We start from the raw sequence: 922746 nt of genomic DNA, 5'->3' as shown, positions 1-922746 counted from the left end.
TGAACGACTACGGCATGGTCATGTTCAGCGTGCACATGGTGCAGCACATGGTGATCAGCATGCTGTCGCCCATCCTCATCCTGCTCGGGGCACCGATCACGCTCGCGCTGCGGGCCCTTCCGGTCGCCGCCAGACGGGGCACCAAGGGACCCCGTGAACTGCTGCTGATGTTCCTGCACAGCCGCTTCATGCGGATCATCACGCACCCCGCGTTCACGATCCCGCTGTTCATCGCGAGCCTGTACGCCCTGTACTTCTCCCCCATCTTCGACTTCCTGATGGGATCGGGGACGGGGCACACCGTGATGATGTGCCACTTCCTCGCCGTCGGCCTGGTCTTCTTCTGGCCGATCATGGGCGTCGACCCCGGACCGCACCGGCCGGGCTATCTGCTGCGGATGCTGGAACTGTTCGCCGGGATGCCGTTCCACGCGTTCTTCGGCATCGCGCTGATGATGGCGTCCACCCCCATGGTCGAGACGTACAAGAACCCGCCCGCCTCGCTCGCCATCGACGCGCTCACCGACCAGAACGCGGCGGGCGGCATCGCCTGGGCGTTCAGCGAGATCCCCTCCGTCCTCGTGCTGCTCGCGCTGCTGTTCCAGTGGTACGGCTCCGAGCAGCGGCAGGCCCGCCGCACGGACCGGGCGGCGGACCGCGACGGCGACAAGGAACTCGAGGCGTACAACGCCTACCTGGCCTCGCTCGACGCCCGCAGCCACTGAATCACCTCCAGACCGCCGGACCAGCCCTGGCGATCCTCCTCCCGCCGGGTGAAAATGGCCGCAGGCCACGGCCCGCGTCGCGGACCCGCCGGGAGAGGGGTGTGCTGCGATGCCCGGTTCGACGAAGACCATGGGGGTGCTCACCGTCGGTGGGCTGGTTGTCGTGACGGCCTACACGGTCGCGCTCGGCAGCAACGGCTGGCTGTGGTTCGGCTGGGTGGTGCTCGGCCTGATCACCATCGCGATGGTCGCCGCCCGCGGAGCGTGACGTCCTTCGCGCTCACTGCCGGGGCAGCCGTCCCGCCGAGTGCACGCCCGGTTGGTACTTGGGCAGCCGGGCGGTGATCCTCATGCCGGCCCCGACCGCGGTCTCGATGACGAGGCCGTAGTCGTCCCCGTAGACCTGGCGCAGCCGGTCGTCGACATTGGACAGACCGATGCCGTCCGAGGGGCTGACCTCACCGGTGAGGATGCGGCGCAGCCGTTCGGGGTCCATGCCGGTGCCGTTGTCCTCGATGACGACCAGCGCCTCGGCGCCCGCGTCCTGCGCGGTGATGCTGATGTGGCTCTTGTTCGACTTGTCGGCCTTGCCCTCCAGTCCGTGTTTGACGGCGTTCTCCACCAAGGGCTGGAGACAGAGGAAGGGCAGCGCCACCGGCAGCACCTCGGGCGCGATCTGCAGGGTGACCGAGAGCCGGTCGCCGAACCGGGCCCGTACGAGTGCCAGGTAGTGGTCGATGGCGTGCAGTTCGTCGGCGAGGGTGGTGAAGTCACCATGCCTGCGGAACGAGTAGCGGGTGAAGTCCGCGAACTCCAGCAGCAGTTCGCGGGCGCGCTCCGGGTCGGTGCGGACGAACGAGGCGATCACCGCGAGCGAGTTGAAGATGAAGTGCGGGGAGATCTGGGCGCGCAGGGCCTTGATCTCGGCCTCGATCAGGCGGGTACGGGATCGGTCGAGGTCGGCGAGTTCCAGTTGCACCGAGACCCAGCGGGCCACCTCTCCCGCGGCCCGGACGAGCACGGCGGACTCGCGGGGCGCGCAGGCCACGAGCGCTCCGTGCACCCGGTCGTCGACGGTGAGCGGCGCGACCACGGCCCAGCGCAGTACGCAGTCCGGCTCGTCGCACCGCAGCCGGAAGGCCTCGCCCCGGCCGCTCTCCAGCGGTCCGCCGAGCCGGTCCATGATCTCGGTGCGATGGTGCTCCCCGATGCCGTCCCAGGCCAGGACGGTGTCCTGGTCGGTGAGGCAGAGCGCGTCGGTGCCCAGCAGGGTGCGCAGCCGGCGCGCCGACCTGCGGGCGGTCTCGCCGGTGAGGCCCGCGCGCAGCGGGGGCGCGGCGAGCGACGCGGTGTGCAGGGTCTCGAAGGTGGCGTGCTCGACGGGCGTGCCGAGGCCGCCGAGGTTCTCGGGCCGCGCCGTCCGCCTGCCGAGCCAGAACCCGGCGGCGAGCAGGGGGAGGACGGCCACGCACAGCCCGGCCAGGAATCCGCTCATACCTCGGCCTCCTTCGTGTGCGCGGCCGCGCGCACCTGGCCGTCGGACAGTTCCTCGGGGAGGTGGAAGCGGGCGAGGATCGCCGCCGTGCCCTGCGGTACCCGGCCCGGCGTCGCCAGCGACACCAGGATCATGGTGAGGAATCCGAGGGGGACCGACCAGAGCGCGGGCCAGGCGAGCAGCGCGTGCGGCGTGCCGGAACCGGGGTAGCCGGCCATGGTCGCGGCGACCGCGAGGAAGGCCGCGCCGCCGCCGATCACCATGCCGGCGGCCGCGCCCTGCGGTGTCAGCCGCCGCCACCAGATGCCGAGGACGAGCAGGGGGCAGAAGGAGGAGGCGGACACGGCGAAGGCGAGTCCCACGGCGTCGGCGACGGGCAGTCCGCCCACCATCACGCTGGCGGCGAGCGGCACCACCATGGCGAGCACCGTGCCGAGTCTGAAGTGGCGGACCCCTCGCGAGGGCAGCACGTCCTGGGTGAGGACCCCGGCCACCGCCATGGTCAGTCCGGACGCGGTGGACAGGAACGCGGCGAAGGCGCCGCCGGCCACCAGCGCGCCCAGCAGGTCGGCGCCGAGTCCCCCGATCACGCGGTCCGGGAGCAGCAGGACGGCGGCGTCCGCGTTCCCGGTGAGGCTGAGTTCGGGAGCGTAGAGGCGGCCCAGCGCCCCGTAGACGGGCGGCAGGAAGTAGAAGGCGCCGATCAGGCCGAGGACGGCGACGGTGGTGCGGCGGGCGGCGACTCCGTGCGGGCTCGTGTAGAAGCGGACGACCACGTGCGGGAGTCCCATGGTGCCGAGGAAGGTGGCGAGGATCAGTCCGTAGGTGGCGTAGAGGGGGCGTTCCTCGCGGCCGGCCGCGGGCGAGGTCGACATGCCGCCGTCGCCGGCGCGGTCGGCGGTCGGTACCGGGTCCCCCTTCGCGAAGGTCAGCCGGGTGCCGCGCGCGATGCGGTGGACGCCGGCCGGAAGCCGGACGCGCTCGCTCTGGTAGCGGTGGCCGTCCACGGTTCCCGTGGCGGTGACGGCCAGGGGGTCCGGCAGTCTCAGGTCGAGGGTGCCGTCGACGCGGACGACCCGCTGCGCGCGGAAGGTCGCGGGTTCGTCGAAGGCGTCGCGCGGGGCGCCGTCGCCCTGCCAGGCGAGGACCAGGAAGAGGGCCGGGACCAGCAGGGCGGTGAGTTTCAGCCAGTACTGGAAGGCCTGGACGAAGGTGATGCTGCGCATGCCGCCCGCGGCGACCGTGGCGACCACGACGACCGCGACGAGTACGCCGCCGAACCAGTCGGGCGCGTCGGTGAGTACCGCCAGGGTGAGCCCCGCGCCCTGGAGCTGGGGCAGCAGATAGAGCCAGCCCACGCCGACGACGAAGGCACCGGCGAGTCGCCGGACCGCCTGCGAGCCGAGCCGCGCCTCGGCGAAGTCGGGCAGCGTGTAGGCGCCGGAGCGGCGCAGCGGGGCGGCGACGAACAGGAGCAGCACGAGGTAGCCCGCCGTGTATCCGACGGGGTACCAGAGCATGTCCGGGCCCTGGACCAGCACCAGGCCCGCGATGCCGAGGAAGGAGGCGGCGGAGAGGTACTCCCCGCTGATCGCGGCCGCGTTCAGCCGGGGTCCCACGGTGCGTGAGGCCACATAGAAGTCGGAGGTGGTCCGGGACATGCGCAGGCCGAACGCCCCGACCAGGACGGTCGCGACGACGACGAGGGCGACGGCGGGCACGGCGTAGTTCTGGTTCACCGGGCGGTGCTCCCCGCGCCACGAGCGCCGGTCGGACGGCTCCTCAACGGTCCTCGACCAGTCGCACGAAGTCCCTCTCGTTGCGCTCCGCGCGGCGCACGTACCAGCGGGCCAGCAGGACCAGGGGCGGGTAGACGCAGAAGCCGAGCACGGCCCATTCCAGGCGCTCGCCGTCCGGTATCGCGGCGAAGACCAGGGGCAGCGGTCCGACCAGGAGAACCAGGACGGCGAACACCACCAGGGCGGCGCGTAGTTGACTGCGCATCAGTGAGCGGACGTAGGTGTGGCCCAGCGTGGTCTGTTCGTCTATCTCGGTCCTCGGCCGGTAGTAGCCGGACGTCCTGCGGGTGCGCCGGGGCGCCCCGGTGACGACCACGCGGCGTTCGGTCGGGTCCTGCGGCACGCCGTTCCCCCTCAGCTGCTGGTCCGGCGCATCAGCAGGTCACGCAGTTCGCGCGTGTGCCGACGGCTGACCTGGAGTTCGACGGAGTCCACGAGAACGCTCACCGTACCCGCGTCCAGGCGGAGTTCGCCTATGTGGCGCAGGGCGACGAGGTGACGCCGGTGGATGCGGACGAAGCCGCGGGAGCGCCAGCGTTCCTCCAGGGTGGACAGCGGTATGCGGACCAGGTGGCTGCCCTGCGCGGTGTGCAGGCGCGCGTAGTCCCCGTGTGCCTCGACGTGGGTGATGTCCTCCACGGCCACGAAGCGGGTCACGCCGCCGAGTTCGACGGAGATGTGGTCCGGGTCGGGTTCGTGCACGGGGATCAGCGGTGCGGTGCGCCGGAGTTGGTCCGCCCGGCGGACGGCCTCGGCGAGGCGCTCCCTGCGTACCGGCTTCAGTATGTAGTCGACGGCCTTGAGGTCGAAGGCCTGGACGGCGAATCCCTCGTGCGCCGTGACGAAGACGACCAGCGGCGGATGGGCGAATCCGGTGAGCAGCCGTGCCAGGTCGAGTCCGTCGAGTCCGGGCATGTGGATGTCGAGGAAGACGACGTCGATCGCCTCGGGCCCGTCGGGTCCGGAGGCGAGGGCCCGGTTGATCCGGCGCAGTGCCTCGGTCGCGTCGCTCGCGCCCTCGGCGCCGGCGACCCGGGGATCGGCGTTGAGGAGATAGAGAAGCTCCTCCAGGGACGGTTGTTCGTCGTCGACGGCGAGCACGCGCAGCATGGAAGTGGAGTGTAGGAGCGATTCGTACGCCTGGACATGTGCGGGGCATGGACGTTCTCGCTGGATACAGTGCCGCCATGAACAGCAAGCCCGGGATGTTCGACGAACTCGACCGCAAGATCATCACGGCCCTGATGGCCAATGCCCGGACGAGCTTCGCCGAGATCGGCGCGGCGATCGGCCTGTCGGCGACCGCCGTCAAGCGGCGGGTGGACCGGCTCCGCGAGACGGGCGTGATCACCGGGTTCACGGCGACGGTGAAGCCGACGGCGCTCGGCTGGCGTACGGAGGCGTACGTCGAGGTGTACTGCGAGGGCGCGGCGCCGCCCCGACGGCTCGCGGAGGTGGTCCGCAACCATCCGGAGATCACCGCCGCCATGACCGTGACCGGGGGCGCGGACGCGCTGCTGCATGTACGCGCCACCGATGTGGACCACTTCGAGGAGGTCCTGGAGCGGATCCGCACCGAGCCCTTCATCCGGAAGACGATCAGCTACATGGTGCTGTCCCATCTGCTGCCGGAGGCTCCCGAGGCGGGCGCGACCCATGCCGCCCCGGCGGAAGCCCAGGACGCATCGAACGTGCGCTGACCACCGTATTTGCGCAGCGATGCTGCGCGTACACGCAGCTCTCCTCGCTTGTCGCCCGTATCCCCCGTTTCCTACCTTGGAGACACCCCCGTCAACATCGCAGGAAGCGGAGGAACCTCTCTGTGCCTGACAGCCGTGTGCCGCGCCCCCGGCGCTTCCTCGTCTGCGAACCCAGACACTTCGCCGTGCAGTACGCGATCAACCCCTGGATGCACCCCGACGCCCAGGTGGATGTCGATCTGGCCCATGGCCAGTGGAAGGCGCTGATCAGCGCCTATCGTGCCCATGGGCACACCGTGGACACCGTGGAGCCCGTGGCGGATCTCCCGGACATGGTGTTCGCGGCGAACTCCGCGCTCGTCCTCGCGGGCCGTGTCTTCGGTTCGTTCTTCCACGCGCCCCAGCGCCGCCCGGAGTCCAGCGCCTACGAGACCTGGTTCAAGGCCGCAGGCTTCGACGTCTACCGCCCCGAATCCGTGTGCGAGGGCGAGGGCGACCTCGTCCCGGTGGGCCGCTACCTCCTGGCGGGCACCGGCTTCCGTACGACCAGGGACGCGCACCGGGAGGTCCAGGAGTTCTTCGGCGTCCCGGTGATCAGTCTCCAGTTGGTGGACCCGCGCTTCTACCATCTGGACACGGCTCTCTTCGTCCTGGAGGAGGGGCCGGGGGCGAACATCGCCTACTACCCGGAGGCGTTCTCGGCCGGCAGCCGCGAGGTGCTGGAGCGGCTCTTCCCGGACGCGGTGGTCGCGAGCCGCGAGGACGCGATGACGTTCGGTCTGAACTCCGTCTCGGACGGCCGTCACGTCTTCATCTCGCCGCGCGCCGAGGCCCTCGCCGACCAGCTCGCCCGGCACGGCTACGTCCCCGTCCCCGTCGACCTGTCCGAGTTCCACAAGGCCGGCGGCGGCATCAAGTGCTGCACCCAGGAGATCCGCTCATGACCGCTCCCGCCCGTACGCACACGTCCGCCGAGCTGATCCGCGCCGAGGCGCCGGTCCTCGCGCACAACTACCACCCGCTCCCCGTCGTCGTCGCCCGCGCCGAGGGCACCTGGGTCGAGGACGTCGAGGGCCGGCGCTACCTCGACATGCTGGCGGGCTACTCGGCCCTCAACTTCGGCCACCGCAACCCCGTGCTGATCGAGGCCGCGCACCGCCAGCTCGACCGGCTCACCCTGACCTCCCGCGCCTTCCACAACGACCGGCTGGCCCACTTCGCGGCGTCCCTGGCCCGGCTGACGGGCCTCGACATGGTCCTGCCGATGAACACCGGCGCCGAAGCCGTGGAGAGCGCCGTCAAGGTGGCCCGCAAGTGGGCCTACGAGGTCAAGGGCGTCGCCCCGGACCGGGCGACGATCGTCGTGGCCGCGGACAACTTCCACGGCCGTACGACCACGATCGTCAGCTTCTCCACGGACGAGACGGCCCGCAGCGGCTTCGGCCCCTTCACCCCGGGCTTCCGGATCGTTCCGTACAACGATCTCGCGGCGCTCGAAGCCGCGGTCGACGAGACGACCGCGGCCGTGCTGATCGAGCCCATCCAGGGCGAGGCGGGCGTCGTCATCCCCGACGACGGCTATCTGGCCGGTGTGCGCGAGCTGACCAGCCGGAAGGGCTGTCTGTTCGTCGCGGACGAGATCCAGTCGGGCCTGGGGCGGACGGGCACCACCCTCGCCGTCGACCACGAGGGGGTCGTCCCCGACCTGCTGCTGCTCGGCAAGGCGCTCGGCGGCGGCATCGTGCCGGTCTCGGCGGTGGTGGGGCGCCGCGACGTCCTGGAGGTACTGCGACCCGGCGAGCACGGCTCCACGTTCGGTGGCAACCCGCTCGCCGCGGCGGTCGGCTCGGCGGTCGTCGAGCTGCTGGAGACGGGTGAGTTCCAGCGCCGGGCCGCCGAGCTGGGTGTGGTCCTGCGGGACGGCCTGGCGGCGCTCGTGGGCAAGGGGGTAGAGGGCTTCCGCGCGCGCGGGCTGTGGGCGGGCGTCGACATCGATCCGTCCATCGGTACCGGCCGCGAGATCAGCGAGGGCCTCATGCGCGAGGGAGTCCTGGTCAAGGACACCCACGGCTCGACCATCAGGCTCGCCCCGCCGCTGACCATCACCGCCGACGAACTCCGCTCCGCGCTCGCGGCCCTGGAGAAGGTACTGGCACAAGGGGTCTGATACCGGCCACGGGGCCACAGAGAGTGACACCCGAACGGTTACCCCCGGCGACGGGCACGCCTAAACTGATCGCTCCCCGGGGAGGGCCCGGAGGAACAGAGGAGCGCTTCAGGTGTTTTATCACGTGCTCAAACATGTGCTTCTGGGTCCGCTGTTGAGGCTGGTGTTCCGGCCTCGGACCGAGGGCCTTGAGCACATACCGTCGTCGGGGGCCGCCATCGTGGCGGGCAACCACCTGTCCTTCTCGGACCACTTCCTGCTGCCCGCGATCCTCAAGCGGCGGATCACCTTCCTCGCGAAGGCGGAGTACTTCACCGGGCCGGGCATCAAGGGCCGCCTGACGGCCGCGTTCTTCCGCAGCGCCGGGCAGATCCCGGTCGACCGCTCCGGCAAGGAGGCGGGACAGGCCGCGATCCGGGAGGGGCTCGGCGTACTGAGCCGGGGCGAGCTGCTCGGCGTCTACCCGGAGGGCACCCGCTCGCACGACGGGCGCCTCTACAAGGGCAAGGTCGGCGTCGCGGTCATGGCCCTCAGGGCCGGGGTACCGGTCGTCCCCTGCGCGATGATCGGCACCTTCGAGGCGCAGCCGCCGGGCCAGAAGATCCCGAACCTCCACCCCGTGGTGATCCGCTTCGGCGAGCCCCTCGACTTCTCCCGCTACGCCGGTATGGAGAACGAGAAGGTCATCCTGCGTGCCGTCACCGACGAGATCATGTACGCCGTCCTGACCCTCTCCGGGCAGGAGTACGTCGACCGGTACGCGGCCGACGTCAAGGCCGAGGCGGCCGCCGAGAGCGCGGAGAACGCGCGCAGGTTCCCGCGGATGCCGTTGAGTTGACGGTCCGGGCCGCCTGGGGCCGGAGGACCGGTGCACCCGTGGACCAATGGGCCGTGGATGACTGGACGACCGCTGAGACGTGGGCTTGAGCCCCGTGGCCCCGGAGGACCGGCGGTCCCGTGGACCGACCGGCGAACCCATGCACCAGCGGGCCCGACCGCCCCGTCGGCCCATGGAGCAGCGGGGTCCGGACGACCGGCGAACCCATGGACCAGTGGGCCCGAACGACCCGTGGAACCCGAGGACCTGGTGGATCGGTGGTCCCGGTGCCCGGACGCCGGGACCAAGTGGCGGGCGCGGCGGGCTCATCCACGCGAAAGGGGCGGCCGGAGGACCCGGCCGCCCCTTCGTGTGCGGCGTGTTACGGCGCCGGCGTGGCGTGCGGCGTGCACGTCACATCGGCCGAGTCCGTCCGGCCGGTGAGCAGGTAGGTGTCCACCCGCGAGTTGATGCACGGGTTGACCAGGCCGGTCACACCGTGCGAGCCCGCGCCGTTCTCGGTGATGAGACGGGAGCCCTTGAAGCGCTTGTGCAGTTCGACCGCGCCCGCGTACGGGGTGGCGGCGTCACGCGTGGACTGCACGATCAGGACGCTGGGCAGGCCCTTGCCGGTCTTGACCTCGACCGGGGTCTGCTGCTTGACCGGCCAGGTGGCGCACGGCAGGTTCATCCACGCGTTGGCCCACGTCATGAACGGGTAGTCCTTGTTGAGCCGCGTGTTGTCCCTGTCCCACTTGTTCCAGCTGGTGGGCCACTTGGCGTCGGTGCACTCGACCGCGGTGTAGACGGCGTTGCCGTTCTCCGCGGTGATGTTGCCCGCGGTGTCGGACAGGTCCGGAGCGGCCGCGTCCACCATCGCCTGGGTGTCACCGGCGACGTACTTGCTGAAGACCGTCGCGACCGGCACCCACGAGGAGTCGTAGTACGGGGCGCTCTGGAAGAAGGAGATCAGCTCGGCGGGTCCGACGACCCCGCCCAGCGGGCTCTTCTTCGCCGTGGCGCGCAGCTTCAGCCACTGGTTCTGCACCTTGGCGCGGGTGTCGCCGAGGTGGAAGGCCGCGTCGTTCTTGGCGACCCAGTCCTCCCAGTCCTTCCAGCGGCCCTCGAAGGCCACGTCCTGGCCCAGGTTGGCCTCGTACCAGATGTTCTCCCGCGCGGGGTTGACCACGCTGTCCACGAGCATGCGGCGGACGTGCCCCGGGAAGAGCGTGCCGTAGACGGCGCCGAGGTAGGTGCCGTACGAGACGCCCAGGTAGTTGAGCTTCTTCTCACCGAGCGCGGCGCGGATGACGTCCAGGTCGCGGGCGGTGTTGGGGGTGGTCATCTGCTGCAGGACGGCCTTGCCGCTGCGCTCGGCGCAGCCGTCCGCGTACTCGGCGGCGAGCTTGCGCTGGGCGCGCTTGTCCGCCTCGGAGCCGGGGACCGGGTCGGCCTTGGGCGCCTTCACGAACTCCTGCGGGTCGATGCAGGAGATGGGCGCGGAGTGGCCGACACCACGCGGGTCGAAGCCCACGAAGTCGTACGCCTTCGAGGTGTTCACCCAGAGCGGGTTCTTGTTGGTGACCCGGGTCGGGAAGCGCATGCCGGAGCCGCCGGGGCCGCCCGGGTTGTAGACGAGGGCGCCCTGGCGCTCCGCCGTCGTCCCGGTGGAACCGATGCGGTCGACGGCCAGCTTGAGCTGCTTGCCGTTCGGGTGGGCGTAGTCCAGCGGGACGCTGACCCAGCCGCACTGGATGGGCTTCACGAAGCCCCAGTCGGCCGGGCAGTCCTGCCAGTCGATCCCCGCCTTGGCGGCCCGGTCCGCGGCGACGGCGGCACCGCGCTGCTCGCGGCTCTGGCCATGGCTCCGGCTCTGACGTGAGTCGGCGGTGGCCGACGGGGCCGCCACGGCTCCGGCTATCAGGGTCGCCGTGACGAGCACGCCGGCCGAACCGAGCGCCGTCACCCGCTTCGTCGGTCTCTTGGACCTCAAGTGGGACCTCCCCGTACATCGTTGCGATTGGTACGGCGATCCTTTCGGCTGTGAGGTCCCTGAGAACAGGGGTGACCGGGCTTCTTTACTAATCCGATAAGCGGTGCGTGGCGCCCCGTTGAGCGGATATTCAGCCGAGCGACCTCAACGCGTCGTCCAGAACCCGCCGCAGCCGCAGCGCGTCCGGTGCCAGCGCGCTCACCAGAACAGCCGGTCCGGCCAGCGGATTCACCGCCGCGCACTCCCCCAGCAGCCGTGCCGCCGGCATCTCCTTCTCGAACTCCGGTCTCACGACCAGAAGTTGTCCGAGGGCGCGGTGTCCCCCGAGGACGGCCGGCCCGTCCCATCCGCCGGGCGCTCCGGGGCCGCACGACAGCTCCTGGTCCAGCAGGGTCCGTCCGCCGAGCCGCAGGGTGAGACGGCTGGTGAGCCGTCCCGGTTGCTCGCCGGCGCGACCGAGTACCTGCTCCTCCCGGAACACCAGACGCGCGCCGCGCTCCAGATCGATTCGCGAGGTGACGTACAGATCACTCCCGGCCGCGGAGATCAACTGCTCCGGGAGCCAGTGCAGTTCACCTCCATCGGCTACGCGCAGCCGCACGTCGTAGCGGGCTTCGCCCTTGGTCTGCCCGGGCAGGGCGATGGTCGCCGCGGCCGAACCGACGTGCAGGCGGGCCCCTTCGGCGACGGTCGCCTCCACCGCGAAACGGTCGTTGCCGAGCGGACCGCTCATCGCGCCGACGAGCATCACCCGCGCCTCGTCTCCGTGCGCCCGGGTGCGGCGCGGCGCGATCGGTCCCTCGCCGTCCAGTACGGGCAGCGAGGTGCCGCCCCGGCCGTCGGCGCGTGCCCCGATCCGTGCGGTGGCCCGCACGCCCGTTGTCGTCATGCCGTCCACGCGGTGAGCCGTTCACGCACCCAGTCCGCGACGGCCGTGACGCCGTCCTCCATCCTCAACGATTGCAATACCACAGGTAGTTCGGCTCGCTGTGCCTTGGCGTCGGCGGCCATCCGCCCCAGGTCGGACCCCACGTAGGGCGCGAGGTCGGTCTTGTTGACGACGAGCAGATCGGCGGTGGTGACCCCGGGGCCGCCCTTGCGCGGGATGTCGTCGCCGCCCGCCACGTCGATCACGAAGATCTGCGCGTCGACGAGCCCCCGGGAGAAGGTCGCCGTGAGGTTGTCCCCGCCGGACTCGACCAGGATCAGGTCCAGCGGCCCGGCCTCGTCCTCCAGGTCCTCCACCGCTTCGAGGTTCGCCGAGATGTCGTCCCGGATCGCGGTGTGCGGGCAGGCTCCCGTCTCGACGGCGGTGATCCGCTCGGGGGGCAGCACGGCCTCCCGCAGCAGGAACTCGGCGTCCTCGCGCGTGTAGATGTCGTTCGTCACGACCGCGAGCGACAACTCGTCGCGCAGGGCCCGGCAGAGCGCGGCGACGGTCGCGGTCTTGCCCGATCCCACGGGTCCGCCGAGCCCGATCCGCAGGGCGCGACGCGAGCCGTCGGGACGCCGTGCGTCGGCGCTCACTGCGGACGCCCCGTCGTGAGCGAGGCGGTGGTCGAGATGCATGGTTGCGGCTCCTTTTCCCGGCCAGGACCGGACACTTCGACTTTTCCAACCTACGGACTCACATCGGGCCCGTCCGGCGTAACACGACGATGACGAGCCCTCGGGTGCACGGGGCCCGGGGACGCAATCCCCGGAGCCGTGGCGACGACTCCCCACGCGGGCCCACTACGACGCGAACAGCCTTACGGCCCACGCGGCATGCGCCTCCGCACCGATCTCCAGGAGTGGAGCACCCCTCGCGGGCAACGCGTCGACCCCCTCGACCACCACACGTCGCGCCGCCTCGGCCGCCTGGTGGGCCACCCGGTCCAGCTCCGGCGCCAGCCTGGCCAGTACCGCCGTGGCGTCGAAGGGGTCCAGGCTGAGCAACCGCACGGTCGCCGTCGCCGGCCCGCTGACACTCTCGTACGCGGAGCAGTACGCCGCGTCCTCGGGCCCGAGTCCGGCACTCCGCGCCGCCACCCCGAGCACCACGGGCTGGTGCGCCCCCTTGGGGAACCCCGCTGCCAGCGCGTCGAGTTCCCCGGACGGCCAGGCCGCCCGCGCCGCCCGCATCAGCTGCCGCCCGAGCCGCCGCGCGGCCCCGCGCAGGGCGGGCGACGGCGTCCGGGCGTCCGCGGCCGAGTCCAGTGCCACCGGGTCGACCCCGAGCGCGGCCGAGGCGGCGAGGGCGGCCGACACGAGACCCGTCGTGTGCAACCGCCCCCGGCAGAAGTCCTCCAGGCTCGCCGCCCCGCTGATCCGTCCGGCCTTGACGGCCGCCTCGGCCCCGCCGGAGTGCGCGTGCCCTCCGGCGGGGAAGCGGCCGTCCGCCAGGACGAGAAGTGCGGCCCGGGACATCAGAAGAGGAAGTAACGCTGGGCCATGGGCAGTTCCGCGGCCGGTGCCGCCTCGACCAGCTCTCCGTCGATGTGCACGGCGAAGCTGTCGGGGTCGACCCCTACGTGCGGCCGGGCGTCGTTCTCCCGCATGTCGGCCTTGGTCACCGCCCGGGTGGAGTCGATCGCCATGAACCGCTTGCTCAGCGAGAGCCGTTCCGGCAGCCCGTCCTCGATCGCGAGCGGCGCCACGAAGTTGAAGGAGTTCGCGGCGGGCGCCCGCCCGATGGCGCCGAACATCGGCCGGGGCAGGATCGGTTGCGGCGTGGGGATGGACGCGTTGGCGTCGCCCATCTGCGCGTACGCGATCTGCCCTCCCTTGATGACCAGTTGGGGCTTGACGCCGAAGAACGCCGGTTCCCACAGCACGAGGTCGGCGAGCTTGCCGGTCTCGACGGAGCCGATCTCGCGGGCGAGTCCCTGCGCGAGCGCCGGGTTGATCGTGTATTTGGCGACATAGCGACGTACGCGGTGGTTGTCCGCGCGTCCGTCGCCCGGCAGGGCCCCGCGCCGCCGCTTCATCACATGGGCCGTCTGCCAGGTCCGCAGGATGACCTCGCCGACGCGGCCCATCGCCTGGGAGTCCGAGGAGATGATCGAGATCGCGCCGAGGTCGTGCAGGATGTCCTCGGCTCCGATGGTCGAGGGCCGGATGCGCGACTCGGCGAAGGCCAGGTCCTCGGGGACGGCCGCGTTGAGGTGGTGGCAGACCATCAGCATGTCGAGGTGTTCCTCGGCGGTGTTGACGGTGTACGGCCGGGTCGGGTTGGTGGAGCTGGGCAGCACGTGCGGTTCGGAGACCACCGTCATGATGTCCGGTGCGTGCCCGCCGCCGGCACCCTCGGTGTGGTACGCGTGGATGCCGCGCCCACCGATCGCTGCGAGCGTGTCGCCGACGAACCCGGCCTCGTTCAGGGTGTCCGTGTGGATGGCGACCTGGATGCCGGTGCGGTCGGCGACGGTCAGCGCGGCGTCGATGACGGCGGGCGTGGACCCCCAGTCCTCGTGCAGTTTCAGTCCGAGCGCGCCGCCACGGATCTGCGACAGCATCGCGTCGTGCGAGACGGTGTTGCCCTTGCCGAGCAGACCGAGGTTGAGCGGATACCCCTCCATCGACTCCAGCATCCGGGCCAGATGCCAGGGGCCGGGGGTGACGGTGGTGGCCTTGGAACCCTCGGCGGGACCGGTGCCGCCGCCCACCAGGGTCGTGATGCCGGAGGCGAGTGCCTCGTCGGCGATCTGGGGGCAGATCAAGTGGACGTGCGCGTCGATGGCGCCCGCCGTGACGATCCGTCCGTTGCCCGCGATGATCTCGGTCTCCGGACCGATGACGAGGTCGGGGTGGACACCGTCCATGGTGTCGGGGTTGCCGGCCTTGCCGATACCGGTGATCCGGCCGTCGCGGATGCCCAGGTCGGCCTTGACGATCCCCCAGTGGTCGATGATCACCACACCCGTGACGACCGTGTCCGGCGTGCCCTCCGCGCGGGTGGCGCGCGACTGGCCCATGGACTCGCGGATGACCTTGCCGCCGCCGAACACGGCCTCGTCACCGGCGCGCCCGGGGCCGCCGGAACGGTCCTCCTCGATCTCGACGAGCAGGTCGGTGTCGGCGAGCCGGATACGGTCGCCGGTGGTGGGGCCGAACAGGTCGGCGTACGCGCCGCGCGAGAGCTCAGGCATCGAGGGCACCTCCGGTCTCGCCGCGCAGGCCGGGCACGACACGGGCACCGGCGAGCGGTACGAGTTCGACGTCGACGGGGATCCCGGGCTCGAAGCGCACGGCGGTGCCCGCGGCGACGTTGAGCCGTTTCCCGCGCGCGCCGGCGCGGTCGAACTCCAGGCCGGGGTTGGCCTCGGCGAAGTGGTAGTGGGAGCCGACCTGGACGGGTCGGTCGGCGGCGTTGAGGACGGTCATCCGGGTGACCTCGCGGCCCTCGTTGAAGGCGACGGGTCCCTCGGCGAAGAGGATCTCTCCGGGAATCACGGTGCTCGCTCCCCCGTCAGACGATCGGGTCGTGGACGGTGACGAGTTTGGTGCCGTCCGGGAAGGTCGCCTCGACCTGGACGTCGTGGATCATTTCGGGGATGCCCTCCATGACGTCGTCGCGGGTGAGGATCTTGCGCCCGGAGGACATCAGTTCCGCCACGGTGCGGCCGTCCCTGGCTCCTTCGAGGATGTGCGACGTGATGAGGGCGACGGCCTCGGGGTGGTTCAGTCTCAGTCCGCGGGCCCGGCGCTTCTCGGCCACGTCGGCGGCCACGTGGATCAGCAGCCTCTCTTGCTCGTGCGGGGTCAGTTGCACGGCGTCCCACCTCACAGTCCTCGCTCCGGACCGTGCGGGGTCCGGTGGCCGCAGCCACCAAAACCCCTGGTGGCGTGGATGCGCACGCTAGTTGGCCGTCGTTTCGTGGACGTTAACCGGCCCGTGGTCCACACGTGCCGACGCGATGGGCGCCGCCGGGGCCGGCCAGGGGGCCGGTGACCGGTGGCCCCCGACGATCTTCACTCGCACCGCGCGCACCTCGGCGGAGCGGCGCGCCGGGTCACGGCGGACGCGGGTGCCCGGTCACGGCGGACGCGGGGCCGCTCGGCGTGCCGGCCGGCCCCGCGGCGAGCGGACGGACGCCCCAGGGCCGATGTGATCCGCCCTCGCCACCCCGGACACCCCCGTGAGGCGGACCGTATACGGCGCGCCCTCGGCCCACACGCGCGCACGGCGTACACCGAACCCTTCGCCGATCACGACATGTCCCCGGCTCCTCCGCCGCGTACGACATGCCCCGACGCCTTCGCCGCGTACGGGGTACTCCGCGCCTCTTCGCGGCGTGCGGATACCCCGGGCCCCTCCGCCGCGTACGGCACACCCCACACGCTTCTCCGCGTCCGGCGTTCTCCGGAAACGCGCCGCTCCGCACCGCATCGCACCGCGCCCGGCGTCCGGAGCTCGGCTGCCGACCCGCGTGCGTCCTCGACCGCCGTTCCGCTACGAGACGTTGGGTCCCTGGTGCTCCGCGGCGATACCGAAGCGCTGGCGCTCCCGCGGCGCGGACGCGACCTCGCGAACACTGGAGAGCGAGCTGACCACCTGCTCGTCGGCGAGCTCCCGGAGCTCTTCGAGCCGCTCCAGGTCGGCGGCGGAGACGAGGGCGACGAGAGGCTTCCCGTGTCGCGTCACGACGACACGCTCGCCCCCGTACACCACCCGGTTGATCAGATCGGCGAGCTCAGCCCTGGCTTGCGTCACCGGAATCTCGTAGGCCATGCCCACCAGCTTAGACCGGAGCCCCGACGCTCTCCCGAAACGGACGAAGACCCCCGGTACCGCGCGCAGCGACGGCACCCCACCTCCGACGGCGCCCGCCCCTACGCCCGGCGACGCGACTTCGGCGTCGCCCCCACATAGACGGAGCGCCCCACTCCCCTTCTCCGTGCTCTCCGTGCTCTCCGTGCTCTCCGTGCTCTCCGTGCTCTCCGTGCTCTCCGTGGGATTTTTCGCTGTGGGCCGATTTCCTCGACATGATCTGAACGTCCTGTACGTTTTTTACAGAGAGCGGCTCAGAGGGGAGCCGCCCGGAGGAGGCGCAGTCATGTACGAACCGTCCGCCCGCCATGTCCTGCCCGAGTTCACCGAGCGCACGACCACGGGACACCGGACCGTCGACCCGTACTCCAAGCTGCTCGACGAGCGCATCGTGTTCCTCGGGACAGCGATCGACGACACGTCGGCGAACGACGTGATGGCCCAGTTCATGTACCTCGAACACCAGGCGCCGGAGCGGGACATCTCGCTCTACGTCAACTCCCCGGGCGGCTCGTTCAGCGCGATGACGGCGATCTACGACACGATGCGATTCGTCACCTGCGACGTGGAGACCGTGTGCCTGGGGCAGGCCGTGTCGGTCGCCGCCGTACTGCTGGCCGGCGGCACTCCTGGAAAGCGGTTCGCCCTGCCGGGCGCCCGGGTGCTGATCCGTCAGCCCTCACTCGACGGGCCCGTACAGGGTCAGGCGAGCGATCTCGCGCTCCAGGCAGCGGAGTTGACGCGCACTCGGAAGCTGCTGGAGGACATGCTCGTACGGCACACGGGGCAAAATCCCGAACAAGTCGCCGCCGACATGGAGCGGGACACGATCCTGGACGCGCGGGCCGCGCTGGCGTACGGGCTGGTGGACGGGATCATCCCGAGCCGCAAGAACGCGCGCACCGCGCCCGGTGCGAGGAACGCCACACCCGACGCGAGGTGATCCGCCGATGGTGCCCGAACTGCCCCCGCTGCCCGCACTGACCCACGCCGAGGCCGAACTGATAGACCGCTACCTCGACGTGGTCGACCTGGTCGGCCGTATCAACCCGGGCCGCCCGGGAGACACCTATCGCGGTCTGCGCGCCGCCCAGGCACTCGTCGGCAAGGCGACCGCGCTGCGTGACGCCCTGGCCCTGATGCACCAGCGCGGCGAGAGCGAGGTGCACGCGCCGACCCTCGCGCAGGCCCTGCGCGTCCTGGACGGCGAGCGGCGGGCCGCCCGCGTCACCCTGCCCCCCGCATCCGGCAGTTGACGCGTCCGCACCCGGGCCGTCGCGCGATGCGCCCGGCCCGGGTTTCAAACGGACCAGTCGGCGTACCCCCTAACGGCGTAGACGCACGTCCTTTCGGGTGGCCCGAAAAGTTGCGCAACACGCGTAGCCAAAAGGCGCAATGAGATGTTCCGGTGCTGGTAAGAGCGTTGTCGACGTCCCCAACACCCCTCGAACAGAGGAGTGTCCACCCGAACGGGTGAGTGGTGAGTAACCCCACAAATCATCGGTTCCGCTCGGATTTTCCGACATCCATGCGTGAAGATCCCTCCGACGACAAGCCCCCGCCACACCGGCGGGGCGGTCCGGGCGGACGCCGAATCCTGCCGCCGCCCGGATGACCGGTCGACAGATGTGCATCGGCAGGAGTGGAGGACCCAGCAAGACGGGCCGCCGGAGAGAACCGGGCGGTCCTTGGGGTGAAGCCGCGTACGCGGCCGGGCTACTTCGCCAGCCCGAATCCGACAGGTCATCCTTCACAGGCGGTTGACGAAGGGTTGCGCATGACTGCGCTCAATCGTGTCCCGTCGCTGCTGACCCGGGCCGGTACGGCCTCGGCTCTGACCATCGCCGCCGTGGGCGGCAGCCTCGTGGTCCCGGGCGTCGCCGCCGACGCCGAGGCGGCCACACCTGCGACGAGGGCACTCCAGATCGCGGCATCCAAGAAGGGCGCCCCGTACCTGTACGGTGCCACCGGGCCGCGCCGGTTCGACTGCTCCGGACTCACGCTGTACTCGTACAAGAAGGCGGGCAAGAAGCTGCCTCGTACGGCCGCGGGGCAGTACAACAAGAGCCACCACATCTCCGCCTCGCACCGCAAGGCCGGTGACCTCGTGTTCTTCCACTCGGGCCGGAACGTGTACCACGTCGGCATCTACGCCGGAAAGGGAAAGATCTGGCACTCCCCGAAGAGCGGGGAGGTCGTGAAGCTCCAGAAGATCTGGACGAAGAGCGTCTGGTACGGCCGTGTGAGCTGACCCGGCCCGGGGGGCGGCGGTGCCGGGCCGCCGCCCCCCGGGCACGCGAACCGGAGGGCCCTCAGGCCGTCAGCGGCTCCAGGAGGAGCACCAGGCCCAGCACCGTGAGCGCGCTCCCGGTGACCCCCTCCACCGCGCGGGCGGCACGCGGCCCGCGCAGCCAGCGGCCGAGCCGGTCGACCAGCAGGGCGACCGCCGGGAACCACACCAGGGCGAGGGCCACCACGATCAGGGCCAGCACCAGGGTGCGGGGCATCGCGGGGCTGCCCGCGGGCACGAACTGCGGCAGCAGGCTCAGGAAGGTGATCGGCGCCTTCGGGTTGAGCGCGTTGGTGACGAATCCCTGCCGCAGCGGACTACTCCGGTCGCCCGGCACACCGGAGACCGCGCCGCCGGACACGATTCCGCCGGAAGCCGCGCCCCCGGGCACGGTCCGGCCGGAGACCGCGCCGCCGGACACGACGCCGCCGTACGGCGTCCCGCCGGGGACCGCCGAGCGCTCCCTCGCTCGCTCCCGGTCGCGCCGCCGCTCCGGGTCCCGGGCCCGCCGCCGTCGCAGGCCGTCCAGCGTCCGTACCCCGAGGTACAGGACGTAGACCCCACCGAGGAACTGCAGCGTCCGGAACAGCGCGGGCACGGCCGCGAGGACGGCGGCGACGCCGGCGACGGCCAGCGCCGTGTGCAGGAGAAGCCCGCCCGCCACCCCGAGCGCGCACGCCACCCCGGCGCGGCGGGAGACGAGAGCGTTGCGTACGACGACGGTGAAGTCGGCGCCGGGCATGGCGACCATTCCCGCGGCCACTGCGGTGAAGGCGATGAGCTGTGCGTCCATGGCCCCAGGCTGCCCGGGTGAGGCCTTAAGCGGGTATGTCGAATATCCTGGGTCTGCCTTAAGCAATCGTTTGGGCCCGGGCTCCGCCGCGGGGTCCCCGGACCTGGGGAGCCGCTCGATGTACGACCCGACACGGCTCGCGGCCCTGGTGGCGGTCGCCGAGGCGGGATCCATCACCCGGGCCGCCGAACGCCTCGGTTACAGCCCGCCCGCCCTCTCCCAGCAGCTCGCCAAGCTGGAACGGGAGGCCGGCGCCCTCCTGCTGGTGCGGTCCCATCGCGGGGCACGGCTCACGGAAGCGGGCGAGCTGCTCGTGGCGCGGGCCCGCCGGGTGCTCGACGAGATGGAGCGGGCCCGGCACGAACTGGCCCGGCTGACCGGTCTGTCGGGCGGAACCCTGCGGCTCGGCACCTTCCAGACGGCGGGCATCCATCTGCTGCCGCCGGTGCTCAGCGCCTTTCGCCGCGCCCATCCGGACGTGGAGCTCACCGTCGCGAACTACGAGCCCCCGGACGGTGTCTCGGCGGTCGCCGCGGGCGAGGTGGACCTCGCGCTGACCCACACCTACGAGCCCGCGGACCCGGCGCCGCTCCCCTCGTCGGTCCGCGCGGAGCCGGTCCTGGTCGAGGAGCTGGTGCTGGTGACCGCGCCGGGACACGTCCTCGCCGACGGTGCGGCCCGGCTGCCGCTCTCCGCGCTCGCCGGGCAGCCGCTGATCAGCATGGCCCCGGACCATCCGCCCCGGCAGGGCGTGGAGGCCGCGCTGGCCCGGGTCGGGGCGACTCCCGCCGTGCGGGTCGAGAGCCCCGGGTATGCCCTGGTGTGCGCGCTGGTCAGCGCGGGGCTCGGGGTCGCGGTCGTACCGGAGATGGTGGCCAGGACGGCGGTCACTCCGGTGGGGCTGCGGCTGCTGGAACCGGGAGATCTGCGCCGTACGATCTCCGTCGTCCACCGGACCGACCGGCAGGCACCCGCCGCCGAGGCCTTCCGGGCCCTGCTGCGCGGCGTGTTCGGGCGCGCCACGCGGTAGGCGAAGCGACAGGGGCACTCGGTGGGGCACGGCAACTGATCGTTTCCTCAGGGCTCTTGTGGACCCCCGGCCACCACCGGCTGGGCCGGCACCGTCCACGGCATCTCGATCAGGACCGTCTTGCCGCCCTCCCGGGTGGGGCGTACGAGGACCCTGCCGCCGCACTCGGCGGTCAGCCAACGGATGATCACCATCCCCCGCCCGTTGTCCTGTTGGACGGCGGCGGGCAGGCGTTTCGGGAAGCGCGGATGGCTGTCGGTGACGCCGATGCGCAGGTGTTCGTCCCGCTCCAGCCGGACGTCCACCGTGAAGGTGGGCGACTGGCCGAAGGTGTGCTGGACGGCGTTGGTGGCTAGTTCGGACACGATCAGCCGTACGGTGTCCGCGGCTTCGGCGTCGCACGGCAGGCCCCATTCGGCCAGCACGTCGATGACGAAGTTCCGGGCCGCGGAGACCGAGGCGGGATCGCTCGGCAGAGTGACGGATGCTTCCTGGTGATCTGCCATGACGACGTCGTCCCTTTCCCACGGGACCGGAGTCCGACACGGAGCGGATGGTTCGAGTACGGTCCCGGACTGGTGCTTCGCGCCAGACTGCCATCACCGGGCCGGTCACGGGCGCGATCCACCGAGATATGCATATATCTGTCGCTCGAAGCGGTGAACTCTGCGACGGCAGACCGTATTTGGGCGGCTCGGAAGGAGTAAGGAGTACGGCCATGCAGCACGGTCCCGCGGTACGCCGCCGCAAACTCGGTGCCGAACTGCGCGCGCTGCGCGCCGGTGTGAGCCTCACCAGCGGTGAGGCGGCCCGTCTCGTCGGCTGGCACCAGTCGAAGGTGAGCCGGATCGAGACGGGGATCAGCGGGGTGAAACCGGCCGACGTGGAGCGCTTGCTGGACGCGTACGGCGTCCGTGAACCCGGGTTACGGGAGCTGCTCCTCGGACTGGCCGGATCCGAGGGCAACGGGCGCCATCACTGGTGGCACGCCTATCGGGGGGTTCTGCCGCCCGCCTACCGGGACTTCATCAGCCTGGAGTCCCAGGCCAGCGGTATGCGCACGCTGGAGACATCCGTGGTGCCGGGGCTGCTCCAGACCCCCGAGTACGCCCGCGCGGTGACCCGGGCGGCCGTGGGCGGGCTCGAGGACCACAAGCTGGACGCGCTCGTCGAGGTGCGCCTCGCCCGGCAGGACGTGCTGCGTTCGGATCCGCCGCTGGAGCTGACCGCGGTCCTGGACGAGGCCGTGTTGCGTCGTGAGGTCGGCGGACCCGAGGTCATGGCACGGCAGCTGGCGCGGCTGCGGGAGGCCGCCGCCCTTCCCCAAGTGCGCCTTCAGGTACTGCCGTTCGCGGCGGGGGCGCACGCCGGAGTGACCGGGCCTTTCGTTATTTTCTCATTTCCGAACACAACTGATCTGGATGTGGTTGTTCTCGACCACTTGACGAGTAGCCTCTACCTCGAGCGGAAAGAAGACCTTCAGGCCTACACCGAAGCCTTCAACGCCCTTCGGTTCCACGCCCTTTCACCCGAGGACTCGTTGGACTACATCGCCGGGATACGTGACGGCGCGTAAGGAGGCACCCCCATGACCGCACTGCCTCGGTACGTACCTCTCAGTACTTCACTCCATGACGTGCGCTGGCTGCGCAGCAGCCGCAGTACGGGAATGAACAACTGCGTCGAGACCGCACGACCCGGCCCGGGACCCTGGGCCGGACTCGTCGCCGTGCGCGACTCCAAGAACACGGCGGGCCCCGCCCTGCTGTTCACCCCCGCCAGCTGGGAGGGGTTCATCGCCGGACTGGACTGACCGCCCTCTCGTTCACCGGTTCTCGGAGATCACCCGTACGGCCCGCTCGATCTGGGCGTCGGTGAGATCCGCGCGGGCGGTCAGCCGCAGCCGGGAGATTCCGTCGGGCACGGACGGGGGGCGGAAGCAGCCGACGGCGAGCCCCGCCTCCCGGCAGTCCGCCGCCCACCGCACGGCCCGCTCGGGGGACGGCGCGCGCACCGAGACCACGGCGGCGTCCGGCCGTACGGCCTCCAGGCCCTCGGCGGTCAGCCGGGTGTGCAGCGCCGTCGCCACCGCGCGGGCCCGGTCGGCGCGCGCCGGCTCGCGGCGCAGCAGCCTGAGCGCCGCGAGGGCCGCGCCCGCCGCCGCCGGTGCCAGCCCGGTGTCGAAGATGAAGGTGCGCGCCGCGTTGACCAGGTGGTCGATGACCGGCGCGGGTCCGAGGACGGCGCCGCCCTGGCTGCCGAACGACTTGGAGAGCGTGACGGTCACGACGACGTCCGGAGCGCCGGCGAGCCCTGCGGCGTGCGGAGCGCCCCGGCCGCCCCGGCCCAGCACCCCGAGTCCGTGCGCGTCGTCGACGAGCAGCGCCGCCCCGTGCGCGCGGCAGGCCGTGGCCAGTCCGGCCAGCGGTGCCGCGTCGCCGTCCACCGAGAAGACCGTGTCGGAGACGACGACGGCGGGGCCCTCGTGCGTCCCGAGCGCCTTGCGCACGGCGTCGGGGTCGGCGTGCGCGACGACCTGCGTGGCGCCGCGGGCGAGCCGGCAGCCGTCGATGAGCGAGGCGTGGTTGCCCGCGTCCGAGACGATGAGCGAGCCGTGCGGCGCGAGCGCGGTGACGGCGGCGAGATTGGCCGCGTACCCGGAGGAGAAGACGAGCGCGGCCTCGAAGCCGCAGAAGCCGGCGAGCTCGCGTTCGAGTTCGGCGTGAAGTTCGGTAGTGCCGGACACGAGCCGCGATCCGGTGGCGCCCGCTCCCCAGCGGTGGGCGGCGTCCGCCGCGGCGGCCGTGATCTCGGGGTGGTGGGCGAGACCGAGATAGTCGTTGCTCGCCAGATCGAGCAGGGCCGAGTCGGCGGGGCGCGGGCGCAGGGTACGGACGAGTCCGGCCTGTCGGCGCTGGTGCGCCTGCTCGTCGATCCATGCGAACGGCGATCCGGCCATGCTGGCGCCTCCGGGCCCTGGGGGTGGTGGTTTTGTAGGCAGTGCACAGACCCTAGCGGCACGGCCCGGCACCCAGGATGTGGCAATACCCACACGTCGAACCGAGTCTGTTGTGCGATCTCTCCTTGGCCGCACCCGCTCGGATACGTCAGGATCGGATCTCATGGACCTGCTGAACACGCTGGTGGACAAGGGGCTTCGGCGCGAGCTGCCGACCCGTGACGAGGCGCTGGCCGTGCTGGCCACGTCCGACGACGACGTGCTCGACGTGGTGGCCGCGGCCGGGAAAGTCCGCCGGCACTGGTTCGGCCGTCGAGTGAAACTCAACTATCTGGTCAACCTGAAGTCCGGGCTGTGCCCCGAGGACTGCTCGTACTGCTCGCAGCGGCTCGGCTCCAAGGCCGACATCCTCAAGTACACCTGGCTCAAGCCCGACCAGGCCTCGCAGGCCGCGGCGGCGGGGCTGGCCGGGGGCGCCAAGCGCGTCTGTCTGGTGGCCAGCGGCCGCGGTCCGACCGACCGCGACGTGGACCGCGTCTCCGACACCATCAAGGCGATCAAGGACCAGCACGAGGACGTCGAGGTGTGCGCCTGCCTCGGGCTCCTCTCCGACGGTCAGGCCGAACGGCTGCGCGAGGCGGGCGCGGACGCCTACAACCACAACCTCAACACGTCCGAGGGGACGTACGGGGACATCACGACCACGCACACGTACGCCGACCGGGTGGACACCGTGCAGAAGGCGCACGCGGCGGGTCTGTCCGCCTGCTCCGGTCTGATCGCCGGCATGGGCGAGAGCGACGAGGACCTCGTGGACGTCGTGTACGCGCTGCGCGAGCTCGACCCCGACTCCGTTCCGGTGAACTTCCTGATCCCCTTCGAGGGAACCCCGCTCGCCAAGGAGTGGAACCTGACACCGCAGCGGTGTCTGCGCATCCTGGCGATGGTCCGCTTCGTCTGCCCGGACGCCGAGGTCCGCATCGCGGGCGGCCGTGAGGTCCATCTGCGCACGATGCAGCCGCTGGCCCTCAACCTGGCCAACTCGATCTTCCTCGGTGACTACCTGACGAGCGAGGGCCAGGCAGGCAAGGCCGACCTGGAGATGATCGCGGACGCCGGGTTCGAGGTGGAGGGCGCCGGCGAGGTGACGCTGCCGGAGCACCGGGCGAACGCGGGCGGGGGCTGCGGCGCGCACGCGGACTCCGGGTGCGGGGCGCACGAAAGCGGTGCGTGCGGGTCGCACGAAGGCGGCGGCTGCGGGTCGCACGCGGGCGGCGGTGTGTGCGGTTCGGCTCCGGTCGAGGTGCCCGCCGAGGCGCGTACGGATCTGGTCGCCGTGCGCCGCCGGGGTGCCGGAACGGATCTCGCGCCCAATGCCTGACCTGTCCCTGCGGGAGCTGCTCGACCTGGACCGACGTCATGTCTGGCACCCGTACGGGCCGATGCCGGGCCGCCAGGAACCGCTCGTCGTGGAGTCGGCGAGCGGGGTGCGGCTGAGGATGGCGGACGGCTCGGGCGAACTGGTCGACGGGATGTCGTCCTGGTGGTCGGCCATCCACGGCTACAACCACCCGGTGCTGAACGACGCGGCGCACGGCCAGTTGGAGCGGATGAGCCATGTGATGTTCGGCGGGCTCACGCACGAGCCCGCCGTGCGGCTGGCCAAGCGCCTGGTCGACATCTCCCCCGAGGGACTGGAGCACGTCTTCCTCGCCGACTCCGGTTCGGTCTCGGTCGAGGTCGCCGTCAAGATGTGCCTCCAGCACTGGCGTTCGCTCGGCCGGCCGGCCAAGCAGCGGCTGCTGACCTGGCGCGGCGGCTATCACGGGGACACCTGGCAGCCGATGTCGGTGTGCGACCCCGAGGGCGGCATGCACGAACTGTGGCAGGGCGTGCTCCAGCGCCAGGTGTTCGCCGACGCGCCGCCGGCCGGGTACGAGGAGTCGTACGCCGCGCACCTGCGCGAGCTGATCGGGCGTCACGCGGACGAACTCGCCGCGGTGATCGTGGAGCCGGTGGTGCAGGGCGCGGGCGGGATGCGCTTCCACTCCCCCGCGTATCTACGGGTGCTGCGGGAGGCGTGCGACGCGCACGACGTGCTGCTGGTGTTCGACGAGATCGCCACCGGGTTCGGCCGTACGGGCACCTTGTTCGCGGCCGAGCACGCGGGCGTGACGCCGGACGTGATGTGCGTGGGCAAGGCGCTGACCGGTGGGTACCTGACCATGGCGGCGACGCTGTGCACGGCCCGGGTGGCCGAGGGCATCTCGCGCGGCGAGGTCCCGGTGCTCGCCCACGGCCCGACCTTCATGGGCAATCCGCTCGCCGCCGCGGTGGCCTGCGCCTCGATCGACCTGCTGCTCGGACAGGACTGGCAGACCGAGGTCAAGCGGATCGAGGCGGGACTGCGGGAGGGGCTGGCGGAGGCCTCCTCGATGCCGGGGGTCCGGGACGTCCGCGTGCTGGGCGCGATCGGTGTCGTCCAGCTCGACCACGAGGTGGACATGGCGGCGGCGACGGCCGCCGCCGTGCGCGAGGGCGTGTGGCTGCGGCCGTTCCGCGACCTCGTCTACACGATGCCGCCGTACGTCACCGGTGACGAGGACGTGGCACGGATCGCCCGCGCGGTCCGCGCGGCGGCGCGGGAGGGATGACATGGCTGTCCTGGTGATCACGGGGACGGGCACGGAGGTGGGCAAGACGGTCACGACGGCCGCGGTCGCCGCCGTCGCCGTGGCCGCCGGACGGTCGGTGGCCGTCCTCAAGCCCGCGCAGACGGGCGTGGGTCCGCACGAGCGGGGGGACGCCGACGAGGTGGCCCGGCTCGCGGGGGCGGTGACGACACTCGAACTCGGCCGCTACCCCGAGCCCTTGGCCCCCGCGACGGCCGCCAGGCGGGCCCGCCTGGCTCCGGTGCGGCCCCGCGAGGTGGCGGACGCGGCCGCGAAACTGGCCACCGAGCACGACCTCGTCCTGGTCGAGGGGGCGGGCGGCCTGCTCGTCCGCTTCGACGACGAGGGCGGCACGCTGGCGGACGCGGCGGCACTGTTGGACGCGCCGGTGCTGCTCGTCGTGGCGGCGGGCCTCGGCACCCTCAACACGACCGAGCTGACCGCGCGTGAGATCCGGCGCAGGGGGCTGGACCTGGCCGGGCTCGTCATCGGCAGCTGGCCCGAACCCGCCGACCTGGCGTCCCGTTGCAACCTGGCGGACCTGCCCGTGGTGGCCGAAGCGCCGCTGCTGGGCGCCCTGCCCGCGGGGGCCGGCGGCCGCCCGCCCGCCGCGTTCCGCGCCGGGGCACCCGGGTGGCTGGCACCGGGCCTGGGCGGCACCTGGGACGCGGACGCCTTCACCGGGTCCTGTTGAGGCGCTGCCGAGGGGTGTGACGGGCCTTCACGGGGGACAATCACGCCAGGTCCCGTTCCCCCGGGAGGTCTGTCATGGCGTTCAGGTCGGCCCGCTCCGGCAAGGTGCCACGGGATCCGGTGCACCATCCGCTGTTCGCCCGCTACTACGCCCGTGTCAGCGTGGCCGCCGAGACGCGGCTGGGCATGGGCGGCGTTCGCGACCGGCTGCTCTCGGGACTCTCCGGCCGGGTCATCGAGATCGGCGCGGGCAACGGTCTGAACTTCGCGCACTATCCGGGTGCCGTCTCGGAGGTCGTCGCGATCGAACCGGAGCGGCGGCTGCGCCGGTCGGCCGTGGAGGCCGCTCTGCGCGCGGAGGTCCCCGTCGATGTGGCGCCGGGTGTGGCGGAGGCGCTGCCGGTCAAGAGCGAGGCCTTCGACGCGGCGGTGGTCTCGCTGGTGCTGTGCAGCGTGCGCGATGTGCCGCGCGCCCTGGCGGAGCTCCGGCGCGTGCTGCGGCCCGGTGGCACGCTGCGGTTCTTCGAGCACGGCGCGGGCGGCGGACGGGTGATGAAGGCCGCCCAGCGCGGTCTGGACCGTACGGTGTGGCCGCGGCTCAACGGCGGCTGCCATCTGGCCCGTGACCCGGTCGCCGCGCTGCGCGACGCCGGCTTCGAACTCGGCCCGTACCGGCCGCTGCTGATGCCCGAGAAGGGGCCGCGGCTGCCCACGTCGTACTGTGTGCTGGGCTCCGCGCGCCGGCCCGGCGTCCGCGAGACCGGCACGTCGTAGAGGCCCGCGCGTCACAGAGGCACGCGCGTCGTCGAGGCCCGCGCGGCATGGAGACCGGCAGGTCGCGGAGGCCGGCGCGCGACGGAGGCCGGAGCGTCACGGAGGCCCGCGCGTCACAGGGGCCGCGCGTCACAGGCTCCACTGGCGCAGCTCCCGCGCGATGTCGTGCACGGTCGCCTCACCGCCCTTCACCAGGCGGGCGAGTTCGCGCACCTGCTCGGGTGAGGTGACGACCTTGAGGCCGCTGGCGACGAGATAGGCGTACGCGACGGCCGAGGCGAACATCGCGTTGGAGCGTTCGAGCGCCGGGACGTGCAGCAGGAGCTGGAGCAGTGCGGCGGCGCGGTCGTGCGGACTGTCGTAGACGGGAATGCCGAATATCTCCGCCTCGTGCCGACTGACGGCGGCGACGAGGGCTCCCCAGTCGGTGACCTGGGGGTCTCCGGGCGTCTTCTGTTCGGCGATCATGAGAAGCCAGGCAAGGTCGACTCTGAGACTGCTCAAGGGATCAACGACGACCTTCGCGGGAGCCTTGGCGGGTGACTTCGCGGGAGCCTTCGCGGTCCGCGCCGAATTCCTCGGCGAAGACGGATTCGTACTGCTTCATGAAGTCGGAGGCGGCGTCGACGAAGGTGTGGCCCATCTCGCCGGTGTCCTGTCTGACCAGCTCCTCGATGTAGCGGTTCACGCTCATGCCGCGCGCGAGGGCCCGCTCCCGGGCGGCTCGGGCCGTGCCCTCGTCCACCCGCACGTTCAGTTGAGTCTTCGCCATACTTCGAAGCTAGCGCCGAAGTGCTAGCACCCGCAAGGGCCGGAAGGCGGCCGACCCAATAATCCGGAGGGACACCCCCTGTGGGCGGGATCACATTACGCTCGGGCGGGACACGAATGCCGGGACGTCGATCGCCCAGGAGGCGGCTTTGCCCACATCAGCTGCGGAGCACGCCGTCGGCCACGGAGACGCCGACGGGATCGCGGCCCGCGCCCACGGACTGACGAAGGCGTACGGCTCGGGCGAGACGGCCGTCCTCGCCCTCGACTCGGTCGACGTGGCCATCGCGCGCGGCCGCTTCACCGCGGTCATGGGCCCTTCGGGCTCGGGGAAGTCGACGTTGATGCACTGCCTGGCGGGGCTCGACACCGTTTCGGCCGGGCAGGTGTGGCTCGGCGGCACCGAGATCACGGGACTCAAGGACCGCGAGCTGACCCGGTTGCGCCGGGACCGGATCGGGTTCATGTTCCAGTCGTTCAACCTGATACCGACGCTCAACGCGGCCGAGAACATCACGCTGCCGATGGACATCGCGGGTCAGCGGCCCGACCGGAAGTGGCTGGACCAGGTCATCGACACGCTCGGGCTGCGCGACCGGCTCAAGCACCGTCCCGCACAGCTCTCCGGTGGCCAGCAGCAGCGCGTCGCCTGCGCGCGGGCGCTCGCCTCCCGCCCCGAACTGATCTTCGCGGACGAGCCGACCGGCAACCTCGACTCCCGTGCGGGTCTGGAGGTCCTCGCCTTCCTGCGCGACGCGGTCGACGAGCTCGGCCAGACCGTCGTCATGGTCACGCACGATCCCGGTGCGGCCGCCCACTCCGACCTGGTGCTCTTCCTCGCGGACGGGCGGATCGTGGACGAGATGGAGCGGCCGACGGCCGAAGCGGTGCTGGAGCGCATGAAGCGCTTCGACACGGTCCGGGCGAACTCCGAGGGCTCCGCACCTCCCGGGGGGAGCACACCCCCCGAGGGCTCCGCACCCCTCGACGGCTCCGCACCCTCCGAGGCGAGCGCACCCCCCGAGGCGAGCGCACCTCCGGGGAGGGACTCCCACCCGCCGAAGGCCGACGCCGGCGCCGGCACGGTTCCGCCCCAGGCGGGCGCCGACCGCGTCGCGCTCCCCGGAGCGGACTCCGCGGCGGACCCCGGCACCGTGACGGCCGACGGCGGCGCGGGCCACGCGCCCCAGGACAAGGACTGAGGCGGCCGTGCTCAAGGCGACTCTGCGCAGTTTCCTCGCCCACAAGGGGCGGCTGCTCCTCTCCGCGCTGGCCGTCGTGCTGTCCGTGGCGTTCGTCGCCGGCAGCCTGATCTTCTCGGACACGGTCACCCGTACCTTCGACCGGCTCTTCGCCTCCACCTCGGCGGACGTGACCGTGTCCCCCAAGAACGATCTCGACTCACAGATACCGACCGGCGCCACCCCGACCCTGCCCGCCTCGCTCGCGGACCGGCTGGCGAAGGTGGACGGCGTCGCGGCCGCCCATGTCGACGCGGCCGTCGAGAACCTCACCATCGTCGACCGCGAGAACGAGTCGGTCGGGCCCACCTCGGGCGCACCGACCATCGCCACCAACTGGCAGCCCAGCGAGCGCAGTCCGGTGAAACTGACCTCCGGTCACGCTCCGCACGGAGCCGGCGAGGCACTGCTCGACGCGGATACCGCCGACCGCAAGCACATCCGCGTCGGCGACACCCTCACCGTGCAGGCGCAGCCCGGCACGTTCGAGGTCCGGATCGTCGGCATCGCCACCTTCACCACCACCAACCCCGGTGCCGCACTGCTGTTCCTCGACACCCCGACCGCGCAGACCAGGCTGCTGGGTGGCACCGCCGCCGCCACGAGCATCTCGCTGGACGCGGCGCCGGGGGTCGACGACGCCGTGCTCAAGCAACGCGTGGCCGCCGAACTCGGCACGAAGACGTACGACTTGAAGACGGCCGACGAGCAGGCCGAGGACGCCGCCGCACAGCTCGGCGGCTTCCTGGACGTCATCAAGTACGTGATGCTCGGCTTCGCCGGGATCGCCGTGCTCGTCGGCGTCTTCCTCATCGTCAACACCTTCTCGATGCTCATCGCCCAACGCACGCGGGAACTCGGCCTGTTGCGTGCGCTGGGCGCGGACCGGCGGCAGGTGCGACGGTCCGTGCTGACCGAGGCGCTGCTGCTCGGACTGGTCGGCTCGACGCTCGGTCTGGCCGCGGGCATCGGGCTCGCCCTCGGACTGATCAAGCTGATGACCGCGTTCGGGATGAATCTCAAGTCGACCGAGATGGTGATCGGTTGGGGGACCCCCGTCGCGTCGTACGTCGTCGGGGTCGGCGTCACGTTCGTGGCGGCGTACCTCCCCGCCCGGCGCGCGGCCGGCGTCTCCCCGATGGCGGCTCTCGCGGACGCCGAGGTCGCCGGGCTGGGAAGGCCGTTGCGGGTCAGGGGCGTCGTCGGCGCGGTCGTGGGGCTGGCGGGCGTCGCCGCGCTCGGCGGGTGCGTCGCGGCGTCGAAGACCTCGACGGCCGGCTCGCTGCTGGGACTCGGGGTCGTCCTCACCCTCGTGGCGACGGTGATCGCGGGCCCGCTCCTGGTCCGACCGGTGATCAAGGTCCTGGGCGGGGCCTTCCCCGCCCTGTTCGGATCGGTCGGCCGGATGAGCCAGCGCAACGCCCTGCGCAATCCCCGGCGTACCGGTGCCACCGCCTCCGCCCTGATGGTGGGCCTGGCCCTGGTCGGCGGGATGTCCGTGGCGAGCGCCTCCATGAGCAAGTCCTTCGACCAGCAGATCGACAAGACGCTGGGCGCCGACTTCGTCATCCAGAACAGCAACTTCGTGCCGTTCTCCCGGGAGGTCACCGACAAGGTGCGGGGCACGGACGGCGTCGCCCTCGTCGTCCGCCAGCGCTTCACACCGGTCGCGGTGCGGCTGCCGGACGGCAAGCGGATCGAGACGACCGCCGCGGGTTACGATCCGCGGCTCGACGACGTCGCCCACCTCACGTACGCCGAGGGGGACACCGCGGCGGCGCTCGGAGTGGGGCATCTCGCCATGGACGCGAAGTTCGCGCGGGAGCACGGCGTGCGCCTGGGCGGTACGGTCCCCGTCGAGTTCCCCGCCGGGCGCCACGCCGATCTGACGGTCACCGCGCTCACCGACCAGGAGTCCGCCGAGGGGTTCGGCATGCAGGGCGGGCTGTACGTCGGTTTCGCCACGATCGAGAAGTACGTGCCGGGCGGACAGGACTCCACGCTGTACGTGAACGCGACGTCGGGCACGGGCGCCGACCAGCTGCGCTCGCGGCTGGAGAAGACGCTCGAGCCGTATCCGCAGGTACAGGTGCGCGACCAGGGCGACTACAAGAAGCTGGTCCACGACCAGATCGCGGTCCTGCTCTATCTCGTCTACGCCCTGCTCGGACTCGCGATCGTCATCGCGGTGCTCGGCGTGGTCAACACCCTGGCCCTGTCGGTCGTCGAGCGCACCCGGGAGATCGGACTGCTGCGCGCCATCGGTCTCGGCCGCCGCCAGCTGCGCCGGATGATCCGTCTGGAGTCGGTGGTGATCGCCGTGTTCGGCGCGATCCTCGGTCTCGTCCTGGGACTGGTCTGGGGCGTCTGTGTCCAGCAGGTGCTCGCGCTCCAGGGTCTGACGGCGTTCGCCGTTCCCTGGGGGACCATCGTCGCGGTGGTGGTGGGTTCGGCCGTGGTGGGCATCGTCGCGGCGCTGCTCCCGGCACTGCGCGCGTCGCGGATGAACGTACTGGCGGCGATCGCGCACGAGTGATGCCCGCGGTTCCGCCCGTCCCCGCGAGGACGGGTCGCCCGGGACCTCCCGCCCCACGGTGCTGGAGCCGGCCACGAGGGAGGTGTTCGCGCCTGTCGTGGACGCGTCGCGCGGACCGTGGAGCCGGTGCCGCCCGGATCAGGGCGTCCCAGATCGTGGAATTCCGGGTCGCCGCGCGGAGCGCGTGATGGGATCGGCGCATGACCGACCTGCTGATCCGGGCCGCGACGCCCGAGGACCTCGACACGGTGCTGGCCTTCTGGAGGACCGCCGCCGAGGGCACCAGCATCAGTGACGACCGGGACGGCGTGGAGCGACTGGTCGCCCGTGATCCCGAGGCGCTGATCCTGGCCGTGCGTGAGGGGGAGCTCGTGGGGACGGTGATCGCGGGCTTCGACGGCTGGCGCTGCCATCTGTACCGGCTGGCGGTCCATCCCGGCCGACGGCGTCTCGGCGTCGGGTCGGCGCTGCTCGCCGCCGCCGAGGAGCGGTTCGTACGGCTCGGGGGGCGGCGCGGGGACGCGATGGTGCTGCGACGGAACGAGACCGCGCAGCATGCGTGGCGGGCGGCCGGGTACGTGCCCGAGGAGGCATGGCGACGGTGGGTGAAGCCGCTCACCGGTTAGGTCCCCCACCCCACCAGAGGCGGGCCTTTACTCATCCTTTACCATGGGGGGATCTGCAGATCACCGCACACGTCCCCCGTGGCCCAGCCGGTCCCATTGATGCGGCCGGCTCAGTCGGCTCAGTGAAAGGTGTGAGCGTCCGCCCATGGGCGAGCCTCCCGGTACCCGACCTCGCGGTACCCGACATCGCGCGATCCCCCCGGCCCTGGCCGATCATGGGACGGAGGTGACCCGATGACCGAAGTGCTCCTCCTCCTGGTGGCGGTACTGCTCTCCCTGGCCTGTGGCGTCTTCGTCGCGGCGGAGTTCTCGCTGACCACGGTCGAGCGCAGTGAGCTGGAGCGTGCCGTCGAACGCGGCGAGCGCGGCGCTTCGGGCGCCCTCAAGGCCGTACGGAACCTCACCTTCCAGCTGTCCGGCGCCCAGCTCGGCATCACCGTCACCAACCTGGTCGTCGGCATGCTCTCCGAGTCGTCGATCGCCAAGCTCATCGCCGGGCCCCTGGAGTCGGCCGGGATCTCCCCGTCCGCGTCGATGTCGGTGGCCCTGGTGCTCGGTACGGCGCTGTCGACCCTCTTCCTGATGGTCGTCGGCGAGCTGGTGCCCAAGAACTGGGCGATCTCCGCACCGCTGGCCATGGCCAGGCGGGTGGCGACGCCGCAGCGCTGGTTCAGTGCCGCGTTCCGTCCGTTCATCTCGCACCTCAACAACACCGCGAACCGTGTCGTACGCCGTTTCGGTCTCGAACCCGCCGAGGAGCTGGCCTCCGCGCGCGGACCCCAGGAGCTGGTCGCCCTCGCCCGGCACTCCGCCAAGCAGGGCGCTCTGGAGGCCGACACCGCGGAGCTGTTCGTGCGCACGCTGAACCTCGCCGACCTGTCCGCGGAGAACGTGATGACCCCGCGCGTCCAGGTCATCGCGCTGGACATCCAGGCGACCTGCGAGGACGTGGCGAACGCGACGCGGGCGACCGGCCTGTCCCGCTTCCCGGTGCACCGTGGCAGTCTCGACGCCGTGGTCGGCGTCGCGCACATCAAGGACGTACTGGCGCTGTCCGCCGAACGCAGGGCCCGCACCCCGGTCTCCCAGATCATGCGCGAGCCCCTGTTCGTACCGGAGTCCCTGACCGTCGACCGGCTGCTGGACCGGCTCTCCGGCAAGCGCACCATGGCCGTGGTCATCGACGAGTACGGCGGCACGGCCGGGGTCGCCACCCTGGAGGACATCGTCGAGGAGGTCGTCGGTGAGGTCCGCGACGAGCACGACCCCCACGAGACCCCCGACCTGGCCCCGGCCGACTCCGACAGCGAGGGGCGCAGCCTCTACTCGGCCGACGGCGCCGCCCGTACGGACCAGCTGGCCCGGCTCGGGCTGCGGGTCCCGGACGGCCCGTACGAGACGCTGGCCGGCTTCCTCGCGACCGAGCTCGGCCGCATTCCGGCCGTCGGGGACGACGTCGAGGTCGCCGGGTGGCGGCTCCAGGTGGTGGACGCCTCGGGGCGGCGGGCCGCACGGGTACTGCTGCACGCACCGCTGGACGGGCACGAGGAGGGGACGCGATGACCGCCGTACAACTGCTGATCGGCCTGGCCACGCTGGTCGTGAACGCCTTCTTCGTGGGCGCCGAGTTCGCGCTGATCTCGGTGCGCCGCAGTCAGATCGAACCCCACGCCGACCGGGGCGACCGCAGGGCGCGCAGTGTGCTGTGGGGTCTGGAGCACGTGTCCGCGCTGCTGGCGGCCGCGCAGCTGGGCATCACCCTGTGCACGCTGGTCCTCGGCATCGTGGCCGAACCCGCGATCGCGCACCTGCTGGAGCCGGTGTTCCACGCCGTGGGCGTCTCGCAGGGCGCGGGCCACGCGGTCTCGTTCGTGATCGCGCTCACCCTGGCGACGTATCTGCACATGCTGTTCGGCGAGATGGTCCCGAAGAACATCGCGCTCGCCGAGCCCGTGCGCACCGCACTGCTGCTCGGGCCGCCGCTGGTCGGGCTCTCCCGCGCGTTGCGGCCGGTGATCTTCACCGTCAACGCGTTCGCCAACGGCCTGCTCAAGCTGCTGCGGGTCGAGACGAAGGACGAGGTCGCCGCGGCCTTCTCCGACGACGAACTGGCCCGGCTCGTCAAGGACTCCGGAGCGGCCGGGCTCATCGACGACCGCGCCCAGGAGCGGCTGCACGACGTCCTGGAGCTCGGCCGCCGCCCCGTACGCGATGTCGTCCTCCCGCTGGAGGGCGTCGTGTACGCGAGCGTGGGCGTCACCCCCGAGGGGCTGGAGCGGCTGTCCGCCGAGTCCGGGTTCTCGCGCTTCCCGGTGGTGGACGAGGCGCGTCGCATCGTCGGCTATCTGCACGTCAAGGACGCGCTGGACGCGATGCCGCGCGACCTGCCGTTCCGGGTGCAGGACATGCGGCCCATCGCGCGGGTCCGGGAGAGCACCCCGCTGGACGACGTGCTCACCGCGATGCGGCGCAGCCGGACGCATCTCGCGGCGGTCATGGGCAGCGACGGACGCCTCGCGGGGCTGGTGACGATGGAGGACGTCCTGCGGGAGCTGTTCGACCAGGTGGTGTGACGCACCGGTGTGTCGCGCCCGGGGCGGCCGGTACGCCGGTACGCCGGTACGCCGGTAGGGCGCCCGGAGGCCCGACCGACCGACGAGTATGCGCGCGGGTTACCATCTTTTCCGCCATGCAGACGAATGCCACGTACACCAGTCTTGTCGCGGTCGGCGACTCCTTCACCGAGGGCATGTCGGACCTGTTGCCCGACGGTTCGTACCGCGGCTGGGCCGACATCCTGGCCGGCCGGATGGCCGCACTGACCCCCGACTTCCGCTACGCCAACCTCGCGGTGCGCGGCAAGCTCATCGGGCAGATCGTGGCCGAGCAGGTGGACGTGGCGGCCGCGATGCGCCCCGACGTGATCACCCTGGTCGGCGGCCTCAACGACACCCTGCGTCCCAAGGTCGACATGGGCCGGGTCCGCGGGCTGCTCGAGGAGGCCGTGGAGCGTCTCGCCCCCGCCTGCGAGCAGCTCGTCCTGATGCGCAGCCCGGGCCGCAACGGTCCGGTGCTCGAACGGTTCCGGCCGCGTATGGAGGAGCTCTTCGGCGTCGTCGACGATCTGGCGAAGCGGCACGACGCGCTGGTGGTCGACCTGTACGGGGCGCCGTCGCTCTCCGATCCCCGGATGTGGGACGTGGACCGGCTGCACCTGACGCCCGACGGCCACCGCCGGGTCGCGGAGGCCGTCTGGCAGAAGCTCGGCCTCTCGCCCGAGGACCCCGAGTGGCATGCGCCGGTGCCGCCCACGGCACCGCCCGGCTGGACGGCCCGCCGCACCGCCGACGTCCGCTTCGCCAAGCAGCACCTGCTGCCCTGGATAGGCCGACGGCTCACAGGCCGCTCGTCGGGTGACGGCCGCCCGGCCAAACGCCCGGAGCTGCTGCCGTACGAGGGCCCGCTGGGGTAGCCCGGAGACATACCGACGCCGCCGGCGTACCAAGGCCGCTCCTCGCCCAGGTGACCGCCCTGGGCGGCAGGATCCTGGCGTGCCGGTGCTCCCCCGAGCTGTGCCACGACGACGTCCTCGCCGAGCCGGCCGGCACCCGGCGCCCCCGCACGGCCCGCGACGCCTTGTAGGTTCCGCCGACAAACCCCCCGGCGCTGGCCTGCACGAATCGCCAGTAGACTCCCTACACGTGACTGCCGCGCCCGCAAAGCCCCGTATCCCCAACGTCCTCGCCGGACGCTACGCCTCCGCCGAGCTCGCCACGCTCTGGTCCCCCGAGCAGAAGGTGAGGCTGGAGCGTCAGCTCTGGCTCGCCGTGCTGCGGGCGCAGAAGGACCTCGGGATCGAGGTGCCGGACGCCGCCATCGCCGACTACGAGCGTGTCCTCGACCAGGTCGACCTGGCCTCGATCGCCGAGCGCGAGAAGGTCACCCGGCACGACGTGAAGGCGCGGATCGAGGAGTTCAACGACCTCGCCGGGCACGAGCACGTGCACAAGGGCATGACGTCCCGGGACCTCACCGAGAACGTCGAGCAGTTGCAGATCCGGCTCTCGCTCGAGCTGACGCGGGACCGCACGGTGGCCGTACTGACGCGGCTCGGCAAGCTCGCGGGTGAGTACGCCGAGCTGGTCATGGCGGGCCGCTCGCACAACGTCGCGGCGCAGGCGACCACGCTCGGCAAGCGTTTCGCGACCGCCGCCGACGAGCTGCTCGTCGCGTACGGCCGGGTCGAGGAGCTGCTCGGCCGCTACCCGCTGCGCGGCGTCAAGGGCCCGGTCGGCACGGCGCAGGACATGCTGGACCTGCTGGACGGGGACGCGGCGAAGCTCGCCGACCTGGAGCGGCGCGTCGCCGGGCACCTCGGTTTCTCGCAGGCCTTCACCTCCGTGGGTCAGGTCTACCCGCGCTCGCTGGACTACGAGGTCGTCACCGCGCTGGTGCAGCTGGCGGCCGCCCCGTCGTCGCTGGCCAAGACGATCCGGCTGATGGCCGGGCACGAGCTGGTCACCGAGGGCTTCAAGCCGGGCCAGGTCGGCTCGTCCGCCATGCCCCACAAGATGAACACCCGCTCCTGCGAGCGCGTCAACGGCCTGATGGTCATCCTGCGGGGCTACGCCTCGATGACCGGTGAGCTGGCGGGCGACCAGTGGAACGAGGGCGACGTCTCCTGCTCGGTGGTGCGCCGGGTCGCGCTGCCCGACGCGTTCTTCGCGCTGGACGGACTGCTGGAGACCTTCCTGACCGTCCTCGACGAGTTCGGCGCGTTCCCGGCGGTCGTGGCCCGCGAACTCGACCGCTACCTGCCGTTCCTCGCGACCACCAAGGTCCTGATGGGCGCGGTGCGGGCCGGCGTCGGCCGTGAGGTCGCCCACGAGGCGATCAAGGAGAACGCGGTCGCCTCCGCCCTCGCGATGCGCGAGCAGGGCGCCGAGCGCAACGAGCTGCTGGACAAGCTCGCCGCGGACGAGCGCATCCCGCTCGACCGTGCCCAGCTCGACGCGCTGATGGCCGACAAGCTGTCCTTCACGGGCGCCGCCGCCGACCAGGTCGCCGTCGTCGTCGCCCGCGTGGAGGAGATCGCGAAGCGGCACCCGGAGGCCGCGGGTTACACCCCGGGGGCGATCCTCTGACGCGGCTGACTCCCGCGGATCTGGAGGCCGCCCGCGACCGGCTCGTGCCGGATGTCGTCGCGGACGGCCTCCGCGTCCTGTTCTGCGGTATCAACCCCGGTCTGATGACGGCCGCCACGGGCCATCACTTCGCCCGGCCCGGCAACCGGTTCTGGCCGGTGCTCCACCTGTCGGGCTTCACCCCCCGCCTGCTGAAGCCCTCGGAACAGGACGAACTGCTGTCCTACGGGCTCGGCATCACGAACGTGGTGGCCCGGGCGACGGCGCGGGCCGACGAGCTGACCCCGGACGAGTACCGGGAGGGCGGCCGGCTGCTCGGCGCGAAGGTGGAACGGCTGCGGCCGAGCTGGCTCGCGGTGGTGGGGGTAACCGCGTACAGGTCAGCCTTCGGCGAACGCGGGGCGGCGATCGGCCCGCAGGAACGGCGGATCGGGTCCAGCCGGGTGTGGGTGCTGCCCAATCCCAGCGGGCTCAACGCGCACTGGACGGCCGCGACGATGGCGGAGGAGTTCGGACGCCTGCGGTCGGCCGCCGCCGGGGACCTGAGGAACTAGCTCCCGGGGACACGCGTCCCCGCGGTGCCGGTTCCCGGGCTCACGCCTCCCGGCGGCGTCGACTCCCGGGCTCACGCCTCCCGGCGGCGTCGGCTCCCAGGCTCACGCGTCCCGGCGGCGCACACTCCACGCGCCCGCGAGCAGGGCGGCCGCGGCCCACAGCGCGGTCACCCCGAGTCCGGCCCAGGGCCCCGGGCCGCCGTCCGCCGATTCGTGCAGCACCGCCTGTCCCGCCTTGTCCGGCAGGAAGTCCGCCACGGTGCCCGAGGCTCCCCCGACGACGAAGGACACGATCAGGAGGAACGGGACGAGGATGCTCAGGGTGGCGACTCCGCTGCGCAGAACGGCCGCGAGTCCCACCGCGAACAGGGCCATCAGGGTCAGATAGACCGCACAGCCGACGACACCGCGCAGCTCCTCCCCCCGGCTCAGTCCGTTCGCCCTGGCGCCCAGCACCGAGGTGCCCACGGCCAGGCTCGCGCCTCCCGTGACCAGACCGGTCACACATACCGGTCCCGCGACGGCCACCGCCTTGGCGAGGAACCACCGCGCGCGGTCGGGGACCGCGGCGAGCGAGACACGCAGGGCGCCGCCCCGGAACTCGGCCGAGACCGCCTGGGCGCCGAAGGCGACCGCCGCGATCTGCCCGAAGCAGACGCCGAAGAACGCCGAGAACAGCGGGTCGGAATCCTGGCCGCCCGAGTCGTCGAGACCGGCGAGCGCGGAGAAGGCCGTCGTGGCGAGGAGGACGGCTACCAGTCCCCCGACGAGCGACCGCACTGTACGGATTTTGATCCACTCGGCGCGGAGCGCGGGTACGAACGTCATGGTCGGGCCTCCTGCGGCCGCGTCGGGGCCGGCGTGCCGGCGAACTCGGTCTCGTTCGTCGTCAGATCCAGGTATGCCTCCTCCAACGTCGCTTCCTCCGCCGCGAGTTCGAGGATCGGCAGGTTCACGGCCGCCGCGAGGCGACCGATGTCCTCCACGCGGGCGCCGAGGGCGGTCCAGCGTCCGTCCTCACCCCGGACGGACTCGATGCCGTGCCGGGCGAGCAGGTCGCCCAGCACGGCGGCCCCTTCCGTGGTGCGCACCCGCACCCGGGGCCGCACCCGCGCGTCGATGAACTCGCGCAGGGACGTGTCGGCGAGAAGCCGGCCGCGGCCGAGGACGACGAGGTGGTCGGCGAAGGACGCGGTCTCGTTCATGAGGTGGCTGGAGACGAGGACCGTGCGGCCCTCCCGGGCCAGCTCGCGCATCAACTCCCGGATCCAGATGATCCCTTCGGGGTCGAGTCCGTTCGACGGTTCGTCGAGCAGCACCACGGGCGGGTCGCCGAGCAGCGCGGCGGCGATGCCCAGTCGCTGGCGCATGCCGAGGGAGTACGTCTTCACCCGGTGCCGCGCGACCGACGCGAGTCCCGCCTGATCGAGCACCTCGTCCACACGGCGTCCGGGGAGGCGGTTGCTCGCGGCGAGCGCGCGCAGATGGTCGCGGGCGGTCCGTGATCCGTGCGCGGCCCGCGCGTCGAGCAGCGCGCCCACGCTGCGCAACGGCCGGTGGAGGGTGGCGTAGGCACGGCCTCCGATGCGGGCGCTGCCGGAGGTGGGCCGGTCCAGGCCCAGTAGCAGCCGCATGGTGGTGGACTTCCCGGCGCCGTTGGGGCCGAGGAATCCGGTGACGCGGCCCGGGAGAACACGGAAGGTGAGGTGGTCCACGGCGCGCCTGCCGCCGTACTCCTTGGTCAGGTCTTGGACGTCGATGCTGGTCATGGGACCAGCGTGGCCGTCACCGACCGGCGGGCGCCTCCCCCGCGGGTGGAGATCGTCTCCCCCGCCCGGGGGACGTCGGCCGCCGGTGCCGCCTGGCACGATGGCGCGATGGCCCGCCTTCTGCGCCCGCTGTTCCGGGGGACGACGTACACGCGCCTGCTGCATCTGTGGGTACCCATGCTGTTCGTCAGCGTGTGGCTGTTCATCGACATGTCGAAGCCCTGGGTGCCCGCGGCGCTGCTGGTCCCCCTGGGGCTGGTCCCCGCCGTGCGGCGCGGCGAGGGGGTGCAGGCGCGCCACATGCTGGCGCGGGACAGTGAGGACACCGCGATCTCGGTCACGCCCTCGGCCACGTGGCGGGAAAGATGGCGCACCGTGCTCTGGCTGGAGGCGCGGATGGTGATGGGCGCGGCGGCCTGTGTGCTCACCGTCTGGCTGCCGATGACCTCCGTCGACGTGCTCAGGTCGGCGTGGAGTCCGGTCGACGGCCCGGTCGTGTCGGTGTCCCGCCCGCACGCGGCGTACGCGCTCCTCGCCCCGCTGCCGCTGCTCGCCCTCTACGCCGGCGTCGTCGGCCTCGGCGAGCTGACCACGGCCGTCGCACGCCGCCTTCTGGGCCCCTCCCCCGCCGAGCGGCTCACCGCCCTGGAGGAGCGCACCGAGCAGCTTCTGGAGCGCACGCGAATCGCCCGTGAGCTGCACGACTCGATCGGTCACGCGCTGACGGTGGCGGTGGTGCAGGCGGGCGCCGCGCGGGCGGCCGGCGACGCCGCGTTCACCGACCGGGCGCTCGGCGCCATCGAGGACACCGGCCGGGCCGCCCTGGAGGATCTGGAACGGGTGCTCGGTGTACTGCGCGAGCCGGGGCGCCCGGCGAGCGGCAGACCGACGCTGACCGAGGCCGACCGGCTCCTGGACTCGGCGCGCGCCTCGGGGGCGGAGGTCGACGCCGAGGTGACGGGCCCGCTGGAGACCGTGCCGGGGCCGGTGTCCCGCGAGGGGTACCGCATCCTCCAGGAGTCCCTCACCAACGTGCTGCGGCACGCGGGCGGTGTGCCGGTGCGGGTGCGCATCGCGGTCGACGGCCGCAGCCTCGGCCTGGAGGTCCGCAGTCCGCTGAACGGAAGGACACCGGGGTCCGGCCGGGGCAGCGGTCTGCGCGGGATACGGGAGCGGGCGGCGCTGCTCGGCGGACGGGCGCGAACCGGACCCGACGAGGGCGACTGGCAGGTGCGGGTGGACCTGCCGCTGCGCTGATCCGTGCCGGTCGGCACCCCCGCGTCCGCGCCGGCCGGCACCGGCCGGCCCGTTCCGTCGACGCCCGCTGGTCCGTCCCGGTCGGCGTCGGCGTCGGCGGGTCCATGCGGTCCACGTCCGCCGGTCCGTACCGCCGGCACCGGCCGCGCACGGTGGGCGGGAACCGGTGTCGGACCCGGGCCCCTGACGGTCCGTTGGGCGTGATCTACGCTGGCGGGATGCCGGTCACCGTGCTCCTCGTCGACGACGAACCCCTCGTACGGGCCGGGCTGCGCGCCGTCCTGGAGTCGCAGCCGGACATCGAGGTCGTCGGGGAGGCGGCCGACGGCGCCGCGGTGATCCCGCTGGTTCGGCGGTTGCGGCCGGACGTGGTCGCCATGGACGTCCGTATGCCCCTCATGGACGGCATCGAGGCCACCCGCGCGGTGCTGCGGACCGTCGCCGATCCACCGAAGATCCTCGTGGTGACGACGTTCGAGAACGACGAGTACGTCTACGAGGCGCTGCGCGCGGGTGCCGACGGGTTCCTGCTGAAGCGGGCAAGGCCGGCCGAGATCGTGCACGCCGTGCGGCTGGTCGCCGAGGGCGAGTCGCTGCTCTTCCCCGCTTCCGTACGGCAGTTGGCCGCCGCGTACGGGAGCGACGCGGGCAGTCCCGCGGCGCGGGCGGTCATGGAGCGGGCCGCGCTGACCGAGCGGGAGGCGGACGTGCTGCGGCTGATGGCGCGTGGGCTGTCGAACGCGGAGATGGCGGCGCGGCTGGTGGTCGGCACGGAGACGGTGAAGTCGCACGTCAGCGCCGTACTGGCGAAACTGGGCGCCCGGGACCGCACTCAGGCGGTGATCGCGGCGTACGAGTCGGGCTTCGTGGCCCCCGGCTGAGAACGACCCGCCGGTGACGAAGGGGGTCCCCGGCCCTCGCCGGAGCGCGCCGCGCCGAGTACGATCCGGCCAACACGCGCGCTAGCTGGGAGGACGGACGTTGGGGCGGTTGACCGGCGGGGACCCTTCTCTGCTGCGAAGGATCAATTCCGCGGTGGTGCTGCACGCGCTGCGGGCCACTGACTGCGCGACCCTCACCGAGGTCACCCGGGTGACCGGGCTCTCGCGGCCGACGGTCGAGGGCGTCGTCGAAGGGCTGATCGAGGCCGGGCTCGTGGTCGAGAAGGCGGCCGAGGAGGGCGCCGCACGGCGTCAGGGCCGCCCGGCACGCCGGTTCAGGTTCCGGGCCGAGGCGGGACATCTGCTGGGTCTGGAGATCGGACCGCACCGGGTCGCCGTGCTCCTGGCCGATCTGGACGGGCGGGTACTGGGCGCGCTCTCCAAGGAGGTGGACGAGGCGGCGCCGGCGGACGAGCGACTCGACCGGCTGCGCACAGCGGTCGCCGAGTTGCTGCGCCGGGCCGGGGTCGCCCGCAGTTCCCTGCGCGCGGTGGGCGTCGGAAGCCCCGGGATCGTCGAGGCGGACGGCACCGTTCGGCTGGGCACGGCGCTGCCGGAGTGGACGGGGCTGCGGCTGGGCGAGCGGCTGAGCCGTTCCTTCAAGTGCCCGGTGCTGGTGGAGAACGACGCCAACGCGGCGGCGGTCGCCGAGCACTGGAAGGGCTCGGCCACCGAGTCGGACGACGTGGTGTTCGTGCTGGCCGGGCTGAGCCCCGGCGCGGGGTCGCTGATCGGCGGACGGCTGCACCGGGGATACGGGGGCGCCGCCGGGGAGATCGGGGCGCTGCATCTGCTGGGCAGCGAGGCGACTCCCGAGACGCTCCTGTCGACCACGGACGAGCCGTTGCACCCGCTCGACGAGCAGGCCGTCGCCGAGGTCTTCGCACTCGCCAAGGGCGGCGACCAGCGGGCCGGCGCGGCGGTCGAACGCTTCATCCAGCGGCTCGTGCACGACGTGGCGGCCCTGGCCCTCGCCCTCGATCCCGAACTCGTCGTGATCGGCGGCTGGGCGGCCGGCCTGGACGGCGTACTGGAGCCGCTGCGACGCGAGTTGGCCCGCTACTGTCTGCGTCCGCCCAAGGTGACGCTCTCCCTCCTGGGCGAGGCCGCCATCGCGACGGGTGCCCTGCGGCTGGCCCTCGACCATGTGGAGGAACAGCTGTTCGCGGTGGAGGGAACCGTGACGGCGCGCCGCTGAACGACCGGACTCCCCGCCGGGACCGTCACCGTGAGCGGACGACCGCCCGCCGCCGGCCGTCCGCCGAGAACCGGCCGCCGAGAAACGCGCGTCGGCAACCGCACACCGGCCCGCATCCCAGGACCGGACGCCGGACGCCGACGAGTACGCCTCGGGAACCGCGCGCCGGACGCCGACCGGCACGCGCCGGGAACCGCGCGCCGACATCCGCACGACCACGACGAAACCCGCAGGCCCGAAACACCGCACCGCACCGCAGCCCGAGCCCGAAACACCGCACCGCACCACACCGCAGTCCGCCGCACCGCAGCCCGCCGCGCCGAAGAACGGCAGGCCAGGCCTGGTGGGCGAAAGCCGTCGCGCCCCCGGTGTACTCCGGGGGCGCGACGGTCAGAACTCGGCGGCAGCCCCGCCGTACGGCTCCCGCTCACCCGCGACGCTGATCGCGGCGAGCCCCGGGACTTCAGGAAGCCCGGCGCTCCGGGTCGTGGTGGATCTCCACGCCCCCGGAATCCCCGAAGGTCAGCCGGCAGGTGTCGGCGCGGTACGTGGCCACGGAGACCGCCGCGGTGCGCCCTCGCGCGTAGAACCGGGTCGTGACGACGAGGACGGGCGCTCCGGGCAGCCGGTCCAGCTCCTTGGCGTCGTCCGCGCCGGCCGAGCCGAGTTCGACGGCGCGGTCCTGGCCGTCCAGTTCGAGGCGCTGCAGTTCGCGGAGCACGGCACGCGCGCGTGCCGCCCCCACCGGCGCGTCTATCGCCGAGAGGTCGGGCACCGAGCCCGCCGGGACGTAGAGCAGCTCGGCGGCGACGGGCTGGCCGTGCGTACCCCGGGAGCGGCGGATGGTGTGCACCGCGACGTCATGGCCGGTCCGCAGGGCGTCGGCCACCGCGGCGGGCGGAACCGCCGTCGCGCAGTCCGTGGGCTGCCAGGCGTCGCCGACCGCGCCCGGCCACACGTGCTGCTCGGATCCGACGGCCACGCCCACGCGCGGCGGGGCCACGGTGGTGCCCACTCCGCGGCGCCGTTGCAGACGTCCTTCGAGCTCGAGCTGTTCGAGTGCCTGGCGCAGGGTGGCCCTGGCGACCCCGAACCTGGCCGCGAGATCGCGCTCGTTGGGCAGGATCTCGCCCACCGAGAACTCCGAGTCCAGTGCCTCGCTGAGCACCGTCCTGAGATGCCAGTACTTCGGCTCCGGCACCGTTTCCAACTGCGTGGTCCCCACCCTGTCCTCCGCAATCGCCGTGGCCCGGCGGCGTTTAGCGCCCTTGTTTAATAAAGGTTCCTGCACTATCCCTGCGACCATAAAGCCGCCCTCACCCTTGGTCAAGACCAATCCTCGATCCCTTACGCATTGCATAGGCGGGGTGCGGCGGAGCGTTCACGGACCGTTCGCGCGGGGCGATGTTCGTGACATGACGACGAAAGCCCCCGTCCTCGGAACGGGGGCTTTCGGCTGATAAGGGGGCCGGTGCGGCTACTGGTTGCCCAGGGACACCAGCTTCTCCGGGTTGCGCACGATGTAGACGCACTGGATCCGGCCGTCCACGACGTCCAGTTGAAAGACGCTGTCGGGCTCGTCGCCGGACAGGATCAGCATCGCCGCGCCGCCGTTGAGCTCCAGGAGGCGGAACGAGAGGTCGGTGACGTTCTTCCGCGCGACTCCGAGGAGGAAGCGGCCCACCTTGTCGGCCGTTTCGATGACCCGCAGCGGCGCCTTGGACAGGCCACCGCTGTCGCCGATCAGCCGGACGTCCGGGGCCAGCAGGGACATGAGCCCCTCCAGGTCCCCCTCCGACGCCGCGGCGAGGAACCGTTCGGTCAGATCACGGCGTTCGGCCGGGTCGACCTCGTAGCGCGGGCGCCTCTCCCCGACGTGCTTGCGGGCCCGTCCCGCGAGCTGGCGCACCGCCGGCTCGCCGCGGTCCAGGACGGCGGCGATCTCCGCGTACGGGAACCCGAAGGCCTCCCTGAGCACGAACACCGCGCGTTCCAGGGGGGACAGCGACTCCAGGACGACGAGGACGGCGAGGGAGACGGAGTCGGCGAGCACGGCCCGCTCGGCGGTGTCCTCGACCGTGCCCTCGAAGTTCCCCGGGTTCCGGGGGTTGCCGAGGTTCCCGAAGTCGGTGGCGTACGGTTCGGGGAGCCACGGGCCCACGTAGGCCTCGTTGCGCGACTTGACCTGGCGCAGCCGGTCGATGGCGAGCCGGGTGGTGACCCGCACCAGGTAGCCGCGCGGTTCGCGGATCTCGCTCCGGTCCACGCCCGACCAGCGGAGCCAGGCCTCCTGGACCACGTCCTCCGCGTCGGCCACCCGCCCCAGCATGCGGTAGGCGACGCCCATGAGGACGGAGCGGTGTTCTTCGAAGACCTCGGTCGCGATGTCGGTGGTCACGCCTCCATCCCAGCCGACGCTCCCCGTCCTGTCCAGGCGGCACGGCTCCCCCCGAGCGGAGCGGCGGGAGTCCGATCCGTCGACACGCGAGGGGAGTTGACGTGGGTGTGGGCGGTGCGGGCGCGGTGCGACGGCGGGCACGCGCGCGTGTCGCCCGGTTCCCGGCGACCGGGGGCTACCCGTCGGTAGCGGTTGCTGACAAGCTGTCTACGGAGTTGGTTCCGACAGCGTGCCACCAGACGAGGAGCAGCATCATGTCCGCCACGGTCTCCTTCAGCCTCCCCTCCGCGCACGGCCCGAAGACCGTGACCATGTCCTACGCGCGCGTGGGCACCGGAGAACCGCTGCTCCTGCTGCACGGCATCGGTCACCACCGGCAGGCCTGGGACCCGGTCGTCCACATCCTGGCGGCCGAGCGCGAGGTGATAGCCGTCGACCTGCCCGGGTTCGGCGCGTCGCCCGCGCTGCCCGACGGGCTCACCCACGATCTCGGCACGGTGGTACCCGCGCTCGGCGCGCTGTGCGAGGCGCTGGAACTCGACCGGCCGCACGTGGCGGGCAACTCGCTGGGCGGGCTCCTGGCCCTGGAGCTGGGCCGCGAGAAGCTCGTACGGTCCGTCACCGCGCTGTCCCCCGCCGGTTTCTGGACGACGGCCGAGCGGCGGTACGCCTTCGGGGTGCTGCTGGCGATGCGGCAGGGCGCGCGCCGCCTGCCTCTTCCCGCGGTCGAACGCCTCTCGCGCACGGCGGCCGGTCGGGCCGCCCTGACCAGCACCATCTACGCCCGGCCCGGCCGCCGTTCACCCGAGGCCGTCGTCGCCGAGACCCTTGCGCTGGCCCACGCCGAGGGATTCACCGAGACGCTGCGGGCCGGCATCTCCGTCCGGTTCACGGACGACGTCCCGGGGCTGCCCGTCACCGTGGCCTGGGGCGCCCGGGACCGGCTGCTGCTGCGCCGTCAGGGCGTCCGTGCCAAGCAGATCATTCCCCGGGCCCGGCTGGTGCGGCTGCCCGGCTGCGGGCACGTCCCGATGAACGACGACCCCGCGCTCGTCGCCCGCGTCATTCTCGACGGCAGCCGCTGAACAGGGCGCGCCCGCGGCCCGGGCGCGCTTCCCGGCGCGGCGGCACCGTGCTCCGGAACCGAGGGCGACTCCCGTACCGACGAGCGCGCTGCCGACGGCCTGCGCGGCGCCGTAGGACCCCGTGCCGACGAGCGGGGCGGTGCAGGCCGCCGCGACCGGGATGAGGCCGGAGAAGAGCGTGGCGCGCTCCGCGCCGATGCGCTGCATGCCCATGTACCAGGCCACGAAGCCGACGACCGTGACCACCACCGCCTGCCACAGCAGCGCGGTGGCCTCGGCGGCGTCCGGCACCCGCAGCCATCCACGACCGCCGGTGAGGATGCCGGCCGCCGCCGACTCGAGGGCGGCGATCCCGCACACGGTGGCCGACAGGAGACGTGGGCCCAGGGGGCGCAGCACCGGCACGGCGAGGACCGCGAAGCCCACCTCGCCGGCCAGCGCGCACACGGAGCACGCGATGCCCACGCCGTCGGTACGGCCCCAGCCCTGGACGGTGCAGGCGCCCAGCGCGACGAGCATCGCCCCGCGCAGGACCCGGCGCCGCGGACGGCGCCCCTCGGTGAGCGGGACGATCACGGCCACGACGACCGGGGCGCAGCCCACGAAGACCCCTGGGACCGCCGGTTCCGCCGTGCGTTCCGCGGCGAGCACGGCGAGGTTGAAGCCGACCATGCCCACGGCCGCGAGCAGCGCCAGCCGCGCCCACCGGCGGGGCGCGAGCCGGCGCAGCGGTGCCGTGCCGTCGCGGCCGACCAGGGGCAGCAGCAGCGCGCAGGCGAGTCCGTATCGCAGGAACTGGCCGCCCGCGTACGGGTAGTGGCCCAGGACGCTGTTCGCCGTGAAGGAGGCTCCGACGAGAACACAGGCGAGGGCGGCGAGCAGCGACCCCTTGGTGGTGGCGTTCATGCCGGTGACGCTACGAAGGGTCGCGGCCCGGCTTAAGGTCCACTTCGATGACGTCATCGAGGACCACTCACGGCGGGCCGGCCGACGGCGCCTCAGGTGTCCGCGCCCCGAGCGGCCCCGGTCCGGCGGGTCCCGCACCGTGGACGGCCGCCTGGGAACTGCTGCTGCCGACCGCCTCGGCGCCGACGCGCGCGCGAGGCCGAACGCTTCAGGCCGCGCTGCGGGAGGCGGTCCGTACGGGCCGGCTGGCGCCGGGCACCCGGCTGCCGTCCACCCGCGAACTGGCCGTCGATCTCGGTGTGTCGCGGGGGCTGGTCACGGAGGCGTACGAGCAGTTGACCGCGGAGGGGTACCTGCGCAGCGGGCGGGGCGCGGGGACCTGGGTCGGCGACGCCGTCCGAGCGGGCCGTCCGGGCGCCCGCGATCTCGCCCCGCGGCCCACCGGGGGCGGCGCCGACTTCCTTCCCGGGACACCGGACCTGTCCCTGTTCCCGCGTGCCGCCTGGGCCGCCACCCAGCGCGCGGTGCTCGCCGAACTGCCGCACCACGCACTGGGTTACCCCGATCCGCGTGGTCTGCCCCGGCTGCGCACGGCCATGGCGGAACTGCTCGTGCGACGCCGTGGCGTGGTCGCCGACCCGGAGCGCGTCGTCGTGGTCTCCGGGGTCGCGCAGGCGATGACGCTGCTCGGATTCGTCCTCCACGCGCGCGGGATGCGCGCCGTCGGTGTCGAGGACCCCGGCAGCCCCGAGCACGGTGCCCTGTACGCCTCGGCCGCGGTCGGCACCGTGGCGCTTCCCCTGGACGGGGAGGGGCTGGCCATGGGACCGCTGCGGGCGTCGGGCGTACGAGCCGTGGTGACGACGCCCGCCCATCAGTTCCCGTCGGGAATCGCGTACTCGGCGCGGCGCCGCGCCGAACTCCTCGACTGGGCACGGTCGGTGGAGGGGCTGGTGATCGAGGACGACTACGACGGGGACTTCCGCTACGACCGGGCTCCCGTGGGGGCACTTCAGGGCCTCGATCCCGAGCGTGTCGCCTACACGGGGTCGGTCAGCAAGTCGCTCGCGCCCGGCCTGCGGCTCGGCTGGCTGCTCGCACCGGCGTCGCTCGCCGGGGAGGTCGTCGCGCGCAAGCGCACCATGGATCTGGGCAACCCCGTCGTCGATCAGGCGCTCCTGGCCCGTTTCGTGGAGCGGGGCGACTACGACCGGCAGCTGCGCCGGTGCCGGCGCGCCTACCGGGAACGGCGGGACGCCCTCGTCTCCGCCCTCGCCGAGCGCTTTCCCGGTACGGAGGTGTCCGGGATCGCGGCGGGTCTGCACGTCATCGCCGCGCTGCCGAAACGGTACGGGCCGGTGGACGACTTCCTGGCCCGGGCGACCGCGGCCGGGGTGGCGGTGCGTCCGCTGTTGGACTACGAACAGGCGGTGCGGACGGGTGGCGTTCGTCTGGTCCTCGGTTACGCGCACCTGTCCCCCGCGCGGATCCGGGAAGGGGTGAGGCTGCTGGCGGAGGCGGTACGGGGTGGGGCCGCCGGGTGAGCGGGCACGCGGCGACGCAGTTGAACGCGCGGGCCGACGCGTGTGCGACGTAGGTGGCGTTCGCGGACTCCGTTGTCCGCAGGGCCAGTTGTTCACCCGCGGTTTGCGTACGCGCTGCGGCGCACCAGTAGTTGTGGCCTTGCACACCGACCGGATCCGTCCCTGGAGGCGCATTCATGTCACACCGTCCGCAAGGCCCCCTCCCGCTCCCCGGCCGCCGCGGCGTGCTGCGCGGCACGCTGGCCGCCTCGGCCGCGCTGGCGCTGCCCACCGCGCTCGGCGCCGCCCCGGCGCTGGCCCTGTCCGGACGGCCGAGGGCCGGCTGGGGCGTCCAGGCCGGCGACGTGAGCGCGGACTCCGGTCTGGTCTGGGTCCGTTCCGACCGTCCGGCCCGGATGATCGTCGAGACGTCCGCCACCGAATCGTTCCGCAACCCGCGCAGGTGGCACGGTCCGCTGCTCGGCGCGGACACCGACTTCACCGGGACGACACGGCTGCGCGGACTGCCCTCCGGCGAGCAGATCCACTACCGCGTCCTGCTCGCCGACGCCGACGACCCCCGGCGTACCGGCGAGCCGGTGACGGGCACCTTCCGGACCGCGCCCGCGAAGCGGCGCCGGGACGTGCGGTTCGTCTGGTCCGGTGACCTGGCCGGACAGGGCTGGGGCATCAACGAGTCGATCGGCGGCTACCGGATCTTCGACGCCATGGCGAAGGTGGATCCGGACTTCTTCCTGTGCAGCGGCGACAACATCTACGCCGACGGCACGATCGCGGCCACCGCACCGCTTCCGGACGGCAGCGTCTACCGGAACGTCACCACCGAGGAGAAGTCGCACGTCGCGGTGACCCTCGCCGACTACCGGGGCAACTTCCGCTATAACCTGCTGGATTCGGCGCTGCGCCGCTTCAACGCCCAGGTGCCGAACGTCATCCAGTGGGACGACCACGAGGTCCGCAACAACTGGTATCCCGGAGAGGTCATCGGAGCCGGCACGCCCTACCCGGCCGGCACGGCGCTGGACGACCTGGCGGTCCGTTCCCGGCGTGCCTTCTCCGAGTACTTCCCGATCTCCTCGATCAGCGGGCGCCCGGACGGCAGGATCTACCGGACCGTCCACCACGGACCGCTCCTGGACGTGTTCGTGCTGGACATGCGTACCTACCGGAACGCCAACTCGGCCGACGACCAGACCACCGACCCACAGGGCATCCTCGGGCGAGAACAACTGGAATGGCTCAAGCGCGAGCTGGCCGCGTCGCGCGCGGTGTGGAAGGTGATCGCCAACGACATGCCGCTCGGCCTTGTCGTGCCCGACGCCAACGAGGGCAGGCCGAACTTCGAGGCCGTCGCACAGGGCGACCCGGGCGCTCCGCTCGGCCGCGAACTGCAGATCGCGGAACTGCTGCGCTTCGTCAAGCACCGCAGGATCACCGGAACGGTGTGGCTGACCGCCGACGTGCACCACACCTCGGCGCAGCACTACCACCCGTCGCGCGCCGCGTTCAAGGACTTCGAGCCCTTCTGGGAGTTCGTCTCCGGACCGCTCAACGCGGGCGCCTTCCCGGCGAGCGCCCTCGACGGCACCTTCGGACCGGACCGGGTCTTCGTCAAGGCGCCCACGGCCTCCAACGTCTCGCCGGCCGAGGGTTACCAGTTCTTCGGCGAGGTCGACATCAACGGCGACAGCGGGGAGTTGACGGTGCGTCTGCGGGAACAGGACGGCAGCGTGCTGTTCACACAGGTGCTCCAGCCGGGCCGTGTGGGTCAGTAGCTCCACGGGCCCTTCCGACTCCCGTACCCTCGACGTGTCGGGTCGCGCACCGGAGTCATCCCCCGGTGCGCGCCCGCGTGGCCGCGCGCGCCACCGCTGCCCGCTCGGCCGGGTGGCCAGCCCTTCCCCCACCCCGCCCGGCCCGTCGCCGCACCGGCCGACCGAGCGGTTCCGCGGAGTCGGCCCGGACACCCTCGCGACGGGCGAGTTCGCAGGTCGGAGACGGTTGTCCGGGGTCGCCCCCACGGTTTTTCCATGACGCGATCCCCGCAGGCCGTGGCTTGCGTCCGACCCTGCGTGGTGGAGTCCGTGCCGGGCGGCGGGCGCCCGGGGTTCGAGACCTCGCGGGGCGCGACGCCGACCGGGAGCAAGGACCATCAGCGTTTCCTTACGGGCTGCCTGACGGCGCATCAGGCCGGGGCGCGTACGGACGCCACGCCCTCGCGGGGGCTCGGGGATCTGCCGGCCGTCGCCGCGGAGTCCGCCGAGCGGTCCGGGGCGCGTGGTGATCTCGTCCATCTCGCGCAGACGGCCGGCCGACGCGGCTCGTCCAAAGTGGTGACACAGGCTCGTCGCCTCCGGACGGCACTGGCCCCGTGGCCGGACGCCTGACCAGGCGCGTAACTCAAGTGCTCCGAAGGAGGCAAAACAACCGCAAAAAGAACTACAAAAGGGATAGAAGGACACTTTACCGATCAGTCACAGACCGTTCGTGATCACGCAACACCACTCCTTCACAGTGGCTCCATGACTCCAGACATGTCTGATGTGACCCGTGCGAGGCACGGTCGTCCTGTGCACCACTGGCGGCGGGACGTCGTGGAACTCGCCGCGCTGTTCACGGCCGTCACGGTCGCGGACGCCGTCGCCAACCTGATCGGGCACGGCCCCGACGGGGCCGCCCTGCTGGTGATCTCGGCCGCCGTCCTGGTCGCCACGGCCGGATTCCACACATGGTGGGCACGCCGCCACGGTCACGCGCCGCCGCCGGACCATACCGGTGCCCGGACGATCGCCGACGGGCGGCGGTCCGGGCGGCGCGGTCAGCCCGGGAAGACCGAAAGGACCACGGAGGCCGGGGAGGCAGAGGAGACCGAGGACGCCGGGGCGGCACCGGAGACCGCCGCCGGGGCGACGGTGCTGTGGCGGATGCGGACCACGGTCAAGGACGAGCCGGGTTCACTGGCGGCACTCTGCACGGCGCTGGCGCACCGGCGGGTCGACATCCTCAGCCTGCAGACACACCCGCTCGCGGAAGGGACCGTGGACGAGTTCCTGCTGCGCGCTCCCGCGCAGCTGGCCGCGTCCGAGATCACCCGCGCGCTCTCCCTGGCGGGCGGCACCGGCACCTGGATCGAACGGGCCGACGCCCACGATCTGGTGGACGCGCCCACCCGCGTCCTGGGACTGGCCACGCGAACCGCTCTGGACGCGGCGGAACTTCCGCTGGCCCTCCGGCAGTTGCTCGGTCGCTGCACCATCCGTTCGCTGCCGGCCAGGTCTCCCGGATCGGGCCGGGCGGTAGAAGGAGCGCCGGTCGAAGGAGCGCTGGAAGACACGGTGATGCGGCTGCGCGCACCGGAGGGTGGGGTGATCACGGTGGAGCGGCCGTACCTGCCGTTCACGCCGACCGAGTTCGCGCGGGCGCGGGCGCTGGTCGAGCTGGACGCGCGCCTGGGTCCGCGCATCCCCCGGGGCCAGGACATGCTGACGTTGCCGGAGGGCAACGAGATCACCGTCCGCCGCGTCGACGTCTCCGATCTGGAGGCCGCGAAGGCGATGCACGAGCGCTGCTCGTCACGCACACTGAACATGCGGTACCACGGGCCGGTCAAAGACGCCGACCGCTATCTGAACCACCTGCTCAGCCCGCGCTTCGGCCGTACTCTCGCCGTCCGGACACCGTCGGGGCGCATGGTCGGGCTCGGCCACCTCCTCTGGGACGGTGACGAGACCGAGATCGCACTGCTCGTCGAGGACGACTGGCAGCGGCGCGGCATCGGTGCCGAACTGCTCGGCCGTCTGGTGGCGATGGCGGTCGAGGCGGGGTGCGACAGCGTGTACGCCGTCACGCAGGCCTCCAACACCGGGATGGTCGCCGCGATGCGGGGTCTGGAGCTGCCCCTCGACTACCAGATCGAGGAGGGCACCCTCGTGATCACGGCCCGCCTGGACACGACACCGGGGACGTCCGCGCTTCCGTACGTCCAGGAGCAGGAGCAGGAGCAGGGCCGGCACGGGGCGCCGCGCGGCGAGCGGATCACTCGGGACTAGCCCGCGGCGCACAACTCCCGTCGCCCGCGCGCAGGGTGGAACTCGCGGCGTCCGGTCGTGCTCTCGGAGTGCCCGGCGGAAACCCGCGTACCGGACGTACCCGGGTTTCCGCCTCGCCGTACCCGGGTCTCCGCCCGGTGCCGCGACAGGGTGCGCCAGATGCCGCCCGCCCGGGGAGACCCGCGCAACACGCCCTGATGCCAAGGACGTTCACACCGCGCCGCGGGAGGCCCCGGGCAGCTTGCCAGGGGCCTCCCCCGTCACCCGGTGGCCGAACCCGCGTGTTGCTGTCGCTCCCGCGGGCTGCGGCCCCCTTCCTGCACCGCGCGTACCTCCGTCGCGTGTCCCAGCGCGCCGTCCAGGTCGGCCCACAGGTCCTCCACGTCCTCGAGCCCCACCGACAGGCGCAGCAGGCGGTCGCTCACGCCCGCGCCGCGACGGTCGCCCTCGGCCACGATCCGGTGGCTGATGGACGCCGGATGCTGGATCAGGCTGTCGACGCTGCCCAGGCTGACCGCAGGGGTGATCAGGCGGACTCCGGCGATGACCTCGTGCGGGTCGCCGTGCACCTCGAAGGCGATCATGGCGCCGCCGATCCGCGGGTAGTGGACGCGGGCGACGCGTGGGTCGGCGGCGAGCCGGCCGGCGAGTTCGGCGGCGCTCGCGGACGCGGCCCGGACCCGTACCGGCAGGGTCGACAGTCCTCGCAGCAGCAGATACCCGGCCAGCGGATGCAGGACGCCACCGGTGGCGAACCGCACCTGGCGCAGCCGCCCGGCGAACTCCTCGTCGCAGGCGACCACTCCGGCCATGACGTCCCCGTGGCCGCCCAGGTACTTGGTGGCGCTGTGCAGGACCAGGCGCGCGCCCTGCTCCGCGGGGCGTTGCAGCACCGGCGTGGCGAAGGTGTTGTCGGCGAGCAGCGGTACGGAGCCGCAGGCGTGCGCGACGGCGCGCAGGTCTATCTCGGCGAGCGTCGGGTTGGCCGGGGACTCGACCATGACCAGGCCGGTGTCCGGGCGCAGGGCGTCCTCGATGCCCGCGGGGTCGACCCAGGTCACCTCGGAGCCGAGCAGCCCGGCGGTGAGCAGGTGGTCGCTGCATCCGTACAGGGGGCGCACGGCGACGACGTGGCGCAGGCCCATCGCGTTGCGTACGAGCAGGACGGCGCTCAAGGCGGCCATGCCGCTGGCGAACGCGACCGCGCTCTCGGTCCCTTCGAGCCGGGCGAGGGCGGTCTCGAAACGCGCGACGGTCGGGTTGCCGAGGCGGCCGTACACGGGCGGACCCACCGGTTCCGCACCGTCGGCCGCGAACGCGTCGATGCGGGCGGCTTCGCCCCGGCTGTCGTACGAGGGGTAGGTGGTCGACAGGTCTATCGGTGCGGCGTGCAGCCCGTCGCGGGCGAGATCCTCCCGACCCGCGTGCACGGCCTCGGTGGCCAGCGCACGGGTACGGGGACGGGAACCGCCCCGGGGGTCGGGGATTCCGGTGCCGACGAGCCCGGTACCGGCGGTACCGGCGTCGGGCCCGTTGTCGATGTGGGTCACCCCGGTACCGGTACGGGTGTCGCCGCCGGGACCGGGACCGCCGCCGGAACCGATACCGGTGTCGCGCGTGCCGCGTATGTCCGCGTCCATGTCATCTCCGCCGAAGTCCATGCACAGCAGCCTGAACACCGAACGGGGTCGTGGCGCCGGAACCCGTGTTACGTTCGGGGCATGGCCGATTCTGTCGTACTCGATCCGGTGGATCTTCATCTGCTGCGACTGCTGCAGAACGACGCCCGGACGACGTACCGCGATCTCGCCGCGCAGGTCGGAGTCGCGCCGTCGACCTGCCTGGACCGGGTGACACGGCTGCGCCGCGCCGGAGTCATTCTCGGCCATCAGCTGCGGCTCGATCCGGCGAAGCTCGGCCGGGGCCTGGAGGCGCTGTTGTCCGTGCAGGTCAGACCGCACCGCAGGGAGCTGGTGGGTCCGTTCGTGGACCGGATCAGGGCGCTGCCGGAGTCCCGGACGGTCTTCCATCTCACGGGCCCCGACGACTACCTCGTACAGGTCGCGGTCGCGGACATGGCCGACCTGCAGCGGCTGGTCCTCGACGAGTTCACCTCCCAGCGTGAAGTGGCCCGCGTGGAGACCCGGTTGATCTTCCAGCAGTGGGACTGCGGTCCGCTCCTGCCACCTGCCGGGCCGGGGGCGACGCCCACAGCGAAATCGGGCTGATGCGGACCAAAAGCCCGTCGTGACGGGCTGACGTGACGGCTGTTCCCGTATGAGGATGTCGGCATGTCAGAGACGAAGAACCCGCTGCCCCGCGAGGTCGCCGACGCGTACGTCGACGACCTCATCGCCCTCGACCCGGTCCTCGGTACGTACCTCGGTGTGAAGGAGAGCGCCGGCCGGCTGCCGGATCCCTCGCCCGCGGGACAGAAGGCCCTCGCGGAACTCGCGCGGGCGACCCTCGCCCGCCTCGGCGAGGCGGAACGGCGGCCGGGCGCGGACACCGACAGCGAGCGCCGCTGCGCGCGCCTGCTGCGCGAGCGGCTGACCGCCGAACTGGCCGTGCACGACGCCGAGGAGGGGCTGCGGGCCGTCGGCAACATGCACACCGCCGCACACGCCGTCCGGCAGGTGTTCAGCATCGCGCCGACCGGGACGGACGAGGACTGGGCGGCGATCGCCGAGCGGCTGCGCGCCGTGCCGACCGCGCTGGCCGGGTACCGCGAGTCCCTGGCCCTCGGCCTGGAACGCAAGCTCTACGCGGGTCCACGTCCCACCGCGACCTTCGTCGACCAGCTCACCGAGTGGTCCACGCCGGACGAGCACGGCCGCCCCTGGTTCGAGGACTTCGTGTCCGCGGGCCCCGACTCCCTGCGCGACGAACTGGACACCGCCGCCCGGACGGCCACCCGGGCCCTGGCCGAGCTGCGCGACTGGATGCGCGACGTGTACGCGCCCACCATCCAGGGCGCGCCGAACACCGTGGGCCGGGAGCGGTACGCGCGCTGGGCGCGTTACTTCAACGGAACGGACCTCGATCTCGACGAGGCCTACGCGTACGGCTGGGCCGAGTACCACCGGTTGCTCGCCGAGATGCGGACCGAGGCCGAGAAGATCCTGCCGGGTGCCGAGACGCCCTGGGTGGCGCTCGCGCACCTGGACGAGCACGGCCGGCACATCGAGGGGGTCGACGAGGTCCAGGCGTGGCTGCAGGGGCTGATGGACCAGGCGATCGACGCGCTGGACGGCACCCACTTCGAACTCGCGGATCCGGTACGGAAGGTGGAGTCCCGGATCGCGCCGCCGGGCGGGGCCGCGGCTCCCTACTACACCGCGCCGTCGTCGGACTTCTCCCGGCCCGGCCAGACCTGGCTGCCCACGATGGGGCAGACCAGGTTCCCCGTCTACGACCTCGTCTCGACCTGGTACCACGAGGGCGTTCCCGGGCACCACCTCCAGCTCGCGCAGTGGGTGCACGTCGTCGAGGACCTGTCCCGCTACCAGGCGACCGTGGGCATCGTGAGCGCCAACTGCGAGGGCTGGGCGCTGTACGCGGAGCGGCTGATGGACGAGCTGGGCTTCCTCGCGGACGCGGAACAGCGCCTGGGCTACCTGGACGCGCAGATGATGCGTGCGGCCCGGGTGATCGTCGACATCGGTATGCACCTGGAGCTGGAGATCCCGGCGGACTCGCCCTTCCACCCCGGCGAGCACTGGACACCCGAACTCGCCGAGGAGTTCTTCGGCGCGCACAGCAGCCGGCCCGCGGACTTCGTCGAGAGCGAGCTGACCCGCTATCTCTCGATCCCCGGTCAGGCAATCGGCTACAAGCTCGGTGAGCGGGCCTGGCTGCAGGGCCGCGCGAACGCGCAGCGGCGCCACGGGGCCGGCTTCGACGCGAAGGCGTGGCACATGGCGGCCCTGTCGCAGGGCTCGTTGGGTCTCGACGACCTGGTGGACGAGTTGTCCCGGCTCTGACCGCCACGACGGCCGCCGGGCACGGGCGCACGGTCCGGTCCCGGCGACCCGGGGCCACCGCCGGGGCCCGGCCGCCGTCAGCGATCGTCCCACGGGGTGTCCGGAGCACGGCAGCCGGCGCCCTCCCCGGGCCGCTCCCCACGCCGCTCTGCCGCCGCCCCGCGCCACGGCCCTACGGGGCTGATCCGGCCCCTCACTCAGCAGCCGCAGTCCTCCGCGTCCACGGGCGCTGTCAACGGGTCGGGCCCGCGCCGCTCACGCCCCTCCCAGGTCTCGAACTCGAAGCCCTCACGCACCCAGTACTCGAACCCGCCCAGCATCTCCTTGACCTGGAAGCCGAGTTCGGCGAGGGCGAGGGCGGCGCGGGTCGCGCCGTTGCAGCCCGGTCCCCAGCAGTAGGTGACGACCGGCACGGACTTGTCGAGGACCCGCTCGGCCTGCTCGGCGACGAGGGCGGTCGGCAGGTGGACCGCGCCGGGCACGTGCCCCTGGTCCCACGACCGGGTGGAACGCGAGTCGAGGACGACGAATCCGGGGTCCCCGCCGGCCGCGAGGGCGGAGGCCACGTCGGACACGTCGGCGTGGAACGCGAGGCTCGCGCCGAAGTGGGCGGCGGCCGCGGCCGGAGGGGCCGGGGCGACACGCAGCACGGCGTTCGTCACGGCCGACGGGCCCCTCGTCGTCGATGTCATGGGCGCCGTGGCCGCGGCGGACGTCATGGACCCCATCGGTGTCTCGGACGCGGCGGGCGTCATGGACACCACCGGTGCCACGGACGTCTCGGCTGTCGCGGATGTCTCGGTACGCGCCGTCATGTTCGGCCTCTCCTCCCGCCCCGCGGATCCGCTGCCGTGCCCTGTCGCACGGCACCTCCGGTGCTCTCTCCGCTCCGGCCGCACGGGACTTCCTGGCCAAGAACCTACGTCCGGTGATCCCGCCCCTGAAGTGGTGATCCACGGCTTCCCGTTTGATCCGCCGGGGAATTCCCTGCTATCTCTCGCTCATGACCACGTATTCCCCGGACGCCACCGACTGGCGCATCCTCGACGTCCTCCAGAGGGACGGAAGGGCCAGTTTCGCCGAGCTGGCCCGCGCCGTCTCGATGTCCGCGAGCGCGGTCACCGAGCGGGTGCGGCGGCTGGAGGAGGCGGGCGTCATCCAGGGGTACGCGGCCGTCGTGGCCCCGGAGAACATCGGCCTGCCGATCCTCGCCTTCGTCCGCCTGCGCTACCCGAACGGCAACTACAAGCCGTTCCACGATCTCGTCGACGCGACGCCCCAGATACTGGAGGCCCACCACGTCACCGGCGACGACTGCTTCGTCATCAAGGTCGCCGCCCGCTCGATGAGTCACCTGGAGGAGATCTCGGGCAGGATCGGCACGCTGGGCTCGGTGACGACGAGCGTCGTCTACTCCTCGCCGCTCCCCCGACGCCCGCTGGGGCACTGAGCACACACAGGGCACCCGGCACCGGCACCGGCACCGGCACCGGCACAACCGAACAGGCACGGCGGGCCCGACCCGGAGCACCCGCCGGAGGACCGGCATCTCAGTCCTGGACGCCCCGCTGCCGTACGACCGATCCCGTCCTCCCCTTCACGACCTCAAGCTGGGCGTGGACACGGCGCCGCAGGTCGGCGACATGGCTGACGATGCCGACACTGCGGTCACGCTCCCGCAGCGAGTCGAGGACATCGAGGACCTCGTCGAGGGTCTGGTCGTCGAGGCTGCCGAAGCCCTCGTCGATGAAGAGCGTGTCGAGCCGCACCCCGCCCGCCTCGTCCGTGACGACGTCCGCGAGGCCGAGGGCCAGCGCCAGCGACGCGAAGAACGTCTCGCCCCCGGAGAGGGTCGCCGTGTCCCGCTCCCGGCCGGTCCACGCGTCCACGACGTGCAGCCCGAGCCCGCTGCGTCCACGGCCCGCGCGGTCGTCGGAGTGGACGAGGGTGTAGCGCCCGGAGGACATCCGCCGCAGGCGTGCGGTCGCGGCGGCGGCGACCTGTTCCAGGCGGGCGGCGAGGACGTACGACTCCAGGCGCATCCTGCGTTCGTTCTCCGCCGAGGTGCCCGCCGCCAGCCCCGCCATGCGCGCCACCCGGTCGTGCTCCTCGCGCAGTGGTCCGAGGCGGCGCACGGACGTGGTCGCGCGCGCGGACAGCCGGTCCAGTTCGGCGCAGCGACGGGCGGCCGCGTCCTGGGCGGAGGCGGCGTCCCGCAGTCGCCGCGCGGCGGTCTCGGCGGACTGTTCGGCCGCCCGCGGATCGGCGGCCGGCCGCTGGGCCGCGGCGGCCGTGTCGGCTTCGGCGAGCACGGCGCGGACCGCCGCCTCCTCCGACTGCCAGGCGTCGAGGCGGCGTTGGAGGTCGCGGTGGGCCGCGTCGTCGAGCAGCGCGTCGGCCGCGGCCTGCGGTGTGGAGAACCCGGCGCGGAAGGCCGCGTCGGCCAGTCGTGCGTCGGCGTCCTTGAGCCGCTGCGCGGCGTCCTCGGCCGCGCGGACGGCGTCCGCGGCCCGAGTGAGCAGGGCCGCCCGCCGCTCCAGCTGCGCGGCGCGCGCGGCGACGCTCTCGGCGGCGCCCCGGGCCCGCGTCAACTCCTCTTCCAGCAGGGTCCTTTCGCGGTCGAGGGTGTCGCGGTGGGACAGCCGGGCCGCGGCGCGCAGTTCGGCCTTCTGCCGGGCGGCGACCCGCCGTCCGTGTTCGAGTTCGGCGTGGGCGAGACGCTCGCGGGCGGTGTGCAGTCCGGAGGCGGCGGCGCGGGCCCCACCGTACTCACGCTCCAGTTCCGCCTCCTGCTCGGCGAGCCGGTCGGTCGGTGTGTCGCCCGCTTCGGCGGAAGCGGCGGCGAGCGCCTCGCGTACGACGCCGAGCCGGCGCTCGTCCTCGGTCGCCTTCTCGCCGGCGCGCTGGTGGACGGCGAGGGCCTGCTCCTCGGCCTCCCGGCCGACGTGTCCGGCGATCTTCCGTGCGGGGGCCGGGTGTTCGGTCGCTCCGCAGACGGCGCAGGGGTCCCCGTCGACGAGTCCGGCGGCGAGTTCCGCGGCGATGCCCTTGAGCCGCTGTTCCTTCAGGTCGAGCCAGTGGGCGCGGGTGTCCGTCGCGTGGGCGCGGGAGGCGAGAGCGCGCTCGTGGGCGTCGTCCGTGTCCTTGGCGAACCGGTCGCGCTCGCGGGCGGCCCGCAGCCTCGCCCGGGCGGGGTCGCGCCGCACGGCCAGCTGCTCGGCGCGGGTGGCGGCCTCCTGTGCCGTCTCGATGCACGCCTGATGGGCGGCACGGGTGGTCTCCCAGGTGCCGAGCCAGCTCTCGGCGTCCTGGAGGACGTCCTCGTCGGCGCGCTCCTGGCGGTCCAGGCCGGCGCGCTCCTCGGTGAGTTCGCCGAGCCTCGCCTCGGCGCGGCGGGCCGAGGCGAGGCCCCCCAGTTCCTCGGCCGCCCGGCGCGCGGCGGCCGCCAGCCCGGGTGCGCCGGCGTCGGCGAAGGACGCCGGGAGGGCGGCGCGCGCGTGCGCCTCGGCCGTGGACGCGCGCCGGTGCTCGGCCTCGCCCACGTCGCGCAGGTCCAGTGCGGGGGCGACCGCCTCGGCCTTGCGGCCCCGCTCCATGCGTGTCCGTGCCTCCTGGTGGGAGTCCGAGCGCTCCTCCAGCCGCGTGGCGCGTTCCCGCGCCTCGGTGAACCTGCGCTGCAGCCGGGCCACTTCCCGTACGTCGTCGAGTACGCGGTCGGCGGCGGCCTGCGCGGACTCGGCGGCCGAGACGGCGCTGTGCGCGAGGGTCAGCCGCTCGCGGGCCGTGCCGCGGGCGACGGCGGCCCAGGCCAGGACGGTCTCGGCGAGGCCGGGGTCGCCGGGCGCGAGGTCGGGCAGTGCCATCTCGGCGATGTCCCCGGCGGCCTGCTGCATGCGGTGGGCGTCGGCGAGCAGCGCGGCGTCCCCGTCGCGTACCTCGGTCTCGGCGGCCCGCCGGCGCTCGGTGAGGCGTTTCTCGACCTCGGCGAAGCGGTGGGTGTCGAAGAGACGGCCGAGGAGCTTGCCGCGAGCCTCGGCGTCGGCCCGCAGAAAACGGGCGAAGTCGCCCTGGGGCAGCAGGACGACCTGGCAGAACTGCTCACGGCTCATGCCGAGCAGCTGGGTGATCTCCTCGCCGACCTCCTGGTGGGAGCGGCTGAGGTCCTTCCAGGCGCCCGCCGGCCCCTCGTACTCGCGCAGCCGGCTCTGGGCCTTTTCGGTGGTCGTGCCCGTGCCGCGTTTCTTCGGGCGGGCCCAGGGGGGCTGCCGGGTGATCTCCAGTCTGCGTCCGGCGACGGTGAGTTCGAGGCGGACCTCGGTGCGGGTGGCGGGGGCCGCGTGGTCGCTGCGCAGGGTGAGTCCCTGGCCGCTCTGGCGGGCGCCCGGGACCGCTCCGTACAGCGCGTAGCAGACGGCGTCCAGGACGGACGTCTTGCCGGCGCCCGTCGGTCCGTGCAGCAGGAAGAGGCCGGCGGCCGACAGCTCGTCGAAGTCGACCTTCTGGGTGGTCCCGAAGGGCCCGAAGGCGGTGATGTCCAGACAGTGCAGCCTCATCGGCCCCCCTTGCTGTCGTCGAAACGGTCTCCGCCGACGCGGTCCCCGCCGAAGCCGTCCGGGCCCGTGGGGGCGGCGGTGAGGTGGGCGGTACCGGCGTCGGGCGCGCTCGGTGGCGGCGGTGTCGCCGGGCTCACCGGGCGACCTCCCGTACGGCCTCGTCGGCGTGGACGGCGTCGAACGCGTCCCGCAGCACGGCCTGTTCCCGGGGGTCGGGGCCCGTGCCGCGCACATGGGCCACGAAGTCCTCGGCGATCTGCTGTTCGCTGCGGCCCGCCAGTCGGCGCGCGTACGAGACGTCCGGGTCCTCGGGAGCCCGCTCGGGGTCGAAGACCAGGCTGAGGGTGTGCGGGAACCGCTCGGTCAGCCGGGCCATCGGTTCGGCGGGGCGCGCCGGATCGGTGAGGGTGGCCTCGACCCACGCCTCCTCGTGACGGGCGAGCTCCGGGTCGGCGAGCAGGTCCTCCAGCCGCCCCCGGACGCGGGCGAGTGCCCGGGGTACGGGGCAGTCGACCCGCTCGGCGTCGAGCGAGCCGTCCGGGCCCAGGTCCACCAGCCACATGCTCTTGCGGTGGTCCGCCTCGGAGAACGAGTAGGGCAGCGGGGACCCGGAGTAGCGGACCCGCTCGGTGATGGTCTGGCTGCCGTGCAGATGGCCCAGGGCCACGTAGTCCACTCCGTCGAAGACCCCGGCGGGGACCGCGGCGACACCGCCGACGGTGATGTCGCGCTCGCTGTCGCTGGCCGCGCCTCCGGTGACGAAGGCGTGGGCGAGGACGACGGAGCGGGTGCCCGGCGGGCGTGTGGCGAGGTCGGCGCGGACCCGGTCCATGGCGGCGGCGAGCACGGTCTCGTGTCCGGCCCTGTCCACCCCGAACTCGTCCTTCACCAGGGCCGGTTCGAGGTACGGCAGGCCGTAGAGGGCGACGTCGCCGTGGGCGTCGGCGAGGACCACGGGCGTGCCGGAGGCCGAGGGTTCGGTCCGCAGGTGGATGCCGGCCCGCCCGATCAGCCCGGCCCCGACGCCGAGCCGGCGCGCCGAGTCGTGGTTCCCGGAGATCATCACCGTGGGCACGCCGAGGTCGGCCAGCCGGTGCAGCGCGTCGTCGAAGAGCTCGACGGCGGCCAGCGGCGGGACCGCCCGGTCGTACACGTCCCCGGACACGACCACCGCGTCGACGCCGCGCTCACGCACGGTCGTGACGAGATGGCCGATGAACTCGGCCTGGGCACCGAGCATCGTCACCCGGTGGAAAGCCCGGCCGAGGTGCCAGTCGGACGTGTGCAGAAGCCTCATGATCCCCGAGAGTAACGGGCGGGTCGGACATCACGGGCGGCTACTCCCGTATCGGCCCGTGCTGCCCGCCTACGCGTCCCCGTACGCCTCTCCGCCCAGTTCGAACCCGGCCGTCCCGGCGGTCGCGTCCGCGAGCCAGGCCCGGAACGCGGCCACCTCGGCGTCCGGCAGTCCGATCTCGATGGTGACCGCCTCGCCGTAGCGCACGTCGCGCACCTCGCGCCCGGTGGCGCGCAGATCGTTCTGCACCTTGCCCGCGCGCTGGTGGTCCACGGTGACCGTGGCCAGCCGGAAGCGTCTGCGCGTCAGGGTGCCGAGCGCGTCCAGCGCCTCGCCCACCGAGCCGCCGTACGCCCTGATCAGTCCGCCCGCGCCGAGCTTGACCCCGCCGTAGTAACGGGTGACGACGGCGACGACGTACCGCATGTCGCGGCGCAGCAGCATCTGGAGCATGGGGACGCCCGCGGTGCCGCCTGGTTCGCCGTCGTCGCTCGCCCGCTGGACGGCGGCGTCGGCTCCGATGACGTACGCGTAGCAGTTGTGGGTGGCGTCCGCGTGCTGCCTGCGGACGCCCGCGACGAAGTCCTGGGCTTCCTGCTCGGTGGCGGCCGGGGCGAGGGCGCAGAGGAAGCGGGAGCGGTTGATCTCGGTCTCGTGCACACCCGCGCGGGCCACTGTGCGGTACTCGTCCTGCATCCGGCCAGCGTATGCGCTGCACGCGCGCGTGCCGGACGGCGGAGCCCGCGGCCCCGGGCCTCGCGGCGCGGTCGCCCCGGCGCGGGCCCTCGCGAAGCCGTGGTGGATACTCGCTCCTCGTTGCCCGAAGCCGGACCGCCGGCCCGACCGATCACAGGAGATCGCAGCATGACCGGCACCGAGCTGGACAACGCGAATCCGGCCGGCCCCGCGGATCCCGGGCCCTCCGGCACCGCGCCCCGCTGGCGGGCGTGGCTCCTGGAGGGGCTCAGTGAGCAGTCGGCCCGGCACCCGGGCCCGCACGCCACCCCGGACACCGAGCACCAGGGCCACACATGGTGGCGGGTGATGTGTCTCACCGGCGTCGACTACTTCTCCACCCTCGGCTACCAGCCGGGCATCGCCGCCCTCGCCGCCGGTCTGCTCTCCCCGCTCGCCACACTCGTCCTGATCGCGCTGACCCTGCTCGGCGCGCTGCCCGTCTACCGTCGCGTCGCCAAGGAGAGCCCGCACGGCGAGGGCTCGATCGCGATGCTGGAACGGCTGCTTCCCTGGTGGGCGGGGAAGGTGTTCGTCCTGGTGCTGCTCGGTTTCGCGGCCACCGACTTCCTGATCACGATCACCCTGTCCGCGGCGGACGCCTCCGCGCACGTCGTGGAGAACCCGTTCGCACCGCACTGGACGCACGGCGCGAACGTGTGGATCACCCTTCTCCTGGTGGCCGCGCTGGGCGCGGTCTTCCTGAAGGGCTTCAAGGAGGCCATGGGCATCGCCGTGGCGCTCGTGGCCACGTATCTCACGCTCAACGTCGTCGTCCTGGTCACCGCCGCCTGGCAGGTGCTGAGCCACCCGCACAAGGTCGGCGACTGGACCGACGCGATGACGGCGGAGCACTCCTCGCCGCTCGCGATGATCGGGGTGGCGCTCCTGGTCTTCCCCAAGCTGGCGCTCGGCATGTCCGGCTTCGAGACCGGCGTGGCGGTGATGCCGCAGGTCAAGGGCGATCCCACGGACACGTACGCGAAGCCGGCGGGCCGGATCCGCGAGACCCGCCGACTGCTCACCACGGCCGCCGTGATCATGAGCTGTTTCCTGCTGCTGTCCAGCCTGGCGACGACGATCCTGATCCCGCAGGGCGAGTTCGAGAGCGGCGGCTCGGCGAACGGCCGCGCGCTCGCCTTCCTCGCGCACCAGTACCTGGGCGAGGGCTTCGGAACGGTCTACGACGTGTCGACCATCGCGATCCTGTGGTTCGCCGGGGCCTCGGCGCTCGCCGGCCTCCTCAACCTCGTCCCGCGCTATCTGCCCCGCTACGGCATGGCTCCCGAGTGGACCCGCGCCGTCCGTCCCCTGGTGCTCGTCTTCATGGCGGCCGCGGTGCTCATCACCCTGTGGTTCGACGCGAACGTCGACGACCAGAGCGGCGCGTACGCGACCGGTGTGCTGGTCCTGATGCTCTCCGCGTCGTTCGCCTCGGCGGTCGCCGTGCACCAGCGCGGCCACCGCGCCGCCGCGATCGGCTTCGGCGCGATCACCGCGGTGTTCGGCTACACGCTGGTCACCAACGTCATCGAACGTCCCGACGGCATCAAGATCGCACTGATCTTCATCCTGGCGATCCTGTCCACCTCGTTCGCGTCCCGTGTGCGCCGCGCCTTCGAACTCCGGGCCGCCGAGGTCACGTTCGACGAGGCCGCGGCCCGGTTCGTCGACGAGGCGGCGGCGAGCGGACCGCTGCTGCTGATAGCGAACGAACCGCACGAGCACAGCACGCGGGAGTACCGCGCCAAGGAGTACAGCCAGCGCGAGCAGACGCACATACCGGACGGCCGTCCCGTGCTGTTCCTGGAGATCTTCGTGACCGACTCCTCGGACTTCACGGCCGACGTCGCGGTGCACGGCGACGAGAAGCACGGGGTGCGCAGGCTGCGCGTCGAGGGCGCCACCGTGCCCAACACCATCGCGGCCGTCATGATGCGGCTGCGCGACCGCACCGGCCAGGTCCCGCACGCCTACTTCAACTGGACCGAGGGCAACCCGCTGAGCCACCTGGTCCGTTTCCTGGTCTTCGGCGACGGCGAGGTCGCCCCCGTCACCCGCGAGGTGCTCCGCCGCGCCGAGCCCGACCCGGAACGGCGGCCGCGCGTCCACGTCGGCTGATCCTCAGGGCTTCTTCCTGCCTCGCGGCACGGTCACGCACGTCAGCAGGGCCACACCCGGGGTCAGCGCGTCCCAGGAACCTCCGTGCCAGGCCAGCACGGCCATGGCGCAGGTCGGGAACTTCGTCCGTACGTCGTCGAGCGCGTCGTCGAGACTGTCACCGGCCAGTTCGAGGACCAGTTCCTGAAGCCCCGGGTTGTGCCCGATCAGCAGCAACGTCATCATCTGGTCGGGTACTTCGCGCACGGCCGCGAGCAACTCCGGTACGCCGGCGCCGTACAGCCGCCGGTCGAACCGCGCGAGCGGCGGGGTGCCCCACTGCTGCGCCGCCAACTCCCATGTCTGACGGGCCCGTACGGCGGTGGAGCACAGGGCGAGGTCGGGCAGGCAGTCGGCGTCCGCGAGGGCACGCCCGGCCGCGGGGGCGTCACGGCGGCCGCGCGGGGCGAGGGGCCGGTCGTGGTCGTCCACGCCGGTGGGCCAGGCGGACTTGGCGTGTCTGAGCACGACGAGTCTGCGCAGGGGACCCGCTCCGGCGCGTGCGATCACCACTGCGTCCCGATGTCACGGGTGAGTTCGAGTCCGAGCAGCCGGTCCGCGTAGGCGTACGTCTCGAAGCGGGCGCCGTCCGGGATGTCCCCGGCGTGCTCGACACGCCGCAGGGCCTCCAGCACGGCGGGTACGTCGAGGTCGTCCTCCCACGCGGCGCGCAACTCCTGGCGTACGTGCTCGGGAACGGGCCTGGACGGCCGGGTGGCCCAGCCGGCGACGGCCTTGCGCCAGCGCCCGAGCGTCTCGCTGGCACCGTCGAGGTCGGCGGCGGCGAGGTCGAGGGGCTGCCGGCGCGGGGTCGCGAGCAGGATCATCCGCAGCAGCGAGTGATCGGCGCTGCCGCGCACCGGGGCGACCTCGACGCGGACGCCGTCGGGATCCGCCGTGAACAGTCCCGGGATCACGGGGTCCTCGTCGACGGAGTTCTGATCGACGGAGTTCTGATCGACGGGGACCGGGTCCGTGGGGGCCTGGCCCATCGATGCCGGGGCCATGGATGCCGCGCCCATAGAGGTCGCATCCATGGTCGTCGCATCCATAGCGGTTGTCTCGCCGCCGGCCGCCTCCCCCGGGACCGTCTCCCCCGAGGCCGCGGGTCCGAAGGCCGCAGGTCCGGAGCCCGCAGGTCCGGAGCCCTCGGGTCCGGGGTCCTCGGGTCCGGGGTCCTCGGGGGCGCCGCCCGCGGACACGAGCACGTGCAGGGCCGGCCCCGCGCCACCCCGCTCCCCCTCGGCCCGGCGGATGCCGAGCGCGTCCGCGCGCGCCCTGAGCCCCGCGGGCGGGTCGGCCACCGTGACGACAGGGGTTCCGCCGAGTTCCAGGGCCCTGGCGAGCACGTCGGCGACCAGCAGCACTCTCAGTGCGGACAGGTCGTCACGCTCCACGTGCGCCTCGACGCGGGTCAGGCCCCTGCGGGCACGGACGGCGTCGACGGTCTCGCCCGTTCGGGCGTCGGTGATACGCAGCACGAGGTGAGCGTAGGCGGCCCGGGGGCCGGGCGCAGGAAGGCGGCCACCATTCCGGACAGTCGGCCCGCCGACCGCCGGGCCGATCGGGAGGACGGCGGTGGACGACGGAGGGCGGCCGTGGGCGACGGTGGACGGCGGTGCCACCGGCCTGCCGGTCACGCGTGACCGCCGGCCGGCAGGGCGTCGGGTCAGGCGTCGAGGTCGTCGGCGAAGTGCCGGTACCCGTGCCGGTCCCGGTGGATGGTCCACAGGGCGTCCGCCAGGGCGTCGGGGTCCTTCCTCGGGTGCCCGGGGACGATCGCGCCGGGGATGACGAACTGGGCGACGTGGATGCCGTCGGGGGCGAGCGCCTCGTGCAGCAGATGGCCGTAGGCGCTCTCGGCGGCGAAGGCGATGGACGTTCCGGCGCGCTCGGTGTGCGGAATCGCGGCGGTGCCGCCGTTGACGAGGAGCACGGTCCCCCGGCCGAGTTCCCGCATGCCGGGCAGCACGTGACGCACGGCGACGACGGGACCGTACACCGAGAACTCGATCGGGCCCACGAGGTCGGCGGCGTCGGTCTCCAGGACGGGTCGCATGAAGTCCCGGTGCGGGACCGGGCTGTACTGCAGGACCTCGATGGGCCCCAGTGTCGCGGTGGCGGCGTCGAGAGCCGCCCCCAGGGCGGCCGGGTCGCGGACGTCGGCGGCGAATCCGCTCGCCGTCAGCCCCTCGCCGGCCAGCTCGGCCGCGAACGCGCGCGTCCGGTCCGCGTCGCGCGAGATGAGGGCGACGTCGAATCCCGCGCGGCCGAACCGCCGCGCGACCGCGGCTCCGAGGCCGGGTCCGGCTCCGACGATGGCGATGGTGGTCATGGTCTTCCTCGGGTGGTTTCGGGGCGGGCGTACGAATCCGGGCGAGCGTACAAGTCGCAGGAGGTGCCGGAGCATGTGCCGGAGGAGGTGCGTGAATCCGAGCAGGGGTACGAAGCGGAGCCGGCGTTCCGGCTGCGCCCGCCCCGTCCGCGGAGGGCGGCTGGACCGCGGCCCGCGTCGGCTTCCACGGGGGCACCCTCACCGAGCTTCCCGCCTGCCGTCCCCACCCGCATCCCGGCAGACCGCCCCGTCCGGGGAAGAGTGTTCGGGGCGTGACACGGCCCCTCACTCTCCGGCCCCGCAGGTCACAGGGCTGCCACACTGGTGCCCATGGCACGCGAGCGGCAGAACGGCAGCGGCGGCGGCACGGATCTGGGGAGCTTCCTGCGCGCCCGCCGCGCCCATGTGTCCCCGGAGGAGGCCGGGCTCAGGATCGGCCCCGCCCTGCGCCGCGCGCCCGGACTGCGCCGCGAGGAGCTGGCCATGCTCGCCGGGGTGAGCATCGAGTACTACACGCGGCTGGAGCGCGGCCGGGAGAACCGTCCCGGCCCCGCGGTCGTGGACGCCCTCGCCGGTGCCCTCCGGCTGGACGCGCAGGAGCACGAGCATCTGCGTGACCTCGTCGCGCGCGCCGCCGGCGGCGCGCGCGAGGCACCGGCGACACCCACCCGGTCCGTGCGGCCCGGCGTCAGGCTGCTCCTGGAGAACCTGCGGCCCAACCCGGCACACGTGGTCAGCCGTACATCGGACGTGCTCGCCTGCAACCCGGGCGGGATGCGACTCCTGGCCGGCCTGGACGAGTGGCCCGTGCGCAGGCGCAACGTGGCGCGCTACGTCTTCCTGTACCCGGACGCGCCCTCGCTGTTCGACGACTGGGACGAGCAGGTCCGCGCCTGCGTCGGCCGGATGCGCGCGCTCGCCGGCACCGACCCGGACGCCCCCGACCTGGCCGAACTGGTCGACGAACTCCTCCTGAAGAGCCCCGATTTCGCCCGCCTGTGGGACCACTACGACGTACGGCTGCGCTCCCACGGCCACAGGACGTTCCACCATCCGGAGGTCGGCGACCTGACCCTCGGCTACCAGTCCATGCACCTCGACGACACCGCCGGCCACCGGCTGGTCGCCTACTACGCCGAGCGCGGCACGCCCGGGTACGACGCGATGACCCTGCTGGACGCGGCGGCGGACCGCGCCTGATTCCCCGGCGCTGCCCGGTACCCCGCCCTCACGGCCGGGCCCCCGCGCGCTCCCCGGCGGGCCGGGGGAATCACCGTGCGCCGTCCGCTGTTCTCCCGCTGGACAGCGAGGACATTCGACGGCAGGCACCCCAGGAGGACGACCGTGTACGGCGACCAGGCGACCATCCGCAGGATCCTGAACGAACTCGGCGACACCTGGGCGATCGTCGGCCTCTCGTCGAACGAGGGGCGCGCGGCGTACGGAGTCGCCGACGTCCTGCGGCGTCACGGCAAGCGGATCGTCCCCGTGCACCCGAAGGCCGAGACCGTCCACGGCGAGAAGGGCTATCCCTCGCTCGACGCGATCCCGTTCGACGTCGATGTCGTCGACGTCTTCGTCAACAGCGACCTCGCCGGGACCGTGGCCGACGAGGCCGTCGCGATCGGGGCCGAGGCCGTCTGGTTCCAGCTCGGCGTCGTCGACGAGGCCGCGTACGACCGTACCCGCGCCGCCGGGCTCGACATGGTCATGGACCGCTGCCCCGCCATAGAGATCCCCCGCCTCGGCTGACCGGCCCCGCCGTCCCGGACCCTTCCGGCAAACCCGGTTGACGACGCGCGCGGCGGCCGGGTTTGCTGCTGCGGTGCCCACTCTTCTCTTCCGGCGGCCGGTCGACGAACCCGCCCTCGAAGCCTGGCGTCACGTCCACAACGTGATCGTCCCTCCCGCCGCCATGTCGCTCGACGAGGTCCGGGAGCGGGCCGGCCGCAACCTCCTGGAGGTCGTCCACCTCGGTGACGTGCTGGTGGGCTGCACGACCGTGCGCCCGCCGAAGGAGGACACCTCGACGGCCACGGTGATCGCCCGGGTGCTGCCCGAGCACCGCGGCCGGGGATTCGGCGAGGAGTTGTACGAGCGCGGACTGGAGCAGGCGCGGGCGCTGGGCGCCGCGGTGATCGAGACGGTCGTCCTCGCCTCGAACGAGGACGGGCTGCGCTTCGCCCTGAAGCACGGGTTCGCCGAGACCGAGCGCTACGTGCTGCCGGGCGACACCGCGGAGTGGATCGACCTGCGGCTGGCCTGATCCCGCCGGGTCACCCGGCAGGACCCTCGCTCGTCACCGCTCCCGGTCGAGGAAGGCCACGACGGTCTCCGTGAAGAACCGCGGGTCGTCGAGCCACGGGAAGTGCCCGGCACCCGGCTGGACGACCAGTCCCGCCCCGGGGATCAGCTCCGCGACGCCGGCGGCCACCCGCGGCAGCGGTCCGCCGTCCAGCGCGCCCACGAGCAGCAGGACCCGTGCGTCCAGCGCGGCGACGGCGGCGCGGGCCGCGCCGGGCCGGAAGGCACCGGCGGACGCGTACAGATCCGCGGCCTCCTCATTGGTCTGTCCGACCTCGCCCGCGGCGTGCGCCCGCGCGGTCGCGTCCCAGCGGCCGTAGAAGAAGGGGGCGACGGCGTCCCAGTCGGCGTCGGCGGACGAGCCGGCCCAGATCCTTTCGAAGGCCTCGTACGCCTCCTCGAACCACGGTTCCGACCGGCGCGTCAGGGCCGCCTCCCGGCGGTGCTCCGGGGTGAAGTCGACGCCGAGCGCCCGCGCACGGGCGGTCACCAGGGTGAGGCTGCGCACACGGTGCGGATGCGCGGCCGCGTGCAGCAGGGCGAGGTCGCCGGCCGCCGAGTGGGCGAGGACATCGACGCGGTCGAGCCCCAGGTGTGCGCGGAAGGCCTCGACGTCACCGACCTGCCGGTCGCAGCGGTACGTCGCCGGGTCGGCCGGAGCGGCGGAGTCGCCGGTTCCGCGCAGATCGAGCAGGTGGAGGCGGCGGTGCCGTGCCAGTCCGCCGAGTTCACCGAGGTAGGCGGAGGCCCGCATGGGGCCGCCGGGCAGACAGAGCAGCGGCTCGCCCTCCCCCACGGCGTGGTGGGCGAGCGTGGTTCCGTCGGGGGCGGAGAAGGTCGGCATGACGTCATCCTCCTGAGCGTGCGCCGACCAGGGCAAGCGGTCGACCCGCGACGGGCCGGTCAGCCGATCCCGAGCCCCTCGATCACCACGGCGTTCGGCAGCTCCCCGAACGCCTTGCCCGGCACCAGCAGTTTTCCGCGCCGCCGGCCGCTGCCGACCAGGACGTACGGCAGTTCGACGACCGCGGAGTCCACCAGCAGGGGCCAGCCACCGGGCAGCCCGACTGGGGTGATGCCGCCGTACTCCATGCCGGTTTCACCGGTCGCCATGTCCATCGACGCGAACGAGGCCTTGCGGGCGCCGAGTCGGCGGCGGACGACACCGTTGACGTCGACCCGGGTGGTGGAGAGGACCAGGCACGCGGCGAGCGTGGTCTCCGCGCCCCTCTTGCCCGCGACGACCACGCAGTTGGCGGACTGTTCGAGCAGTTCCTTGCCGTAGTGCTCGACGAAGGTCGCGGTGTCGGCCCGATCGGGGTCCGTGTCGACGTACACGATCTGCTCGGCGGGGACGGTGCCCCGCCAGGCGCGTACGGCGTCGGCGACCGGGCCGACGAGTTCGCCGAGGCACTCGGGAGCGGGCGTGGCGTGGTCGAAGTGTCCGATGGGGGCGCGCATGCCCGCACGGTAACAGCCGCTCGGGGGTGCCCGGCCGGCGGTCTCAGTGCACGAGCGGGACCGATACCGCCATGACCATCTCCACGGGTACGTCGCCGTCATTGCCGTACCGGTGCGGGGTGTTGGCCTCGAAGGAGGCGCTCGCTCCCGCCGGTACGCGGTGGGCCACGCCGTCCACGGTGAGGGTCAGATCGCCCGCCGTGACATGGACGAGCTCCACGGTGCCCGTGGGGTGCGGGTCGGAGGGGCTGCCCTCGCCCGGCATCAGGCGCCAGTCCCACATCTCCAGCGGGCCGGGCGCCTCGGTGCCCGCGAGCAGCCGGTTGTAGCTGCCCGCGTCGGTGTGCCACAGCCGTACGGCCTGCTCGGCCGGGACGATACGGACCTTGGGGCCCTGTTCGTAGTCGAGAAGCGTGGTGATGCTGACGCCGAGCGCGTCGCCGATCTTGACGACGGTTCCGAGGCTGGGGTTGGTCCTGGCCTGCTCGATCTGGATGAGCATGCCACGGCTGACTCCGGCGCGGGCGGCGAGTGCTTCCAGGGTGAAGCCGCGCTCGGTGCGCCAGCGCTTCACGTTGCGCCCCAGGGACTGGGTCAGCAGGTCGAGATCCGACACATTCCGTCCAATATCATGAATGACAGAGTTCAATAGAGTGAACTATGGTGTGGTGCACCCGATCGTTCACCGAACTGTACTGCGAGGCGACTCATGACAGCGCTCTTCGCCCTGGCCACCAGCCTCCTGTGGGGCCTGGCCGACTTCGGCGGAGGCCTGCTGACCCGGCGGACGCCCGCCCTCACCGTGGTCGTCGTCTCCCAGGCGGTCGCCGCGGCCGTCCTCGGCGTGATCGTGGTCGCGACCGGCGCCTGGGGCGAGGCGGGACCGCGCCTGTGGTTCGCGGTCGCGGCCGGCCTGGTGGGACCGGTCGCACTCTTCTCGTTCTACAAGGCCCTCGCCCTGGGGCCGATGGGTGTGGTCTCGCCGCTCGGCTCCCTGGGGGTCGCTGTCCCGCTCACCGTCGGACTCGTCCTCGGCGAGCGTCCCGGGCCGCTGCAGTTCGCGGGCATCGCGGTCGCCGTCGCCGGTGTGGTCCTCGCGGGCGGCCCGCAGTTCAGGGGCGCCCCCGTGCAGCGGCAGGCGATCCTGCTGACGCTGCTCGCCGCGCTGGGCTTCGGCACGGTGTTCGTCCTGATCGCGGAGGCGTCCTCGTCGGTCACGGGGCTGTTCCTCGCCCTGTTCGTGCAGCGCGTGACCAACGTGGTCGCCGGCGGCACCGCGTTGTGGGCCTCGGTGCGGCGCGGCTCCGCGGGGCTCCCCGGCGACGGCTTCCCCTGGCGGGCGCTCCCGTCGTTCGCCTTCGTCGGGCTCGCCGACGTGGCGGCCAACGGCACGTACTCCGTCGCCGCCCACCTCGGCCCGGTGACGGTGGCCGCCGTGCTCGCCTCGCTCTACCCGGTGGTCACGGCCCTGGCCGCCCGCGGCTTCCTCAGCGAACGGCTGCGCGGCGTCCAGGCGGCGGGCGCGGGCCTGGCACTGATCGGCACGGTCATGCTCGCGACGGGTTGAGCCGGGACGGTCACGCTCACCACGGGTCGACCCGGTGACGCTCGCGACGAACCGACCCGGTGACGGTCACGACGGTTGAGCCGCGACCGTCACGCTCACGACGGTTCGGGGCCGGGTCAGGACTCGGCGCGTACGTCCCCGGCGGCCTCCCCGGCCGCGAGGTCCAGCTCCGCGAGCCGTGCGACGGCCGCCTCGTCCAGTCCCGACAGCGCGAGCAGTTGCTCCGGCGTGACACCGTCGGGGATCGGCACCGGCGCCGGCGTCCGCAGCGGCGGCTGCCATCCGGCCGCCGCATCCCAGCGCCGCACGACCCGGGCGGGAGCGCCCGCCACGACCGCGTGGTCGGGGACCGTGCCGCGTACCACCGCACCGGCCGCCACCACGACGTTCCGCCCGATCCGTGCTCCGGGCAGGATCACCGCCCCGGTGCCGATCCAGCAGCCGGGACCGATCTCCACCGGCTCCATCCGCGGCCACTGCTTGCCGATGGGCTCGTGCGGATCGTCGTACGAGTGGTTGGTGGACGTCACGTACACGTACGGCCCGAAGTAGCAGTCGCTGCCGATGGTGACCGTCGTGTCGGCGATGACATGGCTGCCGCGGCCGAGCACCACACCGTCACCCAGGCGCAGGATCGGGTCGGGGCCGAGGTCGAGGTCGGGCATCAGCCCCGCGGTGAGGGTGACCTGTTCGCCGACGATGCAGTGGTCGCCGAGGTGGATCCACGGTTCACCGAACACGGTGCCGAGCGGGAAGGCGAGTCTGGTACCTGTTCCGATCGCCCCGAAGCGCAGCCGCCCCGGGTGTTCGGCCGTGACCGAGGCCGTGCGCTGCACCCAGGCCCAGCCCGCGTGGACGGCGTTCTGCACGAGACGGCGCCGCCATGACGAGAACGCGTTCCTGTTGCTGGGCACTCGCTCACGGTACTCAGGGGCGGGAGGGGCCAGCAGAGATCACGGCTGTGATCTTCGCCCCACCGGGTCGGGGATCATGGCATACGGTGCCGGTGTACCGACGACGAGGAGGCGGCGATGACGCAGCAGGCGCTGATCATGGGGATCGGCGGCAAGGATCCGCGGGTGGACCCGGAGGCGTTCACGGCGCGCACGGCGGTGGTCATCGGGGACGTCACCCTGCGGGCGGGCGCGAGTGTCTGGTACGGCGCGGTGCTGCGGGCGGACTGCGGGCCGATCGTCATAGGCGCCGACAGCAACGTCCAGGACAACTGCACCCTGCACGTCGATCCCGGCTTTCCCGTCACCGTGGGCGAGCGTGTCTCGATCGGGCACAACGCCGTACTGCACGGGGCCACCGTCGAGGACGACTGCCTGATCGGGATGGGGGCCACGGTCCTCAACGGCGCGGTGATCGGCGCCGGTTCGCTGGTCGCGGCCCAGGCCCTGGTCCCGCAGGGGATGCGGGTCCCGCCCGGCTCACTGGTGGCGGGCGTGCCCGCGAAGGTCAAGCGCCCGTTGACGGAGGAGGAGCGCGAGGGCCTCACGCTCAACGGCACCTTCTACGTCGAGCTCGCCAAGGCCCACAAGGACGCGTCGGAGAACTCCGGGAGCTGAGAGGCACCCCTCCGGGGGCGCGGGGACCCGCGTGACCGGTCGCGGCCGGCCCGCCCGTCCCGGTGACAGGACCTATTCGGCGGCGGCGACCGGCTCCGGCCGCGCCTCGTCCATCTCGGCGGACACCCGCTTCGCCCGGCGCCTGACGACCAGCATCGAGGCGAGCCCGATGAGCACCGCCACCACCAGCCCGACCCACGAGAACCGCTTCAGCCAGGACTCCGCGACGACACCGACGTAGTAGATGACGGCGGTGGTGCCCCCGGCCCAGATGATCCCGCCGAGCACGTTGGCGATGAGGAACTTCCAGTAGGGCATCTTCAGCACACCGGCGAGCGGTCCCGCGAAGATGCGCAGCAGGGCGATGAAGCGGCCGAAGAAGACGGCCCACATGCCCCACTTCTGGAACGACCGCTCGGCCGTCGCGACGTGTCCCGGACCGAAGTGCCGTGGGAACTTCCTACCGAGCCAGGCCAGCAGTGGTCGTCCGCCCTTGCGGCCGATCGCGTAGCCGATGGAGTCGCCGACGATCGCGCCGACACTGGCGCACGCCCCGAGGATGACGGGGTTGATCCCCGAGTGCTGGGAGGACAGCAGCGCCGCCGAGACCAGGATGATCTCGCCGGGCAGGGGTATACCCAGGCTCTCCAGGCCGATGACCAGGGCCACCAGCGCGTAGATGCTGACCGCGGGCACCGTCTCGAGCCAATCCTGGACGTGCAACGCCGGTTCCTCCCGTTACGTCATTCCCGGCATGCGCTCGCACGAGCGCATGCCGGGAAGCCTACCGCTCGGCCGGGCGCGGCGGAGTCCGGTGAGGGGCACCGGTGGCCGCCCCCACGGGCAGGGGGCGCGCTACCACTGGTAGGGGAGGTATTTCCCGTCGAGAGTGACGACGACCCGGTCACCGGCGGGGTCGGGCACGCGCCGCACGTCGAGGCGGAAGTTGATCGCGCTCATGATGCCGTCGCCGCACTGCTCGTGGATCAGCTCCTTGATCGTCGGACCGTAGACCTGCACGACCTCGTAGAGCCGGTAGATCGTGGGGTCCACGGGGACCGCGGCGTCCAGGGCACCTCGGGTCGGCTGGAGCTGGAAGGCGAGGACGGCGTCGTCGCCGAGTTCGAGGAGCGCCGCGGCCGTCGTCGCCTCCTCCTCGCGCATGGGGTGCTGCCCCAGCAGCGCGGCTGTCGTCCACGCGAGGGGCTTGCCGACCGCTTCGGCGAGCTGGGCCCATGTGACCCCTGTCCTGACCTTGGCACGACGGACGGCTTCGGCGGCTTCGCTCTTGCTGAGCATGCACATCTCCGTTCCTGGAGAACGACGTCGACAACGTCGGCCCAGCCTAGGAGAACGCTCATTCTCCGACAATGGCGCGGGGTGTCCGCCGACACCGCGGGGTCGCGAGCGGACGCGTCGCGCCCGGCGGAACGGCGAACGGCGAACGGCGAACGGCGAACGGCGAACGGCGAACGGCGAACGGCGAACGGCGAACGGCGAACGGCGAACGGCGAACGGGGGGAGGACAGCACGGCAGCACGGGCAGCACGGCAGGACGACGGACGACGGACGACGGGCGTCAGAACGTCAGACGGCGGAACGGCGGACGGACCCGCCGCCCGGCCCGGTACCGGAGGGGGCCGTCCGCCATGGCGGGTGGTCCGCTCAGCCGTTCGGCCGGAGGGTCCACACAACGGTCATCTCCCCGGTCACAGCGCCGTCCGCGCGCTGGATGGCGATGGCGACGGGGAACTCGGGCCGCCGCCCCGCGTCGAGTTCGGCCACGACGTCGGCGGCCGGCCGGCCGAGGGTGGCGGTGGCGGTGACCGGTCCCATCGCCAGCTTCCTGTAGGCGATCTCGGCGCTCACCGCGAGCGGCACGGCACGCGAGAGCTGCTCCCCGAAGGCGGCGAGGACGATCGCCCCGCTCGCCGACTCGCCCAGCGTGAACATCGCTCCGGCGTGCGGGCCGCCGACGTGGTTGTGGTAGTCGCTCTGGTCCGGGAGCCTCACCACGGCCTTCTCCGGCGTGGTCTCCACGAAATCGAGATTGAGGGTCCGGGCCATCGGCACCGTGGCGGCGAGCATCTCGCCGATCGTCATCTGGTCTGCACTCATGGTCGAATGTTACCCATGAGTAGAAAATCTTGACCAGCACCCGGGCATGTGAAGAAATCGAAAAAATCCGGACTCGATCCCTGACCGGTACATGGCTGAAGAAGAGCGGTGACCCAAACGTGGCACAGCCGCTACTAGGGTTACCGGCCATGTGGCCAGGACAGCAGCCGCCCGGGGGCGAGCAGAACCCGCAGAACCAGAATCCGCAGCAGCCCAACCCCTACCAGCAGCCGGGGTACCAACAGCCGAATCCGTATCAGCAGCCCGGATACCAGCAGCCCAATCCCTACGGGCAGCCGCAGTGGGGGACCGTACCGGAGTCGCCCGGGGTGCCCGGACCGGCCGGCGGGCCAGGGGCCGGGAACGGGGGCGGCGGCAACAAGACCAAGATCACCGCCATCGTCGCGGCCTCGGCCGTCGTGATCGCGGCGGGCGTCACCGGTTTCCTCGTCCTGGGCGGCAAGGGCAAGGACGACAACGCGGGCGGCGATCCGTCCACGTCCCCGAAGACGTCCGTCTCGAAGTCGGCGAGCGCGAGCGGGAACGACGACAACCCGCGCGGCACCGACGACGAGAAGCCGACCGTCGCGGGCTGGAAGGTCGTGGTCAACCCCAAGTGGGGCACCGCGTTCGACGTACCGGCCGACTGGAACGTCCGCACGCCCGGCACCTTCATCGGCTTCGAGGACGAGAAGAAGGGCGACGGTTCCGCGGTCATCGGCATGTCCGCGCCCGCCTTCCTCAAGGAGAAGTGGTGCACGTCCGACGACGACAAGGACGGTCGTACGGACGACACGGCGCTGGCCGCCGCCGGCACCAAGGGACAGAGCGGCGCCAAGAACACCGGCGACGTCGCGCGCAACGACTCGGCCTGGTGGGTCTTCGGCGGCTACACCGACCAGAAGGACGCCTCGAAGAAGCTGCTCAGGATCGGCAAGCCCACGGCGTACACGACGGCTTCCGGGATCACGGGCAGCGTCGCCACGACGTATTCGAGCGGCGTCCCGAAGAAGGGCAAGTGCGACTCGGACGGCAAGGCGACCACGTTCGCCTTCAAGAACTCGGCGGGCGACTTCGTGTCCTGGACGCTCTACGGCGCGAAGGGGGTCGGCGAGGAGGTGCCCGACGCCACGGTGCGGAAGATATTGAGCACCGTCCGGCTCCACGGTGAGCCGACCGGATCGTGAGCACCGCGCGGTGAACCGAGGGGTCGTGAGTGACCCCCGGGTTCCCTGAGCAGCCGTCCGGACGCCCGAGCTGTGTCCGGACGGCGTGCTCCGGGTTTGGCAAGACGGGCACCGGGCGGCGAAAGTGTGCCGGTGACCTCTGCCGCCGACTCCCTTCGACACCCGCGCCGTCCCTCCTGGGCGGGCCGGAACTACACCCTGCTGACCGCCGCCGCGGTCGTGACCAACCTGGGCAGCCAGGGCGCGCTGATCGCCTCGGCGTTCGCGGTGCTCGAAACGGGCGGCGACGGGGGTGACGTCGGCCTCGTGGCGGCGGCGCGGACACTGCCGCTGGTCCTCTTCCTGCTGATCGGCGGCGCGGTGGCGGACCGGCTGCCGCGCCATCGGGTGATGGTCGCGGCCAACGCCCTCAACTGCGTCTCCCAGGCGGCGTTCGCGCTTCTGGTGCTGTCCGGCGAACCGCGGCTGTGGCAGATGCTGCTGCTGTCCGCGCTCGGCGGCACCGGGCAGGCGTTCTTCAGCCCGGCCGCCGAGGGCATGCTGATGTCCTCGGTCGACGGAGAGCAGGCGAGTCGCGCGTTCGCCATGTTCCGGATGGCGATGCAGGGTGCGGGACTGGGCGGGGCGGCGCTCGGCGGGGCGATGGTGGCGGTGATCGGTCCCGGCTGGGTGCTCGCGGTGGACGCCGTGGCGTTCGCCCTCGCCGGGGCACTGCGCTCGTTCCTCGACGTGAGCCACATACCGCCGCGCCGGCCCGGCGACGGGCTGCTCTCCGACCTCCGCGAGGGCTGGCGGGAGTTCGTCGGACGGCCCTGGCTGTGGACGGTCGTCGCGCAGTTCTCCGTGGTCGTCGCGGTGGTGGGCGCCGCGGACGCGGTCTACGGCCCGCTCGTCGCCCGGGACAGTCTCGGCGGTCCCGGGCCCTGGGGCCTGGCCCTCGGCGCGTTCGGTGCGGGCACGGTCGGCGGCGCGCTGCTGATGACCCGCTGGAAGCCACGCCGGCTGCTGCTCGCGGGCACCCTCTGTGTCTTCCCGCTCGCCGCGCCGGCCGCCGCGCTCGCGGTGCCGGTGCAGGTGGTGCCGCTGTGCGCCGTGATGTTCGTCAGCGGGGCGGCGATAGAGGTGTTCGGCGTCTCCTGGATGACCGCGCTGCACCAGGAGATCCCCGAGGACAAGCTCTCCCGCGTCTCGGCGTACGACTGGTTCGGGTCGATCGCGATGGTCCCGCTGGCCACGGCCCTGGCGGGCCCGGCGGAACAGGCCTTCGGCCGGACGTCGGCCCTGTGGGGCTGTTCGGTCCTGGTCGTGGTGGTCACGGCGGCGGTGCTGTTCGTACCGGATGTACGGAACCTGACCCGGCGGACCAGGCCGGTCGCGCAGGGATCGCCGCCGGTGGACGTGGAGCGCGCGTCAGCCGATGCCGAAGGCGCCGCCGGGCGGCTCGGGTGAGGGGACCGCGTCCTCGTCGCGGACGGGTGCGGCGGCGCCGATGAACCGGCGCAGCGCGGGGCCGTGTTCCACCCGCGCCGGGAACGCGTCGGAGGCCGTGCGGCGGGCCAGGGTCGCCGTGTCGAACGGATGCTGGGAGGCCACCAGCACCGCGTTGCCGAAACGCCGCCCGCGCAGCACGCCCGGTTCGGCGATCACCGCGAGTTCCTCGAACACCGCCGAGAACGTGGCGAGTTGGGAGCGCAGAAAGGTGAAGGGGGCGGAGTCCGCCAGGTTGGCCAGGTAGACGCCGTCGGTACGCAGGACGCGCGCGGCGGCCCGGGCGTACGCCGTGGACGTCAGGTGCGCGGGGACGCGCGAGCCGCCGAAGACATCCGCGATCACGATGTCGGCGGAGGCGGGCGCGGCGGATTCGAGCCACTCCCGGGCGTCCGCGCCGTGCACGGTGATCCCGGCGTCGTCGGCCACCGGCAGGTGTTCGCCGATCAGGGCCAGCAGGCCCCGGTCGGCCTCGACCACGTCCTGACGTGCGCCCGGCCTGGTCGCGGCCACGTAGCGGGGCAGCGTCAGGGCGCCCCCGCCGAGGTGCAGCACGTCCGGTGCGCGTCCTGGCGCGACGACCGTGTCCAGCACGTGCCCGAGCCGTCGCGCGTACTCGAACTCCAGATGCGTGGGTTCGTCCAGGTCCACGTACGACTGCGGTGCCCCGTCGACCGTCAACAGCCAGGCCCGCTTCCGGTCGACGTCCGGCATCAGCTTGGCGGTCCCGTGATCCACGGCCCGCATCACGGGTATCGGCTCGTCCACCCGTCCATTGTGCCGCCCCGGCGTGCGCCCACGGCCCGGTGCCCGGCCACGGCCGACGCCACACGACGGCGCGCCCCCGGGACCCGGCCCCCGTCCCGGCCCCACGGCACATCCGGGCGCCCCGCCGACCGACCCGCGACCGGGCCGCCTGCCGGTGGACCGGCCGGTCCCCCCACGGCGGACGGCCTGTCGATGCGGCACCGAGCAGACCCGGGCCGCCGACCGACCTCCTGCCGATCCCCTCGTCGGACCATCCACGACCGACCGCGCGCCGGTCCACCCCCGACCCAACTGCGGCACGCGCGCGGGCACAGGCTGCGACACCGGCAGCGGCAGCGGCAGCGGCAGCGGCAGCGGCAGCGGCAGCGCCCGGGTGCCCGCCCTTTCAGGCGGGCACCCGTACCCCCGTACCGCCCCCGGCCGTCAGTCGACCGAGGTCACCGTCCCCGCGCCGACCGTCCGGCCGCCCTCGCGGATCGCGAATCCCAGGCCCGGCTCCAGCGGCACCTCGCGTCCCAGCTCCACCCTCATCGTGACGGTGTCGCCGGGCCGGGCGACCGCCCGCTCGCCGAGGTCGACGTCGCCGACCACGTCCGCGGTACGGATGTAGAACTGCGGCCGGTACCCGGTGGCGACCGGCGTCGTCCGTCCGCCCTCGCCCGACGACAGGACGTACACCCGCGCCGAGAAACGCCGGCTGGGCACGACGCTGCCGGGCGCGGCGACGATGTGCCCGCGCCGTACGGCGTCCCGGGGCACGCCGCGCAGCAGCAGCGCCACGTTGTCCCCGGCCTGCGCCTCCGCCATGGGCTTGCCGAAGGTCTCCAGTCCCGTGACCACCGTGTCGACGGCGGCGCCGAGCACTTCGACGCGGTCGCCGACCCGGATCGTGCCGCGCTCGACGGCTCCCGTGACGACGATCCCGCGCCCGGTGATGGTGAGCACGTTCTCGACCGGCAGCAGGAACGGCGCGTCGACGTACCGCTCGGGCATCGGCACATAGGTGTCCACCGCGTCGAGCAGCGCGTCGATCGCCGCGGTCCAGCGGGGGTCGCCCTCCAGCGCCCTGAGGCCGGACACCCGGACGACGGGGACGGACTCGCCTCCGTATCCGTGCGCGGAGAGCAGTTCGCGGACCTCCAGCTCCACGAGGTCGGTGAGCACGGTGTCCTCGCCGTCGTCGACGGCGTCGGCCTTGTTCAGGGCGACGACGATGTGGTCGACGCCCACCTGCCGGGCGAGCAGCACGTGCTCGGCGGTCTGCGGCATGATCCCGTCGAGCGCGGAGACGACGAGGATCGCCCCGTCGAGCTGCGCCGCGCCGGTGACCATGTTCTTGACGTAGTCGGCGTGACCCGGCATGTCGACATGCGCGTAGTGGCGGGTGTCGGTCTCGTACTCGACGTGCGCGATGTTGATGGTGATGCCGCGCGCGGCCTCCTCCGGGGCGCGGTCGATGCGGTCGAAGGGCACGAACGTGCCGGAACCGCGCTCGGCGAGAACCTTGGTGATGGCGGCGGTCAGGGTGGTCTTGCCGTGGTCGACATGACCCATGGTGCCGATGTTCAGGTGCGGCTTGGTCCGCACGTAAGCCGTCTTGGGCATGGCTGTACCTCGAAGCCTCTTCGTGTCAGCGGAGCTGAGTGAGGGCCCCGGCGCTCACGGCCGGGACGGGGACCCCGAGGATCTGCCGACCCTCCCCCTGCGGGGTCCGCCGGACAATCCGGGAAGGGTCAGCTTCGGGCGCCGTCGACGGCTGCCACGATGATCGGGACGGCAGCCTTCGGGGCATCCGCGACCGCGGATGCTGCGAAGTGGAAGGCGTGCCGGAACATGAGGCGATCATCGCCGACATGTCCGGCCACGTCGAATGGTTTTTCACGCCACCGGGTCGCGCGGTGGCACGTGGTGCTGCCGGTACGTCAGGGACGTACGGCCCAGGGGCCCATGTGATCGTGACGGGTCACCGGCCGGTCCGCCGGGGAGAGTTGCCTCACACGGCCGTACGGCCGACCGGCGGCGAGGCGGGGGAGCCGGCGCGCGGCCGGCCGGCCTGCCGCGCCGCGTGACGGTGGTGCGGTACGCGTCCGCCGGGGCCGCGGTCCCGGGAAGGGCCGGGCGCAACGACGCGCGGCGATCGGGCGTGGTCGGACCGGGGAAGGGACGACGTCGTTCATGTACGGCCCCTCGGCCACGGCGCGTTGCGGATCGGCTGCCGCGACGCCGGTGACGGCGCCCCGCGCCGGCACCCTGTCTTCGAGGGCGCCGTCCGACATGTCGAACCGGGCGGCCGGTGTTCAGGAAGCTGTGACGCCCTTGGCACGAACCATACGGCGATCACACACACGGGTCGGTTACTGTCGCCGAATGCTCGATGCCACCACCCGCTCTGGGGGCACCGTCACGGCCGTCCCCACGGCCCCCGCCACGGAGCTCTCACTCACCGCGGAGCTCTCCCCCGCCGCGGAGCTCGCCGTCGCCACTCGCACGGGCCTCGCCGCCCGGTGCACGAGAGTCCTGCTCTCGCCCTGGTCCCGGCTCTCCCTGTTGCTGGTGCTGCTCGCGGCGTCCGCGTCGAGCGTGCTCCTCTTCGAACCGCAGCGGCTGCTGTCGGACGGCTGGCCACCGCAGCTCAGCGGTGCCGCGGCCGCCGTGGTCTTCGGGGTGGCGTACGGGCTGTGCACGGTGGCGTTCGTGCCCCGGCCGCTGCTCAATCTCGCCGCCGGCGCCCTGTTCGGCTCCCAGCTCGGCCTCGCCACCGCCCTCGCGGGTACGGTGCTCGGCGCCGGGATCGCCTTCGGGCTCGGCCGGATCCTCGGGCAGGACGCGCTGCGCCCGCTGCTGCGCGCCCGCTGGCTGAAGGCGGCCGACGGGCAGCTCAGCCGGCACGGCTTCCGCACGATGATGATGGCCCGCCTGTTCCCCGGAGTGCCGTTCTGGGCGGCGAACTACTGTGCCGCCGTCTCGCGCATGGGCTGGCTGCCGTTCCTCCTGGCCACGGCCCTGGGTTCGATCCCGAACACCGCCGCGTACGCCGTCGCCGGCGCCCGCGCCTCGGCACCGACGTCGCCCGCGTTCCTGATCGCGATGGGCTTCATCGCGCTGCCGGCGCTGGCCGGTGCCGTCGTGGCCTGGCGCAAGCGCCACCACCTCCGCGGAAACTGACACCACACGACCCGGGGTGACCGGGGACGCCGCCGGATGCCGCCGGATGCCGGGACGTGCCCGGACACGTCCCGACACCCCGGAACGGAACCCTGGACCCGCACGAGCACCACCCGGCACCTCGGGCTCCGGAACCCGCACGAGCACCACCCGGCACCACGGGCTCCGGAACCCGCACGAGCACCACCGAACACCACGGAACGGAACCCAGGACCCGTACCCGCCGGGCGCGCCACCCATCCGCGCCACACCGGACTACACCGGACTACACCGAACTACACCGAACTACACCGCTTCCAGGATCATCGCGTTGGCGAGCCCGCCCGCCTCACACATCGTCTGGAGTCCGTAGCGGGCTCCGCGGGCGCGCAGGGCGTGCACGAGGGTGGTCGTCAGCCGGGTGCCGCTCGCGCCGAGCGGGTGGCCGAGCGCGATCGCCCCGCCGTGCACGTTGACCCGGGAGAGGTCGGCGCCCGTCTCCTGCTGCCAGGCCAGGACGACGCTCGCGAAGGCCTCGTTGACCTCGAAGAGGTCGATGTCACCGAGTGAGAGCCCGGCCCTGCGGAGCACCTTCTCGGTGGCCGGGATGACGCCCGTGAGCATCAGCAGGGGGTCGGAGCCGGTGACGGCGAAGCTGTGCAGACGCGCCAGCGGGCGCAGGCCGAGGCGGGCCGCGGTCTCGCTCGACATGATGAGCACGGCCGACGCGCCGTCGTTGATGGGGCTCGCGTTGCCCGCCGTGACGGACCAGTCGATCTGCGGGAAGCGCTCGGCGAAGGCCGGGTGGTAGTAGGCGGGCTTGAGCCCGGCGAGGGTCTCCGTGGTACTGGCGGGGCGGACGCTCTCGTCGCGTGCCACCCCCTGGAGAGGCGCGACCTCGGCGTCGAAGCGGCCCTCGTCCCAGGCCGCGGCAGCCTTCTGGTGCGAACCCACCGCGTACGTGTCCAACTGCTCGCGCGACAGGCCCCACTTCGCGTTGATCAGTTCGGCACTGATGCCCTGCGGCACCAGGCCCTCGGGGTAGCGCTCGGCGATCCCGGGGCCGAACGGGCCCTCGGTACCGAGGACGTTCGACCCCATCGGCACACGGCTCATGGACTCCACACCACAGGCCACCGCGATGTCGTACGCCCCCGACATGACGCCCTGCGCCGCGAAGTGCACGGCCTGCTGGGAGGAGCCGCACTGACGGTCCACGGTGGTCGCGGGCACCGTCTCCGGGAAGCCGGCCGAGAGCACCGCGTACCGGGTGAGGTTCGCGGCCTGTTCCCCGACCTGGGTGACCGTGCCGCCGATGACGTCGTCGATCAGCGCCGGGTCGACCCCGGAGCGCTCGACGAGGGCGCGCAGGGTGTGCGCGAGGAGCTCCACCGGATGGACATGGGCGAGAGAACCGTTCGGTTTGCCCTTGCCGACGGGCGTACGGACGGCTTCGACGATCACGGCGTCACGCATGGCTGCTCTCCGAACTCATGGAGTTTGCTTTCCAAACTTGCTAAGTGACTCCACGGTAACCCAGTGGGTTGGACTTTCCAACCCACCCTTTAGACTGGAGCCATGAAGGACCCCCGCCCCTGCTCGATCGCCGGGACCCTGGCGCTCGTCGGCGAGAAGTACTCCCTGCTGGTCATGCGGGAGGTGTCGCTCGGCGTCACCCGCTTCGACCAGCTCGCCCGCAACATCGGCGCCCCGCGCGATGTGCTCACCGCGCGCCTGAAGCGACTCGTCGACATCGGCGTACTGGAGAAGGCCGAGTACAGCGACCGGCCGAAGCGCTACGAGTACCGGGCCACCCGGGCCGGGCGGGAGCTGCAGCCGGTGCTGCTGACGCTGATGGAGTGGGGCGACCGCCATCTCCAGGAGGACGGCTTCCGCCCGATGGTGATGGAGCACACGTGCGGCCACGAGCTGGTCCCACGGCTGGTCTGCGCGGAGTGCCGCCAGGAGGTCGGGCACGGCGACCTGTCGGCCCACCCGCAGTCCCCCGGCTGGACGGTGACGGGACCCGCGGTGGCGTGGACACAGGACCCGGTGGAGTAAAGACGGCCGGATCGCGCCGGTCCCGGACGATCCGTTCCCGCTCCCCCTCGGGCGCGTCACCCGGGACTGGGCGCGGTGACCGGTCGACACCCCGGCCCCCTGGACCGGCCGGACCGCCTCCCGGGGCACTCCCACGTTCGTACGACCAATCGAACAGTTCCTCTAGTTAAGGCAAACCCCCATGGCCGGAACGTCCCGGCGGGGCGCTACGCTGCCTCCAACAGCCGTGATCAGCGCGCTCCGCGAACCGCGACACGGCGTGCCCGTCGGCCCGTCCTCGATCAGCGCTTGGACCACCTCACTTCATGTCTTGGTTTGAATCCCTCATCCTCGGACTCGTCCAGGGGCTGACCGAGTTCCTCCCCGTCTCCTCCAGCGCGCATCTGCGCCTGACCGCGGCGTTCTCCGGCTGGCACGACCCCGGCGCCGCCTTCACCGCGATCACGCAGCTCGGCACGGAGGCCGCGGTGCTGATCTACTTCCGCAAGGACGTGGGGCGGATCCTCGTGGCGTGGTTCCGCTCCCTCACGAGCAAGGCGATGCGCCAGGACCACGACGCCCAGATGGGCTGGCTCGTCATCGTCGGCTCCATACCGATCGGCGTGCTCGGGGTGACGCTCAAGGACCAGATCGAGGGTCCTTTCCGCGATCTGCGGGTCACCGCGACCATGCTGATCGTGATCGGCGTGGTCATCGGTGTCGCGGACCGGCTCGCGGCACGCGACGAGTCGGGCGGCAAGCACCGTGCCCCCAAGCAGCGCAAGACCATCGAGAGCCTCAACACCAAGGACGGCCTGCTCTTCGGCCTCTGCCAGGCGATGGCCCTGGTCCCCGGCGTCTCCCGGTCCGGCGCGACCATCAGCGGCGGCCTCTTCATGGGCTACACCCGCGAGGCGGCGGCCCGTTACTCCTTCCTCCTCGCCATGCCGGCCGTGCTCGCCTCGGGAACCTTCGAGGTGAAGGACGCCACCGAGAGCGGTCATGTCTCCTGGGGGCCGACCATCTTCGCGACGGTCATCGCGTTCGTCGTCGGGTACGCCGTGATCGCGTGGTTCATGAAGTTCATCTCCCACAAGAGCTTCATGCCGTTCGTCTGGTACCGGATCGCGCTCGGCATCGTCATCATCGCCCTGGTCGGCGCGGACGTCCTCAGCCCTCACGCGGCGGAATCCGCGGGCTGAGGCGGCCGTTCCACGGGTTCCGCGGGCGTCCCGCGCGGCGGTACCACGTACCGCGTCCCGCTTCGAGCCGCGCTATCGCGCCGGTCGGCGGAGCGTTTCGAAAGACCGGTTCTCCCACTCGTTCTCCCACTCGTCCCCCGTCGAGGACGGAGAAGCGTGCGCCGACGCCGGGGTGGTGCCGCGATCCGGTCCGGCCGCTCCCGTACGACGCCGCCCGGACCCGGAGGACAGAAGCCGTGACGAACCGCATACGGCACGCGTAGCCGACCGGTAGCGCAGTGTCAGTCCATGCCCCTAGGCTGGTGCGCATGTCCCCCGACTTCACGTTCTCTGGTTCCGTGCGGTCCGCTGCCGCGTTGAACGAGCAGATCCGCGCCCTGTGGATGCGCTCGGGCGGCTCCCTGTCCGCCCAGGAGCGCGCGGAGTACGAGCTGTTGGTCGTGAAATGGGCGGAAGCGATCCGCGGAGAGGTCATCGAGGCGGCCTGACCCGCCTCGCCCCGCGGGACGGCGCTCCAGCCGGTGCGCGGCGGCGGATACCGTAACCGCCCAGGGAGTACACCGAGGTCAGCCGTCAGGCCCCGCGGACGGTCCCCCCGCGCTCGCGCCCCTCCGGTTGCTTCCGTGGAACGCGTCGAGACCGGTACGCACGGAGACCGACCGCCGCCGGAATCGCCCCGCGAACCCCGCACCACCACGCGCCCGCCGCAGGCTCACCGGCCTCCCCGCGCCCACACCACCTCGCGCGCCGCGCCCGCCACCGGCTCAGCGGCCTCCCGACACCCGCAGCACGGCCCCCGTGGCGTACGACGCGTCGGGCGACATCAACCACGAGACGGCGGCGGCGACTTCCTCCGCCCGGCCGACGCGGCGCAGCGGAATCGAGGAGGCGGCGCGCTCGGCGCGGCCCGGGTCGCCCATCGCCGCGTGCATCTCGGTGTCGATCATGCCGGGCGCGACCGCGTTGACCCGGATGCCGTCCGGGCCGAGTTCCTTCGCGAGGCCCAGCGTCAGGGCGTCGACCGCGGCCTTCGTGGCCGCGTAGTGGACGAACTCGCCAGGGCTGCCGAGCGTCGCCGCGGCCGAGGACACGTTCACGATGACACCGCTCCCCCAGGCCGCCATGGACCGGGCGGCCCGCCGCGAACACAGCAGCGTGCCCAGCAGGTTGACGTCCACCACGTGCCGCAGGTCGGCGGGGTCGGTGTCCGCGAGCCGCCCGAGCGGACCCGTCACACCGGCGTTGTTCACCAGCCCGGTGACGGGCCCGAGACGGTCCGCCGCCGTGTCGAAGAGCCGCTCCACGTCGTCCGCGTCCGAGGTGTCCACCCGTACCGTGACACAGCGCGCACCCGCGGCGCGGACGGCTGCCGCGGTCGAGTCCGCGGCAGCGCCGTCACGCACGTAGCCCACCACCACGTCGTGTCCGTCCGCCGCCAGGCGGGCGCACATCGCGGCGCCGATCCCCCGACTGCCGCCCGTGACCACAGTGACCGGGCGTGTCATGCGTGTCTCCTTCTGACGGGCGACTCCCACATTACGCCCGCCCTCGATCATGGCTCCGGCCTCCGTACCCCTCCACGACCCCGGCCGTACACCCCTCGGACGATCGGAACGACGGACGGGTTACCATATGAGCGCCTCCTAGCTCGAAAGATAGACTGTGACTGTCAACGACGACTCGTTCACCAACTGGAAGACCCGCGAGGAGATCGCGGAGTCGATGATCCCGATCATCGGGAAGCTGCACCGGGAGCGGGACGTCACGGTCCTCCTCCACAGCCGCTCCTTGGTGAACAAGTCGGTGGTCAGCCTTCTCAAGACCCACCGGTTCGCCCGGCAGATCGCCGGTGCGGAGCTCTCCGTCACCGAGACACTGCCGTTCCTCCAGGCGCTGACCACGCTCGATCTCGGGCCGTCCCAGATCGACCTCGGCATGCTCGCCGCGACGTACCGGACCGACGATCTCGGGCTCTCCGTACAGGAGTTCACCGCCAGGGCCGTCGCCGGCGCCACGGGCGCGGACAAGATCGAGCGCCGCGCGCCGCGCGACGTCGTCCTCTACGGTTTCGGCCGCATCGGCCGGCTCGTCGCCCGCCTGCTCATCGAGAAGGCCGGCTCCGGCAACGGCCTGCGGCTGCGCGCCGTAGTCGTCCGCCAGGGCGGGGACCAGGACATCGTCAAGCGCGCCTCGTTGCTGCGCCGCGACTCCATCCACGGCCAGTTCCAGGGCACGATCACCGTCGACGAGGCGAACAGCACGATCATCGCCAACGGCAACGAGATCAAGGTGATCTACGCCGGCGACCCGAGCGAGGTCGACTACACGGCGTACGGCATCAACGACGCCATCCTCATCGACAACACCGGCAAGTGGCGTGACCGCGAGGGCCTGTCGAAGCACCTGCGCCCCGGGATCGACAAGGTCGTCCTCACCGCGCCCGGCAAGGGCGACGTCCCCAACATCGTGCACGGCGTCAACCACGACACGATCAAGCCGGACGAGCAGATCCTGTCCTGCGCCTCCTGCACCACCAACGCGATCGTCCCGCCGCTGAAGGCGATGGCCGACGAGTACGGCGTCCTGCGCGGTCATGTCGAGACCGTCCACTCGTTCACCAACGACCAGAACCTGCTGGACAATTACCACAGCTCCGACCGCCGTGGCCGCTCCGCGCCGCTCAACATGGTGATCACGGAGACGGGGGCCGCCTCCGCCGTCGCCAAGGCACTGCCCGACCTCCAGGCCCCCATCACGGGCAGTTCGATCCGGGTCCCGGTGCCGGACGTCTCGATCGCCATCCTCAGCCTGCGGCTGGGGCGCGAGACCACCCGCGAGGAGGTCCTCGACCACCTCCGCGAGGTGTCGCTGACCTCGCCGCTCAAGCGTCAGATCGACTTCACCACCGCTCCTGACGCGGTGTCGAGCGACTTCATCGGCTCTCGCCACGCCTCGATCGTCGACGCCGGTGCCACCAAGGTCGACGGCGACAACGCGATCCTCTACCTCTGGTACGACAACGAGTTCGGCTACTCCTGCCAGGTCATCCGGGTCGTCCAGCACGTCTCCGGGGTCGAGTACCCGACCTACCCGGTACCGGCCGTCTGATCGGGCGTCAGGACCGGCCGTCGTCACCGACGTCCGGTCCCGCACCTCACGGCCTACGAGGGCATCCGGTACGAACTCGGCTGCCCCCAGGGCTTGTTCGACCCCCGTACAGCGCGGGCCGACGCCGGTCCCGGCCCGCCCCCGACCGACGAAACACCCATGGCCTCGCGTGCCCGCTTCCTATACTGAGCGGATGATCACTGTGCCGCTCAGCGCGCTGGAAGTAGCCATGGTCCAGGCGGGCACGCGGGCCGCCGACACGTTGCGCGACACCACCGAGTTCGCCCGGCGGCTCGACGAACTCGGATACCGGCGGCTCTGGTACGCCGAGCACCACCACTCCCCCGCCATCGGGGCGTTCCCGCCCGTCGTCCTGACCGCCCACGCGGCCGCGTCGACCTCGTCCCTCCGTCTCGGATCCGGCGGCGTCCTCGCCCCCAACCACGCTCCGATCATGCTGGCCGAGCAGTTCGGCACGCTGGCCGCGCTGCACGCGGGCCGGATCGACCTGGGCATCGGTCGCGGGCCGGGCACCTTCGACGAGTCCACGGCACGGGCCCTGCGGCGCGGGGCCGGACCGACGACGGACGACGAGTACCGCGACGACGTGTCGAATACGCTGCGGTTCCTGGTGGAGGAGGTCGCACTCGACCCGCTCCCGGAGCCGTGGCTGCTGTCGTCGAGCACGGCCGGGGCCGCGCTCGCCGCCGAACTCGGGCTGCCCGTCGCCTTCGCCCATCACATCCGTCCCGACAACACCCTCCCCGCGCTCCGCCACTACCGGGAGCACTTCTCCCCCTCCCGCTGGTGCGACCGTCCCCGGGTCCTGGTCTGCGTCGAGACGGTGTGCGCCACAACCGGGGAGGAGGCCGCCCGGCTCGCGGGCCCGATGGACGTCGTCAAGGCCGGACTGCTCAAGGGGAAGGGCGACATCCCCTTCCCGACGCCCGAGCAGGCGGCCGTCCACCCGTTCACCGCGCAGGAGACGCGGGCCCTGGCCGGTTTCCGCGCCCACCAGGCGCACGGCACACCCGACACGGTCGCGACCCGACTGGCGGACCTGGCGGAGGCGACCGGTGCGGACGAACTCATGCTGGTGACACCCGTCCACGCGCTGACGGATCGTCTGAAGTCCTACGAACTCGTCCGACGGCACGTCATGGCACCGGCGGAGTAGCCCCCGCGGCGGGTCGCCGGCCCGCCGCGGACACCCGCGGTGCCGGCACCGAATGTCGCTGCACGCCCCTTGGCTGCGCAGTCCCGGTGGCCAACACTGAGCCGATGACGCAGCGTGTGGAGCTCGCGACCGTGATGGACCGGTTCGCCGTGGACGGACTCGTCACCGAGTACGCGGTGGCCGTCGACGACGGCGACTGGGAGGCGTACCGACGGCTGTTCGCGCCGGACGGCCGCGCGGACTACCGCTCCGCGGGCGGTATCGAGGGGGACGCCGACGAGGTCGCGGGATGGCTCGCGCGGAGCATGGAACTCTTCGCCATGCGCCAGCATCTGATCGTCAACCGACAGCTGCTGTTCGGCGTACTGGACCAGGACAGCGGCGACACCGCCCGGGTCCGGGCCGACTACATCAATCCGATGCGCCTCGCGGGCCAGGACGGCACTTCCACCGCACCAGATTTCGTGTGCGGCGGCCGCTACGTCTTCCGACTGGTGCGCACCGACCTCGGCTGGCGCCTGCGCGAGGTGGTCGTCCAGGAGAAGTGGCGGCGCATGCCGCCGCCCCGTCAGGAACCCTCGGCCGGCTGACCGCAGGCACCCTGTCGGAGATCGTCTTCGAAGCGCACACTGGAGGGACCACCGGGGAGGGAAGCGCCGTATGACGAGGTTCGACCGCTGGCTCGTCTCTCCCTGGCGGCGCGCCGTCATCGCCGCGCTGGCGGGCTCGCTGCCGGTGTTCGCCTTCCCGGCCCCGTCGTGGTGGTGGTTCGCCCACGTCGCCCTCGTGCCCTGGATCCTGCTGGCCCGCACCGCCCCGACCGGCGGACGCGCCGCGTACGACGGCTGGTTCGGCGGCCTGGGATTCATGCTGGCCGTGCACCACTGGCTGCTGCCGAGCCTCAATGTCTTCACGGTCGTCATCGCGGCACTGCTCGGGACGCTGTGGGCGCCCTGGGGCTGGCTCGTACGACGGCTCCTCGGCGGTGTGCCCTCGGCGGGGCGGGTCGGGGCCGCGCTCGTGGTGCTGCCGTCGGGCTGGCTGGGTGTCGAGCTCGTCCGGTCCTGGCAGGGACTCGGCGGACCGTGGGGTCTGCTCGGGTCGAGCCAGTGGCAGGTGGCGCCCGCGCTGCGGCTCGCCTCGGTCGGCGGGGTGTGGCTGCTGAGCTTCCTGGTGGTGGCCGTCAACGTCGCGGTCGCGGTCCTGACGGCCGTACGCCGGTCGCGTGTCCCCGCCGTCGCCACCGCCGTCACCGGACTCGTCGCCACCGCGGCCGCCACCTCGGCGGCCTGGATGTGGTCCCCGCGCCCCGACGCCGACGGCCAGGTGCGCGTCGCCGTCGTACAGCCCGGCGTCATCGGCGGCGGCGCCGGAGCCGGCGCGGAGAAGCGCTTCGCGCGCGAGGAGGCGCTCACCCGCGCACTCGCCGGGCGCCACGTCGACCTCGTCGTCTGGGGCGAGAGCAGTGTCGGCGTCGACCTGGCCGGCCGCCCCGACCTGGCGGAGCGCATCAGCGCGCTGTCCCGGGAGACCGGCGCCGACATCCTCGTGAACGTCGACGCGCGGCGCTCCGACCGGCCCGGGATATACAAGAGTTCGGTGCTGGTGGGAGCGGGGGGACCGACCGGCGCCCGCTACGACAAGATGCGTCTCGTCCCCTTCGGCGAGTACATACCGGCGCGTTCCCTCCTCGGCTGGGCGACCTCGGTCGGCAAGGCGGCGGGCGAGGACCGCAGGCGCGGCACCGAGCAGGTGGTGATGGACGCCGGGCACGGACTGCGGGTCGGACCGATGATCTGCTTCGAGACGGCGTTCCCGGACATGAGCCGGCATCTCGCGCAGGACGGCGCGGAAGTACTGCTCGCCCAGTCGTCGACCTCTTCGTTCCAGCACAGCTGGGCACCCGAACAGCATGCCTCGCTGGCCGCGCTGCGGGCGGCCGAGACCGGCCGCCCGATGGTGCACGCGACCCTGACCGGTGTCTCCGCCGTCTACGGGCCCAGCGGTGAGCGGCTCGGCTCCTGGCTCGGCACGGACGCGAGCGAGGCGGCGGTGTACGAGGTCCCTCTCGCGCGCGGGGTCACCCCGTACGTCCGGTACGGCGACTGGCCGGTGCACGGGGCGCTGCTCGTCCTGGCAGCGCTGTGCGCGACGGAGGGGGTCCGCGCGCTCAGGCTGCGGCGGAGCGCTCCTGGACCGCTCGCACCACCCGCTCGCACAGTTCGTGAGTCGCCAGTGCGTCCCGGGCGCTGAGCACCTTGCCCGCGCGTACGGCGTCGAGGAAGACGAGCACCCCCTGCTCGATACCGCGCTGGCGGGCCACCGGCACCCAGTCACCGCGCCGTCGCACGCTCGGCTGGCCCTTGTGGTCGATCACCTCGGCGAGGTTGAGCACCTGCCGCTTGGTGTCCTGACCGGAGACCTCCAGGATCTCCTCCGCCGAGCCGCTCAGCCGGTTCATCACCCCGAGCGCCGTGAAGCCGTCGCCCGCGAGCTGGAGTACGACGTGGTGGAGCAGGCCGTCCTCGACGCGGGCCCGTACCGTCACGTCGTCGACCGGGCCGGGCACCAGGAACCGCAGGGTGTCCACGACATGGATGAAGTCGTCGAGGATCATCGTGCGCGGCACCTCCGGCAGCCCTGTGCGGTTCTTCTGCATCAGGATCAGCTCGCGCGGATGCTCCAGGCACTGCGCGTACCCGGGTGCGTGGCGGCGGTTGAAGCCGACGGCGAGGCTGACGTTCCGCTCCTCCGCGAGCCGGACCAGCCCTTCCGAGGCGTCGAGTTCGTAGGCGAGGGGCTTGTCGACGAACGTCGGTACGCCCGCTTCCAGGAGCCGCGCGACGATCTCGGGGTGCGCCACGGTGGCAGCGTGCACGAAGGCCGCGTCGAGGTCCTGGGCCAGCAGCTCCGTCAGGTCGGTGTGCCGCTGCCCCGGCGGAAGGTGGAGGCTGTCGGCGACCTCCGCGAGCGTCGCGGGCGTCCGGGTCTGCAGATGCAGCTCGACCCCGGGGTGGACGCCGAGCACCGGCAGATACGCCTTCCGCGCGATGTCGCCCAGCCCGATGCAGCCGACCTTCACGAGATCTCCTTCGTTCGCCGATGCTGGCCTGCTCGGAAGCATACGGGCGCCACGCGGCCGTCGGTCGGCCGTGCCGGCCGGACGCCCGGACGACCGGGCGGCCCTGGTCCCGGGGAGAAAATCCCGTGGTGTCCGGCAGCCCACTCCTGGATGATGCGGCCATGACGATCGAGCGCACCGAACCCGCCACCGACGCCGGCGAACGAGCCATGCTGGAGGGCTGGCTGGACTACCATCGCCGGACCCTCGAATCGAAGTGTGAGGGCCTGGACGACGCGCAGCTCAGGACCGCCTCGGTCGAGCCGTCCGAGCTGTCCCTGCTCGGTCTGGTGCGGCACATGACGGAGGTGGAACGGGGCTGGTTCCGCAAGGTCCTGGCGGACGACGACGCGGGCCCCCTCTACTACAGCGACGAGGACCCGGACGGGGAGTTCCATCTCACCGAGGCGGACACCTGGGACGAGGCGTACGCCGCCTGGCAGGCCGAGATCGCGGTCGCCCGCGACAACGCGGCCCGCTTCGCCCTGGACGACACCTCCAAGGGCAGGAGCAGGCTCACGGACACCCCGTTCAACCTGCGGTGGATCTACACCCACATGATCGAGGAGTACGCCCGCCACAACGGTCACGCCGATCTGATCCGTGAGCGGATCGACGGAGCCACCGGCGACTAGGGCGGCTCACGCGAGTCCCGGTCGCCGCGCGACGCCCGGCGCGTCCTCCCGGCGGACGACGGGCCACGCGACACCCGGCACCCCCTTCCGGCGGACCGACGGGTCGTGCGCCACACGTCCCCGGGCGCGAACCCGGCTGCCGGTGACCGCGGGTCACCCTGCCGCCACCGGCAGCCGCCGGAGGAGCGGAAGGATCACCCGTGCGGGGCATCCTGCGGTTGTCGGCTCCCCAAAGCGGTCCGGACGCAGCAGAGTTGCGCGGGTGCATCGAACAACGACGACGACCGCGACACTTCTGGTCACCGTGGCGGTCACCGCCCTCGCCGGCTGTGTGACCGTCCAGCGGCCGACCGCCCCCGGCCCACCCCCCGCTCCCTCCCCGGCGTCGCCGCGTCCGGACGGCAAAGCCGCGGAGCGGGTCGTACAGGCTCCGGCGCGGGAGGCGCTGGAGCTCGTCGGGCCACCGCGGAAGCCTTCACCGGAACCGTCCCGGGCCGGGACGCGCCATCACCCCGCCGCGCCCGCGCAGGCCGCGCCGCGGGTGCCCGCCCCACGTCACGCCCCGGTCGCGCCGCACCCCGGACCGAAACCGCACCGACCCGCCCACCACGCCGCCCCGCCCCCGGCGACGAATCCGCCGAAGGCCCCGGACGTGTGCGCCCTGGGCAGGAAGTACGGGGGGTGGAAGCCGGGCAGTCCCGAAGCGGTCATCTGCAAGGGGGCGTACGGCCGTTGACCAGCCCGACGCCCCGCCTCGGGCCCCCGGGGTTGCGGTCGTTCGTGGGGTTCCGGAGGCTCTGAGGGTCCCGAGGGTCCTGAGGGTCCCGAAAGCTCCGAGGGTTCCGCGGGCTCCGAACACACCCGTACGAGCAGACCCCGTACGAGCAGACCCCGTACGAGCAGACCCCGTACGAGCAGACCCCCGCACCCCTCCGCCGGGCGGAACACCCGCATCCGGCGCCGCGCGCCGGTTCACCGGTGAGCACGCGACAGCCGCCGGTGAGCGGGCGGCAGCCGTCAGGGCCGCCGGCGCGGCGGCCCCAGTGTCTCCCCTCCCGGCCCGCCGAACCGGCCGGGGCCCTCCCCCGGTGTCCCCTCCGCCGGCCCCTCCCCGTCGAGCCTCAGCTCCAGTCGTCCGATCGCCGCGCGTACCCCGTCTCCGTAGCGGTCGTCCCCGAGGAAACCGACCGCGCCACGGGCCCGCCGCAGATGGCTGCGGGCGGCGTCGGAACGGCCGAGTTTCACGTAGTCGGCCGCCAGGTTCAGGTGCAGCGACGGGTAGAACGCCCTTACGGCGGGCGACCGGTGGTGCTCCTCGACCCTGTCGTCCCCGAGTTCGTCGGCGGCCGACAGCGCGCGCAGGTCCCACGCCAGCTCGTCCGAGGGGTCGTCCTGGGTGTCCGCCATGTAGTGCGCCAGGGTGCACCGGTGCAGCGGATCGCCGTCCTCGCCGATCTCCGACCACAGGTCCAGGAAACGACCCCGGGCCTCCTCGCGGTCGCCTCCGTGGTGCAGCATGACGGCCTGCCCGATCCGGGTCATCATGGCGTCCGGCGCCGTCTGCTCCTGCTGCTCCGCCACCGCGTCCTCCAGGCTCGTCTCTGTCTCCTGTGACGCTAACCGCAGCCACCGCCAAACCGGCTCAGGCGCCCCCGTACACGGCCGGACCGGGCCGGGGAGGGCCGGGGAGGGCCCCCGCCCGGCCCAGCCGGCCCCCACCCCGCGTCAGCCGAGGTCCGGAATCCGCCAGTCGATCGGTTCGTGGCCCTGCTGTGCCACGGCCTCGTTGATCCGCGTGAACGGCCGGGAGCCGAAGAACTTCTTGGCGGAGAGCGGCGAGGGATGCGCGCCCTTCACGACGATGTGCCGGTCCTCGTCGATGAGCGGGAGCTTCTTCTGGGCGTAGTTCCCCCACAGAACGAAGACCGCCGGGTCGGGCCGGTCGGCCACGGAGCGGATCACCGCGTCCGTGAACTTCTCCCAGCCCTTGCCCTTGTGGGAGTTGGCCTCACCGGAGCGCACCGTCAGCACCGCGTTGAGCAGCAGGACGCCCTGCTCGGCCCACGGCATCAGATAGCCGTTGTCCGGGATCGGGGTGCCCAGCTCCTCCTTCATCTCCTTGTAGATGTTCCGCAGGGAGGGCGGGGTCCGCACCCCGGGGCGCACCGAGAAGCACAGGCCGTGTCCCTGGCCCTCACCGTGGTACGGGTCCTGGCCGAGGACCAGCACCTTCACCCGCTCGTACGGTGTCGCGTCCAGCGCGGCGAAGACCTCCTCGCGCGGAGGGTAGACGGGACCCTTGGCTCGCTCCTCCTCGACGAACTCGGTGAGTTCCTTGAAGTAGGGCTGCTGCAGTTCCTCGCCGAGGACGCCGCGCCAGGACTCGGGCAGCATGGCGGTGTCGGTCACGTCAACTTCCTCCGATGTACGGTCACTTCCAGGCCTCAGAACCTACAGGCGACCACTGACACTCGTCCCCGCACCCCTCGCCACCAGCGGATCCTCCCCTGCCGTCCGCCAGATGCCGTCCCCCCGACCGGCACCGCGCTGTCGGGGTCGCCCGGACACACCCGGTACGAGGACGACCCTCCGCCTCGCGACGCACCGCATCCCACGTCGCGCATCACGGGACAGCCCTCGGCCGCGGGTCCGCTCCCCCGGCCCGCACCGGGCCCACGATTCTGGAGGCCGCGCCGCCCGTCCGAGCCGGCGCCGGTCGACCGCCCGACCGGCTCGTCCCAGCGCCCCCTCGCGTCCCACGACGCACGAGAAGCCCATCTCTTCAGCGGAAAACGCTCACCCCACCGGGACGGCCGTTGTTCCTCGCCGGGACCTCGGTCCGTCCCCGAGAGCCGGCGGACCGCACGGCGGTGCCCCGCCGGGCAACCCGTGTTGCCGGCGGGGCACTTGGTCAGCGCGTCGGTGACCGCGTGGGAGTGAACGCGGACGACCGTGGTGCCCGGACGCGGGCGCCGTCCAGGTTCGGAAGCGTCCGCGTCCAGGGGTCCGTCAGCCCACTCCGGCGTTCAGGAAGATGCCGCCGTCGACCACGAGCGTCTGCCCGGTGATCCAGTCCGACTGTGCCGAGGTGAGGAACGCGGCGGCCCCTCCGATGTCGGAGGGCACGCCGAGCCGGGCGAGCGGATAGGACGCGGCCGCCTCCTCCTCGCGGCCCTCGTACAGGGCCTGCGCGAACTTGGTCTTGACGACGGCGGGCGCGATCGCGTTGACCCGCACCTTGGGCGCGAACTCGTGCGCCAGCTGCACGGTCAGGTTGATCATGGCGGCCTTGCTCATGCCGTACGCGCCGATGAACGGCGAGGGGGCGATGCCCGCGACGGACGCGATGTTGACGATCGCGCCGCCGTTCTCGCTCTGCCATGCCTTCCAGGTCAGCTGCGCGAATCCGAGCGCCGAGACGACGTTCGTCTCGAAGACCTTGCGCGCCACGTTGAGGTCCAGGTCGGCCATCGGGCCGAACACCGGGTTCGTACCGGCGTTGTTGACCAGGTAGTCGACGCGTCCGAAGGCCTCCATGGTGCGCTCGACGGCGACGGCCTGGTGGGCCTCGTCGTGCGCCTTGCCCGCGACACCGATGACGCGGTCGGCACCGAGTGTCTCGACGGCCTCCTTGAGGGCGTCCTCGTTGCGGCCGGTGATGCACACGCGGTCACCGCGGGCGATGAGTGCCTCCGCGACGCCGTAGCCGATGCCGCGGCTCGCGCCGGTGACGAGGGCGACCTTGCCGGAGAGTTCGGGAAGTGCGGTCATTGTCTGTGTCCCCGGCCCTAGTTGAGCGGTCCGCCGGCCACGTACAGCACCTGGCCGGAGACGAACCCGGCGGCCTCGCCGGTGAAGAAGGCGATGGCGTTGGCGATGTCGTCGGGGTTGCCGACGCGCTGCACGGGGATCTGGGTGGCGGCGGCGGCCTGGAAGTCCTCGAAGCCCATGCCGACGCGGGCGGCGGTGGCGGCGGTCATGTCGGTGGCGATGAAGCCGGGCGCGACGGCGTTCGCGGTGACGCCGAACTTGCCGAGCTCGATGGCGAGCGTCTTCGTCAGGCCCTGCAGACCGGCCTTGGCGGCGGAGTAGTTGGCCTGGCCGCGGTTGCCGAGGGCCGAGGAGGACGACAGGTTGACGATCCGGCCGAACTTCGCTTCCACCATGTACTTCTGACAGGCCTTCGCCATCAGGAAGGCGCCGCGCAGGTGCACGTTCATGACGGTGTCCCAGTCGGACGCGGCCATCTTGAACAGCAGGTTGTCGCGGAGCACGCCCGCGTTGTTCACCAGGACGGTCGGCGCACCGAGCTCCTCGGCGATCCGCGCGACGGCGGCCTCGACCTGGGCTTCGTCGGAGACGTCACAGCCGACCGCGAGGGCGCGGCCACCGGCGGTGGTGATCTTCTCCACGGTGTCCTTGCACGCGGCCTCGTCGAGGTCGATCACCGCGACGGCGCGGCCCTCGGCGGCCAGTCGTACGGCGGTCGCGGCGCCGATGCCGCGCGCGGCACCGGTGACTACGGCGACGCGCTGCTCAGTGGTGGACATTGCTGGTTCTCCTCGCCCTTGAAAAGCCCTGCGGCCTGACATGCCCTGCGGCTCACACGGTACGCCCGTCCGGTGAGCGACCGCTTAGTACCTTCAGCAGACGTGACGCTAGAAGCCCTGGCACCCGGTGTCAACGGCACACGGCGCGGGTGTGATCCATTACCTGACCAGCAGCGCGAGCAACCGCTCGGTCTCCGCCTCCGGATCGGCGGTGAGCCCTGTGTGCACGGGCCCGGGCTGGACCACCGTCGAGCGCGGCGCGATCAACCACCGAAAACGCCGGCCGGCATCGTCACCTGCTGCCTGACCTGCCGCTTTCCCACCCGCGCAGATCCCTTCCACGGCACGCAGCGCGGCCCGTACGCCCACCACGTCGGCCTCCGGGTCCAGGGCCCGCAGTTTCGTCTCGTCCAGATGGGTGCGCGCCGCCACGAAGGACTGGGCGCGGCAGTACACCAGTACACCCGCGTTGAAACACTCGCCGCGTTCGACGCGCGGCACCACCCGCAGCAGCGTGTACTCGAAGACGTCCCGCTCGTTCACCTGTCCCCCTCGCCGACCTTGACGCCCTTGGTTCCTCCGCCGCTCCCGGGACCCTCGCCGCTCCCGCGGCCCTCCCCGGCTTCGCGCCCCTGGATACCCCTGATCCGTTCGTGGATGGCGGGCGCGCGGGCGAGGAGCGGCTCCGCGTAGGCGTGCCGCAGCGCCTCGGTGGAGTCGAAGCCCGGCTCGTCGGCCAGCCACTCCTCCGGGATCGCGGCGGTCACCTCGGCGAGCAGTTCCGCGGTCACCAGTGGTGCCAGCTCGGCGGCCGCCGAGGCGATGTCCGGACCGAACGGCGCGAGCGCGTGGTCGGAGGCGTCGTACGGCTTGGCGGCGGAGGCCCGGGCTCCGGGCCAGTGGTGGTGCCAGATCATGGTGGCGCCGTGGTCGATGAGCCACAGATCACCATGCCACATCAGCAGGTTGGGGTTGCGCCAGGAGCGGTCGACGTTGTTGACCAGCGCGTCGAACCAGACGACGCGTCCGGCCTCCCGCGCGCTCACCTCGAAGGCGAGGGAGTCGAAGCCGACGGCACGGGAGAGGAAGTCCATGCCGAGGTTCAACCCCCCGCTCGACTTGAGCAGTTCCTGGACCTCCTGGTCGGGTTCGCCGAGCCCCAGGACCGTATCGAGGCCGATCGTCACCAGTCCGGGCACGCGCAGGCCCAGCCGGCGGGCGAGTTCACCGCAGACGACCTCCGCGACGAGCGTCTTGCGCCCCTGTCCCGCACCGGTGAACTTCATGACATACGTCCGCAGATCGTCGGCCTCGACGAGCCCCGGCAGCGAACCGCCCTCACGCAGCGGCGTGATGTAACGGGTCGCGGCGACTTCTTTGAGCACTTTCCCCGGCTCCCTAATTCCCTGGCCCCACAATCTACGGTCAGACGCGCGTACTTCGGGGAGCCGGCCCGGACACGTCCCGGGGAACGTCCGGGGTGTGGGAATCCGGGGAGTCCCGACCGGCACGCCGACCCCCCGGGTCTCCGAGCGGCCCGTCGGCCGCGGTGCGCTCCTCACCCCCGGGCGTCTCTTCCCCCGGCCTCCGGCGTCAAGTGAGCATAGTAACCGAGCGTGACAGCCGGTGCGGAGAGCCAGGTCACCTCACCGCTCGGCGGTGCCGAACCCGCTCAGCGCTCGGCGGTGCCGAACATGGTCGCCCGCGCGAGGGCGTGCGTGAACAGCAGGAAGTCCATGAGGGCCGGGGTCGTCGCCTCCGACACCTCCAGTTCTTCGACGTCGACGGCGTGGACCACGAGGAAGTAGCGGTCCGGGCCGTTGCCGGGCGGCGTCGCCGGACCGAGGTACCTCCGGTAACCGGCGTCGTTCGACAGCGTCACCGCGCCGCCGGGCAGATCACCACCGTCTCCCGCCCCGGCCGGAAGGCCGGTCACGGAGGCGGGCAGGTTGGCGACGGCCCAGTGCCAGAAGCCGGAGGCGGTGGGCACGTCGGGATCGAACATCGCGACCGTGAAACTTCGCGTCTCCTCGGGAAAGCCGGACCAGCTCAGCTGCGGCGAGATGTCCGAACCACCCGCCCCCAGAATGCCGCTCACCTGCGCGGCGGCCAGTGGGCCACCGTCGACCACTGACTCCGAGGTCAGCGAGAAGGTCCTGATCGGCGGCATGAAGTCGTACGGACCATAGGGTTTGATCATGACGATCCCTCGCATCCACGGTCAGCGATGGAAGAGGACGAGAGATCCCGGTGCTCCCGTGCTCACCTGCCGCGCCGCACGACCGGACGTGCACTCCGCCCGGCGGGACGCCTGCCGAACGGCCGCTGCGGTGCACCGGGTCAGGGGTGTGCGAAAGCCGCGGTCCAACGCTATGACCAGCACTGCTGGGCGGCAATTCGGGCCACGTTCGGGATGCGCGGAAGGAGCGGGCGCAGGAACCTGGTGATATCGGAAGGCGGCGGCCGGTGACCGGCGACGGAGTCCGGGTCCCGTCCCGCCGCACGGTGCGCACCATTGCCCGCGGGGCGAAAGCGAGGCACACCCATGCGGATGCGAGCAGCCCGGATGCACGGATACAACGAGCCCCTTCGCATCGAAGAGGTATCCGTGCCCGAACCCGCGCCGGACGAGATTCTGCTGAAGGTCGCCGCGACCGGTATGTGCCGAAGCGACTACCAGCTCGTCGAGGGCTACTTCAAAGGCCCCTTTCCCGTCGACCTTCCCTACATCCCCGGCCATGAGGTCACGGGCCGGGTGGCGGGACTGGGCAGCGGCGTACCGAAATCGGTCGGCTACGCGGAGGGGGACATGGTCGTGGTCAACCCCAGCTGGGGTGACGGCACATGCCGCCAGTGCCGCGAGGGCAACGAACAACTGTGCAGCGGCAACGGCAGGTGGGTGGGCTTCGGCCCTCCGGGAGGCTTCGCCGAGTACATGGCGGTGGAGTACCGTCACGCGGTCCCGGTCTCGGAGGAGGCCGCGAAGGCCCCCGAGCTCCTGGCTCCCATGACAGACGCGGGCATGACCCCGTACCGCGGGATGAGAAAGCTCCGGGACGCGGGCAAGCTCGGACCGGCCCGCACCGTCGCCGTCACGGGAATCGGTGGTCTGGGCAGCTACGCGGTCCAGTACGCGAAGCTGCTGGGAAGCGGGGCGACCGTGGTGGCCCTCGCGCGCACGGACAGCAAGCTGGACGTCGCGAAGGAGAACGGCGCGGACCACGGGGTCAACGTCAGGGACAAGTCCACCGAGGCCATCCAGGACGAACTGGAGAGCCTCACCGGCCGCAGGACGGTCGACGCCATCCTGGACTGTGTCGGCAGCGAGGCGTCCATCTCCATGGGCTTCGATCTGCTGGGCCCCGAAGGCGCGCTGGCGGCCGTGGGCCTCATGAGCCACCGCGTCGAGCACAACCAGTTCCCCTTCGTGGGTACGGAGCTGTCCTATCTCGGTTCCTTCTGGGGCAACCATCTGGACCTCGTCGAGGTGCTCTCCCTCTCCGAAGCCGGCCTCGTCAAGCACAACGTCACCAAAGTCGGACTGGAGGACATCAACGAGAACCTGGAGGCACTGGGGCGCGGCGAAGTCATCGGGCGGCAGGTCATCGTCTTCGACTGACCGCGTGTCATCGGGTGGCAGCGCGTTCCTCGCGTGACAGGTCCTCGCGTGACAGCGCGCACCTGGACGGCCCGTTCGGGAATCCACGGGCCGTCCAGGTGCGCACCTCGGCCGGGCGTACGCGGTGTGCACGTCCAGGTCTGCTCGGTGCACGTCAGGGTCTGCGCGGTGCGTGCTCATCCCGGTCTGCGCGGTGCGTGCTCAGATGATGTCGAGGCGGTCGAGGAACGGCGTCGCGGCGGATGTGTCTCCGGTGACGCGGCAGTGGTCGCGCCAGGGTTCGCGGGTGGTGCCCCACGCGATGAAGTCGGATGCCGTACTGGTGATCCTGGTGGCGCCACCGGCTCCTGGCCGCACGGTCAGGCGTGCGTCCTGCCGGGTGGCGGGGAGAACGGTGACGGTGGTGGCGCCCGGTCCGGTCAGGTCGAGGACGAGCGGTTGGGCGACGGTGGCGGCGAGTTCGGGCCCCTGCATCTGGGGCAGGCCGGCCAGCATGAACTCGACCGCGGGTGCGACCAGGGCGTCGGTCTCTTCGGGGACGGCGAACGGGAGCGGACCGTCCGGGGCAAGCATGTCGTGGCGGAGGTGACACAGGACGTTGAACGCCATGGTGTTCGCCAGGAGATGTCGCGGGTAGGTCCCCAGGCCCGGCACCTCTACCGGCTGCCCGGACCGCGGCGGCTCCTGGGCCGCCTCCAGGATCTCCAGCTGCCTCGGGGTGAACGCGCGCCACTCGTCGACGACCTCGGCGTGGCTCCAGGCCCGACGCTCGTCGACCCGCAGGTCGTGGTAACGCTCGCGGTTCGCCGGCAGGCTGGGGTCCGGGGCGGGGGGTTCGACGGCCTCGTGGGCGAGGGCCCCCAAGTGGGCGATCACGTCGATGACGCGCCAGCCCGCACAGGCGGACGGCAGGTCCCACTGGCCGTCGTCCACCAGGGCGACGACGTCCGCCAGCTGCCCGGTGCTCACGCGCGCGGAGACGAGGCCGGCGCGGGTCATCGTCGAGGAGTCCTGACCGATCCTGAGGTCCTGGCCCACACGATCTCACCTGTCACCGCGTTCATGGTCGAAATAGCCATGAATAAACCATAGGATCGCCTCGCAGGTGGTGCAATCCACCCCTTTACGACCTTTTCGCGGGCCCGGGGCACCCGCACGCCGCCTGACCTCACCTGTCGGCAAGCTGTCGACGGGTGCGACCCTGCTGTCCGCCCGCTGTCGATCAGGTCAAGAAGTCACCACCCCTTGAACAGGTCACGACCGCGGAGCGTACTCATGTATGGATCAACCCATCACGTCCGTCGGAGGGACCGTCAGCATGACCAGCGAATCGCTTCACCCCGCCCCGGCTCCGGCACGCCGCACCGTCGTGGCGGCGGTCGGCGCGGCGGGACTCGCCGTCGCGCTGACCGCGTGCGGGTCGGACGACAAATCGTCCGACTCCTCCTCCAGCGCGAGCAGCGGGGGTTCGGGCGGCGGCGACAACGGCGTGGCCGGGAACGCGGGCGGCACGGTCCTCGCCAAGACCGCCGACATCCCGGAGGGCGGCGGCAAGGTCTTCGCCGACCAGGGCGTGGTGGTCACGCAGCCCACGGCGGGCACCTTCAAGGCGTTCTCGTCCAAGTGCACCCACCAGGGCTGCGCCGTGAAGGACATCGCGAACGGCGTGATCACCTGTCCGTGCCACAACAGCCAGTTCTCCGCGACGGACGGCAGCGTGAAGAAGGGACCCGCGACGCAGGCCCTGGCCGCCGCCACCATCAGCGTGGACGGGGACTCGATCAAACTCGCGTGACCCCCGCGCGTGTCAGCGGCGCGGGCTTGCGAGACAGGCCAGCACGTCTTCGGTGGTGGTGACGGTGGCGACCAGGGCGAGCGTGTTGCGGATCATCGCGGGGGTGTAGTCGGCAGGCACTCCCGCGATGGCGTCCGCGGGCACCACGACGGTGTAGCCGCGGTTCACGGCATCGAAGACGGCATTCGGGACGGCCACGTTGGCGGAGACACCGGTCACCACGAGGGTGCGGCAGCCCAGGTTGCGCAGCAGCGCGTCGACGTCCGTCCCCGCGATCGGTGACAGTCCGTGCAGTCGGCGTACGACGAGGTCCTCCTCGGCGACCTCGATCGGGGCGGCCACCCGGACCGCCGCCGTCCCGGGCAACTGGCGCACGGGAAGCCGTTCGGCCGCGCGGAAGAGCCGGGCGTTGCGGTTGGCGCCGCGCCCGTCGGGCCGGCGCTCCGCGACGGCGTGGATCACCTGCACCCCGCTCTCGTGCGCCGCACCCACCAGCCGCGCAACCTGGGCCAACGCCCCCGAGGAGCGGGCCTCTTCGGCGAGTTCGGGCAGTGCGCTGCCGGGACCCACCACACCCTGCTGGCACTCGATGGTGAGCAGCACGGTGGTGGCCGGATCGAGGAGTTCACGGAGCTGTTCGTACGACGGCACGGCTTCCCCTTGTCGTCGAGGGTCGGGGTGGGGGAGCGTAACGACCATTGCGTGGGGACGGAAGACGCCCCATCCTTTTTTCTGACGCTACGTCAGAAGATCTCTGTCGACGTACCAGGCCGACGTGGAAGAAGAGGTGCCCGTATGACCGTCACTCAGCGCAGGGGTCGGAAGATCATGATGACCCCCGGCGAACTGGACGAGTTCCTCACCACCCAGCGCACGTGCCGCGTCGCGACGGTGTCGCAGGACGGCGTCCCCCATGTGAGTGCCCTCTGGTTCGCCTGGGACGGCACCTCGTTGTGGCTGTACTCCGTGGTGCGCAGCAAGCGGTGGACGCAGTTGCGGCGTGACCCGCGGGTCGCGGTGGTGGTCGACTCCGGTGAGGAGTACGACCAGTTGCGGGGCGTCGAGCTGTCCGGCACGGTGGAGTTCGTGGGCGAGGTCCCGCGCACCGGGGATCTGTGCGCCGAACTCGACGTCCCCGAGACCCTGTTCGCCCGCAAGAACTTCGGCCTGGAGGAGATGCCGCACGACGGCCGTCACGCGTGGGCGCGGCTGACTCCGACGGCGATCGCCTCCTGGGACTTCCGGAAGCTGCCGCCGCTGTAGGAGCGGGCCGGTGTCACGCGGGTCCGGCCGGCGCACATCGATCGACCCGATGCCACACCAGTCGGCCAGGTCGGTCGAGTCGGTCGAGTCGGTCGGATCACTCGGGTCGATCAGGTTGGTCAGGTCCGCCAGGCAGGTCCGCCAGGTCCCTGAGGTCCGTCAGGTCCGTCAGTGGACACCTTCTCCGGCCGCCCGCAGTGCCTCCACCGCCGCCCTGATCGACGGGCGGCGGTCGGCGTCCGCCCGCCAGACGACGTACACATGGCGCTGTACGCGCTGGCGCAGCGGGACCGTGACGACCCCCTCCGCCATCGGGCGGCGTCCGAGCACCGGCGCGATACAGACGCCGAGCCCCGCGGCGACCATGCTGAGCTGGGTGTGCGTCTCGGCGGCGCGATGGCCGACGTGCGGCTCGACGCCCTTGGAGCGCAGCGTGAACATCAGCCACTCGTGGCAGAACTCGCCCTCACCCCAGGTGATCCACTCGTCCTCGGCGAACTCCGCCAGGTCGACCTCCGCGCGGTCCGCGAGCCGGTGGCCGACCGGCATCGCCACATCGGCCGGGTCGTCGAGGATCGCCGCCTTCACCAGGCCGTCGGGCAACGGCATCGGCCTGTTGTACCAGTCGAGCACCACCGCCAGGTCGAGGTCACCGCGCACCACTCCGGCGACCCCGGCCTCGGGCTCCAGCTCGCACGAGCGCACCCGCAGCCCCGGATGGTCGGCGCGCAGGGCCGCGAGCGCCGTGGGGAACAGCCCGCGTGCGGCGGTCGGGAACGCCGAGAGGCGCAGCTCGCCGACGACCTGTCCGCGCTGCGCCTCCAGGTCGGACTGGGCGAGTTCGACCTGCGAGAGGATGCGCGCCGCGTGGTCGGCGAGGAGCCGGCCCGCGTCCGTCAGCCGCACCCCCCGTCCGTTCTTGGCGAGGAGCTGCTGGCCCACCTCGCGTTCCAGCTTGGACATCTGCTGGGACACGGCCGAGGTCGTCACATGCAGCCCTTCGGCCGCCCCGCTCACCGATCCGTGCCGGGCCAGGGCGTCGAGGGTGCGCAGGCGCTCCAGATTCAACATGTAAGCAAGGCTACGAGATACCGGTCGAAAAATCTCGCTTGTGCTACGAGATCGTTCTGCTCCATCGTTGACTCCATGACCACCGTCGCCACGCCGGGCACCGCCTCCCCCGACCCCGCCTCCCCCGACCCGATGTCCACTGAGCCGGCCTCCGCCGAGCCGGCCTCCGCCGAGCCGATCTCCACAGAGCCGGCCTCCGCAACCCCGGCTCCGACCGGCCACGGGCCGCGCCGCCGCGCCGCGCTCGACTGGCGGATCCGCTTCGGCGCCCTCTCGCTCATCTGGGGATTCAGCTTCTTGCTCATCAAGGTCGGCACGGAGAGCTACGCGCCGTTCCAAGTCACCCTAGGGCGGCTGGTGTTCGGAACCGCGGTGCTCGCGGTCGCGATGGCGGTCAAGCGGGAGCGCCTGCCACGCGGGGCGCGCACCTGGGGACATCTCGCGGTCGCGGCCCTCCTGCTGAACGCGCTGCCGTTCTCGCTCTTCGCCTACGCGGAGCTGACGATCCCCTCCACGCTCGCGGGCATCTGCAACGCGACCTCACCGCTGTGGGGCATGGCCCTGTCCATGGTGGCCCTGTCCGAGGACCGGCCGACCCGGCGCAGAGTAGCCGGGCTCGGTCTCGGATTCCTCGGCGTGCTGACGGTCCTCGGCGCCTGGCAGGGTTTCCACGGCCTGGACGCCACGGGTACGGCGATGGCCCTGCTGGCCTCGCTGAGCTACCCCGTCGGCTGGATCTACGTCCGCCGCACCCTGGCCGGCTCCGACCACTCCCACCTGTCCATGACCGGCGCCCAGTTGCTCCTGGCCACCGCCCAACTGGCTCTGGTCGTACCGCTGTTCACCACCGTGCCGAGCCACTTCCCGCTCGTCCCACTGCTGGCCACGGCCGCCCTGGGCGCCCTCGGCACGGGCTTCGCCGTCCTCGTCCAGTACGGCCTGGTCGCCGAGGTCGGCCCGACCACCGCGCAGATGGTCACCTACTTCATCCCGGTCATCGCCACCGCGGCGGGGGTCGCCGTCCTCGGCGAGTCGCTGACCTGGTCGACGCCGGTCGGCGCGGTGATCGTCCTGGCCGGCGCGGCGCTCACCCAGACCAGGGCCCGCCGATGACTCACACGTAACGGCGGGCGGGTGCGGGACCGGCGGCGGAGGCTACGGCGTCCGCCAGCGGTCCGATGTCGTCCGCCGTGAGCGTCGAGACGGTGATCCGGATGCCGGGCGGCGCGCTCATCCGGAAGCGTGCTCCCGGCGCGACCGCCCAGCCCGCGTGCAGCAGCCGCGCGACCGCCCCGGTCTCGTCCGGGACGGGAATCCAGACGTTCATCCCGCTGCGCCCGTGGGCCTCGATGCCACGCCGCGCGAGGGCGTCGATCAGCGCGTCCCGGCGCCGCCCGTACGCCGCGGCCACCGCCGGCACGTCGACCGCACCGCCGGCCCACAGACGCGCGACCGCCCGCTGCAGCAGCCGGCTCACCCAGCCGGGGCCGAGCCGCTGCCGCCCGTGCACGCGGTCCATGGTGACGGCGTCCCCGGTGAGCACGGCGAGCCGCAGGTCGGGGCCGTACGCCTTGGCGACGGAGCGCACCAGGGCCCAGTGGTCCGTCACTCCGGCCAGCGGATGCAGGGGCAGGTCGACGATCCGGTGCCCGTGATCGTCCTCGATGACAAGGGTGCGCGGGTACCGCGCCAGTACGGAACGCAGGGCACGCGCACGGGTGGAGGTCACGGCGGCGCCGGTCGGGTTCTGCGCCCGGTCCGTGACGATCAGCGCGCGGGCGCCCGCCTCCAGCGCACCCTGTACGTCGTCGGGCAGCGGGCCCTCGTCGTCGACGCGCACCGGGACCGTCCGCAGCCCCAGCGCCGGCGCGAGGTCGAACACGCTGCCCCACCCCGGGTCCTCCACGGCGACCGCGTCGCCCGGCTTGAGATGGGCCGCCAGGACGCGCTCGATGCCGTCGAGCGACCCGGACGTGACGACGATCGGGCCCTCCGGCACCCCGTCCGCGTCGAGGTCGGCGCGCGCGAGCCGCCACAGTTCGGGTTCCACGGCGTCGTCCCCGTACAGCACGGGGTCCCGGTCCGCCTCTCCCGCCGCCGCGGCGAACGCCTCGGCCAGGCCGGGCAGCAGGGCACGGTCCGGGTTGCCGTCCACCAGGTTCCGCACACCGTCCGGCACCTCCACCCGGATGTACTCGCGCCCCGTGGTGACGGGCCTGGAGCGGACTCGGCTGCCTCGACGGCCGTCCGTCTCGATCACCCCGCGTTCACGCAGAACGCGGTACGCGGCGGCCACGGTATTGGGATTCACCCCCAGCTGCGTGGCCAACTCCCGCATCGGCGGCAGCAGTTGTCCCGGTTCGAGCGCTCCGGCGCCCACCGCGCGCTCGACGCTCGCCGCGATGTCCGCTGCGCGACGCCCTTCGATCCGATACTCTCCTAGCACAAAGAAGATTATGCACTAGTACAATGGAGAGTGCAATGCCGGAGACGAGCACAGAGCCAGGGACGGCGCGGGCCGCCGCCTACACCCCGACCGACCGCACCGTCCCCACCCGCTCCAAGGAGCGCGCCGCGTACGACCACGAACTGGTCCACGCGATACTCGACGAGGGGTACGTCTGCCACCTCGGCTTCGTCCGGGACGGCGCGCCGGTCGTGCTGCCCACCCTCTACGCACGGGTCGGCCGACGCCTCTACGTGCACGGCTCGACGGGCTCGCGACCCCTGCGGATGACCGGCGGGACCGACCCCGGGCTGCCGGTCTGCGTGACCGTCACCCATGTCGACGGCCTGGTCCTCGCCCGGTCCGCCTTCCACCACTCGATCAACTACCGCTCCGTGGTGGTGCACGGCGTCGCGCACCAGGTGACGGACCCGGACGAGAAGCGCGCGGCCCTGGACGCACTGGTCGACCAGGTCGTTCCCGGCCGCTCGTCCGACTCCCGCGCGGCCAACGCCAAGGAACTGGCCGCCACCGCGGTGATCGCCCTCGACCTGGACGAGGTCTCGGCGAAGCTCCGCACCGGCGGCCCGAACGACGACCCCGAGGACCTGGACCTCCCCCACTGGACCGGCGTGGTCCCCGTCACCAAGGGACAGGGCACCCCGATCCCCGCCGACGACCTAGCCCCCGGCATCCGGCTGCCCGGCTACCTGACGGCCCGGTGATCCGGTGATCCGGTGATCCGGCACGAGGCCGGGAGTCCGGCCCGCCCATGACGTCCGCCGGTTCCGGGCCGGCCCGTGCCGGTCCCGGGCCCGGTCGTGCGGCGGCGTCCGTCAGCTCCGGGTCCGCGCCACGCCACCCCGGGCGGTCGACTCCCCCTCGGGACCGCCCGCTTCGACACCGGCCGCACCGCCCAGGACCGGCCCGTCGGAAGGCTTCACCGGCGCCGACGACTGCGCGATGAAGGCGCCGGCCAGCACGACGGCACCGCCGACGATCTGCGGGGCGGACAGGTGCTCACCGAGCAGGACCCAGGCGAGCACCGTGGCGATGACCGCCTCCAGACAGGCCACGACACCCGCGACCTGCGGGGAGAGCCTGCGCACCGAGAGCACCCCGGTCACGTACGCGACGACGGTCGCGATCAGCACGATCCAACCTAGGAGCAGGGCGGCCGGAACGGACGTCCCGTTCATGTCCGCGCCGCCGCCGAGGATCGACCAGTCCATCGTCCAGGGCCGTGCGACGACGGTCAGCACGAGCGAACCGACGAGCAGTCCGTACGCGATGACCCCGAGCGGGTCGGGTGCCTCGTCCCCCGCGTCGCTGCCCTGGTCGGACAGGACGAAGTAGCCGACCTGGCAGCAGGCGGCGCCCAGGGCGAGCAGCAGCCCGACCGCGTCGAAGCTCAGTCCGGACCACACCTCGACGACACAGGCGAGTCCGCCCACCGCGAGGACGACACCGAGAGCCGCGGCACGCGTCACGGGCCGGCGCTGCACGAACCGCACCCAGCCGAGCACGAGCGCGGGCGCGAGGTATTCGACGAGCAGGGCGACGCCGACGGGTATCCGGGAGATCGCGGCGAAGTAGCAGGCCTGGACCCCGGCCACGGCGAGCAGACCGAACCCGGCCAGCAGCGCGGGGCGCCGGCGCAGCAGCGCGCGATGCCGTACGGCGAGCGGCAGCATCACCAGGGCGGCGCCGGTGACCCGCAGCCACACCACGTGGAGCGGGTCGAGGCCCGCCTCTATCAGCGGTTTCGCCGCGACACCCGATCCACCGAAGGCGACCGCCGACGCGAGGGCGAGGCCCAGGCCGACGCCTCTTCCACGATTGCCCTGACTGCCCTGAGACGTATGCACCGGCACATGATGACAGGCGACGACATGAGCGTCACCCCCGATGACACCTGTCTCAACGACTGGACTCCCCGGCCCCGGCCCCGCACCCGCCCCACCCGCCCCGGTCCACGTCCGCGTACCCGTGCGCGCGCTCGTCCGCGTAGCCGTCCGCGTACCCGTGCGCACGTTCGCCCTCGTACCCGTGCGCGCGTTCGCCCCCGTAGCCGTCCGCGCATTCGCTCCGCAGCGCGTTCTCGATCCGGGGCAGCAGCACTCCGAGGTCCGTGCCCGCGCGCCTGAGTACCTCGACGGCCCGCGCCTGCGGATCGGCGACGATCGCGGCGAGCAGGTCGAGACAGTGGGCTCGCGCCTCGCCGCGCAGTCCGGCGCGGGCGCACGCGCCCTCCATGGCACCGGCCGCCACCGGCGACCAGCCCGCCTCGACCACCACCGGCACGACACCCGAGTCCTCCACGGCGCTCTGCCAGCGCAGCCCATAGCCGATGCTGCGCTGGACGAGGTAGCCGAGCAGCCGGGTGATCCGCGGGGCACCGTCGAAGACGGCGCGCACCCGCTGGTCCGACTCCAACAGCGAGTGCAGCAGATGGGCCGTGTCGATCTGCCGGTCCCCGTCCCGCAGCGCCCGTCTGCGCGCGGCGGAGACCACCGAGGCGAGCTCGTCGCTGAGCCCTGCCTCGAGTTCCGTACGGCGGGAGCCGCTCTCGGCGGCCGACTGCGAGGGGATACGGGGTGGCACATCCCTTACCCCATCAGCCCCCAGGGTCGGAGGCATCCCCGGAGGGCAGCATTTCCACGTCCCGCACAGGGTGGGCAACCGTGTGCGGATCCTCCTACTCAAGGATGACTTCGCACGGATTTCTCCCCCGGGCGCGCGCCGCCTTGCGCCAGGCCCCGCACGCGACCGCGCCACGGCGGCTCCCGCCCCTCAGGGGCATGGCCCTCCCGGCCCGAGGCGGCCGCACTTTCTGACGGTTCATCAGTCTTGAATCTTCCAGGGCCTGCGGCTACCTTCCGCGACACCGTAGCTGCGCCGGGCGCAGCGCCCGACACGAAGAGGTGGTCGCATGGCCGAAGTCAGCGCGGAAGCACGGATCGAGGCGCCGGCGGAGAAGGTGTGGGCGCAGCTCACCGACTTCTCGTCGTACGGCGAGTGGAACTCGACCCACACCAGCTTCCCCAAGGGCGGCCCCGCCTCACTCGAGGTGGGCGGGACGTTCGAGGAGAACATGAAGCTCATGGGGTTCCCGGCCGAGGTCGGCTGGACCATCGAGGAACTGGAACCCGCCCGCGTCCTGGCCATCCGCGGAAAGGGCCCGATGGCCGTCACCGTCGCCACCCGCTACACCCTCACCCCCGACGGCGACGCCACCTCGGTGCGCATCGACGGGGAGTTCACCGGCGCGGCCGTCTCGCTGATGGCCGGCAAGCTCAAGGACTCGGCGACGGCCGCCCTCAACGAGTCGTTGCGCAAGCTGGGCGGACTGGTGACCTGAGTCCCGCATCTGCTCCGAGGCCCGCACCCAGCCCCCATAGGCGGAAAGGCGCCCCGCGAAGACACTTCCACGGGGCGCCGTCAGGTACCACAGCATGCCCGTCAGTCCTCGTCGGCGAGGATCAGGTACAGCTTCTTGCGGGCTTCGTTGATGACTGCCAGCGCCTTGTCGCGCTGGTCCTTGCTGCCGGTCTTCCAGACCTGGCCGAAGGCCTCCATGAGACCGAAGCCGGCCTGCCGGATCTCGTGCAGCGTCTCCCAGTCGATCCCGCGCCCGGCCTCTTCCCAGGGAGCGTCAGGTCCCTCCTCGGCCGCGCCGCGGCCTTCCTCGGTGAGTGAGAACAGCTTCTTGCCGCCCTCGGCCGCGCTCACGATGAGACCTTCGTCCTCCAGCAGTTGGAGGGTCGGGTAGACCGAACCCGGGCTGGGCTTCCACGTCCCGCCACTGCGTTCGGCGATCTCCTGGATCATCTCGTAGCCGTGCATCGGCCGGTCCTTGAGCAGCGCCAGGATCGACGCGCGTACGTCACCGCGCCGCGCCCTGCCCCTGGGACCGCCCCGGCCGCCTCGCCCGCCACCCCAGGGGCCCGGGCCGAAGCCGGGTCCACCGAAGCCGCCGGGACCACCGGGACCGAAGGGCCCGAAAGCCCCGCGCAGCCCCTCGGAGCGACCCCTGCCCCGCGGGCCGGGACCGCCATGTCGGCCCTGTCCCCGTTCGAATCCGAATTCCTGTCCTTCGGAACGCATCTCCCTCACTCCATCCGTCCGCGCCTTGATCGACCCATCTGTTCGTTGATCGGTCGCGATGCTTCAACGATATATCGGAACCGATCGCTTGACAACCCTCGAAGATGGGCCACGGTCAAGGGCCGCCGGGGAAAGGCCTCCCGCCGCGTACGAACAGGACAACTCGCCTGGTCGAACAGGACGACCCACCGCGTACGACCAGGACGACCCACCGCGTACGGGCGGAACCGAAGGGGGCGGGGGCCGCGACGCCGGCGCGGCAGCCGGGATGCGGGGCTCGGTCCCGGGCGTGGCCGGGAGCCGGGACCGGACACACGGGACCCGCGCGAGGGGCGCCCGAAACGGGCCAGAACCCGGGAATTGGCCTTGTTCCCCGGCTCCCCGGGGCGGCTAGCGTCGGGACATGCGGATTCGAATCGTCGACGCCTTCACCGACCGCCCCTTCACCGGCAACCCGGCCGGGGTCCTCCTCCTGGGCCCCGACGGCTTCCCCGAGGACGACTGGCTGCGGAACGTGGCTCTGGAGGTCAATCACGCCGAGACGGCGTTCGCGCACCCCCTGCCCGACGGCGGTGACGCGGACTGGGCACTGCGCTGGTTCACTCCCACCAGCGAGGTCGCGATGTGCGGGCACGCGACACTGGCCACCGCCCACGTCCTGCGCACGACGGGCACCCGCACGGGACCGGTCCGGTTCGCCACCCGCAGCGGCGTGCTCCGCGCCACGCCCCGGGAGGACGGCACCATCACGCTGGACTTCCCGACCGCGCCGCTGACCCCGGTCGACGTACCGGACGGTGTCGCGGAGGCGCTCGGCGCCGAACCGCTCACGGCCTTCGACACGGGCCCGAACACCGGAGACCTGCTGATCGAGGTCGCCGACGAGGAGACGGTGCGCGGACTGGCTCCCGACCTCGGGGCCCTGGCCCGGTACTCCGAGCGCGGCATCATCGCGACGGCCCGCTCAGCGGACCCCGCCCGGGGCTACGACTTCGTCTCGCGGTGTTTCTTCCCGAACATCGGCATCGACGAGGACCCCGTCACCGGCAGCGCCCACACGGCCCTCGCGCCCTACTGGTCCGAGCGTCTCGGCCGCCCCGACCTGACGGGCCTGCAGGCCTCCCCGCGCTCCGGCCTCGTCCGCACCGGCCTGCGCGGCGACCGTACCCTCCTGACCGGCGGCGCGGTCACGGTCGTCGAGGGCGAACTGCTCGTGTGACGGCGTACGGACGAGGCGGCCACGACACATCACGGCGCACCATGACGCACCATGACACACCGCGGCGCACCACGACGCGCATCGGCGCGCGGTTCACGCCGTGGGCAGCCACCCGACCTTCCCCGCCAACAGCGCGTACCCGACGAACGCCCCGATGTCGAGCAGCGAGTGCGCGACCACGAGGGGACCGACCCGGCCCCACCGCCGGTACAGGTAGACGAAGACCACGCCCATCACCATGTTGCCGACGAAGCCGCCGATGCCCTGGTACAGGTGGTAGGAACCGCGCAGCACCGCGCTCGCCACCAGGGCGGTGCCCGGCGTCCAGCCCAACTGGCCCAGCCGGCGCAGCAGATAGCCGACGACGATGACCTCTTCCAGCACGGCGTTCTGCACGGCCGAGAGAATCAGCACCGGGTACTTCCACCACACGTCGGGCAGCGCCTCCGGCACGACCGTGAGGTTGGCGCCGAACCCGCGTGCCAGCAGATAGAAGGCGATGCCCGTACTGCCGATCACCGCCGCGACGGCGGCCCCGCGTCCGAGGTCGGGCCAGGGCCGCGTGCGGTCGAACCCGATCACGCGCAGCCCCTGGCCCTCCCGCAGCAGAAGATGCGCGACCAGCGCGACCGGCACCAGGGCCGACGCGATTCCGAACAGCTGCCACGCCAGGTCCAGCCAGGGCCTGCCCGGCGCGGCCGACGCGTTCAGCGTGGCCGCCTGGTCCTTGAGACCACCCGGTTTGGTGACCGATCCGACAAAGCTGATCAGCGCGGACACTCCGCTCGCACCGAGCGAGAGCCCGAGGACGAGCAGTGTCTCGTCCCGGAAAATCCTTCGCGTCAGCCGCTCCCCAGGAAAAGAACCGGCCGGCGACCCCGCCTCCACCTGCACTCCCGCCTCCAGTTGAGTAATCCCGCCTCATCCCCATCTTCGCCCCGCTAGGGTCTCGAAAGAAGTTGCGAAGATCGTGCGCGACAGGCCGTTGGGGGACGGACGCCGTACGGGCGTGCCTCCCCCTCTCGCCCTCCCCCGGCTCTCATACGACTGTCGCGCGGCACCGGCTCACCCACGGAGGGCACCACCGTCATGGGACGTCACAGCTTGCCCCACCGGTCCGGGGCGGGTGCGGCCGACCCCCGTCCGCGCCCGCGCCGCCGCACGGTGGCCGTCGCGACGGTGCTGGTGCTGGTGGTCGCCGTGGGCGGGGCGGCCGCGATCGGCGGCGGCCTGTTCTCCTTCGGTTCGTCCTGCCAGGACAGCGCCGTGCGCATCACCGTCGCCGCGTCGCCCGACGTCGCGCCCGCCCTGCGAGAGGTCGCCGACCAGGCCCGCGAGCGCGACATCACGTCCGACGGGCACTGCATCGACGTCACCGTGACCGCCCGCGAGTCGTACCAGGTCGCCGCCTCACTCGGGTCGGGCAGGAGTGCCGGCGTCCAGGCGTGGGTGCCGGACTCCGACGTGTGGGTGGACGGGGTCGCCGCGCGAAGCCGGGCCATCCAGGTCACCAAGGCGGGGAACGTCGCGTCCTCGCCGGTCGGTGTCGCGATGGTGCCGTCCGCCGCCCGGTCGCTCGGGTGGCCCGCCAAGACGTACACCTGGAGCGAACTGGCCGACGCCTCGACGCGGGACGACCGGCTCAGGCTGGGCGCGGCCGACCCGGCGCACAGCGCGACCGGCCTGCTCGCGCTGACCCGGCTCGGCGGCGCCACGGACGGGACCAGGAGCGGTGGCATCCGGGCCGCGGCCCTGGCCAAGAACCTCTCGCCACGCACGTCCGACAACGACCACCAGGTGCTGGACACCCTCCCCCGAGACTCCTCCGGTGCCGAACAGACCGACCCGAAGCGCAACCAGGCGCTGTTCCTCTCCGAACAGGCGGCGTTCGTCCACAACTCGTCGTCCGACCGCGGGCTCGGGCTCGAACTGTTCTATCCCAAGGACGGATCACCGCGGCTCGACTACCCCTTCACCCTCGTCGACCGGCCGCGGCTGAGCACCGACGAGAGCCGGGCCGCGCTGCGCTTCATGACGCTCTCGGGCGAGTCGGCGGGGCAGCGCGTCCTTCAGCGGCACGGGTTCCGCACGGACGACGACGAGGTGTCCGGCGCGCTGGTCGCCAAGGCCGGCGGCCGCGCCCCGCAGCCCTTCGACCGAACCGCGGCCGAACCGCTCCCGGAGAAGGCGGTCGAAGAGACGCTCGGCACGTGGACGATCACCGTGCAGAGCGCCCGGATCACCGCCGTCGTCGACGCGTCCGCGTCCATGGCGCAGCCGGTGCCGGGCACCGACCGGACCCGTATGGACGTCACCAAGGCGGCCCTGCTCCAGGCGCTCGCCACCTTCACCACGGAGGACGAGATCGGGCTGTGGAAGTTCTCCACCCGTCTCGACGGCGACCGCGACTACCGGGTGCTCGTGCCCACACAGCGGCTCGGCGACCGCGAGGGGGGCAACGCCCAGCGGGCGAGACTGGCGGCCGCCTTCAACGGCCTGAAGCCCGTGCCGAACGGGGCGACAGGCCTGTACGACACCACCCTCGCCGCGTACGAGGCGGCCACCTCCGGTTACGCGAAGGGCAGGTTCAACGCACTGGTCCTGCTGACCGACGGCGTCAACGAGGACCCGGGAAGCATCTCGCGCGCCGATCTCGTCTCCCGGCTGCGGCAGCTCGCCGACCCGCAGCACCCGGTGCCGCTCATCGCCATCGCGGTGGGCCCGGACGCCGACAAGGCGGAGGTCGAGGAGATCGCCAAGGCGACCGGCGGCTCGGGCCAGGAGGTCAGCGACCCCTCACAGATCCACTCGGTGATCCTCAGGGCCATCGTGCGTGCGGCCGCCCTCAGCCGGGGCTGAGGACGGTACTCACGTCCACGGCCGGGGTGAGGACGGCGCTCACCACCACAGCCCGGGCCGAGAGCGACAGTCACCACCACGGCCGGGGATGGGGGCGGCGCTCACCACCCGGCCGGGCCGAGGCATCGCGCCCCCGGCCGGGCCGAGTCGCCGCTCAACCGAGGGGTACGGGCTCCGGCAGCCCCACCGGCCAGGTGTGCACCGGCTCCCCGAGGTGCATCAACTCGCCGTAGCGCCGGGTGGTCGCGGCCAGCGCGGCGTCCCGGCCCAGACCCTTCTCCCGCGCCTGGTGGAAGGTGGCCGCCTGCCAGGTCGCCCCGTTGACACGCAGCCGGCACCGGTCCTCGATCACCCCCAGGTAGAAGTCCCGGTCGACGGGCTCGACCCCCCAGGCGTCCAGCCCCACGGCGGCGAGCGGCAGCAGTTCGTCACGGACCAGACCGACCGCGTCGACCTCGGCGGTGCCGCCGTACCGGCCCCGTCGCGGCCACTCCAGGCGCGCGTCGATCCCGTGGCGGCAGGCCGCGTCGAAGTTCGCGGCGGCGGCGGCGAACGGCAGCCGTGTCCACACCGGCCGCGCCTCCTCCGCGAGGGCACGGACGAGCCCGTAGTAGAAGGCGGCGTTGGCGACGACATCGGTGACGCTGGGACCCGCGGGCAGCACCCGGTTCTCGACGCGCAGATGCGGGACGCCGTCGGCGATGCCGTACACGGGCCGGTTCCAGCGGTACACCGTCCCGTTGTGCAGGACGAGTTCGGCCAGCTTGGGAACGCCTCCGGCGTCGAGGACCTCGAGGGGGCCCTCGTCGTCGCAGATCGGCAGCAGGGGCGGGAAGTAGCGCAGGTTCTCCTCGAAGAGGTCGTACGCCGAGGAGATCCACCGCTCACCGAACCAGGTACGCGGCCGCACCCCCTGGGCCTGCAGTTCGGGCGGGCGGGTGTCGGTGGACTGCTGGAACAGCGGCGGCCGCGACTCGCGCCACAGCTCACGGCCGAACAGGAAGGGCGAGTTGGCCCCGACCACGACCTGCGCGGCGGCCACCGCCTGCGCCGCGTTCCACACGTCCGCGAAGCGTGCCGGGGTGACCTGGAGGTGCAACTGCACCGAGGTGCAGGCGGCTTCGGGCGCGATGGACCTCGACGTGCACACCAGGTGCTCCACGCCCTCGATGTCGAGCGCGAAGTCCTCACCGCGGGCGGCCACGATCTGGTCGTTGAGCATGGTGTAGCGGTCGCCGTCCGACAGGTTCGACGACACCAGGTCGTCGCGGTCGATCGTCGGCAGAATCCCGATCATCACGATTCCGGCATCGACCTCGACGGCTTTCCGGTGCGCATATGCCAGTGAAGTACCTAGCTCCTCGGCGAGCTGGTCGAATACCCGGCCGCCCAATCGATGGGGAGCTATGTTGACTTCCAGATTGAACATGGCAAGTTCTGTTTGGAAATCGCGGCTCGCAATCCTTTCGAGTACTTGCGCATTCATCATCCTGGGCATGCCGTCGGGTCCGGCGAGATTCAGCTCGATCTCCAGACCCATGAGATTCTTCGGGCGATCGAACCGCTTCTCCTCCAGCAGTCGCGCCAGCCCCGCCAGACACTCCCGGAGCTTGCCGCGGTAGCGCTGGCGATCGGACAGGTCGAACGACCCTGCCACGACCTTCTCTCCCATCGAAGTGTCCCTCCTCGAGGGGCGGGCCGATCCTCGGGCCCCCGCCGTCCCGGTGGATGATGCCCAGGCAAGCCGATCGATAACGCCCTGGCGGGCCCCGTCGGCCGCTACGCTGTGAGCAGGTGTCCAGCGGCACATTCACGAGGCATGGACCAGTGCCTGTTTTCAGCCTGACACGATCTCGTGAAAAACGCCGACGAGAATCGGCCGACCGCTCGCGCGAAGTATTCCGAGGTCACCGTCGCACATCGCCGTGGAACCGGGATGAACCTCTCCTTTCGCCGACCGAATACCGCCTTGCTCTTCATATTCGGAACGACTAGACGAAACACCGTCTGAACACCTGTCGTATAAACTCCGCAAACGAGGCAGAGAGTTGGCGCTCGCGGTCCCAGGTCCTGCCGTCGAGGTGACACGCGGCAGGCGACACCCCCGTCGGCAGATCCAGACCTCCCGCCCCTCCGACCCCGAGAGCTGACAGCGCCGTCCGCCCCCGCCCCCTCGCGCCACTGTGCCTGTCGAATGAGAGGCGACCCACCATGCCGCTGCACGTACCCCCGGCTCCCGCGCCCGCCCTGCGCACCGTTCTCACGGCACTCGGTTCCCCCACCGCAGTCCGCGAGGCACGCACCCCGTCCCTGCGGATGGCCGAGGGGCCTGTCACCCCCGAACTCCCTCTGCCCGTACACGTCCTGGACCGGACCGATCCGGCGGGCACATCCACACGACTGGCCGCGTGGCGCTTCCTGATCCGCTGCGGCGAGCGCTCGGTGGCGGCCGCCGACACCATGCTCACCCCCGACGGCTGGGCCTTCTCACACTTCTTCGAAGGCCCGTACATCACCGCCACCGAGCGCGCCCTGCGTCAGGCCGAGAACATGAAGCAGTCGTTCCAGCCACGCCTGCTGTCGGTGCCCGAGCTCTACATGCTCACCCTCTGGCTGCACGGAGACTGCGCCGCCGACGGCGCCACCGGCCATCCGGCCCCCTCCGACCTCCTGGTGCCACTGGCGCCGGCGCCGCCCGGTATCGCCTCCCACCGCCCGCACCGCTTCGCCGAGTTCCTGCCGCTCCTCACCCATCGCCTGACCGCCGCCCCGCTGCTCAGTTCCCCCGCGTAGCCACCGCGCCGCCCGTCCACGCCCGTCCACGCTCGTCCACGTGCCCCGCAGCCGTTCCGCCGGCCGCGGGGCACGTCGTCGCGCCGCGCGTCACGCCGCCCGACGATCCGCCGGGCAACGCGCGAACCGGGCCCGAACCGACCCGCTCGCCCGACCCGCTCGTCCGACCCGCTCGCCCGTCCCGCTCGTTCGGGCCAACCCCTGCTCTTACGAGGGGAAATGCCTCCCTGACCGCACCGGACTAGCCCCATTCGACCACCCCGAACCCCCCGAAGGGACGGTGCGGTTGCGATGAACCGTCCGCGCGGGTGACGCGTCTCCAACCTGTGAGGAGCGCTGCTGCCAAATCCCTGCGGATTGACGCCCGTAGGGCAACACTGGGTTCCAAACACACACCACGGGGGGCGGCCATGAGCAGTTCGCGCCGCGAATCAGACACCACGACCAGCACACACCTCTCAACCCAGCGAAAGATCCCATCCATGTGCCAGCACCAGCCACTCTGTCCGTCAGCCGAATCAGCCGACCGGGAGTCCGCGCGTCTCGTGGCGCACCACCCGGAGCAGGGATGGAGCCTCCTGTGCAACGGCGTTCTGCTGTTCGAGGACACCGGTGAGCTCCTGCCTGACGGCCAGATCATCGCGCCGCACCGCCCGTTGGGCAGCGAACACGTGATGACGGCCGCCTGAGCCGCACGCACGAAGGGCGAAAGCCCGGACAGAACGAGGGGCCGGCCGGAGACGCACTCTCCGCACCGGCCCCGACGCATGTCCGGACATGATCACTCCGCGTGACCCCACGAGAACCCTCCGGTCCGCACGGGGTTCCCCCAGCGCCACCCACACCGACCCGCCTGCCCTAACTGCCAGCCAGCCAGCCAGCGTGCCTCACCTGTCTGCCTGGCTACCGCGACGCCTGCCTGCCTACCTACCTACCGGGCCGCCCGGCTAGGACGGTCTGCCCGAACGGACATTCCCCTCTGCCTCTCCACCTCCTGAAGTCCCGCGGACAAAACGCTAGCGTCCCTTCGTGAGCCTCCGGGCGTCCGGGAAACCGTTACCGGGCACGGCCCCGACGGTGTCCGGTCCACGTCTACGGACCTCCCCCGAAGCGAGCAAGGCGGTCATGGGACTCCTGCACTCCCCCGATCGTGGGCAGCACCCCCCGAAGCCCGGCGACCGCACGGCGCAGGAGGATCCCGCCCCGCACGAGAGACCGGCGGACGGACCCACACCGGGCACGGCTCGGACAGGCGCAAGCCCAGTCGGCGCACACCCGACCCACATAGGGTCGACCGACGTGGAGCCGACCCACATAGGGCCAACCGACGTGGGACCGACCCGCATGAGGCCGACCGACGTAGGACCGGTGCACGAAGGACCGTCGGACGAACGGCCCGAACCCACGCGCCGCCGTCGCCGTCCCGGCCCGTTCACCCTGCTCGCTCTGCCGGGCCTGACCGTCGTCGTGGGCTTCGCCGCGTTCATGGCCGCGACGGGCCGCCTGTCCTCGGCCTGGCCGGACGACTCCGACGCGCACACGACGACCGCGGGCAGCGCGGCGACGGACCGCGTCGACGCCTCGTACGTCCCGTGGCTGCGCGCGGCGGCCAGGACCTGCACCCTCCTGAAACCGTCCGTCCTCGCCGCCCAGATCGACCGGCGTTCGCACTGGAACACCGACCCGGCCACGCTGTCGGGCGCCGTGGGGATCGCGGGGTTCACGGAGAGCCAGTGGCGGACCTGGGGGAAGGACTCCGACGGCAACGGAAAGTCCTCGCCGCGCGACCCGGTGGACGCCATCATGGCGCTCGCCCGGCAGGACTGTGCCCTCGCCGAGGACGTCACCGGGCTCAGGACCCGTGGCACGGTGTCGGGGGACCTGCTCGACCTCACCCTGGCCGCCTACACGGTGGGCACGGACTCCGTGACCCGGGCGGGAAACGTCCCGTCGGCGGCGCGGACGTATCTCGCCGACGTCAAGAAGCTGTCCGCGCGGTACCGGACCTTCGACCGCGAGGACGACACGAACCCCGGCAGCGGCAGGGCGAGCGGAGTGCTGGCCCTGCCGGTCACCACCCTCGTGATCAGCTCCCCCTTCGGGTCCCGCAAACACCCCCTCACGGGCGTCACCAAGCTGCACACCGGCGTGGACTTCGCCGCTCCGCGGAACGCGCCGGTGTCCGCCGCGCGACAGGGCCGGGTGGTGTTCGCGGGAATGACCAAGGCGTACGGCAACCGCGTCGTGATCGACCACGGCACGCTCGGCGGCAGACGGCTGGAGACCACGTACAGCCACATGTCGTCCCTGCTGGTCGGAGCCGGTCAGAGCGTCGAGACGGGAGCCGCGCTCGGGTTCGTCGGCTCCACCGGCCTGTCGACAGGCCCCCACCTGCACTTCGAGGTGCTCGTCGACGGCGCGTACACCGATCCGATGCCGTGGCTCGCCGTCGCCCACTGACGGCGGTCGCCCCCTGACCGCGAGGGACCCACGGGTCGCGTCGCCTGCACCGCGAATCGGGCCCGGACGGGGAGACGGACACGGAGACGAGAGGGGGACCTGTCCGGCAGAAAGCCGGGTCAGGTCCCCCTCTGATTCCACTGATTCCACGCACCTCCGGCCCCTGGAGGCCGGCGGTCGTTCCTGGTCCTGGAGGGCCGGCTCCCGTCACCGGGAGCCGGCCCTCGTCGGATCTAGTCCTCGTAGGCGTCCAGCGGCGGGCAGGAGCAGACCAGGTTCCGGTCGCCGTACGCCTGGTCGATCCGGCGCACCGGCGGCCAGTACTTGTCCGCGGCCGAGACACCGGACGGGAAGACGGCCTCCTCGCGCGTGTACGCGTGCTTCCACTCACCGCCGAGCGCGGCGGCGGTGTGCGGCGCGCCCCGCAGCGGGTTGTCGTCCACCGTCCAGTCGCCCGAACCGACCTTCTCGATCTCCGCGCGAATGGCGATCATCGCCTCGCAGAACCGGTCGATCTCGACCAGGTCCTCGGACTCGGTCGGCTCGATCATCAGCGTGCCCGCGACCGGGAAGGACATGGTGGGCGCGTGGAAGCCGTAGTCGATGAGCCGCTTGGCGACGTCGTCGACGCTGACGCCGGTCGCCTTCGTCAGCGGACGCAGATCGATGATGCACTCGTGGGCGACGAGCCCGCCGGGGCCGGTGTACAGCACCGGGTAGTGCGGCTCCAGACGCTTGGCGATGTAGTTCGCCGACAGCACGGCGACCTGCGTGGCCCGCTTGAGGCCCTCGCCGCCCATCAGGCGGACGTACGCCCACGAGATGGGCAGGATGCCCGCGGAGCCCCAGGGCGCGGCGGAGATCGGGCCGACACCGGTCTCGGGACCGGCGGCGGGCTGGAGCGGGTGGTTCGGCAGGTACGGCGCGAGGTGCGCGCGCACACCGACCGGGCCGACACCCGGACCGCCGCCGCCGTGCGGGATGCAGAACGTCTTGTGCAGGTTCAGGTGGGAGACGTCACCGCCGAAGTGGCCCGGCTTGGCGAGGCCCACCAGCGCGTTGAGGTTGGCGCCGTCGACGTACACCTGCCCGCCCGCCTCGTGCACCTGGGCGCAGATGTCGGCGACGTGCTCCTCGAACACACCGTGCGTCGAGGGGTACGTGATCATCAGCACGGACAGCTCGTCACGGTGCTGCTCGATCTTGGCACGCAGGTCCGTGATGTCGACCTCGCCGTCCTCGGCGGTCTTCACGACGACGACCTTCATGCCGGCCATCACGGCGCTCGCGGCGTTCGTGCCGTGCGCCGAGGACGGGATCAGGCAGACCGTGCGCTGCTCGTCGCCGTTGGCCCGGTGGTAGCCGCGGACGGCGAGCAGACCGGCCAGCTCGCCCTGCGAACCGGCGTTGGGCTGCAACGACACCTTGTCGTACCCGGTGACCTCGGCGAGCCGCGTCTCCAGCTCCTCGATGAGCGTGAGATAGCCGCCCGCCTGCTCGGCGGGTACGAACGGGTGCAGCTGGCCGAACTCGGGCCAGGTGACCGGCTCCATCTCGGTGGTCGCGTTGAGCTTCATGGTGCAGGAGCCCAGCGGGATCATGCCGCGGTCCAGCGCGTAGTCGCGGTCGGAGAGCCTGCGCAGGTAGCGCAGCATCGCCGTCTCGGAACGGTACTGGTGGAACACCGGGTGCGTGAGGTAGTCGTCGGTGCGCAGCCGCGCCGCGGGAAGCGTGTCCTCGGTGAGCGCGTCCAGCGCCTCGATGTCGCCCTCGACTCCGAACGCGGTCCACACGGCGGCCAGTTGCCTGCGCGCGGTGGTCTCGTCACAGGCGATCGACACGTGGTCGGCGTCGACCAGGTGGAGGTTGACGCCCTGGTCGCGCGCGCCGGTCACGATCTCGGCGGCCCGGCCCGGCACCCGGACGGTCAGGGTGTCGAAGTACGCGCCGTGCACGACCTCGACGCCGCCGGCCTTCAGCCCCTCGGCGAGGAGGGTGGCGTAGCGGTGGGTGCGACGGGCGATCGTCCTCAGTCCGTCCGGCCCGTGGTAGACCGCGTACATGCCCGCCATCACGGCGAGCAGCACCTGAGCGGTGCAGATGTTGCTGGTCGCCTTCTCACGGCGGATGTGCTGCTCACGCGTCTGCAGGGCGAGCCGGTACGCCTTGTGTCCGTCCGCGTCGACGGAGACGCCGACCAGTCGGCCGGGCAGGCTGCGCGCGAACTTCTCGCGCACCGCCATGTATCCGGCGTGCGGACCGCCGAAGCCCATCGGGACGCCGAACCGCTGCGTCGTGCCGACCGCGATGTCGGCGCCGAGCTCGCCGGGCGAGGTGAGCAGGGTCAGCGCGAGCAGGTCGGCGGCCACGGTGACGACCGCGCCGAGCTCGTGCGCCTGCTCGATGACGGGCTTGAGGTCGCGTACGGCACCGGAGGCGCCCGGGTACTGGATGAGCACACCGTTGATCTCGCGCTCGGCGATCGCGGCCGGGATGCCCTCGCTCAGGTCGGCGACGACCACCTCGACGCCGGTGGGCTCGGCGCGGGTCTCGATGACGGCGACGGTCTGCGGCAGGGCGTCCGCGTCGATCAGGAAGAGGCCCTTCTTGTTCTTGCCCATGCGCCGGGACAGCGCCATCGCCTCGGCGGCCGCGGTGCCCTCGTCCAGCAGCGAGGCGCCGGAGGTGGGCAGGCCCGTCAGCTCGGCGACCACGGTCTGGAAGTTGAGCAGCGCCTCCAGGCGGCCCTGCGAGATCTCCGGCTGGTACGGCGTGTACGCGGTGTACCAGGCCGGGTTCTCCATGACGTTGCGCAGGATCACCGGCGGCGTGAAGGTGCCGTAGTAACCGAGGCCGATCATCGAGTCGAGGACCTGGTTGCGGTCCGCGAGGGAGCGCAGCTCGGCCAGGACCTCGGCCTCGGTGCGCGCGCCCGGGAGATCCAGCGCCTCGGCGTTCTTGATCACGTCCGGCACGGCGGCGGCCGTCAGCTCGTCCAGCGAGCCGTACCCGACCTGCGCGAGCATCTTGGCCCGCGCTTCCGGGGCGGGCCCGATGTGGCGCTGCTCGAAGGGGATGCCCTGTTCGAGCTCGGAGAGCGGAATGCGGTGGGCGGTCATTGCGGAGGCCTCCTGGTCACACACGACCTTCGAGGGGCACCACGGCGTAGGTGCCCCGACGGCCTCCCCCTCTGTCATCTCGACCTGAGAGCTTCACCGGACCGCCGACCCGCTGCGACCCGGCTTTCACCGTCGGTGAGAGCGGAAGCCATCGGCCCCCGCCCTGCTTTCCAGAGTGACCTCGTCCGTGCGGTACGTGAGCCTGAGAGATTCCGGGGAGGATTTGCTCCTTCGGCGCCTCCGATGGTGTCTGGAGGACTCTCCCGCACGGGGTCAGCAGCCGCTTGCCAGCGTACCAGCGAGAACAACGCACGAGCTTTCGAGTGGCCACCGTCACGAATGTGCTCTTTCGTAGTGCCTACGGATGAGTTGCAATCGACTGGAGGGCCCGTGCAGACCGACATCGATCCGCGCAACCTGATCGGCCGCAAGGCGCTCGACCGCAACGGCGCCAAGATCGGCACGGTCGACGAGGTCTATCTGGACGACGCGACCGGCATACCGGAGTGGGCCGCCATACGTACGGGCCTGTTCAGCAGGGACGCCTTCGTGCCCCTGGAGCCCAGCGAACTCGTCGAGGGCAGTCTGCGGGTCCCCTTCGAACGCGCCCTGATCAAGGACGCCCCCGACTTCGGCGTGGGCCGCCACCTCTCTCCCGAGCAGGAACTCCAGCTCTACCACCACTACGGTCTCGACGTGACGCCTCCGGCCCTCCCGCCGGACCACGACTTCGGCCGTCTGGCGGGAACGGACGAGACCTGAGACACCCCTTCGGACCGCTGAGCCGCGTCCGAAGTACGGCGGGCCGCGCGACTCGCCGGTCGGCCGGCCAGTGACGGCGGGCGACGCCCGGCCCGATTCCCGGCGGTCGCCCCAGCCCGTCCCGGCGGTCGCCCCACCGGCGCCCCAGCCCGTCCTGGCAGTCGGCCCGTCCCGGCGGCCGAGCCGAACGGGCTCAAGCCCTCCCGGGCGTACCGGCGCACACACCGGACGAGTCCTCGGGTCTTCGTCGCACCAACGGCAGCGGATCCGCCGGTTCCAGGGCCGCGTCGTCGGTGCGGAACGTCCGCACCCGCCCCGGTCGCGAGTCCGGCGTCTCGAATCGCACGGTCACCCTTCCCAGCCCGCTGCCCTGCACCCAGCCGTGCCCGTACTCGGCATGGTGCACGTCGTGCCCCGCGGGCCAGCGCCGCTCGGCCGCCGTCACCTGCTCGGCCGCAGGGTCCTCCGCCGCGGCCTCGTCGGGATGCTCCTGCGCCGCCGTCTCCTCCTCGGCGGCCCTGGCCTGCGCCTGCGCCTGGGCCTGGGCCTGGGCGAAGAGGTCCTCCTGCGTGTAGTCGGCGAGCCCTGACACCCCGACGCCCAGCAGACGTACGCCTCCCGTCGTGTCCACCGCCTCCAGGAGCCGGCCCGCCGCCTCCCGTACGACGGCGGGGTCGTCCGTGGGTCCCCGGAGCGTCTCGGACCGGGTCAGCGTCGAGAAGTCGTACCTGCGCACCTTGAGCACGATGGTCCGTCCCGACAGGCCGGCCCCGCGCAGCCGCTGCACACACCGGTCGGCCAGCCGCTGCACCTCGAGCCCGACCCGCACCCGGTCATGGATGTCCACGTCGTAGGTGTCCTCGACCGACACGGACTTCGTCTCCCGCTCGGCCACCACGGGCCGCTCGTCGCGCGCCAGCGCCATCGCGTACAGCGCGTGCCCGTGAGCCTTGCCGAGCAGCCGTACGAGCTCGTCCTCGCCCGCCTCGGCGATCTCGTCGACGGTGGTGATCCCGCCCCGTCGCAGATGGTCCCCGGTGGCGGGCCCCACGCCCGGCAGGGTCCGCACCGGCATCGGCCCGAGCAGCGCCCGCTCCGTGCCCGGCTCGATCACCACCAGGCCGTCGGGCTTGGCCTGCTCGGAGGCGATCTTGGCGAGCATCTTGGAGGCCGCGAGCCCCACGGATCCCGTCAGGCCCGTGACAGCCCTGATGTCCGCGCGCAGCTTCGCCCCCGCCAGCCGCGCCGAGGCGTCGTCCCAGGCGGTTCCCCCGGCCTCCAGATCGACGAACGCCTCGTCCAGGCTCAGCGGCTCCACCAGGGGGGACAGGGTCCGCAGCAGACCCATCACCTGGTCACTGATCTCCCGGTAGAGCCCGAAACGCGGCACGAGATACGCGGCGTTCGGCGCGAGCCTGCGCGCCTGGGCCATCGGCATCGCCGAGTGCACCCCGAAGACGCGGGCCTCGTAGGAGGCGGTGGCGACCACGCCGCGCATCCCGAGGCCGCCCACGACGACGGCCTTCCCGCGCAGGCTCGGCTTGGACGCCTGCTCCGCCGAGGCGAAGAAGGCATCCATGTCGAGATGCAGGATCGTGGGGGCGTTTCTCACACCCCTGATGCTGCCCTACGCCACTGACAATGCCCCAGTACTCCGCCGCGCACCGCCGAGCCCGCCTGCGGAGGCGCCCCCGCCGGTCCGCACCACGTCGCCGCGGCACGGACCGCCGGATCGCGCCGACCGTCAGACCGCGCGGTTGCGCCGGCGGGCCAGCTCGTCCGCGGGGTTGTGGCGGACGAGCGTCTCGCCCGTGTCCACCCGCTCCCCGTGCAACTGCGAGAGGGCGTTCTCCACGTCACGCCACACCACGCCGACGGCGATCCCGAAGACACCCTGGCCGCCCTGGAGCAGGGCGTGGACCTCGTCGGGCGAGGAACACTCGTAGACGGTCGCGCCGTCGCTCATCAGCGTCAGTCGCTCCAGGTCCCGGAAGCCGCGCTCCCTGAGGTGCTGGACCGTGGTGCGGATGTTCTGCAGCGACACTCCCGTGTCGAGGAACCGCTTCACGATCTTCAGGACCACCACGTCCCGGAAGCTGTACAACCGCTGCGTCCCCGACCCGTAGGCGGGCCGCACGCTCGGCTCGACCAGACCGGTCCTGGCCCAGTAGTCGAGCTGCCGGTAGGTGATGCCCGCGGCGGCACACGCCGTGGGCCCCCGGTAACCGATCTCCTCGGCCGCCGTCCCACCCTCGCCCGGCACCGCTGTCGGCCGCTGCGGAACGGGATCGGCCGCACTGTCGTGATGGGGGTACCCCCTGCTCGAGCCGAGCCGAGAGCTTGGGGGAGGGTACGGGCCGCTCTCCCCCAGACCGCGTCCGGGGGCACCCCCAGCCGTACCGTCGCCGCTGCTTCTCACGCCGACCTCCGTCCTTGACCTGCCTTCTCGACGGTAGGCAGTCACCAGGGGTGCGTCAACGATCGCCACACTCGGCACGCCGAGTGATAATCACCCTAGGAGTGGTTTCCCGTGTCCCACCGCGGGGAAAGGCTAGCCGAATGCTCTCGGAGTGAGCCGCAGCGCGCCACAGTCGCCACGGGCAATTGCCGCCGGGAGTACTCCGATCCCGTGACGCGGCGCGGCTGCGGGAACGGATGTCCGGGCGCCCGCCGGGGGCGCCCGGCCCCGTCACTGGCTGTTGGTCCCGAAGTCCTCGGGCGAGATCTGGTCGAGGAACTCGCGGAACTTCTCCACCTCGTCCTCCTGCTCGTCCGGGATCGCGATTCCCGCGTCGTCGAGCACCCCGTCACTGCCGTAGATCGGCGTTCCGGTGCGCAGCGCCAGCGCTATGGCGTCGGACGGGCGGGCACTGACCTCGATACCGCTGGCGAACACCAGCTCCGCGTAGAAGACCCCCTCACGCAGATCGGTGATGCGCACCTCGGTGAGTTCCTGGCCGACGGCTTCCAGCACGTCCTTGAACAGGTCGTGGGTCAGCGGTCGTGCGGGGGCCATGCCCTGCTGGGCGAAGGCGATCGCCGTCGCCTCCCCCGGTCCGATCCAGATGGGGAGGTAGCGATCGCCTCCCACTTCACGCAGGAGCACGATCGGTTGGTTGGAGGGCATTTCGACCCGGACACCTACGACATCGAGCTCGTTCACACAGCAACCCTAGGCCGTGCCCGGGACGTTTGGGTAGTCGAGCACAGAACGGGTGGCCGATCCGGACGCCGGCGAGGGCCCCGAGGTCAGGGCAGCCTTACGCCCAGCGCGGTCTGCACCAGCGCGGCGTGCAGCCTCACCGTGAGCCCCGCCAGCTCCTTCGTACGGGCCTCAGCGTGGGCCCTGGTCTGCGGATTGCGATGGCGCCTCAGCGGGGCCACCACCTGGTCCACCAGCCCCGCGTCCCGTTCGGCCGCGGCCTTCATCGCCCGCAGATGGCGCGGCTCGATACCGAACCGCCCCAGCTCGCCGACGAGTGCGGCGACCGTCACCGCCTCGGAGTCGTACGTCCCCTCCGCCAGTGGGGCGATGAGCCCGTACGACTCCCACTCCTGGAGCTCCTGCTCGCCGATCTCGGCGGCGGCCAGCAGCTCCGAACGGCCCACCCGGACCGCTGTGGGCGCGTCGGGCTCCAGCGGCTCCCCGTCGCCCCCGTCGCGCTGGCGTCCCAGGGACGGCAGCCGCACCGGCTCGCCGCGCTCCAGGGCGTCCAGATGCTCGCGGATCACCTTCAGCGGAAGATAGTGGTCCCGCTGCATCCTCAGTACGTGCCCGAGCCGCTCGACGTCGTCCGCGCTGAACTTGCGATACCCCGACGGAGTCCGTCGCGGCTCGATGAGTCCCTCCGACTCCAGGAAGCGGATCTTGGAGATGGTGACCTCGGGGAACTCGTCACGCAGCGCGTTCAGCACCGCGCCGATGCTCATCAGCCCACTGTCCGCTGCGGCGGTACCGCTGCCGGCACCGCCGCTCGGTGTTCGAAGCATGGACCTTCCTGGGGGTCCCCCCGGACGGAGTCTGGGGAAGGGTCAGATACCTCGCTGGCTCGCGTAGAAGACCAGCCGGTACTTACCGATCTGCACCTCGTCGCCGTTCGACAGCGGAACCGAGTCGATCCGCTCCCGGTTGACGTACGTGCCGTTCAGGCTGCCCACGTCGGCGACCGTGAACGAACCGTCCGCCGCGCGGCGGAACTCCACGTGCCGGCGCGACACGGTCACGTCGTCGAGGAAGATGTCGCTCTGCGGATGACGCCCGGCGGTGGTCAGCTCACCGTCCAGGAGGAAGCGGCTGCCCGAGTTCGGACCACGGCGGACCACCAGGAGCGCCGAGCCGAGCGGCAGCGCGTCGACGGCGGCCTGCGCCTCCGGGGAGAGCGTGGGCATCTGCGTCTGGCCGGTGACCTCGGCATCGTAGGCCTCAAGGCCCGAGATGGAGATCGTCGACGTCGTCTCGGACGCGCGCTCCGGGATCGCCCCGGGCCGCAGCGGCGCACCGCAGTTCGAACAGAAGCGGCTGTTTTCCGCGTTGCGGTTACCGCACCTCGTACACACCAGGGCCGACATGGGATCCTCCTGCCGCGGCTGCCCCCCAGGGACATGAGACGCGTACGGGTCGGCGGCGAACCCTCCACCCGTACTTGAGGCTGACGGTTCCCCGAAACCTATGCGGCCGGACTGGGCAGGGTCAACAGACGGCGCGCCCTGACCAGCGACCTGGTCGCGGAACAGCGGACGCTCGCCACCCTGGCCCTCTGCGTCTCCATGGCGCGGGGCGCGGTGCCGGGCGTTGTCGCCGCCCTCTCGCGCGCTCTTGCCGAACAACTTCGCAAACAACTTCACGGGCGATTCCCCTTGACCGAAACAGACCCGCCCGTGGGGCAGGACGAACCCTGATTGCACACACCGGTCGACCCGGACATCCTCACAACGTCCGTATCCACCAGACAGTTTCCACCACGCACCACCCATTCGGTGCGCCGACCCCCCGCAACCTCATGCCCTCGCCGCACCACCCCCATGCGCCCCCGGCTCACCGGGAGGAGGACCGAGCGTAGTCAGGCAGCTTCGCGGCCCGCAAGGCGTCCACAACGATCTTCGTCGCACGCTCCACGGTGACGGTGGCCTGCTCCTTCTCCAGAGTCTGCACCACACCTCCGGGGATGTTGAGCGCCGGTTCGAGGTCCTGCGGCTTGCCGATGACCTTGAAACGATAGGGCTGGGTGATCTTGTTCCCGTCCACGCTCACGCCCTTGCCGGAATCGCTCAGATAGGTGCTGGCGACGACCCGCACACCGTTCACCTGAATCGCCTCCGCGCCGGCCGCGCGCAGCTCCTGGATCGCGTCAAGCAGCATGTCCGCCTTGACCGTCCCCTTCGTATCGTTGATGGTCAGCGTGATGCCGGGTCCCTGCGCCGCCACCGTGCCCGCCAGAATGCCGAGTTGCTTCTCCTTCTCGGCCGTCTGCTTGCGCGCCTCGGCAGCCTGGTTCGAGCTGTTCTCCAGCTCGGTGCGCTGATCTTCGAGACCCTGCTTCTCGTCTTCTAGACGCTGCGTACGGTTGTCGAGTTCATCGAGGATACGTACGAGATCTTCTTGACGTGCGCCACGCAGCGCGCTGCCACTGTCGCTGTTGGACGCCACCTGAACGGCCAGACCGAAGCCGAGGCCGAACAACAGGAGCGCGACGATGAGTTGCGCACGGGACACGCGCGGCGGCCACAGCCCCTTCACCAGGCGCTGACGGCCGGTCAGCGTCTCGGCGGGCTGCGTCCGGGCGGCCTGCGCGGCGTCCGGCGGGGGCGCTTGGTGCTGCTGGGGCGCGGAGCTCTCGTCGGCCGCGGCCGGAACCTCTTCGGGAAGTTCCCTGCGCAGCCGGTTGTCGGGGGTCTCGTCCTCGTTGTTCATCGGCCTCACGCCCGGAAGACGTGCCGGCGGATCGCCGCGGCGTTGGAGAAGATACGGATACCGAGGACGACCACGACCCCGGTGGAGAGCTGGGCGCCGACGCCCAGCTTGTCGCCCAAGAAGACGATCAGCGCGGCGACGACCACGTTCGACAGGAACGAGACCACGAAGACCTTGTCGTCGAAGATGCCGTCGAGCATCGCGCGCAGGCCTCCGAAGACGGCGTCGAGCGCCGCCACGACGGCGATCGGAAGGTAGGGTTCCACGATCACCGGAACCTCGGGCCGGACCAACAATCCAGCCACGACTCCCACGACGAGGCCCAGTACGGCGATCACGATGTGCCCTTCTCTGTGCTCGGCTGTGCTGTACGTACGATCACACTCGGTGCGGCGGACAACCGGACGTCGTCGTCGACGGAGATGCTGGTCCGGATGCCGTAGTTCTCCTGAAGGGCGTGAAGATACAGCCCGTCGGCACTGTTCTGGAACCTGGTGCTGAGCCGCTCGCCGTCCCCCACCGCGAGCACCGTGTACGGCGGCACCAGCGGCTTGTTGTCGACCAGTATCGCGTCTCCGGCCGCCCGGATCGCCGAGAGCGCCGTCAGCCGCTGTCCGTTGACCGACACGGCCTCCGCGCCGGACTCCCAGAGCCCGTTGACGACCCGTTGCATGTCACGGTCACGGACCCGGCCGGTGTCCGAGAACCCGCTGGTCTCACGCGGGTCACCGTCGCCGCCCTGGGTGGCTTCCTTGGCGTCGTTCACGACCAGCTTCACACCGGGGCCGTGCACCGCCACGGCACCAGAGAGGATGCCGACGAGGTCGGCCTGGTCGCCGCCCCCCTGTTTCTTCAGCGCCTCGCGCTGCCGGGCGCTCACATCGTCGCGCAGGGTGTCGACACCGGCCTCGAGCTTGTCCGCGGACGAGGTCTCGCGCTGGATGCGGTCGATGAGTTCCTGGCGTTCCTTGGCCACGACCGGCGCCGCGATCCGCGCGTTGGCCGCGCCCACCGTCACCACCAGGGCGGCGAGCACGAGACCGGCGGCGAGGCCGAGCCTCGCCCGTACCGTCTTCGGCATACCGCCGGCGCCCGCGGCCTTCTTGCGGGCGGCCGCCTCGGCGTATCCGTCGTCGAGGCTGTGGTCCATGACGTTGGTGAGCAGCGACATGGAGGCGTCCGGGCGCGAGGGGCGCGGAGGTGTGCTCCGAACGGGGGGCTGCTGCGGCATGCCGCACATCGTCGCACGTCGCGGGTGCTACCTCCGAATGGCCCCACCCGCGTGCCGGACAGGCCCCCTTGGGGGCACTTGTCCGGCACGCGCGTGTGCTAACGGCCGGCGCTGTCCACGACGGCCGCCCACTCGTCGAGCAGGGCCTCCGCCGACGCGATGTCGGGGCCTTCGGCCCACAGGTGCGTCACGGCCTCGGCGGGGTCGGGCAGCACCATCACCCAGCGCCCGTCGGTCTCCACCACCCGGACGCCGTCGGTCGTGTCCACGAACCGGTCCCCCGCCTCCTCCACGACCCTGCGCATCACGAGCCCCTTGACCGCCCATGGAGTCGCGAGATCCCGCTTGAGGACGTGCGCCCGCGGAATCCGCGCGTCGATCTGGCTGAGCGTGAGCTGCGTCCGCGCCACCAGCCCGATGAGGCGTACGAAGGCGGCCGCGCCGTCGAACACGCTGCTGAACTCCGGGATGATGAAGCCGCCGCGGCCGTCACCGCCGAAGATCGTCGCCTCGTCACGTCCGACCCGGGTCAGGTCGTCCGGGGACGTGGTCGTCCACTCCACCTGTGTGCCGTGGTAGGCCGCGACCTGCTCGGCGATCCGCGTGGTGGTCACCGGCAGCGCCACTCGCCCACTGCGCCGCTCCGCGGCCACCAGGTCGAGCATCACGAGGAGAGCCCGGTCGTCCTCGACGATCCGCCCCTTCTCGTCGACCAGCGAGAGCCGCTCACCCACCGGGTCGAAGCGCACCCCGAATGCCGCCCGCGCGGACGCGACGATCTCGCCGAGCCGTACGAGTCCGGCCCGCCGGGTGTCGGCGGTCTCCGTCGGCCTGGACTCGTCCAGGCCGGGGTTGATGGTCAGGGAGTCGACACCGAGCTTGCCCAGCAGGCTGGGAAGCACCAGTCCGGCACTGCCGTTGGAGGCGTCCACGACCACCTTCAGCCCGGACTCGGCGATACCCGTCGTGTCCACGTTCCTCAGCAAGGAACCCGTGTAGGAGTCGAACACGCTGGCGGGAAAGTACAGATCCCCGATCTCACCCGGGAACGCGCGCCGGTACTCCTGCCGCGCGAACACCCGGTCGAGCTTCCGCTGTCCGCCCTGCGACAGGTCGGCACCCTCCCCGTCGAAGAACATGATGTCGACGGAGTCGGGCACCCCGGGAGTCGTCCGGATCATGATCCCGCCGGCGCTGCCTCGCGCCGTCTGCTGCCTGGCGACCGGCAGCGGCACGTTCTCCAGGTCGCGTACGTCGATGGCGCTGGCCTGCAGCGCGGAAATGACCGCTCTCTTCAGCGCCCGCGCGCCCCGGGAGTGGTCACGGGCCGTGGTGACCGTGGAGCCCTTCTTGAGGGTCGTCGCGTACGCCCCCGCGAGGCGCACCGCCAGCTCCGGAGTGATCTCCACGTTCAGGATGCCGGACACACCGCGCGCTCCGAAGAGATGCGCCTGACCGCGCGACTCCCAGATCACCGAGGTGTTGACGAACGCGCCGGCCTCGATGGTCTTGAACGGATAGACCCGTACGTTTCCCTGAATGATCGATTCTTCACCGACGAGGCATTCGTCGCCGATGACGGCGCCGTCCTCGATCCGTGCGGCCCGCATGATGTCGGTGTTCTTGCCGATGACACAGCCCCGGAGATTGCTGTGCTGGCCGACGTACACGTTGTCGTGGACGACGGCTCTGTGCAGGAAGGCGCCGCTTTTGACGACGACGTTGGAGCCGATGACCGAGTGCTCACGGATTTCGGCGTCCGCTTCGACCTTCGCGTAGTCGCCGATGTAGAGGGGGCCCCGCAGTACGGCGTCGGGGTGTACTTCGGCGCCCTCGGCGACCCATACGCCCGGGGAGATCTCGAAGCCGTCGATCTCGACGTCGACCTTGCCCTCCAGGACGTCGGCCTGCGCCTTCACGTAGCTCTCGTGGGTGCCCACGTCCTCCCAGTAGCCCTCGGCGATGTATCCGAAGACGGGCTTTCCTTCCTTCATCAGCTGAGGGAAGACGTCGCCCGACCAGTCGACCGAGACATCCGCCTCGACGTAGTCGAAGACTTCGGGCTCCATGACGTAGATGCCGGTGTTCACGGTGTCGGAGAAGACCTGACCCCAGGTCGGCTTCTCCAGGAAGCGCTCGACCTTGCCCTCTTCGTCGACGATGGTGATGCCGAATTCGAGGGGGTTGGGAACGCGCGTCAGACAGACGGTGACCAGCGCACCCTTTTCTTTGTGAAAATTGATGAGGTCGGTGAGATCGAAGTCGGTCAGGGCATCGCCGGAGATCACCAGGAAGGTGTCGTCCTTCAACGCCTCTTCGGCGTTCTTGACGCTACCGGCAGTACCGAGTGGCTTCTCCTCATTGGCATAGGTGAGCTCCATGCCGAGCTCCTCGCCGTCACCGAAGTAGTTCTTGACCAGAGAGGCCAAGAACTGAACGGTCACGACGGTCTCGTTGAGCCCATGCCTTTTGAGCAGCCTCAGCACGTGCTCCATGATCGGGCGGTTCGCCACGGGCAGGAGCGGCTTGGGCATGCTTGAGGTCATGGGACGAAGGCGAGTACCTTCGCCTCCGGCCATCACTACGGCCTTCATGTCGGAAGCGTCCTCCTTTTAAGAGACGACGGACTAGCCGACTTCACCCGTCCAGATTGTCCCGCAGTTTTCGAGCGCGGGCCATCGGGGCGCTTCAACTGCCCCTGCGGGCCGAGCTCAATCGGCCGTGGTGTCCGCCCGGACAAGCCGGCGGACCTGCACCACGTACAGGACTCCTGCCCACCAGTACAGGGTTGTACCCCACCCCGCGAACGCCCATCCGAAAATCGCACCGAGTGACGCGATCCATCCGTGTCCGTCGCTGAGCAGCAACAACGGGAAGGCGTACATCAGGTTGAAGGTGGCGGCCTTCCCCAGGAAGTTCACCTGTGGCGGCGGATAGCCGTGGCGCCTGAGGATGCCCACCATGACCAGCAGGACCAGTTCACGAGCCAGAAGGGCGGCGGTCAGCCAGATCGGCAGAATCTCCCGCCAGGTAAGGCCTACGAGAGTCGACAGGATGTAGAGGCGGTCGGCCGCGGGGTCCAACAGCCGGCCGAGGCTGCTGATCTGGTTCCAGCGCCGTGCGAGCTTCCCGTCGAGATAGTCGCTGATGCCGCTCAGCATCAGCACGAGCAGGGCCCAGCCGTCGCTCTTGGGACCCCCGAACTCCGGCCTGAGGATCAGCCACAGGAAGATGGGTACGCCGACGAGGCGCGCCATGCTGAGGATGTTCGGGATGGTGAGGACCCGGTCCGTCTGAACGCGGGTCTCCTGGACCTCCACCCGGGGGCCTCCTGTGGGAAATGTGCCAACGATGCCCCCTGACCTTACCCGCAGCCCTGACACCGCGACGCGGCGGGTCTGCGCCCCGCCGAAGAACACTCTGCCGCACAGTGGGGAAAGGTTCGGAAAACAAAAAAGAGCTGGTCCCCGAACCGAAGTTCGGGGACCAGCTCTTTCAAAATTTGTTCGGCGGCGTCCTACTCTCCCACAGGGTCCCCCCTGCAGTACCATCGGCGCTGTGAGGCTTAGCTTCCGGGTTCGGAATGTAACCGGGCGTTTCCCTCACGCTATGACCACCGAAACACTATGAAACTGTCAACCGGAGCCGTGGCAAAGCTACGACGGTTGTTCGTGGTTTCAGAACCAACACAGTGGACGCGAGCAACTGAGGACAAGCCCTCGGCCTATTAGTACCGGTCACCTCCAGCGGTTACCCGCCTTCCAGATCCGGCCTATCAACCCAGTCGTCTACTGGGAGCCTTAACCCCTCAAAGGGGGTGGGAATACTCATCTCGAAGCAGGCTTCCCGCTTAGATGCTTTCAGCGGTTATCCCTCCCGAACGTAGCCAACCAGCCATGCCCTTGGCAGGACAACTGGCACACCAGAGGTTCGTCCGTCCCGGTCCTCTCGTACTAGGGACAGCCCTTCTCAATATTCCTACGCGCACAGCGGATAGGGACCGAACTGTCTCACGACGTTCTAAACCCAGCTCGCGTACCGCTTTAATGGGCGAACAGCCCAACCCTTGGGACCGACTCCAGCCCCAGGATGCGACGAGCCGACATCGAGGTGCCAAACCATCCCGTCGATATGGACTCTTGGGGAAGATCAGCCTGTTATCCCCGGGGTACCTTTTATCCGTTGAGCGACGGCGCTTCCACAAGCCACCGCCGGATCACTAGTCCCGACTTTCGTCCCTGCTCGACCCGTCGGTCTCACAGTCAAGCTCCCTTGTGCACTTACACTCAACACCTGATTACCAACCAGGCTGAGGGAACCTTTGGGCGCCTCCGTTACTCTTTAGGAGGCAACCGCCCCAGTTAAACTACCCATCAGACACTGTCCCTGATCCGGATCACGGACCCAGGTTAGACATCCAGCACGACCAGAGTGGTATTTCAACGACGACTCCCCCTGAGCTGGCGCTCAGAGTTCAAAGTCTCCCACCTATCCTACACAAGCCGAACCGAACACCAATATCAAACTGTAGTAAAGGTCCCGGGGTCTTTCCGTCCTGCTGCGCGAAACGAGCATCTTTACTCGTAGTGCAATTTCACCGGGCCTATGGTTGAGACAGTCGAGAAGTCGTTACGCCATTCGTGCAGGTCGGAACTTACCCGACAAGGAATTTCGCTACCTTAGGATGGTTATAGTTACCACCGCCGTTTACTGGCGCTTAAGTTCTCAGCTTCGCCAAACCGAAGTTTGACTAACCGGTCCCCTTAACGTTCCAGCACCGGGCAGGCGTCAGTCCGTATACATCGCCTTACGGCTTCGCACGGACCTGTGTTTTTAGTAAACAGTCGCTTCTCGCTGGTCTCTGCGGCCACCCCCAGCTCACCGAGTAAATCGGATCACCAAAGATGGCCCCCCTTCTCCCGAAGTTACGGGGGCATTTTGCCGAGTTCCTTAACCATAGTTCACCCGAACGCCTCGGTATTCTCTACCTGACCACCTGAGTCGGTTTAGGGTACGGGCCGCCATGAAACTCGCTAGAGGCTTTTCTCGACAGCATAGGATCATCCACTTCACCACAATCGGCTCGGCATCAGGTCTCAGCCTTGATGTGTGACGGATTTGCCTATCACACGGCCTACACCCTTACCCCGGGACAACCACCGCCCGGGATGGACTACCTTCCTGCGTCACCCCATCACTCACCTACTGCAGGTCTGGTCCGTCGGCTCCACCACTCCCCTTTGCCCGAAGGCTCCAGGGCGGCTTCACGGACTTAGCATCGCCTGGTTCAATGTTTGACGCTTCACAGCGGGTACCGGAATATCAACCGGTTATCCATCGACTACGCCTGTCGGCCTCGCCTTAGGTCCCGACTTACCCTGGGCAGATCAGCTTGACCCAGGAACCCTTAGTCAATCGGCGCACACGTTTCTCACGTGTGTATCGCTACTCATGCCTGCATTCTCACTCGTGAACCGTCCACCACTGCCTTCCGGCGCGGCTTCACCCGGCACACGACGCTCCCCTACCCATCACAGCAGGCGTTGGCCCTATTGCTGCAATGACACGACTTCGGCGGTACGCTTGAGCCCCGCTACATTGTCGGCGCGGAATCACTAGACCAGTGAGCTATTACGCACTCTTTCAAGGGTGGCTGCTTCTAAGCCAACCTCCTGGTTGTCTGTGCGACTCCACATCCTTTCCCACTTAGCGTACGCTTAGGGGCCTTAGTCGATGCTCTGGGCTGTTTCCCTCTCGACCATGGAGCTTATCCCCCACAGTCTCACTGCCGCGCTCTCACTTACCGGCATTCGGAGTTTGGCTAAGGTCAGTAACCCGGTAGGGCCCATCGCCTATCCAGTGCTCTACCTCCGGCAAGAAACACACGACGCTGCACCTAAATGCATTTCGGGGAGAACCAGCTATCACGGAGTTTGATTGGCCTTTCACCCCTAACCACAGGTCATCCCCCAGGTTTTCAACCCTGGTGGGTTCGGTCCTCCACGACCTCTTACAGCCGCTTCAACCTGCCCATGGCTAGATCACTCCGCTTCGGGTCTTGAGCGCGCTACTAAATCGCCCTATTCGGACTCGCTTTCGCTACGGCTTCCCCACACGGGTTAACCTCGCAACACACCGCAAACTCGCAGGCTCATTCTTCAAAAGGCACGCAGTCACGAGATACGTGCAAGCACGTATCCGACGCTCCCACGGCTTGTAGGCACACGGTTTCAGGTACTATTTCACTCCGCTCCCGCGGTACTTTTCACCATTCCCTCACGGTACTATCCGCTATCGGTCACCAGGGAATATTTAGGCTTAGCGGGTGGTCCCGCCAGATTCACACGGGATTTCTCGGGCCCCGTGCTACTTGGGTGTTTCTCAAACGAGCCGTTGATGTTTCGACTACGGGGGTCTTACCCTCTACGCCGGACCTTTCGCATGTCCTTCGCCTACATCAACGGTTTCTGACTCGTCTCACGGCCGGCAGACCGTGAAAGAGAAATCCCACAACCCCACATACGCAACCCCTGCCGGGTCTCACACGCATATGGTTTGGCCTCATCCAGTTTCGCTCGCCACTACTCCCGGAATCACGGTTGTTTTCTCTTCCTGCGGGTACTGAGATGTTTCACTTCCCCGCGTTCCCTCCACTTGCCCTATGTGTTCAGGCAAGGGTGACAGCCCATGACGACTGCCGGGTTTCCCCATTCGGAAACCCCCGGATCAAAGCCTGGTTGACGACTCCCCGGGGACTATCGTGGCCTCCCACGTCCTTCATCGGTTCCTGGTGCCAAGGCATCCACCGTGCGCCCTTAAAAACTTGGCCACAGATGCTCGCGTCCACTGTGCAGTTCTCAAACAACGACCAACCACCCATCACCCCGAACCAGTAGTTCGAGTGCACTGGGGCCGGCACTGAAGGCAGCCAACGATCGGCCGTACCTTCAGACACCCAACAGCGTGCCCGACACCCTCGCCACTCAGATCAGCTTTCCACGCCCCGAAGGACAGTACTGGCAGCCTGAGATGACTGAAAGTGCCGAATAATCAACGTTCCACCCATGAGCAACCACCGTCGAACATCTGCCGACGTAATGGCCCTGGACCACCAGGCAAGCCTGGCAGCCTAGATGCTCCTTAGAAAGGAGGTGATCCAGCCGCACCTTCCGGTACGGCTACCTTGTTACGACTTCGTCCCAATCGCCAGTCCCACCTTCGACAGCTCCCTCCCACAAGGGGTTGGGCCACCGGCTTCGGGTGTTACCGACTTTCGTGACGTGACGGGCGGTGTGTACAAGGCCCGGGAACGTATTCACCGCAGCAATGCTGATCTGCGATTACTAGCAACTCCGACTTCATGGGGTCGAGTTGCAGACCCCAATCCGAACTGAGACAGGCTTTTTGAGATTCGCTCCGCCTCACGGCTTCGCAGCTCATTGTACCTGCCATTGTAGCACGTGTGCAGCCCAAGACATAAGGGGCATGATGACTTGACGTCGTCCCCACCTTCCTCCGAGTTGACCCCGGCAGTCTCCTGTGAGTCCCCATCACCCCGAAGGGCATGCTGGCAACACAGAACAAGGGTTGCGCTCGTTGCGGGACTTAACCCAACATCTCACGACACGAGCTGACGACAGCCATGCACCACCTGTACACCGACCACAAGGGGGGCACTATCTCTAATGCTTTCCGGTGTATGTCAAGCCTTGGTAAGGTTCTTCGCGTTGCGTCGAATTAAGCCACATGCTCCGCTGCTTGTGCGGGCCCCCGTCAATTCCTTTGAGTTTTAGCCTTGCGGCCGTACTCCCCAGGCGGGGAACTTAATGCGTTAGCTGCGGCACCGACGACGTGGAATGTCGCCAACACCTAGTTCCCACCGTTTACGGCGTGGACTACCAGGGTATCTAATCCTGTTCGCTCCCCACGCTTTCGCTCCTCAGCGTCAGTAATGGCCCAGAGATCCGCCTTCGCCACCGGTGTTCCTCCTGATATCTGCGCATTTCACCGCTACACCAGGAATTCCGATCTCCCCTACCACACTCTAGCCTGCCCGTATCGACTGCAGACCCGGGGTTAAGCCCCGGGCTTTCACAACCGACGTGACAAGCCGCCTACGAGCTCTTTACGCCCAATAATTCCGGACAACGCTTGCGCCCTACGTATTACCGCGGCTGCTGGCACGTAGTTAGCCGGCGCTTCTTCTGCAGGTACCGTCACTTTCGCTTCTTCCCTGCTGAAAGAGGTTTACAACCCGAAGGCCGTCATCCCTCACGCGGCGTCGCTGCATCAGGCTTTCGCCCATTGTGCAATATTCCCCACTGCTGCCTCCCGTAGGAGTCTGGGCCGTGTCTCAGTCCCAGTGTGGCCGGTCGCCCTCTCAGGCCGGCTACCCGTCGTCGCCTTGGTGAGCCACTACCTCACCAACAAGCTGATAGGCCGCGGGCTCATCCTTCACCGCCGGAGCTTTCAACCCACCCAGATGCCCAGGCAGGTATTATCCGGTATTAGACCCCGTTTCCAGGGCTTGTCCCAGAGTGAAGGGCAGATTGCCCACGTGTTACTCACCCGTTCGCCACTAATCCACCCCGAAGGGCTTCATCGTTCGACTTGCATGTGTTAAGCACGCCGCCAGCGTTCGTCCTGAGCCAGGATCAAACTCTCCGTGAATGTTTTCCCGTAATCGGGACGACACACACGAGAGCGGAACCAAGGGGAGGAATAATCCCCCGGTTCACAGCGTCCTCGCTGTGCGCCTACCCCAAGGGGCAGGACTTTTTCAAAGGAACCTCGTCCCAGCCGATCGGCCGGAGACGGGGTATCAACATATCTGGCGTTGATTTTTGGCACGCTGTTGAGTTCTCAAGGAACGGACGCTTCCTTTGTACTCACCCTCTCGGGCTTTCCTCCGGGCGCTTCCCTTCGGTCTTGCGTTTCCGACTCTATCAGACCGTTTCCGTATCCGATTTCCTCGGTGCTTTCCAGGTTTCCGCTTTCGCTTTTCCCTTTCCGGCGGTCCAAACAGTATCAGTGATTTTCCGTCTCTCTGACCACCCTCCTGCGGACATGCAGAAGGAGACCCCGAGATAGGATCTGACAAGTTGGATGCTGCCAGGCAACGACGCTTGGACGCGCCGCTCAGCCTCAAGCAGGAGTACGACTGTACAGGGGGCGTCGGAGCGGGCGCAAATCGTTTGCGCTGTGCGCTACGTCCGTCAACCGGAACCTCTCGTGCAGAACCGGCACTTCATATGACATACCCTGCTCAAACAGTGCGCCGTCCCGGACAGGCAGTGACGGCCCCTCATGAATCTCCACCCCCGGGAGGCTTCCCATGACCACCGTTACGTCCCCTCTTGCAGGACGCGCCATCGGACTCGCCGCGGTACCGGATCCCGTCTTCTCCGGCGCGATGGTCGGCCCCGGCACGGCGATCGACCCCGTGCGTGAGCCCTCGGAGGCCGTCGCGCCCGTGGACGGAGTGATCGTCTCGCTCCACCCGCACGCCTTCGTCGTCGTGGACGAACAAGGTCACGGCGTGCTCACGCACCTGGGCATCGACACCGTGCAGCTCAACGGCGAAGGCTTCGAGCTGCTCGTCAACAAGGGAGACACCGTGACGCGCGGTCAGGCCGTGCTGCGCTGGAACCCGGCGGCCGTGGAGCAGGCCGGAAAGTCGCCGATCTGCCCGGTCGTGGCGCTCGAGGCCACGGCAGACTCTCTCTCCGAGGTCCGTGAGGACGGCGACGTGAAGTCCGGCGACACCCTCTTCGCCTGGCAGTGACCTCGGTGCCGTCCTCGACGGCCCATCGCAAAACCACCGCGGCGGCGGGACCCGCCGCACTATTCGGAGACGGGTGAGATGGAGACAACGCTGCGAGGCGTCGGCGTGAGCCACGGTGTGGCGATCGGCGAGGTTCGGCACATGGGAACGGCGGTCCTCGAACCGCCTGCCAAGCAGATCCCGGCGGAGGACGCGGACCGCGAACAGGGGCGTGCCCGCCAGGCCGTCGAGGCGGTGGCGGCCGACCTGACCGCGCGCGGCAATCTGGCGGGCGGCGAGGCCCAGCACGTGCTCGAGGCGCAGGCGATGATGGCCCAGGACCCCGAGCTCATGGCGGATGTCGACCGGCGTATCGCCGTCGGCAGCACGGCCGAGCGCGCGGTGTACGACGCGTTCGCCTCGTACCGGGCTCTGCTGGCCGGTGCGGGTGAGTACCTCGCCGGTCGTGTGGCCGACCTCGACGACGTGCGGAACCGTATCGTCGCCCGGCTGCTCGGGGTGCCCATGCCGGGTGTTCCTGACAGTGACGAGCCCTACGTCCTCATCGCGCGCGACCTCGCCCCCGCGGACACGGCGCTGCTCGACCCCACGCTCGTGCTCGGCTTCGTCACCGAGGAAGGCGGGCCGACCAGCCACAGCGCGATCCTGGCGCGGGCCCTCGGCGTACCCGCCGTGGTCGCCCTCCCCGGTGCCGGCGAACTCGCCGAGGGCACCGTGATCGCAGTGGACGGCAGCAGCGGCGAGATCTTCGTCGAGCCCAGCACGGAGAAGAAGGCGCAGTTGCGGGCCGCCGCGGAGGCACGCAAGGCGGCGCTGTCCGTCTCGACCGGTCCCGGCGCCACCTCCGACGGACACAAGGTGCCGCTGCTCGCCAACGTCGGTGGACCGGCCGACGTGCCGGCCGCTGTGGAGGCCGGGGCCGAAGGCGTCGGCCTTTTCCGTACCGAGTTCCTCTTCCTGGACGACAGCAAGCAGGCGCCCTCCGAGGAGAAGCAGGTCGAGGCGTACCGGCAGGTGCTCGAGGCGTTCCCCGAGGGGCGTGTCGTGGTGCGTGTCCTGGACGCGGGCGCGGACAAGCCGCTCGAGTTCCTGACGCCGGCCGACGAACCGAACCCGGCACTGGGCGTGCGGGGTCTGCGTACCCTCCTCGACCACCCCGACGTGCTGCGCACGCAGCTGACGGCGCTGGCCAAGGCTTCCGAGGGGCTGCCGGTGCACCTCGAGGTGATGGCTCCGATGGTCGCGGACCGCATCGACGCCAAGGCCTTCGCCGACGCGTGCCGCGCCGCCGGGCTGCGGGCCAAGTTCGGTGCCATGGTGGAGATCCCGTCGGCCGCGCTGCGGGCGCGGGCGATCCTCCAGGAGGTCGAGTTCCTGTCCCTGGGCACGAACGACCTCGCGCAGTACACCTTCGCCGCGGACCGGCAGGTGGGCGCGGTGTCCCGCCTCCAGGACCCGTGGCAGCCCGCGTTGCTCGACCTGGTCGCGCTGTCCGCCGAGGCGGCGAAGGCCGAGGGCAGGAGCTGTGGTGTCTGCGGTGAGGCCGCGTCGGACCCGCTGCTCGCGTGTGTGCTGACCGGTCTGGGGATCACCTCCCTGTCGATGGGTGCCGCGTCCATTCCCTACGTCCGGGCGACGCTCGCCAAGTACACGCTCGCGCAGTGCGAACGGGCCGCCGCGGCCGCTCGCGCCGCGGACACGGCCGAGGAGGCCCGCACGGCGGCTCAGGCGGTGCTCTCCGGCGAGTGACCGCCGGGCCCTCGCGAGCGAGGGCCCGCCGCCGAGGGGCGCTCCACCCGCGGGTGGGGCGCCCCTTCGCGTTCAGTGGGTGTGGTCCGTCGTCCTTCCTTCGGGTCCGAGGTCGGGCGGAACGCAGTAGTCGACGCCCGACTCCGGTGAGACGAGATCTCCGGACGCGGCGTCGGTGCAGTAGGCGTCGAAGACCTCGCCCGCGGTGAGGGGCTCCAGTCCGTCGCCGCGCAGGCGCCATCCGTAGACGCGGTCGGTCGTGTCGGGGGCCGTGGTGCGCATGACGAGGCCGCCGGCGCTCCGGGTGGCGATGCCCAGGGCGAGGACCGTGGTGAATTCCAGGGCTTCCGCTTCGTCGAGGCGGGCGGTGCCCCCGGCGTCGTCGTCCGCTCGGAGCGCGGCGACGAGTGCTTCGGGTGCCGTCGAGACGCTGCACACGAGATGGCGCTCGCCGGGACCCGCGGTGTCGAGGACCCGGGCGAGGAGGTGGGAAGCCCGGGCGAAGGAGGCGCGTCCGATGTCCTCCCCGCAGGAGGCGCAGTTCCCGACGCGGGCCAGGAGCGTCGTCGCGTACTCCCAGGTCGCTTTGCGGACGGCTTCGTCGATCAGGTCCGGAACGAGTTCGGCGAGGGGCTGGCCCCGGTACGGAACGGTGGAGCCGGTGGTGGACAGTTCGGCGGTGAAACGGGTGCGGCTGGCGGCGGCGTCGGGTTCGAGGCCGTTGTGGACGCAGAACTCCGCGTACTCCTCGGGGTCGAAGAGTGCCACCGTGGTGTGGCCGCCCTCGGCCGCGAGGGTTCGCAGCAGGGATTCCACCTGCTGGAGGTAGGCCGTGTGGTCGTCGAAGGTGAAGGTGCGGTAGCGCCGCATCGCCGTGAAGTCGTGCGCGTCGGTCAGCAGACCGATCGTGCCGGCGATTTCACGGCGCAGGACGCGTCGCATGGTCTGGTGTTCGGTGTGCGCCATTGTTCCCCCTGTGCACGGTCGATCAATGCTCACTCACAGTAACTGGCGGCACTGACAGCGGCCTGCGGGCGAGGTGCTCGCGGACCGTTCGGCGTGGGAACGGGCAGGTCATGGGCGGGGTGGTGCGCCGGGGCCGTGCGGCCGCCGGGCAGGGCTCGACGGCCGCGGTGACAGTGAGTGGCCCGGTGCCGTGCCGGGCGGACGGGGGGAGTCCGAGGCCGCCCGGCCGGGCGGGGCGCGGAGGCCGGTCAGCCGCGCTCGCGGGCCAGTTCCTCGTAGAACCTCAGCAGTTCGACGTTGTCCACGGACCCGATGTTGACCGCCTTCTCCAGAGGCGCGCCCTGCAGCAGTCGCTTGACCGGGACCTCGATGCGTTTGCCCGTGAGCGTGTGCGGGACGCCGGGAACCTCGATGACCTCGTCGGGGACATGGCGCGGGGAGAGCTGTTCGCGGATGGTCCGCTTGATGCGGTTCAGCAGGCCTTCGTCGAGTACGGCTCCGGCGGCGAGATGGACGAAGAGGGGCATCCAGTAGCCGCCGTCGGGCAGTTCGACGCCGATGACCAGCGACTCCTTGATCTCCGGGAGCCGTTCGACGGCCTCGTAGATGTCGGCCGACCCCATGCGTACGCCCTGGCGGTTGAGCGTGGAGTCGGAGCGGCCGTGGATGACCACCGAGTCGCGCGACGTGACGGTGATCCAGTCCCCGTGACGCCACACTCCGGGATAGGTGTCGAAGTAACTGTCGTGGTACCGGCTGCCGTCGGGGTCGTTCCAGAAGCGGATGGGCATGGAAGGCATCGGGTTGGTGACCACGAGCTCACCGACTTCGTCGATGACGGGCTTGCCGCTGGGGTCCCAGGACTGGAGGTCGGTGCCGAGGCCCGCCGCCTGGAGCTCGCCGATGTACACCGGGAGAGTGGGCACGGCTCCCGCGAAGCAGGAGCACACGTCGGTCCCCCCGCTGACGGAGGCGATCCACAGATCCTCGCGCACCTCGTCGTGCAGCCAGCGGAAACCGTCGGGGGGAAGGGGCGAGCCGGTGGTCGCGACGCATCGCACGCGTGTGAGGTCGGCGTCGCGTGCGGGGTGCACCCCCGCCTTGCGGCACGCCATGACGTAGGCGGCGGACGTACCGAAGAGCGTCGCTCCCGTACGTTCGGCGACGCGCCACTGGGCACCGGTGTCCGGGTAGCCGGGACTGCCGTCGTACAGGACGATCGTGGTGCCCGTGAGCAGGCCGGAGACGAGGAAGTTCCACATCATCCAGCCGGTCGACGTGTACCAGAAGAAGCGGTCCTCGGTGCCCAGGTCGCAGTGCAGACCGAGCTGCTTCAGGTGTTCGACGAGGATGCCGCCCTGGGACTGGACGATCGCCTTGGGCAGGCCGGTCGTTCCCGAGGAGTAGAGCACCCACAGGGGGTGGTCGAACGGCACCGGTTCGAATTCCGGCTCCACGTCGGCGGAGGTCAGCGCGGACCACTCCAGGGCGCCGTCGGGGGCCTCGGTGCCGAGCAGCGGGATGTGGACGACGGCACGCAGGGTGGGCAGTTCGCCGCGCAGTTCGGCGACCACGTCGCGGCGGTCGTGCTCCTTGCCGCCGTATCGGTAGCCGTCGACCGTGAAGAGCACGACGGGTTCGACCTGCTGGAAGCGGTCGAGGACGCTGCGGGCTCCGAAGTCGGGGGCGCAGGAGGTCCACACCGCTCCCACGGCGGCCGTGGCGAGCAGGGCGACCACGGCCTGCGGAACGTTCGGGAGATAGCCGCTGACGCGGTCGCCCGGACGTACGCCGAGGGCGCGCAGACCGGCGGCCAGGGAGCCGACCTGGCGGCGCAGTTCGGACCAGCTCACGGGGGTCGGTTCGTGGGTCTCGTCGACGTGAAGGAGCGCCGGTTCGTCCCCGCGGGTCCCGGCGGCGCGCAGGGCGTGCTCGGCGTAGTTGAGGGTCGCCCCGGGGAACCATTCGGCGCCGGGCATCGACCGGTCGCCGAGCACGCGCGTGTACGGGGTCGAGAAGCGGACGTCGAACCACTCCGTGAGGGCTTTCCAGAAGGTGTCCAGTTCACCCACCGACCAGCGGTGCAGTGCCGCGTAGCCGCCGTGGGACGGAGCTCCGTGGTGCTCGGCCGCCCAGGCCTGGAACTTCGTGATCTGTGCGTGGGCGATGCGCTCTGGGTCGGGCTGCCAGAGCGGTGAGGGGTTCGCGGTGGACATGGAGGGGCTCCCGGACTGTGCGCGTCGTGTGCGTCGGTCGCGCACGAGCTGGGGTGTGCGCGTCGCGCGGCTGACACGGACGATGCCATGTGATCGACTTCAGCACCAGGGTGCGCCACACATAGTCGGCGACGTGAAGATGTGCCCTCACCACGGGTGAACGGAAGTTGAACGACTCACCCGTTCGGTGGAGGCAATGGCAGGGTGAGCAGCATGGATGGTCGTGACCTGGTGCGTTCGGTGAAGGCGGTCGGTTCGACGGGGGCGGCCCAAGGGTTGCGGACCGTGCGGGCCGCATGGCGCAGGCGGCGTGCCGATGCCGCCGGGCTGCCGCGGCGGGGAGCCGAGCGTGCGCGGGTGCCGGGCCCTGTCCAGGACGTGGAGCCGGGGCCGGGCGGCGGTGTCGTCCGGTTCGACCGCTCCGAACTGCGGATCATGGTCGCGGTGAGCGGCGCGGTGTTCTGGGGCTGGGACGGCGCCGGTCCGGAGCCGTCGTACGCGCTCGCCGGACGTTGTCCTGAGCCGGATCCGCGGGCCGTCCTGGAGCCCGACAAGGACGGCGGGTGGCGGGTGGTGGCCGAACGGGTGACGGTCGCCGTCTCGCGGCACGGCGCCGTCGAGGTGCGCACCCCTGGCGGGGTGATCCTGCGCCGCGATCTGCCGCCGCGCTGGTGGGAGCCGGTGGCCGGGGGCGCGGCGCGCTGGATGCAGCGTTCGGAAGTGGCCGCCGACGCCCGGTTCTTCGGTCTGGGCGGGCGCGCGGCGGGTCCCCGGCTGCGCGACGGCACGTACCGGTTGTGGAACACCGATCCGGGGCGGCCCTTCGCGCCCGGTGACGACCCGCTGTACATCACCATGCCCGTGCAGATGGTGGTCGCCGACGCGGCCACCCATCTCGTGTTCCACGACACCTCGTGGGACGGCACGGTGGCCCTGCGCGAGGGCGAGGAGGGCGCGGGCTCCGGACACGACCGGGCCGGGACGTGCGAGCTGCGGATGGACGGCGGTCCGCTGCGCTGCTGGGTGATGGTGGGCACCCCCGCGCGCGTGCTGCACGCCTGGGTGTCGCTGGCCGGGGCGCCGGCGCTGCCTCCCGCCTGGGCGCTGGGTCACCATCACGCGCGCTGGGGCTTCGGCAGCGAGCAGGAGGTGCGACGGATCGTCGCGGGCTATCAGGAGCGTGATCTGCCGCTCGACGCGGTCCATCTGGACATCGACCACTACGACGCGCATCAGGTGTTCACGGTCGACCGGGAGCGCTTCCCGGGGCTGCCGGCGCTCGCCGCGGATCTGCGTCGTGACGGCATCCGGCTGGTGTCGATCGTCGACGCGGCCGTGAAGGCCGAGCCGGGCAACGCGGTGTACGACCGTGGCGTCGCCGAGAACGCCTTCGTGAGGGATGCCTCGGGCCGGGCCGTACGCAGTGTCGTGTGGCCCGGGGACTCGGTCCATCCGGACTTCACGGACGCGCGCGTGCGGCAGTGGTGGGGCGGTCTCTACGAGGAGCGGCTCGCGCAGGGCTTCGCGGGGTTCTGGCACGACATGAACGAACCGACGTCGTTCACGGCCTTCGGGGAGTCGACGCTGCCGCGGTCGGCGCGGCACTCCCTGGAGGGGCGCGGGGGCGACCACCGGGAGGCGCACAACGTGTACGCCCTGGGGATGGCGCGGGCCGCGTACGAGGGTCTGCGTCATCTGGTCCCCCAGGAGCGGCCGTTCCTCTTCTCGCGCTCCGGGTGGGCCGGAATGCAGCGCTACGGGGGGACGTGGTCCGGGGACGTGGCCACCGGCTGGCCCGGGTTGCGGGCGTCGCTGTCGCTGGTGCTGGGGCTCGGTCTGTGCGGTGTGCCGTACTCGGGGCCGGACGTGGGCGGCTTCGACGGGAGTCCGTCGCCGGAGCTGTATCTGCGGTGGTTCCAGCTGGGCGCGTATCTCCCGCTGTTCCGTACGCACGCGAGTCCGCGGGCGGGGCGCCGGGAGCCCTGGGAGTTCGGTGCCGACGTTCTGGAGCACGCGCGCGTGGCCCTCGTGGAGCGGCGGCGGCTCTCGCCGTACTTCATGACGCTCGCGCATCTGGCGGCCCGTACCGGAGCGCCGTACGCGCGTCCGGTGTGGTGGGGCGCGCCCGAGGACCGGGCGTTGCGCGACTGCGAGGACACCTTCCTGCTCGGCGACTGTCTCCTCGTGGCGCCGGTGCTGGACCACGGGGCGGACCGGCGCGCGGTGCAGCTGCCGCGGGGCCGCTGGTACGACACCGTCACCGAGGAGGCGTACGAGGGGCCGGCCCAGGTGCTGCTGGACGCCCCTTTGTCGCGGATTCCGGTCCTGGCGCGCGCGGGTGCCGTTCTGCCCGTCCTGGGCGAGGACGGGCGTCTGGAGCTGGAGGTGTGGGCCCCCGCGCGCGGGCGGACCGGTGGTGGCCTGGTCGTGCCCGACGGGGGCGACGGCTGGGACGAGCCGGAGGTGGAGCGCTATGTGACGCGCTGGGAAGAGACGGGCGTGGTCGTCCGGCGGGACGGGGACGACGGTACGTGCGAGCCGGGGCGACCCGTTCGGATACGCGGTCTCGGGGCGCCCTGAAGGGCCACGCGGGCCCCTGGGAATCCTGTCAGTACCGTCCCTCGAACCATGCCCGGACCGCCAGGGTGTGCAGCGGGAAGGCGAGTTCGGCCGGTCGGCGCAGCAGGTGCCAGCCCTCGGTCTCGTCCGTGGCGGCGGAGACCGGCAGGTCGGCCGCCGGTCGCTCGGGGAGGAGCCCGAAGAGCAGCAGGTGACCGGCGGGCGAGCTCATCGCGTCGGCGAGGCGTACCTCACGGCCGGCGGCGTCGATGCCGGTCTCTTCCCTGAGCTCCCGGACGACCGCGTGCCGCCAGTCCTCCCGGTCGTCGATGAAGCCTCCGGGCAGGGCGATGCCCCCGCGCGCGGGGCTGATGGTCCGTGTGATGACGACCAGGGCGGTGCCCTGGGCGTCGTAGACGGGTTGCAGGGCCACCGCTACCGGCAAGGGGCTGCGGTAGGCGACGGCACCGCAGGCGGCGCAGGTGCGGGGCCAGCCGGAGATGCCCTCTCCGTAGGGTGCTCCGCAACTCGAGCAGTGCGAGTCGGGGGCGAAGTCGGCGGGTGGGTGCGGGGTTTCGGACACGCCGGGACTGTAACCGATCACCCGGCTCCGGCTTCGGGCGCCTCCGTACTCGTCGGTCCTTGTGCGTCTTCGTCCGTCTTCGGCCGTCCCCAGTCGCGGCGCCCGGTGCCGCGCGCGGGTCTCGCCACCTGCCGGGCGGACCGGTTCAGCGGGTCGAGATCAGCGATTCGCCCGACACGGGGAAGTCGAAGTAGGTGTCCGGATACGGCTCGGGCTTGTAGGTGTAGTGCCACCACTCCTCGGCGAGGTTGACGAACCCGAGGCGTTCGAGGGTCTCCTTCAGGAGCAGCCGGTTGGCGCGCCGCACGCCCTGGACGCGCGGGTCCAGGGTGTGGGCGAGCGTGTCGAAGCAGTCGAATCCGGTGCCCATGTCCAGGGAGTTGTCCGGAAAGCGCTCCCCCTTGGACGCGTAGCAGGGGACGAGGGGCTGTCCGGGTACGTAAGGCCTGGTGGGCCTCGCGGGCAGTCGGACGATCGTGAGGTCCGTCGTCGAACCGCGGCTGTGTCCGGACTTCTCGGCGATGTATCCGTCCTCGAACAGACGGTTCTTGTCGACCCGCGGATAGAACTCGGGCTTCATCGTCAGGTCGTCGAGGTTCCCGGCCCAGCGGACGAAGTGGTCGACGGCCCTTTGCGGCCGGTAGCAGTCGTACACCTTGAGGGTGTAGCCCCGGCGCAGGAGTCGCGTCTGCGCCTGGTGGAGGGCCTCGGCGGCGGGCCGGGTGAGGAGGCAGACGGGCTGCCGGTAGCCGTCGATCCGTTCGCCCACGAAATTGTGCGGTGTGGAGTAGCGCATCTCCTGGACGATCGTCGGGTCCACGGACCTGAGGGCGACGAAGTCGTCGGGGGCCTTCGGCTCGCTCGTCGCGCGGGCCGTTGCGGAGGCGGCGGTCACGGCCAGCAGGGCGGCGAGTGCGGTCATCAGGCCGCGCACGGTGCCGGGGAGTCGTGTCATGCCCCTTGCGTCTACCAGGTGGGGGCACCGGCGGGGAAGGGACCGCATGCGGCCGGGCCGTGTCGGGCGACCGGTTCGCCGCCGGGCCTCGCCCGCGTCAGGGGCGGAAGGACGGCCGGAACCACCCCCGTGGGCCCCGGCCGCCCCTCCTGTACTTCCGACGCCCGGGAGGTCCGCGTGGTTCTCCGCCGGCGCTGCCCATTTTCCGGCGCCCGTGACACACTTCTGACGTTCCGTCAGATCCATTGCCGTGGAGGGGTCTTGTCGCGTACACGCACACCTGTGGTCGCCGGATGGTTCGCCGGGGACGGGGACCGGTTCCATCTGCTGGGTACGCGCTGCTCGGCGTGCGCCACGGTCTTCTTCCCCCGCGAGGACACCTTCTGCCGCAATCCCGGCTGCGCGGGCGGGGACCTGGCCGAGGTCCCGCTCTCCCGGCGCGGTCGCGTCTGGTCCTACACGGACAGCCGGTACCGGCCGCCGTCACCGTATGTGACCGATCCGGAACTCTCGTGGGAACCCTACGCGTTGATCGCTGTGGAGCTGGAAGCCGAGCGGATCGTCGTACTCGGCCAGACGGTTCCCGGTGTCACCACCGTCGATCTGGCGGTGGGCATGGAGGTGGAGATCGTCCCCGGCGTGCTGAACGAGGACGAGGAGACGACGTGGACGACGTGGCACTGGCGGCCGACGGGGGTGACGGCATGAGGGGCATGCGGGGCATGAGCAGCGTGCGGGGCACGGGGGTGACGGCGTGAGCGGTGAGGTGGCGGTGCTCGGCGCGGGCATGCACCCGTGGGGCAAGTGGGGGCACGGCTTCGTCGAGTACGGGGTCGCGGCGGCCCGCGCGGCGCTGGCCGACGCGGGTGTCGACTGGCGGGACGTCGACTCGGTCGTGGGCGCGGACACCGTGCGCGGAGGCTATCCGGGGCACGTCGCGGGCGCGACCTTCGCGAAGGCGCTGGGCTGGCAGGGAGCGCGGGTGACGAGCGTGTACGCCGCGTGCGCCTCAGGGGCGCAGGCCGTCGGCACCGCGCGGGCGCAGATCCTGTCGGGACTCGCGGACCTCGTGCTCGTGGTGGGCGCGGACGCGGCACCCAAGGGGTTCTTCCGCCCTGCGGGCGGGGACCGGCCGGACGATCCCGACTGGCTGCGGTTCCGTGTGCTCGGGGCGACCAATCCGACGTACTTCGGGCTGTACGCGCGCAGGCGGATGGCCGTGCACGGGGACACCCTGGAGGACTTCGCGCAGGTCAAGGTGAAGAACGCCGCCTCGGGGGCGCTGAACCCGAACGCGCGGTACCGCAAGAGGGTCACCGCCGAGGAGGTGGCCGCCTCCGCGGTCGTCGCCGATCCACTGCGGCTGCTCGACATCTGCGCGACCTCCGACGGCGGCGCGGCCCTGGTGCTGTCGAGCATGGAGTTCGCACGACGGCACGGGACGGCGGACCCGGTGCGGATCCGCGCGGTGTCGACGGTGACACCGCGCTACCCCACCACCGTGCTGGATCTCCCGGACATCGCCACGGACTCCGCGGTCGCGGTCGAGCCCGCGGCGGACACCTTCCGCGCCTCGATCGCGCGGGCGGCCTACGAGGAGGCGGGCATCGGCCCCGGGGACCTGTCACTCGCCGAGGTCTACGACCTGTCCACGGCGCTGGAGTTGCAGTGGTACGAGGATCTCGGGCTGTGCGGGGAGGGGGAGGCGGCGAAGCTGCTGAGGGAGGGAGCCACGGCGCTCGGCGGCCGGACACCGGTCAACGTCAGCGGTGGCCTGGCCTCCTTCGGCGAAGCCGTTCCGGCGCAGGCCATAGCCCAGGTGTGCGAGCTGACCTGGCAGCTGCGGGGCCACGCGGGCGACCGACAGGTCTCCGGAGCGCGCGTGGGGATCACCGCGAACCAGGGGCTGTTCGGGCACGGCTCGTCGGTGGTCGCCGTCCGCTGAGCCGGCGGATCCAGGCACTCTCCGTGACGGCTCGGGAAGCCCGCGTGAACAGCTCGTGAATCGCGCCCGGGGGTGCGCGGACGACGCAAGTATGCTTCCGTGCCCTCCTGGACGGATACTGTCCGCTTCGCCTTCCAGCCGGTCGTCAACCTGACGACCGGAGGGGTCGCGGCGCTGGAGATACTCGCCCGCCCGGAGGCCGGGGACATCCTCGCGCAGGCCCGCCGCGACCCCGAACTCGACGGCCGGCTGGCCGCGTTGGCGATCCGCGCGGCGGCCCGCAAGGAGACCTCGCTGCCGCTGCACCTCAACGTGTTCGCCGGCACCCCGGCCGACCTCGGCGGACTCGCCGCGCTGCGGGAGGCGGTCCGCGCGACCGGACGGCTGCCCTGGGAGGTGACGGTCGACATCGGTCCTCCGTACACGCACGTGCCGCAGCACGCCCTGCTGGAGGCGGTCGCGACGCTGCGCGGCGACGGCTTCCGGATCTGCGCGGACGGGGTCGGCGACGGCGACGTACCGCTGCGTCTGCTCACGGATCTCGCGCCCGAGCTGGTGAAGCTCGACGTGTCACTGCTGGCGCGCCCCACGGCCGTACGGGCGATGCGGACGCTCTGCGAGGGCCTGGGCGCCCTGTTGTCCGTGGAGGGCGTCGAGACGGAGTCCCAGTGCGCGGCCGCGGTGTCGGCGGGCGCCCAGCTGGCGCAGGGTGACCTGTTCGCGCCGCCCGCCCGGCTGCCCGCGGCGGACGTATACGTTCCGGCCCTCTCCCCCGGCGTCGCCCCGGCGCCCCCGTCCGGGCCCTCGGTGCTCCAGTTCGTCCGGCCCGCCGCGCTGCTGCCCGCGACGGCGTCCGCGGGACGGGTGCGCGCCCTGCTCACCGGGTCGCCCGACGTGTCCGGGGTGCTGCTCGTGGACTCCGCCGGGATCCCGGTCCGCTCGGTGCACCGGTCACGTTTCCTGCTGTCGATGTCGGGCCCCTTCGGGCACGCGCTGTACGCCGACCGCCCGGCCGCCAAGCTCGGTGATCCGCCGCGCACGGTCGGGGTGGACGCCACCGCGTGGGAGGTCCTCGACGTGGTGGCGGACGGGGCGCGGGACCGTACGTCCGACGATGTGGCGGTCGTCGACCGTCGCGGGCGGTGCGTGGGGGTCGTACGCCTGGCCGATCTCGTACGAGCCCTCTCCGAGAGCCGGGTCGAGGAGGCCGCGGGCCTCAATCCGTTGACTCGGCTGCCCGGTTCGGACGCGATCACGACGGAGGTGGACCGGCGGATCGCGCACGGCCTCGTGTTCGCCCTCAGCTGGCTCGATGTCGACCACTTCAAACAGGTCAACGACGGAGCCGGGTTCGCGGCCGGTGACGAACTGATCCGCGCGGTCGGGCGGGCCCTGCAGCTCGCGGCGTCCGAGGCCACGAGGGTCGGGCACATCGGCGGCGACGACTTCCTGGTCCTCGCGGACCCCGACACACTCGACCCCCTGGCCAGTTCCGTGCTCGACGCGCCCTGGTCGGCCGGCGGACGGCCCGTCACCCTGTCGCTGGCCACGATCCTGTGCGCACCGGGAAGCGTGAGCGACCACCGGCAGGCGGCGGCCTGTCTGGCGCCGCTGAAGCGGGCGGCGAAGTCGCTGAGCGGGGCGAGCTGGGTGCTGGGGCGTCCGGGGATGCCCGGCTGTGAGGTCCGCCGCGGTTCGGGCGCGGCTCGGGCCCAGGCCGGCTGAGCGGCACGGCGCCGGGCGGCCGTGTCCCCCGCGGGCCGGCACGGCGGCCGGCGACCTGGGGACTCGCGGAGGCACGGCAGCCGTGGGACGGGCGCGGGCACCGGAGCCGAGTGCCGGGTGCGGGAGCCGTGTGACGGGCGGTGCACGGGTGGCGGTCGCCCAGAAACGACCGGACGGGAAGGCCCGTGCCGCGAGCCGATCTTGGCTCGTTCACGGCCCTCAACCGTTCCCGTCACCGACCTTGACGCCCCCTGGGCACCGGTGAACACTTCCCGGTGTCAGTCGGCATCGCCGCATTCGGGCGTCTCCACGCACCGCGCGCCCGGGTTCCCGACCTGTACCGAAGGCCGTCCCCCACGGGCGATTCCACTGCGACGGCACGCTCGTCACGGACGCCGGGCAGGGCGCGGGATCTCCCTGCCCTCGGCTGAAGTAGCCATGGGAAAAGCACCCTGCACGGTGGCCCGGGGCGGTCCGCTCCGGGCGAGGCCTAGGAGCCGCCATGAGCAACGGCGACATATTTGTCGGCGAGTTGATCGGCACTGCGATTCTGATTCTGTTCGGCGCGGGCGTCTGCGCCGCTGTCACACTCGACAAGTCCAAGGCGCGGGGCGCCGGCTGGGTCGTCATCGCCTTCGGGTGGGGATTCGGCGTGCTGGCCGGCGCGTACACCGCCGCACCGCTGTCCGGAGGACAGCTCAATCCGGCCGTGACCATCGGTTTCGCCATCGAGGGCACGACCAAGTGGGAGGACGTGCCCTTCTACGTCCTGGGGCAGTTCGCCGGCGCCGCCGTCGGCGCCACGCTGTGCTGGCTGCTCTACCTCGGCCAGTTCAACCTCAACGCGGACGAGGACAACGCCATCGAGACGCTGGGCATCTTCTCGACCCGGCCCGAGATCGACAACCCGGTCCAGAACCTCATCACCGAGGCCATCGCCACCATCGGCCTGATGCTGCCCGTTCTGGCCATGGCCGGCGGCCACAAGCACGTGGCGGGGATCGGCGACGCGGGACTTCCCGTGCAGCTCATCGCGTTCGTCGTCGTCGGCATCGGCCTCTCGCTGGGCGGACCCACCGGGTACGCCATCAACCCGGCGCGCGACCTGGGACCACGCATCGTCCACGCGCTGCTGCCCATTCCCAACAAGGGCACCTCGCAGTGGAGTTACTCCTGGATCCCGGTGGTCGGCCCGATCGCGGGCGCCGCCATCGGGGCCGCGATCTACAACGCAGCCTTCTGACGAAGGAGACGTCATGACGGACAACGCCGAGAAGTACGTCGCCGCAATCGACCAGGGCACCACATCGAGCCGGTGCATCATCTTCGACCACGGCGGCGCGATCGTCGCCGTCGACCAGCGCGAGCACCGCCAGATCTTCCCCAAGCCGGGGTGGGTGGAACACGACGCCACCGAGATCTGGTCCAAGGTGCAGGCGGTGGTGGCCGGCGCGATCGCCAAGGCCGGCCTGCGCGCCGACCAGCTGAGTGCGCTCGGCATCACCAACCAGCGCGAGACCACCGTCCTGTGGGACCGCGCCACCGGCAAGCCCGTGCACAACGCGATCGTCTGGCAGGACACGCGGACCTCCGCGCTCTGCCACGAACTGGGCGGGCCGGACGGACAGGACCGCTTCCGCGACCAGACGGGCCTGCCGCTGGCCAGCTACTTCTCCGGGCCCAAGGCGGCCTGGCTGCTGGACAACGTGCCGGGCCTGCGCGCGCGTGCCGAACGCGGCGAGATCGCCTTCGGCACCATCGACTCCTGGCTGATCTGGAACCTGACGGGCGGCACGAACGGCGGACGGCACGTCACCGACGTCACCAATGCCGGGCGCACCATGCTGATGAATCTGGAGACCCTCCAGTGGGACCCGTCCATCCTCTCCGCGATGAACGTGCCCGAAGCGGTGCTGCCCGAGATCAGGTCCTCCGCCGAGGTGTACGGCACCGCCGTGGGCCAGCTCGCGGGCGTCCCCGTGGCGTCGGCGCTCGGCGACCAGCAGGCCGCCGTCTTCGGGCAGGCCTGCTACGACGTGGGGACGGCCAAGAACACGTACGGCACGGGCAGTTTCCTGCTGCTCAACACCGGTAACCGGCCCGTCCCGTCGAAGAACGGGCTGCTCACCACGATGGGCTACAAGATCGGCGATGAGGCGCCCGTCTACTGCCTGGAAGGGTCGATCGCGATCACCGGCGCCCTGGTGCAGTGGTTCCGCGACCAGCTCGGCATCATCCGCAGCGCCGACGAGATCGAGTCGCTGGCGGCGAGTGTCGAGGACAACGGCGGCGCCTACATCGTGCCCGCGTTCTCCGGTCTGTTCGCCCCCTACTGGCGCTCCGACGCCCGCGGTGTCGTCACCGGCCTGACCCGGTACGTCACCAAGGCACACCTCGCCCGCGCGGTCCTGGAGGCGACCAGCTGGCAGACCCGGGAGGTCGTGGACGCCATGTTCCAGGACTCAGGGGTCCAGATCACCACCTTGAAGGTGGACGGCGGCATGACCAAGAACAACCTGCTGATGCAGCATCAGGCGGATGTCCTCGGGGTGCCGGTGATCCGCCCGAAGGTCTCCGAGACGACGTGTCTGGGAGCGGCCTACGCGGCCGGGCTCGCCACCGGCGTGTGGAACGACCTCGACGAGCTGAAGTCGCACTGGCAGAAGGACGTCGAGTGGACACCGTCCATGGAGGACTCCGTACGGGACCGCGAGTACCACAACTGGCGCAAGGCGGTGGAGAAGAGCTTCGGCTGGCACACGGACGACGTCGGCTGAGATCGGGGTCCCCGCGCGCGTGGCCCGCGTGAGGCGTGCGCGCGCGTGCCGGACCGCGGCCCGTACCCCGGTCGGCGGGGTACGGGCCGTGTCCACGGCGATGCCCGAGGGTCCTGGTCAGGTCGTGACCGGTTCGCGCCGGCCGGCCGCGGTGGCGATCGCGTGCTGGACGACCTCGACGAGGACCTCCTTGGCCGACTCCCGGTCCCGCGCGTCGCACAGGACGAGCGGCACGTCGTCGTCGAGGTCGAGGGCCTGACGTACCTGCTCGACCGGGTGCCGGGCCACTCCTTCGAAGCAGTTGACGCCCATCACGAACGGTATGGAGCGCCGCTCGAAGTAGTCGACGGCGGCGAAGCAGTCCTCCAGGCGGCGCGTGTCGGCGAGCACGATCGCACCGAGCGCACCGGTGGCCAGTTCGTCCCACAGGAACCAGAAACGGTCCTGTCCGGGTGTCCCGAAGAGGTACAGCACCAGGTCCTCGCGGAGCGTGATGCGGCCGAAGTCCATGGCGACGGTGGTGGTGTTCTTGCCCTCCACACCGCTGATGTCGTCCACGGGCCGGCCCGCCTCGGTGAGCACCTCCTCGGTGCGCAGCGGTTTGATCTCGCTGACCGCGCCGACCAGGGTCGTCTTGCCCACGCCGAAGCCGCCGGCCACCAGGATCTTGAGCGTGACGGGCTCGACCGGGGATGTGCCGCGCTCAGAACGCCCGAAGATCATCGATCTCTACTCCTGCTTGATGGGGGGTCGTGCGGCGGTGGACCGTGGTCGCCACCGCCGGGGGGGGTCGTCGACGAGTACGTCGTCAAAGGTTTCGTCGACGAGTACGTCGCCGGGGCCGGCATCCGTCGTCGCACTTCCGCCAATTCCGGTGGACATGCCGTCGGCGCGCTCCACCCGGCCCGTGCCGAACATCCCGGCTCGCCGCCCGCCGCCCCGCAGGCCGGTTTCCCGCGGGGCCGCGAGAGCGTGGAGACGGTGGCACCCGTGCGGACCCCGTCCACGGACGTGTCCCGGGCGTCACGGCCGTCGGCGCCGAGGAGTTCGCGTACGTCCGCCACCGCCGCGTCGATCGAGCGGGCGAGGCTGTCCGGCAGCGCGTCGTGCGTGAGCGGGCGGCCGCCCTCCGGGCGTCGCGCGGCGATGCCGGTGAAGCTGCCGCCCCGGTCGGCCCAGGACTGCCGGCCAGTCACGTGTGTTCCCCGCTTCCGCCGGCTCAGAGCGCCCGTAGGCCATCGATCACATCGCGCAGGATGCTCTCGTCCGGCAGCTCGGCGGGGGGTACCGGACGCGTCACATGGACCATCTCCTCGTGCACGAGGTCACCGATCAGGACGCGCACCACTCCGACGGGGAGGTCGAGTCCGGCGGCGAGTTCGGCGACCGACTGGGGCGTGCCGCGGCAGAGTTCGACGATGTCCACGTGTTCCGGGGACAGACTGTGGTCCGCTTCGGGGTCGTCCGCCCGGGGTTCGGCGACGACCACGGCGATCAGGTCGAGGCGGTGCTGGGCCGGGCTGGTGGTGCGGCCGCGCGTCATGGCGTAGGGCCGGACCACCGGTCCGGCGTCGTCGTCGAACCAGTGGCTTGTTCCCTGTCCGTCTCCGCTCATGCCATCCCACTACCCGCCCGAGGGCAGATCGGTGCGTGGCGCGGCGGCCAGATGTGCGCCGACCCGCTTCACCAGGAGTGTCATCTCGTAGGCGACCTGCCCCACGTCGGAGTCGGCGTCCGAGAACACGGCGAGACAGCTGCCGTCGCCGGCGGCCGTGACGAAGAGGAAGGCGTTCTCCAGCTCGACGACGGTCTGCCGGACACCGCCCGCCTCGAAGTGCCGTCCGACCCCCTTGGCCAGGGAGTGGAAGCCGGAGGCGACGGCGGCCAGGTGCTCGCTGTCCTCGCGGGTCAGGTCCTTGGACGCCCCGGTGGGCAGGCCGTCGCCGGAGAGCACGATCGCCTTGCGGATACTGGCGACGCGGTCCACCAGATCGTCGAGGAGCCAGTTCAGCTCTCCCGACGCCGTGCCGGTCTCGGTGGGTCCTGTTGTCTTCGGCGCGGTCATCGGCCGTCCCCCTCTGTGGTTCCTGGTGCTGTGCCGTCCTGGGCCTGGTCGCCCACGGCGTTCTCCTCGCGGCCACGCCGCCAGCCGCGCTGGAGCGAGGCCATCCGGTCGCGTACCTCTTCGGCGTCACGATCGGCGGGATCCGGCCCCGGGAGGGGGCCGGTCCCCTCGCGCTCGCCGCGCCGCTCGGGGCCGTCCTTCAACTGCGGGGCGAGATGGGTCTGCCGGACGCGACGGGGCAGGGGGCTGGTTCCCTGTTCGGCCCCTTCGGGCAGGTTGCCGGCGCTCGGGCCGGTCCCGCCCGTGCCGGACGACGGTGAGGAGGTGCGACGGGTGCGTCTCGGGAGCGGGGAGGCCGCCCGGCCGGCGGGGCCGGGCATCTCGGAGCGGGGGCCCGGCAGGCCGGAGCGGGAGTCCGCGCTCTGGGCGCGTTCGCCGTTGCGACGCGCGGAGGTGTCGGGGCGTTCGGTGCGCTCGGTGCGCTCGGTGCGCTCGGTGCGCTCGGTGCGCTCGGTGCGCTCGGTGCGCTCGGTGCGCTCGGTGCGCTCGGTGCGCTCGCCGCTGGAACCTGCCGAGGTGCCGGTGCGTTCGGTGCGCTCGCCGTTGGAACGCGCCGAGGTGCCGGGGCGTTCGGCACGCCGGACGGACGCCGGCTTCGTGCTCTCGCGCTCCGCCGCGCCCGCGATCCCGAGCCGTTCCACCGGTTCCAGACCCTTGGCCGGTTCCGGTGCCCCGGCGGTCCGCTCGTCCGTGTCGCCGCGCCGGGACCGCGTCGTCCGGGTCACGGGACGACCGTGCGAGCTGACGAGTTTGGGGGACCTGCGTCGCGGCAGCGGCACCGGGGCGCCCGGACGGTCCTCACCGGAACGTGGCGTCGCGTCCTGTCCCTCAGGGGCCGGCTGGTGGTGCTCGACCGGTCCACCGGCGATGGAGCGCCGCGGCCCGAACAGACCTCCCTGTTCGATGTCCTCGTCGAGGGCGTCGGAGAATCCGCCGAGGCCGTCGAGCCCCACCGGCGCCTCCAGTTCGACCGGCCCGTCCAGGATCGAGGCGGGCAGACCGGGAAGGCGGACCGGCACCTCGGACAGCGCCGTCTTGCGGTCCGCCTCGACCTTGCCCTCCTTCGAGGGCAGCGCGCGGTCCAGGCGGAAGCCGATGCCGTTGGTGTCCGGGACGTCGTCCGTGAGCAGCGCGTCGGGAAGGAAGACGATGGCGGTCGTGCCGCCGTACGGGGACGGCTGGAGGGAGACGCGGACGTTCTGCCGCTGGGCGAGCCTGCTGACGACGAAGAGACCGAGTCGGTCGGTGTCGGAGAGCTCGAACTCAGGGGTTTCGGCGAGCCGCAGGTTGGCGTCGAGGAGTGCCTCCGCGGCCATGCCGAGGCCGCGGTCGTGGATCTCCAGGGTGAAGCCGTTGGCGACACGCGCGCCGATGACCTGCACGGCCGTGTGCGGGGGCGAGAACACCGTGGCGTTCTCCAGGAGTTCGGCCACGAGGTGCGTGATGTCGGCCACCGCGGGACCGGTGACGGCGACGCGGGGCAGCCGGCGCACCTCGATGCGCTCGTAGTCCTCCACCTCGGCGACGGCGGCGCGGACGATGTCCATGAGCTGGACGGGCTTGCGCCACTGCCGGGAGGGGGCGGCGCCGGAGAGGATGACGAGCCCCTCGGCGTGCCGGCGCATGCGCGTGGTCAGGTGGTCCAGGCGGAACAGGTCGGCGAGTTCGTCGGTGTCCTCGGTCCTGCGTTCCATGGTGTCGAGGAGGGTCAACTGTTTGTGCAGCAGGACCTGGCTGCGGCGGGCGAGGTTGACGAAGACCTCGGAGACACCGTCCCGCAGTTCGGACTGTTTGACGGCGGCCTCGACGGCGGCGCGCTGGAGGGTGTTGAGGGCCTGCCCGACCTCGCCGATCTCGTTCCTGTCGTACTCCAGGCGCGGTGCTTCGGTCTCGACGTCGACCTTTTCGCCCGCCGAGAGCCGGCGCATCACGCTGGGCAGCCGGACGCCGGAGGCCTCGTGGGCCTCCAGGCGCAGCCGGCCCAGGTCGCGGATGAGGCCCCGGCCGATGCGGACGGACATGACGAGCGAGACCAGCAGCGCGACGAGGCCGAGGACGCCCGCGATGGCCGCCTTGACGATGACTCCGGTGGCCACGGGCCGGACCCTGTCGTGGTAGCGGTCGCCCGCCGTGTCGTCGAGGTCGCCGAGTTCGTCGAGCACGTGTCCGGCGGCCCGGTCCCAGCTCTTCGCGGTGACGCCGTGGGGCGATCCGGCCGGCGAGGTGACGACGGCTTGCTCGGCCACACGCAGGGGCGCCGTGTCGGCGTTCTTCCAGTAGCTCTCGTACCGCTCGCTCTCCGTGTGGGGCAGCAGCGGCAGGCTGACGTCGTAGAGCAGCGTGCGCTGGGCCACGAGATCGGAGATGTCGCGGATCTCGCCACCGCTGACGCGGCCCGCGACCAGCGCGGAACCGAGGAGGGCGTCCTCGCGGGAGAGCAGTTCGCGGGCGATGTCGATGTTGACGAGGGCGCGGCGCTGCTTGTCCATCTCCACGTTGTCGACCAGGTGGAGGTTGGAGACCAGGGTGTAGCAGGGGTCGACGAGACGGTTGTAGAGGTCGAGGGCCTGGGCCCGGTTGACCGTGCCCTCCTCGACGGTGCGGCGCAGCGAGTCGATGCCGTCGAAGGCGTCCAGCATGACGGTGACGCGCTCGGCGGTGCCCGCGCCCATCTCGTCGGTCATGCCGTCGCTCTTGGCGTTCGCCCGGACCTTCGCCACGGCCCGGTCGGTGACGGTCCGACTGTGCCGCAGCGCCTTGAGCGCGTCGGAGGCGCGGGGATCGGCGAGATAGACGAGTGTCTGGCGGCGCTCCTGCTGGAGGACGCCGACGGCGTCCTCGGTGGGGTAGCCGATCTTCTCGACGACGTCGGACACGTTGAACAACTGGTTCGCCTCGCGACCGGTGATGACCGTCGCGAAGGCCCAGATACCCGTCAGGGAGAGGAGTGGCACGAGGAGCAGCGCCACGATCTTCCGGCGGATGGACTTCCCGCGAAAGCGCATGGCCTCCCCCAGCTCGGCCCCCTCCGGCCCGGGGGCGCACCTGTGCGTCAACAAACGGCGTGAGCCTACTACTGACTCACAGGTAACTCGAAGGGCTGTCCGGGCGGCCGGACGACGGGAAGGGCGCGGGACGTACGCGGTTCCGGGAACCGTGGATGGGCAGTTGTCCGTCCATTGGGTGAGATTGCCTCCCTGATTCCTGCACGTGTGAGCGAATCCCATCGGACCGGTGGACTTGGTCAGTTGGCCGGATTTTTTCGCTGGTGGGGAATCTTCGGGGCACTCCGTTCGTCTTTCTGTACGGGAGATGGGGGCGGAATCGGCCACAGGGGCCGCATGCCGCGTCCGGGCGGCGTAAAGCAGCGCAAGCCGGGCAGCCACTGGGGAGCAGGTGTCGTATCGGCACCCGTGCGAGAGGTCTGCTGGGCGGTGGGGAGTGACGAGTTGATGGGCACGGCGGAGCGGCACGGGACGTCCGGGAGCGGTGTTGCGGCACCGGTCGCGGGGCGTGGGACCGCACAGGCATCGGATCGCGACATCCCGGTGGACGGGCGCGATCGAGTGGACGGGGGGCGCTCGGCGACGGGCGGATTCGGTGAAGTGAGCGGACAGAGAGTTGCCACGGGCGAGCGGTCGAGTGAGCGGACCGCCGCGCGTCAGGAGCAGGACCCGGTGATCAAGCGGCGGGCGGCCACCCGGGACGGAAGGGCGCACGCCACCGTCGGCGGCGGACACGCCCGCCGTGGCGGGCCCGCCACGGCGCCCCAGGAGCACGAGCACGCGGGCGTGCCGGACGGCGCGACCGACGGGTACGGGCACACGGAGGGGACAGAACCGGCCGCCGGTGCGCAGAGGGCCGCGAGCGGGCGCGGTGCGGCCGTCAGGGGCGTCGCCGCGCACGAAGAGCAGCCGTACTACCGGCCGTTGTGGATCGAGGAGCCCGCGCGCCGTCGGCGGTTGCCCGACCCCGTGCGGACGTCGGCCGTGCGGGCGGTCCTCATCATCGCCGTGACATTGATCCAGGCGGTGACGGCCTTCCTGTCCACGATGGCGGAATCCTGGCTGGCCTTCCCCATGGTCCTGAGCAGCGTGGCCAGCACCGTCGCGGCGACCTGGGCCGTCCTCGACGTCTGGGTCACTCGACAGGTGTGGAACCAGCGCAACGGCGTGGTGTCGGAGCCGAGCAGCACCGCCCGGGCCCTGCGCCGCGAGCGTCGTCGGGCCCGACGGCAGGCGCGCGCCACGGAGCGGGCGCATGAGCGGATACAGAGGCGGGGCGGCGCCGGGCGACTGTCGCACTCCTGAGGCCGAAGCACTGAGGTCCTTGTGGTCGGCGTCGTCCACACCGCGGAGGCCCGCAGTCAGGAGTCGGCTCGTCGCCCGCCGAACACCGGGGCTCGCGCTCCCGGGGTCGCGTCCGGAGTACCGGGCCGGTCCCGGGAGCGCCGGACCACCCGGCGTCCGGCCCGGCGGAGCGCCCCGCGTCCGGAAGTTCACCGGGTCACCGGGTCACCGGGTCACCGGGTCACCGGGTCACCGGGAGATCGTCGTCCGGACGCCGTCAGAGGTTGACGGCGGTGGTCGGCTCCACCGGGTCCTGGTCGTAGGCCAGTTGACGCCGCGCTCTGGTGAAGGGGCGCGGGCGGTCGACGGAGAGCACGGCGGTCGTGCGGCCGTCGCGCTCGTACAGGGCGAGGAGGCCGTCGTCGCCCGGTGCGCCGTCCTCGACGGTGCCCTCGGCGATCCGGACGGCGTCGGCCTGCCGGCGGCGGCCCGCGAACTGGATGCGCGTGCCGTACTGGTCGGACCAGAAGTAGGGCACGGACCGTACGGTCTCGACGGTGTGTCCGGCGAGCAGATTGCCCACCGCGACGCGGGGTTGTTCGGTGGCGGAGGTCCAGTGCTCGGCCCGGGCCCCTCCGACGCGGGCGACGTCGCCGACGGCGACCACTTGGGGCAGGTCGGTGACGCATCCGTCGTCGCACAGGACACCGTCGTGCAGGGCGAGGGCCGAACCGGCCAGCCAGCCGGTGTTGGGGGTGGCGCCGATCCCGACGATCACGACGTCGGCGGGCAGGATCCGGCCGTCGGAGAGTTCCACTCCGGTGACAGGAGGACCCGCCGGGCCCGCCTGGGCGCGCCCGGGATGAGCCGCGTCGACGCTCCGGCTCGCGCCGGCCCCGCTCCCCCGTAGCGCGGCGACCCCGATGCCCGTCACCAGCTCTACGCCGCCGCGCCGGTGCAACGCGGCGCACACGGCGGCCATTTCGGGGCCGAGCGGAGCGACGAGAGGCAGCACGGCGGCCTCGACGACGGTGACGTCATGACCGAGTCCGGCACAGGAGGAAGCCGTCTCGGCGCCGATGAAGCCGCCGCCGATGACGACGACGCGGCGCGGTCCGTGGATGAGTTCCTCGCGCAGGGCGCGGGCGTCGTCGAGGGTGCGCAGGGTGTGCACACCGGCGAGTCCGTCGCCCGGCAGACGGCGCGCCGAGGCACCGGTGGCGATGACCACGCCGTCCGTGGGGACGGTACGGCCGTCGTCGAGGAGGACGGTGCGGCCGCGGGCGTCGAGGCCGCGGGCGCGTACCCCGAGCAGCCACTCGGCGTCGAGTCCGGCTCGCTCCTCGGCGTCGGTCAGGGCGAGTCGGGCCTCGTCGGCCCGGCCGGTGAGGAAGTCCTTGGAGAGGGGAGGCCGGTCGTACGGGGCGTGTGTCTCGGCGCCGACGAGCACCAGGCGACCGTCGAAGCCCTGGGCCCGCAGTTCCCGGGCGGCGTACAGACCGGAGAGCGAGGCACCGACGACGGTCACGGTCCTCATGCGGCGGTGCCCTCCTCCGCGAACAGGTGGACGTGGATGATTCCGTCGTCGACGGTGACGCGGTGGGTGCGGACGGGGCGCCGTGCCGGAAGACATGTCGGCTGCCCCGTGCGGAGATCGAAGGAGGCGGCGTGCAAAGGGCATTCGACCAGACAGCCCTCCAGCCAGCCCTCCGAGAGGGAGGCGTCCTGGTGGGTGCAGGTGTCGTCGATGGCGTAGAGCTCGCCGTCGGCGTTGAACACGGCGACGGGCGGTGTGGTCCCGACACGGACGGACGCGCCCGCGGGGAGGTCGGCAAGGCGGCAGACGGGAATCATGGGCCCCCCTCTCGGTCCGGGACTCTCGGTCCGGGACCTCCTGGTCCAGATGGTCCGGACACCTTTCCGGTTCCGGACGCTTCGGTAACATGATGTTTCGCATGGCGCACGAGGGAGCGCTATGCGCAACAGAATCCGCGCGGGGGTCCCGTCACGTCAAGGGCTTCCCGCAGATGCGGCCCAAACAGGGCTGCCAGGTGGTGAGAGTCGAGCTATGACCCGCACGCAGAAGCAGGCTGAAGACTCCGAGGGGCTTTCCGGGAAGCGGAACGGCAGAGGCGCGGGCAGCGCCGTCCAGTCGGTGGACCGCGCCGTGAGCGTGCTGGAGATCCTCGCCCGGCTCGGCGAGGCCGGTGTCACCGAGATCGCCGAGGAACTGGACGTGCACAAGTCCACCGCCTTCCGCCTCCTCGGCGTCCTGGAGAACCGCGGTCTGGTGGCCCAGGCCAAGGACCGCGGGAAGTACTACCTGGGAGCCGCCGTGCTGCGCCTGGCGGGGGCGGCGGCGGTGCGCCTGGACATCTCCCAGGAGGGCGTCCCGGTCTGCCGCGAACTCGCGGACGAGCTGGGCGAGACGGTCAACATCGCGGTCCTGGACGACGACGCGGCGGTCAACATCATGCAGGCCCGTGGCACCGCGTCGGTCACCGCGCAGAACTGGCTGGGCAGACGCACCCCACTGCACGCCACCTCCAGCGGCAAGGTGCTGCTCGCGCACATGACGCCCACGCTGCGCGAAGGCCTGCTCGCGAGGCCACTGCCGCGCTTCACGGAGCGGACGATCACGGGCCCTTCCACCCTGCGCGCGGAGCTGGAGGCCGTGATCGAGCAGGGCTATGGCATCACCGTCGAGGAGCTGGAGCTCGGCCTCACCGCCGTGGCCGCGCCGGTCCGCGCGCACGACGGCAGGGTGATCGCGGCGATCAGCGTGTCGGGACCGGTCTACCGGCTGAACACCGATCGGCTGCCGGAGCTGTCCAAGCGGACGGTGGCGGCGGGGGCCGAGTTGTCACGGCGCATGGGGTACGGCTTCTGACAGCCGGCCAGGGAGCCGGCGGGACGACCCCAACGACGGGTTCGGCACGGACGGAGTCCGGCCCGGGCAGGGTCCGGCCGGGCAGGGTCCGGCCGGGCAGGGGCAATGGCCGGTTCCGGCGCGGCCCTTCACGCCGGCGCCGCTCTTGGCGCCGGCGTGGCACTTGGCGCCGGCGTGGCACTTGGCGCCGGCGCGACCCGGACAGGGCCCGTGCCGCGCCGGATCGGGCGGAGTCGGGACCGCACCACAACGCGGGGCCCCGGAGGATCCGGGGCCCCGCTCCCGTATGTGTCGGTCAGGTTTCGGGCGCGCCGTTCCTTTTGCCAAGGGTTAACTCCCACCTCTTGACGGCTCGCTGACGGCGTTCTCAAGATGTTCCTCATCGCGCAACCCATAGTGCAATGCGCAACAGCAGAGGAGCTTGTCGTGCCACACGAGGTCCGTGCCGTAGTCGCTGTCGAGAAGGGCGCACCGGTGGAGGTGCGGACCGTCGTCGTCCCCGATCCGGGCCCCGGCGAGGTGCTCGTCGACGTCCAGGCCTGCGGGGTCTGCCACACGGATCTGCACTACCGGGAGGGCGCGGTCGGCGACGGCTTCCCCTTCCTCCTCGGCCATGAGGCGGCCGGCACGATCGAGGCGGTCGGCGAGGGCGTCACCGACCTGGTCCCCGGCGACTATGTCGTCCTCGCCTGGCGGGCACCCTGCGGAACCTGTCGCTCCTGCCGCCGTGGCCGCCCCTGGTACTGCTTCGACTCCCGCAATGCCACCCAGCCCGTGACGCTCCTCGACGGCACCCCGCTCAGCAACGCCCTCGGCATCGGCGCCTTCGCCGAGAAGACGCTGGTGGCGGCGGGGCAGGCGGTGAAGATCGACCCGGCCGCCCGCCCGGAGGCCGCGGGCCTGATCGGCTGCGGCGTGATGGCGGGATACGGCGCCGCGGTCAACACCGGCAACGTGGGCCGCGGAGACACCGTCGCCGTCATCGGATGTGGTGGTGTCGGCAACGCGGCGATCGCCGGCGCCTGTCTCAACGGCGCCATGAAGGTCATCGCGATCGACATCGACGACAAGAAGCTCGACCAGGCGGAGAAGTTCGGCGCGACCCACACGGTGAACTCGCGCGGCACGGACCCGGTCGAGGCCGTACGGGCCCTCACGGACGGTTTCGGAGTCGACATCGCCATCGACGCGGTGGGCCACCCGGAGACGTACAGACAGGCCTTCTACATGCGCGACCACGCCGGGGTGCTCGTCCAGGTCGGCGTCCCCGATCCCGAGATGAGGATCGACCTTCCGCTGATCGACCTGTTCTCGCGCGGCGGCGCCCTGAAGTCGTCCTGGTACGGGGACTGCCTGCCGAGCCGGGACTTCCCGTACCTCGTCGACCAGTACCTGTACGGGCTGCTGGACCTCAACGCGTTCGTCTCCGAGACCATCGGGCTCGACCAGGTGGAGGAGGCGTTCGCGAAGATGCGGCGCGGTGAGGTGCTGCGCTCGGTGGTGGTCCTGTGACCGCCGCGACCACCGGGTCCCGCGCACCGGACGACGCGACGGCCCCCTTCTCCCGCGACCGCCTCTCCCGCGAACGGCCCGCCCGCCGCGCGCCCGCACACGGCCGGCGACTCACGCCGCCCGCCCGCGGCGCATACCCTCACGACGCCACCGCCACCGCCACCGCCACCGCCACCGCAGCCACCCGGCGCTCCGGCCTCCCCACCCGCTAGGACTCACCGGCTTGCCGGACCACGCCCGCTCCCGGCTCCCCGGTCCACGCGCCCGCTCCACCGGGGCGCTCCGGCCCGCACCCCCAGCGCGTTCGCTCCCCACCCCGCCAAGGAGGGGCATGTCCAGCACGCCCGCAACCCGTCCCCGCGTCGTCGTCATCGGCGCCGGCATCGTCGGCTGTTCCCTCGCCGACGAGCTGACCGCCCGTGGCTGGACCGACGTCACCGTCCTCGAACAGGGGCCGCTGCCCGCCCCGGGCGGCTCCACCTCGCACGCCCCGGGCCTGGTGTTCCAGACCAGCCCGTCCAGGACCCTCACGGCGTTCGCCCGCTACACCGTGGAGAAGTTCTCCTCCCTCCGGGTCGACGGCGTCCCCTGTTTCGACCCGGTCGGCGGTCTGGAGCTCGCGACCACCCCCGAGCGCCTCGCCGACCTGCACCGCAGGGCCGGTTACGCCGCCGCCTGGGGCGTCCGCGGTGAGATCGTCAGCGCCGCGCGCTGCGGGGAACTGTGGCCGCTCATCGACCGGTCGGCGGTGCTCGGAGGTTTCCACACCCCCGACGACGGACTGGCCCGCGCGCTGCTCGCGGCCCGCGCCCAGATGGAGCGCGCCACTCGGCGGGGCGCGCGCTTCCTGGACCGTCACACCGTCGTCGGCATCGAACGGGAGGAGGGCACGGGCACCGCCGACAGGGTCACCGCCGTCGTCACCGACCGGGGCACCTTCCCCGCCGACCATGTCGTCTCGGCGGCCGGATTCTGGGGACCGGTCGTCGGACGCATGGCCGGTGTCGACGTACCCCTGCAGCCGCTCGCACACCAGTACGCGAAGACCAGGCGGCTCCCCGAGCTGGCAGGGGCCACCGCCGAGGCGTCGAGGCCCATCCTCCGCTTCCAGGACCGCGACCTCTACTTCCGTGAGCACACCGACCGCATCGGCATCGGCAGTTACGCCCACCAGCCGCTGCCCGTCGACCCGTTCGGCGTGCTCCCCTACGACGAGGCGCGCGCGAACGGCAGGGCGATGCCGTCCTCGTACCCCTTCACCGCGGAGGACTGGGCGCCGAGCTGGGAGGACTGCCGCCTGCTGCTTCCCGCCCTGCGCGGCACGGAGATCGAGGAGGGCTTCAACGGCGTCTTCTCCTTCACCCCGGACGGCATGCCGGTGCTCGGCGAGTCGCGCGCCCTGCGCGGTTTCTGGCTGGCCGAGGCCGTCTGGGTCACCCACTCCGCCGGGGTGGCGAAAGCCGTCGCCGAGTGGATGGTCGACGGTCGTGCCTCCCTCGACCTGCACGAATGCGACCTGACACGCTTCGAGGACGCGCAGCGCTCACCGTCGTACGTCCGTGAGCGCGGTGCGCGGCAGTTCGTCGAGGTGTACGACGTCCTGCACCCGCTCCAGCCGATGGAGGACCCCCGCCCCCTGCGCGTCAGCCCGTTCCACGCGAGGCAGCGGGAGCTCGGCGCCCGCTTCCTGGAGGGCGGCGGCTGGGAGCGCCCGCACTGGTACGAGGCGAACGCTCCCCTGCTGGAAGGTCTGGAACTCCCCGCGCGGGACGCCTGGTCGTCCCGCTACTGGTCGCCGATCGCGGCGGCCGAGGCGAAGGCGACCCGTGAGAGGGTCGCGCTGTACGACATGACCCCGCTGCGCCGCCTCGAAGTCACCGGCGCCGGTGCCCTGGACTTCCTGCAGCATATGACCAGCAACAACCTCCGCAAGAAGCCCGGCGCGGTCACGTACACCCTGCTCCTCGACGAGACGGGCGGCATACGCTCCGACCTCACCGTGGCGCGTCTCGCCCGCGACCGCTTCCAGGTGGGCGCCAACTCCCCCGCCGACCTGGACCGGCTGGCCCGGCACGCCCCCGGTGACGTGCGGGTCCGGGACATCACCTCCGGCACCTGCTGCGTCGGCGTCTGGGGCCCGCTCGCCAGGGATCTCGTCCAGCCGCTGACCCGCGACGACTTCTCGCACGAGGGTTTCGGCTACTTCCGCGCGAAGGAGACGTACGTGGGGCACGTCCCCGTGACGGCGATGCGGTTGTCGTACGTCGGTGAGCTGGGCTGGGAGCTGTACACCACCGCCGATCTGGGGCTCAGGCTCTGGGACACCCTGTGGGAGGCGGGGCAGCCGCACGGCGTGGTCGCGGCCGGCCGGTCGGCCTTCAACAGCCTCCGCCTGGAGAAGGGTTACCGCGCCTGGGGCACCGACATGACCGACGAGCACAACCCGTTCGAGGCGGGCGTCGGCTTCGCGGTCCGTATGGACAAGGACGGTTTCGTCGGCCAGGAGGCGTTGCGGGACCTCGCGGCGGCGGAACCGGCCCGCAGGCTGACCGCGCTGCTCCTGGACGACCCGGCCTCCGTCGTGCTCGGCAAGGAGCCCGTCCACGTCGACGGCGCCCCGGCGGGGTACGTGACCAGCGCCTCGTACGGCTACACGCTGGGTCGTTGTGTCGCCTACGCCTGGCTGCCGGCGCTCCCGGCCGGCACCGGCGTGCACATCGGGTACTTCGGCGAGCGGATCCCGGCCACCGTCGCCGACGAGCCGCTCTTCGACCCGAAGATGACCCGCATCCGCCGCTGAGAAGCCCGCGCCCGCCCAGACACGCCCAGGAGGTCCCCGTGTCCCCCACCTACGACGTGATCGTGATCGGTCTCGGCGGCATGGGCAGCGCCGCCGCCCACCATCTGTCGGCACGCGGCGCCCGCGTGCTCGGCCTGGAGAGGTTCGGCCCCGTCCACAACCGCGGCTCCAGCCACGGCGGTTCGCGGATCACCCGGCAGTCCTACTTCGAGGACCCGGCGTACGTGCCCCTGCTGCTGCGCTCCTACGAGCTGTACGAGGAGCTGGAACGGGCGACGGGCCGGGAGATCGCCACCCTCTGCGGCGGTGTGATGATCGGCCGTCCCGACTCGCGGACGGTCTCCGGTTCGCTGCTCTCCGCCGAGCGCTGGGACCTGCCCCACGAGATGCTGGACGCCCCCGAGATCCGCCGCCGCTTCCCGACTCTCAGCCCGGACGACGACGAGGTCGCGCTGTACGAGGCACGGGCCGGGTTCGTCCGCCCCGAGAACACCGTCGCCGCGCACCTCCAGCTCGCCACCCGGCAGGGGGCCGACCTGCACTTCGAGGAACCGATGACGCGCTGGGAGCCCTACCGGGACGGAGTGCGCGTCCACACCGCCGAGAACACCTACACCGCGGGCCGGCTGGTGATCTGCCCGGGCGCCTGGGCGCCGCGGCTGCTGACCGACCTCGGGGTGCCGTTCACCATCGAGCGGCAGGTCATGTACTGGTTCCAGCCGAAGGGCGGGGTCGGGCCCTTCCTGCCCGGGGACCATCCCATCTACATCTGGGAGGATGCCGCCGGTGTCCAGGCGTACGGCTTCCCCGCGATCGACGGGCCGGAACTGGGCGCCAAGGTCGCCTTCTTCCGCAAGGGGGCCGTGACCACCCCGGAGACCATCGACCGGACGGTCCACCAGGACGAGATCCAGGCCATGGCGGACCACATGTCCCGCCACGTCCCCGACCTGCCCGGCGCCTTCCTCAAGGCCGCCACCTGCATGTACTCCAACACCCCCGACGAGCACTTCGTCATCGCCCGCCATCCGGCGCACCCTCAGACCGTGACCGTGGCCTGCGGGTTCTCCGGGCACGGCTTCAAGTTCGTGCCGGTCGTCGGCGAGATCCTCGCCGACCTCGCGCTGACCGGTGCCACCGATCACCCGATCGGATTGTTCGACCCCCACCGCCTCGCCGCCGCGCCCGCCCGAGGAGTACGCACGTGACGACGATCCCCGCCTCCCGGTCCCCCCTCTCCCCCAGCCTGATCGCCACCCTGCCCGGCCGCTACTACACCGACCCGGAGATCTTCCGGCGGGAACAGGAATCCCTGTTCGAGTCGATGTGGTTCTGCGCTGTCCGCTCGGCGGATCTGGCGCGGCCCGGCGCCTTCCGCACCGTGCAGGTCGGCCGGGAGAGCGTCCTGGTCACCCGCTCACGGACCGGTGAACTGCGCGCCTTCCTCAACGTCTGCCGGCATCGCGGGGCCCGGCTGTGCACGCAGGAGTCGGGCGAGGTCCGCCGCAATCTCCAGTGCCCGTACCACGCGTGGACCTACGGCCTCGACGGGAAGCTGGTCGCCGCGCCGAATCTGGTCAAGATGCCGGACGTCGACCGCGTCGCGTACGGCCTGATCGGGGTCGCGCTGCGCGAGTGGCTCGGCTACGCCTGGGTCTGCCTGGCCGACGAGCCGCCCTCCTTCGAGGAGACGGTGCTGGGCGCGGCCGTGGAGCGGCTGGGCGACGCGGCCGCGATCGAGCACTACGGCACCGAGGGGCTGGCGCTCGGCAGGCGCGTCAGGTACGACGTGAGGGCGAACTGGAAGCTGATCGTCGAGAACTTCATGGAGTGCTACCACTGCGCCACGATCCACCCCGAGCTCACCGAAGTGCTCCCCGAGTTCGCCGAGGGGTACGCCGCCCAGTACTACGTCGGGCACGGCGCCGAGTTCGGCGAGGGCGTCCGGGGGTTCACCGTCGACGGCGGTGAGGGCTTCGGCCGGCTACCGGACATAGCGGACGAGCAGGACCGCCGGTACTACGCGATCACGGTGAAACCGACGGTCTTCATCAATCTGGTCCCCGACCATGTCATCCTGCACCGCATGTTCCCGCTCGCCGAGGACCGCACGGTCGTCGAGTGCGACTGGCTCTACGCGCCGGAGGTCGTGGAGTCCGGCGCCGACGTGTCCAGGTCGGTCGAGCTCTTCCACCGGGTCAACGAACAGGATTTCGAGGCCTGCGAACGTACACAGCCGTCCATGGCGTCGCGTGCGTACCGGAACGGTGGTGTCCTGGTGCCCACCGAGCATCACATCGGGATCTTCCACGAGTGGCTGATCCGGCGATTGGGAGGCCCCCGTGCCTGACCTGTTCATCGACGGTACCTGGCGGGGCGCTCTCGACGAGCGCACCCGTGAGATCCGCTGCCCCGCCGACGGCTCCCTGGTGGGGGTCGTCGACGAGGCGGGCGGCAAGGACACGGTCGAGGCGATCGCCGCGGCGCGCCGTGCCTTCGACGAGGGTCCGTGGCCCTCGACCCCGGCGGCGGACCGCGGCGACCTGCTGCTGCGCGTCGCCGACCTCCTCGTACGGGACAAGGACGCGCTCGCCCGCGCCGAGTCGCGCGACACCGGCAAACGGCTCGTCGAGAGCGAGTACGACATCGACGACATCGCCAACTGCTTCCGCTACTTCGGCCGGGCCGCCTCCGCCGAGACGGGCCGGGTCGTGGACACGGGTACGGCGAGCGTCGACAGCCGGGTCGTGTACGAGCCCATCGGCGTCTGCGCGCTGATCACGCCGTGGAACTATCCCCTGCTGCAGACGGCCTGGAAGGTCGCTCCGGCGCTCGCCGCGGGCAACACCTTCGTGCTCAAGCCGAGCGAACTCACCCCGCACACGGCCATCCATCTGATGCGGCTCCTCGAAGAGGCCGGGCTGCCGGCCGGAGCGGCCAACCTCGTGCTGGGCGCGGGACCCGAGGCGGGCGCGCCGCTCGCCGACCATCCCGACGTGGACCTCGTCTCCTTCACCGGCGGCCTGCACACCGGGCGGAGGCTGATGGCCGCGGCGGCCGGGACGGTGAAGAAGGTCGCCCTGGAGCTGGGCGGCAAGAACCCCAACATCGTCTTCGCCGACGCCGACTTCGAGACCGCGGTCGACCTGGCACTGACCGCGGTCTTCCTCCACTCCGGGCAGGTCTGCTCGGCCGGGGCCCGGCTGCTGGTCCAGGACTCGCTGCACGACCGGTTCGTCGACGAGCTCGTCCGCCGGGCCGAGCTCATCCGGCTCGGCGGGCCGTTCGACGAGCAGGCGCAGACCGGGCCGCTGGTCTCGGCGGCGCACCGGGCCAAGGTCGAGGCGTACGTCGAGCGGGGCGTCGCGGAGGGCGCGGTGCTGCGCTCCGGCGGCAGGCGTCCCGAGGGACTCGACGAGGGGTTCTACTATCTGCCCACCGTGCTGGACGAATGCACCGGCGACATGTCCGTGGTCCAGGACGAGTCCTTCGGCCCGGTGCTGACCGTGGAACGTTTCCGCGACGAGGCGGACGCCGTGCGGCTCGCCAACGACACGATCTACGGCCTGGCGGGCGCCGTGTTCACCACGGACGGGGCCAAGGCCCAGCGGGTGGCGGCGCGGCTGCGGCTCGGCACCGTCTGGATCAACGACTACCACCCCTATGTCCCGCAGGCAGAATGGGGCGGTTTCAAGCAGTCCGGTTCCGGGCGGGAGCTCGGACCGGCCGGCCTCGCCGAGTACCGCGAGGCGAAGCACATCTGGCGCAACACCGACCCGTCCCCACAGGGCTGGTTCGCGTGAACCCCGGTGATCCCAGGTCTTCCCCGACAATTTCCGACAATTCCTGGTGATCCCCCGTCATCCAAGGCGGTTCCCGGTGATTCCTTGACGGTCGCCTGAGCCACCACCCCGCGTCCTCCCGCCTCCCCTCCCCCTCCCACTCCACCGGATCCACTCCCACCGCACCCACCCACCTGCTGCCACCCCCCGAATCCACCCGCACGAGCCGCGCCCCTCTCCCCGATCCAGGAGGCCGCTCATGACCACCCGTCCACCGACGACCGACCAGAACGACGACGCCGAACTCTCCGAGTTCGGCTACAAGCCGGAACTGAAGCGCACGCTCGGCAACTTCCACACCTTCGCCGCGGGCATCAGCTACATCTCCATCCTCACCGGCACCTTCCAGCTCTTCTACTTCGGCTACGGCAGCGGCGGTCCCGCCTATTGGTGGTCCTGGCCGATGGTGTTCATAGGCCAGCTCATGGTCGCGCTCTGCTTCGGCGAACTCGCCGCCCGCTACCCGGTGGCCGGGTCGGTCTACAACTGGGCGAAGAAGGTGGGCAATCCACACATCGGCTGGCTCGCGGGCTGGATGATGCTGCTCGCGTCGATCGTGACGATCGCGGCCGTCGCGCTCGCCTATCAGCTGACGCTCCCGCAGATCTCCTCCACCTTCCAGTTCGTGGGCGACGGCACGGGAAAGTACGACGTCGCCACCAACGCCGTGCTGCTGGCCGCGGTACTGATCCTGTTCACCACCGTCGTCAACGCCTTCGGCGTGAAGCTGATGGCGACCATCAACACCGCGGGCGTCTTCATCGAGCTGATCGCCACCGTCGTGCTGATCATCCTGTTCGCGGTGCACATCACGCGCGGCCCCCAGGTGGTGATGGACACCCAGGGCACCGGCGACGGGCAGCCGTTCGGCTATTTCGGCGCGTTCCTGGTGGCCTCGCTGGCGTCCGCCTATGTGATGTACGGATTCGACACGGCCTCGTCGCTCGGTGAGGAGTGCCTCGACCCCTCGCGGAACGCGCCGCGCGCCATCATCCGCGCCATCGTCGCCTCCTTCGTGCTCGGCGGGCTCGTCCTGCTCCTCGCGCTGATGAGCGTCTCCAGCCTGAAGGGCGAGAAGCTCTCGACGGACGGGCTGCAGTACATCGTCCTCGACGTGCTCGGCCCGACGGCCGGCAAGGCGATGCTGTGGTGCGTGCTGATCGCGGTCACGGTGTGCGCGCTGGCCGTGCACACGGCGGCGGTCCGGCTGGCCTTCGCGATGGCCCGCGACAACAACCTGCCCGCCTCGTCGAAACTCGCCAAGGTCAACGCGCGGTTCAAGACTCCGGTCCTGCCGACCGTGATCATCGGCCTCCTGGCACTGGCGATCCTGGTGGTCAACATCCGTCAGCCGCAGATCTTCACCGTGGTCACCAGCATCGGCATCATCATGATCTACCTGGCGTACCTGATGGTCACCGGGCCCATGCTGATCGCCCGGCTGCGCGGCACATGGCGGCCGGCCGGCGACGGCAAGTTCTCGCTGGGGCGCTGGGGGCTGCTCGTCAACATCGTCGCCGTCGTCTGGGGCGCCGCCATGACGCTCAACCTCATCTGGCCGCGTTCCGAGGTCTACAACGCGACCGCCCCGTACCACTGGTACCTGCGCTGGGGCGCTGTCCTGTTCGTGGCCGTCGTCGCCGGGGGCGGCTACGCCTACTACTGGTTCGTGCAGCGGCACCGCACCGGGGTGCTCGCCGAGCACCAGCTCCGGTCCGACGCCTCCGCCGCCTCTCCCCTGATCGCCCCCGCCGCCGAGTGAGGACCGGCGGTCAATCGGCCGAAGAGCAAACCGAGGAGGTCAACTCTCCATGACTGTCGATGAGTTCGACTATGTAGTGGTCGGTGGCGGTACGGCGGGCAACGTGGTGGCGGCCCGGCTCTCCGAGGATCCCACCGTCACGGTGTGCGTGCTGGAGGCGGGGCCCAGCGACGTCGGCGACGACGACGTCCTGAAGCTGGAACGCTGGATGGGTCTGCTGGAGTCCGGCTACGACTGGGACTACCCGGTCGAGCCGCAGGCCAGCGGCAACAGTTTCCTGCGGCACGCCCGCGCCAAGGTGCTCGGGGGCTGCTCCTCGCACAACTCCTGCATCGCCTTCTGGGCCCCCGCCGAGGACCTGGACGGCTGGGCCGCGGCGGGCTGTACGGGATGGAGCGCGGCCGAACTCTTCCCGCTCTACCGGCGGCTGGAGTCCAACGACGCCCCCGGCGACCACCACGGTCGCACCGGACCGGTGAAACTGCGCACGCTCAAGGGCGAGGACCCCTGTGGCACCGCACTCCTTGAGGCGTGCGCGCAGGCGGGCATTCCGACCACGGCCTTCAACACCGGCACGACCGTGGTCCGCGGCGCCAGCTGGTTCCAGATCAACTCCGACGAGAACAACGTCCGCCAGTCCTCGTCGGTCGCGTATCTGCACCCGGTCATGGGCAAGCGGCCGAACCTCTCGGTGCGTACGGGGGTGCGCGCCAAGAAACTCGTCCTGGAGGGGCGGCGGTGCGTGGGCGCCGAGTACCTGGACCCGGACCTGATCCACACACGGACCGTGCGCGCCCGTCGCGAGGTGATCGTGTCCTGCGGATCCATCGACACGCCCAAGCTGCTGATGCTGTCGGGCATCGGCCCCGCGGCCCATCTGCGCGAGGTCGGTGTCGACGTCGTGGTGGACTCGGCGGGTGTCGGTGAGAACCTCCAGGACCATCCCGAGGGCGTCATCATGTGGGAGGCCCGGCAGCCGATGACCACCACGTCCAGCCAGTGGTGGGAGGCGGGCATCTTCTACGACACCGAACCGGGCCTGGACCGGCCGGACCTGATGTACCACTACGGCTCGGTGCCGTTCGACATGAACACCGCGCGGCACGGATTCCCCACGACGGAGAACGCCTTCTGCCTCACCCCGAACGTCACCCGCGCGAAGTCACGCGGCACCGTGCGGCTGCGCACCCGCGACCACCGGGACAGGCCGAGGGTCGATCCGCGCTACTTCACCCACGAGCACGACGTGCGCGTGATGACGTACGGGCTGAGGCTGGCCCGGGAGATCGCGGCGCAGCCCGCGCTGAGCGGCTGGGCGGGCGCGGAACTCGCTCCCGGCCCGGACATCCGGACGGACGACGAACTGCTCGACTACATCCACAAGACCCACAACACCGTCTACCACCCGTCCTGCACCGTGAAGATGGGCGCGGACGACGACACCTCGGCCCCGCTCGACGCGCGGCTGCGGGTCAAGGGGGTCGGGGGTCTGCGGGTCGCGGACGGCTCGGTCATGCCGGATCTCATCTCCGTCAATCCCTGCATCACGACGATGATGATCGGCGAGAAGTGCGCGGACCTGTTGAAGGAGGACGTGTAGAGGCGCTCCATGAGGCGCGCCGGGGGACGCGGGGAACCGCGCGGCCGGCCACGGCCGGTCCGCGGCTCCCCCGGCCCTCCGTCCCCACGTCCCCGCGCGCTACGAGGCGGCCGGCGCCGGCCGCTTGAACATCCGCGTCGCCGTGATCTCCGTGTGCACCGCTTCCCCGGCGGGAGCCTCACGCGGCAGTCCCGGCCGGAGATGCTCCTCGACACTGATGTACTTCAGCCCGGCGCGCAGGTCCGCGTCGTTGCGCAACCGGATCACGAGAGGGAACTCGGCGAGCGCTGTCGTGTCGAACAGTCCCGTGGTGTAAAGGAGTTGGACACCGAGCGCGTCCGAGACGGCCCTCTGCAGCTCCAGCAGGTACGTCGCGTTGGCGCGCCCGATGGGGTTGTCGAGGAAGAGCGTGCCGGCGTGCCGGTGCTTGTCGCGGCCCCGGTCGTTGCTGCGCAGCGCGGCCATCGTGCAGTAGAGCGCGATGGCCGCGGTCAGCAGCTGCCCGCCGGAGAACACGTCGCCCATCTGTCCGACGGGAACACGCTCGGCCCGCAGCACGGCGTCCGGCTTGAGGATCTCGACCGCGACACCCTTGGGCCGGAGCGCGGCGCCGACGCCCCTCAGCAGCAGCGACATGCCGTCGCGGCGCATGTCGGAGTTCTTCTTGACCGCCGCGCGGGTGGCCTCGTCGACGACCTCGCCGAGCCGTTCGGTCAGCGTGGCCTGGTCGGGCTCCTCGAAGCGGATCCGCAGGAACTCCTGTCCTGACCATTCACCGAGCCCCTCGGGCAGCCGCGACAGCCGCTGGGCGGAGCGCAGGGTGGCGAGGGAGGACTCCACGAGCCCGCGCAGCCGGTCGACGATCGAGTCCCGGTTGCGCTCCAGCTGCTCCAACTCGTCCGTGAGGACCCGCAGTCGGGGCGCGAAGGCGTCCGCCCACTTCTGGGCGTGCTCGGGCAGCGCGGAGACGGGCAGCTCACGGATCTGCTGCCGGGCCGGGGTGCGCACCTGCTCGTAGCGGGTGGAGTTGGCGTGCCGTACGAGGATGTCACCGGCCTCGCGGACGGCGCCCTCGGCGGCGGAGAGGTCGGCGGCGCAGCCGCGCAGGGAGCGGCGGGTCTCGGTGGCCGCGTGCCGTGCCTCTTCGAGGCCACCGGGGTAGGGCTCCTGCTCCTCGTGCTCCTCGTCCGAGTGCTCGCGCAGCAGGTCCCGCAGGAGGGCCGCCGTCTCGTCGAAGCCGCCGGCCGCGTCCTCGGCGGTGCGGTGGGCGTCGAGCAGTTCGGCGTGCGCGGCCCGAGCCTGGTTCAACGCCTCGGCTCGGGAGGCGAGTTCACCGGTGGCCGTGCGCAGCAGGGTCTGGGCGTGCTCGGCGTCGCGCGGGACCAGTTCCGCGGAGAGTTCGGTGTGGGCCTCGCCGTCCTGCGGCGCGTGCCGCTCGGCCTCGCCGCGCAGCCGCCCGAGCTGCTCGCTCGCGGTCGACATCCGGGTCTCCAGGAGCTGTACGAGTTCCTCGGCACGGGCGGCGGCGGCCTGCCGGGACGGCCCGTCCGAGCCGTCCGGAGCCTCCAGCAGCTGTGCCGCACGGGTGCGCACCTTGTTGCTGAGCCGCTCCAGCTCGGCCAGCGCCGCGCTCTCGTCGCTCTCCGCCCGCGCCTGCTCGGCCCGCAGGTCGGCGCCGACGCCGACCTGCTCGTACAGCTGCGACGCGGCGCGGTAGGCCTCGCGCAGGGCGGGCAGCGACGACTTCGCGGCGGCCGGCGCGTCCTGCGGTACGTCGTCGGGGGCGCCGGCGATCTCCGCGCGCTCGGCGCGCAGCGCGCGGGCCGTGCGGCGGGCGTCGTCGGCGGCACGCTGGGTGGCGCGGCGGTCCTCGTCGGCGGCGCGGGCGCGCTCCAGGCAGGTCTGGGCGCGGGCCTCCGACTCCGTTGCCTCGTCGGCGAGTTCGCGCAGTCTCACCTGCCAGCCGGCGCGCTCGCGGAGCCGGAAGGCGAGACCCGCGAGCGCGTCCGCGGCGCGCCGGGCGCGCTGGGCGGTGTCCTGGCGTTCGTCGCGCAGGAGCGCGGCCTCGGCGGCGGTCTCGTCGGCCTCGGCCCGCGCCGTGCGCGCTTCGGCGAGTTCGGCCTCGGACTCCTGGGCGAAGGCGCGGGCTTCCTGGGCGGCCGCGGCGAGTTCGACGAGCCGGCCGGACGGGCATCCCGTGCGCCAGGACGCGAGCCGCGCCGCCAGCTCCCGGTCCTTGGCGAGCCGGCCGGCCAGGGCGCGGATCTCCTCGTCCCGGACGGTGGCGCGGGCACGCAGTGCCTGCCGTTCCTCGTCGGCCGCGTGCTCGTCGTGCATGGCCGGGTTCGGAGGGACGAGGAACACCCCGCTGTCTCCCGCGTCGGCGGCCGGGGTCGGGGCGAGCAGCGCGGCGGCGGTGCCCACGGCGACGGCTGAGCGCGGCAGCAGCGCGGCCTCCGCGAGTGCCTCACGGGCCCGTGCGTGGGTGGCGGGGTCGGTGATGATCACACCGTCGACGAGTTCCGGCCGGGCGGCCAGCACCCGCGCGTGGTCGACCGGGTCGACGGCCTGGGCGAGATAGCGCCAGCCGGGCAGCGCCGGGATGCCGTGCTCACCGAGGTACTCGACCGTGGCCAGGACGTCCGGGCCGGGCGGCAGCAGCCCGCCGTCGCCGAGGGCACCGAGGATGCGCGCGTCGTCGGCCGCGGCGGTGCGCAGTTCGAAGAGCTGGCGTTCGGCGGCGGACACTCCGTCGTCGAGGAGCGCGCGCAGCTCGTCGGCGTACTGGTCCAGCTCCTCGGGGGTGAGGGCGCCTTCGGCCGCGGCCCAGGGGTCGGTGGAGGAGTCGCCCCCGCCGCCGGCTCCGGCGTGGCCGCCGAAGTGCCCGGTGCGCCCGGCCGGGTCGTCGCCCGTGCCCGCCTGCCGGACCGGACGGCCGGTGAGCGCGTCGGCCGTGTCCGCGCCCGCCCGGGGCAGCGGCACCCCGCCACGGGCCCTGGCTCCGGAGCTGGGCAGGCTGAGCAGTTCGGCGAGCCGCTCCTCGGCCGCCAGCGCCTCCGCGGTACGGCGCTCCCCGTCGTACGCCCGCTCGGCCGCCGTCGCCGCGTCGGCCGCGCGGGCGGCCGTCAGCTCCGCGCGGGACTCGGCGGACGCGGCCTCCCGGGCGTGTTCGGTGGCGCGTCGCGAGGCCTCGCGGGTGGTGTCCCAGGCCGCGACGGCGGTCTTCTCGGCGTCGCTGGCGGCGAGCGCGGCGCGGGCCGGGTCGGCGTCGGGAGCGGTGTCGTCGAGCCAGCCGGCGCGGACCGCCTCGGCGGTCTCCTGTTCGACCTCGCTGAGCCGTTGGCGCAGGTGTCCGATCTCGCTGCGGGCGCGCTGGGCGGCGGTGGCCGCAGCGGTGGAGTCGGCGTACGCGGTCTCGCCGACGTCCTGCAGTCCGGCGGAGCGCTCCTCCTCCTCGTTCGCGAGCGCTTCGGCGCCCTCGGCTGCGCGGTGCAGGGCGCGGACGAGGTCGACGGCGGCCAGGGCGCGGGCGGCGAGCGCGGGCGCGGCGTCCCGCTCGGCCTCCAGGATCGCGGCGGCCACGCGCGCGGAGCGGTCGGCCGCGGCCCGGTGGCGCAGGACGAGTTCGGCGGCCTGCCATGAGGTGTGCAGCGTGCGCGCGTCGGCGAGCTCACGTTTCTGCGCGGCCGCCGACTTCTCGGCCCCGGCGAGCGCCAACGAGGCGTGCCGGTAGGCGAGTTCCGCGGCGATCAGCGCGCTGCGCTCGCGGGCCCCCTCGGCATGGGTGACGGCGTAGGCGGCGGCGGTGACGCGCTGCGCGAGCTCTCCGGCGCGCACCCGCTCCCGCACGGCCCGTGCGGACAGGCGCCGGGCGAGCGTCCGGGTGCGCCGCTCGGCGGCCGCGTGGATGTCACGTGCGCGGGAACGGGCGTCGGCGGACTCGACGATGCGTCCGAGCAGGTCCGCGGAGCCGGCCGTGAAGTCCCGCTCGGCGATCAGCTCGGAGCGCCGCCCCAGCTTGTTGCCGAAGCCGCCGACCAGGTCCGCGAGGCCGTCCGTGTCGCGGGTGTCGGTGACCGCGCGCAGCAGCAGGTCGGTGAAGTCGGAGTCCTTCTTGACGGCGAAGAGGCCGGCGGCCTCGCCCTCGTCGGCGTTCATCTCCCGCTGGTAGCGGAAGAGTTCGGGGTCGAGGCCGAGGTCACCGAGGTGTTCGTTCCAGCGGTCGTGGATCTCCTCCCAGTGCACCTCCAGGTGCGGGTAGGCCTTGCCCGCCTCGGTGATGGCGTCCCGGAAGCCCTTCATGGTGCGGCGCCGTCCCTGCGCGCCGGACGCTCCCTCGGCGGTCGGACGGACGGTGGTCGCCTCGGCGACGGGCAGACTGTCCAGGCTCAGGCCGGGGCCGGGCCGGAAGGAGTACCAGGCCTCGGCGAACTTCCGCGGGTCGTTGGAGACCTGTCGTCCGCGCCATTCGCTGGCCTTGCCGACCACGACGCACTCGCCGGTCAGGGTGTGCTGCCACTCCAGCGCGACGTGGCCGCAGTCGTCGGCGAGCAGGAACTTGCGCAGCACACCGGAGCTGGCGCCGCCCAGGGTGTTGCGGTGCCCCGGCAGCATCACCGAGAAGATCAGCTTGAGCAGTACGGACTTGCCGCCGCCGTTCTCCAGGAAGAGGACGCCCGCGGGCGCGGGCCGGCGCGGCGGCCCGACCGGCTCGTCCGCGAAGAACTCCGCCTGGATGGGTGCGGGGTCGGGCACGGGCTCACCGACACCCCGCAGGTCCAGCACGGTGTCGGCGTAGCGCGCACCGGCCGGCCCGATGGAGTAGAGGCGGACCCGGGACAGCTCGTACATGGCGGCGGACTCTCGTCGTCAGTCTTCGGATACGTGCGGAGGTGCTGGGGATGCGGGGGCGGTTCAGGAGTGGAACGGCAGTCCGGCGCCGGCCACCGGCTCCAGGTCGTCGCCGTCCTCGGCGGGCAGCAGACTCGCGGTGCCGTCGGTCACCGGGACGACGCCCAGCTCGAGCAGTTCGGCCATCGCGGCGCTGCCCGCCATGTCCCGGACCTGGAGCTGGTAGCGGGCCGTCGTCCGGTACGTGCCGCCCGCGTCGTCGCCGGTGCGCTGCAGGAAGCCGGAGTCGGTGAGGAACGCGACGGCCTTGCCGACGATGCCGGTGGTCGAGCCGGCGAGTCTTCGCGCGTCCTTGGTGGCCCCGGTGGAACTGCGCCGCGCCCAGATCCGCCAGGCCGCCTCCAGGCCCGGTGCCTCGGTCGCCGGATCGGTGTTCTCGCCCAGCTCCTCGGCGCGCTCCTCCAGGCGGCGGCAGGCCTGTCGTACGAACGCGTCGACGCCGTTGACCGAGACGCGTCCGATGTACCCGTCGTCGGCCAGGTCCTCCGGCCGCGGGAAGGCCAGGGCGGCCACGGCGAGGTGGGCGAGGCCGTGCAGGAAGCGGTCCACGGAGTCGGCGGAGGTACGGCGCGCGTAGTCGCCCATGCGGACGGCGAAGACGGAGTCCTCGGCGGCCGTGACCGCCATGCCCGCGCGAGCGGACACCTCCAGGACGATCAGGCCGAGCCCGGCGGCCACGGCGTCGGCGAGGCGGGCGAAGGGCGGGTCCTCGCGGTAGCGCCGCAGCAGCTCCGCGTACTCCTGGTCGCGGGCGGGCTGCAGTTTGGGCTGCAGTCCGAAGGCCACGAGCCGCGCCGCGTCGGCGGCGTCGGCGGGCGTGACGGGGGCGTTCGCCGGCGCGGCGACGACGTCCGGCTCGCTCCACTCGACGTGCTGCTCGGTCACGGAAGGGGCTCCTTGTCCAGAAGGTTCACAGGTACGGGGGCGGGGGCGCCCCGGTGCGGGGTGCGGCGGGCCGCGCGACCGGCCCCGACCGGCCGGCGGGCCATGGACGACCCGCGGCTCCCCGGCGCTTGCGACGAGGCGTTCACTTCCGGTCCGCCGCCATCCCCGCCGCGTCCAGCAGGGCCATTCCCACGATGAGATCGGCACCGCCGAACTCCGGATCGTCCAGCTCGGTCCCGTCGTCGACGGCGAAGAGCAGTTTCTCCTCACCCTGCCGGTAGGCGGTACCGACCGGTGGACTGGCCGCGTGAATGGCCAACAGTGCTACCAGGTAGGGCAGTTCACGGTCGCGGCGACGTGCGTCCGCCAGCAGCCCGGACAGCCGCCGGGGCGCGTCGGCGGGCAGGTCGAGCAACTCCATGGCGCTCGCGAGCTGCTCCTCGCTGAAGCGGCTGTCGTCCGGGGTCGCGATCAGGTCCGGCTCGGGCATCTCGGCGCCGAGGTGCTCCCGCTCCACGGGCGGGGTCAGCAGGAGGTCGACGAGATCACCGACGCGGACGGAGACGGGGGTGCGCAGGCCGGTCCCGCGCGCGAAGAACGCGTCGGTCACGCGCCGCGCCTGCTCGACGGGCAACGGGAGCAGGGGCGCGACCAGGTGGCCGTAGAGGTCGATGCCCGCGGTCGTCATGGGGGTGGCGAAGGCCTGCCGGTCCTGCTCGGCGCGGAACAGCGGGCCGGCCTCCAGGAGCCGGGACTGCAGCTGTGTGTGCCGGCGGATGCAGTCCTTGACGATGTCGACGAGCTCGGCGGCACGGCGCTTCTGTTCGGGGTCCTCGGACTCGTCGCGGGCCTTGCGGATGTTGGTGAGGATCGCGTTCTCGTGGCGGTAGCGGTCCGCCACGTGGTCGAGGGCCTCGGCGATCATGTCGGGCACGGCCCGGAGCCAGTCGACGGCCCGCACATTGCGCCGGGTGGCGTCGAGCGCCCTGCGGAGCGTCTCCGAGTACTGCACGGTCCGGTAGCGGGCCTGCTCGGCGGCGAGCTGCGCGTCGGCGAGGCGGCCCCGGCTGATCAGCACCTCCAGCTTGACCTCGGCGGCGATCTGCGCGCTGGTCACGTCGGTGTCGAGGGCGCCGACGAGGACGTTGACCGCCTCGTCCGTCGTACGGAGGTAGACGGTCCCCCCGTACCCCGGGACCTCCTCGATCAGCTTGAAGTCGTAGTCGCGGCGGACATAGGAGCCGTCGGGCGCGAACGTGCCGTACACGGCCCGGAAGCCGCGGTCGACGCTGCCGACGTTGATCAGGTTCTCCAGGACCCAGCGGGCCACCCGCTCGTGCTCGGCGACCGGGCGCCGGGGTGCCTGCGCGGCGATGCGCGGGATGAGCCTGGCCACTATCTGGTCGTGGTCGGCACCGGTGTCGAAGTCCATGTTCAGGGTGACGACGTCGATGGCGGAGAGGGCCACCTCGGCCATGCCGTAGACCGTGTACTCGCCGGCGAGATTCGCCTTGCGCACGTCCAGGTCGTGCAGCGGCGCGGTGCAGGCGAGCGCACGCAGCCGCCGCGCCAGGCCCTCGTCGGCGGCCGGCCCCGGAGCGGAACGCGGCGCCGCGCTGAACTGGGGCGGAACACGGTCCGTCGATGCAGGCGAAGTCACGGTGCACAGACTAGGTCCTCGGTCTGACAACGGTCGAAACGGCGCAGAAGCGACCGCCCGTCACCGCGGGTTCGGCGCGCCCCGCCCATCGCGCCCCGACGCTCCGCCCGCGCCTCGGCCGGGGCCCCGCGCACCACGTCCCGGTCGACGCCCCGCGCGCCACGTCTCAGCCGACGCCCTCCGCGCCGTCCGCCACCCGCCGCGCGTAGACCTCCACGACCCTTTCGAGCGAGTCGTCGAGATAGACCGCGAGCAGGTGCTCGGCCCCGTCCCGGTCGCCGGCCCGCAGTGTCCCCAGGATCTCACGGTTGCGGGCGAGGTACGGCTCGTGCAGCCGTCGCGGGTCGTCCACCACGTGGAAGGCGAGCCGCAGTTCGGCGAAGACACTGCGCATCACCTCGTCGGTGCGGGAGCTCCCGGCGAGCGCGACCAGCTCCCGGTGGAAGTGGATGTTGGCCGTACCCACGGCTTTCCAGTCACCTTCGCGCGCCGCCCGCCGCCCCTCCGCGACGGCGAGGGCGAGGTCGTCGAGGGCGTACGGCGGCTCGCCGAGCCCTCGGACCACGGCGCACTCGACGAGGGCACGGGTGCGGTAGATGTCCTCGACGTCCTCGACCGTCAGCACCCGTACGAAGACCCCGCGGTTGAGCTCGTGGACGAGCAGCCGTTCGTGCGTGAGCAGCCGGAACGCCTCGCGCAGTGTGTTGCGCGACACACCCAGCGCCCCGCCGATGCTGTCCTCGGACAGGCGCGTCCCGGGCAGGAAGTACCCCTCGGCGACCCGGCTCCTGAGGATGTCGGCCACCCTCTCGGCGGTGCTGGTGCGGCCCAGCAGGGCGCGGTCGTCGGCCAGTCCGGTCAGCTCTGCCATGCCCGGAATTCAATCGTAGATACAGGAACGAAACAACACGGGTATTGAAGGATCGTTCAACGATCCTCTACCTTGGCGGTCAGACGGCGCCACACCGCCCGCACCTCCCGCTCGAACCCGGCGCCCGTCCCTTCCGCACGGCACGGCACGGCACGGCACGGCTCAGTCCTCACGCACCCTCCGTCCCTCATTGCGAGGTGCCCATGAGCACGACCCCTCCCTCCCAGGCCCTGACCGCCGGCACCGGCCCGGGCGCGGGTCAGCCCGGTTCACAGGACGGCGCGTTCGGCTGGTTGCGCGCCCTCGGCCCGCGGGGCCGCCGGGCTTTCGCCGGCGCGTTCGGCGGCTACGCCCTCGACTCCTACGACTACTTCACCCTGCCGCTGAGCATGGTCGCGCTGGCGGCGTACTTCGAGCTGGACAGCGGCCAGACCGGTCTGTTCACCACCGTCACCCTGGTCGTCTCGGCGGTCGGCGGCGCGATCGCCGGGGTGGTCGCGGACCGGATCGGACGCGTCAAGGCACTCATGATCACCGTGATCACGTACGCGGTGTTCACCGTGGCCTGCGGATTCGCGCCCGACTACGAGACGCTGCTGGTCTTCCGCGCCCTCCAGGGCCTCGGGTTCGGCGGCGAGTGGGCGGTCGGCGCGATCCTGGTCGCCGAGTACGCGAGCCCGAGGCACCGGGGCCGCACGCTCGGCGCGATCCAGAGCTCCTGGGCCGTCGGCTGGGGCCTCGCGGTGCTCGTCTACACCCTCGTCTTCCAGTTCCTCGGCGACGACCTCGCGTGGCGCGTGATGTTCTGGACCGGCGCGCTGCCCGCGCTGCTGGTCGTCTGGGTGCGCCGCCGGGTGCAGGACGCCCCCGGGGCCGCCGCCGAGCGCGAGAGGAGCGCGGACAAGGGCTCGTTCACGGCGATCTTCAGGCCCGCCACGGCCGAGGACCCCGGCCTGCTGCGCACCACGTTCTTCGCGGTCCTCCTCTCCACCGGAGTCCAGGGCGGCTACTACACGCTGGCCACCTGGGTGCCCACGTACCTGAAGACGGAGCGGGGTCTGTCCGTCGTCGGCACCGGCGGCTACCTCACGTTCCTGATCTCCGGGGCCTTCACCGGCTACCTCACCGGCGGGTACCTCACCGACAGGCTGGGCCGCAAGCGGAACATCCTGCTCTTCGCGATCCTCTCCGCGGTCTGCGTCCTCACCTACGCCAACCTCCCGAGCGGCGCCGACACGCTTCTCCTCGTGCTCGGTTTCCCGCTCGGCTTCTGCATGTCGGCGATCTTCAGCGGCTTCGGCTCGTTCCTCAGCGAGCTGTACCCGTCGGCGGTGCGCGGCACCGGACAGGGCTTCACGTACAACACCGGCCGTGCCGTGGGCGCCGTCTTCCCCACCCTGGTGGGCTTCCTGGCCGACAGCTGGGGCGTGGGCGGCGCCCTCGTCTTCGGCGCGATCGGCTACGCGCTCGCCGCCCTGGCGCTGATCGGTCTCCCCGAGACCCGCGGAAAGGAACTCCTGTGACGTACGTGGTTTCCCCGTCCTCCTTGTCCGCCCCGTCCGTCTCGTCCACCCCGTCCGCCCCGTCCGCCCCGTCCGCCGACTCAGCGGCCGCCGCGTGCCCGGCGGCTCCTCCAGCCCCCGCCACCTCCGCGGCCCCCGCACAACACACCTCCCAGGAGGGCCCGTTGCACCCGCTCGGCGAGCACGCGCGCGCGTGGACCCCCAAAACGGCGCGCGCCAGGTTCCGTTCGGGCGTGTCCGGCCCGACGGCCGGGATCGCCGCAGGGCACACCCAGGCCAACCTGATCTCGGTTCCCGCCGACTGGGCGTACGACATGCTGCTGTTCTGCCAGCGCAACCCCGGACCCTGCCCGGTCCTCGACGTCACCGACGCGGGCTCCTGGACCACCCCGCTCGCCGAGGGCGCGGACCTGCGCACCGATCTGCCGCGCTACCGGGTGTGGGAGCACGGCGAGTTGGTGGACGAGCCCACGGACGTCGTCGACCGCTGGCGTGACGACCTGGTCTCGTTCCTGATCGGATGCAGTTTCACCTTCGAGTGGGCGCTCACCGAGGCGGGCGTGCCCCTGCGCCACATCGAACAGGGCCGCAACGTCTCCATGTACGTGACCGCGCGCCGGTGCCGGCCGGCCGGGCGGCTGCACGGCCCCATGGTGGTGTCGATGCGCCCGGTCCCGCCCGAACACCTGGCCGCGGCGATCCGGGAGAGCAGCCTCATGCCCGCGGTGCACGGCAGCCCCGTGCACTGCGGGGAACCCTCCGGGCTGGGCATCCGCAGTCTCGCGCACCCCGACTTCGGGGACGCGGTGGACGCCGAACCGGACGACATCCCGGTGTTCTGGGCCTGCGGGGTGACTCCTCAGGCGGCCGTGATGGCGTCCCGCCCGCCGTTCGCGATCACCCACGCGCCCGGACAGATGTTCCTCACCGACGCCCGTGACGACCAGTACCGCGTGGCCTGAAGCGGCCGGAGAGGAGAGACTGCGTCCCATGACCCCGATCGATCTCAACGCCGACCTCGGCGAGGGCTTCGGCCGCTGGCGGCTGACCGACGACGAGCGGTTGCTGTCCGTCGTCACCAGCGCCAACGTGGCCTGCGGATTCCACGCCGGCGACGCGGTGACCATGCGGCGGGTGTGCGAGCTGGCGGCCGAACGCGGCGTACGGATCGGCGCCCAGGTCTCCTATCGCGACCTGGCGGGTTTCGGGCGGCGCGCGATGGACGTGCCGTCCGACGAGCTGACGGCCGAAGTGGCCTACCAGATCGGCGCCCTGGAGGTCTTCGCGCGCGCGGCGGGCGCGCGCGTGGCCTACGTGAAGCCGCACGGGGCGCTCTACAACCGGATCGTGCGCGACGAGGAGCAGGCGGCCGCGGTCGTCGACGGCGTCCTGCTCACGGGCGCCGCACTGCCCGTCCTCGGTCTGCCGTCCTCCCGCTTCCTGAAGCTGGCGGAGCGGGCCGGACTGCCCACGGTCACGGAGGCGTTCGCGGACCGCGCCTACACCGCCGAGGGAACCCTCGTACCGCGTACCCGCGACGGCGCGGTGATCACGGACGCCGAGGAGGTCGTCGAACGCTCGCTCGGCCTGGCCCGCTCCGGCACGGTGACGTCCGACACCGGGGAGCGGGTCGCGGTCCGCGCCCGCTCGCTGTGCCTGCACGGGGACACCCCGGGCGCGGTGGAGCTGGCGCGCCGGGTCCGCGCGCGTCTGGAGTCCTCGGGCATCCGTGTGGAGCCCTTCGTATGAGGGCGTTGCCGGTCGGGGAACACGCCCTGCTCGTCGAGGTCGCCTCCGGCGAGGAGGCCCAGGCCCTGCACGCCGAACTGCTGCGCCGCCGGTCGGAGGGTTCCCTCTCCGTCCGGGAGATCGTCCCGGCGGCCCGTACGGTCCTGCTGGACGGCCTGGACGACCCGGTGCGCCTGGCGTCACGCATCCCCGGGTGGGACATCCCCCCGCTGCCCGCGCGCACGGGCGGCGCGATCGAGATCCTCGTGCGCTACGACGGCCCCGACCTGGCCGACGTCGCGGCGCGGTGGGGAGTTCCGGAGCACGAGGTGGCGACGATCCACACGGCGGCCGAGTTCCGTGTCGCCTTCTGCGGGTTCGCACCCGGATTCGGCTACCTCACCGGGTTGCCCTCCCGGTACGACGTGCCGCGCCGGGCGACTCCGCGTACCTCGGTCCCGGCGGGTTCCGTCGCCCTCGCGGGCCCCTACACGGGCGTGTACCCGCGCTCGTCGCCGGGCGGCTGGCAGCTGATCGGCACCACGGACGCGGTGCTGTGGGACCACACGCGGGTGCCGGCCGCGCTGCTCGCCCCGGGCACCCGGGTCCGGTTCGCAGCGGCGGAGTGCTGATGACCGACCGGGCCCTGGCCGTCGTGCGCGCCGGGGCCCTGACCACCGTCCAGGACCGGGGCCGCCCCGGCCACGCGCATCTCGGTGTCCCCCGCTCCGGCGCGCTGGACGCGCCCGCGGCGGCGCTGGTCAACCGTCTCGTCGGCAATCCCGTCGAGGCGGCCGTCCTGGAGACCACCCTCGACGGCTGCGCCGTGCGTCCGCGTTCCGCGGTCACCGTGGCCGTCGCGGGCGCGCCCTGCCCGGTCACGGTGGACGGACGGCCGGCGCCCTGGGGCGCGCCGGTGCGTGTCCCCGCCGGGGCGCTGCTGGACGTCGGCGCCGCCCGCGCGGGACTGCGCACCTATGTGGCCGTGTCCGGCGGAGTCGCCGTGGACCCGGTCCTCGGCAGCCGCTCCACGGACCTCCTCTCGGGCCTGGGCCCGCCGCCCCTCACGGACGGTGCGGTGCTGCCGCTGGGCGACCCCGGCGACGTGCCCGCGCGCGTGGACGTGGTTCCGCACCCGGGTCCGCCCGCCGAGCTCGTCCTGCGGGTGACACCGGGGCCGCGCGACGACTGGTTCACCGCCGGTGCCCTGCGCACGCTGACGACGGCCGGCTACCGGGTGTCCTCGGCGAGCAACCGCATCGGGCTGCGTACGGAAGGGCCCTCTCTGGAGAGGGCCGTTTCCGGCGAACTCCCCAGTGAGGGCATGGTCCTGGGTGCCGTGCAGGTGCCGCCCGACGGCAGGCCGGTGGTGTTCCTCGCCGACCATCCGACCACCGGGGGGTACCCGGTGATCGCGGTGGCCGTCACGGCCGACCTCTCCGCGGCCGCTCAGGCGGTCGCCGGAACGCCGGTCCGTTTCCTGGCCGTACGCCGCCGCTGAGGGGCCGACGGGCCGCCGCTCCTCCTCATGCGGCGTCCGGCTGTTCGCCCCCCGACAGCGCGGCCAGCGCGGAGGCCACGGCGTGCGAGGCGCCGAGGTCGAGCCGGGCGCTGGTGCCGCGTGCCCGGTGACGGACCTCGGCGGCGGCCAGCGTGAGCAGTTGCGGCAACAGATCGGTGCACCGCCGGGCCACCCATCCCGTCCCCGCGGTGGCCAGCCACCACAGGCTCGCCGAACGGGTCGGCGCGGGGAACTCGGGCTCGGCCGACGGGGCGGGCCCGGTGGCGACGCCCCGTAGCGCGAGGGGCGCGTGGAAGCGCAGGGCGAGCTGCCGGTGCCCGCGCTCCCCAGGATGCAGCCGGTCCGCGCTCCACAGCTCGCGGTCCGTCAGCCAGGCGCCCTCCGCCGCGTGCACGTGCACCGCCCCGTAGCGCTCGGACAGCGCGTGCACGACCGCGTTCACGGCCCGCTGGCGCCGGGCCAGCGGACGGGCGAGCGACCCCGGCAGTCCGAGCATCGCACCGGGATCCGGCAGACAGGCCGTCAGGAGCACGGCACCCTGATCTCGGAAGGCCGCGTACACCTCGTCGAGCCGGGCGGCCACGGCGTGGATGTCGAAGGTGCACCGCAGGGTGTCGTTCACCCCGATCACGACGGACACCACGTCCGGGCGCAGCGCCAGCGCCTTGGGCGTCTGCCGTTCCAGGACGTCGCGCGTCTGGGCGCCGCTCACCGCGAGGTTGGTGAACTCGACGGACGCGCCGGGGCCTTCGGACGGCCCGCCGACGGCCCGTCCCGAAGTCCCGTCGCCCGGCCCACCGGCCGTCCCGCCGGTGAACCCGCCCGACGGCCCACCTGCCGCCCCGGCGGCGAACCCCCCGTCCGACCCGCGTCCGAGCCCGGCAGGGGCCCCTACGGGCACCCCCGGCGTCCCTTCGGACACCCCGTCCGGCACCCCCTCGGGCACTCCGCCCGCAAGCCCGTCGGCGAGCAGTGCCGCCCAGCCCCGCCAGGCCTCTCCCACGGGGTCGCCCACGCCCTCGGTCAGCGAGTCTCCGAGGGCCACGAAACGGAGGGGTCTCATCCGACGCCCTCCTGAAGGCGGGGCCGCACCTCGGCGGGCGCGTCGTGCGCCGCGAGGAAGGCCTTGACCGCGGTGTCCCAGCCGAAGCACTCGGCACGCGCGCGTGCCGCTTCCCGGCGCTCGGTCTCGGGACGCCCCAGGAGCAGCCGCACCGCGTCCGCGAAGGAGTCACCGCTGTCGGCGGCGGTGGCCCCGGCGGACCCGACGATCTCGGGCAGCGCGGACAGCGCGCTGGCGACCACGGGGGTGCCGCAGGCCATCGCCTCCAGGGCGGCGAGCCCGAACGTCTCGGCGGGCCCCGGCGCCAGGCACACGTCCGCCGATGCCTGCAGCGCGCCGAGCAGCGCGCGGTCGGCGACATGCCCGAGGAAGGTGACGGGCAGCCGGCGCTCGGCGGCCCGCTGTTCGAGCCGGGCCCGCAGCGGTCCGTCCCCCGCGACGACGAGCACGGCCCGCTCCCCCCGCCGCAGCAGTGCCTCCAGCGCGTCGAGTGCCGTACCGGGCCGCTTCTCGACGGACAGCCGGGAGCACATGACCAGCAGGACCTCGTCCGCGCGCGCGTGAAGGTCACGTATCGCGGGATCCCTCAGCGCGGGATGCCGCCCGGCCAGATCGACGCCCAGCGGTGCCCGTACGACATTGCGGGCGCCGATGCGCACGAACTCGCGCTCCGCGAACTCCGTCGTGCACACGACCCGCGCGTAGGAGTGCGCCGTACGGGTGTTGAGGGCGTCGGCCGTCCTGCGGGCCATCGCCTCGGAGAGCCCCCAGGTACGCAGCACGCCGTCGGCGGTCTCGTGGGAGACCATCACGGCGGGCACCCGGGCCCGCCGCGCCCAGACCCCGGTCCAGCGCAGGGTGGTCCGGTCGGAGACCTCGAGCCGGTCGGGGGCGAGGGACTCCAGGAGGCGGGCGACGCGCTTCTTGTCCGTGAGCACGCGATAGCCGCCGGTGCCGGGCAGCAGCGGTCCGGGCAGTGTGATGACCCGTCCCTGCTCGGTCTCGGTGTCGCTCACCCGCTCACCGGGGACGACCAGCACCGGCTCGTGGCCGGCGGCCCGGTAGCCGGTGCCGAGTTCCCGCAGGGCGGTGCGCAGGCCTCCGGAGGCGGGAGCCACGAAGTTGGCCAGCCGCACGATGCGCAGACTCATGCCGCCACCACCGTCCGCGCGGAGAGCACCTCGGCGTAGTGGCCGATGAGCTGGTCACCGACGGCGGCCCAGGTGCGGCCCTCGACGGTGGCGCGCCCGGCGGCGCCGTAGTCGGCCCGGCGGGCCGGATCGGCCGCCAGGGCCGCCACGGCGTCGCGCACCGCGGCCGCGTCGCGGGGCGGCACCAGCAGGCCCGTCCGGCCGTGTGCCACCAGGTCCAGCGGTCCGCCCGCGGCGGGCGCGACGACGGGGACCCCGCTGGCCATGGCCTCCTGCACGGTCTGGCAGAAGGTCTCGAAGGGGCCGGTGTGCGCGAAGACGTCCAGGGAGGCGAAGATCCGGGCGAGTTCGTCGCCGGTGCGCCGCCCGAGGAAGACGGCGCCGGGCAGCGCCTCGCGCAGTGACGTCTCGCTGGGCCCGTCACCCACGACCACGACGCGTACGCCGTCCAGGCCGCAGACTCCGGCGAGCAGTTCGACCTGCTTCTCGGGGGCGAGCCGGCCTACGTAGCCGACGATCAGCTCGCCGTTCGGCGCCAGTTCACGCCGGAGCGCCTCGTCCCGGTGTTCGGGACGGAAGCGGACGGTGTCCACCCCGCGCGGCCACAGCCGTACCCGGGGCACACCGTGCGCCTCCAGGTCGTGCAGGGCCGCGCTGGAAGGGGCGAGCGTCCGGTCGGCGGCGGTGTGGACGGAGCGGATGCGCCGCCAGGCGGTGGCTTCGCCGGCACCCATGTACGTACGGGCGTATCCGGCCAGGTCGGTCTGGTAGACGGCCACGGCGGGGATGCCGAGCTTGGCGGCGGCCGCCATGCCGCGGACGCCGAGGATGAAGGGGCTGGCCAGGTGGACGACGTCCGCGCGGTGTTCGACGAGCGCGGCGGCGACGCGTCGGCTGGGGAGGGCGACACGGACCTGGGGGTAGCCCGGGAGCGGGAGGGAGGGGACACGGACGACGGGACACGGCGCGAGGGAGTCGGGCCCGCCCCCGACGGGGGCACCACCCGGTTCGAACGATGCCGCGAACTTGGGGGAGGTGGCCGGAGCGACGACAAGGGGAGCGTGACCGCGATCGACGAGGTGCCGGGCGGTCTGGAGCGCGCAGTGGGCCACGCCGTTCACATCGGGGGGAAAGGATTCGGTCACGATGACGACACGCATACCCGTGTTCTCGCCGTGCTGGACGTGGCCGCGTCAACGTGGATCTTTCCTGCCGGGGAACGCCCCGTGAGCGTTGTCTCGCACACCTGTCCAGGTCAGCCGACGGCCATGCCCTCCTGACCCCCGGGTCACTTCTCGTTCATACGGCGGGTGCGTCGGGCCCGATCCGGCTGCGTACGGCTGTCTGGACCTCCGCCTCCTCGGCCGGATCCGACGCGAGCCGGCGCAGCTGATCCACGACGCGGGCGTCACCCGTCTCGGCGTGTCGCGCGGCCACTTCGCGGGTCGACTCCTCGCAGTCCCACAGGCACTCGACGGCGAAGCCCGCGGGGAAGGAGGGATCGGTGGCGGCGAGTGCACGGGCGGCTCGCCCGCGCAGATGGGACGAGGCCGTTTCGCGGTAGATGTGCCGCAGTACGGGGGCCGCGCAGACGATGCCGAGCCGCCCGGCGCCGTCCACCAGGGTCCACAGCGTCGGCGCGTCGGGACCTTCGCCCCGTACGGCCTCCCGCAGCGCGCCCAGGACCAGCTCGCTGTCCTTGGTGCCGCCGCGACAGGCGAGCATCCGGCCCGCGGCGGCGCCCAGGGCGTCGGGCCGGTGCGCCCAGCCGCGGGCCCGGTCGACGGCGGCGACACTGCGCATGCGTTCGAACGCGTCGACGGCGGCCTCCGCGACCGCCTCCGTGCCGTCGCCGACGGCGGCCTCGATCAGCGCCAGGGCGTCCGGATCGTTGCTGTCGGCGAGATAGCGCAGAGCGGTGCACCGGGCCCCGTCGCCGCCGGCACGGGCGGCCTCGACGATCTCGGGCCGGTCCTCGGGGGCCGCGACGGCCGTGAGACAGCGCGCGGCCGGCACATGGAGTGCGGCTCCGCGGTCCAGGCCCTGCTGCGCCCACTCGAACACGGCTCGTACGCTCCATCCCGGGCGGGGACCGGCCGGCCGCATCTGGCGTTGCCACCGGTCGAAGGAGCCCTGCTCCTGGGCCGCGCGCACGCGGGCGCCGATCGCCGCGCGGGGATCGTCGGCCCACAGCCGCCAGGGCCGGGGCTCGAAGGCGTCGCGGACCTGGGCGGCGAGCGCGGCCTCGCCCTCCGGGTCGGCCGGGAAGCGGGCGAGCACGGGCTCGGCGAGGGCCCGCAGGCCCGCGTCGTCGTCGCGCAGGGCCAGCTCGTCCAGGGCCCAGGCCCAGTTGGTGCCCGAGGCGGCGTACGCGCGCAGCAGCTCCAGGGCGTCCCGCCTGCCGTACGAGGCGAGGTGCCCGAGGACCGCGAGGGCGAGCCCCGTGCGTGACTCGCAGTCGTCGAGGATGTCCTCGGCGTCGAAGAGGTGCCGCTCGATCTCGTCGAGCTCACCGCTCAGATCGAGGAAGAGACGGGCGTAGTACAGGGAGCGGTTCTCCACCTGCCAGTCGTGGCGGGGATCACTCAGCACACAGTGGTTCAGTGCCGCGAGCGCCTCGGCCCGCGGTGCGGTGAGCGCGTGCAGCGTGCCGTCGCCGCGGCCCCTCTGGAGCAGGCCGAGCAGCGTTCCGCTGGGCGCTATGACCGGATCGAACATGGGAAACAGCCTCACATCAAGCGTCGACGCAACCGGGAACCTGCATTACCTGGCCGCGTGACAACACGTCGGAGCGTCCGCCGTTTCTTGCTTGCTGTAGACCATCTTCCTCTGCCTCTCGTCGGTGGCCCATGCGGGCCGAGTCACGGCCCGCGCGGTGCGGCAACACCTGCCCAGCCATCGCGTCCGTGAATCACGACGTCATGATGACTCGGCAGTTCTTCCTGCCGCGACCGTATTTCCGGCGGCCCCGTTCCGCCTCCCCCGTTTTCCGTGTCGTGCCTGGTCAGCGTGGCCGGGTCAGTGCGCGCCGAACAGTTCGAGCAGTTCTGTCCTGCCGAACATCCGGGCCGTGTCGACGGCCGAGGGGGTGCCGGCGGCCGGATCGGCGCCGCTGTCGAGGAGCGCGCGGATGACCGCTTCCTCGCCCTTGAAGACGGCCCCGGCGAGCGGCGTCTGACCCCGGTCGTTGATCCGGTCGGCCTCGGCGCCGCGCTCCAGAAGGGCGCGCACCGCCCCGGCGTGACCGTGGTACGCGGCGAGCATCACGAGGGAGTCGCCGCGGTCGTTGGTGAGGTTGGCCGGGACGCCCGCGTCGACGTACGCCACCAGCGCCTCGGTCTCGCCCCGGCGTGCCAGATCGAAGATCTTGGTCGCCAGCTCCACGACCTCGGGGTCGGGGACTTCACTCATCGGCCGGACCACCTCTCACAACGGCGACAACGACAGGAATCGCCACAACGGCAACAGGACAACAGCCGCGACAACGGCAACAGCGGCAGCGGTCACGACAACAACCACCGCCCACGGACTGCGGGAGCCTACGACAACGCGCGGAGTGTCATGCGCAGGTTCGTACGGCAGCGGGTTGTGCGCCGTACGGGTGAATCGCCAGCGTACTGGCTCCGGCGGCACATGACCGGCCGCCGCCGAGGCAAGGATCACCACGATTCCACCGGGAGAAACCGGGAGTCGACGGGAGTCGGCAGACCCGTCGCGTCGTACCGGAACAGCTCAGCCGATCGAGTGAAATCACAAGAAATCGACCCATTTGCACCTTTTATCGTATGGATACATCCTGTGATCCTGGAACAACTCATGGTGACTGTCCCCACGAACCAGGAGAGCACAAATGATTCTGTCCATGTCAGGCGTCGTCCTGCTCGGCATCATCGTCTTCCTCTTTTTCCGCAAGGACGGGCTCAAGGCGTCGCACGCCATGGTGTCCGCGCTCTTCGGCTTCTACCTCGCCAGCACGGCCATCGCGCCCAGCATCAAGGCCGGGGGCGAGAGCCTGGCGAGCCTCCTGGGCGGGATCAAGTTCTGACGTCCCCGCCCCTCGCACGCACCTTCAGGAGACAGCAGTGGCCCGGCGCCCCCTCCCCCGCATCCTCAGCAACGGCAGCGCGCAGATCGCCCGAAGCCGGGAGCTGGCCCGGACGGCGGCCGACAGCGCCACCGACGTTCTCCAGCCGCTGATCACGGTCACCCGTGGGCTGCGCCGCCTGGCAGGTGCCGGACAGCGCAAGTGGGTCGAGACCCCCAAGGACCGGCGCGGGCCGCTGCTGTTCCTGGCGGCCACGGTGATCCTGGTCGTGGCGCTGGTGCCGTACGGACCGCTGCTCGCCGCCATCACCCTGATGGCGGCGGCAGCCTGGTACGGCCGCGACCACACCCCGCCGGCGCCCACCGGCCCCGACGAGGCGCAGGTGCGACGCCTCCAATCGCTCTACGAGGCCCTCGTCCCGTACTTCTCCGTGGCCGAGGACCCCGCTCCCCTCTACGCCCACGGCGGCGACTGGGAGAAGGCCTTCCCCACCCACGACTTCGACGACGACGGGCGCGTGTCCCGTCTCCTCGTCCGCTATCCGGCGTACTTCATGGACGGGGAGGTGATGGCCCGCGCCCGGATCGAACAACTGCTGCAGGCCAAGTCGGGCCGTGGCCGCGAGTACCACTTCGCGTGGGAGCAGGAGGGCAACGAACTCACGGTCACCGTGCTGCCGCCGCTCCCCACCGACATCGCCGCCCAGCGCTTCGTCACCGCGCCCGGTGAGACGGTCCTCGGCTTCACCGACCCGGCCGACGTCCAGCGCACGCTTCCCCTCGGCTTCGGCGAGACCCAGCGCGACGTCCCGCCGGTCGTCTGGCGCACCGGCGCCCGCTCGACCGAACCGCACCTGCTCGTCGCGGGTGAGCCGGGCAGCGGTCTGTCCACGCTGGTGCGCTCCATCGCCCTGCAAGCCCTTCAGTACGGAGAGGTCGTCGTCGTCGACGGCGGCGGCACCGGCGAGTACGCGTGCCTGACCGGCCGGGACGGTGTGCTCGCCGTCGAGTCGGGCCTCGCCGGGGCGCTCGCCGGCCTGGAATGGGCGGCGCACGAGACGGAGCGGCGGCTGATCTCCGCGAACCATGCCCGGCAGGCCGGGCAACCCGCCCCCGAGGACACGAAGAACCCGCTCTGGATCCTGCTGGACCGTCCGGGCGCCCTGGGGCATCTCGCCGCCGCCGACGGTCACCGGGATCCCCAGGACCTTCTGGAGGTGCCGTTGCGGCACGGGCGAGCGGCGGGCGTCACGGTCGTCGTGGCCGAGCAGTTCGACAGCCTCGACTCCCTCGGCGAGGCCGTCCGCCAGCACACCCGCGCGCGCGTGGTGCTCGGTTCCGCCTCGCCCCCGCAGCTGGAGGCCGTGCTCGGCTCGCCACCGCACACCACGCCTCCCCAGAACGTGCCGCCCGGCCGGGGATACGCCCGGCTGGGCGCCGGCCCCGTCCTGCGCCTCCAGGTCCCGGCCACCCCCGACCCCTACGACGACGCGACGAGCGAGACGCAGCGCCGCGCCGTGCTGGACCTCCTGCCGGTCCGGACCGCCCCGTCCGAACCGGAGCCGGGGCCGTCGCCGGTCCCGGCCGCGGCGGAACCGGCGCCCGCGGAAGGCTGACCCCCACCCGAAGGATCCCCTCCGATCCCCTCCGATCCCCTCGGATCTCCGACGACGGGCGGGCCCGGCCATGCCGACCCGCCCGTACCCGGCCATGCCGACCCATCTGTGCCCTCCGCCGATCCCGGGGACCGGATCGATCCCTGGCGAGGGACCCTGGCGAGGGGACCGGGGCGCGACCCGGACCTAGGCCACGAACGTGCGCGGGCCCTCGGTCCCCGCGCTCGCCCCCGTCTCCACCAGCCGCGCCGCCGCGGCCAACCGCACCGCCGCCTCCTCCGCGACGGCGCCCCCGACCGTGAACGGCAGTCGCACATACCCCTCGAACGCCCCGTCGACCCCGAAGCGCGGCCCGGACGGGACCCGCACGCCCACCCGCTCCCCCACCTCGGCCAGCCGCGACCCCGACAACCCCCCGGTGCGTACCCACAGCGTCAGACCGCCCCGCGGAACGGAGAACTCCCAGTCGGGCAGCTCCCGGCGGACGGCGGTGACGAGCGCGTCCCGGTTCTCCCGGGCCTGTTCCCGCCGGATCGCCACCGCCTGCTCCCAACCTCCCGTACTGAAAAGCCAGTTCACGGCCAGCTGCTCCAGCACCGGCGTGCCCAGGTCGGCGTACGCGCGCGCGGCGACGAGACTGCGGATCACGTCGGGGGCCGCGCGTACCCAGCCGATCCGCATCCCCGCCCAGAACGCCTTGCTGGCCGACCCGACCGTGATCACCGTGGACCCGGCGGGATCGAAGCCGCACACGGGGCGCGGCATGGAAAGTCCGTCCTCCAGGTGCAGTTCGCTCATCGTCTCGTCGACCACCAGCACGGTCCCGGCGGAACGGGCCGCGTCCACGAGCCGGCGACGCTGGTCCTCGTCCGCGAGGGCACCGGTCGGGTTGTGGAAGTCGGCGACCACATAGGCGAGCCGGGGCGCCGCGTCGCGCAGGACCTGCCGCCAGCGGTCCATGTCCCACCCGGCGAGCCCCTCGGCCATGGCGACGGGCACGAGCCGCGCGCCGGCCTCCCGCATCAGCTGGAGGATGTTGGCGTACGAGGGGGACTCGACGGCGATGCGCTCGCCGCGGCCGGCGAAGAGATGGCAGATGGCGTCGATCGCGCCCATCGCGCCGGTGGTCACCATGATCTGCTCGGGCATCGTCGGAATGCCCCGCCTCGTGTACCCCTCGGCGATCATCGCGCGCAGCGCGGGCAGCCCCGCCGGATAGTCGCCGTGCGTGTGCGCGTACGGGGGAAGTTCCTCCAGGGCGCCCTGGACGGCGCGGGTGAGCCACGGCTCGGGCGCGGGCAGCGAGGCGCAGCCGAGGTCGATCATGGATCCGAGGGCCTCGGGGGGCAGCGGTTCCAGACCACGCGCGGGCAGCGGGTTCCCGGCGGGGACGGCGGTCCAGCTGCCGGCTCCCCTGCGTGACTCCAGGAATCCCTCGCCGCGCAGGGCCTCGTAGGCCGCCGCGACCGTCGTACGGCTGACGGACAGCGCCAACGCGAGTTCCCGCTCGGCGGGCAGCCGCGCGGCGACCGGCACCCGGCCCTCCAGCACGAGGAGCCGCACCCCGTCGGCGAGCGCGCGATAGGCCGGCGGACGCCGGGTGCCCGGCCCCGGAGGGCGTTCCTGCTGGGAGTTGAGCAGCCGGGCGAGCTGCGCGGCACCCATCGCCGATGTCCACTGCGCCATGATGTCCAGTCCACCTTCCCTGGATTGGCCTTGGATGGCGTCCTCCATCAAGCCACAGAATGACATGAGCCAGGCCACTGGCACCACCACACGCACCGCACAGGGCACCACTCAGGGGGGCACGTCATGTCCACATCCGCCGACTCCGCACCGGCCGACCCCGCCGCCGGGTCCCCGGCCTCCTACCCCGCACCACCCGAAGCCCCGCCAGGTGACGAGGCCCCCGCCGAGTCCCCGCGCGCCCGTCCCGGGCCCCTCCGCCCCGAAGCCGGACGGCACCTGCCACGACGCCTCGCCCAGCTGTACGCCGGTCTCGCGCTGTACGGCGCCAGTTCGGCCCTGCTCGTGGAGGCGGGACTCGGCCTGGAGCCCTGGAACGTGCTGCACCAGGGACTGGCCCGGCTGACCGGTCTGACGATCGGCGTGGTGTCGATCTTCGTGGGCGCGGCGGTCCTGCTCCTGTGGATCCCGCTGCGTCAGCGTCCGGGCCTCGGCACGATCTCGAACGTGTTCGTGGTCGGCATCGCGATGGACGGCACGCTCGCCCTCGTACCGGACACGCACACGCTGGCCGTGCGCGTCCCCCTGATGCTGGCGGGCATCGTGCTGAACGGACTCGCGACCGGCCTCTACATCTCCGCCCGTTTCGGTCCGGGGCCGCGCGACGGACTGATGACAGGTCTGCACCGGCGCACGGACCGCTCGATCCGGCTGGTGCGCACGGTCCTGGAGGTCGCCGTGGTCGCGACGGGTTTCACGCTCGGCGGCACGGTCGGTATCGGCACGGTGCTGTACGCCGTCGCGATCGGCCCCCTCGCCCAGTTCTTCCTGCGAGTGTTCGCCGTCCGCCGGGCACCGACCGGCAGCACGGTCTTTGCCACCGGTCAACCGGAGAGCGCGATACTTCCAGGGTGAGCACGCGCATACGTCATCCGTACCTGGACCACCCCGGCCCGATCGCCTTCGCCCACCGCGGCGGGGCGGCGGACGGCCTGGAGAACACCACCGCCCAGTTCCGGCGGGCGGTGGCGACGGGCTACCGCTACATCGAGACGGACGTGCACGCGACGGCGGACGGCAAGCTCGTCGCCTTCCACGACCCGACGCTCGACCGGGTGACGGACGGCGCGGGCCGCATCGCGGACCTCCCGTGGGAGGACGTGAGCCACGCGCGCGTGGCGGGCAAGGAGCCGGTCCCCCTCTTCGAGGAACTCCTCGAGATCTTTCCCGAGGTGCGCTGGAACGTGGACGTCAAGGCCGAGCCCGCCCTCCATCCGCTGCTCAACCTGATCGGCCGCACCGACGCCTGGGACCGCGTCTGCGTCGGCTCCTTCTCCGAGGCGCGCGTCTTCCGCGCCCAGCGCCTGGCCGGTCCGCGCCTGGCCACCTCGTACGGCACCAAGGGCGTCCTGGGGCTGCGGCTGCGGTCGTACGGCATACCGGCCGCGCTGCGCGACTCGGCGATCGCCGCGCAGGTGCCCGAGTCCCAGTCGGGCGTGCCGGTGGTCGACCGGCGCTTCGTGCGCGCCGCCCACGCGCGCGGCCTGCAGGTCCACGTATGGACGGTGAACGACGCGGATCGCATGCACCGGCTCCTGGACCTGGGAGTCGATGGCATCATGACCGATCACATCGACACGCTGCGCAGTGTCCTGGAGGACCGGGGCACCTGGGTCTGAGCCCTCCCGCGCGGTCCGTCCAGCGGGAAGCGAGGGGCACGGGTGCGCACCGACACCGTGCGGGTACGGGGGACCGACGAGGTCGCCGAGCGGCGCCGTGAGCAACGCGGCTGGTACTTCTACGACTGGGCCTGCTCCGTCTACTCGACGAGCGTGCTCACGGTCTTCCTCGGCCCCTATCTGACGTCCGTCGCCAAGCACGCGGCGGACGCGGACGGATTCGTGCACCCGCTGGGGATCCCGATCCGGGCCGGCTCCTTCTTCGCCTACTCGGTCTCCGCCTCCGTCATCCTGTCGATCTTCGTGATGCCCATGGCGGGTGCGGCGGCCGACCGCACGGGCCGCAAGAAGCCGCTGCTCGCCGCCTCCGCCTACCTCGGGGCCGCGGCGACGACGGGCATGTTCTTCCTGGACGGGGACCGCTATCTGCTCGGCGGACTGCTGCTGGTCGTCGCCAACGCCTCGGTGGCCGTGTCGATGGTCCTCTACAACTCCTACCTGCCGCAGATCGCGCCGCCCGAGGAGCGCGACGCGGTCTCGTCCCGCGGCTGGGCCTTCGGCTACGCGGCGGGCTCGCTGGTCCTGATCGCCGACCTCGTCCTGTTCACCGCCCACGACTCCTTCGGCGTCTCCGAGTCGACGGCCGTCAGGATCTGTCTGGCCTCGGCCGGCATCTGGTGGGGCGCCTTCACGCTCGTACCGCTCAGGCGGCTGCGTGACCGCCGTACGGCGCCCGGGGGCAGGACGCCCGCGCACGGGTGGCGGCAGCTGGCGGCCACCGTGCGCGACATGCGCGGAAAACCGCTCACCCTCTCCTTCCTGTTCGCCTACCTGGTCTACAACGACGGCATCCAGACGGTGATCTCGCAGGCGTCGGTGTACGGGTCCGAGGAGCTCGGCCTGAGCCAGTCGACGCTGATCGTCGCCGTGCTGCTGGTACAGGTGCTCGCGGTCGGGGGCGCGCTGGGCATGGGACGGCTGGCACGCACGTACGGGGCCAAACGGACCATCCTCGGTTCACTCGTCGCCTGGACGGTGACACTCGCCGCCGGGTACTTCCTGCCCGCCGGCGCGCCGGTGTGGTTCTTCGTCCTCGCCGCCGGCATCGGGCTGGTCCTGGGCGGCAGCCAGGCCCTGTCCCGCTCCCTGTTCTCGCACCTCGTGCCGCAGGGCAAGGAGGCCGAGTACTTCTCGGCGTACGAGATGAGCGACCGGGGGATGAGCTGGTTGGGCCCGCTTCTGTTCGGTTTGACCTACCAGCTGACGGGAAGTTATCGGGACGCGATCATCTCGCTCGTGGCCTTCTTCGTCATCGGATTCGTGCTGCTGGCGAGGGTTCCGGTGGGCCGGGCGATCCGCGACGCGGGAAATCCCGTACCGGACAGGATTTAGCACCGGAGGCCAAAGGACGGTAGTGTACGCGTTTGGCCTGCCAGGCGTACCGTTACTGCGCGTCAAAGATAGTGAAGCGTTGGGTCACATCTGCTGCCAGATGTGACAAACCGGGTGCCGGTGGGTACAACAAGGGGCGGCTACGACGGCGACGCATGGCCCGGAACGGGAATCTTTACCGCCGACCGGACGTTGACCGGATGACGACGACAGCGACACCTGTCCTGTGGGCGACAAGCCCGGGAGGCACGATTCATGAGTGAGCGAGCTCTTCGCGGCACGCGCCTCGTGGTGACCAGCTACGAGACGGACCGCGGCATCGACCTGGCCCCGCGCCAGGCCGTGGAGTACGCATGCGAGAAGGGGCACCGGTTTGAGATGCCCTTCTCGGTCGAGGCGGAGATTCCGCCGGAGTGGGAGTGCAAGGTCTGCGGGGCCCAGGCACTCCTGGTGGACGGCGACGGCCCTGAGGAAAAGAAGGCCAAGCCCGCGCGTACGCATTGGGACATGCTGATGGAGCGGCGCACCCGAGAGGAACTCGAAGAGGTCCTCGAGGAGCGCCTGGCCGTTCTGCGCTCCGGCGCGATGAACATCGCGGTGCATCCGCGGGACAGCCGCAAGTCCGCGTAGCCCCTCCGGGGGCTGGGTGGCATACACCGCACGCCGAGACCGCGAGCGCCGTACGTACTCCGTACGGGGCTCGCGGTCTCGTGCGTTCCGGCGGACGGCGGCGCCCCGCGACCGGGGCTCCGTGGTGTCCGCCGGACGCGGGGCGCCGGTCGCCGATCAGCCGGTCCTGGCTCGGGGATCAGCCCGTCAGCCCGTCAGCCCGTCAGCCCGTCAGCCCGTCAGCGGAGGATGCGGTCCGGGGTGGGAGGCCGGGCCCGGTCCACGGGGGGTGTCGTCCCGGATGACCTCGCCCTGGACCACCTTGCCGTCCGGGCGGTGCATCCGTGCCTGCTGGAAGGCGTCACCGACGCTGCCGGGTACGGCCGCGCGGATCCGGCGTTCGATGGCGCGCTCGGCGTACCGGCTCAGGACCTTCTGGACGGGCGGGATCAGCAGGAGCAGGCCCACGGCGTCCGAGATGAGGCCCGGCAGCATCAGGAGCAGGCCGCCGAGCATCATCAGCCCGTTGCCGTCGCCGCCCCCGCCCGTGGGGGCCGCACCGCTCTGCTGCTGTCGCAGCGTCTCACTCAGATTGCGGAAGGCACGGCGGCCGGCCCGCTTGACGATCACGGAACCGAGCACGAAACCGGCGACCAGCAGCAGAAGGACCGTGAAGCCGCTCGCCGCACCCGCGACCACGGTCAGCAGCCAGATCTCCAGCACCAGCCAGACGGCGATGCCGAGCGGCAGGAACGTACGCAGCCGGGATCGCCGCGGCCGGGCGGGTTGCGTGGGAGTCGGTGCGCCAGTCGTCATGCCCCCAGTGTGCCTGGGCGCGCCTCAGTTCGGGATAAGCGGATGATCAGCCCCGGCGGCGGGGTCGACCAGGGACCCGCGGGAACCTGCCGGAACCCTCCGGCAGGCCCTACACGGACGGCTTGCGTCCGGTGATCCGGCCGACCCGCTCCCCCACACCCCACGTGGTGACCCGCCACAGGGCCTCCACGAGGATGTCGCGGCTCATCTTGGAGTCACCGAGTTCACGCTCGACGAAGGTGATGGGCACCTCCACGACGTGGTACCCCGCCTTGACGGCACGCCGGGCCAGGTCCACCTGGAAGCAGTACCCCTGGGACGCGACCTCACCGAGTCCGAGGCCCTCCAGGGTCTCCCGCCGGAAGGCCCGGAAGCCGCCGGTGACGTCCCGGATGGGTACGTCGAGCATGAGCCGGGAGTACATGCTGCCGCCGCGCGAGATGAACTCGCGGGACTTGGGCCAGTTCACCACCCGCCCGCCCGGCACCCAGCGCGAGCCGAGAACGAGGTCGGCGCCCTTCAGCGCGGTGAGCAGCCGGGGCAGCTCCTCCGGCTGGTGCGAACCGTCCGCGTCCATCTCGATCAGGACGCCGTAGCCGTGCTCGATGCCCCAGCGGAAGCCGGCGAGATACGCGGCCCCCAGTCCTTCCTTGCCCTTGCGGTGCAGGACCTGGACGTGGTCGTCCTCGACGGCCACCTCGTCGGCCAACTTGCCCGTGCCGTCGGGGCTGTTGTCGTCCGCCACGAGAACGTGCGCGTCGGGCACCGCGGCGCGCACCCGGCCGACGATCTTCTTGATGTTCTCCGCCTCGTTGTAGGTCGGAATGATCACCAAGGCCGTGCCGAGCGGGCCGAACCGCCTCGCCTGGGCTCCTGCCGCGAGGGTCCCGTCGCCGTCGTTCACTACTGCCCCTTCAAGTCCGTACGCAGGGGTCCACCATAGTGGCCGCAGCCTGCACCGACGCATCGGTGCGTCAGTACAGGGGTGTCGATTCGGCAAGAGCCGGGTAAGAGCGCCCTTCCCGCGCCGGAGCACCGCGCCTGCGGATGGGGGCCCGGCGCCCTTCGGGCCGACCAGGCACCCGCTGGCTGCGGGTCGACCGAAAGCCGTTGTCTACTGGACGTCCGGGCCCCACCCGGGTCACACCCTGCCGACAGGCGTGAACGTTCCCTCGCCGTGGCGCCGCCGCTGAGCCTGGTTCCCAGCGGTGGTGCGCCGGTGCGGCACACCGCCCCTGACCCAGCGGCGCTCCGGCGACTGTCGGGAAGTTCTCCGGTCGGACGTCCGGTGGTGGACCCGGCCGAACCTACCGGCCCGTTGCGGCCAGCTGTCAACACTCTCCTGAACTGCGGGCATTGCCTCTCTGACCTGGTCGGCGAGGAGGATGCGCAGGTCGCGCGACGGGACGGCGGGGGTCGATCGCCACCCCGCCGCCCCAGGAGATCACTCGCCCGGCCGTACGAAGACGGTCCGTCCGCCCACGACGGTGCGCAGACAGACGGGCAGGTCGCCGCCGGGGCTCAGGTCGGGCAGCCCGGGGGTGCCGGAGCGGGGGTCCGTGGACCAGCGGGCGACCCGGTCGTCGGGGGTCTGCACCACCAGTTCCTCGGTGCGCCACACGGCGTAGTCCGCGGGCGCGCCCGGCACCAGAACACCCGCGTCGTCACGTCCGATCGCACGCCATCCGCCGCGCGTGTGCGCCGCGAAGGCGGCGCGCACCGACACCCGGTGTTCCGGGGTGCGGTGGAAGGCCGCGGCCCGGACGGTGCCCCACGGGTCGAGCGGGGTGACCGGACTGTCGGAGCCGAAGGCGAGCGGAACGCCGGTGCGCAGCAGGGCCGCCAGCGGATTGAGGGTGCGGGCGCGCTCCACACCGAGGCGCTGGGCGTACATGCCGTCCTCACCGCCCCACAATGCGTCGAAGGCGGGCTGCACGGACGCGGTGAGGCCGAACTCGGCGAAGGAGGCGATCGTCTCCGGTGTCAGCATCTCGGCATGCTCGACACGGTGCCGGGCGGCCCGGACACGGGCCAGGCCGACCTTCTCTGCGGCCGCGCGCACTCCCTCGGTCACCGAGGCCACGGCGGCGTCCCCGATGGCGTGGAAGCCCGCCTGGAGGCCCGCCTCGGTGCAGGCGATGACGTGGGCGGCCACGGCGGCGTCGTCCAGGTACGCGGTGCCGGTGTGTCCGGCGTCGGCGTAGGGCTGATGCAGACAGGCGGTGTACGAGCCGAGGGAGCCGTCGACGAAGAGGTCACCCGCGGCGCCCGCGGCGCCCAGTTCGCGGGCCCTCGCCACCCCCTCCTCACCCTGCTCGGCCCAGTAGCCGACGACCCGGGGGCCGCGCTCCTCGGCGGCGAGCCGCAGCAGGCCGGTGAGGTCGTCCTCGGAGGAGATCTCCGGGCCCGCGCACTCGTGCACGGAGCCGATGCCGACGGAGGCGGCGTGGGCGAGGGCCGCGCGCTGGGCCTCGGTGCGCTGCGCCGCGGTGACGGCGCCGAGAGCGGCGGCGCGGACGGCGTGGTGGGCGTCCCGGGTCAGCGGGCCGTCCTGGTACCCCGGGCGTCCGGTGATGCCGGGGACGAGGTCCAGGAGCGCGGTGGTGGCCACGGCGGAGTGCACGTCGATACGGGAGAGGTAGAGCGGACGGCCGCCGGTGGCCTCGTCGAGTTCGGCGCGCGCCGGAGCGCGGCCGCCGGGCCAGCGGGCCGCGTCCCAGCCGTGGCCGAGCAGGACCCGGTCGGCGGGGCGGGCGGCGGCGAAGTCGCGTACGAGGGCGAGGGCGGCGTCCAGGGAGGGCGCGTCGCTGAGGTCCAGGCCGGTGAGCGCGAGGCCGGTGGCGGTGGTGTGCACGTGGGCGTCGGTGAAGGCCGGGGTGACCAGCGCGCCTTCCAGGTCCACGACCTCGGCGACCCCGTCGGCGAAGGCGTCGGCGGCACCCTCCGAGCCGACCCAGGCGATCTGACCGCGTTCGACGACCATCGCGGTGGCGAAGGGATCGGCGGGGCTGTGGACTTCTCCACCGCGCAGCAGCACGGTGTCGGACGGGGCGGTGCTCTCACTCATGGGGAACAGTCTCGCGCCTGCCCGGTGCCGGTCGTCGCCCGGGTAGGTCGGATGCCGTCGCCCGGGCGGGTCAGATGCGGGGCGGCCGTGCCTCGTACGGTGTCGAAAGGACCACCGTCGTCCGGGTCGACACGCCCGCGAGAGAGCGCAGCCGGGCCAGCAGCTCCTCCAGTTCGTGCGGGGTCGAGACCCGCACCTTGAGGATGTAGTTCTCGTCGCCCGCGACGCTGTGGCAGGCCTCCAGCTCCGGCACGTCCGCGAGGCGTTCCGCGATGTCGTCCGGGGCGCTCGGGTCGAACGGTTTCACCGAGATGAAGGCGGTCAGGGGCAGGCCCACGGCCTCCGGGTCCACCACCGCCGCGTAGCCGCGGATCACGCCGCGCTGCTCGAGCCGGCGCACCCGCTGGTGCACGGCGGACGTGGACAGGCCCGTAGCCTTGCCCAGGTCGGTGTAACTCATCCGCCCGTCTGCGACGAGCAGCTGCACGATCTGTCGGTCCAGCTCCTCCATGGCGCAAGAACCTACAGTGCGCCCGATCCCGCCGGATACCTCTGCGGTGCAGGTCATGCCCGGTTTGTGAGGTGCGGGGGAACGGGTCGCGGGCCACCCGGGGGACAAATCCACCGTGCGGGGCATCTGCGGGCGGCATGTGACGAAGGACACAGTGTCCCGACCGGGTCCGTGATGTTCTCGTGATTACCGCGGAGACCGGACGGGAAATGCTTGCTGTGGTCGAGGCCGCAGCGCCTTGTCGGCCCACCCGAGGGGGAGAAACCACATGCAGAGTCTCAAGCGCCCTGGTCGCACCGCGTTCAAGCGGCAGCAGTCCGCCTTCGAACCCGAGCCGGAGGGCGTCGACACGGACGCCCTCGACGGCGAGGACTTCGACGCCTACGACACCTTCGAGATGGTCCGGGTGATCTGCCCGGACTGCGCGCAGCCCATCGCGCTCCTGGCGGACGAGGAGGTCCTGCCGGAGCACGCGCTGTGCGCCTCGCCGTGGAACCCCTTCGGGCTCACGGTCTGCGCCGGTACGGGCCGTGCCGCGGCCGACGCCCGCTCCGCCGACGAGTCCATGGAGCTTCAGGAGCAGGACACCGCGCTCCTGCTGACGCTTCCTCAGGGTCTCGACTGGCGGACGCAGCCTTTCTCGCACGTCGGCGGCCCGGGGTCGCGGCCGATGCGGGTCCCCGAGATGCGGCGCGAGGCCGCCTGAGCCGCGCGAGCGCTCAGCGGCCGGGCTCCGCGCCCTCCCAGTAGCCTCCCTGCACCATGGCCCGCAGGCTGTCGTGGTGCAGGATCAGGGTGTCCGGGTCCCGGGGGACGGCGATCTCGCCGAAGTGCACCTGCCGGTAGGCGATGCGCAGCATGACGACGGCGTGCCGCAGGGCCGCGTACAGGGTGTAGAAGTCCATGTCGCGCGGTGGGTGGCCGGTGAGTTCGGCATAGCGCCGCTCCACCCGGTCGCGGCGCAGGAACCCGGGCAGGCCGTGCTGGCCGAAGCTCACCGTGAGGTCCTGGAAGAAGCGGTGCAGATAGACGGTCCAGCCGAGGTCGACCTCGCGCGGGGCGGTCGCCGCCATCTCCCAGTCGAGGACGGCCGCGGGTTCGAAGCCGTCGTAGACGACGTTCCCGATGCGCGCGTCACCCCAGTTGAGCACCGTCTCGCCCTCGTCGCGCGGCCACAGTCCTTCGAGCCGGTCGAAGGCGCTCTCGATGAGCGGTGAGCGCGCGCGTCCGTCGACGACCCATGCGTAGTAGGCGCGTTGGGCCTCGACGTGCCGGCGCAGGGGGCTGCCGTCGCCGGGAAGGGACAGGAACCCGGCCGCGGCGACCGGCACCTGGTCGTGGAGCCGGGCGAGCAGTCCGACCGAGGCGGCCTCCAGTCCCGCGCGTTCCCGGTCGCTCGCCGCGTGCAGCCAGTTCCCCTCGTACGTGTAGGGCATGACGTCCGGCGGTACGCGTCCCTCGACCCGTTCCATGACGAAGAAGGGCGCGCCGAGCGGTCCGGGGTCCTCCTCGAGCCACAGCACCCGGGGCACGGGAAGGTCGGTGTGCTCGGCGACCAGCCGCATCGTGCGGTACTGCCGGGGCAGGTCGTACACGGGGAAGACGGTGTACGCCGCCGGGTCCGCCGCCAGCCTCAACGCGCAGGCTTTCAGGGGTGGTTCGGGGTGGTCGATGTCGAACAGCAGGGTCTCGCTGGACATGCCGTTGGACTCGGGGACGGTGACGCGTACCGCCTGGGCGCCGGGGAGGCGCGCGTCGAGCCAGGCGGTCAGCCGCCGGGCGAGTTCGTCCCGGTCCCGGGTGGTCGTGCGCGGGCGGGGTGCCGTGGCCATGTCCACTCCCTTCGGGGCGCGTCCGGGGTCAGGGCGCGACCGAGTCGAATCCGGTGAAGCCGCTCGGGTCGTGCCGCCCGAACGAGCCGTGTTCGAAGATCCCGTGTCCGATCCGCCCGTCCAGAGTGCAGCGGGCGGCGTGGTCGACGACCCCGTACGCGGCGCGCGGGTGAGCGGCCGGGTCGGAGAGGTCGTAGGTGCGGCGGTCCGTCCAGCCGCGGCCGCGCCAGGTGCCGTGCTGCCAGTCGTCGGCGGGCGGATAGCCCGCCCCCACCGCCAGCGGCGAGGAGGTGAGCACCTCGACCTCCAGCCGCAGCGGTGCCCGGTCCCGCGGCCGGGTGAGGTGGATGACCGCCGAGGTGGGCCGGCGGGTGCCTGCCCGGTAGGTGATGTCGGCCTGGGGCCAGCCGAGTTGGAGGTCGCGCGCGCCGTCGCGTACGAGCGTCGCGTCGTTCAGTGACCGGTGGCCGTCGGCGTCCTCCTGGACGACGACCATCAGGAAGCGGTCCTCGAACCGGACCGGGCACCACACCCAGTGGAAGCCCTCCGCCGGGTTCTCGTCCGCGAACCTGCCGCCCTCCTCCCCCGGGACCGGGCGCACGCCCCAGCTCCGGTCGCGGGTGCCGGTCCACCGGCCCGGGGACAGGCGGATCTCCTCGCCGCCGCTCCGGATCCAGCCCTCGCAGTGGCCGGCCTGCACGAAGCGTCTCCCCTCCAGGGTGAGCCGGCCGCCGCGCCGCTGGAGGTGGTGCGGTTCCCAGAGGGCGGGGAAGTCCGCCGTCCAGGTGATCTCGTACGACAGCCCGTCGGGGTCGCCCGGATCGGCCGCGCAGCTCAGCACGAACTCCTTCAGGGGGCGCTCGACGCGGATCCGGAGCGGACCGACGGCCAGTTCCGTCCGGTCGTCCCCGAGCGCGTCCGACGCCCGGACCGCGTGCAGGAGGTCACCCCGCCGCAAGGTGGCGTACGCGTCGATCACCCCGAGGTTCGGATAGACACCGAGCCCCAGGATCAGCAACGTCCGCCCCTGGTGGTCGAAGACGTGGAAGATGCAGCGGTCGTAGGCGTTCCGGTCGCCGGTGGCGACGTGCTTCATGGACAGGGGCACCTGGTGCACGGGGTACTCGTCGAGGGCGACGGGACGGTCGTCGGACATGTCAGGCCTCCCTGGGGGCACGGCAGTCGACCTCCGGACGGAGAAGAGCGGCCCCCGGCCGGGGACTTGACGGTACGTCAGATACGGTCCGGGAGCCAGACATCGCGTCCCGGCCCGGACGCCCGCCGGCGGACAACCGCCCTCGCGCCGACCGGCCGCGGCACCCCGTACGGGCCGGTCGCGAACTCACGCCCGATTGCGCGGTCCGGTGACTTGTCCGGCCACCCGCGCGTTGCCCCGGCATGACCCCCACATATTCGGCGACCGGGCGTGGGCGCCAGATCATCACCCCCGCTACGGCAGAATCGGTTCAGCAGGTTCCCCCGCCCCCGCCGGTCCCGGATCCCCCCATCTACCGCGCCCTGTTGCGCACCTGGGCCGATCGCGGCCGCACACTGCCGGGGCTGCACGACCCGGAGTGGGTCCGGCTGGCGACGCCTCCGGCCGGCCCGTACCGGTTGAGCGCGGGCCGGGACCCGCGAGGTGACGGGCGATGACCATCCGCCCGCTCCTGTCGGCACCCCTGGGACCCCGGTGACCTGCGGTATCCCGGCTTCACGCACACGGGGTTCGACCGGGAAGCCCGCCGTGCGGCCGCATCCGCCGGGCGACCGACCAGCGGCCGGCGCGCCGCGAGGGTTCCCGGCCGGAGGCTTCACGACCCCCGTCGACAGCCGGTCGCCCGGGCAGCGGGAAATTGGTCCGAACCATTGACGGAGTGGTCTAGTCCTCCTACCGTTCCCCACGCACGCCATCGCGTGCATGCCAAACAGCGCCCGTTCCCCTCTCCCCCACGAGGAGACTCGATGCTCACACCGCACCGCTCCCGCTTCCGGGACCGCCCCCGGGATCCGCGCCCCGGCCGCCCGGGGCGTGCCCCCGTCCGGTCGCTCCTGTCCGCCGTGTGCTGCGCCGTCCTCGGCGCGGGGCTGCTGGCCGGCGCCGGGACCGCGACGGCCACGGAGTCCGGCACTGCCCGCACCGCCACGGCACCCCGTACCGCCCAGGCCGCCGCGGCCGGCTCGAAGGTCGTCGGCTACTTCACCGAATGGGGCGTCTACGACCGGAACTACCACGTCAAGAACATCCAGACGTCCAGCTCGGCCGCCAAGCTCACCCACATCAACTACGCCTTCGGCAACGTCACCGGTGGCAAGTGCGCCATGGGTGACGCCTACGCGGCGACCGACAAGGCGTACACCGCCGACCAGTCGGTGGACGGTGTCGCCGACACCTGGGACCAGCCGCTGCGGGGCAACTTCAACCAGCTGCGCAAGCTGAAGAAGCTGCACCCGAACCTCAAGGTGCTCTGGTCGTTCGGCGGTTGGACCTGGTCCAGCGGCTTCGGCGAGGCGGCCAGGAACCCGGCGGCGTTCGCCCAGTCCTGCTACGACCTGGTCGAGAACTCCAAGTGGGCGGACGTCTTCGACGGCATCGACATCGATTGGGAGTACCCGAACGCCTGCGGCAACACCTGTGACACCAGCGGCAAGGCGGCGTACAAGAACCTGATGGCGGCACTGCGCGCCAGGTTCGGCGGCGCGCTGGTCACCTCCGCGATCTCCGCCGACGCCACCAGCGGCGGAAAGATCGACGCGGCCGACTACGCGGGCGCGGCGCAGTACGTCGACTGGTACAACCCGATGACGTACGACTACTTCGGCGCCTGGGACGCGGCCGGACCCACGGCCCCGCACTCGCCACTGAACTCGTACACGGGCATTCCCAAGGCGGGGTTCCACACCTCCGCCACGATCGCGAAGCTCAGGGGCCTCGGCATCCCGGCCTCGAAGCTGCTGCTGGGCATCGGCTTCTACGGCCACGGCTGGACCGGCGTGACCCAGGCGGCCCCCGGCGGTACGGCCACCGGCCCCGCGGCGGGAACCTACGAGCAGGGCACCGAGGACTACAAGGTGCTCAGGACGAAGTGCCCGGCGACAGGCACCGTCGGCGGTACGGCCTACGCCAAGTGCGGTAACAACTGGTGGAGTTACGACACCCCGTCGACCATCGCCGGGAAGATGACGTACAAGAACCAGCAGGGCCTGGGCGGCACGTTCTTCTGGGAGCTCAGCGGTGACACCGCGAACGGTGAGCTGATCAGGTCGATCGACTAGGCCGGCGGCAGCCGCTGTTCACCTGTCACGGCGCCGGCGCCACGGCGGGCGGGCACCGCGCTCGGGGCGGGGGTCCAACGGGCCCCCGCCCCTCCCTCAGGAGTCCCGGCGGGCGGACTGCGGGGCCCGATAGGCGGGCTCGATCTCCTCGACCGCGCGCATCGCGCCGCCCAGGGTCTTCACCAGCAGCTCGCGCATCGTGTCGCGGGGCAGGGTCGGGTGGCCGATCCAGTCGAGGGTCGCGCCCTCGACGCTGTGGAGCCAGGCGAGCAACGCCATCCGGGGCAGCGGTGCGATCTTGCGTCTGCCGTAGGCCCCCTCGGCGATGGTCTCGACGATCACCTCGCGCACGCCCTCCCGGATGGCCTGCACCTCGGTGTCGAAGCCGACCCCACCCGTGATGATCGTGCGGTACGCGGCCTGGTTGTGCTCGGCGTAGCGGAGATAGCCGTCGATGGTGCGGTGCACCCGCTCGGCCGGGGGCAGTTCGAGGCCGCCGGACGCCCGGGAGACCAGGTCGGCGACCGAGTCCTCGACGATCGCGAGGTAGTAGCCGCGCTTGGACTTGAAGTAGTAGTAGATCAGCCCTTTGGCGACGTGCGCCTGCCGTGCGATGTCGTCCATCGAGAGTGCGTCGTAGGACGTGTCCGCGAACAACTTCCGCCCGATGGCGATCAGTTCGGTGCGGCGTGCCAGCGAACGATCGGTGCCGCGCGCCCGGGGGCGGTCGACAGCACGCTGTTGACTATGATTCAATTCCGGCCCTAGTCTCCGACTGCCAGCGGGACGTTGGCAGTATGACAGACCGATGCCACCTGCTCGTTCGACTCCGATCGACCGGCCGGACCCGCTCTCGGCGGGGTGGCGGGACGATCAGCTCACAGCAGTCCGAGCTGGGTGACGAGCATCGCCAGGACCACGACAAAGGTCCAGCCCACGACGTGTTCGAGGATCTTGGGGCCGTCGTCCTTGGGGCCGCCGGTGCGGGCACGGACACGGGGGGCGCTGGCGGAGGTCGCGGTCATGGCTTCTCGCAGACGTAGGCGTGCGGTCGGATCCCCGCCCCTGACCGGCTCCCCACCGACCCGACCACCTTGCCACCGGAACGGGTTTCAGCGGTAGAGACCTTGGTCACCCCTCGCCACGCCGGACACTTCGACCACCGTCGAATCGCTCCGGTTTCCGCAACGGTGTGCGCCAGGTGTGGGTCTCCTCACAGGACAGTGGTCAGCCAACCGAAAGGTCCTCGATGAGCACGTTCCGGACGCCTCACCACGGAGCCCGCCTCGCCCTGGCCACGGCGATCACGGTGGCAGCCGCCCTGACGGGGCCGGTCTCCCGGGCCGCGACCCCCTCGGCCGCCGGTTCCTCCCCTTCCGCCGGCTCCTCCCCCGCCACCGGGCCCTCCCCGGGTGCCGCGGGCCTCGGCGACCCGGTCTTCCCGCTCGACGGCAACGGCGGCTACCGGGTCAACCGCTATCTCCTCGACTTCGACTGGCAGGCACCCGGGACGCCCTTCGAGGCGGCCACCGCGGTCAGGGCGACCGCCACCCAGGCCTTGTCCCGCTTCGACCTGGACTTCGCGGGCAACACCCTGCACACGGTGACCGTGAACGGGACCACGGCGACGGCCGTGCGCGACGGCGACGAACTGGTGATCACCCCGGCCGAGCCGCTCGCCGAGGGCGAGCCGTTCACGGTGAAGGTCACCTACACCGCCGATCCCACCCGGATACGCCACCGCGACGACGCCATCGAGGACTACGGCTGGATCCCCACCCCCGACGGCACCGTGCTCTACCCGCAGCCCGACGGCGCCAAGATGATCTTCCCTTCGAACGACCACCCCAGTCAGCGCGCGCCGATCACCTTCCACATCACCACCCCGCCCGGCCTGAGCGCCGTGGCCAACGGGAAGCTCACCGGCCGCGCCGAAGAGGCGGACGGGCGGGTGCGGTGGACGTACGACTCCGGGCAGCCGCTCGCGACCCAGCTGGCGCAGCTCGCGATCGGCAGGTTCACCTTCGCCGACAGCACCGGCCCGCACGGGCTGCCCCTGCGCGACGTCGTCCCGGACGGTCTGGTCGCGGCCACCGAGCAGTACCGCAAGCTCACCACCGACCACATCGCGTGGCTGGAGGAGCGGCTCGGTCCCTACCCCTTCGCCCGGTACGGCCTGCTCGTCGGCGACACCGACCTGGGAGTCGCGCTGGAGAGCCAGACGCTCTCCCTGATCCCGAAGGCCGACCTGCTCGGCGACCGGGTGAGCGCCGAACGCAACCTGGTGCACGAGCTCACCCACCAGTGGACCGGCGACAGCGTCGGCATCAGGACCTGGTCCGACCTGTGGCTGAGCGAGGGACACGCCCGCTTCTACGAGCGCCTGTACTCGCAGGAGCACGGCGGCGACAGCTTCGAGGCCACGATGAGGACGGCGTACGCCGCCCACGACCAGTGGCGGCACGACTACGGCGCCCCGGCCGAACCGACCGAACCGAACCTCTTCAAGCGGATGCGGTACGACGGCTCGGCGCTCGTCCTGTACGCCCTGCGCGAGAAGGTCGGCCCGGCGGTCTTCGGGAAGATCGAGCGGGCCTGGGTGACCCGGTACCGAGGGAAGACCGCCGGCACACAGGACTACATCGGCCTGGCCTCGAAAATCGCGGGCCGGGACCTGAACGGATTCCTGCGCCCCTGGCTGTACGGCGCGAAGACCCCGCCGATGCCGAACCACCCGGACTGGGTGGTCGAGCCGGGCCAGGGCTGAACCGAGGGGGCGGCCCGCTTCCGGGGCAGCCCCCTCCTCACCGGACGCCGACCGCCGCGAGCGCCTGGCGCTGCCGCTGGGTCGGCTGCGCGGGGAAGTACAGGTAGCAGACGCCTCCCGTGCCGGAGACGACGTTGCCCGAGGCGTTGTACCGCTTGGTGCGCAGCCAGATCGTCTCCCACTCGGACCGCCGGTAGACGCGGCGGACCGCGGCGTCGTCCGGCGAGGCCGGGTCGTTGGCGATCACGTCGCCGTCCGCGGTGAAGCCGACGACGGTCATGAGATGGCCCGAGGTGCCGTAACCCGCCCCGGTCAGTTCCGACTTGAGGAAGGACTGGGACGTGATGGCCGGGATGCCGGCCGCGATCAGGGTCTCCAGGTCGGCGAGCGAGCCGAGGCGCGTCACCACGGCCTGCATGTCCCGGTACGTCGCCGCGTAGGCGGCGTTGAACGGCCAGTTGCCGCAGCCGTCGTACTGGTAGTCGTAGGTGTTTCGGGCCGCGTGGCACACCTGCGGGTCGGCCAGGCCCGGGGCGACCCAGGCCAGTTGTTCCGCCGTCGGCCGGCGCCCCCAGTACTCGATGATCATCTGCGAGGAGGTGGGGCTGCACCAGGCCTCGCCGCCGTTGTCGTACTCGGGGTACTGGCCGGCGTGGATCTCCTGCGAGTAGCGCGGCACCTTCAGCTCGCGGGCGAGCCCGGGAGCCGAGGCCGGGACGGTGAAGCGGTCGGGGATGTCGGAGCCCATCGCGCCGAGCCGCCAGACGGTGGGAGTGGCCCCGGAACCCGGCGCGCGATACAGCGTCAGGCGCAGCCGGTACGAGACGAGGCGCAGGCCCGAGGCGGCGTCGTCGATGGCGAAGGTGTCCGTCCAGACGCTGCTTCTGCCGTCCTTCTGGCCGTCGACGGAGGTCCGCCTGATGTCCTGGTCGCCGGCCGCCCACCGGCCCATCACGTACCAGGGCGTCGCGGTGCCGTCGGAGTAGGTGCCGGTGAGTTCGACCTGGAGCCAGGTGCCCGCCGGGGTCCGCGCGTTCCACGAGGCGATGGCCTCGGTGGCGGGGACGGCGAGCCGGTGGACCGGGGAGGTCCAGGTCGCGTACTCCCAGGTGACCGTCCGGCCGGTGTGCGGATCCGGGTAGGGCGCCTTGCCCGCCGGGGAGGCGATCACGAGGCCCGGCCGGGTGCCCGACACGGCCCGGGTGCCTTTCGCGGTACCGGACCGCCAGTCGGCGTACGAGGTCCAGGCGTGGTTGTCCACGGCGCGCGCGGGCGTGTGCCCCCGGCGGGCCTCCGCGGAGCGTGCTTCCGCCGCCACGGCCGGAGTGGCCGCGGCACCGGTCGCCGCCGCGGCGACCGCCGCGGCCAGAACGGTTCTGCGGGACGGCTCTGAAGCTCTGGTCATGGGTGGGTGACCCCCCGTTCGTCCGGTAGCGGCAATTCTCAACTATGAACACGGTGAGGCGACTTCTGCCAGCACTTCGGGCCGTGCCACGCCCACCAATATTGGTCGGGACCACTGGCGTGACCTGCGAAGCCGACGCACGACCGGACTCCGGCCGCGCCGAAAGCGCGGGAATGGACCCCATCGGCGTGGATTCCCGTCCACTTTCCCCGGGCGACTCCGTGAATTTCCCGGAATCCCCGCCGGGCCTTTCTCCGCCTCTTCTCCGCCACTCCCCCGGATTTTCCCGGGGCCCCTCCCCCGCACCTTCTCGACGCGCTTTCCGGGTCGCCGATCCGGCCGAAATCGACCCGGCCTAAAATGATCCCGCGCATCACCGCACACACCCCACCGGACCCGGGACCACCCATTCACGCTCTCGCCTCCCAGCTGCGCCGGCTGCCGCCCTCCGCCGGCCCCGTCCGCCTGATCGGCGTCGACGGGCACGCGGGCTCCGGGAAGACCACGTTCACGGGACGGCTGGCCGCGGCCCTGGGCGGCGCGCCCGTACTGCACCTCGACGACATCGCGACGCACGAGGAGCTCTTCGACTGGACGGCCCGCCTGCTGGACCAGGTGATCGAGCCGCTGGGCCGCGGCACGGCGGCGCGCTACACCCCGTACGACTGGACGGCCAGGGGCTTCGGGCCGGTACGTGAGCTGCCACCCGCACCCGTGGTCCTGCTGGAGGGCGTCGGCGCCGGACGCCGGGCGCTGCGCCCGTATCTCGCGCGGCTGCTGTGGATGGAACTGCCCCGCGACGAGGCCTGGACACGGGGGCGCCGGCGGGACGGCGAGGCGCAGAGCGCGTTCTGGACCGAGTGGGTCGCCGCGGAACGTCGGCATTTCGCCGAAGACCCCTCAAGGCCCTTCGCGGATCTTCTGGTGCGGCAGTGTTCCGAGGGATACGAGGTGTTTTCGGGGCCTGCCGGGACCCCTGGACCGGACCAGTTCATCACGCACGGTGACGGACCATCCGCAATGTGCTGAACTCGTGAAGACCCTTGTGGGAGAACTTCCGCCAGTGCCTCAACTCGGCTTGACCGAGGGGCCGTACAGGACTTACGTTCTGAATGTGCGGCCCTTCGAGGTCGCCCCGCAGACGCGAAGCCCCCGGTTGTTCCCCCGTGATCGGGGGCTTCGTTCTGCCCACACCCTTCCTTTTCGGGCGCCGCGTGCCGTGATCCGCTCACCCTGGGTCACCGGATGAAGTGCGCCCCGTCTGCTCCCACCTCGTGCAACGGTGCTGTCGGCACCCTTCGGCAGGCCCATGCGGCGCAGGTACCATGCCTCTCGGTGCGACCTTCGGACGGCTTGCTCTGCGCACCGGTGCAACTCCCGTCCGCGGCACAGCGGTTCGACCAAGCTGCCGACGGGCACCGGCCCGCTCGGAGAACCATCGGGGGCACGGTTTGTGGGGGACGTGATGGACTTCGGCACGCAGGGCCCGGAGGCCCCGGCCGACCTCGCCTGGATGCGAGGTGTGGACGCCTACACGATGGGCGCCTATCCGCAGGCGGAGGAGGAGTTCCGCACCGCGGTCCGGATGGACCCCGGTATGGCGGACGGCTGGCTCGGACTGCACGCGCTGCGCGTGGACACCACGGCCGCGCTGCTGCGCATGTTCCGGCACCGGGACCGTTTCGGCGAACAGCGCTCCCGGCACCGGCGCACCCTGAACTCCTGGTACTGGCTGGGCTGGTGGGTGCAGCCGGTGCTCGAAAGTCCGCGCGATCTACTGCTCGCGCACGCCTCGCACTGGCTGGACGGGCGTCATGTCCCCGAACTGGACCGGGCGTTGGCCGGACTTCCGCCGGTGGACGCGGATCCGCAGGTGCGCTTCCTGCACGCCTGCCGGGCCTATCTCGTCAAGGACTGGGAGCAGTTGGTCCGGCACACGGACCCGCTGATAGACGATCCGATGCTGGGCATAGAGGCCGGTCTCTTCGGCGGCATGGCCCGGGTCCGGCTGGAGATGTTCGGGCAGGCGGAGCCGCTGCTGTCGTCGGCGCTGATGCGCTGCCGCAGCGAGCAGCCGCAGCGCAAGGAGCTGCGGTACTGGCTGGCGCGGGCGCACGAGGGCACCGGCAGGTCGGCCGCCGCGCTGCCCCTGTACCGGGCCGTGCACCGGGTCGACCCGGCCTTCATGGACACCTCCGCGCGGCTCGCCGCGATCTCCGAGGGCGACGGGTACGACGATGCCGCCGCCGATCTGGCGGCGATCACACTCACCGGGATCGGGCAGGACGTGATGGACGGCCCGGACGGCCTGGATCCGCTGTGGGGCGGCGAGGGCCGCGACCTCCGGCTCCCCGAGGCGGACCCGCTGCCGCCCGGCGCGGTGTCACCGGAGACCGACGTGGTGCGGGAGAAGGCCGTGGTTCCGGTGCGGCCGCTGCCCGCCGGGCCGACCGACCCGGCGCTGCTGGAGGAGGCACTCGCCGAGCTGGAGCGGATGGTGGGCCTGGAGCCCGTGAAGCGCCAGGTCAAGGCGTTGTCGGCGCAGCTGAACATGGCGCGGCTGCGGGCCGGGCAGGGGCTGCCGGTCCAGCCGCCGAAGCGGCACTTCGTCTTCTCCGGCCCCTCGGGCACCGGCAAGACCACCGTGGCCCGCATTCTCGGCCGGGTCTTCTACGCGCTCGGTCTGCTCGGCGGCGACCACCTCGTGGAGGCGCAGCGGGCCGATCTGGTGGGCGAGTATCTCGGCCAGACCGCCGTCAAGGCCAATGAGCTGATCGACTCGGCGATCGGCGGGGTCCTCTTCGTGGACGAGGCGTACTCGCTGTCCAACTCGGGATACGGCAAGGGCGACGCGTACGGCGACGAGGCCCTGCAGGTGCTGCTGAAGCGGGCCGAGGACAACCGCGACCACCTGGTCGTCATCCTGGCCGGCTATCCGGAGGGCATGGACCGTCTGCTCGCCGCCAACCCCGGGCTCTCCTCGCGCTTCACCACCCGCGTCGACTTCCCGTCCTACCGCCCCCTCGAACTCACCTCCATCGGCGAGGTGCTGGCCGCGGAGAACGGTGACATCTGGGACGAGGAGGCGCTGGACGAGCTGCGCTCGATCGCCGGGCACGTCGTGGATCAGGGCTGGATCGACGAGCTCGGCAACGGACGGTTCCTGCGGACGCTGTACGAGAAGAGCTGCGCGTACCGGGATCTGCGGCTGTCCGGGTATCCGCACACGCCGTCGCGGGACGATCTGTCCACGCTTCGGCTGCCGGATCTGATGCAGGCGTACGGGGAGGTGTTGTCGGGGCGGGGGCCCCAGGACCCGTCGGCCCTGTGACCCGGGGGTTCGCCCCCGCCGCCCCTGCCCTCCCCCAAGCTCTCGGCTTCGCCAGAGCAGGGGGGACCTCCGTCATCCCGTACCTGGGGGCTCCGCCCCCAGACCTCTGCCAGGGACGCTGCGCCCCCTGAACCCCCGCCATCGCCCGAAGGGCTCGTCCTCAAACGCCGGACGGGCTGGATGTGCGCGCCCGCGCCGGAAGGCTCAGGACGGGCTGAAGGTGTGGGCCCACGTGGGAAAGGCCGACAGCCGGGTCAGGCGATTTCTGCCCGTCCGACCTTGGGGCAAGGCACTCGAAGCCCCGATCGGGGGTCCGGGTGCGACAGCCCCCGGACCCCCGATGGCTCACGTCGCCAGCGCCTCCTCCGGAGCCTCGATGGGCACCGGCTCGGCGAGTGGCGGCGCGGCCACCACGGTGACGTCCCGGTGTGCCGGATCCCGTACCTCGCCGACCAGCAGCTCCAGCACGTCCTCCAGCGCCACGAGCCCGAGCACCTTTCCTGACGCGTCGGCGACCTGCGCGAGGTGCGTGGCGGCGCGGCGCATCACGGTCAGGGCGTCGTCGAGGGGGAGTTCCGAGCGCAGGGTCGTCATGTGCCGCCAGATCTGCTGGGGCACCGCGCGCTCCGACTCCTCCAGGTCGAGGACGTCCTTCACGTGCAGGTAGCCCATGAAGGCGCCGTTCTCCGCGACCACCGGGAAGCGGGAGTAGCCGGTGCGCGCGGTGAGGGCGACGACCTGGCCCGGGGTGACCGAGGCGCCCACGGTGACCAGGGACTCCCGGTCCAGGAGGACGTCCGTCACCGGTCGGGAACCCAGTTCCAGGGCGTCCTCCAGCCGCTCCTGCTCCTCCGGGTCCAGCAGGCCGGCCTGGCCCGAGTCCTCGACCAGGCGGTTGAGCTGCTCGCTCGTGAAGACCGCCTCGACCTCGTCCTTGGGCTCCACCCGGAACAGCTTCAGGATCAGCCGGGCGCACGCGCCGAGGGCCACCGTGACCGGCCGGCACAGGCGGGCGAAGGCGACCAGTCCCGGGCTGAGCCACAGCGCGGTCTTCTCCGGCGCGGCCATCGCCAGGTTCTTCGGGACCATCTCGCCGATGACGAGGTGGAAGAAGACGACGAGGGCGAGCGCGATGACGTATCCGAGGGGGTGGATCACGCCGTCCGGCAGATGGACCGCCTCGAAGAGGGGTTCCAGCAGATGGGCGACGGTCGGCTCGGCGACCGCGCCGAGCGTCAGCGAGCAGATGGTGATGCCGAACTGGGCCGCGGCCATCATCTGCGGCAACCGCTCCAGCCCGTACAGGACCTGGCGGGCGCGGGTGGACTCCAGCGGCTCGATCTGGCTGCGCCGCACGGAGACGAGCGCGAACTCGGCGCCGACGAAGAAGCCGTTGGCGAGCACCAGGAGAACGGCGAAGAGGAGTTGGAGCACGCTCATCGGACGGCCTCCGGGGCGAGGGTCGCGTCCGCGATCCTGACCAGCCGGACCCGCTCGGCACGGTAGTGCCCGACCTGGCGCACCGAGAGGCGCCAGCCCGGAAGCTCCGCCCTGTCACCGGGTGCCGGGATGCGGCCGAGCAGATCGGCGACGAGCCCCGCCACGGTCTCGTACGGACCCTCGGGCACATCCAGTCCTATGCGCTGCAGGATGTCGACACGGCAACTGCCGTCGGCGTCCCAGGCCGGCCGGCCCTCCTCGGGCGGTGCCACGGCGAGTTCGGGCAGGTCCTGTCCGTCGTGCTCGTCGCGGACCTCGCCGACGAGTTCCTCGACGATGTCCTCCAGGGTGACGACGCCCGCCGTGCCGCCGTACTCGTCGACGACGACGGCGATGGGCTGCTCGCTGCGCAGCCGTTCCAGGAGAGGCTGCACGGGCAGTGTCTCCGGGACGAGCAGCGGGGCCTGGGCGATCCGGCCGACGGGTGTGCGCAGCCGGTCGTGCGAGGGCACCGCGAGGGCGTCCTTGAGATGCACCATGCCGACCACCTCGTCGATCCGCTCCCGGTAGACGGGGAAGCGGGACAGGCCGGTGGCCCGGGTGAGGTTGACGACGTCCTCCGCGGTGGCCGTCGACTGGAGGGCGCTGACCCTCACCCGCGGCGTCATGACGTGCTGCGCGGTCAGGTCGGCCAGCGAGATGGTCCGTACGAAGAGATCCGCGGTGTCCTGCTCCAGCGCGCCGGCCTGGGCGGAGTGCCGGGCCAGGGAGACGAGCTCGCCGGGGGTGCGGGCGGACGCCAGCTCCTCTGCGGGTTCGACGCCGAGCGCCCGTACGAGCCGGTTGGCGACCGTGTTGAGCGCGGCGATCACCGGCCGGAACAGGCTGGAGAAGACGTGCTGCGGGCCCGCGACGAAGCGGGCGACCTGGAGCGGCTTGGACACGGCCCAGTTCTTCGGCACGAGTTCGCCGACGACCATCTGCACGGCCGCGGCGAGCAGCATCCCGACCACCACGGCCACGCCGGACACGGCACCCTCGGGCAGCCCGAGCGCGGTGAACGGTCCGTGGAGCAGCTGGGCGAGCGCCGGCTCGGCGAGCATGCCGACGACGAGCGAGGTGATGGTGATGCCGAGCTGGGTGCCGGAGAGCTGGAAGGACAGCTCCTTGAGCGAGTTGACGACGGTACCGGCCCGTCGGTCGCCTTCGGCCGCGGCCTTCTCGGCGTCCGGCCGCTCGACCGTGACGAGGCCGAACTCCGCCGCCACGAAGAAACCGTTGGCGAGGATCAGCAGGAACGCCGCCGCGAGAAGCAGCAGGGGGATGGTCATGCCGCCGCCTCGATGGGTCGGGAGGGGGCGGCGCAGGTACTACAGGACGATCCGTCCATCGCTGGAGGGAGTCACTCCTCGGGTAGCAGGGGGCCTCTGGACACCGGGTGGCATGTCAGTGGCGGAGGCGCAACGAAAACGCCTCCGCCAACAGGTTAATCAAGACATGGGCCCGCAGGGCAGGGTCGAAGGGCGAGAGTCAGCCGTGATGTTGCTCCGGGTCGCCGATGGAGCGGGCCTCGGCGAGCGCCCGCAGGGTGCGGGCGTCGTCGATCGCGCGCTGTCTGGCGATGCCCGGCTGGATGCCGAGCGCCGGAAGACTGGTGCCGTCACTGAGGTTGAGGAACACCCAGGGGTCGCCGGGGCGCAGATTGACCTGGAGGATCTCCGCCCAGTCCAGGTGCCGGCTGCCGGCGATGTTGACGACTGTGACTCCGCTCTCATCGGCGACGACCTTGGGCCGGGACAGCAGCACGAGGACGCCGAGCAGCAGCGCGCCGGTGAAGACGAAGCTGGCGCGCTCCCCCGGGCTGAGCTGCTCCAGGAGCATCGCGACCGTGGTGATGACCACGAAGATCGAGACGCCCGCGGTGAGCAGGACCGCCCGGGTCCGGGACGGCCGGAACGTGACGGGGAGTTCGGGAAGGTGGGACATGACTCGGACGGTCCTCAGAGGCGGCAGGCGTGGATGGCCGTGGTCAGGATGGCCCGCGCGCCGAGCGCGTACAGGTCGTCCATGATCCGCTGCGCCTCCTTGGCGGGCACCATCGCGCGGACGGCCACCCAGCCCTCGTTGTGCAGGGGCGAGATGGTCGGCGACTCGAGGCCGGGGGTGAGCGCGACGGCCTGCTCCAGGTGCTCGGCGCGGCAGTCGTAGTCCATCATCACGTACGTCCGTGCGACCAGGACACCCTGCAGGCGGCGCAGGAACTGCTGGACCTTGGGCTCGGTGTCCTCGTCGGTGCCGCCCTCGACGCGCCGGACGACGACGGCCTCGGACTTCATGATCGGCTCGCCGAAGACCTCCAGGCCCGCGTTGCGCAGCGAGGTGCCGGTCTCGACGACGTCCGCGATGACCTCGGCGACACCGAGTTCGATCGCGGTCTCCACGGCGCCGTCGAGGTGGACCACGGAGGCGTCGATGCCGTTGCCGGCGAGGTGGCCCGCGACGATGCCCTCGTAGGAGGTGGCGATGGTCAGGCCGGCGAGGTCGTCGACGCTCTTGGCGGTGCCGGGCTTGCCGGCGAAGCGGAAGGTGGAACGGGCGAAACCGAGCGGGAGGATCTCCTCCGCCCTCGCTCCGGAGTCGACGAGCAGGTCGCGGCCCGTGATGCCGATGTCGAGGCGGCCCGAGGAGACATAGATCGCGATGTCGCGGGGGCGGAGGTAGAAGAACTCGACCTCGTTGCCCGGATCGACGATCCTGAGCTCCTTGGACTCCCGGCGCTGCCGGTAGCCGGCCTCATGCAGCATCTCCGCCGCAGGTCCTGACAGGGAACCCTTGTTGGGGACGGCGATGCGCAGCATGAGGTCGGCTTCCTTTGTTCGTGCGTACGTCTGTCGGTTCGTACGGGGGGTGCGGGGCGTGGCTCAGAGGTGGGCGTACACGTCGTCGAGGGAGATTCCGCGCGCCACCATCATCACCTGGACGTGGTAGAGGAGCTGGGAGATCTCCTCGGCGGCGGCGTCCTTGCCCTCGTACTCGGCGGCCATCCAGACCTCTGCGGCCTCTTCGACGACCTTCTTGCCGATGGCATGGACCCCCTTGCCGACCAGCTCGGCGGTGCGGGAGGTGGCGGGGTCGCCGGTGGCGGCCTTGTGCTGGAGCTCGGTGAAGAGCTCCTCGAACGTCTTCTTGGACATGGTGCTGCCCACCCTACGCGGTGGAGCCGGTGCCTCAGCGCCAGGGTTCGGATACTGAGCGCAGCGTGGTAGCGGTCGCCACGGCGGCCGTCACCGCCTCGTGCCCCTTGTCCTCACGGGAGCCCTCGATGCCCGCCCGGTCCAGGGCCTGCTCCTCGGTGTCACAGGTCAGTACACCGAAGCCGATGGGGACGCCGGTGTCGATGGAGACCTGGGTGAGCCCCTGCGTGACGCCCTGGCACACATATTCGAAGTGGGGCGTGCCGCCGCGGATGACGACACCGAGCGCGACGATGGCGTCGTAGCCTCGGCCCGCCAGAACCTTGGCGACGACCGGGAGCTCGAAGCTGCCCGGGACCCTCAGCAGGGTCGGCTCGTCGATCCCCAGCTCGTGCAGGGCGCGCAGCGCGCCGTCCACGAGGCCGTCCATCACCTTTTCGTGCCACTGTGCCGCGATGACCGCGACGCGCAGGTCGCCGCAGTTGCGTACGGACAGTTCGGGTGCACCCTTGCCGCTCACGTCTCTCCTCAGTGCGTCTGTGCTGTGTTGCCGGTCGTGCCGGTGTTGCTTGATGCCGGTTTGCTCGATGCCGGTACTGCTCGATGCCGGTGCCGCCGGACTCCGTTGTCTCCGGACTCCGTTGTCACTGGGTCGCGCTGTCACCGGGTTGTGCGGTCACTGGATTCCGCGGGTGTCTCCTCCCGCGGGTGTCACTGGTTGCCGCAGGCGGACGCGGTGGGCGTCTCCAGCCAGGGCAGGTCGTGCCCCATCCGGTCCCGCTTGGTGCGCAGGTAGCGGAGGTTGTGTTCGCCCGCCTGGACGGGCATCGGCTCCCGCCGGGTGACCCGGAGGCCGTGCCGGACGAGCGCGTCGGTCTTGTCGGGGTTGTTGGTCATCAGACGCAGGCTGTGGACGCCGAGGTCCTCCAGGATCTGCGCGCTCGCGCCGTAGTCGCGGGCGTCGGCGGGCAGTCCGAGTTCGAGGTTGGCGTCGAGGGTGTCCCGGCCGCGTTCCTGGAGCTCGTAGGCGCGCAGCTTGGACAACAGGCCGATGCCCCGTCCCTCGTGCCCGCGCAGATAGACGACGATGCCGCGGCCCTCGGCCTGGATGCGTTGCAGGGAGGACTGAAGCTGGGGGCCGCAGTCGCAGCGCAGCGAGTGGAGGACGTCGCCGGTCAGGCACTCGGAATGGACGCGGACGAGGACGTCCTCGCCGTCGCCGATCTCGCCGTGGACCAGGGCGACGTGCTCGACCCCGTCGGCGATGGAGTGGTAGCCGTACGCCGTGAACTCGCCGAAGGCGGTAGGCAGCTGCGTCCTGGCCTCGCGGCGGACCGCGGGTCCGGCCGGGGGCGTCGCCTGACCGAACGGGGCCGGGAGCTGGGTGGAGCGACGGTGGGCGACCAGGTCCTCGATGGAGATGATGGTCAGACCGTGCTTGCGGGCGAACGGGATCAGTTCGGGAAGGCGCAGCATACGGCCGTCCTCCCCCGCGATCTCCACGATGGCGCCCGCGGGTCGCAGGCCGGCGAGCCGGGCCAGGTCGACGGCCGCCTCGGTGTGGCCGTTGCGGACGAGGACGCCGCCGGGCCTGGCACGCAGCGGGAAGATGTGGCCGGGCCGTACGAAGTCGCCCGCTCCGGCCTGGCCCCCGGCCAGCAGCCGCAGTGTGGTGGCGCGGTCGGCGGCCGAGATGCCGGTGGTCACACCGTGCGCGCCGGAGGCGTCCACCGAGACCGTGAACGCCGTCCTCATCGACTCGGTGTTGTTCTCGACCATCTGCGGGAGCTGGAGGCGGTCGAGTTCGTCGCCCTCCATGGGTGCGCAGATGAGTCCGCGGCACTCGCTCATCATGAACGCGATGATCTCGGGGGTCGCCTTCTCGGCGGCGATGACGAGGTCGCCCTCGTTCTCCCGGTCCTCGTCGTCGACGACCACGATCGGCCGGCCCGCCGCGATGTCGGCGATGGCCTTCTCGACCGGGTCGAGCGCGAAGTCGGAGACGTCCTGTTCATGCCCGGTGCTGTACCAGACGGGGGCGGCGGTCATGCCGGGACTCCTTCCAGAACGGGCTGCCCGGCCTTGCGGGAGCGCAGCCACCAGTCGCGCATGCCCCACAGGACGAGCGCGCCGTAGACGACGTAGACGAAACCGGAGAAGGCGAAGCCGTTGGCGAAGTTGAGCGGCACGCCCACCACGTCGACGAGCAGCCAGGCGAACCAGAACTCGACCATGCCGCGCGCCTGGGCGTACATGGCGATGACCGTGCCGACGAAGATGTAGGCGTCCGGCCAGGGGTCCCAGGACAGCGACGGGTACGCGTGGAACAGGGCGCTGACCGCGAGGGTGCCGACGGCCGCAGCGCCCACCAGGGCGGCGCGCTCGCGCCAGGTGGCGAACCGTACGGCGACGGCACCGTCCCGGCCCGGGCCCCGGCCGCGGTTCCACTGCCACCAGCCCCACAGGGCGACGACGATGACCACGACCTGCTTTCCGGCACTGCCGGAGAGATGGGCCGAGGCGAAGGCCGTGAGCAGGACGACGCCGGACAGGAGCTGTACGGGCCAGCTCCAGATGGAGCGCCGCCAGCCGAGCGCGAGTCCGATCAGACCGATCACGTTGCCGATCATGTCGGACCACTTGATGTGCTGTCCGAAGAGCGTGAACGCCTCGGAGTTGAGCCAGTTCACGGCCGGCTCCCGGAGGTGTCCGGCAGTGCGGCCGGCTGCTCGCCCCGCGCGCCGAGCAGGCGCTCGACGTACTTGGCGATGACGTCCACCTCGAGGTTGACCGGGTCGCCGGGCTGCTTGCGGCCGAGCGTGGTCAGGTCGAGGGTGGTGGGGATGAGGCTCACGGTGAAGTGGTCCGGGCCCGCGTCGACGACCGTCAGGCTGATGCCGTCGACGGTGATGGAACCCTTCTCGACCACGTAGCGGGTGAGGTCCGCGGGGAGCGAGATCTTCACGATCTCCCAGTGCTCGGACGGCTCGCGTCCGAGGACCGTGCCGGTGCCGTCGACGTGCCCCTGGACGATGTGTCCGCCGAGGCGGTCGCCCACGGCCATGGGGCGTTCGAGGTTGACGCGGGAGCCGACGGTGAGGGCACCGAGGCTGGAGCGCTTCAGGGTCTCCGCCATGACGTCGGCGGTGAATTCGTCGCCTTCGTGGTCGACGACCGTGAGACAGACTCCGTTCACGGCGATGGAGTCGCCGTGCTGTGCGCCCTGCGTGACGACGGGTCCGCGCAGGCGGAAGCGAGAGGCCTCGTCGAGATTCTCGACGGCGGTGACCTCACCCAGCTCTTCGACGATTCCGGTGAACACTTCCCGGGTCCTCCTGCCTCATGGGGCACGGACTCCGGGGCCTGTCGATGACGACAGATCGAAACGGACTACGGCACCGGGGACGACGCCGAAAGGAGACCTGTCCCGCAGGACACGTCACGACAACCGGCGGCGCGCACGAATGCCCGCCCGCCGCGCACTGCCTCCCATCCGGACTTTAACCGTCGGTCCAGGAATTTCACCTGGTCAACCGGCCGCTGGAAGCGACCGGGTCGCGGACTGTAACCGCCGGTTCGGACTTTCACCGACCCCGGAGTGCGCTGCTTCTGGTACAGCATCAGTGTGCCACGCCCTGTCCATGCCCATGCGGGTGAAGTTCTGTGGGGTGCCTCACAGGCGGCCCCGATGGACTTTCACGTCGTCGCGGGGGCGGCCAACTCCCTTGAGGACTCGTAGGCTTGACGGCGATACGGATATTGGTCCATACCTATTGACGCTCTGGTCTAGTCCTCTTAGGGTCGGCGATCAAGGTTTGCAGAAGCCGAGGTGGCCCACTCGCCCCCTGAGCGACCCGGCGGCGGTGACGGAGGCCCTTGCCCCGCCGCCGGGTCTCCCCACCGGGGAGAGACACTCCGCCGGGCACCTCCGCGAACTCCGCCCCGAATCCGGGGCTTCGCCCTTTCCGGACGGACGGACGGGCGGGCCGGCGGACGAGCGGACGGCCGGACGCACGGACGGCAGCGGAGACCGTGGAGGCCGTGGTCCCACGTCCGTGGGCGAGTACGGCGGCGGCGCGGATCGTCACCGCGGACGCGGCGTGAACAGGTCGTCCTGGGCCGACTCCCGGGCGGTCAGGAGGGCGCCGCGCAGCACCGCGCCTCCGCCCAGCGTGCCGGCCCTGACCTCGGCGGGCAGCGGGGACATCCGGGCCAGCCGCTCACCGACCCGCGCGGCCAGCGCCTCGCCGCCCGCCTGCCCCACCTCCCCGCCGAGCACCACGCAGCCCGGGTCGAGGACGGCCACGACGGACGCGGCCCCGACGGCGAGGCGGTCGGCGAGGGCGGACAGGAAACGGTCCGCACGGTCGTACCGGAAGCGGTCGGTGTCCGCGGAGGACGCGGTGTCCGAGGCGTCCGCGGTGCCCGAGGCGTCCGCGGTGGACGCCGAGGACGCGGAGGACGCGGAGGACACGGCCGTCACCGCCGTGCGCACCAGCGCCGCCGCCCGTGGTTCGCCGGGGGACTCGGTCGCCGCCAGCCCGTGCGCCGCGGCGAGTTCGGCGATCGCGGCGCCCCCCGCGAGCGAGTGGAAGCCTCCCTCGCAATCCGTCGCGGACGGCAGCGTGGCGGTGCCCGGAACCGGCAGGAACCCGATCTCGCCGGTCCCGCCGGAGGCCCCGCGGCGGAGTCTGCCGTCGAGGACGACGGCCGCACCGGTGCCGTGGCCGAGCCAGAGGAGGACGAAGGTGTCCCGGTCCCGGGCCGCACCGTCGCGCTGTTCGGCGAGGGCGGCGAGGTTCGTCTCGTTCTCGACGATGACCCGGGCGGGCAGGCGTTCCTGGAGGGCCGCGACCAGGAGGCGGTGCCATTCGGGCAGGCCGGAGGAGTCCCGGAGTTCGCCGGTGGCCGGGTCGATGAGGCCCGGCGCGCCGATGCCGACGGTGTGCAGCCGCTCGGCCCCGGCCTCCTTCGCGGCCCGCTCCACGAGGGCGACCGCCTGCTCGACGGCGGGTCCCGTGCCGGCGTCGTCCGCGATGGGCACCGACGCCCGCGTCAGCTCCGCGCCGAGCAGGTCGGCGACGACGACCGTGACGCCCTCGGTGCGGACGTCGAGGGCCGCCAGCTGCGCCCGGTCCGCGACGATCCCGTACAGCCGGGCGTTCGGGCCGCGCCGCTGCTCCCCCGACTCCCCCACGACCGAGATCAGTCCGGCGACGGTCAGGCGTTCGACGAGGTCGGCGACGGTGGGCCGGGACAGGCCCGTGAGCTGCTTCAGCTGTCCGGCCGTCAGCGGGCCCTCCTGCTGCAGCAGCCGCAGGGCGAGCCGGTCGTTGATGGCCCGGGCCGTGCTCGGGGATGCGGGCATGCCGGGATCTTCCCAGACCACGGATTCCTCCCAGATCGGCGGGGCCCGCCGAGGCGGGCCCCGGTGGCGTACGGCCGCCGGTCCGGACGGCCGGTGCGTCGTCTTCGCATCGCCTCTCTATCGCCTATCTATCAGGCAGGGTCCCTGATAGTTTACGGCGGCAGCATGGGGAGCGGAGCCGGGAGGGCGGGAAAGATGAGCGATGTGGTCCAGGACCTGGGCGAGGTGAAGCGGGCCCGGTACGCCGTGGCCGCGGTGTTCGCTGTGCACGGAGCGGTGACGGGCTCGTTCGCCACCCGCGTGCCCTGGATCCAGGACCACGCGTCCGTCAGCACGGGCCAGCTCGGGCTGGCCCTGGCGTTCCCCGCCGTCGGCGCCTCCCTCGCGATGCCGCTGGCGGGCCGGATCAGCCACCGCTTCGGCGCGCGGACCGCGCTGCGCGGGCTGATCTCGCTGTGGACCCTGGCGCTGGTCCTGCCGTCCGTCGCGCCGAACCTCTACACCCTGTGCCTGGCCCTCTTCGTCTACGGGGCGACGGCGGGCATGGCGGACGTGGCGATGAACGCGCTCGGCGTCGAGATCGAGAACCGCCTCGGCAGGTCGATCATGTCGGGACTGCACGGCATGTGGAGCGCGGGCGCGCTGGTCGGGTCGGCGGGCGGCACCCTCGCGGCACACCTCGGTTCGGACGCGCGCGTGCACCACGTTCTGGCGGCCGGGGTCCTGACCGTCCTGGGTCTCACCGCGTGCCGGTGGGTCCTGGACCTGCGGCCGACCGAGGACGAGGTGCCCCCGCCGCGCTTCGCGCTGCCGCCGAAGTCCGCGCTGCTCATCGGCGCGATCGGCTTCTGCGCCGTGTTCGCCGAGGGCGCGAGCCTGGACTGGTCGGCGGTCTACCTGAAGGACGAGCTCGGCACCTCGGCCGGGCTCGCGGCGGCGTCGACGACCGGCTTCATGCTGACCATGGCGGTGGCCCGGCTCGTGGGCGACGCCGTGGTGAACCGGTTCGGCGCGGTGCGCACCGTGCGGGCCGGCGGGGTCCTCGCCGTGCTCGGCGGACTGCTCGTCGTCGTCGCGGACGATCCCGCGGTCGCGATGGGCGGCTTCGCCCTGCTGGGCCTCGGGATCGCGGTCGTCGTCCCGCTCTGCTTCGCCGCGGCGGGCCATGCCGGGCCGAACCCCAGTCAGGCCATCGCGGGCGTCGCCACCATCACGTACACCTCGGGTCTGGTCGCGCCGAGCGCGATCGGCTCGCTGGCCCAGGCGACCAGTCTGGTGGTGTCGTTCGGACTGGTCACGATCCTGGCGAGCGGACTGACCGTGTTCGCGGGTGTGCTGCGCGCGGGCGAGCGCGACCGCCCGAAGGTCAGTCGTCCGAGCGAAGCAGTTCCCGGCCCACGGCCCTGAAGCGGTCGCTCCACGACGTGGGGCGCAGCGTGCCGGCGTCGAGCCGCACCAGGACCCGGGTCCCGCGCGCGTAGGTGACCGCGCCGTCGGCCGAGCAGAGGCGGAAGCCGTACGTCAGTGCGGTGTTCCCGAGCCGCTCCAGCCACAGGTGGACGGCGTACGCGCCGGGCCGGGTGACCGGTGCCTCGTAGCCGATCCGGAGTTCCCTGACCGCGTTGCAGGAGTCGCCCGCGGCCTCCCAGTCCCCCTCGAAGCCGAAGCCGTTCTCGTTCCAGTACGCGGTCCAGGCGCGTTCGACCAGCACCGGGTAGCGGGCGTTGTGGAGGAGACCCAGTGCGTCGAGGTCGTCGAAGTGGACCGTGACGGGGAGCAGTCTTCCGTACGGGAGGGCGGGGGCGACGGGGGCGGCGGGGGCTTCGGCGGTCACGGGCGGGGCTCCTGAGGGTGCCGGAGGGGCGGTGGGGGCACCCCATCCTAAGCAGCCGCTCAGGAGCCCCTGATCAGGGTGTTCGTACGCCGCCGGGTCGGCCCGCGCACGAACCGCCGGGTCAGCCCGCGATCGAGTCGAGCTGCTCCGCGGCCGGCCGCAGCGCCCAGAGGTCGCCGCCGGGCGGCGCCTCCAGCCGCGCCACCGCGGCGCGCGCCGCACGGTCCCCCGCGTCGGCCGCCGCGTGCACGACGTCGCTCGCCGCGAAGCGGTGGAACTCCAGTTCCGGGTACGGCCACGGGGCGGCTCCCGTGGCGGCGGGCAGCAGTTGGTCGACCGCCTTGAACAGGCTCTGCCCGTCCGGCCCCCGGTACGCCCACAGGTCCACTCCGACGTGCCGGCCGATGGCGGCGAGGCGGGTGTAGGCGACGAGGTCGAAGGTCGAGTAGTGCCAGCTGCGGGTGCGGGCGAGTTCCTGCGGCTGGGTGCCGTCGGCGGCGATCTGCGGGTCGATGCGCCTGGACCGCGCGTCGAGCACGGTCCGCCGGGCCAGGTCCCGGTCGCCGGTCGCGTACGCCAGGGCGGCGAGCTGCATGTCGTAGAAGGTGCCGTGGTTGTTCGCGGCGGCACCCTCCTCGGTACCGAAGTCGCTGTCCAGCAGCCAGTCGCGGAAGTCCACGTTCCAGGAGCGCATGGCGGTGCGGTCGGTCCTCGACCAGCCGGGGGCGCCGGTGTCGAGGATCGCGACGGCGTCCAGGACGCTGGTGTAGGACTGCGAGAAGTCGATGATGCCGATGGCCCGGCCGTCGTACTTGCAGGGGATGAACTGCCCGTGGTCCAGGTTCGGGTTCATCCGGGTGGCCGGGGCGAGGAACCAGGTGCGCAGGACGGTGGCGGCCTTCTGGGCGTACTGCTTCCTGCCGGTGTAGTACCAGGCGAGCGCGAGGTCGTACGTCGAGTCGAAGACCTTCTCGACGTCCTGGCGGTCGGTGCCGGTGTCGACCTCGGGATTGCGCTGTCCGTCGCGCTGCACATAGGGGCAGCCCCACGGGTTGTCGGCGGTCGCGGGCCGCGAGGGCCACCAGTAGGGGGCCTGGCTCAGGTAGTCGTGGACGTCGCCGCCGGGGGCGGGCTTCGGCTTGTCGACGACCGTCCAGGGCCCCTGGTCCAGCCAGCCGTCGGCGCGGGCCGTGAGGTCCGCGACCGTGTGCCGCAGCCCGGCGTCGCCGTGGTCCAGGCGGATCTTCGTCCGTTGCAGCCGGGCGCCGTCGAGGACCGCGGTGGCGGGGGCCTTCGGTGTCGAGCGGCCCTCGTGAGCCGAGGCGCTGGGGACGACGGCGGCCGCGAGAGCGACCACGGCCGCCAGGACCACGCCCGCACGGGGTCTTCTACCCATCGAGCACTCCGATCAAATATGTGAACGCAGTTCATGAGTGGGACCGTGCGAGCGTAGAACCGCCAGTTAGCCGTGACAATGGTCCGGACACATTCACGTACAGAGAAAGCGAATCCGCACCATGGATCTCGGCGTGCGCTGGAAACTGCACGGCGACGGGCGCAACCCCGCGCCCGGGGCCGTCGTCCGCCCCGATGAACGCCTCTCCTGGCCGCGCACCGTCGGGCTCGGCGCCCAGCACGTGGTGGCGATGTTCGGGGCGTCCTTCGTGGCGCCCGTCCTGATGGGGCTCGACCCGAACCTCGCGATCATGATGTCCGGCGTCGCGACGGTGATCTTCCTGCTCGCCACCCGTGGCCGGGTGCCCAGTTATCTGGGCTGCTCGCTCTCCTTCGTGGGCGTCGCCGCGATCATCCGCGCGCAGGGCGGCACCACCGCGACGGTGACCGGCGCGGTGTTCGTCGTGGGCGTCGTCCTGTTCCTGGTCGGGCTCGCCGTGCAGCGGTTCGGTGCCCGGATCATCCACGCCGCGATGCCGCCGGTCGTCACCGGCGCGGTCGTCATGCTCATCGGTTTCAACCTGGCCCCGGTGACCGCGTCCACGTACTGGCCGCAGGACCAGTGGACGGCGCTGCTCGTGATGCTCTTCACGGGGCTGTCGGTGGTCTGTCTGCGCGGATTCTGGTCACGGATCGCGATCTTCCTCGGCCTGCTGTTCGGATATGTGATCTCGTGGCTCTTCGACCGGGTCTTCGGGAAGATCCACTCGGTCGGCGCGGGCGGCAAGGTCACCGACCACTGGCGGCTGGACCTCTCCGGTGTCGGCAGGGCGGACTGGATCGGGCTGCCGCACTTCCACGGCCCCTCGTTCCAGTGGTCGGCGATCCTCGTCGCGCTGCCGGTCGTGATCGCGCTGGTCGCCGAGAACGCGGGCCACGTCAAGGCGGTCGGCGAGATGACGGGCGACCCGCTGGACGACAGGCTGGGCACCGCGATCTCCGCGGACGGCGCCGCCTCGATGCTCTCCACGGCGGTCGGCGGCCCGCCCAACACCACGTACTCCGAGAACATCGGCGTGATGGCAGCGACACGCGTCTACTCGACCGCCGCCTACTGGGCCGCCGCCGGATTCGCCCTCCTGTTCGGCGTCTGCCCCAAGTTCGGCGCGATCGTCGCGGCGATCCCGGGCGGCGTCCTCGGCGGCATCACCGTGATCCTGTACGGCATGATCGGCCTGCTCGGCGCCCAGATCTGGCTGCACGGCCGGGTCGACCTGCGCAATCCACTGAACCTGGTACCGGCCGCGGCGGGCATCATCATCGGTGTCGGCGGCGTCACCCTGAAGTTCACGGACACCTTCTCGCTCAGCGGCATCGCGCTCGGCACGCTCGTCGTGATCACCGGTTACCACGCGCTGCGGGCGATGGCGCCGGCCCATCTCAGGACCGGGGACCCGCTGCTCGACTCGGGCACGTCGGCCTACGACGAGGACGGCGCCTCCGAGGACCCGGACCAGCGCGCGGGATCGTAGACGGCGGCGCGCGAGGGTGTAGGCGGCGGCGCGCCGGGGTGCAGACGGCGGCGCGCCAGGGCGCGGCCTCCGGCACCGCACCGGATCACGGCACCCCGCAAGGCCGGGCGTGCGCACTTCTCCCCGGCCGCGGCCGGGCGCCGGGCCGCGGGGGTCCGGCGCGTACCGCCGCCCCCACGGGCGTCACTCCCGGCAGGTGTGTTTTCCCCCGTTCTGGGGACGCGCCCGGCCAGGCGGCTCGTCCGTCGGCCCACGGCTGGGACCCTCCCCCCATGGCGCAGCTGGAACAGTTCACCGCTCCCGTCCACACGGTCGTCTCGCGGATGCGGGCCCTGGAGGCATCCCTGCCGGAGCGGGACGGGGTCGCGGTCTTCAACCATGTCTATCTCACCGTCACCGAGGAGATCGACCGGCACCTGAACGCCGGGGAGTTCCCGGATCCCGGGGCCGCGGCCACCCTGGACGTACGTTTCGCCGAGCGGTATCTGACGGTGGCCGAGGACGGATGCCCGCCCGCCTGCTGGCGGCCGCTGCTGCAGTTCCGGCGCCATCCCGGAGTACACCCTCTACAGTTCGCCCTCGCGGGCGTCAACGCGCACGTCGGACACGATCTGGCGCTGGCCGTCGTGGAGAGCTGCCGCACGCTCGATTGCGAACCGGCGGACCTGGAGGACGAGTTCGAGCGCGTGGGCGACCTCCTCGTGGCGATGGAGGAACGTGTCCGCGAGGATCTGATGCCGGGGCCCGACCTCCTGGAGGTCGCCGACCCGCTCACGCATCTGCTGGGCGCGTGGAGCCTGGAACGGGCGCGCGACGCCGGCTGGTCGGCGGCGCGGACGCTGTGGGCGCTGCGCGGACTCCCCGGTCTCGCCCGGGAGTTCGAGGACCATCTCGACGCGGCGGTGGGCCTGACCGGACGGATGATGCTGACCCCGCTGGGGGACCGAACCGGCCACCGTGGAACGTAAGCCCGTAGATCTCCCGGTGATCGCTGTACGTTGACCGGGCATCTCACCGACGTGCGAAGGAGCGACTGGTATGGCGATCCGGCTCGGACTCGGCCTTCCGCAGATGAAGCAGTACGACATCGGGCGCGATGTGCCCGCGGTGGCCCGCGCCGCCGAGGAGACCGGCTACGAGAGCCTGTGGGTGTTCGAGCGGGTGCTCTTCCCCGAACCCGCCACCCAGGGGCTGTACGGGGTTCCGGGGCTGCCCTGGCCCGAGACCTACCGCTCGGTCGCCGAGCCGCTGGTGACCCTGACCCTGGCGGCCGCGTCGACCGGACGGGCCCGCCTCGGCACCAGCGTCCTGGTGGCGCCACTGCACATCCCCTTCCAGCTGGCCCGCTCGCTCGCCACGCTGGACGCCGCCAGTGGCGGCCGGGTGGTGGCGGGCCTCGGCACGGGCTGGTCCCACGACGAGTACGCGGCGGCCGCCGTGGCGCCGTTCGAGAAGCGCGGCAAGGTCCTCGACGAACTCCTGGACGTGTGCGCGGCGGTCTGGGGACCGGACCCGGTGTCGTACGAGGGCGAACTCACCACCGTCGCCCCGTCCGAGGTCGGCCCGAAGCCCGCGCGCCCGATCCCGGTGTACCTCCCGGCGAACAGCCCGAGGGCCTCACGGCGGCTGGTGGACCGCGCGGACGGCTGGATGCCGACCGCGCAGGGCGCCGACCGGTTCACCGAGGAGTGGACCCGGCTCAAGGAACTGGCCGCCGAGCGCGGCAGGTCACGGCCGATCGAGGTCTGTGTCCGCGTGAACGCCCGGTACACCGCCAAGCCCTACGAGGGAGCCGAGCGTCCGCTGTTCACGGGCAGCGCCGCCCAGATCGCCGAGGACCTGGCCGCACACAGGGTGGACGGGATCGGGGAGTTCCTCCTCGACCTCCAGGCACCACTGCGTGACGCCTCCGAACTCGTCGACGTCGCGGCGGAGGTGTACGGGCTGGCCCGCGCGGCCGGAGTCTGAGCACCGTGGCCGGAGTCCCGGAACCGTGACCTCTCCGGCCTCTCCGACGGCCCCGGGCCCGCGGTCGCGGACATCAGTCCTCGGGCAGTTCCACCGGCGCGATCTCGTCGTAGACGTCGCCCGGCCCGGGGTTGGTCGGGTCGGTTCCTCCGCCCAGCTGGTGCATGACGCCCCAGACCGCGTTCAGCGCGGTCTGCACGGCGCCCTCGGCCCAGCCGGCCGTCCAGGAGATGTCGTCGCCCGCGAGGAAGATGCCCCGCTTGTCCTCCGGCAGCACGTCCTGCATGAAGTGCGTGAACAGACGCCGCTGGTAGCGGTAGTGGCCGGGCAGGTTGGCCTTGAACGCCCCCATGAACCAGGGCTCGTTCTCCCAGGAGACGGTCACCGGGTTGCCGATGACGTGCTTGCGGATGTCGACCTTCGGGTAGATCTCGCCGAGCGATTTCAGCATGACCTCCATCCGCTCGTTCGCGGACAGCGGCAGCCACTTCAGGCTGTCGTCGCACCACGTGTACGAGAGACAGATGACGGCGGGCCGGTCCGGACCCTCGTCCAGGAGGTAGGTGCCGCGGGTCATCCGGTCGGTGAGCGTCATCGACATGACGTCACGCCCGGTCGTCTCGTCCTTGTCGAGCCAGAACGGACGGTCGACGGGCACGAAGAGCTTGCTGGACTCCATGTAGTGGGTCCGCTCCATCGCCGTCCAGTGGTCGATCGGGAAGAGCGAGTCGTCGCAGGCGATCTTCGACAGCAGCAGCCAGGACTGGGCGGTGAAGATCGCCGCCTGATAGGTGCGGATGTCGCCGTTCGCGTCCGTCACGGTGATCCGGTTGCCCGACGTACGCGTCAGCCGGGTCACCGCCGGCCGCGGGGCGCCGTCGTGCAGCGAGGCCAGCGAGGTGCCGGGCGCCCAGTGGACGATCTTCACCGGCTCCCGCTCCCAGAGCCTCAGCGGAAGCTGCTGTGAGCCGCCCACGATGCCGCGGTGGTGGTCGTCGGCCTCGGTGTAGACGACGCGCAGGATCTCGAGGATCGAGTTCGGGAAGTCGGTGTCCCAGCCGCCCGTGCCGAAGCCGACCTGGCCGAAGATCTCGCGGTGCCGGAAGGACTTGAAGGAGTCCGAGTCGCAGAGGAAACCGTAGAAGGTCTGGTTGTCGAGCTTCTCCACGAGCTTCGCCCAGATCTCACGGATGCGCGGGACGTCACGCTCGCGCATGGCCCGGTTCATGTCGGAGAAGTCGGCGCCCTCTTCGAGACAGGCGTTCCAGGCGTTCATCACGTCGCGGTAGACCTGCGGCAGGTCGTCGACCGTGGTCGCGTAGTGCGACTCGCCCTTGAGGTCGACGACCGTCGACGGTGTGGTCTCCGCGAGCGGGTTGGGGAACGGCCGGGTCTCCAGTCCCACCAGGTCGATGTAGTGCTGGAGGGCGGTCGACGACGGCGGGAAGCGCATGGCGCCCATCTCGGCCGTCAGCGAGGGGTCGCACCCCTCGAAGCCGACCGTGCGCAGCCGGCCGCCGATCTGGTCGGCCTCGTACACGACGGGCTTGAGGCCCATCTTCATCAGTTCGTAGGCGGCCACGATGCCGGAGAGACCGCCGCCTATGACCGCGACCTCGGTGCCGTGCTCGGTCGCGGGTATCTGGCCGAGGCCCGCGGGATGCGCGAGGAAGTCGTCGTACGCGTACGGGAAGTCCGGGCCGAACATGGTGATCGGCGGCTGCTGCACGTCGGTGTGCTGGACGGCGGTGGGCACCGTGGACGTCATGGGGTACGGACTCCTTGCGACAAAGCTTCGAGGGGGGAGGGTTGAGAGACCGGACGTCAGGCGAGCGACCCGTAGAGACCGGGGCGGCGGTCCTTCAGATACGGGTTCGCCTCACGCGAGGCCGCGAGGAAGTCGGGGTCGGCGTCGGCGAGGACGATCTCCTCGGCGCGCCCGGCGCGGGTGCGGGCGATCCCGTCGGGCCCGGCCAGCGTGGACAGCCCGACGAACTCGAACTCCCCCTCCTCGCCGACCCGGTTGACATAGGCGACGTACATCTGGTTCTCGAAGGCGCGGACCGGGACGACGGACTCGGCGACGAACTGGAAGGGGTGCATCTGCGCGGTCGGCACCACGAGGAGGTCGGTGCCGGCGAGGGCGTGCGCCCGGACGTTCTCCGGGAACTCCACGTCGTAGCAGATCATCAGGCCGACACGGAGGCCGTTCAGCTCGGCCTGGACCACCGGCTGGTCGCCCGGGGTGAAGTGGTCGCGCTCGAAGCAGCCGAAGAGGTGGGTCTTGCGGTAGTTCGCGAGCCGGGTGCCGTCGGCGGAGATCAGCTGCGCGGAGTTGTGGACCCGCTCGCCGGAGCGCTCGGGGTAGCCGTAGGCGACGGCCACGCCGTGCCGGGTGGCGATCTCGGCGATCGCGTCGGCGGCGTCTCCGTCGGCGGGCTCGGCCAGACGTCCGATGTCGTCGCCGATCGCGTAGCCGGTGAGGAACATCTCGGGTGCGGCCAGCAGCCCGGCACCGGCGGCGGCGGCGCGGCCCGCGGCCTCGTCGAGGACCTTGAGGTTCTCGACGACCGAGCCGGGTCGGCCGGAGCTCTGGAGCAGGGCTGTGCGCATGCGTGTTCCTCACCGGTACGGACGGGTTTGGGGGCCAGGTAGACGGTACGGTCGCCGGGCCGGCGTGGACAAGGAGGAGCCGTTGCGTGCCGGTGAACGAATCGTTGCGTGCGGGGGCCGTCCGGCGGTGATTTGTTGCGGAGGCCCTCTGGGGGCCTCCGGTGTCGGTTCCGGGGCTTCGCCCCGGGTCCCCGGGGGTGGTGTCGGGTGGGGTGTCCGGTGCGGGTGCGTGGGGGCTTGGCGCGCCGTTCCCCGCGCCCCCTTCGGGGCCACTCCGTGCAGTGTCGGGTGCGGGTGCGTGGGGGCTTGGCGCGCCGTTCCCCGCGCCCCCTTCGGGGCCACTCCGTGCAGTGTCGGGTGCGGGTGTGTGGGGGCTGAGCGCGCCGTTCCCCGCGCCCCCTTCGGGGCGCCTCCGGGCGGTGTTCTCCAGCGGTGTCCCCCGAAAAAAAAGAGGCCCGCCCCGCGCTCCTCGGAAGGGTGCCGGGCGGGTGGGGAAGCGGGCTAGTCGAGGGTGAACGTGGTGAGTACCGCGGCGTGGTCCGAGGGCCAGGCGTTCGTCGCCACGTCGGGCCAGGCGCGCGGGGTGCCCGTGACGACCGTGCGGGAATCGAGTACACGCAGGCCGCGTCCGTCGTGCAGGACGAAGTCGATGCGGTCCTGCGGCTCGGGGCGGCCGCTGCCGTCCTCGTGCTCGGTGTGGACCGGCGACCAGGTGGTGCCCGGGTCCCGCAGCGCGTCGGGGTGGGCCTCGCGGTAGGAGTCGCGCAGGCCCGCCTCCTCGGCCGCCGTGGTCACCGGCCAGGCGACGTCGGGCCAGTCCAGGTGCGAGGGGCTGTTGAAGTCGCCGACCAGGATCACGGGGACGGCCGGGTCGGCCGCGGCGTCGATCTCGCGCAGGATCTCCCGCATCTGGCCCAGTCGGCCGGCCTCGTGGGCGATCAGCTCGGACGCGGGGAGTCCGTCGAAGCGGGCCTCGTAGGGTCCGTACGGCGTGTAGTCGAGGTGGCTGCTCCAGACGGCCACCTCCTGGCCGCCGTCCAGCCGGATCCGCACCCCGGTGCCACCGTAGAAGCCGACCTCCGGGTCGCCGAGGCGGGCGGTGATCGGGTGGCGGCTGATGATGCCGAGGTTGTCACCGGCCCGGTGGTGGTGCCAGCCGAGGGCCTCGGCCAGTTCCTGTGCCGCGTTCCCGTACGTCTCCTGGAGGCCGACCACGTCCGCGCCGGTCTCCGTGATGACCTTGAGCTGCTTCTCCCGGTGATCGTCGACCTTGGTGCCGCCGTACCAGAGGTTCCAGCTCATCACCCGCAGTTCGCGAGGCGCCAGCATGCCCCGCAGGCGGTCCGGCGTCACCTCCTCCAGGCTGGTGAGGACCGTACGTCCGGGGGCCGGGTCGATCGGCGCGAGCGAGGGTACGGCGAGCACCGCGCACCCGGCGGCCTCGGCGGAGGCGACGCCGGTCTCGGTGTCCTCGACGGCCACGCACAGGGCGGGCTCGACACCGAGGGCGCGGCAGGCGGCGAGGTAGGGATCGGGGGCGGGCTTGGTGTGCTCGGTGTCGTCGGCGGTGACGGAGGTGGCGAAGTGCGCGGCGCCGAGCGCGTCCAGGACGGTGTCGGCGACAGCGCGTGGCGAGGCCGTCACCAGGGCGGTGGGGACACCCTCCCGCGCCAGGTCCCGCAGGAGCCGCAGCGCGCCCGGCCGGGGCACGATCCCGGTCCGGACGCGGTCCGCGAACTCCCGGTGCAGCCCGGCGGCGATGCCCTCCGCCGGAGTCCCCGTGACCGCGCCCAGCCAGTCGGCGGTGTACTCGACGGGCCGTCCGAGGACCTCCGGCTGATCCGCCCCGGTGAGTGGGCGCCCCAGCCCGGCGGCCACCTGTTCCACCGCCTCCCACCACAGTCGCTCGGTGTCCACGAGCGTGCCGTCCATGTCGAAAAGGACTGCCTGGAGCGGGAGTCGGGGGGTGGCGCGGTGGGTCACGTCGTTCTCTTTCATCAGTGGGGGGAGGTCCGGTGGAGCGAGGTCCGGCGGGGGGCCGGGAGCGGGGCCGGTCAGTGCGCTCGCTCGGCGACCAGTACCGGCCGCTCCGGCAGACGCACGGTGACGGCCGCGCCCGGGGCGAGCGCGGCGGCCTCGTGCGTGGGCAGGTCGGCCTTCACCTCGGTGCCGTCCGCGAGCCGCACGGTGACACGGGTGGCGGCCCCGAGGAACGCGCCGGCCACGAGCCGGGCGTCACCGGCGTCGTCGGCCTCCACCCGTACCGCCTCGGGCCGTACCAGTACGTCCACCTCCCGCGCGTCGGGCGCGTCGCCGTCGACCGGCAGCCGCTGTCCGAGCACCTCGACCGTCGTGGCCTCCAGCCGGCCCGGGATGCGGCTCATCGTGCCCACGAACTCGGCGACGAACGCGGTGGCGGGACGCCCGTACAACTCGGCGGGAGCCGCGCACTGTTCGAGCCGCCCGGACCGCATCACGGCGACGCGGTCCGCCATGGACAGCGCCTCCTCCTGGTCATGCGTGACGAACAGGGTGGTGATGCCGAGTTCCTGCTGCAGCCTGCGGATCTCCTCGCGCAGGCTGAGCCGCACCTTCGCGTCGAGCGCCGAGAGCGGTTCGTCGAGGAGCAGGACGCGTGGGCGCAGGGCGAGGGCACGGGCCAGCGCGATGCGTTGCTGCTGGCCGCCGGAGAGCTGGTGGGGGAAGCGCTCTCCCTTGTCGGCCAGGCCCACGAGGTCGAGGAGTTCGGCGGCGCGGGTGCGGCGCTCCGCCGTCCGCACCTTGCGCATGCGCAGCCCGAAGGCGACGTTGTCGAGGGCGCTGAGGTGCGGGAAGAGGCTGTACGACTGGAAGACCATGCCGGCGTCGCGGCGGTGGGCGGGGACGCGGGTGACGTCCTCGCCGTCGACCAGCACCTCGCCGGAGTCGGGGTGTTCGAAGCCGGCGAGCATGCGCAGCGCGGTGGTCTTGCCGCAGCCGGACGGGCCGAGCAGGGCGAGGAGTTCACCGGGCCGCGCGGTCAGGTCGAGCCCGTCGAGGGCGACGGTCGTGCCGAACGCCCTGCGCAGGCCTCGGAATTCGACGGTGGCGGCCTTCTCCACGGCCGGGGCGGTGTTGTGCGTGGTGAGGGTCATGGTCATCCCCGGGAAGCGGTACGGGAGCGCCCGCCGAGTCCGGCGAGCGAGAGGAGCAGTGCCCAGGTGACGAGCAGGCTGAGCACGGAGACGGCGACGGAGAGCTGGGCCTGCGAGCCGCCGATGCTGTAGATCCACACGGCGAACGGCTGGAAGCCGAGCAGCTGGGCGACGGTGAACTCGCCGAGCACCAGCGCCAGGGTCAGGAAGGAGGCGTTCAGGAGCGCCCCGCGCAGGTTGGGCAGCACGACACGCACCAGCGCCTGCGGCCAGTTCGCCCCGCAGCTGCGCGCCGCCTCCACGAGGGTGCGTACGTCGACGGCGCGCAGTCCGGCGTCCAGGGCCCGGTACACGAACGGCAGGGCCATCACGACGTAGGCGAGGACGAGCACGAACGGGAAGTCGGGGTTCTGCAGCGCCACGAACGTCTGGAACAGCGGGGTGTGGGAGAGGTGTTCGGGCCCCCACTTGAGAACGGTGGAGATCCCGGCGACGAACGCGATCGGCGGGACGACCAGCGGCAGCGAGCAGACCACCTCGACGAGGGGCCGCAGTTTCGGGGCGCTCAGCCGCAGCGCGACCATCGCCGGCACCATCAGCAGCAGGACCACCGCGATGGTGGCGGCGGCCAGTTCCAGCGAGAGCAGCAGGCTTGCGGTGAAACCGTCGGCACCGACGATCTGGCTGTAGGCGTCGAAGGTGATCCCCTGGTTCGGGACGTCGACCGTGAAGACCAGGGACGCGGCGAGCGGGACGAGGAAGTAGAGCCCGGCGAAGGCCAGGACGACGCCGCGCCAGGGGCGCGGCCGCGGGGACTTGTTCACGCTTCCAGCCATCGCGCGCTCCGTCGTTGCAGGGGCAGGTACACGGCCATGACCAGGCCCGCGACGAGGACCATGTCGAGGCTGAGGGCGAGCGCCACGTTCTCCTGGCCGACCAGGACGTTGCCGGAGATGGCGTCGGCGATCTGCAGGGTGACCAGCGGGACCGCGCTGCCCACCATGGCCGCGGCGGTGGCGTACGCGGCGAAGGCGCTGCCGAAGAGCAGCACCAGGCCGCCGAGCAGTGAGGGCGCGAGGACGGGGAGGGCGACATGCCGCCAGTACTGGACCCCCGTGGCGCCGTTGTTCTGCGCGGCCTCGCGCCACTGGGAGCGCAGTCCGTCCAGGGCGGGCGTGATGGTGAGGACCATCAGCGGGATCAGGAAGTAGAGGTAGACGATGACCAGTCCCCAGAAGCTGTAGAGGTTCCAGCCCTTGTCGGACAGGCCCAGGTGCCGGGTCAGGACGCCCGCGTTGCCGAGGGTGGCGACGAACGCGAAGGCCAGCGGGACACCGCCGAAGTTGGCGAGGACACCGGACGCGGTCAGCACGGCCTCGCGCAGCGCGCGGAAGCGGGAGGTGACCACGGCCTGGGCGAGCAGCAGTCCGAGCACGGTCGCGAGGGCGGCCGAGACGGCGGACAGCTTGACGCTGCCGACCAGGGCGGTGAGGTACGCGCCCTGGAGCGAGGCGGTCAGGTTGGCCGTGGTGTACGAAGCGGCACCGGTGGCCTGGTCCTTGACGGTGAAGGCGCCGTTCAGCATGGCCAGGGCGGGAACCCCGAAGGCGATGGCGACGAAGGCGAGCAGCGGAAGGACGGCGAGCGGGCCGACGGCGCGGCGCCGCCGCTGCCGTGGGGCAGCGGCGGGCACCGTGTCGGCCTCGGTGAGGGCGACGGTCATCCGGAGACGGCCTTGCCCCAGCCCTGGGCGAGGACGCCCTTGGCCTTGGTCTGCTGGTCCTCGGTCGGGAAGGTCGGCGTGCCCGAGACCTTGGGGAGCGCGGCGGCGGCGGTCTTGTCGAGCGTGCCGGCCTTGTCCATGGCGGGCATCAGGGCCGGGCGGGCGTATCCCTTGAGCCAGAGGTTCTGGCCCTCGGTGCTGTAGAGGTACTCCTGCCACAGGCGGGCGGCCGCGGGGTGCGGGGCGTCCTTGTTGATGGCCTGGGAGTAGTACTGGGAGTACTGGCCGTCCGAGGGGACCGTGACCGTCCAGTCGAGGCCCTTGGAGTTGAACTCGTCGGCGTAACCGGCGTTCAGGTAGTCCCAGTCGATGCTGATCGGCGTCTCGCCCTTCTCGACCGTGGCCGGGGTCGACTCGACGGGCGTGTAGTTGCCGTTCTTCTTCAGCTTGCCGAAGAAGTCGATGCCGGGCTGGATGTCGTCGAAGGAGCCGCCGTTGGCGAGGGCGGCCGCGTACACGCCGCCGAACGCCGAACCCGACTTGGTGGGGTTGCCGTTGAGGGCGACCTGGCCCTTGTACTGCGGCTTGAGCAGGTCCGCGAAGGTCTTGGGGCACTCCTTGACCTTCTTGGCGTCGCAGCCGATGGAGACGTAGCCGCCGTAGTCGTTGAACCACTGCCCCTTCGGGTCCTTCTGGGCCTCGGGGAGGTCGGCGAAGGCGGTCACCTTGTAGGGGGCGAGCAGGCCCTGCTGGGCGGCGCTGAGGGCGAAGGAGCTGCCCAGGTCGAGGACGTCGGGCGCGCGGTCCTGGCCCTTGCGGGAGGTGACCGCGTTGATCTCGTCCTGGCTGGAGCCGGCCGGGTTCTCCACGTCGATCTTGATGCCGTACTTCTTGGTGAAGCCGTCGATCAGCGCGCCGTAGTTGGCCCAGTCACGGGGCAGCGCGATCGCGTGCAGCGTGCCCTCCTTCTTCGCGGCCTTCACGAGGGCGTCGAGACCACCGAAGTCCGCGGCGGAGGTCGCGGTGGCCGCGCTCTTGCCGTCGGCGGTGGTCGCCTTGTCGTCGGGGGCCGCGCCACAGGCGCTGAGGGCGAGGGCGGCGGCGACGGCGAGGCCGCCGGTGAGGACGGCGGTCCTCGGCAGGAACACGGTCACGGTCTCTCCAGGAGTACGCACGAGGGTGTGAGCAAGCGGGGCACTTGTCTGAACAAGTTGACCCCAGTAGGCCCGGCGCTGGTGTCCTGTTCGTAAACAGCGGCGAAACCCTGAGCCCCGATTCCCTGCACAATCCCGCACTGCCCAGATCACCGTCCGATCTCGATTAGGCTGGTCACGCTGTGCACAGCAGCCGGATCAGAGGGGAAGCATGGGGGCGCGACACGAGGAGATCGCCGACGAGCTGCGGCGGGCGATCGACCGCGAGGAGTACACGGTGGGCAGTCTGCTGCCCGCGGAGACGGACCTCGCGGCGCAGTACGGCGTGGCGCGCGGCACGGTCCGGCAGGCCGTCGCGGCCCTGACCGCCGAGGGTCTGATCGGCTCCCGCCAGGGCGCGCGCCGGGTGGTGCTGGCCAGCCGCCGCAGCCAGAGCTTCGCCGAGCTGCGCAGTTTCGCCGAGTGGGCGCGCACGATGGGGCGGGAGGCGACGGGACACGTGGTCGAGCAGACGTACCGTCCGGCGGCCGCCGAGGATGCCGTGCGTCTCCAACTGCCTGAGGGGACCGCCGTGTTGCATGTCCTGCGGGTGCGCGGCCTGGACGGCGAGCCGGTGCTCCTGGAGCGGACGGTGTACGCCGACTGGATCTCCCGTGCCGTCGAGGCCATCGAGCCCGACTGCCCCTCCGTGACCCAGCGGCTCTTCGAGGACACGGGTCTGGTCTTCGCCTACGGCGAGCACGTCATCGACGCGGTGGCGGCGGGCGCCCAGGACGCCGACCTCCTCGGCATCCGCCGCACCAGCCCCCTGCTCCGCGTCCGCCGCGTCACCACGACCCGCGAAGGACGCCCGGTGGAGTGGTCGGACGACCGTTACCGCTCGGACGCCGTGAGCTTCAGCGTGCACAACTCGATAGGGAACAACGCCATGGCGAGGAAGACGGCGGAGTAGGAACACGACGGGGACAGGGCCGCGCCCTTCGGGACCGCGGACACCCGTGCCCTTACAGGAGTGCGGGGAACTGCGTCCTTCAGGGGCGCGGGGAGCCGCGCGACCAGCCACACACGACCCGCGGCCGAGGACTCAGCCCTCCCCGCCCCCGGCTCGTCCCCTCTACGTGGGCGACCCCGACGAGAACCGCCGCAGCAACGGCGAGAGCACCAGCACGGACTTCGTACGCTCCACGAACGACTCCCCCGCGATCCGCTCCAGCACACGCTCGAAGTGCCGCATGTCGGACGCGAAGACCTGGACGACCGCGTCCGCCTCCCCGGTGACGGTGGAGGCGGCCACGACCTCCTGGTACCGCTCCAGCCCCCGCTGGATCGTCTCCGGTGAGGTGTTGCGCCGGCAGTAGATCTCGACGAAACCCTCCGTCTCCCAGCCGAGCGCGGCCGGGTCCACCCGTACCGTGAACCCCGTGATGGCACCGGTCGCCCGCAGCCGGTCCACCCTGCGCTTCACGGCCGGCGCGGACAGGCCGACCAGTTGGCCGATGTCGGCATAGGAGCGGCGGGCGTCCTCGGCGAGGGCGTGCACGATGCGTTCGTCGAGATCGTTCAGCACTGCGGGTGGTTCACTTCTCTACGGTGGCGATACGGGAGCGGCGGTAGCCGTAACTGAAGTAGAACACGAGCCCGGCGGCCATCCAGACTCCGAAGACCACCCAGGTGACGGCCGAGAGGCTGCCCATCATCCAGACGCAGAGCGCGAAGCCGATCGCGGGCAGCACCGGCGACAGCGGCACCCGGAAGGTGCGCCGCATCTCCGGGCGCGTCCGGCGCAGCACCACGACGGCGACGTTGACCAGCGCGAAGGCGAAGAGCGTGCCGATGCTGGTGGCGTCGGCCAGTTGGCCGAGCGGGATCGCCGCGGCCAGGACACCGCAGAACAGCGAGACGATCACGGTGTTGGCGCGGGGCGCGCCGGTCTTCGGGTGGACCCGCGAGAACACCCTGGGCACGAGTCCGTCCCGGGACATGGCGAAGAGGATGCGGGTCTGGCCGTAGAGCACGGTCAGGACGACGCTGGCGATCGCGACGACGGCACCGGCCGCGAGCAGGGTCCCCCAGAAGGTCTGCCCGGTGACGTTCCTCATGATCTCGGCGAGGGCGGCCTCCGAGTCGTTGAACCGCCGCCAGGGCTTCGCGCCCACCGCGACGGCCGCGACGACGACGTACAGCGCCGTCACGATGACCAGCGAGAGCATGATCGCGCGGGGCAGGTCGCGCTGCGCGTCCTTCGCCTCCTCACCGGCCGTGGAGGCCGCGTCGAAGCCGATGTACGAGAAGAAGAGCGTGGCCCCGGCCGCGCTGACGCCCGCCATGCCGAGCGGCATGAAGTGCTCGTAGTTGCCGGACTTGAAGCCCTGGATGCCGATGGCGCAGAACAGCAGCAGCGCGACGATCTTCACGGCCACCATGATCGTGTTGGCGCGCGCGGACTCCTTGGCGCCGCCGAGCAGGAAGACCATCGCGAGCAGGACGACGATCAGCGCGGGCAGGTTGAAGACGCCGCCGGCACCGGGCGGCGCGGAGAGCGCGTCCGGGACGGTCACGCCGATGGTGCCGTCGAGCAGCTCGTTCAGGTACTCGCCCCAGCCGACCGCGACGGCGGCCACCGACACGCCGTACTCCAGGACCAGGCACCAACCGCAGATCCAGGCGATGAGTTCCCCCATCGTCGCGTACGCGTACGAGTACGAGGAGCCGGCGACCGGGATGGTGCCCGCCAGTTCCGCGTACGAGAGGGCGGAGAAGAGCGCCGTGAGACCCGCGATCACGAAGGAGAGGGTGACCGCCGGACCGGCCTTGGGGACGGCCTCGCCGAGGACCACGAAGATTCCGGTGCCGAGCGTGGCACCGATGCTGATCATCGTCAGCTGCCACAGACCGAGCGAGCGCCGCAGGGTGCCGCCCTCTCCCTGGCCGCCCTCGGCGATCAGGCGTTCCACGGGCTTGCGGCGCATCAGACGCGCGCCGACACCCGGGGACGGTGGGGCGCTCTGGGTACGGGACTGCGGGGGTGCGCCGGGATCGAGCACGCGCTGGCTCCTTCATCGCTGCCGGTCGAGAGGCGGGGACCGGCGGCGCCCCCTACAGGAGGGACCCACCGAGCGGAGTCCCCGCCACGCCATGTACAGCGCCCGACCCTATGAGCCGGGCCTTCACGGGCGTAATGCGGCAACCTTGCGCGTCTCCGCAAGATCATTGCGTTCATCACGGTCCTGCGCGTGTTCGTTGCGCGGGCCCCTTCGAGGGTCGCGCACGCCGTCCCCGGGCCGCCGGACGGGCTGGTGCGGGCGGCCCCGACCGCGGGGGGACCGGCGGCCGGTGCGTGAACGCCGGACGGCCCGCGCGGGCTCACCGCGGGGGCCGTCCGGAAGGGGCGCAAGGGCGCGGCAGGGGGCCGGTCAGCTCCAGCTGGCGTGCAGCGGCTTGCCCTCGGCGTATCCGGCGGCGCTCTGGATACCGACGACGGCCTTCTCGCTGAACTCCTCCAGCGAGTTGGCTCCGGCGTAGGTGCAGGAGGAACGGACGCCCGCGATGATCGAGTCGATCAGGTCCTCGACGCCCGGACGGGCCGGGTCGAGGAACATCCGCGAGGTGGAGATGCCCTCCTCGAACAGGGCCTTGCGGGCGCGGTCGTACGCCGACTCCTCGCTGGTGCGGTTGCGGACCGCGCGGGCGGAGGCCATGCCGAACGACTCCTTGTACAGGCGCCCGTCGGCGTCCTGCTGGAGGTCGCCCGGAGACTCGTACGTCCCGGCGAACCAGGAGCCGATCATGACGTTGGACGCGCCCGCGGCCAGTGCCATGGCGACGTCGCGCGGGTGACGGACCCCGCCGTCGGCCCACACGTGCTTGCCGTACTTCCTGGCCTCGGCGGCGCACTCCAGGACGGCCGAGAACTGGGGCCGGCCGACGCCGGTCATCATCCGGGTGGTGCACATGGCGCCGGGGCCGACACCCACCTTGATGATGTCCGCGCCCGCCTCGACGAGGTCCTTGACGCCCTCGGCGGCGACGATGTTGCCCGCCGCGATCGGGACGTGCGGGTCGAGCGCGCGCACGGTCCTGATCGCGCTGATCATCGACTCCTGGTGGCCGTGGGCCGTGTCGATGACGAGGGTGTCGACGCCCGCGTCGAGGAGCTGCTTGGCCTTGCCCGCGACGTCACCGTTGATGCCGACGGCGGCGGCGATGCGCAGCCTGCCGTTGGCGTCGGTGGCCGGGCTGTAGAGCGTGGCGCGCAGCGCGCCCTTGCGGGTGAGGATGCCGGCGAGCCTGCCGTCCCGGTCGACGGCGGGGGCGTAGCGGCGGTTGGCCCCGTCCAGCTTGTTGAACGCCTCGCGCGGATCGATGCCGGAGTCGAGCAGCAGCAGGTCCCGGGACATGACCTCGGAGAGCTGGGTGAAGCGGTCCACGCCGGTCAGGTCGGTGTCGGTGACCACGCCGACCGGGCGGCCGTCCCCGTCCACGACGACACCCGCGTTGTGCGCGCGCTTGGGCAGCAGCGCGAGGGCGTCGGCGACGGTCTGGTGGGGGGCGAGGACGATCGGGGTGTCGAGCACCAGGTGGCGTCCCTTGACCCAGGTGACGACCTCGGTGACGACCTCGATCGGGATGTCCTGCGGGATGACGACGAGGCCGCCGCGGCGGGCGACGGTCTCGGCCATCCGGCGCCCGGCGATGGCGGTCATGTTGGCCACGACCAGCGGGATCGTGGTGCCCGTCCCGTCCGGGGCGGCGAGGTCCACGCCCTGCCGGGAGCCGACCGCGGAGCGGCTGGGCACCATGAAGACGTCGTCGTACGTCAGGTCGTACGGAGGCTGGATGTCGTTGAGGAAACGCACGTGCTGCACATCCCGGTCGATCAGAGGTGGCCCCCGGACAGGTCAGCCAGGGGGAGAGCACGTACCTCATTGTCCCATGACGGTCCTGGTGGGATGCCCAGACACATCATCCAGGCCGGACGGTGGAACCGTCGTCGGATCCTCCAAGAGCGAGGACGACCTGGAGCGATCCCTCGGTGCCCCGCCCTCGGTCGGTGGCCTCGGCGAACACCTCCTGCGCGATGCCCCAGTCCCGCGGCTCCGCCTGAGCGAAGTCCCGCCAGCCGGTGACCACGAGCAGCCGTCCACGGGCGGGCGGGGCCCAGGACAGGTCTCCGAGGCAGTCGGCGAGGGCGTCCCAGTTCCGCCCGAACCAGTCGGGCAGGTCGAGGGCGCGGGCGCAGCGGTCCATGAACGCGGGTTTGCCGGTGACCCCGGTGAGGTCGAGCCGGACATGGGCCCAGCCTGCGGCGGTCAGGACGTCCGCGAGGGTTGCGCCGGTCATCTCAACACCGCCCGGAAGGACTCGTAATGATCATCGGTGTAGTAGATCTCACCGGCCTGCCCGGTGACAATGCGCCGGGCTCCCCGGTCCCGTTCGCCGGGCGTCCGGACGGTGTACTCGTGGTAGTAGCCACGCTGGTGGAGCGGCAGCATCCGCTCGAAGTTGCCGAAGACGACGCCGTCCCTGGCGTACGGGAAGGGGCCGCCGCCGTCGATGAGGGCGAGGGTCGCGCGTGCCTCGGCGGGGAGCCGGGCCTCCCGCACGGTGCCCATGCCCCGGGCCCAGCCGGGCGCCGCGGAGACGCCGGGGGCGGTGTCCGCCGGGGAGGCGGACGGGGCTGCGGAGGAGCACCCCGTGAGCAGGGCCGCCAGGCAGAGGAGGAGACCCGCGACGAGCCGGGGCACGGACCGCGACAGCATGGCGTCGATGCTGCCACGGCCGGCCGGGCGCGGCGCTCGTAAGGGGCCCGGTGAGCCCCTCACGAGCCCTCTGCCGTCCCTGGGGCGCGGCAGAGCACCCGAGGGCGCGCGGCGCGGCCCGAGGGCGCCGTGAGCCCGCGTGGGGTCACGGCCCGTCCGGGTCCTGGCGGGTCAGCGCCGGGCGCGGTGCCGGGCCCGCCGTCATCAGGTAGTCCGCGGCCGAGGTGTCCGTCACCAGGCTGGTGACGAGCCCGGAGCGCAGCACGGCGTCGATCGCGGCCGCCTTGCGCTGTCCGCCCGCGATCGCGACGACCTCGGGGATACGGCGCAGCCGGTCGGTCTCGACGGTGATGCACCGCTCGCCCAGGTCCCGGCCGACCCGCCGGCCCTCGGAGTCGAACAGGTGCGCGGACATCTCGGCGGCGACGCCGAGGGACGCGTAGTGGGCGCGCTCCTCGTCGCTGAGCATGTCGTGCACCGTCGAGATGCCGGGCTCCCAGGAGCCGATCGAGACACAGGCGACGGTGACCTTGTCGAAGTACTCGAAGGCCCGCGCGATCCCCGTCTGGTTGCGCAGCGCGGCCGCGGTCGCCGCGTCGGGCAGCAGCATCGGCGCGTAGATGGGGTGCGCGTCCCCGCCCGACACCTGGGCGGCGCGGCGCACCGCCTCCACCGAGCCGCGTTCGGCGGTCCCGGCGTCGTACACCCCCGTCAGCTGCACCACCGTGCACGGCGGGAGCCGGTCGAGGGCCGCGGCCATGTGGATGGTGGAGCGGCCCCAGGCGAGACCGAGGACATCGCCCTCGTTGACGAGCTCACCGAGCAGGTCGGCGGCCACCTCTCCGAGGTTCTCGGGGTCGGGCGACTCCTCGGCGTCGGCCGGGGACTCGACCACGACGGCGTGCCTGAGGCCGTAGCGGGCGCGCAGCGCGTCGGAGCGCTCCGCGTCCAGCTCCGCCGGCACCCGGATCTCGATCCGCACGAGATCCCGTTCGAGAGCGGTCTCCAGGACCCTGGCCACCTTGAAGCGGCTGACGCCGAACTCCTCGGCGATCTGGATCTTGGATTTGCCCTCGAGGTAGAAGCGGCGGGCCATGGCCGCCGCCTGGACCAGCTCAGCGGGTCCCATCCGCATGGCTGACCGGCCCGCCGACATACCCGACACGGCGCTCTCCTCACTGCTGTTCACACTCTGGATTCGCCGTCCATCCTTGCAGATCCGGCGTACTTGATCAGCCCAGATGGGCGGCGTTCACGTTCCCTTGGTTCAGTGGTCGCACGCCCACGCCGCATGAGCCGTCGCCTCCTGCGCCTGGGTGCGCAATGCACGTACCGCCTGGGCCGGGTCCGATGCGCCGTAGACCGCAGATCCGGCGACGAAAACGTCCGCGCCCGCCTCCGCGCACCGCTCGATGGTGGAGGCCGAGACCCCGCCGTCGACCTGGAGCCAGAGTTCGAGTCCGTGCTTGCTGATCAGCTCACGGGTGCGGCGGATCTTCGGAAGCATGATGTCCAGGAACGCCTGGCCCCCGAAACCCGGCTCCACCGTCATGATCAGCAGCATGTCGAGCTCGGGCAGCAGGTCCTCGTACGGCTCGATGGGGGTCGCGGGCTTGAGCGCCATGGAGGCGCGGGCGCCCTTGGCCCGGATCTCGCGGGCGAGCCGTACCGGGGCGGCGGCGGCCTCCACGTGGAAGGTGACGGAACCCGCCCCCGCCTCCACGTACTGGGGCGCCCACCGATCGACGTCCTCGATCATCAGATGGCAGTCGAGCGGCGTGTCCGTGGCGCGGGCCAGGGATTCCACGACCGGCACCCCGAGCGTGAGGTTCGGTACGAAATGGTTGTCCATGACGTCGACATGGAGCCAGTCCGCCCCTTCCACCGCCCGTGCCTCCTCGGCAAGACGGGCGAAGTCGGCGGAGAGAATGCTGGGGTTGATCTGCACGGCCATGCCCCAAGACTGCCATGCCCGGCACCGGTTGCTCTCCCCGGTCCGTGACGGGGCCGCCGCGAGGACGCCGCCCGGTGGTCCGTCATGCCGTGCCGGGGAGCCCGCGGGTGCCGTCCGTACCGACCACCTGACCGCCCGCCGGTCCCGTCCGTACCGACCACGAGGCCGCCCGCCGGTTCCGCCCCGCCAAGGCCGCGGAGGTGCCCTGACCATGGTGGGGCGGGGCGCCGGGGGTCAGCGGGCGCGGCTCAGGCGGTCCGCCTGATCAGCGCCAGATACATCGCGTCCGTCCCGTGCAGGTGCGGCCACAGCTGGACGTCGGGGCCGTCGCCCAGCGCCGGTACGTCCTGGAGCAGCGGACGGGCGTCGAGCAGTTCGGCGGAGCCGTTCTCGTAGTGCTTGAGCACGTCGTCCACGACGGCGCGGGTCTCCGCGAGGTGCGGCGAGCAGGTCGCGTATCCGACGACTCCGCCGACCCGCACGGAGTCGAGCGCGGTGCGCAGCAGCCCGCGCTGCAACGGCGCGAACGCGTCGAGGTCCTCCGGGCGGCGCCGCCAGCGCGCCTCGGGACGGCGTCGCAGGGCGCCGAGGCCGGTGCAGGGGACGTCCATGAGTACGCGGTCGAACGTGCCGGGGCGCCACGGCGGACGGGTGCCGTCGGCGGCGATGACCTGGTACGGCCCGGGGTTGCCGGCCAGCGCCTTGGCGACGAGGCCGGCCCGGTGCGGCTGCTTCTCCGAGGCGAGCAGCACGGCGCCGCGCTCCGCGGCGAGCCCGGCGAGCATGGCCGCCTTGCCGCCGGGGCCCGCGCAGCCGTCCAGCCACGCCTTGTCGGGTCCGTCGAGCGGGGCGTTCGCGAGGGCCAGGGCCACCAGCTGGCTGCCCTCGTCCTGGACCCCCGCACGGCCCTCCCGTACGGCGTCGATGGCACCCGGCTCACCGCCCTCGCTGAGCCGCACGGCGTACGGCGACCAGCGCCCCGGAAGGGCGGACTCCTCCCCCAGCGCGCCGAGGAGTTCGCCGGCCGTGGAGCGGCCGGGCCGGGCGACGAGGGTCACCTCGGGCCGCTCGTTGTCGGCCTCCAGCAGGTCCTCGATCCCGGCCCGGCCGCCGCCGAGCGAGTCCCACAGCGCGGAGACGACCCAGCGCGGATGCGAGTGCACGACGGCCAGGTGGTCCTCGGGGTCGTCGTCGTAGGGCGGCGCGACCTGTTCCAGCCAGCCGTCGAGATCGTGCCGCGCGACCTTGCGCAGCACGGCGTTGACGAACTTGGCGCGCCCGTCGCCGAGCACGACGCGCGCCAGCTCGACCGAGGCGGACACCGCGGCGTGCGTCGGGATGCGGGTCCCGAGCAGCTGGTGGACACCGAGGCTGAGGACGTCCAGCACCGGCGGGTCGACCTCGCGCAGCGGACGGTCGACACAGGCGGAGATGACGGCGTCGTACGTGCCCTGCCGGCGCAGCGTCCCGTACACGAGTTCGGTCGCCAGTGCCGCGTCCCGCCCGTCGAAGTCGCCCTTCGCCCGCGCCTTGCGGAGCAGCGGGGGCAGGACGAGGTTGGCGTACGCGTCCCGCTCGTCCACGGCCCGCAACGCCTCGAAGGCGAGGAAGCGGACCGGGTCCTTCTGGGGGCGGCGGTAGGGCTTGCCGGGCTTGCTCGGCCGACGCGGCTGCTCACTCACGAAAAAGGTGCTCCGGATCCAGGAAAAAGGTGCGTCCATCAGCGTACGCCGCGCGCCGGACCCCCGCGCCGGGCGGACCGGCACTCCGCACGACCGGGGCCGCGGAAGCCCGGGGGCGGCCGCCCCGGGCGGACCGGCACCTCTTGCAACGCGGCCCGTGCGAGGGCCGGGCCCGTGCGAGGGCCGGGCCCGTGCGAGGGCCGGGCGCATGGGAGGGCCGGGCGCATGGGACCGCCGGGTCGGCCGGACAGGGCGGGCGGGACGCCGAATACTGGCGGGCCGGGCAGCCCCGGCCGTACGACACCACGGCGACCCGGCGGGGTGGCCGAGTCGGGCGAGCCCGGTCCGGGGCGCGCCCAGGCGCAGGCCCGGCCGAGCAGGCGCACGACGGCCCCGGCGGCGCACCCCGAGCCACGCGGCGCCGCGACCGGACCCTAGGCGGGGTCGAACCCCGCTGCGACGGCGACCCCGGTAGGGCGAACAGTCCCCGGTGCGACGACCAGGTCGCGGGGCGGTGCGGAGGCCGACCCTCCGTACGGAGCCCGTCCGTACGACGCCCAGGCCCTGGTGCGATACCGGTCCCCGGCACGACGACCGATCCCCGGTCCGGCCGCCGGACCCCGTGCGGTGCCGGACCGGACCCCGGTCCGGCCGCCGGACCCCGTGCGGTGCCGGACCGGACCCCGGTCCGGTGGATCCGGCACGGCTCAGACCCCGAGCGCCTCTCCGGAGGAGATCCGCACGCCACGCGCCCAGTCCGCGGCGCGCATCGGCTTCTTGCCCTGGGCCTGGACCCAGAGCAGTTCGACGGCGTACGAACCGGTTCCGACGTACACGTTGTTCTTGGCGACGGACAGCTCGCCCGGCGCCAGATCGGTGCGCTCGGGCACCGGCGCGGCGTGCACGAGCTTGAGCCGCTCGCCGCGGAAGACGGTCCAGGCACCGGGTGCGGGGGTGCATCCGCGGACCACCCGGTCCACGCGCAGCCCCGGCGCGGACCAGTCGACGTGGGCGTTCTCGACGGAGATCTTCGGTGCCAGGGTGACACCGTCGGCCGGCTGCGGTACCGCCTTGAGGGTGCCGTCCTCAATGCCGTCCATGGTCGCGAGGAGCAGCCCGGAACCGGCGAAGGCCAGCCGCGTCAGCAGGTCCCCGCTGGTGTCGGTGGGCCGGACCTCCTCGGTGACGGTCCCGTACACGGGCCCCGAGTCGAGCCCCTCCTCGATGAGGAAGGTGGACGCGCCGGTGATCTCGTCGCCCGCCATCACCGCGTGCTGCACCGGGGCGGCTCCTCGCCAGGCCGGCAGCAGCGAGAAGTGCAGGTTGACCCAGCCGTGGGCGGGGACGTCGAGGGCGACCCGGGGCAGCAGCGCCCCGTAGGCCACCACGGGGCAGCAGTCGGGGCCGATCTCCCGCAGGCGCGCCAGGAACTCCTCGTCCCGCGGCTTGACCGGCTTCAGCACCTCGATCCCTGCCTCCGCCGCGCGCTCGGCGACCGGGCTCGCGACGAGCCGTCGTCCCCGCCCGGCGGGCGCGTCGGGCCGCGTGACGACGGCGGCCACCTCGTGCCGCCCGGAGGCGATCAAGGCGTCCAGAGCGGGAACGGCGACCTCGGGGGTACCTGCGAAGACGAGCTTCATGGGTGGCGGTTGGCCTCTCGGGCGGGAACTCTTCAGACCCCGCGAGCACGCCGGCGGGGCCGAGGTACGGGGCAGCGCACCAGTCTATGCGTCAACGTCCGCGCGCCGCGGGGGCACCGGACCCGGGGCTGCCCGGACGTCCCGTCACCACACCCACACCGCGCGGACGACCCGGCACCACGACCGCACCCCGCCGTCAACCCGGCACCCGGGCCCCCACCATCCGGACATCCACCGACCGGCGCCGACTCCGACACCCGTATCGCGGGAGCCCGCACCGCCGGCAGCCCCGTCCCGTACCGCCCCGCCCTGTACGGCCCAGGCCCCGGCCAGAGCGCGACGGGCCGCGATCCCCGCCGCACGGGCCGTGCACACCGGGGGCGTACGCCCCCCGACGCGCCCTCTGCATATGCCCCTACGCCCCCGCAGCGTGACCACTCACCCGGAAACGCGTTGGTCAAGAGAGAGTTGACCACCACGGGCCGTGATCGCGGCCCGATCCTTTTCAACGCCGGTTCGAGAGGCTTGTTCATGGCCGACCACGCAACCCACGACGCCCAGGCTCGGGCCAGCCTGCACTTGCTGGTGCGGGACATCGAGCGGGTCCGCCGGCAGGTGGACGCACTGCGCACGCTCACCGCCCAGCTGGGCAACGTCTACCGCCCGCGCCGCTCCGGCCCCGCCACGGGCTTCGTCGTCTACGGGCGCGCCCCCGCCCCGACCGTCCGCCTCGCCCAGGAGCTGCGCGACAGCGTCGAGACGCTGGTCACGGCCGCCGTGGACTTCGACCGCTCGCTGGGCTTCTCGTGGGACGCGGTGGGCTCGGCGCTCGGGGTCACCAAGCAGGCGGTGCACCGCCGGTACGGCGCCCGTCGCGCCGCCGCCCAGGCCGCCGCCGAGGCCGAGCGCGCCACGGAGCCGTCGAGCACCGGCGCCCGCACGGTCGCGGTCACCACCGGCGTCCCCGCGGTGCCGACGGTCCCCGCCGCCCGCTCCATGCCGACACAGCCGACAGCGGGCAGCCCCACACTCCGCGAAGAGGTGCGGCCCACCGCTTTCCCGGGCCCGCGCAACGGCTGAGCCCTGCTCCCCCGCCCCTCCCGTTCCGCCCTGCCTCCCGGCGCCGCCGCCCCGGGAGGCAGTTCCCCGCCCAGCCGTCACCCGATGTCCGGCGGATCGATCCGGATCCGTACGGGCTCACTCCCCCCACGCGCCATCCGTGCCGCCTGCGCGGCTTTCAGCGCGGCCGCCAGCGCGGCGCCGCTCCCCGGGGGTACCCGGACGAGCGCGCGCTCCCAGCGCTCCCCCGCGGGCGGCGCCCCCACCCGCCGCGGTCGCCCGGCATCGGTGACGGGCAGCGGAACCGGCCCCAACACCTCGGCGTCGCCCGGCAGTTCGACCACGGCGAGAAACGCGGCGAGCGCCTCCGCGGTACCCGAGACCGCCGCCATCCGTGACACCGGCGGAAATCCCAGCTCGGCCCGCTCGGCGAGCTCACGCACCGCGTGCCCGACGGGGTCCCACCGTACGAGCGCCTGCACGGGACGCAGGGTCGGCTCAGCGACGACGACCACGGTGCCGCCCGCCCCCTGCCCGCGCACCAGCGCCGAGGCCCCGATCCAGCGCCGCAGCGCCTCCTCACCGGCCCGCAGATCGGGTCGCGACAGCATCGCCCAGCCGTCGAGCAGCAGTGCCGCCGCGTACCCGCCCTCCGCGACGGGTTCGGCGCCGGGCGTGGACACGACCAGCGCGGGTGCCCCCGGCACGGTGTCCAGCACCTGCTCGCGCCCCGACGTCCGGACCGGCACCGCCGGGAAGGCGCGCCCCAGCTCCTCGGCGGTCCGGCGGGCGCCCACGACCTGCGCCCGCAGCCGGAAACCACCGCACTCGGGGCAGTGCCAGGCCGCCTCGTCCCGCCCGCACCACGCGCACCGCAGCGCGTCGGCGTCCCGCGCCTCCAGCGGGCCGGCGCAGTGCCGGCAGCGGGCCGGAGCCCGGCACTGCGCGCAGGCCATCCGCGGTACGTAACCGCGCCGCGGCACCTGCACCAGCACCGGCCCGTGCCGCAGCCCCTCCCTGACCACCTGCCAGGCCAGCGTGGGCAGACGGGCGGCCCGTGCCGCCTCGTCCCGTGCGAGATCCCCGTCCCCCACGGTCCGTACGAGCGGCGCGCTCGCCCTCACCCGGTCGCGCCCGGCGACCAGCGGCAGCGCCCAGCCGCTCTCGACCAGCTGCGCGGCCTCGACCGTGCAGCCCCAGCTCCCCAGCAGGAAAGCGCAGGTGTCATGGGCTGCCCGCAGCAGCAGCACCTCCCGCGCGTGCGGCTGGGGGGCGTGCGGCTCGCTGTGGCTGCCGTCCCCGTCGTCCCAGAGAACGACCAGCCCGAGATCCCGCACCGGCGCGAACATGGCGGCCCGGGTCCCCACCACGGCCCGTACCGACCCGCGCCGCACGGCGAGCCACTCCCGGTAGCGCTTCTCGGGTCCGGCCTCGGCCGTGAGGACCGCGTGCCGCCCCTCCCCCAGCAACGAGGTCAGCGCCGCGTCCACACGGGAGACGGTCCGGCCGTCCGGCACGACGACGAGCGCGCCGCGTCCCGAGGCGAGCGTCGCGCCCACCGCCCGCGCCAGCTCCTCGGCCCATTCGGGCCCCGGCAGCGCGTTCCACACCGCCCGCGGTGAGCCGCCGCGGGCGAGCGACTCCACGAAGGCCGCCCCTCGCGCGTACCGCGTCCAGGACTCCGCCGCGGGTGCGGCGGGAGCGGGCAGGGGCGCCGGAGAGGGCTTCCCCTCGGCTCGCGCGTTGCGAGGCGGCACGGCGAGCTGCAGTACGTCGGCGAGGCTGCCCGCGTACCGGTCCGCGACCGCCCGGGCCAGTCCCAGCAGTTCGGGGCCGAGGACCGGTTCGGGGGACACCACCTGGGCCAGCGCGGCGAGCGGTCCCGCGTAGTCGGACTCCGCCAGCCGCTCGACGAGGAAACCGTCGATCAGGCCCCCGCCCTCGCGCCGCCCGTCCCGCACCCGGTGCCGCCCGGCCCCGAACCGCACGCGGACCCGGACGCCGGGCTGCGCCTCGGCGTCGAGCTCCTCGGGCACGGCATAGTCGAAGTACCGGTCCAGATGCAGTACGCCCTTGTCGACGAGCACACGCGCGACGGGCAGCTCCTTGGCGAGCGCGGCGCCGCGCCAGGTCCGCGGCTTCGCCTTCGGTGCCCTGGCCTGCCGTACGCCCTCACGGATCAGCGCGAGCTGTTCGGGCGGCGCACCCTGTGCGCCGTCCTCTCCTCGCCCGTCCGCGCTGCTCACAGCTGTATTCCTACCAGACCGCACTGACACCGCCGCCCGCCCGGGATCGTCCCGGCCGCGGACCGCGAACGGCCCGGTGCCGGGCTCGCGCCTTCGCGCGGTCCGAGCGGCGAGAAGGAGAGGCGGGAAGGGGCGGCGGCGTCGGTTCTCCCGAGATCCAGGCGGCAGCGGCTGATGTCGCGTCCAGTTTCACCGCACGCCCCAGGGGCGCGCTCCGCCGAAGTAGCCGCGGCCATCGCACCGGGAGGCCCTCAGCGTACGAAAGGCCGGCGGCGCACGCCACGCGTTTTCCGGCCCGGCGTGGCCCGTCACCGGCGGGAGCGGCACCGAGGGGTCGCGGGGCCCGAACCGGCGCCGCGAGCAGGACCGGCGCCGCGAGCAGACGAGCGGGCCGGAACCACGCGCGCGGCAGGACCGACGCGCGCGCCGGGAACCGGGGAACCCAGGACCCCAGGAGCAACGACGAGGCCCGGCACCCCCTCGGGGGCACCGGGCCTCGTCAAGACGCGGCGAGCCGTGTGCGCTCTACAGGCCGACGGCCCTGCGCAGCGCGTCCACTCGGTCCGTGCGCTCCCACGTGAAGTCGGGAAGCTCACGGCCGAAGTGACCGTACGCGGCCGTCTGGGAGTAGATCGGGCGCAGCAGGTCGAGGTCGCGGATGATGGCCGCCGGGCGGAGGTCGAAGACCTCGGTGATGGCGGTCTCGATCTTCTCCGCGTCGACCTTCGCGGTGCCGAAGGTCTCGACGAAGAGACCGACGGGCTCGGCCTTGCCGATGGCGTAGGCGACCTGGACCTCGCAGCGCGAGGCGAGGCCCGCGGCGACGACGTTCTTGGCGACCCAGCGCATCGCGTACGCGGCGGACCGGTCGACCTTGGACGGGTCCTTGCCGGAGAACGCGCCGCCGCCGTGGCGGGCCATGCCGCCGTACGTGTCGATGATGATCTTGCGGCCGGTCAGGCCGGCGTCGCCCATCGGGCCGCCGATCTCGAAACGGCCGGTCGGGTTGACCAGCAGCCGGTAGCCCTCGGTCTCCAGCTTGATGCCGTCGTCGAGGAGGGCCTTGAGCTCCGGCTCCACGACGAACTCGCGGATGTCGGGGGCGAGCAGCGAATCGAGGTCGATGTCACTCGCGTGCTGCGAGGAAACCACGACCGTGTCCAGACGGACCGCCTTGTCGCCGTCGTACTCGATGGTGACCTGGGTCTTGCCGTCGGGGCGCAGGTACGGGATGGTCCCGTTCTTGCGGACCTCGGACAGGCGGCGGGAGAGCCGGTGCGCGAGGTGGATCGGGAGCGGCATCAGGTTCGGGGTCTCGTCCGTGGCGTACCCGAACATCAGGCCCTGGTCGCCCGCCCCCTGCCGGTCCAGCTCGTCGTCGTCGCCCTCGACCCGGTTCTCGTACGCCGTGTCGACGCCCTGCGCGATGTCCGGGGACTGGGAGCCGATCGACACCGAGACACCGCACGAGGCGCCGTCGAAGCCCTTCTTCGACGAGTCGTAGCCGATCTCCAGGATCTTGTCCCGGACCAGCTGGGCGATCGGCGCGTACGCCTTGGTCGTGACCTCTCCGGCCACGTGCACCAGGCCGGTCGTGATCAACGTCTCCACGGCGACCCGGGACGTCGGGTCCTCCCGCAGAAGCGCGTCGAGAATGGTGTCGCTGATCTGGTCAGCGATCTTGTCGGGGTGACCCTCGGTCACGGACTCCGAGGTGAACAGGCGACGGGACACAACGCTCCCTGTGGTTGCAGCGGCTGCTGGCTGATCATTGGCGGACGGGACGGGAGCTGCGCCCGGCATCGTCCGTGAACAGTTTATCGGTCGTGCCCGCCGACAGGCCCCCCTGTCTCGCTTCTCGGAAGCCCTGTGACCTGCGGCACGGGCATTCTGCGCCACGGAGATCGCTCTCCACCAGGGTCACCGCGAGAGAATTTCGCGCGGACGAAGGCGCCCGTTGGGGTGACGGGAGCCGTCACGGCAGGCGGCGTGTCACCAGATCCCACACCGTCTCGGCCAGGGCTTCCTTGGGTCCGTACGGCACCGCGGTCTCACTGCCGTCGGTGCCCAGCACCACGGCCTCGTTCTCCTCGGAACCGAAGGTCCTGCGCTCCCCCACCTCGTTCACCACGAGGAGATCGCACCCCTTGCGCTCCAGTTTCGCGCGGCCGTTCGCGAGGACGTCGTCCGTCTCGGCGGCGAAACCGACGACGACCTGGCCGGGGCGCGGACGGTCGGCCGAGATCTCGGCGAGGATGTCCGGATTACGGACCAGGACGATCGGCTCCGGTTCCTGGCCGTCCTTCTTCTTGATCTTCCCCGACGCGTACGCGGCGGGACGGAAGTCCGCCACGGCCGCCGCCATCACCACGGCGTCGGCGTCCTGGGTCGCCTTGAGCACCGCCTCGCGCAGCTGGACGGCCGTACCGACCCGCACGATGTCCACGCCCGCCGGGTCCGGCAGTCCGGTGTTCGCGGCGATCAGGGTCACCCGGGCCCCGCGCGCGGCCGCGGTGCGGGCGAGGGCGTACCCCTGCTTGCCGGAGGAACGGTTGCCGAGGAAGCGGACGGGGTCGAGCGGCTCGCGGGTGCCGCCTGCGCTGACGACGACGTGGCGGCCGGCGAGGTCGGGCTCGCGCACGCCTCGCGCCAGCACCCGGCGGCAGACCTCGAAGATCTCCGCGGGGTCGGGCAGCCGGCCCTTGCCGGTGTCCACACCGGTCAGACGGCCCACCGCGGGCTCGATGACGACGGCGCCGCGGCGGCGGAGCGTCGCCACGTTCTCCTGGGTGGCCGGGTGCTCCCACATCTCGGTGTGCATGGCGGGCGCGAAGACGACCGGGCAGCGGGCGGTGAGCAGCGTGTTGGTGAGGAGGTCGTCGGCGAGGCCGTGGGCGGCCTTGGCGAGCATGTCGGCCGTCGCGGGAGCCACCACGACCAGGTCCGCGTGCTGTCCGATGCGTACGTGCGGGACCTCGTGGACGTCCGACCAGACCTCGGTGGAGACGGGGTGGCCGGAAAGCGCGGACCAGGTGGCGGCGCCCACGAAGTGCAGGGCGGACGCGGTCGGCACGACCCGCACGTCATGTCCCGACTCCGTCAGCCTGCGCAGCAGCTCGCACGCCTTGTACGCGGCGATCCCGCCGCTGACCCCCAGCACGACCTTCGGCTTGTCCACCGGGCCTCCCCACTCTCGACACGCGTACGCCCCTGCTCGCGGGCGTACGACTCCATGACACACCACGGGCCCGGCAGTCGTACTGCCGGGCCCGGGATGAAGTGAAGCGGCGGACTACTGCGCGGGGCCGTCGACGGCCTCGGACGTCAGCAGACCCGCGTTGATCTCGCGCAGGGCGATGGAGAGCGGCTTCTCGTGGACGTGGGTGTCGACGAGCGGACCGACGTACTCGAGGAGGCCCTCGCCGAGCTGCGAGTAGTACGCGTTGATCTGGCGGGCGCGCTTGGCCGCGTAGATCACGAGGCTGTACTTCGAGTCGGTGGCCTCGAGGAGCTCGTCGATCGGAGGGTTGATGATGCCCTCGGGAGCGGTGATGGAAGAGGACACGCTCTGCCTTCCGAAAGGTGGAAATTGACCTGGAATATCAAACAACTTCGAGCAAGGCTAGCAGCTCACGCGCCACGTCCTCGACGGAGGTGTTGACCAGGGTGACGTCGAACTCCGGCTCGGCCGCCAGTTCGATCTTGGCCGCCTCCAGGCGGCGTGCGATCACCTCGGGCGGTTCGGTGCCCCGCCCGGTGAGCCTGCGCACCAGCTCCTCCCAGGAGGGCGGAGCCAGGAACACGAGCAGCGCCTCGGGCATGGACTCGCGGACCTGCCGGGCGCCCTGGAGGTCGATCTCCAGGAGGACGGGCACACCCGTCTCCAGGTGTTCGAGGACCGCCGCGCGGGGGGTCCCGTAGCGGTTGCCGGCGAAATCGGCCCACTCCAGGAGCTCGCCATTGGCGATCAGCTTGTCCATCTCCTCGTCCGAGACGAAGAAGTAGTGGACCCCGTGCTTCTCACCGGGGCGTGGCTTGCGGGTCGTCGCCGACACCGAGAGCCAGGCCTCGGGGTGTTCCTTGCGCATATGAGCGACGACCGTGCTCTTGCCGACCCCTGAGGGACCGGAGAGCACGGTCAGCCGCGGACGTTCACTCATGCGGCGATTATTCCAGCAATCCCGGAGTGCCCAGGACTCAGGCGCCGGAACCGCCGAACTCACGCTCCAAGGAGGCGATCTGGTTCGAGCCGAGACCGCGCACGCGGCGGCTCTCGGAGATCCCGAGTCGCTCCATGATCTGCTTGGCGCGGACCTTGCCCACGCCCGGCAGGGACTCCAGGAGAGCGGAGACCTTCATCTTGCCGATGACGTCGTTCTCCTGGCCCTGCTTGATGACCTCGTGAAGGGAGGCGCCGGAGTGCTTGAGTCGATTCTTGACCTCGGCCCGCTCCCGGCGAGCCGCGGCGGCCTTTTCGAGCGCGGCTGCGCGCTGTTCAGGGGTAAGGGGCGGAAGAGCCACGCCTACGTCACCTCGGATGTCGAACTGTCGGATACGGACCGGTGAGGAACCTAGTCGCCCCACACCTGGGGAGCTGCGAGCAACACGCTTGCCCGTTCTCCCCCATTACCTAGAGGGCGTGGGAGGTGCCCCCACTCGACGGAGACTAGCGGGCAAGTCCGCCAGAGTCAGCGAGAACAGCGGAAAAGTCCTGGTCAGCCTCCCTGGAGCCAGGCATTTGCGACATACTGCCCAGGATTTGAGGATGTATTCAGACTCGGGCCGCTCAGGACGCGGTCACCGGAGGACTGCCGGAGGCCCTCCGGGCACCCGCGCGAGGTCGGCGCGAGGTCCCGAAGGCCCCGATAGGACCCGGAAAGGGCGGCTCAGGCGGCCTCGACCGCGGCCCTGATCTCCTCCGCGAAGCGGTCCGCGGACTCCCGCAGCGCGAGAACGTCGGGACCGTGACGAAGAACACCCCGGCTCACGTTCGGGACGACGTTGCGCACCGCCGCTCCGAAGACTCCCGCGAGATCGGCCGCGGTGGCCCCCTGGGCGCCGATCCCCGGCGCCAGGAGCGGCCCGTTGATGTCCAGGTCGTAGGAGGAGAGATCGCCCAGGGTGGCGCCGACGACCGCGCCGAAGGACCCCAGGGGCGTCTGCGCGGCGTTCTCGGCGGCGAGATGGGCCAGCATGGTCGCCCCGACGGTACGGCCGTCCCCGCGGACCGCGTGCTGCACCTCGCCGCCCTCCGGGTTGGAGGTGAGGGCGAGCACGAAGAGCCCGGCGCCGTTCTCGCGCGCCAGCTCCACCGCGGGCCTGAGCGAGCCGTAGCCCAGGTAGGGCGACACCGTGAGCGCGTCGGAGAACAGCGGCGCGTCCTTGCCCAGGAAGGTCTCCGCGTAGGCGGCCATGGTCGAACCGATGTCGCCGCGCTTGGCGTCCATGACGACCAGCGCCCCGGCCTCCCGCGCCTCCTCGACCGACTTCTCCAGGACGGCGATCCCGCGCGAGCCGAACCGCTCGAAGAACGCGCTCTGCGGCTTGAGGACCGCGACCCGCCCGGCCAGCGCCTCGACGACGGTGCGGCTGAAGCGCTCCAGTCCGGCGACGTCGTCGCTCAGGCCCCAGTCGGCGAGCAGGGAGGCGTGCGGGTCGATGCCGACGCACAGGGGACCGCGCTCGTCCATGGCGCGGCGCAGGCGTGCTCCGAAGGGTTCCGGGCTCATACGGGCTTCCTCACGTCGGCGCCGACCGCGTCGGCGAGGGTGGCGTACGGGCTCGTACGCAGGCGTGCGGCCAGGCCCTTGTGGATCGCGCGGCCCCAGAAGGGACCCTCGTAGACGAAGGCGCTGTACCCCTGGACCAGCGTGGCGCCGGCCAGGATGCGCTGCCAGGCGTCCTCGGCGTTCTCGATGCCGCCCACGCCCACCAGGGTGATCCGGTCGCCCACGCGCGCGTAGAGGCGGCCCAGCACCTCCAGGGAGCGTGCCTTCAGGGGCGCGCCGGAGAGTCCGCCGGTCTCCTCGACGAGGGAGGGTACGGACTTCAGACCGAGTCCCTCGCGCGCGATGGTGGTGTTCGTGGCGATGATCCCGTCCAGGCCGAGCTCGACGGCGAGGTCGGCGACCGCGTCGATGTCCTCGTCGGCGAGGTCGGGGGCGATCTTGACGAGGAGCGGGACACGCCGGTCGGTGACGGCACGGTCGGCGGCCTCGCGCACGGCGCTGAGCAGGGGCCGCAGCACCTCCGTGGCCTGGAGGTCGCGCAGTCCCGGGGTGTTCGGGGACGACACGTTCACGACGAGGTAGTCGGCGTGCCGGGCGAGGCGCTCGGTGGACTTGACGTAGTCACCGACGGCGTCCGCCTCGGGGACCGTCTTGGTCTTGCCGATGTTGACGCCCACGACGGTCCTGAAGACGGGCGTACGGGCCGCCAGGCGCTCGGAGACGGCCGCGGAGCCCTCGTTGTTGAACCCCATGCGGTTGATCAGCGCGCGGTCCGGCACGAGGCGGAACAGCCGCTTCTTGGGGTTGCCGGGCTGCGGCTCCCCGGTGACCGTGCCGATCTCGACGTGGTCGAAGCCCAGCATCGACATCCCGTCGATGGCGACGGCGTTCTTGTCGAAGCCGGCCGCGAGCCCGAAGGGGCCGTGCATGCGCAGCCCGAACGCCTCGGTGCGCAGCTCCTCGAAGCGGGGGGCGAGCGCGGCGGCGACGAAGGTGCGCAAGGCGGGTACCCGGGCGGCGAGCCGGATCCAGCGGAAGGCGAGGTGATGGGCCCGCTCGGGGTCCATCCGCCTGAAGACGAGGTTGAAGAAGATCTTGTACATGTGTCCTCACGAAGACGTGGGGCCCTCACGAGGAGGGGGACACCGTTTCCGGTGTCCCCCTCTCCGGGCTGCTAGTCGCGGGCCGCGGTCAGATGCTCGGCGTGTTCCTGGAGGGAGCGCACGCCCACGTCGCCGTGGTTGAGCGCGTCGATGCCCTGGACGGCGGCGGCCAGCGCCTGGACCGTCGTCAGGCACGGCACGGACCGCGCCACGGCTGCCGTACGGATCTCGTAGCCGTCGAGGCGGCCACCGGTGCCGTACGGGGTGTTGACGATGAGGTCGACCTCGCCGTCGTGGATGAGCTGGACAATGGTCCGTTCGCCGTTCGGGCCGGTGCCCTCGGACTGCTTGCGCACGACCGTGGCGTTGATGCCGTTGCGCTTGAGCACCTCGGCCGTACCGGACGTGGCGAGCAGTTCGAAGCCGTGGGCGACGAGCTCGCGCGCCGGGAAGATCATCGAACGCTTGTCGCGGTTGGCGACCGAGATGAAGGCGCGGCCCTTGGTCGGCAGCGGGCCGTACGCGCCCGCCTGCGACTTGGCGTAGGCGGTGCCGAACACCGAGTCGATGCCCATGACCTCACCCGTGGAACGCATCTCCGGACCGAGGACGGTGTCCACGCCGCGCCCGTGGATGTCGCGGAAGCGCGACCACGGCATGACGGCCTCCTTGACGGAGATCGGCGCGTCGAGGGGCAGTTCGCCGCCGTCGCCGTGGGCCGGGAGCAGTCCTTCGGCCCGCAGCTCGGCCACGGTCGCGCCCAGCGAGATCCGGGCGGCGGCCTTCGCGAGCGGCACCGCGGTCGCCTTCGAGGTGAAGGGGACGGTCCGCGAGGCGCGCGGGTTGGCCTCCAGGACGTAGAGGATGTCGCCCGCCATGGCGAACTGGATGTTGATCAGGCCGCGGACGCCGACGCCCTTGGCGATGGCCTCCGTGGAGGCCCGCAGGCGCTTGATGTCGAACCCGCCGAGGGTGATCGGCGGCAGTGCGCAGGCGGAGTCGCCGGAGTGGATGCCGGCCTCCTCGATGTGCTCCATGACGCCGCCGAGGTAGAGCTCCTCGCCGTCGTAGAGAGCGTCGACGTCGATCTCGATGGCGTCGTCGAGGAAGCGGTCGACGAGGACCGGCCGGGAGGGGCTGATCTCGGTGGACTCGGCGATGTACGAGGACAGTCGCGTCTCGTCGTAGACGATCTCCATGCCGCGTCCGCCGAGGACGTAGGAGGGCCTCACGAGGACGGGGTAACCGATCTCGTCGGCGATGGCCTTGGCCTCGGCGAACGTGGTGGCCGTGCCGTGCTTGGGGGCCGGCAGGCCGGCCTCGGCCAGGACCCGCCCGAAGGCGCCTCGGTCCTCGGCCGCGTGGATGGCCTCGGGAGACGTGCCGACGACCGGCACGCCGTTGTCCTTGAGCGCCTGCGAGAGGCCCAGCGGGGTCTGCCCGCCGAGCTGCACGATCACGCCCGCGACCGGACCGGCGAGGGTCTCCGCGTGCACGATCTCCAGCACGTCCTCGAGCGTCAGCGGCTCGAAGTACAGACGGTCGGAGGTGTCGTAGTCGGTGGAGACGGTCTCGGGGTTGCAGTTGACCATCACGGTCTCGTAGCCCGCTTCGCTGAGCGCGAAGGAGGCGTGGACGCAGGAGTAGTCGAACTCGATGCCCTGGCCGATGCGGTTCGGGCCGGAGCCCAGGATGATGACCGCGGGCTTCTCGCGCGGGGCGACCTCGGTCTCCTCGTCGTAGGAGGAGTAGAAGTACGGCGTCTTCGCCGCGAACTCGGCGGCGCAGGTGTCGACCGTCTTGTACACCGGGCGCACACCCAGCGCGTGCCGCACCTCACGCACGACGTCCTCGCGCAGCCCGCGGATCTCGGCGATCTGGGCGTCGGAGAAGCCGTGCCGCTTGGCCTCCGCGAGCAGTTCGGGGTGGAGCTTGTCGGCGCCGGTCAGCTCGTCCGCGATCTCCTTGATCAGGAAGAGCTGGTCCACGAACCACGGGTCGATCTTCGTCGACTCGAAGACCTCCTCGGGCGTGGCGCCCGCGCGGATGGCCTGCATGACGGAGTTGATGCGCCCGTCGGTCGGCCGTACGGCCTCCGCCAGCAGTTCGGCCTTGTCGCCCGGCTCGCCCACGAAGGTGAACTGCGAGCCCTTCTTCTCCAGGGACCGCAGCGCCTTCTGCAGCGCCTCGGTGAAGTTGCGGCCGATCGCCATGGCCTCGCCGACCGACTTCATGGTGGTGGTGAGGGTGGAGTCGGCGGACGGGAACTTCTCGAAGGCGAAGCGCGGGGCCTTGACCACCACGTAGTCGAGCGTCGGCTCGAAGGACGCGGGCGTCTTCTCGGTGATGTCGTTCGGGATCTCGTCCAGCGTGTAGCCGACGGCCAGCTTCGCGGCGATCTTGGCGATCGGGAAACCGGTCGCCTTGGAGGCGAGGGCCGACGAGCGGGACACGCGCGGGTTCATCTCGATGACGATCACCCGGCCGTCCTCGGGGTTCACCGCGAACTGGATGTTGCAGCCGCCGGTGTCGACGCCGACCTCGCGGATGACGGCGATGCCGATGTCGCGCAGGATCTGGTACTCGCGGTCGGTGAGCGTCATCGCCGGGGCGACGGTGATCGAGTCACCGGTGTGCACGCCCATGGGGTCGAAGTTCTCGATGGAGCAGACGACCACGACGTTGTCGTGCTTGTCGCGCATCAGCTCCAGTTCGTACTCCTTCCAGCCGAGGATGGACTCCTCCAGGAGCACCTCGGTGGTCGGGGAGAGCGTCAGTCCCTGGCCGGCGATGCGGCGCAGTTCCTCCTCGTCGTGGGCGAAGCCGGAGCCGGCGCCGCCCATCGTGAAGGAGGGACGGACGACGACGGGGTAGCCGCCGAGCGTGTCGACGCCCGCGATCACGTCGTCCATGGAGTGGCAGATGACGGAGCGGGCGGACTCGCCGTGCCCGATCTTCTCGCGCACGGCCTCGACGACGCCCTTGAAGAGCTCGCGGTCCTCGCCCTTGTTGATCGCCTCGACGTTGGCGCCGATGAGTTCGACGCCGTACTTGTCGAGCGTTCCGGCGCCGTGCAGCGAGATGGCCGTGTTGAGGGCCGTCTGGCCGCCGAGGGTGGGCAGCAGCGCGTCGGGGCGCTCCTTGGCGATGATCTTCTCGACGAACTCGGGGGTGATCGGCTCGATGTAGGTGGCGTCGGCGATCTCCGGGTCGGTCATGATCGTCGCCGGGTTGGAGTTGACCAGGATGACCCGCAGGCCCTCGGCGCGCAGGATGCGGCACGCCTGGGTGCCGGAGTAGTCGAACTCGGCGGCCTGGCCGATGACGATCGGGCCGGAGCCGATGACCAGGACGGACTGGATATCGGTGCGCTTAGGCACGCTGGCCCTCCATCAGGGATACGAAGCGGTCGAACAGGTAGGCGGCGTCGTGCGGGCCGGCTGCCGCTTCGGGGTGGTACTGGACGCTGAAGGCCGGCTGGTCGAGGAGGTGGAGCCCCTCGACGACCTGGTCGTTCAGGCAGACGTGGGAGACCTCGGCGCGGCCGTAGGGGGTCTCGGAGATCCTGTCGAGCGGCGCGTCGACGGCGAAGCCGTGGTTGTGCGCGGTGACCTCGACCTTGCCGGTCGTACGGTCCTGCACGGGCTGGTTGATGCCCCGGTGGCCGTACTTCAGCTTGTAGGTGCCGAAGCCGAGCGCGCGGCCGAGGATCTGGTTGCCGAAGCAGATGCCGAACAGGGGCGTCCTGCGGGCGAGCACCTCGCGCATCACGGAGACCGGTCCTTCGGCGGTTGCCGGGTCGCCGGGACCGTTGGAGAAGAACACTCCGTCGGGGTTCACGGCGTACACGTCCTCGGCCGTGGCCGTGGCGGGGAGCACGTGCACCTCGATGCCGCGTTCGGCCATCCGGCGCGGGGTCATGCCCTTGATGCCCAGGTCGACGGCGGCGACGGTGAACCTCTTCTCGCCGATCGCCGGGACGACGTACGTCTCCTTGGTGGCGACCTCCGCGGCGAGGTTCGCGCCCTGCATCTCGGGCGCCTGGCGCACTTCGCCGAGCATGGTGCCCTCGTCGGGCAGCGCGTTCCCGGAGAAGATGCCGACGCGCATGGCGCCGCGCTCGCGCAGGTGGCGGGTGAGGGCGCGGGTGTCGACGCCGCTGATGCCGACGACGCCCTGCTTGCGCAGTTCCTCGTCGAGCGAGCGGCGGGAGCGCCAGTTCGAGGGCACGCGCGCGGGGTCGCGGACGACGTAGCCGGCGACCCAGATCCGCCGCGACTCGGGGTCCTCGTCGTTGACCCCGGTGTTGCCGACGTGCGGGGCGGTCATGACGACGACCTGGCGGTGGTACGACGGGTCGGTGAGGGTCTCCTGGTAGCCGGTCATCCCGGTGGAGAACACGGCTTCGCCGAAGGTCACCCCCACGGCCCCGTAGGCGCGGCCGCGGAAGATCCGGCCGTCCTCCAGGACGAGTACGGCGGGAGCTGCCTTGTGCCTCCGCGAGGCGGCTCCCTGGATGGAGGTCGTCATCGTGCGCCTTCCGTGTCGGTGCTCTTGCTGATCATGTCGTTCAGGGTGTCGACCCACTCGCCGTGCTCGGCCGCGCGGTCGGAGCGGAAGCCGGAGTCGATCAGCCGGTCGCCGTGTGCCCAGGTGACGACGAGCAGGCCGCCCTCGGTGAGGACCTTGCCCGCGATGCCCTTGTCGAGCCGGGCCTCGCGCAGTGCCGCGGCGGGGACGAAGAAGTCGGCCGCGCCGGGGCGTACGACGTCCAGTCCCGCGTCCGTCAGCGTGAGCTCGGCCCGGCTGCGGGTGCCCAGGCCGTGCGCGACGATGCGGTCGAGCCACTGCCCGGCGGTGGTGGAGCCGTGGTAGCGGCCGCTCATGCCCAGTCTCGCCGGGCCGGGGTCGTCCGGCGCGGTGGGCAGCTCCGGCAGGTCGCTCTGCAGGGTGCCGCGCCACTTCCAGCCCTCGCGCATCAGCCAGTAGACGAGGGCGACGAAGAGGGCGAGTCCGACGAGCCAGCCGATCCGGGCGGCCCAGTCGGTCACTTCGGCCGACTTCTGTTCGGCCGCCAGGGAGGCGGCCATCGGGATGAGAGATGTCACGCGAGCTTCCCGTCGACGAGGGTGGCCTTGCCCCGCAGCCAGGTGTGGGTGACCCTGCCCGGCAGCTCACGGCCCGCGTAGGGGGTGTTGCGGCTGCGCGAGGCGAAGCCCGCGGGGTCCACGGACCCACGGTATGCGGTGTCGACGAGCGTGAGGTTGGCGGGCTCGCCCACCGAGACGGGACGGCCGTGCCCGTCGGCCCGCCCGATGCGCGCGGGTGCGGCGGACATCCGGTCGGCGACGCCGGTCCAGTCGAGCAGGCCGGTCTCGACCATCGTCTGCTGGACGACGGACAGCGCGGTCTCCAGGCCCACCATGCCCATGGCGGCGGCGGCCCACTCGCAGTCCTTGTCCTCGTGCGGGTGCGGCGCGTGGTCGGTGGCGACGATGTCGATCGTGCCGTCGGCGAGCGCCTCGCGCAGGGCCATCACGTCCCGCTCGGTCCGCAGCGGCGGGTTGACCTTGTAGACCGGGTCGTACGTGCGCACCAGCTCGTCGGTGAGGAGGAGGTGGTGCGGGGTGACCTCGGCGGTCACGTCGATGCCGCGGGACTTGGCCCAGCGCACGATCTCGACGCTGCCGGCGGTCGACAGGTGGCAGATGTGGACGCGTGAGCCGACGTGCTCGGCGAGCAGGACGTCCCGGGCGATGATCGATTCCTCGGCCACCGCGGGCCAGCCGCCGAGACCCAGTTCGGCGGAGACGACGCCCTCGTTCATCTGGGCGCCCTCGGTGAGGCGGGGTTCCTGCGCGTGCTGGGCGACGACGCCGCCGAAGGCCTTCACGTACTCCAGCGCCCGGCGCATGATCACCGCGTCGTCCACGCACTTGCCGTCGTCCGAGAAGACCGTGACGCCGGCGGCGGACTCGTGCATCGCGCCCAGCTCGGCGAGCTTCCTGCCCTCAAGACCGACCGTGACGGCGCCGATGGGCTGCACGTCGCAGTAGCCGTGTTCCCGGCCGAGCCGGTAGACCTGCTCGACGACACCGGCGGTGTCGGCGACGGGGAAGGTGTTGGCCATCGCGAACACGGCGGTGTAGCCGCCGCTCGCCGCGGCCCGGGTGCCGGTCAGGACGGTCTCGGAGTCCTCACGGCCGGGCTCGCGCAGATGGGTGTGCAGGTCGACGAGGCCCGGCAGGAGCACCTTGCCGTCCGCCTCGACGACCTCGGCGCCCTCGGCGGACAACCCGGTGCCGATCTCGGCGACGAGGCCGCCGTCGATCAGGACGTCCTGCGGTTCGCCGCCGAGCACCTTCGCACCACGGATCAGGATCTTGCTCATTCTTCTTACTTCTCCTCGGTGCGGGTGTGGGTGACGGCGGGCTCGTTGCCGCCCAGCAGCAGGTACAGGACGGCCATGCGGATGGAGACGCCGTTGGCGACCTGCTCCACGACGGTGCAGCGGTCGGAGTCGGCCACCTCGGCGGTGATCTCCATGCCGCGGACCATCGGGCCGGGGTGCATCACGATGGCGTGCTCGGGCATCTTCGCCATGCGCTCGCCGTCGAGGCCGTAGCGCCGCGAGTACTCGCGCTCGGTCGGGAAGAACGCGGCGTTCATCCGCTCGCGCTGGACGCGCAGCATCATCACCGCGTCGGACTTGGCGAGGGTGCTGTCGAGGTCGTAGGAGACCTCGCAGGGCCAGGTCCCGACGCCGACCGGCACCAGGGTCGGCGGGGCGACGAGCGTGACCTCGGCGCCGAGGGTGTGCAGCAGGTCGACGTTGGAGCGGGCGACGCGGCTGTGCAGGACGTCGCCGACGATCGTGATGCGCTTGCCGGCCAGGTCCTGGCCGATCCCGGCGTCGCGGCCGACCAGCCGGCGGCGCATGGTGAAGGCGTCCAGCAGGGCCTGCGTGGGGTGCTGGTGGGTGCCGTCGCCCGCGTTGATGACGGCGGCGTCGATCCAGCCGGAGGTGGCGAGCCGGTAGGGGGCTCCGGAGGCGCCGTGCCGGATGACGACGGCGTCGACGCCCATGGCTTCGAGGGTCTGGGCGGTGTCCTTGAGGGACTCGCCCTTGGAGACGCTCGATCCCTTGGCGGTGAAGTTGATGACGTCCGCGGAGAGCCGCTTCTCGGCGGCCTCGAAGGAGATCCGGGTGCGGGTCGAGTCCTCGAAGAAGAGGTTGACGACGGTGCGGCCGCGCAGGGTCGGCAGCTTCTTGATCGGCCGGTCGGCGACCCGGGCCATCTCCTCGGCGGTGTCGAGGATCAGGACGGCGTCGTCGCGGGTGAGGTCGGCGGCCGAGATGAGATGACGCTGCATCTGTCAGGCTCCGTAAGGCAGTTCAGTTCGGGAGGCGGACGCGCGGGGGTGTGCCCCGGAAGCGCCGCGGCGGGCGTGCGGGCGCGCAGGCGCACTCGGAGGGCGTACCGCGGTGACGGACGCCCGGAGTGCTACTGCTGTGCGTCCGGGGAGATCCGCTTCGCACCGAGCAGCACGGTGTCGCGACCGTCCTCCTCGGCGAGCTGGACCTTGACCGTCTCCCGCAGCGACGTGGGGAGGTTCTTGCCGACGTAGTCGGCGCGGATGGGCAGTTCGCGGTGGCCGCGGTCGACGAGGACCGCGAGCTGCACGGCGCGCGGGCGGCCGATGTCGTTCAGCGCGTCCAGCGCGGCGCGGATCGTGCGCCCCGAGAAGAGCACGTCGTCCACGAGGACGACGAGCCGGCCGTCGATGCCGTCGCCGGGGATCTCGGTACGGGCCAGCGCTCGCGGCGGATGCATGCGCAGGTCGTCGCGGTACATGGTGATGTCGAGCGAGCCCACCGGGATCTTGCGGCCGGTGATCTCCGCGAGCTTGTCGGCCAGCCTGCGGGCCAGGAAGACGCCCCGGGTCGGAATGCCGAGGAGCACCACGTCGTCGGCGCCCTTGGCGCGCTCGACGATCTCGTGGGCGATGCGGGTCAGCACCCGCGCGATGTCGGGGCCTTCGAGGACGGGCCGCGCACCGGCCGCGTACTGCTGCTTGTCATGCTCAGAGTCCATAGGAAACGGACCTCCTTCTCCGCCTCACGGGACGGATCATTAAAGGACGTCGGATTTGCGCCATCCACGCTACCAGCCCGGCAACGCGCCTGATCACCCCCCTTCGAGCCACCCCGGGTGACCCCCGTGGAGCGGTCGGTGCGGACCATTCGGCTTGACGGGGGAGAGTAACGCTGCGTAACCTCACAGTGAGTCACCAGAGTCACCAGCCGCGCGGCCGAGCCGCACGTTGATACAGCGTCCGGGGAGCTATATGTCCAGCGAATACGCCAAACAGCTCGGGGCCAAGCTCCGGGCCATCCGCACCCAGCAGGGCCTTTCCCTCCACGGAGTCGAGGAGAAGTCCCAGGGACGCTGGAAGGCGGTCGTGGTCGGTTCCTACGAGCGAGGCGACCGCGCCGTGACCGTGCAGCGTCTTGCCGAACTGGCCGATTTCTACGGGGTCCCCGTGCAGGAGCTGCTGCCCGGCACCACTCCGGGTGGAGCCGCCGAGCCGCCGCCGAAGCTCGTCCTCGACCTGGAGCGCCTGGCCCATGTGCCGGCCGAGAAGGCGGGACCCCTCCAGCGCTACGCCGCGACGATCCAGTCGCAGCGCGGTGACTACAACGGCAAGGTGCTCTCGATCCGCCAGGACGACCTGCGCACCCTCGCCGTCATCTACGACCAGTCGCCCTCGGTCCTCACCGAGCAGCTGATCAGCTGGGGTGTGCTGGACGCGGACGCGCGCCGCGCCGTCGCCCACGAAGAGGTCTGAGACCCCTTCGCACAGCTCAGCAGAAACGTGCCGCCGGGGTGGCCGGGACCTCTTGGTTCCGGCCACCCCGGCGGCGTTCTGCGGGCCTCGGGGCCCGCGTGGGCACAGGAACGCCGGAGGGCCCGCAGCGAACGCGCTGCGGGCCCTCCGGCGTTTTCCCACCTGTTTCCAGGCCGTGCGGACGAGCCTCGACCGGGCGAGGGTCAGGTGTCGTCGCGGCGGAGCGACGGCTTCAGGTCCTTGAGCCGGCCCAGCAGGCCGTTGACGAACGAGGGCGACTCGTCCGTGGAGAACTCCTTGGCCAGCTGCACCGCCTCGTCCAGCACCACCGCGTCGGGGGTCGCGTCGACCCAGATCAGCTCGTAGGCGCCGAGGCGCAGGATGTTGCGGTCGACGACCGGCATCCTGTCCAGCGTCCAGTCGACGGCGTAGGTCGCGATGAGCTCGTCGATCCGCCTCGCCTTGGTGGCGTAGCCCTCGACCAGCTCCATCGTGTACTCGCTGACCGGAGGCTGCCGGGTGTCGTTCCGGGAGTGCCGGATCCAGTCCGCGAGGACCGTCAGGACGTCCACTCCGCGCTGGTCGCCCTCGAAGAGGATCTGGAAGGCGCGCTTGCGGGCCGTGTTGCGGGCAGCCACGGTTAGCTGTTCACCCGGCCGAGGTAGTCGCTCGTGCGGGTGTCGACCTTGATCTTCTCACCGGTGGTGATGAAGAGCGGGACCTGGATCTGGTGGCCGGTCTCCAGGGTGGCGGGCTTGGTGCCACCGGTGGAGCGGTCGCCCTGGACACCCGGCTCGGTCTCCTGGATGACGAGCTCGACGGCGGCCGGCAGCTCGACGAAGAGCACCTCGCCCTCGTGCTGCGCCACGGTGGCCGTGAAGCCCTCGATCAGGAAGTTGGCGGCGTCACCGACGGACTTGCGGTCGACCATGAGCTGGTCGTACGTGTCCATGTCCATGAAGACGAAGTACTCGCCGTCCATGTACGAGAACTGCATGTCGCGCTTGTCGATCGTGGCCGTCTCGACCTTGACGCCGGCGTTGAACGTCTTGTCGACGACCTTGCCGGAGAGCACGTTCTTCAGCTTGGTGCGCACGAAGGCCGGGCCCTTGCCGGGCTTGACGTGCTGGAACTCGACGACGGACCAGAGCTGGCCTCCGTCGAGCTTGAGCACCAGGCCGTTCTTGAGGTCGTTCGTGGAAGCCACGGTTGCGGAATCTCCTGGACTGACGTGGACGACCCCGGGACACGCGCACAGCCGGGGCTAGAGCGCGAGCAGTTCCTTGGTCGTGATGGTGAGTAGCTCGGGTCCGCCGTCCGCCTCGGGGCGTACGACGAGCGTGTCATCGATCCTGACACCGCCCCGGCCCGGGAGGTGGACCCCCGGTTCGACGGTGACCGGCACGCAAGCGTCCAGTTTACCCATGGCCGCGGGGGCCAGCTGCGGGTCCTCGTCGATTTCGAGCCCGACACCGTGCCCCGTCAGTGAGGGAAGGGCCTCCGCGTACCCCGCGGAATCGAGCACCTGGCGGGCCGCGCGGTCCACGTCACGGTAGGCGACGCCGGGCACCAGCGCCTCGCGTCCGGCCCGCTGGGCGGCGAAGACGAGGTCGTAGAGGGCGATCTGCCAGTCCGCGGGCGAGGTGCCGATCACGAAGGTCCGGCCGACCTCGCAGCGGTAGCCGCGATAGGTAGCGCCGAGACAGACGGACAGGAAATCGCCCTCCTCGACCCGCCGGTCCGTGGGCCGGTGCCCGCATCTCCCGGAGTTCGGCCCGGTACCCACCGAGGTCGCGAAGGCCGGTCCGTCGGCGCCGTGGTCGACCAGTCGGCGCTCCAGTTCGAGGGCCAGATGGCGCTCCGTCCGGCCGACGAGGATGGATTCGAGGAGTTCCCCGAGCGCCTGGTCGGCGATCTCGGCGCCGATCCGCAGACAGGAGATCTCCTCCTCGTCCTTGATCACGCGGAGCTGTTCGACCGCGGCGCCCAGGTCGCTCAGGCGCAGACGCGGCGCCACCGACCCGATGGCCCGGTGCCGGGTCACGGTCAGGTGGTGTTCCTCCACGGCCAGCGAATCGGCTCCCTGGGCGGTGGCGACATCGGCCGCGGCGACGGCAGGGTCCCCGCCCGGACCCGAGAGCGCCTGTACCCGTAGCGCCTCGTCCGGACGTCCCGCGCCCGCCTCCTCGGCCGGCGGACCTGCGCACAGCAGCAGGTCCTCTCCCCTGCCCAGCAGGAGGACGGCACCACGCGGGGCCGCCCCCGCGAGATACCTCACGTTGGCGGGGCGCGTGACGAGCGCGGTCGCGCTGCCGCCCGCCGTACAGCGCTCCCTCAGCCGCTCGCGTCGAGCCGCGTACACCTCTGACATGGATCGAGCCTACGAGCGCCGAACGGATACCGCCGGTTCAGCGGGGCCGGACGGGCGCGTGGGGGCACGGGGCCGCGAGGAGGCCCGGGTTGCCGGGGCTGCCGTGGCTGCCGTGGCTGCCGGAAGGTACCGCCGGGTGTCGTGACGCGCGCCCGGCCGACGCCGGAGTCACCACGGAGATGCCGACGCGCGCCCGGACGGCGCCGTGCTCCGGCGGGGCTTCGCGCGCGGGCCGGCGTGCTTCGGCATCCGTGAAGGTACCGATGCCGGCGTGTGTCCGGCCGGCGTCGGCGGATGTCCGCGCGGCACACGCGGACGCGTACGGCATGACACGGCACGGCACCGCACCGCACGGCGTCGCACCGCACCGCACCGCACCGCACCGACGTCGACTCGGCCCGCACGCGACCGTGAGGTCACCCCGGACGCCGTGCCGTGGACGCCGTGTCATGCCGTGCCGTCAGAGCCGGACTACCACTGCGGGGGGCTGGCGATCGAGCGGGCGAGTACGTCGTCCAGGACCCGGGCCGTGGCCGGCACGTCGAGCTGCGAGTTGTCGATGATGGGCAGCCCCGAGCCGTACCAGCCGGCCATGCGTCCGTGGATGCGGGCGACTTCCTCGTCGGTGAGGCGGCGGTTTCCGGAGCGCTCCGCGTTGCGCTCCAGGACTATCTCCAGGCCCGGCAGCAGGACGACGGGCAGCAGCCCCGGCCCGACGTGCCGCTTCCAGCCGCCGAGGCCGACGACCGGGCGGTCCGGGAAGACGGCGTCGTCGAGGATGCAGGAGATGCCGTTCGCCAGGAAGTTGCGCGCGGCGAAGCCGCAGGTGCGGCGGGCCAGGCGGTACTGCGCCTCCGAGTGGTCGTTCCACCCGGACTGGGGGTCGGCGAACCCGGAACGCACCCACTCGCGGACGTCGTCGAGGCTGATGTGGGCCGTCGGGACGCGGCGGTGGTCCGCCCAGTACTTGGCGACGCTGGTCTTGCCAGCGCCCGCGGGGCCGATGAGCAGCACGGCGAGCGTGGTCGCCGTGGGATCGGGGGCGCCCGTGGCGGGGGGCGCGCTCGGCATGCCGACCGGGCCGCCCGGGGGCAGTTGCACATGCCCCGTGGTGTCGGGCGCGGGCGGCACGGGGGCGTGCTGCGGGGGCGCGGGATGCGGCAGGTGCGACGGCGGCGCCGGAGGTCCCGGCGGCGGGCCGGCGAAGCCGGGAACGGGTGCGGGGCCGGGGTGTCCGCCCGGGTGCCCCGGGTGCTGCGCGGCCGGCGGCCAGCCGGCGCCCGGTCCGTGCCCCGGCTGGTGGGGCGGCGGCAGCGGAGCCCCCACTGCGTGCTGCATCCGGTGCCACTCCGTCTCGTACAGGCGATGGGCGCTGGCGGGCGGGGCCTCGGTCCCGAACCGCTCTCCCCCACCCTAGAGGGCGCGGGAGGCGCCCCTACCGAACGGTACCTTCCCCGGCCGCCGTTGTGTGAACGGCCGGGGAAGGTGAGAAGTGCCCCTGAGCCGGGAGCAAATCCGCCCAAGTGAGGGCCCGTTGGGCGTTACTCCCCCACTTCGCCGTAGGCGGCGAGGAGCACGGCCGGGTCGGGACCCTCCAGGACGGTCGGCTTGGCCAGCCCGTCGAGGACGATGAAGCGCAGCAGGTCGCCGCGCGACTTCTTGTCGACCTTCATGTTCTCCAGGAGCTTGGGCCACTGGTCGTGGCGGTAGCTCAGCGGGAGACCCACGGATTCGAGGATGGTGCGGTGCCGGTCGGCGGTCGCGTCGTCCAGCCGGCCCGCGAGCCGGCCGAGTTCGGCGGCGAAGTGCATGCCGACGGCGACGGCGGCGCCGTGCCGCCACTTGTAGCGCTCGTTCTTCTCGATGGCGTGCGCGAGGGTGTGCCCGTAGTTGAGGATCTCGCGCAGCCCCGACTCCCTGAGGTCGCCGGAGACGACCTCGGCCTTGACCTTGATGGAGCGCTCGATCAGCTCGGCGGTGTGCGGCCCCGCGGGTGTGCGGGCCGCCTCCGGGTCGGATTCGATGAGCTCCAGGATCGCCGGGTCGGCGATGAAGCCGGCCTTGATGATCTCGGCGAGGCCGGAGACGAAGTCGTTGACCGGCAGCGAGTCGAGCGCGGCCAGGTCGCAGAGCACGCCCGCGGGCGGGTGGAAGGCGCCGACGAGGTTCTTTCCCTCGGCGGTGTTGATACCGGTCTTGCCGCCGACCGCCGCGTCCACCATGCCGAGCACGGTGGTGGGGACGGCGATCCAGCGCACTCCGCGCAGCCAGGTCGCCGCCACGAAACCGGCCAGGTCCGTGGTGGCGCCGCCGCCCACGCCGACGATCACGTCGGTACGGGTGAAGCCGGACTGGCCCAGCGCCTTCCAGCAGTAGGCGGCGACCTCGGCGGTCTTGGCCTCCTCCGCGTTCGGCACCTGGATGGCGACGGCCTCGAAGCCCTGCCCGGCCAGATCGGCCCGCAGCGCCTCGCCGGTCTCGGCGAGCGCCTCGGGGTGGACGACCGCGACGCGCTTGGCCCGCTCGCCGATCAGCCCGCCGAGCTCGCCGAGGAGCTGACGGCCGACCAGGACCTCGTAGGGGTCGGTGCCCGCGGTGCCGCCGACCTGGATACGCGTCACTGCCTCGCTCATGCTTCCTTCAACTCCAGTGCGTCGAGGACGGCTTGGGCGACCTCTTCGGGGGTGCGGCCGTCGGTGGGCACGACCGCGCTGGCGACTTCGGTGTACAGGTGGCGGCGCGCCTCCATCAGCTCGCGCCACTGCCGGCGCGGGTTGACGGCGAGCAGCGGCCGGGCGGCGTTCAGGCCGGTGCGCTGGACCGCCTCCTCGACCTCCATCGAGAGGTAGACGACCCGGTGCGCGGTGAGCAGCGCGCGGGTGTCCTCGTCGAGGATCGAGCCGCCGCCGAGCGCCAGTACGCCGTCGTGCCCGGCCAGCGCCCGGCCGACCGCGTCCCTCTCGAGGGCGCGGAAGACCGGTTCTCCGTCGTCGACGAAGATGTCGGCGATGGTGCGGCCCTGTTCGGCCACGATGTCGTCGTCCGTGTCCCGGTAGGCGCAGCCGAGCCGCTCGGCGACCAGGGCGCCCACCGTGGACTTGCCGACGCCCATCGGGCCGACCAGCACGACCAGCGGTCCCGCGGTCACCGTACGACCAGGTTCTCGAGGTACGACTCGACGTTGCGCCGCGTCTCGGGAACGCTGTCGCCGCCGAACTTCTCCGCGACCGCGTCCGCGAGGACCAGGGCGACCATGGCCTCGGCGACGATGCCGGCGGCCGGGACCGCGCACACGTCGGAGCGCTGGTGGTGGGCCTTGGCCGCCTCGCCGGTGGCCACGTCGATCGTGGCCAGCGCGCGCGGCACGGTCGCGATCGGCTTCATCGCGGCGCGGACGCGCAGCAGCTCGCCGGTGGTCAGACCGCCCTCGGTGCCGCCGGAGCGGCCGGTGGTGCGGCGGATGCCGTCCTCGCTGTGGACGATCTCGTCGTGGGCCTTGGACCCGGGCACCCGGGCCAGTTCGAAGCCGTCTCCGACCTCGACGCCCTTGATGGCCTGGATGCCCATGAGCGCGGCGGCGAGCCGGGCGTCGAGCCGCCGGTCCCAGTGGACGTGCGAGCCGAGGCCCACGGGAACGCCGTACGCGAGCACCTCGACGACGCCGCCGAGCGTGTCACCGTCCTTGTGGGCCTGGTCGATCTCCGCGACCATCGCCTCCGACGCGTCGCCGTCGAGGCAGCGCACCGGGTCGGCGTCGAGCCTCTCGACGTCCGAGGGCGTGGGGTAGACGCCGTACGGCGCCTTCGCCGCGGCGAGCTCCACGACGTGCGAGACGATCTCGATCCCGGCCGTCTCCTTCAGGTAGGAGCGGGCCACGGCGCCGAGGGCCACGCGGGCGGCGGTCTCGCGGGCGGAGGCGCGCTCCAGGATCGGGCGGGCCTCGTCGAAGCCGTACTTCTGCATGCCCGCGAGGTCGGCGTGGCCGGGCCGGGGCCGGGTCAGCGGGGCGTTGCGGGCCAGCTCGGCGAGGATCGCCGGATCGACCGGGTCGGCCGCCATGACCTGCTCCCACTTGGGCCACTCGGTGTTGCCGACCATGACGGCCACCGGCGAGCCGAGGGTGAGCCCGTGCCGGACTCCGCCGAGGAAGGTGACCTCGTCACGCTCGAACTTCATCCGGGCACCGCGTCCATAGCCCAGGCGCCGCCGGGCGAGGTGGTCCGCCACCATGTCCGTGGTGATCGGAACGCCGGCGGGAAGACCCTCCAGCGTCGCGACGAGTGCGGGACCGTGGGACTCCCCCGCGGTCAGCCAGCGCAACCTGCTCAACGGTGCTCCTCATGCTCGCGCCCTGGTACTGCTGCTGCGTACACGCGTCCTCGCGTACGGCGACGGCGCGACCGGGTGCGCGGCCCTGGCCCGCCATCCCCGATCCTCCCATGGCCGGGCCTCCCGTCCGGCCTCAGGTCCATCAGGCGGACGTGTCCGGTCCGGCCGGAGGGTGTCAGGACGCACCGGTCCAAGGGTGCCCGGGCGGTCCGGCCGGAGGGTGCTCAGCGGCGGGCGAGCGCGTGTTCGCCCGCCTTCCGCATGGCGGCCAGCGGGGCCGGGGAGCGTCCGGTCATTTGTTCGACCTGGAGCACGGCCTGGTGCACGAGCAGGTCGAGGCCGCCGACGACGGCGCCGCCGTACGCCGACCAGCGGGCGGCGAGTCCGGTGGGCCACGGGTCGTAGAGCACGTCGAAGAGGGTCGCGGGCCGCTCCGGGACCGCGGCGGCCAGCGCGTCCGTGGTGCCCGCCGGGGTCGTGGCGATCACCAGCGGGGCGCGCAGGGCCTGCTCGGCGTCCGCCCAGTCCGCGGTGCGGACCGTGACGTCGAGCCGTTCGCCCCACTGCCGCATCTCGGCGGCGCGCTCGGCGCTGCGGACGTACGCGACGACCTCGCCGGTACACACACGTGCCAGGGCGGCCAGAGCGGACGAGGCGGTGGCCCCGGCGCCCAGGACGGCTGCGGACTCCACCTGCTCGATGCCGTGCTCGCGCAGGGCGGCGACCATCCCGGGGATGTCCGTGTTGTCGCCGACGCGGCGTCCGTCGTCGGTGAGGACGACGGTGTTGACGGCCTCGACGGAGGCCGCCGTCGCACTGATCCCGTCCAGGAGCGGGATGACGGCCCGTTTGAGCGGCATGGTCAGCGAGAGCCCCGCCCACTCGGCGCCGAGCTCCTCCAGGAAGCCCGGCAGCGCCTCCTCGTCGACCTCGAAACGGTCGTAGGTCCAGTCGTCGAGTCCCAGTTCCCGGTACGCGGCGCGGTGCAGCACCGGCGAGAGGGAGTGGGCGATCGGCGAACCGAGGACGGCCGCCCGCCGGGCTTCAGCGGCCCGAACTCTCATTGAACTTGTCCTTGAGCCTCTGGAATTCGGCGTAGGTCTTGGCGAATTCGGTGTTGTTCTGGCCGTCGGTCGCCACGAAGTAGATCCAGCCGTCGTCGGTCGGGTTCAGCGCGGCCTTGAAGGCGTCGTCACCGGGGTTGCCGATCGGACCGGGAGGCAGGCCCCTGTTCGTGTACGTGTTGTACGGGTCCTTGTTGTTGTTGATCTCGGACTCGCTGATGTGGATGTTGCTCTGACCCTTCAGGTAATTGAAGGTCGAGTCGAACTGGAGGAACTGGTTGGTCTGCGTGTTCGTGGACTTGAGGCGGTTGTAGATCACCTCGGCCATCTTGCGGAAGTCGTCGTGGGTCTTGCCCTCGGCCTGGACCATGCTGGCGACCGTGACGAGTTGCAGCGGGTCGGAGAGGCCGAATTCCTTGGCCTTCGCCTCGACGTTCAGCTTCCTGTAGTTCTCCACGGCCTGGGTGACCATCTGCTTCAGGACGAATTCCGGCTTCATCCCCTTGGCGGCGGGATAGGTCGCCGGGTAGAGGAATCCTTCCAGCGGTTCCTTGATGTTCTTGTTGTTGTTCGCCCAGCTGGGAAGTCCGAGGCTCTTGTATTCCTTCTTGGCGAGCTTGGCGGTGGTGCCGTCGGGAAGTGCGAGCTTCTCGTCGATCTTCTTGTAGACGAGGATGTTGCGTTCGCCAGGAACAACGACCACGTTGTTCTGGCTCTTGGGGTCGAGCATGAGCTTGACGGCACTGGCGGCCGACATCTCTTTCTTCAGCAGATAGGCCCCGGCCTGGATCTTCGTCCCGTCGGGGTTGGTCTGCTGCGCGGACACGAAGGCGTCGACGCTCTTGATGACGCCGGCCTCCTTGAGCGCCTGCCCGATCGCGAAACCGCCCGAGCCCTTCGGAATGTTGACGGTCACCTCGCCGGTGCCGCCGCCCACGTAGTCCGGAGCCGGGCCGAAACGTTTTTGGTAGAACTGATACCCGAAGTAACCGACACTTCCGACACCGCCGCCGAAGACGAGCACCACCACCAGGCAGGCGCAGCCGCTGCGGCGCTTCTTGGTCGTGCCGCCCTTGCCGCCCCGGCCCTTCCGGTCGCCGCGGCCGGCTTTCGGATCGTCGTCGACGGAGTCGTCGTCATCGTCGTCGCCCCCCGCGAAGAAGGCGTGCTCGCCCTGGTCCGGGCCCGGATCCCAGTCGGTAGGGGCCGGCTCGGGCTCGGCGCGGCGGCGGGCGGGCGGCTCCGGCGGCGGGTACGCGTCGGGGGTGTTGTAGAAGTCGGGCTGCTCACCACCGTAGGCGGCGGCCTGGTTCGCGTACGGGTCGGTCGGGTCGGCGGCGTACGCGACCTGGTGCTGGGTCCCGTCGTTCCAGCCGCCGTCGTGGTACTGCCGCTGGTCCTGGCCGTGGAACTGCTGCTGTCCCGGGTCGACGTACTGCTGCTGGTCGTGGCCGGTGTACTGCCCCGCGTACTGCTGCTGCCCCTGGTCGCCGTACTGCTGCTGTCCCTGGCCGGGGTACTGCTGCTGTCCCTGGTCGGGGTACTGCTGTCCCTGGTCGGGGTACTGCTGCTGCGGCTGCTGCGGCCCCGCGGCATCGAACTGCTGCCGGCCGTAGCCGCCCTGCTGACCGTCGCTCCAGCCGCCGTACTGCGCCTGCTGCTGTCCCGGCTGCTGCGGATGGTGCTGCGGCTGGCCGCCGTAGGGGGACTGGCCGTCGGCGGCCTGTCCTCCCCATCCGCCGTCCCCGTACAACGGGTCCTCCGGATGCCACGGTTCGGAGCCTGGGCCCCGGCCATACTCAGTCATCGATCCCCTAGAGCCGCGAGGCGATGGCGGCTGGCGCTGTGGCTAGGCTCCCGTTCGCCTCATTTGCTGTGCGGTGGCTGTTCGAACACCACCACATCGCGCGGAACGTTACCGTATCGCGATCAGATGACCACTTCGACGCCCTCGCCAGGTGGATTACCTGACACCCGTTCGGATTCCAAGGCCTGTTGAAGGATGATCACAGCGGCCGCCTGATCGATGACCGACCTGCCCTTCTTCGACTTCACACCCGAGGCGCGCAGTCCCTGGCCGGCCGTCACCGTGGTCATTCTCTCGTCGAGGAGTCTGACCGCGACCGGCGCGATCGACCGGGCGAGGTCCTGGGCGAAGCCACGGACCTTCACGGCGGCCGGGCCCTCGCCCCCCTTGAGGGAGCGGGGCAGTCCGACGACGACCTCGATCGGCTCGTACTCCTCGACCAGTTGCCTCAGCCGGCGCTGGGCTGCGGGCACGTCCCGTCCCGGCACGGTCTCGACCGGGGTCGCGAGGATTCCGTCGGGGTCGCACGAGGCGACTCCGATCCGCGCGTCCCCGACGTCGATCGCGAGCCGGCGGCCGCGGCGCATGCCCCGGCCGTCCCCACTGCCCGGACCGTCCGTGCCCACGTGCCTGTCCGCGCTCACTTGGCCGTCTCGCCGACCAGGCGTTCGACGGCGTCCATGGCCTCACCGATGGCGGCCGGGTTCTGGCCGCCGCCCTGCGCGACGTCCGGCTTGCCGCCACCGCCGCCGCCGAGGGTCTTGGCGGCCGTACGGACCAGGTCGCCGGCCTTGAGACCGCGCTCGCGGGCCGCCTCGTTGGTGGCGATGACCGTGAGCGGCTTGCCGCCCGCCGTGGTGAACAGGGCCACGACGACGGCCCGGCCGCCCTGGATGCGGCCGCGTACGTCGAGGACCAGCTTGCGCAGGTCGTCCGCGCCCGTGCCGTCCGGGACCTGCCCGGTGACCAGGGCGACACCGCGGACGTCCTTGGCGGAGCCGGCGAGACCGGCGGCGGCCTGCAGGACCTTCTCCGCGCGGAACTTGTCGATCTCCTTCTCGGCGTCCTTCAGCTTGCCGAGCATGGCGGACACCTTCTCCGGGAGCTCCTCCGGACGGCCCTTGATCAGCTCCTGGAGCTGGGCGACGACCGTGTGCTCCTTGGCGAGGAAGTTGTAGGCGTCGACACCGACCAGGGCCTCGATGCGGCGCACACCGGAGCCGATCGAGGACTCACCGAGCAGCTTGACCAGGCCGAGCTGGGCGGTGTTGTGGACGTGCGTGCCGCCGCACAGCTCCTTGGAGAAGTCGCCGATCGTCACGACGCGCACCCGCTCGCCGTACTTCTCGCCGAACTCGGCGATGGCGCCCTGCTTCTTGGCCTCGTCGAGGCTCAGGATCTCGGCGTGCACGTCCAGGTCACGGGCGAGCACCTCGTTGATCTTCTGCTCGACGTCGGTCATGACGGCCGTGGGGACGGCCGAGGGCGAACCGAAGTCGAAGCGGAAGCGGCCCGGCTGGTTCTCGGAGCCGGCCTGGGCGGCCGTCGGGCCGAGGGCGTCGCGCAGGGCCTGGTGGGTGAGGTGCGTGGCCGAGTGGGCGCGGGCGATGGCCGTCCGCCGACGGGTGTCGATGATGGCCTGGGCCTGGGCGCCGACGGTGACCTCGCCGACCTGGACGACGCCCTTGTGGACGTACACGCCCGGGACGGGCTTCTGGCAGTCACGGACCTCGACGATCGCGCCGCTGTCCACCCTGATGCGCCCGGTGTCGCCGATCTGGCCACCGCCCTCGGCGTAGAACGGGGTGCGGTCGAGAACGATCTCGACCTCGTCGCCCTCGGTGGCGGCGGGCGACGACACACCGTCGACCAGGATGCCGACGATCCTCGACTCCCCCTCGGTCCGGTCGTACCCGATGAAGTCGGTCTCACCGGCGGCGTCGGCGATCTGCCGGTAGGCGCCGAGGTCCGCGTGACCGGTCTTCTTGGCGCGGGCGTCGGCCTTGGCCTTGTCCCGCTGCTCCTTCATCAGGCGGCGGAAGCCGTCCTCGTCCACGGACAGGCCCTGTTCGGCGGCCATCTCGAGGGTGAGGTCGATCGGGAAGCCCCAGGTGTCGTGGAGCAGGAAGGCCTTGTCGCCGGCGAGCACGGTGCCGCCGGACTCCTTGGTGTCCGTGATGGCCGTGTCGAGGATGTTCGTGCCGGCCTTCAGTGTCTTGAGGAAGGCGGCCTCCTCGGCGAGGGCCACGGTCTCGATGCGCCGGCGGTCGCCGACCAGCTCCGGGTACTGCTGGCCCATCATCTCGATCACGACGTCGATGAGGTCCTTGACGACCGGACCCGTCGCACCGAGCAGCCGCATGTTGCGGATGGCGCGGCGCATGATGCGGCGCAGGACGTATCCGCGGCCCTCGTTGCCGGGGCTCACGCCGTCACCGATGAGCATCACGGACGTCCGCATGTGGTCGGTGACCACGCGCAGCGAGACGTCGGAGTCGTGGGCGGCGCCGTACTCGACGCCCGTCAGCTCGGTGGCCTTCCTGATGACGGCCATGGAGGTGTCGATCTCGTACATGTTCTGCACGTCCTGCAGAATCATGGCGAGGCGTTCCAGGCCGAGGCCGGTGTCGATGTTCTTGCTGGGCAGCTCGCCGAGGATCTCGAAGTCCTCCTTCGAGGTGCCCTCGCCGCGCTCGTACTGCATGAAGACCAGGTTCCAGATCTCCACGTACCGCTCGTCGTTGACGGCCGGGCCGCCCTCGGCACCGAACTCCGGACCGCGGTCGTAGTTGATCTCGGAGCAGGGGCCGCACGGGCCCGGGACGCCCATGGACCAGTAGTTGTCCTTCTTGCCGAGGCGCTGGATGCGCTCGGCGGGGACACCGATCTTGTCGCGCCAGATGGACTCGGCCTCGTCGTCGTCGAGGTAGACCGTGATCCACAGCCGCTCGGGGTCGAGCCCGTAACCACCCTTGTCCTGGGGCGAGGTGAGCATCTCCCAGGCGTAGGTGATGGCACCTTCCTTGAAGTAGTCGCCGAAGGAGAAGTTGCCGCACATCTGGAAGAACGTGCCGTGGCGCGTGGTCTTGCCGACCTCTTCGATGTCGGGCGTGCGCACGCACTTCTGCACGCTGGTGGCGCGCGACCACGGCGGCTTGACCTCGCCGAGGAAGTACGGCTTGAAGGGGACCATGCCCGCGGGGACCAGGAGCAGAGTCGGGTCGTCCGCGATGAGCGACGCCGAGGGGACGACGGTGTGACCGCGCTCCTCGTAGAAGCTCAACCAGCGGCGGCGAATCTCGGCCGACTCCATCAGTGGTCCTCATTCCGGTTGTGCGAGTACGTCGACCTCTCGACATACCTCGGATCGTTACGGTTCTCGATGGCGGTGTACCGCCGGGGTGCGGGGAGTTCGTGGTCGGCGGACGCGCCGAGCCCGAGCGCCTCGTCGAGTTCGGCCTCCCGCTGGGCCATGCCGTCGCGGACGTCGAGCGCGAAGTCCTTGAGGCGGTGCCCTGCCGCGAGCGCCTTGTTCGCGGCCTGGGCGGCGAGGCTCTCGGGAGTCAGCTGCTTGAGCTTGCGGTTGACCTTGGTGGTGGCCCACACACCCGCGGCTGCGCCGGCGGTGAACCAGAACGTACGGCGGAACATCGCTGCGTCAGTCCTTCTTCCGCTTTCCCCGTCGCGCGGACGGGACGGTGCGGCCCACGATCACGGTACGCCGGGACGCTTTGGGGGGCACGTTCTCCCGGCGGCCGCCGATGGCCCGGCGGACGCCGTAGCCGAACGCCGCGACCTTGACCAGCGGGCCGCCGAAGGTGGAGGCGACGGTCGTGGAGAGCGCCGACGCGTTCGACGTGACCTCCTGGACGTCCGTCGCGATGGCGTCGACCCGGTCGATCTGGGTCTGTGCGGAGCGCACCGCCTCGGAGGCGTCGGCCAGCAGCGGGACGGCCTGGTCGGTCACGTCCGCCACGAGCTTGGTGGTCGCTCTGAGCGTCTGGGCCAGCCTCGCCAGCGCGACGGCGAGGAACGAGACCAGGATCGCCCAGAAGACGGCCACCAGGATCCCGGCCACCTCTCCACCGGACACTGTCGCACCCGCTCCCTAGTACGTGCCTGAACATCGAAAAGTCGTCCCCCGACCCTATCGCGCCGGGGCCGTCGCTCCGTACCGCATTAGCCGCCGGGAGGGCCGGAGTTGCGCGAAGCGATTGTACGGAACGCATACGGGTCAGTACTCTCCGTTTCCCATGCAGCATTTTGACCGGCCCCGGCCCTCCGGCGGTACGCCGCACGGCAATCTGCCCCTGGAACTCGACGCCTTCGTCGGGCGCTCGGCCGAACTCGCGCGGCTGACCGAGGCGCTGGAGGGGTCCCGGCTGGTCACGGTGACCGGCATGGGCGGCGTCGGCAAGTCGCGCCTCGCGGCCCGGACGGCGGCGGGCACGGACGCGCCGGACGGCGTGTGGCGGGCGGAGCTGGCCGCCGTACGGGATCCGGACCTCGTCGCGTACGCGGTCGTGGAGGCCCTCGGCCTGACGGACCAGACGTCGAGGGTGCCGCGCGAGCTCCTGCTCGACCGGCTCGCCGGGCGCCAACTCCTCCTGGTCGTCGATGGGTTCGAGCATCTGGTCGACGCGTGCGCCGCGCTGGTGGGCGAGCTGCTGCGGCGTACGCCGGGCCTGCGGGTGCTCGCGGTGGGGCGCAGGCCGCTGGAGATCGAGGGTGAACGGCTGTTCCCGCTGGCGCCACTGGACGACACGGCGGCCGTGGAACTGTTCGAGGAGCGGGCGGCGGCCCGGGTTCCCGGGTTCGCGCTGGACGACGGCAACCGGTCGGACGTGCGGGAACTGTGCCGCCGCCTCGACGGGATCCCGCTCGCCGTCGAGCTGGCCGCGGGCCGGCTGAGCGCCCTCTCCCCCGCCCAGCTGCTGTCCCGTCTGGAGGACCGCTTCCGGCTGCTGACGGGCGGCGGGCGGGACGCGCTCCCCCGGCACCAGACACTGCGTACGGCGATCGGCTGGAGCCATGAGCTGTGCACGTCCGAGGAGCGGCTGCTGTGGTCGCGGCTGTCGGTGTTCGCCGGCCGGTTCGACCTGGAGGCCGCCGAGTACGTGTGCGCCGGCGACGGACTGCGCGCCGACCACGTCCTCGACGTGGTCGGCGCGCTGCTCGCGCAGTCCGTGCTGGCCCGCGAGGAGACGCCCGCGGGTCCGCGCTACCGGATGCTGGACTCGGTCCGGGCGTACGGCGCGGACTGGCTGGCGGCGTCGGGCGACGCGGACCGGCTGCGCCGCCGCCACCGCGACTGGTACATGGGTCTGGCGACCTGGTGCGAGCTGGACTGGTTCTCGCCGCGGCAGGCCGAGGTGGCCGCGCGGGTCGAGGCGGAGCTGCCGAATCTGCGCCGCGCCCTGGAGTACTGCCTGACCGAGCCGGGCGAGACGCATCTGGGCCAGTACCTCGCGGGCAGCCTGTGGTTCTACTGGGTGGGCTGCGGCCGGCTGGCGGAGGGCCGGCACTGGCTGGAACGCGGCGTGGAACTCGACTGCGACCGTGACCGGTCGCGGCTCAAGGCCCTGTGGGTGCTCGGCTATGTGGCGATCCTCCAGGGCGACACGGTGTCCGCGCTGACCGCGCTCCAGGAGTGCCGCGAGGAGGCGCTGCGCACCGGTGACCCCACCGCGCTCGCCTACGCCGAGCACCGCGCGGGCTGTCTCGCGCTGGTCAGCGACGACATGCGACGGGCGGAGACGCTGTTGCGCTCGGCGCTCGACCGCTATCACGAGATCGGCGAGCTCAACAGCAACGTGCTGATGGGGCAGGTCGAGCTGGCGATGGCGCTGGCGTTCCAGGGCGACATGCCGGCCGCGGTGAAGCTGTGCGAGGACGTCCGCCGGGTGTGCGAGGACCACGGGGAGCGCTGGGCGCTGGCCTACGCGCTGTACGTGCTGGCGTACGAGGCCCTGGGAGCGGGCGATCCGGCACGCGCCCGGGGTCTGCTCGTCCGGTGCCTGGACATCGCGCACACCTTCCACGACCTGCTCGGCACGGTCCTCGCGCTGGAACTGCTCGCGCTGGTCACGACGGTGCAGGGCGATCCGGCGGAGGCCGCGGTGCTCCAGGGCGCGGCGGCCCGGCTGTGGCCGTCGGTGGGGCTGCCGCTGTTCGGCTCGGCGTACTACAACGTGCCGCACCAGCGGTGCGAGGCGGAGGCCCGGGAGCGGCTGGGCGACGAACGCTACGGGGAGTGCGTGCGGGCCGGGGAGCGGCTCGGGCGGGACGCGGCGGTGGAGCGGGCGCTGCGGCGGGCCGGACAGCGACCGCCGGCCGTGGTGCCCGCACCGCGCAGGCAGGCCCCGGACACGCAGAAGCCCGCCGTCTCGCGCCCCTCGAAGGGCGGCGGGACGACGGGCTGACGCGCAGGTGGTGCTACGTCCGCGTGATGGGGATCAGCGGGCGTAGTACTCGACGACGAGCTGCTCGTCGCAGATCACCGGGATCTCCTTGCGGTTCGGCTCGCGGTCCAGGCGGAAGGCCAGGGCGCCGAGGTTCACCTGGAGGTAACGCGGGGTCTCGCCGTCGGGGGCGAAGCCGCCCGCGCGGGAGACCTCGAACAGCGTCTTGCTGCGGCTGCGCTCGCGGACCATCACGACGTCGTCGGGACGGACGCGGAACGAGGGCTTGTCGACCTTCTGGCCGTTGACCTCGATGTGGCCGTGGACGACCATCTGGCGGGCCTGGTAGATCGTGCGGGCGATGCCCGAACGCAGGACCAGCGCGTCGAGACGGCGCTCGAGCTCGATGATCAGGGCCTCACCGGTCTTGCCCTGGACCTTGGAGGCACGCTCGTAGGCGCGGACGAGCTGGCGCTCGGACACGTCGTACTGCGCGCGCAGACGCTGCTTCTCGAGCAGACGGACCTTGTAGTCCGAGTTCTGCTTGCGGCCGCGGCCGTGCTCGCCCGGCGGGTAGGGGCGGGCCTCGAAGTACTTGACGGCCTTCGGGGTCAGCGCGATGCCGAGGGCACGCGACTTCTTGACCTTGGGGCGGGACTGGTTCGCCATGAACCAAACACCTCATGTTTCCGATACGAATACGGCTTCACCAGGGTTAGGGGAGGTCGCAATCCGCAGCCCGGGAAACCCTCCTCGCCACTGTGGTGATCCACGTGGGCGGGGCGGGCAGCCGCTCCTGGGTCTGGGCACATACGTGCAGCACGCGAGTGACCCACCGACCGATCCCGGAGATCCGGGTGGTGGTGGGTTGCCCGCGACACCTTCGACGGTGCGCGACGCTCCTGGAATCCCCCCGTGAAGGCGGGGGCTCCGGCTGGATGTCCCGTTCTGGTGGTGCCGACCGGAGCCGGACACGGGACGCAGCGCTTCGCGTCATCCTACAGGGTGGTCAGGTCCGTCCTCGACCGAGGCGCTTGCGGGTCCATTCCACCGCGTCCGCGTAGCGCGCCTCCGTACCGTGCCGGGTCGGCGTGTAGTACTCCCGGTCCCTGAGCTCCTCCGGGGCGTACTGCTGGGCGGCGATGCCCTCGGGCAGGTCGTGCGGGTACACGTACCCCTGGGCGTGCCCGAGCTTGGCCGCGCCCTTGTAGTGCCCGTCGCGCAGGTGCATGGGCACCGGGCCCGCGTGGCCCTTGCGCACGTCCTCCATGGCGGCGCCGATCGCCGTCGTCGCGGCGTTGGACTTCGGTGCCAGGGCCAGGGCGATGGTGGCGTGGCTGAGGGTGAGCGCCGCCTCGGGGAAGCCGATCATGGCGACGGCCTGCGCGGCCGCGACGGCTGTCGGCAGCGCGTGCGGGTCGGCCAGGCCGATGTCCTCGCTGGCGGAGATCATCAGCCGGCGGGCGATGAAGCGCGGGTCCTCGCCGGCCTCGATCATCCGGGCCAGGTAGTGCAGCGCGGCGTCCACGTCCGAGCCGCGGATGGACTTGATGAGGGCGCTCGCCACGTCGTAGTGCTGGTCGCCGTCACGGTCGTACTTCACCGCGGCTCGGTCGACGGTCTCCTCCAGGGTCTGGAGGGTGATCTCCGGCTCGCCCTTGTCGAGCGCGGAACCCGCCGCCGCCTCCAGGGCGGTCAGGGCGCGGCGGGCGTCGCCGCCGGCGATCCGCATGAGGTGCTGCTCGGTGTCCTCGGGGAGGGTGACGGACTCCTTGAGGCCGCGCTCGTCGGCGAGCGCCCGGCGCAGCAGTCCGCGCAGGTCGTCGTCGGTGAGCGGTTCGAGGGTGAGCAGGAGGGAGCGGGAGAGCAGGGGGGAGATCACCGAGAAGTAGGGGTTCTCGGTGGTCGCCGCGATGAGGGTCACCCAGCGGTTCTCGACGGCCGGGAGCAGGGAGTCCTGCTGGGCCTTGCTGAAGCGGTGGATCTCGTCCAGGAAGAGGACGGTCTCCTTGCCGAAGCCGCCGGTGGCCCGGCGGGCGCTCTCGATGACCGCGCGTACTTCCTTGACACCCGCGGTGATCGCGGAGAGTTCCACGAAGCGCTTGTTCGTGGCCTTGGAGACCACGTACGCGAGGGTCGTCTTGCCGGTGCCGGGCGGGCCCCAGAGGATCACGGAGGACGGTCCCGCGGGGCCGCCGCCGCTCTCGCCGACCAGTCTGCGCAAGGGAGAGCCCGGCTTCAGCAGATGCTGCTGGCCCACGACCTCTTCGAGGGTGCGCGGGCGCATCCGGACGGCCAGGGGGCTCCCGGAGGGGTCCTTCTCCTGGCGTTCTTCTGCTGCGGCGGTGAACAGGTCGGGCTCCACGGACGAAACCCTATGTCACCCCACTGACAATGCCCTCGGCGCTGTCAGCTCGTCCAGAAATCCCACCAGCGGGTCAGGATCAGCATGCCGATGATGCCGATGTGCACGACCGGCAGGACCCAGGTGAACTCGCCGAAGAAGCTCCTCGCCCAGCGCGGGGCGGGCAGGAAGCCGTTGCGGACGTTGGACGAGGTCACGTACCAGAACATGATGATCGTGGCGACCCAGGCCAGCGAGCACCACAGGCACAGCGAGTTGATGCGGTACAGCGACTGGAACTGCAGCCAGGTGCAGAATCCGACACCGAAGAGGGTGCCGGCGTTGAAGGTCAGCCAGTACCAGCGCGGGAAGGTGGCCCGCGCCAGCAGGCTCACTCCGACGCAGATCACGATGCCGTACGCCACCAGGCCCAGCATCGGGTTGGGGAACCCGAAGGCCGAGGCCTGCTCGCTCTTCATGATGTTGCCGCAGGAGACGACCGGGTTCAGGCTGCACCCCGGCACGAAGTTCGGGTTCTCCAGCAGCTTGAACTTGTCGATCGTGATGACCCACGCGGCGAGCAGACCGGCCGCACCGGTGATCACCAGCATCAGGGCGAGCGCACGGCTGCCGCCGACCGTCCGGGGACCGTCGGCGCGGTCCGGTTCGGTGGAGACGTCCTTGACTGTCGTCTTGCTCATCACGCCGTTTCCGTAGCTTCGAAGGGCCTGCGGGCACCGACATTGTGCCGCACGCGCGGGTGTGTCCACCGTTCGATGGACATAAGGAGGTACGCGCGGTCGTCCCGGAACGTTCGGTTCGGGGGGAAGCTCAGGGCCATGACCACACACGCGGAAGAGCTCGCGGTGGACGTACGCGGGCTGCGCAAGCGGTACGGCGACGTGACCGCCGTCGACGGTGTCGATCTCGGGATCCGCCGGGGCGAGGTGTTCGGCCTGCTCGGGCCCAACGGCGCGGGCAAGAGCACGACGGTGGAGATCCTCCAGGGCAACCGCGCCCGGGACGCGGGCGAGGTCTCCGTCCTGGGGTCGGACCCGGCGACGGGCACGCGCGCCTGGCGCTCTCGAGTCGGCATCGTCTGGCAGGACGAATCGGCGCCCGCCGAGTTGACGGTGCGCGAGACCGTACGGCATTTCGCCCGCTACTACCCGAGGCCCCGCGACCCCGAGGAGGTCATCGGACTCGTCGGTCTGGAAGCGAAGGCGGACAGCCGGATCAAGGCGCTCTCGGGCGGTCAGCGCAGGCGGCTGGACGTGGCGCTCGGCGTGATCGGCGGCCCCGAGCTGCTGCTCCTGGACGAGCCGACCACCGGCTTCGACCCGGCCGCGCGCCGGCAGTTCTGGGACCTGATCAGGAAGCTGGCCGACGAGGGCACCACCATCCTGCTCACCACCCACTACCTGGAGGAGGCGGAGGCGCTCGCGCACCGGCTCGCCGTGGTCGCGCGCGGGCGGGTCGTCGCCCAGGGCGAGCCCGCCGCGCTGCGCGAGCGCTTCGGCACCGGGGCGACCGTCCGGTGGACGGAGGCCGACGGCACCCCCCGCTCCGAGCACACCGACACCCCCACCCGCACCGTCGCGGAGCTCACCCGCCGCTTCGACGGCGAGATCCCGGGGCTGACGGTGACCCGCCCCACCCTGGAGGACGTCTATCTCCGGCTGACCGGACAGGAGGACGCGCGATGACCACGACCGCCGTACGATCCCGCGACGAGACCGGCACCGGCCGCCTCCCGGGCGCCTGGGGCCTCGGCCTGCGGCGTGGCGCCCTGGAGATCAGGCAGTTCTTCCGCCAGCGCGACCAGGTTGTGTTCACCTTCGCCTTCCCGGTCGTCTTCCTGTTCCTCTTCGCCTCGATCTTCAGCGACGACGTCCGGGGTGCGGGCATCACCGCCTCGCAGCTGTACGTCCCCGCGATGATGGCCGCGGGCATCATGTCCACCAGTTTCCAGTCCCTCGGCATCTCGATCGCCATCGAACGCGACGAGAAGGTGCTGCGCCGGCTGCGCGGCACGCCGATGCCCCCGGCCGCGTACTTCCTGGGCAAGATCTGGCTGGTCCTGGTCACCGGTCTCCTGGAGACGGCGATCCTGCTCCTGGTGGGAACGACCCTGTACGACGTGAAACTCCCCTCGGACGTGGGCAGGTGGGCCGAGTTCGGCTGGATATTCGTCCTCGGTCTGACCGCGTGCGCCCTGCTCGGCATCGCGGTCGCTTCGGTCCCCAAGTCGGGCAAGAGCGCCACCTCCGTGGTCGTCCTCCCCTTCCTGGTACTGCAGTTCATCTCCGGGGTGTACATCGCCATCGACACGATCCCCGACTGGATGCTGAACATAGGCGCGCTGTTCCCGCTGAAGTGGATGTGCCAGGGGCTGCGCGGGGTGTTCCTGCCGGAGTCGGCGAAGGTCCTGGAACAGGCGGGTGCCTGGGAGTTCGGGCGGATCGCCCTGGTGCTGGGGGCGTGGTGCGTCGGCGGACTGGTGCTGTGTCTGCTGACCTTCCGCTGGAAGAACCGGCGCGACGGGTGACCCACCCGCCGGGCGTTACGGGCGCGGCGGGCGGAGCGAGCGGGACCACGGGGTCGTACACCTGGGACCGCTCGTTCCGTCTCTGGGACTCGTACTTCGCGACCGTGTGGGTGGCCACCCTGGTGTTCGTGCTCGGCACGGGACATCCGGGCTGGTGCCCTCGGGTCGTCGCGGCCGCGCTGCTCGTCCCGCTCATTCCCTGGTACGTGGTGGTGGGGCGCCCCGTCCTGGGCGACGACCCGCCCGCCGAGCGACGGGCCCTCGGCTATCTGGCCAGGGCGATGACGCGGTTCCTGCCGTCGGCGATACTCGCCGGGGAGACCCGGCTGATGACCTTCGCGCTCGTCCCGCAGTGCTTCATGGCGCTGCGGCTGCGCTGGGCGCTGGCGGCGATGAGCGTCATCAACGTCGCGCCGGTGGTGGGCTGGGCGCTGCTGTGGCGGCCCGTCGGCCAGGAGGTGTTCTTCAACTCGCTCTTCGCCGTGGTCACCCTCGTCTTCTCGGCGGCCGTCGGCAGCTGGACCATCCGGGTCCTCGAACAGAGCCAGGATCGGGCCGCGCTCATCGCCGAGCTGGACGTCAGCCGGCACGAGCTGTCCCGGCTCTCGGCCGCGCACGGCGCGCTGGCCGAGCGCGAGCGGTTCTCCCGGGAGATCCACGACACGCTCGCGCAGGGCTTCACCAGCCTGCTGATGCTGGTCCAGGCGGTCGAGGCGGAGCTCGACCACGACCTGCCGCGGGCCCGCCGCCATCTGTCCCTGATGGCGCAGACGGCGCGGCAGAACCTCGCCGAGGCGCGCGCCCTGGTCGCCGGCGGCGCCCCCGCCGACCTCGACGGTGCCTCGCTGCCGGAGCGCTGCGCCGGCTCGCCGCACGTCACGACGCCACGGTCGACGTGACCGGTCCGGTGCGCGCGCTGCCCGCGGGACCGGAGGTGGTCGTGCTGCGCTCCTGTCAGGAGGCGCTCGCCAACGCCCGTAAGCACGCGGGGGGTTCGACGGACGTCGCCGTCGCGCTGGCCTACGCCGTCGACGTGCTGACCCTCTCCGTCCGGGACGACGGCTGCGGCTTCGACCCCGCCGCACCGGCCGGCGGCTACGGTCTGGCGGGGCTGCGCGCCCGCGCCGCGGAGGTGGGCGGCACGGCGTCGGTGCGCAGTGCGCCCGGGGACGGTACGACCGTGACCGTCGAGCTTCCGGTACCCCCTGAGAGGAGCACCCCGTGATCCGCATCGTCCTCGCCGACGACCATCCCGTGGTACGCGAGGGGCTGCGCGCGATGCTCAGCGCCGAACCCGATCTCGACGTGGTCGCCGACGCGTCGAGCGGACCCCGGGCGGAGGCGCTGGCCGCGGAGTTGGGTCCCGACATCGTGCTGATGGACCTGCGGATGCCCGGCGGCGGGGGCGTCGACTCGATCGTCCGGATGACCGAGGCGGGGCTGCCCTGCCGGGTGATCGTGCTGACGACGTACGACACGGACCGGGACATCCTGCGGGCGGTCGAGGCCGGTGCCGCGGGGTATCTGCTGAAGGACCTGCCCCGTGGGGAGCCGGCCGACGCCGTGCGGGCCGCGGCCCGGGGCGAGACGGTGCTGGCGCCGACCGTCGCCGCCCGGCTCGTGGACCAGCTCCGTACGAAGCCGGAGCGGCCTCGGCTGTCGGAGCGGGAGACCGCGGTGCTGCGGCTGGTGGCGGAGGGGTGCACGGACGCCGAGATCGGGCGCCGGCTGTTCATCGGCGAGTCCACGGTGAAGACCCATCTGCTGCGGGTCTTCGGCAAGCTGGGAGTGGACGACCGTACGGCGGCGGTCACGAGCGCGATGCGCTTCGGCTTCCTGGACTGACCTGCCCCGTCCTCGAACGCCCGGCGGTCCGGGGGTCGTTCAGGGCACGGGCCGCGCGGACCGCCCCCGCCGCCCGCACCGGGAGAGTCGTCCCACGGCGGGGCGGGCGGGGGCGGGGAGGCGCGCTCAGCCGAGCCGGACCTCGAGTTCGGCCACGATCTCGTTGACGCCGACGGCGGTCTGCTCGCCGGACTCCATGTCCTTGAGCTGCACCACGCCCTCGGCGAGATCCCGCTCACCGGCGACGATCGTGTAGCGCGCCCCCGACCGGTTGGCGTTCTTCATCGCGCCCTTGAGTCCCTTGCCGCCGTACGAGAAGTCGGCCGCGATCCCCAGCTTGCGCAGCTCCGTGACCTTGCCGAAGAGCACCCGGCGGGCCTCCTCCCCCAACGGCACCGCGAACACACTGGTGGCGACGGGGAGTTCGAGCTCCACGCCCTCCGCCTCCAGCGCCAGCACCGTACGGTCGACGCCCAGCGCCCAGCCGACCGACGGCAGTTCGGGGCCGCCGATCATCTCGGAGAGACCGTCGTAGCGGCCGCCGCCGCCCACCGCGGACTGCGAGCCGAGGCCGTCGTGGACGAACTCGAAGGTGGTGCGGGTGTAGTAGTCCAGCCCGCGCACCAGCTTGGCGTCGTCCTCGAAGACGACGCCCGCGGCCGTGATCAGCTCGCGCACCTCCTCGTGGTACGTCTTGCACGCGTCGCACAGGAAGTCGCGCAGCAGCGGCGCGCCGACCAACTGCTTCTGTACGTCGTCACGCTTGTCGTCGAGGACCCGCAGCGGGTTGATCTCGGCCCGGCGCAGGGTGTCCTCGTCGAGGTCGAGACCGCGCAGGAAGTCCTGGAGCGCGGCCCGGTACACGGGACGGCACTCCTTGTCACCGAGCGAGTTGAGCAGGATCCGGAAGTTCCTTAGCCCCAGCGACCGGTAGGCCTGGTCCGCCAGGATGATCAGCTCGGCGTCGAGTGCCGGGTCCTCCGCGCCGATGGCCTCCGCACCGACCTGCGAGAAGTGGCGGTACCGGCCCTTCTGGGGACGCTCGTAGCGGTAGTACGAGCCGGAGTACCAGAGCTTCACGGGGAGGTTGCCGAGCTTGTGCAGGTTCGCCTCGAGCGCGGCGCGCAGCACGGAGGCGGTGCCCTCGGGGCGCAGCGCCAGCCGGTCGCCGCCCTTGGTCTCGAAGGCGTACATCTCCTTGCTCACGATGTCGGTGGACTCACCGACCCCGCGCGCGAACAGTTCGACGCTCTCGAAGCCGGGGGTCTCGATGTAGCCGTAGCCGGAGTTGCGCAGCGGCGCCGCGATGGCCTCGCGGACGGCGAGGTACTTCGCGCTGTCCGGCGGGATCAGGTCGTAGGTGCCCTTGGGGGCCTTGAAGGTGCTCACGAAGGTCTCTCGTCACATTCCTCGTCGGGGAGCCGGCCGCGGGCCGGGCTCTTGACGGTCTGCCGCCACCTGTCGCAGGTACGGGTTGGTGGCGCGCTCCTGGCCGATGCTGGTCTGGGGACCGTGCCCCGACAGCACCACGGTCGAGTCGTCGAGCGGCAGGCACACACGGGCCAGCGAGCCGAGCATCTCGTCCATGTCACCGCCGGGCAGGTCGGTGCGTCCGATGGAGCCGGCGAACAGCAGATCCCCGGAGAAGAACACGGACGGTACGTCCGCGCTCTCGGGCATCCGGAAGGTCACCGACCCCTTGGTATGGCCGGGCGCGTGCGCGACGGACAGCTCCAGACCGGCCAGCCGGAGTCCGGCACCGTCGGCCAGCTCCTTGACGTCGTCCGGCTCGCCCACCGTCAGCTCACCCATGAGCGGCATGCCGATGGAGCGGCCGAGCGCCTTCTCGGGGTCGCTCATCATGTACCGGTCCTCGGGGTGGATCCACGCCGGTACCCCGTGCGCCCCGCACACCGGGACGACCGAGGCGACATGGTCGATGTGGCCGTGGGTGAGGATGACCGCGACGGGCTTGAGCCGATGCTTCTTGAGCGCATCCTCGACTCCCTGGGTGGCCTGGTGGCCCGGGTCGATGATCACGCACTCCTCACCCGCGGCGGGGGCGACCAGGTAACAGTTGGTCCCCCAGGCCCCGGCGGGGAACCCGGCAATGAGCACGATCGTCCTTCGGGGTGTCGTACGTGATGTGTCCGTACGGAGTGGGCGGCTGTGGCCCAGAGCCTACCGGCGCTGCCGTTTCCTCAGCCAACCCATATACGGTACGGGCACACGCAGGCGATCGGCTCACAAGACGCACGCGTCCCACTTGTCGTACGAGACGCACGAGGAGATAACCCGGTGGTCACCCAGGAACAGCGGCGGCGTCAGCTCGCCCGGGAGAAGTTCTTGCGGCAGCAGCAGCGGCGTACGGCCGCGCGGCGCAAGTCCCACATGCGGAACACGGTGGTCGCGTCGGTCCTCGGCGTGGTCGTCGTCGGCAGTGTGGTGTCGTACGCGACCGGTGTCTTCAAGAACGACGACAAGAAGGCCAACGCCGGCGCGGAGGTCACGCCGAGCGCCGCCCCGACCAGCAAGGCGCCGGATCCGTGCGGCAAGCCGGCCTCGGGTTCGGTGAAGTCGCTGAGCTGGAAGAAGGAGCCGGCGATGACCATCGACAAGTCCGCGGACTACACCATGAAGATGGCCACGACCTGCGGCGAGATGGACATCGCGCTCAACGCGGCGGCCGCTCCGCACACCGTGAACTCGTTCGACTTCCTCGCGGGCAAGGGCTACTTCGACCACACGAAGTGCCACCGGCTCACCGCCGAGGGCATCTACGTGCTGCAGTGCGGTGACCCCAAGGGCACCGGCGCCGGTGGTCCCGGGTACACGATCCCGGACGAGAACCTGAAGGACAAAAGCCTGAAGGGCAACGTGTATCCGGCGGGCACCGTCGCGATGGCGAACCAGTACAACGCCCAGACGAAGTCGGGACGCGGCACCGGTGGCAGCCAGTTCTTCCTCGTCTACCAGGACAGTCAGCTGCCGCCCGACTACACACCGTTCGGCACCGTGTCCGACGCGGGGATGAAGGTCCTCAAGAAGATCGCCGGCGCCGGCGCGCAGCCCGCCGATCCCCAGACGGGCAACACCGCGCCGAACGCGACCGTGGTGATCGACAAGGCGACCGTCACGAAATCCTGACCCCTCAACCGGGAACTTCGGACGCGCGGGATGCGGACAGGCAACCCGCTGGTCGCCTATGTTGGCCGTGACGAAACTGTGGACGATGCCCGGGGGCGCTGAAGCCCCTCGCAGGCATCATGTGGAGGAGGCGCTGTGAGCAGCGACCCGTGGGGCCGCGTCGACGAGACGGGGACCGTGTACGTGCGTACGGCCGACGGCGAGCAGGTCGTCGGTTCCTGGCAGGCCGGCTCCCCCGATGAGGCGCTGGCCTACTTCGAGCGCAAGTACGAAGGCCTGGTTGTGGAGATCGGCCTCCTCGAGAAGCGAGTGAAGACCACCGACCTGTCGGCGAAGGACGCCCAGACCGCCGTCGATCACATCCGCGCGCAGGTGGACGCCCACCACGCGGTCGGCGATCTGGCGGCGCTGAAGGTACGGCTGGACAAGCTCGTCGAGACGGTGGACGCGCGCCGTGAGGAGCGCAAGGTCCAGCGTGCGAAGCAGTCCGACGAGGCCCGGCACTCCAAGGAGGCGCTGGTCGTCGAGGCGGAGGAGCTGGCGCAGAGCGACCAGTGGCGGGCGGCCGGTGAGCGGCTGCGCTCCCTGGTGGACACGTGGAAGGGGCTGCCGCGACTCGACCGCAAGTCGGACGACGAGCTGTGGCACCGCTTCTCGCACGCGCGCTCGGCGTTCTCCAAGCGCCGCAAGGCGCACTTCGCCTCGCTGGACGCGCAGCGCGAGGACGCCCGCAAGACCAAGGAGAAGCTGGTCGCGGAGGCCGAGTCGCTGTCCGCCTCGGCGGACTGGGGTCCGACGGCGGCGCGCTACCGCGAGCTGATGGCGGACTGGAAGGCAGCGGGCCGCGCCCAGCGTGAGCACGAGGACGACCTGTGGAACCGCTTCCGCGGTGCCCAGGACGTGTTCTTCGCGGCGCGGGGTTCGGTCTTCGCCGAGCGGGACGCGGAGCAGTCGGAGAACCTGAAGCTCAAGGAGGAGCTGGCCGAGGAGGCCGAGAAGCTCGTCCCGGTGCAGGATCTGAAGGCCTCGCGCGCCGCCTTCCGCTCGATCAACGAGCGCTGGGAGGCCATCGGCCATGTGCCGCGTGACGCCCGCCCGAAGGTCGAGGGCCGGATGCACGCGGTGGAGCGGGCTCTGCAGGAGTCCGAGGAGACCGAGTGGCGGCGGACCAACCCGGAGGCACGCGCGCGTGCCGAGGGGCTGACCGGTCAGCTGCAGGCCGCCGTGGACAAGCTCCAGGGCCAGATCGAGGCGGCGCGCACCGCGGGCAACTCCTCGAAGGCCGACAAGCTCCAGCGGGAGCTCGACGGCCGCCAGGCGCTGCTCGACCAGGCCCTGAAGGGTCTGCAGGAGTTCGGCGGCTGAGCAGGTGGTCGCCCCGCGTACAGGGGCGTGAGAGAGGGGCTCCCGTACTGATGTACGGGAGCCCCTCTCTCGTCCGCCGGCGAGCCGGTGGTGAGCGGCGGTCCTACGGCCTGCGTGCCGACGTCACCCGGTACACGTCGTAGACGCCCTCCACGCCCCGTACCGCCTTCAGGACGTGGCCCAGGTGCTTGGGGTCGCCCATCTCGAAGGTGAAGCGTGACGTGGCGACTCGGTCGCGAGAGGTCTGGACGGCCGCGGACAGGATGTTGACGTGCTGGTCGGACAGGACGCGGGTGACGTCGGAGAGCAGCCGGGAGCGGTCCAGTGCCTCCACCTGTATGGCGACCAGGAAGACCGAGGACTGGGTGGGCGCCCACTCCACGTCGAGGATGCGCTCGGGCTCGCGCGACAGGGACTCCACGTTGACGCAGTCGCTGCGGTGGACCGAGACGCCGCTGCCCCGGGTGACGAACCCGATGATGGGGTCCCCGGGAACGGGGGTGCAGCAGCGCGCGAGCTTGACCCACACGTCATCGACGCCCTTGACGACCACACCGGGGTCGGCGTTCGAGCGCCGCTTGCGGCCGCGTCCGCGGGCGGGCGGGACGCTCTCGTCGATCTCCTCGGTGGCCGCCTCCTCGCCGCCGAGGGCCTGCACCAGTTTCTGCACGACGCTCTGCGCGGCGACATGACCCTCACCGATCGCCGCGTACAGCGAGGAGATGTCGGGGTAGCGCATCTCGTGCGCGAGCGTCACCAGGGAGTCGCCGGTCAGGATGCGCTGGATCGGCAGGTTCTGCTTGCGCATCGCGCGGGCGATGGCGTCCTTGCCCTGCTCGATCGCCTCGTCGCGGCGCTCCTTGGAGAACCAGGCGCGGATCTTGTTGCGGGCGCGCGGTGACTTGACGAAGCCGAGCCAGTCGCGGGAGGGCCCGGCCCCGGCCGCCTTGGAGGTGAAGACCTCCACCAGGTCGCCGTTGTCCAGGGTCGATTCGAGCGGGACGAGACGTCCGTTGACCCGTGCGCCTATCGTGCGGTGGCCGACCTCCGTGTGGACGGCGTACGCGAAGTCCACGGGGGTCGCGCCCGCCGGGAGCGCTATGACGTCGCCCTTCGGCGTGAAGACGAAGACCTCGTTGCGGGACAGGTCGAAGCGCAGCGACTCCAGGAACTCGCTGGGGTCCTCGGTCTCCTTCTGCCAGTCGAGCAACTGGCGCAGCCACGCCATGTCGTTGACGGCGTCCTTGTCCTTGCTGACGCTCTTCGGGGCGTCCGTGCGCACCTTGGAGGCGCCGGCGGAGGGCTCCTGCTTGTACTTCCAGTGCGCGGCGATCCCGTACTCGGCACGGCGGTGCATGTCGAACGTACGGATCTGGAGTTCGACCGGCTTGCCGTTGGGTCCGATGACCGTCGTGTGCAGCGACTGGTACATGTTGAACTTGGGCATCGCGATGTAGTCCTTGAACCGGCCGGGAACCGGGTTCCATCGCGCGTGCACGGTGCCGAGGGCCGCGTAGCAGTCCCTGACGGTGTCCACGAGGACACGGATGCCCACCAGGTCGTAGATCTCCGCGAAGTCACGGCCGCGGACGATCATCTTCTGGTAGACGCTGTAGTAGTGCTTCGGACGGCCGGTCACGGTCGCCTTGATACGGGCGGCGCGCAGGTCGGACTGGACCTCGTCGGTCACTATGGCGAGGTACTCGTCGCGCTTGGGGGCGCGCTCGGCGACCAGCCGCACGATCTCGTCGTACATCTTGGGGTAGAGGATCGCGAAGGCGAGGTCCTCCAGCTCCCACTTGATGGTGTTCATGCCCAGGCGGTGGGCGAGCGGCGCGTAGATCTCCAGGGTCTCGCGCGCCTTCTTCTCCTGCTTCTCGCGCTTGAGGTAACGCATGGTGCGCATGTTGTGCAGGCGGTCGGCGAGCTTGATGACCAGGACGCGGGGGTCCTTGGCCATGGCGACGACCATCTTGCGCACGGTCTCGGCCTGCGCGGCCTCACCGAACTTGACCTTGTCCAGCTTCGTGACGCCGTCGACGAGGAGGGCGACCTGGTCGCCGAAGTCGCGCTTGAGGGTGTCGAGGCCGTACTCGGTGTCCTCGACGGTGTCGTGCAGTAGCCCCGCCATCAGCGTGGCCGGGTCCATGCCGAGCTCGGCGAGGATGGTGGTGACGGCGAGCGGGTGCGTGATGTACGGGTCGCCGCTCTTGCGCTTCTGGCCGCGGTGCCAGCGCTCGGCGACCTGATAGGCCTTCTCGACCTGTCGGAGCGTGGCCGTCTCGATCTTGGGATCGTTGCTGCGCACTATCCGCAGCAGGGGCTCCAGGACCGGGTTGTACGGGTTCGATCGCTGCACGCCGAGCCGGGCCAGGCGGGCGCGGACGCGGTTGGAGGAGCCGCCGGTGCGCGCGGGCTGGCTCGGGGCCGACCGGACCGCCGGGGTGCTCGCGGCGCGCTCGGGAGCCGGTTTGGGGCGTGGCTGCTCGGCCGCCTTGTCGTCGGGCGCTGACTGGGCGTGCTCGACCGGCCCGGGAGCGGCGCTCTTCGCGGGCGTGTCCGTGCCGCCCGAGGCGGGCTCGGGCTTGGCGGCGGTGAGTGGCTGGGCCTCGTCTGGCAAGAGGGCTCCTCGTGCGCGTTCCGGGTCCCCCGGTCAGGCTCCGGAGACCCCATGGTAGCGATCCTCGGCGCCGGGCTCGCTTTCGGCCGTGGGCACGGTCCGTACAGGGAGAACGCGAGAGGCGGGCGCCGGATTCCTCCGGGCCCGCCTCCGGCGGTGTCCTACGGGTGTCCCAGGCTTTTCGTGAAGCCTTCCTGGACCTTTCCTGAGCCTTTCCGGGGCTGTACCCGGGTCGCTCAGATCTGGAGGAGTGCCTCCAGCGGAGCGTTCCCGAGAGCGGGCTCCAGGCGGCTGCGGCCGCCGAGGAAGCCGAGCTCCATCAGCACGGCGACGCCCGAGACCTCGGCGCCCGCCCGGCGGACGAGCTGGAGCGAGGCCTCGGCGGTGCCACCGGTGGCGAGGACGTCGTCGACGACCAGGATGCGGTCGCCCGCGTCCAGGTCCTCGGCGTGCACCTCGATCTCGGCGGAGCCGTACTCCAGGTCGTACGTCTGCGACAGGGTCGCTCCGGGGAGCTTGCCCGCCTTGCGTACGGGGATGAAGCCGAGTCCGGCACGGACCGCGACCGGGGCGCCGAGGATGAATCCGCGGGCCTCCAGGCCGACGATCTTCGTCGCCCCGGTGCGGACGGCGATCTCCGCGAGCGCGCCGGTGAGCGCCTCGAAGGCCACCGGGTCGGCCAGCAGCGGGGTGATGTCCTTGAACATCACGCCCGGCTCCGGGTAGTCGGCCACGTCGCGGATACGGCTGAGCAGCAGCGTGGAGACGTCCGTCAGTTCGGTCATCGGCGCTTCCCCGAAGGTCGGCCGCGGCCCCGGTTGCGGGGCGCGGGCTGGTTGCGCGGGCCGACGACCGCCGGAGTGGCGTCGTCCTCGTCGTCGTCGAGCGGGACGGCCGAGGCCGGGGCGTCCAGGGGTTCACCCTTCGCGGCCGCCTGGGCGCGCTTGGCGAGGACCCGCTTCCTGAGCGCCTTCATCTGCGGCTCGCGCTCCTTGAGGTCGGCGACGAGCGGCGTGGCGATGAAGATCGAGGAGTACGCACCGGCCGCGAGGCCGACGAACAGGGACAGCGAGATGTCGTTCAGCATGCCCGCGCCGAGGACGCCACCGCCGATGAACAGCAGGCCGGCGACCGGCAGCAGCGCGACCACCGTGGTGTTGATCGAGCGGACCAGGGTGCCGTTGATCGAGCGGTCGGCGATCTCGCTGTACGTGTAGCGGGTCTGTTTGGTGATGTCCTTCGTCTGCTCCTTGAGGCTGTCGAAGACGACCACCGTGTCGTAGAGCGAGTAACCGAGGATCGTCAGCAGACCGATCACCGTGCCCGGGGTGACCTCGAAGCCGACGAGGGCGTAGATGCCGACCGTGATGGTGATGTCGTGGATCAGGGCCACCAGGGCGGCCACGGCCATGCGCCACTCGAAGGCGATCGCCAGGTAGATCACGACGAGGACCATGAAGATCGCCAGGCCTTCCCAGGCCTTGTTGGCGATCTGGTCACCCCAGCTGGGACCGACCAGGTCCGCGTTGATGTTCTCCGAGTCGACCTTCAGGTCCTTGGCCAGCTGGTCCTTGATCTGGCCCGACTTGTCGGTGTCGATGCCCGCGATCTGGATGCGCAGGCTGCCGTCGCCGAGCTTCTGCACGATGGCGTCGTGACCGGAGGCGTCCTGCGCGTACGTCTCGGCCTGGGTCACCGAGGACGTCATGTGCTTCTGCGTCGTGAAGACGGCTCCGCCCTGGAACTCGATGCCCATGTTCAGGCCGCGCACCGTCAGGCCGAGGATGGCCGTGATGGTGATCAGGATCGAGATGGCGTACCAGATCTTGCGCTTGCCGACGAAGTCGTAGCCGATCTCACCGCGGTGGAGCCGGGCGCCGAGGGTGCCGAGTTTCGACATCTCACGCCTCCTTCGTGTCGACGGGGGCGGACGCGCGACGGGTGCGGCGCAGCGGCGGCTGGGCGCCCAGCCTCTTCGGGTCGAGTCCGGACCAGCTGTGGCCGCTCGCGTAGAACTTCTTGCGGGCGAGGATCGTCATCAGCGGCTTGGTGAAGAGGAAGACGACGACCACGTCGAGCAGCGTGGTCAGGCCGAGCGTGAACGCGAAGCCCTGGACCTTGCCGACGGTGACGATGAAGAGCACCGCGGCGGCGAGGAACGACACGAAGTCGGAGACCAGGATGGTGCGCCGGGCGCGCGGCCAGGCACGCTCGACGGCCGGGCGCAGGCTGCGGCCCTCGCGGATCTCGTCCCGGATGCGTTCGAAGAACACGATGAACGAGTCCGCCGTGATGCCGATCGCGACGATGGCACCGCAGACCGCCGGCAGGTTCAGCGCGAACCCGATGGCGGGGCCGAGCAACGCCATGAGCACGTACGTGAGGATGGCGGAGACCATCAGGGAGGCGATGGCGATGATCGACAGACCCCGGTAGTAGACCACCAGGTAGATGATGACCAGGCCCAGGCCGATCGCGCCCGCGATCAGACCGGCGTGCAGCTGCTCGCCGCCGAGGGCCGCCGTCACGGTGGTGACGCTCGCCGCCTTGAAGGTGAGCGGCAGCGCGCCGTACTTCAGCATGTTGGCCAGGTCCTGCGCCTCGGTCTGCGTGAAGCTGCCGGAGATCTCCGCGTTGCCGCCGGTCAGCGCCTGGCTGACGTACGGGTCGGAGACGACCTCACCGTCGAGGACGATGGCGAACTGGTTCTGCGGGGACTGGTTCTTCGCGAGCTTGCCGGTGATGTCGGCGAACTTCTTGGAGCCACCGGACGTGAAGTCCATGGTGACCTTCCAGCCCGCGGCGCTCTGGGTGTCGAAGACGGCCGCGGCGCTCTTGATGTCCGTGCCGGAGACCTCGGCCGGGCCGAGCACGTACTTCTGCCACTGGCCCGAGGAGTTCTGGCCACAGGCCACCGTGGGGTCGGTGGCCTTGACACCGTCACCGGCCTTGGCGCGGACGGCCTTGTCGGTGCAGTCGAGCGCGGCGTACTGGGCCTGGAGCTTGGCGGTCGCGGGGTCGACGCTGCCGCTCGGCGTCGGCGTGGCGGCGGTGGAGGCCGACGATTTCGCCGAGGCGCTCCCGGACGGCGTGGCGTCGGCCTTCAGGGCGTCGGTGACCGCACGGCCCTGGGAGGTCGCCGTGGCCGACGGGGTCGCGGAGCTCGACGAGGTCGCCTTGCCGGTCGCCTTGTCGGTCGCCTTGTCCTTCGAGGAGTCGCTGCTGGAAGCGCTCGGCGAGGGGCTTGCCTTCGCGGCCTTCCCGGAGACCTCGGTGACCAGCACCGGGCGGAAGTAGAGCTTGGCGGTGGTGCCGACCTGCGCCAGGGCCTGCTTGGAGTTCGTGCCCTTGGGGATATTGACGATGATGTTGCGATCGCCCTGGGTCTGGACCTCGGCCTCGGAGACACCAAGACCATTGACACGGCGGTTCATGATGTCGACCGCGGTGTTCATGTTGGTCTTGTTGATCGCGTTCGGCTGGCCCGGCTCGTTCTTCGCCTCCAGCGTGATGCTGGTGCCGCCGGCGAGGTCGATGCCGAGACGCGGGGTGGAATGCCCGGAGAGGAACATCCCCCCGGTGAGCGCCACGATGGCGATCAGGATGAGGGCAAGCGAGCGCCCCGGCCTGCTCTGGGCACTCGCGCTCCGGCCCTTCTTCGGTGCTGCCACCTTCTCGTACTCCCTCTCGGGCCGCCTCGCGCGGGGTCAGCGCGTGGGCGGCCATGACATGGTGTCGGGACTCCGTGCGACAGAGGCACATCCCTGGGGTTCACGGGGCGCGAGCGGATCGCGCCGTGTTCCCCCGGGGATGCTACTTCGCGCCGGACTCGCCGTCGGTCTTCTTCGGCTCTGCTGCGTCGCCCTCGGCCGGCTTCACGTCGACGGGCTCGTCCGCGGCGTCCTTCTTGCCGAGGTCGATGGGCTTGTCGTCGGAGGCGTCGGAAGAGGCGTCGGCGGCGGGCTCGTCGGTCTCGGTGAGGGAGGAGGCGTCGTCCGGGACAACCGAGCCGTCGGCCTCGAGGTCGTGCTCGATGCCGTGGACGATGCGGTTGTACTCGTCGTCGGTGAGGACGGCGCCGATCGAGTTCTTCGCGAAGAGGAGGTCCACGCCGGGGCCCGCGTCAAGAAGGACCGAGTCTTCGTTGACCTCCTTCACCGTGGCGTACATGCCACCGATCGTGCGCACGCCGGAGCCGGGCTGCAGCTCGTTGCGCATGGAAGCAGCCTGCTGCTGCTTCTTCTTGGCAGACCGGGTCATCAGGAACATGGCCCCGATGAGCACGATGAACGGGAGGAGGGTCACGAGACTCACGGGTCGGAACTTCCTTCTTCGACCGCGATGGTGAGCGGCCTGCTGGATGGGGGTATGCATGACGCCGACTAGGGCGGCATCGGCGGAGTCTAAGCGAGTCCGCACTCAGGGAACAACGCTCAGCATGGCACCGGGGTTCCTGACCCCGCGAGTGCCCGCGCCGTCACGCCCCGAACAGGTCCCCTTGTCCGTTTCCCCCCATGGTCCGCTGGGGCGGGGTGAGACCGAGATGGGCCCATGCCGCCGGAGTCGCGACGCGGCCACGGGGCGTACGGGCGAGCAGTCCCTCGCGCACCAGGAAGGGCTCGGCGACCTCCTCCACGGTCTCCCGCTCCTCTCCCACGGCGACCGCGAGCGTGGACAGCCCGACCGGGCCGCCGCCGAAGAGCTTGAGCAGGGCCTCCAGGACTCCTCGGTCCAGGCGGTCGAGACCTCGGGCGTCGACCTCGTAGACCTTCAGCGCGGCGGCGGCGATCTCGCGGGTGATGATGCCGTCGGCCTTGACCTGCGCGTAGTCCCGGACCCGGCGCAGCAGGCGGTTGGCGATACGGGGGGTGCCCCGGGAACGGCCGGCGATCTCGGCCGCGCCCTCGGCGCCGATCTCGACGTCGAGGAGATGTGCGGAGCGGTGGATGACGCGCTGGAGCTCGGCGGGCTCGTAGAACTCCATGTGCGCGGTGAAGCCGAAGCGGTCGCGCAGCGGGGGCGGCAGCAGTCCTGCCCGGGTGGTGGCGCCGACCAGGGTGAACGGCGGCAGCTCGAGGGGGATCGCGGTGGCCCCCGGGCCCTTGCCGACGATCACGTCGACGCGGAAGTCCTCCATCGCCATGTAGAGCATCTCCTCGGCGGGCCGGGACATGCGATGGATCTCGTCCAGGAAGAACACCTCGCCCTCCTGGAGCGAGGAGAGGATCGCGGCGAGGTCCCCGGCGTGCTGGATGGCGGGGCCACTGGTGATGCGGATGGGGGCGCCCATCTCGGCCGCGATGATCATCGAGAGGGTGGTCTTGCCGAGGCCGGGGGCGCCGGAGAGCAGGACGTGGTCGGCGGTGGCGCCACGGGCGCGGGCGGCGCGCAGTACGAGGTCGAGCTGCTCGCGGACCTTCTCCTGGCCGATGAACTCGTCCAGGTCCTTGGGCCGCAGGGCCGCCTCGACGGCCTGGTCCTCACGGTCGGCGGACGCGCCGACGAGCCGGTCGGCGGCTGTCTCGTCGGTCGTGTCGTCCCAGTTCATTGCGTGTGCCTCGCGGTGTGGTGGTGGTCGGCCGGTGGGTCGGTGGGCGCCGGTCGGGCCGGGCGGTGGGCCGCCGGGTCAGCGGGCGCGGTTGAGGGTCTGCAGGGCGGCCTTCAGGAGCCTGCCCACCTGGGGTGCGCCCTCCTCGGCCTCGGCCTGCGGGGCGACCGCGGAGACCGCCTCGTCGGCCTCTCGGGTGGAGTATCCGAGGCCGATCAGCGCGGCGTGCAGCTGCTCGCGCCAGCCGGTGCTGACCGGGGCGCCGATCCCGGTGCCGGTGCCGAGCGGCGCGCCGAGCCGGTCCTTGAGCTCCAGCAGGAGTTTCTGGGCTCCCCGCTTGCCGATGCCGGGGACGGCGGTGAGTGCCTTCTCGTCACCCGTGGCGATCGCGCGTCGCAGGGCGTCGGGGGTGTGCACGGCCAGCATGGCCTGGGCGAGGCGTGGACCGACACCACTCGCGGTCTGCAGCAGCTCGAAGGTCCCGCGCTCGTCGTCGTCCGCGAAGCCGTACAGGGTCAGGGAGTCCTCGCGGACCACCAGGGAGGTGGCGAGCCGGGCCGGCCGGCCGGTGCGGAGCGTGGCGAGGGTGCCCGGAGTGCACTGGACGGCGATGCCGATGCCGCCGACCTCCACCACCGCCGAGTCGGGGGCGAGGGCGGCGACCGGGCCGCTGACGAAGGCGATCATGCGGTACGGCCTTTCGATGCGTGGTGCGGTGCGGCCTGCGACGCAGCTCGCGCCGCGTGCGGGGCGGCCGCCTGCTGGAGTCGGTTCTGCGCGACGGCCTGCTGGAGTCGGTTCTGGGCGGGTGCGCGCCAGATGTGACAGATCGCCAGCGCGAGGGCGTCGGCGGCGTCGGCCGGCTTGGGCGGCGCGTCGAGCCTGAGCAGCCGGGTGACCATCGCCCCGACCTGGGCCTTGTCCGCGCGTCCGTTGCCGGTGACGGCGGCCTTGACCTCGCTCGGGGTGTGCAGGGCGACGGGGATGCCGCGCCGGGCGGCACAGAGCATGGCGACGGCGCTGGCCTGGGCGGTGCCCATCACCGTACGGACGTTGTGCTGGCTGAACACCCGCTCCACCGCGACGCATTCGGGCGCGTACTCGTCGAGCCACCGCTCGATGCCCTGCTCGACGGCGACGAGGCGCAGGCCCAACTCGGCGTCCGCGGGGGTGCGTACGACGCCGACACCGCGCATGGTCAGGGGCTGGCCCGCGACTCCTTCGACCACGCCGACACCGCATCGGGTCAGCCCCGGGTCGACACCCAGTACCCGCACCCCGGTCCCCCTTCGTCGATCTCCCCCGGTCACCCGCGGGTGACAGCTGTTCGTGCAGGCTATCGGGTGCCACTGACAAAGCGACGGGCCGACGGGGTGTGTCCCGTCGGCCCGTTCGGCTGTCGGCGGCTCAGGCGTCGACCTTCTCCATGACCTCGTCGCTGACGTCGAAGTTGGCGAAGACGTTCTGCACGTCGTCGCTGTCCTCGAGCGCGTCGATCAGCTTGAAGATCTTCCGGGCGCCGTCCTCGTCCAGTTCGACCTGCATGGTCGGGACGAAGTTGGCGTCAGCGGAGTCGTAGTCGATCCCGGCGCCCTGGAGTGCGGTGCGCACGGCGACCAGGTCGGTCGCCTCGGAGATGACCTCGAAGGACTCACCGAGGTCGTTGACCTCCTCGGCACCCGCGTCGAGCACGGCGCCCAGGACGTCGTCCTCGGTCAGTTCGCCCTTGGGGACGATGACGACGCCCTTGCGGTTGAAGAGGTACGACACCGAACCCGGGTCGGCCATGTTGCCGCCGTTGCGGGTCATGGCGACGCGGACGTCCGAAGCGGCGCGGTTACGGTTGTCGGTGAGGCACTCGATGAGCACCGCGACACCGTTCGGGCCGTAACCCTCGTACATGATCGTCTCGTAGTCGGCGCCACCGGCTTCGAGGCCGGCGCCACGCTTGACCGCCGAGTCGATGTTCTTGTTCGGGACCGAGCTCTTCTTGGCCTTCTGGATGGCGTCGAAGAGCGTCGGGTTGCCGGACACGTCGGCGCCGCCCGTGCGGGCCGCGACCTCGATGTTCTTGATCATCTTCGCGAAGAGCTTGCCGCGCTTGGCGTCGATCACGGCCTTCTTGTGCTTCGTCGTAGCCCATTTAGAGTGGCCGGACATCTGCCTGTCTCCTTCGCGTAACCCATCCTGTACGAACGCCCCCACGCTTCAAGAGCCTGGGGACCCCCAGATCCTACTAGGAGCCGGGTGTCCGGTTCGCGCGCACCATGTCGACGAACAGGCCGTGCACGCGGTGGTCTCCGGTCAATTCCGGGTGGAAGGACGTGGCCAGCGCGTTGCCCTGGCGCACGGCGACGATGTGACCCTCGTGCGTGGCCAGCACCTCGGCCTCCGCGCCCACGGACTCGACCCAGGGGGCGCGGATGAAGACGCCCTCGACGGGATCGCCGTCGACGCCCTCGACGTCGACCGCCGCCTCGAAGGACTCGTTCTGGCGCCCGAAGGCGTTGCGGCGCACGATCATGTCGATGCCGCCGATCGTCTCCTGCCCCGAGCGCGGGTCGAGGATCTTGTCGGCGAGCATGATCATGCCGGCGCAGGTGCCGTACACGGGCATGCCGTCGCGCACACGCGCGCGCAGGGGCTCCATCATGCCGAACAGGTGGGCCAGCTTGGAGATGGTCGTGGACTCGCCGCCGGGGATGACCAGGCCATCCACCTCGGCGAGTTCCTCGGGGCGCCGCACCGCCCTGGCCACGGCGTCGGCCGCGGCCAGGGCGATGAGGTGCTCCCGTACGTCACCCTGGAGGGCCAGGACGCCTATGACGGGGGTGCTCATGAGTGGTCTGTCCTACCAGCCGCGGTTGGCGTAGCGCTCGGCCTCGGGGAGGGTGTCGCAGTTGATGCCGACCATGGCCTCGCCCAGGTTGCGGGACGCGTCCGCGATGATCTTCGGGTCGTCGTAGAAGGTGGTGGCCTTCACGATGGCGGCGGCGCGCTTGGCCGGGTCACCGGATTTGAAGATGCCGGAGCCGACGAAGACGCCCTCGGCACCGAGCTGGCGCATCAGCGCCGCGTCGGCGGGAGTGGCGACGCCGCCCGCGGAGAACAGGACCACCGGGAGCTTGCCGAGTTCGGCGACCTCCTTGACGATCTCGTACGGGGCGCGCAGTTCCTTGGCCGCGGCGTACAGCTCATTGTTGTCGTAGCCGCGCAGCCTGGCGATCTCGTTCTTGATCTGGCGCAGGTGGCGGACGGCCTCGACGACGTTGCCGGTGCCGGCCTCGCCCTTGGAGCGGATCATGGCGGCACCCTCGGCGATACGGCGCAGGGCCTCGCCCAGGTTGGTCGCACCGCAGACGAAGGGGGTCGTGAACGCCCACTTGTCGGAGTGGTTGACCTCGTCGGCCGGGGTGAGGACCTCGGACTCGTCGATGTAGTCGACGCCGAGGGACTGCAGGACCTGGGCCTCGACGAAGTGGCCGATGCGGGACTTGGCCATGACGGGGATCGAGACGGCTTCGATGATGCCCTCGATCATGTCCGGGTCGGACATCCGGGCCACGCCGCCGTCCTTGCGGATGTCGGCCGGGACCCGCTCCAGGGCCATGACGGCGACGGCGCCCGCGTCCTCGGCGATCTTCGCCTGTTCGGGGGTGACGACGTCCATGATCACGCCGCCCTTGAGCTGCTCGGCCATGCCGCGCTTCACTCGGGCGGTGCCGGTCGCCGCGTTGTCTTCGGGGCGGGCGGGGGTGGGGAGCGTGCTGGACACGGGTTGACCTCACTCGGTGAAAGAGGGTTTCTGCAGCACCGAGGTAACGGGAGTGGACCAGTCCACTGCAAGGGCCAATGGGGACCCGGTGGCTCATTTTTCGCCTCCGCCGCCCCTACCCGACCCATCCTCCCCCTGGAGGCTCCGCCCCCAGACCCCCCGCCAAGGGGCTGCCGCCCCCCTGGACCCCGGCCATCGCCCGAAGGGCTCGTCCTCAAACGCCGGACGGGCTGAAGGTGCGCGCCCGCGCCGGATGGTTCGGCATCGGCTCCGGGCATCGACCTCGCGGCGCCGCCCGGGCCCTCAGCCCGTCCCGTGTTCGAGGACAAGGCCCTTGAGGCCGACGCGGGGGTCCGGGGAGCCCTCAGGGACGGCGAGGCGGGGGCGGGCCCCGGTGGTGGGCCGGGTCGGCCGGCGGAGTCCGTGGGTCAGGTGGTGGGCCGGTCGGCCAACGCGGTGGGCGGCTCGTCGTCCATCTCGAACGCCATCGGGAACCGCGCGTGACCGGCCAGCCGGAACCACCGCACCTTGCGATGCCTCCGCAGCGCCCGCGCCGCCCGCACCGCGTCGTTGTGGAACCGCCGGGCCATCGGCACCCGTCGCACCGCCTGCGCCAGCTCACTCGCCGCCGCGTCCCCGCCCGGCGCCTCCCGCACCGCCTCGACCTGCTGCACCTCTCCGAAAACGGCCCGCAGGGCCTGGCTCAGCTCGCTCTCGGCGACCTCACGCTGTTCCTCCTCCGCCTGTCTGGCCGCATGCGCCGCCTCGTACAGCACGATCGAGGCGGCCGGGTCGAGCACCCCGGAGGTGGCCAGTTCCTGGGCGACCGAGGCACGGCGCAGCAGCTGCGCGTCGAGTGCGGCGCGCGCGGCGTCGATCCGGGCGTGCAGCCGGTCGAGACGCCCCGCGGTCCAGCTCAGGTAGAGGCCGATCGCGGCGAGGCCGACGAGGATCCAGATCAAGGTTGCGGTCACGGGCCGCAAGGCTACTCGGGCGTGGTCACCCGTCCCTCACGTCCCCCGCGCGCGGGTCCGCCGCGGAGAGGGGCGTCCGCGCCGTCCTGCGCCACTCCCCCGCACTCACTCCCGCGCCAGTCCGAACCGTGCCCGCAGCCCCGTCCGTTCGTCCGCCGCGACCGCCGCCGCCCCGTCCGTCACCGTCTCGTACACGGACAGGATGTCGGCGCCGACCGTGGACCAGTCGAAGCGCCGTACGTGAGCGCTGCCCCGGACCCGCAGTTCGGCGCGGCGCTCGGGGTCGCCGAGCAGGCGTACGGCGGATGCGGCCAGCGCGTCGGCGTCCTCGTTGGCGAACAGTTCCCCGGCCGCCCCCTGGTCGAGCACCTGCGCGAACGCGTCGAGGTCGGAGGCCAGCACCGGCGCCCCCGCGGACATGGCCTCCACCAGGATGATCCCGAAGCTCTCGCCCCCGGTGTTGGGTGCCACGTACACGTCGACGCTGCGCAGGAAGCGGGCCTTGTCCTCGTCGCTGATCATGCCGAGGAACTCGACGCGGGAGCGCATCTCGACGGGCAGCGACTCGACGGCCTCCTCCTCGTCGCCCCGGCCGGCGACCAGGAGTCTGGTCGCCGGGCGTTCGGCGAGGATCTTGGGGAGCGCCTTCATGAGGACGGGCAGGCCCTTGCGGGGTTCGTCGATGCGGCCGATGAACCCGAGGGTGTCGCCCTGCCACTCCTGCTGGGGCTTGGCACGGGCGAAGAAGTCGACGTCGACGCCGTTCGGGATGACGACCGCGTCGCCGCCCAGGTGTTCGACGAGGGTGCGTCGCGCGTACTCGCTCACGGCGATCCGCGCGCTGATCTTCTCCAGCGCGGGTTGCAGGATCGGGTACGCGGCGATCATCGCCCGGGAGCGCGGGTTGGAGGTGTGGAAGGTGGCGACGATGGGTCCCTGCGCGGCCCAGCACGCGAGCAGTCCCAGGGACGGCGAGGTCGGTTCGTGGATGTGGATCACGTCGAAGGTGCCGTCGTGCAGCCAGCGCCGTACCCGGGCCGCCGACAGGAAGCCGAAGTTCAGGCGTGCCACGGAACCGTTGTAGGGCACCGGCACCGCGCGGCCCGCCGAGACGACGTACGGCGGCAGGGGTGTCTCGTCGTCCGCGGGGGCGAGGACGGAGACCTCGTGGCCGAGGCGGATGAGGTGCTCGGCGAGATCGCGGATGTGGAACTGGACGCCGCCCGGTACGTCCCACGAGTACGGGCAGACGATGCCGATCTTCACGGCCGCTCCCCGTCGGACGGTTCGGGGCGGGGCTCCAGGTCGGCGAGCCACAGGCGCTGAAGCATGTGCCAGTCCTCCGGATGGTCGGAAATACCCGTGGCGAAGGCATCGGCCAGCGCCTGTGTCATGACAGACGTCTTCTCGGCCCGGGTACCTGTCTCGGGGACCTCGACGGGGGGATGCACACGACCCCGCATCACGGGAGAGTCGTCGTACCAGAGTGTCACCGGCAGGAGCAGCGCGCCGGTCTGCTGGGCCAGCAGCGCGGGGCCCGCGGGCATCCGGGTGGCCTCTCCGAAGAACTTGACCTCGACGCCGGACGCGGACAGGTCGCGTTCGGCGACCAGGCAGACCAGGCCCCCGTCGCGCAGCCGCCGGGCCAGGGTGCCGAACGCGGTGCCGCCGCTGTGCGGGAGGACCTCCATGCCGAGGCCCTCGCGGTAGGCGACGAAGCGGTCGTACAGCGATTCCGGCTTGAGCCGCTCGGCCACGGTGGTGAACGGCGTCTCCAGCTCGGTGGTGACCCACGCGCCCGCGAGGTCCCAGTTGCCCATGTGCGGGAGGGCGAGGATGACGCCCCGGTCGGAGGCGATGCCGTCCCTCAGGTAATGCGCGTCCCTGGGGTCGAAGCCCGTCCGTACGCGTTCCCGGCTCCAGGCGGGAAGCCGGAAGGACTCCATCCAGTAGCGCAGGTACGAGCGCATGCCGGCCCGCGAGAGCTCCGCGAGCCGCTCCGGGCCCGCGTCGGGCACGACGCGGGCGTAGTTGCTCTCCAGGCGCAGTACGCCCTTGCCGCGTTTGCGCCAGGCGAGGTCCGCGACGGTGCGGCCGAGGCGCACGGCGACCGGCTCCGGGAGCGTCTTGACGGCGCTCCAGCCGAGCGCGTACGCCCCGTCCACCAGCCTGTCCCGGAGGCTGGTCACGACGGGGCCCCGCTGCTGTGCGAGGCGGCCGCGTCGGCCTCCTCGGACTCACGGCGCACCGTGACGACGCGCTGGACCAGCGTCACCAGGCTGCCGACGGCGACGATCCAGAGGGCGACGGGCAGCAGCCACTGGATGCCGGGCACCCCGAACTTGTGCAGTCCCGCGAGGCCCGCCGCGACCAGCGAGATCACCAGGCGTTCGGCGCGCTCCACCAGACCGTTGACGGCGACCGGCAGACCGATCGACTCGCCGCGGGCCTTGGTGTACGAGACCACCTGGCCGCTGGCCAGACAGAAGATCGAGACGGCGCAGAGCACGTTGTTGTCGCCGTTGCCCGCGTACCAGAGCGCGAAGCCGCCGAAGACGGCACCGTCGGCGACCCGGTCGAGCGTGGAGTCCAGGAAGGCCCCCCACCGGCTGGAGCGGCCGAGCTGGCGCGCCATGTTGCCGTCGACCAGGTCGGAGAAGACGAAGAGCGTGATGACGATCGTGCCCCAGAAGAACTCTCCCCGGGGGTAGAAGACCAGCGCGCCCGCCATCACTCCGGCCGTGCCCAGGAGGGTGACCGTGTCGGGGCTCACCCCCCGGCGGATGAGAAACGCGGCGAACGGTGTGAGGACACGCGTGAAGAATGCACGCGCGTACTTGTTCAGCATGGCCTTCCCGAGGTTCGGTGTCGCCGGGCGGCCCCTGCTGACCCCCGGCTGGCCCATCGTAGTCACGCGCGCGCATGTGCGACGGTCGGGCACCCGCACCCCGTGTCACGCGGGGACTCCCCCGGCGGCACCGCGCGATCGCGTCCGCCGTATGGACGCACCGTGACACGAGTGCAAAGCTCGAAGTCACCGCGGGCGTCATCGGAGCCGTACCGCTGGGGGTACCCCTGGACCTGGTCCGGGGAAGGATCCGTCGTGCCCGCGCCCAAAGAGACCTCACCGTGCACGGGAGGCAAGGCCATGGGCGACAAGGCGAACGCACACCCCGGAGCCGCCGGCAGGGCTACGGCGGCCGACCACCCCGCGTCCGTACGGAATGTGGTGCTGGTCGGCCACAGCGGATCGGGCAAGACGACTTTGGTGGAGGCTCTCGCGCTGACGGCGGGAGCCGTGAACCGGGCGGGCCGGGTGGAGGACGGCACCGCCGTATCCGACTACGACGAGATCGAGCACCGGCAGCAGCGCTCGGTGCAGCTCTCCCTGGTGCCCGTCACCTGGGACGGCTACAAGATCAACATTCTTGACACCCCCGGATACGCCGACTTCGTCGGGGAGCTCAGGGCCGGTCTGCGCGCCGCGGACGCGGCCCTCTTCGTGGTCTCGGCCGCGGACGGCGTGGACGGCTCGACCCGGATGGTGTGGGAGGAGTGCGCGGCGGTCGGCATGCCGCGGGCCATCGTGATCACCCACCTCGAAGCGGCCCGCGCCGACTTCGACACGATGACCAGGACCTGCGCGGAGGCCTTCGGCGCCGACGACCCCGACGCCGTACTGCCGCTCTATCTGCCGCTGCACGGAGAGCCGGGCCCCGACGGGCACGCACCGGTGACCGGGTTGATCGGGCTGCTGTCGCAACGGCTGTTCGACTACTCGTCCGGCGAGCGCGAGGAGTCCGAGCCGGGAGACGGGCAGCTGCCGCTGATCGAGGCGGCGCGCAACCGGCTCATCGAGGGGATCATCGCCGAGAGCGAGGACGAGACCCTCATGGACCGCTATCTGGGCGGCGAGGAGATCGATTTCAAGACATTGGCGCAGGATCTGGAGCGGGCCGTGGCACGCGGGGCGTTCTTCCCCGTGCTGGCCGCCGCTCCCGCCGCCGAGGGCGCCCGGCAGGGGCTGGGCACGGTCGAGCTCCTGGAGCTCGTCACCGGCGGCTTCCCGACCCCGCTGGAGCGCGCGGCTCCCGCGGTGACCACACCGGACGGCGTGGCACGTGAGGTCAGGGCCTGCGACCCGGACGGTCCGCTGGTGGCGGAGGTCGTGAAGACGGCCAGCGACCCCTATGTCGGCCGGGTCTCGCTCGTCCGCGTCTTCTCCGGCACCCTGCGCCCCGACGCGACGGTGCACGTCTCCGGGCACGGGCTCACCGACCGCGGCCACGAGGACCACGACGTCGACGAGCGTGTCGGCGCGCTCTCCGCGCCGTTCGGCAAACAGCAGCGCGCCCTCACCCACTGCATCGCGGGCGACCTGGCGTGCGTGGCGAAGCTCAACCGGGCGGAGACCGGCGACACGCTCTCGGCCAAGGACGACCCGCTGCTGATGGAACCGTGGCAGATGCCCGACCCGCTGCTGCCGCTCGCCATCCAGGCGCACAGCAAGGCCGACGAGGACAAGCTCTCGCAGGGGCTCGGCCGGCTGGTCGCCGAGGATCCCACCATGCGCCTGGAGCAGAACCAGCACACCCACCAGGTGGTCCTGTGGTGTCTGGGAGAGGCGCACGCCGACGTCGCCCTGGAGCGGCTGCGCAGCCGGTACGGCGTCCAGGTCGACGTGGTCCCGCACAAGGTCTCCCTGCGGGAGACGTTCGCGGCCAGGTCCGCGGGGCGCGGGCGCCATGTGAAGCAGTCCGGCGGCCACGGCCAGTACGCGATCTGCGAGATCGAGGTCGAACCCCTCCCGAACGGGTCGGGCATCGAGTTCGTGGACAAGGTGGTCGGCGGGGCCGTGCCCCGGCAGTTCATCCCGTCCGTCGAGAAGGGCGTGCGCGCCCAGGCGGCCAGGGGCGTGGCCGCGGGCCATCCGCTCATCGACGTGCGGATCACCCTGCTCGACGGCAAGGCGCACTCGGTGGACTCCTCCGACGCCGCCTTCCAGACCGCGGGCGCGCTGGCGCTGCGCGAGGCCGCCGCCGAGGCGAGGATCCATCTGCTGGAGCCCGTCGCCGAGGTGACCGTCATGGTCGGCGACGACTACGTGGGCGCCGTGATGAGCGACCTGTCGGGGCGGCGCGGACGGGTCGTCGGCACGGAGCAGACGAGCGGCGGACGCACGCTCGTACGGGCCGAGGTGCCGGAGATGGAGATCGGGCGGTACGCCGTCGATCTGCGCTCGCTCTCGCACGGCACCGCGCGATTCCGGCGCAGTTACGCGCGGCACGAGCCGATGCCGCCGCAGATCGCCGAGAGGATGCGCGAACGGACGCGGGATGCCTCCTAGTTCACACCCGGAACACTCGGGTTCACCCTCGGCGGGCGGCTTCGGCCGTCCGCCGACGAAGGCCGCCGGCTGCCGATACGCTGATGACCTGATCAAGCTCAAGGCTGATGACGTGGCGACTCGATCACCATGACTGGCTGATCAACAGGTGTGCGGGGCAGGGAAGTCGGGAAAAGCCGCAGAAGCGACACCGGCGGCGATGGGGGCGGGAATGACGGTTCCAACCGGTTTCGAGGACATCTTCGGGCCACAGGTGCCACGCTCGGGTTCGGACGAGATGGCGACGTACGCCTTGGCCTCGGCCGCGTACCGGGACGACGAGGTCGGGAAGATCCTCGAGGCCAACAACGAGTGGCACGAGTCGAAGGTCACGCCGAGCAGAAAGTGGGCGACGATCTTCCGGCCCAATCTCGGCGAGGCCTTCTCGCAGGCGGTGGTGGCCCGCATGCTGGGCGTCGGCCGCAGTCCGGTGATCCAGTCCTTCGGCATCGAGCCGCAGGCGGTGGTCGAGCACTGTCTGGCGGCGAACCGGCTGCGCAAGGAGCGCGACAACCGGCTCACCGTCGTGATGGCGGTCTGCGGTCTGCTCTTCCTGCCGGGGCTCCTGCTGTGGCTGCTGGTCTTCCAGATACGCACCCTCGTCTCCAAGCGCGAGGACAAGCGCGCCTCCGCCCTGGCCACCGCCCTCCTCGTCGCCGTGGGGGTCGTCGCCGTGATCGCCATGATCCGGCTGCCCTTCACCGGCCCTCTCGCGTGGTACGTGCGGGGCGCGATCGTCGCCCCGGTCGTCGGCTGGCTGCTGGCCAAGCAGATCTGCGAGCGCACCGCGAAGGACCTGCGCACCCGCTGGACCAACCTCCTGTCCGGCAGCACCGTGGGGGCCCGGGTCCCCGAGTCCGTGCCCAGCAGCCCCGGCGACACCAGGGCCGAGCGGATGCGCCAGGCGTTCGGCGAGCTGCGGGACGAGCAGCGGTCGAACTCGGTCTTCTACGCGGGCCCCAAGGGCATCCTCGGCATGGGGACGCGCTGGGGGCACTGGCACCTCGCCGAGGAGCTGGTCCCGGTCGTCTCGGACCAGGTGCAGAAAGTGGGGTCGCTCAGTGCGGAGCTGGCCAAGCACCTGGTACCGCCCCCGGAGATCAACAGGTTCCAGAGCTTCGACGTCGTGAGCGCCATCGAGCGGGCGCTGGAGCGGCTGAACACGAGCCCGCTGACCACGGGCGGTTTCCCCAAGCCGGAGATCCGTCACTGGGTCGTCACGCACATCCCTGCGACCGCCAAGGCGGTCACCCGCCCCGCCGGCAGCACGGCCCACCAGGTCAACCTCCAGCAGCTGCGGGACATCTGCAACAAGCAGCAGTACAACACCGGCGAACGGCACTACCTCGGGGTCCAGTGGACCCTCTTCGACGGCCAGTTGGTGATCAGCATGCTCGTCACGGTGACCGTGCTGCACAAGACCCTGCGCATCGAGCTCACCGGCCACGCGCTGGGCCCGGTGAACGGCCTGTTCATGGGCAAGCCGGCGGCCAAGGAGAAGAAGGTCGCCAAGACGGTCAAGTTCTGGGAGACCCGCACGGTGAAGCTCCCGCTGGTCGGCAACGACGAGGTGGTCCGGCTCGCGTCCCGCGCCCCGCTCACCTGGTACCCGCCGCTCCTCAACTGGCTCGGCGGCTCGCTGACGCTTCCCGAACCCTTCGGGCTGCGGCACGCCTGGGCCGACCAGCCCTGGAAGAACCGCTTCATGACCGACGACGTACTGCGTTCCGCGACCCCCGTGCTGCGTGTGGTGCACGAGGCCGTCATCGAGTTCCTCAAGGGCCACAACGTGGACACCACGAAGTTCGACGGCCGCACGTCCGTGCTCAGCGGCTCGGTGCAGGACCCGACACCGAAGAAGGACGACGTCTACGACGCGTAGGCCCCCGGCGGACCGGCCGGAGACGGCGGCCCCTGTGCGGGCCGTCCCAGGGGGCTTCCCGGAGCGAGGCCGTCCCGGGGCGGAGGCGTGGACTCCCACGCCCCCTTTCCGGGGCCCGGCCGGGCTACGGCCGGGGCCAGGCCTCGGCGAGCATCTCGCGGGTGTCCGCGAGCAGTTGGGGCAGGACCTTGGTGTGGCCGACGACCGGCATGAAGTTGGTGTCGCCGCCCCACCGGGGCACGATGTGCTGGTGCAGGTGGGCGGCGATGCCCGCACCGGCGACGGTGCCCTGGTTCATACCGATGTTGAAGCCGTGCGCGCCGGACGCGGTCCGCAGCGCGGTCATGGCCTGCTTGGTCAGCTCGCCGAGCTCGGCGGTCTCCGGGCCGGTCAGGTCGGTGTAGTCCGCGACATGGCGGTAGGGCACGACCATGAGATGGCCGCCGTTGTACGGGTAGAGGTTGAGCACCGCGTACACCTGCTCACCGCGCTTGACGATGAGCCCGTCCTCGTCGGACTTGGCGGGGATCGAGCAGAACGGACAGCCGTCGTCGGCCCCCGGGCCGGTAGGCTTGTTCTCGCCCTGGATGTAAGCCATCCGATGGGGCGTCCACAGGCGCTGGAACGCGTCCTGCGTCCCCACTCCGATCTGCTGCTCCGGCTCACTCGTCATGTGGTGCAGCATATTGCTTCGCCCGTTCGCGGCGTGTCGGCGGGGCTCACCCGAATGCCGTCAGGGCCGCCCCCGCCCGCCCCCCGTAGTCGAGGCGTACGGGACCGCGGCCGCGCCGTCACGGACAGTCCCGTCCCGTACGCGCGCGTGGTCCCGGTACCGAGAGGCCCCCGGGGTCACAGGAACTCCCCGGGGGCCTCTCGGTACGTGCTCGTCGGATCACCTCGCGCGTCGGATCACCGCGCGGGTCAGACCTGCGCGCGCTCCTCGACGATCTTGGCGATCTTGGCGATGGCCTCGTCGACCGGGATGCCGTTCTCCTGCGAACCGTCGCGGTAGCGGAAGGAGACGGCGCCGGCCGCCATGTCCTCGTCGCCCGCGATGACCATGAAGGGCACCTTCTGCTTCTGCGCGTTGCGGATCTTCTTCTGCATGCGGTCGGAGGAGGCGTCGACCTCGACCCGCAGGCCCTTCCTCTTCGCCTCGACGGCGAACTTCTGGAGGTACTCCACGTGCGCGTCGCCGATCGGGATGCCGACCGCCTGGACGGGCGCCAGCCAGGCCGGGAACGCGCCCGCGTAGTGCTCCAGGAGCACCGCGAAGAAGCGCTCGATGGAACCGAACAGCGCGCGGTGGATCATCACCGGACGCTGCTTGGAGCCGTCGGGACCGGTGTACTCCAGGTCGAAGCGCTCGGGCAGGTTGAAGTCGAGCTGCACGGTCGACATCTGCCAGGTGCGGCCGATGGCGTCCTTCGTCTGCACGGAGATCTTCGGGCCGTAGAAGGCGGCGCCGCCCGGGTCCGGGACCAGCGGAAGGCCCTGCTTCTCGGCGACCTGGCGCAGCGTCTCGGTGGCCTCTTCCCAGATCTCGTCCGAGCCGACGAACTTCTCCGGGTCCTTGGTGGACAGCTCCAGATAGAAGTCGGTGAGGCCGTAGTCGCGCAGCAGACCGAGAACGAAGGTGAGCGTCTTGTCGAGCTCGTCCGCCATCTGCTCCTTGGTGCAGTAGATGTGCGCGTCGTCCTGCGTGAAGCCCCGGGCGCGGGTCAGGCCGTGCACGACGCCCGACTTCTCGTACCGGTACACGGTCCCGAACTCGAAGAGACGCAGCGGCAGTTCACGGTACGAGCGGCCGCGCGCGTCGAAGATCAGGTTGTGCATCGGGCAGTTCATGGGCTTGAGGTAGTAGTCCACGCCCTCGTCGAGCTGCATGGGCGGGTACATGCCGTCGGCGTACCAGTCCAGGTGGCCCGAGGTCTCGAAGAGCTTCCCCTTGGTCGCGTGCGGGGTGTAGACGAACTCGTAGCCCTCCTCCTCGTGCCGGCGGCGCGAGTAGTCCTCCATGACCCGGCGGATGATGCCGCCCTTGGGGTGGAAGACGGCGAGGCCGGAGCCGATCTGGTCCGGGATGGAGAAGAGGTCCAGTTCGTTGCCCAGCTTGCGGTGGTCGCGCTTCTCGGCCTCGGCGAGGAAGTCCAGGTGCGCCTTCAGCTCGTCCTTGGACGGCCAGGCGGTGCCGTAGATGCGCTGGAGCATCGGGTTCTTCTCGCTGCCGCGCCAGTACGCGCCGGCGTTGCGCATGAGCTTGAACGCCGGGATGTTGCGGGTGGTGGGCAGGTGGGGACCGCGGCAGAGGTCCTTCCAGCACAGCTCGCCGGTCTTGGCGTCGAGGTTGTCGTACATCGTCAGTTCGCCGCCGCCGACCTCGACGTCCACGCCGTCGGACCCCTCCTGGGCGGCCGCGGAACCCTTGATGCCGATGAGCTCCAGCTTGTACGGCTCGGCGGCGAGCTCCTCGCGGGCGTCCTCGTCGGTGACCACGCGGCGGGAGAAGCGCTGGCCGCGCTTCTGGATCTCCTGCATCTTCTTCTCGATGGCCTTGAGATCCTCGGGCGTGAACGGCTTCTCGACGTCGAAGTCGTAGTAGAAGCCGTCCTTGACCGGCGGGCCGATGCCCAGCTTGGCCTCGGGGAAGAGCTCCTGCACGGCCTGCGCCATGACGTGCGCGGTGGAGTGGCGCAGGATGTCGAGGCCGTCCTGGGAGGAGATCTCGACGGGCGCGACCTCCTCGCCGTCCTTCACCTCGTACGCGAGGTCCTTCAGCTCGCCGGCCACGCGCGCGGCGACGACGGTGCGCTCGCCGGCGAAGAGATCGGCGGCCGTAGTCCCCGTCGTCACCACGCGCTCTTCCCGCTCGGAATCGCGTTGGATGATCACACGGACGTCTGACACCGGACTCTCCTGCCTGAAGGTGGGCGCGCCGCGACACGCGGGCGCAGACAGGAATCGTACCGAGCCGAGGCCTCCCTCCGCGAAACGGTTACCGTCCCTCCGGGCTCAGTCCCCGCTGCACGCCTCCTCGAAGAAGTCCAGATTCTCCTGGAGCGACTTCATCAGCCGGTCCCGTTCGGCCTCGTCGACCTGGACGGGTACGACCCCGGACGCGTCCGTGAGCCTGCGGAAGCCGCCGCGGCTCTCCAGCCGCCCGTGCACCCGCACCGGCAGCCCGACGAGATGGGCCTGCCCCGCTATCCGGTACGCCTCCTCGTCGAGGCTCACGCGTACGTAGGGGACCTCCGCGCCCGCGATGACCCGCAGCCGTGCGGTGCCCTCACCGCGCGGTTCCGACCTGCGCATCCGCACCACGGCGCCGGTGATCCGGACCGGCACGGACGGTTCCTCGCGCAGATAGCGGGCGGCGGCCTCGCGCAGCACGGGGACGTCGCCGGGCGAGAACTCGACGGCTTCGTCGGGCGCCGCGCAGCCCTCGGGGACACCGGCGGCGGGCGCCCACTCGACGGCGACGCGGGCGCCCTCGGTGCCGCGCACGAGGGCGACGACGGCCTCGGTGAGCTCGTGGCTGACGCCCGCCTCGACGGCGGCGTCGAAGGCGTCCATACCGCCGGTGGCCCGCTGGTAGTCGATGGCCTCGCGGGCGGCGTACAGCGCCTGGTGCAGGCGTACGGCCAGCGACCGGCCGGTGTCCACGGGCACGAAGGCGGTGAGCCGGCGTCCGCCGGGGTCGGCACCGACCAGGACGTTCTCCAGGGACGCGGCGGCGGGCCTGCGGTACCGGGCGCCGTAGTAGCCGACCCGCGCGCGGGTGGCGAGGGCGGCCGCGAGCAGCATCTGGCGGGCCGCGGAGCGCAGCCGCTCCTCGACGCTCCAGGGCGTGGCGCCGACGGGACCGGTGGGGACGTCGCGCCACCAGCGGATCTCGTCGCTGGGCACGGCGAGCGCGACCAGCACGTCGCGCGCGGAAGGGGCGCCGCTGCGGGAGAGCGCGACGAGGGCCTCGCCGAGGAGATCGTCGCTGTCGGGGAAAGCCCGGTTCTCCGGCACGAGCAGGCTGGTGCCCGAGCCGCCGGGCCCGGGTGGGGTCCACCTGCCGTACCGTCCCGCGGCGCCGCCGCGGCGCTGCCAGCCGTGCCGGTGCAGCAGCGCGCTGAGCACGGCGGGGTCGACCTGGCCGGGCTCGGGCGGCTCGGTCCAGTGGGTCTCGGCGGGGTGCGGCCTGACCGGCCGGAGGGGCTCGTCGATCGGGCGGTGCGTCATGGTCTGCCTCCCGTCCCGACCCGCGTCATGATCTCGCACAGGGCCCGGTCGTCGAAGATGCGCGAGGTCGGTATGCGGACGGTGGTTCTGCGCCGGCCCGTGACGGGCTGCCCGGCGAGGTTGGTCCAGTAGCAGCAGTGCCGCAGGTCGAGGCGGTCGTGGCTGGCGCGCAGCCAGTCGTCCTGGGACCGGGGCACGAGCATCACGACCAGGATCTTGTGCACCGAGACCGGGGTGCGGGCGAGCTTCGCCAGGTGCTCGTTGTCGAGCGTGAAGGAGAAGGCGGGTCCCGGGGGGTTCGGCGGGATCTGGTACGTGCACTTGAGCTGCACCTTGATGGTGACTTCGTCGTCGACCGTGTGTCCGGGGCCGCTGTGGCTGACGTGCCAGTCGATCCCGTTGTCCGGAAAGGGCTGGGACAGGGAGCAGCCCGCCGCCGCGGCGACCGCGTGCAGGTAGCCGACCTGCAGTGTCTCCATGCAGGCGGTGGTGGCGAGCGTGCCGCGATGGGGTGCCGTCCGCTGGGGCAGCAGCCCGCCCCGCTCGGGCTGCGCGATTGCCATGAGTCCAACAGCCTTCCAAGCCAAGAGAATCCCCGCGACGGGCCGCTGAACTGCAAAGACCCGTACCTCTGTTGTCTCCTCCCGGCGTACGGCGCAAACAGCCCGGGTATCACCAAACGGGCAGAAGACGGTGCGTCAGCTGCCGTGGGTGAACGAGGAGTTGTGTGCGTATGACGTGCTGGTACGAGGGCCCCTTGGCCGCGTTCGACACGGAGACCACGGGCGTGGATGTCGAGACCGACCGGATCGTGTCGGCCGCCGTCGTCGTCCAGGACACCGCGGGTTCCCGCCCCCGGGTGACCCGGTGGCTGGTCAACCCGGGGGTGCCGGTGCCCGAGGGTGCGACGGCGGTGCACGGACTGACGGAGGAACATCTGCAGCGCAACGGCCGCTGGCCGTCGCCGGTGATGGACGAGATAGTCCGGGTGCTGGGCGAGCAGGCCGCGGTGGGCCGCCCGCTGGTGGTGATGAACGCGCCGTTCGATCTGACGCTCCTGGACCGGGAGTTGCGCCGGCATCGGGCGTCCTGTCTCGACCGCTGGTTCGACTCGGCGCCGCTGCGCGTGCTCGATCCACGGGTCCTGGACAAACATCTGGACCGCTACCGCAAGGGCCGGCGCACGCTCACCGACCTGTGCGCGCACTACGGCGTCGCCCTGGAGGGCGCGCACGACGCGGCGGCGGACGCGCTGGCCGCGATGGAGGTGGTACGGGCGGTGGGGCGCCGGTTCGCGCCCCGGCTGGAGCGGCTCTCCCCCGCGGAGCTGCACACCCTGCAGTCGGTGTGGCACGCGGCGCAGGCGCGGGGGCTTCAGGCCTGGTTCGCGCGCAGTGGTTCGGAGGAGTCGGTGGATCCGTCGTGGCCGCTGCGGCCGGAGCTGTCCGCGGCGGCGTGAGGGGTGGTGTGGCGGCACGCGTGGACACCGGTACGACACGGGTACGACAGCGGTACCGGCCGTCCGGGCATGCAAGAAGGCCGGTCCGTCTGCGACGGACCGGCCTTTCCCGGTGGGCGATACTGGGTTCGAACCAGTGACCTCTTCGGTGTGAACGAAGCGCTCTCCCACTGAGCTAATCGCCCGGGAACGCACTGAACAATACAGGTCCAGGCGGGTGTCGTTCAAACCGCTCGCAGAGTCGCCCTCAGTCCGCGCTGTCCGGCACGCATCATCAGCGCGTGGTTGAGGCGGAAGAGGGGCCGTCCCGGCACCGCGAGCCGCCGCAGCAGGGGCTTGCGCACGTCGACCTCCTGGTCGTAGCGGGCACGGGTGCCGGGCCCGTCGGGGCACAGGGTCCAGCGGGCCCAGCCCTCGACGTCACCCGACATCGCTATCTCCAGGACCCCGGCGACCGGGTCGCTCCGTACCTCACGCGCGGTGAACACCAGGTCGTACGGCAGGAAGGAGCGGATACGGATGGTGCCGCTCCGTTCGTCGGCCGGGCGCACCTCGCGGACCTGGGGCCACCAGTGCGGGTAGTCCTCGGCCTGTTGGAGAGCGCGGTAGACGTCGGCGGGGGGCGCGGGCAGGGCCCACAGGCTGCGGAAGCGGTAGTGACACCAGTCCATGGACCGAGTGTGCCGGTCCGCGGGTGCGAGGACGAGGGCGATCTGACGGAGTGACGGGCAGACGGCCACCACCGCGTCCGTCCCGTCGGAGTGGTCCGCCGCCGGACGTCCCGCCCGAGCGTCGCGGATGGCCGCCAGGCCGGCGAAGTACCCGTCCCGGGTCCGGGCCCGCTTCGGCGCGATGGCCTCCTTCTCAAATACCCTCTCGCCGACGACAAGTGACATCGTGTCGGGCCGGACCGGAATACCGAGTTGCATTTCCGTCGGCCCGTCGGCCTTCTCGACTCCGGAATTCCCCGCGTCCGTCCACGGCCCGAGGCCGAGCGGCACTCCTCTCTTGTCGTACTTCCGCAAGAAGCCGACAGTGTTCTGAAATTCGCCCGGACGGGACTTCTCCCAAAAGGCCACATAATCCTGGAAGTCCGTCTTCCTCTTGCTCTTCGGGCGTCAGGATGTCCGCGGCCGACCGGACCCGGGGGGGAGGACGCCGGGGAGGTGGTCGCGATGAGCCGAGGCGAGGACTGACGGCGGGTCACCCCCCGAGGGGCGGACAGCACGGGCCCCGTCGAACCTCACCCGTCTCGTTCACCACGGGCAGAAGCGCGGTCACCGCGCCGGGGTGCCCCGCACGCGACCGGCAGCCCGCCGGGAGCGCCCGCACCGAGCACCGTCGCCGTCGCCGCGCTGCACGGGCACACGTCCCCACGTGGCCGAGATCCCCCGGTACCCGCCATCGAGACGTCACACAGAGTGGCGTGACCCGTTGCGACCTGGCACGGGAACGACGAAGGCGGCCCTGTCCACGAATCCGTGGATCTGGGCCGCCTACCGTGCAAGTGGGCGATACTGGGATCGAACCAGTGACCTCTTCGGTGTGAACGAAGCGCTCTCCCGCTGAGCTAATCGCCCGGGCGCAGGGAGAACATTACCCCATGTCAGGGGGTGACTCCGACCGGCCGAAGGCCCTCGGGCCCGGCTCCGGCGTCACCCTCTCCCTACTTCTTGTCACTCTTTGTCACTGTTTGATGTTCCAGGGCATCTCGAAGCCGAACTTCCAGAGGTAGACGGCGCAGAGGGCCGCGACGATCACCAGACCGACGGACGTGAGGATGATGTTGCGCCGACGGACCGCAGGGTCCAGCGCACGCTGCGTCGCCTCGGTGACCTTGCGCTTCGTCCAGCGGAGCACCAGCTGCGCCCAGACGAACTCGGTCGCCCAGATCGCCATGCCGCCGAAGATCACCAGCCAGCCGGGACCCGGCAGCGGAAGCATGATCACGCCCGCGACGACCACCGCGAGCCCCACGACGAAAACGCCCACCTGCCAGCTCACGTGCAGCGCGCGTCGCGCCTTGATGAATTCCGGCGCCCGCGAACCGAGCGGCTGCTCGGGCTTCCCCTCGTCATCGGTCATGGCGACCTCGCCCAGCTCGTCACTCCCCGTATTCATACGACCAAACCCTACCCGAGAGAAACCGGTCACCGGAATGGCCCTATCCGGCGAAGGCACCCTCGGCCGGATGAGTTACGTAAAGGCACGCAAAACACTCAGAGGGGTTTACAACGGCACCGTAGGTGGCATGTCGATTTCGCCGACGTGCGAATCCCCGAGCGCACACTGAGCGAAAGGCCCTGGCGCTTATGAACACCACGGTCAGCTGCGAGCTGCACCTGCGCCTCGTTGTGTCGAGCGAGTCCTCACTGCCTGTTCCCGCAGGACTGCGGTATGACACGGCCGATCCCTACGCCGTGCACGCCACCTTCCACACCGGAGCCGAGGAAACTGTCGAGTGGGTGTTCGCCCGCGACCTCCTCGCGGAGGGCCTCCATCGGCCCACCGGTACCGGCGACGTCCGAGTCTGGCCGTCCCGAAGTCATGGTCAGGGCGTCGTATGCATCGCCCTGAGCTCCCCGGAGGGCGAGGCTCTGCTCGAGGCCCCGGCGCGGGCCCTGGAGTCCTTCCTGAAGCGAACGGACGCCGCCGTGCCCCCGGGCACGGAACACCGGCACTTCGATCTCGACACGGAGCTCTCACACATCCTGGCCGAGAGCTAGCGACCCCACAGAGCCGCCCGGCGCCGTCCACTCGGGGAGACGGCTCGGGCTTACACAACCGCATAGGGCACAACCGAGTTAGGCACGACAGCATGTGGCACAACCGCACAGAGCAGGAACACCGGCGCCGTCGCCGCGGACTTCCGCGGCGACGGTGTCGGTGTGCTGAGCGCCGGGCACCGTAGTCGTTCGCCCGGTCACGCGGTGTGCACCGCGCCCGGTCACGCGGTGTACACACCCACGCCCGGCCGCACCGTGCCGTGCGGACGGGCCGTTCCCCGCTCCCCCGCGCCCGGGAAGCCACTACCATCGGCCAGCATCGGCGGGCGGCCGCCCGACCTTCAGGCCAGGGAGCAAAACGTGCTGATCACCCACGACACCCGGTGCGCCCTCGACACCGTGGTGGATCTGGTGAACACCGCGCCGGAGGACGACACGGCGGACGGACTCGCGAACGTCCCGTCCCTCGCCGATTTCGTACGAAAGCACGAAATCAGTGATGTCGGTGTGCTGTCGGAGCAGGATCTCGCGGCCGTGCGCGGGGTCCGTGCCCGGTTCGCCGGGGTCTTCGCCGCCGACGAACCGCGGATCGCCGCGGGGCTCATCAACGAGCTGGTCGCCGCCGCGGGCACCACGCCCCGTCTCACCGACCACGACGGCTACGACTGGCACGTGCACTACTTCGCGCCGGGCGCCTCGGTCGCCGACCACCTCGCCGCCGACTGCGGGATGGCGCTGGCGTTCTTCGTGGTCGCGGGAGAACAGGACCGTCTGCGACGCTGCGAGGCGCCGGACTGCCGGCGTGCGTTCGTGGATCTCTCACGCAACCGCTCGCGCCGCTACTGCGACAGCCGGACGTGCGGAAACCGGCTCCACGTGGCCGCGTACCGGGCACGCCGGAAGGAAGCGGCGGGCTGAGGCGTGCGCCTGGACGCCTCCGACGAGCGGGCCGACGGAGACGAACCCACGCGTGACGACCTGCGGTCGGGCGGACCAGGACGGGCGGGACCCGGTACGGGCGGGGCCCCGGAGAGACGGGGTGGCTGGAAAGGCGACGGGCCGCACGGGCGGGACCCAGGGCGGACAGCAGACCGCACGGGCGGGACCCGGGACGGACGGGAAACCGCACGCACGAGACTCGCTGCGGACGGCAGACCGGACACACGAGACCCCCCGGACCGACCGGGCCCGGGACGGGCGGGCGGCTGGGCAGGCGGCCGCCCGGACGAGCGGGTGGCTGGGACGGGTGCGGGCTGGACGGCCGACGGGCTGGGCGGGCACGCGGGCGGCGGGCTACGGAGCCCTCGGCGGGTGACGCCAGGGGCTCCGTGTACGGCTCAGAGCAGCAGCAGGTCGTGCAGCGAAGCCATGAGCAGGAGACAGCCGATCACCGCCAGGAAGATCATCAGCGGTGGCTGGGAAAGTGCGAAGAGACAACCTCGCCGTTCCTCGGGCGGCGCGGCGGGGTCGCTCTGTGTTGTGTCCAGCATCTCGCGGCGATGATGACGCAGCCACCACCCGCTTCGCGATCAACACGCCAGGGATGACAGGGAGTTCGCCAATATCCGCGATATCCGCGATGAGCAGGAACGAACGTGATCGTTTCCGCGACCCGCATGATCCCACGTGTCGCTTCGGACCGTGCGCACCGTCATATGCCGTGCTTCTTCAGGATGGCCTCGATGTCGCTGAAGTCGTCGCCGGCGCCGGAGGCCCGGGGGGTCGTCGCGGGGCGCGCGGCCGGACGGGAACCCTGGCTCAGCGAGGGCGCCGAGGCGGCGGGGGCCACCGCCTCACGCCGGTCGGCCCGGGCCGCCGCCCGCCGTTCCTTGCGCGTTCCGCCGCCGCGCCGCTCCACGGCCCGCACCGTCATGAACAGCAGCCAGGCGGCGGCGAGCACGGCGAAGCCCGCCCACGCGGTCGGGCTGAACGCGGTGTCGGCCAGCCAGCCGACCACCCCTGTCATCACCAGGCCCACCGGCACCAGCGCGTAGGCGGCGATGCGGGCGGCGGAGAGGAAGCGCTTGCGGTAGGCCGTGACCGCGGCGATGCCCAGGCCGGCGGCGGAGACGGCGGAACAGACGGTCTCGGCAATCATCCGGTCCTCCAGGGCAGGGCTGACGGGGCGGGGGCGGTTCGTCCCTTCCATCCTGCACCGCCTCGCGCCCGATATGCCATGCTCCGGGCATACCTCAGGGACATCTCCGGGTCGGGGTCCTCCGCAGGTCCCGGTGCGCACGCCACCGGCCGGCGCCCCCTCGGTCCCGTGTGGGCCGCCCGGCCCGGGACTGGGAGACTGGGGACATGAACGACTCCTCCGCAGCCCGCACCACCGCCGTCCTGGACGTCTGGTGCGAACTCCAGTGCCCCGACTGCCGCGACGCCCTCGACGACCTGCGCGCGCTGCGCGCCCGCTACGGCGACCGGCTGGAGCTGCGGCTGCGGCACTTCCCACTGGAGAAGCACCGGCACGCCTTCGCCGCCGCGCAGGCCGCCGAGGAGGCCGCGGAGCAGGGCCGGTCCTGGCCGTACGTCGAGGCGGTGCTCGCCCGTGTCGAGGAGCTGGACCGCCTGGGCGAGCCCTTCCTGATCGATGTCGCCCGTGAACTCGGCCTGGACGCGGAGGAGTTCGACACCGCGCTGATCGACGGACGGCACATCCTGATCGTCGACGCCGACCAGGCCGAGGGCAAGGCCATCGGTTTGACCGGCACCCCCACGTACGTCATCGGCGGCGAACGGCTCGACGGCGGCAAGAGCCGGGAGGGCCTGCGCGAGCGCGTCGAGGAGATCGCCGACCGACTGCTGGCCGGGAGCGAGTAGCGCCGTCAGAGCAGGTTCTTGTAGAGGTGGTACGAGCTCGTCGTGTAGCCGAGCGACTCGTAGAGCTTCTCGGCGGCGGTGTTGCCCGCGAACACGTTGAGGCCGATACGGTCCCGTCCGCCGGCCACGGCCTGGGCCTCCGCGACCCGCATCAGGGCGCGCCCGTGACCGCAGCCCCGGTGCGCGGCGTCGGCCTCGACGTCGAGCACGTACGCCATGTCCGGCCACAGTCCCACCCACAGCGTGCCGACCGGGGTTCCCTCCTGCTCCAGGACGCTGATCAGCGTGTTCTCGCTGGCCAGGCCGTCCGGCAGGAACCTGGCGTGCCCCTGGTCGGTCTTGGTGTACGCCTCCGCCTCCGGTACGCCCCACGCGATCAGGGCGGCGGCGAAGGCCTCGCGTTCGCGGGCCAGCCAGGGAACGTACTCGGCCTCGGTCATGGGCCGTGCGACGCTCCCGGCGGGAAGCGCGGGCGGCGGCCCGTCCAGGGGCTTCGTCATGTTGCGGTTGCTGAGGGCGTATCCCAGCGTCGTGGCGAGCCGGAGCGCGGCCCTCGCGTCACCGGGCACCGAGGTCTCGACGCGCCCGCAGCCCCAGCCCCGCGCCACCTCCTCGGCCGCGAGCACGGCCACCGTGCCCCGGCCCCGGCCGCGGTCCGGCTCGTCGATGCCCAGCTCCTCGATCCGGCCCACGGTGGGCCCGTACTCAGGGTGGGTGGAGAGATGGATCCGGCCCACGGGGCGGCTGTTCACGCACACCTGGTAGTGACGGGACAGCGCCCCGTCGGCTCCGCGCTGAAGCGGCTCGGTCGGCCGCAGGGTGGTGGTCATCAGGGGTGTTCTACCCGCCCCGCCGTCCCTCGTCATCCCGATTTACGGCCGCCGCGGAACCGTTCGCGTCCGCCGGCGGGCAGTCGGCCGCCGGGGCGAGGCCGCCCGTCGGCGGCGGCCGGGCCGGGCCTGCGGCTCCGGACGGTGGAGCGCGTGGGCCGGCCCGACCGCCCTACGGCTTACGGCTTACGGCTTACGGCTTACGGCTTACGGCTTACGGCTTACGGCTTACGGGTCGAGGTCGTGTCCGGCCCGCTCGTCGAAGATCCGCATCGCCTTGGCCGTCACCGGTCCCGGCGCGCCCGGGAGTTCACGTCCGTCGACCCGGTGCACGCCCTGCACGTCCCGCAGGGTGGAGGTCAGGAAGATCTCGTCGGCGCGCTCCAGGACGTCCAGCGGCAGCTCGGTCTCCCGGGCACCGGTCCACTCGACGGCGAGCGCGCGGGTGATGCCGGCGAGGCAGCCGGAGGCCACCGGCGGGGTGTGGATCTCTCCGTCGAGCACGACGAAGACGTTCGACCCCGTGCCCTCGCACAGCTGCCCGACCGTGTTGGCGAACACCGCCTCGGACGCGCCCTGTTCGCGCGCGCGGGCCAGCGCGACCACGTTCTCGGCGTACGAGGTGGTCTTGAGGCCGGTGAGGGCGCCGCGCTCGTTGCGGGTCCACGGCACGGTGATCACGGCGGTGGAGTCGGGGCGTCGCGCGGACTCGCCCAGGGCGACGGCCAGGGTCGGACCCCGGTCCCCCCGGTCCGAGCCGAGCGGGCCGTGCCCTCCGGTGTACGTGATGCGCAGGCGGCCGAGCGGCACCGGGTTGGCGTCCAGAACGGCCGCGCAGGCCCGGCGCACCTCGTCGCGGTCGGGGTCGGGCAGTCCGAGGCCGTGCGCGGAGCGGGCCAGCCGGTCGAGGTGCCGGGTCAGCGCGAACGGCCGCCCTTCCACCGCCTTCACGGTCTCGAAGATGCCGTCGCCCACGGTCAGTCCGTGATCGAAGACGGAGACGCGGGCGGACTCGCTGTCCTGCAGCCCGCCGTCGAGCCAGATCTTCACGTCAGGATCCCTTCATTCACCTCGAATGCTCCCGACGCTACAGCGAGCAGTCGGGACGCCTTCAGCTCGGTCTCGCGCCACTCGCCCTCGGGGTCGGAGCCCCAGGTGATGCCCGCGCCGGTCCCGAACCGAAGGACCCCCTCCTCCCGGTCGGCCCAGAAGGTGCGGATGCCGACGGCGAGTTCTCCGGTGCCGCGGTCGGCGTCGACCCAGCCGATGCCCCCGCAGTAGGGGCCGCGCGGGGCGGTCTCCAGGGCGTCGATGATCCGCAGGGCGCTGGCCTTGGGGGCTCCGGTGACCGAGCCGGGCGGGAAGGCGGCGGCGAGGAGCCCGGGCCAGCCGACGTCCTCGCGCAGCTCGCCGCGGACGGTGGAGACGAGGTGCACGAGCCCGGGATGCTTCTCGACGGCGCACAGATCGGGAACGGTCACGCTGCCGGTGGCGCAGACCCGGCCGAGGTCGTTGCGGACCAGGTCGACGATCATCACGTTCTCGGCGTGGTCCTTCGGCAGCAGGTCGGCCTCGGTGCGTCCGGTGCCCTTGATCGGGCCGGACTCGACCGTGCGGCCGGTGCGGCGCAGGAAGAGTTCGGGTGAGGCGGTGGCCGTCTCGACGCCGTGCCCGGGCAGTCGGACGGTCCCCGCGTACGGGGCGGGGTTGCCGCGGGCCAGCAGGGCGGTCAGGTCGTCCAGGTCGGCGTCGGGGGCGAGCGGCGCGGACAGCACGCGGCAGAGGTTGGTCTGGTAGACATCGCCCGCGGCTATGTGGTCGCGGATGCGGCGGACACCCCGCGTGTACGCGGCGCGGTCGAGGGACGACGTCCAGTCACCGGCGGCCGGTCCGCGCCACCGGCCGGGCACGGGGGCGGGCACGGGTTCGCGCCGTACGTCGGCGAACCGGGCGCAGACCAGACGCCCCTCGAAGTCTGCCGAGACGGCCCAGAAGCCGGTGGAGTCAAGGGCCGCGGGGTCGCCGGTGACGTCGAGGAGACCGGTCGCGACGAGGTCACCGAAGCGGGCGAGAGGAGGGAGGTCGAGCACGCAGTCGAGTGTAGGACGGGTGACCCGCGGGTGCCCTGACCGTGTCCTCGGGCGGACAGACCGCAGCACGCTGCGCAAACGCGTTTTTGTACTGGCCCGGGAATCCGCTAGAGTTCAACACGTCGCCGGGACGCGCAAGCCGACCGGAAACGACAAGCGGACGTAGCTCAGTTGGTAGAGCGCAACCTTGCCAAGGTTGAGGTCGCCAGTTCGAACCTGGTCGTCCGCTCGCAGGACAGTGGGGGATCCACCCGAACCCCCGCGCTCCTGGTGGAGTGGCCGAGAGGCGAGGCAACGGCCTGCAAAGCCGTCTACACGGGTTCAAATCCCGTCTCCACCTCCAAGGACGATTAGCTCAGCGGGAGAGCGCTTCCCTGACACGGAAGAGGTCACTGGTTCAATCCCAGTATCGTCCACTGGATCACTCCGCACTGGTGTGCGAGATCCGAACCCGCGCGATTAGCTCAGCGGGAGAGCGCTTCCCTGACACGGAAGAGGTCACTGGTTCAATCCCAGTATCGCGCACGCAGTAGGCCGCGGATCCTGTACGTTGAGGTCGGTCCCGCGCGATTAGCTCAGCGGGAGAGCGCTTCCCTGACACGGAAGAGGTCACTGGTTCAATCCCAGTATCGCGCACCAGCCAGAAGCCCCCGGCCGTCTCGTACGGTCGGGGGCTTCGTCGTGTTCGCCATGCCCGGCCGGGGCAGACCCCGGCCGGCACGGTCACGACGAGAAGAGCATGTGCCCGAAGCTCTTGTGACGGTGGTGGCCGCCGTGGCCGCCGCCGTAGTGACCACCGCCGTGGCCACCGCCGTGCGGGGCGCCCCAGGCGGGCGCGGGAGCCGCCGGGTACGCCTGCGGGGCGGCCGGGGGCGGCGGCGCGGGCTGCGACCACTGCGATTCCACGCGGGTCAGCGCCTCCAGCTCGCCGTAGTCGAGAAAGATCCCGCGGCAGCCGCTGCACTGCTCGATCTGGACACCGTTGCGGTTGTACGTGTGCATCGGCGCATGGCACTTCGGACACTGCATGCTCGGCTCAACTCCTCGCCGGTCGGTACTGCTTCCGCCAGGACAGACACTGCCCGGCCTCGATCGGTTGCACCCTACGTCGTCGGACCGGGTCCCAACTGCGGCGGGACGCCTCCCATTCGCCGGCACGCGTCGACCACGGCCTGCTGCACCTCGTCCAACGGCCGCCGCGCCGCGACGGACTTGGCGATCGCCAGCGCCGCGGTCTGCACGGTGAGGGCGCGGGCCGCGACGTCCAGGGCGGGCCAGGGGTCGCCGTCGGCGGGGACCGCGGGGCCGGCCGCTCCCCGGTAGGCGGTCAGGAAGCGGGTCCAGTCGTCGGCCGGGAGCAGGCCACAGGCGTACCAGGCGGCCGGACGGGCCAGGTCCCAGGCCGGGACGCCCACGCCGAGGTCGTCCACGTCGATGAGGAGCCAGCGTCCGGCCGGGGCGGGGTGGCGGACCAGCTGCCCGAGGTGCAGGTCTCCGTGGCACAGGGTGTCCGGGCCGGGCATGGCGGCCTCCGCGCGGGCCCAGGCCGGGAGGGCCGCCCAGGCGCGCAGGACGGGGGCGGTGGCGGGGTGCGGGCCCGCCGCCCTGAGCCGCGCGATCGCGCGGGCCGCCTTGACGGGACCCCTCATGGGCGGCAGTCCGGCCGGAGCGGGGGTGCGGTGGAGACGGGCCAGCAGGGTCGCGGCCGCTTCCCAGGGGGCGGCCTCCGGGGCCTCGGGGTCTACGGGGGTGCCGTACGGCCAGAACGTCACCGCACGCCCGTCGAGGTCGGCGGGTTCCGGGCGGAGCGGGGTGAGGAGGATGCCGGCCAGCGCGGGGTGCGCGGCGACCGCGAGGCGGCGGGCGAGGCCTGCGGGGTCCGTGCCGGGCGCGTGGGCCTTGGCCACGGTGTCGCCGTGGCGGACGACGGTCCCGTCGGACCGGTCGGCGAGGACACTGTCCTGGTGCGCGCAGGCGCCGGCCACGGGGTGGGCCGCGCTCCGCGCCCCGGCGGTCAGGGCGGGCAGCACATCTGCGGTCACGGGGCCCCCTGGGTGCGTGCGGTACCGGGCGAGCGTACGCAGCGAGGCGCGCCGCGAATCCCCCGCCCCCCGGTCCTCCCGGGCTCGCCGTCGCGTGTCCCTCCGGGCTCGCTGTCGCGCGCACCGGGCCGCCACGGCGGACAGCGGACGGGCGGCGGGCGGCGAGCGGGCCACCGGAGTGGGCCTCGACGGGAGACCGGAAGAGAGGAACGCCCGCGCGTCACCGCACCGCCCGCCCGGACCGCCAGGCCATCGAGACCACCGGGCCACCCTGGCCGGGCCCCGCGCCGCCGGGATACCCGGGCTCCTGGGTCGCCGGGACGCCGGGCGCCCAGGGCGTCGGGTCGCGGGCGGCCGATGGCATGGCAATGCCCGCGCAGCTCCCCAGCTGCGCGGGCATTTTTTGCCGTCCGCCGCACCCCCGTCCCCACGGGGTTTCATGGCCGGATGTCCCCGCCCGGACCGCTCTTCCGGGCCTGGGGCGCCGCTCAGCGCCCCAGCATCACGCCCACGGACGACGCTTGTGTGACCACTGACTCCCAGCCGCCGAAGACGACCACGAGCAGGGCCGCCAGAGGAAGGACCATCGCTGTCGCCACCAAGGGGTGGCGCTGACCCTGGCGACGCGGGCGGAACGCGGCGCTGTATGCCCTGCGTCCCTGCGTGCGGATCGCCGTCCGCGGTGCCGTGTGGGCCATGGTCCCTCTCCTGACCGAGCATCTGTGTGGTTGGCAGCGGCGGGTGTCTGACCTCGGGGGACGAGTGCTGCACCCGCCGCTTGACCTCAAATCTATGGGCGCGGCGGCACCGGGTCGTCATGCCCTCGTACCGATTGCCGGGCCTCCCGGAGGATGAGCGATGACCTGCGGTGTACTCCCCTGGGTGGAGACGAGGACCTAGGTCTCAGGGTCTTCCCGGAGGGGGCGCCCGGCGTGCTCCTACTGTTCCGAGCTGTCCTCCCTGGGCACCGGCTGCTCGACCAGCGCCAGCACCCTTGTCGCCATGAAGCGGGCGGTGCGCACAACTGATCCACTTCGGGTGACTTCGCTCACTTCCACGACACCTCGGCGTACCGCTGTCTCCACCCTGCGGCCCGCCCTGCTCGCCACCACCTCGTACGTACGCGTCGTGTCCCCGGCGTCCACGACTATCTCCACGCGATCACCCTTCACGGGCTCAATCCCCCTTCTGCGACGGATGGTTGGGACCACAGCCGGCCCAAGGCCGCGCCGTTCGCGCGCTCCCTGACCACCTCTCAAGTTTCCCACCCGGCACTGACAATCGATCGGACCGCGAGGGCGCGGCCTCTGCGCGCTCCCGGCCGCGGAAACGTAAGCTGTGGCTCGTCAAACGGACCGGGCAGCGGGGATGGACATGGCGATGATGCGCCTGAGGCGCGAGGACCCGCGTGTCGTCGGCTCGTTCAGGCTTCACAGGCGGCTCGGCGCGGGTGGGATGGGCGTGGTCTACCTGGGCTCCGACCGTCGTGGCCAGCGGGTCGCGCTCAAGGTGATCCGGCCGGATCTGGCGGAGGATCAGGAGTTCCGGTCGCGGTTCGCGCGCGAGGTGTCCGCGGCCCGGCGGATCAGGGGCGGCTGCACGGCCCGGCTCGTCGCCGCCGATCTCGACGCGGAGCGGCCCTGGTTCGCCACGCAGTACGTGCCGGGGCCCTCGCTGCACGACAAGGTCGCCGAGGAGGGCCCGATGGCGGCCGCCGACGTGGCCGCCGTGGGCGCCGCTCTCTCCGAGGGGCTCGTGGCGGTGCACGAGGCGGGGGTCGTGCACCGCGACCTGAAGCCGTCCAACATCCTGTTGTCCCCGAAGGGGCCGCGGATCATCGACTTCGGCATCGCCTGGGCGACGGGGGCCTCCACGCTCACCCACGTCGGCACGGCCGTCGGCTCGCCCGGCTTCCTGGCACCCGAGCAGGTGCGCGGCGCCGCCGTCACCCCGGCGACGGACGTCTTCGCGCTGGGAGCCACCCTGGCGTACGCGGCGACCTCCGACTCGCCCTTCGGGCACGGCAGTTCCGAAGTGATGCTCTATCGAGTGGTGCACGAGGAACCGCAGCTGCACGGCGTGCCCGACGCGCTGGCTCCGCTCGTGCGGGCCTGCCTCGCCAAGGACCCCGAGGAGCGCCCCAGCACGCTTCAACTGTCCTTGCGGCTCAAGGAGATCGCGGCTCGCGAGGCACAGGGCATGACCGACGTCCGGCCTCCCGCGCAACGCAACGACCCGGACCGGCCCACGGGGCGCCTCGCCGAGCAGTACGCCGAACAGCCCACCCAGCGCCGCCCGCAGGGCACTCCCCCGCCGCGCACCGGGGGCACGAACGGCGGTGGCTCCCGGCCGGCGCCGTCGGGTTCGCGCCCCACGCCGTCCCGGAACACCGGGCGTTCCGGCAGCCGGCCCGCGCCCCGCAGCGGCACCGGACGGCAGGGCCCGCGGACGACCGGGACCGGGCGCCGGCCCGCCAACCCGCGGCTGCTGCGGCAGCGGCTCTTCGTGTTCGTCGTGGTGACGCTGCTCGTCGCCCTGGGCATCGCGGTGGCGCAGGGCTGCCAGGGTCCGGCGCGCGGGCTCGACGACGACGGCGGGCGCCAGGCCGTACACGTCCTGGGGCAGGAGCGGCCGTCGTCCTCGTCGGCGCCCACGGGCGGCACGTGGGGCGAACGGTACCGGGGCGTCGCCGGGACGGACGGCTAGGACGACGGTCGAGGCCGCACCGAACGACCGGGGATCCGGGCGTCCGGGCGACGTCCGCGCCCACGGTCCGGCCCCGGAACAGTTCACGCCCCACGGACCAGGTGCCGTCCGTCCGAACACGGCACAGGGCGGGCAACCGTTCCGGCCGGACACAGGAACGGCCTCAGCCGGCCTTCCGGGCAGACAGCGGGAGTGGCTCCGGCGGACCGGCCGGCCGGCCATGAGAGACGCTCCGACCGGCCCTCCGACCGGCTACCGGAACGCTCCGGCCCATGGACCGGCCGCACACCAGGGACGTAGTATCCGGCCGACCTTCCGACCGGACAACGGAGATGCCGCGACGGACCACCGACCACACACCGGCACCCCGGCACACCGACCGGCCGGACACCCGAAACACCCCGGCCCACCGACCGCCCGGACACCGGACACGCCCCGGCCCGCCGACCGGTCAGACGACCGGGCGTCCCGTCGCCACCGCGTAGAAGGCGACCGCGGCCGCCGCACCCACGTTGAGCGAGTCGACGCCCCGCGCCATCGGGATGCGGACCCATTCGTCCGCCGCCATCAGGGCCTTCGTGGACAGGCCGTCGCCCTCCGCGCCGAGCATCAGCGCGACCCGGTCCATCCGGTGCGGGGCCGCCTCGTCGAGGGAGCGCGCCTTCTCGTCCGGGGTGAGGGCGAGGAGGGTGAAGCCGGCCTCGCGGACCGACTCCAGGCCCCTGGGCCAGCTGTCGAGACGCGCGTACGGGACGGAGAAGACCGCGCCCATGGAGACCTTCACGGAGCGGCGGTAGAGCGGGTCGGCGCAGTCCGGGGAGAGCAGGACCGCGTCCATGCCGAGGGCGGCGGCGGAGCGGAAGATCGCGCCGATGTTGGTGTGGTCGTTGACCGACTCCATGACCACCACCCGGCGGGCGGACCCCAGGAGTTCGTCCGCCGTCGGCAACGGTTTGCGCTGCATGGAGGCGAGCGCGCCGCGGTGCACGTGATAGCCGGTGACCTGCTCGGCGAGCTCCGGGCTGACGGCGTAGACCGGGGCCGGCAGCTCGTCGATGACGTCGCGCATGACGTCGACCCACTTCGCGGACAGGAGCATGGAGCGCATCTCGTATCCGGCGTCCTTGGCCCGTCTGATGACCTTCTCGCCCTCGGCGATGAACAGGCCTTCGGCGGGTTCGCGCTTGCGGCGCAGCTCCACGTCGGTCAGGCCCGTGTAGTCGCACAGACGCGGGTCGTCGGGGTTCTCGACGGTGATGAGATCGGCCACAGGGTGATACTGCCTTGTCCTGGGTGCGGTGCCAACGGCTGGGAAAGAGTCGGGTTACCCCGGGTTACTCGGATACTGGCGGAGCCGGTCGTACCGGTTGTCCGGGGCCCACGTTCACGACGTCGCCGACGACGATCACCGCGGGCGGCCGCACGTCCCGCGCGACGACGGTCTCGGCGACCGTGGCCAGGGTCGCGTCGACCCGGCGCTGCGCGGCGGTCGTGCCCTCCTGGACCAGGGCGACGGGGGTGTCGGCCGGTTTGCCGTGGGCCATCAGGGTCTCGGCGATCCTGCCGATCTTGTCGACGCCCATGAGGACGACGAGTGTGCCGCGCAGTGCGGCGAGGGCCGGCCAGTCGACGAGGGAGCGGTCGTCGCCGGGGGCGACATGGCCGCTCACCACCGTGAACTCATGGGCGACGCCCCGGTGGGTGACCGGGATCCCGGCCGCGCCGGGCACCGAGATCGAGCTGGAGATGCCGGGGACCACGGTGCAGGCGATGCCCGCCTCCGCGAGCGCCTGCGCCTCCTCCATGCCCCGGCCGAAGACGAACGGGTCGCCGCCCTTGAGGCGGACGACGGACTTGCCCTGTCGCGCGTGCTCGATCAGCGCGTTGTTGATCGCTTCCTGGGCCATGTACCGGCCGTACGGGATCTTCGCCGCGTCGATGACCTCGACGTGCGGCGGGAGTTCGGCGAGCAGGTCGCGCGGGCCGAGGCGGTCGGCGATGACCACGTCGGCCTCGGCGAGCAGACGGCGTCCGCGGACGGTGATCAGGTCCGGGTCGCCGGGGCCGCCGCCGACCAGGGCGACACCGGGGGCACGGGTGCGATGGTGCGGTGCCACCAGGGTCCCGTCGCGGAGTCCCTCGACCACCGCGTCGCGGATCGCGGCCGTGTGGCGGGGGTCCCGGCCTCGCGCGTCCGTCGTGAGGACCGCGACCGTGACGCCCTCGCTGTGCCCCGTCGCCGGGGTCCAGGCCGTCGCCGCGTCGGCGTCGTCGGAGCGTACGCACCAGATCCGGTGCCGCTCCGCCTCGGCGGAGGCCGCCGCGCTCGCCTCGGGATCGCTGGTGGCGATCAGGGCGTACCAGGCGCCGGCGAGGTCGCCGTCCTCGTACGGACGCCTGGTCCAGGTGATCTCGCCCGCGTCGGCCATCGCCTCGACGGAGGGGGTCGCCTCCGGTGACACGAGGTGGATGTCGGCGCCCGCGGCGATGAGCGCGGGCAGACGGCGCTGGGCGACCTGGCCGCCGCCGAGGACGATGACGCGGCGGCCGGTGAGGCGCAGACCTACGGGGTAGGCGGGGTGTTCGGCCATGGCGGTGCGGCTCCTCGTACGGACGGTGCGGTGGGGCGCGCCGCGACTGTGGAGCGGCCCTGACGTGGGATTTTAGGCGCCGGTCGGGTGAACGGGCCGGGTGGGGGGTTCCTTCCCGGGCCCGGCGCCTCCCGAAACCGGGGCTGTGCCCCGGCCCGGCGTACGGCCGGGATCGCGGTGGTGGGCGGGGGCTCCGCGCCGCGGATTCCCCGCCCACCCCGGCCTGCCGGCTACTTCTCCGTGACCCCCGCGGAGTCGAACGTGGCCACCTCGTGCATCGCGCGCGCCGCGCTCTGCACGACGGGCAGGGCCAGCAACGCGCCGGTGCCCTCGCCGAGACGCAGGTCGAGGTCGATCAACGGGCGCAGGCCCAGCTTGTTCAGGGCCGCCACATGGCCCGGCTCCGCGCTGCGGTGGCCCGCGATGCAGGCCGCGAGCACCTCGGGAGCGATGGCGCGGGCGACCAGGGCCGCCGCGCCGGCGCTGACTCCGTCCAGGATCACCGGCGTACGCAGGGAGGCGCCTCCCAGCAGCAGGCCGACCATCGCCGCGTGTTCGAGGCCGCCGATGGCCGCGAGGACGCCGATGGGGTCGGCCGGGTCCGGCTGGTGGAGTTCGACGGCGCGCCGCACGACCTCGGTCTTGCGGGCCAGGGTCTCGTCGTTGATGCCGGTGCCACGGCCCGTCACCTCGGACGGGTCGGCGCCGGTGAAGACCGAGATCAGGGCGGCGGACGCGGTGGTGTTGGCGATGCCCATCTCGCCGGTCAGCAGTGCCTTGTTGCCGGCCGCCACCAGGTCGCGGGCCGTCTCGATGCCCACTTCGATCGCCGCGGTGACCTCCTCGCGGGTCATCGCGGGGCCGGTGGTCATGTCGGCGGTGCCCGCACGGACCTTGCGCGGCAGCAGTCCCGGCGTCGCGGGGAGGTCGGAGGCGACGCCCACGTCGACGACGCAGACCTCCGCGCCGACCTGGTTGGCGAACGCGTTGCAGACCGCGCCACCGCCGAGGAAGTTGGCCACCATCTGGGCGGTGACCTCCTGCGGCCATGGGGTGACGCCCTGGGCGTGCACACCGTGGTCGCCCGCGAAGATCGCGACGGCGGCGGGCTCCGGGATCGGCGGCGGGCACATCCGGGACAGGCCCGACAGCTGCGCCGAGATGATCTCCAGCATGCCGAGGGCGCCCGCGGGCTTGGTCATCCGCTTCTGCCGCTCCCAGGCCTCGCCGAGCGCCTTGGCGTCCAGCGGGCGGATGTTGGAGACGGTCTCGGCGAGCAGGTCGTGCGGCTCCTCGCCGGGCAGCGCGCGCCGGCCGTACGTCTCCTCGTGCACGACCCAGGACAGCGGACGGCGCTTGGACCAGCCCGCCTGCATGAGCTCGGGCTCCTCCGGGAACTCGTCGACGTAGCCGACGCAGAGATACGCCACGACGTCCAGGTGTTCGGGCAGGCCGAGGGCACGGACCATCTCGCGCTCGTCGAAGAAGCTGACCCAGCCGACGCCCAGGCCCTCGGCGCGTGCCGCGAGCCACAGGTTCTGGACGGCGAGCGCGGACGAGTACGGGGCCATCTGCGGCTGGGTGTGCCGGCCCAGCGTGTGCCGGCCGCCGCGGGTCGGGTCGGCGGTGACGACGATGTTCACCGGGGTGTCGAGGATGGCCTCGATCTTCAGTTCCTTGAACTGCTTCGCACGGCCCTTGGGCAGCGACTTGGCGTACGCCTCGCGCTGGCGTGCCGCCAGTTCGTGCATCGTGCGGCGGGTCTCGGCGGAGCGGATGACGACGAAGTCCCAGGGCTGGGAATGGCCCACGGACGGCGCGGTGTGCGCGGCTTCCAGGACCCTCAGCAGGACGTCGTGCGGGATCGGGTCGTTGCGGAAGCCGTTGCGGATGTCGCGGCGCTCTCGCATCACGCGCAGGACCGCCTCGCGCTCGGCGTCGTCGTATCCGGGGGCCGCCGGGCCGGTGGACTCTCGTACGTCTTCCACTGCGGCCGTGCTCTCTTCCTGGTCGGCGACCTGGGTGTCCAGGTCCTCCGCTTGCTGTGCGACTACGGGCTCCGGGCCGGCGTCGAACGGCTCCGGTACGGGGGGTGCCTCGGCCTCACGGGGTGCGGGCACCGGGGCGACGGGCTCCTCGTGGTGGGCGGGAGCCTGCGGGGCCTGTCCCGGTCCGGCCTCCGGAAGGCCGCCGAGGGCCGGGGCCCGCTCGGGGGCGGGCTCCTCGGCGGGGGCCCACTCGTCCGCGGGCAACGGCGGCACCGTCATGGCGTGCGGCGGGGTCGGGGCCAGGTGCGGGGTCGTCGGCACCTGGCCGTCGACGGGCACGAACCGGCCGAGCGAGTCGTCCGCCGAGGGCTGCGCGGGGGCGTTCGGGAAGCCCGCCGTGCCCTGTGTCCCGCCGGGGAGGTGCTCGTCGTGCGACTGGTCCGCCGGGTGCGACGCGTCGCCGTGCGACCGGTCCGTGGCCGCGTGGGGCGTCTCACCGCGCGCGGCGACGCCGGCCGGGACGCCGGAGGCGGCCTCGGCGAACGCGGCGTGCGCCTCGGCGGGGGGCGCGAACTGGGCGGCCTGGACCGGGAAGGCCCCGGTGCCGGGAACCGACCGGCCGTACGAGTCGCCCGCGGCCGGTAGGGGCGGCTCGGCGGACTCGTGCGCCAGGGAGGACGCGTGAGGGTGCTGCGCGGACGCGGGCTGCGCGGACGCGGGCTGCGCGGCCTCGGCGAATCCGTCCTCCGCCCCGCTCGCCCGGCCACCGACCGAGACATCCGCGAACTGGACCACCGATTCCGGGATGTGGACACCGGCGTCGACGAACCGGACGGTACGGTCCGGGAACCGCGCCGCCTGCTCGGCCGCGTGGGCGGCCTGCTCGACGAAGGGCACGGCCGGGCCCGCGAGGTGCACGGCGTGGTCGGCGAGGTGGCCCGCCGGGTCGGCGAGGTGCACGGACGGGTCGGAGGCCTCCGGGGAAGCCGGGTGAGCCGCCTGGTCCTGGTGGGTGAACCGGTCCTGCTCCGCCCGGTCCTGCTCCGCCTGGAACGCCTGCTCGGGTGTCGGGCCCGCTTCGTCCGCGGGGGCCGCTGCCGGGGCGGTGGCGTGCTCGGCCGCTTCCGCGCCGGAGATCTGCGCGGCGACGGCGTCCGCCGTCGGCTCCGCGTGCGGGGCGTCGTGGACACCCGCGAAGGTGTCCGCGCCGGGGGTCTCCGAGGCCTGGAGGTCCAGCGCGCCGTCCGGCGTGTGGGCGGTCTCGGGGCCCTGCGCGGCCTCCGCGCCCACCCCGGCGAGGTACCCCTCCGCCGACTCGGCCGCGCGGTCGGCCTCCGAGGCCGCGGAAACCCGCGCGAGAGCCGCGTCTCCGGCACCACCGTCTGCGGGGAGGGGCGACGCGAGTCCCGCGGGCCCACCCTCTTCGGGGCCCGGGTGCGCCCCGTCGGAACCCGGGGCCTCGGAGGCCTCCGGGGTCCCGTCGTACGTCGGCGCCGCCCCGAACGCCGCCTCCGGTCCGGGTACGAAGCCGGCCTCGGAGCCCTGCCCCTCGGCCGGGACGACCGTTTCTTCAGCCGTCGGCTCGGAACCGGCGGGCGGAGCCCCCCAGGGCACCGCGCCCTGCGGCGGGATCTCGGAGAGCTGCGGCACGTCGAGGTACTCGGGTCCCACGGTCGGAGGACCGGCGTGCCGGACCGGCGTCGCGGGGGTCATGGCGTGGGCGGGGACGGCCAACGGCGCGGAGGCGGGGCCGCGGTCGGCGAGCGAGCGCACCGGACCGGCGGAGACGTCCGGGGTCGGGGGGCCGAGGTGCAGCGGGCGGCGCGGCGCGACCGGCTGCGCGGCGGTCAGGGGGCCGGCTCCGCGGACGGCGCCGAGGTCGACCGAACCGCTGTCCCGGCCCGCCGTCTCGTGCGGACCCGGTTCGTGGACGAGGGGCTGGGGAGCCGGGGGGCCCACCTCGTTGCCCCAGGCGCCCTGGGCACCCGGCATGAGGAGCAGATCGTCGTCGTCGGCGTGATTCTCGGAGGGGTCGAGGAAGGTGTACGCGTCCGGGGCGGGGGCGCCCGGCTGCTCCACCATGCCTGCGTTCTCCGGCAGTCCCTCGCCCGGGACCTGGCCGGTGTCGGTCATGCGTACCCCTCGCCCATCGGTTAGTGCTTCCAAGTCCTGCTCGCCCGGAACGGCGCACCGACCGCCCCACAGTGAAGAACGAGCGTGCGTGCCCAGCGGCACGAACGACCGGCCAACAAAGACGACAAAGCCATTAACTGGCATTGTCCCGGTCGTCCGACCCTCGCGACAGCTTGATCCGCGACGGCCCGCTGTGGACTGCGCCACGTTGCGCGTCCTCCGGTTCTGCCGTACCACACTCGCCTCAAAACGGGCGCGTTTTCCGGACATTGGCCTACGAAAAGCCGATCATCCTGGAGCGGTACAACGATCGGCCAGCCTACCGCGCGCGGTACGACAACAGGATCACGGGTTGCGATCGGGGAGTCGGCCCGTGAGCAGGAACGCGACGCTTCGCTCGGTCTCCGTCCAGGCCCTCGTGTCGAGTTCGACGGACTGGATGAGGGCGCACTCGACCTGGTAGCCGTGCTCGGTGAGGTCGCGGCCGACGAGTTCGGCCGCGTCGCGGGTCGCCGCGTGCGTCACGATGCGCTGCGGCCGCCGGTCCGCGACCGCGGAGACGACCTCCGCCCCGCCGCCGCCCACCCGCACGACGTCCGGTTCGGGGAGGTTCTCCAGCACGTGCGGGGCGTCGCCGTGCACGATCTGCATCTGCACGCCGTACCGGCGGGCGGAGTCCTCGGTGCGGGTACAGGCCGTCAGGTCGCGGTCCACGGCGATGACCGCGGCCCCGGTGCGCGCGGCCTCGGTGGCGAAGGCGCCGCTGCCGGACCCGATGTCCCACACCAGGTCCCCCGGGCGCGGGCCCAGGCGGGCGAGTTGGGCCGCGCGCAGCAGGTCCGTCTCGCCCTCTCCGAGCGTGCCCCCGTACGCCTCGGCGGGCAGCGCCCAGCCGCGCGGTCCGGTGGCCGGGTCACGTCCGGCGATCCAGCCGCCGTCCTCGGCCGCGGCCACGAAGCCGCCGATGACGATGACGACGTTGGGGTCGCGCCAGGTGTGGTCGGCTGCCTTGTCGGAGGTGAGGATCGTGACCCGCTCGCGTGCGGTGCCGAGTTCCTCGCAGATGACGAAGGTGCGGTGGACGCCTTCGAGGAGCAGGCCGAGTTCGGCGGGGCCCGCACCGGGCGAGGTGAGGACAGCCACCTTGGTGTGCGCCCGGCATACATTCACCGCGCGTCGCAGGGAGCGGCGGTGTGCCACTACCACATGTGCGTCATCCCAGGGCATGCCGGCGCGGGCGAAGGCGGCGGCGACCGAGGAGACGGCGGGCACGACCTCGACCTCAAGGCCGAACTCGGGAGCGCGCAGGGTGCGTACGACGCCGAAGAAACCCGGGTCCCCGTCGGCGATGACGACGGCGCTGCCCCGGTGGCCCGCGATGCGGCGGGCGGCGAGGGCGACGCTGCCGAGCCGGATGCGCTCGGCGGCCCCGGGCACCTCGGGGAGCGCCAGATGGTGTGCCGCTCCGGCCACCAGGGTGGCAGCACCGAGGGCGGAGCGCGCCGCCGCGGTCAGGGGGGAGCCGTCCCAGCCGATCACCGTGACCCGGTCGGCCATCGTCGTCAGTCTCCAGAGGGTCTTCGCAGGTCGTCAGGGGCCAGCCCGTGGGCGGGCTTCGTGAGGGTACCTGGCGTCGCCGGGCGGGGGCGCGTGCGGGTCCCGTCGGGCGGGGGCGGTGCCGTCGAGGGGTGAGCGGTGCCGTCCGGCGGGAGCGGTGTCTCGGGCGTGCGCGGTTCCGCGGGGCGTACGCGATTTCGAGGGGCGTGCGGGCACCGGCTCCGGGTTCGGCTCCGGCTCCGGCTCCGGCTCCGGTCACGGGAGCCCCCGGGTCTCAGGGCCGGGTCACGTCCGCGTCCGCGTCAGTGTCCGGTTCCGTCCGGTGTTCCGTGCCGCGTCCCGTGTTCCCTCTCGTATTCAGTTCTGTGTTCCGTCCCCGGTTCAGTTCCATTCGGAGAACGACGTGAAACCGCTGGAGTCGGCGAGCTCTTCGCCGACACCGTCGAGGTCCTCCGGGAGGAGGCTCCAGACGATGAAGTCGGTGCGGTGGTCGACCCAGCGGCCGTCCTCGGTACGGCTGTGCGCTATGCAGGCGTTGCGCAGCACACCCTCGCTGATGCAGCCGATCTTCTGGGCGACCTGCTGGGAGGCGGTGTTGTCGGCGGCGGTGCGGACCTCGATGCGCTCGAACCGCTGGTCCCGGAAGAGCCATCGGGCGGTGGCGAGCGACGCCTCGGAGGCGTAGCCCTCGCCGCGTGCCCAGGGGGCGATGACGTAGGAGAGTTCGGTGGAGCGGATGTGCCAGTTCGTCTTGCCGAGCTGGATGATGCCGACCAGCCGCTGGGTGAGGAACTCGGTGACGGCGAGGTCGAGTCCGCGGCCCGTGGTGCGTTCGGCGGGCGCGTACTCGCTGATCCAGGTGCGCGCGCCCTCCTCGGTGAAGGGCTGGGGCACGTCGGTCCAGGCCGCGACCTGCTCGTCGTTCATCATCTCGGCCAGGGCGGGGACGTCGTCCTCGTCGAGCGCGCGCAGGACCAACCGCTCCGTGCTGATGGAGATGTCGGGGAAGGTGCCAGTCATGCGCCGCTCCGTAACCGTCGGGACTTCGGGCCGTCGGAACCTTCGGGCCCGGTGAACTGCCCAGCATGCAGCATGAAAGCACCGAACCGCACCACGGGGCCCTCCCCAACTGCCCGAAGGGAACGGGCGGGAGGACCACCGGGTGCGGTCGCGGGCCCCGTGCGACGGCACGGGCCACCGCAACGGATCGGAGGGCTCGGAGCGCTCGGAAGGCCAGAGACCCAGAGGGCCGGAGGACTCAGAAGGAGGGGATCACCGAGCCGGCGTACTTGTCCTCGATGAACTTCTTGACCTCGGGCGAGGTGAGGAGCTTGGCGAGCTTCTTGACCCGCGGGTCGTTCTCGTTGCCCTTCTTGACGGCGAGGAAGTTGCCGTACGGGTTGTTCTTCGCCGACTCCAGGACGAGGGCGTCCTTGGCGGGCTCGAGGCCTGCGGAGATCGCGTAGTTGCCGTTGACGACCGCGGCGTCCACGTCGTCCAGGGAGCGCGGGGTCTGTGCCGCCTCGACCTCCTTGAACTTGAGGTTCTTCGGGTTCTTGGAGATGTCCTGCGGGGTCGCCTCGGTGCCGGCGCCGTCCTTGAGGGTGATGAGTCCCTTGGAGGCGAGGAGCTTCAGGGCGCGCGCCTCGTTGACGGCGTCGTTCGGGACCGCGACGGTCGCGCCGCTCTTGAGGGCGTCGGCGCTCTTCACCTTGTGGGAGTAGAGGCCCAGCGGCTCCAGGTGCACCGTGACGACGGGCACGATGTGGGTGCCGCGCTTCTTGTTGAAGTCGTCCAGGTACGGCTGGTTCTGGAAGTAGTTGGCGCCCACCGAGCCGTCCTCGGTCGCCGTGTTCGGCACGATGTAGTCCTGGAACTCCTTGACCTCCAGGTCGAGACCCGCCTTCTTCGCCAGGTTCTTCTTGATGAAGTCGAGGATCTCGGCGTGCGGGGTCGGGCTCGCGGCGACGATCAGCGGGCCGCTGGTGTCGGAGGCGGAGTCCTTGTCCGAACCGCAGGCGGAGAGGCCGAGGGTGAGGGCTCCGGCGGCGAGGACAGCGGTGGTGATCTTGGCAGTGTTACGCACGAAAAGTGCCTTTCCTGAAGGATGGAGCATCCCCGTGTTCGGGTGGGACGGGGAAATCTGTGGGTGGGGTTCGGACGCTCGGGCGGGCCGGGTCAGAGGGCCTTGCCGACGTCCGCGGTGGCGCCGGCCTCCGCGGTCGCGGGCGCCCCGGTCTTCAGCAGCCGTAGCCTCGGCGCCGCGCCGGAGTGGCCGCCGCGCCGGTGCAGGCGACGGGCGGCGTAGTCGCCGGCGAACTGGATGACGGAGATGACCACGGCGAGGATCGCCACGGTGATCCACATCAGACCGGTCTCGAAGCGCTGGTAGCCGTAGCGGATGGCGATGTCGCCGAGGCCTCCGGCGCCGACGGTGCCCGCCATGGCCGAGTAGCCGATGAGGGCGACGACGGTGGTGGTCGCCGAGGAGATCAGCGAGGGCAGCGACTCCGGTACGAGCACCCTGCGCACGACGGTCCAGGTGTTGCCGCCCATGGACTGCACGGCCTCCACGAGCCCGCCGTCCACTTCGCGGACCGCCGTCTCGACGAGCCGCGCGAAGAAGGGGATCGCGCCGATGGCGAGCGGCACGATCGCCGCCTCACGCCCGATCGTCGTCCCCGTGATCGTGCGCGTGAAGTTCATCAGCGCGACCATCAGGATGATGAACGGCATCGAGCGGGCGATGTTCACGACCTGTCCGATGACCTTGTTCGCCGCGACGTTCTGGAGGAGTCCGCCGCGGTCGGTGAGGACGAGCAGGATGCCGAGCGGCAGCCCCCCGACGACGGCGATCAGCGTGGACCAGCCGACCATGTAGAGCGTGTCCCAACACGCCTGGGACAGCAGCGGCTGCATCTCCGACCAGGTCACTTGGCACCGTCCTTCACGAGTGCGGGCTCCTGGCCCTGGATGTCGATCTGCAGGCCCTGCTCGCGCAGGAAGCCGATCGGCACGACGTTGTCGTCGTAGCGGCCGGGCAGTTCGATGCGCATCCGGCCGACCTGCTTGCCGCCGACGGTGTCCATCGCGGCACCCAGGATCGAGATGTCGATGTTGTAGGTGCGGGAGAGCTGCGAGATGACGGGCCGCGTCGCGGCCTCACCGTGGAAGGTGACGTCGATGACCGTGCGGTCGTCACCGGAGGCGTCGCCGCTGACCGGGAAGAGCGCGGAGGCCAGCTCGGAGCCGGGGGTCGCGAGCAGTTCACCGACCGTGCCCGACTCGACGATGCGGCCGTTCTCCATGAGGGCGGCCGAGTCGCAGACGGTCTTGACGACGTCCATCTCGTGGGTGATGAGCAGGACGGTCAGGCCCAGCTGCCGGTTCAGGTCGCGCAGCAGCTGGAGGATGGAGCGGGTGGTCTCGGGGTCCAGGGCGCTGGTGGCCTCGTCGGAGAGCAGCACCTTGGGGTCGCCGGCCAGGGCGCGGGCGATGCCGACGCGCTGCTTCTGGCCGCCGGAGAGCTGCGCGGGGTAGACCTTGGCCTTGTCGGACAGGCCGACCAGGTCGAGCAGACCGAGTGCCTTGGCGGACCGTTCCCTCCCCGAGACGCCGAGGATTTCGAGCGGCAGCTCGACGTTCTCCTGGACGGTGCGCGAGGACAGCAGATTGAAGTGCTGGAAGACCATGCCGATACGGCTGCGTGCCCGGCGGAGCTCCCGGCCGGCGCGGGGACCGCGTCCGACGAGCGCGGTGAGGTCCTGTCCGGCGACGGTGACCGTGCCGGCGGTGGGGCGCTCCAGGAGGTTGACGCAGCGGATGAGCGAGGACTTGCCGGCGCCCGACTGGCCGATGACGCCGTACACCTCGCCTTCGCGGACATGCAGATCGACGCCGTCGAGGGCGGTCACTTCACGGCCGCGCGGGCCGTGAGCCCGATAGATTTTCGTGAGGCCCGTTGTCGTGATCACTGGGGATTCCGTCACTGTCGAGTGCGGGGCGTGGGTGTGCGCCGGCACGGGTGCATTCGGTCTTGAACGCGGCACGGTTCTCGCGATGGCGACGGACCCGGAGGGAACCGGGAGGAGAACGTGTGCGCGGGGCAGCCCCTGTCACGTACGCGGTACGGACTCAGGGCGCGGTGGTCCCGCTTCGGGGCGCGGGATCAGGCGGTGGTGCGGGGGCCCTCTAGAAGGCGCACATTCGACACATACAACGAGCACCGGGCGTCATGGTCGCCTCGGTCGCAAGGGTGCGGCTGCTCGTCGTGGTCATGGAGTGAAGTAAAGCAGACGCGGCGACTCGGCCCGGAACCGCTGTCCGCATCGTGGACAGCGGTGGACACTTCTCAGCCGCGGACGGAGATCTCCACTCCCCCGTCCGTGACCAGTGCGGACAGGGCCGAGAGGTCCTTCACCACCAGGTCCGCGACCAGCTCCGACGCCGCGTGGGTTGTGGCCAACGCCACGGTGGTCATGCCGGCGGCGCGGCCCGCCTGGAGGCCGGCCGGGGCGTCCTCGAAGACGACGCAGCGGGCCGGGTCGACCCCCAGCTCACGGGCGGCGAGGAGGTAGGGCTCGGGGTCGGGCTTGCCGCGGGTGACGTCGTCGGCGGAGATCAGGGTCTTGGGCCGGATGCCGACCTCGTCGAGGCGGGCCTCGGCCAGCCGCCGGGTGGCGGAGGTGACGACGGCCCAGCGCTCGGCGGGCAGCGAGCCGAGGAACGCGGCGGTTCCGGGCAGCAGCAGGACCCCGCCCGGGACGTCCTCGACCTCCAGCTGCTCGATGCGCGCGAGCGCCTCGGGGACGACGTCGGCGGGCAGCAGGTCGGCGGCTATCTCGACGGCGGGACGGCCGTGCAGTTCGATCCGGGCGAAGTCCGCGGCGGTGATGCCGTACTCCTGCGCCCAGCGGGTCCAGCAGCGGTTCACCGACTCCAGGGACGAGACGAGGGTTCCGTCGTTGTCGAACAGCAGGGCATCAGCGTGGATCTTCATGTCTCCGACCCTACGGGGCTGCCGGGGGCGGGGGCATCAGGCCTTTTGGCCCGTAATAGGGTCGCGGCATGCTTGATGCCCTGACGGTCGCGACCGCCGTCGCCGCGCTCGTGCTCGCCGCCTGGTGCGGCTGGGCCGCCTACCGTGATCAGCCCACCAAGGACTGGCACTTCATCGGCATGGCCGTGGTGTCGCTGCTGGCCGCGGTCCAGCTGGTGATCGGTGTCGTCCAGCTGGCGCGCGGCGAGAAGGCGGAGCAGGGCACGACGATCTTCGTGGCGTATCTGCTCGGGGCCTTCGCGTGCGTACCGGCCGTGGGCTTCATGTCGCTGGCGGAGCGCACCCGCTGGGGTTCGATCACGGTGGCGGCCGGCGGCTTGGTGCTCGCCGTCCTCGAAGTGCGCCTGTACGACATCTGGGGAGGCTGACGTGACGAAGGCCGAGGTCACCGTGACCGAGGAAGAAGCGACCGGGCGGAAGCGGACGCGGCTCATCAGCGGTCCGGGCATGCTGCTGGTCTGGCTGTACGGCGTGATGGTCGTCGGCGCCGTGTCGCGCTCCGCCGTGCAGATCTCCACGGAGTTCGACAAGGCCCCGCTCGCCTACTCGCTGTCGGCGGTCGCGGGCCTCGTCTACGGCTTCATCACGTACTCGCTCGTCCGGGGCGGAGAGAGGGCCCGCAGGGCGGCGCTGGTGTGCTGCGCCGCCGAGCTCGCGGGTGTCCTGATCGTGGGCACCTGGACGCTGGTGGAGCCGTCCGCCTTCCCCGACGCCACCGTGTGGTCGGACTACGGCATGGGGTACCTGTTCATTCCGGTGCTGCTGCCGCTGTCGGCCATGTACTGGCTGCGCAAGCACTCCGCGCGGAGCCGGTAGAGCGACCGCGGACCGGCGGGAGACGCGAGGCCGCCGGTCACATGTCTCCCGGCGCCCCGTCGGGCCGCGCCCGCCGGGCGGGCGGGGTCACGCCGTCGTCGCGTAGGTCTCCGCGGGCTTCTCCAGGACGGTCACGGTGACGCCGTCGTCGCCCTCCGACGTGCCGACCGTCTCGTAGCCCACGCTTCGGTACAGCCGCAGGTTGCCGCCGCCACGCCGGCCGGCGTGGAGCTGGATCCTCTTGGCGCCGCGCTCCCCCACGAGGACCGCTTCGGCGGCGCGGAGCAGCCGGGCGCCGATCCCGTGGCGCTGCATGCGTGGGTGGACGATGAGCTTGCTGATCCGGGCCGTGCCGTCCGCGTCCGCGGTTCCGCGGACCGAGGCCACCACCTCCTGCCCCAGCCGGGCCACCAGGACCGTACCGTCGGCCAGCTCCGCCCTGAGGGAGTCGAGCGGCTGCGTGAGCGGCTCGATGCCGTAGTCGCCGGCCAGTTCGGCCTCGCTCTGATAGCAGAGGTACTGCAGCTTGAGGATCTGCTCTGCGTCCTGCTCGGTCGCCGCCGAGATGGTCACGCTCATGCCCATGTGTGCATGCCTCCCGCTCACTTGTTCCACCGGTTGTTCCCCACTCCTATCCCCGTGGTCCGCGGGCCGCAACCACCGGTGCCAGCAATCGCCGCAGACATCCCAGACATCTGGAACGTTCCGGACCGAGGCTGCCCTGTGAGATACCCAACTCACCCGCGATCTCACGGTAGGTGAGGTCCTGTGGGGAGAGCAGCGCCGCCATGAGGCGAGGGCATCGGCCGGGCAGCCGGCGTACGGCGTCGTGCAGAGCGCGCCGGGAGTCGGCGGTCAGCGCGCGCCGCTCGGGGCCGGGACCGTCCGGGTCGGCCGGTTCGGACCCGTACGGCTGTTCCCGGCGGGCCGTGCGGCGGGCGCGGCGGGCCTCGGAGCGCACCGCGCGGCGCAGCCATCCCTGCGGGTCGGCGGGCGGGCCGTCCGAGTCGAGGCGCTCCAGGAGGCGCAGCCAGACGGCCTGTTCGAGGTCGCTCGGTTCGGTCCCGGTCGCGTGCGCCTCCGCCGAGGCCTCGGCGGCGAGCAGTGGACGCAGCGCGGAAACCATCTCGTGGGTCATGTGCGGCGGGACGCGGCCGCCCCGGCGGGAGGTTGCCGGGGCGGCCGGGTGTCACCCCATCGGGGTGGCGGGGTCATCCGTTGACGAAGTCCTCGCGGGCGAGCAGCGCGGTGTCCGCGTTGTCGGAGAAGACGCCGTCGATGCCGGTGGCGAAGTAGGTGCGGAACGCGCCGAACGCGTCGCCGTAGGCGTTCGGGTCGGTGCCCCGGCGGAAGTCCGCGGGCAGGAAGACGTTCTCGTTGCGCATCGTGTACGGGTGCAGGATCAGGCCCGCGCGGTGGGCGTCGGCGACCAGGGTGGTCGGCGTGGTGAGGGCGCCGCCTGCGTCCTTGGGGATGACCAGGTCGAGCGTGGGGCCGATGCCCTGGGCGTAGGAGGCCATCCACTTCAGGCCCGCGGGCTTGACGAGGTCCGCGACCGTGCGGGGGTCGCCGGTCGCGACGAAGTCCCAGGGGCGGGTGTTCGCCGCGGAGAGCAGGACGACGAGCGGGTTGTCGACGAGCTTGTCGAGGCGCTGGATGCTGGTCGGCTCGAAGGACTGGATGATGACCGGCGAGTTCCTGCCGTCCTTGCCGTGCTTGCGCAGCACCTTGGCGAGGCGCTCCTCCAGGCCCAGGCCGAGCGCCCGGAAGTAGGTGGGGTGCTTGGTCTCGGGGTAGATCCAGACCTGCTTGCCGCGCTTGCGGGTCTGCTCGTCCTGCCACTGGAGCACCTCTTCGAAGGTGGGGATCTCCCAGCGGCCGTTGTAGAGGGTGTTGTTCGGGCGGTTGGCGGGGATGCGCTCGACGGCCCGCAGGGTCTTCAGCTCGGCGAGCGTGAAGTCCTCCGTGAACCAGCCGGTGGTGGGGACGCCGTCGAGGGTCTTGGTGGTCTTGCGGGCGGCGAACTCGGGGTGCGCCGACACATCGGTCGTTCCGCCGATCTCGGGCTCGTGCCGGCAGACGAGGTGACCGTCCTTGGTGGGGACGAGGTCGCCCGCCTCGACGACGTCCGCGCCCATGTCGAGGGCCAGCTGATAGGAGCCGAAGGTGTGTTCGGGCCGGTAACCGCTGGCGCCGCGGTGTCCTATGACGGTCGGCTTCGGCAGACCCCGGTACCCGCCACCGTGACCGCCGCCCCCGTGACGCTCGTCGGCCCGCGCCACGCCGGACAGTCCGAGGACCGCTCCGCCCGCGCCGAGCACCGCGGCCCCGAGCAGCGCCCGCCGCGCCGTCCCCCGGTCCTGCCCGTTCGACTCCTGCGACTCCTGCGTCCCCATGTCCGCTCCTCCTGCGTCCCGCCCTGCACCTGTCAAAGCGGGACGATCGTAGGGGCCCCTGTGTGACGGGAGGGAGACCCGCGGCGGAACACCTGGGCTCCGCCGGATGTCGTACGGGAGGGAGGTGGTGACGGATCGTCGGACGGGGCGGCGGACCGGGGGAGCCTTGCGCCGTCCGGGGGCGACTTCCGTCACATCGTGTCGAACGGGTGACAGATGCGGGATCGCAGGCCACGGCAGGTAAACATTGGTCAACGGTGCGTGTCCGGACGGTGAACCCGATGTGCAATCACCCGGGACCCGCGAGTATCGTCCTCACCTGCACAGACTCATATTGAACCCCTTGACACCGGAGGGCCCGTTGTCCCGCTTCGTGCTCATCAAGGCAGTGCTCGGACCGATCATGCGCCTGATGTTCCGCCCACGGGTGGAGGGCGTGGAGCACATTCCGGGCGACGGTCCGGTCATCCTGGCCGGCAACCACCTCACGTTCATCGACTCGATGATCCTGCCCCTGGTCTGCGACCGGCAGGTGCTCTTCATCGGCAAGGACGAGTACGTCACCGGCAAGGGGTTCAAGGGCCGCCTCATGGCCTGGTTCTTCACGGGCGTCGGCATGATCCCGGTGGACCGCGACGGCGCCAACGGCGGGGTCGCGGCGCTGATGACCGGCCGTCGCATCCTGGAGGAGGGCAAGGTCTTCGGCATCTATCCCGAGGGCACCCGCTCCCCCGACGGCCGCCTCTACCGCGGCCGCACCGGCATCGCCCGCCTCACCCTGATGACCGGCGCGCCGGTCGTCCCGTTCGCGATGATCGGCACCGACAAACTGCAGCCCGGCGGTGCGGGGATGCCGCGTCCCGGCAAGGTCACGGTCCGCTTCGGCGAGGCCATGGAGTTCTCCCGGTACGAGGGCATGGACCGGGACCGTTACGTCCTGCGCGCCGTGACCGACTCGGTGATGACCGAGGTCATGCGGCTGTCGGGCCAGGAGTACGTGGACATGTACGCCACGAAGGCGAAGGCGGCGTAGCCGGGCGGGAAGCGGGACTGTCCGTCGGCGACGCGACGGACGACCTCGGGCGGCGTTCGCGTGGGCGGACGCCGCCTGTCATGTCACTGGGCCCCGGTCTCCAGTTTCTGTCCCTTCAGCAGGAACCACGCCGCCGCAGCGGTGGCGAGCAGTACCACCGCTCCGATGCCCGAGGCCAGGGCTAGGCCGTCCACGAAGGACGTACGGGCCGCGTCCAGCAGTGCCCGCGAGGTGTGGGCGGGAAGCTTCGTGGCCGCCTCCACCGCACCGCCGAGGGACTCGTGGGCTCCGGCCGGGGTGCCCGCCGGCCCGGTGAAACCGGCGTACACGCCCGTGACGACGGAGCCCAGCAGGGCGATGCCGAGGGCGGCGCCGAGTTCGTACGCCGTCTCGGAGACCGCGGATGCCGCGCCGGCCTGCTCCTTGGGCACGCTGGAGAGGATCACGTCGGCGGTGACGGTGAAGGAGAAGCCCGCGCCGACCCCTACGGCCAGCAGCGCGGTACCGAGCAGCGGGTAGCCGGTGGACCGGTCGAGCACGGTGAGCGCGGCGAGCGCGAGGCCGACCGCGGCGAGCCCGCCGGAGACCACGGCGCGCACCGAGTACCGCCGGGCGGCCGAGCCGGCGACCAGGCCCGCTCCCACCGCACCGACCGCGGCGGGCAGTTCGGCCAGACCCGCCTCGAACGGCCCTCGTCCCTGCACCAGTTGCAGGTACTGCGAGAGGAAGAAGACGAGTCCGGACATCCCGAAGACGGTCAGCAGATCGGCTGCCACGGCCGCGGAGAAGCCCCGGTCACGGAAGAGCCTCATGTCCAGCAGCGGTATCGGCATGCGCAGTTGACGCCGTACGAACCCGTACAGGGCCCCGGCGCCCAGCAGGCCCACGGCCACCGGCTGCCAGGCGAACCCGTGCATGGCCAGTTCCTTCACCGCGTACACGATGCCGATCATGCCGACGAGCGAGAGTGCGACGCTGGCCAGGTCCCAGGGGCCGGGGTTCGGGTTGCGCGACTCCGGCAGCAGTTTGATGCCGACGGGCACCAGGACGAGCATCACGGGCACGTTGATGAGGAAGACCGAGCCCCACCAGAAGTGTTCGAGAAGGAAGCCGCCGACCACGGGTCCGACCGCCGTACCGGCGGACGCCGTGGCGCCCCAGATGCCGATGGCGAGGCTGCGCTCGCGCGGGTCGTGGAAGAGGTTGCGGATCAGGGCGAGTGTGGCGGGCATCAGGGTCGCGCCCGCGACGCCGAGCAGCGCCCGCGCCAGGATCATCAACTCCGGTGTCGTGGCGTAGGCGTTGAGCACGGATATCGCGCCGAACGCGGTCGCGCCGATCAGCAGCAGGCGTTTGCGGCCGATGCGGTCTCCGAGACTGCCCATGGAGACGAGCAGTCCGGCGATGACGAAGGAGTAGACGTCGCCGATCCACAGGAGCTGGGTGCCGGAGGGCTCCAGGTCCTCACTGATGTAGGGCGTCGCGAGACCGAGTACGGTCGCGTCGACGGCCACCAGCAGCACGGCGAGAACGAGGACCGAGAGCGCGAGCCAGCGGCCCGGCCGCTTCTGCGTCCTCGCCGTGTACTCCCCCGCCTTCCCGGCTTCGTCCGAGCCGGGGACACCCTCGTGACGCAGGGTGCTGGTCATGATCACTCTCTCCGTAGCGCGCCGCCGAGCAGCAGCTCGACGATCATGAAGGTGAAGTCCTTGGTGGCGACCCGCCCCTCCAGCACCGCCCAGGCGCCCGAGGCGATCAGCCCGTAGAGCGCCTCGGTGAGCCAGGCCGGGGTGAGGTCGATGCGGAATTCGCCGCTGTCCTGGCCGCGCCGGAACAGCGCGGCGATACGGGCGTCGAGCAGGGCCCAGCCCTCGTTCTGCCCCTCGCCCTCGAACAGCTGGTTCTCGGTGTAGAGGAAGGCGAGGAGTCCGGCGGCCTGCTCCAGCTCGTTCACCAGACGGCGCAGCGCCTCCTGCGCGGTGCCGTCGTCGAGCCGGGCGGCGTCGAGGGCCGCCTCGCACTCGTCGATGCCGAGCGCCTCCAGTGCCCGTACGAGCGCGTCGCGCCCGGCGAACTGGCGGTGCAGCGTTGCCCTGCTGATCCCGGCCGCCCTGGCGACCTCGTCCATCGTGGCGGTGGATCTGCGGGTGAGGAGGGCGGCTGCGCTGCGCAGCACCTGGTCACGGTCGACAGCCATGAGACAAGGATAACCCATGTGAGACATTCATGTCTCATCAGCAGCATCGACGTCTCACGCCCTCCTCGCTCGCGAGGGGGCCTCAGTGCCAGGGCAGCTGTGCGCGGCGTTCCCAGTAGGCCCCCGGCTCCTCGGCGAGGGCGTCGAGGCGGGCCAGCCGGTCCTCGTCGAGATCGACGACGGCGGCGTGCAGATTCGAGGCGAGCTGGTTGGCGGTGGCGGCGCCGGAGAGGACGACTCCGGCCCAGGGGCGGCACAGGACGAAGGCGAGGGCGACGGCGTCCGCGCCCAGCCCGGTCTGCGCGGCGACGGCCGCGACCACGTCCGGCGCGTGCCCGGCGGCGAGGCGGCCGTTGGCCATGGCCTCCTTGACGATCACCGTGAGTCCGGCGTCGTGCGCCTCGGCGAGCGCGGGCGCGGCCGAGGTCTCCAGGACGTTGTACGTGGACTGGACGGTACGGAAGAGGGGGGCGCCGTCGACCGACACCGCGAGCGCGGCGCGGATCGCGTCGGCCTGCGCCGGACCGCTCGTGGAGAAGCCGATGGAGAGGCCGCCGGCCGCGGCTTCGGCGAGCTCGGCGTGCAGCTTCCTGTCGGTGAGTGCCGGGCTGTCCGGGGTCACCGAGTGGATCTGGTAGAGGTCGAGCCGGTCACCGAGCAGCTCCGCGGTCTCGGCGCGCTGCCGCTCGTAGGTGGCGACGCCGTGGTCCTTGATCTCGTGCGCCTCGGCGTCGGTGCGCCAGTCCGCCGTGTAGGTGTAGCCCCACTTGCTGCCGACCACGACGTCGTCGACGCCGGGCCGGGAGTGGAGCCAGTCGGCGAGGAACTCCTCGGAGCGGCCGTACGAGCGGGCCACGTCGTAGTAGCGCACACCCTGGGCGTAGGCGGCGTCGAGGAGTTCGTGGGTCCGCTCGCGCAGGGCGTCGACACTGCGTACGGCGGGGAGGTCGTCCTCACGGCCGAGGTTGATGTAGCCGGGCCGGCCCACCGCCGCCAGGCCGAGCCCGATGTGCGCGGTGGGAGTCGTGGCTGAGGCGAGGCGGGCGAAGGGCATCGCGGGCTCCGTTTCGATCGGCTCCGTACGGCTGCCGACCAACGTAACCCGCGATGCCCCCGTCGCACCGGACCCGTTGATTCTTCTGCCCGGCGCTGCCACTTCCTGTCCTATACCGCCCGAACCTGCCCGATGGCGCTCGTCCGTGTCCGGTGCCGCCCGCTCTTGGCCGGGGGTTCGTTCACGCCCGGCGCCGACCACCGACGACCGGGAGTCCACTCACGTCCGGCATCGGCCACTCGCGACCGGGAGTCCGCTCACGTCCGGTGCCGACCGCGCCCGGCCGGCACCGGTGTCACTTCTTCCGCTTCGCCGTGGCCCAGGTGTGCTGCGCGATCACGTCGGACCTGATCTCCGCGAGCTGCACGGCGACCGCGCTCGGCGCCGTACCGCCACGGCCGTCGCGCGAGGCGAGCGCGCCCGGCACGTTCAGGACGGACCGCACCTCGGGCGTCAGATGCGGGGAGATCTTCGCGAACTGCTCGTCGCTCAGACCGTCGAGTTCGATGCCCTCGGCCTCGGCGACCTTCACGCACTCGCCCGCGACCTCGTGCGCGACACGGAACGGCACGCCCTGCCTGACCAGCCACTCGGCGATGTCGGTGGCGAGCGAGAATCCGGCCGGGGCCAGTTCCTCCATCCGCTCGCGGTGGACGGTGAGGGTGGCCATCATCCCGGTGAAGGCGGGGAGCAGGACCTCCAGTTGGTCGCAGGAGTCGAAGACCGGCTCCTTGTCCTCCTGGAGGTCGCGGTTGTACGCGAGGGGGAGCGCCTTGAGCGTGGCCATCAGGCCCGTCAGATTGCCGATGAGACGCCCCGACTTGCCGCGCGCCAGCTCCGCGATGTCCGGGTTCTTCTTCTGCGGCATGATCGACGAGCCGGTGGAGAACGCGTCGTGGAGCGTGACGAAGGAGAACTCCTTCGTGTTCCAGATGATGACCTCTTCGGCGATCCGGGAGAGGTTCACCCCGATCATCGCCGTGATGAAGGCGAACTCGGCGACGAAGTCGCGGGACGCCGTCCCGTCGATCGAGTTCGCGACCGACCCGTGCTCGAAGCCGAGGTCCTTGGCGACCGACTCCGGGTCGAGGCCGAGGGAGGAACCGGCCAGCGCGCCCGACCCGTACGGCGAGACGGCCGTGCGCTCGTCCCACTGACGCAGGCGCTCCGCGTCCCGGGACAGCGACTGGACGTGCGCGAGCACATGGTGCGCGAAGAGCACGGGCTGAGCGTGCTGGAGGTGGGTGCGGCCGGGCATCGCGACGTCCGGGTGGGCGTCGGCGAGGCCGATCAGCGCGTCCTGGAGGTCGGCGACCAGGCCGCCGATGATCCGGGCGTGGTCGCGCAGGTACATCCGGAAGAGAGTGGCCACCTGGTCGTTGCGGGAGCGGCCCGCGCGCAGCTTGCCGCCGAGGTCGGGGCCGAGCCGCTCCAACAGGCCGCGTTCCAGGGCGGTGTGGACGTCCTCGTCGGCGATGGTGCCGACGAAGGAACCGTCCGCCACGTCGGCTTCGAGCCGGTCCAGCCCCGCGAGCATCCGGGTCAGCTCGTCGTCCGTGAGGAGGTCCGCCCCGTGCAGCACGCGCGCGTGGGCCCGCGATCCGGCGATGTCGTAGGGCGCGAGCCGCCAGTCGAAGTGGACGGACGCGGACAGCTTGGCCAGGGCCTCGGCGGGACCGTCGGCGAAACGGCCGCCCCAGAGCCGTACGTCACCGCTGTTGCTGCTCACTTGCGTTGCTCCTCAAAGGTGGCGGTGTGTGATCGCCTCCGCGCCCAGGAAGGTGAGGAGGCGGCCGTCAGGTCAGTGCGTGCGGGGTGGACTTCGGTGTCACCCGAGGTCGCGCTTGGCGGCGATCTTCGACGACAGGCCGTAGATGTCGATGAAGCCCTTGGCGGCCGCCTGGTCGAAGGTGTCGCCCGTGTCGTAGGTCGCCAGGTCGAAGTCGTAGAGCGACGTGTCGGAGCGCCGGCCGGTGACGACCGCGCGGCCACCGTGCAGGGTCATCCGGATGTCGCCGTCGACCTGCCGGCCGGCCTCTTCGATGAAGCCGTCGAGAGCGCGCTTGAGCGGGGAGAACCACTGGCCGTCGTAGACGAGTTCGCCCCAGCGCTGCTCGACCTGGCGCTTGTAGCGGGCCAGTTCGCGCTCCACCGTCACGTTCTCCAGTTCCTGGTGCGCGGTGATCAGCGCGATCGCGCCCGGAGCCTCGTACACCTCGCGGGACTTGATGCCCACGAGCCGGTCCTCGACCAGGTCGATCCGGCCGACGCCCTGCCCGCCGGCCCGCTCGTTGAGCCGCTGGATGGCCTGAAGGACGCTGACGGGCTCGCCGTCGACGGCGACCGGCACACCCGCCTTGAAGGAGATGACGACCTCGTCGGGCTCGCGGGGCTCGGCCGGGTTCGCGGTGTACTCGTAGATGTCCTCGACCGGCGCGTTCCAGATGTCCTCCAGGAAGCCCGTCTCGACGGCCCGGCCGAACACGTTCTGGTCGATGGAGTACGGAGACTTCCTGGTGGTGGCGATCGGGAGCCGCTTCGCCTCGCAGAAGGCGATCGCCTTGTCACGGGTCATCGCGTAGTCGCGGACCGGGGCGATGCACCTGAGGTCGGGCGCCAGCGCGACGATGCCTGCCTCGAATCGCACCTGGTCGTTACCCTTGCCGGTGCAGCCGTGCGCGACCGTGGTGGCGCCGTGCTTGCGCGCGGCGGCGACGAGGTGCTTGACGATCACCGGCCGGGAGAGCGCGGAGACCAGCGGATAGCGGTCCATGTAGAGGGCGTTGGCCTTGATCGCCGGAAGACAGTACTCGTCGGCGAACTCGTCCTTCGCGTCCGCGACCTCGGCCTCGACGGCACCGCAGGCGAGCGCGCGCTTGCGGATGACGTCCAGGTCCTCGCCGCCCTGACCGACGTCCACGGCGACGGCGACGACCTCGGCACCCGTCTCCTCGGCGATCCAGCCGATGGCGACGGAGGTGTCCAGACCGCCGGAGTAGGCGAGTACGACGCGCTCGGTCACGGGGGTCTCCTTCGCAGTGCGTCCGCTGGTATGCATGAGTATGCAGAACTCTGCATGATTCGTCAATCGGGACGCACCCCCGGAAGGCGCCGGATCACCCCGGGACGAACACGCCGGGGGAATTCCTTAGACAAGCGAAGGACTTTGCCCGATAATCGCTGGACATGGGAAAGACCTATGAACGCATCGACGGCCGGCTGCGCACGTTCATCGAGGCCCAGCCCGTCTTCTTCACCGCGACCGCGCCGCTGTCCTCGGACGGCACGGTCAACCTCTCCCCCAAGGGCGTCACCGGTTCGTTCGCCGTGCTCGACGAACTGACCGTGGCCTATCTCGACTTCGCCGGCAGCAACGCGGAGACCATCGCGCATCTGCGGGAGAACGGCAGGATCACGCTCATGTGGTGCGCCTTCCAGGGGCCGCCGAACATCGTCCGGGTGCACGGCCACGGCGAGCCCGTCTTCCGTGACGACCCGCGCTTCAAGGGGCTGCTCGCGCACTTCCCCGGCGTCGACCCCACCCCGCACGGCCTGCGCGCGATCATCGTCGTGACGGCCGAACTCGTACGCGACACCTGTGGGTACGCGGTGCCCTTCATGTCGTACGACGCGGACCGCGACCTGCACGCCAAGCGCTTCGCCCGCGAGGACGACGCCTCCCTGAACACGTACTTCACCAAGAAGGAGCACATCGCGACGAGCCTGGACGGCCTACCCGGGCTGCCGCTCCCGCTGCCGCCCACTACCGTCTGAGCCATGCGCCCCGGAGCCGTCGCCCTCGCGTCCGCGTCCCTGCTCGCTCTCGCCCCGGGCGGACCGACGCCGCTCCCCGAGCTGCTCGCGGACACCGGGGGCGGAAGCCAGCTGATCACGGCGCGGGCGGCGCGCGCCGACGCGACGTCGGGCACGCTCACCTGGTGGGACCGGCGCGACGGACACTGGGTGAAGGCCGGGTCGGCGGTGGCGCGCTTCGGGTCGAAGGGGCTGGTCGAGGGCGGCTCACGCAGACAGAGCACGAACACCACGCCCACGGGGCTGTACGCCCTTCCGTTCGCCTTCGGGATCAAGGCGGCGCCGGCCGGCACCGCGGTTCCGTACCGGCGGGTGCGGCAGGAGTCCTGGTGGTGCCAGGACAACGACTCCCGTTCCTACAACCGGTGGACCGAGCCGCGGCCGGCCGACTGCCGTGCGTCCGAGTCCGAGCACCTGATCGCGTACCAGAGGCAGTACGCCTACGCGCTGGTCGTGGGGTTCAACTACGGGCATCCCGTGCGGGGGCGCGGGGCGGGGATCTTCCTGCATGTCGACGGCGCCGGGGCGACGGCCGGCTGTGTGTCGGTGCCCGAGGACGCGATGCGACGGATTCTCGGGTGGGTCGATCCCGCGAAGGGGCCGCGTATGGCGATCGGGACGGTGGGCGGCGGGACCGCGATCACTCGTTACTAGGTACGGATCGCTTTCCGCGGCCGGCCTCGCCCGCGCGGCGGAGCCGCGTGGTGTCCCGGCCCCGATCCTCCTACCCGGCGCCCAGACGGACCGTGAACCTGGTCGCCCCCGGACGGCTCTCCAGCGCGACCGTGCCGCCGTGGGCCTCCACCACGGCCGCCACGATGGACAGTCCGAGGCCGGCGCCGCCGCCCGCTCCCCCGGTGCGGCGGCGGTCGGCTCGGGTGAAGCGTTCGAAGACACCGGGTCGGACGTCCTCCGGAACTCCCGGACCGTCGTCGTGGACCGTCAGGACGGCCGTCTCGCCGTCGAGCTCCAGGGACACCGTGACCTTGGTACCGACCGGCGTGTGCCAACGGGCGTTGGCCAACAGGTTGGCCAACACTTGTTGGAGACGGTGGGCGTCGCCCGTCACCGTGACCGGTTCCTCCGGGAGTTCCAGCGTCCAGCGGTGGTCGGGGCCCGCGGCGCGGGCGTCGGTGACCGAGTCGAGGACGAGGTGCGTGAGGTCGACGGGAAGGCGTTCCAACGGGCGGCCCGCGTCGAGGCGGGCGAGCAGGAGCAGGTCGTCGACCATCTCGCCCATCCGCGCCGACTCGGCGGCGATGCGTTCGAGGGCCCGGGTGACCTCGGGCGGCACCGGCCCCGGGTGCAGCAGCGCGAGCTCGGCGTGGCCGCGGACCGAGGCGACCGGCGTGCGCAGCTCGTGGCTGGCGTCGGCCGCGAAGCTGCGCAGCCGTTCCTCGCTCGCGTGCCGTTTGGTCAGCGCGTCCTCGACATGGCCGAGCATCCTGTCGAACGCGCCGGCTACGCGGCCCACCTCACTGCGCGGATCCCGCTCGGGCGCACGCGCCGGCAGCGCCACCTCACCGCTGGCGAGCGGCAGCTCGCTGACCCGGGTCGCGGTCGCGGCGACCCGGCTCAGGGGACGCAGCGACCAGCGCACCCACAGGGCTCCGGCGACTCCGGCGATCACGAGCGCCAGGCCGAAGACGCAGCCGGCGACCAGTTCCAGACGGTGCACGGCGGCCCGGACCGGTTCCATCGGCAGCCCGGTGACCAGGACGTCGCCGTCCCGTCCGCGCGCCGCCGTCACCCGGTAGTCGCCCAGTGCCGACAGACAGACGGTGTGGCCGCGGCCGTCGGCGGGGACACCGGCCAGGGACCGCCGGTCGGAGGCGGTCAAGGACACGTTCAGGTCGGTGATGTTCCGGCCGGAGGGCACGACCGCCGCGTTGGTGACGTCCCGGCCGACCAGCCGCGCGCCGAAGGTGCCGGTGCTCTGCCGCCTGGTGTCGCCGTTCTCGTCGCCGTCGTGGTCGGATTTCCGCACGCCGCCGTGCTCCAGGCTCGCGGGGAACCGCACCCCGACGTCGTGCAGCTGCTGGTCGAGGCGGCCGGTGAGGAAGCCGTCCAGTTCGTACACCGCGGCCACCCCGACGGCGGCGCAGCTGACGGTGAGCAGCACCAGGAGCCCGGCGGTGAGGCGGGCCCTCATCGTGCGCGGGAGTATCAGCCGGCGCACGCCCTCCCGCACCCGTGGCCACCGGCGCCGGCTCATCGTCCGGCCACGGGCTTGATCACGTACCCCGCGCCCCGCACCGTGTGGATCATGGGCTCGCGGCCCGCGTCCACCTTCTTGCGCAGATAGGATATGTACAGCTCCACGACATGGGCCTGGCCGCCGAAGTCGTAGGACCAGACCCGGTCGAGGATCTGCGCCTTGCCGAGCACCCGGCGCGGGTTGCGCATCAGGAAACGCAGCAGTTCGAACTCGGTCGGCGACAGCTCGACCAGCTCGCCGCCCCGGGTCACCTCGCGGGCCTCCTCGTCCATCACGAGGTCGCCGACGGTCAGGCGTGGCCCCTCGTCCAGTTGCCGGGCCATGCCCGCGCGGCGCAGCCGCGCAGCCGGGCGACGACCTCCTCCAGACTGAACGGCTTGGTCACGTAGTCGTCGCCGCCCGCCGTGATGCCCGCGATGCGGTCCTCGACGGCGTCCCGCGCGGTGAGGAAGAGCACACAGACCCCGGGGCGCACGGTGCGCAGGGTGCGCAGCACGGCGAAGCCGTCGGCGTCCGGGAGCATCACGTCGAGGACGACGGCGTCCGGCGTCAGCTCGCGCGCCGCGGTGACGGCCGAGGCCGCGTCGCCCGCCGTCCGGACGGTCCACCCCTCGTAGCGCAGGGCGCCGGAGAGCACCTCGGCCAGGTCCGGATCGTCGTCGACGACGAGAACGCGGACGGGGGTGCCGTCGGGACGGGTGAGCGCGGGCAGGCCGGAGCCTCGGGAGCGGGGAGTGTTCATGTCGTCCTCCAGGATCACCCCTCGCCGGAGCCGGCGGCCCCCCTCCCGCCTCTGAGTTTCCTGTGAGTGGGCCGCGTGTGCCGCTCTCCGTCTCCTGTGAATCCGCGGCGAAGGCGCCCGTTCAGAGGCCGCTCAGAAGTTGGCGGAGCACAGTTTCCCTCCGGACGGCCGGAAGGACGGACATATGACCACGGTGCACGAGCGGACAGCGGTCCCTCGCCCGTCACGCGGACGCGGACGCCCGCGTCCCTCACCCGCCGGGCCTCTGCTGGCCCTGCTGTGGGCCGGGGCCTGCGCGGTCGTCGCCCTGTGGTGGTACGACACGCGGTCGGTGGTGGGCCTCGCGGGGTGGCTGACGGACGCCGGGCGGATCGCCGGGCTGCTGTGCGGCTACGGCTGCGCGGTGCTCGTGGCGCTGGTGGCCCGGGTGCCCCTGCTGGAGCGGCGGATCGGCTCCGACCGGGTGACCCGCTGGCACGCCATGGCCGGCCGGTACACCGTCAGCCTGCTGGTGGCGCATGTCACGCTGGTCCTCTTCGGGTACGCCGCCCAGGACGGGGCGGGCATCGCGCACGAGACGCTGAGCGTGGTGTCCGACTACCCGGACATGCTCAAGGCCACGACCGGCACGCTCATCCTCCTCGCGGTCGGGATCACCTCGGCACGCGCGGCCCGCCGCCGGATCAGCCACGAGTTCTGGTACTACCTGCACCTGCTGACGTACGTGGCCGTGTTCCTCGCCTTCTTCCACCAGCTCGCGCTGGGCTCGGACTTCGCCGGCGACACCGCCGCACGGGCCGCCTGGTACGTGCTCTACGTGGGCACGGCCGCCCTGGTCGTCTGGTTCAGGCTGCTCACCCCGGTACGGCTCAACCTGCGCCACCGGCTGCGCGTGGAGTCCGTGCGCCCCGAGGCGCCCGGTGTCTTCTCCGTCGTCGTGCGCGGGGAACGGCTGGACGAACTGAACGCCCGGGCGGGGCAGTTCTTCCGCTGGCGGTTCCTCTGCGACGGGATGCGGTGGACCTCGACGCCGTACTCGCTGTCGGCCCCGCCGCGCCCCGGCCTGATGCGGATCACCGTGAAGGCGCTCGGCGACCACAGCGCCGCCGTGGGGCTGCTGCGGCCCGGCACCCGGGTGTGGGCGGAGGGGCCCTACGGGGCGCTGACCGCCGAGCGGCACACCGGACGCAAGGCGCTGCTGATCGCCGGCGGCGTCGGCATCACACCGCTGCGCGCCCTGTTCGAGACGCTGCCCGGCGGTCCCGGCGACGTGACGCTGCTCTACCGGGCGAGCACGACCGGGGACCTCGCCCTCGGCGCCGAACTGGAGGCGATAGCGCGGTGGCGTGGGGCGCGCGTCCTGTACGCGGTCAACGGCGCCGACGGGACACGCCCGCGGTTCACCGCCGATTCCCTGCGGAAGGCCGTGCCCGGCCTCACCGGGCACGACGTCTATCTGTGCGGTCCGCCCGCCATGGCACGGGACCTGTACGGGGCGCTGCGCGCGGCCGGGATCCCCGACCGCCGTATCCACCACGAGTCGTTCGAACTGTGAGGTCGCCTTGCACGCCCTGAAGAAGCACCGCCCGCTGCGCCGCGTGACGCTGACGGCGGCCGCCACCGTCACGGGTCTCGTCCTGCTGCTGTCGCTCAAGCCGCACACACCGCCGACCGTGGCCCGGGCGTCCCCGTCCGCCGGGCGGTCGCCGTCGCGGTCCGGGGCGCCCTCCTCGACTCCCTCACCTGCAAGCACGAGCGCCACCGGCACCAGGACCGTCACCGGTGACACGGTCCAGACCCGCTGGGGCCCCGTCCAGGTGCGCGTCACGCTGAGGAACGGCGAGATCACCGACGTGACCGCGGTCTCCTCCCCCACGGACAATCCACGCGACCAGGAGATCAGCAGTTACGCCATCCCCCAGCTCAGGCGGGAGGCGCTGGCCGCGCAGAGCGCCCGGATCGACTCCGTCTCGGGGGCCTCGTACACCAGCGACGGATACAAGCGGTCCCTCCAATCGGCACTGGACTCGGCAGGCCTCTGAACGCACGGCCGTCGGGGCCCGTATCTCTGGGCCAGGGGGCCTCTCCCCTCGCCCCGTCCCCACGGACGACCACGGAGGAACCGTGTCCACGATCGCCGGTGGCCGCGCCGCGCGGCGCCAGACCCTGCGCCGAATCCGCCCACGACGCTCGCCCGCCGTCCCCCTGCTGCTCGCCGTAGGGGCGGGCGCGGCCGGGGTCGTCTGGCTGTGGTGGAGCAACACTCCGTCCATCGCGGACGACAACAGCAAGATCCTCAACGCGGGCCGCATCACGGGGCTGCTCGCCGGGTACCTGATGGCACTGGTGGTGCTGCAGATGGCCCGGGTGCCCGCCCTCGAACGCCGGGTGGGCTCGGACCGGGTCGCGCGCTGGCACGCGATGAGCGGCCGGTACACGATCTGTCTGGTCCTCGCCCACCTCGTCCTCATCATGTGGGGCTACGCGCTGCAGGCGGGCAAGAGTTTCGGCGACATCGTCCAGCAGACCATCGACTCGATCGAGCAGCTGCCCGACATGGGCAAGGCGGCGATCGGCACCGGACTGCTGTTCGTCATCGCCCTGCTCTCCATGGGCCCGGTGCGCCGCAGGATGGGATACGACACCTGGTACCACATTCACCTGCTCACCTACGCCGCCGTCTTCCTGACGTTCTGGCACCAGCTCTCCACGGGCAACGAGTTCGCCGTCGACCCGACCGCGAAGACCGTCTGGTACGGGCTCTACGGGTCGGTGACGGCGCTGGTGCTCTGGTACCGGATCCTCGCCCCGATCCGGCTGAACCTGAAACACCGGATGCGGGTCGAGGCGGTCGTCGAGGAGACGCCCGGCATCGTCTCGGTGCTGATCAGCGGCCGGAAACTGCACCGCATGGGTGCGGAGGCCGGGCAGTTCTTCCGCTGGCGCTTCCTGGCACCGGGCATGCGGCTCAGCTCGCACCCGTACTCGCTGTCGGCGGCGCCGCGCCCCACCATGCTGCGCATCACGGTGAAGGCGATCGGCGACCACAGCTCCGCCCTGCGCGATCTGCGGCCCGGCACCCGGGTCTGGGCCGAGGGACCCTACGGGGCGCTGACGGCGGCCAAGCGCAGCCGCGGCAAGGTCCTGCTGGTGGCCGGTGGCGTCGGCATCACTCCGATGCGCGCGCTGTTCGAGACACTGCCCGGCTCGGCGGGCGATCTGACCCTGCTCTACCGGGCCAACACCACACAGGACCTGGCCCTGTGGGACGAGCTGGCGTCGATCGCCGAGGAGCGCGGGGCCCGGCTGATGTACGCGGTGAACAGCCCCGAGGGGGAGCGTCCGGACATCTCGGCGGAGACCCTGAGCCGGAAGCTGCCGGACATCGACCGCCACGACGTCTTCATGTGCGGGCCGCCCGGCTTCGCGCAGCAGGTCTACGAGGCACTGCGCGGCGCGGGGGTTCCCGCACGCCGCATCCATCACGAGTCGTTCGAGATGTGAGCGACGGGAGTCAGGAGCGATGAAGAAGAGCCACCCCATTCGACGTGCCGTGCTGGCCGGGGCCGCCACCGTGTCCGGGATCGTGCTGCTGCTGTCGTTGAAGCCTGCCTCCGATCCGGCGTCCGCGTCGGCGCAGGGCGCGGCGGCGTCGCAGCAGTCGGCGGCGGCGCGGGAGTCGCCCCAGGGCGGCAGCGCGCAGCAGTCGTCCTCGGGGGCCCGGACGGTCACCGGCGACGTCGCCCAGACCCAGTACGGTCCGGTCCAGGTCCGTATCACCGTCAGCGGCGGCAAGGTCACCAAGTCCGAGGTCGTCCAGATCCCGAGCGGTGGCCGCAGTACCCAGGTGAGCAACAGCTCGGTGCCCCGGCTCAACCAGGAGGCCGTGGCCGCGGGCAGCGCCGACATCGACGCCGTGTCCGGCGCCACCTACACCAGCGCCGGGTACAAGAAGTCGCTGCAGTCGGCACTCGACAAGGCGAAGGCCGCGGGCGGCGGGACGGCGGGGTCCGCGGGGTCCAAGGGCTCGTCCGGTTCCTCGGGTTCCTCGGGCTCGTCCGGTTCCTCCGCGGCGCCCCAGGCCCCCGCGACCCGGGCCCGCACCGTCACCGGGGATGTCGCCCAGACCCAGTACGGCGCCGTCCAGGTCCGTGTCACGGTCAGCGGCGGCAAGATCACCAAGGCCGAGGCCGTCCAGGCGCCCAAGGGCGGACTGAGCGACCAGAAGACCGCGATGGCCGTTCCCAAGCTCAACCAGGAGGCCGTCGCGGCCGGGAGCGCCGACATCGACGCCGTGTCCGGCGCCACCTACACCAGCACGGGATACAAGCAGTCCCTGCAGTCGGCCCTGGACAAGGCCGGTGGCTGACCCCTCCCAGGAGCCGCACACGCTGCGGCACGCCGAAGAAGTCATGGGCACCGTCTTCTCCTTCGACGTGCGTGGCGGCGAACCCGACGTCGTCCGGACCGCGTTGGAGGAGGCGGTCGCCGAACTCCACAAGGTGGACGAGGTGTTCAGCACCTACCGTGAGGACAGCCAGCTCTCGCGCCTGGCACGCGGTGAGCTGACCGTCGAGGAGTGCGATCCGGAGGTCGGCGAGGTGCTCGACCTGTGCGCCGAGGCGGAGCGGCTGAGCGCGGGCTGGTTCAGCACCAGGTACGCGGGACGGCTCGACCCGACCGGCCTCGTGAAGGGCTGGGCGACCGAGCGTGCGGGCCGGCGCCTGGCGGTGGCCGGCGCGAGCGGGGTGAGTGTGAACGGGGGCGGCGACGTCCAGCTCTTCGGGGTTCCCGGCACCCACCGCCCCTGGCGGGTCGGCGTCTCGGATCCGCTGCGTCCCGGTGGGCTCGCGGCCGTCGTCTCCGCCGCCGGTGTGGACGAGCTGGCGGTGGCCACGTCCGGCACCGCCGAGCGCGGCGCCCACATCGTCGACCCGAGCACCGGCCGCTCCGCGGTCACCGACCTCGTCGCCGTGACGGTGGTGGGTCCCCGCCTGACCTGGGTGGACGCCTGGGCGACGGCCGCCTTCGCGATGGGTTCGCGTGAGGCCCTGAGCTGGCTGGAGTCCCTGCCGGACATCGAGGCGCTCCTCATCACGGCGGGCGACGAGGTGCGCTGCACCGGGGGGCTCGCCCAGCGCCTGGGGTGACCGGAGCGGTCCCGTCAGTGGCGCGGAGAACCGCGCGACCAGCCCCGTACGGCCCACGGCCGGACGCGGACCTGGGCCTACGGGCCCACGGGCCCACGGAAATGGAGGGGTGTCCCCGGTCCGGGGGCACCCCTCCACTTCCGTGCGCGTCAGTGATGGTTCTGGGCCAACCGCAGCAGATGGTCGGCCAGCGCCTGCCCGCCCGTCGCGTCCCGGCTGATCAGCAACAGTGTGTCGTCACCGGCGATCGTCCCCAGGATGTCTTGCAGTTCGGCCTGGTCGATCGCCGAGGCGAGGAACTGCGCGGCTCCCGGAGGAGTACGCAGGACCACGAGGTTCGCGGAGGCCTCCGCGGAGATCAGCAGTTCCGAGGAGAGCCGGCGCATCCGTTCCTCCTTCGCCGACTCCCCCAGGGGCACCCGCGGGGTGCGGAAACCGCCCTCGCTCGGTACCGCGTAGATGAGGTCGCCGTCGTTGTTGCGGATCTTCACCGCGTTCAGCTCGTCCAGGTCCCGGGAGAGCGTCGCCTGGGTGACGTTCAGCCCGTCGTCGGCGAGGAGTTTCGCCAACTGGCTCTGTGAGCGCACCGGTTGCCGGTTGAGGATGTCCACGATCCGGCGGTGGCGTGCGGTACGGGTCTGCGGCACGGCAGGCCCCGCGTGCTCGTGGTCCTGCGCCTGGCTCATCGTCGTCGTCCCATTTCTCAGGATCCGTCCCCGTTGACTGCGTCGAGGACGCCGGGAAGGGCTCCGAGCAGGACGTCCACCTCGTCGTCGCTCAGGTTCAGCGGGGGCATCAGCCGTACGACAGCGGGGGTGGGCGCGTTCACCAGGAGACCGGCGTCCTGAGCCGCCTGCTGCACCTGGGGCGCGAGCGGCTCGGTGAGCACGATACCCAGGAGCAGGCCGGCACCCCGGACGTGGTCGACCAGAGGGTGCCCGAGCGACTCGATCCCGTCCCGCAGCTTCGCGCTCGTGCGCTTCACGTTCTCCAGGAGCCCCTCGGACGCGATGGTGTCGAGGACGGCGAGTCCGGCGGCGCAGACGACCGGGTTGCCACCGAAGGTCGTCCCGTGCCGGCCGGGCCCCAGCAGCTCCGCGGCCCGGCCGAACGCGACGGTCGCCCCCAGCGGCAGTCCGCCGCCGAGGCCCTTGGCGAGCGTCACGACGTCCGGCAGGACGCCCTCGTGTGCCTGGTACTCGAACCAGTGGCCGGTCCGGCCGATTCCGGTCTGCACCTCGTCGAGGACCAGCAGCGAACCGGTGGCGGCGGTGATCGCACGGGCCGCCTTGAGGTAGCCGGCCGGTGGCACGACCACACCGTTCTCGCCCTGGATCGGCTCGATGACGACCAACGCCGTCTCGTCGGTGACGGCCGCGGCCAGCGCCTGCGCGTCGCCGTACGGGACGTGAGTGACGTCACCGGGCATCGGCAGGAAGGGCTCCCGCTTGCCGGGCTGACCGGTGAGCGCGAGGGCGCCCATGGTCCGGCCGTGGAAGCCGCCCCGGGTCGCCACCATGTGGCCGCGGCCGGTCAGCCGGCCGATCTTGAAGGCGGCCTCGTTGGCCTCGGCTCCCGAGTTGCAGAAGTACACCCTGCCGTCGCGGCCGAAGAGCTGGAGCAGGCGTTCGGCGAGCGCGACGGGCGGCTCGGCGACGAACAGGTTGGAGACATGGCCCAGCGAGGCGATCTGCGTGCCGACGGCCTCGACGATCGCCGGGTGCGCGTGGCCGAGCGCGTTGACCGCGATGCCGCCGACGAAGTCGAGGTACTCCTTGCCGTCGGCGTCCCACAGCCGGGTGCCGGCGCCGCGGACGAGGGGCAGCCGTGGGGTGCCGTAGTTGTCCATGAGCGAGCCCTGCCACCGCTCGGTCAGTTCCTGGTTGGCGGTCATACGGCGTCCCCCTCTTGCGCGTCCGGCACGACCATCGTGCCGATCCCCTCGTCGGTGAAGATCTCCAGCAGGATCGAGTGCTGCACGCGGCCGTCGATGACGCGGGCCGTGGTGACCCCGTTGCGCACGGCGTGCAGACAGCCCCGCATCTTCGGCACCATGCCGCTGGCCAGCTCGGGCAGCAGTTTCTCCAGCTCGGAGGCGGTCAGGCGGCTGATCACCTCGTCGCTGTGGGGCCAGTCCTCGTAGAGACCCTCGACGTCCGTGAGGACCATGAGGGTTTCGGCGCCAAGTGCCGCAGCGAGTGCCGCAGCCGCCGTATCAGCATTGACGTTGTAGACATGTCCGTCGTCCTGGGAGCGGGCGATCGAGGAGACGACCGGGATCCGGCCGTCGACGAGCAGCGCCTCGATGGCACCGGTGTCGATGTCGGTGATCTCGCCGACCCGGCCGATGTCGACCAGTTCGCCGTCGATCTCGGGCAGGTGCTTGGTGGCGGTGATGGTGTGCGCGTCCTCGCCGGTCATGCCGACGGCGAGTGGTCCGTGCTGGTTGAGCAGTCCGACCAGCTCGCGCTGCACCTGTCCGGCCAGCACCATCCGTACGACGTCCATGGCGTCCTCGGTGGTCACCCTGAGGCCGGCCTTGAACTCGCTGACGATGCCGTGTCGGTCGAGCTGTGCGCTGATCTGCGGACCGCCGCCGTGCACGACGACGGGCTTGAGGCCTGCGTGGTGCAGGAAGACGACGTCCTGCGCGAAGGCGGCCTTCAGCTCCTCGTCGATCATGGCGTTGCCGCCGAACTTGATGACGACGGTCTTGCCGCGGTGGCGGGTCAGCCAGGGCAGCGCCTCGATGAGGATCTGGGCCTTGGGAAGTGCGGTGTGCTTCCGCGTCATGTGGCTCATGAGGAGTAGGCGCTGTTCTCGTGGACGTAGTCCGCGGTGAGGTCGTTGGTCCAGATGGTGGCGGTGGCGGCGCCCGCGGCGAGGTCGGCGACGATGTGGACCTCGCGGTAGCGCATGTCGACGAGCTCGCGGTCCTCACCGACTCCGCCGTTCTTGCAGACCCACACGCCGTTGATGGCGACGTTCAGCTGGTCCGGCTCGAACGCGGCCCGGGTGGTGCCGATGGCGGACAGGACACGCCCCCAGTTGGGGTCCTCACCGTGGATCGCGCACTTGAGGAGGTTGTTGCGGGCGATGGAGCGGCCCACCTCGACGGCGTCCTCCTCGGTCGCGGCGCCCACGACCTCGACCTTGATGTCCTTGCTGGCGCCCTCGGCGTCCCGGATGAGCTGCTGTCCGAGGTCGTCGCAGACCGCTCGTACGGCCTCGGTGAACTCAGCGGGGTCCGGGGTGATCTCCGAGGCGCCGGAGGCGAGCAGCAGCACGGTGTCGTTGGTCGACATGCAGCCGTCGGAGTCGACACGGTCGAAGGTGGTGCGGGTGGCGGCGCGCAGGGCCTTGTCGAGGCTCGCGGTGTCCACGTCCGCGTCCGTCGTGAGGACGACGAGCATGGTGGCGAGGCCCGGTGCGAGCATGCCCGCGCCCTTGGCCATGCCGCCCACGGTCCAGCCGTCGCCGGTGCGCACCGACGTCTTGTGCACGGTGTCGGTGGTCTTGATGGCGATGGCGGCCTTCTCGCCGCCGTGCGGGCCGAGCTGGGCCGCCGCGGTCTCGACGCCCGCCAGCACCTTGTCCATGGGCAGGAGGACGCCGATGAGTCCGGTGGAGGCCACCGCCACCTCGCCGGCGTTCACGTCCAGGACCGCGGCGGTCTTCTCCGCGGTGGCGTGGGTGTCCTGGAAGCCCTTGGGGCCCGTACAGGCGTTGGCGCCGCCGGAGTTGAGGACGACGGCGGAGACCTGGCCGCCCTTGAGTACCTGCTCGGACCAGAGCACCGGGGCGGCCTTCACCCGGTTGGAGGTGAAGACTCCCGCGGCGGCCAGACGGGGCCCGTTGTTGACCACGAGGGCCAGGTCCGGGTTGCCGTTCGCCTTGATGCCTGCGGCGATGCCGGAGGCGGTGAAGCCCTTGGCGGCGGTGACGCTCACGGTGCGACTCCGATCGTGGTGAGGCCGAGCTCCTCGGGGAGCCCGAGGGCGATGTTCATGCTCTGGACGGCCCCGCCGGCCGTGCCCTTGGTCAGGTTGTCGATGGCGCTGATCGCGATGATGCGGTGCGTGGCTTCGTCGAGAGCGACCTGCACCTGAACGGCGTTGGAACCGTAGACGGACGCGGTGGCGGGCCACTGCCCCTCGGGCAGCAGCCGCACGAACGGCTCGTCCGCGAACGTCTTCTCGTAGGCGGCCCGTACGGACTCGGCGGTGACCCCGGCCCTGGCCCTTGCGCTGCACGTGGCGAGGATGCCGCGGGGCATCGGGGCGAGGGTCGGGGTGAAGGAGACGGCGACGGGCTCGCCCGCGGCACCGCTCAGGTTCTGGATCATCTCGGGGGTGTGCCGATGGACGCCGCCGACGCCGTACGGGGACATGGACCCCATGACCTCGCTGCCGAGCAGATGGGGCTTGGCGGCCTTGCCCGCGCCGGACGTTCCGGAGGCGGCGACGATCACGGCCTCGGGCTCGGCGAGTCCGGCCGCGTAGGCCGGGAAGAGCGCGAGGGAGACGGCCGTCGGGTAGCAGCCGGGCACCGCGATGCGCCTGGTCCCCTCCAGCGCGGCGCGGCCACCGGGAAGTTCGGGCAGGCCGTAGGGCCAGGTGCCGGCGTGCGGCGATCCGTAGAACCTCTCCCAGTCGGCCGGGTCCGCGAGCCGGAAGTCGGCACCCATGTCGACGACGAGGACGTCCGGTCCGAGCTGCTCGGCGACGGCCGCGGACTGCCCGTGGGGAAGCGCGAGGAACACGACGTCGTGCCCGCCCAGCACCTCGGCGGTCGTCGGCGCGAGGACGCGGTCGGCGAGCGGCAGCAGATGCGGTTGCAGCGTGCCCAGGCGCTGACCCGCGTTGGCGTTGCCGGTCAGGGCGCCGATCTCGACCTCGGGGTGCGCGAGGAGCAGGCGCAGCGCCTCACCGCCCGCGTACCCACTCGCTCCCGCCACTGCTGCGCGTACCGCCATGGAACCCTCCTCCTAGATGGCATGACTATACGTATCGATGCACGTTTATGCAATGCAGTCATGGGGGAACCGGGCCGTGGGTGAGACGTTGCGCTTCAGTCGGCGGGTTATGCGGGGTGGTCGGCGGGCAGGGTAGCGCCCTTGATGGGTGATTGGTGGGGTTTTGTGAGAACCGTTCACGAGGCACTGGCGGTGGCGGTGTTCTGGTGGCATGGACGCCGTATTCCGTACGGGAGGCGTCGAGTCCTCCGTGGTCTGGTCTCATGCGTGCACGCTTGACGGTCTGTGTGCTCCCTACGCCCTGCCGGAACGGGCGGTACGCCAGTTGGACAGCGGTCCGGGATGGTCTCGCCGGTGGACCACCACATGGAAGACCGGCAAGGCTGACGTTGTCTGCCCGGTGAAGGACCTGGCCGGGGCGCCGATGCTGACGTCCGTTCCGCTGCGGCGTTTCTCCTGGCGCACTGGTCAGGAACACCGTCCCGGGCTTGAGTGCCTGGTGTCCACGGGGCGCCAGCACGGGTTCGAGAGTCTCGCCGAGCGGCGGCTGCTGCTGGCGTTGGACTTTGCCGGAGGCGTGAGCGAGGTGCTGTCCCAGCCGTTCCGGCTGCGGTTCACCGCCGAGAAGGGGCCAGGCGAGCACACGCCGGACTTCCTGGTGCTGGGGGCGGGCGGCGGCTGGCTGTTGGACGTCCGGCCTGCGGGGAGGATCAAGCCGGAGGACGAGCTTCGCTTCGCGTCCGCAGCCCAGGCCGCGGTCGCGGTGGGCTGGCGCTATGCGGTGGTGACCGGGTGGCGGCGGCATGTCATGACGGGCATCGACACGCTGTCGTCCCGTCGCCGGAGCATGAGCGACCGGCTCGGTCTTGAGCAGCAACTACTGGCCGGTGTCCAGGAACGGCCGCGGCGCTTCGTCGACCTGGTGGAGGGCACGTCGCTGCCGGCGGTCGCCCGCGCGCACGCCATCCATCTGCTCTGGCACCGCCGCCTGGCCATGGACCTGGCCCAGCCCTTCAAGGACGCGACGTGGATCTACCGGGCAGGAGCGGGAGATGGGTGACGGTCGTCAACTGCCGCAGATCGAGGACCTGGAGCCGGTCCACCGGGACCGGGCACGAGCCCGGATGGCGCACGTGCTGGAAGTCGAGACAGGCTTCCGCAGCGGCAGCCCATTCTGGGCCGAGCCGGGTGAACCGCGCCCTGAGTACGACCCTGAGCGGACGACGTTGACCCAGCGCCGGCTGGCGAAGGTGGCCGAGTTGCAGGGCCTTCACACGCAGGACGCCAAGCTGCTCGGGCTGGGACAGATCAGCCACCGCACCCTGGAGCGGATGGCCGCCCAGCTCGATGAGCACGGCGTGATGGGGCTGGCGGACGGGCGGTGGACGCCGCCGCTGCGCGGGCACCCATCGGTCAAGCCGGAGATCGAGAAGGCGATCCACGCCGTTCACGCGGAGACGCTGCACCGCTCGAAGGTGAGCATGCGGACGAAGGAACGCATGATCCACCAGTATGTCCGGGAGAAGTTCGGCCCGGAGGCGGAGAAGAACATCCCGCACTACGTGACGTTGTGGAGGGTCTGGAAGGAGTGGTTCGGCTCGCAGGGCGCCCGGCAGCGTTACATCCGCTCTGCCGCGGCGGTGGACGCCGGCACTTCGCGAGTGGTGATCACACGGCCGGGACAGGTGGTGGTGCTGGACACCACGCCGCTGCCGGTCAAGGTCCTCGACGACGTCTTCGGGGAGCCGATCTCTGTTGACCTGACCCTGGCCCTCGACGCGTTCACGCACTCCCTGGTCGCCTTCCGGCTGACGCCCGGATCGGACTCCTCGGTGGAAGTGGCGATGCTGCTGCGGGACGTGATGCTTCCGCTGCCGATGAGGCCCGGCTGGGGCGAGGAGATGCGGTGGCCCTACCCGGGGGTCCCGGTGGCGCTGGTGGCGGAGTTCGCCGGGCACCCGGTGGCGGGACGGCCGTTCTTCGCCCCGGAGACCGTGACCACCGATCACGGCAGCGTCTACAAGAATCATCATTTGGTACAGGTCGCCCGCACGTTGGGGGTGGTTGTGCTGCCTGCCCGCGTCATGCGCCCGACCGACAAGGCTGCTTGCGAACGTGCCTTCGGAGGAATCCGGTCTTTGCTGCTGGAGCTGCTGCTCGGCTACAGCGGCATCGATGTCGCCGACCGCGGCGCCGATCCCGAAGGTGACGCGGTCTGGACCCTGGAGGAAATGGAACACCTTCTGGCTACGTGGACCGTCAGGATCTGGCAGAACCGCCAGTTGGCGGAACACGCACCAGCCTGGGACCCGGGAGGTCGGCACAGCCCGAACACGCTGTTCGCTATGGCGGGCGCCCGCGAGGGAATCGACCTCCAGGTCCCCGAGCCCAGCCTCTACTACCAACTGCTGCCCACCCACTCCGTGATGATCCACGGGAATCGCGGAGTGAAGGCCGGCGGACTTTGGTATGACGATCCCGTCCTTGACCCTTATCGGGGACGCCGCTCGCGCCGCAGCGGTGTCCACCGCGGCGAATGGATTGTCCGCCGTGATCCGCGGGACTGCCGGGAAGTCTTCTTCGAGCACCCTGACACGGGTGAATGGCATCCGCTGCGCTGGCGCGGTCTGCCGCCCGGGGACGACGTCCTCGCCTTCTCCGACGCACGCGTCCGCGAGGTCCTGCGCGAGGCGGCCCGCTCCGGCCTGAAACCGCGCGACGACAGCGAACTGCTGCCCGTGCTCCTGGACTTGGTCGCCGGCCATACCCCGGTGAAGGCATGGCCGAGCCAGATGACCAAGACACAGAAGGCTGAACGGGCACGTGAGCTGGCTCGCGCCCGGGCCGCCGCCACGGACCGCCCCGCGAACTCGACGCCCGTGAGCCCGCAACGCCCGGCAGTCATGCGGCCGTTGGAGCTGGTCAAGCACAATCAGCAGGCCATCGATGCGGACCGCCGACGGCGGCGCGAGACCGCCGTCTCTGCTCACCCCACCTTGCCGCCCCGGATGGGCGAAGCACTACGGCACCAGGGCGTGTTCGTACTCCCCGACGAGGACGACCCGGCCGGGGCAGGCGATCCCGAGTGACGGACAGCGCGATTCCCTTCATCCTCCCCGGCCCACCGCCGCAGCGGGACACCGCGGCGGGCTGGCAGTCCTGGCGAACCTCCCGGGACATCTTCAAGCCGGCACCCCGGCTCGACCGGGCCGCCTGGCGGGCATTGAGTGCTCGGCGGCGGACGCTGCACGACCTGCACCGGGCAGCCACCCACGCCAATCTCCCGTTGCTGGACACGCCCATGAGCCGAGCCGTTGCGAAGCTGCTGAACGGCCGCATCGAGAGCAACGCGCTCAAGCACAAGCCCACCACTCGCGCCGGAGTGATGATCACTGGCGGGGGTTATCAGGGGAAGACCGAATCCACATGCGAGGTCGCCGCCGCCTTCGAGGACCGGTGGCTTGCCCTGCACCACAACCTCAACCCCGACGCACTGCTAGGAACTCGTGATCTGCACGCTCCGGTTGCCTATGTCCAGACCCCCGTGACCGCGAAACCGAAGAGCACCTGCAAGGCGATCTTGAGCTTCTACGGCGCTGAAACGACGAACATGGACCTGCCCGACCTGGTCCGCCAAGTCGCCGCCTCTTTGCATGACCATGGCACGAAGGCCCTGCTGCTGGACGACATCACCAGACTCCGCATGCACCGCGCCGACGACCAGGACACCCTCGATCTCATCCGCGCGTTCATGAGCATGAACGTCACCCTGGTGCTGGTCGGAGTCGACATCCCAGCCTCTGGCCTCTTGCGGGAAGGCCGGCACGACCCCCGGACCGGGCAGGTAGTCATGCCTCCGTCGAGGCATGCCAACATCCATGGCCTGGAAGCGACCCAGACGGAACGCCGCTTCGACCTCGTCGAACTCGACCGCTTCCGCTACGACACCGACGACCAGATAGCCGCCTGGATCGATCACCTGGCCGGCGTCGAGAACGAACTGCGCCTCATGAACGCCCCCGAGGGGATGCTCACTGCAGGCACCATGCCCGAATACCTCTATCAGCGGACCGACGGTGTCGTCGGTCTGCTCGAACGGTTGATGGAAGACGGGTGTCGTGACGCCATCGAGACCGGGAAGGAGCGGCTGACGGAACAGCTCCTGGAGAACATCACCATCGACCTGGCTGGGGCGCCCGGCCGGGACCCTGGAGCTGGCGAGGTGCCTCCCGTTCCGCCTCGCCACGACACAAGTAGGCGCCGCCGCAATACTGTCTTCGATGATCGCGGACCTGCGGCCACGAAGGATGTTGGGTGAGAGCAGTGGACATCGAACCGCTTCCCCGCAGCCTCGTGCCTTTGCCTGAGGAATCCATCACCGGTTACGTCCTCCGCCTCGCCCATCGGCTTGGCATTTCCTCCGGCCGCGTCATACGGCGCACCACCCTTGCCGAGTCGAATGTTCACGGGGTCCTCTCAGCTGCGGCCTCGCTTTCAACGGCCCTGCCCCCACAAACGGCAGCTTCCTTCGCAGCAGCCACCCGGCTCACCGCTTCCGAAACTGCATCGCTGACCCTGGCACCATGGAGGAACCACTACCCGCCGGTCGCCAACGCGTTGCGCTCCGAAGCGGCCACCCGGCCGCTCAGAGACAGCTGGCTCTTCCACGCAACCGCCCGATACTGCCCCCGTTGCTTGGCGGGCGATGGTTCGCCGATCCAGAACCAGCATGGAGGTCCCTGGCGGAAAATCTGGCGCCTGCCGATCGCCTTCCTCTGCACGGAACATCACATGTTCCTCCAACACACGTGCCCCAATTGCCACACAGCAATCATCGACAGCGCGCGCGGCAGGCTTATCGGTCGCTTTGGCCTCGTTGGATACCATCCTGCGCAATGCCGGGTCCCTCAGCGTCCCTCCGAACGGGCCAACCGTTCGGATTCTCCGTGCGGCTGGAGGTTGGATCAAGAACCGTGCAATCCCAAGCAAATGAGAGTGCCCGCAGAGTTGTTGACTCTCCAACAGCGCTTGCTCAGCAGACTGCATCCCGATGCGTCGGCAGCCGAGGCCAGGCGCTACTTCACTGATCTGCGGCTCGTTGCCACACTGATCAGTACAACCTGGCCCACGGCGCGTTCATATATCCGGCCAGAACTGGCCGAGGCGTCCGACCAGCACTTCGAGATGCGTCGGCAGCGGCTCGGATCATCTACGCGCATGCTCAGCATCATCGGTGCCCCGCCTGAGGATGCACAGGTCGGCGCGGGCCTCGTGGAAGGAGCCGATCGCCTGCTGGCCATGGAAGACCTTCAGGATGCGCTCTCCCCGCTGATTGAGGCAGGTCGCGTCCGCGCGGACCATCCCGGCCCTTGGGTGAGCGTGTTCGAAAAAGCAGATGAGGCATGTTCCGCAAGGCTGCGAAAAGCTGCTGAACCCCTCGTGCGCACCTTCCGCCGCTCGGCGGGGCCAGACAGACGTAAAGCGCCATATTTTGCGGGAGGGATTTCTCCGGAACATATTCCGGCGTATCTTCAACACGACTGGTTTCAGAGCTGCTTCAGTGCGTTCACGGGACTCACCCCCAAGATCCTCCGCCGCACAGCAGCCGTCCGCCTGGTGCAGATGGTTGCAGGCGGCTCACTGGGGGACGCGGCCATCTTTCTGGGGGTCAACCCCAGTCGATTGCAATACACCCGAGCCACTGACGTTCACCGCTGGGCCCGCACCCAACAAGATCCACTCGCCTTCGAGCGAGCACTGCGAACACTCGCCGAGCAGATCGAGTCGCTGCCAGCCCCCATCGACTACCAGCACCGGCGGCAAGCGCTGTCCGGATGGAGCTTGGACCCAAATACCTGGGAAGAGCTGAACTCCAGGCTCCCACCCACCCGAGGCCCCAAACAGCCCGTCCTCGACGACAGAAAACGTCAAGCCGCATCCGTCTACGTCTGGGCCCACATCACTCAAGGCGAGCATCTCTTTGCCCCTCGCCCGATCGAGGAATCGCAACCGGAGGCAGTCCAGCGCGCCTGGGCCGCACGGCGCAACACCACCTGGTTCCAGTTGACCCGCCCAGACGGGTCCCCGCACTATGCCGCTCTCGCGCGCATTCTCTCCGAGTACGCCGAAAGCCTGGCCAGCAGTGTCGATGCAGCCGGATGTGGTGCCGACTCGCTAGCGACGGCTTCCCGCCGCCCGCTTCTGAAGGGTTCGCTGAGCGATCTTCCGAGCGCCTGAGGCATTCATGCGCCAAGCGGCGAAGCGCACACTCACGTCGAATTGCTCCGCCACCTCTTCGTCAGACTTTTTCGCCAGCGCGGCTGCGATCGCCGCCGACATCGGGATGAGAAGCTCCCCTGAGAGGTCGCTCGCCTGGCGCTCCTTCACTGCCATCTCGGGGCCCAGCTCACGGCAGCCGCCGTCCGCGAAGAGGATGCCTTCGAACTCGTGCTCCAGGATGAGATGCGACATCTCGTGCGCCACATTCGACCGGCGCCGCTGGAGCGTGTGAGCGCAGTTCTCCACGATGAGCCGTGCGGTTCCTACTGGCACCAGGGCGGCCGACCATGCCTCGGGTCGTCGCAGAGTGAAGTGGTCCAGAGCCTCGGTTGAGCAACCGCTGGCACCGAGATCGCTCATCGCATACACCGGGACCCCGTACTCGCCAGCCAACTGCGTGAGATCGAGCCGGCTATTCGGCCCAGCGTCTATCTCCCGGCGGACGTCAAGCGCGAGATCCTGGAGAGCTTTCTTGGTCCACCGCTGACCCATGCGTCACCTCGAACGGGCTTCCCGATCGGAGGCGAATCGGCGCATTGCGGCGCCGATCACCTCTTCCAAGTACTTCACGTCTTCGGCACCCAGATCGCCACGAGCCCTCAGCAACGGTGCCAACTGCGCCATCAACTCCGGCTCCTCTGCCCGGGTTTCCAGCTGGTCGCCCTCTGGGTCCACCATGAAGGTCTCGGCGGGCATGCCGAGCCACCGCACGAGAGCCGCGAAGGCGTCCACGTCCGGGCGGTTTCCATTGGCCATGCGCGTCATGGTCGAAGGACTGACACCCACCGCGGCGGCCAGCTGCCGCCATGAAAGTTCCTTCTTGGTCCTCGCGGCGTCGAGAGCCGCATACAAGGCGGACACGTTCACGCGGGTCCGGGCCATCGCCCTCCTCCTCGGTATCGGGTGGTCAGTCTACTTTCAATCGGTGTTCGACATCCAGAACGCGGGCGTGTTACCTTGATCGCAGAGTGTTTGACTTTCGACGCACCGAAACGAAGTCGCGATGGTCGTGCCCGGTCAGGGTCCGGCTCGCCCGAGGAAAAGAGGCACGTCAATGACGGGTTCCAACGAGGTGGCCGCGGAGGCGGCTCCGCCCCGACCGCACACCGTCACCGTGACGGTGAACGGCCGCCCGGTGGTCCTCCCGGACCACGAGGCCACGGGCCTGGAGATCAAGAGGGCCGCGATCACGAAGGGACTGCCGATCGACGAGGGCTTCCAGCTCTCTGTCCGCCAGGGCAACGGCCGCTACCAGGTCGTGGACGACAACAAGACCGTCCACGTCCACGCGCACCAGGAGTTCCTGGCCGTCCCGCCGGACGACAACTCGTGATCACCCTCGCTCCGGCAGTCGCCGAAGCCGTCGAGGCCGTCCGTCTCCACTTCGCCGGTCATCCGGTCGAGGTCGTGACGGACGGCGCCGGCGGGGTATTCGTGACCGTCGAGGAGGTGCCGGTCGGCACCGCCTACACCTCCTCGGTCACGTGGCTCGGCTTCCAGATCAGCGCGGCCTACCCGGACGCCGACATCTACCCCCACTACACCGGCGTCCTCACCCGCGCTGACGGCCAGCCGCACGGACCGGCCATCCAGCAGGTCCCGTGGCAGAACCGCCCCGCGATGCAGATCTCCCGACGATCCAACCGCCGCGACTCCGGCGTGGACAACGTCGCCCTCAAGGCCGAAAGGATCCGCCGGTGGCTCGCCGACCAGTAAACCCACCGGCCGATGGCTGGAGCCTCACCCTCCCGCCCCGCCTCTGGAACGACCTGTCCCGGCATCTGTTCCGCGCCGACGGCGACGAACACGGTGCCGTGATCCTCGCCGGCCAGGCCGACGGCCCGCGAGGCCAGCGGCTTCTGGCCCGCGAACTTCTCATCGCCCGGGACGGGGAGGACTACGTCCCTGGCGAGACCGGCTACCGGGCCCTGTCCCCGACATTCGTACGCGACGCGATCGTCCGCGCCCGCGACGAACAACTCGCCTACCTCGCTGTCCACTGCCACTTCGGCCTCGACAACGTCCAGTTCTCCCGCGTCGACCTGGCCAGCCACGAACGCGGCTACCCCACACTGCAGCAGATCAGCGACCAGATCGTCGGAGGACTCGTCCTCACCCCGCACGCTGTCGCCGGCGACCTATGGCTCTCCGACGGCACGCGCGCACCGCTGGCCGAAACCGTCATCCCGGCCGGGAACCTCCGCCGGCTGCGGCCGAACCCCGCCCGGCCGACGGCCTCCGACCCTTTGTGGGACCGGCAGGCGCGGCTTCTCGGCGACCGCGGGCAGGAAACCCTCACTCACCTGCGCGTCGCGGTCGTCGGCCTGGGTGGCGTCGGCAGCGTCCTCGTCGAAGAACTCGCCCGACTCGGCGCCGGGGAACTCGTCCTCATCGACAGTGAGACCGTCGACGCGACCAACCTCCCCCGCTTGATCGCAGCCGAACGCGGCGACGTCGACAAGCCCAAGACTGAACTCGCCGCCCGGAACGCCATGCGGGCCAATCCGCAGATCCGCCTGGTCACGGTTCCGCGACGGGTGGAGCATCCCGAAGCCCTGCGCGAGTTGGTGCAGTGCGATTGGATCTTTCTCGCTGCTGACAGCCATGCTGCCCGACACTGGGTCAACGCGGCCGTCCACGAGTACCTCATCCCCGCGACCCAGGTCGGCGTCAAGATCCCCGTGACCGGAGACGGAGAGATCGGGCAGATCCACACCGCCACCCGCCTCATCGCACCGGGCGTCGGCTGTCTTTGGTGCAACCAGCTCATCGACCGCACCGAACTCGCCATCGAGATGCACCCGGACGCGGAACGCGAACAGGCCCGCTACATCCCCGGAATTCCCGCGCCGAGTGTGATGCCCCTCAACACCCTCGCCGCCAGCGAGGCCCTGACCCACTTCCTTCTCGCATCCGCCAGCTTGCACGAGGACGATGACGACCTCGGATCAGTCATTCACCGCCCCCGTATTCGCGAACGCCATCTGCAAGATGCCCGTCAGGACAGCGGCTGTCGCTGGTGCACTCCGACTGGCAACCTCGGGCGCGGCGCCAACGGAGAACTTGCGATCCGGCACGCGACGAACATGCGGTCGTGAACCCGGGCCAGCGGGTGGCTGGTCCGCGGTTCCTGATATCAGGAATCCAAATGCGCCCGTTGGTGCAGATGGTCATACTCTCCGTCAACGCCTCCGGGACGGAGGCATCTGCTGCACGAGTCGTAGGGATGCCCGTGACGTCGATCTACCTCTCCTCGGATACCCCCCGATGGACACCCAAAAGCGAAGCCGATCTTCAGTCCGTCATCGACGGCGGGCTTATCGACGAGTCGAGTCGTCTGGATGTGAAGAAGGAGCTCGTCACCAAGGGCGACAACAAGGAACTGGCCAAGGACCTGTCCTCGTTCGCCATCGACGGCGGAACCCTGATCATCGGTATCGGCGAGGATAAACCCAACCGCACGTTCAACCTCACGCCGCAGCCGCTGGACGGCCTGGCGGAGAAGGTCGACTCCGTCGCCCGCTCCATCCCCGACCCGCCATTCAACGTCGTCACCGAGGTCATCGCCACCGACGCGGACCGCACCCAGGGCTATCTCCTCGTCCATGTCCCGGCAAGCCCGCAGGCACCCCACATGGTCGACGGCCGCTACTACGGCCGCAATGACAAGACCAAGCACGTGCTTACCGACGCCGAGGTCGCGCGCCTCCACGAGCAGCGCCGGTCGGCCGAACAAGACGCGCTCGCCCTGCTGCAGCGGGAATTCGACCAGGACCCGCTGCGCGAGGTCGGCGAGCAATCCCACCTCTTCCTGGTCGCTCATCCCCTGGCGGGCCGCCGGGACATGCTCCTGAAGCTCACCAGCGGACATGGCTGGAACGTGAAACTCGCCGAATTCATCCAGCGCGCCCACACTCCAGCCTTGAACGCCATCCTGACCGGCGTCGACGCCTCCCCGGACCTCCTGGACGCAGGCAACGGCTACCGACGCAACGGGGGCGCCGCCCGGGCCTCCACCAATCTCGGGGAGGCCCGCGCATACGCTCCCGTCGAGGGCAGCTACCGCGCGGAGGACGTGATCGAACTGCAGGTGTTCGAGAACGGCGGCCTGAGGCTGTTCTCCAGCCGTTTCTCGGACGCGATCGACTCCGGCGACCAGATGATCTTCGATGCCTCGGCAGTGAGCCTCACTCGCCGCTGCCTCGCTCTCGTGCTCGCCGCCGCCGAGGAGGCTGGCTACGTGGGGAACTGGGCCCTCGCCGTGGGTGCCATCCGGCTTCGTGGTCGTCGCCCCTACTCCGGCCAGCAGAACTGGGGCGGCTTCGGCTCCACCACCCGCTATGACCAGGACACCTATAGGGAGGCGACCGGAACCACCTGGGCCGAACTCAATGACGCTCCCGGCGCCGTTACCCGCCGCTTGGTCGGCCCGCTCCTGCGCGCCCTCGCTTCTGAGGAGCGATTTGCCGATGCCCTCGCAGATCCAGAGCTCTCGGCCGACGCCTGACTGGAGACTGTCGGCGGGTTGGCCTGGGCTGATGAGCCGGTGCCTGCGCACGCACCGTCGGCGCTGCCCTGCGCACAACCCGCCAGGTCGATTGCAAACCCGCCAGTTGCAGCGCAACGTCTCAGTGGGTCACGGGTCGGCGGCGGGTACGCGGTGCGCGCGGAGTCGGCGAGGTGGTCGGCGGAGCACGGATCGGCGGTCATCGGACACGCGCGGGGCTCGGCACGGTCACTGACCACAGGGTCCCACCCATGCGCACAGCGTAAGCCGCGGCACGGGTGGCCCGGAGGTCCCGGCCCGGGGGAAAAGGGGCGGGAGACGGAGCTCGGGAAAGGACGGAGCTCGGAAAGTGACGGAGGTCAGGCAGTGACGGAGGTCAGGCGGTGGCGGAGGTCAGGAGCGGCTGTCGCGGGGCTGGGCCGCGCGCTGCGCGTTCCGCTCCTTGATGCGCTCCTCTTCCTTGCGGACCTCGGCCTGCGTGGCGCGCTCCCGGCGCAGCCACCCGGGGTCCTCCTGCTTCAGCGCGTCGATCTGCTCCGTGGTGAGCGGGTCGGTGACCCCGCCGCGGGCGAGCCCGGCGATGGAGACGCCCAGCCGCGCGGCGACCACCGGCCGGGGGTGCGGGCCGTTGCGTCGCAGTTCCTGCAGCCACGCGGGCGGGTCGGTCTGCAGCGCGTTCAGCTCGGCGCGCGAGACGACGCCCTCCTGGAACTCGGCGGGGGTGGCTTCGAGGTACACACCCAGCTTCTTCGCCGCGGTGGCGGGCTTCATGGTCTGGGTGGTCTGGTGCGACGTCATGGTGTCAAGGGTATCGAGCGTGTGCGCGACCTCCGACCACGACCGATAGCCTGGCGAGGTGACAGGCTCGGAAGTACCTCCTTCGTTCCGGCTCGCCTATGTCCCGGGAGTGACGCCCACGAAGTGGGTGCGGATCTGGAACGAGCGGCTGCCCGACGTCCCCCTGACCCTCGTCGCGGTGTCCGCCGCCGAGGCGTTCGGCGTACTGCGGGACCGCGGCGCCGATGCCGGATTCGTACGGCTGCCGGTCGACCGTGAGGACCTCAGCGCGATCCCGCTCTACACCGAGACGACGGTCGTCGTGGTCCCGAGGGATCACGTCGTGGCGGCGGTCGACGAGGTGACCGCCGAGGACCTGGCCGACGACATCGTGCTGCACCCGCTCGACGACACCCTCGACTGGGAGCGTCCGCCGGGCCGGCCCGCGTTCGAGCGTCCCGCCACCACCGAGGACGCGGTCGAGCTCGTGGCGGCGGGTGTCGGGCTGCTCGTCGTGCCCCAGTCGCTCGCGCGCCTGCACCACCGCAAGGACCTCACCTACCGGCCGCTCACGGACGCCCCGGAGTCGCGCGTCGCGCTGTCCTGGCCGGAGGAGGCGACCTCCGATCTGGTGGAGGACTTCATCGGGATCGTCCGAGGCCGGACCGTCAACAGCTCACGCGGACGCTCACAGACGCCGGCGCCCGCTTCGGGTACGGCTTCGGCTTCCGCTTCGGGCAAGGGCAAGCGTGCCGACGCGGCCGGCGGGCGGAAGAAGCCCGTGGGGGGCAGGACGGGCGGCGCGGCGGGCGGCAGAGCGGGTGGCAAGGGCTCTCGCGGCGGGTCCGGTGGCACCAAGGGCGGTCGGCGGGGCAAGCCCCGTGGACGGTCCTGAGGAACCCGTGGGCGAGTTCTGGCCGGTGGCCGACGCACTGGCGTACCTGACCGGCAGCTGGCGGGTGGAGCGTTCGGTGCGGGATCGCGCGAGCGGCGCGGAGGGGCGTTTCACCGGAACGACCGTGTTCTCGCCGTCCTCATCGATCTCGCCGGCCTCGCCTCTCGACGACCGGGGCGACCGGGGCGACGGACTGCTCCATCACGAGTCCGGTGTCTTCACCTGGCAGGGCACCTCCAGGCCCGCGGAGCGCACGCTGTGGTTCCTGCCCGGACCGCGCGCGGGCACCGCGGCCGTCCGGTTCTCCGACGGCCGCCCCTTCCACGACCTGGACCTGGCCACGGGCCGGCACGTCGCCGACCACCCGTGCGCGGCGGACCTCTACCGGGGCGAGTTCACGGTGTTCGCGGCGGACCGCTGGCGCACGGTGTGGCGGGTGGGCGGCCCCGCCAAGGACCTGCTCCTCACCACCGAGTACACCCGGACGCCCTGAGGACAGCGCGCGGGTCGCCCGCCGCGGCGCTGGTCAGCCACGCTGCGTCGGCTCCAGGCGCAGGTTCCATCGGCCGTTGTGCCCGGTGAGCGTCATCGCGGACAGGGGGCGCACGTCGATGTTCCAGTACGTCGTCGGCTGGGCCCGCAGTGCGTAGACGAGCGCGGCCCGCACCACGGACGGTTCCGCGACCGCGACGATCCGGCCGCCGTCGTCCGCGGGACGGGTGTCGAGCCAGCCGCCGACGCGCGAGACGAAGGACATCAGGGACTCTCCGCCGTGCGGGGCGGAGCGCGGGTCGGCGAGCCAGGCGTCCACCGCCGACGGCTCGCGGGCCATCGCCTCGCCCAGGGTGAACCCCCGCCAGCGGCCCATGTCGCAGTCCCGCAGCGCGGGTTGGACCAGCGGCGCGTAACCGAGCGCGTCGCCGGTGGCGCGGCTGCGCGGAGTCGGTGAGCAGTAGCGCAGCTCGGCCGCCGCCAGCGGTACCAGTTCGGGGGCGGCGCGCTGCACCTCCTCCCAGCCCGCCTGGTCCAGCGGCCGGTCGTCCTCGAAGCGCTCGGCGAGCAACGACGAACTGCGCGAGGCAGCGACGAACGTGACCCGAAGATGCATGCGCAGATCGTGGAACGCGGAACTCCGCAGGTCAAGGGGTGCTACGCAGGGTGTTCGCGGACTTACCGCGCTACGAGTGCCATCCACCGGCCGGGTTGGTCCAGCGGCCTGAAGCCGATCTTCTCGTAGACGCCGTGCGCGTCGTGCGTGGCGAGCAGGACCCGGCGCAGGCCGAAGGGTTCGAGGTGGTCGCGGACGGCTGTCACCAGGGCGGATCCCAGCCCCTTGCCGCGGACGGACGGTTCGACGTAGACGTCGCAGAGCCAGGCGAAGGTCGCCTCGTCGGTGACCACACGGGCGTACGCCACCTGTTCTCCCGAAGGGCCGTCGTACACCCCGAAGTTGAGCGAGCCCGCGATCGCCCGCTCCTGCTTCTCGCGGGAGCGGCCCAGCGCCCAGTACGCGTCCGTGGAGAGCCAGTGGTGCACGCGGGCGGCATCGACGCGGGCCGGGTCGGCGGAGATCTCGTAGCCGTCGGGGAGCTGCTGTGGGTCGGTCATGCGGGGAGGGTGGCAGGTCGGCGCGGTGAGGTCGAGCGGTTTTCGTTCCCGCGCGGGGACGGGGCGGGGGCGGGAGGGGCGGGCGGGCCGGAACGTCGTCCCGGGCGGCGCGGCGCCCCCTCCACCCGGACCGCGCGGGTCGGGACGGCCCCTCCACCCGGGCGGCGCGGGTCAGCGCGGCGTCTCGTCCCGGGCGGCGCGGGTCAGCGCGCCGCCTCGTCGCGGGCGGCGCGCAACCGTCGTACGCCCTCCGTGATCTCCTCCGTGCCGGCGACCGCCGCGAAGCTCAGGCGGAGGTGCGCGGCCGGGGGTTCGGCGCTGAAGTAGGGGCGGCCGGGGGCGACGGCCACGCCCGCGCGCAGGGCGGTGGCGGCCAGGGCGGACTCGTCGGTGCCGTCGGGCAGCCGCACCCACAGGTGGTAGCCGCCGGACGGGATGTGCGGCAGGGCGAGTTCGGGGAGCCGCAGCCGCAGCGCGGCGGTCATGGTGTCCCGCCGGTTTCTCAGCTCGGCGGAGACGGACCGCAGATGGCGGGGCCAGGCCGGTGAGCCGACGAGTTCGAGCGCGGCCTCCTGGAGCGGGCGCGGTACGAAGAACGTCTCGACGACCTGGATGGCCCGCAGCCGCTCCAGGACCGGTCCGCGCGCGGCCAGCACGCCGACCCGGAAGCTCGGCGAGGTCGCCTTGGTCAGGGAACCGACGTGCACCACGACACCGTCGGGGTCGTCGGCGGCCAGCGGGCGCGGCAGCGGGCCCGCGTCCTCGTGCACGAGCCGGCGCACGAAGTCGTCCTCGACCACGAACGCGCCGGCCTCCCGCGCGATCCGCAGCACCTCGCCCCGCCGCTCGGGGGCGAGCACGGCGCCGGTGGGGTTCTGGAACAGCGGCTGGCAGACGAAGACCCGCGCGCCGGTGGCCCTGAAGGCGTCGGCGAGCAGGTCCGGCTTCACCCCGTCGGGGTCCACCGGTACCGGAACGGGGCGCAGCCCGGCCGCGCGGGCGATGGCCAGCATGCCCGGATAGGTGGGCGATTCGACGAGGACCGGTGCGCCGGGCGGGGCGAGGGCGCGCAGGGCGGTGGTGAGTGCCGACTGGCCGCCCGCCGTGACGAGCACCTCCGCGGCGGTGATCGCGCCGCCGATCCCGCGCGCGAACCACTCGCGCAGCTCCGCGAGCCCCTCCACCGGCGGCCGGGACCAGGCGCCGGGGCGGCGGCCCGCCCGGGACAGGGCGGCGCCCATGGCCCGCTCGGGCTGGAGCGAGGGGTGGAGATAGCCGCCGTTGAACTCGACGACGCCGGCCGGCGGGGCGGCCAGCGTGGCCAGGACCGCGGAGGCGTCCACCGTCCGCGGGACGAGTTCGGCGGCGGCGTCCGCGCTCAGCGTGACCTCCTGCCAGGAGGTGTCCCCGACCGGTGCGGCGGGGGTGCGGGGGCGTGCCCGGAAGGCGCCGGCCCCGGGTCTGGTGACCACCAGCCCCTCGGCGGCCAGCTGCGCCAGCGCTCGTGACACGGTCACCGGGCTCACCCTGAACCGCTCCACGAGCGCTCTGCTCGACGGCAGCTTTCCACCAGATGGGTAGCGGTTGACTTCCTGTCGCAGCCTGTTGGCCAGTTCCGTCACGCTGCTACTCTGCTGCATGAGAGTACAGAGTAGCGCTATCCAGGGGTCGGAGATAGCGGTCACCGCCCCCGGGACGGACGGCCCGGACGGCCACCGCTCCGGCACCCTGCAGGCCGCCCTCGGCGTCACCGCCTTCTCCCTGACCTTCCCCGCCACCGCCTGGGGCCTGGAGGGCTTCGGACCCTGGTCCCTGGTCGCCGTGCGCAGCGCCCTCGCGGCCGTCGTCGCGGGCGGCTGCCTGCTGGCGCTGCGCGTGCCCGTACCGACGCGGCGGCACCGGGCGGGGCTCGCCGTGGTCGCCGCGGGCGTCGTCCTGGGCTTCCCGCTGCTGACGACGCTCGCGCTGCGGACCTCCACCACAGCCCACGCGGCCGTGGTCGTCGGCCTGCTGCCGCTGACGACGGCGCTGTTCTCGGCACTGCGCACCGGTGCGCGGCCCTCCCGGCTGTTCTGGGGCGCCGCGCTGGCGGGAGCGGCCGCGGTGATCGCCTTCACCGTGCAGCAGAGCGGCGGAGCGCTGACCAGCGCGGACGCTTATCTCTTCGGCGCGCTGCTGATCTGCGCGGCGGGCTACACCGAGGGCGGCCGGCTGGCCCGGGTGATGCCGGGGTGGCAGGTGATCGGCTGGGCGCTGGTCCTGTGTCTGCCGCTGTCGCTGCCGGGCGCGCTGGTGGCGCTGTCGTACGAGCCCGCGCGGCTGTCGGCGCACAGTGTGACGGGGCTGCTGTGGGTGGCGGTCGGCTCGCAGTTCCTCGGGCTGGTCGTCTGGTACCGCGGTATGGCGGCGATCGGGATTCCGAAGGCCAGCCAGTTGCAGCTCGCGCAACCGCTGCTCACACTGGTGTGGTCGGTACTGCTCCTCGGCGAGCGGCTCACACCGGCCGCGCCCCTGACGGCGGCGGCCGTGCTGGTCTGCATCGCCCTCACCCAGCGAGCGCGGGGCTGAGCAGCACACGGATGCCGGGGTCGACCGGCACCACCAGCCGCGGGCTCAGGCCCCGGTCCACCACTCCACCACTCCACCACTCCCGCAACTGGCGAGGGAGACCTCAGATGCGCGCAACCGAGGGCGACCAGCTCGTGCAGCACGGCAGGGTCGTCGGACAGCACGACAAGGTCGCGGAGATCACCCAGGTCATGGGCAAGGAGGGGACTCCTCCGTATCGCGTCCGGTTCACGGACGGTCACGAGGCGGTCTGCTCTCCCGGCCCCGATTCCGAGATCAAGCACAAGGACCCCATGCGGTAGTCCCGTCACCGGGGCCGGTGACGCCCGGCGGCGGTTCAGCGCCCGGGTGTCGCCGGCTGCCGGTAGTGGTCGGCCACGACCCGCGTCATCGCGCCGAGGGGATCCGAGCCGACCCCCTTGGCGGAGAAGAAGACGTGTCCGCCCACCTGCGGGTACGCCCGCGCGAAGGCGAGATGCCGGGAGAGTTCGGCCGGGTCCTGCCAGGCGGCGGGCTGCGCCGGGTCGCCGGCCTTGTAGAGCGCCTCGCCCACGTACAGCCGCACGCCGGTGCCCTGGGTGACGGCCGCCCACCAGGGCACGAGCTTCGCGTAGTCGGCGGCGGCGAAGCCGAGATTCCAGTAGACCTGCGGGCAGACGTAGTCGATCCAGCGTTCACGGACCCATTTCCTGGTGTCGGCGTGCAGATCGTCGTACGTCTGCACGCCGGCCCGGGTGTCGGAGCCGTGCGGGTCGCTCGCCGCGTTGCGCCACACGCCGAACGGGCTGATGCCGAAGCGTGTGCCGGGACGGATCTGCCGGACGCGGGCGCCCATCTCCCGTACCAGTCGGTCGATGTTGTCACGCCGCCAGGCGGCCCGGTCCGGGAAGCCCGCGCCGTGTGCCGCGTACGCGGCGCCGTCGTCGAAGGCCTGTCCGGCGACGGGGTACGGATAGAAGTAGTCGTCCCAGTGCACCGCGTCGACCGGGTACTTGCGCACCGCGTCGAGCATCGCCTCCTGCACGAACGACCGCACGGCCGGCAGTCCTGGGTTGTAATACATCTTCCCCCCGTACCGGACGACCCAGCCGGGGTGTGTGCGCGCCGGATGGTTCGCCGCCAACCTGCCCGGGTCGGTGTGCGGGGCGATCCGGTACGGGTTGAACCAGGCGTGCAGTTCCAGACCCCGCGCGTGGGCCTCCTCGACCGCGGTGCCGAGCGGGTCCCAGCCTGGGTCCCGGCCCTGGACTCCGGTGAGGTACTGCGACCACGGCTCGTACGCCGAGGGCCACAGGGCGTCGGCCGCGGGGCGCACCTGGAAGATCACGGCGTTGAGACGGCGGCGGACCGCGGTGTCGAGATGGCCGACGAGTTCGGCACGCTGCCGGTCCGGCGACAGTCCGGCCCGCGAGGGCCAGTCCCGGTTCAGGACGGTCGCCAGCCACATGCCGCGCAGCTCCGCGGGGGCACCCCGCCGGCCGGGCGGACCGGGGGTGCCCCCGGTGCCGGGTCCCGCCACCGAGTCACCCGTGGCGACCGGGCCCGCGAGCACCGCCGCCGCGGCCACCGTGAACGTCCGCCGTGACACCCGCCCCATCCGCGTACTCCTCTTACCCTGTGGACCCGCCCGGTCACGGATCGTCCCATCGCCCAGCATGCCCGCCCCGGGCGATCGATCATCGATACTTCCGGGTAACGTGCACGATCGGAGCAGGCGCCGAACAACGGGGGACCTGCCAGGCCCGTAGATCAACGAAGGGGACGATGTGACCGACATCGAACGCGTCGGAGTGGTGGGCTGCGGCCAGATGGGAGCGGGCATCGCCGAGGTGTGCGCCCGTGCGGGTCTTGACGTCAAGGTCGCCGAGACCACGGGTGAGGCTCTGGAGATCGGCCGTACCCGGCTGTTCAACTCCCTCTCCAAGGCGGCCGAGCGCGGGAAGATCTCCGCCGACGAGCTCGCGGCCACCCAGGACCGGCTGAGCTTCACCACCGACCTCGGCGAGTTCGCCGACCGGGACCTGGTGATCGAGGCCGTCGTCGAGAACGAGCAGGTGAAGACCGAGATCTTCCAGGTGCTCGACCAGGTGGTGACCCGGCAGGACGCCATCCTCGCCTCGAACACCTCCTCGATTCCACTGGTCCGGCTCGCCGTCGCCACCTCACGCCCCGACCAGGTCGTCGGGATCCACTTCTTCAACCCGGCGCCGGTGCAGCAGCTCGTCGAGCTGATTCCGGCGCTGACCACCTCCGAGGGCACCCTCGGCCGGGCGCAGCTGTTCGCCGAGAAGGCACTCGGCAAGCACGCGATCCGCGCCCAGGACCGCTCCGGCTTCGTGGTGAACGCGCTGCTGATCCCGTACCTGCTCTCCGCGATCCGGATGTTCGAGTCGGGCATCGCCAGCCGCGAGGACATCGACAACGGCATGGAGATGGGCTGCGCCCACCCGATGGGTCCGCTGAAGCTCTCCGACCTGATCGGTCTGGACACGGTGGCCTCGGTCGCGTATTCGATGTATGAGGAGTACAAGGAGCCGCTGTACGCCGCTCCCCCGCTGCTCCAGCGCATGGTCGACGCGGGCCGGCTGGGCCGGAAGTCCGGCTCCGGGTTCTACACGTACGGCTGATTCCCTCCCCCGCCGGCCCGATCACGTGGAGTCGGCCGCGGGCTCGCGCGGGCCCGGCACCCTTGACGGTGCCGGGCCCGCGTCATTCACACGCCGTGTGCGCGCCGGGCCCGCATATGCCGCTCGCACACGCTCCCCACGCACTCACCAGGCGAGTTGACTTTCCGTGTACATGCAAGGGATGTGACGACTACGGAAAGGAGCGGACACGTGACCGCCGACCCGGAGCATCCCGTGGTCCATGGAGAACTCGCGGAGTTACGCCGCAGACTCGACGTGGCGCAGGCCCGCGTCGAAGGAGGGCTGACCCTGCTCAGTCACCGCGCCGAACAGACCGCCAAGGACGTGGACGACCTCAGCACACGCGTCGTCGCGATGGAACACACCCGCTGGCCACTGCCCGCGGTCGCGGCGATCACGGCCGTGGGCGCGCTCGCCGTGGCGGTCTGGCAGGCCCTGGGCCACTAGGGCCCCGGACGCCGGGGGTGATCGATCAGGGCACGGCGTCCTGCCCGAGCCTGAGGTGGTGCAGGAGGAGCAGAGCGGCAGCCATGTTGGCGGCCGGGACCTCTCCGCGGGCGACCATGTCGGGGACGAGCTTGAGGGGAACCCATTCCCGACGGTCGGACTCGTAGTCGTCCACGGGGTGTCCGATGTAGGCGCCTGCGTCGGCCCAGTAGACGTGGTGCCGGGCGTCGGTGAGCCCGTTGGAGGGCTCGACGCTCATCAGATGACGCAGGGGTCCCGGTCGCCAGCCGGTCTCCTCCTCCAGTTCGCGGGCCGCCGCGACGGCGATGTCCTCGCCGTCCTCGACGACACCCGCCGCGAGTTCCCACCCCCAACTGTCGGTGATGAACCGGTGCCGCCACAGGAGCAGCACCTCGTTGGCGTCGTTCACCACGGTGGCCACGGCCACGGGACGCAGCCGTATCAGGAAGTGATCGAGATGCCGGCCGTCCGGCAGTTCGACATCTGCGAGATTGACGCTGAACCAGCGGTTTGCGTACACAGTTTGTTCGTTCAGTTTCGTCCACTGCACGGTTCTGCCACCTTCCGCCGAGTAGATGGCAATATCGCAGCAGGAGCGGCCTGACAGCAGGCGCACGGCAGCGCACGGGGCGGGGGCGGACCCGGTGGTCTAGAGCGGTACGCGCAGCGCTCCGTCGATGAGTTCGGCTGCCTCGGCCGTGCCCGCGCAGCCGCTGCGCACCAGGTGTTCGCGTACCGCGCGCAGTCTGTCGCGCAGCCGCTGGGACTCCATTCCGCGCGCCTGCTCGGCCATCTGGACGGCGGTGGCCGCCGCCTTGTCGGCGTTGCCCTGGCGTAGCTCGATCTGGCTCAGCATGGCGAGCCGGTGCACTCTCCCACGGTCGTGCGCCGGGGTGTCCACGGCCGCGGCGGCGTGCGCGGCCGCGGCCACCAGGTCGCCGAGGCTGAGCAGCGCCTCCGCCACCTGTACGTTGACGAGGCCGGGCTGGACATAGCCGGTCTCGTCGGGCTCGTATCCGCGCCGGATGCGCTCGGCGGCCTGCTCGGCACGCCGGATGCAGGACAACGCGCTGCTGCCGTCGCCGAGATGGGCGTACGCCTTGGCCTGCATCGCGTAGAGGTCGGAGGCGAGGGCGGGGGTGATGTGGCGTCCGGCGGCACGCAGCGCGGCCTCCGCGAAGGCCACGGACTGCCGGTACTCCCGCATGAACAGCGCCTGGTTGACCAGCAGCGCTATCACGTAGGCGCCGAGCCCCCGGTCCCCGCTGGCCTTGGCGAGCCGCAGCGCCTGGTGGAAGTAGCGCTGGGCGAGCCCGTGCGCGTCGGAGTCGTACGCGCAGATGCCGGCGACCGCGACCAGGCCGCCTGTCGCACGGTGCAGTTGGCGTCCGGTGGCGTCGGTGTAGCTGCCGCGCAGCAGGGGCGCGGTCTCCGTGTTGAGGAAGCCGACGATCCGGGTGCGGGTCGCGACGCCGCCCGCCTTGCGGTACATCTGCTCGTAGTGCGCGCGGGCCGAGCGCAGCATCTCGATGTCGGCCATGCTGACGTGATGGCGTCCGCCGCGCGAGACGTCCACGTCCTCGGGCGGGTTCTCCCACTCCCACACGGGCATCACGGCGGGCGTGCCGGTGACGGCCGGTGCGCCGAGGATGTGCGGGCGCTGCTGTTCGTCGGAACGCCACAGGGCGGTGGCCCGCTCGACGAAGCCGGAGAGGGACGTGCCGTGCGCGGTGGAGGGCTCGCCCGGCACGCCGAGTCCGATGTCGTCGAGCGTGACGGGCCGGTGCAGGCGCGCCGCGAGCACTTCACAGATCAGGTCGGGCACCTGGCCGCGCGGACGCTGCCCCTTCAACCACCGTGCCACAGCCGTGTGTTCGTACCGGAGGGCGAGGCCGCGTGCCCTCCCCGCCTGGTTGACATGGGCCGCGAGTCCCGCGTGCGAGACGCCGGCCTCGTCGAGGATCGCGTCGAGGAGAGTGTTGGGCTGCATACGGGCCCCCGGGTGGCTCGGTGCCGTCGGTGCCGTCACACTAGTGCGTCCCCCTTCACACGGGGTGTGAACGGAATGCCCGTATCCGTGCCGTGCGCGCGCTGTCGCGGAGCGTTCCCGGCCGGTTGACTGAAATGCCTCGCAAGAGGCCGGCCGGGCCGCCGGCTCCCCCTCGTACAGTGCGGCGGCCCGCTTCCGCGCCGTCCGCCCAGCCGCCTGCCCGACACTCCGTGGCGGGGCGGACGGCTCCGCCGGCTGTACCGGGCCGTGGTGACGGTCCGTCGACCGCGGGCACTTCGCGGATCGTCCGACGCGAGCACTTCCCGCGCCGTCCGCCGCGGGCACTTCGTGCACTTCGCGGATCGTCGCGCGGTCCCGGGTGTCCGGGACTCCGCTAGCGGGGCGCGTGCTGGGCGACCGGGCGCTCCTGCTGCACGGGAGTGCGCGGGCGGTCGTTGCGCAGGACCAGGACGGCGACGTCGTCGGCGGGTCTGCCGCGCGTGTGGCGCAGCAGACCCGTCAGGACCGCGTGCAGGACGAACTGGGGTGCCGCGGGCCGGATCCGGACCGCTTCGCTCAGCGCGCTCGGCAGCGGGAAGAACCGGCCGTGACCGTCGCGCGCGTCCTCCACACCGTCGGTGTGCAGGAACAGGCCCTCGCCCGGCAGCAGTTGACCGCAGTGCACGAGAGGAAGCTCCGCCGGGAGCGGGAACGGCCCGAGCGGCGGCAGGGGTTCACCGGCCGACAGCCGCTCGACACGGCCGTGGCCGCCGTCCGGGTCGGCCTGGCCGGGCAGCAGATACGGCCAGGGATGACCGCAGTTCAGCGCGTACACCTCGCCGTCCCGGCGGATCTCCAGCAGCAGTACGGTGACGAACTCCTCGGCGACCGGGCTCTCGGGGTCCGGACCCGCCGCGGGGTGTTCGGCCTTCGCCCGCTCGCGCAGATGCCGGGCCAGGGCACGCTCCAGCCGTCCGAGCACCCGCCCGAGCGAGGGCTCGTCGTGCGCCGCCTCCCGGAAACTGCCGAGCACGGCGGCGACGGTCCCGAGCGCGCCGAGGCCGTGCCCGCGGACGTCACCCATGACGATCCGTACCCCGTGCTCGGTCGCGATCACCTCGTAGAGATCACCGCCGATGTTCGCGCCGCGGTCCGCGGAGACCTGGGCCGCCGCGACGTTCAGCCCGTCGATGCGCGGGGGCAGCGGGCGCAGCAGCACGTTCTGGGCGGCGCCGGCGACCTCGCGGACCTGTCTGAGTTCTCGCAGGAGCGTCCACCTGACGTGGAGTATCAGCCCCGTTCCTACCACGAAGAAGACGGCACTGGAGACCATCCGGGGCGCCAGTCCGTCCTGCTCGCCCAGCGGACAGGTCATCCTGTACGAGATCGCGATCGCGCCCCAGACGGTGGGCAGACCGAGGCCGAGCGCCCTGCGCAGGGGTGTCCGGTCGGCCCGCCGGACCGACCGGTCGAGGTCACCGCGCGGGCCTGCGCCCGTCCGGGCCGGCCCCCGCGCACGTGTCCGGAGCCGCACCCTACCGGGAGCCCCAGCCTTGATACGGATCATGCCGATGGCCCCCCAATAGGCCCGACAGCGCGGACGGCCTCCATGAGACCCGGTCCGATTCTGTCGACCGCATGCCCCGGTCGGGCCACATCCCCCGAACTTCCCACCCGAACGAGTGAGGCACCCCCTGTCGCCTGCATTTATGCAGGTGACCGCCCTCACGGTGGCCCGGCCGGGTGGGATGCGCGGTGGCCCTGCCGGGTGGGATGCGAGGGGGGACGCGGCCGGTCGGGTACGAACGGTCCCCGGCCGGCCGCGCCGTTACCCGCACCCCCGGGAGGGCGCGGCCGGCACCCGGGGAGCCATCACCGGGGCGCACGTCGCGAGGAACGGCGCGGCCGCCCACAACGCACCCGCACCCGCACCCGCACCCGCACCCGACCGAAAACCCCGTACCCCGCCAGGGGCGCGGGGAACTGCGCGGCCGGCCACGGACAAGCCGCGGCCGGCAGAGAACCCGCAGTCCCCCGGCCCCACCGGCGGAGCCCGCCGCGGAGCTATCCGCGCAGTACCGCCCCGACCCGCTCACCCGCGAGGGCCACCGCCGCGTCACGGGCCGCCGACGCCTCGTCGACGGTCAGCGTGCGGTCGGCGGCGCGGAAGCGCAGCGCGTAGGCCAGGGACTTCCTGCCCTCGCCCAGCTGCTCGCTCTCGTAGACGTCGAAGAGCCGGATGGACTCCAGGAGACCGCCGGCGCCTTCGCGCAGCGCCGCCTCCACCTCCGCGTGCGGAACGCTTCGGTCGACGACCAGCGCGACGTCCTGCGTGGCGACCGGGAACCCGGAGATCCGCGGCGCCTGCAGTGCTCCGGCGCCCGCCTCCTCCAGTCGGTCGAGGTCGAGCTCCATCGCGCAGGTGCGTCCGGGCAGGTTCAGTGCCTTCAGCACGCGCGGGTGCAGCTCACCCGCGTGACCGATGACCTGCTCCGCGCCGTCGAGCACGACGGCCAGCTCGGCGCAGCGGCCCGGGTGCCACGGCCCGTAACGGCCCGCGCGGACGACGAGCTCGGCGCCCGCCTCGCGGGCGACGGTCCGTGCCGCCTCCACCGCGTCGGCCCAGTCGGCCGGACGGCCCTTGCCCCACCAGCCGGCCTGCTCACGGGCGCCCGTGAGGACGACCGCGACGTGCCGGGGCTGGGCGGGGAGGGTGGCGGTGAGCGCCGCGATCTCCTCGTCCGTGGGACGCCGGTCCACCGGGAGCCGCGACGCGATGCGCTGCTCCCCGCGGGGGTGGAAGACCAGTCCGGTCTCGAACAGCGCCAGGTCGTGCGCACCACGGCCGTCGTTGCGGCGCAGCGCGCCGAGCAGACCCGGCAGCAGCGTCGTACGGAGGGCCGGCTCCTCGTCGGACAGCGGGTTGACGAGCGTGACCACCCGGCGGTTCGGGTCGTCGGCGGCCAGACCCAGCTGGTCGAAGACGCCCTCGCTGAGGAAGGGGTAGTTCAGCGTCTCGACCAGGCCCGCCCCGGCCAGCGCGCGGCCGACCCTGCGGTGCAGCCGCTGGCGGTCGGTCAGACCGCGGCCGGCGGGCGGCCGCGGCAGCGTGGAGGGCAGGTTCTCGTAGCCCTCCAGACGGATGACCTCTTCGGCCAGGTCGTTCGGCGCCACCAGGTCGGGGCGCCAGGACGGCACGGTGACGATGAGTTCGTCCTGACCGTAGACGTCGCAGCCGACCTGCTGGAGACGGCGTACGACGGTCTCGCGGCCGTAGGCGACACCGGCCACCTGGTCCGGGTGGTTCGCCGGGGCGCTGATGGTGTGCGGCGCGGACGGCGCGATGACCTCGGTCACCCCGGCCTCGGCGCTGCCGCCCGCGAGCAGGACCAGCAGGTCGACGGTGCGCTGCGCGGCCGCGGAGGCGGCCTGCGGGTCGACGCCCCGCTCGAAGCGCTTGGACGCCTCGGAGCCGAGCTTGTGACGGCGCGCGGTGCGGGCGATGGAGACCGGGTCGAAGTGCGCGGCCTCGATCACGACGTCACCGGTGGCACGGGTGGTGTCCTCGTGGTCGGCGATCTCCGTGTCGGCACCGCCCATGACGCCCGCCAGGCCGATGGGCCCGCGGTCGTCGGTGATCACCAGGTCCTCGGCGTCGAGGATGCGCTTGGTGCCGTCGAGCGTGGTGAGGCGCTCGCCCTGTTCGGCCCTGCGCACGCCGATCGTCCCCTGGACGAGGGAGCGGTCGTAGGCGTGCAGGGGCTGGCCGAGCTCCAGCATCACGTAGTTCGTGACGTCGACGGCGAGCGAGACGGGACGCATCCCGGCCTTCTGCAGGCGGCGCCGCAGCCAGATCGGGGAGCGTGCCTCGGCGGACAGCCCCGTCACGGTGCGCGCGGTGAAGCGGTCGCAGCCGAGCGGCTCGGAGACCCGCACCGGGTAGCCGAACGCGTTCGGGGCCGGTACGTCGAGCAGCGCCGGGTCGCGCAGCGGCAGGCCGTACGCGATGGCGGTCTCGCGGGCGACACCACGCATCGACAGGCAGTCGCCGCGGTTCGCGGTGACGGCGATGTCCAGGACCTCGTCGACGAGTTCCAGGAGCTCGATGGCGTCGCTGCCGACCTCGTGCTCGGGCGACAGGACGATGATGCCGCCGCTGCCGTCGTCGCCCATGCCCAGCTCGTCGCCGGAGCAGATCATGCCGTGCGAGGTCCTGCCGTACGTCTTGCGCGCGGCGATCGCGAAGTCGCCGGGCAGGACCGCACCCGGCAGGACCACGACGACCTTGTCGCCGACGGCGAAGTTGCGGGCGCCGCAGACGATCTCCTGGGGCTCACCGGTGCCGTTGGCGGTGCCGACGTCGACGGTGCAGAAGCGGATGGGCTTCTTGAAGCCGTCCAGCTCCTCGATGGTCAGCACCTGGCCGACGACGAGGGGGCCCTTGAGGCCCGCGCCGAGCTGCTCGACGGTCTCGACCTCGAGGCCGGACGAGATGAGCTTGGCCTGGACGTCGCGCCCGGTCTCCGTCGCCGGCAGGTCGACGTACTCCCGCAGCCAAGAAAGCGGGACCCGCATCAGATCTCCATCCCGAACGGCCGGGTGAACCGGACGTCACCCTCGACCATGTCTCGCATGTCTTCGACGTTGTGGCGGAACATCAGCATCCGCTCGATGCCGAACCCGAAGGCGAATCCGCTGTACTTCTCGGGGTCGACGCCCGCGGCGACCAGCACACGGGGGTTGACCATGCCGCAGCCGCCGAGTTCGATCCAGCCCTCGGAGGAGCAGGTGCGGCAGGGCCGGTCGGGGTTGCCGACGGAGTCCCCGCGGCAGACGTAGCACACCATGTCCATCTCGGCGGACGGCTCGGTGAACGGGAAGAAGTTCGGGCGCAGCCGGGTCTTCATGTCCGGGCCGAAGAGCGACTGGACCATGTGGTCGAGGGTGCCCTTGAGGTCGGCCATCGTCAGGCCCTCGTCGATGGCGAGCAGCTCGACCTGGGTGAAGACGGGGGTGTGCGTGGCGTCCAGCTCGTCGGAGCGGTACACGCGGCCCGGGCAGATCACGTAGACCGGGGGCTCGCGGTCGAGCATCGAGCGGATCTGCACCGGTGAGGTGTGGGTGCGCAGCACGATGTTCGACTCTTCCTCGTGGCCCTCGGGGCCCTTCACGAAGAAGGTGTCCTGCATACCGCGCGCCGGGTGGTCCGGGCCGATGTTCAGGGCGTCGAAGTTGAACCACTCGGCCTCGACCTCGGGGCCCTCGGCGACCTCGTAGCCCATGGCCACGAAGACGTCCTCGATGCGCTCCGACAGCGTGGTCAGGGGGTGGCGCGCCCCGGCCGGTACCCGGTCGTAGGGCAGCGTGACGTCCACCGCTTCCTCGACCAGGACCCGGGCGTCGCGCTCGGCCTCCAGCTCGGTCTGGCGGGCGGCGAGGGCCTTGTTCACGGCGCCGCGGGCCTGGCCGACGAGCTTCCCGGCGGCGGCTTTGGCGTGCGGGGGCAGGGCGCCGATCTCGCGGTTGGCGAGGGCCAGCGGCGAGGTGCCGCCGGTGTGGGCGACCTTGGCCTCCTGGAGCGCGTCGAGGTCGCCGGCGGCGGCGAAGGCGGCGAGCGCCTCGTCCCGCATGCGCTCGATCGCTTCCGGTTTCAGGGCCTCGACCTCTACAGGGTCGTACGACTTATTCGGTGCCGACATCTCTTCCCGTGCTTCCGGTTGGCTGGCGGATGGTCCCCGTCCCGACTCGGGGGACGCGCATCGTCCCTGAAACATGAAACGGGGACGCAAAGGTGCCAAAGGCCGAGTCTAACGGGGGTGGGGGGTCGTGCCGGACTGCGCGTCCCGGCCGGGGCTCCCCCGCGTGTGCGCCCGTGGGGCCTCGTCGGCGTTACAGCAGATACGCCGGGGTGCTCACGGGCAACGTAAATCGGAACTCGGCGCCGCCGCCGGGGGCGCGGCCGACCGTGATCGTCCCGCCGTGGGCCTCGACGATTCCCTTGACGATGTACAGCCCGAGGCCCGTGCCGCCGCGCTTGCTGCCCCGCCAGAAGCGGGTGAAGACGCGGTTCATGGATTCCTCCGGGATGCCGGTGCCCTCGTCGCTCACGGTCACCGAGGTGGCGGCGTGCGCGGCGCTCGCGGCGGTCGCGGATGTCGCGTCATCGGGGCGCTCCCGCGGGGACGCCGAGGGCGTGATGTCGATGGTGACGGTTCCCTCGCCGTGGCGCACCGCATTTTCGAGCAGGTTGCTGAGCACCTGGTCGATCTTGTCCGGGTCGGCCCACAGCTGCGGCAGCGGCTGTTCGACGCGCAGCAGGAATCGGTCGGCGGGCTGGCCCGAGGTGACGTAGGCCTGGATGTGACGGCCGACGGCGGCGCCTATGTCGACGGGCTGGCGGCGTACTTCGAGGCGCCCGGAATCGATGCGGGAGATGTCGAGGAGCTCGGCGATGAGACGGGTGACCCGGTCGGCGTCGGCGTCCACCGTCTCCAGCATCAGCCTCTTCTGGTCGTCGGTGAAGCGTTCCCACTTGGCGAGCAGGGTGGCCGTGAAGCCCTTGACCGAGGTGAGCGGGGAGCGCAGTTCGTGGGCGACCGTGGCGATCAGCTCGGCGTGGCTGCGCTCGGTGCGGCGGCGCGCCTCGGTGTCGCGCAGCGAGACGACGACCCGGTGGACGGGCCCGGTGGGCCGGCCGCGGACGTAGCGCGCGGAGACCAGGACCTCGCGGCCGCCCGGCAGCAGCAGGTTGCGTTCGGGCTGGCCGACGCGGATCGCCAGCCCTCCGTAGGGGTCGGTCAGCTGCCACCAACGGCGGCCTTCGAGGTCTTCGAGCGGGAGGGCCGCGTCCAGCTGCCGGCCGAGGGCCTCGGCGGCGGGGACCGCGGTGATGCGGGCGGCGGCGGCGTTGAAGCAGATCACCCGGCCGTGCTCGTCGGCGACGACGAGTCCGTCGGGCAGGTCGTCGGGACCGAGACCGAGGTCGGCTCCGAGTTGCTCCTCGCCCCGGGGCGCGGGCGTCTCGCGCACGTCCCGTGCGCGCAGCGCGCTGTTCGCACCGCTCGTGCCGACACCCATCCCCGTATCCCACCTCTCGTCTGGCGGTGGGGCACCTCCCTGCTCGAGCGAAGCCGAGAGCTTGGGGGAGGTCCCCCGAGCCCGTCACCCTACTAGCCGTCAGTGACGGAGCGGCACCCTCCGGAGGCACGCTGTGCACGGGCGGACGCGTAGAGACATACGGCGGCGGCGGTCGCCAGGTTCAGACTCTCGGCCTTTCCGTGGATCGGAACGCGCACGACGGCGTCGGCCAGCGCGCGCGTCTCCTCCGGGAGCCCCCAGGCCTCGTTGCCGAACACCCAGGCGGTGGGGCCGCCCATGGTCCCCTCGTCGAGCTCGTCGTCGAGGTCGTCCTGTCCGGCGCCGTCCGCGGCGAGGATCCGCACACCGGCCGCCTTCAGGCCCCGCACGGCGTCCTCGACGGGAACCCCGACGGCGACGGGCAGGTGGAACAGGGACCCCACGGAGGCCCGTACGGCCTTGGGGTTGTACAGGTCGACGGAGGCGTCGGTGAGGACGACGGCCTCGGCACCGGCCGCGTCCGCGCACCGCAGTACGGTGCCGGCGTTCCCGGGGTCGCGGACGTGCGCGAGGACGGCGACGAGCCTGGGGCGCGCCGCGAGGATCTCCTCGAACGGGGTGTCGAGGAACCGGCAGACGCCGACGAGGCCCTGCGGGGTGACGGTCGTCGAGATGTCGGCGATCACCTCCTCGTCGGCGAGGTGCACGCGGGCCCCGGCCGCACGGGCGTCCCCGACGATGTCGGCGTAGCGCTCCGCGGCTTCGGGGGTGGCGAACAGCTCGACGAGGGTGGGGGTCGCGTCGGCACGGTGTGCCGCCGCCTCGCGCACGGCCTGCGGGCCCTCGGCGAGGAACAGCCGCTCCTTGCTCCGGAAGTTCCGCCGGGCCAGGCGCCGCGCGGCGACGACGCGGGGCGACCGCGGGGAGATCAGCTCGACGGGGGCGGCGGGCATGGAGCACCTCTGGGGTCTGCGAAGGAGGACGACGGTCGGAGCCGCGGGCCCACGGGCCACGGCGGTGCGGGCGGCGGGCGGACGGGGGCGGCTCTGGTGCGGGCGGAAGGGCGGGCGGCTGTCCCGGCGGTCGGGGTGACCGGACGGACCACCGGCGTCCGGGCGGTCACGGTGACCGGACGAGCACCGGCAGCCGGACGGCGGGCGGTCAGGGTGACCGCACGGGACGACTGACCGGGCCCGGTGTCACGCGAGCGGTCTCCGGTCCCGGCAGGGCCGGACCGCCACCCGCGGTCGGTGCCGGCATTCGGTTCCCGCGGTCAGGTCTTTCCCTCCGGTGAGCGCACCTGACCTGTGGACTCACCGGTCCGTCCGCTCGGTTGCCGCGTGCGGTCCGCGTGCCCGAGGGGGCGTGTGGTCCCGCGTACCCCAGGACGCGTACTCCGGGGGCCGCGACCGTGAGAGCCGTACGCGGCCACCGGGCGGGCGGACCGGATTACGGCACCGAAGAAGAACGGCCTCGGACACGCGGGCCGGACACCCCGGGGGGCGGAGGCCGCGAGCGTCCCCGCCGGACCCGCGGAGCGGAACGCACAGGGACCCGCAAGCCTTGAGGCAAGCGGGTCCACGGGCTACGTCCGGCTCAGGCCAGTACGAGCGTCACGCGGCCTTCGGCGCGTTGACGTCCGACGGCAGCGCCTTCTGGGCGACCTCGACGAGCGCGGCGAACGCGCCGGCGTCGTTCACGGCCAGCTCCGCCAGGATCTTGCGGTCGACCTCGATGTTCGCGGCCTTCAGACCCTGGATGAAGCGGTTGTAGGTGATGCCGTTGGCGCGGGCAGCGGCGTTGATGCGCTGGATCCACAGCTGACGGAAGTCGCCCTTGCGCTTCTTGCGGTCGTTGTAGTTGTAGACCAGGGAGTGGGTGACCTGCTCCTTGGCCTTGCGGTACAGGCGCGAACGCTGACCGCGGTAGCCGCTGGCGGCTTCGAGGATCGCCCGGCGCTTCTTGTGGGCGTTGACTGCCCGCTTGACGCGTGCCACTTGTTAACTCCTTGTAGCGGGGCCGTGGTCGGTGGTCACATGGCCCGAATTCGATTGGGTCCCGGTCCTGGCGTACGGCGGCGGAGTGCCGCCGTACGTCACTTGCCGAGAAGCTTCTTGATCTTCTTGGCGTCGCCCGGGGCCATCTCGGCGTTGCCGGTCAGGCGCCGCGTCAGACGGGACGACTTGTGCTCGAGCAGGTGGCGCTTGCCGGCACGCTCGCGGAGCACCTTGCCGGAGCCGGTGATCTTGAAGCGCTTGCTGGCACCGCTGTGCGACTTGTTCTTCGGCATAGCGCCGTTCTCTCCTCGTCAGTGGCGTTCCGGTGCCCGGTCGCTAAACCGGGCACGGTGGAACGTCATGTATGTATCGGTTGACATCCCCTGACTCGCCTCCTGGGAGGTCCTGGACTCTCGTCCCGGACTCCCCGGAGCCTTCGTCCTGGGATCAGGCCTCGGCGGAAGCCTCGGCCGGGGCCTCGGCGGTCTCGACCTCAGCGGTCTCGGCCTCGGTGGTCTCGGCCTCGGTGGTCTCGCCCTCGGCGATCTCACCGTCGGCGATCTCACCGTCGGCGGCGTTCTGCGAGCGACCGGGGTTGGCCTTCGCTTCCGCCTTGCGAGCCGCCTGGGCCTCACGGGCCTCGGCCATCGCCTCGGTCTTCTTCTTGTGCGGACCGAGAACCATGATCATGTTTCGGCCGTCCTGCTTCGGGTTCGACTCGACGAACCCGAGGTCCTCCACGTCCGAGGCGAGCCGCTGCAGCAGTCGGTAGCCGAGCTCCGGCCGGGACTGCTCGCGACCACGGAACATGATCGTGATCTTGACCTTGTCGCCCTGCTTGAGGAACCGGACGACGTGACCCTTTTTGGTGTCGTAGTCGTGCGGGTCGATCTTCGGCCGGAGCTTCATTTCCTTGATGACCGTGTGCGCCTGGTTCTTGCGCGCCTCACGGGCCTTCATGGCCGACTCGTACTTGAACTTCCCGTAGTCCATGAGCTTGCAGACCGGCGGGCGTGCGCTCGCCGCCACCTCGACCAGGTCGAGGTCGTACTCCTGCGCAAGCTCCAGGGCCTTGGCAAGCGGAACAATCCCGACCTGCTCGCCGCTGGGACCGACAAGTCGCACTTCGGGAACGCGAATCCGGTCGTTGATGCGGGGCTCGGTGCTGATGGATCCTCCTCGGTAGCACCACACGGCGATCTGGCGGACAGCCGCGTATGTCTCTGATGACAAGTGGACCAACCACCGTGGCACATGAAAAATGCCCCGGACGGGACACAGGCGGGGCTCCAAGGAATACCGGAGCACCGCCGCGGTCAACCGCGGGGCGCAATATCGGGCGACTCCACCGTCCGTACGGAACGGTGGTGGCCACCTGACCGGGTGACCTGCCGTCCCGGAGGACAGTCAGGTGGGAGATCGGAGCCTCCACTTGTGGGCCGAACACATACACATCCGGCCGGTCGTTACACAAGGTTAGCAGCTCGGGCCGATATCGGCTAACCGAGGCCAACTGGGGCGGGCGGACACCCGGGACCTATCGTGTGGGGCATGAGTGACACCCCTCCCCAGAACCCCGACTTCGACAGCATGACCCGCGACATCGCCGAGGTCCCCGCGGTCGAGGTCCTCGTGACGGTCGCGGTCAACCTGATGAGCGCCGCCGCCGTGAAGCTCGGTCTGACCGAGGAGGGCGACAAGTACAAGGACCTCGACGAGGCCCGCAAACTGATCCACGCGCTGGCCGGACTGCTCGACGCGAGTGCCACCGAGATCAGCTCCTTCCACGCGTCCCCGCTGCGCGACGGCCTGAAGTCGCTCCAGCTGGCGTTCCGCGAGGGGTCCCTCGTGCCGGACGAGCCCGGTCAGGGCCCGGGCGAGAAGTACACGGGCCCCGTCTACGGCTAGTCCGTCCGCCCTTCTCCGTTCCCCTCCGGCGTACGTCCGCCCTTCGGCTCTCCGCCGACGTACGCCCCGCACCGCACAGACGTCGTTCTACGCACGTACGTACAGGGGCTCGCCCGGTGGCGTCGTCCCGGCCGGCAGCAGTGCCAGGTCGAGACCGCGCACCAGGCGGGCCCTCAGTGTCTCGTCGGCGGCGAGACGCCCCGCGACCGCCCGGGCGGCCTCGGCCGGTGTCGCGGACGCGTCCAGGACCAGCGCGAGGGTGCCGTCCGCGCTGCCCGGTCCGAGGTGGGCGCGGACGACGGCGGGCTCGGCGGCCACGGCGGCGCGCACCGCCTCGACCACGGCGGGATCGGCGAGCGGGTCCGCCGTCGTGCGCCCCTCGGCGAGGGCCAGCAGCGCGGAGCCGGTCAGCTCGTAGGGGACGGGACCGGCCAGATCGACGACGAGCGTGTCGGCCTTCTCGTGCGCGGCCGCCCGCAGGGCCTGGTGCAGGGGGACCGCGACCGGGCGCGCCGCGGGGTCCCAGCGCGCCAGCGTCTCGGTGGACGTGAAGGCGGGCAGGGCCGTGCGGCCGCCGGCCTTCAGGGTCGGCACCGCCATGTCGCTGGTCTTCTCGTGACGCAGTCCGTTCCCGTCCTCCTCCACCTCGCCGAGTACGGCCACGACGGGCACCAGCAGCCGGGCGCCCCTGAGCGCCTCCAGAACCGGCCCCACGGCGGTGCGGTCCTCGGCCCACGCGGCGAGCGCCGCGCTCAGCCGGGGATCGGCGGAGCCGTCGTCGTCGGGGAAGCCGGAGTCGGGAATGTTCTTGTTCGCCACGGTCCCCGACCCTATCGGGGGGATGCTGCTGCGCTTGTGCGGCCCCGGAAACCCGCTGGTGACAGCTCTCACCGGATTCTCAGCTCGCGCTGACACAGCTTTCACGCACGCCCAACGCCGGACACAGCCGCGGCCCCGAGCATCGCGGGATGGCCCCTCACAGAGCTCGTCGGCGGCGCGCCCGCCCCTCCGGACGAAGGACCCTCCTGTACGCGGTGGTGGCGTCCGCCGTGCTCGTCGGCGGCACGTCGGCCGGAACCGTGTACGTCAAGGCGCAGGCGCACGACGGCGGTGGCCTCGTATCCTCCTCCTCGGCGGCGCCCGGCGCGTCGCCGACGGCATCGGAACCGACGAGCGGGGAGACATCGGTGGAACCCGTCACGGAGCCCTCGGTGGACCGCGCCGCGCTGCTCACCAAGGCGATGGGCGCGGTGACCGTGGCGTCCGGCGCCGAGGTGTCGGTCGCGGTGCTCGACCTGGACTCCGGTGAGAGCGCCGCGTACGGCGGGGGGAGCTTCGACACGGCGAGCATCGTCAAGGTCGACATCCTGGCGACGCTGCTGCTCCAGGCGCAGGACGCGGACCGGCGTCTGACGGCTCGGGAGAAGACGTACGCCACCGCGATGATCACCAACAGTGACAACGCGTCCGCGTCGGCCCTGTGGGACGTCATCGGGCGGGCGCACGGTCTCGACGCGGCGAACGACCGCTTCGGCCTGAAGGGCACCGAGGGCGGGGACGGTGCGCTGTGGGGGCTGACCCGGACCACGGCGGCCGATCAACTCGCCCTGCTCCAGCAGGTGTTCGGGGACGACTCGCGACTCGGCGAGGCCTCGCGGATGTATCTCCAGGGGCTCATGGGCGAGATCGCCGCCGACCAGCGGTGGGGGGTCTCGGCGGCGGCCGACGGCTCCGGGTGGGCCCTGAAGAACGGGTGGCTGCCGCGCAGCACGACCGGGCTGTGGGACGTCAACAGCATCGGGCGGATCACCGCCGACGGCCACGGCTATCTGGTGGCGGCCCTGTCCGACGGCAACTCGACCAAGGCGCGCGGCATCTCGCTGGTGGAGGCGGCGGCGCGGGCGGCGGTCTCCGCGTTCTCCGCCACCTGAGTCCGCGGGGCGGCGCCCGGCCCTGAAGCGGCGCCTGAGTCCCGACCGTCCGGAACGGCTCCGCAGCCCCGGTCGTCCGGAACGGCTCCTCAGTCCCGGTCGTCCGGAACGGCTCCTCAGTCCCGGTCGTCCCTGGAGCGGCGCCTCGGTCCCCGTGGCGGTGCCTCGGTGCCGCGGCCTCTCCACAGCAGCACCGCCGCGGCCAGCAGGACCACGCCCGCCCCGCCCGCGACCGGGCCCACCCAGCCGGAGGCCGCGTGGTCGTCCCGGGGAGCGTCGGGGCCCGCGCCGAAGTACTTCCGGCCGTACGCCGCCGCGTGCAGGACCTCCCCCTTGAGCCGCCCGGACGCCTTGATGGCGGCCGCGGGGTCGATGAAGCCGAAGCCGCGGGAGTCGTCACGGCCGCCGTCGGGGGCGTTGCGGGCGGTGTCCTCCAGGAGTTTCTTGATCTGCGCCGGGGACAGACCCGGGTGGGCCGCCTTGATGAGCGCGACCGCCCCGGAGACGAAGGCGGAGGCGGCGCTGGTTCCCCAGCCCTCGTAGTACCTGTCGTCCGGGTCGGCGATGACCACGTCGACACCGGGGGCGCTGACGGTGGCGTACCAGCGGCGGGTGGAGAACGAGGCGTGGGTGCCGTACCGGTCGACGGCCGCCGCCGCGATCACACCCGGGTAGGCCGCCGGGTAGGAGATGTGGTCGCCCTTCTCGCCGCCGTTGCCCGCCGAGGCGACCACGACGGCCCCCTTCTTCAGGGCGTACTGGACGGCGGCGTCCTCGGCGGGCTCGGGGTGGGCGGACTTGGAGTCGTCGCCGAGGGAGAGGTTGATGACGTCGGCGCCGTGGTCGGCGGCCCAGCGGATGCCCTCGGCGAGGGCGTTGCCGCGGGTGCTGCGCGCTCTCGTACGGGCGGAGTCGCCGTCCTCGAGGATGACGCGGACGGGGAGGATCTTCGCCTCGGGGGCGATGCCGAGGACGCCGTCGCCCCGGCCGGCGCCGTGTCCGTGGCCCGCGATGATCCCCGCCATGGCGGTACCGTGCCGGGCCCAGGCGCGCTCGCCGCGGTGCGCGCCGAAGCCGACCATGTCCTTGCCGGGGAGGATGTTGCCGGCCAGGTCCGGGTGCTGGTCGTCGACGCCCGTGTCGAGGACCGCGACGGTGATGCCGCCGCCCTTGGTCGTGCGCCAGGCCTGCTGGGTGTGCATGGCGTCGAGGGCCCACTGCTGGGCCCGTATGCCGTCGGCGTACGCGGTGGTGGACGGCAGCAGCGCGAGGGAGGCGGCCAGCAGGACACCGAGGACTGCGGCCCGGCGGGTGGGGGTGCGGGTCATGACGGCTTCTCCGAGGCCGAGCCGACGGTTCTGCGCAGACTCCGCTCGACGCGGTCGGCGAGGCCCTGCGCGTCGTTGCCGAGGCCCGCCTGGGCCGGGGCCGTCGTCACACCGGGCTTCACGGCGTCCGCGGCGGGCTGCGGGGTGGTGACGACACGTCCGTCGGCGAAGCCCGAGACGGCGTAGACGACGACGGGGGCGTCGGTGAGGACCGACACCGTCCAGGACGCGCGCTGCGCGTCGCCGAACCCGGCGGCGGCGGTGCCCTTGACGGCGTACGGACGGGGCATCAGGTCGGTGCGCCGGTCGAGGCCCTGCTGCTGGAAGCGGGCCTTCAGGGAGGTCATGGTCGCCGCGTCCGCCTTGGTGAACAGCAGTCCCACCGTGGTGACCTGACTGTGCGTCACATCCGTATAGGTCGCGCGCAGCAGTCGCAGACACCCGGCCGGGGCCAGCGCCTGGCCGAGGAGCGGGTCGAAGGCGCCGGCGCAGCCGCTGTCCGGAGCGACGGCGATACGGGTCCAGGTGCGGTCGGCGCCACCCGGTCCGGCGCCCTGGCCGTCGACGGTGGGCGGGAAGAGCTGGTCCACGGGCATGCTGTGCCACAGGCCGGCGGCCGCCGTGAACGAGCTGCGCGCGCCGTCCGCGCCCGCGCTGTCCCCGGTGAGCCAACTCCCGGTCACCGCACCGCCGATGAGCCCGAGGCCCAGCACGAGGCAGGCCGCGGCCGCGACGAGCCTCGGCCTGGTGCGGGCGCGGGCGGGACGCGGGCGCGTGGTGGCGTGGTCGACGGGGGCGTAGGTGTCGAAGGCGTCGAAGGCCCCGAAACCGTCGCGGGTCTCGGGTTCCGCGAACGACACGTAGGGGCGCCCGGTGCCCGGGGCCGGGTGTGCGGGGGGTTGGACGGAGGCGGGGGGTTCGGCGGGAGTGCCCGCCGGGGTGGATCGCGGCCGGCCGGTCGTCTCCGTGATCCCGTCGTCGGGCGCGCCGCGGCGCGGTCCCGGAGCGGCGGGCGGCGCGCCGGACCGCCGGGCGGCGGGCGGCGCGTCGGGGAAACGGGCGGAGGCCGGCGGCGGGGGCGGGTTCGCCGGCCCGGTACGGCGACCGGGAACGCGCGGGTGGGCCGTCTCGTGACGGGGGGTTGGGGTGCGCGGAGGTTCGGGAGTGCGGGCGACGCTCGGCGCCGACCCGGACGTGGATCCGGCCCCGGACACGAACCCGGCGCCTGTCCCTGCCCCTGCCCCTGCCCCTGCCCCGGACGCAGCGGCGGGCGGGCTCTCCGGGGAGGATCCGGTAGGCCCGGCGTTCCTCGTGGACCCTGGGGAGGCCGAGGGCCCGGAGAACTCCGCGGACACTGTCGACTCCGCGGACCCCGAGAACCCCGCCGCCCCCGAGGAACCCGGGAGCTCTTCGGAACCCGAGAGCCCTTCGGAACCCGGGGATCCCGGGTTCCCCGAGGACGCTTCCGTCTCGCGGAAGAGCCCGAAGGGCCGTGCGGACGTGCGGGATCCACCGTCCGTGCGCGGCCCGGTGTTCTTGGAGGGGCCGGACGCCCGCGTCCCACGGGAGTCGGGAGCCTCGTCGACGGCGGAGCCGCGCGGTGCCTGCTTCCGGGGGTCGCCGCCGGGGTGCGGGACGGTCGGCGGGGTCGGTTCCTCGGGACCGGGCAGCGACCAGGGCTCGCCGCCCACGGGTGCCGCCGGACGGGGTCGCCAAGTGGCGCCCACGGGTGGGTGATCGGGGCGGGGCGGCACCGCGGATTCCGTCCGGGGCGACCGCTCGGGCCACGGCGGGGTCGCGGGACGCGGCGGCATCGCCACCCCTCCGGTGGGAGCGGTCCCGGACTCGTGCGGGCTCACCGGGCGGCCGGGTCCCGCGTCCTCCCGCGCGTCGGACGTCCCGGAACGAGGAGGCGTCGCCGGCCGGGGCGGGGCGGAGTCCGCCCGCGCCGCGAACCGCTCCGTCGGGGACGGGACGGCGCCCCGGCTCTCGGAGAGACGTTCGGGGGCGCGTTCGGGGCCACGTTCGGGGCCACGTTCGGAACGTACCGGTCGCGCCGGCCGGAAGAACCCCGCGTCGCCTCGTTCCGGTGACCTCTCCGCAGCGGACGGGACGGTGCCCGGGTTCTCGGGCAGGGTTTCGGGGCGTGCCGGGGACACGGGCCGGAAGAATCCCGGGTCGCCGGGCTCGGGCGACCGCTCCGGGCGGGACGGCCCGGCGTTCCCGCTCTCGGGGGCGCGCTCGGGGCGGTCCCGGGGCGTCCGCCGGAAGAACCCCGCGTCACCCGGCGCGGACGACCGCTCCGGGCGGGAGACCGGTACGGCCGGCGGACGGTGTGCCGCGGTGCCGTCGATCGTGCGGGAACCCGCACCTTCGTGAGGCACCGCGCCCTCGCCCGCCGGTGTCCCGTCGGGCGAGCCCGTTCCGTCGGGCGACTCCCCGGGGGACGGGTCCGTGGCGGGCGGCTGTTCCTGGCTGGGTGGGCCTGCCGGGCGCGGCGGGATGGAGGCGCGACGCGCTTCCGTGCTCATGCACTCCCCGTTTCCTCGTACCCGGGCAACCGGTCCGGCCCGGAGTCCGCCGGGCCGTCCACCTGTACGTAAGGGACCACCCCGGCGACTCATCCGTCACGGGACACGCATACCCGTGCCGACGGACCGTCATCCCGGGCAGGCACCGCCCGGACAAGGTCGTCCACCCCTCGCCCTCGTCACTCTACGGGCTGACGTGGGCCTGGAGGGAACCAGACCGAGACCCCGGGGCATCTGCCCGGAACATCCCCCTACCCTGCGGTAATCGAGTCTGGCAGGCTTCGGTCATGACTGCCCGCGCCGCAGACCGGGCCCGCTACGACCGGGCCACCGCTCACCTCGACGCCCCTCTCGCGATCGTGGACCTGGAGGCCTTCGACGCGAACGCGGACGACCTCGTCCGCAGGGCCGGCGGAAAGCCGATCCGGGTCGCCAGCAAATCCGTACGCTGCCGCGCCCTGCTCGAACGTGTCCTGGCCCGGGACGGCTTCGCGGGAATCATGTCCTTCACCCTCGCCGAGTCGATCTGGCTGGCCCGCTCCGGCTTCGACGACGTCCTCCTCGCCTACCCGTCGGTGGACACCGCGGCGTACGCGGAGCTGACCGGCGATCCCAAGCTCGCCGCCGCCGTCACCGTCATGGTCGACGACCCCGCCCAGCTCCGTCTCATCGACGAGGCCCGTCGGGGCGGCACCGAAACCGTGCGGGTCTGCCTGGAGTTGGACACCTCGCTCCGACTGCTCGGCGGGCGGGTCCGGGTCGGGGCGCTGCGCTCGCCGCTGCACTCGGCCGAGCAGGTCGCCGAGATGGCGCGGACCGTAGCCGGCCGGCCCGGCTTCGAGCTGGTGGGGATCATGGCGTACGAGGGCCACATCGCGGGCGTCGGCGACGCCGTGGCGGGACGGCCCTTCCGGTCGCGGGCCGTCAGGCTCATGCAGGCCACCGCCCGCAAGGAGCTGGCGCGACGGCGCGCCGAGGTGGTCCGCGCGGTACGGGCGGTGGCGCCGGACCTGGAGTTCGTCAACGGCGGGGGCACCGGCAGTGTGCAGCAGACGGCCGCCGAGGACGCGGTGACCGAGATCGCGGCCGGCTCCGGGCTCTACGTCCCCCGGCTGTTCGACAACTACACGTCCTTCAGCGGACGTCCCGCCGCGCTCTTCGCGCAGCCCGTCGTGCGCCGTCCCGGTGTCGGGATCGTCACGGTGCTCGGCGGCGGCTATCCGGCCTCGGGAGCGCCGGGCGCCGACCGGCTCCCGGTCCCCCACCTTCCGGAGGGGTTGCGGTACGACCCCCAGGAGGGGCCGGGCGAGGTGCAGACCCCGCTGCTCGGCTCCCCCGCGGACGACCTGCTCATCGGCGACAAGGTGTGGTTCCGGCACGCCAAGGCCGGGGAGCTGTGCGAGCGCTTCGACTCGCTGCACCTGGTGGAGGGCGACGAGGTGACGGCGACCGTCCCGACGTACCGCGGAGAGGGACGCACGTTCCTCTGAGGAACGGGGCCGTCTCCGGTGAGGGGCGGGGCGGCTACCGGGAGGGGCCGATGCTGCTGCCCACTCCCCCGCCGGTGCCCGCGTCGCCCGTCGCCCGGATCCCCTCGGTGATCCGGTCCATGTCGGCGAGCGGCGGTCCGTCGGCGCCGGCGTCGAAGGCGAAGCGGACGATGACGGGCGCCTGTGATCCGACGCTGGAGGCGAACGCCAGCGACTCGACGTATCCGCCCGGTCCCACCCCGGTGCGGACCCGCCAGCGCACCAGGTATCCGGCGCGGCCCGCGACCGCGACCGAGCCCGCCTTCAGCAACCGGTGCGACGTGATGCCCCGGTAGGGGCGGTCACCGAGGGCGTCGCGGTCGTACGCGGTGTTCGCGGCGTCGTCGATGTCCTGTTCGGCGAGGGTCTTCGGGGAGTCCTCGGCGTTCGCCGTGACGGTGCGCGAGACGACCCTGCCGCGCCGGCACAGGCCGGGGTCGCCGGGGCAGTCGTACGTTCCGGGGGTGGTCAGCACCAGGTCGTCCTCGGCGGCGTCACGGGGTTCGACCCAGCCCCCGGGCAGCGGCAGCGTGATGCCGTTGAGCTCGTCGACGACGACGGACGGGGCACCGGAGCGGGGTCCGGTAGTGGAGGGGACGGACGGGGAGCGCCCCTTCGACGGTGCGGAGGGTGTGCCGGGCGGTGTGGTCCGTGCCGCCGCGGCGCCGTCGCTCCCGTCGTTCCGGCCGAGGACGAGGACGCCCGTGACGATCGAGGTGACGAGGACGGCTCCGGCGGCGACGAGTGCCACGGCCTTCGCGCGGCCGGGGCCGCGGCCGCCTCGTTCCGGTGGGGCGAGGGGCACCGGCAGGGTCCCGGGCTGCCGCCGGTGATCGGTCCACGCGGTGCCGTCCCACCAGCGCTCGACGAGCGGGTACGACGGGTCGCGGTACCAGCCGGGTGGGGGCGTCATGCTCATCCCGGCAATCTACGGCGTGCCCGGGACGCCGGTACACGGTGCTCAGTGCACGGAGTCCCGCTGGTCGGGTACGACCGAACCGTCGTCCCTCAGGACGGGTCCCCTGCCGCCGTCGATGGCGTTGTAGGCGTTCGTCGAGCACGGGTACGGCTCCGGCCTGCGCGGCAGCGGCCCGATGAACATGGGGTTGACCAGCCAGCGGCCGTCCGCGTCGTCGTAGGCGCGGCACATGAGTTCGCTCTTGTTGCGATTGAGCACGAGGTGCGCGCCGGTGGCGTCCCCGACGAAGGTGACGTCGGTGTCGGCGTCGCCGGCCGCGAGCGCGACACGGTGACGCGGGTCTTGCCGCCGCCAGGCCGCGGCACCGTGGACACCGTAGATCTCCTGGTTGATCCAGCAGCGCTTGCCGTCGATGTAGGGGATGGCCCCGCCCCGGGTCGCCGGTACGCCGCCGCAGCCCTGGTTCCAGGGGGTGATCCGGCCGTGCCGGTCGAGGACCGAGCGGATGGCGATCGTGTGCCGCGCGTCGACGCCGACGCCGCGCGACCAGACCTCGGTGACGGGTTCGGAGCCGGCCGAGACGATGTAGACGTCGAATCCGGCCCGTCGGAGCGTACGGATCAGGTCACGCTGCTGGGCGTAGTACCGGACGTACGCGGGGAGGGTGTGCGTGCCCACCGTGCGGGTCGAACCGACGGGCGCGGCCAGGGCCTCGGTACGGGCACGGCGGGCGTAGGAGGTCAGTTCGGCGACGGTGTGCCCGGCGAGGAGCTGGGGCACCCAGGCGTACTGGGGGACGGTCCGCCGGCGGTTCCAGTCCCCGGCGAAGGCGGCGGCGCCGTCCATGGTCCGCCCGGTCTCGCGGATCTCCAGGATCTCGTCGGCGCAGCGGGGGGCCGCCGAGGTGGTGAGGGGAGCGCCCACGGGGGTGGTGGTGCCGCACGCCGCGGTCAGCGCGCGGTCGGCCGCGCCGGTGAGCCACTCGCTGGTGTCCCGCCAGTTCGCCGGGCGCAGGATCCCGTCGTGCCGCAGGATCCAGGCGAGGGTGGCGTCGGTGACGTCGTTCTTGGTGACCGTGTTGTCCCAGTCGAACGCGGCGACAGGGGTGTTCCCGCTCCCGGAACAGGTTCCTCGCGTGTCGATCAGCCGTTGCAGTCGGGCGCGGTTGTCGCCGTACCAGCTCTCCGAGAGCCGTGGGCAGTCGGGGCGGGGACCGGAGGGGGCGGGCGCCGCGGCCGCCGGGGTGGCGGCCGCGACCAGGGCCCATACGAGAGCGGCGCGGACGGATCGGAATCGCATGGGTCGTGCATACACCGGCGTGGTCTACAGGGGCGTGACGTACGCGCCCGAGATCCCTCCGTCCACCAGGAAGTCGGCGGCGTTCACGAAGGAGGAGTCGTCGCTGGCGAGGAAGGCGACCGCCGCGGCGATCTCCTCGGCCTCGGCGAACCGGCCGACCGGGATGTGGACGAGCCGGCGCGCGGCGCGCTCCGGGTCCTTGGCGAACAGCTCTTGTAGGAGCGGGGTGTTGACCGGTCCGGGGCACAGGGCGTTGACCCGGATGCCTTCGCGGGCGAACTGCACTCCCAGCTCGCGGGACATGGCGAGCACGCCGCCCTTGGAGGCGGTGTACGAGATCTGGGAGGTCGCCGCGCCCATCCGGGCGACGAAGGACGCCGTGTTGATGATGGAGCCCCTGCCCTGGCGGCGCATGTAGGGGATCGCGGCCTTGCAGCACAGGTAGACGGAGGTGAGGTTGACCTCCTGGACGCGCCTCCAGGCCTCCAGGCCGGTGTCCAGGATGGAGTCGTCGTCGGGCGGCGAGATGCCCGCGTTGTTGAAGGCGACGTCGACCGATCCGTAGGTGTCGTACGCCGTCCTGAAGAGGGTCTCGACCTGCTCGGGGTCGGTGACGTCGACCTTGACGAAGATGCCGCCCACCTCGTCGGCGGCGGCCTTGCCGCCGACCTCGTCGACGTCGCCGCAGACGACGTGAGCGCCCTCGGAGGCGAGCCGGCGCGCGGTGGCGAGTCCGATGCCGCTGCCGGCGCCGGTGATGACGGCGGTGCGGCCGACGAGGCGGCGGCAGATGTTCCCTGCGGGGGATTCGGTACCTGCGGTGGCTTCGGTCACTGTGCGGGGCCCTCCGTGCTGATGAAGACGTTCTTGGTCTCGGTGAAGGCGGTGAGCGCGTCCGGGCCGAGTTCGCGGCCGATCCCGGACTGCTTGAAGCCGCCGAAGGGGGTCCAGTAGCGGACGCTGGAATGGGAGTTGACGGAGAGGTTGCCGGCGCGGACGGCTCCCGAGACGCGCAGCGCCCGCCCGACGTCACGGGTCCAGATCGAGCCTGCGAGGCCGTAGTCGGTGGCGTTGGCGAGCCGGACCGCGTCCGCCTCGTCCTCGAAGGGCAGGACGACCGCGACCGGGCCGAAGACCTCCTCGACGGCCACCCGCGCGTGCGGCTCGACGTCCGTGAGGACGGTGGGCGGGAACCAGAAGCCGCGGCCCTCGGGTGCCTTGCCGCGGATGCCGGGGAGGCCGGCGGGGACGTACGACCGCACGCGCTCCAGCTGTGCCCGGGAGATCAGCGGGCCCATCTGCGTCGCCTCGTCGGACGGGTCTCCGACGACGACGGACTCGATCGCCGGGGCGAGGAGCCCGAGGAAGCGCTCGTACACGGAGCGCTGGACGAGGATGCGGGTGCGGGCGCAGCAGTCCTGGCCCGAGTTGTCGAGGAAGGACATGGGGGCGGCGGCCGCGGCTGCCTCGATGTCGGCGTCGGCGAAGACGATGTTGGGGCTCTTGCCGCCGAGTTCCAGGGTGACGCGCTTGAGAAGGGCCGCGCCCTTCGCCAACACCTGTTTGCCCACGCTCGTGGACCCCGTGAAGACGATCTTCGCGACGCCGGGGTGCTCGACCAGCGCGTCACCCGCGACGGGGCCGGCTCCCGGCAGCACTTGCAGAAGGTGCTCCGGAAGGCCTGCCTCCAGGGCGAGTTCGGCCAGCCGTAGTGCCGTCAGGGGCGTCGTCTCGGCGGGTTTGAGGAGGACCGCGTTGCCGGCCGCGAGCGCGGGGGCGGCGCCCCAGGCCGCGATCGGCATCGGGAAGTTCCAGGGCGCGATGACGCCCACGACACCGAGGGGTTCGAGGAGGGTGATGTCGAGGCCGCCCGCGACCGGGATCTGACGGCCGGTCAGCCGCTCCACTCCGCCGGCCGCGTAGTCGAGCAGATCGCGGACGTTTCCCGCCTCCCAGCGGGCGTTGCCGATGGTGTGCCCGGCCTCGCGGACCTCCAGCCGGGCGAGCTCCTCACGGTGTTCGTCGACGACGACGGCGAACCGGCGCAGCAGCCGGGCCCGGTCGCCGGGCGCCAGCGCGGCCCAGCGGAGCTGCGCCCGGGACGCCCGCAGGACGGCGGCGTCCACGTCGGCCGCGGTGGCGGCCGGGACGGTGGCGACGACCTCCTCGGTGGCCGGGTCGAGCACGCGGAGCTCATGGACGACGTGGGGCAGGTCATGGACGACGTGGGGTTGGGGCTCGTGCGACAAGAGGGACCTCACATGCGTTCGAAGGAGCGGCGCAGCTCCCAGTCGGTCACCGCGGCGTCGAAGGCCTCCAGCTCGACACGCGCCATGTTGCGGTAGTGCGCGACCACCTCGTCACCGAAGGCGGCCCGCGCGACGGGGCTGTTCTCCCAGAGCTCGGCGGCCTCGCGCAGGGTGGTCGGCACGTGCTCGTACGCCGCGGTGTACGCGTTCCCGGTGCACGCCTCGGGCAGTTCGAGTTCGTGCTCGATGCCGTACAGGCCGGCCGCGACGAGTCCGGCGACGGCCAGGTGCGGGTTGACGTCACCGCCGGGCAGCCGGTTCTCGAAGCGCATCGAGCGGCCGTGACCGACGACGCGCAGCGCACAGGTGCGGTTGTCGTGTCCCCAGGCGACGGCGGTCGGCGCGAAGGAGCCGGGCTGGAAGCGCTTGTACGAGTTGATGTTGGGCGCGTAGAGGAGCGCGAAGTCCCTGAGCGCGGCGAGCTGTCCGGCGAGGAACCGGCGCATGGTCTCCGACATGCCGCCGGGGTCCTCGGCCGAGCCCGCCATCACGTTCGTGCCGTCGGCGTCCGCGAGCGAGAGGTGGATGTGGCAGGAGTTGCCCTCGCGCTCGTCGTACTTCGCCATGAAGGTGAGCGAGACGCCCTCCTGGGAGGCGATCTCCTTCGCGCCGGTCTTGTAGACGGCGTGCTGGTCGCAGGTGACGAGTGCCTCGTCGTACTTGAACGCGATCTCGTGCTGGCCCGGGTTGCACTCGCCCTTGGCGGACTCGACGGTCAGCCCCGCGGCCTGCATCTCGTTGCGGATGCGGCGCAGCAGCGGCTCGATGCGCCCGGTCCCCAGCACCGAGTAGTCGATGTTGTACTGGTTCGCCGGGGTGAGGCCCCGGTAGCGCGCGTCCCAGGCCTGCTCGTAGGTGTCCTTGAAGACGATGAACTCGAGTTCGGTACCGACCTGCGCGGTCAGGCCCCGCTCGGCGAGCCGGTCGAGCTGGCGGCGCAGGATCTGCCGGGGGGCCGCCACCACCGGCGAACCGTCGTTCCAGGCGAGGTCGGCGATGAGCAGGGCGGTGCCCGCGTTCCAGGGGACGCGCCGCAGGGTGCCGGGATCGGGGTGCATGGCGAAGTCGCCGTAGCCCCGCTCCCACGAGGACATGGCGTAGCCGTCGACGGTGTTCATCTCGGTGTCGACGGCGAGGAGGTAGTTGCAGCCCTCGGTGCCGTGTTCGAGGACCTCGTCCAGGAAGAAGCGCGCGGCGAACCGCTTTCCCTGGAGGCGGCCCTGCATGTCGGGGAAGGCCAGGACGACGGTGTCGATCTCGCCGTCCGCGACGAGGGTGCGCAGTTCCTCGACGGCGAGCGGGGGTGTGCGGTCTGCCACCGGAAAAGCCTCCTTGGGTCAGCCGAGAGCCATAAGGTATTGCCGAGAACCATTGCTTGGGAAGGGGGCACGACCAGATGACGCAGGCGGGTCCCGACCGTGGTCCGGGAAGCGCGGGGGACGGGCTGGCGCCGGTGCTGCGCCCGGTGCGGGCGGGCAACGGTTTCGAGGAGGCGCTGGAGCAGATCCTCCAGGTGGTCCGGCTCGGCCTGGTGCCGGGCGGGGAACGACTGCCCGCCGAACGGGAGTTGGCCGAGCGGCTCGGGATCAGCCGGGTGACCCTGCGCGAGGTGCTGAAGGTGCTCCAGGACCAGGGGCTGGTCGAGTCGCGGCGCGGCCGGTACGGCGGCACGTTCGTACGGCCGAGGGACACGGCACCCGGCCAGGACGAACTGCGGCGCCGGACCGCCGGCGTCGACATCGAGGACGTACTGCGCTTCCGGGAGGTGCTGGAGGTGGGAGCGGCCGGACTGTGCGCCGCGCACGGGCTCGACGGCGACCGGGCCGGCCGGCTGCGCGAGGCGCTCGCGCACACCCATGACGCGCCGCTCGCCGACTACCGCCGCCTGGACACGATGCTCCATCTCACCCTGGCGGAGCTGGCCGGCTCCCCGTCGCTGACGGCCCAGTACGCGGCCGTCCGCGCGTCCGTCAACGACCTGCTCGACTGCATCCCGCTGCTGGTACGGAACCTGGAGCATTCCCAGCGCCAGCACACCGCGCTGGTCGAGGCGGTGCTCGACGGGGACGCGGACGGGGCGCGGGAGATGATGCGCGAGCACTGCGAGGGAACGGCCGCGCTGCTGCGGGGCTTCCTGGCGTGAGCGCCGGGTGGCGCGCTGCCGGTGCGACACCCCGCCGTCACATCCGCGGGGGTGAGAGCATCCACCAAAGGCATGATTCCGTTCCATTGGATCCGACAGGGAGCGCAGAGTGGGCAGCAGACCGCTGATCGGCGTGAGCACGTATCTGGAGTCCGGGGCGCGCTGGGGAGTGTGGGAGCTGGAGGCCGTGCTGCTGCCGGCCGGCTATCCGCGGCTGGTCCAGCGGTCCGGGGGGCTCGCCGCGCTGCTGCCGCCGGACGATCCCTCGCTGGCGGCCTCGGCGGTCGCCCGGCTCGACGCGCTCGTCGTCGCGGGCGGGCCGGACGTCGACCCGGTCCACTACGGCGCCGAGCGCTCACCGCGGACGGGTCCGCCCGCCGCCCGGCGCGACGCCTGGGAACTCGCCCTGATCCGGGCCGCGCTGGACGCCGGAACCCCGCTCCTAGGCATCTGCCGGGGTATGCAGCTCCTCAACGTCGCCCTCGGCGGCACGCTCGTCCAGCACATCGAAGGCCATGTGAAGGACGCCGGGGTCTTCGGCCGCCATGACGTGACACCCGTGCCGGGCACCCGGTACGCGGAGATCGCGCCGGAGTCCTGCGCCGTGCCGACCTATCACCATCAGGCGGTGGACCGGCTCGGCCAGGGCCTGACCGTCTCGGCGTACGCCGCGGACGGCACGGTCGAGGCGGTCGAACTCCCGCGCCCCGACTGGGTGCTGGGCGTGCAGTGGCATCCGGAGATGGGGGAGGACCTCCGAGTCGTCGAGTCGCTGGTACGAGCCGCGTCCTGAACCGGGGTCGGGCGGACGGGCCTGCGACCGCACCCTGACCCGGGGCCGCACGCGCGCGCGAACCGCGTCCTTGACGGGCGTCGTACGAGCGTGGGCGCGCTTGCGGGGCGGGGCGCGTCGCGCGAGCGCGGGGCGGGGCGCGCGAGCGCGGGGCGGGGCGGGGCGCGTCGCCACCGGCGTCGTACCAGTCCTGACGCGAGCGCGGGGCGCGGGGCGCGGGCCGCGGGCCGCGTCGCGTCGCGCACCGGCGTCGCACCGGCGCCGGTGCGAACCGCCTTCCGGACCGGCGCCGTACGAGCGCGAGTGCCGGCGCGAGTGGGGGCGGGGGCGCGAGTGCGGGCGGGGGCGCGAGTGCGGGCGGGGGCGCGACCTCGCGCCGATACCGACGATTCCCCGCTTCGCGCGCCCCGCGCCCCTACACCCCGCGCGTCAGTGACAGCAGGTCTCGGGCCGGGCCCGTGGGGCGGTGGCCCGTGGGCCAGACCGCGCGCAGGGCCCGGCGGAGCTCGACTCCGGAGAGCGGGACGCTCACCAGACGGTGGGTGGACAGCTCCTCGCCGAGGGCCAGTTCACTGAGGACGGCGGGGCCCGCGCCGCTCACCGCGGCGGCCTTGACCGCCGTCGTCGAGGACAGCTCGATCAGGGGCCGCGCCAGACCGCCCAGCGCCGCGTCGAGCACCTGGCGCGTGCCCGAGCCCTCCTCCCGCAGGATCAACGGGGTCGCCGCGAGTTCCGGCCCCTCCAGAGGAGCCCGGCGCCGGGCCCACGGGTGCCCCGGCGCCGTCACCACGATCAGCCGGTCGTGTGCGATGACCGCGGAGTCCAGCCCGGCGGGAACCGAGAGCCCCTCCACGAATCCCAGGTCCGCCTCGCCCGTGAGGAGGCGTTCCGCGACGGCGGTGGAATTGCCCGCGAGCAGGGAGACGGCCGTGTCCGGGCGCTGCCCGCGCAACGCGATCAGCCAGCCCGGCAGCAGGTACTCGGCGATCGTCATGCTCGCCGCCACCCGCAGCCGCGAGTCACGCCGGTCCCGCAGCGCCTGCGCCCCCGCGTCGAACGCCTCGGCCGCCTCGACGACCCGCCGCGCCCAGTCCGTGACCAGCGCGCCCGCGTCCGTGAGACGTGACCCCCTGGGCGAGCGGTCGACGAGCGCCACGCCCAGCTGCCGTTCCATGGAACGGATCCGGCTGCTGGCCGCGGGCTGGGTGATCCCCAGTTCCCGCGCCGCCCGCCCGAGGCTCCCGAGCCGGGCCACGGCGAGCAGCAGTTCCAGCGCCCCGAGATCGGGCACCCGGTGCGCGATCCCGGCCGCGGCCGGCTCACCGGCGCCCCGGCCCCCGCCCGCCGCACCGGACCGCGCCGCCCTGCCGTCCGTCGACTCCTCAGCACTCACACCCATAAAGCCAGCTTATGCCCCCATAGACCCGTACTCCCTGGCGGGGAACCCGCCGCGGCGGGACCGTGGATCCATGGTCACCGCAGCCCAGCCCGTCCTCCCGCGCACCGCCGCCGGAACCCTGCGTCCGCGCGCCGCCGCCGTCCGCCACCTCGGCCCGAACTGGTACTCCTCGGTCATGGGCACGGCGATCGTGGCCACCGCGGGGGCCGGACTCCCCGGCGCCTTCCCGGGCCTGCGGACCTTCTGCCTCGTCGTCTGGGCGCTCTCGGCCGTCCTGCTCATGACACTGCTCGGCGCCCGTGCCCTGCACTGGACGCACCATCGCGACCAGGCCCGCGCCCACCTCCTCGACCCGGCCATGGCCCCCTTCTACGGCTGCCTCGCGATGGCCCTGCTGGCGGTGGGCGGCGCCACGCTCGTCGTCGGCCGGGACTGGATCGGAACACCCGCCGCGGTCGCCGTGGACGCCGTGCTGTTCGGTGTGGGGACGGTGGCCGCCCTCGCCGCCGCCCTGGCCGTCCCGTACCTGATGATCGTGCACCACCGCATACGGCCCGACCAGGCCACTCCCGTCTGGCTGCTCCCCCTCGTCGCGCCCATGGTCTCCGCCGCCGTCGGACCGCTGCTCGTCCCGCATCTCCCGCCGGGGCAGGCCCGCGAGGCCCTGCTCCTCGGCTGCTTCGCGCTCTTCGGGCTCAGCCTGCTGGCCACCTTCGTGATGCTGCCGGTGATCTTCTCCCGGCTGCTCACCGGGGGGCCGCTGCCGCTCGTCCTCACCCCCACGCTGTTCCTCGTCCTCGGTCCGCTCGGCCAGTCCACGACGGCCACCGGCAAGTTCGCCGACTTCGCGCCGGGTGTCGTACCGGCCCCGTACGACCAGGGCTTCGCCCTCCTGGCGGTGCTCTACGGGGTGCCCGTCATGGGCTTCGCGCTGCTGTGGTTCGGGTTGGCGGCCGCGATGGTGGCGCGGGCCCGCCGCCGGGGCATGGGGTTCTCGATGACGTGGTGGGCGTTCACCTTCCCGGTCGGGACCTGCGTCACCGGCGCCGAATCACTGGCCCGGCACACCGGACTGCTCGCCCTGGACCGGCTAGCCGTCGCCCTGTACGCGCTCCTGCTCGCCGCCTGGGCCGTGGCCGCCGTCCACACCCTGCGCGGCGTACTCAGCCGCGCCCTGCTCACGGCGCCTCGCTGAGAGCAACCGCTCGACCCACGCCCCGGCCCGCACCCTCCCCCTCGGGTCGGCCAGGGCTTGTCCCTCATCCGTGTAGCGGTACATCATCCACGTGAAACTGGGCTTGATCCATGTCAAGCCGTGTTCACAGACCTTCCATCGGCCCCGGCCACTCGCTGATCCGGAGGCTCCCGCTGTTGGCACAGGCTCTGGCTCCGGATTGTGCGGTACGGCCACGGCTGGCGAGGGAGATCCTCCCAAGCCGTATGTGCCGACCCTGGTCTCTCGACCGCAACTGGGGTGTTCGTGGCAGCCGTTGTTACGGTTCCCCTTTGCCGCCGCCGACCGTGGGAGAGTAGATGTCTTCGGAATCCGTACCTTCATTCGATTTCATAAGCGACGCTCAACGGGTTCTGGCGGCTGCTCAGTGGGGGAACCGCGATGCGGAGGCGCGACTTGAGGAGCTACGGGGGCCACTCGCTGCGCTGGCGGAGGCGGGCGACCTCGAGGCGCGAAGCTTGTTGGGTGGCATCGCGCTGGAATACGACGAAGACGCTGTGGCGGCGCTCCGGCATTTCACCCTCGCGGCTGAGCAGGGCCATCCCGCCGGCCAGCGCGGTCTGGCCTACCTCTTGTCGACAGGCCGCGGTACGCAGCGCGATCCGGAGCGTGCGGAGCGGCTCTTCGCCTCGGCGGCCGAGGCAGGTGACGGCCACGCCATGTTCAACCTGGCGATGATGCACCTCATGGACAAGGCGACCGACCCTATGAGCCCGCGGTCAGCGATGACGTTGCTGATGACGGCAGCGGAGCAAGACGTGCCGGAGGCTGCCGGCGTACTCGGCGAGTGGTTCAGCGAGCTCGGCCGTGAGGCTGATGCGCTGACGTGGTACGAGCGGGCGGCAGCGGGGGGACACGGACCTTCGATGCTTGCCACCGCTGTGCGCTACCGGGACGCGGTCGGTACAGACAGAGACCCGGTCCGCTCACTGATGTGGTTCTTGACGATGCTCCACGTCGGTAACGGCGACGGCATACACGAGTCGCACGAACTCGTCTCAGGCATGAGCGACCAGCAGATCAGAGACGCGGCGCGGCGGGCCCACTCACCTGATTGGGCAGAAGCGCTGATCAGTTCGCGGAGCCGATAGCCGCGACAACTACGGTGCGAGCACGACCGGCCAAAGGGCCTGCCAACGATGCTTGATGACCATGTCAAGGCGCGATCACAGACCTTTTCGTGTGGTGGTGTCCAAGACTCCGTACGCCTCCCTGGAGTCCCCACTCATCCAGGCCGGAGTAGATCAACGCGGTGCGGCATGAGGGGAGCAACGAGTCGAAAATCGGTGGTCACATGAGCTGACCGGGCCCACGCTGTACGCCATGGAAGAACCGCAACGTCAGATCCGCGCGGCCCACACGGACTCCACGATCACCGTCTATCAGGCGTACCGCCCGGAGATCGGCGGACCCGCCGCCCGCAAGGGCCGTTTCCCCGCCGCGTGGAAGCCCGACCGCATGACGTGGATCAAACCCAGTTTCATGTGGATGATGTACCGCTCCGGCTGGGGCACGAAGGAGGGGCAGGAGACCGTCCTCGCCGTCGAGATCACCCGCGACGGCTTCGAGTGGGCGCTGCGCCACGCCTGCCCGGCGAGTTACGTCCGCGGACTGCACTCCGATCGCGGCACCTGGCAGCGCGACCTCAAGCGCGCGCCGGCCCGTGTCCAGTGGGACCCCGAACGCGACCTGCACCTGCGACCCTTGCCGCACCGCTCGCTGCAACTGGGGCTCTCGGGCGAGGCATCGGCGCGCTACGCCGACGAGTGAATCATGTCCATCAACGACGTGACCCCGCTCGCCCACGAGATCCACGCACTCGTCAGGGACGGCGACCTGGACGCGACTGCCCGACTGCTCCCCCAGGAGCAGGAATACCCCGCGAGTGAAGAACTGCTGGCCCACCTGTGTCCTTGACCGGTAGCCCGGGGACAACGGCGGGCATCACCCATGGGCCACATGGCGGCAAGGTCTGTGACCACTACTTGATGGTCCACGTCATGCGGCCAGGCTTCCACACGTCGGGAAAACGGCCGTCGGGGACGGCGGGCAGTCCGATCTCAGGGCGGTCGGTACGCCTGGTAGACGGTGATCGTGGACCGGATAAAACATCCCCGCAGGTCAACGCGGATGGAGGCTGAGTCTGGCCGCGTCTGGCCACGTCTGGCCGCAATATCCGGACTGTGGGGTCAGCGGCTTGTTCCTGCCCGCCCACGCGGCCAACCGAAAGGCCCGCGAACGCGGTTGGACGTGGATCACCGAAGCGCGTTCGCAGCTCCCATCCGTGGCCGTAGGATCTCCCGCCGGTGGTCGACACAGCTTGTGGGGGCGAACATGGAGAGACCGGACGACCGCATCGCATCCGTCCTGCGCTTCGCCGCGGAACTCGTCGCCTGGGTGGCCACTCCCTGGGCCTTGTCCACGTACTCATGGCTGCTTGCCGTCTTGGCGGTGGTGGTACTGATCGGCCTCCCGACCGTCTTCTCCACTCCCGGAGACGCCGGGCGGTCCCCCGCCACGGGTCAGCTGAACCCCGTCGTAGTGCGGCTCGGCCTCGGCGCCTTCGCCCTCTTCGCCGCCGTAGGCGATCTCCACGAGTTCGACCGTCTCGTCAGCCGCGCAGGTGAGCACCAGCGTGGGTGAAGCGGTGTGGACGGCCCACTGTCCCGCGGGATGACGACACGAACCCGCGGATTGCCCCGGATCCGTCCGCGTCAGCGAGGAACGCCCAGCTCGTCCAGGTATGCGTGCATGACCTCCGCCGGAAGACTCGGGTTGCCGAGGGCGCTGGAGCAGGTCTCCGGATTCCCGCGGCTTTCGAGGATGAGATCAACTGGCAGTGCGGGGTGCGCGGCCGCCATGGCACGTACCCGACCGTCGGGGTCGGAAAGCAGCCGCACCACAGCGTCGACGGGCGCTTCGGGGTCCAGCCCCACCAGTCGTCGTAGCTCTGGATTCGGGTCGTCGGCGAAGCGTTGCCCGCTGCCCACGCCCGGGAAGTTCGGGTGGGCCGCCAGAGCCCCCTTGGTGATGACCTCGCAGTCCAGACAGGTCCGCAGCACGACCTCGCCGTCGACGGTCGGCTGGTTCTCGCACAGCAGGAGTCGTACGGCGTAGTCGTCGTCCTTCGAGAGCAGGTCGATGGCGTCGGCAGGCAGGTGCCGTCCGCAGGCCGCGCTGCGCCGTAGCAGGATGTTGGCCGACCTGGCGCATTGGCGCAGGACGCCGGGATCAGCGCAGAGGCGGACCCATTCGACGGGATGGAGCCGGTCGGACGGGCTGATGGTGACGTCGACGGCGGCGCGTTCGGCCTCCGTCAGTTCGGGGCGTACCGATACCGCAAGCCGGACTCCGTGCGTGTCGTCGTTGGCCAACGGCCTGACGATGTCGATCGGAACGCCGAGATTGGCCGCCAGCTCCCGCCGGTCCTCCGCTTCGGTGCTTGCCGCGAGCCGTTGGGCGGTCGACGTGCTCATGGCTCCGTGCCGGATCACCCGCCACCGGTCGAGGCCGCCGATTCCCGCGTCGAGAAGCAGGTCCGTGCGGGCCGCGTCATCGCGGCAGGCCTCCATCATGGCCGCTCGGCGGACTTCGTCATCGGCGTCGTGGAGCAGACGGCTTCGGGTGTCCTCGGACAGCAGCGTCCACTGGCGGCAGGCCGCCTTTCGAAAGTCCGCGTCCTGGTGGCCGGCAAGCCCGGCGACCAGGCTCGGGGCCGTGTCGCGGCAGAAGGCCGCGCCACGGCGGACCTTCGGTTCCGGATCGGCGAGCAGCCGCCGCTGAGTGGACAGGGGCAGTGAAGGCGTGGGGGTGCGGAACCGGTCGGGTCCGAGGGCGAGCCCTAGGCGGACCTGTGGATCGGGATCGTCCACGAGCCTCGCCCGTTGTCGCGCCGGCACCGAGGCGTTCTCCGTCAGCACACTCCGCAGTCCGCGGTCGGGATGCGCGACGATGGCGTCGACCACCTCGTCCGGCAGAGCGCGCCAGGCCAGTGTGTTCCACGCCGCGGCGGCCTCCTCGTACAGCAGTCTGGTCAGGACGTCGGCCGGCGCCGCGGGATTTCGCGCGATGGCGGCGAGGGTCTCGCGGTGACCGCGATCTCCATGCACAGCGGGTCCTCCTTGTTCCCGGCGGCCGTCACCGGTCCGGCGGGCTCCGGTCCGTCACCCGCGACGGAGTTCACGCGCGCCTTCCGACACGTCGGCCCGGATCCGGGGACCGCCTGAGGCGCCGCCGATCGAGGCGGCGTGGAGGGCGGCAACAGCGCCACGGAGGACGCGACGGTCGTGCGGGGGCATCGGCATGGGGAGAACCTCTGTGGGAACGCGGGGAAACGGACGGTGGCCTCCGGGAGAACACTCCTCCGAGCGCTAGACCCCCGCCGGTCCCGAACAGTTGCACGGCCGGTACCTTTCCGCATGGCGATCGCACATCGGCGGTCCCGGTCGGGCTTCAGTCCGCGGGTGGGTCGACAGTCGCCGTGCCCACGCGACCCGCATTCCTCTCTGCTGCCCGCAGTGCCTCGCCGAGCACCCGCGGCGCTCGCGCCAGTGACGGTCCGTACCAGGTCAGGTGCCGTCCGTCGACGAGGGCGCAGGGCACGTCGTCGAAGGCCTCGGGACCGTCGTCGGCGGTGAAGCGGTACGGCTCGTCGGGCAGCACCACGAGCTCCGGGGCCGCCGCGCGGAGCTCGGCGAGGGGGACACGGGGATAGCGCTCCTCGTGGCGCGCGTACACGTTGTCGACACCCAGACGCATGAGGACGTCCCCGGCGAAGGTGTCACGGCCGAGGACCATCCAGGGGCGCCGCCAGACCGGCACGATCGCGGACGTCCGGCGCCCCGGACCGGGCACTCCGGCCCACGCCGCCTCCGCCTCGTCGAGCCAGCGGGGCCGGGTCCGCGCCCCGCACGCGGTCAGCACCCGGTCCAGTTCCCCGAGGGCTCCGGGTACGTCCCGGACCTCTGTGACCAGCACCTCGACCCCGGCCGCGCGCAGCGCGTCGAGATCGGGGCCGCGGTTCTCCTCCTCGTTGGCCACCACCAGGTCGGGGCGGATCCCCACGATCCGGTCGACCCGAGGGTTCTTGGTGCCGCCGATCCTGACGACGTCGAGGTCCGGCGGATGGCTGCACCAGTCGGTCGCGCCGACCAGGGCGCCGGGGACGGTCACCGCGACGGCCTCGGTGAGGGAGGGCACGAGCGACACGACCCGGGGGACGCCGGCGCCCGTCGTCCCGGTCACCGGCGCGTACCCTGTGCCGTGACCGAGCGGCGGCGGGTGACATCGGCGTCGGCGAAGGCGTGACAGGAAGTCCCGGACATGGCGCCAGTATCGCAGCGGCGCCCGGCGCCGATCGCGCGGAAGGCCGGCACCCGGGGTCAGCTCCTTCGGACAGCGCCCGAGGCCGACGCCCCGGTGCAGCTCGTCGGGCCGGCGGCCCGGTTCGGCTCGCTGGCCCGGCGGCCCCGGTTCAACTCGTCGGGCCGGCGGCCGGGGTCACACCTGAGGTCCCCGATCCGCCCTCTTCGCCCCGGCCTTCCGATGACGTCCGTATCCGAGGTCAGCGCCTGCCGAAGCCGTGGCGCTCCTCCACCGCCTCGATGTGGTCGGCGACCTCGACCACGACCACCCGGGTGTCCGGCACGGTGGCCCGCCACCGATGGCGCACTCCGCCCGTGAGGTACAGCGTGTCCCCGCGCCCGAGGCGGTGGGCACGTCCCTCGGCCTCGACCTCGACGGCGCCGTCGGCGACGTACATCAACTTGTCGTTGCGGTGCTGGAGTTCGCGGCCCGCCTCGTGGTCTCCGACGAACTCCGTTGCGTGCAGCTGGTGGTGACCGCGTACCAGGGGGCGCGTGCGCGCGTCGGTGGCGCAGTCGGCGCCTTCGTCGGCGCGTACGACATCGACACTGCACGCCGGGTCGGCCGCGGCGAGCAGCTCCACGGCCGTGGTGCCGAGCGCGTCGGCCACCCGCTCCAGGGAACTACGGCTCGGCCTCGCCCGCTCGTTCTCCACCTGGCTGAGGAACGGGACCGACAGGCCGCTGCGCTCGGCCACGACGGCGAGGGTGAGTTCCAGTGCCCGGCGTCGCCGCCGGACGGCCGCGCCCACCCGAAGGGGCTGTTCTTTCTGGTCGCCCATCGCTCCGGCTCCCTCCCACGCGTCGTCGGTCCACTGCATCGGTCCACGCCTCGGGCCCTTGCCCCTGAAGAGTTGTTTGCACCCTACGCATGTTCGGCAAACCGTTTCATGCGGCCGTCATATCGCTGTCACATCGTGGGAGGGCGAGGGTCACAATTCGCGCCAACAGCCGAGTCGCCCCGCCTCCCCCGGCATCATGGCCGCCGCTCCGGACGAATGGGCTGGCCAGGAGGGCCGGGCGCCCTCACCGAGTGCCACCGGGCCGCTACCGACCCCGTGTCAGGACCGTCGGTCCGCGGCGGTGCTCCGAGGACGACTCCGGTCGTCTCCGGCACCACGGGTCCCCCCAGGACTCCCGGACACGGCCCGCCGCTAGCGGTGAACCAAACCGATAGGTGAAGTCGCCATGTTCCGGGCGGAGTTGGCGATCGGTGCCGCACCGCACGCGGTCGTGGCCGGTCAGCTCGGCCGTGCCGTCGCCCGGGACGGTGCCGTGCGGCGGGCCCCCGGTGCGGCGTGCGGCGGCGCAGGGTACGGCGTGCGGGGGTGCGGGGCACCTCGCGGGCGCGCGCCGCCTCCGTCCCGGCCGGGGGGCCGGGGCCGGGACGGCCGTGTACCGCGTGTGGTTGTCCGGATCCGGTGCGTGCGCGTCGACATACGCGTCCCGGTCGTCCACCGACGACCACCGGCGACGAGACGGTGGGACGGCGGAATGGCAGGACGGCAGGACGGCGGGACGGCGGGACCGGACGCGCGGACCCACGGAGTGCCTGCCGCGCGGAGAGCCGACCGTCGACGAAGGCCGGGTGAGGGACGGCGGACACAGCGAGGGGTGGGATTCGCCGCCGGACACCCTTGAGATGTCCGGCGGCGGGTCCCACCCCTCGGCCGGCCGCGTACGGTCGGACTACCGCGGCGCCATCCGGTCCACCACGTCCGGGTGTTCCTTCAGCCAGGACGCGACGGCGTCCTCCTCGTGGCCCTGGCCGCGCTGCTTGATCTCGCTCTCCAGGGTGCCGAGTTCGTTCTCGCTCATCTTGAAGTTCTTGATCCACCGGGTGAGTTGCGGGTACTGCTCCGGGAACTTCTCACTGGAGATGGTCCGGATCGTGTTGCCCTCACCGAAGAGCTTCTTGTCGTCCGACAGCTTGGTGAGCTTGTACTCGCTGTAGGCCCAGTGCGGGGACCACAGGACGACGGCGACGGGCTGCTTCTTGGCGTACGCGCGCTTCAGCTCGGCCAGCATGGCGGGTGTGGAGCCGTCGACGACCTTGTACTCCTTGTCCAGGCCGTAGCCCGGGAGCACCTTCTTCTTGAGCAGGTTCATCTCACCGGTGCCGGGCTCGATGCCGATGATCTTCCCGTCGAAGGTGCCGGCCTTGCCCTTCAGGTCCGCGAGGGACTTGACGCCCTTCACGTAGGAGGGCACGGCGATCTCCAGCGAGGTCGGGGCGTACCAGGTGCCCAGGTCTCTCAGGTCGTTCTTGTGCTGGTCCCAGTAGTTCGACTGGGCGTAGGGCAGCCAGGCGTCGAAGTTGAGGTCGAGGTCGCCGGAGGCCAGGCCGGTGTAGACCGGGCCGACGTCCATCTGCTTGAGGTTGAGCGTGTAGCCGCGACGGGCCAGGACGTTCTTCCAGAGGTAGGTGACGGCGACGTCCTCGTCCCAGGGGAACCATGCGACGTCCACCGCGCGCCCGGCCTCGGCCGGGGCCGCGGCGGAGGCGCCCTTGACCGGGGCCAGCTTGTCGACGACACCGGGGTTCTTCTTCAGCCAGGCGCGCACGGCGTCCTGCTGCTTGCCCTTGCCGACCTTGTTGATCTCGGCCTCGAGATCGGTCAGTTGCTTCTCGGTCATCCTGAAGTTCTTCAGCCACTTGCCGACGACCGGGTTGTCCCGCGCGAAGCCCTTGCGGGAGAGCGTGTGCACGCCGTCGCCCTTGCCCCAGGCGCCCTTCGGGTCCTTGAGCTTCTTCAGCTTGTAGTCGCTGTAGGCCCAGTGCGGCGACCAGAGCGTGGCGACGATCGGCTTCTTCGCCGCGTACGCGCGCTTCAGCTCGGCCAGCATCGCCGGCGTGGAGCTGTCGACGACCTTGTACTCCTTGTCGAGCCCGTACGCCTTGAGCACCTTGCTCTTGAGCAGGCCCATCATTCCGGCGCTGGACTCGATGCCGGTGATCTTGCCGCCGAAGGTACCGGCCTTGCCCTTGAGGTCCTCCAGGGAGTCGATGCCCTTCATGTAGGCGGGCACCGACAGCTCCAGGGATGTCGGGCCGTACCAGGAGCCCAGGTCGTCGAGCTGCTTACCGTACTTCTTCCAGTACTCCGCGTGCGTGGTCGGCAGCCAGGAGTCGGTCTCGAAGTCGACGTCGCCCTGGGCGAGCGAGGTGTAGAGCGGGCCGGCGTCGAACTGCTTGACGTCGACCTTGTAGCCGCGCTCCTCCAGGATCTCCTGCCACAGGAAGGTGGAGGCGACCCCCTCGTCCCACGGGATGTAGCCCATGCTGATCTTCTTGCCCTGGCCGACGTTCTCGCCGTCGGCCGCGGTGGACGTCGAGCCCGCGCCGCCGAAGACACCCATGCCGCCCGCGACCAGCGCGAGGACGACGACGCCCACCACCGCGACGGCGGGGCGGGGACGGTAGGACCAGATCCGCAGACCCTGCGCGGCGCGCAGCTTGGCGGCGGCGCGGCGGCCGAGCGGGGAGACCTGGGTGCCGAGGGCGCCGGTCATCCGGTCGAGGTAGATCGCCAGGATGACGATGGCGACGCCCGCCTCGGAGCCCAGTCCGACGTTCAGCTGGCCGATGGCCTCGTTCACGTCGCCGCCGAGGCCGCCGGTGCCGACCATGCCCGCGATGGCGGCCATGGACAGGCCCAGCATGATGACCTGGTTGACGCCCGCCATGACGGTGGGCAGGGCCAGCGGCAGCTGGATGCGCAGCAGGGTGTCGCGCGGGGTGGTGCCGAACGCGTCGGCGGCCTCGACCAGATCCTGGTCGACCTGGCGGATGCCCAGCTCGGTCATGCGGACACCGGGTGCCAGCGCGAAGATCAGGGTGGCCACGATGCCGGCGGGGGCGCCGGTGCCGAAGAACAGGATCGCCGGGATGAGGTAGATCATCGCGGGCAGGGTCTGCATGAAGTCGAGCACCGGGCGGACGATTCCGCTGACCCGGTCGGAGCGCGCCGCCCAGATGCCCACGGGGACGGAGACGACGAGCGCGATCAGCGTCGCCACGAGGACGAGCGAGAGGGTCACCATCGCGTCCTCCCACAGTTCGAGGGAGTCGATGAACGCGAAGCCCACGAAGGTGAGGACACCGGCGGAGGTGCCGCGCAGCCAGAACGCGATGACGGCGAAGATGCCGGCGAGGAGGAGCGGCTGGGGTGCCTGGAGGACGGCGTCGATGCCGTCGTAGGTGCCGGAGAAGACGGTCTTGAGGAGGTCGAAGAGCCACGCCATGTGGTTCAGGAGCCAGTCGACGACGTCGTTGACCCAGTCACCGAAGGGAATCCTAGGCATCGGCCGTCACCGCCTCGTCCCGCGGCTGCTCACAGCGCTCGGGTTCGTCCTGTTCGTCGCCGAGGAAGGCGACGAGCCTGCGCCGCGGCACGACACCGACCAGTTCACCCCGGGGGTCGAGGACCGCGACCGGGTGCGTGAGGCGGGTGCTGATCGCGCACAGGTCCACGAACGAGGTGTCGGGCAGCGCGGTCTCGCAGGCGCAGTCGGCCTCGTCGCCGCGTACGTCGGTGTCCATGACGGCGCCGGCCGTCAGCACCCGGGAGCGGTCGACGTCCTGGGTGAAGGAGGCGACGTAGTCGTCGGCGGGGCGCACGAGGATGTCCTCGGCGCTGCCGATCTGGACGATGCGGCCGTCGCGCATCACGGCGATCCGGTCGCCGAGCCGCATGGCCTCGTTGAGGTCGTGGGTGATGAACACGATGGTCTTCTTGAGCTTCTTCTGGAGCTCGATGAGCTGGTCCTGCATGTCACGGCGGATCAGCGGGTCGAGCGCGCTGAACGACTCGTCCATCAGCAGCAGATCGGCGTCGGTGGCGAGCGCGCGGGCGAGGCCGACGCGCTGCTGCATCCCGCCGGACAGCTCGTCGGGCCAGGACTTCTCCCAGCCCGCGAGCCCGGCCAGCTCCAGTGCTTCGGTGGCGCGCTTCCTGCGCTCGGCGGCCGGTACGCCCTGGACCTCCAGGCCGTACGCCGCGTTCTCCAGGACGCTGCGGTGCGGGAAGAGCGCGAAGTGCTGGAACACCATGCTGATCTTCTTCGAGCGGACCTCGCGCAGGTCGCGGGCGCTGAGCCCGGTGAGGTCCTGACCGTCGAAGCGCACCTGTCCCGCGGTCGGTTCCAGAAGTCCGTTGAGCATGCGCAGCAGCGTGGACTTGCCGGATCCGGACAGGCCCATGACGACGAAGATCTGGCCCGGGTCGACAGTGAAGGACGCGTCGATCACGGCGGCGGTGGTGCCGTCGGCGCGCAGTTCCTCTCGGTCGGTTCCCTGGCGGAGCCGCTCCACCGCCTCTTCCGGTCGTCTCCCGAACACCTTGTACAGATGCTCGGCCTCAAGCCTGGATGACACGTGTGCCTCTCGTTCGGACGCTTCGATCGGTCTGATCGGTGCGACGGGTCTGATCGGTGCGGTCGGTGTTGACCGCGGTGATCGAGGTGATCGGTCGAAAAAGCAACCGGGCGCTTCCCGATGCCGCGCCTGCCCTCGCTTACACGGAGCAAACACGAGAGTGGTCCAGGTCACTGTCAGTGGCGTACGGCATGATGCGGGGCGTGACCAGACGCCTGATGCTGCTCGACACCGCCTCCCTGTACTTCCGGGCCTACTTCGGAGTCCCCGACTCCGTGAAGGCCCCGGACGGCACGCCCGTGAACGCCGTGCGCGGGCTGCTCGACTTCATCGACCGCCTGGTCAAGGACCACCGTCCGGACGACCTGGTGGCCTGCATGGACGCGGACTGGCGCCCGCAGTGGCGGGTCGACCTGATCCCCTCGTACAAGGCCCACCGGGTGGCCGTGGAGACCGAGACCGGTCCGGACCAGGAGGAGGTGCCGGACACGCTCTCCCCGCAGGTGCCCGTCATCGAGGACGTCCTGGACGCGCTGGGCATCGCGCGCGTGGGCGTCGAGGGGTACGAGGCGGACGACGTGATCGGCACCTTCGCCGGACGCGCCACCGGCCCGGTCGACATCGTCACCGGCGACCGCGACCTCTACCAGCTCGTCGACGACGAGCGGGGGGTGCGCGTCCTGTACCCGCTCAAGGGCGTCGGCACCCTCCAGCTCACCGACGAGACATGGCTGCGCGAGAAGTACGGGGTCGACGGCTCCGGATACGCGGACCTGGCGCTGCTGCGCGGCGATCCGAGCGACGGCCTTCCGGGGGTGCCCGGGATCGGCGAGAAGACGGCGGCCAAGCTGCTCGACGCCTTCGGCGACCTGGCGGGGATCATGTCCGCCGTGGACGACCCGAAGTCCGGGCTGACGCCCTCTCAGCGCAGACGGCTCGACGAGTCCCGACCCTACGTCGCCCTGGCGCCCGAGGTCGTACGGGTGGCCGGTGACGTCCCGCTGCCCGACGTCGACCCGGCGCTGCCGCACTCTCCGCGCGACCCGGCCGCGCTGGACGCACTCGCGGCGCGCTGGGGCCTGGGCGGCTCCCTGCAGCGTCTGCTCACGACACTCGGCAGCTGAGAAGTGCCCGTTCCCGCAGGCGAGGACGGGTTTCCCGGGTGAGGGCGTCGTCGCTGTCTGGAGGACGGCTCGATCCTCACCCCGGGGGGAGTCGAGTCCCGGTACGAAGAGCGCTCAGGCCCTCCCTGCGAAGGGTGCCAACCGGGACAGAGATGCTAACTTAGGTGAGCCTAAGTCTTTGAACGAGGAGGCCGTCATGGCAGAGCGTCCGGCACGCAGGCCCAGGAAGCCCCACTCCGCGCTCGTCGTGCGGACCGAGCGGCTCACTCCCCACATGCAGCGTGTCGTCCTCGGGGGCGAGGGCCTCGCCGAGTTCACCGCGGGCACCTGTACCGACCACTACGTGAAGCTGCTCTTCGCCGCGGAGGGTGTCAGCTACCCCGAGCCGTTCGACATGGAGCGGATCCGCGAGGAGTTCCCGCGCGAGCAGTGGCCCGTGACCCGGACGTACACCGTGCGCGCCTGGGACCCCGAACTGCGGGAGCTGACGCTCGACTTCGTGGTCCACGGTGACGAGGGCCTGGCCGGTCCCTGGGCGGCCCGGGTCCAACCGGGCGAAACGGTCCGGTTCATGGGACCCGGCGGCGCGTACGCGCCCGACGCGGGCGCCGACTGGCATCTGTTCGCCGGTGACGAGAGCGCGCTGCCCGCGATCGCCGCCGCCCTGGAGGCGCTGCCGGACGGCGCCGTGGCCCATGCCTTCCTGGAGGTCTCGGACCCCGAGGAGGAGCAGAAGATCGACTCCGACGTGGACGTGGTGTGGCTGCACCGCGGCGACCGGCCGGTCGGCGAGGCCCTGGTGGCGGCCGTGCGCGCGCTCGACTTCCCGGAGGGCCGGGTGCACGCGTTCGTGCACGGCGAGGCGGCCTTCGTGAAGGAGTTGCGCCGACTGCTGCGGGTGGAGCGGGAGATCCCTCGCGAGGACCTGTCGATCTCCGGCTACTGGCGCCTGGGGCACAACGAGGACGGCTGGCAGGCAGCCAAGCGGGAGTGGAACGCGCAGGTGGAGGCCGAGCAGGAGGCGACCTCGGCGACGGCCTCCTGACCCTCCCCGGACGGGCTCCCACCGCGACCGGCACGGCCTGACCGTACGGATGTCCCGCCACCTCACCACGGGCCGCACCGCCGCCGGGACCCGCGCGGCCGGCCGGGGCCCGCGCGGCCGGACCGCCCGGACGGCCGGGCCCGGACGGCCGGGCCCGGACGGCTGGCCCGGACGGCTGGCCCGGACGGCTGGCCCGGACGGCTGGCCCGGACGGCTGGCCCGGACGGCTGGATGGGGCACCCCGGTCGGGGTGCCCGGACATCGCGGGACGCCCCGCCGCGCTCGCACGGTCGGACGGGGCGAAACCGGCGACGCGCGGCGTCCAGCAGGGCCTGCGGGACAGCGCCGCCTTCGTATTGAGCCGCCGAGCCGCTGAGCCGCCGAGCGCGAACAGCCTGGCCATCGGCCGGATCATGGTGATCGGCGAAGACGCGGACTGCCGTGCGGGCACAACGAGTTGACGCCGCGTCACACACCCGGCCGACGGACCGTCCCCGCCCATCGCGCACCACCGGAGACAGCGGGGCCGTCCCCGCCTCACCTCCCGGCCCCGACCTCCATGGTGACGACGGCCCACGGAACAACGACGCAGGACGCAGGACGCACGGCTCACGGTTCACGAACGCCCCGACAACCCGGTGAGAGCGCCGCGCCGCAGCGTACGGCCGGCCTCGTCGCACGGCTCCCACGGCGTCAGGATCACGGCCCGGCACAGGAGTTCACCCTTGATCCGCCCTCGCGGGCTCCCGGAATCCCCGCACCGACGGCACGGCACGGGCCCCGACCGGCGATCGCGGCCCGCCCGACGAGCCGGCCGGCCTCCTGCGGACGGTGCCGGATGAACGGGGTGGCCAGACCCCCGTCACCAGCCCCGCGGGCCGTCTCGCCCCGCTTCTTCGGTGCGCCCCCCGGGCTCGAGGGAGGGGCGTGAGCACTTCGGCGCGGCGCGGACACGGTCGCGTCACGCGTGCGAAACAGGGTCTCCCTAATTTCTGTCACCCGACAGGAATCCGCGCCGAAGGCAGGTGCCACCGTGACCACCACCGCCCCCTCCGACGTCCGCCCCGATCCGCCCCACTCCCCCGACGACGGCTCACTCACCCCGTTCGGCTACCGCCAGGAACTGCGCCGCAGCCTCGGCCGGTACGCCTCGTTCGCCGCCGGTTTCTCCTTCATCTCGGTCCTGACGACCGTCTTCCAGTTCTTCGCCTTCGGGTACGCGTTCGGCGGCCCGGTCTTCTTCTGGACCTGGCCGGCCGTCCTGGTGGGCCAGCTGACGGTCGCCGCCTGTTTCGCCGAACTGGCCGCGCGCTATCCGCTCTCGGGCGCGATCTACCAGTGGTCCTCGCGTCTGTCGAACCTCTCCTTCGGCTGGTTCGCCGGCTGGATCATGGTGATCGGACAGATCGTGGTGGTCGCCGCGGCGGCCCTCGCGCTGCAGATGGTGCTGCCCGCGATCTGGTCCGGCTTCCAGCTGGTGGGCGACGATCCGGCACCCACCAGCCCCGACGGCGCGGCGAACGCGGCGGTCCTCGGCGTCGTGCTGCTCGTCCTGACCACGCTGGTGAACGTCGTCGACAACCGCGTGATGTCGATGATCAACCGTATCGGCGTCACCGCCGAGATCATCGGCGCCGTTCTGATCATCGTCCTGCTGTTCACCCACTCCGAGCGCTCACCCGGCATCACCTTCCACACCGGTGCGGGTGGACCGGGCCTGCTCGGGGCGCTGATGGTGGGCTCCTTCACGGCGGCCTACGTGATGATCGGCTTCGACAGCGCCGGCGAGATGAGCGAGGAGACGCACAACCCCCGGCGCACCGCTCCCCGGACGATCCTCACCGCACTCGGCGCGGCGGGTCTGCTCGGCGGACTGATCGTGCTCGGCGGACTGCTGGCCGCGCCCAGCCTCACCGACGGGCACCTGGGCGTGGACGGCCTGAGCTACGTGCTGACCAGCAGCCTCGGGGACGGGGTGGGCCGGGCACTGCTCGCCGACGTGGTGGTGGCCGTCGCGGTGGCGACGCTCGCGATCCAGACGGCCGCCTGCCGCATGCTCTTCTCGATGGCCCGGGACGGCCGGCTCCCCTTCTCCCACCGGCTCGCGAGGGTCAACCCGCGCACCGGCATGCCGAGCGTCCCCGCGCTCACGGTCGGTGTCCTCGCGGCCGCCCTGCTGCTGCTGAACTTCGCCTCCCCCGAGGCCTTTCTGGCGATCGGCACCACCTGCATCGTGATGCTGTACCTGGCGTACGCGATGGTGACCGGGCCCATGCTGGTGCGCCGGCTGCGTGGCGAGTTCACCGCAGGCGGGACCGACGAGACGGGCGCTCCGCTCTTCTCGCTGGGCCGCTGGGGCGTCCCGGTCAACGCGATCGCCCTCGTCTACGGTCTCCTCATGAGCGTCGACCTCGCCTGGCCGCGCGCCGCGGTGTACGACCCGGCGGGCGGTCACTGGTACTTCCAGTGGTTCACGGTGCTGTTCCTGGGGTCGACCCTGCTCGCCGGTGCGGCCTACCGGGCGTACCGGGCGCGGACGACGGCGGCCCAGGCTCCCGAGGCGGCCCCGGCCTCGTACGCCTGACTCCGACGCCCGCCCCCGCCCCCGCCTCGCACCGCCGGGCGGGGAGCGCCCCGCACCGCCGCCGCCCGTAGGCTTGAGCGGGTGAGACGTAAGCCCAGGATCCCGCCCTCCCCCCTGCCGCAGCGCGACGGCGTCGACCCCGTGCGCGTCAGGCTGCCGCAGGCCGGGGGGTGGGCCACCGTGCGGGAGCATCTGGTGGAGCGGCTCGCGGCCGGTGCCGGGGTGATCGACACGATGCTCGCGGACGGGCTGATCGTGCGGGCGGACGGGCGGCCGGTGGAGTCCGGCACGGTGTACGAGCCGGGGATGTTCGTGTGGTTCCACCGGGAGCTGCCCGACGAGGAGCGGGTGCCGTTCGCCGTCGACGTCGTGTACCGCGACGCGCATGTCGTGGTGGCCGACAAACCCCACTTCCTCGCCACCACACCGCGGGGCAGCCATGTCGCCGAGACCGCGCTCGCCCGGCTGCGGCGGGAGCTGGACATCCCGGCGCTGGGCGCCGCGCACCGCCTCGACCGGCTCACCGCCGGGCTGGTGCTGTTCACCGTGCGGCCCGAGGAGCGCGGCGCCTACCAGTCGCTGTTCCGCGACCGGCTCGTCGCCAAGGAGTACGAGGCGGTGGCCCCGTACGACGAGGGGCTCGCCCTGCCGCGGACGGTCCGCAGCCGGATCGTGAAGGAGCGCGGGGTGCTGGCCGCGCGGGAGGTGGCGGGCGAGCCGAACGCCGTGAGCCGGGTCGAACTCCGCGAGCACCGCGACGGGTTGGGACGCTACCGGCTGGTGCCGCGCACCGGACAGACCCATCAGCTCCGGGTGCACATGACCGCGCTGGGCGTGCCCATCCTCGGCGATCCGCTCTACCCGGTGGTGACCGGCCCCGTGCCGGCCGGCGACTTCCGGCGCCCGCTCCAACTGCTCGCGCGGAAGCTGGAGTTCACCGATCCGGTCACGGGGCTGGCGCACCGGTTCGTCAGTGCGCGGGTGCTCCGGGCCTGGTCCGCGCACGACGACTGGGCGCGGTAGCCGGGAGCCCCGGCCGCCCGCTCAGTAGCCGCGCCACCACGCCAGGAAGCGCTGCCAGGCCCCCGCGGGGCGGACGGGTACGGGCGCCGGTGCCGTCGTCAGCGGCGCGGGCGTCGATGTCGGCAGCGGTGGCTCGGGCCGCTGCGCGGACACCGCGGGCTGGTCGGTGCCGACCTGCCAGGGCGGCCGCTGCGGCGGGATCGCCGGGGCGGACATCACGTCCCGCACCTCCTCGGGCGGCCGCGGCTCGAAGTAGACCGGAAGGTCCACCAGGTGCCGCGACGACATCGACGAACGCCAGCGCAACTCGTCCTCGTCGCCTTCGAGTTCGACGTCGGGCAGCCGCATCAGCAGCGCCTCGACGCCGACGTCGGCGATGGCGCGGCCGATGTCCTGTCCCGGGCACTCGTGGGGTCCGCCGCCGAAGGCGAGGTGGGACCGGTTGCCCATCATGTCGGCCTTGAGGTCGGGGCGTACCCGGGGGTCGATGTTGCCCGGCGCGATGCCGAGGATCAGGCCGTCGCCCCGCCGGATGGTCCGGCCGCCCAACTCGGTGTCCTGCTTGGCGAAGTAGCCGAGGACGGCGCTGAACGGGGGTTCGTCCCACAGCGACTGCTCGACCGCCTCGGGGACCGTCATCTGCCCGCCGTTCAACCGGGCGCGGAAGCGCGGGTCGATGAGCACCACACGCAGCACGTTGGCGAGCAGGTTGGCCGTGGCCTCGTAAGCGGCCAGCAGCACCAGGCGCAGATGCTGGGCGACCTCGTCGTCGGTGAGCCCTGCCGGGTGGTTGATGAGATGGCCCGTGAAGTCGTCCGCGATCTGGTCCCGGCGGCGGGCGGTGTGCCGGATCAGGATGTTCATGACGTACTCGTTGCTGGCGATCGCGGTCTCGGTGCCCTTGAGCAGGTCGCGGGTGGCCTGCACCAGACGGTCGTCGTACTGGTCGGGCATGCCGATGATCTGGCACAGCACGGCCATCGGAAGGTGCTCGGCGAACTGGCTGACCAGCTCCGCCCGGCCCTTCTCGCAGAAGCGGTTGACCAGGATCTGGGTCGCCCGGTTGATGTGCCGCCGGATGGTGCGGTGATTGATGGTCGACATGGCGCCCATGACCGCGCCGCGCAGCCGCAGATGCTCGTCGCCCTCGGCGTGGGAGCAGATGGGCTGCCAGGCGATGTGCGGCGCGAGCGGGTGTTCGGGGCCGGCCGTGCCGTCCTTGACGGCGGTCCACAGACGGCTGTCCCGGGAGAAGTGGGTGGGTGTGCTCACCATGTGCAGGTTCTCCGCGTGGCCGAGCACCACCCAGATCGGCACGTCGTTGTGGAGCAGTACGGGGGCGACCGCACCGTGCTCATCACGGAGTTCCTCGTACAGGGCTCCCAGGTCATCCGCCTCGGGGCCGTAGAGCCGGTGGAGTCCGCCGGGACCTCGGCCGTGGGCGGGACAGCCCGGTGGCGGGTCGAGCGCGAGGCCGTCCGTACCGGCCGGTGAGTGGGGTTCAGGCGTCACGGTGATCGCTCCGAAGCTGAATGGGGTCCGGTGTCTTGGGGGGTGGGAGTGGGGTGGGGGTGGGGGGCTCGCGGTCGCCGGCGGCCGTCAGGCCCGCGAGGGGGACATCGCCAGCGAGTGCAGGAAACGCATCAGCGTCATCAGGACGTCGCGGCTGGAGGCCCGGCGGCGCGCGTCGCACCTGACGATCGGGATCTCCTCCGAGAGGTCGAGCGCGGTGCGCAGGTCCTCGATCGGATAGCTGGGCGCGTCCGGGAAGTCGTTTATGGCGATGACGAACGGCACGCCGCGTTCCTCCAGACGGCCGATCACGTCGAAGCTGACTTCGAGGCGGCGGGTGTCGATCAGCACGACCGCGCCCAGCGCGCCCTCGAAGAGGCCGTTCCACAGGAACCAGAAGCGCTCCTGGCCGGGGGTGCCGAAGAGGTACAGCACCAGTTGTTCCGTGATGCTGATACGTCCGAAGTCCATGGCCACGGTGGTGGCCGTCTTGGTCTCGGATCCGTAGTTGTCGTCGATGCCGATGCCGGCCTGCGTCATGGTCTCCTCGGTGGTCAGCGGCTTGATCTCGCTGACGGCACCCACCATGGTCGTCTTGCCGACCCCGAAACCGCCCACGATCACGATCTTCACCGCGGCGGTCGCCGTGTGCGGCAGGTGGTCCTCGGCGCGCGGGCCGGTGATCGTGTCAGAGCTTTTGAAGTCCATGCATCACCGCTTCGAGGAGGGAACGGTCGGGGAGCGCCGAGCGGACGATCGGGGCGCGCGCCTGTACCAGTTCGGCCGTCAGCAGCTCGGTGAGCAGGACGGTCACCACGCTGAACGGCAGATTGAGATAGGCCGAGAGCTCGGCCACGGACAGCGGGGCCCTGCAGAGCCGCAGCAGCACCGACTGCTCGGGTTGAGTGGTGGGCGCCGGAGGGTCGGCGCGCGCCACGATCAAGGTGACCAGGTCGAGGTCGGCCCGGTCGCCGCCCTCGCTCCCGCCGGTGAGCACGTACAGGCGCCCGGGGATCTTGGGGTCCTGCTCCTGGCCCTCCTGGGGGGCTTCCGCCGGGGCGGCTCCCCCGTGCGGGGGGCTTCCCTGGGGGACTTCGCGGGGCTCTTCGGTGGGATGGCGCCGGCGGCGTTGCGGAGGAGTCATACGGTCTGCCCGTTGCGGCGCGGCGGGCTGGTGAGATGCGCGCCGATCCGTGCGACGAGGTCACGCATGCGGTTGCTCATCAGGCCGGGTTCCGCGGTCTGGTTGGCGAGGACCGCCAGATAGGCGTTGGCCCCGGCGGACATGAGGTAGAAGTAGCCGCCGTTGATCTCGATGATGACCATCCGCATGGTGCCGTCGCTGCGGGGGATCTCGCCCGCGACGGCTCCGGCCAGGCTCTGGAGGCCCGCGCAGGCGGCGGCGACGCGGTCGGCGGCGTCGGGGTCGCCGCCGTAGCGGGCGATACGCAGTCCGTCGGCGGAGAGCACCACGATCTGCTGGATGCCCGGAACGCCGTCGGCGAGATCTTTGAGCATCCAGTCGAAGTTGCCTCGCTGCTGGATCACTTGAGGTCCCCCTCCTCGTCGGCCTCAGCAGGGGCCGGCTGATGGCTCTGGGTGAATGCGGTCGGGTCGGGGTCGCCCTTGAGTCCCTCCATGAACGCCTCGACCCACAGCCCCGGCGGGGGCTCCTCCTCCTTCTTCGGGGCGGGCGCGGCGGCCCAGGGGTCCGGGGCCCCCGAGGTCTCGGCGGCCAGCTCGGCGGCGCGCGCCTCGGCGATCCGCTGGCTGAGCGGGACCTTGACCCTGCTGCGCCGCTGCGGCAGGCCGCCCGCCGTCCACTCGGTGACCAGCGGGGCGTCGTCGTCCTGGGAGCCGTCGTGCGGCGACGGGATACGGGGTCCGGTGGTCGGACGGCGCTTCTTGGGCTTGCGCTTGGGCCCCTCGACCCCGTCGGTGTCCATCGTCGGCACCGCGTTCACGCCGACGCCGTGCGCGAGGCCGGGGGCGGGGTCCTTGGTGAGCATGTTGCTCGGCACCACGATGACGGCGCGGACACCGCCGTACGCGGACTGGCGGAGCGAGATCTTCATGTCGTACATCTTCGAGAGCCGTCCGACGACGGCCATGCCGAGCCGGGGGGCCTCGCCGAGGATGTTGAGGTCGACGCCGGCCGCGGCCTGCCGGAGCAGTTCCTCGATCTTTCCGCGGGCCTCGTCGCTGAAGCTGACGCCCGAGTCCTCGATCTCGATGGCGACACCGGTCTGCACGACGAGGGCGGTGAGGTGCACCTTGGTGGTCGGCGGCGAGTAGCGGGTCGCGTTGTCGAGCAGTTCGGCGACGGCGTGGATGACCGGTTCGACGTGGATGCCGTTGACGGCGACATCGGCGATCGAGTGCAGCTCGATGCGCCGGTACTCCAGGATCCGGGACATGGCGCCGCGCATCACGCTGAACAGCGGTACGGGTTCGGGCCAGTTGCGTCCCGGGCGGCCGCCGCCGAGCACGGCGATGGAGTCGGCGAGGCGGCCGATCAGCGCGGTGCCGTGGTCGATGCGCAGCAGGTCGTCGAAGACCTCGGGGTTGCGCCCGTGGTCCTCCTCCATCTCGCGGAGTTCCTTGTTCTGCTGGTGGACGATCGCCTGGACGCGCCGGGCGATGTTGACGAAGGAACGCTGGGAGGAGTCGCGCAGCAGGTCCTCGTCGTCCACGACCTTCAGCACGGCGCCGAGCAGATCCCGCTGTACGGCGGAGAGTTCGTGGGGGTCGCCCTTGCCGTGACCGAAGGTGCGGGCCACGACCTCGGGATTGACGCCGCCCCGCATGCGGCGGAGCGCGACCGGCAGGACGTCGGTGCGCAGGCGCGCGAACTCCTGGTCGTGGGCGGCGATGCGCTGTTCGAAGTACGCGGTGCTGCGGGCGAGTTCGGCGCGCAGGTCACGGGCGTCGCGGCCGCGGCGTACGGCTTCCGCGGCGACGGTGACGACCAGCAGCGTCGCGATGGCGCCGCACCAGCCGACGGCGGACCTGGCCGGGCTCGTCACCACGGCGACGGCGGCCCCGGTCACCGCGGCCATCAGTATGGCCGGCAGCAACAGGACGCGCGCGTAGGGAAGTTCGCGGCCACCGGGAGGCGATTGAACACTCACCATGTATGCCCTCTGAGACAGATCGGCGGGGGGGTCGGGGGGAGTTCGTGGGGAAAACTGCGTGGTCAAACTGAATCTTCGGAACTTTTGGGAACAAGCGCACGATTACATCTCAACTCGGTGCGCTGCGGGCGAGCTTAGTCCGACCGGATCATCGCCGTGTCATATTCAGCAAGCGCCTGAAATCGCCCGCGCGACGGGAGTACCCTCGGCCCATTTGCACGCTCAGGCTTCACTCGCACACCCTGAGTAACGCCGTACGGGTAGCCGAAAATCCCTCGCCCACCGGGCGGTATCTCAGATTCCGGCGATCCGCAGCGCCGCGTCGGCGGTGGCCTCGGCGAACGCGGACACGGGCCGGTCCGGGTCGGAGCGGTGCACGAGAATCACCCCTTCGATGAGGCCGAACAGCAGATCCGTCCGCAGATCGAGTTCACTCTTGGCGAGAGCGCCGCCCGCGGCTGTCGCGGCCAGCAACTGTCGGTAGGCGTCCTTGAGTTCGGCCCGTACGGCGTGAAATCCGGCAAAACGCTCGGCGCGCACCTCGGGCAGCAGGTACAGCCCGCCCAGGTTGTGCGGGCCGCCGCAGAGCAGTTCGACGTCGGTGCGGCACAGTTCCCACAACCGGCCCTCGGGCGCGGCCGCGTCGTCCGCCAGGAGCTCCCGGGCGTAGGCCAGCGAGGGCGTGACCGTGGACTCCAGGAGCTCGGCGAGCAGCTCCTCCTTGCCGGAGACGTAGTGGTACATGGACGCCTGGCGCATGCCCGCCCGCTCGGCGACGGCCCGGGTGGTCGTCGCCGCGTACCCGTGTGTCGTGAACAACTCGGCCGCCGCGCCGAGCAGTTCGTCGCGCGGCGACAGACCGCTGTCCGGCCGCTGCGTCGCACGCGGCCGGCCGACCCGTCGTCCGTCACCGGCTCCCATGCGTTCGATCCTCGCACATGGCGCCGGTAGCCGATCGCCCCGGCGAGCGGACCGCGCAGCCACGTGACCGGCCACGTCCGCCCTGGCGGCCACTCCGGCCGCCACCGCGCGGCGGGCCGCACGCCGCACGCGGCACGCGGCACGCGGCACGCGGCGGATCGAGGACGACGGCGACGGCGACGGCGACGGCGGCGGCGGCGGTGACGGCGGCGGTGACGGCGGCGGTGACGGTGGCGGTGAGGGATCGAGGGTGAGGGATCGGTAACCGGACGGCAACGCGCGGGACACGGCGGCGAACTCCGCCGCTCCTAATTTCTGTCGGGCGACAGAAATCACCCCGGAGCCGGAGGACCCGCGATGGCGACAGCGACCACGTACGGAGCACGCGATCACGCCCGCGCCCAGGAGGGCACCCGTGCCGAGGCCATGCCCGTCGTCCCGGCGAGCACCTGGCCCGCGCCCCCCTGCGAGGCCGGCCACCTGGTGTGGGCGGAGACGGTGGCCGGCGGCGGCTACACACACCGGGTGCTGGCCCGCGGCACGGAACTCAGGCTGACCGACCTGAGCGGCGACGCCTGTGCGCACCTCCTCCTGTACGCCGCCGACCGCCCCTGGGAGCGCCTGAACGTGGCGGACACGGTCAAGGTCCAGTGGAACGCGTACCTGGGCGAGGGGCAGTTGCTCCTCTCCGACCAGGGTCGCGTGCTCGCCTCGCTCACCGCCGACACCTCCGGACGGCACGACGCGCTGTGCGGCACCTCCACGCTCGTACGCAACACCCGGCGCTACGGGGACGGCGCGCCGCAGTCCGCCTCCCCCGCGGGACGCGAACTGTTCAAGCTGGCCGCCGCCAAGAACGGCCTCGGACCACGTGATCTGCCGCCTTCGCTCTCCTTCTTCCAGGGCGTGTCGATACGCGACGACGGCTCCCTGGACTTCACCGGTTCGGCGGGTCCGGGCGGCAGTGTGACGTTGCGCGCCGAGCAGGACGTCACCGTGCTCATCGCGAACGTGCCGCACCCGGTCGACCCACGCCCCGCCTACACCAGCACCGCCCTGGAGGTGCTCGCCTGGCGGTCGGCGGCGACGAAGCCGGGCGACCCGCTGTGGGAGGCGACGCCCGAGGGGCGCCGCGCCTTCCTGAACACCGTCGAGTTCCTCGCCGCGAGGGGGCTCGCATGAGCACGGGCACGAGCACGAGCGCCACCGCCACCACCACCGCCGGCACCCCCACGACGAGCGGGTCCACCCCGCCGAGCGGCCCCGACACGACGGGCGGCACGGGTGGCACGACCGTCGTTCCCGCACGTGCCGCCTGGTCGTCCGTCATCCGCGCGGGCGAGACACTCACCATCACCGACCTGCACGGCAACCAGGCCGTCGACTTCCTCGTGTACGACGCCCACGATCCGTCCGTCCGCTACAGCGCGCCCGACACCATCCAGGCGCAGGGGAACATCTTCCTGACGGCCGGCAGCGTGCTGATGTCCGACGAGCACACGCCCCTGATGACCGTGGTGTCCGACGACGTCGGCCGGCACGACACGGTCGGCGGCGCCTGCTCCAAGGAGTCGAACACCCTGCGCTACGGCCACCACACCTGGTCGCAGCACGCCTGCGTGGACAACTTCCTCGCGCGGGGCGCCCGGCACGGCCTCGGCAAGCGCGACCTCGTCTCCAACATCAACTGGTACATGAACGTGCCGGTGGAGAGCGACGGCACCCTCGGCATCGTCGACGGTCTCTCGGCCCCGGGCCTCGCACTGACCCTGCGCGCCGAACGCGACGTGCTCGTCCTGGTCTCCAACTGCCCCCAGATCAACAACCCCTGCAACGGCTTCGAACCGACCGCCGTGCGGATGAGCGTCGGGACGGCCGCATGAGCTTCGACACCCTGCTGGTCGCCAACCGGGGCGAGATCGCCGTCCGGATCATCCGCACCGCGCGCGAACTCGGCCTCCGTACGGTCGCGGTGTACTCCGACCCCGACCGCTCGGCGCCGCACGTCCGGCTCGCCGACGAGGCCGTCCGGCTGGGCCCGGCCCCCGCGAAGGAGTCGTACCTCGACGCCGACCTGGTCCTGAAGGCGGCCAAGGACACCGGCGCCGGGGCGATCCATCCCGGCTACGGCTTCCTGTCCGAGGACGCGGCCTTCGCACGGCGCTGCGAGGACGCCGGGATCGTCTTCGTGGGACCGACGCCGGGGCAGCTGGAGCTGTTCGGGGCGAAGCACACGGCGCGGGCCGCCGCGGAGGCGGCGGGTGTGCCGCCGGCCCCGGGAACGGGACTGCTGGGCGGACTTCAGGAAGCCTTGGACTCGGCCGGGCGCATCGGCTATCCCGTGATGCTCAAGGCCACCGGCGGCGGGGGCGGCATCGGCATGGCCGCCTGCCGCTCCGCCGGTGAACTGACCCGGGCCTGGGAACGCGTGCAGCGCGTCGCCGCCGCGTCCTTCACCTCCGCCGGAGTCTTCCTGGAGCGACTGGTCGAGCACGCCCGCCATGTCGAGGTGCAGGTCTTCGGCGACGGCCGGGGCCGTGTCGTCACCTTCGGCGACCGCGACTGCTCGCTCCAGCGGCGCAACCAGAAGGTCGTGGAGGAGGCGCCGGCTCCCGGGCTCCCGGCTCATGTGCGGGACCGTCTCGCCGCCCGCGCGCATGACCTGTGCGCGAGTGTCCGCTACCGCTCGGCCGGCACGGTCGAGTTCGTGTACGACGCCGCACGCGAGGAGGCGTACTTCCTGGAGGTCAACACCCGCCTCCAGGTGGAGCATCCGGTCACCGAGGAGATCTACGGGGTCGACCTCGTCGCCTGGATGCTGCGGCTCGCACGGGGGGAGTCGGAGGTCGTACGGGACCCGGGGGCCCCGCGCGGCCACGCGGTGGAGGCCCGGCTGTACGCCGAGGACCCCTCGCGCGAGCACCGGCCGAGCGCGGGACTGCTGACCCGGGTCGAGTTCCCCGCAGGCGTCCGGGTGGACGGCTGGGTGGAGACGGGCACCGAGGTGACCACCGCCTACGATCCGATGCTCGCGAAGGTCGTCGCGTACGGCACGGACCGCGCGCACGCCCTGGAGCGGCTGGACGAGGCGCTGGCCAGGACCCGGGTCGACGGCGTCGAGACCAACCTGGGGCTGGTGCGGGCCGCGCTCGCCGACCCGTCCTTCCGGCGGGCCGCGCACTCGACGGCGACGCTGGCCCGCGTCACCGATCCGACGCCGCGCGTCGAGGTGGTCTCCGGCGGCACGCTCACCACGGTCCAGGACTGGCCGGGCCGCACCGGCTACTGGCAGGTGGGCGTGCCGCCGTGCGGGCCGATGGACGACCTGTCCTTCCGGCTGGGCAACCGCGCCCTCGGCAACGACGAGGGCGCACCCGGTCTGGAGTGCACCCTGCGGGGGCCCGCCCTGCGCTTCACGCACGCCGTCACGGTGTGCGTCACCGGTGCCCCGGCGCCGGTCACCGTGGACGGCACGGCGGTCGCCCGGTGGGAGCCGGTGACGGTGCCCGCGGGAGCGGTGCTGGAGGTCGGCGCGCCCACCGGACACGGCCTGCGCACCTATGTCCTCTTCGCGGGCGGGGGCCTGGACGTCCCGGCGTTCCTCGGCAGCGCCGCCACCTTCACCCTGGGCCGGTTCGGCGGCCACGGCGGCCGGGCACTGCGGACGGGGGACGTGCTGCACGGCGGATCGGTCACCGCCGCGACGGCGCCCGTACCGCCCGCCGACCGGCCCGTCCTCACGTCCGGGTGGGAGATCGGTGCGCTCGAAGGTCCGCACGCCGCACCGGAGTTCTTCACCGAGGACGACATCCACGACTTCTACGCGGCCGACTGGAAGGTCCACTTCAACTCGGCGCGCACCGGCGTACGACTGATCGGCCCCAAACCCCGCTGGGCGCGCACGGACGGTGGCGAGGCGGGGCTGCACCCGTCCAACATCCACGACACTCCGTACTCGGTCGGCGCCGTCGACTACACGGGCGACATGCCGGTGCTGCTCGGCCCGGACGGTCCCTCGCTCGGCGGCTTCGTCTGCCCCGCGACGGTCGTCAGCACGGAGCGGTGGAAGCTCGGCCAGCTCCGCCCCGGTGACACCGTGCGCTTCGCGCCGCTCGCCGACGACGGCTCGGCGCGGGCCGCGGTCGTGGACGGCGGGGTGCTGGCGCGGGACGGCGACGTGACGTTCCGCCGCAGCGGCGACGACAACCTGCTGGTCGAGTTCGGGCCCATGCAACTGGACCTGGCGCTGCGCATGCGGGTCCACGCCCTGATGGAGGCGGTGTCCGCGGCGGACGTCGACGGCGTCACCGACCTGACCCCCGGCATCCGCTCCCTGCAGATCCAGGCGGATCCGCGCAGACTTCCGCAGCGCGCCCTGCTCGCCGCCGTGCGGGAGACGGTTCGCACGCTCCCGCCCACCGACCAGCTCGTGGTCCCCTCCCGTACCGTGCACCTCCCGCTGTCCTGGGACGACCCGGCGACCCGCGAGGCCGTCGAGCGCTACATGGCCGGGGTCCGCGACGACGCGCCCTGGTGCCCGTGGAACATCGAGTTCATCCGGCGGGTGAACGGCCTGGACTCGGTGGACGACGTGTACCGCACCGTGTTCGACGCGGAGTACCTCGTCCTGGGCCTGGGCGACGTGTATCTGGGGGCGCCGGTCGCGACTCCGCTGGACCCGCGGCACCGCCTGGTCACCACCAAGTACAACCCGGCCCGTACCTGGACCGCCGAGAACTCCGTCGGTATCGGCGGCGCCTACCTCTGCGTCTACGGCATGGAGGGGCCGGGCGGCTACCAGTTCGTGGGCCGGACCACCCAGGTGTGGTCGGCGTGGCAGCAGCGAGGCGCCTTCGAGCCGGGCTCGCCCTGGCTGCTGCGCTTCTTCGACCGCATCAAGTGGTACGCCGTGGAACCCGGCGAACTCCTCGCTCTGCGCGCCGACATCGTCTCGGGGCGGTTCGTGCCCCGGATCGAGGAGGGCGAGTTCTCGCTGGCGCGCTACGAGGACTTCCTCGCCACCCACGCCGAGTCGATCGCGACGTTCCGGGCCCGGCAGGGCGCCGCGTTCGGCGCGGAGCGGGACGCCTGGGAGGCGGCGGGCGAGTTCGCCCGCGCGGACGCCGCCACCGCGCCCGTGGCGGCGGCCGCCGAGGTGACCGTCCCGGCGGGCGGCCGGCTCGTGGAGGCCGAGTTCGCGGCGTCCGTGTGGCAGCTGAACGTCGAGCCCGGCGACCGCGTCACCGCCGGCCAGCCGCTGCTGGCGCTGGAGGCGATGAAAATGGAGTCCAGGGTGTCCGCCCCGATGGACGGAGTCGTGCGCCAGGTCCTCACCAGACCGGGCGCCCAGGTGGAGGCGGGCACGGCACTGGTGGTCCTGGCACCCGCCACCTGACGGCACACGCATGGTCCGTGACCGCGAGGTGGGCGGTGGGCGATGGGCACCCACCATCCACCGGATCGCGTCTGGTGGAACCCGCCGTACCACAATGGAAATCGACGAAACCCAATAAATCCTTACCGGCTCTGACGAAGCCTGCCGAAACCTGACGGAACCTGACGGACCCTGACGAACACGGAGCACACCATGTCCGCCCTCGCCCGAGTGCAGTCGGCCTACGCCCGCGTCGAGGCGGTCGACCGCCCCGAGATCTGGATCGGCCTGCGCCGCCGGGCCGAGGTGGAGAAGGAGGCCGAGGCCCTCGACGCCCGCCTCGCCGCCGGCGAACACCTCCCCCTCGCCGGCCGGCTCCTCGCGGTGAAGGGCAACATCGACGCGGCGGGCCTGCCGACCACGGCCGGCTGCCCCGCGTACGCGTACACCCCGGGCGAGGACGCCCCGGCGGTGGCCCGCCTGCGAGCGGCCGGCGCACTCGTCCTGGGCACCACGAACCTGGACCAGTTCGCGACCGGTCTGGTCGGCACCCGCTCCCCGTACGGTGCCGTGCGGAACGCACTCGATCCGACCCGCGTCAGTGGTGGTTCGAGCTCCGGATCTGCCGTGGCGGTGGCGCTGGGCCTGGTCGATCTCGCCCTCGGCACCGACACGGCCGGTTCCGGCCGTGTTCCCGCCGCCTTCAACGGCATCGTCGGTCTGAAGCCGACCCGCGGCCTGGTCCCGGCCACCGGCGTCGTCCCCGCCTGCGCCTCACTGGACTGCGTGACCGTCTTCGCCCGTACGCTCCCGGAGGCCGAAGAGGCCCTCGGACACCTGGCCCGCCCGTCCGGACGCGCGCTGCCCGCTCTCCCCCAGCGGGCCCCCGGCCCATGGCGCGTCGCCGTCCCCCCGACGGCACAGCTCGGTGAGCTGGACGCGGGCTGGGCGGAGGCGTACGAAGCCGCCGTGGCACAGCTCGTCGCGGCGGGCGCCGAGGTGCGCACGCTCGATCTCACGCCGTTCACCGAGGCGGCGGCGATGCTCTACGAGGGCGCGTTCGTCGCCGAGCGCTACACCGCGGTGGGGAGCTTTGTCGACAAGTTGCTCACCGAGGGAGGTACGGGTCTCGATCCGACCGTGACGGGGATCATCACCCGCGCCCGGGACATCCCGGCCCACCGGCTCTTCGCCGACCAGGACCGGCTGGCCGCCCTGCGTCCGCGGGCCCTCGCCGCGCTCGGCGACGCGGACGCCCTGCTGCTGCCGACCGCCCCGGGCCACCCGACGCTCGCGGAGGTCGCCGCCGACCCGCTGGGCGCCAACGCCCGTCTGGGGCGTTTCACCAACTCCACGAACCTCTTCGACCTCGCCGCGGTCGCCGTCCCGGCGGGCACCGTGGACGGGCTGCCCTTCGGCGTCATGCTGATCGGCCCCGCCTTCACCGACGAACGCCTGGCCCGGATGGCCGCCCTGCTGCGGCCGGGGACGCGCGTCGCCGTGGTCGGCGCCCATCTCTCGGGCCAGCCCCTGAACCCACAGCTCCTCGCGCTGGGTGCCGAGTGGGAGCGGACGACGGCGACGGCGGCCGCCTACCGCCTGTACGCCCTGGCCACCACACCTCCGAAGCCGGGTCTGGTCCGCGCCGGCACCGGCGGGGCCGCCATCGAGGCGGAGGTGTGGCGGCTGCCCGCCGAGGGCCTCGGACGCCTGCTCGCCGGGCTGCCCCGCCCGATGGCGCTCGGCCGGGTCGAACTGGCCGACGGCACCCATGTGCCCGGCTTCCTGTGCGAGCCCTGTGCGCTCGACGGTGCCGAGGACATCACGGCGTACGGCGGCTGGCGCGGCTACCTGCGGCACCGCGGCTGATCCGCCGGCGTCGCGGTCCTGGTGACCGAACCGGCGAAGGCCCCACGCGGCGGCACACGCACACCACGGCGGGTGGGGCGACGTCCTCACGTACGGCCACACGGCCGTGTCTCCATGCCGCCGTGCCGACGTACGGGACTGCGCCGCCCCAGGTCGGGGCGGCGCACCACGGGCGACCGGGCCCGGCTCAGCCCACCGACGAGTAGGCGACCACCCCGCGCAGCAGCCCGTCGACCGCCTTGCGGGCGTTCTTCGCCACCGTCGAGCTCTCTCCACCGGAGACCGGCGCGGCGGCCGAGATCTGGCCCAGTACGTCGATGACCTGCTTGCACCACCGGACGAAGTCGCCGGCCGGCATCTCCGCCTCGCGCAGCACCTCGTCGAGACCCTTGCCGGAAGCCCACTCGTGCGCCGCCCAGGCGAAACCGAGATCCGGCTCGCGCTGGCCCACGCCCTCGGACTGGGTGATCCGGAAGTCCTCCTCCAGAGCGTCCAGACGCCCCCAGATGCGGACCATCTCGCCCAGCGCGGCCTTGGCCTTGCCGGAGGGCAGCTTCGGCGCCATCGCGTCGTCGCCGACCCTCGACTCGTAGACCAACGCCGAGACGCAGGCGGCGAGTTCCGCCGGATCGAGGCCCTCCCAGACACCGGCCCGCAGGCATTCGCTGGCCAGCAGGTCGAGTTCGCCGTACAGCCGGGCCAGGCGTCTGCCGTGTTCGGTGGCCTCGTCGCCGCGCAGGTAGTCCAGCTCGGTGAGCAGGGCGACGATACGGTCGAAGGTGCGGGCGATGGTGTTCGTCCGGCCCTCGATGCGACGCTCCAGCTGCGAGGTGTCACGCAGCAGCCGGTGGTAGCGCTCGGCCCAACGGGCGTGGTCCTCACGGTCGTTGCACCCGTGGCAGGGGTGGGCTCGGATCGCCGTGCGCAGCCGGGCGATCTCGCGGTCGTCGGCCGCCTCGGCGCGCCTCTTGCGCAGCCGGTCGGGGACGATGTGCCCGGCCTTGGTGCGCAGGGCGGACGCGAGGTCGCGACGGGACTGCGGGGAACGCGGGTTGAAGGACTTCGGGATACGCATCCGCTCCAGCGCCTCCACCGGCACCGGGAAGTCCATCGAGGCCAGCCGCTTGACCTGACGCTCGGCGGTGAGCACCAGCGGGCGCGGACCGTCGTGCTGCTCGAAGCCTCGGTGGCCGTTGGACCGGCCCGCGGGCAGACCGGGGTCCAGCACCAGCGCCAGACCGGCGAACTTGCCGGTCGGGACATGGATGATGTCACCCGGCTTGAGCTTCTCCAGCGCGACCGCCGCCTCGACGCGACGCTGCGCCACGCCCTGTTTGGCGAGCTCGGTCTCGCGGTCCTTGAGCTCCCGGCGCAGCCCCGCGTACTCCTCGAAGTCCCCGAGGTGGCAGGTCATGGACTCCTTGTAACCCTCGAGTCCCTCCTCGTTGCGCTGCACCTGCCGGGAGATCCCGACGACCGACTTGTCGGCCTGGAACTGCGCGAAGGAGGTCTCCAGGAGTTCGCGCGAACGGTGCCGTCCGAACTGCTCGACCAGGTTCACCGCCATGTTGTACGACGGCTTGAAGCTGGAGCGCAGCGGGTAGGTGCGGGTGCCCGCGAGTCCCGCCAGGTGGTCGGGGCTGAAGCCGCGCTGCCACAGCACGACGGCGTGGCCCTCGACGTCGATGCCGCGGCGCCCCGCCCGGCCGGTCAGCTGGGTGTACTCACCGGGGGTGATGTCGGCGTGCTGTTCGCCGTTCCACTTGACTAGCTTCTCCAGCACCACCGAGCGGGCGGGCATGTTGATACCGAGCGCGAGGGTCTCGGTGGCGAACACGGCCTTCACCAGGCCGCGTACGAAAAGCTCCTCGACGACCTCCTTGAACGTGGGCAGCATGCCGGCGTGGTGGGCCGCGATGCCCCGCTCCAGGCCCTCCAGCCACTCGTAGTACCCGAGGACGTGCAGGTCCTCCGGCGGGATGGAGTCCGTGCGCCTCTCGACGATCTCGCGCACCTTCACCCGCGCCTCTTCGTCGTTGAGCCGCAGGCCCGCGTACAGGCACTGCTGGACGGCGGCCTCGCAGGCGGCGCGGCTGAAGATGAAGGTGATGGCGGGCAACAGGCCTTCGGCGTCGAGCCGTTCGATGACCTCGGGGCGGCCCGGCGTCCAGATCCGCGAGCGCTGCCGGCGCTCGCGCTCCCGGTCGGCCTCGCGCATGGCTCGCCCGCGCTTGCGGTCCTGGTACGACGGACGGCTCGCCTCCATGCGGGCCAGGCGCGTGAGGTCGGGGTTGACCGCCTTCTTCTGGCCCTCGCCCTCCTCGAAGAGGTCGTACATCCGGCGTCCGGCGAGCACGTGCTGGAACAGCGGCACCGGACGGTGCTCGGAGACGATCACCTCGGTGTCGCCGCGCACGGTGTCCAGCCAGTCCCCGAACTCCTCGGCGTTCGAGACGGTCGCCGAGAGCGACACGAGGGTGACCGAGGCGGGAAGGTGGATGATCACTTCCTCCCACACGGCGCCGCGGAAGCGGTCGGAGAGGTAGTGCACCTCGTCCATGACCACATGGCCGAGGCCGAGAAGGGTCTGCGAACCCGCGTACAGCATGTTGCGCAGCACCTCGGTGGTCATGACGACCACCGGGGCGTCGGAGTTGACGCTGTTGTCCCCGGTGAGGAGGCCGACCTTGTCCGCGCCGTAACGGCGGGAGAGGTCGGCGTACTTCTGGTTCGACAGCGCCTTGATCGGCGTCGTGTAGAAGCACTTCTTGCCCTGCTGGAGGGCCAGGTGGACGGCGAACTCGCCGACGATCGTCTTGCCCGAGCCGGTGGGCGCGGCCACGAGCACACCCTTGCCCGCCTCGAGCGCCTTGCAGGCCTCGATCTGGAAGGGGTCGAGGCCGAAGTCGTACATCTCGCGGAAGGAGGCGAGCGCGGTGGCCTGCTCGACAGCGCGCTTCCGTGCTGCCGCGTACCGCTCGGCCGGTGAGAGGTCCTCTGTCATCGTGCCTTCGAGACTACCGGCAGCCACTGACAACAGGACGATCAATATCCGGATCCGTTGCCGGTGAAACCCCGGATCCCCGCAGCTCAGGGAATGGCCACCCGTACCGCACCCGGCACGCAGCGCGCGGTGAGCGGCAGCGGCCCCAGCGGCTCCCCGTCCGCGTACCCGGTCAGACCGTCGGCGACGAGCTCGACGCGGGCCGCCCGATGCACGCTCACCACGGGATGGGAGAGGTGGGTGCCCCGGTACACCTTCGGGAAGACCCTGAGCAGCGTCCTGCGGGTGCAGGGCCCGACGACGGTGATGTCGAACAGTCCGTCGCCGAGGTCCGCGCCCGCGCAGATCTTCATGCCGCCGCCGTACGACGAGCCGTTGCCGACCGCGACGAGGGTCGCCTCGATCTCGCGGGTCTCGCCGTCGTCCAGGGTCATCCGGTAGCGGACCGGCCGGAAGGCCGCCAGTTCGGCGAGCATCGCCAGGTCGTACTTGACGCGTCCGGAGGGCCGGCGCATGCGGTTGCCGCGGTCGTTGACCCGGGAGTCGAAGCCGGAGGCGAGGACGGTGCCGAACCAGGTGCCGTTCACCTGGCCCAGGTCGACGTCCCGGAGCCGGGAGCCCTTGAGGGATTCGGCGATCTGCCGTCCCGCGGCCGCCGGATCGCGTATGGGCAGGCCCAGGGCGCGGGCGAAGTCGTTGCCGGTGCCGACGGCGACCAGGCCGAGCGGGGTGCGGGTCCCGGCGACGGCCTGCAGGGCGAGGTTCGCCATGCCGTCGCCGCCGACGGCTATCAGGGCTCCCGTTCCGCCCTCGACCGCGTCGCGCGCGCGGGTCAGGGCGTCGGCGGCGTTCTCGCCGAGAACCGTCCGCACGGAGAATCCCGCCGCCCGCAGGGCGGAAGCGGCCGGCTGCGCCGCGCGGGCGCCCCGGCCGCGTCCTGCGGTGGGGTTGACGAAGAGGGTGATCTCGCTGGTCACGGCCCTGACCCTACGAGATCTTCGCTCCTTGTCAGGTCACGTCGTCATAACCGTTGACGCGGTCCGGGGCCGACTGACCGGGCAGCGCCCTGCTGGCCGCCACCGTTTCGACCTCTCCGATGTCCTCGGGCGTGAGGTCCAGCTCGGAGGCTTCGTCGTCGTCGGGGCCCTCGGCCTCACGGCGGCGCTTGCGCCGGTCGTTCATCAGTGAGAAGACGACCGCGCCGAAGTACAGGACCCAGATCGGTACGGCGAGCGCCAGCATGGTCAGCGGGTCGGTGCTGGGCGTGGCGATGGCCGCGAAGACCGTGATGCCCATGATCATGGCCCGCCACCAGCCGAGCATGCGCCGGCCCGTGATGATGCCGGTGAGGTTGAGCATGACCAGCAGCAGCGGCAGCTCGAAGGAGAGACCGAAGACCAGCACCATGCGGGTGACCAGGTCGAGCAGGTCGTCCAGCGGCAACAGGTTGTTGACACCGTGCGGCGTGAAGCCGATCAGGACCTTCGCGGTGGTGGGCAGCACCTTGTAGGCGAAGAAGGCACCGCCGAGGAAGAGCGGGACGCCCGTGCCGACGAACGACAGCGCGTACTTCTTCTCGTGCTTGTGCAGGCCGGGGGCGACGAAGCCCCACAGCTGGTAGAGCCAGACCGGCGAGGCCAGTACGACGCCTGCCATGAGCGACACCTTCAGCGCGAGCGTGAAGGGGGTCAGCAGGCCGTTGATCGTGATCGCGGCGCACTGCTGGGTCTTGTCCGAGGACTTCGTCAGTTCCTCGAAGGTCTTGCCGCAGCCGACCGAGTCCAGCACCGGCTTGGTGACGAAGTTCACGATGTCGTTGTAGAAGAAGGCCGCGACGACCGTGACCACGACGATCGCCAGCACCGCCTTCGCGAGCCGGTTACGGAGCTCGCGAAGGTGCTCCGCGAGAGGCATCCGCCCCTCGGGATCCTTCTCCTTGTTGCGGGCAGGCTTCAGCAACCCACGTTCCCATCTCGTGCGGCGGGCCGGAGGTCACCGGCCCTGCGTCAGCGCTTGGTCGTGTCCGTGGGCTCACTGACCGGGCGGGCGCTGGTCACGTCGCCGGGCGCGGCCTGGATGGTGCGCTGGGCCGGGGTCTGCTCTTCGGTGCTGGGCGGGCCGGCCGGGGCGGGGTTGCTGCCCTCGTCCTTCATGGCCTTGGCCTCGCTCTTGAGAATGCGTGCGGACTTGCCGAGGGAGCGCGCCATGTCCGGAAGCTTCTTCGCGCCGAACAGCAGGATGATGACGACGAGGATGAGAATGATCTCGGGAGCTCCGAGCCTTCCGAACATAAGTCTTTACCTTCTCACCGAGGCTGCAGGGGCGGGGTACTGCCCGATCGGTCGGACAAGTGTCCGGTCGTCGTGACAGCGATCGTAACGCTCAGGGATGAACGCGAGGCAATCCCTGTGCGTACTCCCGATCGCGGCCCGCGCCTCGTTCTTCGGGCCGCGATCAGAAGCGTACCTGTCCGCACTGGCAAGTCGACAGGCTCGAATGACGCATTGCGCAACCCTGGACCGAACTCTTACCGGGAGCCCCGCGAGGTCACAGGCCGTCCACGGAGCGCGCGGCCCCGACCGTCGCCCGCTCCAGATCGTCGGCCGCCCTGTTGATACGGCGTGCGGAGTCCGTCACCTGCCGTCCCAGGCGTTCCGCCTCCAGGAACACACGGACGGCGAGCACACCGAGAACGGTCATTCCCAGGAAACCCGCAGCGATCGCACACATCGGCCAGAACATGGGGCGAGCCTAGAGCGTCGAGTGCAGGCGCAGCGTCCGCACCCCGCCTCCGGTGAGGAGCTCGACGATCCGCTCGCCCGCGGGCTTGCGGACGGCGGCGCCGCACTCGGTGCAGGTGAAGGAGTAGAAGGTGGTCCGGCTGGATCCGCCGATCGCGAGCATCAGGGCGTTCGCCCGCAGCTCCAGCCGGGCCCGGCAGTCGGGGCAGCCGGCCCTGAACAGCACGTCGGCCACCCTGCGCATCCCGGCGAAGGCGCTGACCACCGTCATCTCGGCGGCGCTGGGCGACGCGCCGGCCCTCGCCGCTCCCCCGGCTCTCTCCGGCCTCCCGGCCCGCTCGGTGACACCGGCCCTCTCCGACCCACCAGACATCGCCGACGTGGTCAAAGCCCCTGCTCCTGCCTGTCGTACGGTCGGTCCTGGACTCCCTCGCCGTCGAGCCCGTCGTAGGCCGCCAGGGCCTCACGGGCCGCCTGTCGCGCGCTGTCGGCCAGCTCCGGCGGCGACACGATCCGGCCGTCACGGCCGAGGCGCAGAGCCAGCCGCCGCAGCGACGCGGGGTCGGGGGTCCGCAGAGTGATACGCAGCCCGCCGTCCGGCAGTTCATCCGCGCTGTCGTGGGGGTAGTACTCCGCGACCCAGCGCCCGCCCGGTCCGACCTCGACCACCACCTCGGGATCCTCGGCGGCGGGCTGCACCAGCCCCTCGGACAGGTCCCGCAGCTCGACCTCCGGGGGCGCGGACGGCTCGTCGAGGATGCGGATCTCGGCGACCCGGTCGAGCCGGAAGGTGCGGCGCGCCTCGGAGCGGCGGCACCAGGCCTCCACATAGGTGTGGCCGACGCTGACCAGCCGGATCGGGTCGATCTCGCGTTCGGTGAGCTCGTCGCGCGAGGGCGAGTAGTAGCGGATCCACAGCCGGCGCCGCTCGGAGATCGCCCGGTCGACGTCCGCGAAGACCCCGCCCTCGGACTCGAAGGTCACCGAGAGCCGGGAGCTGGCGCCCGCCGCCTCTCCCGAGGCGGCCTCCACCTTGGCGGTGGCGCGCAGCAGCGCCTGCCGGTCACCCTCGCGCAGTCCGGGCAGCGTGGAGACCGCGCGGGCGGCCACCAGCAGCGCGGTCGCCTCGTCGGCGGCGATACGGAGCGGCGCGGCCGCCTCTGCCGCCAGGGCGGCCGGGTTGTGCCACCAGATACGGTCGCCGTCGGTGTCGATGTCGAGCAGGTCGCCGCCGCGGAAGCTCGTCCCGCACAGCGGCAGCACGTCGAGGTCGGAGATCAGCTCGTCCTCGGTGATCCCGAACGCCCGGGCGACGTCACCGACGCGCGCGCCGGGGCGCTCGCGCAGATAGGTCACCAGGGAGAGCATCCGCCGGGTCTGGTCGATCGCGTTCGTGGGCCTGGCCGGTTTTCCTGCCACTTTCCTACGTTCCCCCTCAGCCCTTGGCCACGGCGCGCAGCCGGTCCACCACGTCGGCCCGCAGTTCGGCGGGTTCCAGGACGACGACGTCGGGCCCGAACTCGACGAGCCACGCGTCCAGACCGTGCCCGTACGGGATCTCCAGCTCGTCCCAGCCGTCTCCCCGTTCCCGGACCGAGACGGCCTTCGCCCGCAGCGGGTATCCGGAGCCGGTGCGCAGCCGGATCCGCGCGGAGCGGTCTGCGATCTCGCCCGCCCACCCGGCGACCGTCTCCCGCACGGTGACGACGTCGGGCACCTCGGCCGTGTACCGGCCGGCCCGGGCGCGGACCTTGCCGGTGATCCGCGAGAGCCGGAAGACGCGCTCGGCCCCGCGGTCACGGTCCCAGCCCGCCAGGTACCAGTGGCCGCGCCAGCACTCCAGGGCCCAGGGCTCGACCTGCCGGGTCTCGGGGCGCGCGGCGGTGGCCTTGCGGTAGTCGAAGACGACCGGGCGACGGTCGCGGCACGCCAGCATCAGCGGTTCGAAGGCCGCCTCGTGCACGGGGATGTGCGGCTCCAGGGCGCCATGGGCCTCGTAGGGGTCCACGTCCTCGGGCAGGCCCGCGGCGCGCAGCTTCTGCAGCGCGCCGCTCGCCGCGCCGGCCAGCCGCGCCTGCTGCCAGACCTTGGCGGCGAGGCCGAGGGCGGCGGCCTCCTCGGCGTCGAGGGTGATGGGCGGCAGCCGGTTGCTGTCGCGGCGGGCGACGTAGCCGACCTCGCCGTCCAGGTTCTCCACGGTCTCGATGACCAGGCCGAGCTCGCGCAGGTCGTCCTTGTCGCGCTCGAACATCCGGTTGAAGGAATCGTCGGACGAGGCCGCTCCCCTGCCCGGCCTGAACGCCTCCACATAGGCCTCGATGGAATCGCGCAGTTCGCGCTTGCTGAGCGGCCGCCGTGTCCCGAGCAGACACAGCGCCAGGTTCATCAGCCGCTCGGCCTTGGCAATGGCCATCGACGCCCTTCCCTATGGTGCTTCCGACCGATGACCGTACCGCTCCGAAGTGTCGTGGCAAAAGCCGAGGGCCCATGCCCGGACAGGCATGGGCCCCAGGTGATCAAATCCGGTCGTATCCCGATCACGCGGTGTACGAAGATCGGACCAGGGTGCGAGCGTCACGATGATCGGACCGCAGTCGCGGACTCCTCGGTCGCCGGAGCTGGGACAGCGTTCCGCGACCGTCCGGGCCCGGAGCGCAGCTTCGGGGCCCGGTGTCCGGCCAGGGAGCACACCTTCGGGACCCGGTGTCCGGTCCCGGGTGACGCGGAGCCATGGCTCCCCGTGCCGATGTCAGACCGCGACCAGGTCGCAGACGAAGATCAGCGTCTCGCCGGGGGCGATCCGGCCGCCCGCGCCACGGTCCCCGTAGGCGAGGTGCGCCGGGATGGTCAGCTGGCGGCGGCCGCCGACCTTCATGCCCTGCACGCCCTGGTCCCAGCCGCTGATGACCTGGCCGACGCCGAGCTGGAACTCCAGCGGGTTGCCGCGGTTCCAGGAGGCGTCGAACTCCTCGCCGGTGGAGAAGGCCACGCCCACGTAGTGGACCTTGACGAAGTCCCCGGCCTTGGCGACCGCGCCGTCGCCCTCCCAGATTTCCTTGATCTCGAGGTCCGCCGGGGGCTCGCCGCCCGGGAAGTCGATCTCGGGCTTCTCGATGCTCACGTCTTTCGCTCCTGCTGGTTCACGTTGGTTCGCGTGGTGCCCTTGAGGCACCGCCGACAGTCTCGCATCCCTGACGGGTTCACATCTTCGCCAGGATGTCGACCGTGAAGACCAGCGTGGAGTCCTTCTGGATGCCGCTGCCGCTCGGGGGGTTGTCGCCGTAGCCCAGGGCCGGCGGGATGACGATGAGGACGCGGCTGCCGACCTTCTTGCCCGTCAGCCCCTGCCCCCAGCCCTTGACGACCTGCTGGAGCGAGAACGACGTCAGCTGACCTCGGCTGTACGTGGAGTCGAACTCCTTGCCGCCGTCCCAGACGACGCCCTTGTACTGCACGAGGACGGTGCTGTCCGCCTTGACCTCGTCGCCGTCGCCCTCGATGACGTAGTCCGCCACGAGCTTCGTCGGGGCCTTCGTCTTCGGCACGTCGATGGAGGGGGCCTTGCCGTCGGTGTTCGTGCCGACCTTGGGGAGGTTCGCGTCGTTCTGCGGGACGTTCTTGCCCTTGGCGGAGCTCTTCGCGTTGAAGGTGTTCTCGATGTCGATGACGAACACCAGGGTGTCGGTGCCCTTGATACCCGCCTGCGTGTTGCCCTGCTTGCCGTAGCCCCAGGTCGGCGGGACGGCCATCTCGACGCGGCTGCCGACCTTCTTGCCCACGAGTCCGTAGCGCCAGCCGTCGATGATGCTGCCCTGCGCGAGCTGGATGAACAGCGGCGTCTTGCGGTCGTAGGAGTTGTCGAAGACCTTCGCCGTGGCCCAGACCTGACCCAGGTAGTGGGCCACGACGAAGTCGTTCTCCGCGACCGACTGACCCCCGCCCGCGATGACCGTCTTGACCGCGAGATCCTTCGACGGGTCACCGGAACCCTTGGCGACGGTCGGCTTCTCCCCGAACTTCGTCCCGGCCGTGATGGCGGGCAGCGGACCGTCGACGATCTTGGGCGGCGGTGCCGACGAGGCGGAGGCCGAAGGCGACGGACTGCTGCTGGACTTGGCCTGGTCCGACTTGTTGTCGTCACCGCATCCGGCGAGAGTGACCAGTCCTGCGGGTACGGCAAGGAGGAGTGAGCGTCGGCGCACGGTGGGGGCCTCGTATCGATCGATCTTGGTTGATGGCGTGCGCGCAACTCTACGACGTGAGAAGGGCGCCGTACGGAAAACGTACGGCGCCCCGCGTTGCGTTCCGCGTCACTCGCGGAACACCCGGCTCACATTCCGGCGATCAGCTTCTCCACCCGGTCGTCGACCGAACGGAACGGGTCCTTGCACAACACGGTGCGCTGTGCCTGGTCGTTGAGCTTGAGGTGGACCCAGTCGACGGTGAAATCGCGGCGCTGCTCCTGAGCGCGCCGGATGAAGTCACCGCGCAGCCGCGCCCTAGTGGTCTGCGGCGGCACGGACTTGCCCTCGAAGATCTTCAAGTCATTGCAGATCCGAGCGGCTTGTCCCTTCCTTTCCAGCAGGTAGTACAGGCCACGACGACGGTGGATGTCGTGGTAGGCGAGGTCTATCTGAGCGACCCTCGGGTGCGACATGGTCATGTTGTGCTTGGCCCGGTACCGCTCGATGAGCTTGTACTTCATGACCCAGTCGATCTCGGTGCCGATCCGGTCGAGGTCCTCGGCCTCGATCGAGTCGAGCACCCGGCCCCACAGCTCCAGCACCTGGTCCACGGTCCCGGTGCGGATGCCGCGGCGCTCGACGAAGTCGACGGCCTTCTCGTAGTACTCGCGCTGCACCTCGAGCGCGGAGGCCTCGCGGCCGCTGGCCAGGCGCACCTTGCGGCGGCCCGTGATGTCGTGGCTGACCTCGCGGATCGCCCGAATGGGGTTCTCCAGGGTGAGGTCGCGCATGACGGTGCCCGCCTCGATCATGCGCAGCACGAGGTCGGTGGCACCGACCTTGAGCAGCATGGTCGTCTCGGACATGTTCGAGTCGCCGACGATGACGTGCAGCCGGCGGTAGCGCTCGGCGTCGGCGTGCGGTTCGTCGCGGGTGTTGATGATGGGCCGGGAGCGGGTCGTCGCGGAGCTGACGCCCTCCCAGATGTGCTCGGCACGCTGGCTGACGCAGTACACGGCGCCGCGCGGGGTCTGCAGCACCTTGCCGGCGCCGCACAGAAGCTGCCGCGTGACCAGGAACGGGATGAGGATGTCCGCGAGTCGGGAGAACTCCCCGTGGCGGGCCACCAGGTAGTTCTCGTGGCAGCCGTAGGAGTTGCCTGCCGAGTCGGTGTTGTTCTTGAACAGGTAGACGTCGCCCGCGATTCCTTCCTCGTGCAGGCGTCGTTCTGCGTCCACCAGGAGTCCTTCGAGAATGCGCTCGCCGGCTTTGTCGTGGGTGACGAGTTCCGTCACGTTGTCACATTCGGGTGTCGCGTATTCCGGATGTGATCCCACGTCGAGATAGAGGCGGGCACCGTTCCGCAGAAAGACATTGCTGCTGCGGCCCCATGACACGACACGGCGGAAGAGGTACCGCGCCACCTCGTCGGGAGACAGGCGCCGCTGTCCCCTGAACGTACACGTGACGCCGTACTCGTTCTCCAGCCCGAAAATGCGGCGGTCCATGACTGAACATTACGCCCGATCCCCCGAGCTGAAACGGGGTTCGACGGCACGGTTTGGATCATTTTCCGATGAGACCGCAACTACCGCACCGTCGCCGGTAGCTGCGAGGACCCGCCCCGTGGCCAGCAGAACCACCAGCGCGGCGGCTCCCGCGGCACCCGGGACGGCGAAGCCCCAGACGGCCCCGCCCCACTCCACGACCGGGCCCGCGAGGCCCGTTCCGACCGACGCGCCCACGGTGAACGTGGTCACAAGCCAGGAGAACGCCTCGGTGACGGTGCCCTTCGGGGCGTGCCGGTCGACGATGATGAACGCGCAGGCGATGCAGGGCGCCAGGAACACGCCGGCGAGGGCCGTGAGGGCCGTCATGGCGACCGCGCCCGGCATCAGCAGGAGCGGCAGGTAACACACCGCCAGGAAGGCCACCAGCACCCGCAGTCGCCGCTCGGGCGCACCGGTCCACCGCCGCGCCCCGTACACCGTGCCACCGACGAGCGCGCCGAGGCCCAGGGCCGCCATCAGCCAGCCGTACACCGCGTCCCCGCCGTGGTCGTCGGCGTACGACACGGCGGCGACCGTGATCGAACCGAGCGCCGTCCCCACGAACAGGAACGCGCCGAGCAGGGCCAGCAGCCCCGGTGAGCGCAGCGCGCCGAGCCAGTGCGCCTCGCGCGGCGCCGATCGCCACGCGCGCGAAGGCGGCGAGACGACCACCCAGAGGGCGCCCAGTACCCCGATGCCGTTCAGGATCAGCAGCGCGGCCTGCGCGGACCAGAGCGCCACGAAGAGTGTCACCAGCAGGGGCCCGACGGTGAACATGACCTCCTGGGCCACGGCGTCCATCGCGTAGGCGGTGTGCACCTGGTCCTCGCGGCGCAGTACGGAGGGCCACAGGGCACGCAGCCCGCCCTCCAGCGGCGGCGTGAAGAGTCCGGCGACCACCATGGAGGCGTAGGCGACCGGCAGCGGGTCGGTGCCCGAGAGGGCGAACACGGCCATGCCGAGGGCCGAGACCAGGGCGGCGGGCAACTGGACGCGCGGCTGCCCGTGGACGTCCACGAGGCGCCCGAGCAGCGGCTGACCCACGGCGTTGGCCACCCCGTACACGGCGGCGAGGGCCCCGGCCAGGCCGTACGTGCCGCCCTCGGCCCGGATGAAGAGCACGACCGCGATGGCGGCGGTCGCGTTCGGCAGCCGCCCGGTGAGCGTGCCGGCGAGCAGCCGGGCGGCATGCCTCGCCCTGAGGATCTCCAGGTATCCCGCGGCCATGTTCCCGCCTTCTCCGCCGAGCGCCCGAGGCGACCCGGAGCTGCCAGTGTTACGTATAACGTCCTCCGCCATACGTACCATGTGCCCAGTCCGCGAGTCCAGACGAAGGAGCAGGTCGCCGGTGGCACGAGCCAGCACGCGCCCCACGAGCCGGGACGTCGCCCAGGCCGCGGGGGTCTCCCAGGCCGCGGTCTCCCTCGTGCTGGGCGAGAAGTGGCGCGGCCGGGTCTCCGAGGCGACGGCGGACCGGGTCCGGGAGGCCGCCCGGGACCTCGGCTACCGTCCGAACCTGGCCGCCCGCAACCTCCGTCTCGGCCGCACCCGCACGGTCCTCCTGGTGGTCCCGGCGCTCACTACGGAGTTCTTCGCGGGGGTCTACACCGGCGCCGCGCGGGTGGCCTCCGCGCACGGCTTCGGCGTGGTCCTCTATCCGTCACCCGCGGGCATCGGGCCCGCCCGGGACCCGTTCGGTTCCGCGCGGGCGGCTCTGGACGGTGTCATCGCCTCCTCCATGGCCGCGGACGCGCTCACGGCGATCCGGGGCGACCAGCTGCCCCTCGTGATGCTGGACAGCGACCCGGCGGGCAGCCTGGGCGCGGCCACCGTCAACCTCGACATCAGGGACGGCGTACGCCAGGTGGCGGACCATCTGCTGGCTCTCGGGCACCGCCGCTTCCTGCACCTGGGGGCGGACATCGCGTCCTGGACCTTCGAGGTGCGCGCCCGTGAACTGGCCGCCCGGCTGGAGGCCGTCCCGGGCACACGGCTGCGCACCGCCCGCGCCCCGATCTCCATCGAACACTCCCGTGCCGCCGCGGAGACGGCCCTGTCCGCGCCAGGGCCCCGGCCCACGGCCCTGGTGTGCGACGACGACAACCTCGCGGCCGGCGCCTACAAGGCGGCCCGCCGACTGGGCCTGCGGGTGCCCGACGACCTCTCGATCACGGGGCTCGACGACCTGGCGCTCGCCCGCGCGCTCGACCCCGAGCTGACCACGGTCCGCCTGGACGCCGAGCTGTTCGGCGAACGGGGCATGGAGGCCCTCCTCGCCGTCCTGGACGGCCGCACACCGCCCGAGGGCGACATCCCGGTCGAACTGGTCGTACGGGGCTCCACGGCGCCGCCTCGCTAGCGCCACGGTGGGCGACGTCCGCCCGCCCCTCCGTCCGTCCGCCCGCCCCTCCGTCCGTCGAGGACCGGCGCAGGGCGCGTGCTCCCGCCGTTCCCCGCAGCCGGGGTGCGGCGTCCGGCGTGTGCTCCCGGCGTTCCCCGGGACCGGAGAGCGGCGTCCGGCGTGTGCTCCCGGCGTGAGGGGCGGAAGTCCTCGCGGCCGGCCGCCGTGTCCGGAGGGAGGGGGCCGACTCGGCCCGGCCCGCCTGCCGGACGGGCGTCGCGGAGTGCCCTCGGTGTCCGAGGCCGCCCGGACATGACTGCGCCCCGCCCACCGGACGACCGGTGCGCGGGGCGCGAGCGGGGTCACTCGTCGTCTTCGGGGTCCTCGGCCTCGGTGGCGGTGGACGCGCCGCCCTCTTCCAGCAGACGGGCCAGCTGGCGCCCGACGATGCGCTTGAACTTGCGCTGCTGCGGGCGCGTACGGTCCAGGATCGCCACCTCAAGGCGCTCGGCGGGGATCTCCCGCTCACCGCCGTTCGGCTCGCGCGACAGCGACTGCACGGCCAGCTTCAGCGCCTCGGCCAGCGACATGCCGTCCTGATGGCGCTGGTCCAGATAGCTGCTGATCTGCTCGGCGTTGCCGCCGACCGCGACCGACCCGTGCTCGTCCACGATCGATCCGTCGTGCGGCAGCCGGTAGATCTGGTCACCGTCAGGGGTCTCCCCCACCTCGGCGACCACGAGTTCCACCTCGTACGGCTTCTCGGCCGCGCTGGAGAAGATCGTGCCCAGCGTCTGGGCGTACACGTTGGCCAGGCCGCGCGCGGTCACGTCGTCGCGGTCGTAGGTGTAACCGCGCAGATCGGCGTAGCGCACACCGCCGATCCGCAGGTTCTCGTACTCGTTGTACTTGCCGGCGGCCGCGAAGCCGATCCGGTCGTAGATCTCGCTGAACTTGTGCAGCGCGCGGGACGGGTTCTCGCCGACGAACACGATGCCGTCGGCGTACTGCAGCACGACGAGGCTGCGACCGCGGGCGATGCCCTTGCGGGCGTACTCCGCACGGTCGGCCATGGCCTGCTGGGGTGAGACATAGAACGGCGTCGACACCGGTTATCCGTCCCTTTCTGTCGAAGTCACAGGGTCACCTGGGCAAAGAGACCGGGCTCAGAGCAGCGCGGCCCGCGGGCCGTCCGGCTGCGTCAGGCGCCGCTCCAGGATCGCGCGGGCGATCTCCGCGGACTCCTCCTCGGTGAGACGGCGGAATCCCTCTTCGGTGATCACGGTGACGATCGGGTAGATCCGGCGGGCGACATCGGGACCGCCCGTTGCCGAGTCGTCGTCGGCCGCGTCGTACAGCGCCTGGATGACCAGGGTGGTGGCCTGCTCCTCGGTCAGGTCGCTGCTGTACAGCTTCTTCATGGCACCGCGCGCGAAGATCGAGCCGGAGCCGGTGGCGGCGTACCCGTGCTCCTCGGAGCGGCCGCCGGTGACGTCGTAGGAGAAGATGCGGCCCTTCTCGCGGTCCACGTCGTAGCCCGCGAAGAGGGGCACCACGGCGAGGCCCTGCATGGCCATGCCGAGGTTGGAACGGATCATGGTGGAGAGGCGGTTGGCCTTGCCCTCCAGGGAGAGCGTGGCGCCCTCGACCTTCTCGAAGTGCTCCAGCTCCAACTGGAACAGCTTGACCATCTCGACGGCCAGACCCGCCGTACCGGCGATGCCCACCGCCGAGTACTCGTCGGCCGGGAAGACCTTCTCGATGTCGCGCTGGGCGATCATGTTGCCCATCGTGGCCCGGCGGTCGCCGGCGAGGACGACTCCGCCGGGGAAGGTGACGGCGACGATGGTCGTGCCGTGCGGCGCCTCGATCACGCCCTGCACGGGCGGCAGCTGCCGCCTGCCCGGGAGCATCTCCGGCTGGTGCTCGGACAGGAAGTCCATGAAGGACGACGACCCGGGCGTCAGGAAGGCAGCCGGTAGACGCCCGGTGCTACGAGTGTTGGCTTCCACGGGGATCCTTCCAAGTAGGCGGCAGCCCGACGAACAGCGTCGGGATCAACTCCCAACTTGCCGATGGCCGAATTGCAGTTGAAGCACAGTACGCCACGGACCCTACCCGTCCGGTGGCATTGATCCACATGAACGGAGGCAGCTTTCGAACAGATCACGCGGAGCCCCGGAAACGGGCGATCCTCATGTCGGGTTCCGAAGAACCCGGCTTTTGGACACGCTCCTCGGAGGACGCGTACACGGACGCGCTCAGCGGTGGCGTCACACGTAGGCGACGCCCCGGTCCGCGAAGACCGCTCGCGGCCCGGCCACAGCCGCACCGCGAGCGACACTTCACACTCAGCCCTGGCGACCCTGGGTCGCCTTGATGCCGAACCTTCGATTCGAAGGAAAGGCGGCTTACTGGCCACCCTTCTGGACGAAGGACCTCACGAAGTCCTCGGCGTTCTCCTCGAGGACGTCGTCGATCTCGTCCAGAACCGAGTCGACGTCGTCGCTCAGCTTCTCCTGGCGTTCCTTGAGGTCGTCCGTGGCCTGCGCGTCCTGCGCCTGCTCCTCGACCTCCTCGGTGGAACGCGTCGCCTTCTGCTGTCCGCCGCCGGTGTCCTTGGTCGCCATAACCCTCACCCCGCTCGGTTCGACGTTCTTGATCAGACCCTACAAGCAGGGTCCGACATCGGCCCCGCAGTTGCTACAACGTCCGGGGGTCACCTCGATGATTCCCGGACGTCGCCTTTTTCCACCCCGATGCGCCGACGGGGCCCCAGGGCCCCGTACGGCCCCGCTCAGCCGCCCGAGAGGACCTTGACCAGGTCTTCCGCCGTGCGGCAGCGATCGAGGAGCTCCTTGACGTGATTACGCGTTCCGCGAAGCGGCTCCAGGGTTGGAACGCGCTGGAGCGAGTCCCTGCCGGGCAGATCGAAGATCACCGAGTCCCAGGAGGCCGCCGCCACGTCGTCCGCGTACTGTTCGAGACACCGGCCGCGGAAGTACGCGCGCGTGTCCTCGGGCGGCTTCGTCCGCGCCCGCTCGACGTCCGACTCGTCCAGCAGGCGCTTCATCTTGCCGCGGGCGGCCAGACGGTTGTACAGGCCCTTCTCGGCGCGGACGTCGGCGTACTGGAGGTCGACCAGGTGCAGCCGGGCGGCATCCCAGTCGAGGTCGTCACGGCGCCGGTAGCCCTCCATGAGCTCCCGCTTGGCGACCCAGTCGAGCTCGCCGGCGAGGCTCATCGGGTCGTTCTCCAGACGGTTGAGGGTGTCCTCCCAGCGGACCAGTACGTCCTTGGTCTGGTCGTCGGCGTCCGCCCCGAGCCGCTCCTCCACGTACTTGCGCGCCAGCTCGAAATACTCCATCTGGAGCTGCACCGCGGTCAGCGTGCGTCCGCTGCGCAGCGTGACGAGCCGCTTCAGGGTGGGGTCGTGCGAGACCTGGTGCAGCGTGCGCACCGGCTGGTCGACCGCCAGGTCGACGGCGATGAAGCCGTCCTCGATCATGGACAGGACCAGGGCGGTCGTGCCCAGCTTCAGATAGGTCGAGATCTCCGACAGGTTCGCGTCACCGATGATCACGTGCAGCCTGCGGTACTTCTCGGCGTCCGCGTGCGGCTCGTCGCGGGTGTTGATGATGGGGCGCTTCAGCGTGGTCTCCAGGCCCACCTCGACCTCGAAGTAGTCGGCCCGCTGACTGAGCTGGAAGCCGTGCTCGTGGCCGTCCTGGCCGATACCGACGCGGCCCGCTCCGGTGACGACCTGGCGGGACACGAAGAACGGCGTGAGGTGGCGCACGATGTCCGAGAAGGGGGTCTCCCGCTTCATCAGATAGTTCTCGTGCGTGCCGTACGAGGCGCCCTTGTTGTCGGTGTTGTTCTTGTAGAGGTGGATCGGCTGGGCGCCGGGGAGCTGGGCCGCCCGTTCCGCGGCCTCCGCCATGATGCGCTCGCCGGCCTTGTCCCACAGGACCGCGTCCCACGGGTTGGTGACCTCGGGAGAGCTGTACTCCGGGTGCGCGTGGTCCACGTACAGCCGTGCGCCATTGGTGAGGATGACATTGGCCAGGCCGATGTCCTCGTCGGTGAGCTGGCTGGAGTCGGCGGCCTCGCGGGCGAGGTCGAAGCCTCGCGCGTCCCGCAGCGGGTTCTCCTCCTCGAAGTCCCAGCGGGCGCGGCGCGCCCGGTGCATCGCCGCCGCGTACGCGTTGACGATCTGGGACGAGGTGAGCATGGCATTGGCGTTGGGGTGGCCGGCGACGGAGATCCCGTACTCCGTCTCGATGCCCATTACTCGCCGTACGGTCATGCGGCCCTCCTTGCCCGGCGGCGCCCTCGGTCGGGGGCGCTGCTCAAGTACCGCTGGTGCTCCGGTGCGTGTGCGGTGCCCGTCCCCGCAACGCGCGACTCGGCGGTACGAAAGAGCCTAGAACGCCTCTGCGCTGGTGGGGAGATCATTTGCGTCATTGCTGTGCTCCAGCCGTGCCCCGGAAAGCAGTCGGCTGCGGATACCCGTGGAGGGCACCCGCAGCCGCCCTGGCTTTTACAGGTACTGACCGGTGTTGGCCACCGTGTCGATGGAGCGTCCGGTGTCCGCGCCCTGCTTTCCGGTGACGAGCGTACGGATGTAAACAATCCGTTCGCCCTTCTTTCCGGAGATCCTGGCCCAGTCGTCCGGGTTGGTGGTGTTCGGCAGGTCCTCGTTCTCCTTGAACTCGTCCACGCACGCCTGGAGGAGGTGGGAGACCCGGAGGCCCTTCTGGTTCTGTTCGAGGAAGGCCTTGATGGCCGCCTTCTTTGCGCGGCCCACGATGTTCTCGATCATGGCGCCGGAATTGAAGTCCTTGAAATACAGGACTTCCTTGTCGCCATTGGCGTAGGTGACCTCGAGGAAGCGGTTCTCCTCGGATTCGGCGTACATCTGCTCCACGGCGGTCTGGATCATGCCGTGGACGGTGGCCGCCCGGTCCCCGCCGTGCTCTCCGAGGTCGTCGGAGTGCAGCGGAAGCCGCTGGGTGAGGTACTTCGCGAAGATGTCCTTGGCGGCCTCGGCGTCCGGACGCTCGATCTTGATCTTCACATCGAGTCGTCCGGGGCGCAGGATCGCGGGGTCGATCATGTCCTCACGGTTCGAGGCACCGATCACGACCACGTTCTCCAGGCCCTCCACGCCGTCGATCTCGGCGAGCAGCTGGGGGACGATGGTGTTCTCCACGTCCGAGCTGACGCCCGATCCACGGGTGCGGAAGAGGGACTCCATCTCGTCGAAGAAGACGATGACGGGGGTGCCCTCGCTGGCCTTCTCACGAGCACGCTGGAAGACGAGGCGGATCTGTCGCTCGGTCTCGCCGACGTACTTGTTCAGGAGCTCGGGGCCCTTGATGTTCAGGAAGAAGCTCTTGCCGGTGGCCTGGCCGGTGACCTCGGCGACCTTCTTGGCCAGCGAGTTGGCGACCGCCTTGGCGATGAGCGTCTTGCCGCATCCGGGGGGCCCGTAGAGCAGCACGCCCTTGGGCGGCCGCAGTTCGTGCTCCTTGAAGAGGTCGGGGTAGAGGTACGGAAGCTCGACCGCGTCGCGGATCAGTTCGATCTGGTTTCCCAGGCCGCCGATCTGCTCGTAGCCGATGTCCGGGACCTCTTCGAGGACGAGTTCCTCGACCTCGCTCTTCGGGACGATCTCGTAGACATAGCCGGAACGGGGTTCGAGGAGGAGGGCGTCTCCGGGACGGATATTGACGTCCCGGAGCGGTTCGGCGAGCCGGACCACCCGTTCCTCGTCGGTGTGCCCCTGTACGAGGGCGCGCTCGCCGTCCTCCAGGATCTCCTTGAGGGTGACGATGTCGCCGACGCTCTCGTACTCCATGGCCTCGACCACGTTGAGGGCTTCGTTGAGCATCACTTCCTGGCCGCGCCTGAGCTCTTCGAGCTCCACGCTGGGGCTGACGTTCACCCGGAGCTTGCGGCCCCCGGTGAAGATGTCCGCCGTGCCGTCCTCGTTCGCCACGAGGAAGACACCGAAGCCCGCCGGCGGCTGCGCGAGCCGGTCGACCTCCTCCTTGAGGGCCACGATCTGGTCGCGGGCCTCACGGAGCGTGTTGGCGAGCCGCTCGTTCTGCGCGGACACGCCGGCCAGGTTGGTCTGCAGCTCGACGATCCGCTCTTCGAGAATCCTCGTGTGCCGCGGAGAGTCGGCGAGCTTGCGTCGCAGGACGGCGATCTCCTGCTCAAGGTAGGCAACCTGCCCGGCAGGGTCATCGGACCCTCGTCCCGGGCGGATGCCGCGGTTCATGTCGTCGTCGTGGGCTGCCACGGTCCTCACCTCCTCCAAGGGGAGCTGGACGCTTCCAGACCCTACCTGGGTGGGTGTCGATTGAAACCCCTAGATCACAAAGACTGTCGAGGTGTGTCCGATCTTCACCCTTGCGCTCTCCCTCACGCCAGGGGGATACCCACCCAACATGATTGGGAAGCCGACGGAGGTAGGCTCAAAGTGTTCAACACCCGTCAGAGCTGGCCCGATTCCCCAGTCTTCGGATCGCTCGACGCAGGAAACGGCAGGAGATGTGACCGTGCAGCAGGAGGCCGCAGCAGGCGATGAGGCGCTGGAGGTCTGGATCGACCAGGATCTCTGTACCGGAGACGGGATCTGCGCCCAGTACGCACCGGAGGTCTTCGAGCTGGACATCGACGGCCTGGCGTACGTGAAGAGCGCCGACGACGAGCTCCTCCAGGCCCCGGGCGCCACAACGCCCGTACCGCTGACGCTTCTGCGTGACGTGGCCGACTCGGCCAAGGAGTGCCCGGGCGACTGCATCCACGTACGTCGGGTTTCGGACAGGGTCGAGGTCTACGGACCCGACGTGGAGTGACCCGGAGGGCACTCCACGTGACGGATTGTCCGGTTTCTCACATGCTTCTCATACGCTCTGGGCGTCCGCCGGCGTCGAGCGGACGAACGCTCCGTTCTTCCACTGCCACTTGGCCCGGTCCTTCACGTCCGGGCAGCAACTCGGCACGTCGGCCGACGAGTAGCCGAGCAGGGTCGCGGTGACGGCGCCGTCACGTACCGCGAAGCCCGTGACGCTCAGCCGGTCCTTCGGGTCGATCAGGGTGGCCACGATCCGGGGCTTCTTCGCCGCCCCGCCCTGGGTCAGGACGTAGACACCGTTGGGCGGGGTGCCCGAGCCCGCGTCGCAGCGGACCACGGCGACCGTCTCCGGGCTGCCGTCGCCGTCGAGGTCCCCCGACGCCTTCTTCTGCACGACGACGTCGGCGGGCCCGCAGTCGACCGGGAACGTGACGGCCGCGGGGTCCGGGGGCGCGATCGCGGCCGGGGCGGCCTTCGCCCCGGGGCCGGGCTGGGCCGCCGTGGCCGATCCGGGCTGGACGACCGAGGAGAGGGCGACGACTCCGGCCAGGGCGGTGGCCGTCGCCAGCCAGTGGATGGGACGGGTGTGCGTGTGTGCCAGTTCCGGGACGACGGATTGCTGCACTGGGAGCGTCTCCTGGGAGGGCTGTGCCGGTGTGGGGGTGGGGTGGCCAGCATGGTGCCACACGTCACAGCCGGGTGGAACGGCGGGGTCCGCACTTCTGGCGGCACGTCAACAGAAACCCGCCCTGCTCCAGTTGCGGAAACGCCTGTGGCCGGGTTTCCGGGTGTCTCCGGGAACTCGGCCACAGGGGTGGAACGTTGGGTTCGTGCGCGGCGGGGACGCCGGTCGGATCAGCGGGCGGTGCCGCCGTCGGCGTTGGGACCGGTGTAGTCCTCGCCGTAGGCGCCCTTGGAGGGACGGCGCCGGCGCATGGGCGGCTCGACGCCGTCCGCGAGGCGGCGGGCGGTGAGCAGGAAGCCGGTGTGACCGATCATCCGGTGGTCCGGGCGGACGGCGAGGCCCTCGATGTGCCAGTTGCGGATCATCGACTCCCAGGCGGTCGGCTCGTTGAAGGAGCCGATCTCGCGGATGGACTCGACGGTCCGCGCGAGCTGGGTGGTCGTCGCCACGTAGCAGCACAGGATGCCGCCGGGGACGAGCGCCTTGGAGACGGCCTCCAGGCACTCCCAGGGGGCGAGCATGTCGAGGATGACCCGGTCGACCTCGGTGTCGCTCAGATTGTCCTGGAGGTCGCCGACGGTGAGCTGCCACGCGGGGTGCGGACCCCCGAAGTAGCGCTCCACGTTCTGCTGGGCGATCTCGGCGAAGTCCTCGCGGCGCTCGTAGGAGTGCAGCATGCCCTGATCGCCGATGGCGCGCAGCAGGAAGCTGCTGAGCGAGCCGGAGCCGACGCCCGCCTCCACGACGCGTGCGCCGGGGAAGATGTCGGCGAAGGCCAGGATCTGCCCCGCGTCCTTGGGGTAGACCACGGCGGCACCGCGGGGCATGGACAGGACGTAGTCGGGGAGCAGGGGGCGCAGCGCGAGATAGGCGACGTTCCCCGTGGTGCGGACGACGCTGCCCTCGGGAGCACCGATCAGCTCGTCGTGGGGGAAGGAACCCTTGTGGGTGTGGAAGTTCTTCCCGGCCTCGAGCGTGAACGTGTAGTGGCGGCCCTTGGGGTCGGTCAGCTGAACCTGGTCCCCGACCTTGAAGGGCCCGCGCCTGCGGGCGGCACCGGTCGGTTCGGACATGTGAACAGCCTACCGGTCCCCGCGCGGGGCGCCGACCATGGGCGCCGCGGGCGGCCACCGTGGACGCCGCCCGGCCGGCCGCGGCCCTGCGGCGGAACCGCGCACGTCACGGGGCCGCGCCGCCACCGGGGACCTCAGGAGGGCCGGGCCATCGCCTTGACGAAGGCGCGCTCGACGTCCGCGGCCGAGAGGACTCCGTAGATCTCGCCCGAGTCCTCCACCACCAGGTACTCGGTCGCGGGGGTGGCGCGCAGGACGTCGAGGAGGGGCTCGCCCGCGAGCTCGGCGGAGACGCGCATGCCGTCGGTGATGTCCTGGGCGAGGCCGCTGACGGCGACCCAGGGACGGCGGTGCTCCGGTACGCCGACGATGGCGGCCTCGCGCACCAGGGAGAGGGGTTCGCCGTTGGCGTCGACGACGACCAGCGCGCGGGCGCCCGCGTCGTTGGCGCGGCGCAGCGCCTCGGAGAGGGGTGTGCTGGTCTCGACCGGGACCGCGCGCCGGGTGAGCGAGCGGGCCCGCAGTTCGGGCAGGTGCTCGCGCAGACGGGCCATGCGCAGGCTGTTGCCGGCGCCGGTCCAGATGATGGCGGCGAGGATCGCGGCCAGCAGGGCGTCGGTGACCGTGTCCATGCCGCCGATGTTGTCCTGGGTCTCGCCGAGCGCTCCGGACTGGGTGAGCAGGGGCAGCCCGATCAGGACGGAGACGGCGAGGGCGCGGCCGACCCAGGCCGCCGCGACGGTGCCGCTCATCGGCCGGCCGGTGATCTTCCAGACGACGGCGCGGAGCATCCGGCCGCCGTCCAGGGGCAGACCGGGCAGCAGGTTGAACACGGCGACGATCAGGTTGGAGATCATCAGGCCGGCCAGCAGGACACCGGGGACCGTGCCGGGCTCTACGGCGAGCATGGCGAGGTAGAAGAGTCCGGACAGGACGAGTGAGAGCAGCGGTCCGACGAAGGCCAGCACGAACTCGCGGCCGGGGGTCTCGGCCTCCTTCTCGATCTCGGACACTCCGCCGAAGAACTGCAGCTGGATCCGGCGGACCGGCAGCTTGAAGCGCAGGGCGGCGACCGTGTGGGCGAGTTCGTGGACGAGGACGGAGGCGTAGAAGGCGACCGCGAAGAAGAGGGAGACGAGGTAGCGCAGGGCGCCGAGTTCGGGCAGCACGCGGTCGAGCTGGCCGCCGAAGACCCAGGTGATCAGCGCGGCCACGAGGAACCAGCTGGGCGCCACGTACACCGGTACGCCGAACGGACGCCCCATCAGCAGGCCGCCACCGGGATCCCGGCGTCGCCGCGGGGGCTTCGGCCCGTCGCCTCCGGCACCGCCGTCCGTACCGGCATGGGTACCGGAGTGGGCGAGGGTGCGGTGGTGGGCGGCGGTGTCCGTGCCGGTGGGTCCTTCGGGTTCGTGGGTCGCCGGGGGCGGGGGCACGGCTCCGGAGACGGTCTCGCCCGAGGCGCCCTCGTGTGTTCCGGGGCCGGATGCCGGACCGGTGGGCGGTGTGGTCCTGTCCGAGGTGTCACCACGCGAGGCGTCACCGCTCGTGCCGGACCCGTTCGCGGCGGCGCCGTGCGGCTCGGGCCGGCTCGTGGGGGTGTCGTTCGTACCGGGCCCGTGGTCGGCGGTGCCGTGCGGCTCGGGTCCGACGGTGGACTCCGGGTGCGCGCGGGTCGGGTCGGGAGCGGGGGCGTTCGGGTCGGCGGCCGGCTGCCCCGTGGGGCGCTCGTGCCGGTCCGGTCCGGGTCGCGTGGCGTCCGCGGCCGGGCTCACGGGGGTCTCGGACCCCTCGTGGCGCCCGGTCGCTTCGTCGGTGCCGGATCGCGGCTGCCCGCTCCCGCCGCTCTCGTCCACGATGTCCCCTCGTTCGAAGCGTCTCCCGCTCCCGATCACGCGAAGCAGGGTCTGTGGTCGATGGTATGCGTCGGTCGCGACACGTTCCGCCCCGGCACCCCCTCTGTTTTCCGTGCCGTCGCACCGGCCCCTTCCGTGCACTCACTGTCAGTGGCGGGCCGTAAGGTCTTGGGACATGGAGACCAGCACCGCGGGCGGCGTCCCGCCCGAGCCGACCGCGGCTGTCACGGCCGTGCCGCCGGCGTCGCTGTCGCCCTCGCGCGCCGGCGACTTCATGCAGTGCCCGCTGCTCTACCGGTTCCGGGTGATCGACAAGCTTCCCGAGAAGCCGAGCGAGGCGGCCACCCGCGGCACGCTGGTGCACGCGGTGCTGGAGCGGCTCTTCGACGCCCCGGCGGCGGAGCGGACGGCCCCGCGTGCCAAGTCGCTCATCCCGGGCCAGTGGGACCGGCTGCGCGAGACACGGCCCGAGGTCGTGGAGCTGTTCGCCGACGACCCGGAGGGCGAGCGGTTGGCCCGCTGGCTCGGTGAGGCGGAGCGGCTGGTGGAGCGCTGGTTCAGCCTGGAGGACCCCACCCGGCTCGAACCCGCCGAGCGCGAGCTGTTCATCGAGGCCCGGCTCGACTCCGGACTGAAGCTGCGCGGCATCATCGACCGCGTCGACGTCGCGCCGACGGGCGAGGTCAGGATCGTCGACTACAAGACGGGCAAGGCCCCCCGGCCCGAGTACGCCGAGGGCGCGCTGTTCCAGATGAAGTTCTACGCCCTGGTGGTGTGGCGGCTGAAGCAGGTCGTCCCGCGCCGTCTCCAGCTCGTCTATCTCGGCAGCGGCGACGTGCTGACGTACGACCCGGCCATCGCGGATCTGGAGCGGGTCGAGCGCAAGCTGCTCGCGCTGTGGGAGGCGATCCGGGAGGCCACCGAGACGGGCGACTGGCGGCCGCGTCCCACCAAACTCTGCGGCTGGTGCGACCACCAGGCGGTGTGTCCGGAATTCGGTGGTACTCCCCCGCCGTATCCGCTCCCGGTCAGGGCGCCCGAGTCGGGCGGTACCGAGCAGGGCAGAATGGGGCCGGACTAGCGAAGGAGACTTACGTGGCCATCCGCGTCCTACTGGTCGACGACCAGCCGCTGCTGCGCACCGGCTTCCGGATGATTCTGGAGGCCGAGCAGGATCTGGCGGTCGTCGGCGAGGCCGGTGACGGTCTCCAGGCACTGGATCAGGTCCGTGCCCTGCAGCCCGATGTGGTTCTGATGGACATCCGCATGCCGCGCATGGACGGCGTGGAGGCGACCCGGCAGATCACCGGTCCGGGGCGCGACGGCCCGGCCAAGGTGCTCGTCCTGACGACCTTCGATCTCGACGAGTACGTGGTGGAGGCGCTGCGCGCGGGCGCCAGCGGTTTCCTCCTGAAGGACGCTCCGGCCAACGAGCTGGTGCAGGCGATCCGGGTGGTAGCCGCGGGCGAGGCGATGCTCGCCCCGAGCATCACGCGCCGGCTCCTGGACAAGTACGCGGGTCATCTGCCGTCCGGTGACGAGCCCGTGCCCGACACCCTGCACACCCTCACCGAGCGCGAGGTGGAGGTGCTGAAGCTGGTGGCGCGCGGTCTGTCGAACGCGGAGATCGCCGCCGACCTGTTCGTCAGCGAGACCACCGTCAAGACGCATGTGGGCCATGTCCTCACCAAGCTGGGTCTGCGCGACCGGGTGCAGGCCGCGGTGTACGCGTACGAGAGCGGGTTGGTGCGCCCCGGCGCGCAGTGACCCCACCGGCGGTGCGACCGTGGGCGCCTTCCTCCCGTTCGTACGGGAGGAAGGCGCCCACGGTCGTACGCGGGGGTGTGCTCAGTCCTTGCTGATCTCCCAGAACCGGAACACGGTCGAGGAGTCGAGGCACTTCTCCAGGCCGTAGACGTTGTCCCGCGCGACCGCGTACTGCTTGGCCTGCCAGACCGGGATGACCGGGAGCTGCTCGGCCACGATGCCCTGGACCTTGCCGTACTCGGCCTCGGTGGCGGAGCGGTTGCCCTGCGCGGCCGTCTTCGGGAGGAGACGACCGGTGATGGTGCTGTTGGTGTAGTTGTTCTGCAGCACGTTGCCCTTGCCGAAGAAGGGGGCCGTGAAGTTGTCCGGGTCCGGGTAGTCGGGCACCCAGCCCTTGACGTAGACGCCGTACTTGCCGTGGGCGATGTCCTTCTCGTAGCGGCCGAAGGCGACGGACTTCACGGTCGCGTGGAACAGTCCGCTGGCGTTGAGCTGCTGGGCGATCGCCCTGAACTCCTGGTCGGTGGCGGGGCCGTAGCGCGAGGGGGTCGACCAGAGCGTCAGGGCCACCTTGCCGGTGATGCCCTCGTCCTTGAGCGCCGCGGCGGCCTTCGCCTTGGACGGCTGGGCACCGTAGGTGTCCGAGAAGGCCGCGTCGTGGCCGGTGATCCCGGCCGGGATGATCGAGTAGAGCGGTGTCGCCGTGCCCTGGTAGACCTTGTTGACGAGGGCCTCGCGGTCGAGCAGGTAGGCGATGGCCTTGCGTACCCCGAGCTTGCCGGCGACCGGGTCGTCCATGTTGAAGACCAGGTGCTGCACCTCGGCGCTGGAGCCCTCGACGACGTCGACGCCCTTGCCGGTGGCGGTGTCGTTGGTGATGCCCGCGATGCCGTCGGCGGCCAGACCCCGGTAGGCGACGTCGATCCGGTGGTCCAGCACCGCCGTCCTCAGGGCGTCCTGGTCGTCGTGGAAGAACTTCAGCGTGACGCCGGAGTTCTTCACCTCGGCGGTGCCCCGGTAGCCGTCGTTGACCGAGAAGACGGCCTGGTCCTTGCCGAAGGAGTCCAGCTTGTACGGGCCCGAGCCGACCGCCCGGTGGTCCCGGCGCAGCCCGTTGCCGGCGTACTGCCGGTGGTCCACGATCGAGCCGGCGCCGGAGGCTATCTTGCTCGGGAAGGTGGCGTCGGCGTACTTGAGCTTGAAGACGACCGTCCTGGCGTCCGGGGCCCGCACCGTGTCGAGCATGGGGAACATGACCGCGGGGCCGCCCGGGTCGGCGATGTTCAGCATGCGGTCGAAGGAGAACTTGACGTCCTTCGAGGTGAGCGGATCACCGTTGCTGAACTTCAGGTCGTCCCTGAGGGTGCAGGTGTAGACCGTGGTGCCGGTGCCCGAGAAGGAGCACTCCTTGGCGGCTTCGGGCGTCGGTTCGGTGGCGCCGTCGGAGAAGCTCAGCAGGGTCTGGAAAACGTTGTCGAACAACAGCCAGGACCCGGGGTCGTAGCCGGACGCCGGGTCGGTGGCCAGGACGTCGTCGGACATCCCGATCACGAGGGAGGAGCCGGTGCCCCCGGTGCCGCCCGTTTCCGAGCCACAGCCGGCGAGCAGGCCGATGGCCAGCCCCGTCGCGACGGACAGGACCGGCCATTGGTTGCGCATGTTCACGAGGAGGTGCCTTGTCATTGGTTCTCTGGAGCGCCGGTCCGGCGGAAGCCGGACCCGCGGCGGCCGGCGCTCCTGGAGGACCGATCAGCCGCCCACGCCGCGACCGAGCTCCCACAGCTGAAGCGTCGAGGAGGAGTTCAGGGCCCACTCGGCGCCCGTGATGTCGTCCCGCGCGGCGATGTACTGCTTACCCTGCCACAAGGGCAGGATCGGAACGTCATCGGCCACTATGTCCTGGATTTCCGTGAGGCTCTTCGACGCGGTGAGGCGGTCGGCCTCGCGACGCGAGTCCGGGATCAGCGTGCTGCGGATCCTGGTGCTCACGTACGGGGAGCCGAGGGTGTTGTCCTTGTCGAGGAACGGCGCCAGGTAGTTGTCGGCGTCCGGGAAGTCGGGGAACCAACCCATGCCGTAGACCTGGTACTTGCCCTTCTGCTCGTTCGGGCGGAACGTCTCCCAGGGCGTGCCCTTGATCTCGACCTGGAACAGGCCGGTGGCGTTGAGCTGCTGCTGCAGCACCTCGAACTCCTGCTTGGTGACCGTGCCGTAGTGGTCGGTCGTGTAATTCATGGTGAGCTTGACCGGCGTGGTGATGCCGGCCTTGGACAGCGTCGTGGTGGCCCTGGCCACGCTCGGGTCGCCGTACTTGTTGAAGAACGAGTTCGAGTGGCCGGTGATGGTGGCCGGGACGAGCGAGTACAGCGGCTCGGCCTGGGAGCCGTACACCTTGGAGACGAGGTTGCCCCGGTTGATGACCTCGGCCATCGCCTGGCGGACGGCCTTGTCCTTCACCGACGGGTCGTTGGTGTTGAAGCCGAGGTAGCGGATCTCGAGTCCGGGCATCTCGACGAGGTCGATGTTGCTGTCCGTGCCGAGGTTGCCGAGCTTCTGGATCTGCTTCGGCGTCATCGAACGGGTCATCAGGTCGATGTCGCCCTTGTTGAGCGCGGCGCCCATGGCGTCGGCGCTGTCGAAGGACCGCATCTCGACCTTGTTGTTCTTCGGCTTCAACAGACCCTTGTAGTTCGGGTTCTTGGTGAAGACGACCTTGACCGCCGCGTCGTCCTTGACATCGGCCTCAAGGGTGTACGGACCGGAGCCGTCGACCTGGAACCCGTCGCGCAGCTTGCCCTTGTCGTAGTCCCTGGGGTTCACGATGCCGGCGACCGGGGTCGACAGCTTGAACGGGAAGGTCGCGTCCGCGCTCTTGAGGTGGAAGATCACCTCGCGGTCGCCCTGCGCCTCGACGGTGTCGACGGTGGACAGCAGCGCGAACACACCGCTGTCGGCCTTGATCGCCATCGCGCGGTCGATCGAGAACTTCACGTCCTTGGCGGTGATCGGGTCACCGCTCGCGAACTTCAGGCCCTCGCGCAGCTTGCAGGCGTAGCGCTCGTTGCCGGAGTCGGTGAAACCGCAGCTCTCCGCGGCCTCGGGCTGGGGATCGCCGTCACCGCGGGGCTGGACCATCAGCGTCTGCACCGTCTGGCGCAGGATGTTCCAGGTACCGACGTCGTACGCGTACGCCGGGTCGAGAGGAGCCGGGGCATCCTTCGATGCGGTGAACCGGTCCGTGGTGCCGACGACGATCGCATCGCCGCTGTTTCCCCCGCTGTCGGAACCGCCACACGCGGCGAGCACCGGGGCGAGCAGACCCACAACGGCCGGCAGCACCAAAGTCTTGCGGTTCATGCTCGAGTTTCTCCAGAGCTGTCGTGTCCGTGTACACGCCATACAAGGGGTGGTGCCGGCGAGTCACGGGGGTTATGGCGAGGTTCTCGCGATGACATTAGTCCGCACTGCCAGGACACCCCGCAGGGGCCGGAGTTGAGTTCCCATCACGCTGCGAAACCGGGCGTGGACACACCGATAACCCGACAGCGGAAGGATTCGTGCAGCGTTCCACCAATCGGGACACAAGGACGTCCCGATCACGTCCGAAAAGGGGACAACGGCACACGGCGCGTTCCCTGTCGACCCTCTGTCATGTGACGAACATCACATGGTCAACTTCGCCCGCGCGTACCGGAATTCGGCCATCCGCCCGCAGATCGAAATACCCGCGGCGGCTTCGTTCCGCCTACCCGCGGACACCCCACGGCAATCCGAGCATTCGGATACGCACGCTGGGTGAACGCCTAGCGCATTTCCGTCATCAGGCCGCGCAGAAAGGCCAGGTCGACCTCTTCCAGCGAGGTCACGACCGTGCGCCGGGCCGCGGCGGCGATGGGCGCGACCGAGGGCACGGCCACCACCTGGCAGCCCGCCGCCTCCGCGGCCGCGACGCCGGTGGCGGTGTCCTCGATGACCGCGCATCGGGCCGGATCCGCGCCGAGGCCGGCGGCCGCCAGCAGATACGGGTCGGGGAACGGCTTCGTCCGCTCCACCTCGTCGCCCGCGACGGTCAGCGCGAAGTACTGGGGTCCAAGCGAGGCCAGGATCCGGTCGATGATGCGCCGGTGCGAGGCGGAGACGAGGGCGGTGGGGATCTTGTGCGCCGCGAGCTCCGCGAGGAGCCGGGACGCGCCGGGCATCAGCGGCAGGGCCACGCCGATACGGCGCTCGAAGCCGTCGTTCAGCAGCACCGAGAGCTCGTCGAAGGTGATGTCGGCCCCGGTGGCCTCGATCAGGAAGTTGGCGCTGCGGCTCATCGGGCCGCCGACGACCACCTGGCGCCAGGAGTCGTCGAGGGTGTGCCCGAGGGTCCTGAAGATCTCGACCTCGACGTCCCACCAGAAGCCCTCGGTGTCCACCAGGGTGCCGTCCATGTCGAGGAGTACGGCTTGCAGTGCGGAACCTTCGGCCGTACGGGTGCCGAGCGCGGGGACCGTGCTGGTCATCCTGGCGCACCTCCTTGGGGGACGATCAGGCCGGTCACCCTTCGAGGAGCAAGGGGCGACCGGCCTGCGGTGGACCGACCAGTGTACGTCTCCCGTGGCCAGAGTGCCTCTCGACACCCCCGCGGCGCGTGGCGCGGCCGGGGTCCGGCCGGCGGTTCCCTCCGGACAGACGGCGCGCAGGGGCCGAGCGGGGCATGGCTCAGCCCGAGCGGGGGCGTGGTTCCGCCCGAGCGGGCGGACACCGTCCGTGACGGCGCTAGCGCGCGTTGAAGTACTTCGCCTCCGGATGGTGGATCACGATGGCGTCCGTGGACTGCTCGGGGTGCAGCTGGAACTCCTCGGAGAGGTGGACACCGATGCGCTCGGGCTCCAGGAGCTCGGCGATCTTCGCGCGGTCCTCCAGGTCGGGGCAGGCGCCGTAGCCGAGGGAGAAGCGGGCGCCGCGGTACTTGAGGGCGAACATGTCCTCGACGACCGCGGGGTCCTCCCCCGCGAAACCGAGCTCCGAACGGACGCGGGCGTGCCAGTACTCCGCCAGCGCTTCCGCCAACTGCACCGACAGGCCGTGTAGTTCGAGGTAGTCGCGGTAGGAGTTGGACTCGAAGAGCTTGGCCGTCTCCTCGCCGATCCGGGAGCCGACGGTGACGACCTGGAGGCCGACGACATCCGTCTCGCCGGACTCCTCGGGACGGAAGAAGTCGGCCAGGCACAGCCGCCGTCCACGGCGCTGGCGCGGGAAGGTGAAGCGGGTGCGCTCGTTGCCCTGTTCGTCCAGCAGGATCAGGTCGTCGTCCTTGGACACGCACGGGAAGTAGCCGTAGACGACGGCCGCTTCGAGCAGGTTGTCGGTCTGGAGCTTGTCCAGCAGCCCGCGCAGCCGCGGCCGGCCCTCGGTCTCGACGAGCTCCTCGTAGGTCGGCCCCTCGCCCGTACGGGCCTGCTTCAGACCCCACTGGCCCTTGAACAGCGCGCCCTCGTCCAGCCAGGACGCGTACTCCTTGAGCTGGATGCCCTTGATGACACGGGTGCCCCAGAACGGCGGAGCGGGCACGGGGTTGTCGACGGCGACGTCGGAGCGGATGTGCCCCTCCTCCGGGCGCTCCTCGACCACCGCCGGCGCGGCTGCGGCCCGCACCCGGCGCTGCTTCAGTTCCGGCAGCACGGCCCCGGGCACGCCCCGCTTGACCCCGATCAGCGCGTCCATCAGACGCAGGCCCTCGAACGCGTCGCGGGCGTAGCGGACTTCGCCCTCGTAGATCTCGTACAGGTCCTGTTCGACGTACGCCCTGGTCAGGGCCGCGCCTCCGAGGATGACCGGGTAGTCGGCGGACAGCCCGCGCTGGTTGAGCTCCTCCAGGTTCTCCTTCATGATCACCGTGGACTTGACCAGCAGACCGGACATGCCGATGACGTCGGCCCGGTGCTCCTCGGCGGCGTCCAGGATCGCGGAGACCGGCTGTTTGATGCCGAGGTTGACGACGTTGTAGCCGTTGTTGGACAGGATGATGTCGACGAGGTTCTTGCCGATGTCGTGGACGTCACCGCGCACGGTGGCCAGCACGATGGTGCCCTTGCCCTCGGCGTCCGACTTCTCCATGTGCGGTTCGAGGAAGGCCACGGCGGACTTCATGACCTCGGCGGACTGGAGCACGAAGGGCAGTTGCATCTGGCCGGAGCCGAACAGCTCGCCGACCACCTTCATGCCGTCGAGCAGCGTCTCGTTGACGATGTCGAGGGCGGGGCGGTCCTGGAGGGCCTCGGCGAGGTCGTCCTCCAGGCCGTTCTTCTCGCCGTCGATGATGCGCCGCTTGAGCCGTTCGTCCAGGGGCAGCGCGGCGAGTTCCTCGGCCCTGCCCGCCTTCAGCGACTTGGTGGTGGCGCCCTCGAACAGCGCCATCAGCTTCTGCAGCGGGTCGTACCCCTCGGCGCGCCGGTCGTGGATGAGGTCGAGGGCGGTGGTGACCTGCTCCTCGTCGAAGCGCGCGATGGGCAGGATCTTGCTCGCGTGCACGATGGCGGAGTCGAGGCCCGCCTTGACGCACTCGTCGAGGAAGACCGAGTTGAGCAGGACGCGGGCGGCCGGGTTGAGGCCGAAGGAGATGTTCGACAGACCCAGCGTGGTCTGGACGTCGGGGCGGCGCCGCTTCAGCTCGCGGATCGCCTCGATCGTCGCGATGCCGTCCTTCCGGGACTCCTCCTGACCGGTGCAGATGGTGAAGGTCAGGGTGTCGATGAGGATGTCCGACTCGTGGATGCCCCAGTTCGCCGTCAGGTCCTCGATCAGCCGTTCGGCGATGGCGACCTTGGTCTCGACGGTGCGGGCCTGGCCCTCCTCGTCGATGGTCAGCGCGATCAGCGCGGCGCCGTGCTCGCGGGCGAGCCCGGTCACCTTCGCGAAGCGCGACTCGGGACCGTCGCCGTCCTCGTAGTTGACGGAGTTGATGACGGCCCGGCCGCCGAGCTTCTCCAGGCCCGCGCGGATGACCTCGACCTCGGTGGAGTCCAGGACGATGGGCAGCGTGGAGGCGGTGGCGAAACGTCCGGCGAGCTCCTCCATGTCGGCGACGCCGTCCCGGCCGACGTAGTCGACGCAGAGGTCGAGCATGTGGGCGCCCTCGCGGATCTGGTCGCGGGCCATCTCCACGCAGTCGTCCCAGCGGGCGGCCAGCATCGCCTCACGGAACTTCTTCGACCCGTTGGCGTTGGTGCGCTCACCGATCGCCATGTACGCGGTGTCCTGGCGGAACGGCACGGTCTGGTAGAGCGACGCGGCGCCGGGTTCGGGCTGCGGGTGGCGTTCGGTGGGCTCGACACCCCGGACCCGCTCGACGAGCTGCCGCAGGTGTTCGGGCGTCGTACCGCAGCAGCCGCCGACCAGGGACAGTCCGTAGTCGCGGACGAAGTTCTCCTGCGCGTCGGCCAGGCCCTCGGGGTCGAGCGGGAAGTGCGCGCCGTCCTTGGTCAGGACCGGCAGACCGGCGTTCGGCATACAGAGCAGCGGGATACGGGAGTGCCGGGTGAGGTAGCGCAGGTGTTCGCTCATCTCGGCGGGGCCGGTCGAGCAGTTCAGGCCGATCATGTCGATGCCGAGCGGCTCCAGCGCGGTGAGCGCGGCGCCGATCTCGGAGCCGAGCAGCATGGTGCCGGTCGTCTCGAACGCCATCGAGCACAGCAGCGGCAGGTCGAGTCCGAGCGCCTCCATGGCGCGGCGGGCGCCCAGCAGCGAGGCCTTGGTCTGCAGCAGGTCCTGGGTGGTCTCGACGATCAGGGCGTCGGCGCCGCCCGCGATCAGCCCCTCGGCGTTGGCCTGGAAGCCGTCGCGCAGTGTGCCGTAGGCGACGTGGCCGAGGGTCGGCAGCTTCGTGCCGGGACCGATGGAGCCGAGGACCCAGCGCCGGCGGCCGTCGCGGGAGGCGAAGTCGTCCGCGACCCCGCGGGCGATCCGGGCTCCCGCCTCGGACAGTTCGTGGACACGGTCGGCGATGTCGTACTCGGCCATGGCCGAGTGGTTCGCCCCGAAGGTGTTCGTCTCGACACAGTCGACGCCCACATCGAAGTAGGCCTCATGGACCGAACGGACGATGTCGGGCCGGGTGATGTTCAGGATCTCGTTGCAGCCTTCGAGGTTCTCGAAGTCCTCGAGCGTCGGGTCCTGCGCCTGCAGCATCGTGCCCATCGCGCCGTCGGCCACCACGACACGGTCGGCGAGGGCCTCACGCAGTGCGTCGATACGGGTCCGGTTCCCGGCGAGCTCGGACGAAGGGGACGGGTTCGGCAACGAAGCCATGAAGGTGCTCCCTGGAGTGCGACGGCTGTCGGCTTTGCGCTTCCCATGGAAGGCGCACGCCGTCAGGGTAGCCCGGAGCACCACCGGAGGGTCAGTGGCGTCCAGGGGACGGACGCGCGTGGCGAAGGCGACCGGGGTGTTAAGACAGACGAGACACCTTGCGACCACGTATTAGCGAGAGCTCGTCAACAAACGGTAGTGTTCGGCATTGCCGAACGGCGGCAGCGCAAGCGCCCGCCGACGGCCGAACGGGAACGGAGGCAGCACGGCGATGGCACGGAACATCCAGTCGCTCGAACGGGCGGCGGCGATGCTGCGCTTGCTCGCGGGCGGCGAGCGACAGCTCGGCCTGTCCGACATCGCCTCGTCGCTGGGCCTGGCCAAGGGAACGGCCCACGGCATACTGCGCACCCTCCAGCAGGAGGGCTTCGTCGAACAGGACACCGTCTCCGGGCGCTACCAGCTCGGTGCCGAACTGCTGCGCCTCGGCACCACGTACCTGGACGTGCACGAACTGCGGGCACGGGCGCTGGTGTGGACCGACGACCTGGCCCGCTCCAGTGGGGAGAGCGTCTACCTGGGGGTCCTGCACCAGCAGGGGGTGCTGATCGTGCACCACGTCTTCCGGCCCGACGACAGTCGTCAGGTGCTGGAGGTCGGGGCCATGCAGCCGCTCCACTCCACGGCGCTCGGCAAGGTCCTGTCGGCGTACGACCCGGTGGCGCACAGCGAGGTCCTGGAGGCCGAGCGCAAGGCGTTCACGGCCCGGACCGTCAGCGCGCTGGAGCAGTTCGAGGGGGTGCTCGACCTGACCCGGGCACGCGGGTACGCGGACGACGTCGAGGAGACCTGGACGGGCGTCGCCTCGGTCGCGGCCCCGATCCACAACCGACGGCGCATGCCGGTCGGCGCGGTGGGCATCACCGGGGCCGTGGAACGGGTCTGCAAGGACGGGGAACTGCGCCCCGAACTGATCGCGGCGGTGCGCGACTGCGCCCGCGCGGTGTCGCGGGACCTGGGGGCCGGGCGGTTCTGACGGCCGCCGGCGGCGGTGCGCGGACAGCCGTCGGACGGTGGGACCCGCGCGTTCCCGGGCGCCCGCCCGATCCCCTGAGCCATGAGGCCGGTACGTCGCCGACGTACCGGCCTTTCGCGTGTCCCCCGCGAAACCCGCCCCGCGCCCCGGCGGGAAGGGCGCCTCGTGGCCCCGCCGGAACAGCGGTCGCGCCCTCGCCGGAACGGTGACTCGCGGCCCCACCGGAGCGGGGGCCCGCGCCCCTCGCCGGAACGGTGACCCGCGCTCTCTTCCGGAACGCGCCTCACACCCCCGCGGGGCGTGCTCCGTGCCCTCCCGGAACGCGTCCCTCACACACGCGACGTGCCCGTTCGCGTGCGATGCGCTCCCGGCCCGCGTTCGATAGCTCACAGCAATCAATAACGATCGTGTTTTCGATAACGGAACCCTTGACGAGCTGGTAACACCGGAGCAAGACTCCCGTCCATCGGTCGACATTGTCGAACACCTGACGACAAAAGCGTTAGGGTGTGGCAGTGCCAGCGGCCGTCATCGCCCTCACCCCCGAGGGCGCGAACCACCGGAGGGACCCGGGGTTCGGCTTCCTGGACGAAGGACAAAGGAGTCGCGGGTGTCCAGCTCCGACATCTTCATCGGCGAGACCATAGGTACCGCCATACTCATCCTGCTCGGTGGTGGCGTCTGCGCCGCCGTCACGCTGAAGGCCTCGAAGGCCCGTAACGCCGGCTGGCTCGCCATCGCCTTCGGCTGGGGTTTCGCGGTCCTCACGGCCGTCTACACCTCCGCGCCGCTGTCGGGCGCGCACCTGAACCCGGCCGTGACGCTGGCGCTCACCATCAAGGACGGCGGCTGGGCCAACCTGCCGGTGTACTGGGGCGGGCAGTTGCTGGGCGCCATGATCGGTGCCACGCTGGTCTGGGTCGTGTACTACGGCCAGTTCCGGGCGCATCTGACCGACCCCGAGATCGTCGGCGCGGCCGAGAATGCCCCCAAGGCGGTCGAGGCCGAGGAGTCGGCCGCCGGCCCGGTGCTCGGCATCTTCTCCACCGGCCCCGAGATCCGCAACGCGGTGCAGAACCTCGCCACGGAGATCATCGGCACCATCGTGCTCGTGCTCGCCGTCCTCACCCAGGGTCTCAACGACAAGGGCAACGGCCTCGGCCCCCTCGGCGCCCTGATCACCGCGCTCGTGGTCGTCTCCATCGGTCTCTCCCTCGGTGGTCCCACCGGCTACGCGATCAACCCCGCCCGTGACCTCGGTCCGCGCATCGTGCACGCCCTGCTCCCCCTGCCGAACAAGGGTCGCTCCGACTGGAGCTACGCCTGGGTCCCGGTCGTCGGTCCGCTGATCGGCGGCGCGATCGCCGCAGGCCTCTACAACGTCGCCTTCGCCTAGGCATCGCCGGAGCACCGCTCGGGAACACCGCCCAGGAGCACCGCCGAAGAGCCGAACGCCTCGAGGCACGCCCGAAGCACCGCTTACCGCACCGCCAGCGCCGCGCGACGTAAACACGTAGACACCGCCCTTTCATTCGGAACCTTCAGGAGCACACCGTGACCGACGCACACACCGCCGGCCCCTTCATCGCCGCGATCGACCAGGGCACCACCTCGTCCCGCTGCATCGTCTTCGACCGCGACGGCCGCATCGTCTCCGTCGACCAGAAGGAGCACGAGCAGATCTTCCCGAAGCCGGGCTGGGTCGAACACGACGCCACCGAGATCTGGACCAACGTCCAGGAAGTCGTGGCCGGGGCCATCGAGAAGGCCGGCATCACCCGCGACGACATCAAGGCGATCGGCATCACCAACCAGCGTGAGACCACGCTGCTGTGGGACAAGAACACCGGCGAACCCGTCCACAACGCCATCGTCTGGCAGGACACCCGCACCGACGCGCTCTGCCGCGAGCTCGGCCGCAACGTCGGCCAGGACCGCTTCCGCCGCGAGACCGGCCTGCCGCTCGCGTCGTACTTCGCCGGCCCCAAGGCCCGCTGGCTGCTCGACAACGTCGAGGGCCTGCGCGAGCGCGCCGAGGCCGGGGACATCCTCTTCGGCACGATGGACACCTGGGTCATCTGGAACCTGACGGGCGGTGTCGACGGCGGCCGCCACGTGACCGACGTCACCAACGCCTCCCGCACCATGCTGATGAACCTGCACACCCTGGAGTGGGACGAGAAGATCGCCGAGTCCATCGGCGTCCCGCTGGCGATGCTCCCCGAGATCCGCTCCTCCGCCGAGGTCTACGGCGAGGTCACCGGAGGCCCGCTCGGCGAGCTGCTCGGCGGCATCCCGGTCGCCTCCGCGCTCGGCGACCAGCAGGCGGCCCTGTTCGGCCAGACCTGCTTCTCCGAGGGCGAGGCCAAGTCCACGTACGGCACCGGCACGTTCATGCTGATGAACACCGGCGACAAGATCATCAACTCGTACTCGGGCCTGCTGACCACCGTCGGCTACCGCATCGGCGACCAGGCTCCGGTGTACGCCCTCGAGGGCTCCATCGCCGTCACCGGCTCGCTGGTGCAGTGGATGCGCGACCAGATGGGCCTGATCAAGTCCGCCGCCGAGATCGAGACGCTCGCGTCGTCGGTGGAGGACAACGGCGGCGCCTACTTCGTACCGGCCTTCTCCGGCCTGTTCGCCCCGTACTGGCGCTCCGACGCCCGCGGTGTGATCGCCGGCCTGACCCGCTACGTCACCAAGGCGCACATCGCGCGCGCCGTCCTGGAGGCCACGGCCTGGCAGACCCGCGAGATCACCGACGCCATGACGAAGGACTCCGGCGTCGAGCTCACGGCCCTCAAGGTCGACGGCGGCATGACCTCCAACAACCTGCTGATGCAGACCCTCGCCGACTTCCTGGACGCCCCCGTGGTGCGCCCGATGGTCGCCGAGACCACCTGCCTCGGCGCCGCCTACGCCGCCGGCCTCGCCGTCGGCTTCTGGTCCAACACCGAGGACCTGCGCGCCAACTGGCGCCGGGCCGCGGAGTGGACCCCCAACATGGACGCGGACATCCGCGACCGTGAGTACAAGAGCTGGCTCAAGGCCGTCGAGCGGACCATGGGCTGGATCGAAGACGAGAACTGACGAGGAGTAAGAACCCGCAATGACCAGCCAGTCCACCCTGCAGTCCGTGCCTGCCCTCGGTACGCACCCGGCGTCCGGCTCCAACCCGAGCCGCGCCGAGACCCGGGAGCAACTCTCCAAGGCGACGTACGACCTTCTCGTGATCGGCGGCGGCATCCTGGGCATCTCCACCGCCTGGCACGCCGCGCAGTCCGGTCTGCGGGTGGCCCTGGTCGACGCCGGCGACTTCGCCGGCGCCACCTCCTCCGCCTCCTCCAAGCTTCTCCACGGCGGTCTGCGCTACCTGCAGACCGGCGCGGTGAAGCTGGTGGCGGAGAACCACTTCGAGCGCCGTGCGGTCTCCCGCCAGGTGGCCCCCCACCTGGCGAACCCGCTCACGTTCTACCTCCCCGTGTACAAGGGCGGGCCGCACGGCGCGGCGAAGCTCGGCGCCGGTGTCTTCGCGTACTCGGCGCTCTCCGCGTTCGGTGACGGCGTGGGGCACCTGCTGAGCCCGTCGAAGGCGGCGCAGGACGTGCCGGAGCTGCGCACCGACAACCTGAAGGCCGTCGCGGTGTACGGCGACGACCAGATGAACGACTCCCGGATGGCCCTGATGACCGTCCGCGCGGCCGTCGAGTCGGGCGCGGTCGTCCTCAACCACGCCGAGGTGACCGGTCTGCGCTTCACCCGGGGCCGGGTCACGGGAGCGGAGCTGAAGGACCGCACGGACGGTGCCGAGTTCGGCGTCGACGCGCGCCTCGTCCTCAACGCCACCGGCCCCTGGGTCGACCACCTGCGCCGCATGGAGGACGCGAACGCCGCGCCGTCCATCCGCCTGTCCAAGGGCGCGCACCTGGTCCTCAAGCGCACCTCCCCCTGGAAGGCCGCGCTCGCGACCCCGATCGACAAGTACCGCATCACCTTCGCCCTCCCCTGGGAGGACATGCTGCTGCTCGGCACCACCGACGAGGAGTACGAGGGGGACCCGGGCGAGGTCGCGGTCAACGAGAAGGACATAGCCCAGATCCTCGACGAGGCCGCGTTCTCCATCCGCGACCAGCAGCTCTCCCGTGATCTGATCACGTACTCCTTCGCCGGCCTGCGGGTGCTGCCCGGCGGCCCCGGCGACACCTCGAAGGCCAAGCGCGAGACGGTCGTCACCGAGGGCCGCGGCGGCATGCTCTCCGTCGCGGGCGGCAAGTGGACCACGTTCCGGCACATCGGCCGTACGGTCATGAAGAAGCTGGAGTCGCTGCCGGGCCACCCGCTGGGCGAGGACTTCGAGCCGATCTCCGCGCTGCCGAAGAAGCTGCCGCTGCCGGGTGTCGCCAACCCGCGCGCGGTCGCCCACCGGCTGCTCGTCGACGGCCCCGCGCCCGGCCCGCGCATGGGCGCCGACACCGCCAGGCACCTCGCCACGCACTACGGTTCGCTGGCCTTCGACATCGCGCGCCTGGCGAACGAGGACGCGGCGCTCGGCGAGCGCGTCCACCCGGACGCCCCCGAGATCTGGGCGCAGGTCGTGTGGGCCCGGGACCACGAGTGGGCCGAGACGGCGGACGACGTGCTGCGCCGGCGTACGACGCTGACGATCCGCGGTCTCGCCACGGACGAGGTCCGCGGCAAGGTGCAGGACCTGCTCGACAAGAAGTAGACCGGACCCGCCGGTCCCACCGGTCCGACGGGCAACACCGGCAACACCGGTGGTTCGAGAATGATTCACACCGTTTCGAACCATACGGAAGGGGCGGCTCCCACGGGGGGAGCCGCCCCTTCCGCACGCCCGGGTACGTCCCGGTACACCTCATCACGGGTGTACCTCCAGCAGCCCCCGGGTTGCCTCACGCGCCCCCCGCCTCCGCACCGCATTCCTCCCTGGGCCCAACGGATGCCGGATACAACGGAGTACGGGACAAGATCCGACCAGGGAGAACGACGCGCATGAGCGGCTGGTGGCGGAGCGCGCGCCTGCGGCGGCGAGCGGCCTTCGGGGTGTGCGGAGCGGCGCTCGTCGCACTCGTCGGCGCCGTGCGCGACTCACGGGACGAGAACACCGCGGGTGTGCTCGTCTCCGCGATCGCCGCCGTGGTGTCCGTCGCCGCGTTCCTCGCGGACGCGCTGCGCGACGGCACCGACGCGCCGGGGCCCGCCGGTGCCGTACGGCGCCGGGCCGCCGACGCGCTGGCCGAGGCGGTACGGGAACAGTGGGCGGCCGAGGCCAGACTGCGCAGGCTGCACGATCCCGGGCCCCTGGACGTGCGGTGGGCCCCGGCCGACCGCCGGCTCGCCGACCATCCGGAGAACATCCGCCCCGGGACGCCGGTCCCCGCCCCGCGCCACGGCGAGCACGATGTCGGGGGCATCGTCGGCGCGTTCGCGTCCCTGCCGCGCCACAGGCTCGTCGCGCTGGGCGGTCCCGGCTCCGGCAAGAGCGTGCTGGCCGTGCGGTTCACCCTGGGCCTGCTGGCCGTGCGCGAACCCGGCGGCCCCGTCCCGGTGATCTTCCCGCTGTCGAGCTGGGATCCCACCCGTACGGGGCTGCGCGACTGGCTCGCCGACCGGCTCGCCGCCGACTACCGCTCACTGGCCGCGCCCACCGACGGCCGCCACACCCTCGGCCGCGCCCTGGTCGACACCGGACTCGTACTGCCCGTCCTCGACGGATTCGACGAACTTCCCCGGTCCGCCTACGCGGACGCGGTACGGCGCATCAACTCCGAACTCGACGACGAAATCCCCCTGTTGCTCACCAGCCGCCCCGCGGCCTGGGCCTCCGCGGTGCGCGCGGGCGACGTGCTCACGGCGGCCGAGGTCGTGGAGCTGCTGCCGCTGGACACCGAGCGGGCGGGCTCGTACCTGGAACGCACGGCACGCCCGCGCGACGGCGACGGCGGTCACCGGGAGACGGTGTGGACACCGGTGCTGCGCCGGCTGGCGCGGGAACCGCTCCCGCTGTGCGCCGTACTGACCGTCCCGCTGATGGTGGCGCTGGCGCGCACGGTGTACAGCGACACCTCCCGCGATCCGGCCGAACTCCTCGACACCGCGCGCTTCCCGACCGCCGGGGACATCGAGGAACACCTGCTGGACGCCTTCGTGCCCTCGGCCTTCGCGGACGGCGGACCCCGGCGCGCCGCCGAGGCCCGGCGCCGGCTGGAGCAGCTCGCCAGGGAGCTGGAGTCCCGCGGCACCGGTCGGCTGGCCTGGTGGGAGCTGGAGTCGGCGCTGCCGCGGGTGGTGCGCGCGTACGCGACCGGGCTGCTGGCGATCATCGCCGCCTGCGCGCTGCTGCCGGCCCTCGCCCTGGCCCGTTCGCCGAGCCACGGGTCCGCGGTGGAGGACCCCGCCTCCGTCGTCGCCGGCCTGCTCGGCGAGACGCTCGGCTACGCCTTCGGAGTCGCCTTCCTGTTGCCGGCCCGGGCGGGGCTCCGCGACCACCGCAACCCACTGCTGCGACAGCTCGCCGTGACCACGGCGGCAGCCACCGTGCTCTGGGTGGGCGTCGGGCTCACGGACGACCTGCGGTTCGGCTTCCGCTTCGGGGCCGTCACCGACGGTCTGCTGCCCGACCTGTTCGGCGGCTTCCTCTTCGCGATGCTGCTCACCCTGTTCTTCGGTGTCGCGGGTCTGCCCCGGCACCCGGTTCCGCTGAACTTGCCGTGGGCGGGCAGCTACTGGGGGCGCGCCGCGGTGCTGATGTGCGGGGCCACCCTGTCGGCGTGTTCGGTCGGCCTGGCCGGCGCGCTGCTGCTCGGTGTGGCCGTGACGCCGTGGACCGCGCTGGCGGGGACGGTCTGCGCGGTGTCCGGATGCGCGCTGCTGGTCGGCGGTACCCGGCGCGCCTCGCGGGACAGCGCGCCGCGCCGGGGCGGCGGCCGGATCGCCCACGACTTCGCGGCGGGCCTGGCACGGGGCATGGCCGCGACACTGCTCATCGGAACCGTCGCGAGTTCCGTCGCGGGCGCGGCAGCGGTCACGGCGACCGTCCTCGGATCCACCTCCCGGGAGGATCTGGACGGGCGGCGCATCGGCCCCTGGCGGTTCCACGAGCGGGACGGCGTCCGCACCGCGAGCACGGACCACACGCTGACCGGCACGCTGCTCGTCCCGGCACGCGGCGCGCTGCCGGTCGCGTATCCGGCCGGCACCGCCCCGCCCGACTGCGAGATCCCCCTGCTGCCCACGCGCACGTGCTCGGCCTTCACCTCCCGCCGCACGGTGTTCGAGTCCCGGTCGGGTGCCGTGACCGTGCGCCTCACGACGTCCGGCCCGCCGGGCCGCGTGGCGTACGCGGCGAACATGCGGTCCGTCCTCCCGGAACGGGGCCGCGCCTGGCTCACCCAGGGCCCGGCCCTGGACCTCTTCGCCCGCTGTCTGCCGCCGATGGTCGCCTCGGGCGTCCTGATCGGCATGGTCGGCGGGTGCGTCTGCGGCGTCTACCGGGCGCTCAGCGCGCCGTCCGAGGTGCTGCGGGCGCCGGGCCCGCGCGGCACGTTGCGCACCGACCGGACCGCCTCCCTGGTCCGGGGCGGCATCGCCGCGCTGCTCACCGCGGTCGTCTGCCTTCCGGTCGTCCTGCTCTCCCAGGACTGGGGCGGGCTGGTCGACGCCGCTGCCCAGCTGTGGATTCCGGTCGGCGCGACCCCGCTCGCGCTCAGCGCCTGGGGCCGCTTCCTGATCACCCGGGGCTGGCTGGCCGTCACGGGACGGACGCCCTGGCGGCTGATGCGCTTCCTCGACGAGGCGCACCGCCGCGGGGTACTGCGGCAGTCCGGCGCGTACTACGAGTTCCGGCACCAGCGGCTCCAGCGGCGGCTCGCCGGGGCCACGGCGACACCGGGTGGCGGACCGCCGACGGCGGAATGCCTCGACGTCCTCGGCTGAGGCGGGATCGGTGGGTGTGTGGGGGCGTCCGGGTACGACCGTGCACTCCGGGCGGGGCGCCCGGTGCGACGGTGGTCCCCATGGGGGCGTCCCGCTGTGACGGTCGTCTCCGAACGGAGTCGTCGCGGTGCGGCGGGCGTCCTCGGCCGGCGGTCGACCGGGCGTGACGGCGGTCCGCGAGCGACGGGCGTCCGCGATGGACCGGCCTCCGCCGTCGCGCGGACCTCACGCCGGGGAGGCGACGGCCCGGATGCCAGAGGCCGGAGGTCAACAGGCCGTGGCCGGGGGGACGTCGACCGGAACGACGAGGTGCGCCGGTGGCCCTCCGGCACACGATCCGGGGGCGTGCGCCCGATCCGGCCAGGGATTCTGTGTCCGGTCGGCCCCCGGACCCCACATAATGGCCTGAGACATCGGAGGTCTGTGGGACATCCGGAGTGACAGGGAGGTCCGCCATGGCAGTCACCGATGAGGCGATCGAGAAGATCAAGGACATGATCGTCTCCGGCACTCTGCGCCCCGGCGACCGGCTCCCCAAGGAGAGCGAGCTCGCCGCGGACCTCGGGCTGTCCCGCAACTCCCTGCGGGAGGCGGTGCGCGCGCTCTCCCTGATCCGCATCCTGGACGTGCGCCAGGGCGACGGCACGTACGTGACCAGTCTGGATCCGCAGCTCCTCCTGGAGGCGCTGAGTTTCGTCGTCGACTTCCACCGCGACGACACGGTGCTGGAATTCCTCGCGGTGCGCCGCATCCTGGAGCCCGCGGCCACCGCGATGGCCGCGTCCAGGATCAGCGAGCGGCAGTTGGACGTCCTGACCTCCCAACTGGACGCGCTCGGTGCCGCGCCCTCGGTGGAGGAACTCGTCGCGTGCGATCTGGAGTTCCACCGCGGAATCGTGCAGAGTTCCGGCAACTCGGTCCTGTGCTCCCTGCTGGACGGCCTGTCCGGGCCCACCACCCGGGCCCGGATCTGGCGCGGTCTGACCCAGGAGGACGCGGTCAGCCGCACCCTCCACGAGCACCGGGCCATCCTGACCGCGCTGCGCGACCGTGACGCGGAGGCGGCCCGCTCCTGGGCGACGGTGCACGTCGCGAGCGTGGAGCAGTGGCTGCGCAGCACGCTCTGACCGGCCGCCGCGCGGAGTCCCCCGGCCGGCCCGGCGGCGGCACCGGTGCGCCCGGCCCCCGCCCGCCCGCAGGCTCGGGGGCCCGTCCCCGCCGGGCCCCGCGCGCCCCTTTCCCCCAGGTCCAGGACGTCCGGCTCCGGCAGCGGACGCCCGGCGTCGGGGCGTCACGGGCACCGCTCCCCCGGTCATCGGACGTATCAACCCTCCGCGGGACGACGTACCAGGTCGCCGGGGAGGTTGGCCGGGGACAGCTCGGATGACTGGAGGGTGTTTCAGGGGGCGGAACGGGGCAGTGATCCGTTCACTCCCCTGTGCAAGGGGGCTGCGGAGGCACCCTCGGCACGCCGTAAGGTTGGGACGTACGCGAGGGCACGTCGGAAGGAGGCGCTGGGTGATCGAGCTGGAGGGGGTTCCCGAGCTGATCGACCCAGTCATGGTGGCCGCGTTCGAAGGCTGGAACGACGCCGGCGACGCCGCCTCCGCCGCGGTCGCGCACCTGGACAGGGAGTGGAAGGGCGAGGTCTTCGCGGCGCTGGACGCCGAGGACTACTACGACTTCCAGGTCAACCGCCCCACGGTGTGGCTGGACGGCGGCGTACGCAAGATCACCTGGCCGACCACGCGTCTGTCGGTGGTCCGGGTCGGCGGCGAGAAGCCGCGCGACCTCGTGCTGGTGCGGGGCATCGAGCCGTCGATGCGGTGGCGCTCGTTCTGCAACGAGCTGCTCGGCTTCGCGCACGAGCTGGGTGTGGAGCTGGTGGTGATCCTGGGCGCACTGCTCGGCGACACCCCGCACACCCGTCCGGTGCCGGTCAGCGGGGTCACCTCCGATTCCGACCTGGCCCGCACGATGGATCTGGAGGAGACCAAGTACGAGGGCCCCACGGGCATCGTCGGCATCCTCCAGGAGGCGTGCACCCACGCGGGCGTACCGGCGGTGTCGCTGTGGGCGGCCGTACCGCACTACGTGTCGCAGCCGCCGAACCCGAAGGCGACGCTGGCCCTCCTCAACCGTCTGGAGGACCTGATCGACCTGCGGATCCCGCTGGGCGAGCTGCCCGAGGACGCGCGGGCCTGGCAACTGGGCGTCGATCAGCTGGCCGCCGAGGACAGTGAGGTCGCCGAGTACGTGCAGACGCTGGAGGAGGCCCGGGACACCGCCGAGCTGCCGGAGGCGTCGGGCGAGGCCATCGCCCGCGAGTTCGAGCGGTATCTGCGGCGCCGGGACGGCGGGGGTCCGGCCGGCCCGGCTCCCGGCGGTCACGCCACGGCCGACGGCAGCGACAGCGCGTCCTATCTGCGGGACAACCCGGGCGCGCGCCCGAAGCCGCCCAAGCCCCCGAAACCGGACACCGAGACCGACACCGAGCGTGGCAGCGGCGGCGGCAGCGAGGACGAGGACTCGCCGGAGGACTGAGCGGGCGAGCGGGCGGGCTGTTCGAACAAGCGGGCAGAGCCGGCGATTCCAGCGGACGATTCGAGCGGACGGGGCGGTGCGCACACGGCGCGCCGCCCCGCCGCACGTCCGGCACCGCGTCGAGCGGGCGCCCGACGCCGCATGACACGCGGTCCCGCTCCGGAACGCCCGGAGGTCACTCCGTGCGGCGTCGACCACCCCTGCGCGCCGGCCATATGCCCCACGGTCCGCAGCCTTTGGCCTGATTCCGGCGTGACATCTCTTTCAAGACGAATTGCACAGGTTTCCCCATTCAACTTGTTTTCAAACCCAGTTGACGAAGACGGGGTGGACGAGCCGCCCCGGGCGTGCCAGGTTGTGCCCCGAAGGCGCGGCCCGGAGACGGAGACCGACACCGCGTCCTCCCGCGACACAGCACCCGCACGGACCGAGCGGCGCGACCGCGGGCGCCCGACAGCGCGCCCCCGGGGACCGAAGGGAGCGGCACGCGATGACCGATCAGGAACAGCCGGCACAGGGCCCGGGAACGACCGGGCCAGGGCCCGACGGAGCGGGATTCACCTATCGGGGGGCGGAACAGGAACTGATCGTCGTCGCCCGCCCCGAGGCCCGGCTGCGCGCGGGGACCGAGGGCGTCCACTCCGCGGCGGGCGCCGACGTCTCGGCCCTCGACATGTTCCTCAGCGACGAACAGCTCACGCTGGAGCCACTGTTCGGGGGCGAGGAGCGGCTCCGGCAGACCGCCGCGGCGAGCGGTGACGACGGCCTCGACCTCGCACTCTTCTACCGCATGCGCGGCGCCGGGAACCGCGCCCAGGAACTGCGCTCACGGATCGCCGCGCTGCCCGGCATCGACACGGCGTACGTGAAACCGGGCGCCGTCCCCGCCTCGGCGGGGCCCGCCGGACACCCCGCGGAGGCCGCCGACGGCGGGCGGCGGGTGAAGGAAGGCGCGCCCGTCACCCCGGACTTCACCAGCCGCCAGGGCTATCTTCGGCCGGCGCCCGAGGGCATCGACGCGTACTGGGCCTGGCAGCGGCCGGGCGGTACGGGCCGGGGCGTGACGGTGATCGACGTGGAGGGAGCCTGGCAGCTCGGTCACGAGGACCTGGCCGCGAAGCTCGCCGGTGTCGTCGTCGGCACTCCGCTGACGGACCTCGCCTGGCGCAACCACGGCACCGCGGTGATCGGTGTCATCGGCGCCGACCGCGACGAGTCCGGGATCAGCGGCATCGTGCCGGACGCGGTGACCGCGGCCGCGTCCTTCCAGGGCGTCGGCACGGCCGCCGCGATCCACGCGGCGGCCGACCGGCTGGGTCCCGGTGATCTCCTGCTGGTCGAACTGCACGCGCCCGGGCCCCGGTTCGACTTCGAACACCGCGACGACCAGCGGGGGTACATCGCGATCGAGTGGTGGCCCGACAACTTCGCGGCCATCCGGTACGCGACCGCCAAGGGCGTCCTCGTGGTCGCGGCGGCGGGCAACGGCGCCGAGTCGCTCGACGACGCGGTGTACGAGCGCCGCCCCGCCGAGTTCCCCGAGTGGTGGCGCAACCCCTTCAACCCCTCCCACCAGTCCTCCGGCGCGGTGCTGGTCGGCGCGGGCGCACCGCCGCCCGGCACGCACGGCCGCGATCACGGCCCGGACCGCTCGCGTCTGGCGTTCTCCAACTACGGCGCACGGGTGGACGCGCAGGGTTGGGGACGCGAGGTCACGACCACCGGCGGCTTCTGGGACCGGCCCGGTGATCTGCAGGGCGGCGCCGAGGAGACCGGCTGGTACACGGACACGTTCTCGGGCACCTCCTCCGCCTCCCCGGTGGTGGCCGGCGCGCTGGCCTCGCTGCAGGGGATGCTCAGGACCGCCGGACAGGAACCGATGTCACCGGAGGTCGCCCGCGCGGTGCTGCGGGCAGGCGGCTCCCCCCAGCAGGACGCGCCGGGCCGGCCCGCCTCCCAGCGGATCGGCAACCGGCCGGACATCAAGGCGGCGGTCACCCGTCTGCTGCCGGAGGCGGTCGGCTCGGGCCGGGCCGAACGGTACTGGGACGAGCTGCTGCCGTACCCGCGCGAACTCCCGCCCCGGCTCCGGCTGTTCGTGGCCGGTGACTGGCGCGGTCTGAACAACCCGTCCCCCGAGATCCGCCAGGCGGTGCACTCCGCCTTCGCGGGCGGACGGCCCGACGTACGTGTCTGGTTCTCGGACGACGAGATCGTCGGCCTGGTGGTCACGGGCTGACGTACCCGCAGAGTGCACGATTCACGGAAGGTGGCACCCGTATGAGCACCACCCCGCAGATGAGTCAGCAGCAGGGGCACCAGCACCACCAGCAGGGCCCGAGCACGGCACCTCCCCAGCCGTTCGGGCACCAGTCCGGACAACCCTTCGGGCAGCAGTCCCGGCAGCAGGCCGGGCAACCCCTGGGGCAGCAGTTCGGGCTACAGCCGGGCATGGGCCGGCAAGGGATCGACCGGTCCGGGGCCGGACAGCTGCCCTTCGAGCAGCAGCCGCAGCACACGCAGCTGACGCAGCAGCCGATCGGACAGCAGTTCCCTGAACAGCAGTTCCCCGGACAGTTCCCCGGGCAGCAACCCCTCTGGCAGCAGCCCCTCGGCCAGCAGCAGACGCCCCAGCAGATGTCGCCTCAGCAGATGGGGCAGCAGCAGATGGCTCAGCAGATCCCGCAGCACCTGTGGCAGCAGCTCCAGCAGATGGGACAGCAGCAGCCCTTCCAGCACCTGCTTCAGCAACTCGGCGGGCATCAGCAGGGACAGCTGCCCGGGCAGCTACCGGGACAGATGCCGGGACAGGGACAGCCGCTGGTGCCGGTGGGCGCCGTCGCCTCGCAGGCAACGGTCAGCGGGACCGCTCAGCACTTCTGGGACGTGGTGGCGCCGCTCCCGGGCCAGCCGTCCGTCCTCTACCTGTTCGTCGACAACGCCTGGCGTGCCCTGGTGAACCCCGACCGGATGACGCGCGACGGGGTCCAGCGGGCCTTCGCCCACGGACAGCAGGTCATCGGCGTCTACGACGGCGACAGCGGCACGGTGCGGGCCGTCGTCGTGAGCCAGTGACGGTCTGAGCGGAGGACAAGGGCGCCGGGCGGCACACCACCGCCCGGCGCCCCACGCGTTACGGAACCGAGCGGCTACAGGGCGACACCCAGCAGGGCGTCCACGGCGCGGGAGACCACGCCGGGGGCGCCCTCGTCCGTGCCACCCCGCTCGTGCTGGAGCGCGGCCCAGCGGTCGACCGCGGCGAGCGCGGCCGGCGCGTCCAGGTCGTTCGCCAGGGCGTCGCGGATCTCCTCGACGAGTGCCTCGGCGGACGGACCGTCGGGCCGGGACACGGCGGCGCGCCAGTTCTCCAGGCGGGCGACCGCGTCCGCGAGGACGGTGTCCGTCCACTCCCAGTCGGTGCGGTAGTGGTGGGCGAGGAGCGCGAGCCGGATGGCGGCCGGGTCGACCCCGTCGCGCCGCAGGCCGGACACGAAGACGAGGTTGCCCTTCGACTTCGACATCTTCTCGCCGTGCAGCCCGACCATGCCGGCGTGGACGTACGCCTTGGCCATCGGGAACTCGCCGGTGAGCACCTGGGCGTGCGAGGCGCCCATCTCGTGGTGCGGGAAGGCGAGGTCGGAGCCGCCGCCCTGCACGTCGAAGCCCATCCCCAGGTGGTCCAGGGCGATGGCCACGCACTCGATGTGCCAGCCGGGCCGGCCGCGCCCGAGCGAGCCGCCGTCCCAGCTCGGCTCGCCCTCCCTCGCGGTCATCCAGAGCATCGGGTCGAGCGGGTTCTTCTTGCCCGGACGGTCCGGGTCACCACCCCGCTCGGCGGACAGCAGACGCATCGTGGCGGCGTCCAGGCCGGACACCTTGCCGAAGTCGGGGTCGGACTCGACGGAGAAGTACACGTCCCCTTCGAGCTCGTACGCGGCCCCCGCGTCCCGCAGCCGCTCGACGAGCGGCACGATGCCGGGTATGGCCTCGACGGCGCCTATGTAGTGCCGCGGCGGAAGCATCCGCAGGGCGGTCATGTCCTCACGGAAGAGGGCGGTCTCCTGCTCGGCGAGTCCCACCCAGTCGACGCCGTCGCGCTCCGCACGCTCCAGGAGCGGGTCGTCGACGTCGGTCACGTTCTGGACGTAGTGAACCTGCCGCTTGGTGTCGAGCCACACGCGCTGAACGAGGTCGAACGCGTTGTAGGTCGCCGCGTGACCCATGTGGGTCGCGTCGTACGGCGTGATGCCGCAGACGTAGATACGGGCGACGGGACCGGGGTCGAGAGTGACCAGACCGCCGGTCGCGGTGTCGTGGATCCGGAGGTCGCGGCCCTCGCCGGGCAGGGCGGGGACCTCAGAAGCGGGCCAGGCATGCATGTCATGAGCCTAACCGGACGGAACTTCCGTATACGAACCGGACCAGGACTGACGGCTCGTAAGGCCCTCTTGTGGGACGCCTCGCACTGTGCATCGGCGCCCCTTCCCGGCCCGCGCCGGAGCGGCGGAGCCGGGTCTCGGCGCAACCGACAGGCCCGCACACCTGCGCATATCGGGTCATATGACCGTACGTCGAGGGTGTTGTCGCACGGGTGTGCGCCGATGACGCCAGGAGAGCGGCACCCCCGGCGTGTATCAGGCGCACACACCCACCCGGCCGCATCCGCCACGTCGGGTTCCTCACATCGACGGGCGCTCCCGGCCCGCCGGGTGATCCCGCCCCGCAGGCGACCCCGGAAAGGTGACGGCGGCGGACAGGCGGCGGCCTCGGAGCGACGGCCCCACCCGGCCGACGGCCTCACACCGGTGGTGGCCCCACCCGGCCGACGGCCTCACACCGGTGGTGGCCTCACACCGGTGGCCAAGGAATCGCCGGCCACTCCCCGCTCGGTTCCGGATGCTTCCCCGAGGTGAGCATCGCCCCGACGCGGTCGCGCGTGGCGTCGATCTCGGCGGTGGTGATGAGTTCGGCCAGCCGGGTGGCGAGCGGGGCGCCGGGCGCCAGACCGTCCCGCAGCCCGGTAAGGACCTCGACCGCCTCCGGGGTCAGCGGCTCCCCGGCCCAGCCCCACAGCAGCGTGCGCAGCTTGTTGTCCGCGTTGAAGGTGACCCCGTGGTCGATGCCGTACAGCCGCCCCTCACCGGTGGGCAGCAGATGGCCGCCCTTGCGGTCGGCGTTGTTGATCACGGCGTCGAGGACGGCGAGCCGGCGCAGCCGGGTGTCGTCGGCGTGCACGAGCAGCGCCGTACGGCCCTCGCCCACCTCGGCGAAGCCGATGGCCTTCCAGCCCTCCGCGGGCTCCTCGTCGTCCACCAGGGCGAGCAGACCGGCCCCGTCGTCCTCCGGGGACGCCTCGACCCACAGCTGGCACATGCCCTCGCCGTAGGGTCCGTCGCGCAGCACGGTGGTCGGCACCAGCCCCCATCCGGTCGCCTCGGAGACCTCGTACGCGGCGACCTCGCGCTGCGCCAGGGTCCCGTCCGGGAAGTCCCACAGGGGGCGCTCCCCGGCGACGGGCTTGTAGACGCAGAACGCGTCGCGGCCCTCGTACGAGACGGAGCAGTACAGCACCGCGTTCGAGGCCTCACGGATCTGTCCGCGCACCTTCAGCTCGCCCTGGGCGAGCAGGTCGGCCGTGGTCACGCTCCGCGGCGGTATCCGTTCTGGCGCGGACATACGTGTCCTTCCGGGTCGAGCGGGAGGCTGCACAGCGGGCAGGGCGGCCGGCCGGCGTTGACGACATCGAGGGCGCGCTTGGCGAAGGCCCGGGCCTGCGCGCCGGTGAGCCGGACGCGGAGCATCGGCGGACCGTTCTCCTCGTCCTGGAGGAGCCGTTCCTCGGCGTCGGCGAGGTCCTCGTCGGAGTCGGCGTCGAGTTCCACGAGGGCCTGCGCCTCGACGATCATGCGCTGCTCGTCACCGTCCCAGGCCAGCGCCATGGTGCCGACCCGGAACTCCTCCTCGACGGGCGTGTCGAGGGGGGCGGTGTCGGACACCTCGCCCGAGGCGACGGCCGGGACCGGGGCGATGCCGCCGGTACGCCGTACGACCTCGTCGAGGAGTTCGTCCATGCGTTCGGCGAGTGCGGCGACCTGGGTCTTCTCCAGCGCCACGCTGGTCACCCGGGGGCCCGAGGAGGCCTGCAGGAAGAAGGTACGGCGCCCGGGCAACCCGACCGTACCGGCCACGAAACGGTCCGGGGGGTCGTAGAGGAACACCTGACGGGACACGTCCTGTCTCCATTGGATTCGGCATGCGGACCGGCTGACTGCGTCGGCCCGCATCGGTTGCTGACGACTTGCTGACAACTGATGCGCTGCTTCGACCGCTTCACCCTACTGCGGCCGACGATCACGGTGCGCCCGCACCGCCCCCGACCGGGGCGTCGCCGCTCGGGGGCTCCTCGCGCGGCGCCAGGGAGGCGAGATCGCCGGTGTCCCCGAGGCGGACGAGGAACGGACGCAGTCGTGTGTAGCGGATCGCGGTGATGGAACACGGTTCCACAGAGATCCGCTGGAAGAGATCCAGGTGAAGTCCGAGTGCGTCGGCGACGAGGGACTTGATGATGTCGCCGTGCGAACACATGAGGTAGACGGCGTCGCTGCCGTGGTCGCGCTCCACGCGCGCGTTCCACTCGCGTACCGCCTCGGCGGCACGGGTCTGCATGGCGCGCATCGACTCGCCGCCGGGGAAGGCGGCCGCGGACGGATGCGCCTGGACGACCTCCATCAGCGGCTCGTCCCTCAGCTCGGCGAGCTTGCGGCCGGACCAGTCGCCGTAGTGCGCCTCGCCGATGCGCTCGTCGGTGTGCGCGCGCAGCTCGGGCCGGGCGTCGAGCAGCGGCTGCACGGTCTCCTGACAGCGCTGCAGGGGGCTGGTGACGACTTCGGAGAGCGGCAGCGCGGCGAGCCGCCCGGGCAGCGCCGCGGCCTGCTGGGCCCCGCGCTCGTCGAGGGCGACGCCGGGGGTCCAGCCGGCGAGCAGACCCGCGGTGTTGGCGGTCGAGCGTCCGTGCCGGACGAGGATCAGGGTGGGCATGCGAACCAGCGTAAACGGGTGACGCCCGGACCCGGCGGGGCCTGTGGACAACCGCCGCCCCGGCGTGCGCGCCGGCCGGGGCGGCGGGAGAATACGCTCCGTGATCGTCGACTGGGCCATCTACCGCGCCGGGCGCCGGACCGAAGGCCCCGAGGACCTCTCCGACGCCCTGGACACGGCGCGCGCCGAGGGCGACGCGTTCGTCTGGATCGGGCTGAACGAACCGACGGAACAGGAGTTCGATCTCGTGAGCAGCGAGTTCGGACTGCATCCGCTGGCGGTCGAGGACGCGTTGAAGGCGCACCAGCGGCCCAAGCTGGAGGTCTACGACGACTCGCTGTTCATGGTCCTCAAGCCGGTCTGCTACGAGCCGGAGAGTGACGTCGTCACCGCGGGCGAGGTGATGGTCTTCGTCGGGGATTCGTTCGTGGTGACCGTCCGGCACGGCGAGAGTTCACCGCTCGCGGCCGTACGACGCCGTCTGGAGGCGGATCCCGAGTCGCTGCGGCGCGGGCCGACGACGGTGCTCTACTCGATCGCCGACGCCACGGTGGACCACTACCTGGAGGTGGCGACCGAGCTGGGCGCCGACCTGGAGGAACTGGAGGCCGAGGTCTTCTCGCCGTCCGTCGGGGGCTCGCGGAACACCGCGTCCAGGATCTACGCCTTCAAGCGGCAGGTCATGGAGTTCCGCCGGGCGACGGGTCCGCTGGCCGTGCCGCTGACCCGGCTCGCCGGAACCGGCGCGACCGGAACCGCGGTGCCGTTCGTGAACGCCGCGGCGCAGCCCTTCTTCCGGGACGTCAACGACCATCTGACGCGGGTGAACGAGTCGGTGGAGGGTCTGGACCGGCTGGTGTCGGACATCCTCTCGGCGCATCTCGCGCAGATGAGCGTGCGGCAGAACGACGACATGCGGAAGATCTCCGCGTGGGCGGCGATGGCCGCGGTCCCCACCCTGATCGCCGGCGTCTACGGCATGAACTTCGACCACATGCCGGAGCTGCACTGGCTGTGGGGGTACCCGGCGGTGGTCCTGGGGATGATCACGCTGGAGATCCTGCTGTACCGGCTCTTCAAGCGGAGGGGCTGGCTGTAGCGACGAGTTCGCTCACGCACGGAGCGGCGACGGGGGAACGCCGAGCCGCGGGCACGACGGCGGGAGCGCCCCGGGGCCCCGGCAGGCGGCGGGAGCGCCCGGGTCCCAGGCGCCACGGCGGGAGCGCCCGCGATCGGCGTGTCGGCGGGAGCGCGGAGCGGGTACGCGGAGCGGCGACGGGGGGAGCGCCCGAGCCGGAGGTCCACCCGGCCGCGGATCACGCGAACTCGTGCGCCGCCGCCGGGGGACCGCCCAGCGCGTCACGCCGGTCGGGCATCCTCAGGGAGACCATGCGGCGCCAGCCGCCCGCCCGCTCGTAGGCGTAGACGGCGTGGACACCGGCGGTGAGCGTCGCCGCCTTGGTCCGGGGCCAGCCGAGGATGCGCCCCATGTGGGCCGTCACCGCGAGGCTCACGTCCCGGTAGACGCGGATCTCGGCGAGCGCGCAGGCGCGCAGCGTCCCCTGGATGGCGCGGCCGTGCCCGGCCGAGGCGAAGCGCAGCAGTTCCTCGTGGCAGTAGGCGAGATGGCGGTCCTCGTCGTCGGAGATCATGCGGACGGCGCGGCCGAGCTCGGGATGGTCCGCGAAGTGCCTGCGCAGCAGGTCCATCTGCTCGGAGGCGCGCTGCTCGGTGACCCGGCTGTGGGCGAGATAGGTGACGATGTCCCGCACGCTGAGCGGCCGCTCGCTCCTGAGCTTCTCGTGGGCGAGGCCGATGCCCCGGCGTTCGAGGAGCATCGTGTAGTCCGTGTCGGCCGGGACGGCGACCGGGGCGAGACCCCGCTTCCGCATCAGGGCGTTGAAGATCCGTCCGTGCTTGTCCTCGTCGGCGCCGTGCCGGGCGATCTTCGGCGCGAGCCCGCGTTCGTCCGGGGGGACGAGCGCGGCGATGCGCCCGTTCTCCCAGCCGCCCTGCGATTCCCCGCTGGCGGCGATGGAGCAGAAGAGCCGGAACGACTCGTCGTTGTCGAGGATCTCCTGGAACAGACTCTTGGCCGAAAGCATGACTCGCACCTCTCCGCAGGTTCCGCAGAAAACGAGTCAAATCGGATGCCGGGGGCCCGGCAACCGATGTGTCGGACAAATCCGCCGAACGAAGGAGGGACGGGGAGGCCGGGGGGCGTAACCGAGCGGGCCCCCGCGCGTTGTTCACGGTGACGGCCGTGGCGGGGAAGACCCCCCGAGCCCCCACCACGGCCGCGGAACTCTCCTGTCGAAGTATTCCGTCGCGTTACGCCAGACCGGCGCGCTCCAGGGCGTCGGAACCGGCCCGCAGCGAGGCGATGCGATCGTCCAGCGTGAAGCCCGCGGGCGCCAGGGTGAGCGTGGTGACGCCGGCCGCCGCGTACGCCTCCATACGGTCGGCGATGCGGTCGACGGAGCCGAGCAGCGTGGTCTGGTCGATCAGCGCGTGCGGGACGGCGGCGGCGGCGCCCTCCTTGTCGCCGGACAGGTACTTGTCCTGGATCTCGGCGGCTTCCTTCTCGTACCCCATGCGCTGGGCGAGCTGGTTGTAGAAGTTCTGCTTGCGGCTGCCCATCCCGCCGACGTACAGCGCGGTGTAGGGACGGAACATGTCGGCGAGCGCCGTCACATCCTTGTCGGCACCGACGGACAGCGGCAGCGTCGGGCAGACGTCGAAGCCCTCCATCGTCCGGCCGGCCTTCTCCCGGCCGGCGCGCAGGTACTTGATCGCGGTGTCCTCCAGGTGCTCGGCCGAGGGGAAGATCAGCAGCGCGCCGTCGGCGATCTCGCCGGTCTGCTCCAGGTTCTTCGGGCCGATCGCCGCGACGTACAGCGGGATGTGCTCGCGCTCGGGGTGCACGGTCAGCTTGATCGGCTTGCCCGGGCCGCCCGGCAGCGGCAGCGTCCAGTGCTCGCCCTCGTACGAGAGCCGCTCCCGGGTCATCGCCTTCCGTACGATCTCCACGTACTCGCGGGTCCGGGCCAGCGGCTTGTCGAACTTGACGCCGTACCAGCCCTCGGAGACCTGCGGCCCGGACACCCCGAGCCCGAGGCGGAAACGGCCGCCGGAGAGCGAGTCGAGGGTGGCGGCGGTCATCGCGGTCATCGCCGGCTGGCGGGCCGGGATCTGGAAGATGGCCGAACCGACGTCGATGCGCTCGGTCTGCGCGGCGACCCAGCTGAGCACGGTCGCCGCGTCGGAGCCGTAGGCCTCGGCGGCCCAGCAGACGGCGTATCCGAGCCGGTCGGCCTCCTGGGCGACGGCCAGATTGTCCGCGTCCATTCCGGCACCCCAGTAGCCGAGGTTGATCCCGAGCTGCATGGCCGATCCCCTTACCCATCAGTAACGTCCCTTGTGCCGGAGACCCTAGCGCGCGGACGGGCATCCCGGCAGGAACGGGTCGCGGCTCTGATCATCCGGGTTGTCCACAGGGCCACCACGAGGTGAGTTCTGGCCAGTAATCTCGGCGTCCATGGAGCAGAGGCATCTCGGCCGTACCGGCCTTCGTGTGTCCCGGATCGGGCTCGGCACCCTGACCTGGGGCCGGGACACCGACGAGCATGACGCCGCGGAGCTGTTGAAGGTGTTCTGGGAAGCGGGCGGGAACCTCGTCGACACCGCGGACGTGTACGGCGACGGGGAGGCCGAGTACGTGCTCGGACAACTCATAGAAGGCCTGGTCCCCCGCCGTGACCTGGTCATCTCCACCAAGGCGGGCAGCGTGCCCGACCCGGACCGGCGGTTCGACGGCTCGCGCGGACACCTTCTGTCGGCGCTCGACGCCTCGCTCCAGCGTCTGGGCACCGACTACGTGGATCTGTGGCACGTGCACGCCTTCGACCCCGGCACCCCGCTGGACGAGACCCTCCAGGCACTCGACCTCGCGGTCAGCAGCGGCCGCGCCCGGTACGCGGGGGTGTCGAACTTCTGCGGCTGGCAGCTGGCCAAGGCGGCGACCTGGCAGCTCGCAGCGCCCGGGACACGGACCCGGCTGGCCAGTACGCAGATGGAGTACTCGCTGCTCCAGCGCGGCGTCGAGCGGGAGGTGCTGCCCGCGGCGCTCGACCTGGGCGTCGGGCTGCTGCCCTCCTCCCCGCTCGGCCGGGGCGTGCTCACCGGGAAGTACCGGAGCGGCACACCGTCCGACTCCCGGGGCGGCTCGGAGCATCTCGCGCCCTTCGTCGCCCCGTACCTGGACGACACGGCGAGCAGCATCGTGGACGCCGTGACGACCGCCGCGGACGGCCTCGCGGTCACGGCGCTTCAGGTCGCGCTCGCCTGGATCCGCGACCGCCCGGGAGTCGCCGCCCCGATCGTCGGCGCGCGCAACGCGCGGCAGCTCACGGGCGCTTTGTCAGTGGAGGCCCTTAGTCTTCCTGACGAGATCCGCCGGGCGCTCGACGATGTGTCGGCACCGGTGCACCACTATCCCGATCACGACTGGAGCACGCTGTGAGCACGGAGCCCGAGACCACGGAGGAAGCGGAGCCGGGGGCCCTGGGCGCCGCGGCGGAGGGCGACGCGCCCGGGGCCGGTGACGCGCCCGGGGCCGGTGACGCGCCCGGGGCCGGTGACGCGCCCTCCACAAGCGTGGACACCGGCGGAGCCGCCGCCGAGGACGGGTCGCCGAGCGCCGAGGGCCTGGCCGGGGGCGCCGGAGCCGGGACCGAGGGGGCGGCCGGCCAGCGGTCCGAGGCCGAGGCCGAGTTGGCGGCCCAGCGGTTGGAGCGGGAGCGGATCGAGCGGCGGAGGGCCGAGAAGCGCGGACCGATCTCCGCCGGTACGGGCCTCAGCGGGACGGCCGCCGACCTGCTGGCGGCGGTACGGGCCGTGGAGAGCGGTGAGAAGCCCGTGGTCACCGCCTTCCGCGAGCCCGAGCCGGCCCCGCGCGGGACCGTGCCGGAACCCGCGCGACGTCCGCGACCGGTGTCCGCCCCGGCCGCGCCCCCGGCGGCTGCGGTTCCCGCCGCGCGGACCGTCGAGGCCGTTCGTGCCGTCCTGACCGGCGGCGGCGCCCCCGACGGGCTCGCACCACAGGTCGTCGCCGCCCTGGGCGAGGGCGCGGACGGGCAGCTGCGCGAGGACCCCTGGCAGCTGCTGCGGGTCACCGGGGTGCGCCCCGAGCAGGCCGACGGGTTCGCCCGCGCGCTGCTCGGCGCCGAGTGTGGTCCGGACGACGAGCGACGCGGCCGCGCGCTCACGGTGTGGCTCCTCGAACAGGCGGCGCTCGCCGGACACACCGCCCTCGACGCTCCGGCGCTCGCCGCCGCGCTCTCCCAGCGCGCCGTCCCGGACCCGGACGCGGCCGTGCAGAGCACCCTCGCGGAGGGCGAGGCGCTGGTCTTCCAGGACGCGCTGGAGACGACGGCTCCCGCGGCGGCCCCCGCACGCGACACCGCCGAGGAGGACGACGGGGAGGCCGAGGAGCGCCCGGTGCGCGTCCTCGTGGGCCTGGAGCGGTACGCGCTGGCCGAGGAGAGTCTCGCCGACGGACTGGCCCGGGTGATGAACTCCGTGCCGAAGGACGACGGTTCGGCGGCCGAATGGGAAGAGGCCGCCGCCTCGGCGGGCCGCTCCGCCGCCGAGCTGATCCGCACGGTCGCCGGCCACGCCCTCGTCCTGCACACCGGCGGGGACGCCTCCCGGGCCGAGACGGCCGCCCTGTTGGGTGCCGCGCACGGTCTCGGCCTGCGTGCCTGGACCGCCACGCACACCGCCGGCGGCCATGACCTCCGCGCCTCCGGGCCGGCCCCGGGCGATCTGCCGGACGGGCCCGAGGGCGGGACGGACACCACCGTCGTCACCCTCGCGGATCTGCTGTCCGGCGCCGAGGGCCCGGGCCGGGACGCGGACGGCGCCCTGGACCTCGACCTCCTCGTCGTCCTCGACGCACCCCAGCTCGACGTGGAGACGGCGGCCCTGCTCGCCGAGTCGCTGCCGGACGGCGCGCGGCTGGTCCTGAGCGGTGACCCTGGAGTGCTGTGGTCCGCGGGTCCCGGCCGGGTCTTCGCGGACCTGCTCGCCGCCCGCGTGTGCCCGCAGGTCGCCTCGCGAACTCCGGACCCCGGACCCGTCGGCGAGCTGGTCTCCGGGGTCGGGATCGGCGAGCTGAACCAGGTCGAGGCTCCCGGCAAGGAGGTCGTGATCGTGCCGGTGCGCGACGCCGGTGAGGCGGTGCACCGCACCGTGCAGCTGGTCGCGGACTCCGTACCGCGCGCGATCGGCATCCCGGCCGAGCAGACGCAGGTGATCACCCCGGGGCACGGCGGCGCGGTGGGCACGCGCGCGCTCAACACCGCGCTCAAGGAACGGCTGAACCCCGGCCCCGGCCGCTTCGGGGGCTTCGACCCGGGTGACCGGATCGCGTACTCCCCCGCACCGGGCCGGACGATGCCGGGTCACGTGGTCAAGGCCGACGCCGACGGGCTGCACCTGGACTGCTCGGGCGCCCCCGTCGTCGTACCGAAGGAGCGGGTGGAGCACTCCGTTCGTCTCGGGTGGGCGCTCACCGCGCACCAGGCGGTCGGCCTGCGCTGGCCCGCCGCGGTCGTGGTGCTCCCGGGAGACGCCGCGGCCGCCCTGACCAGACCGTGGGTCTACACCGCCTTCGGCCGCGCCGAGCGCCATCTGTCCGTGGTCCACGGGGTGGAGCAGGCGCTCCAGCGGGCGGTGGCCGAGGTCCCGCAGAAGGCGCGCACCACGCGTCTGCCGGCTCTGCTCAGAGCACAGGTCCCGACAGCGGGCTGAGCCTCACGGGCCCACCTCGCGCGCAGCCCTCCCTCGGGGGCCTCGCGGGCGGGCCTCGCGGGCAAAAAGGTGGCGGCCACCGGGCTCCGGTGGCCGCCACCTCCTCGCGCCGGGGTCAGCGATCGGCGTCCAGGGACTCCAGGTCCGCGTCCTCGTCCAGTTCGGAGTCGGTGTCGGCGTCGAGGTCGTCGTCCAGGTCCTCGTCGTCCGACTCGTCGTCGAAGACCGCGCTGACGTCGAAACGGCAGACGACGCGCTGCGGGTCGATCGCCTCGAAGGGGGTCTCCAGCCACTCGCCGGGGTCGGCCGGGTCGTCCGCGGCCGTGACCCAGAGCGTGGAGTCGCCCTCCTCCAGGCCGAACTCCTTGTGCCGCGAGGCGATCTCGTCCGGTTCGAACTCGCCGAACAGGACACCGAGCGCCCCGTGGACCGTGCCGGACGCCGCGTCGAAGCCCGCGGCAGCGGTCGCGCCGTCCTCCTCCACCGCCTCCACCCGCTGGGCCTGCGCCAGCAGTCGCTGGGGCTCCGCCACCGAGTAGTCCCGGCGGATCAGGACGCTCAGGGCGTTCGGCTCCTCGGGGCCCGTGTACGGCGGCAGCGTGTCGTCGCCGGCGGGGATCTCGAAGGGGGTGACCTCGTCGTAGCGGTCGTAGAGCAGCTCGTCGTACTCCTCGGCCGCGGCGGCCAGCTCGTTGAACGCCTCGTAGACGGCCGGGTCGTCATCGCCCGACCTGCGCTCGACCGCGGCCAGGTGGCGGTCGAGCGCGGTCTTGACAGCCTCGGCGGCGGCGCGTACCTCGGCAGCGGTGGGCTGCACAGCATCAGACATAGTGCAGACGCTATCCGTACACGGCCTCTGCCCGCACAATAGATGCGATGCCGGAATACGAATTTGTCGACGTGTACGTGGCGCGCGGGGTTTCCCGCAAGGACGCCACACGCCTGCTGACGGACCATGCGGAGTACGGACACTGGGAGTTGGACCGCCTCAGCCTGCATCGCGACGGCAGCCGCAGGGTGCGGCTGCGCCGGCGGATCATCCGCCAGGTGCGCGCGACGTGGTGAGCGGGAGCGGATGAGACGGAGGGGGCCCCGCTGGTGCGGGGCCCCCTCCGTTCGCGGCGCCACCGGGGGACACGGGTGGTGTCGCGACAGCGCCTGCGCGAGTGCCCGCGCCGCCGTGTCCGTACCTGTCCCCCGGCCTGCCCGTCGTGCCGGTTACGCGCTCGCGCGCGCCCGGCGGTACAGCACCGCGCCCGCCAGGAGCGCGCCCGCGCCCGCCGGGATCACCGCGCCCAGCGGCAGCTCACTGCCGGTGTGGGCGAGCTGTGCGGCACTGTGCGGCTGCGAGACGGACTGCGTCCCCGGGTGGGCGGGGTACCCGGTGGACGGCGTGCCGGGCTGACCCGGGGTACCGGGAGTCGCGGGCTGACCCGGGGTACCCGGAGTGCCGGGCTGACCCGGGGTACCCGGAGTGCCGGGCTGACCCGGGGTACCGGGGGTTCCGGGCTGGCCCGGAGTTCCGGGGTGACCGGGGTGTCCCGGGTGACCGGGGTGTCCCGGGTGACCGGGGTGTCCCGGGTGACCGGGGTGTCCCGGGTGACCGGGGTGTCCCGGGTGACCGGGGTGTCCCGGGTGACCGGGCTCACCCGGGTACCCGGGGTGATCGGGGGGACAAGGGTGACCAGGCTCACCCGGGTGGCCGGGCTGGCCGGGGTGACCCGGGTGACCAGGCTCACCCGGGTGGCCGGGGTGGCCGGGGTGACCGGGCTGACCCGGGTGACCGGGCTGACCCGGGTGGCCGGGGTGCCCCGGGTGACCCGAAGGGGGTGTCTGGTGGCCGCCGCCGTGCCCGCCCGAACCGTTCTCGCACCCGTTGCCCAGCGCCCCGTTGCCGATACCGACCACGTTCACGCTGTTGCCGCAGGCGTTGACCGGCACGTCGATCGGTACCTGGACGTGGTTGCCCGAGCCGACGCCCGGGGAGCCGGCGGCGTGCCCGCCGGCGTGCGCACCGCCTCCGCGACCACCCCCGTTGCCACCTCCGTGACCGCCCCCGTAGCCACCTCCGTGACCGCCGGAGGACGCACCGCCGCCCTGGTTGACGCACGTGTTGCCGATCGCCGGGTTCAGCAACCCGACGACGTTCACGGTGTTTCCGCAGACATTGACCGGCACGTGCACCGGCGCCTGCACCGTGTTGCCCGACAGCACGCCGGGCGAGTTGGAACTGAAGCCGCTCGCACCCGAGTCGGCGTGCGCGTAGCCCCCGGTCGCGGCGATCACGCCGGTCGCGGCCGCCACGGTCATCAGGCCCTTGCGGGTGACCTGTCGCATAGCTGTTTTCCCTGCCTTAGCCCTCGGCTTGGACCATCCGGAAAGCGCGCGCACCCCTTACCGGCGCGTGCGCGAAGCCGGTCGGCCCCGGAGCGCATGGCGCGCGCTCCGGGGCCGACCGCTCAGCCCCTCATGGAGCCGGACCCTCGCGGAGCCGGACCCCAAGGGGTGGGGCACAACGTCAGTGGTTGATGCAGGTGTTGCCGAAGGCGGGGTTCAGCAGCCCGATCACGGAGACCGTGTTGCCGCAAACGTTCACCGGGATGTGAACAGGCACCTGAATGACGTTGCCGGAAACGACGCCCGGAGAGTGCACGGCGGCACCCTGAGCACCCGAGTCGGCGACGGCCAGGCCCGCACCCGCGAGAACCAGACCACCAGTGGCAGCCGCAGCAGCGACGACCTTCTTGATCATTATTCCTCCTTGTTGGCAATGCGATCCCAGCTTCGGATCGCATCACCTGTAACGAGGAAGGAGTAATGGAGCTACGAGCTTATGGTCGGATTCACTCGTGCCGGGCGGCCTCCGTACGCACGGTCGATTGCGGGCGTCAACACGTCAGGACGCCTCGATGAACCGGTCGAGCACGCGCACACCGAACTGCAGCGCGTCCACCGGTACCCGCTCGTCGACCCCGTGGAACATGCCCGCGAAGTCCAGCTCCGGCGGCAGTTTCAGCGGGGCGAAGCCGAAGCAGCGGATGCCGAGGTCGGCGAAGGACTTCGCGTCGGTGCCGGCCGAGAGCATGTACGGGACGGCGCGGGCGATCGGGTCCTCGGCGGACAGCGCGGTCTGCATGGCGTCGACCAGCGCCCCGTCGAAGGTGGTCTCCAGGGCCTTGTCCGCGTGCACGTCCTCGCGCCGGACCCGCGGGCCGAGGATCCGGTCCAGGTCGGCGAGGAACTCGTCCTCGTACCCCGGGAGATAACGCCCGTCGACGTGGGCGGTCGCCTGTCCCGGAATCACGTTGACCTTGTAACCGGCGCCCAGCTGCGTCGGATTGGCGGTGTTCTGCAGAGAGGCGCCGATGAGCTTGGCGATGCCGCCGAGCCTGGCCAGCGTCTCGTCCATGTTCTCCGGGTCGAGCTCGGTGCCGAGCGCGTCGCCGAGCTCGTCGAGGAAGTGCCGCAGGGTCTTGGTCACCCGGACCGGGAACTTGTGCCGCCCCAGCCGGCCGACCGCCTCGGACAGCTCGGTGATGGCGTTGTCCCGGTGGATCATCGAACCGTGCCCCGCGGTGCCGTCCACGGTCAGCTTCATCCAGTGCATGCCCTTCTGCGCGGTCTCGACGAGATACAGCCGCAGCTTCTCGTTGACCGTGAAGGAGAACCCGCCGACCTCGCCGATCGCCTCCGTGACGCCCTCGAAGAGGTCCGGGTGCTTGTCGACCAGGTGCCGGGCGCCCCAGGTGCCGCCGGCCTCCTCGTCGGCCAGGAAGGCGAGGACGATGTCACGGGGCGGCTTGCGCCCGGTGCGCAGCCGGTCCCGTACGACCGCCAGCGTCATGGCGTCCATGTCCTTCATGTCGACCGCGCCGCGGCCCCAGACCATCCCGTCCGCGATCTCGCCGGAGAACGGGTGGTGGGTCCAGTCCGCCGCGTTGGCCGGAACGACGTCCGTGTGCCCGTGGATGAGCAGCGCGGGGCGCGAGGGGTCCTCGCCCTCGATGCGGGCCACCGTCGAGGCGCGGCCCTGGTGGGACTCGAAGATCTGCGGTTCGAGCCCGACCTCGGCGAGCTTCTCGGCCACGTACTCCGCCGCCTTGCGCTCACCCGGCCCGGAGTGGTCGCCGTAGTTGCTGGTGTCGATCCGGATCAGCTCGCGACAGAGGTCCACGACCTCGTCCTCGCCGGAGACGCTCCTGGTCGTGTTCGACTCGCTCACGCTGCTTCCTCCCACTGTCACTGCTGGTGGTCCCCCTCATCCTCTCCCCCACCCCCTGCCCGGCCAAGGCCGGACCCGGTCCGTCACGCGCAGTTCACGCGGCGACGGGGCGTGATCGGAGGCCCTCGAAAGCCTGGTAATGTTTCCTGTGTCGCCGCGAGGGAAACCCGCGCGACAGACACCTTGTCCGGGTGGCGGAATGGCAGACGCGCTAGCTTGAGGTGCTAGTGCCCTTTATCGGGCGTGGGGGTTCAAGTCCCCCCTCGGACACACAGTGACGAGCGAGGGCCGCGACCGTGAGGTCGCGGCCCTCGCTCGTTGTGTTCGACGCGTCACGGACAGATGTGGGACAGATCTCGTCAGCCTGACATACCCCCACGTCAGAGCGTCGCCCCCGCACCGGAATGATCGATTCCGATGCCTCGCGCAGCCGCTTCGCATGGCTGATGACCAGGCACGGGGCTAGCGTCGTACTAAAATTCCACGCTTGTTTGGAGCTGGACCGGAATATCCCCAGGCATACCTGCGGGCCCACCAGCGCCCCGGACGCTCCGGGAACAACTCGTGAGGACCTGATGGCAGCCCTCGAGCAAGGCCCCGATGTCGCACTGTTCGACGAGGAGGTGCGCGCGGAGTTCGGCGACCCGGCGCGCTTCTCCGCCTCCGCCGCCGCCTCTCCCCGCACCCTGGTCGACATCCTCGACGCCTCCGTCCGGGCGTACCCCGACGAGCCCGCCCTCGACGACGGGCACCGCAGCCTCACCTACCGCGCCCTGTCCGTCGAGGTCGAGAACCTGCGCACGCGGCTGAGCGACGCCGGGGTGGGCCTCGGCGACCGGGTCGGCGTCCGTGTCCCGTCCGGCACCAACGATCTGTACATCGCCGTCCTCGCCGTACTGGCGGCCGGCGCCGCCTATGTGCCCGTGGACGCCGAGGACCCCGACGAGCGGGCCGAACTGGTCTTCGGCGAGGCCGGGGTACGGGCGGTCGTGGGGGCCGGGCACCGGCTGACCGTCAACGGCGTCAGCGAGGTCCCCGCGGCGCGGCCCGGCGTCGGTCACGACGCGTGGATCATCTTCACCTCCGGCTCCACCGGCCGGCCCAAGGGCGTGGCCGTCAGCCACCGCGGCGCCGCCGCCTTCGTCGACGCCGAGGCCGACCTGTTCCTCACCGAGGACCCGATCGGACCCGGTGACCGGGTCATGGCGGGCCTCTCCGTCGCCTTCGACGCCTCCTGCGAGGAGATGTGGCTGGCCTGGCGGTACGGCGCCTGCCTGGTGCCGGTGCCCCGCTCCCAGGTCCGCAGCGGGGCCGATCTGGGGCCCTGGCTGGTCGAGCAGGAGATCACCGTCGTCTCCACCGTGCCCACCCTGGCCGCCCTCTGGGAGCCGGAGTCCCTCAACGAGGTCCGGCTGCTGATCTTCGGCGGCGAGGCCTGCCCGCCCGAGCTGGTCCAGCGTCTGGTGACCGAGGGCCGCGAGGTGTGGAACACCTACGGACCCACCGAGGCCACCGTCGTCGCCTGCGCCTCCCTCATGACCGGCGAGGAGCCCATCCGTATCGGCCTGCCCCTCAACGGCTGGGAGCTCGCCGTCGTCGACGAGGCCGGCGAACCGGTCGCCATGGGTGACAGCGGCCAGCTGGTGATCGGCGGAGTCGGTCTCGCCCGGTACCTCGACGCCGCGAAGGACGCGGAGAAGTACGCGCCGCTGGAGTCGCTCGGCTGGCAGCGGGCCTACCGGAGCGGTGACCTGGTCAAGGCCGAACCCGAGGGACTGGTCTTCCTCGGACGGGCCGACGAGCAGATCAAGCTGGGCGGCCGCCGGATCGAACTGGGCGAGGTGGACGCGGCCCTGCAGGCCCTGCCCGGCGTCGCCGGCGCCGCGGCCGCCGTCCGCACCGCCCGCGGCGGCAACCAGCTCCTCGTCGGCTATGTCGTCACCCAGGACGGCTGGGACCGGGCGAGCGCCGTCGAGAAGCTGCGCGCCGCGCTGCCGGCCGCCCTCGTACCGCTGCTCGCCCCCGTCGAGGACCTGCCGACCCGGACGTCCGGCAAGGTCGACCGCGCCGCGCTGCCCTGGCCGCTGGAGGGCCTGGAGACCGGCGGGACGAAGGAACAGCTCTACGGCACCGAGGCCTGGCTCGCCGAGCAGTGGAGCGAGGTCCTCGGCATCCCCGTGCGCGGCGCCTCCGACGACTTCTTCGCGATCGGCGGCAGCAGTCTCGCCGCCGCCCAGCTCACCACCCGGCTGCGCACCCGCTACCCCAGCGCCGCCGTGCTCGACATCTACCAGCAGCCCGTGCTGCGCAAGCTGGCCCGGCACCTGGAGAAGTCCGCGCAGGACGACGGCGCCACGCGCGTCATCGCGCCCGTACCGCTGCGGGCCAAGGTCGTCCAGCTGCTCGTCCTCGTCCCGCTCTTCACCCTGCTGGGGCTGCGCTGGACGGTGGCGCTGGCCGCGCTCGGCAACGTGCTGCACTGGTTCGGTCCCTACCCCTGGGCGCCGAGCACCTCCTGGTGGCTCGTCGGCGCCGGGGCGCTCGTCCTGTTCAGCCCGCCGGGGCGGCTCGCGATCGCGGCGGGCGGGGCCCGGCTGCTGATGCGCGGCGTCAAGCCCGGCCACCATCCGCGCGGCGGCAGCGTGCACCTGCGGCTGTGGACGGCCGAGCGGCTGGCCGAGTTCAGCGGCGCGACCTCGCTGACCGGTTCCTGGCTGGAGCGGTACGCACGCGCCCTGGGCGCCAGGATCGGCACGGACGTGGATCTGCACTCGCTGCCGCCGGTGACCGGCCTGCTCAAGCTGGGCCGGGGTGCGGCCGTCGAGTCCGAGGTGGACCTGTCGGGTTACTGGCTGGACGGTGACCGTCTGGAGATCGGCCCGGTGAAGGTCGGCGCGCACGCGGCCGTCGGCACCCGCAGCATCCTCTTCCCGGGGGCGCGTGTCGGCAAGCGGGCCGAGGTCGCGCCCGGTTCGGCCGTCGTCGGACAGGTCCCGACCGGGCAGCGCTGGGCCGGGGCGCCCGCCGTGAAGCTCGGCAAGGCGAAGCGCGCCTGGCCCAAGGAGCGCCCGCGCCGGGGCACGTACTGGCGCGCGATGTACGGCGCGACGGGCTTCGCGCTGACCGCGCTGCCGCTGCTCGGCGGGCTGGCCGCGCTCCTCGTGGCGAGCCGGTTCGTCACGCCGGACGCCGGTCTCGGCGCGGCCCTGGGGGGCGCCATGGTCGCGCTGGTGCCGGCCACGCTCGCCTTCGGGCTCACGTACGCGCTGCTGATCCTCGTCGGCGTACGGCTGCTCAGCCTCGGGCTGCGCGAGGGCACGTACCCGACGCACAGCCGGGTCGGCTGGCAGTCCTGGACGGTCACGCAGCTGATGGACCGGTCCCGGGAGACGCTGTTCCCGCTGTACGCCGGACTGATCACACCGGTGTGGCTGCGGCTGCTCGGGATGAAGATCGGACGGGGTGCCGAGGTCTCCACCGTGCTCGCGCTGCCGAGCCTGACCACGGTCGGCGAGGGCGCCTTCCTCGCGGACGACACCCTGACCGCGCCCTACGAGCTCGGCGGCGGCTGGATGCGCATCGGGCGGGCCGAGATCGGGCGCCGCGCGTTCCTCGGCAACTCCGGGATGACCGCGCCGGGCCGCAGCGTGCCGGACGGCGGTCTGGTCGGCGTGCTCTCCGCGACCCCGAAGAAGGCCAAGAAGGGCAGCTCCTACCTGGGCCTGCCGCCGGTGAAGCTGCCGCGCGCCACGCAGGACGGCGACCAGAGCCGTACCTACGAGCCGCCCGCGCGGCTGCTGTGGGCCCGCGGTCTGGTGGAGCTGTGCAGGATCGTGCCGGTGTTCTGCTCGGCCGCGCTGGCCGTGCTCACCGTCGCCGCGCTCGGTGCGCTGGGGGCGTGGGCCTGGGCGCTGTGCGGAGTGGTGCTGCTCGCCGCGGGCGGTGCCGCCGCGGTGCTCTCCATCGTCGCGAAGTGGCTGCTGGTGGGCCGGCACCGGGCCGGCGAGCACCCGCTGTGGAGCGGGTTCGTGTGGCGCAACGAGCTGGCGGACACGTTCGTCGAGGTGGTGGCCGTGCCGTGGCTGGCCGGTTCCGTGCCCGGTACGCCGTTGATGACGGCGTGGCTGCGCGGCCTCGGCGCCCGGATCGGCAAGGGCGCCTGGATCGAGAGTTACTGGCTGCCCGAGACGGATCTCGTCTCCCTGGGGGACGCCTCCACGGTCAACCGCGGCTGTGTGCTGCAGACCCACCTCTTCCACGACCGGATCTTGCGGACGGATAATGTGGTCCTCCGTGAGGGCGCCACCCTGGGCCCGGGCGGAATCGTCCTTCCCGGCAGCACAGTCGGGGCGCGCAGCACACTGGGACCCGCGTCGCTCGTCATGGCGGCGGAATCCGTTCCCGACGACACCCGCTGGCTGGGCAACCCGATCGAGGCATGGCGTTCCTAGGCGCGGCCCGTACGGCGTCCGGGGACGGTGCACCGGCACGTCGTACGAGCACAGCGCAGGGAGCAGACGCAGCAGTGACCGTTCAGCAGACAGTGGGATCGGACCCGTACTTCCCGGCCAACGGTGATCCGCGCTTCCGGGTGCATCGGTACGAGCTCGCGCTGGACTACCGCCCCGGCCCGAACCGGCTCTCCGGCACCGCGCGGCTCAACGCGATAGCGGGCCGCGGCGCGCTCGCGGAGTTCCAGCTCAACCTGGCCGACTTCCGGATCGGCCGGATCCGGGTCGACGGCAAGGCGCCGCACTACACGCACCGGGGCGGCAAGCTGCGGGTCCGGCCGGCGAAGCCGATCCGGGCCGGGGCGGCCTTCACCGTGGAGGTGCACTGGGCGGGCAACCCCAAGCCGGTGAACAGCCCCTGGGGCGGGATCGGCTGGGAGGAGCTGGAGGACGGGGCCCTGGTGGCGAGCCAGCCGGTGGGGGCGCCCTCCTGGTTCCCGTGCAACGACCGGCCCGCCGACAAGGCCTCCTACCAGATCTCGGTGACGACGCCCTCGGCGTACGTGGTGGTGGCGGGTGGCAGGCTGCTGACCCGTACGACGAAGGCGTCGACGACCACCTGGGTGTACGAGCAGGCGGCGCCGACCTCCAGCTATCTGGTCGGGCTGTCGATCGGGAAGTACCAGACGGTACTGCTGGGCGACCCCGGGCTCGGTGGTGTGCCGCAGACCGGGCATCTGCCGGCGGACCTGCTGGCCGAGTTCTCCCGCGACTTCGCGCGGCAGCCCGCGATGATGGAGCTGTTCGAGGAGCTCTTCGGGCCGTATCCGTTCGGCGAGTACGCCGTGGTGGTGACCGAGGAGGAGCTCGACGTCCCGGTGGAGGCGCAGGGACTGTCGTTGTTCGGCGCGAACCATGTGGACGGGGCGCGCGGTTCGGAGCGGCTGATCGCGCACGAGCTGGCGCACCAGTGGTTCGGCAACAGCGTCTCCATCGCGGACTGGCGGCACATCTGGCTGAACGAGGGCTTCGCGAAGTACGCGGAGTGGCTGTGGTCGGAGCGCTCGGGCGGCCGTACGACGCAGCAACTGGCCGCGGTGGCGCACCGGAAGCTGTCGGGGCGGCCGCAGGACCTGGTGCTGGGCGACCCGGGTCGCAAGCTGATGTTCGACGACCGGCTCTACGAGCGCGGGGGGCTCACGCTGCACGCGGTGCGCTGCGCGACGGGCGACACGGCCTTCTTCCGCATGCTGCGCGGGTGGGCGGCCCTGCACCGGGGTGGCGCCGTCAGCTCGGCGGCGTTCGTCGCGCATGTCGCCCGGTACGCGGCGGAGCCGCTGGACGACCTCTTCGGGGCGTGGCTGCACACGGCGAAGCTGCCGCCCCTGCCGGTCCTGACGGCACCGCTTCCGGCGCGGCCCTCGTACCCGCCGACGAACGCCGACTCGGTCTAGACCGGGCCGGGCCCCGGCCTCCCGCCGGTCCGGGGGCGGGGCGCGGGGGCGCAAGGGCACGGGGGCAGGGGGCAAGGGCGCGGGGGCACGGGCGGCCTGGGGGACAATGACGGTCATGACCAGTCGTACCTGTCCGTGCGGGCTGCCCGAGCCGTACGCGAAGTGCTGTGGGCGCTTCCACCGTGGAGAGGCCGCCGCGCCGACCGCCGAGGCGTTGATGCGGTCGCGGTACAGCGCCTTCGTCCAGCGCGACGAGGGGTATCTGCTGCGGACCTGGCATCCGCGGACACGGCCGCCGCGGGTGGAGTTCGATCCCGGGACGCGGTGGACGGGTCTGGAGATCCTCGGTACGGGTCAGGGGTCGGCCTTCCACGCCACGGGGACGGTGACGTTCCGGGCGTCCTACCGGGGCGGCTCGCTGCACGAGCGGAGCCGCTTCGAACGGGTCGGCGGCGCCTGGGTGTACGTGGACGGCGACGTCGCCGAGTAGTCCCGGCGGGTCACGGCCGCCGGGCGGTCACGGCGCCAGGATGTCGAGTTCCTGGAGGGCGCCGACCGTGATCTCGCGGGTGAGCTGCTCGGCGCGGACGGCGTCGCCCTCGCGGACCGCCTCCGCGACCCGGACGTGCAGGGTGACGGCGGCGGGGTCGGGGTCCTCGAACATGATCTCGTGGTGGGTACGGCCCGCCAGCACCTCGGCGACGACGTCGCCGAGACGCGCGAACATCTCGTTGCCCGACGCGTTGAGGATCACCCGGTGGAAGGCGACGTCGTGGACGAGGTACGCCTCCAGCTGATGGCCGCGTGAGGTGGCGACCATGCCGAGGGCGCACTCGGTGAGTTCGGCGCACTGCCCTGCCGTGGCGTGCCGGGCGGCGAGTCCCGCGGCGACGGGTTCGAGGGCGGAGCGCAGCACCGTGAGCGACCGCAGCTGGTGGGGACGGTCGGCGCCGGCCAGCCGCCACCGGATGACCTGCGGATCGTAGACGTTCCACTCGGCCTTGGGACGGACGGTCACACCGACCCGGCGGCGGGACTCCACCAGGTGCATGGACTCCAGCACCCTGACCGCCTCGCGCATCACGGACCGTGACACCTCGAAGCGCTGGGCCAGCTCGTCCGTGCGCAGCACGCTCCCCGGGGGGTACTCGCCCGCCGTGATGGCCGGTCCGAGGCTGTCCAGTACCTGTCCGTGCAGCCCCCGGCCCGGTGTGCTCATGGGGTCAGGGTACGAGGCCGGGCTCACGAACAAAAAGTCAGACTTATATGTCACAGACACTTGAATTAGTCGTACCTAATGCGTTTCAGTGTCGTCGACATCAGATGTCGACGAAGACAGTGAGAGCCCGATGCAGCAAGTGCGCACCCCCCATGTCGTCGTGGTCATGGGCGTCGCGGGTACCGGCAAGACCACCATCGGTCCCCTGCTCGCGGCCCGGCTCGGCGTTCCCTACGCCGAGGGCGACGACTTCCACCCCCAGGCCAACATCGCCAAGATGACGGCCGGGACCCCTCTGAGCGACGAGGACCGCCTGCCGTGGCTGGACGCCATCGGCCGCTGGGCGCACGAGCGCGACGGACTCGGCGGGGTCGTCAGCAGTTCGGCGCTCAAGCGCGCCTACCGCGACCGGCTGCGGGCCGCCGCACCCGGGGTCGTCTTCGTGCATCTGACCGGCGACCGCGCCCTCATCGAGGAGCGGATGTCGCACCGGCAGGGGCACTTCATGCCGACGGCGCTGCTGGACTCGCAGTTCGCCACCCTCCAGCCGCTGGAATCCGACGAGGCGGGCGTCCGCGTGGACGTCGCCGGCGGTCCCGACGAGATCACCGGACGGGCCGTGGCCGCGCTCCGGTCCCTCGAACGGCCCTCGCGGTAGCACCACCCACCCGTCCGACGAACTTTTTCAGAGCAATCAGAGCAAAGGGAGAACCGTGACCAGACTCAGCGTCGAGATGCTGGCAGCGGACGCCGTCGAGCCGATCACCTCCGCGGGCCATGCCCAGCTGGGTGTCGCCGTGCTGGCGGGCATCGCCGTCATCGTCCTGCTGATCACCCAGTTCAAGCTGCACGCCTTTCTGGCCCTGACCATCGGCTCGCTCGTGCTCGGCGCGGTCGCCGGGGCGCCCCTCGACAAGGTGATCGTCAGCTTCACCACCGGCCTCGGCTCCACCGTCGCCGGTGTGGGCGTCCTGATCGCCCTGGGCGCGATACTCGGCAAGCTGCTCGCCGACTCCGGGGGCGCCGACCAGATCGTCGACACGATCCTCGCCAAGGCGGGCGGTCGCGCCATGCCGTGGGCGATGGTGCTGATCGCCTCCGTGATCGGGCTGCCGCTGTTCTTCGAGGTCGGCATCGTGCTGCTGATCCCGGTCGTCCTGATGGTCGCCAGGCGCGGCAACTACTCCCTGATGCGCATCGGCATCCCGGCGCTGGCCGGCCTGTCCGTGATGCACGGCCTGATCCCGCCGCACCCCGGCCCGCTCGTCGCGATCGACGCGGTCAAGGCCAACCTCGGCGTCACGCTCGCGCTCGGCGTTCTGGTGGCCATTCCGACGGTGATCATCGCGGGCCCGGTCTTCTCCCGGTACGCGGCCCGCTGGGTGGACGTACCGGCTCCCGACCGCATGATCCCGTCCCGCGCCTCCGAGGAACTGGACAAGCGCCCCGGTTTCGGCGCCACCCTCGCCACCATGCTGCTGCCGGTCGTCCTGATGCTGTCCAAGGCGCTGGTCGACATCGTCGTGGACGACCCGGCGCACAAGGTGCAGCGCGTCTTCGACGTCGTCGGCTCGCCGCTCATCGCCCTGCTGGCGGCCGTGATCGTGGGCATGTTCACGCTGGGCCGCGCGGCCGGCTTCACCAAGGACCGCCTCTCCACCACGGTGGAGAAGTCCCTCGCGCCGATCGCGGGCATCCTGCTGATCGTGGGCGCGGGCGGCGGCTTCAAGCAGACCCTGATCGACTGCGGTGTGGGCCAGATGGTCCTGGACATCTCCAAGGACTGGTCGATCCCCGCGCTGCTGCTCGCCTGGCTGATCGCGGTGGCCATCCGGCTCGCGACCGGTTCGGCGACCGTCGCCACCATCTCGGCGGCCGGCCTGGTCGCTCCCCTCGCCGCCGACATGTCGACCGCGCACACCTCGCTCCTGGTACTGGCGATCGGCGCGGGCTCGCTCTTCTTCAGCCATGTCAACGACGCCGGTTTCTGGCTGGTCAAGGAGTACTTCGGCCTGAGCGTCGGCCAGACGGTCAAGACCTGGTCGGTCATGGAGACGATCATCTCCGTGGTGGCCGGCGGACTGGTCCTCCTGCTGTCACTCGTGATCTAGGGGTACGGCGATGGGTCACCCTCTGTTCGACATCAGCGGCCGCACGGCCCTGGTCACCGGCTCCAGCCGGGGCATCGGGCTCGCGCTCGCCCGCGGGCTCCTGGAAGCGGGCTGCACGGTCGTCCTCAACGGACGCGACGCCGACCGCCTCACCCTGGCCGCCGCCGGACTGCCCGGCGACGTGCGCACGGCGGTGTTCGACGTCACCGACGGCCCCTCGGTCGCCGCCGGTGTCGCGGACGTCGAACAGCGGGTGGGCCCGCTCGACATCCTGGTCAACAACGCGGGCATGCAACTGCGGGCCCCGCTGCTGGAGTTCACGGACACGGACTGGCACCGGATCCTGGACACCAACCTCACGAGCGCGTTCCTGGTCGGCCGGGAGGCCGCGCGCCGGATGACCGCACGCGGCCACGGCAAGATCATCAACATCTGCTCGCTGCAGAGCGAGGTCGCGCGTCCCGGCATCGCCCCGTACGCGGCCACCAAGGGCGCGCTGAAGATGCTCACCAAGGGCATGTGCGCGGACTGGGGGCCGCACGGGGTACAGGTGAACGGACTGGGTCCCGGTTACATCGAGACCGAGCTGACCCGGCCCCTCGTCGAGGACGAGGAGTTCAGCGACTGGGTGCGGCGGCGCACTCCGGCCGGGCGGTGGGGCCGTACCGAGGACCTGGTCGGCGGGGTGCTCTTCCTCGCCTCACCGGCGGCGGACTTCGTCGGCGGGCAGGTGCTGTACGTCGACGGCGGCATGACGAGTGTGCTCTGAAAGGTCCGGGAGGGACTCCGGGACCCAGGGAATCCGAGAGGGACACGGCGATGCTCGGTTGTGTGATCCACGGTCAGGGCGATCTGCGGGTCGAGGAACTGCCCGTGCCGTCCGCCGGGCCCGGTCAGGCGCTGGTCGCCGTCCGGTACGGCGGGATCTGCGGGTCCGATCTGCACTACTGGCGGCACGGCGGCGTCGGTGACTTCCGGCTCCGGGAGCCGATGGTGCCGGGCCACGAGGTCGTCGGCTCGGTGGTGTCGTACGGCGTCGGGGCCTCGGGTCCGGTACCGGGTACGGCCGTCGCCGTGCACCCCGCCACGGCGTGCGGGACGTGCCCCGAGTGCGCCGACGGGCGGGCGAACGTGTGCCGGGACACCCGCTACCTGGGCAGCGCGGCACGTACGCCGCACGTCCAGGGCGGGTTCTCTGCCCTGCTGACGGTGCCCGCCGCGCAACTGCGGGCGCTGCCCGCGGGGCTCCCCCTGCGGCGGGCCGCGCTCGCCGAACCGCTGTCGGTCGCCCTGCACGCCGTACGCCGGGCCGGCGAGGTGCGGGGTCGGCATGTACTGGTCACCGGGGCCGGGCCGATCGGCTGCCTCGTGGTGGCCGCCGCGAGGGCGGCGGGCGCGGCACGGGTGACCGCCACCGATCCGCTCCCGCGGGCTCTGGAGTACGCGTCCCGGGCCGGGGCCGACACCCTCGTACGCGCCGACGACCCGGCCGATCCCGGGTGGCCGCCGGAGACCGATGTGGCCGTCGAGGCCTCCGGGGTGGCGGCGGGGCTGGACACCTGCCTCCGTCTCGTACGGCGTGGCGGGGTCGTGGTCCAGCTCGGCATGCTGCCGCCGGGGAACAGTCCGTTCGCCGGGAACCTGCTGGTGAGTCGTGAGATCGAGTTGCGCGGCGCGTTCCGTTTCGGCGCGGAGTTCGACGAGGCGCTGACCCTGCTCGCCGCCGAACCCCGCTTCGACGCGCTGATCAGCACGGTCGTGCCGGCGACGGAGGCCGAGCCGGCGTTCGCCCTGGCGGCGGACCGCGGCCGCTCGTGCAAGGTGCTGCTGGACTTCGGGGAGCAGCCCCCGTAGGTCCCGCGGACAGTGGTGCCGGCCGGGGCCGGCACCACCCGCCGGAACCCTCGTACGTCGAGGCCGGGGTATGTCGAGGCGGATGCACGCGGAGCCAGGGCCAACCGAGATCGGCCCGCGTCGAAGCCGGCGCCGGTCGAGGACACTGCTCGTCGAGGCTAGTGCCGGTCGTCGGGTCGCCACAGTGGGTGTTCGCGCTCCGCCCAGTCCCGGCTCACCGTGCCGGTGCGCATCCCCCGCCGGGCCTCCGGGTCGCCGAGGGCCATCCCGATGTGGCCGCCGAGGACGATGCCGATCGTCAGGGCCAGCCAGTCGTGGACGAAGGTCGCCGAGGTCCGCCACATCAGCGGGGTGAGGTGCGTGAACCACATGAGCAGCCCGGTGGCGAGCATGACCAGACTCGCGCCCGCGATCCAGGCCGCGTAGGTCTTCTGGCCCGCGTTGAACTTGGCGGCGGGCCGGGAGGAGAACCGGTCACGCCGCAGGGCCGCGCGCATCCAGCGGCGGTCGTGCGGGCCCCAGCGGTTCAGCCGGCCCAGGTCCGCGCGGAAGGCACGGGAGACCAGGCCCGCCAGGACCGGCACCGGGAGCAGCAGGCCCGCGAACTCGTGGACCCTGACGACGAGTTCACGGCGGCCCACCAGTTCGGCGAAGAACGGGAGGTACAGGCACGCCGCCGTCGCCACGCACACACCCATCAGCACGGCCGTCACCCGGTGCACCCAGCGCTCCGCCCGGCTGAAGCGCCGTACGTGCGCGGAGGGCGCCGAGACGGCGGGGGTGTCGTCAACTCGTGGGTGCATCGTCGCGTCCGTTCGAACGGCCGACCCATGCGTCCACGTCGTAGCCCCGGTCCTCCCAGTACCCGGGACGCACGTCCTCGGTGACGGTGATGCCGGAGAGCCACTTGGCGGACTTGTAGAAGTACATGGGGGCGACGTAGAGGCGGACCGGGCCGCCGTGGTCGTGGCCGAGGGCCTTGTCCTGCATCCGGTGGGCCACCAGGACGTCGGGGCGCCGGGCCTGCCGCAGCGTGAGGCTCTCGGTGTACGCCCCGTCGAAGCAGGTGAACCGGATCGCGCGGGCCGTGGGGCGGACGCCGGCCGCGTCGAGGATCTGCGAGAGGCGCACCCCTTCGAAGGGCGTGCCGGGCACCCGCCAGCCCGTGACGCACTGCACGTCGTGCACGAGCCGCGTCTGGGGCAGTGCCTTGAGGTCGGCCAGGGTGTAGCTGCGGGGACGGTCGACCAGGCCGTCGATGGTGAGGCGGTAGTCCGCGGGGCCCTTGTGCGGGACGGAGGAGGTCACGGAGTAGTAGCGGAAGCCGCCGCCGTTGGGGAGCAGTCCGGTCAGCCCCGTGGGGTCGCCGGCGAAGAGCGACTCGAGGCCGCGCTGGAGCGGGGGCGCGGCCAGCACGCCGAGCGCGCCGAGTCCGAGTGTGCCGAGCAGGAGCCGGCGGCCGATGGGCGCGCCGGGCTCGTCGGGGCGCTCCGGTTCCCGCTCCGCCGGGCGCTCCGGCGAGCGTGCCGGTGAGGCCTGCGAGGTACGCGCCCGCCGCCGCTCCGGTCCCTGCTCCCGGGAATGTTCAGGGTTCACACACCCATACGAGCACTCCCGACCCCCTTCAGGCCAGCGCCAGCGGGTGCCCGTCAGAATTCCGTCATCGAATTCTCAGGTTTCTCAGACAGCGGCCGTGCTTCCGGGGGCGCCGCGGACCTGTCGGCCCGCGGCGTCTCCCCGCCTCCGGTGCCGCGGCGGGCACCTTCCGGCGACTTCTCAGGACCCGGACCCGGACCCGGCCTCGGAGTCGGTCCTGGCCCCGGCCTCGGAGCCGGTCCTGGAATCCGCCGCCTTGTCCAGCTGGAAGGCCTCGTTGCCGAGCCCGATCCGGGCGTGTGCCTCGGGTGCGCGGGACCGCAGCACCAGGCCCTGGACCAGGCCGACGACCAGGGCGGCCAGGACGAGCGCGGGCAGCAGCCGGCTGAGCGTGGAGTCCGGGCCGGTGCCGACCAGGACGTCGAAGTCCTTGACCGTGTAGCCCGCGATGACGAGCAGGGCCAGGCCCGAGACGGCCGCCGTGACCAGGCGCCAGGCCTGGGCCCGCGCGGCGCCGCGGCGGACGAAGAAGACGATGACGGAGAGCGAGGCCGCCGCCATCAGCAGGATGACGCCGAGCGCGCCGACGTTGCCGCCCCAGGTGAACAGGTGCAGCACGGGCGCGGTCGGGTCGCCGGTCGGCTTGTCGTCGGTCACGGCGAACGCGACCAGGACGATCACGGAGACGGCGGTCTGCAGGAGCGATCCGGTGCCGGGGGCGCCGCTGGCTCCGGTGGTCCGGCCGAAGGCGGCGGGCAGCAGCCCCTCGCGGCCCATGGCGAAGGCGTACCGCGCGACGACGTTGTGGAAGCTGAGCAGTGCCGCGAACATACCGGTCACGAAGAGCACGTGCAGGACGTCCGTGAAGGTGCCTCCGAGCCGGGACTCGGTGAGGAAGAACAGCAGTCCGGCGCTCTGCTTGCGGGAGGCGTCGACGATGCCGGAGGGACCCGTGGCGACGGTCAGCGCCCAGGAGCTGATCGCGAAGAAGACGGCGACGAAGCCGATCGCCAGGAACATCACCCGGGGTACGAGGATGTGCGGGCGGCTCGTCTCCTCCGCGTACACCGGTGCCTGTTCGAAGCCGGTGAAGGCGGCGATGCAGAAGCACAGCGCGGTGCCGACCCCGGCCCCGGTGAGCGTGTCGGGGTTGAAGGCGTGCAGCGAGAGCCCTTGCTTGGCGGGATCGGCGACGGCCGCGATGTCGAAGATGACGACGAGCGCCACCTCGACGACCAGCAGGACGCCGAGCACCCGCGCGTTGACGTCGACCTTCAGCCAGGCGAGCGCGCCGACGACCAGGACGGCCGCCAGGGCCGGTATCCACCAGGCCATGTCGACGTCGAGGTAGGTGGAGAACAGCCCGGACACCTCGAAGCCGAAGATGCCGTAGATGCCGACCTGGAGCGTGCTGTAGGCGAGCAGCGCGACCGCGGCGGCGCCCGCGCCCGCGGTGCCGCCGAGACCGCGGGCGACGTAGGCGTAGAAGGCGCCCGCGTTGTGGACGTGGCGGCTCATCTCGGCGTATCCGACGCTGAAGAGCACCAGCACCACACCGAGGATGACGAAGAGCAGGGGCTGTCCGACGATACCCATCACCGCGAATGTGGTGGGCATGACACCCGCGACCACCATGAGGGGGGCGGTGGCGGCGAGGACGGACAGGAGCAGGCCTCCGGTGCCCAGCCGGTTGGCCTTGAGGGCACGGTCCTGCCCCTTGAAGGTGCTGATGCCGCCGTCGGCCGCGGCGGGTCTTCCCGTGTTCGCACTGCTCGATGTGCTCGAACTGCCCGTCGTCATCGCGGGGTCGTCCTTTCGGATGTCCGGTGGTCCGGTTCTTGGGAGCGGTCGTTCACGCCGTGCCGAGCGCGCTGTCGCGGGCGGCACGGAAGGCTTTGTACGGGTCGCGGTCCGGGTACGACCACGGCACCGGGGTGGCGTGCGGACCGATGCGGTGGAAGAGGGCCGCGGCCTCGGCGCCCCGGCCCTCGCAGGACTTCGCGTGGGCGAGGAAGTTGAGGTCGACGAGACGGCGGGGGTGGTCGTCGTGCTCCCACTCCAGCCACCAGTCGAAGGCCGCCTTCATCACCTGGCGGGCCCGGCGTCCGACCCAGTGCCCGGAGGCGGTCGGATCGGCGGGTTCACTGCCCGCGCCGGCGAGCACGCGGTAGCGCTCGGCGTGCGCGACGACGGGCAGGATCGCGAGCGGCGAGTCGGCGGGGGCCTGTTCGGCCGCCCAGTTGGCGAAGTCGTAGACCTCGTGGAGCGGGTCCTGTCCGGCCTGGGCGCGGCGCTCGGCGAGGCGGGCGACCATCAGGTGGTGGGCCTGGTGGTGCTCCGGGTGGCGGTGGCGCACCTCGTCGAAGAGCCGGACCACGTCGGCCTCGTCGCCGAGCGTGCGCTCCAGGGCCAGCAGGCCGAGCCAGGGCGTGGGGTCGGCGGGGGCGAGCGCGGCGGCGGCGTGACAGGTCTCGCGGGCCCGTTCGGGACGGTCCTTGCCGTGCAGGGCGCGCTGGACGGTGGCCCAGGCGAGAAGCACGGAGGCGTCGGCGGACTCGGGCTCGGCGAGTTGCCAGTCGCGCGCCCAGGCGAGGGTGCCGCTCTCCTGCGCGAGGGCGGTGACGCGGTGGCCGCGGCGGTCCCAGTCGTCTGCGGTCAGGGCGAGCAGCGAGCGGACCGCGGTCCAGCGGCCCTGCGCCAGCGCTGAGCGCGCGACGACGAGTTCGGCGTCGTCGAGTGCGGCGTCGAAGGCATGGGCCGAACCTCTGCGGCCGCGGCCGAGCGGAGGAGGGGGCGGGGGTGGCGACACCGCGAGGGTTCCTCACAGACGCGGCTGGTCAGGTGGCGATCGCGGACAGCAAACCCTTGGCTGAGGGTTCACGTCAAGGCCCGACCGATGTCCTACACGTGTCAACTCCTCGGTTGTGACCATGAGTTGATGACCGACGGGGCCGAGGCGCGCGTATCAGGGCGGGGACGCTCACGAAGGCGGAGGCGCGCATGACACCAGGACGCTCACGAAGGCGGAGGCGCGCATGACGGCGGGACGTGCGGGCGCCTCTCTCGCGTCCGCACGTCGGGGCGACCGCCCAGGGGGGTCAGCCCACCGCCTCGGCGGCCGCGCGGCCCGCCGTCCGGCCGGAGAAGAGGCAGCCGCCCAGGAACGTGCCTTCGAGGGAGCGGTAGCCGTGCACTCCGCCGCCGCCGAAGCCGGCGACCTCCCCCGCCGCGTACACGCCTTCCAGCGGATCGCCGCCCTCGGTCAGGACCCGCGACGAGAGGTCCGTCTCCAGGCCGCCCAGCGACTTGCGGGTGAGGATGTGGAGGCGTACGGCGATGAGCGGACCCGCCTTCGGGTCCAGGATGCGGTGCGGCGCGGCGGTGCGGATCAGTTTGTCGCCGAGGTAGTTGCGGGCCCCGCGGATGGCCGTCACCTGGAGGTCCTTGGTGAACGGGTTGGCGACCTCCCGGTCGCGCGCGACGATCTCGCGGCGCAGCGCGGCCTCGTCGATCAGCGGCTCCTTGGTGAGCGCGTTCATGCCGCGCACGAGCGCGCCCAGATCCTTCTCGACCACGAAGTCGGCGCCGTTGTCCATGAACGCCTTGACCGGGCCGGGCACGTCGGCGCGCGCCCGCCCGAAGACACCCTTGACCGACTTCCCGGTCAGGTCGGGATTCTGTTCCGAGCCCGAGAGCGCGAACTCCTTGCCGATGATCTTCTGATCGAGCACGAACCACGTGTAGTCGTACCCGGTCCTCATGATGTGTTCGAGCGTGCCGAGCGTGTCGAAGCCGGGGAAGAGCGGCACCGGCAGCCGGTTGCCACGCGCGTCCAGCCAGAGCGAGGACGGGCCGGGCAGGATGCGGATGCCGTGGTTCTCCCAGATGGGGTTCCAGTTCTGGATCCCCTCGGTGTAGTGCCACATGCGGTCGCGGTTGATCAGGTGCGCGCCGGTCTCCTCGGCGATCCCGAGCATCCTGCCGTCGACGTGCGCCGGCACTCCGGAGATCATCCGCTCGGGCGGAGTACCCAGCCGCTCGGGCCAGTTGGCGCGCACCAGGTCGTGGTCGCCGCCGATACCGCCCGAGGTGACGATCACCGCCTGCGCCTTCAGTTCGAACGCCCCGGTCACCGTCCGCCCGCTGGGCTCGCCGCGTTCGATCGCGGACGGTTCCAGGATCTCGCCGGTGACCGTGTCGACGGCGCCCGCGCTGCGGGACAGGCCGGTGACCCGGTGGCGGAACCTGAGCTCGACGAGACCGCGCTCGACGCCGGCCCGCACCCGCCGTTCGAAGGGGGCGACCAGTCCGGGCCCGGTCCCCCACGTGATGTGGAAGCGGGGTACGGAGTTCCCGTGGCCGTTGGCGTCGTAGCCGCCGCGCTCCGCCCAGCCCACCACCGGGAAGAAGCGCACGCCCTGCCGGTGCAGCCAGGGCCGCTTCTCACCGGCCGCGAAGTCCACATACGCCTCGGCCCAGCGGCGCGGCCAGTGGTCCTCGACGCGGTCGAAGCCCGCCGTGCCCATCCAGTCCTGGAGGGCGAGCTCATGACTGTCCCTGATGCGCATCCGGCGCTGCTCGGGCGAGTTCACGAAGAAGAGACCGCCGAAGGACCAGTGCGCCTGGCCGCCGATCGACTGCTCCGGCTCCTGGTCGAGCAGGATCACCTTGCGGCCCGCGTCGACGAGCTCCGCGGTCGCGGCGAGCCCCGCGAGACCCGCTCCGATCACGATCACATCTGCGTCGTAGGCCATGGGCCCGTCCTCTCGGCATGACAACGGCGCATGACGACGGCGCATGTCGGCTTCGTCACAGGTCGCCGTCGTCACAGGTGACCGTCGTCACGGCTGGTTGATAGGAAAGTGGCGTTCAGGACATCGGCGGGGACCGATCGGGACAGCCGTTGACCGGCCCGCCGTTGTTACTGATCGGTCAGATCCTTCGGCAAGAGGAGTGACCGAGTCAACCATCCTGTTGCGGACACTCCATGGGCGGCGCCCGGCGGGTGGCACTACAGTCGGCGGGATACGCACCCGTGACCCGATCCGACCCCGGATGCATCGAGGTACCCAGCGTGTCGCTTCTCGTTCTGATTCTCTCGGTGAGCGCCGCCTGTTGTCTGGGTTTCGGCTTCGTGCTCCAGCAGAACGCCGCGTCGCACGCCCCGCTCAACGACTTCCTCTCCCCCCGTCTGCTGCTCGACCTCATCCGGGTGCCGCGCTGGCTCGGCGGCATCGCACTCATGGTGTGCGGCATGGTCCTCGGCGCGATCGCCCTCGGCAAGGGCGAGGTCTCCCAGGTGGAACCGCTCCTCGCGACCAACCTGCTGTTCGCGCTCGGCCTCTCCCGCCACCAGACGAAGAAGTCGCTGGGCCGCCAGGGCTGGTCCGGGCTCGCCCTGCTCGCGGGCGGAGTGACCGCGTTCATCCTGGCGGGCCGGCCCAAGGGCGGTGACGCGGTGTCCGATCCCCTGCGGCACTGGCTGATCATCGGCGCCATGATCGGGCTCGCACTGCTCCTCACCACGTACGCCAGACGTTCCCGGCTCGGTGCCGCTCCGGTGCTGCTCGCCCTGGCCGCGGGGGTGCTGTACGGGGTGCAGGACGCGCTCACCCGGGTGAGCGGGCAGCGGTTCGGCGAGGGCGGCTGGGGCGAACTGCTCATCAGCTGGCAGCCCTACGGGGTGCTGGTCCTCGGCGTGTCGGGGCTGGTGCTCGTGCAGAGCGCCTTCGAGACGGCGGAGCTGCGGATGTCGCTGCCCGCGCTCACCGCCGCCCAGCCGCTCGCCGGGATCCTCTGCGGGGTGGGGTTCCTCGGGGACCGGCTGCGGACCGACGTGGGCGCACTCACCTGGGAGGCGGCCGGCCTCGCGGCGATCGTGACGGGCATCGTGCTGCTCGGGATGCACCCCGCGATGCCGGCCGGCACGAAGAGGACGCGGCCCGCGCGGGATCTCCAGCGACGCTGAGAGGGCCGGAGCGGGGCCCCGCTCCGGCCGGGCGGGTACGACGGTCCCCGCGGCCCGGTGGACCGCGCGGCCGGGTGAACCGTGTGCCCGGCGGACCGTGCGGCCCGGCGGACCGTGCGGTCGGCCCGGTGAGCGGCACCGCCCACGCGCGGCACGGTCACCCGATCGGCCGAACGGCACGCGTCACCCCGGAAACACCCCCGCCGACGGAGCGGCACGCCCCGGCCCCTCGGCATCGCGTGGCCGCCCGGAATCGGAGCATGACGGAGGGACCGGGGGCGCGAACGCCCCGGGGCCCCGCGGGAGACGGCCCTAACGGTGCGGCCGACCGGGGGCGGTGGGACGGGGCCGTTGGATCGGAGCTGTTGGACCGGAGCTGTTGGACCGGAGCTGTTGGACGGGAGCTGTCGGACGGGAGCTGTCGGACGGATGGGTTGACTGGCGGAGGCCGGCCGAACAGCCGGTTGGACGCGGCCGGTCGAACGGGGCCGGTTCGATGGAGCTCGGGCGGATGGAGCCGGGCGAACGCGACCGGCTCGACGGGGCCCGGCGGACGGGGCGGCCGGATGAGACCGGGCGGATGGAGCCGGTCGCGCGGAGCTGGTTGGCCGGGACCCGTCGCACCGGGCTGGTTGGATGGACGTATGAGTGCCGCTGACGAGATCCTCGACATCGTGGACGAGAACGACGTGGTCGTCGGGCAGTCCCCGCGCGCGGAGGCGTACGCGCGCGGACTCCGCCACCGGTGCGTGTTCGTCCAGGCCCGGGACGCGGACGGCCGGCTCTTCGTCCACCGCCGCACCGCCACCAAGCTCGTCTTCCCCTCCCTGTACGACATGTTCGTCGGCGGGGTGGTGGGCGCGGGCGAGTCGTACGACTCCGCCGCCCTGCGCGAGGCCGAGGAGGAACTGGGCGTCTCCGGGCTCCCCGGCCCCGTCCCGCTCTTCAAGTTCCTCTACGACGACGGCGCGGGGCGGACCTGGTGGTCCGCCGTCTACGAGGTCCGCTGCGACCTCCCGGTGGACCCGCAGGTGGAAGAGGTCGCCTGGCACACCTTCCTCACCGAGGAAGAGGTGGAGCGGCGCCTGACGGAGTGGACGTGGGTGCCGGACGGGCTGGCGGCGTACGAGCGCCTGCGGGAACACCGGGCGGCGGGCTGACTCCTCGCGCCGCCAGACGGTGGCGGCCTGCGCCGCGGCACGGCCGAGTAGGGTCCCGCACGTGATCGAATTCGTGCGGAACGTCCGGCTGTGGTTCGCGCCCGAGGAGGTCCGGCAGGAAGGTCGCACTCCCGACTACCGGTTCTCGCTGGCCAACGAGCGCACCTTCCTGGCCTGGCTGCGCACCGCGCTGGCGCTGATCGGGGGAGGCTTCGCCGTCGACCAGTTCCTGCCCGACCTGCGATGGGCCTGGCGGGTCGGTCTCGCGCTGGCCCTGCTGGCGTCGGGCGTGCTCTGCTCGCTGCGGGCGGTCAACCACTGGGTGCGCTGCGAGCGGGCGATGCGGCGGGGGGACGACCTCCCCGTGTCGCGCTTCCCGGCACTGCTGGGCATCGCGGTCGCGGTGGTCGCGGTCGCGATGGTCGTCGTCGTCCTCGTCGGCTGGGAAGGATGACCGCGCCCGTCCCGGAGCGGGATCCGGGACTGCAGCCGGAGCGCACCCGGCTCGCGTGGCGGCGCACGACCCTGTCGAGCACCGTCGCCGCGGTGCTGGCGGCGAAGGCGGCACTGCACGGCGGACCTTCGGCGACCGGTGTCGTGGCCGGTGTCCTGTGCGGCGCGCTGTGGCTGGGATTCCTGGCGATCGCGAACCGCCGCATCCGGGCGCTGGCCGCGTCCGGCCCCGCCGGGCCGCCCACTCTCGCACCGCGGCAGGCCGCGGCCGCGACCCTGTGCACGGTCGCGCTCGCGGTCTGCGCGGCGGCACTGGTCTTCTGAGAACCCGGGCGCCGGGCACGGCCCCGGTCCTCGCCACCCGTACGCACGGTCCTCCCTACGCCTGGCCTTCCGTATGCCCGGTCTTCCGCACGCCCGGGTCTTCCGCACCGCCCCCGGACGGCACACATGCCCGACCGATGGCGAATTGGCGGAAATGTAATGCTTTGTGGCGCTAGCCTGAGCCGTCGCTTCCCGCCGGGCACGAATCCCCACCACGCACGAATTCCCGTCACGCACGAATCCCCACCACGCACGAATTCCCGTCACGCACGAATCCCCACCACGCACGAAGGTGAGCACCATGACCACCCTCCATCCGGAGCACACGGCCCACCAGCACACCCACGGTCCGGCCTGCGGGCACACCGCGGTGCCGCACGGGGACCACGTCGACTACGCGCACGACGGACACCTTCACCGCGAGCACTCCGGACACTGGGACGAGTGCGAGCCGAGCGGCCACATGACGCACGACGACCACGGGGGTCACCAGCACGGAGAGGGCTGCGGGCACCCCGCGGTCGAACACGGCGGCCACCTCGACTATCTGCACGACGGACACCGGCACGCCGAGCACGACGGCCACTGGGACGACCACTAAGGCTGTCCCGGTTCGCCCGAGCCCCTCTCCGGCGTCCCTCCTCGACGCCCTCCCGGCGTCTCCCCCGCCCCCCGGAGGAGACGCCGATCACGTTTGGCGTACACCCTGGACGACATACCGACTGGTCGGCATCATGGTCACGTCCGGCTCCCTCGCGTGTAGGAGAAATGATGAGTCCCGACCACCCGCCAGGTCTCGATCTCGACCGGCTGCGCGGCCTGCTCGACGGCGAGCTGCCCGGTCTGACGCACGGCCCGCTGACCGGCCGGCTGATCGAGGGCGGACGGTCGAACCTCACCTACGCGGTCACGGACGGCACCACGCGATGGGTCGTACGGCGGCCTCCGCTCGGCCATGTACTGGCCACCGCGCACGACATGAAGCGCGAACACCGGGTGATCAGCGCACTGCACCCGACGGCCGTCCCGGTGCCGCGCCCGGTGCTGCTGTGCGAGGACGTGGAGGTGCTGGGCGCGCCGTTCTACGTCATGGAGTTCGTGGACGGCACGCCGTACCGCACCGCCGAGCAGCTCGCGCCGCTCGGCCCGCGGCGTACCCGGGACGCGGTGCTCGGACTGGTCGACACGCTCGTCGAACTGCACGCCGTGGACCCCGCCGAGGTGGGCCTCGCCGACTTCGGCCGCCCCGAAGGCTTCCTGGACCGGCAACTGCGGCGCTGGGGAAAGCAGTTGGACGCCTCCAGAAACCGTGAGCTCGCCGGGATCGACGAGCTGCACGCGGCCCTGGGCCGCGCGCTGCCGCACTCCCCTGCGCCCACCGTCGTGCACGGCGACTACCGGCTCGACAACGTGCTGATCGGCGACGACGACCGGATCAGGGCGATCCTGGACTGGGAGATGTCCACGCTCGGCGATCCGCTGACCGACCTGGGCCTGCTGGTGATGTACAGCGCGCCCCTGGAACTGCCCGACTCCCCCATCAGCACGACCGCTTCGGCCGCCGGACACCCGGACCCGGCGGAGATCGTCGAACGGTACGCCGCGCGCTCGGGGCGCGACGCGTCCGACGTCGCCTGGTACACGGCGTTCGCCTGGTTCAAGCTCGCCGTGATCCTGGAGGGCATCCACTACCGCTACACGCTCGGTCAGACGGTCGGCGCGGGCTTCGACCGCATCGGTGACCTCGTGCCGTTCTTCATCGAGCACGGCCTGACCACTCTTCAGGAAGGCTGATCCGCGATGGACTTCGCATTCGACGCGCGCACCGGGGAACTGCGGGACAGGCTGCTCGCCTTCATGGACGAGTACGTGTATCCGGCGGAGACGGTGGCGGAGGAGCAGCGCGCCCTGCTGGCCTCGCCGTGGGACACGCCCGCCGTGGTCGGGGAGTTGAAGGCCGAGGCACGCAGGCAGGGCCTGTGGAATCTCTTCCTGCCCGACGCCGAGCACGGCGCCGGGCTCACCAACCTCCAGTACGCGCCGCTCGCCGAGATCACCGGCCGCAGCCCGCACCTGGCGCCGACCGCGCTGAACTGCGCGGCGCCGGACACCGGCAACATGGAGGTGCTCGCGCAGTTCGGCGACGAGCGGCAGAAGAAGCAGTGGCTGGAGCCGCTGCTCGCCGGTGAGATCCGCTCGGCGTTCGCGATGACCGAACCGGAGGTGGCCTCCTCCGACGCCACCAACATCACCACGCGCATCGAGCGGGACGGCGACGAGTACGTCGTCACCGGCCGCAAGTGGTACATCTCCGGGGCGATGAACCCGGACTGCCGGATCTTCATCGTGATGGGCAAGACGGATCCGGACGGGCCGGACATCCGCCGCCAGCAGTCCATGGTGCTGGTCCCGCGCGACACGCCGGGAGTCGAAGTCCGGCGCGCCATGCAGGTGTACGGCTACGAGGACCACTCCCACGGCGGGCACGCGGAGGTCGTCTTCCACGGGGCGCGGGTGCCCGTGACCAACCTGGTCGGCGAGGAGGGGGGCGGCTTCGCGATCGCCCAGGCGCGGCTCGGACCCGGCCGCATCCACCACTGCATGCGGCTGATCGGCATGGCCGAGCGGGCGATCGAGCTGATGTGCAGGCGGGCGGTGTCCCGCACGGCGTTCGGCAAGCCGCTGGCCCAGCAGGGCGTGGTCCAGAACTGGATCGCCGACGCGCGGGTCGCCGTCGAGCAGCTGCGGCTGCTGGTGCTGAAGACCGCGTGGATGATGGACACGGTCGGCAACAAGGGTGCCCACACCGAGATCCAGGCCATCAAGATCGCCACCCCGCGCACGGTCGTCGACGTCCTCGACAAGGCGGTGCAGCTGCACGGTGCGGGGGGTGTGAGTCAGGACTTCCCGCTCGCCGAGTTGTGGGCGAGTGCGCGGACGCTGATGCTCGCCGACGGCCCGGACGAGGTGCACCAGCGGTCGCTGGCGCGGCGGGAGATCAAGAAGTACGTGTGAGGCCGGGGCGGTGGGGGTCCTCGCCCCCGCCGCCCCCACCCTTCCCATCCGTACCCGGGGGCGGAGCCAGGGGTCAGGGATTCAGAAAGGGCGGGCTCCGGGACGGGGACTACGGGCGCAGTGCGCGCAGCAGCAGGTCCGCCAGGTGGTCGGCGACCTCCTGGGGCGTGAGCGGGCCGTCGGGGCTGTACCACGTCGACAGATGGTGCACGGAGCCGAAGTGGTAGTCGACGACCAGGTCCGCCGGGGTGGCCGTGGAGAAGACGCCCTTCTTCTGGCCCTCCTCGATCAGCGCGCGGAACCGCTCGTGGTAGCGGCGCCGCTCGGACCGTACCTGCTTGAGCTTCTCCGGGCCGAGGTGATGCATCGACCGGAAGAAGATCGAGGCGTCGTCGAGGTTGTCGATGGTGGTGACGACCACGTCGGCCGCCGCGCCCCGGACACGCTCCTCCACCGGCGCGTCGGAGTCCGCGAACGCGTCCAGCCGCTCCTGCTGGATGCGCAGCACGCGTGCGTACACCTCGTGCAGGAGGTCGTCCTTCGAGCCGAAGTAGTGGTACAGCGCCCCCTTGGTGACGCCTGCCGCCTCGACGATCTCCTGCACGGAGGTCCGGTCGTAGCCCTGCTCGGCGAAGAGCCGGGTGGCGGCGGCCAGGAGTCGCTGCGGGACGGGCGTACCGTCGCCGTCCGTCGTTCTGGGCACTGCCGCCACCTGCCTTCCGTGCGTGGTTCGATGAGAGCGCCGTTCGGCGGACGGCGCTGCTCGGTGAGGAGCGCCGTCCACCGGGATTGTCGTCTACTCCGGGCCCTGCGAGCGCGTACGCAGTTCCCGACGGAGGATCTTCCCACTCGCCGTCTTCGGCAGGTCGGGCAGGATCTCCACGTACCTCGGATACTTGTAGGCGGCCAGTCTCTCCTTGCAGTACGCGGCGAGCGCGTCGGGGTCCTCCTCGGCGCCCGGCCGCAGGCTGATGTAGGCCTTCACGGTCTCGCCGCGGTAGCCGTCGGGGATGCCGACGACGGCCGCCTCGCGGACCGCCGGGTGGGTGTAGAGGACGTCCTCGACCTCGCGGGGCCACACCTTGAAGCCGGACGCGTTGATCATGTCCTTCTTGCGGTCGACGACGTAGAGCCAGCCCTGCGGGTCCATGAATCCGATGTCGCCGGTGCGCAGCTCCCCGTCCGGGAAGGTCTCGGCGGTCGCCTCGGGGCGCCGCCAGTATCCGGGCACGACCTGCGGTCCCCTGACGAGGATCTCGCCCTGTTCCCCGAACGGGACCTCCCGGCCCTGCTCGTCGACGATGCGTACGACGCTGTCCGGGCCCGGCAGACCGACGGCCAGCGTGCCCGAGACCGGGTCGACGGGGGCTTCCCGGCCCGGCGGTACGGAGGCGCACGGCGCGGTGCACTCGGTGAGCCCGTAGCCGTTGCGGATGTAGGGCCCGAATCCGGCGCGGAACTTCTCCACCAGGGCCGGCGGCAGGGGCGCGCCGCCGGAGGAGATGTTCACGAAGGACGAGAAGTGGTCCGGCGTGACGGACGGATGGGCGGCCAGGGCCATGAAGGCGGTCGAGGGGCCGACGGTGTAGAGCGGCCGGTGCTCGGCGAACGCGTCGAGCACGACCCCCGCCTCGAAGCGGTAGGCGAGGACCAGTGTGCCCTCGCTGTTGAGGCAGGCGGCGAGCTGGCAGACCATGCCGGTGATGTGGAACAGGGGCGCCATCGCGAAGTACACCGGCGCCTCGGGCAGGGCGAGACCGGTCCGCTGCCGCTCGGCGTTGTACATGATGTTGCCGTGCGTGTTGGTGGCGCCCTTGGGTGTCCCGCTGGTACCGGAGGTGTAGCTGATCAGCGCGATGTCCGAGGGGCCCGCGTCGCGGCCCTCGGGGGCCTTGTGCCCCTGCGCGGCGACCGTCCCGAGGTCGTCGGCGTCGGCGGCCCGCGGAAGCCGCCCGAAGGTCAGCACCCGCGTGTCGTCGCGGGTCTGGAAGTCCAGTTCGCAGCCGGTGAGGACGATGCTCACGGTCGAGTCGGCCGCCGTCTCGCGCAGATACGACTCCCACGCCCGGTCGGAGCAGACCAGGGCGCGTACGTCCGCGTCGTGCAGGACGTGGCGTACCTCGCCCGACTTGTACATGGGGTTGACCGGCACGACGGTCGCGCCGGCCTTCCAGGCCCCGAGCAGCGCGAGCACGAAGTGCGGGGAGTTCTGCAGCAGGATCGCGACCCGGTCGCCGCGCTCCAGACCGCGGGCGGCGAGGTGCCCGGCGACCGAGTCGCTCAGCTCGTCCACCTCGCGGTAGCTCAGCCGGCCGTCGAAGTAGGCGAGCGCGGTGCGGTCCGGAACGTCCCGCACGGCCGCGCGCAGAGCGTGCACCAGGGAGTCGGCGGGATTCACGGGCGCGTTCTGCGCGTCGCTGAGGAGGCCCACCCAGGGGCGGTCCGCATAGGTGGTCACCGGCCCGCCTCCCACTTCTGCTGGATGTGGTTCATGTTCGTCAGCCAGCGGTCCGGTTCCGCCGCCCGCACCTGGTAGTAGCCGGCCACCTCGGTGTGCGGCAGGATCAGGAAGCGGTCCTCCTCGATCCCCGCGAAGAGGGCGTTCGCGACGTCCTCCGGCTCGATGGCGGTCGGCTGGAGCACCAGGTCGCCCGCGCTGCCGGTGGCGTCGAGCATGTCGGTGCGCACCCCCTGCGGGCAGATCGCGTGCACCTTCAGGCCCCGGTGGCGGTAGGTCAGCGACAGCCACTCGGCGAAGGCGTACGCGCCGTGCTTGGTGACGCTGTAGGGCGCGGCGCCGATCATCGTGAGCAGTCCGGCGGCGGAGACGGTGGAGACGAACCGGCCACTGCCGCGCTCCAGCCAGGCCGGGAGCAGCTCGTGGGCGGCGCGGACGTGGGCCATCACGTTGACGTCCCAGGCGAGCTCCCAGACCTGCTCGCCGGCCGCCTCGGTGCCGCCCGAGGCGACGCCCGCGTTGGCGCAGTAGACGTCGATCGTGCCGCCGAGGGCGTCCCGGGCCTCGGTCACGATCGTGGACGCGTCGCCGGGGACCGCGGTGCCGCCGATCTCGTCGGCCACGGCACGGGCCTTGTCGGCGTCGAGGTCGTTGACGACGACTCTGGCTCCCTCGGCGGCGAAGCGGCGGGCCAGCGCGGCTCCGATGCCGCCTCCCGCACCGGTGACGACCACTCCCGCATCCTGCACGGCTTCCACCATCGGTCTCCTTCGACGCGACGCCAATCGGCTCTGCGAGCAGTGGGCCCCGCACACGGTCGGCTCTGCTGCGACGCCAGACTAACCAGTCGGTATGTTGCAAGGGAAGGGGCGTCGGTCCCGTGCGGGGTGCCTGGGAGTGTGACATGGTGCGGATGAGCCGCGCGGGTCCGGCCAGGTGACGGGCACCGGCGGGTTCCGCACGTCGGGCGGTTGCGCATAGCGTGCCGGTGCCCCTTCCGCGATCACGGAGGTCCCCCATGCGCCTCTCCCGACGAGCCCTTCTCACGGCCACCGCGGCGGCCGGCCTGACGGCGGTCCCCGCCGCCATGACCGGGACGGCGGTCCCCACCGCCATGACCGCGGCGTCCACCGGCCACCCCGTCCGCACCGGCTTCGAGCGCCTCCGGGGCGACGGCTACGCGCTCCTGCACGGCCGCAGGGTCGGGATCGTGACGAACCCCACCGGCGTCACCGCGGACGTGCGCCACATCGTCGACGTCATGCACGCCGACGCCCGGGTGAACCTGGTCGCCGTCTTCGGCCCGGAGCACGGCTTCCGCGGCACCGCGCAGGCGGGCGGCTCGGAGGGCCGCTACGACGACCCGGCGACCGGACTGCCCGTCTACGACACCTATCTCAAGAGCGGGCAGCCGCTCGCCGACGTCTTCACCGCCTCCGGCGTGGACACCGTGGTCTTCGACATCCAGGACGCGGGCGCGCGCTTCTACACGTACATCTGGACGCTGTACGACTGCATGGAGGCGGCCCGGCTGGCGGGCAAGCGCTTCGTGGTGCTGGACCGGCCGAACCCGGTGACCGGACGGGCCGCCCTGGGGCCGGTGCTGCACAAGGAGTTCGCGAGCTTCGTCGGCCGGCAGCCGATCGCGCAGGCCCACGGGATGACGGTGGCGGAGCTGGCGCGGCTGTTCAACGCCGAGTTCCTGACGAAGCCGGTGGCGCTGGACACCGTCCAGATGTCGGGCTGGAAACGGGCGGACTTCTACGACGCCTCCGGCCTCCCCTGGGTGCCGCCGAGTCCGAACATGCCGACGGCCGACACCGCTCTGGTGTACTCCGGTACCTGTCTCTTCGAGGGGACGAACCTGTCGGAGGGACGGGGCACCACACGGCCGTTCGAACTGCTCGGCGCGGAGGGCCTGGACGGCCGGTGGGCCGGGGCGGTCGGTGGCCTGGGGCTGCCGGGCGTGCACTTCAGGGAGGCCTATTTCGCCCCCACCTTCTCCAAGTTCGCGGGCACGACCATCGGCGGCGTGCAGATCCATGTGCACGACCGGGCGGCGTTCGACCCCGTCCGAACCGGCATCGCGCTCCTGGTGACCGCCAGGAAGGTCTGGAGCGGCTTCGCCTGGCGCTCCGACAACTGGATCGACAAACTGACCGGCTCCACCGGCGTGCGCACCATGATCGACGCGGGGGCGACGGCCGACGAGGTCGTGGCGTCCTGGCGGGACGAACTGGAGGCCTTCCGGCGGACCCGGAAGGCCCATCTGCTCTACGCCTGAGGGGTGTCCCGGCGGCGGGACGGGTGAGCGTCCCGCCGCCGGGCGGGTGTCGACGGCGCGACCGGGATCAGCGGTGCGACGTGTACTCCACGACCTGCTGGTACGTCGGCCGGTTCTGCCAGGTGATCCTGCCGTGCTTGATGCCGCCGAGCGCCCGCTGGACGATCGAGTCGGCGCACCACTGGTCACCCGCCGAGCACTGGTCGTCCCCGGGGTAGACCTGGGCGGCGGTCAGGCCCGAGGCCGTCTTGAGCGTGCTGATCAGGATGTCCCGGCAGGCGCTCAGGCTGCCGCCGCCGCAGTACTTCTGCGCCAGCCCGCCCTGGACCGGCCGGCCCAGCACCGCCCTGATGTCCTTGTCGACATAACTCCACCAGCCGTACTGGAAGGAGCTGCCCGCGTGCGCGCCGGTCGGGCCGTGCGCCGCCGACGGCGACTCGTCGACGGGCAGGTTGGCGGTGAAGGCGGTGTAGAGGTCGGTGCCGAGACCCGGCGTGAACTCGGCCTTGACCAGCAGCGGCCACCAGGCGTCCAGGATGCGGATCGCGTCGGCGTTGCCGTAGGTCTTCGAGCCGGCCGACGTCTCCTTGCGCCGGGCCCCGGCCGTCACCCAGTCGGACAGCTTGGTCACCGCGGCGGCGGCCGTGGTGTCGGTGACCGGCGAACTCCTGACGACCTGGAGCAGCTTCGGCAGCACGTCCTCGGCCCGCAGGTCGGCCAGCGCCGCGTCGGCCATCGCCCTGGTCAGCGAGGACCTGGTCACCCCGCCCGCGGCGACCAGCTTCTTCACCCGGTCCTCCAGGAGGTTGCCGCGGTGCACGGAACCGTCGCCCCACGGCGCCGTGGTGTAGTCCTTGGCCTGCTTGTTGTTCCAGGAGATGTAGTAGTCCTGGTCGGTGGAGTTGGGGTGGGCGGACGCCGGGGTGTAGGCGGCGGTGTTCGTGGCCGGATCCCAGTTCTGCCACTCGTAGGGGGCCTGCGCCCAGACCGGGAACTCGGCGTCGACACCGCTCGCCCGTACCGGGTTGTCGCCACTGTTGTAGTAAGCGGTGTGCGCGGAGTCGGCGTAGAACCAGTTGAAGGTGTAGTTGATGTGCTGCACCGCGCTCTGGAAGGTCGCGGGGCTCTTCACGTAGTCCGGGTCGTTGAGCATCTGGAAGCCGATGATCGAGTCGGCCTCGTGCATGTAGGAGGAGCGCAGGGTGGTGTAGGCGACCTTCTTGCCACCGACCGTCGCGCGGTACTCCACGGGACCGTACTTGGTCCGGTAGACCTGCATGCGGTAGGAACCCGCCGCGGTGCCGTCGGCCGTGGTCGGCTTCCAGGAGTTGGACCGCTCGACCTTGTCCATGGCGGTACAGGTGCCGTGGTAGAGGTAGTGGAAGTCGTCCTGGCACAGCTCGACGGCGTAGGTGTCGATGATGTCCTGGCCGGACGTCGTCGCGCTCCAGGAGTAGTCCTGGCCGCGGCCGAGCTCGACGTACATGCTCAGTCCCGCGAAGGAGGCGCCGCGGGCGCTGAGACCCGGGCCCTGGATCTCCTGGAGCATGAGGAGCTGTGGGGCGAAGTAGCCGGTCTGCGGGCCGAAGACGGCGATCGGGTGGCCGCTGGCGGTGGCCTCGCCGCTCACCACGAGGGCGTTGGACATCCCGCGCTTGGCCGAGGTGAGGGTCGTCGCGGCCGCCGTGGCCGAGGCACCGGTCGCCTTGGCGGTGCCGGCGCTGCCGGTGCGGTCGTAGACCAGCGGCTCCTGGGCCACCGAACCCGCGTCGGGCAGCGCCTCGCCCTGCGCGGTGTCGGGCTTGGTGGCGTACGGGAAGCTCTCGCCGTTGTGGACGGTGAGCACGGCCTCGGGGTCGTTGCGCTCGCGGAAGGACTCCCAGACCCTGGTGCCCTCGGTCACGCCGTACTGGGACTGCGCGGCGAGCAGCGAGAGCGCGTTGTTGACCTCGCCGCCGCCTCCTGAGCCGAACAGCGCGCCGATCACGGAGGCCAGCGCGACCAGGTCGGTGAGTTTGAAGTGGTCGATCGTGCCGGCGTTGGTGATGGCGTCCTTGTGACCGGTCAGGACGTACTCGCCGGGGAAGTAGCGGCCGCTGTCGGAGGCGTCGATGTAGGCGTTGATGCCGTCGAGGTAGGCGTTGGCGTCCGCGAGGGCCTGGGTGCCGCGGGCTCCGGCGTTGGCGGTGGCGCTGTCGATCTGCGCCTGAAGATCGGCCTCGGTGTAGGGCGCGTTGCGCCAGAACTCCTGCTCCAGGCCCTGGTTGGAGGGGGCACCGCCCGCGAAGGACGTCAGTTGGCCGCGGCCGACGTGCCGGAAGACGTCCATCAGCCACAGCCGGTCCTGGGCCGCGGCGAATCCGGCGCCGTACTCGGTGCCGTAGCGGGTAGTACCTGTGATGTGGGGCACACCGGACTTCTTGTCACGCACGATCGTCACGTCAGTGCGGCCGCCCGGCCTGGTGGTCGAGGCGACCTGGTCGGAGGCGACACCGAACGACGCGTCGTTGAAGAAGGTGTTGATCTTGTCGTCGGTGAGCGTGGAGTAGCCCGCGGCGAGGTTGCTGTAGGGGCCGAGCTGGTCCTCGGCATGGTCGGGCTGGGTGCCGAAGACCTGGTTGAGGAGGATCTGGGCGAGGGTCGCGTTGCCGTTCTCACCGGGCGGAAGGATGTCGGAACACCGACCGCCGCAGTAGTCGTTCGCGGCGATCCCGGCCGTACCGCCGGCCGCGGCGGCCTGGGTCACCGGGGTCAGCAGGCCGGCGACCAGGACGCAGATGGATACGGCCTTCAGGAACTTGGGGAATCTGCGGGGAGTTCTCAGTCTGTCGAGGGTGGTACGTGGGGTGCACCGTGGCATGGCAGCTCCTCCCGACGGGGTGGGCCGGACGTTACCGCCGGTATCCCCGAGTTGGAAGATGAACATGCGTCAACTTTTAACGATCACAGGGTGGTTGGGGGTCCCGGGGCCGCACGGGAATCCCCGGCCGACACCCTCGGGGATCACCGGGCCGCGGGAATCCTCCGGGGCTCCCGGTATCCCGGCTCACACCTGTTTGCACAGGTGAGGACGGCGAAGGGGGGTAGGCCGGGGAAGTTCGGCCGGTGACTTGTGGCACTCGTCGGAAATCGGAGGGAGCCGAATCGCGTGTCGATACGTCTACTCGGCGACGTCCTTACGACGACGACGCCGAAGTGACCGAAGTACAGGTGCAGGTGTGACGGAGGTGCAGGGCGATGGCGGGATTCCGGAGTCTGGCGAGACAGGTGCGAGATCCGAGGAGTGATCTGGCACTGCGGCGCTATTCACTGCGCAAGTGCCTTGAGCGGTTCGCCCCCTACGGGCATCGGGCGACCTGGGACCATCTGAGTTCCCGGGCCGGTTTCGGCCCCGAGGACCGGTCTCCCGACCCGGCGCGGCTCGTGGCCGCACTGGAGGAACTGGAGGAGGCCCGCTCCGTCTGGCTCGCCTACGAGGTCGAGTTCGCCGAGCGTCGCAAGAAGGAGAAGCACGACGGGCTGCGCCGACCGGGCAGCGTGGACGACTGGCACCGGCTGACCTGGGGCGGCTTCGGTGTCGCGTGGTGCGACGACCCCAGGATCCATCCCCGCGAGCCCATGGCCGAGGTACTGAGCCGGCTGATCGCCGCGCTGGAGCGGGAGCCCGGGGCGGTCTGCCCGGTGTGCACCGGGGGGCGCCTCGCGTGGAAGTACGACCTGGCCCACGAACCGTCGTCGGGTCCGGTCTGCCGGGGTTGCGGGATCGTCGTGCCGCGGCCCGTCCTGACACCCGCGGCGGTGGCGGAGGCGCGGCGCGGACGGCTGCTCGTCCCGGCGTAGGCGCTCCGCCGGGTCGAGCGGTTGGGTGCGGGGGCTCGCGGCGCCGGGTGTGGGGGCTGCGGGTCGGGTGTTCGGCGCGGGCTGTCCGTGGCTGAGCGCGCCGTTCCCCCGCGCCCCTCAAGTAGGGGCACTGCCCCGCAGTCCGTCGAATCGCTCGGGTCAACTACGGGGACTGCGGGCCCGATGTTCGGCGCGGGCCGTCCATGGCTGAGCGCGCCCTTCCCCGCGCCCCTCAAGAAAGGGCACCGCCCCGCAGTCCGTCGAATCGCTCGGGTCAACTACGGGGACTGCGGGCCCGATGTTCGGCGCGGGCCGTCCATGGCTGAGCGCGCCCTTCCCCGCGCCCCTCAAGAAAGGGCACCGCCCCGCAGTCCGTCGAATCGCTCAGGGGGGAGCCGGGCGCGGGGCGGCGAGCCCTGTAGGTCGCCCACGGCGTCACCGTGAGCCTCCGCGCGCCTCCGCACGTCGCGGAAGCCGACGGTAGCAGCCGTAAATCCGCTCGCTCCACTCCTTTGCGGTCCGGACAGTCGGGGGCGACGAAACCCGGCTGCGAAGCCCGCGGAACCCGAGGAGAAGCCGATGTCGACGCTGCGCGTCACCGCCGAAGTACTGACCGTCCACGAGCACCCGAACGCCGACGCGCTCGAACTGGCCCAGGTGGGTCTGTACCGGGCCGTCGTCGCCAAGGGCGCCTACCGCACCGGCGAGACGGCGCTCTACATCCCCGAGCAGTCCGTGCTCCCGCCCGCGCTGATCGAGGAGCTGGGCCTGACCGGACGGCTCGCGGGCAGCTCGTCGGACCGGGTCAGGGCCGTACGACTGCGCGGGGAGCTGTCGCAGGGCATCGTCTGCCGTCCGAAGGCGCTGGCCGGTGTCGACCTGGACCGTGCCGCCACGGACGGCACCGACTTCGCGCCGGCGCTCGGCATCGTCAAATGGGTGCCCCCGATCCCGCCCACCATGAGCGGCGAGATCGAGTCCGCGCCCGGACTGCTGCCCTGGGTCGACATCGAGAACATCCAGCGGTACCCGGACATCTTCGTACCGGGCGAACCCGTCGTGCTGACGGAGAAGCTGCACGGCTCGGCCTGTCTGGTGACCCACCTCGCGGACGAGGCACGCGCGCACGTGTCCTCCAAGGGCTTCGGGGCCAAGTCGCTGGCGCTCAAGGAGGATCCGCGCAATCTGTACTGGCGCGCCGCGCACGGACACGGGGTCGCGCGGGCCGCGGCCCGGCTCGCCGAGCGGCTCGGCGCACGCCGGGTCGGGATCTTCGGTGAGGTGTACGGGGCGGGCGTACAGGACCTCTCCTACGGCGCGGACGGCCGCCGCGAGTCCCTCGGCTACGCCGTGTTCGACGTGTCCGCGGAGATCGACGGCGAGATCCGCTGGCTGGACCCGGCGGCGCTGCTGGAGGGCGAACTGCCCCTGGTACCAAGGCTGTACGAGGGCCCGTACGCCATCGACCGGGTCCTGGAGGCCGCCTCGGGCCGGGAGACGGTCTCCGGCCGCGCACTGCACCTGCGCGAAGGCGTGGTCATCCGGCCCGCGACCGAGCGGTACAGCCCGGTGACGGGCGGCCGGGCCATCGCGAAGGCGGTCAGCCCGGCGTATCTGACCCGCAAGGGCGGCACGGAGTACGAGTGACCCGGACGGCGTCGCCCGCCCGCCGCCCCTGCCCGGACCGCGCCCCCGCCGACCTGACGGACGGCCGGGCGGCCGGGCGGCAGGCGGACGGGCGGGCGGCCGGGCCGGACGCCGCTGACCCTGGGAACCCCTGGGAACCCCGGACGACTCCCGGGGTCAGCGGCAGTCCTCGGGCTCCGTGGGGCACTGCGGCGCCGGCCCTGACGTGGCGTCGCGCTCGGCCATGAGCCGGGAACCGGTCCGGCGCTCGCCGAAGACGTCGTCCGGGTTGGAGAGCACACAGTTGTCAAGGGACAGACACCCGCAACCGATGCAGTCCGTCAGATGGTCCCTCAGCCTGCTCAACTGCTTGATGCGCTCGTCGAGTTCGGAACGCCACGCCTCCGAGAGCCGGGCCCAGTCCGCGCGCGTCGGCGTGCGCTCCTCGGGGAGCTCGGCGAGCGCCTCACGGATGGTGGCCAGCGGGATGCCGACCCGCTGGGCGGCGCGGACGAAGGCGACGCGGCGCAGCGCGTCCCGGTGGTAGCGGCGCTGGTTCCCGGTGGTCCGGCGACTGCTGATCAGGCCCTTGGACTCGTAGAAGTGCAGGGCGGAGACGGCGGCGCCGCTGCGCGCCGACAGCTGGCCGACGGTCAGCTCATGGATCTTCTCGGGGATCTGGGGCACCCCTGCGACCCTACCGACTCCGTCACCCGCCCGGTCCGTTGACATGCGTCCCGCGCACGACCATGCTAAGCAGTCGCTTAGACATGGAGATGTGGGAGGACAGCGAGATGGCAGAGCCGAGGACGTTCGCGACGGTCGACGAACTGCGTGCCGCCGTGGGCGAGCAGCTGGGACACAGCGACTGGGTCGAGATCGAGCAGAAGCGGATCGACCTCTTCGCGGAGGCGACCGGCGACCACCAGTGGATCCACGTCGACCCCGAGCGCGCCGCGTCGGGCCCCTTCGGCACGACGATCGCGCACGGCTATCTCACCCTGTCCCTGCTCCCGCTCTTCGGCCCGCAGCTGATCAGCGTCGAGGGCGTGCGGATGGGCGTCAACTACGGCACGAACAAGGTCCGTTTCCCCGCCCCCGTGCCGGTCGGCTCACGCCTGCGCGCCACCGCGACGATCACCGGTGTCGACGACGTGACCGGCGGCGTCCAGTTGTCCCTGGCCTTCGTCGTGGAGCGCGAGGGCGGCGACAAGCCGGTGTGCGTCGCGGAGTCGGTGTCGCGCTACTACCTCTGACCGGCACCGGCGGCGAGCCCGGGGCCGCTCCTCGGACGAACTCCCTGGAGCTGCCCCCTCGGGCCTGCCCCCGGGCCTGCCCCTCCGGCCGCGGGCCTACTCCTTGGACCCCACCATGCGCAGCACGAGGTCGGCGTAGAGACCGCCGACCTCGTCGGGCGTGCGGGGGCCGTCGACGTTGAACCAGCGGGCCACGTCGATGCAGAGCGAGAGCACCGCGAGCGTGGTGCCCGGGACGTCCGGCACGTCGAAGTCGCCGGCCGCGACGCCGTCCTCGATGATCCCGCGCACGGCGGCGTCGGTCTGCCGCCGCAGGGCGATGATCTCGGCGCGGGCCTCGGGGCCGAGCGCGTCGAGTTCGTACTGCACGACCCGCGCGGTGGTGTGCTGCCCGGCGTGCCACCGTACGAAGGAGCGCACGGCGGCGGTGAGCCGCTCGGCCGCGCCGCCCTCGCCGTCCGCCGCGGTGCGCACGATGGCGAGAGCCTTGTCGTGCCCGATCCGGCTGATCCGGTGGAGCAGTTCTTCCTTGGTCTTGTAGTGGATGTAGAGCGCGGCCGGGCTCATGCCGGCCCGCCCGGCGATGTCCCGGGTCGTCGTCGCGTGGTACCCGCGCTCGGCGAAGGCCTCCACGGCGGCGATGAGCAGCCGCCGGGCCGCGTCCGGGGTGACCTCGGCCCACGGCTGCATCTCGCCGTCGGCCGTCTCCTGCGCCGCACTCATCGCTGGTTCGCCCCTTCCACTGACAGGACGAACACCATACCTCTGATACTGAGCGAGCGCTTAGCGTGCCCGCTCAGGGCGCCCCGCCTCGCTCAGAGCTTTTCGAACGGGCTGTACGAGCGCTGCGCGAGCTGCGCCTCCTGCCGGTCCCGGATCACCTTGGCCAGCGTGAAGGACGAGGTCACCAGATAGAGGACGGCGATGCCCAGGAAGGCACGCACCCAGGTGTCGGCCTCCAGCTTGAAGATCCCGACGGTGGTCGCGACCATGGCGACGGAGAAGGAGGCGACCGCCTGGCCGTAGAAGGCCGCGGTGGACTGCTGCTTGACGGATGTGTCGGTCATGCGGACCAGACTCGGCCGATCCGGCGCGGGCCGCATCCGCTCCCGTACTCACCCGCGTACTCAGAAGGCCGAAACCCCGGTCAGCGCGCGCCCGATGACCAGCTTCTGTATCTGGCTGGTGCCCTCGTAGAGGGTCATCACGCGGGCGTCGCGCAGCAGCTTGCCCGCCGGGTACTCGTCGATGTAGCCGTACCCGCCGAAGACCTGGAGCGCGTTGTTGGCGGCGCGCACGGCGGCCTCGGAGGCGAAGAGCTTGGCCTTGGAGGACTCGGTGGCGAACGGCAGCCCGCGGTCCACGAGGTCGGCGACCCGCCAGGTCAGCAGGCGCGCCGCGTCGACGTCCACGGCGATGTCGCTGATCAGCTCCTGGACGAGCTGGTGGTGGGCGATGGTCTTGCCGAACTGCTCCCGCTGGGTCGCGTACGTCACGGCGGCGTCCAGCGCGGCCTGGCCGATGCCGACACAGCCGGCGGCCACCGACATCCGCCCCTTGGCCAGGGCGGACATGGCGACGGAGAACCCCTTGCCCTCCGGCGCCAGCATGGTGCTCGCGGGGACGCGGACGTCCTCCAGGACCAGCTCGGCGGTGGCCTGGCCGCGCAGACCGAGCTTGCCGTGGACGGTGTGGCGGGTCAGTCCCGGTGTGTCCGCCGGCACCAGGAAGGCCGAGACGCCCCGGTGGCCGGGGGCGTCGGTCGAGCGGGCGAACAGCAGCACCACATCGGCCCAGGTCCCGTTCGTGATGAACATCTTGGTGCCGTTGATGACGTAGTCGTCACCGTCACGCACGGCCCTGGTCGTCAGATGGCCGGCGTCCGAGCCGGTGCCGGGTTCGGTGAGGCCGAAGCAGCCCACCTGGGTGCCGGAGGTCAGCCCCGGCAGCCACTGCCGCTTCTGCTCCTCGCTCCCCCAGTGCGCGATCGTCTTGGCGACCAGACCGAGGGAGACGGAGACGATGCCGCGCACGGACGAGTCCCCGCGCCCCAGCTCCTCCGTCACCAGGCAGTACGCGAGATGGTCGCCGCCGCTGCCGCCGTACTCCTCGTCGACCGTGAGGCCGAGGAAACCGACCTCGCCGAGCTTCTTGACGAGGGACCGGTCGACTTCCTCCGCCCGGTCCCACTCGACGACGTGAGGGGCGATCTCACGGTCCACGAAGTCCTTGGCGAGCTGCCGGACGGCGGTCTGCTCCTCGCTGAGCTCCAGGTTCATGACGGAACACCCCACGTGAAAGCGGTACATCGGAAAATGTAAATTAGCACTGCTAGTTTAAGCGCGCAGCCCTACTATGTGCGCCATGGCCCGACCGCGCAAGCCCCTCCTCAGCACCGACCGGATCGTCGAGACGGCACGGGCCCTGGTGGACGCCGAGGGCCTGGCGACCCTCTCCACCCGCCGGCTCGCCGCCGAACTGGGAGTGAGCGGGCCCTCCCTCTACAACCACTTCCGCACCAAGGACCAGATCCTGGAGGCGGTCGCGGACTCCGTGAGCGCGCAGGTCGATCTCTCGATGTTCGAGGACGGACGGGACTGGCGCACCGCGCTGCACGACTGGGCCGTCTCCTACCGGACCGCCCTGCGCGACCACCCGAACATCGTCCCGGTCCTCGCGCGCGGCCCCGGCCGCCGGCCCGCCGGTCTGCGCCTGGCCGACGCGGTCTTCGGCGCGATGGTCGGCGCCGGCTGGCCGCCCGCGCAGGCCACCTCCATCGGCGCCCTGATGCGGTACTTCATCATGGGCTCCGCCCTCGGCTCGTTCGCGGGCGGCTTCGTCGACGACGAGACGGCGTACGACCCCGCCGACTACCCCCACCTCGGGCAGGCCCATCTGCTCGCCGAGCAGCAGGAGAAGATCGACGAGCGGGCCTTCGAGGTGGGGCTCACGGCGCTGCTCGACGGGTTGGTGCAGCAGTTCGAGCGGGTGACCGCGCCGGAGTGACCGGACTCCGGCGCGGCGGGCCCGACGAAGCCCGGCGGACCGCGTACGAAGCACGGCCCATGCAGCACGGCGGACCGCGTACGAAGCACGTCCCCTGCAGCACGGCGCCCGGCGCACGGCCTTGGGAGCCTGGCGGGCAGCGTACGGAGCCCGGCGGGCGGGGCGGCGCGCGAGGTCTGCCCCGTGGCGGCGGACGGGGTCACACCGCCATCGTTCGGCCGTCGCCGAAACGTTCCTGGCGCATCCTGGGCGTATGACCAGACGGAACGATCCGGTCGCGCCCGGTCTGGCGGCGCTGGCCGGGATGATCGCCGACGAGACCCGCGCCGTCTTCCTGCTCGCGCTGCTCGACGGCCGCGCCTGGACCGCCGGTGAACTGGCCCGGCACGCCGGGGTCGCGCCGTCGACGGCCAGCGAACACCTCGGCAGACTGGTCGCGGGCGGCCTGCTCGCCGAGGAGCGGCAGGGCCGCCACCGCTACGTACGCCTCGCCGACAGCCGTGTCGCACAGTTGGTGGAGGATCTCGCCGCCCAGGTCGCCCCGGGTGCCGCCGAGCGTCCCCGCTCGCTGCGGGAGGCCGGCACGGGTTCGGCGATGGCCCGCGGACGCACCTGCTACGACCATCTCGCCGGGCGGCTCGGCATCACCCTCACCGACGCCCTCACCCGGCGCGGACTGCTGCGCCAGGACACCGGCTTCGCCCTCACCGACACGGGTCTGCACTGGTTCGACACGGCCGGCATCGCCCTGAACCGCACCGGCCGCCGGCCCCTCAGCCGCGGCTGCCTCGACTGGACCGAGCGCCGCCCCCATCTCGCCGGCACCGCGGGCGCGGCCCTGTGCCACCACGCCCTCGACGCCCGCTGGTGCGTACGCGTCGGATCGGAGCGCGCGGTCAAGGTCACGCCGGAGGGAGAGCGCGCCTTCGCCGCACTCCTGGGCATCGAGGCGTCGGCGCTCCGCTGAGGGCCCCGCCGTACCGACGTTCGCTCCGCGCACCGCGGTGTCCGGAATCCGCCGGTGCCGCGCCCCGCCCGTACCTAGCCTCAGGAGCATGATGAACGCCTCCTCCCCTGCCCCCGCCCGCCGCACGGAACTGCTCGCCGCGGGCGCGGCGACGGTCACCGTGGTGCTGTGGGCCTCCGCCTTCGTGTCGATCCGCAGCGCGGGCGCGGCGTACTCTCCGGGGGCGCTGGCGCTCGGCCGGCTGCTGGCGGGGGCCGTGACGCTGGGCACGATCTGTCTGCTGCGCCGCGAGGGCCTTCCCCCGCGGGAGGCCTGGCGCGGGATCGCGCTCTCCGGGCTGCTGTGGTTCGGCTTCTACATGGTCGTCCTGAACTGGGGCGAGCAGCAGGTGGACGCCGGTACGGCCGCCCTGGTCGTGAACACCGGCCCGATCCTGATCGCGCTGCTCGGCTCCCGACTGCTGGGCGACGCCATGCCGCCGCGGCTGGTCGCGGGCATGGCGGTGTCGTTCGCGGGCGCGGTCGCGGTAGGGCTGTCGATGTCCGGCAAGGGTGGTTCCTCGGTCCTCGGGGTGGTCCTGTGTCTGCTCGCGGCGGTCGGCTACGCGGCGGGCGTGGTCGCCCAGAAGCCGGCCCTCGGCCGGGCGAGCGCCCTCCAGGTCACCACGTTCGGGTGTCTCGTGGGCGCCGTCGCCTGCCTGCCGTTCGCGGGACGGCTGGTCCACGACGTGGCGCACGCGCCCGCCTCCGCCACCCTCAACGTGGTGTACCTGGGCGTCTTCCCGACCGCGCTGGCCTTCACGACCTGGGCGTACGCCCTCGCCCGGACCACCGCGACCCGGATGGGGGCGACGACGTACGCGGTTCCCGCACTGGTCGTCGCGATGTCCTGGCTGTTCCTCGGTGAGATCCCCGGGGTCCTCACCCTGGCCGGCGGCGCCCTGTGCCTCGCCGGGGTCGCGGTGTCGCGGTCACGGCCGGGTCTCTCCGGTCCGGCGCGCGCCACGGCCGCACCCCGGCCGTCGGAACATGCCCGACCGGGCGAGCACGCCTGACGAGGAGGGGGGCGACCCGCCCCGGGATACACCCGAGTCGGGGACCCGCCCGAGTCCGGGACCCGCCCGGGTCAGGAACTCCCGGCTCGGGGCCCCTCTCGGCCCGGGCTCCCACCCTGCCTGGGGTACCTCCGAGTCGAGCGCCCACCCGAGTCGGGAACTCCCCCGGCCCGGAGGCCCACCCGGCTCGAAGGCCCACCCGGGTCATGGACCTGCCCCGCGCCGGGATACCCCGTCAGGGACCCTCCCGGCTCCGGGACCCTCCCGGGTCGCAGCCGTCCGCTCCCCCGCGATCCCCCGCCGCCTAGAACTCCACCACCGCCCGTCCGCCCTTCCCCGCCACCATGTTCTCGAACGCCCCCGGGATCCCCTCCAGCCCGATCCGCTCGGTGACCAGCATCGCCAGGTCCAGCCGGCCCGCCCGTACGTGCTCGGCGAGCACCGGGAGGTCGCGTGCCGGGTCACAGTTGCCGTACACACAGCCGGCCAGGGTCCTCCCCCAGTGGAAGATCTCCAGCGCGTTGAAGGTGACCTGCTGGTCCTTGCCGCCGATGCCGACGACCGTGGTGCGGCCGCCGCGGCGGGTGGAGTCCCAGGCGGCGCGGATGGTGACGGCGCGGCCGACGCACTCGACGGCCACGTCGACGCCGTGCCTCCCGGTCAGGGCGCGGATCTCGCGGGCGGTGGTGTCGGAGGCGACGACGTAGTCCGTGGCGCCGGCGGCCCGGGCCAGCGACTCCTTCGCCGCGGAGACGTCGACGGCGACGATCTTCGAGGCGCCCGCGATCCTGGCGGCCTGGAGCGCCGCGAGGCCCACCCCGCCGACCCCGAACACGGCGACGCTCTCGCCGGGCCGGACACCCGCGGAGTGGTGGACGGCGCCGTATCCGGTGAGGACGGCGCAGCCGAGCAGGGCGGCGTCGGCGAGCGGAATGCCGTCCGGGGCGGGGAGTACGCATCCGGCGGCCACCACCGTCTCCTCGGCGAACGCTGCCACGTTCAGGCCGGGGTGGAGGTCGCTCCCGTCGGACGTACGCCGTGCGTACACGTTCCCCGCTCCGGTCAGCGCGTCGGCGCACAGCCACACCTCCCCCAAGGAGCAGGCGTGGCAACTTCCGCAGGAGGGAGCCCAGTTGAGGACCACTTCGGCTCCGGGGGCGATGCCCGTCACACCTTCGCCCACGGAGACGACGGTCCCGGCGCCCTCGTGGCCGAGGACGGCGGGGACGGGCACCCGCATGGTGCCGTCGGACAGCGAGAGGTCGGAGTGGCAGACCCCGGCGGCGGCCAGCCGTACCCGGACCTGGCCAGGCCCCGGTTCGGGGAGGTCGATCTCGGCGATCTCCAGCGGAGCGCCCACGGCGGGCAGGACGGCGGCGCGAACCATGTGCGTGCTCCTGGGGTCTAGAACTGGAAGGACTTCGTCTGGAGGTACTCGGACAGGCCGTGCGTGCCCAGCTCGCGTCCGACACCCGACTGCTTGTACCCCCCGAACGGGGCAAGGGGGTTGAAGCGTCCGCCGTTGATGTCGACCTGTCCGGTGTCGAGCCGTCGCGCGAACGCCACCGCCTCGGCCTCGTCTCCGGCCCAGACGGCCCCGGCCAGCCCGTAGACCGTGCCGTTGGCGATCCGGACGGCGTCCTCCTCGTCCTGGTAACGCAGGATCGAGAGCACCGGACCGAAGATCTCCTCCTGGGCGATCGTCATCCCGGGTTCGACGTCGGCGAAGACGGTCGGGCTGACGAAGTAACCCTGGGCGCGGGGGGCTTCGGGGCCGCCCGCGACCAGCCGGGCGCCCTCGGCGACACCCTTCTCGATGTAACTCCGCACCCGGGCCTGCTGCTTGGCGTTGACGACCGGACCGATGCGGTCGCCGTACTTGACCGCCGCCGCGGCGGCGAGCTCCACGGCCTCCTCGTACCGGGAGTCGTGCACCAGCATGCGGGTCCAGGCGCTGCACGTCTGGCCGGAGTTGGACATCACGTTCGCGACGCCGACGTTGACGGCCTTCGCGAGGTCCGCGCTCGGCAGGATCACGTTGGCGGACTTGCCACCGAGTTCCAGGGCGACCCGCTTGACGGCGGCGCCGGCGGCGGCTCCGATCCTCCGGCCGACAGCCGTGGAGCCGGTGAAGGAGACCAGGTCCACGTCCGGGTGCTCGGCGAGGGCCTGCCCGGCCACCGGCCCGAGACCGGTGACGAGGTTGAAGACACCGGCCGGCACGCCCGCCTCCGCGACCGCCTCCGCGAAGAGCTGGGCGGTCAGAGGGGTGTCCTCGGCGGGCTTCAGGACGATCGTGCAGCCGGCCGCGAGCGCCGGGGCGACCTTGGCGACGATCTGGTGGAGCGGATAGTTCCAGGGCGTGATCGCGCCGACCACCCCGACGGGTTCCTGGTGGACGACCGAGTTACCGACCTTCTCCTCGAAGGCGTGGGTGGCGGCGAGTTCGGCGTAGGAGCCGGCGACCAGGACCGGTACGCCCGCGTGCACGGCCTGCGAGAACGCGAGCGGTGAGCCGAGCTCCGCCGTGACGGTCTCGGCGATCTCGTCCTTCCGCGCGCCGAGTACGTCCCGCAGGGCGGCCAGCCGCGCGGCACGCTCGGCGGGCGGGGTCGCCGCCCAGGCCGGGAGGGCGGCGCGGGCGGCTCGTACGGCGGCGTCGACGTCCTGCGCGGTGCCCGCCGGGACCCGGCCCACCACCTGCTCGTCGACCGGGTTCACCACCTCGATGGTGTCGGTGCCGGCGGCGGGGCGCCAGGCACCGTCGATGTACATGCCGTCATGTGCCTTCATCGTGTTCCTCCCGGGCGGGGCCGCGTCGTCCGGACCCTAAACTAGCGATGATAGTTTTGTGGCGCCAGAGGGACACGGGGGCGCCTGCCGCCCGGACGCCGCCAGGACCTCAGAAGTCGGCCCGGGTGGGCGTGTCGAGACGCGCCACGGACTCCTGCCCGAACGCCCTCTCGTACGCCGTCCGGATCCGCTCGATCCCGGCGTCCCTGGTACGGGCCTGCGCCGGCGGATACAGCAGGGTCAGTTCGTACGACCGCTCGCGCTCGATGACGCCACGCGCGTCACGGTACTGTCCGCGGCCGTCCCGCACGGTGAGTCCCTCCGGGAAGGCGGGCGTCACCTCTCGGTCGACGAAGGCCATGAACTGCGCGTCGGTCACGGCCGGTCCGCCGTCGGGCCGCTCGGTGCCGAACAGCAGCCGGGTCTCGACGTAGGCCCTGCCGGAGGCCGGGGTCTTCGGGCCCGCGTCGTCGAACAGGGCGTACGCGGCCGGGGCGCCGGCGGCGAGCAGGGCGGTGGCGGTGGCGGCGCCCACCCGGGCGCGGATGCTGAGCGGGGACGTGCACGCATGCGTAGCGAACTCACTCGTCCAGGTCCGGCAGCCGCGCCGGAGCGGGGCAGATGCGTTCGCCGTGCTGGTCGAAGACGAACAGGTGGGCGAGGTCGACGAGGAGGGGGACCTGGAGGCCGTGCCGGAGTTCGAAGTCGGGGGTGGTGCGGACGACGAGGTCGCCGGGCTGGCGGCCCTCCGGCGGAACGTCGTCGGCGCGGACGGGTTCCGTGCCCTCCGGGTGATCCATGACGGCCACGGGCCCCGTCCGCAGCCCCGCGGCCCGCTCACGGAGGCGGCCCAGGACGGTGCCCGCACGGCGCCGGCGGCGGACCTGACGGACCGGACGCGGTGCCTCCAGCTCCGGCACGTAGGCGGGCCGCGAGCCGGTGTTGAAGTGGACGAGCACCTCGTGCCCCTGGAACTCCACGTGTTCGACCAGGCCGCTGATCGGCACCTCACCGGGCCTGGCCTCCGACGGTCTGGCGATGCGGACCCCCTCGGAGCGCAGGCCGACGATGACCTCCCTGCCCTGCTGCACCCGCAGCAACTGGTGGTCGAGGCAGAGCGGTTCGGGCAGCCGGAGGTACTGCCGGCCGAGGCTGATCGTCATCGCGCCGTCGAGCGGGGCCCGGACGAGGCCGCGCAGCAGATTGATGCGGGGCGTGCCGATGAAGGCGGCGACGAAGACGTTGGCGGGCAGCGCGTAGACCGTGCGGGGCGTGCCCAGTTGCTGGAGCACGCCGCCGCGCAGGACGGCGACCCGGTCGCCGAGCGAGAGCGCCTCGGCCTGGTCGTGGGTGACGTACACCGTGGTGACGCCGAGCTTTCTGGTGAGGCCGGCGATCTCGGCGCGCAGGTGGTTGCGGAGTTTGGCGTCGAGGTTGGACAGCGGCTCGTCCATCAGGAAGGCGGAGGGGTGACGGGCGATGGCGCGGCCCATCGCGACGCGCTGGCGTTCGCCTCCCGACAACTGGTTGGGGAAGCGGTCGAGGAGGTCCTCGATGCCGAGCATCCGGGCGGTGGCGTCGACGCGCGGCCGGGGGTCCTCGCCGGGCGCCTCGATCCGCAGCGGGAAGCCGATGTTGTCGCGGCCGGTCATGCTCGGGTAGAGGGCGAAGTTCTGGAAGACCATCGCCATGTCCCGTTCGGCCGGCGGCAGATCGTTGGCGAACTCGCCGTCGAGGCGCACCTGGCCCTCACTCGGGTCCTCCAGTCCGGCGATCATCCTCAGCACGGTCGACTTGCCGCAGCCGGAGGGTCCGAGCAGGACGAGGAACTCCCCGGGCCTGATGTCGAGCGAGAGCCGCTCCACCACGCGGACACCGCGTGCGTACGACTTGCTGACCTGGTGCAGGGAGATGGCGCGTGTCATGAAGGGTGCCCCCGGGGGCTCACAGGGCGCTGGTGCTCCGCGGTCGGACGTCCCGGCGGGTCGCGGGGGACGTGTGAGTCACGGAAGCTAACGGACCGCACACGCCCGGGGGAAGACACTCGGCGGGATCGGTCGGCACGGTTCACCCCGGGAGGAAACGGACGATCGTCTACCGCTGCCCGGGGTCGCCGGTGGCGGGTACCGGCCGGCACCCGCGGGAGGGTGCCGGGCAGGACCCCGCCCCGGCCACCACCAGCGATGCCGATGCCGTCCGTCCGGTCACGAGGCGGGCGCGGTCGCCCAACCCGCCCTCCGCCAGGCGCCACCGAGTGCCCGGCCCTGCCCGGCAGTGTCGGGGAAGGGCGAACTCCGGGTCACAACCCCGCCTCGGCGGGCGCGAGTTCGACGGGGACACCGTTGAGCACCGCCGTGCCCGACAGCGGGTCGAGGAGCGAGCCGTCGAGGAGCTGGTTGACGTTGACGCCGGGGTCGAGGGCGGCGTGGCTCATCCGGGTGCCGGGACGGTCGTGCCCCCAGCCGTGCGGCAGGCTCACCACTCCGCGCCGGACGGCGTCGGTGACCTCCGCGGGGGCGGTCACCTCTCCCCCGGCACCCCTGACGCGTACGGCCGTACCGTCGGCGAGGCCGAGGCGTGCGGCGTCCTCGGGGTGGACGTGCAGGGTGCAGCGGTTGGAGCCGCCGGTGAGCGCCGGCACGTTGTGCATCCAGCTGTTGTTGGAGCGCAGATGCCGGCGGCCGACGAGCACGAACCCGGCCGGGCGTTCACGCAGGGCGTCCCGCAGCCGCGGCAGATCGTCGGCTATGGGGGCCGGCAGCAGTTCGATCCTGCCGCTGCGGGTCTTCAGCGGCTGCGGCAGGCGGGGGCGCAGCGGCCCGAGGTCGATGCCGTGCGGCCGCGCGAGCAGCCGGTCCAGGCTGATGCCCTCCGGACGGGCGCCGAAGCCGTCGCCGTACGGGCCCAGGCGCAGCATCATGTCGAGGCGCCGCTCGGGTCCGGTCCCGCCGGTGAGCGCCGCGGCGAGTTCGCGGGGGTCGCGCCGGTGCACCGGTCCGTGCGCGTCCTCGACCGCCTTGCCGAGGGTGGAGTCGACGACCATGGCGTCGACGGTGGCCGGATCGGCCCCGTGCATGCCGGTCGCGGCCAGCACCAGCCGGGCGAGGATCTCGGTCTCCGCCATCCGGCCGGGTTCGAGGGGGACGGCGGGCCGGTTGTAGCGGACCTGGTTGCGCACGGCGAGGGTGTTGAAGGCGAAGTCGTGGTGGGCGCTCTGCGAGGGCGGGGGCGGCGGCAGGACGACATGCGCGTGGCGGGAGGTCTCGTTGAGGTACGGATCGACGCTGACCATGAAGTCGAGCGAGTCGAGGGCCTTGTCGAGGCGGTCGCCGTCGGGAGCGGACAGGACGGGGTTGGCGGCGACGGCGATGACGGCGCGGACCGGCGCTCCTTCGGGTGTGGCGGTGTCGATCTCCTCGGCGAGGGCGGACAGCGGCAGTTCGCCCTTGGCCTCGGGGTGCCGGCTCACCCTGCTGTGCCAGCGGCCGAGGGCGAAGCCGCGGCCGGGACCCGCGGGCCGGGGCGTCCGGTCGGTGGCGGCGAGCGGGAAGAGGGCGCCGCCGGGCCGGTCCAGGTTGCCGGTGAGGATGTTGAGGACGTCGACGAGCCAGCTGGCGAGGGTGCCGTGCGGAACCGTGCAGCTGCCGATGCGTCCGTAGACGGCCGCGGTGGGCGCCGCGGCCAGCTCACGGGCGAGCGCCCGGATGGTGTCGGCGGGTACGTCGCAGGCCTCGCTCGCGGCCTCGGGGGTGAAGTCCCCCACGGCGTCCGCGAGTTCCTCGATGCCCTGGAGGTGCGGCGTGAGTTCGCCCGGGTCCACGAGCTTCTCCTCGAACAGGACGTGGGTCATCGCCGCGAGGAGCAGGGCATCGGTGCCGGGCCGGACGGCCACGTGACGGTCAGCGAGTTTGGCCGTGCGGGTCCGGCGCGGGTCGATGACCGTGAGCGTGCCGCCGCGGGCCCGCAGCGCCTTGAGCTTGCCGGGGAAGTCGGGTGCGGTGCACAGACTCCCGTTGGACTCCAGGGGGTTGGCGCCGATCAGCAGGAGGTGGTCGGTGTGGTCGAGGTCCGGCACCGGGATGGCGTTGGCGTCGCCGTAGAGCAGGCCGCTCGACACGTGCTTGGGCATCTGGTCGACGGTGGAGGCGGTGAAGACGCTGCGGGTGCCGAGGGCGGTGAGCAGGACGGTCGGGTAGAGGGCGCCGGCCATGGTGTGGACGTTGGGATTGCCCAGGACGACACCGACGGCGTTCGGGCCGTACCGGTCCACCACCGCGCGCAGTCCCGCCGCGACGGCGTCGAAGGCCTCGTCCCACGTCGCCTCGCGCAGTACGCCGTCCTCACGCACGAGGGGGGCGCGCAGCCGGTCGGGGTCGCCGTCGGCGGCGCCGAAGGAGGCGCCCTTGGGACAGAGGAACCCCTTGCTGAACACATCGTCGCGGTCGCCGCGGGCGCCGGTCACCCGAGTGCCCTCGATGGTGAGGGTCAGCCCGCAGGTGGCCTCACAGAGGGGACAGACGCGCAGGGCGGTGCGGGAGTCCGGGGTGGTGTTCGAGGTACGCGAGTCCGGACTGGGGCCGGGGGTGCGGGAGTCTCGGGTGGTGCCGGAGGTGCGGGACACGAATCCTCCCGGAGGACGGTGGCAGCGGTGGCACACGGACGCGGCCGAGCATACCGACCGGTACGGATGACCGGGAGGGCCTTCTCGGGGTGAGGCCGGAAATCTCCGCACCCGGTCCGCGAGCCGCGCGGCGGGAGTCCCGCCCGCCCCGTGACACCCGGCACGCCCCGCGGGCCGACGACGGGGCTTTCGCGACGCGCCCCGGCCCGCGCCCGGTTCAGTCGAGGACCCGGCCCAGATAGGCGCGGAGCAGCTGCCGGGTCTCGGCGATGACCCGCTCGTCTCCTTCCGGGGTGATGCGGAAGGCGAGGTGGACCAGGGTGTCGGCGGCCTCCACGGCGACGAGGAAGGTGCGCCGCAGGTCCTCGTCCGGGGTGCGGTCGAGATAGCCGGAGAGCAGTTCGGTGAGCCGGTCGGCGACGCGGGTGTTGGGCTCGGCGTGGCCGGAGCCGACCGGTATCTGGTTGCCGAAGTCGACCAGGGAGAAGCCGGGCGCGGTGCGCTTCATGGCGAGGTACTCGTCGAGCACGGCGTCCATGGCCGCCCGCCAGCCTCCCGTGCCGTCCGACTCCCCGAGGCGCTCGGCGACGCGTTCGGTGTAGTGCTCCAGGTTGCGCTGGGCCAGTGCGTCGGCCATGGCGCGCTTGTTGCCGAAGAAGCGGTAGACGGAACCGATCGGGACACCCGCGCGCTCGGCCACGGCCCGGGTGCTCAAGGCGTCGTAGCCGACCTCGTCGAGGAGTCCGGCGCAGGCGTCGAGGATCCTCGTCAGTCTCTCGGCGCTGCGCCGCTGGACGGGCGCACGCCGGAGCGGGGTCGCTGGGGGCACAGGCTTCATGATGCCTTTCCGCCGGAGTCCGGTGAACCTCCCGTGCCGGTTCGGGCCCTGCCCCCGTTCCCGCTCGCCCCGGTCGTCCCCCTGCGGGGCGGGGCCGTCACGGGGGTCCCGGCGGTGGCCCCCGCGGGGGTGGCCGTGGACGCCGGGGTCCGCGTCGGGCCGCGCGCCGGGGCGCCGCCGTGCGTCGGTCCCGCCACCGACGCCGTGATGTCGGCGGTGCTCTCCACCGGTTTGCCGTGCACGGTCCACACCGTCCGGTCGTCGGCGTAGAGGCGTGCGGTGACGTGGTGGGTGCCCCGCGGCACCAGGTCGCCGGAGAGGTGGTGTTCGGCGCCGCGCAGCGTGGCGATGGTGCGGCCGTCGAGGTAGAGCAGGGCGACGCCGCGGCCGGTCACGGCCCGCGCCCCCGCCCCGGCGGGCGAGAAGCGGAAGTGGCGGACGCTCAGGCGCACGTCCCAGCCGTAGTCGGAGTCCGGCTGGACCTCGATCGCGATCTCGGGCGCGTTCTTCTTCTCGACCTCACGGTAGTGCCGTCCTTTCTCGTCCGTCCCGTCCAGGAGTCTGCCCACGGGCGGGGCCGACACCCGCTCCGCCCGCCCGTGCCCGTCACCGGAGCCGCAGCCCGCCGGTCCGCCGAGCAGGCCGCAGACCGCGAGCGCGGCGAGCAGTCCACGCTTCCACGACATGCCCGGGAGAGTAGAACAACGGTCCGACAGCCGGATCCCCCTGGAGTCGGGTTCTCGGGCCGTACGGCAAGCCCTGGGGCGTACGCCGGGCCCGCTCCCGGAGCGCGCGCGGGAGCCGTGGCCGGTCCCGAGCGGTGCTTCGAGCTCCCTCTTGCGCACGGTGGCGTCGAATCCTACGGTGATGCATAGGAATCGGGCGCGAGGGAGCGATCATGAGCGGGGACGCGAGGAAGACGGCCGAGGGGCTGGCCTACCTCTCCGGATTCGGCAACGAACACAGCTCGGAGGCGGTCCCCGGGGCACTGCCGCACGGGCGCAACACACCGCAGCGCGCCCCGCTCGGGCTGTACTCGGAGCAGTTGAGCGGCACGGCGTTCACCGAACCCAGAGCCCACAACCGGCGTTCGTGGCTGTACCGGATCCGCCCGTCGGCCGCGCATCCCGCGTTCACCCGCGCGGACAACGGCACCCTGCGCTCGGCACCGTTCACCGAGACCGAGCCCGATCCCAACCGGCTCCGCTGGAACCCGCTGCCGGAACCCTCCGCGGGCACCGACTTCCTCGCCGGCCTGTGGACACTCGGCGGCAACGGCGACGCGACGCGGCGCACGGGCATGGCGGTGCACCTCTATCACGCCAACTCCTCGATGGAGCGGGTGTTCAGCGACGCCGACGGCGAACTGCTCATCGTGCCGGAGCGCGGCGGGCTGCTGCTGCGCACCGAGTTCGGGCTGCTGCCGGTGGAGCCGGGCGGGGTCGCGCTGATCCCCCGCGGGGTGCGCTTCCGCGTCGAGCTGCTCGACGACGCGTCCGGCGCGTCCGCCCGGGGATATGTGTGCGAGAACTACGGAGCGCCCTTCCAACTCCCCGATCTGGGCCCGATCGGCGCCAACGGACTCGCCAACGCCCGTGACTTCCTCGCCCCCGTGGCCGCGTACGAGGACACCGAGGGCCCGGTCGAGGTCGTCAACAAGTTCTGCGGCAACCTGTGGACGGCGACGTACGACCACTCTCCGCTGGATGTCGTCGCCTGGCACGGCAACCATCTGCCGTACGTCTACGACCTGCGCCGTTTCAACGTGATCGGGACCATCAGCTACGACCACCCGGACCCGTCGATCTTCACGGTGCTGACCTCCCCGAGCAACACCCCGGGGCTCGCCGGCGTCGACTTCGTCGTCTTCGCGCCGCGTTGGCTGGTGGGCGAGGACACCTTCCGGCCGCCGTACTTCCACCGGAACGTGATGAGCGAGTACATGGGGCTGATCGAGGGGGCCTACGACGCGAAGGCCGAGGGTTTCGTGCCGGGAGGCGGGTCGCTGCACAACATGATGTCGGCGCACGGACCGGACCGGGAGACCTTCGACCGGGCGAGCGCCGCCGAACTGCGGCCCCAGAAGGTCGCCGACGGGCTCGCGTTCATGTTCGAAACGCGCTGGCCGGTGACCGCCACGGCACAGGCGGCGGGCGCGGAACACCTCCAGCGCGGGTACGACGATGTGTGGCAGGGCCTCCAACGGCACTTCCGCCCGTTGCGCTGAACTGCGACGACCGGTACGGATACCTTCGTGACCTCCTTCGCTCCGGATTCGATCGTCCTGAACCGCAAGTTGCCGCTCTGGTATCAGGTGTCGCAGTCGCTGCGTGCCTCGATACTCGGTCGGTCGCCCCAGGATCCGCTACGGCTCCCGACCGAGGAACAGCTGGCCGGGCACTACGGGGTGAGCGTGCTCACCATGCGGCAGGCGCTCAAGGAGCTGGAGGACGAGGGGCTGATCACCCGCCATCGACGGCGGGGTACGTTCATCGAGCCGAGCGCGCGGCGGGGCGCCCCCGTACGACTGCTCGGCTCGGTGGACACCATCGTGGCCCAGCAGTCGGGCATGACGACCGAGCTGCTCGGCCACGGGCCGGTCCCGCCGCCGGCCGAACTCGCCGAGTACTTCCCGGACGTGGCCGAGGTCGGCGCGTACCACCGGCTGCGCGGCGACGAGAAGACCGGCGAGCCGACGAACCACGCGCGCAACTACGTACGCCCCGAACTGGCGGCGCTGATCGACCCGCAGGACCTGGTGCGCTGGCCCATGACCAAGGTGCTGCGGGACGTGGTGGGACTGCGCATCAGCCGCATCACCGACACCGTGGAGGCCCGGCTGGCGGACCCGGAGACGGCACGGCTGCTCCAGGTACCGCTGCTCAGCCCGATCCTGCACTACACCGGCATCGTGTACGGCGAGGACGGCGTCGCCCTGGACGTGGCCCGCATCCACTACCGCGGGGACCGCTTCTCCTTCACGGTCACCCTCGACGCCCACTGACGACGGTGTACGGGGACGGCGCGCGGGGCCCGCGTCGTACGATGCCCAGCGTGACGCACGACGACGACGCTCCGCTGCTCGCGGACCTCATGCCGTGGTCGGTCGCACCGCCGAGACTCGGGCGGGGGTGGCCGGCCGCTCCCGACGCCGCGTCCCTCAAAGCGCGGTGGGACGCCCTGCTCAAGGCCGAAGGGCCGGACCGCGAGGCGCTGTTCGGCTCCACCCGCTCGCGTACCCCGCGGTCGGCGGTCCCGCAGCTTCCGGGGCAGTCCACCGGGACGGGGCGGCTGGCGCGCGAGTCGGGTCCCTGTCCGGAGCCGGTGCGTGTCCTGCACGGCCCGTTCGACGAACAGTGGCTGATCCCGGACCACCGGCTGATCGACTCCGCGCGCCCCGAGCTGTGGCGGGTGGCCGACGATCGGCAGGCGTTCGTGGTCGAGCAGACCGTGGTGCCCGGTGCGCCGTGGCCGGTACTGCTCGCCACCTCCCTCCTCCCGCTCGGTGCCGGACGCGGCGGACGGATCCGCCCCCTGTACCGGCGCCCGGGCGGGCTCGAACCCAACCTGGCACCCGGCCTGACGGAACACCTGGGCGCCCGGCTGGGCCGCTCTCCCGATGCCCTGGACGTCCTGGCGTGGACGGTCGCGGTCGCGCGGCCGGGCCGGGGCGGCCGCGTCGTCCCCCTCACCGCCGACCCCGAGGTCTGGGAACGCGGGGTCGAGCTGGGCCGCGGGATGCTGCGGCTGACGCGGCGCGACGGCGAGCGTCCCAAGCTGCCCGGAGGCCGCCGCCCGTACGTCCGCGCGCCGCTCCCGGCCTCCCCCCTCGAACTGCGCTACGACCGCGACGAGGAGGCCCTGTGTCTCGGCGAGGGCCGGATCTCTCCCGTGTCAGCGCACGCCTGGGACGTCGAGGTGGGCGGGGTACGTGTCCTGGAGCAGTGGTTCGCGGAGCGCGCCGCGGCGGACGGACCTGGTCCCCTGGGGGCGATCGGGCCCGCGAGCTGGCCACAGACCCGGACCTCGGAGCTGCTCGAACTCGTCACCGTGCTGGCGCTGTTCGGGGAACTGTGGCAGCGGCGGGCGGAGCTGACGGTGCGGGAGGCGCCGATCGGCGCGGCCGAGTTGCGCACGGCGGGAGTACTGCCGGTGCCGGTGGCGGCACGGCGGCCCGCGTCCGTCCTCGATCACCACGAGGAGGGCCCGGAGGGCCAGTTCGCGCTGCTCTAGTGCCGCCGCTCCGGTGCCGGGCCGGGGGACGGTGGGCCGGCACCGCGACCGGGATCGGCGACCGGCTCTTCCCGTTCCGGGCCGAGGACTCGTGGGCCGGGAGTGTGTCCGTCGGATCTGCGCGCTGCCGGGCGGGTGTCAGAGCGCGAACGGAAGGTGCACCCGCGCCCGGGACGCACCGGTGCGACGCTGCGCGCCGTGGGGATGACGGGCGGCGGAAGCGCAGCGTGCGCGCCGGGGCGGTGTGGTCGCCTGAGCGCGGGTCGGGTACCGCGTGACCGGACTAGTGGCCACCGAACAGGGAACGACGAAGCCGCTTCAGAGGTGCGAAGAGCGAGACCCGCCGAACGCGCGCGCCCCTGCTGTTGTTGTCGTGCGTGGTGTCACGCGCGGTGAGCTCACGCATCAGCGACGTCGCCTCGACCGTCTCCCGCTGCGGTATGGCAGGACCACCCAGCACTGCCAGATGGCGGTCGAGGCGCGAACTGGTCGCGCTGCTCCCGCAGGTGATCGCAGGGACACGTGCCCTGCTGCGCACTGTTATCTGTTCCATGTCTCTCCCCACCCGTACGAGTCCACCCGGCCCGGGCAGGCTAACCCTATCGCTCCCTCATGGCACTCGTGTATCGCGGTCACAGGATTCACCTTCCCCGTAAGGGTGTTGACGATTACTCTCCGAATCCAACCGATTTCAGGGTGAGTTGGACAACTGGCGCGGTTGTGGGCTGCACCGAGCCGCCGTGCGGCTCGACGGTCACAGCGAGTGACGTGGCCTGGGTGTTCAGTCCGGTGGCCATCAAGGGCGTGTCGCCCGCGAAGAGCCCGAGGGAGCGCGGTCGCGCATGGGGGCGCATGAGCCACAGTTGGTGCACGCGCCCCCCTGACGGGGTACCCAGTCCGCTCAGTGTCACGACGGCGCGCCCTTCCGACGCGGAGGCGACGACACCGATCCCGCGGCCCCGCGCGTCCCGTTGACCCGACGCCCGGGCGTCGGGCGCTGCCAGAACGTGGGCGATCTCACGTGCCTGGGCCCGCTCCTGGTCCAGCTCGTCCTGGGTCCGGGTCGCCTGTACGGCGAACAGGGAGGCGACGACGAGAGCCGCAGCGGCGGTCGCGGTGGCGAACGGGGCGAACAGTGGACGGAAGCGCGGGGCCCGCGCACGTGACGGTCCGTGCGCCGCCCGCGGGCGCGGTGCGCCGACCTGCGACGCCGCTTCCTGCGGGGTCGTCCGCACGGCGGTCAGGACCCGTTCACGCAGCGCGGCCGGGGCCGGCGCGGCGGTGGACCAGGCGAGCCGCACCGCGTCCTCGCCCAGCGCCCGCACCTCGGCCTCGCAGCGTGCGCAGCCGCGCAGGTGCCGCTCGAAGCGGCGGCGCTCGTCGGGCTCCAGCGCGTCGAGGGCGTAGGGCGCCGCCAGCGAGTGCAGATCGCGGCGCAACAAACGGTCGAGGACGCTCATGCGACGCCTCCCAGAAGATGCCGGGCGCTGCTGGGCAGGTCCAGAACGCGGGTACGGAGGAGGTGAGTACCGGTGGGGGGATGCCGGAAGGAGTGCCGGGGACCCGCGTGCAGCCGTCGGGGGCGGGTGGCGTCGAACCGGTCGGCGCGGTCGCGGGGGTGCGCGCCGCCGGGGCCGTGCCGCCGGGTCGCGTCGTCGTGGCTCCGGGCGAGCCGCGCCCCGCTCATACGGCACCCCCCAGGCAGTTGCGCAGCCGCGTCAGGCCGTCACGCATGCGCGTCTTGACCGTGCCGAGCGGCAGGGCGAGCCGTTCGGCGACCTCACGATAGGTGTAGCCGTCGTAGTAGGCGAGGGTGACCGACTGCCGCTGGAGGGCGGTGAGCCGGTCCAGACAGCGTCGTACCCATTCACGTTCGAGCCCGGCCTCCACCTCCTCGGCGACCTGGTCGAAGGCCGGGTGGTGGGCCCGCTGCCCCTCGCGCTGCTCGCGCTCGGTGGCCGCGCGGGCGCTGCGGACCCGGTCGACGGCCCGCCGGTGCGCGAGGGTGAGGATCCAGGACAGCGCACTGCCCCGGCCGGGGTCGAACCGGGCGGCAGAGCGCCAGAGTTCGAGCAGCACCTCCTGGGACACCTCCTCCGACTGGGCGGCGTCCCGCACCACCCTGCGCACCAGCCCGAACACGGGTCCGGACACGATCCCGTACAGCTCCTCGAATGCCTTCTGGTCGCCTCCGGCCACGAGCACCAGGAGTTCGTCCGCCTCCACTCGTTCCCCCCTCTCCGGCCGCGCACGGCCCGTTCCTTCACCTACGTGTTCGCAGCGAGCGGTCCTTCGGATGGGTTACGGATCAGCGGTCCGAAAAAACGGGTCGGCCGCGAAAGAGCCGCGAAAAGAAAGCGAGCCGTCCGCTGAGACGAGTCGCGGAACCCGCCGTAAGAACGTTTGGGATTCGACCAATCCACCGCGGCGACCGCTCCGAATGGCGTGCGTCAGGCAATTGGGATCTGAGGACGGACGGCATGACACCTATCTCCAGGAGTGGCGTGGGACGCAGGAGTCTCGTGACTCTCATCTGTGGTGCGCTGGCCGCCGGTGGGCTCGCGGCCGCCGGCGTGACCGTGCTGGAACCGGGGGCGGCCTCCGCCTCCAGCCACCGGGAGGCCCCGCTGATCTCGGGGACCCCCCAGTACGACAACACCGACGTGTACGCCTTCGTGAGTCCGGACAAGCCGGACACGACGACGCTCATCGCGAACTTCATCCCCTTCGAGGAACCGGCCGGCGGACCGAACTTCTACACCTTCGCCGACGACGCCCAGTACGACATCCACATCGACAACAACGGTGACGCCCAAGGTGAGTTGATCTACCGGTACACCTTCAAGACGCACCGGAAGAACGGCGACACCTTCCTCTACAACACGGGGCCGGTCAGCAGCCTGGACGACCCCGACCTGAACATCACGCAGACGTACGACATCGATCTGCTGCGGCTGCGCAACCAGAAGCTGGTGTCCAAGACCAAGGTCGCGGACGACATCCCGGTCGCGCCGTCGAACGTCGGCAAGGCGTCGATGCCCGACTACACCAAACTGCGCAACCAGGCGGTGTACAAGCTCGCGGGCGACTCGACCACGTTCGCCGGCCAGGCGGACGACCCGTTCTTCCTGGATCTGCGGGTCTTCGACCTGCTGTACGGCGGCAACCTGTCCGAGGTCGGGCGGGACACCCTCAAGGGCTACAACGTCAACTCGATAGCCCTACAGGTCCCCAACGACATGATCCGGGAGTCCGCCGGGCAGCCGATCGTCGGCATCTGGTCCACGGTCCAGCGCGCGGACGCCCGCGGCGACTGGACGCAGGTCTCGCGGCTGGGCAGCCCGCTGGTCAACGAGGTCGTCAACCCCCAGAAGGACAAGGACAAGTTCAACGCGTCCGCGCCCTGGAACGACGCCCAGTTCCTGAAGAACGTGACCAACCCGGAGCTGCCCAAGCTCATCGAGGGGATCTACAAGATCAAGGCACCGGCCGAGCCGCGCAACGACCTGGTCGACGTGTTCCTGAAGGGCGTGAAGGGCCTCAACCAGCCGCCGCACGTGCGTCCTTCGGAGGAGCTGCGCCTCAACACCTCCATCAAGCCGAGCATGCACCCCAAGCGGCTCGGTGTGCTCGACGGCGACAACGCGGGCTTCCCGAACGGGCGTCGGCTCTCCGACGACGTGATCGACGCCTCCCTGCGGGTCGTCGAGGGTGAACTCCTCGGTCAGAAGACCGGTCTGACCGACGCGGTCGACAAGAACGACAAGAAGTTCGAGAAGTCCTTCCCGTACCTGGCCGAGCCGACCTCGGGTTCGCGCGGTGCGCTGGCCAAGGGCAGCGGCAACAACGTCCGCAACCAGCTGGGTGACGCGCTCCAGTCCGGTTCGGGCGGCACGGACACCATGCTGATCGCGGGTTCCGCGGCGGCGGGCGTGGCCGGGGTCCTGCTGATCGGCGCCGGCGTGATGTGGTGGCGGCGGCGCATGTACCGGGCCTACTGACCGGTCCGGTCCACCGACTGGCGCGGCCCGTACCCCCCATCCCCCACGGCGCGGGCCGCGCCGCCCTCTCTCCCCCCACACACACAAACCCCCCACAAAACGTTCGTTCCCCCTAGGACCTCGAGGAGTCGGCATGTCCCCGCGTACGAACGAGAGCACGCCGGAGGGCGAACCCGGCGAGCGGTCGGTCGCCACGACGGAGCCCGATCCGGCTCCGCCGATCAGCGCGGCGAAGGATTCGCCCGCGCGGTCCGCGGCGCGGGCGCGGGCAGCTGCCGCCGACCGGACGGCTCGTACGCACGACACCTCGGCGTCCGAGGACACGACAGCCGACGACGACGTCCGCACCGCGGCCGGCACGCCGGTCGAGGGGGCGGCCGGCACGATGAGCGACGAGGCGGCCGAGGACACGGCGGGCGACGAGGCCCGCGTGGGCGACGACCAGGCCGGCACGGAGGACGCACGGGCCGGGACGGACAACGGACGGGCCGGCACCGATAGCGAACGGGTCGGCGCGGTTGGCGAACGGGTCGGCGCGGCTGGCGATCCGGACGGTTCGGGGGATGGGCGCGTCGCCGCCGTCCGGCGGGTGTCCGCGGCGGCGCGCCGTTGGCGGACCGTGCAACTCGTCGCCTGCGCGGCTTCGCTGGCCGTCGCGCTCACCGCGGGGGCCGTGGTCCTCGGGGCCGTCAGGAACGGTTCGGGCTCCACCGTCGCCGCCGCGTCGAGCGCCGTCTCCCCGCGGCTCCTCGCCGGTGGCGACCTGGACACGAGCATCACCGCGCTCCAGGCCCATCTCCGGGCCCAGCCGAAGGACTTCGGCGGGTGGGCGACACTCGGACTGGCGTACGTGGAGCAGGCCCGCACCAAGGGTGACCCCTCCCGTTACCCCCAGGCGCAGCAGGCGCTGGACCGCTCCCTGAAGCTGCGCCCCGGCAACGAGTCGGCGCTCGCGGGACGGGCCGCCCTCGCCGCGGCACGGCACGACTTCACCGGCGCCCTCACCTACGCGGACACGGTGCTGAAGGAGAACCCGTACAGCGAGCGCGCGCTGTCCTCCCGTATCGACGCGCTGGTCGAACTCGGCCGCTACACCGAGGCGTCGAAGGCCGCCGACCTGGCCGACTCGCGCCGGCCGGGCGTCCCCGTCTTCACGCGGTACGCCTATGTGCACGAGCTGCGCGGCGACGTGAAGACGGCCCGCCGGGTCCTCGAACAGGCACTCGGCACGGCGACCAGCCGGGGCGACATCGCGTACGTCGCCGGCGCGCTCGGGCAACTCGCCTGGAACCAGGGCCAGTACACGGACTCCCTCACCTATTACGCGCGGGCACTGGCCGCCGACGACACCTATCTCCCGGCGTTGGAGGGCCGTGCCCGCGCCCAGGCCGCCCGGGGCGACGACGCGGCGGCGATCAAGGGCATGGAACAGGTGGTCGAGCGCTATCCGCTGCCCCAGCCCCTCGTGGAGCTCGGCGAGCTGTACGAGGGGCGCGGCAATCCGGGCGACGCGCGGAAGGCCCACGACCAGTACGCGCTGGTGGACGCGTGGATCGCGCTCGCCCACTCCTACGGCGTCGACGCCGACCTCGACACCGCCCTCGCCGCCGCCGACCACGGTGACCGCGGGGCCGCGCTCAAAGCGGCCCGCGACGAGTGGGCCCGCCGTCACACCGTGCACACGGCGGACGCGCTGGCCTGGGCACTGCACGTCAACGGCCGCGACGCGGAGGCCCTTCCGTACGCCCGCAGGGCGACGGCCACCGGATACCGCAACGCGTCCTTCCTCTACCACCGCGGCATGATCGAGCGTGCCACCGGTCACGGGAAGGAGGCCCGCGCCTCGCTGAAGGCGGCCCTCGACCTGAACGCGGGCTTCTCCCCCCTGGGCGCCCGCGCGGCCCGCAAGGCGCTGGGGGACGACAAGTGACGCCGCGTCGGCTGTTCGCCTCGTGCGCGGCCGTGCTCACCGCCGCCTGCGCCCTCGTCCTGGTGCCCGGCGGGGCCGCGAGCGCGCATCCCCTGGGCAACTTCACCGTGAACCGGTACGACGGACTCGTCGCCGCCCCCGGAGAACTGCGCGTCGACCACGTCGAGGACCTCGCGGAGATCCCGGCCACCCAGGCGAAGCCCGACATCGAGAAGCTCGGTATGACGGACTGGGCCCGGCAGCGCTGCGAGACGGCGGCGCACGGCAGCAGGGCCCAGGTCGACGGGCGGACGGTCCCGCTCACCGTCGCCGCCGGCCAGGCGTGGTCGCGCCCCGGCCAGGCCGGCCTCGACACCCTGCGTGTCGAGTGCCGGCTGACGGCCGCGCTCCCCGAGGCGGCCACGGTGTCGCTGACCTTCCACGGCGCGGGAACCGACCGGGGACCGGGCTGGCGGGAGATCACCGCGCGCGGCGACCGGATGACGCTCACCGCGTCGGACGTACCGAGGAAGTCGGTGTCCCGCGAGCTGACCAGCTACCCCAAGGCGCTGCTCTCCTCCCCCGCCGACACCGCGACCGCCTCCCTGCGGATACGCCCCGGCGGCCCCGCCCTGACCGCGGAACGGACGGCCGCGCCCGGCGCCTCCGTACTCCCGCGCGGCGCGGACCGGTGGACAAGGGCCCTGGACAACCTGGTCGCCCGGCACGACCTCACCCTCGGCTTCGCCTCGCTGGCCCTGGTCGTCTCGGTCGGCCTGGGCGCGATGCACGCGCTCGCGCCGGGCCACGGCAAGACCCTGATGGCCGCGACGGCGGCGGCCCGGGGCGGCCGGGCGGGCCTGCGCGACGTGCTGCCGCTGGCCGCCTCGGTCACGGTCACCCACACCCTGGGTGTCGTCGCCCTCGGCCTCCTGGTGACGGCCGGCTCCGCCGCCGCGCCCTCCGTGATCGCGTGGCTGGGCATCGCGAGCGGCGTGCTGGTCACGTGCGCCGGTGTCACGCTCGTACGGCGCGCGTGGCGCGGCAGGGCACCCGGACACAGCCTCCTGCCCGGCCGAGGCCGCACACACGAGCACGCGCATGACCACGAGCACGGCCATGGTCACGACCACGACCACGACCACGACCACGACCACAGCCATGCTCACCGCCTCGACCACGAACACGGTCGCGAGCACCCGCACCGCCCCCGGCACGACCACGCCGGCCCCCGTCACGAGCACACCGAGGCGCACGAGCGCCCGCTGGTCCTCGCGCACGCCCACGCGTCCGCCGCCGCGCCGGTGCAGGACGGCGCGCACCACCCGCACAGTGCTCCGCACGAGCACCCGCACCACCCCGATCAGCACGACCACGACCACGACCACCGCCACCCGCACCCGCACCCGCACCCGCACCCGGTCAGCCGTTCCGCCTCCCCCGCCCTCGAACACACCCACGGCGGCTTCACCCACACCCACGCCGTCGCGCCCACACTCCGCGGCACGATCCTGCTGGGCTTCGCCGGCGGGCTCGTGCCCAGTCCGTCCGCCGTCGTCGTCCTGGTCGGCGCCGCGGCTCTGGGACAGGCGTGGTTCGGCCTGCTCCTCGTGCTCGCGTACGGCGTCGGGCTGGCCCTGACCCTGACCGCGGCCGGGTTCGCCGTCGTCAAGCTCGGCGGCGGGGTCAACCGGGCGCTGGCGAAGCGTCCGCGGTGGGCCGAGGGGGCGGCCGCGAGCCTGATCCGCAGGACGGCGCCGCTGGGTTCGGCGTTCGTCGTCGTAGCCATCGGGGCCGGATTGGTGTTCAAGGGGGCGGCATCCGCACTCGGTTGAGCTACTTTTGTGGAGAAATCACGCACATGCGCGACGGATACGAATGGGGGGACACCCGTGTCCGAAGAGCCTGCCGGTGAACGTGTGATCGCGGACCGCTATCGACTTCTCTCCCCTTTGGGCCAGGGCGGTATGGGGACCGTGTGGCGTGCCCGCGACGAGCTGCTGCACCGTGAGGTCGCGGTCAAGGAGGTCCGCGCGCCCGCCGGGCTCATGGGTTCCGAGGTCGAGCGGATGTACGCGCGCCTGGAGCGCGAGGCCTGGGCCGCGGCCCGGGTGCCGAACCGCAACGTGGTGACGGTGTACGACGTGGCGACACAGGACGGCCGCCCCTGGATCGTCATGGAACTCATTCGCGGGATCTCCCTCTCCGACCTCCTGGACGCGGAGGGGCCGCTCTCCCCGCGGCGCGCCGCGCACATCGGGGCCGAAGTCCTCTCCGCGCTGCGGGCCGCGCACGAGGCGGGGGTCCTGCACCGCGACGTGAAACCGGCGAACGTCCTGCTGTCGAACGACGACCGGGTGGTGCTCACGGACTTCGGCATCGCGACGGTCGAGGGCAGTTCGGCGCTGACCATGACGGGCGAGGTCATCGGCTCACCCGAGTTCCTCGCTCCGGAGCGGGCGCTCGGCCGTACGCCGGGACCGGAGTCGGACCTGTGGTCACTCGGGGTGCTGCTGTACGCGGCGGTCGAGGGCAACTCGCCGTTCCGGTACAACACCCCCCTCAACACGCTGCGCGCCATCGTCGACGAGCCGCTGCCGCCGACCCGCCGGGCGGGACCGCTGACCCCCGTGATCGAGGGGCTGCTGCGGAAGGACCCGGCCGAGCGGACGAGCGCCGCGCAGGCGGAGAGCGACCTGCGGATCATCGGCGCGGGCGGCTCACCGACCGCGGGCACCCCGGCGGCGAGTTCCCAAACGCCGACCGTCGCCGCCTTCCCGCTGCCCGCGCAGGGTCCGCCCCGCTCGGACCACAACACCGCCCGTCCGCAGGGCCCGGCGCCGGGCCGTCCGCCGTTCCCGCCCGTCCCCGACGGCCCGACCTCGACGGAGCCCGTGCGCAACCGCCGGGCGGCCGTCGCCGTGATCGCGGGGGTGGCCGCGCTCGCCCTGGCCCTGGGCGGACTGACGTACGCCCTCATGAACCACGACGGCGGCGGGGACGGCACGACCAGTTCCAGCGGCAAGGGAACCGGCGGCAGCACCGACAAGGGCGCGGGCGGCGGGAGTTCGCCGTCGAAAAGCAGCACGAGCGGTGACCCGGCGTCCGGCGGCGCCTCCCCGGCCACCTCGTCGCCCGGCGAGCGGACGAGCACGCCGCCCGCGCAGTCGGTGCGGGTGACGGTGGCGGGTGCGCACACCGACTACTCCGGGGCCTGTCCGCCGCCGGAGGCCCAGGCACCCGTCTTCACCGCGACGTTCACGGTGGGCCGGGTGCCGGCGCGGGTCGAGTACCGCTGGGTGACGGAGTCCGGCGAGGTTTCCGACCCGGGCTGGAAGACCCTGTCGTTCTCGGCGGGTGACGACAGGACCGCGCGGAGGTCGGTCGTCGTCACGACGTACGACACGAGCGGCACGTACCGGAACGCGATCGGGGTGGAGGTCCGCAGCCCGGTGCACACGACGTCCGAGTCGGTGCCGTTCACGGTCACGTGCGTGACGGAGACCCCGTCGGACGGGGCCTCCGCTTCCGCATCGCCGTAGGGCCTGTCAGGCCGCGCCGGTGAAGACCGGCAGATAGCCGCCGGAGTGGCCGGCCGCGGTCGGGTGGTACGACTCGGTGATGTTCAGCAGGTTGAGACTGTGCAGCCACGCACTGCCGGAGCAGAGCTCGTGGCCGGTGAAGGTGGTCCTGACGTCGCCGAAGGTGAAGCCGTGGTCGGCGGCGCGCTTGGCGATGGCGCTGTCCAGGTAGTCGGCGGCGCCGTTGATCGCGGCGCGCTTGGTGTCGGAGAGGCCGAGGCAGGTCGCGCCCAGCTTGTAGAACCGGGGGTAGCCGAGCACCACCACGTGCGCGGCGGGTGCTTTGGCGCTGATCGTGGAGTAGACGGTGTCGAGTTGACCGGGGAGCGTCGAGTCGACGTACGCCTTGGCGGTGGCGATCCGGGACAGACAGCCGCTGTCCGACTGGAGTACGCAGGTGGTCATGACGTCGGCGAATCCGGCGTCGTTGCCGCCGATGCTGATCGAGACGAGACCGGTGGAGGAGTTGAGCGGGGCGAGCTGGTTGGCGAGGACGTCACCCGTACGAGCGCCCGAGCAGGCCGTGAACGCGAACGACGAGGGTGAATGGGCGGCGGCCCAGAGGTAGGGGTACGACTTCGTGCTGCGCAGGCAGTCGCCGCTGGAGCTGATGTAACTGTCGGCGCCGACCCCCGAGGAGTAGGAGTCGCCGAGGGCCACATAACCGGTGACGGCCGCGGTGGGGGACGCCTGCGCCGCCGCTGCCCCGGTGAGGGCACCGCCGACGGCGAGGAGGAGTGAGGCCACGTATGCCGTAATTCGGGAACGTCTCATGGAACCTCCCTTTAGCAGGATCTCTGCCACAACTTTGGTAGCAGCTACGCGTGTTGACAGGAAGTGTCCATGCCAAAGATTTCCGCGAGGGCCGGGACCGCGGCACCGCGCTCACCGGCGGCTTCGTGATTGCATCTTCCTGTCCGCAACCAACTCGCGGCATTCCCGGCACAGTTCGTACGGGCCGGCCGACACCTTCGGAGAACACCTGCGGAACAACGCCGCCCAAGGTTTGAAATCGCCCAAGAAGCCCACCTCGGACGAACCGCGTCTTGACGTCCGCCAGCCCGCTGCGCGACATTGAAGCCCGGCATCCGGCGCTTCGGGGGGCAAAGTCGCCAATGCAGACCTTAGGCATCAAGTCACCTTCATCAGACAGCGACGCCCGGTCGGGGCAGGATCCGGGCAGGGACCTGATCCCTTTGCTCTCGGGCGCGGCGGTGGCCGTCGCGGGAGTGGGCGCGGTACTCGCGCTCGCCGACGTGGACTCCGCGCTGCGCGCCCCGTTCACGCTGTTCTTCCTGCTCGCCGCGCCCGCGGCCGCGATCGGAGCCGCGCTGCGCGGGCTGGATCCCTTCGCCCGCACGGTGGTGTCCGTCGCGGGGGCGATCGCCGTCGATCTCCTCGTCGCCCAGGGAATGCTGGCGGTGCACCGCTGGTCGGTCCCCGGCGGGATCGCGGCAGTGGCCGCGATCAGCTCCCTCGTTCTCCTGCTGGTGACGGTGGGGCGGCTGCGCGGCCGTGCCGCGAGAAGACGGACCTCCTGAAGTGGACATACGCGTGTACCGCCCCGGCGAACTGAGCACCGCCGACCGGGCGGCCTGGACGGCTTTGCAGTCGAAGGCCCATCTGAACGGCTCGCCGGAGCTGGCGAATCCCTTCCTGTCACCCGAGTTCACTCTCGCGGTGGGACGCTGCCGACGGGGCGTGCGGATCGCGGTGGCCCGCGAGGACGGCGAACCCGCGGCCTTCTTCCCGTTCCAGAGATCCACCACGGGCGTGGGACGGGCCGTCGGCCTCGGCGTCTCCGACTGCCAGGGCCTGGTGCACCGCCCCGGCTTCACCTGGGACGCCCAGGACCTGCTGCGGGAGTGCGGGCTCGCCGTATGGGAGTTCGACCATCTGGTGGAGGGCCAGCGACCGTTCGAGACGGGCGCCTCCGGCTCCTTCGCGTCACCGGTCATGGACGTCGACCAGGGCTACGAAACGTATCTGCGCCAACTGCGCGCCCGCTCGCCGAAGTTCACCCGTACCACGCTCGCCAAGGAGCGCAGGCTCGGCCGGGACGCCGGCGAGGTGCGCTACGTCCACGACGAGCGCGACCCCGCCGTCCTGCGCACCCTGATGGACTGGAAGTCCGCGCAGTACCGAAGAACCGGGCGCAGCGACCGCTTCGCGCACGCCTGGATCAACCATCTGGCGCTACAGCTCTTCCACACCCGCTCCGAGTCGTTCGCGGGCATCCTGTCCGTGCTGTACGCCGGCGGGAAGCCGGTCGCCGCACACTTCGGCCTGCGTACCGAGCGCGTCCTCGCCTGCTGGTTCCCCGCCTATGATCCGGCGTTCGCGAAGTACTCGCCGGGGCTGATCATGCATTTGCGGATGGCCGAGGCGGCGGCGGCCGACGGAATTGCCTATCTGGATCTCGGGCGGGGCCAGAAGGAATACAAGGACTCCCTCAAGACGCGGGAACTCTCCGTTTCCGAGGGGTGGGTGACCCGGCGTCACCCGGTCGCGGTCGGACACCGGGCGCGGCGCGCTCCGGTCCGGGCGCTGCGCAACATGGTGCTGTCGCGGCCGGAGTTCTTCGAGCCCGCCGACAGAATTCTCAAACGGATGGGGAAAATCCGTTCGATTCGTTAGGTAACGGCCAAACCAACAAAAACGTGAGGTCACGTTCCAGGCCTTGCCATAGAGACACAATCGTCAATATCGTCATACATCTCACCGCATCGGACCGTCATGCGTATGCGATCTAGGGGAGGGCTCAAGATCGCGCAGGACGCCCGGCGCGGAGCGCGGTAGGGGGGTGCCGTGCTCGGTGACCACACTCGTGCCGAGCCGTGCCGCGCGACCGGCTTCCGTATGTCCGAAAGCCGGCAAGCTTTGCCAGCTCACCCGGCACGCACGGAGATCCGCTCCGTCATGCCGCAAGTGAGAACCCCCCTTTCGAACCGGACAAAGAGCCGGACCGCCCAGGGGCGGGCGGTCCACCGGACGAGAGGGACCAGACTCATGAGCTCAGTCCTGCGCCCAGCCATTTCGGGCGATGATCCGTCAGCGGTCGGCAAATACCGGCCGATCTCCTCTCACCTGGCCATTGCGCCACCGGTGAGTGTGGTGATTCCCGCGATGAACGAGGCGGAGAATCTCCCCCATGTCTTCAAGACACTTCCCGGCTGGATCCACGAAGTGGTTCTTGTGGACGGCAATTCCACCGACGACACCGTCCGGGTGGCCCGCGAACTGTGGCCCGACGTCAAGGTCGTCGAGCAGCGCGGCAAGGGCAAGGGCGACGCGCTGATCACCGGGTTCGAGGCGTGCACCGGCGACATCATCGTCATGGTCGACGCGGACGGCTCGGCCGACGGCCACGAGATCGTGTCCTATGTGTCCGCGCTGGTGTCCGGGGCGGACTTCGCCAAGGGCTCGCGGTTCGCCAACGGCGGCGGCACGTCCGACATGACACCCGTCCGCAAGCTCGGCAACAGGGTCCTGTGCGCGGTCGTCAACGCCAAGTTCGGCGCCCGCTACACCGATCTCTGCTACGGCTACAACGCGTTCTGGCGGCACTGCCTGGACGAGATCGACCTCGACTGCACCGGTTTCGAGGTCGAGACCCTGATGAACATCCGGGTGGTCAAGGCGGGTCTCAAGGTGCAGGAGATTCCCAGCCACGAGTACCTCCGAATCCACGGCGCGAGCAACCTGCGCGCGGTGCGGGACGGACTGCGGGTCCTCAAGGTCATCCTCAAGGAGCGCTCCAACCGGCGCGCGCTGCGCCGCCGGCCGCACGCGTCCCAGCTCGACTCGCGCCAGGGAGAGGTGTCTTGAGCGGTCCCGACATCTCCGTGGTGGTCTGCGTCTACACCGAGGACCGCTGGGAGGACATCCTCGCGGCGGTCTCCTCGGTACGGGCGCAGTCACGGCCCGCCCTGGAGACGCTCCTCGTCGTGGACCACAACCCCACGCTGCTGGAACGGCTGAGTAGGGAGTACGAGGAGACCGAGACGGTCCGGGTGCTCGCCAACGCGGGCCCGCGCGGTCTGTCCGCCGGCCGCAACACCGGGATCGCCGCCGCGGGCGGCGCGATCATCGCGTTCCTCGACGACGACGCCGTGGCCGAGCGGGACTGGCTGCGGCACTTCGCCGCGGGGTACGCGGACCCGCGGGTCATGGCCGTCGGCGGCCGCACGATGCCCGTCTGGGCGTCGGGCCGCCGCCCGTCCTGGTTCCCCGAGGAGTTCGACTGGGTGGTGGGCTGCACGTACAAGGGCCTGCCCGAGGGCAGGGTCCAGGTCCGCAACGTCCTCGGCGGAAACGCTTCTTTCCGCCGCACCGCGTTCGACGCGGCGGGCGGCTTCGCGACCGGCATCGGGCGCGACGGCGACAAGCGTCCGCTGGGCTGCGAGGAGACGGAACTGTGCATCCGTCTCACCCGCGCCAGGCCGGACGCGATCCTGCTGATCGACGACCGCGCGGTGATCCACCACCGGGTGCCACGGGTGCGTGAGCACTTCGCGTACTTCCGCACCCGCACCTACGCCGAAGGCCTGTCCAAGGCACTGGTGGCCCGCAGCGTCGGCGCCGCGAAGGGCCTGGAGTCCGAGCGCCGGTACACCACCCGCGTCCTGCCCGCCGGAGTCGTGCGTGGCGTGCGCGACGCGGTACTGGCCCGCCCGGGTGGCGCGGGCCGCGCCGGCGCCATCGTCGCCGGGGTCCTCACCGCGGCCGGCGGCTACGTGCTCGGCAGCCTCCGGGCCCGCAGGGGTGGGGCGGTGTTCTCGGTGGTGGAGATCGGGGACGGTCCGCGGCCCGAGGAGGCGGCGGCATGAGAACAGGACCCGTGTCCGGCACGGGGCGCCACGGCGGAACGGGGCGGGCGCGCGCCCGCGCGGAAGGCGGCGCCCGGTGAGCGACTCCCCCGTACCCATCCTCATGTACCACTCGGTCGCCGCCGCGCCCAACGACGCGACGCGTGCCCTGTCCGTCGCGCCCGAGGCGTTCGCCGAGCAGATGGCACTCCTCGGGGACCGGGGATTCACCCCGGTCGGCACGGCGGAGCTGGCGGCCGGGTGGCGCCGTGGCGCGGCCCTGCCCGCCCGGCCCGTCCTGATCACCTTCGACGACGGATACGAGGGCGTGCACCGGCACGCGCTGCCCGTGCTCGCCGAACACGGCTTCGCCTCCACCCTGTTCGTCTCGACGGGCTGGCTGCGCGGGCCGTACGACACCGGGGGCGGCCTCGACACGATGCTGAGCTGGGACCAGGTACGTGAACTCGCCGCCGAGCAGGTCGAGATCGGCGGCCACAGCCACACCCACCCGCAGCTGGACCAGATCGACGACGACGCGCTCCGGTTCGAGGTGCGGCGCTGCCGGGAGATCGTCGCCGACGAACTGGGCGCCCGGCCCGGTTCGTTCGCGTACCCCTACGGATACTCCAGCCGCCGGGTGCGCCGCGCGGTGCGGGAGGCGGGCTTCGCCCAGTCCCTCGCCGTCGGCAACGCCCTGGCGCGCCGGCGGCAGGGCCCGTACGCCCTGGAGCGCGTCACCGTGCGCCGCAGCACCGATGTCGAGGAGTTCGAGCGGCTCGTCGAGGGCCGCGCGATCGCCCGCAATTTCGCCCGGGACCGCGCCCTGACCAAGGGGTACGCCATGGTCCGAAGAGCACGACAGGTCCGCCGGAAGGCCATCCGTTCCCGTGTCTGACACGACGACCACAGCACAGGCATCCTCGCCCGCGACCGAAGCGTCCGAGCAGCCGCCGGGGCGCCGGTTCCGTCTGCCCGGCCGGGGCCGCGAGGGCGGCGGCGGCAACCAGCTGTTCCGCAACGCCTACGCCCTGATGCTCAACACCGGTATCTCCGCGGTGCTCGGGCTCGGGTACTGGCTGATCGCCGCCCGCTACTACTCCGACTCGGCGGTCGGCCAGGGATCCGCTGCCATCGCCGCGATGAAGCTCCTCGCGGGTGTGACCGCGGTGACGCTGACGGGTGCCCTGGCCCGCTTCATACCGGTCGCCGGACGCTCCACGGGACGCCTCATCCTCCGCACCTACGCGGGCAGTTCGGTCGTCGTGTCACTGGCCGCCGGCCTCTTCCTGCTCACCCTGAACCTCTGGGGTCCCTCGTACCGCTTCCTGCACGGACCGCTCACCGGCCTCGGGTTCGTCCTCGCGGTCGTCGCCTGGTCGCTGCTGACGCTCCAGGACGGTGTGCTGACCGGGCTGCGCAGCGCGCTGTGGGTGCCGGTGGGCAACACGGTGTTCTCCGCGGTCAAGCTGGTCCTGCTCATCACCCTGGCCGCCGCGATCCCCACCAGCGGTGTCTTCGTCTCCTGGGTCGCCGCGATCGCCCTGTCGGTCGTGCCGCTCGGACTGCTGGTCTTCCGGCGCCTGGTGCCCCGGCACGTCAAGGCGACCGAGGACCGTGCCGAGCCGCCCTCCGTCAGGGAGATCGGCCGCTTCCTCGCGGGCGACTACACCGGCTCGCTCTTCTCGCTCGCCGTGGTCTACCTCGTCCCGGTGATCGTCGCCTCGCAGGTCAGCTCCTCCGACAACGCGTACTTCTACATCACCACCACGATCGGCGGCACGGTCAACCTGCTCGCCATCAACATGGGCGCCTCACTGACCGTCGAGGGATCGCACGACCCGGCGCGGCTCGCGATGAACACCCGGGCCGCGCTCAAGCGGATGGCCCGGATCATGCTGCCGGTGTGCGGACTGCTCTTCCTCGGCGCGCCGCTCATCCTGCGCGTCTTCGGCGAGGGATACGCGCAGGCGGCGACCCCGTTGCTGCGCTGGTTCGCGGCCGGCGCGCTGCTGCGGGTCGTCATGGAGACCTACTTCGCGGTACTGCGCGCGCAGAGCCGCACCTCCGGGCTCGCCTATCTGCAGGGCCTGTTGTGCGTCCTCGTGCTCGGCCTGACGGTGGTCCTGCTGCCCCGGATGGGGCTGACGGGCGCGGGTGTCGCGGAGATCTCCAGCCTCGCGGTGATCGTGTCGATCGCGGCACCCAGACTCTTCAAGATCGTGCGGCACGCGCCGCCCGCCGAACTGCCGCCGGGCGCGGCTCCGGACGGGGACCTCGCCGACCTCGGCGCGCGCGACGTGCCCGCGGCCGAGCCGGGCGAGCCGAAGCGCGGGCCCGCCTGGGCCCTCGACTCCGACACCCTCGCCCTCGGCATCCACGTCGACTTCGACCACCAGGAGCGCCGCCCTGACGTACGGCCGGGGCCGGGCACACCGCCCGGCGGGACACCCGCGGCGCGCCCCGATCGCCGTCCGACCTGGGCGCTGCGTCCGCGGCAGCTGCCGACGCCGGTCCTGGGGCTGCCGGTCGAGTCGCGGGAACCGGGTTCGGAGGCGTCCCTCGGTCCCGCGGAAGTCCCGGAGGCGGACGCCCCCTTCGCAACGCCCGTCGTCGACACGCCCGCCTCCGAACCGCCGTCCTCCTTCGAGACCGGGGGCACGGACAGCGCCTCCGCACCGGCGCGGGGAACCGCGCTCCCGGCCCCGGACGACCCCCGGCCGCCGGACGACTCCAAGCCGTCCCTCCGCGACCGCCTGCGGCACCCCTCCGTACCCGGTGTGCTCCTCGGCGTCCTCCTGATCTCCGCACTGCTCCTCTACTGGGTCCCGGTACTGGGTCTCGACGACACCTCCCTCGGCAGGATGGGCGGCCTCGGTCTCGTCTCCGTCCTGCCGCCGCCCACCCTCGTCGGCGCCGCGCTGCTGATCGTGGTCTTCGCCGCGCTGCTGCGGTTGAACGGCGAGCACAGAGGACTGCTGCTCGTCGCCCTGCTCGCCACCATGGTCTCGCTGCACGCGCTGCCCGCGGTGATCGAGACCGAACCGCGGTTCGCGACGGCCTGGCAGCACCTCGGGTTCCTCGACTACATCGACCGGACCGGAACGGCCGTGCCGGACCTCGACGCGCGCTGGAGCTGGCCCGGCTTCTTCGCGGCGGCCGCGTTCGTCGCCAGGGCCTGCGGTGTCGGCGACCTCACCGAGGTGATCCGCTGGTGGCCGCTGACCATGCAACTCCTTTACCTGGCACCGCTGTTCCTGCTGGTTCGCTCGCTGCGGGCGAGCTGGCGCGCCAAGTGGACCGGCATCTGGGTCTTCGTCCTGAGCGGCTGGGTCGGCCAGGACTACTTCTCCCCGCAGGGCTTCACCTATCTGCTCTACCTCGCCTTCGTGGCGGTCCTCCTGGTGTGGTTCCGGGCACCGCGCGTGCTGTGGACGAAGGCACGGCCGGGCGAGGCGGAGGTCGAGCCCGCCGACCGGCACCGGCGGGCCGTACTGCTCATGGTGCTGATCGGCCTGTTCGCGGCGAGCGTCCCCGCCCATCAGCTCACCCCGTTCGTGATGCTGGGCGTCCTCACGGTCCTCGTCCTCGTCGGCCGCTGCGAACTGCGCGGCCTGCCCATCCTGTTCGCGGTGCTGGTCTCCGTCTGGATCGGCTTCATGGCCGAGCCGTACTGGTCCGGGCACTTCAACGAACTGTTCGGCGGGGTCGGCGGGGTCGGCAGCAACGTGTCGACGTCCGTCTCCGGCCGTATCCAGGGCGGCAGTTCGACCCACAAACTCGTCCTGTACGCGCGCGTGCTGCTGGCCGGCGGTGTGCTGGCCCTCGCCTGCTGGGGCTGGTGGCGGCGGCGCGCCCACAAGTACCGCGAGCGGTCGCTGCTGGTCCTCGCCTCCGTGCCGTTCCTCGGCTTCGGCATGCAGTCGTACGGCGGCGAAATGGCGCTGCGCGTCTTCATGTTCGCCCTTCCGGGCGCGGCGCTGCTCGCCGGTCTCGCCCTGTTCCCGCGCACCGGCGTCACCGCGAAGGAGCGGGAGAAGGACCGGGGCCGCCTCGCCCCGCTCGCCGCCCTCATGGCGGGCCTGCTCCTGATGGGCGGCTTCCTGGTGGCCCGCTGGGGCAACGAGTCGTTCGAGCGGATCAGGCCGGGCGAGGTCGCGGCCATGACGTACGTGTACGCGCACGACGACCCGACCGTTCGGCTGCTGTGGCTGAGCAACGACACCGTGAACAACGTGACGCCCGCGATGCCGTGGGGCGCGAAGGACATGGAGAAGGTGCGGTACGTGCCCACGCTCGCGCCGACCGATCCGGTCCTGGTGTCGGGTCTGGTCAAGTCCCTGAAGGACGCGGGCCCGAACTCGTACCTCATGGTCAACCGCAGTCAGGTGGTCTACCTCCAGATGGACGTCGGCTATCCGGCGGCCTGGCCGGCACGGCTCCTCCGCAGCCTCGACGACCGGCGGGACCTCAGGAAGGTCCTCGTCAACGGCGACGCGACGGTGTACACGCTGCGCGAGCAGCCCGGGGGGAACGTCCCGAAGGCCGATCCGGGGCCGATCGGTCCGCAGGTGACCTGGACGCCGTGGTCGGTCGTCGGCGCCCTGGCGGCCGTGGCGCTCATCGTGATGCTGACCGCGCGGGAGATCGTCCGGGTCGCGGTGCGGCCGGGCGTGCGGCAACTGCGGTGGCTGCAGAGCGGTTTCTGGTTCTCGCTGCCGCTGCTGGCGGTGTTGCTGGCCGCACTGGTGCAGCGGTTCCTGACCATGAAGTGACGGGGCCGCGGGGCGTGGAGCGGCTCACCGGGTGAGCCACTTCACCCCGTACGCCCCCATGGTGAACCTCCGGCCGTCGACGCGCGCGCTGATCGGCCGGTCCTGGGTGTTCACCACGAGGACGGCCTGGTCGGTGGCGAGGACGCGCACATTGGGCACGTCGTCGGCGGCGACGGACACCGTCTCGTACCTGGCTCCCGGTCCGAACGCCGTGTCGAAGCGGGAGAGCAGATCGAGCATGGGCAGCGCCGCGCCCCCGGCGGCGCCGTCGGTCGGCGTCCACAGGCAGCCCGCGCACCCGGATCCCTTCTCCTCCTCCGGGTTCCAGTAGAAGCCGGAGGTGGCACCGCCGCGGGCCATGGCGATCAGCCCGGCGGCCTGGACGGCGACGCGGTGGGTCTCGGACCAGCCCTTGCGGTCGTCGTCGCCGTCGGCCGGTTCGACGTAGTACTCGGCCCACCAGAGCGGCAGGCCGTGCGTCCGCGCCCGCACCCACTCGCTGACGGCCGTGAGTTTCCCGGTGGCCGCGAACTCGTCGGGCAGCGCGTCGTCGTCCTTGGTGTAGCTGGAGCCGTCGACGACGACGAAGTCGGCGCCCGCCCTGTGCTTGTTCCAGTAGTCGAACGCGTCGAGGACGCGCTGGTCCATGGCGCCCCAGGTGCCCTTCACGGTCGTGGACGCGTTCTCCTTCTGGCGCGGGTCGAAGCTGTCCATGACGAGGTAGGGCCCGCCGACCATGATGTCCTTGTCGACCTTCTTCAGCGCCTTGTACACCAGGTTGTAGAGCTCCGTGTAGCCCTCGTAGTCCCAGCGGCCCTCGGCGTTGTTCCAGAAGCCCTTGAACTCGTTCCAGACGATGAAGTGGCGTACGTCCGGGTAGCGCTTGGCGACGGTCGCGGCGAGCGCGGCGAAGTCCTTGAAGTGGGCGCGGTCCGGCGCGGTCTCCAGGGACGCCTGGCTCCAGTCCGTGTGGTCCGCGCCCGCCCTGCCGCCCTTCATCCAGTCCGGCGAACAGCACAGGGTGACGATCGGGGTGCCGCCGGTCCTGCGGACGAAGTCGATGCGCCGGTCCATCTCGGTGAAGTCGTACCGGCCCCTGGAGGGCTCGGGATTGCCGGCGCCCCAGCCCATGATGTGCTGGTTCTGCGGCAGCGACCGCTTCTCCAGCAGCCCCTCGACACGCCCGGTCGCCGCGTCGCTGCCCTCGTCGGCGCTGAACTGGGTGTGGGTGAAGCCCCAGCCCACCGCCGGCCGCAGTGTACCGGGCGGGGTGACAGGTGTGCCGTGCACCTTGTCGCCGTCACGGGTCGTGCCCGCGGTGCTCGCGCCGTCCTTCGGCAAGGTGTTGAGCAGCGTCACCAGCAGGGCCAGAGCGGTCACTCCCACGCCGAGGAGCGCGGTCAGCCGCCACCGCCGTGCCCCCGAATTCCACCCATGACGTCCCATCATGGGCAACAGTAACGGCGCGGATCGGTAGCCGGACAGAGTTCGTGGACCCACAGGATTGCCACATTTTCCGGGGCGGCGGCGCCCGCGGCGCCGCGGCGGACGGCCGGCCGTGCGGCCGGAAGGCGGCTGAACTGCGCCTCGTCCAGGCGAACACCGGCAACAGGCTGCGGAAATCCCGTGCGCGGGTCCCCTTGGTGACGGATCATGGCGGCATGTCTGGCAACCCACACGACGCACTGCCGATCCGGCTCAACGTCGACGACAGCGACTCTCCGTCGGATGTCGTCGACGCGCTGTTCCTCGGCCGCTTCGCGACGGGCGAGCAGCCTCACTCGCACGCGGCGAACATCGACCGGGTACGGTCCGGGGCGACCCTGCTCCCACCGAATGCCCGTGTGCTGCGCTCGGCCCGCGACGACGACCGGAGCGCGACGCTGGCGGAGGGGGACGGCTGGACCCTGCTGGTGTCCCGCTGGAACCGGGGCGCGGACATCACGGTCACCGCGACCAGCGCCGAGCTGGCCGAGAAGGTCCTCGACCAGGCGACGGACGGCGCGGCGGACGAACCCGAACCCCAGCCCGAGAACGTGACGATGGGCTTCTGGTACGTGTCCCCCCGCCGCGGCCCGCACCGCACCACGCGGCAGATCTCCGCGGGCACGTGGGAGGAGGTCCGGCCGAACTACACCGGCCCGGTCGCCGACGCCATGGACACCCTGATGAAGACGACCCCGGAGGACATCGCGGGCCGGCTCCTGCTGCTGCACGGCCCGCCCGGCACCGGCAAGACGTCCGCGCTGCGGACCCTGGCCCGCTCCTGGCGGGACTGGTGCCAGGTGGACTGCGTCCTGGACCCCGAGCGGCTCTTCTCCGACGTCGGCTATCTGATGGACATCGCGATCGGCGAGGAGGACGCCACGGGCAAGGGCCGCTGGCGGCTGCTCCTGCTGGAGGACTGCGACGAACTGATCCGCGGCGAGGCGAAGCACACCGCGGGTCAGGCACTCTCGCGCCTGCTCAACCTCACGGACGGCCTCCTCGGCCAGGGACGCAATGTCCTGGTGGGGGTCACCACGAACGAGGACCTGGAGCGCCTCCACCCCGCCGTGGTGCGCCCCGGCCGCTGTCTCGCCCGGATCGAGGTCGGCCCGCTCACCCGCTCCGAGGCCGTCGGCTGGCTCGGCACGGAGGAGGGCATCTCACGCGAGGGCGCCACGCTGGCCGAGCTGTACGCGCTCCGCCGGGGCACCACCCCGACATCGGTCCCGGACCCACGGGACGGCGCGGACGCGGGGCTGTACCTGTAGGCGTCCCGGGGCGGGGGAACCCGGTTGCCCGCGGAAGGCGGGTGCCCGGGAAACCCGGGTGGGGCGTCGGGGGACATACGCCCTGCCCGTGCCGGCCGTGCTGCCCGTACTGACCTGAGAGAGGTTGTCCGCCCTTTCGCGTCGGATCAGCCGGCCGGGTCCGGCGCGGTGCGCCGCGTCGCGTCGAATTCCCGCGTACGACCATGCCCGGACGATCCCGCAAACGGGGCGAGCCCACGGTGCCGGGCAGGGCCGACCCGGCCCGGGGGCACCTGTCCCGGCCCGGGGGTCAGTCCTCGTAAGCCGCCCGCAGGGCATCCCGTACGGCGTCGAGCGCGGCGGACTCGGTCAGGGCGAGGCGCCGCACCCGCTCGGCGTAGGCCTGAGCGGCCGTCGCGGCCTCGCGCTCGGCCGCCGAACCGGCGGCGGCCACGAACGTGCCGTTGCGGCCCCGCGTCTCGATCACCCCGTCCGCCTCCAGAGCCCGGTACGCCTTGGCGACCGTGTTCGCGGCGAGACCGAGCTCCTCGGCCAGCCCCCGTACCGTGGGCAGTTTGTAGCCGACCGGGAGCGCCCCGGAACGGACCTGCCCGGAGATCTGGGCGCGCACCTGCTCGTAGGGCGCGGCCCCCTCATCGATATGGATCTTCAGTGTCACGCGCCGATTGTCCCGTACCCGCGGGCTGATGAGAGGTACCGGAGCGGAGGCAGCGGAAAAATGAGAGGTGACCGGGCCCCTCCCGCACGTAGCGTGCGAGTCCATGACTGTGATCGTCGACGACCTCCGCCCCGACGACCGGCGGCAGACCGAGGGCTTCGCCCGTGTCCGCGACCGGGCGCTCCCCTACATGCTGCACACCCCCCACTCCCTCGCGTACGACATCACCCACGCGCATCCCGACGCCCACTACCGCCCGCTCGTCGCCGAACTGGACGGCGAGGTGGTCGGAACCGCCCAGGTCGGCATCGCGTACGACAGCGTGGAGCCGGGCCAGGGCTACCTCAACGTGTACGTCGACCCGGGCCGTACGCGCCGGGGCGCGGGCTCGCTCCTGGTGCGCGCCGCCGAGCGGCACCTCGCGGCCCTCGGCGCGACCAGACTCCTCTCCTGGGTCCTGGACGAGCCGGACAACCGTGCGTTCGCCGAACGGCACGGCTACCGCCCCAGCCGCTCGGCCCACTTCCTCCGGCTGGACCTGGCGGGCGGCACCCTGCCGCCGCGCCAGGACCCGCCGCCGGGCGTGGAACTGCGTCCGGCGGCGCACTTCGCCGACGACCCGCGCCCGCTGTTCGCCCTGGACGCGGAGACGTCGACCGACGAACCCGGCGACATCCCGCACGAGTTCACGGACTACCAGGCCTGGCTGCGGGAGACCTGGCACCACCCCCTGTTCAGTGCCGAACTGACCACGGTCGCGCTCGTCGACGGCCGCCCGGCGGCCTTCAGCGCGGCCCGCACGGACGGCGGCACCCGCTACGGCACCGTGATGACGGGCACCGCCGCCGCGTTCCGCGGTCGCGGCCTCGCCAAGCTCGCCAAGAACGACTCCCTGCACCGTGCCCGCGCCGCCGGTTTCGCGGAGGCGTTCACCGGCAACGACAGCGGCAACGGGCCGATGATCGCGATCAACAAGTGGTTCGGGTACGAGATCTGCGGCACGGAGGTGCGTCATGTCCGCGAACTCGGCTGACGGGCCCCGCCGTCTGGACGTCGTCCTCGTCAAGTCCGGCCGTACGAAGATCCGTTACCCGGCCGAGCTGCTCCACGACGACGGCACCCGGGTCACCGTCCGCGCGCCGTGGGCGGCCGACGGCGTCCGTGACTTCGGCTTCGTACGGTTCGAGCCGGGTGATGTCCTCACCGAGCACTACTGGCGGGACCGCTGGTACGCGGTGAAGGAGGTCCGTGACGCTCGGGGGGTGCGCAAGGGCTGGTACTGCGACATCACCCGCCCGGCCGTCATCTCGGGCGGCGAGCTGGTCGTCGAGGACCTCGACCTGGATCTGTGGCGCTCGGCGGACGGTACGGACGTCCGGCGACTCGACGAGGACGAGTTCGCGGCCAGTGGCCTCGCGACCAGTGATCCGGTGGCCGCGGCCGCCGCGCTCGCAGCCCTCGACGCCCTGGAGCTCCTGGCCCGCCGGGGCGACTTCGAGACCCTGCTCGGCCAGGCCGCACCCACCACGAGCGCCGGACAGGTCATGCCCTCGCGTGACCGCTCGGACGCGCTCCGTGACGACCGCGCATCCGACACGGGGAATTAGCGCACGGTTTGCGTGGTTCCTTCCAACGGTGATCGAACGCCGCCGCGACTTTGATCCGTACCGCCGTAACCCCTCAGCGGCCCAGGTGACACCGACCACTGACAGTCAATCGTGATACTCGCCACAGACAGATCGCGACCGATGAGGAACTCTCCCCGAAAGGGTCTACCTCCGTACAACGACGGAATCGGGTAGACGCAAGGAGGCAGCCATGCGCCGTGTGACCGTGCAGAAGCCCCTGAGCAAGTCGGACTCCCGCCGTGCGCGGGACAGGGCGGACGAGCGTCCGGCCGAACGCCCCGAGGTGCGGAAGGACATCCACCGCACGTGGTGGCCGGACGAATGAGCCGCCCCGGCGCGGGGCCCAGGAACGGAAGCCGTCAGACCAGCCGCTTGCGGTAGTGCACGCGGTCGTACGGGCCGTCCACGCGACGCTCGACGACTTCGTAGCCGTACTTCGGGTAGATCTTCCGGTTCTCCCACATCATCGCGTTCGTGAAGAGCCTCACCTCGGGCAGCCCGAGCTCCCGCGCGTATGCCTCCACGAACACCAGCAGCCGTCGCCCGACGCCCGTCCCCCGGGCGTCGGGGTGGACGGCGATGCTGTCGAGGTACAGATACTCCTCGTACGCCTCCACCACCACGAGCCCCGTCACGGACCCCCCGGGCCCGTCCGCGACGAACACCCGCCCCGCGGCCACGTTCGCCGCGTGGTCCGCCTCCATGGGCTGCGGCACGACGCCGATCCGCGCGATGTAGGGGTGATACGCCGCGTCGGTCACGGCCCTGACCGCGCCCACGTCCGAGGCGACGGCGCGACGGATCGCGCTCTCGTCCGAAGTCTCTGCCACGGCCCGAACGGTACCTTTCCCGAACGGAACCTCTCCGATCACCGGGGACGACGCGTTCACACGTCACCTCCCGCCCCCGTCCCCGCCCTCACGGCCGCCCGTCATCGGCATGCGTTCAGCGACTGATCGGTCACGGTACGTCGTGGCACGGAGCGGAACCTCAACGGACCACGGCGCACCACCGACCCGGCCCGGACAGGGAGACCGACCGGCCGTGCCGGCGACGGGCCGCTGCGTCGAGCGGTCCCCGACCCCGGAGGCGAGGGTGAACCCCGGGGCGCCCAGGGCGAGATGAGTACGACCTCATGTCCCTGGGCGTCCCTAGGACCCGTCGGCTGACCGGCCCTGTCGTCGTCTCACCCCACCACGGATGAATCGATCACCGTCCGCGCGGGTGACGGCCCGGCCGAGAGGACTCCCGGGCGGTTCAGCCCAGGTAGAAGTCCTTTCGGGCGGTGACGAACGCCTCGATGGACCGCGCGGGCGTGCCCGTCACGCGCTCGACACCGTCGGCGGTGCGGTTGTACCGGTCGTCCCGGTGCAGCCGGGCCATGGTGGCGACGTGCTGTTCGAGGTGCGGGGGCATCCCCAGCTTCGGGAGGTGGGCCTCCCACCGCTCCGGAGGCATGTCCACATAGGACACCGGCCTTCCCAGCGCCCGGGAGAATTCCGCGGCCAGCTCCGTCATGTCGACCGAGCGCGGCCCGGTCAGTTCGTAGACCCGCCCCACGTGGGGCGCCGGATCCCGGAGCACGGTGGCGACGACCCGGGCGACGTCGTCCACGGCGACCGGCGAGGTGCGTCCGGCGCCGAACGGCAGCGCGATCGTGCCGTTCTCCTGAATCGACAGCGCCGCCATCATGGTGAACAGCGGAGTGTCCAGGAACACCGTCGGCCGGATGTGAACCACGGGCAGGCCGGACCAGTTCAGCACCTGCTCCGTCAGCCAGTGCAGCCGCTGCTGGTGCGACTCCTCCGTGCTGGTGGCGGTCATCTGCGACACCGTCATCTGGGACAGGTCGACCAGGGCCTCCAGCTTCCCGTACTCCTTCGCGGCGGAGGCCACCACGGTCGCCGCCAGCAGCTGGTCCGGCGACACACGCATCCCGAAGTACATCCGCGCCACGCCCTCCAGCGCGGCCGCTACCGTCTCGGGCCTGGTCAGGTCACCGATGACGACTTCCGCGCCCAGCGCGCGCAGCTCAGCGGCACGCTCGTCGTCGCGGCGGACCATGAATCGCACCGGCACATCCTGAGCACGCAGGTGCTCGAAGACCGTGCGGCCCACGCCGCCGGCACCGGGAATGAGAACAAGGTTGTCGGCAACCATCGGGCGATCTCCTTCGCATTCGAAAGCATGGGAAATATCTGAGTCGAGGTGTGGTCAGGGCGAAGACGGAGCCGTCGGCAAGGACTTGGCCCCCGTGATGTCACCGCGGGTCCGTGTGGCGGCCTCACGTGTCGTGGCGGCGCTTCGAGCGGCCGCAGTACGGTCTCGATGACGGCGGTTCCGGCGACGACACCGCGGGATCGTGCCCGGCAGGCGGTCGCCTCGGGTGTCTCGCGGGCGTGGTTCGTGATCACCGTCGGGCTCAGCGGGTCCGGCGCCGGGACGTGGCACCGCCGGCGGCCGGGGCTGCGTCCTTGCCCGGCAGGAAGACCAGGACGACGACCGCGCCGACCAGGGCGACGGCCGCGGACCCTGCCGCGGTGATGTGCATCGCGTGGATGAAGGCGTCGTGCGCGGGCTGCACCAGGGACCTGCCCGCCGGTCCCAGTTTCTCGGCGACGGCAAGCGTCGCCTGGACGGACTCGCCCGCGGCGTGCCGCTCGGAGCCGGGCAGGACGCCCAGCCGGTCGCCGATGCCGTCGCGGTAGGTGGTGGACAGCAGTGATCCGAGCACGGCGATGCCCATCGCCCCGCCGACCTGCCGGAAGGTGTTGTTGACCGCGGATCCGGAGCCGGCCTTCTCCCGCGGCAGCGACGACATGATCATGACGGTGGCGGGCGGCATCACATGGGCCATCCCCGTGCCCATCAGGAAGAACAGCACCTCCAGCACCCAGATGGGGGTGTCCTGGCCGAGCAGCAGGAAGCCGGCGAAGGCCACGGCGGTCAGGACGAGACCCGCGGCGCACACGGCCCGTGCGCCGAAGCGGTTGACGACCAGCCGGGCCCGCGGGGCGAAGAACATCTGGGAGACGGCCAGCGGCAGCACGAGCAGTCCGGACTGCAGGACGCTGTAGCCGCGCACGCTCTGGTTGTAGAAGACGCTGAAGAACGTGACACCCATGAGCGCGAAGAAGACCAGGCCGATGGCGGCCACGGAGGCGGAGAACCGCCGGTTGCGGAAGTAGGCGACGTCGAGGGCCGGATGGTCGCTGCGGGCCTCGTACACCACGAAACCGGCGAGGACCGCCAGGCCGCCCAGGATCGTCGCCCACGCCTCGGGCCGGGTGAAGTCGCCCAGCTGGCCGCCCTTGATGATGCCGTAGACCAGCACCGCCAGACCGACGATCGACAGCAGCACGCCGACCGGGTCGAGCCTGCCGGGCCTGGGGTCCTTGGAGTCGGGGACGATCGCGACCATCGCGACCATCGCGGCGATCACGATCGGCACATTGACCAGGAAGACCGAGCCCCACCAGAAGTGCTCCAGCAGGACGCCGCCGGCGATGGGGCCGGCGGCTATGGCGAAACCGACCACACCGGTCCAGATGCCGATGGCCTTGGGCTGCTCCTCGGGCTCGAAGACGTTCATGATGATCGCGAGGGTGGCGGGCAGGATGAACGCGCCGCCGAAGCCCATCACGGCGCGGAAGGTGATGAGCTGCCCGGAGGAGTCCGACAGCGCGGACAGCACGGACCCCACACCGAACACGGCCATGCCGAGGAGCAGCACCTTCTTGCGGCCGAGCCGGTCGCCCAGCAGACCCGCGGTGAAGAGCAGTCCGGCGAAGACCAGCGTGTAGGAATTCACCGCCCATTCCAGCTGGCTCTGGGTCGAGCCGAGTCCGGCGGGCGCGGGCTGGGCGATGGTCTTCATCGCCACGTTGAGGATCGAGTTGTCCAGCATCACCACCAGGAGACTGAACGCGAGCACCGCCAGGATGGCCCAGCGCCGGCGGTGGACCACCTCGGAAACCCTTCGCCGCCCGTCGGGCGGCGCGGGTGTCGTGGACTGCGCGGGTGTCGCGGACGGCGCGGGTGTCGCGGACGGCGCGGGTGTCGTGGACTCCGCGGGTGTCGTGGACTCCGCGGGTGTCGTGGACTCGGCGGGAGTGGGTGGTGATGCCACGGGCGTCTCCAGTGCTGTCGATGGTTCTGCGGTTGCCGGGCGGGGCCGCCGGCCTCGGACGGCGGGAGGCGGCCCGGGGCCCGGCCCGATCCGCGGGTGGCCTCGCCGACAAAATAGATGTCGTCGTCAGACTAAACACGGGATAGAATAGATGCCAAGCGACAGTTATCCGGGGAGAGTGATTCCGTGGGCCGTGTGTCCAGGGCGCAGGCGCAGGAGAACCGGCAGTACGTGGTGGCCACCGCTTCCCGGCTGTTCCGCGAGAAGGGCACCGCGGTCAGCATCGCGGACCTGATGACGGCCTCCGGGCTCACCCACGGCGCCTTCTACAAGCAGTTCGCCTCCAAGGAGGAACTGGTCGACGAGGCCATCACGCACGCCTTCGAGGATCCGTCGGCACACTCGCCGGCCGGCCCGGAGGAGCCCTCCGGGGACCACGAAGCCGCCCGCCGCACGCTGATCGAGCAGTACCTCTCGGTCTGGCACCGCGATCACGCCGGGGACGGCTGCCCCGTCTCCGGGTTCGCCACGGACCTTGGGCGCGAACCCGACCAGGGCGCCCGCTCGCAGCACGTCTACATCAACGGCGTACGGAACCGGGCCGCCCGGCTGGCCACCGGTGACGACGACGGCATGGCCCAGCTCTGCACCATGGTCGGCGCACTCGTCCTCGCCCGCGCCACCCGGGACGACCCGATCTCCGAAGAACTGCTGCGGGCCGCGCGCACGGCCCTCACCACGAGCGACTCCGAGCGGACCGCACCGGAGCACCGCACGGACCGACCGAGGCGGACCGACCGGGACGGGCTGACCGAGGCGGGCTGACCGGGGCGGGCCGCGGATGCCCTGTTTCTCGCCGGCAGGGCGACTTCACGCGACGCGCGGCAGACGTCACGGTACGTCGCACTCCGTGATGGGCGGTACCGGATTATGGGTGCCGAGCCCGATGGTTCTGCCCCGGTACCGCATGCAATGGTGACATTGATCCCATTCGGCCCTCTGGTTCCCGGGAGGAGGACTCATGACGCCCCCCGTCATCAATCCACGGGAAGACCTCGAAACGCAGACCCGGCAGAGCGACACTCCATTTGCCCGGGGTCCGCAGACAGGGCACCCGCGCCGGCCTTGCGCGTATCGGCGACGGCGCGGTACGGCCTGGTCCCTGCTGGCCCTTTCCATAGTGATGCTGATCACCGGCATGGTGCTGCCGCAGGGTCTGCTCGTTGCGGCCGGTCTGGTCGCCACAGGATTGGCGGCGCATTTCCTCACGCCGCCGAGCGGCGCAGACCGTCCTCGCCTCCCCTGAGGCTGGAGGGCATGAAGAGGAACCTCGACGGTTCGCATGAGGCGGTCCTCGAAGCCTGCGTCACGCAGATCGCCGACGAGACAGAGTGCCCCGATGCCGCTCCAGTCGCCGCGGCTCGCGTCGGTGGACGGCACGGCATGTCCGCCCAGGACGGCTGTCGTTGACGGGCATCGGTCGCGGGTTCCGTACAGCCGACGGCCGGGGGCGAGGGTCCCGGCCGCTCTCTGGCTTCGGAGGCCCAGCTCACCCCGGGCCACGAGAGCCTGCCCGGCGCCTGACGATGAGACAGCGGGCGAGGACTGTTCGGCCGGCCGCCGATCACGCGGAACGGCGCGCAGAGGCCGAATAGCCCACTGCGCGCCGTCAAGCTCTACATCAGTCGGTGACCGGCCTCACGGTCCGGGACACGGAGTCAGTGGCTGCCGCCCTGCCCGGCCTGGCCACCCTGGTGCTGGCCACCTTGACCGGCCTGGCCACCCTGGCCACCCTGACCGCCCTGGTGCTGGCCACCTTGACCGCCCTGCCCGCCCTGGCCGCCCTGGCCGCCCTGCCCGCCCTGACCACCCTGACCGGCCTGACCACCCTGCCCGCCCTGGTGCTGGCCACCCTGACCTGCCTGACCGCCCTGACCGGCCTGACCACCCTGACCGGCCTGACCACCCTGACCGGCCTGACCGCCCTGACCGGCCTGCCCGCCCTGACCACCCTGACCTGCCTGACCGCCCTGCCCGCCCTGGTGCTGGCCACCTTGACCGCCCTGCCCGCCCTGGTGCTGGCCACCCTGCCCGCCCTGACCGGCCTGACCACCTTGCCCGCCCTGACCGGCCTGGCCACCCTGGTGCTGGCCACCCTGACCCTGCTGACCCTGCTGACCCTGCTGACCCTGCTGACCCTGCTGGCCGTGCTGGCCGTGCTGGCCGCCGGTTCGCGGGGTTCCGCCGTGGCCGCCGTTGTGCGCTCCGTCGCGGTCACGGTGGTGACGGCCGCCGAGGTCACCCAAGCGCCGGCCGTCACGGAAGTGCCGGCTACCGAAGTCGTCCCAGCGCCAGCCGTCGCGGTCACGGAAGTGACGACCGCCCCAGGAGACCTCGTCGGCGAACCAGCCGTAGTCGTTGCGGAGGGTCGCGGTGTCGGAGCGGTTGTCCCAGACGTAATTGCGGCGGTCCTGGTAGACGTCGCGGTAGGTGTCGCGGCCGATACCGGTGTGGACACGGACGGTTGCGCGGCCGTCGAGGCGGTAGTGGTCGAAGGTGTAGGAGTGGCCGTCCTCGTCCGACAGGGTCCAGCCGTCGAGGTTCACACTGCGACGGGAGGTGTTGGTGACGTCGATCCACTCCCGGTTCAGGGAGTAATTGGAGCGGTCGTCGAAGCCCGGGGAGTCAGCCTGCACATCGCTGATGACCACAGCCGAGCGATATGAGGCGGCGCGGTGGGGGCTGGTCTGGGCGGAGGCCGGCAGTGCGGCCGTACCGAGCGCGGCGCCCGCGGCCACAGTCGCCGCGGCGATGCGGGAGATCGAACGAGAGGACATCAACGTGCTCCCCTTTGAGGGACGAGCCCGCCCCCGACCAGCGTGGAGTGGCCGGGAGCGGGCGGTGTGCGGATCCCGGCTGGTGCCGAGAACGCAAAGCCTGGCCGCCCGCCGGACCCGACGAGGGATGCACCGCTTCGTGTCGCCATATCAGGACATTTCAGTGACAGTCGCTTGTAGTACTCACCCAGCCCCCACGGGCCCCGACACCCAGTTCACGGGCGAGTACACCCACCCGTTGACCATTGCGATGGAAGCGGTTTCCAGCCACCGGACACTCGCCACGCCGCTCCCCCCGCCTTGCGCCACAACACTCTTCGGCATGTAACAGGCAAATACGACCAATAGACGAACAATCGGCTGATGAGCCATCAAATGTTCGCACCAGACCGCGTTCGAAGCCTTCCGCCAGTCAGGGAGTACGACCCCACCGGGCAGCGACCCTGCCCCCCGCATGAACTCGCCCCTGACGGCGTCCCCCTCCTTCTCCCCAGTGAAATGGAGAACACGGAACGCTTCGGACGGACACTGATCGTCATCGACGAGATGTGCCGCGCGCCCGGGCTCCCGCCGGAGCCGCAGTGCGGAATGGGCCGCGCACTCCGGTCGCGGATCACGTCCCTGGACGCAGTGGCCAGGATCTGTCGAGCACCTTGCCCGGGAGCCCACCGGGAGCCGACCAGGAAGCCGGCCCGGGCGTCCCACAGCGAACAGCCACGGACAGCCACGGACGGCTCAGCAGCTCCCGCGCAGGTGGGGCGGGGTGCCCCAACGCCCCATCCTGAGCCCCCCGTTAGCCCCGCCTTAACGCGGCCGTGAGGGCCCGATGACCTCCCCTCCGGGCTTTCTCGCAGCTCAGAGGGGGGTCATAGGGAGTCGTGCGGCCGGAGGGAGCCAAACAGGGAGCCATGCCCGAAGAATCAGCCGGCTGCCGCTGGTCCGGACGCGCCCGCCCTACCGTCGTCTCCGAAGATGTCGTCCATCGCTTCCGCGCCCTCTGAAATGACGGGTCGCGGTTGCTTGCGAGAGACCCTCTCCGTCGTCCCACTGCCGTTGTGACCGACGAGACGGGCGATGACTTCGATCGGGATTCCGTGGTCCGAGAGCAGGGACACGAAGCCTGTCCTCAGCTCGTGTGGGGTCCAGTGCTGCGGGTTCTCGAAGCGCGCTTCTTTCAGGAGCGTCCGGAAGTTGCGACGGACGTTCAGGGCGCTGCGCGGCTCGCCGGTCTCCGTGGGGAAGACGAGTCTCTCGTCGGTCCACTCTCCGCCGGCTGCTCGACAGCCGGCCTCTTGCCGGGCCTTGTGTGCCTTCATCACCTGAGCGGCTTGCCGCGGCATGGCCGGCTACCGCCGGCTCTTCCGCGTCTTCGTGTCGCCGTGTCGGCGCCCACTGGCAGTCCTGTTGGACGCGGCCTGTGGGCCTCTTCTTCGGTCGAGTTGCGTACCTTTTTCGGCTGTCGGGGGACGCCGTGCCACTCACGTGCCAGATGGTCCGTGCGGGGGCCGCTTCCACGGCAAAGAGCGTCGGCGGCCACCAGCCGCGGCTCCGCCGGGCGCGTCACCGGCTCCGCTCGGGGCGTCGCTCCTGCCTCCGGCCCGCTCCGCTCCGCCACGGCTGCGTCTCCGCGCGCCCACACATGGATGGGGCCGGAGGCCATGAGTCGATCACCCTCATAGGGCAGGCCATGGTCGAGGCAATGCCTCCGGCGGGGGATCGGCCGGCACCGGGATGGAGGGGCACCGTTCCCGACTGCGGGCCGTAGGGGGCGTGCGGGAACTCCCATCCCGTCCGCCATCGCCCCCGGCAGAGCCGAGCGGGCGTGGGTCGACGGGCGGACGGGATGGGAGCTGGGGAAGGCGGTGGGTCAATCCGGTTGGTCAGTTCACGCAGCCAGGCACCGGGACTGCGCTGCCGGCGCAGTTGGTGGGCTTGTTGTGCTTCACCCTGCTGTTGTTCAGGGCCACCGTGCCGGACTTGTTGTTGATTCCGCCGGGAGGGGCGCTGCTGGTGTTGTGCTCCACCTGGCTGCTGGTGAGCGTGGCGGTCCCACCGTTGTTGGTCAGACCACCGCCCTGGGCACCCGTGCCGGTGGAGGTGTTGTGTTCGATCTCAAGCCGCTTGGTGCTCAGCGTGCCCTCGTTGTAGACGCCACCACCCTGGGCGTTGTTCCCCTGGGCCGAGTTGTGTCCGATCTTTCCGCCGTCGATCGTCACCGTGGCGGCCACTCCCTGGTTCGAGATCCCCCCGCCCACGCCCGGCGCGTTCGCCGTCGCGGTGACCGTGTTGTGCTCCACACGGGTGTGGTGCAGGTTCACCTTGCCGGAGTTGAGGTTGAAGATCCCTCCACCACCTCTGAAGCCACCGGTGCTGGCTGCGCTGTTCGAGAAGATCGCGGAATCATCGATCGTCGCCGGGCCGCTGTTGGCGAGTCCGCCACCCACGCCGCCCGTGGCGTTATTGCTGATCGTGGTGCCGTCGGCGATGGTGAGGTCGCCTCTGCTCGAGATGCCGGCGCCGAATCCTGCCGAGGTGTTGTAGCCGACGGCACTGTGACGGATCCGCACGGTGGCAGAGGCGAGAATGAAGAAGCCGCCGCCGTCGAAGGCGGTGCCGTTCCGCACGACGCTACGGGTGAGGTCGATGGTCCCACCCGAATTGGCGAAGATGTTGCCGCCGTCGGTGGCGGTGCCGTTCGTCACGACGCTACGGGTGAGGCTGAGTGTCCCACCCGGATTGACGAAGATGTTGCCACCAGCGGTACCCGGGACGCTGCCGTTGCGTACGGTGAGATCGTTGAGTGCCAGGTTCCCGGGTCCGTCGATTTCGAAGATGCGGAACAGGGCTGCCGTCGTCGGGTCTCGTTGGATGGTGGCGTCGCGTCCCTTGACGGTGAGTTTCTTGGTGATCACGGGCAAAGCGTTGTTGGCGTTGTCCGGCGTGGTGTAGCTGTAGACGCATCTGTGGGCCAGCACCAGCGTGTCCCCGGAGTGGGCGCCAGTGATCGCGTTCTTCAGTGCGGTCGGGTTACAGGGCACGTTGGTCGTCGCAGCCTGGGCCGTCGCGGGAATGGCCACCAAACTCACCACCGTACCGGCCACAGCGATCGCGCCGCGCAGACAGATGCCTCGAAACGCTGCCATGGGGCCTCCTTCTTCTCGGGCGGTAGCCCCGGTCCAGAGCTACACGTCAATCACGTCTGCTATCGCTCACAGTGACGACAGGCCGGATGTCAGCCCCTGCACGGCACGCCGGTATCCACCGAACAGACCACAAGAGCGGCGAGCGCAGCGGCTGCCCCTGACATCACCGGTTGACATCAAAGGCGACGGACCGGAGCGCACAGGGGCGGCCACGACCCGGAAACCGATGCAGCCTCACGGGCGCGTTGCCGGACGTCGTATGGGTCGGTGATCGAACTCCTAAAGCGGGTGTCGGCCCGTGCCCCAGCTGTGCCACATCACGCGGTCAGCCACGGTCGACAACAACTCGCCGTAGTGGGATGTGCCTCACCTGGGCTGCCGCGAGAGCCGGAGTGACCTGAGCACACTGGCCGCAGATCGCGTCCGCCATGGAGGGCAGTGGCCACGATCCTGTTGGGCGCCTCACTGGGAGCCGTTCTGAGAGCCAACCCAGGCATCTCAGGACGGACGGCCATGGACGACCACGGACGGTGCAACGGCCCCGGCGCAGGTGGGGCGGGGTGCCCCAACCCCCCAGCCTGAGCCCCCCGTTAGCCCCGCCTTAACGCGGCCATAAAGATCTCCCGCACCCTCCCCCAGCTGGTGATTCCGCGGATTCTTGGGGCTAGCTTGCTGATCACCCCCCACGTACTCCGGGCTGTTCGCGCCCGTTCAGGACCGTTTCGACCGAGGAGCTCCCCCATGTCCGGTCGCCGCAAGGCCGCCAGCCTCGCCGCCGTCGGTGTCGCCCCGCTCGCCCTGACCGCGTTCGCCGCCGTGCCCGCCTCGGCGCACGGTTCGATGGGGGACCCCGTCAGCCGGGTCTTCCAGTGCTACGCGGAAGGTCCCGAGAGTCCCCGGTCGGCCGCCTGCGAGGCGGCCGTCGCGGCAGGCGGCACCCAGGCGCTGTACGACTGGAACGGCATCCGGATCGGCGACGCGAACGGCTGGCACCAGCAGGTCGTTCCCGACGGGAAGCTGTGCAGCGCGGGCAACGACGAGTTCAAGGGCCTGGACCTGGCCCGCGCCGACTGGCCCGCGACGGCCGTGAACGCGGGCGCGTACACCTTCAGGTACCGGGTGACCGCCCCCCACAAGGGAACCTTCAACGTCTACCTCACCAAGGACGGTTACGACCCGTCGAAGCCGCTGGCCTGGGGGGATCTGGATCTGACGCACCCGGTGGCCTCGAAGACCGACCCCACCGCGACGAACGGCTACTACACCTTCTCCGGCACCCTGCCGAAGCGCTTGGGCAAGCAGCTCCTCTACGCGGTCTGGCAGCGCTCGGACAGCCCGGAGGCCTTCTACTCCTGCTCCGACGTCACCTTCGGCGGAAGCGGCGGCTCGGGTAACGACGGTTCGGGCAAGGGCGGTTCGGGCAAGGGCGGTTCGGGCAGCGGCGGGTCGGGCGGGAGCGGCCCCGGCAACACCGGTTCCCCCGGCGGCGGTTCGGGGAGCGGCGTCTCCCCCGCGTCGAGCGCGCCCGCGCCGGTCGCCTCCGCTCCCTCCGAGGAACAGATCGCCGACGGTGCCGACAAGTCGACGGTGCGGCACGACCATCACCACGGTACGGCCACCCCGACCGCGGGCTCCCCGGGCTCCGGCACGTCCGGGGGCTCGGACGCGTCCGGCGTCTCCGACGCTTCGGCCGATCGGCCCGAGGCGGCCGGTGCCTCGGTGGACCTCGCCGAGACCGGCGGTGATTCCAACACCCCGTACCTCGCGATCGGTGGCGCGAGCGCGCTGGCGCTGGGCGCGGCCGCGCTGTTCGCCTCCGTGCACCGCCGCGCGGCACACGGTGGACGGCACGGTCGTTAGGGCGTGACGCGAAAGTCCCACCTGCCCTCGCGGCGCATGGCACGCCCTCCGCGCGGTCGACGGGACTCTCCCCACTCGTCCTGCTCCCGGCCCTTCCCTCCCGCGGGGCGGAAAGAACTCCGGGTCCTGTCCGGCGGCTCAGGCCGGACAGGACCCGGCAACGGGCCAGGGATCAGCTGAACACCGAGGCGCAGTTGGTGGTGGTGGCGTGCGCGGGATCGAGGGCGTTCGCCGCCTCGTGGAAGGCGATCCGGTCGAGGAGACCGATCGCCGCGTGCTCGGAGAGGTCGACCGGGCACAGGTCCTGCAGCAGCACGTTGTGGACGTCGGGTCCGGTGAGGAACTGTGAACGGTAGGGGGTGACCACCTCGTCGTACTTGGTGGCGATCACCGTGTAGTGGACGCCCGGGACGGTGTCGCCGCCGGCGTTGAGCTTGGTCAGGAACGCGGACCCGGCGATCTGATCCGCGAGCGCGGGCGTGACCGCGGACAGCAGGTCCTCGGCGCCGGGGAAGTACGGCAGCAGTTTGGTGAGGCCGTCGAGGGTGGTGCCGTGGTTGTCGGGCGCGATACCGACGAAGGTGTTCACCTTGGCGGCTCCGCCGAGGAACTTCAGGTAGTAGCGGGGCATCATGCCGCCCTGCGAGTGGCCGACGAGGTCCGCCTTGGCTGCGCCGGTCGAGGCGAGCACTTTGTCGACGAAGACCTGGAGCTGTCCGGCCGACTTGTCGATGGGACCGAGGGCGTTGAAGAGCGGGACGCCGGGCAGTTGCCCGTAGTCGAGCGAGTAGACGCAGTACCCGCGGTCCACCAGGTAGGGCGCGAAGGACAGCCAGTTGTCCACGGAGTTCGCGAAGGTGCCGTGGACGAGAACGACGGGGCGGGGATGGGTGGCCGAGGGGCGGCAGGAGTAGTTGTTCCAACCGCTGCTCGGTGCTGCGGCATGTGCGGTGGCGGCGGGGACGACCGCGACGGCGGTGGCCAGCAGCAGTGCGACGAGGGGTCTGACCAGGCGCTTCCAGGGCAGCATCGGGTGATCTCCTTGCGGCTCAAGGGAGTGACGACGGCATACGCCCTGTGATCCGGATCACGAGGATGCTGTTCACTCGTCAAGTTACGAGTGAGTAGCCCAACTGTGAAGTTACGCGTCAGTAAAAACTTCCAGTGGTAGTCGGTGTTGCTGATATATGGGACGCCCGAATCGTCACCAGGTGGGCCTGATCGGACCGTAGGGGGCGATCCGCAGCAACCGCTCACGCAACACGCCCACCTCACCCTCACCGAGCAGCTCGACCCACGGCTGGACGGCCTCCGCCGCCGACTCCTCCGCCGCACGGGTGCAGGCCCAGCCGCGCTCGGTCAGCACGATCAGGCGGGCACGCGCGTCACCGGGGTGCGGGTGGCGTTCCACGTACCCCTTGCGCACGAGCTCGTCGACGAGCTGGCTCGCGCCCTGCTTGGTGACCCCGAGGTGTGCCGCGAGCTCGGTGACCGTCGCGCCGTCCGGAGCGAGCCGTGTGAACGCGAAGCCGTGCGCGGGCCGCAGCCCCTCGAACCCGCGGGCGACGACGCCCTCGTGGATGCGCTGCGTCAGCTCACCGGCGACGGCGAGCAGGGCGGCGGACAGGGCCATGGCCTCGGAGTTCTGCACGGGAGCATTGAAACACTCCCCGCCCACTGGTCAAGCGGCTTGACTATGTAGTCAACAAGGTTGACCATGTAGTCAAGTCGCTTGACCATTTTCCCCACGCACCGGAGGCCAGCCATGCCCGTCGTCCGCCCGTCCGACGCCGTCGTCCACGAGATCCACGGCGCCCGTTTCGTCTCGTACGCCACCCCCCTCAGCGGCAGCGAGGAGCTGTGCGCCTGGCGGGGCGAGATCCCCGCCGGGACGAAGGCCCCTGTGCACACGGTCAACCGGGAGGAGATCTTCCATCTGCTCACCGGGGAGCTGCTGATCACGCTCGACGGCCGCACCGAGCGGATCACCGCGGGCGACACGGTGATCATCAATCCCGGCACGGCCTTCGGCGTCGAGAACCCCACCCGGCAGACCGCGACCTCCTGGGTCACCACGTCCATCGGCCTCCGGGCGGAACTGGCCGACGGCTCGGTCATCACCCCGCCGTGGGCCAACTGACCCTGGCGGCCCACTCGATCCGGCGGTCCGTGTCGCCCACCCGGCCGTCATCCACCGGATCGTCATCCACCGGATCACCGTCCACCGGATCGAAGGCGGCGAGCCGGCAGGCATACCACCTGTCGCCGATTGGCTCTCGATCCGGAACACGGCGCCAGGAACACTGACGCTTCCGACGTCCTGCCAGGAGGAGTCGTGATGCGGGTAGCCGTGGTCACTTTCGACGGGTTCAACGAACTCGACAGCTTCATCGCTTCCGCACTGATCAACCGGTGCCGCGAGGACGGCCTGGAAGCCTTCATCACGACGCCGGAGCCGGTGGTCACGTCGATGAACGGCGTCGAGGTGACCGGGCAGCGCCCGATGGAGTTCGTGACCGAGGCCGACGTCGTACTGATCGGCAGCGGGGTGAAGGCGCGGGACGTGGTCGCCGACGACCGGCTGATCTCCAGGCTCCGGCTCGACCCGGCGCGTCAGCTGATCGGGGCACAGTGCTCCGGCGCGCTGGTGCTCGCCCGGCTCGGGTTGCTGGGTGACATGCCGGTGTGCACGGACAGGAGGAGCCGGCCCTTCGTCGAGGCGTACGACGTCACCGTGCTGGACGCCCCGTTCCACGCCGAGGGCGACATCGCCACGGCGGGTGGCTGCCTGGCGTCCCAGTATCTGGCCACGTGGGTGATCACCCGCACGCTCGGGGAGGACGCCGCGCGCGGTGTCCTCGACTACGTGGCTCCGGTCGGCGAGAACCAGGAGACGGTCGAGCGCGCCCTGCGCGCCGTCCGCGCGGGCGAGGTCGCGCTGCGCTGATCCCTCCGCGACCGGCCCGGCGGGGCGGCCCGCACGAGCCCGCGTCAGTTCCGCGAGCCGGCCGCCACGCTGCGGGGCGGGATTCCCGGTGCCGATGCGGTGGCCAGGGTGGCCGGGCGTACCGCTTCCGCCCCGAAGCGCCGGCGGGCCCGGTCCGCCGCCGCCTCGGTGGCACGGGCCCGGGTGTCGCCCGGGTCCAGGGAGAGCTGGTGGTGGGCGCCGCCGGCCGGCAGCAGGTCGTCGGCGCGGATCGCGAAGCCACGGACTCGCGCCCGCTGCAGACCCAGGGCGGTCAGCAGACCCAGAGCGGTCGCGGCGAGGTCCGGTGAGTGGTTGGTGGGTTCCGCCGGTGTGCGCGAGCGCGTGGTGGAACCGCGGTCGGCGTACCGGACCGTGAGGGTGATCCGGCCGGCGACCTGGCGTTCACCGCGCAGCCGCTGACCGATCCGGTCGGCGAGTCCCAGGACGGCTCGGTGATGCCGCGCCGGATCGAGGCAGTCCCGGTCGAGCGCGAGGTCGGCCGTCAGGTACGCCGCCGGTTCCATCGGGGTGACCGGGCGGGGGTCACGGCCCCGGGCACGTTCGGCCAGCAGCCGGGCCGAGCCGGCTCCGAGAAGCCGCTGCAGGGTCGCCGCGGGGATGTCGGCGATCTGGCCGATGGTGTGCAGTCCGTATCCGGTGAGCGTCTCCGCCGTGGCGCGGCCGATCCCCGGCAGCGCGGTGACCGGGCGGGGCCCCAGCCAGGCCGCGGCCTGTCCGTCCCGGATCCAGGTGGTGTCGCCCGGCGCCGACGCGTCGGCCGCCATGGCCGCCAGCATCCGGTTGCCGGCCAGGCCGGCGCTGCTGTCGATGCCGTAGAGCGCCTTCAGCCGCATCATCGTCGTCTGGACCAGGTCGTAGGGAGACAGGTCGAAGTACCGGAGCGCCGACGTCAGATCGAGTTGGACGGCGTCGGGCGGTACCGCCTGGACGTGTGGCGTGATACCGGACATCAGTTCGATTATGTCGCCGTACCGAGCCTCCGCGAGTGCCGCGCGCAGATGGAGGTGGAGGTGGGCGATGTGCCGCCGACGTGGACTCGTTCCGTTCATCCCGCGCTCCCTGGGCTGGTGTAACCGAACTTCTTCAGGTCGGCCGAACGGCTGCCGGCCGGCCGCAGGTCGGCGTACGGGTGCAGCCGGGCGCCCGTGGTGCCGTTGGCCAGGGTGCGCCGCGTCGGGGCGGGCGCCTGCTGCGGCCGTCCCCGGACCGGCTGGGCGGGGGTCGGGTGCGCCTGCCCCGGAGGCTGGGCGGGGGTCGGGTGCGGGTGGTCGGCGCCGAGGAGGACGAGGGCGGCCTCGGGGCCGTTGTCGCGGCGGGCCGCGGCGATCTCGTCCAGGTCCCAGGCCATGGTGCCGACGACGGTACGGCGGGTGCCGCGCACCTGGACCGTGCCGCGCACCAGCAGCAGCCCGCTGTGGAAGACGGTGTACGCGCAGGCCGGGTGGGAGTCCTCGAAGAAGGCCAGGTCGACCAGGCCGGAGCCGTCCTCCAGGGTGACGAAGATGACCCGCTTGCCGCTGGCGATCGGCGGGGTCTGGGTCGAGGCGCGTACCCCGGCGACGAGGACCTGCCGGCCGGCGCGCAGCCCGGCCAGGTGCGCCGCGTCGGTCGCGCCGATCTCCCGCAGGAGGCGGTGGTGGTGCTCCATCAGGTGCCTGGAGACGTCGATGCCGAGGGTGTTCAGCTCGGCGCTCAGGGCCTCGCGTCCCGTCATCTCAGGCAGGCCACTGGGTTCCGCCCCGCCCACGGCGCCCGCGTCCAGGGGCAGTTGGCCTGAGCCCGCGGTTCGGTTACGGGACTGCCGGTGCAGTTCGGCGATCTGCAGCAGCAGGTCGCGGCGCGTGAGGCGGCCGTCGTGCAGGGAGTTCAGGGCGCCGATCCCGGCGAGACGTTCGGCGACGGGTCTGCCCGGACGGGCCCGCTGCCAGAAGTCCGACAGGGATCCGTACGGCCGGCCCTCCTCGATCCTGGCGCACTCGTCCTCACTGATGCCGTGCACCGCGGACAGCGCGAGCCTCACCCCCCACTGCTCCCCGTCGGTCCGTTCCACGGTGTGCTTCGCCTTGGAACGGTTGACGTCGACGGGCAGGACGGGGACACCGCGTCGGCGGGCGTCGGAGACGAGGACGCGCTTGGGCCACATCCCGGGGTCGTGTTCGAGCAGACCGGCCAGCAGGAACGCCGGATGGTGCGCCTTGAGCCAGGCGCTCTGCAGGGCGGGTACGGCGAAGGCGACCGCGTGGGCGCGGCAGAAGCCGTACGCGCCGAAGGCCTCGACGGTCCTCCAGACCTCGTCCCGCACCGCCGGACCGTACCCGCGCGCGCGTGCCAGGCCGTGGAACCAGTCCCTGATCCGGGGCAGTCGGCTCTTGTCGCCGAGCGCCCGGCGGGCGATCTCGGCCAGCGCGGGGTCGCAGCCGGTCATCACCGACAGCGTCTCGATGATCTGCTCGTGCCAGATGGTCACGCCGTACGTGTCGGCGAGCACCGGCTCCAGGTCCGGGTGGGCGTAGGCCGGTGTGCCGCCGTGGCGGGCGGCGATGTACCGCTCGGGCATGCCTCCGGCGACGGGGCCGGGGCGGAAGAGACTGATGTCGGCGATGACGTCCTGCGGGTCACGGGGCTGGAGCCGGGACAGGAGGTCCTGCTGGCCGGGCGACTCCAGCTGGAACAGGCCCAGGGTCTGGCTCTCCTGGATGAGCTTGAACGCGAAGACGTCGTCGAGCGGCACCTGCTTCGGGTCGTCCAGATCGATGTGGTTGCCGGTGGTCCGTTCGATCTCCGCGACGGCGTGGGCCATCGCGGACTGCATCCGTACGCCCAGGACGTCGAGTTTGATGTTGCCCAGCGCCTCGATCTCCTCCTTCGCCGCCATCGCCATCGGGTAGTCGCCCTGAGGGGTGGGCTGTACGGGCAGACGGTCCAGCAGGGTGGCGTCGCTGATGACCACGCCGCAGGGGTGCATGGCCATGCCGTGGACCAGGGAGTCGAGGCCTTCCGCGAGCTCCCACAGGGGCCCGTAGCGGTGGGCCTCGGCGGCCAGTCGCCGCAGTTCGGGCAGTTCGGCGAGGGCGCCGGTGATGTCGGAGGCACGCAGGTGCGGGAAGCTCTTGGCGATCCGGTCGACGTCCGCGGGCGCGATGCCGAGGGCGAGGCCGGTGTCCCTGAGGGCTCTGCGCGCCCGGTAGGTCTCGGGCATGGCGGTGACCGCCACCCGTTCCCTGCCGAACCGGTCGAAGATCACGTCGTAGCACTCCAGCCGACGGGCGGACTCCACGTCGATGTCGATGTCGGGCAGCGAGGCCCGGCGCACACTGAGGAAGCGTTCGAACAGCAGGCGGTGGTCGAGCGGGTTGGCCGTCGCGATGTCCAGCGCGTGGCAGACCATCGACCCGGCGCCCGAGCCGCGGGCCGCGACCCGGATGCCCTTGGCCCGGATGTCGGCCACGACCTGGCCGACCGCGAGGAAGTACGAGTCGTAGTTCAGCCTGGAGATCACCTTGAGCTCCTCGTCCAGCCGGCCGAGTACCGCCCGGTCGTGGTCGAGGCCCCGCCGGGCCAGGCCGGCCTCGCACTGCCCGCGCAGCAGTTCAGCGGCTCCACGCGCGCCGGGCTCGGCGCCGAAGACCGAAGGTTCCGGGAAGTGCGCGACGCCCAGCCCCAGGTCCGCCCGGGGATCGACGGTGCACGCGGCCGCCGTGTCCGCGGTGTCCGCCATCAGCCGGCGGGCCCGCCGCACGTCCGCTCCGGCGCATTCGGCGACCATCCGCGCGACGACCGCCATCGCCTGCTCGTCCTTGAGCCAGCGCTGCCCGCTGTCCAGCCGGCGCCGGTCGATCGGCCGCAGCAGCCGGGCCGCGTCCAGGACGTCGGCGAGGCGGTGCTGGCCGGCGTCGGCGTAGCGGACGGCGTTGGAGAGTACGGCGGTGGTGCGGGTGCGGTCGGCCAGGTTGAGGGTACGGGCGGCCAGACGCAGGGATCCCGGACCTGTGCCGAAACGTTTCTGCGCGACGACTTCCAAGCGGACCTCCCTCCCGAAGATCTCCTTCCAGGGCGCCAGCAGCTTCATCGCGACGTCCTCCCTGCCCACCGCCAGCGCCCGGACCGGCTCCGAGAGCGGCCCGAGCAGCACCGTCAGACCGGAACCGCCGTACTCGCGCAGCGCCTCCCACGGCACCACCGGCGGCGTACCGGACACGGCACCGGCATGGGCGGCCGAGGTGATGCGGCACAGTCGCGCCCATCCCGCCCCGTTCCGCGCGAGGAGCGTGAACCGGAGCGGCGGTTCGACCACGTGCGCGCCACCGTGCACCGGGGTTCGGGGCCGCTGGGCGGGAGGCGGCGGCGCGAGGGCCTCCACCGCGAGGTCGACCCCGAAGATCGGCCGTATTCCCCCTCCGGCGCACGCCCGTGCGAACCGGACGGCGCCGGTGACCGTGTCCCGGTCGGTGAGCGCGAGTGCGGTCATGCCTCGCTCGGACGCCCGCCGGACGAGCTGTTCGGGATGGGCCGCGCCGTAGCGGATGGAGTAACCGGACGCGACGTGCAGATGGGCGAAGCCCGCCATGCCGCACCTCCATCACTCCACCCCTTTTCAGCCATGCGCCCGATATGTTCATCGCACGCCCGTTCGATTACTCTAACCCCATCAGCCCCGGTCAGCGATCTGATTCGAACACATCAGCGATTTTTTGGCGAGGGGAGCGGCGGCCGGAACAGGTATCGCGCGGCCACCTCCCCAGCGGGGCCGCGCAGTTGGGGGAGAACACCCCGCGGCACGCTCCGCACCGCCGCCGTTCGACGGCCTCGGGCGAGCGGGCGGCTACCGTGCGCGGCGCAAACGGGACGCTCCGTGACGCGTCGGACTCCGACCCGGTCGCGATGACCGAGTGGCCGGATGACGGGAACGGCCGAATGACAGGGCGGCCGAATGATGGAAGCGACCGGACGGCAGGAGCGGTCGGATGACCGCGATGGCGCAGCGACGATCACGGTCGGCCCGGGGTTCACACGGTGCCGGCGCCCCGGGGTCGTCCTCGGGGTCGACGGGACGACCCCGTTCGTGGGGCGCGCACGGCGGAGGTCCCGCCCCCGCGAGTGCGGGGACGGGACCTCTGCCGAAGAAGCGGACGAACGGTCAGCCGATCTGGGCGCCGAACGCCGAGAGCGCCTCGGTGACGGGCTGGAAGAAGGTCTCACCGCCCGAGGTGCAGTCGCCGCTGCCGCCGGAGGTGAGGCCGATGGCACTGTCGCCGTCGAAGAGCGAACCGCCGCTGTCACCGGGCTCGGCGCAGACATCGGTCTGGATGAGCCCGTTGACGATGTCCCCGTTGCCGTAGTTCACGGTGGCGTCCAGGCCGGTGACCGTGCCGGTGTGCACGTGGGTCGTCGAACCGCTGCGGGTGACCTTCTCGCCGACGGTCGCCTCGGCCGCCTTGGTGATGGACTGCGAGGAACCGTTGTAGAGGTCGACCGCGCTCGGGTGCTCGGCGCTCCCCGTGTACTTGACCAGCCCGAAGTCGTTGTCCGGGAAGCTGGACTGCTCGTTCGTGCCGATCTGGTCGCCGCTGGAGTCCGACCAGGTGGAGATCGCCTGGGTGCAGTGGCCGGCGGTGATGAAGTACGGCCGGCCGCCCTTGACGACGTTGAAGCCGAGCGAGCAGCGGCCACCGGAGCCGGTGATGGCGTCACCGCCCGCGATGAAGGGCTTGAACTCCCCCTTCGTGCGCTGGAGTTCGGCCTTGGAGCCGAGCGAGCCGACGACCTCGGTCAGCTTGGCCCATTCGGCCTTGGAGACCGTACGGTCCGCGGTGACGACGACTTTGTTGGTCTGCGGGTCGGTCGCCCAGGAGGTGCCCGGGATGGTCGCGTCGCTCTTGAGCGTCGTACGGGCGCTCTTCAGCTCGGCGAGGGAGTTCTCGACGATTCTGGCCCTGGCGCCGGCCGACGCCACGGCTTTGGCCGCGGTCTCGTCGAGCACGTTGACGACGAGGTGACGGGACTTCGCGTCGTAATACGTTCCCGCCGCGCCGGCGCCGAGATCCTCGCCGAGGGTCGAGGCGAGCTTTCCGGCCGCCGCGATCGACAGCGTGTGCGGTGCGGGGGCCTTCGGCGTCTCGCTCGCGTTCGCAGTCTGGAAAGTGGCTCCGGCGGCGACGAGCGCGGCGATGCCCGCACCCGTCATGACGGCACGCCTCGCGGGTATGCGTCGGTGCTTCAACTCACGTCCTCCTGTGGGGGGTCGGTCGGGGAGGCTGTGGGGACCTCTAGGACCGGAAGGCGTACGGGCACCTACCTGGTCCACGGCAAAATGCCGTGTCCATGCCCGTTGTTCGCCGCCCACTATTCCGAGACGCACAGGGAGCACACAAGGTCGACTTCAGGACGCGCGTACGGCAACAGGCGTGCGCCCCGCACACCTTGACCCTGCGTGGTCACAGCACGCGAGTTCCCACTGCAAATACTGTGTGCGAGTGGTCGACATGCGGCCTGTGAGGTCTAGTCCTGTCTTGATTTCGCCCCTTCGGGACTCTGATCCAAGGGGGTTCCGGGAAGCGGCCGTTGCTCCCGCACCGATTGCTGAGCGGCGGGAGAGGCCGGTTCCGGCGCGGTCGACTCCGACGCGCTCGGCTCCTGTGCGCTCAGCCCTTGTGCCGTCGGTTCCGGGAACGGTCCAAGTACCGCCGCCCGATCCGGTGCGGGTACTGGCGGTGCCGGTGCCGCCGGCACTGCCGGTGCCGGTGCGACCGGTTCGCGTACCGGTGCGACCGGTTCCGGCGTCGGTGCGGCCGGCTGCTGCGCTCGTTCCAGGAACCGCAGGAGTTCGACGGGGAAGGGCAGGACGAGCGTGGAGTTCTTCTCCGCGGCGACCGCCACCACCGTCTGCAGCAGCCTCAGCTGCAACGCGGCCGGCTGCTCGGACATCACCCCGGCGGCCTCCGCCAGCTTCTTCGACGCCTGAAGTTCCGCGTCCGCGTTGATGACCCGGGCCCGCCGCTCACGGTCGGCCTCGGCCTGCCGGGCCATCGACCGCTTCATCGTCTCCGGCAGCGAGACGTCCTTGATCTCCACCCGGTCGATCTGCACGCCCCAGCCCATGGCCGGGCTGTCGATCATCAGCTCCAGGCCCTGATTCAGCTTCTCGCGGTTGGAGAGCAGGTCGTCGAGGTCGCTCTTGCCGATGATCGAACGCAGCGAGGTCTGCGCCATCTGCGAGACCGCGAACTGGTAGTCCTCGACCTGGATGACCGCGTCGGCCGCGTCCACCACCTTGAAGTAGACGACCGCGTCCACCCGCACCGTGACGTTGTCCCGGGTGATGCCCTCCTGCGCGGGCACCGGCATCGTGACGATCTGCATGTTGACCTTGCGCAGCTTGTCGACGAAGGGCACGACCATCGTGAACCCGGGCCCACGCACCTCCGAGCTCAGCCGGCCCAGGCGCAACACGACTCCGCGTTCGTACTGTTTGACCACGCGGGCCCCGGCCATCACATAGACCAGGCCCACCGCCGCGACGGAGACTCCCGCCGCCACCAGTTCCTCGACCATCACGGCCCCCCAGGGTCCGACGTGGCGCATCAGGCGTGTACCAGACCCTTGTCAGGCCTGCCTCACGGGTTCACTTCGACGGTAACCCCGCCACCTGAACAAGGGCGAGCCCCCGCACGCCGGTTGCGTACGGGGGCCCGCCTTCTGCTGGCCGCAGGTCTGGCCGCGCGGGGCACAGTGGGGGATGTGCCGTGGGGGGAGTTGGCGCCGTGGGGGGAATCAGTCGGTCAGCCGACGCTCACGCCGTAGTAGCTCAGCGCCTCGGTGACCGGCTGGAAGAAGGTCGTACCGCCGGAGGTGCAGTTGCCACTGCCACCGGAGGTCAGGCCGTAGGCGACGGAACCCCCGTAGAGCGGACCGCCGCTGTCGCCGCCCTCGGCGCAGACGGTGGTCTGGATCATCTGATACACCACGTCGCCGCCGCCGTAGTTGACCGTGGCGTTCAGCGCGGTGACGCGACCGCTGTGCGTGCCGGTGGTCGAGCCACGGCGGTAGACGGTCGTGCCGACGCTGGGCGTGGCCGCGCTGGTGATGGTCTGGCTGCCGACCGCGCTCGGGTGGGCGATCGAGGAGTTGGTGTAGCGGACCAGCGCGAAGTCGTTGGTCGGGAAGCTGTAGCCGACGTTCGTGCCCAGCGTGGTGGTGTGACCGGAGTTGGAGTACCAGGTGGAGGCGACCTCACCGCAGTGGCCCGCGGTCAGGAAGTAGTAGGTGCTCCCGCTGTGCACGTTGAAACCGAGCGAACAGCGGTACGAACCGCCGTAGATGGCGTCGCCACCGGTGATCAGCTTCTTGAACTTGCCCGGAGTGTGCTTGATCGTCAGGGCGGCGGAGTCACCGCCCGCGTCCTTCTTGATCTTCGCGATCTCGGCCTGGGAGACCGTGCTGTCGACGGTCACGACGACACGGTTCGTCTTGGCGTCGACCGCCCAGGCGGTGCCCGCGACGTCGGAGTCGAGAACCGACTTGTTCACCGTGCTCAGCTGGGTGGCGCTGAACGTATGGACATCGGACGCGTTCGCGGTGGGGGCGGCGAACGCCGCCGCGGCCACGAGTCCGGTGGTCACGGCGATCAGTTTGACGCGTCTCGCCATGCCGCTGCGAGGAGTGGGGGTGGTGCGCTTGATCCTCACTTTTCGTTCCTCCCGAGGGAAGTAGGGGGCCCGCGTGGGGTCGGGGCCCGTGAGGCGCAGCCGGGAGTCGCCCGTCCGGATTCCGGACAAGCCGTGCCCCTGACAAGCGCTGTGGGGGAGTATTCGGCCGCACGACCGACCGGCGCAAGGGCGCCTTTCGGCCGTGCAGCGTTCAACTTGCGTACGACCAGGGGGTGTTGATCTCCCCGGCACGATGGTGCGGAATCCGTGCGGACCCGGGCGCCGCCCGCTTCTCCCACACCCACACCCGCTCCCCCAACCCCGCCCCCACTCCCCCGCTCAGCTCAGCGTGCGCTCCCCCGCCGCGACGGCCGCGCCCAGCGTATTGCCGGGAGGCGGGAAGGGGCAGACGAAGTGGTCGGCGAACGCGCACGGCGGAAGCACGGCGCGGTTGAAGTCCACGGTCGTGCGCCCCTCGGTGTCGGGCGCCGCCGGGCGCAGGAACCGGAAGTGATAACTGCTGTCCCCGCTGGTGGCGTCGGCGAACACGGCCCACAGCGAGCCGTCGCTCCCGACCGACACCTGGAGCGTGAGATCCGCGCCGTCCAGTGTGAAGGCGAGGATCCCGCCGAGTTCGAGTCCGCGTGTCCGCCCGTCCGCGTTCTCCACCCGTACGGTGCGCCTCTCGCCGTACGGTGTGAAGTGCCCCGGCACCGACCAGCGGGCATCGTACGGTGTCGCCTCGATGCCCTTGAACGCCGTTCGCGTCACAGCGGCGGGGTCGAAGTCGCGTACGCCCCAGACTCCTTCGCGCACCAGGACGACGAAGCGGCGGTCACCGGTCCCGACGCGGGCCCCGGCCGCCGGACCGACGTCCGCCACCAGCCGGACCGCTCCGGTGAGACGCTCGCCGTCCACGTCCAGACGGTCCTCGGGCGCGCCCGTCAGCAGGACACCCTCCTCCTCGGCGGTCCACCGCCCGGGGATGTCCGGAAGTCGCCCGTCCGGATAATCCTCCAGCCAGTGGGTGCCGGTGAGCGCCGGCGGGCCGTAGGGCGCGGACACCGTCTCGATGCGGTGCTCGTGCCACTGCTTCCAGTCCTCGGATGCGTCCGTCGTCATGTGATCAACCTTTCCACAGGGGCCGCGCCGGCCCGAGGCGTGAGCGCGGCGCCGTCCCCGTGTGTTCCGTGCGGAGCGCGTCCCGCTCCCGGGGCGGCGGGACGATCCGGTCGGCGGACACGCCGGGTCCACCGGGGGCCGGACGGGGGACTGACGGTGAGGCGAAGCCACCGGCGGCGTCGGCGGTCACCAGCGCGTCCGGCTCCGTGGCGACCGCCTCCGGGGCGCCGGCGGACGAGGGCCGTCCCCCCTGTACGGTCATGCCGCTCCCCCGGTCACGGCGTACGGGCCTGCGGGCGTGCGGGCCGGGCCAGTCGCAGGTGCTCCCTGAGGGTGCTTCCCGGATAGAACGTACGGAACAGGCCGCGGTGCTGGAGCAGTGCCACCGTCGCGTTCACGAGCCGTTCCAGGTCACGGCGCGGTTCGGCCGGGGTCAGGTGGAAGCCGTCGACGGCCTCGGACTCGTGCCAGACCGCGATGAGTTCGGCGAGGCCGACGGGACCGCCCCGGTACAGCGGGCCCCGCGGGGTGTGCCGGGGACCGCCGCCGCCATGGCCGGGCTCGGCCGCGCGTTCGCCGTCACCGAGGTCGACGGTGAGCGCGCCGAGGACCCTCAGCGTGTCGGGAGCACGGCCCGACCCGGCCGCGGCATCGCGGAGTTCGGCCCTGAGGGCGCGGGCCTGGGCCGGACCGGTGACCCGCAGGAGTGCCACGTCGGCGTACCGGGCCGCGGTCCGGCGGGCGGCGCTCCCGGTGGCGTCCACGACCCGGACCGGGTGGCCCTGCGGGGGCCGCGGCCCGGTCGAGGGGCCCGTGACGGAGAAGGTGCTGCCCCGGTAGTCGACACGGTGCGGCCTGTCCCGGGCGCCGGGACCGCCGGTCACCCCCTCACCCGTCCCCATGTCGCCCTCCCCGCAGGCCCGGAACCGGACATCGGCCCCGGCCCCGGCCCCGGTCTCGTGCTCGTGCTCGGTCTCGTACTCGGTCTCGTGCTCGTGCTCGGCCGTCCGCCCACCGGACCGCCAGCCGGCCCGGCCCCGGCTGATCCGGTCGAGGGTCGCCACCGCCTCCTGGACGCGGCGGGAGTCGGTGCGGTTGCCGGGCACGGTCGGCACCAGACCGATCCGGCGGGTGGCGGATGCGACCCGGGCGAGGACACCGAGCGCGTCGGGGCCGGGGCTCGCGAAGGTGTCGCCGAGCGTCACGAAGTCGAGCGCGCCACGCTCCGCCAGTTGCGCCGGTTCGACGTACGCGGCGGCGTCGGAGGACCCCCGCTGATCGACGGCGGCGGCCAGGTGCAGCGGCCCCCGGCCGTGCGGTGCGGTCATGTGAATGACACCTTCCCCTACCCCGTGTCGATGAATGGTCATAAAGAGAGCGAAGAGCCCGAACAGCCCTGGACGTACTGCGGAGGAGAGGGTGGGCCCGGGTCACCCGGTGGGGCGGCGGGCGAGGTCGCGCAGGAACACCAGCGCGGCCCGGGCCGTCGCGTCGTTCTGCCGGAACGCCGGGCCACCGGTACGCGGCCGGGTGAACGCGCCCGAACCCCGGGCGTCGGTGTGCGGGCCGAGTGCGAAGCGCCGGGGGTGCGGGACACCGGAGCGGTCGAGGACCCTGCCGTCGGCGGGGTCCACGGCGAGCAGTCCCTCCGGAGTGGCGGCCGCCCCTTCGGCGTACAGCTCGCGCAACAGCGTGTCGCGGGTCCGCTCGACCGTGGGGTGCGGCAGTCGCGCCTCGACGAGCGCTCTGGCCTCGACCGTCGCGCCGGGCACGGTCGTGCCGGCCGCCCGGAAGACCCCCTCGGCCGCGGTGACGGTCATGCCCGCGCCCAGGAACCGCAGGATCCCGGCCTGTGAGAGGGCCCGCATCTGGCGCAGCCGTGGTCCGGGCGGTCCCGACGCGAGAAAGCTGAAGAAGCCGTGCCACCACGGACCGATGTCACCGAGCCCGACCAACTGCCCGTAGACCGAGAGCAGTCCGAGGAAGACCGCCGAGTCGACGCTGTGCGCCGGGTTGTGACGCCTGGTCAGGTCGGACTCGATGTAAGCGCGCAGCCCGGTCTGGAGTTCCTCGTAGGAGGTGTGACGCACCCCGTCCAGCGGGCGGTCCAGCGCGGCGAGGTCGAGCCGGTCGGCGGGATCGGGCACGGCGGAGGCCACCAGTGCCCGGATCTCGGCGCCGTCTCCGCTCCCGTACTTCTCCTCGAAGTCGGTCCAGGCGATCCGTGTGCGCTCGGGGTGGGCGGTGAACAGCCGGTGGTAGTGGGCGAATCCCAGCTCCTTCTCGACCAGCGGCCACACGTCCCGCCGGAAGTCGAACCCCCCGGGACGGGCGCGCAGTTCACCGACCTGGTCCGGCCCGAAGAAGCGTGGCAGCGGCGGCCGTTCACCGGTCCAGGAGTATCCGATCTTGGAGTGGTAGGGGACGCCGCGCCGGGAGCCGACGTACAGCACCGGTTCACGTCCGGAGGGCAGATAGGTCTCTCCTTCGTACCGTCCGCCGCGCCCCTCGGTGAGCAGCACCATCAGGTCGACGAAGGCGAGCCCGAAGCCGCGGACGAGAACCGGTTCGCCCGGTCTCAGCGCCGCCAGGTCGCTGTCCGCGGTGAAGTCCGGCGGCAGGTGGACCAGGTCGTGCGCACGGGCGTACGCGGCCAGTTCCTGCTGCTCGGCGTCGAGTTCGGCGTCGAGATGGCCGAGGGTGAGGACCACGAGGTCGGCGCCGAGCGGCCGCGCGTGGCCCTCCAGCCACACCAGTTGACGCCCGTCGTGTCCTCCGCCGATCCGCAGGGCGCGGCACGGATGGTGGTGGACCGTGATGTCCGGTGGCAGGGCGGCCACCGTCCGCTCGTACACCCAGCGCAGGTACGTGCCCTGGCGCCGTCGGTCGGCGAAGGCGTGTCCGTCGAGGGCGGCCCACTCGTGCAGTGTGGGGCCGGCCAGGACCGGCCCCGCCATGTCCACCGTCTCGTCGGTGAACATCGTGACGTCCTGGGCCTCGGAGTTCATCCAGAGCAGCGGAGACTGCTCCTCGCGCCAGATGCGGCCGCCGCCCGGCGGATACGGGTCGACGAGATGGATGTCGAGACCCGAACCGGCGTACAGCTCGGGCGCGTTGGCGGCTATCCGCTCCAGGAGTCCGGTTCCGCGGGGACCGGCGCCCACGATCACCAGCGCGGGGCGCCCGGCGTCCCCCGGGTGCGGTTTCCCCGGGTGCGTACCGGTCGGGTGGGTGCCGGTCGGGTGGGTGGCCGACGGGTGCGCGGCCGTCTGGCGCGCCGCCGTCGGATGCGAAGTCACCGGATGCGTGCTCATCGGCTGCGCTCCGAACCGCGCGCGTGGTGCCTCCCGACGTGGAACCTGCCGGAGGAGAGCGAGGAGAGCACCGAGGCGACGACGGTGTACCGGCCGAGACGGCGTCGCGGGACGATGTCCGGCGGTGCCGTGTCGTCCGGTACGGCTTCGGTGGTCTTGGTGAGGGTGTCCGAGGACATGCGGAGGCTCCGTGATGCATCGAGTCGAGCACGGGTGCCTTCACACAGGTCGGCGCGGGTGGCGCCGGGCGCCGCGAGGCGCGTACGGCCGAGCCCCTCAGCAGGGCCGTGGACCGAGAGTACGGGGGCGTTTCCCCTCGCTGTCAAGGTTGTCCACACTATGAGCCGTACGTCTCAGGTCAGTTGACGCGGAAACGGATGCCTGTTCCACTTGGGTCCATGCATTCGCAGCAATGGCTGGTCACGCGCTCCCACATCGACTTCGGTCGAGTGTGGTCCTCTTCCTGTTGAGCTGACCGAGCCGACCTCCTGCGCGACGGCCCGAAACGGGCGTCCTCCGCTTTTCCCCGCTCCCCGTCAGGCCTTCACACACGCACCCCTCCCCTCTCCGTACCCCCGCACGCCCCTTTCAGGGGACCCCTCCACCATCGCGGTCGCCGTCCCGGCCGTCGGGAAGGACGAGGCGCCGACCGGACCGCGACGGCGCGGACGTGGCCGGCGCCCTCAGAGCCCGCAGTCGCAGCAGGAGCAGCACTCACAGCATTCGCAGGCCTCACAGCAGTCGCAGCAGGAACAGTCGCAGTTGCCGCACCAGCCCTCGCGCCGCTGCCGGGACCACGGGCCCTCGAACTCGTCGGCGCAGCACACCTTGCAGGTGCAGCAGAGTCCGATCGCGGCCGCGCATCCGGCCCAGAGGCCGCGCCTGCCGGACCCGGGCGGCTGGAAGGAGGGCCCGCCGCCGACGGGGCCGCCCCCGCCGGCGTAGGGATTGCGTCCGTCGTACGGAGCCGGCGGCTGCCGCGGGTCGTACGGGCCGCCCTGCCGCGGCGGCCCGAAGGCTCCGTCCGCACCCGGATCGCCGTGGCCGCCGTGCCCGCACCCCGACGTCCCGAAGGCCCGGTCCACCGAACGCGCCAGCTCGTGCGCGAGCAGGACATGCGCCAGCCTGCCGTCCGTGAACGCGGCCTCGCGCAGCGCCAGGCGTATCCCGTGCAGCGCGTCATCGGCGAGCCGCCGCGCCTCGGTGAGCGGCGTCCCGGTGGCCGTCAGCGGATTCCAGGCACCCGACGCGGCGTCAGTTTCTCTGTCCTCGACGGCGTCGAGGAGATGCGCGAGCCGTCCGAAGAGGCGTCCGGCCTCGGCGAGCGGCGCCGCGTTGCCGGGCCGGCCGGCGAGGACCGCGGTGTGCGCGAAGGCGGCCGCGGTCGCGGACTCGGTCGGCTCGGTGACGGTCAGCAGCGGCGTTCCGGGCCCGGCGAGCGTCTCGATACCGAGCTGCCGGTCCACGGCGTCGACCAGGACAGCCGTGTCGAAGCCGACCTCGGACCCGGTGCGGGCCCCGGCACGTCCCCAGCTCGCGGCGACCCGGCGCGCGGCGAGCGCCACCGGCCCGCGGGCCAACAGGCCGTCCCCGTCGGCCACGTGATCGCGTACCTTGGCGGAGGCCAGCACCAGCGAGACGGCGGCGGCGAGCCGCGCGCCGTCACCCTGCGCCACGGACGCGGTCCGCATGCCGCGCAGGGGGCAGGGGCCGGCCGTACGCCGGGCTCCGCCGGCGCGCTCGACCTGAGCCTCCGTCAAAACCGATATCAGCAGACCGTCGTAATTCGTGACGATCCGTGCGAACTGCCCGTGGTCCCCGCGCAACGTGAGGCAGAGCCCGCACAGATGCGCCATCCACTGGGTCTTGAGCCCTTCACCGAGCCGGTGGCTGCAGGGCCTCACGATTCCGAACACGACACTCCCCCGTGACTCGTCCGACGTCGAGCTGCGGCATCGTATCGACCACCCCGTTCACCCGTACGCCCCACTCGCCACCCGAACGCCGTCGAGAATCATATTTCACTCTTAGTCAGCAGCCGTACACGGCACGACCCTTGGGGGGCGCGGGCTCTCGACGAATTCGCTGTGCACCAGTACCGTCACGAAACCCCCGCGCGGCGTCTATCCACTTGGCGCGACATCCGCATCATGGACGACCATGGGGATGCGGAAAGCAAGAAAGACCGCTGTGAGAGGAGGCGTCCATGGGATCGGTGCGCAAGGCGAGTGCCTGGCTTGGCCTCGTCGACGACAACGATGACGAGCGTTACTACGACGACGACAACTACGCCGGGGGGCAGGAATCCGGCGATGCCTGGGTCACCGACCCGCGCGTGAAGGTCGCGTCCGAGACGGCGGAGGAGAAGGGCCGCCGGATCGGCACGGTCACCCCGGACAGTTTCCGGGACGCACGCGGCATCGGTGAACTCTTCCGGGACGGTGTCCCGGTCATCATCAACCTCACGGCCATGGAAGCCTCCGACGCCAAGCGCGTGGTGGACTTCGCGGCCGGTCTGACCTTCGGCCTGCGCGGCACCATCGAGCGGGTCGCCACCCGGGTCTTCCTGCTGACCCCCGCCCACACGGAGATCGTCAGCGGCGAGGCCGCGGGTCGCCCGACGGACGGCTTCTTCAACCAGAGCTGAGGCAGGGCCGCTCACCGGCCCCGCCCTGCGGTGCCCGGTTCACCGGAAGGCGTCGAGTCCGGTGAGCGCCTTGCCCAGTACCAGCTGATGCATCTCCACGGTGCCCTCGTAGGTGAGCACCGATTCGAGGTTCGTGGCGTGCCTCATCACGGGATATTCGAGCGAGATCCCGTTGGCGCCGAGAATGGTCCGGGCGGTCCGGCAGATCTCGATCGCCTCGCGCACGTTGTTGAGCTTGCCGAAACTGACCTGCTCGGGACGGAGCCGTCCCGCGTCCATGCGCCGGCCGAGATGGTGGGCGAGCAGGATTCCCTTGTGCAGTTCGACGGCCATGTCGGCGAGCTTGGCCTGGGTGAGCTGGAAGCCGCCGATGGGCCGGCCGAACTGCTCGCGCGTCTTCGCGTAGGAGACGGCGGCCTCGAAACTGGCCCGTGCGGCGCCCATCGCGCCCCACACGATCCCGTACCGCGCGTGCGAGAGGCAGCTGAGCGGCCCCTTGAGCCCGCGCACCCCGGGCAGTACGGCGTCGGCGGGCAGCCGCACGTCGTCGAGGATCAGCTCACTGGTGACACTGGCCCGCAGGGACCACTTGTGCTTGATCTCGGGCGCGGAGAACCCCGGCGCGTCGGTGGGGACCACGAATCCCCTGATCCCTTCGTCGGTCTGCGCCCAGACGACGGCGACCCCGGCGACCGACCCGTTCGTGATCCACATCTTCCGCCCGTCGAGGACCCAGTCGCCCCCGGCGTCGCGCTTGGCGAAGGTCCGCATGGCACCGGGGTCGGAGCCGTGGTCGGGCTCGGTCAGCCCGAAGCACCCGATGACGTCGCCGGCGGCCATCGAGGGCAGCCACCGCTGCTTCTGCTCCTCGGAACCGAAGCGGTGGATGGCGTACATGGCGAGCGATCCCTGCACCGAGACGAGGGACCGGATCCCCGAGTCGGCGGCTTCGAGCTCCAGACAGGCGAGCCCGTACTGCACCGCGCCGGCCCCGGCACACCCATAGCCCTCCAGCGACATCCCGAGCGCGCCGATCCCGCCCAGCTCCCGCGCCAGCTCCCGGATCCCGGGCAGCTCCCCCTTCTCGTACCACTCCGCGACATACGGCAGCACGCGGTCCGCGGCCCAGTTCCGGACGGTGTCGCGGATCGCGAGGTCCTCGGGGTCCAGCAGGTCGTCGATGCCCAGCGGGTCGGCGGGGTCGAAGGGCGGCAGTTTCGAGGACGCGGACATGGCAGAACCTCCGGCACACTAAAACTAGCAGTGATAGTCACAAGGGCTTCGGGGCCGACGCTACGACGCGCTGTCCCGTACGTCCAGGGTCCACCGGCGCGCGAGCGGGGAACGAGGCAACGAAGGGAACACAGGGGCGGACGGGGGGAAGCTACGCGGAGACCCGGGCCCCGGTCGCCTCGCGGGGCGCGGGAACCTCGGCCGAACCCGCGGTCGCGGGCGCCTCGCAGTCCATGATCCGGGGCAGCCGCAGTGCCATCACCGCGCCCAGCAGCAGCAGTCCCGCGCTGACCAGCAGGGTCACATGGAGCCCGTGCACGAAGGAGTCCCGGGCCGCGTGCCGCAGGGCGGCCCCACGCGCCCCGCCCAGCCGCGCGGCCACGTCGTACGCCTCGCCCAGCGAGTGTCCCGCCGCGGCCGAGTCTCCCGCCGGCACCCCCGGCACGGACGACAGCCCGGGGGCGTACGCCGCGTTCATCACACTCCCCAGGAGCGCGATCCCGATCCCGGCACCCAACTGGTACGAGGTCTCGCCTATCGCCGCGGCCCCGCCCGCCTGTGCGGGCGGCGCCTCGCTCAGCATCGACTCGTACGCCCCGAAGAGCGTCGTCTCCAGCCCGAAGCCGAGCAGCACGAACCCGGCGAGCAGCAGTCCGGCGTTGTCGTTCCCGCCCATCGCGGTGAGCGTGACCACCGCGGCCGCGGTGACACAGAACCCGGAGCAGACCATCACACGCGGCCCGAACCTGCGGAGCATCCGGGCCCCGACGAGCCCCGCGGCCATCGCCGCGATGGTGAGCGGCAGCAGTCGCAGTCCGGTCGCCAGCGGCGAGAGACCGAGCACCAGCTGCAGGTACTGCGCGGCGATCAGCTCCAGGCCGACCAGCGCGAGCATGGCGAGCACGATGCATCCCACCGAGGTGCTGAACGCGGGCCTGGAGAACATCCGCAGGTCGACCAGCGGGTGCGCGCGCCGCCGCTGCCGCCGTATGAATCCGAACATCAGCGCGGCGCCGAGGAGCAGTGGTGTCAGCGTGAGCGGACCCGAGGGCGCCTCGCCGCCGCCGAGCTGCTTCACCCCGAGGACCAGCCCGAAGAGTCCGGCGGCGGCCATCAGCGCCCCGGTCACGTCCCAGGGTCCGTTGCGTGCGCCGCGCGACTCGGGCAGCAGCAGCCGCCCGATCGGCAGACTGACCAGCATCAGCGGGATGTTGATGAGGAATACGGATCCCCACCAGAAGTGTTCGAGGAGGAAACCGCCCAGCAGCGGTCCGACCGCGGCGCCGACGGCGGCGACGGCGCTCCAGATGCCGATCGCGAGCGCGCGCTCGCGCCGGTCGGGGAAGACCTGGCGCAGGATCGAAAGGGTGGCGGGCATGATCATCGCGCCACCGACGCCGAGCAGGGCACGGGCCCCGATGAGGAGCTCGGCGCTGTCGGCGAGGGCGGCGGCACCCGAGGCGACGCCGAACAGCGCGTATCCGAGCAGGAGGACGCGCCTGCGGCCGATCCGGTCGCCCAGCGTGCCGAAGAGGATGAGGAGAGAGGCACAGACGAGCGGATAGACGTCGACGATCCAGAGCAGCTCTATCGCGCCGGGCTTGAGATCCTCGGTGACGGCGGGCACCGCGACGTGCAGCACGGTGGCATCGAGGGCCACCAGGAGCAGGCTGACGCACAGCACCACAAGGACGACCCAGCGGTTGGCACCGGCCCCGGCCTCCCGACGGCGACACGTGTCGGCCGTGGTCGTCCCGGACATGTACGTACCTCCCAGATGTTCCCTCGCGTCGGGCGATCCGCTGGGTGGGGACTCCCTGCGGCTGCGGCGGGAGGAACGGCTTCCCGGGCGCACGCGACCAAGGCGAGTGAGCGGCCAGCGTACGCGAGTTCCCCTTGACCACACGTGGCGGACCTCTCACGTTTCCCTGGCCCGGTGTGTGGCGTACGCCACGCCCGCCCGCTCGACCCGTGCCCCGGGAGACCGGCCGGTTCCGCGGGCCGTCGATAATCGAGCCCGTGACCGATCTCGACACGCCCGCCGCGGCGCCGCCCCGTGCGGGCGCGCTGCGCCACGCCGCACCGGCCCTCCTCGGGTACGCGGGCGTCCGCGCCCTGGGCCTGATCACCCTCGCCCTGTGGAGTGCCGCGAACGGCAAGAGCGCCCACACCCTGCTGACGGCGCGCTGGGACTCGCTCTGGTACACCCGGGTCGCCGCGTTCGGCTACGGCTGGGAGGTCCGGCTGCCCAACGGCGACGTGCACTCCAATCTCGCGTTCTTCCCGCTGCTGCCCTGGCTGGAGCGGCTCGTCGCGGCTCTGTCCCCCTTGTCCTACGCGGACGCGGGACTGCTGGTGGGCACGCTCGCCTCGCCGGCCGCGGCCTGGGGGATCTTCGCGGTCGCGGACCATGTGTACGGACGGCGTGCCGGAGTGTGCGCCGCGCTCGTATGGGCGGTGCTGCCCGTCGGCATCGTGCAGTCGATGGCGTACAGCGAGTCCTTGTTCACGGCGCTGGCCGCCTGGTCGCTCTACGCGGTGCTGGCCGGCCGCTGGCTGACGGCGGGTCTGCTCGCCTCGCTCGCCGGGCTGACCCGCCCGGTGGGGGCGGCGGTGGTCGCGGCGCTCTGGGTGGCGGCGATCACCTCGTTCGTGCGGGAACGGAGCACGCCTCCCGCGCGGGGCGCCTTCGGGTGGCGCCGCGCCCTCGGCATGCTCCTCGCGCCGCTCGGCGCCGCCGGATACGTCCTGTGGGTGGGCCACCGCACGGGCAGGGGCCCGCTGGGCTATCTCGACGTCCAGGGGCAGTGGGGCAACGGATTCGACGGCGGATACGCGTTCGCGCGCTTCGTGGGCGACAAGTTCACGTCATTTCCGTCGGCGCTCGCCGGCGTCGGGCTGACCGTCGGGGTCGCCCTGGTGATCTGGCTGTACGTCAGCTGTGTGCGCCAGGGACAGCCGCTCCCGCTGCTGGTGTACTCGGGAATCGTCACCGCGCTCGCTCTGTGCGCTTCGGGCTACTTCGGCTCGAAACCGCGCCTTCTGCTGCCCGCCTTTCCCCTGCTGCTGCCCCTCGCCCTGGCCCTGGCCAGACTGCGTACGTCCAGGTCAGCGGCGATTCTCGGGGCCGTGGCCGCGGCTTCGGCGGTCTACGGGGCCTTCTGGCTGAACGGCTCCGGACCGCCGTGACCGGCCCCCTCGCAGCCGGTGAGCAGCCGGAGAATTCCAGTCAAGCATTCGGTGAACGAATTAATAAGCGCAATATAACCAGCCTCAGAACCGATCAATGGAATTGCGTGAACCATCTCCTCGCGGATTAGCGAATCATTGGAAATAAACATCACCCTGAGAGGAATCCCACATCACATCGTCATCACAAAGCGAGTGATTCGGCCTGGAACGCAGCTCACTCGCTGTAGCGTCGATTGAGTGCGTACCGAACGAAACCTCACCCGTCTGGACCGGGTCTTCGCCCGGCTGGACCGTGAGCCGGAACGACCGGCCCACATCGATGTGCCGAAGATGAGCAGGCACAGGGTTGTGCTCTTCGGAGCCACCCTGGCCTTCTACGTGGCCATCGTGTGGGCCGTGGCGATCACTTCGTGGCTGGTCCGGTTCGACTGGCAGGTCATGTTCTTCCGGCCCTATCAACAGTGGCCGGAGATCCACGCGTTCCTCGACTACTACGTGGTGCTCGGCCAACGCGGCCCCACCGCCGTGATGGTGGCGGCCTGGCTCGGCTGGCGCTCGTGGCGGCAGCACACCCTCCGCCCGCTGCTGACGCTGGGCGCCTCGCTGCTGCTGCTGAACATCACGGTCGGCGCCGCCAAGCTCGGCATGGGCCGCCTCGGACCGCACTACGCCATCACGATCGGCTCGAACGAGATGGGTCTTGGCGGCGATATATTTCCTTCGGGTCACACCGCGAACGCCGTGGTGACCTGGGGAATTCTGGCCTATCTGGCCTCGACCCCGGGGGCGCGGCGCTGGCTGTCCGCCCTGTCCGCCGTGACCTCGCTCGGGGTCGGCCTCACCACCGTCTATCTCGGTACGCACTGGCTGAGCGACGTACTGCTGGGCTGGGCCGCCGGCCTGCTGATCCTTCTCGCGCTGCCCTGGTGCGAGCCTCTGATCGCCCACGCCGAGGCCGGGATCTTCACGCTGCGCGACGCCTGGCGTTCCCGCCGCGGCCGTACGGCGCCCGCTCCGGCCGATGCTCCCGTCGGCGTCCCGGTCGGCGCGCCCGTCCTCGTCAAGCAGCACGGCCCCGTGGACGAAGAGATGCCGGCGCGCGAGACCGTGGCCGCCGCGCGCTCGCCCCGGGGACCCGTCCACCTGGCGCCCGGACCGCACTTGGCCCGCTCGGAGCGCACCCCGGTCACCCCGGCCGGCAGCCGCCGGCCTCCGCACCCGGACCGCGCGGCACGCGCCACGACCACCACGGCCTCGGCCCGGCCCGCCGCGGGCGGCTGAGACCCGGAACACCGCGGGGCCGGTACGCACGACCTCCCCGCACGCGAAGGCCCCCGGCTGACCCGAGCCGGGGGCCTTCGCGCGATCGGGTCCGTGGCCCTGAATCCTCGGGGATCGAGTGACCTGTGGCCGGGGAGCCGGGACGGGCCCGGCCTCAGCCCTTCCAGCAGCGGATCACCCGGCCGCCGCCGACCTCGAAGTTCAGCCGCCCCACGCGGTACTCCATGGTGATGATCGCGCCGGGCGGGAGCGAGCGCACCGAGGACCAGCCCCGTTCACGGGCGCGGCGCTCGGCACCGCTCGCCTCCATCCCGACGTAACTGTCCGGGCTGTCCTCGGGTTCCGCGGGCGGGGTGGGAATGGGTGCCATGGCCGCCACGTTAGGCGGCCCGCCCCGGCCGGGGAAGCCCGAACCGGGGACCCTGTGTCACACGTACCCCTCCGGTCACACTTCTGTCACAGGATCACGACACGCGTTTCGACCGAACTCCGTCACACGAACGAGCGGTTCGGCCGATGAGCTGCCCTCCTTCGAACGTAATTCGGGACCGTCCCGGCGCCGTTCCGAATAAGCCGGCGGAAAGTACGCGCACCAACGCAGCACCCGCGCTTTGCATTCCGATTCCGGCGCGTGTCACGGAGGCCGGTGCCGCATAGGAAATACACGGTTCCGACACAGAACCCCCGCGCGTCCCCGGCCCGTCACACCATCCGGGATCCACCTTCGATCCGCGGTGTTCGGTCCGTCCCGTCCCCCGTCCGGGGCGATTGCCCGGCGGTCCGCTCCAGCGCCCTGGACAGCCGTCCTCGCGCCGTCCTGACGGCTTCGGTCAGCGCGGCCGGTTCGAGCACCTCGAACTCGAAGCCCGTCAGCATCACGTGGACCACCATCACGTCGAGACTCGCGGCTCCGGTGCGCAGGACACAGCTGTCCTCGCCCTCGGCCTCCAGCGTGCCCGTCGACGGCGAGACCCGCTCGGCCGCCTCCGCCAGGGGAACGAACAGCCGCACCACCGCCCGCACGGCGTACGCGCCCGTGGAGACACCCCGGGAGACATAGGCGGCCAGGTCGTCCGCCGGCGGGGTACGCGGTGGGCAGCGCGGTCCGTGCGGCGGCCTGGGCGTGATGCGGTCCACCCGGAACGTGCGCCAGTCGTCACGCTCGACGTCCCAGGCGACCAGGTACCAGCGGCGTTCGGTGCAGACCAGACGGTGCGGTTCGACGGTGCGGCGGGTCGGGGAGCCGCCGTGGTCGAGGTACTCGAAGCGCAGCCGTTCGGAGTCCCGGCAGGCGTTGGCGAGTTCCGTGAGCACGGCCGGGTCGACCGCGGAGGCCCGCGGGCCGCGCAGCATCGGCACCGTGAAGGCGTTGAGGGCGCCCACCCGGCGGCGCAGCCGGTTCGGCAGCACCTGTTCGAGCTTGGCGAGGGCCCGTACGGACGTCTCGCCGATGCCCTCGATGCCCTGTCCGGCGGCCGTGCGCAGTCCGACCGCGACGGCCACCGCCTCGTCGTCGTCCAGGAGCAGCGGCGGCAGCTCGGCGCCGGCGCCGAGCTGGTAGCCGCCTCCGGTACCCGGGCTGGCGTTCACGGGGTAACCCAGCTCGCGCAGCCGGTCCACGTCACGGCGGACCGTGCGGGGTGTCACGCCGAGGCGGTCCGCCAGGTCGGCACCCGACCATTCGCGGTGGGCCTGGAGCAGCGAGAGCAGCCGCAGCAGTCGTGCCGATGTCTCCAGCATGGCGTCGAGTCTGCCAGCCCTCGCGGACGACCACTGTCCACGAGGCGTTCCGGGAGCGAAAGCCGGTGGCCCGGGGTGCCCTTGCCGTCCGCGAGGGGTGTTCAGTGCGCCGGGGCGACTGTCACGGAGAGGTCGTTGTCCCACGTGTAGTAGGGGCCGGCCATCAGCGGGCCGTGCGACGTCCGCACGACGGTCCTGGGGTGGAGGAGGACGGTCTTCTTGTCGGCGATGTCGTCGAGCAGCCGCGCGACGCGCACCCGGGGCCCTCCCTCCCCCGCCGGCCGCAGCCAGAGGTCCCAGTCGCCGGGCCGCAGGGCGTCGTAGGCCACCGTGAACCGGAACTCGGTCCGCTCCACGGCCACTTCGGCCCGCACCAGGGTCCCGGTCGCGTCCCGGTGGCACACCTCGGCGTACGCGTCCGGCGCGAGGGCGACGCCGTACACGCGGCCGCGTACCCCCAGGCCCCGCTCCCCGCGGGTCAGTTCGACCGCCTCCGCGTGCGGGGCGCGCAGCCAGCTGCGGACGGTGAGGCGGCCGTGCCGGGGCGTGGGTCTCTCCGGTCCGGGCGGAGCCGGGAATCCGGAGGCGTACGGGATACGGACGGCGACGTGGCCGAGCGCGCCGCTGGGGACTCGGGCGACGAGTGAGCGCAGATCGTTGACGCCGGGGGCCAGACGGTGCGGTGCACCGCCCGCCACCTGCGCGAACGCGTCCCAACGGCCCTCGGGCAGGGGGACGCTGCTGGGCAGAGCGGCACGCAGCCGGCCGTCCCCGGCGGGGGTCAGCGGCAGCCTGACCTCCTCGTGGCCCCCGCGGCGGCGCAGCACCAGGAGCGCGGCGCCCGGCTCGCCGGTGTCGGTGACGTCGAAGGTCAGCCCGCCCGCGGAGTCGGCGATGCAGTCGGCGCACGGGGGCACGTCGGTGTCCGTGTCGGCGCGTCGTCGCGCGGCCCGCGGGACCGGCGTCATCATGCGGGGCGTCCCTTGCTCGGGTGGACCTCTTGGGTGATGAGACCGCGGACCCGGCCGATTGGTTGCGTCCCGGCGGCACATCGGCGCTCATGGGACGACCGCGGCACCACGAGAAGCGGTCGTTGGCCGCATGGCCCTCCGTCCGGGAACCCCGCGCGCGTGACTCCCGTGGCTCCGGACCCTCGCGCGGACGATGGCCGCCGGGCGAGGAGCGCGGCGACGCACGGTGGCGGATTACGCCGGGGCGCGGTCGCGAACTGCGCCGGGGCACGGTCCCGTTCGACGGAGGGGCTCCCGTCCGGTCGGCCGACCGGACGGGAGCCCCGTGCCCGTGGGCGGGGAGAGGCGGTGCTCAGAGGTCGAGCCGCTGGCCGGGCACGATCAGGTCGGGATCACCGCCGATGACGGCCCGGTTGGCCGCGTAGATCTCCCGCCAGGTGGTCGCGTGCCGTGACGCGATGCCGCTGAGGGTGTCACCGCTGCGGACCGTGTAGTCGCCGTGGCCGCCGCGCGACATGTCGCGGTCCGTGTGGCCCGACGCGCGTGCGGGCGCCGTCCGCCGCTTCGGCGGTGCCGCCTTGGACGCGGAGGACGAGGACGTCGATCCGGCCGCCGACCTGTGTGTCGGCTTCGTGGCGGCCGACCCGGTGCCCGAGGACGCCGGCGCGCTTCCGTAGGCTCCGGCCCGGGCCGAACAGGTGGGCCAGGCGCCCCATCCCTGTGCGTTCTGGACCTTGGAGGCAATGGCTATCTGGGCGCCCTTGGAGGCCTTGTCGGCGGTCGACGCGTAGGCCGTGCCCCCGTATGCGCGCCAGGTGCCGGCGGAGAACTGGAGTCCTCCGTAGTAGCCGTTGCCGGTGTTGATGTGCCAGTTCCCGCCGCTCTCGCACTTGGCGATGCGGTCCCACACTCCGCTGTCGGCCGCGGCGGCGTCGCCGGTCGCGGCGAGCAGTCCGAGCGGGGCGAGCAGAGCCGCCCCGGCGAGGACCGCCGTCGTACGAGTGGTCGTACGGACCTTACGAGTGTTGTCGGCACATGCGGACATGTATTTCCCTCTCGAAACACCCGGGGTCCCCCAAGGCGGGGTGCGACTGCCTGCGCGTAGGACGCGGTCGTCGCACTCCGCCCCGTCCGCCGGCGGTGGTGCTCGAAGCTGACTGTGTGCTGCGGCCGGCGGACGTGCCCGAGTGGTGCTCGTTGCACTCGGGGGTGGAATCTAGGGAGCTGGTCGCCCCGATATCAACCAACTCCTTGTCATTCGAGGCCAGTTCATGGTTACCGCAGGTATCGGCGACTTTCGGCCACCCATTTCATTGCCCGATTTCCGGATATGTCGACCAGTCACCCTTCCGATCTGTGACCCACCTCACCGGTTCAACTTCCCCGGGGCCCAGTCGAGTTGGCTGGGAGTGACGGATTCCGCGCCCGAGTTCACCCTGCGCGTCGGATGGTTCGATTCCGTTCGCTTCCGGGCGTGACTCCGGCCACAGATCGCCCGTTGTCATCTTCATGAGCCGGGGCCCCCGGCGTCATGGGCCGGGAGCCACCCGGCATCGCCACGCACCGCATCCCGAGGAGCCACCCGTGCCGCGCATGCTCGACGTCAGCGACGACGTACGCGCCGAGATCGGCGACGAAGAAGCCGACCGGCTGCTCGCCGGAGAGAACGCCCCGGGCAGTTACGACTGCACGTCCTGCCGCACCCCGGGCGACTCGGAACAGGAGCGCACCAGCACCGTCCTGTTCATCGGCGACGAGACCGCCGTCCTCGCCTTCGCCCACGCCACCTGCCTGCCCTCACAGGTCGTGCAGGTCACCGAGGAGCAACTACAGGGCGCCGTCCGCTCGATCAACCCCGACGGCGGGCCCGGTCAGGCCGCCCCCGAGCAGGCCGTGCTGGGCGTCACCAGCGGACTCGTCCTGCTGAACGGCGAGTTGCACCCTGCTCTCGTCGTCGAACCCACCGGCCCCATCGTGCGCCCCGGTTCCACGGACATCGGCGACGACTTCCTGCCGCTCCTGATCGAGCAGGGCTTCATGCCGGTGACCCAGCTGCACTCGGTGCCGCCCGTACTGCACGGCTGGTCGGTACTGCTCGCCATGGGCCAGTTGCACGCCGTGCTCCAGCCGGGCACCGGCGGCGGCTCGCCCGTCGCCTGGTGGCAGGCCCACCAGGCACTCCAGGTCGCCGAGAGCTGGCGCGCGGCCGCCAACAAGCACCAGCAGGTACTGCTGTTCGCGGCTCCGGTCGGCTCGATCGGCCGCCAGCCCCGCGAGGACCTGTTGCGCGACGCGCTGGACAAGGCCGCGGCCAACGGGAAGCTGGTGGCCGCGGCCATGCCGCTCGCCGGTACGTGACCGCTCCTCCCGAGGCCGCGGGCGGCCACGGCCGCGCCGATCACCCCGGTGACCGGCGTCGGCTCCGGTCACGGACGGCCGGAGCCGGCCCGGTCACCGGGGTCGGCTCCGGCCGTCCCCGATGGGACGCACGGTGATCCGCACCCCCGAGGGGCGCCGAGCGTTCCCCCACCCCGGATCCGAGTCCCCGCTGACCTGCGAAAGCGGCACGGTGGCCGCATCCGTTGGGCGGTGGGGTCGTTGGCACATACGTGCACACCTACGACGCCCCCCGCCGCCGCCAGTCCCTCCAGCCGATCCCGCCCGCGCGACCGGCCCAGGACCCCCAGGGCAGCCCCTCGGCCACGCCGATCTACGACGCGCTCTACGCCGAGTGGGTCAGATGCTTCAGGGCGCTGCCCGGCGACCGGCACGGCGAGGAGGAGCTCGGCTTCACGGCTTTCGGGAATCTGGCGCACGGCACGGGCGGGTACGGATCGTCCTCGTACACCTCGTCGTTCAGCTCCTACAGCGCGGGGGCCTACTCCGCGCGCCACGGCGGCGTGACGCCGGGGCACACCACGACGGCGACCGCCGTCTGGCAGCCGGGCGGGCGACAGCAGGGCACGGGCATGCACCATGTCCCGGCCGCCCTGCCGCCCGCGCCACGCCGGGGACTCTGAGCGGGGAGCGATGTGAACGGGTGAGGGGCGGCTCCCATGGGAGCCGCCCCTCACCCGTTCACATCGCTCCCGCGACTACTTCTTCTTGTTGGCACCGCGCTTCTCGCGCACCCGGACCGAGATGTGGATCGGCGTCCCCTCGAAACCGAACTCCTCGCGCAGCCGGCGCTCGATGAAGCGCCGGTAGCCGTGCTCGATGAAGCCGGAGGCGAACAGCACGAACCGCGGGGGCTTGGTCCCCGCCTGCGTACCGAAGAGGATGCGCGGCTGCTTGCCGCCACGGACCGGGTGCGGGTGGGCGGCGACCAGCTCACCGAGGAAGGCGTTCAGACGACCGGTCGGAACCCGGGTCTCCCAGCCGTCCAGGGCCGTCTCGATCGCGGGGACGAGCTTCTCCATGTGCCGGCCGGTCTGCGCCGAGACGTTCACCCGGGGCGCCCACGCCACCTGGAGGAGCTCGGTCTCGATCTCCCGCTCCAGGTAGTAGCGGCGCTCCTCGTCGAGGGTGTCCCACTTGTTGAAGGCGAGGACGATCGCGCGGCCCGCCTCGACGGCCATCGTGACGATGCGCTGGTCCTGCACGGAGATGGTCTCGGACGCGTCGATCAGGATGACCGCGACCTCGGCCTTCTCCACGGCGGCGGCGGTCCGCAGCGAGGCGTAGTAGTCGGCGCCCTGCTGGAGGTGGACACGCTTGCGGATGCCCGCCGTGTCGACGAACTTCCAGGTGATACCGCCGAGTTCGATGAGCTCGTCGACCGGGTCACGGGTGGTGCCCGCGACCTCGTTGACGACCACGCGGTCCTCGCCCGCCACCTTGTTCAGCAGGGAGGACTTGCCGACGTTCGGACGGCCGATGAGGGCGATGCGGCGGGGGCCGCCCACCGCGGTGCCGAAGGTCTGCGCCGGGGCCTCGGGCAGGGCCTCCAGGACGGCGTCCAGCATGTCGCCGGTGCCGCGGCCGTGCAGCGCCGAGACGGGGTGCGGCTCACCGAGACCGAGGGACCAGAGATACGAGGCATCGGCCTCGCCGCTCGGGCCGTCGACCTTGTTGGCGCAGAGCACGACCGGCTTGCCGGCCTTGCGCAGCAGCCGTACGACGGCCTCGTCGGTGTCCGTCGCGCCGACCTTGGCGTCCACGACGAAGACCACCGCGTCGGCCGCCTCGATCGCGTACTCGGCCTGCGCGGCGACGGACGCGTCGATGCCGAGGACGTCCTGCTCCCAGCCGCCCGTGTCGACGAGCTTGAAACGGCGGCCCGCCCACTCGGCCTCGTAGGTGACCCGGTCGCGGGTGACACCGGGCTTGTCCTCGACGACGGCCTCGCGGCGGCCGATGATCCTGTTCACCAGGGTCGACTTGCCGACGTTCGGGCGGCCGACGACGGCGAGGACGGGCAGCGGGCCGTGGCCCGCCTCGTCGATCGCGCCCTCGACGTCCTCGATGTCGAAGCCCTCTTCCGCGGCGAGCTCCATGAAGTCCGCGTACTCGGCATCGCCAAGCGCCCCGTGCTCGTGCCCGGCCGGGCCGGCCGAGCCGTCGGGCTGAATGTGGTCGTTCATGAAGTCCGTACCTCGTCGTTCATTCGTGGTGATCGGTGGACCGCCCGCACATCGGGTGATCCACTACTCAAGTGTCGCCTAGTGCCCGGTGGGGCGCCCGGCGGTTTCCGGGCGTCCGGTCAGACGCCTGGCGTGGTCCAGGTGGGCGCTCAGCTGCTTCTGGATGCGCGTGGTCGCCTCGTCCAGCGCCTTGCGCGTACGCCGCCCGCTGCCGTCGCCCGCCTCGAAGGGGTCTCCGAAGACGACATCGACCCGGCTGCGCAGCGGCGGGAGACCCTTGGTCAACCGGCTGCTCTTCCCGGAACTTCCCAGTACCGCCACCGGGACGATCGGGGCGCCGCTGCGGACCGCGAAATAGGCGAGCCCGGCGCGCAGCGAGGCGAAGTCTCCCTCACCGCGGGTGCCCTCGGGGAAGATGCCGAGCACCCCGCCGGCCGAGAGGACGCCGAGGGCCTGGGTGATCGCGGTGCGGTCCGTGGTCGTGCGGTCGACCTTGACCTGCCCGATACCGAGCAGGAAGGGGTCGAGAGGGCCGATGAACGCTTCCTTCTTGATCAGGAAGTGCGTGGGCCGCGGTGCCACGCCCATCACCATCGGTCCGTCGATGTTGTGGGAGTGGTTCACGGCGAGGATCGCCGGGCCGGTCGCGGGGACCTTCCAGGCGCCGAGCACCCGCGGCTTCCACAGGCCGTACATCAGGCCGACGCCGATACGGCGCCCGATCTCGGCGCCCCTCTCGGAGGGTGCGGTCACTTGGCGGCCCGCTTCTCCTCGACGAGGGTGACGACGCACTCTATGACCTGCTGGAGCGTGAGATCGGAGGTGTCCACCTCGACCGCGTCGTCCGCCTTGGCGAGCGGGGAGGTCTTGCGGCTGGAGTCGGCCGCGTCCCGCTTCAGGAGGGCCTCGCGCGTCGCCCGGACGTCGGCGCCCTTCAGCTCACCGCTGCGGCGGGCGGCACGCGCCTCCGGGGAGGCGGTGAGGAAGATCTTCAGATCGGCGTCGGGCAGCACCGTGGTGCCGATGTCCCGGCCCTCGACGACGATGCCGTACTCCGCGCCCGCGGCGATCGAACGCTGCAGCTCGGTGATCCGGGCGCGCACCTCGGGCACCGCGCTGACCGCGCTGACCTTGGAGGTGACCTCCTGGGTGCGGATCGGCCCCGCGACGTCGGTCCCGTCGACCGAGATGGCCGGCGCGGACGGGTCGGTGCCGGAGACGATCTCCGGCTTGCCCGCCACGGCGGCGATCGCCGTCGGGTCCGTGACGTCGATGCCGTTGCTCACCATCCACCAGGTGATCGCCCGGTACTGCGCGCCCGTGTCCAGGTAGCTGAGGCCCAGCTGCGCGGCCACGGCCTTGGAGGTGCTCGACTTGCCCGTGCCGGAGGGGCCGTCGATGGCGACAATCACTGCCGGGGCGGTCCGGGCGGCGCCGTTTTCCACGGTGGGGACACCTTCCTGGTGCGGGGTGGAGGTCTGTGCGGGACGCGAACGCGCCCCGCACAAGGTTACTGGCTCCCCGGGCCCCGTATTACTGGCCCCGTCGCCGCTCCCCCGCCAACCGCTCTCCCGGCCCGCGCCACGAAGGCCCCGCGCCCGCCGGTCGCCCTACTGGCGCAGTGCCCAGCCCCGGTCCCGCAGCGCCGCGCTCAGCACGGGCACCGCCTTGGGCTCGACCATCAGCTGGACCAGACCCGCCTGCCGGCCCGTCGCGTGCTCGATGCGTACGTCCTCGACGTTGACGCCGGCCGCCCCCGCGTCGGCGAAGATGCGCGCCAGCTGGCCGGGCTGGTCGTCGATGAGGACGGCGACCGTCTCGTACGTCAGCGGAGCGGCTCCGTGCTTGCCGGGGACCCGTACCTGGCCCGCGTTGCCGCGCCGCAGCATGTCCTCGATGCCGCCGGCGCCCTCGCGGCGCTTGGCCTCGTCGGAGGACTGGAGGGCACGCAGCGCCAGGACCGTCTCGTCGAGGTCGGCGGAGACGTCCGCGAGGAGGTCGGCGACCGGTCCCGGGTTCGCGGAGAGGATGTCGATCCACATCCGGGGGTCCGAGGCCGCGATCCTGGTCACGTCGCGGATGCCCTGCCCGCAGAGCCGTACCGCCGTTTCCTCGGCGTGCTGCAGACGCGCGGCGACCATGCTCGACACCAGGTGCGGCATGTGCGAGACGAGCGCGACCGCCCGGTCGTGGGCGTCGGCGTCCATGACGACGGGCAGCGCGCGGCAGTGCGACACCAGTTCCAGCGCGAGGTTCAGGACCTCTGTGTCCGTGTCCCGGGTGGGCGTCAGCACCCAGGGACGGCCCTCGAAGAGATCACCCGACGCCGCCAGCGGGCCCGACTTCTCGCGGCCCGACATGGGGTGCGAGCCGATGTACGCGGAGAGGTCGAGGCCCAGGGCCTCCAGTTCACGGCGCGGGCCGCCCTTGACGCTCGCCACGTCGAGGTAGCCGCGCGCGGCGCCGCGCCGCATGGCGTCCGCGAGCGTCGCCGCCACGTGCGCCGGCGGCGCCGCGACGATCGCGAGGTCCACGGGCCCGGTGGGCGTCTCGTCGGTGCCGGCGCCGAGCGCGGCGGCCGTGCGGGCCTGCTCCGGGTCGTGGTCGGTGAGGTGGACGACGACGCCCCGCTGGACGAGCGCGAGCGCCGCCGACGTGCCGATCAGACCGGTTCCGATGACGAGTGCGGTCCTCACTGGGCGATGTCCTTGCGCAGGGCGCCCGCGGTGCCCAGGTAGACGTGCGCGATGTCGGCACGCGGCCGGTCGGACTCGATGTGCGCGAGGATCCGTACGACGCGGGGCATCGCGCCCTCGATGTCCAGCTCCTGCGCGCAGATCAGCGGTACGTCGACGATGCCCAGCTTGCGGGCCGCGGCCGCCGGGAAGTCGCTGTGCAGATCGGGCGTCGCCGTGAACCAGACGCTGATCAGGTCGTCCGTGGTGAGACCGTTCCGCTCCAGGACGGCGGTGAGCAGCTCACCGACCCGCTCGTCCATGTGGCCGGCCTCGTCCCGTTCCAGCTGGACGGCGCCCCGGACCGCTCGTACCGCCACGGCAATGCTCCTCGCTGATCTGCGTACACGTCTGTCGCACCAGCGTAGTCAGCCCGCGGGCGCGCCGGCGCGCGGCGCCCGCCTGACGAGACGGGCGCCGTGGTGCCGCGGCACATTTCAGAGCGCCTGCTGCCTGATGAGGTCCTCCAGCGAGGCGCCGGACCGCGGCAGCTCGCCGCCCGGGGTCAGCCTGTCGACCGCCTGCGGCAGGTACTGGGCGATCTCGTCCGCGGCCTTCTCCGAACTGACCCCGCTGCGGGCGGCGACCTCGTGGAGGGTGTCGGAGGGCAGTGCCTGCGCGACCTGCTCGCCGGAGACGGGCTTGTTCTCGCCGGTGCCGATCCACGACTGCGCCTGGTCCGCCAGCCCCGACTTCGTGAGCATGTCCATCAGCCCGCCCAGCGGGTTGCCGCCGCCGCCCTGGCCGTTGGTCAGGGAGCGGAGCAGCGAACCCAGGATGTCGCCCCCGCTCTGCCCGCCACCGCCGCCGCCGCCGAGGAGACCGCCGAGCAGGCTGCCGAGATCGTTGTCCGCCATGGGTCGACGCCTTTCGAGGAGAACCGCCGGGGGCGGGTCGCCTCCCGGCCTCAGACTCAGCCAATGTCACTTGAATCGCCGCATTCCGCTACTTGTGGTGAGAATGCGCCCGTGCGCCTCTGGACGCCGGGGCGCCGGTCCGCTCTGATGGCAGAAGACCCGCCTCGGGGGAGGCCCGAATGAAGCGCCCAGGACCCCTTCTCACCCTTCTCGCCGGACTGCTCCTCGCCGTGTTCATGCTGTCGCTCAACGCGACGACGGGGGTGAGGAACGCGTCGTCGTACCGCCCGCGGACACCCGCCGCCGCGCCGCCGGCGAGCGCGGCACCCGAGAAGTCCACGTCACCGGCCGGTCCGTCGCCGTCACCGTCGCCGTCCGCGAGCCCCGTTCCGAACGCCGACTACGCGGGCCGCACCGACGACGACTCCTCGGCCGTCGCCGTCTCGCTGCGCGACGGCCGCGCGATCGCGTACTTCTGCGACGGCCACGACAAGGAGTCGTGGCTCAAGGGAGACGTCGGGGACGACGGCACCCTGCGGCTCACCGGAAAGAACGGCGCGGAACTCGACGGCACCCTGCGCGACGGCAGGCGGATCCGCGGCACCGTCGACCTCGGCGGCCGCCGCTACCCCTTCACCGCCGACAAGGCGGTCAAGCCGTCCGGGCTCTACCGCGCGACGGCCACGGTGCGCGGCGCCGCACTGGACGGCGGCTGGATCGTGCTGCCCGGCGGCAAGCAGGTCGGCATCCTCGACCGCGACGGCGAACCGTCCGCGGCACCCGTGATCGACCCGGAGACCGGCGCCGTCACGGTCGACGGAAGGAAACTCACCGCACACCCCGTCACTCCGTGACCCGCTCGGCACGCCCACCCGTACACCGCACGTACACCGCCCGTCCCGACCCGTCCCGACCGGAAGCCCGTCCCGACCCGTCCCGACCCGTCCCGACCGGAAGCCCGTCCCGACCGGGAGCCCGTCCCGGCCCGTCCCGACCAGGAACCCTTTCCCGGCCCTTTCACGGCCCTTTCCCGACCAGGGAGCCGACATGACCGCGGATCCGAACGCCGCCACGCAGGGCTACCCCGTTCCGCCGCCCGTCCACCGACGCCCGCACCCGGTCCGCCCTCTCGTCCACCTCGTCCCGGCCCTGGTGGCCGCGGCGGTCGCGGTCGGCCTGGGTGTGTACGGCAGGACGCACCACCCGGCCGGGACCGCCTTCAACCTCGCGGGGTTCAGCAGCACGAGCGCGGTGAAGTCGTGGCTGGCCAGCACGGCGTTCGCCTTCGCGCTCCTCCAGTTGGTCTCGGCGTTCATGGTGTACGGGAAACTGCCGGGGCCGAGCTGGGCGCCGGTCCTGCACCGCTGGTCCGGACGGGTCGCGTTCCTGGTGGCGGTGCCCGTCGCGGTGCACTGCCTCTACGCGCTGGGCTTCCAGACGTACGAACCGCGCGTGCTGTGGCACTCGCTCCTGGGATGCTTCTTCTTCGGGGCATTCAGTGCCAAAATGCTCCTGCTCCGCTCGGAGCGACTGCCCGGCTGGCTGCTGCCCCTGGTCGGAGGACTCGTCTTCGTGGTCCTCACCGCCATCTGGCTGACGTCGGCTCTCTGGTTCTTCCGTACGTTCGGAGTGACGACATGACCAACCCCCCGGCGCGGCGCACCGTTCTCGGTACGGGCGGCGCCGCCGCCCTGCTCGTGGGGTGCAGCAAGTACGGCGACAGCGGCGGCAGTTCGCAGGCGTCCGCCCCGCCGGCCACGTCCGTCTCGCCACCCGCGTCCGGTGCCGCCGGCGGCACCGAGCTCGCCAGGACGAGCGACATCCCGGTCGGCGGCGGCAAGATCTTCAAGGACCGCAAGATCGTCGTCACCCAGCCCACGAAGGACGAGTTCAAGGCCTTCTCGGCGATCTGCACCCATCAGGGCTGCACCGTGAGCACCGTCGCCGACGGCACGATCGACTGCCCCTGCCATGGCAGCAAGTACCGCATCACCGACGCCTCGGTGGCCGCCGGCCCCGCCACGACGCCGCTGCCCGCCGAGAAGATCACGGTGGAGGGAAATTCGATTCGCCTGGTCTGAACCGGCGCGTACGCTCCGCACCATGCATTCCGAGGCCCTGGTACGCGACCACACGATCTACTCCTGCGTGATGGGGTCGCGTGCCTTCGGCCTGGCCACCGACGACAGCGACACGGACCGCCGGGGCGTGTTCCTCGCCCCGACCCCGCTGTTCTGGCGCCTCGACAAGCCGCCGACGCACGTAGAGGGCCCGGCCGACGAGCAGTTCAGCTGGGAACTGGAACGGTTCTGCGTCCTCGCGCTGCGCGCCAATCCGAACATCCTGGAGTGCCTCCACTCCCCCCTCGTCGAGTACGCCGACGACACGGGCCGCGCCCTGCTGGCCCTGCGCGAGGCGTTCCTGTCCCGCCGGGCCCACGAGACGTTCGCCCGCTACGCGCAGGGCCAGCACAGGAAACTGGAGGCCGACGTCCGCCGGCACGGCGCCCCGCGCTGGAAGCACGCGATGCACCTGCTCCGCCTCCTCATGACCTCCCGCGACCTGCTGCGCACCGGCACCCTGACCATCGACGTCGGCGACCAGCGCGAACCGCTGCTCGCCGTGAAGCGGGGTGAGGTCCCCTGGCCCCGCTTCGAGGCGTGGATGAGCCGCCTGGGGGCCGAGGCGGACGAGGCCGGCGCGCGCAGTCCCCTGCCGGCCGAGCCGGACCACGCCCGCGTCGAGGACTTCCTGGTCGGCGCGCGCCGCGCCTCAGCCGGCCGCGCCGACCCCGACGTCCGCGAGGCGCACCCGGACGACGAAGTCGTGCAGGGCGTCGTGCGCGGACGGGGCGTCCGGCAGCCCTGAGGTCCGCTGCGCCGCGTCCAGCAGGGCGTGCAGCCGCGCCACGTCGTCCGCCACGCGCGCGTGGTCGACGTCCGCGGCCCCGTGCTCCCGCTCCGCCTTCGCCGCCATCAGATCCGGCAGATACGGGGGAGCGCCCGCCTCCGCCACGAGTGCGCGCAGATCGGCCCGCACCTCGCCGCTGCGCATCAGATGGATGCCGGTGAGCAGCACCCGGAACGTGTAGAGCAGCGGCTTGAGTTCACCGGTCCTCCCGAACAGCCGCCACTGTGTCGTCGCGAACCCCCGGTAGTGGTGGGCGTGATGACGGGTCAGGACGCCCGGGACGAGCGAGACCAGCTCGCGGTGGGCCTCGCCGGTGTGCACGACCAGGGGCGAGAGCAGCTGCTCCAGCACATAGCCGTTGCGCCGCAGCATCAGCCGTACGAACTTGCGCAGGTCGTGGGTGACGAGGTCCATCTCGACGCCGTCCCGGTCCCACATCCGCGACCGGGTCTCCTCCGGCTCGCGCAGTCCGACCAGTTCGGCCGCCGGCAGCAGGTGCACGCCCCGCAGGTCGACGTCCGAGTCGCGCGAGGGGAAACCGTACAGATGTGCCCCGGAGACGGTGGCGAACAGCACCGGGTCGGGCTGCTCGGCCACCACCCCGGAGAGGTCGATGTCCAGGACGTCGTCGATCATCCGTCAAGCATCCCAGAGCGCCCCGAGGGACATGAGGTCGCTCTGGTACTCGATGCGGTCGGCCCACTCGGTCGGCCAGACGTCCGAACCGTGGTGGGCGCCCGCGAACGCGCCCGCCAGACAGGCGATCGAGTCGGAGTCGCCGGAGGTGCAGGCCGCCCGGCGCAGCGCGGTGACCGGCTCGTCGACGAAGAGCAGGAAGCAGAGCAGGCCGGTGGTGAGCGCCTCCTCGGCGACCCAGCCCGCTCCGGTGGCCAGGCAGGGGTCGGTCCCGGGCGAGGGGGCGCGCAGGGCGTCCCGGAGCCGGTCCAGCGCGCCCAGGCACTCGTCCCAGCCGCGCTCGATGAAGTGCTCCGGCGTGGGGTCCTGGCTGCGGGTCCACAGGTCGCCGAGCCAGCGGGAGCGGTAGTGGCCGCGGCTCTCCTCGGCGTACGCGCGCAGCAGCCCGACCAGTTCGCCGGGGTCGGCGCCCTGCACGAGGAGCCGGACGGCGTGGGCGGTGAGGTCCGAGGCGGCGAGCGCGGTGGGATGACCGTGGGTGAGTGCCGCCTGCAACTGTGCCGCGCCCGACCGCTGTTCGTCGCTCAGCCCCTGTACGAGCCCCACCGGTGCCACCCGCATGTTGGCGCCGCACCCCTTGGAGCCGATCTGGCTGGCGTCCTGCCAGGGGCGGCTCTCGTCCTTCAGGAGGTTGCAGGCGACCAGGCAGGTGCGGCCGGGGGCGCGGTTGTTGTCCGGGGACAGGTACCAGTCCACGAACTCCTCGCGCACCGCCCGTTCCATCCGCAGCGGTCCGAGCAGGCCGCGGTCCATGGCCGTGCGCAGGCCCCGCCCCAGCGCCAGCGTCATCTGGGTGTCGTCGGTGACGATCGCGGGCCTGGGCAGTGCCATCTCCCGCCAGGGGCCGCACTTGGCGAGGATCGACGGTATGTCGTCGAACTCGGTCGGGAAGCCCAGCGCGTCGCCGAGGGCGAGGCCCAGCAGGGACCCGGTGGCGGCGTGCTTCGCGAGCGTCGGGGTGGTGGTCATCAGGGCCGTCCTTCCGAAGGGGGACGCAGCAGGGGCGGGTGCAGGGCGGTGGCGCCGCCCGCGCGGTAGAGCGCGGCGGGTTTGCCGCGGCCTCCGGTGAGCCGGGCGGCACCCGGGACCGGTTCGACGAAACCGGGCGTGGCGAGGACCTTGCGCCGGAAGTTGGGCCGGTCGAGGGCGGTGTCCCACACCGTCTCGTAGACCCGCCGCAGCTCGCCGAGGGTGAACTCGGGCGGGCAGAAGGAGGTGGCGAGACAGGTGTACTCGAGCTTGGCGCCGACGCGTTCGTGGGCGTCGGCGAGGATGCGGTCGTGGTCGAAGGCGAGCGGGCCGGGCGTGCGGTACGGCTGCCACCGGGCCTGCGCCGCGTCACCACCGCCGTGCGGTTCGGGCGGGTCGGGGAGCAGCGCGGCGAACGCGACGGAGACGACCCGCATCCTGGGGTCGCGGCCGGGGTCGCTGTAGGTCCGCAGCTGCTCCAGGTGCAGGCGCGAGAGGTCCGACAGGCCGGTCTCCTCGGCGAGCTCGCGGCGTGCTGCCGTCTCCGCGGACTCGGCCGGCAGCACGAACCCGCCGGGAAGCGCCCAGTGGCCCGCGTACGGCTCCTGCCCCCGCTCGACGAGCAGCACCTCGAGCGCGTCGGCGCGGATCGTCAGGACGGCCAGGTCCACGGCCACGGCGAAGGGTTCGAACGCGTACTTGTCGTAACCCCCGGGCGGGCCGGCGCCGGGCGAGCGGCCCCGCCGCGCGAGCATCCCCACCGCCCCCGCCCTCCCGTCCGGACGACACACCGCCGCCCCAATTAATGGTCAGTACGACTGTAAAGAGCCCGGCGGGCCGCCCACAACCCTCCGGGAACCGGAATCCCCGCGATCTGCGCCCTGGTCCGGGCCCGGCGCGCGACGGCGCGCGTCACCGAAAGGGCGCCGGCGGCCCCTGAGGGCCCGCTGACGGCCGCGCGGCCCGGGGCCGCGGAACACGGGCCCCCGCGCCTCCCCGGGGCCGCCAGAGCCTCCCTGGGCACACGGCCGCCGCGCCCACGGCTCCCCGGCCGACCGGGGAGCCGCGCTCTTCGCGCCCCGCGTCCGGATACGCGTCGGCCGGCCCCTGGACACTCCCGGGACCGGCCGATACGACGGGTGTCGCCCGCGACGGGCGCTCTGGACGGACGCTCCTAGAGGCCGACCTCGTTCATGAGCATGCCGACCTCGGTGTTCGACAGACGGCGCAGCCAGCCCGACTTCTGGTCGCCGAGGGTGATCGGGCCGAAGGCGACGCGTACGAGCTTGTCCACCGGGAAGCCGGCCTCGGCGAGCATGCGGCGCACGATGTGCTTGCGGCCCTCGTGGAGGGTCACCTCGACCAGGTAGTTCTTGCCGGTCTGCTCGACGACACGGAAGTGGTCCGCCTTCGCGTACCCGTCCTCCAGCTGGATGCCGTCCTTGAGCCGCTTGCCCAGGTCGCGCGGGATCGGGCCCACGATGTGCGCGAGGTAGACCTTCTTCACGCCGTACTTCGGGTGGGTCAGCCGGTGCGCCAGCTCGCCGTGGTTGGTGAGCAGGATGACGCCCTCGGTCTCGGTGTCGAGCCGCCCGACGTGGAAGAGCCGTGTCTCGCGGTTCGTCACGTAGTCGCCGAGGCACTGACGGCCCTCGTTGTCCTCCATCGTGGAGACGACACCGGCAGGCTTGTTCAGCGAGAAGAACTGGTACGACTGCGTCGCGACCGTCAGCCCGTCGACCTTGATCTCGTCCTTGTCCGTGTCGACACGGAGACCCTGCTCCAGGACGATCTCGCCGTTGACCTCGACCCGCGCCTGCTCGACGAGCTCCTCGCAGGCACGCCGGGAGCCGTAGCCCGCTCGCGCGAGGATCTTCTGCAGACGCTCGCCCTCCTGCTCGGCGCCGGGGAAGGTCTTGGGCGTCTTCACCTCGGGCTTGCCCGCGTACCGGTCCCGGTTGCGCTCCTCGGCCCGCGTCTCGTACTCACGCGAGCGCGCCGGCTCCGTACGGCCGCCGCGCTGCTGGCCCTGCTTGGGGCCGCCCTTCGCGCCACCGCGCGCCGAGGCGCCGCGCCCGGACTTCGGGCCTTCGTGTGTGCCCCCGGGGCCCACGTCGTAGCGACGCTCCTCGGGACGGGGCTTGCTGGGACGCTTCGGCTGGTCGTCGCGCCCCGCGTCGCTCCTCGGCTGGGAGCCGGCTCCCCGCGGGCTGCCGCTCCCGCCGGTGCCACGCTGGCCGCCGGCGCCACGCTGGCCGCCGCTGCCACGCGCGCCGCCGCTCCCCCCGGCTCCCCGCGGGTTGCCGCGCCCGCTGTTCCTGCCACTGCCACTGCCACTGCTTCGCATCAAAGTTCCGTCGTCGTCGTGTCGTCTGCGTCTGCATCCGGTACGTCCGGATCGAACGACGGGACCCCTTCCAGCGTCTCTGCTTCGATCGCGTCCGCTTCCGGAAGGAAGGGTGCGAGCTCCGGGAGCTCGTCCAGACCGCGCAGGCCCATTCGCTCCAGGAAGTAGTTCGTCGTCGTGTACAGGATCGCACCTGTTTCGGGTTCCGTGCCCGCCTCCTCGACCAGACCGCGTTGCAACAGGGTGCGCATCACCCCGTCGCAGTTGACTCCGCGGACCGCCGAGACCCTGGAACGGCTGACCGGCTGGCGGTACGCGACGACCGCCAGGGTCTCCAGGGCCGCCTGGGTGAGGCGCGCCTGCTGGCCGTCCAGGACGAAACGTTCCACGGCCGCCGCGTACGCGGGCCGGGAGTAGAAACGCCAGCCGCCTGCGATGAGCCGCAGCTCGAAGCCGCGGCCCTGGACGGTGTACTCGTCGGCCAGCTCCCGCAGCGCGTCCGCGACCTGTCGTCTCGGCCGCTCCAGGATCTTCGCGAGGTGCTCCTCGGTCGCGGGTTCGTCCACGACCATGAGCACGGCCTCCAGGGCGGGCCGGAGATCGAGGTCGGCGACGGTGTCCGGACCCGCCGGGATCCGGCTGGTCTGCTCGCTCACGCCTTCTCCTTCCTGGCGTCTTCCTTCGCTGCCTCGGGCGGCCGGTCGAACTCGTCCGTCACCCGGGGTTCCTCGGCGCCGTCCCCGCCCGTCCAGCGCACCATCAGGTCCCCCAGCGCCTCCTCCTGGTCCAGGGCGACCGCCTTCTCCCGGTAGAGCTCCAGGAGGGCCAGGAAACGGGCCACGACGGTGAGGGTGTCGGCGGTGTCCGCCACCAGGTCGCGGAAGCTCGTCTCCCCGTGTTCGCGCAGCAGCGCCACCACGAACTCCGCCTGTTCCCGCACGCTGACCAGCGGGGCGTGGATGTGGTCGACGTACACCTGCGGCTTGGGCCTGGGCTGCATCGCCTTCACGGCGAGCCTGGCGAATCCCTCCGCCCCGATGCTGATGACGACCTCGGGCAGCAGTTCGGCGTGATGGGGTTCGAGGCCGACGGTACGGGGATAGCGGCGGGCCTCCTCGTCGAGGCGCGCGTTGAAGATGTCCGCGATCCGCTTGTACGCGCGGTACTGCAGCAGCCGGGCGAAGAGGAGGTCCCGGGCCTCCAGCAGGGCCAGGTCGGCCTCGTCCTCGATCTCCGCGGCGGGCAGCAGCCGCGCGGCCTTGAGATCGAGCAGGGTCGCCGCGACGACCAGGAACTCGGTCGTCTGGTCGAGGTCCCAGTCCGGTCCCATCGCCCTGATGTGGGCCATGAACTCGTCGGTCACCCGCGACAGCGCCACTTCCGTGACGTCCATCTTGTGCTTCGAGATCAACTGCAGCAGCAGGTCGAAGGGGCCCTCGAAGTTGGCCAGCCGCACCTTGAAAACGCCGTCACCGGCCTCCGCCGCATCGGCCTCCGGCACATCTCCGGCTCCGGCTCCGATCCCCGGGTCGACGGCGGTCGCGGCTTCCTCGCCGACCGGGGAACCGGTCTCGGCGGAGCCCTCGGGGCCGGCGGGGGTCCCGTAACCGGCGGACGTACTGTGTGTGACCGAGATCTCAGACCCGGTCCCGGCTTCCGGGCCGTCTTGAGCGGCTGGGAGCTCCGACGCGGGAACGGGCTCCGCGGCGGCCCTCGGGTCGGATCGTGGCTCCGGGTCGGATCGCGGCTCCGGGGCGGACTGCGCCGCCGGGCCGGTCGGTGGTTCGGGCTCCGCGGGAAACCTCGGCTCGGCCGACCCCTCGGCGGATTCGTCGGCCGGTGCGGACTCGTCGGCCGGTTCCGCGACGGTCGGCGCGCCAGCCGGTACGTCGGCCGGTACGTCGGGAGCCGGACCGGCCCCCGGCCCTCGGCCGAGCACACGTCGGCGGCCGGCGGAGCCGACGGCGGGGACGGGGGCGTCGTTCGAGGTCATAGCCGTCGCAGGCTACCGCTACCGCCCGCGGAGCCGTCGTACGAGAATGCTCGCGTCCCCGCGGGATTCGAGATCGGCCAGCACGACCGCGACCGCCTCACGGACGATCCGGCCGCGGTCGACCGCGAGCCCGTGCTCCCCGCGCAGCACCAGACGGGCGTGCTCGAGGTCCATGAGTTCCTCGGCGGACACGTACACCGTGATCTTCTCGTCGTGCCGCTCACGCCCGCTGGGCCGCCGGTTGGCGGCGCGCTGACGCTTGCGGGACTGCTGCTGGGCGGCGGCGGAACCGGCGCCTGAACCTTCCTGCGTCGCCTGGCGCCGCGCCGAGCGCTCCGGAGCCGTGCCCCGGCTGCGCGACTCCCCCGCGTCGGCGTCGGAGTCGGCCGCGACGTGTTCGTCGCCCTCGCCGTCGCCGCCCCGCACGGGCACCGAATGCGGCGCGTCGTCCGCGACGGCGGCCGGATCGCTCTCGCCGGCCGGAGCCGGCACCCGGGCCTCACCGTTGGCCCGGCGGGTGGGACTGGAGGCCTGGAGCGCCATGCCCCCGGTGGTACGGAACAGTTCGTCGGCCCCCGGCAGACTCACTCGGCGTGACACCGGGCGAGCACCTCCCTGGCGAGCTGGCGATAGGCGGCGGCACCGACGGAGTTGGAGGCGTACGTGGTGATCGGCTCACCCGCGACGGTGGTCTCCGGGAAGCGGACGGTCCGGCCGATCACCGTGTGGTAGACGTGATCGTCGAAGGCCTCGACCACCCGTGCGAGCACCTCACGGCTGTGCACCGTACGGGAGTCGTACATGGTCGCGAGGATGCCGTCGAGCTCCAGCTCGGGGTTGAGCCGCTCCTGGACCTTCTCGATGGTCTCGGTGAGCAGCGCGACACCACGCAGCGCGAAGAACTCGCACTCGAGCGGCACGATCACCTTGTGCGCCGCCGTCAGGGCGTTGACGGTGAGCAGGCCCAGCGAGGGCTGACAGTCGATCACGATGTAGTCGTAGTCGGCCATCAGCGGCTTCAGGGCGCGCTGCAGGGTGGACTCGCGCGCGACCTCGGAGACGAGCTGCACCTCGGCGGCGGACAGGTCGATGTTGCTGGGCAGCAGGTCCATGTTCGGGACCGCCGTCTTCAGGAGCACCTCGTCGGCCGCCATGCCCCGCTCCATGAGCAGGTTGTAGACGGTGAGGTCGAGCTCCATCGGGTTGACGCCGAGACCGACCGAGAGCGCGCCCTGCGGGTCGAAGTCGACGAGCAGGACCCGGCGCCCGTACTCCGCGAGCGCGGCACCCAGGTTGATGGTCGACGTCGTCTTGCCGACGCCGCCCTTCTGGTTGCACATCGCGATGATCTTCGCGGGGCCGTGGTCGGTCAGCGGGCCCGGGATCGGGAAGTACGGCAGCGGCCGTCCGGTCGGGCCCACGCGCTCACGGCGCTGGCGGGCCGCGTCGGGCGCGAGCGTGGCCGCGTACTCCGGATCGGGCTCGTACTCGGCGTCGGGGTCGTAGAAGTGCCCCTCGGGCAGTTCGTCGTAGTCGGCGAAGTGGGTGCGGTTCTCGCCACTTCCGTTGCCGGCCATGGCGTTCACGTGATGGCCATCCATGCTCGGGTGTGCTGTCTGAGTCATCCGGGGACTCTGATGGGCTGCGAAGGTTCGGACAGCGACGGAGCCGACAGCCTCGAGCCCCATGGGGCCCTGGCCCCGCGCCGGCATTCCTGGTTGACCACCCCCGGGAGTAAATGTCGACTCATTCACAAGTCGTCTTACCTCCTTGGTGACCAGGAAACTTCTCGATAGGTCAGCGTGGCACCATGCCGACGGTTGGCGACTCTATGGCGTGTCACCGCTCCGCAGCAACACAATCCGCCGGACCCGACCCGATGTGTCGGCAACCGAACACCCCTCTGTCAAGGGCGTAAGGCCGTCGCACAGCAGGTTTCACCGGTGTGCGAATCGGTCGAAGAGTTACGTTCGTGGCGAGTTGATCGAGTGTCGCAAAGTGACCCGACACACATCCGGCCGGACCTTGCTGGGCAAGGTCCGGCCGGATGCGGGACGTTGACGACCTGTGTTGACGTATCGCCTTTTGCTCGTCGGCCGGTCCACGACCGCGCGGTGGCGGCCCGGCCGGACGGGGTCAGTCGAGCAGGGACTCCAGGGTCACGTGCTCCAGGCCGTGGGCCTCGGCGACCTCGCGGTAAACGACCTTGCCCTCATGCGTGTTGAGGCCCTTGGCCAGTGCGTGGTCGCGACGCAGGGCCTCGGCCCAGCCGCGGTTGGCGAGCTCCACGATGTACGGCAGCGTCGCGTTGGTCAGCGCGTACGTCGAGGTGTTCGGCACGGCGCCGGGCATGTTGGCGACGCAGTAGAAGACCGAGTTGTGGACCGGGAAGGTCGGCTCGGCGTGCGTGGTCGGACGCGAGTCCTCGAAGCAGCCGCCCTGGTCGATCGCGATGTCGACAAGGACACTTCCCGGCTTCATGCGCGAGACGAGTTCGTTGGTGACCAGCTTCGGGGCCTTGGCGCCCGGGATGAGGACCGCACCGATGACGAGGTCGGCCTCGAGGCATGCCTTCTCCAGCTCGAAGGCGTTGGAGACGACGGTCTGGATCTTCGTGCCGAAGATCTTGTCCGCCTCCTTGAGCTTGTTGATGTCGCGGTCGAGCAGGGTCACCTGGAAGCCCATGCCGATGGCGATCTGCGCGGCGTTCCAGCCGGAGACGCCGCCGCCGATGACGACGGCCTTGGCGGGCAGCACGCCGGGAACGCCGCCCGGCAGCACGCCGCGGCCGCCGTTGGCGCGCATCAGCTGGTAGGCGCCGACCTGCGGGGCGAGCCGGCCCGCGACCTCGGACATCGGGGCCAGCAGGGGCAGCGCGCGGCTGGGCAGCTCGACCGTCTCGTACGCGATCGCCGTGGTGCCGGACTCCAGGAGCGCGTCCGTGCACTCCTTGGAGGCGGCCAGGTGGAGGTAGGTGAAGAGCGTCTGGTCCTTGCGGAGGCGGTGGTACTCCTCCGCGATGGGCTCCTTGACCTTCAGCAGCAGGTCGGCGGTGGCCCACACCTCGTCGGCGGTGGGGAGGATCCGCGCACCGGCGGAGACGTACTCGTCGTCCGTGATCGAGGAGCCGACACCGGCGTTCTGCTCGACGAAGACCTGGTGGCCGTGGCGCACCAGCTCGTGGACGCCGGCGGGGGTGATGGCCACCCGGAACTCGTTGTTCTTGACCTCGCGGGGGATACCGACCTTCACGTCGATCACGGTCCTTGACTCAGAGGGTTGCGGGGCGTTGCACGGCCGGGGCGACGCAAGCCGGGGCAATGCATGTCATACCCGGATGCACGAACGCGCCGGGAGACGCCACGAAAGAACGCGGCGGAGCCAGTCTAATGAAGGGATTCCCTCTGTCTAGCCTTTCAATGCATCAATCTTCTGCGGATGCACTGCGGATTTCGCAGGCATCATCGCCTTGTTCCATGGCGATCTCGCTCTCCGGGAGCTCATCACCCAGCATGCGCCCGGCCGCCCCGCGGTGCAGCCGGGCCGCGGCGGGGTCGCCGAGCCGGTCCAGGGTGTCGGCCAGCCGGAGCTGCAGCGCGGCCTGCAGCCGCAGGTCCTCGGCGCGGCGGGCCCACTCGACGGCGTCCTGGCAGGTGCGCAGCGACTCCTCAGGCCGCCCCGCGTACTCCTGCACCCGCGCCAGCTCGCTCAACGCCCGTGCCTGGGCGGCCACATCGCCGTTCCTGCGGTGTCCGGTGACGGCGGCGCGCCAGTTGCGCAGCGCCTCGCCGTAGCGGCCCGCGTAGGTGTGCGCGGTGGCGATCCGGCCGTAGAGCCGGGCGGCGTCCAGCCGCTCGTCGCGCGCCAGGCGCTGGGCGAGCGCCCGGCCGTACCAGTCGGCGGCCCGGTCGAAGTCCCCGAGCTCCAGGTGGGCGCCGCCCACGGATTCCGTCGCCCGGCCGATCGCGTACGGGTCGTTCGCCTCGCGCGCGGCGTCGAGCGCGGCCCGGTAGCGGGCCAGGGCCGCCGCCGTACGACCGGTGCGCTCGTCCAGGTCGGCCAGGTTCAGCAGGGCCGCGGCCCGCTCCCGCGGCAGCCTGCGCCGCTCGGCGACATCGAGCACGAGCCGGTGGATGCCGTACAGCTCGGGTGCCGCGGCCCGGGTGCCGAAGTGGACCACCAGGGCCCGTACCAGCGCGGCCATCAGGCGGCGGGCCAGGGTGTCCAGCTCGCCGTCGGCGACCGCGACCCGGGCGGCGGCCAGCAGCGCGGGCTGCCGGATCCGCAGCCAGTCCTCGGCGGCCCTCGGGTTCGGGAAGCGCAGCGCGCGGGGCATTCCGGCGAGCTTCTCGCGGGCCGGCGAGCTGTCGGTCTCGGTGATCGCGCGACAGGACACCAGCAGCCGCACGGTCCGCTCCAGCATCCGGGCGCGGGCCAGCTGAAGCTCGGCCGGGCGGTCCTCGCTCTCGGTGAGGGCACGCAGCAGCGGCATCAGGAAGCCGGGGACCTCGTACTCGGGCAGCGGCGACTCGACCGTCCGCAGGAGCCCGAGCGCGGCGAAGTCGTCCAGCGCGCCGCGGGCGGCGTCGACCGAGCATCCGGCGAGCGCGGACGCGGTGTGCGGGTCGACGAGCCCGGCCGGCGCGAGCGAGAGCAGTCGCAGGGTCCGCGCGGAGGCGGCGGGCAGCCCGGTGTACGTGAGCCGGAAGATCCGGGCGGACGGCGAGCCCTCCTCGCCGTCCGCGCGCAGTTGCTTGGCGAGGTCGGCGACGGCCGCGGTGGGGTGTGCCGCGAGCCAGCCGCCCGCCAGCGCCAGGGCGCCGGGCTGGCCCGCGCACTCCTCGACGAGCCCTTCCGCGGCGAGCGGGTCGACGGTGATGCGGACCGAGCCCGCGAAGCGCTCCAGGAGTTCCAGCGCGGACTTGGTGTCGAGGCCGCCCAGGGTGCAGGGGCGGACGTCCGCGATGCCGGTCAGCGGTCCTCCGGAGACGGCGACCACCAGGCACTCGGGGGTGTCGGGCAGCAGGACGTCGACCTGCTCGGCGTCGGCCGCGTCGTCGAGCAGGAGCAGGGCGCGGCGGGTGGCGAGGGCGTCGCGCACCGCCGCGCTCAGGTCCTCGGCGCCGGCTCCGGGCGGCGCGGGCAGCTCCAGGGCCGTGAGGAGTTCCCGCGCGGTGCGCTCGGTGGGCACCGGGGTGCCGTCGGGTTCGGCGAGCCGGGCCCGCAGCACCCCGTCCGGGTAACTCTCGGCGACCTGCCGGACGAGTTCCCCGGCGAGCGCGGTGCGGCCCGAACCGGGCTTGCCGGCGATGAGCAGCACCCGCGCGCGAGGGGCTTTGCGGCCCGCGAGGGTGTCCAGTCCGGCCCGTTGGATGTCGGCCCGGAGTTCCTTCAACTCTCTTGCACGGCCGAGGAACTGACCCTTGGTAGGAGCGGACCCGGCAGCCGGACGCCGCCCTGCCGACGACGCTTTCGCGCCGTCCGTGTCCACTGCCTGATCTGTCACGGGCCACACTCCCGTCCCACTGCACGCGCAAGCCCGCCGGGACTCCGGTTCGGGCGTTTCCAGAGCCTAGTTCACGCTCTGCGACGAACCGTGCGGAGCACGGCGGGGACGTCCCCCGATCGGATCAGCCGATCGTAGGACAGGACGGGTGTGCCACGTGCCGCGGGAGGACGCCGGAAGGCGCCGAGGTCACCGGGGTCACCGGGGTGCCCCGGGAGGACCGCCGATGACAGCGGGCAACACCAGAAGGGGTGTCCAGGGCGCCCCTTCAGGTCCTGCCGGGCCTCGGACGGACACAGGCCGGGCCTCGAAGGGGCACAGGCCGGGCCGGGCCTCGAAGGGGCGGGGTGGCCGTCAGGCCTCGAACGGGCGCGCCGGCCAGGGCGCCTCGGCCGGGCGCAGCGCGTCGAGTCCGTCCCCGGCCCGTGCGGCGAGCAGCGAGAGGACGCCGACGACGAGGCAGTCGTTGTGGAGGTCGCCGCCGAGGACGCCCCGGACGAGTTCGTCGACGGGGACCCGGGCCAGCTCCATGTCGGCCTCCTCGTCCTCGACCTCGAAGCGCTCCCCCTCCGCCTCGGAGAGGTCGCGGGCGAGGAAGACGCGTACGGCCTCGGAACAGCCGCCGGGAGTGGTGTAGACGTCGGTCAGCACACGCCAGTTCTCGGCCTTGACGTGCGCCTCCTCGTACAGCTCGCGCTGGGCGGCGTGCAGGGGGTTCTCACCGGGGACGTCGAGCAGACCGGCCGGGATCTCCCAGAGCTTCTGACGCACGGGGTGACGGTACTGACGCAGCACCAGCACCCGGTCCTGGCCGTCCAGGGCCACGACGGCCACGGAGCCGGGATGGACCTGGTAGTCGCGCCGGGCGACCGACCCGTCGGGCATGACCACGTCGTCCGTGCGGACGGAGGTCTTGTTGCCGACGAAGGGGGTCGCGGTGGCCCTGACCTCCCACTCCTCGGCGGTGTCCTTGATCGTCATGCCCTGTCCTCCCACACGTGCAAAAGAAACCGGTCCCGGTGACGAGAACGACCGAAACCGGGGTGTGTGCCCCACGAGGCGCACACCCCGGCCACCGTACAACCCTGGTGCTACTTGCCCGTCTTGCGCTGTACCGCGGCCTTCACCAGTCCGGCGAAGAGCGGGTGCGGGCGGGTCGGGCGGGAGCGCAGCTCGGGGTGCGCCTGGGTCGCGACCAGGTAGGGGTGCACCTCGCGGGGGTACTCGACGTACTCCACGAGCTTGCCGTCCGGGGAGGTGCCGGAGAACTGCAGACCGGCCTTCTGCTCCAGCTCGCCGCGGTAGGCGTTGTTCACCTCGTAGCGGTGCCGGTGGCGCTCCTCGACGTACTCCTTGCCGTCGTACACCTCCCGCGCGATGGAGCCCTCCGCGAGCTTGGCCGGGTACATGCCCAGGCGCATCGTCCCGCCCATGTCGCCCTCGCCGGCCACGATGTCGAGCTGCTCGGCCATGGTGGAGATGACCGGGTGGGCGGTGGCGGAGTCGAACTCGGTGGAGTTGGCGTCCGGGATGCCGGCCAGGTTGCGCGCGGCCTCGATCACGATGCACTGCAGGCCGAGACAGAGGCCGAGCAGCGGGATCCTGTTCTCGCGGGCGTACTGGATCGCTCCGACCTTGCCCGACACACCACGGTCGCCGAAGCCGCCGGGGATGCAGATCGCGTCGACGTCACCGAGCTGCTTCGCGGCGCCCGCCGGGGTCTTGCAGTCGTCCGAGGTGACCCACTTGATCTTCACACGGGCCTTGTTGGCGAAGCCGCCCGCGCGGAGCGCCTCGGTGACCGAAAGGTAGGCGTCGGGCAGGTCGATGTACTTGCCGACCAGCGCCATGTTGATCTCGTGCTCGGGGCTGTGCACGCGGTCGAGCAGGTCGTCCCAGGTCGTCCAGTCCACGTCACGGAACGGCAGGTCCAGCTTGCGGACGACGTACGCGTCCAGGCCCTCGGTGTGCAGGACCTTCGGGATGTCGTAGATCGACTTCGCGTCGATGGCCGCGACCACGGCCGCCTCGTCCACGTCGCACATCAGCGAGATCTTGCGCTTGATCGCGGTCGGCACCTCACGGTCGGCGCGCAGCACGATCGCGTCCGGCTGGATACCGATGTTGCGCAGCGCCGCGACCGAGTGCTGGGTCGGCTTCGTCTTCAGCTCACCGGACGGGCCGATGTACGGGAGGAGCGAGATGTGCACGACGAACACGTTGTCGCGGCCCACCTCGTGACGGACCTGGCGGACCGTCTCCAGGAACGGCAGCGACTCGATGTCGCCGACCGTGCCGCCGACCTCGGTGATCACGACGTCGACGTCGTCGGTGGCCATACGGCGGATGCGGTGCTTGATCTCGTTGGTGATGTGCGGGATGACCTGGACCGTGTCGCCCAGGTACTCGCCGCGCCGCTCCTTGGCGATGACCGTCGAGTACACCTGTCCTGTAGTGACATTGGCGGAGCCGTCCAAGTCGACGTCGAGGAAGCGCTCGTAGTGTCCGATGTCCAGGTCGGTCTCGGCACCGTCGTTGGTGACGAACACCTCACCGTGCTGGAACGGGTTCATGGTGCCGGGGTCGACGTTCAGATACGGGTCGAGCTTCTGCATGGTGACCCGCAGCCCGCGCGCCTTGAGCAGCGCGCCCAGGCTGGAGGCGGTCAGACCCTTGCCGAGGGAGGAGGCGACACCCCCGGTGACGAAGATGTGCTTGGTCGTCGTGGCGTTGCTGCTTCGGAAAGCGGCGGGCGGCATGGCCAAGAGGGGGCTCCCGTGGTCGCGGTCTGGGGTGCGTGCCGGCGTGGTGTCCGAGAATTCTTCGGAGGCGCCGTCGCTGCGGTTCGGGGGTTTCTTGCCCACCGGTCCACGGGCTACCAGGGTATCAGCGACCCGGCGAGGCCGCTTCCGGCCACGCTCTGCACACACGTCGACACGAACCCCGCACGCCACTCACTCGATCGGCCCACCCGGGATACCGGGAGCGGCACGCGGATCTTCCACGTGCGTCGTATCCTGCTCGGACACTCGCTGCCGAGCCCGGCCGACACACGGCACCATCCCCGCCCGTATCCCGGAACAACGAAGGCTCGTCAGTTCGTTTCGCAACGACAATCGGACCAATAATTGACGTTCCGCAGCGACGCTTCACCAACGTTCTTACATTCAACCTTCTAACGTTTTGAACGTTCCCCTGACCGCAGAGCGACCGCCCCTCGCGGGGGGCGACGTGGCCGTTCGACTGGAGATGCACGTGGCCGGGCGCATCGAGGACTACGCACTCATCGGAGACATGCAGACCGCAGCGCTGGTCTGCCGGGACGGCACGGTGGACTGGCTGTGCCTGCCCCGCTTCGACTCCCATGCCATCTTCGCGGGACTGCTCGGCACGGAGGAACACGGATTCTGGCGGCTCGGCCCGGCCCACGCGGCCGACGCCGAACCGCCGACGGCGGCACGCCGCTCGTACCGCGGCGACTCGCTGATCCTCGAATCCGAGTGGGACACCCCCCGCGGCACGGTCCGCGTGACCGATTTCATGCCACCCCGCGACGGCGCGCCGCAGCTCATCCGCATCGTGGAAGGCGTCACGGGCCGCGTCCCGATGCGCTCCGCGCTGCGGATGCGGTTCAGCTACGGGCGCGTGGTGCCCTGGGTGCACAAGCACGAGGGACGCACGGTCGCCGTGGCCGGACCGGACTCGGTGTGGTTCGACACCCCCTGCGAGACCTACGGCAAGGCGCTGACCACGTACGCCGACTTCACGGTGGCACCCGGTGACCGGATCGCGTTCACCATCTCGTGGGAGCCCTCGCACAAGCAGCCCCCCGCGCTGCCCGAGCCCGAGCAGGCCCTGGAGGCCACCGAGGAGTTCTGGCGCGACTGGGTCGACCAGTGCACCTACCACGGCCCCTACCGCGAGGCCGTCGTCCGCTCGCTGATCACCCTCAAGGCCCTGACGTACGCGCCCACGGGCGGCATCGTGGCGGCGCCCACCACCTCCCTGCCGGAGGAGATCGGTGGCGTACGCAACTGGGACTACCGCTACACCTGGCTGCGCGACGCCGCGATCACTCTCTCCTCCCTGCTGCGCACCGGATACCGCGAGGAGGCCAGGGCCTGGCGCGAGTGGCTGCTGCGCGCGGTCGCGGGCGACCCGGAGAACCTCCAGATCATGTACGGCATCGCGGGCGAAAGGGAGTTGGGCGAGGCGGAACTCGACTGGCTTCCCGGATACGAGAATTCGGGCCCGGTACGGGTCGGCAACGGCGCCGCGCACCAGCTCCAGCTCGACGTGTACGGCGAGGTCACCGAGGCCCTGCACCTGGCCCACATGACCGGCCTGTCCCGCAACGACTACGCCTCGCTGCTCCAGTTGAAGCTGATCCGCTATCTGGAGGACCACTGGGACCAGCCGGACGAGGGCATCTGGGAGGTCCGCGGTCCGCGCCGGCACTTCGTGCACTCCAAGGTGATGGCCTGGGTCGCGGTCGACCGCACCATCAAGCTCATCGAGTCGGGCGACGCGGACGGACCCCTGGAGAAGTGGCGCGAACTGCGCGACGACATCCACCGGGACGTGTGCGAGAAGGGCTACGACAAGGAGCGCAACACGTTCACGCAGTCGTACGGCTCCAGGGAACTGGACGCCTCGCTGCTCCTCATCCCGCAGATGGGCTTCCTGCCGCCCGACGACAAGCGCGTGATCGGCACCATCGAGGCGATCCAGCGCGAGCTGTCCACCTCCGACGGCTTCATCCTGCGCTACCCGACCTCCGGTGAGGACGCGGGCGTGGACGGGCTGGAGGGCGACGAGGGCGCCTTCCTCGCGTGCTCGTTCTGGATGGCGGACGACCTGGCGATGATCGGCCGGGTCGACGAGGCCCGCAAGCTCTTCGAGCGGCTGCTGGCGCTCCGCAACGACCTGGGCCTGCTGGCCGAGGAGTGGGACCCGCGTCTCCAGCGCCAGGTGGGCAACTTCCCGCAGGCCTTCAGCCACGTGCCCCTGATCGACACGGCACTGAGGCTGACGGCGAGCGGGGCGTACGGCGGCTAGACCCTCCGGGACGGGACGAGGCGACATACGGCGGCCGCCGAACAGCGGCCGCCGTGGCCGTTGCGCGGGATGCCGCGCGGCGTGGCCGCACGGACGCGGCAGGGACGCCCTGGCACCGCCCTCGGCCCGGCGGACCCCCGGCGGCTCCGGCCTCGAAGGTGCCCGCGCACGGGGTGCGCGGGTAGCGTCCGCAGCATGGACAGCCGTACGGACAGCAGCTTCGACACCCAGGGCGCCGGAATCACCGTGCAGCGGGCACTGGAGCTGCCCGGGCTGCGCGGCGGGCTGCCCGAGATCCTCGCGGGAGCCGACCGGCTGCAGCGCACCGTGCGCTGGGTGCACGCGGGCGAGGTCCCGAACATCGCGTCACTGCTCAAGGGCGGCGAACTGCTCCTGACCACGGGCTACGGCCTCGGCACCCGCCCCGCCGACCAGCGCGCCTTCGTCCGGACGCTGGCCGAGCGCGGGATCGCGGCGCTCGTCGTCGAACTCGGCCCGCGTTTCGCCCGACTGCCCGCGGCCCTCGTCGAGACGGCCCGCTCGGCCGGCCTGCCCCTCGTCCAGCTGCACCGGGAAGTGCCGTTCGTCGCGGTCACGGAGGAGATCCACACCGAGATCGTCAACGGTCACTACGCGCTGCTCCAGCAGGCCGAGGAGGTGCACCGGCGCTGCACCGAGGCGCTCCTCGGCGGCGGCGGTGTCCCCCAGGTCCTGCGCATCCTGGCCGACTTCAGCGGCAACCCGGTCTTCCTGGAGACCCCGGACGGACAGCTCCTGTACGCCGCGGGATCCGGCTCCGCCGGCGCCGATCCGCTCCAGGTGTGGGAGGGGCTGCGCGGCCAGCACAAGGAACAGCCGCCCGCCGGGACGACGCTCGTGGACGTGCCGGGCGGCGGCCCCGGAACCGGCGCGGTGCGGGCCCGGCTGGTCCTGCTGCCGGTCGGCTCACCGATCGCTCCCGTGCACCGGATCGCAGCGGAGCGGGCCGCCGGCATCCTGGCCGTCGTGTTGATGCAGGCCCGCCAGGAGGAGGAACTCGCCGCACGTGGGCGCGGCGACTTCCTGACCGACCTCGCGGAGGGCCGTATCCAGGCGGAGGACGCCCCCGCCCAGGCCCGCGTGCTCGGTTTCAAGCCGGGCGGGAGCCCGCTTCTGCCCGTCGTGATGCGGCTCGCCGACGGCCTGTCCCCCGGCGGAGGCTGGGCGGTCCTGGCCCGGGCCGTCGCGGAGGAACTGGCCTCGGTGGGGGTACCGGTGCTGCTCGGCGTACGCCCCGTCGAGGGCCGTGTCCCGCTCCTGCTCGGCCTGCGTGCGGAGTCCGAGCGCCAGGCGGTCGCGGACCGGGTGGCACTGGCGCTGCGGACGGGCGTGGAGCGCGCGGGGATGCAGCGGCCCGGTGCGCTGCCCCCGGTGGTGGTGGTCGGCGTCGCGGGCGGCTGGGCGGCGGCCTCGGCGGGTCTGCGGCACGCGGCGGAGACGGCGACGGCCGCGCAGGGCCTGTCGGACCGCCCCTGGTACGACGCGCGCCGCCTCGACATCGACCTCCTCCTCTGGCGCCTGCGCGACCACCCGGACCTGGCGGCCTTCGTGGACCGGGCCATCGGCCCCCTGCGCGACCACGACCACCGTTCCAGGCCTCCGCTGCTGCCGACCCTGGAGACGTACCTGGCACACGCGGGCCGCAAGGCGGAGACGGCCCGCGAGCTGCATCTCAACCGGCAGACCCTCTACAACCGGCTCGCCAGGATCGGGGAGTTGCTGGGTACGGACCTGGACGACCCGCAGACGGTACTGGCGTTGAGCCTGGCACTACGGGCACGAAGGCACGTGTCCTGAATCCCGCGCGAGGAGCCGGACGCCGTCTGCCGAGGCCTCAGACGAGGGGCCGTACCTCGGTCAACTCGTCGTAGACGCTGAGCACTTGCGCCACCGTCTCGTCCTCGGTCGGCCAGCCGGCGGCCTGCCGCACTCCCCTCTCGCGGAGCAGCTCCCGGCGCGCCGGATCGCCGAGGAGCCGCACCACGGCCGCGGCGAGCGCCCCCGGGTCCGCGTACGGGACGAGTTCGGCGGCGTCACCCACGAGTTCGGGGATGCCGCCGACCGCGGTCGCCACCAGCGGCACGCCCGCGCGCAGGGCCTCCTGCGCGAGGACGGAACGGGATTCCCAGCCGCTCGACAGCAGCACGAGATCGGCGGCGGGCAGCAGCTCGGAGACGTCGTCACGCCGGCCGAGCAGCCGGACCGGCAGTTCCTCGTCCTCGACACGCCCCTGGAGGACCGTACGCAGTGGCCCCTCGCCGGCGATCACGAGGAGCGGCACGGGGTCGAGGTCCCGCCACGCGCGCGCGGCGTCCAGCAGGGTGCCGTATCCGCGGTGCCGGTCGAGGGAGCCCACCGCCATGAGCAACGGGCGTTCGGTGGCGCCGAGTTCGGCTCGCGCCTTGTGGCGCAGCCGGTCGGGGTCCCCGTGTTCGACGGCCTTGCGCGGTGCCGGGATCGCGACGGCGGAGAGCCGGGCGTCCCGGGCCCCGCGACTGCGGGCGCGGTCCACCAGGTCCGAGGAGGTGGCGAGGACGACGGCGGCGGCCCTCGCGACGCGCCGCTCCAGCAGACGCAGCAGATGGGCCCGCGCCCCCTCGGCCTGCGCACGGGTGTGCCAGGTGACGACGAGCGGGGTGTGCCGCCCGCTGAGCGCGAGCGCGGCCCGCAGCGCGGCGTGCAGCCCGTGCGCGTGCACGAGGTCGGCGTCCGCGCAGGCGATCCGCAGCGCCGCCACGGAGCCGGGGTCACCACTGCGGGCCACCGGGACGTGCCGGGCTCCCACATCGGTGAATCCGTACGTGCGCTCGGCCTCGGACGGGGCGCAGACGGTGACCCGCACGCCACGGGCGGCGAGGCCCGAGGCCAGCGACCGCACATGGGCGCTGCTGCCCGCGCTTCCGCCGCCGAGCACCTGCACGGTGCGCAGCGGCGACTGGCCGTGCGGTGGGTGGCTGCTCACGTGGGTCACGTGGCCGGGGCTCCTGGTTCGGCGTCGGACGGTCACGGAGAAACGTACAGAAAGGTCTGCGGAGGGGGCGTACCGCACGTAGTGCTCCGTGTACTGCGTCCAAGGATGCCAGGCCGTACGGGTGTTCCGGGACCGCCATCGGAGCGCCCCGCGCCGGACACCGACCCACTCGACGGCGCCTGTCACCCACACGGGTGAGCGGTTCGCTGCCCTCAGGCCGGGGCGGCCTGGCTCGGCGGGCCCCCGTCGCTCCCGCGGGGGACGGACGCCGAGGGGCGGAGGTGCCAGGGGGCGCGGGCGGCCCGTACGGGCGCGGAGGGCCGGTCCTGGCGCGGGCGCCGTCCGGCTCGCGCCACGGCGCTGACCTGTTCCCCGCACACCGTCGCGGCCACCAGTGCCACGGCGTGGGCGAGAAGTCCGGCCCGCCCGTTGCCCGCGACCACGGCGGTGCCCAGCGCGGCTCCGAGCGCGTGGGCGCCGGTGTCGCCGATCATCACGCGCTCGCCGAGATCGTCGGGGAGAACCGCGGCCGCTGCACCCGTCACGGCGGCGGCGAGCCTCCCGGAGCGCCCGCCCCGCAGCATTCCGGGCGCCCCCAGTGCCAGCACCGCGCCCGCGGCCCGCCCGGGACGCACATCGACGAGGTTCACGAAGTGCGCGCTCCCGGCGATCACCACTCCCGCGAGCAGCCGGTCCAGGGGCCGCTCCTTCAGCAGCGCCCCCGCCACCAGCCCGGCGGCCGAGATCCCGAACAACTTGACGGCACCACTGGTGACTTCGCCGTCCCGCAACGCCCCGAGATGCGCCCGGAACCCACGCCGCGGGTCACCGGCCCCGGCGATGTCGTCGTACGCGCCGCACGCACCGGCGGCCAGGACGGCGAATCCGGCCCCGCGGTGGGCCAGGGCGGCTCCGAACGCCGCGCCCACGGCGACCGCGGGACCCGCGTACAGCTCGACGGTGCGGCCGGCGTGGTTCGCGCGTTCCCAGCGACCGGGGCCGCCCGGCGGCTCGGCCCGCAGGGCGGCGAGAAGGGCGCGGGTGGTCGCGGCGGCGGTACCGAACACAGTGATCATGCGGGCCACTCCGGAGGCCGGGCGCGAAGCGCCGGGAGGGACGGACGGAGAACGGCCGCGGAGCGGCATCCGCGAACCGCGGCGGACGACGGACCACGCGGGCCGCCAGGGCCGCGGCCGCCGAGGCGGTCAAGCCGAGGCGCGGGGCCTGAACCCGGCCCGGGACACGGGGGTAGCGCCCGGCGCCACCGCGAGGGGCGGAGCCCGGCCAGGCCCGGGAGAGCCGGACGCCGACCGGGACGCGGGGCCGGACCCAGACCGGGGCGCGCGGCAGAGCGCAGCCGATGCACGGGCGGATCCCCTCCAGGACACGGGCCCCGAACCCCGGCCCGGCGAACCCCGGCCCGGCGAGGCGCGGCAGGGCCCCGGCGCGGCAGGGCCTCGGCGCGGCAGGGCCTCGGCGCGGCAGGGCCCCGGTCCGGCGCGCCGCGGGAGCGCGTGCACCGCCGGACGGCTACGCGTCGGCCCGAGCCGTGGCCAGCAACTCCTCCGCGTGGGCCCGAGCCGTCTGCGAGTCCTCCTGTCCCGCCAGCATCCGGGACAGCTCCCGGATGCGGTCCTCCCCCTCCAGCACCTTCACCCCGGACCGGGTCACCGACCCGTCGTTCGTCTTCTCGACCAGCAGTTGCCGGTCCGCGAACGCGGCCACCTGCGGAAGGTGCGTCACCACGACCACCTGAGCGCTTCTGGCGAGCCGCGCCAGCCGCCGCCCGATCTCGACCGCGGCCTTGCCGCCGACCCCGGCGTCGACCTCGTCGAAGAGATACGTCGGTACGGGATCGGTCCCCGCGAACACCACTTCCACCGCGAGCATCACCCGCGAGAGCTCACCGCCGGACGCCCCCTTGGCGATGGGCCGGGGCGGTGCGCCGGGGTGCGGCGCGAGCAGCAGCTCGACCTCGTCGACGCCTGCGGGCCCGTACGCGACGGTCCGCCCGCCGAGTTCCACGCCCTCGGGGTCGTCGGTCTGCCGGATCTCGAACGACACGCGTGCGTGCGGCATGGCGAGCGAGGCCAGCTCGGCGGTCACGGCAGCCGCGAACCGTTCCGCGGCCTCCGTCCGGGCGTCCGTCAACGCTTGTGCCAGTCCGCCCAGTTCGGCCCGGAGCGCGTCCCGCTCGGCGGTCAGCTCGCCGATCCGCTCGTCGTCGCCGTCGAGTTCGAGGAGTCGCGCGGCGCTCTGCTCCGCCCACGCCAGTACGGCGTCGACGTCCTCGCCGTACTTCCGCGTCAGCTGGGTGAGCGCGGCCCGGCGCTCCTCGACCGCCGACAGTCGCAGCGGATCGGCGTCGAGGTCGTCGGCGTACCCGGCCAGTTCTCCCGCCACGTCGCGCAGCAGGATGTTGATCTCCCCGATCCGTCCGGACAGCCCGGCGAGCGCGGAGTCGTGCGCGCGTACGGCCTCCAGGGCCCGGTGGGCACCCGCGACGAGGGTCGCCGCGTCGATGCCCTCGGGGTCCTCCGGATTGCCGGCGAGCGCCGCGTGCGCGGCGATGGCGGCCGAAGCCAGCGCCTCCGCGTGGCCGAGCCGCTCGGCCTCCGCGGACAGTTCCGTGTCCTCGCCCGAGCGCGGCTCCACCGCCGCGATCTCCTCGAGCCCGAAGCGCAGCATGTCGGCTTCCTGGGCCCGCTCACGAGCGCGGGTGGTGATCTCGTCCAGTTCCGTCGTGATCGCCCGCAGCCGGCGGTAGGCACCGGCGTACTTGGCGAGCGGCGCGGCGACCGCGTCCCCGGCGTACCGGTCGAGGGCCTGCCGTTGCCGGGACAGTTTGAGCAGCCCCTGCTGATCGGTCTGTCCGTGCACGGCGACCAGCTCGTCGGCGAGTTCGGCCAGTACGCCCACGGGCACCGACCGTCCGCCGATGTGCGCCCGGGAGCGTCCTTCGGCCGAAACGGTACGGCTGATCAGCAGCGCTCCGTCGTCGAGTTCGGCTCCCGCCTCCTCGGCCCGCCGGATCGCCGTTCCTCCCGTGGGTACGGCGATCCGGCCCTCGACGACGGCGTTCTTGGCGCCGATCCGTACGAGGGCGGGGTCCGCGCGCCCACCGAGCAGCAGCCCGAGGCTGGTGACCACCATCGTCTTGCCCGCACCGGTCTCACCCGTCACGGCGGTGAAGCCGGGCGACAATTCGACGACTGCGTCGTCGATGACTCCGAGCGACCGTATCCGCATCTCCTCCAACACGGACACGACCTTACGAGGTCAGGGACCCGATGTGCGACGGGCCCTGCCCTGCTTGTGCGAAGGCGCAGGTGACGGGGCTCACCCGGGGACGTGTGTCACCCGCTGGGGTGGGGTTTCCCGCTGGTGGTCCCGCCGGGTCCGTACGGGGCCGTGGACCGGGCGCCGCGCGGCCCGTACCGCCGGGTGCGCCCTGCGGGCTCCCGGGCCCGCCACGGGGTCGCACGGGCCCGCAGGCTCTCCCTCAGGCCACCAGCCCCCATGTCCCCGCAGGACCGGTCATGGGCACCGTGGGCGTCCGTGGGTCCGTGGGTCCGTGGGATTCCACGGGCCTCCTGACGGCCTCGGGAGCGGCGCGAGGGGTTCGCCCGCCACCACGGTGACCGTGACGGCGACGAACCCCTCGCCCACTTCCCTTCGCGCGCCCGCCAGGCGGTCGTGCCGCCACGGCGGCACGGCTCAGTGCGGCGCGCCCCGCCACCCGGCCACCGGCAGCGCGAACTTCGCGACCAGCCGGTCGGTGAACGACGCGTGGTGCAGCCGTGCGAGCCGCACCGGAACGGCACCGCGCCGTACCTCGACCCGCGCTCCCGGCGGCAGCTCCACCGTGCGCCGCCCGTCGCACCACAGCACCCCGGGCGGAATGTGCGGCAGCACCTCCACCGCGAGCACGGAGTCGGGCGAGGTCACCAGCGGCTTGGCGAACAGCGCGTGCGCGCTGATCGGCACCATCAGGAGCGCCTCGACCTCCGGCCACACCACGGGCCCGCCCGCGGAGAAGGCGTACGCCGTGGACCCGGTGGGGGTCGCGCAGACGATGCCGTCGCAGCCGAAGCCGGTGACCGGCCGTCCGTCGATCTCCAGGATGACCTCCAGGAGCTTCTCGGCGGACACCTTCTGCACGGCGGCCTCGTTCAGCGCCCAGTCGGTGTGCACGATGTCGCCGTTGCGGTGCACGACGACGTCGACGGTCATCCGCTCCTCGACCTCGTACGCCTTGGTGACCACCCGGTCGACGACCTTGTCGAGGTCGTCGCGCTCGGCCTCGGCGAGGAACCCGACGCTGCCGAGGTTGACGCCGAGCATCGGGACACCGGACGCGCGGGCGAACTCGGCGCCGCGCAGCAGCGTCCCGTCACCGCCGAGCACGATCAGCAGTTCGCACCCGTCGAGGCACTGCGGGGTGGCCTCCCGGACGAGCTCCACCTCGGGCGGCAGCGGCAGGTCCGCCGCCTCCGCCTCCAGGACACGGACCCCGAGTCCGGAGCGCAACAGCCCCTGGACGACGAGTTCGGCGCTGCGGATCGCAGCGGGCCGCCCGGTGTGGGCGAGCAGGAAAACAGTACGAGCTCGGGTCTGTGTCAACGCGGCCCCTCCGCCACTGCACGGTCTACGTCGGCCGGGTCGAGTTCGGGCGACCCGGCACGCAGCCAGAGAAAGTACTCGACATTGCCCGAGGGACCGGGCAGCGGACTGGCGGTCACGCCCTCCACCCCGAGTCCCAGTTCCGCGGCCCGTCCGGCCACGCCGCGCACCGCCTCGGCGCGCAGTTCCGGACTGCGTACGACTCCACCACTGCCCAGTCGTTCCTTCCCCACCTCGAACTGCGGCTTGACCATCATCACCAGATCGGCGTCGGGCGCAGCGCACCGCACGAGGGCGGGCAGCACCAGTCCGAGCGGGATGAAGGACAGATCCCCGACAACAAGGTCCACGGGCTCCCCATCGATCGCCTCCAACGTCAACTCGCGTACGTTCGTACGGTCCTTGACGGTGACGCGTTCATCGCTCTGCAGCGACCAGGCGAGTTGACCGTAGCCGACGTCGACGGCGACGACATGGGCGGCGCCCGCGCGCAGCAGCACGTCGGTGAAGCCTCCGGTGGAGGCTCCCGCGTCCAGCGCGCGCCGCCCCTCGACCCGCAGGCCCCGGGGCACGAAGGCCGCCAGCGCGCCCGCGAGCTTGTGCCCGCCGCGCGACACGTAGTCGGGGTCGTTGTCGTCCTGGGTGACGACGATCGCGGCCGCGGTCTCCACCTGGGTGGCGGATTTGGTCGCCAGGGTCTTGCCGACGGTGACCCGGCCCGCAGCGATCAGCTGGCCCGCGTGTTCGCGCGAGCGGGCGAGTTTCCGGCGGACCAGCTCGGCGTCGAGGCGGCGGCGTGCCACTCCTGCCACGTTCGGTTCAGCTCCTGCGGTCGTACGAAGGGGGCGCCGGAGGTCCCGGGCGGGCGTCGAGCGCGGTCAGCGCGTCACGCAGCCCCCGGTGCACATCCTCGTACACCTCCAGGTGTCCGTCCGTGGCGAGGTGGTCGGCGTCGCCCAGCCGGTCGAGCTGTGCGTCCACCTCGGCGCTCCCCGTGGGAACGCGTTCCACGTCCAGCGGGGCCGGCGCGGCGGGGTCGTACGCGGGTTCGGCGGGGTCCCGTACGTCCGGAGTGTCCTCCGCGGGCACCCCGGCCTCGGCCTCCGGCACGACCCCGGACTCCGGCACTGACTCGTTCATGCCCCGACGCTACCCCGAAGCGCTGCGGTACGGTCGATCACGATGGCGACGACTGAGGAGTGCCGTGCGGCGCTCGACAAGCTCTCGGACAACCTGGCGGGTGCCGAAGGGGACGTGCGCGGAGCGGCGGCCCTGGACCGTTCGCTGAGCTGCCGTATCACCGACCTCGACATCACCTTCGTGGGGCGTCTCGAGGACGGCCGGATCGAGGTGCTGGACACGATCTCGGGTCCGCCTCGCGAGAAGGCCCAGATCCGGCTCACCATGAGCGGCGACGACCTGATCGCGATGGTGAACGGCAACCTGCACTTCGCGAAGGCGTGGGGTTCGGGCCGGGTGAAACTGGAGGCGGGCCTGCTGGACCTGTTCCGGCTCAGGAGCCTTCTCTAGATCCGGCGGACCCGGTGGCCTGCTCATCCGGCAACCGACGCGTCCCGTCCGCATCCGGCAACCGACGAGTCCCGTCCACACCCGGCAGCCGGCCGATCCGGCCGGTCAGGAGCCTTCCGCCGCCGACACCGCGACGCGTGCCTTGCGGGCCGCCGGGACCACCAGCGGCGTCCCCGTCTCCGGGTCGTCGATGACCTGGCAGCGCAGCCCGAAGACCTCCTCGACCAGCTCGGCCGTCACGATGTCCCGGGGCGCGCCCTCGGCGACGACCCGGCCGTCGCGCAGGGCGATGAGGTGGGTGGCGTACCGGGCGGCGTGGTTGAGGTCGTGCAGGACCGCGACCAGCGTCCGGCCCCGCTCCTCGTGGAGTTCGGCGCAGAGGTCGAGCACGTCGATCTGGTGCTGGATGTCGAGGTAGGTGGTCGGTTCGTCGAGCAGCAGCAGCGGGGTCTGCTGGGCGAGGGCCATCGCGATCCAGACGCGCTGCCGCTGACCGCCCGACAGTTCGTCGACATAGCGATCGGCCAGTTCGGCCACTCCGGTCGAGGCCATCGACTCCCGTACGACCCGCTCGTCCTCCGTCGACCACTGGCGCAGCAGCCCCTGGTGCGGATAGCGGCCCCGGCCGACCAGATCACCGACCGTGATCCCGTCCGGCGCGATCGACGACTGCGGGAGCAGTCCGAGCGTCCTGGCCACCTTCTTCGCGGGCATCGACTGGATGACCTGCCCGTCGAGCAGCACCCGCCCCTCGGAGGGCTTGAGCATCCGGGACAGGGCCCGCAGCAATGTCGACTTGCCGCACGCGTTCGGGCCGACGATCACGGTGAAGGAGTTGTCGGGGATCTCCACCGACAGTTTCTCCGCGATGACGCGCTGGTCGTAGCCGAGGGTGACATTGTCGGCGGACAGGCGGTTCACAGTGCTCCTCTGGGGGTTCTCGTTCGCGGGGGCGCTCATGTCCGGCCCGCTCATATCCGGCCCGCCTTGCGCTCGGTGACGAGCAGCCACAGCAGATAGATCCCGCCGAGCACTCCGGTGACGACGCCCACGGGCAGCTGGTCGGCGCCGAAGGCCCGCTGCGAGGCCCAGTCCGCGACGATCAGCAGGGCGGCGCCCATGCACATCGACGGCACCAGGTTGGGTCCGGGTGAGCGGGTCAGGCGCCGGGCGAGCTGCGGCGCGGTGAGCGCCACGAAGCCGACCGGACCGGCGGCGGCGGTGGCACCCGCGGTGAGCAGGACCGCGGACAGCATCATCAGCAGGCGTACGCGCTCCACCCGCACCCCGAGTGCGTACGACACGTCGTCACCCATCTCCATCATGCGCAGCCCCCGCGCGTTGGCGAGGACGAGCGGCACCAGGACGGCGCACATCGCCAGCAGCGGCCACACCTGGGCCCAGTCACGGCCGTTGAGGGACCCGGTCATCCAGACGACCGCGCGGGCCGCGTCGACGAGGTCCGCCTTGGTGAGCAGATAGCCGTTGACCGCGGTGACGATCGCGGAGACGCCGATACCGACCAGGACCAGCCGGTAGCCGTGCACGCCCCGCTTCCAGGCGAGCAGATAGATGGCGACCCCGGTCACCAGGCCGCCGACGAGTGCTCCGAGGGCGACCTGGTTCGCGGTCCCCGAGAACAGCACGATCATGATCAGCGCGCCCGCCGTCGCCCCCTGCCCCAGGCCGAGGACGTCCGGGCTGCCCAGGGGATTGCGGGAGACGGACTGGAAGATCGCCCCGCCGAGTCCGAGCGAGGCCCCGACCAGGAGGCCGACGAGCACCCGAGGCAGCCGCAGGTCGTTCACGATGAACTCCTGGCCCGCGTTCCCGTCGCCGGCCAGTGTCCTGAGGACATCGACGGCCGGGATCGGGAAGTCGCCGGTGCCGATGAGCACCACGCTCGCGGCGAGCGCGGCCACCATCAGCAGCACGACGACGACGAGCGCCCGCACGTCGAACCGGACCGACAGTCCGCCGCGCGCGCGTAGGGATCGAGTACGTGTCGTGCTCACAGCTGGGCCGTCCTCCGCCGTCGTACGAGGTAGATGAAGACCGGGCCGCCGAGGACCGCGGTGACGATGCCGACCTGGAGTTCCGCGGGCCGGGCGATGATCCGCCCCGTCACGTCGGCGCCGAGCAGCAGCACCGGCGACAGCAGGGTCGCGTACGGCAGGATCCAGCGCAGGTCCGGGCCGGTGAAGGACCGTACGGCGTGCGGAACCATCAGCCCGACGAAGACGATCGGCCCGCAGGCGGCCGTCGCGGCGCCGCACAGCACGGTGGCGGCAGCCATGGACAGCGCACGGGTGCGGTTCAGGTTGGCGCCGAGCGCGCGGGCGGTGTCGTCGCCCATGGCCATGGCGTTCAGCGGCCGGGCGAGGCCCAGCGCGAGCACCGTGCCGGCCACCAGGAACGGCAGCACCTGCCTGATGGTCGAGTCCGTCGCCGAGGCCAGCGAACCGACCGTCCAGAAGCGCATCTTGCCCAGCGCCGCGTCATCCATGATCATCACGGCCTGGAGATAGCCGTAGAGGGCGGCGCTGATCGCGGTGCCGGCGAGCGCGAGCCGCACCGGGGTGGCGCCCCGGCTGCCGCCGAGGAACCAGACCAGTGCGCCGACCGCGGCCGCGCCGAAGAAGGCGAACCAGACGTATCCGCTCACGCTGGTGACACCGAAGTACGTGATGGCGGTGACGACCGCGGCGGACGCGCCGGCATTGATCCCGAGCAGTCCGGGATCGGCCAGCGGGTTGCGGGTGAGCGCCTGCAGGACGGCACCCGACAACCCGAGCGCGGCGCCGACGAGCAGTCCGAGGACGGTACGCGAGAGCCGGTCGCCCACGACGACGTCGGCATACGTCCCCGTGTCGTGGAACAGGCCGTGCCAGACCTGGTCCAACGGCACTGCTTTCGCACCGATCGCGATGCTCGCCAGCGCGACGAGCACGAGGACTGCCGCGGACACGACGAGCCCGACGGCACGTATCGCCCAGCGGTTCGGGGGCGCGGGGGCGGTCTCCGCGCGCTGTTCAGGGGGGCTGTCGACCAACACCTGGTTAGGTTAGCCTACCCTCGCTGGGGCATGGTTCCCGGGCACCGCTCACCACCACCGACGCCCCGCGCGCCTCTCGGCGCCCGGCGCCCCCGCGTGAACCGCCACCGAGCCCGCGTACACCGCCGACGAGCCCGGAACGGGCTGTCAGAGTCCCAGCCGTGCCAGTGCCTTGGCGCCGTCCAGCGCGCAGGTCCCGTCCCCGGCCGCCGTCCACGCCGCCGCGCACAGCGCCCGCAGCCCGTCCAGCGCCTCGCCGTCGCCCGACAGCTCCAGGCGCTCGCTCCCGGCCGTCGCCGTCCACCCCCCGCACCGGAACCCGTCACCCTCCTGGCCGATCGCGGGCTGACCGGTCAGCAGACCGCGCAGATCGGCGTCGACATACGTCGGCCGGTGCCGCGGCGGGGCCGCGAGGAGCTGCGCGCCGTCCGTGACGCCGGTGAGCACGAGCAGCGAGTCCACCTCGCCGTTGAACGCGCCCTCGATGTCGGTGTCCAGCCGGTCGCCGACCACCAGCGGCCGCTTCGCCCCGGTCCGCAGGATCGTCTCGCGGTGCATCGGGGGCAGCGGCTTGCCCGCCACCTGCGGCTCGGCGCCGGTGGCGATCCGTACGACCTCCACCGCGGCGCCGTTGCCCGGCGCGATACCGCGGGCGCTCGGAATGGTCAGGTCCGTGTTGGACGCGAACCACGGCACCCCCCGCGCGATGGCGTAGCAGGCCTCCGCGAACCGTGCCCAGCGCAGGTCGGGGCCGCCGTAGCCCTGCACCACCGCCGCCGGATCGTCGTCGGCGGACTCGACCGGTTCGAGCCCGCGCTCGCGCAGCGCGACCCGCAGCCCCTCCCCGCCGATGACCAGCACGCGCGCGCCGGCCGGCACCTGCTCACTGATCAGCCGGGCCGCCGCCTGGGCGGAGGTGATGACGTCACCGGCGTCCGTCGGAACACCCAGCTCACCGAGGTGTTCGGCGACGGCGTCAGGCGTCCGCAGCGCGTTGTTGGTCACATAGGCGAGGTGCATCCCGCCGGACCGGGCGGTGCCGAGCGACTCCACGGCGTGGTCGATCGCGTTCCCGCCCGCGTACACCACCCCGTCCAGATCGAGCAGCGCCGTGTCGTACGCCTCGCTCAGGGCCCGCTCGCTGCCCTCGGGTCGCGTCCTTACGGTCTGGCTCATTGCACATCGCTCCTCGTTCTAGCGCTTTCCCTCGATCATCGCGCATGGCATCGGCACACACTGACGATCACACTTACGATGCGTCAATGAACACTGCAGGTCCCGCGGAGGAAACCCCGGTGCGCAGCGGCCTCGATCTGGCCCCGTTCCGGGGCGTGCGCTATGACCCCGACCGGGTCGGCAGCCTCGCCGCCGTGACGTCCCCGCCGTACGACGTCATCGTCCGGCCGGACGGTCTGCTGCACCTCGAATCGGCGGACCCGCACAACATCGTCCGGCTGATCCTCCCCCAGGACGCGACTCCCCACGCCCGTAACCGCCAGGCGGCCGACACCCTGCACGCCTGGCTGTCCAAGGGTGTCCTCACCACCGACACCGAGCCGGGTCTGTACGTCTACGAGCAGCGCGACGACGACATGCTGCAGCGCGGCATCATCGGCACCCTGCGCCTGTCGGAGCCGTCCGACGGTGTCGTCCTTCCGCACGAGGACGTCATGCCCCACATCGTCGCGGACCGCGCGGCCCTGATGCGGGCGACCTCCGCCAATCTCGAACCCCTGCTGCTGACCTACCGGGGCACCGGTTCCCGGGTCGGCACGGCCGCCGTCATCGAGCGCACCGCGGAGCGCGAGCCGCTGCTGTCCACCACCACGGAGGACGGTCTCAGCCACCGTCTCTGGGCGGTCACCGATCCCGCCGATCTGGCCGAGATCCAGACGGACCTGGGCCGCCACCAGGCCCTCATCGCGGACGGCCACCACCGTTGGGCGACCTATCTGCGTCTGCGCGCCGAGCACCCTTCGCCCAGCCCCTGGGACTTCGGTCTCGTCCTCCTGGTGGACACCGCGCGCTATCCGCTGCGGGTCCGCGCGATCCACCGTCTCCTGCACGGGCTGCCGGTCGCGGAGGCGCTCGCGGCCCTCACGGACTCGTTCCGGGTGCGCCGGCTCGACGTTCCCCTCCCGAAGGCCTTGGAGGCCCTCGCCTCGGCGGCCGCGGAGGGCAACGCCTTCCTCCTCGCGGGCGACGGCTCGTTCCATCTGGTCGACCGCCCGGACCCGGATCTCCTCAGCCGTACGATCCCGGCCGACCACCCCGAGGCCTGGCGCACCCTGGACGCGACCGTCCTGCACGCCACGCTCCTCGCGCACGTCTGGGGCATCCCGGAGGACTCGCCCGCCCACATCGCGTACATCCACGACACCGAGGCCACGGTCGCCAAGGCCGAGCTCGACGGCGGCACGGCGGTTCTCCTGCACCCGGTGCACGAGGAGGTCGTCCGCGACCTCGCCCGCCAGGGCGTCACGATGCCCCGCAAGTCGACGTCGTTCGGGCCGAAGCCGGCGTCGGGACTGGTTCTCCGGGCGCTCTCCGACTGAAACGCCGAGCGGCGGGACCCCTTCCGGAGTCCCGCCGCTCGTCCTCTCACCGCGTGGTGCGGCCGTCAGCCGCGAGGAGCGTCCTTGTCGTCGCCGCGCTCCTCGGCACCGTCTCCGGCACGGTCCTCGTCGCGCTCTTCGTCACGCTCTTCATCACGCTCGTCCTCGGCGTCGTCGAGGTCCTCGTCGTCGATCTCGTCGACCTCGTCCACGTCGTCCACGTCGTCCACGTCGTCGACCTCGGCCCGGATCCCCTGATCGGCCTCACGTACGGAGCCCGCCTCGGAGTCGTTCTCGTCCTCGGCCATCGCGTCGACGAACTCGACACCGTCCAGCTCCGCGAGCCGGTCCGAGGCGTCCGTGCTGCCGTCCTTGTCGGACTCGACGGCCTTCGCGAACCAGTCGCGCGCCTCGTCCTCACGACCGGCGGCGAGAAGCGCGTCAGCGTACGCGTAGCGCAGTCGCGCGGTCCAGGGCTGCACGGAGTGCGAAGCCAGCTCGGGACTCTGGAGGGTCACGATGGCGGCATCGAGCTGCCCCATGTCCCGCCGCGCTCCAGCGGCCACCAGCCGCATCTCGACCTGACCGGCCTTGTCGAGCTTCTGCACATCGGGCGCACCGGCCATCTCCAGCGCCTTCTCGGGCCGGCCCATACCGCGCTCGCAGTCCGCCATGACGGGCCACAGGTCCACGCTGCCGGTCATCCGACGCGCCGCACGGAACTCCGCGAGCGCCTCGCTGTACTTCTGGCTCGCGTAGGCGGCGAATCCGGCCGCCTCGCGTACGGCGGCGACCCGCGACGCCAGACGCAGGGCGATCCTGGAGTACGCGTACGCGCCCTCGGGGTCCTCGTCGATGAGCCGCGCGACCATCACCAGGTTCCGGGAGACCTCCTCGGCAAGTCCCTTCGGCAGGCTCTGCAGCTCCTGCCGGACGTCCTTGTCGATCTCGTTGCCCGTGACGTCGTCCGGGATCGGCAGCCGCTTGATCGGCTCACGGTCCCGGTCGCGATCCCGGTCGTCACGGCCCTGGAAGCCACCGGGACGGCCACCCCGGTCGTCACGGCGCGGGCCTCCGCGCCCACGGTCGTCACGGCCGCGGTCGTCACGCCCGCGGAAGCCGCCGCCCCGGCTGTCGCCGCCGCGGTCATCGCGGCGGTCGTCACGGCGGAAGGCGGGACGCTCCCCCTCGCGACGGTCGCCACGGTCGTCACGACGCGGCGCACCGCCGGAACGCTCGTCACGACGGAACGGCGGACGATCCCCGTCACGACGCTCACCGCGGTCGTCGCGGCGGAAGGCCGGCCGGTCACCGTCACGCCGGAAGTCGTTGCGGTCGTCGCGACGGAAACCACCGCGGTCGTCGCCCCGACGATCGTCACGTCGGTCGTCGCGACGGAACCCGCCACCACTGCCGCTGCCACCACGGTTGTCGTCGCGACGGAACCCGCCACTGCTGCCACGGTTGTCGTCGCGACGGAAACCGCCACCACTCCCGCTACCGCCACGGTTGTCGTCACGACGGAAGCCACCACGATCGTCGTCACGACGCGGCGCACCGCCGGAACGCTCGTCACGACGGAACGGCGGACGATCCCCGTCACGACGCTCACCGCGGTCGTCGCGGCGGAAGGCCGGCCGGTCACCGTCACGCCGGAAGTCGTTGCGGTCGTCGCGACGGAAACCACCGCGGTCGTCGCCCCGACGATCGTCACGTCGGTCGTCGCGACGGAACCCGCCACCACTGCCGCTGCCACCACGGTTGTCGTCACGACGGAAACCGCCACTGCTGCCACTGCCGCCGCTGCTGCCACGGTTGTCGTCACGACGGAAACCGCCACCACTCCCGCTACCGCCACGGTTGTCGTCACGACGGAAACCGCCACCACGATCGTCGTCACGACGCGGCGCACCGCCAGAACGCTCGTCACGACGGAACGGCGGACGATCCCCCTCACGACGCTCACCGCGGTCGTCACGGCGGAAGGCCGGCCGGTCACCGTCCTTGCGGAAGCCACCACGGTCACGGTCGTCACGACGCGGCCCGCTGGGACGGTCGTCACGTCGGAACGGCGGACGGCCCCCACGGTCGCCTTCCCGACGGTCGTCGCGACCACGGAACCCGCCACCACTGCTGCCACTGCCACCACTGCCGCCGCTGCTGCTGCCGCCACGGTTGTCGTCACGGCGGTTGTCGTCACGGCGGTTGTCGTCACGGCGGTTGTCGTCACGGCGGTTGTCGTCACGGCGGAAACCGCCGCGGTCTCCGCCTCGGTCGCCGTCGCGACGGTCGTCACGCCGGCCGAAGCCGCCGCGGTCGCCGTCGCGGCGGTCGTTGTCACGGCGGGGCGCAGCCCCGCGGTAGCCGCCGCGGTCACCACTGTCCCGGCGTCGCTGATCGCGCTCCGGTCGCTCATCGGGAGAGTTGGTGGACATGGGTGACTCCTGTCTTCGGTACCGCAAGTCATTCTCGCGCAGCCGGGTACCCGGCGCGCTTCGTAAAAACAAAAAAGGACCTCTGGTCCCAGCGAGTCGCTGGGACCAGAGGTCCTCCAAAGATTGTTCGGCGGCGTCCTACTCTCCCACAGGGTCCCCCCTGCAGTACCATCGGCGCTGTGAGGCTTAGCTTCCGGGTTCGGAATGTAACCGGGCGTTTCCCTCACGCTATGACCACCGAAACCCTGTCAGACATCTCACCCTATGGTGAGACCTCGAACGGGCAGCGAACAAGCACACTATTCAATTCATTAGTGAAACTGTTCAGCCAGCACAACCGTTCGTTGTCTGGGAACTACACAGTGGACGCGAGCAACTGAGGACAAGCCCTCGGCCTATTAGTACCGGTCACCTCCAGCGGTTACCCGCCTTCCAGATCCGGCCTATCAACCCAGTCGTCTACTGGGAGCCTTAACCCCTCAAAGGGGGTGGGAATACTCATCTCGAAGCAGGCTTCCCGCTTAGATGCTTTCAGCGGTTATCCCTCCCGAACGTAGCCAACCAGCCATGCCCTTGGCAGGACAACTGGCACACCAGAGGTTCGTCCGTCCCGGTCCTCTCGTACTAGGGACAGCCCTTCTCAATATTCCTACGCGCACAGCGGATAGGGACCGAACTGTCTCACGACGTTCTAAACCCAGCTCGCGTACCGCTTTAATGGGCGAACAGCCCAACCCTTGGGACCGACTCCAGCCCCAGGATGCGACGAGCCGACATCGAGGTGCCAAACCATCCCGTCGATATGGACTCTTGGGGAAGATCAGCCTGTTATCCCCGGGGTACCTTTTATCCGTTGAGCGACGGCGCTTCCACAAGCCACCGCCGGATCACTAGTCCCGACTTTCGTCCCTGCTCGACCCGTCGGTCTCACAGTCAAGCTCCCTTGTGCACTTACACTCAACACCTGATTACCAACCAGGCTGAGGGAACCTTTGGGCGCCTCCGTTACTCTTTAGGAGGCAACCGCCCCAGTTAAACTACCCATCAGACACTGTCCCTGATCCGGATCACGGACCCAGGTTAGACATCCAGCACGACCAGAGTGGTATTTCAACGACGACTCCCCCTGAGCTGGCGCTCAGAGTTCAAAGTCTCCCACCTATCCTACACAAGCCGAACCGAACACCAATATCAAACTGTAGTAAAGGTCCCGGGGTCTTTCCGTCCTGCTGCGCGAAACGAGCATCTTTACTCGTAGTGCAATTTCACCGGGCCTATGGTTGAGACAGTCGAGAAGTCGTTACGCCATTCGTGCAGGTCGGAACTTACCCGACAAGGAATTTCGCTACCTTAGGATGGTTATAGTTACCACCGCCGTTTACTGGCGCTTAAGTTCTCAGCTTCGCCAAACCGAAGTTTGACTAACCGGTCCCCTTAACGTTCCAGCACCGGGCAGGCGTCAGTCCGTATACATCGCCTTACGGCTTCGCACGGACCTGTGTTTTTAGTAAACAGTCGCTTCTCGCTGGTCTCTGCGGCCACCCCCAGCTCACCGAGTAAATCGGATCACCAAAGATGGCCCCCCTTCTCCCGAAGTTACGGGGGCATTTTGCCGAGTTCCTTAACCATAGTTCACCCGAACGCCTCGGTATTCTCTACCTGACCACCTGAGTCGGTTTAGGGTACGGGCCGCCATGAAACTCGCTAGAGGCTTTTCTCGACAGCATAGGATCATCCACTTCACCACAATCGGCTCGGCATCAGGTCTCAGCCTTGATGTGTGACGGATTTGCCTATCACACGGCCTACACCCTTACCCCGGGACAACCACCGCCCGGGATGGACTACCTTCCTGCGTCACCCCATCACTCACCTACTGCAGGTCTGGTCCGTCGGCTCCACCACTCCCCTTTGCCCGAAGGCTCCAGGGCGGCTTCACGGACTTAGCATCGCCTGGTTCAATGTTTGACGCTTCACAGCGGGTACCGGAATATCAACCGGTTATCCATCGACTACGCCTGTCGGCCTCGCCTTAGGTCCCGACTTACCCTGGGCAGATCAGCTTGACCCAGGAACCCTTAGTCAATCGGCGCACACGTTTCTCACGTGTGTATCGCTACTCATGCCTGCATTCTCACTCGTGAACCGTCCACCACTGCCTTCCGGCGCGGCTTCACCCGGCACACGACGCTCCCCTACCCATCACAGCAGGCGTTGGCCCTATTGCTGCAATGACACGACTTCGGCGGTACGCTTGAGCCCCGCTACATTGTCGGCGCGGAATCACTAGACCAGTGAGCTATTACGCACTCTTTCAAGGGTGGCTGCTTCTAAGCCAACCTCCTGGTTGTCTGTGCGACTCCACATCCTTTCCCACTTAGCGTACGCTTAGGGGCCTTAGTCGATGCTCTGGGCTGTTTCCCTCTCGACCATGGAGCTTATCCCCCACAGTCTCACTGCCGCGCTCTCACTTACCGGCATTCGGAGTTTGGCTAAGGTCAGTAACCCGGTAGGGCCCATCGCCTATCCAGTGCTCTACCTCCGGCAAGAAACACACGACGCTGCACCTAAATGCATTTCGGGGAGAACCAGCTATCACGGAGTTTGATTGGCCTTTCACCCCTAACCACAGGTCATCCCCCAGGTTTTCAACCCTGGTGGGTTCGGTCCTCCACGACCTCTTACAGCCGCTTCAACCTGCCCATGGCTAGATCACTCCGCTTCGGGTCTTGAGCGCGCTACTAAATCGCCCTATTCGGACTCGCTTTCGCTACGGCTTCCCCACACGGGTTAACCTCGCAACACACCGCAAACTCGCAGGCTCATTCTTCAAAAGGCACGCAGTCACGAGATACGTGCAAGCACGTATCCGACGCTCCCACGGCTTGTAGGCACACGGTTTCAGGTACTATTTCACTCCGCTCCCGCGGTACTTTTCACCATTCCCTCACGGTACTATCCGCTATCGGTCACCAGGGAATATTTAGGCTTAGCGGGTGGTCCCGCCAGATTCACACGGGATTTCTCGGGCCCCGTGCTACTTGGGTGTTTCTCAAACGAGCCGTTGATGTTTCGACTACGGGGGTCTTACCCTCTACGCCGGACCTTTCGCATGTCCTTCGCCTACATCAACGGTTTCTGACTCGTCTCACGGCCGGCAGACCGTGAAAGAGAAATCCCACAACCCCACATACGCAACCCCTGCCGGGTCTCACACGCATATGGTTTGGCCTCATCCAGTTTCGCTCGCCACTACTCCCGGAATCACGGTTGTTTTCTCTTCCTGCGGGTACTGAGATGTTTCACTTCCCCGCGTTCCCTCCACTTGCCCTATGTGTTCAGGCAAGGGTGACAGCCCATGACGACTGCCGGGTTTCCCCATTCGGAAACCCCCGGATCAAAGCCTGGTTGACGACTCCCCGGGGACTATCGTGGCCTCCCACGTCCTTCATCGGTTCCTGGTGCCAAGGCATCCACCGTGCGCCCTTAAAAACTTGGCCACAGATGCTCGCGTCCACTGTGCAGTTCTCAAACAACGACCAACCACCCATCACCCCGAACCAGTAGTTCGAGTGCACTGGGGCCGGCACTGAAGGCAGCCAGAATCGGCCGTACCTTCAGACACCCAACAGCGTGCCCGACACCCTCGCCACTCAGATCAGCTTTCCACGCCCCGAAGGACAGTACTGGCAGCCTGAGATGACTGAAAGTGCCGAATAATCAACGTTCCACCCATGAGCAACCACCGTCGAACATCTGCCGACGTAATGGCCCTGGACCACCAGGCAAGCCTGGCAGCCTAGATGCTCCTTAGAAAGGAGGTGATCCAGCCGCACCTTCCGGTACGGCTACCTTGTTACGACTTCGTCCCAATCGCCAGTCCCACCTTCGACAGCTCCCTCCCACAAGGGGTTGGGCCACCGGCTTCGGGTGTTACCGACTTTCGTGACGTGACGGGCGGTGTGTACAAGGCCCGGGAACGTATTCACCGCAGCAATGCTGATCTGCGATTACTAGCAACTCCGACTTCATGGGGTCGAGTTGCAGACCCCAATCCGAACTGAGACAGGCTTTTTGAGATTCGCTCCGCCTCGCGGCTTCGCAGCTCATTGTACCTGCCATTGTAGCACGTGTGCAGCCCAAGACATAAGGGGCATGATGACTTGACGTCGTCCCCACCTTCCTCCGAGTTGACCCCGGCAGTCTCCTGTGAGTCCCCATCACCCCGAAGGGCATGCTGGCAACACAGAACAAGGGTTGCGCTCGTTGCGGGACTTAACCCAACATCTCACGACACGAGCTGACGACAGCCATGCACCACCTGTACACCGACCACAAGGGGGGCACTATCTCTAATGCTTTCCGGTGTATGTCAAGCCTTGGTAAGGTTCTTCGCGTTGCGTCGAATTAAGCCACATGCTCCGCTGCTTGTGCGGGCCCCCGTCAATTCCTTTGAGTTTTAGCCTTGCGGCCGTACTCCCCAGGCGGGGAACTTAATGCGTTAGCTGCGGCACCGACGACGTGGAATGTCGCCAACACCTAGTTCCCACCGTTTACGGCGTGGACTACCAGGGTATCTAATCCTGTTCGCTCCCCACGCTTTCGCTCCTCAGCGTCAGTAATGGCCCAGAGATCCGCCTTCGCCACCGGTGTTCCTCCTGATATCTGCGCATTTCACCGCTACACCAGGAATTCCGATCTCCCCTACCACACTCTAGCCTGCCCGTATCGACTGCAGACCCGGGGTTAAGCCCCGGGCTTTCACAACCGACGTGACAAGCCGCCTACGAGCTCTTTACGCCCAATAATTCCGGACAACGCTTGCGCCCTACGTATTACCGCGGCTGCTGGCACGTAGTTAGCCGGCGCTTCTTCTGCAGGTACCGTCACTTTCGCTTCTTCCCTGCTGAAAGAGGTTTACAACCCGAAGGCCGTCATCCCTCACGCGGCGTCGCTGCATCAGGCTTTCGCCCATTGTGCAATATTCCCCACTGCTGCCTCCCGTAGGAGTCTGGGCCGTGTCTCAGTCCCAGTGTGGCCGGTCGCCCTCTCAGGCCGGCTACCCGTCGTCGCCTTGGTGAGCCACTACCTCACCAACAAGCTGATAGGCCGCGGGCTCATCCTTCACCGCCGGAGCTTTCAACCCACCCAGATGCCCAGGCAGGTATTATCCGGTATTAGACCCCGTTTCCAGGGCTTGTCCCAGAGTGAAGGGCAGATTGCCCACGTGTTACTCACCCGTTCGCCACTAATCCACCCCGAAGGGCTTCATCGTTCGACTTGCATGTGTTAAGCACGCCGCCAGCGTTCGTCCTGAGCCAGGATCAAACTCTCCGTGAATGTTTTCCCGTAATCGGGACGACACACACGAGAGCGGAACCAAGGGGAGGAATAATCCCCCGGTTCACAGCGTCCTCGCTGTGCGCCTACCCCAAGGGGCAGGACTTTTTCAAAGGAACCTCGTCCCAGCCGATCGGCCGGAGACGGGGTATCAACATATCTGGCGTTGATTTTTGGCACGCTGTTGAGTTCTCAAGGAACGGACGCTTCCTTTGTACTCACCCTCTCGGGCTTTCCTCCGGGCGCTTCCCTTCGGTCTTGCGTTTCCGACTCTATCAGACCGTTTCCGTATCCGATTTCCTCGGTGCTTTCCAGGTTTCCGCTTTCGCGTTTCCCTTTCCGGCGGTTCCGACTCTATCAGATCCTTTCGGGCCTGATTCCCAGTCGGTGGGTTTGCCTTTCGGCCTTTGAGTTCTTTCGACTCGCGGCCTTTCGACATTCACTACGCTAGCCGATTCCCTCCGCAACTCATAATCGAGCTTCGCGAGTTTGAATTCAGACATGCGGACATGACGAATTCGCCCCCGCTGAGGGGAGGTTGTAGGTAGTGGGTTGGCCACTTCCGGCTGCTGGCTGAACGCCGTACCCGGGTCAAGCGGCTCGGGCTACATTACGGACCCCCCAGAGGCGAGTCAAGTTGAGCGGCGACGGGGCGTATGGGCCCGATAAGGGCTCACGGTGGGGTCGTTGGCGGCCCAGAAGCGCCAGGGGTGGACGCCCCCGTCGCCGGCCACCCCGGTTCGCGGACCGTTGCGTACCTGGTCGGAGCCGACCGGTGTCCCCCTCAGCAGGGTCAGCGGACCCCCCTCGGGAGCGCAGGCATCGGCGCCGTCGAGGGACCGGTCCACGCCCAGCGCCGTCGCCAGGCGGGCCGGTCCTTTGGCCAGTTCCTTGTCATTTCGGGCCGAGAGTCGACGTTTGCGCGCGAGCTCCGCGCCCTCGATGACCTCGCCGCCCCTCAACAGGACCCCGCTGGGTCTGCCCGCGGGCCCGCACACCAGGTTCATGCAGAACCACATGCCATAGGTGAAGTAGACGTACACATGCCCGGGCGGACCGAACATCACGCCGTTGCGGGCCGTACGGCCGCGATAGGCGTGGGAGCCGGGATCGTCCGGGCCGTCGTACGCCTCGACCTCCGTGAGGCGGAGCTCGATCGGACCGTCCGGTGTGGCGCGCACGAGCACCCGCCCCAGGAGGTCGGGGGCGACCTCCAGCACGGGGCGGTCGAAGAACTCACGCGTCAGAGGCGTACGGTCAGGGGCCGCGATCATGGCGTACCAGCGTAGTCCAGTGACACGGAGTCGTGGGTACGTGTGGGTGCCGACGGGTGGTCAAGGAGCGTTCCCCTTGTAAGGGTGAGAACGCGGAACCGGCCGCGGTCGGATCGCGTATGTAGGGATCAGGGATCCAGACGCATTACTACGGAGCACAGGCGTTGCCTGGGGAGGTTGAGGACATGGGGTTCAAGCGGCTGCTTGCGAGCCTGGGAGCCGGTGGGGCTTCGGTCGAGACGGTGCTGACCGAGGTCAACGTCGTTCCGGGCGGTGTCGTGCAGGGTGAGGTGCGGATCCAGGGCGGATCCGTGAACCAGGCCATCGAGGGGCTGTCGGTGGGGCTCCAGGCCAAGGTGGAGGTCGAGGGGCACGACGACCAGGAGTACAAGCAGGACATCGAGTTCGCGAAGCTGCGGCTCGGCGGGGCCTTCGAACTGCAGGCCGGCGCCGTGCACGCGGTTCCCTTCGGGCTCGACATCCCGTGGGAGACCCCGATCACCACGATCGACGGACAGAGCCTGCGCGGCATGCACATCGGTGTGACCACGGAGCTGGAGATCGCGCGCGCCATCGACTCCGGGGACCTGGACCCCATCAACGTGCACCCGCTTCCGGCGCAGCAGGCCATCCTGAACGCCTTCATCCAGCTGGGCTTCCGCTTCAAGAACGCGGACATGGAGCGCGGCCACATCCGGGGCAGCCGCCAGAAGCTGCCGTTCTACCAGGAGATCGAGTTCTTCCCGCCGTCGCAGTACCGCGGCCTGAACCAGGTGGAGCTGAGCTTCGTCGCGGACGACCGCGAGATGGACGTCATTCTGGAGATGGACAAGAAGCCGGGCCTGTTCAGCGAGGGCAGTGACTCGTACCGCTCCTTCCAGGTGGGTCTGCACGACTTCCAGGGCACGGACTGGGCCGGGTATCTGAACCAGTGGCTGTCCGAGGTCGGCAGCAAGCGCAGCTGGTTCTAGGCTCGGGCCGAGAGATTCCGCCGTTCAGGAGGTACTGACGTGACCGAGCTCAAGAGGGCGCCGCTCCCGCACGACTTCCATCCGCCCGTGCCGGCTTTCACGGTCACCAGTGAGGACGTCGCGTCGGGCGCGGTGCTGAAGGACGCCCAGGTCTACTCAGCCGGGAACACTTCGCCGCAGCTGAGCTGGGAAGGCTTCCCCGCCGGCACCAAGAGCTTCGCCGTGACGTGCTTCGACCCGGACGCGCCGACGGGCAGCGGGTTCTGGCACTGGGTGGTGTTCGACATCCCGGCCTCCGTCACCGAACTGGTGGCGGGAGCGGGCACCGGCAAGTTCGAAGGGCTGCCGGACGGTGCGGTCCAGGTGCGCAACGACTACGGGACCAACGACTTCGGGGGCGCCGCGCCGCCCGCCGGGGACCCCGCGCACCGATACCTCTTCACGGTGTACGCCGTGGACCAGGAGAAGCTCGGCCCGGACGCGGAGGCGTCGCCGGCCTATGTCGGATTCAACCTGCGGTTCCACACGCTGGCCCGCGCCCAGCTGATGGGCGAGTACGCGGCTCCCGCGTAAAGCAAGGCACACGGACGTTCACTGAACGTTTGCCCGCCTCTGGTCATGGAAGTGATCAGGGGCGGGCATTTTTATTGCGTTGTCCATCTCGGCGTGCCCGGCCAGAGTTGATCCAAGCCCGCCAGGGGGTGGGCCGGTGCGTACGGGAGGTGGGCAGGATGCGGGACACACTGGTTCTGAACGCGAGCTTCGAGCCGCTGTCGACGGTGACGTTGAACCGAGCCGTCGTTCTGGTGCTCCAGGACAAGGCCGTCGTCGAGCAGGCCCACCCCGAACTGCGCATGCGCGGCGCCGCTCTCGACATACCCGTGCCGCGGGTGATCAGGTTGTGCAGGTACGTCAGGGTGCCCTTCCGAAGACAAGCCCCGTGGTCGAGGCGCGGTGTCCTCGTGCGCGACCGCCACCGCTGCGCGTACTGCGGCAGGCGGGCGACGACGGTCGACCACGTGGTGCCCCGCGCGCAGGGCGGCCGGGACTCCTGGTTGAACACGGTCGCGTCGTGCGCCGAGGACAACCACCGCAAGGCGGCCCGTACGCCGGAGCAGGCGGGGATGCCGCTGCTGCGGCAGCCGTTCGAGCCGACGCCCGCGGACGCGATGCTGCTGACACTGGACCGTGACGACCTGGACGCGCTGCCGGAGTGGCTGGTGCAGCCCGCTGCCTAGTCGCCGCGGCCCGCGGGTCCGCGCGGGGGCAGGTCGTACGACGAGGGGGCCCGTCTCCAGCTGGAGACGGGCCCCCTCGTCGTACGTCGTCATCAGTCGGTGACGGACGGCTTCTCACGGCGTTCCGCGCCGCTGTTGCCCGAACCGCCGCCCATGGGACCGAAGTTGCCCATGGCACCGCTCAGCCCCTTGAGGGCATCGCCGATCTCGCTGGGCACGATCCAGAGCTTGTTGGCGTCGCCCTCGGCGATCTTGGGGAGCATCTGGAGGTACTGGTAGGCGAGGAGTTTCTGGTCCGCGTCGCCGGCGTGGATGGATTCGAAGACCGTGCGGATGGCCTGGGCCTCGCCCTCGGCGCGCAGGGCGGCGGCCTTGGCCTCACCCTCGGCACGCAGGATCGCGGACTGCTTCTCACCCTCGGCGGTGAGGATCTGCGACTGCCGGATGCCTTCGGCGGTGAGGATCGCGGCGCGCTTGTCACGGTCGGCGCGCATCTGCTTCTCCATCGAGTCCTGGATGGAGGTGGGCGGCTCGATCGCCTTCAGTTCCACGCGGTTGACGCGGATGCCCCACTTGCCGGTCGCCTCGTCGAGGACTCCGCGCAGGGCCGCGTTGATCTCCTCGCGGGAGGTGAGTGTCCGCTCCAGGTCCATGCCACCGATGATGTTGCGCAGCGTGGTGACGGTGAGCTGTTCGATCGCCTGGATGTAGCTGGCGACCTCGTACGTCGCGGCGCGGGCGTCGGTGACCTGGTAGTAGATGACCGTGTCGATGTTGACCACCAGGTTGTCCTGGGTGATCACCGGCTGCGGCGGGAAGGGCACGACCTGTTCACGCAGGTCGATGCGGTTGCGGATCGAGTCGATGAACGGGACCACGATGTTCAGTCCGGCGTTCAGGGTCCGCGTGTACCGGCCGAAGCGTTCGACGATGGCGGCACTGGCCTGTGGGATGACCTGGATGGTCTTGATCAGGGCGATGAAAACCAGCACCACCAGAATGATCAGGACGATGATGATGGGTGCCATCGATAACTCCCCGTACCCTTCTCCGCCTCGGTGTTTCCGAAAGATCTTATGGTTGTTGAAGATCTTGCTGGACGAGTCTGACAGACCGTTGTCTGCCGCGTGGGCGTTCGGTTCAAGTTGGCGTCGCGCGAGGTCACATGACGATCGCCGTGGCTCCTTCGATGTCCACGACGTCCACTTCCTGGCCCACCTCGTAGGCCTGTCCGGTGTCCAGGGCGCGTGCCGACCAGATCTCTCCGGCGAGCTTGATCCGGCCGTCACCCGAACCGTCGACCCGCTCCAGGACGACGGCCTGTCTGCCCTTCAACGCCTCGACGCCCGAGACCAGTTGGGGCCGTTGGGAACGGTGCCGGGTCGCGATGGGGCGCACCACCGCGATGAGCGCGACGGAGACGGCGGAGAAGACGAGCACCTGGATGACGACACCGCCGCCGAGACCGGCCGTGACCGCGGCGGCCGCGGCGCCCACGGCGAGCATGCCGAACTCCGGCATCGCGGTCACCACGAGCGGGATGCCCAGCGCGGCAGCGCCGACCAGCCACCACACCCATGCGTTGATGTCGTCCACGCGGTCATGGTAGGTCCGCGGGTCGGTCCGGCGACAGGGCGCGCATCGGGTGGAGAAGGGGCTCGTGCCGGGTCCCGCGGAGCGGATGCCTCGCACGGGGCGGTTCGGGCCGGTTGTTCCGTGCGGGTCAGGCCATCGGGAGTCCGTGCGCGGTCCAGCGCTCGCCGACCTGCTCGACGATGAGGGGGAGACCGAAGCAGCGGGAGAGGTTGCGGGAGGTGAGTTCGAGCTCCAGGGGGCCCGCGGCCAGCACCTTGCCCTGGCGGATCATCAGCACGTGGGTGAAGCCCGGGGCGATCTCCTCGACATGGTGCGTCACCATGATCATGGACGGGGCGATCGGGTCGCGGGCGAGGCGGCCGAGACGGCGTACGAGGTCCTCGCGGCCACCGAGGTCGAGGCCGGCTGCCGGCTCGTCGAGCAGGAGCAGCTCGGGGTCGGTCATCAGGGCGCGGGCGATCAGGGTGCGCTTGCGCTCGCCCTCGGAGAGGGTGCCGAACCTGCGGTCCAGGTAGTCGCTCATGCCGAGGCGGTCGAGGAAGGCGCGGGCGCGCTGCTCGTCGATGTCCTCGTAGTCCTCGTGCCAGCCCGCGGTCATGCCGTAGGCGGCGGTGAGCACGGTCTGCAGGACGGTCTGGCGCTTGGGGAGCTTCTCGGCCATGGCGATGCCGGCCACGCCGATGCGCGGGCGCAGCTCGAAGACGTCGACCTTGCCGAGGGTCTCGCCGAGGATGGTGGCGGTGCCCTGGCTGGGGAAGAGGTAGCTGGAGGCGAGGTTGAGGAGGGTGGTCTTGCCGGCGCCGTTCGGGCCGAGGATGACCCAGCGTTCCCCCTCCTTGACCGACCAGGAGACCTGGTCCACCAGAGCCCGGCCCTCGCGGACCACGGACACGTCCTCCAGCTCCAGTACATCGCTCATGAGCGCGTTGTCTCCCATTGCAGTCTCGGCCGTCGCTTACGTCTGTGGACGCAGCCCCCAGGGAAAACCTACGCCACCGGTCGGGCGCTCCTGTCCATCGGCCGGTCCTTAGGGTGGAGGCATGCTCTCGGAACCACGCTCAGGACGTCTGGCCGCATGGGGAAATGCCCTTTTGGCCGGTTTTGTATCTCCGGATGACGCGGTACTCGCCATCGTCGGCGAGGACGCGCTGCACCGGGTCGAGGGGCTGCCGGGCGAGGCGGGGCCCGTCGGGCTCACGCTCGCCCTCGGCCGGCTGCGGGCGCTCGGGGTCGCCGGGCTGCGGGTCGCGCTGCCAGCGCCGGGGCATCCGCTCGGGCTGAGCGGACCTGCGGACTTCAACGCGCGCGCCCTCGACGCCGAGGAGGCGGTCGTCTGTCACGGCGCCGCGCTCGGGCTCGTGCCTGAGGTGTACGAGGCCGGGCCCGCCGGCGACGTGCACGTCGAGGTCGTCTGGCACTGTCTCCCGGTGCGGGAGGCGCCGCCCGCCGACGTGCCGTCCCTCGGTGAGGCCGAGCGGGAGCTGGCGGAGGCGCTGCGCGAGGCGACCGATGTGTTGTCGCGGCTGGACGTGGCCGGGTCGGGGCCGGTCGCGGAGGCGGCGGTGGACGCGTACCGGGCCCGGGCGGAGCGGGGGCGCGAGGTGCTGGCGCCCGGGTATCCGCCGCGTGCGGTACGGGTGCTGGAGCTCGCCCAGCGGGTGGGTCTGCTGATCTCCGTCGCGTACGAGAACGGGCACGGCGGGGCGGTGAGCGCCTCCGAGATGGCGGCCCGGGCCGAGGCGCTGCGGCCGGTGGAGCGGACGGCCCGGCGGGCGCAGGTGGCGGCGTACAACGCGTTCGTGGAGGAACGGGAGCGCGGCGCGCGCTGAGCGGGTGGGGTGGACCCGTGCGGTTCTGCTCCGCTTCGGCCGGTGTCGCCCGAGGGGCTCGTCCTCAAACGCCGGACGGGCTGGAGGTGTGTGCCTGCGCCGGGAGCGACCTGTCGAGCGGGGGCCCGTCCCGTCTGCGGGGCGGGCGCCGCCGGTTCGGGGCGAGCGGCTCGTTCGGAGCGAGCCGCTCGTCGGTGCGCGCGCCCGGTTCGGCGTGAGTGCCCGTCCGATGTGGTCACCCGGTCCGGGGCGTACGCCCGGTTCGGCCCGCGCCTCCGCTCGGCGCGCGTCACCCCGCTCGGCGCGCGTCACCCCGCTCGGCGCAAGTCACGTCGCTCGGCCGAGTCGCCCATCCGGCGCGCTGCGCCGGTTCGGGGCGTGCGGCCGATTCGGGGCGTGCGGCCGATTCGGGGCGTGCGGCCGGTTCGGCTTGCGCCCCCTATTCGGTGCGAGCCACTCCGCTCGGTGTGAGCCGACCGTTCGGGGTGAGGGTTCTGGCGTCGGAGGGTGGGGCGGGCAGCGACAGGGCCCCGCGGATGGTCCGCGGGGCCCTGGGCGGTGGGGTGTGTCAGCCGTTCACGCCCGTGTTGCCGAAGGCCGGGTTCAGGAGGCCGACCACGTTCACGCTGTCGCCCACGACGTTGACGGGGATGTGGACCGGGAGCTGCACGACGTTGCCCGAGGCGAGGCCCGGCGACCGTACGGCCGCGCCCTGGGCGCCCGCGTCGGCCACGGCCGCGCCGGCGGAGGCTCCCGCGGCGATACCGGCGAGGGTGAGGGCCATGGCGGCCTTCTTCGCGATGTTCATGAGAAACGTTCCTCCTGCGGTTGCGGTTCCGACCCGGCCGCGGGTCGTACGTTGAGCAACGCGGGAGGTCGCCTCACGGCACGGAACCGTGGGCCGAAGTGACCGTTCGGGCCATTCGGACGATGTACGGATGGCCCTACGGGCCGACCACACCTGACCGGCCCCCCAGGAACGCCCGGGGGGCCGGTGGTCACGCCGAGTGCGGTGCGGGACTCAGTGGTTGAGGCCGAGGTTGCCGAAGGCCGGGTTCAGGAGGCCGATCACGTTCACGCTGTTGCCGACCGCGTTCACGGGGATGTGGACCGGCGCCTGGATGACGTTGCCCGAGACGACACCCGGGGAGCCCGCGGCCTGGCCTGCGGCCCACGAGCCGTCCGTCGCGGAAGCCATACCGGCACCGGCGGCGACCAGGCCGCCCGCCACCATCGCGACAGCCGTGGCCTTCTTCAGGTTCTTCACTTCTGAGCCCTCCCTAGCGATCACCGCGGCAGGTCGCCGCGGCACGCACTGGAGAACGGCCGGGGTCCGCGAAGGATGCGCCATCCGGGTGACATACACCCGACGGTATGAATCTCAGTCCGGAGCGGAACCTTTCGTATTGTCGTGGCGCCCGGTCAGCCCGCCGCCCCATGGCGCACGGCCCACAACGCGGCCTGCGTCCGGTCGGCGAGGTCGAGCTTCATCAGGATGTTCGAGACATGCGTCTTGACGGTCTTCTCGGAGAGGACGAGCGCGCGTGCGATCTCCCGGTTGGAACGTCCGTCGGCGATCAGGCCGAGCACCTCGCGTTCCCGTTCGGTGAGCGAACCTCCCCTTCCCTGGCCCGAGTTGGCACCCTCCTGGGACAGCAGGACGCCGGCCACCTCGGGTTGCAGCAGGATGTGCCCGGCGTGCACGGAACGGATGGCCCCGGCGAGGGCGTCGGGGTCCACGTCCTTGTACACATAGCCCGCCGCGCCGGCGCGCAGGGCCGGGACGACCGTGCGCTGCTCGGTGAAGCTGGTGACGATCAGCACCCGCGCGGGGTTGGCGAGTTCACGGAGTCTGCGCAGCGCGTCGATGCCGTCCATGCCCGGCATCTTGACGTCCATGAGGACGACGTCGGGCTTCAACTCCTCGGCCCGGGCGATTCCTTCGGCACCGTCGGACGCCTCCCCCACCACCTCGATGTCGTCCTGCACCTCGAGGAACGTGCGCAGGCCCCGGCGGACCACCTGGTGGTCGTCGACGAGCAGCACCTTGATTGCCTCAGCCACCAGGGACCTCCATCTCGATCGTGGTGCCCTTTCCGGGCGCCGATTCCACGGTCAGCGTGCCGCCGACCCCGCTCGACCGGTCCCGCATGGAGACGAGGCCGAGATGGCGTCCCGCGTCGCGTATCGCCGTCGGGTCGAAGCCGCCGCCGTCGTCGCTGACGCGCAGCACGGCACCCGGTCCCCGCTTCTCCAGGAGGACGTCGACGCGGGCCGCCGCGGAGTGCCGCAGCGCGTTGTGGAGGGCTTCCTGGGCGACGCGCAGGACGGCCTCCTCCTGGGCGGCGGGCAGGGCGCGCACGCCCCGGCCGGTGAAGGTCACGCGCGCGGAGTGGGCGCGGTCGAGGACCTGGATCTGGGTGCGCAGCGTGGCCACGAGGCCGTCCTCGTCGAGGGCGGCGGGGCGCAACTCGATGACGGCGGCGCGCAGTTCCTCGCTGGCCTCGGCGGCGAGCGCGGCGACCTGGTGCAGTTCGCCCTTGGCGCGTGCGGGATCGCGGTCGACGAGGGCCGCGGCGGCCTGGGCCGTCAGACGCAGGGAGAACAGCTTCTGGCTGACGGCGTCGTGCAGTTCGTGCGCGAGCCGGGAGCGCTCCTCGGCGATGGTGAGTTCGCGGCTGCGCTCGTACAGGCGGGCGTTGGTCAGGGCGATCGCCGCGTGCTGGGCGAGGATCGTGAGGAGTTCCTCGTCGTCCTCGGTGAAGCCGCAACCGCCGTCCGGCCTGGGGCCGTTCTTGTTGGCGAGGAACAGGGCCGCGATGGTCTCGTCGCCGTCACGGACGGGCAGGCCGAGGAAGTCGGACATGTCGGGGTGGGCGGCGGGCCAGCCCTCGAAGCGGGGGTCCCTGCGGACGTCGGCGAGACGCTCGGGGCGGGCCTCGTGCAGCATCGCGGCGAGGATGCCGTGCTGGCGCGGGAGCGGACCGATGGCCTTCCACTGGGCGTCGCTGACGCCGTCGACCACGAACTGGGCGAAGCCGCCGTGGTCGTCGGGGACCCCGAGCGCCGCGTACTGCGCGTCGAGCAGCTCGCGGGCCGAGGCGACGATCGTCTTGAGGACGTCGCGCACCTCCAGGTGCCGGCTCATGGCCAGCAGCGCGGAGCTGACCGCGTACAGACCGGACCGGGGGCCTTGACTCATGACCCCAACGTACCCGTGGGGCGTGACCGTGCGTATCCGACCCGTGGGTGGCCTCACCTGGGCCCCTGGGCCTAGGCCGAAGGGCCCCCGGTCGTCGGGACCCGCGTACGAGGCGGCGGGAGCGGCCCGGTTCCTACGTTGAGGGCGCCCGCCGGGACCGGCGGTGCCGGGACGAAGGGACGGCGTCATGCCGGTAGCGGTCATCACGGGGGCTTCGAAGGGGCTGGGGCGGGCGCTCGGCGCGGCTCTGGCGCGGCGCGGCTGCGATCTGGTGCTCGACGCCAGGACCGCCGGGGTTCTGGAGGAGACGGCGAAGGCGCTGTCCGGGTACGGGACCCGGGTGGCGGCGCTGCCCGGTGACGTGACGGACGCCGGGCACCGGGCGGCGCTGGTGGCGGCGGCCCGTGAGCTCGGGGGTGTCGATCTGCTGGTCAACAACGCGAGCGCCCTCGGCGCAGAGCCGCTGGTCCGGCTGGAGGATCTGACACCGGGCGGGCTGCGGCGCGCCCTGGAGGTCAACGTGGTCGCGGCGCTGGGTCTGATCCAGGAGGCGCTGCCGCTGCTGCGGGCCGCCGGGGCGGGCGCGGTCGTCGCGGTCAGCTCCGACGCGGCGGCCGAGGCGTATCCGACCTGGGGCGGTTACGGAGCGTCGAAGGCCGCGCTCGACCACCTCTCGGCCGTGCTCGGTGAGGAGGAGCCCGGCCTGCGGGTCTGGGCCGTGGATCCCGGGGACATGGCCACGGACCTGTACGCGGCGGCCGTGCCGGAGGACGGGGGGCCGCGGCCGGCGCCGGACAGTGTGGTGCCGGCCTTCCTGAGGCTGCTCGACGAGCGGCCGGCCAGTGGCCGCTACGCGGCGCCCGCGCTCCTGGAGGAGCGGTGACGACCGTGGAGCGGGTCCCGCAGGAGTTGTCGGCGCGAGTGCCGGCCGAGCAGCGCGGGCCCGGACGGGACCGGGACTGCGTACGGCTGCTCGTGTCCCGGGGGGTGGAGGTGTCGCACCACACGTTCGCGGAGCTGCCGGGACAGCTGCGGGCCGGGGACCTGCTCGTCGTGAACACCTCCCCCACGCTGGCCGCCGCGGTCGACGGGCGGATCGGGCCCGCGCGTGTGGTGGTCCACTTCTCCGCCCGGGGCGATGACGGACGGTGGGCGGTCGAGCTGCGGGATCCCGACGGGAGGGGCACGACGCGTCCGCGGGCGGGCGGCCCGGCGGGGACGGAGGTGTCTCTCGCGGGCGATGGGCGGCTCGTACTGGAGGAGCCGCTGAGGGCGGGCGGCGCGCGGCTGTGGTGGGCGCGGGTGCCGGGTCCGGACGTGCCCGGCCTGCTGCGGCGGCACGGGCGTCCCATCCGGTACTCCTATACGGAGCGGGACCAGCCGCTCTCCGTCTATCAGACGGTGTTCGCGCTGCCGTCCGCCGACGGAGCGGGCAGCGCGGAAATGCCGAGCGCGGCGCGGCCCTTCACCGCGCGGCTGGTGACGGAGCTGGTGAGCCGGGGGGTGCGGTTCGCTCCGATCAGGCTGCACACGGGTGTCTCCTCCGCCGAGGCCCACGAGCCGCCCTCCGCGGAGTGGTACGAGGTGCCGGAGGCGTCGGCGCGTCTGATCAACGCGGCGAGGGCGGGCGACGGGCGGACGGTCGCGGTCGGTACGACGGCGGTGCGTGCGGTCGAGTCGGCGGCGGGCCCCGACGGGGTGGTCCACGCCCACCGGGGGTGGACGGATCTCGTGGTGACCCCGCGGCGGGGCGTACGGATCGTCGACGGGCTGCTGACCGGGCTGCACGAGCCGGAGGCCTCCCACCTGCTGATGCTGGAGGCCGTCGCGGGAAGGGCCGCGGTCGAGCGTGCCTACGCCGCCGCGGTGGGCGGGCTCTACCTGTGGCACGAGTTCGGGGACGCCCACCTCATCCTCCCGGAGGAGAACACTCACCCTGGGCGTTGCTTCAGCAACTAGCGGTGAGAATGATCTTGAGGTCATGTGAGCCCGCACATAGGGCGCACATCACGTACGAACGGACATAGGAGATATACGGGGCCCCGATGAGCGGGACAGACGTGCCACTATGTCCCGATTTGCCCCTCCTGCGCCTACTACCTGCCGTCGTACGTCACACCTTTGCCACACGATTTTGCGGCCGCTAACAATGGCTCCAGTCGCTCAACGCCGCAGGTTCTTACCCAAAGCGTTTGATCCGGAAACGAACTGTCCCCACCGGACCGAGAGCGGCATCCGCGCTATTCGAAGAGGTCCATCAGTTATGCCCAAGAACATCATCACTCCTGGTCATAGTCCGAAGCTGACCAAGGTCCACAAGCTTTCGATCGCCGGTATCGCCACCCTCGGTGCAGCGGCCCTGGCGTTCTCCGTGGCGCCCAGCAGCGCCCAGAGCACCACCACGAACGACGCCGCCGTCTCGCAGGCTCCGGTCGCCTTCGGCCAGCAGCCCATCAAGGACGTGAAGGCCAGCATCACCGACCAGATGGCCGGCGCCAGCCTGAAGGCCCAGAGCATCGCGGCGAAGAAGGCCGCCGACGCGGCCGTCACCAAGAAGAACGCCGAGCTCGCCCGGAAGACGGCCGCCGCGAAGGCCGCCAAGGACGCGCGTACGAAGGAGCAGGCCGCGAGCCGCTCCGTGCAGCGCATCCAGGTCGAGACCGTCGCCGCGAAGACGTACACGAACAACCTCGACGGCTGGATCCACGAGTCGCTCGACATCATGAAGAAGCACAAGATCCCCGGTTCGTACCACGGGCTGTACCGCAACATCATGCGGGAGTCCTCGGGCAACCCCCAGGCCATCAACGGCTGGGACATCAACGCGATCAACGGCATACCCTCGAAGGGCCTGCTCCAGGTCATCCCGCCGACCTTCAAGGCCTACCACGTGGCCGGTACCTCGTGGAACATCTACGACCCGGTCGCCAACATCACCGCCGCCTGCAACTACGCGGCCGACAAGTACGGCTCGATGGACAACGTGAACAGCGCGTACTGAGGCAGGGCGCGGACCTCTCCGCCGTACGCCGAAGGGCGGCACCCCGACCGGGGTGCCGCCCTTCGCGCACATCCGCGCGACTACTTGCGCATGACCTCGGGCTCGTGGCGGCGCAGGAAGCGGGCCACGAAGAACCCGCAGAGCACGCCGAGCGCGATCAGGGCCACCATGTCCATGGCCCAGACCCCGGCCGTGTGGTTCCACAGCGGGTCCGTGCTCGTCGGATCGTCCTGGTTCGGGAAGATGTTGTTGAAGTCCAGCGTGGCACCGGACGCGGCGACGGCCCAGCGCGCCGGCATCAGGTACGAGAACTGGTTGACGCCGATCGTGCCGTTCAGGATGAAGAGGCATCCGGTGAACACGACCTGGACGATCGCGAACATGACCAGCAGCGGCATCGTCTTCTCGGCGGTCTTCACCAGCGAGGAGATGACCAGGCCGAACATCATCGACGCGAAGCCCAGTGCCATGATCGGCAGGGTGAGTTCGACCTTGGGCAGGCCGGTCAGGACCAGGCCCTTGTCCGGGACCGTGCGGCTGCCGAATCCGATGGCACCGACCAGGGCACCCTGGAGCAGCGTCACCACGCCGAGGACGATCACCTTCGACATCAGGTACGCGGAGCGTGACAGGCCCGTCGCCCGCTCCCGCTCGTAGATCACCCGTTCCTTGATCAGTTCACGGACGGAGTTGGCCGCGCCCGCGAAACACGCGCCGACCGCGAGGATCAGGAGCACCGTCGTCGCCGTTCCGTTGGCGACGTGCACGCCGGACTTGGTGACGATCGGGTTGACCAGCAGGGTCTTGTCCGAGTCGATGAGCAGGCTCACCGAGCCCAGCACCGCCGGCAGGATCACCGTCAGCGCCAGGAAGCCCTTGTCGGACGCGATCACCGAGACGTACCGGCGGACCAGGGTCGTCAGCTGTGACCCCCAGCTCTGCGGCTTCGGCGGCTTCATCGCCTGCTGCTGCGGCACGTTCACCGACTGCGGGGCGACCGCGTCGATGTCCGCGGCGTACATCTGGTAGTGCTGCGAGCCCTTCCAGCGGCCCGCCCAGTCGTAGTCGCGGTAGTTCTCGAACGCGGAGAAGACGTCGGCCCAGGTCTCGTAGCCGAAGAAGTTCAGCGCCTCCTCGGGCGGCCCGAAGTACGCCACCGAGCCGCCGGGGGCCATCACCAGCAGCTTGTCGCAGATCGCCAGTTCCGCCACGGAGTGGGTGACCACCAGGACCGTACGGCCGTCGTCGGCGAGGCCGCGCAGCAGCTGCATGACGTCGCGGTCCATGCCCGGGTCGAGGCCGGAGGTCGGCTCGTCCAGGAAGATCAGCGACGGCTTGGTCAGCAGCTCCAGGGCCACCGAGACGCGCTTGCGCTGGCCTCCGGAGAGGGAGGTGACCTTCTTCTCCTTGTGGATGTCCAGCTTCAGCTCGCGCAGCACCTCGTTTATGCGCGCCTCGCGTTCCTCACCGGTGGTGTCGGCGGGGAAGCGCAGTTTGGCCGCGTACTTGAGGGCCTTCTTGACGGTCAGCTCCTTGTGCAGGATGTCGTCCTGCGGGACCAGACCGATGCGCTGACGCAGCTCGGCGAACTGCTTGTACAGGTTGCGGTTGTCGTAGAGGACGTCACCCTGGTTGGCGGGCCGGTAGCCCGTGAGCGCCTTCAGGAGCGTCGACTTGCCGGAACCGGACGGGCCGATGACCGCGATCAGCGACTTCTCGGGCACGCCGAAGGAGACGTCCTTGAGGATCTGCTTGCCGCCGTCGACCGTGACGGTCAGGTGACGGGCGGAGAAGGACACCTCGCCGGTGTCGACGAACTCCTCCAGCCGGTCGCCGACGATACGGAACGTCGAGTGGCCGACACCGACGATGTCGTTCGGGCCGAGCAGCGCCGAGCCGCCCTTGGCGATCGGCATGCCGTTGACGTAGGTGCCGTTGTGCGAGCCCAGGTCACGGATCTCGAAGCGGCCGTCGGGCGTCGCGTGGAACTCGGCGTGGTGGCGCGAGACCTGGAGGTCGGAGACGACCAGCTCGTTCTCCAGCGCACGGCCGATGCGCATCACCCGGCCGAGGGCCAGCTGGTGGAAGGTCGTCGGGCTGCGGTCTCCGTAGACCGGCGGCGCCCCCGCGGCGCCACCGGGTCCCTGCTGCCGCGGTACCTGCCCCGCGGGCCGCGGCGGCTGCTGCCCCTGCTCGGGCGCCTGCGGCTGCGGCGCCTGCTGGGCCCAGCCGGGTCCCGCGCCCTGGGCGGCGTAAGGCTGTTGCTGGGGCTGGGCGGCCGGAGCCGCCGCGCCGGACAGCTTCAGCGCCGGGCCGTCGGTCGCGTTGCCGAGGTGCACGGCCGAGCCGGGCCCGATCTCCATCTGATGGATCCGCTGCCCCCGCACGAACGTGCCGTTGGTGCTGCTGTGATCCTCGATGACCCAACTACGGCCGCTCCAGCTGATCGTGGCGTGACGCCAGGACACCCTGGCGTCGTCGAGCACGACGTCCCCCTGCGGATCACGTCCGAGGGTGTATGGCCTGGACGCATCGAGCGTCCAGGTCCGTCCGTTCAATTCCAGTACGAGTTCCGGCACTCCATGCCCCACTGAGTTGTCCCCCGAGTTACCCCCATCACAGGGAGTCTAGGGATGTCGAACATCGGGGGGAACTATTTCAGGAGCAGCCCCCCGACCGAAAGCCGGGCCCGGCGAAGACCGGGTACGGGTGGGTTGCCCGTTTCCGTTGACGGGGTTGATACCGGACCGGAGAGTGGTAATCCCACGCGAGGGGGACATCCATGGTGGTGGTACCGCGGCGCGGATCGGGGGGTCTGACGATGAGCATCGACACCGTGGGGCGGGGCGGGCGCGTGCCGTGGGGGGATGTGCTGCTGTCCGCGATCGCCTCGGTGAGCTGGGCGTTGATCGCGATGGCGGGCACGGCCGCGCTCGGTCTCCATCTGGTGGGCGCGGACCGGGCCGGCTCGCTCGGGCCGATGACCGCGGCCGTGGTGGCGCTGGGGGCGAACGGCGCCGTCAAGCCGTCCGGCAACGTGTCCGCCTTCGGGCTGAAGGGCGCCGAGGCGCACACGGCCGTCCAGATCACGCCGCTGGGGGTGGGACTGGTCGGCGCGCTGCTGCTCTCCTACTTCTTCCTGCGCTCCTTGCGCGGCGCGGGAGTTGTGATCGCGCCCGCCGAACTCCTGGCGCGGGCGGGCGCGGTGGTCGTCCTGTTCGTGGCGACCCTGGGCGGGCTCGCCTGGGCCGGGCACGACGTCATCACCATCGACGGGAACGGACTCGGGCTCGACCGGGTGACGGGCGGCGGTGGACTCGGGAAGATCACCGACAAGCTCCCCGGCGGGCTCGGTGACCTCGGTGGGCTGCTGCCGGGCAGGATCGACGACCTCGTGGACGCGAAAGCCTCCGTGGGATTCACCGTGGACACGGTGCCCACCCTGCTCGGCGGCGCCGCCTGGGCCGCCGGAATCCTGGTGATCTCCCTGCTGGCCTCCCGGCGCACTCCCCTGCCGCGCGGCTGGGAGGGTGTGCACCGGACGGTGCGGCCGGCCGCGTCCGCGCTGGTCACGGTGATGCTGATGGCCGTCGTCGCCGGGCTCGCGGCGGCGGCGTACGCGGCGGTCGGTGACCCCCACCCCAAGCTGATCGCGGGCGCCGCGCTGCTCGGCGCGCCCAACGGGGTGTGGCTCGGTGTGCCGATCGGTCTCCTGGTCCCCTGGGACGGCAGGGCCACCGGCGAACTCGCCAAGCTGCTGCCGGACCCGCTGGACAAGCTGCTGAGCGCCGGCTCCGACCGGCCCGTGACCCTGGGCCGTCTCGCCGAACTCGACGGACGGGTGTGGCTGTTGGGGGTCGCGACCGCGCTCATGATGCTCTTCGCGGGCGTCCTCGCGGCCACCCGTACGCCATTTGTACGGCGGCGGGGTGGCACGTCCGGGGGCATCCCGGATGCCCCCGACGCAGGAGGCGTGGGCGCCCTCGGGTTCGCGGGACGCTGCGCTCTTCGGCTGGGGCTCGTGACGGCACTGGCACTGCCGCTGCTGGCGTGGCTGACGGACGTGTCGGTGGACGCCTCGCTGTCGGTGTTCGGCATCGACGCGTTCGGCGCCGGGATCCAGCTGCACGGCCGTCTCGGTATCGCACTGCTGTTCGGTGCCGGGTGGGGCGCGGGCGCGGGGGCCGTGGGCGCGCTGCTGGCGTACGCGAGCCGGGCCGCGGGACGGCGGGCGGCACCCCTGGCACTGGGTGACGCCGGTGCCCCGGGCACCCCTCCCCGCCCGGACCCGTCGCCCCGCCCCGGTCAGCCGCCGGGGTCGGGGCCGTACGCGCCGAGCGCGCCGTACCGGCCCGCGAACCCCGACACCAATCCGTATCTGCGGGTGCCGGACGAGCTGCGGGAGCCGCGGGGCGGACGTCCGCCCGAGCGGAAGCGGGCGCCCGACGACGTGTACGGCGCGCCGACGGTCGCCCGGCCGCTTCCGCGGCCGCCCGGATCGCGCGGGCGGTCACCGGGGCAGAGCGTGCCGCCACCCCCGCTGCCCCCGCCCGACCAGGGGCAGCCTCCGCCGCCCGGTCCCCGGCGGCGTGACTGAGTCCCGCCGCCCACCGTGCGGCGGCACTGGACGTCGGCTCGCGGAAAGGCGCGCGACATCACTCCGACACCCAGAGTTCCCTGTCCGCTGGACGGACCGCGGGGGCGGAAGGCACTGGGTGCCGGATACGGTGGAAGCACCATGAGCGCTACGCAGACCCCCGATATCCCCACCCTCCTTGTGAAGATCTTCGGCAAGGACCGGCCGGGCATCACGGCCGGACTCTTCGACACCCTCGCCGCCTGGTCCGTCGACGTGGTCGACATCGAGCAGGTCGTCACCCGTGGCCGGATCGTGCTGTGCGCGCTCGTGACCGAGCCGCCCTCCGGCCTGGAGGGCGATCTGCGGGCCACCGTGCACAGCTGGGCCGACTCGATGAAGATGCAGGCGGAGATCATCTCCGGCCTCGGCGACAACCGGCCGCGCGGCATGGGGCGTTCGCACGTCACCGTGCTCGGGCATCCGCTCACCGCCGAGTCGACGGCCTCGATCGCCGCGCGGATCACCAAGACCGGCGGGAACATCGACCGTATCTTCCGGCTCGCCAAGTACCCGGTGACGGCGGTGGAGTTCGCCGTGTCCGGTGCGGAGACCGAGGCGCTGCGCACCGCGCTGGTGACGGAGGCCGCCGCGCTCGGGGTCGACATCGCCGTGGTCGCGTCGGGGCTGCACCGGCGGGCCCAGCGGCTGGTCGTCATGGACGTGGACTCGACGCTGATCCAGGACGAGGTGATCGAGCTCTTCGCCGCGCACGCCGGGTGCGAGGACGAGGTCGCCGAGGTGACGGCGGCCGCGATGCGCGGAGAGCTCGACTTCGAGCAGTCGCTGCACGCGCGCGTGGCGCTGCTGAAGGGACTGGACGCCTCGGTGGTGGCCAAGGTGCGCGAGGAGGTACGGCTGACGCCCGGCGCGCGCACGCTGATCCGTACGCTGAAGCGGCTCGGCTTCCAAGTCGGTGTCGTGTCGGGCGGGTTCACCCAGGTCACGGACGACCTGAAGGAGCGGCTCGGGCTCGACTTCGCGCAGGCCAACACGCTGGAGATCGCCGACGGGAAGCTGACCGGCCGGGTCACCGGGGAGATCGTGGACCGTGCGGGCAAGGCGCGGCTGCTGCGCCGGTTCGCCGCGGAGGCGGGGGTGCCGCTCGTGCAGACCGTGGCGATCGGCGACGGTGCCAACGACCTCGACATGCTCAACGCGGCGGGTCTCGGTGTCGCGTTCAACGCCAAGCCCGTCGTGCGGGAGGCCGCGCACACGGCGGTGAACTTCCCGTTCCTGGACACCGTGCTGTATCTGCTGGGGGTCACCCGCGAAGAGGTCGAGGCGGCGGACATGCATCTGGGCGACCACTGACCGCGCGTTCCTGACGCGCGGCCGCGAGCGCGCGCCCTGACGCCCACCGCACGCGCACCGGGATCCCCGCCGGTACGACGGGGGCCCGGCACCGTCGTACCGGTGCCGGGCCCCCGTCTCCGTCCGGGCCGCGGTTACTCGGTCGGTGCCCAGTAGTCGATCAGCGTGGCCACGCCGGGCTCCAGGGATTTCCAGGAGCCGTCGAAGGACAGCACCGCGAAGGCGGCGGTGGGGAAGCCCCGCTCCGTCATCCGGGCGCGGGCTTCACCGTCGGCCTGGCCGGTCAGGACGTCCGCGAGGCCCTGGATGCCGGGATTGTGCCCGATCAGGAGCACGTCCTGCGCGTCGTCCGGGGTTTCGTTGAGTACGGCGATCAGCTCGCCCGGCGAGGCTTCGTAGAGCCGCTCCTCATAGACCGTTTTCGGCCGGTGCGGGAACTCGTGGACGGCGAGCTTCCAGGTCTCACGGGTCCGGGCCGCGGTGGAGCAGAGGGCCAGATCGAAGGGGATGCCGGTGTCGGCCAGCCTGCGTCCGGCGACGGCGGCGTCCGTACGGCCCCGGTCAGCGAGCGGCCGCTCGTGGTCGGACACCTGCGGCCAGTCGGCTTTCGCATGCCGGAAGAGGACTATCCTGCGGGGTTCTGCGACGCTCATGAGTCCCAGCTTCGCACGAAACACGCCATGTGGCTCAAGGAGTTGACGCGCTCCTCCACCACGGGACACACGCTGTTCGGCACGGTGCGCGAGGGGTGCGGCACCGTGGGTGAAGGCGGCTCAGGACGCCTGGTGCCGCACGGTCTGCTGGAGGCGCTCGAAGAGGTGGGTGAGCGCGGGGTCGCCGGCCGCGGCATGCGCGTCCGCCGGGTTCAGCAGCAGGAGCAGGAGCGTGGCGAAGGCGAGGGCCGGCAGGGCGAGGGCCCACCAGGGCAGACGGATCTCGACGCGGCCCGGGGTCACCGGGTGGGGCCGGGTGTGCGTGCGGGCCGACATGCCGCCTCCGTGGGTCTTCGCGTGGTCCGTGTTCCGCGTCCTCGCGGCCACATCTCGAAGTTACGGAATCCGGGTGCGTCAACCCATCCGGTGATCCACCCACTTGACCCTGACACTCGCCCCCTAGGGGACAGGGGGGCTAGCCCCACCCTCGCCGGCCCCGGGGGGCACGGGCGGGGTCACGGTGACGCGATGGTCGCGATGACGGCGATGATCACGGTGATGGCGAGGAACGTGCCGAAGACGAGCAGCATCTTCTTCTGGCCGTTCTGGGGGTTCGGATCGAGCACTGGCATGCGCCCAGTCTCGCACCCTTCGACCGGCCCGCGGGCGGTGGGGTCGGCCGCGTCCGCCCCGGGTCGCGGCGGCACGCGGGGGTCCGACCGGGGGCGCCCGGGGTCCGGCCGGAGGGGCTAGGGGTCCGGCCCGAGGGGCTAGGGGTCCGGCCCGAGGGGCTCAGGTCCGGTCAAGGAAGCTCGGGGTCCGGCCCGGGCGTGGGGCACCCGGGATGCGGGCGGACGCGGGGCCCCACGTCCGCCGGGACCCCGTGGGCCGACCCGTGGGCCGACCCGCGGAGCCTCCGCGGGCGACACCCCGGCGTCGTCGTGGAGCACCGGCCGGGCATGTCGTGGGGTACGGGGCCCGCCGGCGCCCGCCGCGGTCCCGGAGCCGCACAGGCCCCCGTCCCGGGTTCCCGGACCCCCACCGCGTCGGTGTGTCCCCGCAAGCGCGCCGCCCCGTCCCCTGGGGCCCGTGTCCGCGGTTGCCGGAGCCACGTCCGCCGGATCGCCGGGGCCTCCGTCAGTCGGTCTCGTCCGGCGCGTCGGCCCGACCCCGGCGAGCCGGAGGACCAGGCGGCCGTGGCGGCGTCCTGGGCACACTCGCGCGAGGTGGGCCGCCCCGTCGGTCAGTCCCCGTCAGTCAGTCCTCGTCAGTCGGCACCCCGGGCGCCCGTCCTCCGTACCCCGGACCGGTGCCCCCGAGGGTGGGGCGCGCCGTACCCGAGTCGGGCGCGTCCTCAGGCGTGAGTCACGCGGGACGCCTCGTCCTCGACCGTGCGGTCGCGGCCCGCCAGGACGCCCACCGCGATCTGCGGGACCATCAGCGCGGCCATGAGCGCGATCGGCAGGCCCCAGCCGCCGCTGTGCTGGTAGAGCACGCCCACGAGCAGGGGTCCCGGGATCGAGAGCAGATAGCCGGTGCTCTGCGCGAAGGCCGAGAGCTGGGCGACCCCCGCTCCGGTGCGGGCGCGCATGCCGACCATGGTGAGGGCGAGCGGGAAGGCGCAGTTGGAGACGCCGAGCAGCAGGGCCCAGGCCCAGGCACCGCCGGCCGGGGCCGCGTAGAGACCGGCGTATCCGGCGAGTCCGCAGGCGCCGAGCGCGACCACGATGGGGCCCTGGTGGGGCAGCCGGGTCGCCAGGCGCGGAATGACGAAGGCCAGCGGTACGCCCATCACCATCGTGACGGCGAGAAGCAGTCCCGCGGTGCCCGCCGAGACGCCCGCGTCACGGAAGATCTGCGGCATCCAGCCCATCGTGATGTAGGCGGCGGTGGCCTGGAGCCCGAAGAAGACGGCGAGGGCCCAGGCGGTACGGCTGCGGGTGACGCGCAGCCCGTCGGGCTCGTGCGGGGCGGTGTCCGCGGCGGGCTCGCGCTCACCGCCCGGGGACCCGGCGCCCCGGATGCGGACGAGCGCGATCCACGGGAGTACGGCGACCCCGGCGAGGCCCGCCCACACGGCCAGCCCCGAGCGCCAACCGCCACCCAGGGCGTCGGTCATGGGCACGGTCAGGGCGGCCGCCGCCGAGGTGCCCAGGGCGAGCGCCATCGAGTAGAGACCGGTCATGGAGCCGACCCGGTCCGGGAACCAGCGCTTGACGATCACCGGCATGAGGACGTTGCTGACGGCGATGCCCATCAGGGCGAGGGCACTGGCCGCCAGGAATCCGGCCGCGCTTCCGGCGTACGGGCGGATCGCGAGCCCGGCCGCGATGGCGGCCATCCCGGCGCAGACGACCGCGCCGGGCCCGAAGCGGCGGGCGAGCCGCGGCGCCATGACGCCGAACACGGCGAAGCAGAGTGGTGGCACCGAGGTGAGCAGTCCGGCGACACTGCCGCTCATGCCGAGCCCGTCGCGCACCTCTTCGAGGAGGGCGCCGAAGCTGGTGACGGCGGGACGCAGGTTGAGGGCCGCGAGGACGATGCCCACGATCAGCAGCCGCGTCGTCCACGCGCGCGGGGAGCCGTGCGGCGACGCCGTCCCGCTCCTGGGCTCCGAAACCGCGCGGTCGCGTGTCGGTGGGGACGTGGTGGTCCGGGATTCCTCGATGGCCATGGTGTCATCATAGAATCATGGGATGATTGGTCGTCCACTCGCGCTGCGTTAACCTCCGAAACCTCCGGCCCCGCGCGAAACGACCGCACCCGGGCCCGTACGAAGGACCGCCATGCCGCTGAGCCACCCCCGCCGTTCGGCGCTGTCCGAGCAGGTCATCGCCGAGCTGCGGAACCAGATCACCTCCGGCGAGTGGCCGGTCGGCTCCCGCATCCCGACCGAACCCGAGCTCGTCGAACAGCTGGGCGTCGCCCGCAACACGGTCCGGGAGGCCGTCCGCGCGCTCGCCCACAACGGCCTGCTCGACATCCGCCAGGGTTCGGGCACCTATGTCGTCGCGACCAGCGAACTCGCGGGCGTGATGCACCGGCGTTTCGCCGACGCCGATCCCCGGCACATCGCCGAGCTGCGCTCCACGCTGGAGTCGAGCGCCGCGAAACTGGCCGCCGAGCGGCGCACCGAGCGTGATCTCAAACAGCTGGACGCGCTGCTGACGCGTCGCGAGGACGCCTGGGAGTCGGGCGACACCGAGGCCTTCGTGACCGCCGACGCCACCTTCCATCTGGCGGTGGTGGCCGCGTCCCACAACGACGTCATGACGGCGATGTACGCGGACCTGGGCGAGGTGCTGCGCGACTGGCTGCGCGACGACGTCGGCGAGGAGCTGACGCCGGAGACGTACATGGACCACACGCGGCTCGTCGACGCGATCCGCGGGGGTGACACGGAGGCGGCGGCCGGGGAGGCGGCGGGCTACCCGTTCCAGTGCCGTCCGTGGCTCAGGCGTCCCGCTTCCGGTGGCTGACCCACGCCGCGCCGATCTCCTTCCAGCACCGGCCCTCCATCCGCACCGTCATCGCGGGCCCCGCCTCGACCGGGGCGCTGTCGGTGTCGATGTCCCACCAGCGGTCGCACTCGATGTGCAGGCTGACCAGGTCCGTCGCCGGATAGGGGTTGTGGCAGTAGGCGACCGCGTGGGAGCCGGTGACCGTGGTGCGGCACGCGGCGCCGAACGGCTGGGGGACGGCGGTGCTCCCGTGGCGCCCGCGCGCGCTCGGCATCGCGTCGTACGGCAGCGCGACCATCAGCGTGACGGCGGCGAACACCGGGGCAAAACGGCGGGACAGGCGCACAAGGGGGACCTCCTCGGCCGTACGGCTGCGGGGCGGTGCGTACTCCAATCGTGCGTGGTCCGGGGCCTGTGCCGCCCGGCCGACTGAGCCGAACGGGCGACGCCCCGCTCCCCGCGCGAGGCGGGAAACGGGGCGTCATGTCGTACGGGACGGTCCCGCGCGGGCGGGCAGGAGACGTCGTCCGCGTACCGCGCGGCCGCCGGCGGCGCACCGGGCGGCCGTCCGCGTACGGGAACGGCTCGGAGCGTCTACGCGCCGATCGCGTGCAGACCGCCGTCTACGTGGATGATCTCGCCGGTGGTCTTCGGGAACCAGTCGCTCAGCAGGGCGACGACACCGCGGCCGGCCGGCTCGGGGTCCTTGAGGTCCCACTCCAGGGGAGAGCGGTTGTCCCACACGGCGGCCAGCTCGTCGAAGCCCGGGATGGACTTGGCGGCCATCGAGCCGAGCGGGCCCGCGGAGATGAGGTTGCAGCGGATGTTCTGCTTGCCCAGGTCGCGGGCGAGGTAGCGGCTGGTGGCCTCCAGGGCGGCCTTGGCCGGGCCCATCCAGTCGTACTGCGGCCAGGCGAAGGACGCGTCGAAGGTGAGGCCGACGACCGAACCGCCGTTCTGCATCAGCGGCAGACAGGCCATGGTCAGCGACTTCAGGGAGAACGCCGAGACGTGCATGGCGGTGGCGACCGACTCGAAGGGCGTGTTGAGGAAGTTGCCGCCGAGGGCGTCCTGCGGCGCGAAGCCGATGGAGTGCACGACGCCGTCGAGGCCGCCCAGCTCCTCGCCGACGATGTCGGCCAGCCGCCCGAGGTGCTCGCCGTTGGTGACGTCGAGCTCGATGACCTTGGTCGGCTTCGGGAGCTTCCTGGCGATGCGCTCGGTCAGCGTGGGCCGCGGGAACGCGGTCAGGATGATCTCCGCGCCCTGCTCCTGGGCCTGCTTGGCGGCGTGGAAGGCGATGGAGGACTCCATCAGCACACCGGAGATCAGGACGCGCTTGCCCTCGAGAATTCCACTCATGGTGATCAGTGACCCATTCCCAGTCCGCCGTCAACCGGAATGACGGCTCCAGTGATGTACGAGGCGTCGTCCGAGGCGAGGAACCGCACCGCTGCGGCGATCTCCTCGGGCTGCGCGTACCGGCCGAGCGGCACCTGGGCGACGATGCCCGCACGCTGCTCGTCGGTGAGCACCTTGGTCATGTCGGTGTCGACGAAACCGGGCGCGACGACGTTGAAGGTGATGTTCCGCGAGCCGAGCTCCCGCGCGAGCGAACGCGCGAAGCCGACCAGGGCGGCCTTGGACGCGGCGTAGTTCGACTGTCCCGCGGAGCCGAGCAGCCCGACGACCGACGAGATGAGGACGACGCGCCCCTTCTTGGCACGGAGCATGCCGCGGTTGGCGCGCTTGACGACCCGAAAGGTGCCGGTGAGGTTCGTGTCGAGGACGGAGGTGAAGTCCTCCTCGGACATGCGCATCAGGAGCTGGTCCTTGGTGACACCGGCGTTGGCGACCAGGATCTCGACGGGACCGTGCTCGGCCTCGATCTCCTTGTAGGCCTGCTCCACCTGCTCGGTGTCGGTGATGTCGCACTTGACGGCGAGGCAGCCCAGGGCGGTGAGGGCGGCCGGCGGCTCACCCGAGCGGTATGTGATCGCGACTTTGTCGCCGGCATCGGCGAACGCGCGGGCGATGGCGAGGCCGATGCCCCGGTTGCCTCCGGTGACGAGAACCGAGCGGCTCAACGGATCACCCTTTCGATAGCAGTCTGAAACCCCTGCAGGACAGGCGCCTTCCCCGAAAACCTATCGGTCCGGTCCGTCTCCCGGAGAATCGGTCCCCGACAGTGGCGCGGGGGGCTCGCTGTCGGATCCCTACAGAAAGCCGTCTCCGGGCGACGGAAAGATCTGGCCGCGGCCGAGGCAAAGGCGTGGCCGCCGGACCCGCCCGCGCGACATGATCGGACCCGACAGGCCACGACAGCAGGGAGACCTCCGTGCCCCATTCCATCGACGAAGCCTTCACGGCACTGCCGCTGCGGGCCCTGGCCGACGCCGCGCTGGCGCGCGCCCGTGCCCTGGGCGCCGACCACGCGGACTTCCGGTTCGAACGGGTGCGCAGCGCGTCCTGGCGCCTGCGCGACGCCAAGCCCGCCGGATCGTCGGACACCACGGACCTGGGGTACGCGGTGCGCGTGGTGCACGGCGGGACCTGGGGGTTCGCGTCGGGCGTGGATCTGACGATGGACGCGGCCGCGAAGGTCGCCTCGCAGGCCGTGGCGATGGCGAAGCTGTCGGCCCAGGTGATCAAGGCGGCCGGTTCCGACGAGCGCGTGGAGCTGGCCGGCGAACCGGTGCACGCCGAGAAGACCTGGATCTCGTCGTACGACATCGACCCCTTCTCCGTGCCCGCGGAGGAGAAGGCCGGGCTGCTCTCGGACTGGAGCGCCCGGCTGCTGGCGGCCAACGGCGTCAACCACGTCGACGCCTCGCTGCTGACCGTGCACGAGAACAAGTTCTACGCCGACACCGCGGGGACGGTCACCACGCAGCAGCGCGTCCGGCTGCACCCGCAGCTGACCGCCGTCGCCGTCGACGAGTCGAGCGGCGAGTTCGACTCGATGCGCACCATCGCGCCGCCGGCCGGGCGCGGCTGGGAGTACCTGATGGGCACCGGCTGGGACTGGGACTCGGAGCTGGAGCGCATCCCCGAGCTGCTCGCCGAGAAGATGCGGGCACCGAGCGTCGAGTCGGGGCTGTACGACCTCGTGGTCGACCCCTCCAACCTGTGGCTGACCATCCACGAGTCCATCGGCCACGCCACCGAGCTGGATCGCGCGCTGGGCTACGAGGCGGCGTACGCGGGCACCTCCTTCGCCACCTTCGACCAGCTCGGCACGTTGCGGTACGGCTCCGAGCGGATGAACGTCACCGGTGACCGCACCGCCGAGCACGGCCTCGCGACCATCGGGTACGACGACGAGGGCGTGGAGGGCCAGTCCTGGGACCTGGTGAAGGACGGCACGCTCGTCGGCTACCAGCTCGACCGCCGTATCGCCCGGCTGACCGGATTCGAGCGCTCGAACGGATGCGCCTACGCCGACTCCCCCGGGCACGTGCCCGTGCAGCGGATGGCCAACGTGTCCCTGCAACCGGATCCCGCGGGGCTCTCCACCGAAGACCTGATCGGGAGTGTGGACCGCGGCATCTACGTGGTCGGCGACCGGTCCTGGTCGATCGACATGCAGCGCTACAACTTCCAGTTCACCGGGCAGCGGTTCTTCAGGATCGAGAACGGCCGGATCACCGGTCAGCTGCGCGACGTCGCGTATCAGGCGACGACGACCGACTTCTGGGGGTCCATGGCCGCGGTGGGCGGTCCGCAGACGTACGTCCTGGGCGGTGCCTTCAACTGCGGCAAGGCCCAGCCGGGCCAGGTCGCGGCGGTCTCGCACGGCTGCCCGTCCGCCCTCTTCAAGGGCGTCAACATTCTGAACACGACGCAGGAGGCCGGTCGATGAGCGCCCGTACCAACAAGCCGCACGAGGTCGTCGAGCGTGCCCTCGAACTCTCCCGCGCGGACGGCTGTGTGGTGATCGCCGACGAGCACTCGACCGCGAACCTGCGCTGGGCGGGCAACGCGCTGACCACGAACGGGGTGACGCGCGGGCGCACGCTCACCGTCGTCGCGACCGTCGACGGACGCGAGGGCACGGCGTCCGGCGTGGTCTCGCGCGCGGCGGTGACCGCGGACGAGCTGGAGCCGCTGGTGCGGGCCGCGGAGGCGGCGGCACGCGGCGCGGACCCCGCCGAGGACGCCCAGCCGCTGGTCACGGGCGTACCGGAGTCCCCCGACTTCACGGACGCGCCCGCCGAGACCTCCTCCACCGTCTTCGCGGACTTCGCCCCGGCGCTCGGCGAGTCGTTCGCCCGCGCGCGGGCGGGCGGGCGTGAGCTGTACGGCTTCGCCAACCACGAGCTGGTCACCAGCTATCTCGGTACGTCGACGGGGCTGCGGCTGCGGCACGACCAGCCCAACGGGACACTGGAGCTCAACGCCAAGTCGCCGGACCGTACGCGCTCGGCGTGGGCGGGGCGCTCCACCCGTGATTTCAAGGACGTCGATCCGGCGGCGCTGGACGCCGAGCTGGCCGTCCGGCTGGGCTGGGCCGAGCGCCGCGTCGACCTGCCGGCGGGGCGCTACGAGACGCTGCTGCCGCCGACCGCCGTCGCGGACCTGCTGATCTACCAGATGTGGTCGGCGGCGGCCCGGGACGCGGCGGAGGGACGGACCGTCTTCAGCAAGCCGGGCGGCGGCACCCGCGTCGGCGAGCGGCTCACCGAACTGCCGCTGACACTGCGCAGCGACCCGAACGAGCCGGGGCTGGAGTCCGCGCCCTTCGTGCTCACGCACTCCTCGGGGGACGACGCGTCCGTGTTCGACAACGGGCTCCCGCTGTCCCCGACGGACTGGGTGCACCAGGGGAAACTGGCCCGACTCTCCACCACCCGGCACAGCGCGGGACTGACCGGGCTGCCCGTCGCGCCGACGATCGGGAACCTGATCCTGGACGGCGGCGACGACCGCTCCCTGGAGGAGATGGTCGCCGCCACCGAGCGCGGGCTGCTGCTGACCTGCCTCTGGTACATCCGCGAGGTCGACCCGGCCACGCTCCTGCTGACGGGCCTGACCCGGGACGGCGTCTATCTCGTGGAGAACGGCCAGGTCGTCGGCGAGGTCAACAACTTCCGGTTCAACGAGTCGCCGGTGGACCTGCTGGGTCGGGCGACGGAGGCCGGGCGTACGGAGAAGACCCTGCCGCGCGAATGGAGCGACTGGTTCACCCGTGCCGCGATGCCCGCGCTGCGGGTGCCCGATTTCAACATGAGCTCTGTCAGCCGGGGCGTATAACCTCGTACCTGATTCGCGAGGCCACGAGGCCACGAGGCCACCCAAGGACCCGAGGAGATACGAGAACCGTGACGGACATCGTCGACGAACTGAAGTGGCGGGGGCTGATCGCCCTCTCCACCGACGAGGACGCATTGCGCAAGGCGTTCGCGGACGGTCCCGTCACGTTCTATTGCGGCTTCGACCCGACCGCGCCCAGCCTGCATCTCGGCAACCTCGTGCAGATCCTCACGATGCGGCGGATCCAGGGGGCGGGCCACCGTCCGCTGGGCCTGGTGGGCGGTGCGACCGGTCTGATCGGTGACCCGAAGCCGAACTCCGAGCGCACGCTGAACTCGCCCGAGGTCGTCGCCGAGTGGGTGGAGCGGCTGCGCGCGCAGATCGCCCCGCTGCTGGACTTCGAGGGCCCGAACGCCGCGGTGATGGTCAACAACCTGGACTGGACCCAGGGCATGTCGGCCATCGAGTTCCTGCGCGACATGGGCAAGCACTTCCGGGTCAACAAGATGATCGCCAAGGAGGCCGTCTCGCGTCGCCTGAACTCCGACGCCGGCATCAGCTACACGGAGTTCAGCTACCAGATCCTTCAGGGCATGGACTTCCTGGAGCTGTACCGGAGGTTCGGCTGCACCCTGCAGACCGGCGGCAGCGACCAGTGGGGCAATCTCACCTCGGGTACGGACCTGATCCACCGGGTCGAGCCGGAGGCCGTGGTGCACGCGCTCGGCACCCCGCTGATCACCAAGGCGGACGGCACCAAGTTCGGCAAGACGGAGTCCGGCACGGTCTGGCTGGATCCCGAGATGACCACGCCGTACGCGTTCTACCAGTTCTGGCTGAACGCGGACGACCGGGACGTCTCCAAGTTCCTGCGCATCTTCAGCTTCCGGTCCCATGAGGAGATCGAGGAGCTGGAGCGGCAGACCGAGGAGCGCCCGCAGGCCCGCGCGGCACAGCGCGCGCTCGCCGAGGAGCTGACCACGCTGGTGCACGGCGCCGACCAGACGGCCGCCGTGATCGCCGCGTCCAGGGCCCTGTTCGGCCAGGGCGAACTGGCGGAGCTCGACGCGAAGACGCTGGCCGCGGCCCTCTCCGAGGTGCCGCACATCCAGGTCGCCGAGCTGGGCCCGGTGGTGGACCTCTTCGCGGAGGTCGGCCTGGTGGCCAGCAAGTCGGCCGCGCGCCGCACGGTCAAGGAGGGCGGTGCCTACGTGAACAACGCGAAGGTCGCCGCGGAGGACGCGGTTCCCGCCCGGGAGGACCTGCTGCACGGGCGCTGGCTGGTGCTGCGCCGCGGCAAGAAGAACCTGGCCGCGGTGGAGGTCACGGGCGCCTGAGCCCGCGCGTGCGGACGCATGACCGAGGGGGCGGCTCCGTCAAGGGGCCGCCCCCTCGCTCGTACCTTCGTGCCGTCGCTCGTAGCGCCGTGCCGCACGGCCGTACGGCCGTGCGGTCAAGCCGTCCGCCATGCGGTCAGGCCGTCCGCGGTCCCGTCGGGCCGAGAGGCCGTCCGTGGACCCGTCAGGCCGTTCGCCGGGCCGCCGCCCTGCCGTCCCGCGCCGTCCCGTCAGGTCCCCGCCGTGGTCTCAGGCCCGCTGCCGGTTGCCACGCAGCGACATGTAGACCATGTCGCCCAGGAAGACGATGACGATGGCGGCCACCAGTTGCAGCGCGTGCCGGCCCCAGTCGATGCCCCTTGTCTGGGCGATGCCGAGCCAGCCCGCGATGGCGTTGCCGACGATCGCGCCGATGATGCCGAAGATGGTGGTCAGCCAGAGCGGACTGTGCTGCTTGCCCGGAAGGATCGCCTTGGCCAGCAGGCCGAGCACGAAGCCCACGATGATCGCCCACAACCAGCCCATGTCTGCCTCCTAGTACGGCTCCGCGTGAGCAGTACGGCCAGTCTCGGCGCGGCCCGCGTACGGCGCATGTCGGGCTCGGCCATACGCGGTACGACGCATCGGGTCCCCTCGGACCGGACCCCGCCCCGGTCTCGAAGGCGGCGCAGGCGCGGCGTAACGTGGAACCTGTTCGGGCCCGCCTCCCTGACCGGGTCCGGGCGGGTACGGGCGCGGGAGAGTCCGACACAGGCAGGTGGTGGCACATGCTGCGGAAGCAGAGCGACGGTCAGGTCTTCCGGATCACCGGGGCCAGGCAGGGGCTCGACGAGGACGTCCGCGGCAGACAGCGCCGTTACATCATCTCGATGTCCGTCCGTACGGTCTCCGTGATCCTGGCGGCCACCCTCTGGAACGTCGAACGGCACGTCGCCGTCGTCGCGCTGGTGCTCGGGATCCTGCTCCCCTATGCCGCCGTGGTGATCGCCAACGCCGGCCGTGAGAACGCGCCGTCGCTCCCCTCCACCTTCGTCACCCTCCCTGGCCCCGCGATGATCGCCCCGCCCCGTCCGGACGCCTTCACGAAGCCGGTTCCGGAAGATGTGGCCGCCGACGGCGGGGCACGGCCGGGGGCCTCCCGAGCGGGCGCGCCGGACTCCGAATCACCCCTCGCCTGACCACGGACGATCCGCCGAAAACGGAATCGCACCGCGCGCCAAGCTCAAGAAAAGCTCAGATCAATCATGTTGTTCCGGTGCCGGGCAGCGGGTTACCCGTGACATACTTCGTACGCGCTCCGCATCCCCCGTCGGAGCGACAGACCGACGCCGGGCAGCTCCCCCCGTGGCTGCTCGGCGTCGCCTTTTGGGAGCCGATCCGGGACCGGATCAGAGGCATCTCGAAGGGCGGATCGGGGCCCGTTCGAAGAGTGATCGAGGGTCCCGCCGAAGGCCGGTCGAGAACCCGCTCCCGGCCCTCGACGGAGTCCTCCGGAGTCCGTTCGCGGCCCGTCCGGGGTCCGTTCGGAGCGGGTCTCGAAGCCGCCTAGGGTTGAGGCGTGAACTTCCCGCTCTTCGACCCGTCTCCCGCCCCCGTCACTCCGCAGTGCTCCGCCAAGGCCTGCCGCGCCGACGCGGTGTGGGTGCTCGCCTGGAACAACCCGAAGCTGCACACGCCCGAGCGCCGCAAGACATGGCTCGCGTGCGACGAGCACCGCGAGCACCTGTCCGAGTTCCTCGGTGTGCGCGGATTCCTGAAGGACGTGGTCCCGCTGGCGGACTGGGCGGCCCCCGGCACCTGAGCGTGCCCCCGGCGGGGCCGTCTCAGCCGCCGATCGCCGACATCGGGCGCGACGGTTGCAGGAACGACGGATCGTCCAGGCCGGAGCCCGCCTTCTTCCCCCACATCGCCAGGCGCCAGATACGGGCGATCTCCTCGTCCGGGGCCTCCGAGCGCAGCGCGGCGCGCAGATCGGTCTCCTCGGTGGCGAACAGACACGTGCGTATCTGGCCGTCGGCCGTCAGACGCGTACGGTCGCAGGCCGCGCAGAACGGGCGGGTCACGGAGGCGATCACACCGACGCGGTGCGGGCCGCCGTCGACCAGCCAGCGCTCGGCCGGGGCGGAACCACGCTCGCCGGCACCCTCCTCCGCGAGTTCGAAGCGCGTGCGCAGCGAGTCGAGGATGTCACCGGCGGTGACCATGCCGTCGCGCTTCCAGCCGTGCTGGGCGTCCAGGGGCATCTGCTCGATGAAGCGCAGCTCGTAGCCGTGCGCGACGGCCCAGGCGAGCAGGTCCGGGGCCTCGTCGTCGTTCAGGCCCGGCATCAGGACCGTGTTGACCTTGACCGGGGTCAGTCCCGCGTCGTGGGCGGCTTCGAGGCCCGCGACGACGTCGTGATGACGGTCCCGGCGGGTGAGGATCTTGAAGACCTCCGGGCGCAGCGTGTCCAGTGACACGTTCACCCGGTCCAGTCCCGCCGCCTTCAGGGCGGCCGCGGTGCGCTTGAGGCCGATGCCGTTGGTGGTCAGGGACATCTTCGGGCGGGGGGTGAGGGCCCCGGCCCGCTCCACGATGCCGACCAGGCCGGGGCGCAACAGGGGTTCACCGCCGGTGAAGCGGACCTCGGTGATGCCGAGACGGGTGACGGCGATCCCGATGAGGCGGACGATCTCGTCGTCCGTGAGCAGATCGGGTTTGGACAGCCACTGCAGGCCCTCTTCGGGCATGCAGTACGTGCACCTCAGATTGCATTTGTCGGTCAGGGAGACGCGCAGGTCGGTGGCTACCCGGCCATAGGTGTCGATGAGCATGTGGGCCCCCTCCCTCGGTGCGGATCATCCTTACCCGGCACGATCGAGCCTACGTGACAGGACGGACATCCAGAGCGGCCGGATCCCACGAGGTACGGCGCGGCCGCGTCGTAGGGATCTACGACGCGGCCGTCGGCGAGGGGCGTCAGTGCGCTCCGGTGCCCGTCAGGGAGCGGACCTCCAGCTCGGCGTACTTGCCGGTGTCGGGCTCCTCCTTGGACAGCAGGGTGCCCAGCCAGCCCAGCAGGAAGCCGACCGGGATCGAGATGATGCCGGGGTTCTCCAGCGGGAACCAGTGGAAGTCGACGTCCGGGAACATCGAGGTGGGTTTGCCGGAGACGACGGGCGAGAACAGCACCAGACCGACCGCCGTGACGAGGCCGCCGTAGATCGACCAGAGGGCGCCCGGGGTGGTGAACCGCTTCCAGAAGAGGCTGAAGAGGATCGTCGGCAGGTTGGCGGACGCGGCGACCGCGAAGGCGAGGGCGACCAGACCTGCGACGTTGAGGTCGCGGGCGAGGGCGCCCAGGAGGATGGACACGGCGCCGATGCCGACCGTCGCGTACCGGGCCGCCCTGATCTCGTCCTTCTCGTCGGCCTTCCCCTTCTTGATGACGTTCGCGTAGATGTCGTGCGCGAACGACGAGGAGGAGGCCAGCGTCAGGCCCGCGACGACCGCGAGGATGGTGGCGAAGGCGACGGCGGAGATGGAGGCGAGCAGGATGGCGCCCCAGTCGGAGTCGACGCCTCCCAGGTGGAGTGCCAGCAGGGGCGCGGCCGTGTTGCCGGCCTTGTTGGAGGCGATGATCTCGTCGGGTTTGATCAGCGCGGCGGCGCCGAAGCCGAGGGCGAGGGTCATCAGGTAGAAGGCGCCGATGAGGCCGATCGCCCAGTTCACGGACTTCCGCGCGGTCTTGGCCGTGGGCACGGTGTAGAAGCGGATCAGGATGTGCGGAAGGCCGGCGGTGCCCAGCACCAGGGCCATGCCCAGGGAGAGGAAGTCCAGCTTGGTCGTGGAGGTGGCGCCGTATTTCAGGCCCGGCTCCAGGAAGGGCGCGCCCTTGCCGCTGTTGTCGGCCGCCTTGCCGAGCAGGTCGGAGATGTTGAAGTTGAACTTCAGCAGGACCAGGAAGGTGAGCAGCAGCGCGCCGATGATCAGCAGGACGGCCTTGACCATCTGCACCCAGGTGGTGCCCTTCATGCCGCCGATGGTCACGTAGACGATCATCAGGACGCCGACGAGGGCGACGATGGCGACCTTGCCGCCGTCGCTGGTGATGCCGAGGAGCAGCGAGACCAGGACGCCCGCGCCGGCCATCTGGGCCAGCAGGTAGAAGATCGACACGACGATCGTGGAGGTGCCGGCCGCCGTCCGTACCGGGCGCTGGCGCATGCGGTACGCCAGGACGTCGCCCATCGTGTACCGGCCGGAGTTGCGCAGCGGTTCGGCGACCAGGAGCAGGGCCACCAGCCAGGCCACGAGGAAGCCGATGGAGTACAGGAAGCCGTCGTAGCCGAAGAGGGCGATGGCGCCGGCGATGCCGAGGAAGGAGGCCGCGGACATGTAGTCGCCGGAGACGGCCAGTCCGTTCTGGAATCCGGTGAACTGGCGGCCGCCCGCGTAGAAGTCGGCGGCGTCCTTGGTCTGGCGGCCCGCCCAGACGGTGATGACGAGGGTCGCGGCGACGAACACCGAGAACAGGGTGATGATCAGTGGCCGGTGCTGACTTGCTTCACCGGCCGCGAGCAGGGTCGGTACGGAGCTCATGCGCCGCCCTCCATCCGGGACTTGATGGCCTCGGCCTTGGGGTCGAGCTGCGCGGCCGCGTGCCGCGAGTACCACCAGGCGATGAGGAACGTGGTGAGGAACTGGGCGAGCCCGAGGACCAGGGCGACGTTGACGTTGCCGGCCACCTTGGTGCCCATGAAGTCGCCCGCGTAGTTGGAGAGCAGGACGTACAGCAGGTACCAGGCGATGAAGCCGACGGTCAGGGGGAAGGCGAAGGAGCGGTGCGAGCGGCGCAGTTCGGCGAACTCGGCGCTCTGCTGCACCTCCGCGAACTCCTCGGTCGAGGGCAGCCCGGGATCGGCCTTCGAGGGGGGCGGTGCGTCGGTAGCCACGGAGTCTCCTCGCGTTGCGGGTGCGGATGTGACGGTGGGCGGGGCGAGTTGGGGGCTCGCGGACCAGGGCGGGTCGGGCGCGGACGTTGTGTGAACCTCACAGTGGCACGGATCACGTTGACCTGATGGAGAGAGTGTGCCTCGGGTGTGATCCGCCGGGAGCCCGAGCGGGCTCGCGCTCCCGTCCAAGGTCACGGCGCGGCGCGTGGACCGGTTCAACTCCCCGGAGTTCTTTCGGAAGTCGTCTCCCGCTCGTTTCGGAAGTCATCTCCGGAAATCGTTGCTGGCCAGCTCGGACGGGAGATAGCTTCGGCCTGCACCACTCGTCATGTACCTGCCCGAGCACTCCGTGTGTTCGGGCGGCTTCGTTCCAGATGATGTGGAGATCCCATGGCTCATCTGCGATCCAGACGCCGGCTCGCCCTCGCGGTTCCGGTCGTCCTGTCGCTCACCGCCTCGCTCGGGTTCCTGCCGGGCGCCGCGTCGGCCGCACCACTCACCGCGTCCGCCGCCACCCGCGCGGACGGCCCGAATCTGGCGTACGTGGTCAACACCAGGGCCGACCACCGCACCGTCGCGTCGGTGGAGAAGGCGATCACCGGGGCCGGCGGCACCGTCGTCATCGCCTACGAGCAGATCGGCGTGATCGTCGTCCACTCCGCCGACCCGGACTTCGGCCGGCGGATCCGCGCCGTGCGCGGGGTGCAGTCGGCGGGCGCGACCCGGACGGCGCCGCTGGCGGCCGCCGGGACGACGGACGAGGGCGCGGTGAAGGTGCTGTCGGCCGCGGAGGCCGCCAAGGTCTCCCGGAGCGCCGCGGCGGGCCAGGAGCCCCTGGAGGCCGACCAGTGGGACCTGCGCGCGATAGGCGCCGACAGGGCGGCGAGGACCGACCCCGGCAGCAAGAAGGTCACCGTCGCCGTGATCGACGTGGGTGTCGACGACACCCACCCCGACATCGCCGCGAACTTCTCCGCCTCCCAGTCCGCGAACTGTGTGGGCGGCAAGCCGGACACCACGTACGGCGCCTGGCGGCCGGTGGATGCCGACCACTACCACGGCACGCATGTCGCGGGTGAGATCGCCGCGGCCCGCAACGGCGTCGGTGTCGCGGGCGTGGCGCCGGGTGTGAGGGTCTCGGGCATCACGGTGGCCGAGCCGGACTCCACCCAGCTCTTCTACCCGGAGAGCGTCGTCTGCGCCTTCGTGTTCGCCGCCGACCACGGCGTGGAGATCACCAACAACAGCTATTACGTGGACCCCTGGCTCTACAACTGCCTGGACGACCCCGACCAGCGGGCGATCGTCGACGCGGTCAACAGGGCCCAGCTGTACGCCCAGCACAAGGGCACGCTCAACGTCGCCGCTGCCGGCAACTCCAACGACGACCTGGACGCGGACGCGCTCGCCGACGCGTCCAGCCCCGACGACTCGACGCCGGTCCCCCGCACCGTCGATCCGCACAAGTGCTTCGACGTACCGACCCAGTTGCCGGGTGTCGTCACGGTGAGCTCGACCGGTGTCACCGGGGCCAAGTCGTACTTCTCCAGCTACGGCAAGGGCGTCATCGACGTCGCGGCGCCCGGCGGTGACCGGTTCCAGATCCCGGACACCCCGTCGAAGAACGGCCGCATCCTGTCCACCCTGCCGAACAACCAGTACGGCTGGCTGCAGGGCACCTCGATGGCGACACCGCACGTCGCGGGCGTGGCCGCGCTGCTGAAGTCCAAGTACCCCTGGGCCGGTCCGGACACGCTCCAGCGGCTCCTGAAGGCCGAGGCGGACAACCCCGGTTGCCCGGCCGGCCCGTACGACGGGAACGGCGACGGCGTCGTCGACGCCACCTGCGTCGGCGACAAGCACCTGAACGGGTTCTACGGAGCCGGGATCGTCAACGCGCTGCGGGCGGTCAGGTAGACCGGCACGCGTATCGCTCCGGCGAGTCACCCCGTGTCACCAATACGTCTTTGACGCACGATTGGTGACACTCCGTCATCACAGTCGCCGGTGCCATGGCCGTCCACCGAGGACGGCCATGGCACCGGGGCGGAGCCGGCCGGCGAGGGACCCGGCGCCGAAGTCGGCGGCGACAGCGACGGGAGTGGGGCCGGGTACGGGAACGGGAACGGCGACACCGGGCACGCGTCGCCCATCTGGCACAGTGCCCGTATGACGCGACCGGCCACTGCCACGGAGTCCGTGTGGACCGCGCTGGGCGGCGACCCCGCGCTGCTGTCCCGGCTGTCGACGGCGGTCCGGGCGGGAACCCTCGACTCCCGGCTGCCCGTACGGGAGTTGGCGCGGGCGTGCGTGGGGGCGTGCGCGCTGGCGGCCGCCGAGCTGACCGCCGTCCGCACCGGAGGGAGCGTTCCCCCGGTACGGGTCGACGACGGGGCCGTCGCCACCGCGTTCGTCAGCGAGCGGCATCTGCTCGTCGACGGACGGACGCCGGTGAACTTCGCGCCGCTGTCCCGCTTCTGGCGGACCGCCGACGGCTGGGTGCGTACGCACGCCAACTATCCCCACCACCGGGCGCGACTGCTGGACGCGCTGGGGCTGGACACGGACGCGTCCGTGGAGACGGTCGCCGCCTGCCTCGCCGACCGTTCTGCCGTGGAGGTGGAGGACACCGTGTACGCGGCCGGGGGCCTGGCCGTCGCCCTGCGCACGGCCGCGGAGTGGGCGGCGCACGAGCAGGGGGCCGCCGTCGCGCGCCTCCCCCTGCTGAGCCGGGAGTCCGTCGCCGGGGCCGACCGGTCCGCGCCGCACGCGCCGGCCCGGCTCCCCGGTGATCCGCTGCGGCCCGCGGCCGGCGTCCGCGTGCTGGACCTCACCCGGGTCATCGCCGGCCCGGTCGCCACCCGCACCCTCGCCCTGCTGGGCGCCGACGTCCTGCGCGTGGACACACCGCGGCTGCCCGAGGACCCCGACGCGCACACCGACACGGGCTTCGGGAAACGTTCCGCGAAGCTCGACCTGGGCGTGCGCGCGGACCGCCGTACCTTCGAGGACCTGCTCGCCGAGGCCGACGTCGTGGTCACCGGATACCGGCCCGGCGCCCTCGACCGCTTCGCGCTCACACCGGAGGCGCTGGCCGTACGGCGGCCGGGCCTGGTGGTGGCGCAGTTGTCCGCGTGGGGCCGGAACGGGCCGTGGTCCGGGCGGCGGGGCTTCGACAGTCTGGTGCAGGCGGCCACCGGCATCGCCGCGATCGAGGGGTCCGCCGGGCGGCCGGGTGCGCTGCCCGCGCAGGCCCTCGACCACGGCACGGGGTATCTGCTGGCCGCCGCGGTGCTCAGGTCGCTCACCGAGCGGTCCTGGGAGGGCGGGACATTCCTCGTCCGGACGGCGCTCGCCCGGACGGCCGCTTGGCTGGTCCACGGGCTCGGACGCCCGGACGAGGAACGCCCGGACGAGGAACACCCGGACGAGGAACGCCCGCAGACCTCGTACGACCCGGGCCCCTGGCTCGCCGAGACCGACAGCGACCTGGGCCGGCTCCGGTACGCCAGGACGCCCGTCTCCTTCGCCGGCGGTCCGGCCGACTGGGCTCGGCCGCCCGGACGTTGGGGGACGGACGCGGCCCGGTGGGCCTGAGCCGCCGGGCCGTGGGCGGGCACCGGGGCCACCAGGAGGCACGTCGGGGGCGGCCTCCCGGCCGCCCGCAGCCCCCGGGCCGCCGGCCGGCGTCACCGGACACCGCCGGACCGCCGGACCGCCGGACCGCCGGACCGCCGGGAGCCGTCTTCCCGCCCGTCGGTGTCGGACCGTCAGCAGCCGTTGGTGACGAGCACCTTGAGGGCGGTGCGCTCGTCCATCGCCTTGTAGCCCTCGGGCACGCCCTCCAGGTCGACGGTGCGGTCGAAGACCGGCGACGGGTCGATGGTGCCGTCGAGGACGTCGGGCAGCAGCTCCGGGATGTACGCGCGCACCGGTGCGACACCGCCGCGCAGCGCGATGTTCCGGTCGAACATGACGCCCAGGTCGAGGCCCGTGCCACTGCCGTGCGGCACCCCGACGAAGCCGATGGCGCCGCCGTCGCGGGTGATGTTCACGGCCGTCCGCATGGACTGCTCGGTGCCGACCGCCTCCACGACGGCGTGCGCGCCCTGGCCCCTGGTCAGCTCGCGGACGGCCTCGACGGCCGCCTCGCCCCGTTCGGCGACGACGTCCGTGGCGCCGAAGCGGAGCGCGATGTCCGTACGCACCTGGTGGCGTCCGAGGGCGATGATCCGCTCGGCGCCCAGCCGCTTGGCGGCGAGGACGGCGCACAGGCCCACGGCACCGTCGCCGACGACCGCGACGGTGGCGCCCTTGCGGGCCCCCGCGCCGAGGGCCGCGTGATGGCCGGTGCCCATGACGTCGGACAGCGTCAGCAGCGCCGACAGCAGCCGGTCGTCGGAGGCCGCCTCCTTGGGCAGCTGGACGAGGGTCCCGTCGGCGAAGGGGACCCGCACGGCCTCGCCCTGCCCGCCGTCGTAGCCCACCGCGCCCCAGAAGCCACCGTGCTCGCACGAGGTGGTGAGCCCCTCGCGGCAGTAGTCGCAGACGCCGTCGGACCACATGAAGGGCGCGACCACGAGGTCGCCGCGCCGCACACCGGTCACGTCGGAGCCGGTCTCCTCGACGATGCCGAGGAACTCGTGGCCGATGCGCTGCCCCGGCTTGCGCGCCGCCTCACCGCGGTAGGCCCACAGGTCACTGCCGCAGATGCAGGACCGCAGCACCCGCACGACCGCGTCGGTCGGCAACTGCACCACGGGCTCGGGCACGTCCTCCACGCGCATGTCGAAAGGGGCGTGGATGGTGGTGGCGCGCATGACGAGGATCCTTCTCGGCTGATCGGCTGGGGTGAGATGCGCTCAGGGGGTGGTTGAGCGCATCTCACCGTACGCCGCCCTCGGCGCGCGACGCGCGCCGAGGGTGCCCAGTACTCCGCTGACCAGCGAGAACTGGGCGGCGGCGTAGGTCGACATGATCCAGAAGTCGGGTCTCGGGAGCTGCGGCCAGTCGGCGACGCCGGTGGCGATGAGCGTGTCCGAGAGCATGAAGAGCGCCCCGCCGGCGGCCGCGAGGGGTCCGAGTCCGGTGGCACCGTACGCCATCGCGGTCAGCAGCAGGCTGTAGCCGGCGACGGGGATCCGGAGGCCGGCGGGCAGGCCCGGCGTGAGCAGGGCCACCGTGGCGGTCAGGGCGACGGCGTAGCCGACGGCGAGCAGTGTTCCCCGCGCGCGTGCGGCCGGCCGGAACGGGACGGCTCCGCGGAAGAGGAGGAGATAGCAGACGTGTCCGGCCGCGAAGGAGGCCATCCCCGCCAGGAACGCCGGGTCGGCGTCGGACAGCAGCAGGACGTCGCCGCCCCACCCGCAGAGCAGGGCGGCGACCAGGAGCCGCGGTCCGCCGCGGGCGACCGTGTGGGCGGCGAGCAACGGCATCAGGAGGGGCTTGGCGACGAGGTGCCCGGGGGTGAATCCGGCGGCCAGCGAGACGAGGTCCACGAGGGCCGCCGCGCCGAAGGAGACGAGCAGCACGCGCGCGTGCCGTGGGCTCACGCGGCGGGCTCCGTGACCGGCTCGCGCTCGGTGCCCGTCGGGGCCGGCTGCCAGCCGGGGCCGCCGAAGACCCGGCCCGCACGCTCGCGCCAGCTCGCCGCCGCCCTCACGTCCCTGGCGATGGCCGCGTACTCGTGGGTGGCGACGCGCAGGGGGTTGTAGGTGGCGATGTTCTTGGTGAGTCCGTAGACGGGCCGCTCGGTCTCCGGGACGAAGGACCCGAAGAGCCGGTCCCACACGATGAGGATCCCGCCGAAGTTCCGGTCCAGGTAGCCGCCCTGGGAGGCGTGGTGCACCCGGTGGTGCGACGGCGTGTTGAAGACGAACTCGAACCAGCGGGGCATCCGGTCGATCCGCTCGGTGTGGATCCAGAACTGGTAGACGAGGTTCGCGGACGAGCAGAACGCGAGCGCCGCCGGGTGCACGCCGAGGGCGATGAGCGGCACGTAGAAGGGCCAGACGGTCCAGCTGGTCCAGGGCTGGCGCAGCGCGGTGGTGAGGTTGAACCTCCGGCTGGAGTGGTGGACGACATGGCAGGCCCACAGGATGCGGATGACGTGGTGTCCGCGGTGCGACCAGTAGTACAGGAAGTCCTGGCCCAGCAGCATCAGCGGGACGGTCCACCACAGTACGGGCACCCGCAGCGGCGTCAGTTCGTAGATCGCCGTGTAGAGCGCGACGATCGGGATCTTCCACAGGAAGTCGAAGACGAGGCTGCCGAGACCCATGCCGACGCTGGTGGCGGCGTCCTTCGCCTCGTACCCCGCGTCCTCCTCGTCCGGATGGATCCTGACGCTCACCATCTCGATCACGGTGAGCAGCACGAAGGCGGGTATCGACCACAGCACGACATCGGGCAGGTTCGGCATGGATGCACCGTAGGACGGCTGATCGGCCGCGGCTAGACGTTGTTACCGACAAGTATTACCGCCGGTACGCGCTTGCTTCTTGGTGATCTCCGCCAATGGACGGGCAGGTCCGGACCACAGGGCCACGGTGGCGCCCGCTCTCACGCCCCGGTCGCCCCCAGCAGCACCCCCGCCAGGTACGTGACGCCCATCGCCAGCGCTCCGCCCGCCATGTTGCGCAGGACCGCGTGACGCGGGTCCGCCGAGCCCAGGCGGGCGCTCACCCAGCCCGTGACGAACAGGGAGGCGAGGACGGAGACCACGGTGACGGGCAGGCGCAGACCGCTCGGCGGGAGGACGATCGCCAGCAACGGCAGCAGGGCGCCCACCGTGAAGGCCACGAAGCTCGCCCAGGCCGCGTGCCACGGGTTGGTGAGATCGTCGGGGTCGATGCCGAGCTCCACGCGCGCGTGGGCCTTGAGCGCGTCCCGTTCGGTGAGCTGCTGTGCCGCCTCGCGGGCCACGTCGCGCGACAGGCCGCGCTGCTCCAGGAGTTCGGTCAGCTCCTCGAGTTCGGCCTCGGGCTGCTCACTGAGTTCACGTCGTTCCGCCGCCAGCGCGGCCTTCTCGGAGTCCAGCTGGGTGGAGACCGAGACGTACTCGCCCGCCGCCATCGACATGGACCCGGCCAGCAGGCCCGCGAGCCCCGCCGTCAGCAGCGCGTTGCGGTCGTCGGTGGCGCCCGCGACGCCGACGACGAGACCCGCGGTGGAGACGATCCCGTCGTTGGCGCCCAGCACCCCGGCCCGCAGCCAGTTCAGCCGCGACCCGAGGGCTCCCTTGTGGGCCTCGTCGTGCGTCGCTTCGCTCACACGGCGAGGATCGCACCCCGCGCGTCACCACACGCGCACCGACCCTCCCTTCGCGAACACGGGGCTCGTCGCGTCGGCGGGCGGTTCGCCGAGCGGTTCGGCGAGTTCCGCCACCGTCGGTCCCACCTCGGCCGCGAGCGGCGCGAGACGCTCCAGGTCGAAGCCGTACACCCGGGCCGCGTTGCCGCCGACCATGGCGGCGACCTCCTCCCGCGGCAGGCCCGCGTAGGCGATCCGCAGCCCCTCGCGCGAGTAGGGGTGGGTGCCCTCGTCGTGCGGGTAGTCGCTGCCCCACATGATCTTGTCCAGGCCGATGCGGTCGCGCAGCGGCACCTCGTGCGGCCGCATGAAGCTCGCGCCGACCCAGCAGTTCTCGCGCCAGACCTGGGAGGGCCCCTTGCCCATCGACGCCCCGAGCCCCGCCCCGAACTTGGATTCGGCCGTGGCCGCCCCGGCCCCGGCGGCGACCAGTCGCCCGTGGTAGTAGTCCAGCATGTCGAGCACCCCGGGGATCCAGCCCGAACCCTGCTCGGTCAGCACCAGCCGCAGACCGGGGTTCCGGCGGAACGCGCCGCCGAACACCAGGTGCCACAGCGCGCGGTGCGAGAACCACGTCGTCTCCACCATGAAGACCGCCCGTGCGGCCGGCTCGTCGCCCAGCGGCGGCGACGCGGAGCCCGCGTGGTGGTTCACGGGCACGCCCAGCTCGGCGCAGGCCGCCCAGATCGGGTCGTACGCCGTCGAGTACAGCTCGGGCAGGCCCGACCCCGGGGGTGTGCCGGGCAGCAGGAGACCGCCGGTGAGCCCCGCGCCGGCCGCCCGGCGGATCTCCCGCACCGCCTCGTCGACGTCGTTCAGGAGGATCTGGAACACGCCCGCCCGGCGGCCCGGCGCGGCCGCGCAGAAGTCCGCCAGCCAGCGGTTGTGGGCACGCAGCCCGGCCCACCGCCGCGCGAACTCCGATGCCGTCGGCGCCGGTGCCGTCAGGGACGCCGACGGGAAGAAGGGCGGGATGGTGTTCGGGAAGACCACCTCCGCGACGATCCCGTCCCGCTCCAGTTCCGCGAGGCGCCGCCCCGAGTTCCAGTTCCTGTCCGCGGTGTCGGCGAGCAGGTCCTGGTAGGGGTTGACGTACGTGGCCGCCCACGCGTCGAACGCCTCGTGGTGCTCCTTCTCCAGGTAGGGCCGGTAGTCGAGGAGATCGGCGCCCGCGTGGCAGTCGGCGGAGATCACCGTGTACCGGTCGCCGTCCGTGGACGCCGCGGGGGTGCCGGGGGCGTGTGGGCTCATGGGGTGGTCCCCAGTACGGGGAAGTCGTGGCCGGTGAGCCAGTGGCGGCCCACCTCGCGCGAGCGTGCCCAGGACGCCGTCACGGCCGCCTGGTCCTCCGACTGGCCGAGGTCGGCCGGGGTCGGGCCGATGCGCCGGGCGAGCGGGGCCAGCTTCGCGGTGTCGAAGCCGAAGACCTCGGCGGCCGCGAGACCGAGCATGCGGCGGGTCTCCGCCACCGGGATGTCGTGGAAGGTCCGTGACAGCCACCCGCGCGTGTCGGGCCAGGTGCCCTCGGGGTGCGGGAAGTCGCTGCCCCACAGGATGTTGTCGACACCGATCTCGTAGCGCTGGGCGAGTTCGCGCCGCTTGGTGTTGGTGGCGCAGACGAACACCTGGCGGTCCAGGTACTCGTGCGGGGGCCGCTTCAGCTCCGCGAAGGGCGACAGCTTCTTGCCGCCGTGCGCCCCGAGGTAGAGGCGGTCCATGAACCAGAGGAGGTTCGGCAGCCACCAGCAGCCCGACTCCGCGACGCCGAACCTGAGGCCCGGGTGCCGCTCGAAGACTCCCGACCAGAGCAGGAACCACAGCGGCCGCGCCGGCCACCACGTCACCTCGCTCACGTAGATGCCGAGGTGGTCGCCGTACTCGTGGCGCGGCGCCGCCCCGGAGTGGGTGACCACCGGGAGCCCGCACTCGGCGGCCGCGGCCCATACCGGGTCGTAACGGCGGTCGTGGTAGGGCGCCTTGTCGACCCACATGGCGGGGATCATCAGGGCCCCGAGCCCCGACTCCTTGGCGCGGTACACCTCCGCGACGACCCGGTCGGTCTCCGCCGTGACGGGCAGCAGCGCGACCCCGCGGTGCCGTTCGGGGTTCTCGCCGACGAACTCCGCGAGCCAGCGGTTGTGCGCCCGCGCGCCCGCCATGCCGAGCGCCGGGTCCTGGTCGCCGGAGAGACCGAGGCCCACGCCGAAGGGGGCGGCCGTCCGGCTGTCCACGGCGTCGGCGTCCGGGAAGACCACCTCACCGGCCACCCCGTCACCGTCCAGTTCCTTCAGCCGCTGCCCGGTGTCCCAACCGCCGCGCAGGCCCTCCTCGTTGTCCTGGAACCACTTGTCCGCGAACGCCTCGTTGCGGACGCCGAGCCGGGTCATCTCCTCGCGGCGCCGGTCCCGGCCCGCGAGGAACTCGTCGAAGTCCCGGTGGAAACGGGAGTCGAGATAGGGCCGGTACTCCTCGGTGGGGAGCCCGGCGTGACAGTCGGAGGAGATGATCAGGTAGGGATCCAGGTCGGTCATCGCCCGCCTCCTCAGTCCAGGATGAAGTGTTCGAGGTACGACGGGTCCGCGCGGTCGAGCATCGACTGCGAGCGCGCGCGGATCTGCCGGTCGCTGTGCTCGCTCTGCGGCAGCAGCCAGAAACGGTCCGCCGCGATGCCGTCCGCCACCAGGTCGGCGACCTCCTCGACCGGCGTGAACCGCACCTCCCGTCCGGCCTCCCGCATCGCGGTCTCCCACTGGTCGAGGCTGCGGTACGGGGTCCTGCGCGGCCGCTGTTTCGCGTACCGCGACGGCCGGTTGCGGTGCGACTCCCACAGCCCGGTGCGGAGCATGTGCGGCCCGGGGAAGAGCACGGACGCTCCCACCCGCGCGTGTTCCGCCCTCAGGTGCGCGTAGAGGGACTCGGTCATGGTCACGACGGCGGCCTTGGTGACGGCGTAGACGGACGCCGTGGGCAGCGGGGCGATCCCGCCGTCGCCGGACGAGGTGTTGACGACGTGACCCGGTTCTCCCCCGGCGATCATCCTCGGCACGAACGCCTGGATGCCGTGGAAGACGCCCCAGACGTTGACGGCGAAGGCCCACTTCCAGTCGTTCGGGTCGTGCTCCCACATGCGGCCCTCGGCGCCGGAGCCGACCCCGGCGTTGTTGCACAGGACGTGGACGGCGCCGTACCTCCCGTAGACGTCCTCGGCGAGCGCGACGACGTCCGCGCGCTCCCCGACGTCGACCACGCGCGCGTGCACCTCGGCCCCGTCCTGACGCAGCCCGCCCGCCGCCTTCTCCAGCGCGCCCTCCTCGACGTCCGCGAGGACCACCTTCAGACCCTCGGCCGCGAACCGGCGCGCCATGGCCAGTCCGATGCCGCTCGCCGCGCCGGTGACGACGGCGACCTGTCCCGCCGCGAGCCGCATCAGACGCTCCCCTCGGGCGGACCGTCGAGGATCTGCCGCGGATCGTCGTAACGCTGGTGGACGTAGGGCAGCAGGGCCCGCGCGTCGACGTGCTCGACGACCCGGCCCCGCTGGCCGGTGGTCTTCTCGCCGAGGGTGATCCCGACGAGTTCACGGACGGGGAGGTCGGCGACCGGGTCGTACATCGACTCGCGCAGGACGACGTCGCCGGTGACGCGCTCCAGCCTGCGCACCCTCTCGTCGCGCAGGCAGTGCACGAGGACGGGACCCGCGTCGAAACCCGAACCGTCGACCCCGGGAAGGAACTTGAAGTAGAAGTCGGTCTTCGTGGCGGGCTCGGGCAGCGGCAGGTCCCCGCTCACCGCGCCCCGCACCTCGACGAACGCGATGCCGTGCCGGGCGAGCACCGCGCGCACCACGAGTCCGTCCCGCTCGACGGTCACCTCGCCGAGTTTCTTGGGTTCGCCGTAGACCTCGCGGCCGCCGATCAGGGCGCGTTCGTGGGTCATGGGCATCACGAGCGGATACCAGCCCTCGACCCCGTCGTGCGCCGCGGCGACGGCGAACGAGCCTGCGCCTAAAGGGTATCCGGGCAGGTCGACCTTGCTGATGTTCACCCGCACCAAAGGCCGCGTGGTGGGTTTGAGCGGGGGCGGCAGGACCGCCGCGACCGCGTCCGGATCACTCTCCCAGACGGCCACCACACCGGTGGACCAGATGTCGGGGAGCCTGGCGCCCGCGGCCCGCGCGGCGGCGATCTCCGCCTCGCTCCGCGCGCCGTACCTCACTCGTGCCATGTCGTACCGCCCTTCCCTGATGGGCCGTCAGCTGTAACACAGTTACAGCAGACCTCGCGCAGGGTAAATACACGCGCACCAAACGGACTTGGGGGCTTCATGACGAGACCGGCAGTCAGCCGCGAGACGGTCCTCGACGCCGCCGGGACCCTGGTGAGGCGACACGGTCCAAACGCCCTGACGATGCGCAGGCTCGCGGCCGAACTGGGCACGGCGGTCACCTCGATCTACTGGCACGTCGGCAACCGCGAGTCCCTGCTCGACGCACTGGTCGAGCGGACCGTCGCCGACCTCGGCGAGATCCGGCCCACCGGACGCACCCCGGCGGCGCGCGTCGTGTCGGTGGCCCGCGTCCTGCGCCGGCAACTGCGCGAGCACCCGCACCTCATCGCGATGGTGCACGAACGCGGGCTGACGGAGCGGATGTTCCTGCCCGCGCAGCAGGCGCTGGTGCGCGAGGTGCACGCCGCGGGGCTGCGGGGCGCGCGCGCCGCCCAGGTCGTACGGGCCGTGCAGTTCCAGGTCGTCGGGCACGTCCTGGTCGAACGCAACCGCGAGCGTGCTCCGGCGCAGCGTCCCGGCGAGGAGGAGCTGTGGGGGGCGCGCACCGCCGAGCGCGACCCGGCGCTCGCGCGGGCGCTGGCGGGACCGGTCGACACCGAGCGGCTGTTCACGGCGTCCGTCAAGGCGCTGGTGACCGGGTTGTTGACGCCGTAGGGGGCGGGCGGCCCCGGTGGGCGCGCGAAGTCCGGGGGCGGGCGGCCCCTGCCGGGTGCGCGGAGTCCGGGGGCGGGGCTGTCGGTCGTGGCCCGTATCCTCAGTGACCATGCTCGAAGACCTGACGACCGCAGCGTCCCCAGCCCCCTGGCCGGCCGCGTATCCGCAGGGGTACGCGGTCGTCGACGTGGAGACCACCGGCCTGGCCCGGGACGACCGGATAATCTCGGCCGCCGTCTACCGGCTGGACGCGCGCGGCGAGGTCGAGGACCACTGGTACACGACGGTCAACCCGGAGCGGGACCCGGGCCCGGTGTGGATCCACGGTCTGACGAGCGACGTGCTCGAAGGCGCCCCGCTCTTCCCGGACATCGCCGAGGAGTTCGCCGACCGGCTCGCCGGCCGCGTCCTCGTCGCGCACAACGCCGTCTTCGACTGGTCGATGATCGCGCGGGAGTACGCGCGCGCCGAGCGTGAGGCGCCGGTGCGTCAGCGGCTGTGCACCATCGCGCTCTCCAAGGAGCTGCGCCTTCCGCTGCCCAACCACAAGCTGGAGTCGCTGGCCGCGCACTTCGGTGTCGTGCAGCAGCGCGCGCACCACGCGCTGGACGACGCGCGGGTGCTGGCGGAGGCGTTCCGGCCGAGCCTGCGGGCGGCCGCCCGCGAGGGGATCCGGCTGCCGTTGCTGGAGTGCCGGCCGCTCAAGGAGTGGTCGGAGAGCCCCGCGGGGCCCCGCATCGGGCGGCAGTCCGGCGGGTACGGCAGCGGGTCCTCCGGGGGCGGGTACGGGGGCGGCGGCGGGGGCGGCTATCCGTCGGGGAGTTGGCGCCCCTCACGCAAACGTCCCGCATGCCCCTATCCCAACCCAGGGCGTTACGAAACGGGTGAACCGCTCAAGCAGGGCATGCGGGTGGCGTTCTCCGGGGACACGTCGGTCGACCGCGAGCTGCTGGAGGACCGCGCCGTAGAGGCCGGCCTGCACGTGGCGACGAGCCTGTCCCGGCTGACCAGCCTGCTCGTCACGAACGATCCGGACTCCAGCACGTCCAAGGTGGTCAAGGCCAGACAGTTCGGCACGCCGGTGATCGACGAGGCCGCGTTCGGACAGCTGCTGCGGGACGTGGAACCGGCACCGGGGAAGTGACACCGCGCACCGCCGGCGCACCCACCGGTGACCGGCGCACGCGGCGATGCCGGGCGCACGGACGAGTGGCTCACGAAGCCGCCGGTCACCCACCGGCGCGCAAGCAGCTCGCGGAGCCACCGGTGACCGACCGGCGTACGAGCAGCTCGCGAAGCGCCCGTGACCGACCGGCGTACGAGTGACCGATCGACGTACCGGCTGCCGCACTCGTCCGGACCCGTCGGCTGCCGCCGCGCGCCGCGGCGGACCGGTGACCGACGGACGTATGCGCGACAGACCGACGTACGGGTGATTGGCGCGCGACTCGCCCCGCGCCCGCTCGCCGGTGCCGCGTCGGCCCCGCACCCTGTGGCGCATGGCGAGATGCGAAGTATGCGGCAATGACTACGGCATGACGTTCGAGGTGCACGCGCAGGGCGCGGTGCACGTCTTCGACTGCTTCTCCTGCGCGATCCACCGGATGGCCCCGATCTGCGAGCACTGTCGTGTCCAGATCATCGGCCAGGGCGTCGAGGTCGAGGGCCACTGGTTCTGCGGAGCCCACTGCGCCCGCGCGGAGGGGAGGGTGGGGATCGTCGACAAGGTGTGACACGGGGCGCGGCCCTCGGCGGGACCCTCCCGTCGAGGGCCGAATCATGCCGAGTAACGTCAATGGGGTGTACCGCTTCCTGTTGTCCCGGCAGTGGGTGATTCTCACCCTCGTGGCCCTCGCCCTCATCCCGACGATGATCAAGCTGGGCTTCTGGCAGCTGCACCGGCACGAGCACAAGGTCGCGCTGAACGCGGTGATCTCCGCCTCGCTGTCCGCGAAGCCCGTGCCGGCCGAGTCGCTCACCGCGCCGGGGAAGGTAGTCGCGCACGACGACCTGTACCGCCGGGTGACCGCCGAGGGGACCTACGACACCGCGCACGAGGTCGTCGTACGGCGCCGTACCAACGCCGACGGCGAGGTCGGCTTCCACGTCCTGACCCCCTTCGACCTGGACGACGGCCGGGTACTGATGGTCAACCGCGGCTGGATCCCGGCGAACGGCGCGCAGACCGCGTTCCCGAAAATCCCGGCGCCCGCGAAGGGCGAGGTCACCGTCACCGGACGGCTGATGCCGGACGAGACGAGCGGCGCCAGCGGAATCAAGAACGTCGCGGGGCTGCCCGACCGTCAGGTCATGCTGATCAGCAGCGGGCAGCAGGCGAAGAGCCTCGGCAAGCGGGTCCTGGGCGGATACATCGAGCAGACCGCACCCGCCTCCAAGGGGGACTCGCCCGAACTGCTCCCTGACCCCGAGCACAACGACATCGGCCCGCACATGGCGTACGCGATCCAGTGGTGGCTCTTCTCCGCGGGCGTCCCGGTGGGCTGGGTGGTCCTGGTCCGCCGCGAGCGCCGTGACCGCGCGACGGCCGCCACCGCCGAGACGGCCCCGGAACCGGCCCCGGCCGCCGTGTAGGCCACGCGGGAACGGCCCCGAACCGTCCCGGCCGGCCGTCCCCGCGAGTGTTTCTCCCCGCCCCGCGCCGCCGGCGGTCCGCGGCGCGACGTCCTGCGCGTCACCCGGTCGGCCCCCGACCCGATTGGCCCCGGCCCATGGCGGGAACCCGCCCCACGTGCACCCACGTATCGAGGACTACGCGCTCATCGGGGACGAACAGACGGCCGCACTGGTGGGCCGGGACGGGTCGATCGACTGGCTATGCGTGCCACGGTTCGACTCGGCCGCCTGTTTCGCCGCGATGCTCGGCGACGAGAACAACGGCCACTGGCGGATCGCACCCAAGGGGGCGGGCCCCTGTACCCGGCGCGCGTACCGGCCGGACTCCCTGGTGCTCGACTCGGAATGGGAGACGGAGGACGGCGCGGTCCGGGTGACCGACTTCATGCCACAGCGCGACAAGGCGCCCGACCTCATCCGCATCGTGGAGGGCCTCAGCGGCCGCGTCACGGTGCAGAGCACCCTGCGGCTGCGCTTCGACTACGGCTCCGTCGTACCGTGGATGCGCAAGTCGGACGGCCACCGGGTGGCGGTCGCGGGCCCGGACTCGGTGTGGCTGCGCAGCGAACCCGAGGTACGGACCTGGGGCAAGGACTTCCGTACGCTCTCGGAGTTCACCGTGGAGGCGGGCGAGAAGGTCGCCTTCGTACTGACCTGGCATCCCTCGCACTGGTCGCGCCCGCCGCTCATCGACCCGTTCGAGGCGCTGCGGTGCAGCGTCGCCGACTGGCAGGCGTGGGCCGCGCGCTGCCGCTACGACGGCCCGTACCGGGACGTCGTGGTCCGCTCCCTGATCACCCTCAAGGCCCTCACCTACGCGCCGACGGGCGGCATCGTGGCGGCCCCCACCACCTCCCTCCCGGAGGAACTGGGCGGCGTCCGCAACTGGGACTACCGCTACTGCTGGCTGCGCGACTCCACGCTCACCCTCGGCGCGCTGCTCGCGGCCGGGTACCACGAGGAGGCCGAGGCCTGGCGCGACTGGCTGCTGCGCGCGGTCGCGGGCGACCCGGCCGACCTGCAGATCATGTACGGGCTCTCCGGCGAACGCCGGCTGCCCGAGTTCGAGCTGCCGTGGCTGCGCGGCTTCGCCGGTTCGTACCCGGTCCGGATCGGCAACGAGGCGGTGAAGCAGCTGCAACTGGACGTGTACGGCGAGGTCATCGACTCGCTCGAACTGGCCCGGCGTTCGGGCCTGCCGTCCAAACCGCACATGTGGCGGCTGCAGTGCGCGCTGATGGACTTCCTGCGGACCGCCTGGCGGCAGCCCGACGAGGGGATCTGGGAGGTGCGCGGCCCCCGCCGGCACTTCGTGTACTCGAAGGTGATGGCCTGGGTAGCCGCCGACCGCGCCGTACGCACCCTGGAGGCGGACCCGGGGCTCACCGGCGACCTGGACGGCTGGCGCGAGATGCGCGACGAGGTGCACAAGGAGGTGTGCGAGCGCGGGTTCGACGCCGAGCGGAACACCTTCACGCAGTCGTACGGTTCACGCGAGCTGGACGCGTCGCTGCTGCTCATCCCGCGCGCCGGTTTCCTGCCGCCGGACGATCCGAGGGTCGTCGGCACCATCGACGCGGTCCGCGCGGAACTCGAACGCGACGGCTTCCTGCTGCGCCGCTACAGCGAGGAGGGCACGGACGTCGACGGCCTGCCGGGCGGCGAGGGCGCCTTCCTCGTCTGTTCGTTCTGGCTCGCCGACGCACTGGAGATGACGGGCCGTACGCGCGAGGCCCGCGAGCTGTTCGAGCGGCTGATCGGGCTCGCCAACGACGTGGGGCTGCTCGCCGAGGAGTACGACCCCGTGGGGCGCCGCCAGCTCGGCAACTTCCCGCAGGCCTTCAGCCACCTCGGCCTGGTGGGTACCGCGTTCAACCTGTTCGGGGGCGAGAGCACAAAGACGACGGGAGGGGCCGGACAGGCGGAATGACGGGATGGGGGAGGATGGGTGCCATGGATCTTGGACTGAAGGACCGTGTGTACGTCGTCACGGGAGCCACCCGTGGTCTGGGCAACGCCGCCGCGCGCGAACTCACCGCCGACGGCGCGAAGGTGATCGTCTCGGGACGCGACGAGAAGAGCGCCGCCGACGCCGCTTCCGTGCTCGGCCCGAACGCGGTCGGGGTGGCGGCCGACAACGCCGACCCGCGGACCCCCGCCCGGCTGATCGCGGCGGCCCGCGAGCACTTCGGCGGATTCGACGGCATCCTCGTCAGCGTCGGCGGCCCGCCGCCCGGGTTCGCCGCGGACACCACGGACGAGCAGTGGACGGCCGCGTACGAGTCCGTGTTCCTGGGCGCGGTCCGGCTGGCCCGCGCGGCCGCCGCGGAGCTGGGTGACGGCGGCGTCGTGGGCTTCGTCCTGTCGGCCTCGGTGCACGAGCCGATCCCCGGACTGACCATCTCCAACGGTCTGCGTCCGGGGCTCGCCGGCTTCGCCAAGTCCCTCGCCGACGAGCTGGGCCCGCGGGGCGTCCGCGTGGTCGGTCTGCTCCCGTCCCGCATCGACACGGACCGCGTCCGCGAGCTCGACGGTCTCTCCGCCGACCCGGAGGCCACCCGGGCGGCCAACGAGGCCCGCATCCCGCTGCGCCGGTACGGCACCCCGGAGGAGTTCGGCCGCACGGCGGCCTTCCTGCTCTCCCCCGCGGCGTCCTACCTGACGGGCATCATGCTGGCGGTGGACGGCGGCATGCGGCACGGGTTCTAGCGCCAGCCGTCGGAATCGAACGCCGGACGGGCTGAAATCTTCAGCCCGTCCGGCGTTCGAGGACGAGGCCGTCCAGGCCGAAGCGGGGAGTTCCACCCGCACCGGGCCTCGCCGGTCCGGGTGTCGGTACCACGGACACCGGCGGCTCCTGGCGGTCGGCGGGCCCTCGGCCCGCGCTGTCATCCGGTGGGGCCCGGCCCCCACCGTCCGGCTCAACTCACGCGTTCCGCACGGTGCTTGACCGCGCGGAGCCGTACCTCCGCGGGGAGCGCGGCCAGGCCCGCCGAGTCGCGGGCGTGCGCGAGCGCTTCCGTCGTGAGCAGGTGCAGCGTGTGTCCGGGGTCCACATGGGGTTCCAGCAGAAGCCGCACCCGTGCGCCCGGAGCGCCCCGCTTCCCGGTCAGCTGCGCCTGGGCGTGCGCGACGCCGTCCAGACGCCCGGCGTCCTCCGCCAGTACGCCCTCCAGGGCCCGGCCGCGCAGCAGCGCGCCCTCACCGTCGCCGACGTCGACGAGCACCTCCGTCAGCCGGCGCCGGCGCAGCACGGCCGCCAGCCACCACAGCGCGAGCAGGACGAGCACCGCGAGCGCGCCGATGACGGCCGGCCACCACCAGCCCTGGTCCCGCCAGCGGGTCCGCGCGGCGTCGCTCAGCAGCACGTCGTGCCGCCCGTCGTGGATCCACCAGGAGGGCGGCCGCACACCCAGTCCGACGGCGAGCACGGAGCCGCCGAGAACGACCAGGGCGAGCCCGACGACTCCCAGCAGCACCCGGTTGACGATCCTGAGCACCGTACTCACCCCTTCCGTCCGGGACGCTTCACATGCACCGACAGCCCGGGGGGCCGGGAGAGCCCGAGCCCCCTGATGCCGTCGGCGAGTGTGGCGTCCAGGTCGGCACGTACGTCGTCGAGTTCGCGGAAGTGCGAGACCGCGTGGACGTCCACGGTGCGCCGGCCCGTACGCACCCTGGCCGACTGCACCCCGGAGACCTCCATGGCCCGGTCGCGCAGTGCCGTCGCGGCGGCGTCCCGGTGCAGCCCGGCCCGTACGTCGTGGTGGGTGCGCCGCATCGGCAGCACCCCGCGCAGTCCCGGGGTCACCGCGAGGACGATCAGCCAGAGCCCGAGGGCCGCGGCGATCCCGGCGCCGACGAGTACCCAGGTGTCGTCCAGAGGGCGTTCGGCCAGTTGCCGGGCGAGAGATCCGCGCCAGCGCATCGCGGGCCGGTGGGCCCGGACGGCCGCGACGTCGTACAGGAAGGCGCCCGCGCCGATCAGGAGGACCAGCGCGACGATCCCCGCGGGGACGCGGCGCGGCGACCAGAACCGTCCCTGGCCGCCGTCCTCCTCGCCGAGGGGGCGCGCGAGATCGTGGGAGTCCGCCGGCGCGGACCGGTCGAGCGCGTCCGCGGGCGGCTTCTCCATCACGGGCAGACGTCGGGTCGTGCCTGTCGTGCCTGTCGTGCCTGTCGTACCGGCCGCGCCGGCCGTGCTGTCGGAGCCCTGGGGCTCGCTCATTGCGTCCTCCCCTGTGCCACGCCGGGTACCGGTACCAGGTGCAGCCGTTCCACCTGGACGGTCACCTCCGGCACTTCCATCCCCGTCAACGCGCTTACCCGCTCCTCGACATGACAACGCACCGCTTTGCAGCGGGCCCCGATGTCGGTGGGATAGGCGAGTTCGAGGTGGAGACGGACACGGGCGCTGTCATGGCGCACGACGACCGTCGCGTGCGGAGGCGCGGCGTCCGGGGGCAGCGGCCCGAGGGCCTCGCGGGCCGCCTGTGCTGCGGTCTTCGCCACGACACGGTCGGCGATCCGGGTCGCTCCGCGCTCGGCGGGCACGACGACCGTCGAAGGCCGCCCGGTGCCGCCCGCCGGGCCGGTCACGGGTGTCACCGCCGCCGGTCGTCACGCGGACGGAAGAGGGCCCCGAGGTCCAGGTCCCCTTCGACGTACCGTCCGACGACGAAGCCGACGGCTCCCAGGGCGGCCACGAGCAGGAAAGCCCCGAATCCTCCGAAGTACCCGGCGAAGCCCAGCGCCATTCCGGCGATCATGCCGATCACGGCCAAGCTCATGTGCGCTCCTCAGCAGTTCGGTGGCCGGGTCCGGTCACTGGAGACGCGACTCCGGCTCCTCGTCCTCTTCATCGGGAAGCTTCACGTCACTCACGGCGATGTTGACCTCGACGACCTCAAGGCCCGTCATGCGCTCCACGGCGGTGATCACGTTCTCCCGGACCGCGCGGGCCACGTCCGCGATCGACACCCCGTACTCGACGACGATCTCCAGGTCCAGGGCGGTCTGCACCTCGCCGACCTCGGCCTTGACGCCCCTCGCGACGGCCTTCGAGCTGCCCGGGACCCGGTCGCGCACCGCCCCGAAGGTGCGGCTCAGGCCACTGCCCATGGCGTGCACGCCGAGCACGTCCCTGGCGGCGAGTCCGGCGATCTTCTCCACGACGCCGTCCGCGATGGTGGTCCGTCCCCGGGTGGCGGGATCGCCGCCGCCGCGCCGGGTGGTCCTACGCGTCTGGGGCGTCTCGCCCTCGGGGCTCTCCGACCGGTTCCGCTCCGTCATGTCGGTCATCGCCGCACGTCCCTTTCGGTCGTCCTCCTCCGCCCACACTAAGTGCGCTTACGCGATTGCGCGCCAGGGATACGGCAGGCTGGAGGAATGACGGCGGAGCGATGGACCCGGGCGGTAGGACAGCGGCTCGGGCTGGGGCGACTCCTCCCTCTCGGCCACCGCCGCGACGGCGCGTGGATCACCGAGGAGGCGGCCGGCGCGGTGCTGCGGCGGGCGGCGGCCGGCGTCCCCGGTGTCCGGCTCGGCGCGCTGCGGGTCTCCCTCACGGACCCTGAACAGACGTACGAGCCCGCGGTGCCGCCTCCGCCGGGCGCGCTGCCGCCGGGTCCGCTCCGCGTCACCGGGGAGTTCGCCGCGTCGGCGGACCCGTCGGCGCCGGGCGGCGAACCGCTCCCGGCTGCGGCGGCCCGGTTGCGTTCGGCCCTGGCCGCGGCGGCGACGGAGCGTCTGGGGCTCATGGTCACGGAGGTGGACCTGCGGGTGACGGGACTGCTGGACACCGACGCGCCGCCCCCGGTCGCCGTGGACCACGGCGACCGGGGTCCGGCCGAACCGGGCCCGGCCGGCGGGCGGGCGCCGGTGGGCGGGCCGATCGCGGGTGCGGGGCCCGGTCCGGTCGGCGGGGCCGACTCGGCCGAGGTGGCGCGTGTGACGGCCGCCGTCCTGTCCGTCCCGGGTGTGGACGGTCTGGCGGGCGCGCTGGGCCGTCCGGTCCGCTTCGCCGAGGTCCGCGGTACGGACCCGGCGCTGCCGCGCCGTCACGTCCGGGTCGAGGTCGCGGTCTCGGCCGCCGGACGGGCGGCCGACGTCGCTCGGGCGGTCAGGGCCCGCGTCGCCGAGGCCCTGCCGGATGTCCCGTCGGTGGCCGTACTGGTCACCGACGTGCGTTGACGGCGCGTCGGTGTCCGGCGACGCGGGGGACCGAGCGAGCGACCCCTCTCCCGCCCCGCCGCCGCAGGACGGTCTCAGTCCCCCACGCCGGCGAGGTCCCGCAGGCGCCGGGCCTGGGCGGCGCGCTCGGCGCGGCGCTGCTCCTCGTACGTGCGCTCCCGCGCCCCCCGCAGCAGCGCCTTGGTCTCGATGACGGCGTCGCGCGGCGCCGCGAGCAGGGCGGCGGCGAGGTCCCGTACCGCGTCGTCGAGCTCGCCGGCCGCGACCGCGAGGTTGGCGAGACCGGTGCGCTCGGCCTCCTCTGCCGCCACGACGCGGCCCGTCGCGCAGATCTCCAGCGCGCGGGCGTAGCCGACCAGGCCGACCAGCGGGTGCGTCCCGGTGAGGTCGGGCACGAGCCCGAGGCTGGTCTCGCGCATGGCGAACTGCACGTCGTCGGCGACGACGCGCAGGTCACAGGCGAGGGCGAGCTGGAACCCGGCTCCGATAGCGTGCCCCTGCACGGCGGCGATGGACACGACGTCGCTGCGCCGCCACCAGGTGAACGCCTCCTGGTACTCGGCGATGGTCGCGTCGAGTTCGGCATCCGTACCGCGCGCGAGGTCGATGAACGACGGCTCGCCGTCGAAGCCCTCGGGCGTGAACGCCTGCCGGTCGAGTCCGGCCGAGAACGACTTGCCCTCGGCGCGCAGGACGACCACCCGGACGGTGCCCGGCAGTGACCGTCCGGCCTCCGTCAACGCCCGCCACAGAGCGGGACTCTGGGCGTTGCGCTTGGCCGCGTTGGTCAGCGTCACCGTGGCGATCGCGTCGTCGACGGTGAGCCGTACGCCGTCCTTGTCGAGTACCGGGTCGAGATCCTTGTCGAGCGAAGCCATGGGCTGCCTCCGGTGGGTGCGGTCCGATCAGGCGCGTACCCGCGAGGGAACACACCTAAGTGACTGCACAGTAACCACCCGGTCGATCACCCGACCGACCGGGTGGTCACCACCGAAGCCGATGGGGACGCCCGGCCTCAGGCCGAGGCGGCCTTCTTGCCCCTCGTCGCTCCGCCACGCCCACGAAGCGTGACGCCCGACTCGCTGAGCATCCGGTGCACGAAGCCATACGAACGGCCGGTCTCTTCGGCCAGCGCTCGGATGCTCGCACCGGAGTCGTACTTCTTCTTCAGGTCTGCCGCGAGCTTGTCGCGCGCGGCGCCGGTTACCCGGCTGCCCTTCTTCAGAGTCTCGGCCACCCGTGCCTCCTCATGGGAAGTGCGCTCTGGACTTCTCATGATCACCCCTCAAGGGCTTCATGGCCAGCCATTCGGCAAGGTCCGTGAGACAAGGTTTTGACGACAGGAGCCCGTCCCCACGAATGGAATCATGGGTTCCGCACTGGTCCGTCCGTACGGCCGAACAGGTTCTTCAGCAAAGTGCCAGGTCAGCGACGCGCGACGGCCGAGCCCTTGGGAACAAGGGACTCGGCCGCGAAATCGATGTACGACACACCTCGGTACGAGGAGATCTCACACAGATGATGGATCACGGATCGGCCGAATGATCCATACGCAGTGGATCAGCCATTCGATCACGTCGTGCTGACGGCCGCCCCGGGGCACCCCATCGGGTCCCGGCGGGCCGCACAAGGGCTCGGGCGAGCACTCGGGCAAGCACTCGGGCGAGCCGCTCAGGCGAGGGCGACCAGGTCCGCGTAGTCGGCGCCCCACAGGTCCTCGACACCGTCCGGCAGCAGGATGATCCGCTCCGGCTGGAGCGCCTCGACGGCGCCCTCGTCGTGAGTGACGAGGACGACGGCGCCCTTGTACGTGCGCAGCGCGCCGAGGATCTCCTCGCGGCTGGCCGGGTCGAGGTTGTTCGTCGGCTCGTCGAGGAGGAGGACGTTCGCGGAGGAGACCACCAGGGTCGCGAGCGCGAGACGGGTCTTCTCGCCGCCGGAGAGGACCCCGGCGGGCTTGTCGACGTCGTCGCCGGAGAACAGGAACGAGCCGAGCGTCTTGCGGACCTCGACCAGGTCGAGGTCCGGGGCGGCGGAGCGCATGTTCTCCAGCACCGTGCGCTCGGGGTCGAGGGTCTCGTGCTCCTGCGCGTAGTAGCCGAGCTTGAGTCCGTGTCCCTCGACGACCCCGCCGGTGTCAGGGGTCTCGACGCCGCCGAGCAGCCGCAGGAGGGTCGTCTTGCCCGCGCCGTTCAGGCCGAGGATGACGACGCGGGAGCCCTTGTCGATGGCCAGGTCGACGTCGGTGAAGATCTCCAGGGAGCCGTACGACTTCGACAGTCCCTCCGCCATGAGCGGGGTCTTGCCGCAGGGGGCGGGCTCGGGGAAGCGCAGCTTGGCGACCTTGTCGGAGACACGGACGGCGTCCAGTCCGGCGAGCAGCCGGTCGGCGCGCTTGGCCATGTTCTGCGCGGCGACGGTCTTGGTGGCCTTGGCGCGCATCTTGTCGGCCTGGGCGTTGAGCGCCGCGGCCTTCTTCTCGGCGTTCTGCCGCTCGCGCTTGCGGCGCTTCTCGTCGGCCTCGCGCTGCTGCTGGTAGAGCTTCCAGCCCATGTTGTAGACGTCGATCTGGGCGCGGTTGGCGTCCAGGTAGAAGACCTTGTTGACGACCGTCTCGACGAGGTCGACGTCGTGGGAGATCACGATGAAGCCGCCGCGGTACGTCTTCAGGTAGTCGCGCAGCCAGACGATCGAGTCGGCGTCGAGGTGGTTCGTCGGCTCGTCGAGCAGGAGCGTGTCGGCGTCCGAGAAGAGGATGCGGGCCAGCTCGATACGGCGCCGCTGACCGCCGGAGAGCGTGTGCAGGGGCTGGCCGAGCACGCGGTCGGGCAGGTTGAGCGCGGCGGCGATGGTGGCGGCCTCGGCCTCGGCGGAGTACCCGCCCTTGGTGAGGAACTCCGTCTCCTGGCGCTCGTACTGCCGCATGGCCTTGTCGCGGGTGGCTCCCGAGCCGTTGGCGATGCGCTGTTCGTTCTCCCGCATCTTGCGCAGGAGGGTGTCCAGGCCGCGCGCGGACAGGACGCGGTCGCGGGCGAGTACGTCGAGGTCGCCGGTGCGCGGGTCCTGCGGCAGGTAGCCGACCTCGCCCGAGCGGGCGACGTTGCCCGCGGCCGGCATGCCCTCTCCCGCGAGGACCTTGGTGAGGGTCGTCTTGCCGGCGCCGTTGCGCCCGACCAGGCCGATGCGGTCGCCCTTGGTGATGCGGAAGGTGGCGGACTCGATGAGGATGCGGGCGCCGGCGCGCAGCTCGATACCGGAGGCGGAGATCACGGACAGACTCCTGGGCAGGGTCGTTGGCGGGGTGGGCGGCTGAGGACGTTCCCGCCGTCTAATGCGCGAGGAGAATGGCCATGGGCCAAGTCTAACGGGGCGGTGCAACCACTTTTCCGGGGTGCGGGTGCCCGGCACCGCGGCTTTGGTCCCGCCGTCCGTTGCCCAGCGGCGCGCGGTGCGGGGCGACGATGCCCAGGTCGTCCACCGCGACGAGCCCGGCCGTCCAGCGGTCCTCGGCGGGGCAGGGCCGCGCGATCAGGAGCACCGCACCGTGACGAACGGCACGTGCGGGCACGAAACGGCAGCCGGGCCGGGCGGGCAGGATCCAGCGCAGATCGCCGTCGGCGACACGGTAGGCGGCGACGCGCTCGGGGGTGATCACGGCGAGCATGCCGTCGCCCAGGAGCCGCAGCACGCCGGTCGCCCCGTGGTCCGCGAGCCACCGGGTGGTCCCGGGCAGGGCCCGGTGCCGGCGGACGGCGCTCCCGTCGTGGCGCGTGGTGTCGGTGACCAGCCCGTCGTCCCAGAGCGCGATCGCGTGCCCGCGCGCGGGCAGCACGGCCAGCGGGCGGTGGCCCTCACGCGCGTACGTCCAGCGGGCGCGGCCGGTCGCCGCGTCGTAGGCCTCGACGGCCCCGCCGGCCGTCCGCAGCGGGGGCCGCGACGGCGGCGGGGTGCCCCGCGCGTGGTCCACGCGCGCGTGCGGCGCGAGCCGGTCCCCGTAGGGGGCCGGACGTGCCTGGTGGACCACGGTGAGCAGCAGCGCGACGGCGACGAGGAGCGGGGCGCGAGCCCTACGACGACGGGCCGCGGAGGGAGGCGGCCCGGGCGCCTTCCCGCTCCCGTCCGCCGGGGCGGGCCGAGCGGAACGGGCGGTCCGTGGCGTCTCGGCCGGCCATAGCGCCTCGGCGACCCCTGCGGACTCGCCGGCCCGTGCCGACTCGGCGGTCTGTGACGACTCACCGACCCGTGCCGACCCACCGGTCCGTGACGACCCACCGGTCCGTGACGACTCGCCGGTCCGTGACGACTCAGTGATCCGTGGCGAATCAGTGATCCGTGGCGACTCGGCGGTCCCTCCGGAGCTGCCGTCGCCGCCGACGACGGTCGCCACAGAACCCGCGGTCCGTTCGGACCGCGTCGCCTCTACCGGCACAGTGCCCACCCCTTGTCCCCTCCTCCGCCCCTGCCCGGGCTCCGGCGCAGAGCGTAGGGGTGTCCCGGCGGGGCCTCGCCGGGACACACGCGAGCGGCCGCCGGAGGTCCCCCGTTCGGCCCTCCGCCCGGAGCCGGGCCGCCCCGGGCGTACGAGGATGGCGGCACGGAGCGACCCGCGCGGCCGTACGCGGAGGATGGTGGGCCCATGCAGTTCGACGACGACGCCGACCTGGACACCTCCGAGGTGCAGGACGTGCGCGGCAGCCGCATCCCCGGTGGCCGGGCGACCGTCGGTGGCGGCATCGCCGGCCTGATCGCGCTGCTGCTCGGGCTGTTCTTCGGCGTGGGACCCGACCAGCTCGGGCTCTCCTCCGGCAACGACCAGCCCGCGGCGACCTCCTCCTCGCTCGACCAGATCAAGGAGACGTGCCGGACGGGGCGGGACGCGAACGCCAAGGAGGACTGCCGCGTCGTGGCCGTGGTCAACAGCGTGCAGGACTTCTGGACACAGGAGTTCGCCCGGCGCGACGGGGTGTACACCCGCTCGCCGACCGTCTTCTTCAGCAACCGGGTGGCCACCGCGTGCGGCACCGCGACCTCGGCCGTCGGGCCCTTCTACTGCCCCGCCGACCGCAAGGTCTACGTGGACCTGGGCTTCTTCGACGACCTGCGGACCAAGTTCGGCTCCAGTGGCGGTCCGTTCGCGCAGGCCTACGTGGTCGCGCACGAGTACGGGCACCACGTGCAGGACCTGATGGGGACGCTGGGCCGGGCCCAGGACGGCGTCTCGGGCGCGACCAGCAACTCGGTGAAGGTGGAACTGCAGGCCGACTGCTACGCCGGGGTGTGGGCGCACCACGCGACGACGACGAAGGACCCGGCGACGGGCAGGCCGCTGCTCAGCAGTCTCACCGCGGCCGACATCCGCGACGGGCTCGACGCGGCGGCGGCCGTCGGCGACGACCGTATCCAGCAGAAGTTCCAGGGGCGGGTGACACCGGAGACCTGGACGCACGGCTCGGCCGCGCAGCGCCAGCAGTGGTTCTACCAGGGCTACCGCACCGGTGACATGGCGCAGTGCAACACCTTCCGCTGACGCACCGGTCCGGCTCGCGGGGGCGTTGTCAGTGGCCGGTGCGAGACTGTGGGGCAGGTCACATTCCGGCGGCGGGACGAGAAGGAGTGGTCGTATGGCGGGCATGGACGGCGGACGTCCGAGCATCTACCCGACACTGCTGTACGCGGACGCGAAGGCGGCCATCCGGCAGCTCACGGAGGCCTTCGGCTTCACCGAGCTGTCGGTGTACGAGAGCGAGGACGGCACGGTGATGCACGCCGAGCTGGTCCAGGGCGCCGGAGCGGTGATGCTCGGTTCCAAGGGCCGCGGGGGCGTCTTCGACACCGCGATGAAGGACGCCGGCCCCACCGGGGTGTACGTGGTCGTGGACGACGTCGACGCGCACCACCAGCGCGCCGTGGACCATGGCGCGGAGATCCTGATGCCCCCGACCGACCAGGACTACGGCTCGCGGGACTATCTGGCCCGCGACGCCGAGGGCAACGTCTGGAGCTTCGGCACGTACGCGCCGGAGTCCGGCGCCTAGGCCACCGCTCAGCTCCCTCCGGTGTGCACCTGGAAGGCGGCCCGGCGGACGGCCTTGGCGAGCGCCGGGTCCGGGTGCGCGGCCGCGAGCGCGACCAGGACCTGGACGGTGCGGGGGTGCCCGACGGCGCGCACCTCGTCGAGGAGCGCGGGCACGGTCGGCTGCACGGCGGACTCCAGGTGCCGCACGAGAAGCGGCGCCTCGCCGTGGTCGGCGACCGCGGCGGCGGTGTCGACCCACAACCAGGTGGACTCCTGGCGGGTGAGGACCTCGTGGGCGTCCTCCGGGTCGTGGCCGTCGTGCTCGGCGAGCCAGAGCAGCGCGTAGGGGCGCAGCCAGCTCTCCTCGGCCACGGAGCGCACATCGGGCTCGGCGGGGGCGCCGACCACGCGCAGAGCCTCGAAGGCGAGTCCGCGGGTGAGGGCGTCCTCGCCCCGGGCGGCGGCCAGGAGTTCGGTGACGGCGCTGCCGACCGGGCGGGCGGCGAGCCAGGCGCGGTACTCGGCGCGGGCCGCGTTCGGGCGCAGCTGGGCGCAGCCGCGGAGCATGTCCGCGGCGGGCTGCTCGATGTTTCCGGCGGGGCTCTGCGCCGCGACGCAGATCTGCTCCAGTTTGACCCAGACCGCCCAGCTGCCGAGCGGGGTGAGGGTGGCCTGTCCGTCGGCGCAGGTGAGCGCTCCCACGGCGGCCAGGGCGTGCAGGGCCCAGTCGAGGAGAGGGGCGAGCGGGGCGTCCGTGACCGGGGGCGCGGCGGGCTCCGGGGCGGGCTCCGGCTGGGGACCGTAGGGGATCTCGCAGCGCTCGGTGCGCAGCTCCGTGACCCGCTGTTCGAGGAGGTCGAGGAGCTGCTCCACGGGGACGGGCCCGGCGGAGAGCTGGAGGAAGGAGAGCACCTGGGGCATCGCGGAGACGACCTCGGCGACGGCGGACGCCTCTCGGTCCGCGGGCTCCGGATGGGCGAGCGACCAGGCGTCGAAGAGGGCGACCCAGCCGCGCAGGACGGCACTGTCGTCGCGGTTCCAGGCACGCAGACGCCAGCCCGGACGGGCGATGTCGCCGTGCACCTCGATGAGGCCCGCGAGGCGTGCGGTGTCCCAGTCCGCGCGGACCTGAGCCGGGGTCAGGCCCAACTCGCCGGCGGCCCGTTCGGCGGTTGCTTCGGAGAGGGTGCCCTTGTCGTCGGGGGTCGCGCCGTCGCGCCCCGGGCCGAGCATGGAGTCCGCCCAGCGGGCCACGCGGGCCGCGTCGGCGAGGCCGGTGCGTGCCATGCGGGCGAGTTCCGCCGGCGGCGGGGTGCCCTCGGGGGGCCGGGGTGCGGGTCGGCGCGAGCTGCGCTGGGTCACCGCTCGGGGGGCGGCAGCCAGGGGCCGCGGGCGGACGAGTCGGAGCCTGGAGTCGCGCGGGTTACGGGACGTCACGGGTGCAGTCTTCCGGTTGGCGGTCCGAAAACCCAAACGGAATGTCACAGCAGGCGACAGGGGTGGCCAATGCACGGGGATTTGCGGGGGCTCGACACGTGTGAGCGAGGCCCCGCGCGAGTTGGTCCGATCCGAACCGGAAGCGTGCCGGCGGCTTCGCCGGGGCGCCGCGCGGAAGTGACGGCACGATGCTCCCCGACCCCGTACGAGAAGTGCGGCAGGGCGACCCCGGTTGCCGCAGGGCGCGAACGGCAGGGCCCTCCGGGGCGCCGCGCGGGAGGAGCGATGCGGACTTCCCGGACACCGGGAGGGAGAAACGACCCGGCATTCCCGGACACCGCGCGGGAGGAGCGATCCCGCTGCCCCGGCCACCGCGCGGAAGGAGCGATCCCGCTGCCCCGGCCACCGCGCGGAAGGAGCGACTCGGCCGTCCCGGACACCGGAGGGAAGGGCGACGGCGGCGCCATGGGGCCCTCCCCGACCCCGCACGGCGAGAACGACAGGACCGCTCTCCCGGGTCCGGCACCAGAAGAGCGACGCTACTGCGCTCCCGGTCACCGCACGACAGGGACCGCGCGGCTCGCGGTACGGAGCGGTGCCGCGCTCCGGGTGGCTCGCGGGGCGGCAGACCCGGCCGCCGTGTCGGGCAGGCCCGGCCCCCGTGTCGGACCGGGCTCCCGTGTCGGACAGGGCTCCCGTGTCGGACAGGGCTCCCGTCGGGCCGCCCCCTACATCAGGGGCGTCAAGAAGCGGCGCAGGACCTCTTCGTACTCCGTGGGGTCGGCGTTCCACAGGGCGCCGTGCGGAGCCCCCGCGACCGTGTGCAGGGTGACCAGGTCCGGACGGCGGCCGGCGAGGCGGCGCGAGGGGCCCCAGGGCGCGAGGACGTCGTCCGGGCCGTGCAGCACCAGCGTCGGCACCCTGAGCAGGTCGGGGTCGGCGGCCTGCCGGGTGCGGTCGCCGTGCGCTCCGGTGCGGCCCTGGGCGGCCCGGACCGCGAGCGGCAGCAGCGCCCTCGGGGTGTGGCGGGCGGTGGCGAGGGCGCGCAGCGTGGCTTCCCAGTCGAGGACGGGCGAGTCCAGGATCAGCCCGGCGATCCGGTCCCGCAGGGCGGAGTGGGCGGCGGTGCGCAGGGCCATGGTGGCCCCGGTGGACCAGCCGTACAGGACGACCTGCGCGGCGCCGTAGCGGATCGCGTAGCGCAGCGCGGCGTCCAGGTCGCGCCACTCGGTCTCGCCGAGATGGCCGAGGCCGTCCGGGGGACGGGGCGCGCCGACGTCTCCCCGGTAGGCGAGGTCGAGGACGGGGAGCCGGCTGCGGTGCAGGAACTCCATCACGTTCATCGGGAGTTCCCGGGTGGCGCCCAGGCCGTGCACGGTGATGACCCAGGTGTCGCGGACGCCGGGCACGAACCAGGCGGGCAGCGGGCCGAGCTCGCCGGGCACGTCCACGTCGGCGTGGTCGAGGCCGAGCGCGGTGCTCGGGTTGCCGACGTACAGGTTCGGGGTGAGCCAGACCCGGTCTCCCGCCCGCAGGGTTCCGTGGGTGACGCGTTCGAGCCGGCGTACGACCGTGTCGGCGGTGTGGGGCGAGTCCTCCAGGACCGGGCCGACGACCGCGTGCGAGCCGTCGCCGGCGAGTCCGTACGTTCCCGCGCGCCGGGAGGCCAGGGCACGGGTGAGCGTGATCCGGCCCGGGGCCGTGGCGTGCACGGTCAGCCGCGGCTCGGTGGGCAGGGGCCTGCCGGGCGGCGCCTTGAGCGCGGCGTCGCTGGCGAACCGGCCCACCGCCACGGAGGCCGCGCTCGCCGCCAGGGCTACGGTGACGGCCGCGGCCGTCGCTTTGGCAGTACGCACGGATTCAGTCTCACGGCGTATCCCGTTGTCGGCCAGTGGACGCGCGGACCGACGGCTTGCTCGCCGGGGCGGGACGACGGGGGTCTCGCCGTGGCCGGGGGACGGGAATCCCGCTTGCCGGGAGACGGGGGTCCCGCCGGGAAAGGGCGGCGGGGTCCCGCCCGGCCGCCGCGGTGAAGCCGTCCGGCCCGTCGGCGCCTGTCACGGCCCGGACCCGCCGTCCGCGTCCGGGCCGGGCTGGCCGTACCCCCGCAGCCGCTGCCCCGCCTCCGCCAGCTGTTCCCGCGAGAGCAGCGCGGGCGACAGTCCCGGTACGGACGACGCCAGGAGCCATACCCGGGACATCCACTCCACCTGGGCGGTGCGGTCGTACGCCTGGTCCAGGGAACCGCCGTGCGCGAGGGTGCCGTGGTTCCGCAGGAGGCAGGCCGTGCGGTCCGTGAGCGCCCGAAGCACGTTCTCGGCCAACTCGGGCGTCCCGTATGTCGCATATGGGGCGACACGGACAGGCCCACCGAGGGCGCCCGCCATGTAGTGGATCAGGGGAAGCTCCGTCACGAGCGTGGACACCGCCGTCGCGTGCGCGGCGTGGGTGTGGACGACGGCGAGCGTGCCGGTGGCGCGGTACACGGCCAGATGCATCGGCAGTTCGCTGGTCGGACGGAGAGAACCGAGGGTCTGCCGGCCGTCGAGGTCCACCCCGACCACGTCGTCGGGGGTGAGCCGGTCGTAGGGCACTCCGGTCGGCGTGACCAGGACCGTGTCACCGACCCGCACCGAGACGTTGCCCGAGGTTCCGACGACCAGCCCGTCGGCCACCGTCCGGCGGGCCGTCGCGACGAGTTCGCCCCACGCGTCCGCCACCTCCCGTGTCCGCGCACCGCGTGCGCCCTCCCCCGCGTCCCGCCCGTCCCGCCGCCGCTCCGCCATGCCCGCGATCCTGTCAGGACGGACGTCAACCGGATGCCGGTGAGGGCACTTCGGGGCGGAAGACGTACGCCCGCAAGGGTGCATATGCGGACAGATCAGCATTTTAAAGTGATGAACCGACGATCGACGTGCATTGAATGATCTTCCACTGACCTCTGGGGGATCCACCGTGCACGACGTCATTCCGGGGGGAAACACGGCCCGAGGCCACAGCCCGTTCCGTCGCCGCGTCCGCGCCCTCGCGGCGGCGGCCGTCATGGCGGCGCTCGCCGCCACCGGAACCGCGCTCACCGGCGCGCCGACCTCGTCCGCCGGTGCGGCAGGTGCGGCCGGCGCGCCCAGGGGCCACGACGTCTCCTCCCACCAGAAGTACGTCGACTGGCAGAGCGCGAAGGCGAACGGCGCCCAGTTCGTCTACGTGAAGGCCACCGAGTCCCACACCTACCGCAACCCCTACTTCGACCAGCAGTACGACGGGGCGTTCGACGCGGGCATCCTCCGCGGCGCGTACCACTACGCAATTCCTAACAAATCGTCCGGAACCAGGCAGGCCGCGTATTTCGTACGCAACGGAGGCGTCTGGCAGGCCGACGGCCGGACGCTGCCGCCCGCGCTCGACATCGAGTACAACCCGTACAGCAGGCACAAGTGTTACGGCATGAGCAAAACCGGGCTCGTGCACTGGATCCAGGACTTCAGCGACGAGCTCGAACGGGAGACGGGCCGCCGCCCGGTGATCTACACGACCGCCCACTGGTGGACCACCTGCACCGGGAACAGCCGCGCCTTCGCCGCGGACCACCCTCTCTGGCTGGCCCGCTACGACTCATCGGACATCGGCGCGGTGCCGGGCGGCTGGTCGACGTGGACGTTCTGGCAGTACGACAACAACGGGGCCCTGCCGGGTGACCAGAATCTCTTCAACGGATCCCTGGCCCGGCTGAAGAGACTCGCGAGGGGCTGACGGAGCCCGATATTCCGCCTTCGTTCGAACCACGGGCCACTCCGCGGGCGTTCACGCCGACACAAACGGAGGGGAGAACCGTGGTTCGATACACCCCTAAGCCCGCCTCAGTTCATCTTCCGTTCACTCAGGTTGCCTACGGTCCAACTGCCACTGACGTCAAACAGAAGCCTGGGTAAATGGAACACATCACGCTCCTCCTCGGAATCGTGATCGTCACCGCTCTCGTGTTCGATTTCACGAACGGTTTCCACGACACTGCCAACGCGATGGCGACGACCATCTCGACCGGCGCTCTGAAGCCCAAGACGGCGGTGGCCATGTCCGCCGTGCTGAATCTCGTCGGTGCGTTCCTCTCCGTGGAGGTCGCCAAGACGATCTCCGGCGGACTCATCAACGAAGAGGGCATACGCACCGAAGTGATCTTCGCGGCGCTCGTCGGCGCCATCCTCTGGAATCTGCTGACCTGGCTCCTGGGTCTGCCCTCCAGTTCCTCCCACGCGCTGTTCGGTGGTCTGATCGGCGCCGCGGTCATGTCGGCCGGCTGGTCGTCGGTGAACGGCTCGACCGTCGTCACCAAGGTCCTGCTCCCCGCGGTCGCCGCGCCCGTCGTGGCCGGATTCGCCGCGATGCTGGCCACCCGGCTGACGTACCGGATCAGCAACCGCGCCGACCAGAGGGCGACCGCCAAGGGCTACCGCGCCGGCCAGATCGCCTCGGCCGGTCTGGTCTCGCTGGCGCACGGCACGAACGACGCGCAGAAGACGATGGGCATCATCACCCTCGCCCTGGTCACCGGAGGCGTGATCGCTCCCGGCTCGAACCCTCCCACCTGGGTCATCGTCTCGGCCGGTACCGCCATCGCGCTCGGCACCTACCTGGGCGGCTGGCGCATCATCCGCACGATGGGCAAGGGGCTGACCGACCTCGCGCCGCAGCAGGGCTTCGCCGCCCAGACCAGCGCCGCGACGGCCATCCTGGCCTCCTCGCACATCGGCTTCTCCCTCTCCACCACCCAGGTCTGCTCGGGCGCCGTGATGGGCTCGGGTCTCGGCCGCAAGGGCGGTGTCGTCCGCTGGTCGACCGCGACCCGGATGTTCGTCGCCTGGGGCCTGACCCTGCCGGCCGCCGGACTGGCCGGCGCCGCCGCCGAGTTCCTGACCAAGCAGGGCACCTGGGGCATCGTCCTCACCGGCGCGCTGCTGGTCGCCGGCGCCGGCGTCATCTGGACCCTGTCCCGGCGTCAGCCGGTCACCGTCGACAACGTCAACGACGTCGCCGCCGAGCCGGCCGGTGTCGTCACCACCGCGATGGCCGCGGTCGTCCCGCCGCCCGCGGGCCCCGTCGCCGGAGACCGGTCCGGCGATCTCAAGACCACCATCCCGTCCCCGGACGCGGAGCCCACCCGCCCGGCCACGGTGTAAGGACAGAACAGCATGAACATCGACTGGGCAGCCCTCGGCTCCGTCTTCGGAGTCAGCCTCGTGGTCACCGTGGCCCTCGTCGGCCTCTTCACCCTCGGCATCGTCGGTCTCACCAAGCGCGAGTCCGCGTCCGCCCAGGGTGGTTCGGCCGCTCTCGCGGTCACCGGCGCGTACGTCTGCTTCGCCGCGTGCGCGGCGGCGGTGGCGTACGGGATCTATCTCATCGTCGGCAAGTGACCTCGCGCGGGTGACCGCGCTCCGGCAAACAGCCTGAATCGGGCTTCACTTCACGTGGGGTGCGGGACGGATCACCGTCCCGCACCCCACGCGTATGCCGTCCCTCACCCCACGCGCACGTCCTCCCCCGCCCCTCGTCATGTGGGCCTTCGCACACTCTCCCCTCGCAGGTCAACGGCAAGTTGACGGGTCCTGCAACCCGTGGTGGACTGCCGGAGCCAAGTACGGCGACAGAAGAGGAAGCCGGTGTGAATCCGGCGCGGTCCCGCCACTGTGACCGGGGAAGGAACTCCCCGGGAGCCAGGAACTCTCACCGCCGGTCTCGTCGAACCAGGGCGTGGACACCCTGAGTGAGGACATATCGCCATGCGCGGCTGCCCGTTGCGGGTCTTGATGAGTACGAGGGTTCCACTTCACCCCACGGCCGGCTGACCCCGTGCGTGCCGATCGCGTCTTCGCGTACGGCGCCGCCACCGGCCTCCTCGGCGACCTGCTGCTCGGCGACCCCCGCCGGGGTCATCCGGTCGCCGCGTTCGGGCGGGCCGCGGGAGCCGTGGAGCGGATGCTGTGGCGGGACCACCGCGGATGGGGAGCGCTGCACACCAGCGTCTGCGTCGGGGGCGCCGGTGCGCTGGCCGCGCTGGCGAGCCGCTGCGCACGCCGTTCCCGTACCGCGTCCATCGCCCTGACCGCCGCCGCCACTTGGGCCGTCGTCGGGGGCACCTCCCTCGGGCGTGAGGCGCGGGCGATCGGTGCCGCGCTCGGCACCGGTGACGTCGAGGCCGCCCGCGCACGGCTGCCGCACCTGTGCGGGCGCGACCCCCAGGCGCTGGACCGCGACGGCATCGCGCGGGCCGTCGTCGAGTCGGTCGCCGAGAACACCTCCGACGCCGTGGTGGGCGCCCTGGTGTGGGGAGCGGTCGGCGGTGTGCCCGGACTGGTCGCCTTCCGCGCCGTGAACACGCTCGACGCCATGGTCGGGCACAGATCCGCCAAGTACCTGCGGTACGGCTGGGCTTCCGCGCGGCTCGACGACGTCGCGGGCTGGCCGGGAGCGCGGCTGACCGCGGCGCTCGCCACCGTCGCCGGCGACGACCCGCGCGGGGCGGTGCGCGCCTGGCGCGCCGACGCCCGCCGGCACCCGAGCCCCAACGCCGGTCCCGTGGAAGCCTCGTTCGCCGGATCGCTCGGGGTGCGGCTCGGCGGGCCCCTCTCGTACTCCGGCCGGATCGAGCACCGGCCCGTCCTCAACGACGGCGGGCGCGCCGTGCGCGTCGGCGACATCGAACGGGCCGTACGGCTGTCACGGCGCGTCGGCTGGCTCGCCCTGGGCGCGAGTGCCGCGGGACGACTGCTGGCCGGGCGGCTGATCGCCAGGGGCCCCCTCACGAAAGGGCGTACGACATGAGCGGCGGTCTCCTCGTCGCCGGAACCACCTCCGACGCCGGCAAGAGCGTCGTGACCGCCGGGATCTGCCGGTGGCTGGTGCGGCAGGGCGTCAAGGTCGCGCCCTTCAAGGCGCAGAACATGTCCTTGAACTCCTTCGTGACCCGCGAGGGCGCCGAGATCGGGCGCGCCCAGGCCATGCAGGCGCAGGCCGCCCGCGTGGAACCGACCGCCCTCATGAACCCCGTGCTGCTGAAGCCGGGCAGCGACCGGAGCAGTCAGGTCGTGCTCATGGGCAGACCGGTGGGCGAGATGACCGCCCGCGGCTACCACGGCGGCCGGCAGCAACAGCTCCTGGGCACCGTGCTGGACTGCCTCGCCGAGTTGCGGGGCACATATGACGCGGTGATCTGTGAGGGGGCCGGCAGTCCTGCCGAGATCAACCTGCGGCGGACCGACATCGTGAACATGGGGATCGCGCGCAACGCGCGGCTGCCGGTGCTCGTCGTCGGCGACATCGACCGCGGCGGTGTGTTCGCCTCGTTCTTCGGGACGGTCGCGCTGCTGTCCCGCGAGGACCAGGAGTTCGTCGCCGGATTCCTGGTCAACAAGTTCCGGGGTGATGTGTCCCTGCTGGAGCCCGGACTCGACATGCTCAAGGACCTCACCGGACGCCGTACGTACGGGGTGCTGCCCTTCCGGCACGGCCTCGGGATCGACGAGGAGGACGGCCTGCGCGTCTCCTTGCGGGGCGCCGTACGGGAGTCCGCGGTCGCCGGGCCGGTCGGCGAGGACGTCCTGCGCGTCGCGGTCTGCGCGGTCCCGCTGATGTCCAACTTCACGGACGTGGACGCGCTGGCCGCCGAACCCGGCGTCGTCGTACGGTTCGTGGACCGGGCCGCGGAACTCGCCGACGCCGACCTCGTCATCGTGCCCGGGACCCGGGGGACGGTGGCGGCGCTGCGGTGGCTGCGGGAACGCGGACTCGCGGAGGCCGTCCTGCGCAGGGCCCGCGAGGGCCGGCCCGTGCTCGGCATCTGCGGCGGCTTCCAGATCCTCGGTGAACACATCGAGGACGAGGTGGAGTCCAGGGCGGGCGCCGTCGACGGCCTCGGACTGCTGCCGGTGCGCGTGCGGTTCGCGCGCGAGAAGACCCTCACGCGCCCGGCCGGCGAGGCGCTCGGCGAACACGTCGAGGGGTACGAGATCCATCACGGCGTCGCCGAGGTGACCGGTGGCGACCCCTTCCTGGACGGGTGCCGTGTGGGCGCCGTCTGGGGTACCCACTGGCACGGCTCGCTGGAGTCGGACGGCTTCCGGCGTGCCTTTCTGCGCGAGGTGGCGGCCGCCGCGGGCCGCCGCTTCGTACCCGCCGCCGACACGTCGTTCGGGGCGCTGCGCGAGGAGCAGCTCGACCGGCTCGGCGATCTGATCGAGGAACACGCGGACACGGACGCGCTGTGGCGGCTCATCGAGTCGGGCGCGCCGCAAGGACTGCCCTTCATTCCACCGGGAGCGCCCGCATGAGCACAGTGTTGTTGTTGTCGACCGCCGACACCGATCTGCTGGCGGCCCGGGCCTCCGGCGCCCCGTACCGGATCGGCAACCCGACCCGGGTGGAGGTGGGCGAGGAACTCCCCCGGCTCGTCGAGGGCGCGGACGTCGCCGTCGTCCGGCTGCTGGGCGGCAAGCGTGCCTGGGAGGACGGGCTCGCCGTCCTCAAGGCGTCCGGAATCCCGACCGTGCTCCTCGGCGGCGAGACCGTCCCCGACGCCGAGTTGATGGCCGATTCGTCGGTGCCGGCCGGTGTGGTGGCCGAGGCGCTGCGCTATCTGGTCGAGGGCGGGCCGGAGAACCTCACCGAGCTGGCCCGGTTCCTCTCCGACACCGTGCTGCTCACCGGTGAGGGCTTCGAGGAGCCCCGCGCGATGCCCGAGTACGGCGTCCACGGCGAGCGGGTCTTCATCGAGGGCCGCCCGACCGTCGGGGTGCTCTTCTACCGCGCCCACCAACTGGCCGGGAACACCGCCTTCGTCGACACGCTGTGCGACGCCGTCGAGGCACGCGGCGCCAACGCCCTCGCCGTGTACTGCGGTTCACTGCGCGGCGCCGACAGCGGTCTCTACGACATCCTCGGCAGGACCGACACGCTGGTCGCCACCGTGCTCGCGGCGGGCGGCACACACGCCTCGGAGGCGTCCGCGGGCGGCGACGACGAGGCCTGGGACATCGGCGCCCTCGCCGACCTCGACATCCCCGTGCTGCAGGGGCTCTGCCTCACCTCGTCGAAGCGGGCCTGGGACGAGTCGGACGCCGCCCTCTCCCCCATGGACGCGGCGATGCAGGTCGCCATCCCGGAGTTCGACGGGCGGCTCATCACCGTGCCGTTCTCCTTCAAGGAGCAGGGCCCCGACGACGTCCCGGTGTACGTGGCCGATCCCGAACGGGCCGCGCGCGTCGCCGGAATCGCCGTACGGCACGCCCGGTTGAGGCACAAGCCGAACGCCGAGAAGAAGCTCGCGCTCGTCTTCACCGCGTACCCGACCAAGCACTCGCGGGTCGGCAACGCGGTGGGCCTCGACACGCCCGCCTCGGCCGTGCGGGTGCTGGACGCGCTGCGGGACGCCGGCTACGCCCTCACCGAATACCCGGACAACGGCGACGAGTTGATTCACCGTCTCATCGCCGCCGGTGGCCATGACGTCGAATGGCTCACCGAGGAGCAGCTGGCCTCCGCACCGGCGCGGGTGCCGCTCGCCGACTACCGCGCGTGGTTCGACCGGCTCGACCCCGGGTTGCGGGACGGCATGCTGGAGGCGTGGGGCGAACCGCCGGGCAACCTGTACGTGGACGGCGACGACATCGTCCTGGCGTCCCTGCGGTTCGGGAACGTCGTCGTGATGATCCAGCCGCCCCGCGGTTTCGGCGAGAACCCGATCGCGATCTATCACGACCCCGACATGCCGCCGTCGCACCACTACATGGCGGCCTATCGCTGGCTGGAGAACAGTTTCGGCGCGGACGCCGTCGTGCACATGGGCAAGCACGGCACGATGGAGTGGCTGCCCGGCAAGGGGCTCGGGCTCAGCGGTGGCTGCGCGCCCGACGCCGTGCTCGGTGAACTCCCGCTCGTCTACCCCTTCATCGTCAACGACCCGGGCGAGGGCACCCAGGCCAAGCGGCGCGGGCACGCCACCGTCGTCGACCACCTGGTGCCGCCGATGGCACGCGCGGACACCTACGGCGACCTCGCCAAGCTGGAGCAGCTCCTCGACGAGTACGCCCTCGTCTCGGACCTGGACCCGACGAAGGCCCCGGCGGTCCGCGCGCAGATCTGGACGCTGGTGAAGGCGGCCGAGCTCCATCACGACCTGCACGTCGACGACCAGCCGGACGACGGCGACTTCGACGCGTTCGTGATGCACATCGACGGCTATCTCTGCGAGATCAAGGACGTGCAGATCAGGGACGGCCTGCACATCCTGGGCGGCGGCCCGGAGGCCGAGCCGCGTGTCAACCTGGTCCTGGCCGTGCTGCGCGCCTCCCAGGTGTGGGGTGGCGCCGCGAACGCGCTGCCGGGGCTGCGGGCCGCTCTCGCCGGGCACTTCGGCCTGTCCGAGAAGGAGCTGCTGAGCGAGCCCGGCGCGCCGGTGAAGGTTCCGGTGGAGCTGACGGACCTCGTCGGGGGCCCGGCGCGGACGGGCGCCGACGCGATCGACCTGCTGGAGCAGCTGTGCCGCCGCGCGGCCGAGGGCATGGAGGAACGCGGCTGGGACGGCGCGGCCGTGCCCGCTCTGGTGCGCGAGGTGCTGGGCACCGAACTCCCGGACGCCGTCGCGGTGCTGGACTTCGCCTGCCGCGAGGTCGTGCCGCGGCTGGCCCGGACGACGGACGAGATCACCCACATCCTGCGTGCCCTGGACGGCGGTTACGTTCCGGCCGGTCCGTCGGGGTCGCCGACCCGCGGTCTGGTGAACGTCCTGCCGACCGGCCGCAACTTCTACTCGGTCGACCCCAAGGCGATTCCCTCCCGGCTCAGTTGGGAGGTCGGGCAGTCGCTCGCCGACTCGCTGGTGCAGCGTTACCTCCAGGACACCGGGGCGTACCCGAAGTCCGTGGGTCTGACGGTCTGGGGCACGTCCGCGATGCGCACCCAGGGCGACGACATCGCGGAGATCCTGGCGCTGCTTGGCTGCCGCCCGGTCTGGGACGACGCCTCCCGCCGGGTGACCGGCTTCGAGATCGTCCCCCTCGACGAGCTGGGCCGGCCGCGCATCGACGTCACGGTGCGCATCTCCGGTTTCTTCCGGGACGCGTTCCCGCACGTGGTCGGCCTCATCGACGACGCGGTGCGGGCGGTGGCGGAGCTGGACGAGCCGGCCGACCTCAACCACGTCCGCGCGCACGCCGACGAGGACACCGCCGCACACGGCGACCGGCGGCGCGCCACCTCGCGCATCTTCGGCTCCAAGCCGGGTGCCTACGGGGCCGGCCTGCTGCCGCTGATCGACGCCCGCAACTGGCGCTCCGACGCGGACCTCGCCGAGGTGTACGCGGTGTGGGGCGGCTACGCCTACGGGCGCGGTCTGGACGGCCGGGCGGCGCGCGGCGACATGGAGACCGCGTTCCGGCGCATCGCGGTGGCGGCGAAGAACGTGGACACCCGTGAGCACGATCTCGTCGACGCGGACGACTACTTCCAGTACCACGGCGGCATGGTGGCCATGGTGCGCCATCTGACGGGGGCGAGCCCGGAGGCGTACGTCGGCGACTCGGCCGTGCCGGACCAGGTCAGGACCCGCACGCTCGGCGAGGAGACGCACCGGGTCTTCCGCGCCCGGGTGGTCAACCCGCGCTGGATGGCGGCGATGCGGCGGCACGGCTACAAGGGGGCCTTCGAGATGGCGGCGACCGTCGACTACCTCTTCGGCTACGACGCCACGGCCGGGGTGGTGGACGACTGGATGTACGAGAAGCTCAGCGCGGAGTACGTCTTCGACGCGGAGAACCAGGACTTCATGAAGAAGTCCAACCCGTGGGCGCTGCGCGGGATCACCGAACGGCTCCTGGAGGCCGCCGACCGGGGGCTGTGGGCCGAGCCGGACGCGGACACGCTGGAGCGGCTGCGCGCGACCTATCTGGAGCTCGAAGGCGACTTGGAGGGCGACGACCAGTGAGTACCCCGTTCCCGTTCACGGCCGTGGTCGGCCAGGACGACCTGCGGCTCGCGCTGCTGCTGAACGCCGTGTCACCGGCGGTGGGCGGTGTGCTGGTCCGCGGCGAGAAGGGCACCGCCAAGTCCACGGCCGTGCGCGCCCTCTCCGTGCTCATGCCCGAGGTGGACGTCGTCGCCGGGTGCCGGTTCTCGTGCGATCCGGACGCCCCGGACCCCGCGTGCCCGGACGGGCCGCACGACGGCGGCCCCTACGTGTCGCGCCCGGCCCGTACGGTCGAACTGCCCGTCGGTGCCTCCGAGGACCGGCTCGTCGGCGCCCTCGACATCGAGCGGGCGCTCGCTGAGGGCGTGAAGGCCTTCGAGCCGGGCCTGCTGGCCGACGCGCACCGCGGGATCCTGTACGTGGACGAGGTCAACCTCCTCCACGACCACCTCGTCGACCTGCTGCTGGACGCGGCGGCGATGGGCGCCTCGTACGTGGAGCGCGAAGGTGTCTCCGTACGGCACGCGGCGCGCTTCCTGCTGGTGGGGACCATGAACCCCGAAGAGGGCGAACTGCGGCCGCAGTTGCTCGACCGGTTCGGGCTGACCGTCGAGGTCGCGGCCTCCCGGGAGCCCGACCAGCGGGTCGAGGTCGTCCGGCGCAGGCTCGCCTACGACGACGACCCGGACGGCTTCGCGGCGCGCTGGGCCGACGAGGAGTCCGCGGTGCGGGCGCGGATCGCGGCGGCGCGCGGGCTGTTGCCGTCGGTGCGGCTCGGGGACGCGGCACTGCGGCAGATCGCGGCGACCTGTGCCGCGTTCGAGGTGGACGGTATGCGGGCCGACATCGTGATGGCCCGGACCGCGACCGCGCTGGCCGCCTGGGCGGGGCGCACCGAGGTGCTGCCCGAGGACGTGCGGCAGGCGGCGCTGCTCGCGCTGCCCCACCGGCGCCGGCGCAACCCCTTCGACGCTCCGGGACTCGACGAGGACAAACTCGACGAGACGCTGGAGGAGTTCGGCGGTTCCGACGACGACCCCGACCCCGACGCGCGCCCCGACGGCGACCCGAACCCGGATCCGGACGGGCCCGGCGGGGGCGGGCAGCCGCCGCAGGACGGCCCGGACGGCGAGTCGCCCGCCGGTGACGTCCCGGCGCGGGGCGAGCCCTCGCAGGACGAGCGGGCGCCGGACGCGCCGGGCTCCGGTGAGCGGTCCCCGGTCCGCGCCGCCGAACCCTTCCGGACGAAGGTGCTGAGCGTCCCCGGTCTCGGCGAGGGCGCGGCGGGCCGGCGTTCCCGGGCGCGGACCGAGCACGGCCGGACGACCGGCTCGCGACGGCCGCGGGGCACGCTCACCAAGCTGCACCTGGCGGCGACCGTGCTGGCGGCGGCGCCGCACCAGCGGGCGCGTGGACGCTCGGGTCCCGGTCTGGTCGTACGACGGGACGATCTGCGCCAGGCCACCCGTGAGGGGCGGGAGGGCAACCTCGTGCTGTTCGTGGTGGACGCCTCCGGGTCGATGGCGGCGCGGCAGCGGATGGGCGCCGTGAAGGGTGCGGTGCTGTCCCTGCTGCTCGACGCCTACCAGCGGCGGGACAAGGTCGGTCTGGTGACCTTCCGCGGCTCCGCCGCCGAGGTCGCGCTGCCGCCCACGTCCTCGGTGGACGCGGCCGCGGCACGCCTGGAGTCGCTGCCCACGGGCGGGCGGACGCCGCTCGCGGCCGGGCTGCTGCGCGCGCACGAGGTGCTGCGGGTCGAGCGGCTGCGGGACGCGACGCGACGGCCCCTGGTCGTCGTGGTGACCGACGGGCGGGCCACCGGCGGGCCCGAACCGGTCGCGCTCGCGGGGCGCGCGGCGCGGCTGTTCGCGGCCGGCGGGCTCGCCTCCGTGGTCGTCGACTGCGAGGCGGGGCCGGTGCGGCTCGGGCTCGCGGGGCGGCTCGCGGACGAGCTGGGCGGGTCGGCGGTGACGCTGGACGAGCTGCGGGCCGATTCGATCGCCGGGCTCGTGCGCGAGGTGCAGGGGACTTCGAGGAGGGCCGCGTAATGCCGCAGGGACAGCCAAGTGTCGTACCGGACGACGGACTGACGACCCGTCAGCGGCGCAACCGGCCGCTGCTCGTGGTGCACACCGGCGTGGGCAAGGGGAAGTCGACCGCCGCCTTCGGGCTCGCGCTGCGTGCCTGGAACCAGGGGTGGCCCATCGGGGTGTTCCAGTTCGTCAAGTCGGCGAAGTGGAAGGTCGGCGAGGAGAACGCGCTGCGGGTGCTGGGCGCCAGCGGTGAGGGCGGCTCCGTCGCCTGGCACAAGATGGGCGAGGGCTGGTCCTGGGTGCAGCGCGGCCTCCAGGGTGACAACTCGACCAACGAGGAGAAGGCCCGCGAGGGCTGGGAGCAGGTCAAGCGGGACCTCGCGGCCGAGACGTACCGGCTGTACGTCCTCGACGAGTTCGCGTACCCCATGCACTGGGGCTGGGTGGACGTCGACGAGGTGGTCGCGGTGCTTCGCGACCGGCCCGGGACCCAGCATGTCGTGATCACCGGGCGCAACGCCCCCGAGAAGCTGGTCGGGGCCGCCGATCTCGTCACCGACATGTCGAAGGTCAAGCATCCGATGGACGCCGGCCAGAAGGGCCAGAGGGGCATCGAGTGGTGACGTCCGTCCCCCGGCTGGTCATCGCCGCGCCCTCGTCCGGCAGCGGCAAGACCACTGTCGCCACGGGGCTGATGGCGGCCTTCACCGCGCGGGGGCTCGCCGTGTCCCCGCACAAGGTGGGGCCCGACTACATCGACCCGGGCTACCACGCGCTCGCGACCGGGCGCGCGGGGCGCAACCTCGACGCGTACCTGTGCGGTACGGAGTTGATCGCGCCGCTGTTCGCGCACGGGGCGCGGGGATGCGATCTCGCCGTCGTCGAGGGCGTGATGGGGCTGTACGACGGGGCGGCCGGGCAGGGCGACCTCGCGTCCACGGCGCAGGTGGCGAAGCTGTTGCGGGCGCCGGTGGTGCTGGTCGTCGACGCCTCGTCGCAGTCGCGGTCCGTGGCCGCGCTGGTGCACGGGTTCGCCTCCTGGGACCCCGGGGTGCGGGTGGCGGGGGTGATCCTCAACAAGGTGGGGTCCGACCGGCACGAGGAGATGCTCCGGGAGGCGCTGGACGCGTCGGGGGTGCCGGTGCTCGGCGCCCTGCGGCGTACCGCGCAGGTGGACACGCCTTCCCGGCACCTGGGGCTGGTGCCTGTCGCCGAGCGGCGCGCGGACGCCGTGGACGCCGTGGCGTCGATGGCCGCGCAGGTGCGGCACGGGTGCGATCTCGACGCGCTGTTCGCGTTGGCGTGCGGTGCGGGTGAGCTGTCCGGTGCGGCGTGGGACGCGGCCGGGGCCGTGGCCTCCGTGCCCCCCTGTCCCCGGACGCCGGACGGCCGGACCGACCGGGCGCCGGCCGGGGCGGGAGAGCGCGGCACCGGGCCGTCGCGGGCGCCGCGCGTCGCTGTCGCCGGAGGGGCCGCCTTCACCTTCTCCTACGCCGAGCACGCCGAGCTGCTCGCCGCCGCCGGGGCCGAGGTCGTCGTCTTCGATCCGCTGCGGGACGAGCGACTGCCCGAGGGAACCGGCGGGTTGGTCATCGGCGGCGGGTTCCCGGAGGTGTACGCGTCCGAGCTGTCCGCCAACGAGCCGTTGCGCAAGGCCGTGGCCGAGCTGGCGTTCGGCGGGGCGCCCGTCGCCGCCGAATGCGCCGGACTGCTGTATCTCTCGCGCGAGCTCGACGGCCGGCCGATGTGCGGGGTGCTCGACGCCACGGCCCGGATGGACGAACGGCTCACCCTGGGCTACCGGGACGCCGTGGCCGTGTCCGACAGCGTGCTCGCCGCGGCCGGTACCCGGATGCGCGGGCACGAGTTCCACCGGACGGTCGTCGAGCCCGGCGCCGGGGCCGCTCCCGCCTGGGGCGTGCGTGCCCCGCGATCACGCGTCGAGGGTTTCGTACAGCGAGGCGTGCACGCGAGTTATCTGCACACGCACTGGGCGTCCGTCCCCGGTGTCGCCCGTCGGTTCGTGGAGAGGTGTCTGACGTCATGAGCAGCAAGCTGATCGGAGTCGGCGTCGGCCCGGGGGACCCGGAGCTGGTGACCGTCAAGGGCGTCAACGCGCTGCGTGCCGCCGAGGTGGTCGTGGTGCCCGTCATGGACACCGGGGAACGCGGGCGCGCCGAGGCGACCGTGCTGCACTACGTGCCCGCGGAGAAGGTCCTGCGGGTCGTGTTCGCGCTCAACGAGCGGACCGACCGCACCCGCCGCGAGGCGGCCTGGGACGCCGCGGGCGCGCGGGTCGCGGAGCTGCTGGGGCGGCACACGACCGTCGCCTTCGCGACCATCGGCGACCCCAACGTGTACTCGACCTTCACCTATCTCGCGCACACCATCGGCGCGCTCGTGCCGGGGACGGAGATCGAGACCGTGCCCGGCATCACCGCGATGCAGGACCTCGCCGCCCGCTCCGGGGCGGTGCTCACGGAGGGGACCGAGCCGCTCACCCTGGTGCCGGTGACCGCCGGGGCCGCCGTGCTCAAGGACGCCCTGAACGGGCCCGGCACGGTCGTCGCGTACAAGTTCGGACGGCAGGCGCACGAGGTCGCCCGCGCGCTGCGGGAGACCGGGCGGATCGACGACGCGGTGTGGGGTTCGGCGCTCGGCCTGGAGGGTGAGTCGATCCGGCCCGCCGCGGACCTGGACGGCGAGCCGCTGCCGTATCTCTCCACGCTCATCGCGCCCGCCCGGCGGGACGGCGGACGCGGCGGGAAACTGTGAGCCGCGAGAGATCATCCGGCTCCGGCGAGGCCCACCACCAGCCAGATGAAGGCGGCGCCGCCGACCGTGAAGAGCAGGGTCGAGCGGGCCGGGTGCTCGTGGTGCGCCTCGGGCAGGATCTCGGCGGCGGCGAGGTACAGCAGTACGCCGCCGAAGAGGCCGAGATAGCCGCCGAGCAGTTTCACCGGGATGGTGACGAAGAGCGTGGAGGCGGCTCCGACGACCGGCGCCGCCGCGTCGGCGAACAGCATGGCGATCGCCTTGCGGCGCGCGTTCCCGTACAGGCTGGTGATCGTGTAGGTGTTGAAGCCGTCCGCGAAGTCGTGCGCGACCACCGCGAGGGCGACCGCCAGGCCCATACCGCCGCCCACCTGGAAGGCGGCGCCGATCGCGACGCCGTCCATGGCGCTGTGCCCGACCATCGCGGCAGCGGCCGTCAGGCCCACCTCCGGCGCCCGGCCGGCGCATTCCTCGCCGCCGTGCGCGGCCTGCCGGGCGGCCAGCAGCCGTTCCACCAAATGGGCGAGGAGGAACCCGGCGACGAACAGCAGCAGGGCGGCCGGTACGCCGAAGACCTCGCCGCCCGCCGCGCGCAGCGCCTCCGGCAGCAGGTCGAGGCCGACCACGCCCAGCATCAGCCCACCGGCCAGGCCGAGCACCAGATGACGGCGGTCGGTCACCCGCTGTGCCGTCCAGCCGCCGGCCAGCGTCATCAGGAACGCGCCGAGCGCGACGAGGACCGCCATAGGCCCTTGCTATCCGATCAGGCCCCGGTCCCGCATGTCCAACGGCCGGGTGGCCACCGGACCGGCCGCCGAAATCTTTTCGCAGCACCCGAGTTTTCGTAGGAGAGGACCCATTCCCATGGCCGATGCCCCCACCGGCAAGGTGACCTTCGTCGGGGCCGGGCCCGGCGCCGCCGACCTGCTGACGTTCCGCGCCGCGCGTGCGATCGCCGAGGCCGACGTCGTGATCTGGGCGGCCAGCCTGGTGCAGGCCGAGGTTCTCGAACACGCGCGCGAAGGCGCGGAGATCCTGGACTCGGCGACGATGTCCCTCGAGGACGTCGTCGCCGTGTACGAGCGCGCCGCCCGCGACGGCCTGCGGGTGGCCCGGATCCACTCCGGGGACCCGGCCCTGTGGGGCGGCACGCAGGAGCAGCTCGACCGGTGCGCGGGCCTGGACGTCGAGACCGAGATCGTGCCCGGCGTCTCGTCCTTCTCCGCGGTGGCCGCGCTCGCCCAGCGCGAGCTGACGATTCCCGAGGTCGCGCAGTCCGTGATCCTCACCCGGCTCGGCGGCGGCAAGACGCCGATGCCGCCCGGTGAGGAGGTCCGGGAGTTCGCCCGGCACGGGACGACCATGGCGCTGTTCCTGTCGGCGGCCCGCAGCGGCCAGCTGGTACGGGAGCTGCTGGAGGGCGGCTACCCGACCTCGACACCGGTCGTGGTCGCGTACCAGGCGACCTGGCCGGAGGAGCTGGTCGTCCGGTGCACGATCGGGACGCTGGAGGAGACGGTCAAGGAGCACAAGCTCTGGAAGCACACGCTGTTCCTGGTCGGTCCGGCGCTCGACGCGAGCGGCACCCGCTCGCATCTCTACCACCCCGGTCACTTCCACGGCTTCCGCAGGGCCGACCCGCAGGCTCGTGCGGAACTGCGTGCGGCACGGCGCGGCAGTACGTCGTGATCACCGTCGTCGGTACGGGGACGGGGGCGCCGCTGCCACCGGACGCCGAGGCCGCCGTGGCCGGGGCCGCGCTGGTCGTCGGCGCGCGCCGGCACCTGGCGGCGGCACGGCTGCCCGAGGGCGCGGAACGGATCGTCCTCGGGCCGCTCGCACCCGCCCTCGACGCCATCGCCCGATGCCTCGACCAGGCGGACGGGACGGAGGAGACGGACAGGGCGGAGAACGGGCCCCGGGCGGGGCGCGGGGAAGGCGGGGCGTGCGAGGAGCCCGGGCAGCCCGGCGGACGAGAGGCGCGCGGGCAGCACGGGGATCGCGGGGCACAGGAGACGTACGAGGATCGCGGGGCGGAGGAGACGTACGAGAGTCGTGGGGCGCAGGAGGCGTACGGGCAGCAGGGCGGCCGGGTCGTCGTGCTCGCCTCCGGTGATCCCGGGTTCTTCGGCATCGTGCGGGCGCTGGCCGAGCGGTTCGGGTCACGGCGGCTGGACGTGCGGCCCGGTGTCTCGTCCGTCGCGACCGCCTTCGCCCGGGTCGGGCTGCCCTGGGACGACGCGGTGGTGGTGAGCGCCCACGGGCGGGACCTGCGCACGGCCGTGCACGTCTGCCGGTCCCGTCCGAAGGTGGCCGTGCTGACCGGCCCCGGCTCCGGTCCCGCCGAACTCGGCGCCGCGCTCGCCCACCGCTCCGGCGCACGTGTCCTCGTCGTGGCGAGCGCCCTGGGCGACCCCGCGCACGAACGGGTGGAGCAGGTGACGCCCGCCGAGGCCGCGGCCCGCGACTGGGGTACGGCGGTCAGCGTCGTCCTGTGCCTGGACGAGTCGCGTGTCCTCGCTCCCGTGCGGACGGTCGCGGGACCGGCCGCCGGGCCCGACCGCTGGGCCCTGGACGAGAGCGAGTTCGCGCACCGCGACTCGATGATCAGCAAGTTCGAGGTACGGGCGCTCGCGCTGGCCCGGCTCGGGCCACGTCTCGGGGACCTGGTCTGGGACGTCGGGGCGGGCTCCGGGTCCGTCGCCGTCGAGTGCGCGCGGTTCGGTGCCGCCGTCACCGCGATCGAGAAGACACGGGACGGCTGCGACCGGATCCGGGCCAACGCCGGGGCGCACGGCGTCGACGTGCGGGTCGTGCACGGGGCGGCGCCGACCGTGCTGTCCGATCTGGAGGATCCGGACGCCGTCTTCATCGGCGGTGGAGGACGCGAGCTGCCCGCCATCGTGACGGTCTGCGCGCGGCGCGCCCGGCGGGCCGTCGTCGTCGCCATGGCCGCGCTGGACCGGGTTCCTGCGGTCCGGGACGCGCTCGACGCCGCCGGGTTCGCCTGCGACGGCGTACTCCTGCAGTCCTCCCGGCTCGCGCCGCTGCCGGGGAACGTCACCCGGCTCGCGGCCACCAATCCCGTCTTCCTGCTGTGGGGCGTCCGGCCTCCGGCCCGTACCGAAGGAGTCCCCCAGTGATCGGCCTGATTTCCGCCACGGCGGCGGGCGCGGCTGCCCGTGACCGGCTGGCCGCGGCCTGGCCCGCTCGTACCCGCGTGTACGACGGGTCCGGCGACGCGGACGCCGGGTCCGGCGGGTCCCTCGGGAACGCCGTGCGGCGCGCCTTCGCCGAGTGCGACCAGCTGGTGTGCTTCCTCGCCACGGGCGCGGTGGTGCGGCTGGTGGCGCCACTGCTGGCCGACAAGAGGACCGACCCCGGCGTGGTGTGTGTCGACGAGGCCGGGCGCTTCGCCGTGTCCCTCGTCGGGGGACACGGCGGCGGCGCGAACGAACTGGCCCGCGAGGTGGGCGAGTTGCTCGGCGCCGAGCCGGTGGTGACGACGGCGACGGACGCGGTGGGGATGCCCGGCCTCGACACGCTGGGTCTCCCCGCGGAGGGGGACGTCGCCGGCGTCACCCGGGCCCTGCTGGACGGCGAACCCGTCGGCCTGGACGCCGAGTCGGCCTGGCCGTTGCCCGCACTGCCGCTCGCGGCGGAGGGCGCCTTCACGGTCCGGGTCACCGACCGGGCCGTCGCACCCGCCGAGCGCCTGGTGATCCTCCGCCCGCCGTCCCTCGTCGTCGGCGTGGGCGCCTCGAAGGGCGTCCCCGTGGACGAGGTGCTCGGGCTCGTCGAGGACGCCCTGCGCGACGCCGGACTGTCCGCGCGGTCCGTCGCCGAACTCGCCACCGTCGACGCCAAGGCCGAGGAGCCCGGCATCGTCGCGGCCGCCGGGCGGCTCGGGGTGCCCCTGGTCACGTACACCGCCGGGGAGTTGGCGGCGGTCGACGTGCCGAACCCCTCGGACGCGCCGCTCGCCGCCGTGGGCACCCCGTCCGTGGCGGAGGCCGCGGCCCTGGTACGCGGTGGTGAACTCCTCGTCCCCAAAAGGAAGTCGGCGCGGGCGGACGGGCAGCCCGCCATGGCCACCGTGGCGGTCGTACGCCGTGCGGCGCGCGGCCGGCTGGCGGTGGTCGGGCTCGGCCCCGGCGCCCGGGACCTGCTCACCCCCCGGGCCAGGGAGGAACTGCGGCGGGCCTCGGTGCTCGTCGGGCTCGACCAGTACGTCGACCAGATCCGCGACCTGCTGCGGCCCGGCACGCGGATCCTGGAGTCGGGGCTCGGAGCCGAGGAGGAACGGGCGCGCACGGCGGTGTCCGAGGCGCGGCGCGGACAGGCCGTCGCGCTGATCGGCAGCGGGGACGCGGGCGTGTACGCGATGGCCTCGCCCGCGCTGGCCGAGGCATCGGACGACATCGACGTCGTCGGGGTGCCCGGGGTGACCGCCGCGCTCGCGGCGGCGGCGATCCTCGGCGCGCCCCTCGGCCACGACCACGTCTCGATCAGCCTCTCCGACCTCCACACCCCGTGGGAGGTCATCGAACGGCGGGTACGGGCGGCGGCCGAGGCCGATATCGTCGTCACGTTCTACAACCCCCGCAGCCGGGGCCGCGACTGGCAGCTCCCGAAGGCGCTCGCGATCCTCTCCGGGCACCGGGAGCCGACGACGCCGGTGGGTGTCGTCCGCAACGCCTCGCGCCCCGACGAGAGCGGCCGCGTCACCACTCTCGCGGGACTCGATCCCGCGACGGTGGACATGATGACCGTCGTGACCGTGGGCAACACGGCGACCCGCGAGATCGCCGGACGCATGGTGACACCCCGCGGCTACCGCTGGCAGGAGGAGCCCAAGTGAGCCGAGTGAGCCAGGTCTTCCCGGAGCCCCGGGTCGTCCACCCCATCGAGCAGGAGTCCTTCCGGCGGCTGCGCGCCCGCCTGGACACCTCGCACTTCCCGCCGCTGACCCGTGCCGTCGTGGAACGGGTCGTCCACTCCGCGGCGGACCTCGACTACGCGAGCGACCTCGTCACCGACGAGAGCACCCTGGCCACGGCGCACACCGCGCTGCACGCCGGGGCACCGGTCGTGGTGGACGTGGAGATGGTCGCGGCGGGAATCACCCGTCGCTCCACCGTCTGCCGCCTCAGGGACGCCAAGTCCGGTCCGGGGTTGACCCGTTCGGCCCACGCGATCCGGCTCGCGTACGAGGACGTGGGGCCCGGCGCGCTCTGGGTGATCGGCTGCGCGCCGACCGCCCTGGAGGAGCTCCTCACCCTGGACGCCGATCCGGCGCTCGTCATCGGTCTGCCGGTCGGCTTCGTCGGCGCGGCCGAGTCCAAGGCCGCGCTGCGCGAGAGCGGACTGCCCGCTGTCAGCAACGTGTCCGAGAAGGGCGGTTCGGCGGTCGCCGCCGCCGCGCTCAACGCCCTGCTGTACCACCCCGTACCGAAGGAGAAACCGTGACCACCCCGCCCCCCGCCCTGCTCATCGCCGGACACGGCACCCGGGACGCGGCCGGAGCCGAGGCCTTCCGTTCCTTCGTACGGGAGTTGGGGCGCCGCCACCCCGAACTGCCCGTCGCCGGCGGCTTCATCGAACTGTCGCCGCCGCCGCTCGCCGAAGCGGTGGGCGAACTGGTCGACCAGGGCGTACGCCGGTTCGCCGCCGTACCGCTGATGCTGGTGTCCGCCGGGCACGCCAAGGGTGACATCCCGGCCGCGCTGGCCCGTGAGAAGGAGCGGCACCCCGGGATCTCCTACACGTACGGGCGTCCGCTGGGCCCGCACCCCTCGCTGCTCGCCGTCCTGGAACGGCGGCTCGACGAGGTCCTCGGCGGCACCGTCCGCACCCCCGCGGACCGGGCCGACGTCACCGTGCTGCTCGTCGGGCGGGGCTCCACCGACCCGGACGCCAACGCCGAGGTGCACAAGGCGGCGCGGCTGCTGTGGGAGGGACGCGGGTACGCCGGGGTGGAGACGGCGTTCGTGTCGCTGGCCGCGCCGGACGTGCCGTCGGGCCTGGACCGCTGCGTGCGGCTGGGCGCCCGCCGGATCGTCGTCCTGCCCTACTTCCTCTTCACCGGCATCCTGCCGGAGCGGGTACGGCAGCAGACCGAGGGCTGGGCCGCGGCGCACCCCGACGTCGAGGTGCGTTCGGCCGACGTCATCGGCCCGGAGCCGGAACTGCTCGACCTGGTCATGGAGCGGTACCGGGAGGCCGTGCGGGGGGACCTGCGGATGAACTGCGACTCCTGCGTCTACCGCATCGCGCTGCCCGGCTTCGAGGACAAGGTGGGGCTGCCGCAGCAGCCGCACTTCCATCCGGACGACGACGGCCACCACCACGACGGTCACCACGGGCACCACCATGGTGGTCCCGCCCACTCCCCCTCCCATGCGCACTGACGACGCCGGGGGTCCGGGGCGCGACGGGAACGGCACCGGGGCGGACGCGCACGATCTGCGGCACCACGGCGACGCCGAGGTACGGGACGGCGGTTCGGCGCTCACCGACCTCGCGGTGAACGTCCGCGCGGACACGCCTCCGGTGTGGCTGCGGGAGCGGATCGCCGCCTCGCTGGGCGGGCTCGCCGCGTATCCGGACGGGCGGGTCGCGCGGGCCGCGGTGGCGGCGCGGCACGGACTGCCGGTGGAGCGGGTGCTGTTGACCGCGGGTGTCGCCGAGGCCTTCGTGCTGCTCGCCCGTGGCCTGAAGTTCCGTCAGCCTGTCGTGGTGCACCCGCAGTTCACCGAGCCGGAGGCGGCACTGCGGGACGCCGGACACGCCGTCGACCGTGTGCTGCTGCGCGAGGAGAACGGCTTCCGGCTCGATCCGGGGGCGGTGCCCGAGGACGCGGACCTCGTCGTGATCGGAAACCCGACCAACCCGACGTCGGTGCTGCACCCCGCCGCCTCGCTGGTGGAACTCGCCCGGCCCGGACGGACGTTGGTCGTCGACGAGGCGTTCATGGACGCGGTGCCGGGCGAACGCGACGCGCTGGCCGGGCGGACGGACGTGCCCGGCCTCGTCGTACTGCGCAGCCTCACGAAGACGTGGGGGCTGGCCGGGCTGCGGATCGGCTACGTCCTCTCCGATCCCGGGACGATCGTGGAGCTGTCGCGGGCGCAGCCGCTGTGGCCGGTGTCCACGCCCGCGCTCGCCGCGGCCGAGGTCTGCATGTCGTCCCGGGCGCTCGCGGAGGCCGGCCACGCGGCCCGGCGGATCGCCGCGGACCGGGCCCATCTGGTCGCGGGGCTCAGGGAGTTCGAACCCGACGGGTTGCGGGTCATGGAGCCCGCGGACGGTCCGTTCGTCCTGGTGCGGCTGCCCCGGGCGCCCGCGGTACGGGACCGGTTGCGCGGGCTGGGATTCGCGGTGCGGCGCGGGGACACGTTCCCGGGCCTGGGGGAGGACTGGCTCCGACTGGCCGTACGGGACCGGACCACCGTCAACGGATTCCTGCAAGCGCTGGACCGAGCGATGACGGGGACACGGCGCTGACCTCCGGGGCGGCTGGGGATGCCTTCTCGCCCCCGCCGCCCCTACCCCCAGGGACAGGGGCGCAGCCCCGTCCCGCGAGGGGCGCGGGGAACTGCGCGCTCAACCCCCACCAACCCGCACCCAACCCCCGGCCCGACAGTGGCGCAGCCCCGTCCCTCAGGAGCGCGGGGAACTGTGCGACCGGCCCCCACCAACCCGCACCCGGCGAGAGAACCCCGCGTCAGGGCCGGGTACGGCGTCGTCCCAGGGCCACCGCCCCCGCACCCGCGGCCAACAGCACCACCCCACTCCCCACGATGTACGGCGTGGACGACGACCCCCCGGTCTCGGCCAGCCCCGCCTCCGTCTTCGCGGGCGCCTCCGCGGGCGCCTTCGCCGGCGCCGCCTCCTTCGCGGGCGCCCCCTGCGGCGTCACCTCGGACACGGGCGCCCCGCCGCCCGTCTCCCGCACCGGCGCGGCCGGAGCCGCGCACGTGACGCCCGCGAGGGTCAGCGTCCCCTCCACCTCGGCCACGTTCAGCTTCAACGGGTTGATGGACACCTTCAGGACGAGCGCGGACGCGGCCGCCGTCCGCGACGAGGTCTGCGCCTTGGCGAAGTCGATACGGACGTCGCCGACCCCCGGTACCTTCACCTCGGTCGGGCCGCCCGCCGTGACGGTGACCTTCTTGCCGAGGACCGTCACCGCGCCCGGCACGTTCGTCGAGGCGACCGGCTTGCGGCCCGCCTCGCAGGTCGCCTTGGAGGTGACCTGGGAGAGCTCGACGAGGGCGAGCAGCGGGAGTCCGGGGACATGGATCCTGGCGTGCGCGAGGTTCGTGGACGCCTCGGCCTTCGTCGGCGTCACCGTCGCCTTCGCGGTGGCGGCGTCCGCGCTCAGCACACTGAAGGGCCGGCCACCGGCGACCCCGTCCAACCGGGCTGTCAGCGCGGTGCGTTCGGCGCTCCGCGGCGCCTGCACCTCGTTGAGGGAGACGGCGAGCGGGACGTTCACCGTCTTGTTGAGCAGGGACACGTCGAGCCCGGTGCGCAGGACGACGGCGCTCGCCCGGCCCTGCGAGCCGGTGGCGTGCGCGGAGCCCGCACCGGCCAGCACCACCGGAGCGGCGGCGAGGACGGTGGCCGCCGCGGTCGCGGTGAACCGGCGTGCGGGCATGCGGAAGTAGTCGGTGTTCAAGGGTGGGACCCCCAGGAGAGAAAGCTTGGGACCCGGAAAGAATTACGTACTAAGAGTGAACGGGCGGCAACCTGACGTGACTTCACTCCAACGTGGCGCATCCGTGAATCCATTCGAATCCCACGGCACGGGAATCGCCCGGCGTCCCACGGCCCGGTGCGCCACCCCGAACACCCGGGTCGCCACGCGTTATCCGACCGGCCGCCCGTTCAGCACCACCAGACGCGGAGCGCCCAGCACCCGTAGGTCCGCGCGCGGATCCCCCTCGTACACCACCAGGTCCGCCGGCGCCCCCTCGTCGAGCCCCGGCCTGCCGAGCCACCGCCGGGCGCCCCAGGTCGTCGCGGAGAGCGCCTCGACCCTCGGGATGCCCGCGGTCACCAGCTCGGCGACCTCGCCCGCGACCAGTCCGTGCGGAAGCGTGCCGCCCGCGTCCGTACCGACGTAGACCGGGATTCCGGCGTCGTACGCGGCGCGCACGGTGTCGTACCGCCGCTCGTGGAGGCGGCGCATGTGCGCGGACCAGCGCGGGAACTTGGCGTCTCCCCCGTCGGCGAGCCGCGGGAAGGTGGCGATGTTCACGAGTGTGGGGACGATCGCGACCCCGCGCGAGGCGAACAGCGGGATGGTGTCCTCGGTGAGCCCGGTCGCGTGCTCGACGCAGTCGATGCCGGCCTCGACCAGGTCGCGCAGGGAGTCCTCCGCGAAGCAGTGCGCGGTGACCCGGGCGCCCAGCCGGTGGGCCTCGGTGATCGCGGCCTCGACGGCGTCGCGGGGCCAGCAGGCGCTCAGGTCGCCCGTGCCGCGGTCGATCCAGTCGCCGACCAGTTTCACCCAGCCGTCACCGCGCCGGGCCTCCCGGGCGACGTACGCGACCAGGTCCTCCGGCTCGATCTCGTGCGCGTAGTTGCGGATGTAGCGGCGGGTGCGGGCGATGTGGCGGCCCGCACGGATGATCTTCGGGAGGTCGGCGCGGTCGTCGATCCAGCGGGTGTCGGAGGGCGAGCCCGCGTCCCGGACGAGCAGCGTGCCCGCGTCCCGGTCGGCCAGCGCCTGCTTCTCCGAGACCTCGTCGGGAACGGGCCCGTGCTGGTCGAGTCCGACGTGGCAGTGCGCGTCGACGAGTCCGGGCAGCACCCAGCCCGCGACGGTGCGGACGTCACGGGCGCCGGCGGGGCGCTCGTAGGTGATCCTCCCACCGACGACCCAGAGTTCGTCCCTGACCTCGTCGGGCCCGACGAGCACCCGCCCCTTCACGTGCAGCACCGCGTGATCACTCATGGACTGCACCCTAGTTCGGGCCGCGGTCCCCCCGGTCCACCCGGTCCGCGCGGCCGGGGCCCTCCTCCTCCACGTCCGCCATCGCGGGGTCCAGCAGCCGGGAGAGGAAGTGCCGGGTGCGCTCGTTGCCCGGGTTGCCGATGACCTGCTCGGGGGTGCCGTCCTCGACGATCACCCCGGCGTCCATGAAGACGACCCGGTCGGCGACCTCGCGCGCGAACGTCATCTCGTGGGTGACGACCATCATCGTCATGCCCTCGTTCGCCAGCCTGCGCATCACCGCGAGCACGTCACCGACGAGTTCGGGGTCCAGGGCGGACGTGGGCTCGTCGAAGAGCATCACCTCGGGGCCCATGGCGAGCGCGCGGGCGATCGCCACGCGCTGCTGCTGACCGCCGGAGAGCGAGGCGGGATAGGCGTCCGCCTTCTCCGACAGGCCCACCCGCGCGAGGTTCTCGGCGGCCACCTTCGCCGCCTCCGCCTTGTCCCGCCCGAGCACGCGGCGCTGCGGCAGCGTGAGGTTCTCGGTCACCGACAGGTGCGGGAAGAGGTTGAACTGCTGGAAGACCATGCCGATGCGGCGGCGCACCGCGTCGATGTCGACATCCGGGTCCGTGACCTCCGTACCGCCGACGAGAACCCTGCCCCCGGTGGGTTCCTCCAGCAGGTTCACGCAGCGCAGCAGCGTGGACTTGCCGGAGCCGGACGGCCCGATGACGCAGACGACCTCGCCCGAGCCGATCTCCAGGTCGATGCCGCGCAGCACCTCGTTGTCACCGAAGGACTTGCGCAGGTCCTTCACTTGGATCTCGGGCCTGCTCACTTGGTGGCCTCCCCGGCCTTCGCCTCAAGACGGCGTACGACGAAGCCGAGCGGGATCGTGACCAGCAGATAGCACAGGCCCGCGACCAGGATCGGCGTGGAGTTGGCGGTCTGGCTGGCCAGGTCGCGCCCGAACTTGGTGAGTTCGCGCTCCTCCAGCGTGACACCGAGGAAGAGCACCAGCGACGAGTCCTTGAAGAGGAGCACGAGTTCGTTGGTGAGCGGCGGGATCACGATGCGGAACGCCTGCGGGACGACGATCGAGACCATGGCCCTCGCGTGCGAGAAACCCAGCGAACGGGCCGCTTCCATCTGGCCCTTGGGGACCGCCTGGATGCCCGCGCGGATCGTCTCGGCCATGTACGCGGCCGAGACCAGGCCGAGCGCCAGCGCCACCTTGCCGTACGTACCGCCGGGGATCTGTGTGCCCGGGAAGGCGAGCGGCACGGCGACACCGACGAACACGAAGATCAGCAGGGCGGGCAGGCCCCGGAAGATCTCGATGTAGATGCCGGCGACCCAGCGGTAGGGGCCCACCGGGGACAGCCGCATGAGGGCGATGACCATGCCGAGCACGAGACCGACGACGAAGCCGGACATCGTGTAGAGCACGGTGTTCTTCAGCGCCAGCGTGATGACGTCCGGGAACATCTGCCGGACCAGGTCCCACTGGGCGAACTGGTTCTTCAGGCGTCCCCAGTCGGCCGTGACGGCGAAGGCGATCACGGCCGCGACGAAGACGACGTACTGGGCGCCTCGCGAGAGCGCGCGCTTGCGCCGCCGGGTCAGTCCGCTCCCGCGGGGCCGTACCTGTGCGTCGCCGTCCCTCATGAGGCGGACGGGGAGGCCGTGGCGGCGCTCTCGTCGTAGGGGCCGATCCACTTCTCGTACAGCTTCTTGTACGTACCGTCCGCCTTCGCGCCCTTGATCGCCGCGTTGACCGCGTCGACGAGCTTGGTGTTGCCCTTCTTCACCGTGAAGCCGTACTGCTCACCGGTGTTGAGGTTGTCCACCACCTTGAAGGCGCCGGCGTTGGCCTTGTCCTTCAGCCAGCCCTGGACGACCGGGTAGTCGATGATGACGGCCTGGACCTGACCGGTGCGCAGACCGTTGAGCACCGCGTCGGAGGACTCGAAGGAGACCGGGTCGAAGCCCTGCTTCCGCGCGTAGTCCTCGCCGGTGGTCTGCGCCTGGGCGCCGAGCTTCTTGCCCTTGGCCTTCAGACCCGCGAGGGAGTCGATGCCGCTCTTCTTGTCCACCAGGACGGCCTGGGTGGCCTCGAAGTACGGGTCCGAGAAGTCGACGTTCTTCTTGCGCTCCGGGGTGATCGTCATGCCGGCCGCGGCGAGGTCGCACTGGCCGGAGTTGAGGAACGCGCCCGTCTTGAAGTTCTCGAAGGGCGTGTCGACGATGGCCTGCTTCACGCCGAGGTCCTTGGCGACCAGGTCGATCAGCGAGACGTCGAAGCCCTGCACCTTGCCGCCGATCTCCGACTGGAACGGCGGGTACGGGAGGTGGGTGCACGTCGTGAGCTGCCCCGCCTTCACCAGGGGAACCCCGTGGGCGGTGGTCCCGCCCCCTGAACCTGACGAACACCCGGCCACGAGCAGCAGCCCGGCCGTCGCGGTGGTGGCGGCCAGCATGCGCGTCCGTCGTCCGGGTACCGAGTTCACGGAGACCTCCTGTGGGGGAATTGAGAGTTCCGATTATAAGGAGAAGTTTGACTTACTCAAACCAATCCGATGGTTCTCGCGCGGTTCGACCTCGGAAGTCATGCCCGCCATGGTGTCCATGTCGATGACGCACCCGCGTCCGGCCGTCCGTCCGTCCGACGGTCGCCGCGGAGTCGGTCGGCACCGTCCCCATCTGCCCCGCCGCGCCCCCGCGTACACACGCGCCACGGGCGCCACGGGCGCTACCGCCCGCGCTCAGGCGGTCCGGGGGTGCCGGATACGCTCGGAACTGCGCATTGGAACCCGTGAGCGAAGAGAGCAACGCCGTGACCCACCCCTTCCTGGACCTCGCCCCGCTGAGCGCCGCGCACTTCGCGTCGATCGAGGACCGCGTGGCACGGCTGCTCTCCACCGAGCAGGACGTCGTGATCACACAGGGCGAGGCGCTGCTGCCGCTGGAGGGGGCGATCCGGGGCACCGCCGGGCCCGGCACGACCGCGCTCAACGTGATCACCGGACCGTACGGGCAGACCTTCGGGGACTGGCTGCGGGACTGCGGGGCCACGGTCATCGACATCGCGGTGACGTTCCACACCGCGGTGACGGCCGCGCAGGTGCGTGCCGCCTTCGCCGAGCACCCGTCGATCGACTTCGTCTCCCTGGTGCACGCGGAGGCCGCGACCGGCAACACGAACCCCGTCGCGGAGATCGGCGAGGTGGTGCGCGAGCACGGCGCGCTGTTCTACCTGGACGCCGTCGCGTCGATCGGCGCGGAACCGGTGCTGCCGGACGCGTGGGGCGTCGACCTGTGCGTGATCGGCGCGCAGAAGGCGATGGGCGGGCCGGCCGGTGTCTCCGCCGTGTCCGTGAGCGAGCGGGCGTGGGCGCGGATGGCGGCCAATCCCGGAGCACCCCGGCGGTCCTACCTGTCCTTGCTGGACTGGAAGGAGCGGTGGGTCGACGGCGGGCGCAAGGCGTTGCTCCATGCGCCGGCACAGCTGGAGATGCTGGCGCTGGAGGCGTGTGTCGAGCGGATCGAGGGTGAGGGGCTCGACGCGGTGATGGACCGGCACGCCTCGGCCGCGGCGGCGACCCGGGCGGGGGCGGTGGCTCTCGGCGGGGGGCTGGAGCCGTTCGTGCACCGGGCGGGGGACGCGGCGCCGGTCGCGACGACCCTGCGGGTGCCGGCCGGGGCCGACGCGACGGTGCTCGTCGCCAGGGCGCTGGCGGCGGACCCGGTGCTGCCGCTGGCCGCGGGCGGGGGTGCGCTGGCGAAGGAGATGATCCGCGTCAACCACTACGGTCCGGACGCGACGCGGGACGTCGTGCACTCGTGCCTCGCCGCCGTCGGCGCCGCTCTGGCCGAGTCCGGACACGCGGTGGACCTGGAGGGGGCCCGGCGTGCGGTGACGGAGGCGTGGGGCGGCCGGGGGTGAACCTGGAGCAGGAGACCGGGAGCCGCGCCCACGCCGGGCGCACGCCGGGAGCCGGAACGGGGAACCGGGCGAACGTCGGCCGGCCCTCCGCCCGGCTCCCCGCGCCCGGCGCCCGTCTCACGACTCCCCTGATCCCCGGCCCGGCTCCCGGCTCTCCTTGCCCGCCGCCCGGTTCCCGACCCCCTGGTCCTTGACCCGGCTCCCGGCTCCCCTCACCTGACGCCTGTCTCCCGGCTTCCCCGACCGTCGGCCCGGCCCCCCGGCCCCCTGACCCTCCGCTTCCGGATCGCGGCCCTCGGCCCGACCTGGCCCGACCGCCCGCTCCCGGCCCCGCCGCAGCTACCCTTCGCCCTCACCCTTCGGGGGTTCGCCCGCGGCCCCTCCTGCCGTCCGCCCGGCCCCGTCCTCGGGCACCGGGCGGCCCGCCTGCCCGGTGGCCGGTCCGGGTTTCACGTGGAGGATGTCGCGGGCCTGTTCGGCGGCGCGCGCGATGCTCTCGGAGACGAAGTCGAGGAAGCGGGCGATGTTCTCGAGGCGGACGGCGGCCGGGGTGCCCGGGCCCAGGACGACGACGCCTTGCCGTGTGGTCTCGACGAGTTGGGCGGTGGACCGGGCGCTGGCCATCATCGACCGGTACCAGATGTCGTCGTCGACGATGTACCGCTCGCGGCGGCTTTCGTCGCGCTCCCTGCGGACCAGGCCCTGGCTCTCCAGGAACGCGATCGCCTTGGAGATGGACGCCGGGCTGACCTGGAGACGCTGGACGAGTTCGGACGCGGTGAGACTGCCCGCGTCGCTGATGCAGAGGCAGGCCAGCACGCGGGACATCATCTTGGACATGCCCGACTGCATGATCACGGTGGTGAACGTCTCCTCGTACTCGCGCACCGCCTCGGCATCGCGCCCGTGGGGCTGCGCGGGCGCCTCCGCCCCCTGCGGCGCGGCCTGCCTGCGGCGGTGGGCGCGGCGCTCGGTGGCGCGATGGGCGAGATCGGCGCGGTACGCGGTCGGGCCGCCGTTGCGCATGACCTCCCGGGTGATGGTCGAGGTCGGACGGTCGAGACGTCTGGCGATCTCCGCGTAGGCGAGGCCGTCGGCCAGTCCCAGCGCGACCTGCTGACGTTCCTGCTGGGTGAGTCTGCCTCCCGGCATCGCGGTCTCCTTATGGTCCGTGGTGCCTCCACCATAGCGTTCACCCCCATTTCATTGCAACGAGCAAGATACTCGCTGTTGCATTAGACTCAAGGTCATTGCAATGAAATATCGCCTCTCACCTGCAATATCGACCCACACGCGCAACGAGAATGTTGCCGGATCATTGAATGCAACGTAGCGTTTCTCTCAACGGAAACAGCGAGCCACATGAGCCCGCGCCGCGGAAAAGGAGAGCACGATGCAGAAGTTCGACACCCCCGCCCCCGTCTCGGCCGTCCTCGACATCCCCGCGGGACGCGTCCGGCTCGTCGCCGCCGACCGGGCCGACACCACGGTCGAGATCCTGCCGGCGGACGCCTCGAAGAGCCGCGACGTCGAGGCGGCGGAACAGACCGGGGTCACCTACGGCGACGGCGTCCTGCGGATCGAGACCGCGGCGGCGAAGAACCGGATCCTCGGCGCTTCCGGATCCGTCGAGGTGACGGTCCGGCTGCCCGCCGGCTCCCGCGTCGAGGCGAGGGCGGCCGGCGCCGAGCTCCGGGGTGTCGGACGGCTCGGTGACGTCACCTTCGAAGGCGGGCAGGCCACGGTCGAGCTCGACGAGGCCGGGAGCACCCACCTCACCGTCCTCGCCGGTGACGTCTCCGTCGGCCGGCTGAACGGCCCCGCGCAGATCAGCACCCGCAAGGGCGACATCCGCGTCACCGAGGCCGTGCGCGGCGCGGTCACACTGCGCACCGAGCACGGTGGGATCTCGGTCGGCGCCGCCCACGGAGTCTCCGCGTCCCTGGACGCCGGCACCGGCTACGGCCGGATCCACAACGCTCTCCGGAACACCGCCGGCGCCGGAGCCGGCCTGACCATCCGGGCGACCACCGCCTACGGCGACATCTCCGCCCGCGCCCTCTGAGAGACGGAGCACCCCCGGGGCGGTGCGCGCCGACACCCGTCGGCGCGCACCGCCCCGTTCGCGCGCGAAATCCCGCGACACATCCGCGGAGTCGGCGCTCCACGCATTCGATACACTTATTCGGATATCAATTCAGCGTAGGCTCCCATATTCTTCTGCCCGCTTTCCCTGCCGCTAAACGCAAAGATTTAGCGAACGCCAACCGACATGATCCGGGCAGATCTCATGGCCATTACATCGCTGTGACACACTCCACAGGACGTCCGGTTCCTCCCCTAATATACGGACAGAACTACTGTTATAGGCACCCGCTGAGCAGGCGTACAGCGGCGCGGGATAACACACGATCACTCCGCGCGTAACCCGCTTCGGCGATGCATTTTCGAATTTCCATCGGTAAATTCAAGCCGCATGACCGCCGCACCGACAGACCTGCCAGCGGAATTCCTGGAAATGCCGGAAGGCCTTCGGATCGACCGTCCGGAGGTGGCCGACGGGGCCGCCCTCTGGCGCATCGCCAAGGACTCCGAGACCCTCGACCTGAACTCCTCGTACAGCTATCTGCTGTGGTGCCGCGACTTCGCCGGCACCTCGGTGGTCGCACGCGACACGGCGGACCCGGAGGGGCTCCCCGTCGGTTTCGTCACCGGGTACGTCCGGCCCGAGCGCCCGGACACCCTGCTCGTCTGGCAGGTCGCCGTCGACGCCTCGCACCGCGGACGCGGACTGGCCGCGGCCCTGCTCGACGGACTGACCGCGCGGGTCGCCCGGGAGCGGACGATCAGCGGGGTCGAGACCACCATCACGCCCGGCAACATCGCCTCCGAGCGCCTCTTCACCTCGTACGCCGCCCGCCACGGCGCGAGTGTCGAGCGCGAGGTGCTGTTCGGGTCGGGGCACTTCCCGCACAGCCCCGACGGGCCCCACGACCCCGAAGTCCTGTACCGCATCGGTCCCCTCTCCCTCTGACCCCCCACGCACCGAGGAGCGATTCCGCCGTGACCATCACCCCGCCCGACCTGAGCGTCTTCGAGACCCTGGAGTCGGAGGTGCGCAGCTACTGCCGCAACTGGCCCACCGTCTTCGACCGGGCGCAGGGCAGCCGGATGTACGACGAGGACGGACACGCGTACCTCGACTTCTTCGCCGGCGCCGGTTCCCTCAACTACGGGCACAACAACCCGGTACTCAAACGGGCCCTGATCGACTACCTGGAACGCGACGGCGTCACCCACGGTCTCGACATGTCGACGACCGCCAAACGCGCGTTCCTCGAGGCCTTCCAGAACCTCGTGCTGCGCCCGCGTGACCTGCCGTACAAGGTGATGTTCCCGGGCCCCACCGGCACCAACGCCGTGGAGTCAGCGCTGAAGCTGGCGCGGAAGGTGAAGGGGCGCGAGGCGATCGTGTCCTTCACCAACGCCTTCCACGGGATGTCGCTCGGATCGCTCGCCGTCACCGGCAACGCCTTCAAGCGCGCGGGCGCCGGGGTGCCGCTCGTGCACGGCACCCCGATGCCGTTCGACAACTACTTCGACGGCCAGGTGCCGGACTTCCTCTGGTTCGAACGCCTGCTGGAGGACCAGGGGTCCGGCCTCAACCAGCCCGCCGCGGTCATCGTGGAGACCGTCCAGGGCGAGGGCGGCATCAACGTCGCCCGGCCCGAGTGGCTGCGCGCCCTCGCCGACCTGTGCAGGCGGCGGGACATGCTGCTGATCGTCGACGACATCCAGATGGGCTGCGGACGGACGGGGGCGTTCTTCTCCTTCGAGGAGGCGGGGATCGTGCCCGACATCGTGACCGTGTCCAAGTCCATCAGCGGCTACGGCCTGCCCATGTCGCTGTGCCTGTTCAAGCCCGAACTGGACATCTGGGAGCCCGGCGAGCACAACGGCACCTTCCGCGGCAACAACCCCGCGTTCGTGACGGCCGCCGCGACCCTGGAGACGTACTGGTCGGACGGCTCCGCCATGGAGAAGCAGACCCGTGCCCGCGGCGAGCAGATCGAGCAGGGCCTGATCTCCATCACCGAGGAGAATCTCGCCGACGTCCGGGAGTACCGGGGGCGCGGGCTCGTCTGGGGGCTGGAGTTCCACGAGAAGGCACGCGCGGGACGCGTCGCGCAGCGCGCCTTCGAACTCGGGCTGCTCATCGAGACGTCGGGGCCGGAGAGCGAGGTCGTGAAACTCCTCCCGGCACTCACCATCACCCCCGAGGAACTCGACGAAGGCCTGCGCACCCTCGCCCGCGCCGTGCGCGAGACCCTCTGAGACCCACCCCGAACCCCGCACCCGAGCCACGAGAGAGAGGCATCGCAGCATCGTGATAGTCCGTTCGTTCAAGGACATCGAAGGCACCGACCGGCACGTGAAGTCGGCCTCGGGCACCTGGGAGAGCAAGCGCATCGTCCTCGCCAAGGAGAAGGTCGGCTTCTCCGTGCACGAGACGATCCTGTACGCGGGCACGGAGACGTCGATGTGGTACGCCAACCACATCGAGGCCGTCGTCTGCGTCGAGGGCGAGGCCGAACTCACCGACGACGAGACCGGGTTCACGTACACGATCACACCCGGCACCATGTACCTCCTCGACGGGCACGAGAGGCACACGATGCGGATCAAGGAGGACTTCCGCTGCATCTGCGTCTTCAACCCGCCCGTCACCGGGCGCGAGGACCACGACGAGAACGGCGTCTACCCGCTGCTCACCGAGGAGGTGTGAAACGCCCATGACCACCCTCACCGATCTCTACCCCAGCCGCGGCGCCACCGAGGTGTCCGTACCCCGCCAGGACCCCGTCCTGTGGGGTGCGCCGGACGCGCCCGGCCCGATCACCGGCTCCGAGCTGCTCGCGTACGAGCGCGACGGCTTCCTCCCCGTCGAGGAGCTCCTCGACGAGGACGAGGTCGCCGTGTACCGGCAGGAGCTGGAGCGGATCGTCACCGATCCCGCGATCCGCGCGGACGAACGCTCGATCGTCGAGCCGAAGTCGCTGGAGATCCGGTCCGTCTTCGAGGTGCACCGGATCAGCGAGATCTTCGCCCGTCTCGTCCGCGACGAGCGCGTGGTCGGGCGGGCCCGGCAGATCCTCGGCTCGGACGTCTACGTCCACCAGTCGCGGATCAACGTCAAGCCGGGCTTCGGGGCCAGCGGGTTCTACTGGCACTCGGACTTCGAGACCTGGCACGCCGAGGACGGGCTGCCGAACATGCGCACGGTGTCCGTGTCGATCGCGCTGACCGAGAACTACGACACCAACGGCGGTCTCATGATCATGCCGGGGTCGCACCGGACGTTCCTCGGCTGTGCGGGGTCCACCCCGAAGGACAACTACAAGCAGTCGCTTCAGATGCAGGACGCGGGTACGCCGTCCGACGAGGCGCTCACCGGCTTCGCCACCCGGCACGGCATCAAGCTCTTCACGGGCCGGGCCGGTTCGGCGACCTGGTTCGACTGCAACTGCATGCACGGCTCGGGCGACAACATCACCCCGTTCCCGCGCAGCAACGTCTTCATCGTGTTCAACAGCGTGGAGAACGCGGCGGTGGAGCCCTTCGCGGCGCCGGTGCGCAGGCCCGACTTCATCGGCGCCCGCGACTTCACCCCCGTGCGCTGACCACGGACCGCCCGTGCGTTGAGCACGGACCGCCTCGTGCGCTGAGTGCGCGGAGCACGGACCGCCCCGGCCCGCCGATCACGGCGGCCCGGGGCGCCGCCTTCCCGTACCGGGGTGCGGGAAGGCGGCGCCCCGGGCCGCCTTCCCGCACCCCGGTACGGGAGCGCGGGCCGGCAGCCCCCCGGGGCTCAGGGACGCAGAGCGTCCAGCAGCCGGTCGACGTCGGCGGGTGTGTTGTACAGGTGGAAGGCGGCGCGCAGGTTGCCCGCCCGGTCGGAGACCTCCACCCCGGCCTCGCTCAACTCCGGCTGCAGACGCCCGAGTCCGGGCACGGAGACGATCGGCGAGCCGGGCGCGGGCACCGGTTCGTGGCCGAGCTCCCGCAGCCCGGCGCGGAACCGGTCGGCGAGGCCCAGGTCGTGGGTGCGTACGCGCTCCACCCCCAGCTGCTCGAGGAGCTCCAGCGAATGGCGGGCCCCCGCGTACGAGAAGAGGCTGGGACTCTCGTCGAACCGCCGTGCCGAGTGGGCGAGTTCCTCGACCGGTCCGTAGCAGCTGTCCCAGGGCGCCTCCCCCGCGACCCAGCCGGCGAACAGCGCGGTGAGCCCGCCGAAGTCTTCCGGGACGACGAGGAACGCGACGCCCCGGGGGCAGACCAGCCACTTGAAGGCGACGGAGGAGACGTAGTCGTAGGCGCCCGCCGTCAGCGGCAGCCAGCCGGCCGCCTGGGACGCGTCGACGTACGTCCGCGCGCCGTGGGTCCGGGCGGCCTCCCGGATCGCCGCCAGGTCCGCGACCCGGCCGTCGGCGGACTGCGCCGCGCTGACCGCGACGAGTGCGGTGCCGGGTCGTACGGACTCGGCGAGCCGCTCCAGCGGTACGGCGCGCACCTTGAGGTCGCCGCGGACGTGGAAGGGGTTCACCACGGAGCTGAAGTCGGCCTCGGCGGTGAGTACTTCGGCGCCGGCCGGCAGCGCGGCGGCGATCAGTCCGCTGTAGACGGCGACCGACGCCCCGGCCGCCACCCGGGCCGCCGGGACTCCGGCCAGCCGCGCGAACGACGCGCGGGCGGCCTCGACGTCCGCGAACATGTCCGCGGGCCGTCCGGCGGCGACGGACGCGACGGCGGTACGCATCGCCTCCACCGCGCGGACCGGCAGCAGTCCGGTGCTCGCGGTGTTCAGATAGGTGTTCTTCGGGGCGAACTCGGCGCGTACGAGGCTCTCGAAGGTCTCCATGGGACCTACTCTGCGGCTCCGGGAACCCCCCGTCCATTGCGGACTTCTTTCCGGTTCCCCCAACGACCGCTTATGCAAGCCCCCCGACCAGGGCTTTTCACTGCTGCGGCACGGCGCATCCGTCCGGGCCGCAGACCTCCGCGTCGGCGGAGCCCTGCTGGATCAGCCGCAGTGGCGGACGCTCGCCCCAGGCCTGGGTCAGCGCCTGTGTGAACACCTCGGCGGGCTGGGCGCCGGAGACACCGTACTTGCGGTCGAGGACGAAGAACGGTACGCCGTTCGCGCCCAGCTCGGCCGCCTCGCGCTCGTCGGCGCGCACGTCGTCGGCGTACGCCCGCGGGTCGGCGAGGACCGCGCGGGCCGCGTCGGCGTCGAGTCCGGCGGCGACGGCCAGCTCGACGAGCCGCTCCTCGTCACCGAAGACGGTCCGCTCCTCGGCGAAGTTCGCCCGGTACAGGGCGCCGATCAGCTCGTCCTGCCGGCCCTGCTCCTTGGCGAAGTGCAGGAGGCGGTGCATGTCGAAGGTGTTGCCGTGGTCGCGGTCCCGGGTGCGGTAGGCGAGGCCCTCGGCGGCGGCCTGCGCGCCCAGGTTCTCCTCGCCGGCCTGCGCCTGCGCCTCGCTCATGCCGTACTTCTTGGTGAGCATCGCGAGGACCGGCTGGACGTCACCCTTGGCACGGCCCGGGTCGAGCTCGAAGGAGCGGTGCACCACTTCGACCTCGTCGCGGTGCGGGAAGGCGTCGAGCGCCTTCTCGAAGCGCGCCTTTCCCACGTAGCACCAGGGGCAGGCGATGTCGCTCCAGATCTCGACGCGCATGTCTCGGCTCTCTCCAGGTCGTACGGGTACGGGGATACGGCGGCACCCTCCGCGGGTCCTCGTGCGGAAACGTTCAGGCGGCCGGGTTCATTCCCCGGGCACGGTGTACCGCAGGAAGAGGTGGTGGTCGCCCTCGGCCGGCGGGTTCTCCGGGTCCGGGAACCAGCCCCGGCGGGCGTAGAAGCCCTGCGCGCGTGCGTTGCCGGCGTGCACGTCGAGGGTGGCCGTCCGCATCCCGTCGGCCTGCCACTCCTCCACGCAGGCCGCGTGCAGGGAGGTACCGATGCCCTGGCGCCAGCGGTCGGGGGCGACATGGAACTGGAAGAGCTTCACGGAGTCGGCGGGCGCGCCCTCGTCCGTACGGAAGGAGGCGATGCCGGCCAGGCGGCCGTCGCGCACCGCGCACAGCACATGGGTGTCCGGGCGCTCGATGGCGCCGCGCCAGCGCGCCGGCCAGTCGAGACCGTCCTCGGGCAGGCCGTCCGGGTAGTAGGTGGCGCGGGCGCGGACATGCAGATCGGCGATGGCGGCGGCCTCGCCGGCCAGCGCGGTCCTGATCACGAGGGAGCCGGCGGTGCGGTGCGTTCTGATCACGCAGCGGAGGACGTGGTGGCGGGGGTTCCGGTTCCGGCCGGACCGGGCCGGACGCGGCACCGCGCTCCCGCCACGCAGGTGCGCGCTCCCGACGGGCTCCCGACGGTCAGCTGCCGTCCCTCAGGTCCTGGGGCCAGTTCGGGCGGAACTCGATGCCGTCGTACGTGACCACGCACCCCTCCCCCATCGGGGACTGCGTCATGAAGCCGACCAGCGCGTCGGACGTCTCCTTCTCGTCGCCCAGCGTGAAGAGCCGGATGAAGGTCCACTTCGTTCCGTTGCGGGAGGCGTGGAAGGCGAAGGCGCGGCCGGTCCTGCTGATTCGCAGCCAGACGGAACTGCCGTTCACGGAGAAGGAGTTGGCATCGTCGGAATGACCCCGGGTGACCACCGTGCAGACGGTCGGCACATCCGGGGAGTACTCCAGGCAGAGTTTCGCCCAGGCCCGCTCCCCCACGTGGACGTAGAGCACGCCCGCGTCGAAGGAGGCCCCGAAGCCGACCGTGACCCGGGCGATCAGCTGGAAGTCCCCCTCGGGGGCGCCGAGCAGCCGGGGCGCGTCCGAGGCGGGGTCCAGGGCCTCGCCCGTGGGCGGCACGAAACGGTCCTGGCGGCCGCCGGCCCAGCCCGCGAGCACCCCGTCCTCGTAGGACCAGTGTCCGTCCGGGCCGTACGTGCGCAGGGGGAAGGGAAGTTCAGGAAGTTCCAGGTCCATCCGCCAAGTCTCCCAGGTCCACCGCGGCGCGCCCGAACGGGGCGCACCCGGGCCCGCCGACCGGCCGGGTCGGGCCCGCGGCCCCGCGGGCCCGGGTGCGCCTCGTCCGGAGCTCTCAGCGCTCCAGCCGCCCGTTGAACCGACGCGGCAGATCCAGCGGGTTGTCGTCGCGCAGTTCGGCCGGCAACAGCGGCTCGGGAGCGCCCTGGTAGGCCACCGGCCGCAGCCACCGCTCGATCGCCGTACCGCCGACGGACGTCGACGTGGACGTCGTCGCGGGGTACGGACCACCGTGGTGCTGGGCCGGGGCGACGGCGACGCCCGTCGGCCAGCCGTTGACCACGACGCGCCCGGCGAGCGGCGTCAGCTCGGCGAGGATCTCGGCGCCACGCCCCTCGCCGGCCGCCTCCTCGGCGGAGAGCTGCACGGTGGCGGTGAGGTTGCCGGGCAGCCGGGACAGCAGCGCGCCGGCCTCGGACTCGTCCTCGTAGCGGGCGATCACGGTGAGGGGGCCGAAGCACTCCTCCAGGAGCAGGTCGTGCTCGCCGGCCGTCGCGAGCTTCCGCGCGGGCACGGTCAGGAAGCCGGGGCTCACCGTGTGCTCGCCGCCGGCACCGGGGGTCACCGGGGCCTCCACGCCGGGGAGACCGGCGCGCTCGGCGACCCCGGCGACGAAGTTGTCGCGCATGCGGTGGTCGAGGAGGACACCGGAGTCGGTGTTGCTGACGGCGTCCGTGAGCGACTTGAGGAGCCGGTCACCGGCCGCGCTCGCCGGGGCCAGCACCAGGCCCGGCTTCACACAGAACTGGCCGACGCCCAGCGTCATCGAGCCCGCGAGTCCGGCACCGATCGCCTCGGCACGCTCGGCCGCCGCGGCCTCGGTGACGACCACGGGGTTCAGGGAGCCGAGTTCGCCGTGGAAGGGGATCGGCACGGGGCGCGCGGCCGCCGCGTCGAAGAGCGCCCGGCCGCCACGGACGGACCCGGTGAAGCCGGCCGCCGCGACCAGCGGGTGCCTGACGAGTTCGACGCCCGCCTCGAAGCCGTGCACCAGGCCGACGACACCCGCCGGGATGCCGTGCCGGCCGGCGGCCCGGCGCAGGACGGCCGCGACCAGCTCGGAGAGCGCCGGGTGGTCGGGGTGCGCCTTGACCACGACCGGGCAGCCGGCCGCCAGCGCGCTCGCGGTGTCGCCGCCCGCGACCGAGAAGGCGAAGGGGAAGTTCGAGGCCGAGTAGACGGCGACGACACCCAGCGGCACCTTGTAGCGGCGCAGGTCCGGGATCGGCGGGGTCGCCGTGTCGTCGGGGTGGTTGATCACGACGTCGAGGAACGCGCCCTCGTCGACGATGTCCCCGAAGGCCCGCAACTGGTAGCAGGTGCGGGCGAGTTCGCCGGTGAGCCGGACCGGGCCGAGCGCGGTCTCCGCGTCGGCGGCCTCGACGAGCTGGTCCTTGGCCCCTTCGAGCAGGTCCGCGGCGGTACGCAGGAAGGCCGCGCGCGCTGTGCGGTCCACGAGGGAGCCCCGGGCGGCGTGTGCGGCGCGGACGGTCTCGTCGACCTCCTGGGCCGTGGCCTCCACCGCAACCTGCTCGCGCTGCTTCCCGGTTCGGGGGTCGACACTCCAGACTGGTGCTGCTGCCACCGGGGGTCCCTCCAGATGTGATGCCGCGGTTCTTGTGTCACCGACCAGTGGCGTTCGATATACTGAACGCTGTCTCTGATGGTGAATATGATGCGGAGACTATTTCCCGTCCAACGAGGGGGTCAAGGGCGATGTCGGCAGGCGAGACAGGCGGCGGAGCGCAGGTCAAGTCCGCGGTGCGGACCGTGGAACTGCTCGAATACTTCGCGGGCCGGCCCGGTATGCACTCCCTGGCCGCGGTCCAGGAGGCCGTCGGCTATCCGAAGTCCAGCCTGTACATGCTGCTGCGCACCCTCGTGGAGCTCGGCTGGGTGGAGACGGACGCGACGGGCACGCGGTACGGCATCGGCGTACGCGCCCTGCTGGTCGGTACCTCGTACATCGACGGCGACGAGGTGGTGGCCGCGGCCCGGCCCACCCTGGACCGGCTGTCGGACGACACCACCGAGACCATCCACCTGGCGCGCCTGGACGGCACGAACGTCGTCTACCTCGCCACCCGCCAGTCCCAGCACTACCTGCGCCCCTTCACCCGGGTGGGCCGCCGTCTCCCGGCGCACTCGACCTCGCTCGGCAAGGCGCTGCTCGCCACCCACACCGACGAGCAGGTCCGCAAGATGCTCCCGGAGACGCTGCCCGCCCTCACCGAGCACACGATCACCGACCGGGAGAAGCTCATCGGCGAGCTGCACCAGGTGCGGGAGCAGGGCTTCGCCGTGGACCGCGAGGAGAACACCCTGGGGCTGCGCTGCTTCGGCGTCGCGATCCCGTACCGCACCCCGGCCCGGGACGCGATCAGCTGCTCGGTGCCGGTCGCCCGGCTCACCCCCGCGCACGAGCAGATGGTCAAGGACGCCCTGTTCGACGCCCGCGACCGGCTGACGCTCGCCACCCGGAGGCTCTGAGCCATGGAGGTCGCGCTCCGCCCGGTCCACGACAGCGACCTGCCGGTCTTCTACCGGCAGCTGAACGATCCGGAGTCCCTCCGGACGGCCGCGTTCACCCCCAGGGACCCGGCCGATCGCGAGGCCTTCGACGCCCACTGGAAGCGTGTACGGGCCTCGTCCGGCGCGCTGTCGCGCGCCGTCCTCGCGGACGGCGACGTCGTGGGCAGCGCCGCGGTGTACGGGGAGCCCGGCGAGCGCGAGGTCACGTACTGGATCGACCGGGCCCACTGGGGCCGGGGCATCGCGACGGCCGCGCTGCGGGACCTGCTGGCCGAGGTGCCGGAACGCCCGCTGTACGCGCGCGCCGCGGCCGACAACGCGGGGTCGTTGCGGGTCCTGGAGAAGTGCGGGTTCCGGATCACCGCGCGGTCCCGTGGGTACGCGCACGCGCGCGGCGAGGTCACGGACGAGGTCGTCCTCACCCTGGCGAGCCGCCCCGGACCTTCATGAACGGCGCATGAGAATCGCGGGCGGCGGGGAACGATTCCCGGCCGCCCGCCGTCCTTCTGGGAGGAATGAACAAGACGATCAGGCGTGCCGCCGTCTTCACCATGCTGCTCGTGCTCTCCCTGCTGGTCAGGGCGACCTGGGTGCAGTTCTACGACGGCAGGGCACTCGCGGACGACAAGAACAACCGGCGGAACGCGATCGAGCAGTACGCGAACCCGCTGGGGAACATCATCGTGGCCGGCGACGCGATCACCGGTTCCGCGCAGACGAAGGGCAGCGACCTCAGGTACAAGCGCACGTACACCGACGGCCGCCTGTACGCGGCTGTCACGGGCTACAGCTCGCAGGTGTTCGGGGCGACCCAGCTGGAGGGCGTCTACCGGGACCTGCTGGACGGCACCGACAACCAGCTCAAGAACCCGCTCGACACGGTCACCGACAAGCGCGCCGATCCGGGTGACGTGGTCACGACGATCGACCCGGACGTGCAGAAGGCGGCGTACCGGGCGCTCGGCGGCAAGAAGGGCGGGGCCGTCGCCATCGACCCCGAGACCGGCAGGATCCTCGCCGCCGTCTCCACCCCGTCGTACGACCCGTCGCTGCTGAGCGCCGGCGACTCGGCCGCCTGGAAGAGGCTGACGAAGGACCCGGACAAGCCGATGACCAACCGGGCGCTGCGCCAGCCGCTGCCGCCGGGGTCGACCTTCAAGCTGGTCGTCGCCGCGGCCGCGCTGGAGGACGGGCTGTACGCGGACGTGGACGAGAAGACGGACAGCCCGAACCCGTACACGCTGCCGAACACCACGACCGTCCTGAAGAACGAGAACACCTCCGCGCCCTGTGCGAACGCCCCGATCCGTGTCGCGCTGCAGTACTCCTGCAACAACGTCTTCGCGAAGATGGCCGTGGACCTCGGCCAGGACAAGCTGCGGGCGATGGCCGAGAGGTTCGGCTTCAACGACACCTCGCAGGACGTGCCGGTGCGGGCGTACCCGAGCGTCTACCCCTCGGACATGGACAAGTCGTCCACGGCGCTGACGGGCATCGGCCAGTACGACGTCACCGCGACCCCGCTCCAGATGGCCATGGTGTCGGCGGCTATTGCCAACGGCGGCAAGCTGGTCTCGCCGCACATGGTGACGCAGACCAGTGACGCGGACGGCACTGTGGTCAGGAACTACGACGACAGTCCGGACACCGAGGAGATCGTCAGCCGGTCGACCGCCGAACAGCTCCAGTCCGCGATGCGCACGGTCGTCGAGGACGGCACGGGCACCAACGCGCGCATCCCCGGCGCGACGGTGGGCGGCAAGACGGGGACGGCCCAGCACGGCGAGAACAACAGCAAGACGCCCTACGCCTGGTTCACGTCGTACGCGAAGTCCGACTCGAACGGCAAGGAGGTCGCCGTCGCGGTCATGGTCGAGCAGTCCGACGCGGCCCGTTCCGAGGTCAGCGGGAACGGTCTGGCGGCCCCGGTGGCCCGGGCGATGATGCGGGCGGCGCTGAAGGACTGAGGCGCCGCGCACGTCACGGGGCCGCCCCGCTTTCCCGGGGCGGCCCTTCTCGCGTGCGGTCACTTGACGCCGAACAGCTGCCTCACCGGATCGATCGCGAAGTACACGAGGAAGAGCGCCGACACCGCCCACAGCAGCCAGTGGACCTCACGGAGCTTGCCGCGCACCGCCTTGATCACGACGTAGGCGACGAAACCCGCGCCGATGCCGTTGGTGATCGAGTAGGAGAACGGCATCGCCGCGATGGTGAGGAACGCGGGAATCGCGATCTCGTAGTCGTCCCATTCGATGTGCTTGACCTGGGTCATCATCAGGAAGCCGACCGCGACGAGGGCGGGGGCCGCCGCCTGGAGCGGGACGATGGTGAGCAGCGGGGTCAGGAACAGGGCGAGAGCGAACATGCCGCCGGTGATCAGGTTCGAGAAGCCCGTCCGCGAACCCTCGCCGACCCCGGCCGCGGACTCGATGTACGCGGTGTTGGACGAGGCGGAGGCCGCGCCGCCCGCGACCGCCGCGGCGCCGTCGATGAACAGCACACGGCCGATGCCGGGCACCTTGCCCTCGTCGTCGAGCAGCCCCGCCTCCGCGCTGATGCCGACGATCGTGCCCATGGCGTCGAAGAAGTCCGACAGGATGAGGGTGAAGATCAGCAGGATGACCGTCAGGGCGCCGGTCTCGCCGAAGCCGCCGAACAGGCTGAAGTGACCGACGAGCCCGAAGTCCGGGGCGGCGACCACGTCGGAGGGGATCTTCGGCGTGGTCAGGCCCCAGCTCTTGATGTCGGCCGCCGAGTTGATGATCACGGCGACGACGGTCATCGTCACGATGCTGATCAGGATGGCGCCCTTCACCTTGCGCGCCATCAGTCCGATGGTGAGCAGCACGCCGAGACAGAAGACCAGGACGGGCCATCCGGTCAGTGAGCCCGTCGCGCCCAGTTGCACCGGCACGGTGGTGTTCGCGATGTCCGGGATGCGGCTGACGAAGCCGGCGTCCACGAAGCCGATGAAGGCGATGAAGAGTCCGATGCCGACGCCGATGGCGTGCTTCAGCTGTTGCGGGATCGCGTTCATGACCGCTTCGCGCAGTCCGGTGAGGACCAGGACGCAGATGATCACGCCCTCGATGACCACCAGGCCCATGGCGTCGGGCCAGCTCATCAGCGGGGCGATCTGGAAGGCGACGACGGCGTTCAGTCCGAGGCCCGCCGCGATCGCGAGCGGCAGATTGCCGCCCACCCCCATGATGACGGTCATCACCGCGGCCACCAGCGCGGTGGCCGTGACGAGTTGGCCGCTGTCGAGGTGGTGGCCGAACTTGTCCTTGGCGCTGCCGAGGATGATCGGATTCAGGACAAGGATGTAGGCCATCGTGAAGAACGTGGCGAATCCGCCGCGTATCTCCCGGCCGAACGTGGAACCCCGTTCGGAGATCTTGAAATACCGGTCGACGCTGTTCGTCGCCGGTGGCACGGGACTTGGCCGCTCTGTCACCTTCTGCGCTTCGGACATGGCGATACTCCTCGTAACCTGCGTGGCGGGTGTGCGGATGCTGGCTGGATTGTTCCCGCGTCGGACCGCTTTCAGGTTTTCCCTGTGTTACGGAATCAGGCCCGGCCCGCCATGGGCCGTTCGAGCCCCCGGACGAACACGGCCGTACGCGCACGTCCCACCCTCATGGGGGGCTCCACTTCCCCGAGACGGAACCCGGGGACCGTATACGCGCCGGGCCTTCCCGGCACGCGCTCCACGGCCCCGGGGGCGACAGGTGGCGGGTGACCGGCGGGGGCTACAAGTGGCGTGCGGCCGGCGGGGGCTGGAGGTTGCGGGTGACCGACAGGTGGTCCTCGGCACTGATTCGTGCCGCGGGACAACCATCCGCCTGGATTCCCCGTCCTTCCCAGTGCGTGGAGGAAGCACACCGGTCGACGGTTCCACGGGCTCGGTTCCACGGGCTCGACTCCGCCGGGCCCGGTGCGTCGTTCGACCCCATGGATCTGCTGGCCTGAGCCCCCCTCGGAGCCAGTCAGAGGAGCGCCCCCGCCGGTGACGACCGGCGGGGGCGTTCGCCTTGTCCCACGAGTGCGGGTGAGCGTGCGTCAGCTGACGAAGTACGTCGGGTTCGGCAGCTTGTAGGTCTTGTCCGCGTAGCCGCCGTCGAGGTCCGAGTACTGGTCGCCGAAGTTGGCGACGATGTCGTACCCGAGGGACTCGATGTGCTTACGGGTGCCGGCCTTGTACTGCACGGTGGTGCAGTTCCAGGCAGCGGCCGTGGCACAGGAGCTCAGGTACGCGGGCGGGTTGGCGGCGTCCTTGAGGAACATGTGGGCGGAGTCCAGGTTGACGTCGGCGCCGACCTTCTTCAGGTTCGCGACCGCGTCGGCGCGCTGCGACTCCTTCAGGCCCGAGTTGTAGAAGACCTCGACGCCCTTGGACTTCGCGTACGCGACCAGCTCGGGGGTGCCGAAGACGGCCGGCCGGTCGGCCTGGGCCACGTACGACGCCCACGTGGCGGAGTTGTACGTGTAGTTGGTCTTCTTCTCGTAGTCGAGGGAGAGCAGCAGCGTGTCGTCGATGTCGAAGACGACCGCGGGCTTCTCGCCCCGGTGCCGCGCCTGGTGGGCCGCCTTGTCGATGTGGCGCCTGGCGTCGGTCTCCAGGCGGGCCAGGTCCTCGGCGTACCGGCTGGTGGCGGAGGCCTGGTACACGCCGTTGCTGTCGAGCGTGGTGCCGTAGTAGGTGTCGATGTCCTTGACCAACACGCCGATGTTGTACGGCTCGTGGGTCGAGTTCGCCGTGGACTGTCCGGCGGTGGCGACACCGGTGCCGTAGAGCGCGGCGCCGGCGACGGCACAGGCGGCACCGACGGCCGCGACTCTGAGGGACTTCCGCATGGGTTCTCCGGATCTGGTGAGTCGGGTGCCCATCTGTCGAGCACCAGGTCGGAGACTGTCTACGCGCATCACTCACGACACGCGAGGGCCTTTATACGATCGATATCCCATCCACAGGGGACACTTGCGCCGACTCATTGCCGGCGAATGACACGTCCTTGACCGTCCCTTGAACCGGTTCCCTTGAGGTCGCGGCGGCGGACGCTGTCATCGAGTTCGGCGCCACCATGGGCGTCACGGTGTCCGCCTCTGTCGCCGGGACAGCGGCGGGCACCCTGGTCGCGGCCACCTTCGGGGGGATCGAGTCGGTCACCGGGCGGCCCTTCGCCGGTCGTTCTCGTCATCGACCAGCGTGTACCCGCTCCCGCCCGCCGCGTCCACGGCGGCCTGGACGGTGGTGTGGCCGCCGCGGCCGCCGGGGTCCACGTACAGCGTGCGCGCGGTGAGGCGGGCGGAGGGCGAACCGTGGCATCCGAACGGTGACCGGGTCGCCGCGCGGGCGGGTGCCGCGAGCGCCGGAGCCAGTTCGGCTCCGATGCCCGCGGCGACGAACGCCCCTCGGCCGAGCGGGACTTCGGTCATGATCAGCAGACCTTGCCGGCGCCCGCGCGGTGGTCCACGATCGCCGGCACCGCCCGTGGCCGATCGACGTGGGTCCGCAGGGTCGGTGTCCAGCCGGCCCCGGACCGCAGTGTCTCGGCCGGGATCTCCGCGTTGTGCACGGCGATCAGGTCCGTCGCCACCCCGTTGACGTAGTTGTCCGCGGCGGTGAGCGGCGCCTCCTTCCACTTCTTCAGGACGGTCGCCGCGCTGATACCGCTCGGCAGGGTGAACGCGTTGTGCTCGGCGACGAGTTGGGACTCCATGCCGATGCCGTAGCTGTAGGAGAAGCCGTCGCCCGCGACGAAGTGGTTGTTGTACGAGTCCACCTGGCCGAAGCGGACGCGCGGCGCGCGCTCGAGCAGGTTCGAGAACAGGTTGTGGTGGAAGGTCACCTTGAGGTGACCCCGGTCGTCCGCGGCGGTGGCGGCGCTGTCGCTGTTGCCGATCAGGATCGTCTTGTCGTGGTCGGTGAACACGTTCCAGGAGGCGGTCACGTAGTCCGCGCCCCTGACGATGTCCAGTTCGCCGTCGTGCTGTTCGTAGATCCGGCCGAAGTACGTGGGCAGCGAGCTGTCGGGGTGGTCCCCGTCGGTGAAGGTGTTGTGGTCGAGCCAGACGTGGGTGGACCCGTAGACCACCGCGCTGTCGTACTCGGAGTTCCAGTTGCCGGCGGAGGTGTCGGTCGGGTCCCACTGCGGGAAGCAGTCGAGCGGGCTCTCGAAGGCCAGGTTGCGGACGATGACGTTGTCCACGGCCTTGATCTGGAGGCTCGCGCCCTTGAAGCCCGCGTTCCTGCCGACGCCGACGAGCGTGGTGTTCGCCGGGACGTCCGCCTTGACGGCGGTGTCCTGGCGGGCGGCGGAGGCGCGGCGCAGTCCTTCGGGGCTGTCGTCCGGCTCGGCGTCCAGGTTGGTGCCGTATCCCCAGTTCTCCGGCGCGTACTTGCGCAGATAGGCGTCGAAGTCGTAGCCCGGGGCTGCGAAGGCGTCGCAGCCCCCGGCGCCGGCGTCGATGGTGCCCTTCACTCTGATGATCTTCGGAGCGGTGGAGCCGTTCCTCAGCGCCGCCTTGAACCCGGCCCAGGTGGTGACGGTGTAGACGTGGGCGGCGTCGGCGGCCGCGCCGCCGGTGGTGCCGGTGCCGGCGGAGCCCCAGCCGTCGCCGGCCGGGAGGGTCTGGCGGCCGGGGTCGCGGGGCCGGGCCTGGGCCTGGGCGGTGGTGCCGGTGGCGGCCAGGACCAGGGCGGTGCATCCGACCAGCGACATCATGACGCGCGCATGACATTTCTTGGTGTTCATGGTGCGGCTCTCTTTCCATCGGGTCGAGGGTTCGGGGTGAGCGGGGTGGGGCGCGTGGCCCCTGCCGAACGGGAGGCGCGGACATCGCGGGCGCGGGGAACCGCGCGGCCGGCCCCCACCGGCCCGCGGTCGCCCCGCGCTCTCCCCGCCACCGCGGCCGGCCGGGTTCTCAGTGGTTCCGCTTCCAGTCCGCCTGCGCCTTGTCGAGCTGGTCGGCCAGGGTGTCCAGGAAGTCCTTCGCGCTCATCTTCCCGAGCAGCAGCCTCTGGAAGTTGGGCTCGTTGTCGGCCTTGGAGATGGTGTTCCAGTCGGGCAGGTAGTAAGGCAGCTGCACGATCTTGGTGTCGGCGCCGTTGAGCGCCTCCGCGGCGAGCTTGGTCGGCTCGGCCCGCTGGATCCAGGCGTCCTTGGCGGCTTCGGTGTTCGCCGGGACCTGGCCCGCGGACTCGTTGAACTTCGAGTTCTCCGCGGCCGAGACGGCGAACTCGATGAACTTCCAGGCCGCCGACTTGTTCTTGCTGGACTTGAAGAGGCTCAGCCCGTCGACCGGGTTGGACACCTGCACCCGCGTGCCGTCGTCCCGCGTCGGGTTCGGGATGCCCCTGAACTTCTCCGCGCCCAGCGCCTTCAGATGATCCTGGTAGGAGCCGAGGTTGTGACTCAGCATGCCGATGCTGCCGCTGTCCCACTGGGCGACCATCTTGGCGAAGTCGTTGTTGACGTCGGCGGACGGGGTGTCCTTCTTGTACAGGGCGATGTACTTCTCCAGGGCCGCCACGTTCTTCGGGTCGTTGACGGTGGTCCTGTCGCCGTTCCAGAACGAGGTGAGGCCGGTCTGCCCGTACACCGCGTCCAGGGCCGGCGCGATGGCCCCCTCCCCGCCCCGGATGGTGAACCCGAACCGGTTCCCGCCCTTGTCGGTCAGCTTGTCGGCGGCCTCGTAGAACTTCGCCCAGGTGGTCGGCGCGTCCAGGCCGGCCGCCTTGAAGAGGTCGGTGCGGTACCAGAGCGTGCCGTTGTTCGCGGAGGTCGGCACCTGGTACAGCTTGCCCGCGCCGCCCGCGGCCCGGCTGACGTCGAGCAGGTTCTGGCTCAGCCTCCCGTTCAGCGGGCTCTTCTCCAGGCGGCTGTCCAGCGGGTCCAGCGCTCCCTGGACCGCGACCTCGGCGAGCATCGCGGTGCCCACTCCACCGACGTCGGGCAGACCGCCGCCCTGGATGGCGGTGTCGTACTTCGACTGGGCGCTCGCCGCGGGGACGCCCACGTAGTCGACCTTGATGTCCGGGTACTTCTTCTCGAAGTCCGCGATGATCTGCTTCCAGATGTCGGTGCGGACACCGCCGTTGTTGTCCCAGAAGGTGATCCGGCCCTTGCCCGAGCCCTCGTCGCCCTTGTCCCCCGCCGCCCCGCCGCCGTTGTCACCGCAGGCGGTGGCGGTGAGAGCGAGCACGGAACCCAGGGCGACGGCCAGTGCGCAACGCCTGGTCCCGTGGATGCTGATCTTCATTGGCCGGCTCTCTTCCTCTGGTTCCAACAGGGTTTTGGGGTCTGATCGGTCACGGTCGTCCGGTGCCGGGGGCACCGGCTCCGGACGTCCGGCACGCGGCTTCGGAAAGCGCTTGCTCAACAGGTGCGGCACTGCGGCTCCCAACCGGCTCACTGGTGATGGACGACCCTCAGGGGGTCGCGGTGATACGGAACTGCGTGAACGAGGCCGCGCCGGCGTGTCCCGCGCCGGCGGGGGCCAGCGCGAACAGCCCGAGCAGCGCGCCCACCCAGCGCCACGGGGTGGCGGCGAAGACCTGGCCGGAGGACACCCGGCCGCCGCCGACGTCGTACGAGAAGCGGCAGCGCGCCCCCGCGCCGATCTCGATCCACAGCCGGGCCCGCCCCTCGGGCGCCTCCCGGGAGACGGCGGCGTCGCGCTCCCTCCCCCACCGTCCCGAAGACGAGGCGGGTGCTCCCGTCACGGCGGACTCGGCGAACCGGTGTACGAGCAGTACCGATCCGTCGGGGTGGCGCTGGAGCCCGATCCAGCTGAACGCGTCCCCGAGCACGGCGAATCCCGCCCGCGCGCCGGGCTCCTCGCTGTCGAGCCGCAGTTCCACCTCGGCGGTGGCGGCGATCCCCGGCAGCCGCTGGGTCAGGACGTGCGGCAGCCTGCGCAGATCGTCCGCGTGCGCCGTCCGTAGGCAGGTCAGACGCAGCCCGTCGGAGGAGTGCTGGGTGGCCCAGCCGTCCTGACGGTTGGCGGTCCACTGCCACTGCCGCCCGAACCGGCCGCCGGGGAAGTCGTCGTCGGTGGCCGGTGCCGAGCGCGGCTGCCGCGGCAGATCGGGCTTCCGGTGCACCGCGACGGGGGCGCCCTCGTCACCGAGCACCGGCCAGCCGTCCGGCCCGCCCCAGCGCATCGGCTGGAGGTGCACGACCCTCCCGTACGGACCGCGGTGCTGGAAGTGCGCGAACCAGTCCTCACCGGCCGCCGTACGCACCCAGCCGCCCTGGTGCGGGCCGTTGACCTCCGTCTCCCCCTGCTCCAGCACCACCCGCTCCTCGTACGGGCCGAAGAAGCCGCGCGAGCGGAAGGCGCCCTGCCAGCCGGTCTCCACTCCCCCGGCGGGCGCGAAGATCCAGAACCAGCCGTCGTGCCGGTGGACCTTGGGCCCTTCGAGGGTGAACCAGCCGGGAATCCGGTCCCCGTCGACGATCACCTCGCCCTCGTCGAGCACTCCGGTGCCGTCGGGCCGCATCCGGTGCCCGGTGAGCCGGTTCTTCACACCCGAACGGGATCCGGCCCAGGCGTGCACGAGGTAGGCCTCGCCGGTCTCCTCGTCCCACAGCGGGCAGGCGTCGATCAGTCCCTTGCCCTCCTCGACCAGGTGCGGGCGGGTCCAAGGGCCCCGGATCTCCGGGGCGTTGACCTGGAAGACACCGTGGTCGGGGTCGCCCCAGAAGATCCAGAAGCGGTCGTCGTGATGACGCAGGGACGGTGCCCACACCCCGCGGTCGTGCTGGGGCCGGCTGAACTCCCGCACGGGTTCGAGGCGTTGCAGGGCGTGCCCGACGAGTGTCCAGTTGACCAGGTCGCGGGAGTGCAGCAGCGGCAGACCCGGCACCCGGCCGAAGCTGGAGGCCGTGAGGTAGAAGTCGTCCCCGACACACAGCAGATCGGGGTCGGACCAGTCGGCGTCGAGGACGGGGTTGCGATAGGTGCCGTCGCCGAGGTCGGAGGAGGGAAGGGCCATCAGGGGTGCACCGCCCCGCGGACGAGCGCGGCGGCCTCGCTCCGGCCGAGGGTGCCGTCCGCGACGACGGTCACGACCCTGCGTACGACGGTGTCCCCCGGCCCGATGGGCAGCCGCTCGGTGTGCGCGAGGCTGGAGCCGACGCCCGGGTACTGGGCGGCGCGCACGAACCACGGGTCCTGGCGGGTCCGTTCGGTGGCCCCCGCGAAGACCAGGGTCCAGCCGGCGCCCGCGAGCGCCAGCCAGTCGGCGCGAGTGCCGTGCACCGCCTCCTCGCCCTCGGTGTCGGCGGTGAAGACTCGCGGTGCCGCGGGCTCCTTGCGGGCCCGCCAGAAGAAGCCGCCGTAGGCGGCGCCCGGCCGCCCGTTGGTGGCCGGGCTGCCGAGGGAGAGGGGTTTCGGGGTCGTGTTCGTGAGCGAGAAGGTGAGGTCCAGCGCCCAGGCGGAGTCGGTGAGCCGGGTCGCGGCGACGGTCCGGCGCTCACGCAGCAGCTCACCGACCGCGGCCACCCAGCGCAGCTCCGCCACGAAACCGTCCGGGCCGATCGACCGGAAGCCGGAGTGCCGCTGCGCGCCGTGGTCGGCCGGTTCGGTGGGCCCCTGGCCGCGCACATAGGTGCGCCCGCCCCAGAAGTTGCGCCCCTCGACGTCGGGAACGGCGACACCGACGCCGAGGTGATGGAGGTGGTCGGCGGGGCTGAACTCGGTGACCGCCGTGCCGGAAAGGGTGGTGACCGGGTGGAGGTACGGGCGCGGGGAGAGCCGGGGGGACAGCTCCGGGCGGGTGTGGTAGCGGCCTACCGGGCGGCCGGCGACACGCAGGACCGGCGACTCGTCGTGGGGTGTGGTGTTCATCCGGTGCTCACCTCGTTCGGGGACGCCCAGGAGGCGCCCAGTTCGGAGTAGAGGGCGAGGGAGTCGGCCGCCGCCGCGACGAGCCCGTCGATGCCGCGCACGATCCGGCGGTTCTCCGCGGGGACCGCCTCCCAGGCGTCCGCGGGCAGCGCGACGGGATCGGGCGCCAGCCGGATCGCCTCGACGACCCGCATGAAGGCGCCCGTCGACTCCGGTGCGACCAGCAGCTCGGTGCCGTCGGTCAGATGCGCGACCAGGTTCTCCAGCAGGTCCGTGCGGCCGTACTCGATCTCCTGCGGGCCGTGCCCGGACCGCTGGACGAGCACGCGGTCGAGCTTGTACCAGAAGGTGATCCGGCCCCCGCTGCCGTGCACCAGGACGTACGGCTCGCCGGGCCGCTCGGCGCAGAGCGTGACGGCGACGGCGACCCGCCCCCGGGGGGTGGTGACGCGTACGCAGGAGGTGTCGTCGGACTCGATGTCGTTGGCGCGCAGCAGCTCGGTCTCGATCGTGCCGACGTCCTCGGCGCGGGTGGCGCCGTGCAGCGCGAGGGCGGTGACGACGGCGTGCGCGAGGGGGTTGGTGAGGGCCCCGTCGATCACGTCCACGCCGTCGAGGCGGCGCTTGCCCGCCCATGCCGCCCTGCGGTAGTAGGCCTCGTCGCGCGCCAAGGCGCCCGCCGCGCCGATCCCGGTGACCGTGCCGAGTACGCCCGACGCGATCATGTCCCGGATCGCCGGCAGGGCGTGCGAGCCGAGTGACTGGAAGCCGATCTGGCAGGCGACGCCGGCCGCCGCGACCCCGTCGGCCATCCGCCGGAACTCGGCGTACGAGGGCGCGGGGGGCTTCTCCAGCAGCAGGTGCGCGCCCTTGCCCGCGGCGACGAGCGCAAGGTCGGTGTGGGTCGGGATGGGCGTGCAGATCACCGCGATCGCGGCGCCGGTGGAGTCGAGCAGTGCCCCGAGGTCGGCGGACTGCTCGGGAGGCCGCTCCACGGGGTTTCCGGGTCCGTCGAAGTCCCCGAAGTGCTCGCGGAGTTCGGCCGTCGTGAGGGGGCTCAGCTCGCAGATGCCCGCCAGCCGCACGAGCCCCTTGTCCTGGAGCCGGCGGATGTTCCGCAGATGCCGCCGGCCGTGGCCGCGCGCCCCCGCGAGGACGACCGGCAGCGGGAGTCCCCCGCCCGGCGCGTTCGGCCCGCTCATCCCTTCACCGCCCCCGCGCTGAAGCCAGTGATCAGCCACTTCTGGATGAAGGCGAAGACGACGACGACGGGGATCGCGGCGATGATGCCGCCCGCGGCGAGCGCGCCGAGGTCGACGCTGTCGGCGCTCATCAGGGTGTTGAGGCCGACCGGGATCGTCTGCTTGCCCTGGTCGCTGAGGAACATCAGGGCGAACAGGAAGTGGTTCCAGGCGTGCACGAAGGCGAAGGAGCCTACGGCGATCAACCCCGGGCGCAGCAGCGGGAGTACGACGATCCGGAAGGAGGTGAAGCGGCCGCAGCCGTCGACCCAGGCGGCCTCTTCCAGGGAGTACGGGACGTTCCTGATGAACCCGCTGATGAGGATCATCGACAGCGGCAGCTGGAACACCGTCTCGGCGATGACGACGCTGCCCAGCGAGTTGATCATCCGGAGTCTGGCGAAGATCTGGAAGAGCGGTACCAGCAGCAGCGCGCCCGGCACGAACTGCGAGCACAGCAGCGCCAGCATGAAGCCCCGTTTGCTCCTGAAGTCGAAGCGGGCCAGGGCGTATCCGCCGGCCAGGGCGACCACGGTCGTCATGACGAGCGTGGCGACGGCGATGAGCACGCTGTTCTGGAAGTAGGTCCCGAAACTGCGCTCGGTCCACACCTTGTCGAAGTGCTCGAAGGTCATGGGCCACGGCACCAGCGAGGTGGAGCCTGCCGGGCGGAGCGCGAAGAGCAGGATCCAGTAGAAGGGGATCAGGGTGAAGAGGAGATAGACGCCGAGCGGGAGGTAGATGTGCCACCGCGGCACCTCGTCCCAGGCGCGGCGCTTCGCGCCCGGACGCCGCCGGGGTCGTTCGGCCGCCGGGGCGGGTGCCGCGGGGGCGCTGACGGTGACGTCCTCGGTGATCACTTGTCCCCGCCTCCGAACTTGCTCAGCCGCAGATGGACGATCGAGCAGAAGAGCAGAATCACGAACGCGACCGTGGTGAGGGCGGACGCGTAGCCGAAGTTGTGCGCGTCGACGCTGGTGTTGGCGATGTAGAGCGGAAGGGTGGTCGTCTCGCCCGCGGGTCCGCCACCGGTCAGGGTGTAGAGCAGGTCGACGTTGTTGAACTCCCAGACCGCGCGCAGCAGGGTGGACAGGACGATGGCGTCCTTCAGGTGCGGAAGGGTGATGTGCAGGAACTGCCGGAGGCGGCTCGCGCCGTCCACCTCGGCGGCCTCGTACAGGTCCTTGGAGACGGACTGGAGGTCGGCGAGGATGAGGATCGCGAAGAAGGGCACTCCGCGCCACAGGTCGGCGACGACGGCCGCCGGGAAGACGGTGGAGGTGTCCGACAGCCAGCTGGTGCCGTACTGGCCGATGCCGGCGTCCGCGAGGTAAGGGGTGATGCCGGTCTGGGAGTTGTAGAGCAGTACCCAGATCGCGGAGGTCAGCACTCCGGAGACGGCCCACGGCGAGAAGACCAGCGCCCGGCCGGCCGCGCGGCCCACGAAGGTCTGGTTGACGATCAGGGCCAACGCGAGGCCGAGCAGCAGTTGCAGACCGACCTCGACGACCACCCACTTGGCGCTGAAGGTCAGCGTGTCCCAGAACTGGGGGTCGGCGGTGAAGGCGTGCGCGAAGTTGTCGAAGCCGGCGAACCCGTTGCGCCACGGCTTGGTGGGGTTGTAGTTCTGCAGGCTGTAGTAGAAGACGCTGATGACCGGGTAGGCGATGAAGCCCAGCATCAGCAGCCCCGCGGGGGCGATCAGCAGGTACGGGAGCCTGCGGGGCGTCGCCGAGCCGCGGCGCCACCGGGGCGGCGCGGGCTGTTTCGCCACGGCTGCGGCTTGGGCCATGACTGTTCTCCGTTCTTACGGGTGCCGTGGAACGATTGCTGTCGGTGACGGTGCCGGTGCCGGTGGCACAGGAAGCGCTTGCTACATGTGCAGGGGTGAACGCGGCCCGGAAGTGTCGTCGGGGGCGGCCTGGGGCGCGGTCCTCGCGGACCGCCCTCACCCGGCGTAGGGATCCGGTACTTTGCCCGGCCGGGCCAGGAACGCGAAGTCGCAGCCGGTGTCGGCCTGGGTGATCTGCTCGTTGTAGAGCGCCCCGTAGCCGCGCTCGTACCGTTCGGGCGGCGCCGTCCACAGCGCTCTGCGCCGCTCCAGCTCCTCGTCGTCCACGTCGAGCCGCAGCGATCGCGCCTCGACGTCCAGGGTGATCGAGTCGCCGGTCCGCACCAGGGCGAGCGGCCCGCCGATGTGCGACTCGGGCGCCACGTGCAGCACACAGGTGCCGTAACTCGTGCCGCTCATCCGGGCATCGGAGATCCGGACCATGTCCCGTACGCCCTGCTTCAGCAGGTGGTCGGGGATGGGCAGCATGCCGTACTCGGGCATCCCCGGGCCGCCCTTGGGCCCGGAGCCGCGCAGCACCAGCACGCTGTCCGCCGTGATGCCGAGGGACGGGTCGTCGATGGTCCGCTGCATCGTCCGGTAGTCGTCGAAGACGACCGCCGGCCCGGTGTGCCTGAGCAGCCGCGGTTCGGCGGCGATGTGCTTGATGACGGCGCCGTCGGGGCAGAGGTTGCCGCGCAGGACGGCGACACCGCCCTCGGCGGCGACGGGGTTCTCCCGGGTGCGGATGACGTCGTCGTTGTGCACCCGGGCGGTGGCCAGCTGCTCGCGCAGGGTGTCGTACGACACCGTCGGCCGGTCCAGGTGCAGCAGGTCCGTGATCCGGGACAGGAATCCGGGCAGACCGCCGGCGAAGTGGAAGTCCTCCATCAGGTGGGTCCGGCCGCCGGGCCGTACGTCGGCGAGCACCGGCACGGTCCGCGCGGTCCGGTCGAAGTCGTCGAGCGTGAGGGTGACGCCCGCCCGGCCGGCCATGGCGATCAGGTGGATGACGGCGTTGGTGGAGCCGCCGAGTCCGAGGACGGTCGTCACGGCGTCCGCGAAGGCCTCCTCGGTGAGGATGTCGGACAACTTGCGGTCCTGGTGCACGAGTTCGACGATCCGCAGGCCCGCGGCGGCCGCCATCCGGTCATGGCCGGAGTCGACGGCCGGGATGCTGGAGGCACCCGGGATCGTCACTCCGAGCGCCTCGGCGGCGGCGGTGAGCGTGGACGCCGTCCCCATGGTCATGCAGTGACCCGGGGACCGCGCGAGCCCGCTCTCCAGTTCGGTCATCTCGCAGTCGCCGATGAGTCCGGCGCGCCTGTCGTCCCAGTACTTCCACATGTCGGTTCCGGAGCCGAGGACCTCGTCGCGCCAGTGACCGGGCAGCATCGGCCCGGCGGGCACGAAGACGGTCGGCAGGTCGACGGAGGCCGCGCCCATCAGCAGGGCGGGCGTGGACTTGTCGCAGCCGCCCATCAGCACCGCGCCGTCCACGGGGTAGGAGCGCAGCAGCTCCTCCGTCTCCATGGCCAGGAGGTTGCGGTAGAGCATCGGGGTCGGCTTCTGGAAGGTCTCGCTGAGGGTGGAGACCGGGAATTCCAGCGGGAAGCCCCCGGCCTGCCAGACGCCCCGCTTCACGGCCTGCGCCCGGTCCCGGAGGTGGACGTGGCACGGGTTGATGTCGGACCAGGTGTTCAGGATCGCGATGACCGGCTTGCCGAGGTGCTCCTCGGGCAGATAGCCGAGCTGGCGGGTCCTGGCCCGGTGGCTGAAGGAGCGCAGCCCGTCGGTGCCGTACCACTGGTGGCTCCTGAGGTCCTCCGGGCGCCTCGTCTCCCGTCCCGCGCTCACAGGGGCCATCCCGCGGCGATGGCGGCGACTTCCGACCGCTCGGACTCGGACAGCTCCCTGCTCGGCGGGCGCACCTCGCGACGGCACAGACCGAGTGAGGCGAGCGCCTCCTTGACCACGGTCACGTTGTTCGCGGAGGCGTCGGCGGCGCGCAGTTCCTCGAAGCGGCGGATCTGCTCCCAGACCTTCATGGCGGCCGGGTAGTCGCCGGCGCGGAGCGCCTCGATCATGGTGAGTGAGAGCGACGGGGCGACGTTCACCAGCCCGGAGGTGAAGCCGGTGGCACCCGCCGAGAAGTACGAGGGCGCGTAGGGTTCGGCGAGCCCCGCCACCCACACGAACCGTTCGAGTCCCGCGTCCCGGGCGAAGGCGGCGAAGCAGGCGGCGTCCGGGACGGCGTACTTGACGCCGATCACGTTCGGGCAGGCGTCGGCGAGTTCGGCGAGCCGGGCCCCCGGGAGCCCGGGGTTGCGGACGTAGGGCACGACGCCCAGCTCCGGCACGGACTCGGCGACGGCCCGGTGGTAGTCGAGCCAGCCGCCCTCCGAGACGTACGGATGGACGGGCTGATGGACCATCACCATCCCCGCCCCCAGCGTGCGGGCGTGTCGGGCGGAGGCGACGGCGGTCGGTACGTCGTGCCCGACGCCGACCAGAACGGCGGCCCGGTCGTCGGCCTCCTCGACGGTCAACTCCGTGACGAGTTGCCGCTCTTCGGGGGTCAGGGCGTAGAACTCACCGGTGTTGCCGTTGGGCGTGAGGGTGCGGACCCCGCCGTCGAGCAGCCGGCGCAGCAGGGCGCGGTGGGTGTCGCGGTCGATCGTCCCGTCCTGCGCGAAGGGGGTCACGGGGATCGCCACGACCTCGGCGAGCGCCGCCCGCAGGGTCTCGTACGTCGCCGTCATTCCGGTCCGTCCTCTCCCTGGGCCGGAGGGAAGGCCCGCCGCACGAACGACGTGATGTGGGCGTGCAGCGCGCGGGCCGCGCCGTCGGCGTCGCCGTCGAGGGCCAGGCGCAGGATCTCCCGGTGCTCGCCCGCCTCGCGCTCCCAGGACGGGTCGGCGGCCCAGGCGACCGTGGAGACCAGGGCGGCCTGGTCGCGGACCTCGTCGAGCATGCGGCCCAGCAGCGGGTTGCCGCAGGACACGTACAGGGCGCGGTGGAACTCCCGGTTGGCCAGGGAGCGTTCGGCCGTGTCGGAGGCGTCGTCGGCACGGGTGAGCGCGTCCCGCGCGGCGGCGAGCGAGGCTCCGCGAAGGACGGACCGGCGCAGCGCCTCCGGCTCCAGCAGCAGCCGGACGTCGTACACCTCACGCGCCATGTCCGCGTCCACCATGCGCACCGTGACGCCCTTGTACTGGTTCATCACGACGAGTCCGGTGCCGGCCAGGGTCTTGAGCGCCTCGCGCACGGGCGTCTTCGACACCCCGAACTGCGCGGCGAGCTCGCTCTCGACCAGGGCCTGACCAGGCGTCAACTGCCCGGTGAGGATGCGGTGTTTGATCCCCTCCTGCACGAACTGCGTGCGGGACGGTATCGGTGTGGGCACAGAGGTCATGCGCGCCTCTCGGATCTCACGGATCGGATCTCACGTATCGCGTCTCATATATGACGTATGAAGTACGACGCGATGAACGTAGGAGCGCGCTCGTGTTTCGTCAACGCCTCCGGCGAAAGAAAAGGGAGACGAATCGCGGAAGGGCCCCGTCCGAAGCCCTCCACGAGGCTTCGGACGGGGCCCTGGGTCCCAGGAAGTACTAGGACTTCCAGCCGGGGTCGCGCCCGCTGAGGGCGATCACACGGTCGAGCAGCGGCGCGTCGTCCGGCACTTGCACCACGGGGCCGAACGGGCCTTTGTCCCGGCCGGGATCCTGGGCGGCCGCGGCGAGGAAGCCGTACGACGCGTGCAGCGCGGCCGCGTCGGGCTCGTACTCCTGGCCGGTGGCGCGGGCCAGGTCCCAGCCGTGCACGACCAGTTCGTCGGCGGCCACCGCGCCCGCGACGGCGCCCGGCAGGGTCACGCCGCCCGCTCGGGTCTCCCCCGTCCAGGCGGCCGGGTCGCGCCAGACCTCCGCGAGTTCGTCGAGGGCCTCGGGCACGGTCTCACGCCAGCCGGGGGCGATGTCCGGCACCGCCGCGTCCGGGCTCGTGTCGGTCCTGGCGCCCAGGTTCTTGCGCCCGGCGTCGCAGAAGGCGACGGCCAGTCCGCCCACGTGCCCGAGCATGTGGCGCACCTCGTACGCAGGACAGGGCGTGACGTCGTGGAGCTGCCGCTCCGTCACCCCCGCGACGAGCCGCGCCACGATCAGGGCCTGCGGCCCGAGGTCGAGAGTCGGGTCGGTCATCCGCTGCTCCTCAGTTCCGAATCCTCACAGGGTCCACTCGTGGGGTAGACCGGGGCCGCGTCAGGAACTCATCGGTGCGGCGCCCCGGGGCGGGCGGAAGGGGCGGGGTGCGGGCGGCGGGGGTGCGGGCCGCGGCCGAAGGGGCGGTGCGAGGAAGGACGGTCACACAAAGGGCTCCCAGCCCGGCACCGGCCGGTGAGCCGCGCCCCGCGCCACGCGGCAGGTGTTGCGGGAGCCCTCCCGTATAGGGCACCTGCCCGATCCCCGCCGGCCCTCCTTAGGACCACGATCACCTGCCATGACATGGACAGTGACGCGTGTGCTGCGCGACCGCGACGCGGGCCTCTACCTGGCCGCGGTGGTGGTCTCCGGTTTCGGCTCGTCGGCGATGTGGCTGGTGTCGGGCATCTGGGTCAAGGACCTGACGGGCTCGAACGGTCTGGCGGCCCTGTGCGTGTTCGCGCTCTGGGCACCCACACTCGTCGGCCCCCTCCTCGGCACGCTCGCGGACCGCACCCGCCGCCGGCCCCTGCTGATCGGCACGAACCTGGCTCTGGCGGTGCTCCTGCCGGCTCTCCTCGCCGTGGACGCCCCGGACCGGCTGTGGATCCTGTTCGCGGTGCTCCTGGTCTACGGCGCGGCGGGTGCCGTCCACGACGCCGCGGAGTCCGCGCTGGTGGCCGCGGTGGTCGACCGGAACCTCCTCGGGGACTTCAACGGGCTGCGGATGACGGCCAACGAGGGCATGAAGCTGCTGGCGCCGCCGGCCGGGGCGGCCCTGTACACGGCGTACGGCGGCGCGCGGGTGGCTCTCCTGGACGCGGTGACGTTCGCGCTGGCGGCCGGGGTGTGCGCGCTGCTGCGGGTCCGGGAGTCGCCGCCCGCCCCGGACCCCGCGACCTGGCGGGCCCGGACGGTGGTCGGCGCGCGGTACGTCCTGGGGCACCCGGAACTCCGGCCGCTGGTCCTCGCCGGCGGTACGACGATGTTCTTCGCGGGTCTCAACGGCGCCGTGATCTACGCCGTCGTCGAGGGGCTGAGGCACTCCCCCGCGTACGCCGGGCTCCTCTACGCCGTCCAGGGCCTCGGGTCGGTACTGATCGGCCTGGTCTCGGGCCCGCTGCTGCGGCGGTGGGGGGAGCGTCGCTTCGCCGCGTACGGGATCGCCCTGACGGCGGTGGGCGTCGGCGCGCGTGCGGTGACGTCCGACGCGGTCGCCCTGGTGTGCAGTGCCGCGATCGGGGCCGGGCTTCCGTGTGTGCTGATCGCCGCGTACACCGCTGTGCAGCGGAGGACTCCGGGGCCGCTGCTCGGGCGTACCGCCGCCACCGCGAACACCCTGATGTTCGCGCCGAACGCGCTCGGGCTGGCGGTCGGTGCGGGGGTTGTCGACCTCGTCGACCACCGCCTCCTGCTCCCCGTACTGGCCCTCGCCCTTCTCCTGGCTCTCCGTCCTCTCCTGACCAGGCGCTGAACCGCCGTGCCGACGCCGCCCCGCGCCGCACCCGAACAACCGCCGGACACCGGCCCGCGCCGCACCCGAACAACCGCCGGACGCCCCCCGCCGTACACGGGGAGCCCCCTCAGCTCACGCTCCTCAGTGCCCCCCGCACCGCCTCCAGATCCCCCTCCGAAGCCAACCCCGCGTGATACAGCCGCAGTTCCCCCGCTCCCAGCGAAGCCGCCCGCGCCGCGTCGTCCGCGAGGGTGTCCGGGCTGCCCCCCATACCGGACACGACCGTGAAGTTGGCGGCCAGTACGGCCCCGTCACGCCCCTGTCGCGCGAACGGTGCCAGCGGCTCCGTGCCGCCCGTGCAGGGCACCACCACCCCGTCCGCCACCGAGAGGATGTGCGCGGGATCGACCCCGGCGTTCGCCCCGCAGTGGAACGACTCGGGGTCGGCGTGCAGCAGCACCTGGAACCCGTCGGGCGCGGCCGCCCGTACCGCCGTGACCGTGGTCTCCTGGAGCGAGCGGGCCACTCCGTCGCGCCACGCCCGGGTGGCGCCCGCCACCTCGCTCCCGAGCAGCTTCTCGATCGCCGGCCAGCCCCCGTCCGACGGCACGGCCCCCCGCCAGACGGGCTCCAGTGCCTCCCGGACGGTGGCCGCCGCCTCGCCGGCGTCGAGCCCGTGCCCGGCGTACCCGTCCCGGCACGCCGGGCAGAAGCAGAGGGACATCAGATACTGCCCGGCGTCCCCGAGCCCCACTCCGCCGGTCTTGTCGTGCGCGTGCAGGTGCGCCAGCCCGTACCAGCCGAGCGACTCCAGCTCGGTGCCCCGCGCCCCGGGCCGCACCGCCGCCTCCACCGCGAGATCGACGAGGTACTCCCGTGTGCCGGCCTGCGCGACGCACGGCGCCCACCCGTACCGGTCGCCGTACGCGTTGACGACGGACGTGTCCGGATGCTCGGCCCCCAGACGGGAGTTGTGCGCGAGGACCACCCAGGTGTGGACGTCGAGACCGGCCTCGGCGAGCGCGGCGGCGGCGGTCCCGTACGCGTCCCCTGGCGCCCAGTCCCCGGCCTCGTACGGCCGCAGCGCGCGCCCGTCCCAGCGGGTGCCGTCCACCGGGTACAGGACGGCCGCGTGCGACGCCGTCACGACGCGGTGACGGGGGTGACGGGGGGTCAGCGCGCGGGTGGAGTGGTAGGCGGAGGCGAGCGTCGCCTGCCGCACCCCGAGTCCGGCGATCCGCCCGGCCGCCTCCGGGTCCCCGACGACGTCCCACGGGTAGACGAAGGCCGACGCCTTCACAGGGACTCCCCCTCGGCCGGCTCCAGCAGCGCGTACCCGCGCTCGACCAGCTCGGCGAGCTGCTTCACATGGTCCTCGGTCGGCTCGTGCAGCGGTGGCCGCACCTCCCCCACGTCCAGTCCGCGCAGCCGCACCCCCGCCTTGACCAGCGACACGGCGTAACCCCGCCCCTGGGACCGCAGATCGACGAACGGCCGGTAGAACCCGTCCAGCAGCCGGTTCACCATGTCGTCGGACCCGGCGTTCAACGCGGCGTGGAAGGCCAGCGCGATCTCGGGCGCGAAGCAGAAGACCGCGGACGAGTACAGGGTGATGCCGATGCCCCGGTACGCGAGCCCCGTCAGTTCGGCGGTGGGCAGCCCGTTGAAGTACAGGAAGTCCCCGGGGACCTCGCTGCGCACCGCGCTGACGATCCGCTGCATCAGGTCCAGGTCGCCCAGGCCGTCCTTGAAGCCGATGATCCCCTCGCTCCGGGCCAGTTCGACCACGGTCGCGGGCGTGAACACGGCGTTGTCGCGCTGGTACACCACGACATCCAGCGAGGTGGCGGCCGCCAGCTCCCGGTAGTGGCGCAGCAGCCCCTCCTGTCCCGCGACCACGAGGTACGGCGGCATCGCGAGCAGTCCGTCGGCCCCGGCCTCCTCGGCGAGCCGCGCGAACCGTACGGCGAGCGCGGTCCCGTACCCCGCGCCCGCGACGACCGGCACCCGTCCCGCCGCCTCCTCCACGGCCACCCGCACGCACTCCTGGAACTCCTCGGGCGCGAGCGCGTGGAACTCGCCGGTGCCGCAGCAGGCGAAGACCGCGGCCGCCCCGGCCTCGACACCGCGCCGTACGTGCTCGCGGTAGACGTCCAGATCGAGGGCGCCGCCCGGGCCGTACGCCGTGACGGGGAAGAACAGCGGCCCGCTGGGGATGCTGAGCCGAGCGGCAAGGGGGGCTGACGTCACGGACTCTCCCTGAGGCAGGTGCTCACGCACACAACAGCCGGTGCATGTTTCTGATCCACGTCCATATTTCTGAACGCGACCACGCTAAAGCGCTACCTCGGGGCCGGTCAAGCACGCAAACCCGCAACACGGCAGCGGATTGACCGCCTCCGCGCGACACTTGACTCGGCAGGCCGACGATCCTTAGCGTGTCCATGGATGTGAATTCCGTACAAGCATACGGCCGCCCGTGCAGCCCTGAGGAGAGACACCCGCATGCCCGCTGCCCGCACCGTTCTGCTCACCGGCGCCGCCGGCGGACTCGGCACCCTGATGCGGAGGCTGCTGCCCGAGCACGGCCACCGGCTGCGCCTGCTCGATCTGCTCCCGGTCGAGGGCGAGCCGGACGCGATCACCGCGGACCTGGCCGACCGGGCCGCACTGCGCGAGGCGGTACGCGGGGTCGACGCGATCATCCACCTCGCCGGCATCTCCCTGGAAGCCTCCTTCGACAAGATCCTCAAGGCGAACATCGAGGGGACCCACCACCTGTACGAGGCGGCACGCGAGGAAGGCGTACGGCGGGTCGTCTTCGCCTCCTCCAACCACGCGGTCGGCTTCACCCCGCGCCCGCACGGGCGGGCCCCGTTCGGCGAGGACTCCCTGATCCCCGTCGACACCCCCCGCCGGCCGGACACCTTCTACGGCCTGTCGAAGTCCTTCGGCGAGGACCTGGCCCAGTTCTACTGGGACAAGCACGGCCTGGAGACGGTCTCGGTCCGCATCGGCTCCTGCTTCGCGGAGCCCACCAGCGTGCGCATGCTCTCCGTATGGATGAGTCCCGGGGACGGCGCCCGCCTCTTCCACGCGGCGCTCACCGCCGAGAACGTGGGCCACACGGTCGTCTACGGCTCGTCCGCCAACACCCGTCTGTGGTGGGACCTGTCGACGGCACGGGCACTGGGCTACGAGCCGCAGGACGACTCCGAGCCGTACGCCGGGAAGCTCATCGCCGAGCAGGGCGAGCTCGACCCGGACAATCCGGACCACGCCCACCTGGGCGGCCACTTCACCACCCACCCGCCGATCTGGCCGTACTGACGGCGCGACACGGGCACGACGGAGCGGGCGGGCACCGAACGGGCCCGCCCGCCGCCGTGTTCGGGCACGAACCCTGCCCGATCCCACCCCCGCGACCGCTCCGCCCCAGGTCCGGCGCGCTCCCCGGCGCCGCCGAACGGGCACAGCCGGGCATCATCGGGCGTGCAACAGGCCTGGTCAGTGCCGCGCGCCCCCTGTAGAACTTCCCCCAAGGCCCGACCGGGCCCGAACGGGCAGCGAGGACAGGACGCGGGAAGCGGGTGCCGGCCATGAGCGCGGAAGAACGTCAGCGGGAGATCGTCCGGGCCGCCCGCCGTACCGGGTCGGTCGACGTCACCGCGCTCGCCGCCGAACTGGGCGTCGCCAAGGAGACCGTACGACGCGACCTGCGCGCCCTGGAGGACCACGGCCTGGTACGCCGTACCCACGGCGGCGCCTATCCCGTCGAGAGCGCCGGATTCGAGACGACGCTCGCCTTCCGCGCCACCAGCCACGTACCCGAGAAGCGGCGGATCGCGGCCGCCGCGGCCGAACTGCTCGGGGACGCCGAGACGGTCTTCGTCGACGAGGGCTTCACCCCCCAGCTCATCGCCGAGGCGCTGCCCCACGACCGGCCGCTGACCGTGGTCACCGCGTCCCTCGCCACGGCGGGCGCGCTCGCCGAGGCCGACAACACCAGCGTCCTGCTGCTCGGCGGCCGGGTACGCCCCGGCACCCTCGCCACCGTGGACCACTGGACGACGAAGATGCTCGCCGGCTTCGTCATCGACCTGGCCTACATCGGCGCCAACGGCATCTCCCGCGAACACGGCCTCACCACCCCCGACCCGGCGGTCAGCGAGGTCAAGGCACAGGCGATCCGGGCCTCCCGGCGCACGGTGTTCGCCGGCGTGCACACCAAGTTCGGGGCGGTCAGCTTCTGCCGCTTCGCGGAGATCACCGCCCTGGAGACGATCGTCACGAGCACCCTGCTCCCGACGGCCGAGGCCCACCGCTACTCCTTGCAGGGACCCCAGGTCATACGCGTCTGAGAACCGAATCCAGCCCCCGCACACCCGTCCGACACCCCCGCACCCGTTCCCGTCCCCCACCCCCGTCCCCGCGCTTCCCCCTCACCCCCACCCGCCCCACCCCCATCTCCAGTCACCCTTCCCGGGGCCCCCACACCCGGCAACACCCCATATCTCCCTATAAGTCCAGGAGTGATCCATGCGAACCCCGAGCCGACGGAGGCCGCGCGCGCTGTTCGCCGCGGTCGCCGCAGGGACGCTGCTCACCCCGCTGCTCTCCGGGTGTTGGACCGGAGCGGGCGGGGCGGGCTCCGGCGGCGACTCCATCAACGTCCTGATGGTCAACAACCCGCAGATGGTCGAGCTGCAGAAACTCACCAAGGCCCACTTCACCAAGGACACCGGCATCAAGGTGAACTTCACCGTGCTGCCGGAGAACGACGTCCGCGACAAGATCAGCCAGGACTTCGCCAACCAGGCGGGCCAGTACGACGTGGCCACCCTGTCCAACTACGAGATACCGATCTACGCCAGGAACGGCTGGCTGCACGAGATGGACTCCTACGTCCGCCCGGACAGCGGCTACGACGAGCAGGACATCCTCGCGCCCATGCGGCAGTCCCTGACGGCCGACGACGGCAAGCTCTACGGGCAGCCCTTCTACGGCGAGTCGTCCTTCCTGATGTACCGCAAGGACGTGTTCGCCGCGAAGGGCCTGACCATGCCCCCGCATCCCACCTGGGACCAGGTGGGACAGCTGGCCGCCGAGGCCGACGGCGCCGAGTCCGGCATGAAGGGCATCTGCCTGCGCGGCCTGCCCGGCTGGGGTGAGCTGATGGCCCCGCTGACGACCGTCGTGAACACCTTCGGCGGCACCTGGTTCGACAAGGACTGGAAGGCGCGCCTCGACTCCCCCGAGTTCGTGAAGGCGACGAAGTTCTACGTGGACCTCGTCCGCGAGCACGGCGAGTCCGGCGCCGCCCAGTCCGGCTTCGCCGAGTGCCTCAACAACATCACCCAGGGCAAGGTCGCCATGTGGTACGACGCCACCTCCGCGGCCGGATCCCTGGAGGCGTCCGACTCCCCCGTCAAGGGCAAGATGGGCTACGTACCGGCACCCGTGGAGAAGACCGAGTCCTCCGGCTGGCTCTACACCTGGGCCTGGGGCCTGCAGAAGGCCTCCCACAACTCCGACAAGGCCTGGAAGTTCATCTCCTGGGCCTCGAGCAAGCAGTACGAACAGCTGGTCGGGGACACCATCGGCTGGTCCAACGTGCCGGCCGGCAAACGCGCCTCGACCTACACCAACGCCGCGTACACCAAAGAGGCCTCGGCCTTCCAGGAGATGACCCGCGCGGCCATCGAGGGCGCCCGTCCCCGCGACCCGGGAGTGCAGCCGCGCCCCGCGCCCGGCATCCAGTTCGTCGGCATCCCCGAGTTCACCGATCTCGGCACCAAGGTCTCGCAGGAGATCAGCGCGGCCATCGCCGGGCGCCAGTCCGTCGACTCGGCCCTGAAGAAGTCCCAGAAACTCGCCGAGAAGATCTCCAAGGAGTACGAGGGACGATGACCGCCACGACGACAGCCCCCCTGGCCACCACTCCCGTCCGCGCCGCCCGGCCACCCTCCGGACGCCTGCGCGCCTGGGCCACCCGTGCCCCGCTGCTCCCCGCCCTGATCTTCATGATCGCCGTGACCCAGCTCCCGTTCGTGGCCACGCTGGTGATCTCCTTCTTCGACTGGAACTCCCTCTACCCGAAGGCCCGTCACTTCACCGGCCTGTCCAACTACTCGGACGTGCTCACCGATCCCGACCTGCGCCACTCGGTCTGGACGACGATCCTCCTGACGGCGGCCGTGGTCCTGGTCAGCCTGCTCCTCGGCCTCGCCCTCGCACTGCTCCTGGACCGCAGGTTCCGCGGGCGGGGGGTGGTGCGCACGCTCCTGATCGCACCGTTCCTGGTGGTCCCGGTCGCCGCGGCCCTGCTCTGGAAACATGTGCTCTACAACCCCGAATACGGCCTTCTCAACGGTCTGCTGCACTATGTGGGCGGCCCCCAGCCGGACTGGATCTCCAACACCCCGCTGCTGGCCGTCGAGGCCTCCCTCGTCTGGCAGTGGACGCCGTTCATGATGCTGATCCTGCTGGCGGGCCTGCAGAGCCGCGACCAGCAGCAGATCGAGGCCGCCCGGGTGGACGGCGCGAGCGACTGGCAGGTCTTCCGCCACCTCACGCTCCCGCACCTGCGCCGCTACCTCGAACTCGGCGCCCTGCTGGGCTCGATCTACATCGTCCAGAACTTCGACGCCGTCTTCACGATCACCTCCGGCGGCCTCGGCACCGCCAACCTGCCCTACACCGTCTACCAGAGCTTCTACCAGGCCCATGAGAACGGTCTGGCCTCGGCCGCCGGGGTCCTGGTCGTCTTCGGCTCGATCATCATCGCGACCTTCGCGCTGCGCGTGGTCTCGTCCCTGTTCCGCGAGGAGGTGTCCCGCGCATGAGCACCACCACGATCCGCGTACGTCCCCGGCGCACCCGGGGAACGGGCCTGGGCCTGCTGGCCTGGGTACTCGGTGTGCTGTTCTTCCTGCCCATCGCCTGGATGGCCCTGACGTCGTTCCACTCGGAGGCGGACGCGGCGACCAACCCGCCGTCCTTCGGCGCCGCCCTCACCCTCGACGGCTACCGCGACTTCTTCGGCACCGGCGGCGGCGCGAGCCCCTGGCCGGCACTGGCCAACTCGCTGGTGGCCTCCGTGGCCTCCACCCTCTTCGTCCTGCTGCTCGCCCTCCCCGCGGCGTACGCGCTCTCGGTCCGGCCGGTGAAGAAGTGGACCGACGTCCTGTTCTTCTTCCTGTCGACGAAGATGCTGCCGGTGGTGGCGGGCCTGCTGCCCATCTACCTGTTCGCGAAGAACACCGGGACGCTCGACAACATCTGGCTCCTGGTCATCCTCTACACCTCCATGAACCTGCCGATCGCGGTGTGGATGATGCAGTCGTTCCTCGCCGAGGTGCCGGTGGCGGTGATCGAGGCGGCCCAGATCGACGGCGCGCGACTGCCCACGATCCTGGCCCGGGTCGTGGCCCCCATCGCCCTGCCGGGCATCGCCGCCACGGCCCTCATCTGCTTCATCTTCAGCTGGAACGAACTTTTGTTCGCCCGGGTCCTCACGGGCGTGGTCGCGGAGACCGCTCCCGTCTTCCTGACCGGCTTCATCACCAGCCAGGGCCTCTTCCTGGCCAAGGTGTGCGCCGCGTCGCTCGTCATCTCCCTGCCGGTGCTCGCCGCGGGGTTCGCCGCCCAGGACAAACTGGTCCAGGGCCTGTCACTGGGAGCCGTGAAATGAAGGCCGCCGTCATCGAGTCCGTGGGCCGCGCCGTCGTCACCGAGGTCCCGGACCCGACGCCCGGCCCGCGCGAGGTCGTCGTCGAGGTCGCGGCGTGCGGACTGTGCGGCACGGACCTGCACATCCTCCAGGGCGAGTTCGCGCCGAAGCTGCCGATCGTGCCGGGCCACGAGTTCGCCGGCACGGTGGTCGGCGTGGGCACCCAGGTCACGGAGATCTCGGTCGGCGACCGGGTGGCGGTGGACCCCTCGCTCCACTGCCACGAGTGCCGGTACTGCCGTACGGGCCACAACAACCTCTGCGAGCGGTGGGCCGCGATCGGTGTCACCACGGCGGGCGGCGCCGCGCAGTACGCGACCGCTCCCGTGGCCAACTGCGTCAAGCTCCCCGATCACGTCCGCACCCAGGACGCGGCGCTCGTCGAACCGCTCTCCTGCGCGGTGCGCGGCTACGACGTGCTCAACTCCCGCCTGGGGGCCCATGTCCTGATCTACGGCTCCGGGACGATGGGCCTGATGATGCTGGAACTGGCGAAGCGGACGGGGGCGGCGAGCGTGGACGTGGTCGACGTGAACGCCCAGCGGCTCGCCACGGCCCGGTTGCTGGGGGCGTCGGCCTCGGCGGCGAACGCGGACGAGCTGGACCGGCCGCGGGGGTGGGACGTGGTGATCGACGCGACGGGGAACGCGGCGGCGATCCAGGACGGCCTGGACCGGGTCGCCAAGGCCGGCACCTTCCTCCAGTTCGGTGTCGCCGACTACGCGACGCGGGTCTCGATCGACCCGTACCGCATCTACAACCAGGAGATCACCATCACCGGCTCCATGGCCGTCCTGCACAGCTTCGAACGGGCGGCCGAGCTTTTTGCCGGGGGTGTCCTCGATCCGGACGTCTTCATCAGTGACCGCATCCCGCTGACGGACTATCCCCAGGCGCTGGAACAGTTCGCCGCGGGGGTGGGCAGGAAGATCGTCGTGGTCCCGTAGCCTCCCTCGCTCCCGCGGCCCCTACCCGGCCCATCCCCGGGGCTCCGCCCCGGACCCCGCCACGGGCGCCGCGCCCCCTGGACCCCCGCCGTCGCCCGAAAGGCTGGTCCTCAAACGCCGGCGCGGGGGTCCGGGGGCGGCAGCCCCCAGAGACGGTATGGGTCATGGGTAGGGGCGGCGGGGGGCGAAAAAGGGCCGTGCCGGCGGCCCCGCACGCACCTCGGGCAACTCATCCTTGGGTAAGGGAACGGTAAAGCGCCCCCGGTCGTTACCCCAGTCATGACAGCTATGACCCCTGGCTCGAACATCCCTCTCCCCGTCACCCGCGTGACGGTGGACGTCGCCGCTCCGGTGCGGCTAGACGTGTCGGGCCTGCTGCTCACCGCCGACGGCAAGGTGCGCTCCGACGACGACTTCATCTTCTACAACCAGCCCACCGGCCCCGGCGTGACCTACCGCTCGGGCGGCGGCAGCGCCCCGGACGCGATCACGGTCGACACGACCGCGGTCCCCCCGGGCATCGAGAAGATCGTCGTCACCGCGAGCCCCGACGCGACCGGCCAGACCTTCCAGGGCATCGAGCCCACGGCCACCATCCGCAACGCCGACGACAACACCGTACTGGCCAGTTTCACCCCGCCCCAGCTCGGCACCGAAACGGCCCTGGTGATCGTCGAGGTCTACCTCCGCAACGGCGCCTGGAAGGCACGCGCGGTCGGCCAGGGGTACGCAAACGGCCTGGCGGGCATCGCCACGGACTTCGGCGTCACGGTGGAGGAGCCCGCCCCCGCGGCTCCGCCGGCCCCGCCGGCGCGGACCCCCGTGCCCCCGATGCCCCCCACCACCCAGGCACCCCCCATGGCACCGCCGCCCCCGGCCGCTCCCCCCGCGCCGCCGGCGGCCCCGTCCTCCGGGAAGATCAACCTCGACAAGGGCCGGGTCAGCCTCCAGAAGAACCAGACGGTCTCCCTGGTCAAGGGCGGCCGCCCGCTGCTCTCCCAGGTCAAGATGGGCCTCGGCTGGGAGCCCGCGTACCGCGGCAAGGACATCGACCTGGACGCCTCGGTCATCGCCTACGGCCCGCAGCGCAACCACATCGACAGCTGCTACTTCGGCAAGCTCTCCATCGTGAACGGCGCGATCAAGCACTCCGGCGACAATCTCACGGGTGAGGGCGGCGGTGACGACGAGGTGATCGTCGTCGACCTCGGCCGGCTGCCGCAGGAGGTCACCGGCCTGGTCTTCACCGTCAACTCCTTCTCCGGCCAGAAGTTCACCGAGGTCGCCAAGGCGTACTGCCGCCTGATCGACGCGGCGAGCGGCGAGGAACTGGTCCGCTTCGACCTCACCAACGCCGAAGCCCAGACCGGCGTGATGATGGCCAAGCTGATCAAGCAGTTCTCCGGCGAGTGGGAGATGACGGCCATGGGCGACTTCGTGAAGTCGCGCACGGTCCGCGGCATGGTGAAGCCGGCGGCCCAGGCCCTCTGACGGCGCGAGCCGCGAGCGCCCCCACGGCCCCGCGGCGCCCCCGCACGCGAGGGGCCGTGCCGGTACATCGCAAGCCCGTCGCTCACGTCCGGATCGAGATACGGCTCCCTGCGGGGCACCGTCCGATCCGGCGGCGACGGGCTCGATGTACCGGCACGGCCCCGCCCGCCCCACCACGCCCGCGCGCGCCGCCCACTCCCACGTACGCCCTGCGTCCGCGCCCCACCACAACCCGCCCGCGCCCGCACCCCGCCCGCGCCTCCGCCCAAACCCGGGTCCCGGCCCGGCCCCGGCACCCGCCGCTACGGCCGAAGCCCCTCCGTCAGCAGTGACAGATACCGCCGGATGTACTTCCCCCGGCCGTTCGCCAGCTCCGACGCGGTGGCCACCCCGTGCGCCAGCCGCAGCACCTCGATCGGCTCCACGTCCGCCCGCAGCGTGCCCTCGCGCTGAGCCGCCTCGACCAGCCGTTCGGCGGCGCCCCTCACGGACGTCCCGCACGCGGTCGGCACCGTGCCGCTCCCGTCCGAGACGGCCGATCCGAGCAGCGCCTTCAGGCCGCGGACCTGGATCATCATCCCGCTCAGCTCGTTGAGCCACTCCACCAGCGCCTCGCCCGGCGCGAGCTCCGCCGCGATCTCGTCCGCGCGGGCGGCGATCGCCTCGATGCTGTCGACGTAGACGGCCTCCAGCAGCGCCTGCCGGGTGGGGAAGTGCCGGTACAGCGTCCCGGAGCCCACCCCGGCCCGCTTGGCGATGTCGTCGAGGGACGCGCCCTCCCCGTGCTCGGCGAACGCCACGGCGGCCTCCTCGATCAGCCGCTCATAGTTGCGCCGCGCGTCCGCCCGCATCGGCTTGACCTGCGCCATTCCACTACTCCTCGCCGAACCGGGGACACTCTCCGCGTCGTGCCGGGCGCCGAACGGGGACTGTCCCCGCGTTCCTTCCCGGGCGGTCCGCGCTGCCCCCACGGGAGCATCCCATGCCCACCCCGGCTCCACCCGCCACCCCGGCCCCGGCATCAGCCCTCACCGAACGCCACCGACAGATCAGAAGAGCGCGCTGTAGGCGTTCAGGGCGGGCTGGCCGCCGAGGTGGGCGTACAGGACGGTGGAGTCGCGCCCGATCTCGCCGCGCGCCACCAGGTCGATCATCCCGGCCATCGACTTCCCCTCGTACACGGGGTCGGTGACCATCCCCTCGGTACGCGCCGCGAGGCGCATCGCGTCCAGGGTGACCTCGTCCGGAATCCCGTACGTACCCGCGTGGTACCGCTCGTCCAGCTCGACGTCCGAGTCCGTCAGTTCCTTCGTGACGCCGATGAGCCGTCCCGTGCCCCGGGCGATCCGTGCGATCTGCGCGCGGGTGCGGGCGGGCGCCGCCGACGCGTCGATCCCGAGGACACGCCGAGGTCTGCCGCCCGCCTCCTCCAGCGCGGCGAACCCGGCGACCATGCCCGCCTGCGTCGAGCCCGTGACCGAGCACACCACGACGGTGTCGAAGAAAACGCCCAGATCCCGCTCCTGCGCGGCCACTTCATGGGCCCATCCGGCGAAGCCGAGGCCACCCAGCGGATGGTCGGAGGCGCCCGCGGGAATGGCGTACGGCTTGCCGCCGGCCTCCTCCACCTCCCGCAGTGCCTGCTCCCAGCTCTCCTTGAAGCCGATCCCGAACCCGGCCCGCACCAGCCGTACGTCCGCGCCGGCCAGGCGGCTGATCAGGATGTTCCCGACCCGGTCGTAGACGGAGTCCGGCCACTGCACCCAACTCTCCTGCACGAGAACGCACTTCAGCCCGGCGTGGGCGGCGACGGCCGCCACCTGACGGGTGTGGTTGGACTGCACCCCGCCGATCGAGACCAGGGTGTCGCACCCCTGGGCGAGCGCCTCGGCGACGAGGTACTCCAGCTTGCGGGTCTTGTTCCCGCCGCACGCCACACCGGAGTTGCAGTCCTCCCGCTTGGCCCAGAGCGCGGCGCCCCCGAGGTGCCGCGTGAGCCGCTCCAGCGGATGCACCGGCGAGGGCCCGAACAGCAGCGGGTAACGCTCGTACGAGGAAAGGGACATGGGACCGGCCTGCCTCTCCACCGCGCCCGCGCCGGGCAAGTCACCGCGTTCCCCGATGACTTCCCCGGCGGCCCCGCGCTCATTCCCTCAGGCCACGGCCGGGCCGCCGCGCTCCCTCACCCGAGCCACGGCCAGACCCCGTCCCTGCCGGACTCGAGCAGGGAGACCATCCGGAACGCCGTGTCCGACAGGCCCCCGAACGTGTGCCGGTTGTCCTTGCCGGTCGGGCCGTGGCCGGCCCGGTGCCCGGCGAGGTTCCAGGTGTAGACCGGTACGTGCGCCGGGACCTGCTCGGTCGGGTCGCCGTGGTGGCTGTACGCGGCCTGCTCGTCCGTGACGATGAGCACCCGGTCGTGCCCCCGGTAGTGCGCCCGGACCGCCTCACTGGTGTTCGTGCCACCGAGGTCGCCGAAGCGGTCCAGCACCTTCAGCACCGACTCGCCCCCGCGGTAGCGCACCCGGTCGCTGCTGGTACCGAACTGGACGAGGTCCGCGTCCGCCGCGCGCAGCGCGAGCGCCGTGCCGAAGACCGCGGCCGCGTCGGCCCGGTTGAGCTCCGAGCGGTCCGACAGCCGCGAGAAGAACATCGAGCCGGACCGGTCGACGAGCACGAGCGTGCGTCCGGGCAGTGCCGGCACGTTGGCCAGCGAGTGTCCGAGCGCCTGCTCCAGCGGGTACGACCAGCGCAGCGACGGCGCGTGCTGGTAGGCGGCCAGGTAGCGGAAGGGGAACTGGCGCGACCGCGCCACCTCCGCCGGGTCGCTGATCCGCGCGGCGACCCGGGCCGCCACGTCGTCGCCGACACCCGCCTCGTCGAAGTTCCGCAGGTTCCGTACGAGCGCCATCGTGCCCATGGACGGGATCACGGCCTCCCAGGCCGCCTTGTCCATCGGGCCCTGCAGCCAGCCCGCCAGCGCCTCCCAGGTGAGGCCCGCCGCCGCGAGCCGCCCGGCGCCGTCCGGGGCCGTCACGACCGCGCGCCGCTCGGCGACGGGCACCGCCATCAGCTCGCGGTGCGCGACGAGCACACGGTTCGAGGCGGGCGGCAGCGCCGTGTCGGGGTTGTGGCGCCGGTCCAGGGCGTACTGGAACAGCTCGCCCTGCCACGGCTTGTCGGGGTCGGGCGCCGCGTGCACCAGGTTGAGGATGTCGCCGAAGCGGTAGCCCTTGGACGCGGTGTCGTACTTCAGCAGCGACTTGCCGTTGTAGAGACGTCGTACGGCGTCGGCGGTGCCGCGCTTGACGGGCTTGGGCACGTTGCGGCCGTACCGGGAGGTCCAGTAGGCGAGCAACTCGCCGGGCTCGTCGGGACGGCGCAGCACGGAGGCGACCACCTGACGGTTGGCGGGACCGTCGGTGGTGCCCGCGTCGAGGCGTGCCTTCACGTACTCGGCGGCGCCCATGACCGAGGCGGAGCGCAGGTTGCCGTCGCCGCGCAGCCAGCCGAGCAGGGCGGCCGTCCACGAGGGGTCGTGGACGGCGAGCTCGCGCACCAGCGTGACGAACCGGTCGTCGCGGTCGGCGCCGGTCTCGTAGAAGGTCCGCTGCGAGGCGAGGTGCGAGACGGCGAGGAGGAAGAGCTCGGAGCGCGCGTCTCGCTCGCGGCCGAGGCCGCCCTGGTGCGTCCGCAGCACTCGGCCGGTGGAGGTCACGCGGGAAGTGGGCTGTGCCTTCGCAGCCTTGTTGTTGAAGCGTGCCATGGTGAATTCCCCCGGATTCGGATGGGTTTCGGAGGAAGGCACAGCAAAGGGAGGGTGTCCGAGATCAGGGATCGGCGACGGTTGCTCATAAACTGGCGCGTCTTCCGTTCCGCCACACCGACCCGGAGTCGATGACGGGATTCGAACCCGCACGAGGCCGTGGCCCCACCAGTTCCCGAAGTATCCGCTGCCTGCGCACCGGGCACCCACCATGAGCTGCGCCTCCCGAGATCAAGTCGGCCGCGGCGTGGATTCTTTGAGAGAGAAGTAGCCGTGGCCCGCGCACCGGGAGGTGCGTGAAGTTGTGGTGTCCAGAGATCGAAGCCGGCGGAACCGACGTAGGTGCTCTAACCCCTGAGCTACATCGGCGCGTTGTGCCGACGGCGGGACTCGAACCCGCGACCGCCCCATTATCAGTGGAAGTAGGTCCTGCCTTCGCACCTGGACGTTCACCACTGTAGGAGGGCGGTCGCGACCCCGGCGAGCGATTTAATCCGACGGGAACGCGGCGGGAGTTCAGCCGCGCTTCTGGCGCTTCCAGGGGCCCGTGATCGCGAGCATGATCCCGGGCTCCTGGATGTTCGCGAACAGCGTCCGGCCGTCGGGCGAGAAGGTGACGCCGGTGAACTCGCTGTAGGCGGGCTCCTCTTCGGTGCCGATGTTGAGTTCGTTGCGGGCGATCGGGTAGGTGCGGCCGCTGTCCGTGGCGCCGAAGAGGTGCTGGACGCCTTCGCCGTCCTCGGCGATGACCAGACCCCCGTACGGGGAGACCGTGATGTTGTCGGGGCCGTCGAAGGCGCCGTCCACGGACGGGTCGGGGTTCACCCCGATCAGGACCTTGAGGGTCAGGGTGCGGCGCTTGGGGTCGTAGAACCAGACCTGGCCGTCGTGCCGGACGGGGCTCTCCTCGCGGGCGTACGAGGAGACGATGTAGACGCCGCCGTCGCTCCACCACATGCCTTCGAGCTTGCGGGCGCGGGTGACCTCACCCGCGGCGAACTGCTTGCGTACGGAGACCGTCCTGGCGTCGCGGTCGGGGACGTCCACCCAGTCGACGCCGTACACGGTGCCGATCTTCGTGGCGCGGGAGAGGTCGTCGACGAAACGGCCGCCCGAGTCGAAGCACTTGAAGGCCTGGAGGGCGCCCGCGTCGTCGGTGAGGGTGCGCAGCCGGCCGTGGCCGTGCTCGAAGCCCTGCGGCGGGGTCCAGCGGTACAACAGGCCGTTGGGCGTCGCGGCGTCCTCGGTGAGGTAGAGGCGGCCGCGCTTGGGGTCGACGACGACCGCTTCGTGGGCGTACCGTCCGAGCGCCTTGATCGGCTTGGGGTCGCGGTTGCGGCGCCGGTCGGCGGGGTCGACCTCGAAGACGTAGCCGTGGTCCTTGGTCATGCCGCCCTGGCCGGCCTTGTCCTCGGTCTCCTCGCAGGTCAGCCAGGTGTCCCAAGGGGTGTTGCCGCCCGCGCAGTTGGTGGAGGTGCCGGCGATGCCGACCCACTCCGCGACCTTGTCGTGACGTACCTCGACGACGGTGCAGCCGCCGGACGCGGCGGGGTCGTAGACCAGGCCCTCGGTGAGCGGCACGGGGTACTTCCAGCTGTCGCGGGCGCCCTTGAGCTCGTGGTTGTTGACCAGGAGGGTGGTGCCGCGCGGGCCGTCGAAGGTGGACGTGCCGTCGTGGTTGGACGGCGTGAACTCACCGGATTCCAGCTTGGTCCGGCCGCTGTAGGTGATGACGCGGTAGGAGAATCCGGCGGGCAGCGCGAGGACGCCCTTGGGGTCGGGGACCAGGGGCCCGTAGCCCACCCCGCCGTGCCGGTCCGCGGACTCCTCCCCCACGCTCTCGGTGTCGGTGGAGGCGAGGGCGTTCGGGGCGGTGGCGAGGGCGCCCACGCTGCCGGCCAGGGCCACTCCGGCACCGGTGATCGCGGATCGTCTGGCGAAGTCCCTGCGGGTGAGCGACATGGGTGTCTCCTGTGACGGTGAGGTCGACCATGGAGGACCGCGGGGGGCCGCGGACGGTGTTGCGGGCACACCGTCCCGCCCGTGGCTGAACGGGGGTTGAACGCCCGGCGACTTCACCGGACTCCCTTCCATGAATCCGTAAGGACTCGGCCACAGGAGCCCAAAACGCCCTCACCCGTCACCTCGCGCGCCGCCCCTTCCGGCGCGGCGCGCGGGTGCCGGCCCGCCTCAGCCCCCTTGTTGCGAACGCGCCTTGAACGCGGCCTTGCGGGCCTCCTTGGCGACCTTCTTGTCGGGGTGCAGCCGGCCCATCGCCTCCAGGACGTCCGGTGTGGCGGGATGGTCGACGCGCCACGCCGTGGCGAAGAAGCCGCCGTGCTGTTGCGCCAGTCCCTCCACGAGGCCCTGCAGTTCCGCGGAGTTGCCCTCGGCCGCGAGTTGAGCGGCGACCGTGTCGATGGTGAGCCAGAAGATCATCGTCTCGGACGGCGGGGGCACGTCGGCGGCGCCGTGCTCGGAGAGCCAGACCCGGGCGAGACCGCCCAGCTCGGCGTCGTCGAGGACCTCCCGCAGCGCGGGTTCGGCCTCCCCGCCGACGAGCGAGAGTGCCTGCTGACAGCGCAGCCGCCGCAGCGGCGCGCCGGCGTCGCCGCCACGAGCCGCGGCGAGCAACTCCCTGGCGGCGGCGAGGGGTTCACGCCGGGCGAGCCACTGTTCGGTCTCGGCCTGCGCCGCGGCCGGCGGGAAGAGGCCGGTGCCGTCCAGCAGCGCGTCCGCGCCCTTGTCCACCAGGTCGCCCACCGCGGGGACGGAGAGTCCCGCCTCCAGCAGCCGGGCCCGCAGCCCGTACAGACCGAGCGGCGTCAGCTGCACCATTCCGTACCGCGAGACGTCCGTCTCGTCGAGGGGACCGGCCGGCTCCTCGTCGGTGTCCGCCATCAGCGCCTCGTCGACCGGCTGGAAGTCGACGAGTCCGACGGGTGCCAGCAGCCGGAACTGGTCGTCGAGCCGCATCATCGCGTCCGACACCTGCTCCAGCACGTCGTTGCTGGGGTCTCCCATGTCGTCGGGCATGATCATCGACGCGGCCAGGGCCGGCAGCGGCACCGGCCCGTCCCCGCCGTCACTCACGGTCAGCAGGTACAGGTTGCCGAGCACTTCGTCGAGGAACTCGGCCTCGGCCTCGGGATCCCACTCCAGCGAGGAGAGGTCGACCTCCGCGCCGTCCTCCACCGCCCCGACGAGTTCGTCGAGGTCGGGCACGCTCGCGTCGGCGAGCACCGCCTCCAGGGCCACGAGCCACACCCCCAGCACGTCCTGCGGCCCGCCGGAGGTGAGCAGGGCGAGCTCCGCGCCCGCGGCGACGGTGCCCTCGTCCTCGTCCACGATCTCCACGAGCCCGGTGTCGACGGCGATCCGCCAGGCCTCACTGGCGAAGGCCGCGGCGTCGTCACCGGTCAGCCCGAGCACGTCGGCCGCTCCGGCGAGCTGCTCCTCCACGAGTTCACCGCCCGCGCCCACCCGCGTGTCCGGGCCGGCCCAGCGGGCCAGCCGCGCGGCGCGGGAGAGCAGCGGCGTGGCGAGCGCGTCCCGCGCCAGCTCCGCTTCGGAAGTCAGCCGCACCGGCGGCAAGGGGGGGCTGTCTGACATCGGCTGGCTTCTCCTCCGAACGATCAGGACCCGGCGAGCGGGACCGGACAGGACCCGACGAACAGGACCGGTACAAGCATGACGGACAGGGGCGGGCGGGACGGGGCGGGGACAGGCGGGGCGCGTCAGGGAGTCCGCCGGGGCGAGGAGCCCGCCCCGGACACGCACGCCCGGACACGGCCCCGGAAATCCACGTGGTCGACTCAGCCTAGACGGATTTCCACCCATGCCGCCCGGTTCATGTCCCTGCCAAGAGCTGGACACCACCGAAACCTTGACAACTCCCCCGCTCACACACGAGATTGACGCGCGTAGAAGTTCAACGGGGGTTGGGCTCGCCGATTTTTTCTACGCGCGTCACCGGCCCGTGCACGGGTCGCGCTCCCCCCACCGTTTCACCCTCGTCCCGGCGCTCATGTAAGTCCCCGGAGGGATTCCCTTGCCGAGCAAGAGAACCGCGCGCATCGGCGCGCTGACCGTAGCCGCGGTCTGTTCCACCGTCTCCGCCGTCGTGCTCACCGCACCGGCCCACGCGGACACGGTCCGCATCCACGACATCCAGGGCACCACCCGGATGTCCCCCTACGGCGGCCGGCAGGTCACGGACGTGGCGGGTGTGGTGACGGGTGTGCGGACCTACGGCTCGTCCAAGGGCTTCTGGTTCCAGGACCCCACACCGGACGACGACCCCGCCACCAGTGAGGGCGTCTTCGTCTTCACCAGCTCCACCCCGAAGGTCGCGGCCGGCGACTCGGTCACGGTCTCGGGCACCGTCTCGGAGTTCGTGCCGGGCGGAGCCTCCACCGGCAACCAGTCGGTGACGGAGATCACCAAGCCGGCGGTCACGGTGCTGTCGTCCGGCAACGCGGTCCCCGCCGCCACGGTGATCGACAGCCGTTCCGTGCCGGACGCCTACGCCCCCGCCGGTGACACGGCGGCGAGCGGCTCGGTCAACGCGCTCACCCTGGAGCCGGAGACGTACGCCCTGGACCACTACGAGTCGCTGGAGGGCATGAACGTCCGGATCTCCGACGCCCGTGTGGTCACCGCGACCGACCCGTACAGCGAGCTGTGGGTCACGGTGAAGCCTCGCGAGCACGCCAACCGGCGTGGCGGCACCGTCTACGGCGCGTACACCTCGCAGAACACCGGGCGTCTCCAGGTGCAGTCCCTGGGTGCGACCGCCGACTTCCCCGCCGCGAACGTGGGCGACGAACTCGCCGGCACCACCGAGGGCCCGCTCGACTTCAACCAGTTCGGCGGCTACACGCTCGTCGCCGGCCGGCCGGGCACCCTGGACAAGGGGGGCCTGCAGCGCGAGACGACCCGGAGCCAGTCGCGCGGCGAGCTGGCGGTGGCGACGTACAACGTGGAGAACCTGGACCCGGGTGACGGCACCTTCGCCGCCCACGCGGCCGCGATCGTGAACAACCTGCGGTCGCCCGACATCGTGTCCCTGGAGGAGATCCAGGACAACAACGGCGCGACGGACGACGGTACGGTCGCCGCCGACCAGACGGTGAACAAGCTGATCGACGCGATCGTCGCGGCGGGCGGCCCGAAGTACGACTGGCGCTCCATCGACCCGGTCAACGACCAGGACGGCGGGGAGCCGGGCGGCAACATCCGTCAGGTGTTCCTGTTCAACCCGCAGCGGGTCTCCTTCACGGACCGCGCGGGCGGCGACTCGACGACCGCCGTCGGTGTCACCAGGGTCCACGGCGAGGCGCGGCTGACCGCGTCCCCGGGCCGGATCGACCCGGGCAACACGGCGTGGACGTCCAGCCGCAAGCCGCTCGCCGGCGAGTTCGTCTTCCGCGGCCGGACGGTCTTCGTGATCGCCAACCACTTCGCCTCCAAGGGCGGCGACCAGGCTCTGACCGCGCAGTACCAGCCTCCGGTGCGCAGTTCGGAGACCCAGCGTCACCTTCAGGCGACCGCGGAGAACACCTTCGTCAACCAGATCCTGAAGGCGCAGAAGGACGCGGACGTGATCGCGCTCGGCGACCTGAACGACTTCGAGTTCTCCGACACGGCGAAGATCCTGGAAGGCCGCGGCGAGCTCTGGTCGGCGATCAAGTCGCTGCCGAAGAGCGAGCGTTACACGTACGACTACCAGGGCAACGAGCAGGTCCTCGACCAGATCCTGGTCAGCCCGTCGATCCGCCGGGACTGCGGTCTCGACTACGACAGCGTGCACATCAACTCGGAGTTCTCCGACCAGATCAGCGACCACGACCCGCAGGTGCTGAGGTTCAGGCCGTAACCCCGGATACGGAAGAGCCCGGCCCCGTCGTCCGGGGGGCCGGGCTCTTTCCTGTGGGCGCTCAGGCCGCGAACACACCGTTCAGCCAGCCCCGCCAGGCGGTCTCGTCGCGCTTGGCGTCGGCGTCGGCCGCGAAGTCGTGGACGCTGATGCCGACCGGGGCACCCCAGTGGTTGCGTCCGAAGAAACGCAGCAACTGGCCCTCGGTGCGCAGGCCGATGAAGTAGGGGTTGCGGAAGTCGAGTACGGCGTCGAGGAGTTCACCCTCGGGCCCGTGGGCCGTCACCCGCGCCCCGGCCTCGGTGTCGTCGGCGAGCCCGAGCGCCCGCCCCACCGCGGTGAAGGCGTCAAAGGCCATGGACGCCTCGGGTCCGTCGAAGGTGGCGAACGCGACCGGGCGGCCCGCGAAGTGCGTCACGTACTCCCGCAGGGTGTGCAGATAGAAGTCCGTGTGCCGGCTCGCCCCGTCGTACTGGTTGTCCCAGTCGTCGACGAAGATGCCGCTGTGCACGTAGCGCATCCAGGAACGGCGGCCGTCGTCGCGCGGCTCGATGGTCTCGTCGATCTGGTTGAGGGTCTGCTGGGAGATGCCCTGGACGTCCTCGACCCGGCTGGTCAGGCGGTGCGGCGGCTCCCAGTTGGTGAGCGTGGAGCCGAAGGGTCCGGTGCCTCCCTGACGCGGCTCGAACTCCATCGGCCACAGCCAGCCACCGGTGCCGCTGGTGATGGCGTCCCACATCTGCTCCGGGGTGGCGTCGACCTCGAACTCGCGGGCGATCTCGAATTCCTTGGACATGGCGGTGATTCTCCTGGGGTCAGCTCTGGGCGGGCGGGATCGGGGCGGGGGCCGCGGGGGCGACGGCCGCGGGGGAAGCGGCCGTGACGGGAGCGGCTCCGGGGTCGGCGGACTCCGTGGGGGGTTCCGGGACGGACTCCGGCCTGAGCGTCGGGTGGACGGCGACGACGATCCGGTGGTCCCGCCCGCCCTCGGCGTCGCCGTCGTGGTACTTGCGGATGAGCGCGCCGACCCCCTGCGTCAGCTCCTCGATGAACGCGGCGCGGTCGGCGGCGGTCGCGAAGGTCACCTCGCCGTCGAGCGCGAACGTGGCCAGCCGCTTGCGGGCCTTGGCGGCGCCGGTGATCAGCGAGCCGACGTCCCGGACCAGCCGGGCGCCGAGAGCGAGCAGCCAGCGGGCCGAGAGCTGGTCCCGGAACCGGTCCGGATCGGGCTGCACGGCGGCGAGGGCGAGGGGCGAGATGACGTACGACGCCGCGGTCGCCCGCATCAGCCGCTCGGTGACGTTGCCCTTACGGCGCTCGCCCGCCAGCTCGACCAGGCCGTGCCGCTCCAGCGTCTTCAGGTGGTAGTTCACCTTCTGGCGCGGCAGCCCGACCTTTCCGGCCAGCATGGCGGCCGACGCGGGTCCGGCGGCCAGCTCTGCCAGCAGCCGGGCCCGTATCGGGTCCAGCGAGACGGCGGCGGCCTCTGCGTCCTCGATCACGGTCACATCCAACATGCCTCCACCGTCTCACCGAAAACTTTTTTTGTCCAGGTGGGCGCAGTTGTCGGTGGGTGGCGGGAGGCGGTGGTGGGACGGAGGCGGTGGTGGGACGGGGCGACGTGAGGTCGGGTGGGGGTGGCGGGGCGAGGCGAAGTGAGGCGGGTTCGCGCGGGGCCGCACCCGGACGGCAGCCGAGGGGCGGCGGAGGGAAGGAACGGGAACCGGTGGCAGCGGGGGTGACGCGCGGGCGTGCGCGGGTTCGAGGGCACGTGCGCACGTGCCGGGAAGTGCCCCGCTGACGCGTGCGAGGTCCGCGGCGGGCGCGCCGGCGGACACTCACCGCGCGGGCCCGCCGTCGCCCGGTTCCGCCACCCGCGCCGCCAGTCCCTACCCCCGCTCCCCGCCCTCGTCGAGACGCGCCAGCTGGGTCTGGAACCAGTCGAGCCGGGCCTGCAACAGGGCGGCCTCGGCCGCGAGTTCGGAGATCCCGAGCCCTGCGGACGGGTCCACCGCCGCGATCCCGCTCCCGGCACGGACCCGCAGCCCCTCCCCGGCCAGCCGGGCGAAGCCGGCGAGCGACACGGACCCGCGGCCGCGTACGCAACCCGCGCAGACCGCCGCCACGCCGCGCCAGCCCGGCCGCCCCCAGCCCGCGTCCGTGAGCCCGGCGGCCACCGATCCGCACGCGCAGGGGCCGACCGTCGCGGTCCGCACCCGCTGGCGGCCGTAGCGGAAACCCCGCTCGAAGCGGATGTACGCGCCGAGGACGGTGACCTCCAGAAGGACGGCCGCCCGGTGTTCGACGGTGCACAACAGCGCCTCGGCCGCGGTCCGGTCGTGCACACAGTGGAAGCCGCAGTCGCAGCGACGGTGCGGCGTACGGTGTCGCAGCCCGTAGACGCAGCGCGCCTCGTCCAGCACTCCGTACGGCAGCGCGCCGCCCAGCGAGACACCGGTGAACCCGGCCCTGGTGCCGTCCTGGGACAGCACCGGGTGGGCGATCTTGTATCCGGTCGGCGGCTCCGTCGGGCGTTCCTCGGGGAGCCGCAGCCTCATCGGGCGACCGGGACCTCTGCGGCCGCGGACGTCTCCGGTTCCGCGATCTCCTCGATCCCCGCGACCCCCTCGGTCTTCCCGGTCTGCCGGAGATCCTCTTCGTCCGCGCGGACCTGCTCCTCCGCGACTCCGGTGGCGAGTGCCCTGCCCAGCCTCATGACGCCTCCCGCGATCTGCCGTCGACTTCCGTCCTCGCCATGGTGACCCATGGGGGGCCCGGTTGGCACCAGTGCCTCCGGGAAGCCCCCGAAAGAGGAACCTCGTAGCAAACATTCCCGTCATGTCGTAGAAGAATTAAGTGGAGCTTCACGATGAGAGTGTCGAGACTGCTCGCATGACGCACACCCCTCGCACCACGGCCTCGGCCGCACCCGCGCCCCCCTTCGGCCGTGCGCTCTGCGCGATGGTCACGCCCTTCACCGAAACGGGCGCGCTCGACCTCGACGGGGCGGGGCGGCTCGCCGACCGGCTGGTCCGCGGCGGCTGCGACGGACTGGTCCTGTCCGGCACCACGGGCGAGTCCCCGACCACGACGGACGCCGAGAAGTCCGCGCTCCTGCGGGCCGTGCGGGAGGCGGTCGGCGATCGCGCGTCGATCCTCGCGGGCGTCGGCACCGCCGACACACGGCACACCGTGGAGCTGGCCCGGGAGGCCGAAAAGGCGGGCGCGGACGGCTTGTTGGTCGTCACGCCCTACTACAGCAGGCCGCCGCAGGACGCCGTCGAGGCCCATTTCCGCGAGATCGCCGACGCGACCGGGCTGCCGCTCGCCCTCTACGACATCCCGGGCCGCACCGGCACCCGCATCGAGCCCGACACCCTGATCCGGCTGGCCGGGCACCCCCGGATCGTGGCCGTCAAGGACTGCGCGTACGACCTGCTCGGCACCCAGAAGGTGCTGGCCCGTACGGAGTTGGCGTACTACACCGGGTGCGACGAGTACGTGCTCGCGCTGCGGGCGATCGGCGGGGCCGGGTACGTGAGCACGGTGGCGAACGCCGCCCCGGGCGCCTTCCGCGCGATCCTCGACGCGTTCGACTCCGGCGACACCGCCGAGGCGGCCCGGCGCCAGCGGCAGGTGATCCCGCTGGTCGAGTCGATGATGTCGGCCGGTCTGCCCGGCGCGGTCACCGCGAAGGCCCTGCTCGGCCGGCTCGGCCTGCCCGCGGGCCCCGTCCGCGCGCCCCTGCGGTCCGCCGGCCAGGAGGTGGCCGACGGTCTGCTGGCGGCGTACGAGCAGTTGCCGGCCGTCTGATCAGCGCTCGGCGAAGAGGGGCGTCCAGCGTCCGCCGGCTCCGTCGCGTCCGCCGCGGAAGCCGCTCAGCGGTACCTCCTTGCCAGTGCCCAGCGCGACGACCACGAGCCGGTTGTGGAACTCGTTCGAGCCGGGGGTGATGTCCCAGGCGATCAGCCGCTTGTCGTCCGCCCAGGCCAGCAGTTGCTGTCCCCGGACGGTGGCCGTGCGCCTGCCGGTGACGGGATCAAGGATCTCGGAGGCGACGGTCCCCCCGCCGTCCTCGGTCTCGCCCGCGGCGAGCCGGCCGTTCGGGGACAGCCGCGCGCCGACGTACCAGCGCAGGTGTCTCTCGGACGCGGGCGTCGGGACCCTGGCGCCCCGGAAGTCGTAGAACCGCTGGCCGGGTTCCACGGTGAGGCCGGTGTAGACGAGTTTGCCGTCGCGGCTGAAGCCGAAGTCCTGGCGGTCATCGAGTTCGGTGCCGTCACCGGACGAGACCTTGTTCCATGACTCCGTACCGGACGCGACGTCGACGATGGAGAAGCCGGTCCGGCCCGGCTCCTGATAGTTCGGCCAGCGGCTCGACTGGTTGCCCGACAGCGTGACATGGACGTCGGGGTTCTTCTTGTAGGTCGTCGCGACGAGTGTGCGACCGTCGGGCGAGAACGCGACCGCCCCCACGGTGTGATCGACCGGGATCCAGCGTTCCACCTCGCCGGTACGCAGGTCGAGCAGGCCGATCCGCTCGGCGGGCAGGCCGCGCTCCAGGACCGCGGCGGTCCGCAGGCCCGGGGCGACCGCGACGAAGGACCACCTCGCCGCCTTCTCGTAGGTGTGCGTCCGCGCGTCGAGGAGCCAGTACGTACGCACCTCGGCGTGACGGCCCGCCGACTGCTTGACGCTCGTGGTGGTCCAGTACGCGGCCAGCGCGACTCTCCCGACCGCGATCAGGTCACGCGGCGGGGTCTGACCGGGGTGCGCGAGGATGTCGCCCCGGTCCAGGACGTTCGCCGGGCGCACATCGTCCTTGCCGGATTCCAGCAGCGGTACCGCCACCGCGACGGCGACCGCGACGGCGGTGGCCACGGCGACGGACGCGATCGTACGGGTCCGGCGGCGCCGTCGGACGGCCAGTACCCGGTCGGCGAAGTCCACCGGCGGCGGGGCGGACTCCGCCACCTGCTCGTGGAAGGAGTCACGGACGAGGTCGTCGACGTTCACGGGCGCGCCTCCAGGGCCGAGAAGTCACGGGACGGGGGCCACTCGTCCACGCCCCGGCCGAGCGCGGCCAGTTCAGGGGCGAGGGCGCGCAGCCGGGCGAGCGAGCGGTGCGTCGTGGACCGCACGGTCCCGACGGAGCAGCCGAGGAGCCGGGCCACGTCGGCCTCGGGCAGATCCTCGAAGTAGCGCAGCACGAGCACGGTGCGCTGACGTGCGGTGAGCCGGGCCGGCGCGCCGCGCATCACGACGCGCAGCTCGGCAGCGGCCGAGGCGTCCGTGCCCTGGCGCGCGCCCTCCGGCGGTTCGGCGACGCTCACCTCCCGCCGGGGCCACTTCAGCCGCCAGCGGCTCACCTGCTGCCGGTACAGGATCTGCCGGACGTACGCCTCGGGTTCGTCGACGCGGTGCCAGCGCCCGGCGGCCTTGATCAGGGCATTCTGCAGCAGGTCCTCGGCGGCGTGCCGGTCCCCGCCGCTGAGCAGGACGGCCGTCCTCAGCAGCGCGGGCGACCGGTTCGCCACGAACTCCCGGAAGTTCTCCTGTGCTTCGGCATCCATCGTCACCTTCGTCTTTCCCGAGGGTCTTCTCCGACGGCCCTCGCCGCACTCCCCTGTTCCGTGTGACGCGCCGAACCGGGCGCCGCTATGCCCCGGCCGGAGGGAAATTCTCCGGCCCTCCCCGCCCCGGTTCCCCTACGGTGGCCCCGTGAGCCGACCACTGCTGTTCCTCGACGTCGACGGCCCGCTGAACCCGTACGCGGCCCAGCCGGAGCGCAGGCCCGAGGGTTACACGACGATCCGGGTGACGCTGACCGCCGGCAGGCCCCTGCGGGTCTGGCTGCACCCCGGGCACGGCCGCGCCCTCCTGGACCTCGGCTACGACCTGTGCTGGGCGACCACCTGGATGGACGCCGCCAACCGCTGCATCGCGCCGGTCATCGGTCTGCCCGAACTCCCGTACGTCGACTTCACCGGCGCCCTGTTCGCGACGCGGCCGGACGGCGTGCACTGGAAGACGGAGCGGATCGTGGAGTACGCGGACGGCCGGCCCTTCGCCTGGGTGGACGACGAACAGTCCCCGGCCGACCACACCTATGCGGCCGCCCACCACCCCGCTCCCGCTCTGCTGCACCATGTCGATCCCCGACAGGGCCTGCTCGCACCGGACTTCACGGCACTGAGGGAGTTCGCGGCGACGCTGCCCGCGTAGCGGAAGTCCCCGGCCCGTCCGGGCGGGGCACCAGCACCGCGGTGACCACCGCGCCGGACAAGGCCATGACATCGGCCACGAATCGGAGGCGTCCGACGGAGAGGCGGCGCAGTGCCGGGCCGTGGTCGGCGGCGACGACGAGGCAGACCGCCAGCAGAAGAAGCCGCCACAGGGCCATCACCGGGCGGCGTGTGGCGCGGGGCAGCTCGGCCATGGACGCGTGCAGCCGCTCGCAGTGGAACGGGACATGGCGCTGTTCGTCGGACAGGATCCGCCCGGCCACATCCGCGGTGAGCGGGTCGTCCGTGCCGTCGCGCAGGGCCCGGTAGTAGCGCAGCGCCACCACTTCCGCGATCATCAGCACCAGCAGTTCCATGCGCAGGCCCATCAGACGGCGCAGCCGCACGAAGACCGTGTCGCTCCAGTGGCCGTTCAATGTCGGTATGCCACCCGCGCTCAGCAGCCGGGCGAGCAGACGCGCGTGGTTCTGTTCCTCGGCGACGAAGAGCCGGACCGCCCGCGCGTAGTCGGCGTCACCGGCCTCGTCCGCTTTGCCGACGAGGTTGGCGCCGTCGCCGTCCTCGCCCACCTGGAAGCGCTGGATGCCGGCCCACACCGCCGGATGCAGGGTCGCGCCCTGCCCCCAGTCCGGGTCGCCCAGGGCGCGTCTGCTCTCCCGTTCGTCCTCGAACCGCCTTGTCCACTTGGCGAAGCCGCCCGTACGCACCGGGTTCCCCTCTCCGGGACACGGCCGTCGTGTCCCGCAGAGGGACGACGCCCGCGGAGGGCGAACCGTTCCGCCGCCGACCCGCGCACCGGAGTTCACCAGCCCACGCGCGCGCGAGCGACCTGCCGGCCACCGGGTGAACGGCCCTTTCCCCGGCACGGGTCGACCTCACCGGGTGCCCGCGCCCGGAGATCGTTCCCGGGGGCCACGCCCTCTTGCCCCGTGAAGCCCCTCCACGTCGGCGACCGGTCCACGGGCAGCACGCACGAGCGCCCTCCCGGGCCGTCCTGGGGCCGTGGAAGGGCGCTCGATGGTGACCGGCGTCGACAACCGCCTTCCGCCCGGCGGCAGTTCGGAGCATGGACCGGTCGGGGGCCGCATGTCACGGCCGCCGGGGATCAGTTGTGGCTGTGCAGGACCTCGTTCAGGCCGCCCCACACCGCGTTGTTCGGTCGTGCCTCGACGGTTCCGGTGACCGAGTTGCGGCGGAAGAGGATGTGCGAGGCGCCGGAGAGTTCGCGGGCCTTGACGATCTGCCCGTCGGGCATGGTCACCCGGGTGCCCGCGGTGACGTACAGGCCCGCCTCGACCACGCACTCGTCGCCGAGGGCGATGCCGACGCCGGCCTCGGCGCCGACCAGGCAGCGCTCGCCGATGGTGATGCGGACGTTGCCGCCGCCGGACAGGGTGCCCATGGTGGAGGCGCCCCCGCCGATGTCCGAGCCGTCGCCGACCACGACGCCGGCCGAGATACGGCCCTCGACCATCGACGTGCCGAGGGTGCCCGCGTTGAAGTTCACGAAGCCCTCGTGCATCACGGTGGTGCCCTCGGCGAGGTGCGCGCCGAGCCGGACGCGGTCGGCGTCGGCGATGCGGACGCCCTTGGGCACGACATAGTCCGTCATGCGCGGGAACTTGTCGATGGACGTCACCTGGAGGTGCAGTCCCTCGGCGCGGGCGTTCAGCCGTGTCCTCTCGACGTCCTCGACGGCGACCGGGCCGAGCGAGGTCCAGGCGACATTGGCGAGATGGCCGAAGATGCCGTCCAGGCTCTGGCCGTGCGGCCGTACGAGACGGTGCGAGAGCAGGTGCAGCCGCAGATAGGCGTCGTGCGCGTCGATCGGCTTCTCGTCCAGCGAGGCGATGACCGTACGGACCGCGACCACTTCGACGCCCCGGCGGGCGTCGGGCCCGACGGCTTTGGCGGCGCCTTCACCGAGCAGTTCGACGGCACGCTCGGCGGACAGCCGCTCGGTGCCGGCCGGGCCGGGTTCGGTGGACAGTTCGGGCGCGGGGAACCAGGTGTCGAGGACGGTGCCGTCGGCGGTGAGGGTCGCGAGGCCCGCGGCGACGGCGCCGGTGGTGCGTGTGACAGTCGTGTCGGTCATGGGTGAAACCTAACGCGGGCCAGGCCGCGCGGGCCAACCGGCGCCCGCGCCGTCTCATGTCCCGGGCGACCCGCGCCGCCACGCCCGCCGCGCCACGCACCGGACCGGCGCGATGGACCGACCCGTCCGCCCGCCGCCCCGACCCGGACCCCCGGGGCCGGACCTCCCGGGCCGGACCGACGTACCCGTCCGACCCGTCCGACCTGTCTGACCTGTCCGACCCGTCCGACCCGTCCGACCCGTCTGTCCGGACCGACCCCGCCCGCCTTCCGCGCCCCGCCCGGTGGCTCCGGGTCACCGGGCGCCGGCCCCGCCCGGTGGCCCGGGGCCGGTGCGCGGGCGCCCGTCGATCACCCGTTCTCAGCCTCCGGTCCCGTTCCCGTTCCCGCCGATCAATCGGCTCAACACCTCACGCGCGTAGGTCTCGTCGTAGGTGCCTCCGGTCAGCAGTACCTGGAGGCAGATCCCGTCCACGAGTGCCACGAGCGCCCGCGCGGTGACGGGGTCGGTGCGGCGGGCGAGGGGCTCGACGAGGCCCTGGACCCAGGCGGCGGCGACGGGGCGCAGGGCCGGGCGGCGCAGGGCGGCGAGGTACAGCTCGTACTCCAGCTCGACCCCCGTACGCTCCCCGGCCAGCCACGCGCCCATGAGTCCGGCGAGTTCGCCCGCGAGGTCGACGCGGGGGTCCTCCAGCGCGCCGCGCGCGGCGACCATCTCGGCGAAGCCCTCGTTCGCCTGGCGCAGGGCGGCGACCATGAGTTCGTCGAGGGTCTTGAAGTGGTAGGTGGTGGAGCCGAGCGGCACATCGGCCTCGGCGGCGACGGAGCGGTGGCTCAGCCCGGCGAGCCCCTTGCCGCCCACGACCCTGATCGCCGCGTCGATGATGCGCTGGCGTCGCTCGGGGTCGTAGCGGCGCGGCGCCATCAGTGGGCTCCGCCCAGGTTCAGCACCACGACCCCGCCGATGATCAGCAGTATCCCGGCCAGCTTGGTGACGGTGAGCGCCTCCCCGAGGAAGAGCATGCCGATCGCGGCGATGACGGCGGTCCCGGCGCCGGCCCAGATCGCGTAGGCCGTGCCGACCTGGACGGTCTTGAGGCACTGCGCGAGCAGGAGGAAGGCCACGACGTATCCGGAGACGGTCACCAGCGACGGCCACAGCCTGCTGAAGCCCTCGCTGTACTTCATGGCGGTCGTGGCGGCCACCTCGGAGACGATGGCTCCGGCGAGCAGCAGGTATCCCATGTGTACAAGAGTACACATCGATGCGTACGACCGTACACAAACAGGCCGCGCCGCATCCGCGGAGCCGGCGCCCCACACTGCCGGGCCTGGAAGATCGCGCGGGATCAGTCGGGCGAACGACTGCTCAGAACTCACCACTTCCACTACTGTTCCACCAGTCCCACACCCGGCCTTCACGGTCTCCACCGTTCCGGGTGCTCGCGCCCCCACCTGTACTGAAAGCAGTGGACGAGTCCGCGTGCGCCGTCGGCGACGCTGGAGGAACACGCATGCCCGAGATATCGCCGGACCCCACGCCGGGGCCCGACCGCCCCGCGCCCATCGCGCAGGAACCCGCCTGGCGGCCCACCCCCCGCGGCGCGGCCTGCCCGGCGCGACCGCCCTCCTTCACCGAGCCCCCGGCGCCCTGGCTGAGCGGTGTGGTCCCGGACGAGGAACGGCTGCCCGGAACACGGCGGCTCTGGCTGGCCGGAGGACTCGCGATGGTGATCCTCGTCGCGACGGCGATCGCCGTACTGGACAGCCGAACCGACCACGCGTCACAGGACCGGGCGAACCGGACCGTCTCCGACACGGAGCCGCCGTTCCTGTCGGGCGACCTCGCCACGGCCACCGGCCAGGCGTCGGCGCCGGCCGGCAGGTCCACCCCCTCCTCCGTACGGGCCTCCGGCTCCGCACCGGCGGGCCCGGCGTCCCCCAAGCCCTCCGCACCGGACACCGGCGGCAAGGCCGCTCCCGGCGCCACCGGACCGTCGAAGGCCGCGCCGTCCGGCGAGCCGTCCGCGTCCCGGCCCTCGTCCGCGCCCTCGCCGAAATCGATCCGGTCCGTCAACTACCCCGACCGGTACTGGCACTTGAGCAACGGCTATGTCCGTCTCGACCAGGTCGCCGGGAGCAGTTCGGCCGACATCAGGCGGGACGCCGACTTCACGGTGGTGGCGGGGCTCGGGAACGCCTCCTGCTACTCCTTCGCCACCGCCGACGGCGGCTACCTCCGCCATCGCGACTTCGTACTGCGCGCCGACCGCGACGACGGCTCCGCCCTCTTCGAGAGGGACGCCACCTTCTGCCCCCGGGCCTCGGCGTACAGCGGCGCCGTCGTGCTGGAGTCGCTGAACTATCCGGGCCGCTGTCTGCGGCACCGCGACTTCCGGCTCCGTCTGGAGACGTACGACGACTCCCGGCTCTTCCGCGCGGACTCGGCGTTCCGCATGGTGGACGGCCTGGCCTGAGCCCGGACCGGACGGGACCGGACGGCCGGAAGCGGAGCGCGAACGGACGTGGCCCCCGGCGCACCTTGCCGGGGGCCACGCGGGTACGACTGCGTGTGTACGACTACGGGGTCGGCGTCCGCTCGGACGCCACCACGTCACCGGGACCACCGCCCGGCCGCCGGAGTGGGCGACCGGCCGGATGCCGGAGGGGACGATCGGTCAGACGCCGAGGTGACGACCGGTCAGACGTTGAAGCCGAGGGCCCGAAGCTGCTCGCGTCCGTCGTCCGTGATCTTGTCCGGGCCCCACGGCGGCATCCACACCCAGTTGATGCGCAGCTCGTTGACGATGCCGTCCGTGGCGGACTTGGCCTGGTCCTCGATGACGTCGGTGAGCGGGCAGGCCGCGGACGTCAGGGTCATGTCGATCGTCGCGATGTTCGCGTCGTCGATGTGGATGCCGTAGATCAGGCCGAGGTTGACGACGTCGATGCCCAGCTCGGGGTCGACGACGTCGTACAGCGCCTCACGGAGTTCCTCCTCCGAGGCCGGCTTCGTCGTCAGGGTCTCGTTCTCGCTCATGCCGTCTTCCTCTCGGCGCTCTCGCCCAGAGCCTGGGCGGTCGCGTCCTTCCACGCCATCCAGCTGAGGAGGGCGCACTTGACCCGGGCCGGGTACTTGGAGACACCGGCGAACGCGACCGCGTCCTCCAGCACCTCCTCCATCGCGTCGTCCGGCTCGGTCCGGCCCTTGGACTGCATCAGCTCCAGGAAGGTCTCCTGGATCTTCTGCGCCTCGGACACGTCCTTGCCGACGAGCAGGTCGTTGAGCACGGACGCCGAGGCCTGGCTGATGGAGCAGCCCTGCCCCTCGTACGAGATGTCCGTGATCTGCTCGCCGTCGTACTTCACGCGCAGCGTGATCTCGTCGCCGCACGTCGGGTTGACGTGGTGCACCTCGGCGTCGCCATCCCGCAAGCCCCGTCCGTGCGGGTGCTTGTAGTGGTCCAGGATGACTTCCTGGTACATCGAATCCAGCTTCACGATCCCAGCCAGCCCCTCAGCCGAAGAAGTTCCGGACGTGCTCCAGGCCGTCGACCAGAGCGTCGATCTCGGCCGGCGTGGAGTACAGGTAGAACGACGCTCGCGTGGTCGCAGGAATTCCGTACCGCAGACAGACCGGACGCGCGCAGTGGTGTCCGACCCGGACCGCGATGCCCTGCTCGTCCAGGACCTGGCCCACGTCGTGCGGGTGGATGTCACCCAGCGTGAACGAGATCGCCGCGCCGCGGTCCTCGGCCGTGGTCGGGCCGATGATCCGCAGGTCGGGTACCTCGGTGAGCCGCTTCACCGCGTACTCGGTGAGCGCGTGCTCGTGGGCGAGGATCTTGTCCATGCCGATCGAGTTCAGGTAGTCGATCGCCGCGCCGAGACCGACCGCCTGGGCGATCGGCGGGGTGCCCGCCTCGAACTTGTGGGGCGCCGGGGCGTACGTCGACGAGTGCATCGACACGGTCTCGATCATCTCGCCGCCGCCCAGGAACGGGGGCAGGTCCTCCAGCAGCTCCTGGCGGCCCCAGAGGACGCCGATGCCGGTCGGACCGCACATCTTGTGGCCGGTGAAGGCCACGAAGTCGGCCTGGAGGGCCTGCACGTCCAGCGGCATGTGCGGCGCGGCCTGGGAGGCGTCGATGCAGACCAGCGCGCCGACCTCCTGGGCGCGGCGCACTATCGCCTCGACCGGGTTCACGGTGCCCAGGATGTTCGACACCAGCACGAAGGAGACGATCTTCGTCTTCTCGGTGATGATCTCGTCGATGTTCGACAGGTCGAGACGGCCGTCGTCGGTGAGGCCGAACCACTTCAGCTTCGCGCCGGTGCGCTGCGAGAGCAGCTGCCACGGAACGATGTTGGAGTGGTGCTCCATCTCCGTGATGACGATCTCGGTCTCGTGGTCGACCCGGTAGGGCTCGTCGGCCCAGCCGAGCATGTTGGCCACGAGGTTGAGCGACTCGGAGGCGTTCTTGGTGAAGATCACCTCGTCGCGGCTCGGCGCGTTGACGAACGCGGCGACCTTGTCGCGCGCGCCCTCGTACAGCGCCGTGGCCTCCTCGGCGAGCACATGCACACCGCGGTGGACGTTGGCGTTGTACTGCTCGTAGTAACCACTGAGGGCGTCCAGCACCTGGCGCGGCTTCTGCGAAGTCGCCGCGTTGTCCAGGTACACGAGCTTCCTGCCGTCGTGGACCTGTCGGTCCAGGATGGGGAAGTCCTTGCGGATCGCCTCGGTGTCGAGGAGGCCCGGCAGCTGCGTCACGCTGATACGCCACCCTTCGTGTCGACTGCGTCGTGCTTCGCGTAAGCCTCGTAGCCCTCGTTCTCCAGCTTGTCGGCGAGCTCGGCGCCGCCGGACTCGACGATGCGGCCGCCGGAGAAGACGTGGACGAAGTCGGGCTTGATGTAGCGCAGGATGCGCGTGTAGTGCGTGATGAGCAGGGTGCCCACCTCGCCGGTCTCGCGGACGCGGTTCACGCCCTCGGAGACGACGCGCAGGGCGTCGACGTCCAGGCCGGAGTCGGTCTCGTCGAGGATCGCGATCTTCGGCTTGAGAAGCTCCAGCTGAAGGATCTCGTGGCGCTTCTTCTCACCGCCGGAGAAGCCCTCGTTCACGTTGCGCTCGGCGAAGGAGGGGTCCATGGAGAGTCGCTCCATGGTCTCCTTGACCTCCTTCACCCACGTACGCAGCTTGGGGGCCTCGCCGCGGACGGCGGTGGCGGAGGTGCGCAGGAAGTTGGAGACGGAGACACCGGGGATCTCGACCGGGTACTGCATCGCCAGGAACAGGCCGGCGCGGGCGCGCTCGTCGACGGACATCTCCAGGACGTCCTCGCCGTCGAGGGTCACGGTGCCACCGGTGATCGTGTACTTCGGGTGGCCGGCGAGCGAGTAGGCGAGGGTCGACTTGCCCGAGCCGTTGGGGCCCATGATGGCGTGGGTCTCGCCCTGCCGGACGGTGAGGTCGACGCCCTTGAGGATCTCCTTCGTGGCGTTGTCGGCCTCGACGGTGACGTGCAGGTCGTGGATTTCAAGCGTAGCCATGGGTTCCTCAGGACTCCTGGGAGAGGGAGACGAGCACGTCGTCCCCTTCGATCTTGACGGGGTAAACGGGGACGGGGCGCGTCGCGGGGAGGCCGGACGGTTTGCCGGTGCGGAGGTCGAACGCGGAGCCGTGCAGCCAGCACTCGATCTGACAGTCCTCCACCTCGCCCTCGGAGAGCGAGACGTTCGCGTGCGAGCAGATGTCGTTGATCGCGAACACCTCCCCCTCGGTCTTCACGACCGAGACCGGCGTGCCGTCGAGTTCCACCCGCTTCGGGGTGTCGTCCTCCAGCTCGCTCAGCCCACAGGCGCGTACGAACGTCGTCGAGGCGGTCATCAGACGGACGCCTCCAGCTCCTCGTCGATCTTCACGAGAAGCCGCTCTTCGATGTCGTCGACGCCGATCTGCTGGACCAGTCCGGCGAAGAAGCCACGGACGACGAGACGACGGGCCTCGTCGGCCGGAATACCGCGGGCCATCAGGTAGAAGAGCTGCTCGTCGTCGAAGCGGCCGGTGGCCGAGGCGTGACCGGCGCCGACGATCTCGCCGGTCTCGATCTCCAGGTTCGGCACGGAGTCGACCCGGGCGCCGTCGGTCAGAACCAGGTTGCGGTTCATCTCGTAGGTGTCCGTGCCCTCGGCCTTGGCCTCGATGAGGACGTCACCGATCCACACCGCGTGGGCGCCGTCGCCCTGGAGCGCGCCCTTGTACATGACGTTGGACTTGCAGTGCGGGGTGTTGTGGTCCACCAGGAGGCGGTGCTCCTGGTGCTGCCCGGCGTCCGTGAAGTACAGGCCGAACAGCTCGGCCTCGCCGCCGGTGCCGGCGTAGGCGACCCGCGGGTGCAGGCGTACGACGTCGCCGCCGAAGGTGACCACGAACGACTTGAAGGTGGCGTCCCGGCCGATGAGGGCGTTGTGCTGGCCCACGTGCACGGCGCTGTCGTCCCAGTCCTGGACGGAGACGACGGTGAGCTTGGCTCCGTCGCCCAGCACGAAGTCGACGTTGGCGGCGAGCACCGCGTCGCCCGTGTGGTCGATGACGACGACGGCCTCGGCGAAGGCTCCGAGCTCGACGACCTGGTGGCCGTAGGCGACCCCGCCCTCACCGTGCACGGCGATGCGGATCGGCTCGGTGAGCACCGTCTCCTTGGGGACGGTGACGACACCGGCCTTCTCGAACGCCGAGTACGCCTGGGCGGCGACGCGGTCGACGGGGATGCCGGCGACGCCCAGCCGGGCGTCGTCGCGGCCGACGGTCTCCACGAGGACGCCCTCGGGCGCCTCGATGTCGACCTTCACGCCGTCGCCGGTGGCGACCGCGGTGCCGTCGTGCAGCCCGCGCAGGCGCTCCAGCGGGGTGAAACGCCACTCCTCCTCACGCCCGTGGGGGACCGGGAAGTCCGCCACGTCGAAGGACGGGGGCGCGCTCATGCGGGTGGCGACGGTCGACTCGGCGGCCACCGCGATCTGCCCGGCGGTGGTGGAACCCAGCGGTGGGGGTCCCCCCGCCCGAACGGAGTTGAGGGTGGGGGAGTTCTGAGCCTCGGCCATGGCTGTCGGTCTGCTCTCTTTCCTGCGTCGGTGGAGATCCTGGGCCCGCCGGAAGAGGCGGGCCACCAGCTGTTGCGGAAGGCGGTGCTCAGCCCACCGCGCCTTCCATCTGCAGCTCGATCAGCCGGTTGAGTTCGAGGGCGTACTCCATCGGCAGTTCCTTGGCGATCGGCTCGACGAAGCCGCGCACGATCATCGCCATCGCCTCGAACTCGGTCAGACCGCGGCTCATCAGGTAGAAGAGCTGGTCCTCGGAGACCTTGGAGACCGTCGCCTCGTGCCCCATGGACACGTCGTCCTCGCGGACGTCCACGTAGGGGTACGTGTCGGAACGGGAGATCGTGTCGACGAGCAGCGCGTCGCACAGCACGTTGGACTTCGAGCCGTGCGCGCCCTCGCCGATCTCGACCAGACCGCGGTACGAGGTACGGCCACCGCCGCGCGCCACCGACTTGGAGACGATGTTCGACGAGGTGTTCGGCGCCATGTGGACCATCTTGGAGCCGGCGTCCTGGTGCTGGCCCTCGCCCGCGAAGGCGATGGACAGGGTCTCGCCCTTGGCGTGCTCGCCCATCAGGTAGACGGCCGGGTACTTCATGGTGACCTTGGAGCCGATGTTGCCGTCGATCCACTCCATGGTCGCGCCCTCGTACGCCACGGCGCGCTTGGTGACCAGGTTGTAGACGTTGTTCGACCAGTTCTGGATGGTCGTGTAACGGCAGCGGGCGCCCTTCTTCACGATGATCTCGACGACCGCGGAGTGCAGGGAGTCCGACTTGTAGATCGGCGCCGTACAGCCCTCGACGTAGTGGACGTAGGCGTCCTCGTCGACGATGATCAGCGTCCGCTCGAACTGGCCCATGTTCTCCGTGTTGATACGGAAGTAGGCCTGGAGCGGGATCTCGACGTGCACACCCTTCGGCACGTAGATGAAGGAGCCGCCGGACCACACCGCGGTGTTCAGCGACGCGAACTTGTTGTCGCCGACCGGGATGACCGTGCCGAAGTACTCCTTGAAGAGCTCCGGGTGCTCCTTGAGCGCGGTGTCGGTGTCCAGGAAGATGACGCCCTGCTCCTCCAGGTCCTCACGGATCTGGTGGTAGACGACCTCGGACTCGTACTGCGCGGCGACACCGGCGACGAGGCGCTGCTTCTCCGCCTCGGGGATGCCGAGCCTGTCGTACGTGTTCTTGATGTCCTCGGGCAGGTCCTCCCAGGACTCCGCCTGCTTCTCCGTGGAGCGCACGAAGTACTTGATGTTGTCGAAGTCGATGCCCGACAGGTCCGAACCCCAGTTGGGCATGGGCTTCTTCTCGAAGAGCCGCAGGCCCTTGAGGCGGAGCTTGGTCATCCACTCCGGCTCGTTCTTCTTCGTGGAGATGTCGCGGACGACGTCCTCGTTGATGCCTCGCTTGGCAGAGGCACCGGCCACGTCGGAGTCGGCCCAGCCGTATTCGTACGTACCCAGACCCTCGAGCTCGGGGTGGGCAGTCTCCTCGATGGGGAGCGTCATGCGGGGTTCCTCCCGGCGGTGCTTGCAGATGCGTTGGGATCACGCTGATCGGACTTGGAAATCTTGGGGATGAACGTCGTGCACACACCGTCGCCGTGGGCGATGGTGGCCAGTCGCTGGACATGTGTGCCGAGCAGCTGGGAGAAGAACTCGGTCTCCGCCTCGCACAGCTGCGGGAACTGCTCGGCGACATGCGCGACCGGGCAGTGGTGCTGGCAGAGCTGCTCGCCGACCGGTGCGCTACGCGCCGTAGCAGCGTACCCGTCCGCGCTCAGGGCCTTGGCCAGTGCTTCGGTGCGCCCCTCGGGGTCCGCGGACTCGATGACCTCGCGGTACGCGTCCGCCTGGGCGGCGATCCGGGCGCGGGCGAAGGCGACGATCGCCTCGTCCCCGCCCTCACGCTCCGCGATCCAGCGCAGGGCGTCCGCGGCGAGCGTGTCGTAGGACTGGTCGAAGGCGTCCCGGCCGCAGTCGGTCAGGGCGAACACCTTGGCGGGCCGGCCGCGCGTCCGCGCGCCGTAGACCCGCTGCTCGCGTGCTTCCACGACGTCGTCGGCGACCAGCGCGTCGAGGTGGCGGCGCACGGCGGCCTGGGTCAGCCCCAGCCGTCCCGCGAGGTCGGCCACCGTCGACGGGCCGTGGTCCAGGATGGATCGCGCGACCCGGTTGCGGGTGGACCGCTCACCGGTCGCGAGTTCCTCCTGCGGGGCCCCCGTGGGGGTCTCCCGAGCCTCGCCAACGTTTTTCACAACGCCATTGTTGCGTAATTCCTCAGGGCCTGACAACCCGCGTCCCAGGAGGCGGACGGTGCGCTGCATCACTTAGGCATGCCTAAGCTGACCTGCGGAAACGATCATTGATCGATCAATTCGCCGGCACCGGGGCGAGGTCTCGGGCAGACTCGCGAAGCATGTCGACACCCCCTCCCACCGGCCCACTCGTCACCCGGGGCAGCCTCGCCGCGGAGCTTCGCGCACTCGGCGTCCGCCCCGGGGAGTCGCTCCTCGTGCACTCCTCGCTCCGTTCCCTCGGCTGGGTCAACGGCGGCCCGGTCGCCGTCGTCCAGGGGCTGCTCGACGCACTCGGTCCCGACGGCACGCTGGTGGTCCCCACACAGTCCGGCGAGCTGTCCGACCCGGCCCTGTGGAGCCGCCCGCCGGTGCCCGAGGAGTGGTGGCCGGCCATTCGGGCGACGATGCCCGCCTACGACCCCCTCATCACGCCCACCCGTGGGCTCGGCGTGATCCCGGAGACCGTCCGCACCTGGCCCGGCGCCCTGCGCAGCGCGCACCCGCAGACCTCCTTCGCGGCTCTCGGCCCCCGCGCGGCCGAGATCGTCGACGGCCACGCCCCGGACTGCCGGCTCGGCGAGCGCAGCCCGCTGGCCCGGCTGGAGGCCCTGGGCGCCCGGGTGCTCCTGCTCGGCGCGGGCTACGACACGTGCACCAGCTTCCACCTCGCGGAGTACCGCATACCGGCACAGCTCGTCGAGGTCGGACGCCCGGTGCGGACGGCGCGGGGAGCGACCCGGTGGGAGGTGGTCACGGAGGTCGCGATCGACTCCGACCGCTTCGACGAGCTGGGCTCCGACTTCGAGCGGGACCGGCCCGTCGTACGCGGCCGGGTGGGCGCGGCCGACGTACGTCTGTTCCCGGTGGCCGACGCGGTGGCGTACGCGGAGCGCTGGCTCGCGCTGCACCGCCCCGGTGCGCCCTGGCCGGATGCGGCCCCCGGGGGCCGGGGGCCCCGGACACGTCCCTAGACTTGCGCCTCATGCGAAGCGAGCCCGTGGTCCAGGTCCAGGCCCTGGTGAAGCGGTACGGCACGAAGACCGCGGTGGACGGCCTCGACCTGGTGGCCGGGGCGGGCATCACCGCCGTACTCGGACCCAACGGCGCGGGCAAGACGACCACGGTCGAGACCTGCGAGGGGTACCGGCGGCCGGATTCCGGCACGGTGCGCGTCCTGGGCCTCGACCCGGTGAGAGACTCCGGTGAGCTGCACACCCGTATCGGCGTGATGCTCCAGTCCGGAGGGGTCTACTCCGGCGCACGGGCCGACGAGATGCTCCGGCACGTGGCGAAGCTCCACGCCCGTCCGCTGGACGTGGACGCGCTCATAGCGCGCCTGGGCCTCGACAGCTGTGGCCGTACGACCTACCGGCGGCTGTCCGGCGGCCAGCAGCAGCGCCTCGCGCTCGCGATGGCCGTGGTCGGCCGCCCGGAGCTGGTCTTCCTCGACGAGCCGACCGCCGGCCTCGACCCGCAGGCCCGCCGGGCCACCTGGGACCTCGTCCGCGACCTGCGCGCCGACGGGGTCTCGGTCATCCTCACCACGCACCACATGGACGAGGCCGAGCAGCTCGCCGACGACGTCGCGATCATCGACGCCGGCCGGGTCATCGCGCAGGGCTCCGTGGAGGAGCTGTGCCGCGGCGGTGCCGAGAACACCCTGCGGTTCAGCGGCCGCCCCGGCCTCGACGTCGGCTCCCTGCTGAAGGCCCTCCCGGCCGACTGCACGGCGGCCGAGCTCACTCCCGGCGCCTACCGGGTGGGCGGGAAGGTCGATCCGCAGCTGCTGGCCACCGTCACCTCCTGGTGCGCGCAGCACGGGGTGATGCCGGAGAGGATCTCCGTCGAGCGGCACACCCTCGAAGACGTCTTTCTGGAGCTGACCGGCAAGGAGCTGCGCTCATGAACCAGGCCCGACTGCACACCGGCCGGGGGCCCGGGGGACGTCCCCCGGGCCGGTACGGCCTGGAACCGACCGGTGAGGAGTCGCGTTCATGACCACCGCCGGCACCTACACCCCGAGCCCGGGGGCGGCCCCGCTGTCCCGCATGATCGGCGCGCAGGCCGCGCTGGAGACGCGCATGCTGCTGCGCAACGGCGAGCAGCTCCTCCTCACGGTCGTCATCCCGGCCCTCCTGCTGGTCCTGTTCGGCTCGGTGGACATCGTCGACACCGGCAAGGGTGAGGCGGTCGACTTCCTGACACCCGGCGTCCTGGCGCTCGCGGTGATGTCGACGGCCTTCACCGGCCAGGCCATCGCCACGGGCTTCGAGCGGCGCTACGGGGTCCTGAAGCGGCTCGCCGCCTCACCGCTCCCCCGCTGGGGCCTGATGACCGCGAAGACGGTGTCCGTGCTGGTCACGGAGGCCCTCCAGGTCGTCCTGCTGACGGTGATCGCCTTCGCGCTCGGCTGGTCGCCGCACGGCGATCCGGCGGCCGTCCTGCTCCTGTTGGTCCTCGGTACGGCCGCCTTCTCGGGCCTCGGCCTGCTGATGGCCGGCACGCTGAGGGCGGAGGCGACCCTGGCCGCCGCGAACCTGGTCTTCCTGCTGCTGCTGGTGGGCGGCGGGGTCATCGTCCCGATGGACAAGTTCCCCTCCGGTGTCCAGGACGTGCTGGGTCTGCTGCCGATCTCGGCGCTCTCGGACGGCCTGCGGGACGTGCTCCAGCACGGCGCGGGCATGCCGTGGGGCGACCTGGGGATCCTGGCGGTCTGGGCGGTCGTGGGTCTGGCGGCCGCGGGCCGGTTCTTCCGCTGGGAGTAGCGGGGCGGCTGCCCCGGGAGAGTCCTCGCGGCGCCGGTGGGGAGAGTCCTCGCGGCGCCGGTGGCGGGGTCCGGGAGCGGCGGTCCGCGCCGGTGCCGGGGCCCTCGTGAAGGCGTGCACAAGCGGCCGCCTACGATGGGGCGCGTGCCCCACGTGACCCGAGCCGACGCCGTAGCCCTCGCGCGCAACCCGCTCGCCCTCATCGCCGAACGCTGGACCCCCACCGCACGGACGGTGCGCCGCGCGGCACTCGCCGCGCTGGTCATGTCCGTGGTCATCGTGGTCACCGGCGGCGCGGTACGGCTGACCGGTTCGGGGCTCGGCTGCCCGACCTGGCCCAAGTGCACCGACGACTCGCTCACCACGACGAGCGCGATGGGTTTCCACGGGGTCATCGAGTTCACCAACCGCATGCTGACCTACGTGCTGTGCGCCGCGGTCGGCTGGGCGATCATCGCCGCGCGTTCCGAGAAGCCGTGGCGGCGCGATCTCACCCGGCTCGGCTGGGCGCAGTTCTGGATCGTCATGAGCAACGCGATCCTCGGCGGCGTCGTCGTCCTGGTCGGCCTCAACCCGTACACGGTCGCCGCGCACTTCCTGCTCTCGACCGCGCTCATCACGGTCGCGGCGGTGATGTGGCAGCGCACCCGGGAGGGCTCCGGCGCGCCGCGCCCGCTGGTCGGCAAGGCGGTGCAGCAGCTCGTGTGGTGTCTGGTCGCCGCGGCCGTGGTACTGATCGCCGTCGGTACGGTGGTCACCGGCGCGGGGCCGCACGCGGGCGACTCGAGCGAGGTCGACCGTATGCACGTGAACTGGGAGAACGTCGCCAAGCTGCACGCCGTGCTGGCCTGGATCGTCGTCACGCTGACCTTCGCCCTGTGGTTCGTCCTCAAGGCGGTCGACGCTCCCAGGGGCCCGCTGGACCGCACCCGCGACCTGTTCCTGATCCTGCTCGGCCAGGGTGTCATCGGCTACGTCCAGTACTTCACGGATCTTCCCGAGGCTCTGGTCGGCCTGCACATGTTCGGCTCCTGCCTGGTGTGGATCGGCGTTCTGCGTGTCCTGCTGTCGCTGCGCGAGCGGCCCGGGGTCGCGGCGGACCTGCCGGGGCCGGCCGCGGAATCGGCGCTCACCCGCGCGTGAGCGGTTCGCACGTGGTCACCGGGGCGCCGATCGCGGGGCCCGGGTAGTCCCTCGCCGGATCCGCCCGACACGCCGTGCCTCGCGGCGCGGGCGGTGTCCGTCACGGTGGGAGCCGTGTCCGTCACGGCGCGGGGCCGGTGCGTCGCGGTACGGGACCTGTGCGTCGCGGTACGGGTGGTGTCCATCTCGGTACGCGTCGTGTCCATCGCGGTACGGGCGGCGCGGTGTCCCCCGGCCGACGTGCCCCGCTCGCCTCCCGCGCCGTACGTCCTCGACGACGTCGGCGGCTGCCCAGGGTTCCGGACCCGGCGTGTGCGCCGGAAGTCGGCTCCCCCGTTCACCACACCCGGCCGGGCCCGTTCACCGCACCCCGCGCATCCCCGTGCGACGCGCCCCCGCGCACGCCGGTTCAGCGCACTCCGTACACCGTGGTCCGACGTGGTCCGGCGTGCCCCGGCGCGCGCCCGTTCACCGCACCCCGTACACCCGCCGCGCGTTCCCCGCGGCGATCAGGGACGCCACCCGTTGCGCGTCCGCCGGCGACCAGGCCCCCTCCGCGACCCAGGTGCCGAGCACCCGGGTGAGCGCCTCGCGGAAGAGACGTGCGCCGACCACATGAAGTTCGGGCAGGCCGTGTGCTCCGCTGGAGAAGAGGAGCTTGCCGAAGGGAGCCAGTTCCAGGATCTCGGAGAGGACGGCCGCGGCCCGTGCGCCGGTGCGCACCAGTGCGGCGCCCAGATCGGCGTACACGTGCGGGAAGACTCCGGCGAGGTGCGCCGCGTGCCGGTGGTACGGGTAGCCGTGCAGCAGGACGAGGTCGGTCCCGAGACCGGCCGTGGCCCGCGCGAAGTCGGTGAGCAGGACGGGGTCCGTGCGGTCGATCCGCAGGCCCGGTTCGCCGAGGCCCGCGTGGAGCTGGAGGGGCAGTCCCGAGGCGACCGCGATCCACAGCAGATGGCGCAGCAGGACGGGGTCGCTGAGTTCCCCGCCGACCCGGCGGTCCGCGAGCCACCGGCCCGCCGCGCCGCGTACCTCACCCGGCCCCGGAGGTTCGGGAGCGAGCCCGAGGCCGTGCCGTCCGCCCGCCACGGAGGTGAACGCGACGGCGTTCGCGGCCGCTCCGTGCACCGACTCGGCGAGATTGGCGAGGAACGACTCGACCGTGCCGGAGGTGTCCGCGACCTGCTCCGCCAACAGCTCCAGGCGGACGATCTCGTGGGCTTCCGCGGCCCCGGTGGAGGCCATCTCGCCCGGTCCGGTCAAGTCGCCGGGCAGTCCGGTGTCGACGAGGAACGTGGTGACGCCGCTGCCGCGCAGCAGTCGGCGACCCGCTTCGAGGACGCCGAGTTCGCGCCGCCGCGCGAGATAGCGGGCGGGCGGACAGTGCGGCTCCAGGCCCAGCAGCGGCGGACACCAGCGTCGTACCGCGAAGCCGGTCTGCGTGTCGAAGAGGGTGGTGCCGGGGGCCGGTGGCCCCTCGGTCCTGGCGAGGTGGGCCTCGAACGTCCCGAGGCCCAGCTCCGTCCTCAGCACCCCGTGGCAGTACTGGTCCACCAGGGACGGCGTTTCGATCATCCGGACTCCCCCGCGCGACTGGACCGTTCTTTCTCAGGTCCTAACGGGTGAGCCGGGCGTCAGGTGTTGGTCGCCCGCGTTCCCGGCGCGCCGCTGCGCCGTTCGTGGGATTCGGCGACGGCCCGTCGGCGCGACCGGTGACACGGACCCGGCGGCGCGGCGGGGCACGGCGGGGGCCTGTCCGTCCGGCTCCTGGAGCCGGACAGGACCGCGGACCCATGGACCCTCGCGACGCCTCCCGCGGCCGATCGGGTGCTGTCGTGCCCCGGGGTGAATCACCCGTCCGGGTCAGTCGTGCGTACGGGTCAGTCGTGCGTACGGGTCAGTCGTTGCGCGGGCCACCCAGCTGGATCCCCGCCATCCGCTTCCACTCGTACGGCCCGGTCCGCACCTTCGCGGCGAACTCCCCGTCGAACTCCTCGTGAACAGTGATCCCGGACCTCTTCACGGCGTCCTCGGCGATCGCGCAGCTCGGCGCCACCAGATCGCCCCAGCCGCCGTCCGCGCCGACGAGCACGATGCGCGCGCCGCGCTCCCCGATATAGGCCACCTGGCCCTCGGCCCCGCCGTGTTCGTCGGCGAAGGCGCGGATCTGCCGGGCGAGCCTGGCCGCCTTGCGCTCGGCGCCGGTGTCCCGGGCGGTGCCGGTGGTCTCGTCAGTCTGCTCGGTGTCTGCCATGGCCAGGATGCTACCGACGGGTAGATCGAACGGCGACGGGCGGGGTGCGTGGCCTTGACCACGCACCCCGCCCGTCGGCGGACACACGACCCGGCGGAGCGACCGCCGGAGGAATCAGCGGAGGAAGGGGTCCACCGCGACGGCCACGAAGAGGATCGACACATAGGTGATCGACCAGTGGAACAGCCGCATCTCCTTGAGCTTCCCGCCCGACACCTCGGCCTTGGCGCGGTTCTGCAGACCGTGCGCCTCCCACAGCCAGAATGCGCCGGCTGCCAGCGCGACCACCGTGTAGAACCAGCCCGTGTAGCCGAGCGGGGTGAGGAGCAGCGAGACCGCGACCATCACCCAGCTGTAGATGACGATCTGGCGGGCGACGACCTTGTTGGAGGCGACGACCGGCAGCATCGGCACGCCCACGCGCGCGTAGTCGTCCTTGACCTTCATGGACAGCGGCCAGTAGTGCGGCGGCGTCCAGAAGAACATGACGAGGAAGAGGATGACGGGCGCCCACGACATGGAGTCGGTGACGGACGACCAGCCGATGAGGACCGGGAGGCAGCCCGCGATGCCGCCCCAGACGATGTTCTGGGACGTACGGCGCTTGAGGAGCATCGTGTAGACGACGACGTAGAAGAGGAGCGCTCCGAGTGACAGCCACGCGGACAGCCAGTTGACGGCGAGACCGAACAGCAGCGTCGAGACGACCGCCAGCGTGATGCCGAAGGCCAGGCACTCACGGGGGCTGACCATGCCGGTGACCAGTGGACGCTGCGAGGTCCGCTCCATCAGGGCGTCGATGTCACGGTCGATGTACATGTTGAGCGCGTTGGCGCCGCCCGCGGACAGATAGCCGCCGAGGCACGTGAGCAGGACGAGCTTGAGGTCCGGTACACCCTGCTGGGCCAGGAACATCACCGGAACGGTGGTGATCAGGAGCAGTTCGATGATTCGTGGCTTCGTGAGCGCCACGAACGCCTTCACACGGGCCCCGAACGGCCGGTGGCTCGGGCTGCTGCTCGTCCCGAGCACCCCCGCTGGACGGGATTCGACGGCCGTCACGCACACCCCTGACAGAGACATCCCAGCAAGCCCCCGGGTGTGAACTTCCCGTAAGGGCTCGCGCGTACCACGCCACTGTAGACGTTGCCCAGACCCCGGCCTTCGCGGGGGTGGGGTCGTGTTGGGGCGCCCGACCAGCGCCTCGGCGCTGTCCGCGCAACGGGCGGCGGGAAGCTCGATTGAGCACTCTTACGAGCGGCTCCGTATTCAGTTGCCGAAGACGGAACGGACCAGTCGGGAGGCGGATTCCGCCGAGTCCCGGCAGTCTGGAATGACTCGAAAAAACGCAGGTACCTACGGGGGTAGGCTCGACAACGGCCGGTGGGCGCCCAGTGCACCGGCATTCGACATGCGTGACATGTGGAGAGGAGCCCTGACCCAGGGTGAGCACCAAGCCGACCACCACAGACCTCGAGTGGACCGAGTTGGACCAGCGGGCCGTCGACACCGCCCGCGTCCTGGCCGCCGATGCCGTACAGAAGGTCGGCAACGGCCATCCCGGTACGGCGATGAGCCTGGCGCCCGCCGCCTACACCCTCTTCCAGAAGGTGATGCGGCACGACCCGGCGGATCCCGACTGGACCGGACGCGACCGCTTCGTGCTGTCCGCGGGCCATTCGTCCCTGACCCTCTACACGCAGCTCTACCTGGCCGGGTTCGGCCTGGAGCTGGACGACCTGGAGTCCTTCCGCACCTGGGGCTCGCGTACTCCGGGCCACCCGGAGTACGGACACACCCCCGGCGTGGAGACCACGACGGGTCCGCTGGGACAGGGCGTCGCCAACGCGGTGGGCTTCGCGATGGCCTCCCGCTACGAGCGCGGTCTGTTCGACCCGGACACGCCCCAGGGCGAATCCCCGTTCGACCACTTCATCTACTGCATCGCCGGTGACGGCTGCCTGCAGGAGGGCATCTCCGCGGAGGCGTCCTCCATGGCCGGGCACCAGGAGCTCGGCAACCTGATCCTGCTGTGGGACGACAACCACATCTCGATCGAGGGCGACACGGAGACCGCGGTCTCCGAGGACACCGTCAAGCGGTACGAGGCCTACGGCTGGCATGTGCAGCGGGTGGCCCCCAAGCCGGACGGCGACCTCGACCCGCACGCCATCTACGACGCGATCCAGGCCGCCAAGCTGGTGACCGACAAGCCGTCGTTCATCGCGATGCGGTCGATCATCGCCTGGCCCGCCCCGAACGCGCAGAACACCGAGGCCGCGCACGGCTCGGCGCTCGGCGACGACGAGGTGGCGGCGACCAAGCGCGTGCTGGGCTTCGACCCGGAGCAGTCCTTCGCGGTGGCCGACGAGGTCCTCGCCCACACCCGGCAGGCGCTCGACCGCGGTCGTGAGCAGCGGGCCGAGTGGGAGAAGGGCTACCAGGAGTGGCGTGCCGCCCAGCCCGCGCGCGCGGCCGAGTTCGACCGCATCGCCGCGTGCGAGCTGCCCGAGGGCTGGGAGGAGAAGCTCCCGTCGTTCGAGACCGGCAAGGGCGTCGCGACCCGTGCCGCGTCCGGCAAGGTGCTCCAGGCGCTCGGCGCGGTCATCCCCGAGCTGTGGGGCGGCTCCGCCGACCTCGCGGGCTCGAACAACACGACGATCGACAAGAACTCCTCGTTCCTGCCGGCCGACAACCCGCTGCCGGGCGCGAACCCGTACGGGCGGACGATCCACTTCGGTATCCGCGAGCACTCCATGGCCGCGGAGATGAACGGCATCACGCTGCACGGCAACACCCGCGTCTACGGCGGCACCTTCCTGACGTTCTCCGACTACATGCGCAACTCGGTGCGGCTGTCCGCGCTGATGCACCTGCCGGTCACCTACGTCTGGACGCACGACTCGGTCGGCCTCGGTGAGGACGGTCCGACGCACCAGCCGGTCGAGCACATCGCCTCGCTGCGCGCCATCCCCGGCCTCAACGTCGTCCGTCCCGCGGACGCCAACGAGACGGCGATCGCCTGGCGCGAGATCCTCAAGCGCTACACCAAGGTGTTCGGCGAGGGCGCTCCGCACGGACTGGCGCTGACCCGGCAGGGCGTGCCGACGTACGACCGTGACGAGAACGCGGCGAAGGGCGGCTACGTCCTGTTCGAGGCGGAGGGCGGCGAGCCCGAGGTCGTCCTCATCGCCACCGGTTCCGAGGTGCACGTGGCCGTCGAGGCGCGCGAGCTGCTCCAGGCCGGGGGTGTGCCGACGCGGGTCGTCTCCATGCCGTGCGTGGAGTGGTTCGACGAGCAGGACCAGGCCTACCGGGACAGTGTGCTGCCGCCGTCCCTGCGGGCGCGGGTCTCGGTCGAGGCCGGAATCGGTCTGACCTGGCACCGGTTCGTCGGAGACGCGGGACGCATTGTTTCGCTGGAGCACTTCGGTGCTTCGGCGGACGGCAAGGTGCTCTTCCGCGAGTACGGCTTCACTGCCGAGAACGTCGCCGCCGCCGCCCGGGAATCGATCGCCGCAGCCCAGCTCTGACGCTGACATACGACACGTAGGAGATGCAATTTCCATGACAGACGCACTCAAGCGCCTCTCCGAGGAAGGCGTCGCGATCTGGCTGGACGACCTGTCGCGCAAGCGGATCACGTCCGGCAACCTCGCCGAACTGATCGACCAGCAGCACGTCGTGGGCGTCACCACCAACCCGTCGATCTTCCAGAAGGCGATCAGCAGCGGCGACGGCTACGAGCAGCAGCTCACCGAGCTCGCCGCCCGCAAGGTCACTGTCGACGAGGCCATCCGCATGATCACGACGGCGGACGTCCGTGACGCCGCCGACATCCTGCGCCCGGTCTTCGACGCCACGCAGGGCCAGGACGGCCGGGTCTCCATCGAGGTCGACCCGCGCCTGGCCCACGAGACCACCCCGACCATCGCCGAGGCCAAGCAGCTGGCCTGGCTGGTGGACCGTCCCAACACGCTCATCAAGATCCCGGCGACCAAGGCGGGCCTGCCCGCGATCACCGAGGTCATCGGCAAGGGCATCAGCGTCAACGTCACGCTGATCTTCTCGCTGGAGCGTTACCGCGAGGTCATGGACGCCTACCTGGCGGGGCTGGAGAAGGCGAAGGCCGCGGGCCTCGACCTTTCCAAGATCCACTCGGTGGCGTCCTTCTTCGTGTCCCGGGTGGACACCGAGATCGACAAGCGGCTCGACGCCCTCGGCACCCCCGAGGCCAAGGCCGCCCGCGGCAAGGCCGCCCTGGCCAACGCCCGGCTCGCCTACCAGGCGTACGAGGAGGTCTTCTCCTCGGAGCGCTGGGCCGCCCTCGACAGGGCGCAGGCGAACAAGCAGCGCCCGCTCTGGGCGTCGACCGGTGTGAAGGACCCGGCGTACAAGGACACCCTGTACGTCGACGACCTGGTGGCGCCGAACACGGTGAACACCATGCCGGAGGCCACTCTTCAGGCCACCGAGGACCACGGCGGGATCACCGGCAACACGATCGCCGGTACGTACGAGCAGGCCCGTGCCGAACTCGACGCGGTCGAGAAGCTCGGGATCTCGTACGACGACGTGGTCCAGCTCCTTGAGGACGAGGGCGTCGAGAAGTTCGCGGCGTCCTGGAACGACCTGCTCGAGTCCACAGAGGCGGAGCTCAAGCGCCTCGCCCCTTCGGAGGGCTGAAACCTTGTCAAGCAGCAACCCGCTGCGTGACCCCGCAGACCGACGGCTCCCGCGTATCGCGGGGCCGTCGGGCCTGGTCATCTTCGGCGTCACGGGCGATTTGTCACGTAAAAAGCTGATGCCCGCCGTGTACGACCTCGCCAATCGCGGACTGCTGCCGCCGGGCTTCTCGCTCGTCGGTTTCGCCCGCCGCGAGTGGAAGAACGAGGACTTCGCCCAGGAGGTCCACGACGCCGTCAAGGAACACGCCCGTACGGAGTTCCGCGAGGAGGTCTGGCAGCAGCTCATCCAGGGGATGCGCTTCGTCCAGGGCACCTTCGACGACGACGACGCGTTCGAGCGGCTGCGCGCCACCATCGAGGAGCTGGACAAGGCACAGGGGACGGGCGGCAACTTCGCCTTCTACCTCTCCGTGCCGCCGTCCGCCTTCCCGGTGGTCATCAAGCAGCTGAAGAAGCACCACCTGGCCGACCAGTCGAGCGGCTCCTGGCGGCGCGCGGTCATCGAGAAGCCCTTCGGGCACGACCTGAAGTCGGCCGAGGACCTCAACGCGATCGTGCACGAGGTCTTCGCCTCGGACCAGGTCTTCCGCATCGACCACTACCTCGGCAAGGAGACCGTCCAGAACATCCTGGCGCTCCGCTTCGCCAACACCATGTTCGAGCCGATCTGGAACCGGTCCTTCGTCGACCACGTACAGATCACCATGGCCGAGGACATCGGCATCGGCGGCCGGGCGGGCTACTACGACGGCATCGGCGCGGCCCGTGACGTCATCCAGAACCACCTGCTCCAGCTGATGGCCCTGACGGCCATGGAGGAGCCCGCGTCGTTCGACGCGGACGCGCTCGCCGCCGAGAAGACCAAGGTGCTCGGCGCGGTGCGGATCCCCAAGGACCTGGGGCGCGACACCGTCCGCGGACAGTACGCCGCCGGCTGGCAGGGCGGCGAGAAGGCCGTCGGCTATCTCCAGGAAGACGGCATCGACCCCAAGTCGAAGACCGACACGTACGCGGCCATCAAGGTGGAGGTGGACAACCGCCGCTGGGCGGGCGTCCCGTTCTACCTGAGGACCGGCAAGCGTCTGGGCCGCCGTGTCACCGAGATCGCGGTCGTCTTCCAGCGCGCCCCGCACTCCCCCTTCGACCACACGGCGACGGAGGAGCTGGGCCAGAACGCGATCGTCTTCCGCGTCCAGCCCGACGAGGGCGTCACCGTCCGCTTCGGCTCCAAGGTGCCCGGCACCTCCATGGAGATCCGGGACGTCTCGATGGACTTCGCCTACGGCGAGTCGTTCACCGAGTCCAGCCCGGAGGCCTACGAGCGACTCATCCTCGACGTGCTGCTCGGCGACTCGAACCTCTTCCCGCGCACCGAGGAGGTCGAGCTGTCCTGGAAGATCCTCGACCCGATCGAGCGGTACTGGGACAAGCACGGCAAGCCCGCGCAGTACCCCTCGGGCAGCTGGGGCCCCGTCGAGGCCGACGAAATGCTCGAACGAGACGGACGGAGCTGGCGTCGCCCATGAAGATAGACCTCACCGACTCCACTGCCAGCAAGATCAACAAGGCGCTCGTGCAGGGCCGCCGGGCTATCGGCACCCCCGCGATCGGCATGGTCCTGACCCTCGTCATCGTCACCGACGAGGAGAACGCCTACGACGCCCTGAAGGCCGCCAACGAGGCCTCCCGCGAGCACCCCTCGCGCACCCTCGTGGTCATCAGGCGTGTCTCGCGCTCGCCCCGCGACCGCACGAAGTCCCGCCTCGACGCCGAGGTGCGGCTCGGCGCGGAGGCGGGCACCGGCGAGACCGTCGTGCTGCGCCTCTACGGCGAGGTGGTCGACCACGCCGACTCGGTCGTCCTGCCCCTGCTGCTGCCGGACGCGCCGGTCGTCGTCTGGTGGCCGGTCAACTCGCCCCTCGACCCGGCGAAGGACCCGTTGGGAGCGTTGGCCCAGCGCCGGGTCACGGACACCTACTCGGCCGAGGCGCCGGTACGGGAACTCAACGCCCGCGCCGACGCCTACGCCCCCGGGGACACCGACCTCTCCTGGACCCGCATCACCCCGTGGCGTTCGATGCTGGCCGCGGCCCTGGACCAGGTCGTCTGCGACGTGAGCGCGGTCGAGGTGGAGGGCGAGGAGTTCAACCCGAGCTGTGAGCTGCTCGCCATGTGGCTCGCGGACCGGCTGAACGTCCCGGTCAAGCGTTCGCAGTCGGCCGGCCCCGGCCTCACGGCCGTCCGGATGGAGACCACCTGCGGCCCGATCGTCCTGGACCGTGCCGACGGCTCGCTCGCCACACTGTCCATCGACGGGCAGCCCGACCGTGCCGTGGCCCTCAAGCGCCGCGAGACGTCCGAGCTGATCGCGGAGGAGCTGCGCCGGCTCGACCCGGACGACACGTACGCCTCGGCGCTGCGGTACGGGGTGGACCGGCTGAACACCTCGTCCGGCGAGGCCCCGGGCGAGACCCCGGCCGCGACGGCGGTCAAGACCGCCGCCAAGGCACCCGCGAAGAAGGCCGCCACCAAGGCCGCCGCCTCGGCCCCGGCCAAGAAGGCGGCCTCCAAGTGATCACTCCGCAGCTTGTCGTGCACCGCGACAAGGAGCTGATGGCACAGGCCGCGGCGGCTCGGCTGATCACCAAGGTCGTGGACGCGCAGGCCTCGCGCGGCTACGCCTCGGTGGTCCTCACCGGCGGCCGCAACGGCAACGGGCTCCTCGCGGCGCTCGCCGCCGCGCCCGCCCGCGACGCCATCGACTGGGGCCGTCTCGACCTCTGGTGGGGCGACGAGCGGTTCCTGCCCGCGGGCGACCCGGAACGCAACGACACCCAGGCCCGTGCGGCACTGCTGGACTCGGTGCCGCTGGACCCGGCGCGGGTGCATCCGATGCCCGCGTCCGACGGCCCCCACGGCGCGGACGCGGACGCGGCGGCCGAGGCGTACGCCGCCGAGCTCGCGAAGGACGCGGGGCCGGAGAACCACGGTTCGGTCCCCGCCTTCGACGTCCTGATGCTGGGCGTCGGTCCGGACACGCACGTGGCCTCGCTCTTCCCCGAGCTGCCCGCGGTGCGCGAGACGGAGCGGACGGTGGTGGGTGTGCACGGCGCGCCGAAGCCTCCGCCGACCCGGATCTCGCTCACCCTGCCCGCGATCCGCTCCGCCCGCGAGGTGTGGCTGCTCGCGGCCGGCGAGGACAAGGCACAGGCCGCGGCGATCGCCCTGTCGGGCGCGGGTGAGATACAGGCTCCGGCGGCGGGTGCCCACGGGCGCTCGCGGACGCTGTGGCTGCTGGACGCGGCGGCCGCTTCCCAGTTGCCGCGCTCGCTGTATCCGCCTGCTTCTGCGTGATGCGGTCGGGCAGGGGCGGTGCGGACGTGCCACGTCCACACCGCCCCTGCCCGCTCCATCCCCTCCGGGGTCCGTCCCACCCGGGGCCGCGCCCCCGCCCCCAGAGCACCCTTCAGCCTGAACGCGGCCTCGTGCTCGGACGCCTGACGAGCTGAAATGCCGGGCGCGGACCGCACTTCGAGGAACGCGGGGAACCGCGCGCGAATCCCACGTCGAGGAACGCGGGGAACCGTGCGAGCGGCCCCTGCCCACCCGCACGCGGGAAACACCGGGGACGGGCGGACCCGCACCGCCCGTCTCCCGTGCTCGCCGGACCTAACGGCCGTGCAGCTCGCGGTACTTGGCGACCAGCGCCTTGGTGGAGGGGTCGAGGCCGGGTACGTCGGTGCCTTCGGTGAGGGCGGGTTCGACGCGTTTGGCGAGGACCTTGCCGAGTTCGACGCCCCATTGGTCGAAGGAGTCGATGTTCCAGACGGCGCCCTGGACGAAGACTTTGTGTTCGTAGAGGGCGATGAGCTGGCCCAGGACGGAGGGGGTCAGTTCGCGGGCGAGGATCGTGGTGGTGGGGTGGTTGCCCTGGAACGTCTTGTGGGCGACCAGGTGTTCGGGGACGCCTTCGGCGCGGACCTCGTCGGGTGTCTTGCCGAAGGCCAGGGCCTGGGTCTGTGCGAAGAAGTTCGCCATCAGCAGGTCGTGCTGGGCGGCCAGGCCCGTCTCGAGTTCGTCGACGGGGTTGGCGAAGCCGATGAAGTCGGCCGGGATCAGCTTGGTGCCCTGGTGGATGAGCTGGTAGTAGGCGTGCTGTCCGTTGGTGCCGGGGGTACCCCACACCACCGGTCCGGTCTGCCAGTCCACCGGCCGGCCCTGCCGGTCCACCGATTTGCCGTTGGACTCCATGTCGAGTTGCTGGAGATAGGCGGTGAACCTGCTGAGGTAGTGCGAGTAGGGCAGCACGGCGTGGGACTGCGCGTCGTGGAAGTTGCCGTACCAGATGCCCAGCAGGCCCAGCAGCAGGGGCGCGTTGGCTTCCGCGGGCGCGGTGCGGAAGTGTTCGTCGACGAGGTGGAAGCCGTCCAGCATCTCCCGGAACCGGTCCGGGCCGATCGCGATCATCAGGGACAGGCCGATCGCCGAGTCGAAGGAGTAGCGTCCGCCGACCCAGTCCCAGAACTCGAACATGTTGTCGGTGTCGATGCCGAAGTCGGCGACCTTCCCGGCGTTCGTGGACAGGGCCACGAAGTGCCGGGCGACCGCCTCGGGGCCGGCCTTCAGACCGGCCAGCAGCCAGGTCCGCGCGGAGGTGGCGTTGGTGATCGTCTCGATGGTGGTGAACGTCTTCGACGCGATGATGAACAGGGTCTCGGCCGGGTCGAGGTCACGGACGGCCTCGTGGAGGTCGGCGCCGTCCACGTTCGACACGAACCGCACCGTCAGACCGCGGTCGGTGAAGGACCGCAGCGCGTCGTACGCCATCGCGGGACCCAGATCGGAACCGCCGATCCCGATGTTCACCACGTTCTTGATCCGCCGGCCGGTGTGACCGGTCCACTCGCCCGACCGCACCCGCTCGGCGAAAGCGGCCATCCGGTCCAGGACCGCGTGCACCCCCGGGACCACGTTCTGCCCGTCGACCTCGACCACCGCGTCCCGCGGCGCACGCAACACCGTGTGCAGGACCGCACGGTCCTCGGTCACATTGATCTTCTCACCCCGGAACATCGCGTCCCGCAACCCGAACACATCCGTGGCCACCGCAAGCTCCTGGAGCAGCCGCAGTGTCTGGTCGGTGACGAGGTGCTTGGAGTAGTCGATGTGCAGATCGCCTACCTGGAGGGTGAATCCGGACCCGCGCCCGGGGTCGGCCGCGAAAAGGTCCCGCAGATGGGTCTCCGCGAGTTCCTCGCGGTGCTCCCCCAGAGCGGTCCACTCGGGCGTCCGGTCGAGCCTGGTACGGGTGTCTGCGTTCATCTGTGACTTCCGCCTTCTCTCCTGCGTGCGCTGCTGCGTACCTCGCCCCGCTGCCGGTCCCAACCTAATTGATCAGGGCTTGACGTGAGCTGTCGTCACGCCGTCGTCCGGCTCAACAACAGATACGTCCGGCTTGAGCGCGGGTATCAGCGAAACGACGGCGAGCGCGAAGAGCGCGGCCGCGAACAGCGCGGGCCCGTTCAGTCCGTACACCGCGGCGACCGTGCCGCCGAGCAGGGCGCCGACCGGGGCCCCGGAGGTGGAGGCGGTGCGGAAGGCGGCGCTGATGCGGCCGACCATGGCCTGGGGGCTGCGCTGCTGCATCAGCGTGACCTGGTTGACGTTCCACACCATGCTCATCACTCCGAGCAGGACCATGCCCAGCAGAAGAACGCCCAACTGGCGGACGGTGCCGATGAGCAGGAGGGACGCCGTCTGGACGCTTCCGCCCAGGAACAGGCCGCGAACGCGCCCGAACCGGCGTGCGACACGCTGTGCCAGCAGGGCCCCGCCGGCCAGGCTTCCGGCCGAGAAGGCGGTCATCGCGGCGGCGAATCCCGCGTTTCCCGCGTGCAGCCAGCCGGTCACGTGCAGTACCAGGGTGGCGATCAGGGCGCCCATGCCGATGTTGCACAGCAGTGTGGCCGTGCAGACGGCACGCAGCACCCGGTCGCGCCGCAGCGCGCGCAGTCCCTCGGCGGCCTCCGCCCGCAGGGTGCTGCCGGCCGGTCCGGGCCTTCGCTCGGGCGCCGCGATCCGCAGGGACGCCACCAGCGCGGCGGCCAGCAGATAGGTGGCGGCGTCGGCGGCGAACGGCACGGCGGCTCCGGCGGCGAGCAACAGCGGCACGAACGGGCCGGCCAGGAAGCCGCCGGCGAGTTGCTGGCCGGTCATCAGCCGGGCGTTGGCGCTGCCCAGCGCCTCCTTGTCCACCAGCGACGGCAGCAGGGCCGTGGACGCGTTGTCGAAGAGGGTCTGGAGGCTGGTCAGGGCGAAGGCGAGCGCGATCAGCAGCCCGATCGAGGCGTGGCCGAGCCCGACGGCGAGGCCGAAGCAGGCGACCAGCGTGCCCCGAAGGGTGTCCACGGCCCACATCGCCCGGCGCTGGTCCACCCGGTCCGCGACCGCGCCGCCGAGCAGCCCGAAGAGCAGCCACGGGAGGTAGCCGCAGGCGGTGACGGACGCGATGACGAAAGGGTCGTCCGTGAGCCGCACGGCGATCAGCGGCAGCGCGGCGGTGCGCAGCGCGTCCCCGAAGCGCGACACCACCGCCGCGCTCCACAGTCGCCCGAATCCCCCGCGCCACGCGGGCACCCGCACAGCCGTCGCCTCGACCCCCGCCACAACGCCCCCTCCACTGCCGCCACTTCGACAACCGTAGGGGGCACCACTGACAATCGGGCGGGGAGCGGCCGGGGCGAGCCCGACCGGGCGACGACACACGGGGACGCCCGGCCCCCACGACAGGCCGCCACCCCGGGAAACCAGCGCGACGGGGCCCGACCGGGACGGGAAGCCACCCGAACGGGGCGGCACCAGAACGGGACGCCACCCGGACGGGGCGAGGTCAAGACCGGACGGGGACGGCGACCCGCCGACTCACGGGCCCGGGGCCCGTGACTACCGCCTGCTCACGCGTGGCGGCGCCACGGCTACGCACCGCTCGCACACGGCACGGGCACGCGGTGCACCGGCATGGAAGGGGGCACGGGCACGCCGCCGGTCGTGCACGGCCTGAGGGCGCGCGGTCACGGGCACGACGATTCCGTACCCGGACGTGCTGCGAAACAGCTCCGGCCAGACACCCCTCGGTGTCCAGCCGGTTCACAACTCCTAGATCTCGCCCCGCAGTTTGGCGAGCGCCTCGGCGAGGATCGCCTCGCCGTCGGCGTCGCTGCGCCGCTCCCGTACGTACGCCAGGTGCGTCTTGTACGGCTCGGTGCGCGGCGGGTCCGGCGGGTTGTCCCGGTCCTGTCCGGCGGGAAAGCCGCAGCGCGGGCAGTCCCAGGTGTCGGGAACCTGCGCGTCGCTGGCGAAGCTGGGCTGCGTCTCGTGCCCGTTGGAGCACCAGAAGGAGATGCGCAGCCGGGGCGCGGACTCGCCACGCTCGGCCTCGCCCATCGGCCCCGCCCCGACCCGGCTTCCTCGGATCGCGTTGCCACTTGCCACGGTCGTAACTCCCTGCGTGATGGTGCCGCGAAGCGAGTCGGCGTGACGCTTCGCTGCGAGCGCCTCAGTCTACGTAAGGCCCAACGCGCGTCCAGTGATTGGAGTTGCACCCCACCCCTAGACGCAAGCCCCATGATAGGCCGCGCCCGCGGGCGCGTACCGGACATGGGGCCTTACGTGTGGATCGTGCTTGCGTACTGTGCGGTTGTGCGGCCGTACCGATGTCAGCCGTTGATCAGTTGTTGACCTTCATCAGGATGCCGAGCACGATGATGCACGCGAACCAGAGCAGACCGAGCACCACGGTGATGCGGTCGAGGTTGCGCTCGGCGACCGAGGAGCCGCCGACGGACGACTGCATGCCGCCACCGAACATGTCGGACAGGCCGCCGCCCTTTCCCTTGTGCATCAGCACCAGCAGCATCAGCAGCAGGCTGAAGACGATCAGGGCGATCGAGAACCCCAAAACCACGGCTGGACCAACTTCCTCGGAACTGGATGGACGACGGGGGTCCGGTGACAGTCACCAGACCCCCGCAAGGGTACGACGGATCGTCGCTAGCGCATACTCACTGGTCGCGGAAGCGGACGATCTTGACGAACTCGTCGGCGTCCAGGGACGCGCCACCGACGAGGGCCCCGTCGATGTCGGCCTTCGCCATGATCTCGGCGACATTGCCGGACTTCACCGAGCCGCCGTACTGGATGCGGACCTTCTCGGCCAGCTCCTGGGAGTACAGCTCGGCCAGACGGCCGCGGATCGCCGCGCAGACCTCCTGGGCGTCGTCGGCGCCGCAGACCTTGCCGGTTCCGATGGCCCAGACCGGCTCGTACGCGATCACGATCGACTCGGCCTGCTCGGCCGGGACGTCCTTGAGGCCGCCGTCCACCTGCGTGAGCGTGTGGGAGACGTGGTTGCCCGCCTCGCGGACCTCCAGCTCCTCGCCGACGCACAGGATCGGGGTCAGGCCGTGCTTGAACGCGGACTTGACCTTGGCGTTGACGATCTCGTCGGTCTCCGCGTGGTACTGGCGTCGCTCGGAGTGACCGACGGCCACGTACGTGCACTTCAGCTTGGCCAGCATGGGGCCCGAGATCTCGCCGGTGAAGGCACCGGAGTCGTGCGCCGAGAGGTCCTGGGCGCCGTACTTGATCTTCAGTTTGTCGCCGTCGACCAAGGTCTGCACGGAACGCAGGTCGGTGAAGGGCGGCAGGACGGCGACCTCACAGGCGTCGTAGTCCTTGTCGGCCAGGGCGAAGGCGAGCTTCTGGACGTGCGCGATGGCCTCGAGGTGGTTGAGGTTCATCTTCCAGTTGCCCGCCATCAGCGGCGTGCGCGTGCTCATAAGGGTCAGTCCTCCAGTGCGGCGAGGCCGGGGAGCGTCTTGCCCTCGAGGTATTCGAGGGAGGCGCCGCCACCGGTCGAGATGTGGCCGAATGCCGTCTCGTCGAAGCCCAGGGTGCGGACGGCCGCGGCGGAGTCGCCACCGCCGACCACCGTGAAGGCCGGGGAGTCGAGGAGGGCCTGGGCGACCGCCTTGGTGCCCTCGGCGTAGTCGGGGTGCTCGAAGACGCCCATCGGACCGTTCCAGAAGACGGTGGCCGCGTCGGCGAGTTTCGAGGCGTACAGGGCACCGGTCTCGGGACCGATGTCGAGGCCCATCCCGTCGGCCGGGATGGCGTCCGCGGCGACGGTCGTGGGGTGGGACGGGGCCTTGGTCTTCAGGTCCGGGAACTGCGCCGCGGTCACGACGTCGACCGGGACGACCAGTTCGACGCCGTTCTTCTCGGCGCGCTCGACGTACTCGGTGACGGCGGCCAGCTGGTCGTCCTGGACGAGGGAGGCGCCGATCTCGTAGCCCTTCGCCTTGAGGAAGGTGAAGGCCATGCCGCCGCCGATGAGCAGCCGGTCGGCCTTGCCGAGCAGTTCGTCGATGACGGCGAGCTTGTCGGAGACCTTCGAGCCGCCGAGAGCGACGACGTAGGGACGCTTGACGTCCTCGGTGAGCCTCTTCAGGACGCCGACCTCGGTGGCGATGAGGTAGCCGGCGTAGTGCGGCAGACGGGCCGGGAGGTCGTACACGGAGGCGTGCTTGCGGTGCACGGCGCCGAAACCGTCGCCCACGTAGACATCGGCCAGAGCGGCGAGCTGGTCGGCGAACTCGCCCCGCTCGGTGTCGTCCTTGGACGTCTCGCCCGCGTTGAAGCGCAGGTTCTCGATGACCGCGACCTGGCCGGGCTCCAGGGCCTTGACCGCGTCGTGGGCGGCGGGGCCCACGGTGTCCTGGGCGAACGCGACCGGGGCGCCGAGGAGTTCGGCGAGGCGCTCGGCGGGCTGCAGCAGGGAGAAGGCGGGGTCCGGGGCGCCCTTGGGACGGCCCAGGTGGGAGGCGACGATCACCTTGGCGCCCGCTTCGGCCAGCGCCTTGACGGTGGGCAGGACGGCGCGGATGCGGCCGTCGTCCGTGATGAGGCCGTCGGCCAGCGGCACGTTCAGGTCGGCGCGGACGAAGACCCGCTTGCCGTCCACGCCTTCGGCGATGAGTTCGTCGATCGTCTTCATGAAGGGACTCCTAGGAAGGCTCTTGAGATCCGGGAGGGCTGATCGATCCGTACGCGAGACAGGGCTCGGACAGCGCGGCCTTGCGCTGCCCGAGCCCTGTGCTCACATCGAGGTGCCTTGCTCCGTGACTTAGAGCTGGTCGCCGACGAAGACCGTGAGGTCGACGAGGCGGTTGGAGTAGCCCCACTCGTTGTCGTACCAGCCGAGGATCTTCACCGAGTTGCCCTCCTGGACCATGGTCAGGGAGGAGTCGAAGGTGCAGGAGGCCGGGTCGCCGACGATGTCCGAGGAGACGATCGGGTCCTCGGTGTAGGTCAGGTAGCCCTTGAGGTCGCCGTCGTCGGAGGCCTTCTTGAACGCGGCGTTGACCTCGTCCTTGGTGACCTCGCGCTGCAGCGTCACGACCAGGTCGGTGGCCGAGCCGGTCGGGACCGGGACGCGCATCGCGATGCCGTCGAGCTTGCCCTTGAGCTGCGGGAGGACCAGGGCGGTGGCCTTGGCGGCACCGGTCGTGGTCGGGATGATGTTCTCGGCGGCGGCGCGGGCGCGGCGCAGGTCCGAGTGCGGGAAGTCCAGGATGCGCTGGTCGTTCGTGTACGCGTGGACCGTCGTCATCAGGCCCTTGACGATGCCGAAGTTCTCGTCGAGCACCTTGGCCATCGGCGCCACACAGTTGGTGGTGCAGGAGGCGTTGGAGATGATGTTGTGCTGCGCCGGGTCGTACTTGTCCTGGTTGACGCCCATCACGATGGTGATGTCCTCGTCCTTGGCCGGAGCCGAGATCAGGACCTTCTTGGCGCCGCCGGCGATGTGCTTCTCGGCGTCGGCCTTCTTGGTGAAGATGCCCGTCGACTCGATGACGATGTCGACACCGAGCTCGCCCCAGGGGATGTCCGCGGGGTTGCGCTCGGAGAGCACCTTGATGGTGTGGCCGTCGACGGTGATCGTGTCGGCGGTGTGCGACACCTCGGCCTTGAGACGGCCCAGGATGGTGTCGTACTTGAGCAGGTGAGCGGTGGTCGCGGTGTCACCCAGGTCGTTGACAGCCACGATCTCGATGTCAGCACCCTGCTCCAGCAGCGCGCGGAAGTAGTTACGACCGATGCGGCCAAAGCCGTTGATGCCTACGCGGATCGTCACGAACCGATCTCCTCGTTGGTACGCCGGCTCACGTGCCGGCGAGTTGTATGGGATGTCCCCGACCGCCTAGAACCCTACCTCCCTGAGACGTCTGGAGTGACATTGAGATGCCCCATACACGGCAGGGTGTTCCGTACCCACCAGTAGGGGTACGGAACACCCTCGATGTTGACGAGGCAGTCGCCCGGAATCAGCTCTTCAGAGCCGTGAGCGCCTTCCCCAGGAGTGCCGCGCGGTCGGCCGCCGCGGTGACGTGCTCCAGGCCGAAGCCCAGCAGCACGGTGTCACCGGTGGTGATCCCCCCGTACGTCTTGAACAGTTCTCCGTAGCGCGCCCAGTCCTTGAGGACGGCCGGGCTGCCCGGGGGCGGTCCGGCGGCGCTCCAGGGGCCGAGGGACGTCTCGTAGCCCTCGGTCTCGGTGGCCGTCCCGGCGACGACGAGGGAGGTGTCGTCGGCGAGGACGCCGTGGCCCCCGCTGCTCGGGTCGGTGATGTAGCTCAGGGACACCTCCACCGACTTCCCGGCGTACGCGCTCAGGTCGAAGGCGACCTGCTGCCAGCCGCTGGAGGCGCCGGTGAGACTGTTCCAGGCGCCGCTGGTACCGGAGTTGGCGCAGCCGGACGCGTTGACGGTCAGGTAGTGCTTGAGCCAGGGGTGCTCGTGGACCAGGAACCCGGCCTCGCACTCCGCGGGCACCTCGCCGCTGGTGGCGCCGCCCGCCTCGGGCAGTGTCGTCCAGTCGTCGGCCCCGATGGTGTGGATCTCGACGATCGCGTGGTCGTAGCCGGGCTCCGTGTCCCACAGGAGTTGGGTGCGCAGCGCCGGCTTTGCGGCGGCGCTGACGCCGGTGAGGTCGATGGTGCGGGTGAGTCGCTTGTAGGCGTCGTCGGTGTGCACCGCGGCGGCCATGAACGAGCCGGCGTAGGGCCCGTAGGGGTTGACGGTGCCGGCGAACTGGCCGGCGCCCGCGCTGGAGGCGAACTGCGGGTACTGGGCGGCGGGCAGCGAGTCCGAGGTGACGCCGTAGGTGCCCGCGGTGTTCAGCGGGTTGCCGGGCGCGTTCCCGAGCGCCCCGGTGAATCCGGCGAGCCTGCCGGAGCCGGTGAAGCCGTTGGCTCCCGGGGTGGACGTACGGGAGTAGGCGCCGAGGTAGTACTGGCTGAAGTCGTTGGAGAGGTTGCCTCCGCCGAGGTCGACGTTGCCGCCGGCCTGCTCGCCCGCCTCGATCAGCTTCCCGCCCTCGTTGAGGAAGGCGCGCAGCTGGACCTGGGTGGCGTTCGCGGGCCGTACCGCTCCGGTGTAGTGGACGACCGTCCTGAAGTGGTCGAGCACGCCGAGCGCGTCGGGCGCGCCGAGGGTGGCCACGTCCCAGACGAGGGACTTCTTCCCGTTGGCCTTCAGGGCGTCGACGTACGCCTGGGACTGTGTGGCGGCCGCGCCCTCCTCGGCGACGACGAGGGTGTCGGCCGCGGGCCGTTCGGCCACGGTGTAGGTGAAGTGCGTGCTGGAGGTCTTCTTGCCGCTCCTGGTCTCACCGGTGAACCAGACCTCGACCTTGTCGCCGCGGTCTCCGTCCTTGACCTTGGCGCGGTACTCGTCGAAGTAGAGGTTGTCCGCGCCGCCGTAGGTCTCGCCGCCGCGCCAGGGCCTGAGCGTCATGTCGTGCGTTCGGCCGCCGTTGACGCGGTACTTGAGCTCCTTGTCGCGCACGGACTTGCGGACGACGACGGAGACCTCCTGGTCGGCCCCGCGGGAGTACGACGTGGTGAACGTGGCGGGGGTGAAGTCGGGCGCGTCGATGCCGACCGAGGAGACGGGCTGGTCGGGGTGGGCGGCGGACTCGGCGACGGAGAGCGCGAACGGGACGTTCTTCTCGAACTCCTGCTCGATCAGCTTCTTGTCGTCCGGGAAGGTGAAGACCGAGGCGCAGTCCGCCGCGTTCCAGGCGTCGTTCGGGTCGAGGTTCGACGCCGTCTGGCAGGTCGACATCTCGGGGGTGAACATCGCCATGCCGTTGACGTTGCCCGCGTGGCCGTCCGCCTCACCGTTGGTGGTGTAGAGCTCCGAGGAGACCTGCGGGTGGTATCCGGGGATCGCCGAGTTCTCGGGGGTTCCGGCGAGCGACTTGTAGAGCACGTCGTCCGGGGTCGGCGTCGCCACCTGCCAGCCCACTCCGTAGAGGAGCAGTTCGGCCGCGGAGTGGTAGTTGATGCCGTACCTGAAGCCGACGCGCTTCTCGAAGGCGTCGAGGGCCCTGGTCTCGGGCTCGGAGTTGGGGCTCGCGCCGCGGTAGGTCTCGCTGGTGGGGTTGGGGGACGAACCCTCGTCGTCGTAGCCCCACTTGTAGGCGAAGTTGCGGTTGAGGTCGACGCCGTCACCGGTGGAGATGGCGCCGTCGCCGTTCACGTCCCGCAGGTTCTTGCGCCACTGGCGCTCGTCCTCGCCCTTGAACGTGTAGTCGTAGCCGTCCGGGTTGGCCGACAGCACGAACCACAGTTCGGTCGAGTCCACGATCTTCTTGACGCGCTTGTCCGTGGAGTAGTTGTCCAGGTAGTAGTGCATCAGGCGCCGGGTCATCTCGGGCGTGATCCACTCGCGGGCGTGCTGGTTGGACATGTAGAGCACCGACGGCTTGGAGCCGTCCTTCGTCTTCTTCGCGCCCTTGGTCAGCTTCAGCGCGAGGATGTCCTGGCCGTTGAGGGTCTTGCCGATGGAGACGACCTTGGTGAGGTCGGGATGGGCCGCGCCGGTCCTGACGATCTCCTCCTGGAGATTGCCCTTTCCGCTGTACGGCCGGAACACGCCCTGGGCCGCGCCCTCGACGCGCGCCTCGGTCCTGGCCGAAAGTGTGTGCTCTTTGAGCTCGACGCCCTGCTTCTCCAGCTTCCGGGCCTGCTTGTCGGTCAGATAGACCTCGACCGCGCTCTTGCCGTTCTTCGCGCTCTGGTCACCGAGTTCGTGGCCGTCCTGCCCGGCCGCGAGCAGCAGGGGTATCTGCTGCTTCGTGACCTCCGCGTGGAACACCTTCACGGCGTTCACGTCGGGTTCGGCCGAACTCCCGTTCTGCGCCTGGGCGACGGGCGCCATGCCCGCGCCGCCCAACAGGAGTGCGCCCGCAGCGAGGATCGCTCTCGCTCTTCGTCTCATGAGCCCCCCTTGCATGTGTCCGCCACAGTGGCGAACAGATGCCAGGCTCATGACACTTCATGGTCAAGTCAAGGGTGCCTCACAGACAGGCAAACGCCGGTGCCGATGTCCCAAGTGGGCATCGGCACCGGCGTGTTGGAATTCTGGCGGCTCATCGGGCCGGTCAGCCCGCGAGGTTGTCCGCCATCTCCTCGGTGAGGTTGGACTCCGTACCCGGGATTCCCAGGTCCTGTGCCCGTTTGTCGGCCATGGCCAGCAGCCGCCGGATACGGCCCGCGACGGCGTCCTTGGTCAGCGGCGGGTCGGCGAGCGCGCCCAGCTCCTCCAGGGAGGCCTGCTTGTGCTCCATGCGCAGCCGTCCGGCCGCGGCGAGGTGTTCCGGCACCTCGTCGGCGAGGATCTCCAGGGCGCGCTGCACGCGCGCCCCGGCGGCGACGGCCGCGCGCGCGGAGCGGCGCAGGTTGGCGTCGTCGAAGTTGGCGAGCCGGTTGGCCGTGGCGCGGACCTCGCGGCGCATCCGCCGCTCCTCCCAGGCCAGCACGGACTCGTGGGCGCCGAGGCGGGTCAGCAGCGCGCCGATCGCGTCCCCGTCCCGTACGACCACCCGGTCCACGCCGCGCACCTCGCGGGCCTTCGCCGCGATCGACAGCCGGCGGGCGGCGCCGACCAGTGCGAGCGCGGCCTCCGGGCCCGGGCAGGTCACCTCCAGCGAGGAGGAGCGGCCCGGCTCGGTCAGCGAGCCGTGCGCCAGGAAGGCTCCCCGCCAGGCCGCCTCCGCGTCGCAGGTGGCCCCCGAGACCACCTGCGGCGGAAGGCCCCTGATCGGGCGTCCACGGCCGTCCACGAGCCCCGTCTGGCGGGCCAGCTGGTCGCCGCCCGCCACGACGCGCACGACGTAGCGGGAGCCGCGGCGCAGCCCGCCGGGCGCCATCACGATCAGTTCGGAACTGTGGCCGAAGATCTCCAGGATGTCCCGTTTCAGCCGACGTGCCGCCATCGCGGTGTCGAGCTCCGCCTCGATCACGATCCGGCCGCTCACCAGGTGAAGGCCGCCCGCGAACCGCAGAATGGCGGAGACCTCCGCCTTTCTGCAGCAGGTCCGGGTGACGGGAAGCCGGGAGATCTCATCCTTCACCGCTGCCGTCATCGCCATGGGCCGATCCTTCCATGCATCCGAAAAATACGGTCGTACGCGGCGGCCAACAGCTCCGGGTCGTGCCGCGGAGATCCATCGGTCCGGGCCACCGGCGCCAGCTCGACCGCGGCGCCGAGCCGCTTGGCGGCATCGGTCAGTGAGTCGCGGTCGGGCACGGCGGCCTCGTCGGCCAGCACCACGTCCAGGGCGAGTTTAGGGGCGTGTCGTCCCAAAACCTCCAAATGACGCTGCGGAGAGAAGCCCTCGGTTTCTCCGGGCTGCGGGGCGAGGTTCAGGGAGAGTACCCGGCGGGCCTTCGTCTGCGTGAGGGCATCCAGCAGCTCGGGGACGAGAAGGTGCGGGATCACCGACGAGAACCAGGAGCCGGGACCCAGCACCACCCAGTCCGCGTCGAGGACGGCCGCCACGGCCTCGGGGACGGCGGGCGGGTCGTGCGGCACGACGTGCACGGACTGCACCTCGCCCGGGGTGAGGGCCACGGTGGCCTGCCCGCGGACCGTATCGACCTCGTCGGGTCGCTCCGGCCGGTGCCCCTTGACCAGGGCCTGCAGTTCCAGGGGCACGGCCGACATGGGCAGCACCCGGCCGTGCGCGCCCAGCAGCCTGCCGACCAGGTCCAGGGCCTGGACGTGGTCGCCGAGCTGTTCCCACAGGGCGACGATCAGCAGATTGCCGACCGCGTGCTCGTGCAGGTCGCCCTTGGACTGGAAGCGGTGCTGGATGACGCGGGCCCAGGTCTGGCCCCAGTCGTCGTCGCCGCACAGCGCCGCCAGGGCTTTGCGCAGGTCACCGGGGGGAAGCACGCCCAGCTCGTCGCGCAGGCGGCCGCTGGAGCCGCCGTCGTCGGCCACGGTGACGACGGCGGTGAGGTCCCCGGTGATCCGCCGCAGCGCGGCGAGCGAGGCGGACAGGCCCATGCCGCCGCCCAGGGCGACGACCTTGGGCTGGGCACCGCGACGGCGCGGCTTCGCGCCGCGCGCCTCGGCGGGCCTGCCGCCCTGTCCCTCCGCGGTGATCCTCCGCAGCCTGCTGAGCCGCAGTGCGGCACGTCCCGTCATTCGCGTCCCATGTCCCGGTGGACGACCACGGTCTCCACGCCCTGCGAGGCGAGGCGGGCGGCGAGCTTCTCGGAGGTGGCGACGGAACGGTGCTTGCCGCCGGTGCAGCCGACCGCGATCGTCACGTAGCGCTTGCCCTCGCGGCGGTAGCCGGCGGCGATCAGCTGGAGCAGCTCGGCGTAGCGGTCGAGGAACTCCTTGGCGCCGGGCTGGTTGAAGACATAGGCCGCCACCTCCTCGTTGAGGCCGGTGTAGGGGCGCAGCTCCGGTACCCAGTGGGGGTTCGGCAGGAAGCGCATGTCCACGACGAGGTCGGCGTCCACGGGGAGGCCGTACTTGAAGCCGAAGGACATGACGGTGGCCCGCAGCTCGGGCTCCTCCTCGCCGGCGAACTGGGCGTCCATCTTGGCGCGCAGCTCGTGGACGTTCAGGCTGGAGGTGTCGATGACCAGGTCGGCGTCGCCGCGCAGCTCGCGCAGCAGCTCGCGTTCGGCGTCGATGCCGTCGACGATGCGGCCGTCGCCCTGGAGGGGGTGCGGGCGGCGCACGGACTCGAAGCGGCGCACCAGGACCTCGTCGGAGGACTCCAGGAAGACGATCCGCCGGGTGACGTGCTTCGACTCCAGGTCGGCGAGGGACTCGCGGAGGTTGTCGAAGAAGCGGCGGCCGCGTACGTCGACGACGACCGCGATCCGGGCCACGTTGCCCTGGGAGCGGGCGCCGAGCTCCACCATGGTGGGGATCAGGGCGGGCGGCAGGTTGTCCACGACGAACCAGCCGAGGTCCTCCAGGCACTTGGCCGCCGTCGACCGGCCCGCTCCGGACATCCCGGAGATGATCACCAGTTCGGGGATGGCGGTGTCGGTGGCCGTCTCCGTCGTCGTGTCTTCCTGTGTTCCCTGTGTCGCGTCGGCGCCCTGCGGGGCGTCCTCTTGTCGGTCCTGTCGTTCGTTGTCGCTCATGTCTCCTGCCCCCGTCGCTCGTACGAGGCGCCCGCGGACACGGACTCCTCCGGGGAGTCCGGAGTCGTCCCGGGCTCCCCGTCTTCCATGATCTCTCCAGTCGCCGTGTTCACGGCGGGTGCGGCCGGAGCCGCCTGGGCGAGGGCCACGGCGATCGCCTCGGCCGTCTTGCGGCCTATGCCGGGAATCTCGCAGATCTGGTCGATTGTCGCGGATCGCAGCTTTTTCACAGAACCGAAGTGCTTGATCAGCGCCTGTTTGCGTGTCTCGCCGAGGCCCGGGACCTCGTCCAGCGGGCTCGCCTTGAACCGCTTGGCCCGTTTGGCGCGCTGGTAGGTGATGGCGAAGCGGTGGGCCTCGTCACGGACGCGCTGGAGCAGGTACAGGCCCTCACTGCTGCGCGGCAGGACCACCGGGTCGTCGTCGTGCGGCAGCCAGACCTCCTCCAGCCGCTTGGCCAGGCCGCAGACGGCGATGTCGTCGATGCCCAGCTCGTCGAGGGCCCTCCGGGCGGCCGCGACCTGCGGCCGGCCGCCGTCGACGACGACCAGCTGCGGGGGGTACGCGAAGCGCTTGGGGCGGCCGTCCTCCTCGGTGAAGGAGTGCTCCCCGTCGCCCGCCCCCTCGGACTCGCCGTCCGTCCATTCGCCGGTGCGCTCCTTCTCGGCGAGGTAGCGCCTGAACCGGCGGGTGATCACCTCGTGCATGGACCGGACGTCGTCCTGGCCCGCGAAGCCCTTGATCTGGAAGCGGCGGTACTCGCCCTTGCGCTGCAGTCCGTCCTCGAAGACCACCATCGACGCCACCACGTCGTCGCCCTGGAGGTGCGAGATGTCGTAGCACTCGATCCGCAGCGGCGCGCTGTCCAGGACGAGGGCCTCGGCGATCTCCTCCAGGGCCCGGGAGCGGGTGGTGAGGTCGGAGGCGCGCTTGGTCTTGTGCAGGGCGAGCGCCTGGAGCGCGTTGCGCTGCACGGTCTCCATGAGCGCCTTCTTGTCGCCGCGCTGCGGGATGCGCAGGGAGACGTTCGACCCGCGGCGCGCGGCGAGCCACTCCTGGACGGGCTCCACCAGGTCGGGCAGCGCCGGGACGAGCACCTCCTTGGGGACGGTGTCGCCCGTCTCCTCCCCGTAGAGCTGCTGGAGCGCGTGCTCGACCAGGTCACCGGTGGTGACGGCCTCCACCTTGTCGGTGACCCAGCCGCGCTGCCCGCGCACCCGGCCGCCGCGTACGTGGAAGATCTGCACGGCGGCTTCCAGCTCGTCCTCGGCGACGGCCATCAGATCGGCGTCGGTCGCGTCGGCGAGGACGACCGCGTTCTTCTCCATGGCCTTCTTCAGGGCCTCGATGTCGTCGCGCAGACGGGCCGCCCGCTCGTACTCCATCTCCTCGGCCGCGTCCGTCATCCGCTGCTCGAGGCGGCGGATGTACGTCCCGGTGCGACCGGCCATGAAGTCGCTGAACTCCTCGGCCAGTTCGCGGTGCTCCTCGGCGGTGACGCGCCCGACGCAGGGGGCGGAGCACTTGCCGATGTACCCGAGCAGGCAGGGCCGACCGGTGCGGGCGGCGTTCTTGAACACGCCGGCGGAGCAGGTGCGCACGGGAAAGACGCGCAGCAGCAGGTCCACGGTGTCGCGGATCGCCCACGCGTGCCCGTACGGCCCGAAGTAGCGCACGCCCTTGCGCTTGTGGCCGCGCATCACCTGGACGCGCGGGAACTCCTCGTTCATGGTCACCGCGAGGTAGGGGTAGCTCTTGTCGTCGCGGTACTTGACGTTGAACCGGGGGTCGAACTCCTTGATCCAGGAGTACTCCAGCTGGAGCGCCTCGACCTCCGTGGACACCACCGTCCACTCCACGGACGCCGCCGTGGTGACCATGGTGCGGGTGCGGGGGTGGAGGTTCGTCAGGTCCTGGAAGTAACTGGCCAGGCGCTGGCGCAGGCTCTTCGCCTTCCCGACGTAGATCACCCGGCGGTGCTCGTCGCGGAACTTGTACACCCCTGGAGAGTCCGGGATCTGTCCCGGCTTGGGGCGGTAGCTGGAGGGGTCGGCCATGCCACACACCCTACTGGCGCGGGGTGACACCGTGACGGCCTCCCGGCCCGTCTGTGGACGAACCGGGCGGCGCCCGGGGCCCCGGCCGGGACGCCGGGAACGCGGGGGCTCGGGGGCGCGGAGGCGCGGAGGTACGGAGGCGCGAAGGTACGGAGGTACGGGGGCGCGGGGGCATGGGGCGCGGGGGCACGGAGGCAGGCACGGGGAGCCCCGAGGATGCCGGGGCGCCCCGAACGCCGGACACGCGGCCGCGAGGCCGGGGCGGGGCGGGCCGTTTCGGGACGGGACGGGGCGGGGCGGGGCGGGGCGGGGCGGGGCGGGGCGGCGGTCCAGGATCGGTACCGGAAGCCGGACGGCACCCGGGCCGGTGCCCCTGAGGCACCCGACCACGACCGTGACGCGCTCCCGGCGATCCGCCGCCGACCGTGACCGGCCCGGCCCGCGCGTTCCCGCCGAAGTCGGCTCCGGCCGGACGTGCGCCCGGGAGCTCCTCGGCCTCCCCCGGCCCTGTCGGCGGGCCGGGCGGTCGCGGCGGACGAACGCATCCGCGCCACGGGGCCCGCCGTGTTGGGCATCAGGTGTTGTCGGGACTTGGTCAACACGCTTCAATGCGGGGGAACTCGGGGGCGTGGACGGCGACAGGCGCGTGTGAACCGGACCCACGCGCCGGCCGAGCGTCCCCGGGAACCCTCACGCGACGGTCTGACCAGCCGTTGTGAACTCCACAGAAAGGCCCCTGCATGCGGCACGGCACACAGCACGCGGACGTCGCCACGGCGGAACTGGAGACGGCCCTCGCGGGCGGCCCCTTCCATATCGCGCTGCGCGCCGCGATCACCGCACGCGGCCTGCCCCTGCAGCGCGTCCAGCACCATCTCTCGCGGTACGGGGTGAAGGTCGGGGTGACCAGTCTGAGCTACTGGCAGCAGGGGGCGCGACGCCCGCAGCGCCCCGAGTCGCTGCGAGCCGTACGCGCCCTGGAGGAGATCCTCCAGCTCCCCGACGAGTCCCTGATCCGGCTCCTCACCAGGGCCGACGAACGCTCCGAACCGCAGCGTCCCGGGGGCCGCTCGTACCGTTCCCTGGTGGAGGCCTCCGGTGTCCTGGAGGAATTGCTGGCGGAGCTGGAGTCGACGCTCGACGGCGGACTGCACACGATCGGCCACCACGAACGCGTGCGGATCGGCGCGCACCGCGAACTCGTGGCCCGCGAGTCACAGCACATAGTCCGCGCCCACAGAGACGGGGTGGACCGCTATGTGGCCATCCACCATGGCGATCCGGGCTGCGCTCCTGACCGCACCGGGGTCCACGCCCTGGAGAACTGCCGTACGGGCCGGGTGCGATGGCACCGTGACACCGGGGTGCTGGTCGCCGAGCTGCTCTTCGACACCCGGCTGCGCGCCGGCGACACGTTCCTCTTCCGCTACGCCTTCGAGGACGGCACGGCGGGCGCGTCCAGCGAGTACGTGCGCGGGTTCAGCTTCGCGGGCGGGCAGTACGCCCTCCAGGTGGGCTTCGCCGAGGACGCGCTGCCGGTGCGCTGCCACCGCTTCACCCAGCACTCGCCCGCGGCACCTCGCAGCGGTCGCCAGGAGCTTCCGCTGAGCGGGCACCACCGCTCGGTGCACCTCGTCGAGCCGCGGGTGCGGTCGGGCATCGTGGGGATCGGCTGGGACTGGGAGTGATCCGGTCGCCGCGTCCGCGGTGATCAGGCGCCGGGACCCGCGACGATCTTCCCGTCCTTCGCCTCCACGGGCAGTTCCTTCAGCGGCGCGGTGGCCGGTGCCCGCAGCACCTTGCCCGACGTCGCGTCGAACTCGCTGCCGTGGCACGGGCAGACGAGCGTCGTCCCCCGCAGCCTGTCGATGGCGCACCCGGCGTGCGTACAGATCGTGCTGAAGGCCCTGAGGGAGCCGTCCCCGGCGCGGCTGACCACGACGTTCCGGTCCCGGTACAGCTTCGCGCCGCCCTTGGCGATCTCGCTCTCGGCACCCAGGTCGACGGGCGCGGTCGGCGTCGCCGGCGTCCCGCCGCCGCCACCGGAGCAGGCGGTGAGGGCGATCCCGGCGACGGGGGCGAGAGCCGCTCCTCGCAGGACGGTACGGCGGCCGGGCATGGCGTCTCCACTGGTCGGGGCTGGATGCGCCTCGACGATACCGGTACGGATCGCTCGCCCCCGAGCGGGGCGGGGGACGCGCTCTCCCGAGGACGTAAACGTTTGCGCAACCGTTTACGTCCGTCGCCGCGTGCGATAGGTTCCCGCCCGGGAAGGGCCACGGCGGGGAAGGGCTGGGCGATGGCGACGATGGTCGACGTGGCGGCACGCGCGGGTGTGTCCGTGGCGACCGTCTCCCACGTCCTCAACGACACGCGCCCGGTGCTGCCCCACACACGTCAGGCCGTCCTCGACGCCGTCGACGCGCTCGGCTACACGCCGAACGCCCTGGCGCGTTCGCTGGTCACCTCGCGCACCCGGTCCATCGGCCTCGCGGTGTCCGCGATCAGCAACCCGTACTTCACGGACATCCTCCAGGGCGTCGAGGCGCGCGCCCTGGAACAGGGCTACGGCCTGCTCCTCGCCGACCCGCACGACGACCCCCGGCACGAGCGGAAGGTCGTCCAGCTGTTGCACGAGCGGCGTGTCGACGGGCTGATCGTCGCGCCCTCGGCGGACCCCGACGCGCTGCTGCGCTACCTCGGCCGCCACAAGGTTCCGACCGTCTTCCTGGACCGCCTGGTCGAGGCCCCGGCCGGCCACTCCTTCGCCTTCGACCAGGTCTGCACCGAGAACGCCGCCCCCATGGCGCGACTGGTCACCCATCTCGCCGAGCGCGGCCACCGGCGCATCGGACTCGTCGCCGGGCTGTCGGGCCTGAGCACCACCACCGAGCGGATCTCCGGCTACCGCCACGGCCTCGCGGGGGCCGGGCTCCCGTACGACGAACGGCTCGTGGCGCACGGGGACTCCGTGACGGATGCGGCCGAGCGCGCCACCGGGGCTCTGCTCTCCCTCGGCGCGCCGCCCACCGCTCTCGTCACCGCGAACAACGCGATGACCATCGGCGCGCTGCGCACCCTGCGCGAGCGCGGCCTGTCCGTACCGGACGACCTGGCGCTGTGCTGCTTCGACGACTTCGCCTGGGCGGACCTGTTCGCGCCCCGGCTGACCGTGATCTCCCAGCCCAGCAAGGAGATCGGCGACCAGGCCGTCCGGCTGCTCCTGGAACGGCTTGCCGAGCCGGAGCTGCCCGGCCGGACGGTCCGGCTCCCGTGTGCCTTCGTGCACCGCGGCTCGTGCGGCTGCGCCGAGACCCTCCGCCCCGAGAGTTCCGAGAGTTCCGAGAGTTCCGCGAAAGGATCCCTGTCGTGATCGTCGTCGCCGGTGAGGCCCTGATCGACCTGGTGCCGCAGGGTGCGGGCGCGCTCGTGCACCTGCGGCCCGCACGAGGCGGCGGCCCCTACAACACCGCCGTGGCGCTGGGCCGCCTCGGCTCCCCCACCGTCTTCTGCTCCCGTGTCTCGAACGACGCCTTCGGAGAGGCGCTGCTGGACGGGCTGCGCGAGGCGCGCGTCGACGTGTCCCGCGTACAGCGCGGCGCGGAGCCGACGACGCTGGCGGTCGCCACCGTCGCCGAGGACGGATCGGCCGCGTACTCCTTCTACGTCGAAGGCACGGCGGACCGCCTGTTCACCACACCGGACCGGCTTCCCGACGCCGTGCGGGCGGTGTCCTTCGGCACGGTCTCCCTGGTCCTGGAACCCGGCGCGAGCGCTTACGAGGCACTGCTGCGGAACGCGGCCGCGCGGGGTGTGTTCACCGCGCTCGACCCGAACGTCCGGGCGGGCCTTATCCCCGACGCGGACGCCTACCGCGCCCGTTTCAAGAGCTGGCTTCCTTCCGTGTCGCTCCTCAAGCTCTCCGAGGAGGACGCGCGATGGCTGGGCGGCACCCCGGGCGAGTGGCTGGCGTCCGGTCCCGCGGCCGTCGTGATCACCCGGGGCGGCGACGGTCTGACGGTGTTCACCCGGGGCGGTGGCGTCCACTCCGTGCCCGGTGAACCGGTCGAGGTCGTGGACACCATCGGCGCCGGTGACACGGTGAACGCGGCCCTGCTGCACGGCCTGGCCGCGCGGGACGCGCTCTCCCCGGGCGCCCTGACGGACCTGAACGCCGAGGACTGGACCGAGCTGCTGCGGTTCGCGGCCCGCGCGGCGGCGGTCACCTGCTCGCGCGCGGGCGCGGAACCGCCGTACGCCGCCGAACTCGACGCCCCCTGAAATCCTCGCCAGGTCCCCTCCGGAACCGACCTGGTCGGCAGAGCACCAACCTGGTCGGCGGAAACGTCCGCGGCGACCCGCGTCCGGCCCGCGCCCGTCGCGCGGGTCCGGGCCCCGAGCGGTGACCACTCGGTGACCGTGGACCGGGCGGACGGCGGACGGCGGACGGCGGACGGCGGACGGCGGACGGCGGAGAAATGCGCGAGCCCCGCGGGGAGTTCCCGCGGGGCACCGTCTCCTGCCGACGTGTCAGGCCTTGCGCGCCCGTGTGGTCTTCTTCGCGGGTGCCGCCTTCTTGGCCGCCGTGCTCTTCGTCGCCGTGCTCTTCGTGGCCGTGCTCTTCGTCGCCGCGGCCGCCTTCTTCGTGGCCGTGCTGTCGACGGCCTTGGTGGTCGTCTTCCTGGCCGCCGTCTTGGCCGCCACCGCCTTCTTGGCCGCCGTCCCCCGGGGGGCCTTCACGGCGGAGCCGTCACTGATCCGGTCGGCTCCCAGGATCTCGCGCAGGAACTTGCCGGTGTGGCTGGTCGAAACCCCGGCGACCTCCTCGGGCGTGCCCTCGGCGACGACGAGACCGCCGCCGTTGCCTCCTTCGGGGCCCATGTCGACGACCCAGTCGGCGGTCTTGATGACGTCGAGGTTGTGCTCGATGACGATGACCGTGTTGCCCTTGTCGACCAGGCCGGACAGCACCGTGATGAGCTTGCTGATGTCCTCGAAGTGCAGACCGGTGGTCGGCTCGTCCAGCACGTACACGGTGCGTCCCGTGGAACGCTTCTGCAGCTCGCTCGCGAGCTTGACGCGCTGGGCCTCGCCGCCGGACAGCGTCGGCGCCGACTGGCCGAGCCTGACGTAGCCGAGACCGACGTCGTTGAGCGTCCTGAGGTGCCGGGCGATGGCGGGAACGGCCTCGAAGAAGTCGAGGGCCTCCTCGATCGGCATGTCCAGTACCTCGGAGATGGACTTGCCCTTGTAGTGGACCTCCAGCGTCTCCCGGTTGTACCGCGCCCCGTGACAGACCTCGCAGGGGACGTAGACGTCCGGCAGGAAGTTCATCTCGATCTTGATCGTGCCGTCGCCCGAGCAGTTCTCGCAGCGTCCGCCCTTGACGTTGAAGGAGAAGCGGCCGGGCAGATAGCCCCGCACCTTCGCCTCGGTCGTCTCGGCGAACAGCCTGCGGACGTGGTCGAAGACCCCGGTGTAGGTCGCCGGGTTCGAACGGGGGGTGCGGCCGATCGGCGACTGGTCGACGTGCACGACCTTGTCGACCAGGTCGTCGCCCTCGACGCGGGTGTGCCGGCCGGGAACGCTCCGGGCGCCGTTGAGCTCACGCGCCAGGTGCGTGTACAGGATGTCGTTGACCAGCGTGGACTTGCCGGAACCCGAGACACCCGTGACGGCCGTGAGCACGCCCAGGGGGAACGACACGTCGATGTCCTGGAGGTTGTTCTCCCGGGCACCGTGCACCGTGAGGCTGCGGCCGGGGTCCGCGGGGCGGCGGATGTCCGGGAGCGGGATCTGCCTCTTGCCCGACAGGTACTGGCCGGTCATCGACTCGGTGTTGGCGAGCAGCTCCTTCAAGGGGCCGCTGTGCACGACCTTGCCGCCGTGCTCGCCCGCGCCGGGGCCGATGTCGACGACCCAGTCGGCGACCTTGATGGTGTCCTCGTCGTGCTCGACGACGATGAGCGTGTTGCCCATGTCGCGCAGCCGGACGAGGGTCTCGATCAGGCGGTGGTTGTCGCGCTGGTGCAGACCGATGGAGGGCTCGTCGAGGACGTACAGGACGCCGACGAGTCCCGAGCCGATCTGGGTGGCCAGCCGGATGCGCTGGGCCTCGCCGCCGGAGAGGGTGCCGGCCGCGCGGTTGAGCGAGAGGTAGTCGAGGCCCACGTCGACCAGGAAGCGCAGCCGTTCGTTGACCTCCTTGAGGACACGTTCGGCGATCTTCTTGTCGCGGGCGTCCAGCTTCAGCTCGCCCAGGAAGTCCGCGCAGTCGCTGATCGACATCGCGGAGACCTCGGCGATCGACTTCTCCATGACCGTGACCGCGAGGATGAGGGGCTTGAGACGTGTGCCCTCACAGGTGGGGCAGGGCACCTCGCGCATGTAGCCCTCGAAGCGCTCACGGCTGGCGTCGCTCTCGGCCTCGCTGTGCCGCCGCTTGACGAAGGGGACGGCTCCTTCGAAGGGCGTGGTGTAGACCCGCTCGCGCCCGTACCGGTTGCGGTAGCGCACTTCGATCTGTGTCTTGTGGCCGTACAGCAGGGCCTTCCTGGCACGCTGCGGGAGACCGGCGAAGGGGATGTCGGTCCGGAATCCCAGCGCCTCCGCGAGGGCTCCGACGAGGCGTCCGAAGTAGTCCTTGGTGTGCCCGTGCGACCAGGGGTGGATCGCTCCCTCGTCGAGCGACTTGTCCTCGTCCGGGATGATCAGCTCGGGGTCGACCTCCATGCGCGTGCCGATACCGCTGCACTCGGGGCAGGCGCCGAAGGGCGAGTTGAAGGAGAAGGAGCGGGGCTCCAGCTCCTCGAAGGAGAGGTCGTCGTAGGGGCAGTACAGGTGCTCCGAGTACATGCGCTCGCGCTCGGGGTCGTCCTGCGGGAGGTCGACGAAGTCGAGCACGACCATGCCGCCGGCGAGACCGAGGGCGGTCTCCACGGAGTCGGTGAGCCGGCGCTTGGCGGTGTCCTTGACCGTGAGGCGGTCGATGACCACCTCGATGGTGTGCTTCTCCTGCTTCTTCAGCGTGGGCGGCTCGGTGAGCTGGATCGTCTCACCGTCGACCCTCGCCCTGCTGTACCCCTTGGTCTGGAGGTCGGCGAAGAGGTCGACGAACTCGCCCTTGCGCTCCCTCACCAGCGGCGAGAGCACCTGGAAGCGGCTCCCCTCGGGGAGCTCCAGGACCCTGTCGACGATGGCCTGCGGCGACTGCCGCGTGATGGAGCGGCCGCACTGGGGGCAGTGCGGCTTTCCGATGCGCGCGAAGAGCAGCCGCAGGTAGTCGTAGACCTCGGTGATCGTGCCGACCGTCGAGCGCGGGTTGCGCGAGGTCGACTTCTGGTCGATGGAGACCGCCGGGGAGAGGCCCTCGATGAAGTCGACGTCCGGCTTGTCCATCTGGCCGAGGAACTGCCGGGCGTACGAGGAGAGCGATTCGACGTAACGCCGCTGCCCCTCGGCGAAGATCGTGTCGAAGGCCAGCGAGGACTTGCCCGACCCCGACAGGCCCGTGAAGACGATGAGCGAGTCGCGCGGGAGGTCGAGCGAGACATTCTTCAGATTGTGCTCGCGCGCTCCACGGACGATGAGACGGTCGGCCACGCCGGTCCGCACCTTTCTTGAGAGAAGTGACAGGGGCGGGGCCCCCGTCACTTTCAGACTAGGGGGAGCCACTGACAGCGCCGGTTGCTTTCTCCGGTTCACAACAATCCCGGACCCTCCAGCATGCCCGACGCCACACCCGAGCTTATAGCACGTGCATTCGATTTACGGGGTCGGCCGACCACCTTCACCCGAACGTGTGGCGGGGCTAGGGTCGGCCACATGATGGATCATGTGCGCGACCTGGCGTCTGTACGTGACGCGACCGAACGACTGCTCCGCGCAGCCACCGAACTGGACAACGCTTCCGTGTCCGAGCCGTCACGGTTGCCCGGCTGGAACCGTGGCCACGTGCTCGCCCACCTCGCCCGCAACGCGGACGCACTGGTGAACGTCCTCGACGGACGCCCCATGTACGTCTCCGGGGACGCCCGGGACTCCGACATCGAACGGGACGCCCCGCGCCCCCTGGCCGTCCAGCTCGCCGACCTCCGCGAGAGCTCGGCGCGCTTCCAGGAGGCCGGGGCCGCGCCCGCGGACTGGTCACGCACGGTGGAGCTGCGCAACGGGGTCACCGACACCGCGGCCCGGGTGCCGTTCCGGCGGTGGGTCGAGGTCGCGCTGCACCATGTCGACCTCGGGATCGGGTACGACCTGGAGGATCTGCCGACGGAGTTCGTGACGCGCGAGACCCACTTCCTCGCGGAGCGGTTCGGCGGCCACGAGGACGTGCCGTCGACGGGGCTGGCCACCGACGACGGACAGGTCTGGACGACCGGCGGCGGCGCCGTGGGCGGCCCGGTCTCCGTGCGTGGTCCGGCCGCCGACCTGCTCGGCTGGCTCTCCGGACGCCGCGACGGATCCGCGCTGCGGGTCGAGGGCGGAACGCTGCCGACGCTCCCCTCCCTGTAGGCCGGGACGGACCTCGGGCCCGCTCCCCCGCTATAGGCTGACCGACATGACGTACAGCGGAGCGGTGAAGGTCGGCGGACCCGCCGAAGTGCACGAGCTGCAGAACCTGATGATCTCCAAGGTCGCGGTCGGCCCGATGGACAACAACGCCTATCTGCTGCGCTGTCGGGCCACCGACGAACAGCTGCTGATCGACGCCGCCAACGACGCCTCGACGCTGCTCACGCTGATCGGCGACGACGGCATCGCCTCCGTCGTCACCACCCACAGGCACGGCGACCACTGGCAGGCGCTCGACGAGGTCGTGTCGGCCACCGGCGCCCGTACGTACGCCGGCCGGGACGACGCGGAAGGCATCCCGGTGCCCACCGACGTGCTCGTCGGCGACGGCGACACGATCCGGGTGGGGCGTGTGGAACTCACCGCGCGCCACCTGGTGGGACACACCCCGGGCTCGATCGCCCTCGTCTACGACGACCCGCACGGACACCCCCATGTCTTCACCGGGGACTGCCTGTTCCCCGGCGGTGTGGGCAACACACGCAAGGACGCGAAGGCGTTCGCCAGCCTCATCCACGACGTGGAGACGAAGATCTTCGGCCCGCTTCCGGACGAGACCTGGGTCTACCCGGGGCACGGCAACGACACGACCCTGGGCGCCGAGCGGCCGCACCTGCCCGAATGGCACGCACGCGGCTGGTGATCGCGATCCGCCGGGCGGAACCCCGGCCCGGGGCGTGAGGCCGCCGAGCGCGCGCCCCGCGTGAATCGGACGCACACGCCGGTGCCCCGCGCGCGCTCCCGGCGCGCGCGGTGGTGCAGTCCACTTGAACACGCCCCGCACAGGATGACGGCTCCTGGTGTGGAACGGGCCGCCGGCCTTCGATCCCGTCCTCGGCCGGCGGCCCCGGCGAAGCCTACGGCCGACCGCTCGGCCGGGTTTGCCGCCGAGCGTTCACAGGACTGCAACACGCGTTCCCACCATGCGGACAATTGCCGACGTGACCTCGACAGACGGCATGGCGCACTGCCACTCTCCCGCCATGTCCCTCGCCCAACGCGCCCTGCGCCGCGCCGCGTCCACCGCCACCGTCGCCCTGCTCGCCGTCGCCGTGGGCTGTGCCCCGCAGCCGGAGGACAAGGCCTCCGACAAGGCTTCCGGGAAGACCGGGGAGGCCTGCGCGAAGGGTGCGTTGGGCACCCGGACGTCCGGCCGGCTGACGGTCGCGACCGACGAACCCGCGTACGAACCGTGGTTCAAGGACGACAAACCCGCCAACGGCAAGGGCTTCGAGTCGGCGGTCGCCTACGCCGTGGCGAGACAGCTCGGCTACGACAGGTCGAAGGTCGTCTGGCAGACCGTCCCGTTCAACAAGGCCTTCGCGCCCGGCGAGAAGACCTTCGCCTTCGACATCAACCAGGTGTCCATCAGTGCCGAGCGCGAGCAGGCCGTGGACTTCTCGTCCGGGTACTACGACGTCCGCCAGGCCGTCATCGCGCTCAAGGGCTCCAAGGCCGCGGGCGCGAAGAGCCTCGCGGACCTCAAAGGCGTGAGACTCGGCGCCCAGGTCGGCACCACCAGCCTGAACTACATCGACGACGTGCTGAAGCCGGACCGGCAGCCGGCCGCGTACGCCAAGAACGACCAGGCGAAATCGGCGCTGAAGAACGGTCAGGTAGACGCGATCGTGGTCGATCTGCCGACCGCCTTCTACATCACCGCGGCCGAGGTGACGGACGCGAAGATCGTCGGGCAGTTCGAGAACACCGGTGGCACGCCCGAGCGGTTCGGACTCGTCCTCGACAAGGGCAGCGCGCTCACCTCGTGCGTGACGAAGGCCGTGGACGCCCTGCGCGCGGACGGCACGCTCGCCTCGATCGAGAAGCGGTGGCTGTCCGAGGCCGTCGACGCCCCGGTGCTCAAGTGACCGTCACGAAGGAGGAACCGGGAGAGGATCCGGGAAAGGACCCGGGGCGGGACCCGGGAGAGCACTCCGGCGGGGGTGACCCGTCCGGGGCGTACGTTCCGTCGCCGCGGCGCATCGAACGGGAGCGCTACAGGCGTGCCCGTGCCCGCCGTGCGACGGCGATCGCCGCGCTCTCCACCCTGGTGACCGGCGCCGCCCTCTGGCTCGTCGTCGTCAGCGCGCCCGGCTGGCAGCGCACCAAGGAGACGTTCTTCGACGGCCGGTACGCGCGCGAGGCGTTCCCCAAGGTCATCGAGGGGCTCTGGCTCAACGTCCGGCTGCTGCTGGTCTGTGGTGCCGCCGTCCTCGTCCTGGGCATGCTGATCGCCGTCGCCCGCACCCTGCGCGGTCCGGTGTTCTTCCCGGTGCGCGCGCTCGCCGCCGCGTACACCGACTTCTTCCGCGGGCTCCCGCTGATCATCAACCTGATGATCGTGGTCCTGGGCGTCCCCGCGCTGCGGCTGCAGGGTGTCACCGTGGACCCGGTGCTGCTCGGCGGCACGGCGCTCACCCTGACGTACTCCGCCTACGTCGCCGAGGTGTTCCGGGCCGGCATCGAGTCCATCCACCCCTCGCAGCGCGCGGCGGCCCGCGCGCTCGGTCTCACCCACCGGCAGACCCTGCGGTACGTGGTCCTCCCCCAGGCCGTACGCCGCCAGGTGCCGCCGCTCCTCAACGACCTGGTGTCCCTCCAGAAGGACACCGGGCTCGTGTCGATCGGGGGCGCGGTCGACGCGGTGCGCGCCGCGGACATCATCGTGGGCCGCAGTCTCAACTACACGCCGTACATCGTCGCGGGACTGGTCTTCGTCGCACTGACCATCCCGATGACCCGCTTCACGGACTGGGTCACGGCCCGGATGGACCGTCAGCGGGCACAGGGAGGGACCATATGACCGACGCTCCGGTGCTGCGCATGGGGTCCGTCCGCAAGACCTTCGGGGAGACGGTGGTGCTGCGGGACGTCGACCTGGACGTCGCCCCGCACACGGTGACCGCGCTGATCGGCGCCTCCGGCTCGGGCAAGTCGACCCTGCTGCGCTGCGCGAACCTCCTGGAGGAGATCGACGATGGCGCGATCTGGCTCGACGACGAGGAGATCACCCATCCGCGGGCCGACCAGGACGCCGTACGCCGTCGCATCGGCGTGGTCTTCCAGTCGTACAACCTCTTTCCGCACATGACGGTCCTGGAGAACGTCACGCTCGCCCCGCGCCGCGTCCACGGCACCGGCCGCGCCGAGGCGGAGGCGGACGCCAGGGAACTGCTCGACCGGCTCGGCCTCGGCGCCAAGGCCGGCGAGTACCCCGACCGGCTCAGCGGCGGCCAGCAGCAACGGGTCGCGATCGTCCGCGCGTTGGCCGTACGTCCCCGGCTGCTGCTGCTCGACGAGATCACCGCCGCCCTCGACCCGGAGCTCGTGGGCGAGGTCCTGGCCGTCGTCCGGGACCTGAAGGACGAGGGCATGACCATGGTGCTGGCCACCCATGAGATGGGCTTCGCCCGCGAGGTGGCCGACCAGGTGTGCTTCCTGGACGGTGGTGTGGTCCTCGAACGCGGCACCGCCCAGGAGGTCTTCGGGAACCCGCGCGAGGAACGCACCCGGCGGTTCCTGCGCCGGATCATGGAGGCGGGACGGCTCTGAACCGCGCCCCCGCCCGTCAGACCTCCGCCTTCCCCGTTCCGGCCAGCGCCGCGACCCGCTCCACCGCGAACGCGTAGCCCTGCACGCCGCAGCCGGCGATGACCCCGTCGGCCCGCAGCGAGACGTACGAGTGGTGCCTGAACTGCTCGCGCTGATGGATGTTGGAGATGTGGACCTCCACCACCGGCAGACCGTCACAGGTGTTGAGAGCGTCCAGGATCGCGACGGAGGTGTGTGAGTAGGCGGCCGGGTTGATCACGATCCCGGCGTGGTCGCGGCGCGCCTCGTGGATCCAGTCGACCAGTTCGCCCTCGTGGTTGGACTGACGGAAGTCCACCGTGCCGCCGTGCGCGGCCGCCGCCTTGGCGCACAGGGCCTCGACGTCGGCGAGCGTGTCGGAACCGTAGATCTCCGGCTGCCGCTGCCCGAGGAGGTTCAGATTGGGCCCGTTGAGAATCATGATCGGGGCGGTGGCGAGGGTGCGGGGCACGGTTCCTCCGGTCCTTCCAGGTCTGCCGGCCCTTCCAGGACCGCTGCTCGGTCCCCGGTCTATCACGGTGCGACGCTTCCGTGACCGTCCGTACGTCACCTCGCGGCCGGGCTCCCGACCGCACCGTCGCCCCCGACGCGCATCCGGGACACGACGATCCCCGACCGGTCATCCCCTGCCGGCAATGCCCTGCCGGGGAACGAGCTGTGACGACGGGCCCGGCCGGGGAGCGCGCCGTGCCGACGGACCCGGGGAGCGAGCCGTGCCGACGGCCCCGGGGAGCGAGCCGTGTCGACGGATCCGCCCGGCGCATCACCGTCACCTGCTGGCGCACCCTGCGCTCCCGCACGCCCCCCGTAACTGATGGTCACCGTGGGTAGTTGACGCGGCATGCACGACGTACGCTCCGTGAGGGCGCCCTCCATGCTCCGGCTCGCGGCCGCCTCGCTCGTCGGGACGGCCATCGAGTTCTACGACTTCTTCGTCTACGGAACCGCTGCCGCGCTCGTCCTCGGGCCGCTGTTCTTCCCCACCTTCTCGCCGCTGGCGGGGACGCTCGCGGCCTTCGCGACGTTCGGCGTCGGGTTCGTCGCCCGCCCTCTCGGCTCGGTGCTCTTCGGGCACATCGGGGACCGGCGCGGGCGTCGCCCGGTGCTCGTCGCCTCCCTGCTGCTGACCGGCGCGGCCACGGTCGCGGTCGGCTGCGTACCGGCGTACGACACCCTCGGCGCGGCCGCTCCCGTACTCCTGCTCGTGCTGCGGTTCCTGCAGGGGCTCGGACTCGGCGGGGAGTGGGGCGGTGCGGTCCTGCTGACCGCCGAGCACGCGCCCGCCGAGCGCCGGGGGCTGTGGTCGAGCTTCCCGCAGATGGGTCCTTCGCTCGGGTTCGTGCTGGCCAACGGCGTCATGCTGGTGCTGTCGGCGGCGCTGTCCGACGCGCAGTTCGCCGAGTGGGGGTGGCGGGTGCCGTTCTGGGCCTCGGGCGTGCTCGCGGCGGCGGGGCTGTGGCTGCGCGGCTCGCTCCCGGAGAGTCCGCGGTTCCTGGAGGTGCGGGACCACTCGCGCGCGCCGATCCTCGAGGTGGTGCGCCACCACTGGCGGCTGGTGCTGCTGACGGCCGGCGGCCTCGCGGTCGGTTACGCGGTCTTCTACGCGGTGACGACCTGGGCGCTCGCCTACGGTGTCGAACGGCTCGGTGTGAGCCGTACCGTCATGCTGGCCTGCATCATGGCCGCCGTGGTGGTGAAGGGCTGCCTGACGCCCGTGGTCGCGCTGCTCGGCGACCGTTACGGGCGGCGGCCGCTGTGCCTGGCGGGGTGCGCGGGCGCCGCGCTGTGGATGTTCCCGATGATCGCCCTCCTCTCGACCGGCCAACCGCTGCTGATGTTCTTCGGGTTCCTGGTCGCCCTGATCGCCTTCATCACGATGTTCGCGGTGATCGCCGCGTATCTGCCGGAGTTGTACGAGCCCCGGGTGCGCTGCACGGGCGCGGCGGTGGGCTACAACCTGGGCGGTGTCCTCGGCGGCGCGCTCACGCCGATCGTGGCGACGGCGGTGGCCGAGGGAGAGCGGGTTCCCTGGGGCGTGGCCGCGTATCTGACGGGGGTCGCGCTCGTCAGTCTGGGGTGCTTCGCGCTGCTGCCGGAGACCCGGCCGGTGCCTCGCCTCGCCGTCTCGGCCGTCACCGAGTGAAGCGGGATGCGATGGCGTGCGGCCCAATGTGGCGGGATGAACACCGGTCACTGAGCGCCGGACCGGTGCCGGGGATGGATCGCCGGGGGCGGACCGCCGGGCCTCGACCACCCGACCGCCGCGTGCCTCCGCTGGACGCCAGGTCCGACCGCGGGACACCAGGTACGGCCATGGGACGCCGAGCACGTCCGTGAGACGCCCAAGCACGTCCGTGAGGCGCCGGGTGCGACCACGGGACGCCGGCTGCGGCCGTGAGTGGATCGCCCCGTGCGTGCCGGCAGCCGGTCGCCGGCTGTCCCGTGGGCGTCGGTCGCCGAGCTGCGGACGGTCGGCCGTCTAAGGAGTGACCGCCAGTTCCAGATAGGCGGCGAACAGCACCAGGTGGACGCCTCCCTGGAGGGGCGTGGCGCGCCCCGGGACGACCGTCAGGGAGCTCACGGCCACGGTGAGTACGAGCAGCACCATATGGGTCGGGCCGAGGCCGAGGACCAGCGGCCCGGAGAGCCAGACGGACGCGAGCGCGACCGCGGGGATCGTCAGGCCGATGCTGGCCATCGCGGAGCCGAGGGCGAGGTTGAGACTGGTCTGCACGCGGTCGCGACGGGCCGACCGGAGCGCGGCGATGGTCTCGGGCAGCAGTACCAGCAGTGCGATGATCACGCCCACCACGGACTGCGGCATGCCGGCCGCCTCGACACCGGACTCGATGGTGGGCGAGACGCCCTTGGCGAGACCGACCACACCGACGAGCGCGAGGGCGAGCAGCGCCAGGCTGATCCTCGCGTCGCGGGCGGACGGGGCGTGGGCGTGCTCGTCCACGTCGATCACCTGGCCCTGGCAGGTGATCGGCAGGAAGTAGTCGCGGTGCCGCACGGTCTGGGTCGCCACGAACAGGCCGTACAGGACGAGTGAGGCGAGCGCGGCGAAGGTGAGCTGGGCCGTGGAGAACTCGGGGCCCGGCTTGCTGGTGGTGAAGGTCGGGAAGACCAGGCTGAGTGTGGCGAGCGTCGCGACGGTCGCCAGGGCGGCTCCGGTGCCCTCGGCGTTGAAGACGGCGAGCCCGTGGCGCAGGGAGGCGACGAGCAGGCACACCCCGACGATGCCGTTGCAGGTGATCATCACGGCCGCGAACACCGTGTCGCGGGCGAGGGTCGAGCTCTTGGCGCCGCCGTCAGCCATCAGGGTGACGATCAGGGCCACCTCGATGATCGTGACCGCGACGGCGAGAACGAGGGAGCCGAACGGTTCGCCGACCCGGTGCGCCACCACCTCCGCGTGGTGGACGGCCGCCAGCACCGCCCCGGCGAGGATCAGGGTCACCAGCGCGACCATCGCGCCGGGCAGGTCCCGTCCCCAGGTGAGGACGAGCAAAACCACCGCGACCACGGGCACGAAGGCCGTCCACCGTGTCAGGAGTGACCGGAGCGGAGCGATCATGCAGCGATCGTCGCAGGGGTGGGCGGCCCCCGCATTCCGATGGCGCGCCGCCCCCGGCGACCGGAAGCACCGGGAGGGGTGCGCGGCGGTTCACCGCGCGACCCTCCCCGGACGCTTGTTCCGCACCCGCCTCGGTCAGACGTCGACGCTGTCCTTCTGAGCGCCTTCGGAGTTCTCCCGCGCCGTCCGCCTCCTGGTGGCCGTCAGGCTGGTGATCGTCGTGACGATCAGGACCGCGCAGATGACACCGAGCGAGACCGGGATGGATATCTCGGGGACGTGGACGCCGGACTCGTGGAGCGCGTGCAGCACGAGCTTGACGCCGATGAAGCCGAGGATGACCGACAGGCCGTAGGAGAGGTGGACCAGCTTCTTCAGCAGACCGCCGATCAGGAAGTACAGCTGCCGCAGACCCATCAGCGCGAACGCGTTGGCCGTGAAGACGATGTACGGGTCCTGGGTCAGACCGAAGATCGCGGGGATGGAGTCCAGCGCGAAGAGCACGTCCGTGGTGCCGATCGCGAGCATCACGACCAGCATCGGCGTCATGACGCGCTTGCCGTTCTGCTGGATCCACAGCTTGGTGCCGTGGTAGCGGTCGGCCACACCGAATCGCTTCTCCGCGGCCTTGAGCAGGCGGTTCTCCTCGAACTCCTCCTCGTCCTCGTCGGCCCGCGCCTCCTGGATCAGCTTCCAGGCCGTGTAGATGAGGAACGCGCCGAAGATGTAGAAGACCCACGCGAAGTTCGCGATGATCGCGGCTCCCGCGGCGATGAAGACCGCGCGCAGGACGAGCGCTATGAGCACACCGACGAGGAGCACGCGCTGCTGGTACTGCGAGGGCACCGCGAATTTCGCCATGATCAGGACGAAGACGAAGAGGTTGTCCACGCTCAGCGACTTCTCGGTGATGAAGCCCGCGAAGAACTCGCCGGCCGGCTGGCCGCCGGAGAAGACGAGCAGTCCCAGTCCGAACAGTCCGGCCAGGGCGATCCAGACGAGCGTCCAGATTCCGGCTTCCTTGATCGATACGTCGTGCGGTTTGCGGCCGATGAAGAAGTCGACCGCGATGAGGGCGGCGAGGCCCAAGATCGTGAGGACCCAAAGGGTCAAGGAAACATCCACTGCGCCTCCGGCAGTACGTAACGGCAGATTTCAGCGTCGTCGCTACCGGAGGTCTCTTCCACCCGTGTCCGATGGGGCGCGTGATGCGCCTTCCGGTCACGGGCCGACGCCCCGGGATCTGGCCAGATCCGTATTGACGGGTACGCCGCAGCAGGTAGGGAGTACTCCCCTCCGTGAGAACGAGAGTACCCGAATTACCAAGCAAAGGTAAAGGGATTGGTAAAAGAACTGCCAAGTTGGCTGGTCAGAGCACTTTACCGATGCTTGGTGAAGCGCTTCGAAGGGTCAGCGGTTCCACGGACGGCGGGCCGCCGCGACCTGGGAGAGCACCTGCTGGAGCACCTGGCTGCCCGGCGGGACGAGCGCGGGCTCGTACGTCCAGGCGTGACCGACCCACGGGTCGGCGAGGTGATCGTCGGGCACCGGCGTGAGCCGCAGCAGCGCACGCCACAGAGGGTCCAGCAGGGGCCCGAACCCGGCGGCGTCCTCCCGGTCGGCCACCAGCATCAGATGGACGCCGACGGCCGGTCCCTCGTCCGCGAGATAGCGCAGCTGGGTCACGGCGCGGTCGTCGAAGCCGTGCGGGAAGTCGTTGACGATCAGCAACTGCTCGGCGGTGTCGAGGCCCGGCGGCAGCGAGTCGGCGGCTCCGGCGCGCACCGCCATCTGCACCAGGTCCACACGCTGGGTGAGCCGGGCCAGGACGTCGGCCACACCCGTGGCGCCGGCCGCGGGCGGACCGTCCAGCACTCCGGAGCGCACCAGCGGCGCGAGGGACGACGCCGCCGAACCGGCCGGGTCGATGACGTGCGCCGTGAACTCGCCCGCGGGATAGACGGCGAGCAGCCGCGCGGCGTTCGCCACCGCCGTGTCCATCGCGAGGCGTCGCAGCTCGTCGGGGTCGGCGAGCGCGTCAGCCGACGCGGCTCGCCCGCTGTCGATCCACAGGCCGCGCTCCAGCGGCAGCCTGACCAGCATCGGAATGCTCAGTTCCTCGCTCTCGGGCAGACGGAGGTCGCCGAGGCGCACGGCCATGGGGATCTCCATGGGTACCCGGTAGCCGTGCCAGACCGGGTTGTCCCAGCGCGCGTACGCCGCGGGCAGCGCGGGCTCGACGACGTCGGACTCGGCGGTGAGCTGGGAGAGGTCGCGGTCGAGCGCCGCGCGGGCCTGGTCGACCAGGTCGGCGTGCTTGGCCCGGGCGGCCTCGCGAGCGGCGTCGCCCTGCCCGCCGATCCGGCTGCGCGGGTCGGACAGCGCCCTGTCGAGTTCCTGCTCCATGCGCGAGTCGGCGAAGTCGACGGCACTGCGATAGGCGGCCGCGGTGCGGGCCAGGTCCTCGAACATCCCCCACACCTGGTTGTAGAGCCGCTCCTCCATGGACCAGCCGGTCGCGTCCCCCGCGACGGGCCGCGCGGGCTGTCCCGGTGGGGCCGGCGGCGCGGTGGGCGGGGGCGGGGGCGGCGCGGAGGTCTGCCGTCCGGGGTGGCTGTAGTCGACCGGGCCGGTGGAAGGTGCGGCCGGCTGGGCGACCGCGGGCGGATCGGTCGGTGCGGGCCCGCCACCCTGGTACCCCGGCTGCGGCACGGTGGCCCCCTGCCCGCCGGGCGTGTCGTACGGGGACGGGGAAGGGGTCTGGAGCGGCGGTACGGTCCCGGAGGCGCCCTGCGGTCCGGCGTACGGCTGATCCGGTCCCGGTGCCGAGGCGGCCGCCTGCCGTGAGCGGTCGGCGTCCGGCGTCCGGGGCGGGGGCACCGACACCGAGCGGGCCAGCCCCTGTGCCACCGCCTCGTCGATGCTGTCCGCGAGCCGGCGGGCCTCGGGCAGTCCCTGGTCCGTGAGGAGTTCGGCGAGGCCGCCCGCGTACCCCTGGCCGACCGCGCGTACCTTCCAGGCGCCCTGTCTGCGGTAGAGCTCCAGGGCGACGACGGCCGACTCGGCGTCCAGGCCGGTGATGGTGTAGCTGGCGACCTCGGAGCCGTCGAGTCCGGTCACGGCGACGAAGGGGGCGGCCACGGCGCCGAACCGGGCCGGACCGACGCCGGTCGGCAGTGCGAGCAGCACGCTGACCCGGTGCACGGTCCCCGGCAGGGCGTCGAGATCGAACGCGAGGCGGTGGTCCGCCGCCGCCTGCTTGGAGACCTCCAGCCCGGGGAGGGTGGGCGCGCCCGGGTGCGCCACCCATTCGACGCCCCGGACCCGGCCCTGCTCGTCGCTGAGCGTGGCCCCGGCCACGACCGGCCGGCCGGCCGAGACACGGACCTCAAGACGGACCTGGGAGAGCGGGTGGTTCTGCCCCCGGACCAGCTCGGCCGTCATCGCCTTGTCCCCCTGTGTCGCTTCGTGCCTACGGTCGGGCTGCCTACAGGTGCGGGGTGATCGTGGGCATCAGGTCCTGGAAGGTGCGGCCGTTGGCCGGTGTGCCGATGGCCGTCATCTGCCAGCCCGCGCCGGAGCGGTGCACCTTCGCCATGATCTGGGCCGTGTACTGGCCGCCGCCCGCGAGGGTGTAGCGGGCGAGTTCCTGGCCGTTCGTCTCGTCGACCAGACGGCAGAACGCGTTCTGCACCTCCTGGAACGTCTGGCCCGTGAAGGAGTTCACGGTGAAGACGATCTGGTCGATGTGGACCGGGATGCGTTGCAGGTCGACGAGGATCGACTCGTCGTCACCGCCCTGGCCCGCGCCGCCGACCACGTTGTCACCGGTGTGGCGCACCGAGCCGTCGTCGCTGACGAGGTGACGGAAGAACACCACGTCGACGGGCTGCTTGTCCGCGAAGAGCACGGCGGAGGCGTCGAGGTCGATCTCCCGGGTGCGCGAGCCGAACAGGCCGCGCCGGGGTGCCGCCTGCCAGCCGAGCCCCATGCGTACCGCCGTGAGGGTCCCCCCGTCGTTCTTCTGCAGACTGATGGCCTGACCCTTGGTCATGTTGACCGTCACGCGCTGATCCCCTCTCGAACTGTCCCCTGTTGCCGCGGAATCCACGGATGACCAGAACCCTACGCAGCGCCACCGACACTGCCGAACCCCGCGGCGCGCTTTGTGTCGGTCTTGCAACACAGCGCGCATCGGCCGAGGTCCGGCACGGTCGAAGGGGGCGTCAGGCCAGGCCCCCCTCCTTCATCTGACGCAGTTCCTTCTTCATCTCCGACACCTCGTCGCGCAGCCGGGCCGCGATCTCGAACTGGAGGTCCGCCGCGGCGGCCCGCATGCGCTCCGTCAGCTCCTCGATCTGCCCGGCGAGCTCGGCCGCGGGCTGGTCGGTCGGGACCTTCGCCGCGTTCTTGGCGTTCTTGCCGGACTTGGCCGCCTTGCCGCCGAGCGAGGGCACCGGGGCCTTGGCGCCCTTGCCGTCCTTCGTCTTGCGGTAGCCCGAGCCGAGCAGCTGCTCCGTGTCGACGTCCTCGCGGGCGATCTGCGCCACGATGTCGTTGATCTTCTTGCGGAGGGGCTGCGGGTCGATGCCCCTCTCCTCGTTGTACGCGACCTGCTTCTCGCGCCTCCGGTTGGTCTCGTCGATGGCCTTCTCCATCGCCGGGGTGATCCGGTCGGCGTACATGTGGACCTGGCCTGAGACGTTGCGCGCGGCGCGGCCGATGGTCTGGATCAGGGAGGTGCCCGAGCGCAGGAAGCCCTCCTTGTCGGCGTCGAGGATCGACACCAGGGACACCTCGGGCAGGTCGAGGCCCTCTCGCAGCAGGTTGATGCCGACCAGGACGTCGAACTCGCCCGCGCGCAGTTCCCGCAGCAGCTCGACCCGGCGCAGGGTGTCGACGTCGCTGTGCAGGTAGCGCACCTGGATGCCGAGTTCCAGGAAGTAGTCGGTGAGGTCCTCGGCCATCTTCTTGGTGAGCGTGGTGACCAGGACGCGTTCGTCCTTCTCCGTACGCAGGCGGATCTCGTGCACCAGGTCGTCGATCTGGCCCTCGGTGGGCTTGACGACGACCTCGGGGTCGATCAGTCCGGTGGGCCGGATGATCTGCTCGACGTAGCCGTCCGCGCGGGAGAGTTCGTACTTGCCCGGGGTCGCCGACAGGTAGACGGTCTGTCCGATGCGCTTCTGGAACTCCTCCCACTTCAGGGGGCGGTTGTCCAGGGCGGAGGGCAGCCGGAAGCCGTGGTCGACGAGCGTGCGCTTGCGCGAGGCGTCGCCCTCGTACATGGCGCCGATCTGCGGCACCGTGTTGTGCGACTCGTCGATGACGAGCAGGAAGTCGTCCGGGAAGTAGTCGATGAGCGTGTTCGGCGGGGAGCCCGGCTCACGTCCGTCGAAGTGCATCGAGTAGTTCTCCACGCCGGAGCAGGAGCCGATCTGGCGCAGCATCTCGAGGTCGTACGTGGTGCGCATGCGCAGCCGCTGGGCCTCCAGGAGCTTGCCCTGCTTCTCCAGCTCGGCGAGACGCCCGCCTAGCTCCTTCTCGATGTCGTTGACGGCGCGCTCCATGCGCTCGGGACCGGCCACGTAGTGGGTCGCCGGGAACACGTAGATCTGCTCGTCGTCGCTGATGACCTCGCCGGTGAGCGGGTGCAGCGTGGAGAGCGCCTCGATCTCGTCGCCGAACATCTCGATGCGGACGGCGAGCTCCTCGTAGACCGGGAAGATCTCGATGGTGTCGCCGCGGACCCGGAAGGTGCCCCGGGCGAAAGCCACGTCGTTACGGGTGTACTGGATGTCGACGAAGCGGCGCAGCAGGTCGTCACGGTCGATCTCGTCGCCGACCTTGAGGCTGACCATCCGGTCGACGTATTCCTGCGGCGTCCCGAGGCCGTAGATGCAGGAGACCGAGGCGACCACCACGACGTCGCGCCGGGTGAGCAGCGAGTTGGTCGCGGAGTGGCGCAGCCGCTCGACCTCCTCGTTGATCGAGGAGTCCTTCTCGATGTAGGTGTCCGACTGGGGGACGTAGGCCTCGGGCTGGTAGTAGTCGTAGTACGAGACGAAGTACTCGACCGCGTTGTTCGGGAGCAGCTCGCGGAACTCGTTGGCCAGCTGGGCGGCCAGCGTCTTGTTCGGTGCCATGACGAGCGTGGGGCGCTGGAGCTTCTCGATCATCCACGCGGTGGTGGCGGACTTGCCAGTGCCGGTCGCGCCCAGCAGGACGACGTCCTTCTCACCTGCCCGGACGCGCTTGTCCAGCTCGGCGATGGCCGCCGGCTGGTCACCGCTCGGCTGGTAGGAGCTGACGACCTCGAAGGGCGCCACCGAACGTTCGATCTTTGATACGGGCCGCATGGGTTCCACCGTACGACCCCGCACTGACAACGGGGTCCGATCACCGGCTCTGCGGGGTGCGCACGCGACCGTGCGCACGGTCGCGGCCCGGGTGCCGCCGCGGTCGGCGGCCGGGGCGGAGACCGACGGAGTGGGCCGGAATACCGGGTCTGCGCTCCACGGGGGTCCGGTCCGGCTTGCCCAGCACCATCAGGGGGTCGAACATCACGACGACTCCGGCCAGGCAGAGGAAGACCAGCGGGCCGATCATCATGGGCGCGAGCAGGGAGGTGGCCGAATCGCCCGCGGGGGTGCTGGAGGTGTGGTGGAGATGGACGCTGAGGGCGGCCATGCCCGTGTAGTGCATGCCGCTGACAGCCAGCCCCATGACGAGACTGGCGCCCACGCTCCAGAGGAATCCGCGGACCTGGCCCGCCGCCCACAGCGCGGTGATGGCGGCGACGACGGCTATGACGACCGAGGCCGACACGGTGAGCGTGTTGTACTCCAGCTTTCCGTTCAGGCGCATTCCGGCCATGCCCAGGTAGTGCATGGAGGCGACTCCCAGACCGGTGATGGTGCCGCCGGTGAAAAGTGCCGTCCCGGTGGCCCCGCGGTAGCCCACGATGAAGATCCCGACACCGACCATCACGATGGCCACGCCCAGACTCGCGAACGTCGTGGGCCTGTCGTAGTGGATCGGGGTCTCCTCGACCGAGAATCCCATCATCGCGATGAAGTGCATGGTCCAGATGCCCGAAGCGATCGCGGCCGAGCCGAGGGCGAGCCAGCCGGCCCGCCACGAACGGGTGACGAGCATCGATCTGGTGGTGCACCGCAGGCCGAGCGCTCCACCCAGGCAGGCCATGAGGAACGCCACCACCGGTGTGACGAGTCCGTAGCTGAAGCCGTCGATCGTGCCCTGCATGTACGGCTGCCTTCCCGCCCTTTTGCACCAGAAATTTCCGGAAAAACGCCCACACCCAGGCCGTCTCAACGGCCGGGGGTGAGGCAGAGAGTATGACCCCCACCGGAATGGCCGAACGATTTTCCGGCAAAGAATCACGATGTCACCGCACTTGTGCGTTACCGGTGAGCGGACTTGGTCAACTCCATGCGATCCGCGCCCGGCACACCTCCCCCACGCGTCACCCTCTGCTGTCACTCTTGAGCCGTAAGTGACAGTTCGACGCGAGGAGTACGTATGCACGCGCGCGTTGCCGCCGCCACGACCACGGCGCTCATCGGGGGCACCGTGCTTGTCGGGGGCACCACCTCGATACTCCCCACTCCCCACGCGCGGGCCGGTTCCCCGGACGGCGGTGTCGTGATCGTCGCGCACCGCGGCGCTTCCGCCTACGCGCCCGAGAACACCCTGGCCTCCATCGACAAAGCCGCCGCGATGGGTTTCGACTGGGTCGAGAACGACGTCCAGCGCACCAAGGACGGGAAACTGGTCGTCCTTCACGACGCCACACTGGCGCGCACGACCGATGTCGAGAAGGTCTATCCCCGCCGGGCCCCCTGGAAGGTCAAGGACTTCACCGCCGCCGAGATCGCGCGTCTCGACGCGGGCAGCTGGTCCGGCCGTCGGTACGCCGGTACACGCGTGCCGACGCTGCTCCAGTACATGCGGCGTGTGTCGCACAACCACCAGAAGCTCCTCCTGGAGATCAAGAACCCCGACCTGTACCCGGGCATCGAGCGGGAGACCCTCGAACTGCTGAGCAACGAGGGCTGGCTCGACCCGGAACACCTCCGGCACCGGCTGGTCGTCCAGAGTTTCAGCGCGCGGAGCGTGCGAACGGTCCACGATCTGCGTCCGGGGATCACGACGGCGTTCCTTGGCAAGCCGTCGTACGCGCGGTTGCGCGAGTACGCGCGCTTCGCCGACCTGATCAACCCGGACAGCGCCTCCCTCACCTCCGGCTACGTCTCCACGGTCCACGCCTTCAAGGGGCCGCACGGCAGGCCGATGGGGGTCTTCGCCTGGACCGTCGACGACCCGGACGCCGCACGGCGCCTCGCGGGCTACGGCGTGGACGGCGTCATCACGAACAAGCCCGACGTGGTCCGCAGCGCGCTGCAGGAGAGCTGAACGGCCCATCCGGAGGCCGTCGGCCGCGGCACGGGCGCCGAGGAGTGCCCGCGCCACGGCCGTGCCCCTTCGGACCACGGGCAGCCCACGGGCGGCCCGCGGGCGTTGTCAGTGGCGCGTCGTACGGTGGATCCCATGAACAGCCATGCGCAGGACGAGCATCGGGTCGTGTGGGGCGTCGTCGGCACGGACATCGGTCCGCTGCTGCTGGCGGCGACCGACGACGGCCTGGTGAACGTGGTGTTCCACGCCACGGACGCGGTCCGCGACAGGGCGCTCGAGCGGCTCGCCGCGCGCCTGGGCACCGAGCCGGTCGAGGCACCCGCGTCCCCACTCCTGGCCGAGGCGATACGCCAGGTCGAGGCGTACTTCGCGGGTGAGAGACGTGACTTCGAGCTGCCGCTGGACTGGTCACTCATCTCCGGGTTCAACCGCCAGGTGCTGCGCGAGCTGGAGTCCGGCGTCGCGTACGGCGCGGTCGTGGGCTACGGCGACCTCGCCCGCCGGGTGGGACAGCCGGGCGCGGCGCAGGCGGTCGGCGTGGCGATGGGTTCGAACCCGCTGCCGGTCGTCGTGCCGTGCCACCGGGTCGTGGAGAGCGACGGCGGCATCGGAGGGTTCGGGGGCGGACTGGAGACCAAGCGGAAGCTCCTGGCCCTGGAAGGGGTGCTGCCGGAACCGCTGTTCTGAAGCGCGGAGACCAGGAACGGAGACCAGGAGGAGATCTCCCGCCCGGGGGCCTTGCCCGGGGGGCCGTGCAGGGCGTCTGTGCGGAGGTCCGTGTTCGTCCTGAGGCCGCCTCTCGCACGGCGGGGTGTGCGCCGGTGCGCACGGAGACGGACGGCGAGCCGCCCCCGCGGGCTCCCTCTTGTTCGCACGCGGCGCGGAATGGAGACTGCGCCGGTGACCCGAGCCCGTCCCACCGCATCCGCGTGCCCCGTGGCCGCGTACTCCGTGACCGCACGTCCCCCAGGCGCGTCCCCCGCAACCGCGCCCTCCGCACTCGGTTGCTCCACTGCCGCGGGCTCGGCCCATCTCGCCGGTTCCGCTCGCTTCGCTTGTTTCGCTTGTTTCCTGTACGAGTGTTCGCGGTGACCGCCCGCGGACGGCAGACCGCCGTGCCCGTGGACATCGAGGGGATACCGGCCCTGCGGCGCCGGATCACCGCCGTACTGATCGCGGGCCAGATCCTCGGCGGCCTCGGTGTCGCCACCGGCATCGCGCTCGCCACCGTGCTGGCCAAGCAGGTCAGCGGGACCGAGTCGCTCTCCGGTCTCGCGCCCACCGCGACGGTCACCGGCACGGCGCTGCTCTCCGTGCCGCTGGCCGCGCTGATGACCGCACGCGGGCGTCGGCCCGGACTCGTACTGGCGTATCTCATCGGCGCGTCGGGCGCCTGCCTCGTCGTGGTCGCCGCGAGCGTCGGAAGCTTCCCCCTGCTTCTGCTCGGGATGGCGGGGTTCGGCGCGGCCTCCTCGGCGAACCTCCAGGCACGGTTCGCGGCCGCCGACCTGGCCGAACCCCGGCGGCGTGCCCGCGCCATCTCGAATGTCGTGTGGGCCACCACGATCGGAGCGGTGCTCGGGCCCAACATCGCCGCACCCGCGGGACGCAGCGTGTCGGGTCTCGGGATACCGGAGGCGGCCGGTCCCTTCCTCTGGGCGGCCGGGGTCTTCCTGCTCTCCGCGCTGCTCGTGGCGGTCCTGCTGCGGCCCGATCCGCTGCTGACCGCCCGGGCGCTCGCACCGGCCGAGGAAGGGGCTGCCCACGCGCGGTCGATCCGAGCGGGTTTCGCCGCCGTCGCCGCCTCGCCACGGGCCCGGCTGGCGCTCGTGACGGTGGCCGTGTCGCACACCGCGATGGTCTCGATCATGTCGATGACCCCCGTGGACCTCGGACACCACGGGGCGAGCATCGATCTCATCGGGCTGGTGATCAGCGCGCACATCGCGGGCATGTACGCGTTCTCGCCCCTCATGGGACGGCTCTCCGACCGCTTCGGGCGACTCTCCGGGATCGCGCTCGCCGGGGGCCTGCTCGCCTGCGCGGCACTGCTCGCGGGCACGGCGGGCGGCAGTCACGGACAGACCGCCGCGGGGCTCTTCGTCCTGGGCCTGGGCTGGTCGTCCGGACTGGTGTCCGGGTCGGCGCTCCTGACGGACTCCGTGCCCCAGGCAGCGCGGGCCGCCGCACAGGGAGTCTCCGACCTGACCATGAACACGGCGGCCGGTGTGGGGGGCGCGACCGCCGGCCTCATCGTCGCGGAGGCCGGCTACGGGTGGCTGAACCTCGTCGCCGCCTGCCTGCTGCTCCCGCTGGGAGGACTGGCGCTGTTCACCCGCGGAAGGCACGGCCGGTTCCCGGAAGGCCTCCAGGACACCACCGCGGACCAGAAGCCGACAGCCCTGGGCCGGGGAGAAAGGCTCGGGAACCAGCGCAGCGGACGGCAAACCAGGCGGCGGCCCTGAAGAAGCCGCAGGCTACAGGCTGATGTGGTAGGCCTTGCGGAGCGTCTCGTGCACGGTCCACGTCGTACGGTCGCCCTCGCGCAGGACCGCCGCGTCGCCCGGACCCACCTCGATGAGACCGCCGCCCTCGATCTCGATCGTGGCGCGGCCGCTGACGACCACGAAGAGCTCGTTCGCCTCGGTATCGGTCACCACACCGGGGGTGATCTGCCAGATGCCGCGCAGTTGCTTGCCGTCGGCCGACTCCCACAGCACCTTGCCGGTCACGACCGGGGTGCCGGAAACGATCTGGTCCGGGTCGAGCGGCTCCGTTTCGAGTTCGGCGTCGGGAATGTGGACGGCGAAGGACGGGGTGGCCCGGCTGTTCTCGGTCATGAGCGGTCACCTTAAGGGCATTCGAGAAAGGCCTCGCGCGGAGGGTGGTCGGAACGCGTGACCGGTAGCAGACTCCGCCCTGCGCACAGCCGCTGGCATCCGAAGACACGGGGGCCGAAGGGACGGCGATCACGCATGAGCGAGAACGGAAACAGGGCAGTCGCTTATCTCAAGCCGGGTGCGGTGGAGGTCAGGACCATCGACCATCCGACGCTCGAACTGCAGGACGGGCCGGGAGTGGCCGCCGAGAACGTCGGTCGCAAGTGCCGGCACGGGGTCATCCTCAAGGTGCTCGCCAGCAACATCTGTGGCAGTGACCAGCACATGGTGCGAGGCCGTACGACCGCGCCCGAGGGGCTGGTCCTCGGACACGAGATCACCGGAGAGGTACTGGAACGCGGCCCGGACGTCGAGTTCATCGAGGTCGGGGACATCGTCTCGGTACCGTTCAACATCGCCTGCGGACGGTGCCGCAACTGCAAGGAGCGCAAGACCGGCATCTGTCTGAACGTCAATCCGGCCCGGCCGGGGGCAGCCTACGGTTATGTCGACATGGGCGGCTGGGTCGGAGGCCAGGCGCAGTACGCCATGGTCCCCTACGCGGACTTCAACCTGCTGAGGTTCCCCGACCGCGACCAGGCGCGCGAGAAGCTCCTCGATCTGACCATGCTGTCGGACATCTTCCCGACCGGTTTCCACGGCGCGGTCACCGCGGGCGCCGGGGTCGGTTCGACGGTGTACGTCGCCGGGGCGGGCCCGGTCGGTCTGGCGGCGGCCGCGTCGGCGCAGCTCCTGGGCGCCGCCGTCGTCATCGTCGGAGACCTCAACGCCGAACGCCTCGCCCAGGCCCGGAGTTTCGGGTGCGAGACGGTGGACGTCTCCGAGGGCCCGGTGGAGGACCAGATCGCGCAGATCCTCGGCGAACCCGAGGTCGACGCGGCCGTCGACGCGGTCGGCTTCGAGGCACGCGCGCACGGCCCGGACGCCGAGGAGGCCCCCGCGACCGTCCTCAACTCCCTGATGGGCATCACGCGCGCGGGTGGGGCACTGGGCATCCCCGGGCTGTACGTCACGGACGACCCCGGCGGGATCGACCAGGACGCGCGGACCGGAACGCTGAAGGTGCGGCTCGGTCTGGGGTGGGCGAAGAGCCATCGCCTCAGCACGGGGCAGTGCCCGGTGATGCGGTACCACCGGGGTCTGATGCAGGCGATCCTGCACGAACGGGTGCACATCGCCAAGGCGGTCAACGCGACCGTGATCGGCCTGGAGGACGCGCCGCGCGGCTACGCCGAGTTCGACCAGGGCGCCAGTCACAAGTACGTGCTCGACCCGCACGGGACACTGGCCGGCGTACGGCCTGTCTGACCCGGGGCACACGAGCGGGGGTGCTTCCCCGAGTCCGGGAAGCACCCCTCTCCCGTTGCCCCGTTCCCCCGTTCAACCGTCGCGTGCCGCGCCTGGCCGCAGGGGCCGCCCGGCGTTATTCGTAGTGCCGTGCCTCGAAGACGTTCCCGTCCGGGTCACGGAAGTAGAAGCTGCGCTTGGCCATGCCCCGGGCGCCGTACGAGTCGTAGGAGAAGCCCGAGACAGGGACGGACCGCTCCTCCAGACGCGTCCGCAGCGCGTCGAAATCGTCTCCCTCCAAGGACAGGCATACGTGGTTGACGGGGTGGCCGGCACTCTCCGCGCCCCCGGGGACCATGTTCATGTACTCCGCCAGAGGGAGCGGCGCGAGGTCGAAAATGGTCTCCTCGTTGAGGCGTACGGAGGGGAACGACTCCTTCCCCGCGGTGTATTCGGTGACCCTCAGGGGCTCCAGGCCGACCGACCTCTCGTAGAAGTCTGCCGACGCGACCGGATCGCGTACCCAGAGAACGACATGGTCGAGACGTGGCGAGTTGTCCGTCATGCCCCCAGGCTGGTGCCGTGGGGCGCGGGTCGCAAGGGTTTGACCGGGCGCGCCGCCCGCCAGAGATGAGGAAAGGCGACAGACAGGAGGCAGGCGCGTGATCGTGGTGTCCGAAGAGGTGCGGGAGGCGCTCGACGCGCGCCGGCCGGTGGTGGCCCTGGAGTCGACGATCATCGCGCACGGGCTGCCGCGTCCGCGCAATCTGCAGGTCGCGCTGGAACTGGAGGACGTCGTGCGACGGGAGGGTGCCGTACCCGCGACGATCGCCGTGCTGGACGGGTGTCCCCATGTCGGACTGGACAAGGAGCAGTTGGACCGGGTCGCGAACGAGGACGGCATCCGCAAGCTCGGGCACCGCGATCTGCCGCTCGCGGTGGCGACGGGCGCGAGCGGCGCGACGACCGTGTCCGCGACGGCGCTGCTGGCTGCCCGCGCGGGCGTACGGGTGTTCGCGACGGGCGGGCTCGGCGGTGTGCACCGGGAGTGGACGGCGACGCAGGACGAGTCGGCCGACCTGGGTCTGCTGGCGCGGACGCGGATCACGGTGGTGTGCGCGGGCGTGAAGTCGATCCTCGACGTACCGGCGACCTTGCAGCGCCTGGAGACGCTGGGCGTCGCGGTGGCCGGGTACGGCACCGACCGCTTCCCGGGCTTCTATCTGTCCGACTCGGGCCATCCCGTGGACTGGACGCTGCGTTCTCCCGGCCAGGTGGCGGATGTCATGCGCGCGCAGGACGCGCTGGACGGTCCCGAGTCGGCACTGATCGTCGCGAACCCCGTCCCCGAGGACGATCAGCTCGATCCGGGGCTCCACGCGCGCGTGCTCGCCGACGCGCTGCACGCGTGCGAGGCCGCGGGCGTGACCGGGCAGGCCGTCACGCCCTTCCTGCTCGACCACCTGGTGCGGCACACCGACGGCGCGTCGCTCAGCGCGAATCTGGCGGCGGTGCGGGGCAACGTACGACTCGCGGGACGGATCGCGGCGGCCTGGGCCGGAGCGTGAGCGGGACGGATCGCGGCGACCCGGACCGGAGCCTGAGCGCGACGGACCACGGCGACCCGGACCGGAGCCTGAGCGCGACGGACCACGGCGACCCGGACCGGGCCGCCGGCCGGCCCGACGGCGCCGCTCGACCCGGCCGCGTCGGCCGCCTCCCTCAAATCGACCCCGTCCCCCAAGCCGACGGCCTCCGCCGAGCAGAACCGCGCTTCCGGGCCGACCGAGCCCGTGCGGCCGGTGCGGCCGACGAGTCCGGTGCGGCTGCCGCTGCTGCCGCTGCTGCTGCTGCTGCTGCTGCTGCGGGGAGACGTACGCGGAAGGGAGCGGGGCACGGCGCGGGACCGCGTCCGGATGGTCCCGGGGCGTTGCTCGTCGTCGGTGACGTGATCACGGACGTGGTCGCCCGGCACCGGGGGCCGCTCGCGGCGGGCACCGACACGGCCGCCGCGGTGCGCACCCTGCCGGGCGGGGCCGGCGCCAACGTCGCCTGCTGGGCGGCCCATTGGGGCTGCCCGGACGTGCGGCTGCTCGGCCGGGTGGGGACGGACGCCGCCGCCTGGCACGAACGCGAGCTGTCGGCCTGCGGTGTACGTCCCCTGCTCGTCGTCGATCCCGAGGCGCCGACCGGGACGGTGATCTGTCTGGTGGACCAGGGCGCCTCGGCCGAGCGGACGTTCCTCACGGACAGCGGGGCCTCGCTGCGGCTCGATCCCGGCGACTGGTCGTCCGCGCTGCTCGACGGGGTCGCGCGGCTGCATCTGTCGGGCTATCTGTTCTTCTCCGAACCGAGCCGGGCGCTGGCCTCGGCCGCCCTGGAGTCGGCACGCGCGCGGGACGTACCGGTCAGTCTGGATCCGGCGTCGGCGGGTTTCCTCGCGAAGCTGGGCGTGGACCGTTTCCTCGCGCTCGCCGAGGACGTCGACCTGCTGCTGCCCAGCCGCGACGAGGCGTGCCTGCTGACCGGCCTGCCCGATCCGGCGGACGCGGCGGCCGAGTTGAGCCGCCGCATCCCGCTGGTCGTCGCGAAACTGGGCGGCGACGGAGCCCTCGTGGCCCGCTCGGGCACCGTACGGGCGCGCGTTCCGGCCGCACCCGCGGCGGCCCGGGACACCACGGGCGCCGGTGACGCGTTCACCGGCGCGTTCCTCGCCGCGCTGCTCGCGGGTGCCGAACCCGAGGCGGCGGCGGTGGAAGGGTGCGGGGCGGGCGCGATGGCGGTGGAGCGGATCGGAGGAAGGCCGGAAGCGGCGCTCCCGGCCCGGTAGCCCCTCGTACGCGCTGCCTACTTGCGCCCCCACGCCGAGATCATGGGCGCCGTCGCGAGATCCATCGAACCGGTGGCCACGTTGGCCAGGTGGCGCTCGATGTCCTCGGGGGTGGCGAGGCCCGCGGTGACGAGCTGCTGACCGATCTGCCGGACCGTCGCGGTCTCGAGGGCCGCGCAGGCGGGCGAGGTGACGGGGAAGTACGCGTCGGCCTCCACCTCGCGCAGCCCCGCCTCACGCAGCAGGCGGGGCAGTTTGCGGCCGTAGGCGAGGTCGGCGCCGCGCTCGGCGAGGAGTTTGCGGAAGCCCTGGCGCAGCCGGTTCGCGAGTTGCTGTTCGGGGCCGTGCTCGTCGGGGCAGAGCAGGGGCTGCAGCGCGGGGTCGGCGTCCTCGACGAGAAGCCGGCCGCCGGGCCGGAGTGCTTTGATCATCGACCGCAACGCCTTTTCCCTGTCCGGCACATGGACCAGGACGAGCCGTGCGTGCACGAGGTCGAAGCCCTCCCCCGGCGGTTCCTCCGCGGCCACGTCGTGCACCCTGACCTCGACCGACGTGCGGGCCGCCGAGGCCGCCCAGGACGTGTCGATGTCGGTCGCGACGACCTTTCCGGTCGGTCCGACCTTCTTGGCGAGCCAGGACACCACGGACGTGCCGCCCGCGCCGACCTCCCAGCAGCGCCAGCCGGGCCCGATGCCGAAGCGCTCGATGTGCCGGAACGTCGTGGGGTCGAAGAGGGTGGCGAAGGCGTCGAAACGCTGTCCCGCCTCGGTCTGCTGGTTGTCGAGGAGATACCCGTCGGTTCGCGTCATGCAGAGATCATCCCAGTTGACCCCCTTGTCCGGAATCGACGACGCTTCCTGATCTCCGAAAGCGAAGCGGAGGATTCCGTTCCCCCAGGCTTTCCCGGAGTTCGGACGTGCCTGGCAGACTGGCGAGCGAAAGCGCGGAGTGCGGCGCGAGAAGATCCACGCAAGGGGGTCCTGATGTCCATGGCAGGGAATCTGCGGAAGGTCACGAGCCTCGGCAGGGTCGGCGGCCTGCGCAAGGTGGCGCGGCTGGGCCGGCGGCGCGCCCGCGTCGACCTGAGTCACCCCGCCCGGTCCCCGCTCGGCTCCGCCGTGGTGAACTGCGTGGCCTACCGGGACGGCGTCAGGATTCCGGGCGGCCGCGACCTGGTCGACACCGTGGAGCGCATCCGCAAGAGCGACGAGGGCTTCGTCTGGCTCGGACTGCACGAGCCGACCGATCAGGAGTTCGCCGGCGTCGCCGACCTCTTCGACCTTCACCCGCTGGCCGTCGAGGACGCTGTGGAGGCCCACCAGCGCCCGAAGCTGGAGCGGTACGACGAGACACTGTTCGCGGTGTTCAAGACCGTCTGTTACGTCGAGCACCAAGAACTGACGGCGACGAGTGAGGTGGTGCACACCGGCGAGATCATGGTCTTCGTCGGTTCCGACTTCGTGATCACCGTGCGGCACGGGCGGCACGGTTCGCTGGGCCCGCTGCGTGAGGAGCTGGAGGCCGACCCTCGCCAGCTCGCCAAGGGACCGGCCGCGGTCCTGCACGCGATCGCGGACCACGTGGTCGACGACTACGTACATGTCACGGACTCGGTCCAGGAGGACATCGACGCGGTCGAGGCCGATGTGTTCGCCGAGAACGGCGCACGGGCCGACGCGGGCCGCATCTACCAGCTCAAGCGTGAACTCCTGGAGCTGAAGCGTGCCGTGGTCCCGCTCGCCCGCCCCGTCCAGGAGCTCGCCACCCGGCCGATCCGTGTCGTCGATCCCGAGATTCAGGCGTACTTCCGGGACGTCTCCGACCATCTGATCCGGGTCACCGAGCAGATAGCCGCCTTCGACGAACTGCTCAACTCGATCCTGCAGGCGCACCTGGCGCAGGTGAGCGTGGCGCAGAACGAGGACATGCGGAAGATCACGGCGTGGGCGGCGGTCATCGCCGTTCCGACGATGGTCTGCGGCGTGTACGGCATGAACTTCGACAACATGCCGGAGTTGCGCTGGCGGTTCGGCTATCCCATCGTCATAGGCGTGATCGCCGTGGGCTGCCTGGTCCTGTACCGGGGGTTCCGGCGCAACGGCTGGCTCTGACTCGCTTCTCGCCCGGCACGGCGACCGGACGAGAAGCGTGACGGGAAGACTCCGTACGGTCAGCGGGTCATGCTCGTCGAGTAGACGCTCTCGACCCAGCCCGCCAACTGATCGTCCGTCAGATGCTGGGCCAGATCGGCTTCGCTGATCATGCCGACCAGTCGTTTGTTCTCGATCACGGGGAGCCGGCGGATCTGGTGCCCCTTCATCTCCTGGAGCACCTCGCCCACGTCGGCCTCCGACTCGATCCAGCGCGGGGTGCCCTGGGCCATCTCTCCCGCGGTGATCTGGGCCGGATCGTGGCCCATGGCCACACAGCCGACGACGATGTCGCGGTCTGTGAGGATGCCGCAGAGCCGTTCGTTCTCGTCGCTGATGGGCAGCGCGCCCACGTTCAGTTCGCGCATCAGCTGAGCTGCGCGGTCAAGGGTCTCGTGGGCGGGAATCCACTGGGCACCACGGTGCATGATGTCTCCGGCGGTGGTCATGAAGTACCTCCCGGTGCCGGACGGCCGGCGCGGCGCGGAACACACCGCTAGTCCCGGCGCCCTCATTCTTGCCGCGTCGCCGGGGATGTGCACCCGGAAGTCCTCTCCGGGAGGGTCGGCACACGCCGTCGACGGGGGCGGGCGAGCCGGCGCCGTCAGGGCACTGCGGGCCGTGCCGTCAGCCGTTCCACGCCGGGTGACGTGGATCGTCCGCGCGCACCAGCACATCGGCCGCGGCGCCCGGGGCCACCTCCGTCTCGTAACGCTGGAAGGCGGGGAGGGTCCAGTGTTCGGGCTCCGGTGTACGGCGGCTCAGGGCGCCCGGGGAGAGGAGGACATGGACGCTGAGGTCGAACGGGAACCAGTGCCGCAGGAGGAAGGGGCCATGGAGCAGCAGGAGCCCGCCGGGCGGGAGTTGGACGTAGGAGCTGCGGGTGGCGCGGTCGGTGGCCGGGTCCCAGAGGTCGGGCAGGACGCGGCCGTTCCCGCCGGGGTCCAGGGGCCCGAAGACCTCGCGCCACAGGGCGCCGGTGTCGAACCAGCCGTCGTAGTACGCGTCGACGTCCTCGTGACCGTATTCGAAGCGGAGCGACGCGGGGCGCACGAAGTCCTGGGCGTCGACGACGAGCGAGGACCGGCCGCGTATGCGCAGCGCCTCGCGGACACGGTGCGCGAGGTCGCCGGGGCGGGCGGCCGGGGCTCCGTCGAAGGCGATCCGGGGCCAGGGGCCGCCGTCGTCGGGCTTCAGGTCGAGCAGGCGCTCGGCGAGGAGGTCGCCGAGCCGTTCCCAGGTGATCGCTTCGAGTCGCACAGGCCCATGATGCCGCGCCCGCGCCTCGCGCTCGCCGGCCCGGGCAGCGGACCGCGAAGCGCGAGCCAGCCGTCCCGGAGGCGCGGGGCCGAGGTGCCGCCGGCGGAGGGGCCGCGAGACGGAGAACTCGCCGGGCCGAGGTGCCCTGGGCGAAGAAGTCGCGAGACGGAGAGCTCGCCGGGCCGAGGTGCCCCGGGCGAAGGGGCCGAGGGCCCGAGGGAGAGACGGTCGGCCGGGGCGTGGGTCCCGGGCCGGGCCGGGGAATGAACTGTATATGGCACCGATCGCGACTCCTCCGTCCCACAGCGGACTTCTCGTCATTCAGCCGCTCAGGAAGCGGCACTGTGTCGAGTGCCGGACAGGACCGCTGGCGCTGCTGGTGCTGGAGGAGGGATCACCGCGTTGCGTGGACTGCGCGGACCTGGGGCATCTGGTGTTCCTGCCGCGCGGCGACACCGCGCTGACGCGGAGATCGCGGGAGGGCAGCGCGCTGTCGGCGGTGGTGGTGCGGTTCAACCGGCGGCAGGGCCGTTACGAGCGGCAGGGCGTCCTCGTCGAGGAGACGGCGCTGGCCCGGGCCGAGGAGTGGTGTCTGGAGGACGCCGAGGCGCGGCGGCGGCGCCGTGCGCGGGACGCACGACGCAGGGAGACCGAGGACCAGCGGTTCACGGACGCGTTCTGGTGGGAGATACGCCGGCTGTTCCCCGGCTGTCCGGCCGAACGGGCGCGGGAGATCGCCGCGCACGCCTCGGCGCGCGGGAGCGGACGGGTGGGGCGCAGTGCGGCGGGCCGCGCGTTGTCCGAGGGGGCGGTGGCCTCGGCGGTCCGCGCGTCCGTACGGCATGTGGACACGCCGTACGACCAGCTGCTGATGAGCGGCGTGCCGCGGCACGAGGCACGGCGGCGGATCACGGCCGCCGTGGAGGCGCGGCTCCAGGGGTGGCGCGGCGAGCTCACGGCGGGCGCGTGACGCGGGCCGCCCCCGCCTGCCCCGACCGCCCCACCGGGCGCGCCCCGCCTGCCCCACCGGGCGCGCCTGGCCGCGCGACGGGCGCGGCGGCGGTGGCCGGCTCCTGGACGCTCGCGCATGCGTCCGGGCACCTCGGCCATGGTCGCGGCCGGCGCGAGGGATTTCACTTGTGGTGAGGGGTGGCGCCATGCAGGATCTTTGGCTTCGGGGAACGACGACGCGGGGGTTGTCATGATCGATGGGCCGTATCTCGTGCTGACGGTGCTGGGGGTGCTCGGCTGCGGGATGGTGGCCGGGGTGTTCTGCGGGTTCTCGACCTTCGTGATGCGCGGGCTGGCCGAGCTGCCGCCCGCCCAGGGTGTGGCGGCGATGAACTCGATCAACGCGGCCGCGGTGCGCCCGGCGTTCATGCTGCTGTTCGTCGGCTCGGCGGGACTGTGCGCCGTACTCGGCGTGGTCACGTTCGTGCTGCTGCCCGACGACGGGACGGTGGAGCTGCTGCTGGGCAGCGCTCTGTATCTGTTCGGGTCGTTCGGGGTGACGGTCGTCGCGAACGTCCCGCGCAACGACGCGCTCCTGAAGATGGACCCCGGCAGCCCCGAGGGCGCCGCGCAGTGGCGCTCGTACGTGCGCGGGTGGACGAGATGGAACCACGTCCGCACGCTCGCGTCGGCCGCCGCGGCGCTCTCGTACACGCTGGCCCTCACCTGACCACGCCCACGCGCCCTCACCCGGGCACGCGTGGCCCGCCGAGCACCCGTGGATGCCCTCCGGCGCCGTCAGCCCGAGCACGCGTGGATGCCCCTCCGGCGCCCTCAGCCCGAGCGCGCGCAGGTGCCCTCACCTGCGGCGCACGCGGGCTCCCGGCCGAGGCGCGGGCCTGCCTTCACCTGAGCGGCAGGGCCCGGGAAGGCGTCGTATCGTGGCGGGAGAGGAGTGCCGCCCGGAAG

Annotated in this window: 799 protein-coding genes, 8 tRNA genes, 6 rRNA genes, 12 pseudogenes and 4 riboswitches (1 of these 829 running past the window's edge); of the genes and pseudogenes, 330 read left to right on the top strand and 495 right to left on the bottom strand. The window is 71.6% G+C overall.

Translation table 11 applies throughout. The features are described from left to right. Positions 1-725, top strand: partial view of a cytochrome c oxidase assembly protein gene (locus GFH48_RS33875; RefSeq protein WP_153291894.1) — the 3' portion only. 229 nt of this gene lie to the left of the window's left edge; 725 of the gene's 954 nt are visible here — the last part of the coding sequence; its start codon lies off the left edge, out of view; the stop codon is at positions 723-725. Positions 726-834: 109 nt separating this feature from the next. Beyond that, positions 835-993, top strand: coding sequence for a hypothetical protein (locus GFH48_RS33870; protein WP_153291893.1), 159 nt, complete (start codon positions 835-837; stop codon positions 991-993). Positions 994-1005: 12 nt separating this feature from the next. On the opposite strand, the gene GFH48_RS33865 is transcribed toward GFH48_RS33870, so the two are convergent. From GFH48_RS33865 to GFH48_RS33850, 4 genes are read right to left on the bottom strand one after another with little or no spacing between them, the layout of a single operon-like run. Further along, positions 1006-2220 (bottom strand): sensor histidine kinase, encoded by a 1215-nt coding sequence (locus GFH48_RS33865; RefSeq protein ID WP_153291892.1) that lies wholly within the window; start codon positions 2218-2220, stop codon positions 1006-1008. Beyond that, entirely contained in the window at positions 2217-3959 is a 1743-nt protein-coding gene (locus GFH48_RS33860) for a sodium/solute symporter (RefSeq protein ID WP_153291891.1), read from the bottom strand. The genes GFH48_RS33865 and GFH48_RS33860 overlap by 4 nt, the downstream gene beginning before the upstream one ends. A gap of 43 nt (positions 3960-4002) precedes the next feature. Beyond that, positions 4003-4362: a hypothetical protein gene (locus tag GFH48_RS33855; protein ID WP_153291890.1), complete on the bottom strand. Its 360-nt coding sequence runs from the start codon at positions 4360-4362 to the stop codon at positions 4003-4005. Positions 4363-4373: 11 nt separating this feature from the next. Next, complete coding sequence (locus GFH48_RS33850; protein WP_153291889.1) at positions 4374-5129, bottom strand: LytR/AlgR family response regulator transcription factor; 756 nt, start codon at positions 5127-5129, stop codon at positions 4374-4376. A gap of 77 nt (positions 5130-5206) precedes the next feature. On the opposite strand from GFH48_RS33850, the gene GFH48_RS33845 reads away from it, so the two are divergent. From GFH48_RS33845 to GFH48_RS33830, 4 genes are all read left to right on the top strand, one after another. Continuing rightward, a complete protein-coding gene (locus GFH48_RS33845; RefSeq protein WP_153291888.1) occupies positions 5207-5719 on the top strand; it encodes an Lrp/AsnC family transcriptional regulator in 513 nt (170 codons plus the stop codon). Between the two features lie 122 nt (positions 5720-5841). Then, a complete protein-coding gene (gene ddaH, locus GFH48_RS33840; RefSeq protein WP_153291887.1) occupies positions 5842-6663 on the top strand; it encodes a dimethylargininase in 822 nt (273 codons plus the stop codon). After that, on the top strand, positions 6660-7886 hold the full coding sequence (gene rocD, locus GFH48_RS33835) for an ornithine--oxo-acid transaminase (RefSeq protein WP_153291886.1): 1227 nt from the start codon (positions 6660-6662) through the stop codon (positions 7884-7886). Before ddaH ends, rocD begins: the two co-directional genes overlap by 4 nt. A 112-nt stretch (positions 7887-7998) precedes the next feature. Next, entirely contained in the window at positions 7999-8724 is a 726-nt protein-coding gene (locus tag GFH48_RS33830; protein ID WP_153291885.1) for a lysophospholipid acyltransferase family protein, read from the top strand. A 361-nt stretch (positions 8725-9085) separates the two neighbouring features. Here GFH48_RS33830 and GFH48_RS33825 read toward each other — a convergent pair whose 3' ends face one another. From GFH48_RS33825 to GFH48_RS33790, 8 genes are all read right to left on the bottom strand, one after another. Then, a complete protein-coding gene (locus tag GFH48_RS33825; RefSeq protein ID WP_153291884.1) occupies positions 9086-10696 on the bottom strand; it encodes an alpha/beta hydrolase in 1611 nt (536 codons plus the stop codon). Positions 10697-10826: 130 nt separating this feature from the next. Further along, a complete protein-coding gene (locus tag GFH48_RS33820) occupies positions 10827-11585 on the bottom strand; it encodes an urease accessory protein UreD (RefSeq protein WP_153291883.1) in 759 nt (252 codons plus the stop codon). Further along, a complete protein-coding gene (gene ureG / locus GFH48_RS33815; protein ID WP_153291882.1) occupies positions 11582-12265 on the bottom strand; it encodes an urease accessory protein UreG in 684 nt (227 codons plus the stop codon). Before ureG ends, GFH48_RS33820 begins: the two co-directional genes overlap by 4 nt. Before the next feature lie 165 nt (positions 12266-12430). After that, entirely contained in the window at positions 12431-13105 is a 675-nt protein-coding gene (locus tag GFH48_RS33810; RefSeq protein ID WP_153291881.1) for an urease accessory protein UreF, read from the bottom strand. Continuing rightward, positions 13105-14826, bottom strand: a complete 1722-nt coding sequence (locus GFH48_RS33805; RefSeq protein ID WP_153291880.1) for an urease subunit alpha — start codon at positions 14824-14826, stop codon at positions 13105-13107. The genes GFH48_RS33810 and GFH48_RS33805 overlap by 1 nt, the downstream gene beginning before the upstream one ends. Then, on the bottom strand, positions 14819-15130 hold the full coding sequence (locus GFH48_RS33800; RefSeq protein WP_153291879.1) for an urease subunit beta: 312 nt from the start codon (positions 15128-15130) through the stop codon (positions 14819-14821). Before GFH48_RS33800 ends, GFH48_RS33805 begins: the two co-directional genes overlap by 8 nt. Before the next feature lie 16 nt (positions 15131-15146). Beyond that, positions 15147-15449 (bottom strand): urease subunit gamma, encoded by a 303-nt coding sequence (locus tag GFH48_RS33795; protein ID WP_101408483.1) that lies wholly within the window; start codon positions 15447-15449, stop codon positions 15147-15149. Between the two features lie 681 nt (positions 15450-16130). Then, positions 16131-16409: a type II toxin-antitoxin system Phd/YefM family antitoxin gene (locus GFH48_RS33790; protein WP_153291878.1), complete on the bottom strand. Its 279-nt coding sequence runs from the start codon at positions 16407-16409 to the stop codon at positions 16131-16133. A 325-nt stretch (positions 16410-16734) separates the two neighbouring features. Between GFH48_RS33790 and GFH48_RS33785 the strand changes: the two genes are divergently transcribed. The 3 genes from GFH48_RS33785 to GFH48_RS33775 all read left to right on the top strand — a co-directional run bounded on the left by GFH48_RS33785 (position 16735) and on the right by GFH48_RS33775 (position 18699). Next, positions 16735-17391: an ATP-dependent Clp protease proteolytic subunit gene (locus GFH48_RS33785; protein ID WP_153291877.1), complete on the top strand. Its 657-nt coding sequence runs from the start codon at positions 16735-16737 to the stop codon at positions 17389-17391. A gap of 7 nt (positions 17392-17398) precedes the next feature. Next, positions 17399-17704: a hypothetical protein gene (locus GFH48_RS33780; protein ID WP_153291876.1), complete on the top strand. Its 306-nt coding sequence runs from the start codon at positions 17399-17401 to the stop codon at positions 17702-17704. A 331-nt stretch (positions 17705-18035) separates the two neighbouring features. Then, positions 18036-18222: riboswitch (cyclic di-AMP (ydaO/yuaA leader) on the top strand. Positions 18223-18225: 3 nt separating this feature from the next. Further along, positions 18226-18699, top strand: a complete 474-nt coding sequence (locus tag GFH48_RS33775) for a C40 family peptidase (RefSeq protein WP_153291875.1) — start codon at positions 18226-18228, stop codon at positions 18697-18699. Between the two features lie 61 nt (positions 18700-18760). Here GFH48_RS33775 and GFH48_RS33770 read toward each other — a convergent pair whose 3' ends face one another. Further along, complete coding sequence (locus tag GFH48_RS33770; protein ID WP_153291874.1) at positions 18761-19531, bottom strand: LysE family translocator; 771 nt, start codon at positions 19529-19531, stop codon at positions 18761-18763. A 118-nt stretch (positions 19532-19649) separates the two neighbouring features. Here GFH48_RS33770 and GFH48_RS33765 point away from each other — a divergent pair, with 118 nt between their 5' ends. Continuing rightward, positions 19650-20561, top strand: coding sequence for a LysR family transcriptional regulator (locus tag GFH48_RS33765; protein ID WP_153291873.1), 912 nt, complete (start codon positions 19650-19652; stop codon positions 20559-20561). A gap of 47 nt (positions 20562-20608) precedes the next feature. Here GFH48_RS33765 and GFH48_RS33760 read toward each other — a convergent pair whose 3' ends face one another. Further along, the gene (locus GFH48_RS33760) at positions 20609-21067 is read right to left on the bottom strand and encodes an ATP-binding protein (RefSeq protein ID WP_153291872.1); all 459 of its coding nucleotides are present in this window, start codon (positions 21065-21067) and stop codon (positions 20609-20611) included. A gap of 212 nt (positions 21068-21279) precedes the next feature. Between GFH48_RS33760 and GFH48_RS33755 the strand changes: the two genes are divergently transcribed. Together GFH48_RS33755 and GFH48_RS33750 are read left to right on the top strand one after the other, a co-directional pair. Continuing rightward, positions 21280-22137 carry a helix-turn-helix domain-containing protein gene (locus GFH48_RS33755; RefSeq protein ID WP_153291871.1) on the top strand — a complete coding sequence of 286 codons (858 nt, stop codon included), beginning with the start codon at positions 21280-21282 and terminating at the stop codon, positions 22135-22137. A 12-nt stretch (positions 22138-22149) separates the two neighbouring features. Next, a complete protein-coding gene (locus GFH48_RS33750; protein WP_153291870.1) occupies positions 22150-22374 on the top strand; it encodes a DUF397 domain-containing protein in 225 nt (74 codons plus the stop codon). Positions 22375-22386: 12 nt separating this feature from the next. On the opposite strand, the gene GFH48_RS33745 is transcribed toward GFH48_RS33750, so the two are convergent. Beyond that, positions 22387-23520, bottom strand: a complete 1134-nt coding sequence (locus GFH48_RS33745; protein WP_153291869.1) for an 8-amino-7-oxononanoate synthase — start codon at positions 23518-23520, stop codon at positions 22387-22389. A 163-nt stretch (positions 23521-23683) separates the two neighbouring features. On the opposite strand from GFH48_RS33745, the gene bioB reads away from it, so the two are divergent. The 4 genes from bioB to GFH48_RS33725 all read left to right on the top strand — a co-directional run bounded on the left by bioB (position 23684) and on the right by GFH48_RS33725 (position 27659). Then, entirely contained in the window at positions 23684-24901 is a 1218-nt protein-coding gene (gene bioB / locus GFH48_RS33740) for a biotin synthase BioB (protein ID WP_153291868.1), read from the top strand. After that, positions 24894-26174, top strand: coding sequence for an adenosylmethionine--8-amino-7-oxononanoate transaminase (locus GFH48_RS33735; RefSeq protein ID WP_153291867.1), 1281 nt, complete (start codon positions 24894-24896; stop codon positions 26172-26174). The genes bioB and GFH48_RS33735 overlap by 8 nt, the downstream gene beginning before the upstream one ends. A gap of 1 nt (position 26175) precedes the next feature. Next, a complete protein-coding gene (gene bioD, locus GFH48_RS33730; RefSeq protein ID WP_153291866.1) occupies positions 26176-26886 on the top strand; it encodes a dethiobiotin synthase in 711 nt (236 codons plus the stop codon). Between the two features lie 74 nt (positions 26887-26960). Next, positions 26961-27659 carry a class I SAM-dependent methyltransferase gene (locus GFH48_RS33725; RefSeq protein ID WP_153291865.1) on the top strand — a complete coding sequence of 233 codons (699 nt, stop codon included), beginning with the start codon at positions 26961-26963 and terminating at the stop codon, positions 27657-27659. Between the two features lie 129 nt (positions 27660-27788). Here the strand turns inward: GFH48_RS33725 and GFH48_RS33720 are convergent, their stop codons facing one another. Beyond that, the gene (locus GFH48_RS33720; protein WP_153291864.1) at positions 27789-28163 is read right to left on the bottom strand and encodes a fic family toxin-antitoxin system, toxin component; all 375 of its coding nucleotides are present in this window, start codon (positions 28161-28163) and stop codon (positions 27789-27791) included. Positions 28164-28167: 4 nt separating this feature from the next. Next, positions 28168-28431, bottom strand: a complete 264-nt coding sequence (locus tag GFH48_RS33715; protein WP_153291863.1) for a toxin-antitoxin system HicB family antitoxin — start codon at positions 28429-28431, stop codon at positions 28168-28170. Positions 28432-28579: 148 nt separating this feature from the next. Here GFH48_RS33715 and GFH48_RS33710 point away from each other — a divergent pair. From GFH48_RS33710 to mug, 9 genes and pseudogenes are all read left to right on the top strand, one after another. Continuing rightward, positions 28580-29383: pseudogene (locus GFH48_RS33710) on the top strand (ABC transporter ATP-binding protein); the annotation flags it as partial. Between the two features lie 256 nt (positions 29384-29639). Beyond that, the gene (locus tag GFH48_RS33705) at positions 29640-32207 is read left to right on the top strand and encodes an FtsX-like permease family protein (RefSeq protein WP_153291862.1); all 2568 of its coding nucleotides are present in this window, start codon (positions 29640-29642) and stop codon (positions 32205-32207) included. A gap of 200 nt (positions 32208-32407) precedes the next feature. Beyond that, complete coding sequence (locus GFH48_RS33700; protein WP_153291861.1) at positions 32408-32833, top strand: GNAT family N-acetyltransferase; 426 nt, start codon at positions 32408-32410, stop codon at positions 32831-32833. Positions 32834-33067: 234 nt separating this feature from the next. Further along, a complete protein-coding gene (locus GFH48_RS33695; RefSeq protein WP_153291860.1) occupies positions 33068-34396 on the top strand; it encodes a hemolysin family protein in 1329 nt (442 codons plus the stop codon). Continuing rightward, complete coding sequence (locus tag GFH48_RS33690; RefSeq protein WP_153291859.1) at positions 34393-35406, top strand: hemolysin family protein; 1014 nt, start codon at positions 34393-34395, stop codon at positions 35404-35406. Before GFH48_RS33695 ends, GFH48_RS33690 begins: the two co-directional genes overlap by 4 nt. 116 nt (positions 35407-35522) lie before the next feature. After that, positions 35523-36305 carry an SGNH/GDSL hydrolase family protein gene (locus tag GFH48_RS33685; protein ID WP_153291858.1) on the top strand — a complete coding sequence of 261 codons (783 nt, stop codon included), beginning with the start codon at positions 35523-35525 and terminating at the stop codon, positions 36303-36305. A 47-nt stretch (positions 36306-36352) separates the two neighbouring features. Next, a pseudogene (locus GFH48_RS33680) lies at positions 36353-36475 on the top strand (DUF4326 domain-containing protein); the annotation flags it as partial. 59 nt (positions 36476-36534) lie between these two features. Continuing rightward, positions 36535-37977, top strand: coding sequence for an adenylosuccinate lyase (purB, locus tag GFH48_RS33675; RefSeq protein ID WP_153291856.1), 1443 nt, complete (start codon positions 36535-36537; stop codon positions 37975-37977). A 44-nt stretch (positions 37978-38021) separates the two neighbouring features. After that, positions 38022-38531, top strand: a complete 510-nt coding sequence (gene mug, locus GFH48_RS33670) for a G/U mismatch-specific DNA glycosylase (protein WP_228121069.1) — start codon at positions 38022-38024, stop codon at positions 38529-38531. Positions 38532-38633: 102 nt separating this feature from the next. On the opposite strand, the gene GFH48_RS33665 is transcribed toward mug, so the two are convergent. Then, positions 38634-39359: an ABC transporter permease subunit gene (locus tag GFH48_RS33665; protein ID WP_153291854.1), complete on the bottom strand. Its 726-nt coding sequence runs from the start codon at positions 39357-39359 to the stop codon at positions 38634-38636. Further along, positions 39356-40300 (bottom strand): ABC transporter ATP-binding protein, encoded by a 945-nt coding sequence (locus tag GFH48_RS33660; protein ID WP_153291853.1) that lies wholly within the window; start codon positions 40298-40300, stop codon positions 39356-39358. Before GFH48_RS33660 ends, GFH48_RS33665 begins: the two co-directional genes overlap by 4 nt. 108 nt (positions 40301-40408) lie before the next feature. On the opposite strand from GFH48_RS33660, the gene GFH48_RS33655 reads away from it, so the two are divergent. From GFH48_RS33655 to GFH48_RS33645, 3 genes are all read left to right on the top strand, one after another. Then, complete coding sequence (locus GFH48_RS33655; RefSeq protein WP_153291852.1) at positions 40409-41557, top strand: sensor histidine kinase; 1149 nt, start codon at positions 40409-40411, stop codon at positions 41555-41557. Between the two features lie 218 nt (positions 41558-41775). Further along, positions 41776-42438: a response regulator transcription factor gene (locus GFH48_RS33650; protein ID WP_153291851.1), complete on the top strand. Its 663-nt coding sequence runs from the start codon at positions 41776-41778 to the stop codon at positions 42436-42438. Positions 42439-42538: 100 nt separating this feature from the next. Next, a complete protein-coding gene (locus tag GFH48_RS33645; protein ID WP_153291850.1) occupies positions 42539-43696 on the top strand; it encodes an ROK family transcriptional regulator in 1158 nt (385 codons plus the stop codon). 463 nt (positions 43697-44159) lie between these two features. On the opposite strand, the gene GFH48_RS33640 is transcribed toward GFH48_RS33645, so the two are convergent. Both GFH48_RS33640 and sigJ read right to left on the bottom strand, forming a co-directional pair. After that, positions 44160-44921 (bottom strand): GntR family transcriptional regulator, encoded by a 762-nt coding sequence (locus tag GFH48_RS33640; RefSeq protein ID WP_153293232.1) that lies wholly within the window; start codon positions 44919-44921, stop codon positions 44160-44162. A 252-nt stretch (positions 44922-45173) separates the two neighbouring features. Next, a complete protein-coding gene (sigJ, locus tag GFH48_RS33635) occupies positions 45174-46094 on the bottom strand; it encodes an RNA polymerase sigma factor SigJ (RefSeq protein WP_153291849.1) in 921 nt (306 codons plus the stop codon). A 254-nt stretch (positions 46095-46348) separates the two neighbouring features. On the opposite strand from sigJ, the gene GFH48_RS33630 reads away from it, so the two are divergent. Further along, the gene (locus GFH48_RS33630; RefSeq protein WP_153291848.1) at positions 46349-47179 is read left to right on the top strand and encodes an alpha/beta fold hydrolase; all 831 of its coding nucleotides are present in this window, start codon (positions 46349-46351) and stop codon (positions 47177-47179) included. Positions 47180-47686: 507 nt separating this feature from the next. On the opposite strand, the pseudogene GFH48_RS40305 reads toward GFH48_RS33630, so the two are convergent. After that, positions 47687-48085: pseudogene (locus GFH48_RS40305) on the bottom strand (EamA family transporter); the annotation flags it as partial. A gap of 47 nt (positions 48086-48132) precedes the next feature. On the opposite strand from GFH48_RS40305, the gene pdxR reads away from it, so the two are divergent. From pdxR to GFH48_RS33610, 3 genes are all read left to right on the top strand, one after another. Continuing rightward, the gene (pdxR, locus tag GFH48_RS33620; protein ID WP_153291847.1) at positions 48133-49629 is read left to right on the top strand and encodes a MocR-like pyridoxine biosynthesis transcription factor PdxR; all 1497 of its coding nucleotides are present in this window, start codon (positions 48133-48135) and stop codon (positions 49627-49629) included. A 176-nt stretch (positions 49630-49805) separates the two neighbouring features. Then, complete coding sequence (locus tag GFH48_RS33615) at positions 49806-51404, top strand: alkaline phosphatase D family protein (protein ID WP_153291846.1); 1599 nt, start codon at positions 49806-49808, stop codon at positions 51402-51404. Between the two features lie 759 nt (positions 51405-52163). Continuing rightward, complete coding sequence (locus GFH48_RS33610; protein WP_194280748.1) at positions 52164-53678, top strand: GNAT family N-acetyltransferase; 1515 nt, start codon at positions 52164-52166, stop codon at positions 53676-53678. 260 nt (positions 53679-53938) lie between these two features. Here GFH48_RS33610 and GFH48_RS33605 read toward each other — a convergent pair whose 3' ends face one another. Then, a complete protein-coding gene (locus GFH48_RS33605) occupies positions 53939-55318 on the bottom strand; it encodes a trans-sulfuration enzyme family protein (protein ID WP_407698679.1) in 1380 nt (459 codons plus the stop codon). 81 nt (positions 55319-55399) lie between these two features. Between GFH48_RS33605 and GFH48_RS33600 the strand changes: the two genes are divergently transcribed. After that, the gene (locus GFH48_RS33600; protein WP_153291844.1) at positions 55400-55906 is read left to right on the top strand and encodes an Lrp/AsnC family transcriptional regulator; all 507 of its coding nucleotides are present in this window, start codon (positions 55400-55402) and stop codon (positions 55904-55906) included. Between the two features lie 63 nt (positions 55907-55969). Then, entirely contained in the window at positions 55970-57661 is a 1692-nt protein-coding gene (locus tag GFH48_RS33595) for a DUF885 domain-containing protein (protein WP_153291843.1), read from the top strand. 197 nt (positions 57662-57858) lie between these two features. Here GFH48_RS33595 and GFH48_RS33590 read toward each other — a convergent pair whose 3' ends face one another. Next, on the bottom strand, positions 57859-58353 hold the full coding sequence (locus GFH48_RS33590) for a rhodanese-like domain-containing protein (RefSeq protein WP_228121439.1): 495 nt from the start codon (positions 58351-58353) through the stop codon (positions 57859-57861). 311 nt (positions 58354-58664) lie between these two features. Here GFH48_RS33590 and GFH48_RS33585 point away from each other — a divergent pair, with 311 nt between their 5' ends. Continuing rightward, positions 58665-59111: an Lrp/AsnC family transcriptional regulator gene (locus tag GFH48_RS33585; protein WP_153291842.1), complete on the top strand. Its 447-nt coding sequence runs from the start codon at positions 58665-58667 to the stop codon at positions 59109-59111. 100 nt (positions 59112-59211) lie between these two features. On the opposite strand, the gene GFH48_RS33580 is transcribed toward GFH48_RS33585, so the two are convergent. The 3 genes from GFH48_RS33580 to GFH48_RS33570 form a co-directional block, all read right to left on the bottom strand. Beyond that, a complete protein-coding gene (locus GFH48_RS33580) occupies positions 59212-62214 on the bottom strand; it encodes an AAA family ATPase (protein WP_153291841.1) in 3003 nt (1000 codons plus the stop codon). A 133-nt stretch (positions 62215-62347) separates the two neighbouring features. Then, positions 62348-63511, bottom strand: a complete 1164-nt coding sequence (locus GFH48_RS33575; protein WP_153291840.1) for an exonuclease SbcCD subunit D — start codon at positions 63509-63511, stop codon at positions 62348-62350. Positions 63512-63580: 69 nt separating this feature from the next. Beyond that, the gene (locus GFH48_RS33570) at positions 63581-64207 is read right to left on the bottom strand and encodes a YigZ family protein (RefSeq protein ID WP_153291839.1); all 627 of its coding nucleotides are present in this window, start codon (positions 64205-64207) and stop codon (positions 63581-63583) included. Between the two features lie 168 nt (positions 64208-64375). Between GFH48_RS33570 and GFH48_RS33565 the strand changes: the two genes are divergently transcribed. Then, complete coding sequence (locus tag GFH48_RS33565) at positions 64376-66367, top strand: APC family permease (RefSeq protein ID WP_228121067.1); 1992 nt, start codon at positions 64376-64378, stop codon at positions 66365-66367. A 3-nt stretch (positions 66368-66370) separates the two neighbouring features. On the opposite strand, the gene GFH48_RS33560 is transcribed toward GFH48_RS33565, so the two are convergent. The 3 genes from GFH48_RS33560 to GFH48_RS33545 all read right to left on the bottom strand — a co-directional run bounded on the left by GFH48_RS33560 (position 66371) and on the right by GFH48_RS33545 (position 68741). After that, the gene (locus tag GFH48_RS33560) at positions 66371-66916 is read right to left on the bottom strand and encodes a SixA phosphatase family protein (protein ID WP_153293229.1); all 546 of its coding nucleotides are present in this window, start codon (positions 66914-66916) and stop codon (positions 66371-66373) included. Beyond that, positions 66913-67887, bottom strand: coding sequence for a cysteine--tRNA ligase (locus GFH48_RS38715; RefSeq protein WP_194280747.1), 975 nt, complete (start codon positions 67885-67887; stop codon positions 66913-66915). Before GFH48_RS38715 ends, GFH48_RS33560 begins: the two co-directional genes overlap by 4 nt. 188 nt (positions 67888-68075) lie before the next feature. Next, positions 68076-68741 carry an SDR family NAD(P)-dependent oxidoreductase gene (locus GFH48_RS33545; RefSeq protein ID WP_153291838.1) on the bottom strand — a complete coding sequence of 222 codons (666 nt, stop codon included), beginning with the start codon at positions 68739-68741 and terminating at the stop codon, positions 68076-68078. A 330-nt stretch (positions 68742-69071) separates the two neighbouring features. Here GFH48_RS33545 and GFH48_RS33540 point away from each other — a divergent pair, with 330 nt between their 5' ends. From GFH48_RS33540 to GFH48_RS33530, 3 genes are all read left to right on the top strand, one after another. Next, positions 69072-69941 carry a helix-turn-helix transcriptional regulator gene (locus tag GFH48_RS33540; protein ID WP_153291837.1) on the top strand — a complete coding sequence of 290 codons (870 nt, stop codon included), beginning with the start codon at positions 69072-69074 and terminating at the stop codon, positions 69939-69941. Positions 69942-70085: 144 nt separating this feature from the next. Continuing rightward, on the top strand, positions 70086-70493 hold the full coding sequence (locus GFH48_RS33535; protein ID WP_153291836.1) for a CoA-binding protein: 408 nt from the start codon (positions 70086-70088) through the stop codon (positions 70491-70493). A gap of 73 nt (positions 70494-70566) precedes the next feature. Continuing rightward, positions 70567-71007 (top strand): GNAT family N-acetyltransferase, encoded by a 441-nt coding sequence (locus GFH48_RS33530; protein WP_228121066.1) that lies wholly within the window; start codon positions 70567-70569, stop codon positions 71005-71007. A 33-nt stretch (positions 71008-71040) separates the two neighbouring features. Here GFH48_RS33530 and GFH48_RS33525 read toward each other — a convergent pair whose 3' ends face one another. From GFH48_RS33525 to GFH48_RS33515, 3 genes are read right to left on the bottom strand one after another with little or no spacing between them, the layout of a single operon-like run. Further along, on the bottom strand, positions 71041-71889 hold the full coding sequence (locus GFH48_RS33525; protein ID WP_153291835.1) for an alpha/beta fold hydrolase: 849 nt from the start codon (positions 71887-71889) through the stop codon (positions 71041-71043). A gap of 59 nt (positions 71890-71948) precedes the next feature. Then, positions 71949-72506, bottom strand: coding sequence for a YbaK/EbsC family protein (locus tag GFH48_RS33520; RefSeq protein ID WP_153291834.1), 558 nt, complete (start codon positions 72504-72506; stop codon positions 71949-71951). Between the two features lie 43 nt (positions 72507-72549). Next, positions 72550-73122, bottom strand: coding sequence for a helix-turn-helix domain-containing protein (locus tag GFH48_RS33515; protein WP_153291833.1), 573 nt, complete (start codon positions 73120-73122; stop codon positions 72550-72552). Between the two features lie 93 nt (positions 73123-73215). Between GFH48_RS33515 and GFH48_RS33510 the strand changes: the two genes are divergently transcribed. Beyond that, complete coding sequence (locus GFH48_RS33510; protein WP_153291832.1) at positions 73216-74073, top strand: EamA family transporter; 858 nt, start codon at positions 73216-73218, stop codon at positions 74071-74073. 116 nt (positions 74074-74189) lie between these two features. Here GFH48_RS33510 and GFH48_RS33505 read toward each other — a convergent pair whose 3' ends face one another. Beyond that, the gene (locus tag GFH48_RS33505; protein WP_153291831.1) at positions 74190-74987 is read right to left on the bottom strand and encodes an acyltransferase; all 798 of its coding nucleotides are present in this window, start codon (positions 74985-74987) and stop codon (positions 74190-74192) included. A 117-nt stretch (positions 74988-75104) separates the two neighbouring features. On the opposite strand from GFH48_RS33505, the gene GFH48_RS33500 reads away from it, so the two are divergent. Next, positions 75105-75644, top strand: coding sequence for a gamma carbonic anhydrase family protein (locus GFH48_RS33500; protein ID WP_153291830.1), 540 nt, complete (start codon positions 75105-75107; stop codon positions 75642-75644). A gap of 72 nt (positions 75645-75716) precedes the next feature. Here GFH48_RS33500 and GFH48_RS33495 read toward each other — a convergent pair whose 3' ends face one another. The 3 genes from GFH48_RS33495 to GFH48_RS33485 form a co-directional block, all read right to left on the bottom strand. Next, a complete protein-coding gene (locus GFH48_RS33495) occupies positions 75717-76367 on the bottom strand; it encodes a DedA family protein (protein ID WP_153291829.1) in 651 nt (216 codons plus the stop codon). Positions 76368-76499: 132 nt separating this feature from the next. Further along, on the bottom strand, positions 76500-76943 hold the full coding sequence (gene cynS, locus GFH48_RS33490) for a cyanase (RefSeq protein WP_153291828.1): 444 nt from the start codon (positions 76941-76943) through the stop codon (positions 76500-76502). A gap of 366 nt (positions 76944-77309) precedes the next feature. Further along, complete coding sequence (locus tag GFH48_RS33485; protein WP_153293227.1) at positions 77310-77747, bottom strand: DUF4442 domain-containing protein; 438 nt, start codon at positions 77745-77747, stop codon at positions 77310-77312. A 164-nt stretch (positions 77748-77911) separates the two neighbouring features. On the opposite strand from GFH48_RS33485, the gene GFH48_RS33480 reads away from it, so the two are divergent. Beyond that, on the top strand, positions 77912-78949 hold the full coding sequence (locus tag GFH48_RS33480) for a hypothetical protein (protein ID WP_153291827.1): 1038 nt from the start codon (positions 77912-77914) through the stop codon (positions 78947-78949). A 132-nt stretch (positions 78950-79081) separates the two neighbouring features. Continuing rightward, complete coding sequence (locus GFH48_RS33475; protein WP_153291826.1) at positions 79082-80398, top strand: MFS transporter; 1317 nt, start codon at positions 79082-79084, stop codon at positions 80396-80398. Here GFH48_RS33475 and GFH48_RS33470 read toward each other — a convergent pair. Next, positions 80360-81205 carry a spermidine synthase gene (locus tag GFH48_RS33470; RefSeq protein ID WP_153291825.1) on the bottom strand — a complete coding sequence of 282 codons (846 nt, stop codon included), beginning with the start codon at positions 81203-81205 and terminating at the stop codon, positions 80360-80362. The genes GFH48_RS33475 and GFH48_RS33470 overlap by 39 nt on opposite strands. A 423-nt stretch (positions 81206-81628) precedes the next feature. Next, positions 81629-82810 carry an elongation factor Tu gene (gene tuf, locus GFH48_RS33465; protein ID WP_153291824.1) on the bottom strand — a complete coding sequence of 394 codons (1182 nt, stop codon included), beginning with the start codon at positions 82808-82810 and terminating at the stop codon, positions 81629-81631. A gap of 762 nt (positions 82811-83572) precedes the next feature. On the opposite strand from tuf, the gene GFH48_RS33460 reads away from it, so the two are divergent. Continuing rightward, positions 83573-84370, top strand: coding sequence for a TVP38/TMEM64 family protein (locus GFH48_RS33460; RefSeq protein ID WP_153291823.1), 798 nt, complete (start codon positions 83573-83575; stop codon positions 84368-84370). Between the two features lie 285 nt (positions 84371-84655). Here the strand turns inward: GFH48_RS33460 and GFH48_RS33455 are convergent, their stop codons facing one another. After that, the gene (locus GFH48_RS33455) at positions 84656-85825 is read right to left on the bottom strand and encodes a thiolase family protein (protein ID WP_153291822.1); all 1170 of its coding nucleotides are present in this window, start codon (positions 85823-85825) and stop codon (positions 84656-84658) included. Between the two features lie 102 nt (positions 85826-85927). Here GFH48_RS33455 and GFH48_RS33450 point away from each other — a divergent pair, with 102 nt between their 5' ends. The 3 genes from GFH48_RS33450 (at position 85928) to GFH48_RS33440 (ending at position 88079) form a co-directional block, all read left to right on the top strand. Next, positions 85928-86410, top strand: coding sequence for a winged helix-turn-helix transcriptional regulator (locus GFH48_RS33450; RefSeq protein ID WP_153291821.1), 483 nt, complete (start codon positions 85928-85930; stop codon positions 86408-86410). Positions 86411-86715: 305 nt separating this feature from the next. Continuing rightward, complete coding sequence (locus GFH48_RS33445) at positions 86716-87591, top strand: undecaprenyl-diphosphate phosphatase (RefSeq protein ID WP_153291820.1); 876 nt, start codon at positions 86716-86718, stop codon at positions 87589-87591. A 308-nt stretch (positions 87592-87899) separates the two neighbouring features. Next, positions 87900-88079 (top strand): hypothetical protein, encoded by a 180-nt coding sequence (locus tag GFH48_RS33440; protein ID WP_153291819.1) that lies wholly within the window; start codon positions 87900-87902, stop codon positions 88077-88079. 276 nt (positions 88080-88355) lie between these two features. Here GFH48_RS33440 and GFH48_RS33435 read toward each other — a convergent pair whose 3' ends face one another. Continuing rightward, positions 88356-89096, bottom strand: a complete 741-nt coding sequence (locus GFH48_RS33435; RefSeq protein WP_153291818.1) for an SDR family NAD(P)-dependent oxidoreductase — start codon at positions 89094-89096, stop codon at positions 88356-88358. A 157-nt stretch (positions 89097-89253) separates the two neighbouring features. On the opposite strand from GFH48_RS33435, the gene GFH48_RS33430 reads away from it, so the two are divergent. From GFH48_RS33430 to lnt, 4 genes are all read left to right on the top strand, one after another. Then, positions 89254-90699: a glyceraldehyde-3-phosphate dehydrogenase gene (locus GFH48_RS33430; protein ID WP_153291817.1), complete on the top strand. Its 1446-nt coding sequence runs from the start codon at positions 89254-89256 to the stop codon at positions 90697-90699. 193 nt (positions 90700-90892) lie between these two features. Continuing rightward, positions 90893-91876, top strand: a complete 984-nt coding sequence (locus tag GFH48_RS33425) for an LLM class flavin-dependent oxidoreductase (protein WP_153291816.1) — start codon at positions 90893-90895, stop codon at positions 91874-91876. 104 nt (positions 91877-91980) lie between these two features. Next, complete coding sequence (locus GFH48_RS33420) at positions 91981-92466, top strand: nuclear transport factor 2 family protein (RefSeq protein ID WP_153291815.1); 486 nt, start codon at positions 91981-91983, stop codon at positions 92464-92466. A gap of 70 nt (positions 92467-92536) precedes the next feature. Next, on the top strand, positions 92537-94129 hold the full coding sequence (gene lnt / locus GFH48_RS33415) for an apolipoprotein N-acyltransferase (protein WP_153291814.1): 1593 nt from the start codon (positions 92537-92539) through the stop codon (positions 94127-94129). On the opposite strand, the gene GFH48_RS33410 is transcribed toward lnt, so the two are convergent. Continuing rightward, the gene (locus GFH48_RS33410; protein WP_153291813.1) at positions 94047-94958 is read right to left on the bottom strand and encodes a Gfo/Idh/MocA family protein; all 912 of its coding nucleotides are present in this window, start codon (positions 94956-94958) and stop codon (positions 94047-94049) included. The two genes, lnt and GFH48_RS33410, sit on opposite strands and share 83 nt — an antisense overlap. Before the next feature lie 161 nt (positions 94959-95119). Between GFH48_RS33410 and GFH48_RS33405 the strand changes: the two genes are divergently transcribed. Beyond that, a complete protein-coding gene (locus GFH48_RS33405; RefSeq protein ID WP_153291812.1) occupies positions 95120-95632 on the top strand; it encodes a DinB family protein in 513 nt (170 codons plus the stop codon). A gap of 1017 nt (positions 95633-96649) precedes the next feature. On the opposite strand, the gene GFH48_RS33400 is transcribed toward GFH48_RS33405, so the two are convergent. From GFH48_RS33400 to GFH48_RS33370, 7 genes are all read right to left on the bottom strand, one after another. Then, positions 96650-97213 carry a tetratricopeptide repeat protein gene (locus tag GFH48_RS33400; RefSeq protein WP_153291811.1) on the bottom strand — a complete coding sequence of 188 codons (564 nt, stop codon included), beginning with the start codon at positions 97211-97213 and terminating at the stop codon, positions 96650-96652. 144 nt (positions 97214-97357) lie between these two features. Then, a complete protein-coding gene (locus GFH48_RS33395) occupies positions 97358-98041 on the bottom strand; it encodes a uracil-DNA glycosylase (RefSeq protein WP_153291810.1) in 684 nt (227 codons plus the stop codon). A gap of 600 nt (positions 98042-98641) precedes the next feature. Then, positions 98642-99403: an SDR family oxidoreductase gene (locus tag GFH48_RS33390; protein ID WP_153291809.1), complete on the bottom strand. Its 762-nt coding sequence runs from the start codon at positions 99401-99403 to the stop codon at positions 98642-98644. A gap of 17 nt (positions 99404-99420) precedes the next feature. After that, on the bottom strand, positions 99421-100182 hold the full coding sequence (fabG, locus tag GFH48_RS33385; protein WP_153291808.1) for a 3-oxoacyl-ACP reductase FabG: 762 nt from the start codon (positions 100180-100182) through the stop codon (positions 99421-99423). Positions 100183-100341: 159 nt separating this feature from the next. Next, the gene (locus GFH48_RS33380; protein ID WP_153291807.1) at positions 100342-100725 is read right to left on the bottom strand and encodes a DUF3037 domain-containing protein; all 384 of its coding nucleotides are present in this window, start codon (positions 100723-100725) and stop codon (positions 100342-100344) included. Further along, complete coding sequence (locus tag GFH48_RS33375; protein WP_153291806.1) at positions 100722-101567, bottom strand: HipA family kinase; 846 nt, start codon at positions 101565-101567, stop codon at positions 100722-100724. The genes GFH48_RS33380 and GFH48_RS33375 overlap by 4 nt, the downstream gene beginning before the upstream one ends. Before the next feature lie 287 nt (positions 101568-101854). Then, complete coding sequence (locus GFH48_RS33370) at positions 101855-102382, bottom strand: YbhB/YbcL family Raf kinase inhibitor-like protein (RefSeq protein WP_153291805.1); 528 nt, start codon at positions 102380-102382, stop codon at positions 101855-101857. A 408-nt stretch (positions 102383-102790) separates the two neighbouring features. On the opposite strand from GFH48_RS33370, the gene GFH48_RS33365 reads away from it, so the two are divergent. After that, positions 102791-103801: an NAD(P)-dependent alcohol dehydrogenase gene (locus tag GFH48_RS33365; protein ID WP_228121064.1), complete on the top strand. Its 1011-nt coding sequence runs from the start codon at positions 102791-102793 to the stop codon at positions 103799-103801. Between the two features lie 201 nt (positions 103802-104002). Here GFH48_RS33365 and GFH48_RS33360 read toward each other — a convergent pair whose 3' ends face one another. After that, on the bottom strand, positions 104003-104839 hold the full coding sequence (locus tag GFH48_RS33360; RefSeq protein ID WP_153291804.1) for a maleylpyruvate isomerase family mycothiol-dependent enzyme: 837 nt from the start codon (positions 104837-104839) through the stop codon (positions 104003-104005). Between the two features lie 280 nt (positions 104840-105119). Between GFH48_RS33360 and GFH48_RS33355 the strand changes: the two genes are divergently transcribed. Continuing rightward, positions 105120-105596 (top strand): Rieske (2Fe-2S) protein, encoded by a 477-nt coding sequence (locus GFH48_RS33355; protein WP_153291803.1) that lies wholly within the window; start codon positions 105120-105122, stop codon positions 105594-105596. Positions 105597-105608: 12 nt separating this feature from the next. Here the strand turns inward: GFH48_RS33355 and GFH48_RS33350 are convergent, their stop codons facing one another. Then, a complete protein-coding gene (locus GFH48_RS33350; RefSeq protein WP_194280746.1) occupies positions 105609-106247 on the bottom strand; it encodes a cysteine hydrolase in 639 nt (212 codons plus the stop codon). 144 nt (positions 106248-106391) lie between these two features. Between GFH48_RS33350 and GFH48_RS33345 the strand changes: the two genes are divergently transcribed. Then, positions 106392-106859 carry a pyridoxamine 5'-phosphate oxidase family protein gene (locus tag GFH48_RS33345; RefSeq protein ID WP_153291801.1) on the top strand — a complete coding sequence of 156 codons (468 nt, stop codon included), beginning with the start codon at positions 106392-106394 and terminating at the stop codon, positions 106857-106859. Positions 106860-107027: 168 nt separating this feature from the next. Here the strand turns inward: GFH48_RS33345 and GFH48_RS33340 are convergent, their stop codons facing one another. Further along, on the bottom strand, positions 107028-107930 hold the full coding sequence (locus tag GFH48_RS33340; RefSeq protein ID WP_153291800.1) for a LysR family transcriptional regulator: 903 nt from the start codon (positions 107928-107930) through the stop codon (positions 107028-107030). A 75-nt stretch (positions 107931-108005) separates the two neighbouring features. Between GFH48_RS33340 and GFH48_RS33335 the strand changes: the two genes are divergently transcribed. Then, entirely contained in the window at positions 108006-109043 is a 1038-nt protein-coding gene (locus GFH48_RS33335) for a DMT family transporter (RefSeq protein ID WP_153291799.1), read from the top strand. 1 nt (position 109044) lies between these two features. Here the strand turns inward: GFH48_RS33335 and GFH48_RS33330 are convergent, their stop codons facing one another. Continuing rightward, entirely contained in the window at positions 109045-110376 is a 1332-nt protein-coding gene (locus tag GFH48_RS33330; RefSeq protein ID WP_153291798.1) for an aminotransferase class I/II-fold pyridoxal phosphate-dependent enzyme, read from the bottom strand. Positions 110377-110411: 35 nt separating this feature from the next. Between GFH48_RS33330 and GFH48_RS33325 the strand changes: the two genes are divergently transcribed. Next, the gene (locus GFH48_RS33325) at positions 110412-111101 is read left to right on the top strand and encodes a pyridoxamine 5'-phosphate oxidase family protein (RefSeq protein WP_153291797.1); all 690 of its coding nucleotides are present in this window, start codon (positions 110412-110414) and stop codon (positions 111099-111101) included. 111 nt (positions 111102-111212) lie between these two features. Here GFH48_RS33325 and GFH48_RS33320 read toward each other — a convergent pair whose 3' ends face one another. After that, entirely contained in the window at positions 111213-112250 is a 1038-nt protein-coding gene (locus GFH48_RS33320) for an EamA family transporter (RefSeq protein WP_153291796.1), read from the bottom strand. Between the two features lie 46 nt (positions 112251-112296). Then, complete coding sequence (locus GFH48_RS33315) at positions 112297-112980, bottom strand: Clp protease N-terminal domain-containing protein (RefSeq protein WP_407698678.1); 684 nt, start codon at positions 112978-112980, stop codon at positions 112297-112299. Positions 112981-113308: 328 nt separating this feature from the next. Here GFH48_RS33315 and GFH48_RS33310 point away from each other — a divergent pair, with 328 nt between their 5' ends. Beyond that, on the top strand, positions 113309-113737 hold the full coding sequence (locus tag GFH48_RS33310) for a type II toxin-antitoxin system Rv0910 family toxin (protein ID WP_153291794.1): 429 nt from the start codon (positions 113309-113311) through the stop codon (positions 113735-113737). 101 nt (positions 113738-113838) lie between these two features. On the opposite strand, the gene GFH48_RS33305 is transcribed toward GFH48_RS33310, so the two are convergent. Further along, positions 113839-114483, bottom strand: a complete 645-nt coding sequence (locus tag GFH48_RS33305; RefSeq protein ID WP_153291793.1) for a PadR family transcriptional regulator — start codon at positions 114481-114483, stop codon at positions 113839-113841. A gap of 403 nt (positions 114484-114886) precedes the next feature. Here GFH48_RS33305 and GFH48_RS33300 point away from each other — a divergent pair, with 403 nt between their 5' ends. Then, positions 114887-115702: a PhzF family phenazine biosynthesis protein gene (locus GFH48_RS33300; RefSeq protein ID WP_153291792.1), complete on the top strand. Its 816-nt coding sequence runs from the start codon at positions 114887-114889 to the stop codon at positions 115700-115702. A 93-nt stretch (positions 115703-115795) separates the two neighbouring features. Here the strand turns inward: GFH48_RS33300 and GFH48_RS33295 are convergent, their stop codons facing one another. Beyond that, entirely contained in the window at positions 115796-116596 is an 801-nt protein-coding gene (locus GFH48_RS33295) for a CPBP family intramembrane glutamic endopeptidase (protein ID WP_153291791.1), read from the bottom strand. 195 nt (positions 116597-116791) lie between these two features. On the opposite strand from GFH48_RS33295, the gene GFH48_RS33290 reads away from it, so the two are divergent. After that, entirely contained in the window at positions 116792-118561 is a 1770-nt protein-coding gene (locus GFH48_RS33290) for a substrate-binding and VWA domain-containing protein (protein WP_153291790.1), read from the top strand. 154 nt (positions 118562-118715) lie between these two features. Here the strand turns inward: GFH48_RS33290 and GFH48_RS33285 are convergent, their stop codons facing one another. After that, positions 118716-120233, bottom strand: a complete 1518-nt coding sequence (locus tag GFH48_RS33285) for a glutamate--cysteine ligase (protein WP_153291789.1) — start codon at positions 120231-120233, stop codon at positions 118716-118718. Positions 120234-120772: 539 nt separating this feature from the next. On the opposite strand from GFH48_RS33285, the gene GFH48_RS33280 reads away from it, so the two are divergent. From GFH48_RS33280 to GFH48_RS33270, 3 genes are all read left to right on the top strand, one after another. Next, entirely contained in the window at positions 120773-121354 is a 582-nt protein-coding gene (locus GFH48_RS33280; protein WP_153291788.1) for a hypothetical protein, read from the top strand. Positions 121355-121836: 482 nt separating this feature from the next. Further along, positions 121837-122043 (top strand): DUF5999 family protein, encoded by a 207-nt coding sequence (locus GFH48_RS33275; protein WP_153291787.1) that lies wholly within the window; start codon positions 121837-121839, stop codon positions 122041-122043. Between the two features lie 655 nt (positions 122044-122698). Beyond that, entirely contained in the window at positions 122699-123814 is a 1116-nt protein-coding gene (locus tag GFH48_RS33270; RefSeq protein WP_153291786.1) for a peptidoglycan DD-metalloendopeptidase family protein, read from the top strand. 233 nt (positions 123815-124047) lie between these two features. On the opposite strand, the gene gcvP is transcribed toward GFH48_RS33270, so the two are convergent. After that, entirely contained in the window at positions 124048-126933 is a 2886-nt protein-coding gene (gcvP, locus tag GFH48_RS33265) for an aminomethyl-transferring glycine dehydrogenase (RefSeq protein WP_153291785.1), read from the bottom strand. A 180-nt stretch (positions 126934-127113) separates the two neighbouring features. Continuing rightward, positions 127114-127209: riboswitch (glycine riboswitch) on the bottom strand. Positions 127210-127323: 114 nt separating this feature from the next. Between gcvP and GFH48_RS33260 the strand changes: the two genes are divergently transcribed. Further along, positions 127324-127695, top strand: coding sequence for a PRC-barrel domain-containing protein (locus GFH48_RS33260; protein ID WP_194280744.1), 372 nt, complete (start codon positions 127324-127326; stop codon positions 127693-127695). A gap of 193 nt (positions 127696-127888) precedes the next feature. Here the strand turns inward: GFH48_RS33260 and GFH48_RS33255 are convergent, their stop codons facing one another. The 13 genes from GFH48_RS33255 to GFH48_RS33195 form a co-directional block, all read right to left on the bottom strand. Continuing rightward, positions 127889-129307 carry a DNA polymerase IV gene (locus tag GFH48_RS33255; RefSeq protein ID WP_153291783.1) on the bottom strand — a complete coding sequence of 473 codons (1419 nt, stop codon included), beginning with the start codon at positions 129305-129307 and terminating at the stop codon, positions 127889-127891. A gap of 132 nt (positions 129308-129439) precedes the next feature. Further along, positions 129440-130114 (bottom strand): MerR family transcriptional regulator, encoded by a 675-nt coding sequence (locus GFH48_RS33250; RefSeq protein ID WP_153291782.1) that lies wholly within the window; start codon positions 130112-130114, stop codon positions 129440-129442. Positions 130115-130384: 270 nt separating this feature from the next. Then, on the bottom strand, positions 130385-130858 hold the full coding sequence (locus GFH48_RS33245) for a bifunctional nuclease family protein (protein WP_153291781.1): 474 nt from the start codon (positions 130856-130858) through the stop codon (positions 130385-130387). 86 nt (positions 130859-130944) lie between these two features. Further along, positions 130945-131685, bottom strand: a complete 741-nt coding sequence (gene ftsR / locus GFH48_RS33240; RefSeq protein WP_153291780.1) for a transcriptional regulator FtsR — start codon at positions 131683-131685, stop codon at positions 130945-130947. A gap of 42 nt (positions 131686-131727) precedes the next feature. Then, entirely contained in the window at positions 131728-132669 is a 942-nt protein-coding gene (locus GFH48_RS33235) for an FHA domain-containing protein (protein WP_194280743.1), read from the bottom strand. 61 nt (positions 132670-132730) lie between these two features. Then, complete coding sequence (locus GFH48_RS33230) at positions 132731-133606, bottom strand: DUF881 domain-containing protein (protein WP_153291778.1); 876 nt, start codon at positions 133604-133606, stop codon at positions 132731-132733. 5 nt (positions 133607-133611) lie between these two features. Continuing rightward, complete coding sequence (locus tag GFH48_RS33225; RefSeq protein WP_148007916.1) at positions 133612-133944, bottom strand: small basic family protein; 333 nt, start codon at positions 133942-133944, stop codon at positions 133612-133614. Next, on the bottom strand, positions 133941-134846 hold the full coding sequence (locus tag GFH48_RS33220; RefSeq protein ID WP_153291777.1) for a DUF881 domain-containing protein: 906 nt from the start codon (positions 134844-134846) through the stop codon (positions 133941-133943). The genes GFH48_RS33225 and GFH48_RS33220 overlap by 4 nt, the downstream gene beginning before the upstream one ends. Positions 134847-134935: 89 nt before the next feature. Beyond that, entirely contained in the window at positions 134936-137431 is a 2496-nt protein-coding gene (locus tag GFH48_RS33215; protein ID WP_153291776.1) for a mannose-1-phosphate guanyltransferase, read from the bottom strand. A gap of 117 nt (positions 137432-137548) precedes the next feature. Continuing rightward, a complete protein-coding gene (locus GFH48_RS33210; protein ID WP_153291775.1) occupies positions 137549-138157 on the bottom strand; it encodes a CDP-alcohol phosphatidyltransferase family protein in 609 nt (202 codons plus the stop codon). Between the two features lie 184 nt (positions 138158-138341). Beyond that, positions 138342-138458: ribosomal RNA gene (gene rrf / locus GFH48_RS33205) — 5S ribosomal RNA — on the bottom strand. An 86-nt stretch (positions 138459-138544) separates the two neighbouring features. Then, a 23S ribosomal RNA gene (locus tag GFH48_RS33200) occupies positions 138545-141666 on the bottom strand. 315 nt (positions 141667-141981) lie between these two features. After that, positions 141982-143507 (bottom strand): 16S ribosomal RNA (locus GFH48_RS33195). Together the 16S, 23S and 5S rRNA genes form the textbook arrangement of a ribosomal RNA operon. A 664-nt stretch (positions 143508-144171) precedes the next feature. Between GFH48_RS33195 and GFH48_RS33190 the strand changes: the two genes are divergently transcribed. Beyond that, positions 144172-144621 carry a PTS sugar transporter subunit IIA gene (locus tag GFH48_RS33190; protein WP_153291774.1) on the top strand — a complete coding sequence of 150 codons (450 nt, stop codon included), beginning with the start codon at positions 144172-144174 and terminating at the stop codon, positions 144619-144621. 78 nt (positions 144622-144699) lie between these two features. After that, positions 144700-146370: a phosphoenolpyruvate--protein phosphotransferase gene (ptsP, locus tag GFH48_RS33185; protein ID WP_153291773.1), complete on the top strand. Its 1671-nt coding sequence runs from the start codon at positions 144700-144702 to the stop codon at positions 146368-146370. 72 nt (positions 146371-146442) lie between these two features. Here ptsP and GFH48_RS33180 read toward each other — a convergent pair whose 3' ends face one another. Together GFH48_RS33180 and GFH48_RS33175 are read right to left on the bottom strand one after the other, a co-directional pair. Then, positions 146443-147336 (bottom strand): hypothetical protein, encoded by an 894-nt coding sequence (locus GFH48_RS33180; protein WP_153291772.1) that lies wholly within the window; start codon positions 147334-147336, stop codon positions 146443-146445. A 248-nt stretch (positions 147337-147584) separates the two neighbouring features. After that, positions 147585-149552: an acetoacetate--CoA ligase gene (locus GFH48_RS33175; RefSeq protein WP_153291771.1), complete on the bottom strand. Its 1968-nt coding sequence runs from the start codon at positions 149550-149552 to the stop codon at positions 147585-147587. Between the two features lie 213 nt (positions 149553-149765). Between GFH48_RS33175 and GFH48_RS33170 the strand changes: the two genes are divergently transcribed. Then, entirely contained in the window at positions 149766-152132 is a 2367-nt protein-coding gene (locus GFH48_RS33170; RefSeq protein WP_153291770.1) for a glycoside hydrolase family 31 protein, read from the top strand. A gap of 28 nt (positions 152133-152160) precedes the next feature. Here the strand turns inward: GFH48_RS33170 and GFH48_RS33165 are convergent, their stop codons facing one another. Further along, entirely contained in the window at positions 152161-152694 is a 534-nt protein-coding gene (locus GFH48_RS33165; RefSeq protein WP_153291769.1) for an NUDIX domain-containing protein, read from the bottom strand. 145 nt (positions 152695-152839) lie between these two features. Next, the gene (locus GFH48_RS33160; protein WP_153291768.1) at positions 152840-153649 is read right to left on the bottom strand and encodes a M15 family metallopeptidase; all 810 of its coding nucleotides are present in this window, start codon (positions 153647-153649) and stop codon (positions 152840-152842) included. Positions 153650-153931: 282 nt separating this feature from the next. Between GFH48_RS33160 and GFH48_RS33155 the strand changes: the two genes are divergently transcribed. The 5 genes from GFH48_RS33155 (at position 153932) to glpK (GFH48_RS33135) (ending at position 160096) form a co-directional block, all read left to right on the top strand. Then, on the top strand, positions 153932-154357 hold the full coding sequence (locus GFH48_RS33155; protein WP_153293225.1) for a Zn-ribbon domain-containing OB-fold protein: 426 nt from the start codon (positions 153932-153934) through the stop codon (positions 154355-154357). Between the two features lie 46 nt (positions 154358-154403). Further along, entirely contained in the window at positions 154404-155594 is a 1191-nt protein-coding gene (locus GFH48_RS33150; RefSeq protein WP_153291767.1) for a lipid-transfer protein, read from the top strand. A gap of 99 nt (positions 155595-155693) precedes the next feature. Further along, the gene (locus tag GFH48_RS33145; RefSeq protein ID WP_153291766.1) at positions 155694-157319 is read left to right on the top strand and encodes a GGDEF domain-containing protein; all 1626 of its coding nucleotides are present in this window, start codon (positions 155694-155696) and stop codon (positions 157317-157319) included. A 502-nt stretch (positions 157320-157821) separates the two neighbouring features. Further along, positions 157822-158562, top strand: coding sequence for an MIP/aquaporin family protein (locus tag GFH48_RS33140; protein ID WP_153291765.1), 741 nt, complete (start codon positions 157822-157824; stop codon positions 158560-158562). Between the two features lie 13 nt (positions 158563-158575). Next, the gene (gene glpK, locus GFH48_RS33135; protein WP_153291764.1) at positions 158576-160096 is read left to right on the top strand and encodes a glycerol kinase GlpK; all 1521 of its coding nucleotides are present in this window, start codon (positions 158576-158578) and stop codon (positions 160094-160096) included. Between the two features lie 117 nt (positions 160097-160213). Here glpK (GFH48_RS33135) and GFH48_RS33130 read toward each other — a convergent pair whose 3' ends face one another. The 4 genes from GFH48_RS33130 to GFH48_RS33115 all read right to left on the bottom strand — a co-directional run bounded on the left by GFH48_RS33130 (position 160214) and on the right by GFH48_RS33115 (position 165226). Beyond that, entirely contained in the window at positions 160214-160819 is a 606-nt protein-coding gene (locus GFH48_RS33130; RefSeq protein WP_153291763.1) for a GTP-binding protein, read from the bottom strand. Between the two features lie 496 nt (positions 160820-161315). Further along, positions 161316-161711, bottom strand: a complete 396-nt coding sequence (locus tag GFH48_RS33125; protein ID WP_153291762.1) for a DUF742 domain-containing protein — start codon at positions 161709-161711, stop codon at positions 161316-161318. 9 nt (positions 161712-161720) lie between these two features. Further along, entirely contained in the window at positions 161721-162161 is a 441-nt protein-coding gene (locus GFH48_RS33120) for a roadblock/LC7 domain-containing protein (RefSeq protein WP_153291761.1), read from the bottom strand. Then, a complete protein-coding gene (locus tag GFH48_RS33115) occupies positions 162158-165226 on the bottom strand; it encodes a sensor histidine kinase (RefSeq protein WP_153291760.1) in 3069 nt (1022 codons plus the stop codon). The genes GFH48_RS33120 and GFH48_RS33115 overlap by 4 nt, the downstream gene beginning before the upstream one ends. Before the next feature lie 786 nt (positions 165227-166012). Between GFH48_RS33115 and GFH48_RS39480 the strand changes: the two genes are divergently transcribed. Then, positions 166013-166531, top strand: a complete 519-nt coding sequence (locus GFH48_RS39480) for a hypothetical protein (protein WP_381921771.1) — start codon at positions 166013-166015, stop codon at positions 166529-166531. A gap of 256 nt (positions 166532-166787) precedes the next feature. Here the strand turns inward: GFH48_RS39480 and GFH48_RS33105 are convergent, their stop codons facing one another. Next, positions 166788-168047 (bottom strand): NAD(P)/FAD-dependent oxidoreductase, encoded by a 1260-nt coding sequence (locus tag GFH48_RS33105; protein ID WP_194280742.1) that lies wholly within the window; start codon positions 168045-168047, stop codon positions 166788-166790. Then, positions 168044-168364 carry a bifunctional 3-phenylpropionate/cinnamic acid dioxygenase ferredoxin subunit gene (locus GFH48_RS33100; protein WP_153291759.1) on the bottom strand — a complete coding sequence of 107 codons (321 nt, stop codon included), beginning with the start codon at positions 168362-168364 and terminating at the stop codon, positions 168044-168046. Before GFH48_RS33100 ends, GFH48_RS33105 begins: the two co-directional genes overlap by 4 nt. Before the next feature lie 214 nt (positions 168365-168578). On the opposite strand from GFH48_RS33100, the gene GFH48_RS33095 reads away from it, so the two are divergent. The 8 genes from GFH48_RS33095 (at position 168579) to GFH48_RS33060 (ending at position 180916) form a co-directional block, all read left to right on the top strand. After that, the gene (locus tag GFH48_RS33095; RefSeq protein WP_228121059.1) at positions 168579-169400 is read left to right on the top strand and encodes an IclR family transcriptional regulator; all 822 of its coding nucleotides are present in this window, start codon (positions 168579-168581) and stop codon (positions 169398-169400) included. A 426-nt stretch (positions 169401-169826) separates the two neighbouring features. Next, positions 169827-170912, top strand: coding sequence for an S-(hydroxymethyl)mycothiol dehydrogenase (locus GFH48_RS33090; protein WP_153291758.1), 1086 nt, complete (start codon positions 169827-169829; stop codon positions 170910-170912). 331 nt (positions 170913-171243) lie between these two features. Further along, the gene (locus GFH48_RS33085) at positions 171244-173712 is read left to right on the top strand and encodes a GcvT family protein (protein WP_153291757.1); all 2469 of its coding nucleotides are present in this window, start codon (positions 171244-171246) and stop codon (positions 173710-173712) included. 38 nt (positions 173713-173750) lie between these two features. Further along, the gene (solA, locus tag GFH48_RS33080; RefSeq protein WP_153291756.1) at positions 173751-174920 is read left to right on the top strand and encodes an N-methyl-L-tryptophan oxidase; all 1170 of its coding nucleotides are present in this window, start codon (positions 173751-173753) and stop codon (positions 174918-174920) included. Continuing rightward, a complete protein-coding gene (locus GFH48_RS33075) occupies positions 174917-176062 on the top strand; it encodes an aromatic ring-hydroxylating oxygenase subunit alpha (RefSeq protein WP_153291755.1) in 1146 nt (381 codons plus the stop codon). Before solA ends, GFH48_RS33075 begins: the two co-directional genes overlap by 4 nt. Next, positions 176055-177515, top strand: a complete 1461-nt coding sequence (locus tag GFH48_RS33070; protein WP_153291754.1) for an aldehyde dehydrogenase family protein — start codon at positions 176055-176057, stop codon at positions 177513-177515. The genes GFH48_RS33075 and GFH48_RS33070 overlap by 8 nt, the downstream gene beginning before the upstream one ends. 238 nt (positions 177516-177753) lie before the next feature. After that, entirely contained in the window at positions 177754-179316 is a 1563-nt protein-coding gene (locus tag GFH48_RS33065) for an APC family permease (RefSeq protein WP_153291753.1), read from the top strand. A gap of 49 nt (positions 179317-179365) precedes the next feature. Continuing rightward, positions 179366-180916, top strand: a complete 1551-nt coding sequence (locus GFH48_RS33060) for a GMC family oxidoreductase (protein ID WP_153291752.1) — start codon at positions 179366-179368, stop codon at positions 180914-180916. Positions 180917-181015: 99 nt separating this feature from the next. Here the strand turns inward: GFH48_RS33060 and GFH48_RS33055 are convergent, their stop codons facing one another. From GFH48_RS33055 to GFH48_RS33040, 4 genes are all read right to left on the bottom strand, one after another. Further along, a complete protein-coding gene (locus tag GFH48_RS33055) occupies positions 181016-185767 on the bottom strand; it encodes a coiled-coil domain-containing protein (protein ID WP_153291751.1) in 4752 nt (1583 codons plus the stop codon). Between the two features lie 63 nt (positions 185768-185830). Further along, a complete protein-coding gene (locus GFH48_RS33050; protein WP_153291750.1) occupies positions 185831-186712 on the bottom strand; it encodes a hypothetical protein in 882 nt (293 codons plus the stop codon). A gap of 142 nt (positions 186713-186854) precedes the next feature. After that, positions 186855-188372 carry a hypothetical protein gene (locus GFH48_RS33045; RefSeq protein WP_153291749.1) on the bottom strand — a complete coding sequence of 506 codons (1518 nt, stop codon included), beginning with the start codon at positions 188370-188372 and terminating at the stop codon, positions 186855-186857. Between the two features lie 166 nt (positions 188373-188538). After that, complete coding sequence (locus tag GFH48_RS33040) at positions 188539-189243, bottom strand: GntR family transcriptional regulator (protein WP_153291748.1); 705 nt, start codon at positions 189241-189243, stop codon at positions 188539-188541. A gap of 203 nt (positions 189244-189446) precedes the next feature. On the opposite strand from GFH48_RS33040, the gene GFH48_RS33035 reads away from it, so the two are divergent. The 5 genes from GFH48_RS33035 to GFH48_RS33015 all read left to right on the top strand — a co-directional run bounded on the left by GFH48_RS33035 (position 189447) and on the right by GFH48_RS33015 (position 193995). Next, entirely contained in the window at positions 189447-190766 is a 1320-nt protein-coding gene (locus tag GFH48_RS33035) for an MFS transporter (RefSeq protein WP_153291747.1), read from the top strand. Positions 190767-190930: 164 nt separating this feature from the next. After that, a complete protein-coding gene (locus tag GFH48_RS33030; RefSeq protein WP_153291746.1) occupies positions 190931-191728 on the top strand; it encodes a putative hydro-lyase in 798 nt (265 codons plus the stop codon). 28 nt (positions 191729-191756) lie between these two features. After that, the gene (locus tag GFH48_RS33025; protein WP_153291745.1) at positions 191757-192515 is read left to right on the top strand and encodes a LamB/YcsF family protein; all 759 of its coding nucleotides are present in this window, start codon (positions 191757-191759) and stop codon (positions 192513-192515) included. Beyond that, a complete protein-coding gene (locus GFH48_RS33020) occupies positions 192512-193126 on the top strand; it encodes a 5-oxoprolinase subunit B family protein (protein ID WP_153291744.1) in 615 nt (204 codons plus the stop codon). The genes GFH48_RS33025 and GFH48_RS33020 overlap by 4 nt, the downstream gene beginning before the upstream one ends. Next, a complete protein-coding gene (locus GFH48_RS33015; protein ID WP_153291743.1) occupies positions 193126-193995 on the top strand; it encodes a 5-oxoprolinase subunit C family protein in 870 nt (289 codons plus the stop codon). Before GFH48_RS33020 ends, GFH48_RS33015 begins: the two co-directional genes overlap by 1 nt. 25 nt (positions 193996-194020) lie before the next feature. Here GFH48_RS33015 and GFH48_RS33010 read toward each other — a convergent pair whose 3' ends face one another. The 5 genes from GFH48_RS33010 to GFH48_RS32990 form a co-directional block, all read right to left on the bottom strand. Continuing rightward, complete coding sequence (locus GFH48_RS33010) at positions 194021-195079, bottom strand: SGNH/GDSL hydrolase family protein (RefSeq protein ID WP_153291742.1); 1059 nt, start codon at positions 195077-195079, stop codon at positions 194021-194023. After that, on the bottom strand, positions 195076-196230 hold the full coding sequence (locus tag GFH48_RS33005; RefSeq protein WP_153291741.1) for a glycosyltransferase: 1155 nt from the start codon (positions 196228-196230) through the stop codon (positions 195076-195078). Before GFH48_RS33005 ends, GFH48_RS33010 begins: the two co-directional genes overlap by 4 nt. Further along, positions 196227-197390, bottom strand: coding sequence for a glycosyltransferase family 4 protein (locus GFH48_RS33000; RefSeq protein WP_153291740.1), 1164 nt, complete (start codon positions 197388-197390; stop codon positions 196227-196229). Before GFH48_RS33000 ends, GFH48_RS33005 begins: the two co-directional genes overlap by 4 nt. A 139-nt stretch (positions 197391-197529) precedes the next feature. Continuing rightward, positions 197530-198948: a HEAT repeat domain-containing protein gene (locus GFH48_RS32995; RefSeq protein ID WP_153291739.1), complete on the bottom strand. Its 1419-nt coding sequence runs from the start codon at positions 198946-198948 to the stop codon at positions 197530-197532. Between the two features lie 300 nt (positions 198949-199248). Further along, complete coding sequence (locus GFH48_RS32990) at positions 199249-199641, bottom strand: ankyrin repeat domain-containing protein (RefSeq protein WP_153291738.1); 393 nt, start codon at positions 199639-199641, stop codon at positions 199249-199251. Positions 199642-200080: 439 nt separating this feature from the next. On the opposite strand from GFH48_RS32990, the gene GFH48_RS32985 reads away from it, so the two are divergent. Next, a complete protein-coding gene (locus GFH48_RS32985; protein WP_093835779.1) occupies positions 200081-200275 on the top strand; it encodes a hypothetical protein in 195 nt (64 codons plus the stop codon). Between the two features lie 37 nt (positions 200276-200312). Beyond that, on the top strand, positions 200313-201890 hold the full coding sequence (locus GFH48_RS32980; RefSeq protein WP_153291737.1) for a hypothetical protein: 1578 nt from the start codon (positions 200313-200315) through the stop codon (positions 201888-201890). Between the two features lie 186 nt (positions 201891-202076). Here GFH48_RS32980 and GFH48_RS32975 read toward each other — a convergent pair whose 3' ends face one another. Next, a complete protein-coding gene (locus tag GFH48_RS32975) occupies positions 202077-203576 on the bottom strand; it encodes an SCO1417 family PLP biosynthesis transcription factor (protein ID WP_153291736.1) in 1500 nt (499 codons plus the stop codon). A gap of 126 nt (positions 203577-203702) precedes the next feature. On the opposite strand from GFH48_RS32975, the gene yczE reads away from it, so the two are divergent. From yczE to GFH48_RS32955, 4 genes are all read left to right on the top strand, one after another. Then, a complete protein-coding gene (gene yczE / locus GFH48_RS32970) occupies positions 203703-204491 on the top strand; it encodes a membrane protein YczE (RefSeq protein WP_228121058.1) in 789 nt (262 codons plus the stop codon). Beyond that, entirely contained in the window at positions 204488-205255 is a 768-nt protein-coding gene (locus tag GFH48_RS32965; RefSeq protein ID WP_153291735.1) for a glycerophosphodiester phosphodiesterase, read from the top strand. The genes yczE and GFH48_RS32965 overlap by 4 nt, the downstream gene beginning before the upstream one ends. A gap of 42 nt (positions 205256-205297) precedes the next feature. Next, entirely contained in the window at positions 205298-206647 is a 1350-nt protein-coding gene (locus tag GFH48_RS32960; RefSeq protein WP_153291734.1) for an MFS transporter, read from the top strand. A 255-nt stretch (positions 206648-206902) separates the two neighbouring features. Beyond that, the gene (locus tag GFH48_RS32955; RefSeq protein WP_003977404.1) at positions 206903-207277 is read left to right on the top strand and encodes an RNA polymerase-binding protein RbpA; all 375 of its coding nucleotides are present in this window, start codon (positions 206903-206905) and stop codon (positions 207275-207277) included. A gap of 210 nt (positions 207278-207487) precedes the next feature. Here the strand turns inward: GFH48_RS32955 and fxsA are convergent, their stop codons facing one another. The 4 genes from fxsA to GFH48_RS32935 form a co-directional block, all read right to left on the bottom strand. After that, positions 207488-208072: an FxsA family membrane protein gene (fxsA, locus tag GFH48_RS32950; RefSeq protein ID WP_153291733.1), complete on the bottom strand. Its 585-nt coding sequence runs from the start codon at positions 208070-208072 to the stop codon at positions 207488-207490. A gap of 109 nt (positions 208073-208181) precedes the next feature. Then, entirely contained in the window at positions 208182-208976 is a 795-nt protein-coding gene (locus GFH48_RS32945) for a polyprenol monophosphomannose synthase (RefSeq protein ID WP_194280741.1), read from the bottom strand. Positions 208977-209516: 540 nt separating this feature from the next. After that, a complete protein-coding gene (locus GFH48_RS32940) occupies positions 209517-211139 on the bottom strand; it encodes an amidohydrolase (protein WP_153291731.1) in 1623 nt (540 codons plus the stop codon). Between the two features lie 70 nt (positions 211140-211209). Next, positions 211210-211650, bottom strand: a complete 441-nt coding sequence (locus GFH48_RS32935) for an Lrp/AsnC family transcriptional regulator (protein WP_153291730.1) — start codon at positions 211648-211650, stop codon at positions 211210-211212. A gap of 268 nt (positions 211651-211918) precedes the next feature. Between GFH48_RS32935 and GFH48_RS32930 the strand changes: the two genes are divergently transcribed. Further along, positions 211919-212356 carry a hypothetical protein gene (locus GFH48_RS32930; RefSeq protein ID WP_153291729.1) on the top strand — a complete coding sequence of 146 codons (438 nt, stop codon included), beginning with the start codon at positions 211919-211921 and terminating at the stop codon, positions 212354-212356. Between the two features lie 13 nt (positions 212357-212369). Here GFH48_RS32930 and GFH48_RS32925 read toward each other — a convergent pair whose 3' ends face one another. Both GFH48_RS32925 and GFH48_RS32920 read right to left on the bottom strand, forming a co-directional pair. After that, positions 212370-213482: a phosphotransferase family protein gene (locus GFH48_RS32925; RefSeq protein ID WP_153291728.1), complete on the bottom strand. Its 1113-nt coding sequence runs from the start codon at positions 213480-213482 to the stop codon at positions 212370-212372. 28 nt (positions 213483-213510) lie between these two features. After that, on the bottom strand, positions 213511-214638 hold the full coding sequence (locus GFH48_RS32920) for a hypothetical protein (protein ID WP_153291727.1): 1128 nt from the start codon (positions 214636-214638) through the stop codon (positions 213511-213513). A gap of 806 nt (positions 214639-215444) precedes the next feature. Between GFH48_RS32920 and GFH48_RS32915 the strand changes: the two genes are divergently transcribed. Continuing rightward, positions 215445-216755, top strand: a complete 1311-nt coding sequence (locus GFH48_RS32915) for a glycoside hydrolase family 18 protein (RefSeq protein WP_153291726.1) — start codon at positions 215445-215447, stop codon at positions 216753-216755. Between the two features lie 96 nt (positions 216756-216851). Here the strand turns inward: GFH48_RS32915 and GFH48_RS32910 are convergent, their stop codons facing one another. Together GFH48_RS32910 and GFH48_RS32905 are read right to left on the bottom strand one after the other, a co-directional pair. Next, positions 216852-217511 (bottom strand): TetR/AcrR family transcriptional regulator, encoded by a 660-nt coding sequence (locus GFH48_RS32910; protein ID WP_153291725.1) that lies wholly within the window; start codon positions 217509-217511, stop codon positions 216852-216854. A gap of 122 nt (positions 217512-217633) precedes the next feature. After that, positions 217634-217780, bottom strand: a complete 147-nt coding sequence (locus GFH48_RS32905) for an SCO1431 family membrane protein (protein ID WP_153291724.1) — start codon at positions 217778-217780, stop codon at positions 217634-217636. 224 nt (positions 217781-218004) lie between these two features. Between GFH48_RS32905 and GFH48_RS32900 the strand changes: the two genes are divergently transcribed. Continuing rightward, positions 218005-219522, top strand: a complete 1518-nt coding sequence (locus GFH48_RS32900; protein WP_153291723.1) for a M1 family metallopeptidase — start codon at positions 218005-218007, stop codon at positions 219520-219522. 37 nt (positions 219523-219559) lie between these two features. Here the strand turns inward: GFH48_RS32900 and GFH48_RS32895 are convergent, their stop codons facing one another. Continuing rightward, the gene (locus tag GFH48_RS32895) at positions 219560-220927 is read right to left on the bottom strand and encodes a peptidase C39 family protein (RefSeq protein ID WP_153291722.1); all 1368 of its coding nucleotides are present in this window, start codon (positions 220925-220927) and stop codon (positions 219560-219562) included. A gap of 360 nt (positions 220928-221287) precedes the next feature. Between GFH48_RS32895 and GFH48_RS32890 the strand changes: the two genes are divergently transcribed. After that, entirely contained in the window at positions 221288-221956 is a 669-nt protein-coding gene (locus GFH48_RS32890) for a uridine kinase family protein (RefSeq protein WP_153291721.1), read from the top strand. A gap of 436 nt (positions 221957-222392) precedes the next feature. Then, positions 222393-224258 (top strand): AAA family ATPase, encoded by a 1866-nt coding sequence (locus tag GFH48_RS32885; RefSeq protein WP_153291720.1) that lies wholly within the window; start codon positions 222393-222395, stop codon positions 224256-224258. Between the two features lie 345 nt (positions 224259-224603). Here GFH48_RS32885 and GFH48_RS32880 read toward each other — a convergent pair whose 3' ends face one another. The 10 genes from GFH48_RS32880 to GFH48_RS32835 form a co-directional block, all read right to left on the bottom strand. Next, complete coding sequence (locus tag GFH48_RS32880) at positions 224604-225698, bottom strand: hemolysin family protein (RefSeq protein WP_153291719.1); 1095 nt, start codon at positions 225696-225698, stop codon at positions 224604-224606. Beyond that, positions 225695-227029 (bottom strand): hemolysin family protein, encoded by a 1335-nt coding sequence (locus tag GFH48_RS32875; RefSeq protein WP_153291718.1) that lies wholly within the window; start codon positions 227027-227029, stop codon positions 225695-225697. The genes GFH48_RS32880 and GFH48_RS32875 overlap by 4 nt, the downstream gene beginning before the upstream one ends. A gap of 199 nt (positions 227030-227228) precedes the next feature. Then, on the bottom strand, positions 227229-227684 hold the full coding sequence (locus tag GFH48_RS32870; protein WP_153291717.1) for a PH domain-containing protein: 456 nt from the start codon (positions 227682-227684) through the stop codon (positions 227229-227231). Between the two features lie 14 nt (positions 227685-227698). Continuing rightward, positions 227699-228556, bottom strand: a complete 858-nt coding sequence (gene hisG, locus GFH48_RS32865; protein ID WP_153291716.1) for an ATP phosphoribosyltransferase — start codon at positions 228554-228556, stop codon at positions 227699-227701. A gap of 63 nt (positions 228557-228619) precedes the next feature. Continuing rightward, positions 228620-228892 carry a phosphoribosyl-ATP diphosphatase gene (locus GFH48_RS32860; RefSeq protein ID WP_015661856.1) on the bottom strand — a complete coding sequence of 91 codons (273 nt, stop codon included), beginning with the start codon at positions 228890-228892 and terminating at the stop codon, positions 228620-228622. A 34-nt stretch (positions 228893-228926) separates the two neighbouring features. Further along, complete coding sequence (gene ribH / locus GFH48_RS32855; RefSeq protein ID WP_153291715.1) at positions 228927-229412, bottom strand: 6,7-dimethyl-8-ribityllumazine synthase; 486 nt, start codon at positions 229410-229412, stop codon at positions 228927-228929. Positions 229413-229603: 191 nt separating this feature from the next. Continuing rightward, complete coding sequence (locus GFH48_RS32850; protein ID WP_153291714.1) at positions 229604-230941, bottom strand: bifunctional 3,4-dihydroxy-2-butanone-4-phosphate synthase/GTP cyclohydrolase II; 1338 nt, start codon at positions 230939-230941, stop codon at positions 229604-229606. Beyond that, positions 230938-231582: a nicotinamide mononucleotide transporter family protein gene (locus tag GFH48_RS32845; protein WP_153291713.1), complete on the bottom strand. Its 645-nt coding sequence runs from the start codon at positions 231580-231582 to the stop codon at positions 230938-230940. Before GFH48_RS32845 ends, GFH48_RS32850 begins: the two co-directional genes overlap by 4 nt. After that, positions 231579-232214: a riboflavin synthase gene (locus GFH48_RS32840; protein WP_153291712.1), complete on the bottom strand. Its 636-nt coding sequence runs from the start codon at positions 232212-232214 to the stop codon at positions 231579-231581. Before GFH48_RS32840 ends, GFH48_RS32845 begins: the two co-directional genes overlap by 4 nt. Before the next feature lie 153 nt (positions 232215-232367). After that, a riboswitch (FMN riboswitch) is annotated at positions 232368-232498 on the bottom strand. Between the two features lie 478 nt (positions 232499-232976). Beyond that, positions 232977-234260 (bottom strand): ROK family transcriptional regulator, encoded by a 1284-nt coding sequence (locus tag GFH48_RS32835; RefSeq protein WP_153291711.1) that lies wholly within the window; start codon positions 234258-234260, stop codon positions 232977-232979. Positions 234261-234455: 195 nt separating this feature from the next. On the opposite strand from GFH48_RS32835, the gene GFH48_RS32830 reads away from it, so the two are divergent. Continuing rightward, positions 234456-235667, top strand: coding sequence for an MFS transporter (locus tag GFH48_RS32830; RefSeq protein ID WP_153291710.1), 1212 nt, complete (start codon positions 234456-234458; stop codon positions 235665-235667). Here GFH48_RS32830 and GFH48_RS32825 read toward each other — a convergent pair. Continuing rightward, positions 235627-236094 carry an acyl-CoA thioesterase gene (locus GFH48_RS32825; RefSeq protein ID WP_153291709.1) on the bottom strand — a complete coding sequence of 156 codons (468 nt, stop codon included), beginning with the start codon at positions 236092-236094 and terminating at the stop codon, positions 235627-235629. The genes GFH48_RS32830 and GFH48_RS32825 overlap by 41 nt on opposite strands. Before the next feature lie 121 nt (positions 236095-236215). After that, complete coding sequence (locus GFH48_RS32820) at positions 236216-237490, bottom strand: alginate lyase family protein (protein WP_153291708.1); 1275 nt, start codon at positions 237488-237490, stop codon at positions 236216-236218. Positions 237491-237611: 121 nt separating this feature from the next. Between GFH48_RS32820 and GFH48_RS32815 the strand changes: the two genes are divergently transcribed. From GFH48_RS32815 to GFH48_RS32805, 3 genes are all read left to right on the top strand, one after another. After that, complete coding sequence (locus GFH48_RS32815) at positions 237612-239021, top strand: uracil-xanthine permease family protein (protein WP_153291707.1); 1410 nt, start codon at positions 237612-237614, stop codon at positions 239019-239021. A gap of 272 nt (positions 239022-239293) precedes the next feature. Continuing rightward, positions 239294-239989 (top strand): DUF5995 family protein, encoded by a 696-nt coding sequence (locus tag GFH48_RS32810; protein WP_153291706.1) that lies wholly within the window; start codon positions 239294-239296, stop codon positions 239987-239989. A 70-nt stretch (positions 239990-240059) separates the two neighbouring features. Next, entirely contained in the window at positions 240060-240989 is a 930-nt protein-coding gene (locus GFH48_RS32805) for an LLM class F420-dependent oxidoreductase (protein WP_153291705.1), read from the top strand. A gap of 73 nt (positions 240990-241062) precedes the next feature. On the opposite strand, the gene GFH48_RS32800 is transcribed toward GFH48_RS32805, so the two are convergent. The 7 genes from GFH48_RS32800 to GFH48_RS32770 form a co-directional block, all read right to left on the bottom strand. Continuing rightward, positions 241063-242757 (bottom strand): flavin monoamine oxidase family protein, encoded by a 1695-nt coding sequence (locus GFH48_RS32800; RefSeq protein ID WP_153291704.1) that lies wholly within the window; start codon positions 242755-242757, stop codon positions 241063-241065. Positions 242758-242813: 56 nt separating this feature from the next. Beyond that, positions 242814-243602: a carbon-nitrogen hydrolase family protein gene (locus GFH48_RS32795; RefSeq protein WP_153291703.1), complete on the bottom strand. Its 789-nt coding sequence runs from the start codon at positions 243600-243602 to the stop codon at positions 242814-242816. 501 nt (positions 243603-244103) lie between these two features. Then, on the bottom strand, positions 244104-245585 hold the full coding sequence (locus GFH48_RS32790) for an HAD-IA family hydrolase (RefSeq protein ID WP_228121057.1): 1482 nt from the start codon (positions 245583-245585) through the stop codon (positions 244104-244106). Between the two features lie 71 nt (positions 245586-245656). Continuing rightward, a complete protein-coding gene (locus GFH48_RS32785) occupies positions 245657-246736 on the bottom strand; it encodes an ABC transporter ATP-binding protein (protein WP_407698677.1) in 1080 nt (359 codons plus the stop codon). A gap of 2 nt (positions 246737-246738) precedes the next feature. Beyond that, positions 246739-247572: an ABC transporter permease gene (locus GFH48_RS32780; protein ID WP_153291700.1), complete on the bottom strand. Its 834-nt coding sequence runs from the start codon at positions 247570-247572 to the stop codon at positions 246739-246741. Continuing rightward, positions 247557-248459, bottom strand: coding sequence for an ABC transporter permease (locus GFH48_RS32775; RefSeq protein ID WP_153291699.1), 903 nt, complete (start codon positions 248457-248459; stop codon positions 247557-247559). The genes GFH48_RS32780 and GFH48_RS32775 overlap by 16 nt, the downstream gene beginning before the upstream one ends. Next, positions 248456-249613, bottom strand: coding sequence for an ABC transporter substrate-binding protein (locus GFH48_RS32770; RefSeq protein ID WP_153291698.1), 1158 nt, complete (start codon positions 249611-249613; stop codon positions 248456-248458). Before GFH48_RS32770 ends, GFH48_RS32775 begins: the two co-directional genes overlap by 4 nt. A gap of 211 nt (positions 249614-249824) precedes the next feature. Here GFH48_RS32770 and GFH48_RS32765 point away from each other — a divergent pair, with 211 nt between their 5' ends. Next, entirely contained in the window at positions 249825-250565 is a 741-nt protein-coding gene (locus GFH48_RS32765; protein WP_153291697.1) for a GntR family transcriptional regulator, read from the top strand. A 162-nt stretch (positions 250566-250727) separates the two neighbouring features. Here the strand turns inward: GFH48_RS32765 and GFH48_RS32760 are convergent, their stop codons facing one another. From GFH48_RS32760 to fmt, 9 genes are all read right to left on the bottom strand, one after another. Continuing rightward, positions 250728-251180: an Lrp/AsnC family transcriptional regulator gene (locus tag GFH48_RS32760; RefSeq protein ID WP_037621108.1), complete on the bottom strand. Its 453-nt coding sequence runs from the start codon at positions 251178-251180 to the stop codon at positions 250728-250730. A gap of 10 nt (positions 251181-251190) precedes the next feature. Beyond that, on the bottom strand, positions 251191-252657 hold the full coding sequence (locus GFH48_RS32755; RefSeq protein WP_153291696.1) for an amino acid permease: 1467 nt from the start codon (positions 252655-252657) through the stop codon (positions 251191-251193). 369 nt (positions 252658-253026) lie between these two features. Beyond that, complete coding sequence (locus GFH48_RS32750; protein ID WP_194280908.1) at positions 253027-254469, bottom strand: GuaB1 family IMP dehydrogenase-related protein; 1443 nt, start codon at positions 254467-254469, stop codon at positions 253027-253029. A 106-nt stretch (positions 254470-254575) separates the two neighbouring features. After that, complete coding sequence (locus GFH48_RS32745) at positions 254576-254953, bottom strand: barstar family protein (protein WP_153291694.1); 378 nt, start codon at positions 254951-254953, stop codon at positions 254576-254578. Continuing rightward, positions 254950-255372, bottom strand: coding sequence for a ribonuclease domain-containing protein (locus GFH48_RS32740; protein WP_153291693.1), 423 nt, complete (start codon positions 255370-255372; stop codon positions 254950-254952). The genes GFH48_RS32745 and GFH48_RS32740 overlap by 4 nt, the downstream gene beginning before the upstream one ends. A 145-nt stretch (positions 255373-255517) precedes the next feature. Then, the gene (locus tag GFH48_RS32735; RefSeq protein WP_153291692.1) at positions 255518-256561 is read right to left on the bottom strand and encodes a sugar-binding transcriptional regulator; all 1044 of its coding nucleotides are present in this window, start codon (positions 256559-256561) and stop codon (positions 255518-255520) included. A 78-nt stretch (positions 256562-256639) separates the two neighbouring features. Then, entirely contained in the window at positions 256640-257326 is a 687-nt protein-coding gene (gene rpe / locus GFH48_RS32730) for a ribulose-phosphate 3-epimerase (RefSeq protein WP_153291691.1), read from the bottom strand. Positions 257327-257574: 248 nt separating this feature from the next. Continuing rightward, a complete protein-coding gene (locus GFH48_RS32725) occupies positions 257575-259008 on the bottom strand; it encodes an RsmB/NOP family class I SAM-dependent RNA methyltransferase (RefSeq protein WP_153291690.1) in 1434 nt (477 codons plus the stop codon). A 707-nt stretch (positions 259009-259715) separates the two neighbouring features. Continuing rightward, a complete protein-coding gene (fmt, locus tag GFH48_RS32720; RefSeq protein ID WP_153291689.1) occupies positions 259716-260648 on the bottom strand; it encodes a methionyl-tRNA formyltransferase in 933 nt (310 codons plus the stop codon). Between the two features lie 531 nt (positions 260649-261179). On the opposite strand from fmt, the gene GFH48_RS32715 reads away from it, so the two are divergent. Next, entirely contained in the window at positions 261180-261728 is a 549-nt protein-coding gene (locus tag GFH48_RS32715) for a hypothetical protein (protein WP_153291688.1), read from the top strand. A gap of 77 nt (positions 261729-261805) precedes the next feature. Here GFH48_RS32715 and GFH48_RS32710 read toward each other — a convergent pair whose 3' ends face one another. From GFH48_RS32710 to pyrR, 14 genes are all read right to left on the bottom strand, one after another. Then, positions 261806-263953 (bottom strand): primosomal protein N', encoded by a 2148-nt coding sequence (locus GFH48_RS32710; RefSeq protein WP_153291687.1) that lies wholly within the window; start codon positions 263951-263953, stop codon positions 261806-261808. Positions 263954-264478: 525 nt separating this feature from the next. Beyond that, positions 264479-265687, bottom strand: coding sequence for a methionine adenosyltransferase (metK, locus tag GFH48_RS32705; RefSeq protein ID WP_153291686.1), 1209 nt, complete (start codon positions 265685-265687; stop codon positions 264479-264481). Positions 265688-265928: 241 nt separating this feature from the next. Further along, positions 265929-267131: a bifunctional phosphopantothenoylcysteine decarboxylase/phosphopantothenate--cysteine ligase CoaBC gene (gene coaBC / locus GFH48_RS32700; protein ID WP_153291685.1), complete on the bottom strand. Its 1203-nt coding sequence runs from the start codon at positions 267129-267131 to the stop codon at positions 265929-265931. Between the two features lie 114 nt (positions 267132-267245). Then, on the bottom strand, positions 267246-267518 hold the full coding sequence (gene rpoZ / locus GFH48_RS32695) for a DNA-directed RNA polymerase subunit omega (protein ID WP_030620214.1): 273 nt from the start codon (positions 267516-267518) through the stop codon (positions 267246-267248). 37 nt (positions 267519-267555) lie between these two features. Then, positions 267556-268113, bottom strand: coding sequence for a guanylate kinase (gmk, locus tag GFH48_RS32690; RefSeq protein WP_153291684.1), 558 nt, complete (start codon positions 268111-268113; stop codon positions 267556-267558). Positions 268114-268150: 37 nt separating this feature from the next. After that, the gene (locus tag GFH48_RS32685; RefSeq protein WP_016638838.1) at positions 268151-268474 is read right to left on the bottom strand and encodes an integration host factor; all 324 of its coding nucleotides are present in this window, start codon (positions 268472-268474) and stop codon (positions 268151-268153) included. Positions 268475-268839: 365 nt separating this feature from the next. Beyond that, positions 268840-269682 carry an orotidine-5'-phosphate decarboxylase gene (pyrF, locus tag GFH48_RS32680; RefSeq protein WP_153291683.1) on the bottom strand — a complete coding sequence of 281 codons (843 nt, stop codon included), beginning with the start codon at positions 269680-269682 and terminating at the stop codon, positions 268840-268842. Next, positions 269679-270785, bottom strand: coding sequence for a quinone-dependent dihydroorotate dehydrogenase (locus GFH48_RS32675; RefSeq protein ID WP_153291682.1), 1107 nt, complete (start codon positions 270783-270785; stop codon positions 269679-269681). Before GFH48_RS32675 ends, pyrF begins: the two co-directional genes overlap by 4 nt. Before the next feature lie 71 nt (positions 270786-270856). Further along, positions 270857-274165, bottom strand: coding sequence for a carbamoyl-phosphate synthase large subunit (gene carB / locus GFH48_RS32670; protein ID WP_153291681.1), 3309 nt, complete (start codon positions 274163-274165; stop codon positions 270857-270859). After that, positions 274158-275315, bottom strand: coding sequence for a glutamine-hydrolyzing carbamoyl-phosphate synthase small subunit (carA, locus tag GFH48_RS32665; protein ID WP_153291680.1), 1158 nt, complete (start codon positions 275313-275315; stop codon positions 274158-274160). The genes carB and carA overlap by 8 nt, the downstream gene beginning before the upstream one ends. After that, positions 275312-275875 (bottom strand): PH-like domain-containing protein, encoded by a 564-nt coding sequence (locus GFH48_RS32660; protein ID WP_407698730.1) that lies wholly within the window; start codon positions 275873-275875, stop codon positions 275312-275314. The genes carA and GFH48_RS32660 overlap by 4 nt, the downstream gene beginning before the upstream one ends. A gap of 14 nt (positions 275876-275889) precedes the next feature. Then, entirely contained in the window at positions 275890-277176 is a 1287-nt protein-coding gene (locus tag GFH48_RS32655) for a dihydroorotase (RefSeq protein ID WP_153291678.1), read from the bottom strand. A gap of 5 nt (positions 277177-277181) precedes the next feature. Then, positions 277182-278159, bottom strand: coding sequence for an aspartate carbamoyltransferase catalytic subunit (locus tag GFH48_RS32650; RefSeq protein WP_153291677.1), 978 nt, complete (start codon positions 278157-278159; stop codon positions 277182-277184). Between the two features lie 131 nt (positions 278160-278290). Beyond that, on the bottom strand, positions 278291-278881 hold the full coding sequence (gene pyrR / locus GFH48_RS32645; protein WP_153291676.1) for a bifunctional pyr operon transcriptional regulator/uracil phosphoribosyltransferase PyrR: 591 nt from the start codon (positions 278879-278881) through the stop codon (positions 278291-278293). A gap of 253 nt (positions 278882-279134) precedes the next feature. On the opposite strand from pyrR, the gene bldD reads away from it, so the two are divergent. Continuing rightward, positions 279135-279635, top strand: a complete 501-nt coding sequence (gene bldD, locus GFH48_RS32640; protein WP_148007825.1) for a transcriptional regulator BldD — start codon at positions 279135-279137, stop codon at positions 279633-279635. Between the two features lie 203 nt (positions 279636-279838). On the opposite strand, the gene nusB is transcribed toward bldD, so the two are convergent. The 13 genes from nusB to GFH48_RS32575 all read right to left on the bottom strand — a co-directional run bounded on the left by nusB (position 279839) and on the right by GFH48_RS32575 (position 293299). Next, a complete protein-coding gene (nusB, locus tag GFH48_RS32635; RefSeq protein WP_153291675.1) occupies positions 279839-280273 on the bottom strand; it encodes a transcription antitermination factor NusB in 435 nt (144 codons plus the stop codon). A 2-nt stretch (positions 280274-280275) separates the two neighbouring features. Further along, positions 280276-280842 carry an elongation factor P gene (efp, locus tag GFH48_RS32630; RefSeq protein ID WP_010988257.1) on the bottom strand — a complete coding sequence of 189 codons (567 nt, stop codon included), beginning with the start codon at positions 280840-280842 and terminating at the stop codon, positions 280276-280278. Positions 280843-280899: 57 nt separating this feature from the next. Next, entirely contained in the window at positions 280900-282006 is a 1107-nt protein-coding gene (locus GFH48_RS32625; protein WP_153291674.1) for an aminopeptidase P family protein, read from the bottom strand. Positions 282007-282477: 471 nt separating this feature from the next. Further along, complete coding sequence (locus GFH48_RS32620) at positions 282478-283344, bottom strand: Pro-rich N-terminal domain-containing protein (RefSeq protein ID WP_153291673.1); 867 nt, start codon at positions 283342-283344, stop codon at positions 282478-282480. Between the two features lie 203 nt (positions 283345-283547). Further along, positions 283548-284639 (bottom strand): 3-dehydroquinate synthase, encoded by a 1092-nt coding sequence (gene aroB / locus GFH48_RS32615; protein ID WP_153291672.1) that lies wholly within the window; start codon positions 284637-284639, stop codon positions 283548-283550. Then, the gene (locus GFH48_RS32610; protein ID WP_153291671.1) at positions 284636-285154 is read right to left on the bottom strand and encodes a shikimate kinase; all 519 of its coding nucleotides are present in this window, start codon (positions 285152-285154) and stop codon (positions 284636-284638) included. The genes aroB and GFH48_RS32610 overlap by 4 nt, the downstream gene beginning before the upstream one ends. Further along, positions 285151-286335, bottom strand: coding sequence for a chorismate synthase (gene aroC, locus GFH48_RS32605; RefSeq protein WP_153291670.1), 1185 nt, complete (start codon positions 286333-286335; stop codon positions 285151-285153). The genes GFH48_RS32610 and aroC overlap by 4 nt, the downstream gene beginning before the upstream one ends. Positions 286336-286559: 224 nt before the next feature. Next, a complete protein-coding gene (locus GFH48_RS32600) occupies positions 286560-287399 on the bottom strand; it encodes a shikimate dehydrogenase (protein WP_153291669.1) in 840 nt (279 codons plus the stop codon). Continuing rightward, on the bottom strand, positions 287380-289206 hold the full coding sequence (gene mltG, locus GFH48_RS32595) for an endolytic transglycosylase MltG (protein ID WP_153291668.1): 1827 nt from the start codon (positions 289204-289206) through the stop codon (positions 287380-287382). Before mltG ends, GFH48_RS32600 begins: the two co-directional genes overlap by 20 nt. A 122-nt stretch (positions 289207-289328) precedes the next feature. Further along, positions 289329-289793 carry a Holliday junction resolvase RuvX gene (ruvX, locus tag GFH48_RS32590; RefSeq protein ID WP_153293220.1) on the bottom strand — a complete coding sequence of 155 codons (465 nt, stop codon included), beginning with the start codon at positions 289791-289793 and terminating at the stop codon, positions 289329-289331. Positions 289794-289846: 53 nt separating this feature from the next. Next, entirely contained in the window at positions 289847-292519 is a 2673-nt protein-coding gene (alaS, locus tag GFH48_RS32585; protein ID WP_153291667.1) for an alanine--tRNA ligase, read from the bottom strand. Next, positions 292519-292857 carry a DUF6167 family protein gene (locus tag GFH48_RS32580; RefSeq protein WP_153291666.1) on the bottom strand — a complete coding sequence of 113 codons (339 nt, stop codon included), beginning with the start codon at positions 292855-292857 and terminating at the stop codon, positions 292519-292521. The genes alaS and GFH48_RS32580 overlap by 1 nt, the downstream gene beginning before the upstream one ends. Before the next feature lie 7 nt (positions 292858-292864). Then, positions 292865-293299 carry a DUF948 domain-containing protein gene (locus GFH48_RS32575; protein ID WP_153291665.1) on the bottom strand — a complete coding sequence of 145 codons (435 nt, stop codon included), beginning with the start codon at positions 293297-293299 and terminating at the stop codon, positions 292865-292867. A gap of 160 nt (positions 293300-293459) precedes the next feature. Here GFH48_RS32575 and GFH48_RS32570 point away from each other — a divergent pair, with 160 nt between their 5' ends. After that, positions 293460-295628 carry an ATP-binding protein gene (locus tag GFH48_RS32570; protein WP_153291664.1) on the top strand — a complete coding sequence of 723 codons (2169 nt, stop codon included), beginning with the start codon at positions 293460-293462 and terminating at the stop codon, positions 295626-295628. A gap of 33 nt (positions 295629-295661) precedes the next feature. Here the strand turns inward: GFH48_RS32570 and rpsD are convergent, their stop codons facing one another. From rpsD to GFH48_RS32555, 3 genes are all read right to left on the bottom strand, one after another. Beyond that, positions 295662-296276, bottom strand: a complete 615-nt coding sequence (rpsD, locus tag GFH48_RS32565; RefSeq protein ID WP_153291663.1) for a 30S ribosomal protein S4 — start codon at positions 296274-296276, stop codon at positions 295662-295664. Positions 296277-296616: 340 nt separating this feature from the next. Then, on the bottom strand, positions 296617-297972 hold the full coding sequence (locus tag GFH48_RS32560) for a replication-associated recombination protein A (RefSeq protein WP_153291662.1): 1356 nt from the start codon (positions 297970-297972) through the stop codon (positions 296617-296619). A 44-nt stretch (positions 297973-298016) separates the two neighbouring features. Beyond that, positions 298017-298652, bottom strand: a complete 636-nt coding sequence (locus GFH48_RS32555; RefSeq protein WP_153291661.1) for a vitamin K epoxide reductase family protein — start codon at positions 298650-298652, stop codon at positions 298017-298019. A 138-nt stretch (positions 298653-298790) separates the two neighbouring features. Here GFH48_RS32555 and GFH48_RS32550 point away from each other — a divergent pair, with 138 nt between their 5' ends. The 4 genes and pseudogenes from GFH48_RS32550 (at position 298791) to GFH48_RS32535 (ending at position 302344) form a co-directional block, all read left to right on the top strand. After that, on the top strand, positions 298791-299657 hold the full coding sequence (locus GFH48_RS32550; RefSeq protein ID WP_153291660.1) for an ABC transporter ATP-binding protein: 867 nt from the start codon (positions 298791-298793) through the stop codon (positions 299655-299657). Then, on the top strand, positions 299654-300499 hold the full coding sequence (locus GFH48_RS32545) for an ABC transporter permease (RefSeq protein WP_153291659.1): 846 nt from the start codon (positions 299654-299656) through the stop codon (positions 300497-300499). The genes GFH48_RS32550 and GFH48_RS32545 overlap by 4 nt, the downstream gene beginning before the upstream one ends. Further along, a pseudogene (locus tag GFH48_RS32540) lies at positions 300496-301724 on the top strand (sensor histidine kinase). Before GFH48_RS32545 ends, GFH48_RS32540 begins: the two are co-directional and overlap by 4 nt. Further along, on the top strand, positions 301721-302344 hold the full coding sequence (locus GFH48_RS32535) for a response regulator (protein WP_153291658.1): 624 nt from the start codon (positions 301721-301723) through the stop codon (positions 302342-302344). Before GFH48_RS32540 ends, GFH48_RS32535 begins: the two are co-directional and overlap by 4 nt. Positions 302345-302470: 126 nt before the next feature. On the opposite strand, the gene hisS is transcribed toward GFH48_RS32535, so the two are convergent. Together hisS and GFH48_RS32525 are read right to left on the bottom strand one after the other, a co-directional pair. Beyond that, positions 302471-303733: a histidine--tRNA ligase gene (gene hisS, locus GFH48_RS32530; protein WP_153291657.1), complete on the bottom strand. Its 1263-nt coding sequence runs from the start codon at positions 303731-303733 to the stop codon at positions 302471-302473. Positions 303734-303745: 12 nt separating this feature from the next. After that, entirely contained in the window at positions 303746-304462 is a 717-nt protein-coding gene (locus tag GFH48_RS32525) for an MBL fold metallo-hydrolase (RefSeq protein ID WP_153291656.1), read from the bottom strand. Between the two features lie 180 nt (positions 304463-304642). Between GFH48_RS32525 and GFH48_RS32520 the strand changes: the two genes are divergently transcribed. Both GFH48_RS32520 and GFH48_RS32515 read left to right on the top strand, forming a co-directional pair. Beyond that, the gene (locus GFH48_RS32520) at positions 304643-305491 is read left to right on the top strand and encodes a peptidylprolyl isomerase (protein WP_153291655.1); all 849 of its coding nucleotides are present in this window, start codon (positions 304643-304645) and stop codon (positions 305489-305491) included. Between the two features lie 135 nt (positions 305492-305626). Beyond that, positions 305627-306856 (top strand): DUF349 domain-containing protein, encoded by a 1230-nt coding sequence (locus GFH48_RS32515; RefSeq protein WP_153291654.1) that lies wholly within the window; start codon positions 305627-305629, stop codon positions 306854-306856. Positions 306857-306959: 103 nt separating this feature from the next. Here GFH48_RS32515 and GFH48_RS32510 read toward each other — a convergent pair whose 3' ends face one another. From GFH48_RS32510 to pgsA, 15 genes are all read right to left on the bottom strand, one after another. Beyond that, positions 306960-309476, bottom strand: a complete 2517-nt coding sequence (locus tag GFH48_RS32510; protein WP_153291653.1) for a RelA/SpoT family protein — start codon at positions 309474-309476, stop codon at positions 306960-306962. A gap of 236 nt (positions 309477-309712) precedes the next feature. Further along, positions 309713-310261 carry an adenine phosphoribosyltransferase gene (locus GFH48_RS32505; protein WP_153291652.1) on the bottom strand — a complete coding sequence of 183 codons (549 nt, stop codon included), beginning with the start codon at positions 310259-310261 and terminating at the stop codon, positions 309713-309715. Next, positions 310258-311376, bottom strand: coding sequence for a protein translocase subunit SecF (gene secF / locus GFH48_RS32500; protein ID WP_153291651.1), 1119 nt, complete (start codon positions 311374-311376; stop codon positions 310258-310260). Before secF ends, GFH48_RS32505 begins: the two co-directional genes overlap by 4 nt. A gap of 1 nt (position 311377) precedes the next feature. Beyond that, positions 311378-313147, bottom strand: a complete 1770-nt coding sequence (gene secD / locus GFH48_RS32495) for a protein translocase subunit SecD (RefSeq protein ID WP_153291650.1) — start codon at positions 313145-313147, stop codon at positions 311378-311380. 142 nt (positions 313148-313289) lie between these two features. Continuing rightward, positions 313290-313790, bottom strand: a complete 501-nt coding sequence (gene yajC / locus GFH48_RS32490) for a preprotein translocase subunit YajC (RefSeq protein WP_153291649.1) — start codon at positions 313788-313790, stop codon at positions 313290-313292. Positions 313791-313953: 163 nt separating this feature from the next. Further along, the gene (gene ruvB, locus GFH48_RS32485) at positions 313954-315024 is read right to left on the bottom strand and encodes a Holliday junction branch migration DNA helicase RuvB (protein WP_153291648.1); all 1071 of its coding nucleotides are present in this window, start codon (positions 315022-315024) and stop codon (positions 313954-313956) included. Between the two features lie 78 nt (positions 315025-315102). After that, the gene (ruvA, locus tag GFH48_RS32480) at positions 315103-315711 is read right to left on the bottom strand and encodes a Holliday junction branch migration protein RuvA (protein ID WP_153291647.1); all 609 of its coding nucleotides are present in this window, start codon (positions 315709-315711) and stop codon (positions 315103-315105) included. Continuing rightward, positions 315708-316301, bottom strand: coding sequence for a crossover junction endodeoxyribonuclease RuvC (ruvC, locus tag GFH48_RS32475; protein WP_153291646.1), 594 nt, complete (start codon positions 316299-316301; stop codon positions 315708-315710). The genes ruvA and ruvC overlap by 4 nt, the downstream gene beginning before the upstream one ends. A gap of 130 nt (positions 316302-316431) precedes the next feature. After that, on the bottom strand, positions 316432-317184 hold the full coding sequence (locus GFH48_RS32470; protein WP_153291645.1) for a YebC/PmpR family DNA-binding transcriptional regulator: 753 nt from the start codon (positions 317182-317184) through the stop codon (positions 316432-316434). A gap of 76 nt (positions 317185-317260) precedes the next feature. Continuing rightward, complete coding sequence (pdxT, locus tag GFH48_RS32465; protein ID WP_153291644.1) at positions 317261-317863, bottom strand: pyridoxal 5'-phosphate synthase glutaminase subunit PdxT; 603 nt, start codon at positions 317861-317863, stop codon at positions 317261-317263. Positions 317864-317875: 12 nt separating this feature from the next. Beyond that, on the bottom strand, positions 317876-318799 hold the full coding sequence (gene pdxS / locus GFH48_RS32460) for a pyridoxal 5'-phosphate synthase lyase subunit PdxS (RefSeq protein ID WP_153291643.1): 924 nt from the start codon (positions 318797-318799) through the stop codon (positions 317876-317878). Positions 318800-319227: 428 nt separating this feature from the next. Next, positions 319228-319773 (bottom strand): LemA family protein, encoded by a 546-nt coding sequence (locus GFH48_RS32455; RefSeq protein ID WP_153291642.1) that lies wholly within the window; start codon positions 319771-319773, stop codon positions 319228-319230. 105 nt (positions 319774-319878) lie between these two features. Beyond that, a complete protein-coding gene (locus GFH48_RS32450; protein ID WP_153291641.1) occupies positions 319879-321039 on the bottom strand; it encodes a glycosyltransferase family 4 protein in 1161 nt (386 codons plus the stop codon). Beyond that, positions 321036-321962 (bottom strand): phosphatidylinositol mannoside acyltransferase, encoded by a 927-nt coding sequence (locus GFH48_RS32445; protein ID WP_153291640.1) that lies wholly within the window; start codon positions 321960-321962, stop codon positions 321036-321038. The genes GFH48_RS32450 and GFH48_RS32445 overlap by 4 nt, the downstream gene beginning before the upstream one ends. Further along, a complete protein-coding gene (pgsA, locus tag GFH48_RS32440) occupies positions 321959-322678 on the bottom strand; it encodes a phosphatidylinositol phosphate synthase (protein ID WP_153293219.1) in 720 nt (239 codons plus the stop codon). The genes GFH48_RS32445 and pgsA overlap by 4 nt, the downstream gene beginning before the upstream one ends. Before the next feature lie 243 nt (positions 322679-322921). On the opposite strand from pgsA, the gene GFH48_RS32435 reads away from it, so the two are divergent. Then, complete coding sequence (locus GFH48_RS32435) at positions 322922-325120, top strand: elongation factor G-like protein EF-G2 (RefSeq protein ID WP_153293218.1); 2199 nt, start codon at positions 322922-322924, stop codon at positions 325118-325120. Positions 325121-325331: 211 nt separating this feature from the next. After that, complete coding sequence (locus tag GFH48_RS32430) at positions 325332-327041, top strand: hypothetical protein (protein WP_153291639.1); 1710 nt, start codon at positions 325332-325334, stop codon at positions 327039-327041. 124 nt (positions 327042-327165) lie between these two features. Here the strand turns inward: GFH48_RS32430 and GFH48_RS32425 are convergent, their stop codons facing one another. From GFH48_RS32425 to GFH48_RS32410, 4 genes are all read right to left on the bottom strand, one after another. Further along, positions 327166-327726, bottom strand: coding sequence for an HIT family protein (locus tag GFH48_RS32425; protein ID WP_153291638.1), 561 nt, complete (start codon positions 327724-327726; stop codon positions 327166-327168). 236 nt (positions 327727-327962) lie between these two features. Continuing rightward, positions 327963-329948 (bottom strand): threonine--tRNA ligase, encoded by a 1986-nt coding sequence (gene thrS, locus GFH48_RS32420; RefSeq protein WP_153291637.1) that lies wholly within the window; start codon positions 329946-329948, stop codon positions 327963-327965. Between the two features lie 105 nt (positions 329949-330053). Beyond that, on the bottom strand, positions 330054-331271 hold the full coding sequence (locus GFH48_RS32415) for a hypothetical protein (protein WP_153291636.1): 1218 nt from the start codon (positions 331269-331271) through the stop codon (positions 330054-330056). Beyond that, positions 331268-331834, bottom strand: coding sequence for a DUF4365 domain-containing protein (locus GFH48_RS32410; RefSeq protein ID WP_153291635.1), 567 nt, complete (start codon positions 331832-331834; stop codon positions 331268-331270). The genes GFH48_RS32415 and GFH48_RS32410 overlap by 4 nt, the downstream gene beginning before the upstream one ends. A gap of 170 nt (positions 331835-332004) precedes the next feature. Here GFH48_RS32410 and GFH48_RS32405 point away from each other — a divergent pair, with 170 nt between their 5' ends. Next, positions 332005-332730, top strand: coding sequence for a 3'-5' exonuclease (locus GFH48_RS32405; protein WP_153291634.1), 726 nt, complete (start codon positions 332005-332007; stop codon positions 332728-332730). Between the two features lie 113 nt (positions 332731-332843). Here the strand turns inward: GFH48_RS32405 and GFH48_RS32400 are convergent. The 4 genes from GFH48_RS32400 to GFH48_RS32385 all read right to left on the bottom strand — a co-directional run bounded on the left by GFH48_RS32400 (position 332844) and on the right by GFH48_RS32385 (position 334851). After that, a tRNA-Val gene (locus GFH48_RS32400) sits at positions 332844-332915 on the bottom strand. Positions 332916-332954: 39 nt separating this feature from the next. Beyond that, positions 332955-333401: an SRPBCC family protein gene (locus GFH48_RS32395; RefSeq protein WP_153293217.1), complete on the bottom strand. Its 447-nt coding sequence runs from the start codon at positions 333399-333401 to the stop codon at positions 332955-332957. Between the two features lie 837 nt (positions 333402-334238). Continuing rightward, positions 334239-334310, bottom strand: a tRNA-Val gene (locus GFH48_RS32390). A 106-nt stretch (positions 334311-334416) separates the two neighbouring features. After that, a complete protein-coding gene (locus GFH48_RS32385) occupies positions 334417-334851 on the bottom strand; it encodes a TIGR02611 family protein (RefSeq protein WP_153291633.1) in 435 nt (144 codons plus the stop codon). A 191-nt stretch (positions 334852-335042) separates the two neighbouring features. Between GFH48_RS32385 and GFH48_RS32380 the strand changes: the two genes are divergently transcribed. Then, a complete protein-coding gene (locus GFH48_RS32380) occupies positions 335043-335456 on the top strand; it encodes an SsgA family sporulation/cell division regulator (protein ID WP_003959770.1) in 414 nt (137 codons plus the stop codon). Positions 335457-335816: 360 nt separating this feature from the next. Then, on the top strand, positions 335817-336374 hold the full coding sequence (locus GFH48_RS32375; RefSeq protein ID WP_153291632.1) for a CGNR zinc finger domain-containing protein: 558 nt from the start codon (positions 335817-335819) through the stop codon (positions 336372-336374). A 419-nt stretch (positions 336375-336793) separates the two neighbouring features. Here the strand turns inward: GFH48_RS32375 and GFH48_RS38705 are convergent, their stop codons facing one another. Together GFH48_RS38705 and GFH48_RS32370 are read right to left on the bottom strand one after the other, a co-directional pair. Then, a complete protein-coding gene (locus GFH48_RS38705) occupies positions 336794-336946 on the bottom strand; it encodes a hypothetical protein (protein WP_194280740.1) in 153 nt (50 codons plus the stop codon). Between the two features lie 161 nt (positions 336947-337107). Beyond that, positions 337108-337554, bottom strand: coding sequence for a hypothetical protein (locus GFH48_RS32370; RefSeq protein ID WP_153291631.1), 447 nt, complete (start codon positions 337552-337554; stop codon positions 337108-337110). Between the two features lie 206 nt (positions 337555-337760). Here GFH48_RS32370 and GFH48_RS32365 point away from each other — a divergent pair, with 206 nt between their 5' ends. Beyond that, on the top strand, positions 337761-338279 hold the full coding sequence (locus tag GFH48_RS32365) for a DsbA family protein (RefSeq protein WP_194280739.1): 519 nt from the start codon (positions 337761-337763) through the stop codon (positions 338277-338279). A 5-nt stretch (positions 338280-338284) separates the two neighbouring features. On the opposite strand, the gene GFH48_RS32360 is transcribed toward GFH48_RS32365, so the two are convergent. The 3 genes from GFH48_RS32360 to GFH48_RS32350 all read right to left on the bottom strand — a co-directional run bounded on the left by GFH48_RS32360 (position 338285) and on the right by GFH48_RS32350 (position 341199). Continuing rightward, entirely contained in the window at positions 338285-339109 is an 825-nt protein-coding gene (locus GFH48_RS32360; RefSeq protein WP_153291629.1) for a GNAT family N-acetyltransferase, read from the bottom strand. A gap of 228 nt (positions 339110-339337) precedes the next feature. Then, a complete protein-coding gene (locus GFH48_RS32355; protein ID WP_153291628.1) occupies positions 339338-340159 on the bottom strand; it encodes an aminotransferase class IV in 822 nt (273 codons plus the stop codon). Further along, on the bottom strand, positions 340156-341199 hold the full coding sequence (locus tag GFH48_RS32350; protein WP_153291627.1) for a chorismate-binding protein: 1044 nt from the start codon (positions 341197-341199) through the stop codon (positions 340156-340158). Before GFH48_RS32350 ends, GFH48_RS32355 begins: the two co-directional genes overlap by 4 nt. A gap of 156 nt (positions 341200-341355) precedes the next feature. On the opposite strand from GFH48_RS32350, the gene GFH48_RS32345 reads away from it, so the two are divergent. The 5 genes from GFH48_RS32345 (at position 341356) to GFH48_RS32325 (ending at position 341838) form a co-directional block, all read left to right on the top strand. Beyond that, positions 341356-341428, top strand: a tRNA-Gly gene (locus GFH48_RS32345). 40 nt (positions 341429-341468) lie between these two features. Further along, a tRNA-Cys gene (locus GFH48_RS32340) sits at positions 341469-341542 on the top strand. A 1-nt stretch (position 341543) separates the two neighbouring features. Beyond that, positions 341544-341615, top strand: a tRNA-Val gene (locus tag GFH48_RS32335). A 37-nt stretch (positions 341616-341652) separates the two neighbouring features. Next, positions 341653-341724, top strand: a tRNA-Val gene (locus GFH48_RS32330). Positions 341725-341763: 39 nt separating this feature from the next. Further along, positions 341764-341838, top strand: a tRNA-Val gene (locus tag GFH48_RS32325). 84 nt (positions 341839-341922) lie between these two features. On the opposite strand, the gene GFH48_RS32320 is transcribed toward GFH48_RS32325, so the two are convergent. The 4 genes from GFH48_RS32320 to GFH48_RS32305 all read right to left on the bottom strand — a co-directional run bounded on the left by GFH48_RS32320 (position 341923) and on the right by GFH48_RS32305 (position 344413). Continuing rightward, the gene (locus GFH48_RS32320) at positions 341923-342228 is read right to left on the bottom strand and encodes a TFIIB-type zinc ribbon-containing protein (RefSeq protein WP_153291626.1); all 306 of its coding nucleotides are present in this window, start codon (positions 342226-342228) and stop codon (positions 341923-341925) included. Between the two features lie 74 nt (positions 342229-342302). Next, the gene (locus tag GFH48_RS32315; protein ID WP_228121056.1) at positions 342303-343241 is read right to left on the bottom strand and encodes a phosphotransferase family protein; all 939 of its coding nucleotides are present in this window, start codon (positions 343239-343241) and stop codon (positions 342303-342305) included. 488 nt (positions 343242-343729) lie between these two features. Next, positions 343730-343939 (bottom strand): hypothetical protein, encoded by a 210-nt coding sequence (locus tag GFH48_RS32310; RefSeq protein ID WP_148007775.1) that lies wholly within the window; start codon positions 343937-343939, stop codon positions 343730-343732. A gap of 240 nt (positions 343940-344179) precedes the next feature. Then, positions 344180-344413 (bottom strand): hypothetical protein, encoded by a 234-nt coding sequence (locus GFH48_RS32305; RefSeq protein ID WP_081223398.1) that lies wholly within the window; start codon positions 344411-344413, stop codon positions 344180-344182. A 196-nt stretch (positions 344414-344609) separates the two neighbouring features. Here GFH48_RS32305 and GFH48_RS32300 point away from each other — a divergent pair, with 196 nt between their 5' ends. Further along, on the top strand, positions 344610-345947 hold the full coding sequence (locus GFH48_RS32300) for a serine/threonine-protein kinase (RefSeq protein WP_228121438.1): 1338 nt from the start codon (positions 344610-344612) through the stop codon (positions 345945-345947). Positions 345948-346398: 451 nt separating this feature from the next. Here the strand turns inward: GFH48_RS32300 and GFH48_RS32295 are convergent, their stop codons facing one another. From GFH48_RS32295 to GFH48_RS32255, 9 genes are all read right to left on the bottom strand, one after another. Next, complete coding sequence (locus GFH48_RS32295; protein ID WP_153291623.1) at positions 346399-347217, bottom strand: TrmH family RNA methyltransferase; 819 nt, start codon at positions 347215-347217, stop codon at positions 346399-346401. Between the two features lie 64 nt (positions 347218-347281). Next, positions 347282-348538 (bottom strand): uroporphyrinogen-III C-methyltransferase, encoded by a 1257-nt coding sequence (gene cobA / locus GFH48_RS32290; RefSeq protein ID WP_153291622.1) that lies wholly within the window; start codon positions 348536-348538, stop codon positions 347282-347284. A 230-nt stretch (positions 348539-348768) separates the two neighbouring features. Next, positions 348769-352659, bottom strand: coding sequence for a nicotinate-nucleotide--dimethylbenzimidazole phosphoribosyltransferase (cobT, locus tag GFH48_RS32285; RefSeq protein ID WP_153291621.1), 3891 nt, complete (start codon positions 352657-352659; stop codon positions 348769-348771). Between the two features lie 345 nt (positions 352660-353004). Then, entirely contained in the window at positions 353005-354216 is a 1212-nt protein-coding gene (gene cbiE, locus GFH48_RS32280; RefSeq protein ID WP_153291620.1) for a precorrin-6y C5,15-methyltransferase (decarboxylating) subunit CbiE, read from the bottom strand. 381 nt (positions 354217-354597) lie between these two features. Further along, on the bottom strand, positions 354598-355236 hold the full coding sequence (locus GFH48_RS32275) for a GNAT family N-acetyltransferase (protein ID WP_153291619.1): 639 nt from the start codon (positions 355234-355236) through the stop codon (positions 354598-354600). Between the two features lie 238 nt (positions 355237-355474). After that, entirely contained in the window at positions 355475-356302 is an 828-nt protein-coding gene (locus GFH48_RS32270) for a MetQ/NlpA family ABC transporter substrate-binding protein (RefSeq protein WP_153291618.1), read from the bottom strand. A gap of 92 nt (positions 356303-356394) precedes the next feature. Then, the gene (locus tag GFH48_RS32265) at positions 356395-357150 is read right to left on the bottom strand and encodes a methionine ABC transporter permease (RefSeq protein WP_153291617.1); all 756 of its coding nucleotides are present in this window, start codon (positions 357148-357150) and stop codon (positions 356395-356397) included. Further along, positions 357147-358190, bottom strand: coding sequence for a methionine ABC transporter ATP-binding protein (locus GFH48_RS32260; RefSeq protein ID WP_194280738.1), 1044 nt, complete (start codon positions 358188-358190; stop codon positions 357147-357149). The genes GFH48_RS32265 and GFH48_RS32260 overlap by 4 nt, the downstream gene beginning before the upstream one ends. A gap of 377 nt (positions 358191-358567) precedes the next feature. Then, positions 358568-359215 carry an HAD family hydrolase gene (locus tag GFH48_RS32255; protein WP_153291615.1) on the bottom strand — a complete coding sequence of 216 codons (648 nt, stop codon included), beginning with the start codon at positions 359213-359215 and terminating at the stop codon, positions 358568-358570. Positions 359216-359283: 68 nt separating this feature from the next. On the opposite strand from GFH48_RS32255, the gene GFH48_RS32250 reads away from it, so the two are divergent. Next, positions 359284-359643 carry a hypothetical protein gene (locus GFH48_RS32250; protein ID WP_153291614.1) on the top strand — a complete coding sequence of 120 codons (360 nt, stop codon included), beginning with the start codon at positions 359284-359286 and terminating at the stop codon, positions 359641-359643. A 79-nt stretch (positions 359644-359722) separates the two neighbouring features. Further along, on the top strand, positions 359723-360091 hold the full coding sequence (locus GFH48_RS32245) for a hypothetical protein (RefSeq protein ID WP_153293216.1): 369 nt from the start codon (positions 359723-359725) through the stop codon (positions 360089-360091). 87 nt (positions 360092-360178) lie between these two features. Here GFH48_RS32245 and GFH48_RS32240 read toward each other — a convergent pair whose 3' ends face one another. The 3 genes from GFH48_RS32240 to GFH48_RS32230 form a co-directional block, all read right to left on the bottom strand. Beyond that, positions 360179-360676 (bottom strand): GNAT family N-acetyltransferase, encoded by a 498-nt coding sequence (locus tag GFH48_RS32240; protein WP_153291613.1) that lies wholly within the window; start codon positions 360674-360676, stop codon positions 360179-360181. Positions 360677-360722: 46 nt separating this feature from the next. Continuing rightward, positions 360723-361229 carry a sigma-70 family RNA polymerase sigma factor gene (locus tag GFH48_RS32235; RefSeq protein WP_153291612.1) on the bottom strand — a complete coding sequence of 169 codons (507 nt, stop codon included), beginning with the start codon at positions 361227-361229 and terminating at the stop codon, positions 360723-360725. A gap of 73 nt (positions 361230-361302) precedes the next feature. After that, positions 361303-362487 carry a glycerophosphodiester phosphodiesterase gene (locus GFH48_RS32230; protein ID WP_153291611.1) on the bottom strand — a complete coding sequence of 395 codons (1185 nt, stop codon included), beginning with the start codon at positions 362485-362487 and terminating at the stop codon, positions 361303-361305. Between the two features lie 343 nt (positions 362488-362830). Here GFH48_RS32230 and GFH48_RS32225 point away from each other — a divergent pair, with 343 nt between their 5' ends. Further along, complete coding sequence (locus GFH48_RS32225; protein ID WP_153291610.1) at positions 362831-363520, top strand: lysophospholipid acyltransferase family protein; 690 nt, start codon at positions 362831-362833, stop codon at positions 363518-363520. An 83-nt stretch (positions 363521-363603) separates the two neighbouring features. On the opposite strand, the gene GFH48_RS32220 is transcribed toward GFH48_RS32225, so the two are convergent. The 5 genes from GFH48_RS32220 to GFH48_RS32200 form a co-directional block, all read right to left on the bottom strand. Beyond that, a complete protein-coding gene (locus GFH48_RS32220) occupies positions 363604-365169 on the bottom strand; it encodes an MFS transporter (protein ID WP_153291609.1) in 1566 nt (521 codons plus the stop codon). Positions 365170-365171: 2 nt separating this feature from the next. Continuing rightward, complete coding sequence (locus tag GFH48_RS32215; RefSeq protein WP_228121055.1) at positions 365172-365717, bottom strand: TetR/AcrR family transcriptional regulator; 546 nt, start codon at positions 365715-365717, stop codon at positions 365172-365174. An 82-nt stretch (positions 365718-365799) separates the two neighbouring features. Beyond that, a complete protein-coding gene (locus GFH48_RS32210) occupies positions 365800-366771 on the bottom strand; it encodes an aldo/keto reductase (protein ID WP_153291607.1) in 972 nt (323 codons plus the stop codon). A gap of 295 nt (positions 366772-367066) precedes the next feature. Next, positions 367067-368500: an argininosuccinate lyase gene (argH, locus tag GFH48_RS32205; RefSeq protein ID WP_153291606.1), complete on the bottom strand. Its 1434-nt coding sequence runs from the start codon at positions 368498-368500 to the stop codon at positions 367067-367069. A gap of 99 nt (positions 368501-368599) precedes the next feature. Further along, positions 368600-369793, bottom strand: a complete 1194-nt coding sequence (locus GFH48_RS32200; protein ID WP_153291605.1) for an argininosuccinate synthase — start codon at positions 369791-369793, stop codon at positions 368600-368602. A gap of 164 nt (positions 369794-369957) precedes the next feature. Here GFH48_RS32200 and GFH48_RS32195 point away from each other — a divergent pair, with 164 nt between their 5' ends. Further along, the gene (locus GFH48_RS32195; protein WP_153291604.1) at positions 369958-370545 is read left to right on the top strand and encodes a pyridoxamine 5'-phosphate oxidase family protein; all 588 of its coding nucleotides are present in this window, start codon (positions 369958-369960) and stop codon (positions 370543-370545) included. Positions 370546-370548: 3 nt separating this feature from the next. Continuing rightward, complete coding sequence (locus GFH48_RS32190) at positions 370549-371238, top strand: L,D-transpeptidase family protein (protein ID WP_153291603.1); 690 nt, start codon at positions 370549-370551, stop codon at positions 371236-371238. A gap of 70 nt (positions 371239-371308) precedes the next feature. On the opposite strand, the gene GFH48_RS32185 is transcribed toward GFH48_RS32190, so the two are convergent. Together GFH48_RS32185 and GFH48_RS32180 are read right to left on the bottom strand one after the other, a co-directional pair. Further along, positions 371309-372736, bottom strand: coding sequence for a sensor histidine kinase (locus tag GFH48_RS32185; protein ID WP_228121054.1), 1428 nt, complete (start codon positions 372734-372736; stop codon positions 371309-371311). Between the two features lie 59 nt (positions 372737-372795). Continuing rightward, positions 372796-373544: pseudogene (locus GFH48_RS32180) on the bottom strand (response regulator transcription factor). A gap of 184 nt (positions 373545-373728) precedes the next feature. Here GFH48_RS32180 and GFH48_RS32175 point away from each other — a divergent pair. The 5 genes from GFH48_RS32175 (at position 373729) to GFH48_RS32155 (ending at position 378694) form a co-directional block, all read left to right on the top strand. Further along, the gene (locus tag GFH48_RS32175; RefSeq protein WP_153291601.1) at positions 373729-375099 is read left to right on the top strand and encodes a ferredoxin reductase family protein; all 1371 of its coding nucleotides are present in this window, start codon (positions 373729-373731) and stop codon (positions 375097-375099) included. A 7-nt stretch (positions 375100-375106) separates the two neighbouring features. After that, positions 375107-375586 carry an FMN-binding protein gene (locus tag GFH48_RS32170; RefSeq protein WP_153291600.1) on the top strand — a complete coding sequence of 160 codons (480 nt, stop codon included), beginning with the start codon at positions 375107-375109 and terminating at the stop codon, positions 375584-375586. Positions 375587-375668: 82 nt separating this feature from the next. Beyond that, positions 375669-377048, top strand: coding sequence for a ferredoxin reductase family protein (locus GFH48_RS32165; RefSeq protein WP_194280735.1), 1380 nt, complete (start codon positions 375669-375671; stop codon positions 377046-377048). Between the two features lie 19 nt (positions 377049-377067). Then, entirely contained in the window at positions 377068-377913 is an 846-nt protein-coding gene (locus GFH48_RS32160; protein ID WP_153291599.1) for an FMN-binding protein, read from the top strand. A gap of 43 nt (positions 377914-377956) precedes the next feature. After that, the gene (locus GFH48_RS32155; protein ID WP_194280907.1) at positions 377957-378694 is read left to right on the top strand and encodes an FAD:protein FMN transferase; all 738 of its coding nucleotides are present in this window, start codon (positions 377957-377959) and stop codon (positions 378692-378694) included. Between the two features lie 149 nt (positions 378695-378843). On the opposite strand, the gene GFH48_RS32150 is transcribed toward GFH48_RS32155, so the two are convergent. From GFH48_RS32150 to argC, 5 genes are read right to left on the bottom strand one after another with little or no spacing between them, the layout of a single operon-like run. After that, positions 378844-379380: an arginine repressor gene (locus GFH48_RS32150; RefSeq protein ID WP_153291597.1), complete on the bottom strand. Its 537-nt coding sequence runs from the start codon at positions 379378-379380 to the stop codon at positions 378844-378846. 17 nt (positions 379381-379397) lie between these two features. After that, entirely contained in the window at positions 379398-380588 is a 1191-nt protein-coding gene (locus GFH48_RS32145) for an acetylornithine transaminase (RefSeq protein WP_153291596.1), read from the bottom strand. After that, entirely contained in the window at positions 380585-381496 is a 912-nt protein-coding gene (argB, locus tag GFH48_RS32140; RefSeq protein WP_194280734.1) for an acetylglutamate kinase, read from the bottom strand. The genes GFH48_RS32145 and argB overlap by 4 nt, the downstream gene beginning before the upstream one ends. Continuing rightward, positions 381493-382644, bottom strand: coding sequence for a bifunctional glutamate N-acetyltransferase/amino-acid acetyltransferase ArgJ (gene argJ / locus GFH48_RS32135; RefSeq protein WP_153291594.1), 1152 nt, complete (start codon positions 382642-382644; stop codon positions 381493-381495). The genes argB and argJ overlap by 4 nt, the downstream gene beginning before the upstream one ends. Beyond that, positions 382641-383669, bottom strand: a complete 1029-nt coding sequence (gene argC / locus GFH48_RS32130) for an N-acetyl-gamma-glutamyl-phosphate reductase (RefSeq protein ID WP_153291593.1) — start codon at positions 383667-383669, stop codon at positions 382641-382643. The genes argJ and argC overlap by 4 nt, the downstream gene beginning before the upstream one ends. Positions 383670-384093: 424 nt before the next feature. On the opposite strand from argC, the gene GFH48_RS32125 reads away from it, so the two are divergent. The 5 genes and pseudogenes from GFH48_RS32125 (at position 384094) to GFH48_RS39475 (ending at position 389906) form a co-directional block, all read left to right on the top strand. Beyond that, a complete protein-coding gene (locus GFH48_RS32125) occupies positions 384094-384729 on the top strand; it encodes a TnsA-like heteromeric transposase endonuclease subunit (protein ID WP_265590200.1) in 636 nt (211 codons plus the stop codon). Beyond that, a complete protein-coding gene (locus GFH48_RS32120) occupies positions 384722-386758 on the top strand; it encodes a DDE-type integrase/transposase/recombinase (protein ID WP_153291592.1) in 2037 nt (678 codons plus the stop codon). The genes GFH48_RS32125 and GFH48_RS32120 overlap by 8 nt, the downstream gene beginning before the upstream one ends. Next, positions 386755-387987: an AAA family ATPase gene (locus GFH48_RS32115; protein ID WP_153291591.1), complete on the top strand. Its 1233-nt coding sequence runs from the start codon at positions 386755-386757 to the stop codon at positions 387985-387987. Before GFH48_RS32120 ends, GFH48_RS32115 begins: the two co-directional genes overlap by 4 nt. Next, positions 387984-388457: pseudogene (locus tag GFH48_RS40195) on the top strand (TniQ family protein); the annotation flags it as partial. The gene GFH48_RS32115 and the pseudogene GFH48_RS40195, both read left to right, overlap by 4 nt. A 429-nt stretch (positions 388458-388886) precedes the next feature. After that, the gene (locus tag GFH48_RS39475) at positions 388887-389906 is read left to right on the top strand and encodes a hypothetical protein (protein WP_228121049.1); all 1020 of its coding nucleotides are present in this window, start codon (positions 388887-388889) and stop codon (positions 389904-389906) included. On the opposite strand, the gene GFH48_RS32105 is transcribed toward GFH48_RS39475, so the two are convergent. Continuing rightward, the gene (locus tag GFH48_RS32105) at positions 389844-390440 is read right to left on the bottom strand and encodes an ImmA/IrrE family metallo-endopeptidase (protein WP_153291589.1); all 597 of its coding nucleotides are present in this window, start codon (positions 390438-390440) and stop codon (positions 389844-389846) included. The genes GFH48_RS39475 and GFH48_RS32105 overlap by 63 nt on opposite strands. 3 nt (positions 390441-390443) lie before the next feature. Continuing rightward, complete coding sequence (locus tag GFH48_RS32100) at positions 390444-390830, bottom strand: helix-turn-helix domain-containing protein (protein WP_153291588.1); 387 nt, start codon at positions 390828-390830, stop codon at positions 390444-390446. Positions 390831-391002: 172 nt separating this feature from the next. Between GFH48_RS32100 and GFH48_RS32095 the strand changes: the two genes are divergently transcribed. From GFH48_RS32095 to GFH48_RS32080, 4 genes are all read left to right on the top strand, one after another. Continuing rightward, the gene (locus GFH48_RS32095) at positions 391003-391281 is read left to right on the top strand and encodes a multiubiquitin domain-containing protein (protein WP_228121048.1); all 279 of its coding nucleotides are present in this window, start codon (positions 391003-391005) and stop codon (positions 391279-391281) included. Continuing rightward, complete coding sequence (locus GFH48_RS32090) at positions 391278-391664, top strand: hypothetical protein (RefSeq protein ID WP_153291587.1); 387 nt, start codon at positions 391278-391280, stop codon at positions 391662-391664. The genes GFH48_RS32095 and GFH48_RS32090 overlap by 4 nt, the downstream gene beginning before the upstream one ends. Beyond that, positions 391646-393046 carry a ThiF family adenylyltransferase gene (locus GFH48_RS32085; RefSeq protein WP_153291586.1) on the top strand — a complete coding sequence of 467 codons (1401 nt, stop codon included), beginning with the start codon at positions 391646-391648 and terminating at the stop codon, positions 393044-393046. Before GFH48_RS32090 ends, GFH48_RS32085 begins: the two co-directional genes overlap by 19 nt. Positions 393047-393180: 134 nt before the next feature. Then, positions 393181-394455 carry an AlbA family DNA-binding domain-containing protein gene (locus GFH48_RS32080; RefSeq protein ID WP_194280732.1) on the top strand — a complete coding sequence of 425 codons (1275 nt, stop codon included), beginning with the start codon at positions 393181-393183 and terminating at the stop codon, positions 394453-394455. 393 nt (positions 394456-394848) lie between these two features. Here the strand turns inward: GFH48_RS32080 and GFH48_RS32075 are convergent, their stop codons facing one another. Beyond that, positions 394849-395253: a DUF5997 family protein gene (locus GFH48_RS32075; protein ID WP_153291584.1), complete on the bottom strand. Its 405-nt coding sequence runs from the start codon at positions 395251-395253 to the stop codon at positions 394849-394851. Between the two features lie 58 nt (positions 395254-395311). On the opposite strand from GFH48_RS32075, the gene GFH48_RS32070 reads away from it, so the two are divergent. Beyond that, complete coding sequence (locus GFH48_RS32070; protein ID WP_153291583.1) at positions 395312-396127, top strand: LysR substrate-binding domain-containing protein; 816 nt, start codon at positions 395312-395314, stop codon at positions 396125-396127. A 7-nt stretch (positions 396128-396134) separates the two neighbouring features. Then, on the top strand, positions 396135-396620 hold the full coding sequence (locus tag GFH48_RS32065; protein ID WP_153291582.1) for a DUF6314 family protein: 486 nt from the start codon (positions 396135-396137) through the stop codon (positions 396618-396620). A 33-nt stretch (positions 396621-396653) separates the two neighbouring features. Here the strand turns inward: GFH48_RS32065 and GFH48_RS32060 are convergent, their stop codons facing one another. From GFH48_RS32060 to GFH48_RS32050, 3 genes are all read right to left on the bottom strand, one after another. Beyond that, the gene (locus GFH48_RS32060) at positions 396654-397235 is read right to left on the bottom strand and encodes a histidine phosphatase family protein (protein WP_153291581.1); all 582 of its coding nucleotides are present in this window, start codon (positions 397233-397235) and stop codon (positions 396654-396656) included. A 62-nt stretch (positions 397236-397297) separates the two neighbouring features. Then, positions 397298-397735, bottom strand: coding sequence for a GNAT family N-acetyltransferase (locus GFH48_RS32055; protein ID WP_153291580.1), 438 nt, complete (start codon positions 397733-397735; stop codon positions 397298-397300). Between the two features lie 203 nt (positions 397736-397938). Beyond that, on the bottom strand, positions 397939-399375 hold the full coding sequence (locus tag GFH48_RS32050) for an aminotransferase-like domain-containing protein (RefSeq protein ID WP_153291579.1): 1437 nt from the start codon (positions 399373-399375) through the stop codon (positions 397939-397941). Between GFH48_RS32050 and GFH48_RS32045 the strand changes: the two genes are divergently transcribed. Continuing rightward, complete coding sequence (locus GFH48_RS32045) at positions 399374-400303, top strand: DMT family transporter (protein ID WP_153291578.1); 930 nt, start codon at positions 399374-399376, stop codon at positions 400301-400303. The two genes, GFH48_RS32050 and GFH48_RS32045, sit on opposite strands and share 2 nt — an antisense overlap. A gap of 107 nt (positions 400304-400410) precedes the next feature. Then, on the top strand, positions 400411-400605 hold the full coding sequence (locus GFH48_RS32040) for a DUF1918 domain-containing protein (protein ID WP_153291577.1): 195 nt from the start codon (positions 400411-400413) through the stop codon (positions 400603-400605). Between the two features lie 35 nt (positions 400606-400640). On the opposite strand, the gene GFH48_RS32035 is transcribed toward GFH48_RS32040, so the two are convergent. Further along, on the bottom strand, positions 400641-401900 hold the full coding sequence (locus GFH48_RS32035) for a glycoside hydrolase family 10 protein (protein ID WP_153291576.1): 1260 nt from the start codon (positions 401898-401900) through the stop codon (positions 400641-400643). A 169-nt stretch (positions 401901-402069) separates the two neighbouring features. On the opposite strand from GFH48_RS32035, the gene GFH48_RS32030 reads away from it, so the two are divergent. Both GFH48_RS32030 and GFH48_RS32025 read left to right on the top strand, forming a co-directional pair. Then, the gene (locus GFH48_RS32030; RefSeq protein WP_194280731.1) at positions 402070-402930 is read left to right on the top strand and encodes a 3-hydroxybutyryl-CoA dehydrogenase; all 861 of its coding nucleotides are present in this window, start codon (positions 402070-402072) and stop codon (positions 402928-402930) included. Positions 402931-403140: 210 nt separating this feature from the next. Further along, entirely contained in the window at positions 403141-403398 is a 258-nt protein-coding gene (locus tag GFH48_RS32025) for a hypothetical protein (protein ID WP_153291574.1), read from the top strand. A 25-nt stretch (positions 403399-403423) separates the two neighbouring features. On the opposite strand, the gene GFH48_RS32020 is transcribed toward GFH48_RS32025, so the two are convergent. From GFH48_RS32020 to infC, 10 genes are all read right to left on the bottom strand, one after another. Then, complete coding sequence (locus tag GFH48_RS32020; protein WP_153291573.1) at positions 403424-403969, bottom strand: NUDIX hydrolase; 546 nt, start codon at positions 403967-403969, stop codon at positions 403424-403426. Positions 403970-404068: 99 nt separating this feature from the next. Beyond that, positions 404069-405409: a transcriptional regulator gene (locus GFH48_RS32015; RefSeq protein ID WP_153291572.1), complete on the bottom strand. Its 1341-nt coding sequence runs from the start codon at positions 405407-405409 to the stop codon at positions 404069-404071. A gap of 394 nt (positions 405410-405803) precedes the next feature. Beyond that, on the bottom strand, positions 405804-406976 hold the full coding sequence (locus GFH48_RS32010; protein WP_153291571.1) for a PP2C family protein-serine/threonine phosphatase: 1173 nt from the start codon (positions 406974-406976) through the stop codon (positions 405804-405806). 497 nt (positions 406977-407473) lie between these two features. Further along, complete coding sequence (gene pheT / locus GFH48_RS32005; protein WP_153291570.1) at positions 407474-409984, bottom strand: phenylalanine--tRNA ligase subunit beta; 2511 nt, start codon at positions 409982-409984, stop codon at positions 407474-407476. Next, entirely contained in the window at positions 409984-411108 is a 1125-nt protein-coding gene (gene pheS / locus GFH48_RS32000; RefSeq protein WP_153291569.1) for a phenylalanine--tRNA ligase subunit alpha, read from the bottom strand. The genes pheT and pheS overlap by 1 nt, the downstream gene beginning before the upstream one ends. A gap of 190 nt (positions 411109-411298) precedes the next feature. Beyond that, positions 411299-412486 (bottom strand): sensor histidine kinase, encoded by a 1188-nt coding sequence (locus GFH48_RS31995; protein WP_153291568.1) that lies wholly within the window; start codon positions 412484-412486, stop codon positions 411299-411301. Between the two features lie 92 nt (positions 412487-412578). Beyond that, the gene (locus GFH48_RS31990; RefSeq protein ID WP_153291567.1) at positions 412579-413439 is read right to left on the bottom strand and encodes a TrmH family RNA methyltransferase; all 861 of its coding nucleotides are present in this window, start codon (positions 413437-413439) and stop codon (positions 412579-412581) included. A 660-nt stretch (positions 413440-414099) separates the two neighbouring features. Further along, complete coding sequence (rplT, locus tag GFH48_RS31985; protein WP_054236131.1) at positions 414100-414483, bottom strand: 50S ribosomal protein L20; 384 nt, start codon at positions 414481-414483, stop codon at positions 414100-414102. Between the two features lie 98 nt (positions 414484-414581). Next, positions 414582-414776, bottom strand: coding sequence for a 50S ribosomal protein L35 (gene rpmI / locus GFH48_RS31980; protein WP_003947156.1), 195 nt, complete (start codon positions 414774-414776; stop codon positions 414582-414584). A 154-nt stretch (positions 414777-414930) separates the two neighbouring features. Continuing rightward, a complete protein-coding gene (gene infC, locus GFH48_RS31975) occupies positions 414931-415677 on the bottom strand; it encodes a translation initiation factor IF-3 (protein ID WP_153293213.1) in 747 nt (248 codons plus the stop codon). Between the two features lie 357 nt (positions 415678-416034). Here infC and GFH48_RS31965 point away from each other — a divergent pair, with 357 nt between their 5' ends. Continuing rightward, entirely contained in the window at positions 416035-416391 is a 357-nt protein-coding gene (locus tag GFH48_RS31965; RefSeq protein WP_153291566.1) for a DUF1844 domain-containing protein, read from the top strand. Between the two features lie 87 nt (positions 416392-416478). Here GFH48_RS31965 and GFH48_RS31960 read toward each other — a convergent pair whose 3' ends face one another. Continuing rightward, positions 416479-417210: an SseB family protein gene (locus tag GFH48_RS31960; RefSeq protein WP_153291565.1), complete on the bottom strand. Its 732-nt coding sequence runs from the start codon at positions 417208-417210 to the stop codon at positions 416479-416481. A 149-nt stretch (positions 417211-417359) separates the two neighbouring features. On the opposite strand from GFH48_RS31960, the gene GFH48_RS31955 reads away from it, so the two are divergent. Continuing rightward, positions 417360-418322: a serine hydrolase gene (locus GFH48_RS31955; RefSeq protein WP_153291564.1), complete on the top strand. Its 963-nt coding sequence runs from the start codon at positions 417360-417362 to the stop codon at positions 418320-418322. Positions 418323-418438: 116 nt separating this feature from the next. Here the strand turns inward: GFH48_RS31955 and mycP are convergent, their stop codons facing one another. Beyond that, a complete protein-coding gene (gene mycP, locus GFH48_RS31950; protein WP_153291563.1) occupies positions 418439-419650 on the bottom strand; it encodes a type VII secretion-associated serine protease mycosin in 1212 nt (403 codons plus the stop codon). Then, positions 419647-420510, bottom strand: a complete 864-nt coding sequence (locus GFH48_RS39470; protein WP_322747009.1) for a hypothetical protein — start codon at positions 420508-420510, stop codon at positions 419647-419649. Before GFH48_RS39470 ends, mycP begins: the two co-directional genes overlap by 4 nt. A 1958-nt stretch (positions 420511-422468) precedes the next feature. On the opposite strand from GFH48_RS39470, the gene GFH48_RS31940 reads away from it, so the two are divergent. Continuing rightward, positions 422469-423671 (top strand): amino acid deaminase/aldolase, encoded by a 1203-nt coding sequence (locus GFH48_RS31940; RefSeq protein ID WP_153291562.1) that lies wholly within the window; start codon positions 422469-422471, stop codon positions 423669-423671. 34 nt (positions 423672-423705) lie between these two features. On the opposite strand, the gene GFH48_RS31935 is transcribed toward GFH48_RS31940, so the two are convergent. The 5 genes from GFH48_RS31935 to GFH48_RS31915 all read right to left on the bottom strand — a co-directional run bounded on the left by GFH48_RS31935 (position 423706) and on the right by GFH48_RS31915 (position 429556). Next, positions 423706-424629 carry a DUF2510 domain-containing protein gene (locus GFH48_RS31935; protein ID WP_153291561.1) on the bottom strand — a complete coding sequence of 308 codons (924 nt, stop codon included), beginning with the start codon at positions 424627-424629 and terminating at the stop codon, positions 423706-423708. Between the two features lie 42 nt (positions 424630-424671). Further along, complete coding sequence (locus tag GFH48_RS31930; protein WP_153291560.1) at positions 424672-425928, bottom strand: haloacid dehalogenase-like hydrolase; 1257 nt, start codon at positions 425926-425928, stop codon at positions 424672-424674. Between the two features lie 24 nt (positions 425929-425952). Then, positions 425953-426762: a 3-oxoacyl-ACP reductase gene (locus GFH48_RS31925; RefSeq protein ID WP_153291559.1), complete on the bottom strand. Its 810-nt coding sequence runs from the start codon at positions 426760-426762 to the stop codon at positions 425953-425955. Beyond that, positions 426759-428114, bottom strand: a complete 1356-nt coding sequence (locus GFH48_RS31920) for an aldehyde dehydrogenase family protein (protein ID WP_228121044.1) — start codon at positions 428112-428114, stop codon at positions 426759-426761. Before GFH48_RS31920 ends, GFH48_RS31925 begins: the two co-directional genes overlap by 4 nt. Before the next feature lie 71 nt (positions 428115-428185). Further along, positions 428186-429556 (bottom strand): glutamine synthetase family protein, encoded by a 1371-nt coding sequence (locus tag GFH48_RS31915; protein ID WP_153291558.1) that lies wholly within the window; start codon positions 429554-429556, stop codon positions 428186-428188. 77 nt (positions 429557-429633) lie between these two features. Between GFH48_RS31915 and GFH48_RS31910 the strand changes: the two genes are divergently transcribed. Then, positions 429634-430380 (top strand): FadR/GntR family transcriptional regulator, encoded by a 747-nt coding sequence (locus tag GFH48_RS31910; protein WP_153291557.1) that lies wholly within the window; start codon positions 429634-429636, stop codon positions 430378-430380. A 109-nt stretch (positions 430381-430489) separates the two neighbouring features. Continuing rightward, positions 430490-431173 (top strand): gamma-glutamyl-gamma-aminobutyrate hydrolase family protein, encoded by a 684-nt coding sequence (locus GFH48_RS31905; protein ID WP_153291556.1) that lies wholly within the window; start codon positions 430490-430492, stop codon positions 431171-431173. A 415-nt stretch (positions 431174-431588) separates the two neighbouring features. Here the strand turns inward: GFH48_RS31905 and GFH48_RS31900 are convergent, their stop codons facing one another. Further along, entirely contained in the window at positions 431589-432572 is a 984-nt protein-coding gene (locus GFH48_RS31900; protein ID WP_153291555.1) for a LysR family transcriptional regulator, read from the bottom strand. Positions 432573-432642: 70 nt separating this feature from the next. Between GFH48_RS31900 and GFH48_RS31895 the strand changes: the two genes are divergently transcribed. The 3 genes and pseudogenes from GFH48_RS31895 (at position 432643) to GFH48_RS31885 (ending at position 435723) form a co-directional block, all read left to right on the top strand. After that, positions 432643-433767 carry a TDT family transporter gene (locus GFH48_RS31895; RefSeq protein ID WP_153291554.1) on the top strand — a complete coding sequence of 375 codons (1125 nt, stop codon included), beginning with the start codon at positions 432643-432645 and terminating at the stop codon, positions 433765-433767. Positions 433768-434105: 338 nt separating this feature from the next. After that, on the top strand, positions 434106-434897 hold the full coding sequence (locus tag GFH48_RS31890; protein ID WP_153291553.1) for a tetratricopeptide repeat protein: 792 nt from the start codon (positions 434106-434108) through the stop codon (positions 434895-434897). Positions 434898-435129: 232 nt separating this feature from the next. After that, positions 435130-435723: pseudogene (locus GFH48_RS31885) on the top strand (DUF4291 domain-containing protein). A gap of 76 nt (positions 435724-435799) precedes the next feature. Here the strand turns inward: GFH48_RS31885 and GFH48_RS39465 are convergent. After that, positions 435800-435938: pseudogene (locus GFH48_RS39465) on the bottom strand (DUF4291 family protein); the annotation flags it as partial. Between the two features lie 202 nt (positions 435939-436140). On the opposite strand from GFH48_RS39465, the gene GFH48_RS31875 reads away from it, so the two are divergent. Then, positions 436141-436449 (top strand): hypothetical protein, encoded by a 309-nt coding sequence (locus GFH48_RS31875; protein WP_153291552.1) that lies wholly within the window; start codon positions 436141-436143, stop codon positions 436447-436449. Between the two features lie 71 nt (positions 436450-436520). On the opposite strand, the gene GFH48_RS31870 is transcribed toward GFH48_RS31875, so the two are convergent. The 5 genes from GFH48_RS31870 to GFH48_RS31850 all read right to left on the bottom strand — a co-directional run bounded on the left by GFH48_RS31870 (position 436521) and on the right by GFH48_RS31850 (position 444546). Further along, positions 436521-437915 (bottom strand): hypothetical protein, encoded by a 1395-nt coding sequence (locus tag GFH48_RS31870; protein ID WP_228121042.1) that lies wholly within the window; start codon positions 437913-437915, stop codon positions 436521-436523. 343 nt (positions 437916-438258) lie between these two features. After that, positions 438259-439050: a helical backbone metal receptor gene (locus GFH48_RS31865; RefSeq protein WP_153291551.1), complete on the bottom strand. Its 792-nt coding sequence runs from the start codon at positions 439048-439050 to the stop codon at positions 438259-438261. Between the two features lie 319 nt (positions 439051-439369). Next, positions 439370-439951 (bottom strand): helix-turn-helix domain-containing protein, encoded by a 582-nt coding sequence (locus GFH48_RS31860; protein WP_153293209.1) that lies wholly within the window; start codon positions 439949-439951, stop codon positions 439370-439372. 907 nt (positions 439952-440858) lie between these two features. Continuing rightward, entirely contained in the window at positions 440859-443474 is a 2616-nt protein-coding gene (locus GFH48_RS31855; RefSeq protein WP_153291550.1) for an ABC transporter permease/substrate binding protein, read from the bottom strand. Beyond that, positions 443467-444546 carry a quaternary amine ABC transporter ATP-binding protein gene (locus GFH48_RS31850; RefSeq protein WP_153291549.1) on the bottom strand — a complete coding sequence of 360 codons (1080 nt, stop codon included), beginning with the start codon at positions 444544-444546 and terminating at the stop codon, positions 443467-443469. The genes GFH48_RS31855 and GFH48_RS31850 overlap by 8 nt, the downstream gene beginning before the upstream one ends. 194 nt (positions 444547-444740) lie before the next feature. On the opposite strand from GFH48_RS31850, the gene GFH48_RS31845 reads away from it, so the two are divergent. From GFH48_RS31845 to GFH48_RS31830, 4 genes are all read left to right on the top strand, one after another. Then, positions 444741-445670, top strand: coding sequence for a 5'-3' exonuclease (locus tag GFH48_RS31845; protein WP_194280905.1), 930 nt, complete (start codon positions 444741-444743; stop codon positions 445668-445670). 196 nt (positions 445671-445866) lie between these two features. Next, entirely contained in the window at positions 445867-446715 is an 849-nt protein-coding gene (locus tag GFH48_RS31840) for a siderophore-interacting protein (protein WP_153291547.1), read from the top strand. 1033 nt (positions 446716-447748) lie between these two features. Further along, positions 447749-449299, top strand: coding sequence for an amino acid permease (locus tag GFH48_RS31835; protein ID WP_153291546.1), 1551 nt, complete (start codon positions 447749-447751; stop codon positions 449297-449299). An 81-nt stretch (positions 449300-449380) separates the two neighbouring features. After that, entirely contained in the window at positions 449381-450322 is a 942-nt protein-coding gene (locus tag GFH48_RS31830; RefSeq protein ID WP_153291545.1) for an RluA family pseudouridine synthase, read from the top strand. A gap of 21 nt (positions 450323-450343) precedes the next feature. Here the strand turns inward: GFH48_RS31830 and GFH48_RS31825 are convergent, their stop codons facing one another. The 6 genes from GFH48_RS31825 to GFH48_RS31800 all read right to left on the bottom strand — a co-directional run bounded on the left by GFH48_RS31825 (position 450344) and on the right by GFH48_RS31800 (position 455889). Beyond that, the gene (locus tag GFH48_RS31825; RefSeq protein ID WP_153291544.1) at positions 450344-451834 is read right to left on the bottom strand and encodes a cytochrome P450; all 1491 of its coding nucleotides are present in this window, start codon (positions 451832-451834) and stop codon (positions 450344-450346) included. An 87-nt stretch (positions 451835-451921) separates the two neighbouring features. Further along, positions 451922-452542 (bottom strand): GTP-binding protein, encoded by a 621-nt coding sequence (locus GFH48_RS31820; RefSeq protein ID WP_153291543.1) that lies wholly within the window; start codon positions 452540-452542, stop codon positions 451922-451924. Then, entirely contained in the window at positions 452523-452978 is a 456-nt protein-coding gene (locus tag GFH48_RS31815; protein ID WP_153291542.1) for a DUF742 domain-containing protein, read from the bottom strand. The genes GFH48_RS31820 and GFH48_RS31815 overlap by 20 nt, the downstream gene beginning before the upstream one ends. Beyond that, positions 452975-453382: a roadblock/LC7 domain-containing protein gene (locus tag GFH48_RS31810; RefSeq protein ID WP_148007708.1), complete on the bottom strand. Its 408-nt coding sequence runs from the start codon at positions 453380-453382 to the stop codon at positions 452975-452977. Before GFH48_RS31810 ends, GFH48_RS31815 begins: the two co-directional genes overlap by 4 nt. Further along, positions 453379-454968: an ATP-binding protein gene (locus GFH48_RS31805; protein ID WP_153291541.1), complete on the bottom strand. Its 1590-nt coding sequence runs from the start codon at positions 454966-454968 to the stop codon at positions 453379-453381. The genes GFH48_RS31810 and GFH48_RS31805 overlap by 4 nt, the downstream gene beginning before the upstream one ends. A gap of 294 nt (positions 454969-455262) precedes the next feature. Continuing rightward, complete coding sequence (locus tag GFH48_RS31800; protein WP_153291540.1) at positions 455263-455889, bottom strand: TetR/AcrR family transcriptional regulator; 627 nt, start codon at positions 455887-455889, stop codon at positions 455263-455265. A gap of 357 nt (positions 455890-456246) precedes the next feature. Between GFH48_RS31800 and GFH48_RS31795 the strand changes: the two genes are divergently transcribed. From GFH48_RS31795 to atzF, 4 genes are all read left to right on the top strand, one after another. Further along, the gene (locus GFH48_RS31795) at positions 456247-457071 is read left to right on the top strand and encodes an urea amidolyase associated protein UAAP1 (RefSeq protein ID WP_153291539.1); all 825 of its coding nucleotides are present in this window, start codon (positions 456247-456249) and stop codon (positions 457069-457071) included. Further along, positions 457068-457772 carry an urea amidolyase associated protein UAAP2 gene (locus tag GFH48_RS31790; RefSeq protein WP_153291538.1) on the top strand — a complete coding sequence of 235 codons (705 nt, stop codon included), beginning with the start codon at positions 457068-457070 and terminating at the stop codon, positions 457770-457772. Before GFH48_RS31795 ends, GFH48_RS31790 begins: the two co-directional genes overlap by 4 nt. Further along, positions 457769-461284: a 5-oxoprolinase/urea amidolyase family protein gene (locus tag GFH48_RS31785; RefSeq protein WP_153291537.1), complete on the top strand. Its 3516-nt coding sequence runs from the start codon at positions 457769-457771 to the stop codon at positions 461282-461284. The genes GFH48_RS31790 and GFH48_RS31785 overlap by 4 nt, the downstream gene beginning before the upstream one ends. 192 nt (positions 461285-461476) lie before the next feature. Continuing rightward, positions 461477-463132, top strand: coding sequence for an allophanate hydrolase (gene atzF / locus GFH48_RS31780; protein ID WP_153291536.1), 1656 nt, complete (start codon positions 461477-461479; stop codon positions 463130-463132). A 187-nt stretch (positions 463133-463319) separates the two neighbouring features. On the opposite strand, the gene GFH48_RS31775 is transcribed toward atzF, so the two are convergent. The 12 genes from GFH48_RS31775 to GFH48_RS31720 form a co-directional block, all read right to left on the bottom strand. Continuing rightward, a complete protein-coding gene (locus GFH48_RS31775) occupies positions 463320-466181 on the bottom strand; it encodes a DEAD/DEAH box helicase (protein WP_153291535.1) in 2862 nt (953 codons plus the stop codon). A gap of 41 nt (positions 466182-466222) precedes the next feature. Further along, positions 466223-467113, bottom strand: a complete 891-nt coding sequence (locus GFH48_RS31770; protein WP_153291534.1) for a diacylglycerol kinase — start codon at positions 467111-467113, stop codon at positions 466223-466225. A 31-nt stretch (positions 467114-467144) separates the two neighbouring features. Beyond that, positions 467145-468095, bottom strand: coding sequence for a twin-arginine translocase subunit TatC (gene tatC, locus GFH48_RS31765; protein ID WP_228121040.1), 951 nt, complete (start codon positions 468093-468095; stop codon positions 467145-467147). Positions 468096-468142: 47 nt separating this feature from the next. Then, positions 468143-468427, bottom strand: a complete 285-nt coding sequence (tatA, locus tag GFH48_RS31760) for a Sec-independent protein translocase subunit TatA (RefSeq protein WP_153291533.1) — start codon at positions 468425-468427, stop codon at positions 468143-468145. 256 nt (positions 468428-468683) lie between these two features. After that, positions 468684-468878: a hypothetical protein gene (locus tag GFH48_RS31755; protein ID WP_153291532.1), complete on the bottom strand. Its 195-nt coding sequence runs from the start codon at positions 468876-468878 to the stop codon at positions 468684-468686. 9 nt (positions 468879-468887) lie between these two features. Continuing rightward, entirely contained in the window at positions 468888-469148 is a 261-nt protein-coding gene (locus GFH48_RS31750; RefSeq protein WP_153291531.1) for a hypothetical protein, read from the bottom strand. 113 nt (positions 469149-469261) lie between these two features. Continuing rightward, entirely contained in the window at positions 469262-470296 is a 1035-nt protein-coding gene (locus tag GFH48_RS31745) for a helix-turn-helix transcriptional regulator (protein ID WP_153291530.1), read from the bottom strand. 16 nt (positions 470297-470312) lie between these two features. Continuing rightward, on the bottom strand, positions 470313-471290 hold the full coding sequence (locus GFH48_RS31740) for a helix-turn-helix transcriptional regulator (RefSeq protein ID WP_153291529.1): 978 nt from the start codon (positions 471288-471290) through the stop codon (positions 470313-470315). Between the two features lie 336 nt (positions 471291-471626). Then, positions 471627-471998 (bottom strand): FKBP-type peptidyl-prolyl cis-trans isomerase, encoded by a 372-nt coding sequence (locus GFH48_RS31735; protein WP_153291528.1) that lies wholly within the window; start codon positions 471996-471998, stop codon positions 471627-471629. 79 nt (positions 471999-472077) lie between these two features. Next, complete coding sequence (locus GFH48_RS31730) at positions 472078-473079, bottom strand: FKBP-type peptidyl-prolyl cis-trans isomerase (protein WP_153291527.1); 1002 nt, start codon at positions 473077-473079, stop codon at positions 472078-472080. Between the two features lie 128 nt (positions 473080-473207). Next, a complete protein-coding gene (pafA, locus tag GFH48_RS31725) occupies positions 473208-474569 on the bottom strand; it encodes a Pup--protein ligase (RefSeq protein WP_153291526.1) in 1362 nt (453 codons plus the stop codon). 9 nt (positions 474570-474578) lie between these two features. Next, positions 474579-475838 (bottom strand): MFS transporter, encoded by a 1260-nt coding sequence (locus GFH48_RS31720; RefSeq protein ID WP_153291525.1) that lies wholly within the window; start codon positions 475836-475838, stop codon positions 474579-474581. A gap of 121 nt (positions 475839-475959) precedes the next feature. On the opposite strand from GFH48_RS31720, the gene GFH48_RS31715 reads away from it, so the two are divergent. Then, positions 475960-476970 (top strand): LacI family DNA-binding transcriptional regulator, encoded by a 1011-nt coding sequence (locus GFH48_RS31715; protein WP_153291524.1) that lies wholly within the window; start codon positions 475960-475962, stop codon positions 476968-476970. 344 nt (positions 476971-477314) lie between these two features. On the opposite strand, the gene prcA is transcribed toward GFH48_RS31715, so the two are convergent. From prcA to arc, 6 genes and pseudogenes are all read right to left on the bottom strand, one after another. Then, the gene (gene prcA, locus GFH48_RS31710; protein WP_148007692.1) at positions 477315-478061 is read right to left on the bottom strand and encodes a proteasome subunit alpha; all 747 of its coding nucleotides are present in this window, start codon (positions 478059-478061) and stop codon (positions 477315-477317) included. Between the two features lie 57 nt (positions 478062-478118). Then, on the bottom strand, positions 478119-478964 hold the full coding sequence (gene prcB, locus GFH48_RS31705; RefSeq protein ID WP_153291523.1) for a proteasome subunit beta: 846 nt from the start codon (positions 478962-478964) through the stop codon (positions 478119-478121). Beyond that, positions 478916-479131, bottom strand: a pseudogene (locus tag GFH48_RS31700) (endonuclease domain-containing protein); the annotation flags it as partial. The gene prcB and the pseudogene GFH48_RS31700, both read right to left, overlap by 49 nt. A gap of 232 nt (positions 479132-479363) precedes the next feature. Next, complete coding sequence (locus tag GFH48_RS31695; RefSeq protein WP_037739193.1) at positions 479364-479582, bottom strand: ubiquitin-like protein Pup; 219 nt, start codon at positions 479580-479582, stop codon at positions 479364-479366. 167 nt (positions 479583-479749) lie between these two features. After that, complete coding sequence (dop, locus tag GFH48_RS31690; protein ID WP_381919162.1) at positions 479750-481261, bottom strand: depupylase/deamidase Dop; 1512 nt, start codon at positions 481259-481261, stop codon at positions 479750-479752. Between the two features lie 234 nt (positions 481262-481495). After that, positions 481496-483262 (bottom strand): proteasome ATPase, encoded by a 1767-nt coding sequence (gene arc / locus GFH48_RS31685; RefSeq protein ID WP_153291522.1) that lies wholly within the window; start codon positions 483260-483262, stop codon positions 481496-481498. A gap of 253 nt (positions 483263-483515) precedes the next feature. Here arc and GFH48_RS31675 point away from each other — a divergent pair, with 253 nt between their 5' ends. Then, positions 483516-483821 (top strand): ferredoxin, encoded by a 306-nt coding sequence (locus tag GFH48_RS31675; RefSeq protein WP_153291521.1) that lies wholly within the window; start codon positions 483516-483518, stop codon positions 483819-483821. Positions 483822-483869: 48 nt separating this feature from the next. Here the strand turns inward: GFH48_RS31675 and GFH48_RS31670 are convergent, their stop codons facing one another. From GFH48_RS31670 to GFH48_RS31660, 3 genes are all read right to left on the bottom strand, one after another. Further along, a complete protein-coding gene (locus GFH48_RS31670; protein ID WP_153291520.1) occupies positions 483870-484445 on the bottom strand; it encodes a hypothetical protein in 576 nt (191 codons plus the stop codon). A gap of 230 nt (positions 484446-484675) precedes the next feature. Then, positions 484676-485578, bottom strand: coding sequence for a tRNA (adenine-N1)-methyltransferase (locus tag GFH48_RS31665; protein ID WP_153291519.1), 903 nt, complete (start codon positions 485576-485578; stop codon positions 484676-484678). 134 nt (positions 485579-485712) lie between these two features. Beyond that, positions 485713-487353, bottom strand: coding sequence for a site-2 protease family protein (locus tag GFH48_RS31660; protein ID WP_407698729.1), 1641 nt, complete (start codon positions 487351-487353; stop codon positions 485713-485715). 256 nt (positions 487354-487609) lie between these two features. On the opposite strand from GFH48_RS31660, the gene GFH48_RS31655 reads away from it, so the two are divergent. Both GFH48_RS31655 and GFH48_RS31650 read left to right on the top strand, forming a co-directional pair. Further along, complete coding sequence (locus tag GFH48_RS31655; protein ID WP_153291517.1) at positions 487610-488515, top strand: RecB family exonuclease; 906 nt, start codon at positions 487610-487612, stop codon at positions 488513-488515. A gap of 14 nt (positions 488516-488529) precedes the next feature. Further along, positions 488530-489201, top strand: a complete 672-nt coding sequence (locus tag GFH48_RS31650; RefSeq protein ID WP_010988071.1) for a response regulator — start codon at positions 488530-488532, stop codon at positions 489199-489201. Positions 489202-489282: 81 nt separating this feature from the next. On the opposite strand, the gene GFH48_RS31645 is transcribed toward GFH48_RS31650, so the two are convergent. From GFH48_RS31645 to metH, 4 genes are all read right to left on the bottom strand, one after another. After that, positions 489283-490866, bottom strand: coding sequence for an ABC transporter substrate-binding protein (locus GFH48_RS31645; RefSeq protein WP_153293206.1), 1584 nt, complete (start codon positions 490864-490866; stop codon positions 489283-489285). Between the two features lie 84 nt (positions 490867-490950). Further along, the gene (locus GFH48_RS31640) at positions 490951-492558 is read right to left on the bottom strand and encodes an ABC transporter substrate-binding protein (protein ID WP_153291516.1); all 1608 of its coding nucleotides are present in this window, start codon (positions 492556-492558) and stop codon (positions 490951-490953) included. A gap of 446 nt (positions 492559-493004) precedes the next feature. Then, positions 493005-493706 (bottom strand): HAD family hydrolase, encoded by a 702-nt coding sequence (locus tag GFH48_RS31635; protein WP_153291515.1) that lies wholly within the window; start codon positions 493704-493706, stop codon positions 493005-493007. A gap of 256 nt (positions 493707-493962) precedes the next feature. After that, complete coding sequence (gene metH / locus GFH48_RS31630; protein WP_153291514.1) at positions 493963-497493, bottom strand: methionine synthase; 3531 nt, start codon at positions 497491-497493, stop codon at positions 493963-493965. A 271-nt stretch (positions 497494-497764) separates the two neighbouring features. Here metH and GFH48_RS31625 point away from each other — a divergent pair, with 271 nt between their 5' ends. The 9 genes from GFH48_RS31625 (at position 497765) to GFH48_RS31585 (ending at position 512107) form a co-directional block, all read left to right on the top strand. Continuing rightward, positions 497765-498529, top strand: coding sequence for an IclR family transcriptional regulator (locus GFH48_RS31625; protein WP_153291513.1), 765 nt, complete (start codon positions 497765-497767; stop codon positions 498527-498529). Positions 498530-499139: 610 nt separating this feature from the next. Further along, a complete protein-coding gene (locus GFH48_RS31620; RefSeq protein ID WP_153291512.1) occupies positions 499140-499925 on the top strand; it encodes an MIP/aquaporin family protein in 786 nt (261 codons plus the stop codon). 158 nt (positions 499926-500083) lie between these two features. Beyond that, positions 500084-501622, top strand: a complete 1539-nt coding sequence (glpK, locus tag GFH48_RS31615; RefSeq protein WP_153291511.1) for a glycerol kinase GlpK — start codon at positions 500084-500086, stop codon at positions 501620-501622. A 19-nt stretch (positions 501623-501641) separates the two neighbouring features. Further along, complete coding sequence (locus tag GFH48_RS31610) at positions 501642-503258, top strand: glycerol-3-phosphate dehydrogenase/oxidase (RefSeq protein ID WP_153291510.1); 1617 nt, start codon at positions 501642-501644, stop codon at positions 503256-503258. 287 nt (positions 503259-503545) lie between these two features. Further along, positions 503546-506488 carry an NACHT domain-containing protein gene (locus tag GFH48_RS31605; protein WP_153291509.1) on the top strand — a complete coding sequence of 981 codons (2943 nt, stop codon included), beginning with the start codon at positions 503546-503548 and terminating at the stop codon, positions 506486-506488. A gap of 455 nt (positions 506489-506943) precedes the next feature. Next, positions 506944-507615, top strand: a complete 672-nt coding sequence (locus GFH48_RS31600; protein WP_153291508.1) for a FadR/GntR family transcriptional regulator — start codon at positions 506944-506946, stop codon at positions 507613-507615. Between the two features lie 391 nt (positions 507616-508006). Further along, positions 508007-509032 carry a PAC2 family protein gene (locus GFH48_RS31595; protein WP_153291507.1) on the top strand — a complete coding sequence of 342 codons (1026 nt, stop codon included), beginning with the start codon at positions 508007-508009 and terminating at the stop codon, positions 509030-509032. A 490-nt stretch (positions 509033-509522) separates the two neighbouring features. Then, a complete protein-coding gene (locus tag GFH48_RS31590; RefSeq protein WP_153291506.1) occupies positions 509523-511271 on the top strand; it encodes a S8 family peptidase in 1749 nt (582 codons plus the stop codon). Positions 511272-511312: 41 nt separating this feature from the next. Next, the gene (locus GFH48_RS31585; RefSeq protein WP_153291505.1) at positions 511313-512107 is read left to right on the top strand and encodes a hypothetical protein; all 795 of its coding nucleotides are present in this window, start codon (positions 511313-511315) and stop codon (positions 512105-512107) included. A gap of 74 nt (positions 512108-512181) precedes the next feature. Here the strand turns inward: GFH48_RS31585 and mshC are convergent, their stop codons facing one another. The 4 genes from mshC to GFH48_RS31565 form a co-directional block, all read right to left on the bottom strand. Then, positions 512182-513411 carry a cysteine--1-D-myo-inosityl 2-amino-2-deoxy-alpha-D-glucopyranoside ligase gene (gene mshC / locus GFH48_RS31580; protein WP_153291504.1) on the bottom strand — a complete coding sequence of 410 codons (1230 nt, stop codon included), beginning with the start codon at positions 513409-513411 and terminating at the stop codon, positions 512182-512184. 469 nt (positions 513412-513880) lie between these two features. Further along, complete coding sequence (locus GFH48_RS31575; protein WP_153291503.1) at positions 513881-514708, bottom strand: SCO1664 family protein; 828 nt, start codon at positions 514706-514708, stop codon at positions 513881-513883. Beyond that, on the bottom strand, positions 514672-515262 hold the full coding sequence (locus tag GFH48_RS31570) for a DUF3090 domain-containing protein (protein ID WP_153291502.1): 591 nt from the start codon (positions 515260-515262) through the stop codon (positions 514672-514674). Before GFH48_RS31570 ends, GFH48_RS31575 begins: the two co-directional genes overlap by 37 nt. Positions 515263-515383: 121 nt before the next feature. Next, the gene (locus GFH48_RS31565; RefSeq protein WP_153291501.1) at positions 515384-516070 is read right to left on the bottom strand and encodes a histidine phosphatase family protein; all 687 of its coding nucleotides are present in this window, start codon (positions 516068-516070) and stop codon (positions 515384-515386) included. A gap of 100 nt (positions 516071-516170) precedes the next feature. Between GFH48_RS31565 and corA (GFH48_RS31560) the strand changes: the two genes are divergently transcribed. Continuing rightward, positions 516171-517169 (top strand): magnesium/cobalt transporter CorA, encoded by a 999-nt coding sequence (gene corA, locus GFH48_RS31560; RefSeq protein WP_194280730.1) that lies wholly within the window; start codon positions 516171-516173, stop codon positions 517167-517169. A gap of 217 nt (positions 517170-517386) precedes the next feature. Here the strand turns inward: corA (GFH48_RS31560) and GFH48_RS31555 are convergent, their stop codons facing one another. Together GFH48_RS31555 and GFH48_RS31550 are read right to left on the bottom strand one after the other, a co-directional pair. Continuing rightward, complete coding sequence (locus tag GFH48_RS31555) at positions 517387-518175, bottom strand: ferritin-like domain-containing protein (protein ID WP_153291500.1); 789 nt, start codon at positions 518173-518175, stop codon at positions 517387-517389. Positions 518176-518401: 226 nt separating this feature from the next. Beyond that, positions 518402-519457 carry an LLM class F420-dependent oxidoreductase gene (locus GFH48_RS31550; protein WP_153291499.1) on the bottom strand — a complete coding sequence of 352 codons (1056 nt, stop codon included), beginning with the start codon at positions 519455-519457 and terminating at the stop codon, positions 518402-518404. 151 nt (positions 519458-519608) lie between these two features. On the opposite strand from GFH48_RS31550, the gene GFH48_RS31545 reads away from it, so the two are divergent. Together GFH48_RS31545 and GFH48_RS31540 are read left to right on the top strand one after the other, a co-directional pair. Beyond that, the gene (locus GFH48_RS31545) at positions 519609-520592 is read left to right on the top strand and encodes an aldo/keto reductase (protein ID WP_153291498.1); all 984 of its coding nucleotides are present in this window, start codon (positions 519609-519611) and stop codon (positions 520590-520592) included. Beyond that, complete coding sequence (locus GFH48_RS31540) at positions 520589-522883, top strand: helix-hairpin-helix domain-containing protein (protein ID WP_153291497.1); 2295 nt, start codon at positions 520589-520591, stop codon at positions 522881-522883. Before GFH48_RS31545 ends, GFH48_RS31540 begins: the two co-directional genes overlap by 4 nt. 115 nt (positions 522884-522998) lie before the next feature. On the opposite strand, the gene GFH48_RS31535 is transcribed toward GFH48_RS31540, so the two are convergent. After that, on the bottom strand, positions 522999-523712 hold the full coding sequence (locus GFH48_RS31535) for a hypothetical protein (RefSeq protein WP_153291496.1): 714 nt from the start codon (positions 523710-523712) through the stop codon (positions 522999-523001). 47 nt (positions 523713-523759) lie between these two features. On the opposite strand from GFH48_RS31535, the gene GFH48_RS31530 reads away from it, so the two are divergent. Beyond that, positions 523760-523948, top strand: a complete 189-nt coding sequence (locus GFH48_RS31530) for a DUF5703 family protein (RefSeq protein ID WP_153291495.1) — start codon at positions 523760-523762, stop codon at positions 523946-523948. Positions 523949-524101: 153 nt separating this feature from the next. On the opposite strand, the gene GFH48_RS39955 is transcribed toward GFH48_RS31530, so the two are convergent. The 3 genes from GFH48_RS39955 to GFH48_RS31510 all read right to left on the bottom strand — a co-directional run bounded on the left by GFH48_RS39955 (position 524102) and on the right by GFH48_RS31510 (position 527105). Then, positions 524102-525220 carry a chaplin gene (locus GFH48_RS39955; protein WP_228121038.1) on the bottom strand — a complete coding sequence of 373 codons (1119 nt, stop codon included), beginning with the start codon at positions 525218-525220 and terminating at the stop codon, positions 524102-524104. Positions 525221-525401: 181 nt separating this feature from the next. Continuing rightward, the gene (gene chpH / locus GFH48_RS31515) at positions 525402-525635 is read right to left on the bottom strand and encodes a chaplin ChpH (protein ID WP_153291494.1); all 234 of its coding nucleotides are present in this window, start codon (positions 525633-525635) and stop codon (positions 525402-525404) included. 144 nt (positions 525636-525779) lie between these two features. Further along, entirely contained in the window at positions 525780-527105 is a 1326-nt protein-coding gene (locus GFH48_RS31510; RefSeq protein WP_153291493.1) for a M20/M25/M40 family metallo-hydrolase, read from the bottom strand. A 185-nt stretch (positions 527106-527290) separates the two neighbouring features. Between GFH48_RS31510 and GFH48_RS31505 the strand changes: the two genes are divergently transcribed. The 4 genes from GFH48_RS31505 to GFH48_RS31490 all read left to right on the top strand — a co-directional run bounded on the left by GFH48_RS31505 (position 527291) and on the right by GFH48_RS31490 (position 533500). Next, positions 527291-527375, top strand: a tRNA-Leu gene (locus GFH48_RS31505). 305 nt (positions 527376-527680) lie between these two features. After that, positions 527681-531556 (top strand): Pls/PosA family non-ribosomal peptide synthetase, encoded by a 3876-nt coding sequence (locus tag GFH48_RS31500; RefSeq protein WP_153291492.1) that lies wholly within the window; start codon positions 527681-527683, stop codon positions 531554-531556. A 74-nt stretch (positions 531557-531630) separates the two neighbouring features. Next, positions 531631-533010: a M1 family metallopeptidase gene (locus tag GFH48_RS31495; RefSeq protein WP_228121037.1), complete on the top strand. Its 1380-nt coding sequence runs from the start codon at positions 531631-531633 to the stop codon at positions 533008-533010. Between the two features lie 115 nt (positions 533011-533125). Next, complete coding sequence (locus tag GFH48_RS31490; protein WP_153291491.1) at positions 533126-533500, top strand: YchJ family protein; 375 nt, start codon at positions 533126-533128, stop codon at positions 533498-533500. A 27-nt stretch (positions 533501-533527) separates the two neighbouring features. On the opposite strand, the gene GFH48_RS31485 is transcribed toward GFH48_RS31490, so the two are convergent. After that, on the bottom strand, positions 533528-534229 hold the full coding sequence (locus tag GFH48_RS31485; RefSeq protein WP_153291490.1) for a FadR/GntR family transcriptional regulator: 702 nt from the start codon (positions 534227-534229) through the stop codon (positions 533528-533530). 130 nt (positions 534230-534359) lie between these two features. Between GFH48_RS31485 and GFH48_RS31480 the strand changes: the two genes are divergently transcribed. From GFH48_RS31480 to GFH48_RS31465, 4 genes are read left to right on the top strand one after another with little or no spacing between them, the layout of a single operon-like run. After that, positions 534360-534887, top strand: a complete 528-nt coding sequence (locus GFH48_RS31480; protein ID WP_153291489.1) for a gluconokinase — start codon at positions 534360-534362, stop codon at positions 534885-534887. A 55-nt stretch (positions 534888-534942) separates the two neighbouring features. After that, positions 534943-536340, top strand: a complete 1398-nt coding sequence (locus GFH48_RS31475) for a GntT/GntP/DsdX family permease (RefSeq protein WP_153291488.1) — start codon at positions 534943-534945, stop codon at positions 536338-536340. A gap of 10 nt (positions 536341-536350) precedes the next feature. Beyond that, complete coding sequence (locus tag GFH48_RS31470) at positions 536351-537109, top strand: SDR family oxidoreductase (protein ID WP_153291487.1); 759 nt, start codon at positions 536351-536353, stop codon at positions 537107-537109. A gap of 50 nt (positions 537110-537159) precedes the next feature. Beyond that, on the top strand, positions 537160-538194 hold the full coding sequence (locus GFH48_RS31465; protein WP_153291486.1) for an L-idonate 5-dehydrogenase: 1035 nt from the start codon (positions 537160-537162) through the stop codon (positions 538192-538194). 158 nt (positions 538195-538352) lie between these two features. On the opposite strand, the gene GFH48_RS31460 is transcribed toward GFH48_RS31465, so the two are convergent. From GFH48_RS31460 to GFH48_RS31440, 5 genes are all read right to left on the bottom strand, one after another. Then, a complete protein-coding gene (locus GFH48_RS31460; RefSeq protein ID WP_153291485.1) occupies positions 538353-538997 on the bottom strand; it encodes a cytochrome b/b6 domain-containing protein in 645 nt (214 codons plus the stop codon). Beyond that, the gene (locus tag GFH48_RS31455; RefSeq protein WP_228121434.1) at positions 538981-539658 is read right to left on the bottom strand and encodes a molybdopterin-dependent oxidoreductase; all 678 of its coding nucleotides are present in this window, start codon (positions 539656-539658) and stop codon (positions 538981-538983) included. Before GFH48_RS31455 ends, GFH48_RS31460 begins: the two co-directional genes overlap by 17 nt. A 312-nt stretch (positions 539659-539970) precedes the next feature. Next, entirely contained in the window at positions 539971-541590 is a 1620-nt protein-coding gene (locus GFH48_RS31450; protein ID WP_153291483.1) for an APC family permease, read from the bottom strand. A 52-nt stretch (positions 541591-541642) separates the two neighbouring features. Then, a complete protein-coding gene (locus GFH48_RS31445; RefSeq protein WP_153291482.1) occupies positions 541643-542599 on the bottom strand; it encodes a hypothetical protein in 957 nt (318 codons plus the stop codon). 289 nt (positions 542600-542888) lie between these two features. Continuing rightward, the gene (locus GFH48_RS31440; protein WP_153291481.1) at positions 542889-544544 is read right to left on the bottom strand and encodes an FAD-binding dehydrogenase; all 1656 of its coding nucleotides are present in this window, start codon (positions 544542-544544) and stop codon (positions 542889-542891) included. 320 nt (positions 544545-544864) lie between these two features. Between GFH48_RS31440 and GFH48_RS31435 the strand changes: the two genes are divergently transcribed. The 7 genes from GFH48_RS31435 (at position 544865) to GFH48_RS31405 (ending at position 550710) form a co-directional block, all read left to right on the top strand. Then, positions 544865-545758, top strand: coding sequence for a DMT family transporter (locus GFH48_RS31435; protein WP_153291480.1), 894 nt, complete (start codon positions 544865-544867; stop codon positions 545756-545758). A gap of 644 nt (positions 545759-546402) precedes the next feature. Then, the gene (locus GFH48_RS31430; protein WP_153291479.1) at positions 546403-546918 is read left to right on the top strand and encodes an NUDIX hydrolase; all 516 of its coding nucleotides are present in this window, start codon (positions 546403-546405) and stop codon (positions 546916-546918) included. A gap of 61 nt (positions 546919-546979) precedes the next feature. Then, positions 546980-547372, top strand: coding sequence for a YidH family protein (locus GFH48_RS31425; RefSeq protein ID WP_153291478.1), 393 nt, complete (start codon positions 546980-546982; stop codon positions 547370-547372). Beyond that, complete coding sequence (locus GFH48_RS31420) at positions 547369-547695, top strand: DUF202 domain-containing protein (protein ID WP_153291477.1); 327 nt, start codon at positions 547369-547371, stop codon at positions 547693-547695. The genes GFH48_RS31425 and GFH48_RS31420 overlap by 4 nt, the downstream gene beginning before the upstream one ends. A 301-nt stretch (positions 547696-547996) precedes the next feature. Further along, complete coding sequence (locus tag GFH48_RS31415; protein WP_153291476.1) at positions 547997-548296, top strand: hypothetical protein; 300 nt, start codon at positions 547997-547999, stop codon at positions 548294-548296. Between the two features lie 170 nt (positions 548297-548466). Beyond that, positions 548467-549489 carry a phosphotransferase family protein gene (locus GFH48_RS31410; RefSeq protein WP_153291475.1) on the top strand — a complete coding sequence of 341 codons (1023 nt, stop codon included), beginning with the start codon at positions 548467-548469 and terminating at the stop codon, positions 549487-549489. Positions 549490-549495: 6 nt separating this feature from the next. Further along, entirely contained in the window at positions 549496-550710 is a 1215-nt protein-coding gene (locus GFH48_RS31405; RefSeq protein ID WP_153291474.1) for an acyl-CoA dehydrogenase family protein, read from the top strand. A 109-nt stretch (positions 550711-550819) separates the two neighbouring features. On the opposite strand, the gene GFH48_RS31400 is transcribed toward GFH48_RS31405, so the two are convergent. The 3 genes from GFH48_RS31400 to GFH48_RS31390 form a co-directional block, all read right to left on the bottom strand. Further along, positions 550820-551413 carry a TetR/AcrR family transcriptional regulator gene (locus tag GFH48_RS31400; protein ID WP_153291473.1) on the bottom strand — a complete coding sequence of 198 codons (594 nt, stop codon included), beginning with the start codon at positions 551411-551413 and terminating at the stop codon, positions 550820-550822. Positions 551414-551506: 93 nt separating this feature from the next. Next, the gene (locus GFH48_RS31395) at positions 551507-553216 is read right to left on the bottom strand and encodes a class I adenylate-forming enzyme family protein (RefSeq protein WP_407698728.1); all 1710 of its coding nucleotides are present in this window, start codon (positions 553214-553216) and stop codon (positions 551507-551509) included. Next, the gene (locus tag GFH48_RS31390) at positions 553165-553929 is read right to left on the bottom strand and encodes an SDR family oxidoreductase (RefSeq protein WP_153291471.1); all 765 of its coding nucleotides are present in this window, start codon (positions 553927-553929) and stop codon (positions 553165-553167) included. Before GFH48_RS31390 ends, GFH48_RS31395 begins: the two co-directional genes overlap by 52 nt. Before the next feature lie 257 nt (positions 553930-554186). Here GFH48_RS31390 and GFH48_RS31385 point away from each other — a divergent pair, with 257 nt between their 5' ends. Beyond that, positions 554187-555452 (top strand): exo-beta-N-acetylmuramidase NamZ family protein, encoded by a 1266-nt coding sequence (locus tag GFH48_RS31385; protein ID WP_153291470.1) that lies wholly within the window; start codon positions 554187-554189, stop codon positions 555450-555452. A 67-nt stretch (positions 555453-555519) separates the two neighbouring features. Here GFH48_RS31385 and GFH48_RS31380 read toward each other — a convergent pair whose 3' ends face one another. Then, positions 555520-558312, bottom strand: coding sequence for a penicillin acylase family protein (locus GFH48_RS31380; RefSeq protein ID WP_153291469.1), 2793 nt, complete (start codon positions 558310-558312; stop codon positions 555520-555522). A 377-nt stretch (positions 558313-558689) separates the two neighbouring features. Here GFH48_RS31380 and GFH48_RS31375 point away from each other — a divergent pair, with 377 nt between their 5' ends. Both GFH48_RS31375 and GFH48_RS31370 read left to right on the top strand, forming a co-directional pair. Next, positions 558690-559292, top strand: coding sequence for a hypothetical protein (locus tag GFH48_RS31375; protein ID WP_153291468.1), 603 nt, complete (start codon positions 558690-558692; stop codon positions 559290-559292). 579 nt (positions 559293-559871) lie between these two features. Then, the gene (locus GFH48_RS31370) at positions 559872-560939 is read left to right on the top strand and encodes an RNA ligase (ATP) (RefSeq protein ID WP_153291467.1); all 1068 of its coding nucleotides are present in this window, start codon (positions 559872-559874) and stop codon (positions 560937-560939) included. A 156-nt stretch (positions 560940-561095) separates the two neighbouring features. On the opposite strand, the gene soxR is transcribed toward GFH48_RS31370, so the two are convergent. Further along, positions 561096-561605 carry a redox-sensitive transcriptional activator SoxR gene (soxR, locus tag GFH48_RS31365; protein WP_153291466.1) on the bottom strand — a complete coding sequence of 170 codons (510 nt, stop codon included), beginning with the start codon at positions 561603-561605 and terminating at the stop codon, positions 561096-561098. Between the two features lie 107 nt (positions 561606-561712). On the opposite strand from soxR, the gene GFH48_RS31360 reads away from it, so the two are divergent. Continuing rightward, on the top strand, positions 561713-562174 hold the full coding sequence (locus GFH48_RS31360) for a MaoC family dehydratase (RefSeq protein WP_153291465.1): 462 nt from the start codon (positions 561713-561715) through the stop codon (positions 562172-562174). 96 nt (positions 562175-562270) lie between these two features. On the opposite strand, the gene GFH48_RS31355 is transcribed toward GFH48_RS31360, so the two are convergent. From GFH48_RS31355 to GFH48_RS31345, 3 genes are all read right to left on the bottom strand, one after another. Beyond that, on the bottom strand, positions 562271-562897 hold the full coding sequence (locus GFH48_RS31355; protein ID WP_153291464.1) for a TetR/AcrR family transcriptional regulator: 627 nt from the start codon (positions 562895-562897) through the stop codon (positions 562271-562273). A 92-nt stretch (positions 562898-562989) separates the two neighbouring features. Further along, positions 562990-563241, bottom strand: a complete 252-nt coding sequence (locus GFH48_RS31350; protein ID WP_153291463.1) for a YiaA/YiaB family inner membrane protein — start codon at positions 563239-563241, stop codon at positions 562990-562992. Positions 563242-563301: 60 nt separating this feature from the next. Continuing rightward, a complete protein-coding gene (locus tag GFH48_RS31345) occupies positions 563302-564453 on the bottom strand; it encodes an acyl-CoA dehydrogenase family protein (RefSeq protein ID WP_153291462.1) in 1152 nt (383 codons plus the stop codon). Between the two features lie 76 nt (positions 564454-564529). Here GFH48_RS31345 and GFH48_RS31340 point away from each other — a divergent pair, with 76 nt between their 5' ends. From GFH48_RS31340 to GFH48_RS31330, 3 genes are all read left to right on the top strand, one after another. Continuing rightward, complete coding sequence (locus GFH48_RS31340; RefSeq protein ID WP_194280728.1) at positions 564530-565180, top strand: TetR/AcrR family transcriptional regulator; 651 nt, start codon at positions 564530-564532, stop codon at positions 565178-565180. A 253-nt stretch (positions 565181-565433) separates the two neighbouring features. Beyond that, on the top strand, positions 565434-566147 hold the full coding sequence (locus tag GFH48_RS31335) for an ArsR/SmtB family transcription factor (protein WP_153291460.1): 714 nt from the start codon (positions 565434-565436) through the stop codon (positions 566145-566147). Positions 566148-566235: 88 nt separating this feature from the next. Next, on the top strand, positions 566236-567201 hold the full coding sequence (locus tag GFH48_RS31330) for a DMT family transporter (protein ID WP_153291459.1): 966 nt from the start codon (positions 566236-566238) through the stop codon (positions 567199-567201). Between the two features lie 304 nt (positions 567202-567505). Here the strand turns inward: GFH48_RS31330 and GFH48_RS31325 are convergent, their stop codons facing one another. From GFH48_RS31325 to GFH48_RS31295, 7 genes are all read right to left on the bottom strand, one after another. Beyond that, complete coding sequence (locus GFH48_RS31325; RefSeq protein WP_153291458.1) at positions 567506-568588, bottom strand: Zn-dependent alcohol dehydrogenase; 1083 nt, start codon at positions 568586-568588, stop codon at positions 567506-567508. A 17-nt stretch (positions 568589-568605) separates the two neighbouring features. After that, positions 568606-569994, bottom strand: coding sequence for an aldehyde dehydrogenase family protein (locus GFH48_RS31320; protein ID WP_153291457.1), 1389 nt, complete (start codon positions 569992-569994; stop codon positions 568606-568608). 109 nt (positions 569995-570103) lie between these two features. After that, positions 570104-570541, bottom strand: a complete 438-nt coding sequence (locus tag GFH48_RS31315; protein WP_153293203.1) for a DUF3574 domain-containing protein — start codon at positions 570539-570541, stop codon at positions 570104-570106. Between the two features lie 34 nt (positions 570542-570575). Then, the gene (locus tag GFH48_RS31310) at positions 570576-571919 is read right to left on the bottom strand and encodes an ABC transporter ATP-binding protein (protein WP_153291456.1); all 1344 of its coding nucleotides are present in this window, start codon (positions 571917-571919) and stop codon (positions 570576-570578) included. A 374-nt stretch (positions 571920-572293) separates the two neighbouring features. Next, on the bottom strand, positions 572294-574519 hold the full coding sequence (locus GFH48_RS31305) for a molybdopterin oxidoreductase family protein (protein WP_153293202.1): 2226 nt from the start codon (positions 574517-574519) through the stop codon (positions 572294-572296). Positions 574520-574832: 313 nt separating this feature from the next. Further along, a complete protein-coding gene (locus GFH48_RS31300) occupies positions 574833-575453 on the bottom strand; it encodes a TetR/AcrR family transcriptional regulator (RefSeq protein WP_153291455.1) in 621 nt (206 codons plus the stop codon). Beyond that, positions 575450-576139: a nuclear transport factor 2 family protein gene (locus GFH48_RS31295; RefSeq protein WP_153291454.1), complete on the bottom strand. Its 690-nt coding sequence runs from the start codon at positions 576137-576139 to the stop codon at positions 575450-575452. The genes GFH48_RS31300 and GFH48_RS31295 overlap by 4 nt, the downstream gene beginning before the upstream one ends. Before the next feature lie 212 nt (positions 576140-576351). Here GFH48_RS31295 and hmgA point away from each other — a divergent pair, with 212 nt between their 5' ends. Genes hmgA through GFH48_RS31280 form a run of 3 tightly spaced genes read left to right on the top strand, consistent with a single transcriptional unit; the run spans position 576352 to position 579686 of the window. Further along, positions 576352-577680, top strand: a complete 1329-nt coding sequence (gene hmgA, locus GFH48_RS31290; protein ID WP_153291453.1) for a homogentisate 1,2-dioxygenase — start codon at positions 576352-576354, stop codon at positions 577678-577680. A 27-nt stretch (positions 577681-577707) separates the two neighbouring features. Then, positions 577708-578457, top strand: a complete 750-nt coding sequence (locus GFH48_RS31285) for a GntR family transcriptional regulator (protein ID WP_153291452.1) — start codon at positions 577708-577710, stop codon at positions 578455-578457. Positions 578458-578498: 41 nt separating this feature from the next. Further along, positions 578499-579686, top strand: coding sequence for a type ISP restriction/modification enzyme (locus GFH48_RS31280; RefSeq protein ID WP_153291451.1), 1188 nt, complete (start codon positions 578499-578501; stop codon positions 579684-579686). Positions 579687-579969: 283 nt separating this feature from the next. On the opposite strand, the gene GFH48_RS31275 is transcribed toward GFH48_RS31280, so the two are convergent. From GFH48_RS31275 to GFH48_RS31260, 4 genes are all read right to left on the bottom strand, one after another. Continuing rightward, positions 579970-580239, bottom strand: coding sequence for a hypothetical protein (locus GFH48_RS31275; RefSeq protein ID WP_153291450.1), 270 nt, complete (start codon positions 580237-580239; stop codon positions 579970-579972). A gap of 115 nt (positions 580240-580354) precedes the next feature. Next, the gene (locus GFH48_RS31270) at positions 580355-581146 is read right to left on the bottom strand and encodes an anti-sigma factor (protein WP_153291449.1); all 792 of its coding nucleotides are present in this window, start codon (positions 581144-581146) and stop codon (positions 580355-580357) included. Further along, positions 581143-581373, bottom strand: coding sequence for a hypothetical protein (locus GFH48_RS31265; protein WP_153291448.1), 231 nt, complete (start codon positions 581371-581373; stop codon positions 581143-581145). The genes GFH48_RS31270 and GFH48_RS31265 overlap by 4 nt, the downstream gene beginning before the upstream one ends. After that, complete coding sequence (locus tag GFH48_RS31260; RefSeq protein WP_153291447.1) at positions 581370-581912, bottom strand: sigma-70 family RNA polymerase sigma factor; 543 nt, start codon at positions 581910-581912, stop codon at positions 581370-581372. Before GFH48_RS31260 ends, GFH48_RS31265 begins: the two co-directional genes overlap by 4 nt. A 254-nt stretch (positions 581913-582166) precedes the next feature. Between GFH48_RS31260 and GFH48_RS31255 the strand changes: the two genes are divergently transcribed. The 4 genes from GFH48_RS31255 (at position 582167) to GFH48_RS31240 (ending at position 589138) form a co-directional block, all read left to right on the top strand. Further along, a complete protein-coding gene (locus GFH48_RS31255; protein WP_153291446.1) occupies positions 582167-583687 on the top strand; it encodes a DUF4331 domain-containing protein in 1521 nt (506 codons plus the stop codon). Positions 583688-583820: 133 nt separating this feature from the next. After that, positions 583821-585617 carry a tetratricopeptide repeat protein gene (locus GFH48_RS31250; RefSeq protein WP_153291445.1) on the top strand — a complete coding sequence of 599 codons (1797 nt, stop codon included), beginning with the start codon at positions 583821-583823 and terminating at the stop codon, positions 585615-585617. Continuing rightward, entirely contained in the window at positions 585614-587431 is a 1818-nt protein-coding gene (locus tag GFH48_RS31245; protein WP_153291444.1) for an urease accessory protein UreH domain-containing protein, read from the top strand. Before GFH48_RS31250 ends, GFH48_RS31245 begins: the two co-directional genes overlap by 4 nt. A gap of 57 nt (positions 587432-587488) precedes the next feature. Further along, positions 587489-589138: a serine/threonine-protein kinase gene (locus GFH48_RS31240; RefSeq protein WP_153291443.1), complete on the top strand. Its 1650-nt coding sequence runs from the start codon at positions 587489-587491 to the stop codon at positions 589136-589138. A gap of 6 nt (positions 589139-589144) precedes the next feature. Here the strand turns inward: GFH48_RS31240 and GFH48_RS31235 are convergent, their stop codons facing one another. Then, positions 589145-589951, bottom strand: a complete 807-nt coding sequence (locus GFH48_RS31235) for an SGNH/GDSL hydrolase family protein (RefSeq protein ID WP_153291442.1) — start codon at positions 589949-589951, stop codon at positions 589145-589147. 341 nt (positions 589952-590292) lie between these two features. Here GFH48_RS31235 and GFH48_RS31230 point away from each other — a divergent pair, with 341 nt between their 5' ends. The 6 genes from GFH48_RS31230 to GFH48_RS31205 all read left to right on the top strand — a co-directional run bounded on the left by GFH48_RS31230 (position 590293) and on the right by GFH48_RS31205 (position 598760). After that, the gene (locus tag GFH48_RS31230; protein ID WP_153291441.1) at positions 590293-590718 is read left to right on the top strand and encodes a hypothetical protein; all 426 of its coding nucleotides are present in this window, start codon (positions 590293-590295) and stop codon (positions 590716-590718) included. A 1-nt stretch (position 590719) separates the two neighbouring features. Further along, positions 590720-591814 (top strand): GNAT family N-acetyltransferase, encoded by a 1095-nt coding sequence (locus tag GFH48_RS31225; RefSeq protein ID WP_153291440.1) that lies wholly within the window; start codon positions 590720-590722, stop codon positions 591812-591814. Positions 591815-592186: 372 nt separating this feature from the next. Further along, a complete protein-coding gene (locus tag GFH48_RS31220) occupies positions 592187-593005 on the top strand; it encodes a glycosyltransferase family 2 protein (protein ID WP_153291439.1) in 819 nt (272 codons plus the stop codon). Further along, positions 593002-594006, top strand: a complete 1005-nt coding sequence (locus GFH48_RS31215) for a glycosyltransferase family 2 protein (protein WP_153291438.1) — start codon at positions 593002-593004, stop codon at positions 594004-594006. Before GFH48_RS31220 ends, GFH48_RS31215 begins: the two co-directional genes overlap by 4 nt. 103 nt (positions 594007-594109) lie before the next feature. Continuing rightward, positions 594110-594883, top strand: coding sequence for a polysaccharide deacetylase family protein (locus tag GFH48_RS31210; protein WP_153293201.1), 774 nt, complete (start codon positions 594110-594112; stop codon positions 594881-594883). After that, positions 594876-598760, top strand: a complete 3885-nt coding sequence (locus tag GFH48_RS31205; protein WP_153291437.1) for a lipopolysaccharide biosynthesis protein — start codon at positions 594876-594878, stop codon at positions 598758-598760. Before GFH48_RS31210 ends, GFH48_RS31205 begins: the two co-directional genes overlap by 8 nt. Before the next feature lie 24 nt (positions 598761-598784). Here the strand turns inward: GFH48_RS31205 and GFH48_RS31200 are convergent, their stop codons facing one another. After that, positions 598785-600206 carry a GH39 family glycosyl hydrolase gene (locus GFH48_RS31200; RefSeq protein WP_153291436.1) on the bottom strand — a complete coding sequence of 474 codons (1422 nt, stop codon included), beginning with the start codon at positions 600204-600206 and terminating at the stop codon, positions 598785-598787. Between the two features lie 215 nt (positions 600207-600421). Between GFH48_RS31200 and GFH48_RS31195 the strand changes: the two genes are divergently transcribed. Beyond that, the gene (locus GFH48_RS31195; RefSeq protein WP_153291435.1) at positions 600422-601516 is read left to right on the top strand and encodes a DUF5925 domain-containing protein; all 1095 of its coding nucleotides are present in this window, start codon (positions 600422-600424) and stop codon (positions 601514-601516) included. A 289-nt stretch (positions 601517-601805) separates the two neighbouring features. Here GFH48_RS31195 and GFH48_RS31190 read toward each other — a convergent pair whose 3' ends face one another. Then, on the bottom strand, positions 601806-602174 hold the full coding sequence (locus tag GFH48_RS31190) for a GntR family transcriptional regulator (protein WP_194280727.1): 369 nt from the start codon (positions 602172-602174) through the stop codon (positions 601806-601808). Between the two features lie 103 nt (positions 602175-602277). Here GFH48_RS31190 and GFH48_RS31185 point away from each other — a divergent pair, with 103 nt between their 5' ends. The 3 genes and pseudogenes from GFH48_RS31185 to GFH48_RS39805 all read left to right on the top strand — a co-directional run bounded on the left by GFH48_RS31185 (position 602278) and on the right by GFH48_RS39805 (position 604127). After that, positions 602278-603207: a GNAT family N-acetyltransferase gene (locus GFH48_RS31185; RefSeq protein WP_153291433.1), complete on the top strand. Its 930-nt coding sequence runs from the start codon at positions 602278-602280 to the stop codon at positions 603205-603207. Then, positions 603188-603682, top strand: a pseudogene (locus tag GFH48_RS31180) (DUF402 domain-containing protein); the annotation flags it as partial. The gene GFH48_RS31185 and the pseudogene GFH48_RS31180, both read left to right, overlap by 20 nt. Positions 603683-603992: 310 nt before the next feature. Next, positions 603993-604127 carry a hypothetical protein gene (locus GFH48_RS39805; RefSeq protein ID WP_265590181.1) on the top strand — a complete coding sequence of 45 codons (135 nt, stop codon included), beginning with the start codon at positions 603993-603995 and terminating at the stop codon, positions 604125-604127. 34 nt (positions 604128-604161) lie between these two features. On the opposite strand, the gene GFH48_RS31175 is transcribed toward GFH48_RS39805, so the two are convergent. From GFH48_RS31175 to GFH48_RS31165, 3 genes are all read right to left on the bottom strand, one after another. Then, complete coding sequence (locus GFH48_RS31175) at positions 604162-604632, bottom strand: GNAT family N-acetyltransferase (protein WP_153291431.1); 471 nt, start codon at positions 604630-604632, stop codon at positions 604162-604164. A 427-nt stretch (positions 604633-605059) separates the two neighbouring features. Further along, entirely contained in the window at positions 605060-605962 is a 903-nt protein-coding gene (locus tag GFH48_RS31170; protein WP_153291430.1) for an NmrA family NAD(P)-binding protein, read from the bottom strand. A gap of 262 nt (positions 605963-606224) precedes the next feature. Beyond that, on the bottom strand, positions 606225-607769 hold the full coding sequence (locus tag GFH48_RS31165) for an MFS transporter (RefSeq protein WP_228121432.1): 1545 nt from the start codon (positions 607767-607769) through the stop codon (positions 606225-606227). Positions 607770-608117: 348 nt separating this feature from the next. Here GFH48_RS31165 and GFH48_RS31160 point away from each other — a divergent pair, with 348 nt between their 5' ends. After that, entirely contained in the window at positions 608118-608756 is a 639-nt protein-coding gene (locus GFH48_RS31160) for a TetR/AcrR family transcriptional regulator (protein ID WP_153291428.1), read from the top strand. Positions 608757-608952: 196 nt separating this feature from the next. Further along, complete coding sequence (locus GFH48_RS31155; protein WP_153291427.1) at positions 608953-609237, top strand: DUF3040 domain-containing protein; 285 nt, start codon at positions 608953-608955, stop codon at positions 609235-609237. Positions 609238-609649: 412 nt separating this feature from the next. Here the strand turns inward: GFH48_RS31155 and GFH48_RS40190 are convergent, their stop codons facing one another. From GFH48_RS40190 to GFH48_RS31140, 3 genes are all read right to left on the bottom strand, one after another. Beyond that, positions 609650-610768, bottom strand: a complete 1119-nt coding sequence (locus tag GFH48_RS40190; protein ID WP_194280726.1) for a lamin tail domain-containing protein — start codon at positions 610766-610768, stop codon at positions 609650-609652. A gap of 920 nt (positions 610769-611688) precedes the next feature. Continuing rightward, positions 611689-612084, bottom strand: a complete 396-nt coding sequence (locus tag GFH48_RS31145; RefSeq protein ID WP_228121033.1) for a tyrosine-type recombinase/integrase — start codon at positions 612082-612084, stop codon at positions 611689-611691. 564 nt (positions 612085-612648) lie between these two features. Then, the gene (locus GFH48_RS31140; RefSeq protein ID WP_153291425.1) at positions 612649-613911 is read right to left on the bottom strand and encodes a hypothetical protein; all 1263 of its coding nucleotides are present in this window, start codon (positions 613909-613911) and stop codon (positions 612649-612651) included. A gap of 741 nt (positions 613912-614652) precedes the next feature. On the opposite strand from GFH48_RS31140, the gene GFH48_RS31135 reads away from it, so the two are divergent. Beyond that, positions 614653-615771 (top strand): lytic polysaccharide monooxygenase auxiliary activity family 9 protein, encoded by a 1119-nt coding sequence (locus tag GFH48_RS31135; RefSeq protein ID WP_153291424.1) that lies wholly within the window; start codon positions 614653-614655, stop codon positions 615769-615771. Positions 615772-615943: 172 nt separating this feature from the next. Here the strand turns inward: GFH48_RS31135 and GFH48_RS31130 are convergent, their stop codons facing one another. Both GFH48_RS31130 and GFH48_RS31125 read right to left on the bottom strand, forming a co-directional pair. Next, positions 615944-616801: an esterase/lipase family protein gene (locus GFH48_RS31130; RefSeq protein ID WP_153291423.1), complete on the bottom strand. Its 858-nt coding sequence runs from the start codon at positions 616799-616801 to the stop codon at positions 615944-615946. A 174-nt stretch (positions 616802-616975) separates the two neighbouring features. After that, positions 616976-617422 carry a MarR family winged helix-turn-helix transcriptional regulator gene (locus tag GFH48_RS31125; RefSeq protein WP_153291422.1) on the bottom strand — a complete coding sequence of 149 codons (447 nt, stop codon included), beginning with the start codon at positions 617420-617422 and terminating at the stop codon, positions 616976-616978. Positions 617423-617536: 114 nt separating this feature from the next. Between GFH48_RS31125 and GFH48_RS31120 the strand changes: the two genes are divergently transcribed. Next, positions 617537-617911: a cupin domain-containing protein gene (locus GFH48_RS31120; protein ID WP_153291421.1), complete on the top strand. Its 375-nt coding sequence runs from the start codon at positions 617537-617539 to the stop codon at positions 617909-617911. Between the two features lie 198 nt (positions 617912-618109). Then, on the top strand, positions 618110-618718 hold the full coding sequence (locus tag GFH48_RS31115; RefSeq protein ID WP_153291420.1) for a DJ-1/PfpI family protein: 609 nt from the start codon (positions 618110-618112) through the stop codon (positions 618716-618718). A 44-nt stretch (positions 618719-618762) separates the two neighbouring features. On the opposite strand, the gene GFH48_RS31110 is transcribed toward GFH48_RS31115, so the two are convergent. The 10 genes from GFH48_RS31110 to GFH48_RS31065 all read right to left on the bottom strand — a co-directional run bounded on the left by GFH48_RS31110 (position 618763) and on the right by GFH48_RS31065 (position 633757). After that, positions 618763-619809, bottom strand: coding sequence for a DNA polymerase Y family protein (locus GFH48_RS31110; RefSeq protein ID WP_153291419.1), 1047 nt, complete (start codon positions 619807-619809; stop codon positions 618763-618765). Continuing rightward, positions 619806-623327: a DNA polymerase III subunit alpha gene (locus tag GFH48_RS31105; protein WP_153291418.1), complete on the bottom strand. Its 3522-nt coding sequence runs from the start codon at positions 623325-623327 to the stop codon at positions 619806-619808. The genes GFH48_RS31110 and GFH48_RS31105 overlap by 4 nt, the downstream gene beginning before the upstream one ends. Before the next feature lie 570 nt (positions 623328-623897). Beyond that, complete coding sequence (locus tag GFH48_RS31100; protein ID WP_153291417.1) at positions 623898-624980, bottom strand: S1 family peptidase; 1083 nt, start codon at positions 624978-624980, stop codon at positions 623898-623900. Between the two features lie 278 nt (positions 624981-625258). Continuing rightward, positions 625259-626311, bottom strand: a complete 1053-nt coding sequence (locus GFH48_RS31095; protein ID WP_228121430.1) for a slipin family protein — start codon at positions 626309-626311, stop codon at positions 625259-625261. A gap of 227 nt (positions 626312-626538) precedes the next feature. Continuing rightward, positions 626539-627444, bottom strand: a complete 906-nt coding sequence (locus tag GFH48_RS31090) for a S1 family peptidase (protein WP_153291416.1) — start codon at positions 627442-627444, stop codon at positions 626539-626541. Between the two features lie 300 nt (positions 627445-627744). Next, the gene (locus GFH48_RS31085; RefSeq protein ID WP_153291415.1) at positions 627745-628527 is read right to left on the bottom strand and encodes a DUF1684 domain-containing protein; all 783 of its coding nucleotides are present in this window, start codon (positions 628525-628527) and stop codon (positions 627745-627747) included. Between the two features lie 275 nt (positions 628528-628802). Next, on the bottom strand, positions 628803-629855 hold the full coding sequence (locus tag GFH48_RS31080; protein ID WP_153291414.1) for an LLM class flavin-dependent oxidoreductase: 1053 nt from the start codon (positions 629853-629855) through the stop codon (positions 628803-628805). Positions 629856-629957: 102 nt separating this feature from the next. After that, the gene (locus GFH48_RS31075; protein ID WP_153291413.1) at positions 629958-631841 is read right to left on the bottom strand and encodes an FAD/NAD(P)-binding protein; all 1884 of its coding nucleotides are present in this window, start codon (positions 631839-631841) and stop codon (positions 629958-629960) included. Then, a complete protein-coding gene (locus GFH48_RS31070) occupies positions 631838-632020 on the bottom strand; it encodes a hypothetical protein (RefSeq protein ID WP_153291412.1) in 183 nt (60 codons plus the stop codon). Before GFH48_RS31070 ends, GFH48_RS31075 begins: the two co-directional genes overlap by 4 nt. Positions 632021-632524: 504 nt before the next feature. Further along, on the bottom strand, positions 632525-633757 hold the full coding sequence (locus tag GFH48_RS31065) for a DUF5685 family protein (RefSeq protein ID WP_153291411.1): 1233 nt from the start codon (positions 633755-633757) through the stop codon (positions 632525-632527). 290 nt (positions 633758-634047) lie between these two features. On the opposite strand from GFH48_RS31065, the gene GFH48_RS31060 reads away from it, so the two are divergent. Then, entirely contained in the window at positions 634048-634488 is a 441-nt protein-coding gene (locus tag GFH48_RS31060; RefSeq protein ID WP_153291410.1) for a cell division protein SepF, read from the top strand. A gap of 39 nt (positions 634489-634527) precedes the next feature. Here the strand turns inward: GFH48_RS31060 and GFH48_RS31055 are convergent, their stop codons facing one another. Together GFH48_RS31055 and GFH48_RS31050 are read right to left on the bottom strand one after the other, a co-directional pair. Further along, positions 634528-635721 (bottom strand): acyl-CoA dehydrogenase family protein, encoded by a 1194-nt coding sequence (locus GFH48_RS31055; RefSeq protein ID WP_153291409.1) that lies wholly within the window; start codon positions 635719-635721, stop codon positions 634528-634530. Between the two features lie 151 nt (positions 635722-635872). Continuing rightward, positions 635873-637483 (bottom strand): MFS transporter, encoded by a 1611-nt coding sequence (locus GFH48_RS31050; protein ID WP_153291408.1) that lies wholly within the window; start codon positions 637481-637483, stop codon positions 635873-635875. Positions 637484-637740: 257 nt separating this feature from the next. On the opposite strand from GFH48_RS31050, the gene GFH48_RS31045 reads away from it, so the two are divergent. After that, positions 637741-638910 (top strand): glycosyltransferase family 39 protein, encoded by a 1170-nt coding sequence (locus GFH48_RS31045; protein WP_153291407.1) that lies wholly within the window; start codon positions 637741-637743, stop codon positions 638908-638910. 240 nt (positions 638911-639150) lie between these two features. Then, on the top strand, positions 639151-640194 hold the full coding sequence (locus tag GFH48_RS31040) for a phosphatase PAP2 family protein (RefSeq protein ID WP_153291406.1): 1044 nt from the start codon (positions 639151-639153) through the stop codon (positions 640192-640194). Between the two features lie 154 nt (positions 640195-640348). Here GFH48_RS31040 and GFH48_RS31035 read toward each other — a convergent pair whose 3' ends face one another. The 4 genes from GFH48_RS31035 to GFH48_RS31020 all read right to left on the bottom strand — a co-directional run bounded on the left by GFH48_RS31035 (position 640349) and on the right by GFH48_RS31020 (position 643950). After that, complete coding sequence (locus GFH48_RS31035) at positions 640349-640564, bottom strand: I78 family peptidase inhibitor (RefSeq protein ID WP_153291405.1); 216 nt, start codon at positions 640562-640564, stop codon at positions 640349-640351. Between the two features lie 332 nt (positions 640565-640896). Continuing rightward, positions 640897-641934: a helix-turn-helix transcriptional regulator gene (locus GFH48_RS31030; protein ID WP_153291404.1), complete on the bottom strand. Its 1038-nt coding sequence runs from the start codon at positions 641932-641934 to the stop codon at positions 640897-640899. Positions 641935-642035: 101 nt separating this feature from the next. Then, positions 642036-642902: a hypothetical protein gene (locus GFH48_RS31025; RefSeq protein ID WP_407698727.1), complete on the bottom strand. Its 867-nt coding sequence runs from the start codon at positions 642900-642902 to the stop codon at positions 642036-642038. A 355-nt stretch (positions 642903-643257) separates the two neighbouring features. After that, positions 643258-643950 carry a LysM peptidoglycan-binding domain-containing protein gene (locus GFH48_RS31020; RefSeq protein WP_153291403.1) on the bottom strand — a complete coding sequence of 231 codons (693 nt, stop codon included), beginning with the start codon at positions 643948-643950 and terminating at the stop codon, positions 643258-643260. A gap of 539 nt (positions 643951-644489) precedes the next feature. Between GFH48_RS31020 and GFH48_RS31015 the strand changes: the two genes are divergently transcribed. Both GFH48_RS31015 and GFH48_RS31010 read left to right on the top strand, forming a co-directional pair. Next, complete coding sequence (locus tag GFH48_RS31015) at positions 644490-645263, top strand: hypothetical protein (protein WP_153291402.1); 774 nt, start codon at positions 644490-644492, stop codon at positions 645261-645263. A 251-nt stretch (positions 645264-645514) separates the two neighbouring features. Beyond that, complete coding sequence (locus GFH48_RS31010) at positions 645515-645925, top strand: hypothetical protein (protein WP_153291401.1); 411 nt, start codon at positions 645515-645517, stop codon at positions 645923-645925. 75 nt (positions 645926-646000) lie between these two features. Here the strand turns inward: GFH48_RS31010 and der are convergent, their stop codons facing one another. The 6 genes from der to GFH48_RS30980 form a co-directional block, all read right to left on the bottom strand. Continuing rightward, positions 646001-647488, bottom strand: a complete 1488-nt coding sequence (der, locus tag GFH48_RS31005) for a ribosome biogenesis GTPase Der (RefSeq protein ID WP_153291400.1) — start codon at positions 647486-647488, stop codon at positions 646001-646003. A 78-nt stretch (positions 647489-647566) separates the two neighbouring features. Further along, positions 647567-648280 (bottom strand): lysophospholipid acyltransferase family protein, encoded by a 714-nt coding sequence (locus GFH48_RS31000; RefSeq protein WP_153291399.1) that lies wholly within the window; start codon positions 648278-648280, stop codon positions 647567-647569. Next, positions 648238-648933: a (d)CMP kinase gene (cmk, locus tag GFH48_RS30995; RefSeq protein WP_153291398.1), complete on the bottom strand. Its 696-nt coding sequence runs from the start codon at positions 648931-648933 to the stop codon at positions 648238-648240. The genes GFH48_RS31000 and cmk overlap by 43 nt, the downstream gene beginning before the upstream one ends. 165 nt (positions 648934-649098) lie before the next feature. Further along, a complete protein-coding gene (locus tag GFH48_RS30990) occupies positions 649099-650184 on the bottom strand; it encodes a prephenate dehydrogenase (protein ID WP_153291397.1) in 1086 nt (361 codons plus the stop codon). After that, positions 650181-650543 (bottom strand): chorismate mutase, encoded by a 363-nt coding sequence (aroH, locus tag GFH48_RS30985; RefSeq protein WP_153291396.1) that lies wholly within the window; start codon positions 650541-650543, stop codon positions 650181-650183. Before aroH ends, GFH48_RS30990 begins: the two co-directional genes overlap by 4 nt. 117 nt (positions 650544-650660) lie before the next feature. Further along, a complete protein-coding gene (locus GFH48_RS30980; RefSeq protein WP_153291395.1) occupies positions 650661-651080 on the bottom strand; it encodes a YidB family protein in 420 nt (139 codons plus the stop codon). 179 nt (positions 651081-651259) lie between these two features. Here GFH48_RS30980 and GFH48_RS30975 point away from each other — a divergent pair, with 179 nt between their 5' ends. The 4 genes from GFH48_RS30975 to GFH48_RS30960 all read left to right on the top strand — a co-directional run bounded on the left by GFH48_RS30975 (position 651260) and on the right by GFH48_RS30960 (position 653948). After that, entirely contained in the window at positions 651260-651934 is a 675-nt protein-coding gene (locus GFH48_RS30975; protein WP_153291394.1) for a hypothetical protein, read from the top strand. A gap of 193 nt (positions 651935-652127) precedes the next feature. Further along, on the top strand, positions 652128-652721 hold the full coding sequence (locus GFH48_RS30970; RefSeq protein WP_153291393.1) for a DUF6529 family protein: 594 nt from the start codon (positions 652128-652130) through the stop codon (positions 652719-652721). Next, a complete protein-coding gene (locus tag GFH48_RS30965) occupies positions 652718-653161 on the top strand; it encodes a Rieske (2Fe-2S) protein (RefSeq protein WP_153291392.1) in 444 nt (147 codons plus the stop codon). The genes GFH48_RS30970 and GFH48_RS30965 overlap by 4 nt, the downstream gene beginning before the upstream one ends. A gap of 22 nt (positions 653162-653183) precedes the next feature. Beyond that, entirely contained in the window at positions 653184-653948 is a 765-nt protein-coding gene (locus tag GFH48_RS30960; RefSeq protein WP_153291391.1) for a nucleotidyltransferase domain-containing protein, read from the top strand. Here the strand turns inward: GFH48_RS30960 and GFH48_RS30955 are convergent. From GFH48_RS30955 to GFH48_RS30900, 12 genes are all read right to left on the bottom strand, one after another. After that, the gene (locus GFH48_RS30955) at positions 653853-654626 is read right to left on the bottom strand and encodes a nucleotidyltransferase domain-containing protein (RefSeq protein ID WP_407698676.1); all 774 of its coding nucleotides are present in this window, start codon (positions 654624-654626) and stop codon (positions 653853-653855) included. The two genes, GFH48_RS30960 and GFH48_RS30955, sit on opposite strands and share 96 nt — an antisense overlap. Before the next feature lie 3 nt (positions 654627-654629). Then, complete coding sequence (locus tag GFH48_RS30950; protein ID WP_153291390.1) at positions 654630-655655, bottom strand: ADP-ribosylglycohydrolase family protein; 1026 nt, start codon at positions 655653-655655, stop codon at positions 654630-654632. Beyond that, positions 655655-656410 (bottom strand): NUDIX hydrolase, encoded by a 756-nt coding sequence (locus tag GFH48_RS30945; RefSeq protein ID WP_153293198.1) that lies wholly within the window; start codon positions 656408-656410, stop codon positions 655655-655657. Before GFH48_RS30945 ends, GFH48_RS30950 begins: the two co-directional genes overlap by 1 nt. A gap of 419 nt (positions 656411-656829) precedes the next feature. Then, on the bottom strand, positions 656830-658002 hold the full coding sequence (locus tag GFH48_RS30940; protein WP_153291389.1) for a pseudouridine synthase: 1173 nt from the start codon (positions 658000-658002) through the stop codon (positions 656830-656832). Further along, positions 658002-658658: an SMC-Scp complex subunit ScpB gene (gene scpB, locus GFH48_RS30935; protein ID WP_153291388.1), complete on the bottom strand. Its 657-nt coding sequence runs from the start codon at positions 658656-658658 to the stop codon at positions 658002-658004. Before scpB ends, GFH48_RS30940 begins: the two co-directional genes overlap by 1 nt. Further along, positions 658655-659995 (bottom strand): segregation/condensation protein A, encoded by a 1341-nt coding sequence (locus GFH48_RS30930; protein WP_153291387.1) that lies wholly within the window; start codon positions 659993-659995, stop codon positions 658655-658657. The genes scpB and GFH48_RS30930 overlap by 4 nt, the downstream gene beginning before the upstream one ends. Positions 659996-660013: 18 nt before the next feature. Next, a complete protein-coding gene (locus tag GFH48_RS30925; protein ID WP_153291386.1) occupies positions 660014-660595 on the bottom strand; it encodes a hypothetical protein in 582 nt (193 codons plus the stop codon). Then, complete coding sequence (locus GFH48_RS30920) at positions 660580-661707, bottom strand: ParA family protein (protein ID WP_153291385.1); 1128 nt, start codon at positions 661705-661707, stop codon at positions 660580-660582. Before GFH48_RS30920 ends, GFH48_RS30925 begins: the two co-directional genes overlap by 16 nt. Positions 661708-662131: 424 nt before the next feature. Next, positions 662132-663256 carry an alanine dehydrogenase gene (gene ald, locus GFH48_RS30915; protein WP_194280725.1) on the bottom strand — a complete coding sequence of 375 codons (1125 nt, stop codon included), beginning with the start codon at positions 663254-663256 and terminating at the stop codon, positions 662132-662134. Between the two features lie 163 nt (positions 663257-663419). Continuing rightward, positions 663420-665501, bottom strand: coding sequence for a tetratricopeptide repeat protein (locus tag GFH48_RS30910; RefSeq protein ID WP_153291383.1), 2082 nt, complete (start codon positions 665499-665501; stop codon positions 663420-663422). A 354-nt stretch (positions 665502-665855) separates the two neighbouring features. Further along, a complete protein-coding gene (locus GFH48_RS30905) occupies positions 665856-666482 on the bottom strand; it encodes an NUDIX domain-containing protein (protein ID WP_153291382.1) in 627 nt (208 codons plus the stop codon). A gap of 110 nt (positions 666483-666592) precedes the next feature. Further along, positions 666593-668260, bottom strand: a complete 1668-nt coding sequence (locus tag GFH48_RS30900) for a CTP synthase (RefSeq protein WP_153293197.1) — start codon at positions 668258-668260, stop codon at positions 666593-666595. Between the two features lie 496 nt (positions 668261-668756). On the opposite strand from GFH48_RS30900, the gene GFH48_RS30895 reads away from it, so the two are divergent. Then, a complete protein-coding gene (locus GFH48_RS30895) occupies positions 668757-670559 on the top strand; it encodes a glycoside hydrolase family 15 protein (RefSeq protein ID WP_194280903.1) in 1803 nt (600 codons plus the stop codon). A 195-nt stretch (positions 670560-670754) separates the two neighbouring features. Beyond that, positions 670755-672395 carry a PucR family transcriptional regulator gene (locus GFH48_RS30890; protein ID WP_153291381.1) on the top strand — a complete coding sequence of 547 codons (1641 nt, stop codon included), beginning with the start codon at positions 670755-670757 and terminating at the stop codon, positions 672393-672395. Between the two features lie 37 nt (positions 672396-672432). Here the strand turns inward: GFH48_RS30890 and GFH48_RS30885 are convergent, their stop codons facing one another. From GFH48_RS30885 to GFH48_RS30860, 6 genes and pseudogenes are all read right to left on the bottom strand, one after another. Then, the gene (locus tag GFH48_RS30885; RefSeq protein WP_153291380.1) at positions 672433-673569 is read right to left on the bottom strand and encodes a glycosyltransferase family 4 protein; all 1137 of its coding nucleotides are present in this window, start codon (positions 673567-673569) and stop codon (positions 672433-672435) included. 344 nt (positions 673570-673913) lie between these two features. Continuing rightward, positions 673914-674645 (bottom strand): annotated as a pseudogene (locus GFH48_RS30880) (hypothetical protein); the annotation flags it as partial. 454 nt (positions 674646-675099) lie between these two features. Further along, entirely contained in the window at positions 675100-676818 is a 1719-nt protein-coding gene (gene recN, locus GFH48_RS30875) for a DNA repair protein RecN (RefSeq protein ID WP_153293195.1), read from the bottom strand. A gap of 468 nt (positions 676819-677286) precedes the next feature. Beyond that, positions 677287-678192, bottom strand: coding sequence for an NAD kinase (locus GFH48_RS30870; RefSeq protein ID WP_153291379.1), 906 nt, complete (start codon positions 678190-678192; stop codon positions 677287-677289). Beyond that, positions 678189-679004 (bottom strand): TlyA family RNA methyltransferase, encoded by an 816-nt coding sequence (locus GFH48_RS30865; protein ID WP_153291378.1) that lies wholly within the window; start codon positions 679002-679004, stop codon positions 678189-678191. The genes GFH48_RS30870 and GFH48_RS30865 overlap by 4 nt, the downstream gene beginning before the upstream one ends. Before the next feature lie 7 nt (positions 679005-679011). Continuing rightward, complete coding sequence (locus GFH48_RS30860; RefSeq protein WP_194280724.1) at positions 679012-679332, bottom strand: hypothetical protein; 321 nt, start codon at positions 679330-679332, stop codon at positions 679012-679014. Between the two features lie 42 nt (positions 679333-679374). Here GFH48_RS30860 and GFH48_RS30855 point away from each other — a divergent pair, with 42 nt between their 5' ends. Then, entirely contained in the window at positions 679375-679722 is a 348-nt protein-coding gene (locus GFH48_RS30855; RefSeq protein ID WP_153291377.1) for an SCP2 sterol-binding domain-containing protein, read from the top strand. A gap of 105 nt (positions 679723-679827) precedes the next feature. Here the strand turns inward: GFH48_RS30855 and GFH48_RS30850 are convergent, their stop codons facing one another. From GFH48_RS30850 to GFH48_RS30835, 4 genes are all read right to left on the bottom strand, one after another. Further along, entirely contained in the window at positions 679828-680682 is an 855-nt protein-coding gene (locus tag GFH48_RS30850) for an ABC transporter ATP-binding protein (RefSeq protein WP_153291376.1), read from the bottom strand. A gap of 11 nt (positions 680683-680693) precedes the next feature. Next, on the bottom strand, positions 680694-681737 hold the full coding sequence (locus GFH48_RS30845) for a FecCD family ABC transporter permease (RefSeq protein ID WP_153291375.1): 1044 nt from the start codon (positions 681735-681737) through the stop codon (positions 680694-680696). Then, positions 681734-682777 carry a FecCD family ABC transporter permease gene (locus GFH48_RS30840; RefSeq protein WP_153291374.1) on the bottom strand — a complete coding sequence of 348 codons (1044 nt, stop codon included), beginning with the start codon at positions 682775-682777 and terminating at the stop codon, positions 681734-681736. The genes GFH48_RS30845 and GFH48_RS30840 overlap by 4 nt, the downstream gene beginning before the upstream one ends. A 147-nt stretch (positions 682778-682924) precedes the next feature. Continuing rightward, positions 682925-683953, bottom strand: a complete 1029-nt coding sequence (locus tag GFH48_RS30835) for an HAD hydrolase-like protein (protein WP_153291373.1) — start codon at positions 683951-683953, stop codon at positions 682925-682927. 86 nt (positions 683954-684039) lie between these two features. Between GFH48_RS30835 and GFH48_RS30830 the strand changes: the two genes are divergently transcribed. Continuing rightward, complete coding sequence (locus GFH48_RS30830; protein WP_153291372.1) at positions 684040-685332, top strand: DUF1015 domain-containing protein; 1293 nt, start codon at positions 684040-684042, stop codon at positions 685330-685332. A 65-nt stretch (positions 685333-685397) separates the two neighbouring features. On the opposite strand, the gene GFH48_RS30825 is transcribed toward GFH48_RS30830, so the two are convergent. The 6 genes and pseudogenes from GFH48_RS30825 to GFH48_RS30805 all read right to left on the bottom strand — a co-directional run bounded on the left by GFH48_RS30825 (position 685398) and on the right by GFH48_RS30805 (position 694381). Continuing rightward, a complete protein-coding gene (locus GFH48_RS30825; RefSeq protein ID WP_228121428.1) occupies positions 685398-686321 on the bottom strand; it encodes a tetratricopeptide repeat protein in 924 nt (307 codons plus the stop codon). Positions 686322-686369: 48 nt separating this feature from the next. After that, positions 686370-686972, bottom strand: a pseudogene (locus GFH48_RS40300) (tetratricopeptide repeat protein); the annotation flags it as partial. A gap of 920 nt (positions 686973-687892) precedes the next feature. After that, a 5S ribosomal RNA gene (gene rrf, locus GFH48_RS30820) occupies positions 687893-688009 on the bottom strand. 136 nt (positions 688010-688145) lie between these two features. Further along, positions 688146-691267, bottom strand: a 23S ribosomal RNA gene (locus GFH48_RS30815). A 314-nt stretch (positions 691268-691581) separates the two neighbouring features. Then, a 16S ribosomal RNA gene (locus GFH48_RS30810) occupies positions 691582-693107 on the bottom strand. Between the two features lie 632 nt (positions 693108-693739). Further along, complete coding sequence (locus tag GFH48_RS30805; protein ID WP_153291371.1) at positions 693740-694381, bottom strand: DNA-3-methyladenine glycosylase; 642 nt, start codon at positions 694379-694381, stop codon at positions 693740-693742. 185 nt (positions 694382-694566) lie between these two features. Here GFH48_RS30805 and GFH48_RS30800 point away from each other — a divergent pair, with 185 nt between their 5' ends. The 3 genes from GFH48_RS30800 (at position 694567) to GFH48_RS30790 (ending at position 696590) form a co-directional block, all read left to right on the top strand. Next, positions 694567-695352 carry a sporulation protein gene (locus GFH48_RS30800; protein WP_153291370.1) on the top strand — a complete coding sequence of 262 codons (786 nt, stop codon included), beginning with the start codon at positions 694567-694569 and terminating at the stop codon, positions 695350-695352. Between the two features lie 39 nt (positions 695353-695391). Then, the gene (locus GFH48_RS30795) at positions 695392-695925 is read left to right on the top strand and encodes a YbhB/YbcL family Raf kinase inhibitor-like protein (protein ID WP_153291369.1); all 534 of its coding nucleotides are present in this window, start codon (positions 695392-695394) and stop codon (positions 695923-695925) included. A gap of 158 nt (positions 695926-696083) precedes the next feature. Then, positions 696084-696590, top strand: a complete 507-nt coding sequence (locus GFH48_RS30790; protein WP_153291368.1) for an HNH endonuclease — start codon at positions 696084-696086, stop codon at positions 696588-696590. A 92-nt stretch (positions 696591-696682) separates the two neighbouring features. On the opposite strand, the gene GFH48_RS30785 is transcribed toward GFH48_RS30790, so the two are convergent. The 3 genes from GFH48_RS30785 to GFH48_RS30775 form a co-directional block, all read right to left on the bottom strand. After that, a complete protein-coding gene (locus GFH48_RS30785) occupies positions 696683-697618 on the bottom strand; it encodes an SPFH domain-containing protein (protein WP_153291367.1) in 936 nt (311 codons plus the stop codon). A gap of 133 nt (positions 697619-697751) precedes the next feature. After that, entirely contained in the window at positions 697752-698186 is a 435-nt protein-coding gene (locus GFH48_RS30780; protein WP_153291366.1) for an NfeD family protein, read from the bottom strand. Positions 698187-698313: 127 nt separating this feature from the next. After that, on the bottom strand, positions 698314-699105 hold the full coding sequence (locus tag GFH48_RS30775) for an ABC transporter ATP-binding protein (protein ID WP_153291365.1): 792 nt from the start codon (positions 699103-699105) through the stop codon (positions 698314-698316). A gap of 121 nt (positions 699106-699226) precedes the next feature. Here GFH48_RS30775 and GFH48_RS30770 point away from each other — a divergent pair, with 121 nt between their 5' ends. Then, positions 699227-700015 carry a hypothetical protein gene (locus GFH48_RS30770; RefSeq protein WP_153291364.1) on the top strand — a complete coding sequence of 263 codons (789 nt, stop codon included), beginning with the start codon at positions 699227-699229 and terminating at the stop codon, positions 700013-700015. A 568-nt stretch (positions 700016-700583) separates the two neighbouring features. On the opposite strand, the gene GFH48_RS30765 is transcribed toward GFH48_RS30770, so the two are convergent. The 4 genes from GFH48_RS30765 to GFH48_RS30750 form a co-directional block, all read right to left on the bottom strand. After that, entirely contained in the window at positions 700584-700823 is a 240-nt protein-coding gene (locus tag GFH48_RS30765; RefSeq protein WP_153291363.1) for a chaplin, read from the bottom strand. A 213-nt stretch (positions 700824-701036) separates the two neighbouring features. After that, positions 701037-701282 (bottom strand): chaplin, encoded by a 246-nt coding sequence (locus GFH48_RS30760; protein ID WP_153291362.1) that lies wholly within the window; start codon positions 701280-701282, stop codon positions 701037-701039. Between the two features lie 155 nt (positions 701283-701437). Beyond that, positions 701438-702079, bottom strand: a complete 642-nt coding sequence (locus tag GFH48_RS30755) for a response regulator (RefSeq protein ID WP_153291361.1) — start codon at positions 702077-702079, stop codon at positions 701438-701440. Further along, complete coding sequence (locus tag GFH48_RS30750) at positions 702072-703217, bottom strand: GAF domain-containing sensor histidine kinase (RefSeq protein WP_153291360.1); 1146 nt, start codon at positions 703215-703217, stop codon at positions 702072-702074. The genes GFH48_RS30755 and GFH48_RS30750 overlap by 8 nt, the downstream gene beginning before the upstream one ends. 187 nt (positions 703218-703404) lie before the next feature. On the opposite strand from GFH48_RS30750, the gene GFH48_RS30745 reads away from it, so the two are divergent. The 3 genes from GFH48_RS30745 to GFH48_RS30735 all read left to right on the top strand — a co-directional run bounded on the left by GFH48_RS30745 (position 703405) and on the right by GFH48_RS30735 (position 706218). Then, a complete protein-coding gene (locus tag GFH48_RS30745) occupies positions 703405-704100 on the top strand; it encodes an SDR family NAD(P)-dependent oxidoreductase (protein ID WP_153291359.1) in 696 nt (231 codons plus the stop codon). Further along, positions 704097-705176 (top strand): S-adenosylmethionine:tRNA ribosyltransferase-isomerase, encoded by a 1080-nt coding sequence (locus tag GFH48_RS30740; protein WP_153291358.1) that lies wholly within the window; start codon positions 704097-704099, stop codon positions 705174-705176. The genes GFH48_RS30745 and GFH48_RS30740 overlap by 4 nt, the downstream gene beginning before the upstream one ends. A gap of 304 nt (positions 705177-705480) precedes the next feature. Next, complete coding sequence (locus GFH48_RS30735; RefSeq protein WP_153291357.1) at positions 705481-706218, top strand: transglycosylase SLT domain-containing protein; 738 nt, start codon at positions 705481-705483, stop codon at positions 706216-706218. An 80-nt stretch (positions 706219-706298) separates the two neighbouring features. On the opposite strand, the gene GFH48_RS30730 is transcribed toward GFH48_RS30735, so the two are convergent. Continuing rightward, positions 706299-708797 carry an ABC transporter ATP-binding protein/permease gene (locus GFH48_RS30730; protein ID WP_153291356.1) on the bottom strand — a complete coding sequence of 833 codons (2499 nt, stop codon included), beginning with the start codon at positions 708795-708797 and terminating at the stop codon, positions 706299-706301. A 242-nt stretch (positions 708798-709039) separates the two neighbouring features. Between GFH48_RS30730 and GFH48_RS30725 the strand changes: the two genes are divergently transcribed. Both GFH48_RS30725 and serB read left to right on the top strand, forming a co-directional pair. Further along, positions 709040-710815, top strand: coding sequence for a streptophobe family protein (locus GFH48_RS30725; protein WP_153291355.1), 1776 nt, complete (start codon positions 709040-709042; stop codon positions 710813-710815). Positions 710816-710956: 141 nt separating this feature from the next. Further along, positions 710957-712168 (top strand): phosphoserine phosphatase SerB, encoded by a 1212-nt coding sequence (serB, locus tag GFH48_RS30720; protein WP_153291354.1) that lies wholly within the window; start codon positions 710957-710959, stop codon positions 712166-712168. A gap of 134 nt (positions 712169-712302) precedes the next feature. Here serB and GFH48_RS30715 read toward each other — a convergent pair whose 3' ends face one another. The 4 genes from GFH48_RS30715 to GFH48_RS30700 all read right to left on the bottom strand — a co-directional run bounded on the left by GFH48_RS30715 (position 712303) and on the right by GFH48_RS30700 (position 715495). Next, positions 712303-712821: a SixA phosphatase family protein gene (locus GFH48_RS30715; protein ID WP_153291353.1), complete on the bottom strand. Its 519-nt coding sequence runs from the start codon at positions 712819-712821 to the stop codon at positions 712303-712305. Between the two features lie 120 nt (positions 712822-712941). Further along, positions 712942-713157 carry a hypothetical protein gene (locus GFH48_RS30710; RefSeq protein ID WP_153291352.1) on the bottom strand — a complete coding sequence of 72 codons (216 nt, stop codon included), beginning with the start codon at positions 713155-713157 and terminating at the stop codon, positions 712942-712944. Between the two features lie 179 nt (positions 713158-713336). Beyond that, positions 713337-713453 (bottom strand): SGM_5486 family transporter-associated protein, encoded by a 117-nt coding sequence (locus GFH48_RS39800; RefSeq protein WP_148007544.1) that lies wholly within the window; start codon positions 713451-713453, stop codon positions 713337-713339. Positions 713454-714175: 722 nt separating this feature from the next. Beyond that, on the bottom strand, positions 714176-715495 hold the full coding sequence (locus GFH48_RS30700) for a CynX/NimT family MFS transporter (RefSeq protein WP_153291351.1): 1320 nt from the start codon (positions 715493-715495) through the stop codon (positions 714176-714178). 112 nt (positions 715496-715607) lie between these two features. On the opposite strand from GFH48_RS30700, the gene GFH48_RS30695 reads away from it, so the two are divergent. After that, positions 715608-716300, top strand: coding sequence for a FadR/GntR family transcriptional regulator (locus GFH48_RS30695; protein ID WP_153291350.1), 693 nt, complete (start codon positions 715608-715610; stop codon positions 716298-716300). Here GFH48_RS30695 and GFH48_RS30690 read toward each other — a convergent pair. The 3 genes from GFH48_RS30690 to fabG (GFH48_RS30680) all read right to left on the bottom strand — a co-directional run bounded on the left by GFH48_RS30690 (position 716275) and on the right by fabG (GFH48_RS30680) (position 718369). Further along, the gene (locus GFH48_RS30690; RefSeq protein WP_153293192.1) at positions 716275-716628 is read right to left on the bottom strand and encodes a hypothetical protein; all 354 of its coding nucleotides are present in this window, start codon (positions 716626-716628) and stop codon (positions 716275-716277) included. The two genes, GFH48_RS30695 and GFH48_RS30690, sit on opposite strands and share 26 nt — an antisense overlap. Positions 716629-716876: 248 nt before the next feature. Next, a complete protein-coding gene (fabI, locus tag GFH48_RS30685; RefSeq protein WP_153291349.1) occupies positions 716877-717644 on the bottom strand; it encodes an enoyl-ACP reductase FabI in 768 nt (255 codons plus the stop codon). 5 nt (positions 717645-717649) lie between these two features. Next, entirely contained in the window at positions 717650-718369 is a 720-nt protein-coding gene (gene fabG / locus GFH48_RS30680) for a 3-oxoacyl-[acyl-carrier-protein] reductase (RefSeq protein WP_148007539.1), read from the bottom strand. Between the two features lie 251 nt (positions 718370-718620). Between fabG (GFH48_RS30680) and GFH48_RS30675 the strand changes: the two genes are divergently transcribed. From GFH48_RS30675 to tyrS, 3 genes are all read left to right on the top strand, one after another. Next, entirely contained in the window at positions 718621-720144 is a 1524-nt protein-coding gene (locus GFH48_RS30675; RefSeq protein WP_153291348.1) for a TldD/PmbA family protein, read from the top strand. Further along, positions 720141-721535, top strand: a complete 1395-nt coding sequence (locus GFH48_RS30670) for a metallopeptidase TldD-related protein (protein ID WP_153291347.1) — start codon at positions 720141-720143, stop codon at positions 721533-721535. Before GFH48_RS30675 ends, GFH48_RS30670 begins: the two co-directional genes overlap by 4 nt. Positions 721536-721603: 68 nt before the next feature. Continuing rightward, positions 721604-722872, top strand: a complete 1269-nt coding sequence (tyrS, locus tag GFH48_RS30665) for a tyrosine--tRNA ligase (protein ID WP_153291346.1) — start codon at positions 721604-721606, stop codon at positions 722870-722872. A 249-nt stretch (positions 722873-723121) separates the two neighbouring features. On the opposite strand, the gene GFH48_RS30660 is transcribed toward tyrS, so the two are convergent. Further along, positions 723122-723397 carry a GlsB/YeaQ/YmgE family stress response membrane protein gene (locus tag GFH48_RS30660; protein WP_153291345.1) on the bottom strand — a complete coding sequence of 92 codons (276 nt, stop codon included), beginning with the start codon at positions 723395-723397 and terminating at the stop codon, positions 723122-723124. A 242-nt stretch (positions 723398-723639) separates the two neighbouring features. Here GFH48_RS30660 and GFH48_RS30655 point away from each other — a divergent pair, with 242 nt between their 5' ends. Continuing rightward, positions 723640-724050, top strand: coding sequence for a DUF3099 domain-containing protein (locus GFH48_RS30655; protein WP_194280723.1), 411 nt, complete (start codon positions 723640-723642; stop codon positions 724048-724050). 380 nt (positions 724051-724430) lie between these two features. Next, on the top strand, positions 724431-724673 hold the full coding sequence (locus tag GFH48_RS30650) for a hypothetical protein (RefSeq protein WP_153291343.1): 243 nt from the start codon (positions 724431-724433) through the stop codon (positions 724671-724673). A 22-nt stretch (positions 724674-724695) separates the two neighbouring features. Here the strand turns inward: GFH48_RS30650 and moaA are convergent, their stop codons facing one another. The 3 genes from moaA to GFH48_RS30635 form a co-directional block, all read right to left on the bottom strand. Next, a complete protein-coding gene (gene moaA / locus GFH48_RS30645; protein ID WP_153291342.1) occupies positions 724696-725685 on the bottom strand; it encodes a GTP 3',8-cyclase MoaA in 990 nt (329 codons plus the stop codon). A 145-nt stretch (positions 725686-725830) separates the two neighbouring features. Beyond that, a complete protein-coding gene (locus GFH48_RS30640) occupies positions 725831-727453 on the bottom strand; it encodes a solute symporter family protein (RefSeq protein WP_153291341.1) in 1623 nt (540 codons plus the stop codon). After that, a complete protein-coding gene (locus GFH48_RS30635) occupies positions 727450-727806 on the bottom strand; it encodes a DUF485 domain-containing protein (RefSeq protein WP_153291340.1) in 357 nt (118 codons plus the stop codon). Before GFH48_RS30635 ends, GFH48_RS30640 begins: the two co-directional genes overlap by 4 nt. A 390-nt stretch (positions 727807-728196) precedes the next feature. Between GFH48_RS30635 and GFH48_RS30630 the strand changes: the two genes are divergently transcribed. Both GFH48_RS30630 and GFH48_RS30625 read left to right on the top strand, forming a co-directional pair. Further along, positions 728197-729723, top strand: a complete 1527-nt coding sequence (locus GFH48_RS30630) for a S8 family peptidase (protein ID WP_153291339.1) — start codon at positions 728197-728199, stop codon at positions 729721-729723. A 252-nt stretch (positions 729724-729975) separates the two neighbouring features. Continuing rightward, positions 729976-731403, top strand: coding sequence for a CoA transferase (locus GFH48_RS30625; protein ID WP_153291338.1), 1428 nt, complete (start codon positions 729976-729978; stop codon positions 731401-731403). A 173-nt stretch (positions 731404-731576) separates the two neighbouring features. On the opposite strand, the gene GFH48_RS30620 is transcribed toward GFH48_RS30625, so the two are convergent. The 8 genes from GFH48_RS30620 to GFH48_RS30585 all read right to left on the bottom strand — a co-directional run bounded on the left by GFH48_RS30620 (position 731577) and on the right by GFH48_RS30585 (position 739341). After that, positions 731577-732626: a zinc-dependent alcohol dehydrogenase family protein gene (locus GFH48_RS30620; protein ID WP_153291337.1), complete on the bottom strand. Its 1050-nt coding sequence runs from the start codon at positions 732624-732626 to the stop codon at positions 731577-731579. Between the two features lie 42 nt (positions 732627-732668). Next, on the bottom strand, positions 732669-733358 hold the full coding sequence (locus GFH48_RS30615; protein WP_153291336.1) for a lysoplasmalogenase: 690 nt from the start codon (positions 733356-733358) through the stop codon (positions 732669-732671). Then, positions 733355-734227, bottom strand: a complete 873-nt coding sequence (locus GFH48_RS30610; protein WP_153291335.1) for a sterol desaturase family protein — start codon at positions 734225-734227, stop codon at positions 733355-733357. Before GFH48_RS30610 ends, GFH48_RS30615 begins: the two co-directional genes overlap by 4 nt. A 140-nt stretch (positions 734228-734367) precedes the next feature. After that, positions 734368-735078, bottom strand: a complete 711-nt coding sequence (locus tag GFH48_RS30605) for a VIT1/CCC1 transporter family protein (protein ID WP_153291334.1) — start codon at positions 735076-735078, stop codon at positions 734368-734370. Positions 735079-735102: 24 nt separating this feature from the next. Continuing rightward, complete coding sequence (locus GFH48_RS30600) at positions 735103-736368, bottom strand: amidohydrolase family protein (protein ID WP_153291333.1); 1266 nt, start codon at positions 736366-736368, stop codon at positions 735103-735105. Next, complete coding sequence (locus tag GFH48_RS30595; RefSeq protein ID WP_153291332.1) at positions 736365-737648, bottom strand: amidohydrolase family protein; 1284 nt, start codon at positions 737646-737648, stop codon at positions 736365-736367. The genes GFH48_RS30600 and GFH48_RS30595 overlap by 4 nt, the downstream gene beginning before the upstream one ends. A gap of 11 nt (positions 737649-737659) precedes the next feature. Then, positions 737660-738544, bottom strand: coding sequence for an SDR family NAD(P)-dependent oxidoreductase (locus tag GFH48_RS30590; protein WP_153291331.1), 885 nt, complete (start codon positions 738542-738544; stop codon positions 737660-737662). Next, the gene (locus GFH48_RS30585) at positions 738544-739341 is read right to left on the bottom strand and encodes an acetoacetate decarboxylase family protein (protein ID WP_153291330.1); all 798 of its coding nucleotides are present in this window, start codon (positions 739339-739341) and stop codon (positions 738544-738546) included. Before GFH48_RS30585 ends, GFH48_RS30590 begins: the two co-directional genes overlap by 1 nt. A gap of 99 nt (positions 739342-739440) precedes the next feature. On the opposite strand from GFH48_RS30585, the gene GFH48_RS30580 reads away from it, so the two are divergent. The 6 genes from GFH48_RS30580 to GFH48_RS30555 all read left to right on the top strand — a co-directional run bounded on the left by GFH48_RS30580 (position 739441) and on the right by GFH48_RS30555 (position 745401). Next, positions 739441-740058 (top strand): TetR/AcrR family transcriptional regulator, encoded by a 618-nt coding sequence (locus tag GFH48_RS30580; RefSeq protein ID WP_153291329.1) that lies wholly within the window; start codon positions 739441-739443, stop codon positions 740056-740058. A 109-nt stretch (positions 740059-740167) separates the two neighbouring features. Further along, complete coding sequence (locus tag GFH48_RS30575) at positions 740168-741202, top strand: DEDDh family exonuclease (RefSeq protein WP_153291328.1); 1035 nt, start codon at positions 740168-740170, stop codon at positions 741200-741202. 355 nt (positions 741203-741557) lie between these two features. After that, positions 741558-741791, top strand: a complete 234-nt coding sequence (locus GFH48_RS30570; RefSeq protein WP_079665165.1) for a hypothetical protein — start codon at positions 741558-741560, stop codon at positions 741789-741791. 67 nt (positions 741792-741858) lie between these two features. Further along, positions 741859-742650, top strand: coding sequence for an SURF1 family cytochrome oxidase biogenesis protein (locus GFH48_RS30565; RefSeq protein ID WP_153293191.1), 792 nt, complete (start codon positions 741859-741861; stop codon positions 742648-742650). Positions 742651-742807: 157 nt separating this feature from the next. Beyond that, entirely contained in the window at positions 742808-744622 is a 1815-nt protein-coding gene (locus GFH48_RS30560; RefSeq protein WP_153291327.1) for a glycoside hydrolase family 15 protein, read from the top strand. Between the two features lie 23 nt (positions 744623-744645). Further along, complete coding sequence (locus GFH48_RS30555; protein ID WP_153291326.1) at positions 744646-745401, top strand: SDR family oxidoreductase; 756 nt, start codon at positions 744646-744648, stop codon at positions 745399-745401. A gap of 212 nt (positions 745402-745613) precedes the next feature. Here the strand turns inward: GFH48_RS30555 and amaP are convergent, their stop codons facing one another. Genes amaP through GFH48_RS30530 form a run of 5 tightly spaced genes read right to left on the bottom strand, consistent with a single transcriptional unit; the run spans position 745614 to position 747993 of the window. Next, a complete protein-coding gene (amaP, locus tag GFH48_RS30550) occupies positions 745614-746192 on the bottom strand; it encodes an alkaline shock response membrane anchor protein AmaP (protein ID WP_153291325.1) in 579 nt (192 codons plus the stop codon). Between the two features lie 5 nt (positions 746193-746197). After that, complete coding sequence (locus GFH48_RS30545) at positions 746198-746920, bottom strand: DUF6286 domain-containing protein (RefSeq protein ID WP_407698675.1); 723 nt, start codon at positions 746918-746920, stop codon at positions 746198-746200. Next, the gene (locus GFH48_RS30540) at positions 746917-747300 is read right to left on the bottom strand and encodes an Asp23/Gls24 family envelope stress response protein (protein ID WP_381926436.1); all 384 of its coding nucleotides are present in this window, start codon (positions 747298-747300) and stop codon (positions 746917-746919) included. The genes GFH48_RS30545 and GFH48_RS30540 overlap by 4 nt, the downstream gene beginning before the upstream one ends. After that, entirely contained in the window at positions 747297-747482 is a 186-nt protein-coding gene (locus GFH48_RS30535; protein WP_153291323.1) for a hypothetical protein, read from the bottom strand. Before GFH48_RS30535 ends, GFH48_RS30540 begins: the two co-directional genes overlap by 4 nt. 34 nt (positions 747483-747516) lie before the next feature. Beyond that, positions 747517-747993, bottom strand: a complete 477-nt coding sequence (locus GFH48_RS30530) for an Asp23/Gls24 family envelope stress response protein (protein ID WP_153291322.1) — start codon at positions 747991-747993, stop codon at positions 747517-747519. Positions 747994-748080: 87 nt separating this feature from the next. On the opposite strand from GFH48_RS30530, the gene GFH48_RS30525 reads away from it, so the two are divergent. After that, positions 748081-748884, top strand: coding sequence for a nucleopolyhedrovirus P10 family protein (locus GFH48_RS30525; protein WP_153291321.1), 804 nt, complete (start codon positions 748081-748083; stop codon positions 748882-748884). 74 nt (positions 748885-748958) lie between these two features. Here the strand turns inward: GFH48_RS30525 and GFH48_RS30520 are convergent, their stop codons facing one another. The 4 genes from GFH48_RS30520 to GFH48_RS30505 all read right to left on the bottom strand — a co-directional run bounded on the left by GFH48_RS30520 (position 748959) and on the right by GFH48_RS30505 (position 752908). After that, entirely contained in the window at positions 748959-749762 is an 804-nt protein-coding gene (locus GFH48_RS30520) for an enoyl-CoA hydratase/isomerase family protein (RefSeq protein WP_153291320.1), read from the bottom strand. A gap of 137 nt (positions 749763-749899) precedes the next feature. Further along, positions 749900-750121: a helix-turn-helix domain-containing protein gene (locus GFH48_RS30515; RefSeq protein WP_006123601.1), complete on the bottom strand. Its 222-nt coding sequence runs from the start codon at positions 750119-750121 to the stop codon at positions 749900-749902. Positions 750122-750555: 434 nt separating this feature from the next. Next, the gene (locus GFH48_RS30510; RefSeq protein ID WP_153291319.1) at positions 750556-752154 is read right to left on the bottom strand and encodes an ABC-F family ATP-binding cassette domain-containing protein; all 1599 of its coding nucleotides are present in this window, start codon (positions 752152-752154) and stop codon (positions 750556-750558) included. Positions 752155-752245: 91 nt separating this feature from the next. Beyond that, positions 752246-752908 (bottom strand): PQQ-binding-like beta-propeller repeat protein, encoded by a 663-nt coding sequence (locus GFH48_RS30505; protein WP_194280722.1) that lies wholly within the window; start codon positions 752906-752908, stop codon positions 752246-752248. A 612-nt stretch (positions 752909-753520) separates the two neighbouring features. On the opposite strand from GFH48_RS30505, the gene ypfJ reads away from it, so the two are divergent. Both ypfJ and GFH48_RS30495 read left to right on the top strand, forming a co-directional pair. After that, the gene (ypfJ, locus tag GFH48_RS30500) at positions 753521-754411 is read left to right on the top strand and encodes a KPN_02809 family neutral zinc metallopeptidase (protein ID WP_153291318.1); all 891 of its coding nucleotides are present in this window, start codon (positions 753521-753523) and stop codon (positions 754409-754411) included. 94 nt (positions 754412-754505) lie between these two features. Next, a complete protein-coding gene (locus tag GFH48_RS30495) occupies positions 754506-754919 on the top strand; it encodes a VOC family protein (protein ID WP_153291317.1) in 414 nt (137 codons plus the stop codon). A gap of 8 nt (positions 754920-754927) precedes the next feature. On the opposite strand, the gene GFH48_RS30490 is transcribed toward GFH48_RS30495, so the two are convergent. From GFH48_RS30490 to GFH48_RS30480, 3 genes are all read right to left on the bottom strand, one after another. Then, on the bottom strand, positions 754928-756337 hold the full coding sequence (locus tag GFH48_RS30490) for a hypothetical protein (protein WP_194280721.1): 1410 nt from the start codon (positions 756335-756337) through the stop codon (positions 754928-754930). 728 nt (positions 756338-757065) lie between these two features. After that, the gene (locus GFH48_RS30485) at positions 757066-758193 is read right to left on the bottom strand and encodes an alpha/beta hydrolase family protein (protein WP_153291316.1); all 1128 of its coding nucleotides are present in this window, start codon (positions 758191-758193) and stop codon (positions 757066-757068) included. A gap of 201 nt (positions 758194-758394) precedes the next feature. Next, a complete protein-coding gene (locus GFH48_RS30480) occupies positions 758395-759123 on the bottom strand; it encodes a class II aldolase/adducin family protein (protein ID WP_153291315.1) in 729 nt (242 codons plus the stop codon). 256 nt (positions 759124-759379) lie between these two features. Here GFH48_RS30480 and GFH48_RS30475 point away from each other — a divergent pair, with 256 nt between their 5' ends. The 10 genes from GFH48_RS30475 (at position 759380) to cobI (ending at position 773101) form a co-directional block, all read left to right on the top strand. Next, a complete protein-coding gene (locus GFH48_RS30475; protein ID WP_153293188.1) occupies positions 759380-760087 on the top strand; it encodes a lysozyme in 708 nt (235 codons plus the stop codon). A gap of 179 nt (positions 760088-760266) precedes the next feature. After that, a complete protein-coding gene (locus tag GFH48_RS30470; RefSeq protein ID WP_153291314.1) occupies positions 760267-761511 on the top strand; it encodes an inorganic phosphate transporter in 1245 nt (414 codons plus the stop codon). A gap of 12 nt (positions 761512-761523) precedes the next feature. Then, positions 761524-761748 carry a hypothetical protein gene (locus GFH48_RS30465; protein ID WP_153291313.1) on the top strand — a complete coding sequence of 75 codons (225 nt, stop codon included), beginning with the start codon at positions 761524-761526 and terminating at the stop codon, positions 761746-761748. A gap of 188 nt (positions 761749-761936) precedes the next feature. Then, positions 761937-762077, top strand: a riboswitch (cobalamin riboswitch). Between the two features lie 107 nt (positions 762078-762184). Next, positions 762185-763156: a cobalamin biosynthesis protein gene (locus tag GFH48_RS30460; RefSeq protein ID WP_153291312.1), complete on the top strand. Its 972-nt coding sequence runs from the start codon at positions 762185-762187 to the stop codon at positions 763154-763156. Then, complete coding sequence (locus GFH48_RS30455; RefSeq protein WP_153291311.1) at positions 763153-764661, top strand: cobyric acid synthase; 1509 nt, start codon at positions 763153-763155, stop codon at positions 764659-764661. The genes GFH48_RS30460 and GFH48_RS30455 overlap by 4 nt, the downstream gene beginning before the upstream one ends. Further along, a complete protein-coding gene (gene cobN / locus GFH48_RS30450; RefSeq protein ID WP_153291310.1) occupies positions 764658-768311 on the top strand; it encodes a cobaltochelatase subunit CobN in 3654 nt (1217 codons plus the stop codon). Before GFH48_RS30455 ends, cobN begins: the two co-directional genes overlap by 4 nt. Beyond that, entirely contained in the window at positions 768308-770341 is a 2034-nt protein-coding gene (locus tag GFH48_RS30445) for a putative cobaltochelatase (RefSeq protein ID WP_153291309.1), read from the top strand. Before cobN ends, GFH48_RS30445 begins: the two co-directional genes overlap by 4 nt. Beyond that, on the top strand, positions 770341-770949 hold the full coding sequence (gene cobO / locus GFH48_RS30440) for a cob(I)yrinic acid a,c-diamide adenosyltransferase (protein ID WP_153291308.1): 609 nt from the start codon (positions 770341-770343) through the stop codon (positions 770947-770949). The genes GFH48_RS30445 and cobO overlap by 1 nt, the downstream gene beginning before the upstream one ends. Beyond that, positions 770943-772373, top strand: coding sequence for a cobyrinate a,c-diamide synthase (locus GFH48_RS30435; protein WP_153291307.1), 1431 nt, complete (start codon positions 770943-770945; stop codon positions 772371-772373). The genes cobO and GFH48_RS30435 overlap by 7 nt, the downstream gene beginning before the upstream one ends. Beyond that, complete coding sequence (cobI, locus tag GFH48_RS30430) at positions 772370-773101, top strand: precorrin-2 C(20)-methyltransferase (RefSeq protein WP_153291306.1); 732 nt, start codon at positions 772370-772372, stop codon at positions 773099-773101. The genes GFH48_RS30435 and cobI overlap by 4 nt, the downstream gene beginning before the upstream one ends. An 11-nt stretch (positions 773102-773112) precedes the next feature. On the opposite strand, the gene GFH48_RS30425 is transcribed toward cobI, so the two are convergent. Continuing rightward, the gene (locus GFH48_RS30425; RefSeq protein WP_153291305.1) at positions 773113-773847 is read right to left on the bottom strand and encodes a ZIP family metal transporter; all 735 of its coding nucleotides are present in this window, start codon (positions 773845-773847) and stop codon (positions 773113-773115) included. A 118-nt stretch (positions 773848-773965) separates the two neighbouring features. Here GFH48_RS30425 and cobM point away from each other — a divergent pair, with 118 nt between their 5' ends. The 6 genes from cobM to cobC are packed head-to-tail and all read left to right on the top strand — an operon-like array spanning position 773966 to position 780607. Further along, a complete protein-coding gene (gene cobM, locus GFH48_RS30420) occupies positions 773966-774790 on the top strand; it encodes a precorrin-4 C(11)-methyltransferase (RefSeq protein WP_153291304.1) in 825 nt (274 codons plus the stop codon). After that, positions 774787-776244, top strand: a complete 1458-nt coding sequence (gene cbiE, locus GFH48_RS30415; RefSeq protein WP_153291303.1) for a precorrin-6y C5,15-methyltransferase (decarboxylating) subunit CbiE — start codon at positions 774787-774789, stop codon at positions 776242-776244. The genes cobM and cbiE (GFH48_RS30415) overlap by 4 nt, the downstream gene beginning before the upstream one ends. After that, a complete protein-coding gene (gene cobJ, locus GFH48_RS30410; protein WP_153291302.1) occupies positions 776241-777962 on the top strand; it encodes a precorrin-3B C(17)-methyltransferase in 1722 nt (573 codons plus the stop codon). The genes cbiE (GFH48_RS30415) and cobJ overlap by 4 nt, the downstream gene beginning before the upstream one ends. Positions 777963-777967: 5 nt before the next feature. Further along, positions 777968-778570 carry a precorrin-8X methylmutase gene (locus tag GFH48_RS30405; protein ID WP_153293187.1) on the top strand — a complete coding sequence of 201 codons (603 nt, stop codon included), beginning with the start codon at positions 777968-777970 and terminating at the stop codon, positions 778568-778570. Beyond that, positions 778567-779511 carry a sirohydrochlorin chelatase gene (locus GFH48_RS30400; RefSeq protein ID WP_153291301.1) on the top strand — a complete coding sequence of 315 codons (945 nt, stop codon included), beginning with the start codon at positions 778567-778569 and terminating at the stop codon, positions 779509-779511. Before GFH48_RS30405 ends, GFH48_RS30400 begins: the two co-directional genes overlap by 4 nt. Beyond that, positions 779501-780607, top strand: a complete 1107-nt coding sequence (gene cobC / locus GFH48_RS30395) for an Rv2231c family pyridoxal phosphate-dependent protein CobC (protein WP_153291300.1) — start codon at positions 779501-779503, stop codon at positions 780605-780607. The genes GFH48_RS30400 and cobC overlap by 11 nt, the downstream gene beginning before the upstream one ends. 220 nt (positions 780608-780827) lie before the next feature. On the opposite strand, the gene GFH48_RS30390 is transcribed toward cobC, so the two are convergent. From GFH48_RS30390 to GFH48_RS30370, 5 genes are all read right to left on the bottom strand, one after another. Continuing rightward, positions 780828-781784, bottom strand: coding sequence for an SCO1860 family LAETG-anchored protein (locus GFH48_RS30390; protein WP_153291299.1), 957 nt, complete (start codon positions 781782-781784; stop codon positions 780828-780830). A gap of 189 nt (positions 781785-781973) precedes the next feature. Then, a complete protein-coding gene (locus tag GFH48_RS30385) occupies positions 781974-783065 on the bottom strand; it encodes an amidohydrolase family protein (protein WP_153291298.1) in 1092 nt (363 codons plus the stop codon). Positions 783066-783075: 10 nt separating this feature from the next. Continuing rightward, on the bottom strand, positions 783076-783888 hold the full coding sequence (locus GFH48_RS30380; RefSeq protein ID WP_153291297.1) for an amino acid ABC transporter ATP-binding protein: 813 nt from the start codon (positions 783886-783888) through the stop codon (positions 783076-783078). Further along, positions 783885-784718 (bottom strand): amino acid ABC transporter permease, encoded by an 834-nt coding sequence (locus GFH48_RS30375; RefSeq protein ID WP_153291296.1) that lies wholly within the window; start codon positions 784716-784718, stop codon positions 783885-783887. Before GFH48_RS30375 ends, GFH48_RS30380 begins: the two co-directional genes overlap by 4 nt. Then, on the bottom strand, positions 784715-785560 hold the full coding sequence (locus GFH48_RS30370) for a transporter substrate-binding domain-containing protein (protein WP_153291295.1): 846 nt from the start codon (positions 785558-785560) through the stop codon (positions 784715-784717). The genes GFH48_RS30375 and GFH48_RS30370 overlap by 4 nt, the downstream gene beginning before the upstream one ends. A gap of 305 nt (positions 785561-785865) precedes the next feature. Between GFH48_RS30370 and GFH48_RS30365 the strand changes: the two genes are divergently transcribed. Further along, a complete protein-coding gene (locus GFH48_RS30365; RefSeq protein WP_228121027.1) occupies positions 785866-786996 on the top strand; it encodes a pyridoxal-phosphate-dependent aminotransferase family protein in 1131 nt (376 codons plus the stop codon). Positions 786997-787335: 339 nt separating this feature from the next. Here GFH48_RS30365 and GFH48_RS30360 read toward each other — a convergent pair whose 3' ends face one another. Beyond that, positions 787336-788148, bottom strand: a complete 813-nt coding sequence (locus GFH48_RS30360) for a GbsR/MarR family transcriptional regulator (protein WP_153291294.1) — start codon at positions 788146-788148, stop codon at positions 787336-787338. 241 nt (positions 788149-788389) lie between these two features. On the opposite strand from GFH48_RS30360, the gene GFH48_RS30355 reads away from it, so the two are divergent. The 5 genes from GFH48_RS30355 (at position 788390) to thpD (ending at position 792677) form a co-directional block, all read left to right on the top strand. Beyond that, on the top strand, positions 788390-789061 hold the full coding sequence (locus GFH48_RS30355; protein ID WP_153291293.1) for a DUF4097 family beta strand repeat-containing protein: 672 nt from the start codon (positions 788390-788392) through the stop codon (positions 789059-789061). 411 nt (positions 789062-789472) lie between these two features. Then, positions 789473-790030: a diaminobutyrate acetyltransferase gene (gene ectA / locus GFH48_RS30350; protein WP_153291292.1), complete on the top strand. Its 558-nt coding sequence runs from the start codon at positions 789473-789475 to the stop codon at positions 790028-790030. Positions 790031-790059: 29 nt separating this feature from the next. Further along, positions 790060-791331 carry a diaminobutyrate--2-oxoglutarate transaminase gene (gene ectB / locus GFH48_RS30345; protein ID WP_153291291.1) on the top strand — a complete coding sequence of 424 codons (1272 nt, stop codon included), beginning with the start codon at positions 790060-790062 and terminating at the stop codon, positions 791329-791331. Between the two features lie 52 nt (positions 791332-791383). After that, positions 791384-791782: an ectoine synthase gene (locus GFH48_RS30340; RefSeq protein ID WP_153291290.1), complete on the top strand. Its 399-nt coding sequence runs from the start codon at positions 791384-791386 to the stop codon at positions 791780-791782. Between the two features lie 7 nt (positions 791783-791789). Further along, positions 791790-792677 carry an ectoine hydroxylase gene (gene thpD / locus GFH48_RS30335; RefSeq protein WP_153291289.1) on the top strand — a complete coding sequence of 296 codons (888 nt, stop codon included), beginning with the start codon at positions 791790-791792 and terminating at the stop codon, positions 792675-792677. 188 nt (positions 792678-792865) lie between these two features. On the opposite strand, the gene GFH48_RS30330 is transcribed toward thpD, so the two are convergent. The 5 genes from GFH48_RS30330 to GFH48_RS30310 form a co-directional block, all read right to left on the bottom strand. Beyond that, a complete protein-coding gene (locus tag GFH48_RS30330; RefSeq protein WP_153291288.1) occupies positions 792866-793915 on the bottom strand; it encodes an aminotransferase class V-fold PLP-dependent enzyme in 1050 nt (349 codons plus the stop codon). A gap of 97 nt (positions 793916-794012) precedes the next feature. Beyond that, complete coding sequence (locus GFH48_RS30325; RefSeq protein WP_153291287.1) at positions 794013-794732, bottom strand: DsbA family oxidoreductase; 720 nt, start codon at positions 794730-794732, stop codon at positions 794013-794015. Between the two features lie 87 nt (positions 794733-794819). Then, positions 794820-795323 carry a GNAT family N-acetyltransferase gene (locus GFH48_RS30320; protein WP_407698726.1) on the bottom strand — a complete coding sequence of 168 codons (504 nt, stop codon included), beginning with the start codon at positions 795321-795323 and terminating at the stop codon, positions 794820-794822. 109 nt (positions 795324-795432) lie between these two features. After that, positions 795433-796041 carry a DUF1349 domain-containing protein gene (locus GFH48_RS30315; RefSeq protein WP_153291286.1) on the bottom strand — a complete coding sequence of 203 codons (609 nt, stop codon included), beginning with the start codon at positions 796039-796041 and terminating at the stop codon, positions 795433-795435. Between the two features lie 115 nt (positions 796042-796156). Continuing rightward, positions 796157-797686: an aldehyde dehydrogenase (NADP(+)) gene (locus GFH48_RS30310; RefSeq protein ID WP_153291285.1), complete on the bottom strand. Its 1530-nt coding sequence runs from the start codon at positions 797684-797686 to the stop codon at positions 796157-796159. Positions 797687-797817: 131 nt separating this feature from the next. Here GFH48_RS30310 and GFH48_RS30305 point away from each other — a divergent pair, with 131 nt between their 5' ends. The 3 genes from GFH48_RS30305 to GFH48_RS30295 all read left to right on the top strand — a co-directional run bounded on the left by GFH48_RS30305 (position 797818) and on the right by GFH48_RS30295 (position 800600). Continuing rightward, complete coding sequence (locus GFH48_RS30305; protein WP_153291284.1) at positions 797818-798591, top strand: IclR family transcriptional regulator; 774 nt, start codon at positions 797818-797820, stop codon at positions 798589-798591. A gap of 3 nt (positions 798592-798594) precedes the next feature. After that, positions 798595-799083, top strand: a complete 489-nt coding sequence (locus GFH48_RS30300; RefSeq protein WP_153291283.1) for a GNAT family N-acetyltransferase — start codon at positions 798595-798597, stop codon at positions 799081-799083. 65 nt (positions 799084-799148) lie between these two features. Beyond that, positions 799149-800600 carry a peptidoglycan D,D-transpeptidase FtsI family protein gene (locus GFH48_RS30295; protein ID WP_153291282.1) on the top strand — a complete coding sequence of 484 codons (1452 nt, stop codon included), beginning with the start codon at positions 799149-799151 and terminating at the stop codon, positions 800598-800600. Between the two features lie 59 nt (positions 800601-800659). On the opposite strand, the gene GFH48_RS30290 is transcribed toward GFH48_RS30295, so the two are convergent. The 14 genes from GFH48_RS30290 to GFH48_RS30225 all read right to left on the bottom strand — a co-directional run bounded on the left by GFH48_RS30290 (position 800660) and on the right by GFH48_RS30225 (position 816767). After that, the gene (locus GFH48_RS30290) at positions 800660-802111 is read right to left on the bottom strand and encodes an NCS2 family permease (protein ID WP_153291281.1); all 1452 of its coding nucleotides are present in this window, start codon (positions 802109-802111) and stop codon (positions 800660-800662) included. Positions 802112-802698: 587 nt separating this feature from the next. Further along, on the bottom strand, positions 802699-803493 hold the full coding sequence (locus tag GFH48_RS30285) for an HAD family acid phosphatase (RefSeq protein ID WP_153291280.1): 795 nt from the start codon (positions 803491-803493) through the stop codon (positions 802699-802701). A gap of 309 nt (positions 803494-803802) precedes the next feature. Beyond that, the gene (locus GFH48_RS30280; RefSeq protein WP_407698674.1) at positions 803803-804075 is read right to left on the bottom strand and encodes a hypothetical protein; all 273 of its coding nucleotides are present in this window, start codon (positions 804073-804075) and stop codon (positions 803803-803805) included. A gap of 2 nt (positions 804076-804077) precedes the next feature. Beyond that, entirely contained in the window at positions 804078-805394 is a 1317-nt protein-coding gene (locus tag GFH48_RS30275) for a pectate lyase family protein (RefSeq protein ID WP_153291279.1), read from the bottom strand. Positions 805395-805563: 169 nt separating this feature from the next. Further along, on the bottom strand, positions 805564-806901 hold the full coding sequence (locus tag GFH48_RS30270; RefSeq protein ID WP_153291278.1) for an ABC transporter substrate-binding protein: 1338 nt from the start codon (positions 806899-806901) through the stop codon (positions 805564-805566). A gap of 169 nt (positions 806902-807070) precedes the next feature. Continuing rightward, the gene (locus tag GFH48_RS30265; RefSeq protein ID WP_153291277.1) at positions 807071-808639 is read right to left on the bottom strand and encodes a glycoside hydrolase family 43 protein; all 1569 of its coding nucleotides are present in this window, start codon (positions 808637-808639) and stop codon (positions 807071-807073) included. Further along, positions 808639-809493 carry a DUF6807 domain-containing protein gene (locus GFH48_RS30260; protein WP_153291276.1) on the bottom strand — a complete coding sequence of 285 codons (855 nt, stop codon included), beginning with the start codon at positions 809491-809493 and terminating at the stop codon, positions 808639-808641. The genes GFH48_RS30265 and GFH48_RS30260 overlap by 1 nt, the downstream gene beginning before the upstream one ends. After that, a complete protein-coding gene (locus GFH48_RS30255; protein ID WP_153291275.1) occupies positions 809490-810695 on the bottom strand; it encodes a Gfo/Idh/MocA family protein in 1206 nt (401 codons plus the stop codon). The genes GFH48_RS30260 and GFH48_RS30255 overlap by 4 nt, the downstream gene beginning before the upstream one ends. Beyond that, on the bottom strand, positions 810692-811594 hold the full coding sequence (locus tag GFH48_RS30250) for a carbohydrate ABC transporter permease (RefSeq protein WP_153291274.1): 903 nt from the start codon (positions 811592-811594) through the stop codon (positions 810692-810694). The genes GFH48_RS30255 and GFH48_RS30250 overlap by 4 nt, the downstream gene beginning before the upstream one ends. After that, positions 811591-812526, bottom strand: coding sequence for a carbohydrate ABC transporter permease (locus tag GFH48_RS30245; protein ID WP_153291273.1), 936 nt, complete (start codon positions 812524-812526; stop codon positions 811591-811593). The genes GFH48_RS30250 and GFH48_RS30245 overlap by 4 nt, the downstream gene beginning before the upstream one ends. A 156-nt stretch (positions 812527-812682) precedes the next feature. After that, positions 812683-814431, bottom strand: coding sequence for an L-arabinonate dehydratase (gene araD, locus GFH48_RS30240; RefSeq protein ID WP_153291272.1), 1749 nt, complete (start codon positions 814429-814431; stop codon positions 812683-812685). After that, complete coding sequence (locus GFH48_RS30235) at positions 814419-815327, bottom strand: dihydrodipicolinate synthase family protein (RefSeq protein ID WP_153291271.1); 909 nt, start codon at positions 815325-815327, stop codon at positions 814419-814421. The genes araD and GFH48_RS30235 overlap by 13 nt, the downstream gene beginning before the upstream one ends. After that, the gene (locus GFH48_RS30230) at positions 815324-815980 is read right to left on the bottom strand and encodes a GntR family transcriptional regulator (RefSeq protein ID WP_153291270.1); all 657 of its coding nucleotides are present in this window, start codon (positions 815978-815980) and stop codon (positions 815324-815326) included. Before GFH48_RS30230 ends, GFH48_RS30235 begins: the two co-directional genes overlap by 4 nt. Positions 815981-816179: 199 nt before the next feature. Beyond that, positions 816180-816767 carry a TIGR03086 family metal-binding protein gene (locus tag GFH48_RS30225; protein WP_153291269.1) on the bottom strand — a complete coding sequence of 196 codons (588 nt, stop codon included), beginning with the start codon at positions 816765-816767 and terminating at the stop codon, positions 816180-816182. Between the two features lie 298 nt (positions 816768-817065). Here GFH48_RS30225 and GFH48_RS30220 point away from each other — a divergent pair, with 298 nt between their 5' ends. After that, positions 817066-818241 carry an MFS transporter gene (locus GFH48_RS30220; RefSeq protein ID WP_153291268.1) on the top strand — a complete coding sequence of 392 codons (1176 nt, stop codon included), beginning with the start codon at positions 817066-817068 and terminating at the stop codon, positions 818239-818241. 109 nt (positions 818242-818350) lie between these two features. Here GFH48_RS30220 and GFH48_RS30215 read toward each other — a convergent pair whose 3' ends face one another. Both GFH48_RS30215 and GFH48_RS30210 read right to left on the bottom strand, forming a co-directional pair. Beyond that, on the bottom strand, positions 818351-819523 hold the full coding sequence (locus GFH48_RS30215; RefSeq protein WP_153291267.1) for a hypothetical protein: 1173 nt from the start codon (positions 819521-819523) through the stop codon (positions 818351-818353). Beyond that, a complete protein-coding gene (locus GFH48_RS30210) occupies positions 819520-820473 on the bottom strand; it encodes a 5-dehydro-4-deoxyglucarate dehydratase (protein WP_153291266.1) in 954 nt (317 codons plus the stop codon). The genes GFH48_RS30215 and GFH48_RS30210 overlap by 4 nt, the downstream gene beginning before the upstream one ends. A 255-nt stretch (positions 820474-820728) precedes the next feature. Between GFH48_RS30210 and GFH48_RS30205 the strand changes: the two genes are divergently transcribed. The 7 genes from GFH48_RS30205 (at position 820729) to GFH48_RS30175 (ending at position 828393) form a co-directional block, all read left to right on the top strand. Beyond that, positions 820729-821553 carry an NAD-dependent epimerase/dehydratase family protein gene (locus GFH48_RS30205; RefSeq protein WP_153291265.1) on the top strand — a complete coding sequence of 275 codons (825 nt, stop codon included), beginning with the start codon at positions 820729-820731 and terminating at the stop codon, positions 821551-821553. Between the two features lie 269 nt (positions 821554-821822). Next, a complete protein-coding gene (locus tag GFH48_RS30200; protein ID WP_194280720.1) occupies positions 821823-822584 on the top strand; it encodes a DeoR/GlpR family DNA-binding transcription regulator in 762 nt (253 codons plus the stop codon). 178 nt (positions 822585-822762) lie between these two features. Further along, positions 822763-824133, top strand: coding sequence for an ABC transporter substrate-binding protein (locus GFH48_RS30195; protein WP_153291263.1), 1371 nt, complete (start codon positions 822763-822765; stop codon positions 824131-824133). After that, entirely contained in the window at positions 824130-825068 is a 939-nt protein-coding gene (locus GFH48_RS30190) for a carbohydrate ABC transporter permease (RefSeq protein ID WP_153291262.1), read from the top strand. The genes GFH48_RS30195 and GFH48_RS30190 overlap by 4 nt, the downstream gene beginning before the upstream one ends. Then, a complete protein-coding gene (locus GFH48_RS30185) occupies positions 825065-825916 on the top strand; it encodes a carbohydrate ABC transporter permease (RefSeq protein WP_153291261.1) in 852 nt (283 codons plus the stop codon). The genes GFH48_RS30190 and GFH48_RS30185 overlap by 4 nt, the downstream gene beginning before the upstream one ends. Then, positions 825913-826902, top strand: coding sequence for a zinc-dependent alcohol dehydrogenase family protein (locus GFH48_RS30180; RefSeq protein ID WP_153291260.1), 990 nt, complete (start codon positions 825913-825915; stop codon positions 826900-826902). The genes GFH48_RS30185 and GFH48_RS30180 overlap by 4 nt, the downstream gene beginning before the upstream one ends. Before the next feature lie 288 nt (positions 826903-827190). Continuing rightward, positions 827191-828393: a TerD family protein gene (locus GFH48_RS30175; RefSeq protein WP_153291259.1), complete on the top strand. Its 1203-nt coding sequence runs from the start codon at positions 827191-827193 to the stop codon at positions 828391-828393. Between the two features lie 302 nt (positions 828394-828695). Here the strand turns inward: GFH48_RS30175 and GFH48_RS30170 are convergent, their stop codons facing one another. From GFH48_RS30170 to GFH48_RS30150, 5 genes are all read right to left on the bottom strand, one after another. Then, positions 828696-829262, bottom strand: coding sequence for a TetR/AcrR family transcriptional regulator (locus GFH48_RS30170; protein WP_153291258.1), 567 nt, complete (start codon positions 829260-829262; stop codon positions 828696-828698). A gap of 180 nt (positions 829263-829442) precedes the next feature. Next, entirely contained in the window at positions 829443-830459 is a 1017-nt protein-coding gene (locus tag GFH48_RS30165) for a 1-aminocyclopropane-1-carboxylate deaminase (protein WP_153291257.1), read from the bottom strand. Between the two features lie 116 nt (positions 830460-830575). After that, positions 830576-832159: a TROVE domain-containing protein gene (locus tag GFH48_RS30160; RefSeq protein WP_153291256.1), complete on the bottom strand. Its 1584-nt coding sequence runs from the start codon at positions 832157-832159 to the stop codon at positions 830576-830578. A gap of 516 nt (positions 832160-832675) precedes the next feature. After that, positions 832676-834121: an alkaline phosphatase PhoX gene (locus GFH48_RS30155; RefSeq protein WP_153291255.1), complete on the bottom strand. Its 1446-nt coding sequence runs from the start codon at positions 834119-834121 to the stop codon at positions 832676-832678. Between the two features lie 228 nt (positions 834122-834349). Continuing rightward, positions 834350-835771 carry a hypothetical protein gene (locus GFH48_RS30150; RefSeq protein WP_153291254.1) on the bottom strand — a complete coding sequence of 474 codons (1422 nt, stop codon included), beginning with the start codon at positions 835769-835771 and terminating at the stop codon, positions 834350-834352. Between the two features lie 439 nt (positions 835772-836210). Between GFH48_RS30150 and GFH48_RS30145 the strand changes: the two genes are divergently transcribed. Beyond that, positions 836211-838037: an endonuclease/exonuclease/phosphatase family protein gene (locus GFH48_RS30145; RefSeq protein ID WP_153291253.1), complete on the top strand. Its 1827-nt coding sequence runs from the start codon at positions 836211-836213 to the stop codon at positions 838035-838037. A 61-nt stretch (positions 838038-838098) separates the two neighbouring features. Here the strand turns inward: GFH48_RS30145 and GFH48_RS30140 are convergent, their stop codons facing one another. From GFH48_RS30140 to GFH48_RS38695, 4 genes are all read right to left on the bottom strand, one after another. After that, on the bottom strand, positions 838099-838833 hold the full coding sequence (locus tag GFH48_RS30140) for an SRPBCC family protein (RefSeq protein ID WP_153291252.1): 735 nt from the start codon (positions 838831-838833) through the stop codon (positions 838099-838101). A gap of 19 nt (positions 838834-838852) precedes the next feature. Then, entirely contained in the window at positions 838853-839554 is a 702-nt protein-coding gene (locus GFH48_RS30135; protein ID WP_153291251.1) for an ArsR/SmtB family transcription factor, read from the bottom strand. 372 nt (positions 839555-839926) lie between these two features. Beyond that, positions 839927-840595 carry a hypothetical protein gene (locus GFH48_RS30130; protein WP_153291250.1) on the bottom strand — a complete coding sequence of 223 codons (669 nt, stop codon included), beginning with the start codon at positions 840593-840595 and terminating at the stop codon, positions 839927-839929. Then, entirely contained in the window at positions 840592-840753 is a 162-nt protein-coding gene (locus tag GFH48_RS38695) for a hypothetical protein (protein WP_194280719.1), read from the bottom strand. The genes GFH48_RS30130 and GFH48_RS38695 overlap by 4 nt, the downstream gene beginning before the upstream one ends. Positions 840754-840929: 176 nt before the next feature. On the opposite strand from GFH48_RS38695, the gene dapA reads away from it, so the two are divergent. Beyond that, the gene (gene dapA / locus GFH48_RS30125) at positions 840930-841850 is read left to right on the top strand and encodes a 4-hydroxy-tetrahydrodipicolinate synthase (RefSeq protein ID WP_153291249.1); all 921 of its coding nucleotides are present in this window, start codon (positions 840930-840932) and stop codon (positions 841848-841850) included. On the opposite strand, the gene GFH48_RS30120 is transcribed toward dapA, so the two are convergent. Both GFH48_RS30120 and GFH48_RS30115 read right to left on the bottom strand, forming a co-directional pair. Beyond that, positions 841851-843053, bottom strand: a complete 1203-nt coding sequence (locus GFH48_RS30120; RefSeq protein WP_153291248.1) for a WD40 repeat domain-containing protein — start codon at positions 843051-843053, stop codon at positions 841851-841853. Next, a complete protein-coding gene (locus GFH48_RS30115) occupies positions 843050-843610 on the bottom strand; it encodes a SigE family RNA polymerase sigma factor (RefSeq protein WP_153291247.1) in 561 nt (186 codons plus the stop codon). Before GFH48_RS30115 ends, GFH48_RS30120 begins: the two co-directional genes overlap by 4 nt. 148 nt (positions 843611-843758) lie before the next feature. Here GFH48_RS30115 and GFH48_RS30110 point away from each other — a divergent pair, with 148 nt between their 5' ends. Then, positions 843759-844262 (top strand): hypothetical protein, encoded by a 504-nt coding sequence (locus GFH48_RS30110; RefSeq protein WP_153291246.1) that lies wholly within the window; start codon positions 843759-843761, stop codon positions 844260-844262. Here GFH48_RS30110 and GFH48_RS30105 read toward each other — a convergent pair. The 4 genes from GFH48_RS30105 to GFH48_RS30090 form a co-directional block, all read right to left on the bottom strand. After that, a complete protein-coding gene (locus tag GFH48_RS30105) occupies positions 844222-844989 on the bottom strand; it encodes a ferritin-like domain-containing protein (protein ID WP_153291245.1) in 768 nt (255 codons plus the stop codon). The two genes, GFH48_RS30110 and GFH48_RS30105, sit on opposite strands and share 41 nt — an antisense overlap. A 398-nt stretch (positions 844990-845387) precedes the next feature. Next, positions 845388-846377 (bottom strand): 2,3,4,5-tetrahydropyridine-2,6-dicarboxylate N-succinyltransferase, encoded by a 990-nt coding sequence (gene dapD / locus GFH48_RS30100; protein WP_153291244.1) that lies wholly within the window; start codon positions 846375-846377, stop codon positions 845388-845390. A 360-nt stretch (positions 846378-846737) separates the two neighbouring features. Further along, positions 846738-847301: a TetR/AcrR family transcriptional regulator gene (locus tag GFH48_RS30095; RefSeq protein ID WP_153291243.1), complete on the bottom strand. Its 564-nt coding sequence runs from the start codon at positions 847299-847301 to the stop codon at positions 846738-846740. After that, entirely contained in the window at positions 847301-847621 is a 321-nt protein-coding gene (locus GFH48_RS30090) for a DMT family transporter (RefSeq protein WP_153291242.1), read from the bottom strand. The genes GFH48_RS30095 and GFH48_RS30090 overlap by 1 nt, the downstream gene beginning before the upstream one ends. Positions 847622-847890: 269 nt before the next feature. Here GFH48_RS30090 and GFH48_RS30085 point away from each other — a divergent pair, with 269 nt between their 5' ends. After that, entirely contained in the window at positions 847891-848853 is a 963-nt protein-coding gene (locus GFH48_RS30085) for an AbfB domain-containing protein (RefSeq protein ID WP_153291241.1), read from the top strand. A gap of 224 nt (positions 848854-849077) precedes the next feature. On the opposite strand, the gene GFH48_RS30080 is transcribed toward GFH48_RS30085, so the two are convergent. From GFH48_RS30080 to GFH48_RS30045, 8 genes are all read right to left on the bottom strand, one after another. Beyond that, the gene (locus tag GFH48_RS30080; protein ID WP_101405825.1) at positions 849078-849416 is read right to left on the bottom strand and encodes a metal-sulfur cluster assembly factor; all 339 of its coding nucleotides are present in this window, start codon (positions 849414-849416) and stop codon (positions 849078-849080) included. Then, positions 849413-849877, bottom strand: coding sequence for a Fe-S cluster assembly sulfur transfer protein SufU (gene sufU, locus GFH48_RS30075; protein ID WP_153291240.1), 465 nt, complete (start codon positions 849875-849877; stop codon positions 849413-849415). The genes GFH48_RS30080 and sufU overlap by 4 nt, the downstream gene beginning before the upstream one ends. Before the next feature lie 16 nt (positions 849878-849893). Then, the gene (locus GFH48_RS30070; protein WP_153291239.1) at positions 849894-851150 is read right to left on the bottom strand and encodes a cysteine desulfurase; all 1257 of its coding nucleotides are present in this window, start codon (positions 851148-851150) and stop codon (positions 849894-849896) included. Then, positions 851147-851932 (bottom strand): Fe-S cluster assembly ATPase SufC, encoded by a 786-nt coding sequence (gene sufC, locus GFH48_RS30065; protein ID WP_153291238.1) that lies wholly within the window; start codon positions 851930-851932, stop codon positions 851147-851149. Before sufC ends, GFH48_RS30070 begins: the two co-directional genes overlap by 4 nt. A gap of 7 nt (positions 851933-851939) precedes the next feature. Next, positions 851940-852269: a non-heme iron oxygenase ferredoxin subunit gene (locus GFH48_RS30060; protein WP_153291237.1), complete on the bottom strand. Its 330-nt coding sequence runs from the start codon at positions 852267-852269 to the stop codon at positions 851940-851942. Next, complete coding sequence (gene sufD, locus GFH48_RS30055; RefSeq protein WP_153291236.1) at positions 852269-853486, bottom strand: Fe-S cluster assembly protein SufD; 1218 nt, start codon at positions 853484-853486, stop codon at positions 852269-852271. The genes GFH48_RS30060 and sufD overlap by 1 nt, the downstream gene beginning before the upstream one ends. Before the next feature lie 88 nt (positions 853487-853574). Further along, positions 853575-854999 carry a Fe-S cluster assembly protein SufB gene (sufB, locus tag GFH48_RS30050; RefSeq protein ID WP_153291235.1) on the bottom strand — a complete coding sequence of 475 codons (1425 nt, stop codon included), beginning with the start codon at positions 854997-854999 and terminating at the stop codon, positions 853575-853577. Then, the gene (locus GFH48_RS30045) at positions 854996-855748 is read right to left on the bottom strand and encodes a helix-turn-helix transcriptional regulator (RefSeq protein ID WP_153291234.1); all 753 of its coding nucleotides are present in this window, start codon (positions 855746-855748) and stop codon (positions 854996-854998) included. The genes sufB and GFH48_RS30045 overlap by 4 nt, the downstream gene beginning before the upstream one ends. 161 nt (positions 855749-855909) lie before the next feature. Here GFH48_RS30045 and GFH48_RS30040 point away from each other — a divergent pair, with 161 nt between their 5' ends. The 4 genes from GFH48_RS30040 to GFH48_RS30025 all read left to right on the top strand — a co-directional run bounded on the left by GFH48_RS30040 (position 855910) and on the right by GFH48_RS30025 (position 859698). After that, positions 855910-856761: an aminoglycoside N(3)-acetyltransferase gene (locus tag GFH48_RS30040; protein WP_153291233.1), complete on the top strand. Its 852-nt coding sequence runs from the start codon at positions 855910-855912 to the stop codon at positions 856759-856761. Positions 856762-856772: 11 nt separating this feature from the next. Continuing rightward, entirely contained in the window at positions 856773-857696 is a 924-nt protein-coding gene (locus GFH48_RS30035) for an ABC transporter ATP-binding protein (protein ID WP_153291232.1), read from the top strand. An 88-nt stretch (positions 857697-857784) separates the two neighbouring features. Continuing rightward, on the top strand, positions 857785-858555 hold the full coding sequence (locus GFH48_RS30030; protein WP_153291231.1) for an ABC transporter permease: 771 nt from the start codon (positions 857785-857787) through the stop codon (positions 858553-858555). Between the two features lie 135 nt (positions 858556-858690). After that, on the top strand, positions 858691-859698 hold the full coding sequence (locus tag GFH48_RS30025) for a COX15/CtaA family protein (protein WP_153291230.1): 1008 nt from the start codon (positions 858691-858693) through the stop codon (positions 859696-859698). Positions 859699-860166: 468 nt separating this feature from the next. Here GFH48_RS30025 and GFH48_RS30020 read toward each other — a convergent pair whose 3' ends face one another. The 3 genes from GFH48_RS30020 to GFH48_RS30010 all read right to left on the bottom strand — a co-directional run bounded on the left by GFH48_RS30020 (position 860167) and on the right by GFH48_RS30010 (position 863020). Then, positions 860167-861273, bottom strand: coding sequence for an amidohydrolase family protein (locus tag GFH48_RS30020; RefSeq protein ID WP_153291229.1), 1107 nt, complete (start codon positions 861271-861273; stop codon positions 860167-860169). Positions 861274-861595: 322 nt separating this feature from the next. Continuing rightward, positions 861596-861952: a hypothetical protein gene (locus GFH48_RS30015; protein ID WP_153291228.1), complete on the bottom strand. Its 357-nt coding sequence runs from the start codon at positions 861950-861952 to the stop codon at positions 861596-861598. 114 nt (positions 861953-862066) lie between these two features. Further along, positions 862067-863020, bottom strand: a complete 954-nt coding sequence (locus tag GFH48_RS30010) for a heme o synthase (protein WP_153293184.1) — start codon at positions 863018-863020, stop codon at positions 862067-862069. Positions 863021-863397: 377 nt separating this feature from the next. Between GFH48_RS30010 and tkt the strand changes: the two genes are divergently transcribed. The 5 genes from tkt to pgl are packed head-to-tail and all read left to right on the top strand — an operon-like array spanning position 863398 to position 869994. After that, positions 863398-865485: a transketolase gene (gene tkt / locus GFH48_RS30005; protein WP_153291227.1), complete on the top strand. Its 2088-nt coding sequence runs from the start codon at positions 863398-863400 to the stop codon at positions 865483-865485. A 34-nt stretch (positions 865486-865519) separates the two neighbouring features. After that, entirely contained in the window at positions 865520-866638 is a 1119-nt protein-coding gene (gene tal / locus GFH48_RS30000) for a transaldolase (protein WP_153291226.1), read from the top strand. A gap of 4 nt (positions 866639-866642) precedes the next feature. Further along, the gene (gene zwf / locus GFH48_RS29995) at positions 866643-868166 is read left to right on the top strand and encodes a glucose-6-phosphate dehydrogenase (RefSeq protein WP_153291225.1); all 1524 of its coding nucleotides are present in this window, start codon (positions 866643-866645) and stop codon (positions 868164-868166) included. Further along, positions 868163-869215, top strand: a complete 1053-nt coding sequence (opcA, locus tag GFH48_RS29990) for a glucose-6-phosphate dehydrogenase assembly protein OpcA (RefSeq protein ID WP_153291224.1) — start codon at positions 868163-868165, stop codon at positions 869213-869215. The genes zwf and opcA overlap by 4 nt, the downstream gene beginning before the upstream one ends. After that, positions 869212-869994, top strand: coding sequence for a 6-phosphogluconolactonase (pgl, locus tag GFH48_RS29985; protein ID WP_153291223.1), 783 nt, complete (start codon positions 869212-869214; stop codon positions 869992-869994). Before opcA ends, pgl begins: the two co-directional genes overlap by 4 nt. A 315-nt stretch (positions 869995-870309) precedes the next feature. On the opposite strand, the gene pgi is transcribed toward pgl, so the two are convergent. The 12 genes from pgi to uvrC all read right to left on the bottom strand — a co-directional run bounded on the left by pgi (position 870310) and on the right by uvrC (position 886215). Next, a complete protein-coding gene (gene pgi, locus GFH48_RS29980) occupies positions 870310-871962 on the bottom strand; it encodes a glucose-6-phosphate isomerase (protein WP_153291222.1) in 1653 nt (550 codons plus the stop codon). Positions 871963-872034: 72 nt separating this feature from the next. Next, positions 872035-873306 carry an MFS transporter gene (locus GFH48_RS29975; protein WP_194280718.1) on the bottom strand — a complete coding sequence of 424 codons (1272 nt, stop codon included), beginning with the start codon at positions 873304-873306 and terminating at the stop codon, positions 872035-872037. A gap of 489 nt (positions 873307-873795) precedes the next feature. Continuing rightward, positions 873796-874131, bottom strand: coding sequence for an RNA polymerase-binding protein RbpA (locus GFH48_RS29970; RefSeq protein WP_003957010.1), 336 nt, complete (start codon positions 874129-874131; stop codon positions 873796-873798). Between the two features lie 235 nt (positions 874132-874366). After that, positions 874367-874603, bottom strand: a complete 237-nt coding sequence (gene secG / locus GFH48_RS29965; RefSeq protein ID WP_228121025.1) for a preprotein translocase subunit SecG — start codon at positions 874601-874603, stop codon at positions 874367-874369. 97 nt (positions 874604-874700) lie between these two features. Further along, entirely contained in the window at positions 874701-875477 is a 777-nt protein-coding gene (tpiA, locus tag GFH48_RS29960; RefSeq protein ID WP_153291221.1) for a triose-phosphate isomerase, read from the bottom strand. A gap of 5 nt (positions 875478-875482) precedes the next feature. Beyond that, positions 875483-876694, bottom strand: coding sequence for a phosphoglycerate kinase (locus GFH48_RS29955; RefSeq protein ID WP_153291220.1), 1212 nt, complete (start codon positions 876692-876694; stop codon positions 875483-875485). A 129-nt stretch (positions 876695-876823) separates the two neighbouring features. Beyond that, positions 876824-877834 (bottom strand): type I glyceraldehyde-3-phosphate dehydrogenase, encoded by a 1011-nt coding sequence (gene gap, locus GFH48_RS29950; RefSeq protein ID WP_153291219.1) that lies wholly within the window; start codon positions 877832-877834, stop codon positions 876824-876826. 190 nt (positions 877835-878024) lie between these two features. After that, entirely contained in the window at positions 878025-880982 is a 2958-nt protein-coding gene (locus GFH48_RS29945) for a M14 family metallopeptidase (RefSeq protein ID WP_153291218.1), read from the bottom strand. Between the two features lie 163 nt (positions 880983-881145). After that, positions 881146-882135, bottom strand: a complete 990-nt coding sequence (gene whiA, locus GFH48_RS29940) for a DNA-binding protein WhiA (RefSeq protein ID WP_010987695.1) — start codon at positions 882133-882135, stop codon at positions 881146-881148. After that, positions 882126-883196 (bottom strand): gluconeogenesis factor YvcK family protein, encoded by a 1071-nt coding sequence (locus tag GFH48_RS29935; protein WP_153291217.1) that lies wholly within the window; start codon positions 883194-883196, stop codon positions 882126-882128. Before GFH48_RS29935 ends, whiA begins: the two co-directional genes overlap by 10 nt. Beyond that, positions 883193-884158 carry an RNase adapter RapZ gene (gene rapZ / locus GFH48_RS29930; RefSeq protein WP_153291216.1) on the bottom strand — a complete coding sequence of 322 codons (966 nt, stop codon included), beginning with the start codon at positions 884156-884158 and terminating at the stop codon, positions 883193-883195. Before rapZ ends, GFH48_RS29935 begins: the two co-directional genes overlap by 4 nt. After that, the gene (gene uvrC / locus GFH48_RS29925) at positions 884155-886215 is read right to left on the bottom strand and encodes an excinuclease ABC subunit UvrC (protein WP_153291215.1); all 2061 of its coding nucleotides are present in this window, start codon (positions 886213-886215) and stop codon (positions 884155-884157) included. Before uvrC ends, rapZ begins: the two co-directional genes overlap by 4 nt. A 740-nt stretch (positions 886216-886955) precedes the next feature. Between uvrC and GFH48_RS29920 the strand changes: the two genes are divergently transcribed. Next, positions 886956-887903, top strand: coding sequence for a hypothetical protein (locus GFH48_RS29920; protein ID WP_153291214.1), 948 nt, complete (start codon positions 886956-886958; stop codon positions 887901-887903). Between the two features lie 23 nt (positions 887904-887926). Here the strand turns inward: GFH48_RS29920 and GFH48_RS29915 are convergent, their stop codons facing one another. Beyond that, complete coding sequence (locus GFH48_RS29915) at positions 887927-888334, bottom strand: Rieske (2Fe-2S) protein (RefSeq protein ID WP_153291213.1); 408 nt, start codon at positions 888332-888334, stop codon at positions 887927-887929. 180 nt (positions 888335-888514) lie between these two features. Between GFH48_RS29915 and GFH48_RS29910 the strand changes: the two genes are divergently transcribed. Both GFH48_RS29910 and GFH48_RS29905 read left to right on the top strand, forming a co-directional pair. After that, positions 888515-889588, top strand: a complete 1074-nt coding sequence (locus GFH48_RS29910) for a LacI family DNA-binding transcriptional regulator (RefSeq protein WP_153291212.1) — start codon at positions 888515-888517, stop codon at positions 889586-889588. Then, entirely contained in the window at positions 889585-890496 is a 912-nt protein-coding gene (locus GFH48_RS29905; protein ID WP_153291211.1) for a carbohydrate kinase family protein, read from the top strand. The genes GFH48_RS29910 and GFH48_RS29905 overlap by 4 nt, the downstream gene beginning before the upstream one ends. A gap of 249 nt (positions 890497-890745) precedes the next feature. On the opposite strand, the gene uvrA is transcribed toward GFH48_RS29905, so the two are convergent. Next, positions 890746-893817 (bottom strand): excinuclease ABC subunit UvrA, encoded by a 3072-nt coding sequence (gene uvrA, locus GFH48_RS29900; protein WP_153291210.1) that lies wholly within the window; start codon positions 893815-893817, stop codon positions 890746-890748. Between the two features lie 222 nt (positions 893818-894039). Between uvrA and GFH48_RS29895 the strand changes: the two genes are divergently transcribed. The 5 genes from GFH48_RS29895 to GFH48_RS29875 all read left to right on the top strand — a co-directional run bounded on the left by GFH48_RS29895 (position 894040) and on the right by GFH48_RS29875 (position 898341). Further along, positions 894040-894729, top strand: coding sequence for a maleylpyruvate isomerase family mycothiol-dependent enzyme (locus GFH48_RS29895; RefSeq protein ID WP_153291209.1), 690 nt, complete (start codon positions 894040-894042; stop codon positions 894727-894729). Positions 894730-894775: 46 nt separating this feature from the next. Then, entirely contained in the window at positions 894776-895432 is a 657-nt protein-coding gene (locus tag GFH48_RS29890; RefSeq protein ID WP_153291208.1) for an MBL fold metallo-hydrolase, read from the top strand. A gap of 340 nt (positions 895433-895772) precedes the next feature. Further along, complete coding sequence (locus GFH48_RS29885) at positions 895773-896657, top strand: ABC transporter substrate-binding protein (RefSeq protein ID WP_153293181.1); 885 nt, start codon at positions 895773-895775, stop codon at positions 896655-896657. Beyond that, the gene (locus tag GFH48_RS29880) at positions 896654-897592 is read left to right on the top strand and encodes an amino acid ABC transporter permease (RefSeq protein ID WP_153291207.1); all 939 of its coding nucleotides are present in this window, start codon (positions 896654-896656) and stop codon (positions 897590-897592) included. The genes GFH48_RS29885 and GFH48_RS29880 overlap by 4 nt, the downstream gene beginning before the upstream one ends. Next, the gene (locus GFH48_RS29875) at positions 897589-898341 is read left to right on the top strand and encodes an amino acid ABC transporter ATP-binding protein (protein WP_153291206.1); all 753 of its coding nucleotides are present in this window, start codon (positions 897589-897591) and stop codon (positions 898339-898341) included. Before GFH48_RS29880 ends, GFH48_RS29875 begins: the two co-directional genes overlap by 4 nt. Positions 898342-898357: 16 nt before the next feature. On the opposite strand, the gene aroQ is transcribed toward GFH48_RS29875, so the two are convergent. Further along, positions 898358-898831 carry a type II 3-dehydroquinate dehydratase gene (aroQ, locus tag GFH48_RS29870; RefSeq protein ID WP_153291205.1) on the bottom strand — a complete coding sequence of 158 codons (474 nt, stop codon included), beginning with the start codon at positions 898829-898831 and terminating at the stop codon, positions 898358-898360. 390 nt (positions 898832-899221) lie between these two features. Between aroQ and GFH48_RS29865 the strand changes: the two genes are divergently transcribed. Then, the gene (locus GFH48_RS29865; protein WP_194280717.1) at positions 899222-900523 is read left to right on the top strand and encodes an MFS transporter; all 1302 of its coding nucleotides are present in this window, start codon (positions 899222-899224) and stop codon (positions 900521-900523) included. A 336-nt stretch (positions 900524-900859) separates the two neighbouring features. Here the strand turns inward: GFH48_RS29865 and GFH48_RS29860 are convergent, their stop codons facing one another. From GFH48_RS29860 to GFH48_RS29835, 6 genes are all read right to left on the bottom strand, one after another. Continuing rightward, positions 900860-901960 (bottom strand): calcium:proton antiporter, encoded by a 1101-nt coding sequence (locus tag GFH48_RS29860; protein ID WP_153291204.1) that lies wholly within the window; start codon positions 901958-901960, stop codon positions 900860-900862. A 135-nt stretch (positions 901961-902095) separates the two neighbouring features. After that, positions 902096-903085 (bottom strand): TerC/Alx family metal homeostasis membrane protein, encoded by a 990-nt coding sequence (locus GFH48_RS29855; RefSeq protein ID WP_153291203.1) that lies wholly within the window; start codon positions 903083-903085, stop codon positions 902096-902098. Positions 903086-903370: 285 nt separating this feature from the next. Beyond that, entirely contained in the window at positions 903371-905404 is a 2034-nt protein-coding gene (locus tag GFH48_RS29850; RefSeq protein ID WP_153291202.1) for a TerD family protein, read from the bottom strand. A gap of 43 nt (positions 905405-905447) precedes the next feature. After that, positions 905448-906026, bottom strand: coding sequence for a TerD family protein (locus GFH48_RS29845; protein WP_153291201.1), 579 nt, complete (start codon positions 906024-906026; stop codon positions 905448-905450). 160 nt (positions 906027-906186) lie between these two features. Then, positions 906187-908319 (bottom strand): excinuclease ABC subunit UvrB, encoded by a 2133-nt coding sequence (gene uvrB / locus GFH48_RS29840; RefSeq protein WP_153291200.1) that lies wholly within the window; start codon positions 908317-908319, stop codon positions 906187-906189. Positions 908320-908359: 40 nt separating this feature from the next. Further along, on the bottom strand, positions 908360-909226 hold the full coding sequence (locus GFH48_RS29835) for an MHYT domain-containing protein (RefSeq protein ID WP_153291199.1): 867 nt from the start codon (positions 909224-909226) through the stop codon (positions 908360-908362). Between the two features lie 276 nt (positions 909227-909502). Here GFH48_RS29835 and GFH48_RS29830 point away from each other — a divergent pair, with 276 nt between their 5' ends. The 3 genes from GFH48_RS29830 to GFH48_RS29820 all read left to right on the top strand — a co-directional run bounded on the left by GFH48_RS29830 (position 909503) and on the right by GFH48_RS29820 (position 912864). After that, on the top strand, positions 909503-910396 hold the full coding sequence (locus tag GFH48_RS29830) for a glycerophosphodiester phosphodiesterase (RefSeq protein WP_153291198.1): 894 nt from the start codon (positions 909503-909505) through the stop codon (positions 910394-910396). A gap of 135 nt (positions 910397-910531) precedes the next feature. Beyond that, complete coding sequence (locus GFH48_RS29825; protein ID WP_153291197.1) at positions 910532-911086, top strand: methylated-DNA--[protein]-cysteine S-methyltransferase; 555 nt, start codon at positions 910532-910534, stop codon at positions 911084-911086. Positions 911087-911478: 392 nt separating this feature from the next. Continuing rightward, the gene (locus tag GFH48_RS29820; protein ID WP_153291196.1) at positions 911479-912864 is read left to right on the top strand and encodes an MFS transporter; all 1386 of its coding nucleotides are present in this window, start codon (positions 911479-911481) and stop codon (positions 912862-912864) included. Positions 912865-912876: 12 nt separating this feature from the next. Here the strand turns inward: GFH48_RS29820 and GFH48_RS29815 are convergent, their stop codons facing one another. After that, positions 912877-913239: a cupin domain-containing protein gene (locus GFH48_RS29815; protein ID WP_153291195.1), complete on the bottom strand. Its 363-nt coding sequence runs from the start codon at positions 913237-913239 to the stop codon at positions 912877-912879. Between the two features lie 135 nt (positions 913240-913374). On the opposite strand from GFH48_RS29815, the gene fdhA reads away from it, so the two are divergent. Further along, positions 913375-914607 (top strand): formaldehyde dehydrogenase, glutathione-independent, encoded by a 1233-nt coding sequence (fdhA, locus tag GFH48_RS29810; RefSeq protein ID WP_153291194.1) that lies wholly within the window; start codon positions 913375-913377, stop codon positions 914605-914607. A gap of 115 nt (positions 914608-914722) precedes the next feature. On the opposite strand, the gene GFH48_RS29805 is transcribed toward fdhA, so the two are convergent. Then, positions 914723-915151 carry a VOC family protein gene (locus GFH48_RS29805; RefSeq protein ID WP_153291193.1) on the bottom strand — a complete coding sequence of 143 codons (429 nt, stop codon included), beginning with the start codon at positions 915149-915151 and terminating at the stop codon, positions 914723-914725. Between the two features lie 97 nt (positions 915152-915248). Here GFH48_RS29805 and GFH48_RS29800 point away from each other — a divergent pair, with 97 nt between their 5' ends. The 3 genes from GFH48_RS29800 to GFH48_RS29790 all read left to right on the top strand — a co-directional run bounded on the left by GFH48_RS29800 (position 915249) and on the right by GFH48_RS29790 (position 917416). Next, a complete protein-coding gene (locus GFH48_RS29800; protein ID WP_153291192.1) occupies positions 915249-916154 on the top strand; it encodes a pseudouridine-5'-phosphate glycosidase in 906 nt (301 codons plus the stop codon). A gap of 234 nt (positions 916155-916388) precedes the next feature. Beyond that, on the top strand, positions 916389-916538 hold the full coding sequence (locus GFH48_RS29795) for a hypothetical protein (protein WP_153291191.1): 150 nt from the start codon (positions 916389-916391) through the stop codon (positions 916536-916538). After that, positions 916535-917416 carry a carbohydrate kinase family protein gene (locus GFH48_RS29790; protein ID WP_407698673.1) on the top strand — a complete coding sequence of 294 codons (882 nt, stop codon included), beginning with the start codon at positions 916535-916537 and terminating at the stop codon, positions 917414-917416. The genes GFH48_RS29795 and GFH48_RS29790 overlap by 4 nt, the downstream gene beginning before the upstream one ends. 17 nt (positions 917417-917433) lie before the next feature. Here GFH48_RS29790 and GFH48_RS29785 read toward each other — a convergent pair whose 3' ends face one another. Next, on the bottom strand, positions 917434-918225 hold the full coding sequence (locus GFH48_RS29785; protein WP_153291189.1) for a class I SAM-dependent methyltransferase: 792 nt from the start codon (positions 918223-918225) through the stop codon (positions 917434-917436). 174 nt (positions 918226-918399) lie between these two features. On the opposite strand from GFH48_RS29785, the gene corA (GFH48_RS29780) reads away from it, so the two are divergent. Next, positions 918400-919527: a magnesium/cobalt transporter CorA gene (gene corA, locus GFH48_RS29780; protein ID WP_153291188.1), complete on the top strand. Its 1128-nt coding sequence runs from the start codon at positions 918400-918402 to the stop codon at positions 919525-919527. A gap of 59 nt (positions 919528-919586) precedes the next feature. On the opposite strand, the gene GFH48_RS29775 is transcribed toward corA (GFH48_RS29780), so the two are convergent. After that, complete coding sequence (locus GFH48_RS29775; protein ID WP_153291187.1) at positions 919587-920015, bottom strand: CBS domain-containing protein; 429 nt, start codon at positions 920013-920015, stop codon at positions 919587-919589. A 178-nt stretch (positions 920016-920193) separates the two neighbouring features. After that, positions 920194-920826, bottom strand: a complete 633-nt coding sequence (locus tag GFH48_RS29770; RefSeq protein ID WP_153291186.1) for a nucleoside/nucleotide kinase family protein — start codon at positions 920824-920826, stop codon at positions 920194-920196. 274 nt (positions 920827-921100) lie between these two features. Here GFH48_RS29770 and GFH48_RS29765 point away from each other — a divergent pair, with 274 nt between their 5' ends. Both GFH48_RS29765 and GFH48_RS29760 read left to right on the top strand, forming a co-directional pair. After that, positions 921101-921796 carry a DUF2293 domain-containing protein gene (locus GFH48_RS29765; RefSeq protein WP_153291185.1) on the top strand — a complete coding sequence of 232 codons (696 nt, stop codon included), beginning with the start codon at positions 921101-921103 and terminating at the stop codon, positions 921794-921796. A 231-nt stretch (positions 921797-922027) separates the two neighbouring features. Next, positions 922028-922507 carry an anthrone oxygenase family protein gene (locus GFH48_RS29760; protein WP_153291184.1) on the top strand — a complete coding sequence of 160 codons (480 nt, stop codon included), beginning with the start codon at positions 922028-922030 and terminating at the stop codon, positions 922505-922507. Positions 922508-922746 lie beyond the last annotated feature (239 nt).

Source organism: Streptomyces fagopyri (assembly GCF_009498275.1).
Taxonomy (GTDB): Bacteria; Actinomycetota; Actinomycetes; order Streptomycetales; family Streptomycetaceae; genus Streptomyces; species Streptomyces fagopyri.
This window is presented reverse-complemented; position numbering and strand designations above follow the sequence as displayed.

Bases quoted from the DNA above. Each gene is read 5' to 3' on its own strand.
- GFH48_RS29875 (WP_153291206.1), top strand. From the start codon at position 897,589: ATGACCGACGCTCCGGTGCTGCGCATGGGGTCCGTCCGCAAGACCTTC.
- GFH48_RS30770 (WP_153291364.1), top strand. From the start codon at position 699,227: ATGCTCTCGGAACCACGCTCAGGACGTCTGGCCGCATGGGGAAATGCC.
- GFH48_RS33500 (WP_153291830.1), top strand. From the start codon at position 75,105: ATGACGCAGCAGGCGCTGATCATGGGGATCGGCGGCAAGGATCCGCGG.
- GFH48_RS31930 (WP_153291560.1), bottom strand. From the start codon at position 425,928: ATGCGATTCCGATCCGTCCGCGCCGCTCTCGTATGGGCCCTGGTCGCG.
- GFH48_RS30280 (WP_407698674.1), bottom strand. From the start codon at position 804,075: ATGACCGAAGTCCCGCTCGGCCGAGGGGCGTTCGTCGCCGCGGGCATC.
- GFH48_RS31325 (WP_153291458.1), bottom strand. From the start codon at position 568,588: ATGGTTCGCGCCGCCGTCCTGCCCGCCGTGGGCGCTCCGCTGGAGATC.
- GFH48_RS31340 (WP_194280728.1), top strand. From the start codon at position 564,530: ATGTGCGCCATGGCCCGACCGCGCAAGCCCCTCCTCAGCACCGACCGG.
- GFH48_RS33565 (WP_228121067.1), top strand. From the start codon at position 64,376: ATGACCGGCACCGAGCTGGACAACGCGAATCCGGCCGGCCCCGCGGAT.
- GFH48_RS30520 (WP_153291320.1), bottom strand. From the start codon at position 749,762: ATGGCTTCGCTCGACAAGGATCTCGACCCGGTACTCGACAAGGACGGC.
- GFH48_RS30625 (WP_153291338.1), top strand. From the start codon at position 729,976: ATGACGCGACCGGCCACTGCCACGGAGTCCGTGTGGACCGCGCTGGGC.
- GFH48_RS30040 (WP_153291233.1), top strand. From the start codon at position 855,910: ATGTCGACACCCCCTCCCACCGGCCCACTCGTCACCCGGGGCAGCCTC.
- GFH48_RS29890 (WP_153291208.1), top strand. From the start codon at position 894,776: ATGACGTACAGCGGAGCGGTGAAGGTCGGCGGACCCGCCGAAGTGCAC.
- GFH48_RS33630 (WP_153291848.1), top strand. From the start codon at position 46,349: ATGTCCGCCACGGTCTCCTTCAGCCTCCCCTCCGCGCACGGCCCGAAG.
- rapZ (WP_153291216.1), bottom strand. From the start codon at position 884,158: ATGAGCGACAACGAACGACAGGACCGACAAGAGGACGCCCCGCAGGGC.
- GFH48_RS33525 (WP_153291835.1), bottom strand. From the start codon at position 71,889: ATGCCGACCTTCTCCGCCCCCGACGGAACCACGCTCGCCCACCACGCC.
- GFH48_RS29785 (WP_153291189.1), bottom strand. From the start codon at position 918,225: ATGACGCGAACCGACGGGTATCTCCTCGACAACCAGCAGACCGAGGCG.
- GFH48_RS31935 (WP_153291561.1), bottom strand. From the start codon at position 424,629: ATGAGCATGACGCCCCCACCCGGCTGGTACCGCGACCCGTCGTACCCG.
- fxsA (WP_153291733.1), bottom strand. From the start codon at position 208,072: ATGACGACTGGCGCACCGACTCCCACGCAACCCGCCCGGCCGCGGCGA.
- GFH48_RS31255 (WP_153291446.1), top strand. From the start codon at position 582,167: ATGACACCTATCTCCAGGAGTGGCGTGGGACGCAGGAGTCTCGTGACT.
- GFH48_RS32010 (WP_153291571.1), bottom strand. From the start codon at position 406,976: ATGATCCGTATCAAGGCTGGGGCTCCCGGTAGGGTGCGGCTCCGGACA.
- GFH48_RS31635 (WP_153291515.1), bottom strand. From the start codon at position 493,706: ATGACCAGCACGGTCCCCGCGCTCGGCACCCGTACGGCCGAAGGTTCC.
- GFH48_RS30165 (WP_153291257.1), bottom strand. From the start codon at position 830,459: ATGTCCCTTTCCTCGTACGAGCGTTACCCGCTGCTGTTCGGGCCCTCG.
- GFH48_RS33785 (WP_153291877.1), top strand. From the start codon at position 16,735: ATGTACGAACCGTCCGCCCGCCATGTCCTGCCCGAGTTCACCGAGCGC.
- GFH48_RS30330 (WP_153291288.1), bottom strand. From the start codon at position 793,915: ATGGAGACCTTCGAGAGCCTCGTACGCGCCGAGTTCGCCCCGAAGAAC.
- GFH48_RS33655 (WP_153291852.1), top strand. From the start codon at position 40,409: ATGGCCCGCCTTCTGCGCCCGCTGTTCCGGGGGACGACGTACACGCGC.
- GFH48_RS31490 (WP_153291491.1), top strand. From the start codon at position 533,126: ATGACCAGTCGTACCTGTCCGTGCGGGCTGCCCGAGCCGTACGCGAAG.
- GFH48_RS31535 (WP_153291496.1), bottom strand. From the start codon at position 523,712: ATGTCTGATGCTGTGCAGCCCACCGCTGCCGAGGTACGCGCCGCCGCC.
- GFH48_RS30015 (WP_153291228.1), bottom strand. From the start codon at position 861,952: ATGGCAGACACCGAGCAGACTGACGAGACCACCGGCACCGCCCGGGAC.
- GFH48_RS30465 (WP_153291313.1), top strand. From the start codon at position 761,524: ATGAACATCGACTGGGCAGCCCTCGGCTCCGTCTTCGGAGTCAGCCTC.
- GFH48_RS30835 (WP_153291373.1), bottom strand. From the start codon at position 683,953: ATGAGCCAGACCGTAAGGACGCGACCCGAGGGCAGCGAGCGGGCCCTG.
- GFH48_RS31110 (WP_153291419.1), bottom strand. From the start codon at position 619,809: ATGAACGGAACGAGTCCACGTCGGCGGCACATCGCCCACCTCCACCTC.
- GFH48_RS32185 (WP_228121054.1), bottom strand. From the start codon at position 372,736: ATGAGGGCCCGCCTCACCGCCGGGCTCCTGGTGCTGCTCACCGTCAGC.
- aroB (WP_153291672.1), bottom strand. From the start codon at position 284,639: ATGAGCGAGGCAGTGACGCGTATCCAGGTCGGCGGCACCGCGGGCACC.
- GFH48_RS33585 (WP_153291842.1), top strand. From the start codon at position 58,665: ATGACCACGTATTCCCCGGACGCCACCGACTGGCGCATCCTCGACGTC.
- GFH48_RS33865 (WP_153291892.1), bottom strand. From the start codon at position 2,220: ATGAGCGGATTCCTGGCCGGGCTGTGCGTGGCCGTCCTCCCCCTGCTC.
- GFH48_RS30715 (WP_153291353.1), bottom strand. From the start codon at position 712,821: ATGAGCGTCGCAGAACCCCGCAGGATAGTCCTCTTCCGGCATGCGAAA.
- GFH48_RS30545 (WP_407698675.1), bottom strand. From the start codon at position 746,920: ATGAGCGAGCCCCAGGGCTCCGACAGCACGGCCGGCGCGGCCGGTACG.
- GFH48_RS31575 (WP_153291503.1), bottom strand. From the start codon at position 514,708: ATGTCCGCGCCAGAACGGATACCGCCGCGGAGCGTGACCACGGCCGAC.
- GFH48_RS30130 (WP_153291250.1), bottom strand. From the start codon at position 840,595: ATGAGGCTGCGGCTCCCCGAGGAACGCCCGACGGAGCCGCCGACCGGA.
- GFH48_RS30695 (WP_153291350.1), top strand. From the start codon at position 715,608: ATGCCGCTGAGCCACCCCCGCCGTTCGGCGCTGTCCGAGCAGGTCATC.
- sufB (WP_153291235.1), bottom strand. From the start codon at position 854,999: ATGACGCTCCCCATCGAGGAGACTGCCCACCCCGAGCTCGAGGGTCTG.
- GFH48_RS33770 (WP_153291874.1), bottom strand. From the start codon at position 19,531: ATGGACGCACAGCTCATCGCCTTCACCGCAGTGGCCGCGGGAATGGTC.
- GFH48_RS33085 (WP_153291757.1), top strand. From the start codon at position 171,244: ATGTCCAGCACGCCCGCAACCCGTCCCCGCGTCGTCGTCATCGGCGCC.
- GFH48_RS33805 (WP_153291880.1), bottom strand. From the start codon at position 14,826: ATGCCTGAGCTCTCGCGCGGCGCGTACGCCGACCTGTTCGGCCCCACC.
- cynS (WP_153291828.1), bottom strand. From the start codon at position 76,943: ATGCTCAGCAAGAGCGAAGCCGCCGAAGCCGTCCGTCGTGCCAAGGTC.
- GFH48_RS31055 (WP_153291409.1), bottom strand. From the start codon at position 635,721: ATGTCCGCGTCCTCGAAACTGCCGCCCTTCGACCCCGCCGACCCGCTG.
- GFH48_RS31965 (WP_153291566.1), top strand. From the start codon at position 416,035: ATGAGTGACACCCCTCCCCAGAACCCCGACTTCGACAGCATGACCCGC.
- GFH48_RS29920 (WP_153291214.1), top strand. From the start codon at position 886,956: ATGCGGCACGGCACACAGCACGCGGACGTCGCCACGGCGGAACTGGAG.
- GFH48_RS31275 (WP_153291450.1), bottom strand. From the start codon at position 580,239: ATGGAACAGATAACAGTGCGCAGCAGGGCACGTGTCCCTGCGATCACC.
- GFH48_RS32365 (WP_194280739.1), top strand. From the start codon at position 337,761: ATGAACGACTCCTCCGCAGCCCGCACCACCGCCGTCCTGGACGTCTGG.
- GFH48_RS32675 (WP_153291682.1), bottom strand. From the start codon at position 270,785: ATGTACAAGATCTTCTTCAACCTCGTCTTCAGGCGGATGGACCCCGAG.
- GFH48_RS33355 (WP_153291803.1), top strand. From the start codon at position 105,120: ATGACCAGCGAATCGCTTCACCCCGCCCCGGCTCCGGCACGCCGCACC.
- GFH48_RS31890 (WP_153291553.1), top strand. From the start codon at position 434,106: ATGTCTTCGGAATCCGTACCTTCATTCGATTTCATAAGCGACGCTCAA.
- GFH48_RS33520 (WP_153291834.1), bottom strand. From the start codon at position 72,506: ATGCGCGCCCCCATCGGACACTTCGACCACGCCACGCCCGCTCCCGAG.
- GFH48_RS32250 (WP_153291614.1), top strand. From the start codon at position 359,284: ATGCTTGATGCCCTGACGGTCGCGACCGCCGTCGCCGCGCTCGTGCTC.
- GFH48_RS32780 (WP_153291700.1), bottom strand. From the start codon at position 247,572: ATGGCTGGAAGCGTGAACAAGTCCCCGCGGCCGCGCCCCTGGCGCGGC.
- GFH48_RS31415 (WP_153291476.1), top strand. From the start codon at position 547,997: ATGACCACCCTCCATCCGGAGCACACGGCCCACCAGCACACCCACGGT.
- GFH48_RS32580 (WP_153291666.1), bottom strand. From the start codon at position 292,857: ATGTTCCGCCGTACGTTCTGGTTCACCGCCGGCGCAGCCGCGGGTGTG.
- GFH48_RS31800 (WP_153291540.1), bottom strand. From the start codon at position 455,889: ATGGGAGCCGGTGACGGACGACGGGTCGGCCGGCCGCGTGCGACGCAG.
- GFH48_RS32800 (WP_153291704.1), bottom strand. From the start codon at position 242,757: ATGACGTCCACGGTGCCCACCGCCGTCCAGCACACCGACGTGCAGCAG.
- GFH48_RS31600 (WP_153291508.1), top strand. From the start codon at position 506,944: ATGGCAGTCACCGATGAGGCGATCGAGAAGATCAAGGACATGATCGTC.
- GFH48_RS32550 (WP_153291660.1), top strand. From the start codon at position 298,791: ATGACCACACACGCGGAAGAGCTCGCGGTGGACGTACGCGGGCTGCGC.
- ypfJ (WP_153291318.1), top strand. From the start codon at position 753,521: ATGCAGTTCGACGACGACGCCGACCTGGACACCTCCGAGGTGCAGGAC.
- GFH48_RS30290 (WP_153291281.1), bottom strand. From the start codon at position 802,111: ATGTCCGAAGCGCAGAAGGTGACAGAGCGGCCAAGTCCCGTGCCACCG.
- GFH48_RS31250 (WP_153291445.1), top strand. From the start codon at position 583,821: ATGTCCCCGCGTACGAACGAGAGCACGCCGGAGGGCGAACCCGGCGAG.
- GFH48_RS30610 (WP_153291335.1), bottom strand. From the start codon at position 734,227: ATGCCGAACCTGCCCGATGTCGTGCTGTGGTCGATACCCGCCTTCGTG.
- GFH48_RS31375 (WP_153291468.1), top strand. From the start codon at position 558,690: ATGGCGGGATTCCGGAGTCTGGCGAGACAGGTGCGAGATCCGAGGAGT.
- GFH48_RS33735 (WP_153291867.1), top strand. From the start codon at position 24,894: ATGCCTGACCTGTCCCTGCGGGAGCTGCTCGACCTGGACCGACGTCAT.
- GFH48_RS30455 (WP_153291311.1), top strand. From the start codon at position 763,153: ATGAGCGGCGGTCTCCTCGTCGCCGGAACCACCTCCGACGCCGGCAAG.
- GFH48_RS32600 (WP_153291669.1), bottom strand. From the start codon at position 287,399: ATGAGAGTTCGGGCCGCTGAAGCCCGGCGGGCGGCCGTCCTCGGTTCG.
- GFH48_RS32850 (WP_153291714.1), bottom strand. From the start codon at position 230,941: ATGACCGCCGCCCCCGTCTGGTACAGCACCGGGCATGAACAGGACGTC.
- GFH48_RS31795 (WP_153291539.1), top strand. From the start codon at position 456,247: ATGGCGACAGCGACCACGTACGGAGCACGCGATCACGCCCGCGCCCAG.
- GFH48_RS39955 (WP_228121038.1), bottom strand. From the start codon at position 525,220: ATGCGACAGGTCACCCGCAAGGGCCTGATGACCGTGGCGGCCGCGACC.
- opcA (WP_153291224.1), top strand. From the start codon at position 868,163: ATGAAGATAGACCTCACCGACTCCACTGCCAGCAAGATCAACAAGGCG.
- GFH48_RS30700 (WP_153291351.1), bottom strand. From the start codon at position 715,495: ATGGCCATCGAGGAATCCCGGACCACCACGTCCCCACCGACACGCGAC.
- GFH48_RS31840 (WP_153291547.1), top strand. From the start codon at position 445,867: ATGGCAGAGCGTCCGGCACGCAGGCCCAGGAAGCCCCACTCCGCGCTC.
- GFH48_RS33790 (WP_153291878.1), bottom strand. From the start codon at position 16,409: ATGGCCTACGAGATTCCGGTGACGCAAGCCAGGGCTGAGCTCGCCGAT.
- GFH48_RS31995 (WP_153291568.1), bottom strand. From the start codon at position 412,486: ATGGGTGTCGGCACGAGCGGTGCGAACAGCGCGCTGCGCGCACGGGAC.
- GFH48_RS33230 (WP_153291778.1), bottom strand. From the start codon at position 133,606: ATGAACAACGAGGACGAGACCCCCGACAACCGGCTGCGCAGGGAACTT.
- rpmI (WP_003947156.1), bottom strand. From the start codon at position 414,776: ATGCCGAAGAACAAGTCGCACAGCGGTGCCAGCAAGCGCTTCAAGATC.
- GFH48_RS30195 (WP_153291263.1), top strand. From the start codon at position 822,763: ATGCGAACCCCGAGCCGACGGAGGCCGCGCGCGCTGTTCGCCGCGGTC.
- GFH48_RS33605 (WP_407698679.1), bottom strand. From the start codon at position 55,318: ATGGACGCGGACATACGCGGCACGCGCGACACCGGTATCGGTTCCGGC.
- GFH48_RS30025 (WP_153291230.1), top strand. From the start codon at position 858,691: ATGGGGCGCGTGCCCCACGTGACCCGAGCCGACGCCGTAGCCCTCGCG.
- GFH48_RS32860 (WP_015661856.1), bottom strand. From the start codon at position 228,892: ATGTCCAAGAAGACGTTCGAGGAGCTCTTCACCGAGCTCCAGCACAAG.
- GFH48_RS33425 (WP_153291816.1), top strand. From the start codon at position 90,893: ATGATCACTGTGCCGCTCAGCGCGCTGGAAGTAGCCATGGTCCAGGCG.
- GFH48_RS30655 (WP_194280723.1), top strand. From the start codon at position 723,640: ATGCTGCGGAAGCAGAGCGACGGTCAGGTCTTCCGGATCACCGGGGCC.
- GFH48_RS33270 (WP_153291786.1), top strand. From the start codon at position 122,699: ATGAGGCCGACCGACGTAGGACCGGTGCACGAAGGACCGTCGGACGAA.
- GFH48_RS30620 (WP_153291337.1), bottom strand. From the start codon at position 732,626: ATGCGCGCCACCACCATCCACGCCCCTTTCGACATGCGCGTGGAGGAC.
- GFH48_RS33650 (WP_153291851.1), top strand. From the start codon at position 41,776: ATGCCGGTCACCGTGCTCCTCGTCGACGACGAACCCCTCGTACGGGCC.
- GFH48_RS32940 (WP_153291731.1), bottom strand. From the start codon at position 211,139: ATGAGTGAGAGCACCGCCCCGTCCGACACCGTGCTGCTGCGCGGTGGA.
- GFH48_RS31155 (WP_153291427.1), top strand. From the start codon at position 608,953: ATGACGCCCCCCGTCATCAATCCACGGGAAGACCTCGAAACGCAGACC.
- GFH48_RS31875 (WP_153291552.1), top strand. From the start codon at position 436,141: ATGGAGAGACCGGACGACCGCATCGCATCCGTCCTGCGCTTCGCCGCG.
- dapA (WP_153291249.1), top strand. From the start codon at position 840,930: ATGACGCACACCCCTCGCACCACGGCCTCGGCCGCACCCGCGCCCCCC.
- cobC (WP_153291300.1), top strand. From the start codon at position 779,501: ATGCGCACTGACGACGCCGGGGGTCCGGGGCGCGACGGGAACGGCACC.
- GFH48_RS33445 (WP_153291820.1), top strand. From the start codon at position 86,716: ATGTCTTGGTTTGAATCCCTCATCCTCGGACTCGTCCAGGGGCTGACC.
- ectA (WP_153291292.1), top strand. From the start codon at position 789,473: ATGACCGCCGCACCGACAGACCTGCCAGCGGAATTCCTGGAAATGCCG.
- GFH48_RS33015 (WP_153291743.1), top strand. From the start codon at position 193,126: ATGACCGACCGGGCCCTGGCCGTCGTGCGCGCCGGGGCCCTGACCACC.
- GFH48_RS31310 (WP_153291456.1), bottom strand. From the start codon at position 571,919: ATGACACGCGCCATCTCCCTGCACCAGGTCAGCAAGTCGTACGCACGC.
- GFH48_RS32395 (WP_153293217.1), bottom strand. From the start codon at position 333,401: ATGGACTGGTGTCACTACCGCTTCCGCAGCCTGTGGGCCCTGCCCGCG.
- recN (WP_153293195.1), bottom strand. From the start codon at position 676,818: ATGCGGATACGGTCGCTCGGAGTCATCGACGACGCAGTCGTCGAATTG.
- GFH48_RS31280 (WP_153291451.1), top strand. From the start codon at position 578,499: ATGCCCAGCGTGACGCACGACGACGACGCTCCGCTGCTCGCGGACCTC.
- GFH48_RS33010 (WP_153291742.1), bottom strand. From the start codon at position 195,079: ATGAGACCCCTCCGTTTCGTGGCCCTCGGAGACTCGCTGACCGAGGGC.
- GFH48_RS33810 (WP_153291881.1), bottom strand. From the start codon at position 13,105: ATGTCCCGGGCCGCACTTCTCGTCCTGGCGGACGGCCGCTTCCCCGCC.
- GFH48_RS30295 (WP_153291282.1), top strand. From the start codon at position 799,149: ATGAACAAGACGATCAGGCGTGCCGCCGTCTTCACCATGCTGCTCGTG.
- GFH48_RS32385 (WP_153291633.1), bottom strand. From the start codon at position 334,851: ATGAATACGGGGAGTGACGAGCTGGGCGAGGTCGCCATGACCGATGAC.
- GFH48_RS30170 (WP_153291258.1), bottom strand. From the start codon at position 829,262: ATGGCGCAGGTCAAGCCGATGCGGGCGGACGCGCGGCGCAACTATGAG.
- GFH48_RS33125 (WP_153291762.1), bottom strand. From the start codon at position 161,711: ATGAGCGGAGACGGACAGGGAACAAGCCACTGGTTCGACGACGACGCC.
- GFH48_RS33055 (WP_153291751.1), bottom strand. From the start codon at position 185,767: ATGTACGAGCTGTCCCGGGTCCGCCTCTACTCCATCGGGCCGGCCGGT.
- GFH48_RS30325 (WP_153291287.1), bottom strand. From the start codon at position 794,732: ATGCGCGTCGAGATCTGGAGCGACATCGCCTGCCCCTGGTGCTACGTG.
- cobT (WP_153291621.1), bottom strand. From the start codon at position 352,659: ATGACCGACACCGGCCAGGTCCCGGGCGAGGGACTGCCGGAGAACGCA.
- GFH48_RS32190 (WP_153291603.1), top strand. From the start codon at position 370,549: ATGCGCCCCGGAGCCGTCGCCCTCGCGTCCGCGTCCCTGCTCGCTCTC.
- GFH48_RS30090 (WP_153291242.1), bottom strand. From the start codon at position 847,621: ATGGGATACCTGCTGCTCGCCGGAGCCATCGTCTCCGAGGTGGCCGCC.
- GFH48_RS33040 (WP_153291748.1), bottom strand. From the start codon at position 189,243: ATGGCAGAGCTGACCGGACTGGCCGACGACCGCGCCCTGCTGGGCCGC.
- GFH48_RS32905 (WP_153291724.1), bottom strand. From the start codon at position 217,780: ATGACCGCGACCTCCGCCAGCGCCCCCCGTGTCCGTGCCCGCACCGGC.
- GFH48_RS29860 (WP_153291204.1), bottom strand. From the start codon at position 901,960: ATGATCGCTCCGCTCCGGTCACTCCTGACACGGTGGACGGCCTTCGTG.
- GFH48_RS31145 (WP_228121033.1), bottom strand. From the start codon at position 612,084: ATGAAGGCACACAAGGCCCGGCAAGAGGCCGGCTGTCGAGCAGCCGGC.
- GFH48_RS30355 (WP_153291293.1), top strand. From the start codon at position 788,390: ATGCAGAAGTTCGACACCCCCGCCCCCGTCTCGGCCGTCCTCGACATC.
- GFH48_RS32380 (WP_003959770.1), top strand. From the start codon at position 335,043: ATGAACACCACGGTCAGCTGCGAGCTGCACCTGCGCCTCGTTGTGTCG.
- GFH48_RS33275 (WP_153291787.1), top strand. From the start codon at position 121,837: ATGTGCCAGCACCAGCCACTCTGTCCGTCAGCCGAATCAGCCGACCGG.
- GFH48_RS32150 (WP_153291597.1), bottom strand. From the start codon at position 379,380: ATGAGCCAGGCGCAGGACCACGAGCACGCGGGGCCTGCCGTGCCGCAG.
- GFH48_RS31360 (WP_153291465.1), top strand. From the start codon at position 561,713: ATGGCAGAGCCGAGGACGTTCGCGACGGTCGACGAACTGCGTGCCGCC.
- GFH48_RS31750 (WP_153291531.1), bottom strand. From the start codon at position 469,148: ATGACGGTGGTCAGCGCCTTCGCCGGGATGCGCAGGGTGGCCGACGTG.
- pafA (WP_153291526.1), bottom strand. From the start codon at position 474,569: ATGGACCGCCGCATTTTCGGGCTGGAGAACGAGTACGGCGTCACGTGT.
- GFH48_RS32775 (WP_153291699.1), bottom strand. From the start codon at position 248,459: ATGACCGTCGCCCTCACCGAGGCCGACACGGTGCCCGCCGCTGCCCCA.
- GFH48_RS30945 (WP_153293198.1), bottom strand. From the start codon at position 656,410: ATGCTCGCGCGGCGGGGCCGCTCGCCCGGCGCCGGCCCGCCCGGGGGT.
- serB (WP_153291354.1), top strand. From the start codon at position 710,957: ATGAGCGCTACGCAGACCCCCGATATCCCCACCCTCCTTGTGAAGATC.
- pyrF (WP_153291683.1), bottom strand. From the start codon at position 269,682: ATGAGCCCGGAACCCTTCGGAGCACGCCTGCGCCGCGCCATGGACGAG.
- GFH48_RS31790 (WP_153291538.1), top strand. From the start codon at position 457,068: ATGAGCACGGGCACGAGCACGAGCGCCACCGCCACCACCACCGCCGGC.
- GFH48_RS32245 (WP_153293216.1), top strand. From the start codon at position 359,723: ATGCTGCTGGTCTGGCTGTACGGCGTGATGGTCGTCGGCGCCGTGTCG.
- GFH48_RS30745 (WP_153291359.1), top strand. From the start codon at position 703,405: ATGCCGGTAGCGGTCATCACGGGGGCTTCGAAGGGGCTGGGGCGGGCG.
- GFH48_RS31210 (WP_153293201.1), top strand. From the start codon at position 594,110: ATGTACCACTCGGTCGCCGCCGCGCCCAACGACGCGACGCGTGCCCTG.
- thpD (WP_153291289.1), top strand. From the start codon at position 791,790: ATGACCACCCTCACCGATCTCTACCCCAGCCGCGGCGCCACCGAGGTG.
- GFH48_RS30285 (WP_153291280.1), bottom strand. From the start codon at position 803,493: ATGCGGAAGTCCCTCAGAGTCGCGGCCGTCGGTGCCGCCTGTGCCGTC.
- GFH48_RS33370 (WP_153291805.1), bottom strand. From the start codon at position 102,382: ATGATCAAACCCTATGGTCCGTACGACTTCATGCCGCCGATCAGGACC.
- GFH48_RS33435 (WP_153291818.1), bottom strand. From the start codon at position 89,096: ATGACACGCCCGGTCACTGTGGTCACGGGCGGCAGTCGGGGGATCGGC.
- pdxT (WP_153291644.1), bottom strand. From the start codon at position 317,863: ATGAGCACCCCCGTCATAGGCGTCCTGGCCCTCCAGGGTGACGTACGG.
- GFH48_RS29760 (WP_153291184.1), top strand. From the start codon at position 922,028: ATGATCGATGGGCCGTATCTCGTGCTGACGGTGCTGGGGGTGCTCGGC.
- GFH48_RS32105 (WP_153291589.1), bottom strand. From the start codon at position 390,440: ATGGGTCAGCGGTGGACCAAGAAAGCTCTCCAGGATCTCGCGCTTGAC.
- GFH48_RS30080 (WP_101405825.1), bottom strand. From the start codon at position 849,416: ATGAGCGAGAACGAGACCCTGACGACGAAGCCGGCCTCGGAGGAGGAA.
- GFH48_RS30900 (WP_153293197.1), bottom strand. From the start codon at position 668,260: ATGCCGCCCGCCGCTTTCCGAAGCAGCAACGCCACGACGACCAAGCAC.
- GFH48_RS31385 (WP_153291470.1), top strand. From the start codon at position 554,187: ATGCGCCTCTCCCGACGAGCCCTTCTCACGGCCACCGCGGCGGCCGGC.
- bldD (WP_148007825.1), top strand. From the start codon at position 279,135: ATGTCCAGCGAATACGCCAAACAGCTCGGGGCCAAGCTCCGGGCCATC.
- GFH48_RS30805 (WP_153291371.1), bottom strand. From the start codon at position 694,381: ATGATCGCGGCCCCTGACCGTACGCCTCTGACGCGTGAGTTCTTCGAC.
- GFH48_RS30830 (WP_153291372.1), top strand. From the start codon at position 684,040: ATGAACACTGCAGGTCCCGCGGAGGAAACCCCGGTGCGCAGCGGCCTC.
- gmk (WP_153291684.1), bottom strand. From the start codon at position 268,113: ATGAGTGAACGTCCGCGGCTGACCGTGCTCTCCGGTCCCTCAGGGGTC.
- GFH48_RS32310 (WP_148007775.1), bottom strand. From the start codon at position 343,939: ATGGCCCACACGGCACCGCGGACGGCGATCCGCACGCAGGGACGCAGG.
- GFH48_RS33540 (WP_153291837.1), top strand. From the start codon at position 69,072: ATGGCACGCGAGCGGCAGAACGGCAGCGGCGGCGGCACGGATCTGGGG.
- GFH48_RS32985 (WP_093835779.1), top strand. From the start codon at position 200,081: ATGATTCTGTCCATGTCAGGCGTCGTCCTGCTCGGCATCATCGTCTTC.
- GFH48_RS32370 (WP_153291631.1), bottom strand. From the start codon at position 337,554: ATGATTGCCGAGACCGTCTGTTCCGCCGTCTCCGCCGCCGGCCTGGGC.
- GFH48_RS32505 (WP_153291652.1), bottom strand. From the start codon at position 310,261: ATGACCGAACTGACGGACGTCTCCACGCTGCTGCTCAGCCGTATCCGC.
- GFH48_RS31420 (WP_153291477.1), top strand. From the start codon at position 547,369: ATGACCGCGCCCGTCCCGGAGCGGGATCCGGGACTGCAGCCGGAGCGC.
- GFH48_RS40190 (WP_194280726.1), bottom strand. From the start codon at position 610,768: ATGTCCTCTCGTTCGATCTCCCGCATCGCCGCGGCGACTGTGGCCGCG.
- der (WP_153291400.1), bottom strand. From the start codon at position 647,488: ATGAACGACCACATTCAGCCCGACGGCTCGGCCGGCCCGGCCGGGCAC.
- GFH48_RS31035 (WP_153291405.1), bottom strand. From the start codon at position 640,564: ATGGCACCCATTCCCACCCCGCCCGCGGAACCCGAGGACAGCCCGGAC.
- pgi (WP_153291222.1), bottom strand. From the start codon at position 871,962: ATGAACGCAGACACCCGTACCAGGCTCGACCGGACGCCCGAGTGGACC.
- GFH48_RS32650 (WP_153291677.1), bottom strand. From the start codon at position 278,159: ATGCAGCGTCATCTCATCTCGGCCGCCGACCTCACCCGCGACGACGCC.
- pdxR (WP_153291847.1), top strand. From the start codon at position 48,133: ATGACGTCATCGAGGACCACTCACGGCGGGCCGGCCGACGGCGCCTCA.
- GFH48_RS38695 (WP_194280719.1), bottom strand. From the start codon at position 840,753: ATGAGGCTGGGCAGGGCACTCGCCACCGGAGTCGCGGAGGAGCAGGTC.
- GFH48_RS32015 (WP_153291572.1), bottom strand. From the start codon at position 405,409: ATGCAGCCCAACACTCTCCTCGACGCGATCCTCGACGAGGCCGGCGTC.
- GFH48_RS32430 (WP_153291639.1), top strand. From the start codon at position 325,332: ATGACGGTTCCAACCGGTTTCGAGGACATCTTCGGGCCACAGGTGCCA.
- GFH48_RS33020 (WP_153291744.1), top strand. From the start codon at position 192,512: ATGAGGGCGTTGCCGGTCGGGGAACACGCCCTGCTCGTCGAGGTCGCC.
- GFH48_RS33610 (WP_194280748.1), top strand. From the start codon at position 52,164: ATGTCTGATGTGACCCGTGCGAGGCACGGTCGTCCTGTGCACCACTGG.
- GFH48_RS32075 (WP_153291584.1), bottom strand. From the start codon at position 395,253: ATGACGTCGCACCAGACCACCCAGACCATGAAGCCCGCCACCGCGGCG.
- GFH48_RS31120 (WP_153291421.1), top strand. From the start codon at position 617,537: ATGCCCGTCGTCCGCCCGTCCGACGCCGTCGTCCACGAGATCCACGGC.
- GFH48_RS32620 (WP_153291673.1), bottom strand. From the start codon at position 283,344: ATGCAGCACGCAGTGGGGGCTCCGCTGCCGCCGCCCCACCAGCCGGGG.
- GFH48_RS30275 (WP_153291279.1), bottom strand. From the start codon at position 805,394: ATGAACACCAAGAAATGTCATGCGCGCGTCATGATGTCGCTGGTCGGA.
- GFH48_RS30425 (WP_153291305.1), bottom strand. From the start codon at position 773,847: ATGGCGGTCCTCGTCGCGCTCGGCGCGTTCCTGATGACGCTGGCCGGC.
- GFH48_RS32815 (WP_153291707.1), top strand. From the start codon at position 237,612: ATGGATCTCGGCGTGCGCTGGAAACTGCACGGCGACGGGCGCAACCCC.
- GFH48_RS33170 (WP_153291770.1), top strand. From the start codon at position 149,766: ATGGATGGTCGTGACCTGGTGCGTTCGGTGAAGGCGGTCGGTTCGACG.
- GFH48_RS31665 (WP_153291519.1), bottom strand. From the start codon at position 485,578: ATGTCCGAACCGACCGGTGCCGCCCGCAGGCGCGGGCCCTTCAAGGTC.
- GFH48_RS33485 (WP_153293227.1), bottom strand. From the start codon at position 77,747: ATGACGATCGGCGAGATGCTCGCCGCCACGGTGCCGATGGCCCGGACC.
- GFH48_RS31460 (WP_153291485.1), bottom strand. From the start codon at position 538,997: ATGCACCCACGAGTTGACGACACCCCCGCCGTCTCGGCGCCCTCCGCG.
- bioB (WP_153291868.1), top strand. From the start codon at position 23,684: ATGGACCTGCTGAACACGCTGGTGGACAAGGGGCTTCGGCGCGAGCTG.
- GFH48_RS33335 (WP_153291799.1), top strand. From the start codon at position 108,006: ATGACCACCGTCGCCACGCCGGGCACCGCCTCCCCCGACCCCGCCTCC.
- GFH48_RS30580 (WP_153291329.1), top strand. From the start codon at position 739,441: ATGACGAGACCGGCAGTCAGCCGCGAGACGGTCCTCGACGCCGCCGGG.
- GFH48_RS32320 (WP_153291626.1), bottom strand. From the start codon at position 342,228: ATGCAGTGTCCGAAGTGCCATGCGCCGATGCACACGTACAACCGCAAC.
- GFH48_RS29910 (WP_153291212.1), top strand. From the start codon at position 888,515: ATGGCGACGATGGTCGACGTGGCGGCACGCGCGGGTGTGTCCGTGGCG.
- GFH48_RS33130 (WP_153291763.1), bottom strand. From the start codon at position 160,819: ATGATCTTCGGGCGTTCTGAGCGCGGCACATCCCCGGTCGAGCCCGTC.
- GFH48_RS30225 (WP_153291269.1), bottom strand. From the start codon at position 816,767: ATGACCGACCCGACTCTCGACCTCGGGCCGCAGGCCCTGATCGTGGCG.
- GFH48_RS33690 (WP_153291859.1), top strand. From the start codon at position 34,393: ATGACCGCCGTACAACTGCTGATCGGCCTGGCCACGCTGGTCGTGAAC.
- GFH48_RS33065 (WP_153291753.1), top strand. From the start codon at position 177,754: ATGACCACCCGTCCACCGACGACCGACCAGAACGACGACGCCGAACTC.
- GFH48_RS33215 (WP_153291776.1), bottom strand. From the start codon at position 137,431: ATGAAGGCCGTAGTGATGGCCGGAGGCGAAGGTACTCGCCTTCGTCCC.
- pyrR (WP_153291676.1), bottom strand. From the start codon at position 278,881: ATGGACTCTGAGCATGACAAGCAGCAGTACGCGGCCGGTGCGCGGCCC.
- GFH48_RS31695 (WP_037739193.1), bottom strand. From the start codon at position 479,582: ATGGCGACCAAGGACACCGGCGGCGGACAGCAGAAGGCGACGCGTTCC.
- GFH48_RS30930 (WP_153291387.1), bottom strand. From the start codon at position 659,995: ATGACCTCGAACGACGCCCCCGTCCCCGCCGTCGGCTCCGCCGGCCGC.
- GFH48_RS30115 (WP_153291247.1), bottom strand. From the start codon at position 843,610: ATGGATGCCGAAGCACAGGAGAACTTCCGGGAGTTCGTGGCGAACCGG.
- GFH48_RS32880 (WP_153291719.1), bottom strand. From the start codon at position 225,698: ATGAGCGTGCTCCAACTCCTCTTCGCCGTTCTCCTGGTGCTCGCCAAC.
- GFH48_RS33665 (WP_153291854.1), bottom strand. From the start codon at position 39,359: ATGACGTTCGTACCCGCGCTCCGCGCCGAGTGGATCAAAATCCGTACA.
- GFH48_RS30955 (WP_407698676.1), bottom strand. From the start codon at position 654,626: ATGATCGACGACGTCCTGGACATCGACCTCTCCGGGGTGGTGGCCGAG.
- GFH48_RS32215 (WP_228121055.1), bottom strand. From the start codon at position 365,717: ATGGCTGTCGACCGTGACCAGGTGCTGCGCAGCGCAGCCGCCCTCCTC.
- GFH48_RS30890 (WP_153291381.1), top strand. From the start codon at position 670,755: ATGGACAGCCGTACGGACAGCAGCTTCGACACCCAGGGCGCCGGAATC.
- GFH48_RS32625 (WP_153291674.1), bottom strand. From the start codon at position 282,006: ATGTCAGAGGTGTACGCGGCTCGACGCGAGCGGCTGAGGGAGCGCTGT.
- GFH48_RS29885 (WP_153293181.1), top strand. From the start codon at position 895,773: ATGTCCCTCGCCCAACGCGCCCTGCGCCGCGCCGCGTCCACCGCCACC.
- GFH48_RS32145 (WP_153291596.1), bottom strand. From the start codon at position 380,588: ATGACCGCCAACCAGGAACTGACCGAGCGGTGGCAGGGCTCGCTCATG.
- GFH48_RS33545 (WP_153291838.1), bottom strand. From the start codon at position 68,741: ATGACCACCATCGCCATCGTCGGAGCCGGACCCGGCCTCGGAGCCGCG.
- GFH48_RS31530 (WP_153291495.1), top strand. From the start codon at position 523,760: ATGCCGGAATACGAATTTGTCGACGTGTACGTGGCGCGCGGGGTTTCC.
- GFH48_RS32900 (WP_153291723.1), top strand. From the start codon at position 218,005: ATGAGCACGTTCCGGACGCCTCACCACGGAGCCCGCCTCGCCCTGGCC.
- rpe (WP_153291691.1), bottom strand. From the start codon at position 257,326: ATGGCCGTGCAGATCAACCCCAGCATTCTCTCCGCCGACTTCGCCCGT.
- GFH48_RS32045 (WP_153291578.1), top strand. From the start codon at position 399,374: ATGAGAGTACAGAGTAGCGCTATCCAGGGGTCGGAGATAGCGGTCACC.
- GFH48_RS30660 (WP_153291345.1), bottom strand. From the start codon at position 723,397: ATGGGCTGGTTGTGGGCGATCATCGTGGGCTTCGTGCTCGGCCTGCTG.
- GFH48_RS29915 (WP_153291213.1), bottom strand. From the start codon at position 888,334: ATGCCCGGCCGCCGTACCGTCCTGCGAGGAGCGGCTCTCGCCCCCGTC.
- GFH48_RS31805 (WP_153291541.1), bottom strand. From the start codon at position 454,968: ATGGTGAGTGTTCAATCGCCTCCCGGTGGCCGCGAACTTCCCTACGCG.
- GFH48_RS38705 (WP_194280740.1), bottom strand. From the start codon at position 336,946: ATGCTGGACACAACACAGAGCGACCCCGCCGCGCCGCCCGAGGAACGG.
- GFH48_RS30265 (WP_153291277.1), bottom strand. From the start codon at position 808,639: ATGGCCCTTCCCTCCTCCGACCTCGGCGACGGCACCTATCGCAACCCC.
- hisG (WP_153291716.1), bottom strand. From the start codon at position 228,556: ATGCTGCGCATCGCCGTCCCCAACAAGGGTTCCCTGTCAGGACCTGCG.
- GFH48_RS32240 (WP_153291613.1), bottom strand. From the start codon at position 360,676: ATGGGCATGAGCGTGACCATCTCGGCGGCGACCGAGCAGGACGCAGAG.
- carA (WP_153291680.1), bottom strand. From the start codon at position 275,315: ATGACGACCTCCATCCAGGGAGCCGCCTCGCGGAGGCACAAGGCAGCT.
- GFH48_RS32175 (WP_153291601.1), top strand. From the start codon at position 373,729: ATGACCACGGTGCACGAGCGGACAGCGGTCCCTCGCCCGTCACGCGGA.
- cobM (WP_153291304.1), top strand. From the start codon at position 773,966: ATGGCCGATGCCCCCACCGGCAAGGTGACCTTCGTCGGGGCCGGGCCC.
- GFH48_RS33140 (WP_153291765.1), top strand. From the start codon at position 157,822: ATGAGCAACGGCGACATATTTGTCGGCGAGTTGATCGGCACTGCGATT.
- GFH48_RS32545 (WP_153291659.1), top strand. From the start codon at position 299,654: ATGACCACGACCGCCGTACGATCCCGCGACGAGACCGGCACCGGCCGC.
- GFH48_RS33595 (WP_153291843.1), top strand. From the start codon at position 55,970: ATGTCAGAGACGAAGAACCCGCTGCCCCGCGAGGTCGCCGACGCGTAC.
- GFH48_RS33455 (WP_153291822.1), bottom strand. From the start codon at position 85,825: ATGCGTGACGCCGTGATCGTCGAAGCCGTCCGTACGCCCGTCGGCAAG.
- GFH48_RS32785 (WP_407698677.1), bottom strand. From the start codon at position 246,736: ATGACCCTCACCACGCACAACACCGCCCCGGCCGTGGAGAAGGCCGCC.
- GFH48_RS32405 (WP_153291634.1), top strand. From the start codon at position 332,005: ATGACGTGCTGGTACGAGGGCCCCTTGGCCGCGTTCGACACGGAGACC.
- GFH48_RS31025 (WP_407698727.1), bottom strand. From the start codon at position 642,902: ATGACGCCGGTCCCGCGGGCCGCGCGACGACGCGCCGACACGGACACC.
- GFH48_RS31440 (WP_153291481.1), bottom strand. From the start codon at position 544,544: ATGGCCTACGACGCAGATGTGATCGTGATCGGAGCGGGTCTCGCGGGG.
- GFH48_RS30950 (WP_153291390.1), bottom strand. From the start codon at position 655,655: ATGACCACCACCCCGACGCTCGCGAAGCACGCCGCCACCGGGTCCCTG.
- GFH48_RS33115 (WP_153291760.1), bottom strand. From the start codon at position 165,226: ATGCGCTTTCGCGGGAAGTCCATCCGCCGGAAGATCGTGGCGCTGCTC.
- uvrC (WP_153291215.1), bottom strand. From the start codon at position 886,215: ATGGCCGACCCCTCCAGCTACCGCCCCAAGCCGGGACAGATCCCGGAC.
- GFH48_RS30595 (WP_153291332.1), bottom strand. From the start codon at position 737,648: ATGACCGACCTGGATCCCTACCTGATCATCTCCTCCGACTGTCACGCC.
- cobN (WP_153291310.1), top strand. From the start codon at position 764,658: ATGAGCACAGTGTTGTTGTTGTCGACCGCCGACACCGATCTGCTGGCG.
- GFH48_RS32425 (WP_153291638.1), bottom strand. From the start codon at position 327,726: ATGCTGCACCACATGACGAGTGAGCCGGAGCAGCAGATCGGAGTGGGG.
- GFH48_RS33325 (WP_153291797.1), top strand. From the start codon at position 110,412: ATGCCGGAGACGAGCACAGAGCCAGGGACGGCGCGGGCCGCCGCCTAC.
- GFH48_RS31895 (WP_153291554.1), top strand. From the start codon at position 432,643: ATGGTCACCGCAGCCCAGCCCGTCCTCCCGCGCACCGCCGCCGGAACC.
- GFH48_RS32435 (WP_153293218.1), top strand. From the start codon at position 322,922: ATGGGCGACAAGGCGAACGCACACCCCGGAGCCGCCGGCAGGGCTACG.
- GFH48_RS30530 (WP_153291322.1), bottom strand. From the start codon at position 747,993: ATGACCGACATGACGGAGCGGAACCGGTCGGAGAGCCCCGAGGGCGAG.
- GFH48_RS32870 (WP_153291717.1), bottom strand. From the start codon at position 227,684: ATGTCCCACCTTCCCGAACTCCCCGTCACGTTCCGGCCGTCCCGGACC.
- GFH48_RS30135 (WP_153291251.1), bottom strand. From the start codon at position 839,554: ATGTTGGATGTGACCGTGATCGAGGACGCAGAGGCCGCCGCCGTCTCG.
- GFH48_RS31115 (WP_153291420.1), top strand. From the start codon at position 618,110: ATGCGGGTAGCCGTGGTCACTTTCGACGGGTTCAACGAACTCGACAGC.
- GFH48_RS31295 (WP_153291454.1), bottom strand. From the start codon at position 576,139: ATGTCGTGGAAGCGTGGACTGCTCGCCGCGCTCGCGGTCTGCGGCCTG.
- GFH48_RS32410 (WP_153291635.1), bottom strand. From the start codon at position 331,834: ATGGCAATCGCGCAGCCCGAGCGGGGCGGGCTGCTGCCCCAGCGGACG.
- GFH48_RS30030 (WP_153291231.1), top strand. From the start codon at position 857,785: ATGACCACCGCCGGCACCTACACCCCGAGCCCGGGGGCGGCCCCGCTG.
- GFH48_RS31470 (WP_153291487.1), top strand. From the start codon at position 536,351: ATGGGTCACCCTCTGTTCGACATCAGCGGCCGCACGGCCCTGGTCACC.
- GFH48_RS30975 (WP_153291394.1), top strand. From the start codon at position 651,260: ATGAAGCGCCCAGGACCCCTTCTCACCCTTCTCGCCGGACTGCTCCTC.
- GFH48_RS29815 (WP_153291195.1), bottom strand. From the start codon at position 913,239: ATGACCGAGAACAGCCGGGCCACCCCGTCCTTCGCCGTCCACATTCCC.
- GFH48_RS33750 (WP_153291870.1), top strand. From the start codon at position 22,150: ATGACCGCACTGCCTCGGTACGTACCTCTCAGTACTTCACTCCATGAC.
- GFH48_RS29805 (WP_153291193.1), bottom strand. From the start codon at position 915,151: ATGACGGACAACTCGCCACGTCTCGACCATGTCGTTCTCTGGGTACGC.
- fabG (WP_153291808.1), bottom strand. From the start codon at position 100,182: ATGTCCACCACTGAGCAGCGCGTCGCCGTAGTCACCGGTGCCGCGCGC.
- mycP (WP_153291563.1), bottom strand. From the start codon at position 419,650: ATGACCCGCACCCCCACCCGCCGGGCCGCAGTCCTCGGTGTCCTGCTG.
- lnt (WP_153291814.1), top strand. From the start codon at position 92,537: ATGACGAGGTTCGACCGCTGGCTCGTCTCTCCCTGGCGGCGCGCCGTC.
- GFH48_RS31085 (WP_153291415.1), bottom strand. From the start codon at position 628,527: ATGACGACGGACGCATCCGAGGACTGGAAGCAGTGGCACGAGCACCGC.
- GFH48_RS33775 (WP_153291875.1), top strand. From the start codon at position 18,226: ATGACTGCGCTCAATCGTGTCCCGTCGCTGCTGACCCGGGCCGGTACG.
- GFH48_RS33180 (WP_153291772.1), bottom strand. From the start codon at position 147,336: ATGGCGCACACCGAACACCAGACCATGCGACGCGTCCTGCGCCGTGAA.
- GFH48_RS30765 (WP_153291363.1), bottom strand. From the start codon at position 700,823: ATGAACATCGCGAAGAAGGCCGCCATGGCCCTCACCCTCGCCGGTATC.
- GFH48_RS33095 (WP_228121059.1), top strand. From the start codon at position 168,579: ATGACCCGCACGCAGAAGCAGGCTGAAGACTCCGAGGGGCTTTCCGGG.
- GFH48_RS33300 (WP_153291792.1), top strand. From the start codon at position 114,887: ATGCGGATTCGAATCGTCGACGCCTTCACCGACCGCCCCTTCACCGGC.
- GFH48_RS31170 (WP_153291430.1), bottom strand. From the start codon at position 605,962: ATGGTTGCCGACAACCTTGTTCTCATTCCCGGTGCCGGCGGCGTGGGC.
- GFH48_RS31815 (WP_153291542.1), bottom strand. From the start codon at position 452,978: ATGACTCCTCCGCAACGCCGCCGGCGCCATCCCACCGAAGAGCCCCGC.
- GFH48_RS32830 (WP_153291710.1), top strand. From the start codon at position 234,456: ATGAGCGATGTGGTCCAGGACCTGGGCGAGGTGAAGCGGGCCCGGTAC.
- GFH48_RS30190 (WP_153291262.1), top strand. From the start codon at position 824,130: ATGACCGCCACGACGACAGCCCCCCTGGCCACCACTCCCGTCCGCGCC.
- GFH48_RS29865 (WP_194280717.1), top strand. From the start codon at position 899,222: ATGCACGACGTACGCTCCGTGAGGGCGCCCTCCATGCTCCGGCTCGCG.
- GFH48_RS30640 (WP_153291341.1), bottom strand. From the start codon at position 727,453: ATGAGCTCCGTACCGACCCTGCTCGCGGCCGGTGAAGCAAGTCAGCAC.
- GFH48_RS32220 (WP_153291609.1), bottom strand. From the start codon at position 365,169: ATGACCAGCACCCTGCGTCACGAGGGTGTCCCCGGCTCGGACGAAGCC.
- GFH48_RS30470 (WP_153291314.1), top strand. From the start codon at position 760,267: ATGGAACACATCACGCTCCTCCTCGGAATCGTGATCGTCACCGCTCTC.
- GFH48_RS32060 (WP_153291581.1), bottom strand. From the start codon at position 397,235: ATGCATCTTCGGGTCACGTTCGTCGCTGCCTCGCGCAGTTCGTCGTTG.
- metH (WP_153291514.1), bottom strand. From the start codon at position 497,493: ATGGCTTCGTTGCCGAACCCGTCCCCTTCGTCCGAGCTCGCCGGGAAC.
- GFH48_RS30205 (WP_153291265.1), top strand. From the start codon at position 820,729: ATGCCCGCTGCCCGCACCGTTCTGCTCACCGGCGCCGCCGGCGGACTC.
- GFH48_RS31185 (WP_153291433.1), top strand. From the start codon at position 602,278: ATGACTGTGATCGTCGACGACCTCCGCCCCGACGACCGGCGGCAGACC.
- GFH48_RS30750 (WP_153291360.1), bottom strand. From the start codon at position 703,217: ATGAGTCAAGGCCCCCGGTCCGGTCTGTACGCGGTCAGCTCCGCGCTG.
- GFH48_RS33745 (WP_153291869.1), bottom strand. From the start codon at position 23,520: ATGGCCGGATCGCCGTTCGCATGGATCGACGAGCAGGCGCACCAGCGC.
- GFH48_RS39805 (WP_265590181.1), top strand. From the start codon at position 603,993: ATGCGCCGTGTGACCGTGCAGAAGCCCCTGAGCAAGTCGGACTCCCGC.
- GFH48_RS33005 (WP_153291741.1), bottom strand. From the start codon at position 196,230: ATGAGTCTGCGCATCGTGCGGCTGGCCAACTTCGTGGCTCCCGCCTCC.
- GFH48_RS32050 (WP_153291579.1), bottom strand. From the start codon at position 399,375: ATGCAGCAGAGTAGCAGCGTGACGGAACTGGCCAACAGGCTGCGACAG.
- GFH48_RS33175 (WP_153291771.1), bottom strand. From the start codon at position 149,552: ATGTCCACCGCGAACCCCTCACCGCTCTGGCAGCCCGACCCAGAGCGC.
- GFH48_RS32275 (WP_153291619.1), bottom strand. From the start codon at position 355,236: ATGACTGGCACCTTCCCCGACATCTCCATCAGCACGGAGCGGTTGGTC.
- GFH48_RS32210 (WP_153291607.1), bottom strand. From the start codon at position 366,771: ATGCCCTTCGCCCGCCTCGCCTCAGCCACGACTCCCACCGCGCACATC.
- gcvP (WP_153291785.1), bottom strand. From the start codon at position 126,933: ATGACCGCCCACCGCATTCCGCTCTCCGAGCTCGAACAGGGCATCCCC.
- GFH48_RS33390 (WP_153291809.1), bottom strand. From the start codon at position 99,403: ATGACCGCACTTCCCGAACTCTCCGGCAAGGTCGCCCTCGTCACCGGC.
- GFH48_RS33290 (WP_153291790.1), top strand. From the start codon at position 116,792: ATGGGACGTCACAGCTTGCCCCACCGGTCCGGGGCGGGTGCGGCCGAC.
- argC (WP_153291593.1), bottom strand. From the start codon at position 383,669: ATGGCGGTACGCGCAGCAGTGGCGGGAGCGAGTGGGTACGCGGGCGGT.
- GFH48_RS33100 (WP_153291759.1), bottom strand. From the start codon at position 168,364: ATGATTCCCGTCTGCCGCCTTGCCGACCTCCCCGCGGGCGCGTCCGTC.
- GFH48_RS32555 (WP_153291661.1), bottom strand. From the start codon at position 298,652: ATGAGCAAGACGACAGTCAAGGACGTCTCCACCGAACCGGACCGCGCC.
- GFH48_RS31230 (WP_153291441.1), top strand. From the start codon at position 590,293: ATGCAGACCTTAGGCATCAAGTCACCTTCATCAGACAGCGACGCCCGG.
- cbiE (WP_153291620.1), bottom strand. From the start codon at position 354,216: ATGGCCGACCGGGTCACGGTGATCGGCTGGGACGGCTCCCCCCTGACC.
- GFH48_RS30360 (WP_153291294.1), bottom strand. From the start codon at position 788,148: ATGCCGGGAGGCAGACTCACCCAGCAGGAACGTCAGCAGGTCGCGCTG.
- GFH48_RS33480 (WP_153291827.1), top strand. From the start codon at position 77,912: ATGTGGCCAGGACAGCAGCCGCCCGGGGGCGAGCAGAACCCGCAGAAC.
- GFH48_RS31485 (WP_153291490.1), bottom strand. From the start codon at position 534,229: ATGAGCACACCGGGCCGGGGGCTGCACGGACAGGTACTGGACAGCCTC.
- GFH48_RS31590 (WP_153291506.1), top strand. From the start codon at position 509,523: ATGACCGATCAGGAACAGCCGGCACAGGGCCCGGGAACGACCGGGCCA.
- ptsP (WP_153291773.1), top strand. From the start codon at position 144,700: ATGGAGACAACGCTGCGAGGCGTCGGCGTGAGCCACGGTGTGGCGATC.
- GFH48_RS29945 (WP_153291218.1), bottom strand. From the start codon at position 880,982: ATGAGACGAAGAGCGAGAGCGATCCTCGCTGCGGGCGCACTCCTGTTG.
- GFH48_RS30060 (WP_153291237.1), bottom strand. From the start codon at position 852,269: ATGACCGCCTCGACGACGTTCGTACGCGCCTGTGGGCTGAGCGAGCTG.
- GFH48_RS32810 (WP_153291706.1), top strand. From the start codon at position 239,294: ATGGCGCAGCTGGAACAGTTCACCGCTCCCGTCCACACGGTCGTCTCG.
- cobI (WP_153291306.1), top strand. From the start codon at position 772,370: ATGAGCAGCAAGCTGATCGGAGTCGGCGTCGGCCCGGGGGACCCGGAG.
- GFH48_RS31900 (WP_153291555.1), bottom strand. From the start codon at position 432,572: ATGGGTGTGAGTGCTGAGGAGTCGACGGACGGCAGGGCGGCGCGGTCC.
- GFH48_RS30585 (WP_153291330.1), bottom strand. From the start codon at position 739,341: ATGGCACGAGTGAGGTACGGCGCGCGGAGCGAGGCGGAGATCGCCGCC.
- secF (WP_153291651.1), bottom strand. From the start codon at position 311,376: ATGTCGAAACTCGGCACCCTCGGCGCCCGGCTCCACCGCGGTGAGATC.
- GFH48_RS33700 (WP_153291861.1), top strand. From the start codon at position 32,408: ATGACCGACCTGCTGATCCGGGCCGCGACGCCCGAGGACCTCGACACG.
- GFH48_RS32125 (WP_265590200.1), top strand. From the start codon at position 384,094: ATGCTGACGTCCGTTCCGCTGCGGCGTTTCTCCTGGCGCACTGGTCAG.
- dapD (WP_153291244.1), bottom strand. From the start codon at position 846,377: ATGACCGACACGACTGTCACACGCACCACCGGCGCCGTCGCCGCGGGC.
- GFH48_RS32160 (WP_153291599.1), top strand. From the start codon at position 377,068: ATGAAGAAGAGCCACCCCATTCGACGTGCCGTGCTGGCCGGGGCCGCC.
- GFH48_RS29895 (WP_153291209.1), top strand. From the start codon at position 894,040: ATGATGGATCATGTGCGCGACCTGGCGTCTGTACGTGACGCGACCGAA.
- ruvA (WP_153291647.1), bottom strand. From the start codon at position 315,711: ATGATCGCCTTCGTCAGCGGCCCGGTCGCCGCCCTCGCCCCCGACTCG.
- GFH48_RS31195 (WP_153291435.1), top strand. From the start codon at position 600,422: ATGTCTGGCAACCCACACGACGCACTGCCGATCCGGCTCAACGTCGAC.
- araD (WP_153291272.1), bottom strand. From the start codon at position 814,431: ATGGCCCCTGTGAGCGCGGGACGGGAGACGAGGCGCCCGGAGGACCTC.
- GFH48_RS32975 (WP_153291736.1), bottom strand. From the start codon at position 203,576: ATGGCGCAGTGGACATCGGCGATGGGTGCCGCGCAGCTCGCCCGGCTG.
- GFH48_RS30480 (WP_153291315.1), bottom strand. From the start codon at position 759,123: ATGGCGGAGCGGCGGCGGGACGGGCGGGACGCGGGGGAGGGCGCACGC.
- GFH48_RS33440 (WP_153291819.1), top strand. From the start codon at position 87,900: ATGTCCCCCGACTTCACGTTCTCTGGTTCCGTGCGGTCCGCTGCCGCG.
- GFH48_RS29765 (WP_153291185.1), top strand. From the start codon at position 921,101: ATGGCACCGATCGCGACTCCTCCGTCCCACAGCGGACTTCTCGTCATT.
- GFH48_RS32895 (WP_153291722.1), bottom strand. From the start codon at position 220,927: ATGACCAGAGCTTCAGAGCCGTCCCGCAGAACCGTTCTGGCCGCGGCG.
- GFH48_RS31370 (WP_153291467.1), top strand. From the start codon at position 559,872: ATGTCGACGCTGCGCGTCACCGCCGAAGTACTGACCGTCCACGAGCAC.
- GFH48_RS30140 (WP_153291252.1), bottom strand. From the start codon at position 838,833: ATGTCCAAGGAATTCGAGATCGCCCGCGAGTTCGAGGTCGACGCCACC.
- pheT (WP_153291570.1), bottom strand. From the start codon at position 409,984: ATGCGGGTCCCGCTTTCTTGGCTGCGGGAGTACGTCGACCTGCCGGCG.
- GFH48_RS33160 (WP_153291768.1), bottom strand. From the start codon at position 153,649: ATGACACGACTCCCCGGCACCGTGCGCGGCCTGATGACCGCACTCGCC.
- cobA (WP_153291622.1), bottom strand. From the start codon at position 348,538: ATGGCCGAACACCCCGCCTACCCCGTAGGTCTGCGCCTCACCGGCCGC.
- GFH48_RS31390 (WP_153291471.1), bottom strand. From the start codon at position 553,929: ATGGTGGAAGCCGTGCAGGATGCGGGAGTGGTCGTCACCGGTGCGGGA.
- GFH48_RS31545 (WP_153291498.1), top strand. From the start codon at position 519,609: ATGGAGCAGAGGCATCTCGGCCGTACCGGCCTTCGTGTGTCCCGGATC.
- GFH48_RS31655 (WP_153291517.1), top strand. From the start codon at position 487,610: ATGGAGACCAGCACCGCGGGCGGCGTCCCGCCCGAGCCGACCGCGGCT.
- GFH48_RS30940 (WP_153291389.1), bottom strand. From the start codon at position 658,002: ATGCGAAGCAGTGGCAGTGGCAGTGGCAGGAACAGCGGGCGCGGCAAC.
- GFH48_RS30850 (WP_153291376.1), bottom strand. From the start codon at position 680,682: ATGAGCGCCCCCGCGAACGAGAACCCCCAGAGGAGCACTGTGAACCGC.
- GFH48_RS32745 (WP_153291694.1), bottom strand. From the start codon at position 254,953: ATGACCGGCGCAACCCTCGCGGACGTCCTGACCGCCGCAGGCTGGGCC.
- GFH48_RS31355 (WP_153291464.1), bottom strand. From the start codon at position 562,897: ATGAGTGCGGCGCAGGAGACGGCCGACGGCGAGATGCAGCCGTGGGCC.
- GFH48_RS30525 (WP_153291321.1), top strand. From the start codon at position 748,081: ATGACGGCGGAGCGATGGACCCGGGCGGTAGGACAGCGGCTCGGGCTG.
- GFH48_RS30175 (WP_153291259.1), top strand. From the start codon at position 827,191: ATGACCCCTGGCTCGAACATCCCTCTCCCCGTCACCCGCGTGACGGTG.
- GFH48_RS31380 (WP_153291469.1), bottom strand. From the start codon at position 558,312: ATGCCACGGTGCACCCCACGTACCACCCTCGACAGACTGAGAACTCCC.
- GFH48_RS30980 (WP_153291395.1), bottom strand. From the start codon at position 651,080: ATGGCGGACAACGATCTCGGCAGCCTGCTCGGCGGTCTCCTCGGCGGC.
- tpiA (WP_153291221.1), bottom strand. From the start codon at position 875,477: ATGAGCACGCGCACGCCGCTGATGGCGGGCAACTGGAAGATGAACCTC.
- GFH48_RS30775 (WP_153291365.1), bottom strand. From the start codon at position 699,105: ATGAGCGATGTACTGGAGCTGGAGGACGTGTCCGTGGTCCGCGAGGGC.
- GFH48_RS30200 (WP_194280720.1), top strand. From the start codon at position 821,823: ATGAGCGCGGAAGAACGTCAGCGGGAGATCGTCCGGGCCGCCCGCCGT.
- GFH48_RS31095 (WP_228121430.1), bottom strand. From the start codon at position 626,311: ATGGTCGAGGAACTGGTGGCGGCGGGAGTCTCCGTCGCGGCGGTGGGC.
- GFH48_RS33235 (WP_194280743.1), bottom strand. From the start codon at position 132,669: ATGGGTGGTGCGTGGTGGAAACTGTCTGGTGGATACGGACGTTGTGAG.
- GFH48_RS32235 (WP_153291612.1), bottom strand. From the start codon at position 361,229: ATGACCCACGAGATGGTTTCCGCGCTGCGTCCACTGCTCGCCGCCGAG.
- GFH48_RS33780 (WP_153291876.1), top strand. From the start codon at position 17,399: ATGGTGCCCGAACTGCCCCCGCTGCCCGCACTGACCCACGCCGAGGCC.
- GFH48_RS32990 (WP_153291738.1), bottom strand. From the start codon at position 199,641: ATGAGTGAAGTCCCCGACCCCGAGGTCGTGGAGCTGGCGACCAAGATC.
- hmgA (WP_153291453.1), top strand. From the start codon at position 576,352: ATGAGCGGGGACGCGAGGAAGACGGCCGAGGGGCTGGCCTACCTCTCC.
- GFH48_RS31200 (WP_153291436.1), bottom strand. From the start codon at position 600,206: ATGGGACGTCATGGGTGGAATTCGGGGGCACGGCGGTGGCGGCTGACC.
- GFH48_RS31605 (WP_153291509.1), top strand. From the start codon at position 503,546: ATGAGCGGCTGGTGGCGGAGCGCGCGCCTGCGGCGGCGAGCGGCCTTC.
- GFH48_RS31555 (WP_153291500.1), bottom strand. From the start codon at position 518,175: ATGCTTTCGGCCAAGAGTCTGTTCCAGGAGATCCTCGACAACGACGAG.
- GFH48_RS30970 (WP_153291393.1), top strand. From the start codon at position 652,128: ATGACCGCGGATCCGAACGCCGCCACGCAGGGCTACCCCGTTCCGCCG.
- moaA (WP_153291342.1), bottom strand. From the start codon at position 725,685: ATGCTCATCGACACCTATGGCCGGGTAGCCACCGACCTGCGCGTCTCC.
- GFH48_RS32415 (WP_153291636.1), bottom strand. From the start codon at position 331,271: ATGACGCACCGCCCGATCGACGAGCCCCTCCGGCCGGTCAGGCCGCAC.
- GFH48_RS30300 (WP_153291283.1), top strand. From the start codon at position 798,595: ATGGAGGTCGCGCTCCGCCCGGTCCACGACAGCGACCTGCCGGTCTTC.
- GFH48_RS30965 (WP_153291392.1), top strand. From the start codon at position 652,718: ATGACCAACCCCCCGGCGCGGCGCACCGTTCTCGGTACGGGCGGCGCC.
- GFH48_RS33285 (WP_153291789.1), bottom strand. From the start codon at position 120,233: ATGGGAGAGAAGGTCGTGGCAGGGTCGTTCGACCTGTCCGATCGCCAG.
- GFH48_RS30600 (WP_153291333.1), bottom strand. From the start codon at position 736,368: ATGAGCCCACACGCCCCCGGCACCCCCGCGGCGTCCACGGACGGCGAC.
- GFH48_RS31060 (WP_153291410.1), top strand. From the start codon at position 634,048: ATGGGATCGGTGCGCAAGGCGAGTGCCTGGCTTGGCCTCGTCGACGAC.
- yczE (WP_228121058.1), top strand. From the start codon at position 203,703: ATGTCCACATCCGCCGACTCCGCACCGGCCGACCCCGCCGCCGGGTCC.
- GFH48_RS29835 (WP_153291199.1), bottom strand. From the start codon at position 909,226: ATGCAGGGCACGATCGACGGCTTCAGCTACGGACTCGTCACACCGGTG.
- GFH48_RS31430 (WP_153291479.1), top strand. From the start codon at position 546,403: ATGAGTGCCGCTGACGAGATCCTCGACATCGTGGACGAGAACGACGTG.
- fdhA (WP_153291194.1), top strand. From the start codon at position 913,375: ATGAGCGAGAACGGAAACAGGGCAGTCGCTTATCTCAAGCCGGGTGCG.
- GFH48_RS33035 (WP_153291747.1), top strand. From the start codon at position 189,447: ATGAGCACGACCCCTCCCTCCCAGGCCCTGACCGCCGGCACCGGCCCG.
- GFH48_RS31270 (WP_153291449.1), bottom strand. From the start codon at position 581,146: ATGAGCGTCCTCGACCGTTTGTTGCGCCGCGATCTGCACTCGCTGGCG.
- GFH48_RS29955 (WP_153291220.1), bottom strand. From the start codon at position 876,694: ATGAAGACGATCGACGAACTCATCGCCGAAGGCGTGGACGGCAAGCGG.
- GFH48_RS31640 (WP_153291516.1), bottom strand. From the start codon at position 492,558: ATGAACCGCAAGACTTTGGTGCTGCCGGCCGTTGTGGGTCTGCTCGCC.
- GFH48_RS30230 (WP_153291270.1), bottom strand. From the start codon at position 815,980: ATGACCTCTGTGCCCACACCGATACCGTCCCGCACGCAGTTCGTGCAG.
- GFH48_RS30315 (WP_153291286.1), bottom strand. From the start codon at position 796,041: ATGGACCTGGAACTTCCTGAACTTCCCTTCCCCCTGCGCACGTACGGC.
- GFH48_RS30960 (WP_153291391.1), top strand. From the start codon at position 653,184: ATGCATTCCGAGGCCCTGGTACGCGACCACACGATCTACTCCTGCGTG.
- GFH48_RS31990 (WP_153291567.1), bottom strand. From the start codon at position 413,439: ATGCCCGCCGCCCCCGTCGAGCTGATCTCCCCGCGGTCGCCCCGCGTC.
- GFH48_RS30590 (WP_153291331.1), bottom strand. From the start codon at position 738,544: ATGCGGCTCGCGGCGGGACAGGTCGCCGTCGTCACCGGCGCGGCGAGC.
- GFH48_RS33870 (WP_153291893.1), top strand. From the start codon at position 835: ATGCCCGGTTCGACGAAGACCATGGGGGTGCTCACCGTCGGTGGGCTG.
- ruvB (WP_153291648.1), bottom strand. From the start codon at position 315,024: ATGAACTGGGACGACACGACCGACGAGACAGCCGCCGACCGGCTCGTC.
- GFH48_RS30095 (WP_153291243.1), bottom strand. From the start codon at position 847,301: ATGGCGCCGCGCCGCTACGACCCCGAGCGACGCCAGCGCATCATCGAC.
- whiA (WP_010987695.1), bottom strand. From the start codon at position 882,135: ATGGCGATGACGGCAGCGGTGAAGGATGAGATCTCCCGGCTTCCCGTC.
- glpK (WP_153291764.1), top strand. From the start codon at position 158,576: ATGACGGACAACGCCGAGAAGTACGTCGCCGCAATCGACCAGGGCACC.
- GFH48_RS30255 (WP_153291275.1), bottom strand. From the start codon at position 810,695: ATGAGCGGGCCGAACGCGCCGGGCGGGGGACTCCCGCTGCCGGTCGTC.
- GFH48_RS29935 (WP_153291217.1), bottom strand. From the start codon at position 883,196: ATGACGGGACGTGCCGCACTGCGGCTCAGCAGGCTGCGGAGGATCACC.
- GFH48_RS30085 (WP_153291241.1), top strand. From the start codon at position 847,891: ATGCCCGAGATATCGCCGGACCCCACGCCGGGGCCCGACCGCCCCGCG.
- GFH48_RS33420 (WP_153291815.1), top strand. From the start codon at position 91,981: ATGACGCAGCGTGTGGAGCTCGCGACCGTGATGGACCGGTTCGCCGTG.
- GFH48_RS30160 (WP_153291256.1), bottom strand. From the start codon at position 832,159: ATGGCACGCTTCAACAACAAGGCTGCGAAGGCACAGCCCACTTCCCGC.
- tatA (WP_153291533.1), bottom strand. From the start codon at position 468,427: ATGTTCGGAAGGCTCGGAGCTCCCGAGATCATTCTCATCCTCGTCGTC.
- GFH48_RS31345 (WP_153291462.1), bottom strand. From the start codon at position 564,453: ATGAACCTGGAGCTCAGCGAGGAGCAGACCGCCGTCCGGCAGCTCGCC.
- GFH48_RS31030 (WP_153291404.1), bottom strand. From the start codon at position 641,934: ATGCTGGAGACATCGGCACGACTGCTGCGGCTGCTCTCGCTGCTCCAG.
- GFH48_RS30180 (WP_153291260.1), top strand. From the start codon at position 825,913: ATGAAGGCCGCCGTCATCGAGTCCGTGGGCCGCGCCGTCGTCACCGAG.
- GFH48_RS33695 (WP_153291860.1), top strand. From the start codon at position 33,068: ATGACCGAAGTGCTCCTCCTCCTGGTGGCGGTACTGCTCTCCCTGGCC.
- GFH48_RS32955 (WP_003977404.1), top strand. From the start codon at position 206,903: ATGAGTGAGCGAGCTCTTCGCGGCACGCGCCTCGTGGTGACCAGCTAC.
- GFH48_RS32470 (WP_153291645.1), bottom strand. From the start codon at position 317,184: ATGTCCGGCCACTCTAAATGGGCTACGACGAAGCACAAGAAGGCCGTG.
- GFH48_RS33460 (WP_153291823.1), top strand. From the start codon at position 83,573: ATGCTCGATGCCACCACCCGCTCTGGGGGCACCGTCACGGCCGTCCCC.
- GFH48_RS32230 (WP_153291611.1), bottom strand. From the start codon at position 362,487: ATGGGGACGCAGGAGTCGCAGGAGTCGAACGGGCAGGACCGGGGGACG.
- chpH (WP_153291494.1), bottom strand. From the start codon at position 525,635: ATGATCAAGAAGGTCGTCGCTGCTGCGGCTGCCACTGGTGGTCTGGTT.
- fmt (WP_153291689.1), bottom strand. From the start codon at position 260,648: ATGAAGCTCGTCTTCGCAGGTACCCCCGAGGTCGCCGTTCCCGCTCTG.
- GFH48_RS31335 (WP_153291460.1), top strand. From the start codon at position 565,434: ATGACCAGACGGAACGATCCGGTCGCGCCCGGTCTGGCGGCGCTGGCC.
- GFH48_RS31855 (WP_153291550.1), bottom strand. From the start codon at position 443,474: ATGCCTAGGATTCCCTTCGGTGACTGGGTCAACGACGTCGTCGACTGG.
- GFH48_RS33685 (WP_153291858.1), top strand. From the start codon at position 35,523: ATGCAGACGAATGCCACGTACACCAGTCTTGTCGCGGTCGGCGACTCC.
- GFH48_RS30785 (WP_153291367.1), bottom strand. From the start codon at position 697,618: ATGGCACCCATCATCATCGTCCTGATCATTCTGGTGGTGCTGGTTTTC.
- GFH48_RS30475 (WP_153293188.1), top strand. From the start codon at position 759,380: ATGGCGGCGCTCGCCGCCACCGGAACCGCGCTCACCGGCGCGCCGACC.
- GFH48_RS31720 (WP_153291525.1), bottom strand. From the start codon at position 475,838: ATGGCCGCGGGATACCTGGAGATCCTCAGGGCGAGGCATGCCGCCCGG.
- GFH48_RS31050 (WP_153291408.1), bottom strand. From the start codon at position 637,483: ATGTCCGGGACGACCACGGCCGACACGTGTCGCCGTCGGGAGGCCGGG.
- fabI (WP_153291349.1), bottom strand. From the start codon at position 717,644: ATGAGTGGAATTCTCGAGGGCAAGCGCGTCCTGATCTCCGGTGTGCTG.
- GFH48_RS31500 (WP_153291492.1), top strand. From the start codon at position 527,681: ATGGCAGCCCTCGAGCAAGGCCCCGATGTCGCACTGTTCGACGAGGAG.
- GFH48_RS32715 (WP_153291688.1), top strand. From the start codon at position 261,180: ATGGCCGACCACGCAACCCACGACGCCCAGGCTCGGGCCAGCCTGCAC.
- rpsD (WP_153291663.1), bottom strand. From the start codon at position 296,276: ATGGCGAACCAGTCCCGCCCCAAGGTCAAGAAGTCGCGTGCCCTCGGC.
- GFH48_RS33580 (WP_153291841.1), bottom strand. From the start codon at position 62,214: ATGAGGCTGCACTGTCTGGACATCACCGCCTTCGGGCCCTTCGGGACC.
- GFH48_RS32995 (WP_153291739.1), bottom strand. From the start codon at position 198,948: ATGTTCGATCCGGTCATAGCGCCCAGCGGAACGCTGCTCGGCCTGCTC.
- GFH48_RS33600 (WP_153291844.1), top strand. From the start codon at position 55,400: ATGGCCGATTCTGTCGTACTCGATCCGGTGGATCTTCATCTGCTGCGA.
- GFH48_RS31785 (WP_153291537.1), top strand. From the start codon at position 457,769: ATGAGCTTCGACACCCTGCTGGTCGCCAACCGGGGCGAGATCGCCGTC.
- mltG (WP_153291668.1), bottom strand. From the start codon at position 289,206: ATGACTGAGTATGGCCGGGGCCCAGGCTCCGAACCGTGGCATCCGGAG.
- GFH48_RS32765 (WP_153291697.1), top strand. From the start codon at position 249,825: ATGGGGGCGCGACACGAGGAGATCGCCGACGAGCTGCGGCGGGCGATC.
- GFH48_RS31860 (WP_153293209.1), bottom strand. From the start codon at position 439,951: ATGGGCGACCAGAAAGAACAGCCCCTTCGGGTGGGCGCGGCCGTCCGG.
- GFH48_RS32660 (WP_407698730.1), bottom strand. From the start codon at position 275,875: ATGGCCGCCTCCCTGGCGGCCGAACAGAAGTCGGCCGAAGTGACCGAC.
- tuf (WP_153291824.1), bottom strand. From the start codon at position 82,810: ATGCCCAAGACGGCTTACGTGCGGACCAAGCCGCACCTGAACATCGGC.
- GFH48_RS31135 (WP_153291424.1), top strand. From the start codon at position 614,653: ATGTCCGGTCGCCGCAAGGCCGCCAGCCTCGCCGCCGTCGGTGTCGCC.
- GFH48_RS30035 (WP_153291232.1), top strand. From the start codon at position 856,773: ATGCGAAGCGAGCCCGTGGTCCAGGTCCAGGCCCTGGTGAAGCGGTAC.
- GFH48_RS31300 (WP_153291455.1), bottom strand. From the start codon at position 575,453: ATGAAGCCTGTGCCCCCAGCGACCCCGCTCCGGCGTGCGCCCGTCCAG.
- GFH48_RS30270 (WP_153291278.1), bottom strand. From the start codon at position 806,901: ATGAAGATCAGCATCCACGGGACCAGGCGTTGCGCACTGGCCGTCGCC.
- GFH48_RS33060 (WP_153291752.1), top strand. From the start codon at position 179,366: ATGACTGTCGATGAGTTCGACTATGTAGTGGTCGGTGGCGGTACGGCG.
- GFH48_RS32805 (WP_153291705.1), top strand. From the start codon at position 240,060: ATGGCGATCCGGCTCGGACTCGGCCTTCCGCAGATGAAGCAGTACGAC.
- argB (WP_194280734.1), bottom strand. From the start codon at position 381,496: ATGAGCCACATGACGCGGAAGCACACCGCACTTCCCAAGGCCCAGATC.
- GFH48_RS30495 (WP_153291317.1), top strand. From the start codon at position 754,506: ATGGCGGGCATGGACGGCGGACGTCCGAGCATCTACCCGACACTGCTG.
- GFH48_RS33190 (WP_153291774.1), top strand. From the start codon at position 144,172: ATGACCACCGTTACGTCCCCTCTTGCAGGACGCGCCATCGGACTCGCC.
- GFH48_RS32935 (WP_153291730.1), bottom strand. From the start codon at position 211,650: ATGGAGGAGCTGGACCGACAGATCGTGCAGCTGCTCGTCGCAGACGGG.
- GFH48_RS30570 (WP_079665165.1), top strand. From the start codon at position 741,558: ATGGCGAGATGCGAAGTATGCGGCAATGACTACGGCATGACGTTCGAG.
- GFH48_RS29775 (WP_153291187.1), bottom strand. From the start codon at position 920,015: ATGACCACCGCCGGAGACATCATGCACCGTGGTGCCCAGTGGATTCCC.
- GFH48_RS31320 (WP_153291457.1), bottom strand. From the start codon at position 569,994: ATGAAGGCACATGACGGCATGTACATCGACGGTGCCTGGCGCCCCGCC.
- GFH48_RS32835 (WP_153291711.1), bottom strand. From the start codon at position 234,260: ATGCCCGCATCCCCGAGCACGGCCCGGGCCATCAACGACCGGCTCGCC.
- GFH48_RS30305 (WP_153291284.1), top strand. From the start codon at position 797,818: ATGTCGGCAGGCGAGACAGGCGGCGGAGCGCAGGTCAAGTCCGCGGTG.
- GFH48_RS31940 (WP_153291562.1), top strand. From the start codon at position 422,469: ATGACTGCCCGCGCCGCAGACCGGGCCCGCTACGACCGGGCCACCGCT.
- GFH48_RS33450 (WP_153291821.1), top strand. From the start codon at position 85,928: ATGAAGGACCCCCGCCCCTGCTCGATCGCCGGGACCCTGGCGCTCGTC.
- GFH48_RS31625 (WP_153291513.1), top strand. From the start codon at position 497,765: ATGGCACGGAACATCCAGTCGCTCGAACGGGCGGCGGCGATGCTGCGC.
- GFH48_RS31080 (WP_153291414.1), bottom strand. From the start codon at position 629,855: ATGACCGCACCGCACGGCCGGGGGCCGCTGCACCTGGCCGCCGCCGTC.
- GFH48_RS31265 (WP_153291448.1), bottom strand. From the start codon at position 581,373: ATGAGCGGGGCGCGGCTCGCCCGGAGCCACGACGACGCGACCCGGCGG.
- GFH48_RS31410 (WP_153291475.1), top strand. From the start codon at position 548,467: ATGAGTCCCGACCACCCGCCAGGTCTCGATCTCGACCGGCTGCGCGGC.
- GFH48_RS30375 (WP_153291296.1), bottom strand. From the start codon at position 784,718: ATGAGGGACGGCGACGCACAGGTACGGCCCCGCGGGAGCGGACTGACC.
- GFH48_RS33510 (WP_153291832.1), top strand. From the start codon at position 73,216: ATGACAGCGCTCTTCGCCCTGGCCACCAGCCTCCTGTGGGGCCTGGCC.
- pheS (WP_153291569.1), bottom strand. From the start codon at position 411,108: ATGTCGGCACCGAATAAGTCGTACGACCCTGTAGAGGTCGAGGCCCTG.
- GFH48_RS30020 (WP_153291229.1), bottom strand. From the start codon at position 861,273: ATGATCGAAACGCCGTCCCTGGTGGACCAGTACTGCCACGGGGTGCTG.
- GFH48_RS30855 (WP_153291377.1), top strand. From the start codon at position 679,375: ATGGCGACGACTGAGGAGTGCCGTGCGGCGCTCGACAAGCTCTCGGAC.
- GFH48_RS31845 (WP_194280905.1), top strand. From the start codon at position 444,741: ATGCGGGGCGTGACCAGACGCCTGATGCTGCTCGACACCGCCTCCCTG.
- GFH48_RS32360 (WP_153291629.1), bottom strand. From the start codon at position 339,109: ATGACCACCACCCTGCGGCCGACCGAGCCGCTTCAGCGCGGAGCCGAC.
- GFH48_RS33760 (WP_153291872.1), bottom strand. From the start codon at position 21,067: ATGGCAGATCACCAGGAAGCATCCGTCACTCTGCCGAGCGATCCCGCC.
- GFH48_RS31450 (WP_153291483.1), bottom strand. From the start codon at position 541,590: ATGACGACGGGCAGTTCGAGCACATCGAGCAGTGCGAACACGGGAAGA.
- GFH48_RS33590 (WP_228121439.1), bottom strand. From the start codon at position 58,353: ATGACATCGACGACGAGGGGCCCGTCGGCCGTGACGAACGCCGTGCTG.
- GFH48_RS30735 (WP_153291357.1), top strand. From the start codon at position 705,481: ATGCCCAAGAACATCATCACTCCTGGTCATAGTCCGAAGCTGACCAAG.
- GFH48_RS32890 (WP_153291721.1), top strand. From the start codon at position 221,288: ATGATCCCGCGCATCACCGCACACACCCCACCGGACCCGGGACCACCC.
- GFH48_RS31350 (WP_153291463.1), bottom strand. From the start codon at position 563,241: ATGACCGACACATCCGTCAAGCAGCAGTCCACCGCGGCCTTCTACGGC.
- GFH48_RS32655 (WP_153291678.1), bottom strand. From the start codon at position 277,176: ATGAGCAAGATCCTGATCCGTGGTGCGAAGGTGCTCGGCGGCGAACCG.
- ftsR (WP_153291780.1), bottom strand. From the start codon at position 131,685: ATGCTTCGAACACCGAGCGGCGGTGCCGGCAGCGGTACCGCCGCAGCG.
- GFH48_RS33305 (WP_153291793.1), bottom strand. From the start codon at position 114,483: ATGCGTTCCGAAGGACAGGAATTCGGATTCGAACGGGGACAGGGCCGA.
- GFH48_RS33120 (WP_153291761.1), bottom strand. From the start codon at position 162,161: ATGACCGCGCCGAAGACAACAGGACCCACCGAGACCGGCACGGCGTCG.
- GFH48_RS33220 (WP_153291777.1), bottom strand. From the start codon at position 134,846: ATGTGCGGCATGCCGCAGCAGCCCCCCGTTCGGAGCACACCTCCGCGC.
- GFH48_RS30235 (WP_153291271.1), bottom strand. From the start codon at position 815,327: ATGACGGCGACGTACGAGACCCTGCGGGCGGCGCTCGCCGAGGTCGTG.
- GFH48_RS33660 (WP_153291853.1), bottom strand. From the start codon at position 40,300: ATGACCAGCATCGACGTCCAAGACCTGACCAAGGAGTACGGCGGCAGG.
- GFH48_RS31405 (WP_153291474.1), top strand. From the start codon at position 549,496: ATGGACTTCGCATTCGACGCGCGCACCGGGGAACTGCGGGACAGGCTG.
- GFH48_RS32195 (WP_153291604.1), top strand. From the start codon at position 369,958: ATGGGAAAGACCTATGAACGCATCGACGGCCGGCTGCGCACGTTCATC.
- ruvX (WP_153293220.1), bottom strand. From the start codon at position 289,793: ATGCGCCGCGGCCGCCGGCTCGCGATCGACGTCGGGGACGCGCGGATC.
- GFH48_RS30555 (WP_153291326.1), top strand. From the start codon at position 744,646: ATGGATCTTGGACTGAAGGACCGTGTGTACGTCGTCACGGGAGCCACC.
- GFH48_RS30220 (WP_153291268.1), top strand. From the start codon at position 817,066: ATGACATGGACAGTGACGCGTGTGCTGCGCGACCGCGACGCGGGCCTC.
- GFH48_RS31330 (WP_153291459.1), top strand. From the start codon at position 566,236: ATGATGAACGCCTCCTCCCCTGCCCCCGCCCGCCGCACGGAACTGCTC.
- GFH48_RS30185 (WP_153291261.1), top strand. From the start codon at position 825,065: ATGAGCACCACCACGATCCGCGTACGTCCCCGGCGCACCCGGGGAACG.
- GFH48_RS30245 (WP_153291273.1), bottom strand. From the start codon at position 812,526: ATGGCCCAAGCCGCAGCCGTGGCGAAACAGCCCGCGCCGCCCCGGTGG.
- GFH48_RS30150 (WP_153291254.1), bottom strand. From the start codon at position 835,771: ATGTCAGACAGCCCCCCCTTGCCGCCGGTGCGGCTGACTTCCGAAGCG.
- GFH48_RS33025 (WP_153291745.1), top strand. From the start codon at position 191,757: ATGACCCCGATCGATCTCAACGCCGACCTCGGCGAGGGCTTCGGCCGC.
- GFH48_RS32740 (WP_153291693.1), bottom strand. From the start codon at position 255,372: ATGCTGTCGCGGTCCGTGCCCCGGCTCGTCGCGGGTCTCCTCCTCTGC.
- corA (WP_153291188.1), top strand. From the start codon at position 918,400: ATGTCCATGGCAGGGAATCTGCGGAAGGTCACGAGCCTCGGCAGGGTC.
- GFH48_RS32100 (WP_153291588.1), bottom strand. From the start codon at position 390,830: ATGGCCCGGACCCGCGTGAACGTGTCCGCCTTGTATGCGGCTCTCGAC.
- GFH48_RS30535 (WP_153291323.1), bottom strand. From the start codon at position 747,482: ATGAGCTTGGCCGTGATCGGCATGATCGCCGGAATGGCGCTGGGCTTC.
- GFH48_RS31070 (WP_153291412.1), bottom strand. From the start codon at position 632,020: ATGTCCTCGGACACCCTCACCAAGACCACCGAAGCCGTACCGGACGAC.
- GFH48_RS33310 (WP_153291794.1), top strand. From the start codon at position 113,309: ATGGCCGAAGTCAGCGCGGAAGCACGGATCGAGGCGCCGGCGGAGAAG.
- GFH48_RS31130 (WP_153291423.1), bottom strand. From the start codon at position 616,801: ATGCTGCCCTGGAAGCGCCTGGTCAGACCCCTCGTCGCACTGCTGCTG.
- GFH48_RS31480 (WP_153291489.1), top strand. From the start codon at position 534,360: ATGCAGCAAGTGCGCACCCCCCATGTCGTCGTGGTCATGGGCGTCGCG.
- GFH48_RS32875 (WP_153291718.1), bottom strand. From the start codon at position 227,029: ATGACCATCCCCCTGCTGCTTCTCGCGGCGGCGTTCCTGCTGATCCTC.
- GFH48_RS39475 (WP_228121049.1), top strand. From the start codon at position 388,887: ATGCTCAGCATCATCGGTGCCCCGCCTGAGGATGCACAGGTCGGCGCG.
- GFH48_RS32120 (WP_153291592.1), top strand. From the start codon at position 384,722: ATGGGTGACGGTCGTCAACTGCCGCAGATCGAGGACCTGGAGCCGGTC.
- GFH48_RS31140 (WP_153291425.1), bottom strand. From the start codon at position 613,911: ATGGCAGCGTTTCGAGGCATCTGTCTGCGCGGCGCGATCGCTGTGGCC.
- GFH48_RS30860 (WP_194280724.1), bottom strand. From the start codon at position 679,332: ATGAACGAGTCAGTGCCGGAGTCCGGGGTCGTGCCGGAGGCCGAGGCC.
- GFH48_RS33105 (WP_194280742.1), bottom strand. From the start codon at position 168,047: ATGAGGACCGTGACCGTCGTCGGTGCCTCGCTCTCCGGTCTGTACGCC.
- GFH48_RS30800 (WP_153291370.1), top strand. From the start codon at position 694,567: ATGGGGTTCAAGCGGCTGCTTGCGAGCCTGGGAGCCGGTGGGGCTTCG.
- GFH48_RS33725 (WP_153291865.1), top strand. From the start codon at position 26,961: ATGGCGTTCAGGTCGGCCCGCTCCGGCAAGGTGCCACGGGATCCGGTG.
- GFH48_RS31105 (WP_153291418.1), bottom strand. From the start codon at position 623,327: ATGGCGGGCTTCGCCCATCTGCACGTCGCGTCCGGTTACTCCATCCGC.
- GFH48_RS33345 (WP_153291801.1), top strand. From the start codon at position 106,392: ATGACCGTCACTCAGCGCAGGGGTCGGAAGATCATGATGACCCCCGGC.
- GFH48_RS31610 (WP_153291510.1), top strand. From the start codon at position 501,642: ATGACCAGCCAGTCCACCCTGCAGTCCGTGCCTGCCCTCGGTACGCAC.
- GFH48_RS33615 (WP_153291846.1), top strand. From the start codon at position 49,806: ATGTCACACCGTCCGCAAGGCCCCCTCCCGCTCCCCGGCCGCCGCGGC.
- GFH48_RS31020 (WP_153291403.1), bottom strand. From the start codon at position 643,950: ATGTCCGCATGTGCCGACAACACTCGTAAGGTCCGTACGACCACTCGT.
- alaS (WP_153291667.1), bottom strand. From the start codon at position 292,519: ATGGAGTCGGCCGAGATTCGCCGCCGCTGGTTGAGCTTCTACGAGGAG.
- sufC (WP_153291238.1), bottom strand. From the start codon at position 851,932: ATGGCTACGCTTGAAATCCACGACCTGCACGTCACCGTCGAGGCCGAC.
- rocD (WP_153291886.1), top strand. From the start codon at position 6,660: ATGACCGCTCCCGCCCGTACGCACACGTCCGCCGAGCTGATCCGCGCC.
- GFH48_RS33000 (WP_153291740.1), bottom strand. From the start codon at position 197,390: ATGCGTGTCGTCATCGTGACCGAATCCTTTCCCCCCGATGTGAACGGC.
- GFH48_RS31755 (WP_153291532.1), bottom strand. From the start codon at position 468,878: ATGTTCTGGCCGATGTGTGCGATCGCTGCGGGTTTCCTGGGAATGACC.
- GFH48_RS30905 (WP_153291382.1), bottom strand. From the start codon at position 666,482: ATGACGATCAAGGACACCGCCGAGGAGTGGGAGGTCAGGGCCACCGCG.
- cobO (WP_153291308.1), top strand. From the start codon at position 770,341: ATGCCGCAGGGACAGCCAAGTGTCGTACCGGACGACGGACTGACGACC.
- GFH48_RS30920 (WP_153291385.1), bottom strand. From the start codon at position 661,707: ATGCCGGCGCGGGGCCAGGGCCCCATGGGGCTCGAGGCTGTCGGCTCC.
- GFH48_RS29825 (WP_153291197.1), top strand. From the start codon at position 910,532: ATGAACAGCCATGCGCAGGACGAGCATCGGGTCGTGTGGGGCGTCGTC.
- GFH48_RS33575 (WP_153291840.1), bottom strand. From the start codon at position 63,511: ATGAGGCTTCTGCACACGTCCGACTGGCACCTCGGCCGGGCTTTCCAC.
- GFH48_RS29830 (WP_153291198.1), top strand. From the start codon at position 909,503: ATGCACGCGCGCGTTGCCGCCGCCACGACCACGGCGCTCATCGGGGGC.
- GFH48_RS33765 (WP_153291873.1), top strand. From the start codon at position 19,650: ATGTACGACCCGACACGGCTCGCGGCCCTGGTGGCGGTCGCCGAGGCG.
- GFH48_RS31910 (WP_153291557.1), top strand. From the start codon at position 429,634: ATGACGCAGGCGGGTCCCGACCGTGGTCCGGGAAGCGCGGGGGACGGG.
- GFH48_RS32795 (WP_153291703.1), bottom strand. From the start codon at position 243,602: ATGCGCACAGCCCTGCTCCAGAGCTCCGGCCGACCCGGCTCGGTCGTC.
- GFH48_RS31220 (WP_153291439.1), top strand. From the start codon at position 592,187: ATGAGCTCAGTCCTGCGCCCAGCCATTTCGGGCGATGATCCGTCAGCG.
- GFH48_RS29850 (WP_153291202.1), bottom strand. From the start codon at position 905,404: ATGACGGCCGAGCTGGTCCGGGGGCAGAACCACCCGCTCTCCCAGGTC.
- GFH48_RS30155 (WP_153291255.1), bottom strand. From the start codon at position 834,121: ATGTCGCTCACCCGCAGGGACTTCGCCAGACGATCCGCGATCACCGGT.
- GFH48_RS32925 (WP_153291728.1), bottom strand. From the start codon at position 213,482: ATGGCCACGGCACCCCGCCCGCGCACGACCACCCGGGACCGGGACGAA.
- GFH48_RS39800 (WP_148007544.1), bottom strand. From the start codon at position 713,453: ATGCCAGTGCTCGATCCGAACCCCCAGAACGGCCAGAAGAAGATGCTG.
- GFH48_RS30575 (WP_153291328.1), top strand. From the start codon at position 740,168: ATGCTCGAAGACCTGACGACCGCAGCGTCCCCAGCCCCCTGGCCGGCC.
- ureG (WP_153291882.1), bottom strand. From the start codon at position 12,265: ATGCATCTCGACCACCGCCTCGCTCACGACGGGGCGTCCGCAGTGAGC.
- bioD (WP_153291866.1), top strand. From the start codon at position 26,176: ATGGCTGTCCTGGTGATCACGGGGACGGGCACGGAGGTGGGCAAGACG.
- GFH48_RS31235 (WP_153291442.1), bottom strand. From the start codon at position 589,951: ATGAGACGTTCCCGAATTACGGCATACGTGGCCTCACTCCTCCTCGCC.
- GFH48_RS32885 (WP_153291720.1), top strand. From the start codon at position 222,393: ATGGACTTCGGCACGCAGGGCCCGGAGGCCCCGGCCGACCTCGCCTGG.
- GFH48_RS30260 (WP_153291276.1), bottom strand. From the start codon at position 809,493: ATGAACACCACACCCCACGACGAGTCGCCGGTCCTGCGTGTCGCCGGC.
- atzF (WP_153291536.1), top strand. From the start codon at position 461,477: ATGTCCGCCCTCGCCCGAGTGCAGTCGGCCTACGCCCGCGTCGAGGCG.
- GFH48_RS33405 (WP_153291812.1), top strand. From the start codon at position 95,120: ATGACGATCGAGCGCACCGAACCCGCCACCGACGCCGGCGAACGAGCC.
- GFH48_RS33820 (WP_153291883.1), bottom strand. From the start codon at position 11,585: ATGACGACAACGGGCGTGCGGGCCACCGCACGGATCGGGGCACGCGCC.
- GFH48_RS33570 (WP_153291839.1), bottom strand. From the start codon at position 64,207: ATGCAGGACGAGTACCGCACAGTGGCCCGCGCGGGTGTGCACGAGACC.
- GFH48_RS33850 (WP_153291889.1), bottom strand. From the start codon at position 5,129: ATGCTGCGCGTGCTCGCCGTCGACGACGAACAACCGTCCCTGGAGGAG.
- GFH48_RS30790 (WP_153291368.1), top strand. From the start codon at position 696,084: ATGCGGGACACACTGGTTCTGAACGCGAGCTTCGAGCCGCTGTCGACG.
- dop (WP_381919162.1), bottom strand. From the start codon at position 481,261: ATGACCGTACGGCGAGTAATGGGCATCGAGACGGAGTACGGGATCTCC.
- GFH48_RS32920 (WP_153291727.1), bottom strand. From the start codon at position 214,638: ATGTCCGACGACCGTCCCGTCGCCCTCGACGAGTACCCCGTGCACCAG.
- GFH48_RS30710 (WP_153291352.1), bottom strand. From the start codon at position 713,157: ATGTCGGCCCGCACGCACACCCGGCCCCACCCGGTGACCCCGGGCCGC.
- GFH48_RS33845 (WP_153291888.1), top strand. From the start codon at position 5,207: ATGAACAGCAAGCCCGGGATGTTCGACGAACTCGACCGCAAGATCATC.
- GFH48_RS30725 (WP_153291355.1), top strand. From the start codon at position 709,040: ATGAGCATCGACACCGTGGGGCGGGGCGGGCGCGTGCCGTGGGGGGAT.
- uvrB (WP_153291200.1), bottom strand. From the start codon at position 908,319: ATGCGGCCCGTATCAAAGATCGAACGTTCGGTGGCGCCCTTCGAGGTC.
- pgsA (WP_153293219.1), bottom strand. From the start codon at position 322,678: ATGGGCCAGCCGGGGGTCAGCAGGGGCCGCCCGGCGACACCGAACCTC.
- GFH48_RS32035 (WP_153291576.1), bottom strand. From the start codon at position 401,900: ATGGGGCGGGTGTCACGGCGGACGTTCACGGTGGCCGCGGCGGCGGTG.
- GFH48_RS31565 (WP_153291501.1), bottom strand. From the start codon at position 516,070: ATGCCCACCCTGATCCTCGTCCGGCACGGACGCTCGACCGCCAACACC.
- GFH48_RS31075 (WP_153291413.1), bottom strand. From the start codon at position 631,841: ATGAGCACGCATCCGGTGACTTCGCATCCGACGGCGGCGCGCCAGACG.
- GFH48_RS32155 (WP_194280907.1), top strand. From the start codon at position 377,957: ATGGGCACCGTCTTCTCCTTCGACGTGCGTGGCGGCGAACCCGACGTC.
- GFH48_RS32930 (WP_153291729.1), top strand. From the start codon at position 211,919: ATGCAGAGTCTCAAGCGCCCTGGTCGCACCGCGTTCAAGCGGCAGCAG.
- GFH48_RS32570 (WP_153291664.1), top strand. From the start codon at position 293,460: ATGCAGCATTTTGACCGGCCCCGGCCCTCCGGCGGTACGCCGCACGGC.
- GFH48_RS32300 (WP_228121438.1), top strand. From the start codon at position 344,610: ATGGACATGGCGATGATGCGCCTGAGGCGCGAGGACCCGCGTGTCGTC.
- tal (WP_153291226.1), top strand. From the start codon at position 865,520: ATGACAGACGCACTCAAGCGCCTCTCCGAGGAAGGCGTCGCGATCTGG.
- GFH48_RS33340 (WP_153291800.1), bottom strand. From the start codon at position 107,930: ATGTTGAATCTGGAGCGCCTGCGCACCCTCGACGCCCTGGCCCGGCAC.
- GFH48_RS30385 (WP_153291298.1), bottom strand. From the start codon at position 783,065: ATGAGTGATCACGCGGTGCTGCACGTGAAGGGGCGGGTGCTCGTCGGG.
- GFH48_RS32040 (WP_153291577.1), top strand. From the start codon at position 400,411: ATGCGCGCAACCGAGGGCGACCAGCTCGTGCAGCACGGCAGGGTCGTC.
- mshC (WP_153291504.1), bottom strand. From the start codon at position 513,411: ATGCATGCCTGGCCCGCTTCTGAGGTCCCCGCCCTGCCCGGCGAGGGC.
- GFH48_RS33755 (WP_153291871.1), top strand. From the start codon at position 21,280: ATGCAGCACGGTCCCGCGGTACGCCGCCGCAAACTCGGTGCCGAACTG.
- GFH48_RS32255 (WP_153291615.1), bottom strand. From the start codon at position 359,215: ATGAAGATCCACGCTGATGCCCTGCTGTTCGACAACGACGGAACCCTC.
- GFH48_RS32820 (WP_153291708.1), bottom strand. From the start codon at position 237,490: ATGGGTAGAAGACCCCGTGCGGGCGTGGTCCTGGCGGCCGTGGTCGCT.
- GFH48_RS31740 (WP_153291529.1), bottom strand. From the start codon at position 471,290: ATGGCCATTGCCAAGGCCGAGCGGCTGATGAACCTGGCGCTGTGTCTG.
- GFH48_RS31955 (WP_153291564.1), top strand. From the start codon at position 417,360: ATGGCCCCTCACAGAGCTCGTCGGCGGCGCGCCCGCCCCTCCGGACGA.
- GFH48_RS32055 (WP_153291580.1), bottom strand. From the start codon at position 397,735: ATGACCGACCCACAGCAGCTCCCCGACGGCTACGAGATCTCCGCCGAC.
- GFH48_RS33280 (WP_153291788.1), top strand. From the start codon at position 120,773: ATGCCGCTGCACGTACCCCCGGCTCCCGCGCCCGCCCTGCGCACCGTT.
- GFH48_RS32915 (WP_153291726.1), top strand. From the start codon at position 215,445: ATGCTCACACCGCACCGCTCCCGCTTCCGGGACCGCCCCCGGGATCCG.
- GFH48_RS31465 (WP_153291486.1), top strand. From the start codon at position 537,160: ATGCTCGGTTGTGTGATCCACGGTCAGGGCGATCTGCGGGTCGAGGAA.
- GFH48_RS31585 (WP_153291505.1), top strand. From the start codon at position 511,313: ATGAGCACCACCCCGCAGATGAGTCAGCAGCAGGGGCACCAGCACCAC.
- GFH48_RS31820 (WP_153291543.1), bottom strand. From the start codon at position 452,542: ATGGACTTCAAAAGCTCTGACACGATCACCGGCCCGCGCGCCGAGGAC.
- GFH48_RS31550 (WP_153291499.1), bottom strand. From the start codon at position 519,457: ATGCAGCTCGGGATCAACCTCGGCTACTGGGGTGCCGGAATGGACGCG.
- GFH48_RS33715 (WP_153291863.1), bottom strand. From the start codon at position 28,431: ATGGCGAAGACTCAACTGAACGTGCGGGTGGACGAGGGCACGGCCCGA.
- GFH48_RS30630 (WP_153291339.1), top strand. From the start codon at position 728,197: ATGGCTCATCTGCGATCCAGACGCCGGCTCGCCCTCGCGGTTCCGGTC.
- GFH48_RS32095 (WP_228121048.1), top strand. From the start codon at position 391,003: ATGACGGGTTCCAACGAGGTGGCCGCGGAGGCGGCTCCGCCCCGACCG.
- sufD (WP_153291236.1), bottom strand. From the start codon at position 853,486: ATGGCCGAGGCTCAGAACTCCCCCACCCTCAACTCCGTTCGGGCGGGG.
- GFH48_RS30670 (WP_153291347.1), top strand. From the start codon at position 720,141: ATGAGCGCCCGTACCAACAAGCCGCACGAGGTCGTCGAGCGTGCCCTC.